Raw genomic sequence first — 900,311 nt, forward strand, 5'->3', positions numbered from 1 at the left:
ACTTCGTAAGGCGTGATCTCGGCGCGGAAATGGCCGGCGGCGATGGCCGCGCAGGCCTTCTGGTGCGAAGCCAGCGCAAAGGCGTCCTGGTCCTCGCGCGAGACCTTCCAGCGCTCGGCGACCTTTTCGCCGGTCAGGCCCATGCCGAACGCCATGCCGAGATTTTCTTCATGCGCGAAGATGGCCGGGTTCATCGCCACCTTGTTGCCCATGATCTGCGGCATGGCGCTCATGGACTCGGTGCCCGCGCCTATCATGATGTCGGCCTCGCCCATGCGGATGCGCGCGGCGGCGTCGGCCACCGCCTGCAGCCCCGAGGCGCAGAAGCGGTTCACGGTGACCCCGGCCACGCTTTGCGGCAGCCCCGCCAGCAGCAGGCCGATGCGCGCCACGTTCATGCCCTGTTCGGCTTCCGGCATGGCGCAGCCGGCGATCACGTCTTCGATGCGGGCATGGTCCAGCCCCGGCGCCTGCGCCAGCGCGCCGTTGATCGCCGCCGCCAGCATGTCGTCGGGCCGCGTGGTCGCGTAGGCGCCGTTGCGCTTGCCCACCGGCAACCGCGTCGCCGCCACGATGTAAGCGTCTTGAATCTGCTTGCTCATATCAATTCCTCAAGGGCTTGCCGGTGTCTAAAGTGTGACGGATGCGCGCCTGCGTCTCCGGTGTGCGCAGCAGCGCCATGAATTCCCGGCGTTCCACCGCCAGCAGCCATTCCTCGTCCACCTTGGCGCCGGGGTCGACCTCGCCGCCGCACAGGGCCACGGCGGCGCTGCGCGCCACGCGGTAGTCGTGGGCGCTGATCATGCCGCCCTCGCGCATGTTGAGCAGCACCATTTCGAAGTTGGCGATGCCGCCGCGTCCGGCCACCGGCACGTCGCGCAGCCGCGGCGGCGGCGTGTGGCCGGCCTCGGCGGCGGCGCGGGCCTGGCCGATGGCGACGAACAGCAGCTCGTCCGGATGGAAAACCACCACATCGCGGTCGCGGCCGAAGCCGGCCGCGATGGCCTCCAGCGCACTCTTGGCGACCTGGGCGGTGGCGATGTTCTGGAACACCGGCTGCAGGTACGGGAAGACCTCGCCCGGCGTGGCCGTGCGCGCCGCCAGCGCGGCGGCGCGGCCGGCGAACTCCTTGCTGCCGCCGCCGGCCGGAATCAGCCCCACGCCGGCCTCGACCAGCCCGATATAGCTTTCCAGCGCCAGCACCCGGTGCGTGGCGTGCATGAGGAATTCGCAGCCGCCGCCCAGCGCCATGCCCTGCACCGCGGCCACGGTGGGAATCTGCGCGTACTTGAAGGCCTGCGAGGCGCGCTGGAATTTCTCGACCGTGGCTTCCAGCATTTCCCATTGGCCGGCGGCGCAGGCTTCCGACACCTGCTGCAGATTGGCGCCCAGCGCGAAGGGCGCGTCGTGCCAGATCACCAGGCCGTCGAATTCGCGTTCGGCGCGGGCCACCGCCTGCAGCACGCCTTCCAGTACTTCGGCGCCCAGCGTGTGGTTGCGCGACGTGACCGAGAGGATGGCGATGCCGGCGTCGTGCTCGGGCAGATGCCACAGGCGCACGCCTTCGTTTTCCCAGACCGTGGCGCCGCGCGCGGCGGCGCCTTCGCCGTACAGGCGCTCGGGGAACAGCTGGCGGCGGTACACCGGCAGGCTGGAGCGCGGATGCAGCTGGCCGCTGCGCGCCGAATACGAGCCTTCGGGCGTGTGCACGCCCTGGCGGGCCGGCTCCAGCGCCCACGCCGGCAGCGGCGCGTCGCTCATGGCGCGGCCGGCGGCGATGTCCTCGGCCACGGCCGCGGCGATGTCCTGCCAGCCGGCGGCCTGCCAGGTTTCGAACGGCCCTTGCGACCAGCCGAAGCCCCAGCGCATGGCCAGGTCCAGGTCGCGCGCGTTGTCGGCCACGTGTTCGAGCTGCACCGCGCTGTAGTGGAAGATGTCGCGAAACAGGCTCCACAGGAACTGGGCCTGCGGATGGGCGGAGGCGCGCAGCGCGGCGAAGCGGCGCGCGGGATCGCGTTCCTTGAGCAGGGCGGCGACCTCGTCGGCCAGCTTGCCGGCGCTGGGCACGTAGTCCTGCGCCTTCAGGTCCAGCACCTGGATTTCGCGGCCCTGCTTGCGGTAGACGCCGGCGCCGCTCTTCTGGCCCAGCGCGCCCTTGGCGATCAGGGCCGACAGCCAGCCGGGCAGGGCGAAGTACCGGTGCCACGGATCGTCAGGCAGGTTCTTTTCCATGGTGCCCACGACGTGGGCCAGGGTGTCCAGGCCGACCACGTCGGCGGTGCGGTAGGTGGCGCTCTTGGGGCGGCCGATCTTCGGGCCGGTGAGGGCGTCGACCTCGTCGAAGCCCAGCCCCAGGCGGGACGTGTGGTGCATGGCGGCCAGGATCGAGAACACGCCGATGCGGTTGGCCACGAAGTTGGGGGTGTCCAGCGCGCGCACCACGCCCTTGCCCAGCTTGGAGGTCAGCCAGGTTTCGAGCTGGTCGAGCACGTCGGCGCGCGTGTGCGGGGTGGCGATGATTTCCACCAGCCGCATGTAGCGCGGCGGGTTGAAGAAGTGGATGCCGCAGAAGCGTTCGCGCAGGCTCTCGGGCAGCGCGTGGGCCAAGGCGTCGATCGACAGGCCGGACGTATTGGAGGCGATCAGGGCGTCGGGCGCGACGTGCGGCGCGATGCGTTCGTACAGCGCGGTCTTCCAGTCCATGCGCTCGGCGATGGCTTCGATCACCAGGTCGCAGCCGCGCAGGCGCTCCAGGTGGTCGTCGTAGTTCGCCGGCGTGATCAGCGCCAGGCGCGCGGCGCCGGCCAGCGGCGCCGGCTCCAGTTTCCTCAGGCCGGCCAGCGCCTTGTTGACGATGCCGTTGCGGTCGCCCTCGGGCGCGGCCAGGTCGAACAGCGTGACGGGCACGCCGGCGTTGGCCAGGTGGGCGGCGATCTGCGCGCCCATGACGCCGGCGCCCAGGACGGCGGCGTGTTTGACGAGGAACTTGCTCAAGGAAGTCTCCTGAAAAAACGGAGGGCGGGGCGAACCCGCCCTCCGGGCAGGGCGGAAAGGCTAGAAGCGGGACGACAGCTGCACGCCCAGGATGTGGGCGTTGCTGTCATAGGTGCCCGCGACGCGGCCCTTGGTCAAGGCGTTGCCGGACGTGGTGTCGATGTCCGTCTTGCGCAGGTACAGATAGGTGTAGCCCACGTCCAGCGTCGTGTTCTTGCCGGCCTGCCACTGCACGCCGGTCGAGAACCAGTAGCGGTCGTTGTCGGGCAGCGAGGTCGGGCGGTCGGACGCCTGGTAGACGGGCGACTGGTCGAAGGCCACGCCGAACTTCCATTTCCAGTCCGGCGCGAACTTGTAGTTCGCGCCCAGCGCGACGCGCCAGCTGTCGCGGAAGTTCAGCGGCAGTTCGTCGTCGCGCGCGCCGGGGCCGGAGTTGCGGATCTTGAGTTCGGGGATGCTGCTCCAGCCGGTCCACGACACGTCGCCCAGCAGTTCCCAGCGCTCGTTGAGCTGGTGCGCCGCGCTCAGGATCAGGGTGTCGGGCAGCGTCACCGAGGCCTTGGCGTCGAACGAGACCGAGTTGCCGCGCGGGTAGATGTTGTCGATGTCGGTGTCGCCCTTGGCCGTGTGCTTGATCTTGGAGCGGTACGACAGGCCGATGCGGGTGTCCTCGGTCGGCTGCAGCATGAAGCCAACGTTCCAGCCCCAGGCGTCGCCCTTGAGGTTCAGGTCGGCGTCGCCGGTGGTGCCCAGCGGCATGCCGGGCACGGGCAACACGGTCTTTTTCTTGTAGTTGGCGTCGATGTGCTGCCAGTTCAGGCCGAAGCCCATCGAGAACTTCTCGTTGACCTTGTAGGCGATCGACGGGTTGATGTTGATGGTCTTGATGTCGAACTTGTTGGAGTGGTATTGGCCGACCCAGCCGTCGTCGTAATCGGTCATCAGGCCGAACGGCGCGCCGATGCCCAGGCCGATGTACCACTGTTCGTTCAGCTGCCACGAGCCGTAGAGGTTGGGAACCACGCCCAGGCTGCCGGCGTCGCCGCCGTTGCCGCCGGTGGGGACCGAGCCGCCCAGGCCGGTGCCCGGCAGGCCCGGGATGCTGGGATTGCGGCTGTCGCCGTTGTCCTTGAACTTGAACGACGGCCTGATCAGGTTGACGCCGCCCGAGACGTTCAGGCCCGGCAGATAGGTCATGCCCGCCGGGTTGTAGTAGATGATGCTGGCGTTTTCCGGATTTGCCGCCGAGCCCGCGTAAGCGTTGCCCAGGCCGCTGGCGTTCTGCTCAAGAAGCTGGAAGCCGGCGGAATGGGCCGTCGTTGCCGCGCCCAGGCCAACCGCGACGGCCGACAAGGTGCTCAAGGACAAGGAACGTTTGCTGCGCATGGTGATGCCTCCTCGTGTTTGATGTATGTCTCTATTGCACTGCGGGTCCTGCCAGCCCGGCCGTTGCCGGCCTGTCGCTGCCTTGGTAATGCATGGGGCCGCCCGTGAAGGGGGCGAACCCCGTGCCGAAAATCACGCCGGCGTCCGCCAGGTCGGCGTCGGCGACGATGCCTTGCTCGACGCGCTCGCGGGTGGCGTCGATCAAGGGCTGAATCAGGCGGCGCGCCAGTCCCGGCGGGGCGCCAGGGGAGGCCGCGCCATTCTTGACGGGCTTGCCGTCGCGCCAGGCGTAAAAGCCCTGGCCGGTCTTCTTGCCCAGTTCGCCGCGCGCCAGCCGGTCGGCCAGGCAGCGCGGCGGCTCGGCGCCGCCGGCCAGTTCCTCGCCCGCGGCGCGCGCGATGTCCAGGCCCACGGTGTCGGCCAGCTCCAGCGGGCCCATCGGCATGCCGAAGGCCACCATCGCCGCGTCCACGGCCTGCGGCGCCAGGCCTTCGTCCACGCTGCGCATGGCCTCCAGCATGTAAGGCGCCAGCACGGCGTTGACCAGGAAGCCGGGCGCGCTTTTCACCGGCAGCGCCAGCTTGTCGATCTGGCCCACGAAGGCGCAGGCCCGCGCCTGCGCCGCGCCGTCGTCGCCGTCGGCGTGCACCACTTCGACCAGCGGCATCTTCGCCACGGGATTGAAGAAGTGAATGCCGACCAGTTGGGCCGGGCGCGCCAGGCCGGCGCGCAGGGTTTCCAGCGGCAGGCTGGAAGTGTTGGTGGCGAGCAGGGCGTCGGCGCGCATGCGCGGTTCCAGCGCGCGGTACAGGGCGCGCTTGGCCTCGGGCTGCTCGCTGATGGCTTCGATGACGACGTCGGCCAGCGGCACGCCGTCGCCCGCCGGGTCGGGAATCAGGCGATCGAACGCGGCGCGCGCCAGGCGCGGGTCCTTCAGGCGGCGGGCGTACAGCGCCGCGGCGCGCTTGAGGGCCGGCGCAATGCGCGCCATGTCCTGGTCCTGCAGCGTGACCGTCATGCCTTTGAGCGCGCACCACGCCGCGATGTCGCCGCCCATCACGCCGGCGCCCACCACGTGCACGCGGCGCGCCGGCGGGACGCCGGGCTGCTTGCCGTTGGCCTTCAGGCGTTCCTGCAGGCGGAACACGCGCAGCAGGTTGCGGGCGGTGCCCGAGGCGATGATGCGGTCGATCAGCGCGGGCGCCTGCAGCGCGTTGCCGCCGTGTTTTTCCCAGATGTCGACGATGGCCGGCGCCGCGGGATAGTGGCCCTGCGGGTCCTTGGCCGCGATCTGCTTGCGCGCGCGCGAGGCGATGACGGCCTTCAGCGGCCAGTGGTCGGTGCAGCGCCTGAACCAGGCGCTGGGGCCGCGCGCGCGACGTGGGGCCTTGCCCGACAGCACGGTCTGGCGGGCCGCGGCCAGCAGCAGCCGCGGCGGGACGCGGGCGTCGGCCAGGCCCAGCGCCGCGGCGCGGCGCGCATCGGCGCCGCGGCCGGTCAGCATCATGTCGAGCGCCGCCGGCGCGCCGATCAGCCGCGGCAGGCGCAGCATGCCGCCCCAGCCGGGAAAAATGCCCAGCATCACTTCGGGCAACGCCAGCGAGGTCCCCGGCTGGTCGGCCACCAGGCGGCAGCGGCAGGCCAGCGCCAGCTCCAGGCCGCCGCCCAGGCAGTGGCCTTCGATCAGCGCCAGCGTCGGGTAGCGCAGCGCGGCTACGCGGTTGAACAGGTTCCAGCCGCGCGCGACCAGCGCGCGCGCCTGCTCGGGCGTGTCCAGGCTGGCGAACTCGTTGACGTCCGCGCCCACGATGAAACCGGTGGTCTTGCCGGAGCGGATGATCAGGCCCGCCGGCGGCTGCGCGTCCAGCGCGTCCAGCACCACGGCGAGTTCGGCCAGGGTGTCGGCGGACAGGGCGTTGACGGCGCTGCCGGCGCGGTCGAAGGTCAGCCACGCCAGCCCGTCGGCCTCGCGGTCCAGGCGCCAGTGGGAAAGCGTATCGATCGTCGTCATGGGCGGTCCTCGTCCAGGGTTTCGACCAGCATCGCGCCGCCTTGGCCGCCGCCGATGCAGATGGCCGCCATGCCGCGCCGCGCGCCGCGGCGCTTGAGCGCGTCGAGCAGATGCAGCACGATGCGCGCGCCGGATGCGCCCACCGGGTGGCCGATGGCGATCGCGCCGCCGTCCACGTTGAGCCGGGCGCGGTCCAGTTCGCCCCAGGCCGCGGTGCCGAAGTGTTCCCGGCAATAGGCTTCGTCGCGCCACGCGGCCATGCAGGCCAGCACCTGGGCGGCGAAGGCTTCGTTGATTTCCCACAAGTCCAGATCGTTGAGTCCCAGGTTGTGGCGTTGCAGGATAGGGGTGGCGGCATGCACCGGTCCCAGGCCCATCTGCGCGGGGTCCAGGCCGGCCCACTGGCTGTCGACGATGCGGCCCAGCGGCCGCAGATTCCATTTGCGCACGGCTTCTTCGGAAGCCAGCGCCAGCATGGCGGCGCCGTCGGTGACCTGCGAACTGTTGCCTGCCGTGATGTTGCCCCAGGGCTTGTCGAAGACCGGCTTGAGCTTGGCCAGCTTGTCGGGCGTGGAGTCCGCGCGCACGCCGTCGTCCTCAGCGTACAGCCTGCCTTGCGTGTCGATCAAGGCGGCGATCTCGCCCATGGCGCCGGCGGCGCGGGCCGCCAGCGCGCGCCGGTGGCTCTCGGCCGCGTAGGCGTCCATCGCCTGGCGATCGATATTGAACCGGGTGGCGAGGTTCTCGGCGGTCTGGCCCATGGACAGGCCCACCACGGGGTCGGTCAGGCCCTTGAGCAGGCCGATCACGGGCGCCAGGTTGCGCAGCCGGAACCGGCGCAGCATCGCCAGCTTGGCGCCCGCGCCGCGGGCCGCGTACCAGCCGCCCAGCCAGCGCACCATGTCGTCCGAGAACAACACCGGCGCGCGCGACAGCGCGTCGGTGCCGCCGGCCAGCACCAGTTCCGAACGGCCGGACTGGATGTTGGCGATGGCGGAATCCAGCGCCTGCATGCCCGAGGCGCAGTTGCGCATCACGGTCCAGCCCGGCACCTTGTTGCCGCAGCCCAGGCGCAGCGCGATCACGCGGCCGATGTTCACTTCGTCGGGCGAGGGCGCGGCGCAGCCCACGATGACCTCGTCCAGGTCGGTGGGCGCGTAGGGCTGGCGCAGCAGCAGGCTGCGGCCGGCCTGCACGGCGAGATCGCCGGCCGAGAACGGGCCCGGCCCGCTGCGCGCCTTCAGGAAAGGCGTGCGCAGGCCATCGACGACGTAGACCGGTTTGAATGCCATCCGTTGCCTCCTTCAGGCGACCTTGCGTTCGGCCGCGGGTTCGATGTCCTGCCCCGCGCCGAAGTCGAAGGCGAAATCATCGACGCGCACCACGGTGTCGCGCAAGCGGTTGCGGCGCTGGACCACCGCGTATTCCTCGGCGGTGATGCCGCCTGCCGCATAGGCGGCGTCGGCGATGTCGCGCACGTTGGCCTTGGGGTTGCCGTCGAGCGCGCCGCGCTTTTCGAGTTCGCGGATCTTGGCTTCGATGGGCTCGGCCTCCAGCGTGGCCGCCAGCGCCAGTTCGATCGCGCCTACCGGTTCCTGCTCGGTGGCCGGCAGGTGGCAGCCCGCGGTCAGGCGGTCGCGCGCCGCGCCCGGCTGGATCAGCAGGCGCGCCACGTCCTGGCCCAGGCGGTCCGATGGCAGGGCCTGGGGGCGGCCCCACGGGAACACCAGGCGGGCCAGCGCCCAGGCGGCCGCGCGGTTGGGGAAATTTTCCAACACGCCGTCGAAGGCCTGCTGCAGCCTGTACAGCGCGTCCTGGACGGACCAGTGCGCCAGCGGCGCGTCGGCGGCCTGGCGGCCCTCGTCCTCGTAGCGCTTGAGCGCGGCGCTTGCCAGGTACATCTGCGACAGGATGTCGCCCAGGCGCGCCGACAGGCGCTCGCGCCGCTTGAGGCTGCCGCCCAGCACCAGCATGGCGCTGTCGGCCAGCAGCGCGAAGGCGGCGCTGTAGCGGCTGAGCTGCTGGTAGTAGCGCTTCATTTCGGGCGCGACGTCGGCGTCCACGCGCACGTAGCGCGCGCCCGTCAGCGCGGCGCCCGCGGCGCGCAGCGCGTTGCGCACGACGAAGGCCGCGTGGCCCCAGAAGGCGCGGTCGAAATCGACCAGGCCCTGGCGGCGGTCGGGCGACTGGGCCGCCTGCATTTCCGCCAGCACGTAGGGATGGCAGCGGATCGCGCCCTGGCCGAAGATGATCAGGCTGCGCGTGAGGATGTTGGCGCCTTCCACGGTGATGCCGATGGGGATCTGCTGGTAGGCGCGGCCCAGGAAGTTGGAGGGGCCCAGGCAGATGCCCTTGCCGCCGATCACGTCCATGCCGTCGTTGACGACCTGGCGGGCGCGTTCGGTGACGTGGTATTTGACGATGGCGGACACGACCGAGGGTTTTTCGCCGAGGTCCACCGCGCCGGCGGTCATGGCGCGCGCGGCGTCCATCATGTAGGTGTTGCCGCCGATGCGCGCCAGCGCTTCCTCCACGCCCTCGAACTTGCCCACCGGGGTGCGGAACTGGCTGCGCACGCGCGCATAGCCGCCGACGGCGCGCGCGGTCAGCTTGGACATGCCGGTGTTCGACGAGGGCAGCGAGATCGAGCGGCCCGCCGCCAGGCATTCCATCAGCATGCGCCAGCCCTGGCCGGCCATGGCCGGCCCGCCGATGATGAAGTCCAGCGGCATGAACACGTCCGTGCCGCGCGTGGGGCCGTTCATGAACATGGCGTTCAGCGGGAAATGGCGGCGGCCGGTATCGACGCCGGGATGGTCGTGCGGCACCAGCGCGCAGGTGATGCCCAGGTCTTTCTTGCCGCCCAGCAGGCCGTCCGGGTCGTACAGGCGGAACGCCAGGCCCAGCAGCGTGCAGACCGGGGCCAGCGTGATGTAGCGCTTGTCCCAGGTGACCTTCATGCCTATCACTTCGCGGCCCTGCCATTCGCCCTTGCAGACGATGCCGCTGTCGGGGATGGCGGCGGCGTCGGAGCCCGCCCAGGGGCTGGTCAGCGCGAAGGCCGGCACTTCCTCGCCGCGCGCCAGGCGGGGCAGGTAGTGGTTCTTCTGCTCATCGGTGCCGTAGTGAAGCAGCAGTTCGGCCGGGCCGAGCGAATTGGGCACCATGACCGACACGGCCAGCGCCGAGGAGCGCGTGGACAGCTTGGTCACGATCTCGGAATGGGCATAGGCCGAGAAGCCCAGGCCGCCGTATTCGCGGGGAATGATCATGCCCAGGAAACCCTGGGTCTTGAGGTAGTCCCAGACGGGCGCGGGCAGGTCGTAGCGCTGCTGCGTGACCTCCCAGTCGTCGACCATGCGGCAGGCCTCCTCGGCCTGATGGTTCAGGAAGCGCTGCTCATCCTCGCTCAGCCGGGGACGCGGGTACGCCAGCAGCCGGCTCCAGTCGGGGCGGCCGCGAAACAGCTCGCCTTCCCACCACACGGTGCCGGCTTCGAGGGCGTCGCGCTCGGTGTCCGACATCTGCGGCAGCACCTTGCTGTAGAGCCGGAAGACCGGCGCCGACAGCAGGGCGCGGCGGATCGGGCGCACGCCCAGCACGACGGCCGCAAGCAGCACGATGACGGCCAGGGCGAGGATGACTGCGTTCATGTTCTTGCCTCCATGTTCTTCGTTTGCGGCCGGCGGGCCTAGGGCCTGTTCACACTAAAAGGAGCCATGCACAGGCCCGAAGGGTGAGCACCCAAATGAGCGCCTCTCCGCGTTGCGAATGCTCGCCGGGGACCTGCCACGACTGCGCTTCGCGCCTTGATAGGCGCTCATTTGGGTACTCATGCATGGCTCCTTTTAGTGTGAACAGGCCCTAGGGCACTTGCGGCAGGGGCGAGCGCAGCCCGCCCAGCAGAAAGCTCATCAGGCGGGGCAGCAGCAGCTCGGGGTTGTTGGGTTGCTCGGCTTCGTCGATGGTCCAGCCGGTGACGGAGCGCAGCAGGTCGGTGCCGATGATGGCGTACGAGGTGGCGCCCAGCATGAACTGGAAGCGCCACATGATTTCCGCCCTGGGCACGTCCGGCAGCGCGGCGAACAGCGCGTTGCGGTAGCGCTCCAGCACGTCCGCGTACTCTTCGGCGAACAGCGCGCGGATAAAGTCGGACGGGTCGGTCATGGTGCGTTCCAGCAGCGGCAGGAAGGTGCTGCCGGCCTGCGCCGGATCGGCGGCCAGGCGCAGCAGCGTGCCGAAAAAGGCGTCCACGATCTGCGAGGGCTTGAGGGGCCGGCCTTCGGCCTGCGCCTCCAGTTCGTCCAAAAGCCGCAGGCGCTCGCGGTTCAGCACGGCCAGGCGGCGTTTTAGCACCGCCTGGACGAGTGACTCCTTGGAGCCGAAGTGGTAGTTCACCGAAGCAAGGTTCACGCCGGCCGCGCTGGTGATCTGGCGCATCGACGTCGCGTCGTGCCCCTGCTGCGCGAACAGGGCCTCGGCCGTATCCAGGATCGCGTCACGGGTAGTGGGCTGGCTGATTTCTTGCATAAGGTTGAATTCAAACGTTCGTTTAAAAACCATTATGCGCTAGCGATGGCGGAGATGCGAGCCTCGGCTATCCCGAATAGGGTTTACCACTAGCGGCGCAGCCGCGAGCCGCCGATACGCCGTTGGCAGCCCTACGGCTCCTACCGATGGACGAGGACTTCCGGGCAGGCCGGCGAGCGCTGTGCTCGGCCGTCGGAATGATGAACGGGCCGCCCGCCTCGGGCTGCCGGCCTAGATTAAATGCGGGCTGGAACATAGGCGCAAAAGACCGCAGTATCAGCGCGAGGAGATAGAGACGCACACCATCGATGAGACCGCCAAGCATGGCTAGCCCGTTCGCTGTACGGGCAGCGGTGCAGACTCAGGAGCAGAAATGAAGACCTTCAAAGTGGGACTGCTGGTTGACGGGCTGGAACAGCCCGGCTGGATGCACGAGATGGTCGAGTGGCTCCGGCACAGCCAGGATTTCGAAGTTGCCGCTTTGCTGGTGATGCACGCGCCTAGCGAGGAGCCGCGCCTGGGCGTCAAGGCGCTGTTCGGCACGCTGTCGCGCTTGGAGGGCAGGCTGCTGCCGGCCAAGCAGCGCGCCATGCTGGAGTGCCGCGACCTGCGCGGCAGCCTGCCGGCGGACTCGGCCGCGGTCGTGCCGCTGGCGCACCAGGCCGCGCCGGCGGCGCTGCAGGACGCGGTGGCCGCGCTGGAGCTGGACCTGGTGATTACGCTGGGCACGTCGCCGGCCTCGCGCGAACAGCTGCAGGACTGGGCCCGGCTGGGCGTATGGCAGCTGAGTTATTCCGATATCGCGGTGCAGACCAGCCGCTACGCCGGCTTCTGGGAGGTCTACCAGCGCGAGGACCACACCACGGTAAAACTCTGGCGCGTCGGCGCGCGGCTCGAAGACGACGAGCTTCTGGACCAGCGCAGTTTCAACACCGAAGTGTTCTGGTTGAAGAATCAGGCGCGCGCATTCAGCCTCGGAAACTTCATGGTTTATGACGCGCTCCAGGCGCTCGCGCGACTGCGCCAGGGGGCGGCGCCGCCCGGCATGCAGATCATGAGCGGCCAGCGCCGCGCCGATCCGGCGGAGTGGAATTCCGCCGCTTATATCGCGCGCCAGGCCTGGTTGATGTCGGATTTGATTGTGCGGCGCGTCATGAAACGCAATATACGCTGGCGGATTGGAATGTTCCCGTCTTTCCGGCAGCAGGCCGTAGTATCCGAGGCCATGGTCCTGCAACCGCCCAAGGGCAGATTCTTCGCAGATCCATTTGTATATACCCAGGATAAAAAGCCATATATATTTTTCGAGGACTACGATTTTAATTCCCGCAAGGGCACGATCTCGGTCGCGACCTACTCCGACGGGGCTTTCCGCCTGCTGGGCACGGCCCTGAACCTGCCTTACCACCTTTCGTTTCCGTATATATTCGAGCACGAAGGCGTGACATACATGGTTCCGGAAACCTGCGGAAATCGCAGTATAGAATTATGGAAATGCACGGAATTTCCATTGAAGTGGGAGCTGGATGTTAATCTGATGACCAATATATCCGCCGTCGATACGATTATTTTTAAGCACGGAAAATATTGGTGGCTATTAACTAATATCGACCGCACGGATGGCCAGAGCCACTGCGACGAATTATTCGCCTTCTTCGCCGATTCGCCGCGCTCGACCGAGTGGACGCCGCATGCGTGCAACCCCATCGTGCGCAATCCGATGCGGGCCCGCAACGCCGGGATCGTGGTGTCGCCCGAGGGGGAAGTGATGCGCTGCGCCCAGTACCAGGGCTTCTGCCACTACGGCAAGGGCGTCTCGCTCAACCGGATAGAGGAGCTGTCGCCGTCCACCTACGTCGAAACGGACGGCGAAATCCACTACGCCAATTTCCTGAGGAAGCGTCATGCTTCAATGCACCATTGGCATCACCAGGGCGGCCATACGGTATTCGACTTCGCTTATATGGAGTAAATGATGCGCGTGACGCACAAATTAAAATGTTACCCATATTTCGAATAAGCAATGCGCCTACGGGCGGAATGTGTCAGCAGATACATCTGGACAGAAATCGGGCCTGGCGCCCGCGTTTTACGGCCGTGTCCGGCAGATGCCCGGACGCGGCTTTTTCACGGCCGGAGCCGCGCCCGGCCTAGCGGGGACGCATGCCCGCGCCACGGCTTTCATAGGGAAAGGCAAGTGTGGACGCCGAAAATCCTGGTGAAAACCCTAGCGCCGGAAAGCATCAAAGCCGCTGCTCAGCCATATTTACTATATTGATTAAGGCTCACGAATGATGTCTGTTTTTATCGGATTATATCGTGGGCAAACGTCTTGATTTTGCGGATTTCGAACCATAAGATGGGTCCATGCCATCCGTTATGGTGGCTACCAAAGTCTCCCAGCCCAAATGTCCCGGTTCAGCTTCATTAGATATTCCGGGATATTGCGGACCACCCCCGCAGGGTTGGAAAAAAAATAGTCTTCAGCACAGCGAAGATCCTTTCTAGGCCGTCGAAAAACCGGGAGGACACCATGGCCAAGATGGTCCTGATTGAAGCCCATCCGCTCCTGCGGCTGGGGTTGTGGCAGATTCTTAGCAAGTTGGACGATGTGTGGGAAATCGAGGGGATGGGCCTGGCGGATATTTCCAAGGCCGATGGCGTGCACGCTGGCGCCGATCTCCTGATCTATGGACTGCCGGTGGATACCGACGAAGCGTGGAGCGCGCTGCATGAAATCCAGCGGGTGCTGACGCCGAAGCGGATCCTGCTTCTGACGGACGTCATGCCATTGCCGATGCCGGTGCAGGGCCTGCCGGGAAGCAGCATCTACGGCTGCCTGATGAAAACGGCTTCGGTCGAAATCCTGGAGGCGGCCATCCGCCTGGTCATGGCCGGCGGCCAGTGCTTCCCCAGCGAGCAGGCCATCCAGGCGCCGGCGCAGCAGTCGGTGTGCGCCTTGCCGGCGCGCGACGCCGAGGACGCTCCCGCCAAGAGCGCCATGCCGGTCAGTGCGGGCGCGCAGTTGCTGCAGATCACCCCGCGGCAGTATGAAGTGCTGGTGCTGCTGGCCCGCGGCTATCCGATCAAGACGGTCAGCAGGATGCTCAATATCTCGGTGGCGACGGCCAAGACGCACGCTTGTACGCTGTACCAACGGTTGCATGTCAAAAACAAGGGCGAAGCCGTCTACGCGGCGCTGCAGCGCGGCGCCACGCTGGAATGGCACGAGCCCAACAGTGGCAGGGATGTGGACGCAGGACAGATGTATGGGCGCAAGGTGGGATAGCGCTTGCCGGTCGCGCAGTCGGTCCGGCAGTCCGGGACGCCAGGCGTCCCGCTGCCGGATGCGCATAGCCATCGAGGCTACGCCGTTCATAGCAGTGCAGCGGTCGCAATGCAAGCGCATTCCACCGCCATTCATCCACCTGTACGAGATTCAGCGGACGTAGCCGCTGATAGCATGGGTTGTGTCCGCAAGCATGGGTCGAAAGGGCGAACCACCGCCGCCTCGCCAATGCGATCCGATGTTGTGGGCGAGCTTCCCGTGAGGTCGATGACGCCGTCACGCCGCGATAGCGGCAAGCGATGCGCCAGCGTCATGGGAACCGTGTATGGGCCGAGTGTCACAAGGTTCCCCCGGGGATGACAACCGTACTGATCGAAGACTACGCTCTGCTTCGTGTGGCGATCCAGCATGTGCTGGAGCGCGTACGCAACGCCGACGACATCCTGGCCATCTCGCCAGCGCATCTGCTCAACATGTCCAGCTCTATCAACCGCCCAGTGGAACTGCTGGTGGTGGGTTGCAGCGGCCTGGCGGAACAGGACGTGGGCCTGCTGTCGCAGTCCATGGCGTTCTTCATGCCGCGCCTGGTGCTGGTGCTGTACACCGTGCTGGACCAGGGCGTGATGACGGCGTGCGCGCGCGCCGGCGTCGCGGGCTATCTGCCCAAGGCGTCCAACCCGGACGCGCTGGCCGCGGCGGTGAGCCTGGTGATGGCGGGCGGCCAATGCTATCCGCAGGCGGTGGCCCGGCCGCAGGGCGCCACCCAGGCCGCGCCGCAGGCGCTACGCGAGCTGACGCAAAGACAGGAAGAGATCCTGCAACTGCTGGTGCAGGGCAAGACCATGCGCGAGATCGGCGAACAGGTCGGCATCTCGGTGGCCACCGTCAAGAGCCATGCGCGCACCCTGTATTGGAAGCTCAACGCCCGCAACCAGGCCGAAGCCGCCTACATCGCCGTGCAGATGGGCCTGGTCCGCAACGGCGCCCCACCGACCGCGATCCGGCAGGATGAAGACCCGTAGGATGGGTCAAGCGCGAGACCACCGACACAAGAACCCAAGCGCCAAACGCGCGCAACCCATCAGGCGGCGCCAGCCGCCGTTTTTCGTAGCATGCAGAGTTGGATTTCTTGCCGGCACCAGAATCGCCGGCTTGCGCCGGCCGATGGGTTACGCGCGTTGGAGATCGGCGTTCTGGCCCGGGCAGGCGCGCGCTGCACCCATCCTACGCGCTGAACGCCACATGAAGATCGGTTTTCCCCGCCTCAAACCCCGGCGTTGCGCTCGGCCGGTTTGCCTTTCGACTCGGCCACCGCGATGAACTCACGCTCCGCCTCGGCCAGCACCGCATCGATGTGCAGATGCGCCAACGCATACTGCCGCGCGGCCGCGCCCAGGGCTTCGCGCCGGGGCGCGTCGTCGGCCAGCGTGCGCACGGCTGCGGCCATGGCCGCGCCGTCTTCGGGCGGGGTCACCAGGCCGCAGCGCGCCACGACGGCGGCCAGTTCGGTGCCGGGCGCGGCGCCGCAGACCACGGGCCGGCCGCTGGCCAGCATGCCGGTCAGCTTGGACGGCATGACCAGGTCGGCCGCGCCGGCGCGTTGCGGCAGCAGGTGGACGTCGGCGCTGTTCAGCAGTTCGCCCAGCCGCTCGGCCGGCTGCAGGTCCAGGAAGCGCACCCGCTCCAGTCCCTGGCAGGCGGCCTGCAGCGGCGCGCGTTCCGGGCCCTGGCCGCAGAACACGAACCATAGGCGGGTCTCGCCGTCCAGGCGGCGCGCCACGTCGGCCAGGGTCTGCAGGCCCTGCTTGCCGCCCATGTTGCCCGAGTACAGCGCGACCACGGCGTCGGCCGGAATGCCCAGTTCGGCGCGGTAGTCGCCGCCGCTGCGCGGCGCGATGGCGTTCACGTCTATCCAGTTGGGCAGCAGCAGGGCGCGGCCGGGGTCGACGCCTTTGGCCAGCGCCAGGTCCAGCATGCGGCCCGAGATGGTGGAGACGCGGTCGAAGCGGCGCATCAGCCAGCGTTCGGCGCGGCGCACGGCGGCGCGCAGGCCGGCGCCCTTGAGCAGGCCCAGCTCGAACGCCGCGTCCACTTCGTAGTCCTGGATGTGCAGCCACGCGCGCGCGCCGCACAGCCTTGCGGTCAGCCACGCGGCGGGCGCGCAGAACAGCGCCGGCTCGACCACCAGGATCAGGTCGGGGCGGCCGGCGGCGGCGCGCAGCAGCGACGGCAGGCTGGACAGGGCGAAGCTGGCCAGGTGGATCAGGCGCTTGAGCCCGCCCGGCCTGGCCGGCACCCAGAGCGGCGCGCGGCGCACGGTGACGCCGCGCCGCGTTTCCTTGCGATAGCGGCCCGCGCGGTAGCCTTCCTGCACCTGCCACTGGGGGTAGTAGGGCGGGGCGGTCACGACGCTGACCTGGTGGCCGCGCGCGGCCATCCATTCGGCCATTTCGGCGCTGTACTTGCCGATGCCGGTCAGCTCGGGCGCGTAGTTGATGCCGTAGACGAGGATTTTCATGCCGGGCCAGCCTGGCGCGGCCGCACCGGCCGGCAGGGATTGCCGTGGCAGATCATGCCGGCCGGCAGGTTGCGGAATACGGAACTGCGGGCGCCGACCACGGTTTCGCGCCCCACCGTCACGCCGGGACCGATGAATACGTCGGTGGCGACCCAGGCGCCTTCCTCGATGCGCACGGCGCGCTCGCGCAGCGGAAACGCGGGCTGCGCGGCGTCATGGTCGGCCGCGCACAGGTAGCTGCGCTGCGACACCACGGCATGGGCGCCGATGTGGATGGGCCCGAGGCTGTAGATCACCGCCTCGTCGCCGATCCAGGCGTAGTCGCCGATCTCCACCTTCCAGGGGTAGGTGACCGTGGCGCTGGGCCGGATCAGGACCTTGCGGCCGATGCGCGCGCCGAAGCAGCGCAGCAGCCAGCGGCGAAATCCGTACGCCACCTGCGGCGACCAGCGAAACAGCGTGCCCTGCACCATCCACCACAGCTGCACCGTCAGGGCGGAGCGGCCGCGCTGGCCGGGCGCCAGCGTGAACTGGTCCAGACGCTGCAGGGCGCTCATTTCGCCGCTCCCGCCACGGCGTCGTCGCGCGCCGCGGCCGCGCTGGCCTGGCGCGCCTTCTGGATTTCCTCGGTCTTGATGCGGATCTGCCAGTAGTACATGGCGCGCGCCACCGCGTAGTCGTAGCCGGCCTTGCCGTCCAGGAAGCCGAGCCGGAACACGTAGGAGTGCAGAAAGGCGATCGGCGCCTTGAACGGCATGGCCTGGAAGATGCGCTTGAGCAGGGCGCGCGCGCCCACGTTGGCTTCGCGCGGGTCGTTCATCAGGCCCTTGGTGCGCAGGTTGGCTTCCCAGTCGGAATAGCGGTTGTGCTTGTCGAAATAGTGGAAGAGCGAATCGTGGTCGTTGTGCACCATGCGCTCGCGCAGCGCGAAGGTCTCGCCCTCGACCTGCGGCTGGTAATGCCCCTCGACCTCCCACATGTGGGCCACGTCCAGGTCGTCGTAGTCCAGGAAGCGGGAACGGTCGCGCGCCAGCAGCGCCAGCTTGTAGACGCGGTGGCCGTGCTCCAGCTTCTTGCCGCAGAACACGTAGTCGAAGGGCACGAAGGCGCCGCCGGCGCCGGCGGCGAAGCGCGGCAGCGCCTCGCGGATCTCGGCGGCCAGGCCCGGGGTCATTTCCTCGTCGGCGTCCACGTACAGCACCACGGGATGCGAGAACGGCAGCTGCTCCAGGCACCACTGTTTTTTCTTCGGATACTTGCCGTTCCACTGGAAGTTGGAGACCTTGGCCCCCAGCGCGGTCGCCATGGAGCAGGTGGCGTCCGTGCTGTTGGAGTCCACCACGAAGACTTCATCGAATTCGACCAGCGCCTTCAGGCACTTGGCGATGTTGCGTTCCTCGTTCTTCGTCATGACGACGACCGAAACCGGTATCTTCTGCATGATGCTTCCTGTTCAGGGCGTGCCGCGCTGCATGAGCGGCTGAAATAGCGAGATGACGTTGCGGCAGTGCCGCTCCAGGGAAAACGCGTCGGCGCGTTCGGGGCCCTGGGCGGCCAGCCGCTGCCGCATCTCGCTGTCGTAGGCCAGGCGGCGCACCGCGTCGGCCAGCGCCGCGGCGTCGCCCACCGGCACCAGCAGGCCGTAGCGGCCCGCGTCCAGAATTTCGGCAGGGCCGTGGGGACAGTCCGTGGAAATCACCGGCACGCCCAGGCACAGCGCCTCGACCAGCACGTTGCCGAAGCTCTCGCGCACCGAGGTCAGGGCGAAGGCGCCGGCGCCGGCGATCACCGGAAACGGGTTGTCGATGTGGCCGGCCAGCCTGACCGGGGTGCGCGAGCCGTGCTCGTCGATGCGTTTCTGCAGGGCGTCGTGTTCGGAGCCTTCGCCCAGGATGGTGAAGGCGATGCCGGGATCGTCCAGCAGCGCGGCCGCGTCGATCAGGGTGGCGTAGTCCTTGACCGCTTCGAGGCGGCCGACCGCCACCACGTGGTAGGGCGCCTGCGCCGGGGCCTGCTGCGGCGGCTGGGGCGCGGCGGCCGCGCCCTGGCGGCGGACGTTGTCCAGCGGCACGCCGTTGTAGATGGTGTGGACCTTGCCGCGCAGCGGCGGGAACATGCTGACCAGGTCCTCCTTGACGCCGCGCGATACGCCGACCACGGCGTCGTGGCGCCGGTAGGTCTGGCTCACCAGCCAGCACTTCAGGCGCCGCATGCGCGAGGCGCCGTAATGGATGGCGGGGCTGCTGTGCTCGAAGGCGACGGTGCTGAAGCGGCCGCGCAGCAGTTTCTTGGCCAGCACCACCAGCATGTTGCACAGCAGGCCGTGCGAGCAGACGATGGCCGGCTTGTCGCGCCGGATCTGGCGCAGCAGGCGCAGGAACGCCACGGGCAGCATCAGGCGCAGCGCGGCGGGCGATTCGTACACGGGCAGCGCACGCGTGACCTTGGGGTTGGAGACGGGATATTCCCGGTTGCGCGAGCGCAGCAGGAACAGGGCGGAATCCACCCCCTGTTCCGGCAGCGCGTCCACGATGAAGGCGACGCATCTTCCGACGCCGCCGTGCAGGTCCGGCGCGACAAACAAAACATCAGGCATGTGGGATCACTCGTGTTGGCGCCCGGCGCGCGGCGGCCGGACGGGGGCTGGGGGCGGGCGGCGTAGTCGAGGGAACGGGCATGATCTGCGCATTGCGCATCAGCGACAGGCAATAGCACAGCAGGAATCCGGTGAAGGCGGTCTTGGGCGCGTAGGCCAGGCCGCCCGAGAGCGAATCGATGAAGATGTAGATGGGCGCGGTGGCCAGCAGGTAGCGCCGGTGCAGCTCCAGGCCGGGATGGGCGTAGCGCCTGAGCAGCGTCAGCAGCAGGATGAGCAGCGGCGGCAGCATGATCATGATGGTGCCGACCACGCCGAACTTCATCAGGTAGAAGGCCCAGGAGTTGTGGGCGAAGGTGCTCAGCTCGAAGCCGTTCTCGCCCATTACCCAGCTGCGAAAGCCGGCGCCCTTGCCGAACACCGGGCTTTCGGCGAAGGAGTCCATCTGGCCCTGCATCTCCTGGATGCGCGCGCCGTAGCTGGAGTCCTCGTCCAGGCGCTCGACGCTGAAGATGCGGTTGGTCAGCACGTCCAGGTAGCCGATGCTGGCGAACACCAGCACGCCGGCGATCGCGGCCGGCGCGAACACCAGCACGGCGCGCCGCCGGATCTCGGGACCGGCGCCCAGCAGCACGGCGATCAGCACCGAGGCGGCCAGCTGCAGGTACTGGCTGCGGTTGAGCGAAAACACCAGCGCCAGCAGCATGTAGACGGTCAGCGCATAGGCCTTGGGGCCGGACACGTTCAGCGTGCGCCGGAAGTACAGCAGCGACACCACGCCGAAGGGAATGGCCCACACGCCCAGGCGCACGTTGCGCAGCGGATTGGACACGCTGAAGCCCTGCAGCTGCTCCAGCAGCATCAGCGTGGCCACGGCCAGGCAGGCCGCCACGATGTACTTCTGCAGCACGGCGTAGGCATGCGGGCTGTCGATGTCCTTGTAGCAAAGGAACGGCGTGCACAGGAAATAGAACACGATGCGCAGGTCGCGCGCCACGTCGCCGGTCTCGATGCCGGGGTGGTCCACCGACACCAGCAGCAGGTAGACCACCGACAGCGCCTGCAGCCCCAGCAGCAGGCCCAGCAGGCCGCGCGGCAGGGCGTAAGCGCGCGGGTCCGCCAGCCGCAGCGCCTTGACCCCCAGCATGGCGACGAACAGGAAATCGAAGGGCGACAGCTTGAAGCTGCCCACCCCCAGGATGAAGCGGTCGTCGTTGAGCGCCAGCGCGGTGAAGGCGAACAGGCCGAGCAGGTGCAGAGTGGAAAGGCGGCGGTGCGGATTCATTGCGGCTTTTCTCCGTCAGGCTGGGCCCGGCGATGCTAGTGGGCGGCCCAGTCGTCGCGGCCGAAGATCTTGGTGGTCAGCTTTTCGAACAGGTAGGACAGATCGCCCTGGCGCGCGTGCGCGGCCACCTTGGAGGCCCTGCACGACAGTTCGAACAGGCGGCCCAGGCCCGGCTCGGTGCGCCGGATGCGGGTCACGATCTGCTCGCGCTCCTCCAGCAGCACGTCCTGCATCAGCGCGGTCTTGGTCTCGTCGTGGACCGTGTACACGCCCATGGCGTCGGGCACGATCAGGTTCTTGCCCTCGCGCAGCAGGCGGCTCCACAGCTCCAGGTCCATGCAGTAGCGCATGCTTTCCTGCAGCAGGCCGTACTTGCGCAGCAGGTCGCGGCGGAAGATGGCGGACTGGTTCGGGATGGAGGCCTTGACCACCGTCAGCGTGCCCCGGTTGACCGGGGTGTAGTGGATCTTGCGGAAGATCCGGTTGTTGGCGTCGGCCACGAACAGGTTGCCGCTGACGATGGGCGCGCGGCCCTTGGACGCGGCCGCGCCCAGCTTGCGCAGCGCGCCCGGGAAATACAGGTCGTCGGAGTTCTGCCAGCCCACGTAGTCGCCGGTGGCGCGCTCGAAGCCCTTGTTGATGGCGTGGGACTGGCCGCGGTCGGGCGTGCTTTCCCAATAGCTCAGGTAGCGCTCGTACTTGCGGATGATGTCCACGCTGCCGTCGGTCGAGCCGCCGTCGATGATGATGTACTCCAGCCGCGGATAGCCCTGGTTCAGCACCGACAGAATGGTGCGTTCCAGGAAGCGGGCCTGGTTGAACGAGGGCGTCACGATGGTCACCTTGGGCATCAGGCCGCCGGCGATCGGGGCTGGCGGGCGGAGCTCGCGGACAAAGTCGATGAGCTGGCGTGAATACTCGTTATGGCGCTTGCGCATGGAATACCTCAGCTTGTTGGTTATCGGGTGGCCGCAGGCACGACACCAGGGAAATCGGGACGGGATTGGCGGATGGCGAAGGCCACGCCCGCCAGCGTGATCGCCGCGTAGGCCATGCGGCCCCAGGCGGCGGCGTGTTCGCCCGCAATCTGCACCAGCCCCGCCATGACGCACAGCATCGCCAGGCCGCCCAGTCCGTTCAGGATGGCGACCGCCCGCGAATTGCCGAGTCCGAGCAGGGAGAAATGCGCCGCGGCGTTCAGGGACAGCAGCCCCGACGCGATGATGAGCAGCTGGAAGGTTCCAAGGTGGTCCTGGGCCACGCTGGCGCTGAGCAACATGTTCAGAAGCGGGCGGCTGACGGCCAGCACGGCGATCGTGGCCCCGGCCGACAGCGCCAGGTTCCACAGCATCATGCGGCGGATCTCGCGTTCGGCGGCGCCGGGATAGGGAGGGGAGGCCGACAGCCGGCTCACGCGCGGCATGGCCTTCTGGAAAATGGCGACCGAGGCGGTGTGGATGATCTGCCCGACCTGCACGCCCACGGTATAGATGGCCAGCGCGGCGGGCCCCATCAGGCTGCCCACCAGCACGCGGTCCACCGAGCCGAAGGCCAGCGCGCTCAGGCTGTTGAGCCAGGACCAGCGCGAAAAGCGGAAGGCGTCCATCATCGCGCCGCGGTCGCGCACGGGGCGCACCACCAAGCGGCCGTAGGCGCGCGAGAACACGCCCATCTTGACGCTGCCAGCCAGCAGCAGCCCGAGCGCCTGAGCCAGTCCGGTCCAGGTGGGCGAGGCCGTCATCCAGGCCGTGGCGCAGGCCAGCGCCATCGTGCCGCTGCGGCTGAACACCTCGCACAGCGCCGTGGCGCGGAAATCCTCGCGCCCCTTCAGGCAGCCCGAGAACAATTGGTCGTACTGCTGGGTCAGGTAGATGGCCAGCGCCGGCAGCGCCAGCATCGTCACCGCCACGCCGCCGAAGGTGGCGTCGGGCCAGCCCAGGCCCACCGCGCCCCACAGCATGAGGGCGGCCAGCGTCACCACGCCCAGCGCGCAGCCGATCAGCGACATGCTGACGCCGGCGGCGCGATAGGCGCCGCCCGGCTCGTGCAGGCGCTCGGACACCAGCTTGGTGGCCGTCACCGCCGCGCCCAGGTTGGCGGCGTTGCCGAAGCCGGCCAGGGCGATGATCATGGAATACTGGCCGAAGCCCACCGTGCCCAGCTGGCGGAACAGGATGGGCAGGGCCACCAGCGCCGCCACCGGGCCGATGCCGTACTCCACCAGCCCCCAGAAGGAGGCGTTGCCGGCGATGTGTTTCCTGAGCAATCCGAGCATGGCGAGGGCCTGTCGATACGGCCGTCAGGCCACGGGCAGCGCTTGCTGCGTGCGCTCGCGCAGGAAATGCCCGTAGGCCAGCGTGATGCCGTGGGTCAGCGAGATCTCCGGCTTCCAGCCCAGCGCCTGCATCCGCGACGAATCCATCAGCTTGCGCGGCGTGCCGTCGGGCTTGCTGGTGTCGTAGACGATCTCGCCGGTGTAGCCGACCACGCGCGCCACCAGCCTGGCCAGGTCGGCGATGGAGATGTCCTGCCCCGCGCCGATGTTGTAGATGCCCTCGGCGTCGGGATGCTCCATCAGCATCACGCAGGCCTGGGCCAGGTCGTCGACGTACAGGAACTCGCGCAGCGGCGCGCCCGTGCCCCAGATGGTCACGGCGTCCTGGCCGGCTTCGCGCCCTTCATGGAACTTGCGGATCAGCGCGGGCAGCACGTGGCTGTTCTGCAGGTCGTAGTTGTCGTGCGGGCCGTACAGATTGGTCGGCATCGCGCAGATGAAGCGCGCGCCGTATTCGCGCTGGTACGCCTCGCACAGCTTCAGGCCCGCGATCTTGGCGATCGCGTACGGTTCGTTGGTGGATTCCAGCGGCCCGGTGAGCAGGGCGTCCTCGTGGATGGGCTGCGGCGCCTCGCGCGGGTAGATGCATGACGAACCCAGGAACAACAGCTTGCGCACCCCCGCCGCGTGGGCGGCGCGGATGACGTTGCACTGGATCATGAGGTTCTTGTACAGAAACTCCACCGGGTGCGTCTGATTGGCCAGGATGCCGCCCACCTTGGCGGCGGCCAGGTACACCACGTCGACCGGCGTGGTCGAGAAAAAGCGGTGCACCTGGTTCTGGTTTTCCAGGTCCAGTTCGGCGCGGCTGCGGGTGATCACGTTGCCGTAGCCGCGGCGCTGCAGCTCGCGGGTGATCGCGGCGCCCACCATGCCGCGATGCCCGGCGACGAAGACGCGTTGCTCCTGGTTCGTCATGTCCGACTACTCCTTGTAGGCGTAGATTTCGTAGCCGTTCTGCTCGACCAGCGCATCGCGCCGCGCGTCGCGCAGGTCGCTCTCGATCATTTCCTTGACCAGTTCGGCGAAGGAAGTGCGAGGCGACCAGCCCAGCTTCTCGCGCGCCTTGGTGGGATCGCCCAGCAGGGTTTCCACTTCGGTGGGGCGGAAGTAGCGCGGGTCCACGCGCACGATGACCTGGCCGGGCTTGACGTCGTGCACCGGCGAGAACAGCACGGTGGCGGTCTCTTCCAGGCCTTCGCCTTCCCAGGCCAGCAGGATGCCCAGCTCGCGCGCGGCGGTATTGATGAACTCGCGCACGCTGTACTGCATGCCGGTGGCGATGACGTAGTCCTCGGGCGTGTCCTGCTGCAGCATCAGCCACTGCATTTCGACGTAGTCGCGCGCATGGCCCCAGTCGCGCAGCGCCGACAGGTTGCCCAGGTACAGGCACTCCTGCAGGCCCAGCACGATGCGGGCCAGGCCGCGGGTGATCTTGCGGGTCACGAAGGTCTCGCCGCGCTTGGGCGATTCGTGGTTGAACAGGATGCCGTTGCAGGCGTACATGCCATAGGCTTCGCGGTAGTTCACGCTGATCCAGTAGGCGTACAGCTTGGCCGCCGCGTACGGGCTGCGCGGATAGAACGGCGTGGTTTCCTTCTGCGGAATCTCCTGCACCAGGCCGTACAGCTCGGAGGTCGAGGCCTGGTAGAAGCGGGTCTTGTTTTCCAGCTTCAGGATGCGGATGGCTTCCAGCAGGCGCAAGGTGCCCAGGCCGTCGGCGTTGGCGGTGTATTCCGGTTCTTCGAACGAGACCCCGACGTGGCTTTGCGCGGCCAGGTTGTAGATCTCGTCCGGCTGCACCGACTGGACGATACGGATCAGGCTGCAGGAATCGGTCATGTCGCCGTGGTGCAGCACAAAGTTGCGCGGCTGGTCATGAGGGTCCTGGTACAGGTGATCGATGCGGGCCGTATTGAACAGGGAAGCGCGCCGCTTGATGCCGTGGACCTCATAGCCCTTGGCAAGCAGGAACTCCGCCAGGTAGGACCCGTCTTGGCCGGTGACGCCGGTAATCAATGCCCGTTTTGGCATGGTTGTATCCTTAAGACTTAGTAACTGCACGAAAGGAGCCGAAGGCTGCGGTACCGATGTGCAATGAGATTACTGTTGCACCCGCCGCGGAGATATCGGCCAAAAGGTCTAAGAGCTCAGCCTCTCGGTAGGGAAAAAGGGATTGGATCGATTCATCCACCATTCCGAGGATGGTGACGGTCAGCATGGCCACCAGCGCCGGGCGCCGGTTGACCGAGGCATAGACCAGTCCCGCCAGCAGGGAATAGGCGGCCAGGTGCAGGCGCTTGTCGCCGAAGGCGTCGGACATTTCCGCCGCCAGCCCTGGCAGGTTGCCCACCGTGATCAAGACGAGAAAGAACAACCCCGCCACCGGCAGGCAGATCCGCGCCGCTCCCGGTCTCCAGAATGGAATCCTGCCCTCATCCCTCTCAAACTCGGCCATACATATCCTGGAATCGAACGATGTCGTCCTCCCCGAGGTACGCGCCCGACTGCACCTCTATGATTTCCAGCGGAATCTTCCCGGGGTTCTCCAGGCTGTGGATCTCGCCCAGCGGGATGTAGGTCGACTGGTTTTCGGTCAGCAGGTACTGCTTGTCGCCGTTGTAGATGCGCGCCGTGCCCGACACCACGATCCAGTGCTCGGCCCGATGGTGATGCATCTGCGAGGACAGGCGCGCCCCGGGTTTGACCGTGATGCGCTTGACCTGGTAGCGCGGGCCCTGGCCGACCGAGTCGTAAGAGCCCCAGGGGCGCTGCACTTCGCGGTGGTGGTTGAGCTCGGAGCGGTGTTGCGTCTTGAACACTTCCACCAGGCGCTTGACGTCCTGCGAGCGGGACTTGTGCGCCACCAGCACGGCGTCGGCCGTTTCGATGACGACGATATCGTCCAGCCCCACCGAGGCGACCAGCCGGCTGGTCGAGTGGATCAGGCAGTTGCGCGAATCCTCCACCATCACGTCGCCGGTGGTGGAGTTGCCTTCCACCGTCTTCTGCGCGATGCCCCAGACCGCGTCCCAGGCGCCCACGTCGCTCCACGAGGCGGCCAGCGGAATCACCACGGCGCTGTCGGTGCGCTCCATGATGGCGTAGTCCATCGAATCGCTGGGGCAGGCCTCGAAGGACGGACCGTCCAGGTGGAACAGGGCGTTCTCGCCGTGGCCGATGGCCACCGCCGCCTGCACCTGTTCCAGCATCTTGGGCGCCAGCCGGGCCATTTCCGACAGGAATACCGAGGCCTGGAAGGCGAACATGCCGCTGTTCCAGTAATAGCCGCCGTCGTCGATGAAGCGCTGCGCCACTTCGGGCGAGGGCTTCTCGACGAAGCGGCGCACGCGCCGCGCCGGCCCCATTTCGCCCGGCTCGTCGGCCTGGATGTAGCCGTAGCCGCTCAGCGGCGCGGTGGGCGTGATGCCGAAGGTCACCAGCGCGCCCTGCAGGGCCGCCTGGTAGGCCTCGGCGAAGGCGGCGCGCAGCACTTCGCCGTCCTCCAGCACGTGGTCCGAGGGCATGATGAGCATGACCGGGTCCTCGCCGTCGCGCATGGCGCGCAGCGTGGCGGCGGCGATGGCCGGCGCGGTGTTGCGCGCAAACGGCTCCAGGATCACCTCGGCGTCCTTGATGCCCAGTTCCAGCGCCTGTTCCGCCGCGATGTAGCGGTGCGCGTCGTTGCAGACCAGCGTGGGCCTGGCTTCGGCGCCCGCCGACGCCAGGCGCAGCAGGGTGTTCTGCAACAGGCTGCGGTCATCGGTCAGGCGGATGAACTGCTTCGGCAGCAGCTCGCGCGACAGCGGCCACAGCCGCGAGCCGGAGCCGCCGCAGAGGATGACTGCCCGGTACGGGGGAGGGGGATTCGTCATGGCGCTCACTCCTTGAAGTAGGCCTGGGTGTACGGATGCACGCCGGGATCGGCGGCGATGGCCGCCGCGGGCTGCCAGCGGTAGCTGCGGTGCTGGGCCTGCGGCAGGCTGGAGATGTCCAACGGAATTTCCGCTTCATAGGCGAGGACGACGTAATGCGTGGAGCGTCCGGCCTCGCCTGCGAAATTGGTGCCATAGAAATGCTCGTACACGCCCCGCGGCCGCCAGGCCTGGTCGGGTACGGGCAAGCCGAGTTCTTCGCGCGCGATGCGGCACAGCGCCTGGCGCAGCGTTTCGTTCTTGCGGATGCGTCCGCCCGGCACGAACCAGGCGCCCTGGGCGGGCGGATTGGCGCGCAGCCCGGTCAGGTAGCGGCCGCGCGCATCGCGCAGCAACAGGTCGATCGACACCAGCGGCAGCATCTCGACCGCCTCGCGGAAGTCGGCGCCGGCCAGCACGCCGTCTGCGCGCGCGGCCGTTCCCCGCCGCTCGGGCCATCCCAACGGTTCAGTAGACATTGCGGCCCGTCCATCCCGATACCGCCGTGCGGGCGATGATCAGCAGATCCATCCTGAACGTCCAGTTCTGGATGTAATAGATATCGTGCTCGACCCGGTCGCTCATCTTGCGCAGGGTGTCGGTCTGGCCGCGCAGGCCATTGACCTGGGCCCAGCCCGTGATGCCCGGCTTGACGCGGTGGCGCATCATGTAGCGCTGCACCAGGTCCTTGTAGAGTTCGTTGTGCTCCAGCGCGTGGGGCCGCGGACCGACCACCGACATGTCGCCCATCAGCACGTTGAGGAACTGCGGCAGCTCGTCCAGGCTGGTGCGCCGCAGAAAGCCGCCGATGCGCGTGACGCGCGCGTCGTTGCGCGTGGCCTGCGTGACCACGCCCTGTTCCTGGTGCACGGTCATGGTGCGGAACTTGTAGACGTGGAACACCTTGCCGTCCACGCCCAGGCGTGGCTGCGTGAAGAACACCGGCCCGCGCGAGGTCGCCTTCACCAGCAGGGCCACGGTCAGCATGACGGGCGACAGGCCGATCAGCGCGCACAGCGCGAAACTGCGGTCGAACACTTCCTTGGCCAGTCCGCGCACGCCGGCGGCCGGCAGGCTGTTGAGCTGGATGGCCGGCAGGCCCAGGAACTCGCCGATCTGGTGGCCGAGCAGCTGGATGGACATCACGTCGGGAATCCAGCGGATGTCGACCAGGTCGTTGCGCAGGTGGTAGAGCACTTCGCGCAGTTCCTGGCCGGCCTCCATCGGAAGCACGATCCAGATCTCGCGCACGTTGTTCTCTTTGACGAAGTCGTGCAGGCCGCCCAGCTCGTGCAGGCGGCGGACCTGCGGCGGCAGGTTCTCGTGCGGCTCGGCGTAGATGCCGGCCACTTCGTAGCCGGTGTTGCGGTAATGCTCGACGCGGCGCCACAGGTCGTGGCCCAGCGCGCCGAAACCCACCAGCAGCACGCGCTTGCGGTCCATGCCGCGGTCGCGCGCCGCGCCCAGCACCGAGTAGACCGCGATGCGCACGCCGATCAGCGCCAGCGCCGTCATGATGAACCAGGTCGCCGCCCATATGCGGGATATCGCGGCGGTCTGGTGCATGAGAAAACTGATGCAGATGCCCAGCGCGAACACCAGGGCCCAGGCCGCCAGGCTGCGTCCGACCAGGTCGGTCAGGCGACGGCCGCGCCAGGACACGTACAGCCGGAACGCCGGGAAGATCGCGACCACGCCCAGGCCGCACAGGTAGATCAGGAACAGATGGATTTGCGGAGGGTCCGCCAGCGCGTCATCCGAGAATTTCAATCCGGTGGCGGTCAGGCCGCAGGCAATCACGATCGCGGCATCCAGCAAGCGATAGAGATAGCTTGCCCCGCTGAATCTGGTCGACGTGTCCGTTTGGGACGGTTCCATCGCGCACTCCTGTTCGTTGGAAGCCGGCCTGCCGCGCGCGGGAAAAAAAGCCGTGCACCGCCGCAAAGCCTGTGGCTACCGACAAAATCTTATTGAGTGCCCGGGCCACCCGAAACCTCCAAACGATGTAGGAGAAGGCTTAGGACATCCGTCGAATGTGCGGGGCCAGGAAAAGAGAGTGGAATGTCGCAACCCGTTACGCATCGGGCTCCTTTCCAAGCAACGAAGTCATTCACAAGTGGATTTGCCATGACTACATTTTTCGGAACGTTGAGCCGAGCCATAGCCGCTATCGCGCTCGTGTCCTCGCTGGGCGCTTGCGCCTTGTCCCCCGGTATGACGTTTGACGCCAACCAGCTCGCCGACCCGCTGGACCCCAACTCCAAAGCTGAGATAAGACAGATCACCCCCAGCCTGGTGCTCGAAGAGCAGCGCGCGCGTGAAGCCCTGATCGCCAGCGATGGCGTCGAAAAGCTGTACGGAAAGTCCGGGCCCTACCTCATCGGACCGGGCGACATTCTTTCCATCGTGGTGTGGGATCACCCCGAACTCGTCCTTCCGACGCAAACCTACGCCATTGGGACTGGGGTGACCGAACTAGCCATCGGGGATACCGCCTCGGGCATTCCGGGCTATACGGTCTCATCCACTGGATATATCCAATTTCCCTATGCCGGACTGCTGAAAGTGGCGGGGTTGACGGAACTCCAGGCGCGCAATCTCATAGTGAATAGTTCAAGCAAGTACATCCAGGACCCGCAGATCACAGTACGCGTGCTGGGCTATCGCAGCAAGCGTATTTACGTGGACGGCGAGGTGAAGACGCCTGGCGCGATTGCGATCAACGACATTCCGATGACCCTGTTGGAAGCGATCAACCGGGCCGGCGGGATTTTGCCGACGGGCGATCGCAGCTCGGTGTACGTGATCCGCGACGGACGCCGCACCCGCGTGAACGTGCCGGCCCTGATCGAACGCGGCCAGGACTTGAACCAGGTGCTGTTGAAGCCGGGCGACACCGTGAGGGTGACGCCGCGCGACGACAGCAAGGTATTCGTGATGGGCGAGGTCACCCTGCCCACCGCGGCAGTGATGCGCGACGGCCGCATGTCGTTGACCGAGGCGCTGGGTTTGGCGGGAGGGCCGAATCAGACGACCTCGAATCCGTCGCAGATCTTTGTCGTGCGCAGCACGGAGCAGGCGAAGCCGCTGGTGTTCCATCTGAACGCCGGTTCACCGCAAGCCTTGGCAGTAGGGGAGAAGTTTGAGTTGCAACCCAAAGACGTTGTGTTCGTGGATTCGGCCGGCCTGGTGAGGTGGAACCGCTTCATCAGCAACCTGTTCCCGAGCGCGCAGACGGTACAGACCGTGAAAGCCATTGACTAGTTTTTAACCCACGCCTTTGGGGGCGCCGCTACCCGCAGCGGCGCCTTCTCTTGGAGAGCTGCATGTCGTTGCCTATCGAATCGTTCGAGCCGTCCGTGCCGGCTCGCCAACAGGAAACCCCGTTGACGTCCCACGTCGACGCCATCTTCTCCAACCGGTGGATGATCCTCGCCATCACGCTGCTCGCCTTTCTGGGAGCGGTCGCCTATGTGATGGTCACGCCCAAGGTCTACTCCGCCGACATCATCGTGCAAGTGGAGGAAGAATTGCCGCAGGGCCAGAGCCGCAGCCTGCTGGGCGACGTCTCGACCATGTTCGACACCAAGGCCGAAACCTCGGGCGAAATGGAAGTGCTGCGCTCGCGCATGGTGGTCGGCCCGGCCGTGGACAAGTTCCTGCTGTACATCCACGCCAAGCCGCGCTATTTCCCGGTGGTGGGCGAATGGCTGGCGCAGCGCTACGAAAGCCTGCCCTATCCGTCCAGCCTGCCGCGCGGCGGCTACGCCTGGGGCGGAGAGACCATCGCCGTCTCGCAGCTGGACGTGCCCAACGAATGGCTGGGCAAGCCGTTTCGCATCACCACGCTGGGCGACGGACGCTACACGCTCAACGACAAGCTGACCGGCGCCACGTTCAACGGCACCGTCGGCAAGCCCGAGCACTTCCTGCTGCCGGGCGGCGGCGCGCTGGACGTGCACGTCGACGCGCTCAGCGGCCGTCCGGGAACCGAGTTCGTGGTGTCGCGCAGCTCGCGCCTGGCGGCCATCGAGGACGTGCAGGGGCGCCTGGGCATTTTCGAACGCGGCCGCACCTCGGGCGTGATCGGCGTCACGCTGGAAGGCAACGATCCGGTGATGACGACCGCCGTGCTCAACCAGATCGGCCAGGAGTACGTGCAGCAGAACCTCAACCGCAAGTCGGCGCAGGCCGAGAAGTCGCTGGTCTTCCTGGAAAAGCAGCTGCCCATCCTCAAGAGCGAGCTGGACGCGGCCGAGACCAAGTACAACTCGCTGCGCAACAAGCGCGGCACCATCGACCTGAGCGAAGAGGCCAAGCTGATCCTGGGCCAGTCGGTCGACGCGCAGACCCGCGTGATGGAACTGCGCGCCAAGCGCCAGGAGATGATCACGCGCTTCGCGCCCAGCCATCCCAGCATCGTGGCCCTGGACCGCCAGATCTCCGCGCTGACCGGCGACGTGGACCGCATCGGCGGCCACATCCGGCAACTGCCCGATCTCGAACAGGACGTGGTGCGCATGGTGCGCGACGTGCGCGTGAACACCGAGCTCTACACCACGCTGCTCAACAACGCCCAGCAGCTGCGCCTGATCCGCGCCGGCAAGGTGGGCAACGTGCGCATCCTGGACGCCGCGGTGCAGCCCGACAAGCCGGTGCGCCCCAAGGCCGCCATCATCATCGGCGTGGCCACGGCCTTCGGCCTGATCTTCGGCATGCTGTGCGCCTTCGTGCGCAACGCGCTGTTCGGCGGCCTGTCGGAGCCGGAAGACGTCGAGCGCCATACCGGCCTGCCGGTGCTGGCCGCCATTCCCTACAGCGACATGCAGGACCGCCTGTGGCGCCGCAGCCGGCGCAAGAACGCCACGGTGCCCGCGCTGCTGGCGCAGAGCCAGGGCAACGCGCCTCCGATCGAAAGCCTGCGTTCCTTCCGCAACGTGCTGCAGGCCTCGCTGCGCCAGTCGGCCAACAACATGGTCATGTTCACGGGGCCGGTGGCCGGGGTGGGCAAGTCGTTCCTGTCGGCCAATTTCGCCTTCATCCAGGGCGGCGTGGGCAAGCGCGTGCTGCTGATCGACGCCGACTTCCGCAAGGGCCAGCTGAACCGCTATTTCGGCGTGCCCAAGGAAGACGGCCTGTTCGAAGTGCTGTCGGGCACGATTCCGCTGAGCCGCGTGCGCAAGCACAGCGTGTCCGAGGGCGTGGACTTCATCGCCACCGGCGCGGTGACCTTCGATCCTTCCGAGCTGCTGGCCTCGCCCGTGTTCGGCGAGACCCTGCGCGAACTGGCGTCGCAGTACGACATGGTGATTCTGGACACGGCTCCCGTGCTGTCGTCTCCGGACGCCGCCGTGGTCGGCACGCATGCGGCGGCGGTCATGGTGGTGGTGCGCTCCGGCATGAACACGGTGGGCGAGATCCGGGAGACGGCCAAGCGCCTGATCCAGGCTGGCGCGCCGGTCGATGGCGTGCTGTTCAACGGTCTCAAGCTGCTGCCCGAACGCTTCGGCTTCCGCTCCAAGTACGGAAGCTACCGCTATTCCCGCGCGGCCTATTACGGCGATTTCAAACAGAACGGTCCAAAGTAAGTAAACGCCACCCGGAGAAGATGGCATGCACGGAACATTTGGCTGGGACACCCCGCAAATTCTGGATGCGGTTTTCAAGGCTTACGACATACGCGGCACGGTGCCGGACGAGATCGACGCGCGGTTCGCGCACAGCCTGGGCATGGCGGCGGGGGCCCGGGCGCGCGAACAGGGGGCGCGGTCGATGGTGGTGGGGCGCGACGGGCGCCTGAGCAGCGTGGAGCTGGCGGCCGCGCTGCAGGCCGGGCTGCGCTCGGCGGGCATGCACGTCATCGACATCGGCATGGCGACCACGCCGATGGTGTACTTCGCGACCCGCCTGATGGACACGGGGGCGGGCATCGCGGTCACCGGCAGCCACAACCCGCCCGCGCACAACGGCTTCAAGATCGTGATGGAGGGCGCCTCGCTGTACGGCGAAGGCATCACGGCGCTGCGCGACGCGATGCGCCAGCCGATCGAGTCGGCCGGCGTGGCCGGCGGGCGCACCCAGATGCAGATACAGCCCTGCTACGCGGCGCGCCTGCTGGGCGACATCCGCATGGCGCGGCCCATGAAGATCGCCATCGACTGCGGCAACGGCGTGGCCGGCGCGGTGGCGCCGGCGCTGTTTCGCGCGCTGGGCTGCGAAGTCACCGAACTGTTCTGCGAAGTCGACGGTTCGTTTCCCGGCCATCATCCCGATCCGGCCGATCCCCAGAACCTGCAGGACCTGATCTATTGCCTGCGCTATTCCGACTGCGAGGTCGGCCTGGCGTTCGACGGCGACGGCGACCGGCTGGGCGTGGTGACGAAGTCCGGGCAGATCATCTGGCCCGACCGCCAGCTGATCCTGTTCGCGCGCGACGTGCTGTCGCGCAATCCGGGCGCCGAGATCCTGTACGACGTCAAGTGCAGCCGGCTGGTGGCGCGCGCCGTCACCGAGGCCGGCGGCAAGCCCACCATGTGCCGCACCGGGCATTCGCTGATCAAGGCGCGCATGCGCGAGACCGGCGCGCTGCTGGCCGGCGAGATGAGCGGGCACATCTTTTTCAAGGAACGCTGGTACGGCTTCGACGACGGCATCTATGCCGCCGCGCGCCTGCTGGAAATCCTGTCGGCGGCGCCGGACCCGTCCGCGCTGCTGGAGGGCCTGCCGCAGGCTTGCGCCACGCCCGAGATCAAGCTGGAAACCGCCGAAGGCGAGCAGTTCGACCTGGTGGAGGCGCTGCGCGCGCAGGGGGAATTCCCCGGCGCGGTCTCCATCAGCAATCTGGACGGAGTGCGCGTGGACTATGCCGACGGCTTCGGCCTGGCGCGTCCGTCCAACACCACGCCTACCGTGGTGTTGCGTTTCGAAGGAGACACCGTGGCCGCACTGGCCCGTATCGAGGAGGACTTCCGCAACGCGTTCCGACGCATTGCCCCTCATGTTCGTTTACCGTTTTAAGGAGCATCACGCGATGGGAAAGGCCAACAATGCGATTGAAGCGTCGAGGGCGGATTCCGGCCTGGCGGACAGCCCCGAATGGCGGGGGTTCGCGCAGGCCGCGCAATCCGCCGCACTGGACGCCGGGGCGCTGAAGGTCATCGAGGCGGCGGGACTGTGCGTGGACCTGACCATGCAGCGGCAGTCGCCGGCGCTGGACGCCGCGGCGCAGTCCCTGCTGCAGGCGCGCGGACTGGCCGAGGCGCGCCGCGCGCTGTTCGCCGGCGAGCCGGTCAACTGGACCGAAGGCAAGCCGGCCTGGCATACCGCGCTGCGCGCCGGGCGCACCCGCGAGCAGCCGGACGGCCAGGATGCCGACTCGGTCTGCGAATACGCGCGCATGATGGATTTCGTGCGCAGGGTGGACCAGACCGCCGACTTCTCCACGGTGCTGCACATCGGCATCGGCGGCAGCGACTGGGGGCCGCGCCTGGCGATCCAGGCCTTCGGCGGCGCCTCGCAGCGGCGCCAGATCCGCTTCGTGTCCAACATCGACGGGCACGCCTTCCATGACGCCGTGGCCGGGCTGGACCCGCGCCGCTGCCTGGTGGTGGTGTCGTCCAAGTCCTTCACCACGGCCGAGACGCTGCACAACGCGCGCGCCGCCATCGCCTGGCTCAAGCAGGGCGGTGCGGCCGACGTGTCGGAACAGCTGGCCGCCGTGACCGCCAATCCGTCGGCCGCGCGCGCGCTGGGCGTGCCGGCCTCCCAGGTCTTCAAGATGTGCGACTGGGTGGGCGGGCGCTATTCGGTCTGGTCGGTCGCCGGCCTGTCCATCGCGCTGACGGTGGGCGCCGAGGTGCTGATCGGCATGCAGGCCGGCGCCCAGGCCATGGACCAGCATTTCCAGCAGGCGCCGTTCGGCTCGAACGCGCCGGTGCAACTGGCGCTGGCCGGCCTGGTCAACTGCAGCGTGCTGGGCCACAACTCGCTGAACATCGCCGCCTACAGCGCGCGCCTGCTGCACCTGGTCACCTATCTGCAGCAGCTGGAGATGGAGTCGCTGGGCAAGCGGGTCGCGGGCGACGGCGCCGCGGTCGGCGTGCCGACCGCGCCCATCATCTGGGGCATGCCGGGCACCGACGGCCAGCACACCTTCTTCCAGTGGCTGCATCAAAGCGAAGCGGGCGCGCCGGTGGACTTCATCGCCAGCCTGCAAGGCCATGCCGACAGCCCCGACGCGCACCGCAAGCTGCTGGCCAACTGCCTGGCCCAGCGCCAGGCGCTGCTGCGCGGCAAGAGCCTGGAGCAGGCGCTGCTGGACGTGGCCCACATCGACGACCGCGAGCACGCGCTCACCCTGGCGCAGCACATGGTCCATCCGGGGGGACGGCCGTCCACGCTGATCGTGCTGCGCCAGCTCGATCCGCGCGGGCTGGGCGCGCTGCTGGCGCTGTACGAGCACAAGGTGTTCGTGCAGAGCGTGGTGTGGGGCATCAACCCCTTCGACCAGTGGGGCGTGGAACTGGGCAAGCGCCTGGCCGCCGGCATCGAGCGCGAGCTGGCGGTGCCGGTGTCGGCCGGCGTGGTGGACTGGGGCCATGACGCGTCCACCTCGTACTGGATCGACCGCTACCGCAGCCACGCGCAGGCGCCGCGTCCGCGCCATGCCTGGGTGCCGGGCGTGGCCGCGCATCTTTGAAGGAGGCCGCAGTCCATGCCGGATCTGCATGTGTTGGTGACGGGCGGGGCCGGCTACATCGGCACGCACACGCTGGTGGCGATGCTGGCGGCCGGCCAGCGGCCGCTGGTGGTCGATGACTTCAGCAACGGCAGCCGCGAGGCCGTGCGCCGCGTGGAGGAGCTGTGCGGCGCGCGCATTCCGCTGGTGGAGGGCGACATCCGCAGCCCCGGCCTGCTGGAGTCGGTGCTGCGCGAGGCGGCCGCCCGCGGCGAGCCGGTGGGCGCGGTGCTGCACCTGGCCGGCAGCAAGGCGGTCGGCGAATCGGTCGCCGACCCGCTCAAGTACTACGACAACAACGTCGGCGGCTCGGTGGCGCTGCTGCGCGCCATGCGCGCCGCCGGCGTGGCGCGCCTGGTGTTCAGTTCCTCGGCCACGGTTTATGGCGAGCCGCAGTACCTGCCGTTCACCGAGGCCCATCCGCTGGCGCCCACCAATCCCTACGGCCGCACCAAGCTGATGGTCGAGGAGATGCTGCGCGACGTGTGCAAGGCCGATCCCGGCTTCAGCGCCGTCACGCTGCGCTACTTCAACCCGATCGGCGCGCACCGCAGCGGCCGGATCGGCGAAAGCCCGCGCGACACGCCCAACAACCTGTTCCCCTACATCACGCAGGTGGCGGTGGGGCGCCAGCCCTATCTGCGGGTCTTCGGCGACGACTACGGCACGGCCGACGGCACCGGCGTGCGCGACTATCTGCACGTCATGGACCTGGCGCAGGGCCACGTGCAGGCGCTGGCCTATTCGGCCGGCCATCCCGGTTTCGTGGCGGTCAACCTGGGAACGGGGCAGGGCACCAGCGTGCTGGAGCTGGTGCGCGCCTTCGAGCGCGTCAACGGCTGCCGCATCCCGCTGCAGACGCAGCCGCGGCGGCCCGGCGACATCGAGCGGATGTGGGCCGATCCGGCGCTGGCGGCCTCGCTGCTGGGCTGGCGCAGCACGCACGACGTGGACGCGATGTGCGCCGACGGCTGGCGCTGGCAACAGGGCAATCCGCAGGGCTACGCGGCATAAACCCCTACGCCATGTCGGACGGATTCCGGGAAATGGGCGCGAGCGGTTACAGTTGACGGAATTATTGCGAAGCAACATCGCCCGGCGCCCGCCGCCGGGGCAATACACCGTCAGCGAGGTACCACCATGTTCGATTTCTATCCGCATGCCGGCGCGGCCGGCGCCCGGCCGGAGCAACGGCGATGAGCGGGCCGTCCTCCACCACGCCGGCCCACTGGAACCTGGACAGCATCGTGTCGGGCCTGCGCGAGGCGCGCGTGGCCTGGCGCGGCCCGCGCGGACGCCTGCGCGAGGACGCCGACCTGCGCGAATTCCCGTCCCAGGAAAGCCTGCGCCAGATCGTCAAGGATCTGTGCGGCGCGCTGTTCCCGATGCGCCTGGGCCCGATCGACCTGCGCGAAGAGGTCGAGGACTTCTATGTCGGCCACACCATCGGCGCGGCGCTGGACGCGCTGCTGCACCAGGTCTGTCTGGAGCTGCAGTACGTGGGCCGGCCGGAACAGGCCGCCTCGGCGGACACGCGCCAGCGCGCCATCGAGATCGTGCGCCAGTTCGGCGCAGAGCTGCCGCGCGTGCGCGCCGCGCTGGACCTGGACGTGACCGCCGCCTACCAGGGCGACCCGGCGGCCCACAACGTCGACGAAGTGCTGCTGTGCTATCCCGGCGTGGCGGCCATGATCCACCACCGCCTGGCCAACGTGCTGTACCGCCTGAACGTGCCGATGCTGGCGCGCATGGTGGCCGAGATCGCGCACGCCGACACCGGCATCGACATCCATCCGGGCGCCACCATCGGCAAGAGCTTCTTCATCGACCACGGCACCGGCGTGGTGATCGGCGAAACCGCCATCATCGGCGACCGCGTGCGGCTCTACCAGATGGTCACGCTGGGGGCCAAGCGCTTCCCGCCGGGCGAGAACGGCGAACTGAAGAAAGGCCTGCCGCGCCACCCCCTGATCGAGGACGACGTGGTGATCTACGCCGGCGCCACGATCCTGGGCCGCGTCACGATAGGCAAGGGTTCGACCATCGGCGGCAACGTCTGGCTCACGCGCAGCGTGCCGCCGGGCAGCAACGTCACCCAGGCCAGCCTGGTCAGCGACATGCCGGACTGCGGCCTGGGCGGCTGAACGGATGGACACGCGGACCTCGGACCTGGCTGCGCTGCGCGGCTTCGTCGACCGCCACCCGCGGCTGTTCGTGCTGACCGGGGCGGGCGTGAGCACCGATTCCGGCATTCCCGATTACCGCGACGCCGACGGCGCCTGGAAGCGCACCCCGCCCATGACGCTGCAGACCTTCATGGGCGGTGAGCCGGCGCGGGCGCGCTACTGGGCGCGCAGCATGGTCGGTTGGCGCCGGTTCGGCCAGGTGCAGCCCAATGCCTCGCACCGGGCGCTGGCCCGGCTGGAGGCGCGCGGCAACGTGGGGCTGCTGGTGACGCAGAACGTCGACGGCCTGCACCAGGCCGCCGGCAGCCGCGAAGTGGTGGACCTGCACGGCCGGCTGGACCAGGTGCGCTGCATGGCCTGCGACTGGCGCGGCGACCGCCACGCCTGGCAGCAGGCCTTGCAGCAAGCCAATCCCGACTGGCTGGCGCTGGAGGCCGACGACGCGCCCGACGGCGACGCCGACCTGGACGGCGAGGACTTCGGCCGCTATCGCGTGCCGGCCTGTCCGCGCTGCGGCGGCGTGGTCAAGCCGGACGTGGTGTTCTTCGGCGAAACCGTGCCCGCGGCCCGCGTGGAGCGCGCCAATGACGCGCTCGCGGCGGCCGACGCGGTGCTGGTGGTCGGCTCGTCGCTGATGGTGTATTCGGGCTACCGCTTCGTGGCCGCTGCCGCGCGCAACGGCGTGCCGATAGCGGCGATCAACCTGGGCCGCACCCGCGCCGACGCCATGCTGGCGCTCAAAGTGGAACAGCCCTGCGCGGTGGCGCTGGAGGCCTTGTAACCAGGCCGGCGGCAGGCCGGTTTTTGACCGGTCTAAGCAAGTGCTTGCCGCGCAAGGTTTTTTTGCCGCGGTTACAGACCTTTCCATAGGGTTGTCCACAGGAACTGGGGATAACTCCTAGGGATTACCCGGATTTTTGACCCTGGGCCAGGGCGGTCTTGTCAAGTCTCGGCGGATTCCATCCCGTCCCCCATAAGCGCCCGGCGGGCCGCCTGCCAGCTGCCGGCGTCGGGCGCGTAAAGCAGCCCGCCGGTGCGGTGCGTGGGCTTGTAGGGCGAGCCGTCGAAGTGCGCCGAATAGCCGCCGGCTTCGCGGTGCAGCAGCCAGCCGGCCGCGTGGTCCCAGGCGGTCAGCTGGTTGTAGAGCGCGACGTGGCAGTGGCCGGCGGCCAGCGTGCGGTATTCGTGCGCGGCGCAGCGCAGCGACGCGGTGCTGGCCAGGCGCGAGAGATTGCCGTTGACGGTGGAGCGCAGCGGCTCGGGCAGGTTGCCGGTGGCGATCAGGCCGTCCATGTCCTCGGGCGGGGCGGGGCTGGCCACGGCGAGCGCGGCCTGGCGGCCGTTTTCGTATTCGATCCAGGCGCCTTCGCCGCGCACGGCGAGCGCGCCGTCGCGGTTCAGCGGATCGTAGATCACGCCGGCGATCACGTCGCCGCGATGGCAGGCCGCGATCATCATGCCGAAGAGCGGCAGGCCGGCGACGTAGTTGCGCGTGCCGTCGATGGGGTCGATCAGGAAAGCCAGGTCGGCGTCGACCAGCATGTTCAAAAGCGCCGGATTGCGCGCCGAGGCTTCTTCCCCGATCAGCACCGCGCCCGGATACAGCCTGGACAGGCGCGCGGCGATCAGGCGCTCGGCGGCCTCGTCGGCGTCGGTCACGAGGTCGCGCGGCGAGGTCTTGCCGCGCACCGCGCCGTCGGGCAGGTTGCGAAAACGCGGCATGACTTCGGTCTGCGCCGTCTCGGCCAGTATGGCCGCCAGCCGGCGGGTTTCCTCGCGGGTAAAGGTTCTGCTCATTGCGCTCGTGGCTTTTCCAGGGAACGGGCAAATCTACCACGCCGGCGCGGGCGGCGGATGCAAAACGGGAGGGCGCGCGGCCCTCCCGTTTTTATGGCCGCCGACGGGCTCAGGCGCCCAGGTCCACGCAGAGGTACTTGATCTCCAGGTACTCCTCGATGCCGTACTTCGAGCCTTCGCGTCCCAGGCCCGATTGCTTGACGCCGCCGAACGGGCCGACTTCATTGGAAATGATGCCGGTGTTGATGCCGACGATGCCGTATTCCAGCGCCTCGGACACGCGCCAGATGCGGGCGTAGTCGCGGGTGTAGAAATAAGCGGCCAGGCCGAAGATGGTGTCGTTGGCCATGCCGATGACTTCCTCTTCGGTGTCGAAGCGGAACAGCGGGGCCACCGGGCCGAAGGTTTCTTCGGAAGCGAAGCGCATCGACTGGGTCACGTCGCGCACCACGGTCGGCTCGAAGAACGTGCCGCCCAGCGCATGCGGCTTGCCGCCGGCGATCACCTTGGCGCCGTGCGCGGTGGCGTCGGCGATGTGTTCCTGCACCTTCTCGACCGCGCTGGCGTCGATCAGCGGGCCCTGCGTCACGCCCTCGGCGAAGCCGTCGCCGACCTTCATGGCTTCGACCTTGGCCACCAGGCGCTTGGCGATCTCTTCATAGACGCCGGCCTGCACGTAGATGCGGTTGGCGCACACGCATGTCTGGCCGGCGTTGCGGTACTTCGAGGCCAGAATGCCGTCGACGGCGCGGTCCAGGTCGGCGTCGTCGAACACGATGAAGGGCGCGTTGCCGCCCAGTTCCAGCGACAGCTTCTTGATGGTGGGCGCGCACTGTTCCATCAGCGTGCGGCCGACTTCGGTGGAGCCGGTGAAGCTCAGCTTGCGCACGACCTCGCTTTCGCACAGCGCCGCGCCGATTTCGCGCGAGCTGCCGGTGATGACGTGGAACACGCCCGCGGGCACACCGGCCTCTTCGGCCAGCACGGCCAGGGCCAGCGCGGTCAGCGGCGTCTGCTGGGCCGGCTTGACCACCATGGTGCAGCCGGCGGCCAGCGCCGGGCCGACCTTGCGCGTGATCATCGCGGCCGGGAAGTTCCACGGCGTGATGGCGGCGGTGACGCCGATGGGTTGCTTGAGCGCCATCAGGCGCTGGCCGGCCTTGGGGCTTTGCAGGATGTCGCCGTCGATGCGCTTGGCTTCTTCGGCGAACCATTCCAGGAACGAGGCGGCGTAGGCGATCTCGCCGGCGGCCTCGGTCACGGGCTTGCCCTGTTCCGAGGTCATGATGGCGGCCAGGTCGCGCTGGTGCGCAAGCATCAGCTGCGCCCACTTCAGCAGGATGGCGGCGCGCTCCTTGCCGGTCCTGGCGCTCCAGGCGGGCAGGGCGGCCTGGGCGCTGGCGATGGCCTGCTCGGTTTCCTTGCGGCCCAGCTTGGGCACCGACACGATGGTCTTGCCGGTGGAAGGGTTGTCGACGGGAATGGAAGGGCCGTCGCCGGCGCCCACCCATTTGCCGTCCAGGTAGCAGGCGTCGCGCAGCAGATCCGGGCGCGCCAGCGGTTGAGTCAATGCGGTCATGTTGCAGTCTCCTTGAATGGTCAGGCCCCGCGCATCAGGCGGCCAAAACCTCGGACAGGATGGCCAGCGCCCGATCGAACTGGGCGTCGGGAATGGTCAAGGGGTACAGGAAGCGCAGAACGTTGCCGTACACACCGCAGCTTAGCAAAATCAGGCCGCGCTCCAGGGCGCGCGCCTGCACGCGCTTGACCGCTTCCGCGTCCGGCTTGCCGCTGGCGGCGTCGTTCAGTTCCAGCGCGACCATGGAGCCCAGGCCGCGCACGTCGGCGATGCCCGGGACCGTGGCGCGCAGTCCTTCCAGATGCGCACGCAGCTTCTCGCCCAGCAGGGCGGCGCGCTCGCACAGTTTTTCCTCGGCGATCACGTCCAGCACCGCGTGCGCGGCGGCCACCGCCAGCGGGTTGCCGGCATAGGTGCCGCCCAGGCCGCCGGCGGCCGGCGCGTCCATGATCTCGGCGCGTCCGACCACGCCCGAGATCGGGAAGCCGCCGCCCAGGCTCTTGGCCATGGTGATCAGGTCGGCCTGGACCGCGTGGTGCTCCATGGCGAACAGCTTGCCGGTGCGCCCGAATCCGGTCTGCACCTCGTCGGCGATCAGCAGGATGCCGTGCTCGTCGCAGACCTTGCGCAGCGCCGTCATCAGCGCCGGCGGGGTGATGTTGAAGCCGCCTTCGCCCTGCACCGGTTCGATGATGATGGCCGCGACCCGGCGCGGATCGATATCGCACTTGAACAGCAGGTCCAGCGCCTTGAGCGAATCGGCCACGCTGACGGACTGGGCCGCGTTGGGGAAGGGGACGTGGTAGATGTCGCCCGGCATCGGGCCGAACGACAGCTTGTAGGGGGCGACCTTGCCGGTCAGCGCCATGCCCAGCATGGTGCGGCCGTGGAACGATCCGGAAAAGGCGATCACGCCCGAGCGCCCGGTGGCCGAGCGCGCGATCTTCACCGCGTTCTCCACGGCTTCCACGCCGGTGGTGAAAAAGGCCGACTTCTTCAGGCCGGCTATGGGCGCGACGCGGTTGATGCGTTCGGCCAGCGTGACGTAGCCCTCGTACGGCACGATCTGGTAGGCCGTATGGGTGAATGCGTCGAGCTGCGCGGCGACCGCGGCCTTGACCTTCGGATGCAGGTGGCCGGTATTCAGCACGGCGATGCCGCCGGCGAAATCGATGTATTCCTTGCCCTCGGCGTCCCACAGCGTCGCGTTTTCGGCGCGCACGGCGTAGAAGTCGCACATGACGCCGACGCCACGCGGCGTGGCCAGGGAACGGCGGGTATTCAGATCCTGATTCTTCATCTCGGCCTCGCAGAGCGTGATGGGGACGGTAAAACCAATATTTAATGCTACGATGGCCCCATTTATGGGAACCACTTTTCTAAAACGGGTAGAACCAATTGCGTTCCATCGTCGGTGACCTGCTGCTGCTGCGCCTGGGCGACGGCGCCAGCGGTCCCATGAACAAGCGCCTGTACCAGGGCATCCGCGAAGCCATCCTGGACGGCGCCATCGCCGCGGACTCGCGGCTGCCGGCCACGCGCGACCTGGCGGCCGAGCTGGGCATCGCCCGCAATACCGTGGTGCACGTCTACAGCCAGCTGCTGGCCGAAGGCTATACCCGCAGCCGCCAGGGCAACGGCACCTTCGTCAACGCCTCGGTGCCGGACTCCTACCTGGCCAGCGGCCGGCGCCGCCGCCAGTCGCCGCCGGCCGCGCCGCGCCCGGCGCTGTCGGCGCGCGGCGCGGCCATCGTCGACGGCGCCTCGGCCTCGCCCTACCAGTGGGGCGCGTTCATGCCCGGCGTGCCCGACCTGGCCGAGTTCCCGCACAAGAAGTTCGGCCGCATCATGAGCGGCCTGTGGCGCAATCCCACGCCCGACCTGCTGACCTACTCGTACGGCGGCGGCCTGCCGGCGCTGCGCGAGGCGCTGGCGCAGCATCTGGCGCTGACGCGCTCCATCGACTGCGACCCCGAGCAGATCCTGATCACCGAGGGACTGCACCAGGCCATCGACCTGACCACCCGCATCCTGGGCGAGGCCGGCGAAACCGCCTGGGTCGAGGACCCCGGCTACTGGGGCGCGCGCACCGTGCTGCAGGCCAACGGCCTGCGCACGCTGCACCTGCCGGTGGACGAGGAGGGCATGCGGCTGCCGGAATCGCCCGTCGAGCCGCCGCGCTTCATTTTCGTCACGCCTTCGCATCAGTATCCGCTGGGCCCGGTCATGTCGCTGGCGCGCCGCCGCCAGCTGCTGGCCGTGGCGCGCGCCAGCGGCAGCTGGATCATCGAAGACGACTACGACAGCGAATTCCGCTTCTCCGGCCGGCCCATCGCCTCGCTGCTGGGGCTGGAGCCGGACGCGCCCGTGATCTACATGGGCACCTTCAGCAAGACGCTGTATCCGGGCCTGCGCGTGGGCTACCTGGTGCTGCCCAAGGCCTTGACCGCGGCGTTCCAGGCCGCGCATGCCGAGCTGTACCGCGAAGGCCATCTGATGACGCACGCGGCGCTGGCCACCTTCATCGCCGACGGCCATTACGCCGCCCACATCCGCCGCATGCGCATGCTGTACGGACGCCGCCGCGCCATGCTGGTCAATCTGATCGAAAGGCGGCTGGGGCCGCAGTGGCTGCACCGCGACGCCAGCATGGCCGGCCTGCACCTGGTGCTGACGCTGCCGCCGGACATGGACGACCGGCGCGTGGTGGAAGTGGCGCACGGCAAAGGCGTGCTGACGCGCGCGCTGTCGCGCTACTACGTCAACGACGAGGCGCGCCGGCCCGGCCTGCTGCTGGGCTACGCCTGCGTGCCCGACCACGAGATCGCGCGCAAATTCGAAGTGCTGCTGGAAAGCCTGGCGGAAGTGGCGCACGCGCCCGCCGCCCGGCGCGGCGCCAAGGCCGCCGCGCTACGGCCGTCGCCCTAACGCAGCGGCGAAGGCGGCGGCGTTGCGCATGCCCTGGTCCTCGAAATTGGTATTGAAGACGGCGTGCGCCTGCGCGCTCTGCGCCGCCAGCCGCGCAAAGCGTTCGGCCAGCTCCGCCAGTTCCTGCTCCGTGTACTCGTACTGGAAGCGTCCCGACGAGGCCGCGCCCGATGCGTTCCAGGTCGCCGCGTTGCGCCCGTGCAGCCGCAGCAGCGCGAGTTCCGGATGGGTGCAGGCCCAGACCGCGGGCACCGTGTTGGCGTAGCCCTGGGGCGCGTCCACCACCGTGTGCGCCACGCCCAGCTCGCGCTCGAACGCCAGCGTGGCCTCGGTGGCCGCGGGCGTGGCGAACCAGCTTGCGTGGCGGAACTCCACCGACACCAGGTGTTCTTCCATGCGCCGCGCGCAGTCGCCGACCCGCGCCATGCCGCGCGCATCGCGCCGCACCCAGGGCGGAAACTGGAAATGCACCGCGCCCAGCTTGCCGGGCAGGCGCAGCGGCTCCAGCGCCAGCTGGAAGCGGCGCCAGAGCTCGTCGCGCAGGTCGGACGGCATCTGGTCGTGGTAGATGAGCGGCTCGGGCCAGTCGGCCAGTTCGCGCCGGATGTCGGCGGGCAGCGCCGAAAGCGGCGTCTGGTGCCCGGTGAACAGCCGGAAGGCCTTGATGTTGAAGACGAATCCGTCGGGCGTGCGCTGGTCCCACAGATAGGCGTTTTGCGCCGTGGGCATGGCGTAATAGCTGGAATCGACCTCGGCCATGCCGAAGCGCGAGGCGTAATGGCGCAGCCGCGCCTCGGCGCTGCGGGCCTCGGGCGGATAGAACCGGCCGCAGGCCAGCAGCGTGGGGTCGGTCCAGGAAGCGGTGCCGGTCAGAAGGCGCACGGAATCAGACGGAATCCAAAAAATTCTGTATAAATATACAGTGCCAATCCCGAGCCGGGCAATGTCCCGGCGCCTTGCCTGCCGAGGCCGCCGCCGGCGGCCCCCGTTCCATGTCCGACCCCAACAGCCTGCCGTCTCCGTCCGCCTCCGAACGCCCCGATCCCCTGGCCGATCTCAATCCCGCCCAGCGCGAAGCCGCCGAATTCGGCGCGGCCGCGCCGCTGCTGGTGATCGCGGGCGCCGGCTCGGGCAAGACCAACACGCTGGCGCACCGCGTCGCCCACCTGATCCTCAACGGCGCGGACCCGCAGCGCATGCTGCTGCTGACGTTCTCGCGCCGCGCGGCGCTGGAGATGGAGCGGCGCGTGGGCACGGTGCTGCAGCGGGCGATGAACCTGCGCTCCACGCAGCAGCCGCCGTCGCTGCCGTGGGCCGGCACCTTCCACGCGATCGGCGCGCGGCTGCTGCGCGATTGCGCGCAGCGCATCGGCCTGGCCGAAACCTTCACCATCCATGACCGCGGCGACGCCGAGGACCTCATGGGCATGGTGCGCCACGAACTCGGGCTGTCGGCCACCAAGTCGCGCTTTCCGCTCAAGGGCACCTGCCTGGCGATCTATTCGCGGGTGGTCAACAGCCAGACGCCCGTGGCCGACGTGCTCAAGACCGCCTTCCCGTGGTGCGCGCAATGGGAGGACGAACTCAAGAACCTGTTTCGCGCCTACGTCGCGGCCAAGCAGGACCAGCAGGTGCTGGACTACGACGACCTGCTGCTCTACTGGGCCGAGATGATGGGCGACCCCGGCATCGCGGCCAACCTGGGGGCGCGCTTCGACCACGTGCTGGTCGACGAGTACCAGGACACCAACCGCCTGCAGGCGGCCATCCTGCTGGCCCTGAAGCCCGACGGGCGCGGCCTGACCGTGGTGGGCGACGACGCCCAGGCCATTTATTCGTTCCGCGCGGCCACCGTGCGCAACATCCTGGACTTCCCCGCGCAGTTTCCCGAGCCGGCGCGCGTCATCACGCTGGAGCGCAACTACCGCTCCACCCAGCCCATCCTGAACGCGTCCAACGCGGTCATCGGCCAGGCCACGGAACGCTATGCCAAGGATCTCTGGACCGACCGCCAGTCGTCGCAGCTGCCCGAGCTGGTGACGGTCAGCGACGAGGCCGGCCAGGCGCGCTGGGTCGCCGACCAGGTGCTGGCCCAGCGCGAGGGCGGCGCCACGCTCAAGTCGCAGGCCGCGCTGTTTCGCACCTCCAGCCACAGCGCCGCGCTGGAACTGGAGCTGACCCGCCGCAACATCCCTTACGTGAAGTTCGGCGGGCTGCGCTTTCTGGAGGCCGCGCACGTCAAGGACCTGCTCTCGCTGCTGCGCTGGGCCGAGAATCCGCGCGGACGCATGGCCGGCTTTCGCGTGGCGCAGCTGCTGCCGGGCATCGGCCCGGCCACCGCGGCCAGGCTGATGGACGCCATGTCGGCCTCGCCGCAGCCGCTGCAGGCGCTGCGCGAATTCAAGCCGGGCGCGGCGGCCCAGGAGGAATGGCGCGGCTTCGCCGACACCTACGCCGCGCTGTGCGATCCCGGCCTGAAGTGGCCGGCCGACGCCGACCTGGCCCTGCGCTGGTACGGCAGTCAGCTGGAGCGGCTGTACGACGACGCCCGGGTGCGCCGCGCCGATCTCGACCAGCTGCTGCGCATCGCCTCGGGCTATCCGTCGCGCGAGCGCTTCCTGACCGAGCTGACCCTGGACCCGCCGGACGCCACCAGCGACGAATCCGGCGCGCCGCTGCGCGACGAGGACTATATGATCCTGTCCACCATCCATTCGGCCAAGGGCCAGGAATGGAAGGCGGTCTATGTGCTGAACGTGGTGGACGGCTGCATCCCGTCCGACATGAGCACCGGCACGGCCGAAGAGATCGAGGAAGAGCGCCGCCTGCTGTACGTGGCCATGACGCGCGCCCGCGAGCGCCTGCAGCTCATCGTGCCGCAGCGCTTCTACGTGCACCAGCAGACCGGCATGGGCGACCGCCACGTCTACGGCTCGCGCACGCGCTACATCTCGAATGCGATGCTGCCGCTGTTCGAGCACCTGCCCAAGCCCCCGCCGCTGCCCGAAGGGCGCGGCGCGTCGCCGCAGCCGCAGGCGCCAAGCGTGGACGTGGCCCGGCGGGTGCGCAATCTGTTCTCGTAGAAAGGGCTATCATCGCCCGATACCGGCACGGGTCGCATAGTCCGAGGGTGTTTATGTCTACTGAAGAACTCGCCGTCGACGCGGCGAAACGCGAAGTCGTCGCGTCGATCGCCTACGTGAACGGGCGGCGCGAACGCGAGGTTCCCATCGACGAGGTCGGGCAGTACGTCAGGCAGGGCCACGGCATGCTGTGGATAGGCCTGCGCAATCCCGGCCCGGAACTGCTGGGCAGGATCGCGAGCGAACTCGGCGCCTGCGACAAGAACCAGGAAGAAATGCTGGAGGCCCATCGCCGGCCCAAGATCATCGACTACGGCAACATGATCCTGATCGTGGCCATCACGGTGGAGGTCGAGGCCGAGCGGCCGATCTTCGGCGAAACCCAGTTCCTCATCGGCGACGGTTTCCTGGTTACGGTGCGGCGCGGCGCCACCGCCGGCCACAGCGCGCTGCGCGAACGGCTGGAGGCCGCGCCCGACCTGCTCAAGCGCGGCAGCGACTATGTGGCTTCCGAGCTGCTGGACTGGCTGGTCGACCGCTACGTGGCGGCGGCTGGCAAGATCGAGGCGGTGGTGGAGGGCGCCGAGCAGAAGCTGCTGATCCGCGGCGCCAAGGACTCCGACATCCGCAGGCTGTACCGGCAGCGCCGCGACCTGCTGCGCATCCACACGGTGGTCTCGCCGCTGGCCGAGATATGCCGCCGCCTGGCGCGCGTGGAGATGTCGGCCGTGGACGAGCACGCCCGCCCGTATTTCGGCGAGGTCGCCGACCGCGTGCTGCGGGTGGACGAGCTGTTCAACGCCTTGCGCGAATCGCTGGCGTTCGCGTTCGAAGCCAGCCTCATGATCGGCCAGGCGGCGCAGAACGACACCACCCGCAAGCTGGCCTCCTGGGCCGCCATCCTGGCGGTGCCCACCGCCATCGCCGGCATCTACGGCATGAATTTCGAGTTCATGCCCGAACTCAAATCGCCCTGGGGCTATCCCGTCACGCTGGGCGTGATCGCGAGCGTCTGTTCGGTGCTGTACTGGCGCTTCCGGAAGTCGGGGTGGTTGTAGGATGGGTGCAGCGCGAGAGTTCTTGAGCAAGGACGCAAACGCTCAGCGCGCGAAACCCATCAGGCGGCGGCAGCCGCCGCCTTTCGTCGCATGCTGATTATTTGTCTCTTGCCACGAAAACCGGCGGCTGGCGCCGCCTGATGGGTTACGCGCGCTCGATATTTGTGTTCTTGCTCAAAAACTCTCGCGCTGCACCCATCCTACGCCACCCCACCCGCAGCCACCCCGCCCCCCCCTCCTTATGGCAAACTTCCTGCGTTTTCCATTCTGGAGCCCTGCCGGTGCGTGGCAATCCTTATTTTCGCGGCGGCGGCAAGCTGGCCGCCGTGGTCGTCGCCCTTATCCTTGCGGCGGCGGCGGCCGTGGTCGATTGGCTGCAGCCTGCCGGGCGGCAGGAGCCGCAGCCGGCGCCGCCGGCGCAGGGCCGGGCGGACGGGGTGCCTGCCGGCAGCTATACGCTGACGGGCATGATCGTCAATGTCGCCGACGGCGACACCGTCACGCTGCGGGCGCCGGACGGGCAGCGCAAGATCCGCATGGACAGCATCGACGCGCCCGAGGAAGGGCATGACGCCGAACAGCCCGGCCAGCCCTATGCCGAGGCCGCGCGCAAGCATCTGGCCGGCCTGGTGGCGGGCAAGACGCTGACCGCCCAGTGCTACGAAAAAGACCAGTACGGCCGCGATGTGTGCGCGCTGATGCTGGAGAACGGGCAGTCGGCCAACCGCGCCCAGGTCGAGGCCGGCTACGCCTGGGCCTACACGGCGCGCCGCGGCGACTACCTGCGCGACCAGGCCATGCCGGCGCTGCAGCGCCAGGCCAAGGCGGCCGGGCGCGGCCTGTGGGCGCAGCCGGGCGCGGTGCAGCCCTGGAAATGGCGCTACGACTGCTGGCGGCAGCGCCAGTGCGGCTGAGCGCGGCGCGGCCCTATGGGTCCGGGCCCGTGTTTGCTATCCTCTGTCGCAACGATTCGAAGGGAAGGTTTCCATGGGTGCATTGAAGCGGCTCTGGGCGATGGCCTTGCTGTTGTCGCTGGCGTTGGCGGGCTGCTCGCGGGAAAGCCCCATCAACAGCCCCTATCCGGCCGGCGCCGAAGGCCAGAACACGCTTTATTCGGCCTTCGTCAAGCGCTCGCCCAAGTACCTGGACCCGGCCAGCTCCTATTCCGGCGACGAAACCCCCTATACCTACAACATCTACGAGACGCTTTACGGCTACCACTATCTGAAGCGGCCCTACGAACTGGTGCCGCGCGCGGCGGCCTCGATCGACCCGCCGGTCTACCTGGACGCCCAGGGCGACACGCTGCCGGCCGACGCGCCGGGCCAGCAGATCGCCGAGAGCGTGTACGACATCAAGCTGCGCCCCGGCTCGCGCTACGCGCCGCATCCGGCCTTCGCGCGCAAGGCCGACGGCGGTTATGAATACTTTCCGCTGGCGCCGGGCGAACTCGAAGGCAAGTACTACATTCCCGATTTTCCGCGCACCGGCACGCGCGAGCTGACCGCCGACGACTATGTCTACGGCCTGCGGCGCCTGGCCAGCCCGCGCGTGGTGTCGCCGATCTCGGCGCTGATGGCCGAGCACATCGTGGGCCTGAAAGAATACGGCGAGCGCCTGCGCCAGCGCGACCAGGCGCTGCGGCGCGACGCGCCGGGCGGCGCCGGCGCGCCGCCCTGGCTGGACCTGCGCGAGCCCGACGGCTTCACCGGCGTGCAGGCGCTGGACGCCCACACCCTGCGCATCCGCGTCAAGGGCAAGTATCCGCAGTTCAAGTACTGGCTGGCCATGACCTTCACCGCGCCCATTCCCTGGGAGGCGGACCGCTTCTACAGCCAGCCGGGCATGGCCGAGCATGACCTGTCGTTCAACACCTGGCCGGTGGGCACCGGCCCGTACATGCTGGCGGAGTCGCTGCAGAACCGCCGCCACGTGCTGGCCCGCAATCCCAACTACCACGGCGAACCCTATCCCTGCGAAGGCGAACCCGGCGACGAGGCCGCCGGCCTGCTGGCCGACTGCGGCAAGCCCACGCCCTTCATCGACCGCGCGGAATTCAGCGTCGAAAAAGAAGCCATACCGCTGACCGGCAAGTTCATGCAGGGCTATTACGACATGCCGCAGATCGAGCGCGGCGAATACGGCGTGGCCATGCTGGTGGCGGCCGGCGACAGCCAGGACAAGGCGCGCCTGTACCGCGAGCACGGCATCAAGCTGCCCACCACGGTCGAGACGGCCAACTGGTACATGGGCTTCAACTGGCTGGACCCGGTGGTGGGCAAGGGCGATACGCCCGAGCAGCAGGAAAAGAACCGCAAGCTGCGCCAGGCCATCAGCATCGCCTTCGACTGGGAAGAATACGTGGCCGTGTTCGAGAACAGCCAGGCTTCGGTGGCCTACGGCCCGGTGCCGCCAGGCGTGCTCGGCTACCGCGAGCCGCCCGAGGGCATCAACCCGGTGGTCTACGACCTGGTGGACGGCAAGCCCGTGCGCAAATCGGTGGACGTGGCCAAGCGCCTGCTGGCCGAGGCCGGCTACCCGGACGGCCGCAACGCCGAGACCGGCGCGCCGCTGGTGCTGTACTACGACTCCATGTCGGGCGGCGGCTCCAATCCGCAGTTCGACTGGATGCGGCGCCAGCTCGCCAAGATCGGCGTGCAGCTGGACGTGCGCGCCACCGACTACAACCGCTTCCAGGACAAGATGATGCGCGGCGCCGCGCAGATCTTCTTCTGGGGCTGGAATGCCGATTATCCCGACGCCGAGAATTTCCTGTTCCTGCTGTACGGCCCCAACGCCAAGGCCAAGGGCGGCGGCGAAAACGCGGCCAACTACGCCAGCCCCGAATACGACCGGCTGTTCGAGCAGCTCAAGTTCCTGGACGACGGCCCCGAGAAAGAAAAGCTGATCGCGAAAATGGTGGCCATCGTGCAGCGCGACGCGCCCTGGATGTTCGGCTACTTCCCGATGTCGGGCGGCGCCTACCAGCAATGGGTGGGCAACGCCAAGCCGACCCAGATGGTGCGCAACACGCTGCAATACATGAAGATCGATCCCGAGCTGCGCCAGCGCAAGATCGACGAATGGAATTCCCCCAGATGGTGGCCCGTCGGCGTCTTCGTGCTGCTGCTGGCGCTGGCGATCTGGCCTTCGTACGTGGCGCTCAAGCGGCGCGAACGCCAGACGGCATTCGCGCCGCGCGCCGGCAAGGAGCATCAATCATGATCGGCTACGTGATCCGCCGTCTGCTGTACGGCGTGCTGATTCTGATCGGCGTGAATCTCTTTACCTTCATCCTGTTCTTCGCGGTGAACACGCCCGACGACATGGCGCGCCTGGCCATCGGCGGCCAGCGCGTCAGCCAGGAGGCGGTGGAAAAGTGGAAGGCCGAGCGCGGCTACGACAAGCCGCTGTTTTTCAACAGCAAGGCCGAGGGCGCGGCCCGGCTGACCGACACGGTGTTCTACCAGCGCTCGGTGCCGCTATTGGCCATGGAGTTCGGCGCCTCCGACGGCGGCCGCGACATCGGCCGCGAGATCCAGACGCGCATGGGGCCCAGCCTGGCGCTGGCGGTGCCCACCTTCATCCTGGGGCTTTTCGTCAGCATCGTGTTCTCGCTGACGCTGGTGTATTTCCGGGCCACGCGGCTGGATTTCTGGGGCGTGGTGCTGTGCGTGCTGCTGCTGTCCATCTCCAGCCTGTTCTACATCATCGCCGGCCAGTGGGTGTTCGCCAAGCTGCTGCGGCTGGTGCCGTTCTCGGGCTTCTCGGGCGGGCTGGACGCGGTCAAATTCCTGGCGCTGCCGGTGCTGGTCGCCATCGTGTCGCGGCTGGGGCCGGAAGCGCGCTTCTACCGCACCCTGTTCCTGGAGGAGATCGGCAAGGACTACGTGCGCACCGCCCGTTCCAAGGGCCTGGCCGAGCGCGTGGTGCTGTTCAGGCACGTGCTGCGCAACGCCATGCTGCCCATCCTGACCGGCACGGTGGCCGCGCTGCCGCTGCTCTTCATGGGCAGCCTGATCGCCGAATCCTTTTTCGGCATTCCCGGCCTGGGCAGCTACACCATCGACGCGATCAACGCGCAGGACTTCTCCATCGTGCGCGCCATGGTGTTCCTGGGCGCCGCGCTCTATATCGTCGGGCTGATCCTGGCCGACATTTCCTACACGCTGGCCGATCCCCGCGTCAGATTCGAGTAGCCGCCATGCCCAAGTTCGTCTTTCTCTGGACCGATATCGCGCTATGGCTGATGGTGCTGGGCGCGGCCGCCTACGCCTGGCGGGTGCGCCGCAGCCCGAACCTGCGCTCGACCTGGGCGCGCGTCGCCCGCGATACGCCGGCCATGTGCTCGGCCGTGGTGCTGGCCGCCTTCGTCGCGGTGGGCCTGCTGGATTCGGTGCACTACCGGCCCCAGTTGCCGCCCGCGCCGGGCGCGCCGGCCGACGCCGCCCCGGTCTATGCGCCCGCGGTGCGCTCGGCGCTGGACGGCCTGCTTGCCGGCACGGTGCTGATGCGGCCGGAGAAAACCTATTCCGAACCGCTGGCCGTGCGCCAGTTCACCAAGGAAACCGAGCTGGTCGACGGCAAGCCGGTGCGCGATTTTCCCCGGCTGCGCGGCGCCGGCCTGCACCTGGAGGACCCGGACCGCGACCGCGGCGGCGACCTGCTCAGGCGGCTGGGGCTGGGCCTGGCCGGCGGCCTGGCCGTGGCGCTGGCGGCGGCCGGGGTGCTGTACGCCTGCCTGCGGCGGCGGCGCGCGGCGTCCGGCGATCATGCCGGCGTGCCCTGGGGCGCCATGACGCTCACCTTCACGCTGCTGTGCCTGGCGGTGGGGGCGCTGGCGGGGCTGTCCAGCGGCTACCACGCGCTGGGCACCGACCGCATCGGCAACGACGTGCTGTGGCAGGCATTGAAAAGCATCCGCACCGCGCTCGTGATCGGCAGCCTCACCACCGTGGCCATGCTGCCGCCGGCCATCGTCTTCGGCATCGCGGCCGGCTATTTCAAGGGCAGGATCGACGACGCCATCCAGTACCTGTACACCACCATCACCTCGATTCCGGGCGTGCTGCTGGTGGCCGCCTGCGCGCTGATGATGCAGGTCTACATCGACAATAACGCGGACCTGTTCGACACCTCGGCCGCGCGCGCCGACCTGCGCCTGTTCCTGCTGTGCATGATCCTGGGCTTTACCGGCTGGGCCGGGCTGTGCCGCCTGCTGCGCGCCGAAACCCTGAAGCTGCGCGAGCTGGAATACGTGCAGGCCGCCAGGGCCTTCGGCGTATCGCACTGGCGCATCATGACGCGCCACCTGCTGCCCAACGTGGCGCACCTGGTCCTGATCACCATGGTGCTGGAGTTCTCGGGGCTGGTCCTGTACGAGGCGGTGCTGTCGTACCTGGGCATAGGCGTGGACCCCAGCATGAATTCCTTCGGCTCGATGATCGACGGCGCCCGGCTGGAAATGTCCCGCGATCCCATGATCTGGTGGAACCTGATGACCGCATTCATCTTCATGCTGGCCCTGGTGCTGGCGGCCAATCTGTTCGCCGACGCCGTGCGCGACGCGTTCGATCCGCGCACCCGCCGCTACAAGCCGGCGCGCCGCGGCCTGGGCCTGTTCAGGCGCGGCGCCGCGGCCGCGCCTTCGCGCTCCGGAGACGCGCCATGAGCCAGACGCCCTTGCTCGAGGTCCGCGAACTGGAAGTGGACATCGCCGGCGAAAGCGGCATGACCCAGGCGGTCAAGCGCCTGCAGCTGGCCATCTCCCGGCGCCAGACCTTCGCGCTGGTGGGAGAATCCGGCTGCGGCAAGAGCATGACGGCGCTGGCGCTGCTGCGCCTGCTGCCGGACGCCGGCCGCATCGTGGGCGGGCAGATCGACCTGGACGGCGAGGACCTGAACCGCCTGCCGGAAAGCGCGATGCGCGGCGTGCGCGGAGGGCGCATCGGCATCATCTTCCAGGAACCGTCGACCAGCCTGAATCCGGTGATGCGCGTTGGCGACCAGATCGTCGAGACCCTGCTCGCGCATACGTCGCTGCGCGGCGCGGCTGCGCGCGAGCGCGCCATCGAGTGGCTGCGGCGCGTGGGCATTCCCGAGCCCGAGCGGCGCGTGGACGACTATCCCTTCCAGTTCTCCGGCGGCCAGAAGCAGCGCGTCATGATCGCCATCGCGCTGGCGGCCGAGCCGCTGCTGCTGATCGCCGACGAGCCCACCACGGCGCTGGACGTCACCGTGCAGGCGCAGGTGCTGGATCTGCTGGCCGACATCCAGCGCGAGATGGGCATGGCCATCCTGCTGATCACGCACGACCTCGCGGTGGTGAAGAACGTGGCCCATCACGTGGCGCTGATGCGCGCCGGCGAAATCGTCGAGAGCGCCAGCGCCGAGGAGTTCTTCCGCGCGCCGCGCCACCCTTATGCGCGCCAGCTGTTCGAGGCCATTCCCACCTTCGAGAAACGCGGCGTCCCGTTGACGGAGCCGGGCCGCAAGGCGCTGGCCGAGGCGGGCGGGGCGCGTGCCCGGCGTACGGGCGAGGTGGTGCTGGAGGTCGCTGACCTGAAAGTGCATTACCCCGTGCGCAAGGGGCCGCTGCGGCGCATCGTGTCGTGGGTCAAGGCCGCCGACGGGGTGACGTTCGATCTCAAGGCCGGCGAGACCCTGGCGCTGCTGGGCGAATCGGGCTGCGGCAAGACCACCACCGGCAAGGCGCTGCTGCGGCTGATCGACGGCGCGCGCGTCTCGGGCCGCGCGCTGCTAGAGGGCCAGGACCTGCTGACCGCCGACCGCCGCCAGCTGCAACGCCTGCGGCAGGACATCCAGATCGTGTTCCAGGACCCCTACGCCTCGCTCGATCCGCGCATGCGCGTGGGCGACATCCTGGACGAAGGCCTGGCCTCGCTGCGGCGCGGGATGGACAGGACGGCGCGCGCCGCGCTCGCGGCGCGCCTGGTCGAGCGGGTCGGCCTGCCGGCCAACACGCTGGCCCGCTATCCGCACGAGTTCTCCGGCGGCCAGCGCCAGCGCATCGCGATCGCGCGGGCGCTGGCGGTCGAGCCCAAGGTGCTGATCTGCGACGAGCCGACCTCGGCGCTGGACGTGTCGGTGCAGGCCCAGATCCTGGACCTGCTGCGCGAATTGCAGGACGAGCTGGGGATCGCCTACCTGTTCATCACGCACAACTTCGGCGTGGTCGAATATCTGGCCGACCGCATCGCCGTCATGGAAGGCGGCCGCATCATCGAGCTGGGGCAGGCCGACGCGGTGCTGCATGCGCCGCGCGAGGAAATGACGCGCAGACTGCTGGCGGCCGTGCCGCGCCTGCAGTTCGGCGCGCCCGGGCCGGCCTGACCCGGGCGCGGCCGTTCAGACGGAGTGGTGCGCGCTGCGCGCCTCCAGCCAGACCAGCGTGTCGTGGCGCAGGGCGCGCACGCACTGCGCCAGATAGGCGTGCACCGATTCCAGCTCCGCCGGGTCATGGCGGCGCGCCGTCAGCATGACCGCGTCGGCGACCCATTGGCGTTCCTGCGCCACCAGCTGGCACTGCTCTTCCACCGGCCGGATCACGATCATCCGGCGATCCAGCGGATGGCGGCCGCGCTGCACGTAGCCGGCCGCCTCCAGGCGGTTGATCAGCGCCGTCGCGCCGCCGGAGCTGATGCCCATCAACTGGGCCAGCTGCCCGGTGGGCAGGGCGTCGAACTCCATCACCAGTTCCAGCGCCTTGAGGTCCGCCAGGGGGATGCCCAGCTTTTCGGCCAGAGCGGATTGGCACGCCGCGTTATAGACGGCGAACTGCCTGCCCAGCATCAGCGCGATGTCCTCCAGCACGCCGGGACGCAGTTCGCTGCTGCGCCCGGCCGCGGGCTCCTGGTGAAAGTAGGTCTCTTGTTGCAGCATGGTTCGTGCTCCCGGGCCGATGGCGTGGATTACTTGCGGGCCGAGAGGCCGCCCAGGAGGCCGCCCAGCAGGCCGCCGTTGGGAGCGCCGGCCGTGCCGCCGCCGCTCAGGCTGCCCGTGACGCCGCCCAGCAAGCCGCCCAGCAGTCCGCCGTTGGCCGTGCCGGCCGCCGCACCGCCGCCTGCGCTCACGTTCGCGCCCGCGCCGGAACCGGTGTTGGCGCTCACCGAGACGCCGCCAGCCAGTCCGCCGACCAGGCCGCCCAGCAGCCCGCCGTTGGCGGCCGCGCCGCCCGAGCCGCCGGCCGTGCCGCCCGCGGCGGCGCCGCCGCCGAGCAATCCGCCCAGCAGGCCGCCGTTGCCGGCGGTTCCGCCCGCGGCTCCGCCCAGGCCGCCCGTGACGCCGGCCAGCAGGCCGGTCACCGGCGCCAGCAGGCCGCCGTTGGCGCCGCCCGGCTGCGTCACGCCGGCCAGCAGGCCGGTGATGGGGCTGAGCAGTCCGCCGTTGCCGTTGGCGCCGCCGGTCAGGCCGCCGGTCACGCCGCCCAGGCCCAGGCCGCCCGTGAGCGAGGCGACCGCGCCGGTGGCGTTGGCCAGCGTCGCGCCCAGCGGGTTGGGGTTGCCCGGCGTGGCGTGCAGGAGGCCGCCGGCGCTGGCCACCGCGCCGCCCAGCCCTTGCAGCACGCCATTAAGGCCGACCGCGCCGCCGGGCAGCGAGCCGCCCAGGTTGCTGACCGTGCCGCCCAGGCTGTTCAGCAGGCCGGCCACCGGCGCGCCCAGCCTGGTGGTGTCGCCCACCTGCTGGGTCAGTCCGGTCACGGTGCCGGCCAGCGGGCTGGCGGTGGGGTCGAGCGCCGCGCCCAGGCCGGCCAGGGTAGGCTGCAGGCCGAGCGGCAGAACGTTGTCCACGGTCTTGCCGACGTTGCCCAGCGCCGGCTCCAGCAGCGGCGTCGAGGGTCCGCCCAGCACGCCGCCGGTGATGCCGCCGACCACCTGGGTCACCGGGTTGAGCAGGCCGCCCTGGCCCGACAGGCCGGCGGTGAGCGCGCCCACGGCGCCGGTGGCGTTGCCCAGCACGGTCGTCAGCGGATTGGGGTTGTTCGGATCGGCATGCAGCAGGCCGCCGGTGCTGGCCACGGTCTTGCCCAGGCCGTCCACCAGGCCGCCCAGGCCGGTGCTCAGCCCGCCGGGCAGGCCGGTGCCCTTGACCGTGGTGCCGAGATCGCTCACCAGCCCGCCGACCTGCTTGACCGTGCCGTCCACCGGCTGGCCCAGGCCCGTGGTGGCGCCGATTTCCTGCGTCAGGCCGACGACGGTGTCGGCCACCGGCTTGATGGTGGGGTCCAGCGCCTTGCCTACGCCGCCCAGCGTGGTGTCCAGGTTCAGGGGCAGGGTGTTGTCCACCGCGGCGCCGGTGTTGCCCAGCGTGGTTTCGAGCAGGCCAGCCGTGATCGGGTTGGTCGGATTGGTGGGATCGGTGCCGCCCGGGTTGGTGCCGCCGTCGCCGCCGCCATTGCCGCCGCCACCGCCATTGCCGCCACCGCCGCCTCCCGGCGTTTCGGGAATGACCGTGCCCGGCAGGCTCGCCGACTTGCTGCCGCCACCGCCGCCGCCGCAGGCGGCCAGGGCGCTCATCAGCGCCGCGGCCAGGACGGTGGATGTCAGGATGCGCGTAATGCGGCGAGTCTCGATATTGGTATGCATGGCGAACTCCTTGTGTTGGAAGAGTCAGGCAAGAAACGGCCCGATACATCTACACATGCACAAAGCGTGCCAACTTTTTTCAAAAAAAAGCCCGCGGCGCGGCGGGCGGGATTTTCAAGGATAAAACCCTTTCAATTCATGTTGTTATGAGTTATTAAGGGTTTACCCTTATTCGAGAAATACGCAGATTTACGATCTCGCGCAGGCTGCGAATGTTACGAATGACCGGTTATCGGCCGTTACGTTACGGGCGGCGTTACGTAACGCCGCGCTCAGAACGCGTCGTAATAAAGCGAGTAATTCGCGTTGAAACGCAGGTCGCGGTCATTGTCGACCGTCGCCGACCCCACCGGCTTGGCGACGTTGAAATCGAATAGATAATACTTATCGTCCGTGATCCGCAGCCCCAGCGCCACCGAAGACAAATGCCGCTGGTTCAGTTCCTGCAGGCTTTTGTTGTTGTACCAGGTGCGCGCATAGTCGACCATCGCATAGGGTTGCACGCTGGAAAGGTACTGCCAGCCCGTGCCGAAGCGCCGGTTTATTTCCGCCGAGACGCCTATGCCTTTATCCCCGCTTTGTTCTCCCTGGGGATAGCCCATGGCGTAGCGCCAGCTGCCGTACGAGACCTGCTCCGAGGAAGGCAGGATATTGCTGGAATATTGCCCGGCGCCCGAGAAAACCAGCCCGAACTGGCCCGGCAACGCAAAGGTCTGCTTGGCGTTGAGGTTATAGCGGGTGAAATCCAGGTCCAGGATCGGGGTGGCGGAATAGCCGTAATTGGTTGAGATGTCTTTTTTGGCGCCGGCGGCGTCGAAACCCTTGGCGACGCCTAACGTGATGTCGGTGGCCTGGCTCTCGGATACCTGGATATAACGCAGTTCCGCGTTGGCGGCGCGCACGCGGGCGTCCTGCTGCAGCCAGCGGTCGCTGTTGCGCGCGTCGTAGCGGTCCTTGGAATTGGCGGCATAGACGCCCAGCGTGCCGGTCAGCGAACGGCTGTTGTTGAGCAGGAACGGATAACTCACGCCGAGGCCGACGCGGTCGTTTTTGACGCGGCGCTCGAAACCGAGATATTCGATGGCATCGTCCTCGGGGCGCGCGTCGTAGTGGTAGCCGTCGATTTTCAGCGCCAAGCCGTCGGCGCCGATCGGCACGCGGATTTCACCGTTGAAGTATTTCACGTCGTCGGTATTGAAGGGCACGGCGGCGGTCAGCTTCACCTGTTCGCCCAGCGGCGTCAGGCTGTTGGTCGCCATATTCACCAGCGGCTGCATGCCGGTGCCGAGATCGGCGATGCCACCGGTCAGGCTGACCGGCTGGCGGCTGGCCGCCAATACCAGTTCTGTGGCGCCGTCGGCGCGCCGCGGCAGATCCAGGCTGGGCGTGAATTTGACGCCGGGCACCGTGCGCATCAGATTCAGCTGGCGTTCCAGCGTGGCCTGCTTGAGCGGCCTTTCCTCTTTCAACGGGCCGGCCAGGGTATCGAGCCGGTCTTGCGCGTTGCCGATATCGCCTTCGATGCGCACCGAGCCGATATATCCCTCGACCACCGTCACCACCACCAGGCCGTTGGCGAAACTCTGGTTCTGCACCAGCGCGAACGACAGCGGATAGCCTTTTTCCCGGTACAGCAGCGTGATTTTGTCGACCTGCTGGACCAGTTCGCCCAGGCTTATTTCCTTGCCGGCCAGCGGGCTCAGCAATGCGGCCACTTCTTCGAAGGGAATTGCGCGCACGCCGCTGACGTCGAAATTGCGCGGCACGATGCGCTGCGCCAGCCGCGCCTGCAAAGCCATTTGTTCCGGCGTCGCCGTCTGCACCACGGGCGGCGGCTGCGTGGCCGATGGCGGCCGCTCCAGTTTGGGCATGGAATCGACGGGATTGCCGCGCAAAGGGCCGTCTGCGCGGGCATTGCCGGCTGCCGCGAGGGCGCAGGCGAGGACCAGGGAAACTGAAGCTGCCGGAAATGTACGTCTCATGCCTTTTGATGTCTCTTGTTTCCGCGGCGCAGTTCCATGGCCTTTCCGATATTTATCGACTATTTCCACCGCCGGCCGCCGGGGTCGCGTTATGGTGCCAGTCGCTGACTAAAATGACAATTTATTTCATTGGACCATATGGCGAATTAGTGTTTTCGCTAAGTTGTTGCAAATTTGAAACTGCATAAGCTGGCGTGTTCGATAGATAACCATATGTTTTTCAATGAGATATTCTTAACTTAAAGAACGTTATTTACATTTAAATACAGCATTATTGCGAATATAAGGGAAAACCCTGATGTGTATTAAATGGTAATATACAAGACTACAAATAACGTATCTTCTCATTGCATCGAAATGTTCAGCCCAAGGAAATCCGCAAGTTTGAAAAGGATGACCGCAAGCAGAATCATGGGCCCGCAGCGCTGCGTGCGGCCAGTTTCAAAAGAGGCTGTCCATGACGTCAGGTGAAATCGTTCCGCTTTCGTTCCACGGTGGCCTGGTGGCGCTTTCGTTTTTCGTTGCGGTGCTCGGTTCCTACGTGGCGATGCTGGCCGCGGCGGGTATCCGGGCGGAAACCCGCGATGGCGAAATCCGTTTCGGCTACATACTGATCGGCGCCGTCGCAATGGGCGGTGTCGGTATCTGGAGCATGCATTTCATCGGTATGCAGGCCCAGAACCTGCCTTTCGACGTGGGTTATCAATTCGACCTCACGCTGCTCAGTTTCCTGGTCGCCGCGGGTTTTTCCGGCTGGGCATTCTGGTTTGTCGGCCGCCAGCGTTTTACTTTCCTGCGCTGCCTGACGGGCGGCGTGGCCACCGGGCTGGGCGTGGTTTCCATGCATTATGTAGGCATGAGCGCCATGCGCATGCCGGCCGTGCTGGCCTGGGACCTGCCCATGGTGACGGCCTCGGTGTTTATCGCCGTGGTGGCCGCGTCGGCCGCATTGTGGCTCGCCTTCAATACCCAGAACGAACGCCAGCGCGCCGGCGCGGCCATTTTGATGGCGGTGGCGATCTGCGGCATGCATTACACCGGCGCCGCGGCCGGGACCGTGGTCTGCACCACGTCCCGCGAATATTCCGGCGCGCAGATCGGCGGCGCAATGCTGCCCTATATCGCGTTTGCATTATCCGTGGCGACCATGCTGCTGATGCGCTGGCATCTGCAGCGGGCGTCCCGGCGGTTTCGCGTGCGCACGGCGCAGCGCATTGACTCGATCATTGAATCGGCGCCGGTGGCGCATCCGGGCAAGTATCCCGGGTCCGTCCAGGGGCCGGAATAAGCAGGATTCCGGACGCGCGCCGCCTTGCAGTAGCGACGGTGTGCGAGTGGTTCTGGAAGTGTGGCCGGGCCTGCCGCCGGCGGGGCGGCTTGATGATCAATCGAGACCAGTGAGGTTCGAAAATGAAGCAAAAACTCATGCAATTCTGGAATGAAGAAGAGGGCATCACCGCGCTCGAATACGGCCTGATCGCCGGCATGATCGCGGTGGCGCTGCTGGCCGTGGTGGGCACGTTCACCGACGCGCTCGAAGGCCTGTTCACGGGACTGGGCGGCGCGCTGAGCGACAACACGCCGGGCTGATCCCGATCGCTTCCCATGCCGCGACGGCGGGCCGCCCGCCCGCTGCCGCGGCTCCCGTCCAGCTTTCTTTATTTGATTCGAAAAGCACGCCGCGCGTCCGCTGTCGTATCCGATTTCCGATTCTTGAAGGTCCTGCCTTGTCTCCAGGGGAAGCATTGTGGTGGTTGCTGTTCGCAAGCTGGAATCTGGCGCTGGTCTACAACGACCTGCGCTACCGCCGCGTCCCGAACGCCTTGGTGGTGTCGGGGTTCGCGCTTCAGCTGCTGTGGCTGCTGGCCGCGTGGCTGGCCCCCGGCTGGGCCTATCCGCCGCGCTGGTCCGGCTGGCTCATGGCCTGGCTGGGGTTCGCCGCGGCGCTGCCGTTCCTGCTGCTGTGGAGCCGGCGCCTGATGGGCGCGGGCGACGTCAAGGCCATCGCCGTGCTGGGACTGCTGCTGGGGCTGCCTGCGCTGTTGGCGGTGCTCGTGCTGTCGAGCCTGCTGGCGGGCCTGCATGCCTTGCTGGTGCTGGCGCTCTCGCGCGTGTGGGCGCCGGGCGCGCGGCTGCGCCAGATTCCGTACGCCGCATACATGGGAATCGCCGCGCTCAGCGTGGCGTCTATGCCCTGGAATTCGGCCTGGTATTCGTAGTGTTCTTCCTGTTGTTCTACGGGATTCTGACTTATTCGCTGGTCGCCGCCGCACAGAACTCCGTCGCGCTGGCCGCGCAGGACGGCGCGCGCAAGATCCTGCAATGGCAGGGCGGCGCCGCTTCGCTGGCGGCGCGGGCCGGGGCGGGACGCGACACCGCGCTGCAGCGGGCCGAATGGATCAGCACGCTGTCGGCCTCGCCGGTGCGGGTGGCGGTGTGCGGCAGCGCGGGCGCGCTGAGCAGTTCGGGCGGCGGCGCGTGCAGCGGCCTGCCGCTGGCCGACGGCCAGATCGAAGTGACGGTGTCCTATCCGTATGGCGCCCATCCGCTCATCCCCACGGTGCCGCTGCTGCGCACGGCGCTGATGCCGGCCTCCGGCGTGCTGAGCGCGCGCGCGACCGTGCATCTGGACCAGCTGGACGGGGAGGGCTGAGATGCGCACCCCTCATCCGCTCCATTGCCGGCCGCGGCGCCAGCGCGGCGTCGCGGCGCTGGAGTTTTCGCTGACCCTGATCGTGCTGCTGCTGTTCATCTGCGGCGTGCTGGGCGTGAGCGCGCTGTTCTGGATGCAGCAGCAACTGGCCGCGGCCGCGACCGACGGCGCGCGCGCCGCGGTTTCGGCCCGCTACAACGGCGAGCCCGACGTGCCGGCGGCGGCCTGTTCCGCCGCCATGAGCGCGTTCTCGTCCGGCTCCAGCGTGGTGTGCGCGGCCTCGCGCGCGCCTTGCGAGTGGAGCGGCCCGGCCGGCCGGCAGTCCGACTGCGCCACCGTGAACCTGACTTATGAAACCCAGTCCTGGCCCTTGCTGGCCACCCTGCAGGGCCTGATCACCTCGTTGCCGGGCATGGGCCGGAACTGGATTCCCAACCAATTGCATTCGCAAGCCGTCGTACAGATATCGCAGGGGACACCATGAGCAGTTTGAGCAAGATCGTCGCAGGGATGTTGTTGGTAGCGGGGCTGGTGCTGGCCTTCATCGCCTGGCGGCTGGCGTCCGCGCCGGCCAGCGCGCCGGCCGCTGCGGCGTCGGCGCCCGCGCCGGCGGCGCCGGTCGCCGCGCCCGTCAAGCGCTATCCGGTGGTCGTGGCCAAGACGCCGATCGCGGCCGGCACGCGCATCGACGCGGCCCGGATGCTGGAAGTGGCGCAGTGGCAGGCGGCGCTGTCGGGCGGCTATGAGGCGGCCGCGCCGCTGGAAGGCGCAGTGGCCAAGGTCGATATCGCCGCGGGCGATCCCATGCTGCCCAGCCTGCTGGCGCAGGGACTGGCGCGCCAGCTCAAGGAAGGAGAGCGCGCCGTGGCCATCGCGGTCGACGAAGTCGTGGGCGGCGGCAACCGCATCGGTCCGGGCGACTGGGTCGACGTGTTCTTCATGATCGAGAAAGGCCAGGAAGTGCCTGGCGCGCAGGCGCGCCTGCTGCAATCGCAGCTGCGCGTGCTGGCCTACGGCAAGGCTTCGGTGGACGGTCCGGAGGAAAAGCCGGCGGGGCAGGCGGGCGTGCCGAACCAGCCGGCCAAGACCGCGGTGCTGGCCGTGCCGCTGGAACGCGTCAATGAACTGATGCTGGCCAGCCGCGCCGGCCGCCTGCAGCTGGCGCTGCGGCCGCTGGGCGACGAGGCCCTGCCGGACACGGAATTGTTCGTGCAGCGCGGCAGCGTGCTGCCGGTGCGCGCCGACCTGACGCCGGCCCAGCGCGATGCGCTCAAGCTCGCGCCGAACCGCGCCTATGCCGGCGAAAGCCTGGTGCAGCTCGACGGCACCACGACGGCGGCGCGTACGCCCGCGGCCGTGGCGCGCGGCGCGAATGCCGGCGGCGGCCGGTCGGTGGAAATCGTGCGCGGCGACAAGACCGAGCGCGTGCGTTACTGACAGCGGCCGCGGGGCCGATGCGGGCCCCGGCGGCTGGACTCTCCCAAATAACTCGATCCAGCACCATGAAGAAACATCAGCGCACCACCGTCATCTGTGTCCTGTCGGCGCTTGCCGCGTTCGGCTGCGGCGCGAGCGCCGTAGCGCAAACCGCGGCGCCGGCCGCGAGCGCGCCGGCGCCGGTCCGCGACCTGAACCTGGCGGTCAAGGGCCAGCAGACCCTGCTGCTGGACGGCGCCGTGCCCTCGCGCCTGGCCATCGGCGACCCGGAAGTGGCCGACGTCAAGATCCTGCCCGCCGGCGGCAAGCGCGCGGGCGCCATCCTGGTCTACGGCAAGAAGGCCGGCACCACGCAGCTGCAGGTCTGGAGCGGCTCCAATCCCGCGCCCCAGGTCTGGAACCTGCGCGTGGGCGGCAGCGTGCAGGGCGCGCTGGCCAGCCGCGGCATCGCCGGCGGCGCCAACATCGACATTGCCGGCGACCGCGCGGTGGTGTCCGGCCACGCCGAAACGCCGATGGGGCAGGTCGCGTCCGTGGCGATGGCGGCCTCGGCCGTGGGCGGCGAAAAGAACGTGGTGGACGTATCCTCGGCCGGCACCAGCGGCGTGGTGCAGGTGGAGGTAAAAGTGGTCGAGGTGTCGCGCTCCGTCATGAAAGAAGCGGGCATCAACTGGTCGGCCGGCGGCAGCGGCCCGTGGAGCGCCAGCGCCAGCCTGGTGCCGGCCAACCTGGGCGCGGCGGCCTCGGGCTTCTCGCTGTTCTACGACACCAACAACTTCTCGGCCAATCTGCGGCTGCTGCAGAACAACGGCATGGCGCGCGTGCTGGCCGAGCCCACGCTGGTGGCGCTGACGGGCCAGAGCGCCAGCTTCCTGGCCGGCGGCGAGCTGCCCATCCCTGAATCCGGCGGGCTGGGCACCGTGTCGGTCACGTTCAAGCCGTTCGGCATCGGCCTGACCGTCACGCCCACCGTGCTATCGCGCGACCGCATCTCGCTGAAGGTGGCGCCCGAGGCCAGCGAACTGGACTACAGCAACGGCATCGCGATCAGCAACGGCGAGAACTCCGCCTCCATCATTCCGGCGCTGCGCACGCGCCGCGCGGACACCACGGTGGAGCTGGGCGACGGCGAGAGCTTCGTGATCAGCGGCCTGGTGTCGCGCCAGACCAAGGCGATGGTCAGCAAGGTGCCGCTGCTGGGCGACCTGCCCATCATTGGCACTTTCTTCCGCAGCCTGGACTACAAGCAGGAGGACACCGAGCTGGTCATCGTGGTGACGCCGCGCCTGGTGCGCCCCATCGCGCGCGGCGTCACGCTGCCGCTGCCGGGGGCCAGGCAGGAGCGCGCCGACAACGGCTTCAACGCCTGGGGCTATTACCTGACCGGCCCGATGGGCGGCCAGCAGATGCCGGGATTTTCGCGGTGAACGATATGAAGACACATACGAGCGAATGGAAGGGCCTGCAGAACGGCAGGCGATTCCTGTTCTGCTCCCGGGGGGCGGACATCGCCGCCCAGCTGGGGCAGGCGCTGGGCGACATGGGCATGCTGACCCAGGAGTCGCCCGGCACGGAAGAACTGGCGCGGCGCCTGGCGGACATCGCGCCGCAGGTGGTGTTCCTGGACTTCACGCTGAGCGAGGACGAGCCCGGCAAGCTGTTCAAGTCGGCCGAGCTGGCGCGCCTGCTGGCGCGCATCGCGCCCAGCCTGCCGCGCGTGGCGGTGGGGCTGCTGAGCCAGCCCGAAGGCGCGATCGCGGCCCTGCGCGCCGGGGTCAGCGACTTCGTCGATCCCACGGTGGCGCCGCAGGAAATCAAGGAAATCGTGCAGCGCCTGATGAACGCGCAGGCGGGCGACGCGCCCGGCGGCGGATCGCGGCGCAGCGTGCTGCTGCTGAGCGCGCGCCCCGGCGTGGGCGCCAGCACGCTGGCCGTGCACCTGGCCGGCATGGTGCAGGACCGCCTCAAACAGGCCCATTGCGCGCGCAACGCGGCCGGCGGCAAGGCCGCGCGCGCGGCCGCAGCCGAGCCCGGCTCGACGCTGCCGCTGTCGAGCCGCGTGGCGCTGATGGACCTGGGCTGGCCGGTGGGAGACTGCCAGCTGTACCTGAACATCGGCGGCGACTTCGACTTCGCCGAGGCGGCGCGCAACCTGCGCCGCCTGGACTCCACGCTGCTGGGCTCGGCCATGCCGCACACGGCCAATGGCCTGAGCGTGCTGTCGCTGCCGCGCGACCTGGCGCAGATGCGCGACGCCTCGCTGTCCGATTCGCTGCTGGTGTTCGAGCGCATGCGCCAGCATTTCGGCGTGGTGGTGGCCGATGCCGGCGGCTTCACCAATCCCGAATTCGTGGCCGGCCTGGCGCGCGCCTCGGAGCAGAACTGGATCGTGACGGACCAGAGCGTGGGCGCGCTGGTGTCGCTGGCCGGCCTGCTGCAGGAGCTGGAGCAGATGCACGTGGACCGCCGCAGCCTGGGGCTGATCGTCAACCGTTACGACGAGCGCTACGGCATGACCGCGCAGCAGATCGCCGAGCGCTTCCAGCTGGACCTGGTGGGCACGCTGCCCGACCGGACGCTGGCGCTGATGGTGTGCACCAACCAGGGCCATCTGCTGCATGAAGAAGCCGAACGCGACATCTACGTGCGCGCGGTGCAGGCGCTGGCCGAAAAACTGAGCGCCCACGAACACGCCGCCGGCGGGCGCGCTGGCTGGCTCGCGACCTGGCTGCCCGGCGTGCACCGCCGCATGGCGGGTTGACGGCAACACGGACGGACAGCAACGGAATCCCACATGATCATGACAGCGACGGTTGAGTTCGGCGGCGAAGGCGACTCCGGTTTTTCGGCGTCGAACCGCTACCAGGAAGTGAAGACGGCGGCCTACGAGCACCTGCTTTCCCGCATCGAGGAGCTGGGCGCCGAGTTCGGCCGCTGGGCGCGCTCGGCTATCCAGGAGTTCGTGGACATCGAGGTCGCGAGCTTCGTGCGGCTGCGCAGGGTGCCGATCAACGAAGGCGAGATGCGGCAGATCGCCGAGGCCCTGACCAAGGAACTGGCGGGCCTGGGGCCGCTGGAGGACCTGCTGGCGGACCCGGCGGTGGAAGACATCCTGATCAACGGCTACGACAACGTGTTCGTGTCGCGCCGCGGCGTGCTGGCGCGCGAGACGCTGCGCTTCACCGACAATCAGCACGTGCTGCGCATCGTGCGCCGCATCCTGGCGCCCATCGGCCGCCGCCTGGACGAATCCAGCCCCATGGTGGACGCGCGCCTGCCCGACGGCGGGCGGCTGAACGTGGTGATCGAGCCGCTGGCGGTGGACGGCCCCATGGTGTCGATCCGCAAGTTTCGCCAGGACCCGCTCAAGCCCGCCGACCTGCTGACGCTGGGCACGTTCGACGAAGAGATCTACCGGCTGCTGCACGAGGCGGTGAAGAACCGCTGCAACATCCTGGTGTCCGGCGGCACCAGTTCGGGCAAGACTTCGCTGCTCAATGCGCTGGCGTTCTTCATCCCCGGCACCGAGCGCGTGGTCACGGTCGAGGACACGGCCGAACTGTCGCTCAACCACCCGCACGTAGTGCGGCTGGAATCGCGCCAGGGCGGCTTCGACGGCAGCGGCGCGGTGACCATCCGCGAGCTGATCCGCAACAGCCTGCGGATGCGCCCGGACCGTGTGGTGGTGGGCGAAGTGCGCGGCGCCGAAGTCATGGACATGCTGCAGGCCATGAACACCGGGCATGAAGGCTCCATGGCCACCATCCACGCCAACTCGCCGCGCGAGTGCCTGTACCGGATCGAGATGCTGGCGGGCTTCGCCGGCTTCCAGGGCAGCGAGGACAGCCTGCGCCGCCAGATCGCCAGCGCGCTCGACTTCATCGTGCAGATCGGCCGCCTGTCCAACGGCAAGCGCCGCGTGCTGTCGGTGACCGAGGTGACGGGCATGGGCGACAACGTGATTTCCACGCAGGAGCTGTACCGCCACGAAACCTTCCTGACGCCGGAGGGCGAGGAAAAAGACCGCTGGAAATGGCTGGGCATCCATCCGCATACGCCCAAGCTGGCCAGGATGCGCAGCGAGGCGCGCGCCAACGACGCCGCGTCCGGCGACGGCGATGGCGGCGGTGGCGGCGGGTTCTGGAGCCGGAGGCGCTGATGGAGCGGGTCCTGATACTGGCCGGCCTGGCGCTGGCGCTGATGCTGGGCGCGGCGCTGCTGTGGCGCCACGCCAGCCGCGGCGCGCGCCGCGCCGCGAGCTCGGCGTTCCTGGAGAACCAGCTCAACCGCGTGCGCGACGCGCGCCCGGACGACGACACGTTCGCGGCCGGTTCGCGCGCCATGCGCAGCGGCCTGCTGGGATGGGACCGCCTGCTGCTGGTGGCCGGCATACGCCAGAGCCCCGGCTTCTATCTGCGCCTGGCGGCGCCGCTGTTCGGCGGCGCGGCGCTGGCCTGGCTGCTGCTGGGCGGGCTGTCCGGCGCGGTGACGCTGGTGCTGGTGGCGGTGCTGGAGTACTTCCTGCTGTGGCTGCGCGCCGACAAGCGCCAGCGCCGCATGATCGCGCAGCTGCCGGCGTTCCTGGACAACATCGTGCGCCTGGTCACCATCGGCAACAGCATGGGCTCGGCCTTCCAGACCGCCGCCGCCAACACCGACGAACCCTTGCGCGAAGTGGTGGAGACGGCGGCCAGCCTGAGCCGCTCGGCCAAGGAGCTGGACGCGGCGCTGGTGCACGTGTCGCGCCTGTACGGGCTGAAAGAGCTGTACATGATCGCCGCCGTGGTGTCGCTGGCGATGCGCTTCGGCGGGCGCAGCGACCAGGTGCTGGAGCGCATGGCCGCGTTCATGCGCGACGTGGCCCAGGCGCGCAACGAACTGTCGGCCAGCTCGGCCGAGGTGCGGCTGTCGGCCTGGATACTGGCGCTGCTGCCGGTGGGGATCGCCGGCTTCATCATCGTGACCAACAACAATCTCTTCATGGGACTGTGGCACGACCCGGCGGGCTTCAAGATGCTGGTGACCGCGGTGGCGCTGCAGATCGGCGGCAGCTACTGGCTGTACCGCATGGCCAAGTCGATCTGAGGAGAGGCGCGATGCATATCCTGCAATCCTGGAACGCCTCGACCACGCTGGCCGCGGCGCTGATGCTGATCGCGGCGGCCATGCTGGTGCTGGGCGTGGGCCTGGTGCGGCGCCTGCGCGGCCAGAGCCGCAGCCGCCAGGTGGTGGACCAGGCGCTGGCGGCGCGCCAGACGGGCGAGGGCGCGGCCGCGCCGCTGCCGGCCGCCGACGCGCAGGGCCGCCTCGCGGCCGCCGCGCGCGCCGCCGATTCGTTCGGCAGGCGCCTGAGCCAGGGGCGCCTGGCCGATGCGCTCCTGGCCGCCGAAGACCGCAAGCTGGTGGACATGGCCGGCTATGCCGACGCCGCCACGGCCCGCTCGCGCTTCGTGGTGGCGCGCTTCGGCCTGGCGTTGCTGCTGCCGGTGGCTGCGGTGACGGCGGGCCTGCGCTATGGCCACATCGGCTCGTTGGGCGGCATGCTGCTCGCCGCCTTCTTCGGCTTCGGGTTCGGCTACATGCTGCCCAAATGGGCCTTGCGCCGCCGCGTGGCGCGCCGCAGGCGCCTGGCGGCCGACGAACTGCCGCTGCTGGTGGACCTGCTGCGCCTGCTGCAGGGCGTGGGGCTGTCCATCGACCAGAGCCTGCAGGTGCTGGTGGCGGAATTCGGCCAGGTGCTGCCGGTGCTGTCGCAGGAACTGCGGCTGGCCTCCGAACTCTACGTGCGCGGCCGCACGCGCGAACAGTCGCTGGCGCGGCTGGCGACCGGCTTCGACAACGACGATCTGTCCGCCATCTGCCGCCTGATCGCGCAGGTGGACCAGCACGGCGGCGCGGTGCAGGAGCCGCTGAACCGCTTCGGCGAACGGCTGCGCGAATCGCGCCGCCTGGAGCTGAAGGAGCGGGTCGGCAAGACCACCGTCAAGATGACGGGCGTCATGATCGTGACCCTGCTGCCGGCGTTGCTGATCGTCACGGGCGGAGCGGGATTCATAGCGGTGATACGCGCGTTGTCGCGCATGGGGGGATCATGATGGCGGGCGCGATGAATTGGCGGCGCGGCTGCGCGCGCGGCATGGCCGCGGCGGCGGTGCTGGCGGGCCTGGCGGGGTGCAAGAGCAACGGCGCCGAGTCGGCGTGGCAGCTGATCCAGCAACAGCAGCAGGAGCAGGCGCTGGCGCGCCAGCAGGAAGACGAGGCCCAGGGCCGCAACCGGCCGCGCGAGCCGGAGATGATGCTGTCGATGATCGCCGAGGCGCAGCGCCAGGAGCGCTATTTCGCGTCGCTGGCCTACATCGACGCCTATCAGCAGAAGTTCGGCGCCGACAGCCGAGTGGCCGTCATGCGCGCCGACGCGCTGCGCCAGACCGGCCAGACCGCCGCCAGCGAACAGGCCTACCGCGCGCTGACCCGCGGCGAGCAGGCCGCGCAGGGCTGGCATGGCCTGGGCCTGATCGCCGGCGGCCGCGGCCAGTACGAGCAGGCGGCCGACGACTTCGCGCAGGCGGCGCGGCTGGCGCCGATGAACGCGCAGATCCTGGGCGACCTGGGCTACGCCAGGCTGCGCGCCGGCGACCTGAACGGCGCCCGCGTGCCGCTGGGCCAGGCGGCCGAACTCGCGCCCGAGAACGGCCGGGTGCTGGCCAATATGGCGGTGCTGCTGCTGGTCGAAGGCGACCCGCTCAAGGCGCAGCGCCTGATGGACCAGGCGCAGCTGGGCGAGGAGGCCCGCAGCCAGGTGCTGCGCCTGGCTGCCGAGATCCGCGGCCAGGTCGCGCCCATGCCCATGCCCGCGGCCGGCCTGCCGGCCACCCGCGTCTCCGGCGCGGGCGGCGCCGTGATGCCGATGATGAGCCCCTTGATGGAGGGCCTGGGCAACGGGCCCATCGTGCGTTAACCGTATTCAGCCAGGAATTTAGACATGTCCCACATCCGTTCCTACACCACGCTGCTGTTCTCCGCCCTGGCGCTGGCCGCGCCCGCCGCGCATGCGCAGTCGAATGCGCCGCTGACCGGCGGCATGGCCGCCGGCGCGCCGACGCCCGCGGCCCCGACCGCCCCGGCTGCGGCGCCGGCCGCCATGCCCGACCGTCCGGTGGTGCAGCAGGTTTCCACGCCGCTGCCGCAACAGGCTAGCGCCGCGCCGCAGGAGGCCGCGCCGGAAGCGTTCGGCGACGTCACGCGCGGCCTGCTGGCGGCGCAGGCCGACGGCCGGCGCGCGGGCGGCGCGCTGCCCATCCTGGGGCCGGTGTCCACCGCCGCCTGGAACCGCTATCTGGACAGCTTCAAGCACCCGATCCCCGAGTGGCTGCAGAAGCGCGTCGAAACCAAGAACACAAACTGATGCCCGGACCCGAGCCGGAACCGAACATGCGCGTTCATTCTTCGCGTCCCGTCCCGTTGCCGCGCCAGCGCGGCAGCATCACCGTGGCCGTGGTCTTCGCGATCCTGGTGGGGGTGGTGCTGCTGGGCGCGGCGCAGCTGGCCTACGGCTTCTACATGAAGCGCGAGATGCAGAAGGGCGCGGACCTTGCCGCGCTGTCGGCGGTGCAGGCGCTGGGGCTGGGCGCGCCAGCCGATTGCGCGCCGGCGATCGCGGCCGGCCGGGCCTCGGCGCGGCGCAACATCCCCACGCTGATCGACCGCTTCACGGACGCCGACATCACCGTCGAATGCAAGGTCTGGGACCCGGACCGCGCCGACGCCGCCGGCATGCACCTGTTCGATCCGGCCGGCGACGAGGCGTTCAACGCCGTGCGCGTGACGGTCAGCAAGCGGCTGAGCCGCATCATCCCCAGCTTCAGCGGCGGCGATGGCGGCCTGCCGGCCTCGGTCTCGGCGGTGGCGGCCAATTCCAGGCCGGTCGCCGTCTTCTCGGTCGGCTCGCGCCTGCTGCGCCTGGAGCGCGGCGGCCTGCTGTCGCGGCTGCTGGCCACCGTCGGCGCCTCGCCGGCCCAGCTCGACGTGCTGGACGCGGCCGGGCTGGCCAACGTCCAGATCACGCCGGCCGGCCTGCTCAAGGCCCTGGGCCTGCCGCTGTCGGTCGCAACCGGCGTGGGCACGCCCGAACAGCTGGCGGCCGTGGAGAACCTGACGCTGGGCCAGCTGCTCAACGCGACCCTGAGCGTCATCGACAAGATGGGCACGGCCAGCGCCGACGTGGGGCTGCTGGCCAAGGCTATCGGCGTGGCGCTGGACGTGATGCCGCTGGACCTGCCGGTCAAGCTGTTCGGCGACGGCGGCCTGCTCGACCTGTCGGTGCAGGGCGGCGGCGCGCATTCCGCGCTGCAGGCCGACATCAACGCGCGCAACATCCTGGAGACCGCGCTGGTGATCGCCAACGGCGAGAACCTCATCAACCTCGGGCTGAGCGTGCCGCTGCTGGGCGTGGACGCGCAGGTGCGCGTGGTCGAGCCGCCTTCCATCGGCATCGGCGGCGTGGGCGCGCGCGCCACCAGCGCCGGCATCCGCGTGTACCTGCGGGTCAACACCGCCACCATCCCGCTGGTCGGCCCGCTGCTGTCGGACACGCTGGGCACCCGCGTGGACCTGCCCATCATCATCGACGTGGCGCAATCGACCGGCACCGTCAGCAAGCTGTGCGAGGCGCCGCTGACCGAATCGCAGGCCGTCATCGACGTGTCTTCGTCGCTGGTGAACCTGTGCCTGGGCAGCTTCCCCGCCATGCAGTCCAGCACCGACCGGGACCCGAATCATTTCGTGTCGCTGACCAATAGCTGCGAGTCCTCGGCCTCGGCCGCCATCGGACGCCACGAGGTGCTGAACGTGCTGGGCATCCTGCCGCTGACCGCCAAGATCGCCGACCCGCCGCTGTCGGTGTTTCCGTCGTCCACGCCGGTATCGGTGCTGCTGACCGAGCCGCCGTCGCCGGACTCCAGCACCACGATCAACGCCTCCCAGGTCGACCTGGCGCAGCTGGCGTCCAACCTGTCGGACGCGCTGATCGGCGGCATCCTGGGCGACCTGTTCAGTACCGGCACGCCGCTGACGGACAAGGAGCGCGCGGACCTTGCCTCCAGGCTGGTGGGCGGCGACGCCTCGCATGCCGGCAAGACCGTGTCCAAGGTCGTCAACGACATGCAGTGGTCCAAGGACGCGATGGAGCGGCTCGGCACCCGCCTGAGCACCGGCGGCCTGACCGGCGTGCTGGGCGGCACGCTGCAGCTGGTCGGCGGCATCCTGAACACGCTGCTGGCGGCGCCGCTGAGCGACTTGGGCTGTGTATTGACCTGGACGCCCGACCGGATCAGGCAATGTCGGGTTGACGCGGTCGGCGCGCTCGCCCTGAGCGACGGCGGGCAGGTCGGCGGCGTGCTGTCGGTGGTCGTCGCGCTGCTGACGCCTTTGCTGGACACGCTGTCGGTGCTGCTGCAGCAGCTGCTCAATCTGCTGGGCCTGAGCCTGGGCCAGACCGACGTCTCCCTGATTTCCGTCGATTGCGGCAAGCCCCGCCTGGTGTACTGATGGTGAATATCGTGATTTCCGCTGCCTGTCTGCCCGCGAGGTTCGCGCCATGAGCCAGAAATTCATGCGCGACGAATTCGATCTCTATGTCTGGGAGGGCACCTCCGACATCGCCAGCCGCGCCGAGCGCTGCCTGGCCGGCATGGACGTGGCGCTGCTGCGGGCCGACGCCGGCACGGCCTTTCCGCCGCCGCGCGATGCCGGACGGCCGGCGGTGGCCCTGGTGTCGGTGTCGGTGATGGGCGATACGCGCTTCAGCGGCTACGACTGGCTGGCCGCGCAGGGCCTGCCCATCATCTGGGTGGCGTCCGAGGCGCGCGGGCGCGATCCGCGCTACTACCCGCCCGAATACTCGTACACGCTGCCGCCATCGTTCACCGCCTCCGATCTGCGCAAGCTGCTGTTCGAACTGCTGGGCGTGCTGGACCAGGTCAAGCGCGCCGCGCCCCGGCGCGAACAGCCGCTGATCGCGGTGTCTGCGCCGATGCGCGAACTGCTGGCCGAAGCCGAGCTGTACGCCGACTGCCGCAGCAACGTGCTGATCCACGGCGAAACCGGCGTGGGCAAGGAGCGCGTGGCGCGCCTGCTGCACGAGCGCGCGCCGTGGTCGGACGGCCCCTTCGTGGCGGTGAACTGCGGCGCCATTCCCGAAGGCCTGTTCGAGGCGCATTTCTTCGGCCACGCCAAGGGCGCGTTCACCGGCGCTATCGGCGCGCACAAGGGCTATTTCGAACAGGCCCACGGCGGCACGCTGTTCCTGGACGAGATCGGCGACCTGCCGCGCTACCAGCAGGTCAAGCTGCTGCGCGTGCTGGAGCAGAACAGCGTGACGCGCCTGGGCTCGACGGTGGAAGTGCCGGTGGACTTCCGCCTGGTCGCCGCCACCAATAAGGACCTGCGCGCCCTGGTGGGGCAGGAGGAGTTCCGCGCCGACCTGTATTACCGGCTGGCGGTGATCGAACTGCGCATCCCCAACCTGGACGAGCGCGGCGGCGCCGAGAAGGCGGCGATCTTCCGCGCCCTGCTGGAGCGGCTGGGCGCGCCGGACGAGCCGCCCGCGTGGCTGCTGGAGCGCGTCGCGCAGACGCGCTTCGCCGGCAACGTGCGCGAACTGTCCAACGTGGCCGAGCGCGTGGCCATCATGCGGCGCCAGCTCGGTGCCTGGGACGCGCCGCGCATCGAACGCATCTTCGGCCAGCTCGCCGAGCCGCTGGCGGCCGCCGGCGCGCAGTGCGAGCCGCCGGTGTTCACCGACGCCGAGCGCGCCGAACGCGCCCGCATCCTGGCGGCGCTGGACGGCAACGGCTGGCGCCGCCAGGACACCGCCAACGCGCTGGGAATCAGCCGCAAGGTGCTATGGGAAAAAATGCGCAAGCTGCACCTGGGCGCAGGGCAGGGAGAGGCCGCCGAGGTGTAAATCCGGGCGTCCTCGGTGAAATAAATTGCTATAGTTCCGCAAACTTTTTTTTGGGGTAGGCATGAAAGTCCACTTTATCCGTGGCGCCGCACGCATGGCGCTGTTGGGAACGGCCCTGTCCGGCCTGGCGGCCTGCGCCGTCGCGCAGCCCGAGGAGCCGCGTCCCACGGTTAAACAGGTGGAGGATACGCAGGCGGCGTCCGCGCCCGTGACGCCGCCGGCGAGCGCGCCGTCGCTGGCCGCGCGGCCCTCGTCCACCGTTTCCGAACTGCAGTCGCTGATACAGAACCGCCAGGTTTCCGAACTGCGCACGGCCTATAACGGCACCTATGGCGCGAGCCTGCTGTTCAAACCCGACGACCTGACCTATTACGTCGCGCTGTTCCAGCAGAAGGATTTCTGGCGCGTGCTGAAGACCCAGTCGGACAAGCAGGCCGAATCGACCTATCGCGCCTTCGCCGCCCAATCGGCGGACCTGGCCGAGGTGGACATCAAGCGCATCAAGCTGCAGGCCGAAACCGCCCATGCCGAAAAACTGCTGGCCACGCGCAGCGCCGAACTGAGCACCCTGCAGGCCGACCGCGCGCTGCGCCTGCAGCAGGAACAGCAGGTCGCCGCGCGCCAGGAACAATCGCGCCAGGAAGCGACGGCGCTGGCCGAACAGGAAAAGGACGTGCGCCAGCAGCTGCGCGATCTGCAGCGCCAGATCGACGCGCTGCAGGCCCAGCAGGCCCAGGTGGCGGGCGCGCCGGCCCAGAAGCGCGGGAAGTAGCCCGAGGCGGGCGCGGGCCGGGCGGCGTTTTCTTGTATTCTGGCCATTGCACCCCATATGAATGCCATGGCTCTCAAAGTATTCGACCTCGAGTGCGAACACGGCCACCTCTTCGAAGGCTGGTTCGGTTCGCACGAAGACTATGACGCGCAGCAGGCGCGCGGCCTGGTCACGTGCCCCGTCTGTGCGTCGGCCAGCATTACCAAGCGCCTGTCGGCGCCGCGGCTGAACGTGGCCAATCTGCACGAGCCGGCTTCCCGGCCCGCCTTGCCGGCCAACGCCAGCGAAGCCGAAAAAATGGCGGCGCTGCAGGCCGTGGTCATGCGCCAGGTCCGCGCCGTGCTGCGCAACACCGAAAACGTCGGCGCGCGCTTTGCCGAAGAGGCCCGCCGCATCCATGCCGGCGACGCCGACGACAGGCCCATCCGCGGCACCGCCACGCCGCAGGAGCGCGCCGAACTGGCCGACGACGGCATCGAGGTGATGGCGGTACCCGACTTCCTGGACGACGACCGCCTGCAATAGAGAAAAGGCCCCCACGCCGCGCACGCTGCGCGTGCTTGCTGCCCCCCAAGGGGGGCGTTTTTGCCTTGGGGCGGCCCGGCGGCAAAAAGGCCCGCCAGCCAAAAAAAATGCCAGACCCGAAGGTCTGGCATTTTTTTCGTCCGTGGCCGATCAGTTGTTGACGCGGCTGCGGTATTCGTTGGTGCGGGTGTCGATTTCGATCTTGTCGCCGATGGCGCAGAACAGCGGCACGTTCAGTTCGAAGCCGGTGTTGATCTTGGCCGGCTTGGTCACCTTGCCCGAGGTATCGCCGCGCACGGCGGGTTCGGTGTAGGTGATTTCGCGCACGATGGTCGTGGGCAGTTCCACCGAGATGGCGCGGCCGTCGTAGAAGACCACTTCCACGGGCATCGCTTCTTCCAGGTAGTTCAGGGCGTCGCCCATGCTGTCGGCTTCGATTTCGTACTGGTTGTACTCTTCGTCCATGAAGACGTACATCGGGTCGCCGAAGTAGGAGTAGGTGCACTCCTTGCGGTCGAGCTGGACGACTTCGAACTTTTCGTCGGCCTTGTAGACCGATTCGCTGGCGGCGCCGGTCAGCAGGTTCTTGAACTTCAGCTTGACCACGGCGGCGTTACGGCCGGACTTGTTGTATTCGGCCTTCTGGACCACCAGGGGGTCCTTGCCAACCATGGCCACGTTGCCGACTCGCAGTTCCTGAGCGGTTTTCATCGATAAAACTCCGGGGTGATAGGTGCACTCGCCGTGCTAGCAGAAAGCCCCCGGGAAGCTGGCCGTAAGGCCGGCGCCTGGGCTTAGTGCACACCCCGGGAGGCGTCATAGTTGAGGCCCGACAAAATACAGGGCTCTCGGAAAACTCTCTATTCTAACGTTTCTTCGCCAACTCTGCGCAGAAATCGGCCAGATTTTCGCCCAGGTCGGGCCGCGCGGCCTGGCTGGCGTCCCAGGCCCGGGCCGCCTCGGCCCAGCCGTTCCAGGCATCCGGCGCCAGGGCGGCGGCCAGCGCGGCCGCCGTCCGGCCGGGCTCGGGCTGGTTCCAGGCGCGGATGAGGGCCTGGGCGGTTTCCGGGGCCGGATAGCGCGCCAGCCAGGCCTCCAGCTTTTCCAGGTGGATGTTGCCGTCCTGGGGGTAGATCTGCCAGACCAGCGGGCGCGCGGCCCAGGCGGCGCGCACGAAAGAATCCTCGCCGCGCACGAAGTTCAGGTCGCAACACCACAGCAGGCGGTCGAAGTCCGGCTGCGCCACGAAGGGCAGACGGGCCAGCAGCGGCGCGCCGGGCGCCGCGCAGGCGGCTTCCAGCCCGGGCGCGACGCCTTCGGGGGCCAGCAGCACGCTGGGGCGCGGATCGGCCGCCAGCGCGCCGACCAGCTCGGCCGCCGGCGCACTGGGATAACAAAACAGGGACACGGTGCGGGCGCCGTCGCGGCGGCGCAACAGCAGCTCCTCGCCCACGCCCAGCGAACGCAGGAAGGCGATTTGCGCATCCGTCGAGGCCTGCAGCGCGTCGCGTTCGGCCGACAGGCCGGGCTCGCGCAGCAGGCCGCCGGTGGCTTCGGTGAAACCGGGAAAGAAGAAATGCTTGACCAGCCCGTCCGGCCGCTGCGAGGGCAGGCCGTGGCAGCTTTCGACCCAGGACTCGGCGCTCAGGTATTCCAGGTTGATCCAGACGGGAGGCCGGCGCCGCATGCTTTCCAGGAACGCCGCGGGCGGATCGCAGGCGAACGCCTCGATCACCACGTCGCGCGAGGCCAGGGCGGGGTCCGGCGCGTCGCTCCAGTGCTGGATGTCGATGCCGGCCAGCCGCTGCTGCGCCAGGCCGGGCGCGATGCCGGGCTGGATGCGGGCGAAGCTGGCCAGGTCGTCGACCCACAGGCGCACGTCCCAGCCGCGGCCGTGCGCCAGGCGGCGGGCCAGGCGCCAGCACACGCCGATGTCGCCGTAGTTGTCGACGACCCGGCAGAAGATGTCCGCCTGCATGGCAGCGCGCGGCCTAGTGGAACTTGGCCGGGGAGGCTTCCGCGTCCTCGGGCAGTTCGGCGTGCACCAGTTCGCCCAGCGGGTTGGGGAAGTAGGGCGCGCCGCAGTCTTCGCAGTACTCGGGCGGCAGCACGCCGGGGATGCGGCGCACGTCGGTCACGCCGTATTCCTTGAGCAGCGCCGCGATCTCGTCGATCACGTCGGGCTGGCCTTCGTCGACCGGCAGGTCTTCCTCGCGGCCGTACAGCGGCCACACGCAGCCGTAATAGACGTCGTTGCTGTTGCGGGCCGTGAAGCCGACGCGGTATTCGTCGATGCGGTTTTCGCCGCAGCCGGCCACCACCGCGCGCAACTGCGAGGCCTCGAGGCTGACCGCGCCTTCGAGCCAGCTGACCGCCGCGCGCAGCGACAGCGGGCGCACGCGCCGGTCCGCTTCGCGGTTGCTCACGTAATAGGCGTCGGGCAGCAGCATTTCGAAGCCGCAGCCGGGCAGCAGGGCGGCCAGCGTGGGCTGGGCCTGGGCGGCCCACTGTTGCTGGCTGGCGTCGCGGCTGGCGTCGGCTTCGCCCATCTGTTCCTGCCAGCGGAAGATGGGCTCGTTCTCCGGCACGGCCACGGCCGCCACGATGTAGCGGGTATCGGCCAGCATGTTGGCGGTCTCGACCTCGGTGTTGAGCGCGGGCTTGGCGGTCTCGGCGCCCAGCGCCTGCGAGCCCAGGCGCTGCAGCCACTGCCAGGTTTCCGAGAAGGTGCGCGGCATCTGGTCGACGCTGACCAGCACGGGCATCAGCGCGCTGCGCGCCTTGCTGGACAGCACGTGCCCGTGCAGCTGCGCGAGCAGGGCCTGCTGGGCGCCGGCGGGAATCGAGCCGGTGGGAATGGCGTAGCGCGTCCAGGCGACGATGGGCGCCACGATCAGCAGAACGTCGTAGCGCACGCCGTTCTTCTCGATCTTCATGGATTCGGACAGGGTTTCAGCCTGTTCGATCAGGATTTCATAAGCGCCCACGTCGCTCTGCGCGAGGTGGTCCAGGGCCGCCTCCAGGGGAGCGTCCTGCCCTCCCTTGAGCAGCTTCGGGATCGCTTCGCCAAGCTGGGTCTCCCAGAACACGTCTTCCAGGCGGCTGCCCGAGCGGTTCAGCGCCTGGGCCAGCGTGACCAGCCGGGTGGCGTCGCGCGACATGCGGGGAGTGGATTGGCTGCGGGATCGGGCCATAACTTCGGAGTACATCCAGAAAGTGTGCAACGCGATAGTTTAACGCCCGTGGAACGCCCCGCTTGCGGTCGACCCCAAGCCGGGCTCCGGGCCAAGCATGCACGCCTATTGATGCTGAATGAGCAACATATCATCCCTTTGTCGGTAGTTTATTGCTGATCGGAAACGGCGGAGAATGCTGTCATCGACGCATTATCAGGAGGCCCCGCCATGCGCTGGCCCACGCTTTTCGTTTCCCACGGCTCGCCCATGCTGGCCGTCGAACCCGGCCTGACCGGCCCCGCGCTGGCGGGCTGGAGCGCCGCGCAAGGCCGCAAGCCCAAGGGCGTGCTGGTGGTGTCGCCGCACTGGATGGGCGAGGGGCTGGCGCTGTCGACCCGCGACCGCCAGGTGGCCTGGCACGATTTCGGCGGGTTCCCGCCGGAACTCTATACGCTGCAATACGGCGCGCCCGGCTCGCCGGCGCTGGCCGCGCGCGTGCAGGCCCTGCTGGCGGAATCCGGCATCGAAGCGGCCGACGATCCGCGCCGCCCGCTGGACCACGGCGCCTGGGTGCCGCTGCGCTACCTGTACCCCGAGGCCGACGTGCCGGTGGTGCAGCTGTCGCTGGACATGGGGCGCGACGCGGCCGGCCAGCTGGCGCTGGGCCGCGCGCTGGCGCCGCTGCGCGACGAGGACATCCTGATCGTCGGATCGGGTTCTCTGACCCACAACCTGCGCCACGTCCGCATGCCGCAGAACGCGCCGGCGCTGCCGTACGTGCCGGCCTTCCAGGACTGGTACGCCGGCCGGCTGGCCGCGCGCGACCTGCCCGCGCTGCTGGACTGGCAGGCCCAGGCCCCGGGCGCGGCCCAGGCGCATCCGCATGACGACCACCTGATGCCGTTCTATGTGGCCCTGGGCGCGGGCGGCGCGTCGGCCACCCGTTTGACCGATGAAATCTCGTACGGGGCGTTGGCGATGGACGCGTATGCGTTCGACGATTGATGGGGTTGCCGGCTTTGCCGGCCGATGGGTGGCGCGCTGGCCTTGCAACCCGTAGGATGGGTAAAGCGCGAGACGCCACATAGAAGAACACCGCAATACAACGCGCGACACCCATCGGTCGGCCCACCCAAAAAGCAAAAAACCCCGGAACCTCGCGGTCCCGGGGTTTTTTGTGCAGCCTGCCGCCGATCAGGCCGCCAGCAGCTGGCGCAGCACGAAGGGCAGGATGCCGCCGTGCTGGTAGTAGTCGACTTCGATCGGGGTGTCGATGCGCAGCAGCACCGTGACGTCCTGCTTGGAGCCGTCCTTGCGGGTGATGGTGAGCGTGACGTCCTGCATCGGCTTGATGCCGTTTTCCAGGCCCGAGATGTCGTAGGTTTCCTCGCCGGTGATGCCCAGCGACTGCACGCTGTCGGAACCCTTGAACTGCAGGGGCAGCACGCCCATGCCGACCAGGTTGCTGCGGTGGATGCGCTCGAAGCTGCGGGTGATGACAGCCTTGACGCCCAGCAGCTGGGTGCCCTTGGCGGCCCAGTCGCGCGAGGAGCCGGTGCCGTACTCTTCACCGCCGAACACCACGGTGGGCGTGCCGGCCGCCACGTACTTCATGGCCGCGTCATAGATGGACATCTGTTCGCCGGTGGGCTGGAACAGGGTTTCGCCGCCTTCGAAACGGCTGCCGTCGGGCAGGGCCGGGATCATGAGGTTCTTGATGCGCACGTTGGCGAAGGTGCCGCGCATCATGATCTCGTGGTTGCCGCGGCGCGAGCCGTAGCTGTTGAAGTCGGCCTTCATGACGCCGTTCTCCTTCAGCCACTTGCCCGCGGGCGAGGTTTCCTTGATGGAGCCGGCCGGCGAGATGTGGTCGGTGGTGACCGAGTCGCCGAACACGCCCAGCGCGCGGGCGCCCTTGACGGTCGGGATCGCGCCCGGCGTCATGCCGAAGCCGTCGAAGAACGGCGGCTCGGCGATGTAGGTCGAGTCGGGCCAGTTGTAGGTGTCGCCCTTGACGCCCTTGATATTCTCCCAGAGCTTGCCGGGGTTGCTCTTGACCTGGCCGTAGTTGGCCTCGAAGGCCTTGGGGTCCAGCGCGTACTTCAGCAGCGAGTTGATTTCCTCGGTGGTCGGCCAGATGTCGCCCAGCCAGACGTCGCCGTTCTTGCCGCGGCCGACCGGTTCGGTCATCAGGTCGCGCGTGACGGTGCCGGCCAGCGCGTAGGCCACCACCAGCGGCGGCGAGGCCAGGAAGTTGGCCTTGATGTTCGGGTGGATGCGGGCCTCGAAGTTGCGGTTGCCCGAGAGCACGGCCGAGCAGATCAGGTCGTTGCCGATGATGGCTTCGTTCAGGTCGGGGCTGAGGTCGCCGGCGTTGCCGATGCAGGTGGTGCAGCCGTAGGCGGCCACATCGAAGCCGAGCTTTTCCAGGTAGGGCAGCAGGCCCGTCTTGGTCAGGTACTCGGTGACCACGCGCGATCCGGGGGCCAGCGAGGTCTTGATGTGCTTGGGCACCGAGAGGCCGGCTTCGACGGCCTTCTTGGCCAGCAGGCCGGCGGCCAGCAGCACGCTGGGGTTGGACGTGTTGGTGCAGGACGTGATGGCCGCGATCAGGATGTCGCCGTTCTTGATCTTGGTGCCGGCGCTGGTGGTGAAGGTCTGTTCCAGCTTCTCGGCCGGCTGGTTGAAGCCGTTCTCGGCGATCGGCTTGGAGTACAGGTCGATGAAGGTGTTCTTGACGTTGCCGATCTCGATGCGGTCCTGCGGACGCTTGGGACCGGCCAGCGACGGCGCGACGGTGGACAGGTCCAGCGTCAGCAGCTTGGTGAAGTTGATGTCCTTGGCCTTGGGGATGCCGAACATCTTCTGGGCCTTGAAATAGGCTTCGAAGGCGGCGATTTCCTCTTCGGTGCGGCCGGTGCCGCGGAAGTAGTCGATGGTGCGCTCGTCGACCGGGAAGAAGCCCATGGTCGCGCCGTATTCGGGCGCCATGTTGCCGATGGTGGCGCGCTCGGCCACGGACAGGCTGGCCGTGCCTTCGCCGCAGAATTCGACGAACTTGCCCACCACTTTTTCGCGGCGCAGCATTTCGGTGATGGTCAGCACCAGGTCGGTGGCGGTGACGCCGCCGCGCAGCTGGCCCTTGAGTTCCACGCCGACCACGTCGGGGGTCAGGAAGTAGACGGGCTGGCCCAGCATGCCGGCTTCGGCCTCGATGCCGCCCACGCCCCAGCCGACCACGCCGATGCCGTTGATCATGGTGGTGTGGCTGTCGGTGCCCACCAGGGAGTCGGGGTAGTAGACGTTGTTCTTCTTGTCGTGGTGCACGCCGCGGGCCAGGTATTCAAGGTTGACCTGGTGGACGATGCCGAAGCCCGGCGGCACGACGCCGAAGGTGTCGAACGCCTGCATGCCCCATTTCATGAACTGGTAGCGCTCCTGGTTGCGCTTGAATTCCAGCTTCATGTTCAGGTCCAGCGCGTCCTTGGTGCCGAAGTAGTCGATCATGACCGAGTGGTCCACCACCAGGTCCACCGGCACCAGCGGCTCGATGCTCTTGGGGCTCTTGCCCATCTTGTCGGCCACGGAGCGCATGGCAGCGATGTCGGCCAGCAGCGGCACGCCGGTGAAGTCCTGCAGCACCACGCGGGCCACGACGAAGGGGATCTCGTCTTCGCGCTTGGCGTTGGCCTGCCAGTTGGCGAGCTGGCGGACGTGTTCTTCGGTGACTTTCTTGCCATCGCAGTTGCGCAGCACGGACTCCAGGACGATGCGGATCGAGACCGGGAGCCGCTGCACGTCGATGCCCAGGGCCTTGCCCAGCGCCGGCAGCGAGTAGTACTGACAGGCCTTGCTGCCGATCTTGAAATTCTTGAGAGTGTCTAGGGTGTTGTGCGGCATGATGGACTCCGTGGTTTTGCCCGCCTAAAGCCGGCATTTTCTGGCGTTTTTGCGCGTTTGTCATTGTATGTGAGACAAGGCCGCGCGCAGTGGTATGTCTTGTATCTTATATAAGACTTAAACGGCACGTCAAAGTTCCGTGCAGCGGTCGCGATCCCATACTGTGGCGGATGCGCGCCAACCCTGCAAGATGCCCGGAATATATCCAGAAAAATCCTACAGACGTATGCGCGCCGGCAACGCCCGGGCGGACGCCCCGGCCGCAAGAGTCAGGACGTTTTCCGGCGGCGCACGCGGCGGACGTTGCGCGCGGCGTTGCGCCGCGACATTTCGGAATCCAGGATCAGGCGGCCTTCGAGCTTGCCGTGCATGCGCTTGACCGAGCGCATCGCGTCCTGCATGTGTTCGCTCATCAGCGCGCGCACTTTCTCGACGTCGCGCTCGCGCGCCGCGGCCAGGATCTGGCGGTGAAAGCCCGTGTTGGCGCTGCCGAAGCGCTGCTGTTCGGCCAGCGGCATGTCGTTGTCGAACACCGTCAGCTGCCGGATCATCTCGTTGGTCATTTCGCAGCTGAAGCGCAGGAACGGATTGGGGCAGACCGACGCCAGGATGTCATGGAAGTTCATTTCTTCCTGGCGCTGGGCCAGCGGGTCGTGCACGTGGCCGGCGCTGGGATCGCAGCACGCGATGTTCTCCTGCAGCGCGGCGAAGTGCGCCTCGGTCAGGAAGGGCACGGCGCTGGCCGCCAGCTCCGGCTCCAGCAGCCGGCGCACCTGGTAGATGTCCTCGATCCTGACTTCCTTGAAGAACAGGTAGTTCTGCATCAGCTGGAAGGTGCGGTCCAGCGGCACCTCGACCACGGTGGCGCCGCCGCCCGGGCCGGTGCTGACTTTAACCAGCCCCTGCACCTCCAGCGACTTGAGCGCCTCGCGCATGGTGCTCTTGCTGACCGAGAACATGCTCTGCAGCTCGCTTTCGCGCGGCAGCTTGTCGCCGGGCAGCAGGTTCTTGGCGGTGATCAGCCGCTTGATCTCTTCGGCGACCAGATCGCTGCGCTTGGGCGGACTCGCGATGCCGCCTGCCGGTAGGTCCTGACTGTCGAACGCCATCGCGTTTCTCCGTTGCTGCGGGACGGGCCGCGGCCCAGGGTTATACCTGATGCGGCCGGTATTGACAGGGCCGGACCCGCAATCTGATCATGATAATTATCCTATTTATCATGATAAATAGGATCGCGGTATGGGCCGGCCGGCCCGCAGCTTGGAGCAGACAGAGTCGGAAGGGGGACGCGCATGGGGCGCTCCCGACATCGTCAACATGCCGCGGCGGCAGTCCGCGGCGTCCAGGGGAGAATCATCTTGAATCGCCGCAACCTGTTGAAAATCGCCGCGCTCGGCGCTCTGCCCGGATCGCTGTGGACCGCCCGGTCCGCGCTGGCCCAGGCCAAGACGGCCGAGGCCATCCAGTTCGGCTGTCCCGTGCCCATGTCGGGCCCGTTCGCCGCCAACGGCAAATACGCCGACCTGGGCATGAAGCTGGCGCTGGAGCAGTACGGCCGCGCGCTGGACCGGCCGCTGGCCTATACCGTGCTGGACACCGAGGGCAAGCCGGCCACGGCGGTGCGCAAGGTCCAGGAAGTCTCGCAGCAGAAAGGCGTCAAGTTCTTCGCCGGCGGCATCCTGTCGTCCGAAGCGCTGGCCATGGGCAAGGAGATCGAGCGCGCCGGCGGCGTGTTCATCACCACCGCCGGCGCCGACGAGATCACCGGCAAGGACTGCAACCGGGCGACCTTCCGCTGGTCGGTGCCGACCTTCGGCGCCATCGAGCAGACCGTGCGCCCGCTGCTGGAAAAACTGCCCAAGGCCAAGCGCTGGTACACCATCACGCCGCAATACGTGTTCGGCGACGGCCTGCTCAACGCGGCCAAGGCCATCTTCAAGGAAAAAGGCATCGAGCACGTCGGCAACAGCTATCACTCGCTGACCGAAAAGGAATTCAGCGGCTACCTCACCAACGCGCTGGCCGCCAAGCCCGACGTGCTGCTGATCCTGAACTTCGGCTCGCAGTCGTCCGACACGCTGCGCCAGGCGGTCAGCTTCGGCATGAAGCAGAACTGCACCATCCTGGTGGCCTGGGCGTCCGGCCTGGAGCAGTTCGAAAGCCTGGGCGCCGACCTGTGCGAAGGCGTGTATTTCGGCGCGCAGTACTGGCACGGCATCGACAGCCCGCTGAACAAGGAGCTGGTCAAGCTCTCCCAGGAAAAGACCCGCGCCAATCCCAACTACAGCCTGGCGGGCTCCTACATCTGCACCCGCATCATGCTCGACGCCATCGTCAAGGCCGGCAGCGCCGACCCGGCCAAGGTGGTCGCCGTGATGGAAGGCATGGCCTACGAAGGGCTGACCGGGCCGGAGGAGATCCGCAAGGCCGACCACCAGGTCATGAAGAACTACTACCTGCTCAAGGGACGCGCCAAGAAGGACATGAAGGACAAGGACGACTACGCCGAGATCGTGCATAGCGGCCGCTCGTTCCTGCCGCCCGCGGAAACCGGCTGCAAGCTCTAGCAGCCCGACCCAGGGAGGCCGCGGGCGCCGTCCCGCGGCCCGGCGCCACTTCTTCCGGGCTTTTCCATGAACGTCTATCTGCTCCAGGTCATCAACGGGATCGGAGTGGGCATGCTGTACTTCCTGCTGGCAGTCGGCCTGTCCATCGTCTTCGGTCTGTTGCGCTTCGTGAACTTCGCCCACGGGGCGTTCTATCTGCTGGGCGCCTACTTCTGCTTCCAGGCCATCGAATGGGGGCTGGACTTCTGGCTGGCCCTGGCGGTGGTGCCGCTGCTGGTGGGCGCATGCGCCTGGGCCGCCGAAAAAATCGTGCTGCGCCACGTCTACGCGCAGGCGCACGAGTTCCACATCCTCATCACCGTGGGCCTGGCCCTGGTGCTGCAGGAACTGGTCATCGTGGTGTGGGGGCCGATCGGCGACAACGTGGCCGTGCCGGCCTCGCTGCAGGGCGTGGTGATGTGGGGCAGCTTCATCTATCCCAAGTACCGCCTGTTCGTGATCGGCTTCACCGCCGTGTTCTCGCTGCTGCTCTGGTACGTGCTGGAAGGCACGCGGCTGGGCAGCGCGGTGCGCGCCGGCAGCGAGTCCACCGAGATGGTCTCGATGCTGGGCATCAACGTGTTCCGCATGTTCAGCCTGGTGTTCGCGCTGGGCGCGGCCACCGCGGCGCTGGCCGGCGTGCTGGCCGCGCCGATCCGCGGGGTGGAGCCCTTCATGGGTGTGGAGGCCCTGGGCATCGCCTTCGTCATCGTGGTGGTCGGCGGCATGGGCAGTTTCTTCGGCGCGCTGGTCGGCGGCCTTCTGATCGGCGTGGTGCAGAGCGTGATGAGCACGCTGTGGCCGGAAGGCGCGCGGCTGATGATTTATGTGGCGATGGCCGCGGTTCTGCTGCTGCGGCCTCACGGCCTGATGGGGAGAGGATGATGACGCGCTTGAAATCGCACGCGCAATTGCTGCTGGCGCTGGCCGTGGCGCTGCTGCTGCCGCTCGTCATGCAGTCGGGTTCGCTGGCCGCGGAAGTGCTGATCTACGCCCTGGCCGTGCTGGGCTGCAACCTGCTGCTGGGCTTTACCGGGCTGCTGTCGTTCGGGCAGGGCATTTTCTTCGGCCTGGGCAGCTACGCGGCGGGGCTGCTGCTCACGCGCACCGGCATGCCGATGCCGCTGGCGCTGCTGTCGGCCATGGCGGTGGGGGCGCTGGCGGCCACGCTGGTGGGCTGGTTCGCGATCCGCCAGCGCGGCGCGTATTTCGTGATGCTGACCCTGGCCTTCGCCCAGATGTTCTATTTCCTGGCCTACAGCCTGCCGGATCTGACCGGCGGCGACAACGGCCTGCTGGACGTGCCGCGTCCGCCGCTGTCGGTGGCGGGGCTGGAGATCCTGCCGCTGGACACGCCCTGGCGCTTCTACGCCTTCGTGGCCGCGTGCTTCCTGGCGGTGTTCTGGCTGTTGCTGCGGGTGACCAATTCGGTGTTCGGCCGCACGCTGCTGGCGATCCGCGACAACGAGGCGCGCGCCATGGCGGTGGGCTACGACGTGCGCCTGTTCAAGCTGGCGGCCTTCGCCATTTCCGGGGCGGTGACGGCGCTGGCCGGCGCCTTCCTGGCCATGATGACCGGCATCGCGCCGCTCTCCAGCATCGAATACCACAGCAGCGAAATGATCCTGGTGATGACCGTCATCGGCGGCACCGGCAATCTGTTCGCCTCGGTGCTGGGCGCGGCGTTCTATGTGCTGTCCGCCGACTGGCTCTCCACGCTCTGGCCGCGCTGGCTGATGCTGCTGGGCTTTCTGCTGATCGCCGTCAGCCTGTTCATGCAGAAAGGGCTGTGGGGCCTGGGCGAACGCATCTGGCTGGCGCTGCGGCGCCGTCCCGGCGGGCAGTCCGCCGTCGAGGAGAACCGCGCATGAACCAGGCTGCTTCCACGCCGCTGCTGCAGGCGCGCGGCATCGTCAAGCGTTTCGGCAAGTTCGTGGCCCTGCACGGGGTCGACCTGGAGGTGCGGCCGCGCACGGTGCATTCGGTGATCGGCCCCAACGGCGCCGGCAAGACCACGCTGTTCCACATCCTGACCGGCACGCTGCGCGCCAGCGAGGGCAGCATCGTGTTCGACGGCCAGGACGTCACGCAGGAGGCCGACCACCAGCGCGTGCAGCGCGGCATCGCCCGTTCGTTCCAGGTCACCAGCCTGTTCGCCAATCTGTCGGTGCGCGAGAACCTGCGGCTGGCGGCGCAGGGCGCGCACCGCGCCGGCGCGTTCGATTGCTGGCATCCGCCGACCGGGGCGCGGGCGCAGCGCGAGGTGGTCGACGCCGCGCTCGAACGCCTGGGCCTGCCGCGCCTGGCGCAGGTGGCCGCCGGCGCGCTGTCGCACGGCCAGCAGCGGCGCCTGGAAGTGGGCATGGCGCTGGCCGCGCGGCCGCGCGCCATCTTCCTGGACGAGCCCACCTCCGGCATGGGGGTGGACGACCTGGAAGAGATGAAGCGCCTGATCCGCAGCCTGCGCGACGACCATACGGTGGTGCTGATCGAGCACAACATGAACATCGTCATGGACATCTCCGACACCGTCACGGTGATGCAGCAGGGCAGGGTGCTGGTCGAAGGCCCGCCCGGCGCCATCCGCAGCGACGAACGGGTGCGCGCCGCGTACCTGGGCAACATGATCACGGGAGGCCGGGCATGATCCTGGACGTCGACGCCATACACAGCTACTACGGCAAGAGCCACATCCTGCAAGGGGTGTCGCTGCAGCTGGAGCAGGGCACGGTGGTCACGCTGCTGGGGCGCAACGGCGCGGGCAAGTCCACCACGCTCAAGACCATCGCCGGCGTGATCGCGCCCAAGGCCGGCGCGGTGCGCTTCGGCGGGCGCGACATCGCCGGGCTGCCGGCCCACCGCATCGCCGCCATGGGCGTGTGCCTGGTGCCCGAACACCGCGGCATCTTCAAGCTGCTGACGGTGGAGGAAAACCTCAAGCTGGGCATGCGCCGCGATTCGCCGTGGCAGTTGGAAGATGTCTACCGCATCTTTCCGCGGCTGAAGGAGCGGCGCAAGAACGGCGGCGGCCAGTTGTCCGGCGGCGAGCAGCAGATGCTGGCCATCGGGCGCGCGCTCATGAACCATCCGCGCGTGCTGATGCTGGACGAGCCGGTCGAAGGCCTGGCGCCGGTGATCGTCGAGGAAATCGTGGCGCAGATCCAGTCCATCAAGCGCGCCGGCGTCACCATCCTGCTGGTCGAACAGAACCTGGAGGTCTGTACCCAGCTGGCCGACCGGCATTTCGTCATCGAACAGGGAACCATCGTCTACCAGGGCAGCAATGCGGAATTCATGGCGGACGAGAACGTCAAAGACCGCTACCTGGGGGTGGGGGTCTGAGATCTACGAGGAAATCATCATGGAAATGAACGCACTGGAGGCCGTGAGCGGCATCCGCATCGACGGGGCGCGCCTGTGGGCGTCGCTGATGGAACTGGCGCGCATCGGCGCCACCGAAAAGGGCGGCGTGTGCCGGCTGGCGCTGACCGACCTGGACCGCCAGGGGCGCGACCTGGTCTGCCGCTGGGCGCGCGAGCTGGGCTGCACCGTGCGGGTCGACGCCATCGGCAATATCTTCATGCGCCGCGCCGGCCTGCGCGACGACCTGCCGGCGGTGATGACCGGCAGCCACATCGACACCCAGCCCACCGGCGGCAAGTTCGACGGCAACTACGGCGTACTCGCCGGCATCGAGGTGCTGCGCACTCTGCACCAGCGCGGCCTCGTCACCGAGGCGCCGCTGGAAGTGGTGGTGTGGACCAACGAGGAAGGTTCGCGCTTCGTGCCGGTGATGATGGGCTCGGGCGTCTATGCCGGCGCCTTCACGCTGGAACACGCGCTGGCCGCGCGCGACCGCGACGGCGTCAGCGTCGGCGACGCGCTGCGCGCCATCGGCTATGCCGGACCGGAGCCGGCGCGCCCGCGGGCCGTGGGCGCCTATTTCGAGGCGCACATCGAGCAGGGGCCGATCCTGGAGGCGCACGGCATCACCATCGGCGCGGTGCAGGGCGCGCTGGGCCAGCGCTGGTACGACATCACCATCACCGGCCAGGAGGCGCATGCCGGCCCGACGCCGATGGAGTTGCGCCGCGACGCCCTGGTGGCGGCCTCGCAGCTGGTGCTGGCGGTCAACCGGATCGCGCTGGACCACGCCCCGCACGGCCGCGCCACGGTGGGCTGCATCGACGGCTATCCGAATTCGCGCAACGTGATTCCGGGGCGGGTCTCGCTGACCGTGGACCTGCGCGCGGCCGACGACGCCGCGCTCGACAGCATGGCCGCGGCCCTGGCGCGGGCCTGCGACGAACTGGCCCAGCCGGGCCGCTTCGAGGTCGAACGCAAGGAAGTGGTGTACTTCCCGCCGCAGCCCTTCGAGCCGCGGCTGGTGCAGGCCGTGCGCGACGGCGCGCGCACGCTGGGGCTGGATTCGCTGGACGTGATCAGCGGCGCCGGCCACGACGCGGTCTACATGGCGCGGGTCGCGCCCACCGCCATGATCTTCGTGCCGTGTAAGGACGGCATCAGCCACAACGAGATCGAGGATGCGCAGCCCGGACACCTCGAGGCCGGCTGCAACGTGCTGCTGCACGCCATGCTGCGCTGCTGCGGCCGCATCGAATCCGCCCAGGGAGCGCCGGCATGAAAGTCCTGATCGCCCGCATGAACCACGAGACCAACACCTTCTCGCCGGTGCCCACGCCGCTGTCGGCCTTCGGCGTGGCGGGGCCGACCTTCGACGCCGAGGCCTATGCCGAGAACCACGGCAAGCGCACCGCGATGGCGGCGTTCATCGACCTGGCCGAGGCGCGCGGCGCGCAGCTGGTGACGCCGGTGTCGGCCACCGCCTATCCCAGCGGCCGGGTGGCCGCCGACGCCTACGAAACCCTGTGCGCGCGCATCGTCGCGGCCGCGCCGGGCTGCGACGCCATCCTGTTGGACCTGCATGGCGCGATGGCGGTGGAAAGCACCGACGACGGCGAAGGCGACCTGCTCGAACGCGTGCGCCGCGCGGCGCCGGACGCGCCCATCGCGGTCGCGCTGGACCTGCACGGCAACGTGACGCCGAAGATGGTCGCCAACGCCGATGTCATCGTCAGCTTCAAGACCTATCCGCACATCGACATGTACGAAACCGGCGAGCACGCCGGCCGCCTGCTGTTCGACGCCATCGACGGCCGCACCAGGCCGTTCATGGCCTGGCGCCGGCTGCCGCTGGTATCGCACACGCTGCGCAGCAACACCGGCGAAGGCGCGATGCGCGCAGCCGTCGAGGCCGCGCGGCGCGCCGAAGCCGCCGGCGCGCTCGGCGTCTCGGTGCTGGCCGGCTTCGGGCTGGCCGACATCCCCCATCCCTGCCTCAGCGTGGTGGCGGTGGCCGACGGCAGCCAGGAGGAGGCCGAGCGCATCGCCGGCGACATGGCCGCGTCCATCTGGGCCGACCGCGAGGGCTTTCTGTACCGCAGCGAGCCGCTGGCGCAATCGCTGGCGCGCGCGCGCCAGCTGGCCGAAGGCGCAAGCCGGCCGGTGCTGCTGCTGGACCACGGCGACAACTGCATGAGCGGCGGCACCTGCGACACCATGGACGTGCTGACGGCGGCGCTGGACGCGGGACTGGACGGCATCGTGGCGGGGCTGTATTGCGATCCGGAAGCGGTCGCTGCGCTCACGCGCGCCGGCGTGGGGGCGCAGGTGGAACTGCCGGTGGGCAACAAGCGCGCCATCGACAGCATCGGCCGTCCGGCCCGCCCGGTCACGCTGCGCGGCCGGGTGGAGGCGCTCAGCAACGGCGAATATCTCATCACGGGGCCCACCTACACCGGGCAGATGGCCTGCATGGGCCGCAGCGCCGTGCTCGACATCGGCGCGGCGCGCCTGGTCATCACCGAACGCACGCACGAGCCCTGGGACCTGGGCGTATTCCGCAGCCTGGGCGTAGAGCCCACCGAGGCGCGCTACATCCTGGTCAAGTCGCGCATGTACTGCCGGCCCGTATTCGTGCCGATCTCATCGGCGCTGGTGGAGTGCGACAGCCCCGGCGTGACCAGTTCGGACTGGTCTCTGTTCGAATTCCGCAAGCGCACGGGCCCGCATTTTCCGCTGGAGCCGATGGCCCCCGAGGATTACGACCCGCGTAGCTGATGACCCATTGAACAACGGGAATCGACGTTGCCCCAGGGCAACATTCACATGTTCAGTAATTAGTAAAACTAATGAGAACGATTCCGTTTTGTGTATCATGGCCGGGATGAATTGAAGCCCGGCCCATCGGGATTCTGCAGTTTTCCACTCAAGACCCGCCCACGCGGACATCCCGATATGAAGATCAAAGCCCTAGCCTGCATGGCAGCCGCGCTGCCGTGCTGCGCTTCCGTCTACGCCCAGAACGCCGCCTCTTCCGCCACCGGCCAGGAGCCGGTGGTTTCCATGGACGCCATTACCGTCGAAGCCAGCGCCGACGCCTCGGCCGGCGGCCTGGCCGCGCCGTTCGCGGGCGGGCAGGTGGCCCGCGGCGGGCGCATCGGCGTGCTGGGCACGCAGGACATCATGGACACGCCGTTCAGCATCACCAGCTACACCAACGAGCTGATCCAGGACCGGCAGGCGCGCAGCGTGGGCGACGTGCTGCAGAACGACGCCGGCGTGCGCGTGGCGCGGGGCTTCGGCAATTTCCAGGAGTCGTACTTCATCCGCGGCTTCATCCTGGGTTCGGACGACGTGGCCTACAACGGTCTCTACAGCCTGCTGCCGCGCCAGTACATCGCCACCGAACTGTTCGAGCGCGTGGAGGTGCTGCGCGGCGCTTCGACCTTCCTGACCGGCGCGGCGCCCGGCGGCGGCGGCATCGGCGGCGTGATCAACCTGGTGCCCAAGCGCGCGCCCAACGAACCGCTGACGCGCGTCACCACCGGCGTGTCCAGCGGCGGCCGCATCCAGCTGTCCACCGACCTCGCGCGCCGTTTCGGTCCGGGCGACAGCACCGGCATCCGCCTGAACGCCGCGCAGCATAGCGGCGACACCGGCATCGATGACGAACATTCGCGCACCAGCCTGGTGTCGCTGGGCCTGGACTGGCGCTCGGCCGATACGCGCCTGTCGGCCGACATCGGCTGGCAGGAAAACAAGCTCAAGCGCGCGCGTCCCAACGTCACGCTGGGCGCCGGGGTCACCACGGTGCCCGACGCGCCCGACGCCAGTTCCAACTACGCGCAGCCCTGGACCTATTCCAACGAACGCGATCTCTTCGGCACCGTGCGCGCCGAACACGATTTCAGCGACCGGCTGACGGCCTACGCGGCCTTCGGCATGCGCCGCAGCGACGAAGCCAACTCGCTGGGCAATATCACGCTGACCAACGGCAGCACGGGCGACGGCACCTTCTACCGGTTCGACAACACGCGCGAGGACAGCGTCAACACCGGCGAGTTCGGCCTGCGCGGCAAGGCCCGCACCGGCCCGGTGGGCCACGAATTCGTGGTGTCGGCCTCGTTCTTCGACCTGAAGACCAGGAACGCCTACGTGATGGACTTCGGCAACAAGTTCCCCACCAACATCTACGACCCGGTTTCGTACGACAAGCCGGCGTTCAGCGCCGGCGCGCTGCGCGGCAACGACCTGGACGATCCGGCGCTGCAGAACCGCATCCGCCTGAGCAGCTACGCCATCGGCGACACGCTGTCGTTCCTCGACGACCGGGTGCGGCTGACGGCGGGCATCCGCCACCAGCGCCTGTCGCAGCGCGCGTATGCGTACAACACCGGCAACGAAAGCAGCGCCTATGACGCCAGCCACAATTCGCCGGCCGCCGGCCTGGTGGTCAAGGTCGCGCCCGACGTTTCGCTGTACGCCAACTACATCGAGGCCCTGACGGCAGGCCCGACCGCTCCGGCCATGGCCGGCGGCAAGCCGGTGCCCAACGTCGGCCAGAGCCTGCCGCCCTTCGTTTCCAAGCAGAAGGAAGTCGGCGTGAAGTACGAGGGCGACGGACTGGGCGCGGGCCTGGCGCTGTTCTCCACCGACCGGCCGCGCGCCATGTACGACGCCAGCAACGCGCTCACCATCTCCGGCAAGGACCGCCACCAGGGCGCCGAGCTGACCTTCTACGGCGAGCCCGTCAACAGCGTGCGCCTGCTGGGCGGGCTGACCTGGCTGGACGCCGAGCAGCGCGCCACCGGCACGCCCTCCATCGACGGCAACCGCGTGATCGGCGTGCCGCGCTTCCAGGCCAACCTGGGCGTGGAATGGGACATCCCGGGCGTGCCCGGCCTGGCGGTGGACGGCCGCGTGGTCTATACCGGCTCGTCCTACGCCGACGACGCCAACACGCTCAAGGTCCCGGGCTGGACCCGTTTCGACGCCGGCCTGCGCTACATGATGGACGTGGACGGCCACGTGCTGACCCTGCGCGCGCGCGTGGACAACATCGCCAACCGCAACTACTGGTCCTCGGTGGGCGGGTATCCCGGCAACGGCTATCTGGCGCTGGGCGGGCCGCGCACCTTCTCGCTGAGCGCGAGCATGGATTTCTAGGGGGGTTGGATGGCGTGGCCGGTGTGGGTGGCGTAGGATGGGTGCAGCGCGAGAGTTCTTGCGCAAAAACACGAATATCGAGCGCGCGTAACCCATCAGGCGGCGCTAGCCGCCGCCTTTCGTGGCAAGAGGCAAACGCCGGCTCCCGCCGGCCGATGGGTTACGCGCGGTCAGCGCCAGTATTCTTGCAAAGGGCTTGCCGCGCTGCACCCATCCTACGCCACCCACGACATCCGCACCATCCGCACCAGCCACGCTTCGGCAGCCTTTACCAGAACCACCCGCCGCGCGTCAGGCTGGCTTCGCAGCTCTTGTACTGCGCGCTGAATTTCTCGGCGCGCGCCTGGACCTTGCCCGACACCGTCTTGAGCCAGGCCTTGCGCTCGTAGCTGCGGTTGCGGTAGCCGGTCCAGCCTTCGTGATAGTTCAGGTACTGGCCGTAGGCGTCCCATTTGGAGACGCCGTTGATGCGCTGGGTCTTGTTCATGTACCAGCCCATGAAGTCCAGCGCGTCGGCGAAGTCGTCGCGGCTGGCGCCCCAGCCGCCTGCGTCTTTTTTGTAGTCGGCCCAGGTTTCGTCCTTGGCCTGGGCGTAGCCGTAGGCCGAGCTGACCCGGCCCCACGGGATGAAGCCCAGGAAGTAGTAGCGCGGCGGCAGCGCGTCCTGCTTGAACGAGGATTCCTGGTACATCATCGCCATCGGCACCGCCACCGGCGCGCCCCATTTCTTCTGCACCCGCAGCGCGGCGTCGTGCCAGTCCGGCTTTTCGCGGAAGATGGCGCAGATGTTCTCCGGGTTGGACGGCGGCGCGGTGGCGCAGCCGGCGAGCGCCAGCAGCAGCGGCGGCAGCAGGAGCCGGGTCATTGGCGGGATTTCCTCCGGGGCTATGTAGACGGGTGTTGCGATTGTATTGAAACGTATCGCAGTGCGCCGCTATCGGCCCGCCTCCCGCTGGATGCTCGCCAGCATCCGCAACAGCACGCAAACCAGCAAGGCGGCGCCCAGGTTGTACAGCATGCCCGCCACGAAGGCCGAGACGTACAGGTCCGCCCGGGCCGCCGCAACGCCGTCGGCCAGCGTCGCGCCGAACAGAATGCCGACCGCCGCCACGCCCAGCGCCGCGCCGACCTGCTGCACGGTGGAGACCACGCCCGCCGCCATGCCCGCCTGCGATTGCCTGACGAACCCCAGCACCAGATTCAGCAGCGGCGTCATGATGATGCCCTGGCCGGCGCCCACCGCGATCAGCGCCGGAATCAGCCGCAGCGGCTCCAGGCCGGCGCCCGCGGCCCACACCTGCGCGATCAGCACCGCCAGCGACGCGGCATAGGCCAGCGCGCCCGCAGCGATGGCCCGGATGCCCCAGCGCGACACCAGCCGGGGCGCGGCCAGCGAGGCGGCGACGAAGCCCACGCTGCATGGGGCGAATATGCTGCCCGCCACGAAGGGGTCCAGTCCCAGTCCGGTCTGCGTCAGCAGCGCGAAGCACAGGAAGAACGAACTGGAAGTGGAATAGATCAGCAGCACCAGCAGCGCGCCCAGTGCGAAGCGCCGTTCGCCCAACAGGCGCATGTCCACCAGCGGCAGGCCGCCCGCGATGCGCCGCCGTTCCTGGTGGCGATAGAACGCCGCCAGCAGCGCGGCCGACGCGGCCAGCGCCCACAGGCTCCAGGCGGGCCAGCCCTGTCCGGGGCCTTCGATCAGCGGCACCAGCAGCAGCGCCAGTCCCAGGCTGACCAGCAGCACGCCGCTCCAGTCCAGCGCCGGACGCTGCGGCGCGCGCGATTCCGGAATGCGCCGCGCGGCCGCGATGGCGCCCAGGCCGATCGGCACGTTGATGAGAAAGATGCTGCGCCAGCCCAGCCCGAACAGATCCGCGTGCACCAGCCAGCCGCCCAGCACCTGTCCGGCGATGGCCGCCAGGCCGAGCGTCATGCCCAGCAGGCCGAAGGCGCGGCGGCCGTGCTCGCCCTCGAAATTGACGCGGATGGACGCATACACCTGCGGGAACAGCAAGGCGGCCGCCAGGCCCTGCAACACCCGGGCGCCGATCAGGAAGCCGGCGTCGGGGGCCAGCCCGCACAGCGCCGAGGCCAGCGTGAATCCGGCCATGCCGACGGCGAACAGGCGGCGCCGCCCATACAGATCGCCGAGCCGCCCGCCCGTGATCAACAGCACGCCGAACGCCAGCTCGTAGCCGGCCACAATGAAGCCTATCTGCGCGAAGCTGGCGCCCAGTCCGGCCTGCATGGCGGGGATGGCGACGTTGACCACGAACAGGTCGAAGATGGTGACGAAGCCCCCCAGCAGCAGCACGGACAGGCCAAGCCAGGGCGGGGCGGCGAGCGCGCCCGCGGGCGGCGCGGAAATACAGGAATGCGGGTTCATCTTGCTTATCCAGAATAGAGAGGCAATCATTCTGCTGGCCTGGTTAAGCAATTACAATTTAACCGTTTATGCTATTACTTAAAGCAATGAGATAAGCCATGCGCACCCTGGAACGTACCCGCGCCGACCTTGCCGCCTTCTTGCGCGCGCGCCGCGAGCGCCTGTCGCCCGCGGATGCGGGCCTGCCCAGCGGCGGGCGGCGGCGCACGCCGGGCCTGCGCCGCGAAGAGGTCGCCGCGCTCGCGGGGGTCGGACTGACCTGGTACACCTGGCTGGAGCAGGGGCGCGACATCGGCGTGTCCGCCGCGTTCCTGGAGAACCTGGCGCGCGCGCTGAAACTGGACGCCGCCGAACGCCGCCATTTGTTCCTGCTGGCCCACGAACGGCCGCCCGCCGAACCCGGTAAGACCTGGTGCGAACTGCCGCCGCTGGTGGCGCGCCTGATGCACGATCTGCCGCATGCGGCCTTCGTGCTCAATCTGCGCTGGGACGTGCTGGGCTACAACGCGTTGGCCGACGCCATGTTCGCCTTCGGTTCGCATGCGCCCGGGCGGCGCAACCTGCTGTGGATGCTGTTCACCGATGCCTTGCTGCGCGAGCGCGTGCACGACTGGGAAGCACAGGCGCCGTTGATGTTGTCGAGCTTTCGCCGCGATTTCGCGCGCGCCACGCAGGAAGCCGACATCCACGAGCTGGTCGACGAGCTGCGGCAGGTGTCGCCGGAGTTCAAGGCATGGTGGCGCAAGCATGACGTGCATGCGCCATGCAGCGGCGTGCGCACCCTGGCGATGGACGGCCGGGCCGAGCCCTACGAGCACACTTCGCTGACCATCGACGAGGACCGGCATCTTCGCCTGGTCGTGTATGCGAGGCAACCGGACGCCGCGCAGGGCGGCCGCAAATGAAAAACGGCCCCGGATCGCTCCGGGGCCGTCTTGCAGGCGCGGGCCTGGCGGGTGCTTAGACCTCGATGACGTCGGCCACGTCTTTGTAGTCGGCGATCTTGTCGAAGTTCAGGTACTGGTAGATCTGGTCGCCGCTCTTGTTGATGACGCCCATGTCGGCCATGTACTCGTCCTTGGTCGGGATGCGGCCCAGCTTCGAGCAGATCGCGGCCAGTTCGGCCGAACCCAGGTACACGTTGGTGTTCTTGCCCAGGCGGTTCGGGAAGTTGCGGGTGCTGGTCGACATGACCGTCGCGCCTTCGCGGACCTGCGCCTGGTTGCCCATGCACAGCGAGCAGCCCGGCATTTCGGTGCGGGCGCCGGCCGTGCCGAACACGCCGTAGTGGCCTTCCTCGGTCAGCTGGGTGGCGTCCATCTTGGTGGGCGGAGCGACCCACAGCTTGACCGGGATATCGCGCTTGCCTTCCAGCAGCTTGGAAGCCGCGCGGAAGTGGCCGATGTTGGTCATGCAGCTGCCGATGAACACTTCGTCGATCTTGGCGCCGGCCACGTCCGACAGCGTCTTGACGTCGTCGGGGTCGTTCGGGCAGGCCACGATGGGCTCGTGCACGTCGGCCAGGTCGATCTCGATGACCGCGGCGTATTCGGCGTCGGCGTCCGGCTCCAGCAGCTTGGGATCGGCCAGCCAGGCTTCCATGGCCTTGATGCGGCGGCCCAGCGTGCGCTCGTCTTCGTAGCCGTTGGCGATCATCCACTTCAGCATCACGATGTTGCTGTTGATGTACTCGATGATCGGTTCCTTGTTCAGGCGCACCGTGCAGCCGGCGGCCGAACGTTCGGCGGAGGCGTCCGACAGTTCGAAGGCTTGTTCCACCTTCAGGTCGGGCAGGCCTTCGATTTCGAGGATGCGGCCCGAGAAGATGTTCTTCTTGCCTTGCTTGGCCACGGTCAGCAGGCCCTGCTTGATCGCGTACAGCGGGATGGCGTTGACCAGGTCGCGCAGCGTGACGCCGGGCTGCATCTTGCCCTTGAAGCGCACCAGCACCGATTCAGGCATGTCCAGCGGCATCACGCCGGTGGCGGCGGCGAAGGCCACCAGGCCCGAGCCGGCCGGGAACGAGATGCCGATGGGGAAGCGCGTGTGCGAGTCGCCGCCGGTGCCGACGGTGTCGGGCAGCAGCATGCGGTTGAGCCACGAGTGGATCACGCCGTCGCCCGGGCGCAGCGAGACGCCGCCGCGGGTGCTGATGAATTCCGGCAGCGTGTGGTGGGTCTTGACGTCCACGGGCTTCGGATAGGCGGCGGTGTGGCAGAACGACTGCATCACCAGGTCGGACGAGAAGCCCAGGCAGGCCAGGTCCTTCAGTTCGTCGCGGGTCATGGGGCCGGTGGTGTCCTGGCTGCCGACCGAGGTCATCTTCGGTTCGCAGTAGGTGCCCGGGCGGATGCCCTTGCCTTCGGCCAGGCCGCAGGCGCGGCCGACCATCTTCTGGGCCAGGGTGTAGCCGCGGCCGCTGTCGGCGGGGTCCTTGGGCAGGCGGAACAGCGTCGAGGGCGCCAGGCCCAGCGCTTCGCGCGCCTTGGCCGTCAGGCCGCGGCCGATGATCAGCGGAATGCGGCCGCCGGCGCGCACTTCGTCGAACAGCACGTCGGACTTCACCTGGAACTCGGCGATCACTTCGCCGTTCTTCAGAGCCTTGCCTTCATAGGGGCGCAGTTCGACCACGTCGCCCATTTCCATCTTGGAGACGTCCAGCTCGATCGGCAGGGCGCCCGCGTCTTCCATGGTGTTGTAGAAGATCGGGGCGATCTTGCCGCCCAGGCACACGCCGCCGAAGCGCTTGTTCGGCACGAAGGGGATGTCTTCGCCGGTGAACCACAGCACCGAGTTGGTGGCCGACTTGCGCGAGGAGCCCGTGCCGACCACGTCGCCGACGTAGGCCACCAGATGGCCTTTTTCCTTGAGCGATTCGATGAACTGCACCGGGCCGCGCTTGCCGTCTTCCTCCGGCTGGAACGCGGCGCCTTCGCGCTTGTTCTTGAGCATCGCCAGGGCGTGCATGGGGATGTCGGGGCGGGTGGTGGCGTCCGGAGCCGGCGACAGGTCGTCGGTGTTGGTTTCGCCCGGCACCTTGAAGACGGTGATGGTCAGGCTTTCCGGCAGTTCCGGACGGCTGGTGAACCATTCGGCGTCGGCCCAGCTCTGCATCACGGCCTTGGCGTTGGCGTTGCCCTTGTCCGCCTTTTCCTTCACGTCGTGGAAGGCGTCGAACATCAGCAGGGTCTTCTTCAGCGCGTCGGCGGCGATGGTGCCGATTTCGGCGTCGTCCAGCAGCTCGATCAGGGGGCCGATGTTGTAGCCGCCCAGCATCGTGCCCAGCAGTTCCGTCGCCTTGGCGCGGCTGACCAGCGCACAGTTTTCCTTGCCCAGCGCCACGGCGGCCAGGTAGGAGGCCTTGACCTTGGCGGCATCGTCCACGCCGGCCGGCACGCGGTGGGTCAACAGCTCGACCAGGTTCTGCTCTTCGCCGGCGGGCGGGTTCTTCAGCAGTTCGATCAGTTCAGCGGTTTGTTTGGCCGTAAGGGGCAGCGGGGGAATCCCCAGAGCCGCGCGTTCGGCAACGTGTTGGCGATAGTTATCCAGCATGTGAGGCCTGCTCAAAGTCGGGTTGGAAGAAGGGTTGTCGGCCCGAATTGTAGAGGGAAGAGGGGGGCGCAGGCAAATGTCTTATATCTTATATAAGACTTGGCATGATAGACGTTGCTTAAGCGCGACCCCGGGCGGGCCGCAAGGCGGCGCTAGCGCGCGTCCGCGTCGTAGACGATTTCCACCCGGGCGAAATTGGCGCCATGCTGCTTCACGTGCGCCTGGAACGGCGCGCTCTCGCCGGGCTTGAGCCGGGACACGCGCGGCGTCTGGAAGGTGGCGCCGGTCAACTGGCCCTGGGCGTCGTACAGGCTGACCCACAGCTTGACGTTCTCGACCTCGGCCGCGCTGTCGTTGCGCACCCGTCCGTGGACGGTGACGTACTTGTAGCGATAGCGGTAGGTGAAGTTCAGGGTGCCGGTGCCGACCGCGGCCTCGGTGTTCTCCACGGTCACGGCCAGCTGCGGCCGCGGGCCGGGCAGGGCGGCGCGCTTGGCCGGCAGCCAGTCGGTCTTGACTTCGGTGTAGCGCTCGACGCGGCCGGTCAGCGCGACCGGCACGCGTTCGCCGGGATAGAGCCGCGCGGGCAGGCTCCACGACTGCCGCAGGTCCAGCGCGCGCGAGCCGTCGTACACCGTGATCTCGGCCTTGGGCGCCAGCATCACGTATTCCTTGCTGGTGTTGACCAGTTCGGCGTAGAGGACCGGGCGTTCGATTTCGTCGAGCAGCCGGCGCGGCGCCGACAGCTTGAGCGCGGCCGGGTCGAAGAGCGCGAAGCCGGGGTCCAGCAGTTCCTCCGTGCTCAGGCGCACGTGGTCGATGACGCGCACGTTGGCCGGGCTGACCCGCACGATGCGGGTGGTCGGGGCGCTCTCGCGCGGGGCTTCCTCGCGCGGCGCGGCGGAGGCGGGCGCGTCGGCGCGCGCGCTCCAGGGCAGGATGGCGGTGTATTTCCACAGCGCGTAGCCGCCGGCGGCAAGCAGGATCAGCCCCAGCGCGGCCATGGCCGGCCGGGACAGGCGTCCGGAATGGGAATGGCTAGCGTTCACTTTGCACCATGTAGTCGTAAGAAGCCACCGGCCTGTCGGCCAGCATTTCGCAGCGCGCGTCGAAGGCGGTCAGCGCGCCCGGCGCCAGCGGGCTGGCCGAGCCGTAGCCGTTGCCGATGCCGATCAGGGTTCCGTCGTCGGCGTACAGCATGACTGTGACCTGGCTGCTGTTGGCCGCCTCGGCGCCTTCGTTCTTGAGCAGGCCCACCAGGCGGTAGCTGCCGTCGTTGCGCACCAGCTGGACCCGGCTGGCGGTGACGGCGTTGTTCTTGCCGCGCGCGGGCATGGGCCTGGCCACTTCCAGGGCGTAGCGGGTGTAGGCCTTGTCCGGCGCCTGGATCGTCAGCGGCGCGTATTCGCCCGGCTCCAGCGAACGCGCCGGCGCCGATCCCGAGGCCGAGGACAGCGACAGCTCGCCCTGGAAGAACGAGGCCGTGACGCGCGGCATGTCGATTTTCCTGCCGGTCTCGTTGCGCACCATCATGACGAGCAGGCGGGCGCCGCGGGTCTGCACTTCGCGCACGTCGGTCAGCTTGACCAGGGAAGCGTCGATCGCGGGCGCAGGCGCCGGCTGGCGCACGGGGCTGCTGCGGCCGCCTTCGGTCAGCAGCACCGCTGCCACCGGAATCGCGACGGCAAGCGCCACGGCGACGGCGGCCGCGGCCACGCTGCCGGAGCGCGGCTTGGCGGCCGGCTGCTGCATGTTGCGCAGGATCTTCTCCAGGCGCTGGGCGACGTTGTCTTCCACCAGCGTCACGGCATGGCAGTGGCTGCAGCGGTATTCGTTGGTGTCCAGCTTGGTGAACTGCGCGCTGCCGCAGGTGGAGCAGGTCAGGGTCACCGTATTGATCGTGGTCTGTCGGGGCGTCATGGGCGCGAGTAGGGGGCGCGAATAGCGGGGCGCGAGCGGAAGGCAGGGCGGCAAGGATAGCGGACCGCGGGCGGGGCCGCGTGCATGAGCGCATCCATTTGTGACAAAACATGAGCGACGGTGCGCGGGCCGATGCTATCATCGCCGCCTGAAAATCGCCCATCCCCTAGTACGCCGTTCCCCCCGTCGATCCGCTCCCATGCCGCCGTCCCGCGCGGCGCCGGGCAGAGCCGAGGCAGGTCAGGCTCTACCCCTAGCAATGAGTATTTCCCAACACTTGCTGTTCCTGGTTTGCGTGGCGCTGGCCACCTATGCGCAGACGATGACGGGCTTCGCCTTCGGCCTGGTGCTGCTGGGCCTGTCGGGCGTGTTCCAGCTGGCCTCCGTGGCCGAGGTGGCCAACGTGGTCAGCGTGCTGTCGCTGGTCAACGCCGCCGTCACGCTGGCGCGGGCCAGGCCGCAGGTGAACTGGTCGCTGATCCGGCCTGCCATGTTTAGCAGCCTGGTCGGCGTGGGCGTGGGCGTGACCGCGCTGGCGTGGATCAGCGGTTCCATGGCGGTGCTGCTGCAGCTGCTGCTGGGCTGCACCATCGTGGCCTGCGCCGTCCTGCTGGTGGCGCGCGCACAGCCGCTGGCGCAGGTGTCCTCGCGCGGGTCGTTCCTGTTCTTCGGCGCCGTGTCGGGCGTGCTGGGCGGGCTGTTCTCCAGCGCCGGGCCGCCCATGGTCTATCACCTGTACCGCCAGCCGCTGCCGCTGGCCGCCATCCGCAACAGCCTGCTGATCCTGTTCTCGGTCAACGCCATGGCGCGCCTGACCCTGGTGACGGGGCAGGGCGAATTCATGGCGTCCTCGTTCTGGCTGAGCGTGCTGGCGCTGCCGATCGTGATCGGCGTGACCTGGGTGGCGCGCCGCTACGCCACGGCCGGCTCGATGCAGACCGTCAAGCGCCTGGTGTTCATGCTGCTGCTGGCGGCCGGCCTGGGGCTGATCGTGCCGGCCTTCAGGACGCTGGCGGGCTAGCCGCGTTCGCCGGTGATGTAGCGTTCGAGTTCGTGGATGATGAATTTCTGTTCGCTCATCACATCCTTGACCAGGTCGCCGATGGACAGCAGCCCGATCAGTTTGCCGTCCTCGATCACCGGCAGGTGGCGGAAGTGCCTTTCGGTCATCATCGCCATGCAGTGTTCGCGGGTGTCGGCGCGGCCCACGTAATACACCGAGTCGGTCATGATGTCGCGGACCTTGGTGGTGCGCGACGAGCGGTCCTGCAGAACGATCTTGCGGGCGTAGTCGCGCTCGGTCAGCATGCCCAGGACCGCGTCGCCCTGGACTACCACCACGGCGCCTATGCTGCGTTCGGCCATGGTCTTGATTGCGTCGTAGACCGATGCGTCCGGCGAGACCGTCACGACGGATTGGTTGGCCTTTTCCCTGAGAAGCTCAGCAACTGTCTTCACGATGTGCTCCCGAATCGCTGGTGAAGTCGAACCATGCTCCATCCTAAGCCGGTCGGCCGTGTTGCCGCAAGCCGCCCGCTTCCCTGTGGTTTTTTCGGCTTGACTATTTCATCGCCTTGTCACGGAAGGCCTGGCTGGCCATGGCGCGCAGGTTGCGGGCGGCGCTGCGTTCGGTGGCCGGGTTCCAGGCCAGCGAAATGCCGATGGTGGCGTCGCCGGGAAAATCGGCCAGCGTCTTGTAGACCACGTTGGTGCCGGGATGGCGGCGGCCGCCGGCCGGCACCAGGGCCACGCCCAGGCCGCTTTCGACCAGGCTGAGCAGGGTCTGCACCTGCACCGCCTCCTGCGTGATGCGCGGCGTGAAACCGCGCAGCTGGCAGGCGTTGATGGCGGCCATGCGCAGGCCGGCCGCCTCGTCGGCGGTATACATGATGAAGGCTTCGTCGGCCAGGTCCGCCAGCCGGATGCGGCCGCGCCGCGCCAGCGGATGCGTCTTGGGCACGGCCAGCGCGAAGTTCTCGGTGGTCAGCGGCGTGAGCCGCACGTTCGAGCCCATCGCGACCGGCACGCGCACGATGCCGATCTCCAGCGTGTCTTCTTCCAGCTCCTGCATGATGCGTATCGACGTGGCTTCGCGCAGCACCACGTTGACGCCCGGATAGCGCTGGCGAAACGGCGGCAGGATGCGCGGCAGCACCGCGTGGGTGGCCGAGCCCACGAAGCCGATGCGCACCGTGCCGCCTTCGCCGGCCGCGCCGGCGCGCGCGGCCTGGCGGAACTGTTCGGCATGGAACAGGGCGCGTCGCGCCTCGTCCAGCGCCGCCAGGCCGGCTTCGGTCAGCTTGACGCCCTGGCGTCCGCGGATGAACAGCGGCACGCCCACGGTCTCTTCGAGCTTGCGGATGGACACCGACAGCGGCGGCTGCGACATGTGCAGCTTTTCGGCCGCGCGGTGGAAGTTCAGCGTTTCGGCCAGGACGAGGAACTGCTGCAGGTGACGGAAATCCATGGTGGCGGTCCGGTTGGGGCGTGCCACAGATGATACGGGCTGCATATCGTTTCCGGCATCGGTGCTATCCCGCCGCTATCAGGCGATCGCGCCGGCCGCGCGCAGCGCGGCCAGCGCCGCGTCGTCCAGGGCCAGCGCGCGGCCCAGCACGGCGTCGGTGTGTTCGCCCAGGCGCGGCGGCGCGGCGGGTTCGCGCGGCGGCGTGCCGCGCAGGTGCAGCGGCGAGCGCAGCAGGCGCAGCGTGCCGTGGCGGGCGTCGGGCGTGTCGGCGATCATGCCGCGCGCCGCGATCTCGGGCGCCTCCAGGGCCTCGTCCACGCGCCGCACCGCGCCGGCGGGTATGCCGGCGGCGCGCACCCGTTCCAGCCAGTGCGCCGTGCCGGCCTCGGCGAACTCGACCTGCAGCATGGGAATGAGGCGCTCGCGGTTGAGCACGCGCGCGCGGTTGGTGGCGTAGTCCGGGTCGGCGCTCCATTCCGGATGCCCGAGCAGGGCGCACAGGCGCGCGAACTGGCCGTCGTTGCCGACAGCCAGGGCGAAAGAGCCGTCGCGCGTGGCGAAGATCTGGTAGGGCACCACGGTGGGATGGCCGTTGCCCAGGCGTCCCGGCTTGTGGCCGGCCGCCAGGTAGCCGGCGCCCACGTTGGCCAACACGCTGACCGCGCCGTCCAGCAGCGCCAGGTCGATGTGCTGGCCGCGGCCGCTGCGCGCGCGCGCCAGCAGCGCGGCCAGGATGGCCTGCACGCCGTTCATGCCGGTGACCAGGTCGGTGATGGCCACGCCCAGCTTCATGGGCGCGCCTTCCGGTTCGCCGGTGATCGACATCAGCCCGCTTTCGGCCTGGATCACGAAGTCGTAGCCCGGCTCGGCCGCGCGCGGCCCGCTGCGGCCGTAGCCGCTGATGGAGCAATAGACCAGGCCGGGATTGAGGGCGGCCAGGTCTTCGTAGCCCAGCCCGAAAGCCTCGAGCGCGCCCAGCCGGTAGTTCTCGACCAGCACGTCGGCCTGCCGCGCCAGCTCGCGCACGATGCGCTGGCCCTCGGGATGCTTGAGGTTGACGGCCACCGATTCCTTGCTGCGGTTGGCGCACAGGAAATAGGTGGATTCGCCGCCCACGTCGGGGGGCGACCAGCTGCGGGTGTCGTCGCCCTGTCCGGGGGCCTCGATCTTCCAGACTTCGGCGCCCAGGTCGGCCAGGGTCTGCGTGCACCAGGGGCCGGCCAGCACGCGGCTCAGGTCGAGCACGCGGATGCCGGCCAGCGGCAGGTCGTCGCGCGGCGCGTCGCTCATGCGGCCTCCTTGGCGCACAGCGCGCCGCGCAGGAACGACAGCGCATCGCCGCCATCGGCCAGCGCCTGCGCGCCGATGCGTTCGTGCCAGTGGCTTTCCGAGCCGCCGGCCAGCCGCCATTCGCGCAGCCGCCGGGTGTAGAGCTGCAGGTCGTATTCCTCGGTCACGCCGATGGCGCCGTGCACGGCGTGCGCGATATCGGCCACCAGCGGCGCGGCCAGGCTGGCGCGCGCCTTGCCGGTCGCGGCCAGCAGCGGCGCGGGCCGTCCCTCGGCGCCCTGGAACGCCAGCTGCGCGGCCATGCGCGCGGCCCATACCTGTTCGGCCATCACGCTGACCTGCTGCTGTATGGCCTGGAAGCGGCCGATGGGCTTGCCGAACTGCGCGCGCTGGTTGGCGTAGTCCAGCGTCATGGCCAGCACCCGTTCCATCGCGCCGGCCATCAGGCCGGCATAGGCGGCGGCGGCCAGCGTGTCCAGCGCGCCGCCGCCCTCGATGCGCTCGGCGTCGGCCAGATCCCAGGACGCATCCGCCGACAGGCTGGCGTGCACGCCGCCGGCTTCGATGCGCGCGGCCTGCGCGGGCAGCAGCCAGGCCTGGCCGTCTGTCTGGGCCAGCACGTAGTCCGCGCTGCGCATCCAGGGCACGCCGGCGCCGTGCAGGCGTCCGTCGCGCAGCGTCACGCCGTGCGGGGCCAGCGCGATCGAGCCGGTGGGCTGCGGCCGCCCGGCGCGGCACAGCCAGGGGCGCGCCAGCACGGTGTGGGCGATGGGATAGGGGCACAGGTGGCGGCCGGCGGCCAGCACCACGGGCAGCGCCTCGGCCAGCTCCAGTCCGGCGCCGCCGTCCGCCTCGGGCACCAGCGCGTCGCCGAAGCCGGCGTCTTCGCAGGCCTGCCAGGCCTCGGCGGGCCGCTGACCCTGCTCGGCGCGGCGGATGACGTCGGGCGTGCAGGTCTGCGCGAACAGGCGTTCTGCCGCGTCGCCAAAAATATTGTCCATGAGTCTGTCCTTATCGAAGGCCAAGGCCGCGGGCGATGATGCCGCGCAGGATTTCGCGGGTGCCGCCGCGCAGCGAGAACGTGGGCGCCACCTGTTCCAGGTACGCCAGCGTGCGCAGCAGCGGCGGGGGAGGCGGCTGGTCCGGCCGGCGCGCCAGCGCGTCGCCGATCAGCCGCGGGATGGCCTGTTCCAGTTCGGTGCCCAGGTCCTTGACCAGCGCGGCCTCGGTGGCGGGGCTGAGCCCGGCCGCCAGCTTGCCGGCGATGGCCAGCGACATGGCGCGCAGCACCGCCATCTGCGACAGGATGCCGCCCAGCAGCGCACGGTCGCCGGCGTCCGGGTCCTGGCCGCGGCAATGCGTCAGCCAGCACTGCAGCAGCGCGATGCTGGAATACAGGCGTTCGGGTCCGCTGCGCTCGAACCCCAGTTCGGCGTTCACCTGGGCCCAGCCCGCGCCCTCCGCGCCGATCAGGGCGTCGGCGGGCAGCGCCACGTTGTCGAAAAACACTTCCGAGAAATGCGCATCGCCGGCCAGGTCTTCGATGGGGCGCACCGAGACGCCGGGCAGCGACAGGTCCACGATGAATTGCGACAGCCCCTGGTGGCGGTCCTCGGCGGTGCCGGACGTGCGCACCAGCGCGATCATATAGTGCGAGCGGTGCGCGTTGGTGGTCCAGATCTTGCTGCCGTTCAGGCGCCAGCCGCCGGCGGCCGGTTCGGCGCGCGTGCGGATGCTGGCCAGGTCCGAGCCCGATCCCGGCTCGCTCATGCCGATGCAGAAGAACGCTTCGGCGCGGCAGATGCGGGGCAGGTAGAACGCCTGCTGCGCGGGCGTGCCGTACTTGAGGATCAGGGGCGCGCTCTGGCGGTCGGCGATCCAGTGCGCCGAGACCGGGGCGCCGGCGGCCAGCAGCTCTTCGGACAGGACGAAGCGCGCGAAATGGCCGCGCGCCGATCCGCCATGCTCGCGCGGCAGCGTCAGCCCCAGCCAGCCGCGTTCGGCCAGGCGCCGGCTGAATTCGGCGTCGTAGCCCATCCACGAGCGGGCGCGCGCGTCGGGTTCGAGTCCGTCCAGCGTCTGCGCCAGGAAGTCCCGGACCTCGGCGCGCAAGGCTTCGTCTTCGGGCGGGATGGCGGTAAGTTCCAGCGTATCTATCATGGGGCGCTCCGATGCAGGCCAGGCGCCGCAGCATGGCGCCGGGCTTCACTATCGATGAGCGTGGTGAAAGCTGTCCAATATTATTTTTTTGATTTCCGATATCGGTTTCGAATCGAATGAGCAAGGATGGCCGATACCGATCCCGTATCGGGATGGAAAAATTTAATATTGGACGGCAACCTCCCGCATCCCTACGCTGATGGAGGGGGCGCGCGCGTCGCGTCGCCCGGCTGGCTTTTTTCATCGAACAGGAGGAGATCCATGACGGATCTGGTGCAGTACGAGCAGCGCGCCGACGGCGTGGTCACCTTGACCTTGAACGATCCCAAGACCCGCAACGCCCTGACCGGCAGCACGATGGTGGACGAACTGCTGGCGGCGTTCGCGCGGATCGAACGCGACCCCGAAGTCCGGGTGCTGGTGATCACCGCGGCCGGCAGCGTGTTTTCGTCGGGCGGCAACGTCAATGACATGCAGCGCCAGATCGGCCCGGAAGTCGGCAGCGCGGCGCTGCGCCAGGAATACCGCCACGGCATCCAGCGCCTGCCGCTGGCGCTGCATGCGCTGGAAGTCCCGACCATCGCCGCGGTCAACGGCCCGGCCATCGGCGCGGGCTGCGACCTGGCCTGCATGTGCGACGTGCGCATCGCGGCCGAGGAAGCCGCCTTCGCCGAGAGCTTCGTGAAGCTGGGCATCGTGCCCGGAGACGGCGGCGCCTGGTTCCTGCCGCGCCTGATCGGCATGGCGCGCGCGGCCGAGATGTCCTTCACCGGCGACGCCATCGACGCGCGCACCGCGGCCGAATGGGGCCTGGTCTCGCGCGTGGTGCCGGCGGCCGAACTGCTGCCCGCGGCGCATGCGCTGGCCGCGCGCATGGCGGCCAATTCGCCCGACGCGGTGCGCCTGACCAAGCGCCTGCTGCGCGAAAGCCAGCACGCGCGCCTGGACACGCTGCTGGAGCTGTCGGCGGCCTATCAGGCGCTCGCCCACAAGACGCCGGCGCACGCGCAGGCGGTGCAGGAATTCGTCGCGCGCCGCGCCGCGCGCAAGGCCTGAACGGCAGACGCGGGGCCGGGCGCGGCAGTATGATGGGAAGCATCACAAGGAGGAAACACCATGAATGAAGTCATCGTCGCGTCCGCCATGCGCACCGCCATCGGCGATTTCGGAGGCGCGCTGAAAGACGTGCCGCCGTGCGACCTGGGCGCCACCGTCATCAAGGCCGCGCTCGAACGCGCCGGCGTCAAGGGCGACGAGGTCGGCCACGTCGCGGTCGGCCATGTCATCAACACCGAGCCGCGCGACATGTACCTGTCGCGCGTGGCCGCCATGAACGCCGGCATCTCCAAGGAAACCCCGGCCTTCAACGTCAACCGCCTGTGCGGTTCGGGCCTGCAGGCCATCGTGTCGGCGGCCCAGACCATCATGCTGGGCGACGCCGACATCGCCATCGGCGCCGGCGCCGAAAGCATGAGCCGCGCGCCCTACATCGCCCCGGCCCAGCGCTGGGGCGCGCGCATGGGCGACAGCGTCATGCTGGACATGATGACCGGCGCGCTGTCCGATCCCTTCGGCCGCATGCACATGGGCGTGACCGCCGAGAACGTGGCGGCGCGCTTCGACATCAGCCGCCAGGACCAGGACGCGGTGGCCGCCGAATCGCACCGCCGCGCCGCGGCCGCGATCGACGCCGGCTATTTCCGCGACCAGATCGTGCCGGTGGTGCTGAAGTCGCGCAAGGGCGAAGTCGTGTTCGACACCGACGAGCACGTGCGCCGCGACGTCTCCGCCGACAGCCTGGCCACGCTCAAGCCGGTGTTCAAGAAAGAAAACGGCACCGTCACGGCGGGCAACGCCTCGGGCCTGAACGACGGCGCGGGCGCCGTGGTGCTGATGAACGCCTCGGTCGCGGCCAAGCGTGGCATCAAGCCGCTGGCCCGCCTGGTGGCCTACGCCCACGCCGGCGTGGACCCGGAAATCATGGGCATCGGCCCGGTGCCGGCCACCCAGGCCGCGCTCAAGCGCGCCGGCCTGACCGTGGACCAGCTCGACGTGATCGAAGCCAACGAAGCCTTCGCGGCCCAGGCCTGCGCGGTGACGCGCGAGCTGAAGCTGGACCCGGCCAAGGTCAACCCCAACGGCAGCGGCATCGGCCTGGGCCACCCCATCGGCGCGACCGGCGCCATCATCACCGTCAAGGCGCTGCACGAACTGCAGCGCGTGGGCGGCCGTTATGCGCTGGTGACGATGTGCATCGGCGGCGGGCAGGGCATCGCCGCGATCTTCGAGCGCATCTGACCGCAGCCAGGTCTCAGGCGGGGGACGCGTAGTCGCGCGCCCACGCCTGGCATTCCGCCTGCAGCAGCGCGCCCATCTGCGCCCGCCGGGGCGCGTCCAGCCGGCTGCTGATCGCGCCGAAGCTGAAAGCCACCCACGTCAGTTCCGACACCTGGAACGCCACGCCCACGCCGGAGACGCCCGGCGTGATGGTGTCCACGATCTCCGAATGGCCCGCCTTGCGGGTCTGCCTGACCGCCTGCATCAGCGCCGCGCCGGTGACGCCGCTTTGCGCGTAGCCGGCGGCATGGCGCGCGTACAGCGCGGCGATTTCCTCGTCCGGCAGGGCGGCCATCAGCGCCAGCCCGCCGGCGCCCACGCCCAGCAGGCGCCGCTCCCCCTGGTCGGTGGTGAACACCTTCACCGGAAACGAGCCGGCCTCGCGCAGCAGGCACAGCGCGTAATCGCCCTGGCGTATCACCAGGAACACCGTATCGCCCGATAGCCGCGCCAGCCTTTGCGCGAACGGCCGCAGCGCGTCCAGCAGCGGCGCGCGCCGCAGCGCCGCGAAGCCGAGCTGCATGGAATCCACGCCCAGGCGGTAGCGCCGGGTGCCGGGATCGCGCTCGGCGAACTGTTCCTCAAGCAGGCTGCTCAGCAGGCGGTGCGCGGTCGAGCGCTCCAGCCCGGTGGCGGCCATCACGCCTTGCAGATCGATGCCTTCTTCCTGGTGCTGGGCCAGCACGCGCAGCAGGGCCAGCGCCCGCCGCATGCTTTGGGTCCCGCCGGTTGACGCCTGTTTGTTCATAATGTGGGAAAAAATTGATGAATATTTTGTATTTTAGGATTCCGGGTGCGTTAATTCAATCCAACGGACCGCGCCGCCCTCGATGGCGCGGCAAGACAAGGACGAGGAGACCATGGAATACGCCACCCTGGCCGTCGATCGGTACGACGCCGTATGCCGCATCAGCCTGGCGCGCGAGTCCGCGCGCAATGCCCAGAGCCAGCAGATGCTGGACGAACTCGACGACGCCCTGACCCGGGCCGAGCAGGACGACTCGGTGCGGGTCGTGGTCCTGGCGGGCCGCGGCGCGCATTTCTCGGCCGGGCACGACCTCAAGGAAGCCCAGGCCAAGCGCGCCGACTTCACGGTGGAAGAGCGCTGGGAATATGAATCGCGCCGCTACTACGGCTATTGCATGCGCATCTGGGACTTTCCCAAGCCCACCGTGGCGCAGGTGCAGGGCGCCTGCGTGGCCGGCGGATTCATGATCGCCAATATGTGCGACCTGGTGGTCTGCGCCGACAACGCCTATTTTTCCGACCCCGTCGGCCACACGCTGGCGGCCGCGGCCACCGAGGTGCTGATCCATCCCTGGGTGATGGGGCTGCGCAAGGCCAAGGAAATGCTCTACACGGGCGAGAAGGTCGACGCCCAGGAAGCGCTGCGGATCGGCATGGTCAACCGCGTGGTGCCCGAGGCCGAGCTGGAGGCCGCGACGCTGGCGCTGGCGCAGCGCATCGCCCAGGCGCCGCCTTTCGGCCTGCGCCTGATCAAGCGTTCGCTCAACCGCACCGCCGACGCCCAGGGTTTGCGCACGGCGCTGTCGGCGCACTTCGATACGCACCAGCTGTCGCACATGAGCGAAGAATTCCGCGCCGTGCGCGACCGTGGACTGGCCCAGGCCATCCAGCGCAACAAGGAGGGCAAGACGGCATGACCCTCAGCCTGGACCCCTTGCTCAATCCGCGCTCCATCGCGATGATCGGCGCCAGCGCCGATCCCGGGCGCATTGGCGGCATGCCGCTGGACCTGCTGACCCGCTTCGGCTACGAGGGCGGCATCTATCCGGTGAACCCGAAGTACCAGGAAGTGTTCGGCCGGCGCTGCTGGCCCGATATCGAATCCGTGCCCGAGGCCGTGGACCTGGCGGTGCTGGCGATCGCGGCCGCTGACGTGACGCCCATGCTGCGCCGCTGCCATGCCAAGGGCGTGCGGGCCGCCATCGTCTACGCCGCGGGCTTCGCCGAGGCTGGCGGGGAGGGCGCGCGCCTGCAGCAGGAGCTGGAAGCCTTCGTGGCCGAGAGCGGCATGGCCGTGGCCGGGCCGAACTGCATGGGCTTCGCCAATCTCAACACCCAGGCCTATACCGCGTTCGCTTCGGTCTTCAAGACGTCGCCCCGGCAAAGCGGGCCGGGCAACGTCAGCCTGCTGACGCAAAGCGGCAACGTGTGCGCCGCGGTCTACGCCATCGCACGCAGGCTGGACCTGCCGTTCTCGCATTTCATCAACACCGGCAACGAGGCCTGCCTGGATTTCTCGCAGTACCTCGAATACCTGGCCGCCGATCCGCAGACCGAAATCGTGCTGGGCTATATCGAACAGCTGCGCGACGGCGAACGCTTCGTCCGCGCCTGCCGCGAGCTGGAGCGCCAGGGCAAGCTGCTGATCGCGCTCAAGGCCGGCACCACGGACAAGGGCGCGCAGGCGGTGCAGTCGCACACCTCGGCGCTGGCCGGCGACCGGCGCGTGTACGGCGCGGCCTTCCGCCAGCTCAACGTGATCGAGGCCACCGACTTCGCGCAGATGGCGCACCTGGCCAGCCTGGCCACGCTGCGCCACCGCAGCGCGGGCAAGCGCGTCGCGGTGCTGACCATGTCGGGCGCGCTGGGCGCCATCCTGGCCGACAAGTTCATCGGCGCCGGGCTGGAACTGCCCGACCTGCCGGCCGATCTGCAGGCGGTGCTGCGCGGCGGCATCCCGGACTACGGCATGGTGGGCAACCCGGTGGACGTGACCGGCAACGTGGTCAACGATCCCGAATTCGTGCGCACCGCGCTGCAGGCGCTGGCCACCAGCGACGCGATCGACGCCGTGGTGGTGTATGCGCCCGGCTACATGCTGGACCGCATGGCCGACGCCCTGGCCGAGGTGTCGCGCCAGCATCCGCGGCTGTTCGTGGCCATCGACACCGGCCTGGCCCAGAACCGCGCCGCGCTGCGCGAGGCCGGGGTGGCGGTGTTCGAAGACCTGGGCCTGGCGGTCTCGGCGCTGGCGCCCTACCTGCTGTGGTGCGAGGCGCGCGGCGCCCGCCGCATCGCCGCCGCGCCGGCGGCCGTGCCCGCCGCGGTGCCGGCCCTGCCGTGCAACGAGGCCGACGCCCGCGCCTACGTGGCCGCCTTCGGCCTGCCGCAGGCCCGGGCGGGCGCCGCGCGCAGCGCCGACGAGGCCGTGGCGGACGCGCGCGCTGCCGGTTATCCGGTGGCCTTGAAGATCCTCAGCGCCGACATCGCGCACAAGACCGAGGTCGGCGGCGTGGCCCTGAACCTGGCCGACGACGCAGCCGTGCGCGCCGCCTACGACGCGGTCACGCAGGCCGCGGCGCGGGCCCAGCCCGATGCGCGCATCGACGGCGTGCTGGTGCAGAAGATGGAACGCGGCGTCGCCGAGATCATCGTGGGCGCGACCCGCGATCCGGTGTTCGGCCCGGTGCTGACGGTGGGCCTGGGCGGCGTGCTGACCGAGCTGTACCAGGACACCAGCCATCGCCTGCTGCCGGTGGACGAGGACATCGCCCTGCAGATGCTGCGCGAACTGAAGGCGTTCGCGCTGCTGGACGGCTACCGCGGCAAGCCGCGCGCCGACCTGGCGGCCGCCTGCCGCAGCATCGTGGCCGTGGGCAACGCCCTGCTGGCCGCGCCGGCGGCCGTGTCGGAAATCGAAGTCAATCCCTTGCTGATCAAAGAGGCGGAACAAGGCGTCGCGGTGCTGGACGCCCTGATTCTGCCCGTAACCCCGTAGCGCGCAGGCGCTCACCGTAATCCCAGGAGGAGACATGATGAAGCAAAGCATGATGAAGAAACTGCTGGCCGGCGTGGCGCTGGCCTGCCTGGGCGCCGCCGGTCCGGCGTTGGCCCAGGACGACTATCCCAATCGCCCCGTGCGCATCGTGGTGCCGTTCTCACCGGGCGGCGCGGCCGACATCATGAGCCGCGTGCTGGCCGAGAAGCTCGGCGCCAGGCTGGGCCAGCCGGTCATCGTCGAGAACAAGCCCGGCGGCGGCACCATGATCGCGTCCGACTACGTGGCGCGCGCCGCGCCCGACGGCTACACCCTGCTGATGGCGGCGTCCTCGCTGGGCATCGCGCCCAGCATCTACGCCAAGGTCAACTACGATCCCATCAAGGACTTCACTCCCGTCACCCAGGTGGCCTCGGTGGTGCACGTGCTGGAAGTGCATCCCTCCGTGCCGGCCAAGAACGTGGGCGAGCTCATCGCCTACCTGAAGGCCAACCCGGGCAAGGTGAGCTACGGCTCGGTGGGAACTGGCAGCTCCACCCACCTGGAGGCCGAACTGTTCAACAGCATGGCCGGCGTGCAGATGACGCACATCCCGTACAAGGGTAGCTCGCCGGCCCTGAACGACCTGGTGGCCGGCCGCCTGCAGGTCATGTTCGATGCCTGGGCCTCGTCCGGTCCTTTCGTCAAGGACGGCAAGCTGCGCGCGCTGGCGGTGACCACCGCCAAGCCCTCGGCTTCGGTGCCGGACCTGCCGACCGTGGCGGCCTCGGGCCTGCCCGGCTACTCCGCCATGCCGTGGCTGGGCCTGGTGGCGCCGGCCGGCACGCCGCAGCCGGTGGTCGACAAGCTCTACCAGAACCTGGCCCAGATCCTGCAGCAGCCCGAGGTCAAGACGCAGTTCGTGGGGCTGGGGCTGGACATCATCGGCAGCGATCCCAAGACCTTCGCCGCCTTCATCCGCCAGGACGTGACGACCTGGGCCAAGGTCGCGCGCGATTCGAACATCCGCCTGGAGTAAAGGCATGACCCAGTTGGAAACCGCCGCGGCGGACGACGAGACTTTCCGCCGCGAGCTGCGCGCGTGGCTGCAATCGGCCTATGCGGACTTCGTCCGCGGCTGGCCGGGCGCGGCCGATCCGCGCGATCTGGACTTCCGGCGCGCCTGGGAGGACACGCTGTGCGCGCACGGCTGGTCCGGGCTGGGCTGGCCCAGAGAGTACGGCGGGCAGGCGCTGCCGCTGTCGCGCCAGGCGGTCTTTCACGAAGAGCATGCGCGCTGCGGCGCGCCGCTGGGCGTGAACCTGATCGGCCACGGCATACTCGCGCCCACGCTGCTGCATTTCGGCAGCGAGGAGCAGAAGCGCCGCTTCCTGCCCGGCATCCTGTCCAACCGCGAAGTGTGGTGCCAGGGCTATTCGGAGCCGGGCGCCGGCTCCGACCTGGCCTCGGTGCGCACCCGCGCCGAGCCGGCGCCGGGCGGCTACGTGCTCAACGGCCACAAGATCTGGACTTCGTTCGCGGATCGCGCGCAGCGCTGCTTCGTGCTGGCGCGCACCGATCCGCAGTCGGCGCGCCACAAGGGCCTGAGCTTTCTGCTGGTGGATATGCGCAGCCCGGGCGTGCGCGTCGAGCCCATCCGCCAGCTCACCGGCGAGGCCGAGTTCTGCGAAGTCTTCTTCGAGAACGTCCACGTGCCGCGCGAAGACCTGCTGGGCGAGGAAAACCAGGGCTGGAAGATCGCCATGGCCGCGGCCAGCTTCGAGCGCGGCACCTACTTCATCCCGCGCCTGGTGCGCTTCGCGCAGGAGCTGCAGCAGATACGCGAACTGGCGCAGCGCGCCGACGCCTACGGCCGGGTGCCGGCGGCCTCGGCCGCCGTGCGCCAGCGCTGGGCGCGGCTGGCCGCCGACAGCCACGTGCTGGCGCTGAAGTCGCAGCGCGCGCTGGCCGGCGCCATGCGCGGCGATCCGCCGGGACCGGAAGGCTCGTCCACCAAGATCCACTGGAGCGAGGCGCACCAGCGCCTGCTCGAACTGTCGCTGCAACTGCTGGGCGAAGCGGCCTGCGTGGCGGCAGGCCCGGCCGATCCGCGCGCGGCGGGGCTGGTGCACGCCTACCTGTGGTCGCGCGCCGAAACCATTTTGGCTGGCACTTCGGAGATCCAGCGCAACATCATCGCCGAGCAGATGCTCGGCCTGCCCAAGGCTTGAATTCCATGGACCTGCATCCGACCGAAGACCAGCGCATGCTGCAAGACGCGGCCCGGCGCTACCTGGCCGAACGCCATCCCCTGTCCACGGCCCGGGCCGCCTGCGAGCAGCCCGCGCGCACGCGCCTGGAACAATGGCGCGGCATCGCCGAACAGGGCTGGCCGGCGCTGCTGGCGCCCGCCGCGCACGAGGGGCTGGGCCTGGGCATGCGCGAAGCCTGGATCGTGGCCGAAGCCGCCGGCCGCCATCTGCTGGGCCTGCCGCTGGCGGCCAACATGACGCTGCTGCCCACGCTGTGCGAGGCCGGCGCGGGCGGCCCGGCGCCGCAATGGGCCGCCGCCATGATGGCGGGCGAAACCTATTACGCCGACGCCGCGCTGCGTCCCGACGGCTCGGCCTATGTCGAAGGCGCGGGCGAGGGCGTGCGCGCGCTGGCCCTGCGCCGCACCGGCGAGGCCTCGCTGCGCGCCGAACTGCTGGCGCCGCTGGCGGGCGAGGCCGGGCTGGACCCGACCATGCCGGTGGCGCAGGCCGCGCGCGTGCAAGTGCTGGAGAGCGTCGAACTCGAATCGGCCCCCGGCGTCTGGGAACGCCTGCGCACGCGCCTGCGGCTCTTGCGCTCGGCCGAACTGCTGGGCGCGGCCTCGGCCGCGCTCGACATGGCGGCGGCTTACGCGCGCGAACGCCGCCAGTTCGACCGCGCCATCGGCGCCAACCAGGCCATCAAGCATCGGCTGGCCGAAGACTGGATGGCCCTGGACGACGCCAGGTTGGCCGGCTGGGCGGCCGCGGCCGCGCTGGACGAGGCCGCGGCTTCGGCGCCGCGCGACGCCCTGTTCGTGCCGCTGCTGGCGGTCGAGGCCGGCAGGCGGGCCGTGCAGAACGCGATCCAGACCCACGGCGCGATGGGCGTGACCTGGGAATGCGACGCGCATCTGTATCTGAAGCGCGTGCTGCGGCTGGCGGCCAGCCTGGAGGCAGAGGTGTCTTGCGCGGATCTGTTGGAGCGGATCTGGGAGGCCGCCTGATGGGTTTCGCGCGCTCGGCAGTTGCGTTCTCTCGCGCTGCACCCATCCTATGTTCGGGCCCTGATGCGTAGGATGGGTGCAGCGCGAGATTCCTTGCAAAAAAACTCAGATATCGAGCGCGCGAAACCCATCAGGCGACGCCAGCCGCCGCCTTTCGTGGCAAGAGACAAACGCCGGCATCCGCCTACAATCGCGCCATGAAAAAATCCGCCTTCCCGTCCGAACTCGACCAGCCGACCCTTTCCGAAGTGGACGGCATCCGCTACCTCCACTTCAACACCGAATGGGTGCAGGGCGCCATGCGCATCAAGAGCCCCGCCGAGCTGGTGCTGGAGTACACCGCCCAGATGATGGCCTGGCTGCTGTTCCTGGAGCCGCCCAAGGACGAGCCCATCGGCATGCTGGGCCTGGGCGCCGGATCGCTGGCGCGGTTCTGCGTCAAGCACACCCGCAGCCCGCTGCTGGCGGTGGAATGGAATCCGCGCGTGACCGCCGCCTGTCACATGTTCTTCCGCCTGCCCGGCGCCAACCGGCTCGAGGTCGAGCACGCCGACGCCGGCGTCTGGGTGGCCGACCCGCTCAACGCCGGGCGCTGTCCGGTGCTGATGGTGGACCTCTACGACGCCGCGGCCGAGGGCCCGGTGCGCGACAGCGTGAAGTTCTACCGCGACTGCCGCCGCGTGCTGGGCGAGGTCGGGGTGCTGGCGGTGAACCTGTTCGGGCGCCACGAGAGCTTCGGGCGCAACATCGACAACCTGTCCAAGGCCTTCGACGACCGCGTGCTGCTGCTGCCCGAAATCGACGCGGGCAACCAGATCGTGCTGGCCTTCTCCGGCCCGGCCCTGGCCATCACGCCGGCGCAGCTGCTGGCCCGCGCCGAAGCGGTGGAGGCGCGCTACGGCCTGCCGGCGCGGCGCTGGGCGCGCTCGCTGACCCGCCACGCGGTGGACGGCGTGCTGCACTTCTAGGCCGTGCCGCTGATTGGCCGGGCTTCGTCCGAGGACTAGAATTTTCCATCGACGATCGCCACCAGGGGGTTACCCATGAACGCCATTCAACTGAAGCTGCCGGCCGGCCTGGACAATCTGACGCAGGTCCGGCTCGACGCGCCGCGCGCGCCGGCCGCCGGCGAGATCCTGGTGCGGATCCGTGCCAGTTCGCTGAATTTCCACGACTACGCGGTGGCGACCGGATTGATGCCCACCGAGGACGGACGCATTCCGCTGTCGGACGGCGCCGGCGTCGTCGAGGCGGTTGGCAAGGGCGTCACGGAATTCGCGGTCGGCGATCACGTGGTGTCCTGCTTCTTTCCGCTATGGGAAAGCGGCGCGCCCGCCATCGCGGATTTCTCCACCACGCCGGGCGACGGCGTGGACGGCTATGCGCGTGAAAAGGTCACGCTTCCCGCCACCTGGTTCACGCGGGCGCCCAAGGGATACAGCCATGCGCAGGCGGCCACCCTGACCACCGCGGGGCTGACCGCCTGGCGCGCCCTGGTGGTCGACGGCGGCTTGAAGGCCGGCGACAGCGTCCTGGTCATGGGCACGGGCGGCGTGTCGATATTCGCCTTGCAGATGGCCAAGGCAATGGGGGCCAGCGTCATCGCCACCTCGTCCTCGGCCGCCAAGCTTGAGCGCCTGCGCGCGCTGGGCGCCGATCATGTCCTCAACTACAAGGAAGTCCCCGAGTGGGGACAGGCGGTGCTCGACCTTACCGGCGGCAGGGGCGTGGACCACGTCGTCGAGGTCGGCGGCCCGGGCACCTTGCCGCAGTCGATCGCCGCGTGCCGCATAGGCGGGCACATCGCCTTGATCGGCGTGCTGACCGGCATGGCCGGGCCGATTCCCACGGCGCTGATAATGGCCAGGCAATTGCGGCTGCAGGGCTTGATCGTCGGCAGCCGGCAGGATCAGAAAGACATGGTCCGCGCCCTCGAAAGCACCGGCCTGAAGCCGCAGATCGACAGCACGTTCGAGCTGGCCGAGCTGGCCGCCGCCTTCAGGCACGAAGCGTCCGGCGGGCACTTCGGGAAAATCGTCATCGCCGTCTGAGCCGCGGCCGGACGGCAAGCTAGGGTAGGTCCCAGGGCGGCGGGGGCTTTACGGCCTGCGCGAACGGGGCCTATCATGGGCTTATTCATAATTATGAATTACAGGCAAGCCGCGCCCATGACCCAGCCCATTGTCCGCCAAGCGCTGTACCTGGAAGTCGCCGACCGGCTGCGCGGCATGATCCATGCGCGCTCGCTGCGCAACGGCGAATGGATAGACGAGCTGCGTCTGGCGGGCGAGCTGGGCATCTCGCGCACGCCCTTGCGCGAAGCCCTCAAGGTGCTGGCCACCGAAGGCCTGGTGCGGCTGGAGCCGCGCCGCGGCTGCTTCGTCAACGAGCTGTCGGCGCAGGACCTGGAAGACATTTTCCCGCTGATGGCCATGCTGGAAGGGCGTTGCGCGTTCGAGGCCGCGCGCAAGGCCAGCGACGAACAGCTGGCGGCGCTGGAGCCGCTGCACGCGGCGCTGGCCGGCCATGCGCGGGCCGGGCGCATCGACGCCTACTACAAGACCAACTATCTGATCCACGAGGCGGTGCAGGCGCTGGCCGGCAACCAGTGGCTGTCGGACATGGTCGGCAACCTGCGCAAGGTGCTGAGCCTGTCGCGCCACCGCAGCCTGTCGCAGCCGGGCCGGATCGAGCAGTCCTGCGCCGAGCACCTGGCCATTTTCGAAGCGCTCAAGGCGCGCGACGGCGAGGCCGCGCAGGCGCTCGCGCATACCCACCTGATGCGGCAGCTGGAAGCGCTGCGCGCATTGAGCCTTGCGGAGGCCGGCGAGCCGGCGCCGCCGGAACCCATCGTCATCGAGGAGCCCGCCCATGTCCGCACCCGCCAATCTCGCACCCGCGCGCGGCGCGCGCACGCCTGAGCCCGAGACCGACGGCGCCGAGGAAGCCGCGGGCCTGATCACCCGGCTCGGCCGGCTCTGGGAGCGCGGCCGCCTGCCCAGCGAATCCGAAGTCCGCCGCCTGTTCGAGGCGCGCCTGACCGACGTGGCCGCCAACAAGCTGGCGCGCCGCTGGTGTGAGCAGTACGCCGCGGCCCAGTCCAAGGACCGGCGGCTGATGCTGGCCGCGCTGGCCCAGGTCCGCGGCAGTTTCGCGGAATCCGCCGGCGAGGGCGCGCGCCTGTTCAAGCGCTTCAACGCCCAGCCGCAGGGGCTGCGGTTCCTGGTGGAATTGCGCGCCGACATGCTGCGCTGGCGCAAGCAGGTCGCCGGCCTGCAGGCGCTGGACAAGGACCTGGAAGGGCTGCTGTCCGCCTGGTTCGACGTGGGCCTGCTGGAACTGCGTCCGCTGACCTGGGATTCGCCGGCCTCGCTGCTGGAAAAGCTGATCCTCTACGAGGCCGTGCACGAGATCACGTCCTGGGACGACCTGCGCCGCCGCGTGTCGCCGGACCGCCGCTGCTACGCCTATTTCCATCCGCAGATGCCGGACGTGCCGCTCATCTTCGTGGAAGTGGCCTTCGCCAGCCACATGGCCGACGACGTGCAGGTGCTGCTCGACAGCACGCTGCCGCCGCAGGACCTGGACAAGGCGCGCTGGGCCATCTTCTATTCCATCTCGAATACGCAGCCCGGCCTGAAGGGCATCAGCTTCGGCAACTTCCTGCTCAAGCGCGTGGTGGAGCAATTGCTGGACGAACTGCCCAAGCTCAAGTCCTTCGCCACGCTGTCGCCCATTCCGGGCTTCGCGGACTGGCTGGGCAAGCTGGAGGCCGATGCGGTCGAGGCCATCGTGCGCGAGGACAAGGCGCGCGCGCAAGCCCGCAAGCGCGAGGCCGCGCCCGACGGACAGCGCTGGGTCGCGCGCCTGGCGCGGGCCGCCCAGGGCAAGGCGCCGGACGTGGTCAAGCGGGCCGGACTGCGGCTGGCGGCCAGCTATCTGCAATCCATGAAGAACGGCCAGCCGCTGGACCCGGTGGCGCGTTTCCACCTGGGCAACGGCGCGCGCATCGAAAGGCTGAACTGGGCGGCGGACACCTCGCCCAAGGGGCTCAAGCAGTCCTGCGCCATGATGGTCAACTACCTGTACGACCTGGACGAACTGGACGACAACCTGGCCCGCCTGGGCGAGGGCAAGCCCCAGGTCAGCCGGGGCGTGGGGCGCGTGGCGAAACTACAAGATTGATCCGGTCCCGCGGCAGCCGCGGGACCATAGAGGAGGGGACATGACGGAAAACGCGGCTGGCCGCGTGCTGCTGGCGTGCGAGGGCCATCTGGCCTGGGTCACGCTGTCGCACCCGGGGCGCCTGAACGCCATCACGGTGGGCATGTGGCAGGAACTGCGCGAGGTCTTCGAAGACATCGCGGCCGACGACGGCGTGCGCTGCGTGATCGTGCGCGGCGCCGGCGGCAATTTCGCCGCCGGCGCCGACATACGCGAATTCCCGCAGCAGCGCGGCGACATGGCCGCGGTGCAGCGCTACCACCGCGAACTGCTGGCGCCGGCGCTGCGCGCGGTGGCGCTGTGCCCGCAGCCGGTGGTGGCGCAGATCGAGGGCGTGTGCGTGGGCGGCGGCCTGGAAATCGCCAGCCAGTGCGACCTGCGCATCGCCGGCAGTTCGGCGCGCCTGGGCGTGCCGATCAACCGGCTGGGCTTTCCCATGGCGCCCGACGAAATGAGCGGCCTGCTGGCGCTGGCCGGGCGGGCCGCGACCCTGGCCATCCTGCTGGAGGGCCGTGTATTCGGCGCCGAAGAAGCGCGCGAGCTGGGCCTGCTGACCCGCATCGTGGCCGATTCCGAGGTGGCCGACGCCGCCCGCCAGAGCGCCGAGCGCATCGCCCGCGGCGCGCCCCTGGCCGCCCGCATCAACAAACGCCTGTCTCGCAGGCTCGCCGCCGGCGGCGCGCTCAGCGAGGACGAATACCAGGATTACTTTTCCTACGCCGACAGCCGCGACCACAAAGAAGGCGTGCGCGCGTTCCTGGCCGGCACAGATCCCAACTTCTCCGGAGACTAGACAAGGTGAGCAACGCTAATCTATATGCCGTGCTGGAAGGCGGCTTTCCCGCGGACCGCAGCAAAGTCGCGCTGGAAACCCCCGAGCTGAAATACACCTGGGACGACATCGACCGCGCCACCGCGTGCCTGGCCAATCTGCTGGCCTCGCTGGACCTGCCCGACGGATCGCGCGTGGCGGTGCAGGTGGAGAAGTCGCCGGAAGCCTTGCTGCTGTACCTCGCCACGCTGCGCGCCGGCCTGGTGTACCTGCCGCTGAATACCGCCTACCGCGAATCGGAAATCGAATACTTCCTGGGCAACGCCGAGCCGGCCGTGGTGGTCTGCGCCAGCAAGAACCTGGAATGGGTGCGCCGCGCCGCCGACAAGGCCGGCTGCGCGCACGTCTACACGCTGGACGAGGACCGCACCGGCACCTTGCTGGAGGCCGCGGGCGGCCTGTCGCAGCGCTTCGAGACCGTGGCGCGCGAGCCCGGCGACCTGGCCGCCATCCTGTACACGTCCGGCACCACCGGGCGCAGCAAGGGCGCGATGCTGTCGCACGGCAACCTGGCCGCCAACGCCCGCGTGCTGCACGACTACTGGGGCTGGCGTAGCGACGACGTGCTGCTGCACATGCTGCCCATCTTCCACGTGCACGGCCTGTTCGTCGCCTCGCACGGCGCGCTGCTGGCCGGCGCGAAGATGATCTGGCTGCCCAAGCTGGACGCCGACCAGGCGCTGCGCTACCTGCCGCAGAGCACGGTAATGATGGGCGTGCCCACCTACTATGTGCGGCTGCTGGCCGACCCGCGCTTCGACCGCAAGGTCTGCGCGCGCATGCGCTTGTTCATCTCGGGCTCGGCGCCGCTACTGGCCGAGACTTTCTCGGAGTTCCAGAAACGCAGCGGCCACGCCATCCTGGAGCGCTACGGCATGAGCGAAACCGTCATGCTGACCTCCAACCCCTACGATCCCGCGCTGGGCGAGCGCCTGGCCGGCACCGTCGGCCGCGCGCTGCCGGGCGTGCAGGTCCGGGTGGTGGACGACGCGGGCGTCGCGCTGGCGCCGGGCGAGATCGGCAACGTGCAGGTGCGCGGCCCCAACGTGTTCTCGGGCTACTGGCGCATGCCGGAAAAGACCCGCGAGGAATTCACCGAGGACGGCTGGTTCAAGACGGGCGACGTGGGCCGCTGGGGCGGCGAATCCGCCGGCCGCGACGTGCCCGCCGATTACCTGTCCATCGTGGGCCGCAGCAAGGACCTGATCATCTCGGGGGGCTACAACGTCTACCCCAAGGAAATCGAGACCCTGATCGACGACATGCCCGGCGTGGCCGAGTCCGCCGTCATCGGGGTGCCGCATGCCGATTTCGGCGAAGCCGTGGTCGCCGTGGTGGTGCCCAGGAACGGCGCGGCGCTGGACGCGGACGCCATGCAGGCCGAGCTGAAGGCGCGCATCGCCAATTTCAAGGTGCCCAAGCGCGTGCACATCGTCGACCAGCTGCCGCGCAACACCATGGGCAAGGTCCAGAAGAACGTGCTGCGCGAAACGTACGGCACGTTGTGAGGCCGTCCGCCCGTCCCGAATCCTTTTCCCAGGAGCCCATGCCCAGATAAAGCCCCAAAGACCGAGCAGCATCATTCCATAAAAAAACCGGAAGACCCCAAGGGGCTTCCCCGAGCTGCAGCAAGAGGAGACAAAATGAAATATCGCACTATCGCCGCGGCCCTGGTCGCCATCTGCGCCGCGGGCTACGGCGGCGCGGCCGCCGCCCAATGGCCGGAACGTCCGATCACGCTGATCGTGCCGTTCCCGGCCGGCGGCGGCACCGACACCTTCGCCCGTCCGCTGGCCCAGCAACTGACCACCCAGCTGGGCCAGACCGTGGTCATCGACAACAAGGGCGGCGCCGGCGGCACCGTGGGCGCCGGCGTGGCGGCCAAGGCCAGGCCGGACGGCTACACCTTCTTCATGGGCGGCGCCCACCACGCGCTGGCCCCCTCGCTCTACAAGAACCTCAGCTACGACATCCAGAAGGACTTCGTGCCGGTCGCGCTGGTGGCGCAGCCGCCGCAGGTCATCGTCATCAATCCGGGCAAGCTGCCGGTCAAGACCGTGCAGGAGCTGATCGCCTACGTCAAGAAGCGTCCGGGCGAAATCAACTTCGGCACCGCCGGCAAGGGCAGCACCCACCACCTGGCCGGCGAGCTGTTCGCGATGCAGACCGGCATCAAGCTGGTGGACGTGCCGTACCAGGGCGCCAGGCCGATGCTGTCGGCGCTGATCGGCGGGCAGGTGGACCTGGCCTTCGACGGCCTGGGCTCCTCGGCCGGCCATATCCGCTCCGGCACGATCAAGCCGCTGGCGGTGGCCGCGGCCGAGCGCTCGCCTTCGCTGCCCGACGTGCCCACCGCCGCCGAGGCGGGCGTGCCCAACTACGTGGTCTCGACCTGGTACGCGATCTGGGCGCCCGCCGGCACGCCGCAGGAAGCGGTGGACAAGATGAGCGCCGAAATCACCAAGGCGTTGAACGCGCCCAAGATCAAGGAAACCTGGACCAGCAACGGCTCGGCCGTGCCGACCTTGACCGGACCGGCGTTCGGCAAGTTCGTCGACAGCGAAGTCGAACGCTGGGCCAAGGTGGTGAAGGACTCGGGGGTGAAGCTGGATTGAGGCATGCGCGGGCCGGATTTTGAATTAATATTGATAATCGTTATCAATTTTGAATTTGCGGTCCGGCCCGTCGAATGCCATGAGTCACAGCGGAACCCCAGCGCCCGTCGAAGGGCTCTACATACAGCATCAGTCATGGCTGCGCGACTGGCTGCGCCGAAAGACCGGCTGCCCCTTCGACGCGGCGGACCTGACCCACGATACCTACCTGAAAGTGCTGGTGCGCGAGGACGACACGCGCAGCCTGCGCGAACCGCGCGCCTATCTGACGACCATCGCGCACGGACTCATGGTCAACCTGTTCCGCCGCCGCGACATCGAGCGCGCCTACCTGGACAGCCTGGCGTCGCTCGAAGAGGCGGCCGCGCCGTCGCCCGAGCGCCGGGCCCTGGCCCTGGAGGCCCTGATCGAAATCGACCGCCTGCTCGACGGCCTGCCGCCCAAGGTGCGCAAGGCGTTCCTGCTGGCGCAGCTGGAAGGGCTGCGGCACGCCGAGATCGCCGGACGCATGCAGGTGTCGGTCAGTTCGGTGCGCCAGTACCTGGCCCGCGCCATGCAGCATTGCCTGGCGGCGTGGTGAGCGGGCGCGCCACGGGCCCGGCCGAGCTGCCGGCGTCGGTCATCCGCGAGGCCAGCCTCTGGTTCGTCCGCCTGGGCGCCGATGACGCCACCGCGGAGGACGGCGCCGCCTGCCGCCGCTGGATAGAAGCCAGCCCGGCGCACCGGCAGGCCTGGGAGCGCGTGGAAATGCTGGGCCGCCAGTTCGGCCTGATAGAACCGCACGCAGGTCTCGCGGCGCTGGAACGCGCGCCCCGGCGCGGCCGGAGGCGGGCGCTGAAGGCCTTGTCGCTGGTGCTGGGCGCGGGCGGGCTGGCGACGGCGGGCCTGCCCTGGACGGAATGGACTTCCGACTACGCCACCGCGGTCGGGCAGCGGCGCAGCGCGACGTTGCCCGACGGCAGCGTGCTCACCCTCAATTCCGACAGCGCCGCCGATCTGCGCTTCGATGCGGCGCGGCGCCTGGTCGTCCTGCGCCGCGGCGAACTGCACCTCGCCTCGCACGCCGATGCGCTGGCGCCGCCGCGGCCGCTGGCCGTGTCCACGCCGGCCGGCCGCGTCACCGCGTTGGGAACCCGATTCACGGTCCGGCTGGCCGATGAAGGCGCATGGATCGCCGTGACCGAAGGCGCCGTGCGGATCGAACCGGCGGCGGACGGGGGCGCGGCGCGCCTCCTCCAGGCAGGCTCGGGTGCGTACTTCGACCGGCGCGCGGTGCAGCCGGCCGTCCCTGTCGCGCAGGCCGAGGACTGGCTGCACGGCGCGCTGTACGCCGACGGCATGCGGCTCGATGCCTTCGTCGAGAAACTGGCCCGCTACCGGCCCGGCAGGCTGGCCTGCGATCCCGCGGTGGCGGCGCTGCGCATTTCCGGTTCGTTCCCGCTGGACGACACCGACCGCGCCCTGGCCGCCGTGGCGCGCACGCTGCCGGTGCGCGTGGAACGCCATACGCGCTATTGGGTGGTGCTGCGGCCAGCAGGCTGATCCGGCCGGCGTCGCCTGCCCGGTGGAACGGCTGTCACTTTCCGGTTTTCGATTGGCATACAGGTGAAGCATCGAATTACTTCGCCTGGAACCAACGATATGTCTCTGCCTTTTTCCTCCTCCCGTCCCGTCGCGCCGGCGCGCCCGCGCATGCAGGCCCTGGCCGCGCTGGCGCTGGCCGCGGCCGCCGGCGCCGCGGTCCTGCCCGCGCTGGCCCAGCCTGCGGGCGCCGTGCCGGCGCTGCATTCGGTGGACGTGCCGGCCGGCGCGCTCGGCGCGGCGCTGTCCGGTTTCGCCCGGCAGGCCGGCGTGCTGCTGTCCTTCGACCCGGCGCTGGCCGCGGGCATGGAGACCGCCGGGCTGCACGGCGCCTATGGCGTGGAGCAGGGCTTCGCGGCGCTGCTGGCCGGCACCGGCCTGCAAGCCGTGCGCCGCGCCGACGGCGATTATCTGCTGCAGCATGCCCCCGGCGCGCAGGCGGCCGAACTCGACGCCGTGGTGGTGCTGGGCGCCGGCGCAACCACCGAAGGCAGCGGCTCCTATACCGCGGACTGGATGCGGTCGGCCAACGGCCTGGTGCTGACGCAGCGCGACACGCCCCAGTCCACCAGTATCGTGACGCGCCAGCAGCTCGACGATCAGGCCATGGGCAGCGTGCGCGATGTCATGGAGCACGCCACCGGCATGAACGTCCAGCAAAGCGAGACCGACCGGCTCAGCTATTATTCGCGCGGCTTCCAGATGGACACCATGCAGTTCGACGGCGTGGTCAAGCCGCTGGACAATACCTACCAGTTCGGCGAAGGCAATCTGGACCCGGTCATCTATGACCACGTGGAAATCATCCGCGGCGCGACCGGCCTGATGAGCGGCACCGGCAATCCGGGCGGGTCGGTCAATTTCATTCGCAAACGGCCGACGCGCGAGTTCCAGGGCAGCCTGAGGGCCATGGGCGGCAGCTACGACACCTATCGCGGCGAGGTCGATTTGTCGGCGCCGCTCACCGGTTCGGGCGCGGTGCGCGCCCGCGTGGTCGGAGCCAAGGAGCGGCGCGGCGATACCCTGGATCTCTACAGCAAGAAGCGCGACGTGGCCTATGGCATCGTCGAGGCGGACATCGCCGAATCGACCACGCTCAGCGCCGGCGCGTCCGCGCAGCGCTCGCGTCCCAAGGGCGTGATGTGGGGCGGCCTGCCGATATTCGACACCAACGGCGAGCAGGTCGATTGGCGCAAGGGGCAGACGGTGGGCGCCAAGTGGACCACCTGGGACACCGACTCCACCGAATACTTCGCCCAGCTCGAACATGGTTTCGCCAACGGCTGGGAAGGCCGCCTGTCGTATTCGCGCCTGGACAACGATTTCGACGCCTCGTTGCTGTTCGCCGCGGACTTCCCGGTCGACGCCGAAACCGGCTATCTGTCTGGCACGCCGACCCTGCGCAAATACCGCGGCAATAGCGAACAGGACGTCTACGGAGGCTCTCTGAACGGCGACTTCGGCCTGTTTGGCGCAACGCATGAATTCAATCTGGGCTTCTCGCATTCCAGGACGCGCAGTCGCACCAAGGGCTGGAACTCTTCCGACCAGGCGAGCTATCCGATTCCCAACATCCATGACTGGAGCGGCGACTGGCCCGAACCGGTTTGGGACCAGGCGGTCTCGGACCAGCAGCTGCGCACCACGCAGACCGGCATTTTCGGCACGGCGCGTTTCAATCTCGCCAGCGGCCTGCATCTGCTGGCGGGGGCGCGCTGGACGCGCTGGGAGGCCGACGAATACCGCTGGAACCAATGGTCCCCGGAGGCGGTCCCGACCACGCTGTCGCAATCGCAGCGCTATTCCGAACTCACACCTTACCTGGGCGTGACCTACGATCTCGACGACACCTATACCGCCTATGCCAGCTATACCAACATCTTCCAGCCGCAGATGTACAAGACCCGAGACTGGGAAATGACCGGCCCGGCCTACGGCCACAACTACGAGGCGGGCATCAAGGCGTCTTACCTGGAAGGCCGCCTGAACGGTTCGTTCGCCGTGTTCCAGACCAACCAGAAGGACGTGGCCGAATACGGCGGCTTTGACGTCGCGCGCAACGAGTCCTGGTACGAGATGCTGGACGGCACCCGCACCCGCGGGTTCGAACTGGAACTGGCCGGCGAAATGACGCCCGGCTGGAACCTGTTCCTCGGCTATACCTACCGCGTGTCGAAGGACAACCAGGGCAGGAAGGTTCAGACCACGCAGCCCGAGCAGATGCTGAAGGTCAGCACCGCCTACCGGTTGCCGGGCGTCCTGAACAGGCTGGTGGTGGGCGGCGGGGTGCGCTGGCAGAGCCGCACCCGGGCGCTGGGGTACTACGGGGAGCAGTCCGCCTCGGTGGAGCAGGCGCCGTATGCGCTGTTCGACCTGATGGCCCGCTACGACCTGGGGCCGCAGACCCAGCTGCAGTTCAACGTGAGCAACCTCGCGGACAAGCGCTACTACCGCGCGATGGGTTTCTACAACTCGGTCTATTACGGCGAGGGCCGCACCGCGCTGGTCACGCTGACCCAGCGCTTCTAGCGTCCGGTCAACGCCACTCGCTGGCCTGGCTGAGCTTGGCCAGCTGCTCGTGCGTCAGCGTCAGGCTGGCGGCCTTGACCAGTTCGTCCAGCTGATCCAGCGAGGTGGCGCTGACGATGGGGGAGGTGATGCCGGGCTGCGCGATCTGCCAGGCCAGCGCGGCCTGCGCCGGCGTGCAGCCGGCTTCTTCGCAGACCTCGTCCAGCGCCTTCAGGATGCGCAGGCCGCGGTCGTTGAGATAGGTCTTGACGATCAGGCGGCCGCGCACGCTCTTGCCGGCGTCTTCCGGCGTGCGGTACTTGCCGCTGAGAAAGCCGCTGGCCAGCGCGTAATAGTTGATCGTGCCCATCTGCTGCGTCTTCACCAGGCTTTGCAGGCCGGATTCGAAGGTCTCGCGGCGGTACAGGTTGTATTCGGGCTGGATGCTCTCGTAGCGCGGCAGGCCGTGCCGTTCGCTGGCGATCAGCGCTTCCGACAGGCGCACCGGGGTGTAGTTCGAGGCCCCGATGGCGCGCACCTTGCCGGACTCGATGTGCTTGGCGTATTCGGCCAGCGTGTCGGTCAGGGGGGTGTCGGGATCGTCCTCGTGCGACTGGTACAGGTCCACGTAGTCGGTCTGCAGGCGCGCCAGCGACGCTTCCAGCGCGCGGCGGATGTAGGCCGGCGCCAGCCCCTTGGCGTCGGGTCCCATCTCCATGCCGACCTTGGTGGCGATGAGCACGCGGTCGCGCTTGCCCGAACGCTTGAGCCATTTGCCGATCAGGGTTTCGGATTCGCCGCCCTGGTTGCCCTTGACCCAGCGCGAATACACGTCGGCCGTGTCGATGAAATTCAGGCCTGCGTCGACCAGCGCGTCCAGCAGCGAGAACGTGCCGGCCTCGTCGACGGTCCAGCCGAAGACGTTGCCGCCGAAGGTCAGCGGGGGAATCTGCAGGCCGGAACGGCCCAGTGCGCGTTTGATCATGATGAGGCCTCTGTAGCGGTTGACGGGGCGCGGCGACATGTTTCGTCACAGGGATTCCCCGAAGTCATTTTGCTTGGCGGCAAGTTAGACTATACGGCTTTATGGTGGCCCGGCCGGCGGATAGCCGCCGGCGGCGCCGTAATAATCGACAAAAACCAAGGGTTCAAGGAGCTTACCTATGCTGATCGGAAAAAAACATTTTCTGACGGTTGGCGCCATGGCACTGGCGCTGGCTATCGCCGCGCCGGTGGCCGCGCAGCAAAAGTCGGTGGCAGTCACCGCCATCGTCGAGCACCCGGCGCTGGACGCCGTGCGTGACGGGGTGCAGGACGCCCTCAAGCAGGCCGGCTACGAGCCGGGCAAGAACCTGAAGTGGCAATACCAGAGCGCGCAGGGCAACAACGGCACCGCCGCGCAGATCGCGCGCAAGTTCGTGGGCGACCGCCCCGACGCCATCGTCGCCATCGCCACGCCGTCGGCTCAGGCCGTGGTGGCCGCCACCAAGGACGTGCCGGTGGTGTATTCCGCCGTCACCGATCCGGTCGCCGCCCAGCTGGTTCCCGGCATGGAAGCCTCGGGCACCAACGTGACCGGCGTGTCGGACCTGCTGGCCCTGGACAAGCAGGTCGAGCTGATCAAGCGCATCGTGCCCAACGCCAAGCGCGTGGGCATGGTCTACAACCCGGGCGAGGCCAATTCGGTCGTGGTGGTCAAGAAGCTGCAGGAAATCCTGCCCAAGTCGGGCATGAGCCTGGTCGAGGCCGCCGCGCCGCGCTCGGTGGACGTGGCTTCCGCCGCCCGCAGCCTGATCGGCAAGGTCGACGTCATCTACACCAACACCGACAACAACGTGGTGTCGGCCTACGAATCGCTGGTCAAGGTCGGCAACGACGCCAAGATCCCCCTGATCGCCTCGGACACCGACAGCGTCAAGCGCGGCGGCATCGCCGCCCTGGGCATCAACTACCGCGACCTGGGCGTGCAGACCGGCAAGATCGTGGTGCGCATCCTCAAGGGCGAGAAGCCCGGCGCCATCGCCTCGGAGACCAGCTCCAAGCTCGAGCTCTACGTGAACCCGGGCGCGGCCGCCAAGCAGGGCGTGACCCTGTCCGACGACGTGCTCAAGTCGGCTGCGGTGGTCGTGAAGTAAACCGGAACCGTACAAGCCCCGCCATGCTCCAGCAGCGTGAGCGGGGTTTTTCTTGCGTTTTTGTCTAGCCTGTCTCCCCGGATGATTCTGAGTTTCGCCGGCGTACTACGCCCGGCGCGGGAGAGCTTTTGGCAGGAAACGAGAGAAAATCGCGATTCGGGAAACGTTTATTGCGAAAGCTGGGGTAAAACTGACCCGCAAACGCAAGAAGTCCGACGTTTCAACTCTTTAATATGCTCGTTTCTTACCTCATCTGGATTTGACCCATGTCATTGTTTTCGTTGTTGGGCGCACTGGAGATCGGACTGATCTTCAGCCTGGTGGCCTTGGGCGTGTACATCTCGTTCCGCCTGCTGCGCTTCCCGGACCTGACCGTCGACGGTAGCTTCCCGCTGGGCGGGGCAGTCTGCGCCACGCTGATCGCGTCGGGCACCGACCCGTTCCTGGCCACCGTCATCGCCACCATCGCCGGCGCCTGCGCGGGCCTGGTCACCGGCTGGCTGAACGTCAAGCTCAAGATCATGGACCTGCTGGCGAGCATCTTGATGATGATCGCCCTGTATTCGGTCAACCTGCGCATCATGGGCAAGCCCAACGTGCCGCTGATCACCGAACCCACCGTATTCACCATCCTGCAGCCCGCATGGCTGTCGGACTACGTCGCGCGGCCGCTGATCCTGGTCGTCATCGTGATCCTGGCCAAGCTCGCGCTGGACTGGTTCTTCGCCACCCAGACCGGCCTGGCCGTGCGCGCCACCGGCTCCAACGGCCGCATGGCCCGCGCCCAGGGCGTGAACACCGGACGCATGATCCTGAGCGGCATGGCGCTGTCGAACGCGCTGGTCGCGCTGGCCGGCGCGCTGTTCGCGCAGACCCAGGGCGGGTCGGACATCTCCATGGGCATCGGCACCATCGTGATCGGCCTGGCCGCCGTGATCGTGGGCGAGAGCATCCTGCCGTCGCGCAAGCTGGTGCTGGCGACGCTGGCCGTCATCATCGGCGCCATCGTCTACCGCTTCTTCATCGCGCTGGCGCTGAACAGCGATTTCATCGGCCTGAAGGCGCAGGACCTGAACCTGGTGACTGCGGTGCTGGTGACGATCGCGCTGGTGATCCCCATGCTCAAGCGCCGTCTAGTCAGGAAGTAACCCCCCCGAAGCGCCTGCGGCGCCTCTCCCCCGGGGGGCGCCGCGCGGGGACCGGCAGAGCCGGCTCCCCGGCGGCCCCGATCGGGCCGTGCAGGGTTCAGGCGGTGAGTGTATTAATGGAGTACTGAAATGTTGTCCGCCAAAGATTTGAAAATCACGTTCAACGCCGGCACGCCCATCGAGACGCGCGCGCTGCGCGGCCTGTCGCTGGAAATCCCGCAGGGCCAGTTCGTGACCGTCATCGGTTCCAACGGGGCCGGCAAGTCCACCTTCCTGAACGCGGTGTCGGGCGACCTGTCGGTCGATTCGGGCCGCATCGACATCAATGGCGTGGACGTCACGCGCCAGCCCGTGTGGGCGCGCGCCGGCAGTGTGGCGCGGGTGTTCCAGGACCCCATGGCCGGCACCTGCGAAGACCTGACCATCGAAGAGAACATGGCGCTGGCGCAGATGCGCGGCGCGCGCCGCGGCTACAGCCGCGCGGTCAAGGCTTCGATGCGCGAGGGCTTCCGCGAACGCCTGGCCACGCTGGGCCTGGGCCTGGAGAACCGCCTCTCCGACCGCATCGGCCTGCTGTCCGGCGGCCAGCGCCAGGCGGTCAGCCTGCTGATGGCGGCGCTGCAGCCGTCGCGCATCCTGCTGCTGGACGAGCATACCGCGGCGCTGGACCCGCGCACCGCCGACTTTGTGCTGCAGCTCACGGCCCGCATCGTGGCCGAAAGCCACCTGACCACCATGATGGTCACCCACAGCATGCGCCAGGCGCTGGACGTGGGCGACCGCACCGTGATGCTGCACCAGGGGCAGGTGGTGCTGGACGTCTCCGGCGACGAGCGCCGCGGCATGGACGTGCCGGACCTGCTGCAGATGTTCGAGCGCGTGCGCGGCGAGAAGCTGTCGGACGACGCGCTGCTGCTGGGCTGACCGGCGGCCCGGGGCGGCCTACAGGAAGCGCCCCGGCCGGAAGGCCGCGTGGCGCGCCGCGTCGCCTTCGCCGGCCATCAATTCCCCCAGTATCCTGGCCGTGCCCGGCGCGGTGCTGAAGCCGATGTGCTGATGGCCCAGCGCCAGCCACAGGCCGGGATGGCGCGGCGCCTCGCCTATCATCGGGCGGCTGTCGGGCAGGGTGGGGCGCCGGCCCAGCCAGGCGCTGGCGTCCAGCCGCCGGTCCAGCGGGAAGGCCTCGCGCGCGCGGGCCTCGGCCAGCTCCAGCTGCACGCCGCGCGCCGGCGCCTCGCAGGCGTCGAGCTCGACGCCCGTGGTCAGCCGCAGGCCGCGGGCCATGGGCGAGAGCACGTAGCCGCCGCCGGTGTCGTACACCGGGCGCGACAGGCTGGCGCCGTTCAATCCGCTGTAGTGCATGTGATAGCCGCGTTCGAACGCCATCGGCAGGCCGATGCCGGCCGTGGCCAGCAGGCTTTTCGACCACGGGCCCAGGGCCACCACCAGCCGGTCGGCCGATAGCGCGGCGCCGTCGCCCCGCACCGTCCAGCGTTGCCCGTCGCGGCCGATGGCGCGGGCGTTCAGGCGGGTATAGGCGCCGCCGCGCTCGCGGTACAGGCGCGCGTAGGCGGCCGTGACTTCGTGCGGGTCGTCGACGGAATACGAGCCCTGTATCCATAGCGCGCGCGGAAAGATGGGCGCCAGCGCCGGTTCCATCGCGGCCAGTTCGGCGGCGTTCAGCGCCTGGGTCGGCACATCGAACTGCGCATAAGCGCGGCGCGCCGCTTCGGCGCCTTCCCAGGCCTGTTGCGAGCGGTACAGGAAGACCCAGCCGGTGTCGCGCAGGCGCGGCAAGGCGCCGGCCTCGCCCAGCAGGCGCAGGTGCTCGGGGGCGGACAGGCGGATCAGGCCGTCCAGCGCCGCGGCGGTTTCCTGGAACACGGCGGGCCGGGCGTTCAGCAGGAAGCGCGCGGCCCATCCCAGGTTGCGCGCCAGATAGCGCAGACGATAGCGGAATTGCACGCTGTCGTTTTTCAGCAGCCGCGGCAGCTGGGCCCACAGGCCGGGATGGTTGAACGGCATGAGCGAGCTGCGGGCGATCACGCCGGCATTGCCCAGCGAGGTTTCGCGCCCGGGCTCCTGCCGGTCGACCAGGGTGACCGACATGCCTCGGCGCAACAGTTCGAGCGCGCAGCACACGCCCACGATGCCCGCGCCGAGAACGATGACCTGCTTCGCTGCCATAGGGATTCCGCCAAAAGCCGCCGGGCCGCCGGCGGGACGCCGAGCATTGTATTGCAGCCCCCTCAGGCCGTGGGCGGCGCCTGCCCCAGGACGCGGCCGGCGGCGACCACGCCCCACCACGCGGCTTCTTCGAACACGGAATAGCCCGACAGGTCGGCATGCGCGAACAGCACCGGGCCGTCGACCTCGCGCAGCGCCGCCAGCCCGGCGTTGGACAGGTAGCCGCAAAGCGGCGAGGCCATCGCGTGGCCGCGCACCGTGATCTCCAGCGCCCGCGCGTTGCGCCAGAACGCCTTGCCGTAGGCCGCGATCAGGTCGGCGGCGGCTTCGTCGCGCAGGGCTTCGGGGCTGGCGGACGCCAGCCATTCGCGCGCGGCCCGCGGCGTCCGGCCGCTGAGCGCGTGATAGGCGCTGAACACGCTGCGCGGCGACGGCGCCACGCGCAGCAGCTGGTGCGTGGACACGACGTAGCCCAGCGCGCGTCCGCCGTAGACCACGTTGTCCCAGGACAGCGGCTCGCCCGGCGCCTCGGCCGGGTAGCCGTCCATGACGAAGTTCGACACCATCCAGGGCGCGTGCGAGGACGCGTGCACGGCCGGGTCGTAGCCGTAGGCGCGGATGTCGGGCAGGATGCGCTGGGCCACGAACAGCGGCATCGCGCACACCGTGCGGCGGGTCTGCACGCTGTAGGCCGAGGCCGCGGGGCCGGGCGCGAGGCAGGTGACCAGCGGGCCGGCGGGCGTGTCCTGGACGCGCACCGCGGCGCCAGCCACGAGCCATCGGTCATGGCCCAGCTTGCGCGTGACCGCGTCGCGCAGCCTGGCCGCCAGCACCGACAGGCCGCCGGGCCAGGTCAGCACCGCGCCCTCGGCGGCGTTGGCCGCATGGCCGTCGCGGCTGGCGAAATAATGCAGGCCGGCCCAGGCCGAGACCACGTCGTAGCGCGCGCCATAGTCGTCGCGGCAGCAGTAGTCCAGATACCAGTGCAGCGCCGGCGAGGTATAGCCTTCGCGCTGCAGCCACTGCTTGAACGTGATGGCGTCCAGCGCGCGCCACGCGGGATCGCGCGACGACAGCGCCAGCGGAATGCAGAAGAGCTTGCGGCCGTCGCTGCCGGTGGCGCCGCGCAGGCGTTCGATCAGGGCCAGGAAGCGCCGGTGCTGGGCCACGTCCGCCTCGGGCAGCCCGGTCATGGGCAGCAGGCCGTCTTCCCAGCGGCCGTCGCGCAGCAGACGTTCCTGGGGCGAGTGCGCCAGCACGGCCTCGTCGTAGTAGGGGCGCTCCTCGCCCGCGCCGCGCTGGATGACGCCGAAGTCGGCCAGCATTTCACGCACGTGCGAGGACGCCAGCGACGGCAGCGGCAGGTAGTGCGCGCCCAGCGGATAGTCCAGGCCGTCGCGGCGGCCGGCGGCGGCGTTGCCGCCGAACTCCGGGCCTTGCACCACGATGAAATCGGTATGGCCTTCGCGCGCCAGTTTCCAGGCGCAGGACAGGCCGGCGACGCCGGCGCCCAGGATCGCCACGCCGTGGCGGCGCACGGACGCCGGCTGCGGCCAGGATGCGCCGTCGCGCAGCGCGTGGCCGGCCTGCATGCCGGGGTAATGCACCTGGGGCGTGGTCTCGACGATGCGTGAGCGCCAGTAGCCGGCGGCGGCGCCGGCGACCGCGGCCGTGCCCGCGCCCAACAGGAAGCTGCGGCGGCGCATCAGCGGATGACCTGGCGCCAGTCCTCGTCGAAATAGCGCACGAGCGACTGCTCATTCAAGCGGTTGGGCGGCATCGCGAGCGCCGGCATGTCGGCCGGGAAATGGAACAGCTCGCGCGTCGTGGCGGGGTCGAGGTAGCGCGTGGCCACCGTGATCTTCCCGGGCGGCGCGTAGTCGCGGCGCTTGCCCGCCAGGATGAATCCCCAGTCGCCGAAAGAGGGCACGTAGACGTGGTAAGGCCAGGTGTTCAGCCCGGCCTCTTTCAGCGTGGCGTCCACGCTCCAGAACGAGCGCGGCGCGAAGTAGGGCGAGGTGGACTGCACCACCAGATAGCCGTTCTCGGCCAGGTGGCGCGCCATCAGATGGTAGACGGGCACCGAGTACAGGCGGCCCAGGCCGAAGTTCGACGGGTCGGGAAAATCCACGATGATGAAGTCGTAGACCTCGGCATGGGTTTCCAGCCAGCGGCCGGCGTCCTCGTTGACGACGGTGACGCGCGGGTCGGTGAGCGAGCCGCCGTTCAGCCGGGTCAGCGGCTCGGAGCGCGAGAACAGGCCGGTCATGGCCGGGTCCAGGTCCACCAGCGTCACGCGCTCGACCTGCTTGTACTTGAGCACTTCGCGCACGGCCAGGCCGTCGCCGCCGCCCAGCACCAGCACGTTGCGCGCCCAGGGCAGGGCCTGCAGGCCCGGATGCACCAGCGATTCGTGGTAGCGGTGTTCGTCGCGCGAGGAGAACTGCAGGTTGCCGTTGATGTACAGGCGCAGGTCGTCGTGCCAGCGCGTGACCACCAGGCGCTGGTACGGCGTGGTTTCGGCATGCACCACCTCGTCGCCGTACAGGCCTTTCTCGGCCCAGGCTGTCATGTTGCCGGAATACAGAAAGCCCAGGCCCAGCAGCCCCATCACCACGCTGGCGCGGATGGCGCGCTCGCCGGGGCGGCGGACCTCGCTGCGGAACAGCCAGGTGGTCCACAGCGCCACGCCGGCGTTGAGCATGCCGAACAGGAAGCTGGTGCGCAGCAGCCCCAGCTTGGGCGCCAGCAGCAACGGGAACACCAGCGAGACGGCCAGCGCGCCCAGGTAGTCGAAGGTCAGCACGCGGCTGACGATCTCGCGGAACTCGGCCTTGCGCTGGTTGAACACCCGCATCACCAGCGGGATCTCCATGCCGACCATCATGCCGATGACGAACACGCCCACGTACAACGCGGCGCGAAACGGCGCGGACAGCCACGCGAAGACCAGGAACAGCACCGCCGCCGATACGCCGCCGAGCAGCGCGACCAGCAGCTCCACGTCGATGAATCGATTCAAAACGTCTTCGTCTTTTACATATTTTGACAACCACGAGCCTATGCCCATGGCGAACAGGTAGCAGCCGATGACGGAGGAGAATTGGAGGATGGAATCGCCCAGCAGATAGCTGGCCAGCGCGCTGCTGATGAGCTCGTAGCCCAGGCCGCAGGAAGCGACGATCAATACCGAAAGAATGAGTACGCGGTCGCGCATGGGATGTCCGACACGAAGAGCGTTCGCAGTATATCGAAGCCGGCGTATATACTGCGCGCAATTGGAGGGCTGGCAATGGGAGAAGCAATGCATCCGGCGGTGACCTATCTGATCTACATGGCTTCGGCGCTCGCGATGCTGGGCGTCTTCACGGCCGTCTACACGGCGGTGACGCGCTACCCGGAATTCGAGCTGATCCACGAAGGCAACATCGCCGCCGCGCTGTCCTACGGCGGCGCGCTGGTGGGCTTCAGCCTGACGCTGGGCTCCAGCATCGCGCTGCACGCCAGCTTCGTCATGTTCCTGGTCTGGGGCCTGGCCGCCATGCTGGTGCAGATCGTCGTCTACGTGGTGGTGGCGCAGGCCATCCGCGGAATGAACGACGCCATCAGGGAAAACAATATCGCCATGGGCGGCCTGATCGGCTCGATCTCGATCGCCGCCGGCATCGTCAACGCCGCCTGCCTGACCTGATACGCAAGGCGCGCAGTCTCCGACCCGACAGGAGGACTTTCCATGAGTCTCGGTTCATTCATCCGCAAGCAGTTCATCGACATCCTGCAATGGAACGAGGATCGCGACGGCGTGCTCGCCTGGCGCCATCCGATGCAGGACTTCGAAATCCAGTACGGCGCCAGCCTGACCGTGCGCGAGTCGCAGATGGCGGTGTTCGTCAACGAAGGCAAGGTGGCCGACGTGTTCGGCCCCGGCATGTACAAGCTCACCACGCAGACGCTGCCGATCCTGACCTACCTGAAGAACTGGGACAAGCTGTTCGAGTCGCCCTTCAAGTCGGACGTGATCTTCTTCAGCACGCGGCTGCAGCTGGGCCGGCGCTGGGGCACGGCGCAGCCGGTCACGCTGCGCGACAGCGAATTCGGCATGGTGCGGCTGCGCGCGTTCGGCGTGTATTCCTACCAGATCTCCGACCCGGGCAAGTTCTACCGCGAAGTCAGCGGCACGCGCGACGAATACACCGTCGACGACCTGGAAGCGCAGCTGCGCAACATGGTGGTTGCGGCCATGACCACGGCGCTGGGCGGCTCCAAGGTGCCGTTCCTGGACATGGCCGGCAACCAGGGCCTGATGTCGCAAAGCATCGCCGAACAGCTCGCGCCGGTGTTCGACCGCTACGGCGTCAGGCTGGACAACTTCACGGTGGAAAACGTCTCGCTGCCGGAGGAACTGCAGAAGGCGCTGGACACGCGGATCTCGATGGGCATGGCCGGCGACCTCGGCAAGTTCACCCAGTACCAGACCGCCACCTCGATTCCGCTGGCCGCGCAGAACGAAGGCGGCATCGCCGGCATCGGCGCGGGCCTGGCCGCCGGCGCGGCGCTGGGCCAGACCATGGCGCAGGGGCTGGGCGCGGCGCAGGGCCAGCCGCCCGCGCAGCCGGGCCAGCAACCTGCGCAGCCCGCGGCAGGCGCGGACCCGGTGCAGCGCCTGCAGCAGCTCAAGGACCTGCTGGACAAGGGGCTGATCACGGCGGCCGACTATGACTCGGCCAAGGCCGAGGTGCTGAAGAAACTCACCAGCTAGGACCTGGCCCACGCATGCAACAGGTTCTGTGTCCGCAGTGCGGCGCTCCCGTCAAATTCACCTCCACGGCTTCCGTGATGGCGGTCTGCGGCGCATGCCGCAGCACCTTGCTCAAGGATGCGGACTCGGTCCGGCGCATCGGCGAAACGGCCGAGGTGCTGGAGGACTATTCGCCGCTGTGCCTGGGCGCGGCCGGCAAGTACGAGGACAAGCGCTTCGACGTCATCGGCCGCATCCAGCTGCGCTACGAAGAAGGCTACTGGAACGAGTGGTACCTGTGGTTCGAGGACGGCTCGGACGGCTGGCTGTCGGACGCTTCGGGCCAGTACGCCGTGACCCGGCGGCGCAAGGTCAAGGACGCGCACGGCATGCCGCCGTTCGAGGAAATCGCGCCGGGCGTGGAAATAAAGCTGGACGGCCAGCGCTACACGGCCGCCGACGTGCGGGTCAGCCAGGCCGGCGGCGCGCAGGGCGAGCTGCCCTTCGTGCCCGGCGACGGCTGGCAGGCCAGGGCCGCGGACTTCCGCAGCCTGGACACGTTCCTGACGCTGGACTATTCCGACGGGCCGGAGCCGGTGCTCTATATCGGCAAGGCGTTCGACCTGTCCGCCATGCAGGCGGCGTCGCTGCGCAGCCCGGAGCAGGTGGAGGAAACCGCCGGCCGGTTCCGCGGCCAGATCAAGGCGCTGGACTGCCCCAATTGCGGCGCCCCGATAAGCTTCGTGGCGGCCCTGGCCACGCAGGTGATCTGCCCCTCGTGCGCGGCGGCGGTCGATTGCTCGGGCCCCACGGCCGAGGTCATCGAGAAGGCGCGCAAGGTCGAGGCGATCCAGACCACGCTGGCGCTGGGTGCGCGCGCCGAGATCGACGGCGCCGCCTACACCATCATCGGCCTGATGAAGTGCGCCGATCCCGATCCCGAAGAGCCTTCGGACTGGATCGAATACCTGCTGTTCAATCCCACCAAGGGCTTTATCTGGCTGGTCGAGACGGACGAGGGCTGGGAGCGCGTGCAGGTCTGCGACAGCTGGCCCAGCCATAACGACGCGACCAGCGTGCGCTGGCGTTCCAAGCTGTACAAGAAGCTGTACGACTACACCTCGCGCGTCGAACTGGCGCTGGGCGCCTTCAACTGGCGCGTGAAAGTGGGCGACAGCACCGCGATCACGGATTACCAGGCCACCAGCCTCAAGCTCACGCGCGAACTGACCGACACCGAACTGGGCTGGTCGGCAAGCACGCCGGTGGGGGCCGCCCAGGTGGCGCGGTGGTTCGGCAAGCCCCAACTGGCCGGGCAGAAGGCCGCGCCGCGCCGCGCCGCGCAGGACGGCGGCTACCGCAAGTGGGCCTGGATCGCCATGATCGGGCTGGGCGCGCTCAACCTGGACGAGATTTTCAGCGGACACTTCATGCCCATCGTGATCGGCATGGCGTTCCTCTGGGTCCCCGCCGTGCTGGCGGACAGATTTTCCGGCAAGGACGAATAGCGCGATGGGCAAGATCCTGTATGCCATCTATGCCGTGGTGGTGGTGCTGGCCGCGACCAGCGCCGCCAGCTCCCCGGGCGGCGCCTATCGGGGCGGCGGCGGTTGGGGCGGCAGTTCGGGCAGTTCCGGCTGGTCTTCCGGCGGGTTCCACAAGTGACCGTGCACGCCACCGCCGGCCGCCACGTGCTGGCCGATTTCCGCGGCGTGCAGGCCGGGCGCCTGTCCGATCCGCAGGCGCTGGAGCGGCAGCTGGTCGACGCGGCCCGGGCCGCCGGGGCGCAGGTGCTGAGCGCCCATTTCCACCATTTCGGCGAGGGCGCCGGCGTGACCGGCGTAGTCATGCTGAGCGAATCCCACATCAGCATCCATTCCTGGCCCGAGCACCGCTACGCGGCCCTGGACATCTTCATGTGCGGCGCGGCCCGGCCCGAACTCGCGCTGGAACGGCTGCGCGAACTGCTGGCGCCCGAGTCGGTGAACGTCACCACGGTGGCGCGCGGCTGAGGCCGCCTCTCTGCTTGATCTGGCTCAATCTCCCGCGCAGAGCCAAATTGACGAGCGTTATATACCTATATATATTTCGTGAATCTGCACGGAGAAAACTATGTTCAAACGTCCCCTCGTCACGCTGTCCGCGGCGCTTGCCCTTGCCTGGGGCGGCGGCGTCCACGCCGGCGAGCTGGTGGTGTCGGCCGCCGCCAGCCTGACCAACGCGTTCAAGGAAGTGGCGCAGGGCTACGAGAAAGCGCACGCCGGCGCCAAGGTGATCCTGAATTTCGGCGCCTCCGACGTGCTGCTGCAGCAGATCGTCAAGGGCGCGCCGGCCGACGTGTTCGCCTCGGCCGACCAGAAAGCCATGGACAAGGCGGTCGCCGAGAAAGCGGTGCGGCCGGAGTCGCGGGTGGACTTCGCCGCCAACCAGGTGGTGCTGATCGTGCCGGCCGACAGCAAGGCGGGCATCGCGGCGCTCGAGGACCTGACGCGCCCGGAGATCAAGCGCGTGGCCTACGGCAACCCGGCCTCGGTGCCGGTGGGACGCTACACCAAGGGCGCGCTGGAGGCCGCCGGCCTGTGGGACGCGGTGCAGGCCAAGAGCGTGCTGGCCCAGAACGTGCGTCAGAGCCTGGACTACGTGGCGCGCGGCGAGGTCGACGCGGGCTTCGTGTTCGCCACCGACGCGGCCATCATGCCCGACAAGGTCAGGATCGCGGTGCGCGTGCCCTCGCAGACGCCGGTGACCTATCCCATCGCTATCACGGCGCGCGACGCGGCGGCCAGGCAAGCCGAAAGTTTCGTCGCCTATGTGCTGTCTCCCGCCGGTCAGGCGATACTGTCGCGCTACGGCTTCCAGAAGCCCTGAGACCTGTTGAATCGTAGGCGCCGATGACTGATCCGGTTTGGGTCCCGCTGCTGCTTTCCCTGAAAGTGGCGGGCTGGGCAACGCTATTGGCCGCCGTGTCCGGCACGGCCGCGGCCTATGCGCTGTCGCGCTGGCGCTGGCCGGGCCGCGACCTGCTGGACGCCATCTTCACCTTGCCGCTGGTGCTGCCGCCCACGGTGCTGGGCTATTACCTGCTGGTGTTGCTGGGCCGGCGCGGCGTCATCGGCGAGACGCTGGCCGGCTGGGGCATAGAGCTGGTATTCACCTGGCAGGGCGCGGTGATCGCCGCGTCCGTGGTGGCTTTCCCGCTGGTGTTCAAGTCGGCCCGCGCCGCCTTCGAGAACGTGGACGGCCAGCTGGAGAACGCGGCGCGCGTGCTGGGCGTGTGCGAGGCGGGCGTGTTCTTCCGCGTCACGCTGCCCTTGGCCGCGCGCGGCATCGCCGCCGGCGTGTTGCTGGCGTTCGCCCGCGCGCTGGGCGAATTCGGCGCCACGCTGATGATCGCCGGCAACCTGCCCGGACGCACCCAGACCCTGTCGGTGGCGATCTACGAAGCGGTGCAGGCCGGCGACGACGCCACCGCCAACCTGCTGGTGCTGGTGACTTCCGCGACCTGCATCGTGGTGCTGCTGCTGGCCGGCAGGCTGGTGCCGCTGGCCGGCGGGCGGCGCGAGGAGGGCGCGCGATGAGCGTCAGCATCCAGGTGCGCAAGCAGATGCAGTCGGGCGAACGGCGTTTTTCGCTGGACGTGGCCTTCGATTCCTCGGCCAAGCGCATCGCGCTGTTCGGCCCGTCCGGCGCCGGCAAGAGCCTGACCCTGCGCGCGGTGGCCGGCCTGCTGCGCCCGGACGCCGGGCGCATCGAGATCAACGGCCGCGTGCTGTACGACGCCGCGGCCGGCATCTGCCTGCCGGCGCAGTCGCGCCGCGTGGCCTATCTGTTCCAGGACTACGCGTTGTTTCCCCACCTGACCGTGGCGCAGAACATCGCGTTCGGACTGCGCCGCGGCTGGCTCAACCCGCCCAGACGCGAGGTCGGCCCGCAGGCGCGCCGCTGGGTGGAAGCGTTCGAACTGGGCGCCATCGTAGGCAGTTATCCCGCCGAGATTTCCGGCGGCCAGAAGCAGCGCGTGGCGCTGGCGCGCGCCCTGATGCTGCAGCCGGACATCCTGCTGCTGGACGAACCGTTCTCGGCCCTGGACGCGCAGCTGCGCGGCAAAATGCGGCTGGAGCTCAACGCCTTGCAGCGCCAGCTGGACGTGCCCATGCTGCTGATCACGCACGACCCCGCCGACGTGGACGCCCTGGCCGACGAAGTGTTCGAAGTGCGCGAGGGCAGCGTGCGCCGCTATGACGGGGACGTGGGCGTGTAGGATGGGTGCAGCGCGAGAGTCTTTAAGCAAGAACACCAATACCCAGCGCGCGAAACCCATCAGGCGGCGCCAGCCGCCGCCTTTCGTTGCAAGCCCAAATGCCGGCTGCCGCCGGCCGATGGGTTACGCGCGTTCGATGATCGGGTTCTAGCCCAGGAACTGCCGCGCTGCACCCATCCTACGCGCTGCACCCATCCACGCGCCTGGGCCGACACCCTTTAATCCAGCACCCCGAGAATCACGCTCGAAGCCTTGAAGATCGCCACCGCGTCCGCGCCGACGTCCAGCCCCAGGTCCTTGGCGCTTTCGTTGGTGACGATGGCCGCCAGCGTGACCCCGCCCTCCAGCGCAATCAGGATCTCGCTGTTGACCGCGCCCGGATGCAGCGCCGAGATCGTGCCCGGCAGCTGGTTGCGCGCCGACAGGCGCAGGCCCGGTCCGGGCGCGCCGACGATGACCGACGAGGCCTTGATCAGCGCGATCGCCTCCTTGCCCACGGCCAGGTCCAGTTCCTGCGTGCTTTCGCGGGTGATGGTGGCGGTGATGGCCTGGCCGCCGGCGATGCGCAGCACGATCTCGTCGTTGACGGCGCCGGCGCGCACCTGGATGACGGTGCCCAACAGCTTGTTGCGCGCGCTGGTCTTGAGCATGAAGCGCCTCATGAGGTCGATGTCGCCGCTGGCGTCCAGGCCGGCGCGGGTCAGGTTTTCCATGAACTTGCGGTGTTCCGCCTCCAGCGCCCGGAAGGTCGCGATCAGGCGGCGGGCGCGGTCGGTGAGGCGGGTGCCGCCGCCGCCCTTGCCGCCGGCCGCGCGGATCACCAGCGGTTCGCCGGCCAGGTTGTTCATGGCGTCGATGGCGTCCCAGGCGCCCTTGTAGCTCATGCCCACGGCGCGCGCGGCGTTGGTGATCGAGCCGGTGGCGTCGATCTGCGCCAGCAGGTCTATGCGGTTTTTTCCGCCCCAGGTCTGGGCGCCGGAACGAAACCAGATCGAGCCGTCGAGTTCCAACATCGGTAGCGGGCCTGTGCGGTGTGTAGACAGGCGCAGAGTGTACTGGACGGCGCGCGGCGCGGGCACGGTGAGAATGAGATTCTGTTGATATTTCGCGGGCTTCGCGGCACTATGTTTGCGCCTTGGGCTCTCGGAGAAAACGACATGAAAGCGTTGAAATGGCTGGCGGCGGGTTCCATGACGGGGTTGTTGGCGGCCTGCGCCTCGGGCCCCACGGTGAAAGGCGACTACGACCACCAGGCCGATTTCGCCCAGTACCGCACGTTCGGTTTCATGACGCCGCTGGGCACAGACCGGGCCGGCTACAGCACGCTGCTGACCGAGCGGCTCAAGAACGCCACGCGCAGCCAGATGGAGATGCGCGGCTACACCTATAGCGCCTCCAGTCCCGACCTGCTGGTCAACTTCGGCGCCAAGATGCAGCAGAAGACGCAGGTCACCCCGGCCGCCCCGATGGGGCCGTACTACGGCTACCGCGCTGGCTTCTACGGCGGCTGGCCCGGCTATGGCTGGGGCGAGGACGTCTATCAATATACTGAGGGCACCTTGAACATCGACCTGGTCGACGCGCGCCGCAGGCAGCTGGTGTGGGAAGGCGTGGCGGTGGGAGAGGTGCAGGACCCGGACAGCACCGGCTCCCCCCAGAAGGTGGACCAGGTCGTCGCCGAGATCTTCGCCAAGTATCCGTTCCGCGCCGGCGTGGCCGCGCCGCAGGTGCCGGACAAGCAGAGCAAACCCTAGCAGCAAGGAATTCCCGCATGAGCGCACGCCGCAAGGCACAGTCCAGGAACACCGGCGATACGCCGCCCTACGAAGTCGTCGCCCTGGTGCTGCAGGGCGGCGGCGCTCTCGGCGCCTACCAGGCCGGGGTCTACGAGGGGCTGCACGAGGCGGGCATCCGGCCCAACTGGATCTCGGGGATCTCCATCGGTTCCATCAATGCGGCCATCATCGCCGGCTCGCCCGAGGACGAGCGCGTGGAGCGGCTGCGCGGCTTCTGGGAAAGCATCTGCCGCCCGGCCGGTTTCGCCGCGCTGCCCTGGGGCGAGACGCTGGCGCAGATGTTCGCCGGCGTGCCGTTCGGCTTCGGCTCGCCGGTGCTGAACGGGCAGATATCGGCGATGCAGGCCCTGTTCTCCGGGCAGCCGGGGTTTTTCAAGCCGCGCGTGCCGCCGCCGTATCTGGTGCGCGGGCAGGGCGCGGCCTCCACCAGTTTCTACGACACCACGCCGCTGGCCGCGACGTTGCGGCAATTCGTGGATTTCGATCTGCTCAACAGCGGGGCGGTGCGCGCCAGCTTCGGCGCGGTCAACGTGCGCAGCGGCAACTTCGCCTATTTCGACAGCCTCAAGCACAAGCTGGAACCCGAGCACATCATGGCCTCGGGCGCCTTGCCGCCGGGTTTTCCGGCGGTCGAAATCGACGGCCAGCATTATTGGGACGGCGGCCTCGTCTCGAATACGCCGCTGGCGCAGGTGCTGACCACCGAGACCATGCGCGACACCCTGGCGTTCCAGGTCGATCTATGGCCGGCGCGCGGCAATTTGCCGGCCTCGCTGGAAGACGTGGCCGAGCGCCAGAAGGACATCCAGTATTCGAGCCGGACCCGCCTGGTCACCGACCAGCTGCGGCGCGTGCTGAAACTGCGCCACGGGCTGCAGCGGCTGCTCGAGCGCCTGCCCGAGGCCGAGCGCAACGCCGCCGACCTGGCGGAATTGCGCAAGCTCTCGCATACGCCGGCCACCAATATCGTCAACTTGATATACGAATCCAAGCACGAAGAGCGATTTTCCAAGGATTATGAATTCGGCACCGAGGCCATGCGCGAGCACTGGGAAGCGGGGCTGGCCGATATACGCCATACCCTCGCCAAGCCCGGCATCCTGGACCGGCCCACCGAGAACAGTTGCTTCGTGACCCACGACATACACCGCAATGGCACGCGCACCTGAGGGCGCAGATTGTTGATTCCATGCCGCAAACCGGCGCGCGCGGGCGATTTTGCGAGATGAAAATCCGTGGTTTCCCCGATAACTGAGTTACATTAACGGGCTATTCAAACACCTTGATGACGAATGCGTTATTTTGACCGCGGGCAAAAGTCGCGGAAAAATAACGCGCTTGCTTGTCGCGACTACGGATACCTACGCGGGGGTTTCAATGCGGTTTTCGCCTAAACGTGTTTCGAGGCTGGCTTTTTCGGGCGGCGTCCTCGCGCTGATATTGGCGGGTTGCGGCGAAAAGCCGCATATGAATCCAGGCATGCCGCAGGTAAGCGTCATCACGATCCAGCCGCAGCGCGCGCCCATCGTGTCGGAGCTGCCGGGCCGGGTCGACGCCGTGCGCGATGCGCAGATCCGTTCGCGGGTCACCGGCATCGTGCAGAAGATCACCTTCGAGCAGGGCGGCGACGTCAAGGAAAACCAGCTGCTGTTCAAGATCGACCCGGCGCCCTACAAGGCCGCCTACGATCAGGCCACCGCGCAGCTCAAGCAGGCGCAGGCCAACCTGTTCAGCGCCAAGCTGCTGGCCGACCGCTACGCGCCGCTGGTCAAGGCCAACGCCGTCAGCAAGCAGGAATACGACAACGCCGTGGCTTCGTACCGCCAGGCCGACGCCGCGGTCGCCGCTGCCAAGGCGGCGCAGGACAATGCCGCCATCAACCTGGGCTACACCGACGTCACCTCGCCCATCACGGGCCGCATCGGCAAGCCGCTGGTCACCGAGGGCGCGCTGGTCGAGGCCACGTCCGCCACGCAGATGGCCATCGTGCAGCAGCTCGACCCGATCTACGTGGACTTCACCCAGTCCACCGCGGAACTGGCGTCGCTGCGCCGCGCCTTCGCCAGCGGCAAGCTGCAGCAGGTCGGCAAGGACATGGCGCGCGCCACCATCGTGCTGGAAGACGGCACCGAGTACGACCATCCCGGCAAGCTGCTGTTCACCGGCATCACCGTGGACCCGTCCACCGGCCAGGTCAACCTGCGCGCCGAAGTGCCCAACCCCGACGGCATCCTGCTGCCCGGCATGTACGTGCGCGTGCGGCTGGAGCAGGGCGTCGACGACAAGGCGCTGATGGTGCCGCAGCAGTCGCTGCAGCGCACGGCCGACGGCATGCAGAGCCTGATGCTGGTCAAGGACAACAAGATCGAGCAGGTGCCGGTGACCACCGGCGGCGCCATCAAGAACCAATGGGTCGTCACCAGCGGCCTGAAGGCCGGCGACGTGGTGGTCGTGGAAGGCTTCCAGAAGGTCCGCCCGGGCGCGCCGGTCAAGGCCAGCCCCTGGACCAAGCAGCAGGGCGCGGCGCCCGCGCCGGGCGCCCAGCCCGCCGCAGCGCCGGAAGCCAAGCCCGAAGCCAAGCCGGACGCCAAGCCGGACGCCAAGCCGGCCGAGCCCGCAGGCCAGAAATCTTAAGCGGCACGCGGCGCTTGCGCCGCGTTCCTCTTTCGTGAGCATCGCTTTCAGAGTCAGCCCACATGCCGCAATTTTTTATCGATAGACCGATTTTCGCCTGGGTAGTCGCCCTGTTCATCCTGCTGGCCGGGATACTGGCCATCCCGAACATGCCGGTTTCGCAGTATCCGGACGTGGCGCCGCCGGCGATCACCATCACGGCCACCTATCCGGGCGCCTCGGCCAATGAAGTGGCCGAGCAGGTCACCAGTATCATCGAGGACCAGCTCAACGGCGCCAAGGGCCTGATCTACTACGAGTCGGTCAGCGACTCGTACGGCACTTCGACCATCACCGCCACCTTCCGGCCCGGCACCAACCCCGACCTGGCGCAGGTGGACGTGCAGAACCGCGTGTCCAACGTGGTCGCGCAGCTGCCGACCGCCGTGCAGCAGCAGGGCCTGCAATACGAGCAGACCAGCACGGGCTTCCTGATGGTGGCGGCGGTGTCGTCCACCGACGGCTCGCTGGACCAGACCGCGCTGGCCGACTACATCACCCGCAACATCAAGAACCCGGTGTCGCGCGTGCCCGGCGTGGGCCAGTTCCAGCTGTTCGCCGCCCCGCGCGCCATGCGCGTCTGGGTGGACCCGGCCAAGCTGGTGGGCTTCAACCTGAGCATGTCGCAGGTCAACCAGGCCATCGCCAGCCAGAACGTGGTGATTTCGGGCGGCAGCATCGGCGCGCCGCCCAATCCGGATTCGCAGCGCATCACCGCCACGGTCACGGCCAACGGCCAGCTGAGCACGGTCGAGGGCTTCGGCCAGATCGTGCTGCGCGCCAACACCGACGGCTCCAAGGTGCTGCTGCGCGACGTCGCCCGCATCGAGGTCGGCGCCGACAACTACCAGTTCGGCGCCCGCCTGAACGGCAAGCCCACGGCGGCCTTCGCCATCGTGCTGTCGCCGGACGCCAACGCGCTGGCCACCGCGCAGGGCGTGCGCCAGCAGATGGAAGAACTGTCCAAGTACTTCCCCGGCAACATCACCTATTCCATCCCGTACGACACCGCGCCCTACGTGAAGGTGTCCATCGAGCAGGTGGTCCACACCCTGGTCGAGGCCATGGTGCTGGTGTTCCTGGTGATGTACCTGTTCCTGCAGAACGTGCGCTACACCCTGATCCCGGCGCTGGTGGTGCCGGTGGCCATGCTGGGGGCGTTCGCGGTGATGCTGGCGCTGGGCTTCTCCATCAACGTGCTGACCATGTTCGCGATGGTGCTGGCCATCGGCATTCTGGTGGACGACGCCATCGTGGTGGTCGAGAACGTCGAGCGGATCATGGCGACCGAAGGGCTGCCGCCCAAGGAAGCGACCAAGAAAGCCATGCCGCAGATCAGCGGGGCCATTATCGGCATCACGTTGGTGCTGGTGACCGTGTTCCTGCCGCTGGCCTTCATGAGCGGTTCGGTGGGCGTGATCTACCGCCAGTTCTCCGTGGCCATGGCCGTGTCGATCTTCTTCTCGGCGCTTTTGGCGCTGACCTTCACGCCGGCGCTGTGCGCCACCATTCTCAAGCCGGTGCCCAAGGGCCACCACAACGAGAAGAAGGGCTTCTTCGGCTGGTTCAACCGCAAGTTCGACGCCACCACCCACGGCTACCAGAACTGGGTGTCGCGCATCCTGCACCGCGGCGGGCGCATGATGCTGGTGTTCGCGCTGCTGGTGGTGCTGCTGGGCTGGCTGTACCTGCGCCTGCCTTCGTCCTTCCTGCCCGAGGAAGACCAGGGCTACGTGGTCAGCAACATCGAGCTGCCTACCGGCGCCACCGCCAACCGCACGGTCGAGGTGATCGAACAGGTCGAGAAATACTTCTCCGAGGTGCCGGCCGTCGAGAACGTGATCGCGGTGCAGGGCTACAGCTTCAACGGCAACGGCCTGAACGCCGCCATCGCCTTCGTCACGCTCAAGGACTTCGCCGAGCGCAAGGAGCGCCAGGATTCCGCCGGCGCGATCGCGTTCAAGGCCTTCGAGACGCAGCTGATGGGCATCCACGACGCGCAGGTGTTCACCCTGGTGCCGCCGGCCATCTCGTCGCTGGGCAACGCCACCGGCTTCGACTTCCGCCTGCAGGACCGCGCGGCGGCGGGTTCGGCCGCGCTGGCCGCGGCCACCGGCCAGCTGATGGGCGAGGCCATGAAGAGCCCGGTGCTGTCGCAGGTGCGCATCACCGGCCTGGGCGCCGGCACGCAGCTGAACCTGACGATCGACCGGGACAAGGCGGCCGCGCTGGGCGTGGACTTCAACGAGGCCGCCTCGTTGATCTCCACGGCGGTGGGCTCAGCCTACCTGAGCAAGTTCCCCAACATGGGCCGGATGCAGAACATCTGGGTGCAGGCCGACGCGCCATACCGCATGCAGCTCAACGACGTGCTGCAGCTCAACGCGCGCAACGCCCAGGGCGGCATGGTGCCGCTGTCGACCTTCGTCAAGGCCGAATGGCAGCAGGGTCCGGTGCAGGTGGTGCGCTACAACAGCTACGAGTCCATGCGCATCAGCGGCGACGCGGCGCCGGGCTACACCACCGGCGAGGCCATGGCCGAGATGGAACGCCTGGTCGGGCTGCTGCCGCAGGGCTTCGGCTTCGAGTGGAACGGCCTGTCCTACCAGGAACGCCAGGCCGGCAACCAGGCCCCCATCCTGATGGGCCTGTCGCTGCTGGTCGTGTTCCTGGTGCTGGCGGCGCTGTATGAAAGCTGGGCGATCCCGCTGTCGGTGATGCTGGTGGTGCCGCTGGGCATGCTGGGCGCCGTGGCGCTGATCAGCGCGCTGGGCATGTCCAACGACGTGTACTTCCAGGTGGGCATGGTGACCGTGATCGGCCTGGCGGCCAAGAACGCCATCCTGATCGTGGAGTTCGCCAAGGACCAGTACGCCCGCGGCATGGGGCTGTACGAGTCCGCGGTGGAAGCCGCCAGGCTGCGTTTCCGCCCCATCCTGATGACCTCGCTGGCCTTCATCCTGGGCGTGGTCCCGCTGGCGATGGCGACCGGCGCGGGCGCGGCCAGCCAGCGCGCGGTGGGCCTGGGCGTGCTGGGCGGCATGCTCGCCGCCACGCCGTTCGCCGTGATTTTCGTGCCGACCTTCTTCGTGGTGGTGCTGGGCCTGTTCAAGACCCGCCCGCGCCTGCTGGGCGCCGAACTGCGCGCCTTCGAGGAAGAGCAGGCCGCCAGGAAGGCTGCCGGCGAGTCCGCGCAGGAACCCGCACAACCCAATGGTGGCCCGGAGGGCAAGCAATGATGGCCCTGAAGTTCAGACAGACCGCCTTGTCCGCCTGCGTGGCGGTGGCGTTGGCCGGCTGCTCGCTGGCGCCCGACTACAAGCGTCCCGATCCCCCGGTGTCGGGCCTGTGGCCCGACCAGCCCAAGGTGCAGTACGGCGGCTACGCCAAGCCCACCACGCTGGGCACCCAGCCGTCGACCGGGGTGATGCCGCAGGACGGCACGCCCGCGGCCGACCTGGGCTGGCGCGAATTCTTCCGCGATCCGCGCCTGCAAAGCCTGATCGAACTGGCGCTGGTCAACAACCGCGACCTGCGCGTGGCGGTGCAGCGCGTCGAAGAAGCCCGCGCCCAGTACGGCATCCAGCGCGGCGCGCAATGGCCCAGCATCGGCGCCGGCATCCAGGGCCAGCGCCAGCACCTGCCCGAAAACATGCGCATGCCGGGCGCCGGCTCGATCAGCAGCTCCTACCAGGCCGGCATCGGCCTGACGACCTTCGAGATCGACCTGTTCGGCCGCCTGCGCAACCTGTCCGAGGCCGCCTATCAGCAATACCTGTCGACCGAACAGGCGCAGAAAAGCGTGCACATCACGCTGGTGGGCGCGGTCGCCCAGTCGTATTTCAACCTGCGCGCCGCCGAGGTCCAGCTGGACCTGACGCAGCGCACGCTGGCCTCGCGCCAGGAGTCCTATGACCTGGTCAAGCGCCGCTTCGACGGCGGCGTGGCCTCGGAACTGGACCTGAACCAGTCCAAGTCGCTGCTGGATTCGGCCTCGGCCGACCTGGCGCAGCTGGCGCGCGCCCAGGCCCAGGCGACCAACGCCCTGGTGCTGCTGGTGGGCACGCCGCTGCCGCAGGACCTGCCGGCGCCGGCCACGTTCGGCCGCGACCAGCTGCTGGCCACGGTGCCGGCCGGCCTGCCGTCCGACCTGCTGGAGCGCCGCCCCGACATCGTCGCCGCGGAGAACCAGCTGAAGGCCGCCAACGCCAATATCGGCGCGGCGCGCGCGGCGTTCTTCCCGACCATCTCGCTGACCGGCCTGCTGGGCGTGGCCAGCCCGTCGCTGGGCGATCTGTTCAAGGGCGGGCAGGGGTACTGGAGCTTCTCGCCCTCGATCACCACGCCGCTGTTCGCCGGCGGCAGCATCCGCGAAGGGCTGAACCTGGCCAAGGCGCGCGACAATATCGCCGTGGCGCAGTACGAGCAGACCATCCAGCAGGCGTTCCGCGAAGTCTCGGACGCGCTGGCGGGCGAGGCCACCTATTCCGCCCAGCTCGACGCCCAGCGCGCGTTGCAGACCGCGTCGGCGCGCACCCTGGAACTGTCGAATCTGCGCTATACCAATGGTATCGACAGCTACCTGCAGGTGCAGACCGCGCAGGTGGACTTTTTCAATGCCCAGCTCGCGCTGGTCCAGACCGGCCTTGCGGCGCTGATCAACCGCGTGGAACTGTACAAGGCCCTGGGCGGCGGCTGGGAAGCAACGACGAAAGTGCAATGATAGAACTTGGTGTAAACATCGATCACGTCGCCACGCTGCGGCAGCAGCGCCACACGGCCTATCCCGACCCGGTGGCCGCCGCGCTGCGCGCCGAGGACGCCGGCGCCGACCTGATCACGCTGCATCTGCGCGAAGACCGGCGCCACATCCAGGACGCCGACGTCTACGCCATCCGGCCGCAGCTGCGCACGCGCATGAACCTGGAATGCGCGGTCACGCCCGAAATGCTGGAGATCGCCTGCGCGGTCAAGCCCGACGACGTCTGCCTGGTGCCCGAAAAGCGCACCGAGCTCACCACCGAGGGCGGGCTGGAAGTGGCCGGCGCCTTGGGCCCGGTGTCCGACGCCGTGGCGCTGCTCTCCGAAGCCGGCATCCGCGTCTCGCTTTTCATCGATCCGGACCCGGTCCAGATCGAGGCCGCGGCCAAGGCCGGCGCGCCGGTGATCGAACTGCATACCGGCGCCTACGCCGAAGCCGAAGGCCAGGCCGCCGAGTCCGAGCTGCAACGCCTGCGCGTGGCGCTGGCCGAGGGGCTGCGCCACGGCCTGCGCGTGAACGCCGGCCACGGCCTGCACTACGGCAACGTCGCGCCGGTGGCCGCGCTGGACGGCATCTCCGAGCTCAATATCGGCCACGCCATCGTGGCGCAGGCGGTGTTCGACGGCTGGGAGAAGGCCGTGCGCGACATGAAGGCGCTGATGGTGCAGGCCCGCCTGCAGGCGCTGCGCGGGCGCTGAGCCCCGGCTTCGCATGGCTGCTCCCGCTCCCGCTCCCGCAGGCGCCATCGCCGGCATCGGCATGGACCTGCTGCGCATCGACCGCATCGAGCGCGCGCTGGCGCGCCACGGCGACCGCTTCGCCGAAAAAATCCTGGGCGCCGAGGAATTGCAGAAATTCCACGCCCGCCGCGCGCGCGATCCGGCGCGCGGCCTGCGTTTTCTGGCCACGCGTTTCGCGGCCAAGGAAGCGTTTTCCAAGGCGATCGGCCTGGGCATGCGCATGCCCATGACCTGGCGGCGCGTGCAGACGCTGAACGCGCCCGGCGGACGTCCGGTGCTGGTGATCGCGCCCGAATTGCAGGACTGGTATGCGCAGCGCTTCGGCGCCGCCCATGTTTCCATTACCGACGAATCCGACATGGCCGCCGCCTACGTGGTGGTCGAACGCAAGCCCTGATTCCGGCTTCGCCGGCCGGCTTGCCGGACACAGACAGAAGGACAGCCTGACATGGCCAAGAAAAAATCCAGCAAGACGCTGCCGCCCGGCCCCGTGATGGTCGACGTGGCGGGCTACTCGCTGACCAAGGAAGAAAAGCAGCGCCTGCGCCACCCGCTGGTGGGCGGCGTGATCCTGTTCGCGCGCAATTTCGAGAACCGCCGCCAGCTCACCAAGCTGACGCGCCAGATCCACAAGGCCCGCAAGGAACCGCTGCTGATCCTGGTGGACCACGAGGGCGGGCGCGTGCAGCGCTTCCGCGAGGACGGCTTCACGCCGCTGCCGCCGATGCGCGAGCTGGGCGCGCTGTGGGAGCGCGACCCGCTCATGGCCATGCGCCTGGCGACCGAGGCCGGCTACGTGCTGGCCGCCGAGCTGCGCGCCTGCGGCGTGGACATGAGCTTCACGCCGGTGCTGGACCTGGACTACGGCGTGAGCAAGGTGATCGGCAACCGCGCCTTCCACCGCGATCCGCGCGTGGTGGCCATGCTCTCGCGCGCGCTGATCCAGGGCCTGCAGCTGGCCGGCATGTCGGCCTGCGGCAAGCATTTCCCCGGCCACGGATTCGTCGAGGCCGATTCGCACCACGAGATTCCCGTGGACGACCGCCCGCTGGAACGCATCCTGGAAGAGGACGCCGCGCCGTACGCCTGGCTGGGCGACGCCGTGCTGCCCTCGGTGATGCCCGCCCACGTGATCTATCCCAAGGTCGATTCCCAGCCGGCCGGCTTTTCGCGGCGCTGGGTGCAGGACATTCTGCGCAAGCGCCTGGCCTATGATGGCGTGGTGTTCTCCGACGACCTGACCATGGAAGGCGCTGCGGTGGCCGGCGACATCCTGGCCCGCGCCCAGGCCGCGCTGGGCGCCGGCTGCGATATGGTGCTGGTGTGCAACCGGCCCGACCTGGCCGACGACCTGCTGGCGCGCCTGGAATTCGAGCATCCGCCCGAATCCGTGGCCCGGATCCGCCGCCTGATGCCGCGCTACGCGGCGCCGGACTGGGACGCCCTGCAGGCCGAAACCCGTTACCAGAATGCCCGACGACTTCAATCTCAAATCGTTCCTGGCTGACCTGCCGCATCTGCCGGGCGTGTACCGGCACCTGGATGCGGCCGGGGAGGTCATGTATGTCGGCAAGGCGCGCGACCTGAAAAAGCGCGTCTCGTCGTATTTCCAGAAGAACCTGGCCAGCCCGCGCATCGCCCAGATGGTGGCGAAGGTGGCGCGGCTGGAGGTCACCGTCACGCGCTCGGAGGCCGAGGCGCTGATCCTGGAAAACAACCTCATCAAGAGCCTGAAGCCGCGCTACAACATCCTGTTTCGCGATGACAAGTCGTATCCGTACCTGCTGATCACCGGCCATGCCTGGCCGCGCATCGCCTACTACCGCGGCGCCACCAACAAGCGCGGCCAGTTTTTCGGCCCGTTCCCCAACGCCTGGGCGGTGCGCGAAACCATACAGATCCTGCAGAAAGTCTTCCGCCTGCGCACCTGCGAGGACACGGTTTTCGCCAACCGTTCGCGGCCCTGCCTGCTGCACCAGATCGGCCGCTGCTCGGCGCCCTGCGTGGGCGCGATCGAGGCCGCGGAATACGAACGCGACGTGCAGCGCGCCGTGCGCTTCCTGAACGGCGAAGCCAAGGACGTGATGGGCGAGATCGAAAGCCGCATGCTGCAGGCCTCCAGCGAACTGCGCTTCGAGGAGGCCGCGGCGCTGCGCGACCAGATGGGGTCGCTGGCGCGCGTGCTGCACCAGCAGACCATGGAAAACGTCAGCGGCGAGGACACCGACATCATCGCGGTGGCCATCGCCGGCGGCAAGGTCTGCGTGAATCTCGCGATGGTGCGCGGCGGCCGCCACCTGGGCGACAAGCCTTTCTTTCCCTCGCACGCCGAGGGCGAGGCCGCGCCCCAGGTGCTGGAGGCCTTCGTGGCCCAGCACTACACCGACAACGTCATGCCGCCCGTGCTGGTGTGTTCGCACGCGCTGCCGGACGCCGGCCTGATCGAACTGCTGATGGAGCAGGCCGGCGGACGGCCCGCCAGGGTGCTGACCCGGCCGCAAGGCACGCGCCGCGCCTGGCTGGAGCAGGCCGGCAAGAACGCCGAGATGGCCCTGGCGCGCGCGCTCACCGAATCCGGCGCGCGCGCGGCGCGCACGCTGGCGCTGGCCGAGGCGCTGGACCTGGACACCGACGAGGCCGCGCTGGACGCGCTGCGCATCGAGTGCTTCGACATCAGCCATACCGCCGGCGAGGCGACGCAGGCCTCCTGCGTGGTGTTCGAGCACCACGACATGCAGCCCTCGCTGTACCGCCGCTACAACATCGCCGGCATCACGCCGGGCGACGACTACGCCGCCATGCGCCAGGTGCTGACCCGCCGCTTCGCCAAGGTCGCCGACGGCGAGGCGCCGATGCCCGGCCTGGTGCTGATCGACGGCGGCAAGGGCCAGGTCGAGGTGGCGCGCAAGGTGTTCGCGGAACTGGGCCTGGACATCCAGACCCTGGTGGGCGTGGCCAAGGGCGAGGGCCGCAAGGTCGGCCTGGAAACCCTGGTCTTCGCCGACGAACGCCCGCCCGTCGCCCTGGGCGGCGAATCCGCGGCCCTGATGCTGATCGCCCAGGTCCGCGACGAAGCCCACCGCTTCGCCATCACCGGCATGCGCGCGCGCCGCGCCAAGGCGCGCAATGTCTCGCGCCTGGAAGAAATAGAAGGCGTAGGCGCCCGCCGCCGCCAGCGCCTGCTGGCCCGCTTCGGCGGCTTCTCCGGCGTGGCGTCGGCCAGCATAGAAGACCTGGCCTCGGTAGACGGCATCTCCTACGACCTAGCGATAAGAATCTATGAAGCCTTGCGTTAACCCCACAACGCTAAACTCCAAGCCCCCGACCTAGCCAAAGAACCCCACCCCCCGCAAGCAACCGCCGCCCCACAATCCAGGCCGCACAGATCCGGCTCCGCCGGTCTGTAGCGGCGCCCCCCTGGGGGGAAGCGCCGCAGGCGCTTCGGGGGGGTCTTGCTGTAGCATACGAACACTATGCCAATTAACGTACCCATTATCCTGACATGGCTGCGTATCGCCATGATCCCGCTGGTGGTCGGGCTGTTCTACCTGCCCGATAGCTGGATGTCCGTGCCCACGCGCGATACGCTCGCGGCCTGGGCCTTCATCATCGCGGCCCTGACCGACTGGTTCGACGGCTGGCTGGCCCGCCGCTGGAACCAGACTTCCGCGTTCGGCGCCTTCCTGGACCCGGTGGCCGACAAGCTCATGGTCTGCGCCGCGCTGATCGTGCTGCTGGACCTGAGCCGGGTGGACGCCTTCATCTCGCTCATCATCATCGGCCGGGAAATCACCATTTCCGCGCTGCGCGAATGGATGGCCAAGATCGGCGCCAGCGCCAGCGTGGCGGTGCACCGCCTGGGCAAGTTCAAGACCGCCGCGCAGATGGTGGCGATTCCCTGTCTGCTGTACAACCAGCCGATCTACGGCATCGACGCCAAGCTGCTGGGCGACGTGCTGATCGTCATCGCCGCGGTCCTGACCGTTTGGTCTATGCTGTATTACCTGCAGCGCGCCTGGCCCGCGATCCGCGAAAAGGCCATGTAGCGGCCGGGCCCGTCACGGCCCTGAACCTCAACCAGAATCCGACGCCGGGCCCATGCCGGACGTCGGCCGGAGACAACCCGCGCGGCGCCCCGGGCGCTGCGCACTTTGCCGCTATCGGCGGCCTTTTGCGATGAATACCGCTGCGAATACCCTGGCCGTGGACGCCGCCGTCCGCCGGCGCGACTGGAAAATCATTCTGCTGATCGGGGTGGCCCATGCCTCCTCGCACTTTTTCCAGCTGGTGCTGCCCTCGCTGTACGTTTCGCTGGGCAATGAATTCGGGCTGGACTTCGCCCGCCTGGGGCTGCTGGTTTCCACCTTCTACGTGGTGTCGGGCATCGGCCAGGCCTCCTCGGGCTTCGTGGTCGACCGGGTCGGCGCGCGGCCGGTGCTGTGGTTCGGGCTGGCCTGCTTCGTGCTGTCGGGGCTGCTGATCGGCTCGGCCACGGGCTACGCCATGCTGGTCGCGGCCGCCGTCGTGGGCGGCGTCGGCAACTCGGTATTCCATCCGGCCGACTATTCCATCATCAATCACCGCATCACCGCGCCGCGGCTGGGCCACGCGTTTTCCACGCACGGGCTGACCGGCAACCTGGGCTGGGCGCTGACGCCGGTGTTCATGACCACCATCACGCTGCTGGCCGACTGGCGCGTCGCGGCCTACAGCGCGGCCGGCCTGGTCGCGCTGGTGCTGCTGCTGACCGTGCTGGGACGCGACCTGCTCGGCGGCCCCTTGCCGCATGCCGAACAGGGCGAGGCCGAACCGAAGCCCGCCGCCGGCAAGACCTCGCCCAAGCCGCAGGAAGGCGTGCTGACCACGCTGGCCACGCTGCTGTCCAAGCCGGCGTTGTGGGGCGCGTTCCTGTTCTTCGCCTGCACCTCTATCGCGCTGTCCTCGGTGCAGAACTACACCATCCCGCTGCTGGGCCAGTTGTACGACTTGTCCAAGGTCGCCGCCAGCTCGGCGCTGTCGGGCTATATGGTGGCTTCGGCCGTCGGCATGGCCGCGGGCGGCTTCCTGGTGTCGGCCAATCCGCGCACCGAGCGCACGGTAATGGTGGCGCTGATCCTGGCGGGCCTGACCCTGGTGGTGCTGGCGCTGGGCCTGGTGCCGGCCGTGCTGGCCGCGCCCGTGGTGGGCCTTGCCGGTTTCTGCTCCGGCGTGGCCGCGCCTTCGCGCGACATGCTGATCCGCCGCGTCACGCCCAAGGGCGCCACCGGCTCGGTCTACGGCCTGGTCTATTCCGGCATGGACGTGGGCTCGGCCCTGGGGCCCCTGGCCTTCGGCCTGCTGCTCGACGCCGGTCTGCGCCAGGGCCCGTGGGTCGGCGCCGGCGTGGCGTTCGCGGCCGCGGCCCTGCTGGCGCAGTGGATCGCGGTGCAGGCGCGCCGCGCCGAACCCGCCGCCGCCGGCGGAGCGGTGGCGCGCCCCTGAGCGCACGGCCGGCGCCCGCCGGCCGCCTCTTGACACGACGCAAAGCCCGCCCGGCTTCAGCCTGATGTAATGACCTTGCAGTCATAAAGGTCATTACCCAGGAGAAGCAAATGAAGAAGGCAAGCGTGTTGCTGGCAGCGGGGATCGCCTTGGGCGGCTGGAACGCCCTGGCTTCGGCGGCCTCGCAGGAACCGATACAGCCGGTGGAACCCGCCGTCGTCAAGGACCCCGCCAAGGTCGAACTCGGCAAGAAACTGTTCTTCGATCCGCGCCTGTCGCGGTCCGGCGCGATTTCCTGCAACTCCTGCCACAACCTGGGCATGGGCGGTTCGGACAACCTCAAGGCCTCCATCGGCCACCAGTGGCAGAAGGGCGGGATCAATTCGCCCACCGTGCTCAATTCCAGCCTGAACATCGCGCAGTTCTGGGACGGCCGCGCCAAGGACCTGCGCGAGCAGGCCGGCGGCCCCATCGCCAACCCCATGGAAATGGCGTCCACGCACGAACTGGCCATCCAGGTGCTGAGCTCGATTCCCGGCTACCGCGCCGAATTCAAGCAGGTTTTCGGCAAGGACGGCATCACCATCGAGGAAGTGACCGGCGCGCTGGCCGCGTTCGAGGAAACCCTGGTCACGCCCAACTCGCGCTTCGACCAATGGCTGCGCGGCGACAAGAAGGCGCTGACCGTGCGCGAGCTGGCCGGCTACGAACTCTTCAAGAACAGCGGCTGCGTCGCCTGCCACAACGGCGTGGCGGTGGGCGGCAACTCGTTCCAGAAGATGGGCCTGGTCATGCCATATCAGACCGAGAACAAGGCCGAGGGCAGGGCGGCGGTGACCGGCAAGGACGCCGACCGCTTCAACTTCAAGGTGCCCACGCTGCGCAACGTGGCGCTGACCTATCCGTACTTCCATGACGGCGAGGCCGCCACGCTGACCGAAGCCGTGGACATCATGGGCCGGCTCCAGCTGGGCCGCACCTTCACGCCCGACGAGAACGGGCAGATCGTGGCCTTCCTGAAGACGCTGACCGGCGACCAGCCGGCGATCCAGTACCCGATACTGCCGCCGTCGGCCGACGACACCCCGCGGCCCGAGCCCTTCGTGAAGTAAGGCCCGGGCCGGGGCAGGGCGGCGCTACTGGCGGACCGTGCGCAGGTCCGCCGGCGGCGCCGCCTCGAAATTGCTGCGCCACGGATTGATGTCCAGCCCGCCGCGGCGCGTGTAGCGCGCATACACGGTCAGCTGCTCGGGCCGGCAGGCCTGCATGATGTCGGTGAAAATCCGTTCCACACAATGTTCATGGAATTCCGCATGCTGGCGGAACGACACGATATAGCGCAGCAGCGATTCGCGGTCTATGGGCGCGCCGCGGTAGCGGATCTGCACGCTGGCCCAGTCGGGCTGGCCGGTCACCGGGCAGTTCGACTTGAGCAGGCGCGAAGCCAGCGTTTCCTCGACCGGATCGCCGGCGCGCGTGCGCAGCAGCTCGGGCGCCGGCTCGTACGTGTCGATCTCGATGTCCAGCTTGTCGATATAGATCCCGTCCAGCTCGCCCATCCGCAATTCGGAAAAGCGCTGCGGCAGGAAGAAGTCCAGCCCGACCGGCGCGCCGGCCGCGGCGCTGAGGTCGCGCTCCAGGCGGCCGCGCAAGGCGGCCGAATTGACCAGCCGGGTCTGGTTGAACGAATTCAGGTATAGCTTGAACGACTTGGACTCGATGATGTTGGGGCTGTCGGCCGGCACCGAGAACGTGGCCATGGCGATGCGCGGCTTGCCCTTGGCGTCCAGCCACGACAGCTCATAGGCGTTCCACAGGTCCACGCCCTTGAACGGCAGCTTGCCGTCGGCCAGGTTCAGGGCGGCGCGGTTGTGCGAGCGCGCGATGGGAAACAGCAGCGTCGGATCGTATTGCGAGACGTAGGACACGCTCTGGCCGAGCGGACCGTGGGACAAGGTCATGGCGGTATCTGGAAAGCAGGGGAATGGGCGTATTTTAGGCGCTCCGCGGTGCCTTATTTTTCGTATCGTGAAATGTAACCCTCGCCATGTGAAAGTGCCTGCTGCGCAGCAGCGTCAGTGCATTTCACAGATGACAATTGCGTTTCGTGATACGAAATTGAGTTTATAACTTATTGATTATATTGAATAATATTTTTTGTCTTGTATAAGACATATGCCTACCTTGCTCTGCAGCACGGGCTTAGACTTTCTCCAACGATTCAAGCAATGCAGGACCCCGAATCCAGAAGTCTTTCCCATCACTGACCAGGAGCATCACCATGAGCAACCGCGAAACCGAAATCCGCAATCTGCAGAAGGACTGGGCCGAGAATTCCCGCTGGCAAGGCATCAAGCGCGACTACAGCGCCGAAGACGTGATCCGCCTGCGCGGCTCCGTCGCCGTGGAGCACACGCTGGCCCGCCGCGGTTCGACCCGCCTGTGGGAACTCCTGCACAGCGAGCCCTTCGTCAATTCGCTGGGCGCCCTGACCGGCAACCAGGCCATGCAACAGGTCAAGGCCGGCCTGAAGGCCATCTACCTGTCCGGCTGGCAGGTCGCCGGCGACGCCAACCTGGCCGGCGAAATGTACCCCGACCAGTCCCTGTACCCCGCGAATTCGGTGCCGCAGGTCGTGCGCCGCATCAATAACTCGCTCACCCGCTGCGACCAGATCCAGTGGATGGAAGGCAAGAACCCGGGCGACGAGGGCTACATCGACTTCTTCGCGCCCATCGTGGCCGACGCCGAAGCCGGCTTCGGCGGCGTGCTCAACGCCTTCGAGCTGATGAAGGCCATGATCGAGGCCGGCGCCGCCGGCGTGCACTTCGAAGACCAGCTCGCCTCCGTGAAGAAGTGCGGCCACATGGGCGGCAAGGTCCTGGTGCCCACCCGCGAAGCCGTCTCCAAGCTGGTCTCGGCCCGCCTGGCCGCCGACACCATGGGCACGCCCACCGTGCTGCTGGCCCGCACCGACGCCGACGCCGCCGACCTGGTGACCAGCGACGTGGACGAGAACGACCGTCCCTTCATCACCGGCGAGCGCACCGTCGAAGGCTTCTTCCGCACCCGCGCCGGCATCGACCAGGCCATCTCGCGCGGCCTGGCCTATGCGCCCTACGCGGACCTGATCTGGTGCGAAACCTCGACGCCCAACCTGGAATACGCCCGCAAGTTCGCCGAGGCCATCCATCGCCAGTTCCCCGGCAAGCTGCTGGCCTACAACTGCTCGCCCTCGTTCAACTGGAAGAAGAACCTGGACGACGGCACCATCGCCAAGTTCCAGCGCGAACTGGGCGCCATGGGCTACAAGTTCCAGTTCATCACCCTGGCCGGCTTCCACGCCCTGAACTACGGCATGTTCGAACTGGCCCACGGCTACGCCCGCCGCCAGATGAGCGCCTTCGTCGAACTGCAGCAAAAGGAATTCGCCGCGGCCGAAATGGGCTTCACCGCCGTCAAGCACCAGCGCGAAGTGGGCACCGGCTACTTCGACGCCGTCACTCAGACCATCGAAGGCGGACAGTCGTCGACCACCGCGCTGACGGGCTCGACCGAGGAAGCCCAGTTCGAGCACGGCAAGGCTCAGAAGGCTGCGTAAGGGAGCGTTATTGGAAAGTTATGTGGTTGTAGTGCTGTTGTAGGGTGGATTTGGGTGCCTGCGGGCACCCTTTTTTTGTCTGCGGGGGCAGGCGGCACATCAGGGTGGGTAAAAAGCTCACGCATCGCAGGATTGCGCGGCGTTCATACGCTATTTTCACATCGTAGTTGACCAGGCCTGCGTTCCTGGAATGCGGCAGGCCTTGAGATCTCCAGAAAATATGTATAAAATTTTATACGGCGATCGCGTATGCAGTGCATGAAGGAAATTCGTTGGGTCGGGTCCGCCTATGAAGATCTGGTGGCATTCCCCGACGAACCGCGGCGAGATGCCGGTTTCCAGTTGAGCCTGGTCCAGGCGGGGCTGGAGCCGGACGCCTGGAAGTCTTTCGATGCGATAGGCGCCGGAACGCGGGAAATCCGAATCCGCGACATGGTGAATGCTAGAAGAGGCAGGATATGAACGTCGACACGAAAATCCGCCATGTCACCAAAGCAGACGCGAACCTGTTCCTGGAACTGGGGTTTCCGGCCGAGGAAGCCGCGCGCCTGCAGGCTGCGGCGAAACAGCAGATCAATGACACGCAGCTGCTCAAGGAACAACTGATGTCGGCCTTGGCCGACTGGATCGAGCAGCACCATCTGAAGCAGGCCGAGGCCGCGCGGATACTGATGGTGTCGCGCCCGCGCGTATCGGACGTGGTGAACAAGAAGACGGCGAAGTTCACCATCGACACGCTGGTCGAGATGCTGAGCCGCGTCGGCAAGCCCGTCCGGCTGGCGATAGGCTGAGGCGGGCTTGACAGGTAAAGGCGACTAAACCCCAAAAAACGCCACATACACCAGCCGCTCCTCCACGATCCGCCGCTGGTGCTGCGCATTGCCGCGCCGCTGCGTGATGCTTGCGTCCGTGTAATACCGCTCATACTCCCGCACGGCGATACGCGCCGGCTTGCCGCCGGCGTCCGGGACCGCGACGCTGGCGGACCAGATGACGGGATCGAGCAGGTCGCCCAGCAGCGGGCCTTCCAGCACCGGCGGAAAGCGCAGGGCGCCGCCGCCGGATCGCAAGACTTCGCTGAAGGCGGCCGGCGTCGCGACTTCCCGCAGCGGCAGGTCGCGCCAGCGGTCGGGGATGACGGGCCTGTCCGGCGTACGCGCGGGACCGGACGGATCGAGCAGGCCGGAGGCCAGCACCTTGGCGTCGGTCCAGGCCAGGTCGCTTTCCAGCGCCGGGTCGCGGGTCTGCAATACCAGTTCGATGCGGTTGCGGCCGCTTTCGGGCGTCTGGCCGATGCCGGGGATGTATGAAATGTCCAGGTATTCCGAGTCCACCGGGAATTTCATCGGTCCATGCGCCGGCACCACGCCGCGCAGTTCGAATTCGAGTTTGCCGCGCTTGTGCTCGAACACGGCGCGGCGGCGCGGCAGCAGCTGGGAGAATTCGGCCAGCACGACGCGCGAGAGCTTGGCGCTGGCGATGGCGTTGGGCTGGTAGCGCGCCAGCGCCAGGCGCACGAAGGGCATGTAGGTGCGCCCGGGGTCGAGTTCGATGTCGCAGTACCAGCGGGCCCGGGACTCGTCCCAGTGCACGCGGTGGCCGACGACGTGGACGTTGGCGGGAAGCTCCTGGAGCCGGACGGCTTCGTCGGCCACGCGAGCGGGGAAGTCCGAGGCGCGCGCGCGGTGCTTGGGCTGGGCCGTGTCCCACAAGGGGTCCATGCCCCATTGCGTGACCAGCGGGACCAGGTTGTCGGGGATGTCGGTGAAGTTCCTGCCGTCTCCGCCGATCACGACGCCGAGCAGTTCGCCGTCGCCGGACGAGAACCAGGGGCGTTCGAGCCAGACGCGCAGGCCGTTGCCCAGGCGGGTCACGTCCAGGGTGCCCGGGCCCTGGGTTTCTTCCCAACGGAAGGTGGGCAGCACGTACATGAGGCGCGGGACGTCGGGCGGCGCGCTGGCGGGCACGACGGTGTTCTGCGCCGTGCCGGCGCGCACCTGCTGCGGCGCGCCGGGATCGTCGTCGGCGCCGGTCTCGACCACGGGGCCGTCGGCCACGGGACCCAGGCGCGTGACTTTGTCGGGCTGGGCGTACAGCGTCGGCGGCAGGTATTCGCGAAAGCGGGTGGCGGCGCGCAGGCGGTAGCGGATCAGCCGGTAGCGGGTGTCGCCGAATTCGTGGCGGTTGCCGGCCGCGCGCTGCTTGCCGCCTTCGGCCTGTTGTTCGGCCACGGCGTTGCTGAGGCTGAAGAGGTTGGGATAGTTCTCGGACAGCGCGATCTCGGCCAGCACGCCATGGCCGGCCACGCGTTCGGGGCGCGGCTTGTCCAGGTCGTCGACCCATTCGTGCCAGTCGGCTTCGATTTCGATCTTGCCGGTGGTGGGACCATGCAGCCGGACGCGGGCCTGCAGGTCGACGTGGGGCGCACCGGGATCGCGCGCCAGTTCTCCGGGCAGCAGCAGCACGGGATCGCAGATCGGCTGCTGGGTGGCGTGCACCAGCACCAGCGGGCGGTAGGGCGTGACCATCCAGCAGCTGCCCAGCATGGCGGCCAGGCGCAGTCCGGCGCTTTCGCCTTCGGCGCCGGCCCAGGCCGGGATGCCGAAGGCGTCTATCAGGCCGGGATTGACGAAGCTGGCGTAGCGCAGCCGGGCGATGCGGCCCTTGGGCAGGTACAGGGTGAGGACGCGCGCGGCCTCGTCCCAGGTGGGCGCGCCGTCGTCGGCGTAGCGTTCCGCGCAAGGCGGGTCGTCCAGCGTGGCCTTGCGTTCCTGCAGCACGATGCGGAAACCCTGGGTGTCGGGCCAGGCGCCGGCGTGGCGCACCAGCAGCACCAGTTCCTGGGACGGAGTCTGCGCGATGGCGGCGCTGGGGCCCAACGCCTTGGGGCCGGTCACGCCGGGCAGGGTATGGCCGGGTTGCGCGCGCAGCGCGAAGCCGCCGGCCGCCGGGTCGGGCAGATAGGGGGTGTTGACCTGCGCCTCGCGGTGGATGACGTACTGGCCTGCGGCCAGGCGTTCGCCGGCGGGATGTTCGGGCGAGGGCAGCTGCGGCGGCACGGCGTCGGTGGTGGCGACGTCGGCCAGCGCCTGCGGCGTGACCAGTTCGATCTGCGTGCCGGGGCCGGCGTCGTACAGCGTGGCCGCGTCGCGCGCGGCGATGGCATAGGCCTGCTTGATGCCGGCGGGGCTGTCCATCATGGCGTCGAACAGGCCGTGCGTTTCGCATTGCAGCTGCGAGGCCTTGGGCGGCACGACGTGGCGTTCGTTGGCGGGCGTGTCGTCGAAATCGGTGGGGCCGGACTGCTGGCGCGCGGCCTTGAAGTCGGGGCTGGCGAGCCAGGCTTCGGGGTCCATGCCGGCGTTGCTGCGGATCACCATGCGCTCCAGCGATTCGCCTTCGCTGACGCGGGCGCGGTGCAGCAGCGCCGGCGGGTCCACCGGTTCGAAACGCCAGTAGCCGACCGGCCGGGTGGCGTTGTCGTCGCGCTCCAGCGTGGGATCGTCGTGCGCCAGGCTGTTGCCGGCCAGGTCGACCAGCCGCGCGCGCAGGCGGTAAGACATGCCGAAGCGCAGGCGCGGCAGGCTGCCCTTGCGCGCGGCGAAGCTGACCGCCAGGCCGTTGCCCGCGCCGGCGGGCGCGGCGTCCTGCACGTCTTCGGGCGTCTCGCCCTGCACGCCGCTGGCGGGATCTTCGCGCGCGCGCAGCGTGCGCCCGGGGCGCGGCGCGACCAGGCTCCAGCCAGTCCAGCGGAACAGCGATTCGTGCAGGTAGTGGTCGTCGGGCTGCGCGCCGCCGCTGGTGGTGGACGCGCCCTTCACATAGCCTTCGTCGTCGGGCAGCTCCAGCGGCGGGCCGCCGTCGGCGCAGCGGTAGACCCCGGTGCGCAGGCACAGCGAGCGCCACGGTTCGGGATCGCCCGGCCCCTGCGCCTGCACGTCGACGCGGTAGCCGCGCAGCAAGTCTTCGGCGTAGAGCACGATGCTGCCCGGCGCGCCGCCGAGCGCGGCGTTCTTCAGGGCCGCGGCCGCGGCGTTCTGCGCCACCTCCCAGGCGCGCCCGCGCCGCGCCACGCCCAGGCCGCCGGAGCGCAGCGCGGCCAGCCCCTGCTTGTCGCCGGTGGTGTAGGTCACGGCGCCGTCGGCGCCCAGCGCCAGGCTGCGGGCGATCAGGTTCTGCGCGGTCAGGACGAAGTCCACGGTTTTCAGGGCGGCGCCGTCGGGGTCGACCTGGTAGACGTCGAACGGGCTGCGCGGCTCGTACAGGTCCCAGCTGTCGTCGGCGCGGCGCAGCTTGAGCATGCCGCGTTCGTGGTCGGGATTGCGCGGCCGCGTGACGAAGCGCTCGGGGTCCGCGGCCCAGGCGGTGGCGGGACAGGCGTCGTCGGCGGGATCGTGCGCGTCCTGCCAGCGCAGGACCAGGAAGAAGCGGCCCTGCGCCGCGCCGGCCGCGGCCAGTTGCCGCTCCAGCGGCGAGTCCGCCGGCAGCAGGCAGTCGATGACCAGGCCCAGCCGGCGCAGCAGCGCCGGATAGTCGGCGTAGGAGGCCACGATGGCGTGGAAATCCATGTCCGGCGCCGCGGGGGCGGGCGGCGTGGGGGAACCGTCGGGCCTGAGTATTTTCTGCTGTTCGATGCTGGGCGGTTCGCGGCGGTAAAAGCGGTTGGCCTGATACAGGGAGTACTCGGCTTGCGAATTCCATTGCTTCATCAGGTGCTGGTCGGTGTTGTTGAGCGCCGCGTCGTTCCAGCGGGTCGGCAGCGCACGCAGCGCGAAGCCGGAGGCGGGCAGCGGGTTGCCGTCGTGGTCCGCGCCGGGGGCGGCGGCGCGGCCATGGTAGATGCTGCCGGGGCCGTAGACCTGGGCGCGCAGCGCGCGTTCCGTGCCTTCGGCGCCATCGTCGAAGAAGCGGCCGAAGCCGGGCAGCGCCACTTCGATGCGGCGGTCGCCGATGGGCAGGATGGCGGTGCGCGTGCCGCAGTCGCTCAGCATGTCCTTCAGCACGGGATGCGCCTCGCGCCAGGGCAGCAAAGTGGGGTGGGTGCCGGTGGCCAGCACCGCCATCCGGCCGTAGTGCTTGCGCGCCAGCCCCAGCAGCGCGGCCACCGAATAAGAAAACAGATTGACCGTGCTCATGTCGCGGAACACGAAGCCGGCGACCGGCGTGGCTGCGGGCAGCAGCCGGTCCCACAGCGCCGGGTCGGCCTGCAGCTGCGGCTCCAGCTCGATTTCCTCGGCGCCGGTATTGAGCCCGAAGCGCAGGCGCTCGAGCGTGCGCGGCCAGTTGCGCCAGTCGGCGTAGGCGCCCAGCCGCTGTTCGTCCTCGGATTCCGGCGTCAGCCGGGGCGAGGCCACGATGGAGACGCGCAGCCGGCCGGCGTCGGCGCCGTCAGGCACGCGGCCGTGGGGGATCACGGTCCAGACGATGGTTTGCTTGGCCATGGAACGCTCCTCAGGCAAAGGCTTCGGCGTACTCGCGCCAGGCGTATTGCGTGTCGTCGTCGATCTGCGCCAGCTCCTGCGCCAGCGGCAGGTCGGGCCTGGGACCCATCAGGTCGCGCAGGCCGGGGTCGCCGTTGGAGCCGGCGAACTTGCGCTCGCACGACAGCGACACGCTGGTCGAGAACATAAAGACTTCGATCTCGACGGTGATGGTCGCGCGCCCGGCGCATTTGCCGCTCTCGAATTCGTAGCGCAGTTCCAGGTAGATCTCGATCGAGATGCTGACGATGCCCAGCACGCTGACGCAGCCGCCCATTCGGAAATAGCCGGCCAGCGAGCAGGCGTCTTTTTCCATGCGGAAGTAAATGCCCGCCATCACGTGCACGCCGCCGGAAGCCACGCCCAGGTTGACCGAGACGCTGGCGCCGAATTCGAACGCGGCCTCCAGCAGCTGGATGCCGGACGGGTCCAGCGTGACGCCGAAAAAGCCGCCGCCGCCGAACATGCAGACCGACAGGTTGAAAGGCTGTTCGCGCGTGCAGAAATTGAAGCGCACGGCCAGCGGCTGGCCGATGAAGGGCACGGTGAAGCCGGCGCCCAGGCTGAGGTTGGACAGGTTGAACACGCCGATGGCGATGGCCGGCAGCGCCACGTCGAAGCCCGCGTCCACGCCCTTGGCCGAGATGTCCAGATAGGGCGGATCGGAGAAACCGTCCAGCGGGATCAGGTCGCGCAGCGTTTCCACGAAGGACAGGGGACCGACGAACTTGATGTCGGAAAGCAGCACGTCCACGTCCATCTTGGCGGCCGTGTCGATGCGGAACTCGATCTTCTCGAAGTTCAGTTCGAGGAAGCTGGCCGGCGCGATCAGCACCAGGTCGAAGTGCTTGAGCGAGCAGGCGACAGAGAGCTTGGGCGCGCTCTGTCCGTTCTTGCGCACGCGCGCCTCGACCGCGATGCGCAGCCCTTGCGGGTCGTTGGCGACGAATATCGATTTGCCGGCTTCGGCCGGCCAGTTGCGGATCACCGGGTTCCAGTCGAAGCGCAGGGTCAGCTCGTCGCCGCACAGCAGGTCCAGCAGTTGGGCGCTGGCCAGCACGGCGTCGACCGCCAGCTGCACCGCGCGCAGCGCGCCCTGCGCGACCTGACGGGGCGCGCCTTCGAGCAGGCGCGCGGTGCCGATGGTCTGCAACAGGGGCTGGGCGGCATCGCCGATGGCCTGCAGGCGCAGCTTGAGCGTCGCGGCGTCCGAAAAAAGTTGATCCAGCTGGCCCGGCTGGCCGACGACGGCGTCGAGCGCGTCGTACAACGCCTTGCCCTGGACCAGCAGCGCGGGAATCGCGCCCAGGCTGTCCAGCAGTTCCTGCGCGGCGCCGGCGGCCTGCCGCAGCGACTGGCGATAGCCGTCCGGCAGGCCCACGCCGCCGACCTGGGCGTCGGCCGCGGTGCGCACGGCCGTGGCGGCGGCGCGCGCGGCGTCCAGCGCGGCGGGCAGCCCCGGCAGGGCGGGCGCGGCGTCGAAGGACTGTCCGGCAAGCAGTTCGATCTGCGCCACCACGTCCTGCATCGCCGCGCTCAGCGCGTCGACGCGGGTCCGGGCGCCGGCCACCAGGGCCGGCGCGTAGGCCAGGGCCTGGGCCTGCAGGTCCTGGAACCTGGCCTGCAGCGCTTTCAGGGCGCCCTGGGCGATGCGGCGGGGCTGCTGCGCCAGGTCCGCCACCAGGGCGTAGAGCCGTCCCATGTCGTTGGTCAGGCTTTCCAGCTGGCTGCAGCCTTCGGCCACGAAGCGCGGCACCCGCTCGGGCGTGTTGGCCGCGTTGGCCACGGCCTCGATCACCTCGCCCAGCGGGATACAGCCGAACAACAGCGGCAGGGGCAGGTCCGACAGCGTCTTGGGAAAGACGTCGTCGCCTTTCATGCGGCCGGCGACGAACTCCTGCACCGAGCCGCTGACCGGTCCGGCCAGCCGCGACAGCGCCGTGGGGCGCAGGTTGGGCTGCACGAAACCGCCCGCGCGGTCGCCCTGCCGGGAAAAGTCCAGCGCCGCGTTGCCGCGGTGCAAGGGGTCGGCGTCGATGTCGCCGAAGACCTGGCCGACGTTGGCGGCGTCGAAGCCGAAGCGGAGATAGTGCGCATTCCAGCTGAGGACGCTGTGGCCGTCGCCGCCGGCCAGCCCGGACAAGGCCGCGATGCGGATGGAGGCGCGCTTGACGCCCGGATAGAACAGCGCGTCGTTGAGCCCGTCGCTGTAGGCGCGCAGTCCGGCGTTGCCGGGATCGACCACGGCGTCGAACTCGATGGATTCCACCTCGGCCGCTGTGTCGCCGGCCTTCTGGCTGGGCGCCAGCGTGACGCGCTGGCGGTTGAGCTGCGCGACCCGCCGGCCGCTGCGGTCGGGCCGCCGCCAGGCCGTCTGCGCCTGCTGGGCGAAGGCCTCGGCCTGCGGCCACAGCGGCACCAGCGACTGCCCGCTCTGGCCGCGCGGACTGGCCTTGTCGCCAATCATGAAGATCATGGGCAGGCCGAACTGCACGCTGCGCCCGTCGGTGTCGGTGGCCGAACAGGCGAAGCTGAAAGGCGCGCCCGCCACGCAAGGCCAGAACAGCTTGATGTCCTGGTTGTCGATATTGCTGGCGGGGCTGCCGGCCGGGTCCAGGTTGGGCGTGACCGTGGTGAGGATGCGCACGCTGGAGAACGGCATCTGCAGGTTCAGTAGCATCGGGTCGCCGACGCCGCCGTCGCGCGCCGGCAGTTCGAGGTCGTACACGCGCTCGCGCTGGCGCACGATGATGAACTGGCGCTGGCGCAGATAGGCGACGTTTCCGGGCCGGCCCGGGTGGAACTTGCGTTCGCTGACCTTGATCAGCGCCGCGCGGTGGCCGAACGGAAACAGGAAGCCCTTGTAGACGATGCGCACGTAGTGGTCGCGGCCCATCGCGCCGCGGTGCGTCCATTCCTCCAGCGACAGCCCAGGGCCGTCCCAGTTGCCGCGCGAATCCAGCCAGGCGCCCAGCGAGGACAGCATCAGCAGGCGGGTGGCGATAGGCTGCGGCGTGTAGCTGGCGGCCGAGAAATTCGACGACAGGTGCGCGATCTGGTAGCGATCGTAATCGTTCATCGGCATGAGGAACGGCGAGGCGTCGGGCGCGGGCAGGCGCTGGTCGGCCGGCACCGGATAGGCCGACTGCATGGGCATGGACGAGCCCTCGCCGCTCAGCGCCCAGATCGCGCGCAGCGTGCGCCGCGCATCCGGCGCGGGCGGTTCGACCGCGTCGCCGTCCTGCGTCGCCAGCAGCCGCGTGTGCCACAGCTCGGTGTGCAGGGTGGCGGCCGAGGTGGCGGGAGACTTGGCGTGCCGCCAACTCGTCTGCGCGTGCGGGCTGAGGATCAGGCGCCACGGTAGTTCGATGGCGGTCTGCTGCGCGCCTGGGGCCGCGGGCCGGGGGCCGCGCTTGAGGATGTCGATGATGGCGCCGGCGCGCTGCGGCGTGCGGATCGCGGCGACCGGGCCGGGCCGCGGCGGGCGCAGGCCGACGCCGCCGCCGGCCAGGCGCCGCTGCAGCGCGCCGGGCGCGTCCTGGCGCATGGCCAGGCGCGCATTGCGCAAGGCGAAGCTCGACAGCGCCGCGCGTTGCGCCGGGCTGAGCTTGTCCAGGCGCTTGTCGAACAGATCGCGCAGGACCAGGCGCGGGGCGGGCGCGGCCGGGGGCCGGGCGTTGGCGGCCACGGCCGGCGGCAGCGATTCGATGGCGGCCAGCACGCCTTCCAGCGTGTAGGGCGCGTCGAAATCATCCGGGACCGCAAAGGCCAGCCGGGATTCGCCCGCGATGCGCGCCCGCACGGGCGGAGGAGCAAGCGAGTCCTCGTCCTGGCTGGCCGCGTTTTCCAGGAAGGTCTGTTCCGCGATCGACTGCGGCGGAAAGTGCACGATCAGCGTGGCCGCGCCGCTGCCGGTCTTGCGCAGCCGCGGCGGCTGGCCGGGCGAGATCGTCAGGTTGTGCAGCTCGATGCGCAGGGCCAGCAGGTCGGCCGGACGCAGCACGGGCTGGCCCGGACGGGTGCCGTCGAAGAAGTTGCGGTTGGGATTGGGGGCGAGGACGGGAATGTGCAGCCTTCTGGTGACCATGCCAGCTCTCCTGCAAAGAAGAAAACCTGGGAACACGACCAACTGCCAGCGTATAGAACTGCAATTCGCCGAAATCTATCGTTGTGTTGCGTTAGCGGTCAACAACGGCGCGTCCGTGCGCGAGGACGCCGCCGCGCAAGGCGGGATGTGGCTTTTGGATGTAGAAAGCGGGGGCGCGCAAGCCGGAATCCATATCGAAACCCAGCCGGCGGCAGCCATCCGGCACGGAGAACGCAGGATGGCGCGCACGGGCGCGGCGCGCGGATCGCGGCCGCGCGCGCCGGATTTATTTTGTACGTATTCGTAACGGCGGCTAGCCCGCCACGGCCGGCGCGCCGCCCAGTTCGGTCAGGCAGTCTTCCAGCGACGGGATGCCGCAAGCCAGGGCCTCGACGGTGGCGGCGTCGACCTTGGACAGCGGCGGGATCTCGGCCAGCACGCGCACGTTGCCGAAGCGCTCGATGGCTTCCTTGTTGCCGGCCGACAGCGGCCCGCTCATGATCACGCCGAGCACGGCGATGCCGCGCCGCCTGAGCGCCTCCAGGCTGAGCAGGGTGTGGTTGATGGTGCCCAGCCCGCTGCGCGCGGCCAGCACCACGGGCAGGTCCAGACGCGCGATCAGGTCGATCATCATGTGGGTGTCGTCGATCGGCACGTAAAGCCCGCCCGCGCCTTCCACGATGAGCGGGGCCTGGGTGGCGGGCGGGACGATGCTGGTGGCGTCGACCACGGCGTCTTCCAGCGTGGCCGCCGCCCACGGCGACAGGGGCGCCTGCAGCACGTAGGCGGGCAGATGCAGCCGCTCGGGCGGCAGCCCGGCCAGCTGGGCCACGGTTTCGGTATCGCCTGGTTCCTCGGAGACGCCGGTCTGCACCGGCTTCCAGTAGTCGGCGTTCCAGGCGCGCGCCAGGATGGCCGACACCAGGGTCTTGCCGATACCGGTGTCGGTGCCGGTCACGAATACGCCGGCGGGGCGTTGATCAGTTTTTTTCCACATGCCATAGGCCAGGTGATAGGTCACCGTGGCTCCTCTTCGATCGAATGCCGCCAGCACCCGCCGCAATCCGGCGGGGCTGAGCGGCTTGCTGCCGGGCGCCGGGCTGGTGGCGCCGATGCCCTTCAGGCCCTTCAGGAAATGCAGGCCGTCAGGATGATTATGTAGCAGCCGTTCGCCGCGCACGCCACCCGTCAGATTGCCCATGCCCGGACGGATGGCGTCCAGCGGCGGATAGGCCGGCGTGGCCGCGCTGAGCCCGGCCTCGCGATGGGCCGCGCGCCATTCCTGGAACGTGCCCGCAGCCAGGGTCGCCACCGCCAGGCGGCCGCCCGGAGCCAGCAGCGCGGCCAGCCGGCCCAGGCCGGCGTTCAGGTCGGAGAACCATTGCACCGCCAGACTGGAGCAGATCAGGTCGTAGCCCCCGGGCAGCCCTTCGGGGCGCTCGCCATCGAGCAACCGGTAGCGGACCGTGCCGGGCGGGGGCGGGCGGCTTTGCGCGGCCGCCAGCATGCCGGGCGAGATGTCCGTCACGGTCCAGTCGGCCGGCCCGATGCGGCGCGCCAGCGCCCGGGTCAGCAGGCCGGTGCCGCAGCCGATCTCCAGGATGCGCGGATGGCGCGGCAGCGGCAGCAGCGCGATGTCGTCGGCCAGGCGTTCGGCCGTGATGCGCTGCACCGGCGCATGGTCTTCGTAACGGCGGGCGGCCGCGCCGAAGCGCGCCGCGACGGGGACGGCCGTCATGGCGCGCCCGCCGCGCGGGCGATGAAGGCGCGCAGCGCGTCGGCGCACCAGCGCGCGTCCGAGACCGGTAGCAGATGCCCGCCGCCTTCGCGCCAGCGCAGCTCGCAGCCGGGCGCGCCGGCGAAGGCCGCCTGCGTCATGGCGGCCGGCACGATGGGGTCCTGCGCGCCGGCCAGGACCAGCAGCGGCGCCGGCAGCGCGGCCAGGGCGGCGCGCCGGTCCTCGTCGCGCAGGGCCCGCAGATCGCGTTCGAGCGGCTCCAGCCGGGGCGGACCGAACGGCGCGTCCGCGCCGCAGCGCTGGCGGAAGTCGCGCAGCACGGCCTCGGGGTCCGCGGCCAGGCGCTTCTGCATGCGGTCCAGCATGCGGGGCGGCACGCCGGCCTCGAAGCCGGGTCCGGCGGCGAAGCGCGCAAAGCCGTTGATGGCCGCCAGCCCCAGGCAGCCGGGCGGCAGGCGGCGCAGCAGGCGCAGCGCGCCCAGCGAGTGGCCGATGGCGATGACCGGGCCGTCGACGGCGGGGTCTTCGGGCGCGCCGAAATAGCCGGCGTCGAAGGCCGCCTGCGGCCAGTCGCCAAGCTCGGCGCGCAGCGGCGTCCAGACCGAGGCGTCGAAGGCCCAGCCGTGGACGAACAGCAGGGTGGGGCGGCGCGTCACGCCAGCACCGCGGCGAAGCCGTCGATCAGGCGCGCCACGTCGGCGTCGCGGTGCGCGGCGCTCAGGGTCACGCGCAGCCGGCTGGTGCCGGCCGGCACGGTGGGCGGGCGGATCGCCACCGCCAGCAGGCCGCGCTGTTCCAGGGCCGACGCCATCCGCAGCGCGCGGGCCGCGTCGCCGACGATGGCCGGCACGATCTGGGTGGACGAGTCGCCGGTGTCCAGCCCCAGCGCCTGCAAAGACGCGCGCAGATGGTCGCCGGCGGCCGCCAGCCGGGCGCGTTCGGCGTCCAGCGTGGGCACCAGGTCCAGCGCCGCGTCCATGGCGCCCAGCACCGCGGGCGGCAGCGCCGTCGTGTAGATGAAGCCGGAGCAGGCGTTGACGAGGTAGTCGCACAGCGCGCGCGAACCGGCCACATAGGCGCCGAATCCGCCTAGCGCCTTGCTGAAGGTGCCCATGGCCAGATCGATCCGGCCCGGCGCCAGCCCGGCCAGCCCCATGCCGTTGGGGCCCAGCACGCCGGTGGCGTGGGCTTCGTCCAGGTAGACGAAGGCGTCGTAGCGGTCGGCCAGGTCGGCCAGGCGCGCCACGTCGGTCCGGTCGCCGTCCATGCTGAATACGCTTTCGGTAACGATGAAGCGGGTCACGGGCTTGTCCGCCGGGTTTGCGGCGCGCGCGGCCAGCAGGCTTTCCAGGTGCGCCAGGTCGTTGTGGCGGAAGCGGATCTGGCGCACGCCGGCGGCCTGGCAGCCGTGGTGCAGGCTGGCGTGGTTGAGCTTGTCGGCGTAAAGCTCGACCTCGCCCCGGCCGGTGGCCGCGCGCAGCAGGGCGGGCAGCACGGCGGCGTTGGCCTGCCAGCCCGAAGCCAGCAGCAGCGCGGCCTCGGTGCCTTTGAGGCGGGCGAGCTTGGCTTCGACTTGTTCGTGCAGGTCCAGATTGCCGCAGACCAGGCGCGAGGCCTGGGCGCCGGCGCCGTGGCGGGCCGCCCATTCGCGCGCGCGCTCGACCAGCAGCGGGTGGCGCGCCAGCCCCAGGTAGTCATTGCTGGAGAAGTTAAGCATGGGCGCGCCGCCCAGCAGCAGATGCCCGGGGGCGGCGGCGCCGGCCGTGCGCAGGCGGCGCCTGACCTGGCGCGTTTCGGCGCGCGCCAGCTCGGAGAAAAACAGCGTATCCAGTTTCGACATCGACCCGTCCTGCGGCGGCCGGGCGGACCGTGAGGTCGGCGCCAGGCCGTAGAATGCGGGCCATTGTAGTGGAGGTGATTCATGCACACGCCCGACTGGATGGCCCGGGGCCATCCCCATATCTGGCTGCCCTATGCCCAGATGAAGACAGCCACGCCGCCGCTGCCGGTGGTGCGCAGCCACGGCAGCCGGCTCGAACTGGCCGACGGCCGCAGCCTGATCGACGGGGTGGCGTCCTGGTGGACCGCCTGCCATGGCTATAACCATCCGCACATCGCCCAGGCGGTGCGGGCGCAGCTGGACGCGATGCCGCACGTGATGTTCGGCGGACTGACGCACGAACCGGCCCTGACGCTGGCGCGCCGCATGGCCGCGCTGCTGGGGCCGGGCCTGGACCGCGTCTTCTATACGGACTCCGGCTCGGTGGCGGTGGAAGTGGCCATGAAGATGGCGCTGCAGTTCTGGCTCAACCAGGGCGAGCGCGGACGCACCCGCTTCCTGGCGTTTCGCGGCGGCTACCACGGCGACACCTTCGGCACCATGGCGGTGTGCGATCCGGAAGAGGGCATGCACAGCCTGTACCGCGGCATGCTGGCCGAGCACGACATCGTCGATCTGCCGCAAGGCGAGGCCGAGCTGGCCGCGCTCGAGGACCACCTGGAGCGCCACGCGCCGCGGCTGGCCGGCATCCTGGTCGAGCCGCTGGTGCAGGGCGCCGGCGGCATGCTGCTGCACGACCCGGAAGTCCTGCGGCGGCTGCGCCGCCTGGCCGACCGCCACGGCCTGCTGCTGATCTTCGACGAGATCTTCACCGGCTTCGGGCGCACCGGCAGCATGTTCGCGTTCGAGCAGGCCGGCATCCGGCCGGACATCCTGACCTTGTCCAAGGCCCTGACCGGCGGCACCCTGCCGCTGGCGGCCACCGTCGCCAGCAGCCGGGTGTTCGACGCCTTCTGGTCCGACGATCCTTCGCACGCGCTGATGCACGGCCCCACTTTCATGGGCAATGCGCTGGCCTGCGCGGCGGCCAACGCCTCGCTGGACCTGTTCGAGCGCGAGCCGCGCCTGGAACAGGCCCGCGCCATCTCCGAGGCCCTGGCGGCGGGACTGGCGCCGTGCCGCGACCTGCCCTGGGTGCGCGACGTGCGGGTGCTGGGCGCCATCGGGGTGGTGGAGCTGGACGGCATCGGCGACCGCGAGGCGCTCAAGCGGCGGCTGGTCGAGGCCGGCGTCTGGGTGCGGCCTTTCGGCAACGTGGTCTACCTGACTCCGGCGCTGACCATAGAAGAGGACGACCTTGCCGGCCTGATGCGGGCCGTGAACGAAGTGCTGGGGCGCCAGCGCCCCTGAACCGGGCGTCCCTGAGCCGGGCGCAACAAACCGCCAGGGGCGCCTTGATTCAGATCAAGGCAGGGCCGCCCGGCGCTGGGTACGATCGGCGCATGCGAGCCAAATCGATCTTTGCCGTCCCGGCGGGCCTGCCCCAGGCCGACCGCCAGTTGCGCCGCCATGCGCTGGTGCGCCTGTCGCTGGCGTGGCTGGCGATGATGCAGGTCATGATGTTCGCCTGGCCCGGCTACCTGCGCCACGACGGCATCCCGGCCGACGCGCTCGAGACGCTGGACTGGGCCATCGTGCTGATGAACTGGGCCAGCCTGGCGCTGACCGTGCCGGTGGTGCTGTATTCGGCCTGGCCCATCTGGCGCCTGGCCGGCGAGAACCTGCGGCGCGGCCGCGCCGGCATGGACGTGCCGGTGGCGCTGGGCATCGTCGCCGCCTTCATTCCCAGCGTCCACGCCACCTACACCGGGCGCGGCGAGGTGTATTTCGATTCGGTCACGATGTTCGTGGCCTTCCTGCTGACCGCACGCTATCTCGAACTGTGCGCCCGCCAGTCCTTCGGCGGCGCCGCAGGCGGGGCGCGCCACGAGCGCATCGAGGCCGAGCGGCTGGCGCTGGGCGCGCGCGCCGACCGGCTGGCCTCGCGCTTCGTCATGGTCCAGGTGGCGCTGGCGCTGGCCGCGGCCGCCGTCTGGGCCTATATCGACGCCGCCCACAGCATCCCCGTGATGGTGGCGCTGCTGGTGATGAGCTGCCCCTGCGCCATGTCGATGGCGGTGCCCACCGCCATGGCCTCGGCCCATTCGGCGCTGGCCGCCGACCCCGCCATGCCCGACGCCGCGCTGGACGCGCTGCTGGCCGAGGCGCGCAAGAAGGCCCGCCAGAACCTGCACGGCTCGGTGGTCTGGCACCTGCTCATGACGCCGCTGGCCGTGGTCGGCTGGGTCACGCCCTGGCTGGCCGCCATCACCATGCTGGTGTCGTCGCTGGCGGTGGCCTACAACTCCTGGCGCCTGTGCCGCCGCGACTGGTCCGGCGCGCCGCCGTCGGCCGCGTTCGAGGCCGCGCCGTGACCATCCTCTATCTGCTGCTGCCGCTGTCGCTGCTGTTCGTGCTGGCCATCGGCGTGTCGCTCTGGTGGGCCGTGTTCAACGGCCAGTACGACGACACCGACGAAGCCGGCAGCGCCATTCTGCGCGACGACGACAGCGGGCCCGCCGGACGGGGCTGAAGCCCCCATGCCCGCCGCGCCAGCCATAGATCTGTTGCGCAACCTGCTTGTTCCCCCGTACTGCCGACAGGGTTTGATTCATATCAACGTCCGTTTGGCCGCCAACCGCCATCATGGCAACTTGGATCTAATTGTTTCTCTTTAGGGGAAGGTGATGAACGATTGCGCCGCAATCGCAAACAAGGCCGATACCTTCAACTACCGGATCGTGAGGCAGTTCGCGCTCATGACGGTGGTCTGGGGCATCGTCGGCATGGCCGTGGGCGTATTTATCGCCGCGCAGCTCATCTGGCCGCAGCTGAATTTCGACACGGCGTGGCTGTCCTACGGCCGCCTGCGCCCGCTGCACACCAACGCGGTCATCTTCGCATTCGGCGGCAGCGCGCTGTTCGCAACGTCGTATTACGTCGTGCAGCGCACCTGCCAGGCCCGCCTGTTCTGTGGCCCGCTGGCCGCGTTCACGTTCTGGGGCTGGCAGATCGTCATCGTCGCCGCCGCCATCACCTTGCCCATGGGCTTCACCAGCAGCAAGGAATACGCCGAACTGGAATGGCCGATCGACATCCTGATCACGCTGGTGTGGGTGGCCTACGCCATCGTGTTCTTCGGCACCATCGTCAAGCGCCGCTCCAAGCACATCTACGTGGCCAACTGGTTCTTCGGCTCGTACATCCTGACGATCGCCATCCTGCACATCTTCAATAACATCGAGATGCCGGTTTCGATGTGGAAGTCCTACTCGGCCTACGCCGGGGTGCAGGACGCGATGGTGCAGTGGTGGTACGGCCACAACGCGGTGGGCTTCTTCCTGACCACCAGCTTCCTGGGCATGATGTACTACTTCGTGCCCAAGCAGGCCGGGCGTCCCATCTATTCCTACCGCCTGTCCATCGTCCACTTCTGGGCGCTGGCCTTCACGTACATGTGGGCGGGCCCGCACCACCTGCTGTACACCTCGCTGCCCGACTGGACCCAGTCGCTGGGCATGACGTTCTCGCTGATCCTGCTGGCGCCGTCCTGGGGCGGCATGATCAACGGCATCATGACCCTGCAGGGCGCCTGGTACAAGCTGCGCACCGATCCGATCCTGAAGTTCATGGTCACGGCGCTGTCGTTCTACGGCATGTCGACCTTCGAAGGCTCGATGATGTCGATCCGCACCGTCAACGCGCTGTCGCACTACACGGACTGGACCATCGGCCACGTGCACTCCGGCGCGCTGGGCTGGGTCGCCATGATCAGCTTCGGGTCGCTGTACTACCTGGTTCCGCGCCTGTACGGCCGCGAGAAGATGTACAGCGTCAAGGCCATCGAACTGCACTTCTGGATCGCGACCATCGGCGTGGTGCTGTACATCGCCTCCATGTGGATCGCCGGCGTGCAGCAGGGCCTGATGTGGCGCGACACCGCCGCCGACGGCACCCTGGTGTACAGCTTCGTCGAAGAGCTGAAGACGCGGGTTCCGTATTACCTGATCCGCCTGCTGGGTGGCACGCTGTTCCTGTCGGGTGTGTTCGTCATGGCCTGGAACGTGTGGATGACGGTGCGCGGCGCGCGCCCGGTCAACCCCGCCATTCCGCTGGACGATCCCCATGGCGCGCGTCCGTCGGTCGCTCCGACCGCCGTGCCGGCCACCGTTTGACGAGGACATCATGGCCAACAAGCAACGCGGCTTCTTTTCCCACGAGACGCTCGAGAAGAACATCGGCTGGATGATCATCGCCAGCATCCTGGTGGTGTCCTTCGCGGGCCTCGTACAGATCATCCCGCTGTTCTTCCAGCACAGCACGACCCAGGCGGTCGCCGGCGTCGAGCCCTACAGCCCGCTGCGGCTGATGGGCCGCGACATCTACATCCGCGAAGGCTGCGTGGGCTGTCACTCGCAGCAGGTGCGGGTGCTGGCCGCCGAGGTGCAGCGCTACGGCTCGTACTCCATCGCGGCCGAATCGGTCTTCGACCGTCCGTTCCTGTGGGGCTCCAAGCGCACCGGTCCCGACCTGGCGCGCGTGGGCGAACGCTATTCCGACGACTGGCACCGCATCCACCTGCGCGATCCGCGCAAGGTGGTGCCGGAATCCAACATGCCGGCCTATCCGTGGCTGGAGAAAACCGTCATCACCGGCGCCGACGTGGACCAGCGCATGCGCGCCCTGCGCAAGCTGGGCGTGCCCTACACGGACGAGGAAATCGCCGCGGCGCCCAAGGCCATCGAAGGCAAGACCGAGGAAGACGCGCTGGTCGCCTACCTGCAGGGCCTGGGCGTCGGCGTGCGCAAGGCCAGGCAGGCCGAAGCCGCCGAGGCGGCCAAGCGGGCGGCCCAGCCGCCCCAGCCCGCCGCTCAGCCCGCCCAACCCGCCGCGCCGGCCGCAACGGGAGAATGACCATGCTGGGCTACCTGAGCGCAATCGTCACCGCCATCTCGATGGCAACCTTTTTTGGCATCGTCTGGTGGGCCTGCTCGCGCGGCCGCCAGGGCGCCAACCGCGAATCGGCCATGCTGCCGTTCGCACTGCCCGATGAATTCGGGCCGGGACAACATGATGGAGCGAATCGGTCATGAGCGATTTCGTTAATGGCTTTTGGGGGTATTTCATCTCGATCATCGCCCTGGGCGGCGTGATCTGGTGCATCTGGCTGCTGTACACCCAGCGCCGCTGGCTCGGCACCAAGCCGGTCGCCGGCCAGGTCGAAGACACGGGCCACGTCTGGGATGGCGACCTGACCGAACTGAACAATCCGGTGCCCCGCTGGTGGACCTGGATGTACCTGCTGATGTGCCTGTTCGCGCTGGGCTACCTGTTCTTCATGCCCGGCCTGGGCGAGTACAAGGGCCAGCTGGGCTACAGCAGCACCGGCGAGGTCGCGCAGCAACAGGCCAGGATGGCCGAAGCCGTGCGCCCGATCTACGCGCGCTTCGAGACCATGGACATTCCGCAGATCTCGCAGGATGCGGGCGCGCGCGAAATCGGCCAGCGCCTGTTCCTGAACACCTGCGCGCAATGCCACGGCTCCGACGCCAAGGGCGGGCCCAGCTTCCCCAACCTGGCCGACGGCGACTGGCTGCACGGCGGCTCGCCGGAAGCCATCATGCAGACCATCACCAAGGGCCGCGTCGGCATCATGCCGCCCTGGAAGGGCACCATCGACCCCAAGACCGCCGGCGACATCGCCCAGTACGTGCGTTCGCTGTCGGGCCTGACCGCCGATCCGGTGCGGGTGTTCCGCGGCAAGCGCGAGTTCGCCAACTTCTGTGTCGCCTGCCACGGCGTGGACGGCAAGGGAAACCAGGCGCTGGGCGCGCCCAACCTGACGGACGACGTCTGGCTCTACGGCGGTTCCGAGGCCACCATCGTCAAGACCATCCTGGACGGCCGCGACAACCGCATGCCGGCCCACGAAGAGATCCTCTCGCCGGAGCAGATCAAGATCCTGACGGCATGGGTCTGGGGCTTGTCCAACAAGCCCGGCGCCGAGTCCGTGGCGTCCAACGAGGCGGCGAAATAAGGGCAGGGGGCGGGCGATCCCCGCCCCCCTATCACTGACTTAAAGCACGGAGCAGCATATGGAAGATGGGTCAACCGCAAGCGTCGGCGGCAATTCGCCTGGCGGTGACCCGCCACCCTGGCGGCCCCACACGAGGCCGCCGCGTCCCGGCCAGGAAACCCTGGAACAGACGCTGGCGGACGTGCGCAGCAAGATCTACCCGCGGTCGGTCAGCGGCATTTTCGCGCGCTGGCGGATCGCCTTCGTGTTTCTCACGCAGATCATTTTCTACGGCCTGCCCTGGCTGCAGTGGAACGGGCGCCAGGCGGTGCTGTTCGACCTGGGCGCGCGCAAGTTCTACCTGTTCGGCCTGGTGCTGTGGCCGCAGGACGTGGTCTACCTGGCGGTGCTGCTGGTCATTTCGGCGCTGGCGCTGTTTCTGTTCACGGCCGTGGCCGGGCGGCTCTTCTGCGGCTACGCCTGCCCGCAGACCGTCTATACCGAAATCTTCATGTGGATCGAGCGCAAGGTCGAAGGCGACCGCGTCGCGCGCATCCGCCTGGACGAATCGCCCTGGAGCTGGCGCAAGGCCCGCCTGAAGCTGACCAAGCATTTCCTGTGGATCGCCGTGGCCTGGTGGACCGGCTCCACCTTCATCGGCTATTTCGCGCCCATCCGCGAACTGGGCCACGAGCTGTTCACGCTGCAGCTGGGGCCCTGGCAGTGGTTCTGGATGCTGTTCTACGGCTTCGCCACCTGGGGCAACGCCGGCTTCATGCGCGAATCGGTGTGCAAATACATGTGCCCGTACGCGCGCTTCCAGAGCGTGATGGTGGACCCCGACACCTTCGTGGTCACCTACGACAAGGTCCGCGGCGAGCCGCGCGGCGGACGCTCGCGCAAGATCGACCACAAGGCGGCCGGCATGGGCGATTGCGTCGATTGCAGCCTGTGCGTGCAGGTCTGCCCCACCGGCATCGACATCCGCGACGGCCTGCAATACATGTGCATCGGCTGCGGGGCCTGTATCGACGCCTGCGAACAGGTCATGGACAAGATGCAGTACGAGCCGGGCCTGATCCGCTACACCTCCGAGCGCGCCATGCTCGACGGCCTGTCCACCAAGAGCGCGCGTTCGCATCTGCTGCGCCCGCGCGTGCTGATCTACGGCGCGCTGATCCTGGCGCTCGCCATCGCCTTCGTGGCCTCGCTGGCCATGCGCAATCCGCTGCGCGTCGACATCATCCGCGACCGCGGCGCGCTGGGACGCGAAGTGGCCGGCGGCCAGATCGAGAACGTCTACCGCCTGCAGATCATCAACACCTCCGACCAGCCCATGCGCCTGCGCCTGAGCGCCGAGGGCATGCCCGGCCTGACCGTGATGGCCGGCCAGCAGGGCGCCGATACCGTCGACGTCGAAGCCGCGGCCAACAAGCTGGTGCCGATGGTGATCCGCGCGCCCGCCGGCGCCGAGCCCGGCGCCCACCCCATCACACTGCGCGCGCGCGGCCAGGACGGCGAGCAGCGCGCCATCGAAACCGACGAAGCCGCCAGCTTCTACGTTCCCGAGTAAGCACAGAACAGGATATGTCCATGAACGCAGCCCAGCCCGCGCAGCCCGCCAAACCCTGGTACCGTGAACCCTGGCCCTGGATACTGATGGCCGGGCCGTTCCTGGCCATGATCGGGTGTTTCATCACCATCTATCTGGCCTACACGAATTTCAGCAACCAGCCGATCCAGGAAGGCGTGGTCAAGCGCGGCCTGGTCGTCGAACAGACCGCGCCGAACGCCAATCCGTAGAACGGGAGTGCACTGATGGGCTTGAGATCGTTGATGTGGATACTGTGGCCGTCGTTCCTGGCCGCCGCCGCCTGTAGCGTGCTGGTCTTCGCGTTGATCGACCCGCTGGACGTGGCGATTTTCGGCCACGTCCCGACCGGGCGCGTGGGCTTCTACACCATCTCGTTCTTCGTATTGTGGGTGATGGCCGGGCTGTCCAGCACGCTGACGGCCTATCTCATGCCCAAGCCCGAGGAAGACGAGGACCTCTAGCGAGGGCCTAGGCCTTCCTGACGAATTCCGACTTCAGGCTCATGGGGCCGAAGCCGTCGATCTTGCAATCGATGTCGTGGTCGCCGTCGACCAGGCGGATGCCCTTGACCTTGGTGCCCATCTTGATCACGCCGCCCGAGCCTTTCAGCTTCAGGTCCTTGATGACCGTGACGGTGTCGCCGTCCTGCAGCACGTTGCCGGCCGAGTCGCGGTAGACGCGGGCCTGCTCGGCGGCGTCGCCCGCCTGCGCCGACCATTCGTGCGCGCATTCCGGGCAGATGTAAAGGCCGCCGTCTTCATAGGTGAATTCGGACCGGCATTGCGGACAGGCGGGCAGGGTGCTCACGGGCAAATCTCTCTGGTAAAAGGCGCTATCGCGCAACCCGCAAGTATACGGCGCGGCGGCCTCAAAGGTCCGGGTCGCCGTGCAGCAGGCCGACGAAATGCCGGGCCGCCGCGCTCAGCGGCCGGTCGCGCGGCACGATGCTGCCGAAGGCCGTCAGGCGGTGGCGGATGCGGTAGGGCAGGATGGCGAGCAGCCCGTGCGCGGCATAGCGGCCGGCCACCGATTCCGGAATCACGCCCAGCATCGAAGACTTCATCGCCAGGTTGGTGGTGGTCAGGATCGACGCCGATTCGATCAGGCCCCGCGGCGGCGCGGCGTCGTGCGCGCGGAATTCCTGCTCCATCACGTCGCGCATCGGGCTGCCGTGCGGCTGCAGCACCCACGGATATTCCATCATGGCCGCGAAGTCCACGCGCTTGCGCGCGGCCAGCGGATGGTCCACCGCGGCGATCACCGACAAGGCCTCGTCGCCGATGGGGCGGAATACGTAATGGCGTTCCGGCAGCGTCAGCATGCGGCCGATCACCACGTCCAGCTTGCCCTCGGTCATGCGGCCGATCAGCAGGTCGCTGGTGCCGGTGGAGATCTCCACCGCCAGCAGCGGATAGGTCTGCTTCAGGCGCAGCAGCGCATCGGTCAGCGGCCCCGGCGAGGCCGCCATGATGCTGCCGATGAAGAGCTTGCCGGTGCTGCCCAGCCGTACCTCTTCCAGCTCGCGCGCCAGCGACGCCACCGTGCCGCGCATGCCGCGGAAGTACTCCATGACGCACTCGCCGGCGGCGGTCAGCGCCAGCCCGCGGCCGACCCGCCCGAACAGCGGCTGGCCGATGGCCAGCTCCAGTTCGTGCAGCATCTTGCTGGCCGCCGACTGCGTCATGTTGAGCTGGGCGGCGGCCGCGCGCAGCGTGCCGCGCTCCTCGATCGCCAGCAGCAGGACGATCTGGCGCATGCGCAGCCGCGACAGCAGCGCAGGGACGGAAATCGTACGTTCCATGATTGATCGCCTAAGGTGAACGGTTGGTACAAAAGTTTCATTTTACGGAAACTAAGCTTGTTTCTAAGATGGAGCCACAAAAACAGTAATGACCGCCAGGCGGCAAACCAGCTACCCAAGGAGACAACCATGAAGACTCGGCTATACGCAGCCATGGCGGCAGGGGCCTTGTGCCTGTCGGCCCTGGCCCCCCTGCAGGCGCTTGCCGGCGACTGGCCCAGCAAGCCCCTGCGGCTGCTGGTGGGCTCGGCGCCGGGCGGCGGCACCGACGCGATGGCGCGGGCCGTGGGCGACGAGCTCGGCCCGCTGCTCAAGCAGACGGTGGTGGTCGAAAACAAGCCGGGCGCGTCCAACACGCTGGCGGCCGACCAGGTCGCCAAGTCCGGCGATCCGCACACCATGGTGATGGGCGTCTCCACCGCGCACGCCATCGCGCCGCACCTGCTCAAGCTCGGCTACGACAACGACCGCGACCTCGTGCCGGTGGTGTTCGTGGGCGCCGTGCCCAATATCCTGGTGGTCAACAACGACCTGCCGGCCAAGTCGGTGTCGGAGCTGATCGCGCTGCTCAAGGGCAAGCCGGGCGCCTACAACTTCGCCAGCAGCGGCGCGGGCAGCACCCAGCACATCGCGGCCGAACTGTTCCAGGATGCCGCCGGCGTGAAGATGGTGCACATCCCCTACCGCGGCAGCGGCCCCGCGCTGGTGGACCTGATCGGCGGGCAGGTGCAGGTGGCCTTCGAAACGGCGTCGTCCGTCATCCCGCACATCAAGACCGGCAAGGTGCGTCCGCTGGCCGTGCTCAGCAAGCAGCGCAACCCGCAGATTCCCGACGTGCCCACGATGGAGCAGGCCGGCCTGCCGGGCGTGGAAATGAGCGCGTGGTACGGCATCTACATGCCCAGCGTCACGCCCTCCGCCGTCCAGACGCAGGTGCACGACCTGGTCAACCAGGTCCTGGCGCTGCCGGCCACCCAGAAACGCCTGCAGGCGATCGGCGCCGACCTCAACCCGATGAGCCAGGAGCAGTTCGCGCAGTTCCACAAGGCCGAGAACCAGCGCTACGCCGCCATCATCAAGAAAAACAATATTTCCGTGGAATGAGTCCCGAACCATGACGACTACGCAGCACAAACCCGTCATCGCCCTGACCCTGGGCGACCCCGCCGGCATCGGCCCCGAACTGATCGCCCGCCTGCTGGCCAGGCCCGAAGCCTGCCAGCACGCCAACATCGTGCTGGCGGGCGACGCCTGGCTGTGGCGCGAAGGCCAGCGCGTGGCCGGGGTGCAGGTGCGCACCCAGCCGGTGCCGGGCTTCGAGGCGCTGCGCGACCGCCCCGACAGCACGGTCCCGGCCTGGCTGGAGATGGATACGGTGCGGCAGGACGAAGTGCGCGTCGGCCTGGCCCAGCCGGCCGGCGGCGCCTCCGTGCTGTGCGTGCTCGACGCCTGTATGGATGCCGCGCAGGACGGCCACATCGACGCCATCTGCTTCGCGCCGCTGAACAAGTACGCGATGAAGCTGGGCGGCATGGCTCACAACGACGAGCTGCACCATTTCGCGAAATACCTGGGCGTGACCGGCTACTTCTGCGAGTTCAACACCCTGGGCGATCTCTGGACCTCGCGCGTGTCCTCGCACATTCCGCTCAAGGACGCGGCCGCCGCGCTCAGCGTCGACGGCATCAAGGACGCGGCGCGGCTGATCCACCGCTCGCTGCAGGCCAACGGCGTGGCGCAGCCGCGGGTGGCGGTGGCGGCGTTCAACCCGCATGGCGGCGACGGCGGCACCTGCGGACGCGAGGAAATCGACATCATCGCGCCGGCCGTGCGCCAGCTGAACGACGAAGGCCTGCCGGTGCGCGGCCCGTTCCCGGCCGACACCATCTTCCTGAAAGCCCAGGCGGGCGAGTTCGACGCCATCGTCACCATGTACCACGACCAGGGCCAGATTGCGCTCAAGCTGCTGGGGTTCTCGCGCGGGGTGACGGTGCAGGGCGGCCTGCCCATTCCCATCACCACGCCCGCCCACGGCACCGCCTACGACATCGCGGGCCAGGGCCGCGCCGACCTGGACGCCACCTGGCAGGCCTTTCTGATCGCATGCCGCATGGGCGCGTCGCACCGCGCCTCGCGCCTGGCGGCGGCCTGAGGCCCGCTTCTTCCCATCTTCTGCACGCAGGTAAGCTCCCATGAAAATCAAATCCGTCCGCGCTCGCGTCTACGAATGGACCGGCAAGACCGTTCCGCCCCAGGGCAACTTCTGCTCTAACGCCATGGATCTGCTGTATTCGCCGCAGGAAACCATGAGCACCTTCCGTTTCCACGGCTGGACCGTGGTCGAAGTCGAGACCGACGACGGCATCGTCGGCCTGGGCAACGTGGCGCTGGCCCCGCGCGTGGCCAAGGCCATCATCGACCAGTACCTGGCGCCGCTGGTGATCGGCCAGGACCCCTGGGACTACGAATACCTGTGGCAGCGCATGTACCGCGCCACCCACGCCTGGGGCCGCAAGGGCGTGACCATGGCCGCCATCTCGGGCGTGGACCTGGCCATCTGGGACATCCTGGGCAAGTCGGTGGGCAAGCCGGTCTTCAAGCTGCTGGGCGGGCGCACCAAGGAAAAGATCCCGGTCTACTACTCCAAGCTCTACCGCACCGACCTGGACGCCATGCAGCAGGAGGCCCAGACCTACCTGGACCAGGGCTTCACCGCCTTCAAGATGCGCTTCGGCTACGGCCCGGCGCATCTGCAGAAGGGCGTGGTCGAGAACCTGAAATCGGTGGAGGCGGTGCGCGAAGTGATCGGCTACGACACCGACCTGATGCTGGAATGCTATATGGGCTGGAACCTGGAATACGCCAAGCGCATGCTTCCCAAGCTCGAACGCTTCGAGCCGCGTTGGCTGGAAGAGCCGGTCATCGCCGACGACATCGACGGCTATGCCGAGCTGAACCAGCTGAGCTCGATCCCGATCTCCGGCGGCGAGCACGAGTTTTCGCTGTACGGGTTCAAGCAGCTGCTGGACCGCAAGGCGGTGTCGGTGGTGCAGTACGACACCAACCGGGTGGGCGGCATCACGGCGGCGCACAAGATCAACGCGCTGTGCGAGGCCTACAGCGTGCCGGTCATTCCCCACGCCGGCCAGATGCACAACTATCATCTGACCATGAGCACGCTGGCCTCGCCCATGAGCGAGTACTTCCCCATGTTCGACGTGGAAGTCGGCAACGAACTGTTCTACTACATCTTCGACGGCGAGCCGGTGGCCGAACGGGGCTTCATCGACCTGGACGACGACCGGCCCGGCCTGGGCCTGTTCCTGAAGACCGAATACCTCGACAGTTTCAACATCATCGAATAAGGCGCCATGACCCTCTCCAAGACGCCGCGCTACCGCGGCATATTCCCCGTCGTCCCCACGCCTTTCACCGAGTCCGGCGAACTCGACCTGCCCAGCCAGAAGCGGGCGGTGGACTTCATCATCGATTCGGGCGTGGACGGTCTTTGCATCCTGGCCAACTTCTCCGAACAGTTCGTGCTGTCCGACGAGGAGCGCGAGATCCTGACCCGCACGATCCTGGAGCACGTCGCCGGCCGCGTCCCGGTCATCGTGACCACGACCCACTTCAGCACCCAGGTCTGCGCCGCGCGCAGCCGGCGCGCGCAGGAGCAGGGCGCGGCGATGCTGATGATCATGCCGCCGTACCACGGCGCCACGATCCGGGTGTCCGAAGAGCAGGTGCACGGCTTCTTCCAGCGCGTGTCCGACGCGGTGGACATTCCCATCATGATCCAGGACGCGCCGGTCGCGGGCACGCCGCTTCCGGCCGCGACGCTGGCGCGCATGGCGCGCGAGATCGAGCAGGTGTCGTACTTCAAGATCGAGACGGCGGGCGCCGCCACCAAGCTGCGCGACCTGATCGAACTGGGCGGCGCGGCGATCGAAGGCCCCTGGGACGGCGAGGAAGCCATCACCCTGCTGCCCGACCTGGACGCCGGCGCCACCGGCTCCATGACCGGCGGCGCCTTCGCCGACGGCCTGCGGCCCATCATCGAGGCGCACCGGGCCGGACGCCGCGACGAGGCCTACCGCCTGTACGAGCGCTGGCTGCCGCTGATCAACTACGAAAACCGCCAGGGCGGCATCCTGACCGCCAAGGCGCTGATGAAGGCCGGCGGCGTGATCGATTGCGACGCGCCACGCCACCCGTTCCCCGCGATGCGGCCGGAAGTCAGGCAGGGGCTGCTGGAGACCGCCCGGCGTCTGGATCCGCTGGTGTTGCGCTGGGGGAGGTAAGAGGAAGGGCGGCTGGGGCTGCCTGATGGGTTTCGCGCGCAGCATGGCTGAGTTCTTGCGCAGGGATTCTCGCGCTGCGCCCATCCTACGGTCCCGCCATCGTAGGATGGGTGCAGCGCGAGACATCCGGGATAAAAAATCAAATATCGAACGCGCGAAACCCATCAGGCGGCCCCAGCCGCCACCCCCCCCCATTTCCAAAACAGACTGTTCCGCCACCTCGAACAAGCCGCGCCGGCGTGGCGAGTAAAATCCCTGGTTGTCTATCAAGTCGGGGGCGCGTGTGCAGCCGGTCATTTCAGTCCAGGACCTAACCAAGCGGTACGCATCGGGATTCCAGGCGCTCAAGAACGTGAACCTGGATATCCAGCGCGGCGAAATCTTCGCCTTGCTGGGGCCGAACGGTGCGGGCAAGACGACGCTGATCAGCATCATCTGCGGCATCGTCAATCCCACTTCCGGCACCGTGCTGGCCGATGGCCACGACATCGTGCGCGATTTCCGCGCGGCGCGCGCCAAGATCGGGCTGGTGCCGCAGGAAATCTCCACCGACGCGTTCGAGAGCGTCTGGAACACCGTCAACTTCAGCCGGGGCCTGTTCGGCAAGCCGACCGACCACGCCTACGTCGAGAAAGTGCTGCGCGACCTGTCGCTGTGGGATAAGAAGGACAGCCGCATCATGGCGCTGTCGGGCGGGATGAAGCGCCGCGTCATGATCGCCAAGGCGCTGTCGCACGAGCCCGCCATCCTGTTCCTGGACGAACCCACCGCCGGGGTCGACGTCGAGCTGCGCCGCGGCATGTGGGAAATGGTGCGGCGCCTGCGCGAAAGCGGCGTCACCATCATCCTGACCACGCACTACATCGAGGAAGCCCAGGAAATGGCCGACCGGATCGGCGTGATCCGCAAGGGCGAGATCATCCTGGTCGAGGAAAAGCACGCCCTGATGAAGAAGCTGGGCAAGCGCCAGCTGGCCCTGACGCTGAAGGCGGCGCTGCCCGGCATCCCCACGGCGCTCGACGGCTTCCAGCTGGACCTGTCGGCCGACGGCCACACGCTGGTCTATACCTACGATAACCAGGGCGGCGGCGAGATTTCGCGGCTGCTGCACGAGCTGGGCAGGCTGGAGATCGAATTCACCGACCTGAATTCATCGGAAAGCTCGCTCGAGGATATCTTTGTCAGCCTGGTGCACGGTCAATCATGAACTTCTACGCCATCCGCGCTATCTACCTGTTCGAAATGGCACGCGCGTGGCGCACGCTGATGCAAAGCGTGCTGTCGCCCGTGATCTCCACCTCGCTGTACTTCGTGGTGTTCGGCTCGGCCATCGGCTCGCACATGGTCGAGATCGACGGCGTGAGCTACGGGGCCTTCATCGTGCCCGGCATGATCATGCTGTCGCTGCTGACGCAAAGCATCGCCAACGCGTCATTCGGCATCTACATGCCGCGCTTTTCGGGCACCATCTACGAGATCCACTCGGCGCCCATCTCGTACGTGGAAATCGTCATGGGCTACGTCGGGGCGGCGGCCAGCAAGTCCATCATCCTGGGGCTCATCATGCTGGCCACGGCGCGGCTGTTCGTCGACTTCGACGTGGTCCACCCGTTCTGGATGCTGGCCTTCCTGGTGCTCACGTCCGTCACCTTCAGCCTGTTCGGCTTCATCATCGGGATCTGGGCCGACGGCTTCGAGAAGCTGCAGATCATCCCGCTCATGATCATCACGCCGCTGACCTTTTTGGGCGGCACCTTCTATTCCATCAAGATGCTGCCGCCGTTCTGGCAGGCCGTCACGCTGTTCAACCCCGTGGTCTACCTGGTCAGCGCGTTCCGCTGGGCGTTCTACGGCGCGGCCGACGTGAGCGTCGGCGTCAGCGTGGGCATGACGCTGGTGTTCCTGCTGGCCTGTCTGCTGGGCGTGCGCTGGATCTTCAAGACCGGCTACCGGCTCAAGACCTGATCAGGCCGCCGCGGTGGGCGCGGCGCGCGCCATGCCGTCGAAGGCGTCGAGCAGACGTTCGCGCCAGGCATGGACCGGATCGTCCGCGGCCAGCAGGTCCAGCGCGCTGGTGCAGCGCGCCCACATGAACATGCCGAACACGGCGTAGTCGGCATAGGCGGGCCGTTCGCCGGCCAGATAGGGCTGCCGGGCCAGCGTCTGGCGCAAGGGCAGCAGGGCGGCGCGCAGCGCGGCGATCTGCGCTTCGTAGCCGGCCGGCAGGTCTTCCAGCCTGCCGAAGCGCTTTTCGCGCGTGGCGCGGAAGTAGTCCTTGTCCTTCTCGTGGATCAGCCCGTGGATGCTGGGCAGGAGCAGGCGCGCCAGCGTCGGCACCAGCGTGCTGTCGGCCCAGGAATTGGCGAACAGGCTCAAGGCGCGGCCGGTCGGGCCGCCGAACAGCGAGGGGCGGTCGGCATAGGCGTCTTCGAGATAACAGGCGATCTGCCAGGAGTCGCTGACCACGCGGCCGCCGTCCACCAGTACCGGCACCAGCTTCTGGCCGGAAAAATCGATGGCTTCCTTCTCGGTGAAGCGCCACGGCACGGTCTGGGCCGACAGGCCCTTGTGGGCCAGCGCCATGCGCGTCTTCCAGCAATGCGGGCTGAACCGCAGCGACGGGTCGGCGCCCGCCAGGTCGTAGAGAGTGAGGTCCGGGGTCAAGATGTCGCGCTCCGCTAAGACAGGTCTGGGGAATTAGAGGATAAGGCCAAAACGGGAAAAGCGGGCTTGCCCTGTTGCTGCGGACAGGTCAGCGCTTGAACAGTTCTTCGACCATGAAGTCGATGAATACACGCAGCTTCGGAGCCAGATTCTTGCTCGACGGCCACAGCAGCCGGAAGGCGCCCTGGTGCTCGATGTGCGCATCCAGCACGGTGACCAGTTCGCCCCGCTCGATGGCTGGGCGCAGCATGTAGTCCGGCAAGCAAGCGATGCCGAGGCCGGCGAGCGCCACTTCCATCAGCGCCGCCGACGTGTTGCAGACCATCGAGACCGGCAGCCTCGCTTCCGCGGCGCCTTTCGCGCGCTTGAGCGGCCAGGATTCGAGCTTTCCCGTACTGGGGAATTTGTGTTGCAGGCAGGCGTGGTGGATCAGGTCGGCGGGAACCTCGGGCGTCCCGCGCCTCGCCAGGTAGTCCGGCGAGGCGGCCAGCTGCAGTCGGTAATTGCCCAGGGGCCGGGACATGAGGCGCGAGTCGGTCGGTTCGCCGGTACGCATCACCACGTCGAAACCTTCCTCGATCACGTCCACCAGGCGGTCCGAGAAATCCACATCCAGTTCGATAGCCGGGTAGCGGTGCATGAAGGCCGTCAGCGCCGGCATGACCAGCATGCCGACCAGGGGCAGGCTGATGCGTAGCCGGCCCCTGGGCGCCTGTCGGGTTTCGGACAGCTCCAGCTCGGCCGCCTCGACTTCGCACAGGATGCGCCGACAGCGCTCCAGGAACAGCGCGCCTTCGGCGGTCAGCGTGATGCTGCGTGTACTGCGGTGGAATAGACGCACGCCCAGGCGCTCCTCCAGCCGGGACACGCTTTTGCCCACAGCCGAAGAGGACACGCCGAGATTGCGCCCGGCTTCGGAGAAACTGCGGGTTTCCGCCGCCTGCACAAAGAATGCGATACCGCCGAGAGATTCCATGGCGTAGGTAATTTAGGAAAATTTGTCCGATATATTAAGAACATTAGCATTATTGTCTTGATCGGCACCTGCCTGCACCATGACTGCCTACATTCAATTCGTGCCGATTCCATGCCACATGGGCTCGGCATTCACAAAGGCAGATTCATGGCAATTTCAACCACAACGGCCCTCGGTGGCGTTACCCGATCCGCGCGCCTTCCCATCGCATCGCTTCTGGCCCTGGCGTTTGCCGGTTTCGTTACGATCCTCACGGAAGCGCTGCCAGCGGGCCTGCTGCCTCAGATCAGCGCCGGGCTGGGAATTTCCGAAGCACTGGCCGGCCAACTCGTGACCGTCTACGCCATTGGCTCGCTGGTAGCGGCGATTCCGCTAACCGCCGCCACGCAAGGCGCGCGCCGTCGCCCGCTGCTGCTTGCCGCCATTGCCGGTTTCTTCATCGCCAATACCGTCACCACGCTATCCAGCAGTTATGTCCTGACGATGGTGGCGCGCTTCCTCGCGGGTGTGTCGGCCGGCCTGTTGTGGGCGCTGCTGGCGGGCTATGCCGCGCGCATGGTGCCCGAGCACCAGAAGGGCCGGGCCATTGCTATGGCGATGGTCGGCACGCCGCTGGCGCTGTCGCTGGGCGTGCCGGCCGGCACTTTTCTTGGCGGCCTGGTCGGCTGGCGCATGTGCTTCGGCATCATGAGCGGGCTGGCGCTGCTGCTCATCGTGTGGGTACGCGTCAAGGTGCCGGACTTCGCCGGGCAGGCGGCCGGCAAACGGCTGTCGCTGCGCCATGCGTTCACCGTGGCCGGTGTGCGCCCGGTGCTGTTCGTGGTGCTGGCCTTCGTACTGGCGCACAACATTCTCTACACCTACATCGCACCGTTCCTGGCGGCGGCGGGGATGGCGCAACGGACGGACCTGGTGCTGCTGGTGTTCGGCGTCACGTCGCTGCTGGGCATCTGGATCGTCGGCGTGCTGATCGACCGGCACCTGCGTGCGTTGACGCTGGCCAGTACCGCTTTGTTCGGCCTGTCCGCACTGGCGCTGGGGGGCGCCGGCGATGCGCCTGCAATGGTCTATGCGGCGGTCGCCGTCTGGGGACTTGCCTTCGGTGGCGCGGCGACCTTGTTCCAGACGGCCATCGCCAAGACCGCAGGAGACGCGGCCGACGTGGCGCAGTCGATGCTGGTCACGGCCTGGAACATGGCGATCGCGGGCGGCGGCATCGTCGGTGGCGTGCTGCTGGACCGGCTGGGTGTCGTGGCCTTCTCACCCGCGTTGCTGGTGCTGCTGGCCGCCACCCTGGTCGTGGTGCGCGCCGCCAGGCAGCACGGTTTTCCAGCGGCGCGAGGATAAGACGCGATGGCGTTCCCGCATGTGCGTTGCTTCCTGGGCGGCCCTACGACAAAAAAACGCCACGCGCCCGAAGGCGGGTGGCGTTTGCCGCGGCGGGGGCAGCGGCGGCGTCAGCGGGCGGGCGCGCCCTTGGTCATGTTCATGACGCGCTGCTTGAGCTGCGGGTCCTGCTGCACGGCCTGGCCGATGCCGTTGAATTCCTCGACGCTCAGGCCGTCGGCGCGGACCAGCTGCACCATCTTGGCGTCCGCTTCCTGGACGACCTTCTGCTTGGCTTCGTCGGTCTTGGCGGCGTCGACCTTGGGACGGTATTCGTCCACGACGCCGGAGATTTTCTGCGAGGCCGACGCGTAGCGCTGCAATTGCTGCTCGGTCGGCTGGATCGCGGGCGGGGGCGCCATCTGCTGCTGGGCCTGGGCTTGGGGCTGGGCGGCCTGCTGGGCAAAGGCGGGGGCACCGGACAGCGCCGCCGTCAGCAGCACGGCGGGCAGGACTCCCCACGCCGCGCGCGCCTTGCGCGCTTGCTGCCCCGCGGCAATATGGAATGCATTAGTGGAACGCTGCATGAAACCTCCATGTTCCGGTTGAATGTCCGACCATGATGGCAACCGGCCCGGCCCAGGGGCAAGTTTCGCGATGTGTTTTCCTGTGTCGGCAGGCCACCGCGGGCGCGCGGCGCGCGGCAGGGCGGCCCCGGGGGCGGGGCGGAAACGTTTTGCGCGTTTTCGTAGTCGCTGCTGGCCGCGATGTTTCCGGGCGCAATCAGGCCGCGTACCAGAGCACGGCGAAGAAATGGCAGACGGTGCCGGCCAGCACGAAGAGGTGCCAGACGAAATGGCTGTAGCGCCAGCGGTTGTCGAGCACGAAGAAGGCCACGCCGCCGGTATAGGCCAGGCCGCCGGCGACCAGCCACCACAGGCCGCCGGTGGGCACTTTCTCGATGAGCGGATTGACGGCGATGAGCACCAGCCAGCCCATCGCCAGGTACAGTCCGGTGGATAGGGCGGGGCGGTTGAGCCGCTTGCTGGCCTTCAGGCCCACGCCCAGCAGGGCCAGGCCCCACACCAGGCCGAACAGCGTCCAGCCCCACGGGCCGCGCAGCGCGCCCAGGGCGAATGGCGTGTACGTGCCGGCGATCAGCAGGTAGATGGCCGAATGGTCCAGCAGGTTGAAGAACTCCTTGGCGCGGCAGCGCGGCAGCGCATGGTATATGGTGGAGGCCAGGTACAGCAGGCACATCGACGCGGCGAATACCGCGGCCCCCACGATGAAGGCGGCGTCGCCCTGGCGCACGGCCGCGACGATCAGGATGGGCGCCGAGGCCACCGCGCCGGCCGCGCCGACGCCGTGGCTGATGGCGTTGGCGATTTCTTCGCCTAGGGTCTGGGGTCTGTCGTCGGGAAACATGAATGCGTCTCGGTTGGGCAAGCCTCCACCATAGGCGCTTTGCGACGCCGTCTCAAGACCGCCGCAAGGCGGATACGGCGCAGATTTGATCTGGTGCAAGCCGGCGCTTGCCGCGGGGTCCGGGAGATCGCGCTGGCGCAGTTACCATACGATACATTCTCCAGGGGCTGACTGACCGAGGTTCGGATGGCGCGCAGTTTCACCAGTCTGATATTCAAGACCGCCAAGCGGCTCGGCCGGCTGCAGCGCGCCGCGTTGCTGGCGGCCGCGCCCAAGGCCGCCAGGCGGGCGGCCGTGCGCCGCAAACCGGCGAAACCGGCCGCCAAACCCGCCGCCAAGGCCGCGGCGGCGGCGTCCGCCGGCCTGGGAGCCGGGCGCTGGGAGGCCTCCCGCCAGTACACCGACGGGTCCGGCCGGCGCCTCGCCTTCGCGCGCTATACGCCGGTTTCCGCGCCGCGTACCGGCATGCCGCTGGTGGTGATGCTGCATGGCTGCCGCCAGACCAGCCTGGCGTTCGCGCGCGGCTCGCGCATGAACCAATGGGCCGATGCCGGCGGTTTCATGGTGCTGTATCCGCAGCAGTCGCTGGCGCGCCAGGTGCAGCGCTGCTGGCGCTGGTTCCAGCCGGACGACGCGCACGGCGGGGCCGAGGCCGACCTGATCGCCGGCCTGATCCGCTCGGAAGCGGCCCGCTTCGGGGTGGACCCGGAGCGCATCTACATCGCCGGCCTGTCGGCGGGCGCGGGCATGGCCGCGCTGGTGGCGCTGCGGCATCCGCGCCTGATCGCCGCGGTGGCCATGCATTCGGGGCCAGTGGCCGGCGACGCCCATAGCGCGGCCGGCGGCCTGGCCGCCATGCGGCGCGGCAGCGTCAAGCCGCTCGCGCCGCTACTGGAAAACATCGCGGACCCGGCCGTTTTCCGGCTGGGCATGCCCGCGCTGATCCTGCATGGCCATCTGGACCCGGCGGTGGCGCCGCGCAATGCGCGCCAGTTGTTCGAGCAGTTCCGCGCGCTCAACGGCGTGCCGGCCGACGCCGCGCCGGTCGAGCGCGTGCTGGGGCTGGGCACCGAGCGGGCCTATCGCCGGCTGGACCTGCTGCGCGGGCGCAGCACCGTGCTGCGCCTGTGCGAGATCATCCGGCTGGAGCACGCCTGGAGCGGCGGAGACGGGTCCGTGCGCTACCACTCGGCCAACGGCCCCGATGCCTCGGCGCTGATCTGGCGCTTTTTCCGCACCCAGCGCCGCGTAGCCAGCTGAAGGGCTCAGGGCTGGGGCTTCTTGGCGGGATCGCCGCAGCCCTGCATGTCTCCCATCTTGGCCATGTTCTCGCGGATTTCGTCCGGCGTCAGGTCGAACTTGTGCGTGGCGATGGACCAGCGGTGGCCGTAAGGGTCCACCACCTGGCCATAGCGGTCGCCCCAGAACATGTCGGCCGGCGGCATGGTCACCTGGGCGCCGGCGGCGACGGCCTGCTTGATGGCCGCGTCCACGTCTTCCACGTACAGGTGCAGCGTGACCGGCGTGCCCTTGAGGGCCTTGGGGCCCAGCGAGCCCCATTCGGGGAAGTCGTCCATCAGCATCAGCACCGAGTCGCCGATGCGCACGGCCGCGTGCATGACTTTGCCGTTGGGTCCGGCCAGCCGCGTGATTTCCTGGGCGTTGAACGCTTTCTTGAAAAAGTCGATGGCTTGCGCCGCGCCTTCGCACACGATGTGCGGGGTCAGCGTGTGCATGCCTTCGGGGATGGGCTTGCTTGCAGGGGTGTTCATGTGGATCTCCGATATTGGGTTCAGTCGCCGACCAGCGTGCGGAATCCCCCCCAGCACATCCGCTTGGTGTCGAACACGCCTTCGCAGCACATGTCCTTCAGGCGCGGATCGGCCATGACCTTGGCGTTGATGCGGTCCCGCTCGGCCCGGCTGGCGTACAGAATCCAGGCGAATACGACGGTCTCGCCTTCGCGCGCGCCGGCCGCGGCGGTGAACGAGCCGAAGCCTTCGCCGTCGATGTCGTCGGCCGCGCCTTCGCGGTAGTCCAGCGCGCCGTGCTCGAGCCAGATGGTCCGGGCCAGGCTGGACATCTTCTGGTAGGCGTCCAGGTTGGCCGTGGGCACGCTCAGTAGAAAGCCGTCTATGTACTTTTCCATGATGAACTCCTGGTGTTGTTCTGATGCGCCCGGCGGCCCCGCGAGCCGCCTCTGGGCACATGCCGGAGCGGGTTCCGGTGTATGTCACTGTATCGGGATCCGGCGCGCTTTCAGATAGGTAATTGCGACATTCTTGAGGGTGGATTGCGACAGCCGCCAGGCGTATGCTTTGCAGGATGAAAAACATCGCTTTCCTGCTGCCCCGCGGGGCCAACATCGCGTCCCTGGAAACCGCCCGGCACGGCTTCCTGGTCGCCAACGAATACCTGGCCGCGCACGGGCGCGAGCCCCGGTTCAAGGTATGCACGCTGGCCCTGACACGCGAGGTCAGCCTGGACGACGGCCGCATCACCGTGCAGGCCGACATGGTGCTGGACGAGGCGGCGGACATCGACATCTGCATCGCGCCGCCGCTGCTGGGTTCGGTGTCGGACGCGGTGCTGTCGAACCGCGAGCTGATCGAATGGCTGGCGCGCCACCACCGCGCCGGCGGCGAGGCCGCAAGCCTGTGCATGGGCGCCGCGCTGCTGGCGGCCGGCGGCCTGCTCGACGGCCAGCAGGCGGTGGTGCACTGGGTCGCGCAGAACCTGTACGCCAGCATGTTTCCCAACGTGCGCTGGGTCAGCGACCGCGTGGTCATGGCCGACAATGGCATCTACACCAGCGGCGGCGCGTTCTCGGCCGCGCACCTGGTGCTGCACCTGATCGAGAAATACACCGACCGCGAAACCGCCATCTGGTGCGCCAAGTACTTCCAGCTGGACTGGAGCCGCCAGAGCCAGCTGCCGTTCTCGGTGTTCATGGGCCAGAAGGCGCATGCCGACGAGGTGGTGCGCGCGGTGCAGGACTACATCGAAGGCCGCTACACGGAGAAGATCACGGTCGAGGAACTGGCCGGCCGCCACGCGATGGGCCGGCGCACCCTGGAACGGCGCTTCCGCCAGGCCACCGGCAACAGCATCGTGGAATACCTGCAGCGGGTGAGGGTGGAAGCGGCCAAGAAACGGCTGGAGACCTCGCGCAAAAGCGTGGCCGAGGTCATGTACGAGGTCGGCTACAACGACACCAAGGCCTTTCGCGACATCTTCAGCAAGTACTGCGGCATGTCGCCGGTGGGTTACCGCGAGCGGTATCACTTCCAGTAGGATGGGTAGAGCGCGAGAGCCTTTATGCAAGAACGCAAACAACCTGCGCGCGTAACCCATCGGTCCGCACCAAGCTATCTGGACGTTGTCGCCCACATCCGGTCTCTATACCACGCGGTGAACTTCATCGCCCCCGCAAGCGCGGCCAGCGTCACCGCGATCGCGATGCCCTGCGGCAGCTGCGGGCGGTAGACCAGCAGCGCGTCGGTCGCCGCCATCACGGCGAAGGCCAGCGCCCAGGCGGCGGCGATCGCGTATTTCATGCGCGCGAAGCTGCGGGCCTTCCAGACGTATTCGGGTTCTTTTTCGCGCGCGTAGGCCAGCGTGAACGGCCGGCGCAGCGCCAGGGTCAGCAGGATGATGAACAGCAGCCCGGTGTCCACCCGCAGGCGCGCCTCGGAGATGGTCCAGGATTCGCCGTCGACCATGGGCGCGTACAGCGTCAGCCCGGCGAACAGCACGAAGGTGCCGGTCTCCATCAGCTTGACGCGGCGCTCCGGACTGATCCAGTCGCGCAGCACCAGCCCGGCCGATACGATCGCGCCAGCGGCCAATCCTTCCAGCACCCCGACAGCCCTTTCGATGATGACAAACACGATGAAGGGCGCGAACGCCAGCAGGATGTTCATCTTGATTCCCCAACCCTTGAGCTTGAGCACGCTCATTGCGCGTTTGCCGCGCCACAGTGAGTATCAAGACGCGAACGGTGTCTATTTCTGTCTGTCGTCCAGGATGAAGCATGTCGGGCCGCTCGTCCATCGGCCGCCGGGACGCATACCCAAGGATGAAATCCGCCATGCGTAGCAATCGCCGGCGTCCTACATGCGTTCGCCGGGCAGTTCGCTGGCCTGCCTGACCCAGTCCAGGAACTGCGCCTCGTCCAGCGCATCGTTTTCGTGGATGTCCAGATAGCGCGTCGCGGGGTGCTTGGACGCGCCCGGCGGAATTGGACTCAGCGAAGCGCCGCGGAAGAAGGCCACCTTCACGTAGCGGGTGAAGCAATGGAAGCTGAGAAACCAGCCCTGGCCCTCGACCCCGTAAAACGGCGAATTCCATTTGACCGCCTTGTGCACGCCGGGCACGGCGCGCACGATCAGCGCGTCCAGGCGCCGGCCCAGCGCGCTCTTCCAGCCGGGCATGGCCGCGATATAGGCCTGCACCGGCGCGTCGCCTTCGCCCTTGGGGATCTGGGGATTGCCGCCGGACAGCAGCACGGGCTGTCCGGGGGCAACGGAGGCGCTTTTGGCGGCTCGCTTATCGGTCATGTTCGGCATCCTGGCGCATGCATGGATTAGACCTGGAGCATTAATCCCGCGATGCGGCTAGGCATCGTCGGGCATCTCGGCCTCGACCAGGCGCCTGAGCTGGTCCAGCGAATCCTGCCAGCCCAGGTAGCACATCTCCGTGGGGATGGCCTCGGGAATGCCTTCCTGGCGGATGGTGATTTCCGTGCCGCAGGATACCTGGCGCAGCGTGACGCTGGTCTGCATGTCGCCCGGCAGGCTGGGATCGTCGAACCGGTCCGAATAGCGGATTTTCTGGTTGGGGATCAGTTCCAGGTATTCGCCGCCGAAATCGTGGCTGTGGCCCGTGCCGAAATTGCGAAACGCCATCTTGTGCACGCCGCCGACGCGGGCGTCGAGCTGATGCACCAGGCAGGTGTAGCCGTAGGGGGGAAGCCAGCGCGCGACGGCGTCGGGTTCCAGGAAGGCCCGATAGAGGCGATCGGGCGTGGTGCGCATGACGCGATGGAGATTGACAGTACCGGTAGCCATGGTGAGTCCGCCTTTCGAAGAGTTTGCGTACTGACACGACGTACCAGTGAAGCGGAAATCGACACGGCAGGCCTAGGGGAAAACCCTGGAAATCCACAAACCGTTACGAAGTCGAGGCCGATTCGCCGCGGGCCGGTCGCTTGCGCCGCCGGCGCGCGGCCAGCCACTTGCCGGCCACGATGACCAGCAGCGCGCCCGCCAGCTCCACGCCCAGCTTGAGCGGCGCGGCCGGCTCGCCCCAGCGCTCGACGATGAAGATGTCGGTGATCAGCATGCCGCCGGCGATCCAGCCCAGCAGCCCGGCGCCGAAGGTCACCGCGATGGGGAAGCGGTCGATCAGCTTGAGCACCAGGGTGCTGCCCCACACGATGATGGGCACGCTCACGCACAGCCCGAAGATGACGTAATACAGCTGGTGGTCGGCCTGGGCGTTCTGCGCCGCGCCGGCGATGGCGATGACGTTGTCGAGGCTCATCGCGAAATCGGCCAGGATGATGGTCTTGATGGCCGACAGCACGCTGGTGCCCGCGGCGATGTTGCCGTGCGCGTCTTCCTCGGGGGCGAGCAGCTTGATGCCTATCCATACCAGCAGCAGGCAGCCCAGGGCCTTCAGGAAGGGGATGTCCAGCAGCACCAGCGCGAAGGCGATCAATAGCACCCGCAACAGCACGGCCCCCGCCGTGCCCCAGAGTATGCCCCGCATTCGTTGCCGCGGCGGCAGATTGCGGCAGGCCAGCGCGATCACGACGGCGTTGTCGCCGCCGAGCAGGATGTCGATGAGAACGATCTGGAATATGGCGCCCCAATGGAACGTCTCGATGGCCTCGAGCATAAGTCTCCCGCCGCGAAGAAACGATGGGGCGCAGTAGGCGACGCGTTGCCGCCGCTGCGGATTTTTCAACCATTCTAGGCAAGCGCGCGGCCCGGGCGGCCAGTACTGGCGCTGTGTTCATGGTTATGCGCGGCCCTCAGTACAGCTCGGGCACCTGCCTTACCGGACGGTCCGGCTCGCGGTAGTCGCCCGGCTTCTGGCGCTTGGGCAGCTTGACCTTGGGCCGCGGCACGGACTCGTACGGAATGCTGGCCAGCAGGTGGCGGATGATGTTCAGGCGCACCCGCTTCTTGTCGTCCGATTGGGCGACGTGCCACGGCGAAACGTCGGTGTCGGACGCCTCGAACATATCGTCGCGGGCGCGCGAATAGTCGTACCAGCGGCTGTACGAGTCCAGGTCCAGCCGCGACAGCTTCCAGATCTTGCGTTCGTCGTTGATGCGGGCCTGCAGCCGGCGCGTCTGTTCTTCCTGGCTGACCTCCAGCCAGTACTTGAGCAGCAGCACGCCGGAGCCGATGATGGCGCGCTCGACCAGCGGCACGGCCTTCAGGAAATTGTCGACGTCTTCTTCGGAGCAGAAGCCCATCACGCGCTCGACGCCCGCGCGGTTGTACCAGCTGCGGTCGAAGATCACGACCTCGCCCGCGGCCGGCAGATGCGGCAGATAGCGCTGTATGTACATCTGCGTTTTCTCGCGGTCGGACGGCGCGGCCAGGGCCACCACGCGGAACACCCGCGGGCTCACGCGTTCGGTGATGGCCTTGATGGTGCCGCCCTTGCCGGCGCCGTCGCGCCCTTCGAACAGGATGCAGACCTTGGCGCCGGTGCGCACGACCCATTCCTGGAGCTTGACCAGTTCGACGTGCAGGCGTTCGAGCTCACGGTCGTACTCCTTGGCCGAAAGCCTGGCCGGCGCCGACTTTTTATCCTTTTCTGCCTTCTTTCGAGCGTTCATGGCGGCACTCCGGAGTGCATGGCTGGAAACCTGCGTGCGCGTCGCGCGTCGCGGCGCGCAATCGAATTTAGCGCCGGACGGCGGGTTTTGTACATCGGCGCAACGGGGTCATCCCGACCCTCGTCTCTTCCTGTCCACACCCCTCTGGCGGGAAGCAAAAAAGGCTCCTAGAATCGATGCGCAAGTTGACATTCCGTCATGCAATCGCGGCATCCAGACCAGGAGACCCGTCTTCTTTGGATTTTGACCGCCCGGCCCGGGCGCCCGGCTGAAAATGCCAGGCCGCCGAGCCGGGTCCACGGGCGCCGCGCGCGCCGTTGCGGCTAGGTTCTGATCGATCCGATATCCATCGATGTCGCTGCGGACTTGTACGAATCGGCTGCTGCTGATGGGCGTGTTCTGCCTGGGCGGCTGCATGAAACTCGGGCCGGACTTCCAGCCCCAGCACGCGTTCTGGGCCGACGGCTGGGACACGCCGGCGCTGCAGCAGGCCACCCGCGCCGGGGTCGAGCCCGACGCGCGCCAGTGGTGGCGCATCTTCGACGATCCCGTCCTCGAATACCTGATCGGCCAGGCCGACGCCGGCAACGGCGGGCTGCGCATTGCCGGCCTGCGCATCATGGAGGCCCGCGCCCAGCTCGGCATCGCCCGCAGCGGGCTCTATCCCCAGGTCCAGGTGGCGGGCGCGGACGCCCTGTACACGCATCGCGCCTCGCGCTCGGCCCTGGGCACGCCGCAGCCCAGCAGCTTCTGGCAGTACAGCGCGGGATTCGATATCGGCTGGGAGCTGGATTTCTGGGGGCGTTTCAGTCGCGCCATCGAGTCGGCCGACGCGGCGTATTTCGAGGCCCAGGCCAACCGCGAGGACGTGCTGGTGCTGCTGCATGCCCAGGTGGCCGACAGCTACTACACGCTGCGCACCGCCGAGGCGCGGCTGCGCATCGCCCGCGGCAACGCCGCCATCCAGAAGCGCAGCTACGAGATCACGCAGCGCCTGTACGCCAGCGGCGAGACCGACGAGCTGGACCTGCAGCAGGCCAAGACCCAGTACCTGAGCACGCTGGGCACCATTCCCCAGTTCGAAAGCCAGATCATGCGCGCGCGCAACGCGCTGGCCGTCCTCATCGGCCGCCCGCCCGGCCCCATCCCGCAACTGGCCGAGAAAGAGGCGGTCGTCCCGCTGGTCGACCGCGCGGTGCTGCAGGACGTGCCCGCCAACCTGCTGCTGCGCCGGCCCGACGTGCGCGCCGCGGAATTGCGCATCGCCGCGCAGTCGGCCCAGATCGGCGTGGCCGAGGCGGACCTCTATCCCTCGCTGACCCTGCTGGGCAGCATCGCCTGGACCGCCACTTCGCTGGCCGGAACCGGCGGCGGCGCGGCCCTGCTGGCCGGACCCAGCCTGAGCTGGAACGTGTTCGACCACGGCCGGCTGCAGAACAACGTGCGCGTCCAGGACGCGCGCCTGCAGCAGCTGATCGTCGCCTACCAGGACGAGGTGCGCGAGGCCGCGCGCGAGGCCGACGACGCCGCCAGCGGCCTGATCAAGGCCGTGGAGCGCGACCGCATCCTGCAGCAGTCGGCGCAGGCCGCCGAGCGTTCGCTGGCGCTGGCCAACGCGCTCTATCGCGAGGGCTATACCGACTTCCAGCGCGTGCTGGACGCGCAGCGCGCCGTGGCCTCGCAGCAGGACGCCTACGTGGTCAACCGCGGCGGCGCGGTGGGCGACCTGATCGCCTTGTACAAGGCCCTGGGCGGCGGCTGGCACACCGGCGAGCCGGTGCTGGACGCGGCCACCCGGCAACAGATGGAGCGGCGCACCGACTGGGGCGACCTGCTGGCCGAACCGCAGGCCGCGCCGCTCGCGAAGAAGGGGAAAGCCGATGAATGAACCGCAGCCCGCCGCCGCGCCTGCGCCGTCCGACCCTGCCCGCAAGGGCGTGGGCTGGGTCGCGCTGCTCATCGTGCTGAGCCTGGCCTGGTATCTGCTGGCCGACCGCTATACCCCGTATACGCAGCAGGCGAGGGTGGAGGCCTTCGTCATCGCGGTGGCGCCGGAAGTGTCGGGACGCGTGACCAAGGTTTACGTGCGCAACAACCAGGACGTGCAGGCTGGCGCCGTGCTGTTCGACGTGGACCCGGAGCAGTACCGCATCGCGCTGGAGCGCGCCCGCGCGGACCTGGAATCCATGCGCAGGCAGATCGGCGCCAGCACCGCCGGCATCGATTCGGCCCAGGCCTCGCTGCGGGCCGCGCAGGCCAACGAACTGAAGGCGCGCCAGGACAGCGGCCGGCTCGAACGCCTGTACCGCGAGGACCGCGGCACGGTCTCGCTGCGCCGGCTGGAGATCGCCCGCGCCAGCCTGGAGCAGGCCGTCAGCCAGGTCGCGGCGGCGCGCGCCGAAGTGCAGCGGGCGCGCGAGCAGGAGGGCGGCAGCGACGAGGACAACGCCAGGCTGCGCAGCGCCGCGGCCGCCGTGCAGAAGGCCGAGCTGGACCTGGCCAACACGCGGGTGCGCGCCAGTTCGCCCGGATTGATCACCGACCTGCGCACCGACGTCGGCCAGTTCGCCGCCGCCGGCAAGGCCGTCATGACGCTGATCCCGATCCATGACGTCTGGATCAGCGCGGAGATGACCGAGAACAACCTCGGCCATATCGAGCCGGGCACGCCGGTGGGCATCGTGCTGGACGCGCGTCCCGGCCGCATCTTCGACGGCCGGGTGCGCAGCGTGGGCTATGGCGTCAACGTCGGCCCGGGCACGCCGCCGGGCGGCCTGCCGACGGTGCAGAACAGCCGCGACTGGCTGCGCCCGGCGCAGCGCTTTCCGGTCATCGTCGAGTTCGACCGGGACGACCTGCCCGAACTGCGCGACGTGCGCGTGGGCGGACAGGCCGAAGTGATGGCGTTTCCCAGCTCCGGCAATCCGCTCAACCTGCTGGGCCGCGCCTATCTGCGCCTGATGAGCTGGCTTTCCTATGCCTACTGACGCCATTGCCGACGGCCGCGATCCGCGCGGCGTGCGCGCCCTGCGCCTGGGCGTGGGCGTCGCGCTGTGCGTGGCGATCGGCTTCGGCCTGGACCTGCCCATACCGATGGTCGCGCCGGTGCTGGGCGTGTTCCTGCTGGCCGGCATGAACCAGCCCTTGTCGGCCCGGGCCGGGCTGGGGTTGGTGGCGGCGGTCGGGCTGGCCACGGCCACCGGGCTGCTGCTCAGCCCGCTGCTGCGCTATTACCCGCTGGCCGGCGTGCTGCTCATCGGCCTCTGTCTGTTCCTGGCGTTTCGCGCCGGCATGCGCGGGGCCAACGGCGTGCTCACGATGTTCCTGATCATCGGGCTGACCATCATCGCCGCGGCCGGCACCATCGATTTCCGGCTGGCGGCGCTGGCGGTCGAAGCGCTGGCCAAGGGCCTGCTCGCGGCCGTCGCCGTGCTGGGCTGTTGTCACTGGCTGTTCCGCGAGCCGGCGCTGGCGCCCAAGCCGCCGGCCGCGCCGGTCCTGCCGCCGGACCAGGCCGCCCGGATGGCCTTGCGCGCCACGCTGGTCGTGATGCCCGCCTTCCTGCTGGCGCTGACCGATCCGCTGGGCTACATGCCCATCATTCTGAAGTCGGTCAGCCTGGGGCGGCAGGCCTGCGTCACGGCGGCGCACGGCGCGGCGCGCGAACTGCTCGGCTCCACGCTGCTGGGCGGGCTGCTGGCCGTGCTGTTCTGGTGCGCGCTGAGCCTGTGCGTCAGCCTCTGGATGTTCTTTCTGTGGATGCTGCTGTTCGGCCTGCTGGCCGCGCGCAAGCTGTACCGGCTCAGTCCCACCCGGCATCCGCCGAGCTTCTGGCTCAACACGCTGGTGACGCTGGTCATCCTGCTCGGCCAGTCGGTGCAGGACAGCGTCGCGGGCAAGGACGTCTACACCGCCTTCGCCGTGCGCATGGGCCTGTTCATCGCCGTCACGCTGTACGCCTGCCTGATGCTGCGGCTGTTCGAACCGCGCCGCCGCGCGCCACGTCCGCCGGGGCCGTCAGTCCCGGCTTATTCAGACACCTGAAGAGGAGTCAGCCATGTCATCGCCGGAAAACACGTCTCAAGCCGCTCCCAGGGCGGGGTGGCGCTTCAAGTGCGGAATCGCGCTTTTCATCCTGGCCTTCGCGCTCTGGTTCCTCATCCCGATCGCCGCCGCCCTCGACGTGCCGGGCTCGCGCATCGCCGCGTTGACCGGCACCATCTTCATCGCCAACAAGGTGCTGCTGCTGACCTGCGTGGCCGTGATGGGCAAGGAGGGCTTCCAGCAGCTCAAGGCCATCGTCTTCGGGCATGCCAAACGGCTCGCGCCGGTGCAGAAGGTGGGTCCGGTGCGCCATGCCATCGGCCTGGCGATGTTCCTGATTCCCATCCTGACCTCGATGCTGGAGCCCTATGTGGATCAGCTGTGGCCCGGCCTCAGGCCCAATATGTGGCAGCTGCAGGTGCTGGGCGACGTGATGCTGATCGCCAGCTTTTTCGTGCTGGGCGGGGACTTCTGGAGCAAGCTGCGGGCGCTGTTCGTGAGGACGGCGTAGCCCCCCGCATCCGGGCAAAAACGGGTTGACACGATTTATGCTCAACACTAGCATAAATCGTGCCCTTTTTTTTGATCCACAAATACTCAAAATGAGTATATTGTGACGGAGACGCCCATGAATGCCCGGTCCAACGAATTTGACCTGCCCGCCGCCGCCGACCGCGTGCGCACGCTGCTGGCGCGCGAAGGCGCGGTGCTGGTGGCCCATTACTACGTGGACGCGGCCCTGCAGGAACTGGCCGAGCAGACCGGCGGCTGCGTCGGCGATTCGCTGGAAATGGCGCGCTTCGGGCGCGACCATCCGGCGCGCACGCTGGCGGTGGCGGGCGTGCGCTTCATGGGCGAGACCGCCAAGATCCTGAGCCCGGACAAGCGCATCCTGATGCCGGACCTGGAAGCCACCTGCTCGCTGGACCTGGGCTGCCCGGCCGCGGACTTCGCCGCGTGGTGCGACGCCCATCCCGACCGGACCGTGGTGGTCTACGCCAACACCAGCGCCGCGGTGAAGGCGAGGGCGGACTGGGTCGTGACCTCGTCCATCGCGCTGGACCTGATCGCCGCGCTGCACGCGCGCGGCGAGAAGATCCTGTGGGCGCCCGACCGCCACCTGGGCGCCTACGTCCAGCGCCAGACCGGCGCCGACATGCTGTTGTGGCAGGGCGCCTGCGTGGTGCATGACGAGTTCAAGGGCGTGGAGCTGGAACTGATGCGGGCCGAACATCCGCAGGCCCGGGTGCTGGCCCACCCCGAGTCGCCCGAGCCGGTGCTGGCGCAGGCCGACGTGGTCGGCTCCACCACGCAGCTGATCGACGCCGCCCGCCGGCTGGATACGGACACCCTGATCGTGGCGACCGACCAGGGCATTCTGCACAAGATGCGCGCGCAGGCGCCGGGCAAGACTTTCCTGGCCGCGCCGACCGCGGGCGACAGCGCCACCTGCAAGAGCTGCGCGCACTGTCCCTGGATGGCCATGAACGCGCTGTCCAGCCTGGCCGACGCGCTGGAACACGGGCGCAATGAAATCCTGCTGGACCCGGCGCTGGGCCTGCGCGCCAAGCGGCCCATCGACCGCATGCTGGATTTCGCCGAACGGCGCAAGCGCCGCGTGCAGGCCAGCGGCGACCTGGCCCGCGACGGCGCGCTGTACGCGCGCGTCGGTCCGGCCTGATTTCTAACCGGAGAACGGGCGCATGGAATTCGACGTCATCATCATCGGCAGCGGGTTGGCGGGCCTGGCCGCGGCGTTGGAGCTGGCCCCGCGCCGGCGGGTCGCGCTGGTGTCCAAGGGCGGGCTGGCCGACAGCGCCAGCAACCGCGCGCAGGGCGGCATCGCCGCGCCGCTGGCCGCCGGCGACAGCGTGCAGGCGCACGTGCGCGACACGCTCGTGGCGGGCGCGGGGTTGTGCGATGCGTCCGCAGCCCGCGCCATCATTGGGCAGGCCTGCGGCGCCATCGACTGGCTGCGCGAACAAGGCGTGGCGTTCAGCGCCGATTCCGGCGGCCTGCACCTGACGCGCGAAGGCGGGCACGGCCAGCGCCGCATCGCGCACGCGGCCGACGCCACCGGCCGCGCCATCGTGGCCGCGCTGGGCGCGCGGGCGCGCGCGACGCCGGGCATCACGCTGCTGGAGCGGCATTGCGCCGTGGACCTGCTGCTGCCGGGCGCGCCGGCGGCGTGCCGCGGCGTGCGCCTGCTGGATCTGCGCGGCGCGCGGGTGTTCGACGCCGCCGCCGCGCACGTGGTGCTGGCCAGCGGCGGCGCGGGCCAGGTCTATCGGACGACCACGGCGCCGCCGGCCGCCACCGGCGACGGCATCGCCATGGCGTGGCGCGCCGGCTGCCGCGTCGCCAATCTGGAGTTCACGCAGTTCCATCCCACCGGCCTGCATCATCCGCAGGCCGACGGTTTCCTGATTTCCGAGGCGGTGCGCGGCGAGGGCGGCCTGCTGCGCCTGCCCGGCGGCGAGCGCTTCATGCCGGCGCACGACCCGCGCGCCGAACTGGCGCCGCGCGACATCGTGGCGCGCGCCATCCAGGCGGAGATGTCCGGCCGCGGGCTGGACTGCGTGCAGCTGGACATCAGCCACCAGCCCGCGGAATTCCTGCGCGCGCACTTTCCCACCATCCACGCGCGCTGCCTGGCGCTGGGCATCGACATGGCCGCCGTGCCGATTCCCGTCGCGCCGGCCGCGCACTACACCTGCGGCGGCGTGGTCGCCGACGTGTCCGGCCGCAGCGATCTGCCGGGGCTGTACGCGGTCGGCGAGGCCGCCTGCACCGGGCTGCACGGAGCCAACCGGCTGGCCAGCAATTCCTTGCTGGAGTGCGTGGTGACGGGCAGGGCGGCGGCGCGGGACATCCTGCTGCATGGCGCGGCGTCCGGCCCGGCGGGCGGACTGGAACTGGCCGGCGACGCGGCGGCCGTCGCGCCGCCGGCCGCGGACCTGGCGCGGCTGCGGCACGAGCTGCGCGCAGTGATGAGCCGCGACGTGGGCGTGGTGCGCAGCGATGCGGGCCTGCGGCGCGCGGCCGCAACCACCGGCGCGCTGCGCGCCGAAATGCAGGCGCGCTTCGAGCGCGAGGGCGCCAGCCTGGAAATGCTGGAGCTGCGCAATCTGGCGCTGGTGGCCGACCTCATCGTGGCCGCGGCGCGCGCCCGCGCCGAGAGCCGGGGCGCGCACTTCAACCGCGATCGCCCGCCGGCCGAAACCGCCGACGCGCACTGCGCCGCGGCGCTTGCAATACCGTAGAATACCGGCGGCCAAGCCCGCTCATCGTCGAGCAAGGGCGTCTTGGCCGAACGGGATGCGCGGCGGGCATGGCATGCCGCGTCAGGGTGAAACAGGTGAAGCAAGCAAAGACCTCCTCCAGCACGGCCAAGTCAGCGGCCAAGTCCGCGGCCAAGTCGGACGACCAGGCCGCGCGCCCGGAACCGGGTTCCAGCCAGACGCTGATCCGCGGCCTGGACATCATCGAATCGGTCGCCGCCGGCATCGGCGACCTGGGGGAAATCGCGCAGCACACCGGCATGACCTACAGCACGGTGCATCGCATCGTGCTGGCGCTGGCGCGGCGCAACTACCTCAAGCGCGACCCGCAGCGCGGCTACCGGCTGGGCCGCAAGCTGCTGGAGCTCGGCTTTCACGCGTATTCCGAAGTGGAGCTGACGCGCATCGCGCGCCCCATGCTGCAGGCCCTGGCCGACAAGACCTCCGACACCGTGCACCTGGCCACCGTGGACCACGGCCTGGTGATCTACCTGGACAAGATATCCAGCCGCCGCGCCATCGAGATCAGTTCGCGCATCGGCGGCAGCAAGCCGCTGATCTCCACCGGCGTGGGCAAGGCGCTGCTGCTGGACGCGGGCGAGCAAGAGTGGGAAGCCATCTACGAACAGCAGCGCCATCTGCTGCGCCTGCCTGTGTCCAAGTCCGCGTGGATCAAGCTGATGCGCGGCTACGCGCAGGCCGGCTACGCCTACGACACCGGCGAGGACGAGCCGTCCATCCGTTGCGTGGCCGCGCCGATCCGCGACGGCAGCCGCAAGACCGTCGCCGCGATCAGCGTGTCCAGCACGCTCGAATACATGGATGAAAAACGCATGAAGGCGCTGGCGCCGGTGGTATGCGAGACGGCCCGCAGGATCAGCGCGGAGCTGGGCAGCAGCCAGGGGTAGGCGGCGCCAACCGCCCCGTTATCAAACCGCCAGAATCTTCCCCGGATTCATGATCCCGTGCGGGTCCAGCACCCGCTTCATCGCCGCGATCAACGACAGCTCCGCCGGATTGCGGCTGTAGTGCAGCCACGGCCGCTTGTGCAGCCCGATGCCGTGCTCGGCCGAGACCGATCCCGACAGGCTGCGCACGATGTCGTAGAACGCGGCCTCGATGCGCGCTTCGGTCTTGCGGCCGTCGGCCGGCAGCGGCCCCACCACGATATGCACGTTGCCGTCGCCCACGTGGCCGAAGTAGATCGCGCGCACGTCGGGGAAATCGCGCGCCAGCGCCTGGCGCATCCGGGCCACGCATTCCTCGATGCGCGAGATGGGCGCGGATACGTCGAAGTTGATGGTGGGCGCGAAAGTGCGCAGCATCTCGGAGATGGCGTCGCGCAGCTCCCAGAAGGCCTGGGCCTGCGCGTGGGACTGGGCGATGGCGGCGTCGGCGATCCAGCCTTCGGCCAGCGCGTGCTCCAGCACCGCCTCGAAGCGCGCCGCGTCCTCTTCGGGCGCGGCCGCCTGCAGGTCCAGCAGCACGTACAGCGGATACGTGGCCGGCAGCGGCGCGGCGATGCCGCCGGCGGTGGTGGCCGCGGCATAGTAGTCCTGCCACATCACCTCGAACGCGCTGACCCGGCCGCCCAGGCGGTGCTGCGCATGGCGCAGCAGCTTGATGGCCGAGCCGAAATCGGGCGCGGCCACCAGCGCGGTATTGGCGCCCGAGACGCCCGGATGCAGGCGCAGCACGGCCTGGGTGACGATGCCCAGCGTGCCCTCGGTGCCGATGAACAGATGCTTCAGGTCGGGGCCGGCATTGTTCTTGACCATCTTGTTCATCATGGACAGCACGGTGCCGTCGGGCAGCACGGCTTCCAGCCCCAGCACCAGGTCGCGCGCCATGCCGTAGCGGATCACCCGGTTGCCGCCGGCATTGGTGGCGATGTTGCCGCCGATCTGGCAGGAGCCGCGCGCGCCCAGGTCCAGCGCGAACAGAAAGCCGGCGGCCTGCGCGGCTTCCTGCACGGCCTGCAGCGGCGTGCCGGCCAGCACGGTCATGGTGGCGGAGGCGGGGTCCAGTTCGACCACGCCGGACATGCGTTCCAGCGAGACGAGCACGCAGCCTTCGATCGGCGTGGCGCCGCCGGCCAGGCCGGTCAGCCCGCCTTGCGGCACCACCGGGCAGCGTCCCGCGTGGCACAGCGCCAGCACGCGCGCGACCTCGGCGGTGTCGCGCGGACGCACCAGGGCCAGTGGCCTGCCGCCTTCCTCGCCGCTCCAGTCGTTCAGGAACCGGGCCTCGATGTCGGCGCCCGCCAGCACTTCGCCGATGCCGGCGTCGGCGCGCAGCGCGGCCAGCATGCTTTCAGGGTTCCAGGGGGCGGACGCTGTTTCCGATGCCGCAATGTTCATGCAGGGACTCCTCTTTCGGTTGTGGAATGGCCGGAGTGCCCGGCCTTTATTCTCATATGTTGAGAGCATCTATCATTATTTGAAAAAATTCTAGCATCAATCTAGAATGCGCCTACGGCATTCCCAGCCCGATTCACCCGAACAAGAACATGCCGCCTCCCACGGGAGCGGCGCAGCGTTGGAGACAAACCAATGACGAATCTCATCACCACGAAGCTGTTCCGGCTTGCGGCCATCGCCGCGGCGACGACCCTGTGCGCGGCCGGCCTTGCGGGCCGGGCGCAGGCGGCCGAAAAAATCGTGCTCAAGGCGGGCCACGCCGCCTCCACCAGCAACACCGGCCACCAGGCCCTGGAACACCTGGCCAAGGAACTCGCGGCCAAGACCGACGGGCGCATCACGATGGAGATCTTTCCCAATTCGCAGCTCGGCAGCGAACGCGAACTGGTGGAAAGCATCCAGCTGGGCAACGTGGACATGACCTTCGTGTCCTCGGCGGTGCTGGGCAACTTCAACAAGGAATTCTTCGCGCTGGATATCCCGTTCCTGTTCAAGGACCGGGCCAGCGTCTATCGGGTGCTGGACGGCGATATCGGGCAGGGCCTGCTGGCCAGCCTGGACAAGGTCGGCATCAAGGGCGTGGCCTACTGGGAAAACGGCTTTCGCCAGCTGACCAACAGCAAGAAGGTGATCAAGTCGCCGGCCGACCTGGAAGGCATGAAGATGCGCACCATGGAGAACGAGGTGCACATCGCGGCCTGGAAGGCCGAGGGCGCCAACCCCGCGCCGCTGGCCTTCGGCGAACTGTTCACGGCGCTGCAGCAGGGCACGTTCGACGCGCAGGAGGGGCCGATCAACCTCTTCTACGACATGAAGTTCAACGAAGTGCAGAAGTACATCACCAAGACCAACCACGTGTATTCGCCGTGGCCGCTGTTGATCAATCCCGAGGTCTACGAGCGCTTCAGCGACGCCGACAAGAAGGCGTTCCTGCAGGCCGTCAAGGACACCACCGCCTACCAGCGCGAACTGGCGCAAAAGGCCGATGAGAAGGCCGAGGCCGCCATGCCCACGGTCACCTTCACCAGCCTCACGCCCGAAGAGCTGGCGGCGTTCTCCAGCCGCATGGGGCCCATCCAGGAAATGGTGAAGAAGAAGGTCGGCGGCGACATCGTCGACCGCATCGTGGCCGAAACCGGCAAGACCGGCGGCTGAGCCCGGCCGGCGCCGGGCGCCGGAACCCTTCCAACGCGCGCGCAAAGCGCGCCTCCAAGCCGCCGCCGCGCATCGCGGCGGCGCGGCCGGCCGCGCGCCGGCCGTCTTCGGAACGACGCAATCATGTGGAAATTTCTAGACAAGCACCTGGAAGAAGTGCTCACGGTGTTCCTCCTGGCGGCCATGTCGCTGCTGATCTGCGCCCAGGTGTTCATGCGCTACGTCATGGACAGCTCCCTGGCGTGGTCGGAGGAACTGGCGCGCTATTGCTTCATCTGGGCCACCTATCTGGGCGTGAGCTACGCCGTCAAGCGCAATGCGCACATCTGCGTGGAGGCGGCGGTGTCGCGCCTGCCCGGCAGGCTGAAGGCGGGCTTCGTGATCCTGTCGCACGCGCTCTTCATCGTGTTCGCGGCGATGGTGGTCAAGGAAGGCTACGCGCTGACGCTCAAGATCTTCAAGTTCGGCCAGACCTCGTCCTCGCTGGGCCTGCCGATGGGCGTCATCTACCTGGCGCCCACCGTCGGCTTCGCACTGGTGATCTTCCGGCTGGTGCAAAGCATCTTCGTTGAACTGGGCGCGCTGCGCCACGGAGGCCGCGCATGATTTCGCTATTGCTGTTCGGCAGCTTTCTGGCGCTCCTGATACTGAGCGTCCCCATCGCCATCTCGCTGGGCCTGGCCTCGGCCGTCGCGCTGATCTACAGCGGCAAGGTCAGCAGCAGCTACATCGCCCAGGGGCTGGTGACCTCCATCGATTCCTTCCCGCTCATGGCGGTGCCGTTCTTCATTTTGGCCGGCGACCTGATGGGGCAGGGCGGGCTGTCGCGCCGCCTGCTCAACGTGGGCAACGTGCTGTTCGGGCGCTATACGGGCGGGCTGGCCATCATCGCCATCGTCACCTGCATGTTCTTCGCCGCGATCTCCGGCTCGGGGCCGGCCACGGTGGCCGCGATCGGCGGCATCATGCTGCCGGCCATGGCCCAGCAGGGCTACGACAAGGGCTATTCGGTCGGCCTGATCGCCGCGGCCGGCAGCATCGGCATCATCATCCCGCCCAGCATCCCGATGATCATCTATGCGGTGTCGGCCAACGTGTCGATCACCAAGATGTTCCTGGCGGGCATCATTCCCGGCCTGCTGATCGGCGTGGCGCTGATCGTGGTGGCCTACCTCAGCGCGCGCAAGCACGGCTACCGCGGTTCGGAGCGGCGCTACAGCGGCGCCGAGATCGCGGCCGCGGTATGGGACGCCAAGTGGGCGCTGCTGGCGCCGGTGATCATCCTGGGCGGCATCTACGGCGGCGTGTTCACGCCGACCGAGGCCGCCGCCGTGGGCGTGCTGTACGGCTTCGTGGTGGGCGCCTTCGTGCACAAGGAATTGAGCTTCAAGGGGCTGTACCAGGTGATCGCCGGTTCGGCGCTGACCTCGGCCACCGTGATCGTCATCGTCGGCACCGCGACCATCTTCGGCCGGGTGCTGGCGATCGAGCGCATCCCGTTCGTGATCGCCGACTACATCGTGCACCTGACCGACAACCCCATCGTCATCCTGTTGCTGATCAACGCGCTGCTGCTGTTCGTGGGCATGTTCATGGAGACCATCGCCGCCATCATCATCCTGACGCCGATTCTGCTGCCGGTGGTCACGGCGGTGGGCGTGGACCCGGTGCACTTCGGCATCGTGATCATCGTCAACCTGGCGATCGGCATGGTCACCCCGCCGGTGGGCGTGAACCTGTTCGTCGGCGCGCGCATCGGCGGCGTTGCGCTGGAGAAGGCGGCGGCCGGCTCCATCGCCTTCATCGTGGCCATGATCGCCACCCTGCTGGCGATCACCTACGTGCCCGGGCTGTCCCTGGCGCCGCTCGGCCTGATGGGCAATTGAGGCGGCGCGGCGGTTCTTTCGTTCAATCATCAAGGAGTAAACCATGTCACGCAAACTGCGGGCCGCCATCATCGGCTCGGGCAACATCGGCACCGACCTGCTGGCCAAGCTCCAGCGCAGCCCGGTGCTGGAGCCGGTCTGGATGGTGGGCATAGACCCGCAATCCGACGGGCTCAAGCGCGCGCGGGAAATGGGCCTGCGCGTCACCTCGGACGGGGTCGACGGCCTGCTGCCGCACCTGCAAGAGAACGGCATCGACTTCGCTTTCGACGCCACCAGCGCCTATGTGCACAAAGAGAACTCGGACAAGCTCACCGCGCGCGGCGTCAAGGTCATCGACCTGACGCCGGCCGCCATCGGCCCGTACTGCGTGCCGCCGGTCAACCTCAAGGACCTGCTGGGCGGCGGGCACAACAACGTCAACATGGTCACCTGCGGCGGCCAGGCCACCATTCCCATGGTCTACGCCGTCTCGCGCGTGCAGCCGGTGGAATACGGCGAGATCGTGGCCACCGTGTCGTCGCGCTCGGCCGGCCCCGGCACCCGCAAGAACATCGACGAATTCACCCGCACCACGGCCGGCGCCGTGGAACGCATCGGCGGCGCCAAAAAGGGCAAGGCCATCATCATCCTCAATCCGGCCGAGCCGCCGCTCATCATGCGCGACACGGTCCATTGCCTGACCGAGACCGAGCCCGACCAGGACAGAATTCGCGAGTCGGTACACGCCATGATCGCCGAGGTGCAGAAGTACGTGCCGGGCTACCGGCTGGTCAACGGGCCGGTGTTCGACGGCAGGCGCGTGTCGGTCTACCTGGAGGTCGAGGGCCTGGGCGACTACCTGCCCAAGTACTCGGGCAACCTGGACATCATGACCGCGGCGGCGGTGCGCAGCGCCGAAATGTTCGCCGAACAGATGCTGGCCGACGCCGCCGTCCCGGCCGCAAACTAGGAGATCAGGAACATGGAACTGAAAGGCAAGAAAGTCGTACTGCATGACATGACGCTGCGCGACGGCATGCATCCCAAGCGCCACCAGATCACGCTGGAGCAGATGGTGTCCATCGCCCGCGGCCTGGACGAGGCCGGCGTGCCGATGCTGGAGGTCACGCACGGCGACGGCCTGGGCGGCGCGTCGGTCAACTACGGCTTCCCGCTGCACACCGACGAGGAGTACCTCGCGGCGGTGGTGCCGCAGATGAAGCAGGCCAAGGTGTCGGCGCTGCTGCTGCCGGGCATCGGCACGGTCGACGACCTGCGCCGCGCCCACGCGCTGGGCGTGCACACGCTGCGCGTGGCCACGCACTGCACCGAGGCCGATACCTCGGAGCAGCACATCGGCGAGGCGCGCAAGCTGGGCATGGACACGGTGGGCTTCCTGATGATGAGCCACATGAACAGCCCCGAGGGACTGGTGCGGCAGGCCAAGCTGATGGAAGGCTACGGCGCCAACTGCATCTACATCACCGACTCGGCCGGCCATCTGCTGCCCCATACCGTCAAGTCCAGGATCGAGGCGGTGCGCGCCGCGCTGCGCCCCGAGACGGAGCTGGGCTTTCACGGCCACCACAATCTTGCGATGGGCGTGGCCAACAGCATCGCCGCGATCGAGGCCGGCGCGGTACGCATCGACGCGGCCGCCGCGGGCCTGGGCGCGGGCGCCGGCAACACGCCGCTGGAAGTGCTGGTGTCGGTGCTGGACCTGATGGGCGTGGAGACCGGCGTGGACGTGTTCAAGATCCAGGACGTGGCCGAAGACCGCGTGGTGCCCATCATGGACTTCCCGATCCGCATCGACCGCGACGCGCTCACGCTGGGCTATGCCGGCGTGTACGGCTCGTTCCTGCTGTTCGCCAAGCGCGCCGAGCAGAAGTACGGCGTGCCCGCGCGCGAGATCCTGGTCGAAATGGGCCGGCGCGGCATGATCGGCGGCCAGGAGGACATGATCGAGGACACGGCGCTGTCGCTGCTGCGCCAGAAGCAGGCCGCGGCCGCCTGAGCGCGGCTTCAGTCGACGCCGGTCAGCAGATGCTGCGCCGGCCCGGTCGCCGCGCGCCGGAAGCGCGACGGCGACACGCCCATGTGCTCGCGGAAAAAGCGCGAAAAATTGCCGGGCGTCGAGAAACCCAGATCCAGCGCCACCGAGGTCAGGGGCTGCTTCTGGTGCGCCAGCAGGCGCACGGCTTCCTCCACGCGCACCGCGCTCCAGAACACCTGGGGCGTGGTGTTGAGCTGGTCGCGGAACAGCGCGAAGAAGTGCCCGCGCGACAGTCCGACGCGGCTGGCGACGTCCTCCACGGCCATCGGCTCGTGGACGTGCTGGCGCATATAGGCGATGGCCGCGCGCAGCCGGCGGTCCAGCGCGGGCGCCGGCGAGACCGGGCGCGGCGCCCGGTCCGGCCCGGCCGACGATTCGATCGCGGCCAGCAGCAGGGCTTCGACCTCGGCGTCGATATCGGCGCCCGGGTGCTGGTGCGGCGCGACGATCTTGTCCAGCAGGCGCCAGCAGCTCTGCCGCACGGCGGCGTCGATGGGCACGCCGGGCGCGTCGAAATGGAACGGGCGGCCGGTGGCGGCGCGCCGTTCGTCCAGCCAGGGCTTGGCGACGTAGAGGACCAGGAAAATCGCCGGGCCCGAACGTTCGAGCAGCCGCGCGTCGTGCGACTCGTAGGGGTTGGCGCCCAGCGCCAGGTTTTCGCTGTAGGGCACCACGGTCTGGCCGACGCGGCCTTGCGCCCGCGAGCCGCCCAGCCACAGGGCGAGCTGCACTTCGGCGTGCGCGTGCGCGATCAGGTCATCGCGCAGTTCCAGCACGACGGCGCGGCCGAACGCGCCTTCGTGCAAGGCATAAGTCTCCTGCATCTCCGTCTCCTGTCTTTTCGTCCTCGCCTTGCGAGCCAGCTGGGCGAGTCCGTTGCGCGGCGGCGGCGCCTGCGGGAATTTTATGGGCGTTTGCGCGCGAATCCGGCGTAGGTGTATTCACCTAGCACAAGATCTGACTCTGCGATAAGTCCGCGCACCCGGCGATAAGCGCGCCGCGGCCGGCGCCTATAAAGTCCTCTGAACCTGCCGGCGCGCCACGGGCCCGCCGCGGGACTGTTCAGGTAGAAGAAGGAGACGGTAGTGCGCATTGCTAGCTTTATATTGAACGGCAGCCAGGAAGTGGGACTGGTGTCCGCCGATGGCGCGACGGTGGCGCCCCTGGCGTTCGACGCGGAACGCAAGCGCCTGGGCGCCCAGGCCGTGATCGACCTGCTGGCCGCGGGCCGCGAACTGCCCGCAACGGGAGCGGCGCTGCCGCTGGCCGAGGCGAGGCTGCTGGCCCCGCTGCCCAGGCCGCGCCGCAACCTGTGGTGCGTGGGACGCAACTACCACGCCCACGCCAAGGAGCTGTCGGCCTCGGTCTTCAAGGACAACGACGCGAATCCCGAGTCCTGGCCCATCGTCTTCACCAAGGTGCCCGAGTGCGTGGTGGGGCCGCGCGACGACGTGCTGCTGCCGGCCGGCGTCTCGTCGCAGATCGACTACGAGGCCGAGCTGGCGGTCGTGATCGGCAAGGGCGGCAAGAACATCCCGCGCGCCCGGGCGCTGGAGCACGTGTTCGGCTATACGGTCGTCAACGACGTCACCGCCCGCGACGTGCAGATGCGCCACCAGCAGTGGGACATGGGGAAATCGTTCGACACGTTCTGCCCCATGGGGCCGTGGATCGCCACCGCCGACGAGTTCGACGGCACGCGCACGCGCGTGCGCTGCTGGGTCAACGGCGAGCTGCGCCAGGACGGACCCACGGAGAACATGATCTTCGACATTCCGTTCCTGATCGAAACGATTTCGCGCGGCATCACGCTGTATCCCGGCGACGTGATCGCGACGGGCACGCCCGCGGGCGTGGGCATGGGCATGCAGCCGCCGCGCTATCTGGCCGCCGGCGACGTGGTGCGCGTGGAGGTCGAGGGTCTGGGCGTCATCGAGAACACGTTTGTCGAGGAGCAAGCATGAGCACGAACTACGTCAACGGTCTGGCGGTGGAAATCGACGGCGAGGGGCCGGCGCTGTTGTGCATACACGGCCTGGGCGGCTCTTCCAACACCTGGACGCCGGTGATGGGCGCGTTCGAGGGCTTGCGCGTCATCCGTCCGGACCTGCCGGGCAGCGCGCGCTCGCCGCTGGGTTCGCAGCCCTTGTCCATCCAGACCTACGTGGACGCGCTGGCCGGCATGCTGGCGGAACTGAAGATCGATACGCTGCACATCGCCGCGCATTCCCTGGGCACCATCGTGGCCCAGCATTTCGCCGTGGCGCACCCCGGCCGGGTCAGGTCGCTGGCCCTGTTCGGGCCGCTGGCCGCGCCGCCCGACGCCGGACGCGCCGGCATCCGCGCGCGCGCCGAGCTGGCGCGCGGCGGCGACGCGGCCATGCAGGAGATCGCGGACGCCATCGTCAAGGGCGCGACCAGCGCCCGGACCAGGCAGGATCAGCCCGCGGTTCTGGCGCTGGTGCGCGAAAGCGTGATGCGCCAGCCGCCGGAAGGCTATGCGCAAAGCTGCGAGGCGCTGGCCGGCGCGCAGCCCGCCGCCGTGGAATCGCTGGACGTGCCGGCGCTGCTGGTGACCGGCGACCAGGACGGCGTGGCGCCGCCGGCCAACGTCGAGGCGCTGGCCGGCCGCATCGCGGCAAGCCGTTACGTGGTGTTCGGCGATTGCGGACACTGGACGACCTATGAACAGCCCCAGGCCTGCGTGCAGGCCCTGCGGGAGTTCTACGCGGCGCAGCGTTAGCCGCTCTTTTCCTGGCGTTTCAACATAAGAAAGCCGGCCCGCGGCGCGGGCCGGAGGAGACTTGTCATGTCCAGAATTGCCATTACCAATGTCGCCATCTTCGATGGCAGCGGCGAAGCCGTGTTCAAGGGCGAGGTGCTGATCGACGGCGCGCGCATCGCCGAGGTCGCGCGCGCGCCGCGGCAGGTGAGCCGCGATGGCGCGCGCGTCATCGACGGCCGCGGCCGCTTCCTGATGCCCGGGATGACCGAGGCGCACACGCATTTCTCGTGGAACGACCAGCCCTCGCTCGCCGCCATCCAGTTCATGCCGCCGGAGGAACACATACTCTGGTGCGTGCGCGTGGCCAAGCGCTATCTGGAGATGGGCTGGACCTCGGCCGTCGGCGCGGCGGCCGCCAAGCCGCGCCTGGACGTGGTGCTGCGCAACGCGATCGACGCGGGGGAATGCCCCGGCCCCCGCTACCTGGCGGGCAGCCAGGAGATCACCACGATCGGCGCGCTGGGCGACAACACGCTGCCGCACATGCCGTTCGATGAACTCAGCTTCGGCAGCGTCTGCAGCGGCCCCGAAGAGATCCGGCGGTCGGCGCGCACCTTCATCAAGTACGGCGTCGACCACCTGAAGATCAATCTGTCGGGCGAGTACATCGCCGGGCTGCCGGCCGAAATGTCGCCGTTCTCGGAAGAGGAGATCGCCATGCTGGCGGCCGAGGCCAAGCGTTTCGGCAAGCGCGTGGCGGCGCACGCGCGTTCGAGCGAATCGGTCAAGCAATGCGTGCGGCACGGCATCGAGATGATCTATCACGCCAGCTTCGCCGACGAAGAGGCGCTCGACATGCTGGAAGCCAACAAGGACAGGCACTTCGTGGCGCCGGGCATCGGCTGGCTGGTTCGCACCGCCTTCCATGCTTCCGACTACGGCATCACGCCCGCCGCCGCCGAGCAGATGGGCTACAAGCGCGAACTGGAGATCGCCGCCGAATCGCTGCGCAAGATGCACCGGCGCGGCATACGCATCCTGCCTGGCGGAGACTATGGCTTCGCCTGGATGCCGCACGGAACCAACGCCTCCGATCTCCAGTATTTCGTGGATTATGTCGGCATGACGCCCACCGAGGCGCTGGTGTCGGCCACCCGGCTGGGCGGGGAGATCATGCAGCGGCCGCACGAACTCGGCATGCTGCGTCCCGGCTATCTGGCGGACGTGGTCATGGTCGACGGCAATCCGCTGGAGGACCTGTCGCTGCTGATCGACCCGGACCGCATCAGCCTGGTGATGAAGGACGGGCGGATCTGCAAGAACGCCTGCCCGCCGGGCGCGGAAGGCGCGCCGCCGCGCGCCGTCGAGCAGGACAGCAGGGAAGCGGTCGCGGCGCATTGAGCGCCGCAGGGCTCAGGCCCGGCCCATGCCCGCCTGGACGCTGGCCGCCAGCATCTGGGCGGTCGCGGCCGACAGCGTCCATCCCAGGTGGCCGTGGCCGGTGTTGTAGAACACCCCCGGCCGCTTGCCGGGGCCGACCCTGGGCATCATGTTCGGCGTCATCGGGCGCAGCCCGCACCACGGCACCACGCGCGCGGTGCGCACGCCGGGGAAGTGGCGGCGGGTCCAGTCCACCAGCGGCTGCACGCGTTCGGCGCGGATGTCCAGGTTGAAACCGTTGAATTCCGCCGTGCCGGCCACGCGGAAGCGGTCGCCCAGGCGGCTGGTGACGATCTTGGCGGCCTCGTCCAGCAGGCTCACGCAGGGCGCGGCGGCGCGGCTGGCCTCGTCGTCCAGGTGCACGCTGATCGAATAGCCCTTGACCGGATAGATGTTGAGCGAGTCTCCGAGCTGCCGCGCGAACTGGCGGCTGGCCGCGCCGGCGCAGATCACCACGGCGTCGGCCGATTCCTGCCGGGCCGGCAGCGCGCCTGCCGCCAGGTCCAGACGGTAGGCGCCGCCCTCGTGCGCGATGGCGGTGATGTCGGCGTCCTGCACGAACCGCACGCCGCGGCGCTGGCAGGCGCGGGCCAGGCCGCTGGTGAACTTGTGGATGTCGCCGGTGGCGTCCGACGGCGTGTAGAAGCCGGCGTGGCAGGCGGTCTGCAGGGCCGGCTCGATGCGGCGCGCTTCTTCCGCGGTCACCTCGTAGCGCTCCAGCCCGCCTTGCCGCAGCAGCGCGTTGGCGCGGCGCGCGGTGTCGAAGCTGGCCGCGTCGTGGTAGATATGCAGGATGCCGCGGCGCTCCAGGTCGAAATCGATGCCTTCTTCTTCGGCCATGGCGTAAAGGTGCTGGCGCGCCTCGATGGCCAGGCGGGTGGTCTCGATGGTGTTCTGGCGATAGTTGCGGATCTGCCCGATGAACTGGGCCAGCCAGGAATACTTGTGCCAGCCCGGACGCGGATTGAGCAGCAGCGGGGCGTCGTGGCGGCCCAGCCAGCGCAGGCCTTTCATGATGGTGGACACGCTGTTCCAGACCTCGGCGTTGCTGGCCGACAGCTGGCCGCCGTTGGCGTAGGAAGTCTCCATGGCGGGGTAGCGCTGGCGGTCGTAGACGGTGACGTCGAATCCCAGCTTGTTCAGGGCATGGGCGGACGTGACGCCGGTGATGCCGGCGCCGATGATGGCGATGCGGGGCATGGTCGCTCCAAGGGTAGGGTGGCCGCGGCCACCCGGCCGCAGCACCCCATCTGTCTTGGTACCTGAGAGTTTCACGCGCCGCGCGGAAGGCGGCGGGTTCCCCTTCGGTGGGCGCGCGCGGCGCCGCTCTCCAGATTGTCTAGACCGCGCAGTCCTGGTTGCCTGAGAGTTTCCGGGGCGGTTGCTCCGTCGGCGCCTGCCGCGGCGGGCAGGTCTCTTCTGCGAGGTTTTGGATCGACGCGGGCAGAATAGCCAAAATCCGGCGGCGTGGGACCAGGGGTTAGTCCCAGTAGCCGTTCGTTTTGTCCCTGTTATATCGCCTGTTACCTCTCTGTTGAACTGTTCATTCCTGGTAAAGGCTTGAGGCGGGGGGATGCGCTATAACCGACGTTCACGCATCACACTGCCGCAAGCCGCCGGCTCGCGGACGCCCATACATGCCTCGTATCACCCGCCGTTCGTCCCTGATCCTGCTCGCCGCCCTGACGGGCGCCGTGGCCGGATGCTCCTCCCCCAAGCCCGCGTATGAGAAGGAGGACTTCACCCAGAACGACACCTACTCGCGCAGCGTCGCCGCCAGCAGCGCGGCCGCCTGCGACGCGGGCCGGCGCGCCTTGCTGAGCCAGGGCTACCTGATCGACCGCTTCGAGTCGGCGCGCGTGACCGGGCACAAGAATTTCCAGGCCGAGGACGGCCAGCATACGCAGATCAGCTTCAATATCGAATGCGCCGCCGATGGCGCGTCGAACGAGCGCTCGACGGTGTTCGCCACCGCGGTGCAGGACCGTTATTCGATCAAGCGCACCGCCAATTCGGCCAGCGTGGGCGTGAGCGTGCTGGGCCAGGTGTCCATGCCGTTCGGCGCCAGCGACGATTCGCTGGTCAAGACCGCCAGCCAGACGGTGGCGCGGCCCAAGTTCTACGACGGATTTTTCCAGCTGTTGCAGCGCTTCCTGCCGGACGCGCAGGCCGCTTCGGCGCCGCAACCGGCGCCGGCCGGACGCGGCAAGACGCCGCCCAAGCCCGCGCCGGCCGAGCCCGCGGTGTCGCCGGATGCGCCGGCCGACACCTTGAACCCGGCGGCCGCCAGCGATACGCCGGCCGCCAATGGCAAGGCCGCGCCCGCGGATGGCAAGACCGGCGCGCCCGCGGACAGCAAGGCGGCCGCGCCTTCGGACAGCAAGGCGGCGCCGGCGGGCAGCCCGCCGCCGGCAGGCGCCGACGCCGCCAAGTAAGGCCGCTCCGGGCCGCCGCTTTGCCGTAGCGCAAATTGCCGTTGCAAGCCGGTTCGCCGCGGCGCGCGCCTGCGGCGATAATGCCGGCCATGACATACCAACTCCTGAAAATGCTCCACGTGGCGGCCGTGGTCGCCTGGCTGGGCGGCTCGCTGTTCGTGTCGCTGTTCCTGCTGTCCTCGCAACCCCAGGAAGGCGGCCAAGCCCCGAAAGAAAGCAGGATGCTCGGCGCGCTGCGCCGCTGGACCCTGTACGTGACCACGCCGGCCATGGTGCTGGCCTGGCTGGTCGGCCTGCACCTGGCCGTGACCTTCGGCTGGTTCATCATGAACTGGATCTGGGTGAAGATCGCCATCGCGCTGGCGCTGTCGGCGCTGCTGGGCGTCCAGAGCAAGGCCTTGCGCCGCATGGCCGGCGGCGGCGCGCAGCGTCCGCCGCTGATCGATTGGTACGCGCCGTTCACCGTGGTCGCGGCTTCCGCGATCGTCGCGCTGGTGGTCGTCAAGCCGTTCTGAACGCTGTCGGCGCGCCGCGCGCATATGCCGCGCGGCCATAACCAAACGCCCCGGCCATAAGCACCGAACGAAGTCTTCGTTCGCGCCGGGCGTGTCCGTCCCTAGAATCGTTTCTCTCATAACCGCTTAGAGGCGATTCCAAAATGACTCCCCGTATTTTCAAGAAGCTGCTTGGCGTGGTGCTGGCCTCGGCGGCGATGTTCCACGGCCCGGCCTTTTCGGTCGACGCCAAACCCCTGAAGGTCGGCGTGCGCGGGGGCGTCGACGAACAGATCTGGGAAGTGGTGGCCCAGGTCGCCAGGAAGAACGGTCTGGCCGTGGAGCCGGTGGTCATCACCGGCACCGCCAGCCCCAACGAGGCCCTGAACAACGGCGACCTGGAGGCCAACGCCTTCCAGCACATTCCCTTTCTGAACGACCAGATCCGCCAGCGCGGCTACAAGCTGGTGCCGGTGGCCAACACGCTGATTTCGCCCATCGCGTTCTATTCCCGCAAATACAAGTCGCTGAAGGACCTGCCGGAAGGCGCGCGCGTGGGCATACCCAACGATCCCAGCAACCAGACGCGCGCGCTGGTGGTGCTGCGCGACCAGGGCCTGATCACGCTCAGGAACGGGTTCGACCCGGCCACCGGCACGGCCACCCTGGCCGACGTGACCGCCAACCCCAGGAAGCTCCAGTTCGTGGAGAGCGCCTCGGTGGTGCTGGCGCGCTCGCTGCCCGACGTGGACGCCGCCGCCATCGTCAACAGCTTCGCCTACCAGGCCGGCCTGATCGCCACGCGCGACGGCATCGCGGTCGAAAAGAAGGAAAACAATCCCTACGTGAACATCATTGCGGTCCGCGAACAGGACCGGAACGCGCCGTGGGTGCCGGAGCTGGTCAAGGCCTACCACTCGGAAGAGGTGCGCCAGTTCATCCTCAGCAAGTTCGAAGGCTCCGTGATTCCGGTGTTCTGAGCCATGATGCAACATGAGTTTTCCATTGCCCAGCCGGCGGCCGCGCCGCCGCTGCCGGCGGGCGACGAGCACATCGTGTTCGAAGGGCTGCAAAAGCGCTACGAGGGCGCGCGCGGCGCGGTTGCGGCGCTGTCCGACGTGTCGTTCTCGATCGCCCGCGGCACGGTATTCGGCATCATCGGGCGCAGCGGCGCCGGCAAGTCCACGCTGCTGCGCTCCATCAACATGCTGGAGCGGCCCAGCGCCGGACGCGTGCTGATCGACGGCGTGGACGCGGGCGGGCTGGACGAGAACGCCCTGGTGGCGCTGCGCCGGCGCATCGGCATGATTTTCCAGCACTTCAATCTGCTGTCGGCCAAGACGGTGGCCGAGAATGTGGCGCTGCCGCTGCGCGTGGCCGGCGTGAAGCCGGCGGCCGCGCGGGCCCGCGTCGCCGCGCTGCTGGAGCTGGTGGGGCTGGGCGACAAGGCCGACGTCTATCCGGCCAGGCTGTCCGGCGGCCAGAAGCAGCGCGTCGGCATCGCCCGGGCGCTGGTGCACGAGCCCGAGATCCTGCTGTGCGACGAGGCCACCTCGGCGCTGGACCCCGAGACCACGCAGTCCATCCTGACCCTGCTGCGCGACATCAACCGCAAGCTGGGCCTGACGGTGGTGCTGATCACGCACGACATGGCGGTGATCCGCGAGATCTGCCACAAGGTGCTGGTGCTCGACGGCGGGCGCAAGGTCGAGCACGGCGAGGTCTGGCGTGTCTTCGGCAATCCCCAGGCCGAGGCCACGCGCGCCTTGCTGCGGCCCCTGCAGCACGGATTGCCGGCCGACCTGGAGGCCAGGCTGGTGCCCGACCTGCAGGGCCGCGACGGCGTGGCGGTGCTGAGCCTGCGCTTCACGGGGCAGGGCCGGCCGGGCGGCGTTTCGCTGCAGGCGCTGGCCGCCCTGGGGCCGGGCGCGACGCTGCTGCATGGCGGGCTGGACCGCCTGCGCGGCCACGCGCAAGGCAGCCTGCTGGTGTCGGTGCCGGCGGGCGCATTACGGGAAGAGGCCGCGCGCGCCGCGCTGGTGGCCGATCAGATAAAGGTGCTGGGCTATGTCGCTGCCGATGTTCGATAAATACCTGCAGGCGTTTCTGCAGACCCTGACCATGGTGGGCGTGGCGGCGGCCATCGCCATCGTCTGCGGGCTGGCGCTGGCGCTGGTCCTGACGGTCACCGCGCCGGGCAATCTCTATCCGCTGCCGCGTCTGAACAAGGCGCTGTCCATCGTGGTGAATACCTTCAGGGCCATTCCCTTCATCATCCTGCTGGTGGCCATGCTGCCGTTCACGCGCATGCTGGTGGGCACCACCCTGGGAACCTGGGCCGCCATCGTGCCGCTGTCGGCCAACCTGGTGCCGTTCTTCGCGCGCATCGCGCAGGTCAGCCTCAACGAGGTGGACCACGGCCTGGTGGAAGCCGCGCGCGCCATGGGCTGCCGGCGCTGGCACATCGTGCGCCACGTGCTGCTGCCCGAAGCGCTGCCCGGCATCGTCGGCGGCATGACGGTAAGCGTCATCGCCATGATCAATGCCTCGGCCATGGCCGGCGCGGTGGGCGCCGGCGGCCTGGGCGACCTGGCGATCCGCTACGGCTACGAACGTTATGAGACCCGCGTGATGTTCGAGGTGATCGTGATCCTGATCGCGCTGGTGTCCATCGTGCAATTCACCGGCGAATGGCTGGCGCGCCGCGCCGACCACAAACGCTGATATCCGAACAAGGAATCCCAGATGTCCGATTTTCCGCAACAGGGCTTCGCCACGCGCGCCATCCATCTCGGCTACGAGCCGCTGGACGAACAGGGCGCGCTGTCGCCGCCGCTCTACCTGACTTCCACCTACACCCAGGAAAGCCTGGAAGCCTTCGACCGGATCAGGCTGGGCGAGGCCCAGGGCTACGTCTACGGCCGCACCCGCAATCCCACGCAGGCGCTGCTGGAAGAACGCCTGGCCTCGCTGGAGGGCGCCGAGGCCGGTGTGGCGACCGCCTCCGGCATGGCCGCGATCTCCGCCACGCTGTTCACGCTGCTGCAAAGCGGCGACGAGATCGTGGTGGACCAGATCGTCTACGGCACCGCCTTCACGCTGTTCACGCAGGGCCTGGCCCGCTTCGGCGTGCGCGCGGTGTTCGCCGACTTCACCCGCCCGCAGGCCGTGGCCGACGCCATCGGCCCCAAAACGCGCGCGGTGTATTTCGAGACGCCGGCCAATCCCAACCTGCGCCTGGTGGACATCGCCGCCGTGTCGGCCATCGCCCGCGCCCGCGGCCTGCTGACCATCGTCGACAACACCTTCGCCACGCCGGTGCTGCAGCGTCCGCTGGAGCACGGCGCCGACCTCGTGCTGCATTCGGCCACCAAGTACCTGGGCGGCCACGGCGATCTGCTGGCCGGCGCGGTGCTGGGGCGCAAGCAGCACGTCGACGCGATCCGGCTGCAGGGCCTGCGCTATTTCACCGGTGCGACGCTGTCGCCGTTCACGGCCTTCCTGGTGTTGCGCGGCCTGAAGACGCTGGAACTGCGCGTGGAGCGCCACAGCGAATCGGCCAGGAAGGTGGCCGAACTGCTGCGCGGCCATCCCGCGGTGGCCGAGGTGTTCTATCCGGGCCTGGCGGACACGGCCGGCGCCGAGATCGCCCAGCGCCAGCAGTCGGCCGGCGGCGGGCTGGTGGCGTTCGAACTGAAGACCGGGCTGGCGGGCGGGCGCCGGCTGCTCGACAGCCTGAAACTGGCCCGCATCGCGGTCAGCCTGGGAGACCCCGAGACGCTGATCCAGCATCCCGCGTCCATGACGCACGCCAGCTACACGGCCGAGGACCGCGAGCGCTACGGCCTGTCCGAAGGGCTGCTGCGGCTGTCGGTGGGACTGGAGACGCCCGAGGATATCGTGGCCGATCTCAGGCAGGGCCTGGACCGGGTGTAGGCGCGGCGTCGGCGCGCCGCCAGGCTATCCAGTCGCCCTCGGCCTCGAAATTGTGCGGGCCGCGGCCGGCGGCGGCCAGGCCGGCGCGCAGCGCGCCCATGTCCAGCCCGGGCAGGTGGCGCAGCAGCGCGTCGGGCAGGCGCTCCGCGTCCAGCATGTCCTGGTCGAATTCCAGCGTCATCCGTCCGCCCTCGTCGCCGCAGACGCGGAAGATCCACAGGCCTTCCATGTAGTCGCCGGCCCAGGGATCGGGGTAGAGCGCCTGCGTGTAGCGAAAGCCGAATTCGTGGATCTCGTCCCAGGGCCAGAACTCGCGCTGGCGCAGCGCACGCAGCAGTTCGCTGGCGCGCGTCAGGCCGGCGTCGTCGAAACTCAGGGTTTCGCGCAGCGGATCTTCGGCCGGCGCGGGGCCGGCGAGCAGGCGCTTGATGAATGACCACATGGCGCGGATAACGGACGGCGCGGAGCCGGAGTCCGCAAAGATGCTACAACCTTTCATTCACGTCAATCCGCCGCGTCGCGAGGCGGACGACGCACATAACAAGGAGAGCACCCATGACGGACAAGATGCCAGACGCCATCGACCAGGACATGGCGCCCGCGCCCGCGGAGCAGATCCGCAGGCGGGCCGGCGCCCGTGTGCACGCCGCGCGCCAGGAGGCCGTGGCGCTGCTAGCCGACATCGCGCGCCGCCGCCCCGCCGGCGCGCCCGAACAGGCGCACGAGGCCTTGCGCTCGCTCATCGAGGCGCTGTCGCCCGACGATGCGCAGGCCGTGCACCGCGCGCTGCTGGAAGCCGGCGAGCAGGCCGAGGCGGCGCCGCGCAATCCCGACGACGAACTGGTCGCGCACTGGCGCGAAGGCATTTATCCGTACCGCCACCGCATGCTGCGGCGCAATTACGAAAAGCAGAAGTACCGTTTGCAGGTCGAACTGCTCAAGCTGCAGGCCTGGGTCAAGGCCACCGGCCAGCGTGTCGTGATCCTGTTCGAAGGCCGCGACGCGGCGGGCAAGGGCGGCACCATCAAGCGCATGATGGAGCACCTGAACCCGCGCGGCGCGCGGGTGGTCGCGCTGGAAAAGCCGTCCGACACCGAGCGCGGCCAATGGTATTTCCAGCGCTATGTGCAGCACCTGCCCACGGCCGGCGAAATCGTCATGTTCGACCGCTCCTGGTACAACCGCGCCGGCGTGGAGCGCGTGATGGGCTTTTGCACGCATGGGGAGTACCTGGACTTCCTGCGCCAGGTGCCCGACTTCGAGCGCCACCTGGTCAGCAGCGGCATCCACCTGATCAAGTTCTGGTTCTCGGTCAGCCGCGAGGAACAGCTGCGCCGCTTCGAGCAGCGCAAGGTCCATCCGCTCAAACAGTGGAAGCTGAGCCCGGTGGACCTGGCCTCCCTGGACAAATGGGATGACTACACCCGCGCCAAGGAAGCGATGTTCGCGCACACCGACACCGCCGACGCGCCGTGGGTGGTGGTCAAGTCCGACTGCAAGAAGCGCGCGCGGCTCAACGCCATGCGCTACGTGCTCAACCGCCTGCCCTACGAGGGCAGGAGCGACGACGCCACCCTGGCGCTGGATTCGCTGATCGTGGGCCGCGCGCTCTGACGCTACGGGCCGGCGGGTTCAGCCCAGCGCCTGCAGATCGAGCACATGGCTGCGCCCGATCCAGACGGCGCGGTCGCGGTGGTCGCGCAGCGAGTCGCCGGTGTTCGGGTGCAGGAACACGTCCAGCCCGCCGTGGTGCAGCGTGAGCCAGGTCGCGATCTCGGCGAAGTCCCCGGGCGCGAAGGCGATCTGGTAGCTCCAGCACGGATGCGGGCCGACTGGGCGCTCATGGAAGCGCCCCAGCTCCATCCGGCCGCCGAAGCGCGAGGCGATCCGTTCGCGCAGCGCCTGCGCGGCATCCCGGCTGGCTGCGTCGAAATACACGTGGGCATGCCAGCTGGCCACGTCGGCCAGCGATGAATCGTTCATGTGCTTTCTCCTAGCCGCCGGCGCGCTTGGCGCGGTAGCCCTGTTTCTGCAAGGCCTCCATGACGCGCTCGCAATGGTCGCCCTGTACCTCGATCACGCCGTCTTTCACGGTGCCGCCCGAGCCGCAGGCCGCGCGCAACTGCTTGCCCAGCGCGCCCAGCGCAACCGGGTCCAGCGCCAGGCCCTTGACCACGGTGACGCTCTTGCCGCCGCGGCCCTTGGTTTCGCGTGATACGCGCGCCACGCCGTCGCCGGCCGGCGCGGCGCGCGCCGCGTCGCAGCGGCATTGCGCCACGGGCTGGCGGCACTGCGGGCACATGCGCCCGCCATCGGTGGAGTAGACCAGGCCGCCCATCGGATTTTTCTTCATGGCGGCCTCACTTCCCGCGCATCTGGTCGATCAGGCGCCGGTCGCGCTTGGTCGGCCGTCCGGCCTCGATGCCCAGCGCCGGTTCGGGCGCGAGCCGGCGCATTTCCGCCGCGCGCTCGCGCGCCGCGATGCTGTCGGGCGTTTCCTCGTAGAGCTGGCGCGCCACCGGCGCCGGGCCGCGCACGCCGCTCACGCCCACGACCCGCACGCGCAGCGCGGGGTCTTCCTTGCGGATGGTGACGAGGTCGCCGGGCGCGACCTCGCGCGCCGGCTTGGCCGGCTGGTCGTTCACCTGCACGCGGCCCTTGCCGATTTCCTGCACGGCCAGGCTGCGCGTCTTGTAGAAACGCGCCGCCCAAAGCCATTTGTCGAGCCGGATCTTGTCCATCTCCTGTCCCTGCGGTAAAGCTGTGTCAGGGACGATGATAGCCGGGCCGGCCGGCCCGGCACCAATCAATCCAGGCTGAGGCCGGCCTCCTTGACCACGCGCTGCCATTTGGCGATCTCGGCGCGGCGGAAGCTGTCCAGTTCGGCCGGTGTGGAGCCGATGGGTTCGGCGCCGATGCCGGCGAGCTGCTCGGCGATGGCGGGGTCTTTCAGCACCTTGGCCAGCGCCTGCGACACCTGGTCGACGATGGCGGGCGGCGTGCCGGCCGGCGCGAACACGGCGTTCCATTCGTAGGTCTCGTAGCCGGGCACGCCGGATTCGGCGATGGTGGGCAGCTCGGGCGCGGTCTTGGAGCGCTCCAGGCCGCCGACGGCGATCGCGCGCAGCTTGCCGTTCTTCACATGCTGCCAGGACGAGCCCATGCTGGCGAACATCACGGGAACCTGGCCCGACATGACGTCTATCATGGCCGGGCCGCCGCCCTTGTAGGCCACGTGCTGCAGCTCGGTCTTGGCCAGCAGGTTGAACAGTTCGCCGGCCAGATGCTGCGCCGAGCCGGGGCCGGCCGAGGCGTAGTACACGTGCTCCTTGGCGCCCGGACGGCCCAGCCTGATCAGGTCGGCCACGCTGCGCACTTCGTACGAGGGCGTGACCACCAGCACGTTGGGCACGCGCAGCAGCAGGGACACCGGCGCGAACGCCGTCAGCGTGTCGAACTGCATCTTCGAATGCAGGGCGGGATTCTGCGCGTGGTTGGAGGCGTCCAGCATCAGCGTATAGCCGTCCGGCTTGGCCTTGGCCACGACCGCGCCGCCTATCATGCCGCCGGCGCCGCCGCGGTTTTCGATGACGACCGGCTGGCCCAGTTCCGCGGCCAGCCTGGGGCCGATCAGGCGCGCGACCACGTCCACCGTGCCGCCGGGCGGATAGGTGACGACCAGCGTGACGGCGCGTTCGGGATAGGCGGCGCTCGCGGCGCCGGCGGCGCCGGCGAGCAGGCCGGCGGCCGCGTACAGGGCGCCGCGGCGCGCCAGGCGTTGGAACAGGTGGGTCATGGTTTGTCTCCTTGGAATCTGAACAGCCGCAGCGGCGTGTCGGCAAGCACCATGCGCCGCTGCACGGGATCGTCGATCCAGGCGTCCAGCCACCGGACTGCGGCGGAATAGGACGCCAGATGGCGATGTTCGGTGTGAGGCCAGTCGCTGCCCCACATGAGGCGGGCGGCCGTGTAGGCGTCGAGCAGCTGCCGCGCGGCGATCCGCCCGGACGTCGTACAGGCGGACGCCGTCCAGTTGCGGTAGGGGGCCGACAGCTTGACCCAGACGCGGCCGCTGTCGGCCTGGCGCAGCAGGTACTGGAAGCCGGGATCGGCGACGCCCAGCGCGGGATCGGGGCGGCCGAAATGGTCCACCACCACGCGGCATTGCGCGGCCAGCAGCGCCGGCAGGATGTCCGGCAGGCGCGCGGCCGGCAGATGCACTTCGACGTGCCAGCCCAGCGCATTGACGCGCGCCAGCAGCGTGCGCCAGCCGGGCAGGCGCAGGTCCGGCACGGGCAGCCCGATCAGGTTCAGCCGGATGCCGACCACGCCCGCCTCGGCCAGCGCCAGCAGATGTTCGGCGGGGACGCCGGGCGCCACCACCGCGACGCCGCGCAGGCGCGCGGGCGCGGCGCGCAGGGCCTCGACCAGGTGGCTGTTGTCGGACCCCAGGAAACTGGGCTGCACCAGCACGCCGTGGCCGAGCCCGTGCGCGTCCAGCAAGGCGAGGTAGTCGGCCGGCGTGGCGTCGTGGTCGGGGCTGTGGCGGCGCGTGGCGGCCAGCGCCAGCCCGCGGTGGAATACGTGGGCGTGGGTGTCGACGGATTTCGGCTCGGTGCGTGTGTCCATAAGCCGGGATTCTAAGAACGCGCTGTATAGTTTTCTATTTGGTAAAACTGTTTTATGTATATCGAATCGATATGGAAACCAGGCACTTGCGTTACTTCCTGGCCGTGGTGGACCACGGCAGCGTCAGCCGCGCGTCGGAGTGGCTGGGCATCGCGCAGCCGGCCTTGAGCCAGGCGCTGGGCCGCATGGAGCAGGATCTGGGCGTGCGCCTGTTCGAGCGCTCGCGCCGCGGCGCCGCGCCCACGCCGGCGGCGCTGGCCATACTGGAGGACGTGCGGACCAGCGTGGCGCGCATCGACGCGGCGGCGCAACGGGCGCGCGAGATCGGCCGCGGCAGCGCGGGGCAGCTGACCATCGGCCTGGTGTCCTCGGCCCTGTTCGACACCTTGCCGCGCGCGCTGCGCGAATTGCGCCGGCAGGCGCCGGGCGTGCGCGTGATCCTGCGCGAAATGAGCAACGCCGAGCAGGCCGAAGCCTTGCAGACCGGCGAAATCGACCTGGGCCTGATGCACACGCCGGTCGCCGTGGGCGGGCGCATGCGCGAGCGGCTGCTGCTGCGCGACCGTCTGGTGGCGGCGGTGCCGGACGAGCTGGAGGTGGCCGAAGACGGCAAGGTCTCGATGGCGCAGATCGCCCGGGCCGGCCTGGTCATGTACCCGCAGGCGCAATTGCCGGCCTTTTACGCGGGCATTCTCGACGCCATGCGCAAGGGCGGCCACGACGCGCAGGTGGCGCAGGAGGCCAACCGCACGCTGACCGTGCTGGCCTGCGTGGCCGGCGGCTGCGGCGTGGCGCTGCTGCCCAGCTGGATACGCTCGATGAACTTCGCCGGGGTGCGCTTTTGCGAGGTGCGCGACGGCCAGCGCCTGCCCGCCTTCGACCTGAGCGCGATCTGGCCCGCCCGCTCCGTGCCCACGCTGGCCGATCTGTTCGCCAGCCTGGACCTGGGCGGCCGCATCGAAGGCCGCGCCGGCCGCAACGCTTAAGCCAGGCTTAAAGCGGCCGCCATCCCCGGAACCTGGCGGCAAGCTCCCGTCTAACCAGAAACGGTTGGAGGACTTTGCCCATGGATCTGAACTGGCAACAGCAACTTGCCGAAAGCGCGCTGTGGCTCGCGCAGGCGTTCGGCATCAGCGCCGTCGCCCTGGCGCTGGCCACGATGGCGCTGGCGCGCACCACGGACTGGGGCCGCAAGTTCTGGCGGCTGGCCTGGCCTTACCTCGATCCGCGCCGCAGCCTGCGGCCCTTGCTGACCGTGGCGCTGCTGCTGTTGCTGGCCATGTTCGCGGTGCGCATGACCGTGCTGTTTTCGTTCTGGTACAACGGCTTCTACAGCGCGCTGCAGGCGCTGGACCAGTCGGCGTTCTGGCGCTTTCTGGGCATATTCTCGGTGCTGGCCTGCGTGCACGTGGCGCGCACGCTGGTCGACAGCTACGCCGGCCAGGCCTTCGACATCCGCTGGCGCGTCTGGCTCAACGAGCGCCTGACGCGCGACTGGCTGGGCGCCGGCGCGTATTACCGCGGCCATTTCCTGGATGCGCCGGTGGACAACCCCGACCAGCGCATCGAACAGGACATCGCCATGTTCGTCACCGGCTCGCGCACGCTGGCGATCGGCGCGCTGAGCGCGGTGGTGTCGCTGGTGGCGTTTACGGCCATCCTGTGGAACCTGTCGGGCGCGCTCACGGTGGCCGGCGTGGAGATCCCGCGCGCCATGGTGTTCATGGTGTATCTCTACGTGATCGTGGCCACGCTGTTCGCCTTCAGGATCGGGCGGCCGCTGATCCGGTTGAACTTCCTGTCCGAACGTCTCACCGCGAATTTCCGCTATGCGCTGGTGCGCCTGCGCGAGAACGCCGAGAACGTCGCGTTCTACCAGGGCGAGGAAGTGGAGCGCGCCACGCTCTGGACGCGGTTCACGGCCTACGTCGCCAACCTGTGGGCGCGCGTGTACCGGGGCCTGAAGTTCGACGGCTTCAACCTGTCGGTCAGCCAGGTGGCCGTGGTGTTTCCCTTCATTCTGCAGGCGCCGCGTTTTTTCAGCGGCGCCATCAAGCTGGGCGACGTGATCCAGACCTCGCAGGCCTTCGGGCAGGTGCAGGATGCGCTGTCGTTCTTCCGCACCTCCTACGACACCTTTGCGCAATACCGCGCCACGCTGGACCGCCTCAATGGCTTCCTGGACGCCAACCAGGCCGCCCGCGCGCTGCCCGCCGTGCGGACCGAGACGCTGCCCGACGGGCTGGATATCGAGCGCCTGCAGCTGCGCCGGCCCGACGGGGCCGCGCTGCTGCGCGACCTGGACCTGCGGCTGCGGCCGGGCCAGGCCCTGCTGATCAAGGGGCCGTCGGGCAGCGGCAAGACCACCTTGCTGCGCGCGCTGGCGGGCCTGTGGCCATACGCCGAAGGCACGGTAAGGCGGCCGCAGGGCGCGAACGCGCTGTTCCTGTCGCAGCGGCCTTACCTGCCGCTGGGCGACCTGCGCGGCGCGGTGGCCTATCCCGGCCTGGCGCAGCCGGAGGACGATGCGCGCCTGGCCGATGCGCTGCGCCAGGTGAACCTGGGGCATCTGGCCGGACGGCTCGACGAAGTGGCGGACTGGGCGCGCACGCTGTCCATCGGCGAGCAGCAGCGCGTGGCGTTCGCGCGCGTGCTGTTCAACCGGCCCGCCATCGTGTTCCTGGACGAGGCCACGTCGGCCACCGACGAAGGCCTGGAGCACGCGCTGTACGGCCTTCTGCGCGGCGCGCTGCCGGACTGCATGCTGGTCAGCGTGGGCCATCGCAGCACGCTGGACGCCTTCCATACGCACAGGCTGGCGCTGGACGGCGCGGGCGGCTGGCGCATGGAACGCATCGAGGCGCGGGCGCGGCAGCCGGAGCCGGACCGCGCCGCGGCCTGAGCGGCGGGCGTCAGGTGCCCACGCGCAGAGGACCGGTCAGCTTGCGCAGCGCGGCCACCACGCTTTGCGCGGTGATGCGGCCGGTCTTGGGATTGGCCGAGGGAATGTTCTGGATTTCCATCGAGAACGAGGCCGAGTCGGATACGACCTCGACGCGGTGGACGTTGCGGTCCAGCGAGGGATCGGCCCAGATTTCCAGGGTGGTCTTGTCGGGACCGATGCCGGCCAGCGACACGCTGACCGCCACGTTCAGGTTGGCGGGAAAGCCCACAGCCGCTTCGCGCGGCGATCCGCGGAAAATCAGGCGCGGTTCGGCGATGTCCGCGATGTCGATGTTGTTGTCCGTCAGGTAAGGCGCGCCGAGCAGGCCGCGCACCGGCTTGCGCGTGATCATGGTGACGGAATGGATGACGCCTTCGGCCGCGGCGGTGATGGCGTCCAGGCCCAGGATGGCGCCCGACGGCACCACGATCTGGCCGTGATGGGCGCGGGCCAGTTCGATCAGGTCGTCGTTGCGCAGCAGGGCGCCGGAGCTGAGCACGACCAGCTTTTTGCCGGCGCGCAGCACCGGTTCGGCGATGTCGCGGAACACGGCGGCGGGCGCGCATTCCACCACTACGTCGCAATGCTCGTGCAGCGCGCCGATGGTGGTGAAGACGGGAGCGCCGCCGCTCCAGGCGTATGCCGGCGGGGCCTGCGGGTCGCGCACGGCGACGGCGGCCAGGGCCAGGCCGGGCAGCCCGGCGTCCAGGGATTGCGCCACGGCCTGGCCGATGGCGCCGAAGCCGGCGATGCCGACGCGGTAAGGGTTCATGGGATGGTCGCAGGGTAAGAGGTGAGGCCACTGTATCGACGGGCCGCGCCTGCGTCAATGCGGCCGCGGCTACACTGGGCGCCACAACCGCAGGAGCATCGCCATGCGCATACTTCCCGAGACGCCCCGCGACCGCGAGGCCATCTACGCCCTGACGCAGGACGCGTTCAAAGACCATCCCCACAGCCAGCACACCGAAGGCCGCATCATCGACGCGCTGCGCGAGGCCGGCGCGCTGACGCTGTCGCTGGCGGCGTGGGACGGCGACGAGATGGTGGGCCACGTCGCGTTCTCGCCGGTGGCGGTGAGCGACGGTTCGCGCGACTGGTACGGCCTGGGGCCGCTGGCCGTGCGGCCGGACCGGCAGCGCCGCGGCGTGGGCGCAGCGCTGCTGCAGGAAGGCCTGGCCAGGCTGCGGGCGCAGGGCGCGGCCGGCTGCGTGGTACTGGGCGAGCCGGACTACTACGGCCGCTTCGGCTTCGTCGCGACGCCGGGGCTGACGTATCCGGGCGTGCCGCCCGAGTACTTCATGGCGCTGGCCTTCACGCGTCCCGCGCAGGGCGAAGTCGCCTACCACGCGGCGTTCTACGTCTAGCGCCTTATCCCGTAGATGGGCCCGTTTACCGGGCGTAGGATGGGTGCAGCGCGAGATTCCTTGAACAAGCACGCAATCATCGAACGCGCGAAACCCATCAGGCGGCGAAAGCCGCCCGGCGTTCCACATTCAGCCGCCTTTCTGCGCCTCGGCCATGTAGTCCACCGCCAGGTTCGACAGCGCCCGCACGCCGTTGAGCAGGCCCGACTCGTCGACGTAGAAGCGCGGCGAGTGGTTGGGCGCGGCCTTGTCCACGTCCGTGCCCTTGGGCGTCACGCCCAGATAGAAGAACATGCCCGGCACCTTTTCCTGATAGAACGAAAAGTCCTCCGACGCCGTGGATTTGGGTTGCAGGCCGTAGTTGCCTTCGCCCGCGACGCGGCGCAGGGTCGGGCCCATCTTCTCGGTCAGCGCCGGATTGTTCACGGTGGCGTTGTACAGCTCGACCACGCGCACGTCCGCCTTGGCGCCCGCGCTTTGCGCGATCATGTCGGCGGTGCGCGCGATGCGCTGGTGGATGTCCTTCTTCATGCCCTCGTCGTAGGTGCGGATGGTGCCGGTCATGGCGAGGCTTTCGGGCACGATGTTCATGCGGTTGCCGCCGTGGATCGCGCCCACGGTGATGACGGCCGGCTCCAGCATGCTGTTGATCTGGCGGCTGGGAATGGTCTGCAGGCCCAGGATGATCTGCGAGCCGACCACGATGGGGTCGATGCCCGACCACGGCCGTGCGCCGTGCGTCTGCTTGCCGGTGACGTCGATCCAGAACTGGTCGGCCGCCGCCATGGCCGGGCCGCTGCGCCACGACAGTTTGCCCGACGGATAGGCGCTGGACACGTGCAGCCCGAAGATGGCGTCGACCTTGGGATTTTCCAGCACGCCTTCCTGCACCATCATCTTGGCGCCCCAGACCTTCTTGCCGTCGGGCTCGAATTCGGCCGGGCTTTCCTCGGCCGGCTGGAAGATGAACTTGACGCTGCCGGGCAGCTCGTCCTTCATGCCGGCCAGCACTTCGGCGGTGGCCATCAGGATGGCGGTATGGGCGTCGTGGCCGCAGGCGTGCATGACGTCCACTTCCTTGCCCAGGAACGTGCCCTTGGCCTTGGATGCGAACGGCAGATCCACCTGTTCCTTCACCGGCAGCGCGTCCATGTCGGCGCGCAGCGCCACCACCGGGCCGGGCTTGCCGCCCTTGAGCAGGGCGACAACGCCGGTGCCCGCAACGCCCGTCTTCACTTCCATGCCAAGCGCGCGCAGATGGTCGGCGACCAGCTTGGAAGTGCGCTGTTCCTGGTTGCCCAGTTCGGGGTGCTGGTGGATGTCGCGCCGCCACGCGATGAGCTTGTCTTCGATGGCCTTGGCGCGCTGGTCGATCTGCGCGGCCAGCGCCGGCGCGGGCGCCGGGACCGGCGGGCCCTGGGTGCCGGGCGCGCTCTGCGCGGCTGCCGGGCCGGCCATGAGCAGTTGTGCGGCCAGCGCCAGCGGCGCCAGGCGGAACACGGCTTTGGAATACGCCATGTCTGTTCTCCTCGTGGTTGTTAACCTGTTATTGGTCGAGGATCTTACCGGAGCGCCGCAGCCTCGTCGCGTCTGGTTACGGATGCTTAAAATCAGGCCGTTTTGATTCCGGCGAGTGGAATTTCGGGCACCGGAACCCGGCTTCAGGCGGCGCGCAGCAGGCGGCGCGAACCGCGCGCCAGAAGCGCGAGCAACAGCGCCGCCAGCAGCGCGGCGCCGCCGGCGGCGGACATGGCGGCGTGGAAGCCGCCGGTCAGCGCGTCGCCGAACAGGGCGGCCGCATCCGCGGGCTGCGCCGGCATGACGTGGCGCGTGACGGCGGCGTGCGCGGCGATCTCTGCCCCGGGCACGCCGCGGCGCGCCAGCGCGGCCGCCAGCGCGTCGATCGCGCGCGCGCTCATGAGCGCGCCCAGCAGCGCGATGCCTATGGTCATGCCGGTCTGGCGCAGCGCGTTCATGGTGGCCGAGGCCATGCCGGAACGTTCGCGCGGCACGCTGGCCATCACCGCCATGCTGGTCGAGGGCACGGCCAGCCCAGTGCCCAGCCCCAGCAGCACCAGCAGCGACCCGGTGACGGCGTAGGGCGTGCCCGCCTGCAGCAGCGTCATGCCCAGCATGGCCGCGCCGATGAACACGTAGCCGGCGACCATCAGCCGCGGCAGGCCGAAGCGCTGGTTGAGCCGGCCGAACACGATGGAGACCAGCCCCGCCGCGGCGAACTGCGGCGCCAGCTGCCAGCCGGCCGCCAGCGGCGACAGGCCCTGCACGTGCTGCAGATACAGCGAGAAGAAGAACAGGCTGCTGTAGGCCGAGAAACCCAGCACGAAGGACGCGACATTGGTGATGGCGAAGGCGGGGTCGCGAAACAGCCCCAGCGGCAGGATGGGCCGGGCGACGCGGTGCTCGACCCACAGAAAGGCCAGCAGCCCGGCTGCGGCCAGCGCCAGCGCGCCCGCGGCCTGCGGCGCGGCCCAGCCGTGTTCGCCGGCGGCGATCAGGCCGTAGGTCAGCGCGCCCAGCCACAGCACGCTCAGCGCCTGGCCGGCGGGATCGAAGGCGGCATGTTCGGGATGGGCGCTTTCGGCGATGCTCCAGGCGCCCAGCGCGACGGCCAGCGCGCCCACCGGCAGATTGATGAGGAAGATGCTTTGCCAGTCGAAGTGCGCCACCAGCACGCCGCCCAGCATGGGGCCGACGATGAGCGACACCGCGTTGCACGAGGCCCAGACGCCGATGGCCTGCGCGCGTTCCCTGGGGTCGGGGAACGCCTGCGTCAGCAGCGACAGCGCGCCCGGGATCAGAAGCGCCCCGGCCACGCCCTGCACGGCGCGGCCGATCAGCAGCGCCGTGAGGTTCTGCGCCATGCCGCAAAGCGCCGAGCCGGCCGTGAACAGCAGCACGCCCGCCAGCCACGAACGCTTGCGGCCGTAGCGGTCGCCCAGCGGCCCGGCCGACAGCATGAAGGCGGACAGGAACAGGGCGTAGGCGTCCACCACCCATTGCAGGCCGGCCATGTCGATGCGCAGCGCGGCCTGCATGGTGGGCAGCGCCACGTTGACGATGCTGATGTCGAGGATGGTGATGAAGCTGCCCAGGTTGACGGCCAGGACGAGCGCGCGGCGGCGTGCGGGATGCATGGAGGAAGCGGGAGTGGGAGTCGGGTCATTCTATATTTCACCCGCGTCCCGCTCCGTGATGCCCGCGCCCGGCCGCGGGTTATTGCAGCTTGATGCCCAGCTCCTTGATGAGCGGCTCCATCTCGGCCCGGTCCGAATCTATGGTGGCGGCCAGCGCCTGCGGCGTGCTGCCGATGGGGATCATGCCCAGCGTTTCCATCTGCGCCTTCATCTCGGGTTCCTGCAGGACGCCGGACACCGCCCGCTGGATCAGCGCCACGCGGTCGGCGGGCGTGCCGGCCGGCGCCATCAGGCCGATCCACGGCTGCGGCGCGTAGCCCTTCATGCCCGACTCCTCCAGCGTCGGCGTGCCAGGCAGGCCGGCGAAGCGCTGCGGACTGGTGATGGCCAGCGCGCGCAGGCGGCCGCCGTCGATCAGGCCCTTGGCGCTGGAAGGCGCGTCCAGGGCCACGTCGAGCTGCCCGCCGATCAGGTCGTTCTGGGTCTTGCCGAACGAGGAAGAGGGCACGTACAGGGCCTTGATGCCGGCGCGGCGCGCGGTCTGCTCCCAGACCAGGTGGAACGCCGTGCCGATGGAAGACGAGCCCAGGCTCAGGCTGCGGGCCTTGCTGGCGCGCACGAAATCCTCCCAGGTCTTGAGCGGGCTGTCCGTGGGCACGACGAAGATGAACGGCGTGCGCGCCACCAGCGAGATCGGCTGCAGGTCTTTCTGCGGATCGAAAGGCAGGCTGTCGACCGCGAACGGCACGATGGTGACCGACGAGGCCACCACCATGCCCAGCGTATAGCCGTCGGGCGCGGACTTGGCCAGCGCATTGGTGCTGATGATGCCGGAGGCGCCCGGCCGGTTTTCCACCACCACGGGCTGTCCCCAGGCGGCGCCCAGCTTGCCGGCCAGCACGCGCAGCATGACGTCCACCGGCCCGCCCGGCGGGTTGGACACGAAGATCTTCACCGGCTTGTCCGGATAGGCGGCCGAGGCGGCCACGGGCAGCGCGAGCGCCAGCGCCAGCATGGTTTGCTTGAACATGGATTCCCCTTGTTTGATTGATGTGGATTGCGTGCGGCTCAGGCCAGCGCCTGCAGATGCGGGGCCGCCGGCCAGTCGGGCGCTTCGCCGCGGATGAAGGCGATCCAGGCCGCCTGCGTGCGGCGCGCCAGCGACTCGGCCTGCGCCGGCGGCAGGCCGGCCAGCATGGGCGCGGCGGCGAAAGCCTGCCGGGTGTCGAACACGAAAGGCAGTTCGATGCAGTGGCAGGCGCCGAAGCGCGCCGTGGGCGCCACGTCGAAGCGGGCCAGCCAGGCCTGGCGGCCCTGGGCGACGGCGTCCTGCGCCCATAGGCGCGAGGGCGCGCCGAACAGCGCGTCGCCCAGTTTCTGGCCGGCCGCATCCGTTGCGTGTCCGGGGAAGGCGGCCATTTCGTCGCGCGTGTAGCTGACCAGCACGTCGGCGCGGGCGGCGGCGCGCCGCAGCGCCGGCGCGATCTCCAGCGGCAGCGTATCGCCGTCGACTACCGGGCCGAACAGGCTGCGGCTGCTGTCTTCGGCGCGCAGGGCCGCCATCACTTCGGGCGCCTGCTGCGCGGCCAGCAGCGCGGCCACCGGCAGCGCGCGCGCCGCTTCCAGGGAGTCGGCGCCGGCGGCGCGCAGAAACGCCTGGCCCAGGACCTCGGCCTGCTGCGCGCTGCGAAAACCGCGGCCCAGCGCGGCGCTTTGCAGGATGGCGCGCGAGAAGCGAGGCTTGCGCGCCAGCATGGCGCAGATCGAGGAAGCGCCGGCCGACTGCCCCATGAGCGTGAGCCGCTGCGGGTCGCCGCCCAGGGCCTCGATATTCTCCAGCACCCAGTCAATGGCGGCTTCCTGGTCCAGCAGGCCCACGTTGGCGGTCTGGCCCGGCACGTACAGCCAACCCAGCGCGGCCAGCCGGTAATTGACCGCCACCACGACCACGTCGCCGCGCTGCGCCAGCAGCGACCCGTCGTACCAGTCGAGCGCGCCGCCGCCGCTTTGCCAGGCGCCGCCGTGCAGCCACACCACCACGGGACGCCGCTTGCCGTCGGCCGCGGGGGTCCACACGGTGAGGTGCAGGCAGTCTTCCGATTGGGGGGCGTCGAAGTCGCCCATGGCCTCGCGCAGGCGCGAGGGCAGCTGCGGCGCGACCGCGCCGCGTCCGGTGGCGTCCAGATCGCCGCGCCACGCCGGCGGCTGCGGCGGCGCGAAGCGCAGCGGACCCACCGGGGCCTGCGCATAAGGAATGGCGCCATAGCGGCAAACGCCGCCCGCGCGTACGCCGGTCAGCGTGCCCACCTGCAGGGCCGCCTGAACGGTTTGACTCATATCCTGCCTCCTTGGTCCGTCGATCGGCCGCGGCGGATGCCGGGGCCGCCGGACTATGGTAGGGAGGAAAGGGCCGGACCGGACATTCCGGTTTTGAAAGAAGCCATGCGAAACGGGAATGGCCGGCTGCGCCTACCCGGCGATGCGCGCGTCCAGGCTGTTGTCGGCCAGCGCCTGGGCCTGCCCGCGGGTCATGCCCAGGTGTTCGTACAGGGCGTGGAAGTTCTCGTTCACGTAGCCGCCGAAGTAGGCGGGATCGTCGGAATTCACCGTCACCTTCACGCCCGCGTCCAGCAGCGACAGGATGTTGTGATGGCGCATGTGCTCGAACACGCGCAGGCGGATGTTCGACAGCGGGCAGACGGTCAGCGGGATCTGCTCGTCGATCAGGCGGGCGATCAGCCTGGGGTCTTCGGCGGCGCGCACGCCGTGGTCGATGCGCCGCACCTTGAGCAGGTCCAGCGCCTCCCAGATGTATTCGGGCGGGCCTTCCTCGCCGGCATGGGCCACGGCGGGCAGGCCTTCGGCGCGCGCGCGGTCGAACACGCGCTGGAACAGGCGCGGCGGGAATCCTTTTTCGCTGCTGTCCAGGCCCACGGCGATGAAGGCGTCGCGGTAAGGCAGCGCGGCTTCCAGCGTCTGCATGGCCTGCGCTTCGGGCAGGTGGCGCAGAAAGCTCAGGATCAGCCCGCTGCTGACGCCGAGCTGCCTGCGGCCGTCTTCGAGCGCCTGCCCGATGCCTTCCAGCACCGCTTCCAGCGGCACGCCGCGGTCGGTGTGGGTCTGGGGATCGAAGAAGGGTTCGGTGTGGACCACGTTCTGCTCGCGGCACTTCAGCAGATAGGCCCAGGTCAGGTCATAGAAGTCCTGCGCGGTGCGCAGCACGTCCGCGCCCAGGTAATAGAGGTCCAGGAATTCCTGGAGATTGCCGTAGTCGTATGCGCCGCGCAGGGATTCGACGTCGGGCCAGGGCAGGGCCACGCCGTTGCGCGCGGCCAGAAGGAACAGCAGCTCGGGTTCGAGCGAGCCTTCCAGGTGCAGGTGCAGTTCCGCCTTGGGCAGTGCGTTGAGCCATTCGTGCATGATGTCCGGGTCCAGAGGTTCAGGCCGCCAGCGCGATGCCGTCGGCGGCGATGGCGAGTTCGAGCTGCGCGGCGAACGCGCGCGCCTGCCGCGTGCTGGGCCGGTCGCGGCGCCAGATGGCGGCCAGCGGCGACTTGCGCAGCGCCGGGCGGGCCGGCAGCACCACCAGTTCGCCGCGCGCCTGGCGCACGGCCGCCACGCTGCCGGGCAGCATCCACAGATATTGGCCTTCCAGCAGCATCTCGCGGCCGAATTCCAGCGACAGGACGCCGATCATATCCGGTATCGGCAGCCCGGCCTGGCGCAGCGAAAGTTCCAGTTCGCCGCGGATGCGGCTGCCGGGCAGGGCGGCGATCCAGGGATAGGCCACGCAGTCGGCCAGCGTGGCCTCGGGCGCGCCGGCCAGCGGATGGTCGGCGGCGCAGGCCAGCACGATGGGGTCGTTGAGCAGGTTGATGGAGCGGTAGATCTGCGGATTGACCGCCGACGAGAAACGGCTGATCAGCACGTCGATGGCGCCGGCGTCCAGGTCTTCGATCAGCCGCTCGTGCGTGCCGATTTCTATGCTGAGCGTGATGCGCGGACAGGCCACGCGAAACGCCCGCGCCGCTTCGGCCATGGGCCAGCTGGCGAACATCGAAAAGCAGCCGACGGTCAGGCTGCCCTCGTCGCCGCGCGACACGGCGGCGAGGTCGGTCTCGGCCTTGCGCAGGCCGGTGAGCAGCTGGCGGGCGTGGCGGCACATGGCCACGCCCAGCGCGGTGCAGGTGGTGCCCTTGGCCGTGCGCTCGAACAGCCGCGCGCCCACCAGTTCCTCGATCTCGGCGATGGCGCGCGACAGGGCCGATTGCGTGCTGTGCAATTGCGCGGCCGCCTTGGACAGGTTGCCCAATTCGGCGACGGTCAGCACGATTTCCAGGTGCCGGATGCGTAGCTTGCCTCGGAAGGGTGTCATGGCGCGGACAGGGTGGCGATGGGGCGATTATTCTCCGTCGCAGCAGGCTTGGCAACGCGCCCGGCGTTCGATGGACAGGCCCGGATCGCGGTACGATCCGGGCTGACTTCGAATTTTCAGGATTGCCATGCGCCAGCGTTCCATTCGCTTTCGGATCGATACCTTTGCCCGTGTGCTGAGCGCCGCGGCGTTCGCGGCCGCGGCCGCCGGCGCCGCGCACGCCCAGTCGCCGTCCTCGGCCACCGGCTCGCGCGCGCAGCCGGCGGCGCCGGCCCAGCCGCTGCCCGCGCTGACGCCCAAGCGCAGCTTCGACGACGCGCCCGCGCCGGCCGCGCCCGCAGCCGCGCCGGCCGCAACCGCGCCGGCCGCCGCCGCGCCCGCCACCGCCGTGGCGGACCCCGCCGCAGCCGCGCCCGCCGCGCCGCAGGTCATCGTTCCGACCGAACTGGACACCAAGGCCTGCATCGCCAAACTGCGCAAGGGGGCCGCCGCCAACGGGCTGACCGTGGCGGACTGGGACAAGTACACCGCCAACGCCAAGCTGCTGCCCACCACCGTGGCCTCGGCCAAGGGCCAGCCCGAAGGCCGCGAAGCCTGGTGGGACTACATCGCCAAGACGGTGGACGACGAGCGCGTCAAGGACGGCCAGGCGGTGCTGTCCAAGTACGGCGCGCAGCTGGCCGCCATCGGCCAGCAGTACCAGGTGGACCCGGCCACGCTGGTCGCCATCTTCGGCATCGAGACCAACTACGGCCGCCAGGTCGGCAAGACCGACGTGCTTAACGCCTGGCTGACGCGCGCCTGCACCGAGAACAAATCGCTGTGGGAGAAGAACGCCTACGCCTCGGTGCGGCTGCTGCGCGACGGCACCGTGCAGCCCGACAGCTTCGTCGGCTCCTGGAGCGGTGCTTTCGGCATGACGCAGTTCATCCCGACCTCGTTCTACGAACTGGCCGCCGACGGCGACGGCGACGGCAAGATCGATCTGTACAACTCGCTGCCCGACGCGCTGGCCTCCACCGCCAACCATTTGCGCAAGCGCCGCGCCAAATGGACGCACGGCCTGCCGGCCGTGGTCGAGGTGCGCGTGCCCGCCGAGGTCGCGGCCGCCATTGCGCCCGAGCCCGACGCCGAGTACGTGGGGTCGCAGGACCGCCGCAGCATCGCGCAGTGGGCGCAGGCCGGCGTGAAGCAGGGCGACGGCTCGGCGCTCAAGCTGGCCGCCGGCAACGATCAGCAGGCCTATCTGTTCGCGCCCACCGGCGCCCGTGGCCCGGTGTTCCTGGCCACCGTGAATTTCGACGCCATCCTGCACTACAACCAGTCGCGCCGCTACGGCCTGGCGGTGTCGCTGCTGCTCAACCGCCTGCAAGGCGGCCCGGCCCTGGCCGCGGCCTGGCCGACCGACGATCCGGGCCTGTCGCGCGCGCAGATCAAGGAGCTGCAGGAAATGCTGTACGGCCTGGGCTACGAAGTGGGCGTGGCCGACGGTATTCCGGGCGCCAAGACGCGCGACGCCGTGCGCGAGGAACAGGCCCGGCGCAACCTGCCGCAGGACGGCCGGGTCGGCAAGCGCATTTACGACGCGATCAAGGAAACCTGGCCGCCCGTCGCGATCCGCACGCGTCCTCAGTAAGGTCCGGGCGGCGGCGTTAACATCTCTGTATGAGCACCAAACCTGTTCTCGACGACGATCCGCCGCCCGTGCCGCCCGAGCCGCCCGCGCCCGAAGAATGCTGCAACAGCGGCTGCATACCCTGTGTCTATGACGTCTACAACGAAGCCATGGACAACTACCGCGAAGCGCTCAAGGCCTGGCGCGCCAGGCATGAGGAAAAATCGGCGGGGTGAGGGGGGCGGGTGGATGCGGCGGCTTTCGCCGCCTGATGGGTTTCGCGCGTTCGATGATTGAGTGCTTGTTCAAGGAATCTCGCGCTGCACCCATCCTACGCCAGTTTCATATGGATGATGGGAAACGGCCGGCCCGAGTCGTCATGGTCTGAACGGCCGACGTCTTCGAACCCGTAGTGCTTGTAGAAGCCGTGGGCCTGCGGGTTCTGTTCGTTCACGTCCACCAGCAGGGTGCCGTGCAGCGAACGCGCGAAATTCAGCAGCCGGCGGCCGGCGCCCTTGCCGCGCTTGTTGGCGTCGACGAACAGCATTTCGACCTTGTTGCCGTTCAGGCCCATGAAGCCTGCGACCTCGCCGGTGTCGTCCTCGCAAACCCATACCCGCACGGACGGCAGGTAGGTGTTGAGCACCTGCGGGTACATGGCCTGGATTTCTTTTTCCGTCAGGAACGTATGCGTGGCGCGCACCGAACGAAGCCAGATGTCCACCAGGGCCAGATCGTCGCCGTGATTGCGTTCTCGGATATTCATTTCTTATTGATTGAGAGTCGGGTGCCGTTGCGGTCTTTGGCCGCGAGCGGCGCGTAGCCGCTAAAGTCCTACGCGGTAAAGGCCGGTGGCCGCCAGGACGGTTTCCATTTGTACAGTATGCGCGAAAACATAGCGCTCGCCATAGACGGTTTCATCCGGAAACTCCGAAATCAAGGTCAACGGGACCGCTTCGCGGTCGCTTTCCTCGATCTGCACGGGGATGCCGTGATGCAGGTCGAAACCGGTTTCGACCGCGTGCGCCTGAAAACGTTCAAGCTGCCGGGCATTGAACTCGACCAGGCCGGCCACGTCGCGGGCGAGCCGCGCCGTCACGCCCGCCACCAGGCGGCGGGCGCGGTCGCCCCAGCCCGGATGGTGGCGCATGACCAGGAAAAATCCCTTGGGTATGGTCCAGCGCTCGAAATGGCGCGGCAGGTAGCCCGATAGCGGACGGGTCCATTCGTGGGCCGGATAGCCGTGCAGGTTGATGTGCAGCTGCGCGCCGCTGATGGCCAGCGCCAGGTGCCGGCCCTCGCGCTCGAAGAACGGAGCGTTCTCGCGGTGCGCGATGTCGTCGCCCAGCGCGCTGTAGCGCGAGGCGTGCAGCATGTGGCGCGGATGCCGTTCGCGCAGGCGGTTGAAAAGCGCATAGCCATCGGGATTTTCGGCGGCGATCAGCGCGAAATGCGGGTCGCCGGCGGCCGCCAGCGCCTGCGCGGCGCGCAGGGCGCCGACGACGCCCGAGGTCTCGTTGGCGTGCTGCGCGCCCGAAATGAAGACGGCCGGCCCCGGGCCGCGCAGATAGGTTCCCAGCACCGGGCGGCCTTCGCGCGAGACAGCCTGGAAGGCGTCGCCGCCCAGGTCGGCCATGCAGCCGGCGATCTGCGCGGCCGACAGCGGCTCGCGCATCTGCGCCAGCGGCATGGCGGGGGCGGCGGGAACCAGCGGCGCGAGCGCGGCGAAAGGTTCCAGCGTCATGCGCACGCGCGCCGCGCCGTCGTTGCGGCGGATGTCGGGAACGATCTGGCCGGGCTGCAGGCCGCGGTCGCCGGCCGGGCGCCCGGAGTGCCGCTGGAAGAATTCCAGCAGCGAAAAATACAGGTCTTCGTGCAGCGCCTCGAAAGTGCTGACGATTTCTTCGTCCACCGGCAGCGCGTACTCGATGCCGGGCAGGTCCACGCGGATCTCCAGGCGTTCGAAAAAGGGTTCGTGCGCGCCCCAGGAACGGGCGCGGACCGTATCCACGATGCTGCGGAACACCTGCTGGTATTCGGTGAGATGCGCGGCGTCGGTATGCAGCGCGCCTTCGGCGTCGCGCACCCGCAGCCAGCCCGTGGGCGACAGTTCGGGCGTGCCGTCGGGGGCGTGCCCGAGCTGGTTCGGCGCGTAGACGCGCTGTTCGATCACGCTGCCGTCGGCATAGCCCAGCGCCACGTCGTAGTGCAGGTCATCCGCGCCCGCTTCCAGCGTGACGCGCACCCCGTCGAGCAGGCCGACCAGCGGATAGGCCTCCAGCGCGAAGCGCCTGGCGTGCGCGTGTTCGTGCACGGGATAGCGCACGCGGGCCGAAACCAGCCCGGCGCGTTCGACCTCTTCCAGGAAAAAATGCAGCAGCGGCTTGTAGGCGCTGCGAAAGCGGGCGGCGACCCCGGCCTGCGCCAGGCGGGCCTGGGCCGCGAGCCGCGCCTGCGGCCCTTCGAACAGCCAGCCTTCCACCGTCGCGCCGCGCCAGGCCGGCGCCATGTAGGCGTGGGTCCAGGCGTCCAGCGTGCGGTCGAATGTTTTTTCCAGCAAAGGCATCTTTCAAAATCCTTAAAACCTGTGACGGTTCACCCTTTCGGGTCGAGGCGGTCGCGCAGCCAGTCGCCCAGCAGGTTCAGGCCCAGCACCGTCAGCATGATGGCCAGTCCGGGAAACACGCTGACCCACCAGGCCGTCTGCATGTAGGTCCGGCCGTCGGCAAGCATACCGCCCCAGCTGGGAATCATGGGGTCCACTCCCAGCCCGAGAAACGTCAGGCTGCTTTCGAGCAGGATATTGTTGGCCACGTTCAGCGTCATCAGGATGACCAGCGGACCCAGCACGTTGGGCACGATGTGATGCCGCATCATGGCCGGGTCGCGCACGCCGAAGGCGCGCGCGGCCTGCACGAACTCCCGCTCCCGCAGCGTCAGCACCTGCGCCCGCACCACGCGCGCGTACTGCACCCATTGCGACGCGATCATGAAGACGATGACGTTGGACAGGCCGCCGCCCAGGATCGCGATGAACGTGATGGCCACCAGGATGAACGGCAGCGCCAGCTGCACGTCGGCGCAACGCATCACGATCACGTCCCAGAATCCGCGGTAGAAGCCCGCGACCAGGCCCATGACGCTGCCCAGCAGCGCGCCGCCGAGCACCGATGCGAACCCCACCAGCAGCGAGATTCTACCGCCGACGATGACGCGCGCCAGCACGTCGCGGCCCAGCGGGTCGGTGCCCAGCGGATGCGCGGCGGTGACGGCCGGCGCGGTCAGGCGGGCCGTCAGGTCCATGGCCGCGCCGCCGTCCGGGAACAGCCAGCCCGAGGCCAGCACCAGCGCCGCCATCCCGCCGGTCAGCAGCGCGCCCAGCGCCAGCTCCAGCGAAAGGCGCAGGCGCGGCCTGGCGCCCTCGGCGGCGGCGGGAGTGGACAGGGTCTGCATGCGGGACGGACGCGCGGGATCAGCGCGCACGGATGCGAGGGTCGACCAGCCCGTAGGCGATGTCGACGGCCAGGTTGACCAGCACGATGAGCGCGGCCAGCACCGTGACCGCGCCCTGCAGCACCGGATAGTCACGGCCGGCGACGGCGTCGAAGGCCAGGGTGCCCATGCCGGGCCAGTTGAAGACCATTTCGATGACCACGATGCCGCCGATCAGCCCGCCGAACTGCAGGCCCAGATAGGTGATGAGCGGAATCGCGCAGTTGCGCAGCGCGTGCTTGTACAGCACCACGCGTTCCTTCAGCCCCTTGCTGCGCGCCACCATGATGTATTGGGCCGACAGCGTGTCCAGCATGGTGGTGCGCACCAGCCGGATATTGGTGGCGCTGAGGATGATGGCCATGGTCAGGGCGGGCATTACCAGGCTGGCCGGGCCGCTCCAGCCGGACGGCGGCAACAGCGGAAACGTGATGGAAAGCAGCAGCACCAGCATCAGCGCCAGCCAGAAATTGGGAAAGGACAAGCCCACCAGCGACAGGATGCGGATGGCCTGGTCGGCGGCCCGCCCGCGCCTGACCGCGGCCTGGATGCCCAGCGGCAGCGAGATCAGGATGGATGCGGCGAGCGAGGCGCAGGCCAGCATCAGCGTGGCCGGCAGCGCCTCGCCGATCAGCCTGGCCACCGGCGTACCGCCCAGGAAGCTGCGCCCGAAGTCGCCGCGCAGCAGCCCTTGCATGTAGGACAGGTATTGCTCGTGGAACGGGCGGTTCAGGCCCAGCGCCTGGCGGATGTTGGCCAGGTCCTCTTCGGTGACGCCGCCCGCGCCTTCGCTCAGCATCAGCGCCGGATCGCCGGTCATCCGCAGCGCGTACGAGACCAGCAGCGTCACCGCGATGATGACGAACACCGCCTGCAACACCCGCTGGAAAATGAATCCGGTCATGGGATCAGTCCACGGCGGTTTCCAGGAAGCGGAAGCGGATGTCGCCGGGCAGCTCCAGGTTCCTGACCCGCTTGTTCACGCCCACGATGGTGTTCAGGCTGTACAGCGGCAGGTCCAGCGCCTGGTCGGCGACGTAGCCGGCGATCTCCTGCAGCATGGCTTCGCGGCGCTTGCGGTCATAGACGGTGCGTTGCGCCTCCAGCATGGCGTTGAGCTTGGGATCGTCGTCGAACGGGTTCCATTTCTGGCCCGAGTGATACATCAGGTAGGCGGTGTTGTCGTAGTCGTAGGTCCAGCCGCCCCACTGGCTTTGCCACATTTCGCCGGCCTTGCCGTTGGGAATGATGTCGTTGAGCAGCGCGCTGGCTTCGTGCGGCTTGATCGTGGCGCGCACGCCCACCGCTTGCAGGTAGCCGGCGACGGCCTGCGCCACTTCGCGGAAGTTCGAGGTGTTGCCGCGCACGTCGATCCGCACGGCGGCGCCCGGCTTCACGCCCGCCGCGGCCAGCAGCTTCCTGGCGCCCTCGGGATCGAAGGGCAGGGGCTTTTGCTCGGGGTTGTAGCCGAACGACAAGGGCCCCTGGAAACTGGCGATGGTCCGGGCCTGGCCCAGCAACAGCAGCTTGACGATGGCGTCGCGGTCCACGGCCATGGTCAGCGCGCGGCGCACGTCGCGGTCGCGGGTGATGCCGTTTCTGGTGTTGAAGCGCAGCGCGTGCACCACCGGGCCGGGCGTGGAGATGACGTCGGCCTTGCTCGATCCCTTGACGGTGTCGATCAGGCCCAGCGGAATGAGCGTGGCGATGTCGATGCGCCCGGCCTGCAGTTCGGCCACCTGGGTGCCGGGTTCGCCGATGAACCGGTAGATCACCTGGTCCAGCCTGGGCTTGCCGCCCCAGTAGTCATCGTTGCGCGCGAGCGTGACGCTGACCTTGGGCCGGTAGCCGGCGAACTTGAACGGGCCGGTGCCCACCGGGTTGGCGTTGAAGTGCGCTTCGCCTTTTTCCTTGATGTAGCGCGGCGGCACGATCATGGCGCCATAGCCGGCCAGCTTGGTCAGCAGGATGGGGTCCGGCCGCTTCAGCACGAAGTCGACGGTGTGCTCGTCCACGACCCGGACCTCGCCGATCGAGTCGTAGTTGGATTTCTGCGGGCCTTTCAGGCCCTCGGCGCCCAGCAGGCGTTCGAAGCTGAACTTCACGGCCTCGGCGTCGAAGGGTTCGCCGTTATGGAACTTGACGCCGGTGCGCAGCTTGAAGCGCAGACGCTGGTTGTCGTCCAGGAATTCCCAGCTGGTGGCCAGGCCCGGCTGCAGCGTCAGGTCGGCGCCGCGCATCGTCAGGCCGTCATACAGATTGCCGCCCACCGAGCCCCAGGCCGTCAGGAAGGTGTCGATGGGGTCCCAGCTGCCCGGGTCCAGGCTGATCGCGACGTTCAGCGTGCCGGCGGCCTGCGCGCCGCCCAGCGCCAGGGCCAGCGCGGCGGCGAAGCAGGGTTTGCGTAGGAATCGCATGGTTGCCTCCAGGGGGGCGAAATTCATGAGCGCCGGGGCCTGCTCAGGCGGCCTCGGCGACGAGATGGTCCGGCGCGAATTCGGCCAGGCGGACGATGGCGGGCTCGTCGCCGACGCGGCGCAGCGGGCTGGGGATTTCGCCCTCGATCAACGCGGTGTCGCGGCGCCGGCCCGGCGCGGCGACCGGCACCGCGGCCAGCAGCCTGCGGGTGTAGGCATGCTGCGGCGACTCGAAGATCTGGCGGCGCGTGCCGAGTTCCACGATCTGGCCCAGGTACAGCACCGCCACCCGATGGCTCACCTGTTCCACCACCGCCATGTCGTGCGTGATGAACAGATAGGACAGGCCGCGGTCTTGCTGCAGGTCCATCAGCAGGTTCAGGATCTGCGCCTGGATCGACACGTCCAGCGCCGACACCGATTCGTCGGCGATGATGAGCCGGGGATTGCTGGCCAGGGCGCGCGCGATGCACACCCGCTGGCGCTGGCCGCCCGAGAATTCGTGCGGATAGCGCGCGGCGTGGCGAGGCTCCAGCCCGACCTGTTCCAGCAGCGCGCCCACGCGGCGGGCGATGGCGTCTTCGCCCGCGAGCAGCCGGTGCGTACGGATGGGTTCGGCGATGCTGAAGGCCACCGTCTTGCGCGGGTCGAGCGAGGCGTAGGGGTCCTGGAAGATGTACTGGATTTCCTGGCGCAGGCGCCGGCGTTCGGCGCCTGCCAGGGAGAAAATGTTCCGGCCGTCATAGCGCACGGCGCCCGAGGTCGGCGCCACCAGCTGTTGCAGCGTCTTGCCGATGGTGGACTTGCCGCTGCCCGATTCGCCCACCAGCGCCAGCGTCTCGCCGGGATAGAGGTCGAAACTGACCTGTTCCACGGCATGCACGCGCCGCGTGACCCGGCCGAAGACATTGCGGCTTGCGTCAAAGCGCGTGGTCAGCCGCTCCACTTGCAGCAGCGGCTCGCCATAGCGGGCGGTGTCCTGCTCGCGCGTCTGGCCATGCTGGCGCAGCACGCCGCCTTCGAAATGCGCATGGGCTTTGCGCAGCGGCAGGTCGCGGCCGCGCAGGCTGCCCAGGCGCGGCACGGCCGCCAGCAGGGACCGCGTGTACGGGTGCCTGGGCGCGTGGAAGATTTCCCGCACCGCGCCTTGCTCGACCTTGCGCCCGCTCAGCATCACCACCACGTCGTCGGCCATTTCGGCCACCACGCCCATGTCGTGCGTGATGAAGATGACGGCCGTGCCCAGGTCGCGCTGCAACGCGCGGATCAGATTCAGGATCTGCGCCTGGATGGTGACGTCCAGCGCCGTGGTCGGTTCGTCGGCGATCAGCAGCCGGGGCTGGCACGACAGCGCCATCGCGATCATGGCGCGCTGGCGCATGCCGCCGGAAAGCTGGTGGGGATAGCGGTCCAGCATCTGCGCCGGATCGGGCAGGCGCACTTTTTCCAGCAGGCCGCGGGCGGCCTGGCGCGCCGCCGCGCGCGGCAGCCGCTGGTGCAGCACGATGGCCTCGGCGATCTGGTCGCCGATGGTGAAGACCGGATTCAAGGAGGTCATCGGCTCCTGGAAAATCATGGCGATGTCGTTGCCGCGGATGGCCCGCATGGTCTCGTCGCTGGCGGCGGCGAGGTCGAGTTCGTGGTCCGCGCCGTCGCGGAACAGGATGCGGCCGGCGGCGATGCGCCCGCCGGCGTAGCCTACGAGGCGCATGATGGCCAGCGAGGTGACCGACTTGCCCGAGCCCGACTCGCCCACGATGGCCAGCGTGCGGCCGCCATGCAGTTCGAAGTCCAGGTTCTCGACGGCATGCACGACGCCGTCCGCGGTATCGAAATCGACCGACAGGCCGCGCACCGACAGCAGCGCGGCGCAAGCTGCGGCATGGCTATCCAAGGCGCACCTCCTTCGCGCTTATCGGGCGCTGCATTTTGCCGAGATTATTCCGGGCTTCCGACAGCCGGCAAAAGTCGTAATCCGTCTTAAACGATTCCGGGCGCGGCCGGTGCGGCGATGGGGAAGGCTGCGAATATATTCGGGCCGGTTTAATAATCAGCCCGGTCCCATATTCCCTGCCCGTGCGCGTCGCTAACTTTTCTATCCTGGAAATGGCATGGAAAGGAAATCGGAATGCGCAAACTGCGCTATTTGCTGAAGAGGGCGGTGTTCAAGCTGTCTCCGCGTGCGGCCGAACGGCTGAACATCGATTTCAGGCTGCAGGCCGAAAACCGGCGCTTCCTGGAACAGGCGGTGTTCGGCTACATCAACACGATGGCCGTGGACGCCGGCGGTCCGCTGAAGACGCTGTTCGTGGGCCTGGACAAGCACAACTGGCATTACCGCCGGCTGCTGGACACCGAGTTCTACACGCTCGACATCGAGGCGCGCCAGGCGGTGTACGGCCGGCCGGGCCGGCATTGGACGGGCAGCGCCACGCGCATGGCGGGGCATTACGGCGGCAACGTGTTCGACGTGGTGGTGGCCAACGGGCTGCTGGGTTTCGGCATAGATGAAATCCGGGATTTCGAACAGCTGCTGGAAAACTGCGAGGCGGTGCTCAAGCCCGGCGGCCTGCTGGTGCTGGGCTACAACGACCTGACCGAACGCGTGCCGTACCTGGTGCTGCCCACGGCGCTGCGCCTGTTCGACGCGTTCCGCCCGCCCATCGCGGAAGTCAGCGGCGCGCTGCACCGCGTGGACGATCCGTTCCGTCACGTGTTCCTGTTCCTGACCAAGCGCTGGCCGCTGGTCCCGGCATAGGCCGCGGCTTCAGCCTTCCAGTTGGCGCAGGTCGGGCGGGCGGTTCTCGATGATGGCTTCCATGCTGAAGAAACCGGTCACGGTGGACAGTTCGAAGTCCGTGATCAGTTTCTGGTAGAAGCGGTCATAGCCGGCCATGCCGCGGCAGGCCACCTTGATCAGATAGTCCCAGTCGCCGCCGATGCGGTAGAACTCGGTGACCTCGGGCAGGCGTTCGACGTGGCGGCGGAAACCGTCGGCCCAATCCTTGGCGTGATGGCTGGTGCGGATCATCACGAACACCGTCAGGTCCAGGCCGAGTTCGACCAGGTTCACCTCGGCCCGCGTGCCGCGAATGATGCCGCAGGCGTTCAGCCGCTGCAGCCTGCGCCAGCAGGCGTTCTGCGACAGGCCGACCCGGTCGGCAAGCTCGCGCTGCGACAGCGAACCGTCTTTCAGCAGGCACGAAATTATGCCGATATCAAGTTTGTCTATTTTTTCCATTATTTAGATCAAATGACCCGTTTTAGGTGATTTTTGGCAAAAAATAGGTGATGTTTCACCGTTGCATCCATCGTATGATATTTCGAAACGTACCGGAATTCTCATCGCCATGAACGCCCCCGCCCAAGCCAGTTCCGCCGCGCAGCGGCCTTTGCAGCAGTTCGAAGCCAGTCTCCGCGCGGACGACGTGGTTGCGGCGCTGGCCGACGGGCTGATTGGCAAGGACGCGGTCGTCGACGGCCCCTACGGCGCCAAGCCCATGGTCTACGCGGATTACGTCGCCTCGGGCCGGGCGTTGATGCAGGTCGAGCGCTTCGTGCTGGAACAGGTGCTGCCGTATTACGCCAACTCGCACACCGAAGCCTCTTATTGCGGCGGCTACATCACCCGCCTGCGCCGCGAGGCGCGCGCGGCGATCGCCCGCTGCTGCGGCGCGGGCGACGAACACGCGGTGATCTTCGCGGGCTCGGGCGCAACGGCCGGCATCAACCGGCTGGTGCATCTGTTCGGCGTGCCGGCGGCGCTGGCGGCCGGCCGCAAGGTCCGGGTCATCATCGGCCCCTACGAACACCATTCCAACATCCTGCCCTGGCGCGAGTGCGGGGCCGAGCTGGTCGAGCTGGCCGAGGACGCCGCGGGCGGCCCCGACCTGGTCCAGCTGGACGCGGCGCTGGCCGGCGCGGATGACGCGCTGGTGATCTGCGCGCTGTCTGCGGCCTCCAACGTGACCGGCATCGTCGCCGACGTGGAAGGCATCACGCGGCGCGTCAAGCGCGCCGGCGCGAGGATGCTGTGGGACTATGCCGGCGGCGCGCCTTATCTGCCGGTGCGCATGTCGCCCGCGGCCGACGCCTGCATCGACGCCATCGTGTTCTCGCCGCACAAATTCATCGGCGGCCCGGGCGCCTCGGGCGTGCTGATCGTGCGCCGCGACGCGGTGCTCGACACCAAACCCACCTGGCCCGGCGGCGGCACCGTCAAATTCGTATCGCCGGCCGGCCACGACTACAGCGGCAGCCTGGAATCGCGCGAAGAGGCCGGCACGCCCAACGTCGTCGGCGACATCCGCGCGGCGCTGGCGCTGCTGGTCAAGGAGGCGCTGGGCGCCGATTTCATGCGCGAGCGCAACGCCCACTACGTGCGGCGCGCGCTGGCCCGCTGGGGCGACGCGCCGCGGCTCGAACTGCTGGGCTCGCTCACCGCGCAGCGCCTGCCGATCTTTTCCTTCCGCGTGCGCAACGGCCGCGGCGGCTTCGTCCACCAGCAGCTCGTGACCCGCATGCTGAGCGACCGCTACGGCATCCAGGCCCGCGGCGGCTGCGCCTGCGCCGGCCCTTACGTGCACCGGCTGCTGCAGATCGGCGAGGACGAATCCGCCCAGATGCGCCAGGCCATCCTCGAAGGCCGGGAAATCGAAAAGCCCGGCTTCGTCAGGCTGAACTTCAGCGTGCTGCTGTCCGACGAAAAGGCCGATTTCATCCTGGACTCGGTGCTGGCGCTGGCCGCCGACGCCACCGAGTTCGAGCACCGCTACGGCTTCGATCCCAGCCGCGCCATCTTCTACCCGCAAAGCGCCGAACAGCAGGCCGCCTGAGCGGCGCGGGCCGTTCAGGGCGTCAACTCAGGGCTTCATGTAGGGACCGCAGGTCCTGATCCACTTCGCCTTCAGGTCCGGCAGCTCGTCGGCGGCCTCGCCCATGTCGCGCGCCAGTTTCTGCGGAAACGCCACGCCGTCGCGCCGACAGGCCTCGAACTGGTCGGCCAGCGCGAAGCGGGCGTCCAGCAAATCCAGCCGGCCCTGGCACAGCTTGTGGTCCAGCTGCAGGTCGTTGGCCGCCTCGTGCGTGCGCTGCACGTCCTGGGCGCGCGCGATGCGGGCGCTCTCGGCTTCGACTTCGGCAACGCAATCCCCGGCCGCGTGCGCGCCGGCGCTGGCGGCGCAGATCAACAGGAAAGCGAAAAGTCGGCGGGGCAGTGCGGCCATGCGTGAAACCTTGGTGGGGGGAGGGAAACGGGTTGCATCATAACTGTTGCGCGCCGTCCATGTACTGGCTGGAAAACCAGTTTACGCACGTCCGAAACTCGCCTACCTTCGTCGTCATATCAGCGGCCCGTGATTGCCGAACCGCGCGCGGTCACCGGACGGCTGGTTATAGAAAGTTCTGTTTTATCAACACATTACGCTGGAGATGAAAGAGAATGACCGATACCCTCATCAGAGTCGACCTGGCTCAATCCCCCTACGAAAACGCGCAGATCCATAATCGCTGGCATCCGGATATTCCGATGGCGGTGTGGGTCAGGCCCGGGGATGATTTCATACTGGAAACCTATGACTGGACCGGCGGCGCGATCAAGAACGACGACAGCGCCGACGACGTCCGCGACGTGGACCTGACCACGGTGCATTTCCTGTCCGGCCCGGTCGGGGTGGAAGGCGCCGAGCCCGGGGACCTGCTGGTGGTGGACCTGCTGGACATCGGCGCCAAGCCCGAGAGCATGTGGGGGTTCAACGGTTTCTTCAGCCGCAACAACGGCGGCGGCTTCCTGACCGAGCATTTCCCGCACGCGCAGAAGTCCATCTGGGATTTCCACGGCATGTTCACGTCGTCGCGGCATATCCCCGGCGTGAGTTTCGCGGGCCTGATCCATCCCGGGCTGATCGGCTGCCTGCCGGACAAGAAGCTGCTGGATACCTGGAACCGGCGCGAGCAGGCGCTGATCGACACCAATCCCAAGCGGGTGCCGCCGCTGGCCAATCCGCCCGCGCCCAAGACGGCGCACATGGGCGCGCTGCAAGGGGCGGACCGCGACCGCGCGGCGGCCGAGGGCGCGCGCACCGTGCCGCCGCGCGAGCACGGCGGCAACTGCGACATCAAGGACCTGTCGCGCGGGGCCCGCGTGTTCTTCCCGGTCTACGTCAAGGGCGGCGGGCTGTCGGTCGGCGACCTGCATTTCTCGCAGGGCGACGGCGAGATCACGTTCTGCGGCGCCATCGAGATGGCCGGCTGGGTGCATATGCGCGTGTCGCTGATCAAGGGCGGCATGGACAAGTACGCGATCAGGAACCCGATCTTCAAGCCCAGCCCGATCGCGCCGGCCTACAAGGACTTCCTGATCTTCGAGGGCATTTCGGTGGACGAGTCCGGCAAGCAGCATTACCTGGACGTGAACGTGGCCTATCGCCAGGCCTGCCTGAACGCCATCGAGTACCTGAAGAAGTTCGGCTATTCCGGCGCCCAGGCCTATTCGCTGCTGGGCTGCGCGCCGGTGCAGGGGCATATCAGCGGGGTGGTCGACATTCCCAACTCCTGCGCCACGCTTTGGCTGCCGACGGAAATCTTCGATTTCGACATCCAGCCCTCGGCCAGCGGGCCCGTCAAGCATATCCAGGGCGGCGTGGACATGCCGCTTTCGCGCGACCGCTAGGAGACCGACATGCCCATGTACGACTATGCCTGCGGCCGCTGCGGCGAATTCGCCGCGCTCGTGCCCCTGGCGCGGTGGCGGGAACCTGCCGCGTGCCCGCAATGCGGAACGCCTTCAGGCCGCATCGTGGGCGGGGCGCCTGCGATTTCCGCGCTGTCCTCGGCGGTGAACCGGGCGCGCGCGGCCAATGAGCGCAGCGCGCACGAACCGCGCAGCTCGCGGTCCGGCCACGGCATGAACTGCGGATGCTGCGGCGGCGGCAAGGCGGGCAAAACGCGCACGACGCCGGACGGGGCCAAGTCCTTCGCGGGCGCCAGGCCCTGGATGATCAGCCACTGAAGGGCATAGAGCGCGCCGGCGATTGCCGGCGCGCTTTTTTTTACGCGTCCGAAGCCGCTTCCAGCGGCGCCACGGCCGCGCCCTGGATGCCGTGGCGCGCCAGCGCCTCGGCCACGAATCCCGATTTCTTCATCGCTTCGACGAAGGCGCCCAGGTAGGCGCTGGCCCGCTCGCCGCGGCGCTTGGGCACGCCCATGGCCTGGCGGATCAGCATGAAATGGCCGTCGAGCAGGCGCAGCCCGCCCAGGCGCTGGGCGTCGGCCTGGAGCTGTTGCCTGACGCCGGCGGCGACTTCCATGTTCTCGCTCAGGAAGGTGTCGACCACGGCGGGCGAGGTCGGCGCGCGGAAGATCTCCGCCTGCTTGAGTTCGCGCGTCAGGTAGAGGTCATAGGCGCTGCCCTTGCCGACCACGACGCGCTGGCCCTTGCGGTCGACCTGGTCCATGGCGGCGATGGGGGAGTCCTGCCGCACCAGGTAGGCGCCCTCGATGACCACGTACGGGGCGGTGAAGGCGATCTGCTCGCCGCGCAGCGGGTCGATGGCGAAAAAGCCCACGTCCGCCTGGTCGGCCGCCACCGCGTTGACGGATTCGCCGGCGGACTTGAACACCACCAGCTCCAGCCCGACCTGCAGGCGCCGGGCCAGCTCGGTCGCCAGGTCCACCGAGACGCCGCCGGGCTCGCCGGTGGCCGGATCGGCGTGGGCCAGGATGGGGTTGCCCAGGTTGATGGAGGCGCGCAGCACGCCGGTCGGCGCGAAGGCGGAGAGCAGCTCGTGATCGGTCTTCATGATTTCCTTGGGCGAAGAGGAGGGCGCGCCGCGGGCGCGGGGTTGCGGCAAGCATAGCCGCAAGCGCGCATGCGGCGCGAGGGCTTATTGCGCGCGGCGCAGGACGTAGTGCGGGGCCAGCGGACCGGTGGGGCGCGTACCGTCGCGGTACAGCATGGTCACCTGGTTTTCGCCCACGAAGTAGCGCTGGCTGTCGCCGGCGGCGTCGAGCCGGATGGTGCTGCCGTCGGACTCCCAGCTGAAACTGCCGGTCACGACCTCGGGCTGCGGCTGGCGGTCCAGGTACTGGGTCTGTCTTTCGTAGCGGTTGTCCTGGCTCAGGATCAGCCGGGTGCGGATGCCGGGGCAGTCGGCGCAAGGCAGCGTGCCTTCGTAACTGCCGGCCCAGTCCAGGGAGTTGCGGGCCGTATGGCCGTCTGGGGGCGCGCCGCGCCCGGACTGGGGCTGGGAAGGCGCGCAACCGGCCAAAAGGGCAAGCGTCAGGGCGCAGGTCAGGGTGAGTTTCATCATGGCGAGCTCCTGTGTGGAAAAGGCGTTCACGATAAGGACAGTAACCTGCCGGTGCTGAAACCGGATGTAAGGACGCGTGGGCGCGCGCCCATGCGCTACGCTTGATGTCCTTGCCGCCGGCGCGCCCGGCGGCGGACCCGCGAATCAGCCGACAGGACGACCCCTATGAATGGCGAACACCGCTACCGCGTCACCGTGGACTGGACCGGCAATACCGGCGCCGGCACGTCCAGCTACACCGCGTATTCCCGCGATCACCTGATCCGGGCCGAAGGCAAGCCCGACGTGCCGGGCTCGTCCGATCCGGCGTTCCGCGGCGATCCGGCGCGCTGGAATCCCGAGGACATGCTGGTGGCCTCGCTGTCGGCCTGTCACAAGCTCTGGTATCTGCATTTCTGCGCCGTCGAAGGCGTGACCGTGCTGGCCTACCGCGACGAGGCCGAGGGCGTGATGGTGGAGGACCGCGAGCGCGGCGGGGCGTTCGCCAGCGTCACGCTGCGTCCCGAGGTGACCATCCGCGCCGGCGACGATGCGGCGCTGGCCGCGGAACTGCACGATCGCGCACACCATTTCTGCTTCATCGCCAATTCGGTGAAGTTCCCGGTGCGCTGCGAGCCCCGCATCGTCCACGCAGCCTGACCCCCCGGTCTTACAATTTTTTCCGTCGGCGATGTCACGTCGCCCCGAGCTGCCTCGTCTTATGGATGACGGCGCCGCATCCCGCGGCGCGAACCTGCCGGAGAGCTATCCATGGCCACCGCCCGACTCAATGCTTATACCGCCGCACCCCAGGCCATGAAGGCCATGGTCGCCCTGAACGATTTCGTGGAGGGCTGCGGCCTGGAACACAGCCTGCTGGAGCTGGTGAAGATGAGGGCTTCCCAGATCAACGGCTGCGCCTATTGCCTGCACATGCACGCCAGCGACGCGCGCAAGCAGGGCGAAACCGAAATGCGCCTGTACCTGCTGGACGCCTGGCGCGAATCGTCGCTCTACAGCGAACGCGAACGCGCCGCGCTGGCCTGGACCGAAGCCTTGACCAGGCTGTCCGAAACTCATGCGCCGGATGCCGACTACGAAGCCATGGCCCGGCATTTCAGCGCGGAAGAACAGGTGAACCTGACGGTGGCCATCAATATGATCAACAGCTGGAACCGCATCGCCGTCGGGTTTCGCTCGCAGCATCCCAAGGGCTGAGGTCCGGGCGCCATGGACACTTCCGCCGCGGCCGATGCCGTCGCCGACTTCGAGCCCCATCGCCGCTACCTGCAGGGCCTGGCCTACCGGATGCTGGGCTCGTGGGCGGAGGCCGAGGACATGGTGCAGGACGCCTGGCTGCGCTGGCGCGACGTCGACCGCAGCCAGGTCGCGACGCCGCGCGCCTTTCTGTCGCGCACCGTCACGCGGCTGTGCCTGGACCACCTGAAGTCGGCGCGCGCGCGGCGCGAGGAATACGTGGGCCCCTGGCTGCCGGAACCCTTGCCCGATGCCGCCAGCTACCAGGCGCCGGGGGCGGGCGAGATCGCGCACGACCTGTCCGTGGCGCTGATGCTGGCGCTGGAACGCCTGTCCGCGCTGGAGCGCGCCGCGTTCCTGCTGCATGACGTGTTCGACATGCCGTTTTCCGAGATTGCGCTCACGCTGGACCGCAACGAGGCCGCGTGCCGGCAGCTGGCCGCGCGTGCGCGCAGCCGCGTGCGCGAGGCGCGGCCGCGGTACGCAGTGACCGAGCAAGACGGCGAGCGCATCGCCGCCGCCTTCTGGCAGGCCTGCCGCGCCGGCGACGTGGACGCGCTGCGCGGGCTGCTGGCGCAGGACGCGGTGCTGCACGCCGACGGCGGCGGCAAGAAGCTGGCCGTGTTCAAGCCCATCCTGGGCAGCGACCGGATCGCGCGTTTCTTCGCCGGCCTGTCGTCCAAGCGCGGCGGCCAATTCCTGGACGCGGTGGTGACCCGGTTGAACGGCATGCCGGGCGTGCTGGCGACCGAAATCGACGGCCTGCCGCGCTCCACCACGCTGGAGGTGCGCGACGGCAGGATCACGGCCATCTACATCGTGCGCAACCCTGATAAGCTGCGCCATGTCGCGGCCCTGGCGCCGCCGCCGAGCGCTCCCAGGGATGATGCCGAACCTCGTTGACGATCCGCAGGACCTGCCCGACCTTGGCGTGGCCGGTCTGCAGCTGCGTCCCCTGCGCGTGGACGACGCCGGCGCGTGGTATGCCTATCTCCGCGAAAACGTGGTGACGCGCCACACCAGTTGGCAGCTGGACGGGCCGGCAGACCTGGTCCGGCTGATCCACGCCTACGCCAGACCGATGGAGTCGCACTGCATGCGCCTGGCGATCGTGGCATCGGACGACGGGCTGGCGGGCACCATCGGCTTGAACGAAATCTCCATCCCTGCGCGGCGCGCGGAAATTGCCTATGACATCGCGCCGCAGTATTGGCGGCGCGGCATCGCCACGCGAGCCTGCGCCAGCGTGACCGCCTGGGCGTTGCAGCAGCTCGGCTTCGCCCGCATCCAGGCCACGGTGCTGGACACCAATCAGGCGTCGGTCGGCGTGCTGGAGCGCTGCGGCTTCGAGCGGGAAGGGCTGCTGCGCCATTACAGGCAGGTGCGTGGCGAACCCCGCGATTTCTGGATGTATGCTCGTACCTGTCCGCAGCAAGAGCGCGCTGCGGCAAGCCCAAGGAAAACATGACGTCCGCTTTGATCGTGATAGACGTGCAACGCGCGTTGTTCGAAACCTCTCCCGCGCCCGCCGAGGCCGCGACCATAATTGGCCGCATAAACAAACTGGCCGGGCGCGCCCGCGCGGCGGGCGCTCCGGTGGTCTATGTGCAGCATGAAAGCGCCGGCGGGGCCATGGTGCACGGCTTGCCGGGTTGGGAGCTGGACGAGCGGCTGGAGCCGGCGCCGGGCGATATCCGGATATGCAAGACCACCCCCGATTCCTTCCTGCGCACCGGGCTGGCCGACGCTTTGTCCCGGGCCGGCGTCAAGGAACTGGTGGTGTGCGGTTACGCCAGCGAGTTTTGCGTGGACACGACGGTGCGCCGGGCGGCGGCGCTGGGCTATCCGGTTACGCTGGCGGCCGACGCCCACACCACGCACGATAAGCCGCATGCGGCGGGAGCGCAGATCCGCGCGCATCACAACGCAACCCTGTCGTCCATTTCAAGCTTTGGCGTCAAGATCGCCGCCGTTGCCACGGCCCAGATCACTTTCGACACCGCATCCGCACGCTGACTGCCCATGGACCCCGAACTCCTCTCCCTGCTGGTCACCCGGACCATGCCTTTCGGCAAGTACCAGGGCCGGCTGATCGCCGACCTGCCGGGGCCGTACCTGGCGTGGTTCGCGCGCAAGGGCTTTCCGCCCGGCGAGCTGGGCCGGTTGCTGGCCTTGATGCACGAACTGGACCACAACGGCCTGTCGTCGCTGCTGGCGCCGCTGCGCCAGTCTGCGGGCAAGCCGGCGGGCAGGTCCTGAGCCGTCGGGCGCGAAACGACAAGAAACAACTCCGGCGTCCGGTGTAGCGTCCCGGCGCGCCGCGCGAGGATACGATAGTGCGGCGCGGCGGATCGCAATGCCCGTGCGCCGCGCGCCAGTTCATCGTAGATGAGGTAGCCATGAAAAAACTCCGAATTTCCGCGTTCCTGCTCGCCGCCCTGTGCGCGGCCGGCGTGGCGCAGGCGCAGAACGCCGCGCCGGTCACGCAGGAGTACCAGTACCCCAGCGTGCGCTCCAAGGACGGCAGCCTCTCGCCGCCTTCGACGCTGCGGGTGACGGTCACGCCCGGAGCCGGCTCGACGCCGGCGGCGGTCAGCGATACGCCGGCAAGCCGCGCCGAGTACGAGCGCTGCCGCGAGGTGTCGGACCGCGCCGCGGTGTCGAACTCGCAGATGCAGGCCGGCGTGGCGCAATGCCTGAAAGAGCTGGAGCAGCGCCGCCAGCAGCAGTAGCGCAAGGCCCGCCGGGCCGCCGAGGGCGGCGGTCCGGCTTTCCGATATGGGTTGATGGTAATAATATTCAATCTCATCAACTGAGACGGCCCCGGCGCGGGGCCTTTACCGTGACCCTTATCCATCCCGAACCCGATTGGACCGTTACGGCCGCCATGCCGGCGATGTCGCTGGCCGGCGGCACGCTGCGTTTCGGCCGCGAGGCGCGCGTGCATGAACGCCTGGAGCCGGGGCTGAAGCTGGTGCTGGTGCTCGACGGCGAGCTGCGCTATAGCGTGCGCGGCGCGCCGGCCACGCGCGTGAGCGGGCCGCTGCTGCACCTGAGCCTGTGCCAGGACGAGATGGGGATGGAGCACGAATTCGGCGCGCACAAGGCGCTGCGTTTCGTGTCCTTGCGCACGGGCCTTTCGCAGTTGCAGGAAGCGTTTTCGATGGAGCCCGCCGAACTGGCGGCGCGGCTGCGCGCGCCCGGCGGCCAGCCTTATGCCGACGCCAACCTGCGCGTGGCGCCGGCGGTCCAGGCGCTGGGCAACCAGATGCTGGCCTGCCCGGTGCAGGGGGCCCTCAAGCGCATGTACCTGTCGGGCAAGGCGCTGGAACTGGCGGCGCTGGCGTTCGGCGCGTTGCACGAGAGGCCGGGCCACGGCCTGGCGCGCGGCGACGTCGAGCGCCTGCATCATGCGCGCGACCTGGCGGCGGCGAACCTGCAGGACCCGCCTTCGCTGCCGGAACTGGCGCGCCAGGCCGGCATCAACGTCAACAAGCTCACCACGGGTTTTCGCAAGCTGTTCGGCATGAGCGTCTACGCCTATGTGCGCGAATGCCGCATGCAGCAGGCGCATGCGCTGCTGGCGGCCGGCGCGCTCTCGGTGTCCGAGGCCGCCTATGCCTGCGGCTATACCGACTCGCATTTCACCAAGGCCTTCCTGCGCCGCTACGGCGTGCTGCCCAGCAGCGTGGCGGCGCGCGGCTGAAACTTCCGCAATCGCCAGCAAGACTTCCGCGATCGCCAGCGGGCGCTCGCCGTTCTCCCTAGAATTCGTTGCGAATGGTTCTCAATAGCAACTCAAAAGGAACGGCAGTGCGCAAGGCATCGAAGGCGGGGGCGGGCGGCAGGACGGCGCGGGTGTGGCAGTGGCCATTGTGGCTGGCGCTGGCGGCCGGGCCGGCGCAGGCGCAGGATGCGCAGGCGCTGCCGGCGGTGACGGTCAGCGGCGAAGGCGTCGCGCCGGACGCGGCGACGCTGGGCAAGCTGCCGCTGGCGCTGCGCGAGATCCCGCAATCGGTCACGGTGATCGGGCTGGAGCGCATGCAGGAGCAGAACCTGCAAAGCCTGGACGAGGTCATGCAGCACGCCACCGGCATCACGGTGCAGCCTTATCAACTGCTGACCACGGCGTATTACTCGCGCGGCTTCAAGGTCGATTCTTTCGAGCAGGGCGGCGTGCCGGTGCTGATGGGCAATATGGCGGCCGCGCCGCAGGACATGGCGGTGTACGAGCGCGTCGAGATCCTGCGCGGAGCCAACGGCCTGCTGCACGGGGCCGGCAATCCGGCGGCCACCGTGAACCTGGTGCGCAAGCGGCCGCAGCGGGCGTTCGAATTCAGCGGCACGGCCAGCGCGGGCAGCTGGGACCGCTACCGCGCCGAAGCCGACCTGGGCGGCCCCTTGAACGACAGCGGCAGCGTGCGCGGGCGCATCGTGGGCGCGTACGAGGACCGTGGCTATTTCTACGACGTCGCCGATCAGCAGTCTGCGCTGTTCTACGGCATAGGCGAGGTGGACCTGGGTCCGCGCACGGTGCTGTCGGCGGGCCTGCAGCATCAGCGCATCCGGTCCACCACCAATATGGCGGGCGTGCCGCGCTACAAGGACGGCGGCGATATCGGGCTGCCGCGCTCGACCTATCTGGATGCGGCATGGGACCGCTTCAACTGGAATACGACCCGGGTGTTCGCCGACCTGGAGCATGGTTTCGGCCAGGGCTGGACGGCCAAGATCAGCGCCAACTACCTGACGGCCGACAGCAATCTGAAGTACGCCGGCGCCTATGGCGCGATCGACCGCGAAACCGGCCTGGGTTCGCGGCTGATGGGCGGCGCCTACAAATTCGACAACACGCAGGCCAGCATCGACGCCTACGTGAGCGGGCCGGTGCAGTGGTTCGGGCGGCCCCACGAACTGCTGCTGGGCGGCAATGCGCAGCGCACCACGTCCGAGCAGTACACGGGCATGCTGATCCCGGCGCTGAACGTGCCGGTCGACGTGTTCGACTGGGACCCGCGCGGCGTGCCCGAACCCGGCGTGGGGCCGTACGCCTCGCCCGGCGAAACGCGCCTGAAGCAGCAGGGCATTTATGCGATGGGCCGGTTTTCGCTGGCCGATCCGCTGACCCTGGTGCTGGGCGGGCGCATGAGCTGGTGGAACCAGAGCGCGCCGTCCGCGCGCCAGCGGATCGATCCCGAGTTCACGCCCTATGGCGGGCTGATCGTCGACCTGGACTCGCAATGGTCGCTCTACGGCAGCTATGCGCAGGTGTTCCAGCCGCAAAGCCAGCTGACGCGCGACGGCAAGCCGCTGGACCCGGTCACCGGCACCAACTACGAAGCCGGCGTGAAGGGCGCGCTGGCCGACGGCGCCCTGAACGTGTCGCTGGCCGTGTTCCAGATCCGGCAGAAGAACCGCGCGCAGCAGGACCCCGACTGGCCCTGCGTGGGCAACAACTGCTATTACATCTCGGGCGGGGAGGTCCGCAGCCGCGGCTTCGAGGCCGAGGCCAGCGGCCAGGTCGCGCCGCACTGGACGGTGGCCGCGGGCTACACCTTCAACACCAGCAAGTACGTCTCCGACTCCGTCTCCAACGGACAGCCGTACGCCAGCTTCACGCCCAAGCACATTTTCCGGCTGTGGACCAACTATGCGCTGCCGGTCATGGAACGCCGGCTGAGCGTGGGCGGCGGCGTGCAGATGCAGTCGGGCTTTTCGACGGTGTCCGGCCCGGTCACGCTGCGCCAGGGCGGCTACACGCTGGTAGACCTGCGCATGGCGTACCGGCTGGACAAGCACCTGACCGCCGCGCTGAACGTCAACAACCTGTTCGACCGCCGCTACTACCAGAGCCTGTCGGGCACGGCCTGGAACAACCGCTATGGCGAACCGCGCAACGTCATGCTGACGCTGCGCGCCCAGTATTGATTCCCATCCCGCCCGCTTTGCAGAGAGACATCACGATGAAGACAGAAACCGATTTCGCACCGCCGGTCTTCGACTGGCTCGATCACTTCATGGCGCTGGGCGGCGACGGCGCGCTGCGCGAGATCGGCGCGCGCCGCCGGCTGGCGGACGGCGAAGACTGGCTGGTCGGCGTCAAGGCCGTGGCCGACGACGCCGACGTGCACGGCGACGTGTGGGAACGCCATCCAGGCGGCGACGAAATGCTGTGCGTGCTGGAAGGCCGCGTGGTGTTGACGCTGGCCGCGGAAGACGGCGCCGAAACCGACGTGCTACTCGACACCCGGCGCTGCACGGTGGTGCCGCGCGGCGTATGGCACCGGCTGCACATCGCCTGTCCGGGAAAAATCCTGTTCGTCACGCCCGGCCGGGGCAGCGAACACCGCCGCGCGGCGGACCTGTCGCAAGGAAAGATCTGAAGATGAGACGCGAGAACAACGCACGCCTGTTCGTGATGGTGGCCGCCCTGTATTTTTCGCAGGGCATTCCGCTGGGCGTGGCGATGGAGGCCTTGCCCACGCTGCTGCGCCGCGACGGCGCGGACCTGGGCGCGCTGGCGTGGCTGCCGCTGGTGGGCCTGCCGTGGGTGCTGAAATTCCTGTGGGCGCCGGCGGTGGACAACCGCTGGAGCGGCGCGCTGGGGCGGCGGCGCAGCTGGATCGTGCCGATGCAGGCGGTGGTGCTGGCCTGCCTGGCGGGCGTGGCGCTGCTGGGCGTGTCGTCGGCCAGCGCCGCGTGGGTGGTGGCGCTGATGGCGGCGGCCTCGCTGGCCAGCGCCACGCAGGACATCGCCACCGACGGCCTGACGGCCGAACGCTTCGAGGGCCAGGCCCTGGCGCGCGCCAACGCCGCGCAGGTGGGCGGCACGATGATGGGCTTTTTCTTCGGTGGGCCGGGTTGCCTGATCCTGGCCGGCCACATCGGCCAGGCCGGCGCGCTGGCCGTGCTGGCGGGCGCGGCGGCGTTCAGCCTGATTCTGGCCGCGACCTGGCGCGAGGGCGAGGCGGATTGCGCGCCGCTGCGGCCGCGGGCCGCGCTTGCCGGTTTCGTGCGCCGGCCGGGGGCCTGGGCGCTGGCTGCGGCGGCGTTCCTGTCGGCGATGACGGCCGCGGCCGGCTACGGCCTGTCCAAGCTGTTCCTGGTGGACGCGGGCTGGCGCGTGGAGGAGATCGGCCGCCTCGGCATGGCGGGCGGCGTGGTGACCGTGCTGCTGGGCTGCGGCGGGGGCGCCTGGCTGATCGGCCGTCTGGGCGGGCGCGCGGCGCTGGGGCTGGGCCTGGCCGCCTGCGGCGCGGCGGCGGCGGGCTGGCTGGCGCAGGCCCAGGGCTGGGCCGCGCCGCATCCGGGCCTGGCCTATGCCTCACAGGCGCTGGGCTCGTTCGGCGCGGGAGCCGCGTCGGTCGCGCTGATGACGCTGGCCATGCGCTTCGCGCGCGCCGGCGCGCAGGCCGGCACCGACATGACGGCGGTGCAGAGCGCGCGCGACCTGGGCGAGATCCTGACTTCGTCGCTGATGACCGGACTGGCCGCGTATGCGGGTTATGGCGCGGGTTTCGCCGCCGGCCTGGCGCTGGCGGCCGCGACCCTGGTCTTCACCGCCAGGGCGCTGGCGCGCCCGGCGGGCTAGTGTGCAGCGGGTACACTAGCCCGCCGTTTTGCTTTTGGTCCCGAGTTTCCATGATTTCCACCGCATGCGGCGTCGACTTCGGCACGTCCAATTCCACCGTCGGCTGGAGCCGCGCCGGCCAGCCCGCACTCCTCGCGCTCGAGGATGGCAAGACCACCTTGCCTTCGGCCATTTTCTTCCACGACGAGGACGCCGAGGTCAGCTATGGCCGCGCAGCCATCTCCGATTACCTGGCGGGCTACGACGGACGCCTGATGCGCTCCATGAAAAGCCTGCTGGGCAGTTCGCTCATGGAGGGCTCCACCGAGGTCCAGGGCCGCTCGATTCCGTTTCGCGTGCTGTTGACGCGCTTCATCGCCGAGTTGAAGCGCCGCGCCGAAGCGGCGGCCGGGCGCGATTTCACCCGTGCGGTGCTGGGCCGGCCGGTGTATTTCGTGGACGACAACCGCGCCGCCGACCAGACGGCGGAGGACACGCTGGGCGAGATCGCGCGCAGCGTGGGCTTTACCGAGATCGAGTTCCAGTTCGAGCCGCTGGCCGCGGCCGTCGACTATGAATCGCAGATCGCGCGCGAAGAGCTGGTGCTGGTGATCGACATCGGCGGCGGCACCTCGGATTTTTCGTTGATCCGGCTGGGGCCGGGCCGCGCGGCCAAGGCCGACCGGCGCGAGGACATCCTGGCCTATGGCGGCGTGCACATCGGCGGCGTCGATTTCGACAAGCAGCTCAGCCTGGCGCACGTGATGCCGCTGCTGGGGCTGGGCAGCCAGCTGCGCAGCGGCAAGGACGTGCCGTCCACGCAATACGGCAACCTGGCGTGCTGGCACACCATCAACCAGGCCTACACGCGCAAGGCCGCCGAGCACTTCGCGTTCATCCGCGCCGAGGCCGGCGACCGCGCAAAAATCGACCTGCTGCTGGAGCTGGTGAAGCAGCGCGCCGGCCACTGGGTGGCGGTGCAGGTGGAAGAGGCCAAGATCGCGCTGTCCGAATCCGAGGCCGCGCGCATCGACCTGTCGCGCATCGCGCCGCAACTGGGCGTGGAGGTCACGCGGCCCTCGTTCGACGCCTGCGTGGAGCGGCTGATCGGCAAGGTCCAGACCACCGTGGGCGCGCTGCTGCGCGATGCCGGCGTGGCGACGGCGGACGTGGACACAGTGTTCTTCACCGGCGGCTCCAGCCGCGTGCCGCGCCTGCGCGAGGCGGTGTCGGCGCTGGCGCCGCAGGCGCGCAGCGTGGAGGGCGACCTGTTCGGCAGCATCGGCGCCGGCCTGGCGCTGGACGCGCGGCGCAAATTCGGCTGAGCGGAGCGGGGCGTCGGGGCGGCGATGGTAAGCTGCATTCCTCCGATACCGCCCACGCTCAGCCGGCCCAGGAACCCGTCATGACCAAACCCGATTCCCATCTCGTCGAAAGCCTGGTCGCAAGCGAAGCGCCCTACGAGGGCAGCTTCCTGAAGATCCGCCGCGACACCGTCAGCCTGCCCAACGGCAACACCGGCATACGCGAGTACGTGGTGCACCCGGGCGCCGTGGTGGTGATTCCGCTGCTTGACGACGGCCGCGTGCTGCTGGAGCGCCAGTACCGCTATCCCATCGGGCGCGTCATGACCGAGTTTCCGGCCGGCAAGCTCGACCCGGGCGAAGACCCGCTGGTCTGTGGCAAGCGCGAGCTGCTGGAAGAAACCGGCTACACGGCCAGCCAGTGGGCGCATGCCGGCGCCCTGCACCTGGCCATCGCGTATTCCACGGAAATCATCCACATCTTCTTCGCGCGCGGCCTGCGCGCCGGCGACCGGCAACTGGACCAGGACGAGTTCCTGGACGTGGTCAGCGCCCGCCCCGAGGAACTGGTGCAAGCCTGCCGCAAGGGCGAGGTCACGGACGCCAAGACCCTGACCTGCGTGCTGTGGATGCAGAACGTGCTGTCCGGCGCCTGGCAGCTGGACTGGCAGGACAACGCCGGCTGAGCCCGGGCCGCCATGCCTGCTTCGTTTCCGGTTCTGGTGCAGCCCGCGGGGCTGCGTTTCGATGCGCCCGCCGGCACGCCGCTGCTGCTGGCGGCGCAGGCGGCGGGCGTCAAGCTGCCCAGTTCGTGCCGCAACGGCACCTGCCGCGCGTGCATGTGCCTGATGCTGGAAGGCGAGGTGATGTACGGCATCGAATGGCCGGGCCTGTCGCGCGACGAAAAGGAAGAGGGCTGGATACTGCCCTGTGTGGCGCAGGCCGTGTCGGCGCTGGAAATCCAGTCGCCGCAGGCCGCGCCCATCGAGGATGCGCCGCCACCACCGCCGCGCCCGCTGACCGGGGCGCGCCGCTAAGGCGCGCCCACCGCCAGCAGGGCGGCGGCCATGCCGCCCGCCATGCCTACGGCCATCGCCGCGAACGGCGCCGCGCCCAGCGGCAAGGCCAGGGCCATGCCCAACTGCGCGCCGGCCACCATGCCCACGACCATCGGCAGCATGCAGGCCAGCCGCGCCGCGAACGCCGGCGCGCCCGGCCAGGGCGCCAGCGCCGCGGCCGCCATGGCCAGCGTGCTGACCGGCATCAGCGCGGCGTGGCGCCACGCCATTTCCGCCAGGTTGCCGGGGGCCGCGCAGGCGCTGGCCAGCACGGCGGCCGGCGTGCGCAGCGTGTCCAGCCACAGGCCGGCGGCCATGGCCGCCGTGCAGGCCAGCCATGCCAGGGCCGGCGCGCCGCCTTCAGCCGCAGGCGTGGCAGGCCTGCGCGGCGTCGTCGTAGCGGTCATGGTGGCGCACCCAGTCGCCCAGGTTGAAGTGCGGCCCGTTTTCGTTGCGTCCCAGCGGCGCCAGCTCCAGGTAGTTGTAGGCGCCCGCCAGCCGTTCCACGCCGCGGTCGAAGGCCGAGTAGGTGTGGAAGATCTCGCCGTCCGGGTCGAGGAAGAAGGCGCTGGCGCCGGGACGGTCCTCGATCGCGCCGTCGGGGGTGCGCAGCGAGGCGCCCAGGTCGAGATTGAAGTCGTCGCCCTGCGACGAATACCAGTCGAAACGCCAGCCCATGCGCCGCTTGAACGCGGCCAGGCTGGCGTAGGGCGCGCGCGACACGGCGGCCACCGTGACGTCGTGCTGGCGCAGGTGCATCAGCGCGCCTTCCATGTGATCGGCCAGGAACGAACAGCCCACGCAGCCTTCCTCCCATTCGGGGGCGTACATGAAGTGGTAGACGATGAGCTGGCTTCTGCCCTGGAACAGCCCGGCCAGGTCCAGCACGCCGTCCGGACCCTCGAAGCGGTACGGCTTGCTTACGCGGACCCAGGGCAGGGCCAGGCGCTCGCGCGCCAGCGCGTCCTGCGCCCGGGTCAGTTCTTTCTCGCGGCGCAGCAGCGCTTCGCGCGCGGCGTTCCATTGCGCCTGGGATACGACAGGATGATCGGTTTGCATCTGTGGCTCCTCTGGGGTGGGGCGGACGGCGCTCAGGCCGCGTCCGCCAGGTGGCCCGCCAGCCGGTCCATGGCGCCGGACCAGCCATGCTCGTGGCTGTCGCGGGTGGCCGGGTCGACGAACGGGGTCTGCAGGAAGGCGAGTTCGGTGCCGCCGCCTGCGGGCGTGAATTCCAGCGTGATGAGCGAGACCTCGGCCGGCGTGTCGCGCCAGGCCCAGGTGAAGACCAGCCGGCGCTGCGGCTCCACGACACGGTAGCTGCCGCTAGCGTGGTGCTCCAGCCCGTCTTCGGTGGCGAACCCGACCAGGTAGGCGCCGCCTACCCGGACGTCGGTTTCGGCCACCAGCACCCGCCGGGTCTCGGCGGGGCCGAACCAGCGCATCAGCGCTTGCGGGTCCGTCCAGGCGCGCCAGACGCGCTCGACCGGGGCGTCGAAGCGCCGCCGGAGCCGGAGTTCGATGGGGGCGTCGGCTTGTGGGGTGTCTCGGTTTTGCATGGGTGGATTTCCTCCTCGTGATAGAGGTAGCGCGCCAGCGAATCGAGCTGTCCGCTCCAGAACTTCTCGTAGCGGGCCAGCCAGTCGCTTGCCGTGCGCATCGGCTCGGGCGACAGGGTGCAGTTCACCACGCGGCCGTCCTTGGCGCGCGCGATCAGGCCGGCGTCTTCCAGCACCCGCAGATGCTTCAGGAAGGCGGGCAGGGACATGGCGTGCGGCCGCGCCAGGTCGCTGACCGAGGCCGCGCCCTGCTGCAGATCGGCCAGCACGCGGCGCCGGGTGGAATCGGCCAAGGCGGCAAAGATGCCGTCCAGCGTGTCTTCGTCAAAGTTAACCATAAGGTTAAGTGTCTAGCCGCCGCCGTCCGGCTGTCAAGCGGAAATTCGCGCCGGCGGCCTCGCGCTAGGGATCACCCCAATGGCATGGCCTTCCAGACGCATTACCATTTGCCCAAATATGTACTTTGATGAAAATGTACATATTCAAGCTGCCGCCCGTGCTGCGGGCGGTCCAGGTTCTCTACCCAGGGCAGGAGGTGCAGGCATGGCAAAGCAGATATTCGTGGCGTTCGGCGTCGACGTGGACGCGGTGAGCGGCTGGCTGGGCTCGTACGGCGGCGAAGATTCCCCCGACGACATTTCGCGCGGCATGTTCGCGGGCGAGGTCGGCTCGCCGCGGCTGCTCAAGCTGTTCAAGAAATACGGGCTGACCACGACCTGGTTCATCCCCGGCCATTCGGCCGAAACCTTCCCCGACCAGATGAAGGCGGTGGTCGACGCCGGGCACGAGGTCGGCATACACGGCTACAGCCATGAGAATCCCATCGCCATGACGCCGGAGCAGGAAGAGGCGGTGCTGGACAAAAGCATCGAGGTCATCACCCGACTGGCGGGCAGGGCGCCCACCGGCTACGTCGCGCCGTGGTGGGAATTCAGCCCCATCACCAACGAGCTGCTGGTCAAGAAGGGCATCAAGTACGACCACAGCCTGATGCACAACGACTTCCATCCCTACTACGTGCGCGTGGGCGACGCCTGGACCAAGATCGACTATTCCCGCCATCCCGACACCTGGATGAAGCCGCTGCAGCGGGGCCGCGAGACGTCGCTGGTCGAGATCCCGGCCAACTGGTACCTGGACGACCTGCCGCCGATGATGTTCATCAAAAAGGCGCCCAACAGCCACGGCTTCGTCAACCCGCGCGACATCGAGCAGATGTGGCGCGACCAGTTCGACTGGGTCTACCGCGAGCACGACTACGCGGTGTTTCCGATCACGCTGCATCCCGACGTGTCCGGCCGGCCCCAGGTGCTGCTGATGCTGGAACGGCTGATCGAACACTTCCAGAAGCACGACGGCGTGCGCTTCGCGACCTGCGACCAGATCGCCGACGACTTCCTGCGCCGCCAGCCGCGCAGCTGACCGATTCTTCCCGGGCCGTCCCGGCCCCTACTTTCCGCAGGCCGACCCCATGGATACCCTCGATTCCGCGCGCAGCGCCTCGGCGCTATGGACGCCGCCCGCCGTCACCAAGCAGCAAGTCAACTACGCCACCTGGGTGTGCTTTTTCGCCTGGGTTTTCGCTGTCTATGATTTCATCCTGTTCGGCACGCTGCTGCCGCAGCTGGGCGAGTATTTCCAATGGAGCGCCGAGCGCCTGGCCAGTCTCAACACCTGGGTCACCGTGGGCACGGCGCTGGTGGCGTTCGGCCTGGGACCGGTCACCGACCGTCTCGGCCGGCGCAAGGGCATCATCATCGCGGTGGCCGGCGCCGCCATCTGCTCGGGCCTGACGGCGCTGGCGGGCTGGATCATCGGCCTGTCGGCGGGGCTGGGCTTTCTGCTGCTGATCCTGGTGCGTTCGCTGGCGGGGCTGGGCTATGCCGAGCAGAGCATCAACGCCACCTACCTGACCGAGCTGTTCGCGGTGGCGCACGCCGATCCCGCGGCCCGCAAGCGTCGCGGCTTCATCTATTCGCTGGTGCAGGGCGGCTGGCCGATAGGCGCGGTGCTGACGGCGGCGCTGGTGGCCGTGCTGTATCCGCTGGGCGAGCGCTGGTTCGGACAGGGCGGCGGCTGGGGCCTGTCCTTCGTGTTCGCGACTTTTCCCGCGGTCGTCATCGTGATCCTGGGCCGCAGGCTGGTCGAGACCCCGCAGTTCCTCACGGCCCGGCGCATCGCCGAACTGCGCGCCCGGGGCGAGGGGGAACAGGCGCAAGCCCTGGCCGCGGCCCACGGCCTGGACGCCGGCGGCGGGCACCAGCAGGGCGTGGCGGCGATCTTCAAAGGCGCGTCGCTGCGCCCGACGCTGACCCTGTCGCTGGGCTTTTTCCTGAACTGGTTCGCCATCGTGCTGTTCGCGGTGCTGGGCACGTCGGTGCTGGGCGGCTCGGGCGGCACGCCCGGCAAGGGCGTGGACTTCTCCAACGCGCTGCAAGTGCTGATCGTGTCCAACCTGGCGGGCTTCCTGGGCTATCTGTTCCACGGCTGGCTGGGCGACCGCATCGGGCGGCGCAACGCCGTGGCCATCGGCTGGATTCTGGGCGGGCTGGCGTTCTACGCCATGCTGCAGGCGCCGCAGGGCGATTTCTGGAGCATCGTGCCGCTGTACTCGCTGGGCCTGTTCTTTCTTATCGGCCCCTACGCGGCGGTGCTGTTCCTGATCGGCGAGAGCTTCCCCAACCAGATCCGGGCGACGGCCGGCTCCTTCGTCAACGCGCTCGGGCAGGTGGGGGCCATCGTGGCCGGCTTCGGCAGCACGTACACGCTGTCCAGCGGCGCGGACTGGATCGAGGCGGCGCTGTACTGGGGCGCCATCCCGTGCTTCCTGTCCGGCATCGTCATGGTGCTGGTCCCGCACGTGGACCCCAGCACCGTCAAATAGGAGGTTGCCATGTCCGGATACGACAAAGCGGCGCTGGTCACCGGCGCGGCCAGCGGCATCGGCCAGGCCCTGGCGCTGGCCTACGCGCAGGCCGGCGTGGCGGTAGCCGGCGGCTACCTGCCCGGCGACGTTCACGATCCCTCGGCGACGGCGGCCCTGGTGGAGGCGGCCGGCGGCCAGTGCCTGATGCTGCCGGTGGACGTGACCCAGGCCGGCCAGGTCGAGGCGTTCGCCGCGCGCGCGGCCGGGCATTACGGGCGGCTGGATTACGCGGTGGCCAACGCCGGCCTGCTCAGGCAGGCCGCGCTCGCCGACATGAGCGACGCGCAATGGACCGAGATGATGGACGTGGACCTGGGCGGGGTGATGCGCGTGTTCCGGGCGGCGGCCCGGCACATGCGCGACGGCGGGGCGATGGTGGCGGTCTCGTCCATCGCCGGCGGCGTGTACGGCTGGCAGCAGCACGTGCATTACGCGGCGGCCAAGGCCGGCGTGCCCGGCCTGTGCCGCGCCGTGGCCATGGAGCTGGCGCCGCGCGGCATCCGCTGCAATGCGGTCATTCCGGGCCTGGTCGAGACGCCGCAGTCGCTGGACCCGGTCAATTCCCTGGGGCCGGAAGGCCTGGCGCGCGCGGCCGCCGGCATACCGCTGGGGCGCGTGGGCAGCGCCCGCGAGATCGCGCTGCTGATCCGCTTCCTGACCAGCGACGACGCTTCCTACATCACCGGGCAGTCCGTGATCGCCGACGGCGGGCTGACGGTGCGCTGGCCGGGGCTGCAAACCTGAAAGAGGCACTCATGATGCATACGAACGTTCTGGAGAACCGGCGCGCCGTGGTGACGGGCGCCGGCAGCGGCATCGGCGCGGCCATCGCGCTGGCCTATGCGCGGGCGGGCGCCGCGCTGCTGCTGGCCGACCTGGACGGCGCGCGGGCCGAGGCGGTCGCGGCGCGCTGCCGCGAGGCCGGCGCGCGCGCCGTGGCGCAGGCCGCCGACGTCAGCGACGAGCTGGCCGCCGCGCGCGCCATCGATGCCTGCGTGCACGCCTACGGCGGCATCGACGTGCTGGTGAACAACGCCGGCATCCTGACGCAGTCGCTGTGCGCCGACATGCCGGCGGCGATGTGGGACGAGATGATGCGCGTGGACCTGCGCAGCGTATTCCTGTGCTCGCGCCGGGCGCTGCCGCACATGACGGCGCAGCGCTGGGGGCGCATCGTCAACGTCGCTTCGCAGCTGGGCATCAAGGGCGGCGCGGAGCTGAGTCACTACGCGGCGGCCAAGGCGGGCGTCATTGGCTTCACCAAGTCGCTGGCGCTGGAAGCGGCGCCGGCCAACGTGCTGGTCAACGCCATCGCGCCCGGCCCGATCGAGACGCCGCTGGTCGACGGCATCAGCGAGAGCTGGAAAAAGCAGAAGGCCGCCGGCCTGCCGCTGGGTCGCTTCGGCCGCCCCGAGGAGGTCGCGCCCAGCGCGGTGCTGCTGGCGTCCGACCCCGGCGGCAATCTCTACGTCGGCCAGGTGCTGGGGCCGAACTCCGGCGACGTCATGCCCTGAAAGGAGGCGACCATGTGCGGCATCTGCGGTTTGCTGCAAGGCACGGCCCACTGGAGCCGCGCCGACGTCCCGCCCGAGCAGTCGCGGCGCGAACGCCTGCTTCAGGCGGCCCAGGCCAACCGGCTGCTGGCGCTGTTCCGCCTGGAGCTGCGCGACCTGCACGGGCAGTCCTATCTGCTGTCCGGCCCGACCGGCGCGAGCGTGCTGCTGCCCGACCTGGGCGGGCTGTGGGCGGCGGCCGAACTGCTGCTGGGTCGCCGCCTCGATCCGCTGGACATGCCCTGGCCGCAAGCCGTCCGGGAGGCCGATCATGGCGCGGGCTGACGCGGACACGCTGCCGGCGGGCGTGCTGACCGGCTTTCTGGGCGCGGGCAAGACCACGCTGCTGCAACGCTGGCTGCGCGGCGGCGAACGCGGCGAGACCGCGGTGCTGATCAACGAATTCGGCGCCGTGGGCCTGGACCACCTGCTGGTCGGCGCCGTCGATTCCGACACCTTGCTGCTGGAGAACGGCTGTATCTGCTGCTCCATCCGCGGCGAGCTCGACAGCGCGCTGGTCCGGCTGCACCAGCGCCGCCTGCGCGGCGAACTGCCGCCGTTCAAGCGCGTGGTGATCGAAACCACCGGCCTGGCCGCGCCCGGGCCGGTGCTGGCCACGCTGCTGGCCAGCCGCCGCTTCCATCCCGCGTTCGTCGCCACCGTGGTCGACGCGATGAGCGCGGCGGACCAGCGCCGGCGCTACGCGGAATGGACGGCGCAGGTGGCGGCGGCCGACACGCTGTGGCTGAGCAAGACCGACCTGGCCGGCACGGACGAGGTGGCCGCGCTGCACGCGCAACTGGCGCGGCTCAACCCGATGGCGCGGCGCATCGACCTGGGCGCGCCCGCGGACGACGCGCCCGACGGCTGGCTGGCCGCCGGCGCCGACGGCCCGGCGGCGGACCCCGCGCAATGGCTGCGCCGGGTCGGCGCGGCAGGCCGCGGCCCGCGCGGCGGCGCGGCGGCGGCCGACGGCGCCAGCGCCTTCTGCCTGAGCTTCGACGGGCCCTTGCGCTGGGCCGTGCTGACGCTGTGGCTGACGCTCCTGATGCATCGCCACGCCGACCGCATCCTGCGCCTGAAGGGCTTGCTGGAGGTGATTCCCGAAGGCGGTGGACCGGCGCGCGCCGTGGTCCTGCACGGCATGGGCCACCTGATGCACCCGCCGCGGCACCTGGACGCGTGGCCGGGCGCCGACCGCCGCTCGCGGCTGGTGTTCATCACCCGCGGCCTGGACGAGGGCGCCGTGACAAAGTCCTGGCGCGAGTTCGAGCATTTCTACACAATGGCCGGGCAGGATAGCCATTCATGTTCTCGATAGGTGCGCCATGGTCAGCCCGCAAGGCATATCGGTAAAGGCCCGTGAGCGGCGGGCGCTGCGCGTGCTGGGCACGTCGGTGACGCTGCTGGAATCGCTGCGCCGCGGCGCCGAGGAGGATCTGGGCATTCCCATCGAATACCAGGTGCTCAACGGGTTCGACGCCCAGCGCCAGGCCGTGATCGAACCCGGCAGCTTCGACGTGTACGACCAGTGGTTCCACAGCATCGACTATCTGTGGCCGACCGGCGCGCTGCAGGCCATCGACACCGATCGCATCGCGCGCTGGGACGAGATCAACGCGCTGCCGCGCACCGGCCGCCTGACGCCGGGCGCGCCCTACGGGCAGGGCTGCAATCCGGTGACGCGCCTGTACGTGCAGGCCGACAGCACCCTGGCCGACACGCCCAGCCGCCGGATCAGCATGCTGCCGCTGACGCACAACGCCGACAGCTTCGCCTACCTGCCGGCCGAACTGTCCCGGCTGATCGGCGACGCCCCGGAAAGCTGGTCCTGGCTGGTTTCGCCGCGCTGCACCGGGCGCGTCGCGCTGCAGGCCGACGCCGCCATCGGCGCGCTCGACGCGGCGCTGGCGCTGCAGGCCAGCGGCGAAATGCGGTTCGGCGACATCGGCAATCTCAGCATCGAAGAGATCGACGGCATGATCGAGCTGCTGATCGCCAAGAAGAAGGCCGGCCTGTTCGCCGGCTTCTGGGACGATTGCGCCGAGGCCGCGAGCCTGATGGCGCGCAGGCGCGTGGCCATACAGAGCCATTGGTCGCCGTCGGCCGACGACTACGCCAGCGCGGGCCTGGCCTGCCGCATCGCCAGTCCGGCCGAGGGCTATCGCGCCTGGTATGGCGGGCTGGGCATTTCCAGCCGGCTGCAAGGGCCCAAGCTGGAGGACGCCTACCGCTACCTGAACTGGTGGCTGTCGGGCCGCGCGGGCGCGGTGATGGCGCGCCAGGGCTTCTACATCTCCAACCCCGACCGCGCCCGCGCCTATCTCAGCCAGGCCGAATGGGACTACTGGTACGGCGGCCTGCCGGCCCGCGAGGACCTGCCGGGCACGGGTGGTAATATCCTCGTGCGCCGCGGCAGCGTCCGCGACGGCGGTTCGTATGAGCAGCGCATGAGCCGTGTGGCGGTATGGAACACCGTCATGGACGAGCACAATTACCTGGTCCGCAAATGGGCCGACTTCATGCGTACAGATTGAATCCCGGCCCGCAAGCTGGCCGGCCGCGCCACGACGATGAAAAGAGCACCGCGCCAGTCGCCCGTCCAGGATTCCGGCCTGCCCGCCGAGGCCGCGCCGCCGCCCGAGCCGGGGCCGCGCGAGCTGCGCTATGACGTGATCCGCAACCGCCTGCGCCAGGCCATCCTCGATGGCCGCGTGGCCGCCGGTCTGGTGCTGCTGGAAGGGCCGGTCGCGAAGGTGTTCGGCACCAGCCGCGTGCCGGTGCGCAAGGCCTTCGAAATGCTGCACGAAGAGAACCTGCTGCGCAAATTCCAGGGCCGCGGCTATCTGGTCGCGCCGCCCGGCGAGCAGCCCGCGCCGCGGCGCCTGCCCATCGACGAGGCCGCGCTGGGGCTGGACACCCCCGACGCCACCATCCGCATTCCCTCCGAGAGCGAGCGCATCTACGGCCAGCTGGAGCAGGCCATTTCCACCTGTGTGGTGTTCGGCCATTTCCGCATCGACGAGGCCCGCGCCACCGAGCATTTCCGCGCCAACCGCGCCGCCGTGCGCGAGGCGCTGGGCCGGCTGGTGGACCGCGGGCTGGTCGAAAAAAGCGTGTATTCCTCGTGGCGCGCCGGCCCGCTGACCGCGCGCGCCATCTTCCAGGATTTCGAACTGCGGCTGCTGCTGGCGCCGCAGGCGCTGCGCCTGAGCGCGCCGCAGCTGGACCCGGCGCTGCCGGCGGCGCTGCGGCGCGAACTGGCCTCGCCGTCGCTGGACCTGGAAGGCCTGCTGCGGGTCGAGCGCGCCATACACGTGGACTGCCTGGCGCATCACCAGAACACCAAGCTGCTGCGCATTCTGACGCGCTGCGAACTGCCGCTGATCGTGAACCAGCTCTTCTGCCGCATGTTCCGCCAGCCCGTCAATCCGGCGGTGGCGGCCGAGTACGCGCGCATCGTCGATTGCCTGTGCGAGGCGCGCTTCGACCAAGCGGCCGAGGCGCTGGCGGACCATCTGCGCGCGGCCAGCAAGCGCGCGCCCTCGCAGCTGAAGGCGTTGGCCGTGCTGCCCGAACCGCCCCTGCCGGACTACGTGGTGCGCATTACCTGAGGCGGCACGCCGGCGCTCAGGCGTGCCGGTGCATGGCCGACGCGTGCTTGGTGTCGCGCATGCTCGCATACACCAGCAGGGACAGCAGGATGATGCCCGCCAGGTAGTAGTAGAACCATTCCTCGTGCCCCTGCTGCTTGAAGAAGAGCGCGATGGCCGGCGCCGTGCCGCCGAAGATGGACACCGTTATCGCGTACGGCACGGCCACGCCGGTGGCGCGCACGTTGGTGGGGAACAGCTCGGCCTTGACCACGGCGTTGATGGACGTATAGCCCGCCGTGAAAATCCAGGCGCCGCAGATCAGCAGGAAGGCGATGAACGGCGAGCTGGTATGCGACAGCGTCATCAGGATGGGCACGGTGAGCGCCGCGCCGGCCACGCCGAAGAAGATCAGCAGCGGCTTGCGCCCGATGCGGTCGGACAGGGCGCCGTACAGCGGCTGCAGGAACAGCGCGAAGATCAGCGAGCCGGCGATGATGTAGGTGGTGACGATGTCGCTGAACCCCGAGGTCTGGCGCACGAAGGTTTGCATGTAGGTGGTGAAGGTATAGAAGGCCGCGGTGCCGCCGGCGGTCAGGCCCACCACGATCGCCACCTCGCGCGGGTACTGCAGCAGGCCGCGCAGCGAACTGGTCTGCGGTTTCGGGGCCTTGCTGGCTTCCTTGTACGAATCGGTCTCGGGCATGTCGCGCCGCATGACCGCGGTGATGATGGCGAGCATGGCGCCGATCACGAAGGGAATGCGCCAGCCCCATTCCAGCAGCTGTTCGTGCGTGAGGAACACGTTCTGCAGGAGCAGCAGCACCAGGATCGCGCAGAGCTGGCCGCCGATCAGCGTGACGTACTGGAAGCTGGAATAGAAGCCGCGGTGCTCGGGATCCGCGATCTCGGTCAGGTAGGTGGCGCTGGCGCCGTACTCGCCGCCCAGGCTCAGGCCCTCGACCACGCGCGCCAGCGCCAGCAGGGCCGGCGCGGCCAGGCCGATGGTGGCGTAGGTGGGAGTGACCGCGATGATCAGCGAGCCCACGCACATCATCCCCACCGAGACCATGAGCGACAGCCGCCGCCCGTGGCGGTCGGCCAGATGGCCGAACAGCCAGCCGCCCAGCGGGCGCACGATGAAGCCCGCCGCGAACAGCGTGGCGGCGTTCAGCTGCTGGACCACCGGGTCGTGGGAAGGGAAGAAGGCGGGGGCGAAGTACAGGGCGAAGGCGGTGTAGGCGTAGAAGTCGTACCACTCCACCAGATTGCCCATGGAGCCGACGAAAATGGCCTTGATGCGGCGCCGGGCGTCGGGCATGTCGAGATATGCGTGCGTCATATCCGTTCTCCTGCTGGCTGTCGGAAGCGCCGGCCATGCGAGCGCGGCCCGGGCCTGCGCCGCCGCCGATGGATCGCTCCAAGGCCTTATGTTGCGCTCGTCGGCGCGGAAATGCACCCCCTGCGATGGTTTTCAGTTTTCCGTCAGCGGACGTGCGGCTTGACGGCTTCGCAGGTGGCGGCGCCGTCGGCGCTGCGGGTGTCCTGGCCCAGCAGGGCGCGTGCGCCGCATTCCGAGCCGAACATGCCGGCGTGGTCGTGGCCGACGCCGGCGACCTGGTAGGCGCGCCGGTGCAGCGTGACGGGCCGGGCGCCGCGGGCGGCCAGCTGGTATTCGTACTGGACGTAGCCCATGCCGCGCGCGAGGCGGGTCGCGCCCTGGGCCTCGGCGCCGCAGGTCTTGTCGAGCAGGCGGTCTTCGGGATTGTTGTCCGCCGCGCCCAGCAGGTAGGTCACGTCGCGCGCCGCGTAGCGCACGAACAGCCGCGATTCGTCGGTTTCGCGGGCATAGGGCGGCAGCCGGTCCGGGCCGTACTTGTACTGGTTGTAGGTCGGGCAGATGCCGCGCTCGTACGGCGCATAGCCCTTGCCGTCGGGGCGCGGGCGCTCGTTGGTCAGGTACAGGTAGGACGAAGGATTGGCGATCACGTAGCGCAGCGCCACGCCGCCGCGGCGCAGCGGGCCGTCGATGTTGTTCAGCACCGCGTAGCGCTGCACCAGCTGCGCGCCGGCCGAATGGCCGGCCAGCACGATGCCCGCCAGGGCCGGCAGGCGCTCGTCGTCGTCCAGGCTGCGCAGCAGGTCGTCGAGCACCTGGAACGCGCTGACCGGCGCGGGCCGGCCGGCGGCCTGCACGCTGTCGGCGCCTTCCTCCCAGCTCGCCTTGCGCCAGGCCGCCATGCCGGCGTATCCCGAATCGATCGCGCCCGTGTAGCGCGGCGCCAGGATCAGCGTGTCGCGCGCCCGCGCCGGATTGCGCGCGAGCAGCTGCTCCACGGTTTGGTAGTAATGGTCGGCGTCGCGCTTGACGCCGTGGACGACGATGACGACCTGCTTGATATCGCGCAGGTCGTCGCGGTCGAGCCGGCGGTTGGCGTAGACCGGCATCCTGTACCGCTGCCCGGGCTTGCCCAGCTCCAGCGGCTGCCAGCGCAAGGGCGCCGCGCGCTTGGGCACGGGCACGGGTTCGTCGTAGTCGTAGGGGGGCGGCAGCGGCGTCTGGGCATGGGCCGCCAGGGGCGCCAGACAGGCCGTCAGCGCCAGCAGCGCGGCCAGGCCTTGCGCCGCGCCGAAGGCGGCGCGGCCCGGCGGCGCCGGACGGATGTGGGAAGCGGGTGCGCGGCGCACGGCGCAGCGGGCGTTCAGCAGCCTTCTTGGCCCAGGAGCTGCTTGAGCGCCGGCAGGTCCAGGATGCGTACTTCGCGCTGGTTGATCTTGATGAGGCCGTCGCGCGCGAAGCGCGAGAACAGCCGGCTGACCGTCTCCAGGGTCAGGCCGAGATAATTGCCGATTTCTTCGCGGCTCATGCGCAGCACGAACTCGGTGGACGAATAGCCCAGCGAGGCGTAGCGCTGCGACAGGTTGAGCAGGAACGCGGCCAGGCGCTGCTCGGAGCGCATCGAGCCCAGCGAGGCCAGCATCTGGTGGGAGCGGTTGATTTCGCGGCTCATCAGGCGGCGGAACTGCTGCTGCAGCGAGGGCAGGTGCGCCGCGACGCGGTCGATGTCGGCCAGGCGGATGACGCAGACCTCGGAGTCTTCCAGCGCCACCGCGGTCGAGACGTGCTTGCCGTCGAGCATGCCGTCCATGCCGACGATTTCGCCGGGCAGGTGAAAACCGGTGACCTGGATCTGGCCGGTGGCGTCTTCCAGCTGCGTCTTGAGGCTGCCGAAGCGCACGCTGTAGACGGCGTCCAGCGGATGGTTCAGCGAGTAAAGCGATTTGCCCTTTTCAAGGCGCACGCGCTCCTTGACCAATTCGTCCAGCTTTTCCACTTCGGCGGCTGCCATGCCGACCGGCACGCACACGTGCCCCAGCATGCAAGTGGAACAGTGGGCGGCATCAGGGGCAACGGGGACCCGTTTTTGCATATGATGACCTTTGTAGTGCCCATAGATCGGGTTACGACCAGAATGGGAGGTGAAGCGCGAAGATGCTTGCTATTGTAGTCCGTTGTTACTACGACGTCTTATCGATGTGGCGCGCCTGCCTCACCATTCGGTAACGAATCCAGTCATCGGCCGCGATGTCCACCGCCGCGCCGCGTAACGCCGGGTCAATGGGGTAGTACTGGCAAGCCAGGCTGCGCACCGGCGACGGAGGCTCCAGGCGCGCGCGGACCTCGCGCCGCACGAAGCAGCCCGGCAGGGCGGGATCGTATTCCTCGATTTCGTCCATCAGGGCGAGCAGGGGCGGTTCCACCAGGAAGACGTCGCCGCGCACCCGGCGGCCGTCCTCCACGGGGATCAGGCCCGGCCAGTCGCCGAAATCCACCAGGCGGCCCGGCACGCTGGCCGGACCGACGTAGCGGGCCGCGGGCAGGCCGCGGCGGGCGGCCGCCAGCGCCAGGTCGTTGATTTCGCCGGCGCGTAGCGTGCCGTAGACAAAAACGTATATGCTCATGAACGACATTATGGCTGCAGGTCGAAGAAACCATGGCGCGCGCACGGTGTTGAAATTCGGGCACCCGGCCGCATATTCAGCTTATCGAGCCCGCCGGCATGTATCGGTCAGGCTCCCCCACAAGCCAATAGACCATTATGCGATTCGACAAACTCACCACCAAGTTCCAGCAAGCCCTGGCCGACGCCCAGAGTCTGGCCGCGCGCAATGACCACCCCTACATCGAGCCCATCCACGTGCTCTCGGCCCTGCTGTCGGATGCCGACAGCGGCGCCGGCAGCCTGCTGGCGCGGGCCGGCGTGGCGGTGAACCGGCTGCAGCCGGCCATCGACAGCGCCCTGAAGTCCCTGCCGCAGGTGCAGGGCGAAGACAACGTCCAGGTCGGCCGCGACCTGCAGGGCGTGCTCACCCGCACCGACAAGGAAGCCGCGCGCCGTGGCGACACCTACATCGCCAGCGAGCTGTTCCTGCTGGCCCTGGCCGACGACAAGGGCGAGGCCGGCCGCATCCTGCGCGAGGCGGGCCTGCAGAAAAAGGCCCTGGAAGCCGCGATCGAGGCCGTGCGCGGCGGCGAGAACGTGTCCGCCGCCGAAGGCGAATCCAACCGCGAAGCCCTGTCCAAGTACACCATGGACCTGACCGAGCGCGCCCGCCAGGGCAAGCTCGACCCGGTCATCGGCCGCGACGACGAAATCCGCCGCACCATCCAGATCCTGCAGCGCCGCACCAAGAACAACCCGGTGCTGATCGGCGAACCCGGCGTGGGCAAGACCGCCATCGTCGAAGGCCTGGCGCAGCGCATCGTCAACGACGAGGTGCCGGAAACCCTGCGCGGCAAGCGCGTGCTGTCGCTGGACCTGGCCGCGCTGCTGGCCGGCGCCAAGTTCCGCGGCGAATTCGAAGAGCGCCTGAAGGCCGTGCTCAAGGAGCTGGCCCAGGACGACGGCAGCAACATCGTCTTCATCGACGAGCTGCACACCATGGTGGGCGCGGGCAAGGCCGAGGGCGCGATGGACGCCGGCAACATGCTCAAGCCGGCGCTGGCGCGCGGCGAGCTGCACTGCATCGGCGCGACCACGCTGGACGAATACCGCAAGTACATCGAAAAGGACGCGGCGCTGGAGCGGCGCTTCCAGAAGGTGCTGGTCGACGAACCGGACGTGGAGTCCACCATCGCCATCCTGCGCGGGCTGCAGGAACGCTATGAAATTCACCACGGCGTCGAGATCACCGACCCGGCCATCGTGGCCGCGGCCGAGCTGTCGCACCGCTACATTACCGACCGCTTCCTGCCCGACAAGGCCATCGACCTGATCGACGAGGCCGGCGCGCGCATCCGCATGGAAATCGATTCCAAGCCGGAAGTGATGGACAAGCTGGACCGCCGCATCATCCAGCTCAAGATCGAGCGCGAGGCCGTCAAGAAGGAAACCGACGACGCTTCCAAGCGCCGCCTGGGCGCGATCGAGGACGAGCTCGAAAAGCTGCAGCGCGAATACAACGACTTCGAGGAAATCTGGAAGGCCGAGAAGGCCGCCGTGCAGGGCACGCAGGCCATCAAGGAAGAGATCGACAGCGTGCGCGCCGAGATGGCGGAACTGCAGCGCAAGGGCCAGTTCGACAAGCTGGCCGAGCTGCAGTACGGCAAGCTGCCCGACCTGGAGGCGCGCCTGAAGGCGGCGGAAGTGGGCGCGGCCGAAGCCGCCGAGGAAGCCGAGGGCGGCGAAGGGCGTCCGCGCCTGCTGCGCACCCGCGTCGGCGCCGAGGAAATCGCCGAGGTCGTGTCGCGCGCCACCGGCATCCCGGTGTCCAAGATGATGCAGGGTGAACGCGAGAAGCTGCTGCACATGGAGGAATACCTGCACAAGCGCGTGGTCGGCCAGGACGAGGCCGTGCGCCTGGTGTCCGACGCGATCCGGCGTTCGCGCGCCGGCCTGGCGGACCCGTCGCGCCCCTACGGCTCGTTCCTGTTCCTGGGCCCCACCGGCGTGGGCAAGACCGAGCTGACGCGCGCGCTGGCGGAATTCCTGTTCGACTCCGAAGAGCACATGATCCGCATCGACATGAGCGAATTCATGGAGAAGCACTCGGTGGCGCGGCTGATCGGCGCGCCGCCGGGATACGTGGGTTACGAAGAGGGCGGCTACCTGACCGAGGCCGTGCGCCGCAAGCCGTACAGCGTGGTGCTGCTGGACGAAGTGGAAAAGGCGCACCCGGACGTCTTCAACGTGCTGCTGCAGGTGCTGGACGACGGCCGCCTGACCGACGGCCAGGGCCGCACCGTGGACTTCCGCAACACCGTCATCGTGATGACTTCCAACCTGGGCTCGCACCATATCCAGAGCCTGGCGGGCAAGCCCTACGAAGTGGTCAAGGAAGTGGTGTGGGACGAACTCAAGCAGACCCTGCGTCCGGAGTTCCTCAACCGCATCGACGAGGTGGTCGTGTTCCATGGCCTGGAAGCGCAGCACATCGAATCGATCGCCCGTATCCAGCTGCGCCGCCTCGGCGAGCGCCTGGAGCGCCAGGAAATGCGCCTGGAGGTCAGCGAACCCGCGCTGGCCGAACTGGCCCGCTCCGGCTTCGATCCGGTGTTCGGCGCGCGCCCCTTGAAGCGCGCGATCCAGCAGCAGATCGAAAACCCGGTCGCGAAGCTGATCCTCGAAGGCCGCTTCGGCCCGCGCGACGTGGTGCCGGTGGACTGGCAGGACGGCCAGTTCGTCTTCACGCGCACCTTGCAGTAGGATGGGTGCAGCGCGAGAGTTCCCGTAGAAGAACTCTCGCGCCGAACGCGCGAAACCCATCAGCCGGCGTAAGCCGGCTTTTTTTTCTTGCCACGAAAGGCGGCGGCTTTCGCCGCCTGATGGGTTTCGCGCGCTGGAAGATTGGGTTCTTGCTCAAGGATTCTCGCGCTGCACCCATCCTACGGGAGACCGCCAAAACGCGCGTAACCCGTCGGTCGGGCTTTTTGCGCTTGCGACGAAAGGCGGCGGCTGGTGCCGCCTGATGGGTTTCGCGCGCTTGATGGTTGAGTTCTTGCTTAAGGATTCTCGCGCTGTACCCATCCTACGGGGAGGCGTTCTTGGGCGTAGGATGGGTGCAGCGCGGCAGGGTAAAGGCGAGAACGCGGACGCCGAACGCGCGAAACCCATCAGCCGGCGTAAGCCGGCTTTTTTTTCTTGCCACGAAAGGCGGCGGCTTTCGCTGCCTGATGGGTTTCGCGCGCTGGAAGATTGGGTTCTTGCTTAAGGATTCTCGCGCTGCACCCATCCTACGCCGGGTACACCACCCCCGCCGCAATGCGCACCGGGTACGGGTCCAGCGCCGCGCCCTGGCATGGGCCTTCTATGCACTGGCCGTCCTCGAAGCGGAACAGGGCCGAATGGTGGGCGCACATCATCACCCGGCCTTCGTAGGTCAGCACGCCGCCATGCGCCGCGCCCAGCGTGATGGAGAAGTGCGGGCAGCGGTTCAGGTAGCCCCATACCGCCTCCCCCCGCCGCACCAGGATCACGGACTGCGCGCCCGCGCTGACCGTGTGCGATCCGCCGTCGGGCACGTCTTCGACCCGGCATAGCGCCCCGGCGCGTTGTTCAGGCTCGCGGCAGCACGAAGTCATATTGCCCCTCGTGGAACCCCGACCGGAATCCGTAGCGCGCCGCCAGCGGCGAGTCCGCGCCGCGCGGCTCGTACTGCACCACCAGCGACGGCTTGACGCCGAACACGGCGTCGGAGGCGAGGTAGGGATCGCCGGCATTGAACAGGTGCGTGACCAGCGTCTGGTGGTCCGGCGCCTCGATCATGAAATGCAGGTGGGCGGGCCGGAAGATGTGCCGGCCGGTGGCCGCCATCATGCGGCCCACGGGCCCGTCTCCCGGAATGGGATAGGACACCGGCAGGATGGTGCGTATCGCGTAGTAGCCGGTGTCGTCCGCGCGATAGCGGCCGCGCAGGTTGCCTTCGGGCTGGGCCGTGTCCTGGCCGGAGTACATGCCGTTGGCGGCCGTCTGCCACACATCGAGCACGGCGCCGGCCAGCGGCCGGCCCTCGGTGTCGCGGACGTACCCATGAACCAGCGCCGGCTCGCCGGGCGTCTGCGCCATGTCTTCGCCCGCGGCCCGGTCCGGCATGCCGGCGATGTAGAAGGGGCCGAACACGGTGCTTTCGGTGGCGTGGCCCGGCTTGCGGTGGTTGATGGCGTCGACCAGCATGGAGACGCCCAGCGTGTCGGACAGCAGGATGAACTCCTGCCGCACCACGCCGTCACAGATCTGCCCCGTTTCGGTCAGAAACCGGATGGCCGCCATCCATTCGGCTTCGGTCGGTTCCACGTCCGAGACGAAGGCATGCAGGTGGCGCACCAGCGACTGCATCAGCTGGCGCAGCCGCGGGTCCGGCGTCCGGGCGAAGGTGTCGAGGACGGTTTCGGTGAGGACGGCTTCCGGGTCTCGGGTGGCGGTGTTCATGGGAGACTCCTGTCGATGGCTCAACGCTTGAAGTAGGGCGGCACCGCGGCGTCCACATTCACCCAGACGGATTTGGCCTCGGTGTAGTCGTGCATGGCCTCGAAGCCCATCTCGCGGCCATAGCCGGACTGGCCCATGCCGCCGAAGGGACTGCCCGGATTCACCCGTTTGTAGCAGTTTATCCAGCACATGCCGGCGCGGATGGCGTCCGCGACCTTGTGCGCGCGCGCCAGGTCGCGCGTCCACAGCCCGCTGCCCAGCCCGTAGTCGGTCGCATTGGCGATGGCGACGGCTTCTTCGTCGCTGCCGAAGCGCAGCACGGTGACGAAGGGGCCGAAGACTTCTTCCTGCGCGACGCGGTCCTGCGGTTTGGCCTCCACCACCGTCGGGGCCACGAAATAGCCCGCGGACAGCGCCCCGTCGGGCGCCTTGCCGCCGGCCAGCACGCGCCCGCCCTGTTCGGTGGCGATCTGCACGTAGGACAGCACTTTGTCGCGATGCTGCGCCGAGGTCAGCGGGCCCATTTCCGTGTCGGGCGAGCGCGGATCGCCCAGGCGGATGGAGTTCGCCAGCCGGGTGAAGCGTTCGAGGAATTCGTCGGCGATCCTGTCGTGCAGCATCAGCCGCGAGCCGGCGATGCAGGCCTGGCCCTGGTTGTGGAAGATGGCCCAGGCTGCGCCGTTGACCGCGGCGTCGAGGTTGGCGTCCTCGAAGACGATGTTGGCGCCCTTGCCGCCCAGTTCGAGCTGCACGCGCTTGAGGTTGCCCTTGGACGCCTCGACGATGCGCCGGCCGGTGGCGGTCGAGCCGGTGAAGGCGATCTTGCCCACGTCCGGATGCTCGGCCAGGCGCTGGCCGGCGGTATGGCCATAGCCCGGGACCACGTTGACGACGCCATCGGGAAAGCCGACCTCGGCCATGAGTTCGGCGATGCGCAGCGTCGACAGCGGCGTGAGCTCCGACGGCTTGATCACGACGGTGTTGCCGGCGGCCAGCGCCGGGCCCATTTTCCAGCTGGTGAACATCAGCGGGAAGTTCCACGGCACGATCTGGCCCACCACGCCGATCGGCGCGCGCTGCACGTAGTTCAGAAAGCCCGCTTCCACCGGGATGACGCTGCCCAGCAGCTTGTCGGCCATGCCGCCGAAGTAGCGGAAGCAGGCGGCGGTCCGCGGCACGTCCAGGCCGCGCGTATCGCGGATGGGATGGCCGGTGTCCAGGGTTTCCAGCTGCGCCAGCTCTTCGGCGTTGGCTTCGATCCTGTCGGCGAGCTTGAGCAACAGGTGTCCGCGGTCGGCCGCCGCCATCCGCGACCAGGCGGGAAACGCGCGCTGCGCCGCTGCGACGGCGCGGTCCACGTCGGCCGCCTCGGCGGCGGCGATGGCGGTGATGAGGGCGCCGTCGTAAGGATTCAGCACATCGATGGTGCCGCCGGCGGCCGCGTCCACGAACTTGCCGTCGATGAAGAGTTTGTTCTGCATGGTTGATGATTCGCTGAAGAGTGTGGGTAAGGCTCAGAAGGCGACCGGATACGGCGGGAGTTCGCCGCTTTCGTAGCGCTGGGGCAGGTCGGGCGTGGCGTTCTCCCAGACCAGCAGCATGGAGCGCTTGGTCGAATAGCCCTGGTGGCGGATGTCGGCCGGCATGGCGCAGACGTCGCCGGCGCGCATCGTGACCCGCGCGCGCGGCGCGCCGGTTTCCTTGTCGCCGATGTCCCAGACGATCTCGTCGGACAGCTGCAGGAACCATTCCACCCGGTCGTTGCCGTGGAACACCGGCAGGATGAACTCCTCGGTCGTGGGGCAGAACAGGCTGGCGCCGCACACCGAGGTGACCGAGGGGTTCCAGGTCACGTCCGAGCGCGACAGGTACTTGAACAGGTTGAAGGCGTGCAGCTGGCCTTCGAAGCCGGGTTCGACGTGGACCTCCGGCTCTTCCTGGGTCACGTCCGCGAACGCGCGGTTGACCGGCAGGTCGTCGCGCAGGGGCGAATCCCCGGGCAGGCCGGGCATGCGCCGGGTGGCGATCCGCGAACGTTCGATGGCGTCCGCGTTGTCGCCGCGCTTGCGGCCGAAGGCGGTGCCGGTTTCTTCCGGCGCGGCGAAGGGATCGAAACCTTCGTTGGTCCAGTCGTGCAGCATGGCCTTGAACGTGGCCATGATGAGCGGGGTGTCGAAGGTCTCGGTGTAGTCCACGCCGGCCGCCTTCATGACGCCGTTGAACGAGCCGGCGTAGACGTCGACCTTGCCGTAGTGGTTGCGGGTGCCGAATACGTGGTCGAAGTTCACCCAGCCGTAGAAGAAGCCCCAGGCCACGTCCCGCATCAGGGCGCGCAGGAACGCGTCGGCGGGCATGGCGTGGGTGCGCGTCTGGCCGTTGGCCGGCCAGTGAATCTTGGCGAAGTATTCGTCGCGGGTGAAGGTGAAGGCGCCGAGATCGAAGCGCTTGTAGCCGGTCGCGGCGTCGGCGGCGCTGGCCTGGACCTTGTCGGCGGCGAAAGCGGGGGCGGGGGTATCGGTGGCGAGCTGGGCCATGTCGGTTCTCCAGATGGAAAGAATCGTGGGGGAGGGCGGAGGGCTACTGCAGGCAGATGTCCGCCCACTTCTCGACGGACAGTTCGCCCAGGCGGGTGTGCAGCAGCAGGACGCCCGGCAGCGCGGCGGTGAAGCGGTAGGCGCAGCCCGCGGGCAGCAGGCACTGGTGTCCGCGGCCCAGCTTCACGTGTCCCATCGGCCGGCCGGCGGGGTTTTCGCCCGCGAGCACGGCGCCTTCGCCCGCGGCCGGCGGCTGGTCCAGGGCCAGGAATTCGACCTGCGCCACGCCGTCCATGAGGATGGCGAACTCGTCGTGGCTGCAGACGTACCAGGGCGACACGCCTTCGGCCCGCACGGTCTCGATGACGTACTCCAGGTTCTTGCCCACGACGATCTTCTCGTAGGGCGCGGCGCCGTCGGCCACTTCGAATATGTTGGAAAAAACATAGTGGCGGGGCGATCCGGTGGTGATCTCGATAGAGCCTTTCCGGTAGTTCTTCAGCGAGCCGAAGACGGTGGGCGTTGCGGTCGTGTTCATGGGGTCTCCAATATCGTTCAGGTTCAGTTCACCTGCAGGTGAATCTTCTGGATGACGGCGTTCCATTTGGCGGTGTCGTCGCGCAACCGGCTGGCCGTCTGCTCGGGCGATTCCGGACGCGGGTCCAGGTCGTTGGCCTGCAGCTTCTGCTTGACGTCCGGCCGGGCCAGGGCCTGCGCCACCGCGTCGTTCATGCGGTTGACGATGGCCGCCGGCGTGCCCTTGGGCGCGAACAGCATTTCTCGGAAGGTGGCGTCGTAGCCCGCGACGCCGGCCTGCTGCATGGTGGGCACGTCCGGCGCCTGCACCGAGCGCGTGTCGCCCGATACCGCCAGCCCGTTCAGCTTGCCGGCGGACACGTAGGACGCGACCACGGGCGAGGCGAGGTAGCCGCAGGGCACCTGGCCGGCCAGCACGTCCTGGGTGGCCGGCGACGGCCCTTTGTACGGGACGTGCATGACGTTGAGGCCCGCGCCGGACAGGTACAGCTCCATCGCCAGATGGCCGGGCACGCCCTGGCCGCCGGACGCGTAGCTGAGCGCGCCGGGCGCCTTTCTGGCCTCGGCGTCGAGCTGGGCCAGCGTGCGCAGGCCCGACGAGGGGCCGCACACCAGCATCTGGTTGAAGTTGGCCAGCGCCACGACCGGCGTCAGGTCCTCGGCCTTGAAATTGAGCTTGCGATAGATGGCCGGGTTGATGGTGACCACCGTATCGGGCGCCTGCAGAAAGGTGTAGCCGTCGGCGGCCGCCCGGGCCACCGCTTCCGCGCCGATATTGCCGCCCGCGCCGGGGCGGTTTTCCACGACGAGGGGCTGCTTGAGCGTCTGTCCGACCGCCTCGGCCACGATGCGCGCGGTCGTGTCGCCGGGCGAGCCCGCCGGAAACGCCACCACCACGCGGATGGGGCGCGCCGGCCAGTCGTCCTGCGCATGGGCGTACGGTCCTGTGCCGGCGGCGATACAGGCCGCCAGCGCAAGTAGCTGCGATTTCATGTTGTCTCCTTCCGTATGTTTTTTTCAGGCGCCCTGGTACGGGCGCGCTGTGTCACCACCTGCCGATATGGATGCCTGTCGACTCCTCCTTGCGCGTCCATGCCGCCATCGTCTCGCCGCTGACCGTGGGGTGTATCCGGCGGTTGCGCAGCCACTCGAACAGCAGGGCCTGGTAACGCTCGCGAACGGCGGCGTAAGCGGGGTCCGCGCCCAGGTCGTCGAATTCGTCGGGGTCGGCGCGCAGGTCGAAGAGCTGCGGACGCAAGCCCTCGAAATGCACGTACTTCCAGTCGTGGTCGCGCACCATGTAGGCGTGGCAGCCGTCGGCGGGCCGGTTCAGCGGTTCGCGCACGCAGTCGCGGAACGCATAGTCGTTTTCCGAGTACACGGCGTTGCGCCACTCGGCCGGGGCATTGCCCTGCAATAGCGGCAGCAGCGAACGTCCTTCCAGAATGTGGCCGGGGATGTCCGCCTTGTAGGCGTCCAGGATCGTGGGGACCAGGTCGATGGCTTCCACCAGCCGCGATTCCACGACGCCGCGCGGCACGCCGTCGCCCGGCAGGCGGATGATGAGCGGCACCTTGGCCACGCAATCGTGGAAGAGCTCCTTCTCGCCCATGTAGTGGTCGCCCAGGTAGTCGCCGTGGTCGCTGCTGAAAATGATCATGGTGTCCCGGTCGCGCCCGCTGCGCCGCAGGTAGTCGAACAGCACGCCCAATTGGTCGTCCACCTGCTTGATGAGTCCCATGTAGGTGGGGATGACGGTCTCGCGCACTTCGTCGCGGGAGAAGCTCTGGCTCACCTCCGTGCGGCGGTAGCCCTGCAGCACGGGGTGCGCATGCTCCAGTTCGCGGGGGCTGCGCTTGACGGCCTGCACGTCGTCTTTCGAGTACATGGCGTGATAGGGCGCCGGCGCGACGTAGGGCCAGTGCGGTTTGATGTAGGACAGGTGCAGCACCCAGGGCCGGTCGCCGCTTTCTTCGATGAACTCGATCGCGCGCCGCGTCATGTAGGGCGTTTCGGAGTCCTCTTCGCGCACGCGGGCGGGCAGGGCGGCGTGGCGCATGTTCCAGCCCGACAGAATCTCGCCGTTCTGGCCCAGCGCCGAGTTGGCGTGATCGTGCCAGGGATTGGCGCCGTCATAGCCGCGCTGGCGCAGGTATTGGCCGTAGCGGTGCGCCTCGGTGCTGAAGCCGTCGGGCCAGATGCCGTCGTCGCGGTCGTAGGGTTCGAATCCGCCTTCCATCGCCAGCGTGCCGATGGCGCTGGCGGGGTCGATCCCCAGGCGGCGCAGGCCGGCCATGTCCGGTTCCATGTGCGTCTTGCCGGCCACCGCCACGCGCACGCCCAGCGGGTTCAGGTAATCGCCCAGCGTCAGTTCGCTGACCGGCATGGGCACGAAGTTCCATACCGCGCCGTGGCTGGTGACGTAGCGGCCGGTGTAGTAGGACATGCGCGACGGGCCGCAGACCGGGCCCTGCACGAAGGCGTTGTCGAAACGCACGCCCTCGGCGGCCAGCCGGTCGATGTTGGGGGTGCGCAGGCGCGGGTGTCCATAGCAGGACAGATAGTCCCAGCGCAGTTGGTCGCACATGATCCACAGCACATTGCGTACAGCCTGTCCGCCCATTCCAGCCTCTCGTCCCGGTTCGCCAGCCACATCGGCCTGCGATAGACGCCACGATATTTGGAGCGGGCTGGGCGGCTCAAGCAGGTTTTGCTAGAGTTTCACCGAGTGAAATCCGCGGATGCGCGGAAAAAGGGAGACGCAATGACCCGCTGGGCCCCGAAGGTGAAGACGATAGACGCGCTGGAGCGCGGCCTGATCGTGCTGGACGAGGTGCGCGCCTCGCAGGGCGCGAGCCTGCAGGAATTGCACATGCGCACCGGCTACGCCAAGGCCACGCTGCTGCGCATCCTGGCGACGCTGCAATTGCGCGGCCTGATCTGGCGGCGGATCGCCGACGACTATTTCTGTCCGGCCAGCTCGCTCAACGAACCCAGCCGGCGCGCGCGCGTGCTGGACCTGCTGGGCCAGTGCGCGGCGCCCGAACTGGACCGCCTGCAGGCCAAGGTGCTGTGGCCGTCGGACCTGACGGTGCGCCGCGGCAGCGCGATGATCGTGCGCGAGACCAACCGCAGCCAGTCGTACTTCACGATACGCAGGGACAACATCGGCTTCCAGATCAACATGCTGCGCTCCGCCGTGGGCCGCGCCTATCTGGCGTTCTGCGCCGACAAGGAGCGCGAGTCGATCCTGGCGGCGCTGCGCCGCAGCCGCCGCGAGGGCGACGCGCTGGCGCACGATAGCGCCGCCGTGGACAGGATGCTGGAGCAGACTCGCCGCCAGGGCTACGGGCTGCGCGAGCAGCGCTTCGGCGGCGACTACGACAAGCCGCGCAGGGACCAGAACGACAGGCTGGAGGCCATCGCCGTTCCCATCATGGCCGCGCCGGGGCGGCTCTACGGTTGCGTGAACATCGTGTGGATACAGGGCGTGCGCACCGCCGACCAGATGGTCGAGCAGTGCCTGGAGCCGCTGTGCCGCACGGCCCGCGCCATCTCGGCCGGCATGACTCGCCGCGCTTGAGGCAATATTGTTTTTTTAATGTATTAAACCTACGGGTTATTACTGATAAGTTTCTGCGTATTTTCGTTCTATAAACGCATCATTGTATTTTTTATGTATTTATAGAAATGAAAATCGCCTTGCTGGGTTGCGGTGAAGTGGGGTCCTGCTACGCGCAGGCGTGGACCGATGCCGGCCATCGAATGGCCGGCATCTGCGATCTGCGCCAGGACGAGGAAATGACCGCGCGCGCGCGCCGCTATGGCGCCGGACTGCACGCGGCGCCCGGACCCTGGCTGCGCGAGGCCGACATCGTGGTGTCGGCCGTGTACGGCCACGCCGCGCGCGAGGTGGCGCAGCAGAGCTTCCCCCACATGCGCGCCGACGCCGTCTACGCCGACTTCACCACGGCCGGCGCGGCCGACATGCAGGCCGCCGCGGCGGCCGCCGCCGCGCAGGGCATCGATTTCACCGACGTGGCGATCATGGGCGCCATCGCCTTGCTGGCCGAGCGCACGCCCTTGCTGTGCGCCGGCACGGGCGCCGACGCCGTGCTGCGCCTGGCCGAGAGCGGCGGGGCGCCGGCGCGCGCCATCGCCGGCGCGGCGGGCGACGCCGTGCGGCTGAAGCTGCTGCGCAGCATCATGACCAAGGGCATGGAAAGCCTGGCGGTGGAATGCCTGGTGGCGGCCGAATCCATGGGGCTGCGCGCCTCGCTCTACGAAGTGCTGGCGGACATCGACCGCACGCCGCTGACCGCCTTCATGGATTCCTTCATCCGTTCGCACGTGCTGCACGCCGGCCGCCGGCATGCCGAAGTCCGCGAGGCGCGCGAGCAACTGGTCGAGGCCGGGCTGGAACCGCTGGTGCTCGACGGCGTGGAGCGGCTGTTCGCGCGCACCAGCCGCGGCATAGACGCGGCCCGGGCCCAGGGCGATTTCGACGTGCCGGATTCGGTGGACGCGCGCCTGGCCTGGCTGGCGCCGTTGGCGCAGCGGCGCTGAGCGCGCCGCGTGGAACTGCCAGTCAAAAAAAATCAAACCGTGTGAGGAAGACGATGAAACGCTTGAAGAACCTGTTGGCCGCCACGCTCGTGCTGGGCTGCGCCGCTGTGAACGCCGCCGACATGGGCGCGGCGCCCATTACCCTGATCTCCCCGTTTCCGCCCGGCGGCGGCACCGACACGCTGACGCGCATGATGGCCAGCGCAATCGGCCAGGACCGCGGCTGGAACATGGTGGTGGAGAACAAGCCCGGCGCCGGCGGCAACCTGGCGCTGGACGCCACCGCCCGTGCCCGCCCCGACGGCCACACGCTGGTGATGGCCCAGACCGACAACATCGTGCTGAACCCCTGGCTCTACAACAAGCTCAGCTACGACACCTTCAAGGATTTCAGGCCGGTCGGGCCAGTGGCGACTTCGCCCAGCGTGTTCGTGGTGCTGCCCGACTCGCCGTTCAAGACGGTGGCCGACGTGGTCAAGGCGGCGCAGGCCCGTCCCGGCCAGGTTTCGCTGGGCATTCCCGGCATCGGCGGCACCGGCGACCTGACCGGCTATCTGTGGCGCAAGGCCGCGAACATCGAATTGATGCACGTGCCGTACCGCGGCTGGGGCCAGGCGTTCCCGGACCTGGCCAGCGGCCGGATCGACATGTACGTGGGCTCGGTGGCTTCGCTGCTTCCGCAGATCCGCGGCGGCAAGGTGCGCGCGCTGGCCGTGGTCGCCAAGGACCGCGCGCCGGCCTTGCCCGACGTGCCGACGTTCGCGGAGAACGGATTCAAGGGCCTGGACCAGTCGATCTGGTGGGGCCTGATGGCGCCGGCCAAGACGCCGGACGACGTGGTCGCCACGCTGAACCAGGCCCTGCAGGCCGTGCAGTCCAACCCCGAACTGGTGAAGAAGCTGGAAGACGCCGGCTACAGCATCCTCAAGGGCACGCCCGACGACCTGGCGCGCCAGCACCGCGCCGACCACGAGATCTTCGGCAAGGTCGTGCAGGACGCCGGCATTCCCAAGCAGTGACCGCGAGCCATCGCAATTTTCCAGACAGGAGCAAAGATGATCGGTTTTGAGATCCATGCCCGCAAGCGCGCGGTGAGCAGGCAGACCGTGGAGAAGTTCAGCGGCATTCCGGTGGCCAACATCAGCGATTGCATGTCGCGCATGGCGGCGGGCGGCGCGCGCCTGCGGCCCATGCACGACGGCCGTCCGATGGCCGGCCCGGCCCTGACCGTGCGCACCCGGCCCGGCGACAATCTGCTGGTGCACAAGGCGCTGGAGCTGGCCCAGCCCGGCGACGTGATCGTGGTGGACGCGGGCGGCGACCTGACCAACGCGATCATCGGCGAAATCATGACCAGCTATGCGCAGGCGCGCGGCCTCGCCGGCATCGTGATCAACGGCGCCATCCGCGACTGCGGCGCGATACGGCGCGGCTCGTTCCCGGTCTACGCGGCCGGCGTGACGCACCGCGGACCCTACAAGGACGGGCCGGGCGAGATCAATGGCGTCATCGCGCTGGACGGCATGACGATCGCGCCGGGCGACCTGATCGTCGGAGACGACGACGGCCTGCTGTCGATCCCGTACGAGCAGACCGAGGCGCTTTATCAGGCGGCCTCGTCCAAGCACGAAGTGGAAACCAAGATGCTGGCGGACATCGCCGCCGGCAGGCTGGATACCTCGTGGATCGACGCCAGGCTCAAAGCCCTGGGCTGCACGGAGCGGCAGGCATGAGCGCAGCGCCGCGGCCGAAGGACACGATGCGCGTGGCCCGGCTGGATCTGTGGATCGACCCGGCGTTCGACGCGGACATCGGGCGCGAGCCGGGCCTCGCCCTGCAGGTGCTGCCCGCGCATGGCGACGCCGTCACGGCGGCCGGCTTGGCCGGCGCGCACGCCTACCACGTCAGCGCGGCCAAGGACGAGGTGCCCGCGCGCTGGCAGGTGTCGGAAAGCCTGCTGGCCGCATGCCCGCGGTTGCTGTGCGTGTCCTCCGGCGGCGCCGGCTACGACACGGTGGACGTGGCGGCCTGCACGCGGGCCGGCGTGGCCGTGGTCAACCAGGCCGGCGCGAATGCGGCCTCGGTGGCGGAAATGACCTACGCCTTGCTGCTGGCGCTGGTCAAGCGCCTGCGCGCCTCCCAGGCCGCGCTGCTGGCGGGAACCGCCGCCACGCGCGAGGCGCTGATGGGGCATGAAATCGAAGGCCGGGTGCTGGGCCTGGTGGGCATCGGCGAAATCGGCGCCAGAGTGGCGCGCGCCGCCGCCGGTTTCGGCATGCGCGTCCTCGCCTGCGATCCGCTGCTGCCGGCCGGGGAAATCCGACGCCGCGGCGCCGAACCGGCGGACCTGGCGGCGCTGCTCGACGCGGCCGACGTCGTCAGCCTGCACTGTCCGTTGAACGGCGAGACGCGCGGCATGTTCGGGGCCGAGCAGTTCGGGCGGATGAAGCCAGGCGCGCTTTTCATTTCCACCGCGCGCGGCGGCATCCACGACGAAGACGCGCTGCTGGCGGCGCTGCGGGACGGACGGCTGGCGGGCGCCGGCCTGGACGTCTGGAGCCAGGAGCCGCCGCCGCCGGACCACCCGCTGCTGCTGCGTCCCGACGTGGTGGCGACCTATCACACGGGCGGCGTGACGCACGAAGGCCGGCGCAAGGTGGCGCAAGGGTCCGCGGCCCAGATCGCCGCGATGCTGGCGGGCCGCCGCCCGGCGCGGCTGTTGAATCCGGAGGTCTGGCCCAGGTTCCTGGAGCGGCTGGCGCAGCGCCATGCCCCGCATGGCCTTCCGGTATAGTTCGACTACCTTGTTCCGGAGCCTCGCGCCACCATGTCCAGCGCCCGCGATTACGTCTATGGAGAGCTGCGCCGCCGCTTGATGGCGGGCGCTTTCATGCCGGGCGAGCGGCTGCGCGAAGAGCATATCGCGGCCGAGCTTTCCGTCAGCCGCACGCCGGTGCGCAGCGCCATCGAGCGCCTGGTGGCCGACGGCCTGGTCAAGCACGAAGGCCGGCGCGGCGCGGTGGTGCTGGGCTGGCAGGACCGCGACATCGACGAAGCGTTCGAACTACGCATGCTGCTGGAACCGTATTCGGCCAAGGCGGCGGCCGAACGCGCGACCCCTGAACAGATCCTCGAACTGGAGCGCATCAACCAGTGCATGCTGGACGCGGTCAATTCCAACGACCCCGACAGCGTGGCGCGCGTGCAGCACTACAACAACCAGTTCCATCACGCGCTGCTGAACGCCGCGCAATCGGCCCGGGTGCGTTCCATGGTGGAAAGCCTGCTCGATATGCCGATCATCATCGGCTCGTTCTACTTCTACACCAGGGACGACATGCTGCGCAGCGTGGAGCATCACCGCCAGATCATCGCCGCGCTGCGCGCGCGCGACGCGGAGTGCGCCCAGATCGCGGTGCGCTTCCATCTGGCTTCCACGCACCTGCTGTTCCGCAGCCACCGCAAGTCGCGCGCGTAGCCGGGCTACTTCCCGCGCCCATCCGCTTCGGCCAGCGCCTGCTCGATGATGGCGCGGGCCGTCCAGCGCGCGACTTCGGTGACCTCGGGCAGCTCCAGTTTCCAGATGTCCTTCAGCACCAGGAACACCTCGGTGCCGTACACCAGCGACAGCGCCTGGGCCACGCGGTCCTGCTGCGCCGGCGTGAGCCGGCCGGCCAGCGGCGCGATGGCGCGCTTCAGGATGTCGACGCGGTGGCCGCGCACCAGCCGGGGTTCCGCGCCGGCGCGTCCGGCGCTGGCCTCGGCGTGCTGCTGCAGGGACACCATGATGGCGGCGCGCAGCGGCGCCTCGTGCGATTCCAGCCGCGGATAGGCGAAGCGCAGCAGCTCGTCCACGCGCGTGGACGCGTCGGGCGCGGCCGAGTCCCAGGCCAGGATGGGTCCCAGGCTTTCGTCCACCACCGCGGCGATCAGCGCGCTCTGGCTGGGGAAATAGCGGTAGGCGGTGGCGCGCGAGACCTGGGCGTGCCCGGCCAGTTCGGCCACCGAAGGCGTGATGCCCTGCGCCATCAGGCGCTGGGCCGTGTCCAGCAGGGTTTTGCGCATGCGCGCGCGCGGGCCGTGCGGAGGCTCGCCGCTGGCCGCGGCCTGGGGGCTGGCGGGGGCGATCAGGCGGGCCGCGGCGGCCCCGGCGGGCGCTTTGCGGGCGGGGGATCGGGTTTGACGTAAGACAGGTGTCTCAGTATGATTCTTTCGTCTCATTTCTAGATTCTACAGGCCTCGCGGCCCCACATATCGAGGCGCGCACCGAGTGTAGCCGCCCGCGGAGGAGTCATGACGCATTCGAACCGGCGGGTCTACGTGGCCGCCACTTACGACACCAAGGGCCAGGAAGCCGACTACGTGGTGGCGCTGCTCAAGGGGCAGGGGCTGGACGTGGTGTCGGTGGACGTGTCCACCTCGGGCGCGGCCAGCGCCGCCCAGGTGCAGGCCCGGGAGGTCGCCGCCAGCCACCCGCAGGGGACGGCGGCGGTGTTCACCGGCGACCGCGGCACCGCCATCGCCGCCATGGCGCAGGCCTTCGAACGCTACGCCGCCGGGCGCGCCGATATCGGCGCCATGCTGGGGCTGGGCGGATCGGGCGGCACCGCGCTGATCACGCCGGCCATGCGCGCGCTGCCCATCGGCACCCCCAAGCTGATGGTCTCGACCATGGCGTCGGGCAATGTGGCGCCCTATGTGGGGCCGTCGGACATCGCCATGATGTACTCGGTGACCGACGTCGCGGGGCTGAACCGCATTTCGCGGCGGGTGCTGGGCAATGCCGCAGGCGCCATCGGCGGCGCGTTCCGGCAGGCGGCCAGCGCCGCGCCGGACGACGGCCGGCCCGCGCTGGGCATCACGATGTTCGGCGTGACCACGCCCTGCGTGCAGCAGGTGGTGCCGCTGCTGGAATCGCGCTACGACTGCCTGGTGTTCCATGCCACCGGCACCGGCGGGCAGTCGATGGAAAAGCTGCTCGACAGCCACCTGCTGGCCGGCGTGCTGGACCTGACCACCACCGAAGTCTGCGACCTGCTGTTCGGCGGCGTGCTGGCCTGCACCGAGGACCGCTTCGGCGCCGTGGCCCGCACGGGCGCGCCCTACGTGGGTTCCTGCGGCGCGCTCGACATGGTGAACTTCGGCGCGATGGAGACGGTTCCGGAACGCTACCGGGGACGCAAGTTCTATCCCCACAACCCGCAGGTGACGCTGATGCGCACCACCGTCGAGGAAAACGAGCGCCAGGGCGAGTGGATCGCGGCCAGACTGAACCAGTGCCAGGGGCCGGTGCGCTTCCTGATCCCGGAGGGCGGGGTGTCCGCGCTGGACGCGCCGGGGCAGGCGTTCTGGGACCCGCAGGCCGACGCCGCGCTGTTCGGGGCGCTGGAGGCCAATCTCAAGCAGACCGGGCAGCGCCGGCTGGTGCGCGTGCCTTGCCACATCAACGACCCGCTGTTCGCCAAGACGGCGGTCGAACACTATCTTGAAATCGCTACACACTGAGGATTGCCGCCATGCCGCGTTTTGACCGCAACGAGCTACTGGACAAGTTCCGCGCCATGGTGCGCGCGCGCACGCCCATCGTGGGCGGCGGCGCGGGCACCGGCCTGTCGGCCAAGTGCGAGGAAGCGGGCGGCATCGACCTGATCGTGATCTACAACTCGGGCCGCTACCGCATGGCGGGCCGCGGCTCGCTGGCCGGCCTGCTGGCCTACGGCAACGCCAACGAGATCGTGGTGGAGATGGGGCGCGAAGTCCTGCCGGTGGTCAAAAAGACGCCGGTGCTGGCCGGCGTGAACGGCACCGATCCGTTCTGCGATTTCGACGTGTTCCTCGACGACCTCAAGCGCCAGGGCTTCGCCGGCGTGCAGAATTTTCCCACCGTGGGCCTGATCGACGGCAATTTCCGCGCCAACCTGGAAGAGACCGGCATGGGCTACGCGCTGGAAGTGGACATGATCCGCCTGGCGCACAAGAAGGGCATGCTGACCACGCCCTATGTGTTCAATGAAGACGACGCCGTGGCGATGACGCGCGCGGGGGCCGACATCATCGTGGCCCACATGGGCCTGACCACCGGCGGCTCGATCGGCGCGGAAACGGCCCTGACGCTGGACGACTGCGTGGCGGCCATCGACCGCATCGCCGCCGCCGCGCTGGCCGTGCGCCCGGACGTCATCGTGCTGTGCCATGGCGGCCCCATCGCCACGCCCGCCGACGCCCTGCACGTGCTGCGCGCCTGCAAGCACTGCCACGGCTTCTACGGCGCCAGTTCCATGGAGCGCCTGCCCACCGAACAGGCCCTGACCGCCGCCACGCGCGAGTTCAAGAACCTGACTTTCTGATCCCGTCACCACACAGGGCCGCGCGCCCGCAGGAGTCCGTATGCCGCACACCGTGCACGTCAGCGCCATCATCCATGCGCCGCTTCAGAAGGTCTGGGCCAGCTTCCGCGACTTCAACGGCCTGGCCGCCTGGCATCCCGGCATCGCCGAAAGCCGCCTGGAAGAGGGCGGCCGCCACGACGCCGTGGGCAGCGTGCGGTACCTGACGCTCAAGCCCTCGGGTTTCGTGCGCGAGCAATTGCTGATGCTGGACGATCCCGGCACGGCGCTGCGCTATTCCATCATCGAGACCGACCTGCCCATGCGCGACTACGTCGCCGGCGTGTCGCTGCATCCCGTCACCGAAGGCGGCCAGACGCTGGTGCAGTGGTGGGCCGATTTTCGCGTCGAAGGCGCGGAACTGAGCGACGTGGCCAAGGCCGTGGGCCAGGGCGTGTTCGCCGCGGGCCTGGCGGCCCTGGACGAGAAGCTGCGCGCGGCCAAGTAAGGAGTGCGGGCGGTCACCCCACCCGCCTGCACCCCGCCGGCAGCTCCGCCGTGCGCAGATAATCCCGGATCGCCCCGATCAATCCCTCGGCGGCCGGGCTCAGCGGATATTCCTTGGGCCGGATGATGCAGACCGTGCGCATCACCGTGGGCCGCGCCAGCAGCGCGTAGGCCAGCCCCGGCTCCAGCACGCGCTGGGCGGCCAGCGCGGGCAATAGCGCCACGCCCAGCCCGGCCTTGACCAGCGCGGCCTGCGAAGTGGTGCTGGACGCCTCGTAGAACGGCGCGGCCGCTTCGATCGGCAGGTCGGCGCGGGCGCGCAGCAAGGCCATGATGCCGGTCTCGTCGACCACGCCCACCAGCTTGCGCGGCGCCAGGTCGGACCAGCGCATCGTGCCGCCGCGGCCGGGGCGCAGCGCCGGGTCGTCCTCGCGGTACAGCACGCCGAAACGGTCTTCCAGCACGGCGTCGAAATGCAGCCCGGGCGCGTCGGCCCAGCGGCTGGTCAGGCCGAAATCGACTTCGCGCGCCGCGACCTTGCGCTGGATGCGGCCGGAGTTGTCGTCGCTCAGGTACAGGCGCACGCCGGGATGCCGGGCGCAGAACGCGGCGGACGCCGGCGCGATGATCTGGGTAATGGCCGACGGCGCGGCCGCCACGCCCACGCGTCCGCGCTCCAGCGCGCCGAAGCGCACCACGTCCTCGATCACCCCGTCGAAATCCGCCAGCAGCCGCATCACGCCGGGCAGGAAGGCCTCGCCCGCCGCCGTGAGCAGCACGCGCCGGCTGGTGCGCGCGAACAGCTGCGTGGCGAGCGCTTCCTCCAGCTGCTGCACCAGGCCGGTGACCGAGGACTGGGTCTGGAACAGGCGCTTGGCGGCATGCGTGAAGCTGGATTCCTGCGCCACCGCGACGAAGGCGGTCAGGTGCTTGAGCGTGACGTGCTTGGGCAGGCGATTCATTTCAAATCACGATAGATGGATCAATAAAAACAATTTTCCCAGATTGATCCGTGCGCCGATACTAGACCTTTTCACCTCCCGGCAGGATAGCAATGCGGCAGCACACTCTGGACCTCATCATCGAAGGCGGCTGGGTCATCGACGGGCTGGGCGGCCCGCGGCGCCGGGCCGACGTGGGCGTGTCGGGCGACCGCATCGCCGCGATCGGAGACCTGGCCCAGGCCGCCGCGGCGCGGCGCGTGGACGCCCGCGGCAAGATCGTGGCGCCCGGATTCATCGACGTGCACGGCCATGACGACCTGATGTTCGTGGAGCGGCCCGGCCTGGAATGGAAGACCAGCCAGGGCATCACCACGGTGGTGGTGGGCAATTGCGGCGTCAGCGGCGCGCCCGCGCCGCTGCCCGGCAATACCGCGGCGGCGCTGGCGCTGCTGGGCGAGACGCCGCTGTTCGCCGACATGGACGCCTATTTCGGCGAACTGCGCGCGCAGCAGCCCATGATCAACGTGGCGGCCCTGGTGGGGCACGCCAACCTGCGCCTGGCCGCCATGCGCGACCCGGCGGCCCAGCCGACGGCCGAGGAACAGCAGGCCATGGAGCGCATGCTGGCGGCCGCCCTGGAAGCGGGCGCGGTGGGGTTCAGCACCGGGCTGGCGTACCAGCCGGGCGGCGCCGCGCAGCCGCCGGAGCTGGAAGGGCTGGCCCGGGTGGCGGCCGCGCGCGGCGCCATGCACACCAGCCATATCCGCAACGAGGGCGACGAGGTCGAGGCCGCGGTCGAAGAGGTGCTGTCAGTGGGCCGCAGCACCGGCTGCGCCACCGTGCTCTCGCACCACAAGTGCATGCTGCCGCGCAACTGGGGCAAGAGCCGCGCGACGCTGGCCAATATCGACCGCGCGCGCGCCGAGGGCGTGGACGTGGCGCTGGACATCTACCCGTATCCGGGCAGCTCCACCATCCTGATTCCGGAGCGCGCCGACCTCATCGACGACATCCGCATCACCTGGTCGACCCCGCATCCCGAATGCGGCGGGCGCTACCTGAGCGACATCGCGGCGCAATGGGGCTGCGACAAGACCACGGCGGCGCGCCGCCTGTGCCCGGCGGGCGCGATCTACTTCGCCATGGACGAAGCCGAGGTGCAGCGCATTTTCCGGCACGAGCGCTGCATGGTCGGCTCCGACGGCCTGCCCAACGACGCGCATCCGCACCCGCGCCTGTGGGGCAGCTTCACGCGGGTGCTGGGCCGCTACGTGCGCGAGGCCCGGCTGCTGACGCTGGAGGAGGCGGTCGCCAAGATGACCGCCCTGCCGGCGCGCGTGTTCGGCCTGGCCGGGCGCGGCCAGCTCACGGAGGGCGCCTGGGCCGACATCGTGGTGTTCGACGCCGACACCGTCGAGGACCGCGCCACCTGGGAGGCGCCGACGCTGGCCTCGGCCGGCGTCGAGCAGGTGCTGGTCAACGGCCGCCAGGTCCATCCGCCGCTGGCCGGGCAGCCGCGCCCCGGCCGCATCCTGCGGCGCGAGGCGATGGCGCAGCCCGCGGCCGATTCCCACCGATAACGACATCCACCATCCTTCACAGGAGACAAGCATCATGTTGCGCAAGACCTGCATCGCCCTGGCGCTGGCCGCCGTGCTGCCCGCCGCCCAGGCGGCCTTTCCCGACCGTCCCATCACCCTGATCGTGCCGTTCCCGGCGGGCGGGCCCACCGATATCGTCGGCCGGCTGGCGGCGGCCAAGGCGGGCGAGATCCTCGGCCAGCAGGTCGTGGTCGAGAACCGCACGGGCGCCTCCGGCACCATAGGCATGACCGCCACGGCGCGCGCCAAACCCGACGGCTACACCGTGGGGCTGGCCACCGTCAGCACGCACGGCACCGCGCCGCACCTGTTTCCCAAGCTGGCCTACGACCCGGTCAAGGATTTCACGCCCATCAGCAACCTGGTCACCAGCCCCAACATCCTCAGCGTGAACCCGGAATATCCGGCCCGCACGCTGGCCGACTTCGTGGCGCACGTGCGCGCCAATCCCGGCAAGGACGGCTACGCCAACGCGGGCGCCGGCGGGGTCAACGACCTGGGCATGATCTGGTTCCTGCAGCTCATCGGCGGCAAGATGAACAGCATCTCGTACCGCGGCTCGGCGCCGGCGCTGACCGACACCGTGGGCGGCGTGGTGCCGGTGATCTTCGACAATTTCCCGTCCTCGCTGCCGTACCTGAAGAGCAACCACCTGCGCGCGCTGGCCATCACGGGCACGCAGCGCAATCCGCGCCTGCCGGACGTGCCGACTTTCGCGGAGCAGGGCTACAAGGACTACGACGTGACCGCCTGGTACGGCGTGGTGGGGCCGGCCGGCATGCCCGACGAGGTGCGCGACAAGCTGGCGCAGGCCTTCGCCCAGGCGGTGCGCGATCCGGCGACGGCGGCCAAGATGGAAGAGACCGGCGCGTTCCCGCTGGGCAACACGCCGGCCGAGTTCGGCGCGCAGATCCGCACCGAGCGCGACCGCTGGAAGACGGTGATCGAGCGCGCGCAGATCAAGCTGCAGTAAGCCCGGCCGTTCAGTACACGTCGCGGCGGTAGCGGCCGTCGTGCTGCATGGCCTGCAGGCGCGCCGCGCCCAGGATGTCCTGCAAGGCGGCGTCCACGCCGCCGGCCATGCCCTGCAGGCTGCCGCAGACGTAGACCGCCGCGCCGGCATCGATCCAGGCGCGCACCGCGTCGGCCTGTTCGCGCAGCAGGTGCTGCACGTAGCGGCGCTGCGGCTGGTCGCGCGAGAACACCGCGTCCACGCGCTCCAGCGTGCCGTCTCCGCGCCAGGCGTCGATCTCTACGCGGCAGAACCAGTCGTGCGCGGCGTTGCGCTCTCCGAACACCAGCCAGTTGCGCCGCCGGCCCGCGGCGCGGCGCGCCTTGATCAGCGCGCGCAGCCCGGCCAGGCCGGTGCCGTTGCCCACCAGCAGCAGCGGGCGGTCGTCGGCCGGCGCATGGAAATTGCGGTTGGCGCGCACGCGCAGATCGATGGCATCGCCCGGCTGGGCGATGTGGGTCAGCCAGCCGCTGCCCAGGCCCAGCGCGCCGTCGGCGCCGCGCATCTGGCGCACCAGCAGTTGGATCGAGCCGTCCTCGGGCAGCGAGGCGATCGAGTATTCGCGGTGCGCCAGCAGCGGGCCGCCGGTTTCGCGGCGCGGGCCGATCTCGGCGATGTCGCCCGCCTGCCAGCCGGGCGCGACGCCGGGCGGCGGGGTCAGCGTCAGCAGATAGCAGGGGCCGCCCTGGCTGCCTGGATTGAGGTGGCGGCGCTCGGCCAGGCGCCAGGATTCGTAGACCGGCGCCTGCCAGTCGGGCAGGTCGCTGCGGCCGGCCAGCAGGCCCAGGTGGTGCTGCCAGTGCCGCAGGGCGGCCGGATCGCCGTTGTCGACTTCGACCAGGTCGAACAGCGGCGTCGCGCCCTGCGCGTGCAGCCACTCGTCCAGGCGATGGCCGAAGCCGCAGAAGTGCGCGTACTCGCTGTCGCCCAGCGCCAGCACCGCGTACTGCGAGCCGGCCAGCGCCGGCGCGGCCTGCTGCATGCGCTGGGCGAAGGCCGCGGCGGCGTCGGGCGGATCGCCTTCGCCATAGGTGCTGGCCACGAACAGCATGCGGCGATATTCGGCCAGGCGCCTGCCGTCCAGCTGTTCCAGCGCGGCCACGCGCACCGCCAGGCCGCCGGCGCGCAGCGATTGCGCGGTCTGTTCGGCCAGGATCTCGGCGTAGCCGGTCTGCGTCGCGTAGGCGACCAGCAAGGTGTCGTCGGGGACCGGCGCGTCCAGGGCCTGCCGGGCCAGCGCCTGCTGCACGCGGTGGAGGCGGGCGCGGCGCCAGGCCCAGGCGCACAAGAGCAGCCAGGCCCCCACCACGCATGCCGCCGCGATCAACCGGGTTGCTGCCATGGCGTCAACGCAGACCGGCCAGCGCCTGGAACGCGGGGGTGGCCACGACGCGCCAGGCGTCGCGCGCGCGCAGGATGAACAGGGCCGCCAGGTCGTGGCGGCGGGCGTAGGCCAGGCCGTCGGCCTCGCCCAGCACGGTCAGCGCCGTGGCGTAGGCGTCGGCCTGCATGCAGCCGGCATGCAGCACCGTGACCGAGGCCAGATTGTTGCGCACCGGCTGGCCGCTGCGCGGATCGATGGTGTGGGCGTAGCGCTGGTCGCCGCTGCCGGCGTGGCGGCGGTAGTCGCCCGAGGTGGCGATGCTGCGGTCCGTGAGCGGCAGCGCCAGCGCATGGCCGTCGCTGGCGTCGGGCACTTCGATGGCGACGCGCCAGGGCTGGCCGTCGGGCCGCGCGCCCCGGGCGCGCAGTTCGCCGCCGACTTCGACCAGGTATTGGGTGACGCCCAGGGCGTCGAGCGCGAGCGCGGCGCGGTCCACGCCGTAGCCCTTGGCGATGGAGGACAGGTCCAGGTAGGCGCCGCCCGGCTGCAGCGCCGCGCGGCGTTCGGCGTCGAGCTGCACGCGGCGCCAGCCGCAGCGGGCGCGCGCGGCCTCGATGGCGCCGGGCGAGGGCGGCTCGAAGGCGCGCTGGTGCGGCCCGAAGCCCCAGGCGTTGACCAGCGGCCCGACGGTGGGATCGTAGGCGCCGCCGCTGTCCTCGGCCAGCGCCAGCGCGTGGCTCAGCACATGAAAGAACCCGGCCGGCAGCGCCTGCCAGCCCGGCTGCGCCCGGTTGTAGCGCGTGATGTCGGTGTCGGCTTCCCAGGTGCTCATCTGGGCCACCACGTCGTCCAGCGCGCCCTGGATGGCCTGGCGCGCGGCCGCTTCGGTGCGCCCGGCCGGCAGCGCCATGCGCGCCGACCAGGTCGTGCCCATGGTGGCGCCGGCCAGCGCCGCCGGGCGCGCCGGCATGGCGCCGTAGGCGACGCTTACGGCCGCGGCCGGCGCGCCGCGCGGGGCGTAGGAAGAAGAGGCCATGCGCCGGCTGACCGTCAGGGTTGCAGCACTTCGACCGTGCCGGCGTAGGACAGGCGGCGCTTCTTGGCCTGCTCCACGGTGACCTTGGCGTCTTCCATGCCGGCTTCGATCCAGTACAGGCCGGGCTGCGGCCACTTCACCGTGAACTTACCGTCCTTGTCGGTCTTGAGCTCGATCTCGCCGACCTTGTCGCGATAGCGGCTGCCGCCGGGCACGACATTGACTTGCAGTTCCGCCGCGGGCTTGCCGTCGAGCAGCATCTGGAAGGTGGCGGGCTCGTCGGTGAACAGGTCGTTCGGGTGCGTCACGGGCGCCAGTTCCAGGCCGCGGCCGACCGGCTTGACGGCCGACGGCTTGCCGGCGGTGACGAAGGTTTCGACGCGGCCCACGCTCTGGGAGATCTCCAGGCCGTCGGCCTTGGCCGGCACCGCCTGCGCCAGGCCTTCCGGCTTGCCGAAGTAGCGCTTGTTCTTGCCGTCTTCCTTCCAGCGCGCGAACACGCCGTCGTTGACCACGGCCACGCGGTAGGTGCCGCTTTGCTTGAGCTGCAGGTCGAAGGTGCTGCGCAGCTTGCCGCGGTTGAGGTTCTCGGCCTCGGCCGGCTTGCCGTCGGGCGCGGTCACGGCCAGGCCGTCCAGGCGCAGCGGCGCGTGGTTGAAATAGAACTTGTCGTTGCCGACGGCGGCGTCGACCGTGACCCAGCTGTCGGTGCCCGACAGCACCGTCGAGGACGGCACCATCCAGACGTCATGGGCCTGGGCGGCGAAGGGCAGGCACAGGGCCAGGGCGGCGGCCAGTTTGGCGGTGGATTTCATCGTTGCGTTCCTAATCAGGGTTTCAGGTCGAGCGCGACGGCGCCCAGTTCGTGTTCGCCGCGGGCGGTCAGCTGCTCGGCCTTCTGCGGCGGCCATTGGAAGGGGATGCGCAGCAGCTCGCGGCCGCCGACTTCGCGCGCCGCCTCGACCACCACGGCGTACTGGCCGGGCTTGAGCTGCGCCAGCGGCTTGCTGGCGGCGTCGAAGCTGAGCGCGTGCTTGCCGACGGGCTTGGTCGCGCCGCTCACGCCGTCCACCGGAAACTGCTGGTTGCGGCCGCTGCGGCGCCACCACTGGCGCATGTCCTTGAGCCATTCGGTGCCTTCGTTGTTCTTCTTGGCCACGTCGTACCAGACGGCCAGGTCGGTGGCCACGCTCTGGTCGGGATTCTCGATCCAGATCGCCACGTAGGGGCGGTGGTACTCGGCGACGTCGAGGCGCGGCACCTCGATGGACAGGCCGATGTCGGCCGCTTGGGCCGTTCGGGCGATCAGGCCGGCCAGCAGGGCCGACAGCAACAGCTTGCGCATGGAAGTCTCCAGGGGCGGATCAATGGATGAATAGCAGGGCCAGCACGACCGGGATCACCACGCCCAGCCCCACCATCGGCCAGGTCGCGCTGCGGTTGCCGGCGTGCATCTTCAGCAGCACCAGCCCGGTCAGCGAAAACACCAGACAGGCCACGGCGAAGATGTCGAGGAACCAGCTCCAGGCCAGGCCGGTGTTGCGGCCCTTGTGCAAATCGTTCAGGTAGGAGATCCAGCCGCGGTCGGTGCGTTCGTACTCGACCTCGCCGCTGGCCAGGTCGATGGACAGCCAGGCGTCGCCGCCGGCGCGCGGCAGCGACAGATAGATTTCATCGGCGGACCACTCGGCCTGGCGGCCCGCCGCGCCGGCGTCGAGCGTGTCGTCCAGCCAGCGCGCCACGGCGGCCGGCAGCGGCGCCTTGTTGCGGTCCAGGGCGGGGGGAGGGGACAGTTGCGCCAGTTCGGCGGGAGGAAGCTGGACCTGGCGGCTGGTGACGACCGGCTTGGCCTCGATGTGCGAGGCGTTGTTCAGCGTGAGGCCGGTGATGGCGAACAGCAGCATTCCGAGCAGACACAGCGCCGAGCTGATCCAGTGCCATTGGTGCAGGGTCTTGAGCCAGTAGGCGCGGCGGCGGGGAGTGGTTGGGCTGTCCATGGGGTTTCGGATGAAAGCCCGCGGATTCTAACACTTAATGAGAATGACTCTTATAAGTGCCACGCGCGCGACCGCAAGAGGATTTCAATCGGTTTCGCCGCCGCGTGGCGCCCGGAGGGCTGCGGCGATAAGATAGGCCACCCTTGGCAAACCCCCGGAGGTCGTCATGCTCGAACGGCAAGTCGCAGATCACATCGGTCGTCATTGGGGATGGGTGGCGCTGCGCGGAGTCGTCGCCATCCTGTTCGGCCTCATGGCCATGTTCATGCCCGCCATCACGCTGTCGGCCCTGGTGCTGGTGTGGGGCGCCTTCGCGCTGGCCGACGGCGTGCTGGCGCTGGTGGCCGGCGTGCGCATCCGGGACAACGGCAAGCCGCTGTGGGCGCTCATCGTGGTGGGCCTGCTGGGCGTGGCGGCCGGCATCGTCACGTTCCTGTGGCCGGGCCTGACGGCGCTGGTCCTGCTCTACATCATTGCGCTGTGGGCGCTGGTGTCGGGCGTGTTCCAGCTGATCGCGGCGGTCCGGTTCCGCAAGGAGATCCGCAACGAATGGCTGCTCGGCCTGTCCGGCCTGGTGTCGGTGCTGTTCGGCGCCATGCTGGTCATGCAGCCCGGCGCGGGCGCGCTGGCGCTGGTGTGGGTGATCGGCATCTACGCCGTGTTTTTCGGCATACTGCTGCTGGTTTTTTCCCTGCGCCTGCGACAGCACAAGGCGCCCTGATCCGATGTCCGCATACCAGACCCTGATTCCCCTCAATTTCCTGGCCGTGGGCCTGGGCGCCATGTTCGGCGCCTGGGCGCGCTGGCTGATCGGCCTGTGGCTGAACGTCGAGTCCTGGCCCTGGGGAACCATGGCGGTGAACCTGGCGGGCGGCTACCTGGTGGGGCTGGCGCTGGCGCTGGTGGCCGCGCATCCCGAATGGCCGGCCTGGATACGCCTGGGCGCGATCACGGGTTTCATGGGCGGGCTGACCACGTTTTCCACGTTCTCGGCCGAAACCGTGGCCATGCTGGAACGCGGCGCCTACGGCGGCGCGCTGGGCTACGCCGGGGCCAGCCTGGCCGGTTCGCTGCTGCTGACCGCGGCCGGGCTGGCCAGCGCCAGCCTGTTCCGCTAGGCGGGCGCTTCGGCGCTTGCGCGGGCCAGCACGCTGGCGGCCTGCAGGCCGCTGCGCACCGCGCCTTCCAGCACGCCGGGATAGCCGGTGTCGGTCCAGTCGCCGGCCAGCGCCAGCGTGGGCCAGGGCGTGGTGTTCAGCGGACGGGTCAGGCCCGGCACGGCCGCGAAGGTCGCGCGTTTTTCGATGAACAGTTCCGCCGCCGTCACTTCGGGCATGGCGGACATGCGCGCCGGATGGCTGGCGGCCTGCTCGGCCACCTGGTCGATCAGCGCCTCGATGGCCTGGCGCCGGTTGCGCTCGGCGATGCCGACCGCATTGCTGGCCACCACGGCCAGCTCGCCCGCGCGGGTGTCGCCGGCCAGTTGCGCGCGGTCGAACAGCCACTGCCCGACGTGGCCGCGGGCGGCTTCCTCGCGCAGCATCATCATGGGCTCGGGCAGGCGCCAGGGCTCGGCGAGCCGGAGGTTGAGCGTGGCGATGGGCAGGTAGTCGAAAGCCTTGAGCGCGTTCAACAGGCCGGCGGCGCCGGCCTCGCGCAGCGGCGCGTCCAGCAGGCGGGCCGCGAACGTGGGCGGCACGGCCAGCACCGCGGCGTCGAAGCGTTCCTGGTTGACGTCGATGCCGTCGTCCGACGGGCGCAGCTGGCGCACCGTGCTGCCGTAGCGCATGGTCACCTGGCGCGCGGCGGCGTCGGGCCACAGCGCCGACAGGTCGGTGCAGGGCATCAGCATGTCGCTGTCTTCGCGGCGGCCGGCCAGGCTGTCGCGCAGCACCCGCGCGAACAGCGCGGCGCTGGCCGCGGCCGGCGGCGTGTTGAGCGCGGCCAGGCACAGCGGCTCCCAGAGCTGGCCGATGAGCGCGTCGGACTGCGCGTGGTAATGCAGCAGCTGCTGCACGGTCCAGTCGCGCGGCGGCGTCCAGGACATGGCCTTGAGCCCGCGCATCAGGCGCAGCATCGCCAGCCGGTCGGCCCAGGACAGGCCGCGCGCGCCCAGGATGGCCACGGCCATGTGCAGCGGCGCCGGCAGGCGCGGGGCCGCCAGGCGGAAGCGCCCGTCCAGGCTGGCCAGCCGCAGCGGGCGGCGCATCAGCAGCGCGTCCGGGTTGCGGCCCACGCGCCGCATCAGCGCCAGCGTCTGCCTGTAGGCGCCGCAGAGCAGGTGCTGGCCGTTGTCCAGCGGCGCGTCGAATTCGGTGTGGAAGACGCGCCGGGCGCGCCCGCCCGGCGTATGGCCGGCTTCGAATACCGTGACCTTGGCGCCCGCCTCGCGCAGGGCGACGCTGGCCGCCAGCCCGGCCCAGCCCGCGCCGATGACCGCGGCCTTCACCGCGCCAGCCGGCGGACGAGTCCGCGTCCGCCGCCCACCCAGGTTTTCCAGGCCAGCCACAGCTTGCGCAGCGGCGTGAGCGAAATGCGCTGGTGCAGCACCTGCCAGTCGTCGCGCTCGATCTCGTCGAGCAGCGCGTGGTAGATGGCGGCCATCATGAGGCCGGGCCGCTGCGAGCGGCGGTCGGCCTCGGGCAGGTTGCTCATCGCTTCGCGGTACAGGCCGCGGGCGCGCTCGGCCTGGAACTTCATCAGCGCGCTGAAGCGTTCGGAATATTCGCCGTTGAGGATGTCCGAGGCCTTGACCTCGAACTGCTGCATGTCGTTGACCGGCAGGTAGATGCGGCCGCGGCGGGCGTCGTCGCCCACGTCGCGGATGATGTTGGTCATCTGGAACGCCAGGCCGAGCTTTTCCGCGTACACCAGGGTCTTGGGATCGGAGTAGCCGAAGATGCCGGCGGACAGTTCGCCCACCACGCCGGCGGCGTGCCAACAGTATTTGCGCAGCCCGGGCCAGTCCAGGTAGCGGGTCTGGTCCAGGTCCATTTCCATGCCGTCGATCACGGCCAGCAGGCGCTCCCGCGTGATGGCGCAGCTTTCCAGGTGCGGCTGCAGCGCGCGGGTGACGGGATGGTCGGGCTTGCCGTCGTACATCTGGTCGACCTGGGTGCGCCACCAGGCCAGCTTGACGCGCGCCAGCGAGGGATCGGTGCATTCGTCCACCACGTCGTCGACTTCGCGGCAATAGGCGTACAGGGCCGTGATGGCGCGCCGCCGCTCGGGCGGCAGGAACAGGAAGGCGTAGTAGAAGCTGGAGCCGCTTTTGGCGGCTTTTTCCTGGCAATATTCGTCAGGGGTCATATCAGGTAATTGCGCGCCACAACATGATGGCCCAGTCTTTGGCGCCCAATTCGGGGCGATTCATGAATACATCGTAGCCGCCCGCCTCGATACGCTCCAGCACGCGCAGCCCGCCTTGCACCACCAGGCGCAGCTCCAGGCCCATGCGGCCCGGCAGGCGGCGCGCCAGCGGAGCGCCGAAGTGTAGCAGCGCGCGGGCGCGTTCGACTTCGAAGGCCATCAGGTCGCGCCACGCGGGCGTCAGCCGGCAGGCGGCCAGGTCCTCGTCGGTGACGCCGTGGCGGCGCAGGTCTTCCTGGGGCAGGTAGACGCGCTGCTTGCGCCAGTCCACCCGCACGTCCTGCCAGAAATTCACCAGCTGCAGGCCGGTGCAGATCGCGTCGGCCTCTTCGACGTTGTTGGGATTGGTGGCTTCGAACAGGTGCAGCATGAGCCGGCCCACGGGGTTGGCCGAGCGCGTACAGTAGTCGGCCAGCGCGGCGTAGGTTTCGTAGCGCTTGACGCCGATGTCCTGCTCGAAGGCCGACAGCAGGTCGAAAAACGGCGTGATCGGCAGCTGGTGGCGGGCGATGGTGGCCGCCAGCGGCACGAAGATGCCGGCCAGCTCGGGCGAGCCGGGCTCGGGCGTGGCGCCCGGCTCGGCGCCGATGCGGTGCAGTTCGGCGCGGAAGGCCGCCAGCTGCCGCAGCCGTTCCTCGTCGGTGGCGCTGCCTTCGTCGGCGATGTCGTCCGCGGCGCGGGCGAACCGGTAGATATCGGTCACGGCGCCGCGCAGCCTGCGCGGCAGCAGCAGCGAGGCGACGGGAAAGTTTTCGTAGTGATCGATGGGCATAAAGCGGATGAGCGATGACGGCCCCGCGGGAGCCGGGACCGGATCATTTTAAGGTGTACGCGCCCGCGCGGCGGCGCCATGCCGCCGGGGGCAAGGATCAGTTAGACTTAAGCGCCACAGGATTGCACACCATGCCGCGCCCAATTTCAGCCACCGTCTCCGTTTCCGCCCTCGCGCACAATCTGGCCGCCGTGCGCCGCCATCTCGACCTGACCGCCGCCGCCGCGTCCGGGCAGGCGCCCTCGATCTGGGCCGTCATCAAGGCCAATGCCTACGGCCACGGCATCGAGCAGGCGGTGGCCGGATTCTCCAAGGCGCAGGGCCTGGCGATGCTGGACCTGGACGAAGCCGTGCGCTGCCGCGAGGCGGGCTGGGGCGGGCCGATACTGCTGCTCGAAGGTTTCTTCGATCCGGCCGACCTGGACGTGGTCGATCGCTACCACCTGAGCGCCACGGTGCACAACCGCGAGCAACTCGACATGCTGGCGCGCGCGCGCCTGTCGCGCCGCGTGGACATCATGCTCAAGCTCAACAGCGGCATGAACCGCCTGGGATTCAGCCCGGCGGCCTATGCCGCGGCGCACGAACGCGCCATGCTGCTGCAGCAGCAGGGCACGCTGGGCTCGGTGGGCAAGATGACCCACTTCGCCTGCGCCGACGGCCCGCAGGGCGTGAACGAACAACTGGGTATCTTCAATTCGGTGACGCATAAGCTGCCGGGCGCGATCAGCGTCTGCAATTCGGCGGCCACGCTGCGTTTCGCCGAGATCGCGGTCGGTTCGGAATCGCAGGCGCACTGGGTGCGCCCCGGCATCTGCCTGTACGGCGCCTCGCCGTTCGCCGACGCCGACGCGGCGTCGTTCGGCCTGAAGCCGGCCATGTCGCTGCGCTCGGAAATCATCGCCGTGCAGGAACTCAAGGCTGGCGATTCGGTCGGCTACGGCGCGATTTTCCGCGCCGAGCGCGCGATGCGCATCGGCATCGTGGCCTGCGGCTACGCCGACGGCTATCCGCGCCACGCCGCCACCGGCACGCCGGTGGTCGTGGCCGGCATCCGCACCCAGCTCGTGGGCCGGGTCTCCATGGACATGCTGATGGTCGACCTGGACCCGGTTCCCGCCGCCGGCGTGGGCACGCCGGTGTCGCTGTGGGGCGAGGAAGGCCCGTCGGTCGACGAGGTCGCCCAGGCCGCGGGCACCATCGGCTACGAGCTGCTGTGCGCCCTGGCGCCGCGCGTGCCGGTCACCCGGGACGCCTGACCAGGCCGTCCGGCGTGCAAGAATTGCTACGCAATTTACAAGACAGGTAACGCCGGATGGTGTCTACTTGAAAGACCGGGCGCTCAGGCGCCCGTTTTTTCCTAGAAAACTGAAGCGAGGTTTGGATCCATGAAGGACAAATGCGTGCTCATCACGGGCGCTACCAAAGGCATCGGCTGGGCCCTTACCCAGCGGCTGTCCGACATGGGCTGCCATGTGGTCGGGATCGCGCGCAACACCACCGACGTGGATTTTCCCGGCTATCTCTACGCCTGCGACCTGGCCGACGCCGGCCGCACCGAGGAAGTGCTGCGCGAGATCCGCGAGAAATTCCCGGTCGACGCCGTGGTCAACAACGTCGGCATCGTGCTGCCGCAGCCGCTGGGCGAAATCGACCTGGCCACCCTGTACAACGTGCTGGACCTGAACGTGCGCGTGGCCGTGCAGGTCACCCAGGCTTTCATCGAATCCATGAAAGTGCGCCGCGCCGGGCGCATCGTCAACGTGGTCAGCCGCGCCGTCCACGGCGGCGTCGACCGCAGCGCCTATTCGGCCGCCAAGAGCGCGCTGGTGGGCTGTACCCGCAGCTGGGCGCTGGAGCTGGCCGAGTACGGCGTCACCGTCAACGCGGTGGCGCCCGGCCCGATCGAAACCGAAATGTTCCGCGCCACGCGGCCGGCCGGCAGCGACGCCGAAAAGCGCGCCCTGGCCTCGGTGCCCATGAAGCGCCTGGGCACGCCCGCCGAAGTGGCGGCCGCCATCGCCTTCCTGCTGTCGGACGACGCGGGTTTCATCACCGGCCAGGTGCTGGGGGTGGACGGCGGCGGCAGCCTGGCCGGGCGTTCCTGAGCCGCCGGCTCAGCCGCGCACCGCGCTGCGGAAAGCGGCCGCCAGGGCCGTGAGCGCATCGTGCGCGCGGCCGTCCCGGACCCGCGTATGCAATAGCACCGGCAGCTGCGGCAGCGCGGGCAGCCCCAGCCTGGGGCCCGCGTCCACCGCGCCGAACGGCAGCATGCGCGGCGCCAGCGCCGCCACGCCCAATCCCGCCATGACGGCGGCCGTCACCGCCATCACGCCGCCGCCGACGAACACTTCGGTCCAGGGGATGCCGGCGGCGTCCAGCAGTTCCCCGGCCAAGGCGCGCACGCCGCAGGGCTGCGCCATCGTGGCCAGCGGCAGCGGCTCGCCCGCCCGGTGCTGCCAGCCCGGCGCGGCGAACCAGCCGAATTTCTCCTTCGCGATGAGCTTGCCGTCGCTGCGCCCGGCGTGCAGCCGGACGATTGCCGTGTCCAGTTCGCGGCGGTCGTAGCTCTGCAGCAGATCGGCCGACGAGGCGATCCGGATTTCGATCAGCAGCTGCGGGTCCTGCGCGTTCATGCGCGCGATCAGCGAGGGCAGTTCAGGGCCGGCGACGTGGTCGCTGATGCCGATGGCCAGGCGCTGGCGGGTCGCGGCCACCGCCGACAGCGCGCGGTCGTGCGCGGCCAGGAGTTCGCGGGCGTGCTCCAGGAAGCCCGCGCCGCGCGCGGACAGCTCCACATAGCGCGGCGTGCGTTCGAGCAGGCGGAAACCCAGCCGGTCTTCGAGCCGCTTCAGCTTCAGGCTGACCGCGGCCTGCGTGGCGCCCACCGCCTCGGCGGCCAGGGTGAAGCTGCCGAGTTCGGCGATGCGCACGAAGGCCTTGACGGCATCCAGGTCCAGGGCTCTGTCGGTCATTTCAAATACTTATCAATGATATATGGGCAAATAGCGTATCAGAATAGATAACATGAAGCGGCACAACTTGGAGAACCGCCATGCCGCTAGTCCATATTTCATTGCGCACGGGCAAGCCCGAAGCCTACCGCCAGGCGATTTTCGACGGCGTCTATCAGGCGCTGCGCGAAACCTACGACGTTCCCGACGACGACCAGTTCATGGCCATGACAGAACACGACGCCGCCAATTTCCGCTATGGCGCGACCTACCTGGGCGTGGACCGCAGCGATGACGTGGTGTTCATCCAGATCACGGCAAGCAACACGCGCAGCGCGCAGCAGAAGAAAGCGCTGTTCGCGCGGATTGCCGAGCGGCTGGCCGCCAGCCCCGGCATGCGCGCCGACGACGTATTCGTGAGCCTGGTGGAAGTGGCCAAGGAGAACTGGTCGCTGGGCCGCGGCCTGGCGCAATACGCCTGAGGCCCGCGCTTCACGCGCCCAGCGCGCCGGCTTCGATGCGCAGCGCTTCCAGAAAGCGCTGCAGCGCCGGCGCCGCCTCGACCTCGGCGCGCTGCACCACGCCGACCGGCGGCAGGGTCCAGTCGGGACGGAACTTCAAGATGGCCAGCACGCCCAGCGCGGCGTAGTGCTGCGCCACCGCGCGCGGCATGGCCGACAGCACGTCGCTGGTGCGCAGCAGCACCTCGTTGGCCAGCAGCGAAACCGACTCGGCCATGGGCGCGCGCAGCGTCAGCCCGTGTTGGGCGAAGTAGGCGTCGATGCGCTGGCGCAGCGGCGCCTGGGGCGGCGGCAGCAGCCAGTCCTGCCGCGCCAGCGCGGCGGCGGTGATGCGGCTGGATTTCGCCAGCGGGTGGCCGACGCGCGCCACGACGCATATGGGCTCCTCGTACAGCACTTCGGTGCGGAAGATGGGCTGCGTGGCATCCAGCATGAGGCGGCCCAGCACGCAGTCGAACTCGCCGCGCGCCAGGCCCGCCAGCAGCGTGTCGTGCGCCTCTTCCTGCAGCATGACGGTGACGCCGGCGTGCTCGGCGTGCAGGCGCTGCACGGCGCGCGGCACCAGCACCGGCAGCGCCACCTGCTGCACGCCGACGCGGATGCGCCCGCTGGCGCCCACGGCCAGCGCCGCCATTTCATTGCGCGCGCCGGACAGGTCGGACCAGAGCACGTCGGCCTTGCGCGCCAGCGCGTGGCCGAAGCCGGTGGGCACGATGCCGCGGCGCGTGCGCTGGAACAGCGGCACGCCGAACATGTCCTCCAGTTCCAGCAATTGCTTGCTGGCGGCCGGCTGCGTCATGCCCAGTTCGGCCGCCGCCTTGTGCACGCTGCGCAGCGCGTACAGCGCGCGCAGCAGCTCCAGGTGGCGCATGCGCAGGCGTCCGCCGATGTGGCGCAGCTCGGGAATGCGGGGCGGGGAGGGCATGGTTTCGTGTAATTCCTGTTGGTTATCACAGCATTCTAATAATTGATTAGATCGTATGCACTCCGTGCCTATACTGGGTCGCAGTCCAACCGTCTTGCGACACACAAGGGGAAACCATGAAGATCACGATGCTGGGGACCGGCGCCGCGCTGCCCGATCCCGACCGCGGCCAGTCCGCCATCCTGCTGACCCTGGATGACGATACGCACTATCTGTTCGATTGCGGCGAAGGGGCCACGCGCCAGATGGTGCGCGCCGATGTCGACCCGGCCAAGGTCGGCTTCGTGTTCCTGACGCACATGCATCACGACCACATCTGCGACTATCCGTACTTCGTGATTTCCAGTTGGATGCTGAACAAGAAGGGGCCGCCGCTGGTGCTGGGGCCCAAGGGCACGCGCCACTTCGTCGATCATCTGTTCGAGAACGGCGCCTTCCAGATCGATTTCCAGGCGCGCAGCGCCTATCCGGTGCGCCAGGCCAATATCGAGGCCATCCGGCCCGAGGTGCGCGAGGTCAGCCCCGGCGTGGTGTTCGACGACGGCCGGGTGCGCATTTCGGTCGACTGGGTCGAGCACATTCCGCGCGAGATCTGCGAATGCTTCGGCGTGCGGGTCGAGGCCGAAGGCAAGGTCATCGCGTTCAGCGGCGATACCGCGCCCTGTGAGGCCATGGTGAAGCTGGCGCAGGACGCCGACCTGCTGATCCACGAGTGCACGTTTCCCGAATCGTTCATCGCGCACCGCGCCAAGACCGGCGTGGGCACCTATGCGCACACCAGCCCCACCGACCTGGGCAAGATCGCGCAGCGGGCCAATGTGAAGAGCCTGGTGGCCACGCACTTCGGCCACTTCGATTCCACCAGCCCGGTGCTCAAGCGCGCCGCCGCCAAGCACCTGCCGGTGGAGCTGATGGGCCCGCACCTGATGGACGAGATCGTGGCCGACATCCGCAAGAACTACTCGGGTCCGCTGCGCCTGGCGCACGACCTGATGCGCATCGACCTGTAGCACCAGCAACGACTACGGCCGGCCGACGCGCCGGGATGTCGCGGGCGCGCCGCCTGCCGGCCAGGGGAGGACATCATGACGTACCGGACTTGCGCCGTATCCGTTTTGCTTGCCCTGTGCGCGGCGGCGCTGCCGCCGTCGGCTTGGGCGGAATATCCCGATCATCCCATCCGGGTCGTGCTGCCGTATGCGCCGGGGGCGGCGGGCGACGTCGCCATGCGCCAGATCCAGCCGCTGCTGGAAAAGCGCCTGGGCCAGCCCGTGGTGGTGGACTACAAGACCGGCGCCGGCGGCAACATCGGCGCGCAGGACGTGGTGCGCGCCAAGCCCGACGGCTACACGCTGCTGCTGGGGGCGACCAACAACTTCGTCATCAACCAGTTCCTGTACCGCAAGCTGGGCTTCGATCCGCTGACCGACCTGGAGCCGGTGGGCAAGATGGTCGACATACCGGCGTTCGTCTACATCAGCGCCAAAGTGCCGGCCGAGGATTACGCGCAGTTCGCGCAGTACGCCCGCGCCCACAAGGGCAAGCTCAACTACGGCTCGCCGGGCATGGGCACCACGCCGCACCTGTCGGCCTACAGCCTGTCCGAGGCGATGGGCGCGGGCATGATGCACATCGCCTACCGCGGTTCGGCGCCGGGCGTGCAGGCCCTGCTGGCCGACGAGGTGCAGCTGTACATCGGCGGCTACAGCGTCGCGGCGGCCTATCTGCCGCAGAACCGGGTGCGGGTGCTGGCGGTGGCCTCGCCCGAGCGCTTCGGCGGGCTGCCGGACGTGCCCACCGCGGCGCAGGCCGGCATGCCCGACGTGGTCAGGAGCAACTGGTTCGGTTTCGCCGCGCCCAAGGGCACGCCGGTCGACCGCATCGCGCGTTTCGCCGATGCGCTGCGCGAGGTGCTGAGCCTGCCCGAGGTGCGCCAGTCCTATCTGGCCAACGGTTTCGTGCCGGCGCAGGACACCCCGGCCCAGTTCGCCCAGACCTTGCGCAGCGAGGCAGGCAAATGGCAGGAGGTGGTGCGCGCCTCGGGCGTGGTGCTGGAGTCTCAGTAGGGGCCCTGGGCGGCCCGGGCCGCGGGCGCGGCGACGTCCTTGAACTGGGCCGCCAGCCCTTCGGCCGCGCGCGCCAGCAGAATCGCGTCGACGCCCACGGCGACGAAACTCGCGCCCAGCGACAGGTAGCGCCGCGCCTGTTCGACCCTGCCATGCAGGATGCCGGCGGCCTTGCCGCTGGCGACGATGCGTTCGATGGTGCGCTCGATCACTTGCGCGACCGCCGGATGGTCGGGCTCGCTCAGGTAACCCATGCTGGCCGCCAGGTCGGCCGGGCCGATGAAGGCCCCGTCCACGCCGTCCACGGCGAGGATCTGTTCCAGCGCCTCGACCGCGCGCGGCGTTTCGATCTGCACCAGCACGCACATCTCGTCGTTGGCGCGCCGCAGGTAGTCGGGGATGCGGTTCCAGCGCGAGGAGCGGGCCAGCGCGCTGCCCACGCCGCGTATGCCCTGGGGCGGATAACGCACGGCGGCGACCGCAGCCGCGGCTTCCTCGGCCGATTGCACCATCGGGACCAGTATGGTCTGCGCGCCCGCGTCCAGGATCTGCTTGATCTGGACGGCGTCGTTCCAGGCCGGCCGCACCACCGGCGCGACGGGATAGGCGGCCACGGATTGCAGCTGCGCCAGCGTGCTCTGCAAGGTGTTGGGCGCGTGCTCGCCGTCGATCACCAGCCAGTCGAAGCCGGCGCCGGCGACGATCTCGATGGAGTAGGCGCTGCACAGGCCGGCCCACAGGCCGATCTGCGGCTTGCCCTGGAGCAGGGCGCGTTTGAAGGTATTGGTCAGGATGTCCATGGACGAGTGGAGTCAGGATTGCGTTTCGCCGGGCTCTTGCGGCGCATCGGGATCGCGCTTGATCAGTTCGACCATGGCGTCCACGTCCCGGTACATGCGGTCCAGCAGTTCCTTGCCGATCCTGGATTCCAGCTCCAGGTATTTCGCGTCCACCATCGGGCGCATGCGGTCGATCAGCTTGTGGCTCTTGGGCGTGAGCGAGATTTCCTGGCGCCGCTGGTCGGCGCGCGAGCGTTCGCGCTTGATCAGGCCCTGGTCCTGCATGCCGGCCAGCATGCGCGTGAGGCTGGGGCTGAGCAGCTGACAGCTGCGCGCGATCTGGTTGGGCTCCATCGGCCCGGTTTCGCTCAGGGTGCGCAGGACCCGCCACTGCTGTTCCGTGACGCCGGCCTCGTTCAGCAGCGGGCGGAAATGCGCCATCAGCGTTTCGCGCGCATGCAGCAGCAGGTGAGGCAGGTTGCGGTGGTGAAAGCTCGGGCTCATGCGGCTATGTTAGCAAGAAGCCCGGGGGCGGCCCGGCGGGCTCAGGCCGGGTTGCGGTCGGCCAGTTCCTGCAGGTCGTCGGGCAGGGCCAGGTCGGGCGCGCCCTGCTGCAGCTCGCGCAGCGCCTGCACGGCCTCTTCCTGTTGGCCGGCCTGCATCAGGGCGCGGATATGCGCGGCGCGGGCCTCGATGTCCTCGTCGCTGAAAGGCGCCGGCTCGGCGGCGGCGGCCTCGCCTTCGGCGGGCGCGGCTTCGGCCTGCGGCTGGGTGTCGGACGCCGTTTCCTGGGCGGGCGGCTCGACGGCCTCGCGCTGCATGGCGGGGGCGGCCGGCGCGGGCGCTTCAGCCGCGGCCGCAGCGGGCGCTTCCTGGCTTGCGGCGGATTCGTGGGGCGCGGTCAGCTGCGCGGCCGGATCGGCGTATTCCTGCTGCGCTTCGCGCATGTCGGTCCAGGCGAACAGGCCGGCGACCATGGCGGCGCAGGCGGCGGCGCCCCAGGCCGGGTGCCAGCTGTGGCCGGGATGCCAGCTGCGGCGCACCGCCGCGTCCAGTTCGGGGCTGGCGCCGGGGTCGGGCCGACGGTACAGGGCGCGCAGATCCCGTTCATCGTCTTCGTCGAAAGGGGGGCGGTAGGCAATGCTCATGCGCGTACTCCTTGCGCAGTTTCGGGAGGCCGCGTGGGGCGGGCGGCTCGATCTTGCGCAGCACTGTCTGATTATGCGCGATTTGAAGGAATCCGGCAGGAAATTTCGTAAATTTGCATCATGTAACGGCGCTGGCCCTCGGGGCCGCGGCGATGCCGGTAAACTTCCGCGCATGGCCAAATCCCGAACCGTATACGTCTGCGCCGACTGCGGCGGCACCACCCCGAAGTGGCAGGGCAAATGCCCGCACTGCAATGCCTGGAACACGCTGGAAGAGACGGTCGAGTCTTCGACCCCGGCGGCTTCCGCCCACCGCTACGCGCCCCTGGCCTCCAGCAGTCCGGTGCGCAGCCTGTCCGAAATCGAAGCCCGCGAAACCCCGCGCCAGCCCACCGGGCTGGACGAATTCGACCGCGTGCTGGGCGGCGGCCTGGTGGCCGGCGCGGTCGTGCTGATCGGCGGCGACCCGGGCATCGGCAAGTCCACGCTGCTGCTGCAGGCGCTGGCCTCGCTGTCGGCCACCACCAGCGTGCTGTACGTCACCGGCGAGGAATCGGCGGAGCAGGTGGCGCTGCGCGCGCGGCGCCTGGGCCTGCAGACCGGTAACGTCAACCTGCTGGCCGAAATCCGCCTCGAAGCGATCCAGGCCGCGGTGTCCGAGCAGAAGCCCACGGTGGCGGTCATCGATTCGATCCAGACGCTCTACAGCGGCGAACTGAGCGCGGCGCCGGGGTCCGTGTCGCAGGTGCGCGAATGCGCGGCGCAGCTCACGCGGCTGGCCAAGCAGACCGGCATCGCCATCGTCATGATCGGCCACGTCACCAAGGACGGCGCGCTGGCCGGGCCGCGCGTGCTCGAGCACATCGTCGACACCGTGCTGTACTTCGAGGGCGACACGCATTCGTCGTTCCGGCTGGTGCGCGCGTTCAAGAACCGCTTCGGCGCGGTCAACGAACTCGGCGTCTTCGCCATGACCGACCGCGGGCTGCGCGGCGTGGCCAATCCGTCGGCGCTGTTCCTGTCGCAGCACGAGCAGCAGGTGGCCGGCTCCTGCGTGATGGCCACGCAAGAGGGCACCCGTCCGCTGCTGGTGGAGATCCAGGCGCTGGTGGATTCCTCGCACGCGCCCAATCCGCGCCGGCTGACGGTCGGGCTGGAAGGCAACCGCCTGGCGATGCTGCTGGCCGTGCTGCACCGGCACGCGGGCGTATCCACCTTCGACCAGGACGTGTTCGTTAACGCGGTGGGCGGGGTGCGCATCACCGAGCCGGCGGCCGACCTGCCGGTGCTGCTGGCCATCATGTCGTCGCTGCGCGACAAGCCGCTGCCGCGCGGCCTGATCGCGTTCGGCGAAGTCGGCCTGGCCGGCGAGATCCGGCCCGCGCCGCGCGGCCAGGAGCGCCTGCGCGAAGCGGCCAAGCTGGGCTTTTCGATCGCCCTGATCCCCAAGGCCAACGCGCCGCGCCAGCCGATAGAAGGCCTGGAAATCTGGGCGGTGGACCGCCTGGACGCCGCGCTGGACAAACTGCGTTGAGGCCGCCGGCCGCGCCACATCCGTATACTGACGGCCCGCCCGCGCTCGGCCGGGCCTGCTGGAGCAAGACTTGAGTCTGTTAATTATTGCCGCCTGCCTGGCAGCCGGCGGCATGATCGGTTTCCTGGGAGGCGTGCTGGGCATAGGCGGCGGCCTGATCGCGATTCCCGCGCTGGTGCTGCTCATGGGCATGTCGCAGCAGCTGGCGCAGGGCACGGCGCTCATCATGGTCCTGCCCACCATCATGATGGCGGTGCGCAAGTACAACCAGCAGGTGCGCATCGACAAGCGCGTGGCGCTGGCGGGGGCGGCGGGCGCGGTGGTGTTCACCTGGGTCGGCGCGCGGCTGGCGCTGGGCATAGACTCCAGCCTGCTGCGGCGCAGTTTCGCGGTGTTCCTGTTCTTCATCGCGCTGTTCTACGTATGGCAGACCTGGCGCGCCTCGCGCCCGGCCGCCAAACCCGCGCCCGCGGCGCGCGGCCCGGTTCCCGTGTTCACGCCGCGCCGCGCCAGCGTGCTGGGCATGCTTTGCGGCACGCTGGGCGGTTTCTTCGGCGTGGGCGGCGCGGTGCTGGCCGTGCCCATCATCACCACCGTCTTCCGCCTGCCCCAGACCACCGCGCAGGCGCTGGCCCTGAGCATGGTGATTCCCGGCTCCACCATCGCGCTCATCACCTACACCTGGGCCGGCCAGGCCGACTGGCTGGTGGGCGCGCCGCTGGCCATCGGCAGCCTGCTGTTCGTGCCGGTGGGCGTGAAGCTTGCGTACAGATTGCCTGAACGCAAACTGAGAGCCTGCTTCGCGCTCATGCTGTTCGCCACCGTCGCGCTGCTGGCTTTCGAAAGCTGAAGCTTGCAAACGGATTACGAATCCTTTTCGAAGCGTTAGCGGCCGAAAATTTGTGGTTCGGCGTTGAACCTTCGGCAGGGCGCAGCCTCCAACCGACACGGGTTCAGCGGCGATGTCGCCGCCCCGTGTCGGAGTAGGGACCGGGCCCCGGCCCGGTCCCAATCATTCAGGAGGTCACCACATGACGACTCACTCCCGTATCGCTGCGTTCCTGTCCACCTCGGCCTTGTGCCTCGGTCTTGCCGCCGCGCCCAGCGCGTTCGCGGCCGGCGCCGACGCCTCGGCCAAGACGGGCGAAAGCAAGACCCACGCGCAGCAAAAGCATCACAAGTCCGACAAGACGTCCGCCAAGCACCAGGCGGGGAAGGCGGGCGGGGCCGCCAAGATGGACAAGTCCGGCGCCACGCCGGCCAAGTGACCGCGACGGGCCGCAAGGCCCGGTTCCTTTGCGTAACCGGCTTTAGCCGCCCGTCAGGGCCGGAAAGTCGAAAGCCTCTCGGTATGGGCGCCGAGAGGCTTTTTTTTGGGAGAGTCCGCTTACTCGGCGGGAGTAACGACTTTGCCCGTCTCGAAGAACGCCTGCAGGTTCTCCAGCACCAGGTTTTCCATGCTCAAACGCGTCTCCAGCGTGGCGCTGCCGATGTGCGGCAGCACCACGGCCTTGTCGCTGGTCATCAGGGCTTCGGGCACCTTGGGTTCGTGCTCGAACACGTCCAGCGCGGCGCAGCCCAGCTTGCCGGCCTGCAGCGCGGCGACCAGCGCGGCTTCGTCGATGACGGGGCCGCGCGCGATGTTGACGACGATGCCGTCGGGACCCAGCGCTTCCAGCACGTCGCGGTTCACCAGATGGCGCGTGCCCGCGCCGCCCACGGTGGCCACGACCAGGAAGTCGGCCCATTCGGCCAGGCCGGTCAGCGAGGCCTCGTAGCCGTACGGCACGTCGTCGCGCTTGCGGCGGTTGTGGTAGCGGATGTCCATGTCGAAGCCGGCGCCGCGGCGCGCGATGGCTTCGCCGATGCGGCCCAGGCCGACGATGCCCAGCTTCTTGCCGCTGACGCGCAGGCCCAGCGGGATGCTGCCGTGCACCTGGCCCGACCCCCACAGCCCGGCGCGCACGAAGCGTTCGCCCTGGCCCATGCGGCGGGCGCCGGCGATCAGCAGGCCCCAGGCCAGGTCGGCCACGCAGTCGGTCAGCACGTCGGGGGTGTTGCTGACCTGCACGCCGCGCTGCTTGGCGGCCTGGATGTCGATGGTTTCATAGCCTACCCCCCAGCTGCAGATGGCTTTCAGGTCGGGCAGGGCGTTGATGAGTTCGGCGTCGGCGCCGTGGTTGGCGGAGGTGACGACCGCGGTGATGCCCTTGCCGTGCTCGGCCAGCGCGGCCTTGCGGTCCGGGTACTTCCACAGTTCGACGACGTCGTAGCGTTCGGCGAGGTTCTGGTTGGCGGTGGGGGAACCGGCCAGCGAGCCGACCTGGATGATGCGATGCTTGGTGGTCATGTTGTCGTACAGGTGTGGGTGGCTAAATCTCGATGCTACTTGATCCGGCGGGGGAACGGGCCGGGGCCGCGCCCCGGCCCGCATGGCGCGATCACTCCAGCTGGATGTTGGCTTTCTTGATGACGTCCTTCCAGCGCTTGACCTCGGCCTGCTGGAACGCGGTGAACTGCTGGGGCGTGTTGGCCACGACCTCGAAGCCCAGGCCTTGCAGCGTCTGCTCGGTCTTGGGATCGCGCAGCGCGGTCTGCAGGGCCTTGGACAGTTGCTGCACAATGGGCGCCGGCGTGCCCTTGGGCACGGCGAAGCCCTGCCACGAATACACCACCATGTCCTTGATGCCGGCTTCGGCCAGCGTGGGGACGTCGGGCAGGTCGGCGGCGCGCGCGTCGCCGGTGATGGCCAGCGCCTTGAGCTTGCCCGCCTTGATGTGGGTCTGGACCGCGCCCAGGTTCTGGAACGACACGTTGACCTGGCCGCCGATCAGGTCGGCGATCGCCGCGCCGCCGCCGCGGTACGGCACGTCCACGCCGGTGCTCTGCGTGCGCTGGCGAAACAGCACCGCCGACAGGTGGTCGGACGAGCCCGTGCCGGACGAGGCGTACGACACCTTGCCCGGGTTCTTCTTGGCGTAGTCCACCAGTTCGGCCACGGTGGCGGCGGGGAAGTTGGGCGCGGCCACCAGCACGTTGGGATTGCGCACGGCCTGCGTCAGGTATTCGAAGTCCTTGCTGGGGTTGTACGACAGGTTCTTGTACAAGGCTTCGTTGATGGCGAAGGTGCCGATGGAGCCCACCATCATGGTGTAGCCGTCCGGCGTGGAACGGGCCAGCGCCTGGGCGCCGATGGCGCTGTTGGCGCCGGGCTTGTTCTCGACCACGAAGGTCTGGCCGAGCAGCTTGGTCAGGCCGGGCGTGACCGACCGGGCGGTGATGTCGGATGAACCGCCGGGCACGAAGGGTACGATCATCGTGACGGGCTTGTCGGGATAGCCGGCCGCCTGCGCGGCCGGCGCGCCAAGCAGGGCGGCGCCCGCCGCGGCCGCCACTGCAAGGGCGCTCAGTCGTCTGTTCATGGTGTCTCCAGGTTCGCGCGATGATGTGATGGGCCCGCCGCCCACGCGTTGCATGCGGGCCCGGATCGGCGCCGGGTCAATCGACCTTGGCGCCGGATTTCTTCACGACTTCAGCCCATTTGGCGGTCTCCTGCGCCATGAACTGCTTGAACTGGGCGGGGGTGTTGCCCGACGGCGTGGCGCCCTGCGCCTGCAGCTGGGCGCGCACGTTCGGCTGCTGCAGCGCGGCGGCCACGTCGCGCTGGATCTTGTCGACCACCGCGGCCGGCGTGCCGGCCGGCGCCAGCAGGCCGAACCAGCTGGAGGCGTCGTAGCCGGCCACGCCGGCCTCGGCCATGGTGGGCACGTCGGGCAGGGCGGGCGAGCGCTGGGCGCTGGTCACGGCCAGCGGGCGCAGCTTGCCGCTCTTCAGAAAGCCCATGGACGAAGGCAGGTTGTCGAAGATCAGGTCGGCCGAGCCGGCCATCACGTCGGTCAGCGCGGGGCTGCTGCCCTTGTAGGGCACGTGCGTCATGCGCGTGCCGGTCATGCTCTGGAACAGTTCGCCCGACAGGTGGGTGGAGGTGCCGTTGCCGGTGGAGGCCATGTTGACGCTGCCGGGATTGGCCTTGAGGTACTTGATGAGGTCGGCGACGTTGCGGATGCCGTGGCGGTCGGCGAAGGCGGGATTCAGTTCGAGGATGTTGGGCACCGGGATGACCAGCGTCACCGGCACGAAGTCCTTGACCGGATCGTAGGGCAGCTTGGCGTAGACGGACTGGTTGATCGCGTGCGTGCTGACCGTGCCCATCAGCAGCGTGTAGCCGTCGGGCGCGGCGCGCGCGGCCTCGGCCGTGCCCACGTTGCCGCCGGCGCCGGCCTTGTTGTCCACCACCACGGGCTTGTTCCAGGTCTTGCCGAGTTCGGCGGCGACCACGCGCGCGGCGATGTCGGTGGTGCCGCCCGCGGGGAAGGGCACCACGATCCTGGCTTCGCGTTCGGGGTAGTCGGCCAGGGCCGGCGCTGCCGGCACGGCGGCGGCCAGGACCGCGGCAAACAGGGCGGCCGTGACGGACCGGCCTCGCGCAAGGGCTGCATGCATGGAATTCATCTCCTCGGTGTGCGCGTGGCCGCGCATCGTTGATGGGGTATTCCGCCCCTGGCATGGCCCGAGGCTACAAGCCGCGGGACGCCCGCGTTGATGCTGCCGGTCTACTTGTAAAACAAATATATGTATTGAGCTTATGCTTGTCAACCAAGTATACTTTTTTCACCTTAATCCGACCCAGCCAGGAGCCCGTCCATGAAAACTTCCCCGGTCACCGCGCAGGACTTGCAGCGTTCGGTCATCGCCGTGCCGCCGCTGGCGCGCCACGACGACCTGTCCCTGAACGTGGAGGCCAACCAGGCCCTGCTCGGCCACCTGGAAGCCGGCGGGGTGCGCAACGTGATGTACGGCGGCAACGCCAATTTCTACAACGTGGGCGTGGGCGAGTACGCGCGCATCGTCGACATGCTGGCCGGCATGGCCGGCCCCGACACCTGGATACTGCCTTCGGTCGGCCCCGACTACGGCAAGATGATGGACCAGGCGGCGATCCTGCGCTCGCGCGCGTTTCCCACCGCCATGCTGCTGCCCATGGCCTTTCCCTACACCGACGCGGGGCTGGCCGACGGCGTGCGCCGCTTCACCGACGCGCTGGGCAAGCCCGCGGTCATCTATCTCAAGTCGGCCGACTACCTGGCGCCGGCCACCGCCGCGCGCCTGATCGAAGAAGGCCGCATCGTGGCGTTCAAGTACGCCGTGGTGCGCGAAGACCCGTCGCGCGACGCCTATCTGTCGGCGCTGCTGCAGGCCGTGGACACGCGCTGGGTCGTCAGCGGCATCGGCGAACGTCCGGCCATCGTGCATTACCGCGACTTCGGCCTGAAGAGCTTCACCTCGGGGTCGGTCTGCGTGGCGCCGCGCGGCTCGATGCGCCTGCTGCACCTGCTGCGCGACGGCCGCTACGACGAGGCCGAGGCGGTGCGCGCGAAGTACCTGCCGCTGGAAGACTGCCGCGACGGCATCAGCCCGATCCGGGTGCTGCACGATGCGGTGACGCTGTCCGGCGTGGCCGACATGGGGCCGATGCTGCCGCTGCTGACCGGCCTGTCCGAAGCCGAGCGCGAGCGCGTGGCGCCGGCGGCGCGCGAGCTGGCCGCCTGGGACCGGCAGGCCGCCGCGGCCTGACCCTGTGCGCGCGGCCGGACGCGGCCGCGCGCACAGGCGGTACGATGTGCGCTGTTTCGCCCCCAGCATCGAGGTAAATCCGTGGCCCGACCCAAAGCATCATCCCAGCCCGCGCCGCAGGCGCCCGCCGAGCCGGACGCGCACGGCGCGCTGGTGCTGGAGCGCGGCCACCGGGTGCGGCTGGCCGACCAGCTGTACGGGCAGATCTTCGAACAGATCGTGTCCGGCGGGCTGAACGTCGGCGACAAGCTGCCGTCGGAAAACGAGATATCCGAACGCTTCGGGGTGTCGCGCCCGGTGGTGCGCGAGGCGCTGCTGCGCCTGCGCGCCGACGGCCTGATCACCGCGCACCAGGGGCTGGGCACCTTCGTCAGCCATCAGCCCGCGCCGCGCCTGAAGACCTTCAACGACGTGCAGAACGTCAGCGCCTATCTGCGCGCCCAGGAGGTGCGGGTCGCGCTGGAAGGCGACGCCGCGCGCCTGGCCGCGCTGCGCCGCACGGACGAACAGCTCAAGAAGATCGAGGACGCGCACGCGGCCTTCGCCGACGCGCTGTCGCGCGGGCAGGTCTCGGCCGAGGCCGACCTGGCGTTCCATGCCAGCATCGCCGAGGCCAGCGGCAACGATTTCTACCTGGGCGTGCTGGAGAGCATCCACGAATCCATCAGCGGCTTCATGCGCCTGACCCTGAACCTGACCCGCACCGGCTCGCGCCAGCGCGCGCAGCGCGTGGTGGACGAGCACGCCGCCATCCTCGACGCCGTGCGCGAACAGGACAGCGAGCGCGCCCGCGTCGCGATGCAGTTCCACCTGGGCCAGGCGCGCCACCGGCTGGTGGACCGGGACCGGGACTGAACCCGCCGTCCGGCCCGCCCTGACCATAACGACGACAGGAGACCAAGAGAGTGCGAGGCAAGGAAGCGACAGTGACGGACGTGCCGGTGGAGCAGGTCCGGGCGCAGATCCTGCAGGTGCTGCAGGCATGGGGCATGGCGCCGGACCTGGCGGCCACCACCGCCGAGCTGATGGCCGGCACCGACCTGCTCGGGGTCGATTCGCACGGCATTTCGATGCTGCCCGCGTATGAAGACAAATGGCGCGCCGGCACGCTGCGCCTGGATGCGCGGGCGCGCATCGTGCGCGACGGCGGGGCCAGCGCGCTGATCGACGGCATGGGCGGGCTGGGCTATCCGGCCGCCGCGCTGGCCATGAACCTGGCGGTGGACAAGGCCCTGGAACACGGCGTGGGCGCGGTGTCGGTCTGCAACTCGCATCACTTCGGCGCCGCCGGCATCTATGCGCGCATCGCGGTCGAGCGCGGCGCGGTCGGGCTGGTGGCCAGCAGCGCCAACGGCATCATCATGGTGCCCACGCGCGGGGCCATGCCCATGCTGGGCACTAATCCCATCGCCTTCGGCGCGCCGGCCGCCTATCACGAGCCCTTCGTGCTGGACATGGCCACCACCACGGTCGCGGCCAACAAGGTCAAGGTCTACGACTTCCTGGACAAGCCGTTGCCGCCGGGCTGGGCCGTGGACGGCCAGGGCGAGCCCGTGACCGACGCCGGCGCCGCCATGCAGTTCATCTTCGACCGCCCCGACGGCGGGCTGACGCCCCTGGGCGGCACGGCCGCCATGAGCAGCCACAAGGGCTACGGCCTGGCGATGATGGCGCAGATCCTGGGCGGCACGCTCAGCGGCAGCGCGCTGGCGGTGCGCCGCGCGCCCACGCGCCGTCCCGGCGAGCCGGACGACGTGGGGCATTTCTTCCTGGCGCTGAATCCGGACGCGTTCCGCGCGGCCGGTTCGTTCGAGTCCGACATGGACGAACTGATCGATACCATGCACGATACGCCAGCTGCCCGGCCCGACGAGCCCGTGCTGGTCGCCGGCGAGCCCGAGGCCGCCGAGCGCGCGCGCCGGCTGCGCCAGGGCATTCCGATTCCCGCCGCGCTGGCCGAACGCCTGCGCGGCATATGCGTACGCGCGGGCGTGCCCTATCTGCTGGACGGCGCCTGACTTCTTTTATTCCTATAACCCTAGCCAAAGCGCAGAGGAACCGAGACATGAGCAATTCAGACAAGCGCAAGAAGCCCGAGGAGCTGCGCAGCCACCGCTGGTACGGCGTGCGGGACCTGCGGTCCTTCGGCCACCGTTCGCGCACCGCGCAGATGGGCTACCACCGCTCCGACTACGCGGGCAAGCCGGTCATCGCCATCATCAATACCTGGAGCGACATCAACCCCTGCCACAGCCACTTCAAGCAGCGTGTGGAAGAGGTCAAGCGCGGCATCTGGCAGGCCGGCGGCTTCCCGGTGGAAATGCCGGCCATGAGCCTGTCCGAGCCGTTCCAGAAGCCCACCACCATGCTCTACCGCAACCTGCTGGCGATGGAAACGGAAGAGCTGCTGCGCTCCTATCCGGCCGACGGCTGTGTGCTGATGGGCGGCTGCGACAAGACCACGCCCGCGCTCATCATGGGCGCGATCTCCATGAACCTGCCCACCATCTTCATGCCGGCCGGCCCCATGCTGCGCGGCAACTGGAACGGCAACACCCTGGGCTCGGGCTCCGACACCTGGAAATACTGGGCCGAGCTGCGCGCCGGCAACATCACCGAGGAAGACTGGCAGGGCGTGGAGGACGGCATCGCGCGTTCGCCGGGCCATTGCATGACCATGGGCACCGCTTCCACCATGACGGGCGCGGTCGAGGCGCTGGGCCTGTGCCTGTCGGGCGCGTCCTCGATCCCGGCGCCGGATTCGCGCCACGCGCAGATGGCCAGTCTGACCGGCAAGCGCATCGTGGAAATGGTGTGGGAGGACCTGTCGCCTTCCGACCTGCTGACCGCCGCGTCCTACGACAACGCGGTGCGCACGGTGCTGGCCCTGTCCGGCTCGACCAACTCCGTGGTGCACCTGATCGCGATGGCGCGGCGCAGCGGCTTCGACCTCGACCTGGACCGCTTCGACCACCTGGCCCGCACCACCCCGGTGCTGGCCAATCTGCGTCCTGCCGGCAAGTACCTGATGGAAGATTTCTACTACGCGGGCGGCCTGCGCGCGATGCTGGTGCAGCTGGGCGACCTGCTCGACACCGCCCAGCGCACGGTCGACGGCCGCACGCTGGGCGAGAACATCGCCGGCGCGCGCATCTTCAACGAGGACGTGATCCGCACGCGCGAGCAGGCGCTGATCGAGCGCGACGGGCTGGCGGTGCTGCGCGGCAACCTGGCGCCGGACGGCGCGGTGATCAAGCCGCCGGCCATGGAGGAGCGGCTGCAGGTGCACACCGGCCGCGCGGTGGTGTTCAAGGATTACAACGACATGGCCGCGCGCATCGACGATCCCGAACTGGACGTGGACGCCGACAGCGTGATCGTGCTGCAGAACGCCGGCCCGCAGGGCGCGCCCGGCATGCCGGAATGGGGCCAGCTGCCGATTCCGCAAAAGCTGTTGAAGCAGGGCGTGCGCGACATGGTGCGGATTTCCGACGCGCGCATGAGCGGCACCAGCTACGGCGCCTGCGTGCTGCACGTGGCGCCCGAGGCCTATGTCGGCGGCCCGCTGGCGCTGGTGCGCGACGGCGACCGCATTTCGCTGGACGTGCCCGCGCGGCGCCTGGAACTGCTGGTGCCCGAGGCCGAGCTGGCCGCGCGCCGCGCCGCCTGGCAGGCGCCGCCGCCGCGCTTCGAGCGCGGCTATGGCGTGCTCTACCTGAAGCACATCGGCCAGGCCGACACCGGCTGCGATTTCGATTTTCTTCAGACCGAAACGCGCGCTGCGGCCGCGGGCGAGCCTGAAATTCACTGACCCGGACACCGGGCACCGAGGAGACAAGCATGGGACATAACAATCACCGGGCGCGCAGACGCCTGATCACCCTGGCCGCGGCGGCGGCCGGCGCGCTGGCTTTGCTGCCGGTGGCGGCGACCGCGCAGGGCGAGGCCTGGCCCGCCAGGCAATTGAAGCTGGTGGTGCCTTTCCCGGCCGGCGGCAGCACCGATTCGGTGGGCCGGCTGCTGGCCGCGGAGCTGTCCAAGGAGCTGGGGCAGACCGTGGTGGTCGAGAACAAGGGCGGGGCCAACGGCAACATCGGCTCCGACATGGTGGCCAGGGCGCCGGCCGACGGCTACACGCTGCTCCTGTCCGGCGTGGGCTCCAACGCCATCAGCTATTCGGTCTACAAGAACATGCCGTACCGCAACAGCGACTTCGCGCATATTTCGCTGCTGGCCACCGGCCCCAATGTGCTGGTGGCCAACAACGAGTTCCCCGGCAAGACCTTCGCCGAATTCATCAAGCTCACGCGCGAGAATCCCGGCAAGTACACGCACGCCAGTTCCGGCAGCGGCTCGTCCGGCCACCTGGCGATGGAAATGCTGGAGCAGGCCGCCAAGATCGACCTGGTGCACGTGCCCTACAAGGGCGGCGCGGCGGCCATCACCGACATGATCGGCGGGCGCGTGTCGGTGATGTTCCTCAACCAGGACACGCTGCTGCCGCAGGTCCGGTCGGGCAAGCTGCGCGCGCTGGCCGTGGCCAGCGCCAAGCGCAATCCCGCCTATCCCGACACGCCCACGGTGGCCGAATCGGGCTATCCGGGCTTTTCGGCCGAGTCCTGGTTCGGCCTGTCCGCGCCGGCCAACACGCCGCCGGCCGTGATCCAGAAGCTGAACCAGGCGACCGTCAAGGCCTTGTCCTCGGCCGAGATCCGGCAGAAGCTGGAGAGCGTGGGCTTCGTGGTGGTGGCCGACGATCCCAAGTCGTTCTCGGCCTTCGTCGAGGCCGAGATCGCCAAATGGGGCAAGGCGGCCAAGGCCTCCGGCGCCAAGCTCGATTGAGCGGACATTCATTTTTTCTGACGAAAAGGCAGCAATGAATTCACCCTTACCCAATCGCTTCCGCCAGCGCATCCTGGCCCGCGAGCGGCTCATCGGCTTCTGGATGAGCATGTCCAGCCACATCACCGCGGAACTCGCGGGGCTGGCGGACTTCGACTGGCTGCTGCTGGACGGCGAGCACTCCCCCAACGAGGTGCCGATGTTCCTGCAGCAGCTGCAGGCCCTGCAGGGCAGCGCCAGCGCCGTGGTGGGCCGGCCGTCCTGGAACGATCCGGTCGAGATCAAACGGCTGCTCGACATCGGCTTCTACAACCTGCTGATTCCGTTCATCGAGTCCGCCGAGGACGCGCGCCGGGCCGTGGCCGCCACGCGCTATCCGCCGCAAGGCATGCGCGGCGTGGCGGGCATGCAGCGCAGCAACCGGTATGGCACGGTGCCGGACTACCTGCAAACGGTCAACGACAACATCTGCGTGCTGCTGCAGATCGAAAGCCGCCCCGGCATCGAGGCGGTCGACGAGATCGCGGCGGTCGAGGGCGTGGACGGCGTGTTCATCGGCCCGTCCGACCTGGCCGCCGCGCTGGGCCACCTGGGCAATCCCGGCCACCCGGAGGTCCAGGAAGTCATCCGCCACCTGTACCAGCGCGTCAGTGCCCGGGGCAAGGCGGTGGGCATCCTGGCGCCGGTCCAGGCCGACGCCAGGCGCTACCTGGACATGGGCATGCACTTCGTGGCCGTGGGCACCGACCTGGGCGTGTTCAAGCAGGCCACCTTCGCCCTGCGCGAGGCCTTTCTCAAGTAGGCGTTTCTTCCAGCGCCAGCAGCTCGGCGACGGTCTGGCGGCGGCGGATGAGCCGCGCCTGGCCGCCGTCGAGCAGCACCTCGGGCGCCAGCGGCCGGCTGTTGTAGTTCGACGACATCGACGAACCGTAGGCGCCGGCGCTATGGAACACCAGGAAATCGCCGATGCGCGGGCGCGGCAGCAGCTGGTCGGAGACCACGCCGCCGGCATCCTGCGTGAACACGTCGCCCGATTCGCACAGCGGGCCGGCCACCGCGATGCGGACGGCCGGCGACTCCGGGGTCTGGCCGTCCGGCGCGTGCACCGAAATGCGGTGATAGCTGCCGTACATGGCCGGGCGCATCAAGTCGTTGAAGCCCGCGTCCACCAGCGCGAAATCGCGCTCGGGGCGGCGGTTGATCGAATGCACCTCGGCCACCAGCGCGCCGGCCTCGGCCACCAGGAAGCGGCCGGGTTCGATCTCCAGGCGCACCGGATGGCCCAGGCGTTCGGCGATGCGCCGGCGCGCCGCGTCCCATTGCTGGAAATAATGGTCGCAGTCGATGCGCGGCTCGCCGTCGCGGTACGGAATCGACAGGCCGCCGCCGGCGGAAATGGCTTCGATGTCGTGGTCCAGCGAGGCCACCACGTCGACCATGGCGTTGCACACGCTGGACAGGTGGGCGTAGTCCACGCCCGAGCCGATGTGCATGTGGATGCCGACCAGCTTCAGGCCGTGGCGGCGCACGATGGCCATGGCCTGCGCCAGGTCGCCGATCCAGATGCCGTGCTTGCTTTGCGGGCCGCCGGTGTTGGTCTTGTTGCTGTGGCCGTGGCCGAAGCCGGGGTTGATGCGCAGCCACACGCGATGGCCCGGCGCGGCCTGGCCGACGCGGTCCAGCATGTCCAGCGAACCGGCGTTGACCGTGATGCCGTGCTTGAGCACGGCGGCCAGCGTGGCGTGGTCGATCAGGTCGGCGGTGAAGACGATGCCTTCGGGCTCGCCACGGGGCTGGAAGCCGGCCGCCAGGCTGCGTTCGATCTCGCCCAGCGAGACCGCGTCCACCACCGCGCCTTCGGCCCGCATCAGGCGCAGGATGTGCAGGTTCGAGCAGGCTTTCTGCGCATAGCGGATGGTGTCGAAGCGGCGCAGCTGAGCGATGCGTTCGCGGATGACGGCGGCGTCGTAGACCCATAGCGGCGTGCCGTGTTCGGCGGCGAGTCGGGTGAGTTGGCGCGGATCGAAAGCCATGGCGGGCGTAAACCTCAAGCGGAATGTGAAACCAGGCGGCATGATGCCCGGCTTCGGTCATCCAGTAAAATGCTTTGATTTCGTGGGTCGATTCATTCTGGATATGAGTAAGGCATGCTGACGCATCGGCATATCGAAGTCTTCCGCGCGGTGATGATCGCCGGCGGCGTGACCAAGGCGGCCGAGCTGCTGGGTTCGTCCCAGCCCACCGTGAGCCGCGAACTGGCGCGCCTGGAGCGCGCCGTAGGCTTTGCGCTGTTCCAGCGGGTGGCGGGGCGCCTGCGGCCCACCATGCCGGGCCTGGCGCTGTATGACGAGGTGCGCCAGTCCTATGCCGGCCTGGAGCGGGTGGCCTCGGCCGCGGCGCGCCTGCGCGCGTTCAAGGGCGGGCAGCTGTCGCTCATCGCCTTGCCGGCGTTCTCGCATTCCATCCTGCCCGATGCGTTCCGGCGCTTTCACGAGCGCCACGACGGCGTGAGTCTGACGGTGGAGACGCAGGAGTCGCCGCTGCTGGAGGAATGGCTGAGCGCCCAGCGCTACGACCTGGGCCTGACCGAGCACGACGCGGCGCCGGCCGGCACGCGGGTGGAACTGCTGCTGCAGGTCGACGAGGTCTGCGCGCTGCCCGACGGGCATCCGCTGCTGGCGCGGCCGCGCATCGCGCTGGCCGACTTCGAGGGTCAGGCCTTCGTCAGCCTGTCCTCGACCGATCCCTACCGCATCCAGATCGACGAGGCCTTCGCCGCGGCCGGCGTGCTGCGCCGCTCCATCGTGGAGACGCCCACGGCGGTCTCGGTCTGCACCTTCGTGCGCCAGGGGCTGGGCGCGGCCATCGTCAATCCGCTGACCGCGCTGGATTTCGCCGGGCGCGGCCTGCACATCCGGCCGCTGGCGCATTCGTTTCCGTTCCGGGTCAACGTGGTGTTCCCGGAGCACCGGCCGGGTAATCCGCTGGTCGGCGCGTTCATGGCCTCGCTGCGCGAGGCGGCCGCGGCGATCGAGGCGCGCCTGGGGTCCAGCCTGGAGGCCAGCCTGCGATAGGGGCGGGCGCCGGACGCAAAAAAGGATGCCCGCGGGCATCCTTTTTCATTTGCCGTATTCGTGACGCCCCGTAGGCCGGGGCGGCAGAATGGCTTAGGCCAGCGCCTTGATGGCGGCAGCCAGGCGGCTCTTGTGGCGAGCGGCCTTGTTCTTGTGGATGATGTTCTTGTCGGCCACGCGATCGATCACGCTCGAGGCCTTACGGAACACTTCGCCTGCCGCAGCCTTGTCGCCAGCGGCAATGGATTGGCGAACGCGCTTAATCGCAGTGCGCAGCATCGAGCGCAGGCTGGAGTTGTGCTTGTTGCGCTCAACGGATTGGCGAGCGCGCTTGCGGGCTTGGGCGGTATTGGCCATGTTGCTATATAAGTTGAATTCGGCAAAGTCGAACATTGTAGCAAGTCCCGGAGGGAATGCAAGCTTTTAATGTCAAGTCTGCCGATGGAGCGCCCGTCAACCGGGCGGGGGGCGCTGCGAGCGAAGTCCCGGGGAGGAACCGCGGCGCCTACTGGATAAAAACACTGTGATGAGTATACAACGAAGCGCCCGGCTGCGGCGCGGCGGGAACGGGCGGGCGTTGTCAGGCCGCGACGTTGATGGACACGAACCAGGGCGTGAAACGGCGCACGTTGATGGGCATCATGTCCCTGAGCGTGTCGAGCGCGGCGTCGGTGTCGTCCAGCGGGAAGTGGCCCGAGACGGGCAGGCCGCCGGCGGCCATGGACACGCGCAGCGTGCCGCTGCGATACGGGCGCAGCGCCGCGATCACTTCGGCCAGCGGGCGGCCGCGGGCCTCGACCCAGCCGGCTTCCCAGGCCGCCTCGGCCATGAGCTCGGCGCGCGGGGTGTCCATGCGGGAGGCGTCGAAACGGGCGCCGGTGCCGGCGCGCACGGTGCCGTGGGCCCCCGACATGGTTTCGACCTCGACCTCGTGCTCGTGCACCACCACCAGCGTGCGCTGGGCCTGCTGCCGCACCATGTAGCGCGTGCCCAGGGCGCGCACCGTGCCCTGCGCCGTGTGCACGAGGAAGGGGCGGCGCGCGTCGGGCGCCACCGACACCGTGACGGCGCCGTCCAGCAGGTGCACCTGGCGGTAGGCGGGCGTGAAATCGAGATTGACCCGGCTGCGCGCGTCCAGCAGCAGCTGGCTGCCGTCGGACAGCACGTAGCGGCGCCGTTCGCCGGTGGCGGTCGCGGCGTCGGCCGCGACATTGCCCAGCGGATAGAAGGCGTTGCCCACGTAGGCCGCACAGGCGCCGGTGCCGGCGAGCGCAAGCGCGCCGGCCAGGAAACGGCGGCGCGGCGGCGCGATGGGAGCGGGGGACGGCGCAAGCAGGGCCGGCGCGGCGGCCTGGCCGGCGCTGGCGTAGCCGGCCGGATAGGCGTCGCCGAGCCGGCCGAACGACGACCCTTCGAGCGTGCCCGTCAGTTGCTGCCAGGCAGTCTCGTGGGCCGGATCGGCCGCGCGCCAGGCCAGGAAATCGCTGTAGTCCTGCGCCGTCGCCTGGCCTGAGCGCAACAGCAGCAGCCAGTTGATGACCTGGTCCGCCATGGGTTGTCCTTGGGCGTACTTCACTTCATGTCCCGCATGAGGTCCCTGGGGTTCCGTTCGATGGCAATTTGTAAATAATAAAGGTTTTTTACCAAAGATTACCGGTAGCTTGTCAATTCTTGACGGGACTAATGCAAAAAAAGCCGGTGCTCGACCGGCTTTTTGTGGAGATGCCGGTCGATACCGCCGGTTTCAGCTCGCGCGGCGCCGCCCGAAGTCCCGCGGGCGGAAGCCAAACAGTAACAAGACGCCGAAATAGACCGCGCCGCTGGCGGCCAGCACGCCGGCCAGCCAGGCCACGCGCAGCCAGGAATGGGCCTGCAGCGCGATCCAGTCGATGCGCCCGTCGGCGAACCACAGCAGCGCCGCCAGCGCGGCCAGCGCCGGCAGCAGCCGCAGGGCGAACGAGGTCCAGCCCGGGCCGGGCTGGTAGACGCCGCGGCGGCGCAGGCCGATCAGCAGGGCCAGCGCATTGAGGCAGGCGCCCAGGCCGATGGCCAGCGCCAGGCCGGCGTGCGCCATCAGCGGCACCAGCGCCACGTTGAGCAGCTGCGTCACCACCAGCACGCCGATGGCGATCTTGACCGGGGTGCGGATGTCCTGCTTGGCGTAGAAGCCGGGAGCGAGGATCTTGACGGCCAGCAGGCCGATCAGGCCCGCCGAGTACGACACCACCGCCAGCCGGGTCTGGGCCACGTCCTCGGCCGCGAAGGCGCCGTAGTGGAACAGGGTGGCGACCAGGCCGTCGGACAGCAGCGCCAGGCCGACGGCGGCCGGCAGGCCCAGCAGCAGCACCAGGCGCAGGCCCCAGTCCAGCAGGCCGCTGTAGCCGTCGCGGTCGTCGCGCGCGTGGGCGGCCGACAGGCTGGGCAGCAGCACGGTGCCCAGCGCCACGCCGAGCAGGGCGGTGGGGAACTCCATCAGGCGGTCGGCGAACGACAGCCAGGTCACGCTGCCGGGCCGCAGCCAGGTGGCGATATTGGTGTTGATGAGCAGCGAGAGCTGGGCCACCGATACGCCCAGCGTGGCCGGCGCCATCTGCTTGAGGATGCGCTGCACGGTGGGATCGGCCCAGGCCTGGCGCAGCCGCAGCGAAAAACGCGGGGTCAGGCCCAGCCGCGCCAGCGCCACCCATTGCACCGCCAGCTGCGCCACGCCGCCTATCATCACGCCGACGGCCAGCGCGTAGATGGGCACGTCGGCGCGCGGCGCCAGCCACAGGCAGGCGGCGATCATGGACAGGTTCAGCAGCACCGGCGTGAAGGCCGGCACGGCGAAGCGGCGCCAGGTGTTGAGCACGCCCGAGGCGAAGGCCACCAGCGACATGCAGAAGATGTACGGGAACATCATCCGCGTCATCCAGACCGCGGCGCCGAACTCGGTGTCGCGGTCGGCGCCGCGCAGGCCACTGGCCATGGCCGACACCACCCAGGGCGCGGCGATGATGCCGGCCAGCGTGATCAGCATCAGCGCCGCGGTCAGCAGCAGCGCGACGCGGTCGAGCAGGGCGCGGACTTCTTCGGGGCTGCGGTTGTTGCGCGCCGCGCCCAGGATGGGCACGAAGGCCTGCGCGAAAGCGCCCTCCGCGAACAGCCGGCGCAGCAGGTTGGGAATGCGGAAAGCGACCCAGAATGCGTCGGTAAGCGGGCCGGCGCCGAAGGCGCGCGCCACCAGGATGTCGCGGATCAGGCCGGAAATGCGCGACAGCAGCGTGAAGCTGCTGACCGTGGCCGCCGAACGGAACAGGCTCATGGGAAGCTGGGTAATGAAAAAGGGGCCGACTGGCCCCGCAAAACATGGATACTGGGGGAAAGCCGCCGTCTTCGCAAGAAAACGCGCCTTTCCCCGTGAAAGAAAGTCTCTTTATTTGGGAGGCATGCGGATGGCGCCGTCCAAACGGATGGTTTCGCCGTTGAGCATTTCGTTGGTGATGATGCTGTGGACCAGCTTGGCGTAGTCTTCCGGGCGGCCGAGGCGCGAAGGGAAGGGGATGCTGGCGGCCAGCGAATCCTGCACTTCCTGCGGCATGCCGAAAACCATGGGCGTGCCGAAGATGCCCGGGGCGATGGTCATGCAGCGGATGCCGGTGCGGGCCAGGTCGCGCGCGATCGGCAGGGTCATGCCGGCCACGCCGGCCTTGGAGGCGGCGTAGGCCGCCTGGCCGATCTGGCCGTCGAAGGCGGCGACCGAGGCCGTGTTGATGAGCACGCCGCGCTCGCCGGTGGGCTCGGGCGGGTTGGCGCTCATGGCCTCGGCGGCCAGGCGCATCATGTTGAAGCCGCCGATCAGGTTGATCGAGATGACTTTCTGGAACAGATCCAGCGGATGCGCGCCGTTCTTGCCCACGATCTTGGCGGCGGGCGCCACGCCGGCGCAGTTCACCAGGCCGAAGAGGGCGCCCAGTTCCTGGGCCGCGGCCACGGCCTTCTTGCCGTCGGCTTCCTGGGTGACGTCGCAGTGCACGTAGCGCTGGCCCAGTTCCTTGGCCAGGGCCTCGCCCGGCTGGTCCTGGACGTCGGCGATGACGACCTTGGCGCCGTTTTCCGCCAGCATGCGCACGGTGCCCGCGCCCAGTCCGGAAGCGCCACCCGTAACAATGAATACCTTGTTCGCGATTTCCATGTCTCTACCACCAGATCAATTCAAGGGATAAAAGCGGCGCGGCTCGCGCCGAACATAAAAACTGAAAGGCCCCCGGGCCGGGACCGGAACGCATTGCGTCCGGCCGGCGCCGAGGGCCGTCTAGCCATCGAAACGCCGTATCAGCTCTTGACGGCCTCGAACAGGCGCGACTTGATTTCGTCGACCGCGCCGACGCCCGAGATCTTGCGGTACTTGGGCGCGGCGGCCGGGTCCTTCTGGGCCCAGGACGAGTAGTAGTCGACCAGCGGGCGGGTCTGCTCGCGGTACACCGACAGGCGGTTGCGCACGGTTTCCTCGCGGTCGTCGTCGCGCTGGATCAGCTCCTCGCCGGTGACGTCGTCTCGGCCTTCGACCTTGGGCGGGTTGAAGCGCACGTGGTAGCTGCGGCCGCTGGGCTGGTGCACGCGGCGTCCGCTCATGCGTTCGATGATGTCCTCTTCGGGGACTTCGATTTCCACCACGTAGTCCAGCTTGACGCCGGCGCTCTTCAGCGCGTCGGCCTGCGGGATGGTGCGGGGAAAGCCGTCGAACAGATAGCCGTTGGCGCAGTCGGGCTGCTTGAGGCGGTCCTGCACCAGGCCGATGATGATCTCGTCGGAGACCAGGCCGCCGGCGTCCATGACCTTCTTGGCTTCGATCCCCAGCGGCGTGCCCGCCTTCACCGCCGCGCGCAGCATGTCGCCGGTGGAGATCTGGGGAATGCCGAAGTGCTGGGTGAGAAACGCGGCCTGGGTGCCTTTCCCGGCGCCGGGAGGTCCGAGCAAGATGAGACGCATGAGTGCTCCTGAATGGGGTTTATTTTTTGTGATCCGGGGAATTATGCCGCAATGCAGCAGCCGCTGCGGGGCCGCGCCATAGGAAATAACCCTAGGTTTGGCTGGCGTAAACCTGGCGCACGCGCTCCAGGTCGGCCGGGGTATCTACGCCGGCCGCAGGAGGGTGGGACGCCCGATGGACGACGATGACGTGGCCGTGCTCCATGGCGCGCAGCTGTTCCAGCGCTTCGAAACGCTCCAGCGCGCCCTGCGGCAGCGCCGGATAGCGGCGCAGGAAAGAAACGCGGTAGGCATAAAGGCCGATGTGATGCCAGGCAGGCAGGCCCTGGGCCAGCACGCGCTCGCCGCCGGCCAGGGCGTCGCGGGCCCACGGAATGGGCGCGCGCGAGAAATACAGGGCGCGGTCGTCCGCGCCGCAGACCAGTTTCACCACGTTGGGGTTGAACAGCGCTTCGGCGTCGGCCAGGGGGCAGGCGCAGGTGGCGATGTCGGCCTGCGGGCTGGCCTGCAGCTTGGCGGCCACGGCGTCGATGAGCGTGGGTTCGATCAGCGGCTCGTCGCCCTGGACGTTGACCACGATGGCGTCGTCGGCCAGGCCGAGCTGCTCCACCGCCTCGGCCAGGCGGTCGGTGCCGGTGGGGTGGTCGGCGCGGGTCATCAGCGCCTGCAGCCCGTGGGCCTGCGCGGCCTGCATGACGCGGGCGTCATCGGTGGCGACGTAGACGCGCTCGGCGCCGGACCGGGCGGCGCGTTCGGCCGTGCGCACCACCATGGGCTTGCCGGCGATGTCGGCCAGCGGCTTGTCGGGCAGGCGGGTGGAGGCGGTGCGCGCCGGGATGAGGGCGATGAAGCTCATGCTGCCGGGGCGTCGTCGAGCGCGCGGGCTTCCGATTCCAGCATGACGGGGATGCCGTCGCGCACGGGGAAGGCCAGGCGATCGGCGCGGCAGACCAGTTCGGCCTGCTGCCGGTCGTGTTCGAGGCGGCCCTTGCACAAGGGGCAGACGAGGATGTCGAGAAGGCGGGATTCCATGACCGGAATTCTAAAGCAGTTTGCCGCCGGCCGGACCCGCTCCTGAAGGGTGGCCGGCCCGCAGGGCCTGCGCCAGCCAGTCGAAGAGCTGCGGGTCGGAAAAGCCGGCCTGCACCGGCACTTCCCACAGGCGCGGATCGCCCAGGGCGGCGCATTTGATCGCGTCCTTGGACGTGACCAGGATGGCGTCGGCCGCCAGCGCGCGAAACGGCGATTCGGCGTAGTCGTGATGGTCGGGCAGGGCCAGGGTGGCCTGCGGCGCGACGCCGGCGGCGCGCAGCGTGGCGAAAAAGCGTTCCGGGTTGCCGATGCCGGCGGCGGCCGCGATGCGCGGCTGGCCGGCGAAAGACGCCAGCGGGCGCGTGGCGCCGCCTTCGATCTGGCGCGCCGCGCCCGGCTCCAGCCACATGCTGACCTGGCGCGGGCGGCCGCCCGGCGCGCCGGAAGCGGCTTTTGCAACGCCGACGTTGGTCACCACGGCGTCGACTTCCTGCAGGCGGCTGGCGGGTTCGCGCAGGGGGCCGGCCGGCAGCAGCCGGCCATTGCCCACGCCGCGCTCGTCCTGCACCACGATTTCGATGTCGCGGGCCAGCGCCAGATGCTGCAGGCCGTCGTCGGACACGATCACGTCCACTTCGGGATGGGCCTGCAGCAGGGCCTGGGCGGCCAGCGCGCGTTTGGGATGGACCGATACCGGCGCGCCGGTGGCGCGCGCGATCAGCGCCGGCTCGTCGCCATAGCGGTCGGCCTCCAGCGCGCCGGTCCCGACCCGCGGCTGCGGGCCGACCTTGACGCCATAGCCCCGGCTGACGACGCCCGGCGTGTAGCCGCGCGCCCGCAGGCCTTCCACGGTGGCGATGACCATCGGCGTCTTGCCGGTGCCGCCGACGTAGACGTTGCCGATCACCACCACCGGAACGGGGGCGCGGTAGCCGGGAAGCCGGCCTTGCCGGTAGCGGCTGCGCTTGCGCGCCACCGCCCAGGCCGTCAGGGCGGACAGCGGGCGCAGCAGCGTGGAGAGCCAGCCGCCGTGCTGCCATTGGCGAGCCAGCAGCGTGGAGGCGCGCTTGGCGGTCACCGGGCGGTCTGCGCGGCGAAGTTGACGCGGCCGATGCCGGCCAGGCGGGCGGCTTCCATGACGTTGATCACGGACTGGTGGGTGGCCTGGGCGTCGGCGTTGATGACGACCAGCGGCTCGGTCTTGCCTGCCGCGGCCTGGCGCAGGGCGTCGGCGATCTCGGGCGGCGTGGAGACGTCGATGAGCGTGCCGTTGAGCGCGTAGCGCCCGTCCTGGCTGATGGCGACCTCCAGGGCCGGCGGCGTGTCCTGTTCCATCGAGGCCTGCGGCAGCGTCACCTTGAGCTGGGTGAAGCGCGCGAACGAGGTGGTCGCGGCGAGGAAGATCAGGATGACCAGCAGGACGTCGATGAGCGGGATCAGGTTGATGTCCAGCTCGTCGCGCTCGCCCCGGGAGCCGCGGAAATTCATGGACGGCCCTCGCGGGCGGGGGCGTGGTGCGAGACGGCGCGCACCAGGCGCGAGGCGGCCTGCTCCATGGCGTGCAGGTAGCCGTCCACGCGGCCGCGCAGGTAGCGGTGCGCGATCATGGCGGGAATGGCGATGAGGATGCCGAAGCCGGTGTTGTACAGCGCGATCGAGATGCCGCGCGCCAGCTGGGCGGGGTCGCCGCCGCCGGGGGTATAGGAGCCGAAGATCTCGATCATGCCGACCACGGTGCCGAACAGGCCCATCAGCGGCGCGATGACGGCGATGGTGCCGATGGCGGAGATGTAGCGGCTGAGGTCATGGGCGACGGCGCGGCCGGCGTCCTCGACCACGTTGCGCAGCTCTTCGCGGGGCAGGTGGCGGTGGCGCATGACTTCCGCCAGCACGCGGCCCAGCGGGGAATTGCGTTCCAGGCGGTTGATGGATTCGGGGGTGTCCTGGCGGTTGCGCAGCATTTCCGCGACCTGTTCGGTCAGGCCGCGCGGCATGACCAGCCCGCGGCGCAGCGAGAGGAAGCGCTCGAAGATCAGCGCCAAGCCCAGGACCGATGTCGCCAGCAGGGGCCAGATGGGCCAGCCGGCCTCGCGCAAGATGGAAAGCAAAGCGTTCAACTCCCGGGGAGCGCCGGATGCGCGCGCAGGCCGCGCGCCGGCAACTGATCAAGCCGAAACTGTAACGGGGCGGCCCGGGCGTGGCAAGTCGGAACGATCCCGAAGCTATCCACAGATCTTGTGGATAATTCTGTGTAAAACTTCGCCGGAAGGCTTGCGCACGCAGGGTTTGCACTTGTTTGCTTCAATTGCGAGCAGCTGTTTTTTCAAAAAAAGCATATACAAATCAGTTAGTTGCTACGATTTTGCTGGCTGTCAGGCCGATTGCGGCAAACAAGCGGGGACAAGGTATGATGGCGCCCCGCTACGCGTGCCCTGTGGACAGGTTATGCATCGGAAAGCCCCATGACAATTGAATTTGCAGTCACAAACAACGCATTTACGCGGGATATCCTGACGGTTGGCCAGTTGAACCAAGCCGTGGGGCAGTTGTTGGAGCGCAGCATCCCGGCGTTGTGGGTGCGCGGGGAGATTTCCAACTTCACGGCCGCGGCTTCCGGGCACTGGTACTTCACCTTGAAGGACAACCGGGCCGCCGTGCGCGCCGTGATGTTCCGCAGCCGCGCCAGCGCGGTGGGTTTCGTGCCGCGCGCCGGGGACCAGGTCGAGATCCGCGCCCGCGTCTCGCTGTACGAGCCCCGCGGCGACTACCAGCTGCAGGCCGACGCCATGCGCCGCGCCGGCGTCGGCAATCTGTACGAAGCCTTTCTGCGCCTGAAAGAGCAACTGGCCGGCGAGGGCCTGTTCGACCCCGCCCGCAAGCGCGAGCCCGTCCGGCTGCCGCGCGCCATCGGCGTGATCACTTCGCTGCACGCGGCGGCCCTGCGCGACGTGCTGTCGGCGCTGGCGCGGCGCGCGCCGCAGGTGCCCGTGATCATTTATCCGGCGCCGGTGCAGGGCGCCGACGCCGCGGGCCGGCTGACGGCCCAGCTGCGGCTGGCCAACCAGCGCGCCGAAGTGGACACGCTGCTGCTGGTGCGCGGCGGCGGCAGCATCGAGGATCTCTGGAGCTTCAACGACGAAGCCCTGGCCCGGCTGGTGGCCGCCAGCGAAATCCCGGTGATCTGCGGGGTCGGGCACGAAACCGATTTCACCATCGCGGACTTCGTGGCCGACGTGCGCGCGCCCACGCCGACGGCGGCCGCCGAGCTGGCCTGCGTGCCGCGTTCCGAACTCATGGGCCGCGTCATGCACGCGGCGCAGGCGCTGGCGCGGGGCCAGCAGCGCCGGCTCGAACGCGCCGCCCAGCGGCTGGACCGCGCGGCCGCGCAACTGGTGTCGCCGGCCCAGCGGCTGGAGCACCAGCGCGAACGGCTCAACAGCCTGCGCTTCAGGCTGGCCACGGCCTGGGCCGGGCCGCAGGGGCGGCGCGCGGCGCGGGTCGACCTGCTGAAGCAGCGGCTGGCGCATCGCGCGCCGGACACGGGCCGCGCCGCCGACCGACTGGGCGGCGCGCTGCGCAGGCTGGGCCAGGCGCAGGCGCGGCTGCTGGCGCAGCGCCGCGACCGGCTGGCCGCGGCCACGGCGCAACTGCGCGCGCTCGATCCCGGCAACACGCTGGCGCGCGGCTACGCCATCGCGCGCGACGCGCAGGGCCGCATCGTGCGCGACGCGGCGTCGCTGGCCGCGGGGCAGGCGCTGGACCTCAGCTTCGCGCAGGGCGGCGCAAACGTCGAAGTCAAGCAGACGCGCGCCACGCGCGAGGCTTCCTGAGTCCGCGCGACGGACACGTTTGTTAACCCCGCGCCTGCACGGGGTTAACGCGGTATCCTCAGGAGTTGCCGATACAATTGAACGGCTTGATCGTGCATTCAACAGAAGGAACTTTCACATGGCACATACTCTTCCCCCCCTGCCTTACGAACTGGACGCGCTGGCTCCGCACATCTCCAAGGAAACGCTGGAGTTCCACTATGGCAAGCATCATCAGACCTACGTCACGAACCTGAACAACCTGATCCCCGGCACCGAATTCGAATCGCTGTCGCTGGAAGACATCGTCAAGAAGTCCTCGGGCGGCATCTTCAACAACGCGGCCCAGGTCTGGAACCACACGTTCTACTGGAACAGCCTGGCTCCCAAGGCCGGCGGCGCGCCCACCGGCAAGCTGGCCGACGCCATCAACGCCAAGTGGGGCAGCTTCGACGCGTTCAAGGAAGCGTTCAACAAGTCGGCCGCCGGCAACTTCGGTTCGGGCTGGACCTGGCTGGTCAAGAAGGCCGACGGCACGGTCGACATCGTCAACACCAGCAACGCCGCCACCCCGCTGACCACCGCCGACAAGCCGCTGCTGACCTGTGATGTGTGGGAACACGCCTACTACATCGACTACCGCAACGCCCGTCCCAAGTACCTGGAGAACTTCTGGGCCCTGGTGAACTGGGAATTCGCGGCCAAGAACTTCGCCTGAGCCCTGGCTTCAGGCTGACGGGCCGGCTGGCGCCGCGCCCCGCAAAAACCCTTCGCTTGCCGGCGAAGGGTTTTTTTATTCCGCGTCCGGTTCATTGCCCGGATATCGAGAATAAACATGCCCTTCCTCAGGGTTATCCCCAAGTGAGCGAGCCGCTATCGTTGCGCCCGGTCTGCGGCCGAACCACGGGGTCCAGGACTGCGGCATGCCCGCCATGAGCCGGGGGAACTACAGGGAAGGGAAACATGTTGCGGTTATTTTCGGGCATGCGCATCGGTGCGCGTCTGTCGGGGGCGTTTCTGCTGGTCGCGGCCATAGGCGGCGCGATCGGGGCCTTCGGGGTCTGGGGGCTGGCGCGCATCAACGCCATGAACGATCAGCTTTACAACACCGAGCTGCGCGGGCTTTCGGACCTCAAGGAAGCCAATATCAACCTGATCTACGCGGGCCGCGCGCTCAACGGCTATCCGGCCGCCGCGACCGAGCAGGAACGCCAGGCGCAGCGCAAGCAGTTCGACACCGCGCTCGCCAACATGGACGCGCTGCTGCAGAAGGCCAGCGCCAATTTCCATGCGGAAGAGGGCAGGCGCGTGCTGGCGCAGTTCGCCGAGACCGAGCAGGTCTGGAAGCGCGAGACCAGCGCCTACTTCGCCGCGGTCCAGGGCGGGGCCGGCGCGGCCGAGATCAAGGCGCGCGTGATCGCCGCCTCACAGAAGCTCGACGACCTGATGACCACGCTGGCGCAGGGCAAGGAAGGCGTCGCCGCGCAGACGGTGCGCCAGGGCACGGAGCTGTACGGCACGATGCGCGCCATCATGATCGCGCTGGCGGTCGCCGGCGTGGCGCTCGGCGTGCTGCTGGGCTGGCTGGTCACGCGCGGCATCGTGCGTCCGCTGGACCAGGCCGTGAAGGCGGCGCGCCAGGTGGCGGCGGGCGACCTCACCACCGACATCCAGGTGGTTTCGCGCGACGAGACCGGCGAACTGATGAGCGCCTTGAAGAGCATGAACGAAAGCCTGGCCCGCATCGTCAAGGACGTGCGCGATGGCTGTGAAAGCATCGCCTCGGCTTCGTCGCAGATCGCCCAGGGCAACGCCGACCTGTCGCAGCGCACCGAAGAGCAGGCCTCCTCGCTGGAGGAGACCGCGGCCTCGATGGAGCAGCTGACCAGCACGGTGCAGCAGAACGCCAACAACGCCGGCGAGGCGGACCGGCTGGTCAACCTGGCCTCCAGCGTGGCGGTGCGCGGCGGCGAAGTGGTCGACGGCGTGGTCCAGACCATGAGCGCGATCTCCGACAGTTCGCGCCGCATTGCCGATATCACGGGCGTGATCGACGGTATCGCGTTCCAGACCAACATCCTGGCGCTCAACGCCGCCGTCGAGGCGGCGCGCGCGGGCGAGCAGGGCCGCGGCTTCGCGGTGGTGGCCGGCGAGGTGCGCACGCTGGCGCAGCGCTCGGCGGTGGCGGCCAAGGAAATCAAGGCCCTGATCGACGAATCGGCCGCGCGCGTCGAGGGCGGCACGCGCCAGGTCGACGAGGCCGGCCGCACCATGCGGGAAGTGGTCGACAGCGTGCGCCAGGTCGCCACGCTGGTGCGCGAAATCGCCAGCGCCTCGGAAGAGCAGTCGGCCGGCATCGGCCAGGTCAACCAGGCCGTGGCGCAGATGGACACCGTGACGCAGCAGAACGCGGCGCTGGTGGAAGAAGCCGCCGCGGCCGCGGCCAGCATGCAGGAACAGGCCGGCCGCCTGGCGCAGGAAGTGCGCCGCTTCAAGGTCGAGGCCGGCGGCACGGCCAGCGCGGCGCAGGCGCGGCTGGCGCACGCGGTGCCGGCCGCGCGCAAGCCGGCGCTGCCCGTGGCGCGGCCGGCCCTGCAAGGCGCGGGCGAGGACTGGTCGGCTTTCTGACCCGGCGAGGCTGCGGCAATGTTAAGGTTGGCGGCGTTGCAAACCCGCCAGCCATGCCATGACCCACTCCGATTTCCTGCGCCGGATACTGGCCGCCCCGCGCCGCTGGATGCACCGCAAGGTGCGCCAGATCAACCGTCTGTCGCGCAAGAGCGTGCAGCTGGGGCTGCTGCTGGGCGGGGCCGGGCTGGTGGCGCTGATGTCGCTGGGCTTCGCGTCGCTGGCCGATCTGGCGCTGGAATGGAACCGCGCCTGGGTCTCGCATAACGGCTGGCTGGCGCTGGTGGTGCTGCCGCTGGCGATGGCGGCCTTGCGCTGGCTGACGCTGCGCTACGCGCCGAATGCCTCGGGCAGCGGCATTCCCCAGGTGATCGGGGCCTTGTCGCTGCCGCCCGGTCCGGGCCAGAACAGCCTGGTGTCGCTGGCGCAGACGCTATGGAAAATCCCGCTGGCGTTCTTCGGCATGCTGGCCGGCGCGTCGATCGGCCGCGAAGGGCCTTCGGTGCAGGTCGGCGCCGCGCTGATGCTGGCCTGGGGCGACTTCTGGAAACGGCGCGGCGTGCAGCTGCGCGGGTTCCATGCCAACGAGCTGATCGCCGCCGGCGCGGCCGGCGGCCTGGCCGCCGCCTTCAACGCGCCGCTGGCAGGCGTGATCTTCGCCATCGAGGAACTGGGCCGCGGCACCGTGCTGCGCTGGCAGCGCCTGGTGCTGATCGGCGTGCTGGCCGCCGGTTTCCTGGTCGTGGCGGTGGTGGGCAACAACCCGTATTTCGGCGTCTTCGGCGGCGCGCCGCTGGCCCACGGCATGGTCACCTGGGTGCTCATCTGCGCGGCGCTGAACGGCGCGGCCGGCGGCCTGTTCGGGCGCCTGCTGGGCAAGGGCGCGGCCGGCTGCTCGCCGCAATCCTGGCGCGCCTGGATGCGCGCGCATCCGATCTGGGTGGCCTTCGCCATGGGCCTGCTGCTGGCCGCGATCGGGCTGGCCACGGCCGGCACGGTGTACGGCACCGGCTATGGCGTGGCGGCCGGACTGCTGTCGGGCGAGGACACCGCGCCTGCCAGCTTCGGGCTGGCCAAGCTGGCGGCCACGGTGGTGTCGTACTGGGCGGGCATTCCGGGCGGCATCTTCACGCCGGCCCTGACCACCGGCGCGGGCATCGGCCATCACATCTGGCAATTGGCCGGCGACGGCGTGGACCATCGCGTGCTGGTGCTGCTGTCGATGGCCGCCTTCCTGGCCGCCGCCACCCAGGCGCCGCTGACGGCCAGCGTGGTGGTGATGGAAATGACCGGCAGCCAGCCCATGCTGTTCTGGCTGCTGGTGGCCTCGCTGCTGGCTTCGGTGGTGTCGCGCCAATTCTGCCCGCTGCCGTTCTATCACCTGTCCGCCGGGCGGTTCCGCCGGCAGGCCATCGTGGACGCCGCGCGCGCGGCCCGCCAGCCGGTGAAGTAGGAAGGTGAACATCCGCTGGACACTGTCCGTGCCGCGGACATCCAGCGGGCGCGCCAACTTGGTGCGCGGCCCCTGCGTTAAGATCGTCCGATCCGGTTTTTCCTCACTTACTTCGAGCTTCCCATGACCGTGCATGCTTATATCTGTGATGCGATCCGCACCCCCTTCGGCCGCTATGGCGGCGCGCTGGCGCCGGTGCGCCCCGACGATCTTGCTGCCGTAGCCATCAAGGCGCTGGTCGCGCGCAATCCCGGCGTGCGCTGGGAAGAACTGGACGACGCCATCATGGGTTGCGCCAACCAGGCCGGCGAAGACAACCGCAACGTCGCCCGCATGGCGACCCTGCTGGCCGGCCTGCCGATCGAAGTGCCCGGCGCCACCGTCAACCGCCTGTGCGGTTCGGGCCTGGACGCCATCGGCACCGCGGCCCGCGCCATCCGCGCCGGCGAAGCCGGCCTGATGCTGGCCGGCGGCGTGGAAAGCATGAGCCGCGCGCCGTTCGTGATGGGCAAGGCCGACAGCGCGTTCTCGCGCAGCGCCGCCATCTACGACACCACCATCGGCTGGCGCTTCATCAACAAGCTGATGAAGGCCCAGTACGGCGTGGACTCCATGCCCGAGACGGCCGAGAACGTGGCCGACGATTTCAAGATCAGCCGCGAAGACCAGGACCTGTTCGCGCTGGCCAGCCAGCAGAAGACCGCGCGCGCCCAGAAGGAAGGTTTCTTCGACGCCGAGATCGTGCCGGTATCCATCGCCCAGAAAAAGGGCGACCCGGTGCTCGTCAGCAAGGACGAGCACCCGCGTGAAACCAGCCTGGAAGCGCTGGCCAAGCTCAAGGGCGTGGTCCGCGAAGGCGGCAGCGTCACCGCCGGCAACGCCTCGGGCGTGAACGACGGCGCGGCCGCGCTGCTGCTGGCCGACGAAAAGGCGGCCGCGCGCCACGGCCTGACCCCGCGCGCCCGCGTGATCGGCATGGCCACGGCCGGCGTGGCCCCGCGCATCATGGGCATCGGCCCGGCGCCGGCCACGCTCAAGGTGCTGGCCCAGACCGGCCTGAAGCTGGAACAGATGGACGTGATCGAGCTGAACGAGGCGTTCGCCGCCCAGGGCCTGGCCGTGCTGCGCCAGCTGGGCATCGCCGACAACGATCCGCGCGTGAACCCCAACGGCGGCGCCATCGCCCTGGGCCATCCGCTGGGCGCCAGCGGCGCGCGCCTGGCCACCACCGCGATCAACCAGTTGCACCGCACCGGCGGACGCTACGCGCTGTGCACCATGTGCATCGGTGTGGGCCAGGGCATCGCGATGATCATCGAGCGCGTCTAAGCCAGCGCGGACCGGACCCGCACGCCTCGCCGGGTCCAACGAAAAAGGGAGCTCGCGGAGCTCCCTTTTTCATGGGCGGGCGCGGCGCGCGCGTCAGGGCAGGCCGTCGAGCTTCTTGCCGGCTGCGATGCCGTGATCTTTGAACCAGCCCTGCGCCATTTCGAGGGCGTAGCGCACCGGCTTCTTGGCGCAATGGGGGTCTTCGGTCTGGGGCGCCATGTCCTCGATGTTGACGATCGTGCCGTCGTCGGCGATAAAGGCAATCGAGAGCGGCAAGAGCGTGTTGCGCATCCAGAAGCACTGCACGTCCGGTTGCTCGAAGACGAACAGCATGCCGTCGTTGCCCGGCAGTTCGCGGCGGAACATCAGGCCGTCGCGGCGGGTTTGGTCCGAATCGGCCACTTCCGCGCGGATAATATGGATGCCGGCGGAGATCTGGACGGTGGGCAGCGGAGGCTGCGGGCCGGTCTGGGCGGCCGCGGGCAGCGCGGCGGCGGTGGCCAGCATGAGCGCGGCGGCCCTGAAGAACGGTGATGCGGACAGCGTACGACCTAGGGAAAACAAAGCAGCGTTCTTGAACATGGGCCAGGCGGAGGAAGAAAATAACAAGGCGGGGCCCGTGAGCCCCGCCCGATAATGGCGCAACCTGTGGTTGCGCTTTAAGGGTAAATCAGGCGGCAGTGATATTCAGCGCCTGTTTTCCTTTGGGCCCCTGAATAATCTCGAAGGCCACTTTCTGGCCTTCTTTCAGGGTTTTAAAACCATTCATCTGGATGGACGAAAAATGGGCGAACAGATCTTCACCGCCGTCGTCGGGCGTAATGAAGCCAAACCCCTTTGCATCGTTGAACCATTTGACGGTGCCCGTCGATTTGGGATTGTCCCCTTGGACGGCGGTAGCGGTCGTATCAGACATGCGGACTGCCTCATTGAATCGTATGTTGACAGAAGGGCATTGCGGTCTAGACCTCTGTCCCCCCTCCGGCTTCCTGGCAGATTTTCGATGCGTTGAAAACCCCAGAATGCGTGGATAATGCGCCGCTTTTCTTCGCGGCGTCAAGTATGGAAACTACGCATTTCTGCATGTAATTTTCCGTAAGTTACATGCTAGCCGTCCCCAGTTTAAATAGAATAGCGGCCCTATGAGTTCTACCTTGGATACCCAGCACGATTTGGCCGTCGAGAAGGCGCCGGCGCGCGTTGCGCCGCCTCCGATGTACCAGGTTTTGCTGCTCAATGACGACTACACCCCGATGGAGTTCGTCGTGAAAGTACTGCAGAAGTTCTTCAATAAAAATCACGAAGAAGCGACGCGGATCATGCTGCAGGTGCATCACGAGGGACGCGGCGTGTGCGGCGTCTATCCGCGCGATCTGGCGGCCACGCGCATCGCGCAGGTCGCGCAGTACGCGCGGGCGCGCCAGCACCCCCTGCAGTGCGTAATGGAGCCGGTCTGAACTCCCGAATCGACCACGCCGCCTGTCATGGCGGCGTTGTTCTGCCGGACTAAGGTGTCCGGCGGCGTTGCCCGCGCGCCGTCCAGGCGCGCGGGATAGTCGGCCGGCAGCTTCGCCGTAAAGAAGCTGCGCAATATTAAAAGTAAGCGGGAGATTTGCCGTGAGTGGAAAGATCAGCAAGACCTGGCTGGCGACGGCCGGGGTCGCGGTATTGGCGGGCGCCATCGGCCTGGGCTGGTGGATGGGCCAGGAACGCCAGGCGGCCCCGCCCGCGCCGGCGGCGGTATCGCAGCCGGCCCCGGCGCCGGGCGTAAGCGACGCCAAGCCGGCCTTGCCCGCCGCGGCGCAGGTCGGCCAGGCCGATCCGTTCGCGGCGCTGACCTGCCAGCCGCGGCAGTACAACGACGCGCTGGCGCTGGCGGTGACCTTCACCCAGCCCGTTGACGCCAAGGCCGAGCTGGACGCTTTCCTGCAAGTGACCGATACCGGCGCGGCCTCGGGCCAGGCCGACGAAGACAGCGAATCGGCCGCCCAGCCCGGCGACCAGCCCGCCTCGGTGCGCCCGGGAGACCCGGCGCCCAAGGGCAAGATCGTCAAGGGCAACTGGGTGGTCGGCGACAATCCGCGCGTCCTGTATTTCCCTTACGTGCAGCCGCAGCGCTCCTACGCCGTGACGCTGCGCGCCGGGCTGCCCGGCGCGGGCGCCTCGGGCAAGCTGGCCCAGGTGGCGCATTGCGAGGTGCAGACCCAGGCCATGCCGCCGTCGTTCTATTTCGCCAGCCGCGGCGTGGTGCTGCCGGCCGGCCAGAACGGCGGTCTGCCGGTGGCCACGGTCAACGTGTCCGAGGTCGACGTGCAGTTCCTGCGCGTTGCGCCCGAGCGCGTGCCGGAGCTGTTCGACACCGTGCTCGGCATCGGCCGCAACACCGCTTCCTCGTCCGACGACGAAGGCAGCGACTATGAAGACGAATGGCGCTATTCGGACAACCGCAGCCTGAAGGGCTCGGTCAGCAACTGGGATCTGGACCGCCTGAATACGCTGACGACCAGCGTCTACCAGGGCCGCTTCCTCACCGACGACAAGCCGAACCGGCGCCATGTGACCTTCCTGCCGGTCGAAGGCATCAAGGAATTGCAGGAGCCGGGCATCTATGTGGCGGTGATGAGCCAGCCCGGCCGTTTCCGCTATGAATACCAGGTGACGTATTTCTACGTCAGCGACATCGGCCTGCATGCGCGCCGCTATCTGGACCGCATCGAGGCCTATTCGGTTTCGCTCAAGAACGGCACCGCGATCTCCGGCGCCGTGTTCGAACTGGTCGACGGCGCCGGCAAGACGCTGGCCAAGGCCGCCGCGGACGGGCAGGGCCACGTCCGCTTCGATGGCAGCTTCGCCAATGCGCGCGTCATCCGCGCCTCGCGCGACAAGGAAATGACGGTGCTGGCGCTGGGCGAACCGGCCCTGGACCTGTCCGAGTTCGATACCGGCGGCCACACCTCGCGTCCCAACAACCTGTTCGTCTACGCCGGACGCAATCTGTACCGTCCCGGCGAAACCTTCAACGTTTCGGTGCTGCCGCGCGACCTGGACGGCCGCATGCTGAGCCCGTCGCCGCTGACCGCCACGCTCAAGCGGCCCGACGGCCGCACCGTGCTGAGCACGCTGTGGCATCCGGCCAAGGACCTGCCGGGCTACGTCGAACGCAGCGTCGAGCTGCCGCAGGACGCCCAGACCGGCACCTGGCTGCTCGAGCTGCGTGTGGACCCCGCCTCGCGCGCGCCGGACGCGTCCTGGAAGTTCCAGGTCGAGGAATTCCTGCCCGAACGCATGAAGATGACGCTGACCTCCAAACAGGAGGTGCTGCGTCCGGAAGAATCGCTGACGGTGGATGTGCAGGGCGACTATCTGTATGGCGCGCCCGCGGCCGGCAACCGGCTGCTGTCCAGCTTCCAGGTCAAGCGCGACCGCTACGCGCTGCCCCAGCAGTGGCCCGGGTTCATCTTCGGCGACGTGGCCGACGATGCCCGCCGTCATTTCGAAGAGCTGCCCGAGGCGGCCCTGGACGACAAGGGCCGTGGCCAGCTCGAAGTCGATCCGCGCACCGGCGGCACGCATTCGCCGATGAAGGTGCGGGTCTCGGCCAGCCTGCTGGAATCGGGCGGCCGCCCGGTGGTGCGCTCCATCGAGCGCAGCGTCTGGCCCGCCGACCGCCTGATCGCCGTGCGTCCGCAGTTCGACAGCGACGTGGCGCGCGAGGGCGCGCCGGCCGGCTTCGAGGTGCTGCGCGTGGACGCCCAGGGCAAGATCGCCCCGCTGGCGCAGGCCCAGGTGCGCCTGTTCCGCGAGGACCGCCAGTACTACTGGCGCTTCGACGACCAGCGCGGCTGGAACAGCGGCTATACCGAAACCGAGGAACTGGTGGATTCGCGCGAGATCGCGCTGAAGGACCGCGCCCAGCTGACCCTGCCGGTCAAGTGGGGCCGCTACCGCCTGGAAATCGCCGACCCGGAAACCGGCGAGACGATGCGTTACCGCTTCTACGCCGGCTGGAACGCGCAGGACGCCGACGCCATGGGCAACCGCCCGGACCGCGTGCAGATGAAGCTGGAAGGCGCGCCGGCCAAGCCGGGCGACACGGTCAAGCTGACCCTGACCCCGCCGCATGACGGCCAGGCCCTCATCACGGTGGAAGGCGACCGCATGCTGTGGTCGTCGTGGGTGGCCGTGAAGGCCTCCGGCACGCAGGTCGAGATCCCCGTGGACAAGACCTGGAAGCGGCATGACCTGTACATCGCCGCGGCCGTGTTCCGGCCCGGCAGCGAGGGCGACCGCGTGACCCCGGCGCGCGCGCTGGGCCTGACCTTCCTGCCGATCGCCAGCGCCGACCGCAAGCTCGACGTCAAGCTCACGGCCGCCGCCAAGACGGTGCCCGAGACCAAGACCAACGTGCGCGTCAAGGTCGACGGCGCCCAGGGCAAGCAGGCCACGGTCACGCTGTCCGCGGTCGACGTGGGCATCCTCAATATCAACCAGTACAAGACGCCCGATCCGCTGGACTACTTCTTCGGCAAGCACCGCTACGCGCCCGAACTGCTGGACATGTACGGCAAGCTGATCGAGAAGATGGACGGCACCAAGGGCAAGCTGAAGTGGGGCGGCGACGCCGCCATGCGCGGCGACAGCAAGAGCCTGCCCAAGAAGGTCAAGCTGGTCGACCTGTTCTCCGGCCCGGTCAGGCTGAACGAGCAGGGCGAGGCCGACATCCCGCTGGACCTGCCCGATTTCAACGGCACGCTGCGCCTGATGGCGGTGGCCTTCACGCCCGACAACTACGGCAGCGCCGATGCCGAAATGGTGGTCGCCGCGCCCATTGTGGCGGAACTGAACACCCCGCGCTTCATCACGCCGGGCGACCAGGCCGCGATTGCGCTGGACGTCACCAACATGAGCGGCGCCGAGCAGAAGGTGACGGTCAAGCTTGAGGCGCTGGACCCGCTGGCCATCGTCGACGGCGTCAAGAGCGTCACGCTGAAGGACAAGCAGCGCGCCACGCTGCGCTTTACCGCCAGCACCACCGGCTCGTACGGCCTGGGCCTGATGCGCCTGACCGTCGACGGGCAGGGCGGCGGCAAGCCCGTGCACATCGTGCGCGAATCGGTGCTGCAGGTGCAGCCGGCCTACGCGGCCGAGCGCCAGGTGCGGCGCCTGCGCCTGAATCCGGGCGAATCGAACACGCCGCAGGCTTCGTGGGTGGCTTCCTATTACCCGGACTCCACCACCGTCAGCATGTCGGTGTCGAACCGTCCGCCGTTCAACGTCAACCGCCTGGTCGAAGGCCTGCTCAACTATCCCTACGGATGCACCGAGCAGACCATCAGCGCGACCCTGCCGTGGGTGCTGATCGACGAGGACGGGGCCAAGCAGTTCGGCCTCAAACCGCGCAGCCAGACCGAACGCGCGGCCAAGGTGGCCGGCGCCATCGGCCGCCTGGCGGGCATGCGCAACGCGGCCGGCTCCTACAACCTGTGGAGCAGCTCGTCCTCGCGCGACGTGTGGCTGACGGCCTACGCCGTGGGCTTCCTGCAGGACGCCCGCGACCACGGCTTCGAAGTGCCGGAGGCTTCGCTGGAGCGTTCGCGCCAGTGGCTGCTGGAACAGGTGCAGCAGAGCGCCGGCGCGTTCGGCACATGGTCGGCCAACCTCAAGCGCAACCTCGAATCGGGGCGTCTCGACGCCAGCGACGCCAACATCCTGCGCGAAGACCACCGCCGCTTTGCCGGCCTGGCCACCGCGGTGCTGGCGCTGGCGCGCGACAACAAGGCGCCGCTGTCGACCGTGCGCCAGCTGTTCGACAACTACCAGGAACGCGCGCGTTCGCCGCTGCCGCTGATCCAGCTGGCGGCCGCCTTCAAGCTGATGGGCGACGAAGGGCGCATGAAGTCCGCGCTCGACCTGGCCGTGTCGCGCGACTACGGCATCCACCAGCGCCGCAACAGCGCCTACTACGACGAGTGGCTGGGGGACTACGGCAGCAGCGTGCGCGACTACGCGCTGGGCTATGCGCTGGCGCAGCAGTACCAGTTGCGCCACGACGGCCTGGACAATATGGTCGGCCAGCTGGCCAGCCGCCTGGGCAGCCGCTCGTACCTGTCGACCCAGGAGCAGATGTCGCTGCTGCTGGCCGCGCGCGCCCTCGGCGGCGACAAGTCCACGCCCTGGGAGGCCGCGCTGACGGTCAACGGCGTGCGCAAGCCGCTGGCCGGCGGCAAGAGCGACCAGACCGTGGCGCTGTCGGTGGCCGACCTGGCCGGCATGCAGCTGACCAACACCGGCAGCCAGTCCCTGTTCGTCGAGTACGACATCCAGGGCAGCCCGACCTCGGCGCCGGCGCCGCGCAACGACATCATCCAGCTCAAGCGCGGCTGGTACCGTCCGGACGGCCGTCCGTGGGACGGCGGCACCTTGCAGACCGGCGACATGCTGGTGGTCTGGCTGCAGGCCGGCGCCAACCAGAACATCCCGGACGCGCTGCTGGTCGACCGCGTGCCGGCCGGCTTCGAGGTGGAAAACCTGAACCTGTCGCAAAGCCCCGAGATGCAGGACTGGACCATCGGCGGGCGGCGCGTGGCCGACGCGATGGCCGATCCCAATATCAAGCACCGCGAGTTCCGCGATGACCGCTACGTGGCCGCGGTGGCGCTGGGCCGCGGCAAGGTGGACGTGTTCTACCTGGTGCGGGTGGTGACGCCGGGCCGCTACGCGGTGCCGTCGACGGTGGCCGAAGACATGTATCGGCCGGAAATCCGGGGCGTAGGCGAGCAATGGAGCACGGTAGAGATCCGCGACCGCGGCGCCAGGCGTCCTTGAACGCCGCCGCCACCCCGGCGGCGGGCGCGCAGCGTGCCCGCCGCTGGCGGCGGCGCGGAATCTTCGCGGCCAGCGCGTTGTTTGCGCTGGCCGCGTTGCTATTCGCGTTCGACCGCCTGTATCCCCTGCCTGCCGTGGACTCGGGCGGCGCCGCCGTGGTGGTGGCCGCCGACGGCACGCCGCTGCGCAACTATCCCAGCCGCGACGGCATCTGGCGCTATCCGGTGCGGCCGGAACAGGTGTCCGGGCGCTATCTGGAAACCCTGCTGACCTACGAGGACCGCTGGTTCTACTGGCACCCCGGCATCAATCCGGTGGCGCTGGCGCGCGCCGGCTGGCAGTGGGCCACCAACCGGCGCATCGTCTCGGGCGGCTCGACGCTGACCATGCAGGTCGCGCGCCTGATCGACCCCGAGCTGGCCGGCAAACCCTCGCGTTCGCTGTCGGCCAAGCTGCGCCAGGCCTGGCGCGCGGTGCAGCTGGAAATGCACTACAGCAAGGACGAGATCCTGTCGCTGTACCTGACCCACGCGCCGATGGGCGGCATCGTCGAGGGCGTGGAGATGGGCTCGCGCCTGTGGCTGGGCAAGCCGGCGCGCGACCTGAGCCCCGCCGAGGCGGCGATGCTGACCGCCTTGCCGCAGGCCCCGTCGCGGCTGCGCCCCGACCGCCATCCCGAGGCCGCGCAGGCCGCGCGCGACAAGGTCCTGGACCGCATGGTCGAGCTGGGCCGCTGGACCCCGGCCGAAGTGGCCGACGCCAAGATCGAGCGCGTGGTGGCGCCGCCGCTGCGCGCCCGCTGGCTGGCGCCGCTGGCCGCGCAGCGCCTGTTGCAGGAGGCGGGCGCCGGCGCCCGCCGGACCGGCGCGCGTCCGCCCCTGGTGACTTCCACCCTGGACGCCGACATGCAGACCTCGGTGGAGCACATGCTGCTGGACCGGGTCGACAGCCTGCCGCCCAAGGTGTCCATGGCGGTGCTCGTCATGGACAACGACACGCTGGAGGTCAAGGCCTACGCCGGTTCCGCCGACTTCTCGGACGCCACCCGCTATTCCCACGTGGACATGGTGCGCGGCGTGCGTTCGCCGGGTTCGACGCTCAAGCCCTTTTTGTACGCCCAGGCGCTGGACGAGGGCCTGATCCATTCCGAAAGCCTGCTGATCGACGCCCCGATGTCCTTCGGCGGTTACGCGCCGGGCAATTTCCAGGCGGCCTTCGCCGGGCCGATCAGCGTGGCGCAGGCCTTGCAGCGCTCGCTGAACGTGCCGGCGGTGGATCTGCTGGACCGGGTCGGCCCGACCCGTTTCGCCGCGTCCATGCTGTCGGGCGGGGTGCGGTTACGATTGCCGGCCGGCGCCGAGCCCAATCTGAGCTTGATTTTGGGCGGGGGCGGCACCACATTGGAAGAACTGGTGGGCGCATATCGCGCCCTGGCACGGGGCGGCATTTCGGGCCGTCCCCGCCTGCGGCCGGAGCAGCCGCGGGTCGAGTCCCGTATGATGAGCCCTGGGGCCGCCTGGATCGTCCGCGATATTCTGGAAGGCGGCGGCCACCCCGACCGGCCGTTCTACAACGCCGGCAGCCCGGCCCGGCAACTGGCCTGGAAAACCGGGACGAGTTTCGGATTCCGGGACGCCTGGGCCGTCGGAGTGACCGACAGGTGGACGCTGGGCGTCTGGGTCGGCCGTCCCGACGGCACGCCCAACCCGGGGTTTTTCGGCGCCAACGTGGCCGCGCCGCTGCTGCAGGACATCGTGGCGGCATTGCCGGAAGGCGCGCCCCAGGCCCGCGTCCGGCCGGCGACGGTGCAGTCCGCCGTGATCTGCTGGCCGCTGGGTTACAGACTGGGCAGCGTGCCGTCCGGCGAATGTCCGGAACAGCGGGCGGCGTGGATACTGAACGAAACCGCGCCGCCGTCGTTCGCGGGCTACGCCGACACCTCGCAGGCGCCCGTGCGCCTGCAGGGCGTGGCGACCGGTTCGGTGCTGCGGCCCGTGCCCGGCGGGCGCGAGGTGGCGGTAGATGTGGATGTGCAAGGAGCCGAGGGCGTTGTATGGTGGATGCTCGACGGGCGCGTGGTGAGCGAGGGCGCGTCGGGTCATCCATTCAAGTTAGTGCTGGCCAGAGACGGCCGGTATACGCTTACTGTCATGGATGCGCACGGCCGCCACGACAGCGTGGTTTTTGAAATCGCTGGCGTTACGCCCTGATCGGCATAGAATATGAATCGTGTATTTGACCGCTTCGATGCGTCACGGAGGAAGCGTGATTTCCCAAGAGCTTGAAGTCAGCCTGCATATGGCTTTTGTCGAGGCCCGTTCGGCCCGGCACGAATTTATTACCGTCGAGCACCTGCTGTTGTCGCTGCTCGACAACGCTTCGGCTGTCGAGGTTCTGCGCGCCTGCGCCGCGAACCTGGACGAGCTGCGCCGCAACCTGCGCCAGTTCGTCTCGGAAAACACGCCCGTGATTCCGAGCGGCGCCGAAGTAGACACCCAGCCCACGCTGGGTTTTCAGCGCGTGATCCAGCGCGCGATCATGCACGTGTCGGCCGGCGGCACCGGCAAGAAGCCGGTAACCGGCGCCAACGTGCTCGTGGCCATTTTCGGCGAAAAGGATTCGCACGCCGTGTACTACCTGCAGCAGCAGGGCGTCACCCGGCTCGACGTCGTCAACTTCCTCTCGCATGGCATTACCAAACAGCCCCAGGTGGAGTCCGCCGCCGTGCAGAAAGAGCAGCAGACCAATGGTGAAGACCAGGGCGACTCGCGCCAGTCGCCGCTGGACCAGTACGCGACCGACCTGAACGCGGCCGCGCTGGCCGGGCGCATCGACCCCCTGATCGGGCGCGAGCACGAAGTCGAGCGCGTGATCCAGGTGCTGTGCCGCCGCCGCAAGAACAATCCGCTGCTGGTCGGCGAGGCCGGCGTGGGCAAGACCGCCATCGCCGAGGGCCTGGCCTGGCGCATCACGCGCGGCGAAGTGCCCGAGGTCCTGCAGGCCGCCCAGGTCTATTCGCTGGACATGGGCGCGCTGCTGGCCGGCACCAAGTACCGCGGCGATTTCGAACAGCGCCTGAAGGGCGTGCTCAAGCAGATCCGCGGCAATCCCGACGCCATCCTGTTCATCGACGAAATCCACACGCTGATCGGGGCCGGTTCGGCCTCGGGCGGCACGCTGGACGCGTCCAACCTGTTGAAGCCGGCCCTGTCGTCCGGGCAGCTCAAGTGCATCGGCGCGACCACCTATACCGAATACCGCGGCGTCTTCGAGAAAGACCACGCGCTGTCGCGCCGCTTCCAGAAGATCGACGTGCCCGAGCCCAGCGTCGAACAGACCGTGCAGATCCTGCGCGGCCTGAAGAGCCGCTTCGAGGAACATCACAGCGTGCGCTACTCGGCCGCGGCGCTGTCGGCCGCCGCCGAACTGTCGGCGCGCTTCATCAACGACCGCCACCTGCCCGACAAGGCCATCGACGTCATCGACGAGGCCGGCGCCGCGCAGCGTCTGCTGCCGCGCTCGCGCCAGAAAAAGGTGATCGGCAAGGTCGACATCGAAAATATCGTCTCCAAGATCGCGCGCATCCCGCCGCAGTCCGTCTCCAACGACGACCGCAGCAAGCTCGCCACGCTGGAGCGCGACCTCAAGACGGTGGTGTTCGGCCAGGACAACGCCATCGAGGCCCTGTCGGCCGCCATCAAGATGGCGCGTTCGGGCCTGGGCAAGCCGGAAAAGCCCATCGGCGCCTTCCTGTTCTCCGGCCCCACCGGCGTGGGCAAGACCGAAGTGGCCCGCCAGCTCGCATTCACGCTGGGCGTGGAGCTGCTGCGCTTCGACATGTCGGAATACATGGAACGCCACGCCGTGTCGCGCCTGATCGGCGCGCCTCCCGGCTATGTCGGGTTCGACCAGGGCGGGTTGCTGACCGAGGCCATCACCAAGCAGCCGCACTGCGTGCTGCTGCTCGATGAAATCGAGAAAGCGCATCCGGACGTGTTCAACATCCTGCTGCAGGTCATGGACCACGGCACGCTGACCGACAACAACGGCCGCAAGGCGGATTTCCGCAACGTGATCCTCATCATGACCACGAACGCGGGCGCCGAGACGCTGAACCGTCCGTCCATCGGCTTCGCCAACTCGCGCGTGGTCGGCGACGAAATGGCCGAGATCCGCCGCATGTTCACGCCCGAGTTCCGCAACCGCCTGGACGCGATCATTCCGTTCGCGGCGCTGGACCGCGAGATCATCCTGCGCGTGGTGGACAAGTTCCTGATGCAGCTCGAAGACCAGCTGCACGAGCGCCGCGTGGAGGCCGTGTTCACCACGCGCCTGCGCGATCATCTGGCCAAGGAGGGTTTCGACCCGCTGATGGGCGCGCGTCCCATGCAGCGCCTCATCCAGGACACCATCCGCCGCGCGCTGGCCGACGAGCTGCTGTTCGGCAAGCTGGTCGAGGGCGGCACGGTCACGGTGGACCTGGACGACGAAGGCAAGGTCACGCTGAGCTTCGACGACAACGGCAAGCCGCCGTCCTCGGACGCGCCGGACAAGCAGGAAGTCGAGCTCGTCGACTAGGGCAACGCAACCCCCTCTATGACCGCGGACCGCCAGCCGCTGATCGAGTGCGAACACTGCGCGAGCATCTATCGCCGGCATCAGCTCGAACCTGACGAGACTGCCAATTGCGCCCGCTGCGGCGCCACCCTGTGGCGCTACAGCGGGCTTAGTTTGTCCAATTGGCTGGCTCTCGCCATCGCCGCCCTGATCGTGTTCGGGGTGGCCAACGCCTATCCCGTCGCCGCCATGTCCGTGCAGGGCATGACGCAGCAGGCCTCGCTGCTGGACGCCATTTCCATCACCTGGCGTCAGGGGCACTGGGTGGTGGCCGTCATGACCGGCCTGGCCGGCTTCGCGTTGCCGCTCTTGCAGCTGGGAGTGCTGCTGTGGGTGCTGGGCCCGCTCTCGCGGGGCCGCGAGCCGCTGGCTTTCCGTCCCGCCATGCGCTTGCTGGGTATCTTGCGTCCCTGGTGCATGGTGCCGGTGTTCCTGCTCGGCGTGCTGGTGGCGGTGGTCAAGCTGGCGGGCATGGCGGCCGTGTCGCCCGGGATCGGGCTGGGCGCTTTCGGCATACTCACCATCCTGCTGACCATGCTGGGGCGGTTGTCGCCGCATGCGCTGTGGCGCTACGCCGAAGACACCGGCGTGGTGCCGGTGCACGTGCCGCAGGCCGGCCCCGACCGGGTGCTGACCGGCTGCCACGTCTGCGGCCAGGTGCAGGCGCTGCCGCGCGAGGCCGACCCCGAGGCGCTGCATCATTGCGTGCGCTGCGACGCGCTGGTGCACCACCGCAAGCCCGACCACCTGGCGCGCACCTGGGCGCTGCTGCTGGCGGCCATCGTGTTCTACATTCCCGCCAACGTGCTGCCCGTCATGAAGGTCAGCTCGGTGCTGGGCGACAGCGCCCACACCATCCTGGGCGGCGTGGTCGAACTGTGGGAGATGGGCTCCTGGGACATCGCGCTCATCGTCTTCATCGCCAGCGTGGCGGTGCCGCTGACCAAGCTGCTCGCGATCATCCTGCTGCTGCTCACCGAGCAATGGCGCAGCACCACCAACCTGCGTCCGCGCACCCGGCTCTACCAGATGGTGGAATTCATCGGCCAGTGGTCCATGCTGGACGTGTTTGTCGTTATATTGCTGGCGGCGCTGGCGGATTTCCAGGGCCTGATGGAAATCAGCGCGGGGGCGGGCGCGGCGGCCTTCGGCGTGGTGGTGATCCTGACCATGCTGTCGGCCATGAGCTTCGACCTGCGCCGCAGCTGGGACCTGGAAACGCAAAGTGAAATAGAATCGGCGCCGGTCGAAAGCCGGCGCCGCCCGACGACTGGCGCGGGCCAGGAAACGGGCTAGGAAATTGGGCGGGGACGGGGGCCGACCCTCGGCTCCCCCCACTAAAAAGGAAGAATAGATGTCCGAGCAAGCACCCGGATCGGGCGAGGAACCGTTCGCTTCGCCCTCGATCTCGCGCAAGCAGAAAAGCCGGGTCTCGTGGATCTGGCTGGTGCCCATCGTGGCCGCGCTGATGGGCCTGTCGCTGGTCGTGCGGACCTGGATGCAGGCCGGGCCGGACATCTCCATTTCGTTCAACACCGCCGAAGGGCTGGAAGTCGGCAAGACCCAGCTGCGCTACAAGGACGTGACCATCGGCACCGTGCGCGCCATCGGCTTCAACGAAGACCGCAGCAAGGTGGTGGTGCGCGCCGAACTGGCCAAGGAAGTCTCGGACCTGGCGCGGGAAGGCACCAATTTCTGGGTGGTGCGCCCGCGCCTGGACGTCAGCGGCGTCTCCGGCCTGGGCACCTTGCTGTCGGGCGCCTACATCGGCGTGGACGCCGAGGAAGGCAAGAACGGCAACAAGGCCACCAAGCTGGAATTCGAAGGGCTGGAAGTGCCGCCCGCGGTCACCCACGACCGCGCCGGCAAGCGCTTCAAGCTCAAGGCGGCCGACCTGGGGTCGCTGGACATCGGCTCGCCGGTCTATTTCCGCCGCATCAACGTCGGCCGCGTCATCGGCTATGCCCTGGACCAGACCGGCAAGGCCGTCAACGTCGAGGTGTTCGTGGACGCGCCCAACGACAAGTTCGTCACCAACGCCACGCGCTTCTGGAACGCCAGCGGCGTGGATTTCAGCGTCAACGCCGACGGCCTGAAGGTGCGCACCCAGTCGCTGGTGTCGATGGCGATGGGCGGCGTGGCGTTCGAGCCGGTGCTGAACACGCGCGATTCCGGCACGCCGGCCGCCGACGATACCGAATTCGAACTCTATCCCACCGAGACCGCGGCCAAGGCCAACCCGGACGGCGAGGCCTTCCCGATCCGCCTGCGCTTCGACCAGTCGATCCGCGGCCTGACGGTGGGCGCGCCCATCGATTTCAGCGGCATCACGCTGGGCAACGTCACGCAGATCAACCTCGATTTCGATCCGCAGGCCAAGCGCTTCTACTCGCTGGTGGACGCCACGCTGTATCCGGAACGCCTGGGCCGCGTGTTCGACGAGGTGCGCGAGCGCGCCGTCCAGAACGGCGACGTGGCCGGCAACCGCCTGCTGGGCAGCATGATCAAGCACGGCCTGCGCGCCCAGCTGCGCACCGCCAACCTGCTGACCGGCCAGCTTTACGTGGCGATGGACTTCTTCCCGAACGCCAAGCCGGTCGAGTTCGTCGATTCCGAGCCGGCGCAGATTCCGACCGTACCGGGCAACCTCGACCAGCTGCAGCAGCAAGTCAGCAACATCATCGCCAAGGTCGAGAAGATTCCGTTCGACAAGATCGGCGAAGACCTGCGCGCCACGCTGGCCAGCACCTCCAAGCTGATGGGCCGGCTCGACAAGCAGGTGGCGCCCGAGGCGCAGAAGATGCTGAAACAGGCCAGGGATTCGATGGCGCAGATCAACTCGCTGCTGGCCTCCGACTCCTCGCTGCCGGTGAACACGGAGCGCGCCATGCAGGAGCTGGGCCGCGCCGCGCGTTCGCTGCGCGCGCTGGCCGATTTCCTGCAAGCCAACCCCGAGGCCCTGCTGCGCGGCCGCGGTCCAGACCCGATTCCAGGCGCCGGTCCTGTCAGGAACTGATACCCATGAATAGACGCCCATTCCGCTGTACCCGCCCGCGCGCGGCCCTGTCCTCGCTGCTCCTGTCGGCCGCGCTGGCGGGCTGCGGCGCCTCGGCGCCGGTGAACTACTACACGCTACAAGGCCCGGCTGCGCCGGGCGGCGCCGGCGCCGGCGCCGGCGCTTCCGCTCCCTACCTGATCGACGTGCAGCCGGTCAACGTGCCGACCCAGGCCGACCAGCCCCAGCTGATGGTGCGCACCGGCGATGGCAGCCTGTCGGCGCTGTATTCCGAGCGCTGGAGCGCGCCGCTGGGCGACGAACTGCGCGGCGCGCTGTCAGACGCGCTCAAGCGCGAGCTGGGCGCGCTGGACGTGCAGATGGTCAAGCCCGGGCCGGGCGCCGCCACCTGGCGGGTGCAGACCGACGTGCAGCGCTTCGAACTGGTCTCGGGCCGCATGGCGCAGCTCGATGTCACCTGGCGGGTGCGGCCGGTCAACATGAAGGGCACGGGGCTGCTGTGCCGCAGCGTGGTGACCGAAACCGTGGCCGACGCCGGCGTGCCGGCGCTGATCGCCGCGCAGCAGCGCGCCGTGGCCGCCCTGGGCGGGGCCATCGCGACGGCCATCCGCGGGCAGGCTCCGGCGGGATCGGGCGCGGTCCAGATGTACGGCTGTTCGGCGCTCAAGGACTGACTCCCGGATTTTTCCGAAATCCGGTAGTTCTCAAGCGGTTAACCTAGGGTTAACCGCAATATATGCGCGGTTGCAACCTGTCTAGCATACGGTTCGAATCCGGCTCCAGTCCGGTTCCACTCCCAGGGCCCGGTCGGGCCCGAACGAACTCTGCCCTGTGACAGGAAGCAATCTCTCATGGCCAGCACGACCCTAGGCGTCAAAGTCGACGACGCGCTGCGCGACCGGCTCAAGGCCGCCGCGCAAAAGCTCAACTGCACCCCGCACTGGCTGCACAAGCAGGCGATACTCGCGTACCTGGACCGCATCGAGCGCGGCCAGCTGCCGGCCGAGATGTCGCACCTGGGCGCCGACGGCGACGGCGAGGACGAGTCGGGCGACGGGCACGCCGCGCCCACGCCGCCGTTCTACGAGTTCGGCCAGGACGTGCAGCCGCAATCGGTGCTGCGCGCGGCCATCACGGCGGCCTACCGCCGTCCCGAACCGGAATGCGTGCCGCTGCTGTTGGGCCAGGCGCGCATGCCCAACCTGGAAAAAATCCACGCGATGGCCGCCGACCTGGTCAGGAAGCTGCGCGGCAAGCGCAGCGGCGGCGGCGTGGAGGGGCTGATCCAGGAATTCTCGCTGTCCAGCCAGGAGGGCGTGGCCCTGATGTGCCTGGCCGAGGCGCTTTTGCGCATCCCCGACCGCGCCACGCGCGACGCGCTGATCCGCGACAAGGTGGCGCGCGGCGACTGGAAGTCGCACATGGGCGGCTCGCAGTCGCTGTTCGTCAACGCCGCCACCTGGGGCCTGATGATCACCGGCAAGCTGGTCGCGGTCAGCAGCGAGCAGTCGCTGTCGCGCGCGCTGACCCGCCTGATCGGCAAGGGCGGCGAGCCGCTGGTGCGCAAGGGCGTGAACATGGCCATGCGCATGATGGGCGAGCAGTTCGTGTCGGGCCAGACGATTTCCGAGGCGCTGGCCAACAACCGCAAGATGGAATCGCGCGGTTTCCGCTACTCGTACGACATGCTGGGCGAGGCCGCCACCACGGCCGAGGACGCCGAGCGCTACTACGCCTCGTACGAGCAGGCCATCCACGCGATCGGCAAGGCCGCCGCCGGCCGGGGCATCTATGAAGGCCCGGGCATCTCGATCAAGCTGTCGGCGCTGCATCCGCGCTATTCGCGCGCCCAGCGCGAGCGCGTCATGGCCGAGCTGCTGCCGCGCGTCAAGGCGCTGACCCTGCTGGCGCGCAGCTACGACATCGGCCTGAACATCGACGCCGAGGAAGCGGACCGCCTGGAAATCTCGCTCGACCTGCTGGAAGCGCTGTGCTTCGAGCCGGAGCTGGACGGCTGGAACGGCATCGGCTTCGTGATCCAGGCCTACCAGAAGCGCGCGCCCTTCGTGATCGACTACGTGATCGACCTGGCCCGCCGCAGCCGCCACCGCGTGATGGTGCGGCTGGTCAAGGGCGCGTACTGGGACACCGAAATCAAGCGCGCCCAGGTCGACGGCCTGGAGGGCTATCCGGTATACACGCGCAAGGTCTACACCGACGTGGCCTACCTGGCCTGCGCCCGCAAGCTGCTGGGCGCGCCCGAGGCGGTGTACCCGCAGTTCGCCACGCACAACGCCTACACGCTGGCGGCCGTCTACCACCTGGCCGGCCAGAACTACTATCCCGGCCAGTACGAGTTCCAGTGCCTGCACGGCATGGGCGAACCGCTCTACGACGAAGTGGTGGGGCCGCTGGCGCAGGGCAAGCTGAACCGCCCGTGCCGCATCTACGCGCCGGTGGGCACGCATGAAACCCTGCTGGCCTACCTGGTGCGCCGCCTGCTGGAAAACGGCGCCAACACCTCGTTCGTCAACCTGATCGGCGACGACAGCATTCCGGTGGAGCAGCTGGTGGCCGATCCGGTCGAGGCCGCCTCGCGCATCGCGCCGCTGGGCGCGCCGCACGAGAAGATCCCGCTGCCGCGCGAACTCTACGGCGATCCTCAGGCCGGCGCGCGCGCCAACTCCGCCGGCCTGGACCTCAGCAACGAGCACCGCCTGGGCTCGCTGTCGGCGGCGCTGCTGGCCAGCGCCTCGATGCCGTGGCGCGCCGCGCCCATGCTGGGCGAGGGCGGCGAGACCTGGGACGCGGCCCGCGCCGTCGAGGTCCGCAACCCCGCCAATCTGCGCGACCTGGTGGGCCACGTCATCGAGGCCAGCCCCGAAGAGGCCGAGGCCGCGCTGCGCGACGCCGCCAACGCCGCGCCCATCTGGCAATCCACGCCGGTGGCCGAGCGCGCCCAGTGCCTGCGCCGCGCGGCGCAATTGCTGGAAGAGCAGATGCAGACCCTGCTGGGCCTGATCGTGCGCGAAGCCGGCAAGTCGCTGCCCAACGCCATCGCCGAGGTGCGCGAGGCCGTGGACTTCCTGCGCTATTACGCCGACCAGGCCGAAAGCGAATTCGACAACGACACGCACCGCCCGCTGGGCACCGTGCTGTGCATCAGCCCGTGGAACTTCCCGCTGGCCATTTTCACCGGCCAGGTCGCGGCCGCGCTGGCCGCCGGCAACACGGTGCTGGCCAAGCCGGCCGAGCAGACCCCGCTGATCGCGGCCCAGGCGGTGGCCATCCTGCGCGCCGCCGGCGTGCCGCCCGGCGCCGTGCAGCTGCTGCCCGGCCGCGGCGAAACCGTGGGCGCCCAGCTGGTGGCCAGCCCCGGCGTGCGCGGCGTGATGTTCACCGGCTCCACCGACGTGGCGCGCATCATCTCGCGCACGCTGGCCGAGCGCCTGGACGACGCCGGCCACACCATTCCGCTGATCGCCGAGACGGGCGGCCAGAACGCCATGGTGGTCGATTCCTCCGCGCTGGCCGAACAGGTGGTGTACGACGTGCTGACCTCGGCCTTCGACTCGGCCGGCCAGCGCTGTTCGGCGCTGCGCGTGCTGTGCGTGCAGGAAGACAGCGCCGACCACGTGCTGACCATGCTGCGCGGCGCCATGCGCGAACTCAGCGTGGGCAATCCCGACCGCCTGTCGGTGGACGTGGGGCCGGTGATCGACGCCGAGGCCCGCAACGGTATCCAGCGCCACATCGAAACCCTGCGCACCGCCGGCCACCGCGTGGACCAGGTGGAGCTGAACGGCGAATGCCGCCACGGCACCTTCGTGCCGCCCACGCTGATCGAGATCGACGACATCGGCGAACTCACGCGCGAAGTGTTCGGCCCGGTGCTGCACGTGGTGCGCTACAAGCGCGACGAGCTGGACGGCTTGCTCGAGGCCATCAACGGCACCGGCTACGGGCTGACCTTCGGCGTGCATACCCGCATCGACGAGACCATCGCGCACGTGACCGGCCAGGTCATGGCGGGCAACGTCTACGTCAACCGCAACATCGTCGGCGCCGTGGTGGGCGTGCAGCCCTTCGGCGGCGAGTGCCTGTCCGGCACCGGCCCCAAGGCCGGCGGCCCGCTGTATATGTACCGTCTGCTGGCCACCCGTCCGGCCGGCCTGCCGCCGGCGCTGGACGCCTCGGCGCCGCTGCCGCAGCGGCTGGCGCTGCCCGGCCCGACCGGCGAGACCAATACCTACGTGGTCGAGCCGCGCGGCGCCGTGTATTGCGTCGCCGCCACCGAGGCCGGCGCGCGCGCCCAATGGTCGGTGGCCCGGCTCACCGGCAACCATGCCTGGTTCGCCGATACGCCGGCCGCGCAGGCGCTGCTGCAGAGCCTGGACGCCGAGCAGCGCGAACGCGCGGGCATCCTGGCCGACGAAGACGTGGACCAGGCCGACTACCAGGCCGTGCTGTTCGAAGGCGACGGCGACGCGCTGCAGGCGCTGAACCGGCGCATCGCGCAGCGCCCCGGGGCCATTCTGTCGGTGCAGGGCCTGACGCCGGACGCGATCGCGGCGGGCGCGGCCTACGTGCCGGAACGCCTCCTGGCCGAGCGTTCCGTCAGCGTCAACACGGCCGCGGCCGGCGGCAACGCCAGCCTCATGACCATAGGTTGACGGCCGGGAGAGGGCCTTTGGACATCCAAGGGTTATCTCCAATATCGGGCAAGGTTGCACTGGAAGCAAAATCCGGTCGCACCGCAAATCCGGATGTCGCAACCCGGCATCCGGACGCAACAAGCCAGGCAGGCGCAGCGTCCCGCCACCCTCGGGACCTGCCTCGTAAAAAACCAGAAACCTGGCTAAAAGCTCAGGTATAACAAGGTCTAACGTCCGACACACCGGAGGATACCCATGAAGTTCCGCACCACTTTGAAGCTCGTCGCCGCCAGCCTCGCCGCCGCCGGCATGGTCGCCGCCGCGCAGGCCGCCGACATCAAGTTCGGCTTCGCCGCGCCGCTGACCGGCCCGCAATCGCATTACGGCGAGGACATGCAGAACGGCCTGAACCTGGCCCTGGAAGAGGCCAACAAGAAGGGCATCAAGGTCGACGGCAAGCCGGCCACCTTCGTGCTGGTGTCGCGCGACGACCAGGCCGATCCGCGCGTCGGCGTGCAGGTCGCCCAGCAGCTGGTCGACCAGGACGTGGTCGGCATCCTGGGGCACTTCAACTCCGGCACGACGATCCCGGCTTCGCGCGTCTACCATGACGCCGGCCTGCCGCAGATCGCCATGGCCACCTCGCCCGAATACACCAAGCAGGGCTACGAGACCACCTTCCGCATGATGACCAGCGACACCCAGCAGGGCGCCGCGGTCGGCAAGTTCATGGTCGAGAAGCTCAAGGCCAAGAAGATCGCCATCATCGACGACCGCACCGCCTACGGCCAGGGCCTGGCCGACGAGGTCGAGAAGGCCGTCAAGGCCGCCGGCGGCCAGGTCGTGCGCCGCGAGTACACCACCGACAAGGCCAACGACTTCACCGCCATCCTGACCAACATCAAGGGCGCCGCGCCCGACGCGATCTTCTACGGCGGCCTGGACGCGCAGTCCGGCCCCATGAAGCGCCAGCTCGCGACGCTGGGCCTGAAGGCGCCGCTGGTCTCGGGCGAAATGACCCGCAGCGACACCTTCATCAAGCTGGCCGGCGACGCCGCCGACGGCACCTACGCCTCGCTGGCCGGCGTGCCGCTGGACAAGATGGCCGCGGGCAAGGACTTCGCGCAGCGCTACGAAGCGCGCTTCAAGAAGGCGCCCGGCGTCTACGCCCCGTACGCCTACGACGGCGCATGGAACATGATCACCGCCATCGAGCAGGCCGGCTCGGCCAAACCCGAGAAGTACCTGCCGGCGCTGGCCAAGCTCAACCGCAAGGGCGCGACCAGCGAGCACATTTCCTACGACGCCAACGGCGACCTCAAGGAAATCTCGGTCACCATCTACGAAGTCAAGAACGGCAAGTGGGAGATGGTCGAGACCATGGTCAGCCAGGCCAACTGACGGCTGCTGACCGGGGCGGACGCGGCCGGGCCGCGACCGCCTCTTCATAAGCGCGCGCCCCGCGGCGCGCGCTGCGCGGCGACGCGGCGGGCCCGACGGCCCGCCCGGCGCGATTCTTCCAGGCTCAAAGCGCGGCCCCTATGGACATCTTCATTCAACAACTGATTAACGGCGTCACGCTAGGCAGCGTGTACGCCCTGGTCGCCCTTGGCTACACCATGGTGTACGGCATCATCGGGCTGATCAACTTCGCGCATGGCGACGTCGTCATGATCGGGGCGATGGCCGCCACCACGGCCGCCATCGCGCTGGTCGGCGGCGACCCGGGCACCTCGGCCTTCGTGGTGCTGGGCGTGGGCCTGCTGGTCTCGGTGCCGTTGTGCATGGCGGTGGGCTGGACCGCCGAGCGCGTGGCCTACCGGCCGCTGCGCCGGGCGCCGCGGCTGGCGGCGCTGATCACCGCCATCGGCGTTTCCATCATCCTGCAGAACGTGGCGATGATGAGCTGGGGCCGCAACTACCTCAACTTTCCGCAAGTGCTGTCGCCGCGGGTCTTCGAGATCGGCGGGGCCCGCATGAGCACGCTGCAGATCGCCATCGTGGTGATCGCGGCGCTCATCATGGGCGGGCTGCTGGCGGTGGTGCACAAGACCCGCCTGGGCACGGCCATGCGCGCCACGGCCCAGAACCGCGAAGTCGCGGGGCTGATGGGCGTGAACATCAATACCGTGATCTCGGCCGCCTTCCTGATCGGCTCGGCGCTGGCCGCGGTGGCCGGCATGATGGTCGCGACCTACTACGGCGTGTCGCAATACACCATGGGCTTCATGCTCGGCCTGAAGGCGTTCACCGCCGCGGTGCTGGGCGGCATCGGCAACCTGGTGGGCGCCATGGCCGGCGGCCTGCTGCTGGGCATCATCGAATCGCTGGGCGCCGGCTACATCGGCGACCTGACCGGCGGATTCCTCGGCAGCCACTACCAGGACGTGTTCGCGTTCTTCGTGCTGGTGCTGGTGCTGATCTTCCGTCCGTCGGGCCTGCTGGGCGAACGCGTGGGGGACCGGGCATGAGCGCGCAAGCCAACCGCAGCGGGTTCTCGACCCGCAACCTGATCGGCATCGCGCTGATCGGCATCGTGCTGGCGGTGCTGCCCTTCGTGCTGGGTATGGCCGGCCAGAGTTGGGTGCGCATCCTCAATTTCGCGCTGCTGTACGTGATGCTGTCGCTGGGCCTGAACATCGTGGTGGGCTTCGCCGGACTGCTGGACCTGGGCTATATCGCGTTCTACGCGGTGGGCGCCTACGCCTGGGCGCTGCTGGCCTCGCCGCACTTCGGCCTGCACCTGCCGTTCTGGGCGATCCTGCCGATCGCGCTGGCCGTGGCCTGCCTGTTCGGCGTGCTGCTGGGCGCACCCACGCTCAAGCTGCGCGGCGACTACCTGGCCATCGTGACGCTGGGCTTCGGCGAGATCATCCGGATCTTCCTGAACAACCTGAACGCGCCGGTCAACATCACCAACGGCCCGCAGGGAATCAACCGCGTCGACACGTTCAAGATAGGCGAATTCGCCTTCGGCCGCACCGAGAGCCTGCTCGGCATCCGGGTGACCGGGCCCGAGAAGTACTACTACCTGCTGCTGGCGCTGACGCTCATCATCGTGGTGGTGTGCGTGCGCCTGCAGAACTCGCGCATCGGGCGGGCCTGGGAAGCCATCCGCGAAGACGAGATCGCCGCCAAGGCGATGGGCATCAACACCCGCAACATCAAGCTGCTGGCGTTCGCGATGGGCGCGTCCTTCGGCGGCGTGGCCGGCGCGCTGTTCGCCTCGATGCAGGGCTTCGTCAGTCCCGAGAGCTTCTCGCTAATGGAATCCATCTCGATCCTGTGCATGGTGGTGCTGGGCGGCATGGGCCACATCCCGGGCGTGATCCTGGGCGCGCTGATCCTGGCCGCCTTGCCCGAATTCCTGCGCGCGGTGGTCGAGCCGGTGCAGCACATGCTGTTCGGCGCCGTGGTGCTGGACCCCGAAGGCATACGCATGCTGCTGTTCGGCCTGGCCATGGTGTGCGTGATGCTGTTCCGGCCCGCCGGCCTGTGGCCGTCGGCGGTGCGCCGCCGCGAACTGGCCAGCAAGACCCAGGGAGGCGCGGCATGAGCAATAAACTGCTGCAAGCCCAGGGGCTGGGCAAGCGCTTCGGCGGCCTGCAGGCCTTGTCCGAAGTGAGCTTCGACATTGAGGAAGGCGAGATCTACGGTTTGATCGGGCCCAACGGCGCGGGCAAGACCACGCTGTTCAACGTGCTGACCGGCCTGTACATCCCGGAGGAGGGCTCCTGCACCTTCAACGGCGTGTCGCTGTCGGGCAAGAAGCCGCACGAGGTCGCCTACGCCGGCCTGGCGCGCACCTTCCAGAACATCCGCCTGTTCGCCAACCTCAGCGCCATCGAGAACGTCATGATCGGGCGCCACATGCGCACCCGCTCGGGCGTGTTCGGCGCGGTGCTGCGCACGCGCGCCACGCGCGCCGAAGAGGCGGCCACCGAGGCGCGCGCGCACGAACTGCTGGAATACGTCGGCATCGGCCATCGAGCCAACGACGTGGCGCGTTCGCTGCCCTACGGCGACCAGCGCCGCCTGGAGATCGCGCGCGCGCTGGCCACCGATCCCAAGCTGCTGGCGCTGGACGAGCCGGCGGCCGGCATGAACGCCTCTGAGACGGTGGTGCTGCGCAAGCTCATCGAGAAAATCCGCGCCGACGGCATCACGGTGCTGCTGATCGAACACGACATGAAACTCGTCATGGGACTGTGCGACCGCGTGCTGGTGCTGGAATACGGCAAGGTGCTGGCCATGGGCAAGCCCGCCCAGGTCCAGCGCGACCCCAAGGTCATCGAAGCGTATCTGGGCGCGGGCGCCGCCCAGGACCCGCTGATTCACCAGGAGCGCCCGGCATGACGGCAGCAGCATCCCAACCCTTGCTCGAATTGCGCGGCCTGCAGGTCGCCTACGGCGGCATCCGCGCGGTGCGCGGCATCGACCTGCGTGTCGACGAAGGCGAGCTGGTGTGCCTGATCGGCGCCAATGGCGCCGGCAAGAGCACCACCCTGCGCGCCATCTGCGGCCTGGTGCCGCTGGCCGGCGGCGAAGTGGTCTACGCCGGGCAATCCATCGGCGGCCAGAAATCGCACGAACTGGTGCGCCGCGGCCTGGTCATGGTGCCCGAGGGACGCGGCATCTTCGGCCAGCTCACCATCGAGGAAAACCTCGCCATGGGCGGCTACGTGCGGCGCGACGCGGCGCAGGTGCGCCAGGACACGGACCGGGTCTTCACCCTGTTCCCGCGCCTGGCCGAGCGCCGCAGGCAGGCGGCCGGCACCCTGTCCGGCGGCGAACAGCAGATGGTGGCCATGGGCCGCGCCATGATCGCGCGCCCCAGGCTGCTGCTGCTGGACGAGCCCTCGATGGGGCTGGCGCCGCTGATGGTCGAGAAAGTCTTCGAGGTGGTGCGCACCATCGCCAGCGAAGGCGTCACCATCCTGCTGATCGAGCAGAACGCGCGCCTGGCGCTGGAGAACAGCCATCGCGGCTACGTGATGGAGTCGGGCGAGATCATCCTGTCCGGTCCGGCAGGCCAGATGCTGCACGATCCCAAGGTCCGTGCGGCTTATCTGGGCGAGACGGAGTAGGGCGCGACGCTAGACGGTGGCCGGCTCCCGGCCCACCGCCGCGACCACGCCGGCTTTGATTAGCGCGCCGATCTCGTCCTCGCCGTAGCCGAACTCCCCCAGGATCGCGATCGTGTCCTCGCCCAGGCGGGGCGCGGCGCGATGGTACTGCGCGGGCGTGGCCGACAGCTTGACGGGCATGCCGACGGTGCGGACCTTGCCCGCCACCGGATGGTCCTGTTCCACCACCATGCCGCGCGCCAGCGTCTGCGGGTGCGACAGCGCCTGCGCGATCGAGTGCACCGGGCCGGCCGGCACGCCGGCCGCGTCGAAGATGTCCAGCCACGCCTGCGCGGGGCGGGTTTTCAGGATCGCCGACATTTCCTCCACCAACTGCTCGCGGTTCTGCATGCGGTCGCGGTTGCGCGCGTAGCGCGGGTCCTCGGCCCATTGCGGCTGGCCCAGCGCCTGCGCGATGCGCTGCCAGTTCTTTTCGTTGGCCCCGCCGATGATGATCCAGTCGGTGGCGGTGGGGAATGCCTGGTAGGGCGCGCTCAGCACGTGCGCCGAGCCGGTGGGGCCGGGCGAGACGCCGCTGCCGAAGTAGATGGCGGCATGCCAGTAGAGCTGCTGCAGGCTGGCTTCGAGCAGCGAGGTCTCGACGATCTGGCCTTCGCCGGTGCGCTGCTTGTGCTGGTAGGCCGCCAGCACCCCGAAGGCCGCCAGCAGGCCGGCGTTGATGTCGGCCACGGAGTTGCCGGTGCGCAGCGGCGGGCCGCCAGGCTCGCCGGTGATCGCCATCAGGCCGGAGAAACCCTGCGCCACGAGGTCGAAGCCGCCCTTGTCGGCGTAGGGGCCGGTGGTGCCGTAGCCCGACACCGCGCAATAGATGAGGCCGGGGTTTTCGCGGCGCAGGGTGTCGTAGCCCAGGCCCAGCTTTTCCATCGTGCCCTTGCGGAAGTTCTCGGTCACCACGTCGGCGTCGCGGATCATGCGCAGCAGGATTTTCTTGCCCTCGGGATGCTTGAGGTCCAGCGCGATGGCGCGCTTGTTGCGGTTGAGCATGAGATAGGGCGCCGAGATGCCGTTGATCTGCGGGTCGCGGTACTGGCGCGAATCGTCGCCGCCGTCGAGCTTCTCGACCTTGATGACGTCGGCGCCCAGATCGGCCAGCATCATGCCGCAGGTCGGGCCGGCCATGATCTGCGACAGCTCGATCACGCGCATGCCGGCCAGCGCGCCGGCCGGACGCCGGGTATCGTCGTTATGCATGTGGACTCCTAGCGCCGCGTTCAGCGGCCGTTGAATTGCGGCTTGGCCTTGGCCAGGAAGGCGCGGTAGCCCGCGCGGAAGTCTTCGGTGTCGAAACAGTCGAACGCCTCGTCGCGGTCGGCGTCGGTCAGGGCCTTGCCGCCGACCAGGTTGCGGACGAATTTCTTGTGCCAGCGCGCCACCAGCGGCGCGCCGTCGGCGATGCGCCGGGCGGTGGCCTGGGCCTGCGCGGCCACCTGGTCGTCGGGCTCCACACGCGTGACCACGCCCAGCCGCAAGGCCTCCCGGGCGTCGAAGATGCTGCCTTCGAGCAGCACCTGCAGCGCCGCCGACGGGCCGACCAGCCGCACCAGCGGCGCCAGCTCCGAATACGACATCACCAGGCCCAGGTTCTTGATCGGCACGCCGAAGCGCGAGCTTTCGCCGCAGATGCGGATGTCGGCCAGGCTGGCGATCTCCAGCCCGCCGCCCACGCAGATGCCGTGGATCTGCGCGACCACCGGATGGCGGCACCCGCCGATGGCTTCGATGGTGCGGCGCATGACGGCGCCGTACTCGATCGCCTGGCGCTTGTTGCTGCGCGCGGTTTCGAATTCGCCGATGTCGTTGCCCGGCGAAAAGGCCTTTTCCCCGGCGCCGCGCAGCAGCACGCAGCGCACGCTGTCGTCGGCGTCCAGTTCCAGGAAGGCGTCGCCCAGCAGCCGCCAGCTGTCGATGGTGAAGGCATTGAGCTTGTCGGGGCGGTTCAGCACCACCGTCACGATGTCGCCGTCGCGCTGGCGCAGGATGAGGGAGGCGTCGGAAGAGGGGGATGCGCTCATGGCGTTCCTTTGCATGGGCGGGGGCGCGGCCCCCGCGGGGTTACTGTTTGCTCAGGCCCAGGCTGGCGGTGAGCTTGCCGTACTTGCTCCATTCGTCGCGCACATAGCTGGCGAAGGCCGCCGGGGTCTGCGGGCCGCCGCCCAGGTCCATGCCCTGTTCGGCCAGCTTGGACTGGATCTCGGGATCGGCCAGGGTCTGGGCCAGCGCGCGGTCGAGCTTGTCCAGCACCGGCTGGGGCAGCCTGGCCGGGGCCAGCACCGCGTACCACTGCACCACGTCCAGGCCCTTGATGCCGGACTCGGCCAGCGTGGGCACGTCGGGCAGCCGCTTGCTGCGCTCGGCGCTGGTCACGGCCAGGGGCCGCAGCTTGCCGGCCTGGATCTGGTTGATGGCGCCCGGCAGGGTGTCGAAGTTCAGGTCCACGCTGCCGCCCAGCAGGTCGGTCATGGCCTGGCCGCTGCCCTTGTAGGGCACGTGCTCCATGGTGACGCCGGCGATCTGCGAGAAGCGCGCCGCGCTCAGGTGCTGCGGGCTGCCCATGCCGGAGGAGGCGTACAGCAGCTGCTTGGGCTTGGCGCGGGCGTCGTCGACCAGGTTCTGCACGCTGGTGTAAGAGTGCTTGGCGGGATTGACCACCAGCACGTTGGGCACCGAGCCGATGTAGCGCACCGCGGTGAAGTCCTTGATCGGATCCAGGTTGGACTGCACCACATACGGCGCGGCGACGGTGGACTGCATATTGGCCAGCAGCAGGGTGTAGCCGTCGGCGTCGGCCTTGGCCACGTAGTCGGCCGCGATCAGTCCCGAGGCGCCGGGCTTGTTCTCGACCACCACCTGCTGGCCCAGCACCGTGGACAGGCGGGCGGAAAGAATACGGGCCGATACGTCCGTGCCGCCGCCGGGCACGAAGCCGACGATCAGGCGCAGCGGCCGTTGCGGCCAGGCGGATGCGTCCTGGGCCAGGGCGGGGCCGGCGGCGGCCAGGCCGGCGCCTAGCGCCAGTGCGCCGGCCCAGGCGCGAGCATGCTTGTTCATGAAGGTCTCCTTGGTGGGGGGATACCTGCCCGCGTGTTGCTTGCTCTATGATGGGGTCAGGTTGGTATTCCGGTGGTGTCTGGTATACCAGATACAAAAATAATCGAGTCAGCGAGCACGTACAACTCATGGCTAACCCTGAAGTCCTGGATCAATCCGTCCCCGATCTGGCCATCCATCACCCGACGCTGCCGGCCGTGGTGGCCGAAAAACTGCGTCAGCTCATCATCGACGGCACCTTCAAGCCGGGCACCTGGCTGAACGAGCGCGACCTGTGCGATCAGTTGAAGATTTCACGCACGCCGCTGCGCGAGGCCTACCGCATGCTGGCCTCGGACGGGCTGCTGGCGTTGCAGCCCAAGCGCGGCGCGATGGTGATCGAGTTGTCGGCCGACGACGTCGAGAACATTTTCGATGTGCTGTCGGTGCTGGAAGGACTGGCGGTGCGCAGCGCCGCCGAACGCGCGAGCGACGCCGAACTGGCGCAGATCGCGCAATTGCACGCGCAGATGCGCGAGAACTATGAAAAGCGCGACATCCGCGCCTATTTCGCCGCCAGCATGGGCACCCACATCGCGATCAACCGCGCGGCGCACAACCCGGCGCTGACCCATGCCTATGACCGCCTCAACCTGCAGGTGCAGGCGCTGCGCTACAAGTCCAATTTCGACAGCGACGAATGGACCGCGGCGGTGGCCGACCACGAGGCCTTCGTGCAGGCGCTGATGCGGCGCGACGGCGCGCTTGCCGAATCGCTGATCCGCAAGCACGTGGGCAGCAAGAAGGCCTACAACCTGCGCGCCCGGCACGCGGGCGCGCCCCAGCGCTGAGCGGCGCCGGGACGCGCGCGCTTCAGGCCGGCTGCGCCGCCGCCTGGCGGCGCCGGCCTATCATCAGCGCGATGACGGCGGCGATCAGGCCGGTGGCGCCCGAGATCACGAAGGCCATCAGGTAGCTGCCCTGCGCGGCGCGCAGCGCGCCCGCCATCCACGCGGCGCTGGCCGCGCCCAGCTGGTGGCCGGCCACGATCCAGCCGAACACGATGGCGGCGTCGCGCTCGCCGAAGGCCTCGGTGGTCAGGCGCAGCGTGGGCGGCACGGTGGCGATCCAGTCCAGCCCGAAGAAGATGGCGAAGATCGACAGGCTGTAGAACGAGAAATCGGAATAGGGCAGGTAGATCAGCGACAGGCCGCGCAGCCCGTAGTAGACGAACAGCAGCTTGCGCGGATCGTAGCGGTCGGTCAGCCAGCCGGACGCGGTGGTGCCGATCAGGTCGAAAACGCCCATCAACGCCAGCAGGCCGGCGGCCTGCACCTCGGGCATGCCGTGGTCGCCGCAAAGCGCGATCAGGTGCGTGCCCACCAGGCCGTTGGTGGTGAAGCCGCAGACGAAGAAGGTGGCGAACAGGAACCAGAAGGTGCGCGTGCGGGCCGCGCGCGCCAGCACGCCGAAGGTGGTGGCCAGCAGGCCGGGGCGCGGCGCCGGCGCGGCCGGCGCGGCGTGCGGATCGCTGCCGTACGGCGTCAGGCCCACGCTGGCCGGGCTGTCGGGCACCAGCCACCAGGCCAGCGGCACCAGCGCCGCGGCGGCGGCGGCCACCGCCCACACCACCCGGGTCCAGTCGCCGGACGAGGCCAGCGCCGCCAGCACCGGCAGGAACACCAGCGTGCCGGTCGCGGTGCTGGCCGTCAGCAGGCCCATCATGACGCCACGGTGGCGGGTGAACCAGCGGTTGACGACGGTGGCGCCCAGCACCACGGCGACCGCGCCCGAACCGATGCCCGAGAACACGCCCCAGGTCATGAGCAGGTGCCAGGGCTGGGTCATGAACGCGCTGGCCGCGCTGGAGGCGGACATCAGCGCCAGCGCGCCGATCAGCACGCGGCGCGGTCCGAAGCGCTCCATCGCCGCGGCCGCGAACGGGCCGACCAGGCCGTACAGGAAGATCCCCATCGCGGCGGCGAACGAGATCGTGCTGCGGCTCCAGCCGAAAGCCTCTTCCAGCGGCACCAGCAATACGCCGGGCGAGGAGCGCAGGCCGGCCGAGACCAGCAGGGACAGGAAGATCACGGCGACGACGACGAACGCGTACTTCTGGCCGACGCGCCGGAAAGGCATGGGGGGTTGGGCTATACTCATGTTACTTACCGGTACGTATGAAGAGTCGAGAAGCGCATAGTACGTACCGGTCAGTAACACAGTCAAGCGCTTTTTGTGGCGCTGTCAGCCAGACAAGGAGCACGAGCATGGCCAGCAAGACCGCCGATACCCGGCCCGCCGCCAAGCAGCCGCTGGCGGCCGACCGCATCCGCAAGACGGCGCGGGAAATGTTCTACCGCGACGGCATCCGCGCCGTGGGGGTGGACGCCATCGTCAACGAGGCGGGGGTGACCAAGCCCAGCCTGTACCGCAGCTTTTCGTCCAAGGACGAGTTAGCGGCCGCCTACCTGCGCGATTACGACGCGGAATTCTGGGCCCGCTTCGACGCGGCCTGCGCCGCCCATCCCGGCGATCCGCGGGCGCAGATCCTGGCCTACCTGTCCGGCCTGGGCGCGCGCGCCGTGCAGAGCGGTTATCGCGGCTGCGGCCTGACCAATGCGGCGGTGGAATATCCGGAATCCGACCACCCCGCGCGTGCCGTGGCGGTGGCCCACAAGGCGCAATTGCGCACCCGGCTGGCGGCGATGGCTAGGGAAATGGGCGCGGCCGATCCCGACGCGCTGGGCGACGGGCTGCTGCTGCTGCTGGAAGGCGCGTTCGTGTCCAGCCAGCTGTTCGGGCAGGGCGGGCCGGCCGGCCGCGTGGCGCAGATGGCGGACAAGCTGATCGAGGCGCACCTGGCCCGCTGAGCCGGCGCACCCGGATGGTGCGCAACACGGTGCCTCATGCACCAGAATTTCGCGTTTGTACTCATTGTGCAACGAACAAAAAAATGCTTGGAGATTCTTATTGCGACGCAGCAGACTCAGGTCTAAGATGAGTTCGTGCTGTTCCACATCGCGCTTTCTCAAGGAGAGAATCATGAGCGATACCGCATTGAAGAACACCCGGGAACACTCTGTGGCCGGCAAGGGCGCAAAAGCGCAGGCGCTGGGTCCGACCGGCGGCTGGCGGCGGCTGAAGCTGCGCCTGGCGGCCCTGGGCGGCGCGGTAGGCGAAGTGCTGCACGATATGGACGAAGGCCGCCGCCAGCATCCGGTGATTTCGGCCTACCACTAGCAGCACGCAGCAAGCCAAAAAAAGCCAGCAGATGCTGGCTTTTTTGCGTCTGGAGCGCTCGATCAGGACTTGAGCTTCGCGTCCATCGTGATCTTGGCGTTGAGCACCTTGGAGACCGGGCAGCCCTTTTCGGCCTTGCGGGCCGCCTCTTCGAAGGCCTGCGCGCTGGCGCCGGGAATCACGGCTTCGACCGTCAGGTGCACGGCTGAAATCGAAAAGCCGTCGGCCACCTTGTCCAGCGTGACCTCGGCCTTGGTGTCCAGGCTTTGGGCCACCATGCCGGCCTCGCCCAGGATGGCCGACAGCGCCATGGTGAAGCAGCCGGCATGCGCGGCGCCCAGCAGTTCTTCGGGGTTGGTGCCCGGGGTGTCGCCGAAGCGCGTGTTGAAGCCGTAGGGTTGGTCCTTGAGTACGCCGCTTTGGGTGGAAAGGGTGCCCTTGCCGGTCTTCAGGTCGCCCGACCAGGCGGCGGTTGCGGTTTTCTTCATGCGTGACTCCTGTAAGAAGGGCGCCCGTTGCGGGCGCATCCGGTGGGTGGGAGCGGGCCGCGCGGGCCGCCTTGTCGATGATACGGCCCGCGGCTTGCGGCGGCTTGCGCGCATCGGCAAGCCGATGTAACGGCGGCGTGGGCACGGGGCGCTACGCGGATAAGGCAGAATACGGGGATTCCCTTCAATTCCTTCAATCTTTCCGAGAAACGTAGTCATGTCTGCCGCATTCCTCCGCTGCGCCTGTGCCATTGCGCTGGCCGTTCCCGTCTTTACCGCCCAGGCCGAAGTCGTCATCGGCGTGGACGTGTCCACGACCGGTCCGGCCGCCGCCATCGGCATCCAGACCAATAACGCGATCCGCCTCTGGCCCGCCACGCTGGGCGGCGAGCCGGCCCGCTACGTGGTGCTGGACGACGGCACCGACGTCAGCCGCGCGGTGAAGAACATGCGCAAGCTGACCTCGGAGGACAAGGTCGACGCCATCGTCGGCCCCAACACCACCGCGGCGGCGCTGGCCGGCCTGGACGTGCTGGCCGAGACCGGCACGCCGATGATCGCGCTGGCCGCCTCCAGCGTCATCGTCGAGCCGCTGTCCGACCCCAAGCGCGCCTGGGCGTTCAAGATGCCGCAGAACGATTCGCTGATGGCGACCGCGCTGGTCGAGGACATGAAAAAGAAGGGCTTGAAGAACGTGGCCTTCATCGGCTTCGCGGATTCGTACGGCGACAGCTGGTGGAAGGAGTTCAGCGCCGCCGCCGGCGACGACCTGAAGATCGTGGCGCAGGAGCGCTTCCAGCGCACCGACGCCTCGGTGGTGGGCCAGGCGCTGAAAATCATCGCCGCCCATCCGGACGCCGTGCTGATCGCCGGCGCGGGCACGCCCTCGGCGCTGCCCCAGAAGACGCTGCTGGAGCGCGGCTACACCGGCGCCATCTACCAGACCCATGGCATCGCCACGCTGGAATTCCTGCAGATCGGCGGCGCCGACGTGGAAGGCACGCTGTTTCCGACCGGCCCGGGCGTGGTGGCCCGCGAGCTGCCCGACGGCAATCCGGTCAAGCCGGTAGCCGTGGCCTTCGCCGACAAATACGAAGCCCAGTACGGCAAGAACACGATGACGCAGTTCGCCGGCGACGCCTATGGCGCGTGGATGCTGCTGGATTCGGCGGTGGCGCGCGCGCTCATGACCGGCGCCAAGCCGGGCACGCCGGCGTTTCGCGCCGCGCTGCGCGACGCCATCGAGGACACCCGCGACCTGGTCGTGCCCAACGGCGTGCTGAACATTTCCAAGGAAGACCACCAGGGCTTCGACGAACGCGCGCGGGTCATGGGCGTCATCAGGAACGGCCGGTTCTCGTACGCGCAATAGCCATCCGGCGGCCGGGTCATGGACGCCAACGGTTCGTAACCAGTCCTAACGTCCCATAGGGGCAGGGCAGGGAAAAGCAGGCTGCGGCCTGCTTTTTTTCGTCCATATCATTAGCGTCGAAATGATTTAGTGTCGTATCATTTTTAGTGCATTCATGAATCTAGAAATAAATCAGGGAGAAAACGACCCATGAACTCGACCTCGATCCGATCCCGGCGCCTGCTGGCGGCGCTGAGCCTGGGGCTGCTGGCCGCCTGCTCCGATTCCGGCTCAGACAAGCCCGCCGCGGCCGCCGCCGACAAGCCGGCCGCCGCCTCCACGCTGGAAGCGGCCAAGGCGGCCGGCAAGATACGCATCGGCTATGCCAACGAAGCGCCGTTCGCCTACATGGACAGCAAGGAAGCCAAGGTCACCGGCGAATCCGTGGAAATCGCCCGCGTGGTGCTCAAGCGCATGGGCATCGACGAGGTGGAAGGCGTGCTGACCGAATTCGGCTCGCTGATTCCGGGCCTGCAGGCCAAGCGCTTCGACATCATCGCGGCCGGCATGTACGTCACGCCCGAACGCTGCCAGCAGGTGGCGTTCTCCAATCCCACCTATGGCGTGGGCCAGGCGTTCCTGGTCAAGCAGGGCAACCCCAAGAACCTGCACAGCTACGAAGACGTGGTCAAGAACCCCGACGCCAAGCTGGGCGTGGTGGTGGGCGCCATCGAGGGCGAGTACGCCTCCAAGTCCAAGGTGCCGCCCGCCCAGGTGGTGGTGTTCCCGGACGCGGTCAGCGCGCTGTCGGGCGTGCAGGCCGGCCGCGCCGACGCCTACGCCGCCACCGCGCTGACGGTCAACGATCTGATGGGCAAGACCAGCGCCGCCAGCGGCCTGCAGAAGGCCGAGCCGTTCACCGACCCGGTCATCGACGGCAAGAACGTGCGCGGCTATGGCGCCTATGCGTTCCGCAGCGACGACAAGGCCTTCGCCGATGCGTTCAACGCGGAACTGGCCAAGTTCATCGGCACCGAAGAGCACCAGAAGCTGGTGGCGCCGTTCGGCTTCACTTCAGAGGAGCTGCCCAAGGGCGTGACCGCCGCCCAGCTGTGCGCCGGCCAGTAAGGGGCGGCCATGCAGCTGATCTTCGAGCATTTCGCCGAGCTGGCGCCGCCGCTGCTGGAAGGCCTGGGCGTCACGCTGCAGGTCATGGCGGGCGCGGTGGTGCTGGCCGTCCCGCTGGCGCTGGCCGCGGGCATCTGCCGCTTGTCGAGTCTGGCCCCGGTGCGCTGGATCGCCTCGATCTACGTGGAGGTGTTCCGCGGCACGTCGGCCCTGGTCCAGCTTTTCTGGTTCTATTTCGTGCTGCCGCTGTTCGGGGTGCAGCTGCCGGCCATGCTGGTGGGCATCGTGGTGCTGGCGCTCAACGCCGGCGCCTACGGCGCCGAGGTGGTGCGCGGCGCGATCCGCGCGGTGCCGCCGGGCCAGCGCGAGGCGGGCATCGCGCTGAACCTGACGCGCGCGCAGATCATGCGCCGCATCGTCGTGCCGCAGGCGGTGCCGGCCATGCTGCCGCCGGCCGGCAACCTGCTGATCGAACTGCTGAAGAACACGGCGCTGGTGTCGCTGGTCACCATTACCGACCTGACGTTCCGCGGCCAGCTGCTGCGCAGCGAAACCCTGCGCACCACCGAAATCTTCACCCTGATGCTGCTGCTGTACTTCGCGGTGGCCTTGCTGATCACGGCCGGCGTGCGCCTGCTGGAGCGGAGGGTCCGGGTCCGATGACACCGATATTCGACTGGTCTTTCGCCCTGGAAATCCTGCCCACCCTGGGCTCCGCCCTGGTCGTCACCATCCAGGCCACGCTGCTGGGCATGCTGGTGGCGGTCACGCTGGGCCTGGTGCTGGCCATGCTGCGGCGTTCGCGCCTGCACATCGTGTCGCTGCCGGTCGGCTTCGTGATCGAGTTCGTGCGCAGCACGCCGCTGCTGGTGCAGATGTATTTCCTGTTCTACGTGCTGCCCCTGACCGGCGTGCGCATGTCGCCGCTGGCCACCGGCATTCTCGCGCTGGGCCTGCACTACGCGACCTATTGCGCCGAGGTCTACCGCGCCGGCATCGAGGCGGTGCCGCGCGGCCAGTGGGAGGCCGCCACCGCGCTCAACCTGTCGCGCTGGCGCACGGCGGTCGACGTGGTGCTGCCGCAGGCCATACCGCCCGTGGTGCCGGCGCTGGGCAACTACCTGGTGGCCATGTTCAAGGACACGCCGCTGCTGTCGGCCATCACCGTGGTCGAGCTGCTGCAGCAAAGCAAGATGATCGGCTCGGCCACGTTCCGCTACACCGAGCCGCTGACACTGGTGGGCCTGCTGTTCCTGGCGCTCAGCCTGGTGGCGGCCTGGGGCGTGCGCGGCCTGGAGGCCCGTTTGCAACGATATGGAGGAAGGCGATGAGCGCCAGCGTAAGCATCAAGAACCTGCGCAAGCAGTACGGCGACCTGGAGGTGCTGCGCGGCATCAACCTGGAGATCCCGGCCGGCCAGACCGTGGCCGTGATCGGGCCGTCGGGCTCGGGCAAGTCCACGCTGCTGCGCGTGCTGATGACGCTGGACCGCCCCAGCAGCGGCGAGATCGAGATCGACGGCGTGCCCATGTGGACCGACGCCCAGGGCCGGCCGGTCGGCCCCAACTCCGAGCACCTGCGCAAGGTGCGCGGCAAGATCGGCATGGTGTTCCAGCACTTCAACCTGTTCCCTCACATGACCGCGCTGGGCAACGCCATGGAAGCGCCGCTGCGCGTGTTGGGCATGTCGCGCGACCAGGCCCGCGAGCGCGCCGTGGAGTACCTGGAAATGGTGGGGCTGGGCGACAAGCTCGACGTCTATCCCGCGCAGCTGTCGGGCGGGCAGAAGCAGCGCGTGGGCATCGCGCGGGCGCTGGCCATGTGCCCCGGCATCATGCTGTTCGACGAAGTCACCTCGGCGCTGGACCCGGAACTGGTCGGCGGCATCCTGCAGATCCTGCGCGACCTGTCGGCGCGGCGCAGCATGACCATGATCATCGTGACCCACCAGATGAAGTTCGCCGAACGCAGCTCGGACCGCACGCTGTTCTTCGACGCCGGCAACATCGTCGAGGACGCGGAGTCGTCGGTGCTGTTCAGCCAGCCGCGCGAAGAACGCACGCGCCAGTTCCTGGACTCCGTGATCGAGGGCCAGTAGGGCTGCGGCGCAGGCGGTATGCTGTGGTATCCCCTGACACGGAGGTTCCTCGCATGTCCCTGCTTTTCAGCCCCGCCGCCATCGGCAACCTGGAACTGGCCAACCGCATCGTCATCGCGCCCATGTGCCAATACTCGGCAGAACAGGGCCGGGCCGTCGACTGGCACATGATCCACCTGGGCCACCTGGCGCTGTCCGGCGCCGGGCTGATGTTCATCGAAGCCACGGCGGTCGAGCCGGAGGGCCGCATCTCGCCCGGCGATCTCGGCCTGTGGTCCGACGACACCGAGGCCGCGCTGGGCCGCGTGGTGGCCGCCGTACGGCGCCATTCGCCGATCAGGCTCGGCATACAGCTCGGCCACGCGGGCCGCAAGGCCTCCAGCGAGGCGCCCTGGAACGGCGGTCAGTTGGTCGCGCCCGAGGCGGGCGGCTGGCAGCCCTGGGCGCCTTCGGCCCTGCCGCACGGCGCGGCCGAGCCGGCGCCCCGGGTCCTGGACCAGGCCGGCCTGGCGCGCGTGCGCGAGGCCTTCGTCGACAGCGCCCGCCGCGCGCTGCGCCTGGGGCTGGACGCGATCGAGCTGCATGCGGCGCACGGCTATCTGCTGCACCAGTTCCTGTCGCCGCTGGCCAACCGTCGCGACGACGCCTACGGCGGCTCGCTGGAGAACCGCATGCGCTTCCCGCTGGAGGTGTTCCAGGCGGTGCGCGAAATCACGCCGCGCAATGTGGCGCTGGGCGTGCGCGTCTCGGCCACGGACTGGGTCGAAGGGGGCTGGGACCTGGAGCAGACCCTGGCCTTCGCGCAGCAGCTCAAGGCGCGCGGCTGCGAGTTCATCGACGTGTCTTCCGGGGGCGTGTCGCCGCAGCAGAAAATTCCGGTCGGGCCGAACTACCAGGTGCCGTTCGCCGAGCAGATCAAGCGCCAGGTGGGCATGCCCACCATCGCCGTCGGCATGATTACCGAGGCGCAGCAGGCCGAGGACATCCTGGCGCAGGGCCAGGCCGACATGGTCGCGCTGGCGCGCGGCATGCTGTATGACCCGCGCTGGCCCTGGCATGCCGCCGCGCAGCTCGGCGGCCAGGTCGCCGCGCCGCACCAGTACTGGCGCTCGCAGCCGCGCGACCAGAAAGCGCTGTTCGGCGAAACCCGCTTCGGCGCGCGCTAGCGGCCGGCCGCGTCGGGCCGGCGGCCTTCGTAGGCGTCCTGCAGCAAGGCGCGCAAGGCCGCGCGTTCCAGCGGACGCGGGTTGGGATAGGGCGTGCGCAGCGCGATGTCGCAGGCCTGGTCCAGGTCCTGCTCGCGCATGCCGATCTCGCGCAGCGCCGTGGGCGCGCCCAGCGAGCGGGCCAGGTCGTACACGCCCTGCGCGGCGTCGGACGCGCCCAGCGCGGCGGCGATGCGCTGCATCGCCTGCGGCGCGGCCGACGCGTTGTAGGCCAGGGCATGCGGCAGCACCACGGTATGCACCTCGGCGTGCGGCAGGTTGAAGCTGCCGCCCAGCGTATGGCAGAGCTTGTGGTGCAGGGCCATGCCCACACTGCCCAGCACGGTCCCGCAAAGCCAGGCGCCGTACAGCGCGTCGCCGCGCGCCGCCTGCAGGGCCTGGCCAGCCGCGCCGCCGCAGATGACGGGCAGCGCCCGGGCCAGCGCCCGGATGCCTTCCTGCGCCATCAGGTCCATGATGGGATTGCCGTCGGCCGAGTACAGCCCTTCGGCGGCGTGGGCGATGGCGTTCATGCCGCTGGTCGCGCTCATCGCCGCCGGCAGCGACATGCTCAGTTCCGGGTCGTAGACCACGCTGCGCGGCAGCACGCGCTCGTCCTTGCCGGTCTTTTTCAGGCCGGCTTCGGTGATGCCGTAGATCGGCGTCATCTCGGAACCGGCGTAAGTGGTGGGCACCGCGATCACGGGGAGGCCAGCCTCCAGCGCGATGGCCTTGCCCAGTCCGATGGTGGAGCCGCCGCCCACCGCCACGGCGCAATCCGCGCCATGCTCGCGCGCCGCCTGGCGCGCCTGGCGCGCGACCTCGATGGGCACGTGCATCGCCGCCTGGTCGAATATGCCGGCGACGCGGTCGGCGCCGAGCAGCGCGGCCACGCGCTCGGCCTGGGCGCGCTGCGGCGCGGTGCACAGCACCAGCGCCCGCCGCAGGCCCAGCGCGTCGAGCTCGGCCGCCAGACCTTCCAGGCTGCCCGGGCCGAAGACCACGCGCTGCGCGCGGCTGGTGTAGACGAACGGCGAGACGGCGTTCGGGTAAGCGGTGTCGGTCATTGCGGTTCCTATTTTTGTGCAAATTGCCAAACTGCGGCCATGCACGCTATCGTAAGTGCCAGCGCCAGCAGGAAAGCACGCGCCACACGCCAAAGCCTTTTGCGCCATATGCACAAATGAAAGCCGTCAAATTCGCCGAAAACCTGTCGATCTTCGTCGACGTCGCGCGCGCGCAGAGCTTCTCCGAGGTGGCGCGCCGCCGCGGCATGGTGGCCTCGTCCGTGGCGCGCCAGATCGGGGCGCTGGAGTCCGAACTGCAGGTGCCGCTGTTCCTGCGCTCCACCCGCGCCCTGGCCCTGACGGAGGCTGGCGAAGTGCTCTACGAGCGCGCCGTGAAGATCCTGCACGACATGACGGAGGCCCGTTCCGAGGTCATTTCGCTGGAACAGAGCGTCCAGGGCCAGCTGCGCGTGAGCTGCCTGCCTGCTTTCGCGCGGCGCTACGTGGTGCCCATGCTGCCGCGCCTGGGCCTGCGCCATCCGCAATTGCGCGTGGAACTGGAGCTGACCGAGCGGGTGGTGGACCCGGTGGTCGAGCGCATGGACGTGGTGGTCAGGGTGGGGCAGCAGCCCGACAGCAGCCTGATCGGGCAGCGCATCGGCAGCCACCGCTACCTGATCTGCGCGGCGCCGTCCTATCTGGAGCGGCACGGCGTGCCGCGCACGCTGGCGGACCTGGCGCGCCACCGCCTGATCGACCGGCGCCACAGCACCAGCGTGCGCGGCTGGCGCGAGGTGGGCGGCGGGCTGTGGGCGCAGGACGCCCGCTTCGTGCTCGAATGCGACGATTGCGACGCGCGGCGCCAGGCCGCGCTGGAAGGCCTGGGCATCGCGCTCATGCCGAACTGGTCGGCCGGCCCGGACATCGGCGCCGGCCGCCTGGTGCAGCTGGCGCTGCGGGACGCCGTGCCGGCGCCGGACAGCGGCATTTATCTGTTGCGGGCCATGCCGCGCGCCAACGCCAGGATACGCGCCTTCACCGAAGCGCTGCGCCAGCAGGTGGGTTCGCCGTCGGTGTGGGACGTCGCGATCGATTCGGTGGCGGGGCCCGTGGCCCGCAGCGCCTAGAGAGCGGCGTAAGCCTGTTCCAGCCGGGCCTGCAACTGTTCGGCGAAATCGGCCTGGGCCGGGTCCAGCGCCGACATCAGCCGCGCCAGCACGACGTTGTCTTCTTCGCCGTTCCAGATCTTGACGTAGGTGCCTTCCTTGTAGCCGTGGCGCTGGCGGAAGATGTTCAGCACGTTCTTGGAAACGTACTGCGTGTAGGCGTCGTTCCAGCTCATTTCGCAGGCCGTCATGGCCTGCTCCAGCACCTTGAAGCTGGCGCGCCCGCACACCGCCAGGCCGCCGATCAGTTCGAGCAGCTCGGGCACGTTCAGCGTGTCCAGCGCGTAGGCCTTGCCGTCCAGCGACACCGAGGCCGGCCCGGCCAGATCGGCCACCAGCGCGTCGGCGGCCTGCCCGGCGCTACCGCCGGCCGCGACGATGGTGTGCGACAGATAGAAGTGCAGGATGTCCACCAGTTCCATCTGCACCTGGGGCAGGTCGATGGTCTGCTTCTTCCACCATTTCCAGCCGTAGTGCTCCAGCGCCTCGGCCGATTCGACGAAGGCGGCCCGCAGGAAACGGGCGCCGCCGTTGACCCAGTCCGGATTGATCATGCTGTTCAAGTGGTCCTGCAACTTGAGCATCGTGGCCGCCTGGGCCTGGTTCAATCCGACTACGTTATTCACTTTCACTCCGGGTTCGTGGGGTCTGTTGGACAGCGGCGGAAATGTTAGCACCATTGCCGCCGCGTCCCGGCCTCACGCGCTACCGTCCTTGCGGTACGCGGAGGTCTTCAAGGGCGGCAGCTTGGCCAGCGGCGGCCGGCGCGGATTGCGCGCGCCGGCGGCGGCCTTGAACAGCATCACCGCGAAGAAAACCAGGAAGGCCGCGGGCATCAGCTCGTCCAGGTCGAACTGCGGGCTGCGCAGCACCTGGAACACGATGCGCGCCGCCGCCCAGCCGGCCAGCACGCCGCCTATGGTCAGGATGATGCCGATCTTGCGCTGGCGCGCGCGCCGCGCCAGCGAGTCCGCGGCGGGGTCTTCCTGGCCGGCGGGGGCGGCCGCCGCGGGCTTGCGCGCGGGCGTGGGGAAAGGTTCGGACAACTGGCCGGCGTCGACGCGCTCGGCCTCGACCCTGCCGCGCGCGGCGCCGCCGGCGCGCGTCAGGTTTTCGATATAGCGCACGAAATCGCCGTCTTTCGGCTCGCCATCGATGGCCATGGAGCTCTCCGGTTCAGTTGCCGCGGCGCTGGCGAGCCGGCACGCGGCGTTTGCGCAGCATGGCCACCAGCAGGCCGCCGCCCAGCAGCACCGACAGGCCGGCGCCTATCATCATGGCGATCTGCTGCGCGTTGTCCGCCGTGCCCAGGCTGCGCGCCGTGATGTAGCCCGGCGCCAGCATCAGCGGCAGCCACAGCGCGGCGGAAATGACATTGGCCAGCTGGAAGCGGCCGTGGGCCATGCCCATCACCCCGGCCACCGTGGGAATGGTGGAGCGGATCGGGCCCAGGAAGCGGCCGACCAGCACCGAAGCGAAACCGTAGCGGTAGAAAAACAGGCGGGCGCGCGCGACGCCGGAGCGCTGCTGCTTCAGCGGCCAGCGGCGCAGCACGTTCGGCCCGGCCCAGCGGCCCAGCCAGTAAGACAGCGCATCGCCCACGATGGCCCCGGCGATGCCCCAGGCCAGCACGATCCACGGGCTCAGCGTACCCGCGCCGATCAGCCCGCCGGTCAGCAGCATCAGCGCGGTGGCCGGGATGAAGAGGCCCACCAGCACCAGGGACTCGCCCAGCGTCAGCAGGAAAGTGATCGGACCCGCCCATGCCTGGTTGGTCTCGATGAACGCGGCGATCTGGTCGATGTATTGGTCCACGTATAGGCTCACAAAGGCAAACTTGAAAATAAGCTGAATGCAATCGGGTATCTTAACGCCTGCAAGAGCGGACGCGCAGGCCCTAGTCCGTACGGTTGAAGTCTACAGTCAGGGAATTATGGATTCGGTTACGCAAGCGGTGCTGGGCGCCGGAATACAGGGCGCGCTGATGGGACGCTTCCAGGGACGCCGGGCGCTGATCTACGGCGCGGCCCTGGCCACCGTGCCGGACCTGGACGTGCTGATGAGCTACCCCGACCCGGTCTCGCTCATGACCTACCATCGCGGCTTCTCGCATTCGGTCTTCGTCCTGACCGGCCTGGCCGCCTTGCTCGCCTGGCTGATCCGCAAATACTGGCCGCAGGCGCCCTACAGCGGGCAGCGGCTGTTCCTCACCTTGTGGCTGGTGCTGGTCACGCACCCCGTGCTGGACGCGTTCACCGTCTACGGCACCCAGCTCTTCTGGCCGCTGGCGCGCATACCGGAAAGCTGGTCCGCCGTCTTCATCATCGACCCCATCTACACCGTGCCGCTGGCCGCCGGCGTGCTGGTGGCGATCGCCTGCGGCATGACCCGCGGCGCGCGCCGCCTGCTGGCCGCCGCCCTGGTGTTCAGCACCGCCTACCTGGGCTTCGGCCTGGCCGGCCGCATGGCCGCCGAGCACCGCGTGCGCGAAGCCATGCAGGCCCGGGGCATCGCCGTCACCGACCTGCGCGCGGTCAACATGCCATTCAACACCCTGGTATGGCGCGTCATCGCCAAGACCGCCGACGGCGACTATTACGAATCCGTCAGCAGCCTGTTCGACCGCGACCCGCCGGAATGGCTGCGCCAGCCGCTGAACCTGGACCTCGGCCAGGCCCTGGCCGGCGTGCCGCTGCACCAGCGGCTGCGCTGGTTCACCGACGACTGGCTGCGCTACGACGCCATCGGCGACGCCCTGGTCGTCACCGACCTGCGCATGGGCGTGGCGGGCCACTACACCTTCCGCTTCAAGATGGCGCAGCGCGCCGCCGACGGTGGCTGGACGCCGGTCACTCCGTCGAGCTGGCCCACCGCGCGCGGTGGCTGGGCCGAATTGAAACTGGTGCTGGCGCGCATCCTGCACGAACAACCGCCGCTGCCGCTGGCGCAGTGGGCGGAGATGGCGGAGCGGTAGGGAAGGGGCCGTCGGTCTTTCATCGGATCGGCGGACAATTTCGCCTCATCCCAAGAGCGCGCAACCACGCGTCCACTTGTCCGAAAGCGTCCTGCTGCCACTGATCCGCGGTACGTTCGCCCAACACTTGCGTATTCTCGACAAAGCGACGTACGCACGTCGGTCCGAAGCCATCGACCGCATCGAATTTTTCGGCGATGTAAGCATAGCCCGCTACAGCGCTTGCATGGTCCAGCAACGGGCGGCAATGCTCTGCCAGAATCTCGGCGCCGCCCGAATAATTGCGTATGCAGTAGTAGATGTCGTAGGCATCTTTCTGTTTGTAGCGGCCTTGCAAGGCGTGGCCCTTCATCGCAAGCAGGGCAGGGATCGAGCAGACGGCAATTTCGACGCGATTCGTCCCGCCGTTGGGCATCGGCCCAGTGATGGCGACCATTTGGTAGAAGCGCAGGGCGAGGTCTGCGCCGTCGGCGCGCTGTACCGCGAAATCGCTGATCAATGGCGGGGTGTTTTTCACGATTCCGGCATCCCTGGGCATCAGGAAATCGATCACGATGTCGATGGGAGACGCTTCATCTTCCGTCTGGAGCCGGCGCACGAGTTGAAACCGCTTGAGCCCGTTGCGCTGAGCGTATCCGTGCCCTTGCAGTGCTTCGACCAGGCGGGCGTATTCACCGTCTCCGAGCGCTGCGGCGTTCAGGCCCAGATCTATGTCCAGGGTGCCGACGTGAGGCATGTCTTCGTTGCCAAGCAGCAGCCAGGGTACGGCGCCGCCGACGACGGCAAATCGCCCTTTGAAGCTGCCAAGAATCTGGCCGATTTCGATCAGGACGGATTTGACGGCGGTTGTCGTGCGGTCGTCATACTCGCTGGCATGCTGTGCTTCTCCGGGCGTCAATCCTGCCATTGCAGCCATTCCTGTCGAAGATGGTCGGCGGCCTCCTGACCGCGTTCGCCCGATGCGGCAAGGTCCAGATAGGTCTGGACCGGGCTCGTGCAGACTACACCTGGCGCGGGCTGCACCGTGTCGCGGAACAGTCCTGGATCGTCCAGCACCGTCACCATCACGTTTTCCCCTTTACCCGCGGTGGACAGTTTCAGGCTCGTGCGTAGGAATTCAGCGCCAGCTGCATCGGCATAGAAATACTGAGTGCCGGTCCGTCCGAACGGCGCCAGCCACTGGGCGGCCGAAAACGACGCGAGCGCGATGTGCCCACTCCTCGCGGAAGGCTGGCCCCGCAGGGCCACATCGAACGCCTGGCCGTGCAATGCGGTGTAGTAGGCATGGCGGCTGCCCATCGGCGGTTCGTATGCCCTGCGCCACGCGTCGAGCAGCGTGTCGGGGGCGTTTAGGTACATGCCGTCGCCGGATAAGCCGGCCCATTCCCGATCCAGCAGTGCCGTGCGCACGTTGCTGACGAGGCCCAGGCTCACCCCTGCGGCCTGCGCCAGAGGGGCGACCCGCCAGGCCAGCGAGGGTTTGCGCAGCATGATCTTGAGCACCTGGGCCGACTTGGGCTTGAACAGCGAACGCAGCGCGCGCCGCTCCACGGGCGGTTTCGCCGCAGATTGGCGCGACAGGAAAAAGGTGCCGAACGCCAGGCGCGCATTGCCTTCCAGGTCGAGATAGGCGACATCGAATCGCCGGCACAGATCTTGAGCCTGAGAGGACAGGTAGGGGGCGATCAGGATCGGCGTCATCGGGTCGGGCTGCCTGCGCACGTGATCCTGCAGCGACAGCAAGGCAGCACGCACATGCCGGGGCTGGCCGCTGGGAATTACGGCAGCCGCCAACCTGTGGCGTTGCCCGAAGGCCGTCAGGTGAACAAGGAGGTCGATGGCAGAGCGGGCGGCGTGCGCGCCTACGCGACGCACGTCCACACGTTCGATTGCGGCAACCTCGGCCAGCAATTGGGCAAGCGCTTGTTCGGCGGAGGGCAGGATGTTCACCAGGCTCGGCATTCCAGCGGACCTCAAAGTGGCTCTCCCTACGCAGTGTCTTCATGTTTTCACCAAAAATCAAATTTTCAGCAATCGTTGAAATCGAATTCACTGATGAAATCTCATGAGATTCCAAGGGCGGCTATGGCAAGCGCGGCATAGGCCCGTATTCGCATCTGTATTGACCGCCATCCACCCCGTGCTTTATTCTTGTTCGTCTATTAGGAACTTGAGTTCCATAATTCGGAACCAATATGAGCATTCTCGACGGAGTCCAGCGCGTCTTGTCGCTGTATGCGGACGGCGCGACGGAATTGAGCTTCACCGATGTGGCGGCGCGCCTTGCGCTGCCCAAGAGCACGGCTTCGCGCCTGCTCAACCAGATGCAGCATTACGGCCTGCTGGACCAGGACCCCGCCACGCGCCGCTACCGCGCAGGGGCCTTGCTGGCCCAGGCGGTGCGCGCCGGCATGGCGGCCACGCCGCTCGATGACGCCTGCCGCGCCGTGCTGGCGCGCCTGTCCGACGAAAGCGGGCTGACCGCCTATCTGTCCACCCTGAACCAGCGCGAGACCGTGGTGCTGCAGCGCCTGAACGGCTCGCACCCGGTGCAGGTGCTGTCTTCGCCCGGCTCGCGCCGCGCGGCCTCGGGCACCGCCATGGGCCGGGCGCTGCTGTCGCGCCTGAGCGATGCCGAGTTCCAGGCGCTGTACGGCGCCGACCCCGGCCAGTCGCTACCCATGGAGGGACGCGATTGCCCCGCCACCGTGGGCGAACTGGCCGGCCTGGTGGCGCAGGTCCGCGCCGACCGCTGCGGCGTCGCCATCGACCAGGCCATGCCCGGTATCGGCGCGGTGGCCGCGGCGCTGCGCGATCCCGCCACCGGCGAGCTGCGCGGCCTGTGCCTGTCCTTCGTGTCTTTCCAGGTCGACGCCGAGCGCGTCGCGCGGTTGCGCCAGACCGTGCTCGAGCAGGTGGGGGCGCTGGGCCGCGAACTGAACGATCCCTATTGGCTAGCCTGAATCTCCAAACTTCCTTACGGAAATCGCTTTCATGAACCTCCTGCTACTCAGCAATTCCAGCAGCGACGCCGGCTATCTGGTGCATGCGCTGCCCGCCATCCGCGAACTGATCGCGGCGCTGCCGCCGGGCGCGCCGGCCGTGTTCGTGCCGTTCGCGGGCGTGACCCGCAACTGGGACGACTACACCGCGCTGGTGGTCTCGGCGCTGGCCGACACCGGCCTGGACATCCAGGGCCTGCACCGCGCCGAAGATCCGGTGGCCGCGCTGGAAGGCGCCGCCGTGATCATCGTGGGCGGCGGCAACACGTTCAACCTGCTGGGCCAGCTGCGCCGCCAGGGCCTGCTGGGCGTGGTGGCGCGCCGGGTCCGCCAGGGCGCGGCCTATCTGGGCTGGAGCGCCGGGTCCAACCTGAGCTGCCCGACCATCTGCACCACCAACGACATGCCCATCACCGACCCGCAGGGCTTCGACGCACTGGGCCTGCTGCCGTTCCAGATCAATCCGCACTACACCAACGCCCATCCGCCGGGCCACCGCGGCGAGACCCGCGCGCAGCGCCTGGCCGAGTTCTGCACCCTGAACCCGGCGATGCCGGTGCTGGGCCTGCCGGAAGGCTCCGGGCTGCGGGTGAGCGGCGGCGAGATGACCCTGATCGGCCCGCACGAGGCGCCGCTGTTCCTCGGCCAGCAGGAACCGCGCGTATTCCGCCCGGGTCCGGTGGAGGTCCAGGCATGAAGCAAGTCATCGACACGATCGAGCTGCTGTCGTCCGCCCGCGTCACCGGCGAGTCGGTGGCGCAGCGGCTGCGCGAGGCCGGCGACTGCGAAGTCGAGGTGACCCGGCTCGAGCGCGACGGCGCCGCCACCGAATTCCTTTCCATCGTCATCCCGGGCGCCGACGAGACGGCGCCGCAGCTGGGCATCGTGGGCCGCCTGGGCGGCATCGGCGCGCGCCCGGCCGTCACGGGCCTGGTGTCCGACAGCGACGGCGCGGTGGTCGCGATCGCGGCGGCTTTCAAGCTGATGGCCATGGCCCGCGAGGGCGACGTGCTGCCCGGCACGGTGCGCATCCGCACGCATATCTGCCCGCGCGCCGGCACGCGTCCGCATCATCCGGTGCCGATGATGCGCTCGCCATTCCCGATGCGCGAGATGATGTCGCATGAAGTCGATCCGCGCATGGACGCGATCCTCTCGGTCGACACTACGCGCGGCAACCGTCTCGTCAACAAGCGCGGCGTGGCGCTGACGCCGGTGGCAAAACAGGGCTATCTGCTGCGCATTCCCGAGACGATGCTGGACGTGATGGGCTGGGTCAGCGGCGAACTGCCCGTGACGCTGCCGCTGACCACGCAGGACATCACGCCCTACGAAAACGGCCTGTGGCACGTGAATTCGCTGATGCAGCCCACCATCGTCACCGACGCGCCCGTGGTGGGCGTGGCGCTGACCGCCCAGACCACGGTGCCGGGCTGCGCCACCGGCGTGACCAACGCGGTGGACGCCGACGTCGCCATGCGCTTCTGCATCGAAACCGCCAAGCTCTTCGGCCAGCGCGCCATGACGTTTTTCGACGAGGCCGAATGGGCCGCGCTGCAATCGCGCTACGGCTCCATGGCGCACCTGCAGACCGTGGGCCGCGAAACCGGAGACGCGGCATGAGCGCGCAACCGCGGCGGCGGGTGGCGTTCTTCACCATCGGGCAGTCGCCGCGCAGCGACGTGGTGCCGGAAATCGCGCCGCTGCTGGGCGCGCACGTGCAGGTCGACGAGTTCGGCGCGCTGGACGGCCTGGACGCGGCGGCGTTGGCCGCGCTGGCGCCCAAGCCGGGCGCCTACCGCTTCGCCACGCGCATGCGCGACGGCTCGCAGATCGAGCTGGACGCGGCCGCCGCCGAGGCCCGGCTGGCCCAGGTCATGAGCCAGGCCGACGCCGCCGGCTACGACGTGCTGGTGCCGCTGTGCACCGGCACGGCCATCGCGCCGATGCGCACGCTGGTGGTGGAGCCGCAGCAGGTCGTGGATCACCTGGTCGCGGCGCTGGCGCAGCACTGCCGCAAGGTGGGCCTGGTGGTGCCGCTGGCCGCGCAGGTCGACGCCTTCCACATGGCCGTGCCGCTGCCTTGCGACGTCCAGGTGGCGCACGCCTCGCCTTATGAGGCCGACGCGCAGCAGGCGGCGCGAAATTTCGAGCAGGCCGGCCGCGAGCTGGCCTCCTGTGACCTGATCGTCATGCACTGCATGGGTTACGCCGAGCGCATGCGCGCGGCCGTGGCCCAGGCGTCCGGCCGTCCGGTCCTGCTCTCCAACCGCCTCGTCGCGCAGACGCTGGCGCAAATCCTTGGTCCGGGTGTCTGACACCCAATCTCTACCCGAAGGCCTGGCGCGCCGGGCCTTCGGTGAATCAAATATCGCAGGGAGTTTTTCGTTATGTTCAGCCGTACCCTAAACCGCGCCGTCGGCGCGCTGTTCGCCGTTTCGGCGCTTGCCGCCACGCCGGCGCTGGCCGCCGACGCCTGGAAGCCCGCTAAACCCGTGCGCCTGCTGGTGGGCTTCGCCCCGGGCGGCTCGGCCGATACGCTGGCCCGCCTGCTGGCCGACCCGCTGTCGCAACGCCTGGGCCAGCCTGTCGTGGTCGAAAACCTGGCCGGCGCCGGCGGCAACATCATGGCGTACCGCTTGAGCCAGTCGCCGGCCGACGGCTACGCCATCGGTATCGGCGCCGCCGGCTCCATGGCCATCACCCACGTGCTCAACCCTAAGGGCACCAACTACAAGCCCACTGACTTCACCCCGATCACGCTGGTCGCGGTGCAGCCCAACGTGGTCATCGTGAACAAGGACGTGCCGGCCAACAACCTGGCCGAGCTGAAGGAATACTTCCAGAAGACGCCGACCGCCACCTACGGCACCGCCGGCGTGGGCATCTCCAACCACCTGATCGCCGAGACCATGCTGTACAAGCTGGGCGTGAAAGTGCCGCACGCGCCGTACCGTGGCGCGGCGCCTGTCATCACCGACCTGCTGGGCGGCCATATCGCGATGACGATGGACAACATCTCCACCGCGGCCCCGCTGGCCACGCAAGGCAAGGTCAAGGCCATCGGCGTGGCCTCGCTCAAGCGCGCGCCGCAGCTGCCCAACGTGCCCACGCTGGACGAGCAGGGCCTGAAGGGCTTCGACATGCCGACCTGGCAGGGCGTGTTCGCGCCCGCCGGCCTGCCCGCCGACGTGCTGGCCGCCTACTACGCCGCGCTGCAGGACGTGCTCAAGCAACCCGCCCTGGTCGAGAAAATGGCCGGCCTGGGTTCGGAGCCGGTCACGGGCATGACGCCCGAGCAGTTCGGCCAGTTCCTGGAGAAGGACCGCCAGCAGTGGGCGGACATCGTGAAGGCCGCCAACATCAGCCTCGATTGAACGCGAGGCGCCAGCGCTCGGCCAGCGTTCGCGCTGGCCGAGCGCCCGCCGGTTGCCACACTCCGCCCTTGACTCTGAAGCTGCTTCAGGCTTTGTCATGATGCCTGGCAATACGCCGCGATCGCGGCTCGGAGGCTGATATGGGCATACTGAAACATCTGCTGGGCGGGCGCGCCGGGCATCGCGGGTACGGCGGCCATCATGGCTATGACCGTCGCGGCGGCGGGGCCTATGGCGGCGCGCCGCAGGGCGCCGCCGTCGTCTGCAACGGTTGCGGCGCCTCCCAGGCCGCGGGCGGGCGCTATTGTTCGCAATGCGGCGTCTCGCTGGCGCCGCTGGCCTGCTCGCAGTGCCGCGCGGCCATCGCTGCCGGAGCGGGTTTCTGCGCGCAGTGCGGCACCGCCGTCGCGCCGTCGAACCAGCCTTGATCCGCGGACACCAATGAGCGATAGCCATCAGCACGGCGACGTGCGCACCTTACCCGAATCCCGCCTCTGGATCGCGCTGGGCCTTACCAGCACCTTCATGCTGGTGGAAATCGTCGGCGGGATCATGACGGGCAGCCTGGCGCTGATTTCCGACGCCATGCACATGATGACCGACGCCATGGCCCTGCTGCTGGCGCTGGTCGCGATCCGCGCGGGCCGCAAGGCGGCGGACCTGATGCGCACCTACGGATACGCCCGCTTCGAGATTCTGGCGGCGGCGGTCAATGCGCTGGTGCTGCTGGGCATCGCGTTCTACATCCTGTACGAGGCCTATCAGCGCCTGTCGGCGCCGTCGGATATCCAGTCCGTGGGGATGCTGGCCGTCGCCGTGGTTGGCCTGATCGTCAACCTGATCGCGATGCGGCTGCTGGCAAGCGCGAAGGACGAAAGCCTGAACGTGAAGGGCGCCTACCTGGAAGTGTGGGCCGACATGCTGGGCTCGATAGGCGTGATCGTCGGCGCCGTGGTGATCTGGTTCACGGGCTGGCGCTGGGTGGATTCGGCGCTGGCGGTGGGCATCGGCTTCATGGTGTTCCCGCGCACCTGGACGCTGTTGCGCGAGTGCGTGAACATCCTGCTCGAAGGCGTGCCGCCGGGCATGAGCCTGCAGGCGGTGCGCGACGCCATCGCCGGCACGGCCGGCGTGGCCGCCATCCATGACATCCACCTGTGGGCGGTGACGCAGAGCAATCCGATGCTGACGGGCCATGTGGTGCTGGAGCCGGGGGCCGACGGCGAGGCGGTGCGCCGCGCCATCGAAGACCGCCTGCAGCAGGACTTCGACCTGCACCATACGACGCTGCAGATGGAGCGTGACGACCGCTCGGCGCAGGAGCACATACACTGAGCGCGGCCGCGGCGCGGGCGCGCAAACAAAAACGCCAGGCCGCGACGCCTGGCGTTTTTTTCGAGCGCGCAGAGGACTACTTCGGCGGCACCCGCGCCGCGATCTCGGCGATCAGTCGGCGCGCCGCGTCCAGCTTGCCGGCGGCGGGCAGGGGATGCACGCCCTGTTCGTCGAACAGCACCAGTTCGGTGGTGTCGGCGTCCATGACCTTGTGTGCGAGGTTGCCCACCAGCAGGGGGATGCCCTTGCGCGCGCGCTTGGCTTCGGCGTGCTCGGCCAGCTTCTCGGTTTCGGCCGCGAAGCCCACGCACCAGGGGCCGTCGGCCAGCTTGGCGACTTCGGCCAGGATGTCGGGATTGGGCTCGAACTCCATGACGGGGGCGCCGCCGCCCTCGCTGGTCTTTTTCAGTTTCTGGGTGCTGACGTTCTTCACGCGCCAGTCGGCCACGGCGGCCACGGCGATGAAGATGTCGGCGTCGGCCGCGCTGGCCATCACCGCATCGTGCATCTGGCGCGCGGTGGTGACCGACAGCGCGGTGACGCCGCGCGGCACCGGCAGGAAAGTGGCGCCGGTGATCAGCGTGACGCGGGCGCCGGCCTCGCGCGCGGCGCGCGCCAGCGCGTAGCCGGTCTTGCCCGAGGAGCGGTTGCTCAGCACGCGCACCGGGTCCACCGGCTCGGACGTGGGGCCGGCGGTCAGCAGCACGTGGCGGCCGGCCAGCAGCTTGGGCTGGAAGAAGGCGATCAGGTCCGTCAGCAGTTCGTGCGCTTCCAGCATGCGGCCGTCGCCGGTCTCGCCGCAAGCCTGTTCGCCGGCGGCGGGTCCCAGCACGCTGACGCCGTCGGCGCGCAGTTGCGCGACATTGCGCTGCGTGGCCGGGTTGGCCCACATTTCGCGGTTCATGGCGGGCGCGACCAGCAGCGGACAAGCGCGCGCCAGGCACAGCGTGGACAGCAGGTCGTCGGCCATGCCGTGGGCCAGCTTGGCCATGAAATCGGCGCTGGCGGGCGCGATCAGCACGGCGTCGGCGCCGCGCGTCAGGTCGATGTGCGCCATGTTGTTGGGCACGCGCGCGTCCCAGGCGTCCACGAACACCGGGCGGCCCGACAGGGCCTGCATGGTGACGGGCGTGATGAAGTGCGTGGCCGCCTCGGTCATCACCACGTCGACCGTGGCGCCCTGTTCGGTCATGCGCCGCACCAGCTCGGCGATTTTGTAGCAGGCGATGCCCCCGGTCAGGCCGAGGACGATGCGTTTGCGGGCGAGGTCGAGCATGGGGGCGGGGCGGCGGGTTCAGCGCCGCGTAAACGAGGAACGGACAGTGATTTTATTCTGCATTGCGGCATCGCGCCGTTCGCCATCCGTTCAGGGGGGATCAAACGCGGCGAAACTCAGGCTTGCGGCTTGCGCGAGCGCAGCAGTTCGTCCAGCACCAGCAGCACGGCGCCGCAGGTGATGCCGACGTCGGCCAGGTTGAAGGCGGGGAATTGCCAGTTGTTCCAGTAGAACAGCAGGAAGTCCACCACGTGGCCATGCACCACCCGGTCGATGACGTTGCCGATGGCGCCGCCCAGGATCAGCGTGAGCGCCAGGCAGAAGCGCGGCTGGCCGTGGGTGCGGCGCAGGATGATGGTGATGACCACGGCCGCCACGCAGCCCAGCCCGGTGAAGAGCCAGCGCTGCCAGCCTTCCTCGGACGCCAGGAAACTGAACGCGGCGCCGCGGTTGTACACCAGGGTGAAGTCGAAGAACGGCAGCAGGTTGACGCGCTGGCCGTACTGGTACGCGGTGTTGAAGTAGATCTTGGTCAGCTGGTCCAGCACGATGATGGCCAGCGCGATGGCCAGCCAGCGCCCCACGCGCGCGGGCGCGGGGCGGGTGCCGGACTGGACGCCGGTGGGGGCGGGCCCGGCCATGTTCAGGCCTTGTCGCGGGCTTCGCCCGAGCCGAACAGGTTGGACACGCAGCGGCCGCAGATCTCGGGATGATCCGCGTCCTGGCCCACGTCCAGGCGCCAGTGCCAGCAGCGCTCGCACTTCTTGTGCGCCGAGGGCGTGACTTCGATGCGGGTCTCGCCTTCGCCGGCGTGCACGGTGGCCCGCGAGACGATCAGCACGAAGCGCAGGTCGTCGCCCAGGCTGGCCAGCAGTTCGCGGTCCGCGCCGCTGGCGTAGAGGTCGACCTCGGCCTGCAGCGACGAACCGATGTCGCCGGCCGTGCGCACTTCTTCGAGCTTGCGCTGGACTTCGGCGCGGATGGCGCGCAGGCGCGTCCACTTGGCCGTCAGCGCCTCGGCGTCGGCGTACGGCGGCAGCGCGTGGTAGACCTCGGTGAAGATCGTGGTGCGGGCGGCGTCGGCCTGGTTCTTCAGGGCGGAGTCGACCAGTTCCTTCCAGGCTTCTTCGGCCGTGAACGACAGGATCGGCGCCATCAGCTTGAGCAGCGTCTGGGTGATGTCGAGCAGCGCGGTCTGGGCCGAGCGGCGGGCGCGGCTGTCTTCGGCCGAGGTGTACAGGCGGTCCTTCAGGATGTCCAGGTAGAACGCGCCCAGGTCTTCCGAGCAGAAGGTCTGCAGGCGGGCGACGGCCGGGTGGAAATCATAGCGTTCGTAGTTGGCCTGGACCTCGGCCTGCATCTGCGCCGTCATGGCCAGCGCGTAGCGGTCGATCTCGAACAGTTCGCCGTAGGGCACGGCCTGCGACACCGCGTCGAAGTCGGCCAGGTTGGCCAGCAGGAAGCGCAGCGTATTGCGGATGCGGCGGTAGCCTTCGACCACGCGCTTGAGGATCTCGTCGGAGATGGACAGTTCGCCCGAGTAGTCGGTGGAGGCCACCCACAGGCGCAGGATTTCGGCGCCCAGCGAGTCGGACACCTTCTGCGGGGCGATCACGTTGCCCACCGACTTGCTCATCTTGCGGCCCTGGCCGTCGACCACGAAGCCGTGCGTCAGCAGCGCCTTGTAGGGCGGCTGGCCGTAAAGCATGCAGCCGGTCAGCAGCGAGGAATGGAACCAGCCGCGGTGCTGGTCCGAGCCTTCCAGGTAGAGGTCGGCGGGCCAGCCCAGTTCGGCGCCGTGCGAGCCGGCGAAAGCGCCGTCCTTGCCGCCCAGCACCGTGGCGTGCGTGCTGCCGGAGTCGAACCACACGTCCAGCGTGTCGCGGTTCTTCTCGTACTGGTCGGCCTCGTCGCCCAGCAGTTCGCGCGGGTCCAGCGCCTGCCAGGCCTCGATGCCGCCTTTTTCGACGCGCTGCGCCACCTGTTCGAGCAATTCGATGGTGCGCGGATGCAGCTCGCCGGTCTCCTTGTGCACGAAGAAGGCCATCGGCACGCCCCACTGGCGCTGGCGCGACAGGGTCCAGTCCGGACGGTTGGCGATCATGGCGTGCAGGCGGGCGCGGCCCCAGGCCGGATAGAAGGCGGTGGCGTCGATGCCGGCCAGCGCCGATTCGCGCAGGGTCGGGCCGCCGTCCTTGGGGGCCACGTCCATGCCGGCGAACCACTGGCTGGTGGCGCGATAGATGATGGGCGTCTTGTGGCGCCAGCAGTGCATGTAGCTGTGCTTGTGCTTTTCCACGTGCATCAGCGCGCCGGCTTCCTTCAGCGCCTCGACGATCTTGGGGTTGGCGTCCCAGATCGACAGGCCGCCGAACAGAGCCAGGCTGTCGGCATACTTGCCGTCGCCCATCACCGGGCTGATGAAGTCGGTGTCTTTCATGCCGTGCGCCTTGCACGAGATGAAGTCCTCGATGCCGTAGGCCGGGGCCGAGTGCACCACGCCCGTGCCGGAGTCGGCGGTCACGTAGTCGCCCAGGTAGACGGGCGCCTTGCGGTCGTAGGCGGCGTCGAACTGCGCCAGCGGATGGCGGAACTGGATCTCGGACAGCGCCGCGCCCGGGGCGGTGGCGATGATTTCGCCTTCCAGCTCCCAGCTCTTCAGGCAGTCCTCGACGCGTTCCTTGGCGATCAGCAGCAGAGGGCCGAACTTGAGCGCCGGCGACACGCGCACCAGGGCGTATTCGATTTCGGGATGCACGTTCAGCGCCTGGTTGGACGGGATGGTCCAGGGCGTGGTGGTCCAGATGACGATGGCGCCGTCGTCCACCGAATCCAGGCCGAAGGCCGCGGCCAGCCTGGCGTGTTCGGCGAACGGGAAGGCCACGTCCACCGCCGGGTCGACGCGGTCGGCGTATTCGACCTCGGCCTCGGCCAGGGCCGAGCCGCAGTCGAAGCACCAGTTCACGGGCTTCAGGCCGCGGAAGACGTAGCCCTTGTCCAGGATGCGGCCCAGCGCGCGGATCTCGTCGGCTTCGTTGCTGAAGTTCATCGTCATGTAGGGACGATCCCACTCGCCCAGCACGCCCAGGCGCTTGAAGTCCTTGCGCTGGCGGTCGATCTGTTCGAGCGCGTAGGCGCGGGCCTTGGACTGGACTTCGGCCACCGGCAGGTGCTTGCCGTACTTTTTCTCGATCTGGATTTCGATCGGCATGCCGTGGCAGTCCCAGCCCGGCACGTAGTGCGCGTCATAGCCGGCCATGTTGCGGCTCTTGACGATGATGTCCTTCAGGATCTTGTTGACCGCGTGGCCGATATGGATGTCGCCGTTGGCGTAGGGCGGGCCGTCGTGCAGCACGAAACGCGGGCGGCCGCGGCTGGCGGCGCGGATCGCCTGGTAGACGTGGTTTTCCTCCCACTGCGAAATCCAGGCGGGCTCGCGTCGGGCGAGGTCGCCCCGCATGGGGAAAGGGGTATCGGGCAGGTTGAGGGTCTTTTTATAGTCCATGGACGGCAAAATAGGCGCGCGCGTTTCGCGCGTCTTCGGCGATGGCGGCAGTCAGGGAAGGGAGGTCAGGGAATTTTTCTTCGTCCCGCAGCTTTTGCAGGAATTCGACGCGTACGAGTTTACCGTAAGCGTTGATGGTCTCGTCGAGCAGGTGCGCCTCGAGCAGCACGCGGCCGCGGTCTTCGACCGTGGGGCGCACGCCCAGGCTGGCCACCGCGGGCAGGGCGCGCTCGCCCAGGCCGTGGACCTGCACCACATAAATGCCCGAGCGCGCGGCGCAGCGTTCGGCCACGCGCAGGTTCATGGTGGGAAAGCCCAGCGTGCGGCCCAGCTTCTGGCCGTGTATGACGTGGCCGCTGATGTGATACGGATGGCCCAGCAGGTGGCGGGCGCGCTCCAGGTCGCCCACCGCCAGCGCGGTGCGCACTTCCGAGCTGGAGATGCGGTGCCCGTGCTGGTCGGTTACGTCGGCCAGCGTCTGCACCTCGAAGCCGTGGCGCAGCCCGGCTTCGCGCAGCAGGTCGATGTCGCCGCTGCGCTTGTGGCCGAAGCGGAAATCCTCCCCCACCAGCAGCCATCTGGTGTGCAGGCCCTGCACCAGCAGCTGTTCGATGAAGGCGTTGGCCGACATCTCGGCCAGGCGGGCATTGAAACGCTCGACCACGACCTGGGAGATGCCGTAGCGCGCCAGCGCCGCCAGTTTGTCGCGCAGCCCGGAGATCCGGGTGGGCGCCAGTTCCGGGCGCTGGTGCAGCGTGGCGAAATATTCCCGCGGATGCGGCTCGAAGGTCATGACGGCGGGCGCCAGCGCGCGTTCGCTCGCGACCTGGCAGACGCGCGCCAGCATGGCCTGGTGTCCGCGATGGACGCCGTCGAAATTGCCGATCGTCAGCGCGCACGGGGCGCGCCGCTCGGGCGGGGGCAGGGATCGGTAGATATGCAGCGATGGTTTCACGAGCGAGAGTTTACAATTTTGGATTCCGGGTTTGTTCCCATCCCGCCCAAATCGCGCGGGACTCGCGCGCACAAACCCGATTTCCCTTGGAATTCCTTATCTTGCCGGAAATATCTACCACCAAGCGCCGCCTGGTCATCCTGATCTCGGGGCGGGGCAGCAACATGCGGGCGCTGGCCGAAGCGTGCCGCGACCAGGGCTGGCCGGCCGAAGTGGCCGCCGTGATCGCCAGCCGGCCGGACGCCGCCGGCCTGGAATGGGCCGCCCACCAGGGCATTCCCACTGCGGCCCTGTTCCACAAGGACTACGCCAGCCGCGAGGCCTTCGACGCCGCGCTGGCCGCCGAGATCGACCGCTACGAGCCCGATTACGTCATCCTGGCGGGCTTCATGCGCGTGCTGACGCCGGGCTTCGTCAACCATTATGCGGGCCGGCTGGTCAACATCCATCCTTCGCTGCTGCCGGCCTTCCCGGGCCTGCACACCCACGCCCAGGCGCTGGCCACCGGCGTGCGGGTGCACGGCTGCACGGTGCATTTCGTGACCCCGGTGCTGGACCACGGCCCCATCATCGCCCAGGGCTGCGTTCCGGTGCTGGCCGGCGATACGCCGGAAGCGCTGGCCGAGCGCGTGCTGACGGTCGAGCACCAGGCTTTCCCGGCGGCGGTGCGCTGGCTGGCCGAAGGCCGGGTTACCCTGACGAGCGACCACCGCGTGAACGTGGCGGGCGATCCCGAGCGCCTGTTCACCTGGTCGCCGGCCGCCTGACCGTCCGCGCAACGCGCGCTGCAACGCATTTACCGGGCGGCAAACCTCCGCCCCACTGGAATACGCCATGACTAAATCCCAACCCCCGCGTTCCCGTCCGGCCGGCGCCCCGCGCGCCGCCGAAGGCCGCGACGGCCGGAGCTTCTTTTCGCGCCCCAAGGGCGAGGCCCGGCAGGCGCTGGAGCGCGGCCGCGACGGTCGCCGCGACGAGCGGCGCGAAGGCCGTCCCGACGGCAGGCGCGAAGAACGCCGCGACGAGCGGCAGGGCGAGCGCGCCTCCTACGGCGCCGAGCGCCGCGAAGGCCGCCCCGGCCAGCGTCCGTCCTACGACGCGCCGCGCGGCGGCGAGCGCGCCTCCTACGGCGCCGAGCGCCGCGAAGGCCGTCCCGGCCAGCGTCCCCACGACGCCCCGCGCGGCGAGGCCCGCGCGCCGCAGAAGCCCCAGTACAACCGTCCGCGCCAGCCGTACGCCGCCATCCGGATCGAGCAGGTGCAGCGCGCCCTGGGCGAAATCCTGCAATGGACCCACCCGGCCGACGCGGCGCTGTCGCACTGGCTGCGCAGCCATCCCAACCTGGGCGCGCGCGACCGCTCCGAGGTCGCCGAGGCCGTCTACGACGTGCTGCGCCATCTGCGCCGCTACCGCCAGTTCGGCGAAAGCGGCGTGGGCCCGGCCTCGCGCCGTCTGGCCATCCTGGGCCTGGCGGCCACGCTGGGTGCCGGCGAGCTGGCCGAAGGCCTGGACGCCGCCGAGGCCGAGTGGCTGCGGCGCGTGTCGCAGATCGACCTGGCGACGCTGCCGCGCGCGGTGCGCGGCAGCATCCCCGACTGGCTCGACGAGCGCCTGGGCGCGATGGACAGTCCCGAAACGCTGATCGAGGCGCTCAACCGCCAGGCCAGCCTGGACCTGCGCGTCAATCCGCTGAAGGCCGAACGCGACGCCATGCTGGCCGAGCTGCAGCAGGGCGCCGGCCGCTACCAGCCCGTCGCCATGCCGTATTCGCCCTGGGGCATCCGCATGGAAGGCCGGCCGGCCATCAACCGCTGGCCGCAATTCGAAAACGGCAGTATCGAGGTGCAGGACGAGGGCAGCCAGCTGCTGGCGCTGCTGGTCGGGCCGCGCCGCGGCGAGATGATCATCGATTTCTGCGCCGGCGCGGGCGGCAAGACGCTGCTGCTGGGCGCGCTGATGCGTTCCACCGGCCGCCTGTACGCTTTCGACGTGTCGGCGGCGCGCCTGGCGCGCGCCAAGCCGCGCTTCGCGCGCAGCGGCCTGTCCAACGTGGTGCCGGTCGTCATCGATAACGAGAACGACGCCCGCGTCAAGCGCCTGGCCGGCAAGGCCCAGCGCGTGCTGGTCGACGCCCCGTGCAGCGGCATCGGCACGCTGCGCCGCAATCCCGATCTCAAATGGCGCCAGCACCCCGAGGCGCTGGCCGAGCTGGGCCAGTTGCAGGAGCGCATCCTCAAGAGCGCCGCGCGCTGCGTGGCGCCCGGCGGCCGCCTGGTCTACGCCACCTGCAGCCTGCTGGCCGAGGAAAACGAGGTGCAGGCCGAGCGTTTCCTGGCCAGCCACCCCGATTTCGAACGCCTGGACGCCGCCGCCATCCTGGCGGCCCGCTGCGAGAACCTTCAGCTCGACGGTCCTTATGTGCAGCTGCGCCCCGACGTGCACGGCACCGACGGCTTCTTCGCCGCGGTGTTCGAGCGCAAGAAAAAGGGGGCCGTAGCCGAATCCGAGGAATCGGCCGAGGCGGCGCAGGCGTCGGATCAGGAACCCGGCGTGACGCCCACCGTGGCGCTGTAGCGGCGGGTGCCGAGCGTCTTGTCCTGGTACTTCACCTCCCAGGCCAGGGAATCCTGGCCCGGCCGGTCGGCCTGGTACACGAGTTGCGACACGGGCACCGTCTTGTAGGCGCAGCGCCCGGAGGCGCCCGACTGGCCGCGCGTCTGCATGACGCTGGCCTTGCCCAGGCGCGGCGCCAGCGTGATGGACAGCCGCGGCGCGCGCAGGGCCAGGCAGTCCGACCCGCGGATCTCGTAATAAGAGGCCAGCACCACCACGTCGCCCGGCTTCAGCGTCTGCGACGCGGCGGGCGCGGACAGGCCGGCGCCCACCAGGGCCAAGGCGCAAGTAAAATGGGGACGTATTTTGAGGCGGGGTTTGTTCGGCAACATCAGTGGGGCAAAAGAGACAGTCGGGGCGTGGCGGACGGCAGTGCGCGCGGCCGCGCGGCTGACAGGAACTTTAATGCCAAAACCTGGCCCAAACCACTTGTCCCGGCGATTGCGCTACCCTTGTTACAGGGTAGATGCAGGGTCGCAGGGCCTGGCCTCGCGCTCGTCTTTTATGGTCGCGAGTAGGGATGTTTACGTGTCAAAACCCTGGCTTAGTCCTTGATTTCTCTCAAAAACTATTTTGAAACTCCCTTGTCATAAGACGGCAAAGGTAAGCTAAACTTCACGCACTTCTCAAGCGAGGCTCATAACAGCTTTATGGATTACATCCTCTCCTTCATTGCCGGCGGTCTGACGCAAGCCACCTGGTGGCAGATCGTCGTGTTCACCCTGGTGATGACGCACATCACGATCGTTTCGGTCACGGTATTCCTCCATCGCAGCCAAGCGCACCGCGGCCTGGATCTCCATCCAGCCGTCATGCACTTCTTCCGTTTCTGGCTCTGGATGACGACCGGCATGGTCACCAAGGAATGGGTTGCCATTCACCGCAAGCACCACGCCAAGTGCGAAAAGGAAGGCGATCCCCATTCGCCCATCCTGTTCGGCATCTGGAAAGTGCTGTTCCGCGGCGCCGAGCTGTACCGCGAGGAATCGTCCAACAAGGAAACCATGGCCAAGTTCGGCCACGGCACGCCCGACGACTGGCTCGAGCGCAACATCTACAGCAAGCACAGCCTGTGGGGCGTGCTGACCATGCTCGCCATCGACATCGCCCTGTTCGGCGCCATCGGCGTGACGGTGTGGGCCGTGCAGATGGCCTGGATTCCGTTCTGGGCCGCCGGCGTGGTCAACGGCATCGGCCACTACTGGGGCTACCGCAACTACAACAGCCCGGACACCAGCACCAACGTGTTCCCGTGGGGCATCGTGATCGGCGGCGAAGAGCTGCACAACAACCACCACGCCCACGGCACGTCGGCCAAGTTCTCGGCCAAGTGGTACGAGTTCGACATCGGCTGGTGCTACATCAACATCCTGAAGTTCTTCGGCCTGGCCAAGATCAAGAAGGTCGCGCCCAAGCTCAAGCTGGACGACAGCCGCACCGGCATCGACCTGCGCACCCTGCAGGGCGTGATCACGCACCGCTACGAAGTCATGGCCCGCTACGCGGACGTGATCAAGAGCGCCGCCCGCGAAGAACTCGCCAAGCTGAAGGATTCGCGCAAGAAGGGCAGCGCCGAATGCGACTGGACCCAGTTGCACCGCGTGCGCCGCGCCATCCACCGCAACGAGGACATCCTCCAGCCCGAACAGGTTGCCGCCGTGGACCAGGCCATCGCCCGCAACAAGTCGCTGGCCACGCTGGTGCAGATGCGCCGCGAACTCGGCCGCATCTGGGAAAGCTCCAGCGCCAGCAGCGAACAGCTCCTCAATGATCTGCAGGCCTGGTGCCAGCGCGCCCAGCAAAGCGGCATCGCCGGGCTCGAGCAATTCGCTCAACGTCTGCGCCGCTACGCGGCATGATGCTAGAGAAGCTCAATCCTGAACAACGCGCCGCAGTAACGTTAGAACCGCAGCACGCCCTGGTCCTGGCCGGGGCGGGCAGCGGCAAGACCCGGGTGCTCACCACCCGCATGGCCTGGCTGATTCAAACCGGCCAGGCCTCGCCTTTTGGGCTGCTGGCGGTCACGTTCACCAACAAGGCCGCCCGCGAGATGCTGGCGCGCATGTCGGCCATCCTGCCCATCGATATGCGCGGCCTGTGGATAGGCACCTTCCACGGCCTGTGCAACCGCATGCTGCGCGCCCATCACCGCGATGCCGGCCTGCCGCAGAGCTTCCAGATCCTGGACGTCACCGATCAGCTCGCGGCGATCAAGCGCCTCATGAAGGCCAACGGCGTCGACGATGAAAAGTACCCGCCGCGCGACGTGCAGCGCTTCATCAACGGCGCCAAGGAAGAGGGCCTGCGTCCGGCCGACGTCGAAGCCTACGACGCCCACCGCCGCCGCCTGATCGAGATCTACCAGCTCTACGAGGCCCAGTGCCAGCGCGAGGGCGTGGTCGACTTCGCCGAACTGCTGCTGCGCGCCTATGAACTGCTGTCGCGCAACGCGCCCGTGCGCGAGCACTACCAGCGCCGTTTCCGCCACATCCTGGTCGACGAGTTCCAGGACACCAACACGCTGCAGTACAAGTGGCTGCGACTGCTGGCCGGCGGCGGCGCCGCCATTTTCGCGGTGGGCGACGACGACCAGTCCATCTATGCATTCCGCGGCGCCAACGTCGGCAACATGGCCGACTTCGAGCGCGACTACGCGCGCGGCACCGTGATCCGCCTGGAGCAGAACTACCGCTCCTACGGCCACATCCTGGATTCGGCCAACGCGCTGATCGGCCACAACACCGGCCGGCTGGGCAAGAATCTCTGGACCGAGCAGGGCGAGGGCGAGCCGGTGCGCGTCATCGAGCAGCCGTCCGACGGCATGGAGGCGCAATGGATCGTCGACGAGATCCGCGCGCTGATCCGCGACGGCAGCCTGCGCCGCGAGATCGCCGTGCTCTACCGCAGCAACGCGCAGTCGCGGGTGCTGGAACACGCCATCTTCTCGGCCGGCATTCCCTACAAGGTGTACGGCGGCCTGCGCTTTTTCGAGCGCCAGGAAATCAAGCACGCGCTGGCCTACCTGCGCCTGATGGCCAACCCGCACGACGACACCTCGTGGATGCGGGTGGTGAATTTCCCGACCCGCGGCATCGGCGCGCGCACGCTGGAGCAGCTGGCCGACGCCGCGCGCGCCCATGACACCAGCCTGTATTCGGCGGTGGCCCTGGTGGGCGGCAAGGGCGGCTCCAACCTGGCGCAGTTCGCCCAGCTGATCCACCGCCTGATCGAGGAAACGCGCGACCTGCCGCTGCCGGAGATGGTCGAACACATGCTCGAGGCCAGCGGGCTGAACGCCCATTACAAGGCCGAGCGCGAAGGTGCCGAGCGCCTGGAAAACCTGAACGAACTGATCACGGCGGCCGCCGTGTTCGCGTCCGAGGAAAACTACGACGGCCTGCCGGCCGGCGTCGTGCCCGAGCAGGACGCTTCCTCGACGCTCATGCCGGGCGTGGTGGACGCGCCGGCCATCGGCGGCGACGGCCTGACGCCGCTGGCGGCGTTCCTGTCGCACGCGGCGCTGGAGGCCGGCGACAACCAGGCCCAGCAGGGCCAGGATGCGGTGCAGCTCATGACCGTGCACGCGGCCAAGGGCCTGGAGTTCGACGCGGTCTTCATCACCGGCCTGGAAGAGGGCCTGTTCCCGCACGAGAACAGCATCCTCGAGCCGTCCGGGCTGGAAGAAGAGCGCCGCCTCATGTACGTGGCCATCACGCGCGCCCGCCAGCGCCTGTACATCAGCCTGGCGCAAAGCCGCATGCTGCACGGCCAGACGCGCTACGCGATGCGCTCGCGCTTCCTGGACGAAATTCCGGAGCAGCACCTGAAATGGCTGACCCCCAAGGCCGGCCTGGCGCAGGTCGGCGCCACCAGCGCGAGCTGGGGCGGCGGCAACCGCGGCGACGCGTTCGGACGCAAGCCCACCAACACCATTGCGCCGCGTCAACCGCGCAGCGTGGCCAGCGGCGTCACCGTGGGCGACAAGCAGTATCGTGTAGGTCAGGGCGTGCGCCACGCGCGGTTCGGCGAGGGCACGATCATCGGCCTGAGCGGCGCAGGACAGGACGCCCAGGCCCAAATCCAGTTCCGCGACGTGGGCGCCAAGACCCTGGCGCTGGGCATCGCGAAACTCGATATCGTTCAGGGTTGAAAAACATGGCCGAGCACGAATCCCCCGAAGACGAGCTGGCGTCGCTGCGCGCCGAGATCGACGAGATCGACCAGCAGATCATCCTGCTGCTGGGCGTGCGCTTTCGCTGCACGGACATGATCGGCGAACTGAAGCAGGCCCACGGCATGGACCTGCTCGACACCCGGCGCGAGTCCCAGCAGGTCGCGCGCATCCGGCGCCTGGCCGAGGAAGCGGGCGTGCCGCCCGAACTGGCCGAAAACATACTGCACGAAGTGATCGATACGGTGGTCGCGCACCATACCCGGCTGCGCGAACGCCCTTATTCGTAAGGCGGCGCAAGCCGCCATCCCTTCAAGGCTCCGACTGCTCGATCTCCTCGAGCGAGCCCTGGATCTCCAGCCACTGCTCTTCCAGCTCGTCCATGCGCTTGCCGTGCTCGCCATGCTCGGCCATGACCTTCTGGCGTTCCGCGCGGCGTGCGTCCGAATACAGGTCCGGGTCGGCGATGACGGCGTCCAGCGCCTGCAGCTTGGCGCGCAGTTTTTCCATCTCGGCATCCACCTTGGCGAGTTTCGCTTCCAGCGGCTTGCGCAGCGCCGACAGGCGCTGGCGCTGTTCGGCCTCGGCGCGGCGCTGCGCCTTGCGGTCGATGACGGGCTCGCCGTTGGCCGCGTTCTCGCGCGCCGCTTCGGCGCGTTCGCCGGCGTTGCGCGCGGCCAGCCAGTCGCGGTAGTCCTCCAGGTCGCCGTCGAATTCGCGCACCGCGCCGTCGGCCACGATCCAGAAGCTGTCCACCGTGGTGCGCAGCAGGTGCCGGTCGTGAGACACCAGCAGCATGCTGCCGCCGAAGTCCGCCAGCGCGGTGGCCAGGGCCTCGCGGGTTTCCACGTCCAGGTGGTTGCTGGGCTCGTCCAGCAGCAGCAGGTTGGGCTTCTGCCAGACGATCAGGGACAGCGCCAGGCGCGCCTTTTCTCCGCCGGACATGGGGCCGACCTTGCTGGTCACCGTGTCGCCTGAAAAGCCGAAGCCGCCCAGGTAGTTGCGCAGCTCCTGCTCGCGCGCCTCGGGCGCCAGGCGCGCCAGGTGGGCGATGGGTGTGCTGTCCACGTCCAGCATGTCGAGCTGGTGCTGGTGGAAATAGCCGATGGCCAGCCCGCGCGAGGCGCGGCGCTCGCCGGCCTGCACCGGCAGTTCCTCGGCCAGCGTCTTGATCAGCGTGCTCTTGCCGGCGCCGTTGGCGCCCAGCACGCCCACCCGGCTGCCGGCGCGCACCATCAGCGTCACGTCGCGCAGGATGGGAACGGCATTGCCGGCCGCGTCGGTATAGCCGGCCGACAGGTGCTCCAGCGTCAGCAGCGGGTCGGGCACCTGCTCGGGCGACGGGATGCGGATGTCGATGCCGGCCTCGGCCTGCAGGGGCGCCAGCACCTGCATGCGGGCCAGCGCCTTGACCCGGCTTTGCGCCTGCTTGGCCTTGGAGGCCTTGGCCTTGAAGCGGTCGATGAAGCCTTGCAGCCGCGCGGCTTCGCGCGTCTGGCGTTCGTAGGCGATGTTGCTCTGGCGCAGGCGCTCGGCGCGCTGCGTCAGGAAGTCGCCGTAGCCGCCGCGGTAGCGCACCAGCTTGGCGTGGTCGAAATGCAGGATGGACTTGGCCACCGCGTCCAGGAACTCGGTGTCGTGCGAGATCAGCATCACGGTGCCGGGGTAGGCGCCCAGCCACTTCTCCAGCCACAGCATGGCGTCGAGGTCCAGGTGGTTGGTGGGCTCGTCCAGCAGCAGCAGTTCGGACGGCGCCATCAGCGCGCGCGCCAGCGCCAGGCGCATGCGCCAGCCGCCCGAGAAGCTCGCCACCGGCTGCATCCATTCGGCGGGCTTGAAGCCCAGGCCGGCCAGCAGCTGCTCGGCGCGCGAGGCCGCGCTCCAGGCGCCGGCTTCCACCAGCGCCGCCTCGACCTCGGCGATCTGCGTGCCTTGCTCGTCCGTCAGCGCCGCGCGGCGCGCCTGCAGCTCGCGCAGATGCACGTCGCCGTCGATGACGAACTCGCGCGCCGGGCGCTCGTCGGCCTCGATTTCCTGCTTGACGCTGGCGATGCGCCAGCCGGCCGGCATGGCCAGCGTGCCGGCGTCCACGTCCAGCGCGCCGGTCAGCAGCGCGAAGAGGGACGACTTGCCGGCGCCGTTCTTGCCGACGATGCCGACGCGCTCGCCCGGGTGCACGACGAATTCGGCGCCGTCCAGCAGCACTTTCGTGCCCCGGCGCAGGGTCAATCCAGTAGCGCGTATCACGTTGTCAATTGCTCACGGGTAAACAGCAGGATCTGGTCGGACGCCTGCTCGGTATCCAGCCACATGGGCGACAGTTCGGGGAAGGCCGCTTCGAAGAAAGGCCGCTCGTGGCCGATCTCCAGCACCAGCACGCCGTTCTCGCTCAGGTAGCGCGGGGCGGCCTCGAGGATGCGGCGCACCAGGTCCATGCCATCGGCGCCGCCGGCCAGCGCCAGCTGCGGCTCGTGGCGGTATTCCTCGGGCAGCACCTCCATCGAGCCGCTGTTGACGTACGGCGGATTGCAGATGATGACGTCGTAGCGCTGCGCGGGCAGGCTTTCGAACAGATTGCTCTGGTGCAGCGCCAGCCGGTCCTCCAGCCCGTAGTCCTCGACATTGCGCCGCGCCACCTCCAGCGCATCGGAGGACACGTCCACCGCGTCCACCTGCGCATGGGGAAACGCCAGCGCGCCCAGGATGGCCAGGCAAGCCGAGCCGGTGCACATGTCCAGCACGCGCCCGACCTCGGCCGGGTCCGCGACCCAGGGCGCCAGGCCCTGGTCCAGCAGTTCGGCTATCGGCGAGCGCGGCACGATGACGCGCTGGTCCACGTAAAAGCGGTGGCCGCGCAGCCAGGCCTCGTTGGTCAGGTAGGCGGCGGGGAGCCGCTCGGTCACGCGGCGGTCTATCAGGTCCAGGACGCGGGCGCGCTCTTTGTCGAGCACGCGGGCGTCGAGGAAGGGTTCCAGCGTGTCCAGCGGCAGGTGCAGGGCGTGCAGGACGAGGTATACCGCCTCGTCCCAGGCGTTGTCGCTGCCGTGGCCCAGCGCCACCCCGGCGGCGTTCAGCCGGGAGACGCCGTAACGGATCAGGTCGCGCAGGGTCAGCAGTTCTAGGCGGGCGGATGGTTGCATGGCTGGCATTCTTGATGAATTCGCCCCTCGGGAAACGGCGTCTCCCGAGGGGCGCAGGGCCCGCGCGATCGGCGCGGGACGGATTACGCCTTGGCGGGCAGGAGGTTTTCCAGCGTGCGCCGGTAAATATTTTTCAGCGGCGCGAGCGAGGCGATCTCGACGCGTTCGTTGACCTTGTGGATGGTGGCGTTGCACGGGCCGAACTCGATCACCTGCGGGCAGATCTTGGCGATGAAGCGGCCGTCGGACGTGCCGCCGGTGGTCGACAGCTCGGTCGTCACGCCGGTCTCGTCCTTGATGGCCGAGGACAGCGCCTCGCTGAGCGTGCCGCGCGGGGTCAGGAAAGGCTCGCCGCCCAGCTCCCAGTCCAGCGCGTATTCCAGGCCGTGGCGGTCCAGCACCTCATGCACGCGCGCCTTCAGGCCGTCCGGCGTGCTGGCGGTGGAGAAGCGGAAGTTGAACAGCGCCACCGCCTCGCCCGGCACCACGTTGGTGGCGCCGGTGCCCGAGTTCAGGTTGGACACCTGGAATGTGGTGGGCGGGAAGTACTCGTTGCCCTGGTCCCATTCGATCGCGACGATCTCGGCCAGCGCCGGCGCCAGCTGGTGCACCGGGTTGCGCGCCAGGTGAGGGTAGGCCACGTGGCCCTGGATGCCCTTGACCGTGAGCTTGCCCGACAGCGAGCCGCGGCGGCCGTTCTTGCAGATGTCGCCGAGCGCCTCGCCCGAGGTCGGCTCGCCCACGATGCAGTAGTCCAGCTGCTCGCCGCGCGCCTTGAGCGCGTCGCAGACGATGGCGGTGCCGTCGATCGACGGGCCTTCCTCGTCGGACGTGATCAAAAGCGCGATGGAGCCGCCATGCTGCGGATTGGCCGCCACGAATTCCTCGGCCGCCACCACGAAGGCGGCGATCGAGCTCTTCATGTCGGCCGCGCCGCGGCCGTACAGGTAGCCGTCGCGTTCGGTGGGCACGAACGGATCGCTCTCCCACTTCTCGCGCGGCCCCGGGGGCACCACGTCCGTGTGGCCGGCGAACACCGCCAGCGGCGCGGCGCTGCCGCGCCGGGCCCACAGATTGGTCACGCCGCCCTGGGCGATGGTTTCGCACTTGAAGCCGATGCGCTCCAGGCGCGCGGCAAGCGTGGCCTGGCAGTCTTCATCGGCGGGCGTCACCGACGGGCGGGCGATCAGGTCCTTGACCAGATCCAGTACGGCGCAGGCCGACGCGGGTGTGCTCATCAGGCCCTCAGCAGATCGTTGATGCTGGTCTTGGCGCGGGTCTGCGCGTCGACACGCTTGACGATGACGGCGCAGGCCAGGCTGTGCGTGCCGTCGGCCGACGGCAGCGAGCCGGGCACCACCACCGAGCCCGAAGGCACGCGGCCGTAGGTGATCTTGCCGGTGGCGCGGTCATAGATCTTGGTGCTTTGCGACAGGAACACGCCCATGGCCAGCACCGAGTTCTCTTCCACCACCACGCCTTCCACGACTTCCGAGCGCGCGCCGATGAAGCAGTTGTCCTCGATGATGGTGGGGTTGGCCTGCAGCGGCTCCAGCACGCCGCCGATGCCCACGCCGCCCGACAGGTGCACGTTCTTGCCGATCTGGGCGCACGAACCGACCGTGGCCCAGGTGTCGACCATCGTGCCTTCGTCGACGTAGGCGCCGATGTTCACGTAGGAGGGCATCAGCACCACGTTGCGGGCGATGTAGGCGCCGCGGCGCGCCACCGCCGGCGGCACCACGCGGTAGCCGCCCTGCTTGAAGGCGTTGTCGCCGTATTCCGAGAACTTGAGCGGCACCTTGTCGTAGAACTGCAGCGGCGCCTGGCCCATGATGGCGTTGTCGCTCAGGCGGAACGACAGCAGCACGGCCTTCTTGATCCACTGATGCACGACCCAGTCGTCGCCGATCTTCTCGGCCACGCGCAGGCGGCCCAGATCCAGGCCGTCGATGGTGTGCTCGACCGCTTCGCGCACTTCGGCGCTGGCGTCGGTGGGCGACAGGTTGGCCCGGTTTTCCCAGGCTTGTTCGATGGTGGTCTGCAGGTCGAGAGTCATAGCGGCTCAGCTTTTAAGGGTTGATCAAACAGAAGTATGCACAAAATGGGCAATGCGTTCGGCCGCCTGCACGCAGTCGGCCAAAGGGGCCACCAGGGCGATGCGGATGCGGCCCTGGCCGGGATTCGTCCCGTGCGCCTCGCGCGCCAGAAAGCTGCCCGGCAGCACGGTAACACCGGTACGGCCGTAAAGGTCGCGCGCGAACGCCGTATCCGAACCGGGCGTGGCCGCCCACAGGTAGAAAGAGGCCTGCGGACGGGTCACGTCCAGCACGTTTTGCAGGATCGGCACCACGGCGTCGAACTTTTCGCGGTACATGCGGCGGTTGTCCTTGACGTGGGCCTCGTCGGTCCAGGCGGCGATGCTGGCCGCCGACACCAGCGGGCTCATCGCGCTGCCATGATACGTCCGGTACAGCAGGAAACGGCCGATCAGGGCGGCGTCGCCCGCCACGAAGCCCGAGCGCAGGCCCGGCACGTTGGAACGCTTGGACAGGCTGGAGAACGCCACCAGGTTGCGGTAGTCGTCGCGGCCCAGGCGGCGCGCCGCCTGCAGGCCGCCCAGGGGCGGATTGGCTTCGTCCAGGTAGATCTCGGAATAACACTCGTCCGAGACGATCACGAAATCATGGCGGTCGGACAGCTCGAACAGCGTCTTCCAGTCGTCCAGCGACATGACGTTGCCGGCCGGGTTGCCCGGCGTACAGACGAAAACCATGCGCGTCCGCTTCCAGACCTCGGCCGGAACCCGGTTCCAGTCGCTGCCGAAATCGCGCACCGGGTCGGCGTTCACGAAGTAGGGCGTGGCCCCGGCCAGCAGCGCGGCGCCTTCGTAAATCTGATAAAAAGGATTGGGGCAGATCACCACCGAGCCGGCCGACGGGTCGATGACGGTCTGCGTGAACGCAAACAGCGCCTCGCGCGAGCCCAGCGCCGGCAGCACCTGGGTTTCCGGGTCCGGCGCCGGAATGCTGTAGCGGCTGGCCAGCCACTGCGAAATCGCCTGGCGCAGCGCCGGGTCGCCCTTGGTGGACGGATAGACCGACAGGCCCGCGAGGCTGTCGCGGATCGCCTGTCCGATGCGCTCCGGCGCGGCGTGCTTGGGCTCGCCGATCGACAGATTGATGGGCGTCAGGCCGTCCGGCTGCTGGGCGGCCGAAGCCAGCAAAGCCCGCAGTTTTTCGAACGGATAGGGGTGTAGGGCATCGAGGCGCGGATTCATGACGCAAGATTTTAACAAGCAAGCTACAATAGCGGGCTTGGCTTTGCGAAGGTGGCGAAATTGGTAGACGCACCAGGTTTAGGTCCTGACGCCGTAACAGGTGTAGGGGTTCGAGTCCCCTCCTTCGCACCACTTATTGTCTGACGCTGTCTGGCGGTGCGCACAGCGGTGCGCCAACAGTGTCTACAGCACCCCGAGAACCCCCGAGGCGTCGAATGCCTCGGGGGTTTTCTTTTCGACAGCTGGCGGATTCCTTGCTGCCTGTATTTCGTAGCGTCCCGGGGAGCATCAGGGGAGGCCATGAACGATGGCCACTCCGTCCTGCTCCTCCACCTGCACTTCGTCGTCATGCCAAAGCAGGGGGCGCTTTTCGGCGAGTTTCTTTGCCTCACTGTCTGTCATCCCCTTGAGCACGAAGAAATCGCGCTGCTCGGTGTGGTCGCCAATCTTGCGGCTGATCGTCCTGCGCACGTACTGCTCCAGTCGCAACGGGTCGGCCGGAAAATCGTCGGCGCCCTTATATTGGACCATTGCAGTCTTCGGATGTCCCGCCACGTACAGTTGGATACCGTCCATCGAGCCGCCGATGTACGCGATCTTGGGGCTGTAGGCCGCACGTAGCTTTTGGTCTATCCGGGTTTGCCAGCCGCTTCCTTTGCCTTTGGCCAACGCCAGCACGTCGGGTGACAGCCGGATCGAGATCCGCTCTTTCGTGATCTCTGCCTTGGGACGTCCGACTCGTGTCATTTTTTTCAGGTCGGCTGCTCCGAGTTCGTAGGTGTCCGGATCGGCGGCGATGCCACGGTTAATGACCTCGTCCTCTTCGCGGTTGGGAACGATCGTCCCCGGCTTAAGTTTCGGCATACAGGTTCACCTCTCTCGAGTTTGCCTTGCGAAGGCTGATGATGCGCCGTTCGTCGTTGCGGTCCACGTACACCACGCAATACAGGCGCACATCGATATAGCCCAAGGCGATCATGCGGCGCTCGCCGTACTCTCGGCGCATGTCCTCGCGCACCAGGGCTTCATCCCATTCGAACCATTCAGCGGCCGCCAGCGAAACGCCGTGCTTGCGCTGATTGCTCAGATCTTTGGCGGTGTCGAAGGTGATGATCATTTATTTATTGTATGTACAGAAAATAAAGGGTGCAACGATTTTTTGTGCATACATTTAATGTGCCCTCGCGCTATCGAAGGTGGGGCGCCGGGCAAGGCAAGTCGGGACGCCCCCTTACGGGTATACGCCAGTGCGAATATCCCGATTTTTGCTATATCGTCGCGCTCTTCAGTGGATGCTTGCCCATAAACAGCACGATAAGGAGAGCCTTCCGTGGCACTCAAGTACGCTGCATTTCTGGATGTCATCGATCTGCGCGCCCCGAATCCGAGCGTCCGTACGCGTTCCCCGCGAGGTGTGCCGTGCACGAGTTGCTGGCGGACTGGTGCGAACTACTGAACCTGCTGCTGCGGGTCGCGGCCGATACGCAGGCCACGGCGCAGGCGCGCGATGACGCGCTGCGCGATGCTCACCGGCATTCCTGCCAGGCGCCGATCTGTTTCCGGATGTCCGGCGCAACCGTCGGCCTCCTGGCGGAAACGCTGAACTGCGCCGTGCGCGCCTCCTGCGTCAGGCATGACGACAGCGCCTGGATGCGGGCGTTGGACCGGGCCTACGCGCAATTCCTGCAATACCTGATCCGCGACGTGCAGCGCTGGACCAGCGGCGGCCCGCAGGAGAATGCGGCCCGTTGCCAGTCGCCGCATCCCCTGCCTGGCCGCCCGGGCTAGCTGGCCGCGCGGGCGCGCACGCGCCGCTTGTCGACCTTGGCCTCGGTGTCGCGGCCCAGTTCGACGTCGCGCTGAATGGCGGCATGGACCTTGGCGCGGCTGGCCTCGATCCGTTGCACGCAGGACCAGCCGCGCTGGCTGGCGACGACGAGCTTGCGATCCAGCTCCTGGTGCCGGCGGCGCTTGCTCTCGGTGGACATGGTGTTGAGTTCCTGGTCGGTGATTAACCGCATGTGACGCTCCTTGAGTCGGTCTATGGGTGTGTCGGCCTCTTGACGGGTCTGCACGAAGAAAGTCCTCACGGCGCATGCGGCCGCGAAAGACGGGAAACGGAATCAGAAGGGGGAGGGAAGCCGGACGGCCGGTTCCGCGAGGAACGGCCGCGGCCGATCGCTACCGCATGGCGGCAGACGCGATTGCGCGGGGAAGGTGGCGCGGGGAGGGCATCGGCAAGGCGGCAGCGGGCCGTGACGGCACCCGCCTGTTTTGATGAAGAGGATTCATGTCCCGGACATCAGACACCGCGCACTCCTACCGCAGACTCGGCCGCAAGGGGTTTGCAGCCGGCCGGATGAGGCCTTGCGTGGCAAGGCCATACTTTCGAATGGCCGTAGTGTGCCTGTTTAAATATTTATTGCAAGCCGCAGGACCGATGGGGCCGCCATGGGTTCGCCCATCCGGCCGATCCCCGAAGCCTTTTCGCGCCGTTACCTTGTGTGGGGCGGAGCTGCCGGCGCTCGGGCCGCGAACAAGAACTGTCAAGATTTGCATTGCTTTAACGTTGCAATTCCCGCCGCGCGATACCGTTGGGTTTTCGTTTTTGGGGAGTGGAAATGTATTCGCTATCGAAGCGTTGCGGCGCGGAATTCTTCGGCACGTTCTGGCTGGTGCTGGGCGGCTGCGGGGCGGCGGTGCTGGCCGCCGGTTTTCCCGAACTGGGCATAGGCTTCGCCGGCGTGGCGCTGGCTTTCGGCCTGACGGTGCTGACCATGGCGTTCGCCGTCGGCCATATTTCGGGCGGCCATTTCAATCCGGCGGTCACCGTCGGCCTGGTGGCGGGCGGCCGTTTTCCGGCCAGGGAAATCCTGCCTTATGTCATCGCGCAGGTGCTCGGCGCCATCGCGGCGGCCGCGGTGCTGGCCTGCATCGCCAGCGGCAAGCTGGGTTTCGACCTGAAGGGCAGCCATTTCGCGGCCAACGGCTATGACGCGTATTCGCCGGGCAAGTATTCGATGGCGTCGGCCCTGATTACCGAAATCGTCATGACCGCGGGCTTTCTGTTCGTGATCCTGGGCGCCACCAGTAAGCGGGCGCCGGCCGGCTTCGCCGCCATTCCCATCGGCCTGGCGCTGACGCTGATCCACCTGATCAGCATTCCGGTGACCAACACGTCGGTCAATCCCGCCCGTTCCACCGGACCGGCGCTGTTCGTCGGCGGCTGGGCGCTGGAGCAGTTGTGGCTGTTCTGGGTGGCGCCCATCGTCGGCGCCATCATCGGCGCCATCGCCTACCGGCTGGTGAGCGATCCGGGCCAGGAGTAAGCGGCCGGCGTCCGGAGCGCCCGGACGCGGGCGATAATGGCAGGCTTGCCGTCACCTCAAGCCTGCCATGACCGGACTTTCCATCGCCACCCATCTCACGCTGGCCATGCTGCTGGGCGCCGCCGTCGGCCTGGAGCGCCAGTGGCGCCAGAACTACGCCGGCGTCGTCACGCACGCGCTGGTCGCGCTGGGCGCGGCCGCCTACACCGCGCTGCCGGCGCTGCTGGACGCAGGCAGCGACATGCGCCTGGGCAGCCAGGTGGTGACCGGCATCGGTTTCCTGGGCGCGGGCCTCATCATGCGCGACGGACTCACCATCCGCGGCCTGAGCGCCGCGGCCACCATCTGGGCCACCGGCGCCGTCGGCGTGCTGGCGGGCTACGGCTTTCTGGCCGAGTCCGGCGCGGTGGCGGCGCTGATCCTGGTGACCAACGTCGTGCTGCGCGGCGGCGCCAGGCTGGTCGACCGCTACGTGCCCGAGGCGGAAACCGAGGAACGCTACTACAACATCGCGCTGACCTGCGCGTCGGCCGACGAAGCCCTGGTGCGCGCCGAACTGCTCAACGCGCTGGGCAAGCACAGCCTGCGCTTGCGCGGCGTGGAAAGCCAGCAGCGCGACGCCGGCCGCTCCGAGGTGACGGCCGTGGTCTATTCCATGCGCCAGGAAGACGAGCGCGTGGAAAAGCTGGTGGGCAGCCTGAGCCTGCTGCCGCAGACCTTCTCGGCCAGCTGGACTTCCGACACCGGCAACGCCTGAGCCGCGCCGGCCAAGGTTGTACATTACGCACTATCACCCGCTACATCTCTACAGGATTCACCCGCCATGACCGCGCCGCAAGTCGTCATTTCCCCTTCCATCAACTGCGCCAACGATCTGCCCTTCGTGCTGTTCGGCGGCATCAATGTGCTGGAATCCCGGGAGCTGGCGCTGCGCGCCTGCGAGGAATACCAGCGCGTGACGCGCAAGCTGGGCATCCCCTACGTATTCAAGGCGTCCTTCGACAAGGCCAACCGTTCTTCGATCCATTCCTACCGCGGTCCGGGGCTGGAAGAGGGCATGCGCATTTTCGAAGAGGTCAAGCAGACCTTCGGCGTGCCGGTCATCACCGACGTGCACGAGCCCTGGCAGGCCGCGCCGGTGGCCGAGGTCGCCGACATCCTGCAGCTGCCGGCCTTCCTGGCCCGGCAGACCGACCTGGTGGTGGCGCTGGCCAAGACGCAGCGCGTGGTCAACATCAAGAAGCCGCAGTTCCTCAGCCCGACCCAGATGCTGAACATCGTGGAAAAATTTACCGAGGCCGGCAACGACAAGCTGATCCTGTGCGACCGCGGCACCTGCTTCGGCTACGACAACCTGGTGGTGGACATGCTGGGCTTCGGCGTCATGAAAAAGGTGACCGGCAACCGCCCGCTGATTTTCGACGTGACCCACGCGCTGCAGCAGCGTTCGGCGCTGGATGCGGCCTCGGGCGGACGCCGCGAGCAGGTCGCCGAACTGGCGCGCGCCGGCATGGCGGTCGGGCTGGCGGGCCTGTTCCTGGAGGCGCATCCCGATCCCAGGAACGCGAAATGCGACGGCCCCAGCGCATTGCCCCTGGACAAGCTGGAGCCCTTCCTCACCCAGCTGAAGATGCTGGACGACCTGGTGAAATCCTTTGCCCCGATCGACATCGAACCCTGAGCCCGGCGGCCGTCATGGCCGCGCCAAGTTGTTATACGATCCTGGCCACGTTCTATCAGGGAGGCCCGGATGTCTTTGTATGTAATCGTCGCCGTCCGCAAGGAGCCCGTCAGCGGGCATGTGGCCTATGTGCGCTGGGGGCAGGCCGAGCGCGGCGTGCCCGGCTGGGTCACCGAGCCGGTGACGGCGGCGGCTTCGGAAGTCATCGAACTCATCAAGGACGGCGCCCAGGTCGAGACCGCCATGAGCCTGGACGGCATGAGCGTGGCCTCGCGTCCGGTGCGCGTGCTGGTCGACGATGACGGACGCGAGCATCTCGCGTCCGTGCCCGTGCCCAGCTCCACGCTGCACACGCTGTTCGACCTGCCGGAATTCTGAGCCGGCCGCTCAGCGCCGGCCCTGCGCGAAGTTCTGCAGCGCTTCGCCGGCCAGGCGGTAGCGCACCCATTCATCCTGCGGCAGCGCCCCGATCGAGCGGTAGAAATCGATGGCCGGCTCGTTCCAGTCCAGCACGCTCCATTCCAGCCGGCCGCAGCCGTTGGCCACCGCTTCCTGCGCCAGGTGGCGCAGCAGATCGCGTCCGGCGCCGATGCCGCGGTGTTCCGGCGTGACGTAGAGGTCTTCCAGGTAGATGCCGTTGCGGCCCAGCCAGGTCGAGTAGCTGTAGAAGTACACGGCGTAGCCGATCACCTTGCCATCCAGCAGGCACATCAGCGCCTTGGCCGGCGCGCCCTCGGCGAACAGCGTGCGCCGCACGTCCTCGACGCTGGCGATCACCTCGTGGGCGGCGCGCTCATAGATGGCGAGTTCGGTGATGAAGGCATGGATCTGGGCCGCGTCCGTAGGGGCGGCGGGGCGGATTTCGAGAGTCACGGGATATTCCTGCTGTATTTCTGCTTTTAGGGACGCTTATCCTACCGCGAACCCCGGCCTCGGGATTTCCCTTACTTGCGTGGCGGGCGGCGGGGGGCGATTCTTGGGACGGATCTTGCCCGCGCGTCCGGATGGATACTACAGAGAGCGTTCTCTATGCCTGAGCCCGGCCCTGCCTCCGCCCATGCGCCAGCCGCCGGGCGCAAACGGCGTCGCCTGTCATGGATCTGGCTGGTGCCCATCATCGCGGCGGTCGGCGGCCTGTTGCTGGTGGTGCGCGTCTGGATGGAGGCGGGCCCCACCGCCACCATCGGCTTCCAGACCGCCGAAGGCCTGGAAGCCGGCAAGACGCAGGTGCGCTACAAAGAGGTCAATGTCGGCCTGGTCGAACGGGTGGCGCTCAACCCCGACCATTCCGGCGTCATCGTCACCATACGCCTCGACAAGGAAGCCGCCAGCCTGCTGCGCGAAGGCACCCGGTTCTGGGTGGTGCGCCCGCGCCTCGGCCTGAGCGGGGTGTCGGGGCTGGGCACCCTGTTGTCGGGCGCCTACATCGGCGTCGATCCCGCCAGCCGCCCGGACCCGAAGAATGAGCGGCACACGCCGCAATCGACCTTCACAGGCCTGGAGATCCCGCCCGAAGTCACGCAGGACCGCGCCGGCAAGCGCTACACGCTCAAGGCCCGCGATCTGGGTTCGCTGGACGTGGGCTCGCCGGTCTACTACCGGCGCATACCGGTGGGGCAGGTGGTGGGCTACCAGCTCGACCGCACCGGCGAAGGCGTGGACGTGCAGGTGTTCATCGACGCGCCCAACGACGCCTACGTCAATGCGGCCACGCGCTTCTGGAACGCCAGCGGCGTGGACTTCAGCGTGGACGCGCGCGGCCTGCAGATGCGCTCGCAATCGCTGCTGTCGGTCATCGTGGGCGGCGTGGCCTTCGATACGATCGAGCAGCGCGAACGGGTGGTCGCCAAGGCCGACGACGAATTCGTCATCTTCCCATCCGAGAGCGCCGCGCGGGCCCAGCCCGACGGCGTGCCGCTGCATATCCGTATGCGTTTCGACCAGTCGGTGCGCGGCCTGACGGTCGGCGCGCCCATCGACGCCTATGGCGCCACCATCGGACAGGTCGATTCCATCGGCCTGGAGCTGGACCGCGAGACCAACCAGTTCTATGCGATGGTCGGCGCCACGCTGTATCTCGAGCGCCTGGGCGCCAAGACCGTGGGCGAGATCCGCGAATACTCCGGCTCCTCGCTGGAGCATCCCAGCGGCAAGCTGCTGAGCGCCATGATCGAGCGCGGCATGCGCGCGCAGCTGCGCATCGGCAACCTGCTGACCGGCCAGCTGTACGTCGCGGTGGCGGTGTTTCCCGACGCCAAGCCGGTGGCGTTCAAGATGGAGCCCAGGCCGCTGATCCCCACCGTGCCGAACAACCTGGACCAGCTCCAGCAGCAGGTCAACAGCATCCTGGCCAAGCTGGAGCGGGTGCCGTTCGAGGCGCTGGGCACGGAACTCAACCAGTTGCTGCGCGGCACGGCCAGCCTGGTCAGGCGGCTGGACACCAGCCTGGCGCCGCAGGCGCAGACCGTGCTCAAGCAGGCCAGCCGTTCGCTGGCGGCGGTCGGCGGCGTGCTCAGTCCCGAGGGCGACCTGCCGGTCAGCGCCGGCACGGCCTTGCAGGAGCTGGCGCGCGCGGCCCGCTCGCTACGGGAGCTGGCGGACTACCTGCAGGCCTATCCCGACGCGCTGCTGCGCGGCCGCGCGCCGGACGGCCAGGTCCAGCGCCAGCCCGCCGCGCGCTGATCCCCGTCCGGGCATGGCGCTTGCTGACGGGGCGGGCGGCCCCTACGCCGGCGCTCATGGCGGCGGCGGGGCGTCCGAGAGGGTCAGAGCATGGATCATAGTGAAATGATGGCGCGCATGATCACGCAGCCCGTCGCGCCGGGCAGGTTCGACCATTGGGACGGGATACTGTCCGCCTACGCGGATTGCCTGATACAGGTGCAGGCCAAGCTGTCGGACGCCGACCTCAAGCGTTTCCTGGACGTGGGGGCGCTGGTGTTCCGCAGCTGCTGCCAGGAAGAGGCGCGGCAGCGCTGGACCGCCGAGGAACTGGCGCTGTATCACCGCAAGCCGCCGCAGGACGCCTGACCTCAGAACAGGCAATGGCGCAGGGCGAACTTGCGTCCGAAGGCGCGGACTTCGTCGCCGTCGACCGAGGCCGTCACGTCCCAGCGGCCGCCCCGGGTGATCAGGATGGAGCGGCTGGCGCACGCATGGCGCAGCGCGAACCTCCAGAAGTCGGCCTCGGAGCCCAGCGGCTCCAGGTCGTGGGGGCCGATCAGCAGCCTGGCGGGCCGCGGCGTGGCGCCCAGCGTCCATCGCAGCGCGATCCCCAGGAACGCGAAACGCGCGGAGAACGACGATGGCTGCACGCACAGCACGCGGATTCCATTGTTCATGGCCGGTACCCTCCAGGTAGGAGCAGCGTAGCAAACCCGCCCGCGCGCTTCCATACCGCCTTTGGCGGACCGGCCCGCTAGCGCCGGCGCGCGATCCGCGCCTGCAGCAGCAGGGCCGCGGCGGGCGCCAGCGCGAACGCGCCGAACAGCCATTGCGCGGCGCGCTGCGCGCCAGTGACGCCGCCCGGATCGGCCAGGCCCGCGCTGTTGGCGATGACGCCGGCCAGCGCCGCGGTCAAGGCCGTGGCGTACAACTGCACCGTGGTGATGGACGAGGAGGTCAGGGTCTCCTCGCCGGGCGGCGCCGCGTTGAAGATGCGGGTCAGCAGATGCGGCCAGCTCAGGCCGATGCCGAAGCCGACTCCGGCCAGCGCCAGCACGTAGACGGCCAGCCCCGCTTGCGACTGCAACAGCGCCGTGCGCGGCGTCATGAGGGCCAGTGCGGCCAGCGCGGCCAGGATGACGGCCGGGCTCAGGCGCACCAGGAAGTCGGCGGCCGGCCCGCTGCGGGTCGAGCTGGGCATGGCGGCCAGCGTCCAGCCCGCCGCCATCGCGGCCGTCATGTAGCCGGCGGCCAGCGGCGACATGCCGTGGATCACCTGCAGGAAGTACGGCACGAAGATCTCGGTGGTGATGGCCGCCACCACCAGGCACATCAGCGCGTACAGCGCGCCCAGCGGCGAACCGATGCGGTAGGCGCCGGTGGGCAGCAGCCGTTTGGCGGCGCGCGTATCCACCGCCGCGATCAGCGCCGCGATCGCCAGCCCGGCGGCGATGCCCGCCAGGTTCCAGCCCAGGCTGGTGGACAGGCTGGCCGCGGTGATCGCCAGCACGCTGACCACCAGCAGGCCCAGCGTCGACCAGGGCAGCGACGTCGGCCTGGCCGGCCGCGAGGCGCTCTTGCCGCCCACCTTCAGCGCCACGATCAGGGCCAGCGCCGCCGCCGCGGGCAGCAGCGCCCAGAAGGCCAGCCGCCAGTGCCCGGCCTGCGCGAAGATGCCGCCGATGGCGGGGCCGCACAAGGTGGCCACTCCCCACATGCCGGACACCAGCGCCATGGCGCGCGACCACAGCGCCGGCTCGAACACCAGCCGGATCAGCGCGTAGCTGAGCGCGAACAGGATGCCGCCGCCCAGGCCCTGCACGCTGCGCCCGGCCAGCAGCCAGGGCATGGACGGCGCCAGCGCGCAGGCCGCCGATCCCACCGTGAACACCAGCACCGCCAGCAGGTACGCGGCGCGCGGCCCCAGCGCCTCGATCAGCCGGGCCGACAGCGCCGACCCGACGATGGACGTGACCACGAACAGCGTGGTGTTCCAGGCGTAGTACTCCAACCCGCCGATGTCCTGGATCACGCTGGGCAGGATGGTGGTGACGACATACACGTTGATGGCGTGCAGCGCCACGCCGCCGGCCAGCGCAATGGAGCGCAGCGCGTTGCTTCCGCGCAGCAGCGCCGCCCAGGAGGCGCCTGTGACCCGGGGCGTGCCGGAGGGTGTGCGGGTGTTCACGCGGTCTGTCCGCCTTGCATGAAAATGATTGAACGGGAAATCGATGGGGGCCGATGGTATGCGCGTCGCCGGCCGGCCGCAAATCGCGGGTGCGGCAAGGGCCGCATGGCCTGCGCGCGGCGGCGCCGGGACCCGGGCAGATAGAATGGCGGGACCCGAGTGTCCCAGGAGCAGGCCATGTCCCGAACCGTCGTCAATCCCGATACCGTATTCGACTCCGTGCAGTACGGCTTCAGCCAGGCCGTGATCGTGACCGGCCAGCGCCGCATGCTGCTGTCGGGCCAGGTGGGCGTCGACGCCCAGGCGCGCACGGTGAGCCCCGGCCTGCAGGGGCAGACCGAGGCCGCGCTCGACAATGTCGAGCGCGTGCTGGCCGCCGCGGGCGGCAGGCTGGACCAGGTCATCATGCTGCGCATCTACATCTGCGAGACGGTGCGCGAGGACCAGGAGGTGATCGCCCAGGCGCTGCGCGACCGTTTCCCTCAGGACCCGCCGCCGTCGTCCTGGATCATTGTCAGCGGCCTGTCGCTGCCGGAATGGCTGGTCGAGATCGAAGCCGAAGCCATGCTGGACTGACGCGGCCTAAACCTGGGCGCGCCACGGCGGCGTGGCGAAGGCCGCCCGCAGGTGTGCGAGGAATCCGGCGGTGCGCGCGGCCAGTTCCTGGCGCGATTTCACCAGGGCCACCACGTTGGCCTGCGGCAGGGTCCAGCCGGCCAGCAGCGGCACCAGCCGGCGCGCCTGCAGGTGCGCCGCCACGTCCCATTCCGAACGCACGATGATGCCGTGCCCGGCCAGCGCCCACTCCACCGCGGTTTCGCCGGCGTTGCTCGACAGCACCGGCGCGATGCGCACGCCGACCGCTGCGCCGCGCCCCTGCCTGAAGCGCCACAGCGTCACGTCCTCGTCGTTTTCGCGCAGCGCGATGCAATCGTGCCCGCGCAGGTCTTCCGGCTTGGCGGGCGCGCCGCGGCGCGCCAGGTAGGCGGGAGCGGCGCATAGCAGGCGGCGGTTGGGCGCCAGCGGATGGGCCACCAGCGTCGAATCGCGCAGTTCGCCGATATGGACCATGACGTCCCAGTCGTCGGCGGCGAGCCGGGGCGGGCCGTCCGACAGCGTGAGGCTGGCGGTGAGGTTCTCGCTGCGCTCGCGGAATTGCGCCACCAGCCCGGCGACGTAGCGCTGGCCGAAGCCCAGCGGGGCGACCACGCGCAGATGGCCCGCCACCACGCCGCGCCGGCCCGCCAGTTCGTCGGCCAGGTCGCCCAGTTCCGCGCAGATCTGCTCGGCCCGCAAGGCCAGCAGCCGGCCCTCGTCGGTCAGCGCCGTGCCGCGCCCGGAGCGGTTGACCAGCCTGACGCCCAGGCGCTTTTCCAGCGCATGCAGGCGCTGCGTGACGGCCGGCGGGGTCACGTCCATCATGCGGGCCGCCTCGGCCAGCGAGCGGGTCGCCGCCAGGCTCAGGAAAAAGCGCAGGTCGTCGGTGGTAATCATTCAGCGTCGCGTTAATGGATGATTAAGTCGATATTAAACACGGGAGGGCGCCGCCGCGCCATACTGGCAGGCATTCCAATCCGCCATGCCGAGACGCCCATGACCGCCGCCGCCCCATCCACCGTGGACTCCCTGGACACCCCGTGCCTGCTGCTCGACGAGACCCGCATGGCGCGCAACATCGAGCGCCTGAACGCCTTGATGGCCGGTCATGGCGTGCAGTTGCGCCCGCACCTCAAGACGCCCAAGTCCATCGAGGTCGCGCGCCGGCTGATGTCCACGCCGCAAGGCCCGGCCGCGGTGTCGACGTTGCAGGAGGCCGAGCAGTTCGCCGCCGCCGGCGTCACCGATCTGCTGTACGCCGTCGGCGTCTCGCCGGCGAAACTGGACCGCGTGCTGGCGCTGCGCCGCCGCGGCGTCGATCTGACGGTGGTGGTCGACAGCATCGAGGCGGCGCAGGCCGTGGCGCGCCGCGCCCGCGACGCCGGCGACCCCATTCCCGCGCTGATCGAGATCGACTGCGACGGCCACCGCGCCGGCGTGCAGCCCGGCAATACCGAGCAGCTGCTGGCCATCGCCAGGACGCTGCATGAGCAGGGCGCCTGCCTGCGGGGCGTGATGACCCATGCGGGCGAATCCTATGGCTGCGACAGCATCGAGGCCATCGCCGACATGGCCGAGCAGGAAAGGCAGGCCGCCGTCAGTTGCGCCGAGGCCATCCGCAAGGCCGGTCTGCCGTGCCCGGTGGTCAGCGTGGGCTCCACGCCCACGGCGCATTTCGCGCGCAGCCTGGACGGCGTGACCGAGGTGCGCGCCGGCGTATACGTGTTCTTCGACCTGGTGATGGCGGGCCTGGGCGTGTGCGAGGTCGACGACATCGCGGCCACCGTATTGACTACGGTGATCGGCCATCAGCCCGACAAGGGCTGGATACTGGTGGACGCCGGGTGGATGGCCATGTCGCGCGACCGCGGAACCGCCAGGCAGCGCGTCGATCAGCTGTACGGACTCGTCTGCGACGCCTCCGGCAAGGTCTATCCCGATCTGCTGCTGGCCGAGACCAACCAGGAGCAGGGCATCATCAAGGTGCGTCCCGGCAGCGCAGCGGCCCTGCCGGACCTGCCGCTGGGCGCCAAATTGCGGATCGTCCCCAACCATGCCTGCGCCACCTGCGCCCAGCACGACGCGTATGAAGTCGTGCGCGACGGCTCGCCCGAGGTGGTGGCGCACTGGGAACGCTTCCGCGGCTGGTAGGGCGGCGCGGGGGCGCGCCTATAATGCGTGCGCCTCAATGCCTTCGGGGAGATGGTTCGCATGCAGTACGAATATCTGTTCTGGTCCATGGCCGCGGTGGTGGCGGCGGCGCTGGCCGGCGGCGCGCTGTGCGGCCGCCTGGGTTCCGTCAAGCATGCGCTCGCGGGTGTCGCCGCGCTGGCGGCGGCCGTGTTCGTGGCGGTGTTCGTGCTGTCGCGCCGCGGCGGCTTCAGCGATCTGTCGGTGATGCTGTCGATCGCCGCCTTCATGTTCAGCCTGGTGATCGGCGCCGCCGCGTCGCTGCTCACGCGGCGCATTCTGCGGCGCCGCTGAGCCTGCCGGCGCCTCATTCCTCGGCGTCGAAATCCTCGTCTTCGTCTTCCTCGTCCTGCTCCAGGGCGTCATAGCCCTTCCAGGTGATGCGCCAGCGCGTCGCGCCCGCATTGGCGGCGGTTTCGCTGACCTGCTTGACCAGGCCTGCATCCTCGAGCAGGTCGAGATGATGCGCGACCAGCTGCAGGGCTTGTTCTTCGGGATGCGGCGCCAGGGCCGCGTTCTTGATGTCGTGCGTGCTCAGGTTGGGGCCCGGCGCGTCGCGCAGGGCGCCCAGAATCGTGACGACCAGATCGAAATCGCGTTGCATGATGTCCACCATGTAGGGAAGGGATCAGTCCGACGATAGCAGAGTTCGGCGGCGGCAATGCGACAGCGGCTGCGCCCGGGTTACAGTCCAGGCTTTCCGATAACCGACAGTGCATACACCATGAAAAAACCCGCAGAACGCGATTGCCTCGCGGTGGTCCCCGGCTATTCGGGCCAGGCCGCCAAGCTGTTCCTGTCGCGCGGCGACGACGAACGGATCGACGGCGTGACCGTGTTCGACCTGCTGGGCCACGTCAAGCAGCAGGGCAGCGCCGAGGCGGCCGCCGCCTGGATCGGCGACTGGCTCGCGCAGGAGGCCGGCAACCGCAAGGCCCGCCGCACCCAGCTGCAGGCGCAGTTGTTCGTCTGCAAGCTGGCGGACGATGAAAAGTCCGCATTCCTGGCCGCCCAGAAGCCGCTGCGCGATGCGCTGGCCGCCGCAGGCGTGCAATGCCGCAACGTGGCGGCCACCTCGGGCGCGGCGCGCCGCTCGCTCGGTCCGAATGTCAGGAAGCCCTAGCCCAAGGCTGTTATAGTCGCGCCTGGGCGTGCGTGTGCACCCGCGAGGTGCGTGCCCGGGCGGGCCTGTCCCGCGAATTTAGGAAGATGGAACATGGAAATTGTAAGTCGGCAGGTTGCCGACGTGGCGGGCGGCGTTGAGCTGCACACCACGCTGGACGGCGAAAGCATCAGCGTCTACGTGGTCGTGGGCGTGACCGATCTGAATGCGATCGCAGACATTGTGCCGCGCGCAAAGGTCGATGCGGGGGCGGATATACACGCCGCGAATGTCGACAATGTTGATAATGCGCAAGAACAAATCGACCAGGTCCTGGAAAATATGAATCCCGGCGACGTGGCGGTTTTCCTTTGCTCGGGTCCCGATGCTTTTGGCGCGGCACTCGATTTGTTGGGTTTACCTATCGACGAGTAAGCCTGGCGGCAAACCAAAGTGCTAGTCCAAACGGCGTATGCAGGGTGTGCGCAGGTGGGGACGGCATTTATATAAGCCTTGATTGTTTTTTTATGATGTATGGGTGTTTACACCTATGCAGGACCTCTTATTGCCTATGAATTCGTGTGTATTTTGTGCGCCGTTTCCCTTTGTTGCATTATTGGCACGCAATTTTTAGGATTATGTTGACTTATGAGGGGAACCTAACGATAGTGTCGGCACACGATCACAAGCGTTGCGATTTTCGTTCAGTGCCGTGCCTTTTCCGGCTCAGCGTTATTGTTCTACTGTCCCCTCCTTGATTGATTCGTGACCTCCGGGCATTTGCCCATTATCTCTAGGAAATACAGTATGGAAACCGGCGTCGTTAAGTGGTTCAACTCGGAAAAGGGCTATGGCTTCATCACTCCGGAAGCGGGTGGCAAGGATCTGTTCGCCCACTTCTCCGAAATTCAGGGTACGGGCTTCAAGTCCCTGGAAGAGAACCAGCGCGTCAGCTTTGTGACGGCCAATGGCCCCAAGGGCCCGCAAGCCACGAAAATCCAGGTCCTGTAAGGTCCTGAGTTTTTCGAAGAAGCCCCGCTAGCGGGGCTTTTTTGTTTTTCGGCCGCGGCCCCGGCGCCGCGGGCGCGTTATTCTCTGGCTATTCCCACCGCCGCCAATCAAGCAGGATCGCGCCCACATGACCGAATCCACCGCCACGCCGCTCGCCATCCGACCGCAGGACGTCGTTTCCTTCTGGGTCGATGCCGGGCCGCAAAAATGGTTCAGCAAGAATCCCGAGTTCGACGCCGAGTTCCGCGTCCGTTTCGAGGACGCGCACCGCGAGGCGGCCGCGCGCCGGCTGGACGGCTGGCTGGATGACGCCACCGGCGCGCTGGCGCTGATGATCCTGCTGGACCAGTTCCCCCGCAACGCCTACCGGGACACGGCGCACATGTACGCCACCGATCCTCTGGCCCAATACTTCGCCGAGCGCGCCATCGCGGCCGGCCACGACCTGGCCGTCGACCGGCAGCTGCGCCCGTTTTTCTACCTGCCGTTCGAGCATGCCGAAAACCTGGCGGCGCAGAACCGCGCCGTCGCGCTGATGGAGCCGGTGGACGCGGATTCACTGCATTGGGCGGTCCTGCATCGCGACATCATCAAGCGTTTCGGACGCTTTCCGCATCGCAACGGCGCGCTCGGCCGGCAGACTACGCAGGCCGAACAGGAGTTCCTGGACGCCGGCGGATTCGCGGGCTAGCCACTTGGTATCTTTATGTTTCCTGACGTGGCAACTTGAAAAATAAACCGGTGCGCGCATTTGTTTGACGATTTTCGAGGTTCGCCAATACACTGGGTTCAGCGAGATTTTCAAGCGACGCGGTTTGCGTTTCTCTTGTCGCCGTCAGTGGTGCAGCGGTTGTTTCCTCTCCCATCCTTGATGATCTGGCGCCCCGCGAGCAATCGCTTTTCATAGGTCAAGGACACTCCATGGCAACCGGCATCGTTAAGTGGTTCAACGCCGAAAAGGGTTATGGCTTCATCATGCCCGACGACGGCAGCAAGGATCTTTTCGCGCACTACTCCGAGATCCGCAGCGAAGGCTACAAGTCGCTGCAGGAAAACCAGCGCGTCACCTTCGACGTGGGCACCGGGCCCAAGGGGCCCAGTGCGAAGAACATCAAGGTCGCGGCCTGATCTCAGCGGCCGCATGAAAAAACCCCACGCGCATGCGTGGGGTTTTTTTTCGCCTCCGCGTAGCCGCGGCGCCGTCAGTGCTTGGCGTGGCTGGCGGGCGTGGAGAGCTTGTCGACCAGCGCGATGCCCAGCGCCGAGAAGATGAACAGGGCATGGATGATGGTCTGCCACATGACGCCGGCTTCGGTGAAGCGCGCGTTGGCCGTGCCCAGCGTACCGGCCTCGATGAAGGTGCGCAGCAGGTGGATCGACGAGATGCCGATGATGGCCATGGCCAGCTTGACCTTGAGCACGCTGGCGTTGACGTGGCTGAGCCACTCCGGCTGGTCGGGATGGCCTTGCAGGCGCAGCCGCGAGACGAAGGTCTCGTAGCCGCCGACGATCACCATCACCAGCAGGTTCGAGATCATGACCACGTCGATCAGGCCCAGCACCAGCAGCATGATCTCCATCTCGCCGAAGCTGGTGGCGTGCGTGAGCAGGTGCCACAGCTCCTTCAGGAACAGCATGACGTAGACGCCTTGCGCCACGATCAGGCCCAGGTACAGCGGCAGCTGCAGCCAGCGGGAACTGAAGATCAGGCCGGGCAGCAGGCCCAGGCGGGGAGGGGAGTTATGAATCATGTTGGGTGCGAGCCGTAGATGTGTGCGAAAAAAGCGGGCGCAATTCTATCAACGGCATGTGGCGGCGTGCATCCGTTTTCATGACGGCGGGCTACGGCCGGTAGCACGATTGCCCGCTGTCTGCCGGGGTTTTATGTAAGAAAAACTGGCATTTGCGAAACTGTGTGCCGAAACGTTCGGAGCACATTGGCCATATATAGAATTGCCGCCTCGTTGGCATAGAGCCACTCAAGAGGAGTTTGTTCCCATGAAGATCCGCTACACCGTGGCCGCGTTGGCCGTCGCGCTTGCCCCTTATTCCGCCTCGCATGCGCTGGACATCGGCGGACTGGTCGGCGCCGGCAGCAAGGTCGTGCAGGCCGCCACGTTGAGCGACGCCGAAATCAAGACGCTTTCGGACAAGTCGTGCGCCCAGAGCGATTCGCAGGAGAAGATCGCCGCGCCCGGCAGCAAGTACGACGCCCGCCTGCAGAAGATCGCCAAGGCGCTGGGCGGCACGGTCAACGGCCAGAAGGCCAGCTACAAGGTCTACATCACCAAGGACGTGAACGCCTGGGCCATGGCCAACGGCTGCATCCGCGTCTACAGCGGCCTGATGGACATGATGACCGACGACGAAGTGATGGGCGTGGTCGGCCACGAAATCGGCCACGTGGCGCTGGGCCACAGCAAGAAGGCCATGCAGACCGCCTACACGGTTTCGGCCGCGCGCGACGCCGCCGGCGCGGCGGGCGGCGCGACGGTCGCCGCCCTCAGCTCGTCGCAGCTGGGCGACCTGACCGAGAAGTTCATCAACGCGCAGTTCTCGCAATCGCAGGAAAGCGCCGCCGACGACTACTCGTTCGACCTGCTGCAGTCCAAGAAGCAGAACACCCGCGGCCTGGTGACCGCGTTCCAGAAGCTGGCCGAACTGGACGGCGGCAAGAGCGATATGATGAGCTCGCATCCGTCCTCGGCCAAGCGCGCGCAGCACATCGAAGAGCGCATCGCCAAGGCCAAGTAAGGCGCCGGCAGGCGTTTTTCCGCCCCATGCGGAGTGGAAAACGGGGCGCGAGTATCCGGACTTATCCGGGTGCTCGCGCCTCTTTGCGTCAGCGGTCCGGAACTTTCCGGTAAAATGGCGTGTTTATCCGCCCGTTATCTCTTATCTCTCGGAATATAGGTCTTTTAATGCAGCCTGTGGTTGAAACCCTCTCCGGCCTGGAGCGCCGTGTTGATCTGGCCGTCTCGGTGGCCGACGTCGAAAAGGAAGTCCAGGCGCAATTGAAGCGCGTGGCCCGGACCGCCAAGGTCCCCGGCTTCCGTCCGGGCAAGGCCCCGCTCGCCATGCTCGAGCGCAGCCATGGCCCCGGCATCCGCTACGACGTGATCAATAGCCAAGTCGGCCGTGCCTTCGAGCAGGCCGTGGACGGCGCCAAACTGCGCGTCGCCGGCGCCCCGAACCTCGAACCCAAGACCGAAGGCGTCGCCGACGACACGCTGGCGTTCACCGCCACGTTCGAGGTCTACCCCGAAGTCGCCGTGCCCGACCTGTCGGCGCTGGCCGTCACCCGTTACGAAACCGCCGTCACCGACGCCGAAGTCGAAAAGACCCTGGACGTCCTGCGCAAGCAGCGCGCCACGTTCGAAGCCCGCGAAGGCCGTGCCGCCGCCGACGGCGACCGCATCACACTGGACTTCGCCGGCACCATCGACGGCGTGCCGTTCGAAGGCGGCAAGGCCGAAGACTTCCCCTTCGTGCTGGGCCAGGGCCGCATGCTGCCCGAGTTCGAAGAAGCCGCGCGCGGCCTGAAGGCCGGCGACACCAAGGTCTTCCCGCTCAAGTTCCCCGATGACTACCAGGGCAAGGAAGTCGCCGGCAAGACCGCCGAATTCACGATCACCGTGAAGGAAGTGGCCGAAGGCGTGCTGCCCGAACTCAACGGCGAATTCGCCAAGTCCCTCGGCCAGCCCGAAGGCGACCTGGAAAAGCTCAAGGCCGACATCCGCAGCAACATCGAACGCGAAGTCAAGGTGCGCTCGCAAGGCCGCACCAAGTCCAGCGTGATGGACGCCCTGGTCGAAGCCGGCAAGTTCGACGTGCCGAAGGCCCTGGTCGACAACGACGTGCAAGGCCGCGTGGCCGCCGCCCGCGAAGAACTGAAGCAGCGCGGCATCCCCAACGCCGAGTCCGTGCCGATCCCGGCCGAAGCCTTCACGACCGAATCCGAGCGTCGCGTCCGCCTGGGCCTGCTGGTCTCGGAACTGGTCAAGCAAGCCCAGCTGCAGGCCAAGCCCGAGCAGGTGCGCGCGCGCATCGAAGAGTTCGCCCAGAACTACGAACAACCCGCCCAGGTTGTCAGCTATTACCTGGCCGACCGCCAGCGTCGTGCTGAAATCGAGGCGATCGTGCTGGAAGACAATGTCGTCGCGCACGTGCTGGAAAAGGCCAAGGTCACCGAAGAGAAGGTGCCTTTCGATCAGTTGATGGGGATGGCGTAACACTATGCAGAGATTCACCGATTTCTATGCGGCAATGAACGGCGGGTCGTCGGTGACCCCTACCGGCCTGGGCTACATTCCCATGGTGATCGAGCAGTCGGGGCGCGGCGAGCGCGCCTACGACATCTATTCGCGTCTGCTCCGCGAGCGGCTCATTTTCCTGGTGGGACCGGTCAACGACGCCACGGCCAACCTGGTCGTCGCGCAGTTGCTGTTCCTGGAATCGGAGAATCCTGACAAGGACATTTCCCTGTACATCAACTCGCCCGGCGGGTCGGTGTACGCGGGCATGGCCATCTACGACACGATGCAGTTCGTCAAGCCGGACGTGTCCACGCTGTGCACCGGTCTGGCGGCCAGCATGGGCGCGTTCCTGCTGGCGGCGGGCAAGAAGGGCAAGCGTTTCACGCTGCCCAACTCCCGCATCATGATCCACCAGCCCTCGGGCGGCGCCCAGGGGCAGGCCTCGGACATCCAGATCCAGGCCCGCGAAATCCTGGACCTGCGCGAGCGCCTGAACCGCATCCTGGCCGACAATACCGGCCAGACGATGGAGCGCATCGGCATAGACACGGAGCGTGACAACTTCATGTCGGCCGAAGATGCGGTATCGTATGGACTGGTGGACAAGGTAATGAGCTCCCGCACGGAAGGCTGACTTCCCGGTTGATATTCGAACCCGCTGCCACCATATTTGAGTAAGCGCATGCGCCAGACCTTCGCTGGGCTGGCGCATCTTTACCTGAGATACGAAAGAAATATGCCTGAAAAAAAGGGATCGGCAGACGCAAAAGTGCTGCATTGCTCGTTTTGCAATAAAAGCCAGCATGAAGTCCGCAAGCTGATCGCGGGTCCGTCGGTATTCATCTGCGATGAATGCATAGATCTGTGCAACGACATCATCCGCGAAGAGGCGCAGGCCACCGCGCGCGCGGCGATTCGTTCCGAGCTGCCCACTCCGGCTGAAATCAAGACCTTCCTCGACCAGTACGTGATCGGGCAGAATTCGCCCAAGCGCATGCTGGCGGTGGCGGTCTACAACCACTACAAGCGCATCCGCCACGGCGAGATCAAGGGCGACGAGGTCGAGCTCTCCAAGAGCAACATCATGCTGATCGGCCCCACCGGGTCGGGCAAGACGCTGCTGGCCCAGACGCTGGCGCGCATGCTGAACGTGCCCTTCGTCATGGCCGACGCCACCACGCTGACCGAAGCCGGCTACGTGGGCGAAGACGTCGAGAACATCATTCAGAAGTTGCTGCAGAACTGCAACTACGAAGTGGAAAAGGCGCAGCGCGCCATCATCTACATCGATGAAATCGACAAGATCTCGCGCAAGTCGGACAACCCGTCCATCACCCGCGACGTGTCGGGCGAGGGCGTGCAGCAGGCCCTGCTCAAGCTGATCGAAGGCACGGTCGCCTCGGTGCCGCCGCAGGGCGGGCGCAAGCACCCCAACCAGGACTTCGTCCAGGTCGACACGACCAACATCCTGTTCATCGTCGGCGGCGCCTTCGACGGGCTGGAAAAGGTCATCCGCGACCGTACCGAGAAATCGGGCATCGGCTTCTCGGCCTCGGTGCGCGCCAAGTCCGAACGCGGCGTGGGCGAGCTGTTCTCCGAAGTCGAGCCGGAAGACCTGATCAAGTTCGGCCTCATCCCCGAGCTGGTCGGCCGCCTGCCGGTGGTCGCCACGCTGGACGAGCTGGACGAGGCCGCGCTGGTGCAGATCCTCACCGAGCCCAAGAACGCCCTGCTCAAGCAGTTCCAGAAGCTGTTCGCCATGGAAGGCGCCGAGCTCGACGTGCGGCCCGCCGCCCTCAAGGCGATCGCCCGCAAGGCGCTGCGCCGCAAGACCGGCGCCCGCGGCCTGCGCTCCATCATCGAGCAGGCCCTGCTCGACACCATGTACGACCTGCCTTCCCAGGGCAACGTCAAGCGCGTGGTGCTGGACGAAGGCGCCATCGACGGAGACGGCAAGCCCTTGCTGATCTACGCCGACGAAGCCGCCGCGACGGACAAGCCGGAGCGGGGAGAAGTCAGGGACGCCGCGGCCTGATATTTCAAAAAAGCCCGTTCTCGTAACGGGTTTTTTTGTCTCCAGGCGTACCGTCGGGGGAAATCCGCTTTTCTCCCGGCCCTGTCCCCTGCATACTGAAGGTGCCCCCGCGGGGTTTTTTTAACCTTTGGGCTATCGAGGCGCCGAGATCTTGAATTTTCGGCTATTGTTCCCATAACAGACGTAACTGACGTGCTTGGTCCGAAAATCGGGCCAACCGTCCCCGATACGCCGAGTCATACCGAGGAACCTCCTATGTCTGCCAGCCAGACCCTGCCTTCCGACCCGATCGACCTGCCCCTGCTCCCACTGCGCGACGTGGTGGTGTTCCCGCACATGGTCATCCCGCTGTTCGTCGGCCGTCCGCGCTCGATCCGCGCGCTCGAGGTTGCGATGGAAGCGGGCAAAAGCATCATGCTGGTGGCCCAGAAATCCGCCGGCAAGGATGATCCCACGCCCGAAGACGTCTACGAGATCGGCTGCGTCGCCGGCATCCTGCAAATGCTCAAGCTGCCCGACGGCACCGTCAAGGTGCTGGTCGAGGGCACCCAGCGCGCCCGCATCAACAGCATCGAAGACGCCGATTCGCACTTCACCTGCCAGGTGTCGCCGATCGAACCCGACGCCATGCAGGGCTCCGAAACCGAGGCCCTGCGCCGCGCGATCGTCGCCCAGTTCGAGCAGTACGTAAAACTGAACAAGAAGATCCCCCCGGAGATCCTGACCTCGCTGGCCGGCATCGACGATGCCGGGCGCCTGGCCGACACGATCGCCGCGCATCTTCCGCTGAAACTCGAGCAGAAGCAGAAAATGCTCGAGATCGTCGGCACCTCCGAGCGCCTCGAAGGCCTGCTCACGCAGCTCGAAACCGAAATCGACATCCTCCAGGTCGAGAAGCGGATTCGCGGCCGCGTGAAGAAGCAGATGGAAAAGAGCCAGCGCGACTACTACCTGAATGAGCAGGTCAAGGCCATTCAGAAGGAGTTGGGCGAGGGCGAAGAGGGCGCGGACATCGAAGAGCTCGAAAAGAAGATCATCGCCGCGCACATGCCCAAAGAGGCGCGCAAGAAGGCCGATGCCGAGCTCAAGAAGCTCAAGCTCATGTCGCCCATGTCGGCCGAAGCCACCGTGGTGCGCAACTACATCGATACGCTCATCAATCTTCCCTGGAAGAAAAAGAGCAAGATCAACAATTCCATCAGCAACGCCGAGGCGGTGCTGGACAACGACCACTATGGCCTGGAGAAGGTCAAGGAACGCATCCTGGAATACCTTGCCGTGCAGCAGCGCGTGGACAAGGTGAAGGCGCCGATCCTGTGTCTGGTCGGCCCTCCGGGCGTGGGCAAGACCTCGCTGGGGCAGTCCATCGCCAAGGCCACGAACCGCAAGTTCGTGCGCATGGCGCTGGGCGGCGTGCGCGACGAAGCCGAGATCCGCGGCCACCGCCGCACGTACATCGGCTCCATGCCGGGCAAGATCGTCCAGAACATGTCCAAGGTGGGCGTGCGCAATCCGCTGTTCCTGCTCGATGAAATCGACAAGCTGGGCATGGATTTCCGCGGCGACCCCTCGTCGGCCCTGCTCGAAGTGCTGGACCCGGAACAGAACCACACGTTCCAGGACCACTACATCGAAGTCGACTTCGACCTGTCCGACGTCATGTTCGTGGCCACCAGCAACACGCTGAACATTCCGCCGGCCCTGCTGGACCGGATGGAAGTGATCCGCCTGTCGGGCTACACCGAGGAAGAAAAGATCCACATCGCCCGCGACCATCTGCTGCCCAAGCTGATGAAGAACAACGGCGTCAAGGATAGCGAGCTGACCGTCGACGACAGCGCGCTGCGCGACATCGTGCGCTACTACACCCGCGAAGCCGGCGTGCGTGCGCTCGAACGCGAAGTGGGCAAGATCTGCCGCAAGGTCATCAAGCAGCTGCTGACCCAGGCCGACCGCGCCAAGGCCGAGGGCAAGACGCCCGAGGTCAAGCCGGTCAACGTGACGGGTGAGAACCTGAACGAATACCTGGGCGTGCGCCGCTACGCCTTCGGCATGGCCGAGAAGGAAAACCAGATCGGCCAGGTCACCGGCCTGGCGTGGACCGAAGTCGGCGGCGACCTGCTGACGATCGAAGTCGCCGACATGCCCGGTAAGGGCGTCATCCAACGCACCGGTTCGCTGGGCGACGTGATGAAGGAATCGGTCGAGGCGGCCCGCACGGTGGTGCGCTCGCGCGCCCGCCGCCTGGGCTTTGCCGACAGCGTGTTCGAGAAGCACGACATGCACGTGCACGTGCCGGAAGGCGCGACGCCCAAGGACGGCCCGTCCGCCGGTATCGCGATCACCACGGCCATGGTGTCGGCCCTGTCGCGCATCCCGGTGCGCGCCGACGTCGCCATGACCGGCGAGATCACGCTGCGCGGCGAAGTGCTGCCCATCGGCGGCCTGAAGGAAAAGCTGCTGGCCGCCCACCGCGGCGGGATCAAGATGGTTCTGATCCCGGAAGAAAACGTCAAGGACCTGGCGGAGATTCCGGACAACGTCAAGAACCACCTCGAGATCGTGCCGGTGCGCTGGATCGACAAGGTGCTGGAGCTGGCGCTGGAACGCCTGCCCGAGCCCCTGGCCGAGGAAGAAGCGGTCAAGGAGCCCCTGGTGGCCAAGCCCGCCGAAGGCTCGACCGATCCGGTGCTCAAGCACTGACCGGTTCGGCCGCCCAAAAAGAAACCCGCCTAGGCGGGTTTCTTTATGCCTGCGCGCAGGCTCAATGCAGCGCGTGCGTACGAATCAGCCCCACCGCGATGCCTTCCAGCGCGAAATCCTGGTCGGCCCCGACCACGATGGTCTGGAAGTCCGGATTTTCGGGCAGGAGCTCGATATGGCCGTTCTGGCGCTGCAGGCGCTTGACCGTGACGTCGTCGCCGAGGCGGGCCACCACGATCTGGCCGTTGCGGGCCTCGGATGCTTTTTTGACGGCGAGCAGGTCGCCTTCGAGGATGCCGGCGTCGCGCATGCTCATGCCGCGCACCTTCAGCAGGTAGTCGGGCGCCTGGGCGAACAGGTTGGGGTCCACGCCGACCTCGCGTTCGACGTGTTCGGCCGCCAGGATGGGGCTGCCGGCGGCCACGCGGCCCACCAGCGGCAGCAAGAGCTGCGCCAGGGCGGGCATGGGCAGGGATGCCTGCGCGGGCGCGCCGGCGGCGTCCTTCAGGCGGATGCCGCGCGAGGCGCCCGCGGTGAGCTCGATGGCCCCCTTGCGCGCCAGCGCCTTGAGGTGGTCTTCGGCTGCGTTGGGCGAGCGGAAACCCAGGGCCTGCGCGATCTCGGCGCGTGTGGGCGGAAAACCCGTGCGCGCGACGGTTTGCCTGATGAGATCCAGGATTTGCTGTTGGCGATCGGTGAGTTTGCTGGCCATGGCGATGATCCGTTGCTGGCGGACTGTACATATATACAGCGGCCATTCTGGGGGACGCAGCGCAAAAAAGCAAGCCGTGGGCGGGCGTCCATAAAAAACGGGACCCGCGGGTCCCGTTTGAGGCCGGATGGCGGGCCGTTTACAGCACCGCGGCGATGCTCTTGGCGACCTTGTCGATGTTGCCGCTGTTGAGCGCGGCCACGCAGATGCGGCCGCTGGACACGGCGTAGACGCCATGCTCTTCGCGCAGGCGGTCCACCTGGGCGGCGGTCAGGCCCGAGTACGAGAACATGCCGCGCTGGCGCAGCACGAAGCTGAAGTCCTGCTTGCCGCCGTGTTCCTGGATCTTCTCGACCAGCTGCTTGCGCATCAGGCGGATGCGGTCGCGCATGCCGGCCAGTTCCTGTTCCCACATGGCGAACAGTTCGGGCGTGTTCAGCACCGTGGACACCACCGTGCCGCCGTGGGTGGGCGGGTTGGAGTAGTTGGTGCGGATCACGCGCTTGAGCTGGCTCAGCACGCGGGCGGCTTCGTCCTTGCTGCCGGCCACGACCGTCAGCGCGCCGACGCGCTCGCCGTACAGCGAGAACGACTTCGAGAACGAGGAGCTGATGAACATGGTCAGGTCCAGGTCGGCGAACATGCGCACGACCGCGGCGTCTTCCGTCAGGCCGTCGCCGAAGCCCTGGTAGGCGATGTCCAGGAACGGCACCAGATTGTTTTCCTTGACCACGGCGGCGATCTGCTTCCACTGGTCCATGGTGGGGTCCACGCCGGTGGGGTTGTGGCAGCAGGCGTGCAGCACGACCACGGTCTTGGCCGGAGCGGCCTTCAGGTCGGCCAGCATGGCGTCGAAGTCCAGGCCGCGGGTGGCGGCGTCGTAGTAGGCGTAGGTGCCGACTTCGAAACCGGCGCGCTCGAACAGCGCGCGGTGGTTTTCCCAGCTCGGGTTGCTGATCAGGACCTTGGAAGAGGGCAGCAGCTGGCGCAGGAAGTCGGCGCCGATCTTCAGCGCGCCCGTGCCGCCCAGGGCCTGGGTGGTCAGCACGCGGCCGGCGGCGGCCAGCGCGGAATCCTTGCCCAGCAGCAGGGCCTGCGCGCCGGCGTTGTAACCGGCGATACCTTCGATCGGCAGGTAGCCGCGGGCCGCGGCGGCCTCGATGCGGGCGGTTTCAGCCTTGCGCACCGCGCCCAGCAGGGGGATGCGGCCCTCGTCGTCGTAGTACACGCCCACGCCCAGATTGACTTTACCGGGACGCGTGTCGGCGTTGTATTGTTCGTTCAGGCCAAGAATGGGGTCGCGCGGCGCGAGTTCGACGGAATCGAAAAGGGTGCTCATGGGAGTCTGATGAGGTGGGTGGACGCAGTCCGGGGTGCTGTGGATAATGGGGGGTTTACCCTGGAAGAGTCTAGCATGCCTAAGCCCACAATAGACCCGAGCGTGGAAGCCGTCGTCGCCGGGGACGATGGCGTGCCAGCCGTTGCCGGCGGCGGCTTCATCGACTTTCCGGGCAGCCCGTTTCACCTGTACCAGCCATATCCGCCGGCCGGCGACCAGCCCGCCGCCATCGACGGCCTGGTCCAGGGCGTCGAAGACGGCCTGATGTTCCAGACGCTCCTGGGCGTGACCGGTTCGGGCAAGACCTACACCATGGCCAACGTCATCGCGCGCCTGGGCCGGCCCGCGCTGGTGCTGGCCCCCAACAAGACGCTGGCCGCGCAGCTCTACGCCGAGATGCGCGAGTTCTTCCCGAAGAACGCGGTCGAGTACTTCGTCTCGTACTACGACTACTACCAGCCCGAGGCCTACGTGCCGACGCGCGACCTGTTCATCGAGAAAGACTCCTCCATCAACGAGCACATCGAGCAGATGCGGCTGTCGGCCACCAAGAGCCTGCTGGAGCGCCGCGACACCATCATCGTGGGCACGGTGTCGTGTATCTACGGTATCGGCAATCCTGGCGACTACCACGCGATGGTGCTGATCCTGCGCGCCGGCGACCAGATCTCGCGGCGCGAGATCCTGGCGCGCCTGGTCGCCATGCAGTACACCCGCAACGACGCCGATTTCACGCGCGGCACCTTCCGCGTGCGCGGCGAGACCATCGACATCTTTCCGGCCGAAAGCCCCGAGCTGGCGCTGCGCCTGACGCTGTTCGACGACGAGGTCGAAAGCCTGGAGCTCTTCGACCCCCTGACCGGCCGCATCCGCCAGAAGCTGCCGCGCTTCACCGTCTATCCCGGCTCGCACTACGTAACGCCGCGCGACACCGTGCTGCGCGCCATCGAGACCATCAAGGAAGAGCTGCGCGAACGCGTCAGGCGCTTCACCGACGACGGCCACCTGGTCGAGGCCCAGCGCCTGGAGCAGCGCACCCGCTTCGACCTGGAGATGCTGCAGGAGCTGGGCTTCTGCAAGGGCATCGAGAACTACTCGCGCCACCTGTCGGGCGCCGCCCCGGGCGAGCCGCCGCCCACCCTGATCGACTACCTGCCGGCCGACGCGCTCATGTTCATCGACGAAAGCCACGTCACCATCGGCCAGCTGGGCGGCATGTACCGCGGCGACCGCTCGCGCAAGGAGACGCTGGTGCAGTACGGGTTCCGGCTGCCCTCGGCGCTGGACAACCGGCCGCTGCGGCTGGAGGAGTTCGAGGCCCGCATGCGCCAGTGCGTATTCGTCTCGGCCACGCCGGCCGCCTACGAGAAAGAGCACGCCGACAACGTCGTCGAGCAGGTGGTGCGTCCCACCGGCCTGGTCGATCCGCTGGTCGAGGTGCTTCCGGCGCGCACCCAGGTCGACGACCTGCTGGGCCGGATCAAGGAACGCGTGGCGCGCAGCGAACGGGTGCTGGTCACCACCCTGACCAAGCGCATGGCCGAGGACCTGACGGACTTCCTGAGCGAGCACGGCGTGCGGGTGCGCTACCTGCACTCCGACATCGACACGGTCGAGCGGGTGGAGATCATCCGCGACCTGCGCCTGGGCACCTTCGACGTGCTGGTGGGGATCAACCTGCTGCGCGAAGGCCTGGACATTCCCGAAGTGTCGCTGGTCGCCATCCTGGACGCCGACAAAGAGGGTTTCCTGCGTTCCGAGCGCAGCCTGATCCAGACCATCGGGCGGGCCGCGCGCAACCTGAACGGCCACGCCATCCTCTATGCCGACCGCATCACCGATTCGATGCAGCGCGCCATCGAGGAAACCGGCCGCCGCCGCAACAAGCAGCTGCAGTTCAACGAGGACCACGGCATCACGGCGCGCGGCGTGCAGAAGGCGGTGCGCGAGCTCATCGACGGCATCGTCGCGCCGACCCAGCACGACGCGCTGGAAGCGGCGGTGCCGGCCGAATTCATGAAGGACGAAAAGGCCATGGCGCGCGAAATCAAGCGCCTGGAAAAGCTGATGATGGACCACGCCCGCAACCTGGAATTCGAGCAGGCCGCGGCGGCGCGCGACGCCCTGACCGCGCTGAAACAGCGGGTGCTGCTGGACGGCGCCGTCTGACGTATCTTGTTGTGTCTTTTTGCTGACACCTTGCTGAATAGGCCGCCGATCTGTTGCGTTGCAATCGCCCGCCTGCGGCGCCGTCGATTATCCCGCCCCGGAGTTCAAGCATTGCTTTTGATTGTTGATGTAAGCCATTGAATCATATGAAAAAGTGATGGGGACATATTTGCCCTGAGCCATTTACGCAAACGCAAAAAAAACTTGCCTTATCTCGGGTTTTCCCGCACACTTACACCCATGATGACCAAGGTACTTTTCGTTTGCATGGGCAATATCTGTCGCTCGCCGAGCGCAGAGGGCGTGTTTCGCCATTTGGTGAATGACGCGGGTTTGAGCGATGTGGTTCGCATCGACTCCGCGGGCACGCACGCGTTTCACATCGGCGAGGCGCCTGATGCCCGGGCGCAGGCCGCAGCGCGCAAGCGCGGCTACGAGATCACGCACTGCGAAGCGCGTCAGGTCACCGCGGAAGATTTCCGCGATTTCGACCTGATCCTCGCCATGGACTGGGACAACCTCTCGGCCATGCAGCAGCAGTGCCCCAAGGCCTACCAGCACAAGCTGATGCTGCTGATGCGCTTTGCCAACGAGTTCGAAGAGGCCACCGTGCCCGATCCCTACTATGGCGGCGCCGACGGTTTCGGCAAGGTTCTGGACTACCTCGAAGACGCCTGTCAGGGTGTGCTCGAACTGGTGCGCAAGCGCGCAACCCAGTACCAGGCAGCCTGATTCCGTACTCGGAACCGCCTGTGTGCGGTTCCCGGAAGTGCCTGGCAATGAAAAAGCCGCGCATATGCGCGGTTTTTTCTAGGCCGGTGCCATACCAAATTAGTCGGGATTAGGCTATACTTGAGCCAATTACTCGGGTATTGGCCGCTGGATTCGCCGGCGGCCGTTGCCGAATCACTGGGAACCTACCATGCGGCTAACTACCAAAGGGCGTTTCGCCGTGACTGCCATGATCGACCTGGCTATGCGGCAGCATAGCGGTCCGGTCACGCTTGCGGCCATCAGCCAGCGTCAGAATATCTCGTTGTCCTACCTGGAACAGCTGTTCGGCAAGCTGCGCCGCCACGAGCTCGTGGACAGCGTGCGCGGCCCGGGCGGCGGCTATTCGCTGGCCCGCCTGGCGCGCAACGTGACCGTCGCCGACATCATCTTCGCCGTCGACGAGCCGCTGGACGCCACCAGCTGCGGCGGCAAGCGCGACTGTACCAGCGGCAACGACGGCAAGCCGGGCAAGTGCATGACGCACGAACTCTGGGCCACGCTCAACCGCAAGATGGTCGATTACCTGGACTCGGTGTCGCTGCAGGATCTGGTCGATCAGCAGCGCGTGCGCCAGCTGCAGGAAGCCAACAATCAGGCACAGGCCTGCGCAGTCCGCGTCAACCGGGTGGGGGGCGCCAACGCCGCCAATGCCCCGACCGCGACCGTCGCCGCCAATGCCACCGTATAAGTAGTAGGAGTTGTAGAAATGACCACCCGCCCGATCTATCTGGACTATTCCGCCACGACGCCCGTCGATCCCCGCGTCGTTGAAAAGATGGTGCCCTGGCTGTACGACAACTTCGGCAACCCGGCTTCGCGCAGCCACGCGTTCGGCTGGGAGTCGGAAGAGGCCGTCGAGCGCGCCCGCGAAGAAGTCGCCAAGCTGGTCAACGCCGACCCGCGCGAAATCGTCTGGACCTCCGGCGCCACGGAATCCGACAACCTGGCCATCAAGGGCGCCGCGAACTTCTACTCCGAGCGCGGCAAGCACATCATCACCGTCAAGACCGAGCACAAGGCCGTGCTCGATACCTGTCGCGAGCTGGAGCGCCAGGGCTTCGAAGTGACCTACCTGGACGTCAAGGACAACGGCCTGATCGACCTGGACACCTTCAAGGCCGCGCTGCGCCCCGACACCGTGCTGGTGTCCGTGATGATGGTGAACAACGAAATCGGCGTGATCCAGGACGTGGAAACCCTGGGCGAAATCTGCCGCGAGAAGGGCATCATCTTCCACGTCGACGCCGCGCAGGCCACCGGCAAGGTGGAAATCGACCTGCAGAAGCTCAAGGTGGACCTGATGTCGTTCTCGGCCCACAAGACCTACGGCCCTAAGGGCATCGGCGCCCTGTACGTGCGCCGCAAGCCGCGCATCCGCATCGAAGCGCAGATGCACGGCGGCGGCCATGAGCGCGGTTTCCGCTCGGGCACGCTGGCCACCCACCAGATCGTCGGCATGGGCGAGGCCTTCCGCCTGGCCCGCGAGGAAATGGGCACCGAGAACGAGCGCATCCGCATGTTGCGCGACCGCCTCTGGAAAGGCCTGTCGCAGATCGAAGAGGTCTACCTGAACGGCGACATGGACCAGCGCGTGCCGCACAACCTGAACGTCAGCTTCAACTATGTCGAAGGCGAGTCCCTGATCATGGCGATCAAGGAACTGGCCGTCTCCAGCGGCTCGGCCTGCACCTCGGCCAGCCTGGAACCGTCCTACGTGCTGCGCGCCCTGGGCCGCAACGACGAGCTGGCGCACAGCTCGATCCGTTTCACGCTGGGCCGCTTCACCACCGAGCAGGAAGTCGACTTCGCCGTCGAGCTCATCAAGAGCCGCGTCGGCAAGCTGCGCGATATGTCGCCGCTGTGGGAAATGGCCAAGGAAGGCATCGACTTGAACACCGTGCAGTGGGCCGCGCACTAAGCGCCCGCGCCAAGAAATCCGTGGAGAAATAGCATGTCTTACAGCACCAAAGTTCTGGATCACTACGAAAACCCCCGCAACGTCGGCTCGTTCGACAAGTCGGACGAATCGGTGGGCACCGGCATGGTCGGCGCGCCGGCCTGTGGCGACGTCATGAAGCTGCAGATCAAGGTCAACGAAGCCGGCGTGATCGAAGACGCGCGCTTCAAGACCTACGGCTGCGGCTCGGCCATCGCCTCCAGCTCGCTGGTGACGGAATGGGTCAAGGGCAAGACGCTCGACGAGGCCATGAAGATCCGCAACACGCAGATCGCCGAAGAGCTGGCCCTGCCGCCGGTGAAGGTGCACTGTTCCATCCTGGCCGAAGACGCGATCAAGGCGGCGGTGCAGAACTACAAAGAAAAGCATTCGGTTGCGGCCGAAACCGTGGCGAGCTGAACATGTCCGTTACCCTGACCCAACAGGCCGCCACCCATATCGGCCGCTACCTGCAGAAGCGCGGAAAGGGTATCGGCTTGCGGCTCGGCGTTAGGACCACGGGCTGCTCCGGCATGGCCTACAAGCTCGAGTACGTGGACGACGCGGCGCCCGAGGACCAGGTGTTCGAGAGCTTCGGCGTGAAGGTTTTCGTCGATCCCAAGAGCCTGTCCTACCTCGACGGCACCGAGCTCGACTACGCCCGCGAAGGCCTGAACGAAGGCTTCAAGTTCCGCAACCCCAACGAGAAGGCGACCTGCGGCTGCGGCGAGTCGTTCACGGTGTAGTCTTGGCTGGAGACGACCACTTCAGCCTGTTCGGCTTGCCGGCACGCTTCGACCTCGACGCCCGGGCGCTGGAAAGCGCGTGGCGCGCCGTCGCCGCCCAGGTGCACCCCGACCGTTACGCCACCGCCAGTCCGGCCGAACGCCGCGTCGCCATGCAATGGGCGGCGCGCGCCAACGAGGCCTACCGCCAGCTGCGCGACCCGCTGCTGCGGGCCCGCTACCTGTGCGAACAGGCCGGCGTGGACCTGCAGACCGAAAGCAACACCTCCATGGACGGCGCCTTCCTGATGCAGCAGATGACCTGGCGCGAGATGCTGGACGATGCGCGCGGCGACGCAGCCGCCCTGGCCGCCTTGCAGGCCGAGCTGGAGCAGGCGCGCGCTTCCATGCACGCCACGCTCGCCCGCCTGCTGGACCAGGAGCGCGACTACGCCGCGGCCGGCGCCAAGGTGCGGGAATGGATGTTCGTGGAGAAGCTGGCGCAGGAACTGGCAGAAGCCCAGCCCGCCGGATAGCCCAAGGCGCGCGGCCGCGCCGCCGCCCACAGATCAGAAGAACCGAATCACATGGCCTTATTGCAGATATCCGAACCCGGTGAATCGCCCGCGCCGCACCAGCGCAAGCTGGCGGTCGGGATCGACCTGGGCACGACCAATTCCCTCGTCGCGGCGGTGCGCAGCAGCGTCGCCGAAGTGCTGACGGATGCGCAGGGCCAGGCCCTGCTACCGTCGGCCGTGCGCTATTTCCCCGACGGCAAGGTCACCACGGGCCGCGAGCCGCTGGCCCAGCAGGCGCAGGACCCCCACAACACCGTGGTGTCGGTCAAGCGCTTCATGGGCCGTTCGCTGGCGGAGGCCCAGGCCATGCGCGCGCCCTACGAATTCGTGGACGCGCCCGGCATGGTGCGCATTCGCACGGTGCAGGGCGACCTGAGCCCGGTCGAGGTGTCGGCGCAGATCCTGGCGGTGTTGCGCCAGCGCGCCGAAGACGTGCTGGGCGACGACCTGGTGGGCGCCGTCATCACGGTGCCCGCGTACTTCGACGACGCCCAGCGCCAGGCCACTCGCGACGCGGCCCGCCTGGCCGGGTTGAACGTGCTGCGCCTGCTCAACGAGCCGACCGCGGCGGCCATCGCCTACGGCCTGGATCATGCGGCCGAGGGCGTGTACGCGGTGTACGACCTGGGCGGCGGCACCTTCGACATTTCCATCCTGCGCCTGACCCAGGGCGTGTTCGAAGTGATCGCCACGGGCGGCGACACGGCGCTGGGCGGCGACGATTTCGACTCCCTGATCGCCGACCGCGCCCTGGCCGGACTGGCCGCCGGCGGCGAGCTGACGCCGTCGGACCGGCGCGGCCTGCTGATGGCCGCGCGCGCGGCGCGCGAAGCGCTGTCCGATGCCGACGAGGCCCGTGTGCAGCTGGCGCTGTCGGACGGCCGCAAGCTGGACGCGGCGCTGACCCGCGCCGAATTCGAAACCCTGGCCCGGCCCCTGATCGAACGCACCCTGGACTGCGCCCGGCGCGCGCTGCGCGACGCCGCGCTCGCGCCGGCCGACGTGCGCGGCGTGGTGATGGTGGGCGGCGCGACCCGCATGCCGGTGGTGCGCGCGGCGGTGGGGCAGCTGTTCGGCACCACGCCCCTGACCGACCTGGACCCCGACCAGGTGGTGGCGCTGGGCGCGGCGCTGCAGGCCAACCTGCTGGCCGGCAACCGCGCTCCGGGCGAGGACTGGCTGCTGCTGGATGTGATCCCGCTGTCGCTGGGACTGGAAACCATGGGTGGCCTGGTGGAGCGCGTGATCCCGCGCAACAGCACCATTCCGGTGGCGCGCGCCCAGGAATTCACCACCTTCAAGGACGGCCAGACCGCCATGAGCATCCACGTGGTGCAGGGCGAGCGCGACCTGGTCGCCGATTCGCGCTCGCTGGCGCGCTTCGAGCTGCGCGGCATTCCGCCCATGGTGGCGGGCGCGGCGCGCATCCGCGTGACCTTCCAGGTGGACGCCGACGGGCTGTTGAGCGTGACCGCCCGCGAGCAAAGCCAGGGCGTCGAGGCCATGGTGTCGGTCAAGCCGTCCTACGGCCTGTCGGACGAGGAAATCGCGCAGATGCTGGCCGACAGCGTGGCGCAGGCCGATTCCGACGCGCAGGCCCGCATGCTGCGCGAGCAGCAAGTCGATGCCCGCCAGCTGGTGGAATCCGTGCAGGCCGCGCTGGCCGTGGACGGCGACCTGCTGGACGCCGAAGAGCGCAAGCGCGTGGACGAGTGCCTGCAGGCCGCCACCGCGGCGCAGGACGCGACCGACGCCGATACCGTGAAGGACGCGGTGCAGGCCCTGGCGGCGGCGACCGACGAGTTCGCGGCGCGCCGCATGGACCGCAGCATCCGCGCCGCGCTGGCCGGCCGCAAACTAGATGAGATCGCCTGATAACACGTTATGCCGAAACTGACCGTATTGCCTCATCCCGATTACTGCCCGGAAGGCGCCGTGATCGAAGACGCGCCCAAGGGCGTGTCGATCTGCCGCGTGCTGCTGGACAACCACATCGACATCGAGCACGCCTGCGAACTGTCGTGCGCCTGCACCACCTGTCACGTGGTGGTCAAGCAGGGTTATGCTTCGCTCGAGGACGCCACCGACGACGAAGAGGATCTGCTGGACAAGGCCTGGGGCCTGACCCCGACCTCGCGCCTGTCGTGCCAGGCGCTGGTGGCGGACGCCGACCTGACGGTCGAGATTCCCAAGTACACCATCAACCACGCGAAAGAGGGCCATTGATGAAGTGGACCGACACCTACGAGATCGCCGCCGCGCTGGCCGATGCGTATCCGGACGTGGACCCCAAGACGCTGCGCTTCGTGCAGCTGCGCGAATGGGTCCTGGCCTTGCCGGGTTTCAGCGACGATCCCGCCCATTGCGGCGAGAAAATCCTGGAGGCCATCCAGATGGCCTGGATCGACGAAGCCGACTGAAGGCCGGCTTCGGACAAGCTCCCCCTGAGGAGCTTTTTTTTCGCCGGCAGGTAATGCGGGCCACGGTATCATCGGTATCTCCGCCGTTTCTTTTGCCCGAGTCTATCGATGCCCGCTGCCCAATTGCGCTTTGGCCTGGCCGCCAACCGGCTCCACCACGAAACTCCCGACGCCGCCCTGTTCAGCTGGCTGCGCGCCTGCTCGTCCACCATCCGCGAACTGGGCGTGCAGCTGCACACCGTGGGCCGCACGCACGACGCCATCGTGCGCGAAGGCATGCTGCAGGGCTATAGCGGCCTGATCCGCTATCCCTATGGCCGCGAGGGCGGCCTGATGAAGCTGGTGGCCCGGGTCACCGAGGGCCGCGACGGCGACGCGCCGTTCGACGGCGCGATCTACCTGATCGATCCGGTCGACCCGTCTTCGATTTTTCCCGAGGCGCTGGCCTTGAAGCGCCAGTGCATCACGCATGGCCGGCCGTTCATCTCGACGCTGGCCGGCGCCATCGAATGGATGGAGGTCGAGCGCGTGCACGCCGGGCTGGCGCCGGACGCTTCGGTCTCGCGCCTGTTCAACTTCACCGGCCAGACCCTGGCGCTGATCGCCCACGACGCCCTGAAGGACGAAATGGTGGCGTTCGCGGCCGAGCACTTCGACGTGCTGTCGCGCTTTGCGCGCCGCGTGGCCACGGGCACCACGGGCGGGCGCCTCAACGAGCTGGCCTGGTCGCGCGGCTGGCCCAAGGACACGCCCTGGGTGCACCGCTACCTGAGCGGCCCGCTGGGCGGCGACGCGCAGATCGCCGAGCTGGTGCTGGAACACCAGTGCCAGCGCGTGATCTTCTTCGAAGACCCGCACGTGGCGCGCCAGCACGAGGCCGACATCCAGCTGCTCGAACGCGCGGTGCGTGTGGTGACGGAATCGGCCACCTGCGCCACCTCGCCGACGGTGGCGCGGCGCTGGGCGCAGGCGGTCGAAAAGCGCGTCGTCTAGTTTTCCTTGTGCTTTATCTGCCGCTGAATGTTGGCGGCCGTTTCTCGCGGAAGGCCTGCACGCCTTCGGCGAAATCGGCGCGCGAGGCCGAGTCCAGGAACCGCGCGGTCTCTTCGGCCAGCTGGGTTTCCAGCGGGGCGTGTTCGGCAGCGCGCAGCAGCGCCTTGGCGCCGGCGATGCCGTGCGGGGCGTTCGCGGCCAGGGCGCCGGCGTAGGCCCGCGCCGCTTCGGCCAGATCCCCGGCGGGCGCGGTGCGGGTGACGATGCCCCAGGCCAGCGCCTCGGCCGCGCCGAAGGGGTCGGGACGCAGCAGCAGGTCCAGCGCGCGGCGCGCGCCCAGCACCCGGGTCAGGCCATGCGTCATGCCGGCGTCCGGCGTGGCGCCGAGTTTCAGGTAGGCGGTCAGGAAGCGCGCATCGGCCGCGGCGATGGCCAGGTCGCAGGCCAGCACCAGCGACAGGCCGGCGCCGGCGGCGATGCCATGCACCTGGGCCAGCCACAGCTTGTCCATGCGCGCGACGCGGGCGACGAAATCGTTGAGCGGCGTGAACAGGTCCAGCAGCGTGGCCCGCACGTGCGCGGGCTCGCCTTCGAACATGGAGATGTCGCCGCCGGCGCAGAACGCCTTGCCCGCGGCCCGCAGCAGCACCACGCGGACGTCGTCGCGGGCTTCCAGCCATTGGGCCGCCTGCTGCAGGTCGCGGGCCATGGCCACGTCGATGGCGTTGAGCGCGTCGGCGCGGTTGAGCGTCACCGTCGCGATGGCGCCGTCGGTTTCCAGAAGCAGCGTCCGCAGGGCCGGAAGTGCAGGGGTCATGGGGGAGTCTCCGTTATCGGGTAAATACCAGCTGTCGATCCAAAAAACGCGATGCTATGGTCTGAACCGAGCGCTTGCTTGGTTTTGTTTTGAGCACGCTTAGCGTAACGCATTGAACGAAGCATTGAACGATTTTCCGGCGCTGTACTGGCGTGGGTAAAGACAGGTTCGCTGCATCGCCTGCCTCGCGGGTTCGCCAGACTGACGCCGACAACCGATAAAAACTTCGCATCGAAAGCGGGGAGACAAATGGTGGATCGGTCGGACAGCCCTCCGTTGCTGGAGGTCGATGGCGTCACGCTGTCGTTTGGCGGGGTCAAGGCGCTCACGGACGTGGGGTTCCGCGTGGAGCCCGGCTCCATCACCACGGTCATCGGCCCGAACGGCGCCGGCAAGACCTCGCTGTTCAACACCATTTCCGGTTTCTACAAGCCCTCGGCGGGACAGATCCGCTTCCTGGGGCGCGACATCACGCGCGTGGCGGCGCCGGAGCGTGCCAGGCTGGGCCTGGCCCGCAGCTTCCAGAACATCGCGCTTTTTCGCGGCATGACGGTGCTGGACAACATCAAGCTGGGCCGCCATGCCCATCTGCGCAGCAACGTGCTGGACGCGCTTTTCTACCTGGGCCGGGCGCGTCGCGAAGAGATGGCGCTGCGCGCCGATATCGAAGAACGCATCATCGATTTCCTGGAGATCGACCACATCCGCCACGCGCCGGTGGCGGCGCTGTCGTACGGCCTGCAAAAGCGCGTGGAGCTGGCGCGCGCGCTGGCCATGAACCCCAAGGTGCTGATGCTGGATGAGCCGGTGGCCGGCATGAACCGCGAAGAGACCGACGACATGGCGCGCTTCATCCTGGACGCGCGCGCCGAGTGGGGCGTGACGGTGCTGATGGTGGAGCACGACATGGGCATGGTGATGGACCTGTCGGACCACGTGGTGGTGCTGAACTTCGGCCAGGTCATCGCCGACGGCACGCCGGCGCAGGTGCAGGCCGATCCGCAGGTCATCCAGGCCTACCTGGGCGCGGGCGACGTGGGCGATCTGCGCCGCCGGCTGCGGGAGGCGGCCTGATGGACATGCTGTTCTTCCTGGAGGTCTCGCTGGCCGGGCTGGGCAGCGGCGGGCTGTACGCGCTGGCGGCGCTGGCGTTCGTCATCGTCTACAAGGCCACGCGGGTGGTCAACATCGCCATCGGCGAATTCCTGATGCTGGGCGCCTATCTGTTCTATGCGTTCGCCGCGGGCATGGACTGGCCGATATGGCTGGCCATCGCCGGCGCGGTGCTGGCCTCGGGTGTGTTCGGCGCGCTGGTCGAGCGGCTGACCATCAGGCCCATGCTGGGCGAATCGCCGATCTCGGTGTTCATGATCACGGTGGGACTGGCGTCCATCCTGGTGGGCGTGGTGGAGCTGATCTGGACGGCCGACCAGCGGCGCCTGCCGGAATTCATGCCGCGCGCGCCCGTGATGGTGGGCGAGGCCTTCGTGGCGCCCAAGGTGTTCTACGGGTTCTGGGTGGCCGTGGCGCTGGCGCTGCTGGTGCTGGTCGTGTTCCGCTACTGGCGCGGCGGGGTGGCGCTGCGCGCCACGGCGTCGGACCAGGGCGCGGCGTATGCGATGGGCATCAACGTGCCGCGCGTGTTTTCGCTGGCCTGGGTGGCCGCCGGCGCCATCGCCGCGGTGTCCGGCGTGATCGTGGGCGCGATCGGCGGGATCTCGTCGTCGATGGGCGTGTTCGGCCTGTCGGTGCTGGTGGTGGTGATCGTGGGCGGGCTGGACAGCGTGGCCGGCGCCCTGGTGGGCGGCGTGTTCATCGGGCTGCTGGAGGCCTGGGCCGGCGCCTACCTGGGCGGCGAGTACAAGCTGCTGGCCACTTTCATCGTGCTGGTGGTGGTGCTGATGGCCAGGCCCTACGGCCTGTTCGGCACCCGTGAAATCGAGAGGCTGTGACCGATGCGCATCGCGACTGCCAAAGAGACCTATCTTGCCGACGAAGCGCTGTTCGATACCGCCACGCAGCGGACCTGGCTGGCGCTGCTGGCCGCCGCGCTGGTGCTGTTTCCGTTCATGGCCGACGCCTATTGGCTGTACCTGGCCTGCCTGGTGGCGATCAACATCGCCAGCGCCACGGGCCTGAACATCCTGACCGGCTATACCGGCCTGGTCAGCCTGGGGCAGGCCGCGTTCATGGGCCTGGGCGCATATACGGTGGCCGTGATGGAGCTGCGCCTGGGCACGCCGGTGCTGGTGAACCTGCTGGGCGGCGGCGTAGTGGCGATGCTGGGCGGCCTGTTCGTCGGCATCCCGTCGCTGCGGGTCAAGGGCCTGTACCTGGCGATCTCGACCATCGCGGCCTCGTTCATCGCGCATTTCATTTTCGCCAACTGGGAGTTCACCGGGGGCACCACCGGGCTGCAGGTGCCGCCGGCGCGGCTGCTGGGCGTGGACCTGGACACCTCGTTCAAGATCTATTGGCTGATCGTGCCGGTGACGGCGCTGATGGTGCTGGGGGCGGCCAATCTGTTCCGCACCCGCATCGGGCGGGCCTTCATCGCCATCCGCGACCGCGACATCTCGGCCGAGGTGCTGGGCATCCGGCTGCTGCGCTACAAGCTGCTGTCCTTCGGCCTGTCCTCGTTCTACGCGGGCGTGGCGGGCGGGCTGTGGGCGTATTTCTTCCGCGTGGTCACGCCGGAGAGCTTTCCGCTCATCATGTCCATCTTCTTCCTGGCGGCCATCATCGTGGGCGGAATGGGTTCGATCCTGGGCTCCATCCTGGGCGCGATCTTCATGACCATGGTGCCGGAGCTGCTCAAGCTGGTCGTCGGCTGGCTGCCGGTGGGCGGCGACGCGCTGCGGCTGATCTCGCCGGTGCGCACCATTGTTTTCGGCCTGCTGATCGTGGGCTTTCTGATCTTCGAGCCGCACGGGCTCGCGGAAATCTGGCGGCGAGTGCGCCGCTTCTTCCACCTCTGGCCGTTTCGCACCTGAAGGCCAGCCACAAGACCCACAGGAGACTCACCATGAAGCGCATCCGGATCGGTAGCGGTTTATCCAGGTTGCTGGCCCCGCTGGGCCTGGCGGCGGCACTGGCGGCGGCGCCCGCCGCCCAGGCGGCCGAGGACCTGGTGCTGGGCGGCTCGATCCCGCTGAGCGGGGTCTTCGCCTTCGCCGGGCAGGGCATCCACGCCGGCATCACCGACTACGTGAAGATCGTCAACGACCAGGGCGGGGTGAACGGACGCAAGCTGCGCTACGTGCCCGAGGACACGGCGTACAAGGTCGACGCCTCGGTGGCGGCCTTCAAGAAGATCACCAGCCAGAACAAGGTGAATTTCTACTACGGCGATTCCACCGGGTTCTCCAAGACCATCAACGCCGAACTGAACCGCAGCGGCGACATCCTGATGACCGGCGCTTCCTTCGCCACCGAACTGAACGACCCGGCCAAGTATCCGGCGCAATTCATGCTGGGACCGGACTACACCGAAATGTTCGGCATCCTGCTGCGCTACATCGCCAAGGAACAGCCGGGCGCGAAGGTCGCGTTCGTGTACTCGGACACCGAGTTCGGGCGCGACCCGATAGCCAGCTCGCGCGCGGTCGCCGAGAAGCTGGGGCTGAAGGTCGCCACCGAGATCATGACCCCGCCGGGCAGCGTGGACGTGTCCACCGAAGTCATCAAGCTGCGCCGCGCCGATCCGGACTACACGATCTTCCACGGCTACGTGCTGGCGCCGATTCCGGAGTTCGTGGGGCAGGGCAAGCGCATGGGCCTGAAGACCCGCTACATGGGCACCTTCTGGACCATGGACAACTCCACCGTGATGCAGATGGGCGAGGACGCCGAGGGCTTCATGGGCGTGATGCCGTACCGCTATTACTACGACACCGAGGGCGACGCGCCCATGCTGAAGAAGATCCGCGAAATGCGTCCGCAGTACCAGAGCACCGGCTACATGCAGGGCTTTCTGGCCGCCATGCTGTTCACCGAAGTGGCCAAGCGCACGCTGGACGCCGGCAAGGAGCTGACCGGGGCCAACATGAAGGCGGCGCTCGACGGCATCAAGGACTTCGATACCGGCGGGCTGATCGGCGTGCCCATCACCATCAAGGGCAATTCGATTCCGGTGGGCCGCATCTACCGCGCCGACGTCAAGCAGAAGCAGATGGTGCCGGCTTCCGACTGGATCGTGCTGAAGTGAGGGCGGCGCACGCGGCGGTGCTCGATATCAACAACATCGAGGTCGTCTACAACAAGGCGGTGCAGGTGCTGCGCGGCCTGTCGCTGTCGGTGCCGGCGGGCAGCATCGTGGCGCTGCTGGGCAGCAACGGCGCCGGCAAGTCCACCACGCTGAAGGCCGTGTCCGGCCTGCTGGACCTGGAGGACGGCGCGCTGGTGCGCGGGCGCATCGTCTTCGACGGCGGCGACACGGCCGGCGCGCGGCCCCAGAACCTGGTGCGTGCCGGCCTGGCGCACGTGATGGAAGGGCGCCGCGTGTTCGAGGACCTGACGGTGGAGGAGAACCTGGTGGCCGCGACCTACGCCCTGACCGGCAGGGCCGGGGCGCGCGCGGACTTCGACCTGGTCTACACCTATTTCCCGCGCCTGTTCGAGCGCCGGCGCGGCCTGGCCGGCTACCTGTCGGGCGGCGAGCAGCAGATGCTCGCCATCGGGCGCGCGCTGATCGCGCAGCCCAGGCTGATGCTGCTGGACGAACCATCGCTGGGCCTGTCGCCGATGCTGGTGGAGAACATCTTCTCCATCATCGCGCGCATCAACCGCGAGCAGGGCGTGTCGATGCTGCTGGTGGAGCAGAACGCCTCGGTGGCGCTGGCGGTGGCGAACTACGGCTACATCATGGAGACGGGCAAGGTGGTGATAGACGGCAGCGCCGACAAGCTGGCGGCCGACCCCGACGTGCGCGAGTTCTACCTGGGCGTGGGCGGCGGGGGCGAAGCCCGCGGCTTTCGCGACATCAAGCACTACAAGCGCCGCAAGCGCTGGCTCTCATGACGGAAAAGGAACGCAATCTTCCCGCGGCCGGGGCATGGCCGGCGCTGACGCTGCCGCAGATGCTGCGCGAGCAGGCGCGCCGCCAGCCGGGCGCCATCGCCATCCGGCAGAAGGATTTCGGCATCTGGCAGCCGATATCGTGGTCGCAATACTGGCAGCGGGCCTGCCGGGTCGGGATGGGCCTGCGCGCGCTGGGCCTCGGGCCGGGCGGGCGGGTCGCCATCGTGTCCGAGAACCGCGTAGAGTGGCTGCTGGCGCAGATGGGCGCGGGCGCGGTCGGCGTCGTGGCGGTGGGGGTGTACGCCACCAGCCCGGCCGAAGAAATGGGCTATGTGCTCGAGCACGCCGACGTGGAACTGGTGGTGTGCGAGGACCAGGAGCAGACCGACAAGGTGCTGCAGGTGGCCGACAGGCTGCCGCTGTTGCGCCGCATCGTGGTGATCGAGAGCAAGGGCCTGCGCTCCTACGCGCCGGCCGAGCGCGCGCGCATCGTGACCTTCGCCGAGGTCGAGGCCGACGGCCAGCGGCGCGAGGCCGCCGAACTGGCCGCGCTGGACTCGGCGCTGGACGGCCAGCGGCTGGACGACACCGGGCTCATGATCTATACCTCGGGCTCCACCGGCAAGCCCAAGGGCGCGATGCTGAGCTACCGCAACATGCGCGCGGTGGCGCCGGGCATCGCGGACCGGCTGGCGATGGACCGGGCCAGCGTGCACCTGTCCTACCTGCCGCTGTGCCACGTGGCCGAGCAGATGCTGTCGACCTTCGTGCCCATCTACCTGGGCACGCAGGTCAATTTCGGCGAATCGATCCGCACCGTGCAGGAAGACCTGCGTGAAGTCGCGCCGACCATCTTCCTGGGCGTGCCGCGGATCTGGGAAAAGCTGCACGCCGCCATCTCCATCAAGATGCAGGAAGCCGGGCGGCTGCAGCGCTGGCTGTACCGGCGCGCGCTGGCGGCGTGCGAGCCCTTTCTGGAGAAGTCGCCGGCGCAGTACACGGCCGGCGAGCGGCTGACGCGCTGGCTGTGGTACTGGCTGGTGCTGCGCGCCTTGCAGAATTTCATCGGGCTGCGCCGGGTGCGGGTGGCCATGACGGGCGCCGCGCCGATTCCGCCGGACGTGGTGCGCTATTTCCGCAAGCTGGGCGTGCCGCTGGTGGAGGTCTACGGCCTGACCGAATCGGCCGGCATGATCTTCGGCCAGCATCCCGACCGGGTCAAGGTCGGCACGGTGGGCGAGCCGATACTGGGCGTCGAGTGGCGCATGGGCGAGGCCGGCGAACTGCAGGTGCGCGGCGAGATGGTGTTCCAGGGCTATTACAAGAATCCGGACGCGACCGCCGACGCCGTGCGCGAGGGCTGGCTGCATACCGGAGACGTGGTGGCCGAGGACGACGGGCGCGTGCGCATCGTGGACCGCCTGAAGGACATCATGATCACCGCCGGCGGCAAGAACCTGACGCCTTCCGAGATCGAAAACGCGGTCAAGGGCAGCCCGTACGTGAAGGAATGCATCGTCATCGCCGACGGCCGCAAGTACGTGTCGGCGCTGATCCAGCTGGAATTCGACACGGTTGGAAAATGGGCCGAGTCGCGCCGCATCGCGTTCACGCATTTCCGCTCGCTGGCCGAGTCCGCGCCGGTGCGCGAACTGATCCAGCAGGAAGTGGCGCGGGCCAACGCCGGGCTTGCGCCGGTGGCGCAGATCAAGCGCTTCCATCTGCTGACCAAGGAGCTGGACCATGACGACGGCGAAGTGACCGCGACCATGAAGGTCAGGCGCGCCAGCATCTACCGCAGCTATGCGGGCGAGATCGAGGCGCTCTACGCCGAGGAGACGGCGGCATGAAGCAGCGGCGGTGAGCGGCGATGCAAAAGACGGCTAGCGGCGCGGCGCGGGACGACCGTTCGGAGTCCGAGCGCCGGCGCGAGGTGATCCTGACGGCGGGGCAGCTGTTCTGCCGCCACGGCTACGAGCGCACCACGGTGCGCGAACTGGCGCGCGCGGTGGGCCTGCAGTCGGGCAGCCTGTTCCATCATTTCCGCAGCAAGGAGGAAATCCTGGTGGCGGTGATGAACAATGGCATCCAGGAAGTGATAGACGGCGGCGGGCAGGCGCTGGCGCGCTACGACGAGCCCGCCGACCGGCTGGCCGCGCTGTTCCGGGTGCATATGTGGAGCATGCTGCACGGCGCCGGCGGCGACGCCATGAACGCGCTGGTCTACGAGTGGCGCAGCCTGTCGCCGCCCAGCCGCGACGCGGTCAAGTCGCTGAGCGACCGCTACGAGCAGATGTGGCAGGACGTGGTGGCCGGGGCGGTGGACGCGGGCCTGCTGCAAGGCGATGCGCGCATCATCAAGCGTTGCGTGCTGGGCGCCATGAACCTGACGGTGCAGTGGTACAAGCCGGGCGGGCGCTTGCAGCCGGCGGAATTCATCGACGCCATGCTGCAGGCTTCGCTGCCGGCGCTGCCGGCGGGCGCCGGCAGATGGCCGTTATGAACAGGGAAATCAGCCGCGCCGCTTGAAGAAGGCGCCGACCGCGCAGGCCACGGACAGGGCCAGCAGCACGCCGGAGACCGGCAGCAGGAAATCCGCCTCGCCGCGGTAGCCGCCGCCGGTGACGCCGCCGGCCACGCTGCCCATCCACAGCACCGCGGTCAGCAGCGCCGCGATCGCCGCGATGGCGGCGGCGATGCACAGCGCGATGAAGGCCGGCCGGCGCTGGCGCGCCGGCGCGTAGGCGACCGGCTGGACGCCGCGGGGCTGTTTGATCCAGTAGATCAGCCCCGCCACGACCAGCAGCAGCATCAGGATCTTGAAGATCATGACGCCGTGCGCCCGTCAGTCTTCACGGCGCAGGTGCGGGAAGAGGATGACGTCGCGGATGCTGGGGCTGTCGGTCAGCAGCATCACCAGGCGGTCGATGCCGATGCCGCAGCCGCCCGTGGGGGGCATGCCGTATTCCAGCGCGCGGATGTAGTCGGCGTCGTAGTACATGGCTTCCTCGTCGCCCGCGTCCTTGGCCTCGACCTGGGCGCGGAAGCGCTCGGCCTGGTCCTCGGGGTCGTTCAGCTCGGAGAAGCCGTTGGCGATTTCGCGGCCGGTCATGAAGAGCTCGAAGCGCTCGGTGATGCCTTCGCGGGTATCGGAGGCGCGCGCCAGCGGCGAGACTTCCACCGGGTAGTCGATGATGTAGGTGGGGTTCCAGAGCTTGGCTTCGGCGGTTTCCTCGAACAGCGCCAGCTGCAGCGCGCCCAGGCCGGCGCGCGCCAGCACCGGGCCGTCGGCGTCGGCGCCCAGCTTCTTGAGCTCGGTGCGCACGAAGGCCGCGTCGTCCAGCTGCGCCTGGGTGTAGCCCGGGGCGTACTTGAGGATGGCTTCGCAGATGGTCAGGCGGTCGAACGGCTTGCCCAGGTCCAGCTCGCGCTCCTGGTAGGTCAGCACCGCGCTGCCGGTGGCCGAGATGGCGGCCTGGCGGATCAGTTCCTCGGTGAAGTCCATCAGCCAGCGGTAGTCCGCAAAGGCCGCGTAGAACTCCATCATCGTGAATTCGGGGTTGTGGCGCGGGCTCACGCCCTCGTTGCGGAAGTTGCGGTTGACTTCGAACACGCGCTCGAAGCCGCCCACGATCAGGCGCTTGAGGTAGAGCTCGGGCGCGATGCGCAGGAACATTTCCATGTCCAGCGCATTGTGGTGCGTGACGAAGGGCTTGGCCGCCGCGCCGCCCGGGATCGGGTGCAGCATCGGGGTTTCCACTTCGAGAAAGCCCGCGTTCAGCATGAACTGGCGGATGCTGCCGATGGCCTTGCTGCGCGCCTCGAACGTGCGGCGCGTGGCGTCGGTCATGATGAGGTCGACGTAGCGCTGGCGGTAGCGCAGCTCCTGGTCGGCCACGCCGTGGAACTTGTCGGGCAGCGGGCGCAGCGACTTCGACAGCAGGCGCGCGCTGGCGGCGTGCACCGACAGTTCGCCCTTGTTGGTCTTGAAGACCGACCCTTCGACCGCGATGATGTCGCCGATGTCCCATTGCTTGAACGCGGCGTAGCTGTCTTCGCCCAGCGTGCCGCGGTCCAGGTAGATCTGGATGCGGCCGGTGCTGTCCTGCAGCGTGGCGAAGCTGGCCTTGCCCATCACGCGCTTGAGCATCATGCGGCCGGCGACCTTGACGGCCACGGGGTTGGCGGCCAGGGCTTCCTGCTCCTGGCCGTCGTATTTGTCGTGCAGCGCGGCGGCGCGGGCGTCGGGAACGAAGTCGTTGGGATACGCGACCCCGGCTTCGCGCAGTTTGGACAGCTTGGCGCGCCGTTCGGCGATCAAGCGGTTTTCATCCTGGGCGGGCGCCGCGGCGGTCGATTGGTCGGTCATGGTAGGGAAATCAGTCGTAATTGCGGATGTCGTCGATCTCGGTCGTGCCGAAATCCGAGCGATCCAGGTAGGCGAGGATGCGGGTGGCCACGTTGGCGGGCGAGGACAGCTTGCCGCTGGCGTGGAAGTCCTGGAACTTGGCCAGGGCGGGGAAGTCTTCCGGATCGCTGGAGCGGATGGCGACCTGCATGTCGGTGTCGACGATGCCGGGGGCCAGCGCCACGATGCGCGCGCCGCCTTCGCCCTGCTCGGCCTTGACCACGCGCGTGTACATGTCGAGCGCGGCCTTGGTGGCGCAGTACACGCCCCAGCCGGCGTTGGGGTTGCGGCCCGCGCCGGAGGAGATGTTGAGCACCCGGCGGTCGGCGTCGAGGCCCTCGACGGCGGCCAGGAAGCGCGCCGTCAGCAGCATCACGGCCGAGACGTTCAGGTTGAAGGCGGCCGCGATGGCCGCGCCGTCGGTCAGCGTGCCGGTGGCGGCGATGGGGTGCACCGTGCCCGCGTTATTGATCAGCAGGTAGCGCCTGGCGTCGCGCGGCAGCGAGGCGCAGATGCGCTCGGCCGCCGCGCCCGCCGCGGCCAGGTCGGAGAGGTCCACGGAGAGCTGTTCGAGCTGCGCGCCCTGGGCGCGCGCGTACTCGGCCAGTTCGGGATCTTCGCGGCGCGCCAGCGTGATCAGGCGCGTGCCCGGGCGGGCCAGGCCGCGCGCCATGGCGGCGCCGATGCCGCGCGAAGCGCCGGTCAGGATTGCGATGGTGTCGGACATTCGTGAACCTCGGGAAGCGGTGGAAGGGAGTGTCGCGAAACTCAGATGCCTTGCTTCAGGCTGGCCTGGATGAACGGGTCCAGGTCGCCGTCCAGCACCTTCTGGGTGTTGGAGATTTCGACGTTGGTGCGCAGGTCCTTGATGCGGCTCTGGTCCAGCACGTACGAGCGGATCTGGTGGCCCCAGCCCACGTCGGTCTTGGAGTCTTCCAGCTTCTGCTGTTCGGCCATGCGGTTGCGCATTTCCAGCTCGTAGAGCTTGGACTTCAGCATCTGCATGGCTTCGGCGCGGTTGCGGTGCTGGGAACGGTCGTTCTGGCACTGCACCACGATGCCGGTGGGCATGTGGGTCAGGCGCACCGCCGAGTCGGTCTTGTTGATGTGCTGGCCGCCCGCGCCGCTGGCGCGGTAGGTGTCCACGCGCAGGTCGGCGGGGTTCACTTCGACTTCGAAGGAATCGTCGACCTCGGGATAGACGAACACGCTGGCGAACGAGGTGTGGCGTCCGCCCGAGGAGTCGAACGGGCTCTTGCGCACCAGGCGGTGCACGCCGGTTTCGGTGCGCAGGTAGCCGAAGGCGTACTCGCCTTCGAGCTTGATGGTGGCGGACTTGATGCCGGCGACTTCGCCTTCGGATTCTTCCAGCACCTCGGCCTTGAAGCCCTTGCGTTCGGCGTATTTGAGGTACTGGCGCAGCAGCATGGAGGCCCAGTCCTGCGCTTCCGTGCCGCCGGCGCCGGCCTGGATGTCCAGGAAGCAGTTCAGCGGGTCGGCCGGGTTGGAGAACATGCGGCGGAATTCCAGCGCTTCCAGCTTTTCCTGGAAGGCGTCGGCGTCCTGCTCGATGGATTCCAGCGTGGCGTCGTCGTCATCGGCGGCGGCCAGCTCGAACAGCTCGTTCGAGTCCGCCAGGCCGGAGCCCAGCGCCGTCAGCGTCTCGACCACGTCTTCGAGGGATTTCTTCTCGCGGCCCAGGTCCTGGGCGTGCTTGGGGTCATTCCAGACCGCCGGGTCTTCGAGCTCGGCGTTTACGACTTGCAGGCGTTCGGATTTGGCATCGTAGTCAAAGATACCTCCGTAGAGCCTGTTCGCGCTCCGCGTAGTCGGCGAGGCGGGCTGCGAGCTGGTTCTGACGTTCGGCTTCCATGATTGATCCTGTCTTGATGACTTTTGTGCGAAACCTGGCATTTTAGCGCGCTTGGCAGCGCCGCGTGGGGCGATCTCGGCGGGGTGGGGGACGGATCCGTGGCCGGCGATTTCCGGCCGTCCAAAGTTGTTCAGTTTTTTGTCAACTCTGCGGCTCTAGGCTGCGGGTAGCGGCCGACCGGAAGTCGGCCCATCCCGTCAGAGGAATGGAGACAAAGATGGAAAATGCGATGGCCCCCGGGGTCTCGCCGGCGATCCCGGCGACGGAGGAGGACAGGATTTACCGCAAGGTCGGCTGGCGGCTGGTGCCGCTGCTGGTGGTCTGCTATGTGGTGGCCTACCTGGACCGGGTCAACGTGGGATTCGCCAAGCTGCAGATGCTGCAGGAGCTGCAATTCAGCGAGACGGTGTACGGGCTGGGCGCGGGCATTTTCTTCATCGGCTACTTCCTGTTCGAGATTCCCAGCAACATCATCCTGCACAAGGTGGGCGCGCGCGTCTGGATCGCGCGGATCATGATCACCTGGGGCATCATCTCGGCCTGCATGATGTTCGTGACCAGCGTGCACATGTTCTACGCGCTGCGCTTCCTGCTGGGCGCGGCCGAGGCCGGTTTCTTTCCCGGCATCATCCTGTACCTGACCTACTGGTATCCGGCGGCGCGCCGCGGACGCATCACCACCTTCTTCATGACCGCGGTGCCCATGTCCGGGCTGACCGGCGGCCCGATCTCGGGCTGGATCATGAGCACCTTCCACGGCGACCACGGCCTGTCGGGCTGGCAATGGCTGTTCCTGCTGGAAGGCATACCCTCGGTCGTGATCGGCGTGCTGGTGCTGATCTACCTGGACGACCGCATCAACCGCGCCAAGTGGCTGACCGCCAGCGAAAAGGCCGTGCTGATCCGCAACATCGCCGCCGAGGAACAGCAGAAAGAGGACCCGCCGATCCGCGCCGCGCTCACCCGGCCGCGCGTCTGGGCCATGGCGCTGATCTATTTTTCCTTCGTCATGGGGCTGTACGGCGTCGGCTTCTGGATGCCCACGCTGATCAAGAGCAGCGGCGTGCAGAGCCCGCTGGCGATCGGCCTGCTGACGGCGGTGCCCAACCTGTTCGCCGTGATCGGCATGATCCTGATCTCGCGCAACTCCGACCGCCACCGCGAACGCCGCTGGCACGTCGCGCTGCCGGCGCTGTTCGGCGCGGTCGGCCTGCTGCTATCGGCGCTGTGGAGCGGCAACACGGCCCTGGCCATCGTGGCCCTGACCGTGGCGAACATCGGCATCTGCACCGTGCTACCGCTGTTCTGGAGCCTGCCCACCGCCTTGCTGGGCGGCACCGCGGCGGCGGCCGGGATTGCGCTGATCAACTCGGTGGGCAATCTGGCCGGCTTCGTCAGCCCTTATCTGGTGGGGTGGCTGAAGGACCTGACCGGGACCACCAACACCGGGCTTTATATGCTGTCGGGCTGCCTGGTGGTGGGGGCGTTGGTGGCCCTGGCGCAGCCGGCGAGGCTGGTGAACAGGTAGGGTGAGTGTGGATGCCGATCCCGCAGAGCCGGGCCACGCGGAGCCGGCTTCGCCGGTCCGCAGTGGCGCCCCCTTGAGGGGGAAGCGCCGCAGGCGCTTCGGGGGTGGGCCTCTACCCAGCGTGTTCGATGACCAGCTGCACCGACACCATCCCATTCCAGACATTCTGTTCCAGGCGGTAGGCGGCCTGGATGCGTTCGGGCAGGGACTGGTCGTGGCCGAACCAGATGGCGTCGAAGCGCTGGTGGCCGCGTTCCAGCGACAGCTTGAGGTGTTTCTCGCCGACCAGGCGCTGGTTGCGCACCACGAACTCATCCAGGAACAGGGGGGCGGCGAAGCCCGCGCCCCAGACCTGCTGCTGCAGCATGCCGGCCACGTCGGCGTTGGCGTAGCCCGATTCCAGGGAGCCGTCGGTTTCGATCACGGGTTCGAACGTGTCGCGGCCGGTGAGTTCGCGCACCGCGGCGTCGAAGGCCGGGGCGAAGGCGGCGAAGTCGGATTTGGCCAGGGTCAGGCCGGCCGCCATGGCGTGGCCGCCGAATTTGCGGATCAGGTCGGGGTGGCGCTTGGACACCAGGTCGAGCGCGTCGCGCAGGTGCACGTCCGGGATCGAGCGGCCGGAGCCGCGGATCTCGTCGTCGCCGGCCGGCGCGAAGGCCAGGGTGGGGCGCCAGAATTTTTCCTTCAGGCGCGAGGCCACCAGGCCCACGACGCCCTGGTGCCAGCCCGGGTCGAACACGCAGACGGTGGCGCCGGCGGCCGCCTCGGGCGCTTCCATGGCGGCCAGCGCCTGTTCGCGCATCTCGGCCTCGATCGTGCGGCGTTCGCGGTTGATGTTGTCCAGCTCGCGCGCCATCTCCAGCGCCTGGGCCTCGTCGTCGGTGGTCAGGCAGGCGATGCCCAGGCTCATGTCGGCCAGCCGGCCGGCGGCGTTGATGCGCGGCCCGAGCGCGAAGCCCAGGTCGAAGCCGTTGGCGCTGCGCGGCTCGCGCCCGGCCACGGCGAACAGCGCGCGCAGCCCGGGTTGCAGGCGTCCGGCGCGCATGCGCTGCAGGCCCTGGGTGACCAGCAGGCGGTTGTTGGCGTCGAGCTTGACCACGTCGGCCACCGTGCCCAGCGCCACCAGGTCGGACAGCGCGTCCAGGCGCGGGCCGCCGTCGGGCGCGTACACGCCGCGGCGGCGCAGCTCGGCGCGCAGCGCCAGCATCATGTAGAAGATCACGCCCACGCCGGCCAGGTTCTTGGACGGAAAGCCGCAGCCGGGCTGGTTGGGGTTCACGATGGCCAGGGCCTGCGGCAGGGTGTCGCCGGGCAGGTGGTGGTCGGTGATGACCACGCCGATGCCGGCGGCGTTGGCCGCGGCCACGCCGTCCACGCTGGCGATGCCGTTGTCCACGGTGATGATGATGTCGGGCTTGCCGGCGCGGTGGCGGCAGGCCAGTTCCACCACGGCCGGCGACAGGCCGTAGCCGGTCTCGAAGCGGTTCGGAACCAGGAAGTCCACGTCGGCGCCCATGGCCGACAGGGCGCGCAGGCCGACCGCGCAGGCGGTGGCGCCGTCGCAGTCGTAGTCGGCCACGATCAGCAGCTTCTTGCCGGCCTGGATCGCGTCGGCCAGCACGCCGGCCGCGTGGGCCGAATGGGTCAGGCCGGCCGGCGGCAGTAGCGAAGGCCAGGCCAGCCGGGTCTGGTCGGGATGGGTGACGCCGCGCGCGGCCCACAGGCGGGCCAGCAGCGGATGGATGCCCGAGGCTTCGAGGACGCGGCAGGCGTCCAGGTCGGACGGGCGGACAGTCAGGCGGGGTGTGACCACCAGGCGCTCCAGTTTTTCTTGGGCGCGGGCAGCAAGCCGAGCAGGCCCCCGCGCGGTTTCAGGGTAAGGGTGACCTGGCGGTCATCGCCCAGCAGCAGCAGTTCGGCGGGCTGGTCGGGCAGGCCGTGCTTGCCGGCCAGCGGACGCAGATGCCGCGCGTCCAGCGCCGCCAGGGCGTCGAGCCAGGCGGCCCAGTCGCCGCCGCGCTGCGCGGCGTCCAGCTCGGTGTATACGCGTTCGGCGCCGGGCGCCGCGGCCGTCCAGGGCGATCCGCCGCCGTACAGCCAGAGCCCGTTGACCGGCGGCAGGCCGCGGGCCGCGCGCGCATCGTTGACCGGGTGATCGTGCCAGGCCATCTGTATTTCATTGAGCAGCCGGCGCCAGGGACGGGTCTGCGCGTCCTGGCGCCACCAGTCGTTCAGGCGCTGCCCGGCCACCGCCAGCGGGCTGGCGGTCTGGGGACGCAGATCGCCGGGCAGGCGCAGGCGCCAGCGCTCGGGCGCAAGCGCTTCGACCGTGAAGCCCGTGTCCTGGAAGAGCGGGCGGGCCGTCTCCAGCAGGGCGGCGGTTTCCTCGGCGCGCAGGTCCATCAGGCCGGGGTCCAGCAGGGTGGCCTGGTCGGTGCCCAGGGCCAGATGGACCAGCTCGGCCAGCCAGACGGGTTCGCCGCCTTGCGCCTGGCCGCCGGCCAGCAGCGGGCCCAGGCCGGCGCTTTGCAGCAGGCCGGCCTCGGGCGTGTAGCCGGCGCGGGCCAGCCGCCAGGACTCGAACGCGGTGCAGCCGTGGGCGCGCACGTCGTAGGCCTGGGGCCGGGCGCTGCCGGCCTGCAGCCAGGCGTGCAGGGTGGGCGCGCGTTCGGGCAACAGCTTGGCCAGCTCGCCGGCCACGGATAAGGCGGGCAGGGCGCCCGGTAGAACAATCAGCATGGTGTGGGGGATTGTAAGGCCATGCCCGGGACCGGAACGGATACAACCCGTTTCGCGCGACGGCGCCTCGCCCCGTTAATGCCATAATGCGCACGTGCTGAAAATACCTTACGAACTCTGGATAGGCGCCCGCTACGCCGGGCTGGCCCGAATCCGCCAGCGACGCGGCCGCCGCGATCGCTTCATTTCATTCATCGCCGCCAGTTCCATGGCCGGCATCGCGCTGGGCGTCGCCGCCCTGATCGTGGTGCTTTCGGTCATGAACGGTTTCCAGAAGGAAGTGCGCGACCGCATGCTGTCGGTGCTGCCGCACATCGAACTCTATATACCCGGCGCGGTGCCGGAGCGGGTGCTGGAGCAATGGCAGCAGTTCGCCTCGGCGGCCGAGAAGAACAGCGAGGTCAAGGCCGGCGCGCCGTTCGTCGCGGCGCAGGGCATGCTGGTGCGCGGGCAGGCCTTGCGCGGCGTGCAGGTGCGCGGCATCGATCCGCAGGCCGAGGGCAAGGTCTCGGACCTGCCCAGGCAGATGGTGTCGGGCAGGCTTACCGACTTGAAGCCGGGCAGCTTCGGCGTGGTGCTGGGCAATGAACTGGCCGACGGCATGGGCGTGAAGCTGGGCGACACGCTGCTGATGATGGCGCCGCAGGGGTCGATCAGCCCGGCGGGTTTCACGCCGCGCATGCGGCAGTTCACCGTGGTCGGCGTGTTCTCTTCGGGCCATTACGAATACGATTCCTCGCTGGCCTTCGTCGACGACGAGGACGCCGCCCGCGTGTTCCGCGAAAGCGGCACGGCCGGCGTGCGCCTGCGCGTGGCCGACATGCAGCGCGCGCCGGAAGTGGCGGCCGAGCTGCAGAAGGTGCTGCCGCCCTACGTGATGGCTAGCGACTGGTCGCGCAACAACCGCACCTGGTTCGCCGCCGTCAAGACCGAAAAGCGCATGATGTTCCTGATCCTGGCGCTGATCGTGGCGGTGGCCGCGTTCAACCTGCTGTCTTCGCTGGTCATGGCCGTGAAGGACAAGCAGTCCGACATCGCCATCCTGCGCACGCTGGGCGCCGGGCCGCGCGAGATCGCCCGCATCTTCCTGGTGCAGGGGGCGCTGATCGGCGTGATCGGCACGCTGCTGGGCGTGGCAGGCGGCATCGTCATCGCCTATAACGTCGACGTGATCGTGCCTTTCATCGAGCGCCTGCTGGGCGTGCATTTCCTGCCGCGCGAGATCTATTTCATCAGCGCCTTGCCCTCGGACCCGCAGGTGGGCGACATCGTGACCATAGGCGTGACCTCCCTGGTGCTGTCGCTGCTGGCGACCCTGTATCCCAGCTGGCGCGCCTCGCGCCTGCAACCCGCCCAGGTGCTGCGCCATGACTGATATCCGGACCGAGAACACGACCCCGGCGCTGCAGGCCGAGAACATCGTCAAGATCTACGACGAAGGCCCGGCGCGCATCGAGGTGCTGAGCAACGTCAGCCTGTCGGTGGCGCGCGGCGAGATGGTCGCCATCGTCGGCGCCTCGGGCTCGGGCAAGAGCACGCTGCTGCACATCCTGGGCCTGCTGGACGTGCCGACCAGCGGCTCGGTGTCGGTCGACGGCCAGCTCGCCATCGGGCTGTCCGAGAGCCGCAAGAGCGCGGTGCGCAACCGCAGCCTGGGCTTCGTCTACCAGTTCCACCACCTGCTGCCGGAATTCTCGGCGCTGGACAACGTGGCGATGCCGCTGATCGTGCGCCGCGAAAACCGCGAGCGGGCGCGCGAGGCGGCGCGCGAAGTGCTGGGCCTGGTGGGCCTGGCCGCGCGCGAAGGGCATTTCCCGGGGCAGTTGTCCGGCGGCGAACGCCAGCGCGTGGCGCTGGCGCGCGCGCTGGTGACCCGGCCGGTCTGCGTGCTGGCCGACGAGCCCACCGGCAACCTGGACCGCCACACCGCGCACAATATGTTCGAGCTGCTGACCCGGGTGAATCGGGAATCGGGCACGGCGTTCGCCATCGTCACGCACGATCCGGAACTGGCCGCCCGCGCCGACCGCCAGCTTCTCATGGAAAACGGCCGCCTGGTTTCGGGTTGAGCGGGACGGGCGGATAATCGGCGCAAGGAGGCCGCGCCCATGCTGATCGACACCCATTGCCACCTGGACGCCGCGGAGTTCGACGCCGACCGCGAGCAGGTCGCCGACGAGGCCCGCGAAGCCGGGGTCCAGTCCATCGTGATCCCGGCGATCGAACGCGCCAATTTCCCGGTGGTGCGCGAACTGGCCGGCCGGACGGCGGGCGGCGCCTACGCGCTGGGCATCCATCCCCTCTATGTGCAGCGCGCCGACGACGCCGACCTGGACGCGCTGCGCGCGGCCGTCAAGCAGTCGCTGGGTGACCCGCGCTTCGTCGCCATCGGCGAGATCGGCCTGGATTTCTTCGTGCCCGAGATCGCCAGCGGCGAACCGCGCGCGCGCCAGGAGCGCTTTTACGCGGCGCAGCTGGCGATGGCGGCCGAATTCGGCCTGCCGGTGCTGCTGCACGTGCGCAAGTCGCAGGACATCCTGCTGAAGTACCTGCGCCGCCATCCGCGCATCGGCGGCATCGCCCACGCTTTCAACGGCAGCGCCCAGCAGGCGCAGGCTTTTATCGACCAGGGATTCGCGCTGGGGCTGGGCGGGGCCATGACCTATGAGCGCGCGCTGCAGATCCGCCGCCACGCCGTCGAGGTCGATCTGGCGCACCTGGTGCTGGAAACCGACGCGCCGGACATCCCGCCGGCCTGGCTGCATCCGCCCCAGCGCCGCAACCGGCCGGCGGAGCTGGCGCGCATCGCGCAGGTCCTGGCGGAACTGCGCGGGCTGACCACGGCCCAGGTGGCGCACGCCACCACCGCCAACGCCTTGCGGGTGCTGCCGCGGCTGCCCGCCGCCATCCTGGCCGACGCCGACTGAGCGGCGGCTTCAGGCCGGCGGCAGCGGCAGTTCCATGCGCACGCTCAACCCCCGCGGCGAAAGATTGCGAGCCGATATGCGGCCCCGGTGCGCGGCGATCGCGGCCTGCGCGATGGACAGCCCCAGGCCGGCGCCGCTGCCCGGCTTGCGCGCGCCCGAAGGCGTGCGATAGAAGGGCTCGAACAGCGACTCCAGTTCCTCGGGCGCCACGCCCGGCCCCCGGTCCTCGATCTCCAGGCAGGCCTCGCGCGCGCCGGCCTGCAGCCGCACGCGTATGGCGCTGTGCGCGGGGGCGAAGCGCAGGGCGTTGCGCAGCACGTTCTCGATGGCGCTGGCCAGGCTGCAGCGCTCGCCGATGAGCGCGACCGGCGGATGCCCGTCCCAGACGATGCCGACCTGGCGGCCGCCGGCCTCGTAGCGCGCGTCCTCGACGACGCCGGACACGATTTCGGCAAGATCCACCGTGTCGGACGGCGCGGGCAGGGCGCCCAGCCGCGCCAGCCGCAGCGTGTTGCCGATCAGCGCGTCCAGCCGCTCGCACTCGTGTTCGATGCGGTCGAGCTGCAGGTCCTGGCGTTCGTCCTTGCGGCGAGCCAGCTCGGCCGCCAGCCGCAGCCGCGCCAGCGGCGAGCGCAGTTCGTGGGCGATGTTGTGCAGCAGTTGTTCGCGGGTATCGACCAGCGCCTTCAGGCGATCCGCCATGGCGTTGAAGTCGCGCGCGAGCAGGCCCAGTTCGTCGCGGCGGCGCGCCAGCCTGGCGGGCGTGTGGGCGTCGAGCCGGCCGGCCGACAGCGACTGCGTGGCCTGGCGCAGCTGCGCCAGCGGCGCGGCGACGTGGCGGGTCAGGGCCCAGCACAACGGCGCGGTCACGGCCAGCGCGAACAACAGCAGCGCCAGCGCCACCGGCGACAGCGCCAGCACTTCCCAGCGCGAGGAATCGAAGGGCAGGAAGCGCATCAGCAGCCGCGAGCCGTCCGGCAGCGTCAGCAGCTGCGGGTCCCACCAGGACACCCGCTCGCTGGCCGGATCGGGCGGCGGGTAGTCCACCTGCGCACGCTCGGGCGCCGCGCGGTACGCGCCCAGCCAGTCGTGCACGCGGGCGGGCAGGCGGCGGCCCAGGATGTCGGCGTCGCGCGCGTCCACGATGTAGATCTTGAGGGCGGTGTAGCGCTGGTCCATGGCCTGCACCCAGCGCTTGAGGCCTTGCTTGCCCTGAAGGCGCGCGATCTGCTCGGCGTCGTGCGTGAGGCTGGCGGGATTCAGGCCGTCCAGCGAGTTGAAGCGGTACCAGGCCACCGCGGCCGTGAGCATCATGGCGCAGACCATGATGATGGCCATGGCGCTCCAGAAAGTCAGGAAGGCGCGCCAGAACAGCGAGCGGGCGGGCAGCCAGGCCATCAGGCGCCGCCGGTGAGCACGTAGCCCAGGCCGCGCAGATTGCGGATGGAGAGCGCGGCCGCGCCGTTGTCCAGGCTCAGCTTCCTGCGCAGCGCGCTGATGTGGGTGTCGATGCTGCGGTCGTAGCGGTCGGGCTTGCGGCCCAGCGCGTACTGGCCGATCTGCTCGCGCGCGACCACCTGCCCGGGCGTGCGCATCAGGATCTCCAGGATGCGCTGCTCGGCGCCGGTCAGCGCGATTGCTTCGTCGCCCAGCCGCGCGAGCCCGCTGGCCGGGTCCAGCGACAGGTCGCCCAGCGCCAGGGGGGCGGACGGGGCCTGCGGCAGTTCGTCGAAACGCCGCTGCACCGCCGTGATGCGGGCCTTGAGCTCGCGCGGGCTGAAGGGTTTGGCCAGGTAGTCGTCGGCGCCGAACTCCAGGCCCAGCACGCGATCGGTTTCGCCGCCGTGGGCGGTGAACATGATGACCGGGCGGCGCGAGCGCTGCCGGTATTGCTTGAGCAGGTCCAGGCCGTTGCCGTCGGGCAGCATCAGGTCCAGCAGCACCAGGTCGAAATCGTCCTGCGCCAGCAGGTCCAGCCCGTGCGCGCCCGTGTGCGCGAGGGTGAGCCGGCAATGAGCGGATTCCAGGTATTCGCGCAGCATCTGCGCCAGTTCGACGTCGTCGTCGATCAGCAGGATGCGGCGCGGCGCCGGGGTATGGAAAAAAGGCATGCGTCAAGAAGTGCAAAGAAGATAAAAGTTGCGGAAAGCGTGTTGCCGCTGTCCGCCAGCTCCAATTCTAATATGAGAATAGTTTTCATTCATAAATTGGAAGCGGGCGGGACGCGGCACGCGGGGTGGCGCGGCGCCCGGGACGGGAGAAATCGAAGATCATGAGCAGCAAAGAACTGGCCGGCGCCAGGCGCGCAACGGGCTCGCGCACACGGCTGGCGGCGGCCCTGTGCGCCGCGGGTTTCGGGGCGGCGCCGGCATGGGCGCAGAGCGATGAAACCGCCAAGACGCTGGACACGGTGGTGGTCACCGCCTCGGGCTACGAGCAGCAGATCCAGGACGCGCCGGCTTCGATCAGCGTCATCACCCGCGAGGACCTGGACAAGAAGTTCTACCGCGACCTGAACGACGCGCTGGTCGAAGTGCCCGGCGTCATCGTCACCGGCGGCGGCGACCGCCAGGACATCAGCCTGCGCGGCATGGGCCCGAAGTACACGCTGATCCTGATCGACGGCAAGCGCCAGAACTCTCGCGAGACCCGCACCAACTCGGATTCGACGGGCGTGGAGGGCGGCTGGACGCCGCCGCTGTCGGCCATCGAGCGCATCGAGGTCGTGCGCGGCCCCATGTCCTCGCTGTACGGCTCGGACGCCATGGGCGGGGTGATCAACATCATCACCCGCAAAGTGCCCGAAGCCTGGGGCGGCGAGATCCGCCTGGACACCACGATCCAGGAAAGCAGCAAGTCGGGCGACATCTACCAGGGCAACTTCTACCTGGCCGGCCCGATCAAGACCGACCTGCTGGGCCTGCAGATCTACGGCCAGGCCACGCAGCGCGACGAGGACGACATCGTCGACGGCTTTCGCAAGCGCAACGCCGAGAGCGTGACCGCCAAGCTGGCGCTCACGCCCAACCGCGACCACGACATCGTGCTGGAAGCGACCACCATGCGGCAGAAGCTGCAGGAAACGCTGGGCAAGACCGTCGCGCCGCTGGCGCCGGGCGAGGCGTGCTCGCGCAATGGCTGCCCGGCGTCGTCCGAGACCGATTACCGCAGCAACAAGTGGGCGCTGTCGCACACCGGGCGCTGGGGCTGGGGCGTGTCCGACAGCTATGTGCGGCAGGAAGAGTTCGACAACCGCTCGCGCCAGATGAAGATCAAGAACCTGGACCTGCAGACCAGCTGGACGCTGCCGCTGGGCTCGCACATGCTGACCCTGGGCGGCAGCTACCTGAACCAGCGCCTGAACGACCAGACCGGCAACCAGCTGGCCGGCGGGCCGAGCAAGGTCGAGCGCTACCAGTGGGCCTTGTTCGCCGAGGACGAATGGCGCCTGACCGAGCGCTTCGCCCTGACCACCGGCCTGCGCATGGACGAGGACGAGAACTTCGGCACGCACTTCAGCCCGCGCCTGTACGGCGTCTGGCACATGGCCGAGCGCTGGACCCTCAAGGGCGGCGTGTCCACGGGTTTCCGCGCGCCCGACCTGCGCCAGACGGTGGCCGGCTGGGGCCAGGTCAGCCGCGGCGGCAATATGTACGGCAATCCGGACCTGACGCCGGAGAAGTCGGTGACCGAGGAAATCGGCATCCTGTATGACGACGGCGAAGGCTTCAACGCCGGCCTGACGCTGTTCAACAACGACTTCAAGGACAAGATCACCCGCGTCGCGTGCCCGGCCACCCAGTGCACCGACGGTCCCAACCAGTTCGGCTCGGACCCCACCACCTACATGAACGTGGACAAGGCCAACTCGCGCGGCGTGGAAGCCAGCATGCAGTTCGCGCTGTCGCAGGCCTGGTCGATGACCAGCAGCTACACCTACACCAAGTCGGAGCAGAAGTCGGGCCAGTACCAGGGCCAGCCGCTGAACCAGCTGCCCAAGCACCTGTTCACCACCACGGTGAACTGGCAGCCGTCGGACGCGCTGCAGGCCTGGGCGCGGCTGAACTACCGCGGCAAGGAAAGCCAGCCCATCACCGGCCCGTCCTCGTCGTCGCTGGTGGCGCCGTCCTACACCTTCGTGGACCTGGGCGGTTCCTACCAGCTCAACAAGACCGTGTCGGTGTACGCCGGCATCTACAACCTGTTCGACAAGCAGGTCGCCTACGACGACTACGGCTATGTCGAGGACGGCCGCCGCTACTGGCTGGGCATGGGCGTGAAGTTCTGAGACAGCAGGGCGCGTGGCGCCCGCCACATGAAGAGGTACGCATGAAAAAGCAGATACGAACGGGCCGCGCCCGCCACTGGCTGGCCCGCGCCGCAACCGCGCTGGCGCTGGGCGCCACGGCCGCCGTGTGCGCGGCGCAGGCCACGGTGCCGGTCAAGCACGCGCGCGGCGAGACCGCGGTGCCGGCCAATCCGTCCAAGACGGTGGTGATGGACCTGGCGGTGCTGGACACCCTGAACGCGCTGGGCGTGGAAGTCGCGGGCCTGCCCAGCGTGGCCAAGCTGCCGCCGCAGCTCGCGCAGTACGCCGACAAACGCTACCTCAAGGTAGGCACGATGTTCGAGCCCAACTACGAGGTGATCCACGCGGCCGCGCCGCAGGTGATCTTCGTGGCGGGCCGCTCCGCGCCCAAGTACGACGAACTGGCCAGGCTGGCGCCCACCGTCGACCTGACCGTCGACGCCAAGGATTTGGTCGGCAGCATCACGCGCAACACGCACACGCTGGCGGCCATCTACGGCAAGGAGGACGTCGCGCGCGGCAAGCTCGACGCCTTGAACGCGTCGATCTCGGCCCTGCGCGAGCGGGCCGGCGGCGCGGGCACGGCGCTGATCGTGCTGACCACGGGCGGCAAGATGAGCGCCTACGGCCCCGGCTCGCGCTTCGGCGTGATCCACGACGCCTTCGGCATCAAGCCGGCCACCACCGGCCTGAGCGTGTCCAACCACGGCCAGGCCATTTCCTTCGAGTTCATCGCGCAGACCGATCCGGACTGGCTGTTCGTGATCGACCGCGACGCCGCCATCGGCCGCGAAGGCGTGTCGGCCCAGCGCATGCTGGACAACGAGCTGGTGCGCCAGACCAAGGCCTGGAAGCACAAGCGCGTGGTGTACCTGAACGGCTACAACTGGTATCTGATGGGCAGCGCCGGCCTGACGGCCATGCAGCAGAGCGTCGACGAAATCGCGGGCGCGCTGGCGGCGGCCAAGTAGCGCCGCATGTCGGGAGCAGGAGTCGGGCAGGTGGGTTGGCGGCGGTCGATGCGCGGTTGGGGCGGTCTGGCGGCGGTGATGGCGTTGCTGTTGCTGCTGTGCGCGGCCAGCATCAGCCTGGGCGCGGGCCAGTGGTCCTGGGGCGCGTTATGGAGCGATGACGACGCCCAGCGCGCCTGGCGCCTGTTGCTGGTCAGCCGGGTGCCGCGCACGCTGGCGCTGCTGCTGGCCGGCATGTCGCTGGCGGTGGCCGGCCTGATTATGCAGATGCTGGTGCGCAACCGCTATGTCGAACCTTCGACCGCCGGCACCGTCGAATCCGCCACGCTGGGGATACTGGTCATCACGCTGCTGGCGCCGGACACGCCGGTGATCGGCAAGATGCTCACGGCCACGGGCTTCGCCCTGGCCGGAACCCTGCTGTTCCTGGCGCTGCTGCGCCGCGTGCCGCTGCGCACGCCGTTCATCGTGCCGCTGATCGGGCTGATCCTGGGCGGCGTGATCCAGGCGGCGACCACCTTCGTCGCCTACCGCTACGACCTGCTGCAATCGCTGCATGCCTGGACCACCGGCGATTTCTCCGGCGTGCTGCGCGGGCGCTACGAGCTGCTGTGGATAGGCTTCGCGCTGGCCGGCGCCGCCTATGCGGCGGCCGACCGCTACACGGTGGCCGGCATGGGCCGCGAGTTCGCCTCGAACCTGGGCCTGAACCACGCGCGCCTGACGCTGGCGGGCCTGCTCATCGTGTCGGCGATTTCCGCCGTGGTGGTGGTGACGGCCGGCGCCATTCCCTTTCTGGGCCTGATCGTGCCCAACGCCGTCAGCCTGCTGCTGGGTGACAACATGCGCCGCTCCATTCCGTGGGTGGCCGCGCTGGGCGGCATCTTCGTGCTGGCCTGCGACATCATCGGCCGGCTGGTGATCCACCCGTACGAGATTCCCATCGGCACGGTGGTCGGGGTGCTGGGCAGCATCCTGTTCCTCGGCCTGCTGCGCGTGCGGAGGAACCGCCTTGGCTGAGACCGTCATCCGGGCGCCGGCGATGCGCGCGCAAACCTGGCGGCTGGGCCTGCTCGGCATCGCCGCGCTGGCCTGCGTGGCCGCCTTCATGACCCTGGGCGCCAACGGGCAGTGGTCGTTCGTGATTCCGTTTCGCGGGGCCAAGCTGGCGGCCATGCTGCTGGTGGCCTATGCCGTGGCGCTGTCGTCAGTGCTGTTCCAGACCATCACGCACAACCGCATCCTGACGCCGGCCATCATGGGCTTCGACGCCCTGTACCTGCTGATCCAGGCGGTGGTGGTGTTCGGCTTCGGGCAGGCGGCAGCCAGCATCGAGCATCCCGTGGCCGCCTTCCTGCTGGAGGTGGGCGCGATGACGGCGTTCGCCTGCCTGCTGTTTCGCTGGCTGTTCGCCGACGGCGTGCGCAGCCTGCACCTGATGATGCTGGTGGGCATCATCTTCGGGCTGCTGTTTCGCAGCCTGTCCAGTTTCGTGGTGCGGCTGATCGACCCCAACGAATTCCTGGTGCTGCAGGACCGCATGTTCGCCAGCTTCAACAGCGTGCGCGTGGGCCTGCTGCCGATCGCGCTGGCCGCCGTGTGCGCCGCCTCGCTGCTGGTCTGGCGCATGCGGCGCCGCTACGACGTGCTGGCGCTGGGCCGCGAGATCGCCGTCAACCTGGGCGTGGACTACCGCCGCACGCTGCTGCAGACGCTGGCGGCCATCGCCGTGCTGGTGTCGGTGTCCACCGCGCTGGTCGGCCCGGTGACCTTCTTCGGGCTGCTGGTCAGCAACCTGGCCTACCAGGCCATGGGCTCGGACCGGCACCGCCATACCATTCCCGCCGCGACGCTGCTGAGCGTGATTTTCCTGGTCGGCGGCCAGACGCTGCTCGAGCGCGTGCTGAAGTTGAACACCACGGTCAGCGTGGTCATTGAATTCGTGGGCGGCGTGATGTTCCTCGTCCTGATCCTGCGCAGGGGGCGCCGATGATAGAGATCCAGCAAGTCAGCAAGCATTACGGCGACAGCGTGGTGGTCGACGGCGTGTCCCTGTCGCTGCCGGCCGGCGGCGTGACCGCCATCATCGGCCCCAACGGGGCCGGCAAGTCGACGCTGCTTTCCATGGTCAGCCGGCTGCTGCCGATGTCCGCGGGCTCGGTGTCGGTCGATGGCCTGGACGTGACCCGCGCCGACAGCCGTGAACTGGCCCGCCGCCTGTCCATCCTGCGCCAGGACAACCATCTGCCGCTGCGGCTGACGGTGAGGGACCTGGTGGCGTTCGGCCGCTATCCGCACAGCGGCGGGCGCCTGACGCTGGCCGACAAGGAACACATCGACCGGGCCATCGCCTACCTGAACCTGGAGCCGCTGGCCGGGCGCTACCTGGACGAAATGTCCGGCGGCCAGCGCCAGCGCGCCTTCGTCGCCATGGTGCTGTGCCAGGACACGCGCTACGTCCTGCTGGACGAGCCGCTCAACAGCCTGGACATGAAGCATGCCGTCGCCATGATGGGCACCTTGCGCCGGGCGGCCGACGAACTGGGCAAGACCGTGGTGCTGGTGCTGCACGACATCAACTTCGCCTCCACCTACGCCGACCGCATCGTCGCCATGCGGGCGGGCCGCATCGCCTGCCAGGGCGCGCCGTCCGAGCTGGTGCGGGCCGAGGTGCTCAGCGAACTGTATGAATTACCCATCGAGGTGCATGAAATCGGCGGCAGGCGCATCTGCGTCTACTACCGCCAGCCGCAGGGGGAATAGGCCACAACTTGTATGCGGAACCACAGATCCATGAGCAAATAATAAAAATATTGCGACAGATTCGCATTTGCAGAATAATGCCGGACCGTTTTATCCCCAACCCGATAACGCAGCACGGTCATGCATCCCACTCGCTCGATCTCCGCAGCATTGCTCGCCATTGCGCCGCTGTCCGGCCTGGCCCAGACCCAGAGCGAAACCTCTGCCGCCACCTTGCCCGCCGTCAGCGTCTACGGCATAGACGATACGTCGCAGAGCTATAACCCGCCGGACTCGTCCAGCGCCACCAAGATCGATGCGCCCCTGCGCGACATCCCGCAGACCGTCAACGTGGTGCCCGCGCAGGTCATGCGCGACCAGCACGCCAATTCCTTGCAGGACGCGCTGAAGAACGTGCCGGGGGTCAGCTTTTCGTCGGGCGACGGGCAGCGCGACCAGGTGTCGATCCGCGGCTTCACCGCCATCGCCGACCAGTACGTCGACGGCTTCCGGGACGACGCGCTGTACTACCGCGATCTTTCCAACGTCGAGCGCGTCGACGTCATCAAGGGCCCGGCCGCGGTGCTGTACGGCCGGGGGTCCTCCGGCGGCCTGATCAACCGCATCACCAAGAAGCCCGGCGAGGACATCACCCAGCTGGGCCTGAGCTACGGTTCATGGAACGACCGCCGCCTGGAGCTGGACCTGGGTCGCGCGACCGAGAGCGGCAGCATGGCGTGGCGGCTGACCGGCGCGGTCGAGAAGGGCGACAGCTACCGCGACAAGCAGTTCCTGGACCGCAAGGCCATCGCGCCGTCGGCCATGCTGCGCCTGGGCGAGGACACGACCTTCCTGATCCAGACCGAGTTCCTGGAAGACCGCCGCGTCACGGACTTCGGCATTCCCGCCTATCGCGGCCGGCCGGTGGACGTGGACCCGTCCACCTACTACGGCGCCGAGAACGCGCGCGACGTGGACTACACGCAGGCGCGCGTGCAGTCCTACGCCGGCACGCTGAACCACCGCTTCAACGGCACCTGGTCGCTGCGCAACGCCACCCGCTACTACCACTACACGCTGGACCGCAACAACACGCTGCCGGGCGTGGTGAACGAGGCCGCGCAAACCGTGACGCTGAACCGTTCGAACGTGCGGCGCGAGGAGCACGGCTGGACCAACCAGACCGAGCTGACGCAGCGCGCGCAATGGGGTTCGGTCTCGCACGAGATCCTGTACGGCGTGGAGGTCGGGCAGCAGAACAAGGACCTGGTGAACTATTCGGCCAACAACGTGGCCACGGTCGACCTGTTCGACCCGGTGCTGCCCACGCTGCCCATGCAGGTGGGGGGACGGCCCAGCGCCGACAACCTGGGCCGTTTCAATACCCTGGGCCTGTACGTCCAGGACATGGTGTCGCTGGGCGAGCATTGGAAGATGCTGGGTGGCGTGCGCCATGACCGCTTCGAGCAGAAGACCGAGGACCGCCGCAGCGGCGCCAGGCTGTCGCGCACCGATTCCAACTGGAGTCCGCGCCTGGGCCTGGTGTACCAGCCCGACGCCATGCAGTCGTATTACGTTTCGTGGAGCCAGTCGTACCAGCCTTCCGGCGAAGCGTTCTCGCTGGCCGCGAGCAACGCCGACCTGGCGCCCGAGAAAACCACCAACTACGAAATCGGCGCCAAGTACGACTTCCTGGACGGCAAGCTGTCGACCACGGTGTCCATCTTCCGCCTGGAGCGCACCGACATCAAGGTCAACGATCCGGTCACCAACTCGCTGGTGCCGGTCGGAACGCAACGCACCGACGGCGCCGAATGGACGCTGTCGGGCGACCTGGGCGACGGTTGGCGCGCGATGATGGGCTATGCCTACCTGGATGCCCGCGTCACCGAATCGATCGCCAAGGACGCCGGCAGGAACGTGGAAGGCAAGCGCGCCACGCTGACGCCGCGCCATGCCGGCAACATCTGGGTCACCAAGGACCTGGGAGACGGCTTCGGCGCCGGCGCGGGCCTGAACCTGGTGGGCGCGCGCTACGCGAACCCGGGCAACACCGTCAGGCTGCCCGGCTATGTGACCGCCGACGTCGCCGCATGGTGGCGCAAGGGGCCGTATGCGGTGCAGCTGAACGTGTACAACCTGTTCGACGCCGGCTATATCGTGTCGGCGCACGGGACCAGCCCGAACCTGAACATGCCGGGCGCGCCGCGCAACGCGATGCTGAGCCTGCAGTACCGGATGTGAAGCTAGGGCCTGTGCATGGCTCCTTTTAGTGTGAACAGGCCCTAGGCGCGCAGCGGCGAAGCCCGGACCAGGCTGGCGGCATCCAGGGCCGCCAGCGCGTCCAGGAAGCGCCATGCGTACGATCCGGGGCCTTGCGCCTGGTCGTGCGCGCTGGCGCCGGCGACGCCGAAGCATGACAGGGCCGCCACCGCGGCGGCGTACGGATCGTCCCGCGACACCGCCGCGAACGCGCCGACCACCGCCGTCAGCGCGCAGCCCGTGGCCGTGACGCGCGGCATCCAGGGCGAGCCGCCGGTAATGCGCAGCGCGCGGCTGCCGTCCGTGACGTAATCGGTTTCGCCGGTGACGGCCACCACCGTCTGGCGGGCGGCGGCGAGGGCGCGCGCCGATTCCTCCGCTTGCGCGACGGCGTCGCGCGCATCCACGCCCTTGCCGGCGCTCTGGCCGCCGGCCAGCGCGATGATTTCCGAGGCGTTGCCGCGGATGACGGCGGGGCGCAGGTCCAGCAGCCGCGCCACCGCGTCGCGGCGGAAGGCGGTGGCGTGATGCGCCACCGGGTCCAGCACCCAGGGCGTGCCGGCGCGGCCGGCCGACCCGGCGGTCAGCAGCATGCTGTCCAGCCAGGGCGCCGACAGCGTGCCGATATTGATCACCACCGCGCCGCTAAGGCGGGCGAATTCCGGCGCCTCTTCGGCGGCGTGCACCATGGCGGGCGAAGCGCCGATGGCCAGCAGCGCGTTGGCGGCATAGTTCATGGAAACGAAATTGGTCAGGCACTGCACCAGCGGCGCATCGCGGCGCACGGCCTGGAGCAGGTCGTGCGACAGCCGGGCCTGGGCGGCGAGGGTGGGGGAGCGGTCTGGCATCTGGATCGGGTTGGACGGGGCGCCGCGCGTGGCGGGCCTGGCGCGGCCCGTCGACGCAGACTCCCCGGGTTGATGCGCCGTATGTTATCAGGCCAGCCTGTCGCGCAGCACCGGCTGGCCCGGCGCAGCGTGGCGGGAAGGCTGGCTCAGCATGCAGCCGATCACCCCGACCACGCCGCCGGCCAGGCTGTAGAAGACGGGCGCGAGCGTCACGCCGGTGGTCTGGATCAGCCAGGTGACGATGAACTGTCCGAAGCCGCCGAACACCATCACCGCGATGTTGTAGCAGACCGCCAGCCCCGCCGAGCGCACATTGGTCGGGAACTGCTCGCCCAGCGCGGTCGCGAACGGCCCCAGGAATCCGCCGAGCAGAATGCTGAGCGCGGTGAAGGCGACGGTCAGGTTGGCCAGCGTGGGCGCCGACTGCACCCAGGAAAACAGCGGGTACATCAACAGGGCGTAGGGCAGCAGGAACGCCAGCATCACGGGCCTGCGCCCGTAGCGGTCGGACAGCGCCCCGGCCAGCGGAATCGCGACGATCAGGGCCAGCAGCCCGATGGACTGCGCCGTGAAGGCGTCGTGCAGGGCGAAGTTGAACTGGCGCGTGACGAAGGTCGGCAGGTAGATGATGAAGGTGTAGACCGACGCGGTGGCGCAGGTGGTCAGGCACAGCGTGGCGGCGATCGAGCGCGGGTAGCGGTTGAACATCGCGGCCAGGCTGACTTTCTCGCCCTTGCGCATGGCGAGTTCGGATTCCTCGGGCTCGTCCAGGTAGCGCCGTATCCACCAGCCCAGCGGCGCGATCAGCAGGCCGATCACGAACGGCACGCGCCACATGCCTTCGATCAGCTGCTCTTCGGTGAACAGCGAGGTCAGCAGGAAGCCGGTGGCCGCGCCGGCCAGGTTGGCGAGGTTCTGGCCGAACATCTGCCAGGCGCCGTACACGCCTTTCTTGCCCGGCGGCGCCGCCTCCACCAGGTAGGCCGTGGACGAGGCGAATTCCCCGCCGGTGGCGATGCCCTGCATCAGGCGCGCGATCACGATCAGGATGGGCGCGGCGATGCCGATGGTGGCGTAAGAGGGCGTGAACACCATGATGAGCAGCGACACCGTCATCAGCGCGATGATCAGTTGCAGCGCGGCCTTGCGCCCACGCCGGTCGGCATAGATGCCGATGGCGATCCCGCCGATGGGCCGGGTCACGAAGCCCACGCCGAAAGTCGCCAGGGTCAGCAGCAGCGCGGTGTGTTCGCCCGCGGCGGGGAAGAACACCTTGGCGATGATGAAGGCCAGCGCGGCGAACACGCCGAAGTCATACCATTCCAGCGCATTGCCCAGAATGGCGGCGGTCAGTTGCAGCCATCGAGGGGCCGCTTTTTTCGTCTGTTTCATAGTCTGTCTCCTCCCGGCCGCCGCCTATGCGTTGTTATGCAGCGGCAGTCCCAGTTCAGCGATACGGGATAGGACCGCGGCCCCGATGGGGAGCGCGGCGTCGTTGAAATCGAAATTCGAGTTGTGCAGTCCGTGGCGATGGTCCGGGTCTCCCGTGCCCAGATGGATGTAGGCGCCCGGGCGTTGCTGCAGCATGAAGGAAAAATCCTCCCCGCCCAGGCTGGGCAGCGGACGGCGCACCACGTTGTCCTCGCCCACGACGTCGGCCGCCGCCCGCCGCGCCAGCAGGGCCTGGGCTTCGGTGTTGACGGTCGCCGGCACGTTGGGCTCGTATTCCAGCGTCGCCGTGCCGCCCAGGCCCTGCACCACGTGCTCGACCGTGGCCCGCAACCGCGTCTCGATGATGCTGCGCACTTCGGGCTGAAGCGAGCGCGCGGTGCCGGTCAGCACCACCTCGTCCGGGATCACGTTGAAGCCCGCCAGGCTGCCGCCGGCGATGCCGCACAGGCTGAGCACGCCGGCCTCCAGCGGGTCCAGGTTGCGGCTGACGATGGAGTGCGCCGCCACGATGACGTGGCCCGCCATCAGGATGGGGTCCAGCGCGCGCTGCGGCGCCAGGCCGCCGTGGCCGCCCTTGCCCTTGATCCGGATGGTGATGCGGTCGGACGCGGCCATGGCCGGCCCGACCGGAACCGACACCGATCCCAGCGCAAGCGCGGGCCAGTTGTGCAGGGCATAGACCTCCTGCATCGGAAACCGCTCGAACAGGCCATCCCTGACCATCTCCAATCCCCCATTCAATCCCTCCTCCGCAGGTTGAAAAATCAGATAGACCACGCCGTCGAAGGCCCGCGTGCGCTGCAGATAAGCGGCGGCGGCCAACAGCATGGCGACGTGCCCGTCATGGCCGCAGGCGTGCATTCTGCCTGCGTGACGCGAGGCGTAGTCCAGCCGCGTGCATTCATCCATGGGCAGCGCGTCCATGTCGGCGCGCAGTCCGATCGCGCGCCCGCTGGCCGTTCCGCGTCCCTGGATCATGCCGACCACGCCGGTGCCGCCGACTCCCGTGCGGTGTTCGATGGACAGCCGGCGCAGCTCCGCACAGACCACTTCGGCCGTCCGGTGTTCTTCGAAACCCAGTTCGGGATGGGCATGGAGGTCGCGCCGGATTTTCCGGTAGGCATCGATCTCCGAGGGCAGCAACTGCGGGATTTTCTGTGGCATGGGCATGGATACTCTTGATGGAAAGCATGGACACCGCTGGATGGTAGGAAGCGCAGGCCATGCCGTAAAATGCTTGTTACCTATGTTCCCCATGCCGTAAAGGTATAACCATGGATCTGCGGCAGTTGCGCTACTTCGTTGCGGTTGCACAGCACGGCAGCATCAGCCTGGCGGCCCAGGCCGTCTACATCGCCCAGCCCGCGCTGACCCGGCAGATCCAGGCGCTGGAGGAAGAACTGGGCGCGACCGTATTCGAGCGCAGCGCCCGCGGCGTGCGCCTGACCGAAGTCGGCAAGCAGCTATTGGTGGACGCCAACCGGCTGCTGGGCGACGCCGCGGCCACCGTCGAACGCGCCCAGCGCGTGGGACGCGGCGAAATCGGCCACCTGTCCATCGCCTTGCCGGTCATGCTGACCCTGCGTCCGCTGCTGACCGAAGTGCTGCGCATCTTCCGCCACGAGGCGCCGGGCGTCTCGTTGACGCTGAGCCACCTGCTGTCCGACACCCAGCTCGAGTGGCTGCCCACCGGCAGGCTGGACGCCGGCTTCACCCTGTTCCGCCCGCGGGACGACCCCGCGTTCGAGGGCATCCCCATCTATTCCGAGAAAATGCTGCTGGCCTATCCCGCCGACTGGCGATGGGAAGGCGGCCCGCCCGCCTCGCTGCGCGACCTCAACGCGGTGGACTTCATCTGGCTGCCGCGCAACGCCGCGCCGGTCTGGCACGACAAGCTGATCCACTGCTTCTTCAAGGCCGGTTTCGTGCCGCGGGCCGCGGTGCAGGGCCAGGGCGTGGACGTGGCCTCCATGCTCACCCTGGTCGCCGCCGGCATGGGCTGCACCGTGCTGCCCGACTCCGCCACGCGCGCCGCGCCGGATTCGGTCGCCTTCATGGAACTGCCGGACCTGGACGTGGTGCAGCACTGGGAACTGGTCTGGCGCGCGGACAACAAGTCGGCGCTGCTCAGGCGGTTCATCGACGTGGTCGGCGCGTATGCCGGCAATCCGGTGAAGGGCTGAGTTGCGGCGGGCCGGGGCGGCCAAAACCGCCACGCGCGACGCCGCAGGGCCATCGCGGCCGCCTACGCTGTCCCGTTTCGGGAGGCGCATATCACGGGCCGCATTTTCTGCATCGCATTGGTCGCCGGCTCGGGGCTGGTGCAGGTTCTGCCGCGCCTGCCCGGGGCCGGCGCGGCCTGGCTGCTGGCCGCCGGCGCCGCGTTGGCGCTGTTTGCCGGGCTCCGCTTGCGCCTTGCGGGCCCACGCAACTGCGCGGCCGCGGCCCTGGGGCTGTGCGTGGGGCTGCTCAATGCCGGCGTGCAGGCGCAACGGCGGCTCGACGATGAACTGGCGCAGGTGCACCAAAACGCGGTATCGCGCGTGGTGCTGCGAGTGGCCGGGTTGCCCGACGGCGATGACAAGGAACTGCGCTTCCTGGCGGAGCTGGCCGAGCCGGCGGCGGCGGGGATTCCGTCGCGCATCCTGGTGAGCTGGCCGGCGCCGGCGGGCGGGCTGCCGGCGCTGGCGCCGGGGCAGGTGTGGCGCATGGCGCTGGTGCTGCGGCGTCCGCATGGGGCGCTGAATCCGGCGGGGCCGGATGCCGAGGGGCGTTTGTTCGCGCGCGGCGTGCGGGCGCTGGGCAAGGTGCGCGGGCGGCCGCGGCTGCTGGCGGACCGGCCCTGGGCGACGGCCGGCGTGGCGCTGGAGCGGGCGCGCCATCACGTGCGGCAGGGGCTGCGCGCCGCGTTGGGAGCGCACCGCTATGCGCCGGTGCTGATCGCGCTGGCGATCGGCGACCAGGCCGGCGTGGCGCGCGAGGACTGGCAGGTGTTCAGCCGCAGCGGCATTACCCATCTGGTGTCCATCAGCGGTATGCACGTCACCTCGATCGCGGGGCTGGCGGGCCTGCTGGCGGCGGCGCTGTGGCGGCGGGGACGATGGCGCGGCGTGGGGCTGGCGGAGTACGCGCCGGCGCGCGTGGCCGGCGGCGCGGCCGCCGCGGCGGTCGCGCTGCTGTATTGCCTGCTGGCGGGCTGGGGCGTGCCGGCGCGGCGCACTTTCTTCATGCTGTCCGTGGCCCTGGTGGCTTCGGTGTCGCGGCTGCCGCTGTCGGCCGACCGGGTGCTGGCCGGCGCGGCCGCGTTGGTGGCCGCGCTGGACCCGTGGGCGCCGATGGCGCCGGGCTTCTGGCTGTCGTTCGGGGCGGTGGCCGTGCTGCTGCGGGTCGCCCAGGCGCCGCGCGATGCGCAGGCGGGCTGGCGGGCGCGATGGACGGCGCGGCTGGCGCAGGCGGCGCGCCTGCAGTTGACGATCACCGTGGGGCTCACGCCGCTGCTGGCCTATCTGGTGCATCAGGTGTCCGTGGGATCGCCGCTGGCCAACGCGGTGGCGATCCCGGTGGTGACCTTCGTGGTGACGCCGCTAGCCTTGCTGTGCGCGGCGCTGTCGGCGCTGCCGGGCGCCCAGGCCCTGGCCGCGCTGGCCGGACGCGCGGGGCTGGCGGCGTTCGACGCGACCATGGCGCCGGTCGGCTGGGTGGCCGCGGCCGAGTGGTCCAGCGTGGCGGTGGGAGCGGCCCCGTGGCCGTGGCTGGCGCTGGCGGTGGCGGGCATGGCCTGGGCGCTGCAGGCGCCTGGCTGGCCGGGGCGGCGGCTGGGATGGCTGTGCATGCTGCCGCTGCTGTGCTGGCGTCCCGACAGGCCCGAGCCCGGCCACTGGCGCATGAGCGCGCTGGACGTGGGACAGGGCGGCGCCGTCGTGGTGGAGACGGCCAGCCAGACGCTGCTGTTCGACGCCGGGCCGCGCCACTACGGCGGCAGCGACGCCGGCGAGCGCGTAGTCGCGCCGTTCCTGCAGGCGCGCGCGATCCGCCGGCTCGACGTGCTGGTGCTGTCGCACGCCCACATGGACCACGTGGGCGGCTTGCGCGCGGTGCTGGCGGCCGTGCCGGCGGCGCGCAGCTACGCGTCCTTCGACCTGGAGGCGTTCCTGCGGCGCGACGCCCGGCTGTGGCCGCGGGCCGGCGTGCCGGCGGCGCCGCGCCAGGCGCAGCGTTGCCGCAGCGGGCTGGGCTGGGAGGCCGACGGCGTGCGTTTTACGTTCCTGCATCCGCCGCGCGCGGGCGCCGGCGCGGCGCAAAACCCCAATGCCGAAAGCTGCGTGCTGCGCATCGAAGGGGCCAGCCATACGCTGTTGCTGACCGGCGACGTGGGCACGGCGCAGGAACGCGCGCTGGCCGCCAACGGTCTCGGGCGCGCGGACGTGGTGCTGGCCCCGCATCATGGCTCGGCCTCGTCCTCGGGACGCGAACTGGTGCAGGCCAGCGGCGCGGGCCACGCGATCGCGCAGGCCGGCCACTTGAACCGCTTCGGACATCCGGCGCGCGCGGTGGAGCGGCGCTGGATGCGCGCCGGCGCGGCGTTCTGGCGCAGCGACCGCGACGGGGCGGTGATAGCGAGTTCAACGCCGGACGGGCTGGAGGTGTGGACGCAGCGCCAGCGCGGGCGGCGCTACTGGCATGGGCGCTAGGTTCAAGGCGCGTCCGGCGATCCCAGGCTGATCCCGTCCCGGATGCGGCGGAAGTCGGCCAGGGCGGCCGGCATGGCCGCGCGCGTGGCGGTGCAGGCCAGCGCCACGCGCAGGGCCGGCGTGTCGAGCAGGGCGGTGTAGCGCAGCAGCGCCGCGTCCGCGGCCGGCGCCACGTATTCGACGCCGTGCGCGCCGGCCGATTCGAATGTCCGGCGTTCCTGCAGTTCGCGGCCCTGCGCGGCTTCGAGGGTTTCGTCCGCGGCCAGCCGGGCGGCTGCCGACAGCGGCGCCTCGCGGCCGGGATGGGCCGTCAGCGCCTTGCGCGCGGTGTTGAAACCGATGGTGCACCGCTCTCCGCTGGCATCGCCCACCCTGACCAGCAGGTCGAATTCCGCCGTCCTGCCGCTGGGCAGGATGCGGTAGGGGGCGGGCACGGTCACGCCGTAGCCACGCGCCGGGTCGGCGTAGCGGTGCGCGGCGGCGGCCGGCGGATTCTCTTGCGGCGCTTCCGGTTCGAAGCGCAGCGGCAGCATCAGGATTTCCCTGTCGCCGGTCATGTCGGCGGCGAAGGCGGGCAGCGGCCCGGCGCGCCGGACCATGGCGGCTGCGGCGCGGTCCACTGCCGCATGGCCGGAGCTGGCGGCCACTTCGATCTTGTCTATCCCGCCGTCGGGCAGGATGGTTAGGCGCAGTTTCAGGCTGAGCGGGCCGGGCAGGCCGTCCGCTTCCTTGGGCATGGTCAGGTGGCGTTGCAGCTGGCGCGCCGCGGCGCCGCTCCATTCGGCGCGGGTGGCCGGCGCGGCGGCCGCGGCGGATACGCACAGCGTGAATGCGGCCATGGCCGAGGCGCGCAGCAGCCGGTTCATGCGGGGAGTCTCCTGGATCTGGGCGCCGACGGGCGGGCGCAACGGCGCAGCATAACCCGCGAGCGCGGCGTACGGCGTCAGGCCAGCCCCTGCGCCAGTTCGTCGAACAGCAGGTCGCCGCCCATCTGGCCGCCCTTGAGCATCAGCTCCATGCCGTCGATGCGCGGGTCGTCGCTGCGCGCGACGCTGACCGTGACGCCGGGCGCCAGCACGCAGCGAAACGCCAGGCCCCACAGGCCGAGGGCGAGGGTGGCCTGGCTGGAGGTGTCGCCGCCGGCGATGCCGACGCGGCCCAGCCGTCGGCCCGCCTGCGCGCTGCCCTGCACGATGGCGGCGGCAAGCTGCGCGGTGGCGCGGGCGGTGGCCGCCGTGTGGGCGGCGCTGGGGGCCTGCTCGGGCCGGTCGGTATGGACCAGCACGTTGCGGCCCTGGACCAGCGCGGCGACGGCTTCGCGCGACTGCGCGGCGGCGTAGCCGGGGTCCGAGAGCAGCCGTTGCACGGAGAGCGGCTGGCGCGCATAGCGCCGGCACGCGGCGATCTGCTGCGCGGTGACCGGCGACAGGCTGCCCGCCACCACCAGCACCGGCCCCGAGGCCGGCGCCAGCGGTGCGTCGACGGCGGCGGCGCGGCCGCCCGGCATGGCGCGGGCCAGCGCCTGCTGCACGCTGCTGGGGCCGACCGCCAGCAGCGGCAGGCAGGCGGCCGCGCGCCAGATGAGGCGGCCGATCACCGGGAGCTGCTCGTCGTCGATCAGGTCCAGCAGCAGGGGGCCGTCGGCGGATTCGACGACGCCGTCGATCCAGTCTTCCAGCACGGGCGCGTCGGCCGGCCGGCGCAGGCGCGGGTAGTCGGTGTGCGGCACCGACCGGATCTCGCGCAGGCCTTGCGCCGCGAGATGCAGCCGCAGGTCGGCTTCGTGCATGGGCGTGACCGGGTGCGCGCGCATGACCGGGTGGCGGTCGATGCGGTGGATCGCGGGGGCGCCGCCGGCGCGGGCGAAGAGCTGCGCGAAGCTGCAATAGCGCCCGATGCTGGGCTGCCCGCCCACGATGGGCACCAGCGGGTTGGGCATGTGGCGGCGCAGCGCCTGGATGGCGGCGGCGATATTGCCGACGTGCGGCGCGCTGTCGAACGTGGAGCAACACTTGTAGTGCAGCACGCGCACGCCGCGCCCGGCCATGAAGCGGCCCACGGCGTCGAGCTCGTCCTGCATTTCGGCTGGCGGCATGGCGCGGGCCGCGCCCGCGATGCCGATGGCGTCCAGCGCGCCGGCGCGGCTCAGTTGCTGCGGCGTCGGCACGCCCAGGAACAGCAGGCTGCGCAGGCCGGCGCGCGAGACTTCGGCCAGCGTGTCGGTGGCGCCGGTGAAGTCGTCTCCGTACCAGCCCACACGCGGCGGCGCGGGGCCGCGCTGGTCGCGGGTCATGCGCGGTTTCCGAAGAAGTCCAGCGCCCGTTGCAGTTCGGGCGCCTGGCGCGCGTAGTCCTGCAGGGCCTGTCCTTCGCGCGCGGCCTGCCAGGCCTGGCGGATGCTCTGCACGCCGGCGGCGGGGCCGTCCGGGTGGGCCAGGATGCCGCCGCCCGACATGAACAGCAGGTCGTCGCTGCGCACCGCCGACCAGGTGGCGGGCACGGTGCCGGCCCACTGGCCGGACGAGAACGCCGGCATCACCGCGTCGTCGATGCCGAAGGTCAGCGCAGCCAGGCAGTCGCGCGCGGCGTCCACTACTTCCTGGTCGTCCTGCGAGAACTTGCCCTGCAGGCCGTGCACGTGCATGTGGTCCACGCCCGCCAGCCGCCACAGCGTCTGGTAGGCCTGGAATCCCACGCCCAGCATGGGGTGGCGCGACAGCGCGCCGTAGCCGTTGCGGTGGCCGTGCAGCGCCAGCGGCGTGCTGCGGCGCAGGGTCTGGACGGCGGAGTAGCCGCAGTGGTTCAGGCTGACCATGGCGCAGCTGCCTTGCTCGCGTTCGATCAGCTCGGCGTGGCGGCGCATGGCGTCGGTTTCGTCGCTGATGTTGAACGCCACCATGACCTGGCGGCCGGTGCGTTCGCGGTGCGCGCGCACCACGGCCATCACGGCGGCCACGCGCTGCGCCAGCGGGGCATGGGCCGGGTTGGCGCAGACCTCGTCGTCCTTGATGAAGTCCACGCCGGCGGCGCACAGCTGCGCCACCAGATGCGCGGTCTGCTCGGGCGAGAGGCCGACGTTGGGCTTGATGATGGTGCCCACCAGCGGCCCGCTGGCCACGCCGGTCAGGGCGCGCGTGCCGGCGATGCCGGCCCGGGGCATGTCGAACTGGGCGCGGTAGTTGGCGGGCAGTTCCAGGCTTTCCAGGCGCAGGCCGGTGGCTTCGCCCAGGTCGTACAGATTGCCGCCGACGGTGGCCGCCAGCGTGGGCAGGTTGGCGCCGACGTTGGCGACCGGAAAGGCGATGCGCACCCGCGCGCGCCGGTAGCGCGCCGGCATGCCGCCCGGCTGGCGCGCCAGCCAGGCGTTGGGCAGGCTGGGGGCGCTGACGGTCTCCAGTTCCTCCAGGGATTCGATGCGCGCGCGGGCGCGGGCGCGCAGTTCGTCGGTTTCGCCCTGCACCCGCGTGAAGGTGCCGCAGGACTGCTCGCCGGCCATGACCTCGGCCACCCGGGCGGGGTCCAGCGGGGTTTCGATCAGGTAGGTGGCGGTAAACGATTGGGAGTTCATAGGGCGATGGGCGGGCGCTTCAGAGTCGGTTCAGGTCGGGGAAGGGACGCACGGGGTCCTTGCCGTCCCAGTCGCGCGCGCTGTCGCGGATCAGGTCGAACAGGCGGCCCTTGGGGCCGGCCACTTCGGACAGCTCGATCACGGTGCCGGGGTGGTACTCGGTATCGAAATAGATGAAGCGTCCTTTCTCGCCGACTTCGCCGCTCATCTTGGGCTTGAAGCCCTGCGCCAGCAGGCGTTCGAGATCGGCGTCGTAGTCCTCGGTCCAGTAGGCCACGTGCTGCAGGCCGGTGCGGCCGGCCTGCAGGAAGTCGCGGTACATGGAGGGCACGTCGTTGCGGGTCTGGATCAGCTCGACCTGCACGTAGCCGGAGTTGGCCAGCGCCACCGAGTTGTGCGGCTCATGGCTGGCGCCGTCGTAGCGGTAGTTCACGATGGGCACGCGCGGGTTGTAGTACCAGGGGCCCACGCCCAGCGTGGCGCTCCAGTAGTCCATGGCGGCTTCGATATCGTGCACCACGTAACCGAGTTGGCGGATTTCGCCCAGGAATCGACTCATGATCGGACTTTGCAGCTTTGAGGGTTGGAAAGCGCGGGGCCGCGGCCCCGCGGGAGACTTACAGGAAACCGATGGAGAACCAGGGGAAGGCCGCCACGATCACCAGGCCGACGAGCAGCGCGGCGACGTAGCCCCAGATCGGCCCGATGCCTTCGTTGGGATCGACCCGGCTGATGGCGCAGGCGCCGTAGTAGCCCACGCCGAACGGCGGCGCGAACAGGCCGATGCCCATCGCGAAGATCACGACCATGGCGTAGTGCACCTCGTGCACGCCGGCCTGCTGCGCGATCGGGAACAGCAGCGGGCCGAACAGCACGATGGCCGGTATGCCTTCGAGCACGCTGCCCAGGATGATGAAGGCCACGATGGACACGGCCAGGAAGCCGTACGAGCCGCCGGGCATGTCGGCCATCAGGCGCGCCAGGTCGCCGGAGAATCCCGATTGCGTCAGCGCCCAGGCCATGGCGGTGGCGCAGCCCACGATCAGCATGATGGCGCCGGACAGCGAGGCGGTCTCGATCAGCATGGGCTTGAGGCGGGCCCAGTCGAAGCGGCGGTAGACCAGCAGGCCGATGACCACGGAATAGACGATGCCGATGGTGGAGACCTCGGTGGCGGTGGCCACGCCTTCGACCACGGCCGCGCGGATCACGAAGGGCAGGGCCACCGCGGGCAGGGCGATCACGAAATAGCGGCCGATTTCGCGCAAGGTGAAGCGCTGGGCCAGGCTCAGGTCTTCCTTGCGGTAGCGCCACCAGACCACCGAGCACAGCGCCAGGCCCAGCACCACCGCCGGCAGCAGGCCGCCGGTGAACAGCGCCGCGATCGACACGCCGGTGACCGAACCGATGGTGATGAGCACGATGGAGGGCGGAATGGTTTCGGTCTGCGCGCCGGTGGCCGACAGCAGCGCCACCAGGTCGCCCGGCTTGGCGCCGCGCTTCTGCATCTCGGGAAACAGCACCGGGGCGATGGCGGCCATGTCGGCGATCTTGGAGCCGGAGATGCCCGACACCAGGTACATGGCGCCGATCAGCACGTATGAAAGGCCGCCGCGGACGTGGCCCAGCAGGCTGGCCAGGAACTGGATCATGGCGCGCGCCATGCCGGTCATCTCGATCAGCGAGCCCAGGAAGATGAACAGCGGCACCGCCAGCAGCATCAGGTGCGACATGCCTTCGTCCAGGCGGCCCACCATCACCAGCATGGGGGTGTTGGTGGTCAGCGCCAGGTAGGAGAAGGTGGCCAGCGCGAACGAGAACGCGATGGGCACGCCGGCGAACACCGTGGCCGCGACGATGCCCACGAAGAAGATCACCAGGTTCAGCTTGCCCAGCGTGGAGAAGAGCGGCTGGGCCAGCCAGAACAGCCCCACCACGGCCGCCGCGCCGGCCAGCGCCGCCAGCATCTGCGGCAGGGTCTGGGTGCGCGCCAGGCGCAGCAGCGCCACGATGGCCATCAGCCCCATGCCGACCGGAATGGCGGCGGCGCGCCAGGCGTTGCTTAGTTCAAGCGCCGGCGTGACGATGAAGTGTTCTTCGTGCGCGTACTCGATGGCCGGGGCCAGGATCAGCGCCAGGAAGGCCAGCGAGGCCGCCAGCGCCGCCGTTTCCAGCTGCGCGCGGCGCGCGGGGCCGACGTTGTTGACGAAGGCCGTCATGCGCATGTGTTCGCCGCGCCGCAGCGCCACGACCGCGCCCAGCATGGACAGCCACAGGAACAGGATGGACGCCAGTTCGTCGGACCAGACCAGCGGGCTGTGCAGGGCGTAGCGCGCGACCACGCCGGCGAACAGCACCGCGATCTCGACCAGCACGATGGCCGCCGCCGCGTGTTCGACCACGCAGCCCAGCAGGCTGTCTATTGCGCCGGCGGCCCGGCGCAGGGGATGGGCCGGCAGCAGGGGCGGCGCGGCGTGGGGAGCGGACAGGGAGGACATGGCGCGACCTCAGGCCAGTTTGCCGACGGCCTGCTCCAGCAGGGTCCAGGCCTCGTTGCCGAAGCGGCCCTGCCATTCCTTGTAGAAACCGGCGTTGCGCAGCTGCTGGCGGAAGCTGTCTGCCGAGGGCTGGTTGAACAGCAGGCCCTTGGCTTCCAGGTCGGACTGCACCGAGGCGTTGAGCTTCTTGATGTCCTCGCGCTGCGCCAGGCCGGCCTCGTTGATGCCGCGGGCGACGACCGTCTTGAGGTCCTGCGGCAGGCCTTCCCACATGCGGCCGTTGGCGATGAACCAGTAGCCGTCCCAGATGTGGTTGGTGAGCGAGCAGTACTTCTGCACTTCGTACAGCTTGGCGACCTGGATGATGGGCAGCGGGTTTTCCTGGGCGTCGACCACCTTGGTCTGCAGCGAGGAATAGACTTCGCTGAACTGCAGGCTGGCCGGCGCGGCGCCCAGGCCCTTGAACATGGAGATGGGCAGCGAGCTCACCGGCACGCGGATCTTGAGGCCGTCCATGTCGGCGGCGGTCTGCACCGGCGCCTTGCTGCTGGTGGTCTGGCGAAAGCCGTTGTCCCACATCTTCTCGAAGGCGTAGAGGCGGCGCTGCGCGATGGCGGCGCGCACGTGCGCGCCCAGCGCGCCGTCCATGGCGTTCCAGACCTGGTCGTAGTCCTTGAAAGCGAAGCCCACGGCGTTGATCGCCGCCACCGGCACCAGCGTGGCGATGACCAGCGCCGACGGCGTGAAGAAATCGATGCCGCCCGAGCGCACCTGCGCCAGCATGTCGGTGTCGCCGCCCAGCTGGTTGTTGGGGAAGATCTTGATGTCCACCCGGCCGTTGCTTTCCTTGAGGATGCGTTCGGCCGCTTCCTGGGCGCGGATGTTCAGCGGATGGGTGACGGGCAGGTTGTTGCCGTACTTCAGCGTGTAGTCGGCGGCGCGCGCGATCATCGGGAAACCGCTGGCCAGGGCCAGGGCGGGAACGGCGCCCAGGCGGCGCAAGGCACTGCGGCGGGTCATCAGCTTCATGGTTGTCTCCATAATCGTGGTTATGATGTTTTTTGATGCGCCACAAAAGTGCCAATCCCATGCGGCAGACTGGACAATAGTGAATAGGCGCTATCATCGTCAAACTTCTTTAATGATGGTTTTTGATGTGAATAGAAAACCTTCCGAACGCAGGCTGGCGCGCCTGGCCGACGTGGCCGCGCGAGCCGGCGTCTCCACCGCCACGGCCGATCGGGTGCTGAACCGCCGCCCCGGCGTGCGCGCCAGCACCGCGCAGAAAGTCTTTCGCGCCGCCATCGAGCTGGACTACCTGCCCGAACAGGAAATCCTCGCGGCCGCCGCGCCCGAGCCCATGCGCCTGGTGTTCCTGCTGCCGCGCGGCAGCAACCGCTATCTGCGCATGCTGGGCGACACCGTCAGCTACGCGCACGAGCACTTCGCGCCGCTGAACGCCAAGTGCCAGGTCGAATACGTCGAGAGCTTCAACCCCGACGCGCTGGCCCAGGCGCTGGCCAGGCACGGCCGGCGCGCCGACGGCATCGCGTTCATGGCGCTGGAGCATCCGGTGGTGCGCGAGGCGGTCGACGCGCTGGCGCAGCAGGGCGTGGCGACGGTGACGCTGATTTCCGACATCGCCAACTGCGCGCGCGCCGCCTACGTGGGGCTGGACAACCGCGCGGCAGGGCGCACCGCGGGCTACCTGATCGCGCGCTTCATCGGCTCGCGCGCGGCGCACGTGGCGCTGATCGCGGGCTCGCGCCATTACCGCGCGCACGAGGAGCGCGAGGGCGGCTTTCTGCAGCTGTATGCGGAACAGTTCCAGGCCATGCAGGTGGTCGACCTGCGCGAGGGCTACGACGACGCTCAGCGCAACTACGAGCAGACGCGCCAGCTGCTGGAGCAGTATCCGCAGCTGGCCGGCATCTACAACATCGGCGGCGCCTCGGACGGCGTGGCGCGCGCGTTGAAGGAGGCCGGCCTGCAGCACCGGGTGGTGTTCATCGGCCACGGCCTCACGCCCGACACCCGCTCGCTGCTGATAGACGGCACCATGGACGCGGTCATCACGCAAAGCCCGATGGAGGCGCTGATGAGCTGCGTGCGGATCTTCTCCAACCTGCGCGACAAGCGCAGCGCGATGAACGGCGTGGAAATGGCGCGCAGCCAGGTGATATTCCGCGAGAATCTGCCGTGAGGTCAGCCTATCTCGACCGTGTCGGCGTTCAGGCGCGCGCGCCAGGCGCGCAGCCGCTGTTCGGGGTATTGCACGCAGCTGCCGTCGGCCAGCCGGAAATGCTGCTTGTAGAGCGGCGAGGCGACCACCAGCTCGCCGTCCAGGTGGCCGACGATGCCGCGGCCGATGACGTTGGCGCCGGAGCGCGGGTCGCGGTTCTCGATGGCGTAGATCTCGCCCTCGGCGGCCTGCGGCACGTAGAAGAGCGCGATCTGCACGCCGTCGACCAGCGCCACCACGCCGGAGTGGGGCACCAGGTCCTGGCGGCGGCACACCGGGCGCCAGGCTTGGGGTTCGTTGACCAGGGCGTCCATCAGGCAATCTCCTCGGCGATGGGGATGACGCGGGCGGGGGCGGGCCGCGGCTGGCCGCGCTCCTGCACGAAGCGGATGTCGGGGTCGGCGGCGTCGTCGTTGACGAAGGTGCGGAAGCGCTTGAGCTTTTGCGGATCGTTCAGCGCGTTGGCCCATTCGCATTCATAGCGGTCCACCACCAGCTGCATCTGCGCTTCCAGCTCGGCGCACAGGCCCAGGCTGTCTTCCAGCACCACCTGCTTCAGGTAGTCCAGCCCGCCCTCCAGCGACTCGCGCCAGGCGGCGGTGCGCTGCAGCTTGTCGGCCGTGCGGATATAGAACATCAGCAGCCGGTCGATGACGCGGATCAGCATGGCGTCGTCCAGGTCGGTGGCGAACAGCTCGGCATGGCGCGGGCGCATGCCGCCGTTGCCGCAGACGTAGAGGTTCCAGCCCTTCTCCGTGGCGATGACGCCGATGTCCTTGCTCTGCGCCTCGGCGCATTCGCGGGTACAGCCGGAGACCGCGAACTTGAGCTTGTGCGGCGCGCGCAGGCCCTTGTAGCGGTGCTCGATGTCCAGCGCCATGCGCACGCTGTCCTGCACGCCGTAGCGGCACCAGGTGCTGCCCACGCAGGACTTCACCGTGCGCGTCGATTTGCCGTAGGCGTGGCCGGTCTCGAAGCCGGCGGCGATCAGTTCGCCCCAGATGGCGGGCAGTTCGTGCAGCTGCGCGCCGAACAGGTCGATGCGCTGTCCGCCGGTGATCTTGGTGTACAGCCCGTATTTCTTGGCGACGGCGCCGATGGCGATCAGGCCGTCGGGCGTGATCTCGCCGGCGGCGATGCGCGGCACGATGGAGTAGGTGCCGTTCTTCTGCATATTGGCCATGAAGGTGTCGTTGGTGTCCTGCAGCGGCACCAGGGCCGGGTCCTGGATGGGCCGGTTCCAGCACGACGCCAGGATGGAGGCGACGGCGGGCTTGCAGATTTCGCAGCCCAGCCGGCCGCGTCCGTGGCTGGCCAGCAGTTGTTCGAAGCTCTCGATGCCGCCGACCCGCACGATGGCGTAGAGCTCCTGGCGCGTGTAGGCGAAGTGTTCGCACAGGCTTTTGTCCACCGCCACGCCGCGCGCGGCCAGTTCGTGTTCCACCACCTGCTTGAGCAGGCCGGCGCAGCCGCCGCAGCCCGAGGCCGCCCGGGTGCAGGCCTTGACCGCGCCCAGGTCGGCGCAGCCGCCGTCGATGGCCTGGCGGACGGCGCCCTTGCTGACGTTGTGGCAGGAACAGACCGTGGCCGAATCGGGCAGGGCGTCCGAGCCCAGCAGCGGCGCCGCCTCGCCGCGCGGCAGGATCAGGCTGGCCGGGTCGGCCGGCGGGGCGATGCCGTTCTGCACGTATTGCAGCAGGGTGTCGTAATAGCTGTTGTCGCCCACCAGCACCGCGCCCAGCACGCGCTTGCCGTCGCCCGAGACCACCAGGCGGCGGTAGCCGGCGCCGGCCTCGTCGATATAGCGGTAGCTGCGCGCGCCCGGCGTGGCGCCGTGGGCGTCGCCGATGGAGCCGACGTCCACGCCCAGCAGCTTGAGCCGCGTCGACATGTCGGCGCCGGCGAAGGGCTGCGCGGCCCCGCCGCACAGCGCGGCGGCGGCGGTGCGCGCCATCTGGTAGCCCGGCGCCACCAGGCCGTACACGCTGCCGTTCCAGGCCGCGCATTCGCCGATGGCGTAGATGTGTTCGTCGCTGCTGCGGCAGAAGTCGTCGATCGCGATCCCGCCGCGCTCGGCCAGCGTGAGCCCGGCCTTGCGCGCCAGCGTGACCTGCGGCCGGATGCCGGCGGAGAACACGATCAGGTCGGTCTCCAGCGGCGCGCCTTCGGCGAAGCGCATGCGGTAGCGGTACTGCGTGCCGGGCCGGATGTCCTGCGTGGCGCGCGACAGGTGCACGCCCACGCCCAGCGCCTCGATGCGGGCGCGCAGCGCCGCGCCGCCTTGCTCGTCGAGCTGCACCGGCATCAGGCGCGGCGCGAATTCGACCACGTGCGCCTGCAGGCCCAGGGATTTCAGCGCGTTGGCCGCCTCCAGGCCCAGCAGTCCGCCGCCCACCACCACGCCGCGGCGCGCGCCGTCGGCGGCCTGGCGGATCTGGTCCAGGTCGTCGAGCGTGCGGTAGACCAGGCGCGAAGCGCCCTCGGCGCCGGCTATCGGCGGCACGAAAGGATGGGAGCCGGTGGCCAGCACCAGCTTGTCGTAGGCGTAGCGGCCCGCGGCGGTGACGACCTCGCGCTGGCGCCGGTCTATCTCCAGCACCGGCGTGCCCAGGTGCAGCGTGACGCCCGGGTGTTCGTAAAGCCCGGCCGCGCCCAGCGCCATCGATTCGGCGTCGCGCCCGTTCAGGTACTCGGACAGGTGCACGCGGTCGTAGGCGCGGCGCGGCTCGTCGCCGAAGACGTGGATGCGGTAGCGTTCCAGCGCGCCCAGCGCGATCAGCTGTTCGACGCAGTGGTGGCCCACCATGCCGTTGCCGACGATGACGAGGGTTTGCAGGGAATCGCTTGCTGCCGATACGTTCATGGGAAATCCCCGGTTCCGAAAAGACGAAAAGCGCCCTGGACCTTGCGGTCGAGGGCGCCTTTGCCGGTGTTGCTCGAATTGTCGTGTGCGGCGGGCTTGCGGCCCGCCTGCCAGGATTCAAAGCAAAGTCCATGCCTGCCGGCGCGCGCGGGGGCGCGCGCGGCCGGCGCGTCCGCGCGTGCGGCGGGCTGCTTCATTGCGGTGCATAGTGTTGTGCGCGCCGCACCTGTTTGGCGCGGGGCGCGCCGTCAGCCGAAGGCGGCGCGCACGGCGGCGAAGGCGGCGTCCACCAAGGGGTCGGCGCGCCGCGAGGCCTGGGTGATGAAGGACAGTTCTGCCTGGATCGACAGGCCCTTGATCAGCAGCACGCCGTTGGCCTGGGATTCGCGCAGCGCGATGGAATCGCGGGCCAGCGACAGGCCGACGCCCGAACGCACCAGGTCCAGCATCGAGGCTTCCTGGTCGACCTCGGCCACCGCGTTGGGCGCGATGCCCAGGGCTTCGAACTGCGCGGCCAGCAGGCGGTGGTGCACGGAATCCGGGGGCGTCCAGATCCACGGAAGCGCGGCGATCTCGGCCCAGCCGCGGCCGGCCACCTGCGCGCCCCAGCCTTTGGGCGCGACCACGCTATACGTGAACGAAGCCAGCGGCAGCGCCTCCAGCCCCGCGGCGGCGTCGCCCGGCGCGCCCAGGAAGAAACCCACGTCCAGCTCGCCCGCGCGCACCAGCCTGCCCACCGAGCCGGACATGCCGTGGCGCAGCGTGGGACGGATCTTGGGATAGTGCTCGACCAGGTGCTGCAGCGTGGCGCCCAGCCGCAGGAATTCCGGGTCCAGGATGGTGCCGATCCGCAGCTCGCCCTGCACGGTGTCGCGCAGCGCGCCGATGGCGCGCTCGAAATCGTCCAGCGCGTCCAGCACCCGCTGCGCCGCCGGCAGCAGCGCGCGGCCGTCGGCGTTCGGCGCCAGCCCCTGGGCGGTGCGCGCGAACAGCGCCAGGTCCAGCGATTCCTGGAAATTCTTGAGCTGCAGGCTGAGCGCGGGCTGGGTCAGGTGCAGCTGCTCGGCCGCGCGCGTCAGGTTGCCGGCGCGGGCCACGGCGGCGAAGCTGCGGATATGCTTGAGATCCATGGCTGGATGGGGGTGGGGAAGTCGAGCTTTATTAAAGACGCTTATAAAGCGTTTTTCAACAATTCATTGGACAGGCGCGCAGCACTGCGCCAGAGTCATGGCAAAGTCCGGCATCCGCCCGGGCATGAAAATAAGAAGCGCTTATGGAGACATACGACTACATCATCGTGGGCGCGGGTTCGGCCGGCTGCGTGCTGGCCAACCGGCTCAGCCGCGATCCGTCCGTGCAGGTGCTGCTGCTGGAGGCCGGCGGGCGCGACAACTACCACTGGATTCACATTCCGGTGGGCTATCTGCATTGCATCGGCAATCCGCGCACCGACTGGATGTACCGCACCGTGGCCGAGCCCGGCCTGGGCGGCCGTGCGCTGATCTACCCGCGCGGCCGCGTGCTGGGCGGCTGCTCGTCGATCAACGGCATGATCTACATGCGCGGCCAGCGCGAGGACTACGAAAACTGGGCCGCGCTGTCGGGCGATCCGGCCTGGAGCTGGGACCAGGTGCTGCCGGTCTTCAAGCGCAGCGAAGACCACCACCGCGGCGCAGACGAGTTCCACGGCGCGGGCGGCGAATGGCGGGTGGAGCCGCAGCGGCTGCGCTGGGACATCCTGGAGGCTTTCGCCGAGGCGGCGGAGCAGGAAGGCATCCCGCGCGTGGCGGACTTCAACCGCGGCGACAATTTCGGCAGCGGCTACTTCGAAGTGAACCAGCGCCGCGGCTGGCGCTGGAACACGGCCAAGGCCTTTCTGCGGCCGGTGCGCCAGCGCCCGAACCTGCGGGTGGAAACCGGCGCGCTGGTCGAGCAGCTGGTGTTCGAAGGCAAGCGCTGCGTGGGCGTGCAGCTCAAGCGCGGCGAGACCGGCGCGACGATGCGCGCGCGCCGCGAAGTGGTGCTGGCGGCCGGCGCCATCAACACGCCGCAGCTGCTCGAATTCTCGGGCGTGGGCGAGCCGGCGCGGCTGCGCGAAAGCGGCATCGCGCTGCGCCACGCCCTGCCCGGGGTGGGTGAAAACCTGCAGGACCATCTGCAACTGCGCGTCATCCTCAAGGTCGACGGCGTCAAGACCTTGAACCGCATCGCCTCCACCTGGTGGGGCAGGGCGGGCATCGGCCTGGAATACCTGGTCAACCGCAGCGGCCCGATGAGCATGGCGCCGTCGCAGCTGGGCGCCTTCGCCAAATCGGACCCGGGCCAGGCCCGCGCCAACGTCGAGTTCCACGTGCAGCCCCTGTCTTTGGGCGCCTTCGGCGAGCCGCTGCACGGATTCGACGCCTTCACCGCCAGCGTCTGCAACCTGCGGCCCACCTCGCGCGGCAGCGTGCATGCGCAGGGCCCGCAAGGCGCGGGCCTGGCGCCGGTGATCGCGCCCAACTACCTGAGCACCGAGGAAGACCTGCGGGTGGCGGCGGATTCCATCCGCCTGGTGCGCCGGATCGCCGCGGCGCCGGCGCTGCAGCGCTACCGACCGCAGGAATGGCTGCCGGGGCCGGCGTACGAGAACGAAGCCCAGCTGCGCGAAGCGGCAGGCAAGATCGGCACCACGATTTTCCATCCGGTGGGCACCTGCGCCATGGGCCGCGACGCCGACGCCGGCGCGGTGGTCGACGCGCGGCTGCGCGTGCATGGGCTGGAGGGGCTGCGCATTGCGGACGCGTCGGTGATGCCGCTGATCACGTCCGGCAACACCAATTCGCCGACCATCATGATCGCCGAACGCGCGGCGGACCTGATCCGCGCGGACGCGGGGCAGGCCGCGTAGCGAAGGTCAGCGCAGCGAGCGGTACATGTCCTGGCGCTGCGGGTGGGTCAGCATCACTTGCCAGAGCTGGCCCTCGCGCGAGCGGAAAAAGCCCGCGCAGCACATCAGGTAGTACTTCCACATGCGGTAGAAGCGCTTGCCGTAGCGCGCTTCCAGCGTGGGCCAGGCGCGTTCGAAGTTATCCCACCAGGCCATCAGCGTGCGGTCGTAGTCGGCGCCGAAGTTGTGCCAGTCCTCGATGATGAAACGGCCTTCCACCGCCGTGGCGATTTCGCGCGCCGAGGGCAGCTTGCCGTTGGGGAAGACGTAGCGGTCGATCCAGGGATCGGTGCTCTGGCTGGTGGCGGCGATGCCGATGGTGTGCAGCAGGAAGGCGCCGCCGGGCGCCATCAGGCGCTGCACGTGGGTGAAGTAGGTGTCGTAGTTCTTGGGGCCGACGTGCTCGAACATGCCGACCGACACGACCTTGTCGAAGCTGCCTTGCAGGTCGCGGTAGTCCTGCAGCAGCAGTTGCACCGGCAGGCCCTGCACGCGCTGCTGCGCCAGCGCCAGCTGTTCCTTGGAGACGGTCACGCCGGTGACCTTGACGCCGTAGCGCTCGGCCGCGAACTTGGCCAGCCCGCCCCAGCCGCAGCCGATGTCGAGCAGGGTTTCGCCCGGCTTGAGCTGCAGCTTGCGGCAGATCATGTCCAGCTTGGCTTCCTGGGCCTGTTCCAGGGTCTCGGCATGTTCCCAGTAGGCGCAGGAATAGATCATGCGGCTGTCCAGCATGGCTTCGAACACGTCGTTGCCGGCGTCGTAGTGCTGTTTGCCGACCTCGAACGCGCGGCTCTTGGACTGCAGGTTGAAGAGCTTGTGGCGCAGGTGTTCGGCGATCAGCTTGAGGCGCGCCAGGCCCAGCGCCGCCGATCCCACGTCGGCGCGCAGCAGGCGGGTGAAGAGCTCGTCGAGCTGGTCGCAGTCCCATTCGCCGTCCATGTAGGACTCGCCCAGGCCCAGCGACCAGCTTGCGAACACGCGGTCGTACATGTGCTTGTCGTGGACGCGGATGTCCCAGGGGCGCGTACCGTTGATCTGGACGTCGGCGCGGGCCAGGACGTCCTGCAATACTTTGGGGGCTTGGGGAGGGGGGAGGCTGACGGCCTGCTCATCGGTGGTCAGCGGGGAGGCGGGACTGCTTTGCTGCATACGGACTCCATATCAATTTGGGAAGACTGATCTGGCAATGCTCGAGGCTGCGTACTTTGGCGCGAAACGGCGGGCAACTCCAATTTAAATGTTGAATCGCGCCGATAGGCTAATTCACCTTCCGCCCGGCGGGTGGGGCGTCGATCCGGATGGCGTGATCGTAGCGATGCGCGCTCCGATAGTCCAGGGCCGCGGTCCGAGTTCGGCGCCATCCTATAAGATACCGGCCTGGCGCACCGTGCCGGCGCGCGCAGACTCGTGGAGTGCATCGATGCAGGACGCCCGCCTGGAACCCCGTTTGGAATTCGTCACCTGCGCCAGCCCGGCCGGGCTGCATCGCATGGCCTATTGGGAATGGGGCGATCCGGCCAACGACGAGGTGCTGGTCTGCGTGCACGGCCTGACCCGCAGCGGCCGGGATTTCGACACGCTGGCCCGCCGCCTGGCCGACCGTTACCGGGTGGTCTGCCCGGACGTGGTGGGCCGGGGGCGTTCGGACTGGCTGAGCAACCCCGCTTTCTACACCGTGCCGCAGTACGTCTCCGACATGGTGACCCTGCTGGCCCGCCTGCGCCCGGCGCGCCTGGCCTGGCTGGGCACCTCCATGGGCGGGCTGATAGGCCTGGCGCTGTCGGGCGCCGCGGTATACGCGCAGGCCATGCTGGCGATGCGCCCGCATGCGGGCATGCTGCCGCCGTCCGAAGGCGTGCGGCTGGACAAGCTGGTGCTCAACGACGTCGGCCCGCGGCTGGAGACCGGCGCGCTGGCGCGTATCGGCCAGTATGTGGGCGAGCCGGCCGAATTCGAGTCGTTCGACGCGGCCGTGGCCGCCATGCGCGCCAACTCCACGACGTTCGGCCCGCATACCGACGCGCAATGGGCCGAGCTGGGACGCTATCTGTACCCCGAACAGGGCGGCAAATGGGTCAAGCACTACGACCTGGCGCTGGCCCAGGCCCTGGCCGCGCAGACGCCGCAGGAACTGGCCGCCGGCGAGCAGATCCTGTGGCGCGCCTATGACACCGTGGCCTGCCCCATCCTCATCGTGCGCGGCGAGCAATCGGATCTGCTGACCCGCGCCACGGTCGAAGAAATGCTGGCGCGTAATCCGCGCGCGCAGGCGCACGAAGTGGCCGGCGTGGGCCACGCGCCCACGCTGATGGCCGACGAGCAGGTCGAACCGGTGGCCGCGTTCCTGCTGGGTTAGCGCCCTGCCAAACCAGGGACGGACACGGCGCTATCCACGCTGGCGGGGCTTCTCTACAATAGCCCCATGAACGCGCGCACCCTGAATATCGACCTGCATTGCCATTCCACCGTCTCGGATGGCGCGCTCGCGCCGCGCGACGTGGCGCAGCGCGCGCATGCCAATGGCGTGGACGTCTGGGCCCTGACCGACCACGACGAGGTCGGCGGCCTGGCCGAAGCCGCCGCCGCGGCGCGCGAACTGGACATGGAATTCGCCACCGGCGTCGAGATCTCGGTCACCTGGGCCGGCCTGACGGTGCACATCGTCGGGCTGCGCTTCGATCCGGCCGACCAGACGCTGATCGAAGGCCTGCGCAAGACCCGCGCCGGCCGCGCCGAACGCGCCAAGCGCATCGGCGAACGCCTGGCCGAGATGGGCATGCCGGGCGCCTACGAAGGCGCGCTGCCGTTTGCCGGCAATCCCGAACTCATCAGCCGCACGCACTTCGCGCGCTACCTGGTCGAGGCCGGCTATTGCCCCGACGTGCAGACCGTATTCAACAAACACCTGGGCGACGACCGTCCCGGCCACGTGCCCATGCAATGGGCCACGCTGGCCGAAGCCGTGGGCTGGATACGCGGGGCCGGCGGCCGCGCCGTGATCGCGCATCCCGGCCGCTACAAGTACACGCCGCTGCAGTTCGCCGCGCTGTTCGACGAGTTCCTGCAACTGGGCGGCGTCGGCATCGAGGTCAACACCGGCAGCCATACGGTCGAAGAGGCCCGCCACTACGCGGACGTGGCGCGCCGCTACGGCTTTCTCGCCTCGCGCGGCTCGGACTTCCACAGCCCCAAGGAAAGCCGGATGGACCTGGGCCGCCTGCCGGCGCTGCCGCCGGACCTCAAGCCGGTCTGGCACGACTGGTTCTGACCCGGGCGGCGGCCCGTCCGCCACGCCCGCCATGCTATCGACTGTGACCGCGCCCAACGGCGCAACCGCCATGAACAAAGCATTTGTTAAAGAATCCGATCAAGAGGACGACGACGATCTGCCGCAGGCCCAGGCGCTGCCGGCCGGCACCAAGAACTACATGACGCCCGGCGGCTACGAACGCCTGCGCGGCGAGCTGACGCACCTGATGAACGTGGAGCGTCCGGCCGTGGTGCAGGTGGTGTCCTGGGCTGCGTCCAACGGCGACCGCTCGGAGAACGGCGATTACCTCTACGGCAAGAAGCGGCTGCGCGAGATCGACCGCCGCATGCGCTTTCTGACCAAGCGGCTGGACTTCGCCGAGGTGGTCGACCCGGCCGCCCAGCCCAACCGCGACCAGGTTTTCTTCGGCGCCACGGTGCTGTATTCCGACAAGGCCGGCGAAGAGCACCGCGTGACCATCGTGGGCGTGGACGAGGCCGAGCCGCTGGCCGGCAAGATCAGCTGGATCTCGCCGGTGGCGCGCGCGCTGATCAAGGCCAGGGAAGGCGATACGGTGGTCTTGCGCACGCCCGGCGGCATCGAAGAGCTGGATATCCTGGAAGTTTCTTACCCGGCGTAACGGGGCCGCCTCAAAAAAATACGGGCGCCGGCTCGTGGCCGGCGCCCGTTGGCGGGCGGGATCTGGCGTCCCTGCCTCGGTTGGCGGCTTGCGCCGCCGGTTCCCCTGGGGCTTGCTGTGTTCTTGCGGGCTTACTTCTTGCGGCTGGCGATGGACTTTTCGGCCAGGTTCACCAGGTCTTCGCCGATCTGCTTTTTCCACTTGTCGTAGACGGGCTTGGTGGCCTTGACGAAGGCTTCATGGTCGGCCTGCGACAGCGAGGTGACCTTGACGCCGTGGCCCTCGATCTCCTTGAGCAGCGACGGGTCCTCGGGCGTCACGCCCTTGCGCGCGATCACGATCTGCTGCTTGCCGGCGTCCAGCGCGGCCTGGCGCACGATGTCGCGGTCTTTCTCGGACCAGGAATTCCACACCTCGCGGTTGACCACGAAGATCAGCGGGTCGGCCACGTAGTTCCACAGGGTCAGGTACTTCTGGCCCACGGTGTAGAGCTTGGAGCCGGTGTAGATCGACAGGGGGTTTTCCTGGCCGTCCACGGCGCCGCTGGCCAGCGCGGGCTGGGCGTCGGCCCAGCTCATCTGGGTGGGGTTGGCGCCCAGCGCGGTGAAGGTGTCGATATACAGCGGCGAGCCCACCACGCGCAGCTTCATGCCCTTCATGTCCTCGGGCTTCTTGATCTCGTGCTTGGAGTTGCTGAGCTGGCGGTAGCCGTTCTCGCCCCAGGCCAGCGGCACCACGCCGGCCTTCTCGATCAGCTTGAACATCTGCTTGCCGACCTCGCCCTGCACCAGCGAGTCGATGGCGGCGTAGTCGGGCATCAGGAAGGGCAGGGAGAACAGGTTGAGCTGCTTGACCTGCGGTGACCAGTTGATGGTGGAGCCCACCGCCATGTCGATCACGCCCTGGCGGATGGCGGTGAATTCGCGGGTCTGGTCGCCCTGGACCAGCGAGGTGCCCGGGTAGACCTTGATGTTGATGCGGCCTTCGGTGCGCTCGCGCACCAGGTTGGACCAGATTTCGGCGCCCTGGCCCCACGGGAAGGTGGTGCCCACGACGATCGAGAGCTTGTATTCGGACTTGTAGTTCTGGGCATGCGCGGGCGTCATGCCCGCCACTGCCGCCGCGCACAGGGCGGCGCCGATCAGGTTGCGGAACTTCATGTTGCGTCTCCTCTCTTTGCTAGTCTGTCTGTTGTTGTGTAATGCAGGTCAGCCGCTTCAATAACCGAGCTTGTGGGGCAGCCACAGCGCCAGCTGCGGGAAGGCAAGCACCGCCACCAGCACCAGGAACATCGCGCCCAGCAGCCACACCACCCAGCGCACCGTGGACTCCATCGGCACGCGCGCGATGCGGCAGGAAACCATCAGGTTCACCGCCAGCGGCGGGGTGAACTGGCCCAGCGCCACCTTCAGCGTCAGGATCACGCCGAACCACACCGGGTCCCAGCCGTAGGCGTTGGCGATCGGCATGAGCAGCGGCACGAAGATCAGGAAGATGGAGATGCCGTCCAGGAACATGCCCACGGTCATGAGCAGCAGGATCAGCAGCGCCAGCACGCCCCATTCGCCGAGGCCGGAATTGACGATGGCGTGCGTGACGGGATCGATGATGCTGAGCGTGGACAGGGCCCACGCGAAGATGCCGGCCAGCGTCACCACCAGCATGATGACGGCGGACAGTTCGGCGGCTTCGCGCAAAATGGTGAAGAGGTCGCGCAGCTTGATGCTGCGGTGGATGCACATGCCCACGAACAGCCCGTAGAACACCGCCACCACGGCGGCCTCGGTGGGCGTGAACCAGCCCATGCGCATCCCGCCCAGGATCAGCACCGGCGCGGCCAGGCCCCACGAGGCCTCGCGCAGGCTGGCCCAGAATGGCGGGCGCGGCAGATGCGCCTCGAGCGCGCCCATCTTGTGCTTGCGCGCCAGCCACACCGCCGGAATGATCAGCGCCAGGCCGGCCAGGACGCCGGGCACCATGCCGGCGGCGAACAACGCCGGCACCGAGGCGCCGGGCACCAGCACCGAATAGATGATGAAGGCCACCGAGGGCGGGATCAGGATGTCGGTGGCGGCGCCGGCGGCCACCACCGAGGCCGAGAACGAACCCGGATAGCCGGCGCGCGACATGGCGGTGATCATCACCGCGCCCACGGCGGCCGCGCAGGCCGGGCCGGAGCCGGAAATCCCGCCCAGGAACATGGCCACCGCGATCGACACCAGCGGCAGCATGCCCGGGCCGCGCCCGACGATGGCGATGGCGAAATCCACCAGCCGCTTGGCCACGCCGGAGCGGTCGAAGATCGACCCCACCAGCACGAACATGGGAATGGCCAGCAGCGGATACTTGGCCAGTCCGGCGTAGAAGTTCTGCGGCACCGTCAACAGCCCATACCAGGGCGTGTCCAGGTTGGACAGCACGATGGCCACGGTGCCGCCGATGCCCAGCGCCACGCCGACCGGCACGCCGATCAGCATGAGCACGATGAAGACGGTGAAGAGGACGCCCGCGATCATGGCTGGCCCCGGCTGGCGGAATCGGCCGCCACGGGGGCGCGCGCGATGCGGCGCAATATGCCGATGGTGCGCAGCGAGATCGCCGCGGCCATGACGGGCAGCCAGATCGAATACCACCAGGTCGGCACGCCGATGGCCGGCGAGGTCTCTTCGTAGATGTATTCGTCGGCCACCAGCTTGACCGACAGCACGGTCAGCAGCAGGAAGAACGCCAGCACGCAGCCGTTGGAGATCAGCGCCATGATGCGCTGGCGGCGCGGCGAACCCGAGTCGGCCAGGATCTCGATGCGGATGTGGTGGTTGCGCACGAAGGCCATGCTGCCGCCGGCCATGGTCAGCACGATCAGCAGGAACACCGAGATTTCTTCGGTCCAGGCGAAGGACTGGTCGGTGAAATAGCGCACCAGCACGTTCAGGAAGGTGATGATGGCCAGCGCCGCCAGCAGGATCACGGCCAGCCAGTCCTCGATGGCCAGCGGCACTTTTACGGCGGGATCGGGTTCTGCGGGGATGATCGGTTCTACGGGCTCGGCGGGGGCTTCGGGGCGGGACATGAGGCAACGGCCAGCGCGCGGGTAGGCGCTTTGCTTTTTATTTGTGGGGTCGCTGCATCCTACCGTTGCGCCGTGGGCGCGATAGTTCGTGTTTTCCCGCGGTGCGGGATGGACGCAACATGGTGCGTCGCAGCATAAATTTCCGGGCCAGGCCTCCAGGATGGCAGGTAAACGGGGACTGCATAAGGAAATGCGCGCGGATATTGCCATGCACCATCTTCGTGCATGGGCGGCGGAATTCTTTTGTAACCTCGGCCGCCGGCGGCGCCTGAACGGACCGGTTGCAGCGCGGCTCCGGGAAAACCCCCTAAACGGGTAAAATCGCTTTTTGCTCCTTCTACCTTATACGGCGCCCGCATCGTGTCCCTAGTTCAGCATCTGCCTGGTTCCTCCGTCCTGTCCTCTTTCCGTCGCGATCGCCTGCTGGCGCAGCTGAAGGAAGCCGGCCTGCCGGTGGCCGACATATCCGCCCGCTACGAGCACTTCGTCAGCACCGACGCCGCGCTCACGGCCGAGCAACAGAACCAGCTTGCCCAACTGCTGGACTACGGCACGCCGGCCACGGGCGAGGCGCCGGCCAAGAGCCTGGCGCTGCTGGTCATTCCCCGCCTGGGCACGATTTCGCCGTGGGCCAGCAAGGCCACCGACATCGCCCACAACTGCGGCCTGACGGCCGTGCACCGCATCGAGCGCGGCGTGCGCTACGTGATCACGCCCGAACGCGGCCTGCTGGGCGCCAAGTCCTTCGACGAAGCCATGCTGGCGCGCGCCGCCGACTGTCTGCACGACCGCATGACCGAAACCGTGGTGGACGCCAGCTTCGACGGCCAGGCGCTGTTCCAGCCGCTGGCCGGCAAGCCCATGCGCACGGTGGACGTGCAGGCGCGCGGCGCCCAGGCGCTGGTCGAGGCCAACGCCACGCTCGGCCTGGCCCTGTCCGACGACGAAATCGAATACCTGGCCAAGTCCTTCGGCGACCTGGGGCGCGACCCCACCGACGTGGAACTGATGATGTTCGCCCAGGCCAACAGCGAACACTGCCGCCACAAGATCTTCAACGCCCAGTGGGTGATCGACGGCCAGGCGCAGCCCAACACGCTGTTCGGCATGATCCGCGCCACGCACAAGGCGCAGCCGGCCGGCACGGTCGTGGCCTATTCCGACAACGCCGCCATCATGGAAGGCGGCCCCGCGCAGCGCTTCCAGGCCGGCGTGCCGGGCGTGACGGGCGAGGGCGCGGAAGGCGCCAAATACATCCGCCGCGACACCGTCGTGCACACGCTGATGAAGGTGGAAACGCATAACCACCCGACCGCGATCGCGCCGTTCCCGGGCGCTTCCACCGGCGCCGGCGGCGAGATCCGCGACGAAGGCGCCACCGGCCGCGGCTCCAAGCCCAAGGCCGGCCTGACCGGCTTCACGGTCTCGCACCTGCGCTTCGACGACGCGCTGCAGCCCTGGGAAGCCGATCACCACGGCCTGCCCGATCGCATCGCCTCGCCGCTGTCCATCATGATCGACGGACCCATCGGCGGCGCCGCCTTCAACAACGAATTCGGCCGTCCCAACCTGCTGGGCTACTTCCGCTCGTTCGAGCAGACCGCCGGCGGCACCCGCTGGGGCTACCACAAGCCCATCATGATCGCCGGCGGCCTGGGCAGCATCGACGCCGGCCTGACGCACAAGGAAGTCATTCCCCCCGGCGCGCTGCTGATCCAGCTGGGCGGCCCGGGTTTCCGCATCGGCATGGGCGGCGGCGCCGCCTCCAGCATCAGCATGGGCAGCAACTCGGCCGAGCTGGACTTCGACTCCGTGCAGCGCGGCAACCCCGAGATCGAGCGCCGCGCCCAGGAAGTCATCGACCGCTGCTGGCAGCAGGGCGACAAGAACCCCATCATCGCCATCCATGACGTGGGCGCGGGCGGCCTGTCCAACGCCTTCCCCGAGCTGGTCAACGACGCCGGCCGCGGCGCCATCTTCGACCTGAAGCGCGTGCCGCTGGAAGAATCCGGCCTGTCGCCCGCCGAAATCTGGAGCAATGAATCGCAGGAGCGCTACGTCCTGTCGATCCTGCCGCAAGACCTCGACCGCTTCGACGCCATCGCGCGCCGCGAACGCTGCCCGTACGCGGTGGTGGGCGTGGCCACCGAAGAGCGCCAGCTGCGCGTGGTCGACGGCGAAGGCCTGCCCGGCCTGGACACGATCCGTCCGCAAGGCGAGGCCGAGGTGCGTCCGGTGGACGTGCCGATCGACGTGATCCTGGGCAAGCCGCCGCGCATGACGCGCGAGGTGACGCGCCTGCCCGGCGTGTCCGCGCCGCTGGACCTGGCCGGCATCGACCTGACTGACGCCGCCTACCGCGTGCTGCGCCACCCCACCGTGGCCAACAAGACCTTCCTCATCACCATCGGCGACCGCACCGTGGGCGGGCTGTCCAGCCGCGACCAGATGGTCGGCCCCTGGCAGGTGCCGGTGGCCGATTGCGCCGTGACGCTGGCCGACTACGAAGGCTTCCGCGGCGAAGCGATGTCCATGGGCGAGCGCACCCCGATCGCCATGCTGGACGCGCCGGCCTCGGGCCGCATGGCCGTGGCCGAGGCCCTGACCAACCTGGCCGCCGCCGACGTGGCGCGCCTGGAAGATATCAAGCTGTCGGCCAACTGGATGGCCGCCTGCGGCGTGGACGGCCAGGACGCGGCGCTGTACGACACGGTGTCCGCCGTCAGCGAGCTGTGCCAGGCGACCGGCCTGTCGATTCCGGTCGGCAAGGATTCGCTGTCCATGAAGACCTCGTGGCAGCAGGACGGCGAGCAGCGCCAGGTGGTGGCGCCGGTTTCGCTGGTGGTTACGGCCTTCGCGCCGGTGGCCGACGTGCGCGCCAGCCTCACGCCGCAGCTGCGCACCGACGCCGGCGACAGCGTGCTGATCCTGATCGACCTGGGGCGCGGACGCCATCGCATGGGCGGCTCGATCCTGGCGCAGGTCTATAACCAGGTCGGCGAGACCGTGCCGGACATCGACGCGCCGCAGGACCTGCGCGCCTTCTTCGTCACCATCCGCACGCTGGCCGAAGCCGGCACCATCCTGTCCTACCACGACCGCTCCGACGGCGGCCTGTTCGCGACCCTGGTGGAAATGGCCTTCGCCGGCCGCACCGGCATCTCGGTTAACCTGGACATGCTGACCTTCGATCCGCAATCGGCGGATTGGGGCGACTTCAAGATCCGCCCCGAGCAGGTGGCGGTGCAGCGCGACGAACTCACGCTCAAGGCGCTGTTCTCGGAAGAGGCGGGCGCCGTGATCCAGGTGCCGGCCTCGCAGCGCGACGCCGTCATGCAGGTGCTGCGCGGCGCGGGCCTGTCGGCCCACTCGCACGTCATCGGTGGCCTGAACGGCGCCGACGAAGTGGAGTTCTACCGCGACGGCAAGAAGGTCTGGGGCCAGCCGCGCGCCGACCTCGGCCGCGCCTGGAGCGAAGTCTCCTACCGCATCATGGCGCGCCGCGACAACCCGGCCTGCGCCCAGGCCGAACTGGACGTCTGGAACGATACCCAGGACCCGGGCATGAGCCCCAGCGTGGCCTTCGACCCGCAGGAAGACCTGGCCGCGCCGTTCATCAACACCGGCAAGCGCCCGCGCGTAGCCATCCTGCGCGAGCAGGGCTGCAACAGCCAGGTGGAAATGGCCTGGGCCTTCGACACCGCCGGCTTCGAGGCCATCGACGTGCACATGACCGACCTGCTGTCGGGCCGCGTGGACCTGGCGCAGGCGCAGGGCCTGGTGGCCGTGGGCGGCTTCAGCTACGGCGACGTGCTGGGCGCCGGCGAAGGCTGGGCGCGCACCATCCGCTTCAACAGCAAGCTGTCGGATCAGTTCGCCGCGTACTTCGCGCGCCCCGACACCTTTGCGCTGGGCGTGTGCAACGGCTGCCAGATGATGGCCGCGCTGGCGCCCATGATCCCGGGCGCCGAATTCTGGCCGCGCTTCACGCGCAACCAGTCGGAAAAGTACGAGGCGCGGCTGTCCATGCTGGAAGTGGCCAAGTCGCCGTCGATCTTCTTCGCCGGCATGGAAGGCGCGCGCGTGCCGGTCGCCGTGGCCCACGGCGAGGGCTATGCCGACTTCTCGCTGCAGGGCGACGCCGCCCGTGTGCTGGCCGCCGCGCGCTATATCGACAACCGCGGCCAAGCCACCGAAGCCTATCCGTTCAACCCCAACGGCAGCCCCGGCGGCCTGACCGCGGTCACCACTGCCGACGGCCGCTTCACGGTCATGATGCCGCACCCCGAGCGCGTGACCCGCAACGTCATGATGTCGTGGGCGCCCGAGAAGTGGGGCGCGGCCGACGCCGGCGGCGCGTTCAGCCCGTGGATGCGCATGTTCCGCAATGCCCGCGTCTGGCTCGCCTGATGGGTTCCGCGCGTTGGGGATCTGGGTTCTGGCCTGGGTCTCCGCGCGCTGCACCCATCCTACGACGCACGCTTCAACGACTTCATGAACCGCTGCGCGCGCGTGACTGCGTCCTGCGCCTCGGCGGCCAGCGCGGCCACGAAGCGCTGGGCCGCCAGGCTGAGCGGGCGACGCGGATGATTCACCACCACCAATTGGCGCTGCATGTCGGCGTGGATGCGGCGTACCGACAGGGCGCCGGCGTCCAGTTCGTGCGCGATGGCGCTGACCGGCAGGATGGTGGCCCAGGCGCCTGACTTCACCAGCTCCAGCGTCGGGGTCAGCGCGTCCATTTCCAGGCGCGGGCGCGCGGCCGCGCCGCGTTTCTTCAGCACCGGATCGATGATGGCGCGCAGGCCCTGACCCAGCGACGGCACGATCAGCGCGTCGATCGACAGGTCCTTGAATTCGACGTTGCGCAGCGGGCTGCCGGCGGCGGTCACCAGCACCAGTTCCTCGCTGACCAGCGGACGCATCTCCAGGCTGCGCACCGGCTGGATCAGGTTGACGATGGCCACGTCCAGCTCGCCGGCGTCCAGGCGCTCGACCAGTCCCGCGCTATAGGCCTCGGTCAGCCGGATCGTGACGTCGCGGTTCTCGGCGCTGTAGAGCGAGAGCGCGCGCGGCACGATGCTGGCGCCCAGCGACGGCACCGTGCCCACCCGTATCAATCCCGACGTGCCGCCGCTCAGGTCCAGCATGCGCTGGCGCACGCTTTCCACTTCCTTCGACAGCGGCAGCAGCATCTTGTACAGATCCACCCCCGCGGCCGTGGGCGTGACGCCGCGGCTGGAGCGTTCGAACAGCTGAACCTTCAAGGTCTTTTCCAGCTTGGCCAGCTGCGTGCTCAGCGCGGACTGGACGATGCCCAGCTCGGCGGCGGCGCGCGTCATGCCGCCGTTGCGGTACAGGCAGAGAAAACACTCGATCTGGCGTAAATCCATGGTGCGCAGGAGGGGCGGGCGATACCGGATTATAGGGATCGGAAACCGGCGCCGAATGTCGGTCTAGGGGTAAACGATATGAAAAAAATAGATCGTAGGTGAATATATTATTAAAAACAGAGATGGCTTTGGCGATCCTGCGGCAAGGCCGACACAGCAAGGAGACAAGACGTGGAAACCAGTACGAAAGTGTTAGGTGCCGTCGCGTTGGCGGTAGTCGGCATCTGCGGGACGGGAGCGGCAAGCGCCCAGGGCGACACGGTGAAGATCGCCTTCGTCACGGACATGAGCGGTCCTTATTCGGACTTCGACGGCGTCGGCGGCCTGGACGCGATCCGCATGGCGGTGGCGGACTTCGGCGGCAAGGTGCTGGGCAAGCCGATAGAAGTGCTGGCGTCCGACCACCAGAACCGCGCCGACATCGCGTCGAACCGGGCTCGCCAGTGGTGGGACCAGGACAAGGTCGACCTGGTGATAGGCGGCTCCAACTCGTCGGCCTCGCTGGCCATCAGCACCATCGCGGCCGAGAAGAAAAAGGTCTTCATCAGCGCCGGCGCGGGCGCCGACAGCCTGACCGAGGAGGCCTGCAACGCCTACACGGTGCGGTACACCTATTCGACCTCGGCGCAGGCCCGCGGCACGGCGGCGGCCATGGTGGCGCAGGGCGGCAAGAGCTGGTTCATGCTGACCGCCGATTACGCATTCGGCTATTCGCTGGAGAAGGCCAGCATGGACGTGGTGCAGGCCAACGGCGGTTCTGTTTCCGGCACCACCCGCCATCCGCTCAATACTTCGGATTTCTCGTCCTACCTGATGAAGGCCCAGGCCTCCAAGGCGCAGGTGCTGGGCCTGGCCAACGGCGGCGGCGACCTGATCAATTCGATCAAGACGGCCAAGGAATTCGGCGTGAGCGACCAGATGCGCCTGGCCGGCCTGATGGTGTTCATCACCGACATCCACAGCCTGGGCCTGGACACCACGGCCGGCATGTACCTCACCGACGGCTGGTACTGGGATCTCGACGAACGCTCGCGCGCGTTCAGCAAGCGCTTCCACGAGCGCAACAAGAAGATGCCGACCACCTTCCAGGCCGGCGACTATTCCGCCACCACCACCTACCTGAAGGCGGTGGAGCGCGCCGGCACCACCGACTCGGACGCGGTCATGAACGCGCTGAAGTCCATGCAGATCGACGACATGTTCACCAAGGGCTATATCCGGGCCGACGGCGCCATGGTCCACGACATGTACCTGATGCAGGTCAAGTCGCCCTCGGCCTCCAAGGGCGAGTGGGACTACTACCGGAAAGTGGCCACCATCCCCGGCGAGGAGGCCTATGCGCCGACCAAGCCCGGCGTGTGCAAGCTGCAGGCAAAGATCTGAATTCCCATCCCTTACCGGAGGCAGGCAATCATGGCGGAAAGTTGGCCCGAGCTGGTTTATCGGAACTTGAAGGAAGCCGGCATTACGCAAATGGCGTACGTGCCCGACGCCGGGCACGGCCGGCTGATCAAGCTGTTCGAGGCGGACCCCGACGTGGAAGCGATTTCGCTCACCACCGAAGAAGAAGGCGTGGCCATGCTGGGCGGGGCCTGGCTGGGCGGGGCCAAGGGCGTGCTGCTGATGCAGTCCAGCGGCGTGGGCAACTGCATCAATATGCTGGCGTTGACGCAGGAGTGCCGCATGCCCTTGCTGTGCCTGGTCACCATGCGCGGCGAATGGGGCGAGTTCAATCCCTGGCAATGTCCCATGGGCCAGTCGGCCGTGGCGGCGCTGGAAGCGGCGGGCGTCTACGTGCAGCGCGTCGACCGCGGCGAGGACGCGCCCGAAACGGTGCGGGCGGCCAGCCTGCTCGCGTTCAATTCGAACCGGGCGGTGGCCGTGGTGATTTCCCAGCGCGTGCTGGGCATCAAGAACTTCAGCAAGTAGGACGGGACCATGCAGATGAACGCGACGGCGACGATGAACCGGCGGGCGGCGGTGGCCCGCATACTCGACAGGCGCGGCGACGCGCTGGTGGTGGCCAGCCTGGGCAATCCCACATACGACACGTCGGCCGCGGGCGACGACGAGCGCAATTTCTACGTCTGGGGCGCGATGGGCGGGGCCTGCATGGTGGCCTTCGGCCTGGCGCTGGCGCAGCCCGGCCGGCAGGTGCTGGCCTTCGTCGGCGACGGCGAAATGATGATGGGCCTGGGCTCGCTCGCCACCATAGGGGTGCGCGCGCCCTCGAACCTGAAGATCATCGTGATCGACAACGAGCACTACGGCGAGACCGGCATGCAGCCGGCGCATTCCGGGCGCGGCGTGGACATCGCCGGCGTGGCGCGCGCCTGCGGCATCGCGGACGCGGCCACGGTGCGCAGCGAGGCGGAGCTGTCGGACCGCATTCCGGCCCTGCGCGAACCGGGCCTGCAATGCCTGGTGTTAAAAGTGTCTTCGGCGCCCGAGCCCGGCAGCCTGCCGCCGCGCGACGGTCCCTATCTCCGGTCGCGCTTTCGCGAGGCGGTGCTGGGCAAGGGCAAGGGCGGCCACGCGTGAAACGATCAAAGACCATAACTAGGAGCAGACAGTGACGCAGAAAGCAAACTACATCGGCGGCGCCTGGGTGGAAGGCCCCGATGCGATCGAGAACCTCAACCCGGCGGACCCCGCGGACGTGATCGGCCTGTACGCCAGCGCCGACCAGGCGCAGATGCGCCAGGCGGTGCAGGCCGCGCGCGACGCGGCGCCCGCCTGGGAGCGCAGCAGCACGCAGCTGCGCAGCGACATCCTGTTCCGCGCGGCTAACGAGATCCTGGCGCGCAAGGAAGAGCTGGGCGCCCTGGTCTCGCGCGAGGCCGGCAAGACCCTGGCCGACGGGGTGGGCGAGGTGATGCGCGCCGGACAGGTGCTCCAGTTCTTCGCCGGCGAGGCGGTGCGCTACGGCGGCGAAAACCTGCCCTCCGTGCGCCCGGACATCGGCGTGCAGATCAGCCGCCATCCGGTGGGCGTGGTGTCCATGATCACGCCCTGGAATTTTCCCATCGCGATCCCGGCCTGGAAGATCGCGCCGGCCCTGGCCTTCGGCAACACGGTGGTGCTCAAGCCTTCCGAACACACGCCCGGCGCGGCCTGGGAACTGTTCGCCATCCTGGAGCGCGCCGGCCTGCCGGCGGGCGTGGCCAACCTGGTCAACGGCTATGGCGCGGCGGCGGGCCAGGCGCTGCTCGACGGCGCAGACGCCGTGAGCTTCACCGGCAGCGTGGCCACCGGCCGCAAGATCGCCGCCGGCGCCAGCGAACGCATGATGCGGGTGCAGCTGGAGATGGGCGGCAAGAACCCGCTGGTGGTGCTGGACGACGCGGACCTGGACGTGGCGGTGGAGTGCGCGCTCAACGGCGCCTTCTATTCGGCCGGCCAGCGCTGCACCGCGTCCAGCCGGCTGATCGTGGCCGACGGCATCCACGACCGCTTCGTGCAGGCCCTGACCGACAGGATGCGCAGGCTGGTGGTGGGCGATCCGCGCACCGCCGGCACGCAGATCGGCCCGGTCATCAACGCCGCCCAGCTGGAGAAGATCCTGGGCTACATCGAGCTGGGCCGCAGCGAGGGCGCCACCCTGGCCGAAGGCGGCAAGCGCGCCGAGGCGGCCACGGCCGGCCATTTCCTGCGTCCGACCCTGTTCACCGAAAGCAGCAACGCCATGCGCATCAACCAGGAGGAGATCTTCGGCCCGGTGGCCGCGGTGATCCGGGTGTCGGGCTACGACGAGGCGCTGCAGGTCGCCAACGACACGGCTTTCGGCCTGTCCTCGGGCATCTGCACCACCTCGCTCAAGCGCGCCAACCACTTCCGGCTGAACGTGCGCAGCGGCCTGACCATGGTGAACCTGCCCACCGCCGGCCTGGACTACCACGTGCCCTTCGGCGGCGTGAAGGCGTCGAGCTTCGGCCCGCGCGAACAGGGCCGCTACGCCGTGGACTTCTACACCTCGACCAAGACGGCCTACATCGGCTATTGAGCAACCGCGCGACACGATCGGCGCTCGAACGCCGACAGAGAGGAGACTGGCATGGAAAAAATCGGTTTCATCGGCTTGGGACGCATGGGCAAGTCCATGGCGCTGAACCTGCGCAAGGCGGGGTTCGAGCTCGTGGTCCTGGACATCAACCGGCAGGCCATGGAGGAGCTGGCGGCGGCCGGCGCCGCCCAGGGCAAGGACGTGGCCGACGTGGCGCGGCGCTGCGCGGTCATCATCACGATGCTGCCCTCGTCCAAGGAGGTCGAGCAGGTGGCGCTGGGCGAGGGCGGGATCTTCGCCAACGCCGCCCGCGGCAGCGTGCTGATGGACATGAGCACGATCGATCCGCTGGCCACCGACCGCCTGCAGGAACAGGCGCTGGCCCACGGCATGACGGTGGTGGACGCGCCCGTCGGGCGCCTGGCCGAACATGCCGACCGCGGCGAATCGCTCTTCATGGTGGGCGCCGGCGATGCCGATTTCGAGCGCGTCAAGCCGCTGCTCGACGCCATGGGCACCACCACCTACCACTGCGGCCCGGTGGGCGCGGGCGGGCGCACCAAGCTGGTCAACAACTACGTCGCGGTCACGCTGTGCCAGGTCAACGCCGAGGCGCTGGCGCTGTCGCAGCGCTTCGGCCTGGACATCACCAAGACCCTGCAGGTGCTCTACGGCACGTCCGCTTCCAACGGCCAGCTGCGCATGAACTTCCCCAACAAGGTGCTGGTTGGCGACACCACGCCCGGATTCACCATCGACCTGGCGCACAAGGATATGTCCCTGGTGGTCGGCGCCGCGCACGCCGCCAAGGTGCCGATGCCGGTCGCCGCGGCCGTGCATGAGTCGTTCAGCCTGGCGCGCGCCGGCGAATTCGGCGGGATCGACTTCTCCGGCATCGCCGACGCCATCTGCCATTTCGCGCAGATCGACAAGCCGCGCGTGCCGCAAGGGTGGAAGCCGGCCTGAACGGCGCGCCGGAAGGGGGGGAGGATATGTAACTCAATGAGATATTTAACTTTTCATTGCAGTGCGCCGTTATAGGGGAAGCTTTACGCAACCCCCCGGAGTTCCTCCCCCTCATGTTCAAGAATTTAAGTATCCGCGCGGTCTTGACGACCGCTTTAGTCGTTTTCTTCACGCTTTTCCTGGTGACCGGCATCGCGGTCTACCAGCAGCTCACCTCCAACCGCAACTCCATCGAACGCCTGCTGGAAACCAACCTGGTCCGCGCCAACGCCGTGGACGGCGCCGCCAGCGAGCTGCTGCGCGCCCGCCTGGTGCTGGTCGCCGCGCAGACCGCGCTGATGGAAGGCAAGCGCATCGACAACCTGGCCAGCATGCAGCGCCTGGACCGCTACACCAAAGAGGCCGCCGACCTGATCCAGACCGCGCGCCAGACGCCCGAGACCACGGCCGAAGGCAAGCCGCTGTTCGACGCCGCGCTGGCGGCCTATGACGTCTACCACCGCGACGCCATCGTGCCCATGATCGCCGCCATCCGCGCCGGCAACGCCCAGGAGGCTGGCCGCCTGAACCTGGAAAAAGTCACGCCGCTGGGCCTGAATTTCACCGCCGCCATCCAGAAATACCTGGATTACGCCGACGAAGTCGGCCAGCGCGTGGCGCGCGAGGCCTCGGCCCGCATCAACGGCGCCATCGCGCTGCTGATCGGCCTGCTGGCCGTGGTGGGCGTGCTGGTGGTGGGCCTGTACGTGGTGTTCGCGCGCGCGGTGTTCCGCCCGCTGCACGAGGCCGGCCGCCTGTTCGACCGCATCGCCGCGGGCGACCTGACCAACCGCATCGAGCAGCGCGGCAACAATGAAATCGGCGCCCTGTACGGCACCGTCAAGCGCATGCAGGACAGCCTGGCGCGCACCGTGTCGGCCGTGCGCCTGGGCGTCGAGGAAATCCATACCGGCGCGCGCGAGATCGCCGCCGGCAACATCGACCTGTCCTCGCGCACCGAGCAGCAGGCCGCGTCGCTGGAGGAAACCGCCGCCAGCATGGACGAACTCTCGTCCACCGTGCGCAACAACGCCGAAAGCTCGCGCAGCGCCTCGGAACTGGCCACGGCCGCTTCCGAAGTGGCCGCGCGCGGCGGACGCGCCGTGGGCGACGTGGTCGGCACCATGCGCGGCATCGCCGACAGCTCCAACCGCATCGCCGACATCGTCGGCGTGATCGACGGCATCGCCTTCCAGACCAACATCCTGGCGCTGAACGCCGCGGTGGAAGCCGCGCGCGCCGGCGAGCAGGGCAAGGGCTTCGCGGTCGTGGCCAGCGAAGTGCGCGCGCTGGCCCAGCGCAGCGCCGCCGCCGCCAAGGAAATCAAGGGATTGATCGACGATTCGGTGCAGAAGGTGTCGGTCGGCTCGGACCAGGTGGAGGCCGCCGGCGCCACCATGCAGGAGATCGTGAGTTCGGTGCGCCGGGTGACGGACATCATCAACGAGATCTCCAGCGCGTCCGAGGAACAGTCGCAAGGCATCCAGCAGGTCAACCAGGCGGTGTCGCAGATGGACAGCGTGACGCAGCAGAACGCGGCGCTGGTCGAGCAGGCCGCCGCGTCCGCCGCCTCGCTGGAAACCCAGGCCCAGCGCCTGCGCGAGGCCGTGGCGGTGTTCAAGCTGCAGGCCGGCCGCGTGATCGACGCCGAGGCGCCGGCCGTGGGCCGCAGCGCCGAGCCGGCGCTGCTGGGGGCCTGAGTCCTTACTGATCCAGCTGAATGCTGGCGTCGGCCGCGACGTTCTTCCACTTCTTCACGTCGCGGGCGATCAGGGCCTGGAAGTCCTCGGACGTGCCGGCCACGACCGTGCCGCCCAGGCTGGCCATCTTGGCCTTGACCTGCGGGTCGTTCAGCGCCTTGACCGAGGCGTCGTGCAGCGCCTTCTTCACGTCGTCCGGCAGGCCCTTGGGCGCCAGCAGGCCGTTCCAGGCATTGGCTTCATAGCGCGGCAGGCCGGCTTCCTTGAACGTCGGCGTGTCGGGCAGCTCGGGCGAGCGCTGGTCCGCGGCGACCGCGATGGCGCGGATCTGGCCGCTCTTGATGTACGGCAGCGACGCCGGCAGCGGTTCCCAGATCATCGACACCTGGCCGCTGATCACGTCGGTGAAGGCCGGGCCGGCGCCGCGGTAGGCGATGTGCATGAGCCCGGCGCCGGTCATCGACTTCATCAGTTCCATGGCCAGGTTGCCCAGGCCGCCCGCGCCCGACGAGGCGTAGGTGTACTTCTGCGGATCGGCCTTGGCCGCGGCGACCAGGCCCTGCAGGTCGGCCGCCGGAAAGTCCTTGGTGACGCTGAGCACGCCCGGCACGGTCACCAGCTGGGTGATGGCGGTGAAGTCCTGCGCGGCGTCGTAGCTCAGGTTCTTGTAGACCGCCGGGTTGGTGCCGTGGGTGCTGGACGAGGCCAGCAGCAGGATGTAGCCGTCGGGCGCCGAGTCGGCGACGAAGCGGGTGCCGATCGAGCCGCCCGCGCCGGCCTTGTTCTCCACCACCACGGTGGCGCCGAGTTCCGTGCCCAGCTGCGCGGCGAACACGCGGCCGATGATGTCGGCGGTGCCGCCGGGCGCGAACGGCACGATCATGCGGATCGGCTTGTCGGGATAGCCGCCGCCCGGCTGGGCCGCGGCCAGCGAGGCGCCGCTCATGAACGCCAGGGCGATCGCGATTTTCTTCAGTGTCATCAGTGTCTCCAGAGCAAGGTTAGTCGAGGCGTGCGAGCCAGTCGACGATGAGTTCGGCGATGCGGTCGCTGTTGCGGTCCAGCATGCAGAAATGCGAATTGCCGGCGATGCCGGCGGCGGGCAGGTCCAGCACGTCGGCGCGCTGGCCGGCCTGGCGCAGCGCGCGCCAATAGGCGTCGGTCTGGGCGCGGTAGCGCTGCCAGGCGGCGCTGGCGCCGAAGTGGTCGGCCCACACCAGCAGCTGCGGGGGCAGGGAGGCGGCCGCGGCGGCCGGCGTGCCGGTGGGCTCGACCGCGACCAGCGCGCGGATCGAACCGGAATATTCGTGGGCCAGCTGCGTGGCGTAGCCGCCGCCCTGGCTGTGGCCGATGACGATGCAGGGGCCGGCCAGGTCCAGCAGGCGGCGGTAGCCGTCCAGCGCCATGGCTTCGTGGCCCAGCCAGCGCGGCACGAACTGCTTGGCGAAGGTATCGAAGGCTTCCAGCGGAAACTGCTGCGCGGGGTGGGCGCGGCGCGCCGCGTAGCCGTCGGCCGGGCCGATGCGGAACAGGTGCCAGGCCTCTTCCTTGGAACGGAAGATCGGCGCCGATCCGTAGATCTGCGGAAACATCGTCCACGAGGCCCGGCCGCGTTCCGGCGCGTCGGCCACGAACACGTCGTAGCCGGCTTGCAGCAGACGCCACAGCCAGCCCTGGCGGCCGTCGGGCGTGCTTTCCCACTGCGCGCCCGTCATGCCGCCGCCGTGCCACAGCAGCACGGGGTAGGGGTGGCGGGGCCGCGCCAGCCGGTATTCCTGCGCGTAGAGCTGGCCGGCGCAATAGCTGCCGTTCATGTCGATCGGCCGCGGCGCGGCATTGCCCACGACAGGCTTGCTCAGCACCGGCAGGCCGTGGACCGCGGCGTCTTGGCCGCCCAGGAAATGGCTGCGCAGGGATTTCAGCAGGACAGGGGAGTCGGACATCGGCGCTTCCAGGAAAGATGCCGGAATGCTAGTTGCGCCCGCCCAGGGGTTTGTGCAAAATGCGCAGCCACTGTGCCGGAACGGCACAATGGGAAAAACGGCATGGACATCAAATGGCTGGAAGACTTCGTGGCGCTGTCGAAGTCGCGCAACCTGCTGCGCGCCGCGCAGGCGCGCAACGTGACGCACCCGGCTTTCGGGCGCCGCATCAAGGCGCTGGAGGACTGGGCCGGCGTGCCGCTGGTCGAGCGCGGCCATCAGGTCTCCACGCTCAACGCCGCGGGCCGCAGCATGCTGGCGGCGGCCGTCGAAGTCCTGGAGATCCTGCGCGAAACGCGCGAGGGACTGCAAAAGCCGGAGCTGCAGCGCGCCCGCAGGATCGTCATCGCCTCGGGCAAGACGCTGGCGCATTCGGTGCTGCCGGGGCTCATGGCCAGCGTCGAGCGCGGCATGGAGCCGTTCCAGCTGAAAGTGGTCACCACCACCCTGAACTACGGCGTCGACATGCTGGTGGATGGCGAGGTCGATTTCCTGCTGTGCCACGCGCACGAGCCGCTCTACGCCCGGATAGACAACGCCGGCTACCGCTGCCGGCGCGTGGGCGCCGACCGGCTGGTGGCCGTCAGCGCGCCGCTGGCGGCGGGCAGCCGCCACCCGCGCCATGCGGTGCCCAGGCTGGCCTCGGACCCGGCGGTGCCGTTCCTGGCGTACGCCGACAGCATGTCGCTGGGCCGCATCCTGGGCGACCGGCTGCGCGGCCTGTGCGTGCCGGCGCTGTTGCAGACCCGCTATGAATCGGACCTGGCCGACGCGCTGCACGCCATGGCCCGCCAGGGCTTCGGCCTGGCCTGGCTGCCCCACACGCTGGTCGAGGCCGACCTGCGCGCCGGCACGCTGGTGCGCGCCGACAGCGCGCGCAACGACGTCCACATGGAAATCCGGCTGTACCAGTCGGTGGACAACGCCAAGCCGCTGGCCCGGCAGGTGTGGGGCCGCATCGAGGCCTACGCGGCCAGGTAGCGGCGCCTTTTGCGCGCGGTCGCTTCAAATTGGGGACGAAAGCTGCCGGCGGCGCGGCGCTGGGCATAAAATACCGCTTTGCCCATCTTTTCCCGACCACAGGATCACCGCCATGAACGCCCGCATCCCCGAAGACGCGCTTCCTCCCACTCTCGATCCGCAGGCTTTGCAGGCTTTCGTGGACGCCAAGTGGGACAACGAGATCATCCCGGCCCTGACCGACTACATCGCCATCCCGGCCAAGAGCCCGGCCTTCGATGCGGACTGGGAAAAGAACGCCTTCATCGAACGCGTGGTGCGCGACGCCGCGCAATGGGTCGAGGCGCAGAAGGTCTCGGGCCTGAAACTGGAAGTGGTGCGCCTGCCGGGCCGCACCCCGGTGATTTTCTTCGACGCGCCCGCCACCCGCAGCGACAACGGCGACACCGTGCTGCTGTACGGCCACCTGGACAAGCAGCCCGAATTCTCCGGCTGGCGCGCCGGCCTGGGCCCGTGGACCCCGAAGTACGAAGACGGCAAGCTCTATGGCCGCGGCGGCGCCGACGACGGCTATGCGGTGTACGCCTCGCTGACCGCCATCATGGCGCTGGACAAGCAGGGCATCCCGCGCCCGCGCTGCGTGGGCATCGTCGAAACCTGTGAGGAATCCGGCAGCTACGACCTGCTGCCCTACGTGGACGCGCTGCGCAACCGCCTGGGCAACGTGGCGCTGGTGGTGTGCCTGGATTCGGGTGCGGGCAACTACGACCAGCTCTGGATGACGACCTCGCTGCGCGGCATGGTGTCGGGCACGCTGGAAGTGCAGGTGCTGGACGAGGGCGTGCACTCGGGCGACTCCAGCGGCGTGGTGCCGTCGTCGTTCCGCATCCTGCGCCATCTGCTGGACCGCCTGGAAGACAGCGCCACCGGCCGCCTGCTGCCGCAAAGCCTGCATTGCGAAATTCCCTCCGAGCGCATCGAGCAGGTGCACGCCACCGCGCGCATCCTGGGCGACGAGGTCTGGCGCCGTTTTCCCTGGAGCTGCGGCGCCGACGGCGGCTTCGTGCTGCCCATGACGACCGAGCCCGAAGAGGCGCTGCTCAACCGCACCTGGCGTCCGACCCTGTCGGTGACCGGCGCCGAAGGCCTGCCGCCGCTGTCGAGCGCCGGCAACGTGCTGCGTCCGCGCACCGCCTTCAAGCTGTCGCTGCGCCTGCCGCCGCTGGTCGACGCCGTGGCCGCCTCGCAGGAGATCAAGGCGCTGCTGGAAGCCGACGCGCCCTACAACGCCAAGGTCATCTTCAAGGCTAACGAAGGCGCGGCCACCGGCTGGAACGCGCCGGCCTCCGAGCAATGGCTGACCCAGGCGCTGGACGCGGCCTCGCAGCAGTACTACGGCGCGCCCTGCGGCTACATCGGCCAGGGCGGCACCATCCCGCTGATGAGCATCCTGCAGAAGGGCTTCCCCAAGGCCCAGTTCATGGTCTGCGGCGTGCTGGGGCCGAAGTCCAACGCCCACGGCCCCAACGAATTCCTGCACGTGCCCTACGGCAAGAAGCTCACCGCCGCGGTGGCCCAGACGATGGCGGCGATGCCCGTATGATTTCCACCTCCGACGCCTACGCCAACGTCGTCGCCGAAACGCGGCACTGGCTGAACCAGGCCGTGATCGGCCTGAACCTCTGTCCCTTCGCCAAGGCGGTGCAGGTCAAGGACCAGATCCGCTTCGCGGTCAGCGACGCCACCGACGCCGAGGGCGTGCTGACCGACCTGCAGGACGAACTGGCGCTGCTGGCCGAGGCCGATCCGGAAAAGATCGACACCACGCTGCTCATCGTTCCGGACGCGCTGGACGACTTCCTGGAGTTCAACGACTTCGAGGACCTGTCGGACCGCCTGCTCAAGCGCATGCGCCTGGTGGGCGAACTGCAGGTGGCGACCTTCCACCCGCAGTTCCAGTTCGCCGACACGCAGCCGGACGACATCTCCAACTACACCAACCGCTCGCCGTATCCCATCCTGCACCTGCTGCGCGAAGCCAGCATCGACCGGGCGGTGGAGTCCTTCCCGGACGCCGCCGAGATCTACGAGAAGAACATCGACACCATGAACCGGCTGGGGCTGGAGGGGTGGAAGAAGCTCATGACCAAGCCCTGATCGGGCTGGATCGCATACGAAGTACCGTCAGGCGGAATATGCTTCCCTGACGACCTCGGGATACCCCGAGTAGCTCCGGCGTAAAACTGCATACAACATACGTTCTCCGAGACCGTCTGCCCCTCGGGCGGACGGCTCCCGCCTGGAGAGCCGTATGCGATTCACCCGCCGCCATGCCCTGGGCGCGCTCGCCGCGCTGCCGCTGATCCCGCGCCCGTCCTGGGCGCAGGACGACTTTCCGACCCGCCCCGTGCGCCTGCTGGTGGGCTTTGCCCCGGGCGGGCTGACCGACATCGCCGCGCGCGCCCTGGCCGAGCGCATGGGCAAGACGCTCAAGCAGAGCGTGGTGGTGGAGAACCGCCCCGGCGGTCAGGCCATCATCGCCACCGTGGCGGTGGCGCGCGCCGAGCCGGACGGCTACACGCTGGGCTTTGCCGGCACCAATGGCATGATCCTCAACCCCCTGCTGTACAACAACCTGCCGTACCAGCAGTCGGACTTCAAGCAGCTGGGGTCGATGGGCAAGTCGCCCATGCTGCTGATCGTCAATCCTGCGCTGGGCGTGAAGACCGTGCAGGAGTTCATCTCCCTGGCCAGGAAGAAGCCCGGCGACATCACTTGCGCGCACGCCGGGCGCGGCGTGATCAACCACCTGGCGCTGCTGCATTTCCAGTCCAAGACCGGCACCCAGTTCCAGGACGTGCCGTACAAGGGCAGCGGCCCGGCGCTGCTGGACCTGATGGCCGGCACCGTGCAGAGCTCTTTCGATTTCCCGACCTCGGCGCTGCCCAACATCAAGTCCGGCAAGCTGCAGGTGCTGGCCGTCACCGCCGACAAGCGCCTGTCCAGCCTGCCCGACGTGCCCACCATGAAGGAGGCGGGCGTGGACGGCTTCGAGCTGTACACCCGCATGATGATTTCCGGCCCGGCCGCCATGCCGCCGGCCGTGGTCAAGAAGCTGGAGCATGCGGTGCGCGAAGGCACGCGCGACCCCGGCCTGGTGCAGCAGTTCGCGGAGCAGGGCGTGACGGTCGAGTTCACGTCATCGGCCGACCTGGACCGCGTCATCGCCGAGGAGTCCGCCATGTGGGCCCAGGTCATCAAGGCCAACGGCGTGCCCCGTACCGATCTCAAGAGCTAAGGAGCCGCCGTGAGCGAACCGCCCCGCATCACCGTCAGTCCCGAACGCGCCCTGATCGACGTGGCGCGCGACATCCGCATCGACGGATTCCCGGCCTATGCCTTCGTCACCGTGACGGCCAGCATGCGGATGTGCGGCGCCGCGTGGCGCTCGCAGGCCGTGTTCATGGCCGGCCATGACGGCAGCCTGGACCTGTCGCGCGACTGCCCGGTGTCGGGCAGCTACGCCGAGCCCTCGGCCATGGGCCTGGTCTGGTCCATGAGCTGCTGCGACATGGAACGCGTGGTGTTCCCGCCGGATCGCACCGACGCGCTGGCGATCGACATCGAGGCCAGCGACGGCCGCCGCAGCGCCCGCGCGCAGCTGGTGCAGGAATTCCTGGCCGAAGGCGTGACCCACCGCGCGGTGCGCGAGCAGGTCGGCGGCATGACGCTGTCGGGCGAGCTCTACACCCCGGCCGGCCCCGGCCCGCATCCGCTGGTGATCTACATGAACGGCTCGTCCGGCGGCGTCAACGCGCCGCGCGCGGCGCTGTTCGCGGCCCGCGGCTACCAGTGCCTGGCGCTGGCCATCTTCAACTACGAAGGCCGGCCCAAGTACCTGAACGACATGCCGCTGGAATATTTCGAGCATGCGCTGCGCTGGGCCCGCGCCGAGCTGGCGCCGCGCGACGGCTTCGTGGCGCTGTCGGGCATCAGCCGCGGCGGCGAGACCTCGCTGCTGGTGGCCTCGCACTATCCGGAGCTGGTCAGCGCGGTGGTGGCCTACGTGCCGTCGCCGGTGATGCACGGCGTGGTCAGCGCCGGCGCGCCCGGCACCGGCCGCGACGCGCAGGTCTGGACCAAGGCCGGCGAGCCGCTGCCGCACCTGTGGCACGACAACGCCAGCGCGGACTGGGAAGCGGCCTACGCCTCGGACCCGCCGTACCGCCAGACCCATGCTTTTCTCAGCGCCACGCGCGACAGCGCGGCGTTCGAGCGCGCCCGCATTCCGGTCGAAAACTATCCCGGCCCGATCATGCTGGTCAGCGCCTCGGACGACGGCTTCTGGCCCAGCACCGCCTATTCCGAGATCGTCATGCGCCAGCGCCTGGCGCACGGCCTGCCGACCTTCCACCACGTCTGCATGGGGGCGGGGCACCACGTGCACTATCCCTACCTGCCCGCGACCCTCATCAGCAAGCCGCACGCCATGTCGGGCCTGCTGCTGGACGCCGGCGGATCGGCCAGCGCGAACGCCGCGGGCAACGAAGGCTCGTATCTGGCGGTGCTCGATTTCCTGGGACGGTCGGCAGGCGCGGCGCGCTAGGCGGGCCGGGCGGGCGGCCGCAGGCCTGGGCTGCGGCGCGCTGCGCCGTCATCCGTTGCGCAGCTTCCGTTCCGACACGAACGTCGACCAGCGCTGCAGCTCGCCCCGTATCAGCCCCGCGAATTCGGCCGGCGTGTTCGCGTCCGCGGCTTCCATGCCCAGGCCGGCGAGCTTGTCGCGCACCCCGGCCTCGGCCAGGATGGTCTGCATGGCGCCGTTCCATTTGGAGATCAGGGCCGGCGGCGTGCCCGCGGGCGCGACGATGCCTTCCCATTCCTTGAGGTTGAACGCCGGCACCCCGGCCTCGGCCAGCGTGGGCACGCCGGGCAGGGCGTCCATGCCGCCGTCGCGCGTGACGGCCAGCGCGCGCAACTTGCCGGACTGCGCCAGCGGCACGGCGACCGAGGCGGTGGCGAACATGGTCTGCACGTAGCCGCCCATGAGCGCCTGCGCCGCTTCCGCCGGTCCCTTGAACGGCACATGCAGCATGTCTATGCCCGCTGCCTGACAGAAGGCGGCGGCCAGCAGATGGGCGGGCGAGCCGTTGCCGCCGGAGCCATAGCTGAGTTTGCCGGGCTGCCGCCTGGCCTGTTCGACCAGGCCGCGGACGTCGGCATACTCGCTGCCCGGCGCCACCAGCAGGGCGTTGTACAGCCAGACCAGGTTCGCGATCGGCGCGAAGTCGCCATCCGTACGGTAGGACACCTTGCCGAACAGCGCCGGCAGCACGGTGTGGGTCAGGAACATGATGCCCACGGTGTAGCCGTCGGGGGCGCTGCGCGCCACGGCGTCCAGCCCTATCATGCCGGTCGCGCCGGGGCGGTTCTCGACCACCACCGGCTGGCCCCACAGGCGCTGCAGCCTTTCAGCGATGACGCGCGCGAGCACGTCGGGCGGGCTGGCCGCGGGCAGCGGCACGATGATGCGCACGGGCTTGTCCGGGTACGCGGCCCGGGCGGACCACGGCAAGGTACAGGCGAGGGCGCCGGACAGGCCCTTCAGTAGCGTGCGGCGGCGCATGGCTCAGGCCGCGGAAGAAACGGGCGGCATGAAGATCACGTCGTATTCCGGCGCCACCGCCACCACCTCGGCCGGACTCGACATGTTGTGGATGCGCCGGTAGAGCGCCAGCAGCTTGCCCGCGGGCGCGGCCCAGAACAGCGCGGTGGCGGTCATGCCGGAATTGTTGAAGAACGCATGCGGCACGCCCCGGGGCATGCGCACCAGGTCGCCCGGGCCGGCGGAAGTCTTCTTGCCGTCCAGAAGCAGGTCGATGCGGCCGTCCAGCACAAAGATGTATTCGTCCTGGTTCGGGTGCACGTGCGGCGGCACGAAGCTTTCTTCGGGAAACGTGGCGTGCCAGGAAATGCTGTCCAGGCTGACCTGCTTGGGCACGTACACCTGGCCCAGGATGTTCCAGGAAACGCCGTCCAGGCCGGTCTGGGCGCGGGTGATGTCGGGGGTTTCGAGAATCATGCGGCACTCCTCAGGATTGCGACAGCCGATCCAGCGTCGGCTTCACGAGCGGGTTGGATGATGCGAAACGGGGCTTGAACGACTGCCTGGCGCGGGCCAGATCGGCTTCGTCCCAATAGCCGATCAGGATGCCGCCTTCGGAAATGCGCGGCTGGACTTCGATGGATTCGATGGTGCCGTCGGCCACCGTGGCCCGCTGGCGCGGCTGGCGCGCCCAGCGGAACAGCAGTTCTTCCATGCGCCTGCGCACCGCCTCGTGCGCAGGCGAGGCGCCGAGGTCGACAAATTCCTGGGGGTCCTCCTGCAGGTCGTACAGCATCGGCCGGTAGCCTTCGGCCAGCACGTACTTCCAGCGTTCGTCGCGCACCATGCGCAGCCAGGCCTGGCGCGCGGGCGTGCCCAGCGCGATGCGCGAATCCTGGAAGGCGTAGTCGTACTCGCAGATGACGTGGTCGCGCCAGTCCGGCGGCGTCTGGCCGAACAGCAGGGGCCGCAGCGAACGGCCGTCCATGATGTGCGGCACCTGCACGCCGCCGCAGGCTTCCAGGAAGGTCGGCGCCAGGTCTATCGCTTCGACCATCGCCGCGCAGCGCGTGCCGCGGGCCGCGTCGGCGCGCGCGTCCGGGTCGTAGACGATCAGCGGCATGCGGATGACGGGTTCGTGGAACAGGTCTTTTTCGCCCATCCAGTGGTCGCCCAGATAGTCGCCGTGATCGGACGTGAACACAATCATGGTGTTGTCGAACAGGCCGCGCGCCTCCATGAAGCGGAACAGCACGCCGAGCTGGTCGTCGATCTGCTTGATCAGCCCCATGTAGCCGGGCATGACCGCCTCGCGCACGCCGGGCTCGGAGAAGGTCGCGGATACGCGATGCCGCATCATCGCCGCATACACCGGATGCGGATCGGCTCGTTCGGCCTCCGACCGCACCACCGGCAGCGCGTCCTGCGCGCTGTACATGCCGGCGTAGGGCGCCGGCGCCAGATAGGGCCAGTGCGGCTTGATGTAGGACAGGTGCAGGCACCAGGGCTGTTCGCCCGCCTCGCTGATGAAGTCCATCGCGCGGCGCGTGATGTATGGCGTTTCCGAGTGCTCTTCGGGCACGCGCGCGGGCAGGTTGGAATACTTCAGGAACCAGCCCGAACGTACCGTGCCGTCGGCATCCACGGCGGAATTGGCCCAGCATTCCCAGGGGTTGTCGCCTCCGTAGCCGTGCGCGCGCAGATAGTCGTTGTAGCGCGGGTCGGGGGCGTGGCCCGAGTACGGGTGGATGCCGTCGTCGCGTTCGTAGGCGTCGAAGCCGCATTCGGCGATGCGGCGGCCGATGACGGAGGCCGGATCTATGCCCAGCCGCGACATGCCGGCCATGTCGGCGCGCATGTGGGTCTTGCCCACCAGCACGGAACGCACCCCGAGCGGGCGCAGATGGTCGCCGATGGTCATCTCGCCGGCCTTCAGCGGGACGAAGTTCCAGCTGGCGCCATGCGCGTGCACATAGCGTCCGGTGTAGTAGCTCATGCGCGACGGGCCGCACACGGGCGACTGCACATAGGCGCGGTCGAAGATCACGCCGCGCGCGGCCAGCGCGTCCAGGTTCGGCGTCTTCAGCGTGGGATGGCCGAAACAGGAAAGATGGTCGTAGCGCAGCTGGTCGCACATGATGAAGAGAATGTTCTTCACGCCTCGGGTCATGCTAGGCTCCTGTCTCCGATGGGGCATGCAGGAATTCTATCGACGGCCTGCGCGCGCATCCCTTGAATTGTTTTGATGTCGATTACCGCAGGTAATCGGCCGGAGAGGCGGCTTGCGACTCCAGCATCTGAACCTGTTGCTCACCCTGGCCCGCACCGGCAGCATGCGCGCTGCCGCGCAGGTGCTGAACGTGTCGCAGCCGGCGCTGACCAAGTCGCTGCGCCAGCTGGAGGAAGAGGTGGGCGCCGAACTCGTGGTGCGCACCCCCAAGGGCGTGCGGCTGGCGCAGGCCGGCGAGATCCTCGCGGCGCGCGCGGCGGTGGTCATGCGCGAAATCGAGAAGGCCCACGAAGACCTGGCGTGGCATTTGCGCGGCGCCGAAGCCCAGGTGACGCTGGGCGTATCGCCCGCCGCCGCCATCCTGCTGGCCCCGGGCGCGGTGGCGCGCTATGGCGCGCGCTGGCCGCAGGTGCGGCTGCGGGTGCGCGACACGCTCTATCCGCAGGCGCTGGAGCGCATCCGTTCGGGCGAGCTGGACATGGCGCTGGGTCCCCTGCCCGAGGCGGGCGGCGGCGGCGACCTGGCCGTGCAGCCGCTGTTCGAAAGCCAGTCGGTCATCGTCGCGCGGGCCTCGCATCCGCTGGCGCGCGCCCGGCGCCTGAGCGAGCTGGCCGAAGCCGCCTGGGTGCTGACCGGGCCGGCGCAGGGGCCGGGCGATCCCAGGGCGCTGTATGCCGACGAAGCGCAGGCGCGCGCGCTGCATCTGCAGCTCGAATGCGAGTCCTTTTCCACGCTGCTGGCGCTGATGCCGCAGCTGGACCTCATCGGCATCATGCCGCAGGGGTTCCTCGACCGTTACGGGCCGGCGCTGGACCTGGTGCGGCTGGACCTCGCCGATCCCTTGCCCAAGACCGTCATCTATGTGACCCACCGCGCCGATGCGCCGCTGACCGTGCCGGCGCGCCGCCTGCTGGACGCGTTGCTGGGCGAGGCCGCGCGGCTGGCCGGCCAGCGCTGAGCCGCAGCCGATATCGGTCCGAACGTCCTGAACGGGATGGGCTGCCTGCTGCTACACGCCAGGCACGCCGCGCCGGATGTTGCGCGAGAAGTCGGCGGCGTCCGCGGTTGCGCGGGCGCGGTCCGTGTAGTGGCCGGCCTGCCGGTACGCCTGCGGGCTGTCGGCGCCTTCCAGCGCGCCCAGCCGGTACAGGTATTCGGGCAGGTAGCCCGACAGCAGCAGCCGGTAGTCCATCGGCAGCCCCGGCACGATCTGGTCGGCCAGGCGGTACACGATGGTGGTGCAGTTGGCGGTCAGGGTGTTGTAGAAGCGCGGCTGGCGCACCAGCTGGTTGGCCGTGTCCACGTAGGACAGCAGCAGCTTGCGCGCCGCGCCTTCGGGCATGTGCACCCGATACAGGTAGCCGTCCTCGCCGCGCACGTTGGTGCGCACCCGCAGGCTGTCCTCCTCGGAAGAGGCCAGCACGGCCAGTTCGTACCGGCGGAAGAAGCCGCCGATCTCCGAGAACGTGTCGTTCAGCTTGCGCCGTATCTCCACCGAGAACACCAGGTACTGGCCGTCGTCGAAGCCGAACGACACCATGGCGTGGGCCACCGCCGGCCGGCCCCAGTAGGACAGCAGCAGGTCCACCGAAGCCAGGCGCGACAGGTCGTAGACCCGGGTTTCCCAGCGCGGATCGAAGTCGGTGCGCGAGCGCCACTCGAAATTGCGCACGTTGCGCAGGGTGAGGATGTCGCCGTCCACCGCGCCCTGGGTCTGGCGGGCCACCTCGGGCATCCACTGGCGTTCGTTCGACGGCCGCACGCCCAGCTTCCACCAGGCCAGCAGGCCCAGCAGCAGCGCGCCGAAAAACGCGGCGGGCCGCCAGGCGCCCCAGGCCAGGCCGGCCAGCGCGGCGGCGCCCAGCGCCAGCCACAGGGCGGCCACGACGCCCCGCGCGCGCGGGCCCAGCGGGGCCTGGAACCACAGGGCGAGCGCGCCCCAGCCGGCCCCGGCCAGCACGGCCAGTCCGATGGCGATCTGCGCGATCATGGCTGCGGCGCGAGGGCGGGCAAGGGCACGGGCGGGCGGAGCGGGCGGGCCGCGTCCGTCATTGCGCGCCCTGCGATTCGGCGCGCGCGTTGCGGGCGACGGCCTCGCGGTCCTGGCTGCGCCAGCCGGCGCGCAGGCGCGCCATCTGGCGCAGCGCCTGCTGCGACATCTTCCACCAGCCGAACGGACGCGGATCGGCCAGCATGCTGAGCGCGCGCGCATAGTCCAGCGTCAGGCCCGGGGTCCAGGCCATGGTCAGGGCGCGCTTGCGGATCTGCCCGGCCACCCAGAGTTCGGGCGTCAGCAGCAGGCGCAGCAGCACGCGCCAGCCGGCCTTGGGGCCATGCAGCCGGCCCACCACGCCGTCCAGCGCCGCCTCCAGGCCGTTGGACACCGAGCTCGAGCAATTGCGGTAAGTCAGGTTGTAGGTGGTGTTCTGGCGGTATTCGTCCCAGAACGCCTGCAGCTTGGCGGCGTCGTAGTTGCGGATGCGCACCTGCACCGTGGACGGGCACCAGGCCTTGGCCTCGGTCGGGTAATCGGGCTGGAACAGGCCCGGCACGTTGTTGTCGGCGGTGGCGCGCAGCAGCATGCCGAACTGCTCGGGAGAGCGGTCGATTTCCTTGGCCGGATACAGGCTGATGTAGATGCCTTCGGGCGATTCCATCGCGGCATGGCCGGTGGACACGACGCCGTTGAGGTCGACGGCGGCGATATACCGGTCCACCACCGGATAATTGCGGGTTTCCGCCTTGGCCGAGCCGGACGGGGTCCAGACGTGGACCGTGAGCGCGCGCTCGGAGGCCGCCGGCGGGCCGTCGAAAACGGTTTGCGGCGGTGCGTCGTCGCCGCGCGTGGGCATGAAGGCCGGATCGGGATTGGCATGCAGCGCGGGATTCGAATCCAGGCGCCGCGTGCGGTGGGCCAGCGCCAGCAGTTTCAGGCCGGCGAACGCCAGGAACAGCCCCAGGCAATAAGGCACCGTGCCCACGTAATTGGTCGGGTAGGGCTGGAAAAAGAAAATCGCCAGCAGTATTTCGGCCACGCCGGAGGCGAATACATAACGCCAGCGCTCATAGCGCACCACGTAGGCGGCGGTGCATTGCAGCAGCCCGTCCACCAGGAACAGCAGCCCGAAAATCATGGACAGCAGGAAATGCCCGTGATGGTGGCCGGCCAGCACCAGGATGCCGGCGGTCAGCACGATGATGCCCTTGGCGTAGCGCAGCACCCGCTGTCCGCCCACGCCCGATTTGGCGATGGCCAGCGTGGCCAGCCCCTCGATGATGAAAAGCCCGGCGAAGAAATTCAGCGGAAAGTAGATGGCATTGTCCAGCGCATCGATGAACACCACGATGCCGGCGATCAGGAATATCCAGCCGATAATCATCAGGGCGCGGGCGCGTTTGCGCATATATTCCACGCCCAGCAGCAGCAAAACCAGATGACCCATTGTTCTCAGCGCTCCTTACGCATTTATCGGGGGAGGGACATAGTGGATTTTTTTCCGCCGGCGACTGCGTTTTTATTACAGGGCAGAATCGCCCAAAAATAAGGGCCGGGGCAATTCCCGTCAATGAGATATTTTGCCAGACACGTTAATAATTGTTGCACGCCTTAATACCGCGGCGTCGTGGCAATAATCGGTCGCGCCCGAACGCGGTGCGGGCGTCCGGGCGCGGACCGAGGGCGCCGTCAGGCCGCCGCGGGAGGAATGTTCTGGTTATGCCGGAACAGGTTGTGCGGATCGTAGCGGGTCTTGGCCCGCACCAGCCGTTCGAAATTCGGCCCGTAGGCGGCGCCCAGCCGATCCGGTTCGTCCTGCGTCAGGAAGTTCACGTACACGCCGCCCTGCGCATAGGGCTGCGTCGCGCGAAACAGCGCGCGCGCCCAGGCGATGCAGCGCTCGTCGTCCTCGGGCGCGTCCCAGCGCCCGTGCACGTTCATCGCGAATTGCGCGGCGCGGTGCGGATAGGCGGTTGCCGCGACGGGAACCTGCATGGCGACGCCGCCGATATAGCCCAGGAAGATCTCGCACTGCGGCGACGGCAGCGTTTCGACCGCACCGATGAGCGCGTCGATCAGCCCGTCCTGCAACAGGCCCAGGTTGTGCGACTTCCAGTAATTGCGCGAACCGGGCGTGAGCAGGGGATCGAAGGCCTGCTGCCAGGCGGTATAAGGCATGGGACCCAGGTGTTCGCCATAGGGCTGGCCCCAGCCGCGCACCGCCTCGACCGCTGCCAGGCCCCGGTCCGGATCGCCCGAATAGCAGATGGCGAAGGCCAGCATGGGCTTGCCGTGCACCGCTTCGGGCAGAAACGGCAGCGGCGGCGCCAGCCGCAGCACCGCCCACACCGTCAGTTCCTCCGGCATGGTTTCCAGCGCCTCGCGGTATTGCAGCAGCGCCTGCCGGCCCTGGGCCAGCGGCAGCACCACCAGGCCGCCGTACACGATGGGGCCGACCGCGTGCAGCTGGAATTCGAACATCGTCACCACGCCGAAGTTGCCGCCGCCGCCGCGGATCGCCCAGTACAGGTCCTCGTTGTCCTGCGCGCTGGCGTGCAGCAGCTGGCCGTCGGCGGTCACCACGTCGGCCGAAACGAGGTTGTCGACGGTCATGCCGAACCGGCGGGTCAGCCAGCCGAAGCCGCCGCCCAGGGTCAGGCCCGCCACGCCGGTCGTCGAATTCACGCCCAGCGGCACGGCCAGGCCGAAGGCCTGGGTTTCGTGGTCCACGTCGGCCAGCAGCGCGCCCGGCTCGACATAGGCGCGGGCGCGCCGCGGATCGACCCGCACCGACTTCATCGCGGAGAGGTCGATCATCATGCCGCCGTCGCAGACGGCGGTGCCGGCGATGTTGTGGCCGCCGCCGCGCACGGCCACCACCAGGCGGTTGCGGCGCGCGAAGTCCACCGCCAGGCGCACGTCCGCGGCGCCGGCGCATCGCAAAATGACCGCCGGGCGGCGGTCGATCATGGCGTTCCAGATTCTGCGGGCGTCGTCGTAGCCCGCCGCGTCGGGGGTCAGGACCTGGCCCCTCGCGGACGCCCGCAGGGCGTCCAGCGCGTCATTGGAGAGTTTGCTCATCACACACCTCCTTGAAGGTGCTGCTTCGTAGACTGCGTCTAAAAACGAGCCGTCTCAATCTGCGGGGCGCGACATGGCATCCGCCTCCGGTGCAAGGGGCCATGACCCTGGAGTGCCACGCTCCCGGCGCGTCGCGCCGGGAGTAAGTCGGCGGGCTCCCGTTACGCGTAATGGAGCGTGTGTGTCTGCAAAGTATAGGCTTGCGCCGGCCCGCCGGCAGCTATTCTTCGCTCGTCCATTCCACCTGCACGCCCAGGCTGCGCAGGTTTTCCACGAAACGCGGATGGGCGCGGCGGATAGGCGTGGCGTTGCGGATTTCCGAGCGGCCCCCGATGCTGCTGGCCACCATGAAGAGCGCGATCGCGACCCGGATGATGTAGGGGCTTTCGACCACCGCCGGCGTCAGCGGACGGCCGCCGAAGGTGATGACGCGGTGCGGGTCCGACGAGAACACGTGGGCGCCGAACTTCGACAATTCGCCGGTCCAGCCCAGCGCGCCGTCGTAGACCTTGTTCCAGAACATGGCGTTGCCCTCGGCGCACACCCCCAGCGCGATGAAGATCGGCAAAAGGTCCACCGGGAAGTAGGGCCAGGGCGCGGCCTCGACCTTGGTCAGGACGTTGCTGGTGAAGGGCGTCTGCACCTTGAGCGGGCCCTGGCGCAGCGCGCGCGACCAGCCGTTTTCATGCACGATCTGCACGCCGAACTTGGCGAAAGTGCGGTCGATCAGCGGGAAGTTGCCCGGGGTGCTGTTGCGCACCACCACGTCGCCGCCGGTGATCGCGCCCAGCGCCAGGAACGTGGTGATTTCGTGGAAGTCTTCCTCGAAGGTGAATTCGCCGCCCTTCAGGCGGGCGCCGCCGCGCACCGTCAGGCGCGAGGTGCCGATGCCGTCGATGTCGGCGCCCATCATCGCCATGAAGCGGCAGAACTCCTGCACGTGCGGCTCGGAAGCCGCGTTGGTCAGCGTGGATTCGCCCTGCGCCGCCGCGGCGCACAGCACGAAGTTCTCGGTCGTGGTCACCGAGGCGTAGTCCAGCCAGTGATGGGTCGGGCGCAGGTGGCCGCTGGCCCGCACCAGCAGCGAGCCGCTGGCCCGCTCCACCTCGCCGCCGAACGAGCGGAAGATGTCCACGTGCGGATCGATCTCGCGCACGCCCAGGGTGCAGCCCTTGACGTTGTCTTCCAGCCGCGCCACGCCAAAGCGGGCCAGCAGCGGCGGCACCAGCATGATGGACGAGCGCATTTCCTCGGGCAGCCGGTGGCGGGCGGCGTCGAAGGCCGTGTCGCGGTGGTGCAGGTCCAGCGTGCGGGTGCTTTCGTCGAGCCGCACGTCGCTGCCCAGCGTGCGGAAGATCTCCAGGATCTTGCGCACGTCCGTGATGTCCGGCACCCCGTGCAGCCGCAGCGGCTGGTCGGTCAGCAGCGTGGCGCACAGCACGGGCAGCACCGCGTTCTTGTTGGCCGAAGGAGTGACGCGGCCGCGCAGGGGCGTGCCGCCGTGGACGATGAGATTGGACATGGATGGCCGGGCAGGAGAAGAAAAAAGCAGGGGAATTGTACTGTCGCGCCGCGCGACGATGCCTTCGGGGACGTGCTGACGACGGCGCAGGCGCCGAAACTGCCGCTGGCCGGGGGGCGGGGTGCCCGGGCGGGCCGGGCGTTCGTGCTTAGCGGGTGACGCTGATGAAGTAGATTTTCTTGACGGTCCGGTCCACTTCCCAGCGGCCCGAATAGCCTTCGGGCATGACGAAGGCGTCGCCCACGGCCAGCGCATGCACGGTGCCGTCCGGATCGACCAGGCGGCAGGCGCCCTCGACGATGTAGCCGAATTCGATATAGCCGGCGTTGTTGGCCTGGAACGTGCCCGCCGTGCTTTCCCACACGCCGGCGCGCGCCGTTTCGTGGTCGAAGGCCTTGACGCTGAGGAACGACGCGTCGCCGGTGAGCGGCTGCTTGGGTTTGCCGGGGACCGGATCGACCATCGGGCCGCCGTTGAAACGGATCAGTCGGGCATTGTTGTCAGGCACTGCATGTACTCCATGAACGGGGTGAAAAAAGGGGTCAGGCAAAGCGCGACAGGCGGAAGGCGGCCGGGTCCACGGTGGGCGTCCTGCCCTGGACCAGTTCGCTCATCAGTTCGCCGGCGGCGGGGCCGATGCCGAAGCCGTGGCCCGAGAAACCGGAGGCCAGGAAGAAGCCCGGCACGGAATCCACGGCCGACATGACGGGCAGGGCGTCCGGCGTGACGTCGATCATGCCGGCCCAGGCGCCGGCCACGCGGGCGGGCGCGAAGGCGGGGAAGGCCGCCTTGAGCTTTTCCAGCGCGGTGGAGATGGCCGCCATGCCGGCCTGCGGGTCGAGGATGCGGTGCTGCTCGAACGGCGTGGGCGCGTCCAGCGCGAAGCGCCGCGGCATCTTCAGTTCGTCGATGAAGCGCCGTCCGACGCGCAGCTTCAGGTACTTGCGCTCGGCCATCCAGGCCGGCAGGAACTGGCGCATCAGGCGGATGCTGTCGGGCGTCAGGTCGGCCGTGGAGGCGCCGAGCTGCGAAACCGTGTAGCCGCCGTCGGCGCGCTTGCGGCAGGTGAAGTCGCCGCCGTTGATGGCCAGATCCATGCCGGTCTCCAGCGGCGTGGTGCGCAGCACCGAGGCGTGCACCTTGAGTTGCGGGAACGACACCCCGCTGTTGCCGCAGAACAGGCGCGACCACGCGCCGCCGGCCAGCACCACGGCCGCCGCGCCGACGACGCCGCGTTCGGTGACCACGCCGCCGACCCTGCCGGCGGCCAGGTCCAGGCCGCGCACCGCGCAGCGTTCGAATATCTGGCAGCCCGCCGCGCGCGCCAGGCCGGCGATGGCGGCGGTGGCCAGCTGCGGCTCGGCCACGCCGTCGTCGGCGTTGTAGAGGGCGCCGGCCCAGGCGCGCGCGCTCTGCGCGCCGAGCAGGGCGGGCAGGTCGGCGGCATCGACCAGTCTGGCGGGCACCGCGTACGGGCGCGCGGCTTCCAGCCATTTGGCGTGGCCCTGCATATCGGCCGCGCTGCGGCCCAGGTAGGCGAGGCCGCGCTGCCGGTAGCCCACGTCCGCCTGGGCCTGTAGCTCGCGCCACAGGGCGTTGGCGCGCAGGGCCAGCGGCAGTTCGCGGTGGTCGCGCCCGACCGAGCGTATCCAGCCCCAGTTGCGCGAGGACTGTTCGCCCGCGACTACGCCTTTTTCGAATACGGCGACGCGCAGGTCGGCGCGGGCCAGCGACCAGGCCGTGCTGATGCCGATGATGCCGCCGCCGATGACGGCGACGTCCACGTGGGAGGGAATGCGGGTGTCCATGAAACGGATAGCGCCTGTAAGAGGTTGGCGGGAGTTCAGCGGACCTTGGCGCGCACGCTGGCCAGCGCGACGATGGCCACCAGGCCGATCGCGATCAGGTAGTAGGCGGGCGACATGATCGTGCCGGTGCGCGTCACCAAAAAGCCCACCACCACGGGAGTGACGCCGCCGAAGAAGGTCTGCGACGCGACGTACGCGATGGATACGCCGGTGGTGCGGCAGGAGGTCGGGAACAGCTGCGCCAGGAGCGAGCCGACCGGCGCGAAATAGAAGCTGTAGAACACCAGCGACATCAGGCACTGGAACAGCACCAGCGAGCCGAACGAAGGCGCGCCGGTCAGCATCCTGAAGGTGGGCACGATGATGATCAGCCCCAGCACCAGGGCGGCGGCCATGGTCTTGACCGCGCCGTAGCGGTCGGCGGCCAGCCCGCCCAGCATGGGCAGGAAGGTGCACACCAGGCCGCTGCAGATCGAGGCCACGAACGCATCGTCCTTGGAAATGCCCAGGTTGTTGATGGCGAAGGTCGGCATGTAGATGTTGAGATAGCTGGCGACGTTGCCGGCGGCCACGATCAGCGCGCCCAGCAGCAGGTAGCGCTTGTGCAGGCGGAAGGTCTCGCGCAGCGGGGCGGCGCGTTGCGCCTGCTCGCCGTCGAATTCGGGCGTTTCATCGATCTTGAAACGGATGTAGAGGGCGACGGGGCCGATCAGACAGCCGAAGACGAAGGGCAGGCGCCAGCCCCAGCTGTCGATCTGCGCTTCGGTGAGGTAGTGGTTGATGAAGTAGGCGAACAGCGCCGACACCACCAGCGCCAGGCCCGTCGTGGAGAACTGCAGGCTGGCCAGGAACGCCTTGATTCTGGGATTCTGTTCGGTCAGGTAGGAATTCGCGGTGCCGAATTCGCCGCCCGCGGAAAAGCCCTGCAGCAGGCGGCCGGCCACCAGCGCCACCGGCGCGAGCGCGCCGATGGTGGCGTAGGTGGGAATGAGCGCCATCAGCGCCGTGCCGATCAGCATCAGCGTGGCGGTCAGCGACAGCGCGGCCTTGCGCCCCTTCTTGTCGGCGTAGATGCCCAGCAGGACGGCGCCCACCGGGCGGATCAGGTAGGAACTCGCGAAGGTCAGGAAGCTGAACAGCAGGGCGGTCTGCGGGTCGTCGGAAGGGAAGAACAGCCGCGAAATCGGCAGCGCGAACAGCGCGTAGACCAGCAGGTCGTACCACTCGAAAAAGGCGCCGATGTTGGCGGCCACGATGTCGCGCAGCTTGCCTTTGCGCGCGGGAACGCGCGCCGGGCGCGCGCCGATCGATGCTGAAGACGAGTTCATTGCGGTGTTATCCCTTGGATGGCCGCGTCGCGGCCTTTTATTTGTCGGTATGGGCTGGAATGCGGTGGAGCAATGGGGAGGGGGTCAGACGTAGAAATGGTTGCTGTTGACGACCAGGAAAACGGTTTTCTGGTCCCAGCCGTTTTGCCACCGATAGGGGTGGCTGCCGGAAAAACCATAGCTGTCGCCGGCCTCCAGCAAAAAGGATTTGTCGTCGACGAAGATCTGGAGCTTGCCGCTGAGCACGTAGCCGATCTTGTCGCTGGCCTGCACCAGGAAGCCGGGGTCGGAAGCCGCGCCCGGTTCCAGCTCCATCAGGAACCCTTCGAGGGTGGCGCAGCTGCTGGGCGTGATGCGGTACTTGGTGACGCCGTTGTTGCCCAGCTTCAGCGGCTTGCGCGCCGCGACCCGGACCGTGAATTCGTTCTGCTCGTCGCTGACCGGGCCGCTGGGGGCCGGGGCCAGCAGGCTGGCCCCGTCGATGCCCAGGGCGTGGCAGATCGCCCGCAGGCTGCGCATGGACGGCGAACTGAGGCCGCGTTCGACCTGGCTGATCAGCGCGATCGACATGTCGGCCCGTTCCGCCACGTCCTTCAGTTTCAGGCCTTGCTGCAGGCGCGCCGCGCGCAGGCGTTCGCCCAGGGCCTTGTCGTGTTCGTCGGCGGCGTTCGGGCTGTCTTCGGGCTTATCGGATTTCATGAAACTCTGGTCTGTTTTTCACTCTCACTGAAAAAATAATAGGGAAATTTCACTTTTGCCACAATACGGGATCGGGAATACCCCTAGAAGGGGGCTTACTTGTTCTTGTTGCGGAATGCCGCCTCGCCCGCGTCCGATATTTCCACCCACTTCCGGTCGGGCGCCGCGCCCTGGACATAGCTGTCGTGCCAGTTCCACCACTTGTACGTCGGGGTCTGCGGGTATCCCTCGGGCGAATCCTCCCAGGTCTCCTGGCGGCCCAGCGGCGTGATGTCCAGGTAGTTCCAGGTGCCGCCCATCTGTTCGTCGCCGCGGTTGTTCAGGAAATACGTGCGGAAGATGCGGTCGCCGTCGCGGAAGAACACGTTCGTGCCGTGCCATTCGTGCACGCCGAAATCCTTGTCGAAGCCGTCGGTGAGCGTGAACCACGGCATCTTCCAGTCCATCCTGGCCTTGAGCCGCGCGATGTCTTCCTGCGGCGCCCGCGAAACGAAGACCAGGGTCGTGTCGCGGGCGTTGAGATGCGCCAGGTGCGCCACCTGGTCGGCCACCATGGAGCAGCCGCGGCACGCGTGTTCCGGCCAGCCGTAGACGCCGGGCTCGAAGAAGGCGCGGTAGACGATCAGTTGGCGGCGTCCGTCGAACAAGTCGGACAGGCTGAGCCGGCCGTGCGGGCCGTCGAAGGCGTAATTGGCGCCCACCTCCGTCCAGGGCATGCGGCGGCGCTCGGCGGCCAGCGCGTCGCGGGCGCGGGTGTGGGCTTTTTCCTTCACCAGCAGCCGCTGGCGCGCGGCCTCCCATTCCTGCGGCGAAACCACCGGGGGCGTGCGCATGGGGGATGCGGCGGCGGGGCTGGCGTTGTCGGTAGGGGCTGTCATGAGCGGGTTCCTCCTGGGTTGGATGTCCGTGGGAACAGTGTGGCACCGCACATCCTGCGCCGGGAGTAACAAATGTGGCGGCATTGCGCCCACAACATTTTCCAAAGCTTGGTAACGCTTGCCGGACCGGCATCGCGGCTATGCTGCACCTACCGGGACTTCGTCAGGAGAGCCGCCATGGCCAGCAAGAACACGATTTGCCTTTGGTACGACCGCGACGCGCTGGAAGCCGCGCAGTTCTACGCCCAGACCTTCCCCGACAGCGCCGTGCAGCGGGTGCTGCGCGCGCCGGGCGACTATCCCTCGGGCAAGCAGGGCGACGTGCTGACGGTGGAATTCACTGTCATCGGCATTCCCTGCCTGGGCCTGAATGGCGGGCCGGCCTTCAAGCACAGCGAAGCCTTTTCATTCCAGATCGCCACCGAGGACCAGGCCGAGACCGACCGGCTGTGGGACGCCATCGTCGGCAACGGCGGGCAGGAGAGCGAATGCGGCTGGTGCCGCGACAAGTGGGGCCTGTCCTGGCAGATCACGCCGCGGGTGCTGATGGAGGCCATCGCCGACCCCGACCCGGCGGCGGCCAAGCGCGCCTTCGAGGCCATGATGACCATGCGCAAGATCGACATCGCCGCCATCGAGGCCGCCTGGCGCGGCTGAGGGCGCCTGCGCGAACCACGGGAGCCACCCCATGAGAATCAAGCTCAACAGCATCTTCGTCGACGATCAGGACAAAGCGCTGCGCTTCTACACCGAAGTGCTGGGCTTCCAGAAGAAAAACGACATCCCGATGGGCGCGGCGCGCTGGATCACGGTGGTCTCGCCCGACGGCCCCGGCGACCTGGAACTGGTGCTGGAGCCCAACAGCCATCCGGCGGCCAACGCCTACCAGACCGCGCTGAGGAACGACGGCATTCCCGTCACCGCCTTCGAAAGCGCGGATCTGCAGGAAGACGTGCGGCGCCTGAAGGAAAAAGGCGTGGCCTTCACCGTCGACCCGACTCCGGCCGGCATGGTCGCCATCGCCATCTTTTCCGACACCTGCGGCAACCTGATACAGCTGTACCAGATGAACGGCTGAATCCGGCCGCGCGCCTCAGCCGCCGGCCGGCAGCAGCTTCAGCCCCGTGCGCCGCACGAACTCCTCGTAGCTGATCGGCGGCCCCGCGCGGGTGCCGGCGGCGTTGGCCTGCCAGTGCACCCAGGAGCGGCCCGACGTGGCGTCGTACACCACCTTGTACAGATAGCTGGGCACCGCCACGCCCGAACCGATGGTCTGCGGCCGTTCGCCGTATACCGGCCCCGTGAACACGTACACGTCGCCGGCGGCGCGCATCACGTACTTGCGGGTGTCCTGCTCGATGGCGCTCCAGGCGCCGCCGTTATGGATCTGGTTCTGCGGCACCATGTTCGCCAGCGAAAAGCTCTGCGCCATGGCCTCGGGCGTGGACATGTCGCCGGCCGGCGCCATGTGCCCGCGCGAATAGCCCGAGCCGCGGTAGTCGTCCAGCTCGGCCCGCTCGGCGCGCGGCAGCCGCGCCTCGGCGTAGAACCTGTCGGTGCGCTGCAGACCCTGGGCCTGCGTCAGCATCCGGCGGTTCAGGCGCTCGGCCACGAACACCGGCGTCTTGGTCTGGCCGTCGTGCAGGATGGCGAAGGCCGAAAAACAGATCTCGCGCAGCTTCTGGCTGCCCGGCACTTCCGGCGGGCGCGAATGCGGAAAGAACTGCCGGCACTCGGCGAACATGGTCTGGGCCGGCGCGCCGGCCGGCGCGGCCGTGGGCGCCGCCCGTTCCTGCGGCTTTGCCGTCCGTTCGTGCGGCAAGGCCGGCCAGCCCAGCCGGTTCAGCGCCTCCTGCACCGGCGCCGGAATCCGCCACTGCGGATTCAGCACATAAGTGGCCGCGCCGAAACTCGCCAGCGACGAGAACAGCAGCGCTTTCAGGAACTTCGGGAATCGGCCGCTGGAACGGGCCGTGGACCTGCTGGTGGAACGTTTCTTCCTGGGAGGGGCTTTCTTCGCGCGCGTCATTACTACCTGTGAGCTACCGCCCGGCCGCGCCTACGACCGGCTTGGCCTGCGATTGTAGATGAGCGCGCGCGCGGGACCCGGCCGTAAGCCGGCCCTTGTAGAATTTCGGCCTGCCGCGCAAAAGGCCGCGCCATACCCAACGTCTCCGATGTACGTCGATCTCCTCACCCTTTACTTCATCATCATCGGAACCCTGCTGGCCACGGCCGGCCTGACGTTCTGGGAGCATCGCACGCATCCCCGGCGCAGCCGCTCGCTGCGCATCCTGGCGGCGGGCTTCGCGACGCTGGCGCTGGGCTGCACCGCCGCGCTGTTCCGTAGCCGCGTGCCGGGCGGGCTGGGCTCGGCCGCGGCCAACCTCATCGTGCTCAGCGGCTATCTGCTGGTCATGAACGGCGCGGCCTCGCTGCGCGGCAGGCGCTACCGCGCCGCCTCCTTCGCGCTGCTCATCGTCATGGCGCTGATATGGGCGGCGGCCGGCGAGCGGGGCGAGGACCTCGTCTGGAAATACGTCAGCGCATTTCCCATCGCGCTGGTCAGCGGCATGACGGCCTGGCAGCTGCTGCGCTGCGACGAGCTGAAGGCCTACACGCCCTTGCGCATCGCCGCGGCGGTGACCGGCGTGCATGCGCTGATCTACGCCGCGCGCGCCTGCCTGCTGCCGTGGTGGGTGGCCGGACACGGCCCCGGCATACACCTGGCCGCCAGCACGCTCACCATGTACGAGGGCGTGCTGTATTCGATCCTCCTGCCCATGACCCTGCTCAAGCTGGTGCGCGAGGAAACCCACGGCCAGCTCCTGCGCGAATCGCAGACCGACTACCTGACCCGGCTGGGCAACCGCCGCTGGTTCTTCGAGCAGGGCGCGCGCCTGCTGCAGGACGCCGGAGCCCGCGCGCCGCTGGCCGTGCTGGCGTTCGACCTCGACCGCTTCAAGGCCATCAACGACCGCCACGGCCACCAGAAAGGCGACCAGGTGCTGCAGGCCTTCGCGGAAACGGCGCGCGCCGTGCTGGGCCCCGACGCCATCCTCGCCCGCATCGGCGGCGAGGAATTCGCCGCGCTGCTGGCCGGCGACGCCGCCGGCCGCGCCCAGACGCTGGGCGAATCCATCGCGCAACGCTTCGCCGGCGCTATCGCGGCCCAGGCCGACGGCATCGCCATGCCGGCCACGGTCAGCATCGGCCTGGCCCGCTACGAACGGGCCGCGCCGCCGCTGGCCGAAGCCCTGGCCGCCGCCGACCGGGCGCTGTACAGCGCCAAGGAAGCGGGCGGAAACCGGCTGGTGGCGGCGTGGCAGGCGTAGTCAATCGTCGGTGAGCGGGGCTTGCAGCTGATCGTTCAGGACGGCGGCGGACGGGCCGCTCAAGCGCATGGACCGGCCCTCGGTGGGTTCGATCACCACATTCCCGCTTACCGGGTCGAACAGGATCACCGTGCTATCGGTGGAGGCGACATGCCGGCCTTCGGCAACCAGGGCGCCGTCTTGCCAGAGGGACAGGCAGGGGGTGATCTTGGTCTTGTATTCCTGCCTGGACGGCGAGGCGTTGAGGTTGAACGGGTTCAGTCTTTCATTGCGGCCTCGTATCGGGCTGCAGAATTCCGCGGATACGACCCAGGTGTCGAAGTGCAGCAGCGCACCCTTGTATCCGGCGTAGGGAAGAATGACGAACACGGTGATTGCCATCTTCATCAGGATAATCAGCAGCCATGGAACGGCTGCGCCTATCGCCAGCGGGGTGAAGCTCAGCGCCTGCCTGCGCAGCCAACGCAGCGCCCCGGCGCCCGGCAGATTCGACAGCGCGCGCCACGCCCGGCCGCCTGCCTTTACCGCCTGATGGCGTACCTTGGGAGTACGCGCGGCGATGGCTATCAAGGTCAGCGCGAGTCCCACGCCCGCCATGGCGTAGACCAGCCAGCGAAAGTTCTCGGTCTCGTGCAGCTTGTCCGCCATTTCCATCCAGCCGGTGAGCGCATGGCGGGACAGATGCAGCAGGTCCAGCGGCGAGCCGTAAGTCAATTCGGCGGGAATGCCAAAGCGGGTTTCGATCGCATTGGCGGCGCCATAGCCCAGCAGCGACAACGCGACGGCGCCCGCCAGCACCGCCGACGGCACGCCTATCGCCAAGCCATGGATTGCGCCTTTCTCTGCCATACCCCAACTCCTGTCGTCTTAAAAGGATGTGGGGTATTTACGGTAGTTTCGTCGCAAAGAAAAGCCCGAAGGGCGGATATCGCTATTTTTCGCGCGTTCCCGATACGTTCGAGACGCGCTCCACATAGATCGGGCTGGAGTAAATGAAAAACCCGTCTTCGGTGGTGATGCGCAGGTACACCGCATTGTCGGGGCCCGTGTGCAGCGGCACGCGAACGCGCCCCTGCATGCGCCGCGCCGGATTCTCGTCGGGCAGGCGACAGACCTGCAGCCGGCGCCGGATGCCGCCGTTTTCCACCACCACCGGCTCCAGGCCGATCCGGTCGACGGCGATCTCGGTCTGCACGACCGGCGTGTCGATCTTCAGCACGCCGGCCTGCGGATCGCGCAGTCGCACGTCGATGCCGCTGAAGCCGCCGGTGGTCAGCGAGCGCCAGCTCAGCATGTCGGGCCGCGGCTGCTCCAGCGTCTTGTCCAGGTTCCAGAAATTGATCGGCTGCGGATCCACGAAGGCGTTGCCTTCCAGCGTGGCGCTGCCGTCCCACACCGTCTGCCGGCCGCGGCCGCGGTACTCCGATCCTTCCCACACGATGCGGATGCGGCTGCCCAGCGCGGCCTCGTCGTAAGGCGTGAGCGTCTGCACCACGTCCATGCGGTTGCGGACCTCCACGCGTTCGATGGGGCCGTGGGTCAGCACTTCGAAGGAAAACTCCAGCGCGTCGCCGTCGCAGGACAGGATGGCGCCCATGTCGGCTTGCGTGACGGGCTCCAGCGTCACCGGCGCGCCCAGCTTGGGATCGTCGGAATAGCGCAGCGCCGGCCGTTCGAAATGCGCCTGTACGTCCAGATAGGCGCGGCAGCCGGTGGTGGCGTAATGGCGGCGCTGGCGCAGGCATTCGGCGATGGATTGGCGGGTCAGCCCGTCGGCGATCAGGCAGCTCAGGCCGCCGTACGCGCCGAACAGGGACGCGCCGGGGTGGCTGGCGCCATGCCGGCCCTTGTGCCCGTCGCTGTTGGCCAGGATGCCCACGCGGTAGCCCAGCCGGAACGCATCCTCCAGCAGCCACTCGAAAGTGCCCCAGTCCGAATGGATCTCGATCGAGCGTTCCAGTCGCGCGTCGTGCGAGCGCGTGATGTCGGCGTAGCGCCCGCCAATATGGGCGAACACCACCACGTCCTCGTCCTTGAGCGCATCGAACAGCGCGTCAGCGTCGTTGGCGTCCAGCGCCAGATCCGACAGATCGTCGATCAGCGCGTGCGAGGAGCGGTGGATGGGGCGGCCCTCCTGCAAATACAGCACGTTGCGGTCGCCGCCCAGGCCGGTGTTGCCCGACCATTCGTAGCCGGGAAAGATGATGAACGCGCCGTCCTGGTTGTATTTGGCCGTCAGCGCGTTCAGGTGTTCCCAGAACGGCGTGGTGATCTGGAAGTCGTTGCCCTGGTGGCTCATGACGTCCAGAAACGCGCGGTCGCGCGCGAACAGGATCAGTTCTTCCGCCGAATTCGTGCCTATGGTTTCCTCCGACTGTCCGTGCAGATCGGCCCAGTAATGACCGCGCCTGCCGTCGCCGGCCGGCACGATCCGGCACGGCGTGCTGTGCGCCACCGGCACCCCGTCGCGCAGCACCTCGATGCGCAGTTCTCCTGGGGCCTGCGCCATCAGCCCTTCGAGCCGCAGCGCATGCTGGCCCTCGCGCATCGAGAACGAGGCGGGCAGGCCCTGCAACGGCAGGCTGCTGCGCAGCGTGAACTCGCCCGAAACGCGGTCGCTGGGGTTGCCCCACTTGTCTTCGCCCTTGAAACCGAGGCTGAACGGCTCGCCGGCCGCCGCCTGGCTCGGCAGGATCGCCTTGTACGCCACCGGCGGGCCGGCCACCACGGCGATGGTGGGGGAGTTCTCCAGCTCCACGTAGTTGTAGGTGGCGAAGGCGTCCACCAGCACCTTGAACTCGAAGGTCGGTTCGCTGAAGGTCTGCACCCGCATGCCGGGCGAGCCCTGCCGCGTGTCGCCGAAACGCACCACGATGCGGTCGCCTTCCTCCAGATAGCCGCGCACCACCCGGATGAACAGCGTCTTGTCCCAGGGCCGGATGTTGCGCTTGCCGTCGTACTCCACCTGCAGCACCGCGCCGTTCGAAGCCTCCACGGTGGTGTAGTTCCAGCCGTCGGGCCGGTCGAACTGCGGCTTGCCCATGTCGCTGGCGAAGCGGTGCACGATCTTGATCGACCCGGTGTCGTCGATGCCGAAATAGCCGGCGGTATAGGTCAGCGTGAACGAGGCCAGGCTGCCCGCTTCGAAGCGGCCCGACGGTTCGACGACGGCCGATCCCATGCGGTCGGCGGCGTAGGAGGAGTGCGGCATTGCGGTTCCGTGCGCAGGTTAGGGAAATCCCATCTTAGGGAGCGCTCGGGCATGTAGCTATAGTATGGAAACTATTCCATCATGACGTCATGGCATGTCCGATCCGGTCGAATCCGTCTCGCTGCGCCAGCTGCGCGCGCTCGTCGCGATAGGCGAAACCGCCAGCTTCACCGCAGCCGGCGAACGCCTGGGGCTGTCGCAGCCCTCGGTCAGCCACCTGATCCGCCGGCTCGAAGCCGAGGTCGGCCAGCCGCTGGTCGTGCGCGGCCGCGAGGTCTCGCTCACGCGCGACGGCCAGGCCATGGCGGACGTGGCGCGGCGCGCCATCCTGGCCATCGACAGCGCCATCCAGGAAAGCCGCGAACATTCCGAACTGAAGCTGGGCAAGGTCATGGTCGCGGTCGGCCACGTCACCGCCGCCACCTTGCTGCCGCACGTGCTCATGGAATTCCACCAGCGCCACCCCCAGCTCGACCTGATCGTGGTCGACTGCATGGTGCAGCAGATCCGGACCCGGCTGCTCTCGCACGAGGCCGACGTCGGCCTGGGCGCCGTCATGCCGGACGACGACTCCCGCATCATGGTCGAACCGCTGCTGGACCGCGGCGTCGCGCTCTTCGTGCGCGCCGACCATCCGCTGGCCCGCTTCGAGGAGGTCGACGCCAAGGTGCTGGCCGAACTGCCGTGCATCCAGCTCAATCCGGAAGCTCCGCCGTGGCTCAGCATCAGCCGGCGGCTCATCGCCGCCGACATCTACCCAAGGGTGGAACAGCGCGTCGTGCTGCTGTCCACGGCGATAGGCCTGATCCAGGCCGGCATGGGCGTGGCCATGCTGCCGCAGATCGCGCACGGACAGATGCCGGCCGGCATCAAAAGCATCGCGCTGCGCAACCCCAGCCTGCAATGGCCGATCTCGATCGCGCGCCAGGCCAACTACCCGCTGTCTCCCGCCGCCCAGGCCTTCGTCGCCGTGGTCCGCTCGGTATCGCAGCGGCTGCGCCGCGAAGCCGCCATGCCATGATGGCATGACGCTATAGCACCCCGCCTATTCTGCGGGCGGGCCGCCTCGGATACGCTGCTTCGCATCATGCAATGCCGCATGGTTTCCACAGCAAGCACCACCGCGGAGGCATCATGAAAGCACTACTGGCGGCCCTCCTGGCCTTTGCGGGGTTCGGCGCCATGCCGGCCGGCGCCGCGCCGTTTCCCGAACGTCCCATCACCCTGGTCGTGCCGCTGGCGGCGGGCAGCACGGCCGACATCCTGGCGCGCGCGGTCCAGCCCGGCTTGAGCCAGTTGCTGGGCCAGACCGTGGTGGTCGAGAACCGGCCCGGCGGCGGCGGCCAGATCGCCATGAACTATGTGGCCAAATCGGCCCCCGACGGCTACACGCTGGTCCTGGGGTCGAACAACACCTGGGCCATCAACCTGGGCCTGTTCTCCAAACTGTCCTACGACCCCACCAGGGACTTCGTCCCGGTGGCCTACCTGGCGGGCAGTTCCAACGTCCTCATCGTGCCGGCCGACAGCCCGTACCGCTCGGTGCGCGAACTGGTCGCCGCCTTGAAGGCCCAGCCGGGCAAGCTGATGTATTCCTCCGGCGGCAATGGCACCACGCACCACCTGTCGGCCGAACTGCTGCTGTCCATCACCGGCGCCCAGGCCGCCCACATTCCCTATCGCGGCGCGCCGCAGGGCGTGGCCGCCGTCATGGCGCACGAAGTCGCGTTCGCCTTCTACAACACCCCCAGCGTGTCCGGCCTGGTCAAGGAAGGCAAGCTGCGCGCGCTGGCCGTCACCGGACAAGCCCGGTCGCCGCTGCTGCCGGACGTGCCCACCATGATGGAGGAGGGCGTGCCGGGTTACGTCATCACGGTGGACCTGGGCCTGATGGCGCCCGCCGGCACCCCGCCCGACGTCGTCGCCAGAATCAACGCGGCCGCGCGCAAGGTCATGGATGGCGACGAACAGCGTCGGCGCCTGCAGGCGCTGGGCTATGAGATCTTCCACGACGGTCCGCCCAGCGGGCTGGCGGCGTTCATCCAGGCGGATATCGCCAAATGGGTGCCGTTGGTTGAACGGTCCGGCGCCAAGGTGGATTGACGCCCGGTTCCGACGAGGTCCTCGTCGCCATGTTAAAAAGGCGCGCCCGAACCTCGAACGAACGCGTCGTCCATGTCCGAACACCACCAGTTTCTTTGCCCACGCGATATGCATTTGCCGCCGCCGGACTGGCGCGCGCTGGAAGCCAGGCTGCTGGAAGGGGGATACGTGCTCGAACCGCGCGGCGACCGCATCCCGTATCGCGCATTGCTGAACCTGAGCTTCGGCCTGGCCGGCCTGAACGAAGGGTCGTACCAGCACCGGGACGGCCTGCGCACGACGGGCGACGTGATCGCGATGTACGTGCAGGCGGGACACCTGTCGGCGGACCTGCCCATACGCCATAACGACACCATGGAAGAGGCGCTGGCGCTGCTATCCCAGCGCGGTATCGTGCCGGGCGACCTGTATCTGGACAACGAGGGCAGCGATTGGAACAGCCCGCAATACTGCCTGGGCCCGGCGGCGCGGCCGTACCTCAACGCCGACACGCGCGCCGCCTATGACGCCGACCCCAGGCATTTTCCGCTGATGCTGCTGGCTTATGACGGCCCCGCGCCGCACGTGGCGGTCGGCGAAAACCTTTCCGAGCCCAGCCTGCCGGGTTCCGACAAACTGCTGGAATCCATGCCGCCGTTCGACTCGCACGTCGACTTCATCGGCGCCGCCTACGAAGACCCGGCCGCGCAATGGCATTGCCCGCAGGATGGCCGCGACTACCGAATCCTGGAACTGGACTGGCAATACAGCCTGGCGATGGGCTTTCGCCTGATCCGCACCGAAGGCCTGGATGACGGCAGCGCGCGCGGGCTGGCGGGGCTGATGGAGGCGCTTGCCGGGCAGCCCATGGTTTGCAGCCACCGCCATCTGTAGAGACCTGCTGCCTTTATTTCTCGTTACGCCAGGCGCTGCGCCGCCGCGATCGCGGCTTGGGTATCACCCCCAGCCGCGGATCGCGCGCCAGCGCAAGCCCGACCAGCTTCTGCGCGATCGCCTCGAAAGACTCGTCCGTCTGCGGCAGGTACAGCCACTTGCCCAGCACGGGATGCGGCTGCAGGGCTGGCAGCTCGGCCATCAGCGCCGCGTGCCGTTCTTTCGACGTGCACACCAGAATGCCGCTCCACGGATCGTCGCGGTCCGCGGCCACCAGGTACAGCGCCTCATCCAGGTAGGCCGCGTCGCAGCCGAACATCTTGCGGTGGGCGTAATTGGCGTCGCGCTCCAGGGGTTCGAGAATCCAGAGGAGCGAGTTCTGGCGTGCGGGCTGTCGCCGTTTCGGCGGGGCGAATGGATCGGGGCGGTTGCGCATGGGGTTTCCGCGTGCGGCTTGCAGGGAGAGCGTCGAACGGGCCGCAAGAACCGGATATCCGTCTCGGCCAACGCTCCGGACAATGAAGATACACCATTCATATCGGAGCGCCGCCATGGGGTTGCTGCAGGATAAAGTCGCCATCATCACGGGCGCATCGTCGGGAATCGGGCGCGCCGCCGCGCTCTTGTTCAGCGCGCAGGGCGCCGCCGTCGTCTTGAACGCCAGGGGTGAATCGGCGTTGGAGGAGGTGGCCGCGCGCATTCGCGGCCAGGGCGGAAAGGCGAGCGTGGTCGCCGGCGACGCCTGCCGGCCCGAGACCCACAGACGCTTGATCTCAGCGGCGGTCGCGGAATTCGGCGGCCTGGATATCGCGTTCAACAACGCCGGCGCCACCGGACCCATAGCGCCGCTGGCCGATATTGCCTTTGCCGACTGGCAAACGACGATAGCGGCGAACCTGCATTCGGCGTTTCTGGGCAGCGCGCATCAGATCCCCGCCATGCTCGAGCGCAAGGGCGGAGCGATCATTTTCACGTCCAGCTTTGTCGGCACCAGCGTGGGACTGCCCGGCATGGCGGCCTATGCGGCCGCCAAAGCGGGGCTGATGGGACTGGTCAAAGGCATCGCCGCTGACTATGGCGACAAGGGCATCAGGGCCAACGCGCTCCTGCCCGGCGGCGTGGACACGGCGATGGCGGGCGACAGCGCGCAGAAGGAATGGGCGGCGGGACTGCACGCGATGAAGCGGATCGCCCGTCCCGAGGAGATCGCTTCGGCCGCCTTGTTTCTGGCGAGTTCCATGGCGAGTTTCGTCACGGGTTCCGCCTTGTTCGCGGACGGCGGGAATGCGGCGGTGAAGTGAGGGCAGGTGTGCTAGCCAGGGGCGGCAGCGAACCGCGCCGCGAGCTGGTCGCAGTGCCGCGCCAGGATCGCCGCATCCACGCCCACCGCCGTGTATAAACTTCCCGCGGCCATGTACCGCCGCGCCAGCGTCTCGTCCGGCGTCAGCACGCCGGGCGCCTTGCCGGCCGCGCGTACCCGCCCGATGGCGCGTTCGACCTCGGCGACCACCTTCGGATGCTGCGGTTCTCCGGGATAGCCCAGGCTGGCGGCCAGGTCCGCCGGCCCGATGAAGACGCCGTCCACGCCGTCCACCGCGATAATGGCGTCCAGGTTCTCCAGCGCCTCGCCGGTCTCCGCCTGCACCAGGAGGCACAGCTCGTCCTCGCAGCGGCGCATATAGTCGGGCACCCGGCCATAACGCGTGGCGCGCATGGTGCCGCTGACGCCCCGCACGCCGCGCGGCGCGTAGCGCATGCCGGCCACCGCGCTCTCGGCTTCGGCCGCGTTCTGCACATAGGGCAGCAGCAGGGTCTGCGCGCCGATGTCCAGGTATTGCTTGATCTGGACCTTGTCGTTCCACGACGGCCGCACGACGGGATGGCTGCGATAGGCGGCCGCGGCCTGCAATTGGGCCATTACCGTCGGCAGCAGCGCCGGCGTGTGCTCGGTATCGAGCAGCAGCCAGTCGAAGCCGCTGGCGGCAACCAGCTCGGTGCTGTTCGGATGCCCGAGCGTGACCCACAGGCCGGTCTGGTGGCGTTGTTCGCGCAGCGCGCGCTTGAAAGGATTGACGGGAAGTTCCATGCGGCGTCCTAGGAAAAATGGACCGAGATGCTGCCCAGCTTGCCGTAGTCGGCATGCAGCGTGTCGCCGCTCTTGACCGCCACCGTGCGGGTGAACGACCCGGCCAGCACGATCTGGCCGGCGGCCAGGCCGGTATCGTGCTGGGCCAGCTTGTTGGCCAGCCAGGCGATGCCCAGCGCCGGGTGCCCCAGCACGGCGGCGGACACGCCCGATTCCTCGATCACGCCGTTTTTCAGGAGCAGGGCGCCCACCCATCGCAGGTCGATGTCCAGCGGCCGCACGGGCCGGCCGCCCAGCACGATGCCGGCGCAGGCGGCGTTGTCGGCGATGTTGTCGACAATGCGGCGCGGATACTTGCTGCGTCCGTCTATCAGTTCCAGCGCCGGCACCACATAGTCGGTGGCGTCCAGCACGTCGAACAGGCTCACGTCGGGACCCTGCAGCGGCTTGCCCAGCACGAAAGCCAGTTCCACCTCCACGCGGGGCACGATCAGCCCGGCGGTGGGAATGGTCTCGCCGTCCTGATAGAACATCGTGTCCAGCAAATGCCCGTAGTCCGGCTCGTCGATACCGACCGTGCTTTGCATCGCCTTGGAAGTCAGGCCGATCTTGTGGCCGCGCAACCTGGCCCCCGCGGCGAGTTTCTGGTCGATGATGCGCTTCTGGATCGCATAGGCGTCGGCGATCTCGATGCCTGGAAAAACCTGGTCGAGTTGCGTGGTGGGTACGCCGCTGCGTTCCGCCTCCAGCAGGAGGCTGGCGGCGCGGATGCGGTCGTCTTCATTGAGCATGGCGGGTTCCTTGCGCGGGCGCGGCCGACTCGTCAGCCACAGGGTTGGACAGGATGCCGATGCCGGCCACTTCCACCTCGACCACGTCGCCCGGCTTCAGGAAGCGCGGCGGCGTGAAGCGCACGCCGGCGCCGATAGGGGTGCCGGTGGAGATGACGTCGCCCGGCTTGAGCGTGGTCCAGATGGAGATATAGCGGATCAGTTCGGCGAAGGGGAACATCAGGTTGTCGGTGGAGTCCTGCTGGCGCAGCTCGCCGTTGACGCGCGTGCGCACCGTCAGCGGTGCGGCGGGGTCGAACTCGTCGGCCGTCACCATCCATGGACCCATCGAACCGCTGGCGTCGAAGTTCTTGCCCTGGGTCACGTTGAATTTGCCGTGCCTGACCCAGTCGCGCACCGTGCCTTCGTTCAGGCAGGTCAGGCCGGCGATGTGACTCCAGGCGTCTTGCGCGGCGATGCGCCGGCCGGTCTTGCCGATGACGATAGCGATTTCGCCCTCGTAGTCGAGCTGCCCGGACTCCGGCGGGCGCAGCAAGGGCTCGCCGTGCCCCACGAAAGAGCCCGGAAAGCGCGGGAACACGCTGGGATAGGCGGGCGGCGCGCTGCCGTCCTGGTACTCCTCGTTGCGTTTGCCGTAGTTCACGCCCACGCAGATGATCTTCTCGGGCGCGGGAACCGGCGGCAGCAGGCGCACCTGACTCAGCCGGTGCGTGACCGGCAGCGAGCCGGCCAGGCGCGCCAGGGCGGGCAGGGCGCCTGCTTCCAGCGCGGCGCGCAGGCTGTCGTGGCCCTGGCCATCGAGCGCAACAATCTCGTCCTGGCCGCGCAGGGCGCCAAAGCGCGCGCGGCCTTCATGGGTGAAGCTGAGCAGTTTCATTCGTCGAATCCAAAAAGGCGCGCGGGGTTGTCGACCAGAATCTTCCTGAGCGTGGCGTCATCGCCTGCGTAGCGCGCCAACTGGTCCAGCAGCCTGCCCTCGTCCGGCGTCGCCTTGACCGACACCGGATGCGGCCAGTCGCTGCCCCAGATCACGCGATCGGGGTTCGCGGCGATCAGCGCCTGGGCCAGCGGAATCACGTCGTCCCAGGGCTCTCCCGTGCGCGACAGCTTCTCCGTCAAGGACAGCATCACCCAGAAATTGCCGCGGGCCAGCAGCGATTCCAGGCTGCGCCGCGTGGGATCGGCCGCGCCCGCGCCCGGATCGGCGCGGCCCATGTGGTCCAGCAGCACCGGGATGTCCAGCGCTTCGAACTGCTCCATCTGCGCCATCATGCCGTCGGGCTCCGGCTGGAACTTGGCGTACCAGCCCAGCTCGCGGATGCGCGCGATGGCGCGGTCGAACACGGCCGGCGCCATGCTGATGCCCAGCCCCTGGCGCGTGAAGCGCGCGCCGCGCACGCCCGCGTCGTGCAGCTTCTGGATGTACGCGTCATCGCGCTCGGCCAGCACCACGGCATTCGCGCAGCCGCGGTACGACGGGCCGGCCGCGGCGAGACCGTCCAGCACGACCTGGTGGTCGGCGCCATATGTGGTGGCCTGCACGATCACGCCGCGCTCGATGCCGAGCAGCCGGTGCAGGCCCAGCGCCGTCTCGATCGTTGCGTCAGGCATTTCATACGCCGCGCCCGGACGCACCGGATAGCGGTCCGCCGGCCCGAATACATGAAACTGGCTGTCGCACGAACCCGGCGGCAAGCGATACGCCGGCGCGGTCGGATGGGTATGGAAGTGTTGGTATTGCGTCATCGCCGGTTCCCTTATCCGATCACCGCGACGAAATCGCACTCGATGAGTTTGTCGCCATCCAGATCCGCCTGCATGGTGTGGCGCGCCGGGCGATCCTGCGCATCCGGAAACGCTTGCAGCCACGCCGCGTTCAGCGCCGCGCGCTGGGTGCGGTCGCGCATCCACACTGTCATCTTGGCGATGTGGCCCAGTGTGCCCCCGGCTGCTTCCACGATGCGGCGCACGTGATCGAACATCAGTTCGCACTGGCGTTCCAGCGATGCGCCGTAAGCGCCCGTCGCCGGGTCGGTGCCCTGGATGCTGCCGGAATACAGCATGGGGCCGATCCGGCAGGCGGCGGGAATGGGATTCTTGTGGCTGAAGCCTTCGGCATAGATGCTGCGTCTGCTCATGGCGGATTCCGTATCGGGAAGGTAAGGGAAAGGCGCGCCGCGTCGCGGGCGCGTCCGGATTCAATTCGCCGTAATGCCGGCGCGCTTGATGATCGGCGTCCAGCGCGCGTCTTCCGCGGCCAGGTAACGCGTGAATTCCTCAGGCGAACTGCCGCGCGCCTGCGCGCCCAGCTCGTCGAAACGCTGGATGATTGCCGGCTGCGCCAGAATCTTGCCCAGCGCCGCGCTCAACTTGTCCAGGACCTCGGGTGGCGTGCCCTTCGGCGCCAGCAGCCCGGTGAAAGTGGACGCCTCCATGCCCTGCACGCCGGCTTCCGCGAACGTGGGAACGTCGGGCATCGACGGCACGCGCTCGGCGGTCGTGACCGCCAGCGCCCGCAGCCGCCCGTCCTTCACGTAAGGCAGCGCCACCGAAATCTGATCGAAATTGAAATCCACCTGGCCACCCAGCAGGTCCGTCGTGGCCGGCGCGTTCCCCTTGTATTGCGCCGTCGTCCAGCGCGCGCCGGTCAGCGACTGCAGCAGCTCACTCACCAGATGGTTGGTCGTGCCGGCGCCCGGCGACGCCATGTTCAGCTTGCCCGGCTCCTTCTTCGCCAGCGCCAACAGCTCTCCCAGGTTCCTCACCTTCAACTCGGGCCGCACCTGCAGCACCAGCGGCGTGAACGAAACCGAACTGATAGGCGCAAAATCCCGATCCCACCTGTATGCGTCGCGCTTGAAAATCAGCGGCGAAAACAGCAGCGGACCATTCGCGGCCATGAACAGCGTGTACCCGTCCGGGGCCGAGCGGGCCACCTGTTCTCCGGCGATCATGCCGCCCGCGCCGGGCTTGTTTTCGACGATGAAGGGCTGGCCCAGCGCCTCCTGCAGCCCCGGCGCAATTAGCCGCGCCGCCACGTCCACATTGCCGCCGGGCGGGTAGGGCACGACGATCTTCACGGGCTTGTCGGGCCAGGCGGCATGGGCCATCGAGGTAAGGACGGTCAGCGCCACAGTGGCGCAGGCGCGCAGCGCGTTGCGGTTCATGGTCAGTCTCCTGTGCGTGTCATCGCGTTTTGCTTGTTTGATGACACTCTAGGAATTCCCGCCATGCCGGACAACGCCAATTTGGAGAAAAGTTCCGAATATTGGACTAATTTGAGATAGAGCTTCCGCAGGCATGTTCCGGCTTGTGCGGTCTACGCCGGAAAATAAGGCTAGGCGCACTGTATGCGCATGAAAGAGTCCAAATTCTGACGTTCAATATCCGGACTACGGAGCGAGACAGCATGCATTTCCCCGCAACCGACCTGAACCCCGAACAGACCTACCGCCTGATGAGCGGCATCGTCGTTCCGCGGCCCATCGCCTGGATCAGCAGCGTCAACGCCAACGGCGGCGTCAACCTGGCTCCCTTCAGCTGCTACACCTTCGTTTCCAACCAGCCGCCCATGATCGGCGTCAACATCGGCAGAAAGGCCGGGCAGCGCAAAGACACCGGCTGCAACATCATGGCCAACGGCCACTTCGTCGTGAACATCGCCGACGAGACGCTCCTCGATCCGCTCCATGAAAGCGCCCAGGAACATCCGGCCGAAGTCAGCGAAGCCGAACTGCTGGGCCTGCAGGTGCTTCCCGGCGCCGCCATCCCGACGCCCCGCCTGGCCGCCGCGCCCATCAGCCTGGAATGCCGGCTGCACAGCGTCACGCCCTTCGGAGCCACCGGCGCCGAATTCTTCGTGGGCGAAGTCGTCATGTTCCACATCCGCGACGGCTTGATGCAGGACGGCAAGATCGATACCCGGTTGCTGCGGCCGATCTGCCGCATCGGCGGCCCCAACTATGCATCGCTCGGCCCCATCGTCACCAAGCGCGGCATCGCGCAAACTCCCAAATCCGTCATGAAGCCGGAGGCCGCATGAGCGACGCCGAGGACAAGAACGCCTCCGGCGCCCAGACCGTGCGCCGCGCCTTGGCGCTGCTGCGGCTGATTGCGTGCGGCCAGGAACGGGGCGTGCGCCTGGTGGACCTGGAACGCATGTCCGGCCTGAACCGTCCGACCGTGCATCGGCTGCTCAAGACCCTGGTGCAGGAGGAGGCGGTCGAACAGGACCCGGAAACGCGCCGGTATCTGATCGGACAGGAAGTCACCCTGCTGGGGCTGGCGCGCACGCGGCGCTTTCCGCTATTGACGCTGGCCGACCCATATCTGTCGGAACTGGCGGATCAGGTCGGGGATACGGTGTTTCTCAGTATCCGCCACGGACACGACTCGATATGCATAGGCAGGCGGACCGGGCGGCATCCGATACAGGTGTTGTCCATCGAAGTGGGGGTGAGACGCCCGCTGGGAGTGGGCGTGTCGGGCGTGGCGCTGCTGGCGTGCCTGGACGCCGACGAGAGCGTCAGCCTGGTGCGCAGCAATGCCGCGCGCCTGGAGGTGTTGGGCGAACGCGTGGAGGATGTGATCGCGCGGGTGGAGAAGGCCCGGAAAGAAGGGCTGGCGCATGCGCCGGCAGGGCTGATGCCGGGCACCAGCGCGGTGGCGGTGCCCATCCTGTCGGGGAAACAGGACGCATTGGGAGCGATTACGGTGACGGCGATGGCCGAACGGCTGGCGGTGGAGAGGTTCGGGATGGTGGTGGAGCGGATGCGCCAGGCGGCGGGCGGGATCGCGGGGCGGTATGCGCAGGTGGCGGGTCGGAGTTGAGTGTAGATACCATCCAGACGGCGCTGGTGGGGCGCGTAGGATGGGTGCAGCGCGGCAAAGCACGGGCAAGAACCCCACCCTCCACCGCGCGTAACCCATCACCCCACCGCCCAGCTAAACTCCAATCATCCGGGTTCTCGATTCAATGGAGTTTTTCATGAAAACGTCCATGTATTGCGCAGTTCCCTTGCTCGCCCTGTTCTGCCTGGGCGCCACGGCCCAGACGGTGACGCCGCTCAAAGGGCAGTCTCCCGCAACCACCCAGCAAGACAGCGCCGCGTGCCAGGCGCTGGCCGGCAATGGGGCCAGCGCCACGCCGGAAAGTCCCCGATCCGGCGGGCGCGTGCGCGGCGCGGCTGCCGGGGCAGCGGCGGGTGCGGCGGTGGCCGGCGCGCGCGGCCGGCAGCATGAGGAGGTCTATGACCGCCTGGACGACGACGTCAAGCAGCAATACCGGCAGAACCAGGCGAAAGACGCCGCGGTGGCCGGGGCGGTGGTAGGCGGTTCGCGGCAACGGCAGGAACGCCGGCAGGACCGGGCCGCCCAGTCGCAGGCCAATGCGGCCGCTGCTTCCACCTATGCCAGCTGTATGCAGCAACGCGGCTATCAGGTGACGCCCTGATTGAACCGTCAAGCCTCGCAATGCTCGGCGATGTTGCGATACTGGCCTTTGTAATACAGCAATGGCTGCGTAGCGGCAGCTTCTTGCAGGTTCAACGCCTTCACTTCACCGATCACGATCAGATGATCGCCCGCGGCGTGTTCGGCATAGATTTCGCAATCGAGCCAGTGCAGGCTGCCGGCAATGATCGGATTGCCTAGCGGCGACTCCCGCCATTGGACTTCATGCCATTTGTCCGTGCCTCGCCGAGCGAACTGGTTGGAAATCCTGACTTGTTCGTCCGACAGGATATTGACTGCGAAGCGACCGGCGCGGCGGATCTTGGGATAGCTGCCTGAGCTGGACATCACGTTGAACGACACCAGCGGCGGACTCATCGACACGCTATGGAACGACTGGCAGGTGAAACCTATCGGCTCGTCATCGAACTGCGTCGTGATGACGGTAATGCCGGACGCGTAGTGCCCGAGAACTTCGCGAAAGCGCAACGGCTCGATCGCAGTGCTGGAAAGTGACATATTGAGGTCTATTGCGCGTGCGTGGTCGTCGCGGGCAGCTCGCGACGACCATTTCCCGCCTTTGAATCAGTTCGAGAGTTCCTTGCGGACGATTTCCGCGCCGGCGCTCAACGCGCTCAGCTTGCCTCTCGCGACAGCACGAGACAGCGGAGCCATGCCGCAGTTCGTGCAAGGGTAGAGCTTGTCGGCATCCACGAACTGAAGTGCCTTGCGCAGCGTGTCGGCAACTTCCTCCGGCGTTTCAATGGTGTTGGTGGCCACGTCGATGGCGCCCACCATGACCTTCTTGCCCCGGATGAGCTCGATCAGATCCATCGGAACGCGGGAGTTCTGGCATTCCAGCGAGACGATATCGATGCTGGACTTTTGCAGCTTGGGGAATGCCTCTTCATACTGCCGCCACTCCGATCCCAGCGTCTTCTTCCAATCCGTATTGGCCTTGATGCCGTAGCCGTAGCAGATGTGGACAGCGGTTTCGCACTTGAGGCCTTCAATGGCGCGTTCCAGCGTGGCTACGCCCCAGTCATTCACTTCGTCGAAGAACACATTGAATGCGGGCTCGTCAAACTGGATGATGTCGACGCCGGCGGCCTCCAGTTCCTTGGCTTCCTGATTGAGAATCTTGGCGAATTCCCAAGCCAGCTTTTCGCGGCTTCGATAGTGGGCGTCATACAGCGTGTCGATCATCGTCATCGGGCCTGGCAAGGCCCATTTGATCGGCTGCCCGGTCTGCTGGCGCAAGAACCTGGCGTCGTCGACGAACACCGGCTTGCGGCGCGCCACGGCGCCCACCACCGTCGGCACGCTCGCATCGTAGCGATCGCGGATTCTGACGGTCTTGCGGTTCTCGAAATCGACGCCTTCCAGGTGCTCGATAAACGTGGTCACGAAGTGCTGACGCGTTTGTTCGCCATCGCTGACGATATCGATGCCCGCGTGCTGCTGTTCCTGCAGAGACAGACGCAGAGCGTCTTGCTTGCCCTCGGCCAGGCCCTCGTCCTGCAATTTCCAGGGCGACCAGAGCTTCTCGGGTTCTGCAAGCCAGGAGGGCTTGGGCAGGCTGCCGGCGGTCGAGGTGGGGAGCAATTTCTTCACAATAGATGCCTTGGTTTTTCTGATTGATCAAAGAGGGTTGTTGGCGGACCACTGCGCAAGAATCGCCTGGTACGGCTTGATGAAGTGCTCTTCAACAAACCGTCCCTGCTCGATAGCCAGCCGGCTACGTTCCTCTCGGTCATAGACAATCCGGGTCAACGAATAATCCTGGTGTTTCAGGCTGGGCTGATAGGACTTTCCCGCCGCGGAGTTCGCGTTGTAGATCTCCGGCCGGTAGATCTTCTGGAAGGTGTCCATCGTGCTGATCGTGCTGATCAGCTCAAGATTGGAGTAATCGCCCAGCAGATCGCCGGAAAAATAGAAAGCCAGGGGCGCGGCGCTGTTGGGCGGCATGAAGTAGCGGACCTTCATTCCCATCTTCTTGAAGTATTCGTCAGTCAGCGAATACTCATCCTGCAGGTATTCCACGCCCAGTACGGGATGTCGGTTTTCAGTGCGGTGATAGGTCTTGCTGCTCGACACGCTCAGGCAGATCACGGGCGGCTTGCTGAAATGCTCCTTGTAAGTGCTTGAATTCACGAAGGCCTTGAACAGCTTCCCATGCAGGTCCCCAAAATTCTCCGGCGTGCTGAACGCGGCTTGATTTTTGGTGTGCTCCAGCAGCAGCACGCTGAAGTCATAGTCCCGAACATAGGAGGAAAAATTATTTCCTACTATGCCCTCGATGCGCTCGTTGGTCTTCCGATCAAAAATGCTGGTCTTCAGCACTTCAATCAAGGGCAGGGCGCTGCCGTTGCCTGCGCCGTCAATGCTCATCTCGACGGAAATGATTTCAAGATTGACGGTGTAGCGGTCGCCCTTGGGATTGTCCCAATGCGCCAGGGCATTGAAACGGTTGTCAATCATCCGCAGCGTATTGCGCAGATTCTCCTGGCGGCTCGCGCCCCTGGCGAGATTGGCAAAATTGGTGGTGATCCGCGTATTGTCCGAAGGACGATAGTCTTCGTCGAAACAAATGCTCTTGATGGCAAATGTGAACTCGTTGCTCATGTTGATCTGCTGCCCTGATTCCTGAAATAAACCCGCGTCCATTCATTGCTTTTCAGCGCTGCTCAAATTCTTCTGGTTTTTATTTGGCAGTCTTCATATCGACGACGTAGGGGGCGCAGTATAGGTTGGACCATCCATGAAAAAAAGTGAATTGATCTCATGAAACCATTAGTTCAGTTCATGAGTTGTGGGGCATGCCGATCTGCCTGCAAATTTGGTGCCCCGCACTTGACCGCGTTGCATCAAGCCACGGCTGGCCCTTTCGCCTGCGCGATAAACGCACGCAGGTAATCGATATCCACGTCCGCCTCGCGAGCGCCCAGATAGATGTGCTTGGCAATGCCTTTCTTGCCCAGCCGGACAGGCACCACGTTCATCGCGTCCGCGTACTCCAGCACCAGCCAGCGCGGCAACGCCGCCACCCCGCGGCCGCTGGCGACCATTTGCAGCATGATGTCCGTCGTCTCGATGGCCTTGTGGCGCTTCGGCGTAATGCCGGCCGGCGTCAGGAACATGCTGTAGATATCGAGCCTGTCGACCGGCACCGGATAGGCCACCAGCACCTCGTTGCCGAGCTGCTTGGGCGTGACGTACTCCTCCTTGGCGAGCGGGTGGTTGCCCGCGACGACCAGCACTTGTTCATAGTCGAACACAGGCTCGAACACGAGCCCTGGCTTATTTAGCGGATCGGGCGTGACCAGCAGATCGATTTCATAGCCGAACAGCGCTCCGATGCCCCCGAACTGGAATTTCTGCTTCACATCCACGTCCACATCCGGCCAGGCCGCCAGATACGGGGAAACAATCTTCAGCAGCCACTGATAGCAGGGATGGCACTCCATGCCGATGCGCAGCGATCCGCGCTCTCCCTGGGCGAACTGACGCAGGCGCTCCTCGGCCAGGTTCAGTTGCGGCAGCACCCGGTTGGCCACGGCCAACAGGTATTGACCGGCCTGCGTAAGCCGCAGGCTGCGGCCTTCGCGCAGCCAGATGTCGGTGCCCAGCTGCTGCTCCAACTTCTTCATGCTGTGGCTTAGGGCCGACTGCGTTACGTGCAGGACGCCTGCGGCGGCGGTCAACGAACCTTGTTTTTCCACTTCTTGCACGATGGATAGATGGATGCGGTCTAGCATGGGATATGAACGAAATTCATGATTTATGGTGATATTTGAATTTTACTTCATCGTTCTGTGCAATACGTGTCGGCGGCTGCCTTATTGGACTATTTGTTCCAAAACTGCTATCTTTGCGCCCTGAACGCTTCAGCTGCACTCGACGCATGAGCAAGGAAAAATCGCCCAGCCAGGGGCGCCCTAGGCAATTCGAAGACGAAGAAATTATTGATGCCGCGGTTGGGGTCTTCAGCGAGAATGGATTCGCCGGGACCTCGGCGCAGGACCTCTGCGACAGTACCGGCCTCGGGCGGGGCAGCCTGTATAACGCCTTTGGCAATAAGCAGGCGCTTTATGAGCAGGCCCTTTTGCGCAGCCACGAAAAGAGCATGCAAGCCCAGCTGACCATCTTGATGCAAGCGGGTTCGGTCAGGGACCGCCTGCGTACGCTCTTGCTCTGGGGCGTTGCTGAGGACCTGGCGCAGGCCGAGCAGCATGAGGCCATGGTGCTGTTCTCCGCGCTCGAGCGTGGCAGCAAGGATGAGGTCGTCGCGACGCTGAACACCGAATACCGCCAACGCCTGGAGACGGCCTTGGTCTCGGCTTTTACCGAAGGGCAAAAGAATGGCGAATTCGGCACGACGATCTCGGCCGTCGAAATGGCCCGCGGCTTCTTGGCGGGCTACTACGGGCTGCGGGTGCTGAATAAAAATATTTCAGATAAGAGCGTTCTCAACGATGCCGTGACGGGGCTGCTGGCCAACCTGTAGGGGGCAGCAGGGGACTTTGGTGCTTGTGCCGACCCCTGGAGGTAATTTTTTATAGGCGTGATTCTTATGATTGCGTAGTCGACGCGTGTTTTTTTGACTATTTTTGGAATGATTGTTCAATAACTATTAGGAAAGTAGGAAATGCCGTTGGTGGTTTACATTCTGGGGCTTGCCGTCTTCTCGATTGGCACCTCGGAATTGATGGTGGCAGGAATGATGGAAACCTTATCTGAGGCTTTCGGCATCACGATAGGGCAAGTGGGGCACTTGATCTCGTATTTCGCATTTGGCGTGATGCTGGGCGGACCGGTGCTTACGTATGTCTTTCTGAAGCTCAAAGTCCCTTACCGACCGACATTGCTGGCGTTGCTTGCCGCGTACGTGCTGGTGCAGGGTTTTAGCGCCTTCATCTCGGATCACGCCATACTGATCGCGGTGCGCTTGATCATCGGCGTCTTATGCGCGGGGTGCCTGAGTTTGTCCTTGGCCACCAGCATGGCGTTGGTGCCCATTGAAAACCGACCGCGCGCGGCCGCCGTGGTGATTGGCGGCTTCATGGTATCGAACGTCTTCGGCGTGCCGCTAGCCACCATCATCAACCAGCACTGGGGCTGGCGCGTGAGTTTCGGCCTGGTGGCGCTCTTGGTGCTCGTTTGCCTGGCGGTGCTCGTTCGCACCTTGCCCAACGTCGGCGGCGGCAAGGGCGGCCTGAACATGGCCGAGGAGCTGCAGGCGTTCAAGAAGCTGGCGTACTGGAAGGCCTGCGCGACCAGTTGCCTGATTTTGGGGGCAAGCTTTGCCGCCTTCAGCTATTTCGTGCCGATTCTGACCTCGGTCACCGGCTTGACGATGCAGGTCGTGCCGATCATCTTGATGCTCTACGGCGCGGCCAATCTTGCCGGGAATATGATCACGGGGCGTTTAGCCTATCGACATAGTCTCACGATCATGGTGACTGGCCTGACGGTGCTCAGTTTTTCGTTAATTGGCATGGCGCTGCTGGCGCAGTATGCCTGGCTGGCAGTGGCTTTCGTCATCCTGATCGGCTTGTCCGGCGTGCCGATGAATCCGGCGATGATGGCGCGCATCGTCAGCGTGGCACATCCGGGGCCCTTGGTGAACGCGGTTCATACGTCCGTGATCAATATTGGCCTGGGCGGCGGGACGTTTCTGTCCGGCATGGCGATCTCCGCGGGCTATGAATTTCGGATCGCGTTATGGATCGGTGCGGGGCTAGCGGTGCTGGGACTCTTGAGTATCCTGCCTTACCTGCGCCGCCGCCAGCAAGGGTGGCACTGAAGAGGGGCTTGCGCCCTATGGTGTCTCCGCGATCGTGGGCAATTTCCTCGGCGGAATCTGGCAAGCGCCCGTGATTGAAAGCATGGCTTGGACCAACGGCTCCATTACCCCACGCCTGGCCGACGGCGTCAGGATTTTCGGTTTAGGACGTCCTTGATCGCCGCATTCTCCAGCGCCAAGTCAGCAAACATGCGTGTGAGCTTGGCGTTCTCAGCCTCTAGCTCGCGCAGCCGCTGCAACTCGCACACCTGAACACCCGAGTACTCGCTCTTCCACAGGTAGTACGTAGCGTTGCCGATGCCGTGTTTGCGACATAGTTCGGCGACCGGCATGCCAGCTTCGCCCTCCTTCGGCACGGCAAATCCGGCTCTCTGTAAATCTGCTTGTCTTCAAAGGAGTCTCCGACTCATGGAGGCGCTGAAATTCTTACCGGCTGGTGCCTCCCTGAAGGGGAGCTTTACGCTGCCACCCCCGATTGTCCTTCTTCCTTGATCAAAGTAAAGTTCGGGTAATATCTGTAGATATTTGTCACGAAATCAACCGTTCGTGATTACTTTGGCGTGGGAAATTCGATTCGTTTTTAGATTTGGTGAACCCGCACGGGCGACAGCTCGTACGCAAATTGGAGCAGAGCATGGAGTTGATGGAAAAACTCAGAGGCCTTTCCGAAAAAATTCGTCAACAAGGCGCCGGCATCAAGACCGAAGAGGCGACGAAGAATGCGTTTGTGATGCCGTTCATTCACAACATATTGGGATACGACGTCTTCGACCCCAACGAGGTGACGCCCGAGTTCATTGCTGACGTAGGCACCAAGAAAGGTGAGAAGGTCGACTACGCAATCCTTCAGAACTCAGAAATCCAGATCTTGATCGAGTGCAAGAAGTTTGACGACCCTCTCAACATAAACCACGCCTCTCAGCTGTTCCGCTACTTTCACGTCACGACAGCGAGAGTCTCCATTCTGACCAATGGGCAGATCTATCAGTTCTACACCGATCTCGATGCGCCCAATAAGATGGACCAGAAGCCATTTCTGGAGCTTGATCTACTCGACATCGACGACTACATCGTCCCTGAACTGAAGAAGTTGACCAAAGGCGCGTTTGATCTGGAATCGGTCATCAATGCGGCTGGCGAGCTTAAATATTTGAATCAAATCAAGAAGATTGTCGCCAATCAATTCGTTGCCCCTGAAGAAGATTTCGTCAAACTGTTTGCTTCGCGAGTTTATGAGGGTGTTATCACGCAGCGAGTTCGGGATCAGTTCTCTTCGTTGACGAAACGTGCTCTAGGTCAGTTTTTGAATGATCAGATCAATGAGCGGCTTAAGTCTGCGATGAATAGTAATGCGGTCGCATCGGTTGTGGCAGATACGCCCGAAGCTGAAGATATCGGGGGTAAGTCAGACGACTTGATCACCACGACGCTGGAGGAAATCGAAGGCTATCACGTGGTCAAAGCAATTGTCCGAGCTGTAGTCGATGTCAAACGCGTCGTTCAGCGAGACACGCAAAGCTATATGGGCATACTTCTGGATGACAACAATAGGAAGCCCATTTGCCGTCTTCACTTCAATCGTTCTCAAAAATACGTGGGAATATTTGATGAGAGTAAAAATGAGACTCGGTATCCAATCTCATCTATAGACGAAATATACAATTTCTCCGATTCGCTTAGAAAAACGGTGAGCATGTACGGGACGGATATGATCAGTTGATACCGGCGCAGGCCCATTTGCCTAGTCTATCTATAAAGAGGAAAGCAAGATCGGGGGCTATTTCAAGAAATCCTAATCTGAACCCTTGTTTTGTAAGAAAAAATAGTTTCAGAAAATTTATATATATTGACTGTGATGATGCCGAATTCAAGTTGGAAAAAATTAGAAGACAAAATAAGAGATTTGGCTTCTGTTATGTGGAATCGTACTGCTGCCCCGGAGAGAATATCGGGAGTGAACTTTGATGCGGTCCTAAAAATTTCCAGTGAAGAGATAGTGCTGATTGAGGTTACGGAGGAAAGAAATCTTGCAAAAATTCGAGAGGATATTGCAAAAATAAGAGCGATAAAAATAAACTACGCCGTCGATGGCGTCTTCGCTAAGGCTTTTATAGTTATGCGAGATGAGCCGACTCCAGGAATGATGGAGTTAGCAAGGGACTCAAAAGTAAATATTTCTTCCGTAGAAAGATTCTCTCAGAGTGTTTTTGACTTCGACGCATATGCGAATCTGAGGTTGACGCGGGTTTTTGGAAGTGCGATTAATCCGGCAACTGGCAAGCCTGATGAGCATGATTATATCCCCGTGCGCTACATGGATGATACTGGCCGTCGGCAGTATTCTGCGGGAGATATAGCAGAAAAACTGACGCGCGGGGAAAAAATAATTCTTCTTGGCGATTACGGTACGGGAAAGAGCAGATGCACAAAAGAGACTTTTTCGCTATTGGTAAATAAAGTCAAGATGGGCGGGAAGTTTGTATTTTCTATAAATCTTCGTGACCATTGGGGGGCCACTACCGCAATAGAGATTATTGCCGGACATTTGAAAAGAATGGGCCTATCCGGATCGATAGATAGAGCCATGCAGCTCCTGGTTGCGGGACATGTAGTCCTGATTTTAGATGGCTTTGATGAAGTGGGATCGCAGATCTTTGGGATAAATCAGTCCCGCCGAAATTCGATAAGAAAGGCGGCACTGCAAGGTGTCAGAGAGTTGATTGAACAATGCGCGGCAGGCGTGCTTATAACCGGTCGCCCGCATTACTTCAACGGGAATAAGGAGATGTATGAGTGTATCGGAATATCTCCGAAAAACAATTACGAGCCATGTCTGCAATGTGCGACTGAATTTGATGTTTCTCAAGCAGAAACTTACCTGAAAAACGTTGGATTTGAGGCGACTGTGCCACAGTGGTTGCCCCGAAAACCATTGATTTTCCTCGTGTTGGCGGAGATAAAAAAGAGCGAGGCGGAAAAGATACTATCTAGTCAGTCAGGCGAGATTAGTTTCTGGGGGCAGTTTATTGATGCCGTGTGCGAACGTGAGGCGAAGATCCATACATCTATCGACCCTTCATCTGTCCGGGAAGTATTGGCACATTTAGCGAGACGGACGCGATGGGGAGATCGCGAATTGGGCAGGCTCACTCCTAAGGATGTCAATCAAGCTTACGAAGATGCTACTGGGGCTGCTCCCGATGATTCCGGTCAATTGATGTTAAGCAGATTATGCACTTTGGGTCGTATCGAACCGGAATCTCCTGATCGGCAGTTTGTTGATCCATATATAATTCAGTTTTTATTTGCTGAAAATATTGTTAATGATATTTCAGCGAGAAATACGGATGTTCTGTCGGAGAGGTGGCGGCAGGCATTAAAAAGTACTGGAGTTGATTTTCTATCTCAATGGATAGATCTATACTCGTTGGTCTCCGATGCTATATCTATAATAAAAAGAGAAACGGGCCCGACAAACTCTCAGGTGGTCGCAGAGCTTGTGTCTGCCTTGAGTTTGATTGAAATGGAAGGAGTGGATTTTTCTGATGTTGAAATAAAGGATGCTGAGATTGCGGTGTTGGCTCTTGGGGGGGGAGAGCTCAAGAATGTCAGTTTTAAAAACTGCTACATCGGAAGAGTTGCGTTTGAGGCCTGCAAAATTAATGATGAATCAGGTTTCTCCATTGAAGACTGCGAAATTGATTTGATTACCGGTCTGTCTGCTCATGGTGGTCTGCCAAAGTGGGTCGTAGGAGGACGAGTAGGGCTTTTACAAAATGTATCAAATGCCGCTAGAATTAAGTCCAGCAATCTTCCTGCAGCCCAAAAGCTACTTCTTTCTGTGATTCAGAAGATATTCTTTCAGCGCGGCGGCGGAAGAGAAGAGGGATCGCTATATAAGGGCGGATTTGGACAGCAGTTTGATAGAAAGGTTATTGATAATATTTTATCTTTATTGGTTAGCGATGGGGTCGTAGAAAGGAGTAAAGATGGGGGGAGGTCGATATATAATCCACGGAGAGAATATACTTCGAGAATGAGAGCGATAAAGGATCAACTTTCTTTAAGTAAAGACCCTTTGTGGCAAAAAGTTCTTACATTTGACGGAAGAAAGAGTCAATAACCGGTGCGAGTTTCCCTCTAGGCCGGTGCCAGTCGATGAAAGTTATGAGGTTACTGGTTGGTGCCTACCTAAAGGGGAGCTTACGCAGTTGCCTGAATTAGTTCTTGGGAGTGTCAGAATTTTTGTGTTCTAGCATTTGCTCTGACGTTGCATCATTAGCTCGCCAACCGGCTGTGAGTCGATACGGGGCCAGGTAAATCGCTCCTCATAGAGGACGGCGAATTGTTGCATGGCCTCGGTCCAATGGTGTGTGGCCGATCCCCATTTGACGGCAATGTTGCGCAGCGCCAGCCAGAGCAGCTTAATGGCAGCATCGTCTGTGGGGAAGTGGCCGCGCGTTTTGATGATCTTGCGAAGCTGTGCATTTACGCTTTCTATCGCATTGGTCGTGTAAATCACGCGTCGGATCGCAGGTGGGAATACGAAGAATGGGATGACCTGCTCCCACGCGTCCTTCCAGGCCTTGACGATCATGGGGTACTTCAGACCCCATGGGCTTGCGGCGAACTCATCGAGCGCCTGTTGCGCGGCCTGAGCGTTCACGGCGGCGTAGATTGGGCGCAGTGCCGCGGCGATGGCGCGGCGCTCCTTCCAGCCGGCGTAGCTCAGACTGTTGCGGATCAGGTGCACGATGCACGTCTGCAGCGTGGTGGCCGGGAACACGACTTCAAGCGCTTGCGGCATCCCTTTTAAGCCGTCAGTGATCGCGATCAGGATGTCCTGCACGCCTCGCGTTTTAAGGTCGTTGAACACCCGCATCCAGAACTTGGCGCCTTCGGTGGTCTCGATCCACTGGCCTAGAACCTCGCGGCTGCCATCGGGCAGCACACCCAGCGCCAGGTAGACCGCCTTGTTCTGCACGAGGCCTTCATCCCGGATCTTGACCCGCAGCGCGTCGAAAAACACCACCGGCAACATCGGATCCAGCGGCCGATTCTGCCAGGCCTGTACCTCTTCCATGACCTCATCGGTCACCGAGCTGATGAACTCCGGCGACACGTCGGTGCCGTACTGCTCACCCAGAAAGGCTCGGATCTCACGTACGCTCATGCCTCGGGCGTACATCGCGATGATCTTGTCATCAAATCCGGTAAAACGCCGGGCGTGCTTGAGGGATCAGGATCGGGGCAAAGCTGCCGTTCCGATCACGCGGGATATCGAGCTTTAGCGGGCCGTCATCTGTCAGTACCGTCTTGCTGCTCATGCCGTTGCGTTGGTTGCTGGACGCTTCGGGCCGGGCCTGTCCTGCTGGATAGCCCAGACTGGCCCAGCTCGGCGCCCAGCGCGCGTTCGATGAGCGCCTTCTTTAACAGCATGAACGTGTCCTGGACCGCCTCGGCCGTCATCGGTCCCGGCAGCGCCGGCTTGCTGGACTGCTTCGCGGACTTCGGGTTGCGTGCCATGGTCGGTCTCCTTGAAAACCATCATTGGCCTGCACACAAAAATCCGGACACTCCCTAGTTATTAGCTCAAACTGACTTGATCCGCTTGGGTTCGTAATCATTGACAGCTTCTGGCCGAATGCCGACCTTCGCATTCCCGAAATTTCAGCTGCATTAAGGCGAATTGGCATCCGAGCAATGCCGACTCGTGCAAACAGTTCGAATTAATGAACCGGATTTTCCTCAGCAGAGAACCCAAAGCCCACCTGCGCCCCATCAAGCGCCACTTCCACAAGATCCGCAATGTGATCGCAAAGGCTCTCAATCCCGCCTAACAAATTGGAAGTCACCCAGGGATCCAGCGGCTGCGCGCCAGTGCTATCCGGCTCATTCGCACTATTGCCCACAATCCGGACAATAGCCCAGATTCCCTGGCAAGCTCGCTCTATCTTCCGAAGGTCCGCAAAGCGAATAGAGCCAATCTCCAGATCATCCGGGGTGGCCCAGCGGTCAAGGGTGTAGGGGTGGTCGTTCATAGTGGCTTCCTTTGTCGTGAAGCCCGCGCCCCGCTGTCAATCGGGGTGGGCGGGCGCAAGGCCGGGTTGACAGACCGGTACAAAGGAAACCGGCGCACGCGAACGTGCCCCAGCCAAGGCCCGCCCATAGCAGGGACGTGCGTCAGCCTACGGACATGAAAACGCCGCTATTGCAGCGGCTGTCCGCCCTTTGTCATTCCGGCTGTCAATCCGGTCGATCGTTGGTGCGATCGCAGTGCGAGTATAGGCGCAACGCATATTGGCAGCAGTGCCAAAGGTGGCATTTTCGTCCCTTTCCGAGACGAGCGCTCAAAAACAAAAGGGCCGCGTGCGGTCCTTCGTCAATTTTCATTCACTCTGCGGCAAGAAAAACCGATCCTTCGACGCCAGCAACCCAATGCGTCCGAGCATCTCGGTCAACTGCTCGGAGGGCATTTCGTCGGCAAATCCTTGTCCCGCACAATGATCAGTGCATTCGTGATCAAAGGTATCGGTTTCCGACGCCACCCGAATTCGCCATCTCTATCTCCTACACTATCCATCAACCACCAGGGAGAGATATGTCGATTCAAACCTTAAGCCGCTGCGGCATCATCCTGTTTCTCACCGCGCTGACGTCGGGCTGCTCAATAGGCAGCGAGTGCGCGTGGTACCGCAGCAGCTGCATGTATGAAGGCCAGTACGAAGAGGGCGAGGAAGACTACGCGGAATCCGAAGCGCAGCGCCTGAACAAGAATTCAACGGATCGGCTGCGCCGTAGTTCCGGCGATTGATGCTCAGGCCGCCGTCGTCGGCTCTGGCAGGAAAAACCGGTCCTTCAACTCCTGCAGCCCGATGCGCTCCAGCATCTCCGTCAGCCGTTCGGCAGGTTTGCGCCGCGGCAGGTTTTTGTACTGCGCAATGATCAGCTCGTTCTTCATCGAGTGTTCCCACCCGACCAGCTCGGTCACGCTGACCTGATACCCGTGCGCTTCCAGCTGCAGGCAGCGCAGCACGTTGGTGATCTGGCTGCCGAATTCGCGCGTATGCAGCGGGTGCCGCCAGATCTCAGCCAGCGGATCGGCCAGCGCCTTTGCCTTGTTCTTGCGCAGCACGGCGGCGACTTCGGCCTGGCAGCAGGGGACGATGACGATGTACCTGGCTTTCTTTTCCAGCGCGAAATGGATCGCGTCGTCGGTTGCCGTATTGCAGGCGTGCAGCGCGGTCACCACGTCGATGGCGGGGGGCAGCTTGTCCGAGGTGATCGATTCGGCCACCGACAGGTTGAGGAACGACATCCCGCCGAAGCCCAGGCGGCGCGCCAGTTCCTCGGATGACTTGACCAGCTCTTCGCGGGTTTCGATGCCGTAGATGTGCGAGCCTTGCCTGACGGCCTCGGGTTGTTCCTTGAAGAACAGGTCGTAGAGGATGAAGCCCAGGTACGACTTGCCCGCGCCGTGGTCGGCCAGGGTGACCGCGCCGCGTTGCTGCTGGACGTCCTTGAGCAGCGGTTCGATGAACTGGAACAGGTGGTAGACCTGTTTGAGCTTGCGGCGGCTGTCCTGGTTCATCTTGCCGTCGCGGGTCAGGATGTGCAGGGCCTTGAGCAGTTCGATCGACTGGCCGGGGCGGATGTCGTGGGTTTTGTCGGACATGGGGTAAGGCAATGCGCCCCGCGATGGGCGGGGCGCACGAGTAGGCGGAAAGCGTCAGTTTAACGAAAACGCCGCCGCCGCCGCGAATCGGGAAAACTGGCCGCGGACTGTGCGGTATCCGGCGATCCAGGTTATCTGGCATACGAGTAACATGCGCGATGCGGTGCTGCTTGCGCTCGGGCTGAAGCGCCGCGTAGTCGCGCCGGGGATATGTCCTGGCATCCCTGGAGAAACGCAAATGCTCGTGAGTCAGCTTGCCCTCGTGTATGGCACTTATCTGATTGCCACCGCCAGTCCCGGGCCCAGCAATATGGCGATCATGGCAACGGCGATGCGTGATGGCCGTGTGCCGGCGCTTGCGCTGGCGGCGGGCGTCATTACGGGCTCGCTATTCTGGGCGACGCTGGCGGCGACCGGCATTTCCGCCGTGCTGGCGGCATCCGCGCAGGCGCTTTACATCATGAAGATGGTGGGAGGCGTCTATCTGCTCTATCTGGCGTTGCGCGCCGGCAGGTCGGCGCTGAGGCCGGGCGCGGCCTTTGCGAATGTGAAAACGGGCCGTGTGACCCCGCGCTACCGGGTGCTCTACCGCCAGGGCGTGCTCATGCATATCGGCAACCCCAAGGCGGTGCTGGCCTGGATGGCGATCATGTCGCTGGGGCTGGGGGAGAGCGCGTCGGACGGCACCTTGCCGGCGATCATCGGTGGTTGCGCGTCGCTCGGCGTGATGGTGTTCGGCGGCTACGCCATCGCTTTTTCGACCGCGCCGATGATTGCGCTGTACGCCAGGCTGCGGCGCTGGATCGAAGGGACGGTGGCCGTGGTGTTTGGCGTTGCGGGCGTCAAGCTGATGACCTGGCAACGTTGAAAGGGCGGCTTGTCAGCGCCGGCCGGTGCCGGCGATGACAAGCGGCCAGGCGTCCGGCACGCGGGCGGCCGGACGCCACAGGGTCAAGCCTTAGGGAAAACCGGCTCGCCCAGGTTGAGCATCAGGCGGTTCGCCCAGGCGAAGATCGCATCCGAATGCAGCAGGTCCAGGACCTCGCCTTCGTTCAGGCCCACGTCCTTCAGGGCCTGGATGCTGTCGGCGTTCACCGTGGCGGGCGCGTCGGTGATCTGGATGGAGAACTTGCCGATGGCCAGTTCGCGCGCGGTGGTGCCGGCGGTGGCGGGGTCTTCGAAGACCTGGGCGATGACGTCGTTGCGCTTGGCCAGTTGCTCGAAGCGCTGGGCGTGGACCGAGGCGCAGTAGACGCAGCCGTTGACCCGCGACACGACGGTGGCGCCCAGTTCGCGTTCGGCGCGCGACAGGCCGCCGGGGGCGTACATGATGGCGTTGAACGCGGTGGAGCGCTGGCGCAGGATCTCGGGCTGGTGGACCAGGAACAGGTAGTAGTCGGAGACCTTGGCCTTGGGGTGGCTTTCTTCCAGGACGGCGATCTGTTCGGGCGTGGCGGTTTCCACGTTGACGACGTCCAGCCAGGCCTTCCATTCCAGGCTTTCGTTGGTGAAACCGTGGTTCTTGATGGCGGCGCCGGGCGCGGTGGCCGCGGTGTTGGGCGGGAAGGGCGCGGGCGGCGTGCCGGCGGCGCGGCCGGGCTGGCTTTCCAGGGCCTGCATGGCTTGCAGGCCGGCGACCAGGCGGACCTGGTAGGACAGGAAGGCGATGAGCTGCGACAGGGTTACGACGGCGGGCGTGGACACGCCGGCGGCCGGCAGGGTCTTGAGCGCGGCCTCGTCGCCTTCGACGGGCTTTTCGATCAGCTTGCGCGTGTATTCGAGGATGGCGGCCAGGCGCGGGCTGGATGCCTCGGCAGGCTTGCCGGACTCGGCGACGGCGATGTCGGTGGGCGCGGCGTCGGTCTCGGCCAGGCGCTTGCGGTAGTGGGCGGCCAGCAGCGGCGACGGGGTGATGCGGCTGGCGTACAGCGCGACCAGCAGGCGCTCGGCCAGCGACAGGCCGGGCAGCGCGGGGTCGAACAGGGCGTCGTAGCTGCCCTGGGTGGCGGCGGCGACTTTCTCGCGCTGGTGGCGCGCGGCGTAGGTCTTGCTGTCGGGCGCCAGCGCGACCAGGCGGTCGACGAGGTCGGCGGCGACGTTGTAGGTAATGGGTTCAGCCATGCGGATCTCCTTGATTCTGTCAGGCGGCGCGCGCGCGCACGGCGGCGTCGAGGAACTTGAGCACGCCTTCCCACGATTCCTGGTCGGCGCGGGCGTTATCCCTGGGGGTGCCGCCGCTGGTGCTGATCTTGCCGGACACGGGATGGGCGTAGACGTGCTGGGTGGTGGGCACGTACGGGAACAGGATGGAGTGCCCGCCGTTCTCGTAGTCCAGCCACTGGACCGGGTAGGGGTGCTTCACTTCGGCCAGTTTGTCGCGCACCATCTTCGAGTACAGGCTGGACGGCCAGGAGCCATCGTCGGTGCCGGACAAGAGGATGACCGGGCCCTGGATGTTCTCGACCTTGATGCGGGCGCGGGCCACGGCGTCGGGGTCCTGCAGCGCGGTGAGGATGGCTTTTTCGTGGCGGTGCGGCGGTGGGCCTTCGTCGAACGGGGCCCAGGTGGCGGTGCGGTTGTTTTCCCAGACGTGCGGCACGGGCTTGCCGCCCAGCAGCCAGGTGGGGCCTTCGCGGCCGATCTTGGGGTCGCAGGCGTTCTGACCGCTGTGGACCACGGCGCCCGGCACGTAGCCGACCACGGCCGAGACTTCCTCGGGGAAGGTGGCGCCCAGCAGCAGCACCAGTTCGCCGCCGCGCGACTGGCCGCTGAGGGCGACGAAGTCGTGCTTGGGCTGCACCTTCTTGCGCAGCCAGCGCAGCCCGGTCTGGAAGTATTCCAGCGGGGTGTTGGAGATGTAGTCGGACAGCCCCGGCGCCTTGAAGTAGGCCAGCGCGAAGGCGGCGTAGCCGCGCGAGGCGTAGAGCGCGGCGCGCGGTTCGTTGATGCCGCCGCCCGAGCCGTTCAGGATCATGACGGCGGGATGCGTGCCGGGCGCGCAGCCGGGCGGCAGGTATAGCGTGCCGACCAGGCCTTCCTCGCGCACTTCGTGGCGGGTGACGCCTTCGGCGGCCAGGCGCTGGGTGAAGCTGGCCTGGGCCTGGGCGCCGTCGGCGCGGGCCACCACGTCGGTGACCAGGGCCTCGGTCACCGGGTGGTTGAACTGCTCGCGGCTGGGCGAATCCACGGGCGATTGCGACCAGATCAGGCCCATGGGGGCCGTGCCGGCGTAGTCGCCGGAAGCGGGCGCCTGGCGCGTCAGGTCGACGACGCCGTCGGCGTCGGCCACGAACGCCGCGCGGCTTTGCCACAGCACGCCGTTGCGGCGGGTCAGGACCGTGATTTCCACGGTCTGGCCGGGCCGGGCCTGCTCGACCCGGATGCAGCGCGGCACGTCGATCAGGGCGTCCGCGGGGGTGACGGAAAGGGTGAGCGCCATGGCTTACTTGCCCGCGTCCTTGGTCACCATCATGGCGGCCGTGCGGTCGCTGGTCATGGGGGTGACCTTCAGGCCTTTCTTGGCGGCCCAGATGTTCTTGTAGTGGAAGAGCGGAATCACGCCGACGTCATCGGACACGATCTTGACCGAGTCGCGCAGGATGGCTTCGCGCTTGGCCACGTCGAATTCCGAGGTGGACTGCTCCAGGGCGGCGTCGACCTTGGGGTTGCTGTAGCGGCCCCAGTTGGAGGCGCCCAGGCCCTTCTTGGGATCGGCGGTGGCCAGGACGTTGACCAGCGCGTAGCTGCCTTCGCCGGTGCCGTTGCCCCAGGCCAGCATGCTGACCGCGAATTCGTTCTTGTTGGCGCGGCCCGAGTACACGGCCCACGGCACCACTTCCACCTGGGTCTTGACGCCGATGCGGGTCCAGAACTGCGCCACGGCCTGGGCCGTTTCCGGGCCTTGCGGATAGCGGTCGTTGGGAACGTGCATGGTCAGCTTGAAGCCGTCGGGGTAGCCGGCCTCGGCCAGCAGCTTCTTGGCCTGGGCGGCGTCGTTGGGGATGTTCTTGACGTCGGGGTTGTAGCCGAAGGTGCCCTTGGGCATCCACTGGTTGGCCTCGGTGGCCGCGCCCTGCAGGATGCGGTCGGCGATGGCCTTGCGGTTGATGGCCAGGTTCAGCGCCTGGCGCACGCGCACGTCCAGGAGCGGATTCTTGTCCAGCGGCTTGCCGTTGTTGTCGGTGATGTAGGCGTTGGGCGCGGGGTTGAAGCTGGGCTGCAGCAGCATGACGCGCAGGCCGTCGTACGGATAGACCGAGATGTTCGAGGCCTTCTGCAGCTTGGCCAGGTCGGATACCGAAACCTTGTCGATCACGTCCACGTCGCCGGCCAGCAGCGCCGCGGTGCGGGCGGCGGCGTTGTTGATGTAGCGGTAGTTGACCTTGTCCCAGATCTGCTTGCCGCCCCAGTAGGCGTCGTTGCGTTCCATGATGACGCGGTCGCCGGGGGTGTAGGACACGAACTTGTAGGGGCCGGTGCCGATCATGGCCTTGCCCGAGTTGTAGTCCTCGGTGGTGGACTTCTCGCCCACGTGCTTGCTGACCACGTGCACCGAGGCCAGGTTCAGCGGCAGGTCGGGATTGGGCGCCTTGGTCTTGACGATGAGGGTCAGCGGGTCCTTGGCGCTCATCGAGTCGATGGTGCGCAGGTAGCCTGCGTAGGTGGCCACGCTGCCCGGCACGGCGCGCGCGCGGGTGTAGGAGTAGATCAGGTCGTCGGCGGTGAAGGGCGTGCCGTCCTGCCACTTGACGCCTTCGCGCAGCTTGAATTCCCAGGTCTTGTCGTCCAGCGGCTTCCAGCTCACGGCCAGGCCGGGCTGCAGCTTGTTCTCCTTGTTCTCGATCAGCAGATCCCAGAAGTGCAGCGCCACCGAGCGGTCGCCGGCGTGGTTGTTCAGCTGCGGGTCCAGCGAGGACAGCGGGTCGGCGAAGCCGATGGACAGGTCGTCGGCGACGGCGGCGGCCGAGGCGCCGAGGACGGCGGCGGCGAGCGTGGTGAGAATCAGGCGTTTCATGTTCGGAGTCCTTGTTGAAGGCGTGTTCAAGCCATGTCGTTCAGGTGGCAGGCGCTCAGGTGGTTGATGGCGATACCCTTGAGCGTGGGAACCTCGGTCTTGCAGCGCGGCATCGCTTGCGGACAGCGCGGATGGAAATGGCAGCCGCCGGGCGGGTTCAGCGGGCTGGGGATTTCGCCCTTGATCGCGGTAAAGGTCTTGCGGCGCGATTTCAGGCTGGGAATTTCGGCCAGCAGGGCCTGCGTGTACGGGTGGTTGGGACGGCGGAAGACTTCTTCCACCGTGGCCGTCTCCACCACGCGGCCCAGGTACATGATGACGACGCGGTCGGACAGGTGCTCGACCACGCCCAGGTCGTGGCTGATGAACAGATAGGTCAATCCCAGGTCTTCGCGCAGGTCCATGAACAGGTTCAGGATCTGCGCCTGGATGGACACGTCCAGCGCGGCCACGGCCTCGTCGCAGACCAGCATGGAAGGCTGCACGGCCAGCGCGCGGGCGATGCCGATGCGCTGGCGCTGGCCGCCGCTGAACTGGTGCGGGTAGCGGTGGCGCAGCGCCGGGTCCAGGCCGGCGCGTTCCAGCTGGGCGCTGACGTAGTCGTCGAAGTCGCCGTTGCCGACCAGGCCGTGGATGCGCGCCGCCTCGCCCACGATCTCGTCGACGCGCAGGCGCGGGTTGAGGCTGGCGTAGGGGTCCTGGAAGATCATCTGCACCCGCAGGCGCGCGGCATGGGCCTGGGCGGCGTTCATGTCCGCCGGGCGCACGCCGTTGATGCGGATCTCGCCGCCGGAGGGCGTGAGCAGGCCGGCCGCGATGCGGCCCAGCGTGGACTTGCCGCAGCCGGACTCGCCGACCAGGCCGACCACTTCGCCGGGATTGACGATGAGGTCCACGTTGTCGACGGCGCGGGTGACGGCGGGCGGCTTGGACAGGCCCAGGCGCTGCAGGGCGCGGCCGGCCGGGCCGACGGCGCGTTCGCCGAAGCGCTTGCTGACCCGGCTCAGGTCGATCAGCGGGGTGGGGGCGGACGCCGTCATGCCATCGCCTCGCTGGATTGCAGGGTGGGATGGAAGCAGCGCACGCGGTGGCCGGGCAGGGCCTCGGCGATGCCGGGCTGCTGGCCGCAGGCGGCGCTGGCGCGCGGGCAGCGCGCCGCGAAGGCACAGCCGGCGGGCAGGTTGAGCAGGTTGGGGGTCATGCCGGGAATCTGGCGCAGCCGCTGGCCGCGCCGGTTGTTGCTGGGCAGGCTGTCGATCAGGCCCACGGTGTAGGGATGCTGCGGACGGTCCAGCACGTCGTCGACCGTGCCGTGTTCGACGATGCGGCCCGCATACATGACGGCCACTTCGTCGGCCAGTCCGGCCACCACCGACAGGTCGTGGGTGATCCAGATCAGGCTGGTGCCGTGCTGCTGCGCGAGCTTCTGCACTTCCGACAGGATCTGCGCCTGGATGGTGACGTCCAGCGCTGTGGTGGGCTCGTCGGCGATGATCAGGTCCGGACGGTGCAGCATGGCGATGGCGATGGCCACGCGCTGGCGCATGCCGCCGGAGAGCTGGTGCGGATAGGCCAGCAGCCGCTCTTCGGGGCTGGGGATGCCCATCATGCCCAGGGTGTCGCGCGACAGCTCGCGGGCCTGGGCCACGCTCATTTTGTTGTGCGCGCGCACGGTCTCGATCATCTGCGCGTCGACCCGCAGCACGGGGTTCAGCGTCATCATCGGGTCCTGGAAGATCATGGCGATGCGGTTGCCTTGCAGCTTGCGCAGTTCGCGCGGCGCCAGCCGGGTCAGGTCGCGGCCCTGGAACAGCACTTCGCCGCCGACGACGCGGCCCGGCGCATCCACCAGGCCCATGATGGAAAAGCCCGTGACCGACTTGCCCGAGCCGGATTCGCCGACCAGGCCCAGGATCTTGCCGCGTTCCAGGGTGAAGGAAACGCCGTCCACGGCCGGCAGCACGCCGGCGCGGGTGAAAAAGTGGGTGCGCAGGTCGCGCACCTCCAGCGTGGCCGGCGCGCCGGAAATCATGCTGGCGGCGGTCATTTGTGGTTCCTCGGGTTCAGCACGTCGCGCAGGCGGTCGCCCACCAGGTTGATGGCCACGATGGTGATCAGCAGCGCGATGCCGGGATAGAAGCTGATCCAGTATTCGCCGGACAGCATGGTCTGGAAGCCGTTGGAGATCAGCAGCCCCAGCGACGGTTCGGTCACGGGCACGCCCAGGCCCAGGAAGCTGAGCGTGGCCTCCAGCGTGATGGCGCGCGCGATCTGCAGCGTGCCGATGACGATCAGCGGCGGCAGGCAGTTGGGCAGGATGTGCTTGAGCATGATCCGCCAGTTGGGGATGTCCAGGCAGCGGGCGGCTTCCACGTATTCGCGGCGGCGCTCCACCAGGGCCTGGCCGCGCGCGGTGCGGGCGTAGTAGGCCCATTCCAGGATCACCAGCGTCAGCACCACGTTGCCCACGCCCTTGCCCAGGTAGGCCAGGATCATCATGGCGACCAGGATGGACGGGAAGGACAGGATCAGGTCCACCAGGCGCATGATGAGCGCGTCGACCTTGCCGCCCGCGTAGGCGGCCAGCAGGCCCAGCAGCGTGCCGACCACGCCGGCGATCAGGGCCGAGCCCACGCCCACCATCAGGCTGATGCGCAGGCCGTACAGAATCCCCGACAGCAGGTCGCGGCCCTGGCCGTCGGTGCCCAGCCAGTAGTGGAAGGTCTCCAGCCCGTTCATGGTGCCTGGCGGCAGGCGCGCGTCGAGCACGTCGATCTGCAGCAGGTCGTAAGGGTTCTGCGGCGCGATCCAGGGCGCCAGCGCGGCGGCCAGGATCAGCAGCAGCGACACCGCCAGGCCCAGCACCGCGGTCCTGGACGACATGAACTCGGCCAGGTTGCGGCGCCAGGGGGATTCGCGGCGCAGGGCGGGCGCCGGCGTTTGTGTGGATACAACGCTCATGCGGCAGCCTCCAGCCGCACCCGCGGGTCCAGCACTTTGTACAGAATGTCGACGATCAGGTTCAGCGTGACGAACAGGAACACCACCACGATCAGGTAGGCCACGATCACGGGGCGGTCCAGCGCGTTCAGGCTGTCCAGGATCAGCTTGCCGGCGCCGGGCCAGGCGAAGATGCTCTCGGTGACCACGGCGAACGCGATGGTCGAGCCCAGTTCCAGGCCCAGCACCGTCACCAGCGGGATCATGGTGTTGCGCAGCACGTGCACGCCCACCACGCGCAGCGGCGACAGGCCCTTGGCGCGCGCGAATTTCACGAAGTCCTGCGGCAGCACGTCGCGCACGCCGGCACGGGTCAGGCGGATCACCAGCGAGATCTTGAACAGCGACAGGTTGAAGGCCGGCAGGATCAGGTGGCGCCAGCCGTCGGCCGTCAGCCACGACCATTGCAGGCCCAGGAACTCCACCGTCTCGCCGCGGCCGCTGGCCGGCAGCCAGCCCAGCGACACGCTGAACGTCATGATCAGCATCAGCGCGATCCAGAAGGTGGGCAGCGAGAAGCCGACGATGCTGCCCGCCATGATCAGCTTGGAATAGCGGCTTTCCGGATACAGCCCGGCCAGCAGGCCCAGCGGCAGGCCCACGACCACCGCCAGCAGCATGGCGGCGATGGCCAGCTCGAAGGTGGCGGGCAGGCGCTGGATCACCAGCTCGACGGCCGGGATGTTGTAGACGAAGCTGTTGCCCAGATTGCCGTGCAGCGCGCCGTTGATGAACGCCAGGTACTGTTCCCACAACGGCTTGTCCAGGCCCAGCTCGGCGATGATGCGGGCGCGGTCGACCTGGTCCACGTCCTGGCCGATCAGGATGTCCACCGGGTTGCCGATGGCATGCAGGCCCACGAACACGATCAGCGTCATCAGGAAGACGACCACCGCGGCTTGCGCCACGCGGCGCAGCAACCAGCCCGTCATTGCGCGGTCTCCGATTGCGCGATGGGGGCGGGCGCCGGCGCGGGCACCCATTCATCGCCGAACACTTCCGGTTCGGAGAACGCTTCCATATTGGCGTAGTGCGTGGCCACGTCCTCGCGGTAGAACAGGCCCGCGATGCCCTGGGCGAGGCGCTTGGCGCCCTCGCTGATGGCGGGGATGTCGCCCGAGATCGTGCCCTGGGTCAGCGCCGCCGGATACGAGAAGCAGTGCACCCGGTCCAGGCCGGGACAGGCGCCCGGGGTTTTCTCCTGCAGTTCGAAGACCGCGCCCAGGTCGGGCGAGTCATGCAGCTCCTGGTCTTCCTGGCCGGCCGGCGGCACGTAGCGGTCGCCCCAGGCGCGCACGTGCGGCGCCAGCGCGGCGAACTCGGGGCGCGCGGTCCAGTCGATGCGGAATCCCGTGGAGAAGATCAGGAAGTCCAGCGCGAACACGCCCTTGGGCGTGGTGACGCGGATTTCGTCGTCCACCATGGCCAGGTCCTGCACGCCCGCGCCCAGGTTGAAGCGCGCGTTGGGGTGGCGCGATACGCGCAGCGTGCTGCCGCGCGGCGGCGGAACCTGGGCGGCGTTGATGTAGTGGCGGATCTTCCACTTCCATTCGTCGGGCAGCGTCAGGTGGCCGTGGGTCAGGCCGGGATTGCCGGCTCCCTTGCCCTTGTTGATGCGGGGGATGTCCTGGCGGCGGATCAGCAGGTCCACGCTGGCCGCGCCCGCCTCCAGCGCGGTGGCCGCGCTGTCCATGGCGGACGCGCCCGCGCCCACCACGCCCACGCGCTTGCCGGCGAGCGTGGCGTAGTCCATGACGTCGGAGGAGTGCGCCCAGCGATTGCGCGGCAGTTTCCTGGCGAAGTCGGGCACATAGGCGCCGCCCAGGCCGTCGCGCCCGGTCGCCAGCACCACGCGGCGCGCCAGCACCGTGCTGCGGCCGGCGGGCGACTCGATCTCCAGCTGCACCAGCCGGTCGGCGCGCGGCAGCACGGCGCGGATGCGGTGTTCGTTCCGCACGTCCAGGTCCAGCACGCGGCGATACCAGCGCAGGTAGTCCATCCATTGCAGGCGCGGAATCTTGTCCAGCGCCTCCCAGGCCTCGGACCCGAACTGGGATTCGAACCAGGCGCGGAACGTCAGCGCCGGCAGGCCCAGCGCGGGGCCGGTCAGCTGCTTGGGCGAGCGCAGCGTCTCCATGCGCGCCGTGGTGGCCCAGGGGCCTTCGAAGCCGGCGGGCGCCTGGTCGAAGATGGGCGCGTTGATGCCCAGGTGCGTGAGCGACGCCGCCGCCGCCAGGCCGGCCATGCCGCCGCCGACGATGGCCACGTCCAGCACGGGCTTGCCGTCGACATGGCGGGGCGTCACCCAGTTCTTGGCGGGAAGTTCCAGCCAGGCAAGATCCTGGCGCAGGCGCGCTTCCAGCGCGGCCAGGCCTTGCGGCGGAGCGGCTATGGGCAGATTCATGATGCAGGGGATTCCGTAAGTGGGGCGTCGTCGCCGTAGATCGACTGCAGCAGCGCCGCATGGGCGCTGGCGTCGTGCAGCACGAAGCCGGGCAGCAGGGCCGCCGCGGCGTCGGCCAGCGCGTCGGCCATGGCCTGGCAGGCCGGCGTCGGCGTTTGCGACTGCGGGGTGATGACCCCGAAGAAAAATGGGATGTCCAGATCGATGGGACGGATCGCCACGCCTTCCATCGGCATGCCGTAGGCGGTGATCGGTTCCAGCACCGACACGCCCAGGCCGGCGCGCACGGCGGCCAGGGCGTTGACGGACGAATTGGTTTCCAGCGTGGCGGGCATGCGGCCGCCGGGGGCCAGCGCGGCGTCGAGCCGCCGGCGCAGCCGGAACGGATTGGCCATCGTGATCAGGCGCCGGCCGGCCAGCGCCGACACCGGCACCACCGCCTGCTGCGCCGCCGGATCGTTTTCCGGCAGCGCGGCCACACAGGGCGCCTGCCCGATCCAGTGCACCGTCAGGCCGCGATGCTCCAGCGGCAGGCTGGTCGCGCCCAGTTGCGCCGAGCCCGACAGCACCGCATGCACCACCTGTTCCGGCGAGGCACTGCGCAACTGCACGCGGGCCGCGCCGAGCCGGGACTCGATGCGTTTGAGCGCGTCGGGCACCAGCCCGGCCGCCAGCGCCGAGGTGGCCGCCATCAGCAGCGGCTGGGCCTGGCCGCGGGCGATCTCTTCGGCGCGGCCGCGGATCTGCTGCAGGCTGGCCAGCGCGCGTTCGACGTCTTCGTACAGCAGAAAGCCCTGTTCGGTCGGCGTGACCCGCGGGCCGCTGCGCGCGAACAGGGCATAGCCGATTTCAGCCTCCAGTTCCTGCAGCAGCCGGCTGATCGCGGGCTGCGAGCGTCCCAGCAGCCGTCCGGCAGCGGTGACGCTGCCTGTGGACATCACGGCCGCGAAGGCCTCGAGTTGACGAAGTTCCATTGGTTTTGATTTATGCCAAGGACGAATTCTTGCCCGCGAAGTATGCGCCGTGCAAATAATTAAAGCGCATAAGCAAATTCCCTCATGGGGTTATCCCTAGGGGAGTTCATAACTGCGGGTTATTTCGGTTGACCGTGTCTTACCTTGGTCCTAGTTCTCGCCGACGTGCATTGCGCTGCTCTGGTGCTGTATTAAATTACAGTTGTTCGCAGTCTTTATTGTTACGTTTCCCGCGGAGGCGATCATGGGCGTAACGGCTTTGCAGGCAGCCAAGCACGCATGCGACACGTCCGATTGGACACTTACGAATCTGCAGCTGCAAAAAATCCTTTATCTGGCTCACATGGTCTACGCCGGCCGCCATAAGCGGCCCATGATCGCCGATGAGAATTTCCAGGCATGGAATTACGGTCCGGTTTTGCCGTCCGTCTACCACCGTGCGTCAGCTTTTGGCGCCCGCCCAATCAGGAACATCTTTCGGTCGATACTTTGCCCGTCGGACCCGCTGGCGGTCGAATTGATCGACGAGGCCGTGGACAGGTTCGGCAACGAACCAGCATTCAAGCTCGTCAAGCTGACCCATGACGGCAAGAGCGCATGGAGCCGGCATTTCACCACCGGACACTGGGGTGTCGAGATTCCATTTTCATCGGTGCTGGATGAGTATGCTCAACGTTTCGGGCCCAAGGAATGAGCGGTGCCCAGCGGAGAATTCCAGCATCTTTCCGAAAGCGCCTCCGAGTCGGCCGGCATATTGCCAACCGAGGAAATCGCTGCCGCCACCGCGAACCTGGAGCGGAAACTCCAATATGAAAAGGAATCTCGGCGGGAAGAGCGCTTTATCCTTTCCGTCTTTATCGTTGCGCTGATTGACGCTTTTTTGTTCATGCAGATGAACACTTGGTCGGGGCCGATTGTGCTCGGCCTGGTAGAACTGGTCGCGTTCGCGGTATTCGCCAGGCGTTCAGGCGTAGACGAGGTTGTGCAGCTCCTGGACAAGCTTTTAGTTCCGTTTTGCCGGGACAAAAGCCGGAATAAAACTTAAGCCGCCTTGCCGCGCCCGCGGCCGCCGTTCAGGAATGGCTGCGGCCCTGTCGGCGGCAATGCAAATACCGTTCGATCTCGGCCTGTTCCACGGCCGGGTCCAGCAAGCGCCACCGGACCACATAGCCGCGGTGCGCGGGCGGCATCCAGCCCAATATGGAGTACATCGTGACCTCGGTTTCGCCTGTATTGAATTCGGTTTCGAAGAATCCCTGGCGTTGCGGTGGCTTGCTGCCACATATCCAGTTGGAACCCGGCATGACGGTCTCCTCCTGCAGCATGTGCGTTCCATGCTACGCGCCGCCCTGCGAAACCGCATGCGTTCTAGCCCCGATGCGGGCCGCGGTCCACCTGTGTTAGAAACACGGATGGGGCTGCCGAAAGGCGGCCCTCGATCTTTGCGAACCTTTGCAGTTCGATTCGGCCCGTGGCGGTAGCATTCGGTCATCAATCATCAGGAGTCCGCCATGGAAACCAAGCAACCGGCCCCGGAGCCGAACAAGCGCCGCTGGCCTTTCGGCTACGGCGAGGAAGAATGAATAGCGCGGCCTGACTAGCCGATGCGCGCGATCCGTTCGCCGGGGCGCGACAGCTAATAATGCGGGGTCTTGCGGAATATTGACCCGCGCCGGAATGCCCCCGGCGCGGCAGGGATAATCACTTCGGCAGCACGAACTCCACGCGCCGGTTCTGGGCGCGTCCTTCGGGGTTGTCCGCGCCGTTGGCCAGTTTGTTCGGCTGCACCGGCCGGCTGTCGCCCAGGCCTTTGGTTTTCAAGCGCGAGGGGTCCACGCCGTGGCTGGCCAGCCATTTCGCCACCGCCTGGGCGCGCCGCAGCGACAATTCCTTGTTGTAGGCGGCCGATCCCTTGGAGTCGGTGTGTCCTTCGATCGCCACGGCGCCGGCCGGGCCGGACTCGATGAGGCCGGCGATGTCCTGCAGCGTCGGTTCGGCGGCCGGGCGGATGGCGGCCTTGTCGAAGTCGAACAGCACGTCGCCCAGCATCGACACGGTCACGGCATTCTGGTCCTGCCGAACCGATATGCCCGAATGGCGGGCGGCCAGCCCATCGATCCGCGCGGTCAGGTCGGATACGCCGCCGCCGGTGTCGGAAGGAAAACCCTTCAGGTCCAGGATAGTGGCCTTGAGATCGAGAATCTCGGCCTTGTAGGGCGGCTCTTGCGCAAAAGAGCCGCTGGCCGCGGTCAGCAGCGCCGCCGCCAGCAGGGATGACGCGCCCAGGTGGCCCGTCATGGCTATCGATCGGTGATCTTGATGGCGTCGAAGGTCTCGACGCCCGGGATCGTCAGGGATACTTCGGTGATCTCTTTGGGCGGCGCGGGGAATTTCCCATGCCAGGAACCGGCGATCGGCGTGTCCTTGGCGGTGCGCAGCATCAGCTTGGGATTGGTCAGGGGTTTGTCGTTGCTGTCTTTCAGCAGCAGGTATTTCTTGTTGCCCGCGACCACGTAGAAGCTGTTCTCGTAGTCGTTTTGCGAGATCGTCGAATAAATCATCTCGGTCTTGCCCGGCACGATAGGCTTGAACCGCATCTTGATGGACAGGATGTCGCCGCTGCGCACGGCCTCGATCACCTGGCCTTCGGCCACGCCAGAGTCGATCATTCCGGTCGCGAGCGGCGCGGCGGCGTCGGCCTGGGCGTAAGCGGTCTGTCCGATGGCAGCCAGTGTCATATAGGCGCCCAGCGCGCAGGCAGCGGCGGTTTTTCCGATTGAAGTCACGATAAGCATCCTTTCTTGTTCAAGATTCGGGTCGATGTATCGGAGCAGGGAACTCATGCTTTGGGCGTAATCCGGCGCCCGACCAACGATAGTCCGACTTTCGGGGACTTATTGCCGTTCGATATTCTTCCAAGACGTTACGGAATCTGGCCGGGGCCGAGGTGAGAATTGCTGAACTTTGGCCGATTACGCTTTCGTAACATCCCCGTAAAGCACAAGGAAGGGGATGAGCCATGGCGACTTGCGAACAATGCGAGGCTATCGCTGCGAACCGGCGCGACGCGCCCGGACACGAAAACCTGATCAGCCTCGGTGACGTGCGCTCGCTCGACGAACACCGGCGCGACGTCAGCCACGAAGCCTTTACCTGCGCCATCTGCGGCGCCGAATGGAATTACCGGCGCGACAAGCGCGACCCGGCCAGCGGCTGGAGCCGGGGCGAGGCCGCGCCGCTGGCGCCGGACGACGCCGCGCGGGCGGCCTGAAAGGCAGTCAGACCTGCATCTTCTTCTTGCCCAGCAGGGTCAGCGCCAGGCTGCGGCCGGTGCGCATGAACGGATACAGGGCGGTGGACAGGCAGGGATTGCGGAAGACGGCGGCGTTGATGCTGTTGAACAAATCGTTGCCGGTGCTGAGCAGCGCCAGCCGGTTGATGCAGTCCGCGCCGAAATAGTCCTGTCCGTCCAGGTGCAGCAGCATGCCCTGGTTCAGGTCGTATCCCTGCGCCTTGTAGGCGACCGCCAGGTCGGGATGGTCGCGCATGTTGAGCAGGTCGACCGGGCCGACCGCCTTTTGCAGCCGCAGCATCTGCACGTAATTCGAGCAGAACGGGCAATCTCCGTCGTAGAGCAGAAAGTTCTTCGCGATGGCCATGATGCACCGTAAGGGGAAGGGCGCGGGCGCGAAAAGCGCGTCCGCCAGTTCCGATTAAAACGCATATCCGCCGCCTCGGCCCAGGCCGGTCTACCGCAGGCGCGGCCGGGGCGATCAGCCCGCGGCGGCTTCGTCGGCCGCGGGCCAGGCCAGCTTCATGGCGTAGTCGCGCACGTCTTGCGGCCAGTCGGCGACGAGCCGCGCGTAGCGTTCGCGGTCGTCGGCATAAAGCGCGCGGGTCGCCTCCTCGAAGCCCGGCAGGTTGCCGGCCATGCTGGACATGAAGTGATACGCGGCCTCCTGGCATGCGCGGCGGCGCTCCTGCGCCTCGTTGCCACGGCGCGCCTGTTCCACCAGCTTGCGCAAGGCCACGGACGCGCCGCCGGGCTGCGCGGCCAGCCAGTCCCAATGGCGCGGCAGCAGCGTGACTTCGCGCGCCACCACGCCCAGCCTGGGCCGGCCGCGTCCGCGCGGCGCCGGTTCGGCCGGGCTGGCGGAATCGGTTTCGGCGGGGGCGCGGTGGCGTTCGGCGACGCTGGCGTCGTCGCCGCTTAGATTCAGGTCCACCTGCCGGCCGGACCGGTCCTCGTAGACCAGGATGGCGGCGTCGCCGGCGGCCATCGCGCGTTTTACGGCCAGGGCCACGTCGGCCAGCGCGCCGGCGGCAAGGAGGCGATGGCCCGAGAATGCGGTGTGTGCAGACAAAGTAGTCATTGTTTCATCCGGGTAAAATTGATGGTCGGATTATGATCCGGGTAAAAATGAAAGTCAATTGATCCGGGTAAAAACACTGAAATAATCTTTGCGGACCTAGGGTGAATACCTAGGCAAAACACCTGGACGGCGTATAATCTTGCTTTGCGCCCGGAGTTACCCATGCGTCTCGTTCAAAAAGCGCTCACCTTCGACGATGTGTTGCTGGTGCCTGCGTATTCCGAGGTGTTGCCGCGCGACACCTCCCTGGCCACGCGCCTGACCCGCAACATCAATCTCAATATCCCCCTCGTGTCCGCCGCCATGGACACCGTCACCGAATCGCGTCTGGCCATCGCCATGGCGCAAGAGGGCGGAATCGGGATCATCCACAAGAATCTGTCCGCCGACGCCCAGGCCCGTGAAGTGGCCCGCGTCAAGCGCCACGAATTCGGCATCGTGATCGATCCGGTCACCGTCACCCCCCAGATGAAAGTGCGCGACGCGATTGCGTTGCAGCGCCAGCACGGCATCTCGGGCCTGCCGGTGGTCGAGGGACGCAAGCTGGTCGGCATCGTCACCAACCGCGACCTGCGCTTCGAAGAGAACCTGGACCAGCCCCTGCGCAACATCATGACGCCGCAGGAACGCCTGGTCACCATGAAGGAAGGCGCCACGCTGGAAGAGGCCCAGGCCCTGATGCACAAGCATCGCCTGGAGCGCGTGCTGATCGTCAACGACGGCTTCGAGCTGCGCGGCCTGGCCACGGTCAAGGACATCGTCAAGAACACCGAACACCCGATGGCCAGCAAGGACGCCCAGGGCCAGCTGCGCGTGGGCGCGGCGGTGGGCGTGGGCGCCGGCACCGAAGAGCGCGTTGAGAAGCTGGTCGCCGCCGGCGTGGACGTCCTGATCGTCGACACCGCCCACGGCCACTCCAAGGGCGTGCTCGAAGGCGTGCGTTGGGTCAAGCAGAACTATCCCAAGGTCGAAGTCATCGGCGGCAACATCGCCACCGCCGCCGCCGCGCGCGCGCTGGTCGAGTACGGCGCGGACGGCGTCAAGGTCGGCATCGGCCCCGGCTCGATCTGCACCACCCGCATCGTCGCCGGCGTGGGCGTGCCGCAGATCCATGCCATCTCCGAAGTCGCCAAGGCGCTGGAAGGCACGGGCGTGCCGCTGATCGCCGACGGCGGCATCCGCTACTCGGGCGACGTCGCCAAGGCCCTGGCCGCCGGCGCGTTCTCCTGCATGATGGGCGGCATGTTCGCCGGCACCGAAGAGTCGCCGGGCGAAGTCGTGCTGTTCCAGGGCCGCTCGTACAAGTCGTACCGCGGCATGGGCAGCCTGGGCGCCATGACCGACGGCTCGGCCGACCGGTACTTCCAGGACCCCGCCAACAACGCGGACAAGCTGGTTCCCGAAGGCATCGAAGGCCGTGTTCCCTACAAGGGCAGCGTGCTGGCCATCATTTACCAGCTGGTCGGCGGCATCCGCGCCTCGATGGGCTATTGCGGCGCCGCCACCATCGACGACATGCGCACCAAGGCCGAATTCGTGGAGATCACCTCCGCCGGCGTGCGCGAGTCGCACGTGCACGACGTACAGATCACCAAGGAAGCGCCCAACTACCGCGCCGACTGATCCGTACAGTCAACTACAATGTCATGCATCACGCACCGGCAGAACCGCAATGAACCCGCGGTTCTGCCGGTGCGGTTTTATTTACTGCGGTTCCATTCATTACCGGTAGAGTCTCCATGCACCAGCGCATCCTCATTCTCGACTACGGTTCGCAAGTCACCCAACTGATCGCCCGCCGCGTGCGCGAGGCCGGCGTGTATTCCGAAGTGCATCCGGGCGACGTCGACGACGCCTTCGTGCGCGAACAGATGGCGCAAGGCCTCAAGGGCATCATCCTGTCCGGCAGCCACGCCTCGGCCTACGAAGAAGGCTCCATGCGCGTGCCGCACGCCGTGTTCGAACTGGGCGTGCCGGTGCTGGGCATCTGCTACGGCATGCAGTCCATGGCCCAGCAGCTGGGTGGCGTGGTCAGCTTCTCCGACCACCGCGAATTCGGCTACGCCGAAGTCCGCGCCCACGGCCACACCAAGCTGCTGGAAGGCCTGGAAGACTTCACCACGCCCGAAGGCCACGGCATGTTGAAGGTCTGGATGAGCCACGGCGACAAGGTCACCGAACTGCCGCCGGGCTTCAAGCTCATGGCTTCCACGCCGTCCTGCCCGATCGCCGGCATGGCCGACGAAGACCGCAAGTTCTACGCCGTGCAGTTCCACCCCGAAGTCACGCATACCGTGCAGGGCAAGGCCATGCTGGCCCGCTTCGTCAACGAGATCTGCGGCTGCGAAGGCGACTGGAACATGCCCGACTACGTGGCCGAAGCCGTCGCCCGCATCCGCGAACAGGTCGGCGACGACGAAGTCATCCTCGGCCTGTCCGGCGGCGTGGACTCCTCCGTCGCGGCCGCGCTGATCCACAAGGCCATCGGCGACCAGCTCACCTGCGTCTTCGTCGACCACGGCCTGCTGCGCCTGGACGAAGGCAAGCAGGTCATGCAGACCTTCGCCGAGAACATGGGCGTCAACATCATCCACATCGACGCGACCGCCCAGTTCATGGGCAAGCTCGCCGGCGTGGCCGACCCCGAAGCCAAGCGCAAGATCATCGGCCGCGAATTCGTCGAAGTGTTCCAGGAACAGGCCGGCAAGCAGAAAAGCGCCAAGTGGCTGGCCCAGGGCACCATCTACCCCGACGTGATCGAATCGGCCGGCGCCAAGACCGGCAAGGCCACCTCCATCAAGTCGCACCACAACGTCGGCGGCCTGCCGGACACGCTCAACCTGCAGCTGCTGGAACCCCTGCGCGAACTGTTCAAGGACGAAGTCCGCGAACTCGGCGTGGCCCTGGGCCTGCCGCCGCAGATGGTCTACCGCCACCCGTTCCCCGGCCCCGGCCTGGGCGTGCGCATCCTGGGCGAGGTCAAGCACGAATACGCCGAACTGCTGCGTCGCGCCGACGCCATCTTCATCGAAGAACTGCGCAACACCAAGGACGAGGCCAGCGGCCTGACCTGGTACGAACTGACCTCGCAGGCGTTTGCCGTGTTCCTGCCGGTCAAGTCCGTAGGCGTGATGGGCGACGGCCGCACCTACGAATACGTCGTCGCGCTGCGCGCGGTGCAGACGTTCGACTTCATGACCGCCGACTGGGCGCCGCTGCCGCATCCGCTGCTGGCCCGGGTGTCGTCGCGGATCATCAATGAAGTGCGCGGGATCAACCGTGTCGTGTATGACGTGTCGAGCAAGCCGCCTGCGACGATTGAGTGGGAATGATCCTGCCCTCGATGTAGGAAGGCAAGAGAAAAGGCGCTTCGGCGCCTTTTCTCATTTGCGCCGTCTGTCACGCGCACCCGTTCCCGCAGCTCATATCTGATCGTATTTCCTGCTGCTGCCTTTGGCGCGGCTGACCGGATACTTCTGCGCATTGATGCGGATTTTGGCCTGCGCGGCTTTCACGGGGTCGATGCCCAGCACGTTGCTCAGCTGGACGAGATAAAGCAGCACATCGGCGATTTCGTAGCCGACGGCTTCCAGCTTCTCGGGAGAGAGCGCCCGGCTTTGTTCTTCGGTCATCCACTGGAAATGTTCCAGTAGTTCTCCCGCTTCGACGATCAGGGCGGAAGCCAGGTTCTTGGGCGAGTGGAACTGCTCCCAGTCGCGTTCGTTTGCGAATTCGCGTTGTTGCTGGCTGAGGTGCTGGAGCGTATCGGTCATGGATTTTCAGCGCGGGAGGCTGTCGGTCGATGTGTAGCGGTCGCAGCAAGAATAGTTGGTTTACAACTAATTGATAATTATCTGATTTGCAGCTATTTCTTATTTAGCTGTACTTCGGGTATTCGCCATGTCTGCGCGATCACATACGCTGCTCACCGCCATTCGACTGGGTTCGATCCTCCAGGCTGCGCGGGCGCTGGGCGACCAGCGCTAAGCGGTCTGCCTGCGGATTTCCTCCAGGAACCGCAGGGCCGGCGCGGGGAGTATGCCTTCGCGCCGGTGATACGCCGCGAACCGGCGTTCGTGACCCAGGCCTTCGACGTGCAGTTCGCGGATCAGGCCGGCCTTCAGTTCCGCCGCGTACATGGGGCGGGTGAGCCAGCTGACGAAGCCGGAGTGCGCGACCAAGCTTTTGAGCAGCGGAATCGAGGGGCTGGATACCGCGATGGGCGGCGCGGTGAGGCCTTTTTTCCTGAAGAGCGAGACCAGGCGGTTGCGGGGCTCGGTGTGTTCGGGAACGAAGCACCAGCGTTCGGCAAGCAGGGCCTGCATGGCGACGGGCGGCTCGGCGCGCAAAGGGTGGCTGGCGCCGACGATCACGTTCATGGTCTCGTGCCAGGCGCAATCCCTGGCGGCGGCGATGCGGGCGGTCTCGGGCGCTTCCGGGGCGATCACGAGATCGACGCGGTAGTTCTCCAGGCTCGTGGCCAGTTCGTCCCAGATGCCTTCGACCACGTCGACGGCGATGCCGGGCCACTTTTCCAGGAAGGCGCCCAGCGCCCTGGGGATGAACAGCGCGGAGGCGCCGGCGGTGACGCCCAGGCGCAGGGCGCCCACGGCCAGGCCGCGCATGCGGTTGATTTCGTCGCGCGCGATTTTTTCCTCGCGGCAAAGCAGTTGCGCATGCGGGGCCAGGGCCTTGCCGTAGGCGGTCAGGCGCATGCCGCCGGTGTGGCGTTCGAACAGGGTCTCGCCGACCGATTCTTCCAGCCGCTTCACGATCCTACTTAGCGCGGGCTGGGTAAGGGCGAGTCTTTCGGCGGCCTTGCCTAGGGAGCCGTGTTCGATGACGGCGAGGAACGCGCGGAGTTCGTGCAGGTTGTAGGCCATACCGGAATGTAATGACTTTGGCCGGAAATAACAATTCTCAGGAATGTCGCCGGGCCTCACACTCTCGCCATCGAATTGCCACGACTCCGGGAGAGAAGCGACATGCGCAAGCGCCTATTCTTGAAAGCCCTGCTGGCCCTGGCGTCCAGCGGCGGCGCCGCCGCCTGTCTGGCGCAGGGCGGCGACAGGTCGGTGGAATGGGTGCATCCCTTTCCGGTGGGCGGCGGTTCGGACGTGATTGCGCGCAAGCTCGCCGAGAGTATGAGTGCGCAGATGGGCCGCGGCTTTTTCGTCAGCAACAGGCCAGGCGGGGCCACCAATATCGCGGCCGCGTATGTGGCCAATGCCAAGGCGCAGGGCAATATGGTTTTTACGGGCGATTTCACGACGCTGGCGGCCAATCCGCACCTGTTCGCCAGCCTGCCTTATGACAGCGCGAAGGATTTCGCGCCGGCGGGGCTGTATGCGCGCTATCCGATATTGCTGGTGGTATCGAGCGAGGTGCCCGCGAACAATCTGGCCGAGTTCCTGCGCTGGGCCGAGAGCCATCCCGACAGCGCCAATTTCGCGAGCTCGGGTGTGGGGTCGGCCCAGCATCTGGCGGCCGAGCTTTTTCGCGAGCGCACCGGGCTGAAGATGACGCACGTGGCCTATCGCGGCGGTGCGCCGGCGGTGACCGATCTGATGGCGGGCGCGGTGTCGTTCGCGCTGATGGACGCCTCCACCGTGGTGCCGCAGATGAAGTCGGGGCGGCTCAAGGTGTTGGGCGTGGCCAGCCCGCGGCGCATGCAGAATTTTCCCGACATTCCGACGCTGGACGAGCAAGGGCTGGCGGGCTTCGAGGCCTTTGCCTGGCAGGGGATGTTGGTGCCCGCGGGCACCTCTGGCGCCACGGTCGAGGCGCTGAACCGCGCGCTGGGCGCGGCGCTGGCGTCGCAGCCGGTGAAGAATTTTTTCGCCAGCATCGCGGTCGAGCCCTGGTTCAGTTCGCCTGGCGAGATGGCGAGCTTCGTGGCGCGGGAGAACGAGCGCTGGGGCAAGATCATCCGCGAGCGCGGCATTACGCTGCAGTAGGTGCCGAGTGCTGATCACGATAGACGATTACCGGCGCGCGGCCCGCAGATCGCTGCCCAGGTTCGTGTACGAGTTCATCGATGGCGGCGCGGAATACGAAACCTGCCTGCGCGCCAACCGGGCCGACTTCGAGCGGATCAGGCTGACGCCGCGCGTGCTGCGGGACGTCGCCCAGGTCGATACTTCGGTGGAGGTGTTCGGCTCGTCCTGGCGCGCGCCGTTCGCGCTGGCCCCGACGGGCCTGAACGGCATCGTGCGCCCGGGGGGCGACGCGATGCTGGCGGCCGCCGCCGCGGACAGCGGCGTGCCGTTCGTGTTGTCGACCGCGTCGAACCAGCGCGCCGAGGAAGTGCGGGCGCAGGCCCGCGGCGGCGAGCAATGGCTGCAGTTGTATGTGATGCGGGACCGCGGGTTGGCCGAGCAGTTGCTGCGGCGCGCGCGCGGCGCCGGTTATCGCGTGCTGGTGCTGACGGCGGACGTGCCGGTCGGCGGCCACCGCTGGCGCGATGCGCGCAACGGTTTCAAGATCCCGTTCCGGATAACGCCCAGGCTGGCATGGGATGTGGCGCGGCGCCCGGGTTGGGCGTTGCGGATGCTCAAGGGCGGCGCGCCGCGGTTCGTGAACCTGGCCGAGCATCCCGCCGACGCCTTGCCGGCCGAGGTCCAGGCTTCGCTGCTGGCCAGAAGCATGGACCGGTCGCTGGTATGGGAGAGCCTGCGCTGGCTGCGCGGGCTCTGGGACGGGCCGCTGGTGCTCAAGGGCGTGCTGCATGCGGAGGACGCCGCCCTGGCGGTCCGGCATGGCGTGGACGGTGTCATCGTGTCCAATCACGGGGGCCGGCAGTTGGACGCGGCGCCCTCCGCGATTGCCGCCTTGCCCGCGATCGCGGAGCGCGTCGGCGGCCGCATTCCGGTGTTCCTGGACAGCGGCGTGCGCAGCGGGGCTGACATAGTGCGTGCCCAGGTTCTGGGCGCGCACGCCGTGTTCGTGGGCAGGCCGGCGCTCTATGGACTGGCTTGCGGCGGGCGCGAAGGCGTGCAGGACGTCCTACGCCTGCTTGCACAGGACTATGAGCGGAATCTGGTGCTGCTGGGACTGGACTCGGCCGGCAACGTCGGCAAGGCACAGGCGGCCCGGGCCCACCAGGATGGCGTCAGCGCGCCATCGCCAGCCGCCGCCGGATCACCAACGCCAGCGTGAACGTCATCGACGCCGCCAGCGCCCAGGCCAGCGCCGCGTTCGGCGTCCAGTGCGGGGCGGCGAGCGCGAGCGCCGCGCAGAAGGCGGCCAGGCTGACGGTGCCGAGCAGCGCGGAGTAGAGCGTGGCGATCAGGCTGGCGGTGCCGAGTTTCTGGTGCAGGGTGATGGCGACCACGCTGTAGCCTATGGGAAACGCCAGCAGCAGGCCGGCGCCGGTGGCGCCCAGCCATTGGCTGGCGGTGGTGACGGCGGCCACCAGCGTGCCGGCCAGCAGGCCGCGCAGGGCGAGCAGGCCGAAGCCGGCCTTGCCTTTGGCGGGACCGCGCGGCAGCAGGAAGCGGCGGCCGATGCGCAGGCATAGCGCGGTGACCGCGATGAAAAGCAGGGCGCCGACCACGGGTTGCGCGGGCAGCTGGCGCAGCGCCAGCGCGGCCAGCAGCCAGGCGCCGACGGCGCAGCCCAGGCTGGTCCAGGGCGGCGTCCTGGCGGCGACGGCGATGTAGCACAGCAGAAAGCACTGCGTGGCGCACAGCGACAGCAGCGCGTAGGCGGCGGTCTGCGCGACGAAGGCGGCCGGGGCTTGCGCGGCCAGGAAGTAGAAGCCGGGCCCGAGGATGATGGGCAGGCCGGCCAGGGCGCCGCCGATGAGCGGGCCGAAGGCGCCCACGGCCCATGAAACCGCCATGACGACGAAGGCCGTGGCCAGCATTCTTACGGCGAGCGCGTCCAGGGGGACGGTGGAGAGCAGGGTGTCCAGCATGGCGATCCGGTGTCCGGGGTTGGTGGATCGTACATTATCTGGAACATCCGTTCCAGTATTGCCGGCCGGGGCGGGGCCGCGGCGCTGACACGCTGTGCGCAATCGTGGCAAGCGGTAACAAGTCGCCCGCCGGCGCAGTCTTATGATCGACCGCTACTGATCTGCGCGACGACAGGGTGGCGAAATGCTCGAGGCGGTGCTTGCGCCGTGGGCGCTTACCGGCAGGCTGTGGCTGCGGTTCTGGCCGCAATTGATGGCCCTGGTGCTGGCCGGCTCGCTGGCCCACGATGTGCTGCTGTGGGCGGCGGTGCATACCGGTTTCGCCCACCATCTGTCCGGCCTGGCGGTGCTGACGCTGGTGGCGCTGGCGCAGCTGGTGACGACGGTGGCCATGTTCCTGGTGCTGCTTCCGGGCCTGCCGGCCTTGCGCGGCGCGCAGGAAGCGGCGCGCGCCGGCGCGGCGGCGGATGGCGGCGGGCAGGGGCGGCTGGGGCAGGTGCTGACCGTGGCCTTGCTGCCGTTTTTCGCGTATTACGCGGCCTGGGGATTCCTGGGCGATACGGTGCGGCAGTATTCGCGGTTGGCCTTGGGCCTGGACCCGCTGGGCGAGCACGGGCAGGTGCTGGACGCGCTGGATTCGCGCTGGCTGCTGGTGTCGGTGGCGATCTCGTGGCTGGTGCGCAAGGCGGCGGTGGCGGCGCGCGACCGCACGGGGCGCAGCGGCTGGCAGTGGCTGGTGGTGCTGTGCGAGACCAACTGGATTCTTATCGGCCTGTACGTGATCAGCCGGTGGAAGGACCAGGCCTGGCAATGGCTGATCGACAAGCGCGGGCTGGACGCGCTGCTGCAGTCTTTTCTGAACGCGCTGACGCCGCTGTCGGACGCTTGGGCCGCGGGCATGACGCCGGTGGAGGCGCAGGGCCCGACCCTGGGGGCGGCGCTGGCGCGCCTGTTCTTCTATGCGCTGCTGCCGGTCGTGTGGCTGGTGATGGCGGCCCTGGTCTACGGCTACGACGTGCGCGAGGACGCGGAGTTGCGGCGCTATGACCGTCTGCAGCGCCTGGGCGAGCGCTACCGTTCGATGCCGCGTTTCCTGCGGGATTTCGTCGAGCATTTCGTGGCGGGCTATCGCAAGCGCTATCTGCCGCTGGCCAATGGCGTGCGGCTGGCCTTCCATAGCGGCACGCTGCTGCTGGTGACGCTGATCGTGGGGTATCGGCTGATCGACTGGGGCGCGGCGTGGCTGTGGTATGGCGCGGCGCGCCTGATCGGGCCGCATGACCTGGACACCTGGCAGGTGCTGGCGCAGGCGGTGTCGCTGTTGTTCGGCAGCCCGTTCCGGGATTCGTCCACCGGCCTGCTGATCGAGCCTTTGCGCATCTGCTTTCTGGCGGCCGTGCTGGAGAGCGCGTTCGCGCCATGGCAGTCGCGCCGCGCGGCGGCCGCGGCCGCCTGATCAGCCGGGCGCGGGCGGCGTGAAGCGCAGGTAGGCCGGCCGGTCGCTGTCCATGGAGACGGACAGCGACCAGGGCGGCTCGGCGTCGGCCGGCACCATGAAGGCTTCGATGATGACGACGCGCGAGCCGGGCGCGATGCCGCGATGCGCGGCGGCCACGCAGCCGCGCGCCGCGGCCGGCGGCACGCGCAGCGCCGGCTCGATGGCGGGCAGCCAGGTGCGTCCGCGCGCGTCGTGCAGCGCGATACGGCAGCCGCGCCAGCGCGTGGGCAGGTCGGAGGCTTCCACGTGCACCGAGAAGGCGGCCAGCGCCGCGCGCGAGCCGGGCAGCCAGCCTTTGTTGGCCGGCGGCGCCATGACGCCGAATTCCTGCAGGCTCCAACGGGCGCCACCCAGCGGCGCCGTGGCGCCTGCCGTCACGTCGTGCGGCCGCAGTTCGCGTCCCTGAAGCCAACGCGCCGCGTTTTCGCGTCCGCCCCAGAAGAGCGTCAGCAGCAGCAACGGAGGTAGGAGCCAGAGGCTGCGCCGGCGCCAGCGGCGCTCGGCGGGCTGGGCGTCGTTCAAGGCGGGCTCTCCTGGTCCAGATCGTATCGGGCGATGGCTTGGGGCCGGCCATCGGCGTCGACGGGTACGTCGTCCAGCGCGATGCGCGCCTGCGAATCCAGGCGCGGCCCGTAGCGCGAGGACAGCAGCAGGGCGGCGCCGCGCGCCTGGTCGGGACGGATTTCGAACACCAGCCGCACGCTGCGCGGCAGGCCCGGGTCCAGCGCGTAGGGCGGCACGCCGCGCGCAAGCGACAGGCGGTCGGTGTGGCGGTAGGCCAGGCCATCGGGCCCGAGCCACGCGGCTTCGGCCATGGTGGCCGAGGTGTCGGCGGCGGCCAGGCGCAGCCACACGATGGCCCACACCCCGCCGGTGTCGCGGACCTGCTCCGCGCCCAGGCGCCGATAGGCCAGTTGCCGCGCAAACTGCACGCGCTCGACCGTGGCCTGGAACAGGCGGGTGTCGACCGCCACGCCCATGACGCCGCGTTCGACGATGGGACCGGTCAGGTCCATGTAGCGCGGCGTGCTGCGCTGCATGCCGTACAACGCCAGCGCCGAGGCGAGAATCAGCAGCAGCGAGCCCAGGCGCGCGCTCATTGCACCGCCTTCGCGCCGTCTTGCGCCACGGGCAGCTCGACCCGGCCCACGACGGCGGGATTGAACCAGCCGGGCGCGCCGTACAGGTTGTCGATGGGCTTGTAGGTCTTGCTCGCCACCGCGAAGGCGGCCTGCGCGGGCGCGGCGGCGGAGGGCGGCAGCGTCCAGATGAAGGCGACGCGTTCGGGCAGGCCGGGCTGCAGGTAGGGCATTTGCAGCGAGTCGCGCAGGCCCACCACATACGGCTTGCCGGCGGCCTCGTTCCAGCGGAACACGCCGAGATAGTCGGCGCTGGATTCCGCCGTGCGGTTGGTCAGTTCGGCTTCCAGCACCAGCGCCGTGGCGCCGGGCTTTACCGGCACGCCGTAGGCCTTGCCCGACGCGGTCCAGGCGCGTTGCGGCACCACCCGCCATTGGCCGGTCTGGATGGTCGTGCCGGCGGCGAACATCGGCTCGGCGCCGCGGCTGATCTTGCCGTACGCGCCATAGAGCGCCACGCTGGCCGCGGCCACGAGCGTGCCGATGCCGGCCAGCGCGGCTGCGATACGGGACTTGAGCGACTGCAATACGCGCATCGGAGCTCCAGGGCGGCGCGAGTCGAGTCACCGATCGTAGGCGGGTGTTTCCAAACCGGCCAGCCCGGATGTTTCCAGGCGTGTCATCAACGGCCGGACGGCGCGGCTGCGCCAGGTTTTGACACAATTACCGCGGCAGCGCTGCGGAAAAACGGCCATGCGCTCCTTGCCACGGGTATTCCAGTTGCACGGCGACCATGTCGGCGGTGGACGCACCGTAGCGGCCGGCGATGGCCTGCAGTGTCCGGTCCAGCGCCTGGGCCGGCCGCTGCTCGGTCGCGGTGGCGATGCGCGCGTGCCCCGGCCAGTCGGCCGCGGCCGCGTCGGGAACGATGCGTATGCCGTTGCGGGTCTGTACCGGTTGCGGCGAATCCGCGTACGACGCGGCTCTGGAACGGTAGGTGCGCGACCAGGCGTCGGCCACCAGCGCGAGCGAGACTTCGTCCATGCCGGGCGCAAGCGCCACGCCGATCCGTTCGCGGTTCCAGAACGCCAGCGAGTTGCCCAGCACCGTCGTGACGAAGGGCCGGGTCAGCGCATAGTTGCGGCTGGCGTGGCGCGCGTCCCAGGCGGGCAGGCCGAGGTCGCCGGCCACGGCCTCGGCCTTTTGCCGCCCGGCGATGGCCTCGATCAGCATGAGCATCATGGGCATGGAGGCGGAGATTCCGGTGCTGGTCGCCACGCCCCGGTCCGTCACGACGCGCCGGTCCGCGACGTAGGAGATCGACGGATGCGCGCGCAGCAGGTCGTTCAGGTAATACCAATGGGTGGTGCCGCGCTTGCCGTCGAGCAGGCCGGCGGCGGCCACGACCTTGGCCCCGGCGCACACGCCGAGTATGGTCGCGCCCTTGCGGGACTGTGCAAGCAGCCAGGCCAGGATGGCGGGATCGTCGTCGCGGCTCATGGCGGGCACGATGACGTAGTCGGCCCCGGCCGGATGGCGCGCGTCGAACCCGGCGAGGGTGGCGTCGGGCTGTACCGCGAGCGCGGGATACAGCTTTACCGGGCCGGGCGCGCTCGCCAGCATTTCCACGTCGGCGATGTTGGCGCGGCGCAATATGCCGGCAGGCATCAGATAGTCGGTGGTCTCGGTGGCGTCGTTCAGGCCCACCACCGCCACCAGCGGGCGCTGCCGTTTGGGCGGCGCGAGCGAGGCGAGCAGGGCGTCCATTTCCTGCGGCGGAACCGGCGGCGCGGGCGCGCCGGCGGGCGCCGCGGGCAGGCTGAACAGCCAGGCGCCGAAACCGGCCGACGCGAGCAGCAGCAGGGCCAGCGCGTAGCGGAAGATCGGGCGTTTCGGCATGGCTGGGACAGTTCCGGCGGGAGTATCAAAGATAGTCCTTTCCGCCCCGGCGCGGCAACGCCCGGAACTCAGCGCGGCTTCGACGCGGCGATCGAGCAGGCCGACGGCAGATCGACGCCGTTTTTCACGGCCAGGATTTCGGCCATGATGCTGACCGCGATTTCCGCCGGCGTCTTGCTGCCGATGTACAGGCCGACCGGGCCTTTGAGCCGGGCGAGACTGGCGTCGGTCTGGCCGCAGTACGTTTTCATTCTTTCCCGGCGGTTTTCGCTGTTGCGCCGGGAGCCGATGGCGCCCACGTAGAAGGCCGGGCTGTCGATGGCCTCGAGCAGCGCCAGGTCGTCGAGCTTGGGATCGTGGGTCAGCGCCACGATGCAGCTGCGCAGGTCGGGACGAAACGCGGTCACTGCGTCGTCGGGCATCTCGGCCACCAGTTCCACCCCGGCGATGGGCCAGCCGTCGCGGCGTTCGGCGCGCGGATCGCAGACGGTGACAGAGAATCCGTTGAACAGCGCCATGGTGGCCAGATACTCGGCCAGCGCGCCGGCGCCGATCAGCAGCATGCGGTAGCCCGGGCCGAGCGTGTTTTCCAGCGTGGCGCCGTCAAAGCGCAAGGCGTCCGGTGTCTGGGCGCGATCCAGCCGCACCGCGCCGTCCTGGCAGCACACCGTGCGGCGCACCAGTTCGCCCGCCAGCAGCCGTTGCAGCAGTTCGTCCAATGGGCCGGGTTCGGGATTGAACTCGATGACCAGCTCCAGCGTGCCGCCGCAAGGCAGGCCGAAGCGATGCGCCTCATCCGCGCTGACGCCATAGCGGACGAGCTGCGGCGCCCGCTCGGGCATGCCTGAGTGGCCGCGGGCATGGTGTTCGATCAGGTCGTCCTCGACGCAGCCGCCGGAGATGGAGCCTGCGGTTCTGCCGTCTTCGCACAGGGCCATCATGGCGCCGACGGGACGCGGCGAGGAGCCCCAGGTGCGCACCACCGTGAGCAGCAGCGCGCGATATCCGGCCCGCCGCCATTGCAGCAGATTGCGCAGTACGTGGAGATCGATAGCGTCCATCCCAGGCAGGATAGGGTCTGGCCGTTAGTGTGTATACGGCCTAAAATGGCAAAAAATCGCTCAATCAGGTCAAAGTGAATGGCATGACGATTGTGTCGGCTCTGGATACCGAGAACCTCGATGCGTTCGAGACCTCCGGCGCGCCCGTGATCGGCCGGCAGGTGGAGCTCACGGGGCGCAAGAGCGAGGTGCCGGTGCACCGGCATCGCTACGGACAGTTGGTGCTGGCCTTGCGCGGCGGCGTGACCTGCGAGGTGCCGAATTCGATCTGGATGGTGCCGCCCGGATGCGCGGTATGGATACCCGGGCAGATGGAGCACAGCATGCGTGCCACGGACAACGCGCACATCTGCAATCTCTTCGTGCGCCCGGACGCCGCGCGGCTGCCGCAGCAATGCTGCACGCTGTCCATCACGCCCCTGGTGCGCGAGCTGATACTGGACCTGGCGCAGGAAGACGGCTGCTACGCGCCGGACAGCCCGACCGGGCGCAAGGCCGTCGTCTTGCTGGAAGAGCTGGTCAAGATGCCGCTCGAGCTGTTGCACCTGCCTACTTCTTCGGATCCGCGCATGCGCAGGATCGCGACGATGCTGACCGAGAATCCGGCCGACAGGCGCACCCTGGAGGCCTGGGGCAGGGAAGTCGCCATGAGCGAGCGGTCCCTGGCCCGGCTGGTGCGCCAGGAGGTCGGGCTGTCGTTCGGCCACTGGCGCCGGCAGTTGCACCTGATCGTGGCCATGCACCAGCTCGCCGACGGTATTTCGGTGCAGCGCGTGGCCGACCATCTCGGTTATGAGTCCGTGACGGCCTTCATCTCCATGTTCAGAAAGGCCGTGGGCAAGCCGCCCGCCAAGTATTTTGCCGAGCTGGCCCGCGCCGGCGAATAAATCCATATGCCCCGCCCGGCCGATCCGGGGCTTGGCCGGTCTTAGCGATTCTTTGTCGCTTTCGTGCAGGACGTGCCCGGGTGCGGCTGACAGAATCGTCAGCTTCTTACACCCATTCTCATGCAGCGCCGCGGGCAATGCATGCAGAACCGTGGCATAGGGGCCGAAAAAATGAGCAAGGGTTTCACCAGGCGCGACTTTCTATGGAGTGGCGTCGTCTCCGGAATCGCGGTTGCCTTGGTCAAGCCCGCCCGCCTGGCGCTCGCCGCCGCGCAGCCGCAAGCGGCGCCGCTGGCGGCGTGGGACGCGCAGGCCGGGAGAATGCGCCACCGCATCGATGCGCTGGCCAAGGTGACGGGCGCGAAGACGTTCGGCTTCGATATGCGCGCCATCGACCAGCCTGAATGGCCGCAGACGCAATCCCACGCGATGATACTGCGCGTGACGCGCGCCGACGGCGTGTTTGCCGGCATCGATCTGGGCGTGCTCGGCGCCGGGCTGCAGCCCGACCGAGTGGTTACCGCGCAAGACCTGAAGCGCGATGGCGTCGTGTCCGAGGACGGCGACTTCCTGCTGCCAGAGGGAAGCACGCCGGCCTATCTGGGGCAGGCCGTGGCCATACTGATCTGGCATGACTTCGCGCGCTTCAGGGCCGCCAAATCCCAACTGAAATCCAGCCCCGGCGCGATCCGCTTCGTGGGGCAGGGCCAGCCGCTGGAGCGCGATCCCTGGGCCAGCCTGCGCTATGTGCGGGTGGGCGCAGCGGACCCGCTGGCCGACGACGTTTATTCCAGCTTCAAGGACAAGGCGCTGCGGCCGGCGCGCTTCGTCAAGCAGGTGCCCGAATGGGCGCACAGCGATGCGGTCGATGCCGCGGGCCTGGCGCATGCGCAGGCGATCGCCGAGGCCCTGGAACGGCCCGGACCGGGGGAGTTGGTGGTGGGCCGCGAGTATTTTTCCCAGTCCATCGAGCCGGCGCCGCTGGAGACCGATAACGGCAACTGCTGGTACGACCGCAAGAGCGGTACGCTGCACGCGATCGTCGCATCGCAGGCCCCGCAGGAACTGCTGCAGCAGGCGGCGCACATGCTGGCGGCCAGCCGGCACGGCGTCAGGCGCATTCTGATGACGTCCTGCCATACCGTCGGCTACGGCGCCAAAGAGGCCAGCATGTCCCAGTTGATGCCCATGCTCGCCGCGCTGTATGCGGATGGCCGGCCGCTGCGGTTGGCCAACGACCGCTACGAGCAGTTCCAGTTCGGCACCAAGCGGCACAGCTTCCGGGTGCGGTACCGCATCGCGGTCGATCGCGAGAGCGGGAAATTCCAGATATTCCAGGCCAATCTGGTCGGCAATGGCGGCGGGCGCCGCAGCGGTTCGCCCATCGTTGGGTTCGCCACGCTGATGGGCGCGCAGTCTCTTTACTATTTTCCGCGCAGCGATCTGATGAGCACGATGCTGGCGTCGCGCGCCGTGGATGCGGCCGCGGTGCGCGGCGTCGGCATGGTGCAAAGCATAGGCGCGACCGAAATGCTGGTCGACGAGATCGCGCAGGAACTGGGCCTGGACCCCATCGAGCTGCGGCTGCGCAACGTCATGCGCGCCAACATGAAGAACACGCAGGGAGCCGTCCCTGGGGGCGAGCTGCGCGGCGCCGAGGTGCTGAAGCGGATGCGCGCGCATGTGCTGTGGCAGGAGCGCCACCGGCGCAAGTCGGCCTACGAGGCCGAGCATCCGGGCCGGCTTTATGGCGTGGGGGCCGCCTGCGCCTATCGCGAGTACGGCAACGGCGCCGATGCCGCGTTCGCCGGGGTCGCGCTGACGCGCGACGGACGTATCGAGCTGCGCCACGTCGCCGTCGAGATCGGCACCGGCTCGACCACCAGCCAGGCCTGTGCCTGCGCCAAGTGGCTGGGCCGGCCGGCGGACGTCGCCGAGTGGGGCCAGACGCGCTGGCCCGAGCTGCCCATGGTGGCCAGCGAAAATCCGCGCATCATGTCGCAGGCGACCCAGGACCGCCTGGCGCAGGACCCGTACTGGACGCCTTATCTGTCCTCGCCCTCGTCGGCGTCGAATTCCGCCTACTACTTCAGCCACACCACCATCGAGGCCAGCCGTTTTCTGTTCATGCACGGCCTGTGGCCGGCGGCGGTGGCGATCTGGAGCCGGGGCATAGGCGGCGGCCAGTGGGCCTCCTCGGTGGTGCGGCCGGAAGAGGCCCGCTGGGTGGGCGGGCGGCTGACGGCGGGCGGCATGACGCCATTGCCGCTGGAGGAGCTGGCGCGCAAGGCCTACGAGTTGAATCTGGTCACCGGCGTGGCCGTGCATGACTTCAGCCGCGCCCAATGGACCGAATCCGATTTCGAGCTGCCGTCCGGCACCGAGCGCTGGCAGCTCGACGGCCTGGCCATACGCCGGGGCGACGGCAGCGCGCCGGACGCGCAGGGCACGCCTACCGCCAACGGCTATCGCTTCATTGCCCGCACGCGGGCCGCGTTTCCCGCCGTGCGGCGCAACGATGCGGGATTCCTGCTGGTCAGCACGCTGGGCGTGCTTGCCGAAGTCGCGGTCGAGAAGGCCAGCGGCAAGGTGGAAATCCTGCGCCACCATTCGGTGCTGGAGTGCGGCAACCAGATCGTTCCCGAGCTGGTGTCCGGGCAATTGCAGGGCGGGGCGGCCATGGGCATCGGCCACGCGCTGCACGAATACCTGCCGCTTTATGAGGACGGGCCGGGCAACGGCACGTGGAACTTCAACCGCTACCGGCTGCCGCGCGCGCGCGATGTCGCGGTATGGACGCAGACCGCGGAAATACTGCCGCCGTTGTCGGGCTCCGATCCCTTCAAGGGCATCGGCGAGCTGTCCATGATGCCCATCGTGCCGGCGCTGGCCAACGCCATCGCCCACGCCACGGGCCATCGCTTCCGCGAGCTGCCGATCAGCCCCGACAAGATTCTGGCCGCGCTGCAGGCGCCGTCGGACCCGCAGATCCAGAACCAGGACGCAATATGAACAATTCCATTAAATCCCGGCCTCTGACGCTGGACGTCAACGGCAAGACCTACGGGCCGTATGAAGTCCCGGAGGACATGATGATGGTCGATGTGCTGCATGAATACCTGAACCTCACGGGTACGCGCTTCGGCTGCGGCCAGGGCGAGTGCGGGGCATGCACCGTGATCGTCGACGATGCCGCCGGTCCGCGGGAGGTGCGCACCTGCATTACCGGCGCGCATTACTTCCAAGGCAGGAAAGTGCGCACCATCGAGGGGCATGCGCGGCACGATGAGAAAGGCGCCGTGGTCGCCTTGTCCGCGGTGCAGCAGGCGTTCGTCGACCACTACAGTTTTCAATGCGGCTATTGCACGCCGGGATTCGTGAATGCGGCCACCGTTCTGGTGGAGACCTTGCAGCGCGCGCCGATCGCCGAGCACGAAGTCGACGCGGCCGTGACTGCGGCGCTCGATCCGCACCTGTGCCGCTGCACCGGCTATGTGCGCTACTTCGAAGCGGTCAGGGAAGTCGTCCTGAATACGCCCGGACTGGTGAGGCGCGGCAATCATGGATGAACACGTCGATAACAAGCGCCGCCGCCGTCCGGCGCGTTGGCTGGCGGGCGGGGCGGCCGCGATCGTGCTGGCCGCATGCGCTTTCGTCGCGGTGCAGGAAGGCAGGCGCTGGCTGGCCCAGTCCGATCCTGTGCAGCATGTCGAGGCGGATGCCGGGCAGATCGCGCTGGGCAAATACCTGGCGACGGTCGCGGATTGCGCAGCCTGCCATACGGCGCAGGACGGCGCGCCTTACGCCGGCGGGCAGGCTTTGTCCACGCCTTTCGGGGCGATCTATTCGACCAACATCACGCCGGACCCCGAGCATGGCATCGGCCGGTATACGGCCGAGGAATTCTATCGGGCGCTCACCCGGGGCGTAGCCCGGGACGGGCACCTGCTGTATCCCGCGATGCCGTACACCTCGTACCGGAACACCAGCAGGGAGGATAGCGATGCGATGTATGCCTACCTGATGAATGTTCCGGCGGTCGATCAGCCCAATCCCGAAAACGGGCTGTCGTTCCCGTTCAACCTCAGGTATGGACTGTATTTCTGGAATTTCCTGTTCGCCGACGGCGGACCGCCGGATCGGCGCGCGGAAAACGACGCCGGGTGGCTGCGCGGCGAGTATCTGGTCAACACGCTGGGGCATTGCGGCGAATGCCACACGCCGCGCGGCGCGTTGGGGCAAATGGACCTGAGCCGGCCGCTGGCGGGCAACAACGCGCTGGCGCGTCTTGGCGCGCCCGATATCACGCGGGCCGGCCTGCTGGCCCGCGGCTGGACCGAGGGCGAACTCAAAGCTTATCTGAGCACCGGCGTCGGTTCGATCGCGGTGGCCTCGGGAGGAATGCTGGAGGCGGTGAATCTCTCGACCAGCAAATGGCGCAGATCGGACATAGATGCCGCCGTGTCTTACCTGTTCGCGTCCGGCCCGCAGGCGAAGGCGGACGCGGAGGCGGCCGGCGGCGCCGCATCGGCGAGCAGCGCCAGCCTGCTCGGACGCTCGCATTATCTGGCCCTGTGCGCCGGGTGCCATGAGGCCAATGGCAAGGGCGTGCCGCACGTGGCGCCGGCCCTGCTCGGCAACACCAGCGTGACCGATCCCGATTCCCACAACCTGCTGGTTGCGATACTCGACGGCCTGCCGGAGCACGAGCTGCCCGGCCTGGAGCGGATGCAGCCCATGCCGGGGTTTGCGCGCACGCTGTCCGACGAGAACATCAGCGAACTCGCCAACTGGCTGCGGGTGGAGTACGGCAAGCGGCCAGCCACGGTGACGCCGGTGGAGGTGAAGAAGTTGCGATAGAAGCTTTGCCGCGACCATCGGCATGGATGCGTAGGATGGGTATAGCGCGAGACCGCGTTCGCAAGAACACGATTTCCCAACGCGCGACACCCAGCTTGCCTGCGACCCACAAGCATGACACTTCAGCGCGCGTCCTCAATGCGACAGCTCCTCCAGCGACCGCCCCTTGGTTTCCGCGCCCAGCACGATCACGACCAGTCCCGCGATGACGAAGGACGCCGCGCCCAGCGCGAAGATGCCGGCCTGGCCGGTAAGGGGCAGCAGCACGCCGACCACGTAAGGGCCGACCAGCGAGCCGACGCGGCCGATGGACGAGGCGAAGCCGGCGCCGGTGGCGCGCGAGCGCGTGGGGTAGAGCTCCGGCGTGTAGGCGTATAGCACCGACCACATGCCGAAAAGGAAGAACTGCATGCACAGGCCGGCTCCGATCAGGTAGGGCAGGGGCGCCTGCATGGCCGCGGCCTGTCCGTAGAGGTAGGCGGACACGGCGCTGCCGAGCAGGGTCAGCACGCAGGCGGGCTTGCGGCCCCAGGCTTCCAGCAGCCAGGCGGCGAAGATGAATCCGGGGATGCCGGCCAGCGAGATGTACACGGTGTACAGCACCGACTTGGTGGCTTCGTAGCCGGCCTGCTGCAGCAGCGCGCCCAGCCAGGTGGTCAGGCCGTAGTAGCCGAGCAGGGCGAAGAACCACAGTATCCACAGCATGGCCGTGCGCTTGGCGTAGATGCCGTGCCACAGTTCGGCATAGAGCGCGCGGCGGCTGGGGCGGGCCTGGGCGGTGAGGTCGGTGACGGGCGGCAATTCGCTCAGGCGGCCCGAGCGCATCACGGAATGTTCGAAGCGGCCGGTGACGGCGTCGGCCTCGTCGGTGCGTCCGGCGTCTTCCAGCCAGCGCGGGGATTCGGGCACATAGCGGCGCACATAGAAGACGAAGAGGGCGGGGATGGCCAGCAGGATGAAGATGCCGCGCCAGCCTATCAGCGGCAGACAGAAGTACGCGACGATGCCGGCGGCGATAAAGCCGATGGGCCAGAAGCCTTCGAGGATGGCGACGTAGCGGCCGCGGCTTTTGGCGGGCACGATCTCGGACACCATGGACAGGCCGATGGGAAACTCCATGCCCATGCCGAAGCCCAGCAGCACGCGGTAGATCATCAGCGAGTCGACGTCCTGGGCGAAGCCGCAAAGCAGGCTGCCCATGCCCCAGAACACCATGCTGACCTGGAACACGGGCTTGCGGCCGAAACGGTCGGCCAGCAGGCCGGCGGTGGCCGCGCCGAGAAACATGCCGAGGAAGCTGGAGCTGGCCAGCAGGCCGGTCTGCATGGCCGTCAGGCCGAATTCGGCTTTGATGGAACCGAGCACGAAGGTCATGATTCCGAGGTCCATGGAATCGAAGAACCAGGCGGTCGCGATGATGGCGAACAAGCCTCGCTGATAGCCGGTGATCGGCAGGCGCTCTAGACGAGCGGCGACACTGGTGCGTGCTGCTACCGCGCTAATGGACATATCCATAGCTAGTCTCCCGTTGTGGTCCTGCGATTTTGTACTCAACTAATATATTAGTTGGATTCAAAAAATATCCGATAGGGGTTTGTACCGGGGCGCGCGCTAGCCTGCGCAAACTAATATATTAGTTGTGTACGTTATCGGCGTAAGGAGGCTGGCCATGATGACCGAACGACAACGCAAGTTCCGCGAGGAGTACAAGGCGGACATCAGTCCGCTGTACAACGGCCTGCTGCACATCGGCGTGATGTACGCCGTGGGCGCGGCGGCGATCTGGTACTGCCTGACCCAGATCCAGGGCGCGACCTGGGAGTGGCTGCTGGTCGTGCCGGTGTTTCTGGCCGGCAATTTCGTGGAGTGGTTCCTGCACCGCTACGTGATGCACCGGCGCATCGACGTGTTCGCGCTGCGCGCCATCTATGAACGGCATACGCGCCAGCATCACCAGTACTTCACGGACCTGGAGCCCACCATCGACAGCACGCGGGAGTTCCGGATCGTGTTCTTTCCGTGGCGGGTGCTCGCCACGCTGGGCGTGGCCGGCACGGCGCTGGGTTACATCGCCGCGCTGGTCTTCAATCCGAACGCGGGGTACATCCTGTTCCTGACGATGGTGGGGCAGTACCTGATCTACGAGACCTTCCACTATTGCTGCCACGTGCACGACAACTGGTTCGTGCGCAACATGCCTTTCATCAATACGATCCGGCGCCACCACACGGCGCACCACAATATGGGGATCATGATGAAGTACAACATGAACCTGACGTTCCCCATCGCCGACTGGTTCATGGGCACGACCGACCTGCGCCGCGGGCTGATCGGGCACCTGTTCAACGGCTATAGCGAGAAGCACGTGAAAGAGGAGCTGCGGCCGGTGATCGCGCGCTTTCGCAACGACCACTCGCGCGTCACGCTCGACGGCCCGCAGCTGTCGGACGAAGAGGCCGCCATCCTGCAGGGGCGCTAGGGTGCGGCGGCGGGCAGGGGCCGGTTCAAAGCCGGTCGAGCGCCACCGTGGCCCGGGCGAAGGCTTCGACGTTGTCGACCAGCCGGTCCAGCGCCTCCCCGGCGCCGGCCACGTCGCCCTGTGCGATCGCCGACGCGACCGCCGCATGCAGGCGCGCCATTTCGGGCAGGTCGGCCGCCTGCTTGTAGTGCAGATACCAGAACCGGCGCGACAGGCCGTGCAGCGCGCGCATGGCGCTTTCGGTGAATTCGTTGCGCGCCACGGTCAGGCACAGTTCGTTGAATTCGCGGTCCGAACGCATGAAGGCGACGTCGTTGTTCTTGGCCGAGGCCGCGCTGAATTCGTCGGCCAGCCGCTGGAAGCGCTTGCGTTCGCTGGCCGTGGCGCGTTTGGCCGCGCTGCGGCACACCAGCCGCTCGATCTCGCGCCGGGTTTCCAGCAGCCGCAGCTGCCTGCCGATGTCTATGGTTGGGATTTGCAGGCCGCGCTGCGGCATCACCACGATCAGGTGTTCGCGCGCCAGGCGCTGGACGGCCTCGCGCAGCGGCGTGCGTCCGACGCCGGTCATTTCGCTCAGGCGCTGCTCGGACACCAGCGTGCCGGGAGGAATCTTCAGCGTCACGATGGCCTCCTCCAGAAGCTGATACGCCACATCGTTCAGCTTGGACTTGGCCTGCATCGGGGCGACTGCGGGCAACGGCGCGCTGGACTTGCGCTTGGCGCCGGCGGCGCCGGGGCTTGCGGCTCGTGCCAATCCCTCTCTCCTTACTCGTTCGACAGCGCAAGAATAGCAAAACACCAGTCATCCTCTGGAGATATATAAGCCGTGTATCGTCTTTTCCATCATCTGCCCGTTGCTTTCCTTTGACGGACGTCAACATGGACATTGAAATCAAGGGTAGCGGGCCGCTTCGGGTGGTGGCGGTCCACGGCATCCAGGGCACGCGCGCCGCCTGGTCGCCGGTGGCCGAGGCGCTGGCCGACGCCGCGACCTGGGTGCTGCCCAATCTGCGCGGACGCGGTGCCGCGCCCCGGCCGACCGCGGCCGGCGGTTATGCGCTGGAACGCTACGCCGACGATCTGGACGACGCGGTGCGCGCGCACTGCGGCGGCCGCCCCTACGTGCTGGCCGGCTGGAGCATGGGCGTCTCGGTCATCCTGGAAGCCCTGCGCCGCAGCAACGCCGCGCGTCCGGCCGGACTGGTGCTGGTGTCGGGCACGCCGTGCCTGGCGCAGGCGCATTGGTTCAGGCAAGAGGGCGATGCGCTGTTGCGCGAGGTGGCGCAGCGCCAGCAGCGCCTGGGCATGCGCGTGGCGGCCGACCATGCCGCCGTCGCCGCCACCTGGCAGGCCATCCGCGGCCTGGACCATCGCGCATCGCTGGCGGCGATCGCCGAACCCGCGCTCGTCATCCACGGCAGCGACGACACGGACTCGCCGCTGAGCCACGGCCTATGGCTGTCCGAGGGGCTGCCGCGGGCGTCGCAATACGTCATTGCCGGCGCCGGCCATTCCGTGCTTACCGAGAACACGGCGGACGTGGCGCGGCAGATCCGCCGCTTTCTTCAGCACGGGATTTTTCCCGCCGTTCCGGAGTCCACCCATGAGAACTGAAGACCTGATCCATTTCTGCGCGCCCGGCCGCCTGATCGTCGGCTGCGGCGCCCGCGGCCAGTTGCCGGCATTGCTGGAACGCCTGGGCCATCGGCAGGGCGTGGTGGTGACGGACGCCTTCTTCGCCAGGCAGACGCCCTGGGTGCGCGAGCTGGTCGAGGCCGCCGGCGCGCGCGGCGTGCGTCTCGCGGTGTACGAAGGCGGCGAGCCTGATCCGACCACCACGCTGTGCGACCGGGCGACCGGGCAGGTGCGTGCGGCCCTGGACGGCGCGCGGCCCGACCACGTCATCGCCTTGGGCGGCGGCAGCAATATCGACCTGGCCAAGGCGCTCTGCCTGACCTTGCCCGAAGGCCGCCCGGTGCGCGATTTCCTGGGCGACCTGGCCGGCTGCCGGCCGCTGCCGCTCATCGCCTTGCCAACCACCTCGGGCACCGGTTCGGAGGCGACGCCGGGGGCGATCCTGGTGGACCCGGACAACGCCACCAAGGTCGCGGTGATGGACAACGCGCTGCGGCCGCAGATCGCGCTGGTCGATCCCGAATTCACCTATACCTGTCCGGCGCGGGTCACGGCCGACGCCGGCATCGACGCCTTGACGCACGCCATCGAGTCGCTGGTGACGCTGGACAGCGCGCAGTACGACCGCGGCGGCAGCGCGGACCCGGGCTACAGCGGCCGCTCGTCGCTGACCATGATGTTCGCCAGGGAGTCGCTGCGCCTGTGCGCGGCGTGGCTGGAACGGGCCTACGCCGACGGCGCCGATGCGCAGGCGCGCATCGGCATGTCGTACGCCAGCCTTTATGCCGCGCTTTCGTACGGCAGCGCGGGGCTGAACGCGGCCCACGGCATCGCCTATGCGATCGCGGGGCAGACCCACAAAAGCCACGGCAGCACCAACGCGGTCATCCTGCCGTATGTGCTGGACGCGCTGCGCGAGGAGCGCTTTACGGAACTGCTGGAGGCCGCCCGCATCTTCGGCATTGCCGATGCCGACGAGGAAGCGGCGGTGCGCCGGCTGCCGGTGGCGCTGCGCGCGCTGGTGGGAAGGCTGGGCATCCCGACCGATCTGCGCAGTTTCGGCATCCAGGAAAGCGCGCTGGACGCCTTGCTGCGCGATGCGCTGGACGTGACCCGGCTGGCCAAGGCCCTGCCGGTGGCCGACGTGCCCGCGGCCTACGCGCGCATCATTGGGCAGGCATGGCGCGGCGCGCTGGCCGGCGACGGCGGCCAGGCAGGCGGCTGAAGAGCTACCTTCAGCGGGTTTCCAGGCCGGGGTTGCCCGCGTCCATTTCCGCCAACAGGATGGCCGTGGTGGATTCGACGTGGCGGCGCGTGAGCGCTTCGGCGGTGGCCATGTCGCGCGCCAGGGCGGCCGCGGCGATCGCCTCGTGCTCGCCGCGGTCGTCGCGGGTTCCCTTGAGATAGCGCACCGAAAGATGGCGGTAGCGTTCGGCGCGGTCGCTCAGCAGTGAGCGGATCTGCAGTATGGATTGGTTCGGACAGGCGCCCACGAGCGCCTGATGGAACGCCATATGCCGTTCATTCCATGCCGGATCGATGGAATGGCTGTCGGCGCCGAGCTTGTTCAGCTTCAACAGGCGATGCGTGGCGGCCAGCAAGGCCGCCTCCCATTCGTCGTCGCCGTGTTCGATCGACCAGCGCAGCGCCAGCGCTTCGATTTCGCAGCGCGCGGCGGTCAGGTCGACCAGTTCCGCGCGGCTGACGGGCGCGACCGTGAAGCCGCGCTGATCTTCCAACAGCACGAAGCCTTCGCTCGCCAGGCGCATCAGTGCTTCGCGCACCGGCGTCTGCCCGGCGCCGAAGGCCTCGGTCAGGCTGGCGACCACCAGGCGTTCGCCGGGCGCCAGCCGGCCGCTGATGACTGCGTCGCGCAACTTGCGCAGCAATTGCGTGGCGCGGGTCTGCTTGGTCGCCGCCGCATCGGTCCAGCCGGCGGCGCCTGGGGCGCTGATGGGGGAAAAGTAATTGAGCACGGAACTTTGCTGAATGAGGTGACAGGGAGTATGTCGTGCCCCGCCGAATCATGGCCGGGTGCTTGCCGAAGGCCTGCTGCTTTACGAATTTTACCGATTTGCCTAGGGTTTGTATGTATTTCGATAATTTGTTGAAAAGATAAGATTTTATTAAATAAAGCGGATCGCAGATTTTTTTACTGCCGACCCGCTCTGGAGACCCATGATGAGTTCGTTCCTGTCGGTCGGCCTGCCCGAGCGTGAAGGCATGCTGGTGGCGCAAAAGGTGTTGAACGCGCGTGGCCTGCTGGCCTACGCCCGCGATCATCAGTTGAAGAAGGTCGGCGTCCTGCGCGATTCCACCCAGGCCGCCAAGGTCAAGGCCGCGGACAACATCGTTTTTTCCCGAATACCTGATCGCCGAGGACCCGCTGCCGACGCAGCAGGCGTTCGTCGAGGCCTACCGGAAGGAATACGGCAAGTTGCCGAAGCACTTTTCGGCGGCCGGCTGGGATGCGGTGATGGCGTTGGCCGAGGCGCTCGATGACGGACCGCGCCTACGTGCTGTCCGTGGGCCGCGTGATACACGAAGTGCCGCGCGGCGGCTGGCCGGCGATGCAGGCCGACGAAAAACTGGCCAAGGCGTATCTCCATGGGTGAAGGCATCGACGTGAAACCTGGATTTGCGGCGGCGGTTCCCGGCAAGCTGCGGGCCGCGGCCCATGCGCGCCAGGCCGCGCTGTTGGCATTGGACCTGGCGGCGCTGGAGCGGCTGCTGGACGACACCTTGCGCTACACCCATTCCAACGGCGTCTGCGAGAACAAACAGACCTACCTGAGCGCGCTGCGCGCGGGTGCCTACCGTTACCACATCATCGATGAGTCGGAAGTCGAGGTCTGCGATCTAGGCGGCGGCCTGTGGTGCTGCGGCCGCGTACTCATGCATGTCACGGTGCGCGGCGTCGAACGTCGCTTGGATAACCGGTTTGTCGCCGTCTGGCGGCGCACGCCGGAAGGGCTGCGTCTGGCGGCCTATTGTGCAACCCCGGTTCCCGGCGTGCAGTGAGCGCGCGTGGAATTCATCTTCGAGGATAGGAGACAAGCAATGCCCATCACCGATATTGCCTATGCCGTATACGACCACACCGATCTCGACGTGGCCGAGAGGTTCTACACGGATTTCGGCCTCAAGGTTGCCTACCGCAACGATGCCGAGGTGGCGTTCCGGCCGGCGTTCGAGCGCGGCTATTGCTATATCGCGCGCAAGGCCGACCGGCCGGGAATGCGCGCGATAGCGTTCACCGCCAGCGAGCGCGCCGACCTGGAGGCCGCCGCCGAATTTCCCGAGGCTTCGCCGATCACCCCGATCGAACGCGAAGGCGGCGGCGAGAAAGTCATGCTGACGAGCCCGGACGGCCTGCCGTTCGAGATCGTGCACGGCATTACGCCTTATCCGGCGATCGCCACGCGCGCGGCGCTGGTCTTGAACAACGGCAGCGTCAAGCGCCGCCACGGCGAGTTCCAGCGCGCTCCGCTGGAGCCCGCGGCGGTGCTGCGCCTGGGCCACGTGGCCTTGCTCACCAATGATTTCAAACGCAACTACGAATGGATGAAGTCGCGTCTGGGGTTGCTACCGTCCGATATCATGTACGACGACGACAAGAACAATCCCCTGGGCGCGTTCATGCATATGGGTGGCGGCGGCGAATGGACCGATCACCACACGCTGGCGCTGTTTCCCGACGCCGAACCGCGCGTGCACCACTTTTCGTTCGAGATCGAAGACCTCGATGCCCAGGGGCTGGGCCATGAATGGCTGCAGCGCCGGGGCTGGAAGCCGGTGTGGGGCATCGGCCGCCATGTTTACGGCAGCCAGATCTTCGATTACTGGTTCGACCCCGCGGGCAATATCGTCGAACACTTCACCGACGGCGACCTTGTGCGGCCTGGCTCGCAGCCCGGCTACTGCCCGATGGACGAAGAGTCGCTCTTCGCTTGGGGGCCGGGCATGAGGCCTGTCGATTTCGTCAGGCTGGCCGCGCGCCACGAATAGCGTCAGGCCTCAAGGTTCCGTTCCATTTCTTCACTCAGAGAGGTTGTATGAAACTCGCGACATTCATTCTCGACGGCCAACGTCATACCGGCGCGCTGACCGACAAAGGCCTGGCGGTTTTCAACACAGAAGGCGACATCGGCGATTTGCTGCGCAAAGGCACCGACCGCGCCGGATTCCAGGCGCTGCTGGACAAGAGCACGCGTATCGCCGACCCGGAGCAGGTGCGGTTCGTGCAGCCCTCGGCCGAGCCCCCCAAGATCATCTGCATCGGCCTGAACTACGCCGACCACACCAAGGAAAGCCCGTACGAACAGCCCGATTACCCGACCCTGTTCCTGCGGGTGGCCACCTCGACCACCGGCCACGGCGCGGTGATCGAACGTCCCATGGCGAGCGAGCAGTTGGACTACGAGGGCGAGATGATCGTCGTGCTGGGCAAGGGCGGCCGCCACATTCCCAAGGACCGGGCGCTGGACTGCGTGTTCGGCTATGCGGTCGGCAATGAGGTCTCGGTGCGCGACTACCAGTTCAAATCGCCCCAATGGACCGTGGGCAAGAACTTCGACGGCACCGGCGCCTGGGGGCCATACATCGTCACGGCCGACGAGCTGCCGCCGGGAGGCAAGGGCCTGAAGCTGCAGACGCGCCTGAACGGGCGCGTGGTGCAGGATGCCGACACCAGCGACATGATCTATGACGTGGCGTCCATCGTCTCCATCGTCAGCGAAGCGATCACGCTGCAGGCTGGCGACGTGATCTTCAGCGGCACGCCGGCCGGCGTCGGCCTGGGACACAAGCCGCCGCTGTGGATGAAGGACGGCGACGAGGTCGAAGTCGAAATCGAGCGCATCGGCCTGTTGCGCAACACGATACGCGATGAGCGCAAGGGTTGACGGCGATGCTGTTCGAACGGCGTTGCTATACCTTTTATTCCGGGGACGGCGTCACGGCCTTCTGGCAGGCTCAGGAAGACCGCGGCTACGGATTGGTGCAGCCCATTCAGCAGCGGCTGATAGGCTATTTCTGCACCATGGCCGGTCCGGTGCACCAGGTGATGCACCTGTACCGATACGATAGCTTCGACGACTGGAAGCAGCGCCTGCACGGCCTGTACGCGGTGGCGGCGCTGGAGCCGTACTTTCGCTCCGTGCGCGCGCTGCTGTCGGCGCAGGAGAACAGCTTTCTGTCGCATGCGCCGGTGGACGCGCTGACCCCGTTGTGGAACGCCTCGCGGGACTGGGTGCCGGACCGGCCGGCGCCGTCGTTGCCGGGCGCGCATCCTGACAGCCTGGTCGAAGAGCACACTTGCGTGCTGCTGCCCGGAACCCAGCCGCGCTTCTGGCAGGCGTGGCGGGCGGCGGCGGCCGCGCCCGAGGTGCTGGACGCGGCCAGCCTGATCGGCAGTTTCGTGTCGCTGGTCGGCCAGCAGCACGTGGTGCGCACTTACCGGTTTCACGACGGTCCCGCGCAGCGCGGCGCGCTGGCCGAGCGCCGCGGGCGCGATCCGGCCTGGCAGGCCTTGCAGCAGGAGATCGCGTCCTGCATCGTCAGCGAGTCCAGCACGCTGTGGCGTCCGGGGCCGGGGCAAGCTTTGGCGCCGTTGTTCCATGGGCGCTGACAAGCTCGCGCGCGATGCTGTGGCGCCGGCATCGCCTATCTGCGCGCGCCAGTATCCGGATCGGTGACGTTGGCCTGGGCCGGCGCTGACGGTGTTTGTTTTCGGCGACAGGGCCGATTTCGAGCATCTGGGCCGTGCGCTGCCGGCTTGATCCGGACGCAAGCGACGCGGTGATTCATTCAACGTGTTGTCAGAAAGCGCTGTTTCGCGGCGGCTTCTTACATAGTCCTTAATGCAAAACACATTTCCACACCGAGAAAATGAAACTGATACGGTCAATCGAGCGTATCAGTTGGCGGGAAAAGCGCATAATGTCGGCACCTTTTCTTGTGCCCCTTTCACAGGAAGAGTCGATTTTCTGTAAGCGTAGAGCTTGTTGTCTCTAGCTCGGCGGTTCGTGTTTCCAGGTTCATGTTCTGTAGGGCTAGGGCGGCTTGGGTTATCACGGAGATGTTTATGACAGAAGACGCAAAGCCGCGCAGGCGGTTCCTGCAGGCGTTGGCCATCGTGCCGGCGTCGACGTTGGCGGTGGGGGCAATGACCACCGGCTGTACCAACGGGTCGGAAAGCGCCAAGGCGCCTGCGGCCAAACCTTATGAACCCACCTATTTCAGCAAGGCCGAATGGGCCTTCATCGTCGCCGCGGTCGATCACCTGATCCCCGCCGACGAGTACGGCCCCGGCGCCATCGAAGCCGGCGTGCCCGAGTTCATCGACCGCCAGATGGAAACGCCGTTCGGCCACGGCAAGCTCTGGTACATGCAGGGGCCGTTCCACCCCGACGTGGTGCCCGAGCTGGGCTACCAGATCAACCAGAATCCCCGGCAGGTCTACCGCAACGGCATCGAGGCCTGCGACGCCTGGTGCACGAAGACGCACGGCAAGGTCTACGCGGAACTGGACAAGCCGCTGCAGGAGCAGATCCTGAAGGACCTGCAGGCCGGCAAGATCGAATTCGAGACCGTGCCGTCCAGGACCTTCTTCAATTTCCTGCTGGCCAACACCAAGGAAGGCTTCTTCGCCGATCCGATGTACGGCGGCAACAAGAACATGGTGGGCTGGAAGATGGTGGGCTTTCCGGGCGCGCGCGCCGACTACATGGACTGGGCGGACCAGCCCAACGTGAAGTACCCCTACGGTCCGGTTTCGATTTCCGGGGAGAGGGGCTGAACCATGGCGATCAAGAAAGACAAAGTCGATGCGGTGCTGGTCGGGTTCGGCTGGACCGGCGCGATCATGGGCCAGGAGCTGACCGAGGCCGGCCTGCACGTGCTGGCGCTGGAGCGCGGCGGCATGCAGGACACGCCCAAGGACGCCGAGTACCCCAAGGTGATCGACGAGCTGGCGTATTCCGTGCGCGGCAAGCTGTTCCAGGACCTGTCCAAGGAAACCGTGACCATCCGCCACGGCGTGGACGACGTGGCGGTGCCGTACCGCCAGAACGGCTCGTTCCTGCTGGGCAACGGCGTGGGCGGGGCGGGCTTTCACTGGAACGGCATGCACTACCGCGTGCTGCCCGAAGAGCTGGAGCTGCGCACCCGCTACGAGACGCGCTACGGCAAGGACTTCATTCCCGAAGGCATGACCATCCAGGACTTCGGCGTCACCTACGACGAACTGGAGCCGTACTTCACCAAGTTCGAGTACGTGTGCGGCACCTCGGGCAAGGCCGGCAACCTGAACGGCAAGGTCGTGGAGGGCGGCAACCCGCTGGAAGGCAAGCGCAGCAAGGAATATCCGCTGCCGCCCCTGACCACCACCTACGGCGCGCAGCTGTTCGAGAAGGCCGCGCGCGAGGTGGGCTTCAACCCGTATCCGGCGCCCGCGGCCAACGCGTCCGGCCCGTACACCAATCCGTACGGCGTGCGCCTGGGCCCCTGTAATTTCTGCGGCTTCTGCGAGAACTACGGCTGCTACATGTATTCCAAGGCCTCGCCGCAGACCACCATCCTGCCGGTGCTGCTGAAGAAGCCCAACTTCGAACTGCGCACGCAGTCGCAGGTGATCAAGGTGAACCTGGACGCCAGCGGCAAGAAGGCGGTCGGCGTGACCTACATCGACGCGCAGGGCCGCGAGGTGGAGCAGCCGGCCGACCTGGTGATCCTGTCGGCCTACCAGATGCACAACGTGCGCCTGCTGCTGCTCTCGGGCATCGGCAAGCCCTACGATCCCAAGACCAACGAAGGCGTGGTCGGCAAGAACTACGCCTACCAGATGAACGGCGCGGTCAGCATGCTGCTGCCCAAGGGCACGCAGCTCAATCCGTTCGTGGGCACGGGCGCCGGCGGCGTCAGCATGGACGACCTCAACGGCGACCAGTTCGACCACGGCCCGCTGGGCTTTCTGGGCGGGGCCAGCATCCGCCACGTGCGCTATGGCGGGCGTCCCATCAAGCAGACGCCCACCGCGCCGGGCACGCCCAGCTGGGGCACGGCCTGGAAGGCGGGCGTGCAGGACGCCTACCAGCGCCACCTGAGCATCGGCATCTCGGGCTCGGTGATGTCGTACCGCGACGCCTACCTGTCGCTGGACCCGACCTACAAGGACAGCAACGGCCAGCCGCTGCTGCGCATGACCTTCGACTGGCACGACAACGAGTTCGAGATGCTGGGCTACATGGGCAAGCGCATGGAGGAAGTGGCCAAGGCCATGAAGCCCGAGAAGTACTTCGTGGGCGTGCGCAAGAAGGGCGCGCGCTACGACACGCGGGTCTACCAGAGCACGCACAACACGGGCGGGGCCATCATGGGCTCCAATCCCAGGGAAAGCGTGGTCAACAAGTACCTGCAGAGCTGGGACGTGCCCAATGTGTTCGTGATGGGGGCCTGCGTGTTCCCGCAGAACATGGGCTACAACCCGACGGGCCTGGTCGGGGCGCTGGCCTTCTGGTCCGCGCAGGCGATCCGCGACCAGTACCTGAAGAACCCCGGCCCGCTGGTCCAGGCGTAAGGAGACGGAACAATGATCAAGCACACCATTGTCGCCGCGCTCTCCGTCCTGGCCGCCGGCTCCGCCTGGGCGGCGGATGGCACGCCGGCCGCGGCCGACGCGCAGCTGGTCAAGCAGGGCGAGTACCTGTCGCGCGCCGGCGACTGCATCGCCTGCCATACCGCCAAGGGCGGCAAGCCGTTCGCGGGCGGACTGGGCATCGAGTCGCCGCTGGGCACGATTTACTCCACCAACATCACGCCGGACAAGGAAACCGGCATCGGCGAGTACAGCTACGAGGACTTCGACCGGGCGGTGCGCCACGGTGTGGCCAAGGACGGGCATTCGCTGTATCCGGCCATGCCGTACACGGCCTACGCCAAGGTCACGCCCGACGACGTGAAGGCCTTGTATGCCTACTTCATGCACGGCGTCGAGCCGGTGAAGCAGGCCAACAAGGACACCGACATCACCTGGCCGCTGTCCATGCGCTGGCCGCTCGGCGTGTGGCGCTGGATGTTCGCGCCGGACGCGGTCAGCGGACCCGCCGCAAGCGACCTCAAGGGCGCCGACCGCGAGGCGCTGCTGCGCGGGCAATACCTGGTCGAGGGCCTGGGCCATTGCAGCACCTGCCATACGCCGCGCGGCTTCGCGCTGCAGGAGAAGGCGCTGACCGAGGCCGACGGCTCGGCGTTCCTGTCGGGCGGCGTGGTCGAGGGCTGGCTGGCCAAGAACCTGCGGGGCGATATGGCCGACGGCCTGGGCGGCTGGACCAAGGAAGACATCGCGGCCTTCCTGAAGTCCGGGCGCAACGGGCATTCGGCGGCCTTCGGCGGCATGGCCCAGGTGGTCGGCGACAGCACGCAGCACCTGTCCGACGCCGACGTCAACGCCATCGCCGTGTACCTGAAGAGCCTGCCGCCGGTGAACAAGGACGACGCCAAGCCGCTGGCCTATGACGATTCCGTGGCGCAGGCGCTGCGCGCCGGCAAGGACAAGGGCGACGGCGCCATGGCCTTCCTCAACAACTGCGCGGCCTGCCACCGCAGCACCGGCAAGGGCTATGCGGAAACCTTCCCGCAGCTGGCGCTCAGCTCCACGGTGAATTCGGCCGACCCCGCGTCGCTGATCCACATCGTGCTCAAGGGCGCGCAGATGCCTGCGACGGCCACCGCGCCGACCGCGTACGCGATGCCGGGCTTCGACTGGCGCATGACCGACAAGGAGATCGCCGACGTGGTGACCTTCGTGCGCTCCAGCTGGGGCAACAAGGCCGGCGCGGTCAGCGCCGCCGACGTGGCCAAGGTGCGCAAGGAAGTCGGCGCCCAGCCGCAGCCGGCGCGCTGAGGTATCGCGGCGTCTGCCTGGGGACGGCCGGCAAGCCTCGCGCTTGCCGGCCGTCCTGCTATGATTGCTGGATAAATATCCAGTCATCCGGCCGCGCCGATGTTTCCTCCGCACCGCTATTACTACCTGCACAATTTCGAGCGCGCCCTGGCGTGGATCGCCGAGCGCTACGGCGACCTGCTGGACGACGCCGAGCGGCGCTTCCTGGCGGATTTCCAGGCCCTGCCGCAGGCGTCGCGGGCGCTCATGGTGCGCATGCTGATGCGGCGCGGCCCGTGGTTCCGGGCCACCCGCCTGAGCTACGAAGAAATCCCCGGCACGCTGGCGGCCGCCGCGCCGCTGGCGGCGCTGGGCTGGCTGGACGCCGCGGCGCCCATGACGCTGGACGAGCTCTTCGGCCTGCATACCAAGGGCGAACTGGCCGCGATATTTTGCGACGCGCCGGTGAAGGCCGGCGCCCGCAAGGCCGAGCTGCTGGAGGTGCTGCGGCCGCTGCATCCGCCGGCGCAGCCTTATGCCGCCTGGCATCCGCGGGCCGCCGAGCCGGTCTGGCGGGTGATGGCGGCCGATCTCTGTGAACGCCTGCGCCTCATGTTCTTCGGCAATCTGCATCAGGACTGGTCGGAGTTCGTGCTGGCCGACCTGGGCGTGTTCCAGTACGAAACCGTGGCGTTCGACGCGGACTCGCGCGCGTTCCAGGCGCGCGCCGACATCGACCGCTACCTGGCGCTGCACGCGTGCCGCCAGGCGCTCGAAACGGGCGCGCAACTCGATGCGCTGCTGCCGGCCATCGACGCCTGCGCCAGCGATAACCCCTGGCTGGAAAAGCGGCGCGGCAAGCTGCTGCTGCGCATCGGCCAGGCCTGCGAGCGCGCGCAGGACTGGGACGCGGCGCAGCGCGTGTATGCGCTGTGCGCCTATCCCGGCGCGCGTCACCGCCGCATCCGCGTATACGAGCGCATGGCGCGCTTCGACGAGGCCCTGGCGCTGGCGGCGCGCGCGCAGGCCGAACCCGAAAGCGAAGAAGAAAGCCAGCGGCTGGCGCGCATGATGCCGCGCCTGCTGCGCGGCGCCGGGCAGGCCGCGGCCGCAAGGCGCCGCGCGCCCGCGGTGGCGCGGCGCGACCTGTCGCTGCCGCGTCCCGGCCAGCCCATGCCGGTCGAGTTCGTCGCGCGCGATCACCTGCACCGCGACGACGCGCCGGTGCATTACGTCGAGAACGCGCTCATCAATTCGCTGTTCGGCCTGCTGTGCTGGCCGGCGGTGTTCGCACCCGTTCCTGGCGCGTTTTTCCATCCGTTCCAGCGCGGGCCGGCGGACCTGGACGCGCCGGACTTCCACCAGCGCCGCGAGGCGCGCTTCGCGCAATGCCTGGCGCAGCTGGACACGCCGGACTACCGCGACACGATCCTGGCGCGCTACGCAGAAAAGCGCGGCGTGCAGTCGCCGTTCGTGTTCTGGGGGGCGCTGTCCGAGCCGCTGCTGGCGCTGGCGCTGGACTGCCTGCCGGCGGCGCACCTGAAGCTGTACTTCACGCGGCTGCTGCGCGACGTCAAGGCCAACCGCTCGGGCCTGCCGGACCTGATCCGCTTCTGGCCCGGCGAGCGCCGCTACGAACTCATCGAGGTCAAGGGGCCGGGCGACAAGCTGCAGGACAACCAGGTCCGCTGGCTGGAGTATTGCGTGGCGCACGGCATGCCGGTCAGCGTCTGCCACGTGAGCTGGCAAGAGGACGCGCCATGAAGCACGCGGTCGCGGTGCGCACGCTTTGCGAGTTCACGGCCCGCGCCGGCGACCTGGATTCGCGTTTCACGCCCGCGCCCAGCGGCCTGGAGGGCATGGCCGGGCACGCCGCGGTGGCCGGGCGGCGCGGGCCGGACTACGAAACCGAGGTGGCGCTGTCCGGCGAGTACCAGGACCTGCTGGTGCGCGGCCGCGCCGACGGCTACGATCCGGCGGCCAACCAGCTCGAAGAGATCAAGACCTATCGCGGCCGCTTCGAGAGCGTGCGCGACAACCATCGCGCGGCGCATTGGGCGCAGGCGCGGGTCTACGGGCACCTGCTGTGCCAGGCCCGCGGGCTGGCGCAGCTGCGCGTGGCGCTGGTGTATTTCAACCTGGCCACCGAGGAAGAAACCGTGCTGGTGGAAACCCAGGACGCGGCGGCGCTGCAGGCGTACTTCCACGAGTACTGCGGCCGTTACCTGGCCTGGGCCGCGGCCGAACAGGCGCACCGCCGCGCGCGCGACGCCGCGCTGGAAGCGCTGGCGTTTCCGTATGGCGCGTTTCGCAGCGGCCAGCGCGAGCTGGCCGTGGCCGCGTACCGCACGGCGCGCGACGGCGGCTGCCTGATGGCGCAGGCGCCCACCGGCATCGGCAAGACGCTGGGCACGATCTTTCCCGTGCTCAAGGCCTGCCCGGGCGCGGGGCTGGACAAGGTCTTCTTCCTGGCCGCCAAGGGGCCGGGCCGCGGCCTGGCGCTGGAGGCGCTGGAAACCGTCAACGCGCAGCCGGCCGCGCCGCGCCTGCGGGTGCTGGACATGCAGGCGCGCGACAAGGCCTGCGTGCATCCGGACAAGGACTGCCACGGCGAATCCTGCCCGCTGGCCCGGGGCTTCTACGACCGGTTGCCGGGCGCCCGCCAGGCCGCGCTGGCGCACGCGCGCATGGACGCCGCGGCGCTGCGCGCCACGGCCGCCGAACACGAGATCTGCCCGTACTACCTGTCGCAGGAAATGGCGCGCTGGGCCGACGTGGTGGTGGGCGACTACAACTACTACTACGACGCCACCGCCATGCTGCATGCGCTGACCCAGGCCAACCAGTGGAAGGTGGCGGTGCTGGTGGACGAGGCGCACAACCTGGTGGAACGGGCGCGCCGCATGTACACGGGCGAGCTCGACCAGGGCATGCTGGCGGGCGCGCGCCAGGCCGCGCCCAAGCCGCTGAAGAAAGCGCTGGACGGGCTGAACCGTTCCTGGAACGCCCTGAACAAAAAGCAGGCCGAGGCCTACCAGGCCTATGACGAAGCGCCGGCCGGGGTGCTGGCGGCGGTGCAGAAGGCGGTGGCCGCGATCACCGACCACATGGGCGAGCATCCGCTGGCGCAGGACGATCCGGTGCTGGCGTTCTACTTCGAGGCCCTGCATTTCATGCGCCTGGCCGAGCAGTTCGGCCCGCATGCGCTGTTCGACGCCACCCTGGACGCGGGCGGCGCGGCCGGCGCCAAGACGCCGCGCTCCACGCTGTGCGTGCGCAACGTGATCCCGGCGCCGTACCTGGCCGGGCGCTATGCGGCGGCGCACGCCACGGTGCTGTTCTCGGGCACGTTCAGCCCGCAGCAGTTCTACCGCGACACGCTGGGCCTGCCGCCGGCGGCCGCCTGGATCGACGTGGCCGCGCCGTTCCAGGCCCGGCAACTGGAGGTGCGGGTGGTGGGCGACGTGTCCACGCGCTTTCGCGACCGCGAGCGTTCGCTGGCGCCGATCGCCGACCTGATCGCGCGCCAGTACGCCGAGCGGCCGGGCAACTACCTGGGCTTTCTCAGCAGCTTCGACTACCTGCGCCGCGTCTCGGACCTGATGCGGGAACGCCATCCGGACGTGCCGATATGGGCGCAGACGCCGGGCATGGACGAGGCCGGGCGCGCCGCGTTCCTGGCGCGTTTTTCCGAGGACGGGCGGGGCGTGGGCTTCGCCGTGCTGGGCGGCGCTTTCTCGGAAGGGGTGGACCTGCCGGGCAGGCGCCTGATCGGCGCCTTCATCGCCACGCTGGGGCTGCCGCAGGTCAACGCCGTCAACGAGCACATCAAGCGCGCCATGGACCGGCGCTACGGCGAGGAGAACGGCTACGACTACACCTATCTGTATCCGGGCCTGCAGAAGGTGGTGCAGGCGGCCGGCCGGGTGATACGCACCGAAGACGACGTGGGCACGGTGCACCTGATCGACGACCGCTACCGGCGCGCCAAGGTGCGCGGCCTGCTGCCGGGCTGGTGGCGCGTGCGCTGATCAGCCGCAGGCGGCCGCGCGCCGCCGCCGCGCTTTGGGTAGTATTTCGTCTGCGTCCGCCTGGCAGGCGGCGCACCACAAGGAGACAAGCATGCCTACTGCCGCCCCCGCGCCCGCCGCGCTGAACGATATCGTGGCCATGCCGGCCCATGCGCTGTCCGAGGCGATCCGGCTGCGCCAGGTGTCCTGCCGCGAAGTGATGGCCGCCTACCTGGCGCATATCGACCGGGTCAATCCCAAGCTCAACGCCATCGTGGCCCGGCGCGACAGCGACGAACTGATGCGCGAGGCCGCCGAACGCGACGCCCAGCTGGACGCCGGGCAATGGCAGGGCTGGCTGCACGGCATGCCGCAGGCGCCCAAGGACCTGACGGCGGTGCGCGGCATGGTGACCTCCATGGGCTCGCCGGTCTACAAGGACCAGGTGACGGCGCACGACTCCATCATGATCGAGCGCATGCGGGCCTCGGGCGCCATCTTCATCGGCCGCAGCAACGTGCCGGAATTCGGGCTGGGCTCGCATACCTACAACGCCGTCTACGGCGCTACCGGCAATCCCTACGATCCTTCCCGGACGGCTGGCGGCAGCAGCGGCGGCGCGGCCGCGGCGCTGGCCGCGCGCATGCTGCCGGTGGCCGACGGCAGCGACTTCGGCGGATCGCTGCGCAACCCGGCCGCGTTCTGCAATGTGTACGGTTTTCGGCCGTCGGCCGGGCGCGTGCCGTCCGGGCCGGCGCCCGAGGTCTTCCTGAAGCAGTTGTCCTACGAAGGCCCCATGGGCCGCACGCCGCGCGACGTGGCGCTGATGCTGTCGGTGATGGCGGGCTACGACGCGCGCGCGCCGCTGTCGCTGTCGGACGATCCGGCGCAGTTCGCGCAGCCGCTGGAGGCCGACCTGCGCGGCAAGCGCGTGGGCTGGCTGGGCGACTGGAACGGCTACCTGCCCATGGAGCCCGGCATCCTGGACCTGTGCGAGCGCGCGCTGGGCGATCTGGCGGCGGTGGGCTGCGAGGCGCTGGACTACCGGGTGCCGTTCGCCGGCGACCGCTTGTGGCGCATGTGGCTGGTGCACCGCCACCTGATGGTGGGGGGCCAGTACCATGCCCTGGTCCACGATCCAGAGACCCGCAAGCTGGCCAAGCCGGCGCTGATCTGGGAGGTCGAGGGGCTGGACGGAATCACGGCGCGCCAGGTCTACCAGGCCACCGAAGAGCGCAGCGCCTGGTACCAGACGGTGCTGCGCATGTTCGAGGAAGTCGATTACCTGGCGGTGCCGTCGGCGCAGGTGTTTCCGTTCGACGTCAATATGGACTGGCCCAAGCAGATCGCGGGACGTCCGATGGACACGTACCACCGCTGGATGGAGACCGTGACGCCGTGGACGCTGGCCGGCTGCCCGGTGATCAGCGTGCCGGTGGGCTTCAACGCCGCCGGGCTGCCGATGGGCATGCAGCTGATCGGCCCGCCGCGCGGCGACCTGGCGGTGCTGCAACTGGCGCACGCCTACGGACAGGCGCAGGACTGGGTCCGGGAGCGGCCGCCCGTCGCGCTCTGGCGAGACTGAGGCGGCGGGGCCGAATGCGCCTGGTTTTGTAAGCTTTTTTTGCTTTTTTCAGACGAAACGACCCCAATCGGGGTCGTTTCGTCATTTTTCATGGCTGGCCGGAGCTGCCTTTGCAATAATTGCCGACGAACTCAACATTCCGTAATAGACCAGGACCGGCGCGGGCCGGTGGCCGAACAGGCGAGTCGACACTGTAGAAAGGTTTCCGGCATGAATAATCTGACACTGCGCCAGCGCATCCTGGCCAGCTTCATGGTCATCCTGGCCATCATGGCATTGATGGTGGTGGTCGATTACCGGCGCCTGCTGGTGATCGAATCGGAAGTCAAGTTGATCAACAGCGACGCGGTGCCGGGCATCTATCACAGCGCCTCGATCCGCGCCGCCTGGCTGACGGGTTTCATCACGGTGCAGGACGCCCTGAGCCTGGATACCGCGCAAGAACGCGCCACCGCCCTGGAGGCCCTGCCGAAAAACGACCAGGCGCTGGACGAAGAGGTCGCGCAATACCGCCGCACCATCGAACGCAACGACGACCTGCAGCTCTTCGAGGCCTTCGAGCGCGAACTGCGGGAGTACAAGCGCATCCGCGCCGAGATCCTGGCGCCGGGCACGCTGGCGGACGCCGCGCTGGCGCAGGCGCGCATCAAGTCGGACCTGCGGCCGGCGTTCTACAAGGGCCGCGACATCCTGGCCACGGTGGTGACCGAGAACAAGCGGCAGGCCGACGAGGCGGCCGAGGCCATCCGCAAATCGGTGACCGACGCCGAGGTCGGCATGATGGTGTCGCTGGCCCTGGCGATCGTCGCGGCGGTGATCTGCGGCGTGCTGCTGATGCGCGCCATCGCCGACCCGATGCGCTACATCGTCAAGACGCTGGAGTCCACCGGCGGCGGCGATCTGACCCGCCGCCTGAAGCTGGCGCGCAAGGACGAGTTCAACGCCATCGAGACGGGCTTCAACGGCATGCTGGACGAGCTGACCGGACTGGTCGGCAAGACCCAGCGTTCGGCGGTGCAGGTCGCCACTTCGGTCACCGAGATCGCGGCCACCTCGAAGCAGCAGCAGGCGACCGCCTCGGAAGTGGCCGCCACCACCACCGAGATCGGCGCCACCTCGCGCGAGATCTCCGCCACTTCGCGCGAACTGGTGCGCACCATGACGGAAGTCTCGGGCGCGGCCGAGCAGACCGCGGCGCTGGCCGGCAACGGCCAGGTCGGGCTGGCGCGCATGGAGGAGACCATGCGCAACGTGGTCGGCGCGGCCGGCTCGGTCAACGCCAAGCTGGCGATCCTCAACGAGAAGGCCGGCAACATCACGCAGGTCGTGACCACGATCACGAAAGTGGCAGACCAGACCAACCTGCTGTCGCTGAACGCCGCCATCGAGGCCGAGAAGGCGGGCGAGTACGGCCGCGGCTTCGTGGTCGTGGCGACCGAGATCCGGCGGCTGGCGGACCAGACCGCCGTCGCCACCTACGACATCGAGCAGATGGTGCGCGAGATCCAGTCGTCGGTCTCGGCCGGCGTCATGGGCATGGACAAGTTTTCCGAGGAAGTGCGCCGCGGCATGGCCGACATGCAGCAGGTGGGCGACCAGCTGTCGCAGATCATCCAGCAGGTGCAGACCCTGGCGCCGCGCGTACAGATGGTCAACGAAGGCATGCAGGCGCAGGCCACCGGGGCCGAGCAGATCAACCAGGCGTTGCAGCAGCTGAGCGACGCGGCGCAGCAGACGGTGGAGTCGCTGCGCCAGTCCTCGCTGGCCATCGACGAGCTGACGCTGGTGGCCAACGACCTGCGCAGCGGCGTGTCGCGCTTCAAGGTGTGACGGCGGACATGGCGGACTCCCACGCCCGCGCGGCGGCCGCACGCCGGCTGTACCTGCTGTTCTGCATCGGTTCCGACCGCTATGCGCTGGAGGCGCGCGACGTCGCCGAGGTGCTGGGCCTGCGCGCGCTCAAGCAGGTGCCCGGCGCGCCGTCGTGGGTGGCCGGCATGCTGGAGCGCCGCGGCGCGGCGGTCCCGGTCATCGACATGAGCGCGCTGGCCGGGCGGGGGGCGGCGGCGGCCGTGACCAGCACGCGGCTGGCGCTGGTGCGCTACCGCGGCGCGCCGCAAGCCGAGCCGCGGCTGCTGGGGCTGATCCTTGAGCAGGCCACGGAAACCGCGCATTTCGACCCGGCCGCGTTCCGGCCGGGCGGGCTGGATCATCCCGAGGCCCGCTACCTGGGGCCGGTGCTGAGCCACGCCGGCGGCCTGGTGCAGGCCGTACGCGTCGACGATCTGCTGCCGGCGGCGGTGCGCGCGCTGCTGTTTCCGGACGAGGCCCGGCCATGATGCTGGTCGACGATTTCAGCGCGCTGCTCAAGCGGCGCATGGGCCTGGATAGCGGCTCGATCGGCAAGGCGGCCGTGGAGCGGGCGGTGCGGCGCCGCATGAGCGTGGCCGGCGTGGACGACGAGGGCGATTACCTGCAGCATGCCCGCAGCTCGCTCGACGAAATGCAGCAGCTGATCGAAGCGGTGATCGTGCCGGAGACCTGGTTCTTCCGGTATCCGGAGTCCCAGGCCGCGATGGCCGCGCTGGCGCGCGAGCGCCTCTACGCGCCCGGCGCCGAGCACCGCGTGCTGCGGGTGCTGAGCCTGCCGTGTTCCAGCGGCGAAGAACCGTATTCCATCGTCATGGCGCTGCTGGACGCCGGCGTGCCGGCCGAACGCTTCCAGGTGGACGCGGTGGACATCAGCGTGCGCATGGTCGAGTTCGCGCAGCGCGCCGTGTATGGCCGCAACGCATTCCGGGGCGACGACCTGGCCTATCGCGACCGCTATTTTTCCGAAACCGGCGACGGCCATCTCCTGGCCGGGCAGGTGGCCGCGCGCGTGCGGTTCCGTTCGGGCAACCTGTTCGATCCGGGGCTGCTGGCGGGCGTCGCGCCGTACGACTTCGTGTTCTGCCGCAATCTGCTGATCTATTTCGACGCGGCCACGCAGGAACGCGCCGTGCAGGTGCTGCTGCGCCTGGCGCGAGACGACGGCGCGCTCTTCGTCGGCCCGGCCGAGACCAGCCTGCTGACGGCGCGCCGGCTGCCCGCGCTGCCGATGGCGCGCGCCTTCGCCTTCGGCGCGCGCGCCTTGCCGGCGGCGGCCAAGGCCGCGCCGCGGCCGGCGCGCCCGCTGGCGCATGGCTGGACGCCGCCCCGGCGGGCGCTGCCGCAGGCGCCCGCACCGGGCCTGGCCCGGCCGCACGCCGCGCGGCCCGCGCCGGCGCCGGCCAGGCAGGAGGCCGAGGCCTCGTTGCAGCGCATAGCCGCCCTGGCGGACCAGGGGCGGGTGGACGAGGCCGCCGCGCAATGCCAGGCCCATATCGACGCCCACGGGGTCAGCGCCGAGGCGCTGTATCTGCAAGGGCTGCTGCAGGACGCCGCCGGCGACGCGCGCCAGGCCCAGGCCGCGTACCGCAAGGCGCTGTACCTGGAGCCGACCCACCGCGAGGCGCTGCTGCACCTGGCCGCGCTGGTCGCTTCCGAGGGCGACCACGAGGGCGCCCGCCGCCTGCAGGCGCGCGCGGCGCGCGAGGAGACGCGCCGTGAGTGAAACCCTGGACAGGCTTGCCGACGTGGACGACTGCTGGAACCGCATCGGCATCCGCGGCGACCAGAGTTGCGCGCAGTTGGCGGGCCACGTGCATTGCCGCAACTGTCCGGTCTATGCCGCGGCGGCCAAGCGCATCCTAGACCGCCTGCCGCCGCAGATGGCCGAGGGCGACGGCGGCGCGCCGGAGCCCGCGCATGGCGACCTGTCCGCGCTGCTGGTGTTCCGCGTCCAGCGCGAGTGGCTGGGCCTGCCGGCGCAGGCGCTGGACGAAGTGGCGAGCGTGCGCCGCATCCTGGGCCTGCCGCACCGCCGCGACCCGGCGATGCTGGGCGTGGCCAATGTGCGGGGCACGCTAACCGTATGCGTGTCGCTGGCGCGGCTGCTGGGCCTGGAGGCCGCGCCCGAGGCGCGCGAGCGTCCGGCCGCGGCGCGCATGCTGATCCTGGGCGGCGCGGGCCGCGCGGTGGTGCTGCCGGTCGACGAGGTGCAAGGCATCCACGCCGTCGAACTGGACCGCCTCGAACCGCTGCCTGCCACGGTGGACGGCGCCGCGCTGAAATACACGCGCGGCGTGGCGCGCGCCGGCGGCCGCGCCGTGGGCGTGCTGGACGAAACCCTGCTGATGCAGGCCTTGGAACGGAGCCTGGCGTGAACCCGGAACAGATGCGCGACGCCTCGCTCCTGGAGCTGTTCCAGATCGAGACCCGCACCCAGGTGCAGGTGCTCAACGACGGCCTGCTGGCGCTGGAGCACGACCCCACGTCGGCGCCGCACCTGGAAGCCTGCATGCGCGCCGCGCATTCGCTCAAGGGCGCGGCGCGCATCGTGGACCTGCACCCCGCGGTGCGCATCGCGCACGCGATGGAGGACTGCCTGGTCGAAGCGAAGGAAGGGCGGCTGCGGCTGCAGGCCGCCGATATCGACGCCTTGCTGCTGGGCGCCGACCTGCTGCAGCGCGTGGCCACGCCGGGCGCGGAACTGGGCGGCGAGATCGACGATCTGGTGGCCCGGCTGAGCGGCGCGGCGCATGCGCCGCAGGCCGCGGCCGTTGCGCCGCCCGCGATGCCGGCCATCCCGGAACCGCCGGAAGTCCCCGCGGCGCTGCCGGCGCGGCGCAAGTCCGACCTCGGCGCGGGCGAGGGCGAGCGGGTACTCCGGGTTACCGCCGACACGCTCAACCGCTTGCTGGGCCTGTCCAGCGAAACGCTGGTGGAGTCGCAGTGGATCGCGCCGTTCGGCGCGTCTATGCTGCGCCTGCGGCGGCTGCAGGCCGGTGCGTTGCAGGCGCTGGACGGCGCGCGCACCGCGCTGGCCGGCAAGACGCTGGACCCGGGCGCGCAGGCCGCGCTGCAGGACGCCTACCGCATCGTCGAACAATGCCAGCAGGAACTGTCGCAGCGCACCGGCGAGGTCGACGAGTTCGGCTGGCGCATGGGCCATCTGGCGCGGCGCCTGTACGACACGGCGCTGGCCTGCCGGATGCGGCCCTTCGGCGACGGCGTGGGCGGCATGGCCCGCATGGTCCGCGACCTGGGCCGCGCGCTGGGCAAGCAGGTGCGCCTGGAGATCGAGGGCGAGTCCACCCAGGTCGATCGCGACATCCTCGAGAAGCTCGACGCGCCGCTGACCCATCTGCTGCGCAACGCCGTCGATCACGGCATAGAAATGCCGGCGGTCCGGGCGGCGGCGGGCAAGCCGCCGGAAGGCCTGATCCGGCTGGCGGCGCGGCACGCGGCCGGCATGCTGCTGATCGAACTGAGCGACGACGGCGCCGGCATCGCGCCCGAACGGCTGCGCGACGAAGTGGTGCGGCGCAAGCTGGCCAGCGCGGAGACCGCGGCGCGGCTCAGCGAGGCCGAACTGCTGGAATTCCTGTTTCTGTCCGGCTTCAGCACGCGCGGCGAGGTCACCGAGATCTCGGGCCGCGGCGTCGGGCTGGACGTGGTGCAGACCATGGTGCGGCAGCTGCGCGGCGCCGTGCGCATCCAGCAGCAGACCGGGCAGGGCACGCGCTTCATGCTGGAGATGCCGCTGTCGCTGTCGGTGGTGCGCAGCCTGCTGGTCGAGATCCAGGAGCAGATCTACGCTTTTCCGCTGGCCTACGTCAGCCATGCCCTGCAGGTGCGGGCCGAGGACATCGAGCAATTGGAAGGGCACCAGCATTTCCGGTTCATGGGCCGGCAGATCGGGCTGGTGTCGGCGCGGCAGATCCTGCACACCGACCAGCCCGCGCCGTATTCGGAAACGGTCAGCGTGGTGCTGGTGGGCGAGCACGACCGGCTCTACGGCATCGCCGTGGACCGCTACGTCGGCGAGCGCACGCTGGTCGTGCAGCCGCTGGACCCGCGCCTGGGCAAGGTGCAGGACGTGATGGCGGGCGCGCTGATGGACGACGGCACGCCGCTGCTGATCCTCGACGTGGAGGACATGCTGGTGTCGGTGCAGAAGCTCGTCGAAGGCGGGCGGCTGGCGCGGGTCGACGGCCCGGGCGCGGCGGCCCCGGCGCGGCGCCGCAAGCGCGTGCTGGTGGTGGACGATTCGCTGACGGTGCGCGAACTGGAGCGCAAGCTGCTGTTGAACCGGGGCTTCGACGTGGCCGTGGCGGTCGACGGCATGGACGGCTGGAACATGCTGTGCAGCGAATCCTTCGACCTGGTCGTGACCGACGTGGACATGCCGCGCATGGACGGCATCGAGCTGGTGTCGTGCATCAAGGCCGATCCCAGGCTGCAAACCCTGCCGGTCATGGTAGTGTCCTACAAGGACCGCGAAGAGGACCGCCGGCGCGGGCTGGACGCCGGCGCCGACTACTACCTGGCCAAGGGCAGCTTCCATGACGACGCTTTGCTCGACGCCGTCGAAGACCTGATCGGAAAGGCGCACACGTGAGAATCGGGATCGTCAACGATATGCCGATGGCGGTGGAGATGCTGCGGCGCGTGATCGCGCTGGAACCGGCATTCCAGGTGGCGTGGGTGGCGGCCGACGGCCAGGAGGCCGTGGACCTGTGCGCGCGCGACCGCCCGGACCTGGTGCTGATGGACCTCATCATGCCGGTGATGGACGGGGTCGAGGCGACCCGGCGCATCATGGGGGCCACGCCCTGCGCCATCGTGGTGGTCACCTCCGACGTGGCCCGCCATACTTCGCGGGTTTTCGACGCCATGGGCCACGGCGCGCTGGACGCGGCCGATACGCCCGTGGTGGGCGCGGCCGATCTGGGCGTCGCGGCCGCGCCGCTGTTGCGCAAGATCCGCAACATAGGCTGGCTGATCGGCCGCTACGGCAGGCGTCTGCCGCTGAGCCCGGTGGCCGTGCCGGCGCCGCAGGCGCATGCGCAGGGGCTGCTGGTCATCGGCGCCTCGGCCGGCGGACCGGCGGCGCTGGCGCAGCTGCTGTCCGGCATCGCGCCGGGCTTTCCGGCCGGCATCGTGCTGGTGCAGCACGTGGACGCCTCGTTCGCCGCCGGCATGGCGGACTGGCTCAACGAGCAGGCGCGGCTGCCGGTGCGGCTGGTGCGCGAGGGCGAGCAGCCTGCGCCGGGGCAGATCCTGCTGGCCGGCACCGACGATCATCTGCGGCTGCTGGCCGATGGTACGCTGCGCTATGCGGAAGATCCCAAGGAAAGCCTGTACCGGCCTTCCATCGACGTGTTTTTCCATAGCGTCGCGCAGCATTGGCGCGGCCGGGCGGCCGGCGTGCTGCTGACGGGCATGGGCCAGGACGGGGCGCGCGGCCTGCGGGCGCTGCGCGAACGGGGCTGGCTGACGATCGCCCAGGACCAGGCCTCCAGCGCCGTCTATGGCATGCCCAAGGCCGCGGCCGCCATGCAGGCGGCCGTGGAAATCCGCCCATTGGACCAAATCGCTTCCCGCCTCACGCAGGCCTTTGCCTGAGCGGCCGGACATTGAACAAAAAGAAGGACTGAATATGTACCCTCCCACAGAAGGCGCGGCGCCGTCGAACCTGCAATCGCACGCGGCCATGGTGCTGCTGGTGGACGACCAGGTCATGGTCGGCGAGGCCATCAGACGGGCGCTGGCGGCGGAGGGCAATATCGACTTCCACTACTGCTCGGACCCGGAAAAAGCGCTGACCGTGGCGATCCAGACGCGGCCCACGGTCATCCTGCAGGACCTGGTGCTGCCCGGCGTGGACGGTCTGAGCCTGGTGCAGCAGTACCGCCAGCATGCCGTCACGCGCGACATTCCCATCATCGTGCTGTCCACCAAGGAAGACCCGGCGATCAAGAGCGCCGCGTTTTCGGCCGGCGCCAACGACTACCTGGTGAAGCTGCCCGATTCCATCGAGCTGGTGGCGCGCATCCGCTACCACTCGCGCTCGTATATGGCGCTGGTGCAGCGCGACGAGGCCTACCAGGCGCTGCGCCAGAGCCAGCAGCAGCTTCTGGAAAGCAATATGGAGCTGCGCCGCCTGACCAATTCGGACGGCCTGACCGGCCTGGGCAACCGCCGCTATTTCGACGAGTACCTCACCGCCGAATGGCAGCGCGCGCAGCGCGACGGCCGCGAGATCAGCATGTTGATGATCGACGTGGACCACTTCAAGTCCTACAACGACACCTACGGCCACATCGCCGGCGACGAGGCGCTCAAGCGCGTGGCCGGCACCATCTTCGCGAGCTGCGACCGCTCCACCGACCTGGCGGCGCGCTTCGGCGGCGAGGAGTTCGCGCTGGTGCTGCCCGGCACGCCCGCCGGCAGCGCGCGGCTCGCGGCCGAAAAGCTGCGCCGCGCCATCGAGGCCATGCAGATTCCGCAGAAGGACGCCGGCTCGGGCCCGTGGCTGACGGTAAGCATCGGCGCGGCCACCGCGGTGCCGCGCGAAGGGCAGGCCTGCACCGACCTGATCCAGGCGGCCGACCGCGGCCTCTACCAGGCCAAGCGCCAGGGCCGCAACCGGGTGGTGGCGGGGGCGCTGGAGGCCGTGTAGCGTCGTGGCGTAGGATGGGTGCAGCGCGAGCGTTCTTGGACAAGAACACATAAGCTCAGCGCGCGAAACCCATCAGGCGGCGCGAGCCGCCGCCTTTCGTGGCAAGAGGCCAACATCAGCACGCGGCGAAAAACGGCGGCTCGCGCCGCCTGATGGGTTTCGCGCGTTCGGCAGCCGGGTTCTTGCCTCAGAACTCCCGCGCTGCACCCATCCTACAAGTGCAGCTTCGCCGACGACTTGACCTCGTGCATCGACAGCGTGCTCAGCAGTTCCTTCACGCCGGGCAGCGGGCGCAGGCGGTTGCGCACGAAGTCCGAATAGGCGTCGAAATCGCGCGCCACGATGTGCAGCAGGTAATCGTGTTGGCCGGTGGTGTTGTGGCAGGCCAGCACCTCGGGCATGGCGAGCACGCCGGCCTCGAACGCGCGGCAGGTCTTTTCGGTGTGGTTTTCCAGCGAGATGCTGACGAAGGCCACCACGCCCATGCCCAGCGCGCGGCGGTCCAGGATGGCCTGGTAGCCGCGGATCACGCCGGTGTTCTCCAGGCGCTTGAGGCGCTTCCAGCAGGGCGAGGCCGACAGCGACACGCGCTCGGCCAGCTCGGCGTTGCTGAGCCGCCCATCTTCTTGAAGGATTTTCATGATTTTCCAATCGATCGCATCAAGTTGATGTAACGAGGCAGTGTCTTTCATCGGGTTCGGCTTCAAGGAAAGGTTGTTTCCCATTATCGCCGCCACGCAATAGAAATGGAAAGAATATTGGCGGCCGGCGCAGCCATACTGCCATGCATACCCGCGCCGCCGGCGCTATCGTCTGCGCATGCGCGATTTCCACCCCGGGACTACCGAGAGAGGCAGATCATGAGTTACTCCAGCTACCACAAGAAAGACATCTTCGGCCGTCCGCTGCACGCCGAAACGCAGATGATGTCCTACGGCTTCGACCCCTTCCTGTCGGAGGGCGCGGTCAAGCCGCCGGTATTCCTGACCTCGACCTTCGCGTTCCGCTCGGCCGAGGACGGGGCGGCGTTCTTCGATCTGGTGTCGGGCCGCAAGCCGCTGGGGCAGGACGAGGCCGCGGGGCTGGTCTACAGCCGCTTCAACCATCCCAACCTGGAGATCGTGGAGGACCGCCTGGCGCTGCTGGACGGCTCGCAGGACGCCTCCGTGACCTCCAGCGGCATGTCGGCGATCAGCGCGGTGTTCCTGGCGTTCCTGCGTCCGGGCGACCAGCTGGTGCAGTCGGTGCCGCTGTATGGCGGCACCGAGACCCTGATCTCGCGGATCTTTCCGGAATGGGGCATAGGCTCGCACGCGGTGCGCGACGGCCTGTCGGCGGCCAGCATGCGCGAGGCGCTGGAGGCGGCGGCCGCGCGGGGGCCGGTGCGCCTGTTCTATGTGGAAACGCCGGCCAACCCGACCAATGCGCTGATCGATTTCGCGGCCATGAAGAGCGAGCTCGACGCGTTCGAAGGCCGCCACGGCTACCGTCCCATCTCGGTCTGCGACAACACGCTGCTGGGGCCGATTTTCCAGAAGCCGGCCGAACATGGCGTGGACCTGTGCGTGTATTCGCTGACCAAGTATGTCGGCGGCCATAGCGATCTGGTGGCCGGCGCGGTCACCGGCGGCAAGGACCTGATCAAGAAGGTGCGCGCCATCCGCAGCGCGTTCGGCTCGCAGCTCGATCCGCATTCGTGCTGGATGATCACGCGCTCGATGGAGACCGTGGTGCTGCGCATGAAGCAGGCGGCGCGCACGGCGACCAAGGTGGCGCAATGGCTGGCCGGCAATCCGCTGGAGAAGGTGCAGCTGTTCCACCCCGAGCTCATCGCCGACAGCGCCTACCAGGAGGTCTACAAGCGCCAGTGCACCGGGCCGGGCTCGACCTTCGCCTTCGTGCTCGACGGCGGGCGCGAGAAGGCGTTCCGCTTCATCAATGCGCTGCATCTGTTCCGCTCGGCGGTGAGCCTGGGCGGCACCGAATCGCTGATCTGCCATCCGGCCTCCACCACGCACTCGGGCGTGCCGGCGGCCGAGCGCGAGGCCGCCGGGGTGTCGGAAGGATTGATCCGGGTCTCCATCGGGCTGGAGCACGAAGAAGACCTGATCGCCGACATGGAGCACGCGCTGCGCAGCTGCTGAGTTCAGGCGGGCAGCCGGCGGCGGTTGAGCAGCACGAACGCCGCCGTGGCCAGCAGCAGCAAGGTGGCCGTGGCCAGCACGGCGGCGTAGCCGGTGTCGAACGCGCCGCGGGCCAGCGCCGCCAGCGCGGCGCCCAGGTCGGCCGGCACGTGCTCGGCCACGATGAGCGCCTGGTCCAGGCTGTCGCGCGCGGCCTCCGCGGGCAGGCCCGCCGGCACGTCCAGCGCGTGGGCGTACACGCCCGACAGGATGGAGCCCATCAGCGTGACGCCCAGCGCGCCGCCCAGCTCATAGGACACCTCTTCGATCGAGGCCGCCATGCCGGCGCGCTCGGGCGTGGCGCTTTGCATGATGGTGCTGGAGGCCGCCGTCATGGTGGCGCCTATGCCCAGGCCCAGCACGCACAGGCTGGCCATCTGGGGCAGGATGGAAGCGTCATAGCTGAGCAGGTAGCCGGCCATGCCGGCGCCCGAGACCAGCAGCGCCAGGAACAGCAGGCGCGGTCCGTCGACGCGTCCCAGCAGCCAGCCCGCCAGCGGTCCGGACACGAAGGCGGCCAGCGACAGCGGCAGGATGAAGAGCGCGGCCTCCAGCGGCGACTTGCCCATGACGAGCTGCAGCCGCTGGCTGAACACTAGCTCCATGCCCAGCAGCGCGGCCGCGGCGAACAGCGCCGCCGCCACCGCCGACGAGAAGGCGCGGTTGCGGAATATCGCGAAGTCGATCAGCGGATAGGGCCGCCCGCGCTGGCGCCGCGCGAACACCGCGAGCAGCGCCGCGCCCGCGGCGCAGGCTAGCGCGGCGTGAGTCCACGAGGGCGCGGGCTTGCCCAGTTCCTTGAGCGCGTAGGCGCACAGGATCAGCCCGGCCATCACCTGCAGCGAACCGGCCAGGTCCCACGGACGCCCGGTCTGCGGCCGGCTGGCCGGGATGCAGCGCCACGCCAGCGGCAGGGCCAGCAGCACGATGGGCACGTTGATCAGAAACACCGAGCCCCACCAGAAATGCGCCAATAGCGCGCCGCCGATGACCGGGCCGATGGCCGCGCCGCCCGAGGCCACCGAGGCCCAGATGCCGATGGCGACCGCGCGCTCGCGCTCGTCGGCGAAGGTTAGGCGCAGGATGGACAGCGTGGCCGGCATCATCATGGCCGCGCCCACCGCCAGCAGCGCGCGCGCCGCGATCAGCGCGGCCGCGCCGGGCGCATAGGCGGCGGCCAGCGAGGCCACGCCGAACACCGCCAGGCCGGCCATGAACAGGCGCTTGTGGCCCAGCCGGTCGCCCAGCGTGCCCATGCCCAGCAACAGGCCCGAGACCACCAATGCATAGATGTTCACGATCCACAGCTTGGCCGAGGCGCCGACGTTCAGTTCATGCGTCAGGCGCGGCAGCGCGGTGTAGAGCACGGTCATGTCGACCACGATCAGCAACAGGGCGCTGGACACGATGGCCAGCACCAGCCAGCGGCCGGGCGCGGCCGTGGCGACAGCGTTCGGTTCAGTCCGCTGCATGGTTCCACTCCTTCAAGAGGCGCTATTATTCATCAGGTAATTCGTACGAAAAAGTTTGATTTCATCTATTTAGTAGATGGATAACGGGAGAACCGCATGCAATGGACGCTGGAGCAGCTGCGCCAATTCGTGGCCGCGGCGCAGGCCGGATCGTTCTCCGCGGCCGCGCGCCAGCTGGGCCGGGCGCAGTCGGCCGTCAGCACGTCGGTGGGACTGCTGGAGGCCGACCTGGGGGTGGAGCTGTTCGACCGCTCGCGGCGCAACGCCACGCTGACCCCGGCCGGCGAGGTGATGCTGCAGGAGGCGCGCGAACTGCTGCGCCAGGCCGGCGGGCTGGAACAGCGCGCGCTGGCGTTCGCCGGCGGGCGCGATGCGCGCCTGTCGATCGCGCTGGACGAGGCCTTGCCGCATCTGGTGCTGGGCGCCTTGCTCAAGGAACTGGCCGAGCGCTTTCCGGCGCTGGAGCTGACCCAGCTGAACGGCACCGCCACCGAGGTCGCCGACTACCTGCGCCAGGGCCGCGCCAGCCTGGCCTTCCACCTGGACCGGGGCGATCCTGGCCCGTCCTTTGCGCATCGCCGCCTGGGCGACGTGGCGCAGGGCATTTTCGTGGCTCGCGGGCATCCGCTGGCCGCGCTGCCCGCCGCCGGGCGCAGCGACCTGGCCCGGCACCGGCAACTGGTCATGCAGATGGATGGCGTCGACGACCTGGTGCTGAGCCCCACGGTATGGCGCGCCGACAGCTGCTACGCCATCGCGGCCATGGCGGCCGACGGCGTGGGCTGGGCCATCCTGCCGCTCAATATCGCGGAGTACGAAGGCAATCGCCAGGCGCTGATCCGGGTGCCCAGCGAGGACCTGTCGCTGCCGATGCTGCCGGTGCGCAGCCTCTGGCTGCAGGGCGGCAGGCTGGGCGAAACCGAGAGCTGGATGCAGCAGCGCATGGAGCAGCTGCTGCGCGAGCAACTGCGCGCCGGGGCGCGCTAGCGCAACAGCGCGCTGACCAGGTCGCCGTCGCTGCGCCCGCCCTGGGAGAAGTCCAGCGCGGTCTGCACGTGTTCCAGGTGCGCGTCCATCAGCGCGCAGGCGCGCTCGGCGTCGCCGGCGCGGGCCGCGTCGATGAACTCCTGGTGTTCGCGCGACGAGCAGCTCGCGTCGCGCGAGCTCTGGTAAAGCATGGTGATCACGGCGCTGCGGGCCGACAGCTCGCGCAGCATGCCGGTCAGCACCGAATTGCCGACCACCTCGGCCAGCAGGATGTGGAAATGGCCCAGCAGCTGGTTGCGCGCCTGCACGTCGCCGCCTTCCAGCGCGCGGCGCTCGGCCGCCAGGTGCGCGTCGATGCGGCGGTAGTCGGCGGCCGTGGCGCGCGCCACGAATTCGCGCGCCAGCGCGGCCTCGAGGATGCGGCGCACGGCGTAGACCTCGCGCGCCTCGTTGGCGTCGGGCTTGCTGACGAAGGCGCCCTTGTCGGGAACGATCTGGATCAGCTTGTCCTTGGACAGCATGAGCAGCGCGGCGCGCACTTTGGTGCGGCTGACCTGGTAGACGCGGCCCAGCGCCTCTTCGCGCAGGCGGGTGCCGGGCGGAAGCTGGTGCGCCACGATGGCGGCCGCCACTTTCCTGGCGATGTCGTCGGCGCTGAGATCGGTGGGGACGTCCTGGGGCATGGGCGGCGGCGGGGGAATACGGGCAGCCAGTCTAGCAAATGTCGGATGGGGGGGCGAGATGGGTTCCGCGCGTTCCGTGACGGGGTTCTTGCGTCGGGAATCTCGCGCTGCACCCATCCTACGTCCCTGGCGCTTCCAGCGCGCGTAACCCATCTTCCGCCCGCAACCCACTCCCTCAATTCTTCGCCATCAATCCCAGATACTCGATCAGGGACTTCTCCTTGACATAGGTTTCCTGGGCCCAGGCCTTGTAATCCTGGCTGTCGCGGTAGGCGGGTTCCTGGTTCAGCTGTTTCATGACCTCCATGCTGGCCGGGTCGTACAGCGCGCGCTTGAAGGCGTCGTGCAGCGTCTTGACCACGGCGGGGTCCATGCCCTTGGGGCCGGCCAGGCCGTAGGGCGAGGTCGACACGACCTTGTAGCCCAGTTCCTTGGCGGTGGGCACGTCGGGCCAGCGGGTGGTGCGTTTTTCGCCGAAGGTGACCAGCAGGCGCATCTTGCCGGCATCGACGAACTGGTCCCAGCCGGTGGCGTCGCTCTGCGCCATGACGTGGCCGCCCAGCAGGGCCTGCTGCATGTCGGCGTTGCCCTTGAAGGGCACGTGGTTCAGCTTGACCTTGGCGTTGATGGCGACTTCCTCGATCAGCAGGTGGGGCGAGGAGCCCACGCCGGTGGAGCCGTAGTCGATGGTGCCCGGCGCCTTGCGCGCGGCCTCGATGTATTCGTTGAAGGTCTTGTAGGGCGAGTCGGCGCGCACGGTGAAGCCGAAGGTGTAGCCCGACAGCCCGATGATGAAGCTGAAATCGTTGATCGGGTCCCAGCTGCTTTTCTGCATGTAGGGCATGCGCAGCATCGCCAGCGTGTACAGGCTGATGGTGTAGCCGTCGGGCTTGGCGGTCTTGGCCATGGTGGACGGGCCCAGGGTGCCGCCGGCGCCGGGCCGGTTTTCGACGATGACGGGCTGGCCCAGGTATTTGGCGGCGTCCTGCGCCACGATCCGGAGGTGGCGGTCGGTGGAGCCGCCGGCCGGGAAGGGCACGATCAGCGTGATGGGCTTGGACGGGAACGCGGCCTGGGCGCCGGCCTGCAGCGGCAGGACGGCGCCCAGCGCCGCGGTCAGCGCCAGGCCCAGGCAGGCGCGGCGGGTGGTGGATGGTTGCATGTGCTTGGTCTCCTCTGGTGGACGCCGCCGGTTCCGCCCGGTCGGTCGTTATTCTGCGGTCATGCCTTTGTCGCGCGCGAGCGCGCCCCATTTCTGGTAGTCGTCGGCGATGCGCCGGCCCATCGCGTCGGCCGGCTCATAGTGCGCGATGGTGCCCGCGCCGATGAGCTTGGCCTGGATCGCCGGGTCGGCCAGGATGGCCTGGACTTCGCGGCCGAGCCGTTCGATTACCGCGCCGGGCGTGCCGCGCGGCGCCAGCAATCCGCCCCAGGACACCGCGTCGAAACCGTCGAAGCCCTGTTCGCCGATGGTGGGCACGTCGGGCAGCACGGACACGCGGCTGGGTGAACCGACCGCCAGCGCGCGCAGCTTGCCCGCCTGTATATGCGGCAGGGCCGCCACCAGGTCGGCGTACATCATGGGCACCTGTCCGCCTATCGTGTCGGTGATGGCGGGCACGCCGCCCTTGTAGGCCACGTGCTGCATGCGGAAGTCGCCCACGTCCTGCAGCCGTTCCATGGTCATGTGGCCGAAGCTGCCGGCGCCCGAGCTGGTGTAGTTCAACTCGCCGGGGTGGGCGCGGGCATAGTCGACCAGCTGCTTCAGGCTGGCGACCTCGGGCAGCTTCTGCGGATTGGTCACGACCACGATGGGCAGGTCGTACACCGTGGCCACGGGCTGGAAGTCCTTGGGCGTCTCGTAGCCGACGTTCCTGTAGAAGAAGGGCGCGAACAGCGTGGGCGTGGCCAGCATCATCAGGGTGTAGCCGTCGGCCGGCGAACGCTTGAGCAGGTTGGCGGCGATCGACCCCGAGGCGCCGGGCCGGTTCTCCACGATGACGGGCTGCCGCAGCCGCGCTTCGAGCTGCTGGCCGATCAGCCGCGAGGCCACGTCGGTCGGGCCGCCGGGCGGAAACGGCACGATCAGCCTGATGGGCTGGCTGGGATAGGATTGCGCGGCCGCGCCGCCCGCCACGAGCAGGCTTGCCGCCAGGGCCAGCACGGCGCGCCGGGCGCGGGAGGGATGGGTGCACGAAATCGGTGCCGTCATGATCGATGTTCCTGGTCTGCGTTCTTCGGAGATTTCAATCGGCGCGGCCGTCGCCGGGCAGGGTCAGCACGCCCTGCGCCTGCAAGGCCTCTAGTTGCGCGTCGCTCATCTGCAGCAGGCGCTGCAGCACGTCGCGCGTGCCTTCGCCCAGCGTGGGCGGGGCGTGGCGGATGGGCAGGCGCTGCCCGTCCAGGCGGTACGGCGGCGCATAGACGTGCGTGCTGCCGGCCACGGGGTGCGGCAGTTCCTGCACCAGGCCGCCGCGGCGCGTGCGCGGGCCGGTCAGGGCTTCGTGCAGCCCCAGCACCTCGCCGCAGGGAATGCCGCACTCGGTCAGGCGCGCCAGCAGCAGGTCGCGCGGGAATTCGCGGATCAGGCCGGTCACCACGGGCAGCAGGGTCAGGCGGTTCCTGGCGCGCTCGACGTTGGTGGCGTAGCGCGGGTCCTCGACGATGTCGGGCCGCATCACCACCTGGCGGCAGAATTTGTCGAACTGCGCATTGGTGCCGACCGCGATGATGAGCGGGCCGTCGGCGGCTTCGAACATGCCGTAGGGCACGATGGACGGATGGGCGTTGCCGTAGCGCTGCGGGTCGCGGCCCAGCAGCAGGGCGTCCAGGCCGTAGTAGCTGGTGACCATGATGCCGCAGTCGTACAGCGCCATTTCGATCAGGCGGCCGCGGCCGCTGCGTTCGCGCCGGTAGAGCGCGGCCAGGACGGCCTGCGCGGCGTACATGCCGGTCATCATGTCCACCGCCGCGACGCCGAATTTCAACGGCGGCTGTTGCGCTTCGCCGTTGATCGCCATGAGGCCGGTCTCGCCCTGGATGACGAGGTCGTAGCCGGGGCGCGCCGCCTCGGGTCCGGAACTGTCGTAGCCGGCGATGGCGCAATAGATCAGGTCGGGCTTGACGGCCTTGAGCTGCTCGTAGCCCAGGCCCAGCTTCTCGGCGCCGCCGCTCTTGAAGTTGTGGATCACCACGTCGAACTGCGGCAGCAGGCTGTAGACGATCTCCACGCCGGCGCTGGACTGCAGGTCCAGCGTGATGGACCGCTTGTTGCGGTTCATGCTGTTGTAGTAGGTGGTCTCGCCCTTGCCGATGCGCAGGCCCCAGTCGCGCGTGTCGTCGCCGCGCACGGGGTGTTCGACCTTGACGACCTCGGCGCCGAAGTCGGCCAGCACCTGGCCGCACAGCGGGCCGGCGAAGACGCGGGAAAGGTCCAGGACCCGCACGCCTTCGAGCGGCAGGTCGAGGGCGTCGGGGGGCGGGGTGCCGCTGTTCATGGCATTACTCCTGCGGGGCCAGTGCGATGAAACGGGCGAGATGATGGTCTTCGTCGCCGAACTGATGGTCGATCATGACCAGGCGCTTGGCATAGTGGGCCAGCGGCAGTTCCCAGGTCATGCCGATGCCGCCGTGCAGCTGGATGCATTCTTCGGCCACCAGGATGCCCACGCGTCCGATGGTGTACTTGGCGGCCGACAGCGCGCGCTCGCGCGTGGCGCGGTCGGCATGGCCGAGCTGGGCGGCGGCGTTGATGACGGCCGAGCGCGCCTGTTCGATCTCCAGCAGCACGTCGGCCATGCGGTGCTGCAGGGCCTGGAAGCGGCCTATCGGCACGCCGAACTGCTTGCGGGTCTGCAGGTATTCGAGGGTGGCGTCGCGCGCGGCGTCCATCGCGCCCACGGCCTCGGCGCACAGCGCCAGCACGCCCTTGCCGATGCTGCGTTCCAGCACGGCATGGCCGGCGCCGGCCTGGCCCAGCAGGGCGTCGGCGCCCACGCGCACATGGTCCAGGCTCAGGTCGCCGGCGCGGCCGCCGTCGATCAGGGGGTAGCCCTGCACCTGCAGGCCGGGCGCGCCGGCCGGGACCAGGAAGAGCGAAATGCCGTCGGCGTCGTCGTCGCCGCCCGAGGTGCGCGCCGACACCACGAACAGACCGGCCTGTTCGGCGTGTCCAACCACGGCCTTGGCGCCGTCGAGCCGCCAGCCGTCGCCGTCGCGCTCGGCGCGGGTCCGCACGTGCGCCAGCTCGTAGCCGGCCTGCGCCTCGGCGTGGGCCAGCGACACGATGGCGGCGCCGGACTGCAGCTCGGCCAGCACGGCCTTCTGCGCCGGCGTGCCGGCCGCGGCGATGGCGTCGCCGGCCACCAGCGCGTCCAGGAAGGGCTCCACCACCAGCCCGCGGCCCAGGGCCTCGAACACCACCGCGATGTCGAATCCGGCGCCGCCCAGGCCGCCGTCGTCTTCCGGGAACAGCGCGCCGATGGCGCCCAGCTCGGCATAGCGCCGCCAGAAGTCCGCGCTATAGCCCTGGGACGAGCGCGCGATGTCGTCGCGCACGGCGAAACCGTACTGCTCGGCCACGAAGCGTCGCAGCATGTCCGACAGCATGCGCCGGTCTTCGGTATGGTCGAAATTCATCTGCTTGATTCCTTACAGTCCCAGGATCATCTTGGAGATGATGTTCTTCTGGATTTCGTTCGAGCCGCCGAAGATCGACAGCTTGCGGAAGTTGAAGTACTGCGCGGCGGCGCTGTCGGCGCCGTCCGGCCCGATCTGCGGGCCGTCATAGCCGTCTTCGAGCGCCTGCTTCACGTAGGGCCGGGCATAGACGCCCATGGCGCGGCGGTTGAGCGCCGTGATTTCCTGGCGGATCTGGGTGCCGCGGATCTTCAGCATCGAGCTTTCGGCGCCGGGCGCGCCGCCGTGGGCGGCCGCGGCCAGCACGCGCAGATTGGTCACGCGCATGTTGTCCAGTTCGATCTCGACGCGCGCCAGCCGAGCCGCGAACAGCGGGTCCTCGGCCAGCGGCTTGCCGTTCTTGCGCTGGCGCGCCGCCACGGTCTTGAGCTGCTGCAGCGCGGCCGTCGACAGGCCCACGCCGGCGATATTGGTGCGCTCGTAGGTCAGCAGGTACTTGGCGCAGGACCAGCCGCGGTTTTCTTCGCCCACCAGGTTGGCCACGGGTACGCGCACGTCGGAGAAGAACACTTCGTTGACTTCGTGGTCGCCGTCCAGCGTGACGATGGGGCGCACCTCGATGCCGGGGCTGTTCATGTCGATGAGCAGAAAGCTGATGCCTTCCTGCGGCTTGCCTTCGCTGCGCGTGCGCACCAGGCAGAAAATCATGTTGGCGTGCTGGCCCAGCGTGGTCCAGGTCTTCTGGCCGTTGACGACGTAGTGGTCGCCGTCGCGCACCGCGGTGGTCTTGAGCGAAGCCAGGTCGGAGCCGGCGCCGGGCTCGGAATAGCCCTGGCACCACCAGTCCGAACCGTCGAGGATGCGCGGCAGCCAGTGGCGCTTCTGCGCTTCGTTGCCGTACTTGATGAGGACCGGGCCCAGCATGCTCAGGCCGAAGGGTACGATGCGCGGGGCGTGGGCCAGGGCGCATTCGTTCTCGAAGATGAACTTCTGCACGGCGCTCCAGCCGGTGCCGCCGTATTCGCGGGGCCAGTGGCTGGCCAGCCAGCCGCGCGCGTTCAGGATGGCGTGCCAGCCTTCCATGTCGGCCTTGGACAGGTGGCGGTGCCCGCGCACCTTGCGCGCCAGTTCCGGCGGCAGTTCGGCCGCCAGGAAGGCGCGCACTTCGGCGCGGAACGCTTCTTCTTCGGGGGTGAAAGTCAGATCCATGGTTGCTCTCGTGATCAATAGATTTCGAACAGTCCGGCCGCGCCCATGCCGCCGCCCACGCACATGGTCACGACCGCGTAGCGGGCGCCGCGGCGGCGGCCCTCCAGCAGCACGTGGCCGGCCAGGCGCGCGCCGGTGACGCCGAACGGATGGCCCAGCGCGATGGCGCCGCCGTTGACGTTCAGGCGTTCCATGGGGATGCCGAGTTTTTCCTGGCAATACAGGGCCTGCGAGGCGAAGGCCTCGTTCAGTTCCCAGAGGTCGATGTCCTGCACCGACAGGCCGTGGCGGGCCAGCAGCCTGGGCACGGCGTAGACCGGGCCGATGCCCATCTCGTCGGGTTCGCAGCCCGCGATCGCCAGTCCGCGGAACGCGCCCAGCGGCTGGATGCCGGCGCGCTGCGCCTGCGAGGCCTCCATCAGCACGCAGGCCGCGGCGCCGTCGGAAAGCTGCGAGGCGTTGCCGGCGGTGACGAACTGGCCGGGGCCGCGCACCGGCGTCAGCGCGGCCAGCGCCTCGTAGGTCGTGCCGGGACGGTTGCAGGTGTCGCGGTCCACGGTCACTTCGCGTTCGCTGACCGCGCCGGTGGCGCGATCGGTGACGGCCATGGTGGTGGTGACGGCGATGATTTCTTCGCGGTAGCGGCCGGTGGCCTGCGCGGCCTCGGCGCGCGCCTGGCTCTGGGCGGCGAAACGGTCCTGGGCCTCGCGGCTAATGCCGTAGCGCGCCGCGACGATGTCGGCGGTCTCGATCATGGGCAGGTAGAGCTCGGGCTTGTTGGCCACGATCCACGGGTCCATGCCGCTGACGCCGTCGTCGCGGGTGCGGATCTGCGAAACGCATTCCACGCCGCCGGCGATCATGGCTGGCGCGCCGTCCATGACGATGCGGCTGGCGGCGCTGGCGATGGCCTGCAGGCCCGAGGCGCAATAGCGGTTGACGGTGGCGCCGCCCACGCTCAGCGGCAGGCCGGCGCGCACCACCGCCTGGCGGCCGATGTTGCGGCCGGTGGCGCCCTCGGGGTAGCCGCAGCCGATGATGGCGTCCTCGATCAGCGCCGGGTCCACGCCGGCGCGCTCGACCGCGGCGCGCACGGCGTGGGCGGCCAGCGTGGGGCCGGCGATCAGGTTGAATTCGCCGCGCCCCGCCTTGGTGATCGGGGTGCGGGCGGTGGAGACGATAACGGCTTCACGCATGGCAATGGCCTTCTGCAGGTTGAAATTCAGGCGTTGCGGTTCAGGCTGGCGAAATCGCGGCCGCTCTCGGCCAGTTCGACCAGCAGCGGCGAGGGCTTCCAGAACGCCGGGTCCTGGGCCGCGTACCCGCGCAGATCGGCCAGGATGCGAGGCAGGCCCGCCTGGTCCGCGTAGTGCATCGGCCCTCCGCGGTAGCGCGGAAAGCCGTAGCCGGACAGGGCCACCACGTCGATGTCCGACGGCCGCAGGGCGATGCCTTCGCTCAGCACGTTGGCCGCTTCGTTGATCATGGCGGCCAGGTAGCGGCGCTGGATTTCTTCCTCTGAGAAGGCGCGCGGGCTGACGCCGGCGCGCCGGCGTTCGGCGTCGATGATGGCCAGCACCTCGGGGTCGGGCTGGCCCTGGCGCGCGCCGTCGGGGTAGAGGTAATAGCCGCGGCCGGTCTTCTGGCCGAACCAGCCGCGTTCGCACAGGCGGTCGGCGATCTGCACATAGCGCAGCGCCGGGTCGCGGGTGGCGGCGCGGCGCTTGCGCGTGGCCCAGCCGATGTCGCCGCCGGCCAGGTCCATCATCTGGTAGGGGCCCATCGGATAGCCGAAGGCGCGCACGGCGGCGTCGATCTCGTAGGGCGAGGCGCCGTCTTCCATCATCATGTCGGCGGCCTGGCGGTAGGCGGCCAGGATGCGGTTGCCGATGAAGCCGTCGCAGACCCCGGCGCGCACCGGGATCTTGCGCAGCCGGCGCGCCAGTTCGAAGCCGGTGGCCACGGTGTCGGGCGCGGTCCGGCTGCCGACCACCACTTCCAGCAGCTTCATGATGTTGGCCGGCGAGAAGAAGTGCAGGCCCAGCACGTCGGCCGGGCCGCGGGTGGCCTGGGCGATGCGGTCCACGTCCAGGTACGAGGTGTTGGTGGCCAGCACGGCGCCGGGCTTGGCCACGCGGTCCAGCTGCGCGAACACGGCGAGCTTGGCGTCCATGTCCTCGTAGATGGCTTCGATGATGAGGTCGGCCTCGGCCAGCGCGTCGTAGGACGTCGCGCCGGTGAAGCGCGCCAGGCGGGCGGCGCGTTCGTCCGCGTCCATCCGTCCTTTGCCGACCAGCAGGTCGTATACCCGCGCGACGCGCGCGCGGCCGCGCTCCAGGGCGGCCTCGTCCTGCTCGACCATCACCACCGGCAGGCCGGCGTCCAGCACCGCCACGGCGATGCCGGCGCCCATGGTGCCGCCGCCCACGACGCCGATCCGCTCCAGCCGCCGCGGCCGGGCCTGCATCAGTTCCGGCGCCTTGGCGGTCGCGCGTTCGGCGAAGAAGGCGTGCACCAGGCCGGCGCGCTGCGAGCTGTCCAGGCATTGCAGGAACAGCGCGCGTTCGGCTTGCAAGCCCTGTTCGAAAGGCAGTTCGATGGCGGCGCGCACGGCCTCGACGATGCGCGCCGGCGAATACAGCCCGCGGGAGGTGGCGGCGACGCGCTCGGCGGCGGCGTCGACCGCGGCCAGGGCCGCCGGCTTGTCGGCCAGGGCGGCGCTCGCGTCGCGGGTGCGGCGCGGGCCGGCGTGCATGGCGAGCAGCTGGCGGGCATGGGCCAGGCCGGCGCCGAGCGCGTCGTCGCCGTCGGCCACCGCATCGACCAGCCCGGCGGCCAGCGCGTCCTGGGCCGACAGATGGCGGCCCGACAGCATCAGGTCCAGCGCGGCCTGCGCGCCCATCAGGCGCGGGGCGCGCTGCGTGCCCCCGGCGCCGGGCAACAGGCCCAGATTGACTTCGGGCAGCCCCAGCCTGGCGCCGGGCAGGGCCACGCGATAGTGCGCGGCCAGCGCCACTTCCAGCCCGCCGCCCAGCGCGGCGCCGTGCAGCACGGCCACCACCGGCTTGGGACTGGCTTCGATCAGGTTGCACACCTCGGGCAGCGAAGGCGGCTGCGGCGGCTTGCCGAATTCGCGGATGTCGGCGCCGGCGATGAACGCCTTGCCGGAGCCGGTCAGCAGGATGGCGCGGACCTGCGCGTCGTCCCGGGCCTGCCTCACGGCCCGCGCCAGGCCGGCGCGCACCGCGGCGCTCAGGGCATTGACCGGGGGATGGTCGATGGTCACGACCAGGATGTCCTCGTAGCGGCGCGCGTGAACCGCGCCGGTGCTTGCGCTGTCTGTCATGGACAGGTGTCTCCGTCAGGGCATGCCGGGTTGGCCCGCCTCTTTTTTGTGTGCCATATTCTTTCCCAGTCAATAAGTCTTGACAATTCCAGCCACAATTGACATAACGTTTAAAAAAATTTGACGATGGCCGTGTAGGAGAGGCGGATGGACACCAAATCCCTGACCTTGCTGGTGGAAATCCTGGATGCCGGCAACCTGAGCGAGGCGGCGCGCCGGCTGAAGATGACGCGCGCCAACGTCAGCTATCACCTGAGCCAGCTGGAACGCTCGGTCGGCATGCAGCTGGTGCGGCGCACGACGCGGCGGGTCGAACCCACCGAGATCGGGCTCAAGCTCTATCGCCACGGCCGCAACATCCAGGATGAGATCACCGCGGCCCGCGAGTCGGTCGAGACCCTGGGCAAGACGCCGCAGGGCAAGGTGCGGCTGAGCGTGCCCAGCGGCTACGGCGGTTTCGTGATGACGCCCTGGCTGCTGGAGTTCAAGCAGGCCTATCCGGACATCGTGCTGGACGTGCTGTTCGAGAACAGCGTGGACGACCTGCTGCGCGACGAGGTCGACATCGCGGTGCGCATCATGTCCGAGCCGCCGCAGAACCTGGTGGCGCGCGAGCTGGGCCAGGTCCGCTACGTGGCCTGCGCGTCGCATGCCTATGCCGCCGCCCGCGGGCTGCCGCAGCGTCCCGAGGACCTGGCCAATTGTCCGGTCATCAGCGCCGCGGTCATCGGCCGGCCGTTGCGGCTGTCGGCCTATTACGGCGGCCTGCCGCGCCAGCACGTGGTGCTGGAGCCCACGGTGGTTTCGCGCAATTACGTTTTCCTGCGCGACGCGATCCGCGCCGGGCTGGGGGTGGGCATCGTGCCGGATTACGTGGTGCACCGGGACCTGGCCGCCGGCGAGCTGCTGCCCGCCCTGACGCCGTGGCGGCTCAGCATTTTCGGGCGCGCCATGTATATGCTGTACATGCCGAACCGGCACCATCCGCGGGCCATCTCGATGATGATCGAATTCATACTGGCGCGCGCCCAGGCCAGCCATGAAGGCATGCCGGGCCTGCTGGCCCCGGCCGGGTAGCGCCTGCTGGCCCTGGCCCCCCTCATCCCGGAGACTCCATGACAGACACGTCCACGTCCGGCGCCGCCCGCGCGACCCGTTCCGCCCTGGCGTCCGAGGCGCGCCGCGCGCAGCTGCGGCGCATGAAGATCGGCGCGCTGGCGCTGCTTGCGGCCATGATGGGCGGCTTCGTCCTCAGCCATGCGATGGGCGGGCAGGGGATCTGGGCCTGGGTGCGCGCCTTCTGCGAGGCGGCCACGGTGGGCGCGCTGGCCGACTGGTTCGCGGTGGTCGCGCTGTTTCGCCGCCCGCTGGGACTGCCGATTCCACATACCGCCATCATCCCGAGCAACAAGGACCGCATCGGCGACAACCTGGCGGTGTTCGTGCGCGACCACTTCCTGGACCCCGACGCGCTGATGGAAAAGCTGCGCGTGTTCGACCCGGCCGCGCGCCTGGGCCGCTGGCTGGGCCGCCCGCGCCAGGCGCGCGCGCTGAGCGAGGGCGCGCGCAACGTGGCGCTGCAGACGCTGGACCTGCTGGACGACCGCGCGGTGCGCGGCGTGATCCAGGAATTCGCGGTGAAGACCTTGCGCCGCTGGGACGCGGCCGACACGGCCGGCGAGGTGCTGGGCCTGCTCACGCGCGACGGCCGCCACCAGGAACTGCTGGACGCCGCGCTGGAACGGCTGGGCGGCTACCTGAGCGAAGAAGAGGTGAAGGCCCGCGCCTCGGGCCTGCTGGTCAAGTTCGCCAGGAAGGAATGGCCGCGCATCATCGCCGCGGTGGACGTGGTCAAGTCGGTCGAGGGCATCGCCGACAACCTGGCCGACCGGCTGGCGCGCGCGCTGGTGGAAGAACTGCGCGACGTGCTGTCGCAGCCGGAGCATCCGGTGCGCCGCGACTACGAGGCCTGGGTGCTGAACTACATCCGCCGGCTGCGCGACGATCCCGCGCTGGCCGCGCAGGTCGAGGCGCTCAAGCAGCGCGCCATCGACCACCCCAAGGTGCAGGAATACGTGCAAGGCCTGTGGGACGACATCCACGCGGCGTTGCGGCGCGATCTGTCCGACGAGGATTCGGCGCTGGCGCGCCACCTGGAAAATGCCTTGCTGGCGCTGGCCCGCAAGCTGGGCGAAGACCCCGGCCTGCGCGAGGCCGTCAACCGCCACGTGCTGGGCGGCGCGCGCCGCCTGACCGGCCGGCTGCGCAGCGGCGTCACCGAGCATATTTCGCGCACGGTGAAGAACTGGGACGAGCGCCACCTGGTCGACGAGCTGGAGCTGAGCGTGGGCAAGGACCTGCAATACATCCGCTTCAATGGCACCGTGGTCGGCGGGCTGATCGGCGTGGCGCTGCACGCGGTGGTGTCGGCGGTCTGGTGAGAGGCGCGGCAGGCCCGCGCCCTCCGTTTGTATCAGGAACGAAGATTGCTGGCGGGCGGCTCGGCGTGAATGCTATTGTTTTTGACGGCATGGGGCGGCGACCGGCCGGCCCTGGCCTGCGATTCCTGGAGGCACCACATGAAGAAAATATCGTTGCTGGTTTCGGCGCTTGCGCTGGCGGGCGCCGCCGGCGCGGCGTCGGCGGAAAGCGTTTCGATGTCCGTCCTGAGCGCGGACGGCGTGGGCAAGAGCGCCGGCACCATCACGGTCAAGGACACCAAGGGCGGGCTGGAGCTGACGCCGAACCTGAAGGGCTTGCCGCCCGGCGAACACGGCTTCCACGTGCACGAGAAAGGGTCTTGCGAGCCCGGCATGGTGAACGACCAGATGGCGCCCGGCGGCGCGGCCGGCGGGCACCTGGACCCCAAGGGAACCAAGGCCCACAAGGGCCCGATGGCGACCGACGGGCACCAGGGCGACCTGCCGTTCATCGTGGTTGCGGCCGACGGCTCGGCCAAGAAAGCGGTGGTCGCGCCGCACCTGAAGCTGGCCGACGTCAAGGGCCGCGCGCTGATGGTGCACGTGGGCGGCGACAACTACAGCGACACGCCCAAGCCGCTGGGCGGCGGGGGCGGACGCCTGGTCTGCGGCGTGGTGAAGTAGGCGCTCAGACCGTGCCGTTGCGGCCGTGCTGGCGGTAGCCTTCGCGCTCGGCCAGCCGGTCGTAATAGGCCTCGACGGCCGGCAGTCGCGGCTTGTCGAAGGGCGTGAGGAACCACCGGTTCACCGACAGGCCGACGGCGACGTCGGCCAGCGTGAAGGCCGCGCCCGACACATAGGCGCCGGTCTGTTGCAGGCGCTGGTCCAGGATGCCCATGAAGCGCGACCAGGCCTGGCACGAGGCCTCGATCGCGGCGGCGTCGCGGTGCGCGGCCGATTGCCGCGCCAGCGCCATGAAGGCATAGGACCAGGAACGGTTCAGATCGCTGGCCTGCCAGTCCAGCCACTGGTCGACGCGGGCGCGCAGCTTCGGTTCGGCCGGATACAGCGCCTGGCCGCCGTATTGCGAAGCCAGGTAGCGGATGATGCTGTTGGACTCCCACAGCACGAAGTCGCCGTCCTGGATCACGGGCACCATGGCGTTGGGGTTGAGCGCCAGGAAACCGGGCTCTTCCGTGGGCCTGAACCCCGAACCCCAGTCTTCGCGCTCGAAAGGCAGCCGCAGTTCGGCGCAGGTCCACAGCACCTTGCGCACGTTGATGGATGAGGCCTTTCCGAGGATTTTCAGCATGCTGTGCGCGCCGCGCGCTCCGTTTGTATGAACGGGGCAGTCTAGCGGCGGGCGGGCGCGGCCGCCAGATACAGATGCGCGCCGATCAGCCCGCAACAGTTGCGGGCTGGCTGCGCAGCCGCCGCACCGGCGAGCCGAACAGCACCGCGAACTGCACGGCGAAGCCTGCGGTGGACGCCCACAGGCAGGCTTCGATTCCGACCCGCGCGGCCAGCACGGCGCCGATCAGGGCGCCGACGGGGCGGGCGCCGTAGGTCGCGGTGAGGATCACCGAAGAGACCCGGCCCAGCATGGCGTTGGGCGTGACCGCCTGGCGCAGCGTGGTGGTGGTGATGGTCCACAGGATGGGGCCGGCGCCGAACAGGAACAGCCCGGCCGCCGCCCAGGCGCCCGACGGATGCGCCAGCGTGGCCAGCAGCAGGAGGCTGGCCGCCAGCGCGGCCAGGGGACCCGCGCCGATCATGGCGCCGAAGGACAGCCGCCGGGCCAGCCACGGCGCCAGCAGCGCGCCGGCCACCATGCCGCCGCCATACACGCCCAGCGTCGCGCCGACGGTCGCGGCCGACAGGCCGAGCCGGTCCACGGCATAGGCCACGTAGACGGCCTGCAGCACGAACCAGGCGGTATTGAAGAACACGGCGGTCACCAGCACCGGGCGCAGCAGCGGATGCGCGGCGACGAAGGATGCGCCTTCGCGCAACTCGGCCAGCATGCGCCGCCGGGGCCTGGGCGCGGGCGTCTCGCGCGGCAGGCCGGCGAGCAGCAGCGCCGCCAGCAGCGACAAGGCCGCGGCCAGCGCGTAGGCGGGCTGCGCGCCCATCCAGCCGACCAGGGCGCCGCCGGCCGCGGGGCCGGCCGAAAACGCCGCGCTGCGCGCCAGTTCCAGCCAGCGGTTGGCGCTGGCCAGTTCGGCTTGCGCGACCAGCCGCGGCACCAGCGCGGGCGCGGCCACGTTGTAGGCCACGGTGCCCAGCGCGCCCGCGAATCCCAGGGCGGCCAGCCAGCCCAGGTTCAGCAGGTTCGTCCACAACAGCGCCAGCAGGCCCAGCAGGCTGGCCGCGCGCACGGCCTCGGCCACGCTCATCAGGGTGCGGCGCGGCATGCGGTCGGCCAGCACGCCGGCCGGCAGCGACAACAGCAGGAACGGCAGGGTCTGGGCGGCCTGCAGATAGCCGGTCTGCGCGGCGCTGGCGCCCAGCGCCAACACCGCCACCAGGGGCGCGGCGGCCAGCGCCATCTGTTCGGAGAACTGGGCCGCCAGGTTGGAGGCGGCCAGGCGGCGGAAGGCGCGGGGCAGGGCGGGCATGGAAGCGGGGCGCAGGAACGGCGAGGGCACGATCATGATCGCGCCCCGGCCCGCCGGCACTCCGTTTCTTGCCGCGCCGGTCAGGGTATGGGCGGATAGGCGCCGAAGCCGTCCGGCCAGGGCGTCAGCACTTCATAGCCGGTCTCGGTCACGACCACCATGTGTTCCCACTGGGCCGACAGGGAGCGGTCCTTGGTCACCACGGTCCAGCCGTCGGGCAGCTGCTTGGTCTGGGGCTTGCCGGCGTTGATCATGGGCTCGATGGTGAACATCATGCCGGGCTGCAGCACCAGGCCCTCGCCCGGGCGGCCGTAGTGCAGCACCTGCGGTTCGTCGTGGTATATCTGGCCGATGCCGTGGCCGCAGTACTCGCGCACGATGCTGAAGTGCTCGCGGTGCGCCACCGTCTGGATCGCGTGGCCCACGTCGCCCAGGGTGGAGCCGGGCCTGACCGCCATGATGCCGGCGCGCATGGCCTCGTAGGTCGTTTCGACCAGGCGGCGCGCCAGCGGGCTGGGCTGGCCCACGTAATACATGCGGCTGGTGTCGCCGAACCAGCCGTCCTTGATGACGGCCACGTCGATGTTCAGGATGTCGCCGTTCTTCAGCACCTTGGCCGAGGGAATCCCGTGGCAGATCACGTGGTTGGCCGAGGCGCAGATGGTCTTGGGAAAGCCGTGGTATCCCACGTTGGCCGGGATCGCCTTCTGCACGTTGACGATGTAGTCGTGGCAGATGCGGTCGAGCTCGTCGGTGGTGACGCCGGGACGCACGTGTTCGGCGATCATGTGCAGCACTTCGGCGGCCAGGGCGCCGGCCTTGCGGGCCATTTCGATGTCGGCGGCGGACTTGATGGAGACTTTGCGCGCCATTTACGCGGCCTCCTGCTGGGCCGCCTGCGGCCGGCCCTGGGACAGCGCGGCGATGGCGAAACCTTCGGCCTGCTCGATGCGGATCAGCATCTGGCAGATGTCGGCGTGGCGCAATTCGGGGTAAAGCTCGGACAGCATGCCGATGCGCATCCAGTGCTCGGCCTGGGAGTTGATGGAGCGGCTCAGCGCGCCGCTGGCCACGCGCAGGTTCTCGTGCATCTGCTCGGAAATCTTGACTATGCCCATAAGTGATCCATATATAAACCGTATATGGACCGTATCTTACTCCGGCGCACGCGGCGCGCGCAAATCGCGGGCCGCTAGCGCGTCTTGCTGCGCGCGCTCTTCTTGGCGCCGGCGCGCGGCGCTTCCTTGGGCGGCGGCGCGGTGGCGGCCGCCATCTGCTCCATCCAGATCAGCGCGTCGGTATAGGACAGGAACTGCTGCAGGTAGCCGGGCGACAGCTCGCGCATCAGCGACAGCGCGCGGTGCACGAGCTGGTTGGAATTGAGCGGGCCGGCGTTCTTGTGGACCTGCTCCTGCGACTGCCGCACCTGGCGGTCGGCGCTGACCCGGGACCAGACGCCCTGGAAGTATTCCAGCACCGCCAGTTCCGGATAGGAGGCGCGCAGCTGCGCCGGCAGCGATTCCGCGGGTTCGTCCGGCGCGGGGGCGGCCAGCGCGTCGGCCAGCCGGGCCAGCGGGCCGGGGGCGGCCTCGGCCTGCGGCGCGGGTTCGGCCCGGCCGGCGGCGCGTTGCAGGTCGTCGGCGTAGGCTAGGATCAGTTCGGCCAGCCTGGCGTCCAGGCGCTGGCGCGCCGCGCCGTCATGCGCGGCGGCGCGCCGCGCCATCGCGTCGATCAGGCGAAAGCGCGCCGGCGCGTGGCGGTCGGCGCCGCTTTCGCGCCAGCCGTCCAGCACGGCCTGCGCGTCCAGCATTTCCGCGCGCGCGCCGTCAGCGCCCATGAGGCTGTTCCGCGTTGCCGGAGGGGCGGGGAACCGGCGTGATCTCGACCCGGCGGTTCTTGGCCCGGCCGGCTTCGTCGGCGTTCGAGGCCACCGGCTGCTCGGCGCCGAAGGCGGCCGCGAATACGGACGAGGAGGGCACGCCTTCGTCGATCAGCGCGCGCGTGACCGTCAGCGCGCGCTGGGCCGACAGGTCCCAGTTGTCCGCGAAGCGGCGGTTGCCTTCGCGCACCTGCTGGTCGTCGGTATAGCCGCTGACCATCAGGATCTCGTTGTGGGTCCTCAGGTAGGCCGCCAGCGGCTCGATCAGGGTCTTGAGCACCTCGCGGCCTTCCGGCTGCAGCTGGTCGGAGTTCAGCGCGAACAGCACGCTGCCGCTGATGCCGATGCGCCCGTCGATCAGGGTCACGCGCCCGGCGGCCAGCGGGCCGGCCAGCGCCTGTTCCAGCGTCTCGCGGCGCTGGGTTTCGGCTTCGCGCTGCTTGACCTCTTCTTCGAGCTGGGTCGACAGCTGCAATTGCAGCGCGACGACGCTGACCAGGATCAGGACGAAAGCGCCCAGCAGCACCGACATCAGGTCGCCGAAGACGGCCCAGGCCGGGACCGTCGGCTCCACGCCGCCGTCGATGTCCTCGTTCATGCCGTTTCCGCCGCGGGCGCCGCGCGCTGGCTGGCCAGCTGCTGCAGGTTCTCGACGATCTGCTTCTGCGACATCATGCTCAGGTCCACGACCTCACGGGCCTGCGCCACGTAATAGGCGAGCTGTTCGTCGCCGCGCGCGATGGACTTGTCCAGCGCCGCTTCGATGCGCTGCAGATGGGTGAGCAGCTTGTCGTTGGATTCGCCGAACAGTTGCACCGCCGCGCCGAAGGATTCGCCCAGGCTGGCGACTTCGACGGCGCTGCTGGTGACCTGCGCGGCCACGTCGGCCAGCCTGCCGGCCTCGCTTTCGACCAGGCCGGTGAACTGCGCGCCCACCCGGTCGAGCAGACCGGCCGAGGAGGACACCAGCGCGTCCACCGCCGAGCGCTGTTCGGCGGCCGTGTGGTTGACGGCGTCCAGCAGCGTGCCCAGGGTTTCGAGCAGGCGGCTGCGTTCTTCCAGCATCTCGTTGTCGCGCTCCATGCTGTCGGACAGCTTCTGGCGCAGTTCGCCGATGACCTCGGCGGCGGCGCGCGGCGCCTCGGAGGCGGCCTGCACCAGGCGGCCGATCTCGGCGATGGTCTCGCTGGCGTGGGCCTGCGTCTGCGAGGCGATGTCCTGCGCGGTCAGCGCCAGGGTGTCGCAGATCTGCTGCTGTTGGCTGGCGGTGCTGGCGCCGGCCTGTTCCCACTGGTCGCGCAGCGTGTCGGCCATTTCGCCGAGCTTGCCGGTCCAGGCGGCCAGGCGGGCTTCGTCGCTGCCGGCCAGCGCGGCCTGCAGTTCGGCGTGCGAGCGCTGCAGGGTCTGCAGCAGCTGTTCGGCCTGCCGGCCGAAGGCGGCCGTGGCGCTTTCCAGCGCCTGCTGGTTGCTGCCGGCCAGCTGCGCGCCGACCTGTTCCTGGCGCGCCTGCGCGTCGATCCAGGCCTGCGTGACGCCGTGGGCCGCCGCCTCCAGGCGGGTGCAGATGTTTTCGAGCAGGCTGGAATGCGCCTGGGCCTGTTCGGCCAGTTCGCGCGACGCCTGGGTCAGCGTGTCGCCGATCTCCAGCTGGCGCAGCGCGGCCTGGGTGCCGGCCTGTTCCCATTCGTGGCCGAGGCGCTCGGCCAGCGTGGACAGCGTGCCGGTCCAGGCGGCCAGGCGTTCCTGGTCGCGCGAGGCCAGCGCGGATTGCAGTTCGGTCTGAGACTGGTCCAGCGTGCGCAGCAGGCCGGCGGCGTGCCGTTCGAAGGCGGCGGCCGCGGCTTCGAGCGCCGCCTGGTTGTCGCCGGCCAGCTTTTCGCTGAGCTGTTGCTGCTGCGCCAGCGCGCCGCTCCATTGTTCGGAGACGCCGCGCGCGGCGCTCTCCATGCGCGCGGCCACGCCTTCGAGCAGCGCGGCCTGGGCCTGCGCCTGGGTGGACGCGTCGTGCACGGTCCGGGCCAGCGATTCGGTGATCTCCTGCTGGCGCGCCACGGTCTGCGCGCCGGCCGCTTCCCATTGCTGGCCGAGCGCCGCGGTCATCGAGGCCAGGGCGCCGCTCCACGCGGCCAGGCGTTCCTGGTCGCGCGCGGCCAGCGCGGCCTGCAGGTCGGCGTGCGATTGCTCCAGCGTGCGCAGCAGCGAGGAGGAATGCTGCTCGAACGTGGCGGCGGCCGCTTCCAGGGCCTGGCGGTTGTCGCCGGCCAGGCGTGCGCTGGCGGCTTCCTGGCGCGACAGCGCATCGGTCCATTGCTGCGACACGCCGTTGGCGGCGGCTTCCATGCGCGCAGCCACGCCTTCGAGCAGGCCCGCCTGGGTGGCGGCCTGCGCGGTGACGTCGCGCACGGTCTGCGCCAGCGTCTCGGCGATGGCCTGCTGGCGCTCGGCGGCCTGGGCGCCGGCCTGCTGCCATTCCTGGCGCAGCGTCGCGCCCATGGCGCCCAGCGTCTCGGTCCAGGCCGCCAGGCGCTGCTGGTCGCGCGAGGCCAGTTCGGATTGCAGGGCGTCATGCGACTGGTTCAGGGTGCGCAGCAGCGAGGCCGAGTGCTGCTCGAAGCTGGCGGCGGCCGCGGTCAGCGCCTGCAGGTTGTCGCCGGCCAGTTTTTCGCTGGCCTGTTCCTGGCGCGCCAGCGCCTGGCTCCAGGCCTGCGACATATCGCCGGAAGAGGCCTCCAGGCGCGCGGAGACCTGATCCAGCAGCGCGGCCGAGCGTTGTTCGAAGGTCTGGGCGTAGCGGTCCAGCGATGCGCGCAGGTCCTGGGCCAGTGCTTCGCTGGCGCGCTGCTGTCCGGCCAGGGCCTGGTTCCAGATCTCGGCCACGTTGGCGGTCGAGGCCTGCAGGCCGGCGGTCAGGCCGTCGAGCTGGCGCTGCACGGCCTGGGCCACGGTGTCCTGCAGGTTGGCGGTTTCGCGCGACAGGCTGGCCATGGTGGCCGCGACCACCGGCTGCAGGGCTTCGCCGGCCGAACGGGCGCTGTGCGCCACGCCGTCCTTCATCGATTGCTCCATGACCGACGCCAGGCGGGCGTAGGCCGCCTCGGCCTTGCCCTGGAAGGCGTCCTGGCTGGCCAGCTGGCGGTCGTTGAGCGCCTGGTGCTGGCGCGTCATGCCGTCCATCATGGCCTGCAGCTTGTCGACCAGCGCGGGCATGGCCTCGGCCTGGCGCTGCATGACTTCGGCCTGGCGTTGCAGCAGCTTGAAGGACTCTTCGCGCTGATAACCTTGCGAATACACGCGCAGGGCGGTGGCGGCCTTGGCGTCGAGCAGCTGCGCGGCGCGGATGCGGTCGCGCCGGCACAGGGCGGCCAGCAGCCCCAGCATCGCCGAGGTGGCCACGCCGGCGATCGAGGTGCCGAACGCGAATCCCAGGCCCTTGACCGGCGCGGCCAGCGAGGCGCGGATGGCGGCGAGGTCCGTGGCGCTCTCCAGCGCCAGGCCGGTGCCGCGCAGCGTCACCACCATGCCCAGGAAGGTCCCCAGCATGCCCAGCAGCACCAGCAGCCCCACCAGGTACGGCGTCAGCGCCGGCCCGGGCAGGCCGGCGCGCTCGCCCTCGATGCGCAGGCGCGCGGCGTTGCGCAGGCTGGCGGGCAGCTGGTCCAGCCAGCTGGCCAGGTTGCCCGGCGCCTCGGCCAGCCCGGAGAGGGCGCGGCTCAGGGCCGAGGTGGCCCGCTGGTAGCGCCACAGTTCGTACGCGCCGGCGAGATAGCAGACGCCGATGAGCAGGGTCACGGCCAGCGCCAGCGGGTTGGTGCCCGCATAGCCCAGGCCGATCCAGCCCGCAACGGCCAGGCCGGCCAGGAAAACAACGAGATTGATCAGGTATCGGGACATAGTGTCCTGGTTAGTGTGTACGGATCTGGCCGGTGCGCAGGGCGGCAAGCAGCCCCTCGACCGGTTGTAAACGGACATCCAGTTCGGCGAGCAGGACGCTGCGCATGTCTTTGCGGAACGTCTCCAGCCAGGCGCCGGCCGCGGCCGCAGGCGCCTCGGCGCCGTCGTCGCCGGCTTCGGCCAGGGCCTGCGCCTCGGCCTGGCGCAGGCGTTCGAAATGGCCTTGCAGCAGTTTCGGGATGGCGCCCAGCAGGGCGCGCTCCTTGGGCAGCAGGGCGCGGTCCATGATGGCGTCGACCACCGCCAGGCGCGTCCATTCGCCATTCCTGGCCGCGACCATGCCGCGCAGCCGGCTGCGCAGGTTGCCCACGGCGGTTTCCATCGTGTGCTGCAACGACAGATAGCGCTGGCGGAAATTCGCGTAATCGGCCTCGGCTTCGGCCAGGGCCGCCAGCTTCTTTGCCGGCGCCTGTCCCGGCGCGGGACGCCTGGCGGCCGTGGCCGCGGTATCGCTGGCGATGGCGTCGGCCAGGGTGGCGCGCACGCGCTCGCATTCGCGCTCCTCGGCGCTGCTGAACATGCGCGCGCCCGGCGCGATCACGGGCGGGCTGGTGTTGAGCGCCGCCGAAAGGGCGATCGCGTCCGTCCAGCCGAGCCACTGGCTCAGATGGTCAGAGAGCGATTGCCTGGATTGCGCGACATCGACATCCGTCAGGCGAGTCAGCAAGCGAATGAGCGTCGGGCCGCTTAAACCGGTGCGCTGGGGGGCCTGCAACATACCACCAGAGTCAAAAAGGGGGGAGTTTACACGGTGGCGGGCGGCGTGGCGGGCGGAAAGGGGGCGGGGCCGGGTAAACGGGGTCGTATCACCCGGCGCATGTCGCGCTAGGCCGCGCGGGCCAGCGGCGGTTCGGCGGCCAGCGCGGCCGCGGGCGCGTCCAGATACTCTGCCAGGAAGTCGATCAGGCGGCGGGTCTTGGCCGGCAGCAGGCGGGTCTCGGTCACGGCGTGCACGGCGACCGGTTCCAGGCTCCAGGTCGGCAGCACGCGCACCAGTCCGTCGGCGCCGCCGCCCAGCGCCGCGATGCCTGCGCCCATCTGGGCCAGCTGCCTGGCCATGCAGGCGTCGTTGGCGCCATAGCGCAGGGACGCCGGGACGTCGCGCCGCTCGGTCCCGCGCCGCAGCCGCCAGGGGCCGGCCGGGCAGGCGCCCTGGCGCAACCCGATGCAGTCGTGGCGTTCCAGGTCTTCGGGTTCGCGCGGCGCGCCTCGCGCGGTCAGATAGGCGGGCGAGGCATACAGCCCGGCCTGCACCGCGCCCAGGCGGCGCGCCACCAGCGTGGAGTCGGGCAGCTCGCCCAGGCGGATCGACACGTCGGCGGCATCGGGCGCGCGCTCGGCGCTTTCGCGCTCGGCCACGGACAACTGCAGCCGGATGTCCGGGTAGCGGCGCCCGAAAGCCACCATGGCTGGCATCAGCGCGTCCAGCGCATGGGCCGCCGGCAACTGCACCCGCAGCGGTCCGCTGGGCGTGTCCAAATGCTCGCGCAGCTCGGCGTGCGCCAGTTCGGCTTCGGCCACGATGCGGCGGCAGCGCTCAAAATACAGGCGGCCCGCGTCGGTCAGTTCCACGCGCCGCGTGTTGCGGTTGAGCAGGCGCAGCCCGACCGACCGCTCCAGTTCGGCGACGTGGCGCGACACCGTGGAGGTGGGGACGCCGAGCGCGGCGGCGGCGCGGCTGAAGCTGTGCGCCTTCGCCACTTCGGCGAACAATTCCATGCCATGCAGGCGTTTCATCTGGGATCTCCCTGGTTGCGGGCCGGCCGGCCCTGGCCGTCAGAATGCGTAGATGACGCCGACGTGGGCGAACGCGTTGGTCTCGCGGTCGGTCAGCGGGCTGTCGCGGGCGTCGCCGGCCAGGGTGCTGACGCCCAGCGTGGTCACCGCGGCCCAGCGGTCGTTGAAGCTGTGTGTCCAGGTGCCGAAGACCGACACGGACTTGAAGCCGGACGAGGCCGAGTAGGTATCCAGCCCGGCGCGGCTGCGCGCGGCCTGCGAGGGCGTGACGCCAAACCACGTCTGCATGTAGTCGCTGTCGGCCCATTGCGTGTTGGCGCCGATCGAGACGCGGTTGCGCGTGTCGCGCCATGCCGTGTAGGTTGCGCGCAGGTCCAGCGTGGCGCCATAGCCGCTTTTCGCGGCCTGCCGGTAGGCCGCGATCACCGAGAAGTCCCCGGGCGACCATTCGATGAAGGCGCCGTAGGTGCCGTGGAAGTCGATGTCTTCCAGTCCCTTGGTGAGGTCGGCGTCATCGGCCTTGCGTCCCAGCCCCATGCCGACGAAGGCGCCGGTGGTCCAGTCCGGCGCCAGGTCGAACTTCAGGCCCATGGCCGGCAGGCCCGCGCGCGGCGAAATGAAGAAGTGTCCGGACTGGTATTGGATCAGCGGCACGGGCAGGGCGCGGTATTCGCTGGAGCCTTCGTACACCGGTATGGCGCCCACGCCCATGCCGATGAAGTTGCGGCGCTGTCCCTCGTTCTCGGCGCGTGCGTTGCCCGTCAGCGCCGCCAGCAGCGCGGCCGAGGCCGCCAGCGTCCTGCTTGATAAAATCAGTGGCTTCATTCCATTGCTTCCTTTGTTCCCAGGCGGGCCGGCTGCCTCGCCCTACGCGAACCGCATTGTCGGCATGGGGTTTTAATAATTTTTTAAATGGGCGCCGGCATGATTCGCCCTCGTTCGTTTGCCTTGGAGTTCTCTTGCGTGTCCTGTTAGTCGAAGACGACGCCATGCTGGGCGACGCCTTGCATACCGGCCTGGGTCAGTCGGGGGTGGACGCGCACTGGGTGCGCGACGTCGCGCAGGCCAGGCTGGCCCTGGTCGAACATGCTTTTCAGGCCGTGCTGCTGGACTTGGGGCTGCCCGACGGCAGCGGCCTGGCGGTCCTGAAGCAACTGCGCGCGCGCTACGACGCGACTCCGGTGCTCATCCTGACCGCGCGCGACCGGCTCAGCGAACGCGTCCAGGGCCTGGACCTGGGCGCCGACGACTACATCGTCAAGCCGTTCCAGCTCGATGAGCTGCTGGCCCGGCTGCGCGCCGTGGTCCGGCGCAGCAGCAACACGGTGGTGTCGGCGCTGCGCTGCCGCGACGTGGTGCTGGAACCCGCAAGGCGGGTGGTGACGCGCGCCGGCGTGGAGATCGGACTGAGCGCACATGAATACCGCACGCTGCTGGCGCTGATGGAGCGCATCGGCCATACCGTCAACCGCGAGCAGCTGGAGGCCGCCGTCTATGGCGACAGCGGCGCGATCGAAAGCAACACGGTGGCCGTGTACATCCACCAGCTGCGCCGCAAGCTGGGCGACGGGCTGATCACGACGGTGCACGGCCTGGGCTATCGCATCGAAGAGGCTTCATGAAGACCTTGCGCAGGCAGTTGACGGTCACGCTGCTGCTGACCCTGTTGCTGGCCTGGATCGGCGTGTCGGCCTTCCAGCAGTACGAAACCATGCGAGCCCAGACCGGCGTGCGCGACCTGTGGCTGCGCGACGCGGCCACCCAGATGCTGGCCTCGCTGCCGGTCAGCCTGCTGGGCAGCGTGGCGCCCACCGAACGCTTCGCGCCGCCCGGAGCGGAACTGGTCGACGGCGACCGGGTGCGCTTTCATGTGTGGTCGCTGGCCGACCGGCGGCTGCTGATGCGTTCGCCTGAGTCGCCCGAAGCGCCGCTGAGCGCGACGCTTGCCGACGGCTACGCCGACGTGACGCTGGACGGCGCCGCGTGGCGCGTGTTTTCGCTCACCGACGCCAGCGGCCGCGTGCAGGTGCAGGTGGCCAAGCCCGAGAGTGAATGGCGCGCGCGGTCCTGGTACAGCGTCAAGCGCGGCCTCATCATCGTCTCCATTCTGTTCGTGCTGCTGGCGGCGGTGAGCTGCGCGGTGGTGTGCCGGGCTTTCCGCAAGGTGGACCAGACGGGCGCGGCGATCGCGCGCCGCGAGCCGTTCGACCTGGCGCCCGTGCCGTCGGCCGGCATGCCGGGCGAACTGCATCCGTTCATCCAGTCGATCAACCAGTTGCTGGGACGGGTGAAGGCCGGCATGGACCGCGAGCGCCGCTTCCTGGAGGACGCGGCGCACGAACTGCGCACGCCGCTGGCCGCGCTCAGCGCGCATGCCGAACTGGTGGCGCGCAGCATCGGAACCGGCGGCGAGACGGCCTCGATCGAAAAGCTGCGGCAGGTCGCGCAGCGCACTTCGCGCCTGTCGGAGCAGTTGCTGGATCAGGCCCGCATGGATGCGTTGAGCGCAGGCGCCGACGCGCCAGAGACGATCGAACTGGACAAGCTGGTCGTGATGCTGGCGCGGGATTGCGAATCGGACGCGACCCGCAAGCGCCAGCGCATCCTGCTCGAAGTCCGGGCCTGTACGGTCCAGGGGCGAGTCGACGCGATGGGCGTGCTGCTGCGCAACCTGCTCGACAACGCGGTCCGCTATACGCCAGAGGGCGGGCAGATCGCCGTGTCCTGCGGCCCTACGCCGGATGGCGGCGCGTTCCTGCGCGTGGCCGACGACGGCCCCGGCATCGCGCCGGCCCAGCGCCGGCGCGTCTTCGACCGCTTCTACCGCGCCGCCGGCAGCGCCGGCGGCGGCAGCGGCATCGGCCTGTCGCTGGTGGCGCAGATCGCCCGCCAGCATCACGCCGAGATCAGCCTGGACGAGGGCCTGCGCGGCGCAGGCGTGGCGCTGACGCTGAATTTCCCGCCGGCTGGTCGGTGATAGATTAGGGCTTGCACACTGAATGGAGCCGCGCACGTGGCGCAATGTCCATGGATTCCCTGATCGCATCGGCGGCGCGGGCGCTGGCGGCCGGCGATCCGCTGGCCGCGCTGAATCTGGCCGCCTTGCGCGGCGACGCGCCGGCGCTCGCCCTGCGCGGCATCGCCATGGCGCAGTTGGGCGATTTCCGCCGCGCCCGCACCCTGCTGCGCAGCGCCGCCCGCGGCTTCGACGCCAAGGACGTGCTGTCGCGCGCCCGCTGCGTGGTGGCCGAGGCCGAGATCGCGCTGGTCTCGCGCGAGCTGGCCTGGCCGGAGAAGGCGCTGGAGGCCGCGCGCGCCGCCTTGCAGGCGCACGGCGATCCGGCCAATGCCGCGCACGCCCGTCATCTGCAGGCGCGCCGGGCGCTTCTGATCGGCCGGCTCGACGACGCCGAACGCGCGCTGGCCGCGCTCGACCCCGCCGCGCTGGCGCCCGCGTCGCGCGCCATCCATGAACTGATCGCCGCCGGCATCGCCTTGCGGCGGCTGCGGATACAGCCCGCGCGCGCCGCGCTGGCCCAGGCCGAGATCGCGGCCAATCACGCCGGCATTCCGGCGCTGGCGGCCGAGGTCGAAAGCGCGTCGATGGTGCTGACCGCGCCGGCCGCGCGCCTGCTCGGGCGCGGCGGCGAACGCCTGTTGCTGCTGGACGAGGTCGAGGCGCTGCTGGCGTCCGACACGCTGGTGGTGGACGCCTGCCGCAACGCGGTGCGCGAGGCCGGCGCGGTGGTGCCGCTGGCGAGCCGGCCGGTGCTGTTCGCGCTGGCCCGCGCGCTGGCGCAGGCCTGGCCGCAGGCCGTCGCGCGCGAGGCCTTGAGCCGGCAGGCCTTTCGCAGCGCGTACTTCGATGACACGCACCGCGCGCGCCTGCGCGTGGAAATCGGCCGGCTGCGCACGGCGCTGCGGCCGCTGGCCGGCATCGTCGCCACGCGCGAAGGCTATGCGCTCGAGCCGCGGTCGGGACGCGAGGCCGTGGTGCTGGCCCGCCCGGTCGAAGACGCCGACCGCGACCACGGCGCCATCCTGGCGTTCCTGGCCGACGGCGAGGCCTGGTCCAGTTCGGCGCTGGCGCTGGCCCTGAACGCCAGCCAGCGCACGGTGCAGCGCGCGCTCGATGCGCTGGCCGCCGCCGACAAGGTGCAGTCGCGCGGGCAGGGCCGCGCGCGGCGCTGGATCACCCCGCCCATGCCCGGATTCACGACAACCTTGTTGCTCCCGGCCGCGCTGGCGGCGGACTAGCATGGAGGCGTCTCTTTTGGAGGATACCGACATGAAACGCTCCCAAGCCCGCATCATCCGCGAATACGGCCCGTTCGAGAACGTGAGCGCCGTGCACGGCCTGACCTACGATGGCAGCCAGGTGTGGTTCGCCGTGGGCGACAGGCTGCTGGCCATGGACCCCGACAGCGGCGCCACGACGCGCGCCATCGACGTCGCGGCCAGCGCCGGCACGGCCTACGACGGCAGGCATCTCTACCAGATCGCCGACGGGCGCATCCAGAAAATCGAGCCGGCCAGCGGCCGCGTGGTCTCCACCATCGCCGCGCCGGGCGGCGGCGAGGACTCGGGCCTGGCCTGGGCCGAAGGCAGCCTGTGGGTGGGCGTGTACCGCCAGCGCAAGATCCACCAGGTGGACCCGGAATCCGGCCGCGTGCTGCGCACGATCGCTTCGGATCGCTACGTCACGGGCGTGACCTGGGTGGACGGAAAGCTGTGGCACGGCACCTGGGAGGACGGCGCCAGCGAGTTGCGCGAACTGGACGCGCGCACCGGCGAAGTGCTGCAAAGCGTGGAAATGCCGGCCGGCACGGGCGTCTCGGGGCTGGAGTCCGACGCCGGCGAACGCCTGTTCTGCGGCGGCGGCGACAGCGGCAAGGTGAGAGTCGTGCAGAGGCCTTAGCGCTTAAGCGTTAAGCAGTTCTAGGGTAAATCCTGACATAAAGCTGATTGTCACCGATTAGTCGGAAAGGTTTAATCAGCTCACAGTTTCGCGTCATCCGCGGGCCGCTCCCGCGTCCACGTAGCAGAAGTAACTATTAGCTGGTCCATGTAGTCCTTTCAGGAGACAACACACCATGCAACACGTTACAAAGCCCCGCCGCCGCAAGTTCATCTCCGGCGCAGCCGCGGCCGGCGCCGCAGCCCTGGGATTTCCGGCGGTCAGCCGGGCGCAGAATGCCCCGATTTCCCTGCGCTTCCAGAGCACGTGGCCGGCCAACGACATCTTCCACGAGTTCGCCCGCGACTATGCCCAGAAGGTCAACGACATGGCCGGCGGCCAGTTGAAGATCGAGGTGCTGCCCGCGGGAGCGGTGGTCAAGGCGTTCGATCTGCTGGACGCGGTGTCCGCGGGCACGCTGGACGGCGGGCATGGCGTGGTGGCCTACTGGTACGGCAAGAACACGGCCGTGGCGCTGTGGGGGTCCGGGCCGTCTTTCGGCATGGACGCCAACATGCTGCTGGCCTGGCATGAATACGGCGGCGGCAAGGAGCTGCTGGTCGAGATCCAGAAGGCCATGGGCGTGAACGTGGTGTCGCTGATGTACGGCCCGATGCCGACCCAGCCGTTCGGCTGGTTCAAGCGCCCGATCACCAAGATGGACGAGGTCAAGGGCCTCAAGTTCCGCACGGTGGGCCTGGCCATCGACATGTACACGGCCATGGGCGCGGCGGTCAACGCGCTGCCCGGCGGCGAGATCGTGCCGGCGCTGGACCGGGGCCTGCTCGACGGCGCCGAGTTCAACAACGCGTCCTCGGACCTGGCGCTGGGCTTCCAGGACGTCTCCAAGATCTGCATGCTGCAGAGCTTTCACCAGAGCGCGGAGCAGTTCGAGGTGCTGTTCAACAAGTCCAAGTACGACAGCCTGCCGGACCACCTCAAGCACATCCTCAGCTACGCCGCGCAGGCCGCCAGCGCCGACATGTCCTGGAAGGCGGCCAACCGCTATTCGCAGGACTACGTCAAGCTGCAGAAAGAGCACAACGTCAAGTTCTACAAGACGCCCGACGCCATCCTGCAGCAGCAGCTGAAGATCTGGGACGAGATGATCGCCAAGCGCTCGGCCGAGAACCCGCTGTTCAAGAAGGTGCTGGAGTCGCAGCGCGCCTTCGCCGAGCGGGTGGGGCGCTGGAACGGGGATACCTCGGTCAACTTCCGCATGGCCTACAACCACTACTTCTCGCGCAGCAACAAGACGGCCTGAACGCAGGGCCCGTCCCGCGCCCGCCCAGGCGGGCCGGGGCGCCGTTGCGCCTTGACTGATTGACACATCGTCTCATGCGTCGCGCGCTCGTCCAGGTCGCGCGGCGGGAAGCCTTGCGCCTCAACCAGGACGCCAGATGATCCGAATCATACGTTTCATAGACCGCATATCCACCTTCGTCGGGCAGGCCTTCGCCTGGTTGATCGTCGTTCTTACCCTGCATGTGTGCTGGGAAGTCGCCGCCCGGTACGTGTTGAACCAGCCCAGCGCGTGGGCGTTCGACCTGCAGATGATGTACTACGGCATCCTGTTCATGATGGCCGGCGCGTACACCCTGGCCAAGAACGGCCACGTGCGCGGCGACATCCTGTACGGCTTTCTGCCGCCGCGCATGCAGGCCGGGCTCGACCTGACGCTGTACATCGTGTTTTTCTTTCCCGGGGTCATCGCCCTGGTGTGGGCGGGCTGGTACTACGCCGGCTATTCCATCGCCATCCGCGAGCATTCCTCGCTGATGGCCGACGGGCCGCCCATCTACCCGTTCAAGGCCTTCATCCCGATCGCGGGCGCGGTCCTGCTGGTACAGGGGCTGGCCGAAGTCATGCGCTGCCTGCTGTGCCTGCGCCGCGGGGCGTGGCCGGCGCGTGAAGAGGACGTCGAGGAAGTGGACGTCGACAAGCTCAAGGAGATGGTGCACGTGAAGGACGAGGACATCGCCCGCCTGGACCGCTACGTCACGCACGAGGAGCCTCGCCAATGAAAATCCACAAGGCATTGTGGTTCGGCCTGTCGTGCATCGGCCTGGTCATCCTGATGATCGTCTTCCTGACGCCGTGGGACAACCTCACCACCGGGCACATCGGGCTGCTGATGCTGGCGCTGATCGTGGTGGCGATCATGCTGGGCTTTCCGACGGCGTTCACCCTCATGGGCATGGGCGTGCTGTTCACCTTCCTGGCGTACTACATGCAGAACCCCGATCCGGCGCGCTCGATCGGGCAGACGCTGGACCTGATGGTGCAGCGCACGTACGCCACCATGACCAACGACTCGCTGATCTGCATCCCGCTCTTCGTGTTCATGGGCTACCTGGTGGAGCGCGCCAACCTCATCGAAAAACTGTTCCGCTCCATGCACCTGGCGCTGGCGCGCCTGCCCGGCGCGCTGGCGGTGGCCACGCTGGCCACCTGCGCCATCTTCGCCACGGCCACCGGCATCGTCGGCGCGGTGGTCACGCTGATGGGCCTGCTGGCCATGCCGGCCATGCTGAAGGCCGGCTACAGCGTGCGGCTGACGGCCGGCGCCATCACGGCCGGCGGCTGCCTGGGCATCCTGCTGCCGCCTTCGGTGATGCTGATCGTGTACGGCGCGACCACCGGCGTGTCGGTGGTGCAGCTGTATGCGGGCGCGCTGTTCCCCGGCATCATGCTGGCCGGCCTGTACATGCTTTACGTCATCATCCTGGCCAAGCTGCGGCCCGACCTGGCGCCGCCGCTGCCCATGGCCGAACGCGGCGTGCCGCTGTCGCCCGAATCGAAGGCGCTGGCCTCGGGCGGACACGTGCGCGCGCTGTCCGGCATGGTGGCGGCCCTGTTCAAGGGGCGCCGCAACCGCGACGTGCCGCTGTCGGCGCTGCTGCGCTACATGGCGATGGCGCTGGCGCCGCTGGCGGTGACGGTGCTGCTGGTGGCCGTGGTCTACCAGGCCACGACGCGGCCCGAAGTGGTCTACGACGTGCCCGCGGAACTGCAGCTGGGTTCGGTGGATTTCGATTCGGGCCTGAGCGAGCCGCCGTCCGGCGGACTGGCCGAGCCGCCTTCCAATGACGCGGGCGGCCTGTCCGAACCGCCCGGAGCCCCGTCCGGCGCGCCGGCGGCGCCGTCCGCCGCGGCCGCGGCGGATGCGCCGGCCGAGGCCGGCGAGGGCATCGCCGCGCCCACCGGCTTCTGGATCTTCGCGGCGATATGCGCGGCCGCCATGCTGGCGTTCTATGGCCTGTTGACCTGGGCGCGGCTGGAAATCTTCAAGATGCTGATGTCCTCGTTCTTCCCGCTGGCCGTGATGATCGCGGCGGTGCTGGGTTCGATCGGCTTCGGCCTGGCCACGCCCAGCGAGGCGGCGGCCATGGGCGCGCTGGGCGGCGCGCTGCTGGCGCTGGCGTACCGGCGGCTGAACATGCCGGTGCTGCGCGAATCGGTGTTCCTGACCGCAAAGACCAGCGCTATGGTGTGCTGGCTGTTCGTCGGCTCGTCGATCTTCTCGGCGGCCTTCGCGCTGCTGGGCGGACAGCGCATCATCGAGGAATGGGTGCTGTCGCTGGGGCTGTCGCAGCTGCAGTTCCTGCTGCTGGCGCAGGTCATCATCTTCCTGCTGGGCTGGCCGCTGGAATGGACCGAGATCATCGTGATCTTCATGCCCATCTTCGTGCCGCTGCTCAACACCTTCGGCATCGATCCGCTGTTCTTCGGGCTGCTGGTGGCGCTGAACCTGCAGACGGCGTTCCTGTCGCCGCCGGTGGCCATGTCCGCCTTCTACCTGAAGGGCGTCTCGCCGCCGCACGTCACGCTGAACCAGATCTTCATGGGCATGATGCCGTTCATGGGCATCCAGGTGATCGCGATCTTCCTGCTGTACGTGTTCCCGGAGATCGGGTTGTGGCTCCCCACGGTGCTGTATCGCTGAAGGCAGGCCCGTGGTTGCAGGATATTAATTAGCCGGCGTACTATACGCCGGCTAATTAATTTTGGAGCGGCCATGAAGGACGGACAAGCCATGCTGGAACGCAAGCACCGCGCGCTGCTGGAAATCGCGGCAAGGCGGGGGTTGCCGTCGGCCGGCGGCATCGGCTTGTGCTTTCAGTTGCTGTCGCTGGCCGCGGCCATCGATCGGGATTGCGCCGCCCGGCTCGCGCCGCGCGGGCTGTCCGAGGGCAAATTCGTGCTGCTGTTCCTGCTGCACGAACAGGCGCAGGGCCTGGCGCCGCACGAACTGGCCGCAGGCGCCGGCGTCACGCGCGCCACGGTGACCGGCCTGCTCGACGGGCTGGAGCGCGACGGTTTCGTGGCGCGCCAGGCAGGCAAGGACGACAGGCGCAGCATCCAGGTGAAGCTGACCGTCAAGGGCCGGACGGCCGCGGCCAGGCTTTTCAAGGAGCACACCGACTGGATCGGCTCGCTGTTCGCGGGCTTCGGCGACGCCGACCGGGAGCGACTGGCCGGCCTGCTGGAGCGGGTCTGGCAAGGCACGGACGCGGGCCGTGCCGCCATTCGGGAGCCGGCGCGGTGAGCCCGCGCAAGGCTGCGGCGCCGAAGCCGGCCGGCAGGGGCGTGAAAGACATCGCGCCCGAGCGCCTGGCGCAGTTGAACGCCGGAGAACCGGCGGCCACGCTGACCGAATGCCTGGCGGTGGACTTCGCCGCGCTGATGCAGGCCGTGGCGCCGCAGGCCGGGGCCGCGGCGGTGGCTTCGATGCGCGCGCAGGCGGGGCTGGGCATTTCCCGGCGCATGGCGCTGGCCGCGCACATCCTGGGCGAACGCCTGGGGCCCGACGGCTTCGAAGTCTTGAAGACGCACCGTTGCGACACGGTGCGCGGCTGGGCCTGCTTCATGGCGGGCGCCATGCCGGCCGGGACGCTCGGCGCGCGCCTGGATCTGATCCGTCCGCTGGCCGACGACGCGCATTTCGGCGTGCGCGAATGGGCCTGGCTGGCGCTGCGCGAGCATCTGGCGGCGCAACTGCAGGAGGCGCTGCGATTGCTGCAGCCATGGACCAGTGAGCCGTCCGAGCGGCTGCGGCGTTTCGCCTGCGAGTCGCTGCGTCCGCGCGGCGTCTGGTGCGCGCACATCGCGGCGCTGAAGTCCGATCCGGGCCTGGCGCTGCCCTTGCTGGAAGCGCTGCGGGCGGACCCGGCCGTCTATGTGCAGGATTCGGTGGCGAACTGGCTCAACGACGCCAGCAAGAGCCGCCCGGACTGGGTGCGCGAAGTATGCGCGCGCTGGTCGGCGGGCCGGCCGGCGGCCGCCACCGAACGCATCTGCAAGCGGGCGCTGCGTTCCATCGGTCCGTAGGCCCGGCCGATTCGTTATAGTCCGTGCAAGTACTACAGTCCAAAGGACGGGCATGGAAGAGACGACACTGAACTGGGCATCGCTGGTCGATGACCTGAACAAGCTGCTGCGCCTGAAGACCACGGTCATCGGCATGAAGCTGTATGAGCGGGCGGAGGACATGGCGGCGGTCAAGGGCCTGCGGCGTCCGCAGGCCACGCACACCACCGACCAGATCGTCGGCATGGCGGCGCGGCTGGGCTGGACCGTGGGCATCACCGGCGACGATCTGGTGGGCGCGCAGTGCCGCGCCGTGATCGGGCTGGGGCCGCAGGACGAGGCCTGGCGGCGCGGCGAGGACTATGTCGGCGTATGGCACGCCACCCAGGCCGACGCCCAGGCCCGCCAGGAAGCGCTGTCCTGCGTGCCCGCGGGCAAGTACCAGGGCATGGTGGTGTCGCCGCTGGCTTCGGGCCGGCTGGACCCGCCCGACATCTGCCTGGTGTACGCCACGCCGGGCCAGATGATCATTCTCATCAATGGCCTGCAATGGAAGAACTACCGCCGCTTCGACTGGAGCGTGGTGGGCGAGACCGCCTGTGCGGACTCCTGGGGCCGGGCGCTGGCCACCGGCGAACCCAGCCTGTCCTTGCCCTGTTTCGCCGAGCGCCGCTACGGCGGCGTGCCGGACGAGGAAATGCTGATGGCCATGCCGCCGCGCTACCTGCCCATCGCCATCGAGGGTATGAAGGCCCTGTCGGCCAACGGACTGCGCTATCCGATCCCGCCCTACGGCATCCAGAACGACGTGCGCGCCGGCATGGGCGTGAGCTACGCGCGGCCCCCCGCCAAGTCCTGAGCCCTCAGCGGGCCGCGTCGCGCAGCGCGGCCGCCAGCACCCGGGCGGCCGGCCCCAGCGGCTGGTCGATGCGGTGCGCCAGATAGGTTTCGGCGGCCACCTGGCTGCCGCGGCCCAGGCTGTCGGTCGGCAGGCGCAGCAGCCGGCCTTCGGCCAGGTCGCGCTCCACCTGCCACAGCGGCAGGCGGCCCCAGCCGGCGCCAGCGACGATCAGCGCGTGCTTGGCGTCCTGCGTATTGACGCGGCAGGTCTGCGGCGACAGCACGGCGAAGTCGCGGCCCTGGCTGAGCGCCGAGGGGTCCGACTGCACGATCTGCACATGGTCGGCGAGGGCGGGCGGGGCCAGAGGCTCGCCCGCCGCGACGTGGCGCGCCAGCGCGTGGGCCGCGCCGACCACGGCCACCATCTGCACCGATGACAAGGCCTGCATGGCGATGTGCGGATGGCGGAAGTGCTCGCCCGCCACGATGCCCAGCGTATGGCTGCGCGCCAGCAGCGCCTCTATCGGCCCGCCCAGCGGCAGCACCGAAATCCGCGTGGCCACCGAAGGGTAGGCCGCGCGCAGCGCGTTGATCGCGGCGCCCACCGCGGCAAGGGGAAACAGCGTGTCCACGGCCAGCGACAGTTCCAGCTCGACGCCTTCGCCCAGCCCCTGGGCGCGGGCGCGCATGGCGTCCACGCGCAGCAGGATGTCGCGGGCGTTGGCCAGCAGCGCCGCGCCCTCGGGCGTCATGACGGGACGGTGGCCGCTGCGGTCGAACAGCCTGACGCCCAGCTGCGTTTCCATATTGGCGATGGCGTGGCTGACCGCCGACTGCACGCGCGACAGGCGGCGTGCGGCCGCGCGGAAACTGCCGGTGTCGGCCACCGCCGCGAATACGCGTAGCTGGTCCAGGGTAAGAGCGTCTATCATCGCGCCGGGCGATCTAATAAATCGATCAAGTCAATCAGAAGATTATCACTTACCGGAATCGGCCGGCGATGGCATCCTGGCCGGGTTCTGACAAGGCGGAGACAGGAATGGGGCAGGAAGGAACGCGCTGGGGCGCGGTGGCGGCGATCGTGGGCGCGGGCGTGGCGGCGGCGCTGCAGGTGGGCAAGCTGATCATCGCCGCGCCGTTGCTGCGCCGGGATCTGGGGCTGGACCTGGCCGCGATAGGCGCGCTGGCGGCGGTGTTCTCCGTGCTGGGCATGTTCGGCGGCATCGCGGCCGGCGGCGTCATCGGCCGCTACGGCGCGCGTCGCATGCTGCTGGCCGGGCTGGCGGCCACGGCCGTGGGCGCGGCGCTGGGCGCGATGGCGCCGGCCTACGGCCTGCTGCTGGCGTCGCGCGTCATGGAAGGGCTGGGATTCCTGATGATTTCGGTGGCGGGCCCGGCGGCCTTGCAGCGCATGGTGTCGGCCTCGAACCGCGATATCGCGTTCGCGCTGTGGAGCTGTTATATGCCGGCGGGCATGGCCATCGCGATGCTGGCCTCGCAGGCCTTCGGCGACTGGCGCGGCTACTGGTGGTGCGCCAGCGCGGCGGTGGTCGTGTCGCTGGCGAGCGTCGCGGCGCTGGCCCCGGCCACGCCGGGCGGGGCCAGCCTATCCTGGCGCAGCCTGCGCCAGGACACGGCGGACACCCTGGGCGCGCCCGGCCCGCGCCTGCTGGCGCTGACGTTCACGCTCTACAGCCTGATGTTCTTCGCGCTGTTCACCTTCCTGCCGGTGCTGCTGACCGAGCAGCTGGGCCTGTCGCTGGCCACGGCCGGCGTCTACAGCGCCATCGCCAGCGCCGCCAACGTGATCGGCAACCTGGGCGCCGGCGTGCTGCTGGCGCGCGGCTGGCGGCGTTCCACGCTGATCGTCTGCGCCAGCGTGGCGATGGGCGCGGTGGCGCTGCTCATCTTCCGCTCGGTGTTGCCGGCGATGCCGACCTTTCTGCTGTGCGTGCTGTTCTCGGCGGTGGGCGGGCTGATACCGGCCACCCTGCTGGGCACCGCGCCCACGCTGGCGCCGCGCGCCGGCCTGGCGGCGGCGTCGGTGGGGCTGGTGATGCAGGGCAGCAACCTCGGCCAGGTGATCGGGCCGCTGGCGGTGGGCGGCGCGATCGACCGCTACGGCTGGACGTCCGCCTCGTTCATCGTGGCGGCGGCTGGGCTGGGCGGCGTGGCGCTGGCGTGGCGTTTGCGGCGCCTGCGCGGCGTGGGGCTGTAGGCGCGCGCGGCCGACCTTGCGGCGTCATGCCGCCGGCCTATCATGGGGGCTTGTTTCCCACGGAGCCACTATGCATACGCCTGCCCCCCGCCTGGTCATCTTCGACTGCGACGGCGTCCTGATCGATAGCGAGGTCATCGCGGCGCGCGCCCAGTCGCAGGCGCTGGCCGCGCACGGCATCGCCATCACGCCCGAAGAGGCCGCGCGCCGCTTCGCCGGGATTCCCGACGCGGACATGTGGCAGACCCTGCAGCAGGAAAGCGAACGCCGCCTGCCCGACGGGTTCGCGCGGCAGTACGCCGACCGCCTGCAGGCCACCTTCCGCCAGGAACTGCGCGCGCTGCCCGGCGCGGCCGAAACGGTGGCGGCGCTGCGCGAGCGCGGCATGCAGCTGTGCGTGGCTTCCAGCAGCCAGCCCGCCAAGCTGGAGGCGGCCTTGAGGATGGTGGGCCTGTGGGACGCGTTCGCGCCCAATGTCTTCAGCGTGGCGCAGGTGGCGCGCGGCAAGCCGGCGCCGGACGTGTTCCTGTTCGCGGCCCGGCAGATGCGCGCGGCAATCCTGGATTGCGTGGTGGTGGAAGACAGCGTGGCCGGCGTGCGCGCCGCGCGGGCTGCGCGCATGCGCGCCATCGGCTACGTCGGCGCCTCGCACAACGGTCCCGGGCAACGCCAGCGGCTGCTGGACGAAGGCGCCAGCGAGGTCATCGACGACCTGCGCCGTCTGCCGGAACTGCTGTAGCGGTGCGTGGATGGCTCGGGCCGGCCGGTCCCGGGTCAGTGGTAATCGAAGATCTCGACGTCGGCGGGGCCGTCGGCGGTCCAGACGAAGCAGATGCGCCATTGGTCGTTGATGCGTATGCTGTGCCGCCCGGCGCGCTTGCCGTCTTTCAGGTATTCCAGACGATTGCCAGGCGGGGTGCGCAGGTCCACGAGCTGGCGCGCCGCATGCAGCAGGCGCAGCTTCTTGAGCGCAGGGGCTTCGGCGTTGACCCACCTGGGGACCCGCCGCAGCTCGAACAGGGCCTGCGTGTCTGCACACCGGAAGGACTGGATCGCCATGATCGGACAGTGACGCGTTGCGGTATCGACGCAAACGGTATCCATCGCGCGTACAGGGCGCCAGCGGGCCGGACCGGATCTAGGACGCCGCGATGGCGTCGCGCTTCATGTCTGCGAATCCATCTGGTTGGCGCGTTCCAGCAGCAATGCGCGTTCGCGGGCATTGCGCGTCATGCCGGCGGCGCGTTCGAATTCGGCGCGGGCCTCGGCGCGGCGGCCCAGCCTGGCCAGCAGGTCGGCGCGCACGCTGGGCAGCCAATGGTAATTGGCCAGCGCCGGGTCCTGCGCCAGCCGGTCGGCCAGGTCCAGTCCGGCCTGCGGGCCGAAGGCCATGCCCACGGCGACGGCGCGGTTCAGTTCCACCACCGGCGAGGGCTGCGCCTGCGCCAGCGCGTCGTACAGCGCCACGATGCGCTGCCAGTCGGTGTCTTCGGGCGTGCGGGCGCGGGCATGGCAGGCCGCCAGCGCGGCCTGCAGCGCGTAGGGGCCGCGTGCCCCGCCCAGCGCGTCGGCGCGGTCCAGCGCCGCCAGCCCGCGGCGGATCAGCAAGCGGTCCCAGCGGGCGCGGTCCTGGTCCATCAGCAGCACGGGACGGCCCTGCGCGTCGGCGCGCGCGCACAGGCGCGAGGCCTGCAGTTCCATCAGCGCGACCAGCCCGTGCACCTCGCTTTCCCCGGACGCCAGCTCGGCCAGCACGCGGCCCAGGCGCAACGCTTCGTCGCACAGGGCGGGGCGGGTCCAGTCATCGCCCGAGGTGGCCGAATAGCCTTCGTTGAAGATCAGGTAGATGACCTCCAGCACCGAGGCCAGGCGCGGCGCGCGCTCGTGCGCCCGCGGCACTTCGAACGGCACGTTGGCGGCCGAGAGGCTGCGCTTGGCGCGCACGATGCGCTGCGCGATGGTGGACTCCGAGGCCAGGAAGGCGCGCGCGATCTCGGCCGTAGACAGCCCGCCCAGCAGGCGCAGCGTCAGCGCCACGCGGGCCTCGGTCGACAGCAGCGGATGACAGGCGGTGAAGATCAGGCGCAGCAGATCGTCGCCGATGTCGTCCTGGCGCGCGGCGTCCAGCGCGTCGACGAAATCCGGCTCCACGTCGGCCTGCAGGGCCTCCAGCTCGCGGCCGATCTGCTCGTGCTTGCGCGTATGCAGCGCGTCCAGCCGCAAGCGGTCGCGGGCGCGGTTCTTGGCGGTGGTCATCAGCCACGCTCCCGGGTTGTCGGGCACGCCGGTCTCGGGCCAGCGTTCCAGGGCGGCGACCAGGGCATCCTGCGCCAGTTCTTCGGCCAGGCCGACGTCGCGCACCAGGCGCGCGACGCCGGCGATGACGCTGGCGGCTTCGATCCGCCAGACCGCCTCGATGGCGCGATGCGTGGCCGCCTGCGTCGTCATGCTTCGGGCATCTCGCCGGGCACCATGTACACCAGCTCCCAGATGTGGCCGTCCAGGTCTTCGAAGCCGTGCGCGTACATGAAGCCGTGGTCCTGCGGCTGGCGCGGCGCGCTGCCGCCGGCGGCCAGCGCGCGCGCCACCAGGTCGTCGACCTCGGCGCGGCTGTCGCAGGACAGCGCGATCAGGACTTCGGTGCTCTTGTTGGCGTCGGCCACCGGCTTGCCGGTGAAGGTCTGGAAGAAGTCGGTCACCAGCAGCATGACGTAGATGTCGTCGCTGACGACCATGCAGGCGCCCTGGTCGTTGGTGAACTGGGGATTGAAGGAAAAGCCCAGGCTCTTGAAGAAAGCCTGCGATTTCTGCATGTCGGCGATGGGCAGATTGACGAAGATCTGTTTGGGCATGATGTGGGTTTCCGGTGCGTCGGCTTGGGATCGGTGCAAGAGCGATGGCTGTCAGCGGCTGATGGCCGGCAGGCGCCGGAACCGTTCGATCGATTCGCTGGGGCCGAGTTCGTCCAGCTCGTACATCTGGCGCACTTCGATGGAGCAGGGCTGGTCGGGAAAAGGCTCGGGAAAGCGCAAGGCCCATTGCATGGCCTCTTCGCGCGAGCGCGCCTGGATCATGGTGTAGCCGGCGATCAGCTCCTTGGTGTCGGCGAACGGGCCGTCGATCACCGAGCGCTGGCCGTGGTCGTAATGCACCCGCCAGCCGCGCGAGGAGGGCTGCAGGCCGTTGGCGTCGAGCAGCACGCCCGCCTTGGCCAGGGCTTCGTGATAGGTCGTCATCGCGGCGAACATGCTTTCGGGCGGCATGACGCCGGCTTCGCTGTCGGGCGTGGCCCGCACTAGGATCATGAATCGCATTCCTGAATCTCCTGGGTTCGGAAATCACAGCCCGTCGTGTTTTTCCGGGCTTGTACAGGCACGACGAACGACGCGGCGCCGGATCGACATCCGTGCGAAAAACCTAGGGTAAGTCCCAGGTCTGCGGGACGGCGGCGCAACACAACCAGCAGATTGTTACGAACACTCAGCCCTGGTTGCAGCGCGCCTGCCTACACTCGCAGGCGTCCACAACTTTGAATACAGATATGAAAATCCTTTGCAGCTTTGCCTTGATGGCGGCCCTGTTGTCAGGCTGCGCCGTCTATACGCCCGACGGCGCGGTGATCGTCGATCCTCACGGCGGCTACGGCGGCGGCGGCGGCGGTTTCTGTCCGCCGGGACAGGCCAAGAAAGGCAACTGCTGAAGCCGGGCCACGGCGGCTACATGAAGCAGGGGCCCAGCTCGCGCACCTCCACCGTGGCCCATTGCGCGGCCGGGCACTGCGCCGCCAGCGCCAGCGCTTCCTCGCGCGTCTCGCAGCTCAGCAGGAAGAATCCCCCGATCATCTCCTTGGCCTCGGCATAGGGGCCGTCGAGCAGGGAGCGCTCGCCGTCGCGGATCTGCAGGCGCACCGCCTCCGAATCCGACTTGAGCGACTCCGCGCGCACCAGCAGGCCGCGCGCCTGCAGGTCCTCGGCATAGCCGACCATCTGCGCATAGGCCTCGCGGCCTTCCTCGGGCGTGCGCCGGGCGCGCTGGCCCGCCGGTTCGACGATCAATAGCAGGTACGACATGGGAGCTTCCTGGACGGACGACGGATCGGGTCCGCCAGATTACCGCCGATCGCGGCGGTTTCGCCATTGTTTTCGCAGCCGGATTGGGCTGGCCGTCCTGCAAGGAGGTCCGGTGCTGGACCTCGGCGGGTACGTGCTCAGGTTCGTGGCGCCTGGATCATTTTCCAGCCATTGCCGGCGGGATCGCGAAAGCCCGCGTCGATGCTGCCGTAGCGCTCCATCGGCTCCTGAGTGAATTCGACCCCGGCGGTCTTCAGCCGGGCATATTGCGCGCGACAATCGGAAACGTGCAGGACCAGGGGCGGCATGGCACCCTTGGCGACCACGGCGAGCAGGGTTTGCGTGGTGGTGTCGTCGTGCACCGGCGGGCCGGGCCTGAACAGGCCGAGCTGGAAAGAGGGCTGGTCGGGATGCTGGACCGTCAGCCATCGGTACGGCCCGTTCTGCACGTCGGTATGGACCTTGAAACCGAGCTTGCCGACATAGAAGGCGAGCGCCTCGTCCTGGTCGTCGACGTACAGGCCCACCACATTGATTCCTGGATTCATTAGACCTCCTGGGTTGGTGTGGGCAATGTAGTCCTGCTCTTGCGGCGGCGCTTCTCCAAAACTGCGGTTTCGAGTTCAGGCCGCAACGCGGCTTTCAGAATACAGGCCGGCACCGGGGCGAGCTGTTCCTGCGAAGTCCGGGCCTGGCGGCGCACGGCGCCGGGGCTGTGGCCGGTCACGTCGCGAAACACGCGGCCGAAGCTGCCCAGACTCTCCCAGCCGCTGGCGTAGGCGACGTCGGTAATGCTGAGCGCGGTGTCGCGCAGCAGGGCCGTCGCGCGTTCGATGCGCCGGGTCAGCAGATAGCGGTGCGGCGGCAGGCCGAAGGCCTGTTTGAAGCTGCGGGCGAAATGCGCTTCGGTGACGCCTGCCACCGCGGCCAGACGCTCGACCGGCCAGGCCTCGTGCGAGGCGGCGTCGATGCGGTCCTTGGCGCGCAGCAGGCGGCGCAGCAGGGCGGGGGCCATGGGTTTGGGCGTGGCGGGCGGCATTTGTCCAGTTTAGGCGCTGGAAAGCGACTGAAACAGCTTATACACCCGGTATCCCAGCCAGCAGGACTGACACACGGCGGCGATGCTAATTTGGGTCCCGATCGTGCGATCCCCGTGGGGCGGGGACGCCGGCTACAGGAGAATAATCATGGCCATCACCAAACGACTGATTCAAGCGGTACTTGCGGGCGCGCTGGCGCTGGGCGTCAGCGCCACGGCGCTGGCCGACCGCGAGACACGCAACACCGTCATCGGCGCCGGACTGGGCGGCGTGGCGGGTGCGTTGCTGTCGGATGGCGATCCCTGGGTCACCTTGGGCGGCGCGGCGGCCGGCGGGGTGCTGGGCAATGTGCTGACGGACGATAACGACCACCGCCGCGGCGGCCGACGCCACTGGGACCGCGACCGCGGCCGCGACCATCATTCGTACCGGCGCGCCGGCTATCGCGGCGATGGCGGCTATCGCGGCCACCATCGCTCTTACGGCCGCCACCGCCATTGAGGACGGCGGCTCAGGAACGCGGCGCGGCGGGACCCTGCGCCGCCTTCTGCGGCGCGGTGATGTCCATGATCAGTTCCACGCGCCGGTTGGCGGCGCGGCCCGCGGCGGTGTCGTTGGATTCGAGCGGGCGGGTTTCGGCGTAGCCGACCGCGCGCAGGCGCTGCGGCGCGACGCCGTCGCGTACCAGTTCGCGCAGCACGCTGGTGGCGCGGCTGCTGGACAGTTCCCAGTTCGAGGCGAACTGCCGGGTCTGGATGGGCACCGGGTCGCTATGGCCTTCGACGGACACCTGGTAATCGTTTTTGTTGAGGATGCCGGCCAGGCGCTTGATGACGTCCAGCCCGGCCGGGCTGAGGGTGGCCTGGCCGGACGGGAACAGCAGTTCGTTGCTGATGCGGAAGCTGACCGATTGTTCGTTGATGATGACGTCGACCGAGTTGCCCAGGTCGGCCAGGCCCAGCGATTCCTTGGACGGCGCGCGCAGCGGCGGCGCGGCTTCGGCCACGATCTCGCCTTCCTGCTCGGGCGCGGCGTCGGCCACGGCGGCCGCGGGCGGCGCGGCCGGGGCCGGCGGCTCTGCCCAGCTGGCCGGGATGGCCACGGCGTCGAATTCGGAATATTCGCCTTCATAGGCCGGCAGGCCGCTGGCGGCCAGCGAGCCGACCAGTTGCACCGGCTGCTCGTTGCCGAAGAAAGCCAGGCCCTGCAGGCGGGTCAGCGCCAGCAGCACGACCAGCAGCGCCAGCAGCAGCGTGATCAGATCCAGGTAGCTGAGCAGCCAGTGTTCGGATTCCGGTTCTACGTTGTCCTCGACGTGCCAGCGGGCGTAGCGGTCCTGGCGGCCGCTTCTGCCCTGGCGCCAGGCGCCGCCGGCGGCCGCCTTGCGGGCGCGCAGCTCGGCCTGGCGGGCCTGCTCGATCCGCTCGGCCAGGGTGGGCGAGATCAGGCTCATTGGCGCGCGGCGGCCGGGCGGGCCAGGGGTACGGAACGGACGGCGGGCTTGGCCGCGCCGTCGGCCTTGGGCTGGGCCGGCTCCTGCAGGCCGCCGTCATGGATTTCGTCTTCGATGTGCATGACGAAGGAATTGAGCGTTTCGCGCACGACGGCGGGGCCGCGCTTCTCGCACATCATGGCGATGCCTTGCAACACCATGTTCATGGATTCGACGCGGCGCGCGGTGCGGCGCTCCAGTTTCAGGGCGATGGGCTTGCACACCAGGTTGGCCAGCAGGATGCCGTAGAAGGTGGTCATCAGGCCGATGGCCAGCTGCTGGCCGATGGTCTGGATGCTGCCGTCGCCCAGCACCGACATCAGGTTGATCAGCCCGACCAGGGTGCCCAGCATGCCGAAGGCGGGCGCGAAGGTGGCCATGACGCGGAACATCTGCGCTTCGGCCTGTTCGCGGGCGCGCAGGCGCGCCACGCGCCATTGCAGCAGTTCGATGATCTGGTCTTCCGGCGTATTGTCGATGATGAGCTGCACGCCGGTGCGCAGGAAGGGATTGGAGACTTTTTTCAGCGCCTCTTCGACCTTGCGCACGTCGGTGTTCATCCAGAGCTGGGCCATGGTCACCAGTTCGTCGATGTCGCGCTGCTGGTCGTGCTGGTCGTTGCGGAACACGGTGCGCACCAGCTTGAAGATCCGCACCACTTCGGACAGCGGATAGGCGATGAACAGCGCCGCGCAGGTGCCGCCCAGCACGATGGCCAGCCCGGGCAGGTTGATGTAGAGGCTGGGGTCGGTGGCCGCCAGGGCCACCACGATGACCAGGGTGAACAGGCCGACGGCGGCGCCGATGAGGGTAGACGGATTCATGGATCTTGCCCGATAACGAAGGCGCTCCGCGCGCGGAGTGCCGGAATTTCGGGAAATTCTAGCCAGGACCGGCGCCGCTCAATCGGCCGGAAAGCGGGGCGAAATAGGCCGTAAGCATCGGCTTGGCCTGCGCGCCCGGGCTGCCTGGCGATCCGTCAAAATGGGGGCGGACCGGCGGATATGTATATCATGAGCGGCATCTGGCGGCGCCTCGCCCGGCGGCCGCCGCCGAACTGGAGCAAAACATGAACAACCCCAACGAAAGCGTCAGCATGGCGCTTTTCTGTGATTTCGAGAACGTGGCGCTGGGCGTGCGCGACACCAAATTCCACAAGTTCGACATCCGGCCCGTGCTGGAACGCCTGCTGCTCAAGGGCAGCATCGTCGTCAAGAAGGCCTATTGCGACTGGGAGCGCTACAAGGAATTCAAGGCTCCCATGCACGAGGCCAATTTCGAGCTGATCGAGATCCCGCACGTGCGCCAGTCGGGCAAGAATTCGGCCGACATCCGGCTGGTGGTGGACGCGCTGGACTTCTGCTACACCAAGTCGCACGTCAACACCTTCGTGATCATCAGCGGCGACTCCGATTTTTCGCCGCTGGTGTCCAAGCTGCGCGAGAACGACAAAAAGGTGATCGGCGTGGGCGTGAAGCAGTCCACCTCCGACCTGCTGATCGCCAACTGCGACGAATTCATTTTCTATGACGACCTGGCGCGCGAAGGACAGCGCGCCGCCGAGGCCCGCCGCGACAACCGCGGCGCCAACGGCGGCCAGCGCCGCACGCCCGACGAGGAGCGCCGCCGCAAGGAAGAGCAGGAGGCGCGCCGGACCCAGGCCGTCGAGATGGTGGTCGAGACCTTCGAGGCGCTGGTGGCCGAGCGCGGCGACAGCGGCAAGATCTGGGCCTCGGCGCTGAAGGACGCGCTCAAGCGCCGCAAGCCGGATTTCAACGAGTCCTACTACGGCTTCCGGGCCTTCGGCAACCTGCTGGAAGAGGCGCAGTCGCGCGGTTTCCTGGAAGTGGGCCGCGAGGAAAAATCCGGCACTTATGTGTACCGCGACAGCGCCGGCGGCGAGCCGGCCGGGCGTCCTGCGGCGCGCGCGCAAGCCAGCGACGCCGCCGAAGCGCCGTCCGCCGCCGCGGCGCCGGAAGCCGCCGGCGCCAGGCCGGCCCGCAATGCACGGGGCGGGCGCAAGACGTCCGGCCGGGGCGCGGGCCAGAAGCCCGACGCCGCCCCGCGCGAAGAATCCGCCCCGGCTGCGGCCGAGGCCTATGCGCAGCCGGAGGCCCCCAGGCCGGCCGACGCGGCGCCCCCTGCCGTCGCCGCGCAACTGCCGCCCATCCCCAAGCCCGCTCCGCCGCAGCGCCAGCCTATGGCCGTGGCCGCACCGCCGCCCGTGGTCGACGTGACGGAATGGACCTTCGTCAAGCCGTCGCCGCAGATCGAAGAGCCGGCGGCGGAACCCGCGCCAGCCCCCGCCAAGCGCGCCCGCGGCGCCCGCAAGACCACGCCCAAGGCCGCCGAGGCCAAGGCGCAAGCGACCGCCGCCGAACCCGCGGCCGCCGCGCCTGCCGAGGCCGAGCCGGCCGCCAAGCCCGCGCGCAAGACGGCCCGCAAGACCGCCGCCCCGCGGCGGACGCGCAAGGCGGCCGAGGAATCCTCCTGAGCCTGCCGGAACTGCGTATGGAATACGTGCTGGTCAGTTCCTGCCTGCTGGGCAAGCCGGTGCGCTACGACGCGCGCGCCGTCTCGCACGACAACGCGGTGCTGGCGCGCTGGCTAAAGCAGGGCCGCGTGGTGGCTGTCTGTCCCGAGGTCGCCGGCGGCCTGCCCGTGCCGCGTTCGCCCGCCGAGATCGAGCCGGGCGCCGCGGCGGCGACGGTGCTGGCCGGCCGCGCCCGCATCGTGGCGGTGTCGGGAGAGGACGTGACCGCGCCCTTCGTGCAAGGCGCGCGCGAAGCGCTGGCGGCCGCGCGCCGCCACGCCATCCGGGTCGCGGTGCTCAAGGAGGGCAGCCCGTCCTGCGGCAGCGGTTATGTGTACGACGGCCATTTCGCCGGCAACAAGATCCCCGGCTCGGGCGTGACGGCCGAACTGCTTGCGCAGGCGGGCGTGCGCGTGTTCAGCGAACACCAGTGGCGCGAAGCCCGGGACTGGCTGGCGCGCCTGGAGGCGGGCGACGGCGCTTAGCGCGCCGTTCCGCGGTCGGTCATGCAGGATTGCAGCATGCGGTTGTAGGTGTCGGCGCCCGCAGCCGTCGCCGCAGGGCCTGCCCCGGTGCATCAGTTGATCTTGATGTTGCGTTCCTTGACCAGGGCCTTCCACTGTGTGGTTTCCTTGGCCAGATGGTCGCGCAGTGCGTCCGGGCTGCTTCCGATAGACTCCGCGCCGATCGAATCCAGGGTTGCCTTCACCTTCGGTTCCACTAACGCATTGCGCATGGCTTCGTTCAGCCTGGCCACCACTTCCGGCGGGGTGCCGGCGGGGGCGAACGCCGCGAACCAGGGCATCAGTTCGTAGCCCGGCACGCCGGCTTCCCGCAGGGTCGGCACGTCAGGCAGGGCGGCGGAGCGCTTGGCCGTGGTGACGGCCAGCGCGCGCAGCTTGCCGCTGACGATGTGCGGCTTGGCGGACGTGATGCTGTCGAACATGTAGTCCACCTGGCCGCCCAGCAAATCCGCCACGGCCGGGCCGCTGCCCTTGTAGGGCACGTGCAGCATGTCGACGCCCGTCATCGATACGAAGAGTTCGCCCGCCAGATGGATCGACGTGCCCACGCCGGCCGAGGCGTAGGTGTAGTGGCCGGGCCGGGCTTTCGCCTTGGCGATCACGTCCTGCACGCTGGTCGCGCCGGTGCGGGCCGGATTGGTGACCAGTACGTTGGGCACCACGGCCAAGAGCGAGATAGGTGCGAAGTCCTTGATGGGGTCGTAGTTCAGGTCGGCGTACAGCGCCGGGTTGACGGCCATGCCGTTGGCCACGATCAGGATCGTGTAGCCGTCGGGCTTGGCGCGCGCGACCGAGGCCGCGCCAATGTTGCCGCCCGCGCCGGCGCGATTCTCGACGATGACTGACGTGTTCAGCTGCTTGCCCATGGATTCGCCCAGCGTGCGGGCGATGCTGTCCATGGCGCCTCCCGGCGGGAAGGGCACGATCCATTTGACCGGACGGTCAGGGTAGCCGTCGGCCAGCGCGGCGGACGCGCCGCCCAAGAGCGATAGGGCCAGGATGGCGCGGGCAAAGGGTTTGAACAGGTGGCGCATGGTCGTCTCCGTAGTGCATGAATTATTGTGGGTGCGCCCTTCGAGGCGGGCGCGGCCGGATGTCGCGTGTCTGCGGTCCGTCAGCGGTCCCGCCGGTAGAAATTCAGCTTGTCTTCGTCCAGCGTCAGCCCCAGGCCGGGGCCGTCGGGAAGTTCCAGTTCGAAATCGGCGTAGCGCGGCGGATTGACGACGATGTCGTCCTTCAGCAGCAGCGGGCCGAACAGTTCGGTGCCCCAAGACAGGCGCGGCAGGCAGGCAAAGCCGTGCGCCGACGCGATCGATCCCACCGAGCCTTCCAGCATCGTGCCGCCGTATAGCGACATGCCGGCGGCATCGCCCACCGCCGCAGTGCGCAGCATCTCGTGCAGGCCGCCCGACTTGGCGATCTTCAACGCCAGCACGTCGGCCGCGCCTTGGCGCGCGATGTCCAGCGCGTCTTCCGGGCCATTTACGGCTTCGTCCGCCATGATCGGGACGACGAAGCGCGCGGCCAGCCGGGCCATCCCGGCCAGGTTGGCGCGGGCTATGGGTTGTTCGATCAGGTCCACGCCCGCCGCTTCCAGCCGCGCGATGGCGCCGGCCGCATCGGCCTCGTTCCAGGCCTGGTTCACGTCCACCGTCACGCGGGCGCGGTCGCCCAGCGCCTGCTTGATGCGCGACACGTGCGCCACGTCTTGCGACACGGCGCGGCGGCCCACCTTCAGTTTGAACGTATTGTGGCGGCGGCTTTGCAGCAGCGACTCGGCTTCCTCGATGTCACGGGCGGTATCGCCGCTGGCCAGCGTCCAGAGCACCGGCAGACGGGGGCGCACGGCGCCGCCCAGCAGGGTCGAAACCGGCACGTTCAGCCGCTTGCCCTGGGCGTCCAGCAGCGCGGTTTCCAATGCGGACTTGGCGAAGCGATTGCCGCGGGCCACCTTTTCCAGGTGCTGCATGGCCGCGTGGATGTTGGTGGCGTCCAGGCCGGTCAGTGCCGGAGCCAGATAGGTATCGATTGCCAGCTTGATGCCTTCGGGGCTCTCTTCACCGTAAGACAGGCCGCCAATGGTGGTGGCTTCACCGATGCCTTCGATGCCGTCGCTGCACGTCAGGCGCACGATCACGAGCGTTTGCCGCTGCATGACCGCCATGGCCAGTTGATGGGCGCGGATGGTGGGCAGATCCACCAGAATGGCCTGAACCGAGAGAATGCTTGGCAGATTCATACTTTTATTATCAGAAATGACATGACAGGGGCAGTATGACTTGCGCTTTCCGCTTGAGTCCAAGACTATATGGCTTCCTATTGATATCTATTGGGTATAAATATGCCATGCAACTCAGACACCTAAGATACTTCCAGGCAGTGGCGGAAGAGGGGAGCTTCACGCGTGCCGCCGCCCGGCTGCATATTGCCCAGCCGCCGCTGAGCCGTCAGATCCGCCAGTTCGAGGAAGAACTGGGGGTGCAACTGTTCGAACGCACTACCCGCGCCTTGCGGCTGACGGAAGCCGGGCGCTTCCTGCTGGAGCAATCGCGGCTGTTGACCGCCCGGCTGGAAGAAGTGCTGGAAGGCACGCGCCGTCTGGGGCAAACGCAGCGACGCTGGTTCGGCATCGGTTTTGTTCCGTCTACCCTGTATGGCTTCGTGCCCGAGCTGATCCGCCAATTGCGCAGCGCCGATCCCAAGGTGGACGTCGGCTTGGCGGAAATGACCACGCTGCCGCAATTGGAAGCGCTAAAAACAGGGCGCATCGATCTAGGTATCGGCCGGATCCTGCTGGATGATCCGGCGATCGAACGCCGGGTGCTGATGACCGAACCATTGATGGCCGCCGTGCCGCTGCATCATCCATTGGCGGCGATGGGCAGCGTGTCGGCGCAACGCCTGGCGCAGGAACCGTTCGTGCTGTATCCGGCGCGGCCGCGGCCGAACTTTGCGGACCATGTGCTGGGGCTATTCCGCGCCGCGGGCTACGCGCTGCAGGTCGAACAGGAGGCCAACGAGCTGCAGACCGCGATAGGCCTGGTGGCCGCGGGCGTGGGCGTGTCAGTGGTGCCGGCCTCGGTGCAGCGCTTACAACGGCAGGACGTGGCCCACGTGCGGATCGAAGGCGATGCGTTCGTGTCGCCGGTGATCGTGAGCTACCGCAAGGATGACCAGTCTGCGTTTTTGCAGCGCGCGCTGGCGCTGGCTGCGGGATTGGCAACCTAGTTGGTGTACTCGCGGCCCGCTGCCATGCAGGATTGCAGCATGCGGTTGTAGGTGTCCACCGAGACCTGCGTGGTCCATTGCGAGATGTGCGCCGGGTCGTAGCCGCTCTGGTTCATGGCCCAGCGCTGGCAATCGCTGCTGGCGCCGGCCTGGGGCGAGCCCATGGGCGCGGCCTGTTCGTATTGCGGCGGCGGGATGTATTGCGGCTCGGGAGGCTGATATTGCGGCGTCTCGTACACGGAGTCCGGATAGGTCGGCGCGCCGTAGACCGGCGGGGCGGTATAGCCCACGCCCGGCGCATAGACGCCGGCCTGCGCGTAGGAAGGCCCCGAGTCCGCCGCCAGCAGCAGGCCGATCGCGGCCAGCGCGAACGCGCCGCCCACCCACCAGCCGTCGGAGCTGCTTCCGCCGCCGCCGTGATAGTGGTGATAACCGCCGCCGTAGCCGCCATAGCCGCCGTGGTGGCCGCCGCCCCAATAACCGCCGCCGTGCCTGCCGCCGGCCAGCGCGGGCGCGCTGACCACCGCCAGCGCCAAGGCCAGCGCCGTGGCGCGGACCGAAAACCGATTCATGATTCTGCTCCTGGATCGCCCCGGCCGGCATGGCGCGCGGCAAGAGGCAACATCAATACTTTACTGCTGCGCGGGCGTCACGGGTTGTCGCAAGCGCTACCGGGATTTCAAGCCGTTTCAGGGCTGCGGGCGCGGCGTCAGGGGCGGTTGCGCGCTGTTGCATGAGCGCGACTCGCCGGCCCGCAGGCGCACCTGCGCGCGCGGCTCGAAACCGTCAGGCTCGCGGTTCATGGTTTCGTAGGTTTCATAGCCGGTTTTTTCCACGCACCAGTTCCAGAAGTAGGTCTGCGCGCCGTGCAGCATCATCGATTCCGCGCGCCATTCGCGGATCGCGGGAAACGCCGCCGCGCCGTCGGCGGCGCTGCGCGTTTCGTTGCGAAAGCGTTCGCGGCCGTAGGGGTATGCGCTGCTTATCAGCACCACGCGGGCATCCGCCACGGGCCGCTCGGCCTCGTCCAGCACGGTAAGGCGCGCTTCGGGTTGCAGGGTCTTGTAGACGGGGTAGGGAACGCAGCCGGCGCTGGCGAGCGCGAGGGCAAGAACGGGGGCGGCGGGCAGGATGCGTAACGGCAATCTCATCGGCTGGCCGGACGGCGGTCCGGTAGGGGGTTGGCAGTGGCTAAAACTGTTGATAGGTAGTATTTTCTCGCGATGATCACGTTACCACCTTCTCCTGCGTCGCAAGACGAGCGTCTCACCAAAGGCAAGCGCACCCGGCTGCAGCTTCTGGCGGTCGCGGCGGCGGAGTTCGCGCAACGCGGGTTCCAGCACACCCGGATCAGCGACATCGTCGCCCGCGCCGGCGTGACGCAGCCGGTCTTCTACCAGTACTTCAGCAGCAAGCAGGCCGCGTACGACGAGCTGGTGGACATGTTCATGCAGCGCTTGCGCCAGGCCATCGGCCAGGCGCGCCTGCCGGACGACCTGCCCGAGGCCGAACTGGCCGGCCGCATCCGCCAGGGCGTGGGCGGGCTGCTGGACATCCTGCAGGAAGATCCCAACCTGACCCGCATCGGCTTCTTCCAGGCGGCGTCGGCCGAGGCCCTGAAGGACGAACTGGTGGCGATGCTTGCCGACAACGTGCGGGCCGAGCAGCAGGCGGGCCTGCTGCGCACGCAGCCGCGCGCCGACTGGTTCGCGCAGTCGCTCATGGGCATCATCGAACGCTTCACCCGCCAGACCCCCGACGCCGAACAGCGCGAGCGCCTGGCGGACTTCATCACGGACCTGCTGCTGGAAGGCATGCGAATACGGCTGCCGCCCCAGCCCGCCTCCTAGCAGGAGGCTTTTTTTTCGTCCGTGGACGGCCGCGGGGAGCGCGCCGGCTGGACGAAATGCTCACACTTCGTCGGACAGCCTGATCGCCATACTCAAGGCGATGGGCCTGCGCCTGGCAGTCCAGCCGCTGGCGGCGGCGCGGTCCGCGCCCTGAGTTCAGCGCGCCAGCGCCGGCGTGCCGCCCGCGCCGAGGTCCCAGTACAGTCCCGTCATCAATCCGAGCGCCTGGCGCAGCAGCTCCGGCGGCAGGTGTTCGTTGGGCGCGTGCTGGGAGCAGCCCGGATAGGAATGCGGCACCCAGATCGTGCGCAGGCCCAGCACGTCGGTGAAGATGTCGTTGGGCAGCGAGCCGCCCAGGTTGGGCAGCACCGCGGCCTTGACGCCGGCGGTGCGCTCCAGCGATTCCACCGCCCAGCGCACCCACGGGTCTTCCGGGTCGATGCGGGTGGCGCGGAACATGCTTTCGCGGGTGAGCGCGATCTGGACCATGGGAAAGCCCTGGCGGTCCAGGTGGCGGCGCAGGGCGGGGATGAGTTCGTCGGGGTCCACGCCGACCACGAAGCGCAGCTGGCAGCGCGCCCAGGCGCGCGGCGGGATGGCGTTGACGGGGGTGTCGGGGTTGCCGGTCTTGTAGGCCAGCACTTCGAACGAGCACCAGCCGAACACGCGTTCGGCCGGCGACAGGCCGGGCTCGCCCCAGCCGGGTTCGATCTCCGGGCCGTCGGCGCCGCCGTCGACCTGGCAGTCGGCCAGGGCGCGGCGCACCGCCGGCGGCAGTTCCGCGGGCACCCATTCCGGCACGCGGATCTGGCCGGTGGGCGAGACCAGCGTGGAAATCGCGTGCGCCAGCTGGATGCCGGGGTTGGAGATCAGTCCGCCCCAGTTGCCCGAATGATGGCCGCCGGCGCGCGCCTCGATGCTGAGGTCGAAGTTCAGGCTGCCGCGCGCGCCCAGGAATACCGTGGGCCGCTCGGCGCTCAGGCGCGGCCCGTCGGAGGCGATGAGCAGGTCGGCCGCGAGCAGATCGCGGTGCGCTTCGCATAGTTCCCGCAGGCCCATGGAGCCGGTTTCCTCGCCCATCTCGATCAGGTATTTGGCGTTGAATCCCAGCCGGCCGCGCGTCTCCAGCACCAGCCGCAGCGCTTCCATATTGATGCTGTGCTGGCCCTTGTTGTCGGCGATGCCGCGGCCGTACCAGCGGCCTTCGGATTCGGTCAGGCCCCAGGGCGACAGGCCTTGCTTCCATTCCCGCTCCAGCCCGCGTATGACGTCGCCGTGGCCGTAGCCCAGCACGGTGGGCAGGGCGGGGTCTTCGATGCGCTCGGCGTACAGGAACGGCGCCAGCGCCTTGGGATGCGTCAGCGTGCGGCAGGTGAAGCCCAGGGCTTCGAAGGCCGGCCGGATTTCGGCGTCCAGGTAGTCGGCCAGCACGGCCGCGCGTTCGGGGTTCTGGCTTTCGGTGGGCATGGCCAGGCGGCGCGCCAGCAGCGCGCGGAAGGCGCCGGAATCGAAGCATTGCTGGGCCTGGGCGAGGGCGTCTGCGCGGGTCATGATGGGCGGGCTCCATGCTGGGGATCGGAAGGATAGAGATGGCAGGCCACCAGGGCCTGCCCGCGCTGCGCCAGCGCGGGGCGTTCGGTCTTGCACTGGTCCATCGCATGCTGGCAGCGCGGGTGGAACGGGCAGCCCGCCGGCGGGCGCAGCGGATCGGGAAAGGATAGGCCCAGGCCCGTGTCGGGGATGCCCAGGCCCGGCTCGGGCGTGAGCACCGAGGCCAGCAGCGCCTGGGTGTAGGGATGGCGCGGCTCGTGGAACAGGCGGGCGGTGGCGGCGGATTCCACCACCCGGCCCAGGTACATCACGGCCACATGGGTGGCGATGTGCTCCACCACGGCCAGGTTGTGGCTGATGAAGACATAGGTCAGGTTGAATTCGCGCCGCAGGTCCATCAGCAGGTTCAGGATCTGGGCCTGCACCGACACGTCCAGGGCCGAGGTGGGCTCGTCGCAGATGACGATTTCGGGATGCATGACCAGCGCGCGCGCGATGGCCACGCGCTGGCGCTGGCCGCCGGACAACTGCCCCGGCGTGTTGTGCGCCAGGCGCGGCGGCAGGCCCACGCGCTCCAGCATTTCGATGGCCTTGTGCTGCCTGGGGTTGGCGATGCCGTGCACTTCCAGCGGCAGCGAGACGATGGAGGCGATGGTGCGCCGCGGGTTCAGCGAGGAGTACGGGTCCTGGAACACCGGCTGCACGCGGCGCGCCAGCGCGCGCCGGTCCAGGCCGCGGATGTCCTGGCCGTCGAGCCGCACCGCGCCCTCGGTGGGCGGCGTCAGCCCCAGCAGCATGCGGGCCAGCGTGGACTTGCCGCAGCCCGATTCGCCGACGATGCCCAGCACCGCGCCGCGCTCGACCGCCAGGTCCACGCCGTTGACCGCGTGCAGGGTGCTGCGCGGGCGGAACATGCCGGCGCGCACCGAGAACTGGCGGCTGACGCCTTCGGCTTGCAGCAACGCGCTCATGCCCGGCCTCCCTCTGGATGCAGCACGCAGCGCCAGCGCTGCCCCGTGTCCAGGCCATGCACCGGCACCGCCTGGCGGCAGCGCGGCTGCGCATGGGGGCAGCGTTCGAAAAAGGCGCAGCCTTCGAGCTCGCCCACCAGCGCCGGCACCACGCCGGGGATGGTGCCCAGCGCCGCGCCCGGCGGCGTGCGTCCGGGCACGGGGATGCAGCCCAGCAGCCCCTGGGTATAGGGATGGCGGGGCGCGGCGAAGAGTTCGGCCACCGGCCCTTCCTCGACGATCTGGCCGGCGTACATGACGGCCACCTGCCGCGCGATGCGCGCGACCACGCCCAGGTCGTGGGTGATCAGCACCATGGCGATGCCCAGCTCGGCCTGCAGCTCGGCCAGCAGCCGCAGGATCTGCGCCTGGATGGTGACGTCCAGCGCGGTGCTGGGCTCGTCGGCGATCAGCAGTTCGGGCCCGCACATCAGCGCCATCGCGATCATCACGCGCTGGCGCAGCCCGCCGGAAAGCTGGTGCGGATACTGGCCCAGCCGCTGCGCGGCCGAGGCGATGCCGACCTTCTCCAGCAATTCGACCGCGCGGTCGCGCGCCTGCCGCTGGCCCGCCTTGCAGTGGTGGACATAGTGTTCGGTCAGCTGGTCGCCGATGGCGTAGGCGGGGTTGAGCGCCGTCATGGGCTCCTGGAAGATCATCGCCATCTTGCTGCCGCGCAGCGCGTTGACGCGGCGCGCGCGGGCGGCCGACAGATCCTCGCCCAGCACGGCCAGGCGCCGCGTGCGGCGCTGGGCGGCCTTGGGCAGCAGGCCCATGATGGCCAGCGAGGTCATGGACTTGCCGCAGCCCGATTCGCCGACCAGGCACAGCGTTTCGCCGCGCCTGACCTGGAAGGACACGTCGCGCACCGCATGCAGCGGTCCGCGCGGCGTGGCGATGTCGACGGTCAGCCCCTGCACGTCGAGGACGATATCCGTGCCGCTCATCTCAGGACCTCTCTTCCGGCGCGAGGAGCTGGTGCAGCCCGTCGCCGGCCAGGTTGATGGCGAAGATCAGCAGCGCCAGCGCGGAGCCGGGTATGGCGATCAGCCAGAACGAGAAGAACATATAGGCCTTGGCCTCCGAGATCATCAGGCCCCAGGACGGCAGCGGCGGCTGCACGCCCAGGCCCAGGAACGACAGCGAAGCCTCCAGCAGGATCGCGCTGGCCGCCTCCAGCGTGGCGATCACGATCAGCTGCGGCACCACGTTGGGCAGCACTTCGCCGCGCACGATGCGCCAGGTGGAGGCGCCGGCGGCCTGCGCCGCGGCCACGTATTCCAGCGAGCGGACCTGCTGGGTGGCGCTGCGCATGACGACCGCGTAGCGGTCCCACTTGAGCAGCCCCAGCACCAGGATCACCACCCACAGCGAACCGCCGACGATGGCCACCGTGGCCAGCGCCACCAGGATCACGGGCATGGACAGGCGGGTGGTGATGAGGAAGGACACGGCCATGTCGGTCTTGCCGCCGAAGTAGCCGGCCGCCATGCCCAGGGCGGTGCCGATCAGGCCGGAGATCAGCGCCACGGCGACGCCGATCAGCAGCGAGATGCGCGCGCCGTAGAACAGGCGCGAGAGATAGTCGCGGCCCAGCTGGTCGGTGCCCAGCGGATGCAGCCAGGTGCCCTTGGCATACCAGACCGGCGGCGCGGTGCGGTAGGCGAGGTCCTGGTAATACGGATCGTGCGGCGAGATCCATGGCGCCAGCAGCGCGATCAGCACGATGGCCAGCAGGATGCCGCCGCCGGCCAGCAGCGCCTTGTTGCGCCGCAGCCGCCGCCAGCGCAGGGCGGAGACGGACAGTTCCGGGGGCGCGGCGGGCACGGCGGGAGTGAGGATGGGCGCGCTCATGTCAGGACACCCGGATGCGCGGATCGAGCCAGGCGTTGGCGATATCGGAGGCCAGCGTCAGCAGCACGTACAGCACGGACAGCAGCAGCACGATCAGCTGCATCACCGGATAGTCCTTGTAGGTGATGCTCTGGTAGGCCAGGTAGCCCAGGCCGTCCAGCGCGAAGATGGTCTCGATGACCACCGAGCCGCCCAGCAGGTAGCCCAGCTGCACCGCCGCCAGCGCCACCACCGGCACGATGGCGTTGCGCAGCGCATGCTTGAAAACGATCTTGCGCGCCGGCAGGCCCTTGGCCCGCGCGGTGCGGATGTAGTCGGCGGCCAGCACCTCGATCATGCCGGCGCGGATCAGCCGCATGAAGGCCGGCGCCACGTAATAGCCCAGCGCGATGGCCGGCATCACGAAGTGCTGCCAGCTGCCGCTGCCCGAGACCGGCAGCAGGCGCAGCGTGATCGAGAACAGCATGATGAGGATCAGCGCGAAAAAGAAATTCGGCAGCGCCTGGCCCAGCACCGCCACGGCCAGGCAGAAACGGTCGACCAGGCTGTCCTTGTACAGCGCGGCCAGCACGCCCAGCGGAATCGACACCAGCAGCGCGAAGCCCAGCGCGGCCAGGCCCAGCATCAGCGTGGTCTCCAGCTTGGACAGGATCAGCGGCCCGGCCTCGGTCTTGAAATACACCGAGGTGCCGAAGTCGCCCTGCAGGATGTGCCAGAGCCAGTCCGCATACTGCACGGCCAGCGGCCGGTCCAGGCCGTAGGTCTTGCGGATCATTTCGATGTCGGCCTGGCGCGCGCCTTCGCCGGCCAGCGCCAGCGCCGGGTCGCCCGACAGGTGCAGCAGCAGGAACGCCAGGATCGAAACCGTCAGCGCCACCAGCAGCGCCAGGCCCAGGCGCCTGATCGTGAAATAAAGCATAGGACTCAGCCTCTTTCGCTTCCGTCTGCGATGCGCGCCGCCGGAACCGCCCGGCGGCGCGCGCCTCTTACTTCCAGCTCATGTCCCAGAAGCGCACCAGTTCATCCGAATACGGTTTGAAGTTCACGTCCTTGGTGGCGACGTAATAGGCCGGCAGCGTCCAGAGCGGCACCGCGTAGGCCTTCTTGGCGATCAGGTCCAGCGCCTCTTTGTAGGCCGCCTTGCGGGCCTCGGCGTCTATGGTGTGGTCGCCCTTGTCGAGCAGGTCGCGCACCTGCGGGTCGCGGGTGATGTCGTCGTTGCCGAACGAGAAGTAGACTGGCGTGGAGGCCGACACGTCGTTGACCAGGTTGGAGCCCCAGGTCTGGTGCGTGAGCGAGGCCTTGCCGGCGCGGATCATGTCGCGCATGGCCGCGTACTGCAGGAAGTTCAGCTTGGCGCGTATGCCCACCGCCTGCAGGTAGTTGATGATCGCTTCGGTCTGGTTGCGCTCGCGGTAGGCCACGATGTCGATGTCGAAGCCGTTGGGATAGCCGGCCTCGGCCAGCAGCTTCTTGGCCTGGGCCGGGTCGTACTTGTAGACCGGCGCGCCTTCCTGGGTACAGCCCACCTGCGACGGCGTGCAGATGGTGTTGATGAGGCCGCCGCCTTCGCCCACGATGTTCTTCAACATGGATTCGCGGTCGATGGCGTGGATGATGGCGCGGCGAACCCGCTCGTCCTTGAGCTGCGGCGCCGGCGTGCCTTCCAGGATGTTCATCTGCATGAACACGATGCGCATGGTGTTGCCCGTGACCATCTGCAGCTGGGGCATGGAGCCCAGCTGCTCGGCCTGGTCCTTGGGCACGCTCATGATCAGGTCTTCGCCGCCCGAGATGACTTCGGCCATCTGCGTCTGGCGGTCGGGTATGAAGCGGATGACGACCTTGCCGATCTTGGGCTGCGCCTTGGGCGAATCCTTGAAGTAGTCGGCGTTGCGCTCCAGCGTGATGGACTTGCCGGGCTGGTAGTCCACCACCTTGTACGGGCCCGAACCCACCGGCTTGGCGTTCATGCCCTTGGGGCCGACTTCCTGGTAGTACTTGGCGGGATGGATGGCGGCGGTGGTGGACAGGTATTCCTTGGCGCCCGGGAAGGGCTCCTTGGTGGTCAGGCGCACCTTGTACTTGTCGATCTTCTCGACCTTGTCGATCCACGCAACGTTCTGCTGCGTCACGGCCTTGTTCTTGGGGTCGGCCACGTAGTTCAGGGTGTACACCACCGAGTCGGCGTCGAACTCCTCGCCGTTGTGGAATTTGACGCCCTGGCGCAGTTCGAACTCCATGGTCTTGTCGTCGACCTGCTTCCAGCTCTTGGCCAGCTGCCCCTTGTACTCGTTGGTGACCGGGTCGCGGTAGAGCAGGGTGTCCCAGACGTTGGCGGCGATGATGACGCCGATGCGCACGTTGTTGAAGTATGGGTCCACGCTTTCGGGCGCCTGGTCGTAGGCCATGCGCAGGGTGTCGTCCTTCTTGCCGGCCAGGGCCGGCTGGGCGAGGACGGCGGCGCAGGCCAGGGCGGCGGCCAGGATCGCGAACCTGGGACGGCGGTGAGACGGGAGTGAAGCAGGAACGATACGAGGGGGGACGCGGTAATCGGCCATGGCGAGGCTCCTGTGGAAGTCACTGCACGTACTGCGTATCTGCTGCGTGTCCGGGCGGGCGGTTCAGCCGGAATCCGGTGCGGGCGGCTGCAAGGTCCTGAGGGCGGCGTCGCACTTGCGCTGCAGGTGCTGGCGCATGATGCCGGCCAGCCGGTCGGCGTCGCGCGCCTCCAGCGCCTCGGCCATTTCGATGTGCTCGCGCATGGCCAGGTCCCACTTCTGGCGGTTTTCGTTGGACACGAAACGCAGGTTCTGGATGCGCGCGTTCTGGGCGTCGTACAGCTGCTTGAGCAGGCCGTTGTGCGAGGCCAGGCTGATGCGCTCGTGGATCTCGCGGTTGAGGCGGAAATACGAGGGCAGGTCGCGGCGCGCGTGGCTGGCCATCATCTCGTAGGTCAGCGCCCGGATCTCGGCGATCTCCAGGTCGGTGGCCCGTTCGCAGGCCAGCCGGCAGGACATGGCTTCCAGCCCGCCGATGACTTCGAAGGCTTCGCGGATATTGGCTTCGGACAGCGCCACCACCTGGGCGCCGCGGTTGGGTTCGATCTGCACCAGCCCTTCGGCGGCCAGCAGGCGGAAGGCCTCGCGCAGCGGCGTGCGCGACACGCCCAGCAGGTCGCACAGCGCCCGTTCGTTCAGGCGCGAGGCCGGCGGGAATTCGCCCTGGATGATGCGCTCGCGCAACTGCCCGGCCACCGTGGCCGGCAGCGTGCGGCTGGCGCCGGACAACTGCGCCGCGGGCGCGGGGTCGGCGTCGGGTAGGCTAAGCGCGCTGCTCATTGGTATACAAAAATTCCCCTGTTTTTCCGCACTATAAACCTGCTTTCCCCTCGGCCTGATGGGTGTATACCCTAGGTTAATTACGTAAAAACAATGGGATAGAGTGACGCATGCCGTAGGTCCGCACGCCGGGCATACGCTGTTCGTTTGCCGGGCTTTTCGTTGGTATACAAAAACTATTCCATCTGGGGTGACATATGTTCAGCCTGAACCCGCACTCATCCGGCCGCCACTTCCTGCAGATTCCGGGCCCCACCAACGTGCCCGACCGCGTGCTGCGCGCCATCGACCAGCCCACCATCGACCACCGCGGGCCGGTCTTCGGCGCGCTGGGCCTGGAGGTGCTGGCCGGCATCCGGCAGGTGTTCCAGACGCAGGGGCCGGTGGTGATCTATCCGTCCTCGGGCACCGGCGCCTGGGAGGCCGCGCTGGTCAACACGCTGTCGCCGGGCGACCGGGTGCTGATGGCCGAGACCGGGCATTTCGCCAGCCTGTGGCGCAAGCTGGCGGGGCGGCTGGGCCTGGAGGTCGACTTCCTGGAAGGCGACTGGCGCCATCCGGCGGACCCGGCGGCCATCGGCGCGCGCCTGGCCGCTGACGCGCAGCACCGCATCAAGGCCGTGTGCGTGGTGCACAACGAAACCTCCACCGGCGTGACCAGCGACGTGGCCGCGGTGCGCGCGGCCATCGACCGCGCCGCGCATCCGGCGCTGCTGATGGTGGACACGATCTCGTCGCTGGGCTCCATCGACTACCGCCACGACGAATGGGGCGTGGACGTGACGGTGGCGGGTTCGCAGAAAGGCCTGATGCTGCCGCCCGGCCTGTCGTTCAACGCCGTCAGCGCCAAGGCGCTGGCCGCGGCCGACACGGCGCGCCTGCCGCGCTCGTACTGGGATTGGCGCGAAATGCTCGGGCCCAACGAACGCGGCTACTTTCCGTACACGCCCTCGACCAATCTGCTTTACGGCCTGCACGAAGCGCTGGCCATGCTGCGCGAGGAAGGCCTGGCGCAGGTCTACGCGCGCCACCGCCGCCATGGGCAGGCGACGCGCCTGGCGGTGCAGGCCTGGGGGCTGGAACTGCTGAGCCTGGACCCGGCCGCGCACAGCCCGGCCCTGACCGCGGTGCTGATGCCGCCCGGGCACAGCGCCGACGCCTTGCGCAAGGCGGTGCTGGAGCGCTACGACATGTCGCTGGGGCAGGGCCTGGGCAAGCTGGCCGACCGCGTCTTCCGCATCGGCCATCTGGGCCATTTCAATGACCTGACGCTGTGCGGCGCGCTGGCCGGCGTGGAGATGGGCCTGGCCGCGGCCGGGGTGCCGCATCGCGCCGGCGGCGTGCAGGCCGCCATGGAATTCCTGAAATCGCAACCATAACGAGGCAAGCAATGAACACCCTCATGCAGCAGGCGATCCAGTTCGCCAACGACCACGAAACCGCCTGGGACCGCAGCGTCGACGGCGTCTTCGGCGTGCACCTGAACGATCCGCCGCCCTGGAACCGCCTGCTGGGTCCCATCCACGACCGCGGGCCGGTCTCGGGCGTGGTGGTGGTGGACGGCAAGACCGTCGCCGAGTGGGGCGAGCCCGAGCGCGCCGACCTGACCTTCAGCGTGGCCAAGCTGTACCTGGCGATCCTGGCCGGCGTGGCGCATGACCGCGGCCTGCTGCCGGACGTGGACGAGCCGGTCGGCAGGCGCGTGCCCGGCATCGGTTTCGACAGCGGCCAGAACGCCGACATCACCTGGCGCCACCTGCTGCAGCAGACCAGCGAATGGGAGGGCGAGCGCTTCGGGGTGTCCGACCAGGCGGACCGCTACCGCGCCGTCACCTTCGGCGTGCCGCCCGACGGCAAGAAGGGCGACGCGCGGCCCTTGCAGCGCCCCGGCACGTACTGGGAATACAACGATGTGCGCATCAACCAGCTGTCCTATGCGCTTCTGCACCTGTTCCGCAAGCCGCTGCCCGAGGTCTTCCGCGAGGCGGTGATGCGCCCGATCGGCGCGAGCGAGAACTGGCGATGGGTGGGCTACGACAACGCCTGGGTCGAGATCGACGGCCAGCGCATGCCCTCGGTGCCGGGCGGCTCGCACTGGGGCGGCGGCATGTCGATCAGCGCCCGCGACCAGGCGCTGATCGGCCAGATGCTGCTCAACGGCGGGCGCGCCAACGGCCGCCAGGTGCTGTCGGAAGATTGGATACGCGCCATGCGCACGCCCTGCGACATCGCGCCGTACTACGGCTACCTGATCTGGCTGAACCACGAAGGCCGCGTGTTCCCCAGCGTGCCGGCCTCCAGCTTCTTCGGCGTGGGCGCGGGCAGCTCGTTCACCTGGGTCGAACCGGAACGCAAGATGGTCGTGATCGTGCGCTGGCTGGATTCGGCCCACGCCGACGCCTTGTTCGGCAGGATACTGGCGGCGGTGGACGCGGGCGGGGCGTGACGGGGCCGCGGCGCGCATAATCCGGGGTATGGTGTATCCAACCCCCCACAACCCAAGGAATCCACTCATGAACTACCGCCGGCTAGGCAGCAGCAATCTCCGGGTATCGCCGTTGTGCCTGGGCACCATGATGTTCGGAGAGCAGACGCCCGACGAAGAGGCCGCGCGCATCGTCGCTTCGGCGCGCGACCGCGGCCTGAATTTCATCGACACCGCCGACGTCTACAACGGCGGGCGCTCGGAAGAAGTGGTGGGCCGGCTGCTGGCCGGGCAGCGCCACGACTGGGTGCTGGCCAGCAAGATCGGCAACGCCGTGGGCAAGGGCCCGAACCAGTCGCACTATTCGCGCCAATGGCTGATCCGTGGCGTCGAGGCCAGTCTGGTGAGGCTGGGCACCGACTTCCTGGACATCCTCTACCTGCATCGCGACTACCACGAGGAAAACCTCGAAGAAGCGCTGTGGGCGCTGGGCGACCTGATCCGCGCGGGCAAGCTGCGCAGCTACGGGCTGTCGAACTTCCGCGGCTGGCGCATCGCCGAGGTGATGCGCCTGTGCGAACGCTTGGGCGTGCCGCAGCCGGTGGTGTGCCAGCCGTACTACAACATGCTCAACCGCGGCCCCGAGGTCGAGATCCTGCCGGCCTGCGGCCATTACGGCCTGGGCGTGGTGCCCTACAGCCCGATCGCGCGCGGCGTGCTCACCGGCAAGTACCTGCCGGGCCAGGCGCCGGCCGCCGATACCCGCGCCGGGCGCGGCGACTCCCGCATCCTGGCCACCGAGTTCCGCGAGGAGTCGCTGCAGATCGCGCAGAAGCTGGTGGCGCACAGCGCCGCGCGCGGCGTGCAGGCGGGGCATTTCGCCACCGCCTGGGTGCTGGCCAACCCCATCGTCACCGCCGTCATCGCCGGGCCGCGCACGCTGGCGCAGATGGACGACTACTACGCCGCGCTGGACGTCGCCATCACGCCCGAGGACGAGGCCGTGGTCAACGGCTGGGTGACCCCGGGGCACGCTTCATCGCACGGCTACAACGACCCCAACTATCCGTTCTACGGCCGGCCCGTGGCGGCCGGCTGAAGCGCGCGGGCCGCGGCGTCCTCGTCGGGCTGCTTGCCGCGCCCGATGAGCCATGCGCACGCCGCCGACACCACGCCCGAGAACAGCACGTACAGGCAGATCAGCCAGGGCTGGCCGCCGCCGGCCTTGAGCAGCGCGGTGGCGATGATGGGCGTGATGCCCGAGGCGAAAATGCCCGAGAACTGGTAGACGAAGGAGATGCCGGTGTAGCGCACCCGGGCGTCGAACAGTTCGCAGAACAGCGCCGCCTCCGGCCCGTACACGGCCGCGTACAGGATGCCGAACGGGATGATGATGGCCACCCAGATCAGCACCGCGCTGCCCTGGCTGTTGAGCATCAGCCAGAAAGCGGGAAACGAGGCCAGCGCGGTGATCAGCGAGCCCCAGAAATAGACGCGCGTGCGCCCGACGCGGTCCGACAGGCGGCCGAAGAACGGGATGAAGAAGCACATGACCAGGGCCGCGGCCATCACGCCGATCAGCGCCTCGGTGCGCGTGATCTTCACGGTCTGCGTGAGATACGAGATCGTGAACACGCCGAACACGTTGAAGAACACCCCGTCGATGTAGCGCGCGCCCATGCCCTTGAAGACGTTGCCCGGAAAGCGCCGGAACATGTCTGCGAAAGGGATGCGGCTTTCGGCGTTGTTCTTCTTGACCGCGGCGAACTCCGGCGTTTCCTTGATGTTCAGGCGGATGTACATGCCCACCAGCACCATCACCGCCGACAGCAGGAAGGCGACGCGCCAGCCCCAGGCCATGAATTGCGCGTCGGTCAGCAGGGTGGACAGCAGGGCCACCGTGCCCGAGGCCAGGCACAGCCCGATGGCCAGGCCTATCTGCGGCAGCGACGCGTACAGCCCTTTCTTGCCGGGCGGCGCGTATTCGTAGGCCATCAGCACCGCGCCGCCCCATTCGCCGCCCAGCCCGATGCCCTGGAACACGCGCAGCAGCAGGAGCAGGATGGGCGCCCAGATGCCGATGCTGTCGTAGGTGGGCACCAGGCCGATCAGGAAGGTGGCCACGCCCATGATCATCAGGGTCATGACCAGCATGCTTTTCCTGCCGATGCGGTCGCCGAAGTGGCCGAAGATCAGCCCGCCCAGCGGCCGGGTGACGAAGCCGACCGCGAACGTGGTGTAGGCCAGCATGGTGGAGACCAGCGGGTCCCCGGCCGGGAAATACAGCTTGTTGAACACAATGCCTGCGACGACGCCGTACAAGAAAAAGTCGTACCACTCGATGGTGGCGCCGATCAGCGACGCGGCGACGACCCGGCGCACCGCGGCTTCGTTCTGCTTGGCCATGTCTAGTCTCCTTTGGTGTGGCGGCCGGCCCGTCTGCGCGGGCCTGGGCCGTGGGTGTCAGGCGGCGGCCTGCAGCGTCTGCGGATGCGCCTGGGTATGCTCCTGCAAAATGAAATCGGCCGCGCGCTCGGCCAGCATGACTGCGGGCACGTTGGTGTTGCCGGAAACCAGCGTCGGCATGATGGAACAGTCCACCACCCGCAGCCCCGCCACGCCATGCACGCGCAGCTGCGCGTCGACGACCGCCAGGGGATCGCTGCGCGGCCCCATCTTGGCGGTGCCGCTGGGGTGGAAGATGGTGGCCCCGTACTCGCGGCAGAAATGCAGGATCTCGTCGTCGCTGCGCACCTCGGGCCCGGGGCGGAATTCGCGCTTCATCATCGCCGCCAGCGGCGCCGTGGCGGCCAGCCGCCGCGCGTACTGGACCGCCGCCACCGTCATGCGGCGGTCCAGTTCGGTGGACAGGTAGTTCGGCTGCATGGACGGCGCCTCGAAGGGATCGGCGCTGCGCAGGCGCACGCGCCCGCGCGACGAGGGGCGCAGATGGCATACCGAATAAGTGCAGCCCGAGAACGGGTGTACCTTGCCGCCGGCCATGTCGGCCGACAGCGTGGCGAAATGGAACTGGGTGTCGGGCGTGAGGCTGGCCGGATCGACCCGGCAGAACAGCCCGCCCTGGTTGATGCCCACGGCCAGCGGTCCGCCGCGCAGCAGCAGCCATTCCAGACCCATGCGGATGCGGCCGGGCAGCGTGCGCAGCTGGTCGTTGGTGGTGATGGGACGCGTGGTTTCGTAGATCAGCCGGATCTGCAGGTGGTCCTGCAGGTTCTCGCCCACGCCGGGCAGGTCGCGCACCACGCCGATGCCGAACTGGCGCAGCAGCGCGGCCGGCCCTACGCCGGAGAGCTGCAGCAGCTGCGGCGACTGCAGCGCGCCGGCGCACAGTATCACTTCGCGGCGCGCGCGCACGGTGCGCACCTGGCCGTGCTGGCGGTAGCGCACCCCGCAGGCGCGGGTGCCCTCGAACAGAATGGCCATGGCGTGCGCGTCGGTTTCGATGCGCAGGTTGGCGCGGCCTTGAGCCGGACGCAGGTAGGCGACGGCGGTGGAGCAGCGCCGGCCGTTGCGGGTGGTGAGCTGGTAGTAGCCCACGCCTTCCTGTTCGCCGGTATTGAAGTCGTCGACCTGGGCAATGCCCAGGTTCTGCGCGGCGGCGATCAGGCCCTGCACCAGCGGATGCGGGGTCTTGATGGAGGTGGCGTTGAGCGGGCCGTCGGTGCCGCGCGTGGGGCCGGGGCCGAGGTCGTTGTTTTCGAGCTTGCGGAAATAGGGCAGGCAGTCGTCCCAGCCCCAGCCGGGATTGCCGGCGGCGGCCCAGGCGTCGTAGTCGCGCCGCTGGCCGCGGATGTAGATCAGGCCGTTGATGGCGCTGGAGCCGCCCAGCGTGCGGCCGCGCGGCCAGTAGATGCGCCGGTCCAGCATGTTGGGATCGGGATCGGTGTAGTAGCCCCAGTTCACGACCTTGTGGAACATGGTCTTGCCGTAGCCGATGGGGATGTGGATCCACGGATAGCTGTCCTTCGGCCCGGCTTCCAGCAGGCAGACGGAATGCGCGCCGCTGGCGCTCAGCCGGTTGGCCATCACGCAGCCGGCCGAGCCGGCGCCTACGACGATGTAATCCACGGTATCGGACATATCCGCAAGCTCTCCCTGCAGCGGGCCGCCGCACGCCCCTGACGGCGCGTTTACCCTGCTTGTCGTTGTGGGGCGCAGTTATATACGCTGTGATGCCATGCGCTGCAGTGCCTGGACCCGGCGTCGCGCGGGCCTGCGGGCACTGACGCTGAGAGCGATTCTAGGAAGCGTGCGCGCAGCGCAAAGCACAACCGGCGCAAGCGCAGAAAAGTGGAACAGAAAATGCAAAACCGGTTTCAAAATCGCAGCGCAGCATCGGAGGAGCCGCAGGACACGGCGCGCTCGCTGCGGGCGTTGCTGGTGCTGGAACACCTGGCGCGGGCCCAGCATCCGCCCACGCTGGCGCAGCTCGCGCAGCGGCTGGACATGCCCAAATCATCGCTGATGCGCCTGCTGGCGGCCATGCAGCGCGCCGGCTTCGTGGCCGCCACGCCCACCGAGAACGGCTACGTGCCGGGCCCGCAGGCCTCGGCGCTGGCGCTGGCCACGCTGCGCGCCTCGGCCTTCACCCGCGAATGCCGCGCGGTGCTGGCGCAGCTGGTCGGCACGCTGGGTGAAACCTGCAATCTCACCGCGCCCGACGGCGACCGCGTGGTCTATATGGAACGCGTGGAGACTGCCGAACCGCTGCGGCTGTTCTTCGCGGTGGGCAGCCATGTGCCCATGCATTGCACCGCCAGCGGCAAGCTGTTCCTGGCTTCCATGAGCCGGCTCGAGCGCAGCCGGGTGCTGGCGCGGCTGCCGCTGACCCGCAACACGCCGCGCACGCTGACCGATCCGGCGCGGCTGGAGGAAGAGCTGGAGCGCCTGGCCGCGCGGGGCATCGGCATCGACAACGAGGAGTTCGTGCGCGGCATGAGCGCGGTGGCGGTGCCGGTGCGCGCCGCCGACGACCGCGTGGTGGCGGCGGTGGCCTGCCATGCGCCCACGGCCCGCGTGATGCTGGACGAACTGCTGCGCGCGGTGCCGGTGCTGGAGCGCGCGGCCCAAGCCATGTGCGAGGTGCTGGCGCAGCACCGCGCCGGCGCGGGCTGAGCGGCGCGCCTCAGGCCGAAGGCGTGAACAGTTCGGGCGGCAGCTTCGCGACGGCTTCGTAGGTGAGGCGGATGTGGCTGGCCAGCAAGGAGCAGGCCAGGTCGGCGTCGCGCGCCAGCGTGGCGTCGAGGATGCGCTGGTGCTCGTCGTGCAGGTCGCGCGCGATGGGCTTGCGGGTGACGGTCAGGCGGCGGTAGCGCTCGGCCTGCTGGTACAGGATGCCCAGGAAGTGGTGGCGCCAGCGCGAGGGACAGGCGCGGATCAGTTCGCGGTGGAATTCGCGGTTGCGCTGTTCCCATTCCTCGAAGCGGGCTTCGGGGTCGGCGGCCAGGCGCTGCTCGGCCTTGCCCAGCCGGTGAAAGGCCGCCAGCACCGCGCTTTCCCAGTCGTCGTCGCCCACGGCGATGGACTGGCGCAAGGCCTCGGTTTCCAGCAGCACGCGGTTCTCGGTGATGTCGTGGAAATCCTCCAGCGAGATCGGGGTGACGTGAAAGCCGCGCTGCCCGTGGGCGATGACCAGCGCGTCCGAGACCAGCAGCGCCAGCGCCTCGCGCAGCGTGCCGGCGCCCACGCCGTAATCGTCCTTCAGATGTTCGACCCGCAGGCGCGAGCCGGGCGGAAGTTTGCCCTGGATGATGTCGCGGCGCAGGTTGACGTAGGCCGTGCCCACGAGCGTGTGGGCCGAGGCGGAATGAGCGAGCGGGGGCAGGGAAGTACCGTCAGACATGACGCTACTTTATCATGCGCGGAAAAAATCTCGATAAAAATTGTTGACGCCGAGATTTGTGCTGCTTATCGTAGAAAAGCGCGCCACGCAGAATGACCGGCATCCAAGCCGGCGGCAGGCGCACAGGAGACATACTGTGACACGGCTACACGAGTCCCGCCGACGGCGGCGGCCCTTTCTGCGCCGCGCCGCGGCCGGCCTGACGGCGCTGGCCGCGCTGCTGATCGCCCCGGCGCCGCACGCCGCGGACTGGCCGAGCCGGCCGGTGACCATCCTGGTCAACGGCGGGCCCGGCAGCCTGCCCGACCTGTTCGCGCGGCCGCTGGCCGAGCGGCTGCACCGGTCGCTGGGCCAGCCCGTGGTGGTGGAGAACAAGCCGGGCGCCGGCGGCATGCTGGCGATGCAGCAGCTCAAGTCCGCGCCGGCCGACGGCCATACGCTGGCCCTGGTGACCAACGCGCACCTGGTGTGGAATCCGTATATTTTTCCGGCCCTGACCTACGATCCGGCGCGCGACCTGCTGCCGGTCAGCCCGCTGGCCATCATCCCGATGGCGCTCACGGTCAACGACAAGCTGTCCGCGCAGTCGCTGGGGCAACTGCTGGCGCAGGCGCGCCAGCAGCCGGGCAAGCTGAACTACGCCTCGTCGGGCAACGGCAGCCCGCCGCACGTGCTGTTCGAAATGCTGCGCGAGCAGGCCGGCGTCGACATCATGCACGTTCCGTTCAAGACCGGCACCGGCGCGCTCAACTCGGTGCTAGCCGGCGATACGCAGATGTACTTCGCCGGCACCGCGCTGGTCGAACCCATGGTCAAGGACGGCCGGCTGCGGGTACTGGCCATCAGCGAGACGGTGCCGGACGCCGCCTTCGGCAAGGCGCCGACGCTGGCCGAGCAGGACTTCCGCGGCTTCGAGGGCGCGGTGTGGCTGGGCGTGGCCGCCAGCGCCGGCACGCCCGAGGCGATCGTGCAGCGCCTGAACGCCGAGATCGGCCGCGCGCAGCAGGACGGCGCGCTCAAGCAGATGTACGCCAGCCACGGCTCGCTGCCGTACCATCTGGCGGCGGCCGACTTCGCCCGGCGCGTCGCGGCGGAACGGGACGCCTCCGGCCCGGTGCTGCGCAAGCTGGGCATCAAGCCCGACTGATCCCCCGCCTTCTTTTCAACCCGTTATCGCGGCCCCTGCGCGGGGCCGGCATCGCCACATGAACCTGATCGAAGACATTGTTGAACACGCGCCTTCCATCCGCGCCATCCGCCGCGACATCCACGCCCATCCAGAGCTGGCGTTCCAAGAGAACCGCACCGCCGACCTGGTGGCGCAGCAATTGGAGAGCTGGGGCATCGCCGTGCACCGCGGCTTCGGCAAGACCGGGCTGGTGGGCGTGATCCGCAACGGCAGCTCGGCGCGCACGGTGGGCCTGCGCGCGGACATGGACGCGCTGCCCATGCAGGAGGCCAACCGGTTCGACCATGCCAGCAAGCACGCCGGCGTCATGCACGCCTGCGGCCATGACGGCCATACCGCCATGCTGCTCGGCGCGGCGCAGCACCTGGCGCGCCATCGCAATTTCGACGGCACGGTCTACCTGATTTTCCAGCCGGCCGAAGAGCGCGGCGGCGGCGCGCGCGAAATGATGCGCGACGGCCTGTTCGAGAGATTCCCCATGGAAGCGGTGTTCGGCATGCACAACATGCCCGGCATTCCGGTCGGCTGCTTCGCGTCGTCGCCGGGGCCGGTGCTGGCGTCCAACAGCGAATTCCACGTGACCATACGCGGCAAGGGCGGCCACGCGGCCATGCCGCACCTGGCCATCGACCCGATACCGGCGGCCGGCCAGATGATCGAGGCGTTCCAGACCATCATCAGCCGCAACAAGAAGCCGTTGGAGACCGCGGTGATCTCGGTGACCATGCTGCGCGCCGGCGAGGCGGTCAACGTGATCGCCGACACCTGCGAGCTGCGCGGCACGGTGCGCGCATACACGCGCGAAACGCTGGACCTGATCGAGCGCCGCATGGGCGAGATCGCGCGCCACGTGGCGGAGATGTTCGGCGCCGAGTGCGATTTCGTCTTCACCCGCCACTATCCCTCGACCATCAACCACGAGGCCGAAACCGCCTTCATGCGCGAGACGCTGGCCTCGGTGGTCGGCGCCGGGCGCGTGCTGGCGCAGACGCCCATCATGGCGGCCGAGGATTTTTCCTTCATGCTCGAAGCGGTGCCGGGCAGCTATTGCTTCATCGGCAACGGCGACGGCGACCACCGCGAGGCCGGCCACGGTGCCGGCCCCTGCCTGGTCCACAACACCAGCTACGACTTCAACGACGAGCTGCTGCCCATCGGCGCCAGCGCCTTCGTGAAGCTGGCCGAAGCCTGGCTGGCGCGGCCCGCGCGGGGCTGAGGCCGGCTCAGTGCGGCGCGCCGGCCTCGGCCGGCACGCCGCGGTTGCGCGCACGCAGCAGCGCCGCGCTCAAGGCCGCCGCCAGCGCGGCGATGACGGCGCCTGCCAGGAAGGTGAGCTGGTAGCCGCCGTTGAGCGCCGCGGTGGCGCTTGCGCCCGCCTGCGTCAGCGTGGCGCTGCGGGCCGCGGCCAGGCTGGCCAGCACCGCCAGGCCGAGCGCGCCGCCCATCATGAAGGCGGTATTGACCACGCCCGAGGCCAGGCCCGACTGGCTGGGCTCCACGTCGTTCATGGCCGCCAGCAGCAGGGGATTGAAGGCCACGCCGGCGCCCAGGCCCAGCAGCAGCATGCCGGGCAGCACGTCGGCGGCGAAGGCGCCGTCGATCGGCGCGCGCGCGAACAGCGCCAGCCCCAGCGCCGCCAGCGACAGGCCGGCGGCCAGCGGCAGCCGGATGCCGAAGCGCATCACCAGCTTTGCCGACAGGCCCAGCGAGAAGGCCGCCATGATGAGGTTGGCCGGCAGGAAGGCCAGCCCGACCTGCATGGCCGTATAGCCCAGCACCAGCTGCATGTACAGCGCCGACACGAAGAACCACGCGAACATGGCCGCGGCCCACAGCACGCCGACGACGTTGGCGGTGGCCACGTTGCGCAGCCGGAACAGCGCCAGCGGCATCAGCGGCGATTCGACGCGCGCCTCGATCCACAGGAACAGCGCCATCAGCGCCGCGGCCACGCCCAGCAGGGTCAGGGATTGCGCCGAGGTCCAGCCGGCCTCGTTGCCGTTGACCACGGCATACACCGCCAGCATCAGCGAGACCGTGACGGCCAGCGCGCCGGCCACGTCCAGGCGGGCGCCGGCGGCCGTCGGCGCGGCGCGCGGGATCAGCCGCAGGCACAGCGCGTAGACCAGCACGCCGATGGGCAGGTTGACCAGGAAGATCCAGTGCCAGGACAGCGCGCTGGTCAGCAGCCCGCCCAGCAGCACCCCGATACTGCCGCCGCCGGCGCAGACGAAGCCGTATACGCCCATGGCGCGGGCGCGCTCGCCGGTCTCGGTGAAGAGGTTCATGATGAGCGAGAGCGACACGGCGGAGACCACCGCGCCGCCCAGCCCCTGGACCGCGCGCGCGCCGATCAGCAGCGCCTGGCCCTGGGCCACGCCGCAGGCCAGCGAGGCCAGCGTGAACAGCGTCAGGCCGGCCAGGAACATGCGGCGGTGTCCCAGCAGGTCGCCCAGCCTGCCGCCCAGCAGCAGGAAGCCGCCGAAGGTGAGCATGTAGGCGTTGACCACCCAGACGAGCGAGGTCTCGGTGAAGTGCAGGTCCTGGCGGATAGAGGGCAGGGCGACGTTGACGATCGTGGTGTCCAGCACGATCATCAGCACGCCCAGGCATAGCACCAGCAGCGCCCACCAGCGCTGCCTGCCGTGGATTCCATGCGTCATCGGGTATCGCTTCCTTGGAGAGGTCGTGTTCAGTGGGCCATGCGGCCGCCGCTGACCATCCAGCGGGTGCCGTAGCGGTCGATCAGCGCGCCGTAGGCCTCGGCCCAGAAGGTCTTCTGCAGCGGCAGCGTGATGTTGCCGCCGTCGGCCAGCTGGTCGAAGACGCGCTGCGCATCGGACACCGTGGGGTAGGCCAGCGCCACGCCCTGCTTGCCCGGATAGGGATGGGCGGCGGTGGCGTCGCTGCCCAGCAGCGTCTGCTGGTCCAGGCCCAGGCGCGCGTGCATGATGCGCCCGGCGTCCTCGGCCGACAAGGGCGGCATGGCGGCGTCGGGCGGCGCGTCGGCGTAGCGGATCAGCGCCTCCAGCCGGCCGCCCAGCACGCGCTCGTAGAACTGCATGGCCTCGGCGCAGTTGCCGTCGAAGCTGAGATAGGCGGATAGTTGGGGCATGTTCTCTCCGGAAGATGAGACGGAAGCGGTGCCAAGAAGGCCGCCGCCGCTCTATGATGGAAGCCCGACTCACGTAATCAGTAATCAGGAGCCAGGCCATGCAAAAAGGAAGCTGCCACTGCGGACAGATCGCGTTCGAGGTCGACGGCGACGTGTCCCAGGTCCTGGAATGCAATTGCTCGTACTGCAGCCGCAAGGGCTATCTGCTGTGGTTCGTGCCGCGCGCCAGCCTGCGCATCACTTCGTCCACCGATCGCATGTCGACCTACCAGTTCAACAAGCACGTGATTTCGCATCACTTCTGCGCCGATTGCGGCTGCGCGCCGTTCGCTTTCGGCGTGAGCCCGCAGGGCGAGGAAACGGCCGCGGTGAACGCGCGCTGCCTGGAGACGGTGGCCCTGGACACGCTCACGCGCATTCCGTTCGACGGGCGCAGCGCGTAAGCGGCGCGGCGCACCCGGCCGCGCCGCGGGCTCCATCATAGGGCAATGGCGGGCGCCGCGATACGACGGCCGCGTGACATGTTTTTTCAGCGTTTGCGTCCAATAGGAGGCTGCCATGTCGCTGATACCGCTGTTTCCGCTATCGAACGCGCTTTTTCCCGCGGGCGTGCTGCATCTGCGCGTCTTCGAGGTGCGCTACCTGGACATGATCCGGCGCTGCATCGCCGATGGCAGCGAGTTCGGCGTGGTGGGCCTGCTGTCGGGGCAGGAGGTGCGCACGCCGGGCGGCGGCGAGACGCTGGCGCCCGTGGGCACGATGGCCCGCATCGACGCCTGGGACGCGCCCATGCCGGCGCTGCTGGAGCTGCGCTGCGTGGGCACGGGGCGTTTCCGGCTGCTGTCCAGCGAGGTGGCAAAATACGGCCTTTGGATGGGGCAGGCCGAGCCCATCGCCGACGATCCGCCCGCGCCCGTGCCGGCGGCCATGCAGGCCAGCGCCGACGCGCTGGGGCGCCTGGTGGCCCAGTGGCAGCGCGAAGGCGTGAGCGCCGAGCGCATGCCGGTGGGGCCGCCCTTCAGGCTGGACGACGGCGGCTGGGTCGCCAACCGCTGGTGCGAGCTGCTGCCGCTGCCGCCGGACGACAAGGCGCGCCTGCTGGCCATGACCGATCCGGTCGGGCGGCTGGCGGCGGTCCAGGACGTGCTGCGCGGCCAGGGGCTGGCTTGAGGCAAACCTGCATTTGGACACAATGGACATCAGGATAGACGAGGGCCTGCGCGCCTATATAGACCCTTTGACCGAAGACGAGTACGCGGCGCTGGAACGCAGCCTGCTGGCCGAAGGCTGCCGCGACGCGCTGGTGCTGTGGGGCGACCTGCTGGTCGACGGACACAACCGCTACGCGCTGTGCCGCAAGCACGGCATTGCCTTCCAGACCATCCAGAACACGCGCTTCCAGTCGATCGAGGATGTGCACCTTTGGATGATAGAAAACCATCTGGGCCGGCGCAGCGTGTCGGACTTCCAGCGCGGCGTGCTGGCGCTGCGCAAGAAGGAAATCCTGCAGGCGCGCGCCGCCGCCGCCGCGCCCGACGATCCGCCCTGGGACGAGGGTTCCGATGCGCCGCCGCTGCCGGCGCAGGCCATGCCGGTCCCGAGCCGCCAGGCGCTGGCGCGCGCCGCGCGCATCAGCAGCAACACGCTGGGGCAGATAGAAAAAATCCAGAAGGCCGCCGCGCCCGAGCTGGTGCGGGCCGTCAAGGAAGGGGCGATCTCGATCAACGCGGCCGCCGCGGTGTCTTCGCTTCCGGCCGAGCGGCAGGCGGCCGCGGTGGCGGGCGGCAGAAAGGAATTGCAGCAGGCGGCGCGCGAAGTGCGCCAGGCCAAGGCCCCGCCGCGCGAGCCGCGTCCCGAGGAACCCATCGAGAACATCGCCGACATGCCGGCCGAAATCGCGCGCCTGCGCGAACTGCTGGCGCGGCTGACGGACGAGCGCGACCAGCTGAAGAAAAAAGTGATGCACCTGACGGTGGCGCTGGCCGAAGCGCGCAGCGCCGCCGGCGGCGACTGAGGCGTCTTCAGCCGCAGCGGATCGCGGTCATGACGTCCTTGTCGTCGACGATCAGGTTCAGGCGGGTGGCGTTGTATTCCATGGTTACGACCTGGCCCGGGCGCAGCATGCGGGCGGTGGCGCTGCCGCTGCGCGTGCGCAGGTCTTCCATCACGGACGGGGTGGCCTTCTGGCCGATCTGCGACTGCAGCGCCGCGGCGTCGCAGGTCTTGCCGCCATAGCCGGAGGCGCTGGACATGCCCGAGGAGGAAGCGGCGCCGGACGAGGACGATGCGCTGGAGGAGCTGGAGCCCGATGCGCTGGACGAACGCGGTGCTCCGGTGTTGGCGCATGCGGCCAGACTGGCGACCAGCAGGAAGGGAATCAGCTTGCGGATCATGTAGAACTCCTTACAACAACGCGTCGAAAAAGCCATGATAGACCAGCCGCGGCGCGCTGTGCTCAGGGCGGGCGCGAGCCCGTCCTAATGGAAGTTGCGGCTGCGCGCGGACAGTCCGCCCAACAGCTCGGACAGATCCACCAGCCGCTGCGCCACCAGGTGGCGCACGCCGTCCACGCTTTGCCAGGAACCGTATACGCCCAGCAGCGCCGACCCCAGCAGTTCGCGGCGCTGGCGTTCTATCAGTTCGGGGCGCACGATCACGTTGACCGGACCGGTCTCGTCTTCCAGGGTGACGAAGATGACGCCCTTGGAGGTTTGCGGGCGCTGGCGCACGGTGACGATGCCGCAGGCGCGCGCCACGCGCTTGTCGGGGTAGCCGTTGAGCACCGCGGCGGGCTGGAAATTGCGCGCCGCCAGCTCGGCGCGCAGCAGCGCCACGGGGTGGCTGCGCAGGGTCAGGCCCACGCTGCGGTAGTCCGCGGCCACGGCCTGGCTCTCGGTCGGGGCGGACAGCCGCGGCGCGGCGGTTTCGACGATGGCGGCGTCGCGCAGCAGGTCGCGGCTGTGCACGCTGGCGGCGGCTTCCCAGCTGGCCTGGCGGCGGTGGCCGGCCAGCGTGCGCAGGGCGTCGCCGGCGGCCAGGGCGTTGAGGTCGTGGCGCGTGAGCGCGGCGCGACGCGCCAGGTCGCCGGTGTCGGCGAACGGCGCGGCGGCGCGCGCGGCCTCGATGCGCCGCACGGCGTCCTCGCGCATGCCCTGCAGCAGGCTCAGCCCCAGCCGCACGGCGGGACGCGGCGCATCGGGGGCGGGCGCGTGCGGATGCGGCGCGCGCCGCGCGCCGGGGTGGCCCGCCGGCAGGGGCTCCAGGGCCGAGTCCCAGCCGCTGACCGTGACGTCGGCCGGCAGCACGCAGACGCCGTGGCGGCGGGCGTCCTGGACCAGCTGGGCCGGCGCGTAAAAGCCCATGGGCTGGGAATTGAGCAGGGCGGCCAGGAAGGCCTCGGGCTCGTGCCGCTTGAGCCAGGAGCTGGCGTACGCCAGCAGCGCGAAGCTGGCGGCGTGGCTTTCGGGAAACCCGTATTCGCCGAAGCCTTCGATCTGCCGGAACAGCGCTTCGGCGAATTCCAGCGTGTAGCCGTGGGCCAGCAGGCCGCCGACCAGCTTGGCGCGGTATTTGTCCACGCCGCCCTTGCGCTTCCAGGCGGCCATGGAGCGGCGCAGCTGGTCGGCGTCGCCCGGCGTGAAGCCGGCGGCGACCACGGCGATCTGCATGACCTGTTCCTGGAAGATCGGCACGCCCAGCGTGCGTTCGAGCACGCCGCGCACTTTTTCGCTGGGATAGCTGGCGCCTTCCTTGCTCTGGCGGCGGCGCAGGTAGGGGTGGACCATGCCGCCCTGGATCGGTCCGGGCCGCACGATGGCCACCTGCACCACCAGGTCGTAGTATTCGCGCGGGCGCAGGCGCGGCAGCATGCTCATCTGCGCGCGCGATTCGATCTGGAACACGCCGATGGTGTCGGCGTCGCAGATCATGTCGTAGGTGGCGGCGTCGTCCGGCGGGATGTCCTGCAGCCGCAAGGGCCGGCCGCGGCGCTGCCCGGCCAGCTCCAGCGTGCGGCGCAGCGCCGACAGCATGCCCAGCGCCAGCACGTCCACCTTGAGCAGGCCAAGCGCGTCCAGGTCGTCCTTGTCCCATTGCACGACGCTGCGGTCCGGCATGGCGGCGTTCTCGATGGGAACCAGGCGCGACAGCTTGCCGCGCGCAATCACGAAGCCGCCCGGGTGCTGCGACAAATGCCGCGGAAATCCCATCAGGGTGTGCGCCAGCGCCGCCCATTGCCGCGCCACCTGCGAATCCGGGTCCAGCCCGCAGCCGCCCAGCGTGCGCAGCATTTCCTTCTTGCTGTCCCACCACTGGTGGGCGCGCGCCACCGCGTCGATCACGCCCGGGTCCACGCCCAGCGCGCGGCCGGTGTCGCGCAGCACGCTGCGCGGCCGGTAGGAAATGACCACGGCGGTCAGCGCGGCGCGGTGCCGGCCGTACTTGTCGTAGATGTACTGGATGACTTCTTCGCGGCGCTGGTGTTCGAAGTCCACGTCGATGTCGGGCGGCTCGTTGCGCTCCTTGCTGATGAAGCGCTCGAACAGGCTGTTGCCGCGCGCGGGATCGACCTCGGTGATGCCCAGGCAGTAGCAGACCGCGGAGTTGGCCGCCGAGCCGCGGCCCTGGCACAGAATGCCCTGGCTGCGGGCGTACTGGACGATGTCGTAGACGGTCAGGAAATAGGCTTCGTAGCGCAGCTCGGCGATCAGGCTCAGTTCTTTCTCGATCTGCGCGGCCACTTCCGGCGGCACTCCGGCGGGAAAGCGGCGCACGGCCCCGGCCTGCGTTTCCTGGCGCAGGTAGGTGGCCGGCGTGTGCCCGCGCGGCACGATCTCGTCCGGATATTCGTAGCGCAGCTGCTCCAGCGAAAACGCGCAGCGGCGGGCCACCACCAGCGTCTGGGCCAGCGCCTGGGGCGGATAGAGATTGGCCAGGCGCATGCGCGTGCGCAGGTGCTGCTCGGCGTTGCCGGACAGTTCATAGCCGCACTGGGACACCGGCTGGCGGGTGCGGATGCCGGTCAGCGTGTCGTGCAGCGGCTTGCGCGAGCGCACGTGCATCTGCACCTGGCCCAGCGCCACCACGGGCAGCTGCGCGGCCTGCGCCGCCTGTTCCACCGCGGCGCGGTGCAGGTCGTCGCGGCAACGGTGGAGCAGGCTCAGCCCGACCCAGGCGCGCTGGCCGAAGGCGCGCGCCAGCCAGCGCGCCTGCTGCGTCATGCGCTCGGCGTCGAGGCCGTAGGCGGGGCTGAGGATGGCCAGGCATTCGGGCATGTGGCGCAGATGGGCGTAGCCCGCGGGCGGGTGGGTCAGGTCTTCCGGAGCCAGCCGGTATTCGCCCTTGGGGGCGCGGGTGCGCGCCAGGGTGATGAGTTCGGACAGGTTTCCATAGCCCTCGCGGGTCTGGGCCAGCAGGGTCAGGCCCAGCGGCGCGGCGTCGGGCGCGGCGCGCAACTGGAAGGTGGCGCCGATCAGCAGCGGCAGGTTGCGGGCCTTGGCCTCCCCGTGGGCGCGGACCGCGCCCGCCAGCGAGCACTCGTCGGTGATGGCCAGCGCCGCGTAGCCCAGTTCGGCGGCGCGGGTGACCAGCTCTTCCGGATGCGAGGCGCCTTGCAGGAAGGAGAAGTTGGACTGGCATTGCAGCTCGGCGTAGCCGGGCAGGCCGGCCGCAACGGCCTCGGGGAGATCGTGTTCCATCTGGACTCTCAGGCGTAGAGCCCGTGCAGGAACCAGCGGGCGTGCTCGGCGTCGCGCTCGCGGTAGATCCAGTAGCGCGCGGCGGCCTCGTCCTCGGCGACGAAGTAGTCGCGCACGGTCAGGTCCGGGTCCCACCAGCCGCTTTCGATGCGCTCGGGGCCGCGCATCAGGCGCAGCGCATGGCCGCCGTACTGCGGACGGTGGCCGGACAGCTTCAGGGGCAGCGGCGGGTCCAGCAGCCAGAACGGCCGGTCCAGCAGCTCGGGCAGCGGGGCGGGACGGGGCGCGGGGGCCAGCGCATCGCCCCAGGCGTTGGCGGCCTCGGGGCGATGGTCGGGCACGGGACAGGCGTGGCGCACCTGGCCGCGGCCCAGCCGCGCCGCCAGCAGGTCCAGCAGCCTGGCGTGGTCGGCGGCGGTGCCGCCGGGTTCGGGAAACAGCGTGGCGCTGGCGGCGGGCTGCTCCTGCGTGTCCGGCGCCAGCAGCGCGACGGCGATCACCGGCGCCTGCAGCGTGTAGCGGGCCAGTTTTTCGCGCAGCAGGCCGAGGATCTGCTGCGCCTGCCAGACCGGCTGCGCCAGGGCCAGCTCCACCTCGGCGGGCGGCCGGGCATGGCGGCCGCGCTCGTGTTCCAGGCTGAGCACCACGCGCCGCACCGCGAGCCGGCGCGCGCTCAGCCAGCCGGCCAGTTGCTCGGCCAGGCGGCGCGCCACCGCCAGCACGGCGTCGGTGTGCTCCACGTAGTCCATGAGTTCGATGCGCCGCTCGAACCGGGGCGGCGGTTCGATCCAGCGGTAGAGTTCGGGCGCCTGGCCATAGGCCGCGTCCAGCGCCTGCAGCAGTTCGGGCGCGCTGCGCCGCTGCAGGCCGGCGCGCGGCAGGGCGCGCAGGTCCGCCAGGCTGTGGCAGCCGATGTCGTCCAGCCAGTCGCGGCGGGCCTGGGCCTGCGGCAGCAGCGCCAGGGGCAGGGCGTCCAGCCGCCGGACCAGCGTGGGTAGCGTCAGCACGCGCCGGGGCGCGCGCCGGCCGGGACGGCGCGCCAGCAGCCAGGCGCCCATGGCGGTGGGGGCCATGCCCAGCGTGACGCGCAGGTCCAGCGCGCGCAGCGTGGCGGCCACCCGGCGGCTCAGGGCGCGCGGGCCGCGGAAGAACATCAGGCTGGCGCCCACGTTCAGCAGCACCGTGTCGTCGCCCGCCAGCGCGACTTCGGGCGTGTATTGCAGCAGGGCCAGCGCCGCGCCCTGCAGGGTTTCGGCCTCGGCCAGCGGATCGCGCGCCAGCAGTTCGACCTGGGGCGCGATGGCGGCGGCGCCGGCGCGGCGCATGCCGGGCCGCACGCCGGCCTGGCGGGCGGCGGGCGTCAGGGCGGCGACGCGTTCCTGGTCCAGGACCGCGAACGCCGGCCCCTCATGCGGCCAGTGCGGGCGTATGGCGTCCAGCGGCAGGCAGCGCAGGCAGGCGGCGATCCAGAGGCGCATGGCGGGAAGGAGAAGTAGAGGCGGCGCCGGGCTCCAGGCCGATATACAGCGGCGTGTCGCAGGCCGGCCCGCGGCGCTTGAGTATCTGCACCGACAGCCCGCCCGGCGCGGGCGCCAGCGCCAGCCGCAAGGGCGCGGGCGTGGCGTTGCGGGCCGCCTCGGCGGGACGCAGGGCGACGAACAGCAGGTCGCTGGCCTGGGCGGCCAGGTGCAGGCGGCGCAGGGACTCGGGCCGCACCCGGGGCAGCCAGCAGATCAGGGCCCCGCAGCTGCCGTTCTTCAGGATCTGCTCGGCGGCCCAGAGCGCATCGGCGGGTTTCTCGGGGGCCACCCACAACAGCTGGCGCGGGTCCAGCCGCCAGCTCATCCAGCTGGCGATATGCGGCGCGTGCGGCGGCTGCACCAGCGCGATGGCGCGGCGGGTTTCCAGCTGCGCCAGGGCCGGACGCAGCAGGCGGATTTCGCCGACGCCGGGATGCGGCGCCAGCAGCTCGATCAGCGAACCCAGCGGCCAGCCGCCATCCGGCAGCTCGGCCGACAGCGCCGCATGCCCGGTGGGCAGGCAGCGGGCGGCGCCCTGAGCCAGTTGGGTGGCGCGCCATAGCGCGGGATGGATGCGTTCCGGGGACTGCATGGCAACACGTAGGAAAGGTCTGAGAACCAATTATAGCTGTATGAATATACAGTATAAATGCGTATCTACCTGTGCCTGCGGGCCTGCCGTCGTGACTTCAAAAGTTTAATTCTTGTCCCTTTTGAGCGACAATAACGATGCCGATATTTCGTGAAACTGACGTTTTTGCCCAGTGGATTGGCAGGATGCGGGACGCTCATACAAAAGCGCAAATCGTGCGCAAGTTGGCTAGAGCAGTTGCCGGCAATTTTGGCGATGTCAAATCCGTAGGCGACGGAATTAGTGAGATGCGAATAGATGTCGGAGCGGGCTACCGTGTCTACTACAGTCGTCGTGGGCAGACCGTCTACATTTTGCTGTGTGGCGGCGACAAGAAATCCCAATCGCGGGATATTGCAATAGCCAAGAGCTTATGGGCCGAACTTAAACGGAGTGCAACATGACAAAGCTGCGTGATTTCGATCCGGCGAACTATCTGACCGATGACGAGACGATTGCCCACTATCTGGCAGATGCGATTCAGGATGCCGATCCGGATGCTTTTCTTCAAGCGCTGGGCGATGTGGCCCGCGCGCGCGGGATTGGCACGATAGCTGAGGAATCGGGATTGGCCCGCACCAATCTTTATCGCGTCCTAGCTCCTGGGGCCAATCCAAGCTACCGCACGCTGCGCCGTGTGATGGACACGTTGGGCGTATCCTTCACGGCGGTATCCAAAACCAGGGATACGGTACCCGCCTAACCGCGAACGTCGGCGGCAGCGGGCCGGGCGCTCGGCGCGCCGGTTTCGCGGGCCAGGTCCACGCCGTAGAAGCGCATGTCCTGGTACCGGATCCAGCGCGATCCGCGCAGCAGCCGGTGGCCCAGCCACAGGGCCAGGAACAGCGGAATCGCCAGGTAGGTAGAGATCACGCCGATCCAGTCGATGCGTTCTTCCAGAAAAGCCTGGTAGTTCTGGCCCAGCGTGACCAGCAGGCACAGTACGAAGGCCAGCAGCGGGCCGAAGGGGAACAGGCCGGCCTTGTAGGGCAGGTCGGCGGTGTCGTAGCCGTGCCTGATATAGCCCTGCCGGAAACGGTAGTGGCTGACCGCGATGCTCAGCCACACGATGAATTCCGTCATGCCCGCGAAGTTAAGCAGCCAGATATAGACCGCCTTGGGGCTGTAGACCAGGCTGAACAGGCACAGGCAGGCCAGCAGCGCGGTCGCCAGCAATGCGTACAGCGGCACGCCGCTGCGGGTCAGGCGCATGAAAAGGGCGGGGGCCTGGCCTTCGCGCGCCATGTTGAACAGCATCCGCGTGGCCGCGTACATGCCGGAATTGCCCGCCGACAGCACCGAGGTCAGGATGACGGCGTTCATCACCGTGGCCGCCGACAGCAGCCCGGCATGCTGGAATACCAGGGTGAAGGGGCTGACCGCGATGTCCTCGACCTCGTTGCGCAGCAGCTGCGGATCGGTATAGGGCAGCAGCAGGCCGATGATGAGAATGGCCAGCACGTAGAACAGCAGGATGCGCCAGAACACGTGATTGATGGCGCGCGGCACGTTGCGCCGCGGGTTCTCGGATTCGCCGGCCGCCACGGCCACCAGTTCGGTGCCCTGGAAAGAATAGGCCACCACCATGGCCACGCCGACCCAGGTGGCCGCGTTGCCCACGAAAGGCGCGTCGCCCACCGTCCAGTTTTGCAGCCCCACCGCGGGGCCGCCGTGGATGATGCCCACCAGCATCGCCAGCCCCACGCCGATGAAGCACAGCACCGCGGCCACCTTGATGATGGCGAACCAGTACTCGGCCTCGCCGAAGCTGCGCGCCGAGAACGCGTTCAGCCCGAAGGTCAGTGCCAGGAACGCCACGCTCCAGATCCATCCCGGGGTGTCGGGGAACCAGTACGCCATGACGAGCTGCGCGGCCACCACGTCCACCGCCACCACCGTGGCCCAGCTGACCCAGAAATTCCATCCCAGCGCGAAGCCGAAGCCCGGGTCCACGTAGCGCGAGGCGTAGGTGCAGAAAGAGCCCGAGACCGGCATGAAGGTCGCCAGTTCGCCCAGGCTGGTCATGATGAAATACACCATCAGCCCGATCGCCAGATAGACCAGCAGCGCGCCGCCGGGGCCGGCCTGCGCGATGGCCGCGCCGGAGGCGACGAACAGGCCGGTGCCTATGGCCCCGCCTAGCGCTATCATCGTGAGGTGGCGCGCCTTGAGCACGCGGTGCAGCTGATTCTGGCCGGCCGGCGTCGCGCCGGCTTCTGTTGTGGATGTTTGCATTGCTGGGTGGGTGATGGCCGCGCACGCGGGCCACATATCTGGGGTGTCGGACTTTCAGGGACACCGGGCCGCGCATTTTACAATGCGGCAATAGGGGGCTGCCTGAGCGGCCCCAGGCCCGTACGGAGCAGTCTCATGGCGTCTTCCAGTTCTATCGAATTCCTTCCCGATCCGGGCGTCGACGTGCGCCAGCTTTTCATCCTGCTGCATGGCGTGGGCGGCTCGCCCGACAATCTGCAGCCGCTGGCCCAGGCCGTGCGCGCGGCGTTTCCGGCGGCGGCCGTGCTGATCCCCGAGGGCTTCGAGCCCTTCGACGGCGGCGGCGCGGGCCGCCAATGGTTCTCGGTGCGCGGCGTGACCGAGGAAAACCGCCCCGAACGCGTGGCGCGGGCCCTGCCGCCCCTGGAGGCCTATGTGCGCCAGGCGCAGGCCCGTTTCGGCCTGCTGCAGTCCGACACGGCGCTGGCGGGGTTCTCGCAAGGCGCCATCATGGCGCTGGAACTGGTCCAGGCCCACGACGGCATGGCCGGCCGCGTCCTGGCCTTTTCCGGCCGCTACGCCCAGCTGCCGCGCTCCGCGCCGCAATACACCACGCTGCACCTGCTGCACGGGGCCGACGATCCGGTCATGGACGTGGCCCACATCCAGGCCGCCCAGGCGCGCCTGACCGAACTGCACGGCGATTCCACCATCGACGTGGCCACCCACGTGGGCCACGAACTGCATCCCGCCCTGATCGAGCGCGCCATCATGCGCCTGCAGACCTGCGTGCCGCTGCGCAGCTGGGAGGCGGCGCTGGGCCTGAACCAGACGCCGCCGGACGGCAGCACGGTGCACTGATTACTTCTCCCAGCCCCCGCCCAGCGCCAGGAACAGCGCGATCTGGTCGTTGCTGAGTTCGGCCTGCGAGGCCGCCAGCGCGCTTTCATTGGTGGCCAGCGTGCGTTCGGCGTCCAGCACGGTCAGGTAGTCGGTCTTGCCCAGGCGGAACAACTGGCTGGCCTGGGAGGCGGCCTCGGCGCTCTGGTCGCGCGCGGCGCGCAGGGCGCTGTCGCGGTCGAGCTGGCGGGCGTAGACCACCAGCGCGCTTTCGGTTTCGCGCAGCGCGTTGAGCACGGTGGCGTCGAAGCGCGCGGCGGCGGCCTTGGTGCCGGCCTGGGCCTGGGCGATGCGGGCCTGCGCGGCGCCGGTGTTGGGGATGGTCCAGGAGATCAGGGGGCCGACGCTCCAGCTGAAGGTGCCGCGGTCTCCGAACATGGTGGCGGGGCCGCCCGAGGCGGCCGACAGGCCCAGCGTGATCTTGGGGTAGAGGTCCGCGGTGGCCACGCCGATGCGCGCGGTTGCGGCGGCCAGCGCGCGCTCGGCCTGGCGGATGTCGGGACGGCGGCGCAGCAGTTCGGCGCCGTCTCCCACCGGTATGGTGTCGGCCAGCCGGGGAGGCTCGGCGCATTGCAGCAGGGCGGGCGTGATTTCCGCGGGCGTCTGGCCGGTCAGCGCCGCCAGGCGGTAGAGCGCGGTGCGCTGCTGGGCCTCGAACGGCGGCAGGTTGGCCCGCAGCTGCTGCAGCTGGCTGCGCGCGCGCGTCACGTCCAGCACGGTGCCGCGGCCGGCCTGCTGCAACCGCTGCACCGCGTCCAGCGATTCCTGCTGCACTTTCACCGAATGCCGGGCCGAAGCCAGCTGCATGCCGGCCGAACAGACGGTGGCGTAGGCCCGGGCGGTTTCGGCGGCCACGGTGACGCGGGTGGCGTCGTAGGCGGCCTGCGCGGCCTGGGCGTCGCCGCTGGAGGCTTCGATCGCGCGGCGGATCTGGCCGAACAGGTCCAGTTGGTAGGACACGCCGGCGCCGGCGGAGTACGACCAGCGGTTGGGCGGATCGATGCCGGGCTGCATTTCCTGCAGGCCCGAGGCGTGGCCGTAGGTGGGCGAGGCGTTGACGCCGAGGCTGGGCTGCTGCTGCGCCTGGGTTTCGCGCAGGACGGCCTGGGCGCGTTCGAGGTTGGCGCCGGCCACGCGCAGGTCGGTGTTGGCGGCCAGCGCCTTTTCCACCAGTCCGTCCAGCGTGGGGTCGTTGTACAGGCGCCACCAGCGGCCGGGCACCGCGTCCTGCCGGAACACGTCCTCCTGGGCCTGCGCGAAAGGCGCCTGCGCGCTCTGCCGCTCGGCCACCGCGTCCGCGGGCACCTGGTAGTCGGGGCCCACGGTGGTGCATCCGGCCAGCGCAAGGGCCAGCATCAGCGGCAGGAGGTTTCTGGTATTCATGGCAATCACACGGTATGGCGTCGGGTAAAGGGTAAAGAGGGTAAAGACGGGATCAGGAAGACTGCGGGGTGTGCGCAGAGGCATGCCGGGGCGGGCTGTCGACCGCCACGGTGGCGGTCTGGCCGGCCACCAGGCGCACACCTTCGGGCACGTCGTCGATCTTCACGCGCACCGGGATGCGCTGCGCCAGGCGGACCCAGTTGAAGGTCGGGTTCACGTTGGGCAGCAGGTTGGCGCCGGTGCTGCGGTCGCGGTCGGCGATGCCCTGGGCGATGCTTTCCACGTGGCCGCGGATCAGCCGCGAATCGCCCATCAGCGTCACCGTGACGGGATCGCCTTCGTGCACGCGCGGCAGCTTGGTTTCCTCGAAGTAGCCTTCGACGTAGAACGAGCCCGCGTCCACCAGCGCCATCACGCCGCGGCCGGCGGTGGCGTAGGAGCCCGCGCGCAGGTCCAGGTTGGTGACGCGGCCGTCGGTGGCCGCGACCACGCGGCTGCGTTCGAGATTCAGGCGCGCGGTGTCGAGCTGGACTTCGGCCTGCGCCAGCGCGGCCTCGGCCTGCTGCAGGCGGGTCTCGCTCTGTTCCAGCGCCTCGGCGGCCACCAGCCGGCCCAGTGCGCGGTTGCGCTTGGCGTCGCGCAGCGCCTGCGTGCGCGCCACCTGCTGCGAATGCACCGAGGCCTGGGCCTGGTCGAACGCCAGCTGGAAGCGCGCGCGGTCGATTTCGAACAGCACGTCGCCGGCCTTCACGTCCTGGTTGTCGTGCACCGGCACGCTGGTGACCAGGCCGGAGACGTCGGGCGCGACCTGCACCACGTAGGCCTTGACGCGGCCGTCGCGCGTCCAGGGTTCGACTTCATAGTGCACCCAGAGCTGCCAGCCGGCGTAGGCGGCCGCGGCGACGACGACGGCCGTCACGGCGAACCTGCCGATGGCGGAAGGGCGCAGGGCGTTGGGGAGTTTCATGCGGATCTCTGAAGAAAATACGGGGAAATGAGGGAAACGCCATACAGCAGCACCACGAACAGCGCCAGGTCGAACAGCGCGGGGTGCCATACCAGGCGGTACAGCCCGGCGCGGGCCAGCACGCGGCGCACGGCCCAGGCGATGCCCAGGGTGGCCACGCCCAGCACCAGCAGCCAGGGGAAGTAAATGCCGTAGAGATTGAATTCGCCGATCATGATGTCTGGCCCTCCAGCGTCGGATGGGGCGGTTGGTAATCGGGGGCGTCGGGGAAGAAGGCGCGGCGGATGCCCACCAGGGCCACCACGGCGCGCGCCCGCGCGCCCTCGTGCTGCGCGGTGCTGGCGACGCTGGACAGCGCGCGGTCGATCTGCGCCAGGAATTCCGGCGTTTTCTGTCCCGGCTGCCAGGCCTGGCGGGCCCGGAAGAAGCCGGCCAGGCTGGCCAGCAGCGGCGCGATGGTGGCCTCGGCCATGGGCAGGTGGCGGCGCACGCGTTGCAGTTCGGTGATGTCGCGGCCCACGCGCAGGTCCTTGAGCGCGTCGGCGGCGACCACGTCGTCCGGGCGCTTGGCCAGCGCCAGGCGCGGCTGCAGCAGGCCGATGCGGTCCAGCATGCGGGCGGCGTAGGTGTGGCGCTCGGGGGCGCGCGGCGAACTTGCCAGTATTTCCAGTTCCTTCCAGTTGGCGGCCTGGATGCGGCGCGCGCTGCGGTCGGCGCTGACCGTGCGGAAGAGGGCGGCGACGATGGCGGCGGTGGCCACGCCGATGTTCTGCGCGATCTGCGCGTCGATGAAGGACACGATGTCGGCGGTATGGGTGTCCTGCAGCGCCAGCGTGCCCACGAAGCCGAACACGAAGGCCATGGCCTTGCCGACGGTGGCGGGGCGCGAGATGTACACCCCCAGCACGAAGGCCGTGGGCAGCATCGCCAGCACCAGCATTTCGAATGAATGGATGGCGGGCATGATGCCCAGCAGGTACAGCGCCGACAGCGGAATGGAATAGATGGTGTAGGTCAGGAACTGCATGATGCCGGGCACGGGATTGTCCTGCGAGGCGAAAATGCAGCTGGCGATCGCGGCCATCAGCGCGGCCGAGCCGCCGTTGCTCCAGGCGGTGCCGATCCAGAACGCGCTGCAGATCGAAATCGCCACGCCGGCGGCCAGCGCCGACAGTAGCGCGAGCTGGCGGTCGCGGTGCAGCACGGTATTGGAGGAAACGCGCCTGGCGCGCGACGGACGCAGCGGCGCGCCCTGCAGCCCGGCGCGGATGTCGCGGCGCAGGGCCAGGCATTGGTCGTAGGTGTCGATGAGTTCGCGCAGCCGCGTCATCAGGCTGGCCAGCAGCGCGTCGCGCCAGGTGGCGCGCCCGTCGATGGCGGGCGTGAGCCTGGCCGCCTCGGCGCGCAGGCGCAGGGCGTCCTCGTGCGTGGCGAGGGCGCCGGCGTTGATCCATTCGGAGATGTCGCGCAGCAGCGCGGAAACCTCCTGCGGCAGCGCCTGGCCGTCGGCCTGCAGCGCCAGCATGCGGTCCTCCACGGCGGAAACGATGGGCGTCAGGGCCGCGACCTGGTCCTGCATGGCGCGCACCGCGCCCGCGGTCCAGCGCAGGTTGCCGGTGTCGAAGGGCACGTGGGTGGACAGCAGGCGCAGTTGCGTGATGTCGTTGGCCAGCGTGCGGCGGTCGCGGTCCTTCTGCTCGTCGGTCTGGCCGCTGAGCGTGTCGTGCATCCAGTTGCGCGCCCCGCGCACCGCCTTGTCCAGCAGCTGCAGCAGCGTGGGGGCCAGGCCTTGCGGCAGCACGATGCTGTGGACCAGCGTGGCGCTGACGATGCCCAGGCAGATTTCCTCGACCCGGGCCAGCGCCGTGTCGAACACCAGGGACGGCTCGGTCACGCTGGAAAAGCCGATCATGGCGGCGGTATAGCCGGCCAGCATGAACAGGTACGAACGCGGGGTGCGGTCCAGCACCGACAGGTACAGGCAGACGCCCACCCACACCACCATGGCCGCGACCATGACGACCGGGGAGTTCGACAGCTGCGGCACCATGTAGACGGTGACGGCCGAGCCGACGAAGGTGCCCGTCAGGCGGTACAGCGCCTTGGAGCGCACCGCGCCCGACCAGGGCTGGGCCACGATGTATGCGGTGGTCATGGCCCAGAACGGGCGCGGCAGGCCCATGCTGTACGCCACGTACAGCGCCAGCACGGCGCTCAGATACGCCTGGAGCGAGAAGATGGTTTCGCGCAGGGTAGGCAGTTTCACGGCTGCTCGTCCTGTTGCTGCGCGCCGGCGCCGCTGCGGCCCAGCGCGGCCTTGAGGCTTTCGAAGACCCGGTGGCAGGCCTCCAGGTCCGCCGCGTCTATGCCGCGGAACAGGTGGCGGCGCAATTCGACCAGCACGTCCTCGACCTGCGCGCGCAAGGCCTGGCCGGCGTCGGTCAGGTGCAGGGTGCGGGCGCGGCGGTCATGCGGGTCCTCGCGGCGTTCCATCAGGCCGGCGGCGACAAGCTGGTCCAGCACCCGCACCAGCGAGGGGCCTTCGACGCCCAGCGCCTCGGCCAGGGCGCCCTGGCGCACGCCGTCTCCCAGACGGCCGGTCAGGATGACGGGCCAGGCCGTGGCCTGGGAAAGTCCGTAGTCGGCCAGGGCCTTGTCGGCGGCGCCGCGATAGGCGCGCGACAGCACCATCAGGTTGGACGTGGTGGCCATGAGCTGGAAGTCGGTGGGCGTGTTCATGGAATAGATTGTATCCTATCTATTAGCTTACTATTAATTGAAAATGACGAAGATCTCCATTGATTGTTTCAATCGAAAAGATAAGAGCCCGGTTTTCCAGGGATGGAAAACCGGGCTCGGATGGGGCGATCGGCCGGGGCGCGCTCAGCCGTTGCAGTCGGCCCAGCAGTTGGGCGTTTCGTACAGGCGCACGCGGGTCAGGCGCAGCTCGGCGCCGTAGTGGCCGTGGTAGTGGGGCGCCAGCGTGGCGAAGACGATGGCGGCCAGGTTTTCGGCCGTGGGGATGCGGTCCAGCACCACCGTCTTGTGGCCGGGCAGCGTGTCCAGGAAGGCGCGCACGGCGGCGTCGCCCTCGTAGACCAGGAACGCGTGGTCCCAGACGTCGACGATGTGGGTCTTGGCGATCTGCTTGATCTCGGAGAAGTCCATCAACATGCCGTTGTCGGACTCGCCCGGGGCCTGCACCACGTCGCCGCTGAGGGTGATCTCCAGCACGTAGCGGTGGCCGTGCAGGTTGCGGCACTGGCTGCGATGGTCGGGAATGCGGTGGCCGGCGTCGAACTCCAGCCTGCGGGTCACGGAAATCATGGCGCGCTCCGCAGGGGACGGGGGTAAATCATGGAATGCCTATGTATTTGTGGGTCTGCAGGCTGAGCCGCCATTGCGGATGCTGCATACAGTACTGGACGGCTTGCCGGGTGTTGGCCGCGCGTGCGGGGCCGTCCATGGGTTGCAGGAAGAAGTGGTCGAAGTCCAGGTGGGCGAAGGCCTCGGGCAGGGCGTTGGCCTGCGGATAGACCAGCTTGAGCTCGTCGCCGCGCTCCAGCACCACCGGGGCGGTGCCCTTGGGGCTGACGCAGATCCAGTCGATGCCGGCCGGCGGCTTGATGGTGCCGTTGGTTTCGATGGCCACGGTGAAGCTGCGCGCGTGCACGGCCGTGAGCAGCGCGGCGTCCAGTTGCAGCAGCGGTTCGCCGCCGGTGAAGACCACGTAGCGGTCTTCGGCGCCCGGACCCCAGCAGGCCGCGATGGTGTCGGCCAGCAGTTCGGCGGTGGCGAACTTGCCGCCGCCTTCGCCGTCGGTGCCGACGAAGTCGGTGTCGCAGAAGGTGCAGGCGGCGCTGGCGCGGTCGCTTTCGCGGCCGCTCCAGAGGTTGCAGCCGGCGAACCGGCAGAAGACCGCCGCGCGGCCGGCATGGGCGCCTTCGCCCTGCAGCGTCTTGAAGATTTCTTTGGCGGAATAAGTCATGGATGGTGTCGGCGGCCGGACGCCGGAAAAGCAGGCAAAGCGCGTTATTTTACTTGGCGCGGCGCATCGCTCGCCAGCGCCGCCGCGTAACCGCGCCCGCAAGGGCATGGATATACTCCCGCCATATGCTTCACGTCCTAGATTCCCTCTACCTGGATGAGCGCGAGCTGGCGTTCTCCATGATCCGCGCCCAGGGCGCGGGCGGCCAGAACGTCAACAAGGTGTCCAGCGCCGTGCACCTGCGCTTCGACGTGCGCGCCTCCAGCCTGCCCGACGAGATCAAGGACGCGCTGTGCGCGCTCAGCGACCACCGCGTTTCCAAGGACGGGATCATCGTGATCAAGTCGCAGGCGTTTCGCAGCCAGGAAAAGAACCGCGCCGAAGCCGTCGAGCGCCTGCTCGCCATGGTGCGTTCGGTGGCGCGGCCCGACAAGCCGCGCCACGCCACCCGGCCGACCCGCGCCTCGCAGCGCCGGCGCGTGCAGCGCAAGGTGCGGCACGGCGAGATCAAGCGCCTGCGCGGCCGGGTCGAGGGAGAGTGACCGTGGCCGACGCGCGGCGCCGCTACCTGTACACGCTGGGCCTGCTGTTCGCGGTCATCTGGACGGCGCTGGCGATCTCGCCGCACGACCGCGCCGACTGGGCGCTGGAGAACGCGCTGGTGCTGGCCTTCGGCGCGGCGCTGCTGCTCACGCGCCGCTGGTTCGTGTTTTCGCGCGTGTCCTACACGCTGATCTTCCTGTACCTGTGCCTGCATGCGATAGGCGCGCACTACACGTATTCGCTGGTGCCGTACGACGACTGGTGGCGCGCGTTGACCGGCGGCAGCTTCAACGCGCTGGTCGGCTGGGAGCGCAACAACTTCGACCGCGTGGTGCATTTTTCCTACGGGCTGCTGCTGGCCTATCCCATCCGCGAGATCTTCCTGCGCGTGGTCGAGGTGCGCGGTTTCTGGGCGTATTTCCTGCCCATGGACGTCACGCTGTCGACCTCGGCGCTGTACGAACTGCTGGAGTGGGGCGCGGCCGCCACGGTGGGCAGCGAGCTGGGCGCGGCCTACCTGGGCACCCAGGGCGATATCTGGGATGCGCAGAAGGACATGGCGCTGGCCGCGGCCGGCGCGGTGCTCGCCATGGCGCTCACCGCGCTGGTGAACCGGCGGGCCCGGCGCGACCTGGCGCGCGACTGGGCCGACAGCCTCAAGCCGGGCCGGGCGGACGGCCGATAGCCCTGGAATCCGCATGGGCATGACTATATATCGAATAGTTTCGATATAAGATTCGATAAATTGCGATATTTCAATATGACTGCTTCCAATGCCGCGCAACCCGTCATCGACGCCGACGCCATCCTGAAGGCGCTGGCCAATCCGGTGCGGCGCGAAATCCTGGCGTGGCTGAAGACGCCGCAGGCCTATTTCGAGGAAAGCCCGGGCCACAGCTTCGAGCATGGCGTCTGCGCGGGCCACATCGACAGCCGCTGCGGCCTGTCCCAGTCCACCGTGTCTTCGCATCTGGCGGTGCTGCAGCGCGCGGGCCTGATCTCGGCCACGAAAGTGGGGCAGTGGGTGTTTTTCCGTCGCAACGAAGCCGTGATCGCCGCGTTCCTGCGGCAACTCAACCAGGATATGTAGCCCCCGGCAGGGGGCGGAGGATTTGCATGAGCCAGCTATTCGAACCTCTGCGCGTCGGCGAACTGACGCTGCCCAACCGCGTCATCATGGCGCCCCTGACGCGCATGCACGCCGACCCCGGCCGCGTGCCCAACGACCTGATGGTCGAGTACTACACGCAGCGCGCCGGCGCCGGCCTGATCCTGACCGAGGCCACCGCCGTGACCCCGCAGGGCGTGGGCTACGCCGACACGCCGGGCCTGTGGACGCCGGAGCAGGTCAAGGGCTGGCGCAAGGTCACGGCCGCCGTGCATGCGGCCGGCGGGCGGATCGTGGCGCAGCTGTGGCACGTGGGCCGGATTTCCGACCCGATGTTCCTGGACGGCGAACTGCCGGTGGCGCCCAGCGCCATCGCGCCGCAGGGCTACGTCAGCCACGTGCGCCCGCGGCGCGCCTACGTCACGCCGCGCGCACTGGAAACCTCGGAGCTGCCGGGCGTGGTCCAGGCCTACCGCCACGGCGCGCAGATGGCCATGGAGGCCGGTTTCGACGGCGTGGAAGTGCACGCCGCCAACGGCTATCTGCTGGACCAGTTCCTGCAGGACAGCACCAATCTGCGCACCGACGCCTATGGCGGTCCGGTGGAGAACCGCGCGCGTCTGCTGCTGGAAGTGACCGACGCCTGTATTTCGGTATGGGGCGCGGGCCGCGTCGGCGTGCATCTGTCGCCGCGCGGCGAGATCCACAGCATGGGCGATTCCGACCCGGCCGCGACCTTCGGCTACGTGGCGCGCGAACTCGGCGGGCGCGGCATCGCCTTTCTGTGCGTGCGCGAACACGAGGCGCCCGACAGCCTGGGGCCGGCGCTCAAGGCCGCGTTCGGCGGCGTCTATATCGCCAACGAAGGCTACACGCGCGAATCCGCCGAGGCCGCCATCGCCGCCGGCCGTGCCGACGCCGTGGCCTTCGGCGTGCAGTACATCGCCAATCCCGACCTGGCGCGCCGCTTCGCGCTCAAGGCGCCGCTGAACACGCCCAACCCGGCCACCTTCTACGCGCCGGGTCCTGGCGGCTATACCGACTATCCGGCGCTGCCGGCCTGAGGCGGTCAGAACGCGGCGCGCATCGGGTAGGTGTACAGGCCGAAGTGCGCCACGTTCAGGCCCAGGTGCGCCAGCACCGCGGCCGCCAGCCCGCCATAGCGGTAGGCCAGGCCGTAGGCCGCGCCCGCCAGCGTGGCCAGCAGCACCCATTGCCAGCCGCCGGCGTAGTGCGCCAGCCCGAACAGCACGGCCGCGACCGCCAGCGCCGCCGCGCCGCCCCACGGACGGCCGCGCCAGCGCTGGCTCAGCTGCTGTTGCAGATAACCGCGAAACAGCGCTTCCTCGGCCAGCGTCACCAGCAGGGCGTTGTTGAGCAGCCAGACCGGGGCCGCCTGCGGCCACTTGGGGTCCCATTGCACGACGCCCAGGGCCAGCGCGCATCCCAGGCAGGCCGCGATCGCCGCGGCGCAGGCCAGCACCGCCGCCGCCAGCGTGGCGCGCGCCCGCGCGGCGGCCATCGGCGGGGCCAGCGCCAGCACCACCCAGAACGCGGCCAGCGGCTTGTCCAGGTTCAGGTACATGCCGAAAGGCGCGGCGCCGGGGCTGAGCGGCGCCGGCTCGATCACGCGCAGATTGTGAAAGCCCGGCAGCGCATGCATGAACAGCAGCGCGGCCAGCGCCAGGAACAGCGCATGTCCCGCGCCGCGCGCGGCCGGACCGGATGGCGATTGCACCAGTGCGGCCGCCAGCGCCAGCAGCGCCAGCCAGGCCAGCGCCACCGTATCGATGCTGCCGTCGGCCCAGGCCCAGCCGTAGGCCGCGGCCAGCGGCGCCAGCGCCCAGCGCCGCGTCGCCGGCGGCCAGAGCATGGCGGCGGCAAGAAACAGGGCGGACCAGGGGCTGAGCAGCGGCACGGGCGGGGAAGGGGCGCAAAGCGCTGAGTGTAAGCGCGGCCGGGCCGCTTGCGTTATCGTCGGCGGATCGCTCACCCGGGAGTCGCACCATGAAGACCATTGCGTGGCTGATGCTGGCCGCTGCGTTGCTGCCTTTCGTATCCACGATCATCGCCAAGGCCGGCGGCCGCCAGTTCGACAACAACGACCCGCGCGCCTGGCTGGCGCGGCAGCAAGGCTGGCGCGCCCGCGCCAACGCGGCGCAGAACAATGCTTTCGAGGCGCTGCCGTTCTTCTATGCGGCGGTGCTGTTCGCGCTGTACAACCAGGCGCCGCCCGCGCACGTGGCCACCTTGATGGCGTGCTGGCTGGGCGTGCGCCTGGGCTATCTGGCCATGTACCTGGCCAACTGGGGCGCGCTGCGCTCGCTGGTCTGGGCGGTCGGCGTGGGCTTCGTGATCGCGATTCTGTTTACCGGCGTGTAGGGCCGCCGGCTACTTCCATTCGAACACGGCGCGCGCCGTGGCGCCGCCCTGCACCGAGACCTCGCGCTCCTGGGCCGCGCCGTTATAGGTGGCCGACACCTTGTAGCGGCCCGCCGGCAGCTTCACCAGCATGTAGGGGCCTTCGGAAGTGGCCTGCAGCACCGGCTTGCCCTGCGCGTCCTGGATGGACACGCCGACGTTGGCCACGTAGTCGGCCGTGCCGTTGCGCTGCGCGGCGAAGGTCAGCGCCAGCGGGTAGTCCTTGGCGGCGGCCTTCATGGCTTCGGATTCATCCAGGCCGATGCCGCCGCTGACATATTCGACGGCGCCCTGGCGCTGCACCGGCGGCAGGCCGGCCTGGACGGTCGACAGTATCCCGGCAAAGGCCATGCTGCCCACGGCCATCGCGGCGGCCATGGTGCAGCGTTCGATACGCTTGTTCATGAGATGCTCCTCGATAGGATCGCCGGCCTCGGAGCCGGCTGCAATCGCCGCCGCGCCACGCGGGGCGGCAACAGGTTCGACCTTGGCCGGCGCGCGGAGTTCGCGCAAGGCGTCCGGGATCTCAAGCGATGGTGTCGGCCGGCTGCCAGGAAAATGTCAGCCGGCTTTCGCCGCTGACCGAGCCGTCCGGGGCGAAGCGCCTTTCGTCGAGCTGTCCGGCCCCGTCCTCGCGCAGCGCCAGCACGCTGGAGCTGCGGGTGCCGTAGTTGGGGCTGACGATGAAGGGGCTGCTCAGCAGTCTTTCGCGCTCCAGCGGCAGGCCGGTGGCGGGCAGATCGGCGTCGTCGGCGGGCTGGCGGTCGGCCAGGGCGGCCATGAGCGCGGGCAGGTCGGGCTGCGGGCCGCTGCGCAGCACCACGCCGAACGCCGCCTTGGTGCGCGCGAGCTTGGGCCAGGGCGTGTCCAGCAGATGGTTGGACAGGGCATAGATGCCGGGGGCGAGCTCGCGCGGGCCGCCGTCGCGGTTGCTCAGATACCAGGCCGAGCGCGCGTCGCCCACGATCAGGTTGAAGCCGTTGTAGGCCTGGTCCCCCCGGTGCACGCGGGCCAGGTAGGCCGCGGGCGGTTCGGCGCCGCGCAGATAGTCTTCGACCAGCGCGCCGCGCGATGGCGCCGGGTCGCGGAAATGGCCGGGTTCGCGGAAATTGGTCACCAGCGCATAGCGGCCGCGGGCGCTCACGCCCATCCAGGTGCCGCTGGCCCGGCCATCGCGCCCCGCGTAGATGTCGGGCGCGTCGGGCCATTGCGCGGCGGGCAGGGTGGGCCGTTCGTGGAATTCATCGCGGTTGGCGGCGATCAGGACGGGAATGCCCGGCAGCGTGCGCAGGGCCAGTACGGCGAGACACATGGTTCAGACCTGGTTGGCGGGAAGTTCGGGGGCGGCCTTGACCAGCGGCGCCTCTTCGGGCGCGGCCAGCCGGAAGTAGTCTTCCGTGTTCAGCAGGATGGAGGCGTCCAGGCGGCCGGCGTTGAACACGATTTCCTCATGCCGGTGGCGCAGGCTGGGATCGACCAGCAGGTGCAGCTCGGGATTGAAGCTGAAGGGCGGGATGGCGCCGATCTCGCAGCCGGTCAGCTCGCGCGCCAGGTCCTGCGAGGCGAGCGAGGCCTTCTTGCCGCCGGCGGCGCGGGCGATGGCGGCGAGGTCGGCCTGGCGGTCGGCCGGAAAAACAGCCAGCACGTTCCTGCGCTGGTTCGACGACAGCTTCACGCGGCAGACCAGCGCCTTGGCGCCCTGGCTGACGGCGGTGCCGCGGATGGCGGCCACTTCGACCGAGCGGCCGGCGGCGGGGTGTTCGATCAGGCGGTAGCGGGCCTGGTGGCTGGCCAGCAGGGCCTGCAGGCGTTCAAAGACATCCATGGCGGCGTAGGCGAAAGAGGATCCTGGACCGCATGATACGCCGCGCGGGACGGGAGGCTAGATGTCGCCGGTGAAGGCGTAGCCCCATCCCCAGACGGTGCGGATCGGCAGTTCCACGTTCACGTCCTGGGCCTTGCGCCGCAGCCGGCTCACGACCACGTCGGTGCGGCGCATGGATTCGCGTCCGCCCTGGGCCTCCAGCCCGGGCGCATCGGCGCGCGGCAGGCGCTTGTCGGCGGTGGCGGTCAGCTTGAGCAGGAATTCGCGTTCGGCCTGGGTCAGCGACAGCCGCGTGCCCTGCGGGCTGACCAGGGTCCAGGCGGCGTCGAGGAACTGCCACTTGCCGCCGCCGCTGGGCGCCTGCGCCGACGGCTGCGGCTCGGACTCGGCGGGCTTGCGCCGGCCCGCCGCCGGCACGCGGCGCACCAGCGCCTGCAGCGCGGCCACGATTTCCGGCGTGTCCACGGAGGCCGGAAAACAGACGTCCGCGCCGCAATGCAGGCCCAGGATGCGGTTTTCGGGGGAGTCGAAGCTGGAGATGGCGACGATGCCGGCGGCGGTGTCCATGGCGCGCAGGCCCGCCACCGCCATGCAGAGATCGGAAAGCTCGGCCTCCATTACCAGCAGGGGCGCGCGGCGGGCCTGGAACAGGCGGAACAGGCCGTTGGAGTCGTGGCACTGGCGGGGCGAGAAGCCCATTCCGGCCAGTGCGCCGCTACGGCGCTTGCATTGACCGGCATCGGGCGAGAAGACGATCAAATCGAGTAAGTCATTCATGAATCGTTGTTATCTTTGCAGCATAAGCCTCTGCATGATGCAACGAACCCTGCGGTTTCCTAAACCTTGCACAACGCCACTTTCAGCCCCGAATTCTCGGCCAAGCGCGTTTGCCGCACCGTTGTGGTGCGCGCCGGCCCTCAGGGCGGGGGCGCCTCGTTCCACCAGCCGCCGCCCAGCGCCTGCAACAGCGCGGCGGTGTCGGCGTAGCGCGCCGCGTCGGCCGCGCTGCGCGCGATGCGCGTCTCCAGCAGCTGGCGCTGGCTGTCGAGCAGGCTCAGGTGGCTGATGCCGCCGGCGCGATAGCGGCCCTGCGCGATGCGCTCGGCCTCGGCGGCGCGCCGCCAGGCCTCGTCCTGGGCCTGGAAGGCCGCGCCGTCGGTCTGCACGGCGCGCAGGGCGTCGGCGACCTGGCGCAAGCCGTCCAGCACGGTCTGGCGATAGCCCGCGGCCGCGGCGTCGTATGCCGCCTGCGCGGCGCGCTGGCGGGCGCGCAGCTCGCCGCCGTGAAACAGCGGCTGGGCCAGGCCCAGTCCCAGGTTCCACACATTGACCCCGTCGGACAGGTCGCCGGCGCGGGTGCGCTGCGAGCCGAAGCTGGCGGTCAGCGTGAACTGCGGGTATAGGTTGGCGGTGGCCACGCCCACGTCGGCCGAGGCCCGGTGCCACAGCGCTTCGGCGGCCAGGATGTCGGGGCGCTGCCGCACCAGCGCCGACGGCACCCCGGTGGGCACGTCCGGCGGCAGCGTCAGGTCGGCGAGCCGCAGGGGCGGCGCGCTCAGGGCGGCGGGCGGCTGGCCCAGGTAGGCCGCCAGCTGGTGCGTGGCCTGCGACAACTGGTACTGCAGCGGCGCCAGCGTGGCCTGCGTCTGCGCCACCAGCAGCTCCTGGTTGCTGAGGTCGGCCTGCGATATGCCGCCGGCGTCCAGGCGCTGGCGCATGATGTCGCGCTGGCGGGACTGGGCCGCCAGCAGCTCGCGCGTGGCCTGCAGCCGTTCGCCCAGGTCGGCCTGGAGGATCGCGGCCGTGACCACGTTGGCGGCCAGCGCCATGCGCGCGGCCTGCAATTCGTGGCGCTGGTAGTCCACCTGCGCGCCCAGGCCTTCGAGCGCGCGCCGGTTGCCGCCGAACAGGTCCAGCGTGTAGGACACGTCGATGGAGGCGTTGTAGAGCGTGAACGGGGCCGGCGGCTCGGCCACCGGCATGCCGAAGGCCGAGGGGTCCACCTTCTGGCGCGCGGCCGACAGGTTGGCGTCGGCCGAGGGCAGCAGGCGCCCGCCGGTCTCGGCGTTCAGCTCCTCGCCGGCCTGGCGCAGCCGGGCGCGGGCCTGCGCCAGCGTGGGGCTGGCCTCCAGCGCCTGGCGCACCAGCGCGTCCAGCGCCTCGGAGCGGAACAGGCGCCACCATTGGGCCGGAATGTCGGCGCCGGCCACCAGCCGCTGGCCCGCGTCGGCCGCCGTGGCGTCGTCCATAGTCGGAAGATAGGCGTCGACCTGCGGGGATGCGGGAGCCTGGAAGTCAGGCCCCACGGTACAGCCGGCGAGCAGCGCGCCCAGGGCGAGCGCGGCCAGGCGCCGCGGCGCGGCAGGAGAAGGACGGGGCATGGACGGACGGCGGAGCATGTCGGTTCAATCCAGGGTGCGGCGGTAGAACTTCACGGCGGCGGCCATGACGATCACGGTGAACAGCAGCAGCGGCCAGATGCTGGGCCAGAGGTCCCACCAGCCGTTGCCCTTGAGCAGAATGCCGCGGATCAGCCGGTTGAAATGCGTCAGCGGCAGCAGGTTGCCCAGGTATTGCGCCCAGACCGGCATGCCCTGGAACGGGAACATGAAGCCCGACAGCAGGATGTTCGGCAGGAAATAGAACATGGTCAGCTGCATGGCCTGCAGCTGGTTGCGCGCCAGCGACGACAGCGTGATGCCGACGGTCAGGTTGGCGGCGATGAAAAGCAGCGAGGCCAGGTAGACGCTGACGAGCGAACCCTGGAACGGCACGTGGAACACGAAGCGCGCCGCCAGCAGGATGATGCTGGCCTGGATCAGGCCGATGGCGATGTAGGGCACGATCTTGCCCGTCATCACTTCCAGCGGACGCACCGGCATGGCCAGCAGGTTCTCCATCGTGCCGCGCTCGCGTTCGCGCGTCATGGCCAGGCCGGTCATCATCACCAGCGTCATGGTCAGGATCACGCCCATCAGCCCCGGCACGGTGTTGTACTGGGAGATCTGCTCCTCGTTGTACAGCCGGTGCACGCGCACCTCGAAGGGCGGCTGGCCGCCGGCCAGCGGCGCCAGCGCGCCGGTGAGGTCTTTTTCCGCCACCGCCCGCGTCAGCTGGGTGGCCGCGCCGATGGCCAGGCCGGTCGCCATCGGGTCGGTGGCGTCGGCCTCGATCAGCAGCGCCGGACGTTCGCCGCGCAGCAGGCGGCGGCTGAAGTCGGGCGGGATGGTCAGCACGAACAGCACGCGGCCCTGGGCCAGCGCGGCGCGCCCGGCTTCCTCGTCCTTCAGCTCCTCGGTGATGCGGAAGTAGTCGGACGCCTTCATCGCCGCCACGAAGCTGCGCGTGAACGGGCTGTGGTCGGCGGCGATCACGGCGGTGGGCATCTGCTTGGGATCGGTGTTGATGGCGTAGCCGAACAGCGCCAGCTGCATGATGGGCATGCCCACGATCATGCCGAAGGTGATGCGGTCGCGGCGCAGCTGCAGGAACTCCTTGAGCACCATGCTCCACCAGCGCGACCAGGAAAAGCCTTGCAGGCGTGGACTCATGGCGGGCTCGCGTAGTTGTCGGTGGAACGCTTCATCAGGTAGATGAAGACGTCCTCCAGGCTGGTGTCGATGCGTTCCAGTTCAAGCGCCTGGCCGGCGACGGCGTCCCGCAGCGTGCGCTCCAGCAGCGCGGCGTCGCGGCCGCTGATGTGCAGCGCCGAGCCGAAGGCCACCGTCTGGTCCACGCCTGGCGCGTCGCGCAGGCGCTGCGCCAGCGGCACCAGGTTGTGCCCGCGGATGGCCCAGGTGGTCAGGCCCTGCTCGGCGATCACCTCGTCGGCCGTGCCCTGCGTCAGCAGCCGGCCGTAGGACAGGTAGGCGAGCTTGTGGCAGCGTTCGGCCTCGTCCATGTAGTGCGTGCTGACCAGCACCGAAATGCCGCGCGCGGCGAGTTCGTGCAGCTGCTCCCAGAAGTCGCGCCGCGCCGTGGGATCGACGCCGGCGGTGGGTTCGTCCAGCAGCAGCAGGCGCGGCTCGTGCAGCAGGCAAGCGGCCAGCGCCAGCCGCTGCTTCCATCCGCCCGACAGCGAGCCGGTCAGCTGCCGCGCGCGGCTTTGCAGGCCCAGGCTTTCCAGCGCCCGTTCCACGGTTTCGCGGCGCGCCGGCATGCCGTACATGCGGGCCACGAAATCGAGGTTCTCGCGGATGCTCAGGTCGTCCCAGAACGAGAACTTCTGCGTCATGTAGCCGACGTGGCGCTTGATCTGCTCGCTGTCGCGCAGGATGTCGTAGCCCATGCAGGTGCCGCTGCCCGAGTCCGGCGTCAACAGCCCGCACATGAGCCGGATACAGGTGGTCTTGCCGCTGCCGTTGGGACCCAGGAAGCCGAAGATCTCGCCCTCGCGCACCTGCAGCGAAACGTCGTCGACCACCTGCTTGTCGCCGAAACGCTTGTTCAGGCCCCGCACGTCGATGACGTAGGGGCGGGCGGCGTTTTGCCGGGCGGGCGCCGCGCTCATTGCAGCGCCGCCTCCAGCGGCTGGCCAGGATGCAGCCGCGCAGCGGCCTCGGGCGCGGGCCGGGCCTGGATCATGTAGACCAGCTTGCTGCGGCTTTCGCGGCTGTAGATCACGGGCGGCGTGTATTCGGCCTGGGTCGAGATGTAGTCGATGCGTACGGGGATGGGGTCGCCGCAGCCGTCGCAGCGCACCATGAGCTGCTGGCCCAGTTTCAACCCGCCCAGCGCCGACTGCGGGACGTACAGACGCACCTTGATGTTGCCCGGCGGCAGCAGGCTGACCACGGGGCTTCCGGCCGGCACCCATTCGCCCACGCGGTACAGGGTGTCGAACACCAGCCCGGCGGCGGGCGCGGCCTGGCGTTTCTGCGCCAGCGTCCAGTCCGCCTGCGCCAGGGCCGCGCGGGCCGCTTCCACGTCGGCGGCCTGCGCCGCGCGCTGCTCGTCGCGTCCGGGCAGGGCGGCCACGTCCAGCTGCGCCTTGAGTTCGCGCACGCGGGCGGCGTCGGCGCGCGCCCGTTCGCGGCTTTCGTCCAGCTGCGCGCGCGCGATGCCGCCGATGCGCAGCTGCTCGGTGTCGCGCCGCAGCTGCGCGGCCGAACGCTGGCTGGCCGCCTCGGCCTGCGCCAGCTGCGCCCGGGTGACGTCGACTTCGGCCGGGCGCTTGCCGGTGGCGGTGTCGGCCAACTGGGCCGAGGCCGCGGCCAGCTGGGCGCTGGCCTGCTCGCGCGCGGCGGTTTCGCGCCCGGCTTCGAGCGCGAACAAGGGCGCGCCGGCGGCGACCTGCTGGCCGCGGCGCACCGGCAGGTCGGCCAGCCGCCCGGGCTCGGACGAGGCCACGTAGACGTACTCGCCTTCCGCATAACCCTGGAAGAACGGCTGCTCGTCTTTGCCGCAGCCGGCCAGCAGCAGGGCCAGCGCCGCGGCGGCGGGCAGGGGGCGGCGCAAGGCGGTGGAAATGCGCATGGTCAGCATCCTGTAGAGGCCTGGGAAGGGGCGGCCGGCGAGAACAGGCCGCCCGTCAGCATGGCGATGGCGTGGGCCGCGATCGCTTCGGTGTCCAGGGCCTGGGCCTGCGGGTCGCCCTGCCACACGCGCCGCCACAGGCTGGACGTGGCCAGGGGCAGCAGGGTCAGGCCGAGCAGCGAAAGAAACACCAGCCGCGGCTCCACGCCCGGCGTGATGGCGCCCTGGCGGTGGCAGTCGGCGATCAGGGCGGCGAAGGCGTGCAGGCGGTCGGCGGGCAGGTGGCGCAGCACGCGTTCGCGCAGCTGGCCGCCTTCGTTGACCACTTCGTGCAGCCACAGCGCCGGCAGCCAGGGGCGTTCGGCCGCGCTGCGCACCACGCGGCCGACGATCTCGGCGATGAAGGCCCGCACCGTGGCGGCCGGGTCCGCGGGCGGCTCCTGCGCCTCGCCGGCGGCTACCGGCACCGGCGCCCAGACATAGGCGATGACGGGCACGAGCCGTTCCTGCACCACGGCGTCGATCAGCTGGTCGCGGCTTTTGAAGTAGTAATGCACCATGGCCGGCGTGACGCCGGCCAGCTGCGCGATGTGGGCGATGGTGGTCGCGGCCACGCCGCTCGCGGCGAACCGTTGGGTGGCGAGGTCGAGCAGCCGGGCGCGCATTGCGGCGCTGTCGGGGCGCGGCGGACGGCCGGGGCGGCGGGGCGTGGCAGGCGGTGCGGAGTTCATGGCCGATATCTTAATTAAATTATTAATTAATTAAAAGGGGGGCGGCCGCCAGGGTTACCGTTCTGGGCTTCGGACAACGATGGTGTAATGGGACGACCCCCATGCCGCCGCGCTGGCGGCTTTACGCAGGAGACCCGACCGCCATGCCGCAATCGTCCTCCATCAACCGCCGCATCGTGCTGGCCTCTCGTCCGCAGGGCGAGCCCGGCGACGGCGATTTCCGCCTGGAAACCCGCGAAGTGCCGCAGCCCGGCCCGGGCCAGGTGCTGCTGCGCACCGTCTATCTGTCGCTGGACCCCTATATGCGCGGGCGCATGAGCGATGCGCCGTCCTATGCCGAACCCGTCAAGATCGGCGAAGTCATGGTGGGCGGCACGGTGACGCGGGTCCAGGCGTCCAACCATCCCGACTACCGGCCGGGCGACTGGGTGCTGGCGCAATCCGGCTGGCAGGACTACGCCCTGTCGGACGGCGCGGGCCTGCTGCGCCTGGGGCCCGATCCCGAACATCCTTCCTACTCGCTGGGCGTGCTGGGCATGCCGGGCTTCACCGGCTACATGGGGCTGCTCGACATCGGCCAGCCCAAGGCCGGCGAAACCGTGGTGGTGGCCGCGGCCAGCGGCGCGGTGGGCGCGGTGGTCGGGCAGATCGCCAAGATCCACGGCTGCAAGGTCGTGGGCATCGCCGGCGGCGCGGACAAATGCCGCTACGTAGTCGAGGAGCTGGGCTTCGACGACTGCGTGGACCACAAGACGCCGGACCTGCCGGCGCGGCTGGCGCGGGCCGTGCCGCAAGGCATCGACGTGTATTTCGAGAACGTGGGCGGCGCCGTGTTCGACGCCGTGCTGCCCTTGCTCAATCCGCGCGCCCGCGTGCCGGTGTGCGGCCTGATCTCGGCCTACAACGCCACCCGCGCGCCCGACGGGCCTGACCGCCTGGGCCAGCTGATGCGGGTCATCCTCACCAAGCGCCTGAAGGTGCAGGGCTTCATCATCTTCAACGAATACGCCCACCGCTACGGCGAGTTCCGCCAGGCTATGGAAGGCCTGCTGCGGGACGGCCGCATCAAGTACCGCGAGGACGTGGTCGAGGAACTGGAGAACGCGCCGCGCGGCCTGATCGGCCTGCTCAGGGGCGAGAACGCCGGCAAGCGCATCGTGCGCGTCGGCCCGGACGACAATAGGAGCGCGCCATGAATATTCTGATCGTGCTGACTTCGCATGACACCCTGGGCGATACCGGCCGCAAGACAGGCTTCTGGCTGGAGGAGTTCGCCGCGCCGTACTACGTATTCGTGGACGGCGGCGCCAAGGTCGCGCTGGCTTCGCCGGCCGGCGGCCAGCCGCCGCTGGACCCCAAGAGCGACGAGCCCGACGCCCAGACCGAGGCCACGCGCCGTTTCCGCCAGGACCCCGATGCCCAGCGCCTGCTGGCCGCGACCCGCCCGCTGGCCGAGGTGCAGGCGGCCGACTACGACGCCGTGTTCTATCCCGGCGGCCACGGCCCGTTGTGGGACCTGGCCGAAGACCCCGCGTCGGTGGCGCTGATCGAGGCCATGCTGGCGGCCGGCAAGCCGGTCTCGGCCGTATGCCACGCGCCCGGCGTGCTGCGCCACGCCAAGACGGCCGATGGCAAGCCGCTGGTGCAGGGACGCCGGCTCACCGGCTTTTCCAACGCGGAAGAGGCCGCCGTGCAACTGACCGAAGTGGTGCCGTTCCTGGTCGAGGACGAACTGAAGAAGCTGGGCGGGCAGTACTCCAGCGGTCCGGACTGGGAGCCGCACGTGGTCGGCGACGGCCTGCTCATCACCGGCCAGAATCCGGCCTCGTCGGTGGGCGTGGCGCAGATGCTGCTGGAGCGGCTGGAGCACTGATTGCGGCGGGCGCGGCCGCTCATGTGTCAGAATCGCGCCTTTTGCGAAATCCGCGCACGGCGCCAGCCCGTCTTGCGCGCTCCGTTCCAATGCCTTCCGAAGTTCCCGCAACACCCCCGGGCTCCTGCGTCGCCGCGCTGTTTGCCGCCATGCAGGCGCGCGACCCGGCCACCGGCCGTCACAGCGGCCGCGTCGCGGCCTTGAGCGCGGCCCTGGCCCAGGCCCTGGGCCTGCCTGAAAACGAACAGGAAATCGTCGCCATCGCCGCCCGGCTGCATGACCTGGGCAAGATCGGCACGCCCGACCGCGTGCTGTTCTCGCCCAGCCGCCTCGGCCCGGAAGACTGGGCGATCATGAAGGCGCATGCCGCGGCCGGCGCCGACATCATCCTGTGCAGCGCCATCCCGCAACGCGAACAGATCGCGCTGGCGGTGCGCCACCACCACGAACATTTCGACGGCTCCGGCTATCCCGCCGGCCTGGCGGGCCACCACATCCCGCTGCATGCGCGCATCATTTCGCTGGCCGATTCCTACGACGCGCTGGGCGACGTGCGCCCCTACCATCCCGCGCGCCCGCACGTGGAAATCATGCGCATCCTGCATCGAGAGGCCGGCGCCAAATGCGACCCGGACCTGCTGCGGGCGTTCGAGCGGATGATCGAGGACAGCCCGTTGCGGGTGCCGTGAAGGGGGGAGTGGGACGTGTTGGATGCGTCGGGTGTGCCGGATGTATCGGATGTGCCGGATGCGTTGAATGTATCGGATGCATCGGATACGTCGGATGCATCGGATGCGTAGGATGGGTGCAGCGCGCAACCGTTAGGGCCAGAACTCGAACGCCAAACGCGCGTAACCCATCAGCCGGCGCAAGCCGGCATTTTTGCGTGCCAAGAAAAATGGCGGCTGGCGCCGCCTGATGGGTTACGCGCGTTCGATGGTTGAGTTTTTGCGCACGCGCTCTCGCGCTGCACCCATCCTACGCCGTCACGCCATCACAGCATCACAGCATCACACCATCCCCACCTACAACCGGTAATTCGCCGCGACCGTTTCCAGGTCCTGCAGCGTGCGCTGCTGCCAGGCGGCATCGTGGCCCAGTTCCTCGGCGAGCAGGCGGGCCACTTCGGGGGCAGCCAGCATCGCGGCTTCGCTGTCCAGGAACAGCGCGCGGTTGCGGCGCGCCAGCACGTCTTCGGCGCTGCGCGCCAGTTCGTACCGGGCCGCGTAGCGCACGTGCGCCTCGGACAGGCCGCTGCTCTTGACCAGCATGCGCTCGGCGCCCGGCAGGGCCTTGAGCGCGGCCAGGTCGCTGCCGTAGTAGCTGTCCGGCGTGCCGGCGTGTTCCTGCGACGGCGCCAGGCCGGCGGCGCCGTGCAGCGCCAGGGTCTCGGTGCGACAGCTGGCCTGGGTCAGCAGCTGGTGCTGGATGGCCGTGTCGACCACGTCCTGCGCCATGCGGCGGTAGGTGGTCCATTTGCCGCCGGTCACGGTGACCAGGCCGGCCTTGGACACCAGGATGGTGTGCTCGCGCGACAGGGATTTGGTGGACGCCTCGCCGGTGGCCTTGACCAGCGGACGCAGGCCGGCCCAGACGCTGGTGACGTCGTCGCGCGTGGGCTTGCGGCTGAGGTAGCGCGCCGCCGTGCCGAGGATGAAGTCCACGTCCTGCGCGCCGGCCTGCGGGTCCAGCGGCAGGTCGTTGCGCGGCGTGTCGGTGGTGCCGACGATGGTGTGGCCGTTCCAGGGCACGACGAACAGCACGCGGCCGTCGTCGGTCTTGGGAATCAGGATGGCGCGGTCGCCCGGCAGGAATTCGCGCGGCAGGGTCAGGTGCACGCCCTGGCTGGGCGCGACCATGGTCTGCGCGTTCTTGTCTTCCATGCGCCGCACCGCGTCCACCCAGACGCCGGTGGCGTTGATCACGCAGCGCGCGCGCAGCGTGAAGCTGGCTCCGCCCAGGACGTCCTGCGCGGTCACGCCGTCGACCTTGCCGCCGGTCATGGTCAGGCCGGTGGCGCGCACGTAGTTCACCGCCGTGCCGCCCAGGTCGAACAGCGTGCGCATCAGGCTGACGGCCAGGCGCGCGTCGTCGAACTGGCCGTCGTAGTACAGCACGCCGCCGCGCAGCTTGCGGCCATTGACGGCCTCGGCCAGGGTCGGCGCGTTGGCCAGCGTGTCGCGGCGCGACAGCCAGCGGCTGGGCGACAGGTTGAGCTTGCCGGCCAGCATGTCGTACATCTTCAGGCCGACGCCGTAGAAGGGCTGGTCCAGCAGGTTGTAGGCGGGCACGACGAAGCCCAGCGGCCACACCAGGTGCGGCGCGTTGCGGTTGAGCAGCCCGCGTTCGTGCAGGGCCTCGCGCACCAGGCTGACATTGCCTTGCGCCAGGTAGCGCACGCCGCCGTGCACCAGCTTGGTGGCCTTGCTGGAGGTGCCCTTGGCGAAGTCGGCGCCTTCGATCAGCAGCGTGCGGTAGCCGCGCGAGGCCGCGTCTACCGCGGTGCCCAGGCCGGTGGCGCCGCCGCCGATGACGATCACGTCCCAGGAATGCGTGTTGTCCAGCGTGGCCAGGAGGCGGTTGCGGTCGGGCGGGGCGACGGGGGCGAGGGGAGCGTTCATGGATGTCAAGGTGTTTGCTTCAGGGTATTGGGCGCCGCGGCGACGTCGCAGCGCACGCCGGCGTCCAGCAGGACCTGCGCCAGCGGCTCCTGCGGATGCGCGTCGGTGAAAAACCGGTCTATCTGCGAGATGTGCGCCAGCTCCACCATGGCCTGGCGCTTGAATTTGCTGCTGTCGGCGGCCAGCCAGACTTCGCGCGACTGTTCGATGATGGTGCGCGCCACCCGCACTTCGCGGAAGTCGTAGTCGCGCAGCGTGCCGTCGGCCTCGATGCCCGAAATTCCGATCAGTCCGATATCCACCTTGAACTGGCGGATGAAGTCCATGGTCGCCTCGCCCACGATGCCGCGGTCGCGCGAACGCACCACGCCGCCGGCCACGATGACTTCGCAGTCCGGGTTGTCCGACAGGATGTCGGCCACGTGCAGGTTGTTGGTGATCACGCGCAGGCCGCGATGGCGCAGCAGCGCGCGGGCGATGGCCTCGGTGGTGGTGCCGATGTTCAGGATCAGCGAGCAGCCGTCGGGCACGGCGCGCGCCACCGCCTCGGCGATGCGCTGCTTGCCGGCGGCGTGCAGGCCCTGGCGCTTGCGGTAGGCGATGTTCTCGATGGTGGAGGCCTCGATGCGCACGCCGCCGTGAAAGCGCGACAGCAGGCCGGCTTCCGAAAGAATATTGACGTCGCGCCGCACCGTCTGCAGCGTGACGTCGAAGCGTTTGGCGAGCTCTTCGATCGAGGCGGAGCCCTGGGCTCGCACCATTTCGATCAGGGCGCTCTGGCGGGGATTCAGTGTCATGTTCGTATAATAAAACAACAAAAGCGAAAAATAATGACGCACCGCAAGATTGTTTTTTGTTCGCTTCTTGAGTAAAACGCACAAAAAACGAAAGCTATCTGAAAGAGTATGCTCATCCTGTCGTCCGCCAGGCGCAGGCCGGGCCGCTGTACCGAATACTGAAGTCCGCGTTGCAATAAAACAGGGACGTATTAGTAGGTAGAGGAGATCAGATGCAGCTGAACCTGGACAGGGTAAGTTTGCGGGCGGGCTCGCAGACCCACCTGTATCCCATGAGCCTCGCGCCGGTCGAGGGGGCAATGACGGTGCTGCTGGGGGCGACCCTGGCGGGCAAGACTACGCTGATGCGCATCATGGCCGGGCTGGACCGGCCCACCGAGGGCCGCGTGCTGGCCGACGGCGCCGACGTCACCGGCGTGCCGGTGCGCCAGCGCAACGTCGCCATGGTGTACCAGCAGTTCATCAACTACCCGTCCATGTCGGTCTACGACAACATCGCCTCGCCGCTCAAGCTGCGCGGCGCCGGCGACATCGGCGCCAAGGTCCGCGCCATGGCGGCCCGCCTGCACATCGACCACCTGCTGGAACGCTACCCGTCGGAACTGTCGGGCGGGCAGCAGCAGCGCGTGGCGCTGGCGCGCGCGCTGGCCAAGGACGCGCCACTGATCCTGCTGGACGAGCCGCTGGTCAACCTGGACTACAAGTTGCGCGAGGAATTGCGCGACGAACTGTCGGAATTGTTCGCCGAAGGCCGTTCCACCGTCGTCTACGCCACCACCGAACCGGGCGAGGCCCTGTTGCTGGGCGGCCACACCGCGGTGCTGGACGCCGGCGAGCTGCTGCAATACGGGCCGACCGTCGACGTCTTCCACCGGCCCAATTCCCTGCGGGTGGCGCGCGCCTTCAGCGATCCCCCCATGAACCTGTTCCCGGCGCGCCGCACGGCGTCGGGCTTCACCCTGCAAGGCGAGATGGAAGTGGCGCGCGCGCTGCCCCCGGAAGCCGCCGGCGAACTCACCGCCGGCCTGCGCGCCGGCGCGCTGGACGTGGAGCCGCGCCCCGGGCACATCCGCCTGCCGGGCGTGGTGAAGCTGGCCGAGATTTCCGGCTCCGACACGTTCGTGCACGCCGAGACCGCGGCCGGCGACGTGGTGGCGCAACTGCCCGGCGTGCACCGCTACACGCTGGAGCAGCCGGTGCAGCTTTACTTCGACCCCGCCCAGACCTATGCCTTCGGCGCCGACGGCGCCTTGCTGGCCGCGCCGCGCCAGCCGGCCGGCGCGGGGGAGGCGGCCTGATGGCGCAGATCGAGCTGGACCTCTCCCATTCCTACGTCGCGGACCCCAGGACGGATGACGATTACGCGCTGCTGCCGCTGAAGTTCACCTTCCAGGACGGCGGCGCCTACGCCTTGCTGGGGCCGTCCGGCTGCGGCAAGACCACGCTGCTGAACTGCGTCTCGGGGCTGCTGCGGCCCTCGCACGGGCGCATTCTGTTCGACGGCCAGGACGTCACCGGCCGCACGCCGCAGGCGCGCAACATCGCCCAGGTCTTCCAGTTTCCGGTGGTCTACGACACCATGACCGTGGCCGAGAACCTGGCGTTTCCGCTGCGCAACCGCGGCATGCCGGCCGAACGCGTGCGCGAGCGGGTGGGGCGCATCGCCGAGATGCTGGACATGTCCGCGGTGCTGGACCGCCGCGCCAGCGGCCTGACCGCCGACGCCAAGCAGAAGATCTCGCTGGGCCGCGGGCTGGTGCGCAGCGACGTGTCGGCCATCCTGTTCGACGAGCCGCTGACCGTGATCGATCCGCAGCTCAAGTGGGAGCTGCGCCGCAAGCTCAAGGAAATCCACCGCGAGTTCAAGCTGACCCTGATCTACGTGACCCACGACCAGACCGAGGCGCTGACCTTCGCCGACCAGGTCATGGTGATGGCGCGCGGACGCGCCGTGCAGGTGGGCACCGCCGACGATCTGTTCCTGCGCCCGGCGCATACCTTCGTGGGCCATTTCATCGGCTCGCCCGGCATGAATTTCCTGCCCGCGCAATGGCGCGACGGCGCGCTGGAGGTCGGCAGCCGGCGGGTGGCCGGCGTGCCCGAGGCCACGGCGGCGGCGCTGGCCGGCGCCGGCCCGGTCAAGCTGGGCGTGCGCCCGGAATACCTGCGCCTGGCCGAGCCCGAGGCGCCGGGCGCCGTGCCCATGCGCGTCGAGCGCGTGCAGGACGTGGGCACCTACACGCTGCTGGTGGCCGACTACGAGGGCGTCGCGGTGCGCGCGCGCCTGAACGGCGGCGCCATCCCGGCGGCCGGGGACACGGCCTGGCTGGGGGTGCTCAACCCGCACACCTGCTTCTACCGCGACGAGGAGCTGATCCGATGAAACCCATAGATCACCGGGCCTGGCTGCTGGTGCTGCCCGTGGTGCTGTGCGTGGCGTTCTCCGCCATCCTGCCGCTGATGACCATCGTCAACTATTCGGTGCAGGACATCATTTCGCCCGAGCGCCGCGTGTTCGTCGGCACCGAGTGGTACGCCGCCGTGCTGCAGGACGAAGAGCTGCACGGCGCGCTGCTGCGCCAGATCGGCTTTTCGCTGGCGGTGCTGGCCATCGAGATCCCGCTGGGGATCCTGCTGGCGCTGTCCATGCCGGCGACCGGCTGGCGCGCCTCGGCGGTGCTGGTCATCATCGCGCTGTCGCTGCTGATTCCGTGGAACGTGGTGGGCACCATCTGGCAGGTGTTCGGCCGCACCGATATCGGGCTGCTGGGCGCGACGCTGTCATGGCTGGGCGTGGACTACAACTACACCGGCAACGACGTGGACGCCTGGGTCACCGTGCTGGTCATGGACGTCTGGCACTGGACGCCGCTGGTGGCGCTGCTGTGCTATGCGGGCCTGCGCGCGATTCCCGACGCCTACTACCAGGCCGCGCGCATCGACGGGGCCTCGCGCCTGGCGGTGTTCCGCTACATCCAGCTGCCCAAGCTGCGCGGCGTGCTCATGATCGCGGTGCTGCTGCGTTTCATGGACAGCTTCATGATCTACACCGAGCCTTTCGTGCTGACCGGAGGCGGGCCGGGCAACGCCACCACCTTCCTGTCGCAGTACCTGACGCAGAAGGCCGTGGGCCAGTTCGACCTGGGGCCGGCCGCCGCGTTCTCCATCATCTATTTCCTGATCATCCTGCTGCTGTGCTTCATCCTCTACAACTGGATGCAGCGCGCCGGCACCACCGGCGGTTTCGACGAGGAGCGCACCCATGCGTGAGAACAAGAGCTGGTGGCGCGGCGTATTCCTGGCGCTGTATCTCGTGTTCGCCATCCTGCCGCTGTACTGGATGCTGAACATGTCGTTCAAGACCAATACCGAAATCCTGAGCACGCTGACGTTCTGGCCCGAGGATTTCACCCTGGAGCACTACCGCACCATCTTCACCGATCCGGCCTGGTATTCCGGCTACATCAACTCGCTGATCTACGTGGTCATCAACACCGTGATCTCGCTGTCGGTGGCGCTGCCGGCGGCCTATGCGTTCTCGCGCTACCGCTTCATCGGCGACAAGCACGTGTTCTTCTGGCTGCTGACCAACCGCATGACGCCGCCGGCGGTGTTCCTGCTGCCGTTCTTCCAGCTCTACAGCTCGTTCGGGCTGATGGACACCCACCTGGCGGTGGCGCTGGCGCACCTGGTGTTCAACGTGCCGCTGGCGGTGTGGATCCTGGAGGGCTTCATGTCCGGCGTGCCGCGAGAGATCGATGAAACCGCCTATGTCGACGGCTATTCCTTCCCGCGCTTTTTCCTGACAATCTTTCTGCCATTGATCAAGTCCGGCGTGGGCGTGGCGGCGTTTTTCTGCTTCATGTTCAGCTGGGTCGAATTGCTGCTGGCGCGCACGCTCACCTCGGTCAACGCCAAGCCCATCGTGGCCACCATGACCCGCACCGTGTCCGCCTCGGGCATGGACTGGGGCGTGCTGGCCGCCGCCGGGGTGCTGACCATCGTGCCCGGCGGCATCGTGATCTGGTTCGTGCGGCACTACATCGCGAAGGGCTTCGCGATGGGCCGCGTGTAGCGCGGGCAACCCGGAGGACGACTCATGTTCAGCTGGATGGTATGGACCGTTCCCGTCGCCGTGTTCTTCGCCTGCGTCGGCCTGATGCTGGCGGGCATGACGATATGGGAACTGAAATCGCCCACGGTCGAGCGCAAGGGGTTCCTGCCCCTGCGCACCACCCGCGGCGACCGTCTGTTCATCGGCCTGATGGCCGCGGCCTGGGTCAACCTGGCCTTCGTGGGTCTGGGCGAGAAGGCGGCCGAATGGCTGTCGCTGGACGAACCGCCCTCGGTCTGGATCGGGTTCGCGGTATCGATGCTGTTGTTGGCGCTCATCATGAAAAAGGGCTGAAACGGGGGCGCAGACCCCTGCGTTATGCAGGTAAAGGACTATCGGCCATCGTCTTCCCGGGCCAGCGTCCGCAGCGTACATCGGGGAAGACTTATCGAGGAGACAGGTCATGAAATTGCGCATGCACGCCATGGCGGCCGCCATCGCCCTGATCGGGACGTCGGGGGCGTGGGCCGGAGAGCCGGAAGCCAGGAAATGGGTCGATTCGGAGTTCCAGCCCTCATCGCTGTCCAAGGACCAGCAGATGGCCGAGATGAAGTGGTTCATCGACGCCGCCGCCAAGCTGAAGGCCAAGGGCGTCACCGAGATCAACGTGGTGTCCGAGACCATCACCACGCATGAGTACGAGTCCAAGACGCTGGCCAAGGCCTTCACCGAGATCACCGGCATCAAGGTCAACCACGACCTGATCCAGGAAGGCGACGTGGTCGAGAAGCTGCAGACTTCGATGCAGTCCGGCAAGTCCATCTACGACGGCTGGATCTCGGATTCGGACCTGATCGGCACCCACTACCGCTACGGCGCCATCCTGCCGCTGTCGGACTACATGGCCGGCGCGGGCAAGGAATGGACCAACCCCGGCCTGGACCTCAAGGACTTCATCGGCACCAAGTTCACCACGGCCCCGGACGGCAAGCTCTACCAGCTGCCCGACCAGCAGTTCGCCAACGTCTACTGGTTCCGCGCCGACTGGTTCGCGCGCCAGGACCTGAAAGACAAGTTCAAGGCCAAGTACGGCTACGAGCTGGGCGTGCCCACCAACTGGTCCGCCTACGAGGACATCGCCGACTTCTTCTCCAACGACGTCAAGGAGCTCGACGGCAAGAAGGTCTATGGCCACATGGACTACGGCAAGAAAGACCCGTCGCTGGGATGGCGCTTCACCGACGCGTGGCTGTCCATGGCGGGCGCCGCCGACAAGGGGCTGCCCAACGGCATGCCGGTCGACGAGTGGGGCATCCGCGTGGCCGACGACAAGTGCACGCCGGTGGGCGCCTCGGTGGCGCGCGGCGGCGCCACCAACAGCCCGGCCGCCGTCTACGCGCTGACCAAGTACGTGGACTGGATGAAGAAGTACGCCCCGCAGCAGGCCATGGGCATGACCTTCTCCGAATCCGGCCCGGTGCCGGCCCAGGGGCAGATCGCGCAGCAGATCTTCTGGTACACGGCGTTCACCGCCGACATGACCAAGAAGGGCCTGCCGGTGGTCAACGACGACGGCACGCCGAAATGGCGCATGGCGCCGTCGCCCTACGGCCCGTACTGGAAGGACGGCATGCAGAACGGCTACCAGGACGTGGGCTCGTGGACCTTCTTCAAATCCACCAACCCCGACCGGCTGGCCGGCGCCTGGCTCTACGCGCAGTTCGTCACGTCCAAGTCGGTCTCGCTCAAGAAGTCCATCACCGGCCTGACCTTCATCCGCGACAGCGACATCAACAGCGAGTTCTTCACCAAGAACGCGGCCAACTACGGCGGGCTGATCGAGTTCTACCGCAGCCCGGCGCGCGTGGCCTGGACGCCCACCGGCAACAACGTGCCCGACTACCCCAAGCTGGCGCAGCTGTGGTGGAAGAACGTGGCCACCGCGGTCACCGGCGAGAAGACGCCGCAGGCCGCCATGGACAACCTGGCCAACGAAATGGACCAGGTCATGGCGCGTCTGGAGCGGGCGGGGATGGCGCAGTGCGCGCCCAAGCTCAATGCCAAGAGCAATCCGTCCAAGTGGCTGTCCGACCAGCACGCGCCCTGGAAGAAGCTCGACAACGAGAAGCCCAAGGGCGAGACCATTCCGTACGAGAAGCTGCTGGCCGCCTGGAAGGAGGGCAAGGTCCGGTAGCCGTGTAAAACCCTGTTGCGCATCCGGCTTGTACCGCCCCGGCGGGCGGTACTAACCTGACCGTTCCTGAAGGAGACGGCATGCGACAGGGATCGGACTTGCAGGACCGCGTCGCGCTGGTGACCGGCGCGTCGTCGGGCATCGGGCGGGCCACCGCCATCGCGCTGGCGCAAGCGGGCGCGCGGGTGGTGGTCAATCACCGCGCGGGCGGCGACTCGCAGGCGCGCGCGGCCGCCGTGGTCGAAGCCGTGCAGCGCCTGGGCGGCCAGGCCGTGGCCGCGGCCGCCGACATCAGCCGCGAGGCCGAGGTCGAGCATCTGTTCGAGCAGGCCGTGCACCACTACGGCCGCGTCGACATCCTGGTCAACAACGCCGGCATCGAGCATCCCGCGCCCGTCGCCGACATGACGCTGGCCGACTGGAAGCGCGTCATCGACGTGAACCTCACCGGCCATTTCCTGTGCGCCCGCGCCGCGGCCCGGGCCTACGAATCCCAGCCGGCCGACCCGGCGCGCAAAGGCCTGTCGCGCGGCAACATCCTCTTCATCAGTTCGGTCCACGAGCTCATCCCCTGGGCCTTCCAGGTCAATTACGCGGCGTCCAAGGGCGGGCTGTCGATGCTGATGAAGTCGCTGGCCCAGGAACTGGCGCCGGCCCGCATCCGCGTCAATTCGATCGCGCCCGGGGCGATACGCACCGCCATCAACCGGCCGGCCTGGGACAGCCCCGAAAGCCTGGCCAGGCTGCTCAAGCTGATTCCGTACGGCCGCATCGGCGAGCCGGAGGACGTGGCGCGGGCCGCCGTCTGGCTGGCCGGCGACGCGTCCGACTACGTGACCGGCACGACCCTGTTCGTCGACGGCGGGATGACGCTGTATCCCGAATTCCGCGGCGCGGGCTGACCGCGTATGTCCAAGCCGCTGGAAGACTACGGGCTCATCGGCAACATGCTGTCTGCCGCGCTGGTGGCGCGCGACGGCTCCATCGACTGGCTCTGCCTGCCGCATTTCGACTCGCCGGCCTGTTTCGCCGCGCTGCTGGGCGACGCGCGCCACGGGCGCTGGCGCATCGCCCCGCATGGCCAGCGCGCCGTCGTCTCGCGCCGCTACGTGCCCGACACCGCCGTGCTGGAAACGCGTTTCGAGACCGCCTCGGGCGTGGCGACGATGTACGACTTCATGCCGTTGAGCGAAGACGACGAGCGCGTGGACCTGGTGCGCGTGGTGCGCGGCGATTCCGGCCACGTGCTGATGGATATGGACCTGGTGCTGCGCTTCAACTACGGCCAGGCCGTGCCCTGGGTGCGGCGGCGCGACTACGGCCTGAGCGCCATCGCCGGACCGGACGCGGTCGAACTGCACACGCCCGTGGAGATGGAAGGGCACGACCTCAAGACCACCGCGCGCTTCAGCGTGCACCAGGGGCGGGTGGTGCCGTTCACGCTGTCCTACCACCGCTCGCACCGCACGCCGCACTTCGTGCCCGACCGCGTTGAAAGCATGGACCGCACCATATCCTGGTGGCAGGAATGGGCCAAGCGCTGCCACTGGGAAGGGCCGGCCGACGAACGCCGCGACGCGGTGGTGCGTTCGCTGATCACGCTCAAGCTGCTGACCTTCCAGCCCACCGGCGGCATCATCGCCGCGCCCACCACCTCGCTGCCCGAGACGCTGGGCGGCGCGCGCAACTGGGACTACCGCCATTGCTGGCTGCGCGACTCGGCGCTCACGCTGTACGCGCTGCTCAACGCCGGCTACCGCGAAGAGGCCGAGGCCTGGCGCCAATGGCTGCTGCGCGCCGTGGCCGGGCACCCCGACCAGCTGCAGATCATGTACGGCATCGCCGGCGGACGCTGGCTGCCGGAACTGGAGATTCCCTGGCTGCCCGGCTATGCCTCCAGCCTGCCGGTGCGCATCGGCAACGACGCGGCCGGCCAGAGCCAGTTCGACGTCTACGGCGAGCTGATCGAAACCCTGTACGCCGCGCGCGCGGCCGACCTCGCGCCGCTGGCCGAGGCCTGGCGGCTGCAGAAGGTGCTGCTGGAGCCGCTGGCGCGGCGCTGGACGGAGCTGGACCACGGCATCTGGGAGGTGCGCGGCGAGCGCCGCGCCTTCACGCATTCGCGGCTGATGTGCTGGGTGGCCTTCGACCGCGCGGTCAAGGGCTGCGAACGCTTCGGCCTGAAAGGCCCGGTCGCGGCCTGGCGCCGCCTGCGCGACCAGATCCGCGCCGACATCTGCGAAAACGGCTACGACCGCGCGCGCGGCTGCTTCGTGCAGAGCTACGGCTCGACCGCGCTGGACGCCAGCCTGCTGCTGATCCCGCAGGTGGGCTTTCTGCCCGCCGAGGACCCGCGCGTGGCCGGCACGGTGCAGGCCATCGAGCGCGGGCTGCTGCGCGACGGCCTGCTGCGGCGCTATTCCACCGACCTCACCGACGACGGGCTGCAGGGCGAGGAGGGCGTATTCCTGGCCTGCAGCTTCTGGCTGGCCGACGCCTACGTGATGCTGGGCCGGCTCGACGACGCCGAGCGCCTGTTCGAGCGGCTGCTGTCCCTGCGCAACGACCTGGGCCTGCTGTCCGAGGAATACGACGTGGTGCGCCGGCGCCTGATCGGCAACTTCCCGCAGGGCTTCTCGCACATCGGCCTGGTCAACACCGCCTACAACCTGAGCCGCGCCATGGGCCCGGCGCGCCAGCGCGCCGAACAGGACGCGCCGCGCGCCTGACGCGGCGGTGTATTCTCGCAGTCGGCGCGGTCCCCATGACGGGCCGCGACGCGCGCGCAGAGCCGGGCCGCGACCCCGCAGGCCGGACGGCGCACTCAGGAGACAAACATGCTTTTGACCGAAGAACAGCTCAGCATCCAGGACATGGCGCGCCGCTTCGCGCAGGAGCGCCTGGCGCCCAACGCCGAACGCTGGGACCGCGACCATCGCTATCCCGCCGACGCCATCGCCGAAATGGCGCAGCTCGGATTCTTCGGCATGCTGGTGCCGGAGGAATGGGACGGCAACGACAGCGGCTACGTGTCGTACGCGGTCGCGCTGGAAGAAATCGCCGCCGGCAACGGCGCCTGCTCCACCATCATGAGCGTGCACAACTCGGTGGCCTGCATGCCCATCCTGAAATTCGGCACCGACGAGCAGAAGGAACGCTTCCTGCGGCCACTGGCGCGCGGCGAGCACATCGGCGCCTTCGCGCTGACCGAGCCGCAGGCAGGTTCCGACGCCAGCAGCCTGCAGACCCGCGCGCGCCGCGACGGCGACGGCTACGTGCTCAACGGCGGCAAGCAGTTCATCACCTCGGGGCGCAACGGCCAGACCGTGATCGTGTTCGCGGTGACCGACCCCGAAGCCGGCAAGCGCGGCATCTCCGCGTTCATCGTGCCCACCGACACCCCGGGCTACAAGGTCCTGCGGGTCGAGGACAAGCTCGGCCAGCACGCCTCCGACACCTGCCAGATCGCTTTCGAAGACCTGCGCATCCCGGCGTCCTGCCGCCTGGGCGAGGAGGGCGAGGGCTACAAGATCGCGCTGTCCAACCTGGAAGGCGGGCGCATCGGCATCGCCTCGCAGTCGGTCGGCATGGCGCGCGCGGCCTTCGAATGCGCGCGCGACTACGCCCGCGACCGGCAGGCCTTCGGCAAGCCCATCTTCGAACACCAGGCGGTGTCGTTCCGGCTGGCCGACATGGCCACGCAGATCCACGCCGCGCGCCAGATGGTGCTGCACGCCGCGGCCCTGCGCGCCGCCGGCCGGCCCGCGCTGACCGAGGCCTCGATGGCCAAGCTGTTCGCCTCCGAGATGGCCGAGCGTGTGTGTTCGGCGGCCATCCAGACCCTGGGCGGCTACGGCTACCTGAAGGATTTCCCGGTCGAGCGCATCTACCGCGACGTGCGCGTCTGCCAGATCTACGAAGGCACCAGCGACATCCAGCGGCTGGTCATCGCGCGCAATCTGTAGCGCGGCGTTCAGCGCCGGCGGCGCCGGGCCCACAAGGCATAGACGATGGCGTTGCCGGCCAGCAGCAGCACGGCCAGGGCGATCTGCGAACCGCGGCCGATGTCCGCGGGGTAGATCAGGCCCAGCAGGTAGTGTTCGATGAAGCCGCCTTCATAGCCCTCCTGGCCGGCCTGGCGCCGCAGCGAGACCTCCAGCGGGGTGAGCGGGCAGATCCAGCCCATGCCCACGACCAGCGCGCCCCAGGCCAGCGCCGGCAGGTGCAGCCAGGCGATCCGGGGTTTCCATAGCGCCAGCAGGCCGCCGAAGGCGACGAAGGCCACGAACAGCGCATGGACGATGAGCACCAGGTCGGCAAGCAGGCGGTAGCTCATCGGCGCATCCCGGCCTCAGGTTTTCAGGTCGCGCAGCAGCCGGGTCAGTTCCGGCGCGGCCATCAGCGACACGCCTTGCGCGCGCGCGTATTGCTGCGCGTTTTCCGAAACGTCGCCCAGGGCGATATAGATGGCTTCGCGCGCGCCGCGCTGCTCGCGCGCCGCCTGCAGCTCGCGCAGCGGCTCGACGCCGACGCGGGCCGCCTTCCAGCGCCGGGCGCTGACGATGGCCACGTGGCCGTCCTTGCTGAGCGCGAAGTCGGCGCCGGCGGCCTGCAGGCGCTGCACCTCGCAGCCGTCGCGCTGGAAGCCCGCCTCCACGGTGCGCGCGAACTCCGCCCAGGACATGGCGGCCGCGGCCTGCGTCACGGCCTGCACGCGCGCGTCCGACGGGGCGCGCATCTGCTTGTAGGCCGCCATGATGGCGATCACCACGAACGGGATCGCCGCGAACACGCCCATCGCCGCGTACTCCAGCGGCAGGGCGGCGAAGCCTCCCGCCGACAGCAGCACGGCCACCCCCGCGCTCATCCACCACGGCGAGCGCAGCAGGACGGCGAAGATGGAGTTCTGGGACATCTTGAATTTCATGGCGGCTCGCGGTGGGGCGGTGGAAAAGAGGATCAGGCCGGCTCGTCGCCGGCCTCGGCGGCACGCACCACGATGCGCGCATCGCCGCAGGTCACGATCTGGCCGGCGCGGATCTTGGCGGTCTTGCGCGTTTCCGGCACGCCGCCGACCTGGACCAGGCCGTCGGCCACCAGCATCTTGCCCGCGCCGCCGCTGTCGCAGACGCCGGTGGCCTTGAGCAATTGGTTGACTTCGATATAGGGGCAGCCTGGCGCCAGCGTGAATTCGATGATGGGCATGGAAGGTCCTGGCTCAGGCCTGGCTGCGCGGCGCGTCGCCGGGAGGCTGGGGGGCGACCGGCGCGGCCGGGCGGTTATTGGTTTCGGCGCGCGCCATCCAGGCGATCAGCGACGAGCGCATGGCTTCCTCGACCGACATGTCGATCGGCTGCACCCATTCCTGCGGCACGAACACGGTGTAGCCGCCGATCATGTACCCCATCGGCAGGTAGACCGCCACGCGGTTTTCCTGCGTGAAGCCTTCGGGCAGGCCTTCCATGCTGCGGCGGGTCACCAGGCCCACCAGCTCCAGCTGCTGGCCGGGCACGCGCAGCACCACCACCTGCTGGGCGGTGTTCTTGGAGCTGGGCGAGAAATAGTCGGCGAAGCTCTTGAGCGACGAATAAATGCTCTTGACCACCGGCAGGTTGGTGAACGGCATTTCCAGCAGCACCAGCACGCGCTGCACGCGCTCCTTGGAGACTAGGTAGCCGATCGCCAGAATGCCCAGGATGCCCAGCGCCAGGCCCATGCCGGGCACGTAGAAGCCGCCGATGAACGGGCGCAGGAAGGTCAGCGCCACCGCTTCGGTCCAGGCCAGGAAGATATAGAGCAGATACAGCGTCAACGCCAGCGGCAGCACGGTGATCAGGCCGCGGAAGAAATACTTGTAGAGTCGAGTCATAGGCGGAGTAAAAATGGGGTCGGTGCGCTGAGGCGCGATCCGGGGGCCGCCAGCATAGCAGCCGGCGCGGTCCCATCCGGTAACAAACCGCGAAGAACGCGCCGCGCGCCTAGCGGTCCACCGGCAGGTACAGCGTTTCCTTGATTTCCTCCATCACCACATAGCTGTGCGACTCGGCCGAAGCCGGCAGGCGCTTGAGGATTTCGCCCAGGAGACGGCGGTACTCGTTCATTTCGGTCAGGCGCGCCTTGACCAGGTAGTCGAAGTCGCCCGAAACCAGGTGGCACTCCATGACCTCGGGAACGTACAGCAGCTCGTTCTTGACCTTGTCGAACACGTCGCCCGACTTGGCCGAGAGCTTGATTTCGAGGAACACCAGCAGGTTCTTGCCCAGCGCCGCCGGATTGACGCGCGCATGGTAACCCGTGATGACGCCGTCGCGCTCCATCCGCTTGATGCGGTCCGAGCAGGGCGTGGCCGACAGGTTCACCCGGTCGGCCAGTTCGGTGACCGAAATCCGGCCTTCGCGCTGCAGGATATCCAGGATTTTCAGGTCGATACGGTCGAGGTCGCGCATTTCACTACGGGCGATCGGAAAACGGGTATTGGGCGGGAAAAACCACTGCCAAAACGGATTTTTCAGTGTCTTTCACTGTGACGAGGGTCATAGACTACCGAAATTCCTGCATAAAACCAAACATCGGAAAGAATCATGCATGTGATCGTCCTCGGCAGCGGCGTCATCGGCACCACGACCGCGTACTACCTGGCCCGCCAGGGCGCCAAAGTGACGGTGCTGGACCGCCAGCCCGCGGCCGCACTGGAGACCAGCTACGCCAACGCCGGCCAGGTGTCGCCGGGCTATTCCACGCCCTGGGCCGCGCCCGGCATCCCGCTGAAAGCCGTCAAATGGCTGTTCCAGAAACACGCGCCGCTGGCCATCCGCCTGGACGGCAGCCTGTTCCAGCTCAAATGGATGGCCGCCATGCTGGCCAACTGTTCGGCCGAGCGTTACGCCGTCAACAAGGAACGCATGCTGCGCCTGTCCGAGTACAGCCGCGACTGCCTGCGCGAACTGCGCGCCTCCACCGGCATCCATTATGAAGAGCGCACGCGCGGCACGCTGCAGCTGTTCCGCACCGAGGCGCAGCTCGAAGCCGCGCGCCGCGATATCTCCGTGCTCGAAGAAGTGGGCGTGCCCTACGAACTGCTGGACCGCAACCGCCTGTCGACGGCCGAGCCGGCGCTGGCCCGCTCCATCGACAAGCTGGCCGGCGGCCTGCGCCTGCCCAACGACGAGACCGGCGACTGCCAGCTGTTCACCACCCGGCTGGCCGAGCTGGCGGCCGGGCTGGGCGTGGAATTCCGCTACGGCCAGGCCGTGGCCGGCCTGAACACCGCGGGCGGCCAGATCACCGGCGTGCGCGTGGGCAACGAAGTGCTGACGGCGGACCGCTACGTCGCCGCCTTCGGCAGCTACACGCGCGGCTTCCTGGAGCCGCTGGGCCTGGACCTGCCGGTGTATCCGGTCAAGGGCTATTCGCTCACCATCCCCATGACGGACGAGTCGGCCGCGCCGGTCTCCACCATCCTGGACGAAACCTACAAGATCGCCGTCACCCGCTTCGACAAGCGCATCCGCGTCGGCGGCATGGCCGAGCTGTCGGGCTTCGACCTGCGCCTGAAAGACGCCCGCCGCAAGACGCTGGAACTGGTTGTCAACGACCTGTTCCCGGGCAGCGGCGACGTGGCCCGCGCCGAATTCTGGACCGGCCTGCGCCCCATGACCCCGGACAGCACGCCCGTGGTCGGCCCGACCCGCTACGGCAACCTGTACCTGAACACGGGCCACGGCACGCTGGGCTGGACCATGGCCTGCGGCTCGGGCAAGCTGGTGGCCGACCTGGTCATGGGCCAGCGCCCGGCCATCCGCACGGACGGGCTGGATATTTCGCGCTACGACCGCAAATCCGCCGCCGGGCGGCCGCTGGTGCTGGACAGCAAGGGCGCGTGAAACGGGCGATTTGCGGACGATGGGTTCCGCGCGTTTTCTGATTGCGTTCTTGTCCAGACAGTCTCGCGCTGCACCCATCCTACGATCATGGCGTTGCCGCATCGTAGGATGGGTGCAGCGCGAGAGTTCTTAAGCAAGGACTCATATCTCAAACGCGCGGAACCCATCGCCGGCCCGACCCCGCTTCGGCCTACAATCCCGCGCATGATCCATTTCCTGCACACCGCCGACTGGCAGATCGGGCGGCAATACGGCCAGTTCGAAACCGATGACGCCGCCATGCTGGCCGAGGCGCGCTTCGAGGCCGTGGCGCGGATCGCCGCGCTGGCCGCCGAACGCCAAGTGGACGCCGTGCTGGTGGCGGGCGACGTGTTCGATACGCAGGGCGTGTCGGACCGCACGATACGCCGGCTGTTCGGCGCCATGGCGGCCTATGCCGGACCCTGGGTCATGATCGCCGGCAACCACGACGCGGCGCTGGTCGACAGCGTCTGGAGCCGCGCCCGGCAGCTGGGCTGCATTCCGCCCAACGTGCAGGCGCCGCCGGCCATCGGCGTGGTGGACCTGCCGGCCATCGATCTCGCGGTGCTGGCCGCGCCGCTCACCCAGCGCCATACCTACGACGACGTGACCCAGGCCTTCGACGGCCTGGAGACCGCGCCGGGGCGTTTTCGCGTGGGGCTGGCGCACGGCAGCGTGGCGGGACGGCTGCCGGACAACATCGACGCCACCAATCCCATCGCGCCCGACCGCGCCGCCCGTGCGCGGCTCGATTACCTGGCGCTGGGCGACTGGCATGGCTGCCTCGCCATCGACGAGCGCACCTGGTATGCCGGCACGCCCGAGCAGGACCGCTTTCGCGGCAACGAGCCCGGCTACGTGCTGGACGTGCGCATCGAGGCCCCGGGCGCGGCGCCGGCCGTCGAACGGCTGGCCACCGGGCGCTACCGCTGGTCGGCCTGGTCGGAGACGCTGAGCCTGCCCAGCGACGCGCAGGCGCTGGCCGAGCGCATGGCCGGGCTCGACGCGCAGGACGTGCTGCGCCTGGACGTGCAGGGGCACGTCAACATGGAGACCTGGGAGGCGCTGCAGCAGGCGGTGGACCGGACGGCGGCGCAGGTGCGCGCCTTGCTGCCGGACCTGTCGGGCCTGAAGCTGGAGCCGGACGAGGCCGACCTGGCCGAGCTGCGCGCCAGCGGCTACGTGGGCGAGGTGGCGGCGCAATTGCAGGCCTTGCAGGCCGACCCCGCGCAGTCGGCGGTGGCGGGCGAGGCCTTGCGGCTGCTGCTCAGGTTCCAGCGCGAAAGCGCCGTGCCGGGAGGTGCGAAATGAAGCTCTCGCGCATCGCCCTGGAAGAATTCCGCAAGTTCCGCCAGCCGCTGGTGCTCGACGGCCTGGAAGACGGCCTGAACCTGTTCGTGGGGCCGAACGAGGCCGGCAAGAGCACGGTGGCGGCGGCCATCCGCGCGGCTTTCCTGGAGCGCTACAGCACCAGCAAGGTCGCCGACCTGGCGCCGCGCGGCGAGTCCGGCGCGCGCCCTGGCGTGGAGCTGGCGTTCTCGCACGCCGGCCACGACTATGTGCTGAAAAAACAGTTCCTGTCGCGCGCCCGTTGCGAACTGCTGGTCGACGGCGGCGCGCGCCGGCTCGAAGGCGAAGAGGCCGAGAACGCGCTGGCCGCGCTGCTGGGTTTCGAACTGGCCGCGCGCGGCCAGAGCAAGCCCGAACTGGCGGGCATTCCGGGCCTGCTCTGGATCCAGCAGGGCGAAGGCCAGAACCTGCATGACGCGGCCGGCCATGCGGGCGCGCACTTGCGCGACGCGCTGACGCAGTTGTCCGGCGAACTGGCCGGCGGCGACGGCGACCGCCTGTACGAGCGCGTGGCCGCCGAGCGCGGCGCGCTGCTGGACGCGCGCAACAGCCGCCCCAAGGGCGTCTACAAAGAGGCCGAGGACGCGTTGGCGCGAGCGACGGCCGAGCGCGACGAGTGCGCGCAGGCCATGGCCCAGCTCGAGGCCGACGTCGATCGCCTGGCCGAGCTGCGCCGCGAGCACGAGCGCGCCCGCGCCGGCGAACCCTGGAAAGACTTCGAGGCCAAGGCCGCCGAAGCGCGCACCCGGCTGGCCGCCGTGGCCCGGGAACGCGAGGCCCTGGAAGGCCTGCGCCGCGAACAGGCGCAGGCCGCGCAGACGCTGGCCCTGCTGCAGGACCAGGTCCAGCGCGACCAGCAGGACGCCGCGGCGCACCAGGCGCTGGCCGGGGAGGCCCGCGCCGCGCGCGGCCGCGCCGAAGCCGCGCTCGAACCGCTGACCCGCGCCCGGCGCCAGCGCCAGGACCAGGCCGAGGCGGTGCAGGCCGCGAGCCGGCGCGTGGCCGCCTTGCAGGCCGTGGCCGACCGGCGCGACCTGGAGCGTCAGCTGGCCCAGCTCGACCCCGAGATCGAGCGCCTGGAGCACGCGCTGAAGGAAGCCGCCGCGCTGATCGAACAAGGCTCCGCGCTGAAGGCCGAAAGCGTGCGGATCGAGATCGCGGACGCCGATATCGAGGCCTTGCGCAAGGCCGAACGCGAACGCGCCAATCTGCAGCTGCAGCGGCAGGCCATCGCCACGCGCCTGTCCTACGCGCTGGAGCCGGGGCGCGACGCGCGCCTGGACGGCCGGGCGCTGAGCGGCGCCGACGAGGTGCTGCTGACCGAGGCGGCCGAACTGGAACTGCCCGGCGTGGGCCGTTTCCGCATCGAGCCGGGCGGCAAGGATCTGCCCGCGCTCAGGCGCGATCTGGACGAGGCGGTCGCCGCCTGCGCCGCCTGGTGCAAGCGCCTGGGCGTCGATACCCTGGCCGAGGCCGAACAGCGCCACGCCCGCTACGGCGCGCTGCTGCGCGAGCTCGACGGCATGCGCCGCGCGCTCGCCATCCATGCGCCCAAGGGCGTGGACGCGCTGCGCAGCCAGCGCGAGGAAGCCAGGGCGCGCCGCGCCCAGCTGGAGGAGCGGCTGGCCAAGCTGCCGCCCGCGGACGAGGCCGGCGACGGCGACCTGCAGGCGGCCACGCAGGCGCTGCGCGCAGCCGAGGCTGGCGCGGCTCAGGCCGAGAAGACGCTGGCCGACGCGCAGCGCGCGATGGACGCCGAACACGCCCGCGCCCAGCTGCTGGAAGCGCAGGCGGCCGCGCGCGGCGCTGACCTGGAATCGCCCGAACGCATCGCCCAGCGCCAGGACCGCGCCGCCCGGCTGGCCGAGGCGCGCAGCGGCCACGATGCGCTCGAACGCCGCGTGCGCGAGGCCCAGGCCGCGCTGGCCGGCCATCAGCCCGAACTGCTGGAGCAGGACGTGCGGCGCTACGAAAAGTCCGCCGCCATCGAGCGCGATGCGCAGCACAAGCGCCACGGCGACATCCTGCAGCTGCAGGGCAAGCTGGACCAGGCCGGCGCGCAAGGGCTGGGCGAACGCCTGTCCGAAGCGGCGGCGTCCTGCGAGCGCCTGGAACGGCGGCGCGACGAACTGGCCCGCCGCGCGGCGGCCCTGGACCTGCTGCTGGGCCTGCTCACCGAACGCCGGGCGGCCGCCACCCAGCGGCTGCAGGCGCCGCTGGCGCGCCGCCTGAACCATTATCTGGCGCTGCTGTTCCCCGATGCCGACCTGCGGCTCGACGATGGCCTGCTGCCCGCGGCGCTGCGCCGCGCGCACGGCGAAGACCCGCTGGCCGCGCTCAGCTTCGGCACGCGCGAACAGCTCGGCATCCTGGCGCGCTTCGCCTACGCGGACCTGCTGCGCGAAGCCGGGCGGCCGACGCTGTTGTTGCTGGACGACGCGCTGGTCCACACCGATGACGCGCGCCGCGACTTCATGAAGCGCGCGCTGTTCGACGCCGCCACGCGCCACCAGATCCTGATGTTCACCTGCCACGGCGAAGCCTGGCGCGACATGGGCGTGGAACAGCGCCGGATCGCTTGACGGCCGTGCGCAGTCGGCGCTAGGCTACGCCCATGCCTGATTTCACGCACATCGCCCATCCCGCCGCCGTCTCCACGGCCGGCCTGCGTGCGCGCGTGCGGTCACTGGTTTCTTCCCGGTTTACGCCTGTCATTGCGGTGGTGCTTGCGCCGCCGGCATTCCTCTCGGCATCTCCGCCGTCCGCGCCGCCTTGCGGCGTGCCGGCGGGCGCATGCCCGCCGCTTGCGGCCGTCGTCGGCTGACGCCGTCCGCACCCGACTCCAGCCCTTTCCAAGCCCGTCCGCCTGACAGCCGCGGCGCCCTGACGCGCGCCACGTCCGCCATGCGCCGGCTTGCGCCCGCGTGCGGGCAGGGGCGGAGCCTGCAATGACTTCGACAGGTAGAAACCTCATGTCTTTCGATCGATCCGCGTGGGCCGCTTGCGGCTCCACCACCTTGTTCGTGCTGCTGTGGAGCGGCGGCGCGATCTTCGCCCGCTGGGGGCTGTTCCATGCGTCCGCCTTCGGCTTTCTGCTGGCGCGTTTCGTGCTGGCCCTGGCCGTGCTGCTGCTGATCTGCGCCTGGCGGCGGCGCTGGCTGCCCGAGCCGGGCACGCGCCTGAGGGCCGCGGCCACCGGCCTGTTGCTGATAGGCGGCTACACCATCTTCTATCTGCTGGCGCTGGATAACGGCATCACGCCCGGCGTGCTGGCGGTGCTGCTGGGCGCGCAGCCCATCCTGACCCTGGCGCTGCTGGAGCGGCGCCATGCGCCGGCGCGCCTGGCCGGGCTGGGGCTGGCGTTCTGCGGCCTGGCGATGGTGATGCTGCAAGGCATCGCGATGGCGCGTTTCTCGGTTGCCGGCATGGCCTGCGCATGCGCGGCGCTGGCCTGCATGACGGCCGGCGCCGTCCTGCAGAAGCGCCTGCATCAGGCGCCGATGGACGTGCTGCCGCTGCAGTACGCGGTCAGTCTGCTGCTGTGCCTGCTGTTCGCGCCGTTCCAGCCGCTGCGGGTGGAGTGGGTGGCCGGCTTCGTGCTGCCGCTGCTCTGGATGGGGCTGGTGATTTCGGTGGCCGCGACGCTGCTGTTCTACCGCATGATCCAGGCCGGCAACCTGGTCAACGTCACCAGCCTGTTCTACCTGGTGCCGGTGGGCACGGCGCTGCTGGATTACCTGATCCTGGGCAACCGGCTGTCGGCGCTGAGCCTGGCCGGTATGGTCGCCATTCTGCTCGGCCTGATGCTGGTTCTGCGCCAGCCGGCGCGGGACGCTAGCCGTCCCAGTGTCCGCTGACGAGCTGTTGCGGACGGGCCTGCGCCACGACCCGGGCGCAGGCCGGCCAGGCGTCCAGGCGCACGCTCAGGCCGGCGTAGATGCCGTGGCCCGCGCCGGCCTCGATGCAGCCCGCGGCCTGCACGCCTTCGCCGGCCCGGATCGCGCCCTCGGCGCGGATGTCCTCGCCGGCGATCATGCCCCAGCCGCTGGCCAGATGGTCGCCGCACAGAATGGAGCCGCCGGCCTGGATGCCGCAGGCCGCGTCGATGGATTTTTCGGCGCGCACGTCGCCGCCGGCCTTGATGCCCTGGCCGCATTTGATGGCGCCTTGCGTCTGCAGGTCCTGGCCGGCATGAAGATGGCCGGTGACGGCCAGGTCCTGGCCGGCGCAGATGTCCCATTTGGCGCGCACGTTGCCGCCGCAGTCCAGGCGGGTCACGGTCTCGATGCCCCATTCGGCGCTGATGTCGCCGTCGGCGCGCAGCTCGCCGCCGCTGGCGATGTTGGCGCCGGCCGTGATGTTTTCGCCCGCCATGATGGTTTCGCCGGCGCGGATGCCGCCGCCGGTGACGATGCTGCGCCCGGCGCGCACCACCGTGTCGACGTTGATGCCCATGCGCACTTCCAGCGTGCCGGCGAAGACGATGGCGTTGGCGTCCAGGGTGTCGAGCCGCAGCACCGCATCGGTGGGGCCGAACTGGTCCAGCAGCCAGCACGCGTCGCCGACCCGTCCGTCGGCGACCAGCGCATCGAGCACGGCCTGGTAGTCCCCCTGTCCGTTGTGGTCGCGCAGGAACCATTTGTAGCCGCCGGCGCAGGGGTTTTTGGCTTTGACGAAATTCTTGGTGAGTTGCATGGAACGCTTGCAGTAGGTCGGTGCGTGGCCTGTCCGCAGGCCGTCGGCGGGCATGCGGAAATCGGGACGAGGCTCGGCGCCCGGCCACGCGGCAGGGCGTCGGCCGGCCTGCGGCAAGGCATGCGCTGCGCGAGCTTGTGCGCAGGCCGCCGGCGGCGGGCCGGTATGAGACTCAGAAGGGGGAAACGCCGGCGATTAGCCGGGCTTGGAGCGCGCGTAGGCGGAACGCGCGGCGACTTCCTGCGAGCTCAACAAGGTCGAGCGCAGGGCGCAGATGGCGCATGCGGCACAGGGAGGGGGGAAATAACGGGATCGCACGGACGCACATGCTACCAGCCGGGCGATTGCAGTCAAGCGCCGGCCCCGCGCAAGGGGCCGGCAGCCGGACTGGCGGGGATCAGTTCGTGGACTGGATGTTGCGTTCTTTGGCGATACGCTGGCGCAGTTCGAGCTCGCGCTTGATCTGGGCGGCGTACTCGGCCGGGGTGTTGCCGTCGACCAGCGAGCCGCCGTCGGCCAGGCGCTGCGCGATCTTCGGATCCTTCAGCGCCTTGACGGTGGCGTCATGGATGCGGTCGACCACGGCCTGCGGCGTGCCGGCGGGCGCGACCAGGCCGTACCAGGCCATGTTGTCCATTTCCGGCAGGCCGCCTTCGGTGAAGGTCGGCACGTCCGGCAGCGCCGGCAGGCGCTTGGGCGCGGCCACGGCCAGGGCGCGCAGCTTGCCGGCCTGGATATGGGGCATGGACGAGGGCAGGTTGTCGAACTGGGCGTTGACCTGGCCGGCGATCACGTCGTTGAGCGCCGGACCCGAGCCGCGGTAGGGCACGTGCACCATGTCGGTCTTGGTCAGCGACTTGAACAGTTCGCCGTCCAGGTGGCCGATGCCGCCCGCGCCCGAGGACGCGTAGGCGTACTTGCCCGGGTTGGCCTTGAGGAGCGCGATGAATTCGGCCAGGTTCTTGGCGGGCACGGACGGGTTCACCGTCAGCACGTTCGGCACGTTCACCATATTGGTGATGGGCACGAAGTCCTTCAGCGGGTTGTACGGGTTCTTGGGGTTGGTGGCCGGGTTGGTGGCCATGGTGCTGACGGTGGCCACGCCCAGCGTGTAGCCGTCCGGGGTGGAGCGCGCCAGCGCGTCGGCGCCGATCGAGCCGCCGCCGCCGCCGCGGTTCTCCACGACCACGGCCTGGCCCAGCTCGCGGGTCAGGCCTTCGGCGACGATGCGGGCCACGATATCGGTGGTGCCGCCCGCGGCGAAGGGCACGATCAGGCGGATGGGCTTGTTGGGGTAGGCGTCGGCGGCTTGCGCGCCGCTACTGATACAGACGCCGGCGACGGCGGCGGCCAGTACGGCCTTGGCTTGGGACAGCAGGGTCAAAGTCTTCTCCATCTTATTGAATTCCGGTCCGGCCGGCTTCTGGCCGGCGGCCGGTGAAAGCGTGCCCGGCTCGGATGCTGGCGGGGCCGACGTTTCGTGGGCGCAATTCCACACAGGAACGCGATGCCGGTCAACCCGGATCGACCCTGACCGACCGCGCCCGTTTGCGCGGCCGCAACGTTGCGCGAAGTAGACCGCAATAAGCGGAAAAAAGCCTTTCCTGACAACAACATGAATCGAGCGGCAAACGCGTCGATTGTGTAATCATTGCGCATCGATCATGTCGTCATCGCCCCGGTTCACACATAAATTCCTGCATAACTCCCGAGAATCTGATATTTTTCGGATGAGATTCTTGGCCGGTCTTGCAATAAAACTATTGCGTTTGTTTCTGTCTGCGCCGTTCAATGGCGTTGGTTGATGTCCCCGCGGGGCAACGTGTAGTGCAGCGACGCACCGGGCCAGGGTTCCGTCCGTTTTCAATCCCCGGTCTGTTTCGTCTTTCGCTGCCTTTGCGCCGGCGGGAGGGGGCCCGGACATTCTCGGAACGCCATGTCGCTGATCCTGATCCTCGCTCTGCCGTTCGCCGGCAGCCTGTGCGCCGCGCTGCTGCCTTCCAACGCCCGCAACGCCGAGGCGTGGCTGGCGGGCCTCATCGCCCTGGTCTGCGTGGTTCTGGTCGCCAGCCTGTACCCGGAAGTCGCCGGCGGCGGGGTGGTCCGGGTCGACATGCCCTGGGCGCCCGCGCTGGGCCTGCAGTTCACGCTGCGCATGGACGGCTACGCCTGGCTGTTCGCCCTGATCGTCTCGGGCATGGGGGCGCTGGTGGTGCTGTACGCGCGCTACTACATGTCGCCCGAAGACCCCGTGCCGCGCTTTTTCTCGTTCTTCCAGGCGTTCATGGCGGCCATGCTCGGCGTGGTGCTGTCGGGCAACCTGATCCAGCTGGTGATGTTCTGGGAAATGACCAGCCTGGCGTCCTTCATGCTGATCGCCTACTGGCACCACCGGCTCGACGCGCGGCGCGGCGCCCGCATGGCGCTGACGGTCACCGGCGCCGGCGGGCTGTGCCTGCTGGCCGGCGTCCTCATCCTGGGCCATATCGTCGGCAGCTACGACCTGGACCGCGTGCTGGCCGCCGGCGACCTGGTGCGCGCCGATCCCTGGTATCCGGCGGTGCTGATCCTGGTGGCGCTGGGCGCCCTGACCAAGAGCGCGCAGTTCCCGTTCCAGTTCTGGCTGCCCAACGCGATGGCCGCGCCCACGCCGGTGTCGGCCTACCTGCACTCGGCCACCATGGTCAAGGCGGGCGTGTTCCTGCTGGCGCGCTTCTGGCCGGTGCTGTCGGGCACCGACGAATGGTTCTGGATCATCGGCGGGGCGGGCCTGGTGACGCTGGTGCTGGGCGCCTACGCCGCCATCTTCCAGCAGGACATGAAAGGGGTGCTGGCCTATTCCACCATCAGCCACCTGGGGCTGATCACGCTGCTGCTGGGCCTGAACAGCACGCTGGCGCTGGTGGCGGCCATCTTCCACATGATCAACCACGCCACCTTCAAGGCCTCGCTTTTCATGGCCGCGGGCATGGTGGACCACGAAACCGGCACCCGCGACCTCGGCCGCCTGTCCGGCCTGTACAAGGCCATGCCCATCACCGCCACGCTGGCCACGGTGGCGGCCGCCTCGATGGCGGGGGTGCCGCTGCTCAACGGCTTCCTGTCCAAGGAAATGTTCTTCGCCGAGACCACGTTCGTCAGCGGCGACGATCTCATCCAGATCGGCCTGCCGCTGCTGGCGACCGTGGCCGGCGCGTTCAGCGTGGCGTATTCGCTGCGCTTCATCCTGCAGGTGTTCTTCGGCCCGCCGGCCACCGACCTGCCGCGCGCGCCGCACGAGCCGCCGCGCTGGATGCTGTTCCCCAGCGCGCTGCTGGTGTTCATGTGCCTGCTGGTGGGCGTGGTGCCCGGCCTGACGGTCGGCCCGTTCCTGGCCACGGCCGCGCACAGCATCCTGGGGCAGGACATGCCCGAGTACAGCCTGGCCGTCTGGCACGGCCTGAACCTGCCGCTGCTCATGAGCCTGGTGGCCACCACGGCCGGGGTGCTGCTGTACCTGGCGCTGCGCGCGCACCAGCGGGCCAATCCCGGCCGCGTGCCTTTCATCTACCGCCTGGACGGCCGCCGCACCTTCGAGGCGCTCCTGGACGGCTCCAGCGTGGCCGCGGCCTGGCTGCTGCGCTGGCTGTCCTCGTCGCGGCTGCAGGTGCAGATGCTGCTCATCGTGCTGGGCACGCTGTTCGTCGCCTGGCTGCCGCTGCGCGCCGGCGGCTGGCTGAACGGGGCGGGGCGCCTGACCCCGGTCGATCCGTCGTTCGCGCTGCTGTGGCTGGTGGGCGGGGTCTGCGCCCTGGCCGCGGCCTACCAGGCCAAGTACCACCGCCTGGCCTCGCTGGCGCTGGCCGGCGGGGCGGGGCTGATCACCTGTCTGACCTTCGTCTGGTTCTCGGCGCCCGACCTGGCGTTGACGCAGCTGTCGGTCGAGGTGGTGACCGTGGTGCTGCTGTTGCTGGGCCTGCGCTGGCTGCCGCGGCGCATCGCCCAGGACGACGATGAAAGCCTCAAGGCCACGCTGCAGGCGCGCGGGCGCCGCCTGCGCGACCTGCTGCTGGCGGTGGCCGCCGGCGCCGGCATGTCGGCTTTGGCCTACGCGGTGCTCACACGCCCGCAGGGCGAGACGATTTCCTCGTTCTTCGTGGACCACGCGCTGCCCGACGGCGGCGGAACCAATGTGGTCAACGTGATCCTGGTGGACTTCCGCGGCTTCGATACCTTCGGCGAGATCACGGTGCTGGGCATCGTGGCGCTGACCGTCTACGCGCTGCTGCGCCGCTTCCGTCCGGCCGCCGAAAGCGCGGACCTGCCGCGCCAGCAGATCGACCAGGACGGCGGCGTGCCGGCCGCGCCCGACATCAAGTCGCTGCTGCCGGCCGGCTCGATGATGGTGCCCACGGTGCTGGTGCGCCTGCTGCTGCCCACGGCCGCGCTGATCTCTGTGTATTTCCTGCTGCGCGGGCACAACGAGCCGGGCGGCGGTTTCGTCGGCGGCCTGATCTTCGCCACCGCCGTGATCCTGCAATACATGGTCGGCGGCGTGTACTGGGTGGAGTCGCGCAGCCGCCTGAATCCGCAGAACTGGATCGGCATGGGCCTGTTGTTCGCCGGCTCGGCCGCGATGGCCGCCTGGCTGGTCTACAAGCCGTTCCTGGCCGCGCTGTCGTGGGACATCGCGCTGCCGCTGGTCGGCCACGTGCACCTGTCCAGCGTGCTGCTCTTCGACCTGGGCGTGTACATGCTGGTCGTGGGGGCCACCGTGCTGGTGCTGGTGGCGCTGGCCCACCAATCGCTGCGCGCGCAACGCAAGGCCGCCGCCGAGCTCCAGGCGGCCGCCGCTCAAACCGGAGAAGCCTGATGGAATTGATCTACGCCCTCGCGATCGGCGTCCTGGCTGGCTCGGGCGTCTGGCTGCTGCTGCGGCCGCGGACGTTCCAGTTCATCATGGGCCTGTCGCTGGTTTCCTACGCGGTGAACCTGTTCATCTTCGGCATGGGCAGGCTGGCCTCGGGCCGCCCGCCGGTGGTGGACCCGGCCGCGGCCCATGACGCCTCCTGGTACGCGGACCCGCTGCCGCAGGCCCTGGTGCTGACCGCCATCGTCATCGGCTTCGCCACCACCGCCTTGTTCCTGGTCGTGCTGCTGGCCTCGCGCGGCCTGACGGGCACCGACCACGTGGATGGACGGGAGTCGCAATCTTGAATTTCTGGCTGCAACATCTGCCCGTACTGCCCATCATCATCCCGCTGCTCGCCGGCGCGGGCATGCTGCTTCTGGCGGACACCCGCCGCTATACGCGCGGCGCCATCGCCGCGCTGTCCACGCTGGCCCAGCTGGCCGCCGCGATCGCGCTGCTTGCCGTGGCCGGCGGCGCCGTGCCGGGCGTGTGGCCCGACGGGGTAGGGGTCTACCTGGTGGGCGACTGGCCCGCGCCCTTCGGCATCGTGCTGGTGGTCGACCGGCTCGCCGCGGTGATGCTGACGCTGACCGCGGTGCTGGGGCTGGCCTCGCTGGTGTATGCGCTGGCCCGCTGGGACCGCGCCGGGGTGCATTTCCACTCGCTGTTCCAGTTCCTGCTGATGGGCCTCAACGGCGCCTTCCTGACCGGCGACCTGTTCAACCTGTTCGTGTTCTTCGAGGTGCTGCTGGCCGCTTCCTACGGCCTGCTGCTGCACGGCTCGGGCGTGGCGCGGGTCAGCGCCGGCCTGCAGTACATCGCGGTCAACCTGGTGGCCTCGTTCCTGCTGCTGATCAGCATCGCGCTGATCTACGGCGTCACCGGCACGCTGAACCTGGCCGACCTGGCGCAGCGCGCCGGCCACCTGGCGGGCGCTGAACGCATGCTGTTCGAGGCGGGCGCGGCCATCCTGGGCGTGGCCTTCCTGGTCAAGGCGGGCGCCTGGCCGCTGAACTTCTGGCTGGTCAAGGGCTATGGCTCGGCCGGCGCGCCGATCGCGGCCATGTTCTCCATCATGACCAAGGTGGGCATTTACGCGCTGCTGCGCATCGGCTCGCTGCTGCTGCCGTCGGGCGCGCCGGCGGCGTTCAGCCTGGACTGGATGTTCGCCGCGGGCCTGGCCACGCTGCTGTTCGGCGGCCTGGGCCTGCTGGCCACCCAGCAGCTCGAGAAGATGGTGGGCTACTGCGTGATCGTGTCGGCCGGCACGCTGCTGACCGCGCTGGGCATGCCGGGCGTGACGCTGACCGGCCCGGCGCTGTTCTACCTGATCAGCTCGGTGCTGACCACGGGCGCGTTCTTCATGCTGGCCGAACTGATCGAGCGCACCCGCAGCTTCGGCGCGAACGTGCTGGCGGTGACGCTGGACGCCTTCGACCTGGACGATCCGACCTCGGTCAACCGCTCCGACGACGTGGTCGGGGTGGCGATTCCGGCGGCCATGGCCTTTCTGGGGCTGGCCTTCATTTCCTGCGCGCTGCTGGTCACCGGCCTGCCGCCGCTGTCGGGCTTCGTGGCCAAGCTGTCGCTGCTGTCGGCGGCGGTGTCGGCGGCCAACGAGTCGGCGCTGCCCATGGACGCCTGGATACTGGTGGCCGCGGTGCTGGTGTCGGGCCTGGCCGGCCTGATCGGCCTGGGCCGCACCGGCATCCGCGTGTTCTGGGCCAGCGACGACCGCAGCACGCCGCGGCTGCGGGTGATCGAGGCCGGCCCGGTGGCCGTGCTGCTGCTGCTCTGCGTGGGCCTGGCCGCCGGCGCGGGGCCGGTGTCGGCCTATCTGGACGACGCGGCCCGCTCGCTGGACCAGCCCAAGTCCTACATCGAGGCCGTCATGTCCGCGCAGACCGTGCGCAGCCTCAAGGGGGGAAGCTGATGCGCCGCCTCTATTTCCTGTTCCTGCCGACCTTCCTGTTCGTGCTGTGGCTGGTGCTCAACCAGAGCGTATCGGCCGGCCAGATCGCCCTGGGCCTGGCGCTGGCGCTGTGGTTCACCTGGGCCGCGTCGCGGCTGCGTCCGCTGCGCGCGCGCCCGCGCCGGCTGTGGAAGGCGGTGCCGCTGTTCCTGCACGTCACGGCCGACATCATCCGTTCCAACGTGGCCGTGGCCAGGCTGATCCTGAATCCCGGCCCCAACGATTTTTCGCCCGGGTTCATCATGATCCCGCTGACCATGCGCGACCCGCATGGCCTGGCGATGCTGGCCTGCATCGTCACCTACACCCCCGGCACCGTCTGGGTCGAACTGACCGACGACCATCGCCTGAAGCTGCACGTGCTGGACCTGCAGCACGAGGGCGACTGGATCAAGCTGGTGCAGGAGCGCTATGAGCGCCCGCTGATGGAGATTTTCGAATGAATACCGTGCTTTATTGGGCCGCGTCCTTCGCCCTGCTGTGCTTCGCGCTGGGCATGGTCTGCGCCACCGTCCGCCTGCTGCGCGGACCGACCGCCCAGGACCGCGTGCTGGCCCTGGACACCCTGTACATCAACGGCATGCTGACCATGCTGGTGTTCGGCATCCGTTCCGGCACGTCGGTGTATTTCGACATCGCGCTGCTGATCGCGCTGTTCGGCTTCGTCGGTTCGACCGCGATGGCGCGCTTCCTGCTGCGCGGGGAGGTGATCGAGCCATGATCGCAGACCAGATTCCGCTGTGGGCCGGCATTCCCGCCAGCATCCTGCTGGTGCTGGGCGGCCTGCTGGCCCTGACCGGCTCGGCCGGCCTGCTGCGTTTCCGCACCTTCTACGCCCGCATCCACGCGCCCACGCTGGGCAACACCATGGGCTGCGGCTGCGTGCTGCTGGCGTCCATCCTGGTGTTTTCGGCGCTGTCGGCCCGTCCGGTTTTCCACGAGGTGGTCATCACCTTGCTGCTGATCGTGTCTTCGCCCGTCACCGCGATGCTGCTGATGCGCGCGGCGACCTACCGCAACCGCATCAATCCCGCCGATGCGGAGAGGGACGCGCGTTAGCGGACGCGCGGTCCTGGATTGCATGTTGCGGCGCATTATTGATACGTAATCTTACGATTTCACGTTGCTGGACACCTCGCCGGCGCGTCATCGTGGGATAGTGGAGCAATGGCCCGCGCGCCTCGCGCGAGCGGGTCCCGAGCGAGCGGCGCCGGTCCGCAGGCCGCGCCGCTCTGGTGCAATCGCTATTGAAGGAGCTGGCCATGAATACACGACCCATGCACACCAAACGCCTCGCGGCGACCCTTTGCGCGGCAGGCCTGATGCTGGCCGCGGGAGCGGTCCACGCGGCGGATGCGACCGGACGCGGCAAAGGCCAATCCCAATACCAGCAGGACATCGCGGCGTGCAAGAGCGGCGCCACCGGCCAGGACCCGGCCGCGTGCATGCGCGAGGCCGGCGCGGCCCGCCAGGAAGCGGCGCGCCAGAACCTCCGGGAAGCCAGTCCCGACCAGTACCAGCAGAACATGATCGACCGCTGCAACCGCCTGCCGGAGGCGTCGCGCCAGGATTGCGTGACCCAGATGACCTCGCCCACGAACGTGCGCGGCAGCGTGCAGGGCGGCGGCGTGCTGCGCGAGACGGTGATCCAGGTGCCGGCCGATTCGGCGGCGCCCTCGACCGGCGCGCCCGGCATGGCCCCGGCGCCGGCCGGCGGCTCGGGCACCATGAGCGCGCCCATCCGCCAGTAGGAAGGGCAGGGCAAGGGGCGCGGCCGCCGCCACATTCAGGCAAAATGGCGGCTGTCGCCCTTTTTCACGCACATACATGTCCGACGTCATCGCCCTGATTTTCGACTTCGACGACACGCTGGCCTCGGACAGCACGTCCGGTTTCCTGGACAGCATCGGGGTGGACACGGCGTCCTTCTGGAAGGAAGACGTCGACCCCCTGCTGTCGCAGCAGGACTGGGACCCGGTGCCCGCCTACCTGTACCAGATGATCCGCCTGTCGCAGTCCGGCAGGTACGGGCCGATCACGCAGCAGCGCCTGAAAGACTGGGGCGCGCGCCTCGAACTGCACGACGGCGTGCCCACGCTGTTCCAGCGGCTGCGCGCCGCCGTGCGGGCCGAGCAGCCGCAGGTGCAGCTGGAGTTCTACCTGATCTCCAGCGGCATCGGCGACGTAGTCCGTTCCACCCCCATCGCGCACGAATTCACCGAGATCTGGGCGTCCGAGTTCGTCTACGGCGAAGACGGCGGCATCATGTTTCCGCGCCGCATCGTCAGCTTCACCGACAAGACGCGCTACCTGTTCCACATCCAGAAAGGCATCATCGGCCGCGATTTCCGCGGCAAGCCCTTCGAGGTCAACCGCAAGGTTCCCGAGGACCGCCTGCGCGTGCCGTTCGATCAGATGGTGTTCGTCGGCGACGGCTACACCGACATTCCGTGCTTTTCGCTGATCCGCCGCGCCGGCGGCTTCGCCTTCGGCGTCTGGGACCCCAAGCACCGCGACAAGCGCAGCCGCGCCTGGGGCTTCATCGAAGAAGGCCGGGTGTCCAACCTGAACCAGGCGCGCTATGACGAACAGGCCGAGCTGTACCAGTGGCTGGAAGAGGCCGTCACCAGCCTGGCCGGCCGCATCGCGCTGAAGTCCCGGGTGTACCGTGGTTGAAGCGCAGGCCCTAGCGGCCCCGCCGACCTGGACGGCGCAGGACGCCGCTTTCATGACGCTGGCGCTGGAACAGGCCCAGGCCGCCTACGACATCGGCGAGGTGCCGGTGGGCGCGCTGGTGGTCTCGGCGCAGGGCGAGATCCTGGGCCGCGGCTACAACCGCACCATCATCGACCACGATCCCACCGCCCACGCCGAGATCGTGGCGCTGCGCGCCGCCGCCCAGGCGCTGGAAAACTACCGGCTGCCGGGCATCACCGTCTACGTCACGCTGGAGCCCTGCGTCATGTGCATCGGCGCGATGCTGCACGCGCGCCTGGCGCGGGTCGTGTTCGGCGCCTACGATCCCAAGACCGGCGCCTGCGGCAGCGTGCTGGACGTGGGCGCGGTGGCCAGGCTCAATCACCACACTTCAGTCACCGGCGGCGTGCTGGCGGAACCTTGCGGCGACCTGCTGCGCCGCTTCTTCCGCGCCCGCCGCAGCAAGGAATCCATTGCATGAGCACCAGCAAGGCCGCCAAGGCCGTCCATGACCACGGCCATGACCACGAATGCGGCGAGGACTGCGGCCACGATCACGACCACGATCACGGCCATTTCCACGCGCGGCCCGACGCCCGCGGCATCTACCTGATTTCGCCCTCGTCGGCGGTGCGCGATCCGGCCACCGTGGACCTGGCGCGCGAGCGCCTGCAGGCCCAGGGCTTCAAGACGGCGCTGGACCGCACGGCGCTGGCCGAGCACCAGCGCTTCGCCGGCACCGACGCCCAGCGCCTGGCCAGCCTGACCCGCGCGGTCAAGCAGAAGCTGCCCATCGTCATGGTGACCCGCGGCGGCTACGGCGTGGGCCGGCTGCTGCCGGCCATCGACTGGAAGGCCATGGCCGACAGCGGCAAGCGCTTCGTCGGCATGAGCGACTTCACCGCCTTCAACCTCGCCCTGCTGGCGCAGACCGGCGCGGTCAGCTACACCGGCGCGACCGCCGTCGCCGACTTCGGCGGCAAGAAGGTCGACGACCTGACCGAAGCGCTGTTCGGCGAAATCATGCGCGGCGAACTGGAGATCCTCAGCTTCGAGACCCAGGACGCCGATCCGGTGGACTGCCGCGGCATCCTGTGGGGCGGCAACCTGGCGATGCTGACCTCGCTGGCGGGCACGCCCTACATGCCCAAGGTGCGCGGCGGCATCCTGTTCCTGGAAGACGTGGCCGAGCATCCCTACCGCATCGAGCGCATGCTGATCCAGCTGCACCAGGCGGGCATCCTGGGGCGGCAGAAGGCCATCGTGCTGGGCCGCTTCACCGACTACAGGCTGGCGCCCCACGACAAGGGCTACGACCTGCCCGAGGTGGTGGCCTGGCTGCGCCGCACGGTCAAGGTGCCGGTGGTGACCGGGCTGCCGTACGGCCACGTGGCCACCAAGGCCACGCTGCCCATCGGGCAGAAAGTCGGCCTGGCCACCGAGGCCGGGCTGGCGCACCTGGTGCTGGACGAGCACACCCACTGACCGCGGGCGGCGCGTTCAGCGCGCGCCCGCCATCACCTCCCGCGCCAGCTCGGGCAGGGCCTTGTACAGCAGGCGCGTGGCCGCGGTGGCCGGGCGCTGGCGGCTCAGGTCCATCAGCACGGTCTGGCGTATGGACGGATCGGTCAGGCGCAGCGGAACCAGGCTGCCGGCCTCGACCTCGGCCGACACCGCGTGGGCCGGCAGGATGCTGTGCAGGCCGGCGCGGCGCACGGCGTCCTTGATGGCCACGCCCGAATCGGCTTCCAGCACCACGTTCAGCTCGATGCCGGCGCGCAGCGTCAGGCTGTCGAGCACCGTGCGCAGGGCGTTGGGACGCACCGGCAGCGCCAGCGGCGCGGCCGCCAGGTCGGCCAGCCGCAACTCCCGCCTGCCGGCCAGCGCCGAACCGGCGCCGGTCACCACTTTCATCTCGGTTTCGAACAGCACTTCGTGCATGCGGGTGGAGGCGGCGCGATAGCGGTTGTAGATGCCGATGTCGATCTTGCCGTTGGCCAGCCAGGCCTCGATTTCACCGCTATAGCCTTCGAACACGCGCAGCCGGATGCCGGGATAGCGCGCCTGCGTGTAGGTCAGCAGCATGCCGATGAGCGGCTGCGACAGCGAGGGAATCAGCCCCAGGCTGACCACCCCGGCCGGCTTGCGCTGCGCGGCCCGGGCTTCCTCCAGCAACTGGTCGGCCTCCAGCAGCAGCGCCTGGGCGCGCGGCATCAGGCTTTCGCCCAGCTCGGTCGGCAGCACGCCGCGCCCGGTGCGAAAGAACAGGCGGCCGCCGAATTCCTGCTCCAGCTCCGACAACTGGCGGCTCAGGGCCGATTGCGCGATGCCCAGCGCGGCGGCCGCCCGCGTCAGGCTGCCGGCTTCGGCGATGCGCGTGAACATGCGCAGGTTCTTCAGATCCATGGCCGCGTCCCATCTGATTTCGAGATAACTGGTTTATCGAAATTGCCCGTTCCTGATGGAGCGATTTCAGCACAGAATTTCCTCACCCCCTTGCAAACGCCGCGCGGCAGGCCGCGCCCAGGAGTCAGCAGATGAGTTTCGAGGAAAGTGCGGGTCCGTTGAAAGGTGTGCGTATTCTGGATCTGTCGACCGTGGTGGCCGGCCCCTGGGCCGCGACGCTGCTGGCCGACCTGGGCGCGGACGTGCTCAAGGTCGAGATCCCCGGGCCGGGCGATCCCTTGCGCGCGCTGGCCCCGCACAAGAACGGCGTGCCGCTGTGGTGGAAGGTCGCCAACCGCAACAAGAAAGGCATTTCGGTCGACCTGCGCACGCCCGAGGGCCGCGACATCGTGGCCCGCCTGCTGCCGGACTTCGACGTGCTGGTGGAGAATTTCCGCCCCGGCACCCTGGACGGCTGGGGCATGAGCCGCGAGTGGCTGCACGGCCACAACCCGGCGCTGACCATACTGCGCGTCACCGGCTTCGGCCAGACCGGCCCGTACCGCAACAAGCCCGGGTTCGCGCGCGTGTTCGAGGCCATGAGCGGCCTGACCAACATCTGCGGCGAAGCCGACGGGCGGCCCCTGCATATGGGTTTTCCCATCGCCGACGCGGTGGCCGGCCTGTTCGGCGCGCTCGGCATCGTCTCGGCCCTGTACCGCGAGAAGACCGCGCCACGCGGGCAGGGCCAGGAAATCGACTGTTCGCTGATGGAGTCCATGTTCCGGGTCATGGATTTCCTGCCCATCGAGTACGACCAGCTCGGCATCGTGCGCGGGCGGCTGGGCAACAGCAGCCAGTACGCGGCGCCCGGCAACGTCTACCGCACTCGCGACGGCCACTGGGCTTCGATCGCCGCATCGACCCAGCGCATATTCGAACGGCTGTGCGTGGCGCTGGCGCTGACCGGCGTGGCCGAGGACCCGCGCTATCGCACCAATCCGGACCGGGTGCGCAACCGCGAGTCGCTCGACGCCCTGGTGTCGGCCGCCATCGCGCGCCACTCGCTGGAAGAGCTGGGCGCGCTGCTGGACGCCAACGCGGTGGGCTTCAGCCCCATCTACGACATCGCGGACATTTTCAGCGACCCGCACATCGCGGCGCGCCAGGGCATCGTCGCGGTCGAGGACGAGGAACTCGGGCCGGTGCGCATGCAGAGCGTGGTGCCGCGCTTTTCCGACACCCCGGGCGCGGTCCACCACGCCGGGCCCAGCCTGGGGCAGCACAACGCCGAGGTACTGGGCGCGCTGGGCATCGACGCCGGACAGCAGGCGCAGTTGCGCGAGCGTGGCGTGATCTGACGCGGGTTCCATCGCCACGGGGCCGCTACCGACAGGCTCCGGGCGCCATCAGGAGGAGACGACAATGCGCGCATGGATAGCAGGATGGATGGTGGCGGCCGGCCTGGCCGCCGCGGCGCCGGCCCAGGCCGCCGACCAATGGCCGGCCAAGCCGGTCAAGCTGCTGGTGGGTTTTCCGCCCGGGCAGGCCACGGACGCCGTGGCGCGGCTGCTGGCCGAACGCCTGTCGGCAAAACTGAACCAGCCGGTAATCGTCGAGAACCGGCCGGGGCAGGGCGGCAGTATCGCGCTGGCCGCGCTGGCCAAGGCCGCGCCGGACGGCTACACCATGATGCTGTCGGCCACCGCCTCGCTGGTGACCAATCCGCATCTGTACAAATCCACGGGCTACGACACGCTGCGGGACTTCGCGCCGGTCAGCCTGGTGGCCGACCTGCCGATGGTGCTGGTGGCCAACGCCTCGCAGCCGTTCAGCGACGTGGCGGGGCTGCGCGGCTACGCCCAGCGCCATCCCGGCGCGCTGAATTTCTCGTCCTCGGGCAACGGCACGCTGTCGCACCTGGGCATGGTGATGCTGGAGCGCCAGGCGCAATTGCAGCTGACCCACATTCCGTACCAGGGCAGCGCCAAGGCGATGACCGACATGATCGCCGGCAACGTCGCCATCGGCCTGGACACGGTGGCGGTGACCCTGCCGCACATCCAGTCCGGGCGCCTGAAAGCCCTGGCCGTGGGTTCCAGCCAGCGTCTGCCGATGCTGCCGGACACGCCCACCTTCGCCGAAGCCGGCTACCCCGATTTCCAGGCCAATCCCTGGCTGGGAATGCTGTTTCCCAAGGGCACGCCGCAGCCCATCGTGCAGCGCATGAACCAGGAACTGCGCGAGGCCGTCGCCACGCCGGCGCTGGCCCGGTCGCTCAAATCCATCGGCGCCTTCGCGCGCACCGACACGCCCGAGGATTTCACCCAGCTGCTGCGCCGCGAGTACGGCACCTGGGGCGAGCTGGTGCAGCTGTCGGGCAGCCGGGTCGATTAGCAACCGTCAACCACAGAGGAAAACCGCATGAAGCATGACGATCCATTCAAGGCCCTGCTGCTGACGCAGGACGACGGCCGTACCCTGTGCAGCCTGCAGGACTTGAGCCTGGCCGAGCTGCCCGCCGGCGACGTGACGGTCAAGGTCGAATACTCCAGCCTGAACTACAAGGACGCGATGGCGGTCACGGGCAAGGGCGGGATCGTGCGCGACTATCCCATGGTGCCCGGCATCGACCTGGCCGGCACCGTGCTGGAATCCGCCGCGTCGGACTATCCGCCCGGCGCGCCGGTGGTGCTGACCGGCTGGAGCGTGGGCGAGCGCTACTGGGGCGGCTACGCGCAGGTGCAGCGGGTCAGGTCGGAATGGCTGGTGCCGCTGGCCCCGGGGCTGGACAGCTTCAAGGCCATGGCGATCGGCACGGCCGGCCTTACCGCGATGCTGTGCGTGATGGAGCTGGAGGCCGCCGGCCTGACGCCGGCGGCCGGCCCGGTGCTGGTGACCGGCGCGTCCGGCGGCGTGGGCAGCGTGGCCGTGGCGCTGCTGGCGGGCCTGGGCTGGCGGGTCGCCGCGCTGGTGCAGCCGGGACGCGAGGCCGTGCATCCTTACCTGAAGTCGCTGGGCGCGTCCGAAATCGTTTCGGGGCCGGAATGGGCGGAGATGCCCCGGCCGCTGGAGAAGCAGCGCTGGGCCGGCGCGGTCGACACGGTGGGCTCCAAGGTGCTGGCCAGGACGCTGGCGGCGACCGAGTACGGGGGCGCGGTCGCGGCCTGCGGGCTGGCCGGCGGGGCCGACCTGCCGGGCACCGTCATGCCGTTCATCCTGCGCGGCGTGCGCCTGCTGGGCGTGGATTCGGTGATGTGCCCGCCGGCCAGGCGCCGCCAGGCCTGGGAGCGGCTGGGCCGGGTCTATGCGGACATGCCGTTCGCCGACATCGCCATGACGGCCGGCCTGAGCGAGGTGCCGCAGCTGGCCGCCCGGATGATGGCGGGCAACAACCGGGGCAGGTATGTGATCGACGTGAGCCGGTAACGGGAAAGGGGGAAGGGGGCGCGGGAAAGACCGGCTTGCTACAATGTCAGGTTTCCCGCGCGCGTCCTCTGGCGCCCGCAGCACCTCATACCCCCTACCCACACCGTGATATCCACTGCCAATCTCACCATCCAGTTCGGTCCCAAGCCCCTTTTCGAGAACGTCAGCGTCAAGTTCGGAGAAGGCAACCGCTACGGGTTGATCGGAGCCAATGGGTCCGGCAAGTCGACATTCATGAAGATCATCGGCGGCGATCTGGAGCCCTCGGCCGGCAACGTCTCGCTGGAGCCGGGCGTGCGCCTGGGCAAGCTGCGCCAGGACCAGTTCGCCTTCGAAGACCAGCGCGTGCTGGACGTGGTGATGATGGGCCACACCGAGATGTGGGCCGCCATGTCCGAGCGCGACGCCATCTACGCCAACCCGGAGGCGTCCGAGGACGACTACATGCGCGCCGCCGAGCTGGAGGCCAAGTTCGCGGAGTACGACGGCTACACCGCCGAGGCCCGCGCCGGCGAGCTGCTGCTGGGCCTGGAAATCGCCGTGGACCAGCACAACCTGCCCATGCGCGAAGTGGCGCCGGGCTGGAAGCTGCGCGTGCTGCTGGCGCAGGCGCTGTTCTCCAACCCGGACGTGCTGCTGCTGGACGAACCCACCAACAACCTGGACATCAACACCATCCGCTGGCTGGAAAACGTGCTCAACAGCTACCAGAGCACCATGATCATCATCAGCCACGACCGCCACTTCCTGAACCAGGTGTGCACGCACATGGCCGACGTGGACTATGGCGAGATCCGCATCTACCCGGGCAACTACGACGACTACATGCTGGCCTCGACCCAGGCCCGCGAGCGCCTGGTGGCCAACAACGCCAAGGCCAAGGAGCGCGTCGCAGAACTGCAGGACTTCGTGCGCCGCTTCGCCGCCAACAAGTCCAAGTCGCGCCAGGCCACCTCGCGCCTGAAGCAGATCGACCGCATCAAGTCCGAGCAGGTCGAGGTCAAGCCCTCGTCGCGCCAGAACCCGTACATCCGCTTCGAGCAGAACAAGGTCATGCACCGCCAGGCGGTCAACGTCGAGAACCTGTCCAAGGCCTACGACGCGCCGGTCATCAAGAACTTCTCGGCCATGGTCGAGGCGGGCGAGAAGATCGCCATCATCGGCGCCAACGGCGTGGGCAAGACCACGCTGCTGCGCCTGCTGGCCAATGACCTGGCGCCGGACGCCGGCACCGTGAAGTGGTCGGAAAACGCCGATCTGGGCTATATGGCCCAGGACGTCTCCGACCAGTTCCAGCAGACCGACATCAACCTGCTGGACTGGATGGGCGAACACCGCCAGCCCGGCGACGACGACCAGTCGATCCGCTCGGTGCTGGGCCGCCTGCTGTTCTCGGCCGACGACCTGCCCAAGGCGCCCAAGGTGCTGTCCGGCGGCGAAAAGAACCGCATGACCTTCGGCCGCCTGATGCTGGGCCGGCACAACGTCATGCTGCTCGACGAGCCCACCAACCACCTGGACATGGAATCGATCGAATCACTGCAGTTCGCGCTGGAGAAATACCAGGGCACGCTGGTGTTCGTGTCGCACGACCGCGAATTCGTGTCCGGCCTGGCCACGCGCGTGATCGAGATCCTGCCGTCCGGCGAGATCGTCGACTACCGCGGCACCTACGACGAGTACCTGACCTCGCGCGGCATCGACGCCTGAGGCCGGGCCCGGGCCGCCGTCGGCGGCCCGCAAGCCGTTCAATCCCATTTGTAGGCAAGCGGCTGTTTCTCGACGAAGCGGCGCGCGGCTTCGCGGTGGTAGGCGCTGTCGCGGCAGATCGCCTGGGCCATCGCTTCTTGCGCGTAGACGTCCTCGCGGGTGGACTCGTAGCTGCGGTTCATGATGGTCTTGGCCAGGCCCAGCGCCTGCGTCGGCGCGGCGTGGAAGCGCTCGGCCATGATCAGGGCCTGCTCCAGCGGATCGCCGTCGCACACGGCCTGCACCAGGCCGAGCCGCAGCGCTTCGTCGGCCGCGCACACCCTGGCGGTGAACACCAGTTCCTTGGCGCGCGCCAGGCCCACGGCGCGCGGCAGCAGGTACATGCCCAGCATGTCGGGCACGAAGCCGATGCGGGCGAACACCGCGCAGAACGTGGCCCGGCGGCTGGCGATGGCATAGTCGGCGCACAGCGCCAGCGACAGGCCGGCGCCGAAGGCCGCGCCATCGACCGCGCTGATCACGGGCTTCTCCAGGTCCACCAGCGTGTCGTACCAGCGGTGGATCTTGCGGATGCGCTCGCGTCCTTCGAACGCGTCCAGTCCCTGCGCATGCGCCTCGGTCATGGCCTTGATGTCGCCGCCGGCGCAGAAATGCCCGCCGGCGCCGGTCAGCACCACGGCCTTCACGCCGTCGTCGTCGCGCAATTCGGGCAGCGCGCGCGAGAACGCCTCGCGCATGTCCGTGCTGAGCGCGTTGCGCTGGTCGGGACGGTCCATGGTCAGCACGGCGGTGGCGCCGTGGCGGGTGATCTTCAAAGTCATCGGTGCTCCTTGGTTTGTTGCTGTTGGAATCCACGGTGATCATGCCGTGGTTTCCTCGTGTCTGCTTACTGCGCCTTGAGGCCGAGGTCGCGGGCCACCGGCAGCCAGCGGTCTCTCTCGGCCTGCACGAAGGCCGCGAACACGGCGGGGCCGCCGGGCATGGGCACCGCGCCGATGCCGGTCAGCTTGCGCTGCAGCTCGGGCTGCGCCAGCGCCTGGTTCACGCCCCGGTTCATGCGTTCGACGATGGCCGGCGGCGTGCCGGCCGGCGCTACCAGCCCGAACCACGCGCTGGCCTCGATGCCGGAATAGCCCAGCTCGGCGGCCGTGGGCACCTCGGGCAGGCCGGCGAAGCGCTTGTCGTCCAGCACGGCGAAGGGGCGGATCTTGCCGGCCTGCGCCTGCGTCATGCTGGAGGGCAGGGCGTCGAACATCAAGTCGGTGCTGCCGCCCATCAGGCCGACGATGGCCGGCGCGCTGCCCTGGTAGGGCACGTGCGTGACCTTGAATCCCAGCTTGCTGACGGCATATTCGCCGGCCAGGTAGGTGATGTTGCCGGTGCCGGCCGAGCCCATGGTGAGCTTGCCCGGGGCCTGCCGGCCCAGCGCCACCAGCGACTTGACGTCCTGCGCCGGCAGGTCCGGGCGCACCACCAGCAACAGCGGCGATTTGGCCATGCCGGAGACCGGCACGAAGTCCTTGGCCGGGTCGTAGTTCATCTTGGCGTACAAGGCCTGGTTCACCACCAGGGGCGCGTTGGAGCCGACGAAATAGGTCTTGCCGTCGGGCTTGGCGCGGGCCACGTGGTCGGCGGCGATCATGCCCGCCGCGCCCGGCCTGTTCTCGACGATGATGGGGGCCTCGCCGTCCTTGCCGACGGCCTGCGCCACCAGCCGGGCGATCTGGTCGGCGGCGCCGCCGGGCGGGTAGGGCACGACGAAGCGGACCGGCGCGTCCTGGGCGCGCGCGGACGCGGGCGCCAGGGCTGACAGGGCCAGCGCGGCGCAGGCCGCAGCGGAGAGAATGCGCATGGTGGTGTCTCCTGAGGGGGGCATGGCCGTCGCGACGGCGGTCGGGGTGGTCAGACGATGCCTTTGGCCCGCAGCTCGGCGATGCGCGCCTGGCTGAGGCCCAGGCGTTCGCGCAGCACGGCGTCGGTGTGCTCGCCCAGCGTCGGCGCGCCGCGCTCGTAGCGCAGCGGCGTGTCGCTCAGGCGGATGGGGTTGGCCACGGAAGGCGTCTCCACGCCGGCGCCGTGCGGCAGCGACAGCTGCATGCCCCGGTGGCGCACGTGCGGGTCCTGGAACACCTGCTCCATGTCGTAGATGGGGCCGCAGGGCACGTTGACCGCCTGCAGCGTTTCGACCCATTCGGCCATGGTGCGCGCCAGCATGGCCTGCGCGATGGGCGGAATCAGCGTGGCGCGGTGGCGGTTGCGCGCGCCGGCCGTGGCGTAGCGCTCGTCGGCCGCCAGCTCGGCGCGGCCGATGGCGCCGCAGAAGGCGCGGAACTGGGCGTCGTTGCCCACCGCGACGATGACCTCGCCTTGCTTGCAGGCGAACACCTGGTAGGGAACCATGTTGGAATGGGCGTTGCCCATGCGCTGCGGCACCCGGCCGGACAGGAAGTAATTGATGGCCTGGTACGAGGAGATGGTGACCACGCAGTCCAGCAGCGACATGTCGATGTGCTGGCCCGCGCCGCTGACGTGGCGGTGTTCCACGGCGGCCAGGATGGCGGTGCTGGTGTAGACGCCGGTCAGGAGGTCCGTGATGGCGATGCCCGACTTCATCGGTTCGCCTGCGGGGTCGCCGGTGATGCTCATCAGCCCGCCCATGCCCTGGAACACGAAGTCGTAGCCGGGCAGCGGCGCGTACGGCCCGTCCTGCCCGAAGCCGGTGATCGAACAATAGATCAGGCGCGGGTTCACCGCCCGCAGGCTGTCGTAGTCCAGCCCGTAGCGCGCCAGGGTGCCGACCTTGTAGTTTTCCACCAGCACGTCCGAATCCCGCGCCAGCGCCACGATCAGCGCCTGGCCCTCGGGCTTGGCCAGGTCCACCGTGATGGAACGCTTGCCGCGGTTGGCGCTCAGGAAGTACGAGGAATCCCGGGTTTCGGCGCCGTCGGCGTCCACCAGGAAGGGCGGACCCCACCCGCGGGTGTCGTCGCCTTCTCCGGGGCGCTCCACCTTGATGACCTCGGCCCCCATGTCGGCCAGCGTCTGCGTGGCCCAGGGGCCGGCCAGCACGCGCGTCAGGTCCAGTACCTTCAGATGCGAAAGGGCGCCGCGCGGCCGCGCGGCGTCGGTATGGTCCGGCTCCATATGTCTCCGATCGGGGTGGGCCCCGTTATGTATGCGGACCACCTTAATGAGCGGAGGCCGCAGCGTCCAATATCGTTTTATGTGGCAGCGATTCGATTCCGGTATTGCCGGCCCGGCTTTATTACCGGAAGCAGTTAAGACATTCGATATTGATCGTTTGGATTCATATAACGAATTGTTAGATTGGAGCCTCGTTTTCCATCCGCCACGGCTCGTTCCATGAATCTCACCTTCGACCAAGTCCACAAGCATTTCGGCGACCTGCCGGTGGTGGACGGCTTCGCCAGCGAAATCAAGACCGGAGAACTGGTCGCCCTGGTCGGCCCGTCGGGCTGCGGCAAGTCGACCCTGCTGCACCTGGCGGCGGGCCTGGAAAAGCCCACGGCTGGCAGCGTGCTGGCCGACGGCCAGGCCGTCGCCGGCCCGCATCCCAGCCGCACCCTGGTGTTCCAGGAGCACGCGCTCTATCCCTGGCTGACGCTGCTGGACAACGTGGCCCTGGCGCTGGAGTTCCAGAACACGCCCAAGGCCCGCGCCCGCGAGGCCGCGCGCCAGTGGCTGGCCCGCGTCAGCCTGGCCGGCTTCGAGGACTACTACCCGCACCAGGTGTCCGGCGGCATGCGCCAGCGCGCCGCGCTGGCCCGCGCCTTCATCGCGCAGCCGCAGACCCTGCTCATGGACGAGCCCTTCGGCGCGCTGGACGCGCTGACCCGCCTGAGCCTGCAGGACGTGCTGCGCCAGCTGATCGCCCAGGAAAAGCCCACCGTGCTGCTCGTCACCCACGACGTGGACGAAGCCCTGTTCCTGGCCGACCGCATCATCGTGTTCAGCCCGCGCCCGGCGCGGGTGCTGCGCGAGTTCAACCTGGCGCACCACGAAAAGACCCACGACCTGTCCGGCCTGGCCGCCGAAAAGCGCGAGATCCTGCGCCTGCTCGGCATCGCCGTGGACGGGTCCGACGCGCACGCCGACCTCGCCCTGGCCGCCTGACGGCGCGGCGCGCCTGTTTTTCGCGGCGGCGCGCAAGCGCCGCCGTTTCCGATTCCCCTGGAGCTCCCTCATGAAATTCAAGCAATGGCTGTCCCTGCCGCTGGCCGCGGCGCTGCTGGCAGCGGCCCCCGCGATGGCCGCCGAAAAATTCCGCGTGGGCTATCTGCGCGTCATGGACGATGCGCAGGCCATCGTCGCCCAGGAAGGCGGCTACTACCAGAAGGCCGGCCTGGATTCCGAACTGATCGAATTCAAGTCGGGCACCGACCTCATCAAGGCCATCGTCGGCGGCCAGCTCGACATCGGCGTGCTGGGCTTCACCAACGCCGTGGCCTGGGCCTCCAAGGGCGCCGACCTGAAGGTCGTGGGCGGCGCGCAGCAGGGCTACCACTCGCTGATCGTGCGCGACGATACCGGCATCAAGGACATCGCCGGCCTCAAGGGCAAGACCCTGGCCTCGCAGGCCGAAGGCAGCACGGCCGACGTGGTGCTCAAGGGCGTGGTGCTCAAGCAGGGCAACCTGGCCGCCGACGACGTCAACATCATGGGCGTGAGCCCGGCCGTGGCGGTGCAGTCGCTGGTGGGCAAGCGCGTGGACGCGGCCTTCCTGTTCGAGCCCTACGACCGCATCGCGCAGCTGGTGGCCCCGGTCAAGCAGATCTATGAAGTCGGCCAGGCCTGGCCGTTTCCGTGCATGGTCGTGATCACCTCCGGCGAAACGCTGGCCAAGCGCAAGGACGACGTCTGGAAGGCGCTGGACGCGCAGAACCAGGCCATCGAGCTGCTGCAGAAGCAGCCGGCCCAGGCCTCCAAGCTGATCGCCTCCTACTTCATCGCCGAGCCCACGCTCAAGACCCTGACCCGCGGCGAACTGCCGCGCGAGACGGTGATCGCCGAAGCCATCGGCACGCAGGTGTTCACGCCCAAGCTGACCGAGAAGGACACGCGCCGCATGCAGGAGATCGCCGACATCCTGCAGGCCCAGGGTTCCTTGAAGACGCGTGACGGCAAGCCGTACGACGTCTCCAGCATCGTCGACCTGTCCTGGCAAGAGGCTCGCAAGCTTTGAGCGCATCCACCCGAGTCACCGGCGCCCGCAAGCATCTGGCGGGCGTGCTGGGCGTATTGTTCATCCTGGCCCTGTGGCAGCTGGCTTCGCTGGCGCTGCCGGACTTCCTGATGCCGGGCGTGCCCACCGTCGTCGAGCGCCTGTTCGAGGACCTGGGCAAGCAGTCCTTCCACCAGAGCCTGCTGGGCACGCTGGGACGCCTGGGCGCGGGCTACGGCCTGGCGCTGGCCGCCGGCATCGGCTTCGGGCTGGTGGCGGCCGTGCTGTTCTTCTTCCGCGAAGTGCTGCGCAGCGCCATCGTCATCCTGCAATCGATCCCGTCGATCGCCTGGGTGCCGCTGTTCCTGATCGTGATGGGCTTCGGCAACACGCCCATCATCGTGGTGGTGGCGCTGTCGGCCTTCTTCCCGGCCGCGCTCAGCGTGATGAACGCCACCGAATCGGTGCAGCGCGTGCACGTCTCGGCCGCGCGCGTCATGGGCGCCACGCCCTGGGGTTTGGTCAAGCGCGTCTACCTGCCGGCCGTGATGCCCGAGCTCATCACCGGCGCGCAGCTGGCTTTCGGCAACGCCTGGCGCGCGCTGATCTCGGCCGAGATGCTGATCGGCTTCGGCAAGGGCCTGGGCCGCTCGCTGGCCTATTCGGGCGAGATCGCCGACATGACCGGCGTCATGACCAACATCCTGGTTATCGCGGTGCTGGCGGCGCTGATCGACCAGTTCGTGCTCGAAAATCTCAAGCACCGCCTGCTGCGCTACCAGTACGTGTGAACGACATGGCGACCCGCAACCTGTCCGCCCGTCTGAGGCTGCTCGCGCTCGGCGCCTGCCTGGCGCTGTCGGGCGCGGCGCAGGCGCAGCCCGAAGCCTTCGCCGCGGCGCGCGCGCGCGGCGAGCTGGTGGTGGGCGTGCCGTACCTGGCGCCGCCGCCCGCGGCCGGCGCCAAGATCCGCACGCCGGACGGGCTGGACGCCGCCATGGCCGAGCGGCTCGGGCAGAGCCTGGGTCTGCCGGTGCGGCTGCGCGAGCTGCCGCCGGCCGCCGCCGCGGCCGCGCTCGCGGCGGGCGAGGTGGATCTCGCTCTGGCCGAGGGCGGCGCGGACCAGCCGGGCCCGGTCGCCGCGCAGCCCACGGGCTACGCCTATCGCCCCAAGGCCGTGATCCGCAGCGACACCCGCCTGCGCCAGCCGGCCGACGCGCGCGGACGCAGCGTCTGCATGGCCGAGGCCGCGTCGGCCTCGCGCGAACTGGCGCAGCGCTGGGGCGCGGTGGTGCGCACCTATCGCGTGCCGTCCGACGCCCTGGTCGCGGTGCGCGAAGGCAGCTGCGACATCGGCCTGGTGGACGACGCGGTGTGGGAGCCGCTGATGCGCTTTCCGGAATGGAAGAAGTTTTCGTCCACCCTGGCCGCCGACGGCGCGCGGCATGAACGCGTCTGGCTGCTGCCGGCCGACGCCGCGGCCAGCCGGGGCTGGCTGGCGCAGGAAATGCGCGCCTGGGAGCGCGCCGGCGCCTGGCGCGCCATGACCGCCAAATGGGCGCGCGACGTCGCCTTCGACGTCTATCTGGACCAGGAAGTGCCCGACTGCCACGGCTAGCGTCGCGCTGCACTTACAATGCCGGGCATGACGCACACGCTGACCGCGCCCTGTTCCTACCAGGAAGACATCAAGAAAAGCCGCTTCGCCGCCTACGCGGCGCCGGTGGCGACGGTGGAGGAGGCCATGCGCTTCTTCGCCGAACACAGCGACCCCGAGGCGACCCACAACTGCTGGGCCTACCGCATCGGCCAGGAATACCGCTTCAACGACGACGGCGAGCCGGGCGGCACCGCCGGCCGCCCCATACTGCAGGCCATCGAAGGCCAGGACATGGACCGGGTGGCCGTGCTGGTGGTGCGCTGGTTCGGGGGTGTGAAGCTGGGGGCGGGCGGCCTGGTGCGCGCCTATGGCGGCTGCGCGGCGAACTGCTTGCGGCTGGGGCAGCGCACCGAAATCGTGGACCTCGCCACGGTTTCCTGCAGCTGCGGCTTTGCCGAACTGCCGCTGCTCAAATCCCGGCTGGCGCAGGCCGGCGCCGCCATCGTGCAAGAGGATTTCAACGAAGCCGGCGTGACGCTGCGCTTTTCCGTGCCGCGCGGCGCGGTTGATGAACTGGCGCTGACCGTGGCCAACATCACGCGCGGGCGGGCAGGGTGGGAGGTGGAGTGACCGGGGCGCGCTGACTACCGGCGCGCGCGGATCGCATCCACCCGTTCCTGCGTGGGCGGATGGCTCGACAGCCAGCCCGGCAGGCCCTCGCCCGACGCCGCGCTCAGGCGCTCGAGCATGAGCGCCAGCGTGTCGGGATTCTTGCCGGCCCGTCGCATCAGGGCGGCCCCGCGCGCGTCGGCTTCACGCTCGAGGCCGCGCGAATAGCCCAGGTCGAGCAGGCCGGCGCCCAGCGTGCCGAGGTCGTATACGGCGCCGACGCCATCCCCGGTTATGAGCATGAGCACGACGGACAGGCCCGCGAGGCGGCCCAGGCGGCGCATGCCGTGCCGGTACTCGACGTGGGAGATCTCGTGCGCGAGCACGCCGGCCAGGTCGGCGGGCCGGGGCGCCAGCGCAACCAGCTCGTCGGTGACCACGACCTGGCCGCCGGGCAAGGCCAGCGCATTGGCGCCCACCAGCTTGCCGCCGCGCCGAAAAATCAGCCCGAGGCTGCCGGGCGGCGCGCTGGCATGGACGGCCAGATCGTTGAATTCGGCCTCGATGGCCTGTCGCGTGGCAACGGGCAGATCGCTGTGTTGAAAGGAGAGGCGGTCCAGCGTGTCCAGCAACGCGGCGCCGATGCGGGCCTCGGCCGCGCGCGGCACGAAACGCGATGCCGCGTCGCCCAGCCAGGGCACGGCCCAGAGCAGTCCGATGAGCACCGCCACCAGGGCCAGCGCCGCCGTCAGCGTGAGCCGCAACGTGCCGAGGCGTTCCAGGCGGTGCAACAGGCCAGGTCCGCGGCGGCTCAGGGCGTCGACCCGGTCGTTGTCGAAGGTCTCGAACACGGCGCCGCCGGGCAAGGTCGCGCGCCGCGCCGTATCGGCGATGCGGCTGGACCAGCGCAGCGCGCTGGGCGCCAGCACCCGCCGCGTACCGCCATCGTCCAGCAGCAGGGAACCGTCGGCTTGCCGCGTGAGCGTGGCCGGGCGGTGCGCGGCGGCGCCGGACTCGAACAGCCGGCCCCGCACCGGACCGGGATCAGAACATGGCCGCGCTGCCAAAGCCTTCGAGCTCGCTGAATTCGCCGCCGAAGCTGCCTGGCGCGTGCTGCTGCCGCGAGACCAGGTCGTCCAGTCCCGGCGCGGCCAGCACGGTCAGGCTTTGTGTCAGGTAGCGGTAGTGGCGCACGCGCGCCCAGGGGTAGGCCAGCCCGAGCGTGACGACGGCGGCCACCAGGCCGGAAATCACGATCCAGATCAGGACCAGCGGCGACAGCCGGCTCTGCATGCGGTGTCCGCCCGTCAGGGTCAGGCGCTTGAACAGCTCGTTGCGCAGGCAGGCGCCGTAGTACAGCCCGGCGATGAAAAACGCGGCGTAGAAGCTGGGGCCCAGCGCCGCGATGAGCAGCTTGAGCAGGCCCGAATCATAGGCCGGAGGCCGGCCCTCGGGGGCGTACAGGAAGGCGTACCAGTCGAGCGCCAGCGTCTCCATCGAGACGTCGATGCCATCGGCCGCGGCGACGGCGGCCGCCAGCAGCAGGCCCAGGATCATGATCACGAAGAACACCAGGATGCTGAGGACGAGCGCGCCGTACAGCGCGCCCAGCCGCGGGGTGCTGGCGAAGGCGGCGTTGCCGTAGCGGTAGCCGCCGGCCACGTAGCGCCCCGCCATGCGCGAGGCGAGCGGGGTCAGCAGCCCGAGCGTCAATACCGCGATCGCGGGCATGAGCAGAAAGACGCAAGCCGCGCGCATGTAATTGCCCTGAAAGCCGAAACGCACGTTCCTCCAGGACATCATGGCCGCGCTGAAACGCAGGCCCGCGTTGACCGTCCAGGACAGGAGGCACAGGATGGCGATGGTGACGGCCAGGCTGCCGGCCGGCGAGAGCCGGCTGATTATGGAAGCGGCGACGAGCACCGCCAACGCGATGATCCGGCCGACAAGAATCTGCCGGCCTGTCGCGTGATAGTCGAAGCTGTGGCCGTCGATGCGCGTGTGCCCGTAGAACCAGCGCCGCGTGCGCACCTTGGCCCAGGCGGACCAGACGCCCAGCGTGACGACGGTGAGCAGCACGTTCACGATCCAGACGCGGAAGTAATCGAGCGCGCGGCCGTGGAATTCGACCGGCAGGGTGCGCCGCGGGCCTGCGGCGGAATCGGTGGGGAGGGGGGCTGGACCGGGGACCTGATCGCCGGCCGTGATCGGTGGATTCATCGGCACATTTCCAGTGTGGGGGAACGTGCGTGAATCGTATTGAGTATCTATCTCATCTATATATGAGATGGGTCTGATACAAGCTTGCCGGAAAATGGCGGCTTGCGCCGCCCGGTGGGCTGCGCGCGCTGGGCGGTGGTGTGTTTGCCCCGGTGCGCGCGCGCCATGCCCATCCTACGCCATCACGTCAGCGCGCGATTACGCGTCCGAGCCGTTCTGGGCGGCGGCGATTTCCTTGTGGACCTGTTCCATGTCCACTTCCTTGATCTTGGCCAGCAGTTCGTTCAATTGGCCGCCGGACAGGGCGCCGGGCTGCGAGAACAGCAGCACCTTCTCCCGGAAGACCATCAGCGTGGGGATCGAGCGGATGCCCAGCGCGCCGGCCAGTTCCTGTTCGACGTCGGTATTGACCTTGGCGAACGTGACGTCCGGGTGCTCGGTGGCGGCCTGCTCGAAGACCGGGGCGAAGCCGCGGCACGGGCCGCACCAGGGCGCCCAGAAATCGACGATCAGGGTGCCGTCGGGAGTGATGGCATCCTGGAAGCTGTCTTTGGTGAGTTCAACAATACTCATTTTGCATCCTTGCCGCGTGTACGGCGAAAGCGGTGTCGGGGTTGGCGACGCTACGGCGTTCTATGCGCTTTTGGCCATAGTAGAGCGGGTGGCGGTCGCGTCGCAATGGTTGGCGCCGGGAGCGGGCGCGGTCGGGGACGCCTTCAGGCCGTGGCGTCCTGCTTCAGGGCTGCGACGATTTCGAAGGAGCGCAGGCGGTCGGCGATATCGTAGAAATCCGAGACGATCATGACCTCGTCGGCCTCGGTTTCGGCCACCAGCGCCTCCAGCTCGCGCCGCACGGTTTCCGGCCCGCCCACGATGGCGGCGCCCAGTCTTTGATTGACCGCTTCACGCTCCCATTCGTTCCACAGCCCGTCCATGCTGTCGACAGGCGGCTGCAACTGCAGCCGGTTGCCGCGCACCAGGGACAGGAACTTCTGCTGCTGCGTGGTGGCCTGGCGGCGGGCCTGCTCGTCGGTTTCCGCGGCCACCACCGGCACGCCTATCATGGCGTAGGGGCGGGCCAGCGTCGCCGATGGCTTGAACAGGTGGCGGTACAGGCGCATCGCCGCCATGCCCTCGGGCGAGAAATGCCCGGCGAACGAGAACGGCAGGCCCAGTTCGGCCGCCAGCCGCGCGCTGAAATCGCTGGAGCCGAGCAGCCAGATGGGGATGTCCAGGCCTTCGCCGGGTATGGCGCGCACCGGCTGGCCGGGCCGCGAAGGCGCCAGGAAGCCGCGCAGTTCCTCGACCAGCGAGGGGAACTCCAGGCCGCTGCGCGGGCCGCGGCGCAGCGCGTGCTGCGTGGCGCCGTCGCTGCCTGGCGCGCGCCCCAGGCCCAGGTCGATACGCCCCGGGTACAGGGTTTCGAGCGTGCCGAACTGTTCGGCGATGATCAGCGGCGCGTGGTTGGGCAGCATGACGCCGCCCGAACCCACCCGCAGGGTGCTGGTGTGCGCCGCCACGTGGCCGATCAGCACCGCGGTGGCGCTGCTGGCCACGCCGTTGATGTTGTGGTGCTCGGCCAGCCAGAAGCGGCGGTAGCCCAGGCGCTCGACGTGCTGCGCCAGCGCCACCGTGTTGCGGAAGGCGTCGGCGGCGTCGCGGCCCTGCACGATGGGGGCCAGGTCGAGGACGGAAAACGGGATGCGGGCCAGGCTGCTCATCGGACTGCCCTGCAGGAGGGGGTGGGACGGTTGAAACGCAAGGTGGACTCCATATACAGGATACTTGGGGAGTGTATCGGCGATTTCAACCGCGGCCGCCAGCAACCTTATGCGCTGGCGGGTTGTATGGATTCAATCTATGTCCCCGATTGACGGGGACAATCGACGCAGCGTGCCGCTAGCCCGGATAGAAGGCGTAGCGGATCACGAACAGGGCCGCGACCAGCCAGGTGGCGGGATGCACGTCGCGCACCCGGCCGGTGGCGGTCTTGAGCACCACATAGCTGATGAAGCCGAAGGCGATGCCGTTGGCGATCGAATACGTGAACGGCATGACCAGCGCGGTCAGCGCGGCCGGCGTGGCCTCGCACACGTCGTTCCAGTCGATGTCGATCAGCTCGCGCATCATCAGGCCGGCCACGTACAGCAGGGCGGGCGCGGTGGCGTAGGCCGGCACGGCGCCGGCCAGCGGCGAGATGAAGAGCGCGGCCAGAAACAGCAGCGCCACCACCAGCGCGGTCAGGCCGGTGCGTCCGCCCGCCTGCACGCCGGAGGCGCTTTCCACGTAGGCCGTGGTGCTGCTGGTGCCCAGCATCGAGCCGGCCACGATGGCCGAGCTGTCGGCGAACAGCGCGCGGCCCAGGCGGTTGGGCTTGTTCTCGGGCATCAGGCCGGCGCGCCGGGCCACGCCCACCAGCGTGCCGGTGGCGTCGAACACTTCGACCAGCACGAACACCAGGATCACGTGCACGAAGCCGCTGTGCAGGGCGCCCAGGATGTCCAGCTTGAACAGCGTCGGCGCCAGGCTGGGCGGCGCGGCGAAGATGCCCTTGAATTCGTTGTAGCCCAGCGCCATCGACAGCAGCGTGACCGCGACGATGCCGATCAGGATGGCGCCGCGCACGCGCAGCGCGTCCAGCGCGGCGATGATGAAAAAGCCCAGGATCGCGAACAGCGGGCCGGGCTTGGTCAGGTCGCCCAGCGTGACCTTGGTCGCCGGATGCGCGACCACGATGTCGGCGTTCGACAGCGCGATAATGGCCAGGAACAGCCCGATGCCCGCGGCGATGGCGCTGCGCAGCGAATGCGGGATGCCCTTGACCAGCCATACCCGGATGCCGGAGATCGTCAGGAACAGGAAAATCACGCCGGAGATGAACACCGCGCCCAGCGCCTGCTCCCAGGTGTAGCCCATGGTCTTGACCACGGTGAAGGCGAAGAACGCGTTCAGGCCCATGCCCGGGGCCATGCCGATCGGCCAGTTGGCGATCAGCGCCATCACCAGCGAGCCCAGCGCGGCGGCCAGGCAGGTGGCCACGAACACGGCGTTGCGGTCCATGCCCGTCGACGACAGGATGTCCGGATTGACGAATATGATGTACGACATCGTCAGGAATGTCGTCAGGCCCGCCACGAGCTCGGTACGGGCGTTCGTACCGTGTTCACGCAGCTTGAATAGCTTCTCCAGCATTCGAGTCCCCAGTATGTTTAACAGGCTTGCGGGCCGCTATTTTCGCATCAGTTGTAAACTCTGCCGCCATGATTATTCTCGGCTTTGAAAGCTCCTGCGACGAGACCGGCGTCGCGGCCGTCTGTACGGAACGCGGCCTGCTGGCCCACGCGCTGCACACCCAGATCGCCATGCACCAGGAATACGGCGGCGTGGTGCCGGAACTCGCCTCGCGCGACCACATCCGCCGCGTCATCCCGCTGACCCGCCAGGTGCTGGACGAAGCGGGCCTGCAGATGTCCGACGTGGGCGCGGTGGCCTACACCGCCGGCCCCGGCCTGGCCGGGGCCCTGCTGGTGGGCGCCAGCGTCGCGCAGTCGTTCGCCTGGGCGCGCCATCTGCCGGCCATCGGCATCCATCACCTGGAAGGGCACCTGCTGTCGCCCATGCTGGCCGACCCGCGGCCCGACTTCCCCTTCGTGGCGCTGCTGGTGTCCGGCGGCCATACCCAGCTGATGCGGGTCGACGGCGTGGGCCGCTACGAACTGCTGGGCGAAACGCTGGACGACGCCGCCGGCGAGGCCTTCGACAAATCCGCCAAGCTGATGGGCCTGGGCTATCCGGGCGGCCCCGCGCTGGCCCGGCTGGCCGCCAGCGGCGAGGCCGCGCGCTTCGACCTGCCGCGCCCCATGCTGCACAGCGGCGACCTGGATTTCAGCTTCAGCGGCCTGAAAACCGCCGTCCTGACCCGGGTCAAGGCCGCCGAGGCGGCGGGCGGCCTGGACGAACAGACCCGCGCCGACCTCGCCGCGGCCACGCAGGCGGCCATCGTCGAGGTGCTGGCGGCCAAGGCCGTCCGCGCGCTCAAGCAGACCGGCCTGAAGCGGCTGGTGGTGGCCGGCGGCGTGGGCGCCAACCAGTTGCTGCGCGCCCGCCTGGCGGCCGCGCTCAAGCCGCTGAAGGCGACCGCCTATTTCCCGCCGCTGGCGCTATGCACCGACAACGGCGCGATGATCGCGTTCGCGGCGGCCGAGCGGGTCAAGGCCGGGCTGGCGGTGCTGGATGCCGACGCGCCGCACAGCTTTACGGTCAGGCCCCGGTGGGACCTGGCGGAGATCGGTTGAGCGGGCAGGGCGCCGCGCCGCCGCCTATTTCTTCTTGCCGCCGCCGATCCGGCTTTCCGTGCCCTGCACCAGGCGCGTGATGTTGGCGCGGTGGCGGTAGAACAGCAGCACGCCGATGATGACCAGCGCCACGCCCATGGCGGGCTGGGCGCGCCAGGCCAGGCCGGAGCCGAACACGTAGTACACGGGGGCGAAGAACGCCGCCACCAGCGAGGCAAGCGAGGAATAGCGGAAGAAGATGGCGACGATCAGCCAGGTCGCGGCCGTGGCCACCGCCAGCCAGGGCTGGATCGCCACCAGCACGCCCAGCGCGGTGGCCACGCCCTTGCCGCCCTTGAAGCCCAGGAACACCGGATACAGGTGGCCCACGAAAGCGGCCAGCGCCACCGCCGACAGCGGCCCGACGGGTATGCCGGGAGCGAGCTTTTCGGCCAGCCAGATCGCGAACCAGCCCTTGGCGGCGTCGCCCAGCAGGGTCAGCGCGGCGGCGGTCTTGTTGCCGGTGCGCAGCACGTTGGTGGCGCCGGGGTTCTTGGAGCCGTAGCTGCGCGGGTCCTGCAGGCCCATGAGCTTGCTGACCACCACCGCGAACGGCACCGAGCCGATCAGGTAGGCCAGCAGGATGAGCGCAAGATGGAACGCGAAGGAGGTTGCGGTGATCGCCATGGAAAGGGGGAGTCCGTTGGTATGTCGTAATGGCTGCGGATTCTACCGCGCCGCGCGTCGCGCCCGGCTACGGGTTATCGAGCGGGGCGCCGCCGCCCGGACCTCAACCCCGTCATCCGGATGGCCTCCGCGGACGGTACAATCGGACACGTCCACCGTGTCTTGTTTTCTTTCGGATGCACAATGCGAATTCTGGTTTCGAACGATGATGGTTACTCCGCCCCCGGGCTCGAAGCGCTGGTGTCGGCGCTGCAAGGCCTGGGCGACCTCACCGTCGTCGCGCCCGAGACCAACCACAGCGGCGCCTCCAACTCCCTCACGCTGAACCGCCCCTTGTCGGTGCGCACCGCCTCCAACGGCTTCATCGCGGTCAACGGCACGCCGTCGGACTGCGTGCACGTGGCGCTCACCGGCCTGATGGACGCGCGCCCGGACCTGGTGGTCTCGGGCATCAACAACGGCGCCAACATGGGCGACGACACGCTTTATTCGGGCACCGTGGCCGCGGCCAGCGAAGGCTATCTGTTCGGCATTCCCGCCATCGCCTTCTCGCTGGCCGAAAAAGGCTGGGCCCACATCGAAGACGCCGCGCGCGCCGCGCGCCAGGTGGTGGAGCGCCATCTGGCCCAGCCGCTGGCCGCGCCGGTGCTGCTCAACGTCAACATTCCCAGCCGCCGCTACGAAGACATGCGCGGCTTCGCCGTCACCCGCCTGGGCAAGCGCCATCCGTCGCAGCCGGTGGTGCGCACCACCACGCCTTACGGCGACACGGTGTACTGGATCGGCCCCGTGGGCCTGGCGGCCGACGCGGCTCCGGGCACGGACTTCCATGCCGTCGAGCAGGGCACCGTGTCGGTCACGCCGCTGCGGCTGGACCTGACCCAGCACAGCCAGCTCGACGAGATCCGTAACTGGGCGGAGCCGCTATGCGCAAACGCATAAGCCAGCCGGACGTGTCGCAGCCCGTGCCCGGCCGCAGCGGCCCGGCGCGCTACGACTCTGGCCGGCTCAGCCCCGGCGTCACGCCGGCCAACAGCAATACCCGGATTTCCGCGGCCACGCTGCCGCGCCAGGCCCAGGCGCCGGCGCCGGCCTCCGGCGGCAACCTGGGCCTGAACTCCGACCGCCTGCGCCAGGCCATGGTGCAGCGCCTGCGCGCGCAAGGCATCAGCGACGAGCGCGTGCTCAACGCGATGGGCGCGGTGCCGCGCCACCTGTTCGTCGACGAGGCGCTGGCCAGCCGCGCCTACGAAGACGCGGCGCTGCCCATCGGCCATTCGCAAACCATTTCACAGCCCTGGGTGGTGGCGCGCATGATCGCCGCGGTCTGCGAGGACCGCGCGCCCACGCGGGTGCTGGAAGTCGGCGCCGGCTGCGGCTACCAGGCCGCGGTGCTGGCGCAGTTCGTGCGCGAGGTGCATACCATCGAGCGCATCCGCGGACTGTACGAACTGGCGCGCGGACACCTGCGCGCCTTGCGGCTGACGACGAGGATACGCCTCATCTACGGCGACGGCATGCTGGGCCTGCCCGGCGTGGCGCCGTTCGATGCTATCGTTGTGGCTGCCGCTGGCCTGGCCATCCCGCAAGCGCTGCTTTCGCAGCTGGCGCCGGGGGGCCGCCTGATCGCTCCGGAAGGGGGCGCCAACCAGCGCCTGGTTCTGATCGAACGCACGGGCGCGGCCAGCTGGAAACGCACAGAATTAGAGGCCGTGCGCTTTGTGCCGCTACGGGCCGGAATACAATCTTGAGCAAACAGGAGAAACGTATGCTCAACGGGCAGTTGCAACTGACCGATATCACTCTGGGCGCGCCGTCGGCGCGCCTGCGTCGCCCGCTCTTCATCGCGGGGGCGCTCAGCCTGGCCATCCTGGCTGGCTGCGCATCCAAAGGCACTCGCGCGCCCGTGGTCGACATGACCGGCGGGCAGCCCGCGCCCGCCACCCAGCCCGGCGGCACCTATGTGGTCAAGCCGGGCGACACGCTATACAAGATCGCCCGCGCCAACAACGTGGACATCGAGAACGTCAAGCGCTGGAACAACCTCAGCGACCCCAACCAGATCTCCGTCGGCCAGGTGCTGAAGATGTCGGGCAGCGCCACCGGCGGCGCGCAGACCGCGCCGATCACCGGCACCAAGACGCAGCCGCGTCCGCTGGACCAGCCCGAAACCACCACGCCGCCGCCCGAAACCACGCCGACCCCGGCGCCGGCCCCGGTCGAGACCAAGCCCGCCACGCGCGCCGCCGACGCCGGCGTCATCAACTGGGGCTGGCCGGCCAACGGCCAGATCGTGCAGGGCTTCAACGCCAGCAGCAAGGGCATCGACATCGCCGGCGCGCTGGGCGATCCGGTCATCGCCGCGGCCGACGGCCTGGTCAAGTACAGCGGCAACGGCGTGCGCGGCCTGGGCAACCTCATCATCGTGGAGCACCAGAACGGCTTCATCACGGCCTATGCCCACAACCGTTCGGTGCTGGTCAAGACCGGCCAGACGGTCAAGCGCGGCGCCAAGATCGCCGAACTCGGCCAGAGCGACACGACCTCGCCGCGCCTGCACTTCGAAATCCGCCGCCAGGGCCAGCCGGTGGACCCCATGCAATACCTGCCCGCGCGATGACGCCCACCCTGGTATTCGACCTGGAAACCATCCCCGACGCCGAGGGGCTGCGCAAGCTCAACGGCTGGGGGCCCGAGGTTTCCGACCAGGAAGTGATCGAGCGCGCGCTGGCCGCGCGCCGCGAGGCGGTGGGCCACGACTTCCTGCCGCTGCACCTGCACAAGGTGGCGGTGGTGGGCTGCGTGTTCCGCGACGACCAGGGCTTTCGCGTCAAGACGCTGGGCCAGGCCGACGACCCCGAGGCCGCCTTGCTGGCGGGCTTCTTCAAGACCATCGAACGCTACACGCCCAAGCTCGTGAGCTGGAACGGTTCGGGTTTCGACCTGCCGGTGCTGCACTACCGCAGCCTGATCCAGGGCGTGCCCGCGCCGCGCTACTGGGACATGGGCGAGGAAGACCGCGATTTCAAGTTCAACAACTACATCTCGCGCTACCACTCGCGCCACCTGGACCTGATGGACCTGCTGGCCAAGTACAACGGCCGCGCCAACGCGCCGCTGGACGAGCTGGCCAAGCTCTGCGGCTTTCCCGGCAAGCTGGGCATGGACGGCAGCAAGGTCTGGGAAGCCTGGAGCCAGGGCCGCGCCGACGAAGTGCGCGCCTATTGCGAGACCGACGTGGTCAACACCTGGCTGGTGTACTGCCGCTTCCGCTTCCTGCGCGGCGAACTCGACCGCGCCGCCTACGAGGCCGAGATCGCGCTGGTGCGCGACACCCTCGGCGCCAGCGACGCGCCGCACTGGAAGGAATACATGGCGGCCTGGGACGCCAACTGAGCGCAACACACCCGCGCAAAGGACGCCCCGCGCAAAGGGTGCCCCGCGCAAGGACGCCCCGCGCAATCGACTGAAACATCGCTTGCGCGCGCGAAACCCGGCTGAAACCGGGCGAATCGCACAATGGTCTCGCTTTCTTCACTCAAGGAGACCCACATGTCCCGATTCGCTATCCGCTCCAACCTGGCCGCTCTCGCTTTCGTCGTCGCTACCGGCGGCCTCGCGGCCGGCGCCGTCATGGCTGCTCCCACGGCTGACGGCGGCCCCGCCGCCATGCAGCAGCGCCATCACGGCGGCGGCGGCTTCCACAAAGCCATGCGCGACGGCCTGATGATTCCCGGCCTGGGTCCCGTGACCAAGGCGCAGGTCGCCGAACTCAAGCTGGACGAAAAACAGCAGGCCCTGTTCAAGACCGCCCAGGACAGCCAGCGCAGCCTGCACGAGGCGCGCCGCGAGGCCGGCGGCAAGCGCCATGACCTGCTCAAGGCGCAGCTCGACAGCGGCAAGCTGGACCCGCGGGCGCTGATCGAAGCGTCCGACAAGTCGCGCGACGCCTTCGGCGCGCAGGCCAAGCAGGTGCGCGACCAGTGGCTGGCCGTCTGGGACAGCCTGAACGACACCCAGCGCGGCCAGGTCACCGCGATGGTCAAGGAGCGCCAGGCCCGCATGCAGGAGCGCCACGCCAAGATGGAAGCGCGCCACGGCAAGGGCAAGGCGCCCGCCGAAACGGCCCCGGCCGCCAACTGAACCCCGCACCCCGGCCGCAAGGCCGGCCGGTGATCGCAGCCCCCGCCACGCCTGCGCGTGCCGGGGGCTCCCTGTTTTGGAGCATGGCGGCGCGCGGGCTGCACGCCGCTGGTGCATGAAAGGGCGATTCCGGGCGCTTCGGGGCTGCCGCCTGCGGCATCCGCGGCCTGGCATGGACATTGCTTGATGAGTCGGTAACCGGCCGCCGCTCCTGGCTGGCCGGCGCGGACGCGCCCGGAGGCCGTCCGCCTCCCTCGAATCCGACCAGGACTTTGCACCATGAAGAAGACGCTGCCCGCCTTGCCCTTTGTGCTTGCCGCCAGTTTCGCCGCGCCCGCGCTGGCCGAACCCACCGACCTGGGCGGCGGATTCGCGCTCAGCGGCAATGCCGCCATCGTCAGCGACTACCGGTTCCGCGGCTACTCGCAAACCGATTTCCGCCCGGCCGTGCAGCTGGGCTTCGACCTGACCCACAGCTCCGGCTTCTACCTGGGCAACTGGAACTCCAACGTCTCCGACTTCGTCTTCACCGACGGCAACCTGGAAATGGATTTCTATGGCGGCTGGAAGGGCGACGTCGGCGGCGGCTTCGCGCTCGACGCCGGCGTGCTGCATTACTACTATCCGGGCTCCAGCTCGCCCAAGGGCGGCAATTACAACAACACCGACCTGTACCTGGGCGTCTCCTACGGCAGCTACAGCCTGAAGTACTCGTACACGCCCAGCGATTTCTTCAGTACGCCGGACAGCAAGGGCACCTGGTACCTGGACGGCACGGCCAACTTCGACCTGGGCGACGGCTGGGGCCTGGTGGGCCACGTCGGCTACCAGAAGCTGAAGAACCAGACCGACATGGACGGCGACGCCATCGGCCATTACGTCGACTACAAGCTCGGCGTGACCAAGGACCTCAAGGGCTGGGTGCTGGGCCTGGCCGCCGTGGGCGCGACCCGGGACAACTGGCTGCCCACCAAGTACGGCCACCCCTCAGGGCGGCTGGGCGCGGTGTTTTCGGTGGCGCGCGCCTTCTGAGCGGCGGACGGGCCTCGGGCCATTTCCGGGATCGGGCGCAGTCCTTTTACAATACCGGGTTGCGTGTAATTCTGGACTGCGTGAGATGTCTGACGTTTTGAGTATCGAATCCCTGGACCTGGAAGCCAGGGGTATCGCCCGCCGCGACGGGAAGGTCGTATTCGTGGAAGGCGCCTTGCCGGGCGAGCGGGTCTCGACCGTCACGGTGCGGCGCAAGCCCTCGTACGAGATCGCGCGCGTCGAGGAAGTGCTGCGGCCCTCGTCGCAGCGCGTCGCCCCGCGCTGCCCGCATTTCGGCGTCTGCGGCGGCTGCGCCATGCAGCATCTCGAACCCAGCACGCAGGTGGCCATCAAGCAGCGCTCGCTGGAGGACACGTTCTGGCACGTGGGCAAGCTGCGCCCGGCGCGCATTTTGCCGCCGCTGCAAGGCCCGACCTGGGGCTATCGCTACCGCGCGCGGCTGTCGGTGCGCGTGGTGCCGAAGAAGGGCGGGGTGCTGGTGGGCTTTCACGAACGCAAGAGCAGCTACGTGGCCGACATGCGTGAATGCCACGTCCTGCCGCGCCACGTCAGCGACCTGCTGCTGCCGCTGCGGGCCATGATCGCCTCGATGTCGGCGCCGGACCGGATGCCGCAGATCGAGGTGTCGCTGGGCGAGGGCGTGACCGCGCTGGTGCTGCGCCATCTGCTGCCGCTGACCGACGGCGACATCGCCATCCTGCGCGCCTTCGCCGCCAGGCACAACGTGCAGTGGTGGCTGCAGGCCAAGGGGCCGGACACCGTGCATCCGCTGGAGCGCGAGCACGGCGACGCGCTGGCCTACGCCATGCCGGAGTTCGGCCTGCGCATGCCGTACCGGCCCACCGACTTCACCCAGGTCAATCACGCCATCAACCGCGCCATGGTGTCGCGCGCGCTGCAGCTGCTGGAAGTGCAGCCCACCGACCGCGTGGCCGACCTGTTCTGCGGCCTGGGCAATTTCACGCTGCCGCTGGCCACGCAGGCGCGCGAAGCCGTGGGCGTCGAGGGCAGCAAGGCGCTGACCGACCGCGCGCTCGAGGCCGCCTCGCGCCACGGCCTGGCCAGCAGCACCAGCTTTGCGACCCTGAACCTGTTCGAGGTCGACGTGGACTGGCTGCGCGGCCTGGGCTATTTCGACCGCATGCTGATCGACCCGCCGCGCGAGGGCGCGCAGGCCGTGTCGCAGGCCCTGTCGCAGCTGGAGCCGCAGGAGCGTCCGCGCCGCATCGTCTACGTGTCCTGTAATCCGGCCACGCTGGCGCGCGACGCCGCCATCCTGGTGCACGAGGGCGGCTATGTGCTCAAGAGCGCCGGCGTGATCAATATGTTCCCGCACACCGGCCACGTGGAGTCGATCGCGGTGTTCGAATCGCTGGACGCCGACGGCGTGCATGCGGTGAAGGAGCGCGCGCGCGAACGCGCCGCCCGGGCCGCCGCCGAGGCCGAGGCCGCGCAGGCCGCCAAGCTGGCCGCGGCAGCCGCCGCCGAGGCGCCGGTCCAGGCCTGAAGCGGGCGCTAGTGCGCGCTGCCCAGGCCTTCCAGGATAGGGCAGTCCGGCCGCTGGTCGCCGTGGCAGGTGCGCGCCAGATGCTTGAGGGTGGCGGCCATCTCGCGCAGCGCCTCGGCCTTGCGCTCCAGGTCGTCCACGTGCTGGAGCGCAATGCGCTTGACGTCGGCGCTGGCGCGGCTGCGGTCCTTCCACAGCGCCAGCAGCTCGTTCATCTGTTCCACCGAGAATCCCAGGTCGCGCGCCCTGCGCACGAAACGCAGGGTGTGCAGGTCGTGCTCGCTGTAGACGCGGTAGCCCGAGTCGGTGCGCACGGCCGGGCCGATCAGGCCGATGCTTTCGTAGTAGCGGATCATCTTGGCGGAAATGCCGGAGCTTTTCGCCGCCTCGCCGATGTTCATGGCCAACCTCCGTAGTGTCGTCCCATTCTACGCTTGACCTTGACACAATTGGAAGGTTTAAGCTGTGTTCACGGTGGACAAAACAGCGTCCGCCAACCTTGAATCCCTCTGGAGATAAACATGAGCATCGAGTTCCAAGTGCCCGACATGACCTGCGGCCATTGCGTCAAGACCATCACCGGTGCCGTGACCCAGGCCGCGCCGGGCGCGACCGTCACCGTGGATCTGCCGTCGCACCGCGTCATCGTGACGGGCGCGGGCGAGGCCGCCGCGATCGAGGCCGCGATCCGCGATGCCGGCTACGAGCCGTCGCGCGTGTAATCTCCCTTGGGGCCGCCGGCGCAAGTCCCCGCCTGCCGGCCGGCGGCCCCGGGGCCGATTGCCTCAGGCTATCAATTAATTAAAATTATTAAATTTGATTAATTAATAGCTGGCGTTTATCATTCTTTCCATGGTGGTTGAACAAGACCCCGCTACCCCAAGGAGAGATTGAATGCTGCAGAACCGCGAAGGCCAACGAGTCCCCAACGTTACTTTCCCCGTCCGCGAAGACAATACCTGGAAGAAGGTCACTTCGGACGATATCTTCAAGAATAAGACCGTTGTGGTCTTTTCGCTGCCCGGCGCCTTCACGCCGACCTGCTCCTCGACGCACCTGCCGCGCTACAACGAACTGGCGCCCGCCTTCTTCGAAGCCGGCGTGGACAGCATCGTGTGCGTGTCGGTCAACGACACCTTCGTCATGAACGAATGGGCCAAGGACCAGGAATCGTCCAATATCACGCTGCTGCCCGACGGCAACGGCGCGTTCACCGAAGGCATGGGCATGCTGGTCGACAAGAGCGACCTCGGCTTCGGCAAGCGCAGCTGGCGCTACTCGATGCTGGTCAAGGACGGCGTGATCGAAAAGATGTTCATCGAGCCGGAAAAGGAAGGCGACCCGTTCGAAGTGTCCGACGCCGACACCATGCTGGCGTATTTCGCCCCGAAGGCCAAGAAGCCGGACCAGGTCGTGGTGTTCTCCAAGCCGGGCTGCCCGTTCTGCATCGAAGCCAAGGCGCTGCTGGACGCCAAGGGCTACTCCGCGATCGAGATCCCGCTGGACAACAAGGTCCGCGGCCGCGTGATCGGCGCGGTCTCGGGCAAGGGCACCGCTCCCCAGGTGTTCATCAACGGCTCGCTGGTCGGCGGCCTGGAAGAACTGAAGGCGCGCATCGGCTAAGCGCCTGCCGGGACCGGGGCGTACGTCCCGGTCCGCCGGCCGGGCCGCCCGCCGCGGCCCGGCATCTTCCGCGAATTTCCCTCGTTGCGCATCTTGGTGCGGCCCCGTCCGGGCGCCGCGGGACGGCGTTCGTCCTCAGGCTGCGCAACAAGGCGGAATACGCCTTGCAAATCCTGCCCCACGCCATACAGGGAGACCCCAAGACATGAAGACTCTGCACACCGACATCGCCATCATCGGCGCCGGCACCGCCGGCCTGGCCGCCTACCGCGCGGCGAAAGCCGCGGGCAAGCGAGCGTTGCTGATCGAGGGCGGCCCCTATGGCACCACCTGCGCCCGCGTGGGCTGCATGCCGTCCAAGCTGCTGATCGCCGCGGCCGAAGCGGCCCACAGCGCCGCCCACACGGATGCGTTCGGCGTGCGCGTGAACGGCAAGATCAGCGTCGACGGCGCGGCGGTCATGGACCGCGTCAAGCGCGAACGCGACCGCTTCGTCGGTTTCGTGCTCGAAGGCGTGGAGAACATCCCCGCCGAGGACAAGCTGCGCGGCTATGCCCGCTTCGAGTCGGATACGGTGCTGCACGTGGACGAGCACACCGAGGTGCAGGCCGCCAGCATCGTCATCGCCACCGGCTCGCGCCCCTCGGTGCCGCCGCCTTTCCGCGCGCTGGGAGACCGGTTGGTGGTCAACGACGAGGTGTTCGCTTGGAACGACCTGCCGCGCCGCGTGGCGGTGTTCGGTCCCGGCGTGATCGGCCTGGAGCTGGGCCAGGCCCTGGCCCGGCTGGGCGTGACCGTGCGCGTCTTCGGCGTCAGCGGCAGCCTGGCCGGCATCAGCGACCCGCAGGTCCGCCAGGCGGCGCGCAAGATCTTCCAGGGCGAGTTCTACCTGGATCCGGACGCGCGCGTGCTGGAGACGACCCGCGTGGGCGACGAGGTCGAAGTGCGCTACGTGGCGCTGGACAACAGCGAACGCACCGAGCGCTTCGACTACGCCCTGGTCGCCACCGGCCGCCGCGCCAACCTGGACGGGCTGGGCCTGGAGCACACCTCGCTGGCGCTGAACGCGCAGGGCGTGCCGGTCTTCGACCGCGAAACCATGCAGGCCGGCGACAGCGCCATCTTCATCGCGGGCGACGCCAACGCCGACGCGCCGCTCCTGCACGAGGCGGCCGACGAAGGCCGCATCGCCGGCGAAAACGCGGCGCGCTATCCGGACGTCCGTCCCGGCCTGCGCCGCGCGCCGCTGGCGGTGGTGTTTTCGGACCCGCAGATCGCGGTGGCCGGCAAGGGCCACGCGCGGCTGATCCCGGGCACCTATGTGATCGGCGAGGTGGATTTCGGCGACCAGGGCCGCTCGCGCGTCATGCTGAAGAACCGCGGCCTGCTGCACGTGTACGCCGATATCGAAACCGGCCGCTTCCTGGGCGCGGAGATGGTGGGCCCCAGCGCCGAGCACATCGGCCACCTGCTGGCCTGGGCCGTGCAGCAGGAATTGACCGTGGCGCGCATGCTGGAGATGCCGTTCTACCACCCGGTGATCGAAGAGGGCCTGCGCACGGCGCTGCGCGACGCCGCGGCCAAGCTGGCGCTGGCGCGCGAGGCGCTGCGGCCGGAAGCGACGGAAGACGAGGTGGTTTGAGGGCGGGCGTCCCGCGCCGCAGCGCCTGCGACGCGGGAATCGCCTTAATCGTCCGAGTGTTTTTTCGGCGCGGGGAAGGGATTTTCCCGGAACTGCAGCGTGAACCCGGCGCGTTCGTCCTGCCCCAGCGTGCGCGCGAGGTAAGGCATGGCGGGCTTGAGCGCGTCGTGCAGGGTCCAGGGCGGATTGATCAGGAACATGCCGCTGCCGTGCAGGCCGTAGCCGTCGATGGCGGCTTTCTTGACGGTCAGCGTGGCGTGCAGCCAGCTCTTGACCTTGAGGTTTTCCAGGTGGCGCGCCATCTCGCCGGCCTCGCGGCGCTGCACCAGCGGATACCAGACGGCGATGGTGCCGGTGGCGAAGCGCTTGATGCATTCCTTGACGGTAATGAGCGTGCGGCGGTAGTCGTTCTTGTCTTCGTACGAAGGGTCGATCAGCACCATGCCGCGGCGCGTGGGCGGCGGCAGCAGCGCCTTCACGCCCTCGAAGCCGTCGTCGCCGTAGATCGTGGTCTGGCGCTGGGCGGTGCGGCCCTGGTGCTCCAGGTTGGAGACCAGCGTGTCGATTTCGGTGGGATGCATCTCGAACAGCCGCAGCCGGTCCGATGGGCGCATGGCGTCCAGCGCCAGCCACGGCGAGCCGGGATAGCGCTTGAGGCGGCCGTTGGTGTTGTAGGCGCGGATGCGGGCCACGTAGTCGGCCAGGATGGGCGGCAGGTCCGGCGCTTCCCACAGGCGGCCGATGCCGTCGGCGAACTCCGAGGTCTTGGCGGCCCAGTCGCTGTCCAGGCTGTAGAGCCCGGCGCCGGCATGGGTGTCGACCACCCAGTAGGGCGCGTCCTTGCGGTTGAAGTAATCCAGCGTGTGGATCAGGATGGCGTGCTTGAGCACGTCGGCATGGTTGCCGGCGTGGAAGGCGTGGCGGTAGCTGAACACGGCGCGGTGCCTCAGGCGGCGGGCCGGATGGCGGCCAGCTCGTCGGTGAAAATGCCGTCGATGCCCCAGTCGAGCAGCAGGCGCGCGCGTTCCGGGTCGTTGACGGTCCAGGCCGCGATGCGGTAGCCGGCGGCGTGCACGGCGTCGATCAGTTCGCGGGTGGCGTCTTTCTGGTTGATGTTCAGCGCCACGCATTCGTACTTGGCCAGGCGCTCGCGCCAGTCGGCGGGGACTTTTTCCACCAGGAGCGCGCGCGGCACTTCCGGCGCGGCCTCGCGCGCGGCCGCCAGCGCGGCTTCCGCGAACGAGGACAGCAGGGGCAGGGGCGCCGCGTCCTGCCACAACTGGCGGACGGCCAGCGCCACGGCGCGGCCGGTCTCGGCCTCGCGGCCGGGACAGGGCTTGATTTCGACATTGCTGGCGATGCCGTTGGCCAGGGTGTAGCGGGCCACGGCGGCGAAAGTGGGCAGCGGCTCGCCGGCGTAGGCGGCCGAATGCCAGCTGCCGAAGTCCAGTTGCGCCAGTTCCGCGTAGGTCTTGTCCGCGGCCGGGCCGGCGCCGTTGGAGGTGCGGTCGACCTTGTCGTCGTGCATCAGCACCAGCACGTTGTCGCGGCTGAGCTTGACGTCGTATTCGAACATGGTGAAGCCGTGTTCGGCGCCGACGCGCATCGCGGCCAGCGTGTTCTCCGGGGCCAGCCGGCCGCCGCCGCGGTGGGCGATGTAGCGGGAATAGGGCCAGGAGGGTAATGTTGCGCTCATGGAGGTGTTGCAATCAGGTTCTTGGGACAGGATTGCAAGGATACTCCTACTTCAAGGGCGCCTTGCCCTGCGACACGTCCATGATCATGCGGGCGGCCAGGTATAGGCGCGGCACGATGCTGTCGATGCGGATGTATTCGGCGTCGTTGGAATGCGCGCCGAAGCCGGACAGGCCCATGCCCTCGATCACCGGCCCGCGCGCCTTGAGCGCCGCGAAGGCCGCGTCGGTGCCGCCGCCGCTGGCGCGGTCCACCACCTTCAGCGGCAGGTCCAGTTCCTTATAGATCTCCACGCCGTGGCGGGCCAGCGCGCGCGAGGCGGGCGTGGCCTCCAGCGGCGGGCGGCGGATTTCGAATTTCACGCTGACCTTGGAATCGGGCAGCAGCTTGTTCTTGATGCCTTCCTCCAGGCTGCGCGACAGCGCGTCGAAGTCGGAGACGCGCAGCGCGCGGGCGTCGGCCTGCGCGGTGGCCTGGCCCGGGATGACGTTGCGGTTGGTGCCGGCCTGGGCCACGGTCCAGTTCAGTTTCAGCCCCGCCTCGGGCTTGGACAGGTCGTCCAGCTGCAGCACCTGGTGCGCCAGTTCGTAGAGCGCGTTGACGCCGCCTTCGGGGCGCGAGCCGGCGTGCGAGGTCTTGCCCTGCACCGTGAGGTAGGCCGCGCCGATGCCGCTGGTGGCCAGCGTCAGGCGGGGCTCGGCGCCGCCGCCCTCGAACGAGAACACGGCGTCCTGCTCGGCGCCCAGGCGGGTGATGGTGCTGCGCGCCCCGGGCGAGCTGATTTCCTCGTCGCCGTTGATCAGCACGGTCAGGGTGCCGAAATCGTCGAAACCCAGCTTCTGCAGCAGGGCGATGGTGTGCAGGATCATGGCCACGCCGTGCTTGTCGTCGGCGATCCCCAGCCCGTAGGCCTTGTCGCCGTCGATCCGAAAGGGCTGGTCCTTCAGCATGCCGTTGCGGTAGACGGTGTCCATGTGGGCGATCAGCATGATCTTCCTGTCGCCCTTGCCCTTGAATTCGGCATGCACCATGGGGCCGACCTTCTCGGGCGTGTCGTCCAGCCGGAACACGTCGGTGGCCGGCAGGATCTCGGCTTTGCCGCCCAGGGCCTTGAGGCGGTCGCGGATCAGTTCGGCGATGCGCTCCACGCCTTCGACGTCCTTGCTGCCGGATTCGATCCCGACCAGGTCGCGCATGGTGTCCAGCATGCCCTGGCGCTGCGCCTGAGCGGCTTCGTGCACGGCGGCGACCGGGGCGGCCAGCGCCGCGTGGGTGCCGCCGAGCAGGGCGAGCGCGACGCAGGCGCGCAGAACGGGCAGGCGGGGGGCGGAAAACGGCATCGGGGCGACCTCTTTGCGGGTGGAAGGACCCGGCCACGATACGAGGGGCCGCAGGCGGCGGAAATAGTGATTCCCCGGGTTGACGGCGGATGCGATCCATGCGGGCGAGGGCCGGGTTTCGCCCGGCTCACCCGGCGAATGAGAAATGCTAAAATCCGCCCGCTGACCCGGTAGTGACCGGTATGGGAATGGGGCGAATCGGGTTCGCCCTTTTTTATGCGTTTTCGTGCGGCTCCGGGTGGATACCCCGGAGCGCGGCAACAGGGATTCCATGTTCGAATTTATTCGCAGCCATCGGCGCTGGATGCAGTTCATCCTGCTGCTTCTGATCGTGCCGTCCTTTTTCCTGGTCGGGATTCAAGGCTATGAGAGTTTCATGCGGGCCGAGCCCGAACTGGCCACGGTCGCCGGGCAACCGGTTTCGCGCGCCGAGTTCGACCAGGCGCACCGCAACCAGCTCGAACAGCTGCGCCAGCGCCTGGGAACGCAGTTCGACCCGGCCGTGATCGACACGCCGGCGCTGCGCGAAAACCTGCTGAACCAGCTGATCAACCAGCGCCTGCTGGCCAACGTCGCCATGGACAACCGCTTCTCGGTGTCGGACGAAACGCTGCGCAATACCATCGCCGCGATTCCCGAAGTCCAGGACAACGGCCGCTTCTCGCCCGAGCGCTACCGCCAGGTGCTGGCCGCGCAGGGCATGTCGCCGACCTCGTTCGAAGCCGGCCTGCGCCGCGACCTGGCCGTGGCCCGCGTGCTCGAACCGGTCGGCCAGTCGGCCCGCGCGCCGGCCGAGGTCGTGGCCGCGCTGGAAACCGCGCTGACCCAGCAGCGCACGGTGCAGCTGCGCCGCTTCGCCGCCGCCGACTTCCGCTCGCAGGTCAACGTCACGCCGGCCGACATCCAGTCCTGGTACGACGCCAACAAGCAGCAGCTGCAGATCCCCGAGCAGGTCCAGGTGCAGTACCTGGTGCTGGACGAGGCCGCCGCCACCCAGGGCGTGCAGGTCAAGGAAGAAGACCTGACCGCCTATTACGAACAGAACAAGAACCGCTTCGGCAAGCCCGAGCGCCGCCGCGCCAGCCACATCATGATCGAACTGGCCCCCGGCGCCTCGGAAGAGGCCCGCAAGGCCGCCCGCGCCAAGGCCGAGGACCTGGCCCGCCAGGCCGCCGCCGATCCGGCCCGCTTCGCCGATCTGGCCGCCAAGGAATCGCAGGACGCCGGCTCGGCCGCCAAGGGCGGCGACCTGGGCTGGCTGGCCCCGGGCATGCTGTCCGGCCCGCTGGAGAAGGCCGTGTTCGGCCAGGCCAAGGACCAGGTCTCGGGCGTGATCGAAAGCCCGTCGGGCCTGCACATCGTCAAGGTCACCGAGATCCAGCCCGCCGCCATCAAGCCGCTGGCCGAGGTCAAGGACCAGATCACCGGCGAAGTGCGCAAGCAGATCGCCGCGGTGCGTTTCTCGGAAATGGCCAGCCAGCTGAACAAGCAGGTCTACGACCAGCAGGACAGCCTGCAGCCGGCCGCCGACGCCGTCGGCCTGAAGCTGCGCACCGCCTCCGGCGTGACCCGCGAGGGCCTGCTGCCCGCCGACCAGGCCGGCCCGGGCTCGGCCGCCGACAGCCCCGACGCCGCGCTGCTGGACAACCCGCGCGTGCGCCAGGTGCTGTTCTCGCCCGACGTGCTGCGCGAAAAGCACAACTCCGGCGTGATCGAACTCTCGCCCGACACCATGCTGGCCGTGCGCGTGGCCGCGGTGCAGCCGGCCCACGTGCCGCCGCTGGAGAAGGTCAGCGATTCGATCCGCGCCAGGCTGATCGACGAGCGCGCCGCCGCCGCCGCCAAGCAGGCCGGCGAAGCCGCCCTGGCCGCCGACAAGGCCAGCCCGGCCACCACCGTGCCGGAAGGCTATTCGGCGCCGCAGACCGTCTCGCGCCAGGACCCCAAGGGCCTGCCGCGCCCGGTCCTCGAAGCCGCCATGCGCCTGCCCGCGGGCACGCTGCCGGGCTATGCCGGCGTGCAGTCGGGCGCCGACTACACGCTGGTGCGCCTGGAGAAGGTCGAGGCCGGCAAGGTCGACAAGGCCGACCAGGACAGCCTCGCGCAGCAGCTCTCCGGCGCCTGGGGCCAGGCCGAGAGCGAAGCCATGATTCGCATGCTGCGTGAGCAGTACAAGGTCGAAGTGCTGCCGGCCGCCGCCGACGTCATCCGCGGCGACCAGCAGCAGGCCGCCGGCTGACGCTTCAGTCGAGCATGGGCCGCAGCGTCGGCCACACGTTGTCCAGCAATTTGGCCTGGGCATCCTCGTTGGGATGGATGCCGTCGGCCTGGAACATCGCCCGGTTCGTTGCAATACCTTCCATCAGGAAGGGCACGAGCCGGGCGTTTTCGTCTTTGGCCACCGTGGGGAACACCTGTGCGAAGCGCTGGGTGTAGTCGCGCCCGTAATTGGGCGGAATCTGCATGCCCACGATCAGCACGCGGGCGTCGGCCTGGCGCGCCGCCTGCGTCATGGTGCGCAGGTTCTGCTCGGTCATGGACAGCGACAGGCCGCGCAGCGCGTCGTTCGAACCCAGCTCCAGCACCACCACGGCCGGCTCGTGCTGGCGCAGCAGCGCCGGCAGGCGCGCCACGCCGCCGCTGGTGGTGTCGCCGCTGATGCTGGCGTTGACGACGCGATAGTTGGGGTATTGTTCGGACAGGCGGGCCGACAGCAGCGGCACCCAGCCGGTGCCGCGCTTGATGCCGTATTCGGCCGACAGGCTGTCTCCCAGGATCAGCACGGTGCGGGGCGCGGAACCCTGGGCCGGCGCGGCGGTCTGAGCGTGGGCGGGCGCCACGCTGGCGGTCGCCAGGACGGATACGAGTAGCAGACGGGAAAATAGGCGCATGGATAACAAGAATTCGATCGAGGTGAAAGGGCTGGGCAAGCGGGTGGCCGACGCCGGCGGCACGCTGTCTATCCTGGAAGGCATAGATTTTACGGTCGAGGCCGGCAGCGCGGTGGCCATCACCGGCAGCTCCGGTTCGGGCAAGTCCACCTTGCTGGGACTGCTGGCGGGGCTGGATGTTCCCAGCGCCGGCAGCGTGCGCCTGGCCGGGCAGGACCTGTTTTCCCTGGACGAGGACGGCCGCGCGCGCCTGCGCGCCAACCACGTGGGCTTCGTGTTCCAGTCGTTCCAGCTGCTGCCCAACCTGACCGCGCTGGAGAACGTGATGCTGCCGCTGGAACTGGCCGGGCAGGCCGCGCGCGAGGCGGCGCAGGCCATGCTGGAGCGCGTCGGCCTGGGCGCGCGCCTGCATCACTACCCGCGCACGCTGTCCGGCGGCGAGCAGCAGCGCGTCTCGCTGGCGCGCGCCTTCGTGGTGCGGCCCGACCTGCTGTTCGCCGACGAGCCCACCGGCAGCCTGGACGCCGCCACCGGCGTGACGGTCATCGACCTGATGTTCGACCTGCACCGCGAGCACGGCACCACGCTGGTGCTGGTGACCCACGATCCGCAGCTGGCGGCCCGTTGCGGGCGCCAGCTGGTCCTTGCCGCCGGCCGGATGGTCGACGGCAACTGAGGGCGCTTATTTCGCCTTCGAGACGGCCTGGTTCCAGGCGGCCACCACGGCTTCATATTCCTTGGCCGCCGCATCCTGGTCGATCGGGAAGATCTTGATGCTTTTGAGGTCGGGCAGGGTGGTCAGGCTGGCCACCGGGATGTCCGTGCGCGTCGGGCGGCGGAAGTTGTTCACCAGCTGGGCCTGCTGCGATTCCTTGCTCAGCAGGCCGTCATACAGGGCGCGGGCGGCGTCCGCGTTTTTCGCGCCCTTGATGATGAACATGCCTTCCGGCGCCAGGTAGCTGCCTTCGGACGGATACACCAGCTTGATCTCTTTCTGGCCGCCGGCCACGTATTCCTGCGCGGCGTATTCCAGCGTCAGGCCCGCGGCGTATTCGCCGGCCGCCACGCCCTTGTAGGTGGTGCCCGACGAAGCCGTGATCACGGCGTTGGCCGCGATCTTGTCCAGGCCTTCCTGGCCGAACTGCTTGTACAGGCCGTACACCAGCATGTAGGCCGTGCCGCTCTTGGACGGATCGGTGATGGCGAACTTGTTCTTCCACTGCGGCTGCATCAGGTCCGTCCAGGTCGCCGGCGCGGGCAGGCCCTTGAGCTGGCGCTCGTTGACCATCATCACCATGACGTGGACGTTGGTGCCGACCCACAGGTCGTCCGGGCCGCGGAATTCCGCCGGGATCTTGTCCAGGTCGGCCGGGCGGTAGGGCTGCAGGTGCTGGCGGTAGGCGCCCAGCGTGCCGAAGCCGCCGCTCCAGAACAGGTCGCCGCGCGGGTTCTGCGCCTCGGCCTCGATGCGCTTCATCATGGTGCCGGTGCCGCCGGTGACCGGCTGCACGTTCAGCTTGGGCGCGTGCTGCCTGACCGCTTCCAGCGCGGTTTCGATGGTCTCGGTGTTGTTGGACGAGTAGAGCACGACGTTCTGGGCCTGGGCCGCGCCGGTTGCCAGTGCCGCCGCCAGGACGCTGTGCTGAAGTAGGTGCTTGAGTTGCATGGGTAGCCTCTGTGCGAGTGGGTTATTTGCCGGAGAACAGCTTGATGCGGAACGCCTTGACCGACACGATGATGGGCAGCACGATCACCGTGACCAGCGCCGCGCCGTAGGCCGAGGCCATGCCCAGCCTGCCGCCGTCGACCTGGCGGAAGATGGCGATGGGCATGGTTTCCAGGCCGCCGCTGTAGGCGACGATGGAGGCCGACAGCTCGGAGATCGTCGTCAGCCACATGAGGATGGCGGCCGAGATGATCGAGGCCTTCATGGCGGGCAGGACCACCTTGAAGAAGGTCATGAGCGGGGAGACGCCCAGGCTGATCGAGGCTTCCTCGATCGACTCGGGAATGTTGAACAGCACCGACGAGGCGTTGCGCACCGCGAACGGCAGGCGCCGCACCGTGTAGCACAGCACCATGATGCCGGAGGTGCCCGCCAGCACCAGCCAGCCGGTGTTGAAAGTCTGCACCAGCGCGATGCCCAGCACCGTGCCGGAGATGGTCAAAGGCAGCACCACGATGTAGTCCAGCACCTGCGTGGAGGCGCTGCGCTTCTTGATCGTCAGGTAGCTGGCCAGCACCGCGAAGGACACGCCCAGCACCGTGGCCAGCGAGGCGAACTTGAGCGAATTGAGAATGGGCTCGGGCGCGCCGTGCAGCGCGCGCTGCATGCTGGCCAGCGACCACTGACCCCATTGCATGACCGGCCCGCTGGTCTTGGTGAAGGCGGCGATGAACACCACGATCAGCGGCAGCAGCGAAATGCAGATCACCAGGCCCACGCCGCCGGTGTAGAACAGCGCCGTCCACGAGCGCACGCGCACCGGGGCCGGCGCGCGGCCCTGCGTCATGGTGTAGACCTTGCGTTCGACCACGCGCTTCTGGAAGAACAGCACGATGGCGACGATGGCGATGGACACCACCGACATGGCGCTTTGCAGCGTGGGGCTGCCGCCCATTTCGCTGACGAAGGTGTTGTAGGTCATCACCGACAAGAGCGGCACGCGGCTGCCCAGCAGCGTGGCCAGCGCGAAGTTGCCCACCACCAGCGTGAACACCACCAGCGCGTTGACCAGCACCGCCGGCAGCAGCACCGGCACCAGCACGCGCAGCTTGGTCAGCAGCGGCGGCGTGCCCAGGCTCAGGCCGGCTTCCTCCAGCTGGCCGTCGAAGCCGCGCAAGGCCGCCAGCACGCCCAGGTAGATGTAGGTGTAGTAGACCAGCGTCATCGAGAACAGCATGCCGGTCCAGCCGTAGAACGACGGCAGCGAAATGCCGGCGTCGCCCAGCAGATTCGTCAGCAGGCCGTTGTTACCCAGGATCAGCAGCCACGACTGGCCCACGATGATCTCCGGGATGACGATGGTCAGCACCGGCAGGATCGCCACCAGGTTCTTGAGCGGGAAGTCGTAGCGCGCCACCATGTACGCGAACGGCACGCCCACCAGCACGGTGCAGGTCGTGACGGCCAGGCCCAGGATCAGCGTGTTGCCGAAGGCCTCCACGTACTGCGAGTCGGCCAGCAGGGCGCGAAACCCCTCCAGCGTGAAGCCGCCGTCCTGGCCGGTGACGCTGTTGCCGAACAGCACGCCCAGCGGATACAGCACGAAGAACAGCAGCACGGCCAGGCTGATCGCGGTGAGGACGCCCCAGGGCCACCATAGTCTTTTCATGGCGTGGCGTTCCTCAGGCGTTGACGACGCGGCTGTCGGCGGGGATCAGCACCTGCACGGCCTCGCCTGGCTGGAACTGCGCCACCATGTTGCCGGCGTGCAGTTCGACGCGGATCTCCGAGCCGTTGGCCAGTTCGATCCGGTAGGCCGTCTTGAAGCCCAGGTACTGGCGTCGCAGCACCTTGCCGGGCAGGGTGTTGGGCACGTAGGGCGTGGGCGCCATCAGCGCCAGCTCCTCGGGCCGCGCGATCAGGATGCCCTGGTCGTCCAGGCGCTCGCTACCCTGCATGCCGTCGAAGCCCAGGCCGCAGAGTTCGTAGCGCACGTGTCCGGCCGGCGCGCCGGCCTGGCCGTTTCTGGCGGGCACGGGAATCACGTTGGCCGAGCCGATGAAGTCCGCCACATAGGCGTTGACCGGCGTGCCATAGAGTTCCTCCGGCGTGCCCAGCTGCGCGATGTCGCCGCGGTCCATGATGGCGATGCGGTCCGACATGGCCAGCGCTTCTTCCTGGTCGTGCGTCACGAACACGGTCGTGATGCCGGCCTCGCGCACCAGGTCCAGGATCACGTCGCGCATCTGCAGCCGCATCTTGGCGTCCAGGTTCGACAGCGGCTCGTCCATCAGCAGCACGCGCGGGCGGATCACCAGCGCGCGCGCCAGGGCCACGCGCTGGCGCTGTCCGCCGCTCATCTGGGCGGGAAAGCGTTCGGCCAGCGCCTGCAGGCCGACCTTGTCCAGCGCCTCGTTGACGCGGCGCGCGATCTCGGCGCGCGCCACGCCGCGCGCGCGCAGGCCGTAGGCCACGTTGTCGAATGCGGTCTTGTCGGGAAACAGCGCGTAGTCCTGGAACACCATGCCGATGTCGCGGCGGTGCGCGGACACGTGGGTCACGTCGTCCCTGTCGAACAGCAGGCGTCCGCCGTCGGGCGCGTAGAAGCCGGCGATGCAGCGCAGCAGGGTGGTCTTGCCGCAGCCGCTGGGGCCGAGCAGCGTATAGAACGCGCCGTCCGGGATGTGCAGCGAAAGGTTGCGCAGCACCTGCTGCCCGCCGAAGGTCTTGACGATGCCGTCTACCGTGATTGATGCCATGTTGGGTTCCCCGATGAGGTTCCCGGCATCATAGGAATGGGCGCGCGGCGCGACCAGCGGTGTTTTTTAAGGCGTGGCGTTAGATTTTCTAAGAGGTCGGCGCGCGTGCAATCCCCTAGAATGCGGCTGGACGGAGGGGTGTGCGCGCGTTCGACGCCGGGCACCGAGAATAAATACACGACAAGGGTAGACGTGGGACAACGCAGCATAGCGCGGCGCCGGGCGGGCGCCCGGGCGCGCCGCCATTGAGATGGCGGCGCCCAGCCTGCCGCCGCTGAAGGCCTTGCGGGTGTTCGAAGTCGCGGCGCGGCTGCGCAGTTTCACCGCGGCGGCCGAAGAACTCAGCATCACGCACAGCGCGGTCAGCCAGCAGATCCGCATCCTCGAAGAGTATGTGGGCCAGCCCCTGTTCGCGCGCGAGGCGCGCGGCGTGGCGCTGCTGCCTTGCGCCCAGGCGTATTTTCCCGAAGTGCAGGCCAGCCTGGAGCGCATCGCCGCGGCCACCGCCAAGCTGAAGTCGCCCGGCTACGGCGGCGCGCTGCGCGTAAGCGCCACGCCGTCCCTGACCATGAAGTGGCTGATCCCGCGCCTGTCGGCGTTCCAGGCGCTGCATCCGGGCATCGACGTGCAGCTGACCACGCAGGGCCGTCCGTTCCTGGACCGCGGCGGCGACGCCGGCAGTGACGTGCTGGTCCGCCTGGGCTACCTGGCGCATCCGGAATTCACCTGTGTGCACTGTCTGGACGATTTCCACGTGCCGGTGGCCTCGCCGCGCTTCATCGAGCGCAACCGCCTGGCCGCGCCGGCGGACTGCCTCGGCCATCCGTTGCTCAAGGTCGCCGGCGGCATGGACCACTGGCCGCGCTGGTTCGCGCTGGCCAAGGTGGACGTGCCGGCGCAATTGCCCGGCCCGGTGTTCGACCATCAGTTCCTGTGCATGCAGGCCGCCATGAACGAGCTGGGCATCGCGCTGGCGCCCTGGTGCCTGCTGGACGACGACATCCGCGCCGACCGGCTGCGCCCGCTCTTCACGCAGCCGCAACTGCCCAACGCCGGCATCCACGCGCTGTACCGCCCGGACAGCCCGGCGGCGGCCGCGGCGCAATTATTCATCGAATGGCTGCGCGCCCAGGGGCGCGAGGCCTCGCAACCCTAGACAAGGAATTCCCCATGCCGCTGCCCACGTCCAACCCCGGCCTGCAATGGCGCGGCATCGCGCCGCCGCTGGCGCTGTCGGACTACAAAGTGATCGCGTTCGACATGGACTCCACGCTGATCTCCATCGAGACGCTGGACGAGATGGCCGACCTGATGGGCAAGAAGGCCGAAGTCGCGGCGCTGACCGAGGCCGCCATGCGCGGCGAAAGCGTGGACTACAAGCAAAGCCTGCGCGAGCGCGTGGCGCTGCTGGCCGGCATGCCGGCGGCGATGCTGGACCGGGTCTACGAGGAGCGGGTGCGCATCAACCCCGGCGCCGAGACGCTGATCGCGGCCTGCAAGGCGGCCGGCCTGACCTGCCTGCTGGTGACCGGCGGCTTTACCTGCTTTACCGACCGGCTGCGCGCGCGCCTGGGCCTGGACGACGTGCGCGCCAACGTGCTGGAAGTGCGCGACGGCCTTCTGACCGGCCGGCTGCTGCCGCAGCCCTGGGGCGACATCTGCGACGGCGAGGAAAAGCGCCGCAAGCTGCTGGAGGTGTGCGCGGCGCGGGGCGTGGGGCCGCAGCGCGCCATCGCGGTGGGCGACGGCGCCAACGACCTGCCGATGATGCGCGCGGCCGGCCTGTCGGTGGGCTACCGGGCCAAGCCGGTGGTGCGCCAGGAAGCCAAGGTGGCGATAGACGAAGGCGGCCTGGACCGCCTGCTGGAGCTGTTCGCCTGAATCAGATCAGGCCGCGGATCTCGACGGCCGGATCGACGTCGGCCTCGTAGTCCACGCCCTCGACCTCGAAGCCGAACAGGCGCAGGAATTCCTGCTTGTAGCCGGCGAAGTCCGTGAGCTGGTAGACGTTCTCGCTGGTGACCTGCGGCCACAGCGCCTGTACCCGGGCCTGCACCTCGGGATCGAGTTCCTTGCGGTCGGCGCGCAGCCGGCCTTCCTCGTCCAGGATCGGCGCCGGGCCGCAGATGCTGTCGCGGTACAGCCCGTAGACCTGTTCGATACAGCCTTCGTGCGTGCCTTGCTCTTTCATGACCTTGAAGAGCAGCGACAGGTACAGCGGCATCATCGGGATCGCGGAGCTGGCCTGCGTGACCACGGCCTTGAGCACCGACACCCGGGCGTCGCCGCCGCGCGCGGCGAGCCTGGCGCGGATGTCGAGCACCTTGCGGTCCAGGTCTTTCTTGGCCGCGCCGATCGATCCGTTCCAGTAGATGTCGTGGGTGATCTTCTCGCCCAGGTAGGTGAAGGCCGTGGTGGTGGCGCCTTCGGCCAGCACGCCGGCCTCCAGCAGCGCGTCGATCCACATCTGCCAGTCCTCGCCGCCCATGACCGCCACGGTGGCGTCGATCTCGGCCTGGGTGGCGGGTTCCAGCACGGATTCCCTGACCACTTCGCGGTCGGTGTCCAGGCCGCGCAGGGTGACGGGCGCGCCGACGGGCTTGAGCGTGGAGTTGTAGACCTCGCCGGTCCGGGGATGGGTGCGGCGCGGCGCGGCCAGGCTGTAGACCACTTGGTCGACCTGGCCCAGGTCGCGGCGGATGGCCTCGATGGTCTTCTGCTTGATCTCGTCGGAGAACGCGTCGCCGTTGATGCTCTTGGCGTAGAGGCCGGCGGCCTGCGCCGCTTCGTGGAAGGCGGCGCTGTTGTACCAGCCCGCGGTGCCCGGCTTGCCGCCCTCGGGCGCGCGCTCGTAGAACACGCCCAGCGTCTGCGCGCCGCAGCCGAAGGCCGCGCTGATGCGCGCCGCCAGGCCGTAGCCGGTGGACGCGCCCAGCACCAGGACGCGCTTGGGTCCGCCGGCGATCGGCCCCTGGGCGCGGACGTAGTCGATCTGGTTCCTGACGTTGGCGGCGCAGCCGGCAGGGTGGGTGGTCACGCAGATGAAGCCGCGCACACGGGGCTTGATGATCATGAGGGCCTCGGTTCGGGAAATATCGGGAAAAGCGCTAGGGCGACCCGCATTGTACGGGAGCCGCCCGGCAAGGACTCAGCGGGCGCGGGCGTCGGCCAGCGGCGCGCCCGGCGCGCGTCCGCGGCGCCATTCCACCACGCCGATGCAGATGCCGCTGGCGCAGATGATGGCGATGCCCAGCCAGGTCAGCGCGTCGGGAAAATGGCCCCACACCAGCCAGCCGACCGCGGTGGCGCTGATGATCTGCAGGTACACGAAGGGCGCCAGCGTCGAGGCCGGCGCGCGGCGGTAGGCGGCGATCTGGAACAGATGGCCCAGGCCGCCGGTGATGCCGGTGGAAATCAGCAGCAGCCAGTCCTGCGGCGCCAGCGCGCGCAGCACCGGCATGGCCGGCGGCAGGATGAAGGGCAGGGCGAGGGTGAGCACCACGGTGCCGACCGCGCCGCTCCAGATCAGCGAGGTGAACGGATCGTCGCCGGCCACGCGGCGCGTGGCGATGAACTGCACCGCGAAGCAACAGGCCGTGAGCAGGCCGAACAGGGTGCCCACCGGGTCCAGGCCGCCGCCCGGACGGATCACGATGACGACGCCGACGAAGGCCACGCCGGCGGCCACGAAGCGCGACAGGCGCGCCGGCTCGCGCAGTATCCAGGGCGCGGCCGACAGCACCAGCAGCGGGGCGAGGAAGTTGATGGCGGTGGCCTCGGCCTGCGGGATGTAGCTCAGCGTGGTGAAGAACATCAGCGTGGCCAGGAACATGGAGCCGCCGCGCAGGATCTGTTCGCGCGGCTTCTTGCTGCGCACGATGCCCAGCCCGCGCGCCGGCAGCACCAGCGCCAGCACCAGCACCAGGTGCACCGCGTAGCGGAACCAGGACAGCACCAGTAGCGGCACGCCCGCGCTCATGACCCACTTGCCGCTGGCGTCCAGGCAGGACAGGACCCACATCGAAAGCACCAGAAACAGCACGCCCAGCATGGGGCCGCTGGCCGCGGGCGCGCCTGCGCGCGTACGACCGCTATCGGCCGGGTTCATCGGAAGACTCCTTGATTTGGGGCCCTGTTCCAGGGTACTGACGGGCGGCTGACATGATACGCTCATCGAGCCGGGGGAACAGGCTCATGATCGAATTACGCAACATCGAAACTTTTTTCTGGGTGGCCACGCTGGGCAGCTTCCGCGCGGCCTCCGAGAAACTCAACACCACGCAGCCTGCGGTATCGCAACGCATCGCCTCGCTGGAGGCCGACCTGGGCGTGCGCCTGTTCGAGCGCGAGGCGCGCGGCGTCAAGCTCACCGGCAAGGGCCATGAATTGCTGTCGCACGCCGAACGCATGCTGCAGCTGCGGCGCGACATGTTCGAGGCCGCGCGCGAGCAGAACGTGATGACGGGCACCGTGCGCATCGGCGTGGCCGAGACCATCGTGCAGACCTGGCTGCCGGCCCTGATCGAACTCATCCACACCAACTATCCGGCGCTGGTGCTGGAGATCGAGGTCGACACCACGCACGTGCTGCGCTCGCACCTGATGTCGCGCCAGATCGACCTGGCCTTCCTGATGGGGCCGGTGCTGGAGGCGCGGGTCGAGAACCTGGCGCTGTGCACCTATCCGCTGGCCTGGGTGGCCAGCCCGGTGCTGGACCTGGGACCGGAGCCGCTGACGCTGGAGCGCATCGGCAAGCTGCCCATCATCACCTATCCGTCCAACAGCGCGCCGTACCGGGTCGTGCGCGACATGCTGACGCGCGCCGGCGTGACCGCGCCGCGCATGTACGGCAGCGCCTCCATGTCGATGGTGGTGCGCATGACCCAGGACGGCATCGGCACCAGCGTGATCGCGCCGGTGTTCCTGGGCAAGGAGCTGGCGCGCGGCGAACTGCGCATCCTGCGGGTGCAGGCCGACCCCTTGCCGCAGCTGAGCTTTACCGCGACCTGGGTGCAGGGGCCGGACAGCCACGCGGTGCGCGTGATCGCGCAGATGGCCCAGAAAGTGGCCGCCCAGGCCGGCGACGGGACGCCTTGCTAGCCGTTGGCAGGGTAGGTGTTTTCCCCAGCAGACAGTGTCCCTATTTTTATGAAAGCCGTTTTTGCGGCGCCGCGCAAAACCACCGCCGCGGCCCGCAAAGCCGCGCCACAGCGTGATTTGCGCAAAAAGTCGTAGCCCGCGTCCGGAAGACCCAAGAAATATTTATACCCCCGTATCGCAACATACGATTGGACGCTCCCGGGCCCTGACGCTGCAATGGCGGCGCATCTACGATCGCCGCGGGGCTACTGACTCCCGATCAGCCATCCGCGCGCCACCGGGATAACGGGGTCCCGCGCGCGGCATACCATCCCGCCAGCTAGGAGTTTTGTCCATGAAAAAGTCTCTAGTTTTCGCCGCAGTCGCCGCCGGCCTGCTCGCCGGCGCCGCCCAGGCGCAAGACCTGCCCAAGACCCAGTTGAAGGTGGTGGGCGGCCTGAGCAACCTGACCGCCTACAACGACTACGAAAAACCGTTCTGGACCAAGACGATCCCCGAGCTCTCCAAGGGCCAGGTCACGGCCACGATCAAGGGTTTCAACGAAATGGGCCTCAAGGGTCCCGAGCTGCTGCGCCTGATGTCGCAGGGCGTGGTCGAGTTCGGCACCGCCACGCTGGCGTACTTCGCCAGCGACAACCCGATCAACGAGGCGATCGACCTGGCCGGCCTGGCGCCCGACGTCAAGACCGCGCGCGCCGTGACCGACGCATTCGAGCCGGTCTACGCCAAGCTGTACGGCGAGGGCAGCAACGTCAAGCTGCTGGGCATCTCGACCTATCCCGCGCAGGTGCTGTTCTGCAACGCCGAGATCAAGGGCCTGGCCGACATCAAGGGCAAGAAGGTCCGCACCAGCAGCCGCACCACGGCCGAGTTCGTCGAGGCGCTGGGCGGCTCCAGCGTGACCATGGCGTTCGGCGAAGTGGTGCCGGCGCTGCAGAACAAGGTGGTCGACTGCGCCATCACGGGTTCGCTGTCGGGCTACTCGGCCAAGTGGTACGAGGTCTCCACCCACCTGGTGGCGCTGCCGATCAACTGGAACCAGCAGATCCACGCCGTCAACCAGAAGGCCTGGGACAAGCTCGATCCCAAGGTCCGCAGCTTCCTGCAGACCAACGTGAAGACCCTGGTCGACGACATCTGGGACGCCGCGGCGCGCCAGACCCAGGAAGGCTATGACTGCAATACCGGCGCGGCCGCGTGCCCGTACCCGGTCAAGGGCAAGATGGTCCTGGTCCAGCCCTCGGACGCGGACCGCGAACTGCTGAAGAAGGTCACGCAGGAAGCCGTGCTGCCCAAGTGGGCCGCGCGCTGCTCGGCGCAATGCGTGAACGACTTCAACGCCACGATCGGCAAGACGCTGGGCGTCGTGGCGAAGAAGTAGAGCCCCCCCCGAAGCGCTGCGCGCTTCCCCCCCAGGGGGGCATGCCTGAGGACCGGCGGAGCCGGATCCTCGGCATCCCGATGGGATGTGCCTGGTGCGTAGGGTGGCTAGGGTTTGCGGCTGTTTTTCAAAGGTTTTTTTATGACTCAAACCGAACACTTTCGCCTGCTGGGCGGCATATTGCGGCGCGCGGAGAGTTTTTCGCGGCTGGCGGTGTGGGCCGGCGGCGCGTTGACGGTGGCCAGCGTGCTGCTGATTTCGTTCGATGTGCTCGCGCGTAAATTTCTGGGGTTCACGACTGGCGGGGCCGATGAGCTGTCCAGCTACGCCTTCGCCATCAGCACCTCGTGGGCGCTGGCGTTCGCGACGCTGCAGCGGGCCAATGTGCGCGTGGACGTGCTCTATCAGCACATGCCCGTGCGCGTCGCCGCGGTGCTGGACTGGATCTCGCTGGTGGCGCTGGCGGTTTTCATGGTGTACCTGACGTATTACGCCTCCGAAGTGGTGCAGGCCTCGTGGACGCAGAAGTCCGCCGCCAATACGCCGCTTGCGACGCCGCTGTGGATTCCGCAGGGCTTGTGGGCGCTGGGCCTGGCCTGGATGTGCGTGACGGTGGCGCTGATGCTGGCGCGCGCCTCGGCGGCGCTGGTGACCGGCGATATCGAACTGGTCAGGAACATCTGCGGCGTGCGCTCGGCGCAGGAAGAAGCTGAAGAAGAAGCCGCCGCCGGCGAGCGCATGGTCAAGGGAGACGCCGCATGATTTCCACCGCTTTGATCCTGCTGCTGGTGTTGATCGGCCTGTCGATTCCCGTAGGCGCCGCGCTGGGCGTGCTGGGCCTGATCCTGGACCCGCTCTTTTCCATGCTGCCGCTGACGCGCGCCATCGGCGAGATTTCCTGGAGCACCAACAACGAATTCCTGCTGGTGGCGATTCCGCTGTTCATCATGCTGGGAGAAGTGCTGCTGCGCGCGGGCTTCGCCGAGCGCATGTACGGCGCGATGAGCCTGTGGCTGTCCTGGCTGCCGGGCGGGCTGATGCACGCCAACATCGGCGCCTCCACGCTGTTCTCGGCGACCTCGGGCTCCAGCGTGGCCACGGCCGCGACCGTGGGCACGGTGGCCATTCCGCAGATCCGCAAGTACGGCTACAACGAGCCGCTGTTCCTGGGCAGCCTGGCCGCCGGCGGCACGCTCGGCATCCTGATTCCGCCGTCCATCAACCTGGTCATCTACGGCGTGCTGACGAATTCCTCGGTGCCCAAGCTGTACCTGGCCGGCATCATCCCGGGCTTCGCGATGGCGGCGCTATTCATGCTGACCGTGGTCCTGGCCTGCGTGGCCAAGCCGTCGTGGGGCGGCAAAAAGGTCCAGGCCACGTGGGGCCAGCGCATCGCCAGCCTGGTGCACCTGGCGCCGCCCATGGGGATCTTCTTCCTGGTGGTGGGCTCCATCTACGCCGGCCTGGCCACGCCGACCGAGGCCGCCGCGCTGGGCGTGCTGGGCGCGCTGATCCTGGCCGCCTGGTTCCGCCGCCTGACGTGGTCGATGCTGCGCGAGGTGATGGAAGGCACCATGCGTTCGACGGCCATGATCATGCTGATCGTGATCGCCGCCAGTTTCCTGAACTTCGTCATGTCGGCCACCGGCCTGACCGACGCGCTGACCCAGTCCATCTCGGGGCTGGGCCTGTCGCCGGGCTGGATGCTGCTGATCCTGGTGATCTTCTACCTGGTGCTGGGCTGCTTCATGGAAACCCTCTCCATGATGATCACCACCATTCCCATCGTGGCGCCCATCATGATCGGCCTGGGCTTCGATCCCATCTGGCTGGGCATCGTGATCATCATCCTGGTCGAGGCCGCGCTGATCACGCCGCCGGTCGGGTTGAACCTGTTCGTGGTGCAGAGCCTGCGCAAGAGCGGGTCCATGAACGCGGTCATCGTCGGCAGCCTGCCGTTCGTGGCGGCCATGTTCGTGATGCTCGCGCTGCTGGCGTTCTGGCCCGACCTGGCGCTGTGGCTGCCGCGCGTGTTCGGCTAGGGCGCCGCCGCAAACCTTCTTTCGGACGCGGCGGGCGCCGCGTCCTTTACCTCTCAGATTCCGCAGGACAGATATGAAAGCCGTATTCCAGATCGAAGATTCCCAGCCGCGCCGGGTGGAAGTCGAGTTCAATTCCGTGATCGTGGCCGGCTGGGCCGGACGCGACATGGCCGCCATCGAGCACCACATCGAGGAACTGGCCGCCATCGGCGTGCCGCGTCCCAGCAGCGTGCCGCTGTACTACCGCATCGCCGCCAACCAGCTGACCCAGGACGAGACCGTGCAGGCGCTGGGCGAGGATTCCTCCGGCGAGGTCGAGACGTTCGTGTTCGCGATCGATGGCGAGATGTACGTCAGCATCGCGTCGGACCACACCGACCGCAAGCTCGAAACCTACAGCGTGGCCATGTCCAAGCAGGTCTGCGTCAAGCCCCTGGCCACGGGCGCATGGCGCCTGGCCGACGTGGCCGACTACTGGGACGAGCTGGTCATCCGCTCGTACATCGTGGAGAACGGCGCGGAAGTGCTGTACCAGGAAGGCCCGCTGGCCTCGCTGCGCACGCCGCAGGACCTGGTGGCCGGCTACACCGGCGGCAGCGCCGTGCTGCCCGCGGGCGCGGGCATGACCTGCGGCACGGTCGGCGCCATCGGCGGCATCCGCCCGTCGGTGGACTTCGCCATGGAACTCTACGATCCGCGCCGCCAGCGCAGCCTGCGCCACCGCTATCATGTGGAGACGCTGCCCGTGGTGGCCTGAGGCCGCCGGCCGTCCCCGTGTGTACTTGAGCCGCCCAGCGGCACCAGGATGACTATGTTTCCGACCCTGAACGAACTGAACCAGGCCCTGAACGAGGGCCGCACGACGTCCGTGGCGCTCACCGAGGCCGTGCTGGCCCGCGCCCGCGACGAGGCGGGCGAGGGCACCCGCGTCTACACCAAACTGTATGCCGAGGCGGCGCTGGCCCAGGCGCGCGCGTCGGACACGCTGCGCGCGGCGGGCATCGTGCGCTCGGCCGTCGAAGGCCTGCCCATCAGCATCAAGGACCTGTTCGACGTCGAGGGCGAGACCACGATGGCCGGCTCGGTGGCGCGCGCCGGAGAACCCGCCGCCGACGCCAACGCGGAAGTGGTGCAGCGCCTGATCGCCGCCGGCGCCGTCATCATCGGCCGCACCAACATGACCGAGTTCGCCTACTCGGGCCTGGGCATCAACCCTCACTACGGCACCCCCCTGAATCCCTACGACCGCGCCACCGGCCGCATCCCCGGCGGCTCGTCCTCGGGCGCGGCGGTGTCGGTCACCGACGGCATGGCCGTGGCCGCCATCGGCTCGGATACCGGCGGCTCGGTGCGCATTCCGTCTGCGCTTTGCGGCCTGACGGGCTTCAAGCCCAGCGCCTGGCGCGTGTCGATGGAAGGCGTGCTGCCGCTGTCGGCCAACCTGGACTCGATCGGCCCCATCGCCGCCAGCGTGCGCTGCTGCGCCGAGCTGGACGCGATCCTGTCGGGCGACGGCGGCCCGGCGCCGCAGGCGCTGCCGCTGCGCGGCCTGCGCCTGGCGGTGCCGACCACGCTGGCGCTGGACGGCATGGACAGCCACGTGGCCGCCAGCTTCGAGGCCGCGGTCGCGCGGCTGCGCGAGGCCGGCGCGCTGGTCGACGAGATCGCCGTGCCGGAATTCGCGCAGCTGGCCGCCATCAACGCCAAGGGCGGCTTCACCGCGGCCGAGGCCTGGGCCTGGCACCGCGACCTGATCGCGCGCGCCGGCCAGCGCTACGACCCGCGCGTGGTGTCGCGCATCATGCGCGGCAAGGACATGAGCGCGGCCGACTACCTGGACCTGCTGGACGCCCGCGAGGCCTGGGTGGCGGCGGTGGACCACCGCATCGCCGGCTACGACGCGCTGATCATGCCGACCACGCCCATCGTGGCGCCGGCGGTGGCCGACCTGGCCGCCGACGAAGCCTATTACGCGGCCAACGGCCTGATCCTGCGCAATCCCACGCTCATCAACTTCCTGGACGGCTGCGCGCTGTCGCTGCCTTGCCATGCGGCGGGCACGGCGCCCGTGGGCCTGATGATCGCGGCCAGCAACGGCGCCGACCGCCGCGTGCTGGCCATCGGCCTGGCCGTCGAGGAACTGCTGGCGCAAGCGAGAGGCTAGCCATGATCGCCAATTCGATGCGAGCCGGCGCGCAGGCGGCGCGCCAGGTGCGCCTGGACGCCCGCAGCGGCCGGCTGACCGGCCCCACGGCCAACCTGGCGCCGGGCCACGTGCAGGCCAACCTGGCGATCCTGCCGCGCGCGCTGGCGGCGGATTTCCTGCATTTCTGCCAGCGCAATCCCAAGCCGTGCCCCTTGCTGGCCATGTCCGAGCCGGGCGATCCGGCGCTGCCCGAGCTGGGCGAGGACATCGATATCCGCACCGACATTCCGCGCTATCGCGTATGGAAGAACGGCGAGCTGGTGGCCGAGCCCACCGACGTGCGCGACATCTGGCGCGACGACCTGGTGTCGTTCCTGATCGGCTGTTCGTTCTCGTTCGAGGAAGCCATGCTGGACAACGGCCTGCCGGTGCGCCACATCGAGCAGGGCTGCAACGTGCCCATGTACCGCACCAGCATCCAGACGCACCCGGCCGGCGTGTTCGGCGGGCCGCTGGTGGTGTCGATGCGGCCGCTGAAGGCCGCCGACGCGATCCGCGCGATCCAGGTGACCTCGCGCTTTCCGTCGGTGCATGGCGCGCCCGTGCACCTCGGCGACCCGGCCCTGATCGGGATCGCCGACATCGATCGCCCGGACTACGGCGACGCGGTGGAAATACGGGAAGGGGAGATGCCGGTGTTCTGGGCCTGCGGCGTGACGCCGCAGTCGGTGGTGGCCTCGGTGCGGCCGGAATTCTGCATCACGCACGCGCCCGGGCACATGCTGGTCACCGATCTCATCAACAGCCGGATGGCGGTGTAGCGCAAGCCGGGCTCCGCGGAGCCCGGCGCGAGAGACATCAGAAGATGTGGCGGAAGCCCACGGCGGCGCCGACCTGGTTGCTCTTGCCGGCGATTTCGCCGCTGGCGGCGTCGCTGACCTTGTTCCAGTCCACGGTGCCGTACAGCTGCGAGCGCTTGGACAGCGAGTACTCGGCCACGGCGACCAGCGCGTAGCGCTTGCCCTTGTCGCCTTCTTCCTCGACGTTCTTGCTCTGGTCGAAGTAGGCCGCGCCGGTGATGGCCCAGCGCGGCGTAGCCTGCCACGTGACGCCGGCGAAGTAGCCGTTGTCCTTGCGGTCCAGGTTGGCGGTGGTGGTGCCGCCCATGACGCCATTGACCCAGCCGGTTTCGTCGCGGCCGTTGTAGTAGCCGACGAACAGCTTGGCGCCGTCGAACTGGTACGAGGCGTTCAGGTTCCAGACGCGCTGGCGCAGGTCGGAATCGGTGCCCGCGTAGGTCTGCTGGTAGGCCGCGCCCAGACCCAGCTGGCCGATGGTGTAGCGCAGGCTGGCGCCGTACTGCTGGCCGGCCTTGTGGTCGTCCCAGTCTTCGCCGTTGGCCCACGACAGCACCATGGACAGGTCGCCGAAGGTATTGGCGTACTTGGTCATGTTGTTGGTGCGCACGCGCGACATGGCGGCCGGCAGCCAGGCGTTCTGGTCGTAGTTGCCCACGGTCAGCGGATCGAAGTAATCGGCCAGCAGGTCGAACATCGGCGTGTTCTGCAGGCCCAGGGTGAGCGTACCGATCTGGCCGCCGTCCAGGCCCACGTAGGCCAGGCGGCTGAAGGCCTTGCTGGTGTCCGAACCCCTGCCGTTCTGCAGGTTGATGCCGTTCTCCAGGCGGAAGAAGGCGCGGTTGCCGCCGCCCAGGTCTTCCGAGCCGCGCAGGCCCCAGCGGCTGTTGGAAATGGCGCCGTTCTCCATCGACACTCGGCTGCCGTCTTCGCCGACCGCGCCGGAGCTGGTGCTCAGGTAGCGGATGCTGACGTCGGCGATACCGTACAGGGTGACGCTGGTCTCGGCGGACGCCGTGCCGGCGGCCATGCCCAGGCCGGCAAGGGCGAGCGATAGGGTGATGCGTTTCATGCGGATCTCCTCCTGATGTAGCTGTTCTTGGTTGCGCCGGGCTTGTGGCCCGGCCAGATGCGCGCGGCGGATCGCCGGGCGCCGGGCCGGCCGCTCCGACGCTTGGGGTAAGCGCGGGTCCGGGCGGCCGCCCAGGTGGCACAACTGAACCCACGCCGGCAAGCGGCATGGGCGCCTCGGGATTCTAGAAAAGTTGGCGCGCCAGCAGGGGACGGATTCGTTCGGCGTTTTCCCGGGTTTACAGAATCGCAAACCGCGAGAGCGCCGGAAAAATAAAAAACCCCGGCGCAAACCGGGGTTTTCGGGGCGAGGGGCCCGGCACTACAGCGTCATGTGCTGCGGCAGCCAGGTCGCTATGCCGGGCACCAGATAGAGCAGCAGCACGGCCAGGATCATCAGGAAGAACATCGGCATCGAGGCGCGCGCGATGTACGGCAATTCCCTGCCGCTCATGCCCGAAAGCACGAACAGGTTGAAGCCCACCGGCGGCGTGATCTGTGCCATTTCTACAACGAACACGATGAAAATGCCGAACCAGATCAGGTCCAGGCCGGCGGCCTGCACCGTCGGCAGCAGCACGCCCATGGTCAGCACCACGATGGAAATGCCGTCCAGGAAGCACCCCAGCACGATGAAGAACACCATCAGCGCCATGATCAGCCCGAACTGGGACAGGCCCAGGCCGCCGATCCACTCGGCCAGCGCGCGCGGCAGGCCGATGTAGCCCATCGCCAGCGTCAGGAACTGCGCGCCCGCCAGGATCAGCGCGATCATGCAGTACAGCCGGGTGGCGCCCAGCAGCGACTGCATGAAGCTGGAGCGGTTCAGCGAGCCCTGCAGCGCCGACAGGATCAGCGCGCCCACCACGCCCACCGCCGCGGCTTCGGTGGCGGTGGCGATGCCCGAATAGATCGAGCCCAGCACCGCCGCGATCAGCAGCAGCACCGGGATCAGGTGGCGCGAGCGCGACAGCTTCTGCATGAAGGTCAGGCCCGGATCGGCCGCCGGCACCGCCTTGGGATTGCGGATCGCCCACCAGGCGATATAGCCCATGAAGAGCCCGGCCAGCAGCAGGCCGGGCACGATGCCGGCGATGAACAGCTTGGCGATGGACACGTCCGCCGCCACCCCGTACACGATCATGATGATCGAAGGCGGGATGAGCAGGCCCAGCGTGCCGGCGCCCGACAGCGTGCCGAGGATCTTGTCCTCGGGGTAGCCGCGGCGCGTCAGCTCGGGGATGGTCATCTTGCCGACGGTGGCGCAGGTGGCCGCCGACGAGCCCGAGACTGCGGCGAAGATGGCGCAGCCGATCACGTTGGTGTGCAGCAGGCGGCCCGGCAGCCGGTTGAGCCAGGGCGCGAGGCCCTTGAACAGGTCTTCCGACAGGCGCGTGCGGAACAGGATTTCACCCATCCACAGGAACAGCGGCAGCGCGGTCAGGGTCCAGCTGGAGGCCGCGCCCCAGATGGTGACGGCCATGGCGTCGCCGGCCGGACGGCTGGAGAGGATCTCCATGCCGATCCAGGCCGTTCCCGCCAGGGTCAGGCCGACCCAGACTCCGCAGCCCAGCAGCGCGAAGATCGAGACGACCAATAGGGTAATGACGAGAATTTCATTCATGGGTTTGCTGCGAAGTGGCGGCGGCCTGGCCGCGTAGGCGTCGGATCAGTTCGTCGATCAGGGCGACCAGGAACAGCACCGTGCCGATCGCCATGCTGATCTGCGGAATCCACAGCGGCGTGGCGTCGTTGGACGTGGAGATGTCGTTGAACTGCCATGAGTCGTACGTCAGCTTGATGCTGAAGAACGCGAAGGCGGCGGCCAGCACGCAGCCCACGGACAGCGCGAAGAGGTCCAGGCGGCGGCTGGCGGCCGGGTTGAGCGAATTGAGCAGCAGCGTCACACGGATGTGTTCGCCGTGCTTGAAGGTGCTGGACAGGGCGAGAAAGCCGGCGGCGGCCATGAAGTACCCGGCATAGGCGTCCGTGCCGGGGATGTTCATGTGGAGCTGGCGCGCGATGATCGCGGCCAGCACCGAAACCAGTACGCCGATCGTGCACAGGCCGGCCAGCAGGCCGGCCGCGCCGTAAAGACCATCTAGAAAGCGGCGCATGGAAATATCACTGCTTCTTGTAGGCGTCGATCATGGCCTGGCCGTCCGCGCCGGCCTTCTTGAGCCAGTCATCCAGCATGCGCTTGCCGATTTCCGACAGGCCCGACTTCAGTTCGGCGGTGGGCTGGATGGTCTCCATGCCGTTCTTGGCCAGTTCCTGCTGGTACCACTTGTTCTTTTCCTGCGACAGCTTCCAGCCGCGTTCCTCGGCCTGCGCGCCGGCCTTCTTCAGCGCGGCCTGGGTGGCCGGATCGAGCGCGTCGAACGCCTTCTTGTTGACGATGATGGCGTTCTTGGGCAGCCAGGCCTGGGTGTCGTAGAACTTCTTGATGTACTCGTAGGTCTTGGTGTCGTAGCCGGTGGAGGCCGAGGACATGTAGGAATCGATCACGCCGGTGGCCATGGCCTGCGCCAGTTCGGCCTGCTGCACCGTCACCGGCTGGGCGCCGACCAGTTCGGCGATCTTGGCCGTCACGGGGCTGTAGGCGCGCCACTTCAGGCCCTTCATGTCGGACACCTGCTTGATGTCGCGGTTGGCGAAAATGCCCTGGGGCGGCCAGGCCACGGCGTACAGCAGCGTCATGCCGTGCGCGTTCAGCTTCTTCTCCAGGAACGGCTTCTGCGCCTGGTACAGCTTGAACGAAGCGTCGTAGCCGGTGGCCAGGAAGGGCAGGCCGTCGAGTTCGTAGACCGGATCTTCGTTGGCGAAGTTGGTCAGCAGGATTTCGCCGATCTGGGCCTGGTTGCCCTGCACCGCGCGCTTGATCTCGGGCGCCTTGTACAGCGAGGCGTTGTTGTGCAGCGTGATCTTCAGCTTGCCTTGCGACAGCGTGTCGACGTCCTTGATGAAGGAGGTCAGGTTTTCGACGTGGAAGTTGCTGGCCGGGTAGGCGCTGGGCAGGTCCCATTTGGTCTGGGCCTGCGCGCCCGCGCTGAACGCCAGGACGATGCTGCCGGCCAACAGGGAAAGTTTCTTGTACATGGGTGGTTCTTCCTTGCGTATGGTAGAGCCGGGCGGTGCCCGACAGGCATTGCGAAAGCGAGCGCTGCGGCAATGACGCGCAGCTGAAAAGCCGTGCCATTCTAAGTTGCCGTGCGGCGGCGGGGCGCGTGAAATCGCGTCTTTACGGGTTATTCCTAGGGCGGCGCGCGGGCCCGCGATGCTTGAGGGTTCAATCGTTGGACGCTGCGCGTTCGCGCCGCTTGCGGCCGCTGTTTTTCTTCTAAGATTGCGCTATTTACTGCATGGGCCGAGGCTGCGCGTGAATTTCGTTTTTCGTCGTGATGAATTGTTGGTCCAAGCCGATTCCGGCGTGCTGCCGGACATGGATCTGTGCGAACGCATCGGCGTGCGCGCCGAGGTGCTGCAGCCGATCTGGATGCTGCCCGACACGCCCCACCGCACCGTGCACGTGGAGCCCGGCGTCGACGCGCCCGAGGGCTATGCGTTCCGCAAGCTGCGTTCGCTGTTCGGCGTGCTCGACGACGAGCGCATGGCGCTGGCCGGGCGCGCCTACCAGATCGCCGAATGGGCCCGTACGCACTGCTACTGCGGCGCCTGCGGCGAGCGGGCGCAGCGTTCGCCCACGGAATTCTGTCTGCGCTGCCCGTCCTGCGGGTTCTCGGCCTATCCGCGGATTTCGCCGGCCATGATGGTGCTGATCCGCAAGGGCGACAGCATCCTGCTGGCGCGCCACACCGCCACGGCCACGGCGCGCTACACGGCGCTGGCGGGCTTCGTCGAGCCGGGCGAGAGCATCGAGCAGACCATCCACCGCGAGGTGCTCGAAGAGGTCGGCCTGAAGGTCGGCAACCTGCGGTACTTCGGCAGCCAGTCCTGGCCGTTCCCGCATTCGCTGATGGTGGCGTTCACGGCCGACTACGTCTCGGGCGAGATCCGCGTGCAGGAAGACGAGATCGCCGACGCGCGCTGGTTCGGCCCGGGCGATCCCATGCCCGAGATCGCGGCGCGTATTTCCATTGCCGGCTCGCTGATCCGGGCCAATCTGCCGATGGGCTGGTCGGCGCCCTGACGATTTTTTCCAAGGCCTAGGGGTATTCCCTGTAAAGCGGGGAAATCGGCCGTCTGACGATGACTTTTTATTGATGAAATGTCGATAAATTATTAGTATTTCGTCCAGACTAACCCGGCTCCCGCTTTCCATGAAATCCGCCTTGATCGCTTCATCGGCCCATCTCGCCAGCGGCAGCGCGCCTGACCTGTCCGAGGTGGAATTCGGCCTGATGATCGCCGGCCACGCCTTCGACCGCTGGACCGTGCGCTGCATGGCCGCGGCCGGGCTGCCCGACCTGACCGCCACCGACGTGATGGTGTTCCACCACGTCTATCACCGGCAGCGCGCCAAGAAGCTGGCCGACATCTGCTTCACGCTCAACGTCGAGGACACCCACATCGTCAGCTATTCGCTCAAGAAACTGGAGCGCATCGGCGTGGTGCGCGGCGAACGCAGCAGCAAGGAAGTGTTCTACAGCGTCACGGAAGAGGGCGCGGCGGTGCTCAAGCGCTACGCCGACATCCGCGAGCAGTGCCTGACCTCGGGCCTGAACGCGCCGGGCGCGGGCGGGCTGGAGTTCAGCCGCCAGCTCGCGCATACGCTGCGCGCGCTGTCCGGCCTGTACGACCAGGCGGCCCGGGCCGCGACGTCGCTCTGAGCGGCCCACGCACCCATATCAATAAAGATCCGGGGCAAGTCCCCGCCATTGGCAACCGGCCGCGCCCAGCGCCGCGGCGGCTTTCTGTATTCAAGGACACCTATGAAGTGGCAATTCTGGATAGACCGTGGGGGCACCTTTACCGACATCGTGGCGCGCCGTCCCGACGGCACCACCACCACGGCCAAGATGCTGTCGGAGAACCCCGAGCAGTACCGCGACGCGGCGGTGGCCGGCATCCGCAAGCTGCTGGGCATCGCGCCCGGCCAGCCGGTGCCCGCCGAGCAGGTGGAATGCGTGAAGATGGGCACCACGGTGGCCACCAACGCGCTGCTCGAACGCAAGGGCGAGCGCACGCTGCTGGTGACCACGCGCGGCTTTCGCGACGGCTTGCGCATCGCCTACCAGAACCGGCCGCGACTGTTCGACCGCAACGTGGCGCTGCCCGAGATGCTGTACGAGTCGGTGTTGGAAGCCGACGAGCGCGTGGCGGCCGACGGCGCGGTGATCCGCGAGCTGGACGAAGCCAGCCTGCGCGCCGGCCTGCAGGCTGCCCATGACGCCGGCATCCGCGCCGTTGCAATCGTTTTCATGCACGCCTGGCACGCGCCGCAGCATGAAGCGCGCGCCGCCGCCATCGCCCGCGATATCGGTTTTCCGCAGGTCTCGGCCTCGCACGAGGTCAGCCCGCTGATCAAATTCGTGTCGCGCGGCGACACCACGGTGGTCGACGCCTACCTGTCGCCCATCCTCAAGCGCTACGTGGATCAGGTCGCCGGCGAGCTGCCCGGCATCCGCCTGATGTTCATGCAGTCCAGCGGCGGCCTGACCGACGCGCACCGCTTCCGCGGCAAGGACGCCATCCTGTCCGGCCCGGCCGGCGGTATCGTGGGCATGGTGCGCACCAGCGAGACGGCGGGCTTTCCCAAGGTGATCGGCTTCGACATGGGCGGCACCTCCACCGACGTGTCGCACTACGCCGGCGAGTTCGAGCGCGAGTTCGAAACCCTGGTGGCGGGCGTGCGCATGCGCGCGCCGATGATGAGCATCCACACCGTGGCCGCCGGCGGCGGCTCCATCCTGCATTTCGACGGCGCGCGCCTGCGCGTGGGCCCGGATTCGGCCGGCGCCAATCCCGGCCCGGCCTGCTACCGCCGCGGCGGCCCGCTGGCGGTGACCGACTGCAACGTGCTGCTGGGCAAGATCCAGCCGGACTTCTTCCCCAAGGTGTTCGGCCCCAACGCCGACGAGGCGCTGGACCGCGACGTGGTGGCGCAGCGCTTCCAGGCCATGGCCGATGAAGTGCGCGCCGCCACCGGCCGCGACATGACGCCGGAACAGCTGGCCGAGGGCTTCCTGGAAATCGCCGTGGGCAACATGGCCGAGGCCATCAAGCGCATTTCGGTGCAGCGCGGCCACGACGTGACCGAGTACGCGCTGACCGTGTTCGGCGGCGCGGGCGGGCAGCACGCCTGCCTGGTGGCCGACGCGCTGGGCATGACCACCGTGTTCGCGCATCCGCTGGGCGGCGTGCTGTCGGCCTACGGCATGGGCCTGGCCGACCAGACCGACATGCGCCAGAAGACGGTGGAGAAGGTGCTGGACGCCGGACTGATGGGCGAGCTGGCGGGCGAGCTGGACGAACTGGCGGGCCAGGCGGTGGGCGAACTGCGCCGCCAGCACGTGGCCGAGGGCGACATCGCGGTGCAGCGCCGCCTGCACCTGAAATACCGCGGCACCGACACCGCGCTGGAAGTCGCGTACGGCGGGCTGGAGCAGGTGCGCCGCGATTTCGAGGCCGCCTACCGCCAGCGCTATTCCTTCCTCATGCCCGACCGCGAACTGGTGGTGGAGACCATTTCGGTCGAGGCCACCGGCGGCGGCGAACGCGTCGCCGCGGCGCAGGCGGCCCGGGTGCGCGAAGGCGCGCTGGCCGCCCGCCGCAGCGTGCGCATGTACAGCGGCGGCGCCTGGCGCGACACGCCCCTGTACGTGCGCGAGGACATGGCGGGCGGCGACGTGGTGGCCGGTCCGGCCATCATCTCCGAGCCCAACCAGACCACCGTGGTCGAACCGGGCTGGCAGGCCGAGCTGACCGCGCAGGATCACTTCGTGATCCGCCGCGTCGAGGCCCGTCCGGAGCGTCGCGCCATCGGCACGCAGGCCGACCCCGTCATGCTGGAGGTGTTCAACAACCTCTTCATGTCCATCGCCGAGCAGATGGGCTACCGCCTGCAGAACACGGCTTATTCGGTCAACATCAAGGAGCGTCTGGACTTTTCCTGCGCGATCTTCGACGCGCAGGCCCGCCTGATCGCCAACGCGCCGCACATGCCGGTGCACCTGGGTTCCATGGGCGAGTCGGTGCGCACCGTCATGCAGGCCAACGCCGGCCGCATGGCGCCCGGCGACGCCTATGTGGTCAACGATCCCTACCACGGCGGCACCCACTTGCCGGACGTGACCGTCATCACCCCGGTGTTCGACCGCGAGGGACGCGAGATCCTGTTCTACGTGGGCTCGCGCGGCCACCATGCCGACATCGGCGGCACCACGCCCGGCTCCATGCCGCCCGATTCCAGGACCGTGGAAGACGAAGGCGTGCTCTTCACCAACTTCCAGCTGGTCAAGAACGGCGAGTTCCGCGAGGCGGCGGCGCGCGGCATCCTGGGCTCCGGCCGCTGGCCGGCGCGCAACCCGGACCAGAACATCGCCGACATGCACGCGCAGATCGCCGCCAACGAGAAAGGCGTGCAGGAACTGCTGCGCATGTGCGATCACTTCGGCCTGGACGTGGTGCGCGCCTACATGGGGCACGTGCAGGACAACGCCGAAGAGGCGGTGCGCCGCGTGATCTCGGTGCTCAAGGACGGCAGCTACGAGTACCCGCTGGACAACGGCGCGGTGATCCGCGTGGCCGTGCGGGTGGACACCGAGGCGCGCAGCGCGGTGGTGGACTTCACCGGCACCTCGCCGCAGCTGGACAACAACTTCAACGCGCCCGGCGCCATCGCGGTGGCGGCGGTGCTGTACGTGTTCCGCACCCTGGTCAACGACGACATCCCGCTGAACGACGGCTGCCTGGTGCCGCTGTCCATCGTCCTGCCGGAAGGCTCGATGCTGCGCCCGAATCCGCCGGCCTCGGTGGTGGCGGGCAACGTCGAGACCTCGATGTGCATCGTCAACGCGCTGTACGGCGCGCTCGGCGTGCTGGCCGCCAGCCAGGGTACGATGAACAACTTCACCTTCGGCAACGCGCGCCATCAGTACTACGAGACCATCTCGGGCGGCACCGGCGCGGGGCCGGTGCGCATCGACGCCGCCGGCCCGCACGATCCGGGCTTCGCGGGCACGTCGGTGGTGCAGGCGCACATGACCAACTCGCGCCTGACCGATCCGGAAGTGCTGGAGTTCCGCTTTCCGGTGCGGCTGGAGTCCTACGAGATCCGCAAGGGCTCGGGCGGAGCGGGGCGCTATCCGGGCGGCGACGGCGGCATCCGCCGCGTCCGCTTCCTGGAGGAGATGACGGCGGCCATCCTGTCGAACAACCGCCGCTATGCCCCCTTCGGCCTGGCCGGCGGGCAGCCCGGCGCGATGGGCCGCAACGCCGTCGAGCGCGCCGACGGCAGCGTCGAGGAGCTGGGCCCGCAGGACAGCGCGCAGCTGCATCCGGGCGACGTGTTCGTGATCGAGACGCCGGGAGGCGGCGGCTACGGACAGGCCTGATGCCGCCGGGCGCCGCGCTGGCGGCGCCCGTGCGCTTCACTCCGGTTCCGACATGACGTCCAGCGCGATCTCCGCCTTGTTCCTGCGGTCGTAGACGCGCAGCGTCACGTCCGGGTCGCGGATCTCGAAGACCGCGGTGGCGAGGGTGTTCTCCTCGTCGGGATCGTCCGCCGCCATGCGCAGAATGGGCAGATCGCCCTCGGTGTCGTGCAGCGCGGCCAGCAGGTCGGTGCTGCCGGCGCCGGCCGACCAGCCGTCCACGATGCGCTCGATGCGGTGCTGGCGCGCCCGCGAAGAGTCGGTGATGACCTGCGCCAGCCCGGCGGTCTGCGCGTGCACCATGTGGTTGGCATGGCCGTAGCGCGGGCCGGTATCGAGCACCGAGGTGGCGCCGGGCGCGACCTCCACGCTGAACATGCGTGGGTCGCCCGCGGCGCCCAGCAGATGGTGAAAGCCCCCGGAATGCGGCAGCGCGCGCAAGAGCGCCACGGCCTCGTCGAGCGTGGCGCAGTCGAGCACGGCGCGCGCCAGCAGCATGCGCGGCACGCCGGGATGGCGCTGGCGCGTGCGCAGGTTGTTGATGGTCTGGACCAGGCCGGCGCGGTTGGCCCCGAAAGTGTGGCCCGGCAGCGAGCCGGGATAGTAGAAGCTCAGATAGCCGGGCGCGTCGTCCAGCGCCACGTCCACCAGGTGGCAGCGCCCGCGCAGGTAAGGGTCGCCGTCTTCGTTGTGGGCGATCCAGCGCGCGCCGTCGGCGGTCCGCAGGGCCACCGACGTGCAGCCGTCGGCCGTGCTGTGCAGCAGGTCGCCGCGGCAATTCCACAGCAGCACGTCCTCCAGCGGCAGGCGCAGGCCCTCGGCCAGCCCCTCCAGCTCTTCCCAGACCGCCGGCAGCGCGGCGCGGGCCTGCTGCCCGAGTTCGTCCAGGAAGGCGTGGCCGCGCCACGGCCGCAAGGCTTCCCAGGTGCCGCTTTGCGCCAGATAGGCGGACATGATGGGGCGGGCCAGCTTGCCCAGCGCCACGCCGGCCTGGCGGCGGTTTCCACAGATGCGCACGTACTTGTAGGCCATGTGATTCTCCGGGTGTCCAGCCGATTGTATTTTTTCGGAAGCAGCCGGTGTAGGGGATGCGTTAAGATCCTCGGTAAGTTGCCCCGAGGACTCGGTGTAGCCCAGGAATCATGCCCTTACAACAACCGAGGGGGGCCGACGGTTCCCCAAGAGGAGAGTTTCATGATCAAACGCAAAGTCGCCGCCGCGCTGGCCGGCCTGTCCCTGGCCATGTTCGGCGCCGTCTCCGCCGCCCAGGCCCAAGGCAAGGAATTGGTGGTCGCCACCGATACCGCTTTCGTTCCGTTCGAGTTCAAGCAGGGCAACACCTACACGGGCTTCGACGTCGATCTCTGGGCGGCCATCGCCAAGGAACTCAACCTGAAATACAAGCTGCAGCCCATGGACTTCGCCGGCATCATCCCCGGCCTGCAGACCAAGAACATCGACGCCGCGCTGGCCGGCATCACCATCCGCGACGACCGCAAGAAAGTCGTCGACTTCTCCGATCCCTATTACGAAAGCGGCCTGTCCATCCTGGTCGGCGAAAAGAACACCGACATCAAGGACGCCAAGTCCCTGGCCGGCAAGAGCGTCGCGGTCAAGACCGGCACCGCCACCGTGGACTTCCTGAAGGCCCAGGTGCCGGACGCCAAGCTCAAGCTCTTCCCCAACATCGACAACGCCTACCTGGAACTGGCCACCGGCCGCGTGGACGCCGCCGTGCACGACACGCCCAATGTCCAGTACTACGCCAACACGGCGGGCAAGGGCCGCGTCAAGGTGGTCGGCTCGGTCAAGAGCGGCGACTTCTACGGCATCGCCTTCCCCAAGGGCAGCGACCTGGTGCCGCAGGTGAACAAGGCGCTGGCCACCCTCAAGTCCAACGGCGAATACGACAAGATCTACGAGAAGTGGTTCGGCAAGAAGCCCTGACGTCCCGGGCTTGAACCGCTACCTGGGCGCCCGCGCCTTGCGGGCGCCCCTTGCCGGATCATGGGGGGACTATCGTGGAGTTCGACTGGACTGTAATCAAAGACGCGTTACCCAACCTGCTGGAGGGTACGCTGTTGACGATCAAGATCACCTTCTGGGGCTTGGTCGGCGGTTTCCTGCTGGGGGCGCTGTCGGGCGTGACCCGCGCCTACGGGCATCCCATTCTTTCGGCCATCGCGCAGGTCTACGTCGCGGTCATCCGCGGCACGCCGATCGTCGTGCAGGTGATGTTCATCTACTTCGCGCTGCCGCTCCTGGCCGATATCCGGGTCGAGGCGGAGTGGGCCGCCATCGCCACGCTCATCATCAACTCGGGCGCCTACATCTCCGAGATCGTGCGCGGCTCGCTGCTGTCGGTGCACAAGGGCCTGAAAGAGGCCGGGCAGGCCATGGGGCTGCCGTTTCACAAGATCCTGTTCTACATCATCGGGCCGGTGGCGTTTCGCCGCATGATCCCGCCGCTGGGCAACCAGTGCATCATCAGCCTGAAGGACTCGTCGCTGTTCATCGTGATCGGCGTGGCCGAACTGACCCGCCAAGGCCAGGAAATCATGGCGAGCAACTTCAGCGCGGTCGAGATCTGGTCGGCGGTGGCCATCATCTACCTGATCCTGACCGGCCTGCTGGCCCTGACGCTGCACCTGGTCGAAAAAAGGATGCGCATACTATGAGCATGGTCGAATTTCACGAGGTCACCAAACGATTCGGCGAGTCGACGGTGCTCGACGAGATTTCGCTGAGCATCGACGCGGGCGAAGTGGTGGTGGTGGTCGGCCCGTCGGGTTCGGGCAAGTCCACCTTCCTGCGCTGTATCAACGTGCTTGAAACCATCAACGGCGGCGACCTGCTGGTCGACGGCCTGAGCGTCCTGGGCGGGGCGGCGCAGGTGCGCGAAATCCGCCGCGAAGCCGGCATGGTGTTCCAGCAGTTCAATCTGTTTCCGCAGATGACGGCGCTGGAGAACGTCATGTTCGGGCCGGTGCACACGCGCGGCCAGAGCCGCGACGAGGCGCGCGAACTGGCCGAGGGCCTGCTGGCCAAGGTCGGCCTGGCCGAGCGCATGAACCACTATCCTTCGGAGCTGTCAGGCGGCCAGCAACAGCGCGTGGCGATCGCGCGCGCCCTGGCGATCAAGCCCAAGCTGATGCTGTTCGACGAGCCCACCTCGGCGCTGGACCCGGAGCTGCGCCACGAGGTGCTGAAGGTCATGCGCGACCTGGCCGAAGAGGGCATGACCATGGTGGTCGTCACGCATGAAATGGAATTCGCCCGCAAGGTCGGCAGCCGCCTGATCTTCATCGACGCCGGCAAGATCGCCCACGACGGCCCGCCGGCCGAACTGCTGGGCAACCCGCCCAGCCAGCGGTTGAAGGATTTCCTGCAGCACGTGGCCTGACGCGGCCGGCGCCTACCCCTTCACCCGCACGATCTTCTGCACCTGCGGCACGTGGCGGATGGCGCGGATGACCTGCGCCAGGTGCTTGCGGCTGTCGACCTGGATGGTCAGGTGCAGCGACACCGTCGAGACCGCGTCGTCGTGCATGGTGACGTGCATGATGTTGGCGTCGGCCGCGGTGACTTCGGCGGCCAGCCTTCCCAGCACGCCGCGCTCGTTGCGGGTGACGATGTCCAGGCGCGTGGACAGGTGCTTGGCGGTGTGGGCGTCCCAGCCCACGTTGATCCAGCGTTCGGGTTCGCGCAGCCGCTGGCGCAGCGCCACGGGGCAGTCCGCGGTGTGCACCACCAGCCCGTGCCCCATGCGCATGCCGGCGACGATGGGATCGCCCGGCAGCGGGCCGCAGCAGGGCGCCAGTTGCACGGCCTGGCCTTCGTTGCCCTGGATCAGGATGGGCGCGCTGCGCGCCGAGGTCAGTTCGTCCACGGCCGCGGCGGTGGTGGCGACCAGCTGGTGTTCGGGCGCGAAGCGGCGCGCCACGACGGCCGCCAGGCGCTTGCCCAGGCCGATGTCGGCCAGGATTTCCTCCCGGGAGCTGGCGCCGGTGCTGCGTGCCAGTTTCTGCCAGGCCGGGTCGTCGGTGGCCGGCAGCGGCATGCGCAGTTCCTGCATGGCCTGGCCGAGCAGGCGCTCGCCGAAGGCCACCGATTCCTCGTACTTGACGGTGCGCAGGTAGTGGCGGATCTCGGAGCGCGCGCGGCCGGTGCGCACGTAGTTGAGCCACTGCGCATTGGGCCGCGAAGCGGGGGAGGTGACGATCTCCACCGTGTCGCCGCTGTTGAGTTCGGTGCGCAGCGGCACGAACTCGCCGTTGACCTTGGCCGCCACCGCCTGGTTGCCGATGTCGGTGTGGATCGCGTAGGCGAAGTCCACCGGCGTGGCGCCGCGGGGCAGCGAGATGATCTTGCCGCGCGGCGTGAACACATAGACCGCGTCGGGGAACAGGTCGACCTTGACGTGCTCCAGGAATTCGCCGGAGTCGCCGGTCTGGCTCTGGATGTCCAGCAGCGATTGCAGCCACTGGTGGGTGCGCTTCTGCAGGTCGTTGAGCGTCAGGTCGGCGCCCTTGTAGAGCCAGTGCGAGGCCACGCCTTCCTCGGCCACGTGATGCATGTCGCGCGTGCGGAACTGGAATTCCACCGGCGTGCCGTAGGGGCCGACCAGCGTGGTGTGCAGGGACTGGTAGCCGTTGACCTTGGGAATGGCGATGTAGTCCTTGAACTTGCCCGGCACCGGGCGGTAGAGCTGATGCAGCGTGCCCAGCGCCAGATAGCATTCCGGCAGCGTGTGCACGATGACGCGAAAGCCGTAGATGTCGAGCACGTCGGAGAACGACTTCTTCTGGTCGACCATCTTGCGGTAGATGCCGAACAGGGTTTTCTCGCGGCCCGTGACTTCGGCCTCGATGCCGGCGGCGGGCAGGGCGGCGCGCACCGAATCGGCGATCTTGGTGATGACCTCGCGGCGGTTGCCGCGCGCGGCCAGCACCGCCTTGTACAGCACCTGATAGCGGTTCGGGTACATGGCCGCGAAGCACAGGTCCTGCAGTTCGCGAAACAGCAGGTTCAGGCCCAGCCGGTGCGCGATGGGCGCGTAGATGTCCAGGGTTTCGCGGGCGATGCGGCGGCGCTTTTCGGGATTGACCGCGTCCAGCGTGCGCATGTTGTGCAGGCGGTCGGCCAGCTTGATGAGGATGACGCGCACGTCGCGCGCCATCGCCAGCAGCATCTTGCGAAAGCTCTCGGCCTGCTGCTCGGCCTTGGTGGCGAAGTCCAGGCGGTCCAGCTTGGACAGGCCGTCGACCAGTTCCGCGACCTCGGGGCCGAATTTCTCGGCCAGCTCGTGCTTGGCGATGCCCTGGTCTTCCATGACATCGTGCAAGAGCGCCGCGGACAGGGCGTTGGCGTCGAGCTTCCAGCCGGCGCAGATTTCAGTGACCGCGATGGGATGCGAGATGTAGGGCGAGCCGCTGGCGCGGAACTGGCCCAGGTGCGCCTGGTCGGCGAAGCGATAGGCTTCGCGCACGCGCTCCACGTCTTTCTTGTCGAGATAGCTGCCGATGATTTCGGTCAGCGGCGCCAGCGAGGCGACCGGCGAGGCGGTCGCGTCCGCCGCTTCCTGGGCGGCGACGGACGGCGGCGCGGGGAGGTTCTTGGCTTTCTTGCCCGTGCGGCGCCCGAGACGGGAGCCGGCGCGCAGTGCGGCAAGCAGACCAGATGAGGCGTACTTCAGCCCGGGAAAAGCCATGCTTGCCGCCCCCCGAATCGGATCAGGTCGGAACCTTGCGCAGCATTTCCACGCCGGTGAGGCCGCCGGCGATTTCGCGCAGGGCGGTGACCGTGGGCTTGTCTTTGCTGTCCAGGCGCGGGGCATGGCCTTGCGCCAGCTCGCGGGCGCGGTAGGTCGCGGCCAGCGTGAGCTTGAAACGATTGGGGATTTGAGTCAGACAGTCTTCGACGGTAATGCGAGCCATTAGGACACCTGGTGCTGATGGAGGATAGGGAGAATGCTTGCGCTTCAGTGTTCGGCCGGGATGCCGAGTTGCGAGAACAACTGGCTGTGCCGGGCGGCCTGAGACGAAAAACGTAGCCGGGCGGCGCTGACTATTTGAGTCAATTCCGACAAGGCTACGCTAAATTCTTGATTAATAATAACATATTCGCATTCAGGCGCGTGCGCGATTTCGCCGCCGGCGGCCATCAGCCGGCGCGCGATCACTTGCGGTTCGTCCTGGCCGCGCGCCTTCAGCCGGCTTTCGAGTTCGTCGATGGACGGCGGCAGCACGAACACGCCGATCGCGCCCGGAAAGCGCTGGCGGACCTGGCGTGCGCCCTGCCAGTCGATCTCCAGCAGCACGTCGCGTCCGGCGCGGGTGGCTTCGTCGATGCGGTCGCGCGGCGTGCCATAGAAATTGCCATGCACTTCCGCCCATTCCAGCAGGTTGTTGGCTTCGCGCAGGCGCTGGAATTCGGCCGTGGACACGAAGCGGTATTCGCGGCCGTCTTCTTCGCCGGGGCGCGGGGCGCGGGTGGTGCAGGAAATGGAGAGCAGGATGGAAGGGTCTTGCTGCAGCAAGGCCTTGACCAGGCTGGACTTGCCGGCGCCGCTGGGCGCGACGACCATGAAGACGTTTCCGGGGTTGGCGTGCATGAATGTGATCGGGGCGTAATGCTAAGACTGAGAGGATAGCAAATCGCGCGGCGCGGCAGGGCGAAAACCCTGGCCGCGCCGCATATTCCGCGATCCTCAGCCGCCGGTCCTGGCGCCCGCCGCGTTCAGCTTGCCGCCGGGGGCCGGCGCCTCGCTGCCCAGCAGATGGCCGTTGACCTCGATCCCGTACAGCGAATCCTCGCTGTCGTGGTACTTGGCCCGCGTGGCCGCGACCGACTCGGTATAGCGCGGGTCCTGCGGGCGTTCATGCGCGTTCATGAAGTAGGCGACGTCCCAGGCTTCCTGGTCGCTCAGCATGCCGGCCTGTCCCAGCGGCATGTTGGCCTTGATGAAGCCGGCGGCGTTGCCGATCTGGTGCATGCCCGCGCCCCAGTTGAAGGAATCCGGACCCCACAGGGCCGGGAACACCCAGTGCTTGCCGTTCTTCTGGCCCTGGCCCTCGGCGCCGTGGCAGAGCGCGCAATATTGCGCGTAGACCTTGCTGCCGCGCACGTAGTCGGCCTTGCTGGCCGGCGGCGGCAGCTTGCGGTAGCCCTGGCCCTCCAGCTTGACGCCGGTGGGCGCCTTGCTGGCCAGCCAGAACATATAGGTCTGCAGGGCCGTGAGCGTGGGATCGTCGGCCGGCGGCGCCTTGCCGTTCATGCTGAAGCGGAAACAGCCCTGCAGGCGCTCGGCCAGCGTGTTGACGTGACCGTTCTTGGCGCGATAGGCGGGATACAGCACGTAGGCGGCCCACATCGGGGCGGAATCGGGACGGCGGCCGGCGTCCAGGTGGCAGCTGACGCAGTTCAGGTCGTTGCCGACGAACTTGCCGGCCAGTTTCGGCGTGTGCAGGAAGATCTGCTCGCCTTCGCGCACGGCCTTGCCGAACTCGTCGTCGGGCAGGGACGCGGCCGAAGGCGGCGTGAACGAAGGACGCGGCTCGGCGGCCGACAGCGAGGCGGACGCGGCCAGGCCGGCGGCGGCGCAGAGCAGGCGCAGGCGCAGGGCGGTCATTGTTTTGCTCCGGTAGCGGCGGTGGAGGTGGCAGCCTTGGGCAGGCCGGCGTAGTAGGCGGAGACGGCGTCGATTTCGTCTTCCGAGAGGCGGGTCGCCACAGCCGGCATCAGGCCCAGCGGGCCGGGCGGGCGCTGGCCCTGGCGCCAGGCGCGCAATTGTCCGGCGATATAGGCCGCGGGCTGGCCGGCCAGCGCGGGGAAATTCTGGCCCACGCCGATGCCGCCGGGTCCGTGGCACTGGTTGCAGGCGGGCACGTTCTTGTCCCAGGCGCCGCGGGTGGCCAGCCAGGCGCCGGTGTCGGCCGGCCTGGCCGGCTGCATGGCGGTGGCGGCCAGGCGGTCCAGGTCCAGCGGCGAGGGCAGTTCGGCGTAATAGCGCGCCACGGCTTCGCGCTGCGCGGGGTCCAGCGCCTTGGCCGTGGCGGCCATGACCGGGCTGACGCGCGAGCCGTTGGCCATGGCGTCGAGCTGCTCTTGCAGGTAGCTCGCGCCCATGCCGGCCAGCTGCGGGAAGCCGGCGGCCGGATTGCCTTCGCCGCGCGCGCCGTGGCAGGTGATACAGGCCGGCGCGCCGTTGGCGCCCTGCGTGCTGATCTGTTTGCCATCTGGCGCGCCCTGTGCGGCCGCCGAGGCGGCGTACAGTGCGCTCAGCATGAGCGCGCCGGATAAGGACCGTGGGGTCATGAAACCTGCTCCGTAGTGGTGAATCCGGTAATAAGCTAATTCCCCAAAATTATATAAATACTTGTGACGGATCAACACCAAAACGGTCGTTTGATGGCCCAACGCCTGGGGAAACGGTGTTCGGATTGGAACCTTCGCTTGCAGCATCCGGCAGGCGATTCGGGTAGCATCTCGCGGATTGATAACAAGGAGAATCCGATGCAGACGAACGAGATCGATCCCCCGCGCGTAGCCCTAGTGACCGGCGCCGGCACCGGCATAGGACGCGCGGTGGCGCTGGAATTCCTGGCGCAAGGCTATCGGGTCGTGCTGGCCGGACGCCGGCGCGATCCGCTCGAGGCAACCCGCACGGCGGCGGGCGAAGACGGGGTGAGGGCGCTGGTGGTGCCCACGGACGTATCGGACGAACAGGCGGTGCGCGAGCTCTTCGACGCCACGCAGCGGGAATACGGCCGCCTGGACGTGCTGTTCAACAACGCCGGGCGCGGCACGCCGGCCATGCCCATCGAAGAACTGCCGGTGGCGCTGTGGCGCGAGGTGGTCGACACCAACCTGACCGGCATGTTCCTGTGCGCGCAGGCCGCCATCCGCGTGATGAAGGCGCAGAATCCGCGCGGCGGGCGCATCATCAACAACGGCTCGATCTCGGCGCATGCGCCGCGGCCGTTCTCCATCGCCTATACCGCCACCAAGCACGCGGTGACGGGGCTGACCAAGTCGATTTCACTGGATTGCCGGCCGTACAACATCGCCTGCGGCCAGATCGACATCGGCAACGCGGCGACCGACATGACCGAGCGCATGGCCGCCGGCATTCTTCAGGCCGACGGCAGCACCAAGGTCGAGCCGCGCATGGACGTGGCCCATGTGGCCCAGGCGGTGGCGGCCATGGCGCGCCTGCCGCTGGACGCCAACGTGCAGTTCATGACCATCATGGCCACCAACATGCCTTTCGTCGGGCGGGGCTGATACCGGGCGCGGCGCTGCGCCGCGCCTTTGCAGCGACCCGTCAGTTCGAATCGACCTGGGCCAGCATCTGGCCCGGTTTCGTATCCAGGTAGCGCCGCGCGCCGACGTAGCGCTTGGCCCAATAGGAATTCTGCATTTCGTCCACGCGCACCTTGGTGCCGCGGCGCGGCGCATGCACGAACTTGTTCTGGCCGATATAAATGCCCACGTGCGAGGTCACGCCGCGTCCGCGGGTGGCGAAGAACACCAGGTCGCCGGGGCGCAGTTCTTTCTTGTTGCCGACCGACTCGCCGGCGGTGCGCTGGGCGCGCGCGGTGCGCGGCAGTTCCAGGCCGGCGATCTCGCGGAACACATACAGCACCAGCCCGCTGCAATCGAAACCTTCGGCGTCGTCGCCGCCCCAGCTGTAGGGGGTGCCGATGGCGTCCAGGCCGGCCTGCACCACGCGGTCGCGCAGGGTGGGCACGGTGGGTTCCTGGGCCAGGCGCAGGCCGTTGAGGGTCGGGCGGGCTTGTTCGGATCGCAGCGACGCCTGGGCGGCGTCGGGAATCCAGGAGAGCGTCAGGGCGATGATGGGCGCTGACAGGAATACGGGGATGCGGAATCGGGCAGTTCGGGCTTTTCGCGTGGGCGGCGTCATTACGTCACTTCAGGAATCGGAGTGGGCGGCATGGCTTTGCCTGGGCAGGCAAGCCGGCGGAAAGGGGGCGGTTCCGGGACGCATGACCCCGGATTGCCACGATATTGTAATGGAATAAAGTTTCATTACATTTGTAGTGCAATGCAGCATCGTTGTCGGCAGACGTTACCGGCCGCCGCCGTCGGCCGGCGCCGGAATATGACGCTCCCGGACACCCGCGCTCGGGCATAATCGGCGGGATATGCAAGGGAGCAGAACTCGATGATGAACGCAGTACATCCGTTGTCTTCCATGAACCGGCCGGACCCCGTGCCTTTCGAGCCGTTCCAGGATGCCGTGTCGGCGGTCGAGCGGCTGATCGAAATCTACTCGCGCAATACCGCGTTCCTGCGGGCGGCGTTTCACGACGTGCTCCAGGGCGCCGGCAACGGCCGCGCCCGCGTCCGCGCCTGCTATCCCGCCATCCGCATCGTGGTCGAGACCTACGACCCGATCGACACCCGGCTTTCCTACGGCCACGTGGCCGAGCCCGGCATCTACCAGACCACCATCACGCAGCCGGCGCTGTTTCGCGACTACCTGATCGAGCAGGTCGGCCAGCTGCTGCAGAACCACCGCGTGGCGGTGGAAGTGGGCGAATCCGATTCGCCCATCCCGCTGCATTTCGCCTTTCCCGAGGGCGCCTACGTCGAAGGCGAGCACCTGGAGGCGCTGCGCCGGCCGCTGCGCGACCTGTTCGACGTGCCGGACCTGGCCGTGACCGACGACGCCATCGTCAACGGCTCGTGGCGCGGCAAAGAGGGCGAGCCCAAGCCGCTGGCGCCGTTCACCGCCCAGCGCGTGGATTATTCGTTGCACCGCTTGCAGCACTACACCTCGACCGCGCCGGCGCATTTCCAGAATTTCGTGCTGTTCACCAACTACCAGTTCTACGTCGACGAATTCTGCGCGCGCGCCCGCGCGCTCATGGCCAGCGGCAACGAAGACTATGAAATGCTGGTGGAGCCGGGCAACCGCATCACGCGGCGCGGCGAAAGCGGGCCGGGCGACGAGGAGCAGGGCGTGCGGCTGCCGCAGATGCCGGCCTACCACCTGGTGCGCGGCGACCATTCCGGCATCACGCTGGTCAACATCGGCGTGGGCCCGTCCAACGCCAAGACCATCACCGACCACATCGCGGTGCTGCGGCCGCACGCCTGGCTGATGCTGGGCCATTGCGCCGGCCTGCGCGACTCGCAGAAGCTGGGCGACTACGTGCTGGCGCACGGTTACGTGCGCGAAGACCACGTGCTCGACGATGACCTGCCCACCTGGGTGCCGGTGCCGGCGCTGGCCGAAGTGCAGGTGGCGCTGGAGCAGGCGGTGGAAGAGGTGGCCGGGCTGTCGGGCTGGGACCTCAAGCGCATCATGCGCACCGGCACGGTCGCCACCATCGACAACCGCAACTGGGAGCTGCGCGACCACCTCGAACTGGTGGAGCGCTTCGCGCAATCGCGCGCCATCGCGCTGGACATGGAATCCGCCACCATCGCCGCCAACGGCTTTCGCTTCCGCGTGCCGTACGGCACCCTGCTGTGCGTGTCGGACAAGCCGCTGCACGGCGAACTGAAGCTGCCCGGCATGGCCAGCGTCTTCTACCGCCGCCAGGTGAACCAGCACCTGGAAATCGGCATCCGGGCGCTGGAGCGCCTGCGCGGCATGCCGCCCGAACGGCTGCATTCGCGCAAGCTGCGCACCTTCATGGAAACCGCCTTCCAGTAGCTACGCAGCGGGCCACGGCGGCGGCCCGTTGATCCGTCCCCGAAGCACTTTCATTTCGCCAGTCGGGGCCGATTGCGCTATTCTCGCCGGTTGCTTGGAAATCCCCAGGCGCCGGCGCGACCCGCGCGGGCGCCTTCATGACCTGAAGGAATGCATTTTGGCAGCATCGGAACACGATGAACGCCGCGCCGGCGGCTCGCGCGCGACACAGGCCGGGCGGCCGTCGGAGCTGCGCCGCTCCCTGTCCGCGCGGCACCTGACGATGATCGCGGTGGGCGGCTCCATCGGCACCGGCCTGTTCGTGGCCTCGGGCGCCACCATTGCCAAGGCCGGCCCGGGCGGGGCGCTGCTGGGCTATGTGCTGATCGGGCTGATGGTGTATTTCCTGATGACCAGCCTGGGCGAACTGGCCGCCGCCATGCCGGTGTCGGGTTCGTTCTCGACCTACGGCGCGCGCTACGTGGAAGACGGCTTCGGCTTCGCGCTGGGCTGGAACTACTGGTACAACTGGGCGGTGACGGTGGCGGTGGACCTGGTGGCGGCCCAGCTCGTCATGGCGTACTGGTTTCCGGACGTGCCGGGCTTTTACTGGAGCGCCTTGTTCCTGCTGCTGACCTTCGGCCTGAACGCGATGTCGGCGCGCGGCTTCGGCGAAGCGGAATTCTGGTTCGCGCTGATCAAGGTGATCGCGGTGCTGGCCTTCGTGGCCATGGGCGTGATGATGCTGCTGGGCATCATTCGCGGCGGCGAGGCCGGCGGGCTGGAGAACTGGACCGTGGGCGACGCGCCGTTCGCGGGCGGCTTTGCCGCGCTGATCGGCGTGGCCATGGTGGTGGGCTTTTCGTTCCAGGGCACCGAACTGATCGGCATCGCCGCCGGCGAGTCCAAGGACCCGGCGCGCAACCTGCCGCGCGCCGTGCGCCAGGTGTTTTGGCGCATTCTGCTGTTCTACGTGATGGCCATCCTGGTGATCGGCCTGCTCATTCCCTATACCGACCCGCACCTGCTGCGCAACGAGGTCGAGGACATCAGCGTCAGCCCGTTCGCCCTGATCTTCGAACGCGCCGGCCTGCTGGGCGCGGCCTCGGTCATGAACGCCGTGGTGCTGACCTCGGTGCTGTCGGCCGGCAACTCCGGCATGTACGCGGCCACGCGCATGCTCTACAGCCTGGCCCGCGAGGGCAAGGCCCCGCGCATCTTCGGCCGCATCTCGCGCACCGGCGTGCCGCTGTGGGCGCTGCTGGCCACCACGGCCGTCGCCGCGCTGTGCTTCTTCACCTTCCTGTTCAGCCCCAACGCCGTCTACATCTGGCTGCTGAACACCTCGGGCATGACGGGCTTCATCGCCTGGCTGGGCATCGCCATCAGCCACTACCGCTTCCGCCGCGGCTACCTCAAGCAGGGCCACAACCTCGCGGACCTGCCGTACGTGTCGCCGTTCTTCCCGTTCGGCCCGATCTTCGCCTTCGTGCTGTGCCTGGTCATCACGCTGGGCCAGAACTACCAGGCCTTTCTGCAGGACCGGATCGACTGGGGCGGCGTGGTCGCGACCTATATCGGCATCCCGCTGTTCCTGCTGATCTGGGCCGGCTACCGCCTGGCCCGCGGCTCGCGCTTCGTCAGCTACCGCGACATGAAATTCCCGGACGCCCGCGCCCGCAGCGAGTATCTGGACTCGGCCCTGCGCGGCGAGCCGGCGGCGGGGGAGGCGCGCTGAGGCAGGGCGGATCGAACCCGGGCCGGCATGGCCTGGACGCCGCTGTCCTTAGGGATGAGCGGATTCCCACGGATTGATGATATCGAGGCCGTGGTGTTGAAAGTCCCGCTCGTTGCGCGTGACCAGTGTCAGTCTGTGCGTAAATGCGGTGGCCGCAAGCAAACTGTCTATGGCGGGCATCGCCCGCCCGGCCTTGGCCATCAGGCGTCCCCAGCAGTCCGCGACCGCTTCGTCAACGGCCAGCACGCGCCCACTGAAGAATCGGGGCAGCTCGACCTCCAGCCAATCCAGGTAGCGGCGCTTTCGGTCGTCATCCGACATCTGCTCTATGCCTTTGCGCAGCTCCCCCAGCGTCAGTACGGATAGGAACAACGCCGTGGGTGGGCAATTCTCCATCCAGCCGACCACGTTGCCATCCGGTTGTTTCCGGCGCAATTCCGATAGGACATTGGTGTCGATCAGATAGCTCAAAGTCCTTCCTCGCGGGTCAGGCTGCGGTCACGGGAAAAGTCCAGATCTTCGTCTCCGGCCAGCGGAGATCGGCGCATGAAGGCGACGAGAGATTCTCCGGTGCCTGCAAGCTTGTCGTAGTCGGCCCGGGAAAGGACGATCGCCACAGGTCGACCGTGGACGGTAATTTCCTGCGGACCTTGGCTTGCGGCCGCCTTGACGAGTTCGGACAAGCGGGATTTAGCTTCCTGCATTTGCCAGGCATGCATACCTACCTCCTGGTTCTGACTAGACTGGTCAGATTTTAACGGCTATCCCCGAGTGCGCCAATCAAGTGGCGAGCGGCTGCTCGTCCAGATTGAAAATGCGCCGCATCGGCGTCCATTTCTCCCCAGGAGGCGTCCACGGCGTCGGCGCCTGGAAGGTCCACATCAGCGCTTCCCATTCCCGCAGCCGGGCGTCGGTCTTGGCGGACCGCGCCATGGTCTCGGGGTCGTATACGGCGTCGTCGGTGTCCATCACCATCACCATGCGGGTGCCCAGGCGGTAGATCTCCATACCCAGCACGCCGTGGCGGCGCAGGTGCGCCGCCACTTCGGGCCAGATGCGGCGGTGGTGGGCTTCGTACTGCGCGATCGATCCGGCGTCGTCGCGCAGGTCCAGCGCGTAGCAATGGCGCATGGCTGTCTCGTTCAGGTCAGGGCGCGGTCCAGGTGGGTGTAGCCGCCGTCGACGAAGAGCCACTGGCCGGTGGTGTGGGACGCGCGGTCCGACAGCAGGAATACGACGGTGTCGGCGATTTCGTCGGACGTGGTCATGCGGCGTTCCAGGGGGATTCTGGACACGATGTCCGCCAGTTTGCGCGGCGGATCGGCGAAGCCGTCCAACCAGCGCCGATACAGTGGGGTCATGACTTCGGCCGGCGCCACGGCGTTGACGCGCACGCCGTGTTGGGCCAACGCCGCGGCCCATTCGCGCGTGAGCGAGAGTTGCGCGCCCTTGGATGCGCAATAGCCGCTGGTGCCGCCCTGGCCGGTCACCGCGGTCTTGGACGAAATATTGACGATGGCGCCGCGGCTTGCCTTCAGGTGGGCGAGGCAGTGGTGGGCCATCACGTAGTAGTGGATCAGGTTCGCTTCCAGCGACCGCACGAAGGCCGCGCGTCCGGCGTCCAGACCCACGCCGTCGTTGACGCCGGCGTTGTTGACCAGCCCATCGATGCGGCCGCATGCGGCGGCGGCCTGTTCGACCGCGTCGAGGCAGGCCGCCTCGTCGGTCAGGTCGAACAGGAAGCAGCGCGCCTTCGGCTGCAGGCCCAGCAGCTCGCGTTCGAATGCGCGCGTCATCGGGCGCTTGCCGCAGATCAGCGGAATCGCGCCTTCTTGCGCCAGGCGCAGCGATATCGCCGCGCCGATGCCGCTGGCGCCGCCGGTGACGAAGATGGTCTTGTCTTGCAGGTGCAGGTCCATGGAAGCCTCGTTCTTCGGAAATGTCAGGTCAGGCCGTAGCACGCCGCGGCGGCGCCGCCCCATAGCGCGGCCCGTTCGTCGGCCGACAGGCGGTCGCGCGCCCAGTCCCGCACGATTTGGTGGACCTCGCCATAGGCGCCGGCAAGCAGGCAGACCGGCCAGTCCGAGCCGTATATCAGCCGGCGCGGTCCGAAGACGCGCAAGGCGGCGTCCAGGCAGCGGATGATTTCGGCCCTGTCCGTGGCTTGCAGGCCGCGCCGCCAGTCGGCCTCGGTGACCAGGCCGGACAGCTTGCACGCGACGTGCGCCATGTCCCGGAACTTGTCTAGCGAGGCGCGCCAGCGGGCATGGGCGCCGGCGTCCGAGGCCATGGCCGCCAGGGGCGGCTTGCCCAGGTGGTCCAGCACCAGCCAGTGCGCGTCATGCCGGGCGCAAAAGGCCGCGGCGGCGTCCATCTGAGGGCTGCGCACCAGCACGTCATAGGCATGGCCCCGGGCCTGCAGCAACGCGATGCCGCGCCGCACCGCCGGCGAGGCCAGAAAGGCGTCGGCATCGGGCTCGTCCTGCACCTGATGCCGCAGGCCGCAAAGGCGCGGCATGCCGCGCCAGGCTTCCAATTGCGCCTCCAGGTCGCCGCCGGCCAGGTCCGCCCAGCCGACCACGCCGCGTATCCAGCCGTGCCGGCGCGCCAGTTCCAGCAGGAAATCGGTTTCGGCGATGCTGCCGCGCGCCTGCACCGCCACGACGCCGTCCAGCCCGGCCGCCTGCAAGGCGGGCAGCAGGTCGGCCGGGTTTCTGTCCTGCCTGAGCGCGGGCATGTCGGCGCCGATCCAGGGATAGTCTTCGGCCGAGTAGTGCCAGAAATGCACGTGCGCGTCGATGCGCGGCGGGACGGCGGGCGTGGCCATGGTTCAGGGACGGTGCCGGTACCGCTCCAGCGATTCGGGCTTCATCTCGATCGAGAAACCGGGGGCGCGCGGCGGCATATAGGCGGCATTGCGTATGACGCAGGGGTCGATGAAGTGCTCGTGCAGATGGTCCACGTATTCGGTCACGCGGCCGGCGCGCGTCCCGCTGACGCAGACATAGTCGATCATGGACAGGTGCTGCACGTACTCGCACAGCCCCACGCCGCCGGCATGGGGGCACACCGGCAGGCCGTACTTGGCGGCCAGCAGCAGCACCAGCAGCACTTCGTTGACGCCGCCCAGCCGGCATGCGTCGACCTGCACGATGTCGATGGCGCCCCGCATGATCATCTGCTTGAACAGGATGCGGTTCTGGCACATCTCGCCGCTGGCGACCTTGATGGGCGCGACGCCCAGCTTCACGGCTCGGTGGCCTTCCACGTCGTCGGGGCTGGTGGGCTCCTCGATGAACCAGGGCTTGGCGAAGGCCAGCTGGCGCACCCAGTCTATGGCCTGGCCGACTTCCCATACCTGGTTGGCGTCGAGCATCAGGTGCCGGTGCGGCCCCAACGCCTCGCGGGCGATCGTCACGCGCCGGATGTCGGCGTGCAGATCGCGGCCCACCTTGAGCTTGATGTGATTGAAGCCGCTGGCCAGGGCTTCATGGCACAGGCGCCGCAGCTTGGCGTCGTCATAGCCCAGCCAGCCGGCCGAGGTGGTGTAGCAGGGATAGCCCTCGCGTTCCAGCGTGCGTATGCGCTGCGTCTTGCCGGCCGCCTGCCGGCGCAGCAGGACCAGCGCCTCCTGCTGCGTGATGCCGTCGGTCATGTAGCGGAAATCCAGGGCGCGCACGAACGCCTCGGGCGAGAGATCCGCGACCAGGCGCCACAGCGGCTTGCCCTCGGCCTTGGCCCACAGGTCCCAGGCCGCGTTGACCACCGCCGCGGTGGCCAGGTGGATCGCGCCCTTGTCCGGACCGATCCAGCGCAGCTGGCTGTCCGAGGTGACGTGGCGCCAGAAACCGCCCATGTCGGCGCGTATCGAGTCCAGGCTCAGGCCTTCCACCAGGTGCCGCAGGGCCTTGATCGCGGCGCAGCAGATTTCGTTGCCGCGGCCGATGGTGAAGGTGAGCCCGTGGCCTTCGAGCCCGGGCTGGTCGGTCTCCAGGATCACGTAGGCCGCGGAATAGTCCGGATCGGGATTCATCGCGTCCGAGCCGTCCAGCTGGCGGGAGGTCGGAAAACGCAGGTCCAGCACACGCATGGATCGGATTCTGGTCATGGTCGCCCCATGGGGAAGTTGCGCAAGCGGTCGTGGGTCATTGCTGGTTTTCGCCCGTGAGCTTGGCCACCATCAGCGCGCCCAGGATGATGGCGCCGTAGATGGCCTGGATCCAGAATGACGGCACCTGGGCCAGCGTCAGCAGGTTCTGCACCATGCCCAGCAGCAGCACCCCGCACAGCGCGCCGAACATGCCGCCCTTGCCGCCGTCCAGCGATACGCCGCCGATGACCGCCGCGGCGAAGACGGTGAAGATCATGCCGTTGCCCTGGTTGGCGTTGATGGCGCCCACATAGCCGGTCAGGATCAGTCCGCCCAGGGCGGCCAGCGTTCCGGCCAGCGTGAAGACGCCCCAGGTGACGCGGTCCACGTTGATGCCCGCCGCGCGCGCCGCCGGCGCGTTGCCGCCGATCGCGTACACGGCGCGTCCCAGACGGTGGTAGCGCAGCATGACGCCGGCCGCCGCGAAAACCAATGCCGCCAGCCACACCGACCAGGGCAGGCCCAGCAGCGTAGAGGAAGCCAGCGCGAAAAACGGCTGCGGCATGTCGAACAGCGTGCTGCCGCGGGTCGCGCCCACGAGCATGCCGCGCAGCACGATCAGCATCGCCAGCGTGACGATGAAGGCGTTGAGCCGCAGCTTGACCACGAGCAGGCCGTTGAGCAGGCCGACGCAGGCGCCGGTCAGCAGCGTCGCCGCCAGGCCCGCCGCGACCGGCAGCTCCGTGCCGAAGCCGCCCGCGGCCGCGGGGATGACCAGCATCGCGCCCATGGCCGGCGCGAAGCCGACGGTGGACTCGACGGACAGGTCGAACTTGCCGGTCAGGATGATCAGGGTTTCGGCCACCACCACCAGCGCCAGCGCGGCCGAGGCGCCCAGGATGCCGATCAGGTTGTCGCGCGTCAGGAAGCTGGGGCTGACCAGCGCGCCCAGCACGAACAGGATGACCAGGGCCGGAATCAGGGCGAAGTCGCGCAGCCGTCCCAGGCCGGGCCGGCCGCCCAGGCGCCTGCCCGTGGCGTGGATCGTCGGCTCGGGGCTGGCGTGCGCCGCCATGGCGGAATCAGTTTTCATGCAGGCTGACTCCTTCGATGCGGGCGATCAGTTCGCTGTCGTTCCAGCCGGCCGCGAATTCGGCCGTGACCTTGCCGCGCGTCATCACCAGCACGCGGTCGCAGATGCGCAGGTCGTCGAGCTCGCTGCTCGACAGCAGGATGGCCTTGCCTTCCTGCCTGACCGCGTCCACCGCGGCCAGCAGGGCTTCCTTGGACTTGATGTCCACGCCGACCGTGGGGTCGATCAGCACCAGCACGTCCGGCGTATTGGCCAGCGCGCGCGCCATGACGACCTTCTGCTGGTTGCCGCCCGACAGGCCCGAAACGATCTGCCCGGGGCCGCTGGCCGCGATGTCCAGCGCATCGATCGCCGCCTGGGCCGACTGCCGCTTGCGGCGCGGGCAAATGAAGCCGAACCGGCCCAGCCGGCCGGGGATGGTCATGGTTGCGTTCTCGCCGACCGACTGCGTCAGCACCAGGCCTTCCTGGTGACGGTCCCGGGGCACGCAGCCCACGCCGCGCGCCAGCGCCGCCGCCACGTTTCCCGGCGGCAGGGCTTCGTCACGCACCGTGATCGTGCCGCCGGCCGCGCGCCGGAGACCGGCGACCGTCTCGGCCACGCCGCTGCGGCCGCTGCTGGCGCTGCCGACCAGGCCCACGATTTCCTTGCTGCGCACCTGCAGGCTGACGTTGGCGAAGTCGGCGCCGTGCAGGCCGCGCACGTCCAGCACCACGGGCGAGCGGAGCTGGCGCGGGCGTCCGGCCGCGTCCGGAATCTGCAGGCCGCCGCGTTCGCCCGTCATCGCTTCGATCAGCGTTTCCTTGGGCAGCTCGGCCACCGGCAGGGTCAGGATATGGCGCGCGTCGCGCAGCACCGTCGCGGTCTGGCAGATCTCGTAGGTTTCCTGCAGATGGTGCGAGATGAACAGAAAGGTGACGCCGCCGTCCTGCAGGTCGCGTATGCGGCGGAACAGGCGCTTGATTTCCTCGCCGTCCAGCTGGGCCGTGGGCTCGTCCAGGATGATGAAGCGCGCGCCATGCGACAGCGCGCACGCGATCTCGACCAGTTGGCGCGCCTCGACGCTCAGGTCGCCGGCCCGCGTGTCTTCGTGCACATCTATCTGCCAGGCGTCGAGCAGGGCGCGCGCCTGGCGGCGCAGCGCCTTCCAGTCGATCAGGCCGCCGCGCAGCGGCTGGCGGTTGATGAAGAGGTTTTCGGCGACGCTCAGGCCTTTGATGATGGTCGAGTGCTGGTACACGCAGGCGACCTGCCGGCGCCACGCGATGCTGTCGGCCAGCGGCGGAGCCGGCTGCCCGTTGAAGGCGATGGCGCCGGCGTCGGGCCGGCGCAGGCCGGTCAGCATGGAGACCAGCGTCGACTTGCCGGCTCCGTTGCGTCCGAGCAGCGCGTGCGATTCGCCGGGCATCACGGTCAGGCTCACGTCGCGCAGCGCGTACGTGGCGCCGAACCGTTTCGACAGCCCGCGTGCCTGCATCACGGGCGTCGGCTGCCGCGCGCTCATTGCTGGTTGGCCCACAGCGACTGGTCGTCGACGTTCTGCCGGGTCACCAAGGGCGCGGGAAGCTGGTCTTCAAGCACCCCGGGCAGGACTTCGACCACCACGCTGCCGTGGTCGGTCGGACCGGGCTTGAACGCCTGGCCCGCCATCGCGGCCTTGACGTAATAGAGCCCGAATTTGGCGTACAGGTCGGCCGGCTGCGACAGGGTGGCGTCGATATGGCCCTTGCGGATCGCGTCGTACTCCTGCGCGATGCCGTCGTTGCTGACGATGACGATATGCCTGGCGTCGCCGGCCGGATGCAGCAGACCCTTGCGCCGCAAGGTCTGCAGGGTCGGCGCCAGGTACACGCCGCCGGCGTGCATGTAGATGCCCTTCAGGTCCGGATTGGCCGACAGCAGGCTGTCCAGGGCCGCGGCGGCCGAGTCGGACTTCCAGCCAGCGGGGATCTCCAGCACCGTCAGGGCAGGGTAGTCTTTCATGCAGGCGCGGAAGGCTTCGGCGCGGTCGCGTCCGTTGACCGAGGCCAGGTCGCCCATGATCTGCACCACCTTGCCCGATTTCACGTGCTCGCCCAGGTATTGGCAGGACTTGGTGCCATAGGCGCGGTTGTCCGCGCGCACCACGATGGCCACCTTGCCCCTGGTGGGAGCCACGTCCACGGCGACGACGGGCACGTTCTTCTGTTCCGCCAGCTCGAGCGCGCGGCTGATGGCGGCCGAATCCAGCGGCGCGACCACCAGCCCCTTGGCGCCGAGATTGAGCAGGTTGGAGACGTCGGTGATCTGCTGGGCCGGGTCCTGGTTGGAATTGACCGGCGCCAGGATGTCGGCCTCGAGCTGCTTGGCGAACTGCAGGACGTAGCCGTTGTACGCCTGCCAGAACGGCGAGGTCAGCATCGGCAGGTTGACGCCGATCCTGTCCGCGGCCGCGGCGTGCGCGATGCCTGCGGCGGGCGCGGCCAATGCGATGGCCAGTATCAGTCGTTGGAGAAAACGCGGGCGCGGCGCCCGCGCCGGGATGGCGCGCAATGCTTTCATGATCTGGTCTCCGCAGATGCCGCCGTTGTCGCAGGGGATGCGTAGCAAGCGCCGTGATCCAGCGGCCAGTCACAGCTTTATTTGCTGCCGACCAATATATTCATCTGCGGAAAAATGGCTACCGATCGCCCGAATTCTGGGATTTTTCCCAGATGAACGGCACAACGCCCCGGCGGCCATGCGCGGCCGCCGGGGCGTTGTCTGTGCACTGAGGCTTATGACTCAGGCGAGCGCTTCGATGACCGCCTCGGGATTCCGTTCGATCACGTTGAGCAGAACCAGCGCCGGCCCTCTCGGGGAACGGTCGCCGCGCTCCCAGTGCCGCAAGGTCGCGGTGGAAAAGCCGAAGCAAGCAGCGAACTGCTCCTGGGTCATGCCCACTTTGGCGCGCACGGCCTTCACATCGACCTTGCGGGGACGATGCACGCGCACGCCACGAGCGTCGCCCTTGGCGTGGGCAATCGCTTCCTGCAAGCCTTGCTTGATGCTGTTGAATGCGGTGCTCATGATTTCGCTCGCCCTTTCCAGATGCTCACCAATATCTCGACCAGGCTGGCCAGATCGTTGCGCGTGCATGGCTTGGTACGCGTTTCATTTTAATCCAATGGATTAGTGGAAGGAAGAGCAATTGACCGGAGACTCGGGCGGCCCGGCGCTGAAACGCCTCGGACGCCACGGCGTGAGCCGCCCGATCCATCATTCGATGTTCTGCGCCTGTTCCCGCATCTGCTCGATCAGCAGTTTCAGGTCCATGGCGGCGCGGGTGACGTCCATGCTGCCGGCCTTGGAGCCCAGGGTGTTGGCTTCGCGGTTCATTTCCTGGAACAGGAAGTCCAGGCGCTTGCCGGCGCTGCCGGCCGGTTTCTTGTCGCCGTGTTTGCCGCCTTGCTTGCCGCCGCCGTCGGTGAGCAGGTGGCGCAGTTCTTCTAGGTGCGAGCGCAGGCGCGACAGTTCCTCGGCCACGTCGATGCGCAGGGCGAACAGGTTGGCCTCCTGCGACAGGCGCTCGGACAGCTCGGCGCCGGTGATGTGCGCGAAGCCGCCGGGGAAGGCCGATTCCACGCTTTCGCGCAGCTTGGCGGCGAGCTTGTCGCGATGGTCGGCCAGCAGCTGGGGCAGGTGGGCCTGGACGGTGTCGACGATGCGGGCCACGCCGTCGGCGCACTCGCGCATCATGCCGGCCAGCCGCTCGCCTTCGCGTTCGCGGCCTTCCTGCAGCTGGATCAGCGCCTGGCGGGCGGCCTGCAGGCAGGCCGCGCCCCAGACCTGCGGGTCCAGCGCGTCATTGGCGCGCTGGCCGGGCCAGTTGAACAGTTCGACCAGTCGCGGCGGGGCGATGTCGGGCAGGATGCGGCGGGCGGCCTGCAATTGTTCGGCCAGGTCTTCGAGCCAGGCGGGATCGAGCTTGGACAGGTCGGCGCTGGCGTTGCGCGTATAGGAGACGCGGATCTCGACCTTGCCGCGCCCGAGATTGGCGGTCAGGAGTTCGCGCAGCGGCGTCTCCACGTGGCGCAATTCGTCGGGCAGGCGGAAGTACAGGTCGAGGAACCGGCTGTTGACGCTGCGCAGTTCCAGCGCCAGCGTGCCTTGTTCCAGGTCTGCGCGGGCGTTGCCGAAGGCGGTCATGCTGCGAATCATGGTGTGCGTATCCTGGTGATGCATGTATCGGGGGCCCGGTAGCGCCAAAGCCCGCCGGCCGTGGCGCAGCCTGGCCGGCGGGGGCGTTGGAACCGGGGTATCTCGCGGCAGGATACTCCAAGCGGCGCGTTCCTGCGGCCCCAGCCCGTACAATGCGCCCCATCCATGCCATCCCAGGAGCTGCCAGTGACCACTGCCCCCACCATCGCCCGCCCGTCGGGCCGCGCCGTCGACGAACTGCGCCCGTTCAGCCTCGAACGCGGATTCACGCGCTACGCCGAAGGTTCGGTGCTGGTGAAGGCCGGCAACACCCACGTGCTGTGCACGGCCAGCGTGCTGGACAAGGTGCCGCCCTTCCTGAAGGGCAAGGGGGAAGGCTGGGTCACCGCCGAATACGGCATGCTGCCGCGCGCCACGCACACCCGCGGCGACCGCGAGGCGGCGCGCGGCAAGCAAAGCGGCCGCACGCAGGAAATCCAGCGCCTGATCGGGCGCAGCCTGCGCGCGGTGTTCGACATGAAGGCGCTGGGCGAGCGCACGCTGCACCTGGACTGCGACGTGCTGCAGGCCGACGGCGGCACGCGCTGCGCCAGCATCACCGGCGCCTGGGTCGCGGCGGCCGACGCGGTGGCCTTGCTGATGAAGCGCGGCGACCTCGCGAGCAATCCCATCCGCGACGCGGTGGCGGCGGTGTCGGTGGGCCTGGTCGAGGGCCGCGCGGTGCTGGACCTGGACTACCAGGAAGATTCGGCCTGCGACGCCGACGTGAACGTCATCATGACCGGCGCCGGCGCCTTCGTGGAGGTGCAGGGCACGGGCGAGGGCGCGACCTTCACCCGGGCCGAGCTGGATACGATGCTGGTGCTGGCCGAGGCCGGGATCGGCAGGCTGGTGCAGGCGCAGCGCGCGGCGTTGGCCTGATGCCGGGGCGCAGGCGGGTGGCGCGTCACGCCGCGCCCCTCACCCCTGCGCCAGCAGCATCCCCACCTTGTCGGCCTTCTCCAGCCCCCAGATCGCGGCGATCAGCCCGCGCAGTTCGGCTTCGGTCGCGGCGTCCGCGTAGCGGCCCAGGCTGAGCGTCTTGTCCTCGATCTCGGCGCGGCTCAGGGTATTGCCCGGGTCGCCCTTGGGTTCGTCGACACGGCTGCGCAGCTGGCGGCCGTCGCGGGTGTAGACCGTGACCTTGCCGATCCAGCGCTGCGGATAGGCGCCGTCGACTTCCGGGTCCAGTTCCATTTCGACCTTGCCGCGGAAGGCCGCGACGCCGGGGTCGTCCAGGCCCGCGTCGAACTCGGCCAGGCCGGCGCGGCCCTGGCGCGCGATCAGGGCCAGCACGGTCCCCATCGAGAACTTGGACTGGTGCACGGTCTGCGGGTTGACGACCGGACCCAGCACGTCGATGGCGCCCTGGTGCACGTGAGCCACGACGCGTTCGATGTCGGCCTCGGTCAGCTTGTGCTCGCGCAGCGCCAGCTGCAGCGCGTCCGCGGCCGGATGGGTGTGGCGGCAGGAGGCGTGGAACTTGAACGAGGTTTCGGCCAGGGCCCAGCGCTCGCCCAGGCGGTCGCACAGGCGCGCCGGATCGGCGTCGGTGGACATGCCGGCCGCCATGCCCTGCGGGCCTTCCAGTATGTGGCGCGCGCCAGTGAAGCCGTCCTGCGCCAGGTAAGCGGCGGTGATGCCGTCGGCGGCGGCCTTGGCGGTGTGCAGCTGCTTGGAGTCGGCGGCGTCGCGCAGGAACTCCCACAGGCCCGCGGCCTGGGTGCCGGCCGAACCCAGCGCATGCAGCATGGCTTCGGGCGACAGGTTGAGCAGGCGTCCGGTGGTGACGGCGGCGGCCAGCGTGCCGGCGGTGCCGGTGGTGTGGAAGATCTTGTAGTGCGAGCGGCCCAGGTATTCGCCCACGCGGATGCCGACCTCGTAGCCGGCGACGGCGGCCACCAGCAGGTCGCGGCCGCTGCGGCCCAGCGCCTGCGCCACGGCCAGCGCGGGCGGGAACACCACGGCGGCGGGGTGGAACACGGAGCCGTTGTGCACGTCGTCCTGTTCGACCACGTGGGCCGCGGCCGCGTTCACCATCGCGGCGAACAGCGGCGTGGTGCGGCGGCGCGTGATCAGGACTTCGCTGGGGCCGTCGGCCGGGCCCATGGCGGCGGCGTAGCGTTCGATGGCCTGCACCGGGCGGGCCGAGGCGCCGGCCAGGATGGACGCCAGGCAGTCCAGCAACAGGTCTTCGGCGCGGCGCAGGACCGGCGCGGGGATGTCTTCGTAGCGCAGATTGGCGGCAAAGGCCGCGAGTTGGGCGCTCAGGTGCGGGGTGTCTTTGGCTGCGGTCATGGTCAGAAGGAGCGGGGCAGGCCCAGGATGTGTTCGGCGACGTAGGAAAGAATCAGGTTGGTCGAGATCGGCGCGACCTGGTAGAGGCGGGTCTCGCGGAACTTGCGTTCCACGTCGTATTCGTTGGCGAAGCCGAAGCCCCCGTGGAACTGCAGGCAGGCGTTGGCCGCTTCCCAGGACGCGTCGGCCGCCAGCAGCTTGGCCATGTTGGCCTGCGCGCCGCAGGGCTGGTGCGCGTCGAACAGGCGGCAGGCCTCATAGCGCATCAGGCTGGCCGCCTCGACGTTGATGTGGGCGCGCGCGATCGGGAACTGCACGCCCTGGTTCTGGCCGATGGGACGGCCGAACACCATGCGTTCCTTGGCGTAGGCGGTGACCTTGTCGACGAACCAGTAGCCGTCGCCGATGCACTCGGCGGCGATCAGGGTGCGTTCGGCGTTCAGGCCGTCCAGGATGTACTTGAATCCCTTGCCTTCCTCGCCGATCAGGTTTTCCTCGGGGATCTCCAGATTGTCGAAGAACAGCTCGTTGGTCTCGTGGTTGACCATGTTCGGGATCGGGCGGATGGTCATGCCGTGCTTGACGGCGTGGTGCAGGTCCACCAGGAAGATCGACATGCCTTCCGATTTGCGCGTGACCTGCTCCAGCGGGGTGGTGCGGGCCAGCAAAATCATCAGGTCCGAGTGCTGCACGCGCGAGATCCAGACCTTCTGGCCGTTGATCACGTAGCGGTCGCCGCGCTTGACGGCGGTGGTCTTGATCTTGGTGGTGTCGGTGCCGGTGGTGGGCTCGGTCACGCCCATGGACTGCAGGCGCAGTTCGCCGGCGGCGATGCGCGGCAGGTATTCGCGCTTCTGGGCTTCGGAGCCGTGGCGCAGCAGCGTGCCCATGTTGTACATCTGGCCGTGGCAGGCGCCGGAGTTGCCGCCGCTGCGGTTGATCTCTTCCATGATGACCGAGGCTTCGGTCAGGCCCAGGCCGGAACCGCCGTACTCCTGCGGGATCAGGGCGGCCAGCCAGCCGGCCTCGGTCAGCGCGCGCACGAAGGCTTCCGGGTAGCCCCGTTCTTCGTCGATCTTGCGGAAGTACTCGGAGGGGAATTGGGCGCAGAGGTCGCGTACGGCTTCGCGGATGTCCTGGTAGGCGTGGGCGTTGGGCATGAGGCTGTTTCTGATGGGTGGTAATGGTTCGGTACAGCGTTGAATGTGCCGCAAGGCGCCGGCCATGCCAATTCACAATTGGTTAATACGGGGTTCCTGTTCGCAAAAGCGCAGTTTCATGACGGGCGTTTGTCAGGAGTAAGGCCGGGTTGTGTCAAGAAATTGCCAAACTGCATACCCATAATTTCCGCCGGTGCCGCCGCGGGCGGCAAGGTTACTGACGGACGGATATGCGGAAAAACATCAGGGTCACGACGGCGTTGTCGGCCATTCTTGCGTTGTTTGTGGTGCTGTTCGCGGTGGCGGCGGCCGCCGGCATCGTCGTGCTGCGCGACAACCGCGCCGGCATCGAGGCGCTGGGCCGGGGCAGCATCGAGCGGGCCAGCGACCTGGCGGACATGACCAGCCGGCTGTTCCAGGCCCGCGCCGCGCTCACCGACGCCAAGACGGCCATGGAAAGCGGCCTGCAGGAGGCGCGCGACGAGTCGCTGGCGCATGCCGCCGAACTGCTGGAACAGGCCGCCGCCAGCCTGGGCCGGCTGCGCGCCAACCCGGACGCCAGCGCGCAGGGCAAGCCCTTGTTCGACCAGGTGCTGGCCGCCCACGAGGCCTTCGCCGGCCAGACGCTCGCGCCCATGCTGGCGGCCATCAAGGGCTGGAACGGGATCGAGGTGAACCGGCTGGTGGACAAGGTGCTGCCGGCCAGCGGCGCGGCCTACGTCAAGCAGGCCGACGCCTACCAGGCTTACGCTCGGGCGCAGGGCCAGGCCGCGGTGGCCGAGGCCAGCCGTACGCTGGAAAGCGTGATCGCGGTGGCCGCCGGCGTGCTGGCGGCCGTGCTGATCCTGGCCGTGCTGATCCGGCTGGCGTTTCGCCGCGGCATCCTGCGCCCGCTGAATGAGGCCGGCGCGCATTTCGACCGCATCGCCGACGGCGACCTGACCGGCGCCATCGCCATGCGCGGCGACAACGAAATCGGCGTGCTGTACTCGGCCATGCGCCGCATGCAGACCGGGCTGTCGGCCGCGGTGGCGTCGGTGCGGCAGGGGGTCGAGGAAATCCATACCGGCGCTAGCGAAATCGCCGCCGGCGGGGCCCACATGTCCGAGCGCAGCGCCCGCCAGGCCGATTCGCTGCAGGAAGCCGCCGCCAACCTGACGCAGCTGTCCCACACCGTGCAGCTCACCGCCGGCAACGCCGACCAGGCCAGCCGCCAGGCGCTGGGCGCCACCGAACTCGCGCAGCGCGGCGGCCAGGCGGTGGAAGAAGTGGTGCACAGCATGCGTGGCATCGCCGACAGCGCCCGCCGCATCGAGGAGATCGTCGCGGTGGTCGACAGCATCGCGTTCCAGACCAACATCCTGGCGCTCAACGCCGCGGTGGAAGCGGCGCGCGCCGGCGAGCAGGGCAAGGGCTTTGCGGTGGTGGCCGGCGAGGTGCGCTCGCTGGCGCAACGCAGCGCCCAGGCGGCCCGCGAGATCAAGGGCCTGATCGAGGATTCCGCGCAACGGGTCGAGGCCGGCGTGCGCCAGGTGGGCCTGGCCGGCGACACCATGCGCGACATGGTCGTGTCGGTGGACCGAGTGACCCAGCTGGTGGCGGAGATCTCCAGCGCCACGGCCGAACAGGCCGCCGGCATCGCCTCGGTCAACGATGCGGTGGCCGACATCGAACGCGCCACCCAGGAAAACGCCGCCATGGTCGAGCAGACGGCGGCGGCCGCCGCCGCGCTGGAAGCCCAGGCGCAGGGCCTGCGGCAGGCGGTGGCGGTGTTCCGCATCGCCGCCGGGGCCCAGGCCTCAGCTATCGAGATTCGGCAGGGGGGCGCCGGCGTAGCGCTCGGTCACCAGCGACAGATTCCCATGCTTGACCTTGTGCTTGACGTGGGCGGCGGCCGAGGCGATGGCCTCCGGGCGGATGCGCTCGCATAGCGACGGCGTGACGGTCAGCGCGCCCACGCCCAGCGTCACGAAAGGGAAGAAGCGCGGCACGCCGTAGCGGTCCTCGGCCTCGATGCCGCCGTTGCGGCGGCCAGCGTCGTCGTACAGGTCGATGGCGCGCTCGTTGAATTCCGCGATGATGCGGCGGGCGCGGTCCAGCCAGTCGGGGCTGCGCAGCAGCACCACGAAGTCGTCGCCGCCCACGTGGCCCACGAAATCGCGCTGCGGGTCGCAATGGCGCTTGATGACCTCGGCGGTCAGCATGATCATGTCGTCGCCGCGCCAATAGCCGTACACGTCGTTGAAGGGCTTGAAATTGTTCAGGTCGCCATAGCAGATGGTGAAGTCGTCCGCGTCTTCGAGCAGCGCGGCGATGTGGCGGCTGATGGGGATGTTGCCGGGCAGCGAGGTCAGCGGATTGGCGTAGCGCGCCGCCTCGATGCGCATCTCGGTCACCGAGCGCACCAGGGTCTCGCCGGTGGCCAGGCCGTCGTAGCGGCCCTCGCGGGTGATGATCAGGCCGTCCATCAGGTAGCGCTGGTCTTCGGAAATCAGCACGTGGCTGAGCTGGTCGATGGACACGTTCTGGTCCACCAGCACCGGCTCGGCGTTCATGAAGCTGGAGCAGGCGTTGCGGCCGAACAGCTCGCGGGTGTAGCGCTGCGCATAGTGTTCGAGGAAGTCGCGCCGGTTGATGATGCCCACCGGCCGGTTGTCGGCGTCCACCACCGCAACCGCGTGCATCTCCTTGTGCTCGATGAACAGCCGGTGCACGTCGTCGTTGGTGTGTTCCTGCAGCCGGGCGGCCGGCGCCTGCACACGCAGGCTGGCCGCGGTGCCGCCGGCGGCGCGCGGCGGCGGCGAGGCGGGCGCGCGCTGCCGCAGCGTGTCGCGCAGCCGCGGGGCCAGCTCGGTCACCAGGGTTTCCTCGGGCCGCCCCAGGAACCAGCCCTGGGCGTAGCGGATGTCCAGTTCGCGCACGGCCGCCAGGTCCTCGGCGGTTTCGATGCCTTCGGCCACGACGGCGGTGCCCAGGTGCTGCGCGACCTTCAGTATGGCGCGCACCAGCTGCTGCTTGCGCTCGTCCTGGCCGATGCCGTGGAAGAAGTAGCGGTCTATCTTGACCAGGTCCGGCTGCATCTCGGACCACAGCCGCAGGTTCGAATTGCCCACGCCGTAGTCGTCCAGCGCCACGCGCATGCCGAATTCGCGCAGACAGGCGAAGGCGCAGGCGGCCTCGTCCATCTGCTCGGCCAGCGAGTCCTGTTCGGTCAGTTCGACGATGATGCTGGATGGCGCGAGTTCGCAATCCTTGAGCAGGCGGCGCGGCAGGTCCTCGCCCCACAGGCTCCAGTAATGGATCAGGGCCGAGCCGGACAGGTTCAGGAACAGCTTGCCGGCGGCGTCGTGGCGCTGGAAGCCCTGGGCGCCGGCGCGGAAGCTGGCCAGCTCCAGTTGCGGATGCAGGCCCTGGCGGCGCGCTTCGGCGAACAGCGCGTCGGGGAAATGCAGCGCGGTGTCGGCCGGCCCCCGGATCAGGCTTTCATGGCCATAGACGCGGCTGTGGGACAGGTCGATCACCGGCTGGTAGCGCGCATGCAGCAGGCGGTGGCGCAATATGCCGGCGAGATTGATGGGAGAGGAGGGGTCCGGAAGGGCGGAGGTCGCGCGGGCCGCGGCCGGGCGGGACGAGCTGGGGATGAGATCCATCGCCGGTGCGTTCAGATACGTTCAGTGACAAGTTGTCCATCATGACAAGAAATTATGTCCGGCTTGTTGCGCCGGCGCGCGTCTGGCCGCGCCTATACAATTTGCGCTATGACTTCTCCCAAGATCCCTGATTCCCTGCGCCGCGTCGTGTTGGCGTCCAACAACGCCGGCAAGCTGCGCGAGTTCTCGGCCCTGTTCGCGCCCCTGGGCATCGAACTGGTGCCCCAAGGCGAGCTGGACGTGCCCGAGGCCGAAGAGCCGCACGTCACCTTCGTCGAAAACGCGCTGGCCAAGGCCCGCCACGCCAGCCGCCTGACCGGGCTGCCGGCCCTGGCCGACGATTCCGGCCTGTGCGTGGCCGCGCTGGACGGTGCGCCGGGCGTGTACTCGGCGCGTTACGCGCAGATGCACGGCGGCGAAAAATCCGACCAATCCAATAACGCCTTGCTGGTGGAAAAGCTGGCCGGCGTGGCCGACCGCAGCGCCTGGTACGTGGCGGTGCTGGCCCTGGTGCGCTCGGAAAACGACCCGCGCCCGCTCATCGGCGAAGGCCTGTGGCACGGCGAGATCATCGACCAGCCCGAAGGAGCCAACGGCTTCGGCTACGACCCGCATTTCTACCTGCCCGACCTGGCGCTCACCGCCGCCAGCCTGGACCCGCAGGAGAAAAACCAGGTCAGCCACCGCGCCCGCGCGCTGCGCGAACTGCTGGGCAAGCTGGGCAACGCATAAAGCACGCATGTCCATCATCATCCCCATCCGCAACGATATGGGCGCGCCGGCATCGCGCCCGCGGCCGGCCGGCGGCTCGGTGCTGACCAGCCTGCCGCCGCTGTCGCTCTACGTGCACGTACCCTGGTGCGTGCGCAAATGCCCGTACTGCGATTTCAATTCGCACGCCGCGCCAGGCGGCGAGATCCCGGAACGCGCCTATCTGGACGCGCTGCGCAGCGACCTGGAGCAGGCGCTGCCTTCCATCTGGGGCCGACAGGTAGCGTCGGTCTTCATCGGCGGGGGCACGCCCAGCCTGCTGTCGGCCGCCGGCCTGGACGAGCTGCTGGCCATGCTGCGCGCCTGCCTGAACCTGTGGCCCGACGCCGAGATCACCATGGAGGCCAATCCGGGCACGGCCGAGGCCGGGCGCCTGCGCGACTACGCCGCCAGCGGCGTGACCCGGTTTTCGCTCGGCATCCAGAGTTTCGACGACGCCCAGCTCAAGAAGCTGGGCCGCATCCACGACGCCGCCCAGGCCAGAAAGGCCATCGAGATGGCGCAGCGCGCCGCGCCGCGCGTCAACCTGGACCTGATGTTCGCGCTGCCCGGGCAGACCCAGGAAGCCTGTGTGGCCGACCTGCGCGAGGCCGTGTCCTTCGGCACCGAGCACCTGTCGCTCTATCACCTGACGATGGAGCCCAACACGGTGTTCGCGAAGTTTCCACCCGAGGACCTGCCCGACGACGACGCCAGCGCGGCCATGCAGGACGCGATCGAGGCCGAACTGGCCGCGGCCGGCCTGGACCGCTACGAGGTCTCGGCCTACGCCAGGCCGGGGGCGCGCTGCCGCCACAACCTGAACTACTGGGAATTCGGCGATTACCTGGGCATCGGCCCGGGTGCCCACGGCAAGCTGTCGTTCCACGACCGCATCGTGCGCGAGGCGCGGCTGCGCAGTCCCGATTCCTGGATGCGGGCCGCGCTGGCCCGCGACGGCAGCCATGTCTCGGAAAGCCGCCAGGTCGGGGCCGACGAGCTGCCGTTCGAGTTCATGCTCAACGCGCTGCGCCTGAAAGCGGGTGTGCCGGCCAGCAGCTTCGAGGAACGCACCGGCCTGTCGCTGGCCGTGATTGCGCACCAATTGGAGGCGGCCTCGCAACGGGGCCTGCTGGACGCCGATCCGACCCGGCTGCGGGCCACCGCACTGGGATGGCGCTTCCTCAATGATCTGCAGGAAATGTTCCTGTAGCAAGTGTGCACCAGAGTAGGGCAGTCGTGCCCCACGCTTTGCACCAATATGGTGCTACATTTTCACTTCTCCGCATATTCGTCCCCGGACAATCCCGGGGACGAAAGCTGGCACGCATATTGCTTCATCGTTTATGCCAGTCGACGGGCAAGGCCCTCGACCCTTTTATCTAATGGAGATGACATGGCAAGCCCGAAAGACGTCCTGAAACAGATCGCCGACAACGAAGTGAAATTCGTGGATTTCCGCTTTACCGACACGGTCGGCCGTGAGCACCACGTTTCCGTGCCCACCTCCGCGATCGACGAAGATAAGCTGGAAAGCGGTCAGGCTTTCGACGGTTCCTCGATTCCGGGCTGGAAGGGCATCGAGGCTTCGGACATGCTGCTCATCCCCGACCTGGCCACGGCCAACCTGGACCCGTTCCGCGAAGAGCCGACCCTGATCCTGTCGTGCGACGTGGTCGAGCCGTCGGACCTCAAGGGCTATGACCGCGACCCGCGCTCGCTGGCCAAGCGCGCCGAAGCCTACCTCAAGTCCTCGGGCCTGGGCGACACCGCCTACTTCGGTCCGGAACCCGAATTCTTCGTGTTCGACGGCGTGACCTGGAACACCGACATGTCCGGCACCTTCGTCAAGATCAAGTCGGAAGAGGCCTCCTGGTCCACCGGCCTGGATTTCGAAGGCGGCAACACCGGCCACCGTCCCGCCGTGAAGGGCGGCTACTTCCCCGTGCCCCCGGTCGATTCGTTCCAGGACATGCGCTCGGAAATGTGCCTGCTGATGGAACAGATGGGCGTGCCGGTCGAAGTGCACCACCACGAAGTGGCCGGCGCCGGCCAGCTCGAAATCGGCACCAAGTTCAGCACGCTGGTGCAGCGCGCCGACTGGACGCAGATCACCAAGTACATCATCCATAACGTGGCCCACGCCTACGGCAAGACCGCCACCTTCATGCCCAAGCCCATCGTCGGCGACAACGGCTCGGGCATGCACGTGCACCAGTCGATCTGGAAGGACGGCCAGAACCTGTTCGCGGGCAACGGCTACGCCGGCCTGTCGGAATTCGCGCTGTACTACATCGGCGGCATCATCAAGCACGCCCGCGCCTTGAACGCCATCACCAACCCCGGCACCAACTCGTACAAGCGCCTGGTCCCGCACTACGAAGCCCCGGTCAAGCTGGCTTACTCGGCCCGCAACCGTTCGGCCTCGATCCGCATCCCGTACGTGGGCAACCCCAAGGGCCGCCGCGTCGAAGCGCGCTTCCCGGACCCCCTGGCCAACCCGTACCTGGCCTTCTCGGCCCTGATGATGGCCGGCCTGGACGGCGTGCAGAACAAGATCCACCCGGGCGATCCGGCCGACAAGAACCTGTACGACCTGCCGCCGGAAGAAGACGCCAAGATCCCGACCGTGTGCTCGTCGCTGGAGCAGGCCCTGGAAGCGCTGGACAACGACCGCGAGTTCCTGACCCGCGGCGGCGTGTTCAGCAACGACATGCTGTCGGCCTACATCGACCTGAAGATGGGCGACGTGAACCGTCTGCGCATGACCACGCACCCGGTCGAATTCGACATGTACTACAGCCTCTGATCGTCCGAGGTTGCGGCCGGCGGAAAACGGCGTGACGGGCAGAAACCAGGGCCCGCCGCGCCGGCGCCGCCGGCTCGCGGCCCGGTCCGACGCCCGCCAGGCGCACGCCCGGCGGGCGGGCCGGGTGCCGCTTTCCCCTCACATTCGGGTATGTAGAAAATGAATGTAGAAGCTCTCGATCTGCTGGCGACGTCCGTTTTCCTGGTCAACGAACGCGGCCATATCGAATACGCCAATGCGGCCGCCGAGGATTTGTTCGGCCGCTCGCGCAAACAGCTGTGCGGGCACTCCGCCGCCACGCTGTTCGACAGTCCGGAAAACATACAGTCCTCCATCGATCGCGCCGCCGCCGGCCGTTACGGCGACGTCAGGCAGCTGGGCAGCCTGCGCCGCGCCGCGGAATCCGTCGAGGTCTCGGTGACCACCGTCGGGCTGACGGGCCAGCGCTGGCCCGTGCTGATAGAAACCCGCGAAATCGAGCAGCGCGTGCTGGCCGACCGCAACCACCGCCTGGTCGACGAAATCGAAGCGCACCGCGAACTGCTGCGCAACCTGGCGCATGAAGTCAAGAATCCCCTGGGCGGGCTGCGCGGCGCCGCGCAACTGCTGGAGGCCGAGCTGCCCAGCGCGGCGCTGGCCGAATATACCCAGGTCATCATTTCCGAAGCCGACCGCCTGCAGGCGCTGGTGGACCGCCTGAGCGGCCCGCAGCGGGTGCCGCTGAATGCGCGGCCGGTGAACATCCACGAGATCTGCGAGCGCGTCTGCGCGCTGATCCAGGCCGAGTTCCGCAACGAGGTCACGCTGCTGCGCGACTACGACGCGTCGATGCCCGACCTGAAGGGCGATGCCGCCCGACTGATGCAGGCCGTCCTGAACGTGGCGCGCAACGCCGCGCAGGAACTGGTCGCGCGGCCCGCGGGCCCGCAGACCGAACCCGGTGTGGTCACGCTGCGCACCCGCGTGGCGCGGCAGGTCATGCTGGCGCACAGGCAGCACCGCCTGGCGCTGGAGCTGTCCATCATCGACAACGGTCCGGGCGTGCCGGACCATATCCGAGACCGCATCTTCCATCCGCTGGTGACGGCGCGCGCCGGCGGCACCGGGCTGGGCCTGAGCCTGGCCCAGGACTTCGTGCAGCAGCACGGCGGCATCATCGAATTCGAATCCCGACCCGGGCGCACCGAGTTTCGCCTGGTTCTTCCGATGGAGCCCGCACACTGATGAAACCCGTATGGATCGTCGACGATGACCAGGCCATCCGCTGGGTCCTGGAAAAAGCCCTGGCGCGCGCCGGCGTGCCCACGCGCAGCTTCTCGCAGGCTGCCGACGTGCTGGAGGCGCTGTCGCGCGACACGCCGGCCGCGCTGGTGTCCGATATCCGCATGCCCGGCGGCAACGGCCTGGAACTGCTACGCCAGCTCAAGGAGCGCCACGCCGGCCTGCCGGTCATCGTGATGACCGCGTTCGCCGACCTGGACAGCACGGTATCCGCCTTCCAGGGCGGCGCCTTCGATTACCTGGCCAAGCCGTTCGACGTGAACGAGGCGGTGGCGCTGATCCAGCGCGCCGTCCAGGAATCGGCGCAGCCCGAGAGCGCCGAAGGGCAGGGCGAATCGGCCCAGAACAACGAACGCTGGATGATGACGCAGTCCTCGTCCACCGCCATGCAGGAAGTGTTCCGCGCCATCGGCCGGCTGGCGCAGTCCAAGGTCACGGTGCTGATCACCGGCGAATCCGGCACCGGCAAGGAACTGGTGGCGCGCGCGCTGCACGGTCACGGCGTGCGGGCCGGCGGCCCCTTCGTGGCGCTGAACGCGGCCGCGATTCCGCGCGATCTGCTCGAAGCCGAACTGTTCGGCCACGAGCGCGGCGCCTTCACCGGCGCCAGCAGCCTGCGCCGCGGCCGCTTCGAGGAAGCGCACGGCGGCACGCTGTTCCTGGACGAAATCGGCGACATGCCGATCGAACTGCAGACGCGCCTGCTGCGCGTGCTGGCCGAAGGCAGCTTCTACCGCGTGGGCGGCGCGCAACCGGTGCGGGTCGACGTGCGCATCGTGGCCGCCACCCACCAGCCGCTGGAGCAGCGGGTCGAGCAGGGCCTGTTCCGCGAAGACCTGTTCCACCGCCTGAACGTGATCCGGCTGCGGCTGCCGCCGCTGCGCGAACGGACCGAGGACATTCCGGCCCTGGCCGCCCACTTCCTGAGCGCCAGCGCTCGCGCGCTGGGCGTGCCGGTCAAGCGCCTGACGCCCGAAGCGCTGGCGGTGCTGACCAAGTTCGACTTTCCCGGCAACGTGCGCCAGCTGGAGAACTTCTGCCACTGGCTGACGGTGATGGCGCCGGGCCAGACGGTGGAGCCGGCCGACCTGCCGCCGGAGATCCGCGCCATGGAGCACCCGCCGTACGCCAGCCCCGCGCCGCGCCCGGCCGTGCCCGTGGCCGGCGGCGGCACCGTGCTGGCCGCGCCTGCGCCGGCCGAGGACGAGGCCGCGGCGCGCAACTGGCAGGACTCGCTGCTGCGCGACGCGCAATACCGGCTCGAGCGCGGCGAACCCGCGGTCATGGCCACGCTGACCCGCCAGTTCGAGAAAATCCTGCTGCAAAGCGCGCTGGACGCCAGCCGCGGCCGCCGGGTCGAGGCCGCCTCGCGCCTGGGCATAGGCCGCAACACCATCACCCGCAAGCTGCGCGACCTGGGCATCGAGGACGAATAAGCCCGCCCACCGGCGGACGCCTCAGCCCAGGCCCAGCAGGCTTTCGCACAGCCGCGGGGATTTCAGCTTCTGCAGCCACCATTTCAAGGCCTCGCCCGGCGCCTCGGCGCGCCAGGCGTAGGCCAGGTGTTCCGTCGGCGACATGCCTTCGTCGGTTTCGCACGCCACCAGCACGCCTTGCGCCAGGTACGGCGCGGCCAGCGTCAGCGGCAGATAACCGCAGCCCAGGCCGCGCACCTGGGCGTCTATCTTGGCCTGCATCGTGGGCATCACCAGCGTGGGCTGCTCGGCCAGGATGCCGCGGGTCTGCGGCGGCAGGTTGCGCGAGGTGTCGGCCACCACCACCGCGCAATAGCGCATGACGTCGGCGCGCGACAGCGGCTGCGGCAGGCTCGCCAGCGGATGATGCGCGGCCACGCAGAACGCGAACTGCATCTGGCCCATGGCCTGCGAGCGATACGGGCCGGTGGGTTCGCCGGCCGCGCCGGCGCCTATCGCCAGGTCGGCGCGGCCCCCGGTCAGCGCGTCCCACGCGCCGCTCAGCACTTCGCTGGAAAAGCGCAGCGTGGTGGCGCTTTCCAGCGCCTGGAATTCCTCGATCAGGTCGTATAGCGGACGCCAGGGCAGCACCGCGCTGACGGCGATGCGCAACTCCACCTCCCAGCCCGTGGCGATGCGCTTGACGCGGCAGGCCAGGTCGTCGAGCGACTGCAGCACGTGGCGGCCGTCGCGCAGCAGCGTCTCGCCGGCCGGCGTCAGCAGCGCGCGGTGGCCGGAACGGTCGAACAGCAGCACGTCCAGCCCGTCCTCCAGCTTGCGGATGGAATAGGTGACGGCCGAAGGCACCTTGCCCAGTTCGCGGGCGGCCTTGGCGAAGCTGCCGTGGCGGGCGATCGCGTCGACCAGGATCAGGAGTTCAGGGGTGATCGGTTGCATGGCCGGTAGTGTTCAATTTATTTGAATGGTTCCGTCAAAATATAACGCTGAATCTGGCCGCCGGCGAGCGCACAATATCACTCATGCCGGTGTTGCAGCCCAGGCATCCAGGCACGAACCGAGGCCGCTGGGCAGCAATACCATTCACATTATTGAAATAGGGAGTCCGCAATGCTTACCGTACGCCGCGCCGCCGAACGAGGCCATGCCAACCACGGCTGGCTGGATTCGTTCCACACCTTTTCATTCGCCAACTACTACGACCCGGCCCACATGGGTTTCGGCGCGCTGCGCGTGATCAACGACGACCGCATCGCCGCCGGCCGCGGCTTCGGCACGCACGGGCACCGGGACATGGAAATCATCACCTACGTGCTGGATGGCGCGATCGCGCACAAGGACAGCATGGGCAGCGGCTCGACCATCCTGCCCGGCAACGTGCAGCGCATGAGCGCCGGACGCGGCGTGATGCATTCGGAGTTCAACCCGTCGCCCGACACGCAGACGCACATGCTGCAGATCTGGATCGAGCCCAACGTCGCCGGCATCGCGCCCGAGTACGAAGAGCGCGAGTTCAGCGATGCGCAAAAGCGCGGCCGCCTGCAAGCCCTGGTGTCGGCCGACGGCGTCGACGGCTCGATGAAGATCCACCAGGACGCGCGGCTCTACGCCGGCCTGTTCGACGGCGCCGAATCGGCCACGCTGGAACTGGCCGCCGGCCGGCGCGCCTGGGTGCACGTGGCGCGCGGCAGCATCGTGGTCAACGGCGTCGAGCTGGCGGCCGGCGACGCGGCCGCCATCACCGATGCCGATCGCGTCGAACTGAGCGGCGGCAAGAACGCCGAAGTGCTGGTGTTCGACCTGGCATGAGGCCAAGCCGGGCGCGATCCCGCGCCCGGCAGGCTTTAAGATGGCCGCAGGCCCCAACTTCCACACCCGGAGAGTCTCATCATGTCCACCTTGTCCGAAGCAGGCGATAGCGCCATCGAAACCGTGGTCGTCCCGCGCACCAGCGACCTGGGCGGGTTTTCTGTGCGGCGCGCCATCCCCTCGGCGCAGCGCCGCGCCGTCGGCCCGTTCGTGTTCCTGGACCACATGGGCCCGATCGAATTCGCCCCGGGTTCCGGCATAGACGTGCGCCCGCACCCGCACATCGGCCTGTCCACCGTGACCTATCTGTACGAGGGGTCGATGGTGCACCGCGACGGCGTGGGCAGCGTCAAGACCATCCTGCCCGGCGAGGTCAACTGGATGACCGCGGGCCGCGGGATCGTGCATTCCGAGCGTTCCTCGCCCGAAAGCCGGCAGTCGTCGCAGAAGCTCTGTGGCCTGCAGATCTGGGTCGGCCTGCCCAAGGCCCACGAGGAAACCGATCCCGGCTTCACGCACTACGGGCTGGACGTGCAGCCGGTGGTCGAAGGCGAGGGCGTGCGCGCCCAGGTCGTGGCCGGCTCGCTGTTCGGCAAGACTTCGGGCGTCAAGACACTGTCGCCGCTGTTCTACGGCGACCTGCAGCTGCAGGCCGGCGCCACCGTGGTGCTGCCGGCCGAGCATGAAGAGCGCGCGGCCTATGTGTCGCAAGGCAACGTGGAAGTCGACGGCCAGGAATTCGAAGGCGGGCGTCTCATTGTCTTCGCGCCGGGCCGGCCGGTGCAGATCCGCGCGAAGACCGCCGCGCGCTTCGCGGTGCTGGGCGGCGAGCCGCTGGACGGCCCGCGCTTCGTCTGGTGGAACTTTGTCTCCAGCAGCAAGGACCGCATCGAACAGGCCAAGCAGGACTGGCAGCGCAACCGCTTCGACCAGGTGGTGCCCGGCGACGAAACCGAGTACATCCCGCTGCCCGCGCCGCGCGCCTGAACGGCCCGGCGCGGCGGTATGATGCCCGTCCCGACTCAACAACAATCCGGGATGGAGACACCATGCATCGCTATACCGTCAACGCGCTGCGCGGCCTGGCCGCGCTGGCGCTGATCCACGGCGCCTCGGCGGCGCTCGCCGCCGGCTATCCGGCCAAGCCGATCACCTTCATCGTTCCGTACACCGCCGGCGGCACCACCGACCTGGTGGCGCGCACGGCCGGCCAGAAAGTGGCCGAAAAACTGGGCCAGCCCGTCATCGTCGAGAACCGTCCGGGCGCGGGCGGCAACATCGGCATGGACGCCGTGGCCAAGGCCGCGCCCGACGGCTACACCATAGGCTTCGGCGCGATCTCGACCAACGCGCTCAATCCCTTCGTCTATCCGTCGATGCCGTTCGATCCCACCAAGGACTTCACCGGCGTCAGCATGCTGGGCGCGTCCACCGTGGTGCTGGAAACCGGCCCGGCCCTGAAGGTCGGCAGCGTCAAGGACCTGGTGGCCTACGCCAAGCAGCACCCGGGCACGTCCTACGGCACGCCGGGAACCGGCACCTCCATGCACCTGGCCGGCGTCATGTTCGACCAGCTCACCGGTGCCGGCATGCAGCACGTGCCGTACAAGGGCAGCGCCCCGGGCCTGAACGATCTGCTGGGCGGACACCTGCCGGTGATGTTCGACAACCTGCCGGCCTCGCTGCCGCACATCAAGGCAGGCAAGGTGCGGGCCCTGGCGGTCACCGGCAGCAAGCGCGCGCCCGCGCTGCCCGAGGTGCCGACGCTGGCCGAGCTGGGCTATGAGGCCGCGGTGGTGGACCCGTGGTTCGCCGTCTATGGCCCGGCGAAAATGCCGCCCGAGGCGACCCGCGCGCTGAGCGAGGCGTTCCAGTGGGCGCTGGCGCTGCCCGAGGTCAAGAACAAGCTGGAGCAGGCCGGCTTCATGCCCTACGGCTCCACGCCCGAAGAGGTCGAGCGCCTGACCCGCAGCCAGTACGAGGCCTTCAAGGCCTTGTCGCAGAAGGTCAAGCTGTCGGCGGACTGAGGGAAATCAGCGGCCGCGGGCGTAGGCCTGCTCGCGCCGCTCTTCCAGCGCCTCGCGGCGGATGAAATCGCGCACGAAGTCGTTGGCGGGATGGTGGTGCAGGTTGTAGGGCGTGTCCCACTGCGCCACGCAGCCCTTGGCCATGACGCCGATGCGGTCGGCGATGGCGAAGGCCTCGGCCTGGTTGTGCGTGACCAGGATGGCCGTGTGGCCGGTGCTCTTGAGGATGTCGCGGACCTCGAAGGCCAGCCGCTCGCGCGTGTCCACGTCCAGGTTGGAGAACGGTTCGTCCAGCAGCAGCAGGTCGGGCGAGGGCGCCAGCGCGCGCGCCAGGGCCACGCGCTGCTGCTGCCCGCCCGAAATCTCGTGCGGGTAGCTGTTGGCCGCATGCGCCAGGCCCACCAGTTCCAGCATTTCCTCGACGCGGCGGGCGCGCTCGGCGCGCGCCAGCTTGCGCAGCCCGAAGGCCACGTTCAGCGCCACCGTCAGGTGCGGGAAGAGGGCGTAGTCCTGGAACATCATGCCGACGCGGCGCAGCTCGGGCGCCACCTGCACGGCGGGCGAGGAGATCACGGCGCCGTCGAGCAGGATGCGGCCGGCGCGCACCGGCTCGAAGCCGGCGATGGCGCGCAGCACGGTGGTCTTGCCGCAGCCGGATTCGCCCAGCAGGCAGCCGATATGGCCCACGGGCAGCCCCAGCGTCAGGTCCTGCACCACGGGCTTGAGGCCGGCGGGCGTGTCGTAGGCTAGGGAAAGGTGATCGAGTTCTAACAGATCGGGCACGATGATCAATGTCCCATTTTCAGATTGGTCCGCGCCAGCAGAATGACGGGAAATAGGCCGGCCAGCACGATGGCCAGCGCCGCCACGGCGCCTTCCTCGTACGTGCCGCGGGCGGCTTCCGCATAAAGCCAGGTGGCCAGCGTGTCGAAATTCATCGGGCGCAGCAGCAGCGTGGCCGGCAGCTCCTTCATGGCGTCCACGAACACCAGCAGCGCGCTGGCGGCCAGCGCCGGGCGCAACAGCGGCAGGTGCACGCGGCGCAGCGTGCCGGCCGAGCTTTCGCCCAGCAGGCGCGAAGCCTGTTCGAGCGAAGGCGGAATGCGCGCCAGGCCGGCTTCCAGCGCCCCGGTGGAGATGGCCAGGAAGCGGATGGCGTAGGCGCACACCAGCGCGCCCATCGAGCCCATCAGGAACAGGCCGCCGGTGCCGAACACCTTGGCGACCGCGGTGTCGATCCACACGAAAGGGGTGAGCAGGCCGATGGCCAGCACGGTGCCGGGCACCGCGTAGCCCAGGCTGGCGATGCGGGCACAGGCGCGGCCCGGATTGAAGCCCGAGCTTTCGCGCAGCGTGCGTCCGGCCCAGGCCACCACCAGCCCGCACAGCAGCGTCACCAGCGTGGCGCTGAAGGCCACGATCAGCGTATTGCTCAAGCCCCTGAGCAACTGGTCCGACACGCCGCCCACCAGATGCAGGCGCTTGTAGGTTTCCACCACCAGGTACAGCGCCGGAGCGACGAAGCCGGTCAGCACCGGAATCCAGCCCAGCGCCACCGCGGCCGCGGCGGCCGTGCCGCGCAGCCGGCGTGGCTGCATCGGGCGCATGCGCTGGGTATTGGCGTAGCGCTGGCGCTTGCGCCCGTGGCGCTCCAGCAGGATCAGGCCGATCACGATCGCCAGCATGGTCAGCGCGATCTGGGCCGCGCCGGCCAGGTCCGAACGCGTCACCCAGGTGGTGTAGACCGATACCGTCAGCGTCTGCACGCCCAGGAATTCCGAGGCGCCGATATCGTTCAGGGTTTCCAGGAGCGCCAGGCTCACGCCCACCACTATGGCGGGGCGGGCCAGCGGCAGGGCCACGCGGCAGAACACCGCCACGCGGCCAGCGCCCAGCGTGCGGGCGGCTTCCAGCAGGCTGGCGGCCTGCGTCATGAACATGACGCGGGTGCTCAGATAGACATAGGGATACAGCACGAAGCCCAGCACGAAGATCGCGCCGTAGATCGAGCGCAGGTCGGGCAGGCGGAACTGGCGCGGGCTGTCGTAGCCCAGCAGCGCGCGGATCGCGCTTTGGATGGGGCCGATCGGATGCAGCAGGTCCAGATAGGCGAAGGCGATGATGTAGGTCGGCACCGCCAGCGGCAGCAGCAGCGCCCAGGTCAGCACCCGGCGGGTGGGGAACTCATAGGCCGTCACCAGCCAGGCGGCGCCCGTGCCCAGCAGCGTGACCACCACGCCCACGCCGGCCAGCAGCATGGCGGTATTGGCCAGCGCCTGCGGCAATACATAGTGGGCGAGGTGCTGCCAGTGGGCCAGTTCGCCGCCCAGCGCCCACCAGCCCAGCGTCAGGACGGGCGCAAGCACGGCCAGCGCGATCAGGGCGGCGCCGGCCAGCCAGCCGGCCCCGCGTTCAGTCCAGCGCAGACGCAGCGGCCGGGGCAAAGATTCTGTGTGCATGCTTCAAAGTCGATGGCATCAAAGGCAAGGCCTGCTCCCCCGCGAAAGAGGGGAGCAGGCCCTGCGCGCGGACCGGCAAAAAACGTCCGCGCGCCTGTTACTGCCCCAAGGCGCGGCCGCGCGGCATGGCGCGGCACGCCGGGAGCTTATCAGTTGTCGAAACCGACCTTGTCCACCAGTTCGCTGGCCTGCTTGCGGTGCTTGGCGATCTCGGTCAGCGGCAGCGGGTCCACCTTCAGCTCGCCGAAGCTGGCGACGACGGGGTCCAGCTTCACGCCCTTGCGGACGGGATACTCGTAGTTGGCCTGCGCGTACAGGGCCTGGGCCGGTTCGGAAACCAGGAAGTCCAGCAGCTTGATCGCGTTGGCCTTGTTGGGCGCGTGCGCCGCCACGGCCGCGCCGCTGACGTTCACGTGGGTGCCGCCGCTCTTGGCGTTGGCGAAGGTGGGGCGCACGACCTTGATGGCGTCGCCCCACTTGCGCGCGTCGGTGCCGGGCTGCGCGTTCTTCATGTGGCCCACGTAGTAGGCGTTGGCCAGGCCGATGTCGCAGATGCCGCCCAGGATGTCGCGCGCCACGTCGCGGTCGCCGCCGGCGGCCTTGCGGGCCAGGTTGGCCTTGACGCCGCGCAGCCACTTCTCGGTGGCCTCGGCGCCGTCATGCGCGATCATGGAGGCGACCAGCGCGGTGTTGTAGGGATGCTGGCCCGAGCGGATGCAGACCTTGCCCTTCCACTTCGGGTCGGCCAGGTCTTCGTAGCGGAAGCTCTCCAGCTTCAGGTCCTTTTCCACGTACAGCACGCGGTCGCGCAGCGACAGCGCATACCACTTGCCGTCGGCGCCGCGCAGGTTGGCGGGAATCACCGATTCCAGGGTCTGCGACTTGATCGACTGGGTCACGCCGCCGTCCACGAGGTCCAGCAGGTTGCCGATGTCCACGGTCATGAGCACGTCGGCCGGCGACTTGGCGCCCTCGGCCTTGACGCGCTCGAGCAGGCCGTCCTTGACGAACACGGTGTTGACCTTGATGCCGCTTTCCTTCGTGAAGGCGTCGAGCAGCGGCTGGATCAGCTTGGGCTCGCGGGTGGTGTAGAGGCTGACTTCCTCGGCGGCGTTGGCCGACACGGTGAAGGCGGCTGCGCCGGCCAGCGCCAGGGCGCGCAGCAGCGAATTCAATTGGGGACGCTTGATCATGAGGAGGGGCTCCGGCTAGGGCTGCGGCAGCAAGCCGCGCCGGGCGTCTTGCTGCTGCTCAAAAACGGTCTGCTAACGAAAATGATTATCAAATTGGAAGGCGACGATACCAGGAAGCTTTGCGTCATTCAACTATCTGTCAGTGGACGCGCCGATCCATTGATCCCCATCAAGACGGCATAAGGGTATTACGGAATAATGAGAGCAATTATCATCGAGACCCTGTAGAATAGGGTCAACCCTAATGCCTGCCGCGTCTTTTGTGCGGTAGGGACCTGACCCCGCGGCGCAAGCCGGGCCCAACGCCCGGGGGCCGTCCGCCCCTAACTAGATGCGACATGGCTGCTTTCAATACTGAGCGCGTACTGAGCGTGCACCACTGGAACGACACCCTGTTTTCCTTCACCACGACGCGTGACGCGGCCTTGCGGTTCCACAACGGCCACTTCGTGATGATCGGCCTCGAAGTCGAAGGCAAGCCGCTGCTGCGGGCCTATAGCATCGCCAGCGCCAACTACGAAGAAAACCTCGAATTTCTCAGCATCAAGGTGCAGAACGGCCCGCTCACCTCGCGCCTGCAGCACCTGAAAGAGGGCGACACCATCTTGGTCAGCCGCAAGCCGGTGGGCACGCTGGTGGTCGACGACCTCAAGCCCGGCAAGCACCTGTTCCTGTTCGGCACCGGCACCGGCCTGGCGCCCTTCATGAGCATCATCAAGGACCCGGACGTCTACGAACGCTTCGACAAGGTCATCCTGGTGCACGGCGTGCGCTGGGTCAGCGAACTGGCCTACGCCGACTTCATCGAACGCGAACTGCCAAACAACGAATTCTTCGGCGACGTGGTGCGCGAAAAGCTGGTCTATTACCCGACCGTCACGCGCGAGCCGTTCCGCAACCAGGGCCGCATTACCGAGCTCATGGAAAGCGGCAAGCTCTGCGAGGACATCGGCATTCCCCAGATCAATCCCGAAACCGACCGCGCCATGATCTGCGGCAGCCCGCATATGCTGGCCGACATCAGCGCCATGCTGGACAAGCGCGGCTTCGTCGTCTCGCCGGGCGTGGGCCAGCCGGGGGACTACGTCGTCGAACGGGCGTTCGTGGACAAATAAGCCGCTGCGCTTGTCCGGAAGAAAACAGAAAACCCATCGCGTATATGGCGATGGGTTTTTTGTTGGGTAATGATGGGTTTCGCGCGCTTGATATTCGAGTTCTTGTGAAATCTCTCTCGCGCTATACCCATCCTACGGGAAACATGGACCCGTTTCCTTATTCCGGCTGTATCCCCGCCTTCTTGATAATCTCCCCCCACTTCTTCGACTCGCCCTGCTGGAACTGCGCCAGTTCCGCCGGCGTCGACGTGGCGGGATCGGTTCCGGTCTGCGTATAGAACTGCTTGGCGGCCGCGCTCTGGGTGGCCTTCACCAGCAATTCATTCAGGCGCTTGACCACGTCCGGCGGCGTGCCGGCCGGCGCATAGGCCGCGAACCAGTAACCCATCTCGTAACCCGGCACGCCCGCTTCGGCGATGGTGGGCACGTCGGGCGCCAGGGCGGAGCGCGCCGTGCCGGTCACGCCCAGCGCGCGCAGCTTGCCCGACTTCACCTGGGGCAGGCCGGTGGCCGTGTCGGTGATCATCATGTCGATCTGGCCGCCCAGCAGGTCGGTGACCGCCAGCGGATTGCTCTTGTACGGCACGTGCAGCAGCTGGATGCCGGCCATCTGCTGCAGCAGCTCGCCGGCGATGCGGCTGCTGGAACTGCCGCTGCCGAAGCTCAGCTTGCCGGGCTGCTTCTTGGCCTGCGCCAGGAACTCGCCCACCGTCTTGGCCGGGGAGGCGGGGTTGACCACCATGATCTGGCCGCCCTTGCCCAGCAGGGTCAGCGGCGCGTAGTCCTTGACCGGATCGTAGGTCAGGCTCTTGTACAGGTGCTCGTTGGCGGCATGGGTGGTGTTGGTGGTGATCAGCACCGTATAGCCGTCGGGCGTGGCGCGCGCGCCGGCGGCCGCGCCTATCATGGCGCTGGCGCCCGGCTTGTTCTCGATGACGACGGCCTGGCCGGTCTGTTCGGTGACGCCCTGGCCGATGGCGCGGCCGATCTGGTCGGTGGCGCTGCCGGCCGCGAACGGCACGATGAAGGTGATGGGCTTGGCCGGGAACTGGGCCAGGGCCGGCAGCGGCAGGGCGGCGGCCAGGAGCAGGGCCAGGCGGCCCTTGAAAGCAATGCGCATAGGTGTCTCCTGTGGTGTTTCTTATAAGGACTGCAATCAGGCGGCCGCTGGGCGGTCGCCGGGGATGTCGGGCAGCCGGCTGGCCAGCTCGGGGCTGACGTCCACCGCCATGTCCAGCAAACGGAACGACAGGCTTTTGCCGTGCGTGTCGAGATTCAGTGCGTCGTTGACTCCGCCGTCCAGCACGCCTTCGAGCACCAGATTCATGGCGTGCAGCGTGGGCAGCAGGTAGCGGGTCACCCGCTTCGGGCGCCGGTAGCCGAACCAGGCCGCGACCCGGGCCTCGCTGACCTGGGCGGCCAGTACCTCATAGCATTCGGGGTCCCAGGCGATCAGGCTGAGATTGGAGATATCGCCCTTGTCGCCGGAACGGCTGTGCGCCAGGCGGTACAGGGGCACGGAAACCAGCTCGGGGCTCATTGCGCGGCCTCATCAAGAAAAGACCAGCCGCTGGGCACGGCGGCGCGGGGCAGGGTGCAGGACAGCATGTTCAGCCGCGGGCGCAGCGCGGTGCGCACGCCGCCGCCGCCGGCCGGGCCGCAGGTATAGAGCGCGTTGACCTCGCGCAGCACGCTCTCGGCCAGCTTGCGGTCCAGGTGTTCGGTGGCGATGCGCAGGCGCACGTCGCGCGCATGCCCCTCGGGCAGGGCGCGGCGCATCTCGCCGGCGTCGTCGCCCAGGATGCTGATGGCGCCGATCAGGTCGGCGCGCAGCCGCAGCGCCGGATTGACGCGCTTGCGCACGATGTCCGCGGCCAGCCGCGCACGGGCCTCGGCCTGCACGCCCGCGTACGAAATCTCGGCCTCGGCCAGCCAGCCGCCGCGGTAGCAGACGTTCACCTTCAGTTCGTCGGGCCGCGCATGGCCGGTAATGCCGCGCACCGCCACGCGGTCGCCGCCCAGTTCCTCCACCGTAGCCTGGCTCAGATCGGCCACCACGTCCGGCGTCAGATAGCGCGCCGGGTCGTGGACTTCGTACAGCAGCTGTTCCTTGACCGTGCGCGCATCCACCATGCCGCCGGTGGCGTCGGCCTTGCCGATCGTGAACTCGCCGTCGGCATGGATCTCGGCTATCGGGAAACCGGCGGCGTGCACGTCGGGCACGTCCTTCAGGCCCGGCACGCAGAAATAGCCGCCCGTCACCTGCAGGCCGCATTCCAGCATATGGCCGGCCATGGTGGCGCGGCCCAGGCGCGGCCAGTCATCCAGCCGCCAGCCGAAATGGGCCAGCGCCGGTCCCAGCGTCAGCGACGGGTCGGACACGCGGCCGGCCACCACCACCTGCGCGCCCGCGGCCAGCGCCTCGGCGATCTCGGTCGCGCCCAGATAGGCATTGGCGCTGACCACGTCCAGCCCGTCCAGCGCCGCGCCCAGGCGCTGGCGCAGGGCATCGCGCTGCGTGGCGCTGGTGAGCGCGTCGCCATGCACCACCGCGATGCGCGGCGCCGGCAGGCCTTGCTTCCGGGCCAGCGCGGCGATGCGGCGCGCCGCGCCGGCCGGATTGGCCGCGCCGAAATTGCCCACGATGCTGATGTCGCGGCGCAGGCAGTCGCCCAGCACCGGCCCGACCAGTTCGTCCAGCAGCGGCTCGTAGCCGCGTTCCGGGTCGTCATTGCGGGCCAGCTGCGCCAGCGCCAGCGTGCGCTCGGCCAGGGTCTCGAAGATCAGCACGCCGCCGCCGCGGGCGGCCAGCGTGCGCACCACGGCCGCGGCGCCGTCGCTGCGGTCGCCGGAGAACCCGGACGCGCAGCCGATGAGCAGGGGAGAGCTTGAAGGCATAGAGAAAACCGCCTGGTGAATTCACTGTATGCGGCCACTATAGGCAGCGCCAGCTAATCAGTAAAATAGAAAGATCAGATCAATTCATAAAGAAAAGCCATGAATCTATCTGCCCGCCAGCTGCGCGCCTTCGTGGCCCTGGCCGAAGAAAAGCACTTCACCCGCGCGGCGCAGCGCTGCCATCTGACGCAGCCGGCCTTCAGCGCGCTGATCCGGCAGCTGGAAGACAGCGCCGGCCTGCGCCTGTTCGACCGCGACACCCGCAACGTCGAACTCACCGCCGAAGGGCGCATCCTCGACGCCACCGCGCGGCGGCTGCTGGCCGACATGGAACTGGTGATGGACGACCTGCGCGACCACGCCGCGCGGCGCCGCGGGCGCGTGGCCCTGGCGGCCTTGCCCTCGCTGGCCGCGGGCTGGCTGCCCGGGCTGCTGGCGCGCTTTCGCGAGGCCCACCCCGGCATCGTGGTGGACCTGCGCGACGCGCTGCTCGACCCGTGCCTGGACATGGTGCAGGGCGGCCAGGTGGATTTCGCCGTGGCCTCGCGGCGTCCCGACATGGCCGACCTGGACAGCGAATTCCTGCACGCCGACCGCTATTACCTGGTGTGCCGCGCCGACCATTCGCTGGCGCAGGCCGGCGCCGTCCGGCTGCGCGACATCCTGCGCTATCCTTTGATCCACCTGGCGCGCGGCAGCAGCGTGCGCAAGCATCTGGACCAGGCCTTCGGCGCCGACGCGCCGGCGCCGGTCTTCGAGGTCGAGCACCTGGCCACCGCCACCGGCCTGGTGCGGGCCGGCCTGGGCATTTCGGTGGTGCCCGCCATGACGCTGTTCCATTTCGGCGGCCCGGACCTGCGCATCGTGCCGCTGGCCGGCAAGGCGCTGACCCGGCCGCTCTACCTGGTGCGGCGCAAGGGCCGCACGCTGTCGGTGGCCGCGCAGGCGCTGTACGACCTGCTGCGCGAGCACAGGGGAGATATCGATCAGGGACCGGGCATTCCGCCACTTTCGCGAATGTCTATTGCTGTTTAAACTTCGATAGTTGTAGCTTCTATCCGTCACCCAAGGATTCCGCCCATGAGCAAGCAAATCATCCATACGGACACCGCGCCCGCCGCGGTCGGCCCTTACTCGCAAGCGGTTGCCGCAAGCGGCACCAAGACTGTCTACCTCTCGGGCCAGATCGGCCTCGAACCGGGCACCGGCGACCTCGTCTCCGAGAACTTCGACGCCCAGGTGCGCCAGGCCTTCGCCAACATGCAGGAAGTCATCAAGGCGGCCGGCGGCACGCTCGACAACGTCGTCAAGCTCACGCTGTTCCTGACCGACCTGGGCAAGTTCACCGCCGCCAACGCCATCATGGCCGAGATCATTCCGCAGCCGTTCCCGGCGCGCTCCACCATTGGCGTGGCCAGCCTGCCCAAGGGCGCGCAGTTCGAGGTCGAAGCCATCCTGGTCCTGTAGGACCCGCCCGGGACGTTTCGCACCCAGGGGGGTCTATTTCTTCATGCCGGCCGCGGCAGCAGCCTCCAAGCGATCCGGCGCCGACACCCAAGGCGCCGGCAAGGCCATGACGGATACGGAGCGCAAGCTCCGTAACCTGGGCCTGGTGCTGCCCGAGGACTTCGTGCTGCACCTGCCGCTGCGCTACGAAGACGAAACCCGCGTCGTCCCCATCTCCACGCTCAGACCCGGCTTTCCGGCCCAGGTCGAAGGCGAGATCACCAAATCCGAGGTGCTGTACCGCCCTCGGCGCCAGCTCACCGCCACCCTGGCCGACGAGAGCGGCGAACTCCAATTGCGCTGGCTGAACTTCTATCCCAGCCAGCAGAAACAAGTCACCGTGGGCAAGCGCCTGCGCGCGCGCGGCGAAGTCCGCGGCGGCCTGTTCGGCCGCGAGATGATCCACCCGCGCATGACCAGCGCCGACGCGCCGCTGCCCACCGCGCTGACCCCCGTCTATCCCAGCACCGAAGGGCTGCCGCAACTGACGCTGCGCCGCGCCATCGCGCAGGCGCTGGACCGCGCCGACCTGTCGGACACCTTGCCCGAAGCCGCCCGCGCCCGCTACGACCTGCCGCCTTTCGAGCCCGCCATCCGCGCCTTGCACACGCCCGCCCAGGGAGAATCCGAGGCCGCGCTGCTGGACCGCGTGCATCCGGCCTGGCGGCGCATCAAGTTCGACGAACTGCTGGCCCAGCAGCTCTCGCTGGCGGCCGCGCGCGCCGCGCGCCGCGTCAAGGAAGCCGAGGCGCTGCCCGTGCGCAACGAACCCGGCGGCCTGGTCGCGCGCCTGTACGAAGCGCTGCCGTTCAAGCTCACCGGCGCGCAGCAGCGCGTGGTCCAGGAAATCTCGGCCGACCTGGCCAAGCCTTACCCCATGCACCGCCTGCTGCAGGGCGACGTGGGCAGCGGCAAGACCGTGGTGGCGGCCATCGCCGCCGCCCAGGCCATCGCCGGCGGCGCCCAGGTTGCGCTGATGGCGCCCACCGAAATCCTGGCCGAACAGCACTTCCGCAAGCTGGTGTCCTGGCTGCAGCCGCTGGGCGTCAACGTCGCCTGGCTCAGCGGCAGCCTCACCGCCAAGGCGCGCCGCGAAGCAGCGGCCGCCGCCGCCGACGGCAGCGTGCAACTGGTGGTCGGCACCCAGGCCCTGATCCAGGACCATGTCGAATTCCACCGCCTGGGCCTGTCCATCGTCGACGAACAGCACCGCTTCGGCGTCGGCCAGCGCCTGGCGCTCACCCGCAAGGGCGAAACCGTGCGCGGGCGCATCGTGCCGCATCAGCTCAACATGAGCGCCACGCCCATACCCCGCACGCTGGCCATGACCTTCTTCGCCGACCTGGACGTGTCCGTCATCGACGAACTGCCGCCGGGGCGCACGCCGGTCCTGACCAAGCTGGTCTCGGACGCGCGCCGCGAAGAAGTCATCGCCCACATCGCCCAGGCCGCGCGCGGCGGCCAGCAGGCCTACTGGGTCTGCCCGCTGGTCGAGGAAAGCGAGGCGCTGGAGCTGCAAACCGCCGTCGACACCTACGAAGGCATGCGCGCCGACCTGCCGGACCTGCGCATCGGGCTGGTGCACGGCCGCCTGCCGCAAGCCGAAAAAGCCGCCGTCATGCAGGCGTTCCGCGACGGCGACATCGACCTGCTGGTGGCCACCACCGTCATCGAAGTCGGCGTCGACGTGCCCAACGCCTCCCTCATGGTCATCGAGCACGCCGAGCGCTTCGGCCTGGCCCAGCTGCACCAGCTGCGCGGCCGGGTAGGGCGCGGCACCGCCGAATCGG

The 900,311-nt window shown here is 68.5% G+C and carries 850 protein-coding genes, 1 tRNA gene, 4 pseudogenes and 2 riboswitches (2 of these 857 running past the window's edge); of the genes and pseudogenes, 471 read left to right on the top strand and 384 right to left on the bottom strand.

Features of this window, described 5'->3' with window-relative positions:
• The 7 genes from A6B37_RS00570 to A6B37_RS00600 form a co-directional block, all read right to left on the bottom strand.
• On the bottom strand, positions 1–602 hold the 5' portion of the coding sequence (locus A6B37_RS00570; protein ID WP_111824614.1) for an acetyl-CoA C-acyltransferase. Its footprint begins 598 nt before the window's first position; only the first 602 of its 1,200 coding nucleotides appear in the window; its start codon is at positions 600–602; its stop codon lies beyond the left edge, outside the window.
• A gap of 1 nt (position 603) precedes the next feature.
• Positions 604–2,994, bottom strand: a complete 2,391-nt coding sequence (locus A6B37_RS00575; RefSeq protein ID WP_111824615.1) for a 3-hydroxyacyl-CoA dehydrogenase/enoyl-CoA hydratase family protein — start codon at positions 2,992–2,994, stop codon at positions 604–606.
• A 60-nt stretch (positions 2,995–3,054) separates the two neighbouring features.
• On the bottom strand, positions 3,055–4,380 hold the full coding sequence (locus A6B37_RS00580; RefSeq protein WP_111824616.1) for an outer membrane protein transport protein: 1,326 nt from the start codon (positions 4,378–4,380) through the stop codon (positions 3,055–3,057).
• A gap of 31 nt (positions 4,381–4,411) precedes the next feature.
• Positions 4,412–6,391 carry a 3-hydroxyacyl-CoA dehydrogenase NAD-binding domain-containing protein gene (locus tag A6B37_RS00585; protein ID WP_111824617.1) on the bottom strand — a complete coding sequence of 660 codons (1,980 nt, stop codon included), beginning with the start codon at positions 6,389–6,391 and terminating at the stop codon, positions 4,412–4,414.
• Complete coding sequence (locus A6B37_RS00590) at positions 6,388–7,683, bottom strand: acetyl-CoA C-acetyltransferase (protein ID WP_111824618.1); 1,296 nt, start codon at positions 7,681–7,683, stop codon at positions 6,388–6,390. The genes A6B37_RS00585 and A6B37_RS00590 overlap by 4 nt, the downstream gene beginning before the upstream one ends.
• Positions 7,684–7,695: 12 nt before the next feature.
• The gene (locus A6B37_RS00595) at positions 7,696–10,044 is read right to left on the bottom strand and encodes an acyl-CoA dehydrogenase (protein WP_111824619.1); all 2,349 of its coding nucleotides are present in this window, start codon (positions 10,042–10,044) and stop codon (positions 7,696–7,698) included.
• A 211-nt stretch (positions 10,045–10,255) separates the two neighbouring features.
• Positions 10,256–10,921 (bottom strand): TetR/AcrR family transcriptional regulator, encoded by a 666-nt coding sequence (locus tag A6B37_RS00600; RefSeq protein WP_111824620.1) that lies wholly within the window; start codon positions 10,919–10,921, stop codon positions 10,256–10,258.
• A 373-nt stretch (positions 10,922–11,294) separates the two neighbouring features.
• Between A6B37_RS00600 and A6B37_RS00605 the strand changes: the two genes are divergently transcribed.
• The 3 genes from A6B37_RS00605 to A6B37_RS00615 all read left to right on the top strand — a co-directional run bounded on the left by A6B37_RS00605 (position 11,295) and on the right by A6B37_RS00615 (position 15,232).
• Complete coding sequence (locus A6B37_RS00605) at positions 11,295–12,893, top strand: hypothetical protein (RefSeq protein ID WP_111824621.1); 1,599 nt, start codon at positions 11,295–11,297, stop codon at positions 12,891–12,893.
• A gap of 561 nt (positions 12,894–13,454) precedes the next feature.
• Positions 13,455–14,210, top strand: coding sequence for a response regulator transcription factor (locus A6B37_RS00610; protein ID WP_111824622.1), 756 nt, complete (start codon positions 13,455–13,457; stop codon positions 14,208–14,210).
• 356 nt (positions 14,211–14,566) lie between these two features.
• Positions 14,567–15,232, top strand: a complete 666-nt coding sequence (locus A6B37_RS00615; protein ID WP_102772480.1) for a response regulator transcription factor — start codon at positions 14,567–14,569, stop codon at positions 15,230–15,232.
• A 242-nt stretch (positions 15,233–15,474) separates the two neighbouring features.
• Here A6B37_RS00615 and A6B37_RS00620 read toward each other — a convergent pair whose 3' ends face one another.
• The 13 genes from A6B37_RS00620 to A6B37_RS00680 are packed head-to-tail and all read right to left on the bottom strand — an operon-like array spanning position 15,475 to position 28,736.
• Positions 15,475–16,728 (bottom strand): glycosyltransferase WbuB, encoded by a 1,254-nt coding sequence (locus A6B37_RS00620; RefSeq protein ID WP_111824623.1) that lies wholly within the window; start codon positions 16,726–16,728, stop codon positions 15,475–15,477.
• The gene (locus A6B37_RS00625; RefSeq protein WP_102772478.1) at positions 16,725–17,285 is read right to left on the bottom strand and encodes a putative colanic acid biosynthesis acetyltransferase; all 561 of its coding nucleotides are present in this window, start codon (positions 17,283–17,285) and stop codon (positions 16,725–16,727) included. The genes A6B37_RS00620 and A6B37_RS00625 overlap by 4 nt, the downstream gene beginning before the upstream one ends.
• Entirely contained in the window at positions 17,282–18,169 is an 888-nt protein-coding gene (locus tag A6B37_RS00630; RefSeq protein WP_102772477.1) for a glycosyltransferase family 2 protein, read from the bottom strand. Before A6B37_RS00630 ends, A6B37_RS00625 begins: the two co-directional genes overlap by 4 nt.
• Positions 18,170–18,181: 12 nt before the next feature.
• Entirely contained in the window at positions 18,182–19,324 is a 1,143-nt protein-coding gene (locus A6B37_RS00635; RefSeq protein WP_102772476.1) for a glycosyltransferase, read from the bottom strand.
• On the bottom strand, positions 19,317–20,609 hold the full coding sequence (locus tag A6B37_RS00640; protein ID WP_102772475.1) for an O-antigen ligase family protein: 1,293 nt from the start codon (positions 20,607–20,609) through the stop codon (positions 19,317–19,319). The genes A6B37_RS00635 and A6B37_RS00640 overlap by 8 nt, the downstream gene beginning before the upstream one ends.
• Before the next feature lie 35 nt (positions 20,610–20,644).
• Positions 20,645–21,547 carry a glycosyltransferase family 2 protein gene (locus tag A6B37_RS00645; protein ID WP_102772474.1) on the bottom strand — a complete coding sequence of 301 codons (903 nt, stop codon included), beginning with the start codon at positions 21,545–21,547 and terminating at the stop codon, positions 20,645–20,647.
• 20 nt (positions 21,548–21,567) lie between these two features.
• Complete coding sequence (locus A6B37_RS00650) at positions 21,568–22,884, bottom strand: oligosaccharide flippase family protein (RefSeq protein WP_102772473.1); 1,317 nt, start codon at positions 22,882–22,884, stop codon at positions 21,568–21,570.
• Positions 22,885–22,908: 24 nt separating this feature from the next.
• Complete coding sequence (locus A6B37_RS00655) at positions 22,909–23,862, bottom strand: GDP-L-fucose synthase (protein WP_102772472.1); 954 nt, start codon at positions 23,860–23,862, stop codon at positions 22,909–22,911.
• Positions 23,863–23,868: 6 nt separating this feature from the next.
• A complete protein-coding gene (gmd, locus tag A6B37_RS00660; protein ID WP_102772471.1) occupies positions 23,869–24,978 on the bottom strand; it encodes a GDP-mannose 4,6-dehydratase in 1,110 nt (369 codons plus the stop codon).
• 10 nt (positions 24,979–24,988) lie between these two features.
• On the bottom strand, positions 24,989–25,402 hold the full coding sequence (locus A6B37_RS00665; RefSeq protein WP_111824624.1) for a VanZ family protein: 414 nt from the start codon (positions 25,400–25,402) through the stop codon (positions 24,989–24,991).
• Positions 25,389–26,819, bottom strand: coding sequence for a mannose-1-phosphate guanylyltransferase/mannose-6-phosphate isomerase (locus tag A6B37_RS00670; RefSeq protein ID WP_111824625.1), 1,431 nt, complete (start codon positions 26,817–26,819; stop codon positions 25,389–25,391). Before A6B37_RS00670 ends, A6B37_RS00665 begins: the two co-directional genes overlap by 14 nt.
• Before the next feature lie 5 nt (positions 26,820–26,824).
• Entirely contained in the window at positions 26,825–27,337 is a 513-nt protein-coding gene (locus A6B37_RS00675; RefSeq protein WP_168202093.1) for an NUDIX domain-containing protein, read from the bottom strand.
• Positions 27,327–28,736 (bottom strand): undecaprenyl-phosphate glucose phosphotransferase, encoded by a 1,410-nt coding sequence (locus tag A6B37_RS00680; protein WP_111824626.1) that lies wholly within the window; start codon positions 28,734–28,736, stop codon positions 27,327–27,329. The genes A6B37_RS00675 and A6B37_RS00680 overlap by 11 nt, the downstream gene beginning before the upstream one ends.
• Positions 28,737–28,985: 249 nt before the next feature.
• Here A6B37_RS00680 and A6B37_RS00685 point away from each other — a divergent pair, with 249 nt between their 5' ends.
• The 7 genes from A6B37_RS00685 to A6B37_RS00715 all read left to right on the top strand — a co-directional run bounded on the left by A6B37_RS00685 (position 28,986) and on the right by A6B37_RS00715 (position 38,562).
• The gene (locus A6B37_RS00685; RefSeq protein ID WP_102772467.1) at positions 28,986–30,122 is read left to right on the top strand and encodes a polysaccharide biosynthesis/export family protein; all 1,137 of its coding nucleotides are present in this window, start codon (positions 28,986–28,988) and stop codon (positions 30,120–30,122) included.
• Positions 30,123–30,184: 62 nt separating this feature from the next.
• Positions 30,185–32,446: a GNVR domain-containing protein gene (locus tag A6B37_RS00690; protein WP_102772466.1), complete on the top strand. Its 2,262-nt coding sequence runs from the start codon at positions 30,185–30,187 to the stop codon at positions 32,444–32,446.
• A gap of 25 nt (positions 32,447–32,471) precedes the next feature.
• Positions 32,472–33,875, top strand: a complete 1,404-nt coding sequence (locus A6B37_RS00695; RefSeq protein ID WP_102772465.1) for a phosphomannomutase/phosphoglucomutase — start codon at positions 32,472–32,474, stop codon at positions 33,873–33,875.
• Positions 33,876–33,888: 13 nt separating this feature from the next.
• Positions 33,889–35,556, top strand: a complete 1,668-nt coding sequence (gene pgi, locus A6B37_RS00700; RefSeq protein ID WP_111824627.1) for a glucose-6-phosphate isomerase — start codon at positions 33,889–33,891, stop codon at positions 35,554–35,556.
• 15 nt (positions 35,557–35,571) lie between these two features.
• Entirely contained in the window at positions 35,572–36,609 is a 1,038-nt protein-coding gene (galE, locus tag A6B37_RS00705; RefSeq protein ID WP_111824628.1) for a UDP-glucose 4-epimerase GalE, read from the top strand.
• A gap of 182 nt (positions 36,610–36,791) precedes the next feature.
• Positions 36,792–37,739 (top strand): serine O-acetyltransferase EpsC, encoded by a 948-nt coding sequence (gene epsC, locus A6B37_RS00710; RefSeq protein ID WP_102772462.1) that lies wholly within the window; start codon positions 36,792–36,794, stop codon positions 37,737–37,739.
• A gap of 4 nt (positions 37,740–37,743) precedes the next feature.
• Positions 37,744–38,562: an NAD-dependent protein deacetylase gene (locus tag A6B37_RS00715; RefSeq protein ID WP_111824629.1), complete on the top strand. Its 819-nt coding sequence runs from the start codon at positions 37,744–37,746 to the stop codon at positions 38,560–38,562.
• A gap of 161 nt (positions 38,563–38,723) precedes the next feature.
• On the opposite strand, the gene A6B37_RS00720 is transcribed toward A6B37_RS00715, so the two are convergent.
• From A6B37_RS00720 to A6B37_RS00730, 3 genes are all read right to left on the bottom strand, one after another.
• Positions 38,724–39,578: an inositol monophosphatase family protein gene (locus tag A6B37_RS00720; protein ID WP_111824630.1), complete on the bottom strand. Its 855-nt coding sequence runs from the start codon at positions 39,576–39,578 to the stop codon at positions 38,724–38,726.
• Positions 39,579–39,687: 109 nt separating this feature from the next.
• Positions 39,688–41,157 carry an NAD-dependent succinate-semialdehyde dehydrogenase gene (locus A6B37_RS00725; RefSeq protein ID WP_111824631.1) on the bottom strand — a complete coding sequence of 490 codons (1,470 nt, stop codon included), beginning with the start codon at positions 41,155–41,157 and terminating at the stop codon, positions 39,688–39,690.
• A 34-nt stretch (positions 41,158–41,191) separates the two neighbouring features.
• Positions 41,192–42,457, bottom strand: a complete 1,266-nt coding sequence (locus A6B37_RS00730; RefSeq protein ID WP_111824632.1) for a 4-aminobutyrate--2-oxoglutarate transaminase — start codon at positions 42,455–42,457, stop codon at positions 41,192–41,194.
• Positions 42,458–42,615: 158 nt separating this feature from the next.
• Between A6B37_RS00730 and A6B37_RS00735 the strand changes: the two genes are divergently transcribed.
• Positions 42,616–44,085 carry a PLP-dependent aminotransferase family protein gene (locus tag A6B37_RS00735; RefSeq protein WP_111825514.1) on the top strand — a complete coding sequence of 490 codons (1,470 nt, stop codon included), beginning with the start codon at positions 42,616–42,618 and terminating at the stop codon, positions 44,083–44,085.
• Here the strand turns inward: A6B37_RS00735 and A6B37_RS00740 are convergent.
• Positions 44,068–44,967, bottom strand: a complete 900-nt coding sequence (locus tag A6B37_RS00740) for a DUF72 domain-containing protein (RefSeq protein ID WP_102772457.1) — start codon at positions 44,965–44,967, stop codon at positions 44,068–44,070. The two genes, A6B37_RS00735 and A6B37_RS00740, sit on opposite strands and share 18 nt — an antisense overlap.
• A gap of 110 nt (positions 44,968–45,077) precedes the next feature.
• On the opposite strand from A6B37_RS00740, the gene A6B37_RS00745 reads away from it, so the two are divergent.
• The 7 genes from A6B37_RS00745 (at position 45,078) to A6B37_RS00775 (ending at position 55,579) form a co-directional block, all read left to right on the top strand.
• Positions 45,078–47,168 carry an ATP-dependent helicase gene (locus A6B37_RS00745; protein WP_111825515.1) on the top strand — a complete coding sequence of 697 codons (2,091 nt, stop codon included), beginning with the start codon at positions 45,078–45,080 and terminating at the stop codon, positions 47,166–47,168.
• A 53-nt stretch (positions 47,169–47,221) separates the two neighbouring features.
• A complete protein-coding gene (locus A6B37_RS00750; protein WP_111824633.1) occupies positions 47,222–48,226 on the top strand; it encodes a magnesium and cobalt transport protein CorA in 1,005 nt (334 codons plus the stop codon).
• 281 nt (positions 48,227–48,507) lie between these two features.
• Positions 48,508–49,140, top strand: coding sequence for a thermonuclease family protein (locus tag A6B37_RS00755; RefSeq protein WP_168202094.1), 633 nt, complete (start codon positions 48,508–48,510; stop codon positions 49,138–49,140).
• Between the two features lie 73 nt (positions 49,141–49,213).
• Positions 49,214–51,451, top strand: coding sequence for an ABC transporter substrate-binding protein (locus A6B37_RS00760; protein ID WP_111824635.1), 2,238 nt, complete (start codon positions 49,214–49,216; stop codon positions 51,449–51,451).
• Positions 51,448–52,425 carry an ABC transporter permease gene (locus A6B37_RS00765; protein ID WP_102772453.1) on the top strand — a complete coding sequence of 326 codons (978 nt, stop codon included), beginning with the start codon at positions 51,448–51,450 and terminating at the stop codon, positions 52,423–52,425. Before A6B37_RS00760 ends, A6B37_RS00765 begins: the two co-directional genes overlap by 4 nt.
• Positions 52,426–52,430: 5 nt before the next feature.
• Entirely contained in the window at positions 52,431–53,897 is a 1,467-nt protein-coding gene (locus tag A6B37_RS00770; protein ID WP_111824636.1) for an ABC transporter permease, read from the top strand.
• The gene (locus A6B37_RS00775; RefSeq protein ID WP_111824637.1) at positions 53,894–55,579 is read left to right on the top strand and encodes a dipeptide ABC transporter ATP-binding protein; all 1,686 of its coding nucleotides are present in this window, start codon (positions 53,894–53,896) and stop codon (positions 55,577–55,579) included. Before A6B37_RS00770 ends, A6B37_RS00775 begins: the two co-directional genes overlap by 4 nt.
• Positions 55,580–55,594: 15 nt before the next feature.
• Here the strand turns inward: A6B37_RS00775 and A6B37_RS00780 are convergent, their stop codons facing one another.
• The 3 genes from A6B37_RS00780 to A6B37_RS00790 all read right to left on the bottom strand — a co-directional run bounded on the left by A6B37_RS00780 (position 55,595) and on the right by A6B37_RS00790 (position 59,702).
• Positions 55,595–56,128, bottom strand: coding sequence for a MarR family transcriptional regulator (locus A6B37_RS00780; RefSeq protein ID WP_102772451.1), 534 nt, complete (start codon positions 56,126–56,128; stop codon positions 55,595–55,597).
• 29 nt (positions 56,129–56,157) lie between these two features.
• Positions 56,158–57,831, bottom strand: a complete 1,674-nt coding sequence (locus A6B37_RS00785) for a collagen-like triple helix repeat-containing protein (protein ID WP_111824638.1) — start codon at positions 57,829–57,831, stop codon at positions 56,158–56,160.
• 272 nt (positions 57,832–58,103) lie between these two features.
• Positions 58,104–59,702, bottom strand: a complete 1,599-nt coding sequence (locus A6B37_RS00790; RefSeq protein WP_246842410.1) for a ShlB/FhaC/HecB family hemolysin secretion/activation protein — start codon at positions 59,700–59,702, stop codon at positions 58,104–58,106.
• A 568-nt stretch (positions 59,703–60,270) separates the two neighbouring features.
• Here A6B37_RS00790 and A6B37_RS00795 point away from each other — a divergent pair.
• From A6B37_RS00795 to A6B37_RS00875, 17 genes are all read left to right on the top strand, one after another.
• Positions 60,271–61,101, top strand: coding sequence for an MHYT domain-containing protein (locus A6B37_RS00795; protein WP_111824639.1), 831 nt, complete (start codon positions 60,271–60,273; stop codon positions 61,099–61,101).
• Between the two features lie 122 nt (positions 61,102–61,223).
• A complete protein-coding gene (locus A6B37_RS00800; RefSeq protein WP_102772447.1) occupies positions 61,224–61,403 on the top strand; it encodes a Flp family type IVb pilin in 180 nt (59 codons plus the stop codon).
• Between the two features lie 155 nt (positions 61,404–61,558).
• On the top strand, positions 61,559–62,032 hold the full coding sequence (locus A6B37_RS00805; protein ID WP_102772446.1) for a prepilin peptidase: 474 nt from the start codon (positions 61,559–61,561) through the stop codon (positions 62,030–62,032).
• Positions 62,032–62,466, top strand: a complete 435-nt coding sequence (locus tag A6B37_RS00810) for a TadE/TadG family type IV pilus assembly protein (RefSeq protein WP_246842340.1) — start codon at positions 62,032–62,034, stop codon at positions 62,464–62,466. The genes A6B37_RS00805 and A6B37_RS00810 overlap by 1 nt, the downstream gene beginning before the upstream one ends.
• Before the next feature lies 1 nt (position 62,467).
• On the top strand, positions 62,468–62,950 hold the full coding sequence (locus A6B37_RS00815) for a TadE family protein (protein ID WP_102772445.1): 483 nt from the start codon (positions 62,468–62,470) through the stop codon (positions 62,948–62,950).
• A complete protein-coding gene (gene cpaB / locus A6B37_RS00820; RefSeq protein ID WP_102772444.1) occupies positions 62,947–63,903 on the top strand; it encodes a Flp pilus assembly protein CpaB in 957 nt (318 codons plus the stop codon). The genes A6B37_RS00815 and cpaB overlap by 4 nt, the downstream gene beginning before the upstream one ends.
• 65 nt (positions 63,904–63,968) lie before the next feature.
• Positions 63,969–65,330 carry a type II and III secretion system protein family protein gene (locus A6B37_RS00825; protein WP_111824640.1) on the top strand — a complete coding sequence of 454 codons (1,362 nt, stop codon included), beginning with the start codon at positions 63,969–63,971 and terminating at the stop codon, positions 65,328–65,330.
• Between the two features lie 5 nt (positions 65,331–65,335).
• Positions 65,336–66,664, top strand: a complete 1,329-nt coding sequence (locus tag A6B37_RS00830) for a MinD/ParA family protein (protein WP_102772442.1) — start codon at positions 65,336–65,338, stop codon at positions 66,662–66,664.
• 33 nt (positions 66,665–66,697) lie between these two features.
• A complete protein-coding gene (locus tag A6B37_RS00835) occupies positions 66,698–68,062 on the top strand; it encodes a CpaF family protein (protein WP_102772441.1) in 1,365 nt (454 codons plus the stop codon).
• Positions 68,062–68,988, top strand: a complete 927-nt coding sequence (locus A6B37_RS00840) for a type II secretion system F family protein (RefSeq protein WP_102772440.1) — start codon at positions 68,062–68,064, stop codon at positions 68,986–68,988. Before A6B37_RS00835 ends, A6B37_RS00840 begins: the two co-directional genes overlap by 1 nt.
• Positions 68,989–68,999: 11 nt before the next feature.
• The gene (locus A6B37_RS00845) at positions 69,000–69,998 is read left to right on the top strand and encodes a type II secretion system F family protein (RefSeq protein WP_111824641.1); all 999 of its coding nucleotides are present in this window, start codon (positions 69,000–69,002) and stop codon (positions 69,996–69,998) included.
• A gap of 11 nt (positions 69,999–70,009) precedes the next feature.
• Positions 70,010–70,861 carry a hypothetical protein gene (locus A6B37_RS00850; protein WP_246842341.1) on the top strand — a complete coding sequence of 284 codons (852 nt, stop codon included), beginning with the start codon at positions 70,010–70,012 and terminating at the stop codon, positions 70,859–70,861.
• A 24-nt stretch (positions 70,862–70,885) separates the two neighbouring features.
• Positions 70,886–71,308: a DUF3613 domain-containing protein gene (locus tag A6B37_RS00855; RefSeq protein ID WP_102772438.1), complete on the top strand. Its 423-nt coding sequence runs from the start codon at positions 70,886–70,888 to the stop codon at positions 71,306–71,308.
• 26 nt (positions 71,309–71,334) lie between these two features.
• On the top strand, positions 71,335–73,449 hold the full coding sequence (locus A6B37_RS00860) for a TadG family pilus assembly protein (protein WP_111824642.1): 2,115 nt from the start codon (positions 71,335–71,337) through the stop codon (positions 73,447–73,449).
• A 49-nt stretch (positions 73,450–73,498) separates the two neighbouring features.
• A complete protein-coding gene (locus A6B37_RS00865; protein WP_111824643.1) occupies positions 73,499–74,866 on the top strand; it encodes a sigma-54 dependent transcriptional regulator in 1,368 nt (455 codons plus the stop codon).
• A 61-nt stretch (positions 74,867–74,927) separates the two neighbouring features.
• Positions 74,928–75,638 carry a DUF2968 domain-containing protein gene (locus A6B37_RS00870; RefSeq protein ID WP_111824644.1) on the top strand — a complete coding sequence of 237 codons (711 nt, stop codon included), beginning with the start codon at positions 74,928–74,930 and terminating at the stop codon, positions 75,636–75,638.
• A gap of 66 nt (positions 75,639–75,704) precedes the next feature.
• Complete coding sequence (locus A6B37_RS00875) at positions 75,705–76,163, top strand: DUF1178 family protein (protein ID WP_111825517.1); 459 nt, start codon at positions 75,705–75,707, stop codon at positions 76,161–76,163.
• A gap of 150 nt (positions 76,164–76,313) precedes the next feature.
• On the opposite strand, the gene efp is transcribed toward A6B37_RS00875, so the two are convergent.
• The 3 genes from efp to A6B37_RS00890 all read right to left on the bottom strand — a co-directional run bounded on the left by efp (position 76,314) and on the right by A6B37_RS00890 (position 79,357).
• On the bottom strand, positions 76,314–76,874 hold the full coding sequence (gene efp, locus A6B37_RS00880; protein WP_102772434.1) for an elongation factor P: 561 nt from the start codon (positions 76,872–76,874) through the stop codon (positions 76,314–76,316).
• A gap of 154 nt (positions 76,875–77,028) precedes the next feature.
• Positions 77,029–78,141 (bottom strand): elongation factor P maturation arginine rhamnosyltransferase EarP, encoded by a 1,113-nt coding sequence (earP, locus tag A6B37_RS00885; RefSeq protein WP_111824645.1) that lies wholly within the window; start codon positions 78,139–78,141, stop codon positions 77,029–77,031.
• 13 nt (positions 78,142–78,154) lie between these two features.
• Positions 78,155–79,357, bottom strand: a complete 1,203-nt coding sequence (locus tag A6B37_RS00890; RefSeq protein ID WP_111824646.1) for a DUF2863 family protein — start codon at positions 79,355–79,357, stop codon at positions 78,155–78,157.
• A 210-nt stretch (positions 79,358–79,567) separates the two neighbouring features.
• Here A6B37_RS00890 and A6B37_RS00895 point away from each other — a divergent pair, with 210 nt between their 5' ends.
• Positions 79,568–80,344, top strand: coding sequence for a class III extradiol ring-cleavage dioxygenase (locus tag A6B37_RS00895; protein ID WP_102772431.1), 777 nt, complete (start codon positions 79,568–79,570; stop codon positions 80,342–80,344).
• A 189-nt stretch (positions 80,345–80,533) separates the two neighbouring features.
• Here the strand turns inward: A6B37_RS00895 and acnA are convergent, their stop codons facing one another.
• Together acnA and A6B37_RS00905 are read right to left on the bottom strand one after the other, a co-directional pair.
• Positions 80,534–83,239: an aconitate hydratase AcnA gene (gene acnA, locus A6B37_RS00900; protein ID WP_102772430.1), complete on the bottom strand. Its 2,706-nt coding sequence runs from the start codon at positions 83,237–83,239 to the stop codon at positions 80,534–80,536.
• Between the two features lie 269 nt (positions 83,240–83,508).
• Positions 83,509–84,348 (bottom strand): FCD domain-containing protein, encoded by an 840-nt coding sequence (locus A6B37_RS00905; protein WP_111824647.1) that lies wholly within the window; start codon positions 84,346–84,348, stop codon positions 83,509–83,511.
• 249 nt (positions 84,349–84,597) lie between these two features.
• Here A6B37_RS00905 and A6B37_RS00910 point away from each other — a divergent pair, with 249 nt between their 5' ends.
• The 8 genes from A6B37_RS00910 to A6B37_RS00945 all read left to right on the top strand — a co-directional run bounded on the left by A6B37_RS00910 (position 84,598) and on the right by A6B37_RS00945 (position 94,374).
• Positions 84,598–85,806, top strand: a complete 1,209-nt coding sequence (locus A6B37_RS00910; protein ID WP_111824648.1) for an ABC transporter substrate-binding protein — start codon at positions 84,598–84,600, stop codon at positions 85,804–85,806.
• Positions 85,807–85,872: 66 nt separating this feature from the next.
• A complete protein-coding gene (locus tag A6B37_RS00915) occupies positions 85,873–86,730 on the top strand; it encodes a branched-chain amino acid ABC transporter permease (protein ID WP_102772427.1) in 858 nt (285 codons plus the stop codon).
• Complete coding sequence (locus A6B37_RS00920) at positions 86,730–87,716, top strand: branched-chain amino acid ABC transporter permease (RefSeq protein ID WP_102772426.1); 987 nt, start codon at positions 86,730–86,732, stop codon at positions 87,714–87,716. Before A6B37_RS00915 ends, A6B37_RS00920 begins: the two co-directional genes overlap by 1 nt.
• Positions 87,713–88,492 carry an ABC transporter ATP-binding protein gene (locus A6B37_RS00925; protein WP_102772425.1) on the top strand — a complete coding sequence of 260 codons (780 nt, stop codon included), beginning with the start codon at positions 87,713–87,715 and terminating at the stop codon, positions 88,490–88,492. The genes A6B37_RS00920 and A6B37_RS00925 overlap by 4 nt, the downstream gene beginning before the upstream one ends.
• Positions 88,489–89,187: an ABC transporter ATP-binding protein gene (locus A6B37_RS00930; RefSeq protein WP_102772424.1), complete on the top strand. Its 699-nt coding sequence runs from the start codon at positions 88,489–88,491 to the stop codon at positions 89,185–89,187. Before A6B37_RS00925 ends, A6B37_RS00930 begins: the two co-directional genes overlap by 4 nt.
• A 19-nt stretch (positions 89,188–89,206) precedes the next feature.
• Positions 89,207–90,490 carry a Zn-dependent hydrolase gene (locus tag A6B37_RS00935; RefSeq protein WP_102772423.1) on the top strand — a complete coding sequence of 428 codons (1,284 nt, stop codon included), beginning with the start codon at positions 89,207–89,209 and terminating at the stop codon, positions 90,488–90,490.
• On the top strand, positions 90,487–91,986 hold the full coding sequence (locus A6B37_RS00940; protein WP_111824649.1) for a M81 family metallopeptidase: 1,500 nt from the start codon (positions 90,487–90,489) through the stop codon (positions 91,984–91,986). Before A6B37_RS00935 ends, A6B37_RS00940 begins: the two co-directional genes overlap by 4 nt.
• A gap of 177 nt (positions 91,987–92,163) precedes the next feature.
• Positions 92,164–94,374 carry a TonB-dependent receptor gene (locus A6B37_RS00945; protein ID WP_111824650.1) on the top strand — a complete coding sequence of 737 codons (2,211 nt, stop codon included), beginning with the start codon at positions 92,164–92,166 and terminating at the stop codon, positions 94,372–94,374.
• Positions 94,375–94,642: 268 nt separating this feature from the next.
• Here A6B37_RS00945 and A6B37_RS00950 read toward each other — a convergent pair whose 3' ends face one another.
• Both A6B37_RS00950 and A6B37_RS00955 read right to left on the bottom strand, forming a co-directional pair.
• Positions 94,643–95,239: a hypothetical protein gene (locus tag A6B37_RS00950; RefSeq protein ID WP_102772421.1), complete on the bottom strand. Its 597-nt coding sequence runs from the start codon at positions 95,237–95,239 to the stop codon at positions 94,643–94,645.
• Positions 95,240–95,308: 69 nt separating this feature from the next.
• A complete protein-coding gene (locus A6B37_RS00955) occupies positions 95,309–96,763 on the bottom strand; it encodes an MFS transporter (protein WP_111824651.1) in 1,455 nt (484 codons plus the stop codon).
• 98 nt (positions 96,764–96,861) lie between these two features.
• Here A6B37_RS00955 and A6B37_RS00960 point away from each other — a divergent pair, with 98 nt between their 5' ends.
• Positions 96,862–97,668: a helix-turn-helix transcriptional regulator gene (locus A6B37_RS00960; RefSeq protein WP_111824652.1), complete on the top strand. Its 807-nt coding sequence runs from the start codon at positions 96,862–96,864 to the stop codon at positions 97,666–97,668.
• Between the two features lie 55 nt (positions 97,669–97,723).
• On the opposite strand, the gene acnB is transcribed toward A6B37_RS00960, so the two are convergent.
• From acnB to A6B37_RS00975, 3 genes are all read right to left on the bottom strand, one after another.
• Positions 97,724–100,315, bottom strand: coding sequence for a bifunctional aconitate hydratase 2/2-methylisocitrate dehydratase (gene acnB, locus A6B37_RS00965; RefSeq protein WP_111824653.1), 2,592 nt, complete (start codon positions 100,313–100,315; stop codon positions 97,724–97,726).
• 152 nt (positions 100,316–100,467) lie between these two features.
• Complete coding sequence (locus tag A6B37_RS00970) at positions 100,468–101,364, bottom strand: FxLYD domain-containing protein (protein WP_246842342.1); 897 nt, start codon at positions 101,362–101,364, stop codon at positions 100,468–100,470.
• Positions 101,354–102,235 carry an FxLYD domain-containing protein gene (locus A6B37_RS00975; protein ID WP_102772416.1) on the bottom strand — a complete coding sequence of 294 codons (882 nt, stop codon included), beginning with the start codon at positions 102,233–102,235 and terminating at the stop codon, positions 101,354–101,356. Before A6B37_RS00975 ends, A6B37_RS00970 begins: the two co-directional genes overlap by 11 nt.
• A gap of 259 nt (positions 102,236–102,494) precedes the next feature.
• Here A6B37_RS00975 and A6B37_RS00980 point away from each other — a divergent pair, with 259 nt between their 5' ends.
• Positions 102,495–103,256 carry a TSUP family transporter gene (locus A6B37_RS00980; RefSeq protein WP_102772415.1) on the top strand — a complete coding sequence of 254 codons (762 nt, stop codon included), beginning with the start codon at positions 102,495–102,497 and terminating at the stop codon, positions 103,254–103,256.
• Here A6B37_RS00980 and A6B37_RS00985 read toward each other — a convergent pair.
• The 5 genes from A6B37_RS00985 to A6B37_RS01005 all read right to left on the bottom strand — a co-directional run bounded on the left by A6B37_RS00985 (position 103,253) and on the right by A6B37_RS01005 (position 108,152).
• Positions 103,253–103,693, bottom strand: coding sequence for a CBS domain-containing protein (locus A6B37_RS00985; protein WP_102772414.1), 441 nt, complete (start codon positions 103,691–103,693; stop codon positions 103,253–103,255). The two genes, A6B37_RS00980 and A6B37_RS00985, sit on opposite strands and share 4 nt — an antisense overlap.
• 103 nt (positions 103,694–103,796) lie before the next feature.
• Positions 103,797–104,702: a LysR family transcriptional regulator gene (locus A6B37_RS00990; protein WP_102772413.1), complete on the bottom strand. Its 906-nt coding sequence runs from the start codon at positions 104,700–104,702 to the stop codon at positions 103,797–103,799.
• Between the two features lie 78 nt (positions 104,703–104,780).
• Entirely contained in the window at positions 104,781–105,992 is a 1,212-nt protein-coding gene (locus tag A6B37_RS00995; protein ID WP_111824655.1) for a CoA transferase, read from the bottom strand.
• Positions 105,989–106,993 (bottom strand): acyl-CoA dehydrogenase family protein, encoded by a 1,005-nt coding sequence (locus A6B37_RS01000; RefSeq protein ID WP_111824656.1) that lies wholly within the window; start codon positions 106,991–106,993, stop codon positions 105,989–105,991. The genes A6B37_RS00995 and A6B37_RS01000 overlap by 4 nt, the downstream gene beginning before the upstream one ends.
• A gap of 10 nt (positions 106,994–107,003) precedes the next feature.
• Positions 107,004–108,152 carry an acyl-CoA dehydrogenase family protein gene (locus A6B37_RS01005; protein WP_111824657.1) on the bottom strand — a complete coding sequence of 383 codons (1,149 nt, stop codon included), beginning with the start codon at positions 108,150–108,152 and terminating at the stop codon, positions 107,004–107,006.
• A 261-nt stretch (positions 108,153–108,413) separates the two neighbouring features.
• Between A6B37_RS01005 and A6B37_RS01010 the strand changes: the two genes are divergently transcribed.
• Both A6B37_RS01010 and bktB read left to right on the top strand, forming a co-directional pair.
• Entirely contained in the window at positions 108,414–109,208 is a 795-nt protein-coding gene (locus A6B37_RS01010) for a crotonase/enoyl-CoA hydratase family protein (RefSeq protein WP_102772409.1), read from the top strand.
• Between the two features lie 60 nt (positions 109,209–109,268).
• Complete coding sequence (bktB, locus tag A6B37_RS01015; protein WP_102772408.1) at positions 109,269–110,450, top strand: beta-ketothiolase BktB; 1,182 nt, start codon at positions 109,269–109,271, stop codon at positions 110,448–110,450.
• Between the two features lie 13 nt (positions 110,451–110,463).
• On the opposite strand, the gene A6B37_RS01020 is transcribed toward bktB, so the two are convergent.
• Complete coding sequence (locus A6B37_RS01020) at positions 110,464–111,201, bottom strand: IclR family transcriptional regulator (protein ID WP_246842343.1); 738 nt, start codon at positions 111,199–111,201, stop codon at positions 110,464–110,466.
• A 148-nt stretch (positions 111,202–111,349) separates the two neighbouring features.
• Here A6B37_RS01020 and A6B37_RS01025 point away from each other — a divergent pair, with 148 nt between their 5' ends.
• The 15 genes from A6B37_RS01025 (at position 111,350) to A6B37_RS01095 (ending at position 129,253) form a co-directional block, all read left to right on the top strand.
• Complete coding sequence (locus A6B37_RS01025; RefSeq protein ID WP_102772843.1) at positions 111,350–112,153, top strand: enoyl-CoA hydratase; 804 nt, start codon at positions 111,350–111,352, stop codon at positions 112,151–112,153.
• Complete coding sequence (locus A6B37_RS01030) at positions 112,150–114,234, top strand: acetate--CoA ligase family protein (protein ID WP_111824658.1); 2,085 nt, start codon at positions 112,150–112,152, stop codon at positions 114,232–114,234. Before A6B37_RS01025 ends, A6B37_RS01030 begins: the two co-directional genes overlap by 4 nt.
• A gap of 49 nt (positions 114,235–114,283) precedes the next feature.
• Positions 114,284–115,252 (top strand): tripartite tricarboxylate transporter substrate binding protein, encoded by a 969-nt coding sequence (locus A6B37_RS01035; protein WP_111825518.1) that lies wholly within the window; start codon positions 114,284–114,286, stop codon positions 115,250–115,252.
• 4 nt (positions 115,253–115,256) lie between these two features.
• Positions 115,257–116,444, top strand: a complete 1,188-nt coding sequence (locus A6B37_RS01040) for an acyl-CoA dehydrogenase family protein (protein ID WP_102772405.1) — start codon at positions 115,257–115,259, stop codon at positions 116,442–116,444.
• A gap of 5 nt (positions 116,445–116,449) precedes the next feature.
• Positions 116,450–117,472, top strand: a complete 1,023-nt coding sequence (locus tag A6B37_RS01045) for an acyl-CoA dehydrogenase family protein (protein ID WP_111824659.1) — start codon at positions 116,450–116,452, stop codon at positions 117,470–117,472.
• A gap of 197 nt (positions 117,473–117,669) precedes the next feature.
• On the top strand, positions 117,670–118,440 hold the full coding sequence (locus A6B37_RS01050) for a spermidine synthase (protein WP_102772403.1): 771 nt from the start codon (positions 117,670–117,672) through the stop codon (positions 118,438–118,440).
• A 75-nt stretch (positions 118,441–118,515) separates the two neighbouring features.
• The gene (locus tag A6B37_RS01055; RefSeq protein WP_102772402.1) at positions 118,516–119,523 is read left to right on the top strand and encodes an NAD(P)-dependent alcohol dehydrogenase; all 1,008 of its coding nucleotides are present in this window, start codon (positions 118,516–118,518) and stop codon (positions 119,521–119,523) included.
• Between the two features lie 117 nt (positions 119,524–119,640).
• Positions 119,641–120,393 carry a GntR family transcriptional regulator gene (locus A6B37_RS01060; protein ID WP_102772401.1) on the top strand — a complete coding sequence of 251 codons (753 nt, stop codon included), beginning with the start codon at positions 119,641–119,643 and terminating at the stop codon, positions 120,391–120,393.
• Positions 120,344–121,657 carry a malonyl-CoA decarboxylase family protein gene (locus A6B37_RS01065; protein WP_168202096.1) on the top strand — a complete coding sequence of 438 codons (1,314 nt, stop codon included), beginning with the start codon at positions 120,344–120,346 and terminating at the stop codon, positions 121,655–121,657. The genes A6B37_RS01060 and A6B37_RS01065 overlap by 50 nt, the downstream gene beginning before the upstream one ends.
• A 40-nt stretch (positions 121,658–121,697) precedes the next feature.
• Positions 121,698–122,489: an enoyl-CoA hydratase/isomerase family protein gene (locus A6B37_RS01070; RefSeq protein ID WP_102772400.1), complete on the top strand. Its 792-nt coding sequence runs from the start codon at positions 121,698–121,700 to the stop codon at positions 122,487–122,489.
• 5 nt (positions 122,490–122,494) lie between these two features.
• Positions 122,495–124,036 carry a malonyl-CoA synthase gene (locus A6B37_RS01075; RefSeq protein ID WP_111824660.1) on the top strand — a complete coding sequence of 514 codons (1,542 nt, stop codon included), beginning with the start codon at positions 122,495–122,497 and terminating at the stop codon, positions 124,034–124,036.
• 135 nt (positions 124,037–124,171) lie between these two features.
• Positions 124,172–125,143 (top strand): tripartite tricarboxylate transporter substrate binding protein, encoded by a 972-nt coding sequence (locus tag A6B37_RS01080; RefSeq protein ID WP_111824661.1) that lies wholly within the window; start codon positions 124,172–124,174, stop codon positions 125,141–125,143.
• A gap of 79 nt (positions 125,144–125,222) precedes the next feature.
• Positions 125,223–125,723: a sigma-70 family RNA polymerase sigma factor gene (locus A6B37_RS01085; RefSeq protein ID WP_111824662.1), complete on the top strand. Its 501-nt coding sequence runs from the start codon at positions 125,223–125,225 to the stop codon at positions 125,721–125,723.
• Positions 125,720–126,685, top strand: coding sequence for a FecR domain-containing protein (locus A6B37_RS01090; protein WP_111824663.1), 966 nt, complete (start codon positions 125,720–125,722; stop codon positions 126,683–126,685). Before A6B37_RS01085 ends, A6B37_RS01090 begins: the two co-directional genes overlap by 4 nt.
• A gap of 99 nt (positions 126,686–126,784) precedes the next feature.
• Positions 126,785–129,253 (top strand): TonB-dependent receptor, encoded by a 2,469-nt coding sequence (locus A6B37_RS01095; protein ID WP_111824664.1) that lies wholly within the window; start codon positions 126,785–126,787, stop codon positions 129,251–129,253.
• A 7-nt stretch (positions 129,254–129,260) separates the two neighbouring features.
• Here A6B37_RS01095 and A6B37_RS01100 read toward each other — a convergent pair whose 3' ends face one another.
• Positions 129,261–130,217, bottom strand: coding sequence for an aldo/keto reductase (locus A6B37_RS01100; RefSeq protein ID WP_102772839.1), 957 nt, complete (start codon positions 130,215–130,217; stop codon positions 129,261–129,263).
• A 178-nt stretch (positions 130,218–130,395) separates the two neighbouring features.
• Between A6B37_RS01100 and A6B37_RS01105 the strand changes: the two genes are divergently transcribed.
• The 3 genes from A6B37_RS01105 (at position 130,396) to A6B37_RS01115 (ending at position 133,439) form a co-directional block, all read left to right on the top strand.
• A complete protein-coding gene (locus A6B37_RS01105) occupies positions 130,396–131,367 on the top strand; it encodes an ABC transporter substrate-binding protein (protein ID WP_102772395.1) in 972 nt (323 codons plus the stop codon).
• A 266-nt stretch (positions 131,368–131,633) separates the two neighbouring features.
• Positions 131,634–132,515, top strand: coding sequence for an ABC transporter permease (locus A6B37_RS01110; protein ID WP_102772394.1), 882 nt, complete (start codon positions 131,634–131,636; stop codon positions 132,513–132,515).
• 129 nt (positions 132,516–132,644) lie between these two features.
• Complete coding sequence (locus A6B37_RS01115; protein WP_102772393.1) at positions 132,645–133,439, top strand: ABC transporter ATP-binding protein; 795 nt, start codon at positions 132,645–132,647, stop codon at positions 133,437–133,439.
• A gap of 18 nt (positions 133,440–133,457) precedes the next feature.
• On the opposite strand, the gene A6B37_RS01120 is transcribed toward A6B37_RS01115, so the two are convergent.
• The 3 genes from A6B37_RS01120 to A6B37_RS01130 all read right to left on the bottom strand — a co-directional run bounded on the left by A6B37_RS01120 (position 133,458) and on the right by A6B37_RS01130 (position 137,919).
• A complete protein-coding gene (locus A6B37_RS01120; RefSeq protein WP_111824665.1) occupies positions 133,458–134,702 on the bottom strand; it encodes an FAD-dependent oxidoreductase in 1,245 nt (414 codons plus the stop codon).
• A 62-nt stretch (positions 134,703–134,764) separates the two neighbouring features.
• Entirely contained in the window at positions 134,765–136,408 is a 1,644-nt protein-coding gene (locus A6B37_RS01125; RefSeq protein WP_111824666.1) for an NAD(P)-binding protein, read from the bottom strand.
• Positions 136,408–137,919 carry a polyamine aminopropyltransferase gene (locus A6B37_RS01130; RefSeq protein ID WP_111824667.1) on the bottom strand — a complete coding sequence of 504 codons (1,512 nt, stop codon included), beginning with the start codon at positions 137,917–137,919 and terminating at the stop codon, positions 136,408–136,410. The genes A6B37_RS01125 and A6B37_RS01130 overlap by 1 nt, the downstream gene beginning before the upstream one ends.
• An 87-nt stretch (positions 137,920–138,006) precedes the next feature.
• On the opposite strand from A6B37_RS01130, the gene A6B37_RS01135 reads away from it, so the two are divergent.
• From A6B37_RS01135 to A6B37_RS01165, 8 genes are all read left to right on the top strand, one after another.
• On the top strand, positions 138,007–138,393 hold the full coding sequence (locus A6B37_RS01135) for a DUF350 domain-containing protein (RefSeq protein WP_102772379.1): 387 nt from the start codon (positions 138,007–138,009) through the stop codon (positions 138,391–138,393).
• 42 nt (positions 138,394–138,435) lie between these two features.
• Positions 138,436–139,461, top strand: a complete 1,026-nt coding sequence (locus A6B37_RS01140; protein ID WP_102772378.1) for an SPFH domain-containing protein — start codon at positions 138,436–138,438, stop codon at positions 139,459–139,461.
• Positions 139,462–139,475: 14 nt separating this feature from the next.
• Positions 139,476–140,948 (top strand): DUF4178 domain-containing protein, encoded by a 1,473-nt coding sequence (locus tag A6B37_RS01145; protein ID WP_111824668.1) that lies wholly within the window; start codon positions 139,476–139,478, stop codon positions 140,946–140,948.
• A 4-nt stretch (positions 140,949–140,952) separates the two neighbouring features.
• The gene (locus tag A6B37_RS26020) at positions 140,953–141,105 is read left to right on the top strand and encodes a hypothetical protein (protein WP_168202097.1); all 153 of its coding nucleotides are present in this window, start codon (positions 140,953–140,955) and stop codon (positions 141,103–141,105) included.
• Complete coding sequence (speD, locus tag A6B37_RS01150; protein WP_102772376.1) at positions 141,102–141,452, top strand: adenosylmethionine decarboxylase; 351 nt, start codon at positions 141,102–141,104, stop codon at positions 141,450–141,452. Before A6B37_RS26020 ends, speD begins: the two co-directional genes overlap by 4 nt.
• 100 nt (positions 141,453–141,552) lie before the next feature.
• Complete coding sequence (gene modA / locus A6B37_RS01155; protein ID WP_111824669.1) at positions 141,553–142,308, top strand: molybdate ABC transporter substrate-binding protein; 756 nt, start codon at positions 141,553–141,555, stop codon at positions 142,306–142,308.
• A 23-nt stretch (positions 142,309–142,331) separates the two neighbouring features.
• On the top strand, positions 142,332–143,018 hold the full coding sequence (modB, locus tag A6B37_RS01160; RefSeq protein ID WP_102772374.1) for a molybdate ABC transporter permease subunit: 687 nt from the start codon (positions 142,332–142,334) through the stop codon (positions 143,016–143,018).
• Positions 143,015–143,701: an ATP-binding cassette domain-containing protein gene (locus tag A6B37_RS01165; protein WP_111824670.1), complete on the top strand. Its 687-nt coding sequence runs from the start codon at positions 143,015–143,017 to the stop codon at positions 143,699–143,701. Before modB ends, A6B37_RS01165 begins: the two co-directional genes overlap by 4 nt.
• Positions 143,702–143,919: 218 nt before the next feature.
• Here A6B37_RS01165 and A6B37_RS01170 read toward each other — a convergent pair whose 3' ends face one another.
• Positions 143,920–144,714: a TOBE domain-containing protein gene (locus A6B37_RS01170; RefSeq protein ID WP_111824671.1), complete on the bottom strand. Its 795-nt coding sequence runs from the start codon at positions 144,712–144,714 to the stop codon at positions 143,920–143,922.
• Positions 144,715–144,858: 144 nt separating this feature from the next.
• Between A6B37_RS01170 and A6B37_RS01175 the strand changes: the two genes are divergently transcribed.
• From A6B37_RS01175 to A6B37_RS01230, 12 genes are all read left to right on the top strand, one after another.
• On the top strand, positions 144,859–145,455 hold the full coding sequence (locus A6B37_RS01175) for a DUF4136 domain-containing protein (protein ID WP_102772370.1): 597 nt from the start codon (positions 144,859–144,861) through the stop codon (positions 145,453–145,455).
• A 17-nt stretch (positions 145,456–145,472) separates the two neighbouring features.
• The gene (locus A6B37_RS01180; protein ID WP_111824672.1) at positions 145,473–146,666 is read left to right on the top strand and encodes a patatin-like phospholipase family protein; all 1,194 of its coding nucleotides are present in this window, start codon (positions 145,473–145,475) and stop codon (positions 146,664–146,666) included.
• Positions 146,667–146,874: 208 nt separating this feature from the next.
• Positions 146,875–148,131, top strand: a complete 1,257-nt coding sequence (locus A6B37_RS01185; protein ID WP_111824673.1) for an efflux RND transporter periplasmic adaptor subunit — start codon at positions 146,875–146,877, stop codon at positions 148,129–148,131.
• 62 nt (positions 148,132–148,193) lie between these two features.
• Complete coding sequence (locus A6B37_RS01190) at positions 148,194–151,409, top strand: efflux RND transporter permease subunit (protein ID WP_102772367.1); 3,216 nt, start codon at positions 148,194–148,196, stop codon at positions 151,407–151,409.
• Positions 151,406–152,893, top strand: a complete 1,488-nt coding sequence (locus A6B37_RS01195; RefSeq protein WP_111824674.1) for an efflux transporter outer membrane subunit — start codon at positions 151,406–151,408, stop codon at positions 152,891–152,893. Before A6B37_RS01190 ends, A6B37_RS01195 begins: the two co-directional genes overlap by 4 nt.
• Entirely contained in the window at positions 152,890–153,630 is a 741-nt protein-coding gene (locus tag A6B37_RS01200; protein WP_111824675.1) for a pyridoxine 5'-phosphate synthase, read from the top strand. Before A6B37_RS01195 ends, A6B37_RS01200 begins: the two co-directional genes overlap by 4 nt.
• Positions 153,631–153,643: 13 nt before the next feature.
• Positions 153,644–154,069, top strand: coding sequence for a holo-ACP synthase (gene acpS / locus A6B37_RS01205; protein WP_111824676.1), 426 nt, complete (start codon positions 153,644–153,646; stop codon positions 154,067–154,069).
• A 51-nt stretch (positions 154,070–154,120) separates the two neighbouring features.
• Positions 154,121–155,179 carry a beta-N-acetylhexosaminidase gene (gene nagZ, locus A6B37_RS01210; protein ID WP_111824677.1) on the top strand — a complete coding sequence of 353 codons (1,059 nt, stop codon included), beginning with the start codon at positions 154,121–154,123 and terminating at the stop codon, positions 155,177–155,179.
• Positions 155,142–156,968 (top strand): excinuclease ABC subunit UvrC, encoded by a 1,827-nt coding sequence (gene uvrC, locus A6B37_RS01215; RefSeq protein WP_111824678.1) that lies wholly within the window; start codon positions 155,142–155,144, stop codon positions 156,966–156,968. The genes nagZ and uvrC overlap by 38 nt, the downstream gene beginning before the upstream one ends.
• Before the next feature lie 177 nt (positions 156,969–157,145).
• Positions 157,146–157,718, top strand: coding sequence for a CDP-diacylglycerol--glycerol-3-phosphate 3-phosphatidyltransferase (gene pgsA, locus A6B37_RS01220; RefSeq protein WP_102772361.1), 573 nt, complete (start codon positions 157,146–157,148; stop codon positions 157,716–157,718).
• Between the two features lie 130 nt (positions 157,719–157,848).
• Entirely contained in the window at positions 157,849–159,153 is a 1,305-nt protein-coding gene (locus A6B37_RS01225) for an MFS transporter (RefSeq protein WP_111824679.1), read from the top strand.
• A gap of 110 nt (positions 159,154–159,263) precedes the next feature.
• Positions 159,264–160,265 (top strand): cytochrome-c peroxidase, encoded by a 1,002-nt coding sequence (locus A6B37_RS01230; protein ID WP_102772359.1) that lies wholly within the window; start codon positions 159,264–159,266, stop codon positions 160,263–160,265.
• Positions 160,266–160,289: 24 nt separating this feature from the next.
• Here the strand turns inward: A6B37_RS01230 and queF are convergent, their stop codons facing one another.
• Positions 160,290–161,114: an NADPH-dependent 7-cyano-7-deazaguanine reductase QueF gene (gene queF / locus A6B37_RS01235; RefSeq protein ID WP_111824680.1), complete on the bottom strand. Its 825-nt coding sequence runs from the start codon at positions 161,112–161,114 to the stop codon at positions 160,290–160,292.
• 320 nt (positions 161,115–161,434) lie between these two features.
• Here queF and aceA point away from each other — a divergent pair, with 320 nt between their 5' ends.
• The 3 genes and pseudogenes from aceA (at position 161,435) to A6B37_RS01250 (ending at position 163,545) form a co-directional block, all read left to right on the top strand.
• Positions 161,435–162,754: an isocitrate lyase gene (aceA, locus tag A6B37_RS01240; RefSeq protein WP_102772357.1), complete on the top strand. Its 1,320-nt coding sequence runs from the start codon at positions 161,435–161,437 to the stop codon at positions 162,752–162,754.
• Positions 162,755–163,003: 249 nt separating this feature from the next.
• Positions 163,004–163,186, top strand: a pseudogene (locus tag A6B37_RS01245) (type II toxin-antitoxin system RelE/ParE family toxin); the annotation flags it as partial.
• A gap of 26 nt (positions 163,187–163,212) precedes the next feature.
• Positions 163,213–163,545, top strand: coding sequence for an XRE family transcriptional regulator (locus A6B37_RS01250; RefSeq protein WP_102772355.1), 333 nt, complete (start codon positions 163,213–163,215; stop codon positions 163,543–163,545).
• 24 nt (positions 163,546–163,569) lie between these two features.
• Here A6B37_RS01250 and A6B37_RS01255 read toward each other — a convergent pair whose 3' ends face one another.
• Together A6B37_RS01255 and A6B37_RS01260 are read right to left on the bottom strand one after the other, a co-directional pair.
• Positions 163,570–168,195: a hypothetical protein gene (locus A6B37_RS01255; protein ID WP_111824681.1), complete on the bottom strand. Its 4,626-nt coding sequence runs from the start codon at positions 168,193–168,195 to the stop codon at positions 163,570–163,572.
• A gap of 10 nt (positions 168,196–168,205) precedes the next feature.
• Positions 168,206–172,321 (bottom strand): hypothetical protein, encoded by a 4,116-nt coding sequence (locus A6B37_RS01260; RefSeq protein ID WP_111824682.1) that lies wholly within the window; start codon positions 172,319–172,321, stop codon positions 168,206–168,208.
• Between A6B37_RS01260 and A6B37_RS25925 the strand changes: the two genes are divergently transcribed.
• The gene (locus A6B37_RS25925; protein WP_146747986.1) at positions 172,320–172,628 is read left to right on the top strand and encodes a hypothetical protein; all 309 of its coding nucleotides are present in this window, start codon (positions 172,320–172,322) and stop codon (positions 172,626–172,628) included. The two genes, A6B37_RS01260 and A6B37_RS25925, sit on opposite strands and share 2 nt — an antisense overlap.
• A 6-nt stretch (positions 172,629–172,634) precedes the next feature.
• Here the strand turns inward: A6B37_RS25925 and bioD are convergent, their stop codons facing one another.
• Genes bioD through A6B37_RS01275 form a run of 3 tightly spaced genes read right to left on the bottom strand, consistent with a single transcriptional unit; the run spans position 172,635 to position 175,899 of the window.
• On the bottom strand, positions 172,635–174,059 hold the full coding sequence (bioD, locus tag A6B37_RS01265; RefSeq protein WP_111824683.1) for a dethiobiotin synthase: 1,425 nt from the start codon (positions 174,057–174,059) through the stop codon (positions 172,635–172,637).
• Positions 174,056–174,715 (bottom strand): alpha/beta hydrolase, encoded by a 660-nt coding sequence (locus tag A6B37_RS01270; protein ID WP_102772350.1) that lies wholly within the window; start codon positions 174,713–174,715, stop codon positions 174,056–174,058. The genes bioD and A6B37_RS01270 overlap by 4 nt, the downstream gene beginning before the upstream one ends.
• Positions 174,712–175,899 (bottom strand): aminotransferase class I/II-fold pyridoxal phosphate-dependent enzyme, encoded by a 1,188-nt coding sequence (locus tag A6B37_RS01275; RefSeq protein WP_111824684.1) that lies wholly within the window; start codon positions 175,897–175,899, stop codon positions 174,712–174,714. The genes A6B37_RS01270 and A6B37_RS01275 overlap by 4 nt, the downstream gene beginning before the upstream one ends.
• A gap of 81 nt (positions 175,900–175,980) precedes the next feature.
• On the opposite strand from A6B37_RS01275, the gene A6B37_RS01280 reads away from it, so the two are divergent.
• From A6B37_RS01280 to A6B37_RS01325, 10 genes are all read left to right on the top strand, one after another.
• A complete protein-coding gene (locus A6B37_RS01280) occupies positions 175,981–177,249 on the top strand; it encodes an adenosylmethionine--8-amino-7-oxononanoate transaminase (RefSeq protein WP_111824685.1) in 1,269 nt (422 codons plus the stop codon).
• A 92-nt stretch (positions 177,250–177,341) separates the two neighbouring features.
• Positions 177,342–178,313 (top strand): hypothetical protein, encoded by a 972-nt coding sequence (locus tag A6B37_RS01285; RefSeq protein WP_111824686.1) that lies wholly within the window; start codon positions 177,342–177,344, stop codon positions 178,311–178,313.
• On the top strand, positions 178,310–178,471 hold the full coding sequence (ccoS, locus tag A6B37_RS01290) for a cbb3-type cytochrome oxidase assembly protein CcoS (protein ID WP_102772346.1): 162 nt from the start codon (positions 178,310–178,312) through the stop codon (positions 178,469–178,471). The genes A6B37_RS01285 and ccoS overlap by 4 nt, the downstream gene beginning before the upstream one ends.
• Before the next feature lie 154 nt (positions 178,472–178,625).
• Entirely contained in the window at positions 178,626–180,113 is a 1,488-nt protein-coding gene (ccoN, locus tag A6B37_RS01295) for a cytochrome-c oxidase, cbb3-type subunit I (RefSeq protein WP_102772345.1), read from the top strand.
• Positions 180,114–180,123: 10 nt separating this feature from the next.
• Complete coding sequence (gene ccoO / locus A6B37_RS01300) at positions 180,124–180,852, top strand: cytochrome-c oxidase, cbb3-type subunit II (protein WP_111824687.1); 729 nt, start codon at positions 180,124–180,126, stop codon at positions 180,850–180,852.
• 2 nt (positions 180,853–180,854) lie between these two features.
• Positions 180,855–181,031: a CcoQ/FixQ family Cbb3-type cytochrome c oxidase assembly chaperone gene (locus A6B37_RS01305; RefSeq protein ID WP_102772343.1), complete on the top strand. Its 177-nt coding sequence runs from the start codon at positions 180,855–180,857 to the stop codon at positions 181,029–181,031.
• Positions 181,028–181,975, top strand: coding sequence for a cytochrome-c oxidase, cbb3-type subunit III (ccoP, locus tag A6B37_RS01310; protein WP_102772342.1), 948 nt, complete (start codon positions 181,028–181,030; stop codon positions 181,973–181,975). Before A6B37_RS01305 ends, ccoP begins: the two co-directional genes overlap by 4 nt.
• 58 nt (positions 181,976–182,033) lie before the next feature.
• On the top strand, positions 182,034–183,527 hold the full coding sequence (ccoG, locus tag A6B37_RS01315; RefSeq protein ID WP_102772341.1) for a cytochrome c oxidase accessory protein CcoG: 1,494 nt from the start codon (positions 182,034–182,036) through the stop codon (positions 183,525–183,527).
• A gap of 20 nt (positions 183,528–183,547) precedes the next feature.
• Positions 183,548–183,757 (top strand): FixH family protein, encoded by a 210-nt coding sequence (locus A6B37_RS01320; RefSeq protein ID WP_102772340.1) that lies wholly within the window; start codon positions 183,548–183,550, stop codon positions 183,755–183,757.
• Between the two features lie 15 nt (positions 183,758–183,772).
• On the top strand, positions 183,773–184,009 hold the full coding sequence (locus tag A6B37_RS01325; RefSeq protein WP_102772339.1) for a hypothetical protein: 237 nt from the start codon (positions 183,773–183,775) through the stop codon (positions 184,007–184,009).
• 7 nt (positions 184,010–184,016) lie between these two features.
• Here the strand turns inward: A6B37_RS01325 and A6B37_RS01330 are convergent, their stop codons facing one another.
• Both A6B37_RS01330 and A6B37_RS01335 read right to left on the bottom strand, forming a co-directional pair.
• A complete protein-coding gene (locus A6B37_RS01330; RefSeq protein ID WP_102772837.1) occupies positions 184,017–184,355 on the bottom strand; it encodes a zinc ribbon domain-containing protein YjdM in 339 nt (112 codons plus the stop codon).
• Between the two features lie 61 nt (positions 184,356–184,416).
• Positions 184,417–185,349: a LysR family transcriptional regulator gene (locus A6B37_RS01335; RefSeq protein WP_102772338.1), complete on the bottom strand. Its 933-nt coding sequence runs from the start codon at positions 185,347–185,349 to the stop codon at positions 184,417–184,419.
• Positions 185,350–185,478: 129 nt separating this feature from the next.
• Between A6B37_RS01335 and A6B37_RS01340 the strand changes: the two genes are divergently transcribed.
• The 6 genes from A6B37_RS01340 (at position 185,479) to A6B37_RS01365 (ending at position 191,615) form a co-directional block, all read left to right on the top strand.
• A complete protein-coding gene (locus A6B37_RS01340; protein ID WP_102772337.1) occupies positions 185,479–186,453 on the top strand; it encodes a tripartite tricarboxylate transporter substrate binding protein in 975 nt (324 codons plus the stop codon).
• A 10-nt stretch (positions 186,454–186,463) separates the two neighbouring features.
• On the top strand, positions 186,464–187,501 hold the full coding sequence (locus A6B37_RS01345) for a 4-hydroxythreonine-4-phosphate dehydrogenase PdxA (RefSeq protein WP_102772336.1): 1,038 nt from the start codon (positions 186,464–186,466) through the stop codon (positions 187,499–187,501).
• 40 nt (positions 187,502–187,541) lie between these two features.
• Entirely contained in the window at positions 187,542–188,714 is a 1,173-nt protein-coding gene (locus tag A6B37_RS01350) for an L-rhamnonate dehydratase (RefSeq protein WP_111824688.1), read from the top strand.
• Positions 188,715–188,720: 6 nt separating this feature from the next.
• The gene (locus A6B37_RS01355; RefSeq protein WP_102772334.1) at positions 188,721–189,650 is read left to right on the top strand and encodes a dihydrodipicolinate synthase family protein; all 930 of its coding nucleotides are present in this window, start codon (positions 188,721–188,723) and stop codon (positions 189,648–189,650) included.
• A 283-nt stretch (positions 189,651–189,933) separates the two neighbouring features.
• Positions 189,934–190,857: an ABC transporter ATP-binding protein gene (locus A6B37_RS01360; protein WP_102772333.1), complete on the top strand. Its 924-nt coding sequence runs from the start codon at positions 189,934–189,936 to the stop codon at positions 190,855–190,857.
• Positions 190,854–191,615, top strand: a complete 762-nt coding sequence (locus A6B37_RS01365; RefSeq protein WP_111824689.1) for an ABC transporter permease — start codon at positions 190,854–190,856, stop codon at positions 191,613–191,615. Before A6B37_RS01360 ends, A6B37_RS01365 begins: the two co-directional genes overlap by 4 nt.
• Here A6B37_RS01365 and A6B37_RS01370 read toward each other — a convergent pair whose 3' ends face one another.
• Entirely contained in the window at positions 191,616–192,314 is a 699-nt protein-coding gene (locus A6B37_RS01370) for a glutathione S-transferase family protein (protein WP_111824690.1), read from the bottom strand.
• A gap of 88 nt (positions 192,315–192,402) precedes the next feature.
• Positions 192,403–193,290 (bottom strand): LysR family transcriptional regulator, encoded by an 888-nt coding sequence (locus tag A6B37_RS01375; protein WP_111824691.1) that lies wholly within the window; start codon positions 193,288–193,290, stop codon positions 192,403–192,405.
• Between the two features lie 147 nt (positions 193,291–193,437).
• Between A6B37_RS01375 and A6B37_RS01380 the strand changes: the two genes are divergently transcribed.
• Positions 193,438–194,637 (top strand): MFS transporter, encoded by a 1,200-nt coding sequence (locus A6B37_RS01380; protein ID WP_102772329.1) that lies wholly within the window; start codon positions 193,438–193,440, stop codon positions 194,635–194,637.
• A gap of 110 nt (positions 194,638–194,747) precedes the next feature.
• Here the strand turns inward: A6B37_RS01380 and A6B37_RS01385 are convergent, their stop codons facing one another.
• Together A6B37_RS01385 and A6B37_RS01390 are read right to left on the bottom strand one after the other, a co-directional pair.
• Positions 194,748–195,203 (bottom strand): DUF4168 domain-containing protein, encoded by a 456-nt coding sequence (locus A6B37_RS01385; RefSeq protein WP_102772328.1) that lies wholly within the window; start codon positions 195,201–195,203, stop codon positions 194,748–194,750.
• A 196-nt stretch (positions 195,204–195,399) separates the two neighbouring features.
• Positions 195,400–196,044, bottom strand: a complete 645-nt coding sequence (locus A6B37_RS01390) for a hemolysin III family protein (protein WP_111824692.1) — start codon at positions 196,042–196,044, stop codon at positions 195,400–195,402.
• A gap of 186 nt (positions 196,045–196,230) precedes the next feature.
• Between A6B37_RS01390 and A6B37_RS01395 the strand changes: the two genes are divergently transcribed.
• On the top strand, positions 196,231–197,304 hold the full coding sequence (locus tag A6B37_RS01395; RefSeq protein WP_111824693.1) for a PHB depolymerase family esterase: 1,074 nt from the start codon (positions 196,231–196,233) through the stop codon (positions 197,302–197,304).
• Between the two features lie 5 nt (positions 197,305–197,309).
• On the opposite strand, the gene A6B37_RS01400 is transcribed toward A6B37_RS01395, so the two are convergent.
• Complete coding sequence (locus tag A6B37_RS01400; protein WP_111824694.1) at positions 197,310–197,816, bottom strand: VOC family protein; 507 nt, start codon at positions 197,814–197,816, stop codon at positions 197,310–197,312.
• A gap of 20 nt (positions 197,817–197,836) precedes the next feature.
• Entirely contained in the window at positions 197,837–198,193 is a 357-nt protein-coding gene (locus tag A6B37_RS01405) for a DUF1428 domain-containing protein (RefSeq protein ID WP_102772324.1), read from the bottom strand.
• A 164-nt stretch (positions 198,194–198,357) separates the two neighbouring features.
• Between A6B37_RS01405 and A6B37_RS01410 the strand changes: the two genes are divergently transcribed.
• Entirely contained in the window at positions 198,358–199,338 is a 981-nt protein-coding gene (locus A6B37_RS01410; RefSeq protein WP_102772323.1) for a helix-turn-helix domain-containing protein, read from the top strand.
• Positions 199,339–199,412: 74 nt separating this feature from the next.
• Here A6B37_RS01410 and A6B37_RS01415 read toward each other — a convergent pair whose 3' ends face one another.
• From A6B37_RS01415 to ppk2 (A6B37_RS01435), 5 genes are all read right to left on the bottom strand, one after another.
• Entirely contained in the window at positions 199,413–200,003 is a 591-nt protein-coding gene (locus tag A6B37_RS01415; protein ID WP_246842344.1) for a hypothetical protein, read from the bottom strand.
• Positions 200,004–200,156: 153 nt separating this feature from the next.
• Complete coding sequence (locus A6B37_RS01420) at positions 200,157–200,603, bottom strand: DUF1801 domain-containing protein (RefSeq protein WP_168202098.1); 447 nt, start codon at positions 200,601–200,603, stop codon at positions 200,157–200,159.
• 57 nt (positions 200,604–200,660) lie between these two features.
• Positions 200,661–201,113: an SRPBCC family protein gene (locus A6B37_RS01425; protein ID WP_102772320.1), complete on the bottom strand. Its 453-nt coding sequence runs from the start codon at positions 201,111–201,113 to the stop codon at positions 200,661–200,663.
• Positions 201,114–201,216: 103 nt separating this feature from the next.
• The gene (locus A6B37_RS01430; RefSeq protein ID WP_102772319.1) at positions 201,217–201,945 is read right to left on the bottom strand and encodes a TerC family protein; all 729 of its coding nucleotides are present in this window, start codon (positions 201,943–201,945) and stop codon (positions 201,217–201,219) included.
• Positions 201,946–202,081: 136 nt separating this feature from the next.
• Positions 202,082–202,900 carry a polyphosphate kinase 2 gene (ppk2, locus tag A6B37_RS01435; RefSeq protein WP_102772318.1) on the bottom strand — a complete coding sequence of 273 codons (819 nt, stop codon included), beginning with the start codon at positions 202,898–202,900 and terminating at the stop codon, positions 202,082–202,084.
• A 352-nt stretch (positions 202,901–203,252) separates the two neighbouring features.
• On the opposite strand from ppk2 (A6B37_RS01435), the gene A6B37_RS01440 reads away from it, so the two are divergent.
• The 7 genes from A6B37_RS01440 (at position 203,253) to A6B37_RS01470 (ending at position 211,133) form a co-directional block, all read left to right on the top strand.
• Positions 203,253–204,788: a TolC family protein gene (locus tag A6B37_RS01440; protein WP_111824696.1), complete on the top strand. Its 1,536-nt coding sequence runs from the start codon at positions 203,253–203,255 to the stop codon at positions 204,786–204,788.
• Positions 204,781–205,887 carry an HlyD family secretion protein gene (locus tag A6B37_RS01445; RefSeq protein WP_111824697.1) on the top strand — a complete coding sequence of 369 codons (1,107 nt, stop codon included), beginning with the start codon at positions 204,781–204,783 and terminating at the stop codon, positions 205,885–205,887. Before A6B37_RS01440 ends, A6B37_RS01445 begins: the two co-directional genes overlap by 8 nt.
• Positions 205,877–206,944: a DUF2955 domain-containing protein gene (locus tag A6B37_RS01450; RefSeq protein ID WP_111824698.1), complete on the top strand. Its 1,068-nt coding sequence runs from the start codon at positions 205,877–205,879 to the stop codon at positions 206,942–206,944. Before A6B37_RS01445 ends, A6B37_RS01450 begins: the two co-directional genes overlap by 11 nt.
• Before the next feature lie 13 nt (positions 206,945–206,957).
• The gene (locus tag A6B37_RS01455; protein WP_111824699.1) at positions 206,958–207,455 is read left to right on the top strand and encodes a transporter suffix domain-containing protein; all 498 of its coding nucleotides are present in this window, start codon (positions 206,958–206,960) and stop codon (positions 207,453–207,455) included.
• A gap of 117 nt (positions 207,456–207,572) precedes the next feature.
• Positions 207,573–208,625: a quinolinate synthase NadA gene (gene nadA / locus A6B37_RS01460; RefSeq protein WP_102772313.1), complete on the top strand. Its 1,053-nt coding sequence runs from the start codon at positions 207,573–207,575 to the stop codon at positions 208,623–208,625.
• Between the two features lie 22 nt (positions 208,626–208,647).
• Positions 208,648–210,207: an L-aspartate oxidase gene (gene nadB / locus A6B37_RS01465; RefSeq protein WP_111824700.1), complete on the top strand. Its 1,560-nt coding sequence runs from the start codon at positions 208,648–208,650 to the stop codon at positions 210,205–210,207.
• Positions 210,208–210,302: 95 nt separating this feature from the next.
• A complete protein-coding gene (locus tag A6B37_RS01470; RefSeq protein ID WP_246842345.1) occupies positions 210,303–211,133 on the top strand; it encodes an IclR family transcriptional regulator in 831 nt (276 codons plus the stop codon).
• Between the two features lie 21 nt (positions 211,134–211,154).
• On the opposite strand, the gene A6B37_RS01475 is transcribed toward A6B37_RS01470, so the two are convergent.
• Entirely contained in the window at positions 211,155–212,585 is a 1,431-nt protein-coding gene (locus A6B37_RS01475; protein WP_111824701.1) for an FAD-binding oxidoreductase, read from the bottom strand.
• Positions 212,586–212,777: 192 nt separating this feature from the next.
• Here A6B37_RS01475 and A6B37_RS01480 point away from each other — a divergent pair, with 192 nt between their 5' ends.
• From A6B37_RS01480 to dmpG, 5 genes are all read left to right on the top strand, one after another.
• A complete protein-coding gene (locus tag A6B37_RS01480) occupies positions 212,778–213,800 on the top strand; it encodes a TRAP transporter substrate-binding protein (RefSeq protein ID WP_102772309.1) in 1,023 nt (340 codons plus the stop codon).
• Between the two features lie 123 nt (positions 213,801–213,923).
• Positions 213,924–214,406 (top strand): TRAP transporter small permease, encoded by a 483-nt coding sequence (locus tag A6B37_RS01485; RefSeq protein ID WP_102772308.1) that lies wholly within the window; start codon positions 213,924–213,926, stop codon positions 214,404–214,406.
• Entirely contained in the window at positions 214,403–215,686 is a 1,284-nt protein-coding gene (locus A6B37_RS01490) for a TRAP transporter large permease (RefSeq protein WP_102772307.1), read from the top strand. The genes A6B37_RS01485 and A6B37_RS01490 overlap by 4 nt, the downstream gene beginning before the upstream one ends.
• A 43-nt stretch (positions 215,687–215,729) precedes the next feature.
• On the top strand, positions 215,730–216,638 hold the full coding sequence (locus tag A6B37_RS01495) for an acetaldehyde dehydrogenase (acetylating) (protein ID WP_111824702.1): 909 nt from the start codon (positions 215,730–215,732) through the stop codon (positions 216,636–216,638).
• Between the two features lie 12 nt (positions 216,639–216,650).
• On the top strand, positions 216,651–217,685 hold the full coding sequence (dmpG, locus tag A6B37_RS01500) for a 4-hydroxy-2-oxovalerate aldolase (protein ID WP_111824703.1): 1,035 nt from the start codon (positions 216,651–216,653) through the stop codon (positions 217,683–217,685).
• Positions 217,686–217,693: 8 nt separating this feature from the next.
• On the opposite strand, the gene A6B37_RS01505 is transcribed toward dmpG, so the two are convergent.
• Positions 217,694–218,548, bottom strand: a complete 855-nt coding sequence (locus A6B37_RS01505) for an AraC family transcriptional regulator (RefSeq protein ID WP_111824704.1) — start codon at positions 218,546–218,548, stop codon at positions 217,694–217,696.
• Between the two features lie 261 nt (positions 218,549–218,809).
• On the opposite strand from A6B37_RS01505, the gene A6B37_RS01510 reads away from it, so the two are divergent.
• From A6B37_RS01510 to A6B37_RS01520, 3 genes are all read left to right on the top strand, one after another.
• Positions 218,810–219,688, top strand: coding sequence for a fumarylacetoacetate hydrolase family protein (locus A6B37_RS01510; protein ID WP_111824705.1), 879 nt, complete (start codon positions 218,810–218,812; stop codon positions 219,686–219,688).
• Positions 219,685–220,467 carry an alpha/beta fold hydrolase gene (locus A6B37_RS01515; protein WP_102772302.1) on the top strand — a complete coding sequence of 261 codons (783 nt, stop codon included), beginning with the start codon at positions 219,685–219,687 and terminating at the stop codon, positions 220,465–220,467. Before A6B37_RS01510 ends, A6B37_RS01515 begins: the two co-directional genes overlap by 4 nt.
• A 66-nt stretch (positions 220,468–220,533) precedes the next feature.
• A complete protein-coding gene (locus A6B37_RS01520; protein WP_111824706.1) occupies positions 220,534–221,850 on the top strand; it encodes an amidohydrolase family protein in 1,317 nt (438 codons plus the stop codon).
• A 12-nt stretch (positions 221,851–221,862) separates the two neighbouring features.
• Here A6B37_RS01520 and A6B37_RS01525 read toward each other — a convergent pair whose 3' ends face one another.
• Complete coding sequence (locus A6B37_RS01525) at positions 221,863–223,089, bottom strand: D-amino acid dehydrogenase (protein ID WP_102772300.1); 1,227 nt, start codon at positions 223,087–223,089, stop codon at positions 221,863–221,865.
• Between the two features lie 46 nt (positions 223,090–223,135).
• Positions 223,136–223,227: riboswitch (glycine riboswitch) on the bottom strand.
• Between the two features lies 1 nt (position 223,228).
• Positions 223,229–223,321: riboswitch (glycine riboswitch) on the bottom strand.
• A gap of 205 nt (positions 223,322–223,526) precedes the next feature.
• On the opposite strand from A6B37_RS01525, the gene A6B37_RS01530 reads away from it, so the two are divergent.
• The 6 genes from A6B37_RS01530 (at position 223,527) to A6B37_RS01555 (ending at position 228,754) form a co-directional block, all read left to right on the top strand.
• Positions 223,527–224,324, top strand: a complete 798-nt coding sequence (locus A6B37_RS01530) for a DUF2242 domain-containing protein (protein ID WP_111824707.1) — start codon at positions 223,527–223,529, stop codon at positions 224,322–224,324.
• Between the two features lie 89 nt (positions 224,325–224,413).
• Positions 224,414–224,839, top strand: coding sequence for a CopD family protein (locus tag A6B37_RS01535; protein WP_246842346.1), 426 nt, complete (start codon positions 224,414–224,416; stop codon positions 224,837–224,839).
• A 143-nt stretch (positions 224,840–224,982) separates the two neighbouring features.
• Entirely contained in the window at positions 224,983–225,798 is an 816-nt protein-coding gene (locus A6B37_RS01540) for a MetQ/NlpA family lipoprotein (protein WP_111824709.1), read from the top strand.
• A gap of 3 nt (positions 225,799–225,801) precedes the next feature.
• The gene (locus tag A6B37_RS01545; RefSeq protein WP_102772296.1) at positions 225,802–226,908 is read left to right on the top strand and encodes an ATP-binding cassette domain-containing protein; all 1,107 of its coding nucleotides are present in this window, start codon (positions 225,802–225,804) and stop codon (positions 226,906–226,908) included.
• Positions 226,886–227,542 (top strand): methionine ABC transporter permease, encoded by a 657-nt coding sequence (locus A6B37_RS01550; RefSeq protein WP_111824710.1) that lies wholly within the window; start codon positions 226,886–226,888, stop codon positions 227,540–227,542. Before A6B37_RS01545 ends, A6B37_RS01550 begins: the two co-directional genes overlap by 23 nt.
• A 21-nt stretch (positions 227,543–227,563) precedes the next feature.
• Positions 227,564–228,754 (top strand): PLP-dependent transferase, encoded by a 1,191-nt coding sequence (locus tag A6B37_RS01555; RefSeq protein ID WP_111824711.1) that lies wholly within the window; start codon positions 227,564–227,566, stop codon positions 228,752–228,754.
• On the opposite strand, the gene A6B37_RS01560 is transcribed toward A6B37_RS01555, so the two are convergent.
• On the bottom strand, positions 228,729–229,196 hold the full coding sequence (locus tag A6B37_RS01560) for a hypothetical protein (RefSeq protein ID WP_102772293.1): 468 nt from the start codon (positions 229,194–229,196) through the stop codon (positions 228,729–228,731). The two genes, A6B37_RS01555 and A6B37_RS01560, sit on opposite strands and share 26 nt — an antisense overlap.
• Before the next feature lie 149 nt (positions 229,197–229,345).
• Here A6B37_RS01560 and ppk2 (A6B37_RS01565) point away from each other — a divergent pair, with 149 nt between their 5' ends.
• The gene (ppk2, locus tag A6B37_RS01565) at positions 229,346–230,368 is read left to right on the top strand and encodes a polyphosphate kinase 2 (protein WP_246842411.1); all 1,023 of its coding nucleotides are present in this window, start codon (positions 229,346–229,348) and stop codon (positions 230,366–230,368) included.
• A gap of 18 nt (positions 230,369–230,386) precedes the next feature.
• Here the strand turns inward: ppk2 (A6B37_RS01565) and A6B37_RS01570 are convergent, their stop codons facing one another.
• The 5 genes from A6B37_RS01570 to A6B37_RS01590 form a co-directional block, all read right to left on the bottom strand.
• Positions 230,387–230,737, bottom strand: coding sequence for a DOPA 4,5-dioxygenase family protein (locus tag A6B37_RS01570; protein WP_111824713.1), 351 nt, complete (start codon positions 230,735–230,737; stop codon positions 230,387–230,389).
• A gap of 10 nt (positions 230,738–230,747) precedes the next feature.
• Positions 230,748–231,107 carry a translation initiation factor Sui1 gene (locus tag A6B37_RS01575; protein WP_102772290.1) on the bottom strand — a complete coding sequence of 120 codons (360 nt, stop codon included), beginning with the start codon at positions 231,105–231,107 and terminating at the stop codon, positions 230,748–230,750.
• Between the two features lie 7 nt (positions 231,108–231,114).
• On the bottom strand, positions 231,115–231,495 hold the full coding sequence (locus tag A6B37_RS01580) for an RNA-binding S4 domain-containing protein (protein ID WP_102772289.1): 381 nt from the start codon (positions 231,493–231,495) through the stop codon (positions 231,115–231,117).
• A 65-nt stretch (positions 231,496–231,560) separates the two neighbouring features.
• Positions 231,561–232,550, bottom strand: coding sequence for a tripartite tricarboxylate transporter substrate binding protein (locus A6B37_RS01585; protein WP_111824714.1), 990 nt, complete (start codon positions 232,548–232,550; stop codon positions 231,561–231,563).
• Positions 232,547–233,383, bottom strand: coding sequence for an amidohydrolase family protein (locus A6B37_RS01590; protein WP_111824715.1), 837 nt, complete (start codon positions 233,381–233,383; stop codon positions 232,547–232,549). Before A6B37_RS01590 ends, A6B37_RS01585 begins: the two co-directional genes overlap by 4 nt.
• Before the next feature lie 71 nt (positions 233,384–233,454).
• On the opposite strand from A6B37_RS01590, the gene A6B37_RS01595 reads away from it, so the two are divergent.
• Both A6B37_RS01595 and A6B37_RS01600 read left to right on the top strand, forming a co-directional pair.
• On the top strand, positions 233,455–234,369 hold the full coding sequence (locus A6B37_RS01595; protein WP_111824716.1) for a LysR family transcriptional regulator: 915 nt from the start codon (positions 233,455–233,457) through the stop codon (positions 234,367–234,369).
• Between the two features lie 80 nt (positions 234,370–234,449).
• Positions 234,450–236,285, top strand: a complete 1,836-nt coding sequence (locus A6B37_RS01600) for an ABC transporter ATP-binding protein/permease (protein WP_111824717.1) — start codon at positions 234,450–234,452, stop codon at positions 236,283–236,285.
• A 10-nt stretch (positions 236,286–236,295) separates the two neighbouring features.
• Here A6B37_RS01600 and A6B37_RS01605 read toward each other — a convergent pair whose 3' ends face one another.
• A complete protein-coding gene (locus A6B37_RS01605) occupies positions 236,296–237,099 on the bottom strand; it encodes an aspartate dehydrogenase (RefSeq protein WP_111824718.1) in 804 nt (267 codons plus the stop codon).
• Between the two features lie 103 nt (positions 237,100–237,202).
• Between A6B37_RS01605 and A6B37_RS01610 the strand changes: the two genes are divergently transcribed.
• Positions 237,203–237,694, top strand: a complete 492-nt coding sequence (locus A6B37_RS01610; protein WP_111824719.1) for an N-acetyltransferase — start codon at positions 237,203–237,205, stop codon at positions 237,692–237,694.
• Positions 237,695–237,823: 129 nt separating this feature from the next.
• Here A6B37_RS01610 and A6B37_RS01615 read toward each other — a convergent pair whose 3' ends face one another.
• The 6 genes from A6B37_RS01615 to A6B37_RS01640 form a co-directional block, all read right to left on the bottom strand.
• Positions 237,824–239,212 (bottom strand): amidohydrolase, encoded by a 1,389-nt coding sequence (locus tag A6B37_RS01615; protein ID WP_111824720.1) that lies wholly within the window; start codon positions 239,210–239,212, stop codon positions 237,824–237,826.
• A 143-nt stretch (positions 239,213–239,355) separates the two neighbouring features.
• Complete coding sequence (locus tag A6B37_RS01620) at positions 239,356–240,849, bottom strand: MFS transporter (RefSeq protein ID WP_102772280.1); 1,494 nt, start codon at positions 240,847–240,849, stop codon at positions 239,356–239,358.
• Between the two features lie 79 nt (positions 240,850–240,928).
• On the bottom strand, positions 240,929–241,879 hold the full coding sequence (locus A6B37_RS01625; RefSeq protein WP_102772279.1) for a tripartite tricarboxylate transporter substrate binding protein: 951 nt from the start codon (positions 241,877–241,879) through the stop codon (positions 240,929–240,931).
• A gap of 38 nt (positions 241,880–241,917) precedes the next feature.
• On the bottom strand, positions 241,918–243,186 hold the full coding sequence (locus A6B37_RS01630; protein WP_111824721.1) for a carboxylesterase family protein: 1,269 nt from the start codon (positions 243,184–243,186) through the stop codon (positions 241,918–241,920).
• Between the two features lie 132 nt (positions 243,187–243,318).
• Positions 243,319–244,269 carry an adenosine deaminase gene (locus tag A6B37_RS01635; protein ID WP_111824722.1) on the bottom strand — a complete coding sequence of 317 codons (951 nt, stop codon included), beginning with the start codon at positions 244,267–244,269 and terminating at the stop codon, positions 243,319–243,321.
• A gap of 19 nt (positions 244,270–244,288) precedes the next feature.
• Positions 244,289–245,224, bottom strand: a complete 936-nt coding sequence (locus A6B37_RS01640; protein ID WP_111824723.1) for a LysR family transcriptional regulator — start codon at positions 245,222–245,224, stop codon at positions 244,289–244,291.
• 127 nt (positions 245,225–245,351) lie between these two features.
• On the opposite strand from A6B37_RS01640, the gene A6B37_RS01645 reads away from it, so the two are divergent.
• Together A6B37_RS01645 and A6B37_RS01650 are read left to right on the top strand one after the other, a co-directional pair.
• Positions 245,352–246,860: a lytic murein transglycosylase gene (locus A6B37_RS01645; protein ID WP_111824724.1), complete on the top strand. Its 1,509-nt coding sequence runs from the start codon at positions 245,352–245,354 to the stop codon at positions 246,858–246,860.
• Between the two features lie 29 nt (positions 246,861–246,889).
• Positions 246,890–247,075: an oxidoreductase-like domain-containing protein gene (locus A6B37_RS01650; protein WP_111824725.1), complete on the top strand. Its 186-nt coding sequence runs from the start codon at positions 246,890–246,892 to the stop codon at positions 247,073–247,075.
• A 95-nt stretch (positions 247,076–247,170) separates the two neighbouring features.
• Here the strand turns inward: A6B37_RS01650 and A6B37_RS01655 are convergent, their stop codons facing one another.
• From A6B37_RS01655 to A6B37_RS01680, 6 genes are read right to left on the bottom strand one after another with little or no spacing between them, the layout of a single operon-like run.
• Positions 247,171–247,605: an acetyltransferase gene (locus A6B37_RS01655; RefSeq protein WP_102772274.1), complete on the bottom strand. Its 435-nt coding sequence runs from the start codon at positions 247,603–247,605 to the stop codon at positions 247,171–247,173.
• Positions 247,606–247,665: 60 nt separating this feature from the next.
• Positions 247,666–249,405 carry a peptidase M14 gene (locus tag A6B37_RS01660; protein ID WP_111824726.1) on the bottom strand — a complete coding sequence of 580 codons (1,740 nt, stop codon included), beginning with the start codon at positions 249,403–249,405 and terminating at the stop codon, positions 247,666–247,668.
• Positions 249,406–249,434: 29 nt separating this feature from the next.
• On the bottom strand, positions 249,435–250,322 hold the full coding sequence (locus tag A6B37_RS01665; RefSeq protein ID WP_246842347.1) for an ABC transporter permease: 888 nt from the start codon (positions 250,320–250,322) through the stop codon (positions 249,435–249,437).
• The gene (locus A6B37_RS01670) at positions 250,312–251,235 is read right to left on the bottom strand and encodes an ABC transporter permease (RefSeq protein ID WP_111824728.1); all 924 of its coding nucleotides are present in this window, start codon (positions 251,233–251,235) and stop codon (positions 250,312–250,314) included. Before A6B37_RS01670 ends, A6B37_RS01665 begins: the two co-directional genes overlap by 11 nt.
• A 4-nt stretch (positions 251,236–251,239) precedes the next feature.
• Positions 251,240–252,748, bottom strand: a complete 1,509-nt coding sequence (locus tag A6B37_RS01675) for an ABC transporter substrate-binding protein (protein WP_111825519.1) — start codon at positions 252,746–252,748, stop codon at positions 251,240–251,242.
• A gap of 43 nt (positions 252,749–252,791) precedes the next feature.
• A complete protein-coding gene (locus tag A6B37_RS01680; RefSeq protein ID WP_111824729.1) occupies positions 252,792–254,642 on the bottom strand; it encodes an ABC transporter ATP-binding protein in 1,851 nt (616 codons plus the stop codon).
• Between the two features lie 234 nt (positions 254,643–254,876).
• Here A6B37_RS01680 and A6B37_RS01685 point away from each other — a divergent pair, with 234 nt between their 5' ends.
• Complete coding sequence (locus tag A6B37_RS01685) at positions 254,877–255,506, top strand: methyltransferase domain-containing protein (protein WP_111824730.1); 630 nt, start codon at positions 254,877–254,879, stop codon at positions 255,504–255,506.
• Between the two features lie 9 nt (positions 255,507–255,515).
• On the opposite strand, the gene A6B37_RS01690 is transcribed toward A6B37_RS01685, so the two are convergent.
• On the bottom strand, positions 255,516–255,989 hold the full coding sequence (locus A6B37_RS01690; protein WP_102772268.1) for an Lrp/AsnC family transcriptional regulator: 474 nt from the start codon (positions 255,987–255,989) through the stop codon (positions 255,516–255,518).
• 109 nt (positions 255,990–256,098) lie between these two features.
• Here A6B37_RS01690 and A6B37_RS01695 point away from each other — a divergent pair, with 109 nt between their 5' ends.
• Positions 256,099–257,583, top strand: coding sequence for an aminotransferase class V-fold PLP-dependent enzyme (locus A6B37_RS01695; RefSeq protein WP_111824731.1), 1,485 nt, complete (start codon positions 256,099–256,101; stop codon positions 257,581–257,583).
• A 27-nt stretch (positions 257,584–257,610) separates the two neighbouring features.
• Here the strand turns inward: A6B37_RS01695 and A6B37_RS01700 are convergent, their stop codons facing one another.
• Positions 257,611–257,973, bottom strand: a complete 363-nt coding sequence (locus A6B37_RS01700) for a hypothetical protein (RefSeq protein WP_102772266.1) — start codon at positions 257,971–257,973, stop codon at positions 257,611–257,613.
• Between the two features lie 215 nt (positions 257,974–258,188).
• Between A6B37_RS01700 and fmdA the strand changes: the two genes are divergently transcribed.
• Entirely contained in the window at positions 258,189–259,418 is a 1,230-nt protein-coding gene (gene fmdA, locus A6B37_RS01705) for a formamidase (protein WP_102772265.1), read from the top strand.
• A 9-nt stretch (positions 259,419–259,427) separates the two neighbouring features.
• The gene (locus A6B37_RS01710) at positions 259,428–259,757 is read left to right on the top strand and encodes a zinc ribbon domain-containing protein (protein ID WP_111824732.1); all 330 of its coding nucleotides are present in this window, start codon (positions 259,428–259,430) and stop codon (positions 259,755–259,757) included.
• Positions 259,758–259,797: 40 nt separating this feature from the next.
• Here A6B37_RS01710 and A6B37_RS01715 read toward each other — a convergent pair whose 3' ends face one another.
• Both A6B37_RS01715 and A6B37_RS01720 read right to left on the bottom strand, forming a co-directional pair.
• Complete coding sequence (locus A6B37_RS01715; RefSeq protein ID WP_111824733.1) at positions 259,798–260,547, bottom strand: ABC transporter substrate-binding protein; 750 nt, start codon at positions 260,545–260,547, stop codon at positions 259,798–259,800.
• 84 nt (positions 260,548–260,631) lie between these two features.
• Positions 260,632–261,057 (bottom strand): copper resistance protein NlpE, encoded by a 426-nt coding sequence (locus tag A6B37_RS01720; protein WP_111824734.1) that lies wholly within the window; start codon positions 261,055–261,057, stop codon positions 260,632–260,634.
• Positions 261,058–261,222: 165 nt separating this feature from the next.
• Here A6B37_RS01720 and A6B37_RS01725 point away from each other — a divergent pair, with 165 nt between their 5' ends.
• The 14 genes from A6B37_RS01725 to A6B37_RS01790 all read left to right on the top strand — a co-directional run bounded on the left by A6B37_RS01725 (position 261,223) and on the right by A6B37_RS01790 (position 272,204).
• Complete coding sequence (locus tag A6B37_RS01725) at positions 261,223–261,696, top strand: OsmC family protein (protein ID WP_111824735.1); 474 nt, start codon at positions 261,223–261,225, stop codon at positions 261,694–261,696.
• 111 nt (positions 261,697–261,807) lie between these two features.
• On the top strand, positions 261,808–262,254 hold the full coding sequence (locus A6B37_RS01730) for a carboxymuconolactone decarboxylase family protein (RefSeq protein WP_111824736.1): 447 nt from the start codon (positions 261,808–261,810) through the stop codon (positions 262,252–262,254).
• Positions 262,255–262,266: 12 nt separating this feature from the next.
• Positions 262,267–263,196 carry a sigma-70 family RNA polymerase sigma factor gene (locus A6B37_RS01735; RefSeq protein ID WP_111824737.1) on the top strand — a complete coding sequence of 310 codons (930 nt, stop codon included), beginning with the start codon at positions 262,267–262,269 and terminating at the stop codon, positions 263,194–263,196.
• Positions 263,177–263,761, top strand: a complete 585-nt coding sequence (locus A6B37_RS01740) for a GNAT family N-acetyltransferase (RefSeq protein ID WP_111824738.1) — start codon at positions 263,177–263,179, stop codon at positions 263,759–263,761. Before A6B37_RS01735 ends, A6B37_RS01740 begins: the two co-directional genes overlap by 20 nt.
• Positions 263,758–264,309, top strand: coding sequence for a cysteine hydrolase family protein (locus A6B37_RS01745; protein WP_111824739.1), 552 nt, complete (start codon positions 263,758–263,760; stop codon positions 264,307–264,309). The genes A6B37_RS01740 and A6B37_RS01745 overlap by 4 nt, the downstream gene beginning before the upstream one ends.
• A 6-nt stretch (positions 264,310–264,315) precedes the next feature.
• On the top strand, positions 264,316–264,552 hold the full coding sequence (locus A6B37_RS01750) for a DUF3820 family protein (RefSeq protein ID WP_102772258.1): 237 nt from the start codon (positions 264,316–264,318) through the stop codon (positions 264,550–264,552).
• Positions 264,553–264,692: 140 nt separating this feature from the next.
• Positions 264,693–265,025 (top strand): hypothetical protein, encoded by a 333-nt coding sequence (locus A6B37_RS01755; RefSeq protein WP_102772257.1) that lies wholly within the window; start codon positions 264,693–264,695, stop codon positions 265,023–265,025.
• Between the two features lie 110 nt (positions 265,026–265,135).
• Entirely contained in the window at positions 265,136–265,999 is an 864-nt protein-coding gene (locus tag A6B37_RS01760; RefSeq protein WP_246842348.1) for an AraC family transcriptional regulator, read from the top strand.
• Positions 266,000–266,151: 152 nt separating this feature from the next.
• Positions 266,152–268,221 (top strand): TonB-dependent siderophore receptor, encoded by a 2,070-nt coding sequence (locus A6B37_RS01765; protein WP_246842412.1) that lies wholly within the window; start codon positions 266,152–266,154, stop codon positions 268,219–268,221.
• A 35-nt stretch (positions 268,222–268,256) separates the two neighbouring features.
• A complete protein-coding gene (locus tag A6B37_RS01770; RefSeq protein WP_111824741.1) occupies positions 268,257–268,676 on the top strand; it encodes a cupin domain-containing protein in 420 nt (139 codons plus the stop codon).
• 2 nt (positions 268,677–268,678) lie between these two features.
• Positions 268,679–269,884 (top strand): RhtX/FptX family siderophore transporter, encoded by a 1,206-nt coding sequence (locus A6B37_RS01775; RefSeq protein ID WP_111824742.1) that lies wholly within the window; start codon positions 268,679–268,681, stop codon positions 269,882–269,884.
• Between the two features lie 50 nt (positions 269,885–269,934).
• Positions 269,935–271,188, top strand: coding sequence for an Hsp70 family protein (locus A6B37_RS01780; RefSeq protein ID WP_111824743.1), 1,254 nt, complete (start codon positions 269,935–269,937; stop codon positions 271,186–271,188).
• Positions 271,189–271,268: 80 nt separating this feature from the next.
• The gene (locus A6B37_RS01785) at positions 271,269–271,853 is read left to right on the top strand and encodes an NUDIX hydrolase (RefSeq protein ID WP_102772252.1); all 585 of its coding nucleotides are present in this window, start codon (positions 271,269–271,271) and stop codon (positions 271,851–271,853) included.
• Between the two features lie 12 nt (positions 271,854–271,865).
• Positions 271,866–272,204, top strand: coding sequence for a 2Fe-2S iron-sulfur cluster-binding protein (locus tag A6B37_RS01790; protein WP_102772251.1), 339 nt, complete (start codon positions 271,866–271,868; stop codon positions 272,202–272,204).
• On the opposite strand, the gene A6B37_RS01795 is transcribed toward A6B37_RS01790, so the two are convergent.
• Genes A6B37_RS01795 through A6B37_RS01810 form a run of 4 tightly spaced genes read right to left on the bottom strand, consistent with a single transcriptional unit; the run spans position 272,201 to position 274,119 of the window.
• Complete coding sequence (locus A6B37_RS01795; RefSeq protein WP_246842349.1) at positions 272,201–272,632, bottom strand: hypothetical protein; 432 nt, start codon at positions 272,630–272,632, stop codon at positions 272,201–272,203. The genes A6B37_RS01790 and A6B37_RS01795 overlap by 4 nt on opposite strands.
• Entirely contained in the window at positions 272,586–273,284 is a 699-nt protein-coding gene (locus tag A6B37_RS01800; protein ID WP_111824745.1) for a DUF899 domain-containing protein, read from the bottom strand. Before A6B37_RS01800 ends, A6B37_RS01795 begins: the two co-directional genes overlap by 47 nt.
• 32 nt (positions 273,285–273,316) lie before the next feature.
• On the bottom strand, positions 273,317–273,781 hold the full coding sequence (locus tag A6B37_RS01805; RefSeq protein ID WP_146747987.1) for an SRPBCC domain-containing protein: 465 nt from the start codon (positions 273,779–273,781) through the stop codon (positions 273,317–273,319).
• The gene (locus A6B37_RS01810; RefSeq protein WP_111824746.1) at positions 273,667–274,119 is read right to left on the bottom strand and encodes a metalloregulator ArsR/SmtB family transcription factor; all 453 of its coding nucleotides are present in this window, start codon (positions 274,117–274,119) and stop codon (positions 273,667–273,669) included. The genes A6B37_RS01805 and A6B37_RS01810 overlap by 115 nt, the downstream gene beginning before the upstream one ends.
• A 205-nt stretch (positions 274,120–274,324) precedes the next feature.
• On the opposite strand from A6B37_RS01810, the gene A6B37_RS01815 reads away from it, so the two are divergent.
• From A6B37_RS01815 to A6B37_RS01850, 8 genes are read left to right on the top strand one after another with little or no spacing between them, the layout of a single operon-like run.
• Positions 274,325–275,203, top strand: coding sequence for a polysaccharide deacetylase (locus tag A6B37_RS01815; RefSeq protein ID WP_102772247.1), 879 nt, complete (start codon positions 274,325–274,327; stop codon positions 275,201–275,203).
• A gap of 49 nt (positions 275,204–275,252) precedes the next feature.
• Positions 275,253–276,665, top strand: a complete 1,413-nt coding sequence (locus A6B37_RS01820; protein WP_102772246.1) for an MFS transporter — start codon at positions 275,253–275,255, stop codon at positions 276,663–276,665.
• 9 nt (positions 276,666–276,674) lie between these two features.
• Entirely contained in the window at positions 276,675–277,451 is a 777-nt protein-coding gene (locus A6B37_RS01825) for an SDR family NAD(P)-dependent oxidoreductase (protein ID WP_111824747.1), read from the top strand.
• A 14-nt stretch (positions 277,452–277,465) separates the two neighbouring features.
• Positions 277,466–278,221 (top strand): SDR family NAD(P)-dependent oxidoreductase, encoded by a 756-nt coding sequence (locus tag A6B37_RS01830; protein ID WP_209165346.1) that lies wholly within the window; start codon positions 277,466–277,468, stop codon positions 278,219–278,221.
• Positions 278,222–278,233: 12 nt separating this feature from the next.
• Positions 278,234–278,545, top strand: a complete 312-nt coding sequence (locus A6B37_RS01835; protein WP_102772242.1) for a hypothetical protein — start codon at positions 278,234–278,236, stop codon at positions 278,543–278,545.
• Entirely contained in the window at positions 278,532–279,581 is a 1,050-nt protein-coding gene (locus A6B37_RS01840) for a GTP-binding protein (protein ID WP_111824748.1), read from the top strand. The genes A6B37_RS01835 and A6B37_RS01840 overlap by 14 nt, the downstream gene beginning before the upstream one ends.
• A 7-nt stretch (positions 279,582–279,588) precedes the next feature.
• Positions 279,589–280,797, top strand: coding sequence for an extracellular solute-binding protein (locus A6B37_RS01845; RefSeq protein ID WP_111824749.1), 1,209 nt, complete (start codon positions 279,589–279,591; stop codon positions 280,795–280,797).
• A gap of 36 nt (positions 280,798–280,833) precedes the next feature.
• Entirely contained in the window at positions 280,834–281,874 is a 1,041-nt protein-coding gene (locus tag A6B37_RS01850) for a GntR family transcriptional regulator (RefSeq protein ID WP_102772239.1), read from the top strand.
• 16 nt (positions 281,875–281,890) lie between these two features.
• Here A6B37_RS01850 and A6B37_RS01855 read toward each other — a convergent pair whose 3' ends face one another.
• From A6B37_RS01855 to A6B37_RS01870, 4 genes are all read right to left on the bottom strand, one after another.
• Positions 281,891–283,195: an MFS transporter gene (locus tag A6B37_RS01855; protein WP_102772238.1), complete on the bottom strand. Its 1,305-nt coding sequence runs from the start codon at positions 283,193–283,195 to the stop codon at positions 281,891–281,893.
• A 143-nt stretch (positions 283,196–283,338) separates the two neighbouring features.
• Positions 283,339–284,439, bottom strand: a complete 1,101-nt coding sequence (locus A6B37_RS01860; RefSeq protein ID WP_246842413.1) for a hypothetical protein — start codon at positions 284,437–284,439, stop codon at positions 283,339–283,341.
• Positions 284,440–284,555: 116 nt separating this feature from the next.
• Complete coding sequence (locus A6B37_RS01865) at positions 284,556–285,284, bottom strand: helix-turn-helix domain-containing protein (protein ID WP_102772236.1); 729 nt, start codon at positions 285,282–285,284, stop codon at positions 284,556–284,558.
• Between the two features lie 88 nt (positions 285,285–285,372).
• Entirely contained in the window at positions 285,373–285,816 is a 444-nt protein-coding gene (locus A6B37_RS01870; RefSeq protein ID WP_111825522.1) for a gamma-glutamylcyclotransferase family protein, read from the bottom strand.
• Positions 285,817–285,953: 137 nt separating this feature from the next.
• On the opposite strand from A6B37_RS01870, the gene clpB reads away from it, so the two are divergent.
• Positions 285,954–288,560, top strand: a complete 2,607-nt coding sequence (clpB, locus tag A6B37_RS01875) for an ATP-dependent chaperone ClpB (protein WP_102772235.1) — start codon at positions 285,954–285,956, stop codon at positions 288,558–288,560.
• Positions 288,561–289,087: 527 nt separating this feature from the next.
• Here clpB and A6B37_RS01880 read toward each other — a convergent pair.
• Genes A6B37_RS01880 through A6B37_RS01910 form a run of 7 tightly spaced genes read right to left on the bottom strand, consistent with a single transcriptional unit; the run spans position 289,088 to position 295,976 of the window.
• The gene (locus A6B37_RS01880; protein ID WP_111824750.1) at positions 289,088–289,435 is read right to left on the bottom strand and encodes a Rieske 2Fe-2S domain-containing protein; all 348 of its coding nucleotides are present in this window, start codon (positions 289,433–289,435) and stop codon (positions 289,088–289,090) included.
• A complete protein-coding gene (locus A6B37_RS01885) occupies positions 289,410–290,282 on the bottom strand; it encodes an intradiol ring-cleavage dioxygenase (RefSeq protein WP_111824751.1) in 873 nt (290 codons plus the stop codon). The genes A6B37_RS01880 and A6B37_RS01885 overlap by 26 nt, the downstream gene beginning before the upstream one ends.
• 20 nt (positions 290,283–290,302) lie before the next feature.
• Positions 290,303–291,763, bottom strand: a complete 1,461-nt coding sequence (locus tag A6B37_RS01890) for an aldehyde dehydrogenase family protein (protein WP_111824752.1) — start codon at positions 291,761–291,763, stop codon at positions 290,303–290,305.
• A 33-nt stretch (positions 291,764–291,796) separates the two neighbouring features.
• Positions 291,797–292,816 (bottom strand): hydroxyquinol 1,2-dioxygenase, encoded by a 1,020-nt coding sequence (locus A6B37_RS01895; RefSeq protein WP_102772231.1) that lies wholly within the window; start codon positions 292,814–292,816, stop codon positions 291,797–291,799.
• A 43-nt stretch (positions 292,817–292,859) separates the two neighbouring features.
• A complete protein-coding gene (locus A6B37_RS01900; protein ID WP_102772230.1) occupies positions 292,860–293,354 on the bottom strand; it encodes a hydroxyquinol 1,2-dioxygenase in 495 nt (164 codons plus the stop codon).
• Between the two features lie 23 nt (positions 293,355–293,377).
• Positions 293,378–294,346 (bottom strand): tripartite tricarboxylate transporter substrate binding protein, encoded by a 969-nt coding sequence (locus tag A6B37_RS01905; protein WP_111824753.1) that lies wholly within the window; start codon positions 294,344–294,346, stop codon positions 293,378–293,380.
• Between the two features lie 52 nt (positions 294,347–294,398).
• Positions 294,399–295,976 (bottom strand): alkaline phosphatase family protein, encoded by a 1,578-nt coding sequence (locus tag A6B37_RS01910; RefSeq protein WP_111824754.1) that lies wholly within the window; start codon positions 295,974–295,976, stop codon positions 294,399–294,401.
• A 141-nt stretch (positions 295,977–296,117) separates the two neighbouring features.
• Here A6B37_RS01910 and A6B37_RS01915 point away from each other — a divergent pair, with 141 nt between their 5' ends.
• The 6 genes from A6B37_RS01915 (at position 296,118) to A6B37_RS01940 (ending at position 301,397) form a co-directional block, all read left to right on the top strand.
• Entirely contained in the window at positions 296,118–296,936 is an 819-nt protein-coding gene (locus tag A6B37_RS01915) for an IclR family transcriptional regulator C-terminal domain-containing protein (protein ID WP_111824755.1), read from the top strand.
• 107 nt (positions 296,937–297,043) lie between these two features.
• Positions 297,044–297,919: an NAD(P)-dependent oxidoreductase gene (locus tag A6B37_RS01920; RefSeq protein ID WP_111824756.1), complete on the top strand. Its 876-nt coding sequence runs from the start codon at positions 297,044–297,046 to the stop codon at positions 297,917–297,919.
• 53 nt (positions 297,920–297,972) lie between these two features.
• The gene (locus A6B37_RS01925) at positions 297,973–298,938 is read left to right on the top strand and encodes a tripartite tricarboxylate transporter substrate binding protein (RefSeq protein ID WP_102772226.1); all 966 of its coding nucleotides are present in this window, start codon (positions 297,973–297,975) and stop codon (positions 298,936–298,938) included.
• A 36-nt stretch (positions 298,939–298,974) separates the two neighbouring features.
• Positions 298,975–299,652, top strand: coding sequence for an RraA family protein (locus A6B37_RS01930; RefSeq protein WP_111824757.1), 678 nt, complete (start codon positions 298,975–298,977; stop codon positions 299,650–299,652).
• Positions 299,649–300,713 (top strand): NAD(P)-dependent oxidoreductase, encoded by a 1,065-nt coding sequence (locus A6B37_RS01935; protein ID WP_111824758.1) that lies wholly within the window; start codon positions 299,649–299,651, stop codon positions 300,711–300,713. Before A6B37_RS01930 ends, A6B37_RS01935 begins: the two co-directional genes overlap by 4 nt.
• Positions 300,714–300,746: 33 nt before the next feature.
• Positions 300,747–301,397, top strand: coding sequence for a GntR family transcriptional regulator (locus A6B37_RS01940; RefSeq protein ID WP_102772223.1), 651 nt, complete (start codon positions 300,747–300,749; stop codon positions 301,395–301,397).
• A 5-nt stretch (positions 301,398–301,402) separates the two neighbouring features.
• Here the strand turns inward: A6B37_RS01940 and A6B37_RS01945 are convergent, their stop codons facing one another.
• Positions 301,403–302,050 (bottom strand): TetR/AcrR family transcriptional regulator, encoded by a 648-nt coding sequence (locus tag A6B37_RS01945; RefSeq protein WP_102772830.1) that lies wholly within the window; start codon positions 302,048–302,050, stop codon positions 301,403–301,405.
• A 162-nt stretch (positions 302,051–302,212) separates the two neighbouring features.
• Between A6B37_RS01945 and A6B37_RS01950 the strand changes: the two genes are divergently transcribed.
• The 3 genes from A6B37_RS01950 to A6B37_RS01960 are packed head-to-tail and all read left to right on the top strand — an operon-like array spanning position 302,213 to position 304,753.
• The gene (locus tag A6B37_RS01950) at positions 302,213–303,424 is read left to right on the top strand and encodes a Tm-1-like ATP-binding domain-containing protein (protein ID WP_111824759.1); all 1,212 of its coding nucleotides are present in this window, start codon (positions 302,213–302,215) and stop codon (positions 303,422–303,424) included.
• Positions 303,425–303,435: 11 nt separating this feature from the next.
• A complete protein-coding gene (locus A6B37_RS01955; protein ID WP_111824760.1) occupies positions 303,436–304,266 on the top strand; it encodes a phosphoenolpyruvate hydrolase family protein in 831 nt (276 codons plus the stop codon).
• Between the two features lie 40 nt (positions 304,267–304,306).
• On the top strand, positions 304,307–304,753 hold the full coding sequence (locus A6B37_RS01960; RefSeq protein WP_102772220.1) for an SRPBCC family protein: 447 nt from the start codon (positions 304,307–304,309) through the stop codon (positions 304,751–304,753).
• Positions 304,754–304,766: 13 nt separating this feature from the next.
• Here the strand turns inward: A6B37_RS01960 and A6B37_RS01965 are convergent, their stop codons facing one another.
• Positions 304,767–305,714, bottom strand: a complete 948-nt coding sequence (locus A6B37_RS01965) for a LysR family transcriptional regulator (protein WP_102772219.1) — start codon at positions 305,712–305,714, stop codon at positions 304,767–304,769.
• A gap of 92 nt (positions 305,715–305,806) precedes the next feature.
• Between A6B37_RS01965 and A6B37_RS01970 the strand changes: the two genes are divergently transcribed.
• Together A6B37_RS01970 and A6B37_RS01975 are read left to right on the top strand one after the other, a co-directional pair.
• The gene (locus tag A6B37_RS01970) at positions 305,807–307,276 is read left to right on the top strand and encodes a D-aminoacylase (protein ID WP_111824761.1); all 1,470 of its coding nucleotides are present in this window, start codon (positions 305,807–305,809) and stop codon (positions 307,274–307,276) included.
• A gap of 34 nt (positions 307,277–307,310) precedes the next feature.
• A complete protein-coding gene (locus A6B37_RS01975; protein ID WP_168202099.1) occupies positions 307,311–308,270 on the top strand; it encodes a tripartite tricarboxylate transporter substrate binding protein BugE in 960 nt (319 codons plus the stop codon).
• Positions 308,271–308,280: 10 nt separating this feature from the next.
• Here the strand turns inward: A6B37_RS01975 and A6B37_RS01980 are convergent, their stop codons facing one another.
• The 5 genes from A6B37_RS01980 to A6B37_RS02000 form a co-directional block, all read right to left on the bottom strand.
• Positions 308,281–309,651: a sulfite reductase subunit alpha gene (locus A6B37_RS01980; protein WP_111824762.1), complete on the bottom strand. Its 1,371-nt coding sequence runs from the start codon at positions 309,649–309,651 to the stop codon at positions 308,281–308,283.
• A 4-nt stretch (positions 309,652–309,655) separates the two neighbouring features.
• The gene (locus tag A6B37_RS01985) at positions 309,656–310,603 is read right to left on the bottom strand and encodes an FAD:protein FMN transferase (protein WP_246842415.1); all 948 of its coding nucleotides are present in this window, start codon (positions 310,601–310,603) and stop codon (positions 309,656–309,658) included.
• Between the two features lie 80 nt (positions 310,604–310,683).
• Complete coding sequence (locus A6B37_RS01990; RefSeq protein ID WP_102772215.1) at positions 310,684–311,484, bottom strand: DUF4198 domain-containing protein; 801 nt, start codon at positions 311,482–311,484, stop codon at positions 310,684–310,686.
• 14 nt (positions 311,485–311,498) lie between these two features.
• A complete protein-coding gene (locus A6B37_RS01995; RefSeq protein ID WP_102772214.1) occupies positions 311,499–312,014 on the bottom strand; it encodes a DUF2271 domain-containing protein in 516 nt (171 codons plus the stop codon).
• 19 nt (positions 312,015–312,033) lie between these two features.
• Positions 312,034–312,666 (bottom strand): PepSY-associated TM helix domain-containing protein, encoded by a 633-nt coding sequence (locus tag A6B37_RS02000; protein ID WP_111824764.1) that lies wholly within the window; start codon positions 312,664–312,666, stop codon positions 312,034–312,036.
• A 166-nt stretch (positions 312,667–312,832) separates the two neighbouring features.
• On the opposite strand from A6B37_RS02000, the gene A6B37_RS02005 reads away from it, so the two are divergent.
• Positions 312,833–313,387 (top strand): HdeD family acid-resistance protein, encoded by a 555-nt coding sequence (locus tag A6B37_RS02005; RefSeq protein ID WP_111824765.1) that lies wholly within the window; start codon positions 312,833–312,835, stop codon positions 313,385–313,387.
• Positions 313,388–313,391: 4 nt separating this feature from the next.
• A complete protein-coding gene (crcB, locus tag A6B37_RS02010; RefSeq protein ID WP_102772211.1) occupies positions 313,392–313,784 on the top strand; it encodes a fluoride efflux transporter CrcB in 393 nt (130 codons plus the stop codon).
• Here the strand turns inward: crcB and hpnE are convergent.
• The 3 genes from hpnE to hpnC are packed head-to-tail and all read right to left on the bottom strand — an operon-like array spanning position 313,781 to position 316,807.
• Positions 313,781–315,115, bottom strand: coding sequence for a hydroxysqualene dehydroxylase HpnE (hpnE, locus tag A6B37_RS02015; RefSeq protein WP_111824766.1), 1,335 nt, complete (start codon positions 315,113–315,115; stop codon positions 313,781–313,783). The genes crcB and hpnE overlap by 4 nt on opposite strands.
• A complete protein-coding gene (gene hpnD / locus A6B37_RS02020) occupies positions 315,112–315,975 on the bottom strand; it encodes a presqualene diphosphate synthase HpnD (RefSeq protein ID WP_102772209.1) in 864 nt (287 codons plus the stop codon). The genes hpnE and hpnD overlap by 4 nt, the downstream gene beginning before the upstream one ends.
• 1 nt (position 315,976) lies before the next feature.
• Positions 315,977–316,807 carry a squalene synthase HpnC gene (hpnC, locus tag A6B37_RS02025; protein WP_102772208.1) on the bottom strand — a complete coding sequence of 277 codons (831 nt, stop codon included), beginning with the start codon at positions 316,805–316,807 and terminating at the stop codon, positions 315,977–315,979.
• Between the two features lie 131 nt (positions 316,808–316,938).
• Between hpnC and alr the strand changes: the two genes are divergently transcribed.
• Positions 316,939–318,066 carry an alanine racemase gene (gene alr / locus A6B37_RS02030; protein ID WP_111824767.1) on the top strand — a complete coding sequence of 376 codons (1,128 nt, stop codon included), beginning with the start codon at positions 316,939–316,941 and terminating at the stop codon, positions 318,064–318,066.
• 129 nt (positions 318,067–318,195) lie between these two features.
• Positions 318,196–318,915: an SDR family oxidoreductase gene (locus tag A6B37_RS02035; RefSeq protein ID WP_102772206.1), complete on the top strand. Its 720-nt coding sequence runs from the start codon at positions 318,196–318,198 to the stop codon at positions 318,913–318,915.
• 9 nt (positions 318,916–318,924) lie between these two features.
• Here A6B37_RS02035 and A6B37_RS02040 read toward each other — a convergent pair whose 3' ends face one another.
• Positions 318,925–319,782: a LysR substrate-binding domain-containing protein gene (locus tag A6B37_RS02040; protein ID WP_102772205.1), complete on the bottom strand. Its 858-nt coding sequence runs from the start codon at positions 319,780–319,782 to the stop codon at positions 318,925–318,927.
• Positions 319,783–319,862: 80 nt separating this feature from the next.
• Between A6B37_RS02040 and A6B37_RS02045 the strand changes: the two genes are divergently transcribed.
• The gene (locus A6B37_RS02045) at positions 319,863–320,243 is read left to right on the top strand and encodes a tautomerase family protein (protein WP_111824768.1); all 381 of its coding nucleotides are present in this window, start codon (positions 319,863–319,865) and stop codon (positions 320,241–320,243) included.
• A gap of 10 nt (positions 320,244–320,253) precedes the next feature.
• Here A6B37_RS02045 and A6B37_RS02050 read toward each other — a convergent pair whose 3' ends face one another.
• A complete protein-coding gene (locus A6B37_RS02050) occupies positions 320,254–321,207 on the bottom strand; it encodes a LysR substrate-binding domain-containing protein (RefSeq protein WP_102772203.1) in 954 nt (317 codons plus the stop codon).
• A gap of 116 nt (positions 321,208–321,323) precedes the next feature.
• Between A6B37_RS02050 and A6B37_RS02055 the strand changes: the two genes are divergently transcribed.
• Together A6B37_RS02055 and A6B37_RS02060 are read left to right on the top strand one after the other, a co-directional pair.
• Positions 321,324–322,217 carry an MBL fold metallo-hydrolase gene (locus A6B37_RS02055; RefSeq protein WP_102772202.1) on the top strand — a complete coding sequence of 298 codons (894 nt, stop codon included), beginning with the start codon at positions 321,324–321,326 and terminating at the stop codon, positions 322,215–322,217.
• A 75-nt stretch (positions 322,218–322,292) separates the two neighbouring features.
• Entirely contained in the window at positions 322,293–323,273 is a 981-nt protein-coding gene (locus A6B37_RS02060) for a tripartite tricarboxylate transporter substrate binding protein (RefSeq protein WP_111824769.1), read from the top strand.
• Here A6B37_RS02060 and hpaI read toward each other — a convergent pair.
• The 3 genes from hpaI to A6B37_RS02075 are packed head-to-tail and all read right to left on the bottom strand — an operon-like array spanning position 323,267 to position 325,200.
• Positions 323,267–324,073, bottom strand: coding sequence for a 4-hydroxy-2-oxoheptanedioate aldolase (gene hpaI, locus A6B37_RS02065; protein ID WP_102772200.1), 807 nt, complete (start codon positions 324,071–324,073; stop codon positions 323,267–323,269). The two genes, A6B37_RS02060 and hpaI, sit on opposite strands and share 7 nt — an antisense overlap.
• Before the next feature lie 12 nt (positions 324,074–324,085).
• A complete protein-coding gene (hpaR, locus tag A6B37_RS02070; RefSeq protein WP_111824770.1) occupies positions 324,086–324,556 on the bottom strand; it encodes a homoprotocatechuate degradation operon regulator HpaR in 471 nt (156 codons plus the stop codon).
• A 41-nt stretch (positions 324,557–324,597) separates the two neighbouring features.
• The gene (locus A6B37_RS02075; protein ID WP_111824771.1) at positions 324,598–325,200 is read right to left on the bottom strand and encodes a hypothetical protein; all 603 of its coding nucleotides are present in this window, start codon (positions 325,198–325,200) and stop codon (positions 324,598–324,600) included.
• 172 nt (positions 325,201–325,372) lie between these two features.
• On the opposite strand from A6B37_RS02075, the gene radA reads away from it, so the two are divergent.
• From radA to A6B37_RS02090, 3 genes are all read left to right on the top strand, one after another.
• The gene (gene radA, locus A6B37_RS02080; protein ID WP_102772197.1) at positions 325,373–326,734 is read left to right on the top strand and encodes a DNA repair protein RadA; all 1,362 of its coding nucleotides are present in this window, start codon (positions 325,373–325,375) and stop codon (positions 326,732–326,734) included.
• 70 nt (positions 326,735–326,804) lie between these two features.
• Entirely contained in the window at positions 326,805–327,584 is a 780-nt protein-coding gene (locus A6B37_RS02085; protein WP_102772196.1) for a sulfite exporter TauE/SafE family protein, read from the top strand.
• 181 nt (positions 327,585–327,765) lie between these two features.
• Positions 327,766–328,002: a hypothetical protein gene (locus A6B37_RS02090; RefSeq protein WP_102772195.1), complete on the top strand. Its 237-nt coding sequence runs from the start codon at positions 327,766–327,768 to the stop codon at positions 328,000–328,002.
• Positions 328,003–328,121: 119 nt separating this feature from the next.
• On the opposite strand, the gene A6B37_RS02095 is transcribed toward A6B37_RS02090, so the two are convergent.
• The 3 genes from A6B37_RS02095 to A6B37_RS02105 all read right to left on the bottom strand — a co-directional run bounded on the left by A6B37_RS02095 (position 328,122) and on the right by A6B37_RS02105 (position 331,237).
• Positions 328,122–329,084, bottom strand: a complete 963-nt coding sequence (locus A6B37_RS02095; RefSeq protein ID WP_111824772.1) for a 2-hydroxyacid dehydrogenase — start codon at positions 329,082–329,084, stop codon at positions 328,122–328,124.
• A gap of 91 nt (positions 329,085–329,175) precedes the next feature.
• A complete protein-coding gene (locus A6B37_RS02100; RefSeq protein ID WP_102772193.1) occupies positions 329,176–330,156 on the bottom strand; it encodes a tripartite tricarboxylate transporter substrate binding protein in 981 nt (326 codons plus the stop codon).
• Between the two features lie 76 nt (positions 330,157–330,232).
• Entirely contained in the window at positions 330,233–331,237 is a 1,005-nt protein-coding gene (locus tag A6B37_RS02105; protein ID WP_111825523.1) for a tripartite tricarboxylate transporter substrate binding protein, read from the bottom strand.
• A 201-nt stretch (positions 331,238–331,438) separates the two neighbouring features.
• Between A6B37_RS02105 and A6B37_RS02110 the strand changes: the two genes are divergently transcribed.
• From A6B37_RS02110 to garL, 6 genes are all read left to right on the top strand, one after another.
• Positions 331,439–332,368, top strand: coding sequence for a dihydrodipicolinate synthase family protein (locus A6B37_RS02110; protein ID WP_102772192.1), 930 nt, complete (start codon positions 331,439–331,441; stop codon positions 332,366–332,368).
• A gap of 150 nt (positions 332,369–332,518) precedes the next feature.
• Positions 332,519–333,223, top strand: a complete 705-nt coding sequence (locus tag A6B37_RS02115; protein WP_168202142.1) for a FadR/GntR family transcriptional regulator — start codon at positions 332,519–332,521, stop codon at positions 333,221–333,223.
• Between the two features lie 50 nt (positions 333,224–333,273).
• Entirely contained in the window at positions 333,274–334,386 is a 1,113-nt protein-coding gene (locus A6B37_RS02120) for an Ldh family oxidoreductase (RefSeq protein ID WP_102772190.1), read from the top strand.
• A 47-nt stretch (positions 334,387–334,433) separates the two neighbouring features.
• Entirely contained in the window at positions 334,434–336,179 is a 1,746-nt protein-coding gene (gene araD, locus A6B37_RS02125) for an L-arabinonate dehydratase (RefSeq protein ID WP_111824773.1), read from the top strand.
• 29 nt (positions 336,180–336,208) lie between these two features.
• The gene (locus A6B37_RS02130; protein ID WP_111824774.1) at positions 336,209–337,210 is read left to right on the top strand and encodes a tripartite tricarboxylate transporter substrate binding protein; all 1,002 of its coding nucleotides are present in this window, start codon (positions 336,209–336,211) and stop codon (positions 337,208–337,210) included.
• Positions 337,211–337,244: 34 nt separating this feature from the next.
• Positions 337,245–338,012, top strand: a complete 768-nt coding sequence (gene garL / locus A6B37_RS02135; protein WP_111824775.1) for a 2-dehydro-3-deoxyglucarate aldolase — start codon at positions 337,245–337,247, stop codon at positions 338,010–338,012.
• On the opposite strand, the gene lysA is transcribed toward garL, so the two are convergent.
• Positions 338,005–339,243, bottom strand: coding sequence for a diaminopimelate decarboxylase (gene lysA, locus A6B37_RS02140; RefSeq protein WP_102772186.1), 1,239 nt, complete (start codon positions 339,241–339,243; stop codon positions 338,005–338,007). The genes garL and lysA overlap by 8 nt on opposite strands.
• A 114-nt stretch (positions 339,244–339,357) precedes the next feature.
• Here lysA and A6B37_RS02145 point away from each other — a divergent pair, with 114 nt between their 5' ends.
• Positions 339,358–340,284: a LysR family transcriptional regulator gene (locus A6B37_RS02145; RefSeq protein WP_111824776.1), complete on the top strand. Its 927-nt coding sequence runs from the start codon at positions 339,358–339,360 to the stop codon at positions 340,282–340,284.
• A 93-nt stretch (positions 340,285–340,377) separates the two neighbouring features.
• Here A6B37_RS02145 and rpsT read toward each other — a convergent pair whose 3' ends face one another.
• The 10 genes from rpsT to A6B37_RS02195 form a co-directional block, all read right to left on the bottom strand.
• Positions 340,378–340,641 (bottom strand): 30S ribosomal protein S20, encoded by a 264-nt coding sequence (gene rpsT / locus A6B37_RS02150; RefSeq protein WP_102772827.1) that lies wholly within the window; start codon positions 340,639–340,641, stop codon positions 340,378–340,380.
• Between the two features lie 223 nt (positions 340,642–340,864).
• Positions 340,865–341,836: a FecR domain-containing protein gene (locus A6B37_RS02155; protein WP_111824777.1), complete on the bottom strand. Its 972-nt coding sequence runs from the start codon at positions 341,834–341,836 to the stop codon at positions 340,865–340,867.
• 192 nt (positions 341,837–342,028) lie between these two features.
• Positions 342,029–343,588 carry a murein biosynthesis integral membrane protein MurJ gene (gene murJ / locus A6B37_RS02160; protein WP_111824778.1) on the bottom strand — a complete coding sequence of 520 codons (1,560 nt, stop codon included), beginning with the start codon at positions 343,586–343,588 and terminating at the stop codon, positions 342,029–342,031.
• Between the two features lie 111 nt (positions 343,589–343,699).
• Complete coding sequence (locus A6B37_RS02165) at positions 343,700–344,458, bottom strand: 3-hydroxyacyl-CoA dehydrogenase (RefSeq protein ID WP_111824779.1); 759 nt, start codon at positions 344,456–344,458, stop codon at positions 343,700–343,702.
• A gap of 140 nt (positions 344,459–344,598) precedes the next feature.
• Positions 344,599–345,255: an adenylate kinase gene (adk, locus tag A6B37_RS02170; RefSeq protein WP_111824780.1), complete on the bottom strand. Its 657-nt coding sequence runs from the start codon at positions 345,253–345,255 to the stop codon at positions 344,599–344,601.
• 91 nt (positions 345,256–345,346) lie between these two features.
• Positions 345,347–346,111: a 3-deoxy-manno-octulosonate cytidylyltransferase gene (gene kdsB / locus A6B37_RS02175; RefSeq protein WP_102772180.1), complete on the bottom strand. Its 765-nt coding sequence runs from the start codon at positions 346,109–346,111 to the stop codon at positions 345,347–345,349.
• Positions 346,108–346,287 carry a Trm112 family protein gene (locus tag A6B37_RS02180; protein WP_102772179.1) on the bottom strand — a complete coding sequence of 60 codons (180 nt, stop codon included), beginning with the start codon at positions 346,285–346,287 and terminating at the stop codon, positions 346,108–346,110. The genes kdsB and A6B37_RS02180 overlap by 4 nt, the downstream gene beginning before the upstream one ends.
• Positions 346,288–346,297: 10 nt before the next feature.
• On the bottom strand, positions 346,298–347,365 hold the full coding sequence (lpxK, locus tag A6B37_RS02185; RefSeq protein WP_111824781.1) for a tetraacyldisaccharide 4'-kinase: 1,068 nt from the start codon (positions 347,363–347,365) through the stop codon (positions 346,298–346,300).
• The gene (locus tag A6B37_RS02190; protein WP_111824782.1) at positions 347,362–347,775 is read right to left on the bottom strand and encodes a biopolymer transporter ExbD; all 414 of its coding nucleotides are present in this window, start codon (positions 347,773–347,775) and stop codon (positions 347,362–347,364) included. The genes lpxK and A6B37_RS02190 overlap by 4 nt, the downstream gene beginning before the upstream one ends.
• Complete coding sequence (locus A6B37_RS02195) at positions 347,772–348,395, bottom strand: MotA/TolQ/ExbB proton channel family protein (protein ID WP_102772176.1); 624 nt, start codon at positions 348,393–348,395, stop codon at positions 347,772–347,774. Before A6B37_RS02195 ends, A6B37_RS02190 begins: the two co-directional genes overlap by 4 nt.
• A gap of 354 nt (positions 348,396–348,749) precedes the next feature.
• Here A6B37_RS02195 and xseA point away from each other — a divergent pair, with 354 nt between their 5' ends.
• From xseA to pcaF, 5 genes are all read left to right on the top strand, one after another.
• Positions 348,750–350,117, top strand: a complete 1,368-nt coding sequence (gene xseA, locus A6B37_RS02200; protein ID WP_111824783.1) for an exodeoxyribonuclease VII large subunit — start codon at positions 348,750–348,752, stop codon at positions 350,115–350,117.
• 118 nt (positions 350,118–350,235) lie between these two features.
• On the top strand, positions 350,236–350,814 hold the full coding sequence (gene sodB, locus A6B37_RS02205; RefSeq protein WP_111824784.1) for a superoxide dismutase [Fe]: 579 nt from the start codon (positions 350,236–350,238) through the stop codon (positions 350,812–350,814).
• Positions 350,815–351,059: 245 nt separating this feature from the next.
• Positions 351,060–352,724 carry a methyl-accepting chemotaxis protein gene (locus A6B37_RS02210; protein WP_102772173.1) on the top strand — a complete coding sequence of 555 codons (1,665 nt, stop codon included), beginning with the start codon at positions 351,060–351,062 and terminating at the stop codon, positions 352,722–352,724.
• A gap of 58 nt (positions 352,725–352,782) precedes the next feature.
• The gene (locus tag A6B37_RS02215; RefSeq protein ID WP_246842350.1) at positions 352,783–354,177 is read left to right on the top strand and encodes a chloride channel protein; all 1,395 of its coding nucleotides are present in this window, start codon (positions 352,783–352,785) and stop codon (positions 354,175–354,177) included.
• 123 nt (positions 354,178–354,300) lie between these two features.
• Entirely contained in the window at positions 354,301–355,506 is a 1,206-nt protein-coding gene (pcaF, locus tag A6B37_RS02220) for a 3-oxoadipyl-CoA thiolase (protein ID WP_102772172.1), read from the top strand.
• A gap of 93 nt (positions 355,507–355,599) precedes the next feature.
• On the opposite strand, the gene A6B37_RS02225 is transcribed toward pcaF, so the two are convergent.
• Together A6B37_RS02225 and A6B37_RS02230 are read right to left on the bottom strand one after the other, a co-directional pair.
• Complete coding sequence (locus A6B37_RS02225) at positions 355,600–356,013, bottom strand: DUF192 domain-containing protein (protein ID WP_102772171.1); 414 nt, start codon at positions 356,011–356,013, stop codon at positions 355,600–355,602.
• Between the two features lie 163 nt (positions 356,014–356,176).
• Positions 356,177–356,422 carry a cold-shock protein gene (locus A6B37_RS02230; RefSeq protein ID WP_006220277.1) on the bottom strand — a complete coding sequence of 82 codons (246 nt, stop codon included), beginning with the start codon at positions 356,420–356,422 and terminating at the stop codon, positions 356,177–356,179.
• A 226-nt stretch (positions 356,423–356,648) separates the two neighbouring features.
• Here A6B37_RS02230 and clpS point away from each other — a divergent pair, with 226 nt between their 5' ends.
• The 13 genes from clpS to A6B37_RS02295 all read left to right on the top strand — a co-directional run bounded on the left by clpS (position 356,649) and on the right by A6B37_RS02295 (position 379,706).
• Positions 356,649–356,963, top strand: coding sequence for an ATP-dependent Clp protease adapter ClpS (gene clpS / locus A6B37_RS02235; protein ID WP_025135841.1), 315 nt, complete (start codon positions 356,649–356,651; stop codon positions 356,961–356,963).
• Between the two features lie 241 nt (positions 356,964–357,204).
• Positions 357,205–362,331, top strand: coding sequence for an MG2 domain-containing protein (locus A6B37_RS02240; RefSeq protein ID WP_111825525.1), 5,127 nt, complete (start codon positions 357,205–357,207; stop codon positions 362,329–362,331).
• Positions 362,328–364,541 (top strand): penicillin-binding protein 1C, encoded by a 2,214-nt coding sequence (gene pbpC / locus A6B37_RS02245; protein WP_111824785.1) that lies wholly within the window; start codon positions 362,328–362,330, stop codon positions 364,539–364,541. The genes A6B37_RS02240 and pbpC overlap by 4 nt, the downstream gene beginning before the upstream one ends.
• Positions 364,542–364,596: 55 nt before the next feature.
• Positions 364,597–366,909, top strand: a complete 2,313-nt coding sequence (gene clpA, locus A6B37_RS02250) for an ATP-dependent Clp protease ATP-binding subunit ClpA (protein WP_168202101.1) — start codon at positions 364,597–364,599, stop codon at positions 366,907–366,909.
• An 18-nt stretch (positions 366,910–366,927) separates the two neighbouring features.
• Positions 366,928–368,244, top strand: coding sequence for a PqiA/YebS family transporter subunit (locus tag A6B37_RS02255; protein WP_111824786.1), 1,317 nt, complete (start codon positions 366,928–366,930; stop codon positions 368,242–368,244).
• A gap of 58 nt (positions 368,245–368,302) precedes the next feature.
• On the top strand, positions 368,303–369,964 hold the full coding sequence (locus tag A6B37_RS02260) for an MlaD family protein (RefSeq protein WP_102772166.1): 1,662 nt from the start codon (positions 368,303–368,305) through the stop codon (positions 369,962–369,964).
• Positions 369,965–369,969: 5 nt separating this feature from the next.
• Entirely contained in the window at positions 369,970–370,638 is a 669-nt protein-coding gene (locus A6B37_RS02265; RefSeq protein WP_111824787.1) for a PqiC family protein, read from the top strand.
• Between the two features lie 177 nt (positions 370,639–370,815).
• Positions 370,816–374,637, top strand: coding sequence for a trifunctional transcriptional regulator/proline dehydrogenase/L-glutamate gamma-semialdehyde dehydrogenase (putA, locus tag A6B37_RS02270; RefSeq protein ID WP_102772164.1), 3,822 nt, complete (start codon positions 370,816–370,818; stop codon positions 374,635–374,637).
• 237 nt (positions 374,638–374,874) lie between these two features.
• Entirely contained in the window at positions 374,875–376,020 is a 1,146-nt protein-coding gene (locus A6B37_RS02275; protein ID WP_102772163.1) for a branched-chain amino acid ABC transporter substrate-binding protein, read from the top strand.
• 140 nt (positions 376,021–376,160) lie between these two features.
• On the top strand, positions 376,161–377,090 hold the full coding sequence (locus A6B37_RS02280; protein WP_111824788.1) for a branched-chain amino acid ABC transporter permease: 930 nt from the start codon (positions 376,161–376,163) through the stop codon (positions 377,088–377,090).
• On the top strand, positions 377,087–378,175 hold the full coding sequence (locus A6B37_RS02285; RefSeq protein WP_102772161.1) for an ABC transporter ATP-binding protein: 1,089 nt from the start codon (positions 377,087–377,089) through the stop codon (positions 378,173–378,175). The genes A6B37_RS02280 and A6B37_RS02285 overlap by 4 nt, the downstream gene beginning before the upstream one ends.
• Entirely contained in the window at positions 378,172–378,975 is an 804-nt protein-coding gene (locus A6B37_RS02290) for an ABC transporter ATP-binding protein (protein ID WP_102772160.1), read from the top strand. Before A6B37_RS02285 ends, A6B37_RS02290 begins: the two co-directional genes overlap by 4 nt.
• Positions 378,972–379,706 (top strand): ABC transporter ATP-binding protein, encoded by a 735-nt coding sequence (locus A6B37_RS02295; RefSeq protein WP_102772159.1) that lies wholly within the window; start codon positions 378,972–378,974, stop codon positions 379,704–379,706. The genes A6B37_RS02290 and A6B37_RS02295 overlap by 4 nt, the downstream gene beginning before the upstream one ends.
• Before the next feature lie 9 nt (positions 379,707–379,715).
• Here the strand turns inward: A6B37_RS02295 and A6B37_RS02300 are convergent, their stop codons facing one another.
• From A6B37_RS02300 to A6B37_RS02310, 3 genes are read right to left on the bottom strand one after another with little or no spacing between them, the layout of a single operon-like run.
• A complete protein-coding gene (locus A6B37_RS02300) occupies positions 379,716–380,957 on the bottom strand; it encodes a CoA transferase (RefSeq protein ID WP_111824789.1) in 1,242 nt (413 codons plus the stop codon).
• A gap of 20 nt (positions 380,958–380,977) precedes the next feature.
• On the bottom strand, positions 380,978–381,778 hold the full coding sequence (locus A6B37_RS02305; RefSeq protein ID WP_102772157.1) for an enoyl-CoA hydratase-related protein: 801 nt from the start codon (positions 381,776–381,778) through the stop codon (positions 380,978–380,980).
• A gap of 40 nt (positions 381,779–381,818) precedes the next feature.
• Positions 381,819–382,814, bottom strand: a complete 996-nt coding sequence (locus tag A6B37_RS02310; RefSeq protein WP_102772156.1) for a tripartite tricarboxylate transporter substrate binding protein — start codon at positions 382,812–382,814, stop codon at positions 381,819–381,821.
• 128 nt (positions 382,815–382,942) lie between these two features.
• On the opposite strand from A6B37_RS02310, the gene A6B37_RS02315 reads away from it, so the two are divergent.
• Positions 382,943–383,644: a GntR family transcriptional regulator gene (locus tag A6B37_RS02315; RefSeq protein ID WP_102772155.1), complete on the top strand. Its 702-nt coding sequence runs from the start codon at positions 382,943–382,945 to the stop codon at positions 383,642–383,644.
• Positions 383,645–383,666: 22 nt separating this feature from the next.
• Here the strand turns inward: A6B37_RS02315 and A6B37_RS02320 are convergent, their stop codons facing one another.
• On the bottom strand, positions 383,667–384,953 hold the full coding sequence (locus A6B37_RS02320) for an MFS transporter (RefSeq protein ID WP_111824790.1): 1,287 nt from the start codon (positions 384,951–384,953) through the stop codon (positions 383,667–383,669).
• Positions 384,954–385,060: 107 nt separating this feature from the next.
• On the opposite strand from A6B37_RS02320, the gene A6B37_RS02325 reads away from it, so the two are divergent.
• Both A6B37_RS02325 and A6B37_RS02330 read left to right on the top strand, forming a co-directional pair.
• Positions 385,061–385,663 (top strand): TetR/AcrR family transcriptional regulator, encoded by a 603-nt coding sequence (locus tag A6B37_RS02325; RefSeq protein WP_102772153.1) that lies wholly within the window; start codon positions 385,061–385,063, stop codon positions 385,661–385,663.
• Between the two features lie 172 nt (positions 385,664–385,835).
• The gene (locus A6B37_RS02330; protein ID WP_102772152.1) at positions 385,836–386,033 is read left to right on the top strand and encodes an XRE family transcriptional regulator; all 198 of its coding nucleotides are present in this window, start codon (positions 385,836–385,838) and stop codon (positions 386,031–386,033) included.
• A gap of 62 nt (positions 386,034–386,095) precedes the next feature.
• On the opposite strand, the gene A6B37_RS02335 is transcribed toward A6B37_RS02330, so the two are convergent.
• On the bottom strand, positions 386,096–386,521 hold the full coding sequence (locus tag A6B37_RS02335; RefSeq protein WP_102772151.1) for an OsmC family protein: 426 nt from the start codon (positions 386,519–386,521) through the stop codon (positions 386,096–386,098).
• 217 nt (positions 386,522–386,738) lie between these two features.
• Between A6B37_RS02335 and A6B37_RS02340 the strand changes: the two genes are divergently transcribed.
• The 6 genes from A6B37_RS02340 to A6B37_RS02365 all read left to right on the top strand — a co-directional run bounded on the left by A6B37_RS02340 (position 386,739) and on the right by A6B37_RS02365 (position 392,264).
• Positions 386,739–387,893 (top strand): ABC transporter substrate-binding protein, encoded by a 1,155-nt coding sequence (locus A6B37_RS02340; RefSeq protein WP_111824791.1) that lies wholly within the window; start codon positions 386,739–386,741, stop codon positions 387,891–387,893.
• Between the two features lie 189 nt (positions 387,894–388,082).
• Entirely contained in the window at positions 388,083–389,000 is a 918-nt protein-coding gene (gene ehuB, locus A6B37_RS02345) for an ectoine/hydroxyectoine ABC transporter substrate-binding protein EhuB (protein ID WP_102772149.1), read from the top strand.
• 9 nt (positions 389,001–389,009) lie between these two features.
• Positions 389,010–389,663, top strand: coding sequence for an ectoine/hydroxyectoine ABC transporter permease subunit EhuC (ehuC, locus tag A6B37_RS02350; RefSeq protein ID WP_111824792.1), 654 nt, complete (start codon positions 389,010–389,012; stop codon positions 389,661–389,663).
• Positions 389,660–390,331 carry an ectoine/hydroxyectoine ABC transporter permease subunit EhuD gene (gene ehuD, locus A6B37_RS02355; RefSeq protein WP_111824793.1) on the top strand — a complete coding sequence of 224 codons (672 nt, stop codon included), beginning with the start codon at positions 389,660–389,662 and terminating at the stop codon, positions 390,329–390,331. The genes ehuC and ehuD overlap by 4 nt, the downstream gene beginning before the upstream one ends.
• Positions 390,328–391,098, top strand: coding sequence for an ectoine/hydroxyectoine ABC transporter ATP-binding protein EhuA (gene ehuA / locus A6B37_RS02360; RefSeq protein ID WP_102772146.1), 771 nt, complete (start codon positions 390,328–390,330; stop codon positions 391,096–391,098). Before ehuD ends, ehuA begins: the two co-directional genes overlap by 4 nt.
• A gap of 53 nt (positions 391,099–391,151) precedes the next feature.
• Positions 391,152–392,264 (top strand): NADH:flavin oxidoreductase/NADH oxidase, encoded by a 1,113-nt coding sequence (locus A6B37_RS02365; protein WP_102772145.1) that lies wholly within the window; start codon positions 391,152–391,154, stop codon positions 392,262–392,264.
• On the opposite strand, the gene A6B37_RS02370 is transcribed toward A6B37_RS02365, so the two are convergent.
• Positions 392,261–393,370 (bottom strand): maleylacetate reductase, encoded by a 1,110-nt coding sequence (locus A6B37_RS02370; RefSeq protein ID WP_111824794.1) that lies wholly within the window; start codon positions 393,368–393,370, stop codon positions 392,261–392,263. The genes A6B37_RS02365 and A6B37_RS02370 overlap by 4 nt on opposite strands.
• Positions 393,371–393,486: 116 nt before the next feature.
• Here A6B37_RS02370 and A6B37_RS02375 point away from each other — a divergent pair, with 116 nt between their 5' ends.
• The gene (locus tag A6B37_RS02375) at positions 393,487–394,437 is read left to right on the top strand and encodes a LysR family transcriptional regulator (RefSeq protein ID WP_102772143.1); all 951 of its coding nucleotides are present in this window, start codon (positions 393,487–393,489) and stop codon (positions 394,435–394,437) included.
• Here A6B37_RS02375 and A6B37_RS02380 read toward each other — a convergent pair.
• From A6B37_RS02380 to A6B37_RS02390, 3 genes are all read right to left on the bottom strand, one after another.
• On the bottom strand, positions 394,434–395,060 hold the full coding sequence (locus A6B37_RS02380; protein WP_246842417.1) for a dUTPase: 627 nt from the start codon (positions 395,058–395,060) through the stop codon (positions 394,434–394,436). The two genes, A6B37_RS02375 and A6B37_RS02380, sit on opposite strands and share 4 nt — an antisense overlap.
• 114 nt (positions 395,061–395,174) lie before the next feature.
• Complete coding sequence (locus A6B37_RS02385; RefSeq protein WP_111824795.1) at positions 395,175–395,639, bottom strand: hypothetical protein; 465 nt, start codon at positions 395,637–395,639, stop codon at positions 395,175–395,177.
• A gap of 13 nt (positions 395,640–395,652) precedes the next feature.
• The gene (locus tag A6B37_RS02390) at positions 395,653–396,291 is read right to left on the bottom strand and encodes a DedA family protein (RefSeq protein WP_102772140.1); all 639 of its coding nucleotides are present in this window, start codon (positions 396,289–396,291) and stop codon (positions 395,653–395,655) included.
• A gap of 118 nt (positions 396,292–396,409) precedes the next feature.
• Here A6B37_RS02390 and A6B37_RS02395 point away from each other — a divergent pair, with 118 nt between their 5' ends.
• Positions 396,410–397,450: a metal-dependent hydrolase gene (locus A6B37_RS02395; RefSeq protein ID WP_111824796.1), complete on the top strand. Its 1,041-nt coding sequence runs from the start codon at positions 396,410–396,412 to the stop codon at positions 397,448–397,450.
• 19 nt (positions 397,451–397,469) lie between these two features.
• Here the strand turns inward: A6B37_RS02395 and A6B37_RS02400 are convergent, their stop codons facing one another.
• Together A6B37_RS02400 and A6B37_RS02405 are read right to left on the bottom strand one after the other, a co-directional pair.
• On the bottom strand, positions 397,470–398,357 hold the full coding sequence (locus A6B37_RS02400; protein ID WP_111824797.1) for a nucleotidyl transferase AbiEii/AbiGii toxin family protein: 888 nt from the start codon (positions 398,355–398,357) through the stop codon (positions 397,470–397,472).
• Positions 398,345–399,400 carry a type IV toxin-antitoxin system AbiEi family antitoxin gene (locus A6B37_RS02405; protein WP_246842351.1) on the bottom strand — a complete coding sequence of 352 codons (1,056 nt, stop codon included), beginning with the start codon at positions 399,398–399,400 and terminating at the stop codon, positions 398,345–398,347. The genes A6B37_RS02400 and A6B37_RS02405 overlap by 13 nt, the downstream gene beginning before the upstream one ends.
• Positions 399,401–399,645: 245 nt before the next feature.
• Between A6B37_RS02405 and A6B37_RS02410 the strand changes: the two genes are divergently transcribed.
• The 7 genes from A6B37_RS02410 (at position 399,646) to A6B37_RS02440 (ending at position 405,164) form a co-directional block, all read left to right on the top strand.
• Positions 399,646–400,413 (top strand): IclR family transcriptional regulator, encoded by a 768-nt coding sequence (locus A6B37_RS02410; RefSeq protein ID WP_111824799.1) that lies wholly within the window; start codon positions 399,646–399,648, stop codon positions 400,411–400,413.
• Between the two features lie 31 nt (positions 400,414–400,444).
• Positions 400,445–401,149: a dipeptidase PepE gene (gene pepE, locus A6B37_RS02415; protein ID WP_102772136.1), complete on the top strand. Its 705-nt coding sequence runs from the start codon at positions 400,445–400,447 to the stop codon at positions 401,147–401,149.
• Complete coding sequence (locus A6B37_RS02420; RefSeq protein WP_102772135.1) at positions 401,146–402,075, top strand: DUF1177 domain-containing protein; 930 nt, start codon at positions 401,146–401,148, stop codon at positions 402,073–402,075. Before pepE ends, A6B37_RS02420 begins: the two co-directional genes overlap by 4 nt.
• The gene (locus A6B37_RS02425; protein WP_102772134.1) at positions 402,072–402,770 is read left to right on the top strand and encodes an AroM family protein; all 699 of its coding nucleotides are present in this window, start codon (positions 402,072–402,074) and stop codon (positions 402,768–402,770) included. The genes A6B37_RS02420 and A6B37_RS02425 overlap by 4 nt, the downstream gene beginning before the upstream one ends.
• A gap of 72 nt (positions 402,771–402,842) precedes the next feature.
• The gene (locus A6B37_RS02430) at positions 402,843–403,829 is read left to right on the top strand and encodes a tripartite tricarboxylate transporter substrate binding protein (RefSeq protein WP_102772133.1); all 987 of its coding nucleotides are present in this window, start codon (positions 402,843–402,845) and stop codon (positions 403,827–403,829) included.
• 140 nt (positions 403,830–403,969) lie between these two features.
• Positions 403,970–404,257, top strand: coding sequence for a zinc ribbon domain-containing protein (locus A6B37_RS02435; protein WP_111824800.1), 288 nt, complete (start codon positions 403,970–403,972; stop codon positions 404,255–404,257).
• Positions 404,258–404,270: 13 nt separating this feature from the next.
• Complete coding sequence (locus tag A6B37_RS02440; protein WP_102772131.1) at positions 404,271–405,164, top strand: cation diffusion facilitator family transporter; 894 nt, start codon at positions 404,271–404,273, stop codon at positions 405,162–405,164.
• A gap of 76 nt (positions 405,165–405,240) precedes the next feature.
• Here the strand turns inward: A6B37_RS02440 and coaBC are convergent, their stop codons facing one another.
• The 4 genes from coaBC to A6B37_RS02460 form a co-directional block, all read right to left on the bottom strand.
• A complete protein-coding gene (gene coaBC / locus A6B37_RS02445) occupies positions 405,241–406,440 on the bottom strand; it encodes a bifunctional phosphopantothenoylcysteine decarboxylase/phosphopantothenate--cysteine ligase CoaBC (protein ID WP_102772130.1) in 1,200 nt (399 codons plus the stop codon).
• Positions 406,441–406,556: 116 nt separating this feature from the next.
• A complete protein-coding gene (gene lspA / locus A6B37_RS02450) occupies positions 406,557–407,081 on the bottom strand; it encodes a signal peptidase II (protein ID WP_102772129.1) in 525 nt (174 codons plus the stop codon).
• Positions 407,082–407,083: 2 nt separating this feature from the next.
• Positions 407,084–409,945: an isoleucine--tRNA ligase gene (gene ileS / locus A6B37_RS02455; RefSeq protein ID WP_111824801.1), complete on the bottom strand. Its 2,862-nt coding sequence runs from the start codon at positions 409,943–409,945 to the stop codon at positions 407,084–407,086.
• Entirely contained in the window at positions 409,935–410,900 is a 966-nt protein-coding gene (locus tag A6B37_RS02460; RefSeq protein ID WP_102772127.1) for a bifunctional riboflavin kinase/FAD synthetase, read from the bottom strand. Before A6B37_RS02460 ends, ileS begins: the two co-directional genes overlap by 11 nt.
• A gap of 110 nt (positions 410,901–411,010) precedes the next feature.
• Here A6B37_RS02460 and purN point away from each other — a divergent pair, with 110 nt between their 5' ends.
• Entirely contained in the window at positions 411,011–411,667 is a 657-nt protein-coding gene (purN, locus tag A6B37_RS02465; protein WP_111825526.1) for a phosphoribosylglycinamide formyltransferase, read from the top strand.
• 490 nt (positions 411,668–412,157) lie between these two features.
• Positions 412,158–413,474 (top strand): RsmB/NOP family class I SAM-dependent RNA methyltransferase, encoded by a 1,317-nt coding sequence (locus A6B37_RS02470; RefSeq protein WP_168202144.1) that lies wholly within the window; start codon positions 412,158–412,160, stop codon positions 413,472–413,474.
• On the opposite strand, the gene A6B37_RS02475 is transcribed toward A6B37_RS02470, so the two are convergent.
• On the bottom strand, positions 413,438–413,845 hold the full coding sequence (locus A6B37_RS02475) for a hypothetical protein (protein WP_102772126.1): 408 nt from the start codon (positions 413,843–413,845) through the stop codon (positions 413,438–413,440). The two genes, A6B37_RS02470 and A6B37_RS02475, sit on opposite strands and share 37 nt — an antisense overlap.
• Before the next feature lie 318 nt (positions 413,846–414,163).
• Between A6B37_RS02475 and A6B37_RS02480 the strand changes: the two genes are divergently transcribed.
• The 3 genes from A6B37_RS02480 to A6B37_RS02490 are packed head-to-tail and all read left to right on the top strand — an operon-like array spanning position 414,164 to position 417,974.
• A complete protein-coding gene (locus tag A6B37_RS02480) occupies positions 414,164–415,372 on the top strand; it encodes a fatty acid desaturase (RefSeq protein ID WP_111824802.1) in 1,209 nt (402 codons plus the stop codon).
• A complete protein-coding gene (locus A6B37_RS02485; RefSeq protein ID WP_111824803.1) occupies positions 415,369–417,663 on the top strand; it encodes a UvrD-helicase domain-containing protein in 2,295 nt (764 codons plus the stop codon). The genes A6B37_RS02480 and A6B37_RS02485 overlap by 4 nt, the downstream gene beginning before the upstream one ends.
• Positions 417,664–417,668: 5 nt before the next feature.
• Positions 417,669–417,974 carry a chorismate mutase gene (locus tag A6B37_RS02490; protein WP_102772123.1) on the top strand — a complete coding sequence of 102 codons (306 nt, stop codon included), beginning with the start codon at positions 417,669–417,671 and terminating at the stop codon, positions 417,972–417,974.
• 22 nt (positions 417,975–417,996) lie between these two features.
• Here A6B37_RS02490 and A6B37_RS02495 read toward each other — a convergent pair whose 3' ends face one another.
• From A6B37_RS02495 to dapC, 5 genes are all read right to left on the bottom strand, one after another.
• Entirely contained in the window at positions 417,997–419,931 is a 1,935-nt protein-coding gene (locus A6B37_RS02495) for an ATP-binding cassette domain-containing protein (protein WP_102772122.1), read from the bottom strand.
• Positions 419,928–420,824, bottom strand: a complete 897-nt coding sequence (prmB, locus tag A6B37_RS02500; RefSeq protein WP_111824804.1) for a 50S ribosomal protein L3 N(5)-glutamine methyltransferase — start codon at positions 420,822–420,824, stop codon at positions 419,928–419,930. The genes A6B37_RS02495 and prmB overlap by 4 nt, the downstream gene beginning before the upstream one ends.
• Positions 420,825–420,907: 83 nt before the next feature.
• Entirely contained in the window at positions 420,908–422,062 is a 1,155-nt protein-coding gene (gene dapE, locus A6B37_RS02505; protein ID WP_111824805.1) for a succinyl-diaminopimelate desuccinylase, read from the bottom strand.
• Entirely contained in the window at positions 422,062–422,883 is an 822-nt protein-coding gene (gene dapD, locus A6B37_RS02510) for a 2,3,4,5-tetrahydropyridine-2,6-dicarboxylate N-succinyltransferase (protein WP_102772119.1), read from the bottom strand. The genes dapE and dapD overlap by 1 nt, the downstream gene beginning before the upstream one ends.
• Before the next feature lie 24 nt (positions 422,884–422,907).
• Positions 422,908–424,104, bottom strand: coding sequence for a succinyldiaminopimelate transaminase (gene dapC / locus A6B37_RS02515; RefSeq protein WP_168202103.1), 1,197 nt, complete (start codon positions 424,102–424,104; stop codon positions 422,908–422,910).
• A 45-nt stretch (positions 424,105–424,149) separates the two neighbouring features.
• On the opposite strand from dapC, the gene A6B37_RS02520 reads away from it, so the two are divergent.
• Positions 424,150–424,236 (top strand) — tRNA-Leu (locus A6B37_RS02520).
• A gap of 156 nt (positions 424,237–424,392) precedes the next feature.
• Here the strand turns inward: A6B37_RS02520 and A6B37_RS02525 are convergent.
• Complete coding sequence (locus tag A6B37_RS02525; protein WP_111824807.1) at positions 424,393–424,968, bottom strand: BrnA antitoxin family protein; 576 nt, start codon at positions 424,966–424,968, stop codon at positions 424,393–424,395.
• Positions 424,955–425,221, bottom strand: coding sequence for a BrnT family toxin (locus A6B37_RS02530; protein ID WP_111824808.1), 267 nt, complete (start codon positions 425,219–425,221; stop codon positions 424,955–424,957). The genes A6B37_RS02525 and A6B37_RS02530 overlap by 14 nt, the downstream gene beginning before the upstream one ends.
• 302 nt (positions 425,222–425,523) lie before the next feature.
• Here A6B37_RS02530 and A6B37_RS02535 point away from each other — a divergent pair, with 302 nt between their 5' ends.
• Positions 425,524–425,892: a hypothetical protein gene (locus A6B37_RS02535; protein WP_146747988.1), complete on the top strand. Its 369-nt coding sequence runs from the start codon at positions 425,524–425,526 to the stop codon at positions 425,890–425,892.
• Here the strand turns inward: A6B37_RS02535 and A6B37_RS02540 are convergent.
• Positions 425,889–426,125, bottom strand: coding sequence for a toluene tolerance protein (locus tag A6B37_RS02540; RefSeq protein ID WP_111824810.1), 237 nt, complete (start codon positions 426,123–426,125; stop codon positions 425,889–425,891). The genes A6B37_RS02535 and A6B37_RS02540 overlap by 4 nt on opposite strands.
• A 600-nt stretch (positions 426,126–426,725) precedes the next feature.
• Between A6B37_RS02540 and aqpZ the strand changes: the two genes are divergently transcribed.
• The 4 genes from aqpZ (at position 426,726) to A6B37_RS02560 (ending at position 429,492) form a co-directional block, all read left to right on the top strand.
• Entirely contained in the window at positions 426,726–427,433 is a 708-nt protein-coding gene (aqpZ, locus tag A6B37_RS02545; RefSeq protein WP_102772113.1) for an aquaporin Z, read from the top strand.
• Positions 427,434–427,500: 67 nt separating this feature from the next.
• Positions 427,501–428,190: an MgtC/SapB family protein gene (locus A6B37_RS02550; RefSeq protein ID WP_111824811.1), complete on the top strand. Its 690-nt coding sequence runs from the start codon at positions 427,501–427,503 to the stop codon at positions 428,188–428,190.
• Between the two features lie 66 nt (positions 428,191–428,256).
• Entirely contained in the window at positions 428,257–429,114 is an 858-nt protein-coding gene (kdsA, locus tag A6B37_RS02555) for a 3-deoxy-8-phosphooctulonate synthase (RefSeq protein WP_102772111.1), read from the top strand.
• Positions 429,115–429,183: 69 nt separating this feature from the next.
• Positions 429,184–429,492: a carbohydrate isomerase gene (locus tag A6B37_RS02560; protein WP_102772110.1), complete on the top strand. Its 309-nt coding sequence runs from the start codon at positions 429,184–429,186 to the stop codon at positions 429,490–429,492.
• Positions 429,493–429,501: 9 nt separating this feature from the next.
• Here the strand turns inward: A6B37_RS02560 and A6B37_RS02565 are convergent, their stop codons facing one another.
• Entirely contained in the window at positions 429,502–429,987 is a 486-nt protein-coding gene (locus A6B37_RS02565; RefSeq protein WP_111824812.1) for a GNAT family N-acetyltransferase, read from the bottom strand.
• 156 nt (positions 429,988–430,143) lie between these two features.
• On the opposite strand from A6B37_RS02565, the gene A6B37_RS02570 reads away from it, so the two are divergent.
• The gene (locus tag A6B37_RS02570; protein WP_111824813.1) at positions 430,144–431,796 is read left to right on the top strand and encodes an MlaD family protein; all 1,653 of its coding nucleotides are present in this window, start codon (positions 430,144–430,146) and stop codon (positions 431,794–431,796) included.
• Positions 431,797–431,886: 90 nt separating this feature from the next.
• Positions 431,887–432,144, top strand: a complete 258-nt coding sequence (locus tag A6B37_RS02575) for a hypothetical protein (protein WP_102772107.1) — start codon at positions 431,887–431,889, stop codon at positions 432,142–432,144.
• A gap of 2 nt (positions 432,145–432,146) precedes the next feature.
• Here A6B37_RS02575 and A6B37_RS02580 read toward each other — a convergent pair whose 3' ends face one another.
• A complete protein-coding gene (locus A6B37_RS02580) occupies positions 432,147–432,455 on the bottom strand; it encodes a hypothetical protein (protein WP_102772106.1) in 309 nt (102 codons plus the stop codon).
• 77 nt (positions 432,456–432,532) lie between these two features.
• Entirely contained in the window at positions 432,533–433,966 is a 1,434-nt protein-coding gene (locus A6B37_RS02585) for an MFS transporter (protein ID WP_111824814.1), read from the bottom strand.
• Between the two features lie 177 nt (positions 433,967–434,143).
• On the opposite strand from A6B37_RS02585, the gene A6B37_RS02590 reads away from it, so the two are divergent.
• Positions 434,144–434,542 carry a RidA family protein gene (locus tag A6B37_RS02590; protein ID WP_102772104.1) on the top strand — a complete coding sequence of 133 codons (399 nt, stop codon included), beginning with the start codon at positions 434,144–434,146 and terminating at the stop codon, positions 434,540–434,542.
• Positions 434,543–434,548: 6 nt separating this feature from the next.
• Here A6B37_RS02590 and A6B37_RS02595 read toward each other — a convergent pair whose 3' ends face one another.
• A complete protein-coding gene (locus A6B37_RS02595) occupies positions 434,549–435,460 on the bottom strand; it encodes a LysR family transcriptional regulator (protein WP_102772103.1) in 912 nt (303 codons plus the stop codon).
• Positions 435,461–435,559: 99 nt separating this feature from the next.
• On the opposite strand from A6B37_RS02595, the gene A6B37_RS02600 reads away from it, so the two are divergent.
• Entirely contained in the window at positions 435,560–436,714 is a 1,155-nt protein-coding gene (locus A6B37_RS02600; RefSeq protein WP_111824815.1) for a DSD1 family PLP-dependent enzyme, read from the top strand.
• A 60-nt stretch (positions 436,715–436,774) separates the two neighbouring features.
• On the top strand, positions 436,775–437,047 hold the full coding sequence (locus A6B37_RS02605; RefSeq protein WP_111824816.1) for a hypothetical protein: 273 nt from the start codon (positions 436,775–436,777) through the stop codon (positions 437,045–437,047).
• A gap of 13 nt (positions 437,048–437,060) precedes the next feature.
• Here the strand turns inward: A6B37_RS02605 and A6B37_RS02610 are convergent, their stop codons facing one another.
• A complete protein-coding gene (locus tag A6B37_RS02610; RefSeq protein ID WP_102772823.1) occupies positions 437,061–437,357 on the bottom strand; it encodes a DUF2513 domain-containing protein in 297 nt (98 codons plus the stop codon).
• Positions 437,358–437,477: 120 nt separating this feature from the next.
• On the opposite strand from A6B37_RS02610, the gene A6B37_RS02615 reads away from it, so the two are divergent.
• The 5 genes from A6B37_RS02615 to A6B37_RS02640 all read left to right on the top strand — a co-directional run bounded on the left by A6B37_RS02615 (position 437,478) and on the right by A6B37_RS02640 (position 439,994).
• Positions 437,478–437,876 carry a hypothetical protein gene (locus A6B37_RS02615; protein WP_111824817.1) on the top strand — a complete coding sequence of 133 codons (399 nt, stop codon included), beginning with the start codon at positions 437,478–437,480 and terminating at the stop codon, positions 437,874–437,876.
• A gap of 93 nt (positions 437,877–437,969) precedes the next feature.
• Positions 437,970–438,290: a hypothetical protein gene (locus tag A6B37_RS02620; RefSeq protein WP_102772099.1), complete on the top strand. Its 321-nt coding sequence runs from the start codon at positions 437,970–437,972 to the stop codon at positions 438,288–438,290.
• Between the two features lie 372 nt (positions 438,291–438,662).
• Positions 438,663–438,866, top strand: coding sequence for a cold-shock protein (locus A6B37_RS02625; protein ID WP_102772098.1), 204 nt, complete (start codon positions 438,663–438,665; stop codon positions 438,864–438,866).
• A 127-nt stretch (positions 438,867–438,993) separates the two neighbouring features.
• Positions 438,994–439,557: a DUF924 family protein gene (locus A6B37_RS02630; protein ID WP_102772097.1), complete on the top strand. Its 564-nt coding sequence runs from the start codon at positions 438,994–438,996 to the stop codon at positions 439,555–439,557.
• Positions 439,558–439,787: 230 nt separating this feature from the next.
• Positions 439,788–439,994, top strand: a complete 207-nt coding sequence (locus A6B37_RS02640) for a cold-shock protein (RefSeq protein WP_042794090.1) — start codon at positions 439,788–439,790, stop codon at positions 439,992–439,994.
• Between the two features lie 74 nt (positions 439,995–440,068).
• Here the strand turns inward: A6B37_RS02640 and A6B37_RS02645 are convergent, their stop codons facing one another.
• The gene (locus A6B37_RS02645) at positions 440,069–440,617 is read right to left on the bottom strand and encodes a TIGR00645 family protein (RefSeq protein WP_102772096.1); all 549 of its coding nucleotides are present in this window, start codon (positions 440,615–440,617) and stop codon (positions 440,069–440,071) included.
• Between the two features lie 247 nt (positions 440,618–440,864).
• Here A6B37_RS02645 and A6B37_RS02650 point away from each other — a divergent pair, with 247 nt between their 5' ends.
• The 5 genes from A6B37_RS02650 (at position 440,865) to lon (ending at position 447,860) form a co-directional block, all read left to right on the top strand.
• Complete coding sequence (locus tag A6B37_RS02650) at positions 440,865–441,620, top strand: M48 family metallopeptidase (RefSeq protein ID WP_102772095.1); 756 nt, start codon at positions 440,865–440,867, stop codon at positions 441,618–441,620.
• A gap of 167 nt (positions 441,621–441,787) precedes the next feature.
• Positions 441,788–443,098, top strand: a complete 1,311-nt coding sequence (gene tig, locus A6B37_RS02655; RefSeq protein WP_102772094.1) for a trigger factor — start codon at positions 441,788–441,790, stop codon at positions 443,096–443,098.
• A 4-nt stretch (positions 443,099–443,102) separates the two neighbouring features.
• Positions 443,103–443,756 carry an ATP-dependent Clp endopeptidase proteolytic subunit ClpP gene (clpP, locus tag A6B37_RS02660; protein WP_102772093.1) on the top strand — a complete coding sequence of 218 codons (654 nt, stop codon included), beginning with the start codon at positions 443,103–443,105 and terminating at the stop codon, positions 443,754–443,756.
• Between the two features lie 102 nt (positions 443,757–443,858).
• Entirely contained in the window at positions 443,859–445,157 is a 1,299-nt protein-coding gene (gene clpX / locus A6B37_RS02665; RefSeq protein ID WP_102772822.1) for an ATP-dependent Clp protease ATP-binding subunit ClpX, read from the top strand.
• Between the two features lie 255 nt (positions 445,158–445,412).
• Positions 445,413–447,860 carry an endopeptidase La gene (gene lon / locus A6B37_RS02670; protein WP_102772092.1) on the top strand — a complete coding sequence of 816 codons (2,448 nt, stop codon included), beginning with the start codon at positions 445,413–445,415 and terminating at the stop codon, positions 447,858–447,860.
• A 61-nt stretch (positions 447,861–447,921) separates the two neighbouring features.
• Here the strand turns inward: lon and lexA are convergent, their stop codons facing one another.
• Both lexA and A6B37_RS02680 read right to left on the bottom strand, forming a co-directional pair.
• The gene (lexA, locus tag A6B37_RS02675) at positions 447,922–448,572 is read right to left on the bottom strand and encodes a transcriptional repressor LexA (protein WP_102772091.1); all 651 of its coding nucleotides are present in this window, start codon (positions 448,570–448,572) and stop codon (positions 447,922–447,924) included.
• Positions 448,573–448,711: 139 nt separating this feature from the next.
• Positions 448,712–449,911, bottom strand: a complete 1,200-nt coding sequence (locus A6B37_RS02680) for an amino acid aminotransferase (protein WP_102772090.1) — start codon at positions 449,909–449,911, stop codon at positions 448,712–448,714.
• A gap of 75 nt (positions 449,912–449,986) precedes the next feature.
• Between A6B37_RS02680 and uvrB the strand changes: the two genes are divergently transcribed.
• The 11 genes from uvrB (at position 449,987) to A6B37_RS02735 (ending at position 459,506) form a co-directional block, all read left to right on the top strand.
• Entirely contained in the window at positions 449,987–452,080 is a 2,094-nt protein-coding gene (gene uvrB, locus A6B37_RS02685) for an excinuclease ABC subunit UvrB (RefSeq protein ID WP_246842352.1), read from the top strand.
• Positions 452,081–452,320: 240 nt separating this feature from the next.
• Positions 452,321–452,812 carry a low molecular weight protein-tyrosine-phosphatase gene (locus tag A6B37_RS02690; protein ID WP_042794076.1) on the top strand — a complete coding sequence of 164 codons (492 nt, stop codon included), beginning with the start codon at positions 452,321–452,323 and terminating at the stop codon, positions 452,810–452,812.
• 190 nt (positions 452,813–453,002) lie between these two features.
• Positions 453,003–453,542: a Fe-S cluster assembly transcriptional regulator IscR gene (gene iscR / locus A6B37_RS02695; protein WP_062682794.1), complete on the top strand. Its 540-nt coding sequence runs from the start codon at positions 453,003–453,005 to the stop codon at positions 453,540–453,542.
• Positions 453,543–453,560: 18 nt separating this feature from the next.
• Positions 453,561–454,772: an IscS subfamily cysteine desulfurase gene (locus tag A6B37_RS02700; protein WP_102772089.1), complete on the top strand. Its 1,212-nt coding sequence runs from the start codon at positions 453,561–453,563 to the stop codon at positions 454,770–454,772.
• Positions 454,773–454,805: 33 nt separating this feature from the next.
• On the top strand, positions 454,806–455,210 hold the full coding sequence (gene iscU, locus A6B37_RS02705) for a Fe-S cluster assembly scaffold IscU (protein WP_102772088.1): 405 nt from the start codon (positions 454,806–454,808) through the stop codon (positions 455,208–455,210).
• A 2-nt stretch (positions 455,211–455,212) separates the two neighbouring features.
• Complete coding sequence (iscA, locus tag A6B37_RS02710; RefSeq protein ID WP_102772087.1) at positions 455,213–455,536, top strand: iron-sulfur cluster assembly protein IscA; 324 nt, start codon at positions 455,213–455,215, stop codon at positions 455,534–455,536.
• Between the two features lie 2 nt (positions 455,537–455,538).
• Entirely contained in the window at positions 455,539–456,051 is a 513-nt protein-coding gene (gene hscB, locus A6B37_RS02715) for a Fe-S protein assembly co-chaperone HscB (protein ID WP_102772086.1), read from the top strand.
• 51 nt (positions 456,052–456,102) lie between these two features.
• Positions 456,103–457,968 carry a Fe-S protein assembly chaperone HscA gene (gene hscA / locus A6B37_RS02720; protein WP_111824818.1) on the top strand — a complete coding sequence of 622 codons (1,866 nt, stop codon included), beginning with the start codon at positions 456,103–456,105 and terminating at the stop codon, positions 457,966–457,968.
• 9 nt (positions 457,969–457,977) lie between these two features.
• Complete coding sequence (gene fdx / locus A6B37_RS02725; RefSeq protein WP_102772084.1) at positions 457,978–458,319, top strand: ISC system 2Fe-2S type ferredoxin; 342 nt, start codon at positions 457,978–457,980, stop codon at positions 458,317–458,319.
• The gene (gene iscX, locus A6B37_RS02730; protein ID WP_111824819.1) at positions 458,319–458,513 is read left to right on the top strand and encodes a Fe-S cluster assembly protein IscX; all 195 of its coding nucleotides are present in this window, start codon (positions 458,319–458,321) and stop codon (positions 458,511–458,513) included. Before fdx ends, iscX begins: the two co-directional genes overlap by 1 nt.
• A gap of 108 nt (positions 458,514–458,621) precedes the next feature.
• Entirely contained in the window at positions 458,622–459,506 is an 885-nt protein-coding gene (locus tag A6B37_RS02735; protein ID WP_102772082.1) for a methylglyoxal synthase, read from the top strand.
• Between the two features lie 13 nt (positions 459,507–459,519).
• Here the strand turns inward: A6B37_RS02735 and A6B37_RS02740 are convergent, their stop codons facing one another.
• Complete coding sequence (locus tag A6B37_RS02740) at positions 459,520–460,323, bottom strand: enoyl-CoA hydratase-related protein (protein WP_111824820.1); 804 nt, start codon at positions 460,321–460,323, stop codon at positions 459,520–459,522.
• 249 nt (positions 460,324–460,572) lie between these two features.
• Between A6B37_RS02740 and A6B37_RS02745 the strand changes: the two genes are divergently transcribed.
• From A6B37_RS02745 to A6B37_RS02775, 7 genes are read left to right on the top strand one after another with little or no spacing between them, the layout of a single operon-like run.
• Positions 460,573–461,397 (top strand): ABC transporter ATP-binding protein, encoded by an 825-nt coding sequence (locus A6B37_RS02745; RefSeq protein WP_168202104.1) that lies wholly within the window; start codon positions 460,573–460,575, stop codon positions 461,395–461,397.
• Entirely contained in the window at positions 461,397–462,275 is an 879-nt protein-coding gene (locus tag A6B37_RS02750) for a branched-chain amino acid ABC transporter permease (RefSeq protein WP_111824821.1), read from the top strand. The genes A6B37_RS02745 and A6B37_RS02750 overlap by 1 nt, the downstream gene beginning before the upstream one ends.
• Positions 462,276–462,278: 3 nt before the next feature.
• Positions 462,279–463,316 (top strand): branched-chain amino acid ABC transporter permease, encoded by a 1,038-nt coding sequence (locus tag A6B37_RS02755; RefSeq protein WP_111824822.1) that lies wholly within the window; start codon positions 462,279–462,281, stop codon positions 463,314–463,316.
• Positions 463,317–463,348: 32 nt separating this feature from the next.
• Complete coding sequence (locus A6B37_RS02760; RefSeq protein WP_102772078.1) at positions 463,349–464,530, top strand: ABC transporter substrate-binding protein; 1,182 nt, start codon at positions 463,349–463,351, stop codon at positions 464,528–464,530.
• Between the two features lie 17 nt (positions 464,531–464,547).
• Complete coding sequence (locus A6B37_RS02765) at positions 464,548–465,342, top strand: ABC transporter ATP-binding protein (RefSeq protein WP_168202147.1); 795 nt, start codon at positions 464,548–464,550, stop codon at positions 465,340–465,342.
• Complete coding sequence (locus A6B37_RS02770) at positions 465,339–467,192, top strand: AMP-binding protein (RefSeq protein ID WP_111824823.1); 1,854 nt, start codon at positions 465,339–465,341, stop codon at positions 467,190–467,192. Before A6B37_RS02765 ends, A6B37_RS02770 begins: the two co-directional genes overlap by 4 nt.
• Positions 467,193–467,212: 20 nt before the next feature.
• Positions 467,213–467,845, top strand: coding sequence for a TetR/AcrR family transcriptional regulator (locus A6B37_RS02775; protein WP_102772075.1), 633 nt, complete (start codon positions 467,213–467,215; stop codon positions 467,843–467,845).
• 9 nt (positions 467,846–467,854) lie between these two features.
• Here the strand turns inward: A6B37_RS02775 and A6B37_RS02780 are convergent, their stop codons facing one another.
• The 4 genes from A6B37_RS02780 to prfB form a co-directional block, all read right to left on the bottom strand.
• On the bottom strand, positions 467,855–468,172 hold the full coding sequence (locus tag A6B37_RS02780; RefSeq protein ID WP_111824824.1) for a preprotein translocase subunit TatB: 318 nt from the start codon (positions 468,170–468,172) through the stop codon (positions 467,855–467,857).
• Between the two features lie 15 nt (positions 468,173–468,187).
• Positions 468,188–469,711, bottom strand: a complete 1,524-nt coding sequence (gene lysS / locus A6B37_RS02785) for a lysine--tRNA ligase (RefSeq protein WP_111824825.1) — start codon at positions 469,709–469,711, stop codon at positions 468,188–468,190.
• A 10-nt stretch (positions 469,712–469,721) separates the two neighbouring features.
• A complete protein-coding gene (locus tag A6B37_RS02790; protein ID WP_102772072.1) occupies positions 469,722–470,477 on the bottom strand; it encodes an SDR family oxidoreductase in 756 nt (251 codons plus the stop codon).
• A 41-nt stretch (positions 470,478–470,518) separates the two neighbouring features.
• Positions 470,519–471,623, bottom strand: a protein-coding gene (gene prfB / locus A6B37_RS02795; protein ID WP_102772071.1) for a peptide chain release factor 2 whose coding sequence is annotated in 2 segments (ribosomal slippage) — positions 470,519–471,541 and positions 471,543–471,623 — 1,104 coding nt in all. Because the reading frame shifts where the segments join, the coding sequence is not laid out codon by codon here.
• A gap of 205 nt (positions 471,624–471,828) precedes the next feature.
• Here prfB and A6B37_RS02800 point away from each other — a divergent pair.
• Positions 471,829–473,151, top strand: a complete 1,323-nt coding sequence (locus A6B37_RS02800; protein ID WP_210405771.1) for an MFS transporter — start codon at positions 471,829–471,831, stop codon at positions 473,149–473,151.
• Positions 473,152–473,263: 112 nt separating this feature from the next.
• On the opposite strand, the gene recJ is transcribed toward A6B37_RS02800, so the two are convergent.
• Together recJ and A6B37_RS02810 are read right to left on the bottom strand one after the other, a co-directional pair.
• Positions 473,264–474,964, bottom strand: a complete 1,701-nt coding sequence (gene recJ, locus A6B37_RS02805; RefSeq protein WP_102772070.1) for a single-stranded-DNA-specific exonuclease RecJ — start codon at positions 474,962–474,964, stop codon at positions 473,264–473,266.
• The gene (locus A6B37_RS02810; RefSeq protein ID WP_111824827.1) at positions 474,946–475,890 is read right to left on the bottom strand and encodes a hypothetical protein; all 945 of its coding nucleotides are present in this window, start codon (positions 475,888–475,890) and stop codon (positions 474,946–474,948) included. Before A6B37_RS02810 ends, recJ begins: the two co-directional genes overlap by 19 nt.
• A 142-nt stretch (positions 475,891–476,032) precedes the next feature.
• On the opposite strand from A6B37_RS02810, the gene A6B37_RS02815 reads away from it, so the two are divergent.
• Genes A6B37_RS02815 through A6B37_RS02825 form a run of 3 tightly spaced genes read left to right on the top strand, consistent with a single transcriptional unit; the run spans position 476,033 to position 478,817 of the window.
• Positions 476,033–477,265, top strand: a complete 1,233-nt coding sequence (locus tag A6B37_RS02815) for a lipoprotein-releasing ABC transporter permease subunit (RefSeq protein WP_246842419.1) — start codon at positions 476,033–476,035, stop codon at positions 477,263–477,265.
• Entirely contained in the window at positions 477,258–477,959 is a 702-nt protein-coding gene (locus A6B37_RS02820) for an ABC transporter ATP-binding protein (protein WP_102772067.1), read from the top strand. The genes A6B37_RS02815 and A6B37_RS02820 overlap by 8 nt, the downstream gene beginning before the upstream one ends.
• 39 nt (positions 477,960–477,998) lie before the next feature.
• Complete coding sequence (locus tag A6B37_RS02825; RefSeq protein WP_111824828.1) at positions 477,999–478,817, top strand: TatD family hydrolase; 819 nt, start codon at positions 477,999–478,001, stop codon at positions 478,815–478,817.
• Positions 478,818–478,826: 9 nt separating this feature from the next.
• On the opposite strand, the gene A6B37_RS02830 is transcribed toward A6B37_RS02825, so the two are convergent.
• Together A6B37_RS02830 and A6B37_RS02835 are read right to left on the bottom strand one after the other, a co-directional pair.
• Complete coding sequence (locus A6B37_RS02830) at positions 478,827–480,215, bottom strand: ATP-binding protein (RefSeq protein ID WP_111824829.1); 1,389 nt, start codon at positions 480,213–480,215, stop codon at positions 478,827–478,829.
• Complete coding sequence (locus A6B37_RS02835) at positions 480,215–480,928, bottom strand: response regulator transcription factor (protein ID WP_102772064.1); 714 nt, start codon at positions 480,926–480,928, stop codon at positions 480,215–480,217. Before A6B37_RS02835 ends, A6B37_RS02830 begins: the two co-directional genes overlap by 1 nt.
• A gap of 161 nt (positions 480,929–481,089) precedes the next feature.
• Between A6B37_RS02835 and A6B37_RS02840 the strand changes: the two genes are divergently transcribed.
• The 6 genes from A6B37_RS02840 to A6B37_RS02865 all read left to right on the top strand — a co-directional run bounded on the left by A6B37_RS02840 (position 481,090) and on the right by A6B37_RS02865 (position 489,083).
• Positions 481,090–483,105: a ligand-gated channel protein gene (locus A6B37_RS02840; RefSeq protein WP_111824830.1), complete on the top strand. Its 2,016-nt coding sequence runs from the start codon at positions 481,090–481,092 to the stop codon at positions 483,103–483,105.
• A gap of 41 nt (positions 483,106–483,146) precedes the next feature.
• The gene (locus A6B37_RS02845; protein ID WP_111824831.1) at positions 483,147–484,097 is read left to right on the top strand and encodes a siderophore ABC transporter substrate-binding protein; all 951 of its coding nucleotides are present in this window, start codon (positions 483,147–483,149) and stop codon (positions 484,095–484,097) included.
• Positions 484,098–484,145: 48 nt separating this feature from the next.
• Complete coding sequence (locus A6B37_RS02850; RefSeq protein WP_111824832.1) at positions 484,146–485,117, top strand: iron chelate uptake ABC transporter family permease subunit; 972 nt, start codon at positions 484,146–484,148, stop codon at positions 485,115–485,117.
• Positions 485,110–486,090 (top strand): iron chelate uptake ABC transporter family permease subunit, encoded by a 981-nt coding sequence (locus A6B37_RS02855; protein WP_210405772.1) that lies wholly within the window; start codon positions 485,110–485,112, stop codon positions 486,088–486,090. Before A6B37_RS02850 ends, A6B37_RS02855 begins: the two co-directional genes overlap by 8 nt.
• Positions 486,087–486,860, top strand: a complete 774-nt coding sequence (locus A6B37_RS02860) for an ABC transporter ATP-binding protein (RefSeq protein ID WP_111824833.1) — start codon at positions 486,087–486,089, stop codon at positions 486,858–486,860. Before A6B37_RS02855 ends, A6B37_RS02860 begins: the two co-directional genes overlap by 4 nt.
• Positions 486,861–486,980: 120 nt before the next feature.
• On the top strand, positions 486,981–489,083 hold the full coding sequence (locus tag A6B37_RS02865) for a TonB-dependent siderophore receptor (RefSeq protein WP_102772059.1): 2,103 nt from the start codon (positions 486,981–486,983) through the stop codon (positions 489,081–489,083).
• Between the two features lie 41 nt (positions 489,084–489,124).
• Here A6B37_RS02865 and thiM read toward each other — a convergent pair whose 3' ends face one another.
• The 3 genes from thiM to A6B37_RS02880 form a co-directional block, all read right to left on the bottom strand.
• Positions 489,125–489,949, bottom strand: coding sequence for a hydroxyethylthiazole kinase (gene thiM / locus A6B37_RS02870; protein ID WP_111824834.1), 825 nt, complete (start codon positions 489,947–489,949; stop codon positions 489,125–489,127).
• Between the two features lie 87 nt (positions 489,950–490,036).
• Entirely contained in the window at positions 490,037–491,341 is a 1,305-nt protein-coding gene (locus tag A6B37_RS02875) for an MFS transporter (protein WP_102772057.1), read from the bottom strand.
• Between the two features lie 24 nt (positions 491,342–491,365).
• Positions 491,366–492,565: an amidohydrolase gene (locus tag A6B37_RS02880; protein WP_210405773.1), complete on the bottom strand. Its 1,200-nt coding sequence runs from the start codon at positions 492,563–492,565 to the stop codon at positions 491,366–491,368.
• 110 nt (positions 492,566–492,675) lie between these two features.
• On the opposite strand from A6B37_RS02880, the gene A6B37_RS02885 reads away from it, so the two are divergent.
• Both A6B37_RS02885 and A6B37_RS02890 read left to right on the top strand, forming a co-directional pair.
• The gene (locus tag A6B37_RS02885; RefSeq protein WP_111824835.1) at positions 492,676–493,584 is read left to right on the top strand and encodes a LysR family transcriptional regulator; all 909 of its coding nucleotides are present in this window, start codon (positions 492,676–492,678) and stop codon (positions 493,582–493,584) included.
• 147 nt (positions 493,585–493,731) lie between these two features.
• Positions 493,732–496,092: a DNA internalization-related competence protein ComEC/Rec2 gene (locus tag A6B37_RS02890; protein ID WP_246842420.1), complete on the top strand. Its 2,361-nt coding sequence runs from the start codon at positions 493,732–493,734 to the stop codon at positions 496,090–496,092.
• A 2-nt stretch (positions 496,093–496,094) separates the two neighbouring features.
• On the opposite strand, the gene A6B37_RS02895 is transcribed toward A6B37_RS02890, so the two are convergent.
• The 6 genes from A6B37_RS02895 to A6B37_RS02920 all read right to left on the bottom strand — a co-directional run bounded on the left by A6B37_RS02895 (position 496,095) and on the right by A6B37_RS02920 (position 503,186).
• Positions 496,095–496,958, bottom strand: coding sequence for a TonB family protein (locus tag A6B37_RS02895; RefSeq protein WP_111824837.1), 864 nt, complete (start codon positions 496,956–496,958; stop codon positions 496,095–496,097).
• A gap of 77 nt (positions 496,959–497,035) precedes the next feature.
• Positions 497,036–498,385, bottom strand: coding sequence for a four-carbon acid sugar kinase family protein (locus A6B37_RS02900; protein WP_111824838.1), 1,350 nt, complete (start codon positions 498,383–498,385; stop codon positions 497,036–497,038).
• The gene (locus A6B37_RS02905) at positions 498,382–499,659 is read right to left on the bottom strand and encodes a ribulose-bisphosphate carboxylase large subunit family protein (RefSeq protein ID WP_102772051.1); all 1,278 of its coding nucleotides are present in this window, start codon (positions 499,657–499,659) and stop codon (positions 498,382–498,384) included. Before A6B37_RS02905 ends, A6B37_RS02900 begins: the two co-directional genes overlap by 4 nt.
• 19 nt (positions 499,660–499,678) lie before the next feature.
• Positions 499,679–500,218, bottom strand: coding sequence for a VOC family protein (locus A6B37_RS02910; protein ID WP_111824839.1), 540 nt, complete (start codon positions 500,216–500,218; stop codon positions 499,679–499,681).
• 58 nt (positions 500,219–500,276) lie between these two features.
• Complete coding sequence (locus tag A6B37_RS02915; RefSeq protein ID WP_111824840.1) at positions 500,277–502,157, bottom strand: TRAP transporter large permease subunit; 1,881 nt, start codon at positions 502,155–502,157, stop codon at positions 500,277–500,279.
• A gap of 9 nt (positions 502,158–502,166) precedes the next feature.
• Positions 502,167–503,186 carry a TRAP transporter substrate-binding protein gene (locus tag A6B37_RS02920; RefSeq protein WP_111824841.1) on the bottom strand — a complete coding sequence of 340 codons (1,020 nt, stop codon included), beginning with the start codon at positions 503,184–503,186 and terminating at the stop codon, positions 502,167–502,169.
• Between the two features lie 112 nt (positions 503,187–503,298).
• Here A6B37_RS02920 and A6B37_RS02925 point away from each other — a divergent pair, with 112 nt between their 5' ends.
• Positions 503,299–504,360, top strand: coding sequence for a LacI family DNA-binding transcriptional regulator (locus A6B37_RS02925; protein WP_111824842.1), 1,062 nt, complete (start codon positions 503,299–503,301; stop codon positions 504,358–504,360).
• A gap of 2 nt (positions 504,361–504,362) precedes the next feature.
• Here A6B37_RS02925 and nirD read toward each other — a convergent pair whose 3' ends face one another.
• The 4 genes from nirD to A6B37_RS02940 are packed head-to-tail and all read right to left on the bottom strand — an operon-like array spanning position 504,363 to position 508,392.
• A complete protein-coding gene (gene nirD, locus A6B37_RS02930) occupies positions 504,363–504,713 on the bottom strand; it encodes a nitrite reductase small subunit NirD (protein ID WP_111824843.1) in 351 nt (116 codons plus the stop codon).
• Positions 504,713–507,262, bottom strand: coding sequence for a nitrite reductase large subunit NirB (nirB, locus tag A6B37_RS02935; RefSeq protein WP_111824844.1), 2,550 nt, complete (start codon positions 507,260–507,262; stop codon positions 504,713–504,715). The genes nirD and nirB overlap by 1 nt, the downstream gene beginning before the upstream one ends.
• Positions 507,259–507,459, bottom strand: coding sequence for a hypothetical protein (locus A6B37_RS25930; protein ID WP_146747989.1), 201 nt, complete (start codon positions 507,457–507,459; stop codon positions 507,259–507,261). The genes nirB and A6B37_RS25930 overlap by 4 nt, the downstream gene beginning before the upstream one ends.
• A 51-nt stretch (positions 507,460–507,510) precedes the next feature.
• On the bottom strand, positions 507,511–508,392 hold the full coding sequence (locus tag A6B37_RS02940) for a LysR family transcriptional regulator (protein ID WP_111824845.1): 882 nt from the start codon (positions 508,390–508,392) through the stop codon (positions 507,511–507,513).
• A gap of 143 nt (positions 508,393–508,535) precedes the next feature.
• Here A6B37_RS02940 and A6B37_RS02945 point away from each other — a divergent pair, with 143 nt between their 5' ends.
• Positions 508,536–510,152, top strand: a complete 1,617-nt coding sequence (locus tag A6B37_RS02945; RefSeq protein WP_111824846.1) for an FAD-dependent oxidoreductase — start codon at positions 508,536–508,538, stop codon at positions 510,150–510,152.
• 6 nt (positions 510,153–510,158) lie between these two features.
• Here A6B37_RS02945 and cfa read toward each other — a convergent pair whose 3' ends face one another.
• Positions 510,159–511,340, bottom strand: coding sequence for a cyclopropane fatty acyl phospholipid synthase (cfa, locus tag A6B37_RS02950; protein WP_111824847.1), 1,182 nt, complete (start codon positions 511,338–511,340; stop codon positions 510,159–510,161).
• A 271-nt stretch (positions 511,341–511,611) separates the two neighbouring features.
• Here cfa and A6B37_RS02955 point away from each other — a divergent pair, with 271 nt between their 5' ends.
• From A6B37_RS02955 to greB, 3 genes are all read left to right on the top strand, one after another.
• A complete protein-coding gene (locus tag A6B37_RS02955) occupies positions 511,612–512,547 on the top strand; it encodes an alpha/beta hydrolase (RefSeq protein ID WP_111824848.1) in 936 nt (311 codons plus the stop codon).
• Between the two features lie 66 nt (positions 512,548–512,613).
• Entirely contained in the window at positions 512,614–513,459 is an 846-nt protein-coding gene (locus A6B37_RS02960; RefSeq protein WP_102772040.1) for a 3',5'-nucleoside bisphosphate phosphatase, read from the top strand.
• Between the two features lie 70 nt (positions 513,460–513,529).
• Positions 513,530–514,081 (top strand): transcription elongation factor GreB, encoded by a 552-nt coding sequence (gene greB / locus A6B37_RS02965; RefSeq protein WP_111825528.1) that lies wholly within the window; start codon positions 513,530–513,532, stop codon positions 514,079–514,081.
• Positions 514,082–514,212: 131 nt separating this feature from the next.
• Here the strand turns inward: greB and A6B37_RS02970 are convergent, their stop codons facing one another.
• Genes A6B37_RS02970 through A6B37_RS02980 form a run of 3 tightly spaced genes read right to left on the bottom strand, consistent with a single transcriptional unit; the run spans position 514,213 to position 517,151 of the window.
• Entirely contained in the window at positions 514,213–515,241 is a 1,029-nt protein-coding gene (locus A6B37_RS02970; protein WP_111824849.1) for a DctP family TRAP transporter solute-binding subunit, read from the bottom strand.
• A 57-nt stretch (positions 515,242–515,298) separates the two neighbouring features.
• A complete protein-coding gene (locus tag A6B37_RS02975) occupies positions 515,299–516,597 on the bottom strand; it encodes a TRAP transporter large permease (protein WP_102772038.1) in 1,299 nt (432 codons plus the stop codon).
• Positions 516,594–517,151: a TRAP transporter small permease gene (locus tag A6B37_RS02980; protein ID WP_102772037.1), complete on the bottom strand. Its 558-nt coding sequence runs from the start codon at positions 517,149–517,151 to the stop codon at positions 516,594–516,596. Before A6B37_RS02980 ends, A6B37_RS02975 begins: the two co-directional genes overlap by 4 nt.
• Positions 517,152–517,511: 360 nt before the next feature.
• Here A6B37_RS02980 and purL point away from each other — a divergent pair, with 360 nt between their 5' ends.
• A complete protein-coding gene (gene purL, locus A6B37_RS02985) occupies positions 517,512–521,561 on the top strand; it encodes a phosphoribosylformylglycinamidine synthase (RefSeq protein ID WP_111824850.1) in 4,050 nt (1,349 codons plus the stop codon).
• Between the two features lie 59 nt (positions 521,562–521,620).
• On the opposite strand, the gene A6B37_RS02990 is transcribed toward purL, so the two are convergent.
• Entirely contained in the window at positions 521,621–522,544 is a 924-nt protein-coding gene (locus A6B37_RS02990) for a LysR family transcriptional regulator (RefSeq protein ID WP_102772035.1), read from the bottom strand.
• A 207-nt stretch (positions 522,545–522,751) separates the two neighbouring features.
• On the opposite strand from A6B37_RS02990, the gene A6B37_RS02995 reads away from it, so the two are divergent.
• The 6 genes and pseudogenes from A6B37_RS02995 to A6B37_RS03020 all read left to right on the top strand — a co-directional run bounded on the left by A6B37_RS02995 (position 522,752) and on the right by A6B37_RS03020 (position 529,252).
• Entirely contained in the window at positions 522,752–523,927 is a 1,176-nt protein-coding gene (locus tag A6B37_RS02995; protein ID WP_246842421.1) for an ABC transporter substrate-binding protein, read from the top strand.
• Between the two features lie 30 nt (positions 523,928–523,957).
• Complete coding sequence (locus A6B37_RS03000; RefSeq protein ID WP_102772034.1) at positions 523,958–524,473, top strand: thiamine pyrophosphate-binding protein; 516 nt, start codon at positions 523,958–523,960, stop codon at positions 524,471–524,473.
• Positions 524,474–524,482: 9 nt separating this feature from the next.
• A complete protein-coding gene (locus A6B37_RS03005) occupies positions 524,483–525,085 on the top strand; it encodes a thiamine pyrophosphate-dependent enzyme (RefSeq protein ID WP_246842353.1) in 603 nt (200 codons plus the stop codon).
• 31 nt (positions 525,086–525,116) lie between these two features.
• On the top strand, positions 525,117–526,547 hold the full coding sequence (locus A6B37_RS03010) for an aldehyde dehydrogenase family protein (protein WP_111824851.1): 1,431 nt from the start codon (positions 525,117–525,119) through the stop codon (positions 526,545–526,547).
• Positions 526,548–526,592: 45 nt separating this feature from the next.
• A pseudogene (locus A6B37_RS26320) lies at positions 526,593–527,513 on the top strand (NAD(P)-dependent oxidoreductase); the annotation flags it as partial.
• 113 nt (positions 527,514–527,626) lie between these two features.
• Positions 527,627–529,252, top strand: coding sequence for a methyl-accepting chemotaxis protein (locus A6B37_RS03020; RefSeq protein ID WP_102772031.1), 1,626 nt, complete (start codon positions 527,627–527,629; stop codon positions 529,250–529,252).
• Between the two features lie 4 nt (positions 529,253–529,256).
• Here the strand turns inward: A6B37_RS03020 and A6B37_RS03025 are convergent, their stop codons facing one another.
• Both A6B37_RS03025 and A6B37_RS03030 read right to left on the bottom strand, forming a co-directional pair.
• Positions 529,257–530,234 (bottom strand): tripartite tricarboxylate transporter substrate binding protein BugE, encoded by a 978-nt coding sequence (locus A6B37_RS03025; protein WP_102772030.1) that lies wholly within the window; start codon positions 530,232–530,234, stop codon positions 529,257–529,259.
• 19 nt (positions 530,235–530,253) lie between these two features.
• Positions 530,254–531,195, bottom strand: coding sequence for an alpha/beta fold hydrolase (locus A6B37_RS03030; protein WP_102772029.1), 942 nt, complete (start codon positions 531,193–531,195; stop codon positions 530,254–530,256).
• 102 nt (positions 531,196–531,297) lie between these two features.
• Here A6B37_RS03030 and A6B37_RS03035 point away from each other — a divergent pair, with 102 nt between their 5' ends.
• The 5 genes from A6B37_RS03035 (at position 531,298) to A6B37_RS03055 (ending at position 536,800) form a co-directional block, all read left to right on the top strand.
• Positions 531,298–532,215, top strand: coding sequence for a LysR substrate-binding domain-containing protein (locus A6B37_RS03035; protein WP_102772028.1), 918 nt, complete (start codon positions 531,298–531,300; stop codon positions 532,213–532,215).
• Positions 532,216–532,327: 112 nt separating this feature from the next.
• Complete coding sequence (locus A6B37_RS03040; RefSeq protein WP_111824853.1) at positions 532,328–533,797, top strand: M20 family metallopeptidase; 1,470 nt, start codon at positions 532,328–532,330, stop codon at positions 533,795–533,797.
• The gene (locus A6B37_RS03045; protein ID WP_102772026.1) at positions 533,794–534,351 is read left to right on the top strand and encodes a DUF1415 domain-containing protein; all 558 of its coding nucleotides are present in this window, start codon (positions 533,794–533,796) and stop codon (positions 534,349–534,351) included. The genes A6B37_RS03040 and A6B37_RS03045 overlap by 4 nt, the downstream gene beginning before the upstream one ends.
• A 154-nt stretch (positions 534,352–534,505) precedes the next feature.
• Complete coding sequence (locus A6B37_RS03050) at positions 534,506–535,492, top strand: tripartite tricarboxylate transporter substrate binding protein (protein WP_111824854.1); 987 nt, start codon at positions 534,506–534,508, stop codon at positions 535,490–535,492.
• A gap of 9 nt (positions 535,493–535,501) precedes the next feature.
• Complete coding sequence (locus tag A6B37_RS03055; protein ID WP_111824855.1) at positions 535,502–536,800, top strand: acyl-CoA thioester hydrolase/BAAT C-terminal domain-containing protein; 1,299 nt, start codon at positions 535,502–535,504, stop codon at positions 536,798–536,800.
• A 48-nt stretch (positions 536,801–536,848) separates the two neighbouring features.
• On the opposite strand, the gene A6B37_RS03060 is transcribed toward A6B37_RS03055, so the two are convergent.
• Genes A6B37_RS03060 through A6B37_RS03070 form a run of 3 tightly spaced genes read right to left on the bottom strand, consistent with a single transcriptional unit; the run spans position 536,849 to position 539,969 of the window.
• Entirely contained in the window at positions 536,849–537,820 is a 972-nt protein-coding gene (locus A6B37_RS03060) for a tripartite tricarboxylate transporter substrate binding protein (protein ID WP_102772023.1), read from the bottom strand.
• 3 nt (positions 537,821–537,823) lie between these two features.
• Positions 537,824–538,276, bottom strand: coding sequence for a cupin domain-containing protein (locus A6B37_RS03065; protein WP_102772022.1), 453 nt, complete (start codon positions 538,274–538,276; stop codon positions 537,824–537,826).
• Between the two features lie 10 nt (positions 538,277–538,286).
• On the bottom strand, positions 538,287–539,969 hold the full coding sequence (locus A6B37_RS03070) for an alkaline phosphatase family protein (RefSeq protein ID WP_111824856.1): 1,683 nt from the start codon (positions 539,967–539,969) through the stop codon (positions 538,287–538,289).
• Positions 539,970–540,081: 112 nt separating this feature from the next.
• On the opposite strand from A6B37_RS03070, the gene A6B37_RS03075 reads away from it, so the two are divergent.
• Positions 540,082–540,987: a LysR substrate-binding domain-containing protein gene (locus A6B37_RS03075; protein WP_102772020.1), complete on the top strand. Its 906-nt coding sequence runs from the start codon at positions 540,082–540,084 to the stop codon at positions 540,985–540,987.
• Positions 540,988–541,038: 51 nt separating this feature from the next.
• Here A6B37_RS03075 and A6B37_RS03080 read toward each other — a convergent pair whose 3' ends face one another.
• The 9 genes from A6B37_RS03080 to A6B37_RS03120 all read right to left on the bottom strand — a co-directional run bounded on the left by A6B37_RS03080 (position 541,039) and on the right by A6B37_RS03120 (position 551,341).
• Positions 541,039–542,019, bottom strand: a complete 981-nt coding sequence (locus A6B37_RS03080; protein WP_102772019.1) for a DUF4105 domain-containing protein — start codon at positions 542,017–542,019, stop codon at positions 541,039–541,041.
• Positions 542,020–542,077: 58 nt separating this feature from the next.
• A complete protein-coding gene (locus tag A6B37_RS03085; protein WP_102772018.1) occupies positions 542,078–543,472 on the bottom strand; it encodes a DUF308 domain-containing protein in 1,395 nt (464 codons plus the stop codon).
• Positions 543,473–543,714: 242 nt separating this feature from the next.
• Positions 543,715–545,106 carry an FAD-binding oxidoreductase gene (locus tag A6B37_RS03090; RefSeq protein ID WP_102772017.1) on the bottom strand — a complete coding sequence of 464 codons (1,392 nt, stop codon included), beginning with the start codon at positions 545,104–545,106 and terminating at the stop codon, positions 543,715–543,717.
• 220 nt (positions 545,107–545,326) lie between these two features.
• On the bottom strand, positions 545,327–546,628 hold the full coding sequence (locus tag A6B37_RS03095) for a UDP-N-acetylglucosamine 1-carboxyvinyltransferase (RefSeq protein WP_102772016.1): 1,302 nt from the start codon (positions 546,626–546,628) through the stop codon (positions 545,327–545,329).
• A 148-nt stretch (positions 546,629–546,776) separates the two neighbouring features.
• Positions 546,777–547,136, bottom strand: coding sequence for a cupin domain-containing protein (locus A6B37_RS03100; RefSeq protein WP_102772015.1), 360 nt, complete (start codon positions 547,134–547,136; stop codon positions 546,777–546,779).
• Between the two features lie 34 nt (positions 547,137–547,170).
• Positions 547,171–548,436, bottom strand: a complete 1,266-nt coding sequence (locus tag A6B37_RS03105; RefSeq protein ID WP_111824857.1) for an FAD-binding oxidoreductase — start codon at positions 548,434–548,436, stop codon at positions 547,171–547,173.
• 35 nt (positions 548,437–548,471) lie between these two features.
• Positions 548,472–549,764: an MFS transporter gene (locus tag A6B37_RS03110; RefSeq protein WP_111824858.1), complete on the bottom strand. Its 1,293-nt coding sequence runs from the start codon at positions 549,762–549,764 to the stop codon at positions 548,472–548,474.
• An 84-nt stretch (positions 549,765–549,848) separates the two neighbouring features.
• Positions 549,849–550,463, bottom strand: a complete 615-nt coding sequence (locus tag A6B37_RS03115) for a helix-turn-helix domain-containing protein (RefSeq protein ID WP_102772012.1) — start codon at positions 550,461–550,463, stop codon at positions 549,849–549,851.
• Positions 550,464–550,558: 95 nt separating this feature from the next.
• On the bottom strand, positions 550,559–551,341 hold the full coding sequence (locus A6B37_RS03120; protein WP_111824859.1) for a DUF899 domain-containing protein: 783 nt from the start codon (positions 551,339–551,341) through the stop codon (positions 550,559–550,561).
• A gap of 177 nt (positions 551,342–551,518) precedes the next feature.
• Between A6B37_RS03120 and A6B37_RS03125 the strand changes: the two genes are divergently transcribed.
• The gene (locus tag A6B37_RS03125) at positions 551,519–551,998 is read left to right on the top strand and encodes a VOC family protein (RefSeq protein ID WP_102772010.1); all 480 of its coding nucleotides are present in this window, start codon (positions 551,519–551,521) and stop codon (positions 551,996–551,998) included.
• Between the two features lie 31 nt (positions 551,999–552,029).
• Positions 552,030–552,419, top strand: a complete 390-nt coding sequence (locus A6B37_RS03130) for a VOC family protein (protein WP_102772009.1) — start codon at positions 552,030–552,032, stop codon at positions 552,417–552,419.
• A gap of 15 nt (positions 552,420–552,434) precedes the next feature.
• On the opposite strand, the gene A6B37_RS03135 is transcribed toward A6B37_RS03130, so the two are convergent.
• The gene (locus A6B37_RS03135) at positions 552,435–553,370 is read right to left on the bottom strand and encodes a DNA/RNA non-specific endonuclease (protein WP_111824860.1); all 936 of its coding nucleotides are present in this window, start codon (positions 553,368–553,370) and stop codon (positions 552,435–552,437) included.
• Between the two features lie 148 nt (positions 553,371–553,518).
• On the opposite strand from A6B37_RS03135, the gene A6B37_RS03140 reads away from it, so the two are divergent.
• Positions 553,519–554,676 carry a GGDEF domain-containing protein gene (locus tag A6B37_RS03140; RefSeq protein WP_111824861.1) on the top strand — a complete coding sequence of 386 codons (1,158 nt, stop codon included), beginning with the start codon at positions 553,519–553,521 and terminating at the stop codon, positions 554,674–554,676.
• Here A6B37_RS03140 and A6B37_RS03145 read toward each other — a convergent pair whose 3' ends face one another.
• A complete protein-coding gene (locus A6B37_RS03145) occupies positions 554,677–555,525 on the bottom strand; it encodes a hypothetical protein (RefSeq protein WP_146747990.1) in 849 nt (282 codons plus the stop codon).
• A gap of 82 nt (positions 555,526–555,607) precedes the next feature.
• Complete coding sequence (locus A6B37_RS03150) at positions 555,608–557,887, bottom strand: DUF3604 domain-containing protein (RefSeq protein ID WP_111824863.1); 2,280 nt, start codon at positions 557,885–557,887, stop codon at positions 555,608–555,610.
• 94 nt (positions 557,888–557,981) lie between these two features.
• Between A6B37_RS03150 and A6B37_RS03155 the strand changes: the two genes are divergently transcribed.
• The 3 genes from A6B37_RS03155 to A6B37_RS03165 all read left to right on the top strand — a co-directional run bounded on the left by A6B37_RS03155 (position 557,982) and on the right by A6B37_RS03165 (position 560,863).
• A complete protein-coding gene (locus tag A6B37_RS03155; protein ID WP_111824864.1) occupies positions 557,982–558,908 on the top strand; it encodes a LysR family transcriptional regulator in 927 nt (308 codons plus the stop codon).
• A 113-nt stretch (positions 558,909–559,021) separates the two neighbouring features.
• Positions 559,022–559,990 (top strand): tripartite tricarboxylate transporter substrate binding protein, encoded by a 969-nt coding sequence (locus A6B37_RS03160; RefSeq protein ID WP_102772815.1) that lies wholly within the window; start codon positions 559,022–559,024, stop codon positions 559,988–559,990.
• A 108-nt stretch (positions 559,991–560,098) separates the two neighbouring features.
• A complete protein-coding gene (locus tag A6B37_RS03165) occupies positions 560,099–560,863 on the top strand; it encodes a hypothetical protein (RefSeq protein WP_246842354.1) in 765 nt (254 codons plus the stop codon).
• 13 nt (positions 560,864–560,876) lie between these two features.
• On the opposite strand, the gene A6B37_RS03170 is transcribed toward A6B37_RS03165, so the two are convergent.
• On the bottom strand, positions 560,877–561,299 hold the full coding sequence (locus A6B37_RS03170) for a hypothetical protein (RefSeq protein WP_111824866.1): 423 nt from the start codon (positions 561,297–561,299) through the stop codon (positions 560,877–560,879).
• Positions 561,300–561,414: 115 nt separating this feature from the next.
• Here A6B37_RS03170 and A6B37_RS03175 point away from each other — a divergent pair, with 115 nt between their 5' ends.
• The gene (locus A6B37_RS03175) at positions 561,415–562,164 is read left to right on the top strand and encodes an SDR family oxidoreductase (RefSeq protein ID WP_102772001.1); all 750 of its coding nucleotides are present in this window, start codon (positions 561,415–561,417) and stop codon (positions 562,162–562,164) included.
• Between the two features lie 11 nt (positions 562,165–562,175).
• On the opposite strand, the gene A6B37_RS03180 is transcribed toward A6B37_RS03175, so the two are convergent.
• The 6 genes from A6B37_RS03180 to A6B37_RS03205 are packed head-to-tail and all read right to left on the bottom strand — an operon-like array spanning position 562,176 to position 566,907.
• Positions 562,176–562,949, bottom strand: coding sequence for an HpcH/HpaI aldolase/citrate lyase family protein (locus A6B37_RS03180; RefSeq protein ID WP_111824867.1), 774 nt, complete (start codon positions 562,947–562,949; stop codon positions 562,176–562,178).
• Positions 562,950–562,957: 8 nt separating this feature from the next.
• Positions 562,958–563,740 (bottom strand): 2-oxo-hept-4-ene-1,7-dioate hydratase, encoded by a 783-nt coding sequence (gene hpaH / locus A6B37_RS03185; protein ID WP_111824868.1) that lies wholly within the window; start codon positions 563,738–563,740, stop codon positions 562,958–562,960.
• The gene (locus A6B37_RS03190) at positions 563,730–564,617 is read right to left on the bottom strand and encodes a fumarylacetoacetate hydrolase family protein (protein ID WP_111824869.1); all 888 of its coding nucleotides are present in this window, start codon (positions 564,615–564,617) and stop codon (positions 563,730–563,732) included. The genes hpaH and A6B37_RS03190 overlap by 11 nt, the downstream gene beginning before the upstream one ends.
• Positions 564,614–565,486: an amidohydrolase family protein gene (locus A6B37_RS03195; protein ID WP_102771997.1), complete on the bottom strand. Its 873-nt coding sequence runs from the start codon at positions 565,484–565,486 to the stop codon at positions 564,614–564,616. The genes A6B37_RS03190 and A6B37_RS03195 overlap by 4 nt, the downstream gene beginning before the upstream one ends.
• 11 nt (positions 565,487–565,497) lie before the next feature.
• A complete protein-coding gene (locus A6B37_RS03200; protein ID WP_111824870.1) occupies positions 565,498–565,878 on the bottom strand; it encodes a RidA family protein in 381 nt (126 codons plus the stop codon).
• Positions 565,879–565,938: 60 nt separating this feature from the next.
• Positions 565,939–566,907: a tripartite tricarboxylate transporter substrate binding protein gene (locus tag A6B37_RS03205; RefSeq protein ID WP_111824871.1), complete on the bottom strand. Its 969-nt coding sequence runs from the start codon at positions 566,905–566,907 to the stop codon at positions 565,939–565,941.
• Between the two features lie 242 nt (positions 566,908–567,149).
• Between A6B37_RS03205 and A6B37_RS03210 the strand changes: the two genes are divergently transcribed.
• The 3 genes from A6B37_RS03210 to A6B37_RS26185 all read left to right on the top strand — a co-directional run bounded on the left by A6B37_RS03210 (position 567,150) and on the right by A6B37_RS26185 (position 569,192).
• Entirely contained in the window at positions 567,150–567,782 is a 633-nt protein-coding gene (locus tag A6B37_RS03210; RefSeq protein ID WP_111824872.1) for a flavin reductase family protein, read from the top strand.
• Positions 567,779–568,570, top strand: coding sequence for an IclR family transcriptional regulator (locus A6B37_RS03215; RefSeq protein WP_111824873.1), 792 nt, complete (start codon positions 567,779–567,781; stop codon positions 568,568–568,570). The genes A6B37_RS03210 and A6B37_RS03215 overlap by 4 nt, the downstream gene beginning before the upstream one ends.
• Before the next feature lie 157 nt (positions 568,571–568,727).
• A complete protein-coding gene (locus A6B37_RS26185) occupies positions 568,728–569,192 on the top strand; it encodes a YMGG-like glycine zipper-containing protein (RefSeq protein WP_111824874.1) in 465 nt (154 codons plus the stop codon).
• A gap of 8 nt (positions 569,193–569,200) precedes the next feature.
• Here the strand turns inward: A6B37_RS26185 and A6B37_RS03225 are convergent, their stop codons facing one another.
• The 4 genes from A6B37_RS03225 to A6B37_RS03240 form a co-directional block, all read right to left on the bottom strand.
• A complete protein-coding gene (locus tag A6B37_RS03225; RefSeq protein ID WP_111824875.1) occupies positions 569,201–569,710 on the bottom strand; it encodes a flavin reductase family protein in 510 nt (169 codons plus the stop codon).
• Positions 569,711–569,776: 66 nt separating this feature from the next.
• The gene (locus A6B37_RS03230) at positions 569,777–570,805 is read right to left on the bottom strand and encodes a methionine synthase (protein WP_102771990.1); all 1,029 of its coding nucleotides are present in this window, start codon (positions 570,803–570,805) and stop codon (positions 569,777–569,779) included.
• Positions 570,806–570,832: 27 nt separating this feature from the next.
• Positions 570,833–571,816 carry a DUF1852 domain-containing protein gene (locus tag A6B37_RS03235; protein WP_111824876.1) on the bottom strand — a complete coding sequence of 328 codons (984 nt, stop codon included), beginning with the start codon at positions 571,814–571,816 and terminating at the stop codon, positions 570,833–570,835.
• 242 nt (positions 571,817–572,058) lie between these two features.
• Complete coding sequence (locus A6B37_RS03240; protein ID WP_111824877.1) at positions 572,059–572,949, bottom strand: LysR family transcriptional regulator; 891 nt, start codon at positions 572,947–572,949, stop codon at positions 572,059–572,061.
• A 146-nt stretch (positions 572,950–573,095) separates the two neighbouring features.
• Between A6B37_RS03240 and A6B37_RS03245 the strand changes: the two genes are divergently transcribed.
• Both A6B37_RS03245 and A6B37_RS03250 read left to right on the top strand, forming a co-directional pair.
• Positions 573,096–573,698: a TetR/AcrR family transcriptional regulator gene (locus A6B37_RS03245; protein ID WP_111824878.1), complete on the top strand. Its 603-nt coding sequence runs from the start codon at positions 573,096–573,098 to the stop codon at positions 573,696–573,698.
• A gap of 141 nt (positions 573,699–573,839) precedes the next feature.
• On the top strand, positions 573,840–574,997 hold the full coding sequence (locus A6B37_RS03250) for an MFS transporter (protein WP_111824879.1): 1,158 nt from the start codon (positions 573,840–573,842) through the stop codon (positions 574,995–574,997).
• Between the two features lie 128 nt (positions 574,998–575,125).
• On the opposite strand, the gene A6B37_RS03255 is transcribed toward A6B37_RS03250, so the two are convergent.
• Positions 575,126–575,353 (bottom strand): transposase, encoded by a 228-nt coding sequence (locus A6B37_RS03255; protein WP_146747991.1) that lies wholly within the window; start codon positions 575,351–575,353, stop codon positions 575,126–575,128.
• 278 nt (positions 575,354–575,631) lie between these two features.
• Between A6B37_RS03255 and A6B37_RS03260 the strand changes: the two genes are divergently transcribed.
• Together A6B37_RS03260 and A6B37_RS25935 are read left to right on the top strand one after the other, a co-directional pair.
• On the top strand, positions 575,632–576,717 hold the full coding sequence (locus tag A6B37_RS03260; protein WP_111824881.1) for a type I restriction endonuclease: 1,086 nt from the start codon (positions 575,632–575,634) through the stop codon (positions 576,715–576,717).
• 135 nt (positions 576,718–576,852) lie between these two features.
• Positions 576,853–579,120, top strand: coding sequence for a hypothetical protein (locus tag A6B37_RS25935; RefSeq protein ID WP_146747992.1), 2,268 nt, complete (start codon positions 576,853–576,855; stop codon positions 579,118–579,120).
• A gap of 129 nt (positions 579,121–579,249) precedes the next feature.
• Here A6B37_RS25935 and A6B37_RS03265 read toward each other — a convergent pair.
• Positions 579,250–580,523, bottom strand: a pseudogene (locus A6B37_RS03265) (IS256 family transposase).
• A gap of 203 nt (positions 580,524–580,726) precedes the next feature.
• Positions 580,727–581,038, bottom strand: a complete 312-nt coding sequence (locus tag A6B37_RS03270) for a hypothetical protein (protein WP_111824882.1) — start codon at positions 581,036–581,038, stop codon at positions 580,727–580,729.
• 560 nt (positions 581,039–581,598) lie between these two features.
• Here A6B37_RS03270 and A6B37_RS03275 point away from each other — a divergent pair.
• On the top strand, positions 581,599–581,811 hold the full coding sequence (locus tag A6B37_RS03275) for a hypothetical protein (protein WP_111824883.1): 213 nt from the start codon (positions 581,599–581,601) through the stop codon (positions 581,809–581,811).
• 3 nt (positions 581,812–581,814) lie between these two features.
• Here A6B37_RS03275 and A6B37_RS03280 read toward each other — a convergent pair whose 3' ends face one another.
• Entirely contained in the window at positions 581,815–582,672 is an 858-nt protein-coding gene (locus A6B37_RS03280; RefSeq protein WP_111824884.1) for an SAM-dependent methyltransferase, read from the bottom strand.
• Between the two features lie 151 nt (positions 582,673–582,823).
• Here A6B37_RS03280 and A6B37_RS03285 point away from each other — a divergent pair, with 151 nt between their 5' ends.
• On the top strand, positions 582,824–583,540 hold the full coding sequence (locus A6B37_RS03285) for a LysE family translocator (protein WP_246842355.1): 717 nt from the start codon (positions 582,824–582,826) through the stop codon (positions 583,538–583,540).
• Positions 583,541–583,623: 83 nt separating this feature from the next.
• On the opposite strand, the gene A6B37_RS03290 is transcribed toward A6B37_RS03285, so the two are convergent.
• Genes A6B37_RS03290 through A6B37_RS03330 form a run of 9 tightly spaced genes read right to left on the bottom strand, consistent with a single transcriptional unit; the run spans position 583,624 to position 594,064 of the window.
• Entirely contained in the window at positions 583,624–584,793 is a 1,170-nt protein-coding gene (locus A6B37_RS03290) for a CMD domain protein (protein WP_111824886.1), read from the bottom strand.
• A gap of 19 nt (positions 584,794–584,812) precedes the next feature.
• Positions 584,813–586,111, bottom strand: coding sequence for an acyl-CoA thioester hydrolase/BAAT C-terminal domain-containing protein (locus tag A6B37_RS03295; protein ID WP_111824887.1), 1,299 nt, complete (start codon positions 586,109–586,111; stop codon positions 584,813–584,815).
• Positions 586,112–586,114: 3 nt separating this feature from the next.
• Entirely contained in the window at positions 586,115–587,686 is a 1,572-nt protein-coding gene (locus A6B37_RS03300; RefSeq protein WP_111824888.1) for an ABC transporter substrate-binding protein, read from the bottom strand.
• 26 nt (positions 587,687–587,712) lie between these two features.
• A complete protein-coding gene (locus A6B37_RS03305) occupies positions 587,713–588,726 on the bottom strand; it encodes an oligopeptide/dipeptide ABC transporter ATP-binding protein (RefSeq protein WP_102771976.1) in 1,014 nt (337 codons plus the stop codon).
• The gene (locus A6B37_RS03310; protein ID WP_102771975.1) at positions 588,723–589,733 is read right to left on the bottom strand and encodes an ABC transporter ATP-binding protein; all 1,011 of its coding nucleotides are present in this window, start codon (positions 589,731–589,733) and stop codon (positions 588,723–588,725) included. Before A6B37_RS03310 ends, A6B37_RS03305 begins: the two co-directional genes overlap by 4 nt.
• Complete coding sequence (locus A6B37_RS03315) at positions 589,730–590,647, bottom strand: ABC transporter permease (protein ID WP_102771974.1); 918 nt, start codon at positions 590,645–590,647, stop codon at positions 589,730–589,732. The genes A6B37_RS03310 and A6B37_RS03315 overlap by 4 nt, the downstream gene beginning before the upstream one ends.
• A complete protein-coding gene (locus A6B37_RS03320) occupies positions 590,644–591,618 on the bottom strand; it encodes an ABC transporter permease (protein ID WP_102771973.1) in 975 nt (324 codons plus the stop codon). Before A6B37_RS03320 ends, A6B37_RS03315 begins: the two co-directional genes overlap by 4 nt.
• Entirely contained in the window at positions 591,615–593,090 is a 1,476-nt protein-coding gene (locus A6B37_RS03325; protein WP_111824889.1) for an NAD(P)/FAD-dependent oxidoreductase, read from the bottom strand. The genes A6B37_RS03320 and A6B37_RS03325 overlap by 4 nt, the downstream gene beginning before the upstream one ends.
• The gene (locus A6B37_RS03330) at positions 593,087–594,064 is read right to left on the bottom strand and encodes a LysR family transcriptional regulator (protein ID WP_111824890.1); all 978 of its coding nucleotides are present in this window, start codon (positions 594,062–594,064) and stop codon (positions 593,087–593,089) included. Before A6B37_RS03330 ends, A6B37_RS03325 begins: the two co-directional genes overlap by 4 nt.
• Positions 594,065–594,308: 244 nt before the next feature.
• On the opposite strand from A6B37_RS03330, the gene A6B37_RS03335 reads away from it, so the two are divergent.
• Positions 594,309–594,758 (top strand): Panacea domain-containing protein, encoded by a 450-nt coding sequence (locus A6B37_RS03335; protein ID WP_146747993.1) that lies wholly within the window; start codon positions 594,309–594,311, stop codon positions 594,756–594,758.
• Between the two features lie 3 nt (positions 594,759–594,761).
• On the top strand, positions 594,762–595,109 hold the full coding sequence (locus A6B37_RS03340; protein ID WP_111824892.1) for a hypothetical protein: 348 nt from the start codon (positions 594,762–594,764) through the stop codon (positions 595,107–595,109).
• Between the two features lie 28 nt (positions 595,110–595,137).
• On the opposite strand, the gene A6B37_RS03345 is transcribed toward A6B37_RS03340, so the two are convergent.
• From A6B37_RS03345 to A6B37_RS26190, 3 genes are all read right to left on the bottom strand, one after another.
• Positions 595,138–595,368, bottom strand: a complete 231-nt coding sequence (locus tag A6B37_RS03345; protein ID WP_102772814.1) for a hypothetical protein — start codon at positions 595,366–595,368, stop codon at positions 595,138–595,140.
• Positions 595,369–595,765: 397 nt separating this feature from the next.
• Positions 595,766–596,362 (bottom strand): OmpA family protein, encoded by a 597-nt coding sequence (locus tag A6B37_RS03350; protein WP_102771968.1) that lies wholly within the window; start codon positions 596,360–596,362, stop codon positions 595,766–595,768.
• Positions 596,363–596,364: 2 nt separating this feature from the next.
• Positions 596,365–596,907 carry a hypothetical protein gene (locus A6B37_RS26190; RefSeq protein WP_246842356.1) on the bottom strand — a complete coding sequence of 181 codons (543 nt, stop codon included), beginning with the start codon at positions 596,905–596,907 and terminating at the stop codon, positions 596,365–596,367.
• Positions 596,908–597,083: 176 nt separating this feature from the next.
• Between A6B37_RS26190 and A6B37_RS03360 the strand changes: the two genes are divergently transcribed.
• Positions 597,084–597,335 (top strand): hypothetical protein, encoded by a 252-nt coding sequence (locus A6B37_RS03360; protein ID WP_102771967.1) that lies wholly within the window; start codon positions 597,084–597,086, stop codon positions 597,333–597,335.
• A 7-nt stretch (positions 597,336–597,342) separates the two neighbouring features.
• On the opposite strand, the gene A6B37_RS03365 is transcribed toward A6B37_RS03360, so the two are convergent.
• Positions 597,343–597,723 (bottom strand): DCC1-like thiol-disulfide oxidoreductase family protein, encoded by a 381-nt coding sequence (locus A6B37_RS03365; protein ID WP_111824893.1) that lies wholly within the window; start codon positions 597,721–597,723, stop codon positions 597,343–597,345.
• Between the two features lie 114 nt (positions 597,724–597,837).
• Positions 597,838–598,437: a DUF2239 family protein gene (locus tag A6B37_RS03370; protein ID WP_111824894.1), complete on the bottom strand. Its 600-nt coding sequence runs from the start codon at positions 598,435–598,437 to the stop codon at positions 597,838–597,840.
• 162 nt (positions 598,438–598,599) lie between these two features.
• On the opposite strand from A6B37_RS03370, the gene guaB reads away from it, so the two are divergent.
• On the top strand, positions 598,600–600,060 hold the full coding sequence (gene guaB / locus A6B37_RS03375; protein ID WP_102771964.1) for an IMP dehydrogenase: 1,461 nt from the start codon (positions 598,600–598,602) through the stop codon (positions 600,058–600,060).
• Between the two features lie 116 nt (positions 600,061–600,176).
• Entirely contained in the window at positions 600,177–601,769 is a 1,593-nt protein-coding gene (gene guaA / locus A6B37_RS03380; RefSeq protein WP_102771963.1) for a glutamine-hydrolyzing GMP synthase, read from the top strand.
• A 90-nt stretch (positions 601,770–601,859) separates the two neighbouring features.
• On the opposite strand, the gene A6B37_RS03385 is transcribed toward guaA, so the two are convergent.
• Positions 601,860–602,210, bottom strand: a complete 351-nt coding sequence (locus A6B37_RS03385) for a nucleotide pyrophosphohydrolase (RefSeq protein WP_111824895.1) — start codon at positions 602,208–602,210, stop codon at positions 601,860–601,862.
• A 210-nt stretch (positions 602,211–602,420) separates the two neighbouring features.
• Complete coding sequence (locus A6B37_RS03390) at positions 602,421–603,320, bottom strand: LysR family transcriptional regulator (protein WP_111824896.1); 900 nt, start codon at positions 603,318–603,320, stop codon at positions 602,421–602,423.
• 102 nt (positions 603,321–603,422) lie between these two features.
• Between A6B37_RS03390 and A6B37_RS03395 the strand changes: the two genes are divergently transcribed.
• Both A6B37_RS03395 and A6B37_RS03400 read left to right on the top strand, forming a co-directional pair.
• Positions 603,423–604,394, top strand: a complete 972-nt coding sequence (locus A6B37_RS03395) for a tripartite tricarboxylate transporter substrate binding protein (protein ID WP_111824897.1) — start codon at positions 603,423–603,425, stop codon at positions 604,392–604,394.
• A 7-nt stretch (positions 604,395–604,401) separates the two neighbouring features.
• On the top strand, positions 604,402–605,595 hold the full coding sequence (locus A6B37_RS03400; protein WP_111824898.1) for an alpha-hydroxy acid oxidase: 1,194 nt from the start codon (positions 604,402–604,404) through the stop codon (positions 605,593–605,595).
• Here the strand turns inward: A6B37_RS03400 and A6B37_RS03405 are convergent.
• Positions 605,549–606,355 carry a hypothetical protein gene (locus A6B37_RS03405; protein ID WP_111824899.1) on the bottom strand — a complete coding sequence of 269 codons (807 nt, stop codon included), beginning with the start codon at positions 606,353–606,355 and terminating at the stop codon, positions 605,549–605,551. The two genes, A6B37_RS03400 and A6B37_RS03405, sit on opposite strands and share 47 nt — an antisense overlap.
• Positions 606,356–606,539: 184 nt before the next feature.
• On the opposite strand from A6B37_RS03405, the gene A6B37_RS03410 reads away from it, so the two are divergent.
• Positions 606,540–607,811 carry a hypothetical protein gene (locus tag A6B37_RS03410; RefSeq protein WP_111824900.1) on the top strand — a complete coding sequence of 424 codons (1,272 nt, stop codon included), beginning with the start codon at positions 606,540–606,542 and terminating at the stop codon, positions 607,809–607,811.
• Here A6B37_RS03410 and A6B37_RS03415 read toward each other — a convergent pair whose 3' ends face one another.
• The 5 genes from A6B37_RS03415 to A6B37_RS03435 all read right to left on the bottom strand — a co-directional run bounded on the left by A6B37_RS03415 (position 607,812) and on the right by A6B37_RS03435 (position 611,892).
• Positions 607,812–608,375, bottom strand: a complete 564-nt coding sequence (locus tag A6B37_RS03415) for a hypothetical protein (protein WP_111824901.1) — start codon at positions 608,373–608,375, stop codon at positions 607,812–607,814.
• Positions 608,372–608,953 carry a hypothetical protein gene (locus A6B37_RS03420; protein WP_111824902.1) on the bottom strand — a complete coding sequence of 194 codons (582 nt, stop codon included), beginning with the start codon at positions 608,951–608,953 and terminating at the stop codon, positions 608,372–608,374. Before A6B37_RS03420 ends, A6B37_RS03415 begins: the two co-directional genes overlap by 4 nt.
• The gene (locus A6B37_RS03425) at positions 608,950–609,528 is read right to left on the bottom strand and encodes a hypothetical protein (RefSeq protein ID WP_111824903.1); all 579 of its coding nucleotides are present in this window, start codon (positions 609,526–609,528) and stop codon (positions 608,950–608,952) included. The genes A6B37_RS03420 and A6B37_RS03425 overlap by 4 nt, the downstream gene beginning before the upstream one ends.
• 127 nt (positions 609,529–609,655) lie before the next feature.
• Positions 609,656–610,831 (bottom strand): DJ-1/PfpI family protein, encoded by a 1,176-nt coding sequence (locus A6B37_RS03430; RefSeq protein ID WP_111824904.1) that lies wholly within the window; start codon positions 610,829–610,831, stop codon positions 609,656–609,658.
• Between the two features lie 68 nt (positions 610,832–610,899).
• Positions 610,900–611,892: an XdhC family protein gene (locus A6B37_RS03435; protein WP_111824905.1), complete on the bottom strand. Its 993-nt coding sequence runs from the start codon at positions 611,890–611,892 to the stop codon at positions 610,900–610,902.
• Positions 611,893–611,975: 83 nt separating this feature from the next.
• Here A6B37_RS03435 and A6B37_RS03440 point away from each other — a divergent pair, with 83 nt between their 5' ends.
• The 4 genes from A6B37_RS03440 (at position 611,976) to A6B37_RS03455 (ending at position 617,639) form a co-directional block, all read left to right on the top strand.
• Positions 611,976–612,779: a helix-turn-helix transcriptional regulator gene (locus tag A6B37_RS03440; RefSeq protein WP_111824906.1), complete on the top strand. Its 804-nt coding sequence runs from the start codon at positions 611,976–611,978 to the stop codon at positions 612,777–612,779.
• A gap of 171 nt (positions 612,780–612,950) precedes the next feature.
• On the top strand, positions 612,951–615,791 hold the full coding sequence (locus A6B37_RS03445) for a molybdopterin cofactor-binding domain-containing protein (RefSeq protein ID WP_111824907.1): 2,841 nt from the start codon (positions 612,951–612,953) through the stop codon (positions 615,789–615,791).
• Positions 615,788–616,348 (top strand): (2Fe-2S)-binding protein, encoded by a 561-nt coding sequence (locus tag A6B37_RS03450; RefSeq protein WP_111824908.1) that lies wholly within the window; start codon positions 615,788–615,790, stop codon positions 616,346–616,348. The genes A6B37_RS03445 and A6B37_RS03450 overlap by 4 nt, the downstream gene beginning before the upstream one ends.
• Entirely contained in the window at positions 616,341–617,639 is a 1,299-nt protein-coding gene (locus A6B37_RS03455) for a cytochrome c (protein ID WP_111824909.1), read from the top strand. The genes A6B37_RS03450 and A6B37_RS03455 overlap by 8 nt, the downstream gene beginning before the upstream one ends.
• A 135-nt stretch (positions 617,640–617,774) precedes the next feature.
• On the opposite strand, the gene A6B37_RS03460 is transcribed toward A6B37_RS03455, so the two are convergent.
• Positions 617,775–619,154, bottom strand: coding sequence for an MFS transporter (locus tag A6B37_RS03460; RefSeq protein WP_102775926.1), 1,380 nt, complete (start codon positions 619,152–619,154; stop codon positions 617,775–617,777).
• Between the two features lie 154 nt (positions 619,155–619,308).
• Between A6B37_RS03460 and A6B37_RS03465 the strand changes: the two genes are divergently transcribed.
• Positions 619,309–620,118 carry a fatty acid hydroxylase family protein gene (locus tag A6B37_RS03465; protein WP_111824910.1) on the top strand — a complete coding sequence of 270 codons (810 nt, stop codon included), beginning with the start codon at positions 619,309–619,311 and terminating at the stop codon, positions 620,116–620,118.
• A gap of 25 nt (positions 620,119–620,143) precedes the next feature.
• On the opposite strand, the gene A6B37_RS03470 is transcribed toward A6B37_RS03465, so the two are convergent.
• Positions 620,144–620,797, bottom strand: coding sequence for a GntR family transcriptional regulator (locus A6B37_RS03470; RefSeq protein WP_102775928.1), 654 nt, complete (start codon positions 620,795–620,797; stop codon positions 620,144–620,146).
• Positions 620,798–620,997: 200 nt separating this feature from the next.
• Between A6B37_RS03470 and A6B37_RS03475 the strand changes: the two genes are divergently transcribed.
• Together A6B37_RS03475 and A6B37_RS03480 are read left to right on the top strand one after the other, a co-directional pair.
• Positions 620,998–621,732, top strand: a complete 735-nt coding sequence (locus A6B37_RS03475) for an alpha/beta hydrolase (RefSeq protein WP_111825529.1) — start codon at positions 620,998–621,000, stop codon at positions 621,730–621,732.
• Positions 621,722–622,978 carry an iron-containing alcohol dehydrogenase gene (locus tag A6B37_RS03480; protein WP_111824911.1) on the top strand — a complete coding sequence of 419 codons (1,257 nt, stop codon included), beginning with the start codon at positions 621,722–621,724 and terminating at the stop codon, positions 622,976–622,978. Before A6B37_RS03475 ends, A6B37_RS03480 begins: the two co-directional genes overlap by 11 nt.
• Before the next feature lie 10 nt (positions 622,979–622,988).
• On the opposite strand, the gene A6B37_RS03485 is transcribed toward A6B37_RS03480, so the two are convergent.
• Entirely contained in the window at positions 622,989–623,729 is a 741-nt protein-coding gene (locus tag A6B37_RS03485) for an FCD domain-containing protein (RefSeq protein ID WP_111824912.1), read from the bottom strand.
• Between the two features lie 202 nt (positions 623,730–623,931).
• Here A6B37_RS03485 and A6B37_RS03490 point away from each other — a divergent pair, with 202 nt between their 5' ends.
• The 18 genes from A6B37_RS03490 (at position 623,932) to A6B37_RS03580 (ending at position 645,779) form a co-directional block, all read left to right on the top strand.
• On the top strand, positions 623,932–624,255 hold the full coding sequence (locus A6B37_RS03490) for a hypothetical protein (RefSeq protein ID WP_246842357.1): 324 nt from the start codon (positions 623,932–623,934) through the stop codon (positions 624,253–624,255).
• 105 nt (positions 624,256–624,360) lie between these two features.
• On the top strand, positions 624,361–624,774 hold the full coding sequence (locus A6B37_RS03500) for a nuclear transport factor 2 family protein (protein ID WP_111824913.1): 414 nt from the start codon (positions 624,361–624,363) through the stop codon (positions 624,772–624,774).
• A 39-nt stretch (positions 624,775–624,813) separates the two neighbouring features.
• The gene (locus A6B37_RS03505; RefSeq protein WP_111824914.1) at positions 624,814–625,761 is read left to right on the top strand and encodes a 2,4,5-trihydroxytoluene oxygenase; all 948 of its coding nucleotides are present in this window, start codon (positions 624,814–624,816) and stop codon (positions 625,759–625,761) included.
• A gap of 47 nt (positions 625,762–625,808) precedes the next feature.
• On the top strand, positions 625,809–626,657 hold the full coding sequence (locus A6B37_RS03510) for a fumarylacetoacetate hydrolase family protein (RefSeq protein WP_111824915.1): 849 nt from the start codon (positions 625,809–625,811) through the stop codon (positions 626,655–626,657).
• 5 nt (positions 626,658–626,662) lie between these two features.
• Positions 626,663–627,382, top strand: a complete 720-nt coding sequence (locus tag A6B37_RS03515) for an NIPSNAP family protein (RefSeq protein ID WP_111824916.1) — start codon at positions 626,663–626,665, stop codon at positions 627,380–627,382.
• A gap of 456 nt (positions 627,383–627,838) precedes the next feature.
• A complete protein-coding gene (locus A6B37_RS03520) occupies positions 627,839–628,552 on the top strand; it encodes a gluconate 2-dehydrogenase subunit 3 family protein (protein WP_111824917.1) in 714 nt (237 codons plus the stop codon).
• 3 nt (positions 628,553–628,555) lie between these two features.
• On the top strand, positions 628,556–630,331 hold the full coding sequence (locus A6B37_RS03525) for a GMC family oxidoreductase (RefSeq protein ID WP_102775936.1): 1,776 nt from the start codon (positions 628,556–628,558) through the stop codon (positions 630,329–630,331).
• A 12-nt stretch (positions 630,332–630,343) separates the two neighbouring features.
• The gene (locus A6B37_RS03530) at positions 630,344–631,657 is read left to right on the top strand and encodes a cytochrome c (protein WP_102775937.1); all 1,314 of its coding nucleotides are present in this window, start codon (positions 630,344–630,346) and stop codon (positions 631,655–631,657) included.
• Between the two features lie 99 nt (positions 631,658–631,756).
• Positions 631,757–633,400 carry a VRR-NUC domain-containing protein gene (locus A6B37_RS03535; protein ID WP_111824918.1) on the top strand — a complete coding sequence of 548 codons (1,644 nt, stop codon included), beginning with the start codon at positions 631,757–631,759 and terminating at the stop codon, positions 633,398–633,400.
• Positions 633,397–635,667 (top strand): ATP-dependent DNA helicase, encoded by a 2,271-nt coding sequence (locus tag A6B37_RS03540; protein WP_111824919.1) that lies wholly within the window; start codon positions 633,397–633,399, stop codon positions 635,665–635,667. Before A6B37_RS03535 ends, A6B37_RS03540 begins: the two co-directional genes overlap by 4 nt.
• A 91-nt stretch (positions 635,668–635,758) precedes the next feature.
• Entirely contained in the window at positions 635,759–637,231 is a 1,473-nt protein-coding gene (locus A6B37_RS03545) for an amidase (RefSeq protein ID WP_111824920.1), read from the top strand.
• Positions 637,232–637,441: 210 nt separating this feature from the next.
• A complete protein-coding gene (locus A6B37_RS03550; RefSeq protein WP_111824921.1) occupies positions 637,442–639,061 on the top strand; it encodes a methyl-accepting chemotaxis protein in 1,620 nt (539 codons plus the stop codon).
• An 8-nt stretch (positions 639,062–639,069) separates the two neighbouring features.
• Complete coding sequence (locus A6B37_RS03555; RefSeq protein ID WP_111824922.1) at positions 639,070–639,570, top strand: chemotaxis protein CheW; 501 nt, start codon at positions 639,070–639,072, stop codon at positions 639,568–639,570.
• A complete protein-coding gene (locus A6B37_RS03560) occupies positions 639,567–640,826 on the top strand; it encodes a protein-glutamate O-methyltransferase CheR (RefSeq protein WP_111824923.1) in 1,260 nt (419 codons plus the stop codon). Before A6B37_RS03555 ends, A6B37_RS03560 begins: the two co-directional genes overlap by 4 nt.
• Complete coding sequence (locus tag A6B37_RS03565) at positions 640,819–641,478, top strand: chemotaxis protein CheW (protein WP_111824924.1); 660 nt, start codon at positions 640,819–640,821, stop codon at positions 641,476–641,478. The genes A6B37_RS03560 and A6B37_RS03565 overlap by 8 nt, the downstream gene beginning before the upstream one ends.
• Positions 641,475–643,715: a hybrid sensor histidine kinase/response regulator gene (locus A6B37_RS03570; protein ID WP_111824925.1), complete on the top strand. Its 2,241-nt coding sequence runs from the start codon at positions 641,475–641,477 to the stop codon at positions 643,713–643,715. The genes A6B37_RS03565 and A6B37_RS03570 overlap by 4 nt, the downstream gene beginning before the upstream one ends.
• On the top strand, positions 643,712–644,722 hold the full coding sequence (locus tag A6B37_RS03575) for a chemotaxis response regulator protein-glutamate methylesterase (RefSeq protein WP_111824926.1): 1,011 nt from the start codon (positions 643,712–643,714) through the stop codon (positions 644,720–644,722). The genes A6B37_RS03570 and A6B37_RS03575 overlap by 4 nt, the downstream gene beginning before the upstream one ends.
• Before the next feature lie 34 nt (positions 644,723–644,756).
• Entirely contained in the window at positions 644,757–645,779 is a 1,023-nt protein-coding gene (locus A6B37_RS03580; protein ID WP_102775948.1) for a PleD family two-component system response regulator, read from the top strand.
• 212 nt (positions 645,780–645,991) lie between these two features.
• Here the strand turns inward: A6B37_RS03580 and A6B37_RS03585 are convergent, their stop codons facing one another.
• The gene (locus A6B37_RS03585) at positions 645,992–646,471 is read right to left on the bottom strand and encodes an Lrp/AsnC family transcriptional regulator (RefSeq protein ID WP_102775949.1); all 480 of its coding nucleotides are present in this window, start codon (positions 646,469–646,471) and stop codon (positions 645,992–645,994) included.
• 168 nt (positions 646,472–646,639) lie between these two features.
• Here A6B37_RS03585 and A6B37_RS03590 point away from each other — a divergent pair, with 168 nt between their 5' ends.
• Positions 646,640–647,923, top strand: coding sequence for a cystathionine gamma-synthase family protein (locus A6B37_RS03590; protein WP_111824927.1), 1,284 nt, complete (start codon positions 646,640–646,642; stop codon positions 647,921–647,923).
• 2 nt (positions 647,924–647,925) lie between these two features.
• Here the strand turns inward: A6B37_RS03590 and A6B37_RS03595 are convergent, their stop codons facing one another.
• Positions 647,926–649,434 carry an MFS transporter gene (locus A6B37_RS03595; protein WP_111824928.1) on the bottom strand — a complete coding sequence of 503 codons (1,509 nt, stop codon included), beginning with the start codon at positions 649,432–649,434 and terminating at the stop codon, positions 647,926–647,928.
• Between the two features lie 96 nt (positions 649,435–649,530).
• Here A6B37_RS03595 and A6B37_RS03600 point away from each other — a divergent pair, with 96 nt between their 5' ends.
• Entirely contained in the window at positions 649,531–650,421 is an 891-nt protein-coding gene (locus A6B37_RS03600; protein ID WP_102775952.1) for a LysR family transcriptional regulator, read from the top strand.
• On the opposite strand, the gene A6B37_RS03605 is transcribed toward A6B37_RS03600, so the two are convergent.
• From A6B37_RS03605 to A6B37_RS03640, 8 genes are all read right to left on the bottom strand, one after another.
• Complete coding sequence (locus A6B37_RS03605; RefSeq protein ID WP_102775953.1) at positions 650,418–651,104, bottom strand: GntR family transcriptional regulator; 687 nt, start codon at positions 651,102–651,104, stop codon at positions 650,418–650,420. The two genes, A6B37_RS03600 and A6B37_RS03605, sit on opposite strands and share 4 nt — an antisense overlap.
• 175 nt (positions 651,105–651,279) lie before the next feature.
• On the bottom strand, positions 651,280–652,266 hold the full coding sequence (locus tag A6B37_RS03610) for a tripartite tricarboxylate transporter substrate binding protein (RefSeq protein ID WP_111824929.1): 987 nt from the start codon (positions 652,264–652,266) through the stop codon (positions 651,280–651,282).
• Positions 652,267–652,314: 48 nt separating this feature from the next.
• Complete coding sequence (locus tag A6B37_RS03615; RefSeq protein ID WP_102775955.1) at positions 652,315–653,316, bottom strand: tripartite tricarboxylate transporter substrate binding protein; 1,002 nt, start codon at positions 653,314–653,316, stop codon at positions 652,315–652,317.
• A 34-nt stretch (positions 653,317–653,350) separates the two neighbouring features.
• Positions 653,351–654,601 carry a CoA transferase gene (locus tag A6B37_RS03620; protein ID WP_102775956.1) on the bottom strand — a complete coding sequence of 417 codons (1,251 nt, stop codon included), beginning with the start codon at positions 654,599–654,601 and terminating at the stop codon, positions 653,351–653,353.
• 4 nt (positions 654,602–654,605) lie between these two features.
• Complete coding sequence (locus A6B37_RS03625; RefSeq protein ID WP_111824930.1) at positions 654,606–655,742, bottom strand: acyl-CoA dehydrogenase; 1,137 nt, start codon at positions 655,740–655,742, stop codon at positions 654,606–654,608.
• 12 nt (positions 655,743–655,754) lie between these two features.
• Positions 655,755–656,951: an acyl-CoA dehydrogenase family protein gene (locus A6B37_RS03630; RefSeq protein ID WP_111824931.1), complete on the bottom strand. Its 1,197-nt coding sequence runs from the start codon at positions 656,949–656,951 to the stop codon at positions 655,755–655,757.
• Between the two features lie 14 nt (positions 656,952–656,965).
• A complete protein-coding gene (locus A6B37_RS03635) occupies positions 656,966–658,147 on the bottom strand; it encodes an acetyl-CoA C-acyltransferase (RefSeq protein WP_111824932.1) in 1,182 nt (393 codons plus the stop codon).
• 26 nt (positions 658,148–658,173) lie between these two features.
• On the bottom strand, positions 658,174–660,297 hold the full coding sequence (locus A6B37_RS03640) for a 3-hydroxyacyl-CoA dehydrogenase NAD-binding domain-containing protein (protein ID WP_111824933.1): 2,124 nt from the start codon (positions 660,295–660,297) through the stop codon (positions 658,174–658,176).
• A gap of 147 nt (positions 660,298–660,444) precedes the next feature.
• Between A6B37_RS03640 and A6B37_RS03645 the strand changes: the two genes are divergently transcribed.
• The 3 genes from A6B37_RS03645 to sodC all read left to right on the top strand — a co-directional run bounded on the left by A6B37_RS03645 (position 660,445) and on the right by sodC (position 663,401).
• Positions 660,445–661,374 (top strand): LysR family transcriptional regulator, encoded by a 930-nt coding sequence (locus A6B37_RS03645; protein ID WP_102775961.1) that lies wholly within the window; start codon positions 660,445–660,447, stop codon positions 661,372–661,374.
• Positions 661,375–661,412: 38 nt separating this feature from the next.
• Positions 661,413–662,738, top strand: coding sequence for a DUF445 domain-containing protein (locus A6B37_RS03650; RefSeq protein ID WP_111824934.1), 1,326 nt, complete (start codon positions 661,413–661,415; stop codon positions 662,736–662,738).
• Positions 662,739–662,876: 138 nt separating this feature from the next.
• Positions 662,877–663,401, top strand: a complete 525-nt coding sequence (gene sodC / locus A6B37_RS03655; RefSeq protein WP_111824935.1) for a superoxide dismutase family protein — start codon at positions 662,877–662,879, stop codon at positions 663,399–663,401.
• A gap of 4 nt (positions 663,402–663,405) precedes the next feature.
• Here the strand turns inward: sodC and A6B37_RS03660 are convergent, their stop codons facing one another.
• The 10 genes from A6B37_RS03660 to A6B37_RS03705 form a co-directional block, all read right to left on the bottom strand.
• Positions 663,406–664,029 (bottom strand): glutathione S-transferase, encoded by a 624-nt coding sequence (locus tag A6B37_RS03660; protein WP_111824936.1) that lies wholly within the window; start codon positions 664,027–664,029, stop codon positions 663,406–663,408.
• Positions 664,030–664,114: 85 nt separating this feature from the next.
• Positions 664,115–665,335 (bottom strand): MFS transporter, encoded by a 1,221-nt coding sequence (locus tag A6B37_RS03665; protein WP_111825530.1) that lies wholly within the window; start codon positions 665,333–665,335, stop codon positions 664,115–664,117.
• Positions 665,336–665,415: 80 nt separating this feature from the next.
• Positions 665,416–666,207: a type I methionyl aminopeptidase gene (map, locus tag A6B37_RS03670; RefSeq protein WP_111824937.1), complete on the bottom strand. Its 792-nt coding sequence runs from the start codon at positions 666,205–666,207 to the stop codon at positions 665,416–665,418.
• Positions 666,208–666,453, bottom strand: coding sequence for a ParD-like family protein (locus A6B37_RS03675; RefSeq protein WP_102775966.1), 246 nt, complete (start codon positions 666,451–666,453; stop codon positions 666,208–666,210).
• A 74-nt stretch (positions 666,454–666,527) separates the two neighbouring features.
• Positions 666,528–667,172 carry a DUF2894 domain-containing protein gene (locus A6B37_RS03680; protein WP_111824938.1) on the bottom strand — a complete coding sequence of 215 codons (645 nt, stop codon included), beginning with the start codon at positions 667,170–667,172 and terminating at the stop codon, positions 666,528–666,530.
• The gene (locus A6B37_RS03685; RefSeq protein ID WP_102775968.1) at positions 667,162–667,812 is read right to left on the bottom strand and encodes an OmpA family protein; all 651 of its coding nucleotides are present in this window, start codon (positions 667,810–667,812) and stop codon (positions 667,162–667,164) included. The genes A6B37_RS03680 and A6B37_RS03685 overlap by 11 nt, the downstream gene beginning before the upstream one ends.
• The gene (locus A6B37_RS03690; RefSeq protein WP_111824939.1) at positions 667,809–671,105 is read right to left on the bottom strand and encodes a DUF802 domain-containing protein; all 3,297 of its coding nucleotides are present in this window, start codon (positions 671,103–671,105) and stop codon (positions 667,809–667,811) included. Before A6B37_RS03690 ends, A6B37_RS03685 begins: the two co-directional genes overlap by 4 nt.
• 10 nt (positions 671,106–671,115) lie before the next feature.
• Positions 671,116–671,883 carry a DUF3348 domain-containing protein gene (locus tag A6B37_RS03695; protein WP_102775969.1) on the bottom strand — a complete coding sequence of 256 codons (768 nt, stop codon included), beginning with the start codon at positions 671,881–671,883 and terminating at the stop codon, positions 671,116–671,118.
• Between the two features lie 107 nt (positions 671,884–671,990).
• On the bottom strand, positions 671,991–672,902 hold the full coding sequence (locus A6B37_RS03700) for a LysR family transcriptional regulator (RefSeq protein WP_102775970.1): 912 nt from the start codon (positions 672,900–672,902) through the stop codon (positions 671,991–671,993).
• Between the two features lie 39 nt (positions 672,903–672,941).
• A complete protein-coding gene (locus tag A6B37_RS03705; RefSeq protein WP_111824940.1) occupies positions 672,942–673,727 on the bottom strand; it encodes a MipA/OmpV family protein in 786 nt (261 codons plus the stop codon).
• A gap of 134 nt (positions 673,728–673,861) precedes the next feature.
• Between A6B37_RS03705 and A6B37_RS03710 the strand changes: the two genes are divergently transcribed.
• The 10 genes from A6B37_RS03710 to A6B37_RS03755 all read left to right on the top strand — a co-directional run bounded on the left by A6B37_RS03710 (position 673,862) and on the right by A6B37_RS03755 (position 684,028).
• Complete coding sequence (locus A6B37_RS03710) at positions 673,862–674,524, top strand: response regulator transcription factor (RefSeq protein ID WP_102775972.1); 663 nt, start codon at positions 673,862–673,864, stop codon at positions 674,522–674,524.
• Positions 674,521–675,879, top strand: coding sequence for an ATP-binding protein (locus tag A6B37_RS03715; protein ID WP_111824941.1), 1,359 nt, complete (start codon positions 674,521–674,523; stop codon positions 675,877–675,879). The genes A6B37_RS03710 and A6B37_RS03715 overlap by 4 nt, the downstream gene beginning before the upstream one ends.
• Positions 675,880–675,929: 50 nt before the next feature.
• A complete protein-coding gene (locus A6B37_RS03720) occupies positions 675,930–677,159 on the top strand; it encodes a helix-turn-helix domain-containing protein (RefSeq protein ID WP_111825531.1) in 1,230 nt (409 codons plus the stop codon).
• A gap of 31 nt (positions 677,160–677,190) precedes the next feature.
• The gene (locus A6B37_RS03725) at positions 677,191–677,820 is read left to right on the top strand and encodes a glutamine cyclotransferase (RefSeq protein ID WP_102775974.1); all 630 of its coding nucleotides are present in this window, start codon (positions 677,191–677,193) and stop codon (positions 677,818–677,820) included.
• A gap of 175 nt (positions 677,821–677,995) precedes the next feature.
• Entirely contained in the window at positions 677,996–679,123 is a 1,128-nt protein-coding gene (locus A6B37_RS03730) for a TRAP transporter substrate-binding protein (RefSeq protein ID WP_111824942.1), read from the top strand.
• Positions 679,124–679,259: 136 nt separating this feature from the next.
• Positions 679,260–679,883, top strand: a complete 624-nt coding sequence (locus tag A6B37_RS03735; RefSeq protein WP_102775976.1) for a TRAP transporter small permease subunit — start codon at positions 679,260–679,262, stop codon at positions 679,881–679,883.
• On the top strand, positions 679,880–681,805 hold the full coding sequence (locus A6B37_RS03740) for a TRAP transporter large permease subunit (protein WP_102775977.1): 1,926 nt from the start codon (positions 679,880–679,882) through the stop codon (positions 681,803–681,805). Before A6B37_RS03735 ends, A6B37_RS03740 begins: the two co-directional genes overlap by 4 nt.
• A gap of 72 nt (positions 681,806–681,877) precedes the next feature.
• The gene (locus A6B37_RS03745; protein WP_246842359.1) at positions 681,878–682,408 is read left to right on the top strand and encodes a MarR family transcriptional regulator; all 531 of its coding nucleotides are present in this window, start codon (positions 681,878–681,880) and stop codon (positions 682,406–682,408) included.
• A gap of 41 nt (positions 682,409–682,449) precedes the next feature.
• On the top strand, positions 682,450–683,190 hold the full coding sequence (locus A6B37_RS03750; protein WP_246842360.1) for a DNA alkylation repair protein: 741 nt from the start codon (positions 682,450–682,452) through the stop codon (positions 683,188–683,190).
• Positions 683,191–683,242: 52 nt separating this feature from the next.
• Positions 683,243–684,028 (top strand): DUF169 domain-containing protein, encoded by a 786-nt coding sequence (locus tag A6B37_RS03755; RefSeq protein ID WP_102775979.1) that lies wholly within the window; start codon positions 683,243–683,245, stop codon positions 684,026–684,028.
• 4 nt (positions 684,029–684,032) lie between these two features.
• On the opposite strand, the gene A6B37_RS03760 is transcribed toward A6B37_RS03755, so the two are convergent.
• Positions 684,033–684,941, bottom strand: coding sequence for a LysR family transcriptional regulator (locus tag A6B37_RS03760; protein ID WP_102775980.1), 909 nt, complete (start codon positions 684,939–684,941; stop codon positions 684,033–684,035).
• A gap of 107 nt (positions 684,942–685,048) precedes the next feature.
• Here A6B37_RS03760 and A6B37_RS03765 point away from each other — a divergent pair, with 107 nt between their 5' ends.
• Entirely contained in the window at positions 685,049–686,227 is a 1,179-nt protein-coding gene (locus tag A6B37_RS03765; protein WP_111824944.1) for an MFS transporter, read from the top strand.
• A 70-nt stretch (positions 686,228–686,297) separates the two neighbouring features.
• Positions 686,298–686,966, top strand: a complete 669-nt coding sequence (locus A6B37_RS03770; protein WP_111824945.1) for an HAD family phosphatase — start codon at positions 686,298–686,300, stop codon at positions 686,964–686,966.
• 35 nt (positions 686,967–687,001) lie between these two features.
• Here the strand turns inward: A6B37_RS03770 and A6B37_RS03775 are convergent, their stop codons facing one another.
• The 4 genes from A6B37_RS03775 to A6B37_RS03790 all read right to left on the bottom strand — a co-directional run bounded on the left by A6B37_RS03775 (position 687,002) and on the right by A6B37_RS03790 (position 689,541).
• Positions 687,002–687,286, bottom strand: a complete 285-nt coding sequence (locus A6B37_RS03775) for a type II toxin-antitoxin system RelE/ParE family toxin (RefSeq protein WP_102775983.1) — start codon at positions 687,284–687,286, stop codon at positions 687,002–687,004.
• Positions 687,287–687,391: 105 nt separating this feature from the next.
• Entirely contained in the window at positions 687,392–688,675 is a 1,284-nt protein-coding gene (locus tag A6B37_RS03780) for an RNA polymerase sigma factor (RefSeq protein ID WP_111824946.1), read from the bottom strand.
• Positions 688,672–689,079, bottom strand: coding sequence for a VOC family protein (locus A6B37_RS03785; RefSeq protein WP_102775985.1), 408 nt, complete (start codon positions 689,077–689,079; stop codon positions 688,672–688,674). The genes A6B37_RS03780 and A6B37_RS03785 overlap by 4 nt, the downstream gene beginning before the upstream one ends.
• Before the next feature lie 51 nt (positions 689,080–689,130).
• Positions 689,131–689,541, bottom strand: coding sequence for a YciI family protein (locus A6B37_RS03790; RefSeq protein ID WP_102775986.1), 411 nt, complete (start codon positions 689,539–689,541; stop codon positions 689,131–689,133).
• A 227-nt stretch (positions 689,542–689,768) separates the two neighbouring features.
• Between A6B37_RS03790 and A6B37_RS03795 the strand changes: the two genes are divergently transcribed.
• Positions 689,769–689,927: a hypothetical protein gene (locus tag A6B37_RS03795; protein WP_102775987.1), complete on the top strand. Its 159-nt coding sequence runs from the start codon at positions 689,769–689,771 to the stop codon at positions 689,925–689,927.
• 16 nt (positions 689,928–689,943) lie between these two features.
• On the opposite strand, the gene A6B37_RS03800 is transcribed toward A6B37_RS03795, so the two are convergent.
• The 3 genes from A6B37_RS03800 to A6B37_RS03810 all read right to left on the bottom strand — a co-directional run bounded on the left by A6B37_RS03800 (position 689,944) and on the right by A6B37_RS03810 (position 691,312).
• Complete coding sequence (locus A6B37_RS03800) at positions 689,944–690,297, bottom strand: YciI family protein (protein ID WP_111824947.1); 354 nt, start codon at positions 690,295–690,297, stop codon at positions 689,944–689,946.
• A gap of 137 nt (positions 690,298–690,434) precedes the next feature.
• Positions 690,435–690,845, bottom strand: coding sequence for a VOC family protein (locus A6B37_RS03805; protein ID WP_111824948.1), 411 nt, complete (start codon positions 690,843–690,845; stop codon positions 690,435–690,437).
• Complete coding sequence (locus A6B37_RS03810; RefSeq protein ID WP_348639084.1) at positions 690,845–691,312, bottom strand: AraC family transcriptional regulator; 468 nt, start codon at positions 691,310–691,312, stop codon at positions 690,845–690,847. Before A6B37_RS03810 ends, A6B37_RS03805 begins: the two co-directional genes overlap by 1 nt.
• Positions 691,313–691,484: 172 nt before the next feature.
• On the opposite strand from A6B37_RS03810, the gene A6B37_RS03815 reads away from it, so the two are divergent.
• Positions 691,485–691,838: a glycine zipper 2TM domain-containing protein gene (locus A6B37_RS03815; protein ID WP_111824950.1), complete on the top strand. Its 354-nt coding sequence runs from the start codon at positions 691,485–691,487 to the stop codon at positions 691,836–691,838.
• 10 nt (positions 691,839–691,848) lie between these two features.
• Here A6B37_RS03815 and A6B37_RS03820 read toward each other — a convergent pair whose 3' ends face one another.
• Positions 691,849–692,790, bottom strand: coding sequence for an OmpA family protein (locus tag A6B37_RS03820; protein ID WP_102775992.1), 942 nt, complete (start codon positions 692,788–692,790; stop codon positions 691,849–691,851).
• Positions 692,787–693,653, bottom strand: coding sequence for a MotA/TolQ/ExbB proton channel family protein (locus A6B37_RS03825; RefSeq protein WP_111824951.1), 867 nt, complete (start codon positions 693,651–693,653; stop codon positions 692,787–692,789). Before A6B37_RS03825 ends, A6B37_RS03820 begins: the two co-directional genes overlap by 4 nt.
• Positions 693,654–693,898: 245 nt before the next feature.
• Here A6B37_RS03825 and A6B37_RS03830 point away from each other — a divergent pair, with 245 nt between their 5' ends.
• Entirely contained in the window at positions 693,899–695,323 is a 1,425-nt protein-coding gene (locus A6B37_RS03830; protein WP_111824952.1) for an NYN domain-containing protein, read from the top strand.
• Between the two features lie 17 nt (positions 695,324–695,340).
• Entirely contained in the window at positions 695,341–695,847 is a 507-nt protein-coding gene (locus A6B37_RS03835; protein WP_111824953.1) for a DUF523 domain-containing protein, read from the top strand.
• Positions 695,848–695,939: 92 nt separating this feature from the next.
• Here A6B37_RS03835 and A6B37_RS03840 read toward each other — a convergent pair whose 3' ends face one another.
• Positions 695,940–696,920 carry a tripartite tricarboxylate transporter substrate binding protein gene (locus A6B37_RS03840; RefSeq protein WP_111824954.1) on the bottom strand — a complete coding sequence of 327 codons (981 nt, stop codon included), beginning with the start codon at positions 696,918–696,920 and terminating at the stop codon, positions 695,940–695,942.
• An 80-nt stretch (positions 696,921–697,000) separates the two neighbouring features.
• The gene (locus A6B37_RS03845; RefSeq protein WP_111824955.1) at positions 697,001–698,125 is read right to left on the bottom strand and encodes a muconate/chloromuconate family cycloisomerase; all 1,125 of its coding nucleotides are present in this window, start codon (positions 698,123–698,125) and stop codon (positions 697,001–697,003) included.
• 107 nt (positions 698,126–698,232) lie between these two features.
• On the opposite strand from A6B37_RS03845, the gene A6B37_RS03850 reads away from it, so the two are divergent.
• Entirely contained in the window at positions 698,233–699,114 is an 882-nt protein-coding gene (locus A6B37_RS03850; protein ID WP_111824956.1) for a LysR family transcriptional regulator, read from the top strand.
• Here A6B37_RS03850 and A6B37_RS03855 read toward each other — a convergent pair.
• Positions 699,111–699,686, bottom strand: a complete 576-nt coding sequence (locus A6B37_RS03855) for a hypothetical protein (protein ID WP_111824957.1) — start codon at positions 699,684–699,686, stop codon at positions 699,111–699,113. The genes A6B37_RS03850 and A6B37_RS03855 overlap by 4 nt on opposite strands.
• Positions 699,687–699,803: 117 nt before the next feature.
• Complete coding sequence (locus A6B37_RS03860; protein ID WP_111824958.1) at positions 699,804–700,265, bottom strand: carboxypeptidase regulatory-like domain-containing protein; 462 nt, start codon at positions 700,263–700,265, stop codon at positions 699,804–699,806.
• A 72-nt stretch (positions 700,266–700,337) separates the two neighbouring features.
• Here A6B37_RS03860 and A6B37_RS03865 point away from each other — a divergent pair, with 72 nt between their 5' ends.
• Entirely contained in the window at positions 700,338–700,964 is a 627-nt protein-coding gene (locus A6B37_RS03865) for a TetR/AcrR family transcriptional regulator (RefSeq protein ID WP_102776001.1), read from the top strand.
• 156 nt (positions 700,965–701,120) lie between these two features.
• On the opposite strand, the gene A6B37_RS03875 is transcribed toward A6B37_RS03865, so the two are convergent.
• The 7 genes from A6B37_RS03875 to A6B37_RS03905 all read right to left on the bottom strand — a co-directional run bounded on the left by A6B37_RS03875 (position 701,121) and on the right by A6B37_RS03905 (position 708,720).
• The gene (locus tag A6B37_RS03875; protein WP_111824959.1) at positions 701,121–702,515 is read right to left on the bottom strand and encodes a M20 family metallopeptidase; all 1,395 of its coding nucleotides are present in this window, start codon (positions 702,513–702,515) and stop codon (positions 701,121–701,123) included.
• On the bottom strand, positions 702,512–703,486 hold the full coding sequence (locus A6B37_RS03880) for an oligopeptide/dipeptide ABC transporter ATP-binding protein (RefSeq protein ID WP_111824960.1): 975 nt from the start codon (positions 703,484–703,486) through the stop codon (positions 702,512–702,514). The genes A6B37_RS03875 and A6B37_RS03880 overlap by 4 nt, the downstream gene beginning before the upstream one ends.
• A complete protein-coding gene (locus A6B37_RS03885) occupies positions 703,483–704,472 on the bottom strand; it encodes an ABC transporter ATP-binding protein (protein ID WP_102776005.1) in 990 nt (329 codons plus the stop codon). The genes A6B37_RS03880 and A6B37_RS03885 overlap by 4 nt, the downstream gene beginning before the upstream one ends.
• Before the next feature lies 1 nt (position 704,473).
• Complete coding sequence (locus A6B37_RS03890) at positions 704,474–705,379, bottom strand: ABC transporter permease (RefSeq protein ID WP_111824961.1); 906 nt, start codon at positions 705,377–705,379, stop codon at positions 704,474–704,476.
• Between the two features lies 1 nt (position 705,380).
• A complete protein-coding gene (locus A6B37_RS03895; RefSeq protein ID WP_102776007.1) occupies positions 705,381–706,298 on the bottom strand; it encodes an ABC transporter permease in 918 nt (305 codons plus the stop codon).
• A gap of 67 nt (positions 706,299–706,365) precedes the next feature.
• On the bottom strand, positions 706,366–707,940 hold the full coding sequence (locus A6B37_RS03900; RefSeq protein ID WP_111824962.1) for an ABC transporter substrate-binding protein: 1,575 nt from the start codon (positions 707,938–707,940) through the stop codon (positions 706,366–706,368).
• 63 nt (positions 707,941–708,003) lie between these two features.
• Positions 708,004–708,720, bottom strand: a complete 717-nt coding sequence (locus A6B37_RS03905) for a GntR family transcriptional regulator (RefSeq protein ID WP_102776009.1) — start codon at positions 708,718–708,720, stop codon at positions 708,004–708,006.
• Between the two features lie 197 nt (positions 708,721–708,917).
• Here A6B37_RS03905 and A6B37_RS03910 point away from each other — a divergent pair, with 197 nt between their 5' ends.
• The 3 genes from A6B37_RS03910 to A6B37_RS03920 all read left to right on the top strand — a co-directional run bounded on the left by A6B37_RS03910 (position 708,918) and on the right by A6B37_RS03920 (position 712,244).
• On the top strand, positions 708,918–710,099 hold the full coding sequence (locus A6B37_RS03910; protein WP_111824963.1) for an aminotransferase class V-fold PLP-dependent enzyme: 1,182 nt from the start codon (positions 708,918–708,920) through the stop codon (positions 710,097–710,099).
• 11 nt (positions 710,100–710,110) lie between these two features.
• A complete protein-coding gene (locus A6B37_RS03915; RefSeq protein WP_210405774.1) occupies positions 710,111–711,166 on the top strand; it encodes a serine hydrolase in 1,056 nt (351 codons plus the stop codon).
• Between the two features lie 67 nt (positions 711,167–711,233).
• Positions 711,234–712,244: an aldo/keto reductase gene (locus A6B37_RS03920; protein WP_111824964.1), complete on the top strand. Its 1,011-nt coding sequence runs from the start codon at positions 711,234–711,236 to the stop codon at positions 712,242–712,244.
• Here A6B37_RS03920 and A6B37_RS03925 read toward each other — a convergent pair.
• Together A6B37_RS03925 and A6B37_RS03930 are read right to left on the bottom strand one after the other, a co-directional pair.
• A complete protein-coding gene (locus A6B37_RS03925; RefSeq protein ID WP_102776012.1) occupies positions 712,217–713,551 on the bottom strand; it encodes an MFS transporter in 1,335 nt (444 codons plus the stop codon). The two genes, A6B37_RS03920 and A6B37_RS03925, sit on opposite strands and share 28 nt — an antisense overlap.
• Before the next feature lie 57 nt (positions 713,552–713,608).
• Positions 713,609–715,246: a choline dehydrogenase gene (locus A6B37_RS03930; RefSeq protein WP_111824965.1), complete on the bottom strand. Its 1,638-nt coding sequence runs from the start codon at positions 715,244–715,246 to the stop codon at positions 713,609–713,611.
• 210 nt (positions 715,247–715,456) lie between these two features.
• Here A6B37_RS03930 and A6B37_RS03935 point away from each other — a divergent pair, with 210 nt between their 5' ends.
• Positions 715,457–716,281: an IclR family transcriptional regulator gene (locus A6B37_RS03935; RefSeq protein ID WP_111824966.1), complete on the top strand. Its 825-nt coding sequence runs from the start codon at positions 715,457–715,459 to the stop codon at positions 716,279–716,281.
• A gap of 10 nt (positions 716,282–716,291) precedes the next feature.
• Here the strand turns inward: A6B37_RS03935 and A6B37_RS03940 are convergent, their stop codons facing one another.
• On the bottom strand, positions 716,292–717,008 hold the full coding sequence (locus tag A6B37_RS03940; RefSeq protein WP_102776015.1) for an FCD domain-containing protein: 717 nt from the start codon (positions 717,006–717,008) through the stop codon (positions 716,292–716,294).
• A 136-nt stretch (positions 717,009–717,144) separates the two neighbouring features.
• On the opposite strand from A6B37_RS03940, the gene A6B37_RS03945 reads away from it, so the two are divergent.
• The gene (locus A6B37_RS03945; protein WP_246842361.1) at positions 717,145–718,155 is read left to right on the top strand and encodes a tripartite tricarboxylate transporter substrate binding protein; all 1,011 of its coding nucleotides are present in this window, start codon (positions 717,145–717,147) and stop codon (positions 718,153–718,155) included.
• A gap of 58 nt (positions 718,156–718,213) precedes the next feature.
• Complete coding sequence (locus A6B37_RS03950) at positions 718,214–719,413, top strand: M20 aminoacylase family protein (protein WP_111824967.1); 1,200 nt, start codon at positions 718,214–718,216, stop codon at positions 719,411–719,413.
• Between the two features lie 7 nt (positions 719,414–719,420).
• Here A6B37_RS03950 and A6B37_RS03955 read toward each other — a convergent pair whose 3' ends face one another.
• Together A6B37_RS03955 and A6B37_RS03960 are read right to left on the bottom strand one after the other, a co-directional pair.
• Positions 719,421–720,860, bottom strand: coding sequence for a DHA2 family efflux MFS transporter permease subunit (locus A6B37_RS03955; RefSeq protein ID WP_111824968.1), 1,440 nt, complete (start codon positions 720,858–720,860; stop codon positions 719,421–719,423).
• A gap of 29 nt (positions 720,861–720,889) precedes the next feature.
• The gene (locus tag A6B37_RS03960; protein WP_111824969.1) at positions 720,890–721,312 is read right to left on the bottom strand and encodes a VOC family protein; all 423 of its coding nucleotides are present in this window, start codon (positions 721,310–721,312) and stop codon (positions 720,890–720,892) included.
• Positions 721,313–721,410: 98 nt separating this feature from the next.
• On the opposite strand from A6B37_RS03960, the gene A6B37_RS03965 reads away from it, so the two are divergent.
• The 3 genes from A6B37_RS03965 to A6B37_RS03975 all read left to right on the top strand — a co-directional run bounded on the left by A6B37_RS03965 (position 721,411) and on the right by A6B37_RS03975 (position 723,326).
• Complete coding sequence (locus tag A6B37_RS03965; protein WP_102776019.1) at positions 721,411–721,755, top strand: GFA family protein; 345 nt, start codon at positions 721,411–721,413, stop codon at positions 721,753–721,755.
• A gap of 115 nt (positions 721,756–721,870) precedes the next feature.
• The gene (locus A6B37_RS03970; RefSeq protein ID WP_111824970.1) at positions 721,871–722,482 is read left to right on the top strand and encodes an LON peptidase substrate-binding domain-containing protein; all 612 of its coding nucleotides are present in this window, start codon (positions 721,871–721,873) and stop codon (positions 722,480–722,482) included.
• Positions 722,483–722,504: 22 nt separating this feature from the next.
• Complete coding sequence (locus tag A6B37_RS03975) at positions 722,505–723,326, top strand: hypothetical protein (RefSeq protein WP_111824971.1); 822 nt, start codon at positions 722,505–722,507, stop codon at positions 723,324–723,326.
• Positions 723,327–723,333: 7 nt separating this feature from the next.
• Here the strand turns inward: A6B37_RS03975 and A6B37_RS03980 are convergent, their stop codons facing one another.
• The 4 genes from A6B37_RS03980 to imuA all read right to left on the bottom strand — a co-directional run bounded on the left by A6B37_RS03980 (position 723,334) and on the right by imuA (position 729,120).
• The gene (locus A6B37_RS03980) at positions 723,334–723,705 is read right to left on the bottom strand and encodes an I78 family peptidase inhibitor (RefSeq protein ID WP_111824972.1); all 372 of its coding nucleotides are present in this window, start codon (positions 723,703–723,705) and stop codon (positions 723,334–723,336) included.
• 84 nt (positions 723,706–723,789) lie between these two features.
• A complete protein-coding gene (locus A6B37_RS03985; RefSeq protein WP_111824973.1) occupies positions 723,790–727,008 on the bottom strand; it encodes an error-prone DNA polymerase in 3,219 nt (1,072 codons plus the stop codon).
• 8 nt (positions 727,009–727,016) lie between these two features.
• Positions 727,017–728,486, bottom strand: a complete 1,470-nt coding sequence (locus A6B37_RS03990) for a DNA polymerase Y family protein (RefSeq protein WP_111824974.1) — start codon at positions 728,484–728,486, stop codon at positions 727,017–727,019.
• Entirely contained in the window at positions 728,416–729,120 is a 705-nt protein-coding gene (gene imuA / locus A6B37_RS03995) for a translesion DNA synthesis-associated protein ImuA (protein WP_102776025.1), read from the bottom strand. The genes A6B37_RS03990 and imuA overlap by 71 nt, the downstream gene beginning before the upstream one ends.
• Positions 729,121–729,257: 137 nt before the next feature.
• Here imuA and A6B37_RS04000 point away from each other — a divergent pair, with 137 nt between their 5' ends.
• Both A6B37_RS04000 and A6B37_RS04005 read left to right on the top strand, forming a co-directional pair.
• Positions 729,258–729,563, top strand: coding sequence for a type II toxin-antitoxin system RelE/ParE family toxin (locus A6B37_RS04000; RefSeq protein WP_111824975.1), 306 nt, complete (start codon positions 729,258–729,260; stop codon positions 729,561–729,563).
• Complete coding sequence (locus tag A6B37_RS04005) at positions 729,560–729,862, top strand: addiction module antidote protein (protein ID WP_102776026.1); 303 nt, start codon at positions 729,560–729,562, stop codon at positions 729,860–729,862. The genes A6B37_RS04000 and A6B37_RS04005 overlap by 4 nt, the downstream gene beginning before the upstream one ends.
• Here A6B37_RS04005 and A6B37_RS04010 read toward each other — a convergent pair.
• On the bottom strand, positions 729,859–731,394 hold the full coding sequence (locus A6B37_RS04010; RefSeq protein ID WP_111824976.1) for an amino acid permease: 1,536 nt from the start codon (positions 731,392–731,394) through the stop codon (positions 729,859–729,861). The genes A6B37_RS04005 and A6B37_RS04010 overlap by 4 nt on opposite strands.
• Positions 731,395–731,529: 135 nt before the next feature.
• Here A6B37_RS04010 and ypfH point away from each other — a divergent pair, with 135 nt between their 5' ends.
• Entirely contained in the window at positions 731,530–732,234 is a 705-nt protein-coding gene (gene ypfH / locus A6B37_RS04015; RefSeq protein ID WP_111824977.1) for an esterase, read from the top strand.
• On the opposite strand, the gene A6B37_RS04020 is transcribed toward ypfH, so the two are convergent.
• The 7 genes from A6B37_RS04020 to queE all read right to left on the bottom strand — a co-directional run bounded on the left by A6B37_RS04020 (position 732,235) and on the right by queE (position 738,611).
• A complete protein-coding gene (locus A6B37_RS04020) occupies positions 732,235–733,656 on the bottom strand; it encodes an efflux transporter outer membrane subunit (protein ID WP_102776028.1) in 1,422 nt (473 codons plus the stop codon).
• Positions 733,657–733,708: 52 nt separating this feature from the next.
• Positions 733,709–734,623: an HlyD family secretion protein gene (locus A6B37_RS04025; protein WP_102776029.1), complete on the bottom strand. Its 915-nt coding sequence runs from the start codon at positions 734,621–734,623 to the stop codon at positions 733,709–733,711.
• Positions 734,620–734,838 carry a DUF1656 domain-containing protein gene (locus A6B37_RS04030; protein ID WP_102776030.1) on the bottom strand — a complete coding sequence of 73 codons (219 nt, stop codon included), beginning with the start codon at positions 734,836–734,838 and terminating at the stop codon, positions 734,620–734,622. The genes A6B37_RS04025 and A6B37_RS04030 overlap by 4 nt, the downstream gene beginning before the upstream one ends.
• Positions 734,835–736,889, bottom strand: a complete 2,055-nt coding sequence (locus A6B37_RS04035) for an FUSC family protein (protein WP_111824978.1) — start codon at positions 736,887–736,889, stop codon at positions 734,835–734,837. The genes A6B37_RS04030 and A6B37_RS04035 overlap by 4 nt, the downstream gene beginning before the upstream one ends.
• Entirely contained in the window at positions 736,886–737,362 is a 477-nt protein-coding gene (locus A6B37_RS04040) for a MarR family transcriptional regulator (protein ID WP_102776032.1), read from the bottom strand. The genes A6B37_RS04035 and A6B37_RS04040 overlap by 4 nt, the downstream gene beginning before the upstream one ends.
• A 144-nt stretch (positions 737,363–737,506) precedes the next feature.
• On the bottom strand, positions 737,507–737,950 hold the full coding sequence (gene queD, locus A6B37_RS04045) for a 6-carboxytetrahydropterin synthase QueD (RefSeq protein WP_111824979.1): 444 nt from the start codon (positions 737,948–737,950) through the stop codon (positions 737,507–737,509).
• 28 nt (positions 737,951–737,978) lie between these two features.
• On the bottom strand, positions 737,979–738,611 hold the full coding sequence (queE, locus tag A6B37_RS04050; protein ID WP_111824980.1) for a 7-carboxy-7-deazaguanine synthase: 633 nt from the start codon (positions 738,609–738,611) through the stop codon (positions 737,979–737,981).
• 125 nt (positions 738,612–738,736) lie between these two features.
• Between queE and arfB the strand changes: the two genes are divergently transcribed.
• From arfB to A6B37_RS04070, 4 genes are all read left to right on the top strand, one after another.
• A complete protein-coding gene (gene arfB, locus A6B37_RS04055; RefSeq protein ID WP_102776035.1) occupies positions 738,737–739,153 on the top strand; it encodes an alternative ribosome rescue aminoacyl-tRNA hydrolase ArfB in 417 nt (138 codons plus the stop codon).
• A 2-nt stretch (positions 739,154–739,155) separates the two neighbouring features.
• Entirely contained in the window at positions 739,156–739,839 is a 684-nt protein-coding gene (locus A6B37_RS04060) for a DUF2238 domain-containing protein (RefSeq protein WP_168202151.1), read from the top strand.
• A gap of 75 nt (positions 739,840–739,914) precedes the next feature.
• Positions 739,915–740,244: a helix-turn-helix transcriptional regulator gene (locus A6B37_RS04065; protein ID WP_102776037.1), complete on the top strand. Its 330-nt coding sequence runs from the start codon at positions 739,915–739,917 to the stop codon at positions 740,242–740,244.
• A 26-nt stretch (positions 740,245–740,270) separates the two neighbouring features.
• Positions 740,271–741,326 carry an alkene reductase gene (locus tag A6B37_RS04070; RefSeq protein ID WP_102776038.1) on the top strand — a complete coding sequence of 352 codons (1,056 nt, stop codon included), beginning with the start codon at positions 740,271–740,273 and terminating at the stop codon, positions 741,324–741,326.
• Between the two features lie 5 nt (positions 741,327–741,331).
• On the opposite strand, the gene A6B37_RS04075 is transcribed toward A6B37_RS04070, so the two are convergent.
• Positions 741,332–742,135, bottom strand: a complete 804-nt coding sequence (locus A6B37_RS04075; RefSeq protein ID WP_102776062.1) for a CPBP family intramembrane glutamic endopeptidase — start codon at positions 742,133–742,135, stop codon at positions 741,332–741,334.
• 134 nt (positions 742,136–742,269) lie between these two features.
• Between A6B37_RS04075 and A6B37_RS04080 the strand changes: the two genes are divergently transcribed.
• On the top strand, positions 742,270–742,644 hold the full coding sequence (locus tag A6B37_RS04080) for an MAPEG family protein (protein ID WP_102776039.1): 375 nt from the start codon (positions 742,270–742,272) through the stop codon (positions 742,642–742,644).
• A gap of 9 nt (positions 742,645–742,653) precedes the next feature.
• Here the strand turns inward: A6B37_RS04080 and A6B37_RS04085 are convergent, their stop codons facing one another.
• The 9 genes from A6B37_RS04085 to A6B37_RS04125 form a co-directional block, all read right to left on the bottom strand.
• On the bottom strand, positions 742,654–743,088 hold the full coding sequence (locus A6B37_RS04085) for a carboxypeptidase-like regulatory domain-containing protein (RefSeq protein WP_102776040.1): 435 nt from the start codon (positions 743,086–743,088) through the stop codon (positions 742,654–742,656).
• A gap of 121 nt (positions 743,089–743,209) precedes the next feature.
• Complete coding sequence (locus A6B37_RS04090; RefSeq protein WP_111824982.1) at positions 743,210–743,995, bottom strand: NRDE family protein; 786 nt, start codon at positions 743,993–743,995, stop codon at positions 743,210–743,212.
• 3 nt (positions 743,996–743,998) lie between these two features.
• Entirely contained in the window at positions 743,999–744,508 is a 510-nt protein-coding gene (locus tag A6B37_RS04095; RefSeq protein WP_111824983.1) for a YbaK/prolyl-tRNA synthetase associated domain-containing protein, read from the bottom strand.
• 57 nt (positions 744,509–744,565) lie between these two features.
• Complete coding sequence (locus A6B37_RS04100; RefSeq protein ID WP_102776043.1) at positions 744,566–745,285, bottom strand: response regulator transcription factor; 720 nt, start codon at positions 745,283–745,285, stop codon at positions 744,566–744,568.
• A gap of 140 nt (positions 745,286–745,425) precedes the next feature.
• Positions 745,426–746,889 (bottom strand): efflux transporter outer membrane subunit, encoded by a 1,464-nt coding sequence (locus tag A6B37_RS04105; protein WP_246842362.1) that lies wholly within the window; start codon positions 746,887–746,889, stop codon positions 745,426–745,428.
• Between the two features lie 24 nt (positions 746,890–746,913).
• A complete protein-coding gene (locus tag A6B37_RS04110) occupies positions 746,914–748,059 on the bottom strand; it encodes an ABC transporter permease (RefSeq protein ID WP_111824985.1) in 1,146 nt (381 codons plus the stop codon).
• Entirely contained in the window at positions 748,056–749,018 is a 963-nt protein-coding gene (locus tag A6B37_RS04115) for an ABC transporter ATP-binding protein (RefSeq protein WP_111824986.1), read from the bottom strand. The genes A6B37_RS04110 and A6B37_RS04115 overlap by 4 nt, the downstream gene beginning before the upstream one ends.
• Positions 749,015–749,983, bottom strand: a complete 969-nt coding sequence (locus tag A6B37_RS04120) for an HlyD family efflux transporter periplasmic adaptor subunit (protein ID WP_111824987.1) — start codon at positions 749,981–749,983, stop codon at positions 749,015–749,017. The genes A6B37_RS04115 and A6B37_RS04120 overlap by 4 nt, the downstream gene beginning before the upstream one ends.
• A gap of 2 nt (positions 749,984–749,985) precedes the next feature.
• Complete coding sequence (locus A6B37_RS04125; protein ID WP_168202105.1) at positions 749,986–750,714, bottom strand: TetR/AcrR family transcriptional regulator; 729 nt, start codon at positions 750,712–750,714, stop codon at positions 749,986–749,988.
• 143 nt (positions 750,715–750,857) lie between these two features.
• Here A6B37_RS04125 and A6B37_RS04130 point away from each other — a divergent pair, with 143 nt between their 5' ends.
• From A6B37_RS04130 to A6B37_RS04140, 3 genes are all read left to right on the top strand, one after another.
• On the top strand, positions 750,858–751,910 hold the full coding sequence (locus A6B37_RS04130) for an NADP-dependent oxidoreductase (protein WP_111824988.1): 1,053 nt from the start codon (positions 750,858–750,860) through the stop codon (positions 751,908–751,910).
• On the top strand, positions 751,907–752,587 hold the full coding sequence (locus tag A6B37_RS04135; protein WP_111824989.1) for a type 1 glutamine amidotransferase domain-containing protein: 681 nt from the start codon (positions 751,907–751,909) through the stop codon (positions 752,585–752,587). Before A6B37_RS04130 ends, A6B37_RS04135 begins: the two co-directional genes overlap by 4 nt.
• Positions 752,588–752,676: 89 nt before the next feature.
• A complete protein-coding gene (locus A6B37_RS04140; protein ID WP_111824990.1) occupies positions 752,677–753,276 on the top strand; it encodes an HD domain-containing phosphohydrolase in 600 nt (199 codons plus the stop codon).
• 336 nt (positions 753,277–753,612) lie between these two features.
• On the opposite strand, the gene A6B37_RS04150 is transcribed toward A6B37_RS04140, so the two are convergent.
• Together A6B37_RS04150 and A6B37_RS04155 are read right to left on the bottom strand one after the other, a co-directional pair.
• The gene (locus tag A6B37_RS04150; RefSeq protein ID WP_111824992.1) at positions 753,613–755,208 is read right to left on the bottom strand and encodes an FAD-dependent oxidoreductase; all 1,596 of its coding nucleotides are present in this window, start codon (positions 755,206–755,208) and stop codon (positions 753,613–753,615) included.
• 5 nt (positions 755,209–755,213) lie between these two features.
• Positions 755,214–756,026 carry a DeoR/GlpR family DNA-binding transcription regulator gene (locus A6B37_RS04155; protein WP_041653853.1) on the bottom strand — a complete coding sequence of 271 codons (813 nt, stop codon included), beginning with the start codon at positions 756,024–756,026 and terminating at the stop codon, positions 755,214–755,216.
• 191 nt (positions 756,027–756,217) lie between these two features.
• Here A6B37_RS04155 and A6B37_RS04160 point away from each other — a divergent pair, with 191 nt between their 5' ends.
• The 9 genes from A6B37_RS04160 (at position 756,218) to A6B37_RS04200 (ending at position 766,218) form a co-directional block, all read left to right on the top strand.
• Positions 756,218–757,303, top strand: coding sequence for an ABC transporter ATP-binding protein (locus A6B37_RS04160; protein ID WP_111824993.1), 1,086 nt, complete (start codon positions 756,218–756,220; stop codon positions 757,301–757,303).
• Positions 757,303–758,388, top strand: a complete 1,086-nt coding sequence (locus tag A6B37_RS04165; RefSeq protein ID WP_111824994.1) for an ABC transporter ATP-binding protein — start codon at positions 757,303–757,305, stop codon at positions 758,386–758,388. Before A6B37_RS04160 ends, A6B37_RS04165 begins: the two co-directional genes overlap by 1 nt.
• Positions 758,385–759,275 (top strand): sugar ABC transporter permease, encoded by an 891-nt coding sequence (locus tag A6B37_RS04170; RefSeq protein ID WP_102771415.1) that lies wholly within the window; start codon positions 758,385–758,387, stop codon positions 759,273–759,275. The genes A6B37_RS04165 and A6B37_RS04170 overlap by 4 nt, the downstream gene beginning before the upstream one ends.
• Positions 759,268–760,080 carry a carbohydrate ABC transporter permease gene (locus tag A6B37_RS04175; RefSeq protein ID WP_111824995.1) on the top strand — a complete coding sequence of 271 codons (813 nt, stop codon included), beginning with the start codon at positions 759,268–759,270 and terminating at the stop codon, positions 760,078–760,080. The genes A6B37_RS04170 and A6B37_RS04175 overlap by 8 nt, the downstream gene beginning before the upstream one ends.
• 24 nt (positions 760,081–760,104) lie before the next feature.
• Entirely contained in the window at positions 760,105–760,413 is a 309-nt protein-coding gene (locus A6B37_RS04180) for a DUF2160 domain-containing protein (protein ID WP_102771413.1), read from the top strand.
• Positions 760,414–760,522: 109 nt separating this feature from the next.
• Positions 760,523–762,253 carry an ABC transporter substrate-binding protein gene (locus A6B37_RS04185; RefSeq protein WP_102771412.1) on the top strand — a complete coding sequence of 577 codons (1,731 nt, stop codon included), beginning with the start codon at positions 760,523–760,525 and terminating at the stop codon, positions 762,251–762,253.
• 80 nt (positions 762,254–762,333) lie between these two features.
• Positions 762,334–763,155 (top strand): glucose 1-dehydrogenase, encoded by an 822-nt coding sequence (locus tag A6B37_RS04190; RefSeq protein ID WP_111824996.1) that lies wholly within the window; start codon positions 762,334–762,336, stop codon positions 763,153–763,155.
• 6 nt (positions 763,156–763,161) lie between these two features.
• A complete protein-coding gene (locus tag A6B37_RS04195; RefSeq protein WP_111824997.1) occupies positions 763,162–764,982 on the top strand; it encodes a glycoside hydrolase family 15 protein in 1,821 nt (606 codons plus the stop codon).
• A gap of 108 nt (positions 764,983–765,090) precedes the next feature.
• Positions 765,091–766,218: an acyl-CoA dehydrogenase family protein gene (locus A6B37_RS04200; protein WP_111824998.1), complete on the top strand. Its 1,128-nt coding sequence runs from the start codon at positions 765,091–765,093 to the stop codon at positions 766,216–766,218.
• A gap of 8 nt (positions 766,219–766,226) precedes the next feature.
• On the opposite strand, the gene A6B37_RS04205 is transcribed toward A6B37_RS04200, so the two are convergent.
• The 5 genes from A6B37_RS04205 to A6B37_RS04225 all read right to left on the bottom strand — a co-directional run bounded on the left by A6B37_RS04205 (position 766,227) and on the right by A6B37_RS04225 (position 768,699).
• Complete coding sequence (locus tag A6B37_RS04205) at positions 766,227–766,589, bottom strand: DUF2784 domain-containing protein (protein ID WP_111824999.1); 363 nt, start codon at positions 766,587–766,589, stop codon at positions 766,227–766,229.
• Positions 766,590–766,604: 15 nt separating this feature from the next.
• Positions 766,605–767,180, bottom strand: a complete 576-nt coding sequence (locus A6B37_RS04210) for a restriction endonuclease (protein WP_111825000.1) — start codon at positions 767,178–767,180, stop codon at positions 766,605–766,607.
• Between the two features lie 32 nt (positions 767,181–767,212).
• Positions 767,213–767,458, bottom strand: coding sequence for an RNA-binding S4 domain-containing protein (locus tag A6B37_RS04215; protein ID WP_111825001.1), 246 nt, complete (start codon positions 767,456–767,458; stop codon positions 767,213–767,215).
• Positions 767,459–767,471: 13 nt separating this feature from the next.
• A complete protein-coding gene (locus tag A6B37_RS04220) occupies positions 767,472–768,122 on the bottom strand; it encodes a DUF502 domain-containing protein (RefSeq protein ID WP_102771405.1) in 651 nt (216 codons plus the stop codon).
• A 109-nt stretch (positions 768,123–768,231) separates the two neighbouring features.
• Positions 768,232–768,699 (bottom strand): winged helix-turn-helix transcriptional regulator, encoded by a 468-nt coding sequence (locus tag A6B37_RS04225; protein ID WP_102771404.1) that lies wholly within the window; start codon positions 768,697–768,699, stop codon positions 768,232–768,234.
• A 135-nt stretch (positions 768,700–768,834) separates the two neighbouring features.
• Here A6B37_RS04225 and A6B37_RS04230 point away from each other — a divergent pair, with 135 nt between their 5' ends.
• The 5 genes from A6B37_RS04230 (at position 768,835) to A6B37_RS04245 (ending at position 775,364) form a co-directional block, all read left to right on the top strand.
• Entirely contained in the window at positions 768,835–770,136 is a 1,302-nt protein-coding gene (locus A6B37_RS04230; RefSeq protein WP_102771403.1) for a D-amino acid dehydrogenase, read from the top strand.
• Positions 770,137–770,340: 204 nt separating this feature from the next.
• Positions 770,341–771,468 carry a DNA repair exonuclease gene (locus A6B37_RS04235; protein WP_111825002.1) on the top strand — a complete coding sequence of 376 codons (1,128 nt, stop codon included), beginning with the start codon at positions 770,341–770,343 and terminating at the stop codon, positions 771,466–771,468.
• Positions 771,465–774,089, top strand: a complete 2,625-nt coding sequence (locus A6B37_RS04240; protein WP_111825003.1) for an AAA family ATPase — start codon at positions 771,465–771,467, stop codon at positions 774,087–774,089. The genes A6B37_RS04235 and A6B37_RS04240 overlap by 4 nt, the downstream gene beginning before the upstream one ends.
• Before the next feature lie 32 nt (positions 774,090–774,121).
• Complete coding sequence (locus tag A6B37_RS25940; RefSeq protein ID WP_146747995.1) at positions 774,122–774,331, top strand: hypothetical protein; 210 nt, start codon at positions 774,122–774,124, stop codon at positions 774,329–774,331.
• Positions 774,332–774,479: 148 nt separating this feature from the next.
• Positions 774,480–775,364 carry a DMT family transporter gene (locus A6B37_RS04245; protein ID WP_111825004.1) on the top strand — a complete coding sequence of 295 codons (885 nt, stop codon included), beginning with the start codon at positions 774,480–774,482 and terminating at the stop codon, positions 775,362–775,364.
• Here A6B37_RS04245 and A6B37_RS04250 read toward each other — a convergent pair.
• On the bottom strand, positions 775,342–776,202 hold the full coding sequence (locus A6B37_RS04250; RefSeq protein ID WP_111825005.1) for a hypothetical protein: 861 nt from the start codon (positions 776,200–776,202) through the stop codon (positions 775,342–775,344). The two genes, A6B37_RS04245 and A6B37_RS04250, sit on opposite strands and share 23 nt — an antisense overlap.
• Before the next feature lie 397 nt (positions 776,203–776,599).
• Entirely contained in the window at positions 776,600–777,598 is a 999-nt protein-coding gene (locus A6B37_RS04255) for a tripartite tricarboxylate transporter substrate binding protein BugE (protein ID WP_111825006.1), read from the bottom strand.
• 540 nt (positions 777,599–778,138) lie between these two features.
• Between A6B37_RS04255 and A6B37_RS04260 the strand changes: the two genes are divergently transcribed.
• The 10 genes from A6B37_RS04260 to A6B37_RS04305 all read left to right on the top strand — a co-directional run bounded on the left by A6B37_RS04260 (position 778,139) and on the right by A6B37_RS04305 (position 787,247).
• Positions 778,139–781,054, top strand: a complete 2,916-nt coding sequence (locus A6B37_RS04260) for a monovalent cation/H+ antiporter subunit A (RefSeq protein WP_102771397.1) — start codon at positions 778,139–778,141, stop codon at positions 781,052–781,054.
• Positions 781,054–781,398, top strand: a complete 345-nt coding sequence (locus A6B37_RS04265; protein WP_102771396.1) for a Na+/H+ antiporter subunit C — start codon at positions 781,054–781,056, stop codon at positions 781,396–781,398. Before A6B37_RS04260 ends, A6B37_RS04265 begins: the two co-directional genes overlap by 1 nt.
• Complete coding sequence (locus A6B37_RS04270) at positions 781,395–783,026, top strand: monovalent cation/H+ antiporter subunit D (protein ID WP_102771395.1); 1,632 nt, start codon at positions 781,395–781,397, stop codon at positions 783,024–783,026. Before A6B37_RS04265 ends, A6B37_RS04270 begins: the two co-directional genes overlap by 4 nt.
• The gene (locus A6B37_RS04275; RefSeq protein WP_111825007.1) at positions 783,026–783,508 is read left to right on the top strand and encodes a Na+/H+ antiporter subunit E; all 483 of its coding nucleotides are present in this window, start codon (positions 783,026–783,028) and stop codon (positions 783,506–783,508) included. The genes A6B37_RS04270 and A6B37_RS04275 overlap by 1 nt, the downstream gene beginning before the upstream one ends.
• The gene (locus A6B37_RS04280) at positions 783,505–783,786 is read left to right on the top strand and encodes a K+/H+ antiporter subunit F (protein ID WP_062682541.1); all 282 of its coding nucleotides are present in this window, start codon (positions 783,505–783,507) and stop codon (positions 783,784–783,786) included. Before A6B37_RS04275 ends, A6B37_RS04280 begins: the two co-directional genes overlap by 4 nt.
• Complete coding sequence (gene mnhG, locus A6B37_RS04285; RefSeq protein WP_102771393.1) at positions 783,783–784,124, top strand: monovalent cation/H(+) antiporter subunit G; 342 nt, start codon at positions 783,783–783,785, stop codon at positions 784,122–784,124. The genes A6B37_RS04280 and mnhG overlap by 4 nt, the downstream gene beginning before the upstream one ends.
• Before the next feature lie 203 nt (positions 784,125–784,327).
• Positions 784,328–784,816 (top strand): hypothetical protein, encoded by a 489-nt coding sequence (locus tag A6B37_RS04290; RefSeq protein ID WP_246842363.1) that lies wholly within the window; start codon positions 784,328–784,330, stop codon positions 784,814–784,816.
• Between the two features lie 76 nt (positions 784,817–784,892).
• Positions 784,893–785,741 (top strand): HAD family hydrolase, encoded by an 849-nt coding sequence (locus tag A6B37_RS04295; RefSeq protein ID WP_102771391.1) that lies wholly within the window; start codon positions 784,893–784,895, stop codon positions 785,739–785,741.
• On the top strand, positions 785,734–786,243 hold the full coding sequence (tadA, locus tag A6B37_RS04300; protein WP_111825008.1) for a tRNA adenosine(34) deaminase TadA: 510 nt from the start codon (positions 785,734–785,736) through the stop codon (positions 786,241–786,243). The genes A6B37_RS04295 and tadA overlap by 8 nt, the downstream gene beginning before the upstream one ends.
• On the top strand, positions 786,240–787,247 hold the full coding sequence (locus A6B37_RS04305; RefSeq protein ID WP_111825009.1) for an LD-carboxypeptidase: 1,008 nt from the start codon (positions 786,240–786,242) through the stop codon (positions 787,245–787,247). Before tadA ends, A6B37_RS04305 begins: the two co-directional genes overlap by 4 nt.
• A gap of 15 nt (positions 787,248–787,262) precedes the next feature.
• Here A6B37_RS04305 and A6B37_RS04310 read toward each other — a convergent pair whose 3' ends face one another.
• On the bottom strand, positions 787,263–788,168 hold the full coding sequence (locus A6B37_RS04310; protein ID WP_102771389.1) for a LysR family transcriptional regulator: 906 nt from the start codon (positions 788,166–788,168) through the stop codon (positions 787,263–787,265).
• A 131-nt stretch (positions 788,169–788,299) separates the two neighbouring features.
• Between A6B37_RS04310 and A6B37_RS04315 the strand changes: the two genes are divergently transcribed.
• From A6B37_RS04315 to A6B37_RS04330, 4 genes are all read left to right on the top strand, one after another.
• Positions 788,300–789,508, top strand: coding sequence for a CoA transferase (locus A6B37_RS04315; RefSeq protein ID WP_111825010.1), 1,209 nt, complete (start codon positions 788,300–788,302; stop codon positions 789,506–789,508).
• Positions 789,509–789,572: 64 nt separating this feature from the next.
• Entirely contained in the window at positions 789,573–790,544 is a 972-nt protein-coding gene (locus A6B37_RS04320) for a tripartite tricarboxylate transporter substrate binding protein (protein ID WP_111825011.1), read from the top strand.
• Between the two features lie 27 nt (positions 790,545–790,571).
• Positions 790,572–791,576, top strand: a complete 1,005-nt coding sequence (locus A6B37_RS04325) for an MDR family oxidoreductase (protein WP_111825012.1) — start codon at positions 790,572–790,574, stop codon at positions 791,574–791,576.
• Positions 791,577–791,681: 105 nt separating this feature from the next.
• Entirely contained in the window at positions 791,682–793,286 is a 1,605-nt protein-coding gene (locus tag A6B37_RS04330; protein ID WP_168202106.1) for an ABC-F family ATPase, read from the top strand.
• A 38-nt stretch (positions 793,287–793,324) separates the two neighbouring features.
• Here A6B37_RS04330 and A6B37_RS04335 read toward each other — a convergent pair whose 3' ends face one another.
• From A6B37_RS04335 to A6B37_RS04345, 3 genes are all read right to left on the bottom strand, one after another.
• Positions 793,325–794,107 carry an enoyl-CoA hydratase/isomerase family protein gene (locus A6B37_RS04335; protein ID WP_102771384.1) on the bottom strand — a complete coding sequence of 261 codons (783 nt, stop codon included), beginning with the start codon at positions 794,105–794,107 and terminating at the stop codon, positions 793,325–793,327.
• Positions 794,108–794,172: 65 nt separating this feature from the next.
• Positions 794,173–795,138: a tripartite tricarboxylate transporter substrate binding protein gene (locus tag A6B37_RS04340; protein ID WP_111825013.1), complete on the bottom strand. Its 966-nt coding sequence runs from the start codon at positions 795,136–795,138 to the stop codon at positions 794,173–794,175.
• Between the two features lie 50 nt (positions 795,139–795,188).
• On the bottom strand, positions 795,189–796,430 hold the full coding sequence (locus A6B37_RS04345; RefSeq protein WP_102771381.1) for a CaiB/BaiF CoA-transferase family protein: 1,242 nt from the start codon (positions 796,428–796,430) through the stop codon (positions 795,189–795,191).
• Positions 796,431–796,649: 219 nt separating this feature from the next.
• Here A6B37_RS04345 and A6B37_RS04350 point away from each other — a divergent pair, with 219 nt between their 5' ends.
• From A6B37_RS04350 to A6B37_RS04370, 5 genes are all read left to right on the top strand, one after another.
• The gene (locus A6B37_RS04350; protein ID WP_102771380.1) at positions 796,650–797,420 is read left to right on the top strand and encodes an ABC transporter ATP-binding protein; all 771 of its coding nucleotides are present in this window, start codon (positions 796,650–796,652) and stop codon (positions 797,418–797,420) included.
• A gap of 70 nt (positions 797,421–797,490) precedes the next feature.
• Positions 797,491–798,489 (top strand): ABC transporter substrate-binding protein, encoded by a 999-nt coding sequence (locus A6B37_RS04355; RefSeq protein ID WP_102771379.1) that lies wholly within the window; start codon positions 797,491–797,493, stop codon positions 798,487–798,489.
• Complete coding sequence (locus tag A6B37_RS04360; protein ID WP_102771378.1) at positions 798,486–799,259, top strand: ABC transporter permease; 774 nt, start codon at positions 798,486–798,488, stop codon at positions 799,257–799,259. Before A6B37_RS04355 ends, A6B37_RS04360 begins: the two co-directional genes overlap by 4 nt.
• A 5-nt stretch (positions 799,260–799,264) precedes the next feature.
• Entirely contained in the window at positions 799,265–800,086 is an 822-nt protein-coding gene (locus tag A6B37_RS04365; protein WP_102771849.1) for a transporter substrate-binding domain-containing protein, read from the top strand.
• 27 nt (positions 800,087–800,113) lie between these two features.
• Positions 800,114–800,698, top strand: coding sequence for a YigZ family protein (locus A6B37_RS04370; RefSeq protein ID WP_102771848.1), 585 nt, complete (start codon positions 800,114–800,116; stop codon positions 800,696–800,698).
• Between the two features lie 14 nt (positions 800,699–800,712).
• Here A6B37_RS04370 and A6B37_RS04375 read toward each other — a convergent pair whose 3' ends face one another.
• The 5 genes from A6B37_RS04375 to A6B37_RS04395 all read right to left on the bottom strand — a co-directional run bounded on the left by A6B37_RS04375 (position 800,713) and on the right by A6B37_RS04395 (position 806,089).
• Positions 800,713–801,711 carry a M48 family metallopeptidase gene (locus A6B37_RS04375; RefSeq protein ID WP_168202107.1) on the bottom strand — a complete coding sequence of 333 codons (999 nt, stop codon included), beginning with the start codon at positions 801,709–801,711 and terminating at the stop codon, positions 800,713–800,715.
• Positions 801,712–801,721: 10 nt separating this feature from the next.
• Positions 801,722–802,897, bottom strand: coding sequence for a YjgN family protein (locus A6B37_RS04380; RefSeq protein ID WP_111825015.1), 1,176 nt, complete (start codon positions 802,895–802,897; stop codon positions 801,722–801,724).
• Between the two features lie 198 nt (positions 802,898–803,095).
• The gene (locus tag A6B37_RS04385) at positions 803,096–803,470 is read right to left on the bottom strand and encodes a thioredoxin family protein (RefSeq protein WP_111825016.1); all 375 of its coding nucleotides are present in this window, start codon (positions 803,468–803,470) and stop codon (positions 803,096–803,098) included.
• A 143-nt stretch (positions 803,471–803,613) separates the two neighbouring features.
• On the bottom strand, positions 803,614–804,618 hold the full coding sequence (locus A6B37_RS04390; RefSeq protein WP_111825017.1) for an LLM class flavin-dependent oxidoreductase: 1,005 nt from the start codon (positions 804,616–804,618) through the stop codon (positions 803,614–803,616).
• A gap of 178 nt (positions 804,619–804,796) precedes the next feature.
• Positions 804,797–806,089, bottom strand: coding sequence for an NCS2 family permease (locus A6B37_RS04395; RefSeq protein WP_102771373.1), 1,293 nt, complete (start codon positions 806,087–806,089; stop codon positions 804,797–804,799).
• Between the two features lie 68 nt (positions 806,090–806,157).
• Between A6B37_RS04395 and tsaD the strand changes: the two genes are divergently transcribed.
• The gene (gene tsaD, locus A6B37_RS04400; protein ID WP_111825018.1) at positions 806,158–807,192 is read left to right on the top strand and encodes a tRNA (adenosine(37)-N6)-threonylcarbamoyltransferase complex transferase subunit TsaD; all 1,035 of its coding nucleotides are present in this window, start codon (positions 806,158–806,160) and stop codon (positions 807,190–807,192) included.
• A 24-nt stretch (positions 807,193–807,216) separates the two neighbouring features.
• Here tsaD and plsY read toward each other — a convergent pair whose 3' ends face one another.
• Positions 807,217–807,858, bottom strand: a complete 642-nt coding sequence (gene plsY, locus A6B37_RS04405; protein ID WP_102771371.1) for a glycerol-3-phosphate 1-O-acyltransferase PlsY — start codon at positions 807,856–807,858, stop codon at positions 807,217–807,219.
• Positions 807,859–808,041: 183 nt separating this feature from the next.
• Here plsY and surE point away from each other — a divergent pair, with 183 nt between their 5' ends.
• The 7 genes from surE (at position 808,042) to rlmD (ending at position 814,561) form a co-directional block, all read left to right on the top strand.
• Positions 808,042–808,800: a 5'/3'-nucleotidase SurE gene (gene surE, locus A6B37_RS04410; RefSeq protein ID WP_102771370.1), complete on the top strand. Its 759-nt coding sequence runs from the start codon at positions 808,042–808,044 to the stop codon at positions 808,798–808,800.
• Positions 808,785–809,609, top strand: coding sequence for a protein-L-isoaspartate(D-aspartate) O-methyltransferase (locus A6B37_RS04415; RefSeq protein WP_168202108.1), 825 nt, complete (start codon positions 808,785–808,787; stop codon positions 809,607–809,609). Before surE ends, A6B37_RS04415 begins: the two co-directional genes overlap by 16 nt.
• A gap of 17 nt (positions 809,610–809,626) precedes the next feature.
• On the top strand, positions 809,627–810,478 hold the full coding sequence (locus A6B37_RS04420) for a peptidoglycan DD-metalloendopeptidase family protein (RefSeq protein WP_102771369.1): 852 nt from the start codon (positions 809,627–809,629) through the stop codon (positions 810,476–810,478).
• Positions 810,475–811,254, top strand: a complete 780-nt coding sequence (locus A6B37_RS04425; RefSeq protein WP_102771368.1) for a 3'-5' exonuclease — start codon at positions 810,475–810,477, stop codon at positions 811,252–811,254. Before A6B37_RS04420 ends, A6B37_RS04425 begins: the two co-directional genes overlap by 4 nt.
• Before the next feature lie 156 nt (positions 811,255–811,410).
• Positions 811,411–812,001: a hypothetical protein gene (locus tag A6B37_RS04430; RefSeq protein WP_111825019.1), complete on the top strand. Its 591-nt coding sequence runs from the start codon at positions 811,411–811,413 to the stop codon at positions 811,999–812,001.
• A 279-nt stretch (positions 812,002–812,280) separates the two neighbouring features.
• Positions 812,281–813,033, top strand: a complete 753-nt coding sequence (locus tag A6B37_RS04435; protein WP_102771366.1) for a TorF family putative porin — start codon at positions 812,281–812,283, stop codon at positions 813,031–813,033.
• A gap of 85 nt (positions 813,034–813,118) precedes the next feature.
• Positions 813,119–814,561 carry a 23S rRNA (uracil(1939)-C(5))-methyltransferase RlmD gene (gene rlmD / locus A6B37_RS04440; RefSeq protein ID WP_111825020.1) on the top strand — a complete coding sequence of 481 codons (1,443 nt, stop codon included), beginning with the start codon at positions 813,119–813,121 and terminating at the stop codon, positions 814,559–814,561.
• Positions 814,562–814,569: 8 nt separating this feature from the next.
• On the opposite strand, the gene cueR is transcribed toward rlmD, so the two are convergent.
• Positions 814,570–814,962 (bottom strand): Cu(I)-responsive transcriptional regulator, encoded by a 393-nt coding sequence (gene cueR, locus A6B37_RS04445; protein WP_111825021.1) that lies wholly within the window; start codon positions 814,960–814,962, stop codon positions 814,570–814,572.
• Positions 814,963–815,082: 120 nt separating this feature from the next.
• Between cueR and A6B37_RS04450 the strand changes: the two genes are divergently transcribed.
• The 3 genes from A6B37_RS04450 (at position 815,083) to A6B37_RS04460 (ending at position 817,826) form a co-directional block, all read left to right on the top strand.
• Entirely contained in the window at positions 815,083–815,283 is a 201-nt protein-coding gene (locus tag A6B37_RS04450) for a heavy-metal-associated domain-containing protein (protein ID WP_102771363.1), read from the top strand.
• Positions 815,284–815,455: 172 nt separating this feature from the next.
• The gene (locus A6B37_RS04455) at positions 815,456–816,184 is read left to right on the top strand and encodes a glutathione peroxidase (RefSeq protein ID WP_102771362.1); all 729 of its coding nucleotides are present in this window, start codon (positions 815,456–815,458) and stop codon (positions 816,182–816,184) included.
• A 205-nt stretch (positions 816,185–816,389) separates the two neighbouring features.
• On the top strand, positions 816,390–817,826 hold the full coding sequence (locus A6B37_RS04460; RefSeq protein WP_111825022.1) for a dihydrolipoyl dehydrogenase: 1,437 nt from the start codon (positions 816,390–816,392) through the stop codon (positions 817,824–817,826).
• 44 nt (positions 817,827–817,870) lie between these two features.
• Here the strand turns inward: A6B37_RS04460 and rlmJ are convergent, their stop codons facing one another.
• Genes rlmJ through A6B37_RS04475 form a run of 3 tightly spaced genes read right to left on the bottom strand, consistent with a single transcriptional unit; the run spans position 817,871 to position 820,861 of the window.
• On the bottom strand, positions 817,871–818,761 hold the full coding sequence (gene rlmJ, locus A6B37_RS04465; protein WP_111825023.1) for a 23S rRNA (adenine(2030)-N(6))-methyltransferase RlmJ: 891 nt from the start codon (positions 818,759–818,761) through the stop codon (positions 817,871–817,873).
• An 11-nt stretch (positions 818,762–818,772) separates the two neighbouring features.
• Entirely contained in the window at positions 818,773–819,522 is a 750-nt protein-coding gene (ugpQ, locus tag A6B37_RS04470; RefSeq protein ID WP_111825024.1) for a glycerophosphodiester phosphodiesterase, read from the bottom strand.
• Positions 819,523–819,568: 46 nt separating this feature from the next.
• Positions 819,569–820,861, bottom strand: coding sequence for a M20/M25/M40 family metallo-hydrolase (locus A6B37_RS04475; protein ID WP_111825025.1), 1,293 nt, complete (start codon positions 820,859–820,861; stop codon positions 819,569–819,571).
• 271 nt (positions 820,862–821,132) lie between these two features.
• Here A6B37_RS04475 and A6B37_RS04480 point away from each other — a divergent pair, with 271 nt between their 5' ends.
• Positions 821,133–823,100: a SurA N-terminal domain-containing protein gene (locus tag A6B37_RS04480; RefSeq protein ID WP_111825026.1), complete on the top strand. Its 1,968-nt coding sequence runs from the start codon at positions 821,133–821,135 to the stop codon at positions 823,098–823,100.
• A gap of 4 nt (positions 823,101–823,104) precedes the next feature.
• Here the strand turns inward: A6B37_RS04480 and A6B37_RS04485 are convergent, their stop codons facing one another.
• Positions 823,105–823,752: an arylesterase gene (locus tag A6B37_RS04485; RefSeq protein ID WP_168202109.1), complete on the bottom strand. Its 648-nt coding sequence runs from the start codon at positions 823,750–823,752 to the stop codon at positions 823,105–823,107.
• On the opposite strand from A6B37_RS04485, the gene A6B37_RS04490 reads away from it, so the two are divergent.
• Positions 823,751–824,428, top strand: a complete 678-nt coding sequence (locus A6B37_RS04490) for an ABC transporter ATP-binding protein (protein WP_102771356.1) — start codon at positions 823,751–823,753, stop codon at positions 824,426–824,428. The genes A6B37_RS04485 and A6B37_RS04490 overlap by 2 nt on opposite strands.
• 6 nt (positions 824,429–824,434) lie before the next feature.
• Here the strand turns inward: A6B37_RS04490 and A6B37_RS04495 are convergent, their stop codons facing one another.
• The 3 genes from A6B37_RS04495 to A6B37_RS04505 are packed head-to-tail and all read right to left on the bottom strand — an operon-like array spanning position 824,435 to position 828,177.
• Positions 824,435–825,418, bottom strand: coding sequence for an ABC transporter substrate-binding protein (locus tag A6B37_RS04495; protein ID WP_102771355.1), 984 nt, complete (start codon positions 825,416–825,418; stop codon positions 824,435–824,437).
• Between the two features lie 22 nt (positions 825,419–825,440).
• The gene (locus A6B37_RS04500; protein WP_111825027.1) at positions 825,441–827,087 is read right to left on the bottom strand and encodes an iron ABC transporter permease; all 1,647 of its coding nucleotides are present in this window, start codon (positions 827,085–827,087) and stop codon (positions 825,441–825,443) included.
• Positions 827,088–827,100: 13 nt separating this feature from the next.
• Positions 827,101–828,177, bottom strand: coding sequence for an ABC transporter ATP-binding protein (locus tag A6B37_RS04505; protein ID WP_102771353.1), 1,077 nt, complete (start codon positions 828,175–828,177; stop codon positions 827,101–827,103).
• Positions 828,178–828,427: 250 nt separating this feature from the next.
• Between A6B37_RS04505 and A6B37_RS04510 the strand changes: the two genes are divergently transcribed.
• Both A6B37_RS04510 and serB read left to right on the top strand, forming a co-directional pair.
• The gene (locus A6B37_RS04510) at positions 828,428–829,333 is read left to right on the top strand and encodes a LysR substrate-binding domain-containing protein (RefSeq protein WP_111825028.1); all 906 of its coding nucleotides are present in this window, start codon (positions 828,428–828,430) and stop codon (positions 829,331–829,333) included.
• Between the two features lie 14 nt (positions 829,334–829,347).
• The gene (gene serB, locus A6B37_RS04515) at positions 829,348–830,058 is read left to right on the top strand and encodes a phosphoserine phosphatase SerB (RefSeq protein ID WP_111825029.1); all 711 of its coding nucleotides are present in this window, start codon (positions 829,348–829,350) and stop codon (positions 830,056–830,058) included.
• A gap of 1 nt (position 830,059) precedes the next feature.
• Here serB and fabV read toward each other — a convergent pair whose 3' ends face one another.
• Complete coding sequence (gene fabV, locus A6B37_RS04520) at positions 830,060–831,250, bottom strand: enoyl-ACP reductase FabV (RefSeq protein WP_111825030.1); 1,191 nt, start codon at positions 831,248–831,250, stop codon at positions 830,060–830,062.
• A gap of 75 nt (positions 831,251–831,325) precedes the next feature.
• Positions 831,326–832,285 (bottom strand): DMT family transporter, encoded by a 960-nt coding sequence (locus A6B37_RS04525; RefSeq protein WP_111825031.1) that lies wholly within the window; start codon positions 832,283–832,285, stop codon positions 831,326–831,328.
• A gap of 86 nt (positions 832,286–832,371) precedes the next feature.
• Here A6B37_RS04525 and A6B37_RS04530 point away from each other — a divergent pair, with 86 nt between their 5' ends.
• The 7 genes from A6B37_RS04530 to A6B37_RS04560 all read left to right on the top strand — a co-directional run bounded on the left by A6B37_RS04530 (position 832,372) and on the right by A6B37_RS04560 (position 839,667).
• The gene (locus A6B37_RS04530; RefSeq protein ID WP_102771348.1) at positions 832,372–833,277 is read left to right on the top strand and encodes a LysR family transcriptional regulator; all 906 of its coding nucleotides are present in this window, start codon (positions 832,372–832,374) and stop codon (positions 833,275–833,277) included.
• A gap of 334 nt (positions 833,278–833,611) precedes the next feature.
• On the top strand, positions 833,612–834,658 hold the full coding sequence (locus A6B37_RS04535) for a TRAP transporter substrate-binding protein (protein WP_111825032.1): 1,047 nt from the start codon (positions 833,612–833,614) through the stop codon (positions 834,656–834,658).
• Positions 834,659–834,799: 141 nt separating this feature from the next.
• Positions 834,800–835,420 (top strand): TRAP transporter small permease, encoded by a 621-nt coding sequence (locus A6B37_RS04540; protein WP_102771845.1) that lies wholly within the window; start codon positions 834,800–834,802, stop codon positions 835,418–835,420.
• Entirely contained in the window at positions 835,417–836,700 is a 1,284-nt protein-coding gene (locus A6B37_RS04545) for a TRAP transporter large permease (protein WP_102771346.1), read from the top strand. Before A6B37_RS04540 ends, A6B37_RS04545 begins: the two co-directional genes overlap by 4 nt.
• Before the next feature lie 73 nt (positions 836,701–836,773).
• A complete protein-coding gene (locus A6B37_RS04550; protein ID WP_102771345.1) occupies positions 836,774–837,457 on the top strand; it encodes a DUF2848 domain-containing protein in 684 nt (227 codons plus the stop codon).
• 54 nt (positions 837,458–837,511) lie between these two features.
• Positions 837,512–838,864 (top strand): amidase, encoded by a 1,353-nt coding sequence (locus A6B37_RS04555; RefSeq protein WP_111825033.1) that lies wholly within the window; start codon positions 837,512–837,514, stop codon positions 838,862–838,864.
• A 17-nt stretch (positions 838,865–838,881) separates the two neighbouring features.
• Entirely contained in the window at positions 838,882–839,667 is a 786-nt protein-coding gene (locus A6B37_RS04560) for a putative hydro-lyase (RefSeq protein WP_102771844.1), read from the top strand.
• Between the two features lie 37 nt (positions 839,668–839,704).
• Here A6B37_RS04560 and A6B37_RS04565 read toward each other — a convergent pair whose 3' ends face one another.
• The 4 genes from A6B37_RS04565 to A6B37_RS04580 all read right to left on the bottom strand — a co-directional run bounded on the left by A6B37_RS04565 (position 839,705) and on the right by A6B37_RS04580 (position 843,873).
• Positions 839,705–840,775 carry a porin gene (locus A6B37_RS04565; RefSeq protein WP_111825034.1) on the bottom strand — a complete coding sequence of 357 codons (1,071 nt, stop codon included), beginning with the start codon at positions 840,773–840,775 and terminating at the stop codon, positions 839,705–839,707.
• A gap of 321 nt (positions 840,776–841,096) precedes the next feature.
• The gene (locus A6B37_RS04570; protein ID WP_102771343.1) at positions 841,097–842,398 is read right to left on the bottom strand and encodes a TRAP transporter large permease subunit; all 1,302 of its coding nucleotides are present in this window, start codon (positions 842,396–842,398) and stop codon (positions 841,097–841,099) included.
• Entirely contained in the window at positions 842,391–842,891 is a 501-nt protein-coding gene (locus A6B37_RS04575; protein ID WP_111825035.1) for a TRAP transporter small permease, read from the bottom strand. Before A6B37_RS04575 ends, A6B37_RS04570 begins: the two co-directional genes overlap by 8 nt.
• Before the next feature lie 7 nt (positions 842,892–842,898).
• Positions 842,899–843,873, bottom strand: a complete 975-nt coding sequence (locus tag A6B37_RS04580) for a TRAP transporter substrate-binding protein (RefSeq protein WP_111825036.1) — start codon at positions 843,871–843,873, stop codon at positions 842,899–842,901.
• Between the two features lie 280 nt (positions 843,874–844,153).
• Between A6B37_RS04580 and nudC the strand changes: the two genes are divergently transcribed.
• The 3 genes from nudC (at position 844,154) to A6B37_RS04595 (ending at position 849,290) form a co-directional block, all read left to right on the top strand.
• A complete protein-coding gene (gene nudC / locus A6B37_RS04585; protein ID WP_111825037.1) occupies positions 844,154–844,924 on the top strand; it encodes an NAD(+) diphosphatase in 771 nt (256 codons plus the stop codon).
• Positions 844,925–845,054: 130 nt separating this feature from the next.
• Positions 845,055–845,564, top strand: a complete 510-nt coding sequence (locus tag A6B37_RS04590; RefSeq protein ID WP_102771340.1) for a winged helix DNA-binding protein — start codon at positions 845,055–845,057, stop codon at positions 845,562–845,564.
• Between the two features lie 102 nt (positions 845,565–845,666).
• A complete protein-coding gene (locus tag A6B37_RS04595; RefSeq protein WP_111825038.1) occupies positions 845,667–849,290 on the top strand; it encodes a hydantoinase B/oxoprolinase family protein in 3,624 nt (1,207 codons plus the stop codon).
• Positions 849,291–849,326: 36 nt separating this feature from the next.
• Here the strand turns inward: A6B37_RS04595 and A6B37_RS04600 are convergent, their stop codons facing one another.
• Positions 849,327–850,361 (bottom strand): C45 family peptidase, encoded by a 1,035-nt coding sequence (locus tag A6B37_RS04600; RefSeq protein WP_111825039.1) that lies wholly within the window; start codon positions 850,359–850,361, stop codon positions 849,327–849,329.
• A 162-nt stretch (positions 850,362–850,523) separates the two neighbouring features.
• Here A6B37_RS04600 and glnH point away from each other — a divergent pair, with 162 nt between their 5' ends.
• The 3 genes from glnH (at position 850,524) to glnQ (ending at position 852,732) form a co-directional block, all read left to right on the top strand.
• Positions 850,524–851,276 carry a glutamine ABC transporter substrate-binding protein GlnH gene (gene glnH, locus A6B37_RS04605; protein WP_102771337.1) on the top strand — a complete coding sequence of 251 codons (753 nt, stop codon included), beginning with the start codon at positions 850,524–850,526 and terminating at the stop codon, positions 851,274–851,276.
• A gap of 74 nt (positions 851,277–851,350) precedes the next feature.
• The gene (glnP, locus tag A6B37_RS04610) at positions 851,351–852,007 is read left to right on the top strand and encodes a glutamine ABC transporter permease GlnP (protein ID WP_111825040.1); all 657 of its coding nucleotides are present in this window, start codon (positions 851,351–851,353) and stop codon (positions 852,005–852,007) included.
• A complete protein-coding gene (gene glnQ, locus A6B37_RS04615; RefSeq protein ID WP_102771335.1) occupies positions 852,004–852,732 on the top strand; it encodes a glutamine ABC transporter ATP-binding protein GlnQ in 729 nt (242 codons plus the stop codon). The genes glnP and glnQ overlap by 4 nt, the downstream gene beginning before the upstream one ends.
• A 12-nt stretch (positions 852,733–852,744) precedes the next feature.
• On the opposite strand, the gene A6B37_RS04620 is transcribed toward glnQ, so the two are convergent.
• The 5 genes from A6B37_RS04620 to A6B37_RS04640 form a co-directional block, all read right to left on the bottom strand.
• Positions 852,745–855,039, bottom strand: a complete 2,295-nt coding sequence (locus tag A6B37_RS04620; protein WP_111825041.1) for a bifunctional (p)ppGpp synthetase/guanosine-3',5'-bis(diphosphate) 3'-pyrophosphohydrolase — start codon at positions 855,037–855,039, stop codon at positions 852,745–852,747.
• A 22-nt stretch (positions 855,040–855,061) separates the two neighbouring features.
• Positions 855,062–855,265: a DNA-directed RNA polymerase subunit omega gene (gene rpoZ, locus A6B37_RS04625; protein WP_102771334.1), complete on the bottom strand. Its 204-nt coding sequence runs from the start codon at positions 855,263–855,265 to the stop codon at positions 855,062–855,064.
• Positions 855,266–855,309: 44 nt separating this feature from the next.
• Positions 855,310–855,942, bottom strand: a complete 633-nt coding sequence (gene gmk, locus A6B37_RS04630) for a guanylate kinase (RefSeq protein WP_168202110.1) — start codon at positions 855,940–855,942, stop codon at positions 855,310–855,312.
• A 96-nt stretch (positions 855,943–856,038) separates the two neighbouring features.
• Positions 856,039–856,959 carry a c-type cytochrome gene (locus A6B37_RS04635; RefSeq protein WP_111825042.1) on the bottom strand — a complete coding sequence of 307 codons (921 nt, stop codon included), beginning with the start codon at positions 856,957–856,959 and terminating at the stop codon, positions 856,039–856,041.
• On the bottom strand, positions 856,956–857,645 hold the full coding sequence (locus A6B37_RS04640) for a c-type cytochrome (protein ID WP_111825043.1): 690 nt from the start codon (positions 857,643–857,645) through the stop codon (positions 856,956–856,958). Before A6B37_RS04640 ends, A6B37_RS04635 begins: the two co-directional genes overlap by 4 nt.
• A gap of 198 nt (positions 857,646–857,843) precedes the next feature.
• Between A6B37_RS04640 and A6B37_RS04645 the strand changes: the two genes are divergently transcribed.
• The gene (locus A6B37_RS04645) at positions 857,844–858,614 is read left to right on the top strand and encodes an SDR family oxidoreductase (RefSeq protein ID WP_102771330.1); all 771 of its coding nucleotides are present in this window, start codon (positions 857,844–857,846) and stop codon (positions 858,612–858,614) included.
• A gap of 40 nt (positions 858,615–858,654) precedes the next feature.
• On the opposite strand, the gene A6B37_RS04650 is transcribed toward A6B37_RS04645, so the two are convergent.
• Positions 858,655–859,254: a C40 family peptidase gene (locus A6B37_RS04650; RefSeq protein ID WP_102771329.1), complete on the bottom strand. Its 600-nt coding sequence runs from the start codon at positions 859,252–859,254 to the stop codon at positions 858,655–858,657.
• Between the two features lie 264 nt (positions 859,255–859,518).
• Between A6B37_RS04650 and A6B37_RS04655 the strand changes: the two genes are divergently transcribed.
• The gene (locus tag A6B37_RS04655) at positions 859,519–861,015 is read left to right on the top strand and encodes an AMP nucleosidase (protein ID WP_111825534.1); all 1,497 of its coding nucleotides are present in this window, start codon (positions 859,519–859,521) and stop codon (positions 861,013–861,015) included.
• A gap of 157 nt (positions 861,016–861,172) precedes the next feature.
• Positions 861,173–862,732 (top strand): amino acid permease, encoded by a 1,560-nt coding sequence (locus A6B37_RS04660; RefSeq protein ID WP_111825044.1) that lies wholly within the window; start codon positions 861,173–861,175, stop codon positions 862,730–862,732.
• A gap of 48 nt (positions 862,733–862,780) precedes the next feature.
• On the opposite strand, the gene A6B37_RS04665 is transcribed toward A6B37_RS04660, so the two are convergent.
• The 11 genes from A6B37_RS04665 to A6B37_RS04715 all read right to left on the bottom strand — a co-directional run bounded on the left by A6B37_RS04665 (position 862,781) and on the right by A6B37_RS04715 (position 872,094).
• On the bottom strand, positions 862,781–863,203 hold the full coding sequence (locus tag A6B37_RS04665) for a type II toxin-antitoxin system VapC family toxin (protein ID WP_111825045.1): 423 nt from the start codon (positions 863,201–863,203) through the stop codon (positions 862,781–862,783).
• Positions 863,200–863,451, bottom strand: a complete 252-nt coding sequence (locus A6B37_RS04670) for a type II toxin-antitoxin system Phd/YefM family antitoxin (RefSeq protein WP_102771327.1) — start codon at positions 863,449–863,451, stop codon at positions 863,200–863,202. The genes A6B37_RS04665 and A6B37_RS04670 overlap by 4 nt, the downstream gene beginning before the upstream one ends.
• A 61-nt stretch (positions 863,452–863,512) precedes the next feature.
• Positions 863,513–863,863 carry an L-rhamnose mutarotase gene (locus A6B37_RS04675; RefSeq protein ID WP_111825046.1) on the bottom strand — a complete coding sequence of 117 codons (351 nt, stop codon included), beginning with the start codon at positions 863,861–863,863 and terminating at the stop codon, positions 863,513–863,515.
• A gap of 11 nt (positions 863,864–863,874) precedes the next feature.
• A complete protein-coding gene (locus A6B37_RS04680; protein WP_111825535.1) occupies positions 863,875–864,651 on the bottom strand; it encodes an SDR family oxidoreductase in 777 nt (258 codons plus the stop codon).
• A 23-nt stretch (positions 864,652–864,674) separates the two neighbouring features.
• Positions 864,675–865,559: an amidohydrolase family protein gene (locus A6B37_RS04685; protein ID WP_111825047.1), complete on the bottom strand. Its 885-nt coding sequence runs from the start codon at positions 865,557–865,559 to the stop codon at positions 864,675–864,677.
• Between the two features lie 3 nt (positions 865,560–865,562).
• Positions 865,563–866,840: an L-fuconate dehydratase gene (locus A6B37_RS04690; RefSeq protein ID WP_111825048.1), complete on the bottom strand. Its 1,278-nt coding sequence runs from the start codon at positions 866,838–866,840 to the stop codon at positions 865,563–865,565.
• Between the two features lie 37 nt (positions 866,841–866,877).
• Complete coding sequence (locus A6B37_RS04695) at positions 866,878–867,897, bottom strand: ABC transporter permease (RefSeq protein WP_111825049.1); 1,020 nt, start codon at positions 867,895–867,897, stop codon at positions 866,878–866,880.
• A 7-nt stretch (positions 867,898–867,904) separates the two neighbouring features.
• On the bottom strand, positions 867,905–869,419 hold the full coding sequence (locus A6B37_RS04700) for a sugar ABC transporter ATP-binding protein (protein ID WP_111825050.1): 1,515 nt from the start codon (positions 869,417–869,419) through the stop codon (positions 867,905–867,907).
• Positions 869,416–870,456: a sugar ABC transporter substrate-binding protein gene (locus A6B37_RS04705; protein WP_111825536.1), complete on the bottom strand. Its 1,041-nt coding sequence runs from the start codon at positions 870,454–870,456 to the stop codon at positions 869,416–869,418. Before A6B37_RS04705 ends, A6B37_RS04700 begins: the two co-directional genes overlap by 4 nt.
• A gap of 222 nt (positions 870,457–870,678) precedes the next feature.
• Complete coding sequence (locus A6B37_RS04710) at positions 870,679–870,963, bottom strand: helix-turn-helix domain-containing protein (RefSeq protein ID WP_102771321.1); 285 nt, start codon at positions 870,961–870,963, stop codon at positions 870,679–870,681.
• 189 nt (positions 870,964–871,152) lie between these two features.
• Positions 871,153–872,094, bottom strand: a complete 942-nt coding sequence (locus A6B37_RS04715) for a YicC/YloC family endoribonuclease (RefSeq protein ID WP_102771320.1) — start codon at positions 872,092–872,094, stop codon at positions 871,153–871,155.
• Between the two features lie 165 nt (positions 872,095–872,259).
• On the opposite strand from A6B37_RS04715, the gene rph reads away from it, so the two are divergent.
• Entirely contained in the window at positions 872,260–873,015 is a 756-nt protein-coding gene (gene rph / locus A6B37_RS04720) for a ribonuclease PH (protein WP_111825051.1), read from the top strand.
• A gap of 39 nt (positions 873,016–873,054) precedes the next feature.
• Here the strand turns inward: rph and A6B37_RS04725 are convergent, their stop codons facing one another.
• Together A6B37_RS04725 and A6B37_RS04730 are read right to left on the bottom strand one after the other, a co-directional pair.
• Positions 873,055–874,437, bottom strand: coding sequence for an MmgE/PrpD family protein (locus A6B37_RS04725; protein WP_111825052.1), 1,383 nt, complete (start codon positions 874,435–874,437; stop codon positions 873,055–873,057).
• Positions 874,434–875,591 carry an acyl-CoA dehydrogenase family protein gene (locus A6B37_RS04730; protein WP_102771317.1) on the bottom strand — a complete coding sequence of 386 codons (1,158 nt, stop codon included), beginning with the start codon at positions 875,589–875,591 and terminating at the stop codon, positions 874,434–874,436. The genes A6B37_RS04725 and A6B37_RS04730 overlap by 4 nt, the downstream gene beginning before the upstream one ends.
• 230 nt (positions 875,592–875,821) lie before the next feature.
• Here A6B37_RS04730 and A6B37_RS04735 point away from each other — a divergent pair.
• A pseudogene (locus A6B37_RS04735) lies at positions 875,822–877,255 on the top strand (methyl-accepting chemotaxis protein); the annotation flags it as partial.
• A 135-nt stretch (positions 877,256–877,390) separates the two neighbouring features.
• Here A6B37_RS04735 and A6B37_RS04740 read toward each other — a convergent pair.
• Entirely contained in the window at positions 877,391–879,241 is a 1,851-nt protein-coding gene (locus tag A6B37_RS04740; RefSeq protein WP_102771315.1) for an EAL domain-containing protein, read from the bottom strand.
• A gap of 108 nt (positions 879,242–879,349) precedes the next feature.
• Here A6B37_RS04740 and rdgB point away from each other — a divergent pair, with 108 nt between their 5' ends.
• The 5 genes from rdgB to ntrC all read left to right on the top strand — a co-directional run bounded on the left by rdgB (position 879,350) and on the right by ntrC (position 885,517).
• Positions 879,350–879,973 (top strand): RdgB/HAM1 family non-canonical purine NTP pyrophosphatase, encoded by a 624-nt coding sequence (gene rdgB, locus A6B37_RS04745; RefSeq protein WP_102771314.1) that lies wholly within the window; start codon positions 879,350–879,352, stop codon positions 879,971–879,973.
• Positions 879,974–879,980: 7 nt separating this feature from the next.
• On the top strand, positions 879,981–881,204 hold the full coding sequence (gene hemW / locus A6B37_RS04750) for a radical SAM family heme chaperone HemW (protein ID WP_111825054.1): 1,224 nt from the start codon (positions 879,981–879,983) through the stop codon (positions 881,202–881,204).
• 183 nt (positions 881,205–881,387) lie between these two features.
• Complete coding sequence (gene glnA, locus A6B37_RS04755) at positions 881,388–882,800, top strand: type I glutamate--ammonia ligase (RefSeq protein ID WP_102771312.1); 1,413 nt, start codon at positions 881,388–881,390, stop codon at positions 882,798–882,800.
• 159 nt (positions 882,801–882,959) lie between these two features.
• Positions 882,960–884,024, top strand: coding sequence for a nitrogen regulation protein NR(II) (glnL, locus tag A6B37_RS04760; RefSeq protein WP_111825055.1), 1,065 nt, complete (start codon positions 882,960–882,962; stop codon positions 884,022–884,024).
• Positions 884,024–885,517, top strand: coding sequence for a nitrogen regulation protein NR(I) (ntrC, locus tag A6B37_RS04765; protein WP_111825056.1), 1,494 nt, complete (start codon positions 884,024–884,026; stop codon positions 885,515–885,517). The genes glnL and ntrC overlap by 1 nt, the downstream gene beginning before the upstream one ends.
• 21 nt (positions 885,518–885,538) lie before the next feature.
• Here ntrC and A6B37_RS04770 read toward each other — a convergent pair whose 3' ends face one another.
• Positions 885,539–886,453: a LysR family transcriptional regulator gene (locus tag A6B37_RS04770; protein WP_111825057.1), complete on the bottom strand. Its 915-nt coding sequence runs from the start codon at positions 886,451–886,453 to the stop codon at positions 885,539–885,541.
• 171 nt (positions 886,454–886,624) lie between these two features.
• Between A6B37_RS04770 and A6B37_RS04775 the strand changes: the two genes are divergently transcribed.
• From A6B37_RS04775 to A6B37_RS04785, 3 genes are all read left to right on the top strand, one after another.
• Positions 886,625–887,323, top strand: coding sequence for a pirin family protein (locus A6B37_RS04775; RefSeq protein ID WP_111825058.1), 699 nt, complete (start codon positions 886,625–886,627; stop codon positions 887,321–887,323).
• An 81-nt stretch (positions 887,324–887,404) separates the two neighbouring features.
• Positions 887,405–888,310, top strand: coding sequence for a pirin family protein (locus tag A6B37_RS04780; RefSeq protein ID WP_111825059.1), 906 nt, complete (start codon positions 887,405–887,407; stop codon positions 888,308–888,310).
• Positions 888,311–888,372: 62 nt separating this feature from the next.
• Entirely contained in the window at positions 888,373–889,350 is a 978-nt protein-coding gene (locus A6B37_RS04785; protein ID WP_111825060.1) for a tripartite tricarboxylate transporter substrate binding protein, read from the top strand.
• Between the two features lie 6 nt (positions 889,351–889,356).
• Here the strand turns inward: A6B37_RS04785 and A6B37_RS04790 are convergent, their stop codons facing one another.
• The 3 genes from A6B37_RS04790 to A6B37_RS04800 form a co-directional block, all read right to left on the bottom strand.
• On the bottom strand, positions 889,357–890,133 hold the full coding sequence (locus A6B37_RS04790; protein ID WP_102771838.1) for an ABC transporter ATP-binding protein: 777 nt from the start codon (positions 890,131–890,133) through the stop codon (positions 889,357–889,359).
• 5 nt (positions 890,134–890,138) lie between these two features.
• Positions 890,139–891,809 carry an iron ABC transporter permease gene (locus tag A6B37_RS04795; protein ID WP_102771306.1) on the bottom strand — a complete coding sequence of 557 codons (1,671 nt, stop codon included), beginning with the start codon at positions 891,807–891,809 and terminating at the stop codon, positions 890,139–890,141.
• 149 nt (positions 891,810–891,958) lie between these two features.
• A complete protein-coding gene (locus tag A6B37_RS04800; protein ID WP_111825061.1) occupies positions 891,959–893,002 on the bottom strand; it encodes a Fe(3+) ABC transporter substrate-binding protein in 1,044 nt (347 codons plus the stop codon).
• A 338-nt stretch (positions 893,003–893,340) separates the two neighbouring features.
• Here A6B37_RS04800 and A6B37_RS04805 point away from each other — a divergent pair, with 338 nt between their 5' ends.
• Entirely contained in the window at positions 893,341–894,117 is a 777-nt protein-coding gene (locus A6B37_RS04805) for a ferredoxin--NADP reductase (RefSeq protein ID WP_102771304.1), read from the top strand.
• A 157-nt stretch (positions 894,118–894,274) separates the two neighbouring features.
• Here the strand turns inward: A6B37_RS04805 and A6B37_RS04810 are convergent, their stop codons facing one another.
• Genes A6B37_RS04810 through A6B37_RS04820 form a run of 3 tightly spaced genes read right to left on the bottom strand, consistent with a single transcriptional unit; the run spans position 894,275 to position 897,015 of the window.
• Positions 894,275–895,237, bottom strand: a complete 963-nt coding sequence (locus A6B37_RS04810) for a tripartite tricarboxylate transporter substrate binding protein (RefSeq protein ID WP_111825062.1) — start codon at positions 895,235–895,237, stop codon at positions 894,275–894,277.
• A 36-nt stretch (positions 895,238–895,273) separates the two neighbouring features.
• Positions 895,274–895,657 carry a hypothetical protein gene (locus A6B37_RS04815; RefSeq protein ID WP_111825063.1) on the bottom strand — a complete coding sequence of 128 codons (384 nt, stop codon included), beginning with the start codon at positions 895,655–895,657 and terminating at the stop codon, positions 895,274–895,276.
• Positions 895,654–897,015: an acyclic terpene utilization AtuA family protein gene (locus A6B37_RS04820; RefSeq protein WP_111825064.1), complete on the bottom strand. Its 1,362-nt coding sequence runs from the start codon at positions 897,013–897,015 to the stop codon at positions 895,654–895,656. Before A6B37_RS04820 ends, A6B37_RS04815 begins: the two co-directional genes overlap by 4 nt.
• 99 nt (positions 897,016–897,114) lie before the next feature.
• On the opposite strand from A6B37_RS04820, the gene A6B37_RS04825 reads away from it, so the two are divergent.
• The 3 genes in view from A6B37_RS04825 to recG are tightly spaced (at most 45 nt apart) and all read left to right on the top strand, a layout consistent with a single transcriptional unit that may run on beyond the window.
• Complete coding sequence (locus tag A6B37_RS04825; RefSeq protein WP_111825065.1) at positions 897,115–898,050, top strand: LysR family transcriptional regulator; 936 nt, start codon at positions 897,115–897,117, stop codon at positions 898,048–898,050.
• Positions 898,051–898,095: 45 nt separating this feature from the next.
• Positions 898,096–898,482, top strand: coding sequence for a Rid family detoxifying hydrolase (locus A6B37_RS04830; RefSeq protein ID WP_102771300.1), 387 nt, complete (start codon positions 898,096–898,098; stop codon positions 898,480–898,482).
• 43 nt (positions 898,483–898,525) lie between these two features.
• A protein-coding gene (gene recG, locus A6B37_RS04835; protein WP_102771299.1) for an ATP-dependent DNA helicase RecG crosses the window boundary here: on the top strand, positions 898,526–900,311 show its 5' portion. It continues 305 nt past the right edge of the window; only the first 1,786 of its 2,091 coding nucleotides appear in the window; its start codon is at positions 898,526–898,528; the stop codon falls past the right edge of the window.

Origin of the sequence: Achromobacter sp. HZ01 (assembly GCF_003267925.1) — a bacterium.
Taxonomy (GTDB): domain Bacteria; phylum Pseudomonadota; class Gammaproteobacteria; order Burkholderiales; family Burkholderiaceae_B; genus Achromobacter; species Achromobacter pulmonis_A.

Bases quoted from the DNA above. Each gene is read 5' to 3' on its own strand.
- A6B37_RS00580 (WP_111824616.1), bottom strand. From the start codon at position 4,380: ATGCGCAGCAAACGTTCCTTGTCCTTGAGCACCTTGTCGGCCGTCGCG.
- A6B37_RS00585 (WP_111824617.1), bottom strand. From the start codon at position 6,391: ATGACGACGATCGATACGCTTTCCCACTGGCGCCTGGACCGCGAGGCC.
- A6B37_RS00590 (WP_111824618.1), bottom strand. From the start codon at position 7,683: ATGGCATTCAAACCGGTCTACGTCGTCGATGGCCTGCGCACGCCTTTC.
- A6B37_RS00595 (WP_111824619.1), bottom strand. From the start codon at position 10,044: ATGAACGCAGTCATCCTCGCCCTGGCCGTCATCGTGCTGCTTGCGGCC.
- A6B37_RS00600 (WP_111824620.1), bottom strand. From the start codon at position 10,921: ATGCAAGAAATCAGCCAGCCCACTACCCGTGACGCGATCCTGGATACG.
- A6B37_RS00605 (WP_111824621.1), top strand. From the start codon at position 11,295: ATGAAGACCTTCAAAGTGGGACTGCTGGTTGACGGGCTGGAACAGCCC.
- A6B37_RS00610 (WP_111824622.1), top strand. From the start codon at position 13,455: ATGGCCAAGATGGTCCTGATTGAAGCCCATCCGCTCCTGCGGCTGGGG.
- A6B37_RS00615 (WP_102772480.1), top strand. From the start codon at position 14,567: ATGACAACCGTACTGATCGAAGACTACGCTCTGCTTCGTGTGGCGATC.
- A6B37_RS00620 (WP_111824623.1), bottom strand. From the start codon at position 16,728: ATGAAAATCCTCGTCTACGGCATCAACTACGCGCCCGAGCTGACCGGC.
- A6B37_RS00625 (WP_102772478.1), bottom strand. From the start codon at position 17,285: ATGAGCGCCCTGCAGCGTCTGGACCAGTTCACGCTGGCGCCCGGCCAG.
- A6B37_RS00630 (WP_102772477.1), bottom strand. From the start codon at position 18,169: ATGCAGAAGATACCGGTTTCGGTCGTCGTCATGACGAAGAACGAGGAA.
- A6B37_RS00635 (WP_102772476.1), bottom strand. From the start codon at position 19,324: ATGCCTGATGTTTTGTTTGTCGCGCCGGACCTGCACGGCGGCGTCGGA.
- A6B37_RS00640 (WP_102772475.1), bottom strand. From the start codon at position 20,609: ATGAATCCGCACCGCCGCCTTTCCACTCTGCACCTGCTCGGCCTGTTC.
- A6B37_RS00645 (WP_102772474.1), bottom strand. From the start codon at position 21,547: ATGCGCAAGCGCCATAACGAGTATTCACGCCAGCTCATCGACTTTGTC.
- A6B37_RS00650 (WP_102772473.1), bottom strand. From the start codon at position 22,884: ATGCTCGGATTGCTCAGGAAACACATCGCCGGCAACGCCTCCTTCTGG.
- A6B37_RS00655 (WP_102772472.1), bottom strand. From the start codon at position 23,862: ATGACGAACCAGGAGCAACGCGTCTTCGTCGCCGGGCATCGCGGCATG.
- gmd (WP_102772471.1), bottom strand. From the start codon at position 24,978: ATGCCAAAACGGGCATTGATTACCGGCGTCACCGGCCAAGACGGGTCC.
- A6B37_RS00665 (WP_111824624.1), bottom strand. From the start codon at position 25,402: ATGGCCGAGTTTGAGAGGGATGAGGGCAGGATTCCATTCTGGAGACCG.
- A6B37_RS00670 (WP_111824625.1), bottom strand. From the start codon at position 26,819: ATGACGAATCCCCCTCCCCCGTACCGGGCAGTCATCCTCTGCGGCGGC.
- A6B37_RS00675 (WP_168202093.1), bottom strand. From the start codon at position 27,337: ATGTCTACTGAACCGTTGGGATGGCCCGAGCGGCGGGGAACGGCCGCG.
- A6B37_RS00680 (WP_111824626.1), bottom strand. From the start codon at position 28,736: ATGGAACCGTCCCAAACGGACACGTCGACCAGATTCAGCGGGGCAAGC.
- A6B37_RS00685 (WP_102772467.1), top strand. From the start codon at position 28,986: ATGACTACATTTTTCGGAACGTTGAGCCGAGCCATAGCCGCTATCGCG.
- A6B37_RS00690 (WP_102772466.1), top strand. From the start codon at position 30,185: ATGTCGTTGCCTATCGAATCGTTCGAGCCGTCCGTGCCGGCTCGCCAA.
- A6B37_RS00695 (WP_102772465.1), top strand. From the start codon at position 32,472: ATGCACGGAACATTTGGCTGGGACACCCCGCAAATTCTGGATGCGGTT.
- pgi (WP_111824627.1), top strand. From the start codon at position 33,889: ATGGGAAAGGCCAACAATGCGATTGAAGCGTCGAGGGCGGATTCCGGC.
- galE (WP_111824628.1), top strand. From the start codon at position 35,572: ATGCCGGATCTGCATGTGTTGGTGACGGGCGGGGCCGGCTACATCGGC.
- epsC (WP_102772462.1), top strand. From the start codon at position 36,792: ATGAGCGGGCCGTCCTCCACCACGCCGGCCCACTGGAACCTGGACAGC.
- A6B37_RS00715 (WP_111824629.1), top strand. From the start codon at position 37,744: ATGGACACGCGGACCTCGGACCTGGCTGCGCTGCGCGGCTTCGTCGAC.
- A6B37_RS00720 (WP_111824630.1), bottom strand. From the start codon at position 39,578: ATGAGCAGAACCTTTACCCGCGAGGAAACCCGCCGGCTGGCGGCCATA.
- A6B37_RS00725 (WP_111824631.1), bottom strand. From the start codon at position 41,157: ATGACCGCATTGACTCAACCGCTGGCGCGCCCGGATCTGCTGCGCGAC.
- A6B37_RS00730 (WP_111824632.1), bottom strand. From the start codon at position 42,457: ATGAAGAATCAGGATCTGAATACCCGCCGTTCCCTGGCCACGCCGCGT.
- A6B37_RS00735 (WP_111825514.1), top strand. From the start codon at position 42,616: ATGAACAAGCGCCTGTACCAGGGCATCCGCGAAGCCATCCTGGACGGC.
- A6B37_RS00745 (WP_111825515.1), top strand. From the start codon at position 45,078: ATGTCCGACCCCAACAGCCTGCCGTCTCCGTCCGCCTCCGAACGCCCC.
- A6B37_RS00750 (WP_111824633.1), top strand. From the start codon at position 47,222: ATGTCTACTGAAGAACTCGCCGTCGACGCGGCGAAACGCGAAGTCGTC.
- A6B37_RS00760 (WP_111824635.1), top strand. From the start codon at position 49,214: ATGGGTGCATTGAAGCGGCTCTGGGCGATGGCCTTGCTGTTGTCGCTG.
- A6B37_RS00765 (WP_102772453.1), top strand. From the start codon at position 51,448: ATGATCGGCTACGTGATCCGCCGTCTGCTGTACGGCGTGCTGATTCTG.
- A6B37_RS00770 (WP_111824636.1), top strand. From the start codon at position 52,431: ATGCCCAAGTTCGTCTTTCTCTGGACCGATATCGCGCTATGGCTGATG.
- A6B37_RS00775 (WP_111824637.1), top strand. From the start codon at position 53,894: ATGAGCCAGACGCCCTTGCTCGAGGTCCGCGAACTGGAAGTGGACATC.
- A6B37_RS00780 (WP_102772451.1), bottom strand. From the start codon at position 56,128: ATGCTGCAACAAGAGACCTACTTTCACCAGGAGCCCGCGGCCGGGCGC.
- A6B37_RS00785 (WP_111824638.1), bottom strand. From the start codon at position 57,831: ATGCATACCAATATCGAGACTCGCCGCATTACGCGCATCCTGACATCC.
- A6B37_RS00790 (WP_246842410.1), bottom strand. From the start codon at position 59,702: ATGCCCAAACTGGAGCGGCCGCCATCGGCCACGCAGCCGCCGCCCGTG.
- A6B37_RS00795 (WP_111824639.1), top strand. From the start codon at position 60,271: ATGACGTCAGGTGAAATCGTTCCGCTTTCGTTCCACGGTGGCCTGGTG.
- A6B37_RS00800 (WP_102772447.1), top strand. From the start codon at position 61,224: ATGAAGCAAAAACTCATGCAATTCTGGAATGAAGAAGAGGGCATCACC.
- A6B37_RS00815 (WP_102772445.1), top strand. From the start codon at position 62,468: ATGCGCACCCCTCATCCGCTCCATTGCCGGCCGCGGCGCCAGCGCGGC.
- cpaB (WP_102772444.1), top strand. From the start codon at position 62,947: ATGAGCAGTTTGAGCAAGATCGTCGCAGGGATGTTGTTGGTAGCGGGG.
- A6B37_RS00825 (WP_111824640.1), top strand. From the start codon at position 63,969: ATGAAGAAACATCAGCGCACCACCGTCATCTGTGTCCTGTCGGCGCTT.
- A6B37_RS00830 (WP_102772442.1), top strand. From the start codon at position 65,336: ATGAAGACACATACGAGCGAATGGAAGGGCCTGCAGAACGGCAGGCGA.
- A6B37_RS00835 (WP_102772441.1), top strand. From the start codon at position 66,698: ATGATCATGACAGCGACGGTTGAGTTCGGCGGCGAAGGCGACTCCGGT.
- A6B37_RS00840 (WP_102772440.1), top strand. From the start codon at position 68,062: ATGGAGCGGGTCCTGATACTGGCCGGCCTGGCGCTGGCGCTGATGCTG.
- A6B37_RS00845 (WP_111824641.1), top strand. From the start codon at position 69,000: ATGCATATCCTGCAATCCTGGAACGCCTCGACCACGCTGGCCGCGGCG.
- A6B37_RS00850 (WP_246842341.1), top strand. From the start codon at position 70,010: ATGAATTGGCGGCGCGGCTGCGCGCGCGGCATGGCCGCGGCGGCGGTG.
- A6B37_RS00855 (WP_102772438.1), top strand. From the start codon at position 70,886: ATGTCCCACATCCGTTCCTACACCACGCTGCTGTTCTCCGCCCTGGCG.
- A6B37_RS00860 (WP_111824642.1), top strand. From the start codon at position 71,335: ATGCGCGTTCATTCTTCGCGTCCCGTCCCGTTGCCGCGCCAGCGCGGC.
- A6B37_RS00865 (WP_111824643.1), top strand. From the start codon at position 73,499: ATGAGCCAGAAATTCATGCGCGACGAATTCGATCTCTATGTCTGGGAG.
- A6B37_RS00870 (WP_111824644.1), top strand. From the start codon at position 74,928: ATGAAAGTCCACTTTATCCGTGGCGCCGCACGCATGGCGCTGTTGGGA.
- A6B37_RS00875 (WP_111825517.1), top strand. From the start codon at position 75,705: ATGGCTCTCAAAGTATTCGACCTCGAGTGCGAACACGGCCACCTCTTC.
- efp (WP_102772434.1), bottom strand. From the start codon at position 76,874: ATGAAAACCGCTCAGGAACTGCGAGTCGGCAACGTGGCCATGGTTGGC.
- earP (WP_111824645.1), bottom strand. From the start codon at position 78,141: ATGCAGGCGGACATCTTCTGCCGGGTCGTCGACAACTACGGCGACATC.
- A6B37_RS00890 (WP_111824646.1), bottom strand. From the start codon at position 79,357: ATGGCCCGATCCCGCAGCCAATCCACTCCCCGCATGTCGCGCGACGCC.
- A6B37_RS00895 (WP_102772431.1), top strand. From the start codon at position 79,568: ATGCGCTGGCCCACGCTTTTCGTTTCCCACGGCTCGCCCATGCTGGCC.
- acnA (WP_102772430.1), bottom strand. From the start codon at position 83,239: ATGCCGCACAACACCCTAGACACTCTCAAGAATTTCAAGATCGGCAGC.
- A6B37_RS00905 (WP_111824647.1), bottom strand. From the start codon at position 84,348: ATGGCGTTCGACAGTCAGGACCTACCGGCAGGCGGCATCGCGAGTCCG.
- A6B37_RS00915 (WP_102772427.1), top strand. From the start codon at position 85,873: ATGAACGTCTATCTGCTCCAGGTCATCAACGGGATCGGAGTGGGCATG.
- A6B37_RS00920 (WP_102772426.1), top strand. From the start codon at position 86,730: ATGACGCGCTTGAAATCGCACGCGCAATTGCTGCTGGCGCTGGCCGTG.
- A6B37_RS00925 (WP_102772425.1), top strand. From the start codon at position 87,713: ATGAACCAGGCTGCTTCCACGCCGCTGCTGCAGGCGCGCGGCATCGTC.
- A6B37_RS00930 (WP_102772424.1), top strand. From the start codon at position 88,489: ATGATCCTGGACGTCGACGCCATACACAGCTACTACGGCAAGAGCCAC.
- A6B37_RS00935 (WP_102772423.1), top strand. From the start codon at position 89,207: ATGGAAATGAACGCACTGGAGGCCGTGAGCGGCATCCGCATCGACGGG.
- A6B37_RS00940 (WP_111824649.1), top strand. From the start codon at position 90,487: ATGAAAGTCCTGATCGCCCGCATGAACCACGAGACCAACACCTTCTCG.
- A6B37_RS00945 (WP_111824650.1), top strand. From the start codon at position 92,164: ATGAAGATCAAAGCCCTAGCCTGCATGGCAGCCGCGCTGCCGTGCTGC.
- A6B37_RS00950 (WP_102772421.1), bottom strand. From the start codon at position 95,239: ATGACCCGGCTCCTGCTGCCGCCGCTGCTGCTGGCGCTCGCCGGCTGC.
- A6B37_RS00955 (WP_111824651.1), bottom strand. From the start codon at position 96,763: ATGAACCCGCATTCCTGTATTTCCGCGCCGCCCGCGGGCGCGCTCGCC.
- A6B37_RS00960 (WP_111824652.1), top strand. From the start codon at position 96,862: ATGCGCACCCTGGAACGTACCCGCGCCGACCTTGCCGCCTTCTTGCGC.
- acnB (WP_111824653.1), bottom strand. From the start codon at position 100,315: ATGCTGGATAACTATCGCCAACACGTTGCCGAACGCGCGGCTCTGGGG.
- A6B37_RS00975 (WP_102772416.1), bottom strand. From the start codon at position 102,235: ATGACGCCCCGACAGACCACGATCAATACGGTGACCCTGACCTGCTCC.
- A6B37_RS00980 (WP_102772415.1), top strand. From the start codon at position 102,495: ATGAGTATTTCCCAACACTTGCTGTTCCTGGTTTGCGTGGCGCTGGCC.
- A6B37_RS00990 (WP_102772413.1), bottom strand. From the start codon at position 104,702: ATGGATTTCCGTCACCTGCAGCAGTTCCTCGTCCTGGCCGAAACGCTG.
- A6B37_RS00995 (WP_111824655.1), bottom strand. From the start codon at position 105,992: ATGAGCGACGCGCCGCGCGACGACCTGCCGCTGGCCGGCATCCGCGTG.
- A6B37_RS01000 (WP_111824656.1), bottom strand. From the start codon at position 106,993: ATGGACAATATTTTTGGCGACGCGGCAGAACGCCTGTTCGCGCAGACC.
- A6B37_RS01005 (WP_111824657.1), bottom strand. From the start codon at position 108,152: ATGATAGATACGCTGGAACTTACCGCCATCCCGCCCGAAGACGAAGCC.
- A6B37_RS01010 (WP_102772409.1), top strand. From the start codon at position 108,414: ATGACGGATCTGGTGCAGTACGAGCAGCGCGCCGACGGCGTGGTCACC.
- bktB (WP_102772408.1), top strand. From the start codon at position 109,269: ATGAATGAAGTCATCGTCGCGTCCGCCATGCGCACCGCCATCGGCGAT.
- A6B37_RS01020 (WP_246842343.1), bottom strand. From the start codon at position 111,201: ATGCGGCGGGCGCTGGCCCTGCTGCGCGTGCTGGCCCAGCACCAGGAA.
- A6B37_RS01025 (WP_102772843.1), top strand. From the start codon at position 111,350: ATGGAATACGCCACCCTGGCCGTCGATCGGTACGACGCCGTATGCCGC.
- A6B37_RS01030 (WP_111824658.1), top strand. From the start codon at position 112,150: ATGACCCTCAGCCTGGACCCCTTGCTCAATCCGCGCTCCATCGCGATG.
- A6B37_RS01035 (WP_111825518.1), top strand. From the start codon at position 114,284: ATGATGAAGAAACTGCTGGCCGGCGTGGCGCTGGCCTGCCTGGGCGCC.
- A6B37_RS01040 (WP_102772405.1), top strand. From the start codon at position 115,257: ATGACCCAGTTGGAAACCGCCGCGGCGGACGACGAGACTTTCCGCCGC.
- A6B37_RS01045 (WP_111824659.1), top strand. From the start codon at position 116,450: ATGGACCTGCATCCGACCGAAGACCAGCGCATGCTGCAAGACGCGGCC.
- A6B37_RS01050 (WP_102772403.1), top strand. From the start codon at position 117,670: ATGAAAAAATCCGCCTTCCCGTCCGAACTCGACCAGCCGACCCTTTCC.
- A6B37_RS01055 (WP_102772402.1), top strand. From the start codon at position 118,516: ATGAACGCCATTCAACTGAAGCTGCCGGCCGGCCTGGACAATCTGACG.
- A6B37_RS01060 (WP_102772401.1), top strand. From the start codon at position 119,641: ATGACCCAGCCCATTGTCCGCCAAGCGCTGTACCTGGAAGTCGCCGAC.
- A6B37_RS01065 (WP_168202096.1), top strand. From the start codon at position 120,344: ATGTCCGCACCCGCCAATCTCGCACCCGCGCGCGGCGCGCGCACGCCT.
- A6B37_RS01070 (WP_102772400.1), top strand. From the start codon at position 121,698: ATGACGGAAAACGCGGCTGGCCGCGTGCTGCTGGCGTGCGAGGGCCAT.
- A6B37_RS01080 (WP_111824661.1), top strand. From the start codon at position 124,172: ATGAAATATCGCACTATCGCCGCGGCCCTGGTCGCCATCTGCGCCGCG.
- A6B37_RS01085 (WP_111824662.1), top strand. From the start codon at position 125,223: ATGAGTCACAGCGGAACCCCAGCGCCCGTCGAAGGGCTCTACATACAG.
- A6B37_RS01095 (WP_111824664.1), top strand. From the start codon at position 126,785: ATGTCTCTGCCTTTTTCCTCCTCCCGTCCCGTCGCGCCGGCGCGCCCG.
- A6B37_RS01100 (WP_102772839.1), bottom strand. From the start codon at position 130,217: ATGATCAAACGCGCACTGGGCCGTTCCGGCCTGCAGATTCCCCCGCTG.
- A6B37_RS01105 (WP_102772395.1), top strand. From the start codon at position 130,396: ATGCTGATCGGAAAAAAACATTTTCTGACGGTTGGCGCCATGGCACTG.
- A6B37_RS01110 (WP_102772394.1), top strand. From the start codon at position 131,634: ATGTCATTGTTTTCGTTGTTGGGCGCACTGGAGATCGGACTGATCTTC.
- A6B37_RS01115 (WP_102772393.1), top strand. From the start codon at position 132,645: ATGTTGTCCGCCAAAGATTTGAAAATCACGTTCAACGCCGGCACGCCC.
- A6B37_RS01120 (WP_111824665.1), bottom strand. From the start codon at position 134,702: ATGGCAGCGAAGCAGGTCATCGTTCTCGGCGCGGGCATCGTGGGCGTG.
- A6B37_RS01125 (WP_111824666.1), bottom strand. From the start codon at position 136,408: ATGCGCCGCCGCAGCTTCCTGTTGGGCGCGGGCACGGCCGCGGTCGCC.
- A6B37_RS01130 (WP_111824667.1), bottom strand. From the start codon at position 137,919: ATGCGCGACCGCGTACTCATTCTTTCGGTATTGATCGTCGCTTCCTGC.
- A6B37_RS01135 (WP_102772379.1), top strand. From the start codon at position 138,007: ATGCATCCGGCGGTGACCTATCTGATCTACATGGCTTCGGCGCTCGCG.
- A6B37_RS01140 (WP_102772378.1), top strand. From the start codon at position 138,436: ATGAGTCTCGGTTCATTCATCCGCAAGCAGTTCATCGACATCCTGCAA.
- A6B37_RS01145 (WP_111824668.1), top strand. From the start codon at position 139,476: ATGCAACAGGTTCTGTGTCCGCAGTGCGGCGCTCCCGTCAAATTCACC.
- A6B37_RS26020 (WP_168202097.1), top strand. From the start codon at position 140,953: ATGGGCAAGATCCTGTATGCCATCTATGCCGTGGTGGTGGTGCTGGCC.
- modA (WP_111824669.1), top strand. From the start codon at position 141,553: ATGTTCAAACGTCCCCTCGTCACGCTGTCCGCGGCGCTTGCCCTTGCC.
- modB (WP_102772374.1), top strand. From the start codon at position 142,332: ATGACTGATCCGGTTTGGGTCCCGCTGCTGCTTTCCCTGAAAGTGGCG.
- A6B37_RS01165 (WP_111824670.1), top strand. From the start codon at position 143,015: ATGAGCGTCAGCATCCAGGTGCGCAAGCAGATGCAGTCGGGCGAACGG.
- A6B37_RS01170 (WP_111824671.1), bottom strand. From the start codon at position 144,714: ATGTTGGAACTCGACGGCTCGATCTGGTTTCGTTCCGGCGCCCAGACC.
- A6B37_RS01175 (WP_102772370.1), top strand. From the start codon at position 144,859: ATGAAAGCGTTGAAATGGCTGGCGGCGGGTTCCATGACGGGGTTGTTG.
- A6B37_RS01180 (WP_111824672.1), top strand. From the start codon at position 145,473: ATGAGCGCACGCCGCAAGGCACAGTCCAGGAACACCGGCGATACGCCG.
- A6B37_RS01185 (WP_111824673.1), top strand. From the start codon at position 146,875: ATGCGGTTTTCGCCTAAACGTGTTTCGAGGCTGGCTTTTTCGGGCGGC.
- A6B37_RS01190 (WP_102772367.1), top strand. From the start codon at position 148,194: ATGCCGCAATTTTTTATCGATAGACCGATTTTCGCCTGGGTAGTCGCC.
- A6B37_RS01195 (WP_111824674.1), top strand. From the start codon at position 151,406: ATGATGGCCCTGAAGTTCAGACAGACCGCCTTGTCCGCCTGCGTGGCG.
- A6B37_RS01200 (WP_111824675.1), top strand. From the start codon at position 152,890: ATGATAGAACTTGGTGTAAACATCGATCACGTCGCCACGCTGCGGCAG.
- acpS (WP_111824676.1), top strand. From the start codon at position 153,644: ATGGCTGCTCCCGCTCCCGCTCCCGCAGGCGCCATCGCCGGCATCGGC.
- nagZ (WP_111824677.1), top strand. From the start codon at position 154,121: ATGGCCAAGAAAAAATCCAGCAAGACGCTGCCGCCCGGCCCCGTGATG.
- uvrC (WP_111824678.1), top strand. From the start codon at position 155,142: ATGCCCGACGACTTCAATCTCAAATCGTTCCTGGCTGACCTGCCGCAT.
- pgsA (WP_102772361.1), top strand. From the start codon at position 157,146: ATGCCAATTAACGTACCCATTATCCTGACATGGCTGCGTATCGCCATG.
- A6B37_RS01225 (WP_111824679.1), top strand. From the start codon at position 157,849: ATGAATACCGCTGCGAATACCCTGGCCGTGGACGCCGCCGTCCGCCGG.
- A6B37_RS01230 (WP_102772359.1), top strand. From the start codon at position 159,264: ATGAAGAAGGCAAGCGTGTTGCTGGCAGCGGGGATCGCCTTGGGCGGC.
- queF (WP_111824680.1), bottom strand. From the start codon at position 161,114: ATGACCTTGTCCCACGGTCCGCTCGGCCAGAGCGTGTCCTACGTCTCG.
- aceA (WP_102772357.1), top strand. From the start codon at position 161,435: ATGAGCAACCGCGAAACCGAAATCCGCAATCTGCAGAAGGACTGGGCC.
- A6B37_RS01250 (WP_102772355.1), top strand. From the start codon at position 163,213: ATGAACGTCGACACGAAAATCCGCCATGTCACCAAAGCAGACGCGAAC.
- A6B37_RS01255 (WP_111824681.1), bottom strand. From the start codon at position 168,195: ATGGCCAAGCAAACCATCGTCTGGACCGTGATCCCCCACGGCCGCGTG.
- A6B37_RS25925 (WP_146747986.1), top strand. From the start codon at position 172,320: ATGCCAGCTCTCCTGCAAAGAAGAAAACCTGGGAACACGACCAACTGC.
- A6B37_RS01260 (WP_111824682.1), bottom strand. From the start codon at position 172,321: ATGGTCACCAGAAGGCTGCACATTCCCGTCCTCGCCCCCAATCCCAAC.
- bioD (WP_111824683.1), bottom strand. From the start codon at position 174,059: ATGACGGCCGTCCCCGTCGCGGCGCGCTTCGGCGCGGCCGCCCGCCGT.
- A6B37_RS01275 (WP_111824684.1), bottom strand. From the start codon at position 175,899: ATGTCGAAACTGGATACGCTGTTTTTCTCCGAGCTGGCGCGCGCCGAA.
- A6B37_RS01280 (WP_111824685.1), top strand. From the start codon at position 175,981: ATGCACACGCCCGACTGGATGGCCCGGGGCCATCCCCATATCTGGCTG.
- A6B37_RS01285 (WP_111824686.1), top strand. From the start codon at position 177,342: ATGCGAGCCAAATCGATCTTTGCCGTCCCGGCGGGCCTGCCCCAGGCC.
- ccoN (WP_102772345.1), top strand. From the start codon at position 178,626: ATGAACGATTGCGCCGCAATCGCAAACAAGGCCGATACCTTCAACTAC.
- ccoO (WP_111824687.1), top strand. From the start codon at position 180,124: ATGGCCAACAAGCAACGCGGCTTCTTTTCCCACGAGACGCTCGAGAAG.
- A6B37_RS01305 (WP_102772343.1), top strand. From the start codon at position 180,855: ATGCTGGGCTACCTGAGCGCAATCGTCACCGCCATCTCGATGGCAACC.
- ccoP (WP_102772342.1), top strand. From the start codon at position 181,028: ATGAGCGATTTCGTTAATGGCTTTTGGGGGTATTTCATCTCGATCATC.
- ccoG (WP_102772341.1), top strand. From the start codon at position 182,034: ATGGAAGATGGGTCAACCGCAAGCGTCGGCGGCAATTCGCCTGGCGGT.
- A6B37_RS01320 (WP_102772340.1), top strand. From the start codon at position 183,548: ATGAACGCAGCCCAGCCCGCGCAGCCCGCCAAACCCTGGTACCGTGAA.
- A6B37_RS01325 (WP_102772339.1), top strand. From the start codon at position 183,773: ATGGGCTTGAGATCGTTGATGTGGATACTGTGGCCGTCGTTCCTGGCC.
- A6B37_RS01335 (WP_102772338.1), bottom strand. From the start codon at position 185,349: ATGGAACGTACGATTTCCGTCCCTGCGCTGCTGTCGCGGCTGCGCATG.
- A6B37_RS01340 (WP_102772337.1), top strand. From the start codon at position 185,479: ATGAAGACTCGGCTATACGCAGCCATGGCGGCAGGGGCCTTGTGCCTG.
- A6B37_RS01345 (WP_102772336.1), top strand. From the start codon at position 186,464: ATGACGACTACGCAGCACAAACCCGTCATCGCCCTGACCCTGGGCGAC.
- A6B37_RS01350 (WP_111824688.1), top strand. From the start codon at position 187,542: ATGAAAATCAAATCCGTCCGCGCTCGCGTCTACGAATGGACCGGCAAG.
- A6B37_RS01355 (WP_102772334.1), top strand. From the start codon at position 188,721: ATGACCCTCTCCAAGACGCCGCGCTACCGCGGCATATTCCCCGTCGTC.
- A6B37_RS01365 (WP_111824689.1), top strand. From the start codon at position 190,854: ATGAACTTCTACGCCATCCGCGCTATCTACCTGTTCGAAATGGCACGC.
- A6B37_RS01375 (WP_111824691.1), bottom strand. From the start codon at position 193,290: ATGGAATCTCTCGGCGGTATCGCATTCTTTGTGCAGGCGGCGGAAACC.
- A6B37_RS01380 (WP_102772329.1), top strand. From the start codon at position 193,438: ATGGCAATTTCAACCACAACGGCCCTCGGTGGCGTTACCCGATCCGCG.
- A6B37_RS01385 (WP_102772328.1), bottom strand. From the start codon at position 195,203: ATGCAGCGTTCCACTAATGCATTCCATATTGCCGCGGGGCAGCAAGCG.
- A6B37_RS01390 (WP_111824692.1), bottom strand. From the start codon at position 196,044: ATGTTTCCCGACGACAGACCCCAGACCCTAGGCGAAGAAATCGCCAAC.
- A6B37_RS01395 (WP_111824693.1), top strand. From the start codon at position 196,231: ATGGCGCGCAGTTTCACCAGTCTGATATTCAAGACCGCCAAGCGGCTC.
- A6B37_RS01400 (WP_111824694.1), bottom strand. From the start codon at position 197,816: ATGAACACCCCTGCAAGCAAGCCCATCCCCGAAGGCATGCACACGCTG.
- A6B37_RS01405 (WP_102772324.1), bottom strand. From the start codon at position 198,193: ATGGAAAAGTACATAGACGGCTTTCTACTGAGCGTGCCCACGGCCAAC.
- A6B37_RS01410 (WP_102772323.1), top strand. From the start codon at position 198,358: ATGCTTTGCAGGATGAAAAACATCGCTTTCCTGCTGCCCCGCGGGGCC.
- A6B37_RS01415 (WP_246842344.1), bottom strand. From the start codon at position 200,003: ATGAGCGTGCTCAAGCTCAAGGGTTGGGGAATCAAGATGAACATCCTG.
- A6B37_RS01420 (WP_168202098.1), bottom strand. From the start codon at position 200,603: ATGACCGATAAGCGAGCCGCCAAAAGCGCCTCCGTTGCCCCCGGACAG.
- A6B37_RS01425 (WP_102772320.1), bottom strand. From the start codon at position 201,113: ATGGCTACCGGTACTGTCAATCTCCATCGCGTCATGCGCACCACGCCC.
- A6B37_RS01430 (WP_102772319.1), bottom strand. From the start codon at position 201,945: ATGCTCGAGGCCATCGAGACGTTCCATTGGGGCGCCATATTCCAGATC.
- ppk2 (WP_102772318.1), bottom strand. From the start codon at position 202,900: ATGAACGCTCGAAAGAAGGCAGAAAAGGATAAAAAGTCGGCGCCGGCC.
- A6B37_RS01440 (WP_111824696.1), top strand. From the start codon at position 203,253: ATGTCGCTGCGGACTTGTACGAATCGGCTGCTGCTGATGGGCGTGTTC.
- A6B37_RS01445 (WP_111824697.1), top strand. From the start codon at position 204,781: ATGAATGAACCGCAGCCCGCCGCCGCGCCTGCGCCGTCCGACCCTGCC.
- A6B37_RS01450 (WP_111824698.1), top strand. From the start codon at position 205,877: ATGCCTACTGACGCCATTGCCGACGGCCGCGATCCGCGCGGCGTGCGC.
- A6B37_RS01455 (WP_111824699.1), top strand. From the start codon at position 206,958: ATGTCATCGCCGGAAAACACGTCTCAAGCCGCTCCCAGGGCGGGGTGG.
- nadA (WP_102772313.1), top strand. From the start codon at position 207,573: ATGAATGCCCGGTCCAACGAATTTGACCTGCCCGCCGCCGCCGACCGC.
- nadB (WP_111824700.1), top strand. From the start codon at position 208,648: ATGGAATTCGACGTCATCATCATCGGCAGCGGGTTGGCGGGCCTGGCC.
- A6B37_RS01475 (WP_111824701.1), bottom strand. From the start codon at position 212,585: ATGAACATTGCGGCATCGGAAACAGCGTCCGCCCCCTGGAACCCTGAA.
- A6B37_RS01480 (WP_102772309.1), top strand. From the start codon at position 212,778: ATGACGAATCTCATCACCACGAAGCTGTTCCGGCTTGCGGCCATCGCC.
- A6B37_RS01485 (WP_102772308.1), top strand. From the start codon at position 213,924: ATGTGGAAATTTCTAGACAAGCACCTGGAAGAAGTGCTCACGGTGTTC.
- A6B37_RS01490 (WP_102772307.1), top strand. From the start codon at position 214,403: ATGATTTCGCTATTGCTGTTCGGCAGCTTTCTGGCGCTCCTGATACTG.
- A6B37_RS01495 (WP_111824702.1), top strand. From the start codon at position 215,730: ATGTCACGCAAACTGCGGGCCGCCATCATCGGCTCGGGCAACATCGGC.
- dmpG (WP_111824703.1), top strand. From the start codon at position 216,651: ATGGAACTGAAAGGCAAGAAAGTCGTACTGCATGACATGACGCTGCGC.
- A6B37_RS01505 (WP_111824704.1), bottom strand. From the start codon at position 218,548: ATGCAGGAGACTTATGCCTTGCACGAAGGCGCGTTCGGCCGCGCCGTC.
- A6B37_RS01515 (WP_102772302.1), top strand. From the start codon at position 219,685: ATGAGCACGAACTACGTCAACGGTCTGGCGGTGGAAATCGACGGCGAG.
- A6B37_RS01520 (WP_111824706.1), top strand. From the start codon at position 220,534: ATGTCCAGAATTGCCATTACCAATGTCGCCATCTTCGATGGCAGCGGC.
- A6B37_RS01525 (WP_102772300.1), bottom strand. From the start codon at position 223,089: ATGCCCCGCATCGCCATCATCGGCGCCGGCATCACCGGCGTCACGTCC.
- A6B37_RS01530 (WP_111824707.1), top strand. From the start codon at position 223,527: ATGCCTCGTATCACCCGCCGTTCGTCCCTGATCCTGCTCGCCGCCCTG.
- A6B37_RS01535 (WP_246842346.1), top strand. From the start codon at position 224,414: ATGACATACCAACTCCTGAAAATGCTCCACGTGGCGGCCGTGGTCGCC.
- A6B37_RS01540 (WP_111824709.1), top strand. From the start codon at position 224,983: ATGACTCCCCGTATTTTCAAGAAGCTGCTTGGCGTGGTGCTGGCCTCG.
- A6B37_RS01545 (WP_102772296.1), top strand. From the start codon at position 225,802: ATGATGCAACATGAGTTTTCCATTGCCCAGCCGGCGGCCGCGCCGCCG.
- A6B37_RS01550 (WP_111824710.1), top strand. From the start codon at position 226,886: ATGTCGCTGCCGATGTTCGATAAATACCTGCAGGCGTTTCTGCAGACC.
- A6B37_RS01555 (WP_111824711.1), top strand. From the start codon at position 227,564: ATGTCCGATTTTCCGCAACAGGGCTTCGCCACGCGCGCCATCCATCTC.
- A6B37_RS01560 (WP_102772293.1), bottom strand. From the start codon at position 229,196: ATGTGGTCATTCATCAAGCGCCTGCTCGCCGGCCCCGCGCCGGCCGAA.
- ppk2 (WP_246842411.1), top strand. From the start codon at position 229,346: ATGGCGCCCGCGCCCGCGGAGCAGATCCGCAGGCGGGCCGGCGCCCGT.
- A6B37_RS01570 (WP_111824713.1), bottom strand. From the start codon at position 230,737: ATGAACGATTCATCGCTGGCCGACGTGGCCAGCTGGCATGCCCACGTG.
- A6B37_RS01575 (WP_102772290.1), bottom strand. From the start codon at position 231,107: ATGAAGAAAAATCCGATGGGCGGCCTGGTCTACTCCACCGATGGCGGG.
- A6B37_RS01580 (WP_102772289.1), bottom strand. From the start codon at position 231,495: ATGGACAAGATCCGGCTCGACAAATGGCTTTGGGCGGCGCGTTTCTAC.
- A6B37_RS01585 (WP_111824714.1), bottom strand. From the start codon at position 232,550: ATGACCCACCTGTTCCAACGCCTGGCGCGCCGCGGCGCCCTGTACGCG.
- A6B37_RS01590 (WP_111824715.1), bottom strand. From the start codon at position 233,383: ATGGACACACGCACCGAGCCGAAATCCGTCGACACCCACGCCCACGTA.
- A6B37_RS01595 (WP_111824716.1), top strand. From the start codon at position 233,455: ATGGAAACCAGGCACTTGCGTTACTTCCTGGCCGTGGTGGACCACGGC.
- A6B37_RS01600 (WP_111824717.1), top strand. From the start codon at position 234,450: ATGGATCTGAACTGGCAACAGCAACTTGCCGAAAGCGCGCTGTGGCTC.
- A6B37_RS01605 (WP_111824718.1), bottom strand. From the start codon at position 237,099: ATGAACCCTTACCGCGTCGGCATCGCCGGCTTCGGCGCCATCGGCCAG.
- A6B37_RS01610 (WP_111824719.1), top strand. From the start codon at position 237,203: ATGCGCATACTTCCCGAGACGCCCCGCGACCGCGAGGCCATCTACGCC.
- A6B37_RS01615 (WP_111824720.1), bottom strand. From the start codon at position 239,212: ATGGCGTATTCCAAAGCCGTGTTCCGCCTGGCGCCGCTGGCGCTGGCC.
- A6B37_RS01620 (WP_102772280.1), bottom strand. From the start codon at position 240,849: ATGCATCCCGCACGCCGCCGCGCGCTCGTCCTGGCCGTCAACCTGGGC.
- A6B37_RS01625 (WP_102772279.1), bottom strand. From the start codon at position 241,879: ATGTTCAAGCAAACCATGCTGGCGCTGGCGCTCGCGCTGCCCGTGGCC.
- A6B37_RS01630 (WP_111824721.1), bottom strand. From the start codon at position 243,186: ATGAGTCAAACCGTTCAGGCGGCCCTGCAGGTGGGCACGCTGACCGGC.
- A6B37_RS01635 (WP_111824722.1), bottom strand. From the start codon at position 244,269: ATGCACGAATGGCTCAACGCACTGCCCAAGGCGGAACTGCACCTGCAC.
- A6B37_RS01640 (WP_111824723.1), bottom strand. From the start codon at position 245,224: ATGACACCCTTCCGAGGCAAGCTACGCATCCGGCACCTGGAAATCGTG.
- A6B37_RS01645 (WP_111824724.1), top strand. From the start codon at position 245,352: ATGCGCCAGCGTTCCATTCGCTTTCGGATCGATACCTTTGCCCGTGTG.
- A6B37_RS01650 (WP_111824725.1), top strand. From the start codon at position 246,890: ATGAGCACCAAACCTGTTCTCGACGACGATCCGCCGCCCGTGCCGCCC.
- A6B37_RS01655 (WP_102772274.1), bottom strand. From the start codon at position 247,605: ATGAATATCCGAGAACGCAATCACGGCGACGATCTGGCCCTGGTGGAC.
- A6B37_RS01660 (WP_111824726.1), bottom strand. From the start codon at position 249,405: ATGCCTTTGCTGGAAAAAACATTCGACCGCACGCTGGACGCCTGGACC.
- A6B37_RS01670 (WP_111824728.1), bottom strand. From the start codon at position 251,235: ATGACCGGATTCATTTTCCAGCGGGTGTTGCAGGCGGTGTTCGTCATC.
- A6B37_RS01675 (WP_111825519.1), bottom strand. From the start codon at position 252,748: ATGCGATTCCTACGCAAACCCTGCTTCGCCGCCGCGCTGGCCCTGGCG.
- A6B37_RS01685 (WP_111824730.1), top strand. From the start codon at position 254,877: ATGCGCAAACTGCGCTATTTGCTGAAGAGGGCGGTGTTCAAGCTGTCT.
- A6B37_RS01690 (WP_102772268.1), bottom strand. From the start codon at position 255,989: ATGGAAAAAATAGACAAACTTGATATCGGCATAATTTCGTGCCTGCTG.
- A6B37_RS01695 (WP_111824731.1), top strand. From the start codon at position 256,099: ATGAACGCCCCCGCCCAAGCCAGTTCCGCCGCGCAGCGGCCTTTGCAG.
- A6B37_RS01700 (WP_102772266.1), bottom strand. From the start codon at position 257,973: ATGGCCGCACTGCCCCGCCGACTTTTCGCTTTCCTGTTGATCTGCGCC.
- fmdA (WP_102772265.1), top strand. From the start codon at position 258,189: ATGACCGATACCCTCATCAGAGTCGACCTGGCTCAATCCCCCTACGAA.
- A6B37_RS01710 (WP_111824732.1), top strand. From the start codon at position 259,428: ATGCCCATGTACGACTATGCCTGCGGCCGCTGCGGCGAATTCGCCGCG.
- A6B37_RS01715 (WP_111824733.1), bottom strand. From the start codon at position 260,547: ATGAAGACCGATCACGAGCTGCTCTCCGCCTTCGCGCCGACCGGCGTG.
- A6B37_RS01720 (WP_111824734.1), bottom strand. From the start codon at position 261,057: ATGATGAAACTCACCCTGACCTGCGCCCTGACGCTTGCCCTTTTGGCC.
- A6B37_RS01725 (WP_111824735.1), top strand. From the start codon at position 261,223: ATGAATGGCGAACACCGCTACCGCGTCACCGTGGACTGGACCGGCAAT.
- A6B37_RS01730 (WP_111824736.1), top strand. From the start codon at position 261,808: ATGGCCACCGCCCGACTCAATGCTTATACCGCCGCACCCCAGGCCATG.
- A6B37_RS01735 (WP_111824737.1), top strand. From the start codon at position 262,267: ATGGACACTTCCGCCGCGGCCGATGCCGTCGCCGACTTCGAGCCCCAT.
- A6B37_RS01740 (WP_111824738.1), top strand. From the start codon at position 263,177: ATGATGCCGAACCTCGTTGACGATCCGCAGGACCTGCCCGACCTTGGC.
- A6B37_RS01745 (WP_111824739.1), top strand. From the start codon at position 263,758: ATGACGTCCGCTTTGATCGTGATAGACGTGCAACGCGCGTTGTTCGAA.
- A6B37_RS01750 (WP_102772258.1), top strand. From the start codon at position 264,316: ATGGACCCCGAACTCCTCTCCCTGCTGGTCACCCGGACCATGCCTTTC.
- A6B37_RS01755 (WP_102772257.1), top strand. From the start codon at position 264,693: ATGAAAAAACTCCGAATTTCCGCGTTCCTGCTCGCCGCCCTGTGCGCG.
- A6B37_RS01770 (WP_111824741.1), top strand. From the start codon at position 268,257: ATGAAGACAGAAACCGATTTCGCACCGCCGGTCTTCGACTGGCTCGAT.
- A6B37_RS01775 (WP_111824742.1), top strand. From the start codon at position 268,679: ATGAGACGCGAGAACAACGCACGCCTGTTCGTGATGGTGGCCGCCCTG.
- A6B37_RS01780 (WP_111824743.1), top strand. From the start codon at position 269,935: ATGATTTCCACCGCATGCGGCGTCGACTTCGGCACGTCCAATTCCACC.
- A6B37_RS01785 (WP_102772252.1), top strand. From the start codon at position 271,269: ATGACCAAACCCGATTCCCATCTCGTCGAAAGCCTGGTCGCAAGCGAA.
- A6B37_RS01790 (WP_102772251.1), top strand. From the start codon at position 271,866: ATGCCTGCTTCGTTTCCGGTTCTGGTGCAGCCCGCGGGGCTGCGTTTC.
- A6B37_RS01795 (WP_246842349.1), bottom strand. From the start codon at position 272,632: ATGACCGCTACGACGACGCCGCGCAGGCCTGCCACGCCTGCGGCTGAA.
- A6B37_RS01800 (WP_111824745.1), bottom strand. From the start codon at position 273,284: ATGCAAACCGATCATCCTGTCGTATCCCAGGCGCAATGGAACGCCGCG.
- A6B37_RS01805 (WP_146747987.1), bottom strand. From the start codon at position 273,781: ATGCAAAACCGAGACACCCCACAAGCCGACGCCCCCATCGAACTCCGG.
- A6B37_RS01810 (WP_111824746.1), bottom strand. From the start codon at position 274,119: ATGGTTAACTTTGACGAAGACACGCTGGACGGCATCTTTGCCGCCTTG.
- A6B37_RS01815 (WP_102772247.1), top strand. From the start codon at position 274,325: ATGGCAAAGCAGATATTCGTGGCGTTCGGCGTCGACGTGGACGCGGTG.
- A6B37_RS01820 (WP_102772246.1), top strand. From the start codon at position 275,253: ATGGATACCCTCGATTCCGCGCGCAGCGCCTCGGCGCTATGGACGCCG.
- A6B37_RS01825 (WP_111824747.1), top strand. From the start codon at position 276,675: ATGTCCGGATACGACAAAGCGGCGCTGGTCACCGGCGCGGCCAGCGGC.
- A6B37_RS01830 (WP_209165346.1), top strand. From the start codon at position 277,466: ATGCATACGAACGTTCTGGAGAACCGGCGCGCCGTGGTGACGGGCGCC.
- A6B37_RS01835 (WP_102772242.1), top strand. From the start codon at position 278,234: ATGTGCGGCATCTGCGGTTTGCTGCAAGGCACGGCCCACTGGAGCCGC.
- A6B37_RS01840 (WP_111824748.1), top strand. From the start codon at position 278,532: ATGGCGCGGGCTGACGCGGACACGCTGCCGGCGGGCGTGCTGACCGGC.
- A6B37_RS01845 (WP_111824749.1), top strand. From the start codon at position 279,589: ATGGTCAGCCCGCAAGGCATATCGGTAAAGGCCCGTGAGCGGCGGGCG.
- A6B37_RS01850 (WP_102772239.1), top strand. From the start codon at position 280,834: ATGAAAAGAGCACCGCGCCAGTCGCCCGTCCAGGATTCCGGCCTGCCC.
- A6B37_RS01855 (WP_102772238.1), bottom strand. From the start codon at position 283,195: ATGACGCACGCATATCTCGACATGCCCGACGCCCGGCGCCGCATCAAG.
- A6B37_RS01865 (WP_102772236.1), bottom strand. From the start codon at position 285,284: ATGCAAAAACGGGTCCCCGTTGCCCCTGATGCCGCCCACTGTTCCACT.
- A6B37_RS01870 (WP_111825522.1), bottom strand. From the start codon at position 285,816: ATGAGCATATACGTTTTTGTCTACGGCACGCTACGCGCCGGCGAAATC.
- clpB (WP_102772235.1), top strand. From the start codon at position 285,954: ATGCGATTCGACAAACTCACCACCAAGTTCCAGCAAGCCCTGGCCGAC.
- A6B37_RS01880 (WP_111824750.1), bottom strand. From the start codon at position 289,435: ATGACTTCGTGCTGCCGCGAGCCTGAACAACGCGCCGGGGCGCTATGC.
- A6B37_RS01885 (WP_111824751.1), bottom strand. From the start codon at position 290,282: ATGAACACCGCCACCCGAGACCCGGAAGCCGTCCTCACCGAAACCGTC.
- A6B37_RS01890 (WP_111824752.1), bottom strand. From the start codon at position 291,763: ATGCAGAACAAACTCTTCATCGACGGCAAGTTCGTGGACGCGGCCGCC.
- A6B37_RS01895 (WP_102772231.1), bottom strand. From the start codon at position 292,816: ATGGCCCAGCTCGCCACCGATACCCCCGCCCCCGCTTTCGCCGCCGAC.
- A6B37_RS01900 (WP_102772230.1), bottom strand. From the start codon at position 293,354: ATGAACACGACCGCAACGCCCACCGTCTTCGGCTCGCTGAAGAACTAC.
- A6B37_RS01905 (WP_111824753.1), bottom strand. From the start codon at position 294,346: ATGAAATCGCAGCTACTTGCGCTGGCGGCCTGTATCGCCGCCGGCACA.
- A6B37_RS01910 (WP_111824754.1), bottom strand. From the start codon at position 295,976: ATGGGCGGACAGGCTGTACGCAATGTGCTGTGGATCATGTGCGACCAA.
- A6B37_RS01915 (WP_111824755.1), top strand. From the start codon at position 296,118: ATGACCCGCTGGGCCCCGAAGGTGAAGACGATAGACGCGCTGGAGCGC.
- A6B37_RS01920 (WP_111824756.1), top strand. From the start codon at position 297,044: ATGAAAATCGCCTTGCTGGGTTGCGGTGAAGTGGGGTCCTGCTACGCG.
- A6B37_RS01925 (WP_102772226.1), top strand. From the start codon at position 297,973: ATGAAACGCTTGAAGAACCTGTTGGCCGCCACGCTCGTGCTGGGCTGC.
- A6B37_RS01930 (WP_111824757.1), top strand. From the start codon at position 298,975: ATGATCGGTTTTGAGATCCATGCCCGCAAGCGCGCGGTGAGCAGGCAG.
- A6B37_RS01935 (WP_111824758.1), top strand. From the start codon at position 299,649: ATGAGCGCAGCGCCGCGGCCGAAGGACACGATGCGCGTGGCCCGGCTG.
- A6B37_RS01940 (WP_102772223.1), top strand. From the start codon at position 300,747: ATGTCCAGCGCCCGCGATTACGTCTATGGAGAGCTGCGCCGCCGCTTG.
- A6B37_RS01950 (WP_111824759.1), top strand. From the start codon at position 302,213: ATGACGCATTCGAACCGGCGGGTCTACGTGGCCGCCACTTACGACACC.
- A6B37_RS01955 (WP_111824760.1), top strand. From the start codon at position 303,436: ATGCCGCGTTTTGACCGCAACGAGCTACTGGACAAGTTCCGCGCCATG.
- A6B37_RS01960 (WP_102772220.1), top strand. From the start codon at position 304,307: ATGCCGCACACCGTGCACGTCAGCGCCATCATCCATGCGCCGCTTCAG.
- A6B37_RS01965 (WP_102772219.1), bottom strand. From the start codon at position 305,714: ATGAATCGCCTGCCCAAGCACGTCACGCTCAAGCACCTGACCGCCTTC.
- A6B37_RS01970 (WP_111824761.1), top strand. From the start codon at position 305,807: ATGCGGCAGCACACTCTGGACCTCATCATCGAAGGCGGCTGGGTCATC.
- A6B37_RS01975 (WP_168202099.1), top strand. From the start codon at position 307,311: ATGTTGCGCAAGACCTGCATCGCCCTGGCGCTGGCCGCCGTGCTGCCC.
- A6B37_RS01980 (WP_111824762.1), bottom strand. From the start codon at position 309,651: ATGGCAGCAACCCGGTTGATCGCGGCGGCATGCGTGGTGGGGGCCTGG.
- A6B37_RS01985 (WP_246842415.1), bottom strand. From the start codon at position 310,603: ATGCCGGCGCGCCCGGCGGCGCTGGCCGGCGCCACCATGGGCACGACC.
- A6B37_RS01990 (WP_102772215.1), bottom strand. From the start codon at position 311,484: ATGAAATCCACCGCCAAACTGGCCGCCGCCCTGGCCCTGTGCCTGCCC.
- A6B37_RS01995 (WP_102772214.1), bottom strand. From the start codon at position 312,014: ATGCGCAAGCTGTTGCTGTCGGCCCTGCTGGCCGGCCTGATCGCCCGA.
- A6B37_RS02000 (WP_111824764.1), bottom strand. From the start codon at position 312,666: ATGGACAGCCCAACCACTCCCCGCCGCCGCGCCTACTGGCTCAAGACC.
- A6B37_RS02005 (WP_111824765.1), top strand. From the start codon at position 312,833: ATGCTCGAACGGCAAGTCGCAGATCACATCGGTCGTCATTGGGGATGG.
- crcB (WP_102772211.1), top strand. From the start codon at position 313,392: ATGTCCGCATACCAGACCCTGATTCCCCTCAATTTCCTGGCCGTGGGC.
- hpnD (WP_102772209.1), bottom strand. From the start codon at position 315,975: ATGACCCCTGACGAATATTGCCAGGAAAAAGCCGCCAAAAGCGGCTCC.
- hpnC (WP_102772208.1), bottom strand. From the start codon at position 316,807: ATGCCCATCGATCACTACGAAAACTTTCCCGTCGCCTCGCTGCTGCTG.
- alr (WP_111824767.1), top strand. From the start codon at position 316,939: ATGCCGCGCCCAATTTCAGCCACCGTCTCCGTTTCCGCCCTCGCGCAC.
- A6B37_RS02035 (WP_102772206.1), top strand. From the start codon at position 318,196: ATGAAGGACAAATGCGTGCTCATCACGGGCGCTACCAAAGGCATCGGC.
- A6B37_RS02040 (WP_102772205.1), bottom strand. From the start codon at position 319,782: ATGACCGACAGAGCCCTGGACCTGGATGCCGTCAAGGCCTTCGTGCGC.
- A6B37_RS02045 (WP_111824768.1), top strand. From the start codon at position 319,863: ATGCCGCTAGTCCATATTTCATTGCGCACGGGCAAGCCCGAAGCCTAC.
- A6B37_RS02050 (WP_102772203.1), bottom strand. From the start codon at position 321,207: ATGCCCTCCCCGCCCCGCATTCCCGAGCTGCGCCACATCGGCGGACGC.
- A6B37_RS02055 (WP_102772202.1), top strand. From the start codon at position 321,324: ATGAAGATCACGATGCTGGGGACCGGCGCCGCGCTGCCCGATCCCGAC.
- A6B37_RS02060 (WP_111824769.1), top strand. From the start codon at position 322,293: ATGACGTACCGGACTTGCGCCGTATCCGTTTTGCTTGCCCTGTGCGCG.
- hpaI (WP_102772200.1), bottom strand. From the start codon at position 324,073: ATGGACATCCTGACCAATACCTTCAAACGCGCCCTGCTCCAGGGCAAG.
- hpaR (WP_111824770.1), bottom strand. From the start codon at position 324,556: ATGAGCCCGAGCTTTCACCACCGCAACCTGCCTCACCTGCTGCTGCAT.
- A6B37_RS02075 (WP_111824771.1), bottom strand. From the start codon at position 325,200: ATGAGCATTGCCTACCGCCCCCCTTTCGACGAAGACGATGAACGGGAT.
- radA (WP_102772197.1), top strand. From the start codon at position 325,373: ATGGCCAAATCCCGAACCGTATACGTCTGCGCCGACTGCGGCGGCACC.
- A6B37_RS02090 (WP_102772195.1), top strand. From the start codon at position 327,766: ATGACGACTCACTCCCGTATCGCTGCGTTCCTGTCCACCTCGGCCTTG.
- A6B37_RS02095 (WP_111824772.1), bottom strand. From the start codon at position 329,084: ATGACCACCAAGCATCGCATCATCCAGGTCGGCTCGCTGGCCGGTTCC.
- A6B37_RS02100 (WP_102772193.1), bottom strand. From the start codon at position 330,156: ATGAACAGACGACTGAGCGCCCTTGCAGTGGCGGCCGCGGCGGGCGCC.
- A6B37_RS02105 (WP_111825523.1), bottom strand. From the start codon at position 331,237: ATGCATGCAGCCCTTGCGCGAGGCCGGTCCGTCACGGCCGCCCTGTTT.
- A6B37_RS02110 (WP_102772192.1), top strand. From the start codon at position 331,439: ATGAAAACTTCCCCGGTCACCGCGCAGGACTTGCAGCGTTCGGTCATC.
- araD (WP_111824773.1), top strand. From the start codon at position 334,434: ATGAGCAATTCAGACAAGCGCAAGAAGCCCGAGGAGCTGCGCAGCCAC.
- A6B37_RS02130 (WP_111824774.1), top strand. From the start codon at position 336,209: ATGGGACATAACAATCACCGGGCGCGCAGACGCCTGATCACCCTGGCC.
- garL (WP_111824775.1), top strand. From the start codon at position 337,245: ATGAATTCACCCTTACCCAATCGCTTCCGCCAGCGCATCCTGGCCCGC.
- lysA (WP_102772186.1), bottom strand. From the start codon at position 339,243: ATGGCTTTCGATCCGCGCCAACTCACCCGACTCGCCGCCGAACACGGC.
- A6B37_RS02145 (WP_111824776.1), top strand. From the start codon at position 339,358: ATGCTGACGCATCGGCATATCGAAGTCTTCCGCGCGGTGATGATCGCC.
- rpsT (WP_102772827.1), bottom strand. From the start codon at position 340,641: ATGGCCAATACCGCCCAAGCCCGCAAGCGCGCTCGCCAATCCGTTGAG.
- A6B37_RS02155 (WP_111824777.1), bottom strand. From the start codon at position 341,836: ATGGCGGACCAGGTCATCAACTGGCTGCTGCTGTTGCGCTCAGGCCAG.
- murJ (WP_111824778.1), bottom strand. From the start codon at position 343,588: ATGAGCCTGTTCCGTTCGGCGGCCACGGTCAGCAGCTTCACGCTGCTG.
- A6B37_RS02165 (WP_111824779.1), bottom strand. From the start codon at position 344,458: ATGGAAATCGCGAACAAGGTATTCATTGTTACGGGTGGCGCTTCCGGA.
- adk (WP_111824780.1), bottom strand. From the start codon at position 345,255: ATGCGTCTCATCTTGCTCGGACCTCCCGGCGCCGGGAAAGGCACCCAG.
- kdsB (WP_102772180.1), bottom strand. From the start codon at position 346,111: ATGAGCTTCATCGCCCTCATCCCGGCGCGCACCGCCTCCACCCGCCTG.
- A6B37_RS02180 (WP_102772179.1), bottom strand. From the start codon at position 346,287: ATGGAATCCCGCCTTCTCGACATCCTCGTCTGCCCCTTGTGCAAGGGC.
- A6B37_RS02190 (WP_111824782.1), bottom strand. From the start codon at position 347,775: ATGAATTTCCGCGGCTCCCGGGGCGAGCGCGACGAGCTGGACATCAAC.
- xseA (WP_111824783.1), top strand. From the start codon at position 348,750: ATGACAATTGAATTTGCAGTCACAAACAACGCATTTACGCGGGATATC.
- sodB (WP_111824784.1), top strand. From the start codon at position 350,236: ATGGCACATACTCTTCCCCCCCTGCCTTACGAACTGGACGCGCTGGCT.
- A6B37_RS02210 (WP_102772173.1), top strand. From the start codon at position 351,060: ATGTTGCGGTTATTTTCGGGCATGCGCATCGGTGCGCGTCTGTCGGGG.
- A6B37_RS02215 (WP_246842350.1), top strand. From the start codon at position 352,783: ATGACCCACTCCGATTTCCTGCGCCGGATACTGGCCGCCCCGCGCCGC.
- pcaF (WP_102772172.1), top strand. From the start codon at position 354,301: ATGACCGTGCATGCTTATATCTGTGATGCGATCCGCACCCCCTTCGGC.
- A6B37_RS02225 (WP_102772171.1), bottom strand. From the start codon at position 356,013: ATGCTGGCCACCGCCGCCGCGCTGCCCGCGGCCGCCCAGACCGGCCCG.
- A6B37_RS02230 (WP_006220277.1), bottom strand. From the start codon at position 356,422: ATGTCTGATACGACCGCTACCGCCGTCCAAGGGGACAATCCCAAATCG.
- clpS (WP_025135841.1), top strand. From the start codon at position 356,649: ATGAGTTCTACCTTGGATACCCAGCACGATTTGGCCGTCGAGAAGGCG.
- A6B37_RS02240 (WP_111825525.1), top strand. From the start codon at position 357,205: ATGGGCCAGGAACGCCAGGCGGCCCCGCCCGCGCCGGCGGCGGTATCG.
- A6B37_RS02255 (WP_111824786.1), top strand. From the start codon at position 366,928: ATGACCGCGGACCGCCAGCCGCTGATCGAGTGCGAACACTGCGCGAGC.
- A6B37_RS02260 (WP_102772166.1), top strand. From the start codon at position 368,303: ATGTCCGAGCAAGCACCCGGATCGGGCGAGGAACCGTTCGCTTCGCCC.
- A6B37_RS02265 (WP_111824787.1), top strand. From the start codon at position 369,970: ATGAATAGACGCCCATTCCGCTGTACCCGCCCGCGCGCGGCCCTGTCC.
- putA (WP_102772164.1), top strand. From the start codon at position 370,816: ATGGCCAGCACGACCCTAGGCGTCAAAGTCGACGACGCGCTGCGCGAC.
- A6B37_RS02275 (WP_102772163.1), top strand. From the start codon at position 374,875: ATGAAGTTCCGCACCACTTTGAAGCTCGTCGCCGCCAGCCTCGCCGCC.
- A6B37_RS02280 (WP_111824788.1), top strand. From the start codon at position 376,161: ATGGACATCTTCATTCAACAACTGATTAACGGCGTCACGCTAGGCAGC.
- A6B37_RS02285 (WP_102772161.1), top strand. From the start codon at position 377,087: ATGAGCGCGCAAGCCAACCGCAGCGGGTTCTCGACCCGCAACCTGATC.
- A6B37_RS02290 (WP_102772160.1), top strand. From the start codon at position 378,172: ATGAGCAATAAACTGCTGCAAGCCCAGGGGCTGGGCAAGCGCTTCGGC.
- A6B37_RS02295 (WP_102772159.1), top strand. From the start codon at position 378,972: ATGACGGCAGCAGCATCCCAACCCTTGCTCGAATTGCGCGGCCTGCAG.
- A6B37_RS02300 (WP_111824789.1), bottom strand. From the start codon at position 380,957: ATGCATAACGACGATACCCGGCGTCCGGCCGGCGCGCTGGCCGGCATG.
- A6B37_RS02305 (WP_102772157.1), bottom strand. From the start codon at position 381,778: ATGAGCGCATCCCCCTCTTCCGACGCCTCCCTCATCCTGCGCCAGCGC.
- A6B37_RS02310 (WP_102772156.1), bottom strand. From the start codon at position 382,814: ATGAACAAGCATGCTCGCGCCTGGGCCGGCGCACTGGCGCTAGGCGCC.
- A6B37_RS02315 (WP_102772155.1), top strand. From the start codon at position 382,943: ATGGCTAACCCTGAAGTCCTGGATCAATCCGTCCCCGATCTGGCCATC.
- A6B37_RS02320 (WP_111824790.1), bottom strand. From the start codon at position 384,953: ATGAGTATAGCCCAACCCCCCATGCCTTTCCGGCGCGTCGGCCAGAAG.
- A6B37_RS02325 (WP_102772153.1), top strand. From the start codon at position 385,061: ATGGCCAGCAAGACCGCCGATACCCGGCCCGCCGCCAAGCAGCCGCTG.
- A6B37_RS02330 (WP_102772152.1), top strand. From the start codon at position 385,836: ATGAGCGATACCGCATTGAAGAACACCCGGGAACACTCTGTGGCCGGC.
- A6B37_RS02335 (WP_102772151.1), bottom strand. From the start codon at position 386,521: ATGAAGAAAACCGCAACCGCCGCCTGGTCGGGCGACCTGAAGACCGGC.
- A6B37_RS02340 (WP_111824791.1), top strand. From the start codon at position 386,739: ATGTCTGCCGCATTCCTCCGCTGCGCCTGTGCCATTGCGCTGGCCGTT.
- ehuB (WP_102772149.1), top strand. From the start codon at position 388,083: ATGAACTCGACCTCGATCCGATCCCGGCGCCTGCTGGCGGCGCTGAGC.
- ehuC (WP_111824792.1), top strand. From the start codon at position 389,010: ATGCAGCTGATCTTCGAGCATTTCGCCGAGCTGGCGCCGCCGCTGCTG.
- ehuD (WP_111824793.1), top strand. From the start codon at position 389,660: ATGACACCGATATTCGACTGGTCTTTCGCCCTGGAAATCCTGCCCACC.
- ehuA (WP_102772146.1), top strand. From the start codon at position 390,328: ATGAGCGCCAGCGTAAGCATCAAGAACCTGCGCAAGCAGTACGGCGAC.
- A6B37_RS02365 (WP_102772145.1), top strand. From the start codon at position 391,152: ATGTCCCTGCTTTTCAGCCCCGCCGCCATCGGCAACCTGGAACTGGCC.
- A6B37_RS02370 (WP_111824794.1), bottom strand. From the start codon at position 393,370: ATGACCGACACCGCTTACCCGAACGCCGTCTCGCCGTTCGTCTACACC.
- A6B37_RS02375 (WP_102772143.1), top strand. From the start codon at position 393,487: ATGAAAGCCGTCAAATTCGCCGAAAACCTGTCGATCTTCGTCGACGTC.
- A6B37_RS02380 (WP_246842417.1), bottom strand. From the start codon at position 395,060: ATGCTCAAGTTGCAGGACCACTTGAACAGCATGATCAATCCGGACTGG.
- A6B37_RS02385 (WP_111824795.1), bottom strand. From the start codon at position 395,639: ATGGCCATCGATGGCGAGCCGAAAGACGGCGATTTCGTGCGCTATATC.
- A6B37_RS02395 (WP_111824796.1), top strand. From the start codon at position 396,410: ATGGATTCGGTTACGCAAGCGGTGCTGGGCGCCGGAATACAGGGCGCG.
- A6B37_RS02400 (WP_111824797.1), bottom strand. From the start codon at position 398,357: ATGGCAGGATTGACGCCCGGAGAAGCACAGCATGCCAGCGAGTATGAC.
- A6B37_RS02410 (WP_111824799.1), top strand. From the start codon at position 399,646: ATGAGCATTCTCGACGGAGTCCAGCGCGTCTTGTCGCTGTATGCGGAC.
- pepE (WP_102772136.1), top strand. From the start codon at position 400,445: ATGAACCTCCTGCTACTCAGCAATTCCAGCAGCGACGCCGGCTATCTG.
- A6B37_RS02420 (WP_102772135.1), top strand. From the start codon at position 401,146: ATGAAGCAAGTCATCGACACGATCGAGCTGCTGTCGTCCGCCCGCGTC.
- A6B37_RS02425 (WP_102772134.1), top strand. From the start codon at position 402,072: ATGAGCGCGCAACCGCGGCGGCGGGTGGCGTTCTTCACCATCGGGCAG.
- A6B37_RS02430 (WP_102772133.1), top strand. From the start codon at position 402,843: ATGTTCAGCCGTACCCTAAACCGCGCCGTCGGCGCGCTGTTCGCCGTT.
- A6B37_RS02435 (WP_111824800.1), top strand. From the start codon at position 403,970: ATGGGCATACTGAAACATCTGCTGGGCGGGCGCGCCGGGCATCGCGGG.
- A6B37_RS02440 (WP_102772131.1), top strand. From the start codon at position 404,271: ATGAGCGATAGCCATCAGCACGGCGACGTGCGCACCTTACCCGAATCC.
- coaBC (WP_102772130.1), bottom strand. From the start codon at position 406,440: ATGCTCGACCTCGCCCGCAAACGCATCGTCCTCGGCCTGACCGGGGGC.
- lspA (WP_102772129.1), bottom strand. From the start codon at position 407,081: ATGGCCGGGCCCGCCCCCACCGGCGTCCAGTCCGGCACCCGCCCCGCG.
- ileS (WP_111824801.1), bottom strand. From the start codon at position 409,945: ATGGACTATAAAAAGACCCTCAACCTGCCCGATACCCCTTTCCCCATG.
- A6B37_RS02475 (WP_102772126.1), bottom strand. From the start codon at position 413,845: ATGTTGCCGAACAAACCCCGCCTCAAAATACGTCCCCATTTTACTTGC.
- A6B37_RS02480 (WP_111824802.1), top strand. From the start codon at position 414,164: ATGGATTACATCCTCTCCTTCATTGCCGGCGGTCTGACGCAAGCCACC.
- A6B37_RS02485 (WP_111824803.1), top strand. From the start codon at position 415,369: ATGATGCTAGAGAAGCTCAATCCTGAACAACGCGCCGCAGTAACGTTA.
- A6B37_RS02490 (WP_102772123.1), top strand. From the start codon at position 417,669: ATGGCCGAGCACGAATCCCCCGAAGACGAGCTGGCGTCGCTGCGCGCC.
- prmB (WP_111824804.1), bottom strand. From the start codon at position 420,824: ATGCAACCATCCGCCCGCCTAGAACTGCTGACCCTGCGCGACCTGATC.
- dapE (WP_111824805.1), bottom strand. From the start codon at position 422,062: ATGAGCACACCCGCGTCGGCCTGCGCCGTACTGGATCTGGTCAAGGAC.
- dapD (WP_102772119.1), bottom strand. From the start codon at position 422,883: ATGACTCTCGACCTGCAGACCACCATCGAACAAGCCTGGGAAAACCGG.
- dapC (WP_168202103.1), bottom strand. From the start codon at position 424,104: ATGAATCCGCGCCTCGATGCCCTACACCCCTATCCGTTCGAAAAACTG.
- A6B37_RS02525 (WP_111824807.1), bottom strand. From the start codon at position 424,968: ATGCCGAAACTTAAGCCGGGGACGATCGTTCCCAACCGCGAAGAGGAC.
- A6B37_RS02530 (WP_111824808.1), bottom strand. From the start codon at position 425,221: ATGATCATCACCTTCGACACCGCCAAAGATCTGAGCAATCAGCGCAAG.
- A6B37_RS02540 (WP_111824810.1), bottom strand. From the start codon at position 426,125: ATGCGGTTAATCACCGACCAGGAACTCAACACCATGTCCACCGAGAGC.
- aqpZ (WP_102772113.1), top strand. From the start codon at position 426,726: ATGTATTCGCTATCGAAGCGTTGCGGCGCGGAATTCTTCGGCACGTTC.
- A6B37_RS02550 (WP_111824811.1), top strand. From the start codon at position 427,501: ATGACCGGACTTTCCATCGCCACCCATCTCACGCTGGCCATGCTGCTG.
- kdsA (WP_102772111.1), top strand. From the start codon at position 428,257: ATGACCGCGCCGCAAGTCGTCATTTCCCCTTCCATCAACTGCGCCAAC.
- A6B37_RS02560 (WP_102772110.1), top strand. From the start codon at position 429,184: ATGTCTTTGTATGTAATCGTCGCCGTCCGCAAGGAGCCCGTCAGCGGG.
- A6B37_RS02570 (WP_111824813.1), top strand. From the start codon at position 430,144: ATGCCTGAGCCCGGCCCTGCCTCCGCCCATGCGCCAGCCGCCGGGCGC.
- A6B37_RS02575 (WP_102772107.1), top strand. From the start codon at position 431,887: ATGGATCATAGTGAAATGATGGCGCGCATGATCACGCAGCCCGTCGCG.
- A6B37_RS02580 (WP_102772106.1), bottom strand. From the start codon at position 432,455: ATGAACAATGGAATCCGCGTGCTGTGCGTGCAGCCATCGTCGTTCTCC.
- A6B37_RS02590 (WP_102772104.1), top strand. From the start codon at position 434,144: ATGTCCCGAACCGTCGTCAATCCCGATACCGTATTCGACTCCGTGCAG.
- A6B37_RS02595 (WP_102772103.1), bottom strand. From the start codon at position 435,460: ATGATTACCACCGACGACCTGCGCTTTTTCCTGAGCCTGGCGGCGACC.
- A6B37_RS02600 (WP_111824815.1), top strand. From the start codon at position 435,560: ATGACCGCCGCCGCCCCATCCACCGTGGACTCCCTGGACACCCCGTGC.
- A6B37_RS02605 (WP_111824816.1), top strand. From the start codon at position 436,775: ATGCAGTACGAATATCTGTTCTGGTCCATGGCCGCGGTGGTGGCGGCG.
- A6B37_RS02610 (WP_102772823.1), bottom strand. From the start codon at position 437,357: ATGCAACGCGATTTCGATCTGGTCGTCACGATTCTGGGCGCCCTGCGC.
- A6B37_RS02615 (WP_111824817.1), top strand. From the start codon at position 437,478: ATGAAAAAACCCGCAGAACGCGATTGCCTCGCGGTGGTCCCCGGCTAT.
- A6B37_RS02620 (WP_102772099.1), top strand. From the start codon at position 437,970: ATGGAAATTGTAAGTCGGCAGGTTGCCGACGTGGCGGGCGGCGTTGAG.
- A6B37_RS02625 (WP_102772098.1), top strand. From the start codon at position 438,663: ATGGAAACCGGCGTCGTTAAGTGGTTCAACTCGGAAAAGGGCTATGGC.
- A6B37_RS02630 (WP_102772097.1), top strand. From the start codon at position 438,994: ATGACCGAATCCACCGCCACGCCGCTCGCCATCCGACCGCAGGACGTC.
- A6B37_RS02640 (WP_042794090.1), top strand. From the start codon at position 439,788: ATGGCAACCGGCATCGTTAAGTGGTTCAACGCCGAAAAGGGTTATGGC.
- A6B37_RS02645 (WP_102772096.1), bottom strand. From the start codon at position 440,617: ATGATTCATAACTCCCCTCCCCGCCTGGGCCTGCTGCCCGGCCTGATC.
- A6B37_RS02650 (WP_102772095.1), top strand. From the start codon at position 440,865: ATGAAGATCCGCTACACCGTGGCCGCGTTGGCCGTCGCGCTTGCCCCT.
- tig (WP_102772094.1), top strand. From the start codon at position 441,788: ATGCAGCCTGTGGTTGAAACCCTCTCCGGCCTGGAGCGCCGTGTTGAT.
- clpP (WP_102772093.1), top strand. From the start codon at position 443,103: ATGCAGAGATTCACCGATTTCTATGCGGCAATGAACGGCGGGTCGTCG.
- clpX (WP_102772822.1), top strand. From the start codon at position 443,859: ATGCCTGAAAAAAAGGGATCGGCAGACGCAAAAGTGCTGCATTGCTCG.
- lon (WP_102772092.1), top strand. From the start codon at position 445,413: ATGTCTGCCAGCCAGACCCTGCCTTCCGACCCGATCGACCTGCCCCTG.
- lexA (WP_102772091.1), bottom strand. From the start codon at position 448,572: ATGGCCAGCAAACTCACCGATCGCCAACAGCAAATCCTGGATCTCATC.
- A6B37_RS02680 (WP_102772090.1), bottom strand. From the start codon at position 449,911: ATGAGCACCCTTTTCGATTCCGTCGAACTCGCGCCGCGCGACCCCATT.
- uvrB (WP_246842352.1), top strand. From the start codon at position 449,987: ATGCCTAAGCCCACAATAGACCCGAGCGTGGAAGCCGTCGTCGCCGGG.
- A6B37_RS02690 (WP_042794076.1), top strand. From the start codon at position 452,321: ATGATGACCAAGGTACTTTTCGTTTGCATGGGCAATATCTGTCGCTCG.
- iscR (WP_062682794.1), top strand. From the start codon at position 453,003: ATGCGGCTAACTACCAAAGGGCGTTTCGCCGTGACTGCCATGATCGAC.
- A6B37_RS02700 (WP_102772089.1), top strand. From the start codon at position 453,561: ATGACCACCCGCCCGATCTATCTGGACTATTCCGCCACGACGCCCGTC.
- iscU (WP_102772088.1), top strand. From the start codon at position 454,806: ATGTCTTACAGCACCAAAGTTCTGGATCACTACGAAAACCCCCGCAAC.
- iscA (WP_102772087.1), top strand. From the start codon at position 455,213: ATGTCCGTTACCCTGACCCAACAGGCCGCCACCCATATCGGCCGCTAC.
- hscA (WP_111824818.1), top strand. From the start codon at position 456,103: ATGGCCTTATTGCAGATATCCGAACCCGGTGAATCGCCCGCGCCGCAC.
- fdx (WP_102772084.1), top strand. From the start codon at position 457,978: ATGCCGAAACTGACCGTATTGCCTCATCCCGATTACTGCCCGGAAGGC.
- iscX (WP_111824819.1), top strand. From the start codon at position 458,319: ATGAAGTGGACCGACACCTACGAGATCGCCGCCGCGCTGGCCGATGCG.
- A6B37_RS02735 (WP_102772082.1), top strand. From the start codon at position 458,622: ATGCCCGCTGCCCAATTGCGCTTTGGCCTGGCCGCCAACCGGCTCCAC.
- A6B37_RS02740 (WP_111824820.1), bottom strand. From the start codon at position 460,323: ATGACCCCTGCACTTCCGGCCCTGCGGACGCTGCTTCTGGAAACCGAC.
- A6B37_RS02745 (WP_168202104.1), top strand. From the start codon at position 460,573: ATGGTGGATCGGTCGGACAGCCCTCCGTTGCTGGAGGTCGATGGCGTC.
- A6B37_RS02750 (WP_111824821.1), top strand. From the start codon at position 461,397: ATGGACATGCTGTTCTTCCTGGAGGTCTCGCTGGCCGGGCTGGGCAGC.
- A6B37_RS02755 (WP_111824822.1), top strand. From the start codon at position 462,279: ATGCGCATCGCGACTGCCAAAGAGACCTATCTTGCCGACGAAGCGCTG.
- A6B37_RS02760 (WP_102772078.1), top strand. From the start codon at position 463,349: ATGAAGCGCATCCGGATCGGTAGCGGTTTATCCAGGTTGCTGGCCCCG.
- A6B37_RS02770 (WP_111824823.1), top strand. From the start codon at position 465,339: ATGACGGAAAAGGAACGCAATCTTCCCGCGGCCGGGGCATGGCCGGCG.
- A6B37_RS02775 (WP_102772075.1), top strand. From the start codon at position 467,213: ATGCAAAAGACGGCTAGCGGCGCGGCGCGGGACGACCGTTCGGAGTCC.
- A6B37_RS02780 (WP_111824824.1), bottom strand. From the start codon at position 468,172: ATGATCTTCAAGATCCTGATGCTGCTGCTGGTCGTGGCGGGGCTGATC.
- lysS (WP_111824825.1), bottom strand. From the start codon at position 469,711: ATGACCGACCAATCGACCGCCGCGGCGCCCGCCCAGGATGAAAACCGC.
- A6B37_RS02790 (WP_102772072.1), bottom strand. From the start codon at position 470,477: ATGTCCGACACCATCGCAATCCTGACCGGCGCTTCGCGCGGCATCGGC.
- A6B37_RS02800 (WP_210405771.1), top strand. From the start codon at position 471,829: ATGGAGACAAAGATGGAAAATGCGATGGCCCCCGGGGTCTCGCCGGCG.
- A6B37_RS02810 (WP_111824827.1), bottom strand. From the start codon at position 475,890: ATGCTGATTGTTCTACCGGGCGCCCTGCCCGCCTTATCCGTGGCCGGC.
- A6B37_RS02820 (WP_102772067.1), top strand. From the start codon at position 477,258: ATGACTGATATCCGGACCGAGAACACGACCCCGGCGCTGCAGGCCGAG.
- A6B37_RS02825 (WP_111824828.1), top strand. From the start codon at position 477,999: ATGCTGATCGACACCCATTGCCACCTGGACGCCGCGGAGTTCGACGCC.
- A6B37_RS02830 (WP_111824829.1), bottom strand. From the start codon at position 480,215: ATGGCCTGGCTGCCCGCCCGCTCGCTGTTCTGGCGCGCCTTCCTGACT.
- A6B37_RS02835 (WP_102772064.1), bottom strand. From the start codon at position 480,928: ATGCCTTTTTTCCATACCCCGGCGCCGCGCCGCATCCTGCTGATCGAC.
- A6B37_RS02840 (WP_111824830.1), top strand. From the start codon at position 481,090: ATGAGCAGCAAAGAACTGGCCGGCGCCAGGCGCGCAACGGGCTCGCGC.
- A6B37_RS02845 (WP_111824831.1), top strand. From the start codon at position 483,147: ATGAAAAAGCAGATACGAACGGGCCGCGCCCGCCACTGGCTGGCCCGC.
- A6B37_RS02850 (WP_111824832.1), top strand. From the start codon at position 484,146: ATGCGCGGTTGGGGCGGTCTGGCGGCGGTGATGGCGTTGCTGTTGCTG.
- A6B37_RS02860 (WP_111824833.1), top strand. From the start codon at position 486,087: ATGATAGAGATCCAGCAAGTCAGCAAGCATTACGGCGACAGCGTGGTG.
- A6B37_RS02865 (WP_102772059.1), top strand. From the start codon at position 486,981: ATGCATCCCACTCGCTCGATCTCCGCAGCATTGCTCGCCATTGCGCCG.
- thiM (WP_111824834.1), bottom strand. From the start codon at position 489,949: ATGCCAGACCGCTCCCCCACCCTCGCCGCCCAGGCCCGGCTGTCGCAC.
- A6B37_RS02875 (WP_102772057.1), bottom strand. From the start codon at position 491,341: ATGAAACAGACGAAAAAAGCGGCCCCTCGATGGCTGCAACTGACCGCC.
- A6B37_RS02880 (WP_210405773.1), bottom strand. From the start codon at position 492,565: ATGCCACAGAAAATCCCGCAGTTGCTGCCCTCGGAGATCGATGCCTAC.
- A6B37_RS02885 (WP_111824835.1), top strand. From the start codon at position 492,676: ATGGATCTGCGGCAGTTGCGCTACTTCGTTGCGGTTGCACAGCACGGC.
- A6B37_RS02895 (WP_111824837.1), bottom strand. From the start codon at position 496,958: ATGAACCGGCTGCTGCGCGCCTCGGCCATGGCCGCATTCACGCTGTGC.
- A6B37_RS02900 (WP_111824838.1), bottom strand. From the start codon at position 498,385: ATGACCCGCGACCAGCGCGGCCCCGCGCCGCCGCGTGTGGGCTGGTAC.
- A6B37_RS02905 (WP_102772051.1), bottom strand. From the start codon at position 499,659: ATGAACTCCCAATCGTTTACCGCCACCTACCTGATCGAAACCCCGCTG.
- A6B37_RS02910 (WP_111824839.1), bottom strand. From the start codon at position 500,218: ATGAGTCGATTCCTGGGCGAAATCCGCCAACTCGGTTACGTGGTGCAC.
- A6B37_RS02915 (WP_111824840.1), bottom strand. From the start codon at position 502,157: ATGTCCTCCCTGTCCGCTCCCCACGCCGCGCCGCCCCTGCTGCCGGCC.
- A6B37_RS02920 (WP_111824841.1), bottom strand. From the start codon at position 503,186: ATGAAGCTGATGACCCGCCGCAGTGCCTTGCGCCGCCTGGGCGCCGTT.
- A6B37_RS02925 (WP_111824842.1), top strand. From the start codon at position 503,299: ATGATGGTTTTTGATGTGAATAGAAAACCTTCCGAACGCAGGCTGGCG.
- nirD (WP_111824843.1), bottom strand. From the start codon at position 504,713: ATGGACGCCCTGGTCAACGAACCCCAAGCCTGGCGCCCGGTGTGCCGC.
- nirB (WP_111824844.1), bottom strand. From the start codon at position 507,262: ATGAACGTATCGGCAGCAAGCGATTCCCTGCAAACCCTCGTCATCGTC.
- A6B37_RS25930 (WP_146747989.1), bottom strand. From the start codon at position 507,459: ATGAAGCAGCCCGCCGCACGCGCGGACGCGCCGGCCGCGCGCGCCCCC.
- A6B37_RS02940 (WP_111824845.1), bottom strand. From the start codon at position 508,392: ATGGATCTCAAGCATATCCGCAGCTTCGCCGCCGTGGCCCGCGCCGGC.
- A6B37_RS02945 (WP_111824846.1), top strand. From the start codon at position 508,536: ATGGAGACATACGACTACATCATCGTGGGCGCGGGTTCGGCCGGCTGC.
- cfa (WP_111824847.1), bottom strand. From the start codon at position 511,340: ATGCAGCAAAGCAGTCCCGCCTCCCCGCTGACCACCGATGAGCAGGCC.
- A6B37_RS02955 (WP_111824848.1), top strand. From the start codon at position 511,612: ATGCAGGACGCCCGCCTGGAACCCCGTTTGGAATTCGTCACCTGCGCC.
- A6B37_RS02960 (WP_102772040.1), top strand. From the start codon at position 512,614: ATGAACGCGCGCACCCTGAATATCGACCTGCATTGCCATTCCACCGTC.
- greB (WP_111825528.1), top strand. From the start codon at position 513,530: ATGAACAAAGCATTTGTTAAAGAATCCGATCAAGAGGACGACGACGAT.
- A6B37_RS02970 (WP_111824849.1), bottom strand. From the start codon at position 515,241: ATGAAGTTCCGCAACCTGATCGGCGCCGCCCTGTGCGCGGCGGCAGTG.
- A6B37_RS02975 (WP_102772038.1), bottom strand. From the start codon at position 516,597: ATGATCGCGGGCGTCCTCTTCACCGTCTTCATCGTGCTCATGCTGATC.
- A6B37_RS02980 (WP_102772037.1), bottom strand. From the start codon at position 517,151: ATGTCCCGCCCCGAAGCCCCCGCCGAGCCCGTAGAACCGATCATCCCC.
- A6B37_RS02990 (WP_102772035.1), bottom strand. From the start codon at position 522,544: ATGGATTTACGCCAGATCGAGTGTTTTCTCTGCCTGTACCGCAACGGC.
- A6B37_RS03000 (WP_102772034.1), top strand. From the start codon at position 523,958: ATGGCGGAAAGTTGGCCCGAGCTGGTTTATCGGAACTTGAAGGAAGCC.
- A6B37_RS03005 (WP_246842353.1), top strand. From the start codon at position 524,483: ATGCAGATGAACGCGACGGCGACGATGAACCGGCGGGCGGCGGTGGCC.
- A6B37_RS03020 (WP_102772031.1), top strand. From the start codon at position 527,627: ATGTTCAAGAATTTAAGTATCCGCGCGGTCTTGACGACCGCTTTAGTC.
- A6B37_RS03025 (WP_102772030.1), bottom strand. From the start codon at position 530,234: ATGACACTGAAGAAAATCGCGATCGCCCTGGCGTTCATGAGCGGCGCC.
- A6B37_RS03030 (WP_102772029.1), bottom strand. From the start codon at position 531,195: ATGTCCGACTCCCCTGTCCTGCTGAAATCCCTGCGCAGCCATTTCCTG.
- A6B37_RS03035 (WP_102772028.1), top strand. From the start codon at position 531,298: ATGGACATCAAATGGCTGGAAGACTTCGTGGCGCTGTCGAAGTCGCGC.
- A6B37_RS03040 (WP_111824853.1), top strand. From the start codon at position 532,328: ATGAACGCCCGCATCCCCGAAGACGCGCTTCCTCCCACTCTCGATCCG.
- A6B37_RS03045 (WP_102772026.1), top strand. From the start codon at position 533,794: ATGATTTCCACCTCCGACGCCTACGCCAACGTCGTCGCCGAAACGCGG.
- A6B37_RS03050 (WP_111824854.1), top strand. From the start codon at position 534,506: ATGCGATTCACCCGCCGCCATGCCCTGGGCGCGCTCGCCGCGCTGCCG.
- A6B37_RS03060 (WP_102772023.1), bottom strand. From the start codon at position 537,820: ATGCGCCGCCGCACGCTACTGAAGGGCCTGTCCGGCGCCCTCGCCTGT.
- A6B37_RS03065 (WP_102772022.1), bottom strand. From the start codon at position 538,276: ATGATTCTCGAAACCCCCGACATCACCCGCGCCCAGACCGGCCTGGAC.
- A6B37_RS03070 (WP_111824856.1), bottom strand. From the start codon at position 539,969: ATGACCCGAGGCGTGAAGAACATTCTCTTCATCATGTGCGACCAGCTG.
- A6B37_RS03080 (WP_102772019.1), bottom strand. From the start codon at position 542,019: ATGATCGCGCAGATCGCCATCGGACTGGCCGTGCTGGCCGGGGCCGGC.
- A6B37_RS03085 (WP_102772018.1), bottom strand. From the start codon at position 543,472: ATGGGTCATCTGGTTTTGCTGCTGCTGGGCGTGGAATATATGCGCAAA.
- A6B37_RS03090 (WP_102772017.1), bottom strand. From the start codon at position 545,106: ATGAGCAAACTCTCCAATGACGCGCTGGACGCCCTGCGGGCGTCCGCG.
- A6B37_RS03095 (WP_102772016.1), bottom strand. From the start codon at position 546,628: ATGTCCAATCTCATCGTCCACGGCGGCACGCCCCTGCGCGGCCGCGTC.
- A6B37_RS03105 (WP_111824857.1), bottom strand. From the start codon at position 548,436: ATGGACACCCGCATTCCCTCCCACGTGGACGTCGCCGTCATCGGCGGC.
- A6B37_RS03110 (WP_111824858.1), bottom strand. From the start codon at position 549,764: ATGAACTCGTCTTCAGCATCGATCGGCGCGCGCCCGGCGCGCGTTCCC.
- A6B37_RS03115 (WP_102772012.1), bottom strand. From the start codon at position 550,463: ATGAAATCCGATAAGCCCGAAGACAGCCCGAACGCCGCCGACGAACAC.
- A6B37_RS03120 (WP_111824859.1), bottom strand. From the start codon at position 551,341: ATGACAGCCCCTACCGACAACGCCAGCCCCGCCGCCGCATCCCCCATG.
- A6B37_RS03125 (WP_102772010.1), top strand. From the start codon at position 551,519: ATGGCCAGCAAGAACACGATTTGCCTTTGGTACGACCGCGACGCGCTG.
- A6B37_RS03130 (WP_102772009.1), top strand. From the start codon at position 552,030: ATGAGAATCAAGCTCAACAGCATCTTCGTCGACGATCAGGACAAAGCG.
- A6B37_RS03135 (WP_111824860.1), bottom strand. From the start codon at position 553,370: ATGACGCGCGCGAAGAAAGCCCCTCCCAGGAAGAAACGTTCCACCAGC.
- A6B37_RS03140 (WP_111824861.1), top strand. From the start codon at position 553,519: ATGTACGTCGATCTCCTCACCCTTTACTTCATCATCATCGGAACCCTG.
- A6B37_RS03145 (WP_146747990.1), bottom strand. From the start codon at position 555,525: ATGGCAGAGAAAGGCGCAATCCATGGCTTGGCGATAGGCGTGCCGTCG.
- A6B37_RS03150 (WP_111824863.1), bottom strand. From the start codon at position 557,887: ATGCCGCACTCCTCCTACGCCGCCGACCGCATGGGATCGGCCGTCGTC.
- A6B37_RS03155 (WP_111824864.1), top strand. From the start codon at position 557,982: ATGTCCGATCCGGTCGAATCCGTCTCGCTGCGCCAGCTGCGCGCGCTC.
- A6B37_RS03160 (WP_102772815.1), top strand. From the start codon at position 559,022: ATGAAAGCACTACTGGCGGCCCTCCTGGCCTTTGCGGGGTTCGGCGCC.
- A6B37_RS03165 (WP_246842354.1), top strand. From the start codon at position 560,099: ATGCATTTGCCGCCGCCGGACTGGCGCGCGCTGGAAGCCAGGCTGCTG.
- A6B37_RS03170 (WP_111824866.1), bottom strand. From the start codon at position 561,299: ATGCGCAACCGCCCCGATCCATTCGCCCCGCCGAAACGGCGACAGCCC.
- A6B37_RS03175 (WP_102772001.1), top strand. From the start codon at position 561,415: ATGGGGTTGCTGCAGGATAAAGTCGCCATCATCACGGGCGCATCGTCG.
- A6B37_RS03180 (WP_111824867.1), bottom strand. From the start codon at position 562,949: ATGGAACTTCCCGTCAATCCTTTCAAGCGCGCGCTGCGCGAACAACGC.
- hpaH (WP_111824868.1), bottom strand. From the start codon at position 563,740: ATGCTCAATGAAGACGACCGCATCCGCGCCGCCAGCCTCCTGCTGGAG.
- A6B37_RS03190 (WP_111824869.1), bottom strand. From the start codon at position 564,617: ATGAAACTGCTCAGCTTCACCCATGAAGGCCGCGCGCGCTTTGGCGCC.
- A6B37_RS03195 (WP_102771997.1), bottom strand. From the start codon at position 565,486: ATGACGCAATACCAACACTTCCATACCCATCCGACCGCGCCGGCGTAT.
- A6B37_RS03200 (WP_111824870.1), bottom strand. From the start codon at position 565,878: ATGAGCAGACGCAGCATCTATGCCGAAGGCTTCAGCCACAAGAATCCC.
- A6B37_RS03205 (WP_111824871.1), bottom strand. From the start codon at position 566,907: ATGAACCGCAACGCGCTGCGCGCCTGCGCCACTGTGGCGCTGACCGTC.
- A6B37_RS03210 (WP_111824872.1), top strand. From the start codon at position 567,150: ATGCATTTCCCCGCAACCGACCTGAACCCCGAACAGACCTACCGCCTG.
- A6B37_RS03215 (WP_111824873.1), top strand. From the start codon at position 567,779: ATGAGCGACGCCGAGGACAAGAACGCCTCCGGCGCCCAGACCGTGCGC.
- A6B37_RS26185 (WP_111824874.1), top strand. From the start codon at position 568,728: ATGAAAACGTCCATGTATTGCGCAGTTCCCTTGCTCGCCCTGTTCTGC.
- A6B37_RS03225 (WP_111824875.1), bottom strand. From the start codon at position 569,710: ATGTCACTTTCCAGCACTGCGATCGAGCCGTTGCGCTTTCGCGAAGTT.
- A6B37_RS03235 (WP_111824876.1), bottom strand. From the start codon at position 571,816: ATGAGCAACGAGTTCACATTTGCCATCAAGAGCATTTGTTTCGACGAA.
- A6B37_RS03240 (WP_111824877.1), bottom strand. From the start codon at position 572,949: ATGCTAGACCGCATCCATCTATCCATCGTGCAAGAAGTGGAAAAACAA.
- A6B37_RS03245 (WP_111824878.1), top strand. From the start codon at position 573,096: ATGAGCAAGGAAAAATCGCCCAGCCAGGGGCGCCCTAGGCAATTCGAA.
- A6B37_RS03250 (WP_111824879.1), top strand. From the start codon at position 573,840: ATGCCGTTGGTGGTTTACATTCTGGGGCTTGCCGTCTTCTCGATTGGC.
- A6B37_RS03260 (WP_111824881.1), top strand. From the start codon at position 575,632: ATGGAGTTGATGGAAAAACTCAGAGGCCTTTCCGAAAAAATTCGTCAA.
- A6B37_RS25935 (WP_146747992.1), top strand. From the start codon at position 576,853: ATGATGCCGAATTCAAGTTGGAAAAAATTAGAAGACAAAATAAGAGAT.
- A6B37_RS03270 (WP_111824882.1), bottom strand. From the start codon at position 581,038: ATGAACGACCACCCCTACACCCTTGACCGCTGGGCCACCCCGGATGAT.
- A6B37_RS03275 (WP_111824883.1), top strand. From the start codon at position 581,599: ATGTCGATTCAAACCTTAAGCCGCTGCGGCATCATCCTGTTTCTCACC.
- A6B37_RS03280 (WP_111824884.1), bottom strand. From the start codon at position 582,672: ATGTCCGACAAAACCCACGACATCCGCCCCGGCCAGTCGATCGAACTG.
- A6B37_RS03285 (WP_246842355.1), top strand. From the start codon at position 582,824: ATGCGCGATGCGGTGCTGCTTGCGCTCGGGCTGAAGCGCCGCGTAGTC.
- A6B37_RS03290 (WP_111824886.1), bottom strand. From the start codon at position 584,793: ATGGCTGAACCCATTACCTACAACGTCGCCGCCGACCTCGTCGACCGC.
- A6B37_RS03295 (WP_111824887.1), bottom strand. From the start codon at position 586,111: ATGGCGCTCACCCTTTCCGTCACCCCCGCGGACGCCCTGATCGACGTG.
- A6B37_RS03300 (WP_111824888.1), bottom strand. From the start codon at position 587,686: ATGAAACGCCTGATTCTCACCACGCTCGCCGCCGCCGTCCTCGGCGCC.
- A6B37_RS03305 (WP_102771976.1), bottom strand. From the start codon at position 588,726: ATGACGGCGTCCGCCCCCACCCCGCTGATCGACCTGAGCCGGGTCAGC.
- A6B37_RS03310 (WP_102771975.1), bottom strand. From the start codon at position 589,733: ATGACCGCCGCCAGCATGATTTCCGGCGCGCCGGCCACGCTGGAGGTG.
- A6B37_RS03315 (WP_102771974.1), bottom strand. From the start codon at position 590,647: ATGAGCGTTGTATCCACACAAACGCCGGCGCCCGCCCTGCGCCGCGAA.
- A6B37_RS03320 (WP_102771973.1), bottom strand. From the start codon at position 591,618: ATGACGGGCTGGTTGCTGCGCCGCGTGGCGCAAGCCGCGGTGGTCGTC.
- A6B37_RS03325 (WP_111824889.1), bottom strand. From the start codon at position 593,090: ATGAATCTGCCCATAGCCGCTCCGCCGCAAGGCCTGGCCGCGCTGGAA.
- A6B37_RS03330 (WP_111824890.1), bottom strand. From the start codon at position 594,064: ATGGAACTTCGTCAACTCGAGGCCTTCGCGGCCGTGATGTCCACAGGC.
- A6B37_RS03335 (WP_146747993.1), top strand. From the start codon at position 594,309: ATGGGCGTAACGGCTTTGCAGGCAGCCAAGCACGCATGCGACACGTCC.
- A6B37_RS03345 (WP_102772814.1), bottom strand. From the start codon at position 595,368: ATGCCGGGTTCCAACTGGATATGTGGCAGCAAGCCACCGCAACGCCAG.
- A6B37_RS03350 (WP_102771968.1), bottom strand. From the start codon at position 596,362: ATGACGGGCCACCTGGGCGCGTCATCCCTGCTGGCGGCGGCGCTGCTG.
- A6B37_RS26190 (WP_246842356.1), bottom strand. From the start codon at position 596,907: ATGAGTTCCCTGCTCCGATACATCGACCCGAATCTTGAACAAGAAAGG.
- A6B37_RS03360 (WP_102771967.1), top strand. From the start codon at position 597,084: ATGGCGACTTGCGAACAATGCGAGGCTATCGCTGCGAACCGGCGCGAC.
- A6B37_RS03365 (WP_111824893.1), bottom strand. From the start codon at position 597,723: ATGGCCATCGCGAAGAACTTTCTGCTCTACGACGGAGATTGCCCGTTC.
- A6B37_RS03370 (WP_111824894.1), bottom strand. From the start codon at position 598,437: ATGACTACTTTGTCTGCACACACCGCATTCTCGGGCCATCGCCTCCTT.
- guaB (WP_102771964.1), top strand. From the start codon at position 598,600: ATGCGTCTCGTTCAAAAAGCGCTCACCTTCGACGATGTGTTGCTGGTG.
- guaA (WP_102771963.1), top strand. From the start codon at position 600,177: ATGCACCAGCGCATCCTCATTCTCGACTACGGTTCGCAAGTCACCCAA.
- A6B37_RS03385 (WP_111824895.1), bottom strand. From the start codon at position 602,210: ATGACCGATACGCTCCAGCACCTCAGCCAGCAACAACGCGAATTCGCA.
- A6B37_RS03390 (WP_111824896.1), bottom strand. From the start codon at position 603,320: ATGGCCTACAACCTGCACGAACTCCGCGCGTTCCTCGCCGTCATCGAA.
- A6B37_RS03395 (WP_111824897.1), top strand. From the start codon at position 603,423: ATGCGCAAGCGCCTATTCTTGAAAGCCCTGCTGGCCCTGGCGTCCAGC.
- A6B37_RS03405 (WP_111824899.1), bottom strand. From the start codon at position 606,355: ATGCTGGACACCCTGCTCTCCACCGTCCCCCTGGACGCGCTCGCCGTA.
- A6B37_RS03410 (WP_111824900.1), top strand. From the start codon at position 606,540: ATGCTCGAGGCGGTGCTTGCGCCGTGGGCGCTTACCGGCAGGCTGTGG.
- A6B37_RS03420 (WP_111824902.1), bottom strand. From the start codon at position 608,953: ATGAGCGCGCGCCTGGGCTCGCTGCTGCTGATTCTCGCCTCGGCGCTG.
- A6B37_RS03425 (WP_111824903.1), bottom strand. From the start codon at position 609,528: ATGCGCGTATTGCAGTCGCTCAAGTCCCGTATCGCAGCCGCGCTGGCC.
- A6B37_RS03430 (WP_111824904.1), bottom strand. From the start codon at position 610,831: ATGCCGAAACGCCCGATCTTCCGCTACGCGCTGGCCCTGCTGCTGCTC.
- A6B37_RS03435 (WP_111824905.1), bottom strand. From the start codon at position 611,892: ATGGACGCTATCGATCTCCACGTACTGCGCAATCTGCTGCAATGGCGG.
- A6B37_RS03440 (WP_111824906.1), top strand. From the start codon at position 611,976: ATGACGATTGTGTCGGCTCTGGATACCGAGAACCTCGATGCGTTCGAG.
- A6B37_RS03445 (WP_111824907.1), top strand. From the start codon at position 612,951: ATGAGCAAGGGTTTCACCAGGCGCGACTTTCTATGGAGTGGCGTCGTC.
- A6B37_RS03450 (WP_111824908.1), top strand. From the start codon at position 615,788: ATGAACAATTCCATTAAATCCCGGCCTCTGACGCTGGACGTCAACGGC.
- A6B37_RS03455 (WP_111824909.1), top strand. From the start codon at position 616,341: ATGGATGAACACGTCGATAACAAGCGCCGCCGCCGTCCGGCGCGTTGG.
- A6B37_RS03460 (WP_102775926.1), bottom strand. From the start codon at position 619,154: ATGGATATGTCCATTAGCGCGGTAGCAGCACGCACCAGTGTCGCCGCT.
- A6B37_RS03465 (WP_111824910.1), top strand. From the start codon at position 619,309: ATGATGACCGAACGACAACGCAAGTTCCGCGAGGAGTACAAGGCGGAC.
- A6B37_RS03470 (WP_102775928.1), bottom strand. From the start codon at position 620,797: ATGCAGGCCAAGTCCAAGCTGAACGATGTGGCGTATCAGCTTCTGGAG.
- A6B37_RS03475 (WP_111825529.1), top strand. From the start codon at position 620,998: ATGGACATTGAAATCAAGGGTAGCGGGCCGCTTCGGGTGGTGGCGGTC.
- A6B37_RS03480 (WP_111824911.1), top strand. From the start codon at position 621,722: ATGAGAACTGAAGACCTGATCCATTTCTGCGCGCCCGGCCGCCTGATC.
- A6B37_RS03490 (WP_246842357.1), top strand. From the start codon at position 623,932: ATGATGAGTTCGTTCCTGTCGGTCGGCCTGCCCGAGCGTGAAGGCATG.
- A6B37_RS03500 (WP_111824913.1), top strand. From the start codon at position 624,361: ATGGGTGAAGGCATCGACGTGAAACCTGGATTTGCGGCGGCGGTTCCC.
- A6B37_RS03505 (WP_111824914.1), top strand. From the start codon at position 624,814: ATGCCCATCACCGATATTGCCTATGCCGTATACGACCACACCGATCTC.
- A6B37_RS03510 (WP_111824915.1), top strand. From the start codon at position 625,809: ATGAAACTCGCGACATTCATTCTCGACGGCCAACGTCATACCGGCGCG.
- A6B37_RS03515 (WP_111824916.1), top strand. From the start codon at position 626,663: ATGCTGTTCGAACGGCGTTGCTATACCTTTTATTCCGGGGACGGCGTC.
- A6B37_RS03520 (WP_111824917.1), top strand. From the start codon at position 627,839: ATGACAGAAGACGCAAAGCCGCGCAGGCGGTTCCTGCAGGCGTTGGCC.
- A6B37_RS03525 (WP_102775936.1), top strand. From the start codon at position 628,556: ATGGCGATCAAGAAAGACAAAGTCGATGCGGTGCTGGTCGGGTTCGGC.
- A6B37_RS03530 (WP_102775937.1), top strand. From the start codon at position 630,344: ATGATCAAGCACACCATTGTCGCCGCGCTCTCCGTCCTGGCCGCCGGC.
- A6B37_RS03535 (WP_111824918.1), top strand. From the start codon at position 631,757: ATGTTTCCTCCGCACCGCTATTACTACCTGCACAATTTCGAGCGCGCC.
- A6B37_RS03540 (WP_111824919.1), top strand. From the start codon at position 633,397: ATGAAGCACGCGGTCGCGGTGCGCACGCTTTGCGAGTTCACGGCCCGC.
- A6B37_RS03545 (WP_111824920.1), top strand. From the start codon at position 635,759: ATGCCTACTGCCGCCCCCGCGCCCGCCGCGCTGAACGATATCGTGGCC.
- A6B37_RS03550 (WP_111824921.1), top strand. From the start codon at position 637,442: ATGAATAATCTGACACTGCGCCAGCGCATCCTGGCCAGCTTCATGGTC.
- A6B37_RS03555 (WP_111824922.1), top strand. From the start codon at position 639,070: ATGGCGGACTCCCACGCCCGCGCGGCGGCCGCACGCCGGCTGTACCTG.
- A6B37_RS03560 (WP_111824923.1), top strand. From the start codon at position 639,567: ATGATGCTGGTCGACGATTTCAGCGCGCTGCTCAAGCGGCGCATGGGC.
- A6B37_RS03580 (WP_102775948.1), top strand. From the start codon at position 644,757: ATGTACCCTCCCACAGAAGGCGCGGCGCCGTCGAACCTGCAATCGCAC.
- A6B37_RS03585 (WP_102775949.1), bottom strand. From the start codon at position 646,471: ATGAAAGACACTGCCTCGTTACATCAACTTGATGCGATCGATTGGAAA.
- A6B37_RS03590 (WP_111824927.1), top strand. From the start codon at position 646,640: ATGAGTTACTCCAGCTACCACAAGAAAGACATCTTCGGCCGTCCGCTG.
- A6B37_RS03595 (WP_111824928.1), bottom strand. From the start codon at position 649,434: ATGCAGCGGACTGAACCGAACGCTGTCGCCACGGCCGCGCCCGGCCGC.
- A6B37_RS03600 (WP_102775952.1), top strand. From the start codon at position 649,531: ATGCAATGGACGCTGGAGCAGCTGCGCCAATTCGTGGCCGCGGCGCAG.
- A6B37_RS03605 (WP_102775953.1), bottom strand. From the start codon at position 651,104: ATGCCCCAGGACGTCCCCACCGATCTCAGCGCCGACGACATCGCCAGG.
- A6B37_RS03610 (WP_111824929.1), bottom strand. From the start codon at position 652,266: ATGCAACCATCCACCACCCGCCGCGCCTGCCTGGGCCTGGCGCTGACC.
- A6B37_RS03615 (WP_102775955.1), bottom strand. From the start codon at position 653,316: ATGACGGCACCGATTTCGTGCACCCATCCCTCCCGCGCCCGGCGCGCC.
- A6B37_RS03620 (WP_102775956.1), bottom strand. From the start codon at position 654,601: ATGAACAGCGGCACCCCGCCCCCCGACGCCCTCGACCTGCCGCTCGAA.
- A6B37_RS03625 (WP_111824930.1), bottom strand. From the start codon at position 655,742: ATGAATTTCGACCATACCGAAGACCGGCGCATGCTGTCGGACATGCTG.
- A6B37_RS03630 (WP_111824931.1), bottom strand. From the start codon at position 656,951: ATGGATCTGACTTTCACCCCCGAAGAAGAAGCGTTCCGCGCCGAAGTG.
- A6B37_RS03635 (WP_111824932.1), bottom strand. From the start codon at position 658,147: ATGCGTGAAGCCGTTATCGTCTCCACCGCCCGCACCCCGATCACCAAG.
- A6B37_RS03640 (WP_111824933.1), bottom strand. From the start codon at position 660,297: ATGACAGACAGCGCAAGCACCGGCGCGGTTCACGCGCGCCGCTACGAG.
- A6B37_RS03645 (WP_102775961.1), top strand. From the start codon at position 660,445: ATGGACACCAAATCCCTGACCTTGCTGGTGGAAATCCTGGATGCCGGC.
- A6B37_RS03650 (WP_111824934.1), top strand. From the start codon at position 661,413: ATGACAGACACGTCCACGTCCGGCGCCGCCCGCGCGACCCGTTCCGCC.
- sodC (WP_111824935.1), top strand. From the start codon at position 662,877: ATGAAGAAAATATCGTTGCTGGTTTCGGCGCTTGCGCTGGCGGGCGCC.
- A6B37_RS03660 (WP_111824936.1), bottom strand. From the start codon at position 664,029: ATGCTGAAAATCCTCGGAAAGGCCTCATCCATCAACGTGCGCAAGGTG.
- A6B37_RS03665 (WP_111825530.1), bottom strand. From the start codon at position 665,335: ATGCCCGCCCTGCCCCGCGCCTTCCGCCGCCTGGCCGCCTCCAACCTG.
- map (WP_111824937.1), bottom strand. From the start codon at position 666,207: ATGGCGCGCAAAGTCTCCATCAAGTCCGCCGCCGACATCGAAATGGCC.
- A6B37_RS03675 (WP_102775966.1), bottom strand. From the start codon at position 666,453: ATGGGCATAGTCAAGATTTCCGAGCAGATGCACGAGAACCTGCGCGTG.
- A6B37_RS03680 (WP_111824938.1), bottom strand. From the start codon at position 667,172: ATGGGCGCTGACGGCGCGCGCGCGGAAATGCTGGACGCGCAGGCCGTG.
- A6B37_RS03685 (WP_102775968.1), bottom strand. From the start codon at position 667,812: ATGAACGAGGACATCGACGGCGGCGTGGAGCCGACGGTCCCGGCCTGG.
- A6B37_RS03690 (WP_111824939.1), bottom strand. From the start codon at position 671,105: ATGTCCCGATACCTGATCAATCTCGTTGTTTTCCTGGCCGGCCTGGCC.
- A6B37_RS03695 (WP_102775969.1), bottom strand. From the start codon at position 671,883: ATGTTGCAGGCCCCCCAGCGCACCGGTTTAAGCGGCCCGACGCTCATT.
- A6B37_RS03700 (WP_102775970.1), bottom strand. From the start codon at position 672,902: ATGAAACGCCTGCATGGCATGGAATTGTTCGCCGAAGTGGCGAAGGCG.
- A6B37_RS03705 (WP_111824940.1), bottom strand. From the start codon at position 673,727: ATGAAGCCACTGATTTTATCAAGCAGGACGCTGGCGGCCTCGGCCGCG.
- A6B37_RS03715 (WP_111824941.1), top strand. From the start codon at position 674,521: ATGAAGACCTTGCGCAGGCAGTTGACGGTCACGCTGCTGCTGACCCTG.
- A6B37_RS03720 (WP_111825531.1), top strand. From the start codon at position 675,930: ATGGATTCCCTGATCGCATCGGCGGCGCGGGCGCTGGCGGCCGGCGAT.
- A6B37_RS03725 (WP_102775974.1), top strand. From the start codon at position 677,191: ATGAAACGCTCCCAAGCCCGCATCATCCGCGAATACGGCCCGTTCGAG.
- A6B37_RS03730 (WP_111824942.1), top strand. From the start codon at position 677,996: ATGCAACACGTTACAAAGCCCCGCCGCCGCAAGTTCATCTCCGGCGCA.
- A6B37_RS03735 (WP_102775976.1), top strand. From the start codon at position 679,260: ATGATCCGAATCATACGTTTCATAGACCGCATATCCACCTTCGTCGGG.
- A6B37_RS03740 (WP_102775977.1), top strand. From the start codon at position 679,880: ATGAAAATCCACAAGGCATTGTGGTTCGGCCTGTCGTGCATCGGCCTG.
- A6B37_RS03745 (WP_246842359.1), top strand. From the start codon at position 681,878: ATGAAGGACGGACAAGCCATGCTGGAACGCAAGCACCGCGCGCTGCTG.
- A6B37_RS03755 (WP_102775979.1), top strand. From the start codon at position 683,243: ATGGAAGAGACGACACTGAACTGGGCATCGCTGGTCGATGACCTGAAC.
- A6B37_RS03760 (WP_102775980.1), bottom strand. From the start codon at position 684,941: ATGATAGACGCTCTTACCCTGGACCAGCTACGCGTATTCGCGGCGGTG.
- A6B37_RS03765 (WP_111824944.1), top strand. From the start codon at position 685,049: ATGGGGCAGGAAGGAACGCGCTGGGGCGCGGTGGCGGCGATCGTGGGC.
- A6B37_RS03770 (WP_111824945.1), top strand. From the start codon at position 686,298: ATGCATACGCCTGCCCCCCGCCTGGTCATCTTCGACTGCGACGGCGTC.
- A6B37_RS03775 (WP_102775983.1), bottom strand. From the start codon at position 687,286: ATGGCGATCCAGTCCTTCCGGTGTGCAGACACGCAGGCCCTGTTCGAG.
- A6B37_RS03780 (WP_111824946.1), bottom strand. From the start codon at position 688,675: ATGACGACGCAGGCGGCCACGCATCGCGCCATCGAGGCGGTCTGGCGG.
- A6B37_RS03785 (WP_102775985.1), bottom strand. From the start codon at position 689,079: ATGCCCAAACAGATCTTCGTCAATCTGCCCATCGCCGACATGCAGAAA.
- A6B37_RS03790 (WP_102775986.1), bottom strand. From the start codon at position 689,541: ATGCGATTCATGATCCTAGTGCGGGCCACGCCCGACAGCGAAGCCGGC.
- A6B37_RS03795 (WP_102775987.1), top strand. From the start codon at position 689,769: ATGAAAATCCTTTGCAGCTTTGCCTTGATGGCGGCCCTGTTGTCAGGC.
- A6B37_RS03800 (WP_111824947.1), bottom strand. From the start codon at position 690,297: ATGTCGTACCTGCTATTGATCGTCGAACCGGCGGGCCAGCGCGCCCGG.
- A6B37_RS03805 (WP_111824948.1), bottom strand. From the start codon at position 690,845: ATGAATCCAGGAATCAATGTGGTGGGCCTGTACGTCGACGACCAGGAC.
- A6B37_RS03810 (WP_348639084.1), bottom strand. From the start codon at position 691,312: ATGGCCCCCGCCCTGCTGCGCCGCCTGCTGCGCGCCAAGGACCGCATC.
- A6B37_RS03815 (WP_111824950.1), top strand. From the start codon at position 691,485: ATGGCCATCACCAAACGACTGATTCAAGCGGTACTTGCGGGCGCGCTG.
- A6B37_RS03820 (WP_102775992.1), bottom strand. From the start codon at position 692,790: ATGAGCCTGATCTCGCCCACCCTGGCCGAGCGGATCGAGCAGGCCCGC.
- A6B37_RS03825 (WP_111824951.1), bottom strand. From the start codon at position 693,653: ATGAATCCGTCTACCCTCATCGGCGCCGCCGTCGGCCTGTTCACCCTG.
- A6B37_RS03830 (WP_111824952.1), top strand. From the start codon at position 693,899: ATGAACAACCCCAACGAAAGCGTCAGCATGGCGCTTTTCTGTGATTTC.
- A6B37_RS03835 (WP_111824953.1), top strand. From the start codon at position 695,341: ATGGAATACGTGCTGGTCAGTTCCTGCCTGCTGGGCAAGCCGGTGCGC.
- A6B37_RS03840 (WP_111824954.1), bottom strand. From the start codon at position 696,920: ATGCGCCACCTGTTCAAACCCTTTGCCCGCGCCATCCTGGCCCTATCG.
- A6B37_RS03845 (WP_111824955.1), bottom strand. From the start codon at position 698,125: ATGAATCTGCCAAGCATTCTCTCGGTTCAGGCCATTCTGGTGGATCTG.
- A6B37_RS03850 (WP_111824956.1), top strand. From the start codon at position 698,233: ATGCAACTCAGACACCTAAGATACTTCCAGGCAGTGGCGGAAGAGGGG.
- A6B37_RS03855 (WP_111824957.1), bottom strand. From the start codon at position 699,686: ATGAATCGGTTTTCGGTCCGCGCCACGGCGCTGGCCTTGGCGCTGGCG.
- A6B37_RS03860 (WP_111824958.1), bottom strand. From the start codon at position 700,265: ATGAGATTGCCGTTACGCATCCTGCCCGCCGCCCCCGTTCTTGCCCTC.
- A6B37_RS03865 (WP_102776001.1), top strand. From the start codon at position 700,338: ATGATCACGTTACCACCTTCTCCTGCGTCGCAAGACGAGCGTCTCACC.
- A6B37_RS03875 (WP_111824959.1), bottom strand. From the start codon at position 702,515: ATGACCCGCGCAGACGCCCTCGCCCAGGCCCAGCAATGCTTCGATTCC.
- A6B37_RS03880 (WP_111824960.1), bottom strand. From the start codon at position 703,486: ATGAGCGCGTTGCTGCAAGCCGAAGGCGTCAGCCGCCAGTTCTCGGTG.
- A6B37_RS03885 (WP_102776005.1), bottom strand. From the start codon at position 704,472: ATGAGCGGCACGGATATCGTCCTCGACGTGCAGGGGCTGACCGTCGAC.
- A6B37_RS03890 (WP_111824961.1), bottom strand. From the start codon at position 705,379: ATGAGCGCGCCCATCCTCACTCCCGCCGTGCCCGCCGCGCCCCCGGAA.
- A6B37_RS03895 (WP_102776007.1), bottom strand. From the start codon at position 706,298: ATGCTTTATTTCACGATCAGGCGCCTGGGCCTGGCGCTGCTGGTGGCG.
- A6B37_RS03900 (WP_111824962.1), bottom strand. From the start codon at position 707,940: ATGGCCGATTACCGCGTCCCCCCTCGTATCGTTCCTGCTTCACTCCCG.
- A6B37_RS03905 (WP_102776009.1), bottom strand. From the start codon at position 708,720: ATGAGCAGCGCGCTTAGCCTACCCGACGCCGACCCCGCGCCCGCGGCG.
- A6B37_RS03910 (WP_111824963.1), top strand. From the start codon at position 708,918: ATGTTCAGCCTGAACCCGCACTCATCCGGCCGCCACTTCCTGCAGATT.
- A6B37_RS03915 (WP_210405774.1), top strand. From the start codon at position 710,111: ATGAACACCCTCATGCAGCAGGCGATCCAGTTCGCCAACGACCACGAA.
- A6B37_RS03920 (WP_111824964.1), top strand. From the start codon at position 711,234: ATGAACTACCGCCGGCTAGGCAGCAGCAATCTCCGGGTATCGCCGTTG.
- A6B37_RS03925 (WP_102776012.1), bottom strand. From the start codon at position 713,551: ATGGCCAAGCAGAACGAAGCCGCGGTGCGCCGGGTCGTCGCCGCGTCG.
- A6B37_RS03930 (WP_111824965.1), bottom strand. From the start codon at position 715,246: ATGTCCGATACCGTGGATTACATCGTCGTAGGCGCCGGCTCGGCCGGC.
- A6B37_RS03940 (WP_102776015.1), bottom strand. From the start codon at position 717,008: ATGTCTGACGGTACTTCCCTGCCCCCGCTCGCTCATTCCGCCTCGGCC.
- A6B37_RS03950 (WP_111824967.1), top strand. From the start codon at position 718,214: ATGAACCTGATCGAAGACATTGTTGAACACGCGCCTTCCATCCGCGCC.
- A6B37_RS03955 (WP_111824968.1), bottom strand. From the start codon at position 720,860: ATGACGCATGGAATCCACGGCAGGCAGCGCTGGTGGGCGCTGCTGGTG.
- A6B37_RS03960 (WP_111824969.1), bottom strand. From the start codon at position 721,312: ATGCCCCAACTATCCGCCTATCTCAGCTTCGACGGCAACTGCGCCGAG.
- A6B37_RS03965 (WP_102776019.1), top strand. From the start codon at position 721,411: ATGCAAAAAGGAAGCTGCCACTGCGGACAGATCGCGTTCGAGGTCGAC.
- A6B37_RS03970 (WP_111824970.1), top strand. From the start codon at position 721,871: ATGTCGCTGATACCGCTGTTTCCGCTATCGAACGCGCTTTTTCCCGCG.
- A6B37_RS03975 (WP_111824971.1), top strand. From the start codon at position 722,505: ATGGACATCAGGATAGACGAGGGCCTGCGCGCCTATATAGACCCTTTG.
- A6B37_RS03980 (WP_111824972.1), bottom strand. From the start codon at position 723,705: ATGATCCGCAAGCTGATTCCCTTCCTGCTGGTCGCCAGTCTGGCCGCA.
- A6B37_RS03985 (WP_111824973.1), bottom strand. From the start codon at position 727,008: ATGGAACACGATCTCCCCGAGGCCGTTGCGGCCGGCCTGCCCGGCTAC.
- A6B37_RS03990 (WP_111824974.1), bottom strand. From the start codon at position 728,486: ATGCGCCTCTGGATCGCCGCCTGCCTGCGCTGCCTGCCGCTGGACGCC.
- imuA (WP_102776025.1), bottom strand. From the start codon at position 729,120: ATGCAGTCCCCGGAACGCATCCATCCCGCGCTATGGCGCGCCACCCAA.
- A6B37_RS04000 (WP_111824975.1), top strand. From the start codon at position 729,258: ATGCCGATATTTCGTGAAACTGACGTTTTTGCCCAGTGGATTGGCAGG.
- A6B37_RS04005 (WP_102776026.1), top strand. From the start codon at position 729,560: ATGACAAAGCTGCGTGATTTCGATCCGGCGAACTATCTGACCGATGAC.
- A6B37_RS04010 (WP_111824976.1), bottom strand. From the start codon at position 731,394: ATGCAAACATCCACAACAGAAGCCGGCGCGACGCCGGCCGGCCAGAAT.
- ypfH (WP_111824977.1), top strand. From the start codon at position 731,530: ATGGCGTCTTCCAGTTCTATCGAATTCCTTCCCGATCCGGGCGTCGAC.
- A6B37_RS04020 (WP_102776028.1), bottom strand. From the start codon at position 733,656: ATGAATACCAGAAACCTCCTGCCGCTGATGCTGGCCCTTGCGCTGGCC.
- A6B37_RS04025 (WP_102776029.1), bottom strand. From the start codon at position 734,623: ATGAAACTCCCCAACGCCCTGCGCCCTTCCGCCATCGGCAGGTTCGCC.
- A6B37_RS04030 (WP_102776030.1), bottom strand. From the start codon at position 734,838: ATGATCGGCGAATTCAATCTCTACGGCATTTACTTCCCCTGGCTGCTG.
- A6B37_RS04040 (WP_102776032.1), bottom strand. From the start codon at position 737,362: ATGAACACGCCCACCGACTTCCAGCTCATGGCCACCACGTCCAACCTG.
- queD (WP_111824979.1), bottom strand. From the start codon at position 737,950: ATGATTTCCGTGACCCGCAGGCTGGAGTTCGACGCCGGCCACCGCATT.
- queE (WP_111824980.1), bottom strand. From the start codon at position 738,611: ATGACTTATTCCGCCAAAGAAATCTTCAAGACGCTGCAGGGCGAAGGC.
- arfB (WP_102776035.1), top strand. From the start codon at position 738,737: ATGCTTCACGTCCTAGATTCCCTCTACCTGGATGAGCGCGAGCTGGCG.
- A6B37_RS04065 (WP_102776037.1), top strand. From the start codon at position 739,915: ATGACTGCTTCCAATGCCGCGCAACCCGTCATCGACGCCGACGCCATC.
- A6B37_RS04070 (WP_102776038.1), top strand. From the start codon at position 740,271: ATGAGCCAGCTATTCGAACCTCTGCGCGTCGGCGAACTGACGCTGCCC.
- A6B37_RS04075 (WP_102776062.1), bottom strand. From the start codon at position 742,135: ATGCTCTGGCCGCCGGCGACGCGGCGCTGGGCGCTGGCGCCGCTGGCC.
- A6B37_RS04080 (WP_102776039.1), top strand. From the start codon at position 742,270: ATGAAGACCATTGCGTGGCTGATGCTGGCCGCTGCGTTGCTGCCTTTC.
- A6B37_RS04085 (WP_102776040.1), bottom strand. From the start codon at position 743,088: ATGAACAAGCGTATCGAACGCTGCACCATGGCCGCCGCGATGGCCGTG.
- A6B37_RS04090 (WP_111824982.1), bottom strand. From the start codon at position 743,995: ATGTGTCTCGCCGTACTGGCCCTGCGCACGCTGCCGGGCATTCCCGTC.
- A6B37_RS04095 (WP_111824983.1), bottom strand. From the start codon at position 744,508: ATGGATGTCTTTGAACGCCTGCAGGCCCTGCTGGCCAGCCACCAGGCC.
- A6B37_RS04100 (WP_102776043.1), bottom strand. From the start codon at position 745,285: ATGAATGACTTACTCGATTTGATCGTCTTCTCGCCCGATGCCGGTCAA.
- A6B37_RS04105 (WP_246842362.1), bottom strand. From the start codon at position 746,889: ATGCCCCGTCCTTCTCCTGCCGCGCCGCGGCGCCTGGCCGCGCTCGCC.
- A6B37_RS04110 (WP_111824985.1), bottom strand. From the start codon at position 748,059: ATGAGTCCACGCCTGCAAGGCTTTTCCTGGTCGCGCTGGTGGAGCATG.
- A6B37_RS04115 (WP_111824986.1), bottom strand. From the start codon at position 749,018: ATGAGCGCGGCGCCCGCCCGGCAAAACGCCGCCCGCCCCTACGTCATC.
- A6B37_RS04120 (WP_111824987.1), bottom strand. From the start codon at position 749,983: ATGCGCATTTCCACCGCCTTGCGCCGCCCCCTGCCCGCCGCCGCGGCG.
- A6B37_RS04125 (WP_168202105.1), bottom strand. From the start codon at position 750,714: ATGAACTCCGCACCGCCTGCCACGCCCCGCCGCCCCGGCCGTCCGCCG.
- A6B37_RS04130 (WP_111824988.1), top strand. From the start codon at position 750,858: ATGCCGCAATCGTCCTCCATCAACCGCCGCATCGTGCTGGCCTCTCGT.
- A6B37_RS04135 (WP_111824989.1), top strand. From the start codon at position 751,907: ATGAATATTCTGATCGTGCTGACTTCGCATGACACCCTGGGCGATACC.
- A6B37_RS04140 (WP_111824990.1), top strand. From the start codon at position 752,677: ATGCCTTCCGAAGTTCCCGCAACACCCCCGGGCTCCTGCGTCGCCGCG.
- A6B37_RS04150 (WP_111824992.1), bottom strand. From the start codon at position 755,208: ATGAACGCTCCCCTCGCCCCCGTCGCCCCGCCCGACCGCAACCGCCTC.
- A6B37_RS04160 (WP_111824993.1), top strand. From the start codon at position 756,218: ATGCAGCTGAACCTGGACAGGGTAAGTTTGCGGGCGGGCTCGCAGACC.
- A6B37_RS04165 (WP_111824994.1), top strand. From the start codon at position 757,303: ATGGCGCAGATCGAGCTGGACCTCTCCCATTCCTACGTCGCGGACCCC.
- A6B37_RS04170 (WP_102771415.1), top strand. From the start codon at position 758,385: ATGAAACCCATAGATCACCGGGCCTGGCTGCTGGTGCTGCCCGTGGTG.
- A6B37_RS04175 (WP_111824995.1), top strand. From the start codon at position 759,268: ATGCGTGAGAACAAGAGCTGGTGGCGCGGCGTATTCCTGGCGCTGTAT.
- A6B37_RS04180 (WP_102771413.1), top strand. From the start codon at position 760,105: ATGTTCAGCTGGATGGTATGGACCGTTCCCGTCGCCGTGTTCTTCGCC.
- A6B37_RS04185 (WP_102771412.1), top strand. From the start codon at position 760,523: ATGAAATTGCGCATGCACGCCATGGCGGCCGCCATCGCCCTGATCGGG.
- A6B37_RS04190 (WP_111824996.1), top strand. From the start codon at position 762,334: ATGCGACAGGGATCGGACTTGCAGGACCGCGTCGCGCTGGTGACCGGC.
- A6B37_RS04195 (WP_111824997.1), top strand. From the start codon at position 763,162: ATGTCCAAGCCGCTGGAAGACTACGGGCTCATCGGCAACATGCTGTCT.
- A6B37_RS04200 (WP_111824998.1), top strand. From the start codon at position 765,091: ATGCTTTTGACCGAAGAACAGCTCAGCATCCAGGACATGGCGCGCCGC.
- A6B37_RS04205 (WP_111824999.1), bottom strand. From the start codon at position 766,589: ATGAGCTACCGCCTGCTTGCCGACCTGGTGCTCATCGTCCATGCGCTG.
- A6B37_RS04210 (WP_111825000.1), bottom strand. From the start codon at position 767,180: ATGAAATTCAAGATGTCCCAGAACTCCATCTTCGCCGTCCTGCTGCGC.
- A6B37_RS04215 (WP_111825001.1), bottom strand. From the start codon at position 767,458: ATGCCCATCATCGAATTCACGCTGGCGCCAGGCTGCCCCTATATCGAA.
- A6B37_RS04220 (WP_102771405.1), bottom strand. From the start codon at position 768,122: ATGACTCGACTCTACAAGTATTTCTTCCGCGGCCTGATCACCGTGCTG.
- A6B37_RS04225 (WP_102771404.1), bottom strand. From the start codon at position 768,699: ATGCGCGACCTCGACCGTATCGACCTGAAAATCCTGGATATCCTGCAG.
- A6B37_RS04230 (WP_102771403.1), top strand. From the start codon at position 768,835: ATGCATGTGATCGTCCTCGGCAGCGGCGTCATCGGCACCACGACCGCG.
- A6B37_RS04235 (WP_111825002.1), top strand. From the start codon at position 770,341: ATGATCCATTTCCTGCACACCGCCGACTGGCAGATCGGGCGGCAATAC.
- A6B37_RS04240 (WP_111825003.1), top strand. From the start codon at position 771,465: ATGAAGCTCTCGCGCATCGCCCTGGAAGAATTCCGCAAGTTCCGCCAG.
- A6B37_RS25940 (WP_146747995.1), top strand. From the start codon at position 774,122: ATGCCTGATTTCACGCACATCGCCCATCCCGCCGCCGTCTCCACGGCC.
- A6B37_RS04245 (WP_111825004.1), top strand. From the start codon at position 774,480: ATGTCTTTCGATCGATCCGCGTGGGCCGCTTGCGGCTCCACCACCTTG.
- A6B37_RS04250 (WP_111825005.1), bottom strand. From the start codon at position 776,202: ATGCAACTCACCAAGAATTTCGTCAAAGCCAAAAACCCCTGCGCCGGC.
- A6B37_RS04255 (WP_111825006.1), bottom strand. From the start codon at position 777,598: ATGGAGAAGACTTTGACCCTGCTGTCCCAAGCCAAGGCCGTACTGGCC.
- A6B37_RS04260 (WP_102771397.1), top strand. From the start codon at position 778,139: ATGTCGCTGATCCTGATCCTCGCTCTGCCGTTCGCCGGCAGCCTGTGC.
- A6B37_RS04265 (WP_102771396.1), top strand. From the start codon at position 781,054: ATGGAATTGATCTACGCCCTCGCGATCGGCGTCCTGGCTGGCTCGGGC.
- A6B37_RS04275 (WP_111825007.1), top strand. From the start codon at position 783,026: ATGCGCCGCCTCTATTTCCTGTTCCTGCCGACCTTCCTGTTCGTGCTG.
- A6B37_RS04280 (WP_062682541.1), top strand. From the start codon at position 783,505: ATGAATACCGTGCTTTATTGGGCCGCGTCCTTCGCCCTGCTGTGCTTC.
- mnhG (WP_102771393.1), top strand. From the start codon at position 783,783: ATGATCGCAGACCAGATTCCGCTGTGGGCCGGCATTCCCGCCAGCATC.
- A6B37_RS04290 (WP_246842363.1), top strand. From the start codon at position 784,328: ATGAATACACGACCCATGCACACCAAACGCCTCGCGGCGACCCTTTGC.
- A6B37_RS04295 (WP_102771391.1), top strand. From the start codon at position 784,893: ATGTCCGACGTCATCGCCCTGATTTTCGACTTCGACGACACGCTGGCC.
- A6B37_RS04305 (WP_111825009.1), top strand. From the start codon at position 786,240: ATGAGCACCAGCAAGGCCGCCAAGGCCGTCCATGACCACGGCCATGAC.
- A6B37_RS04310 (WP_102771389.1), bottom strand. From the start codon at position 788,168: ATGGATCTGAAGAACCTGCGCATGTTCACGCGCATCGCCGAAGCCGGC.
- A6B37_RS04315 (WP_111825010.1), top strand. From the start codon at position 788,300: ATGAGTTTCGAGGAAAGTGCGGGTCCGTTGAAAGGTGTGCGTATTCTG.
- A6B37_RS04320 (WP_111825011.1), top strand. From the start codon at position 789,573: ATGCGCGCATGGATAGCAGGATGGATGGTGGCGGCCGGCCTGGCCGCC.
- A6B37_RS04325 (WP_111825012.1), top strand. From the start codon at position 790,572: ATGAAGCATGACGATCCATTCAAGGCCCTGCTGCTGACGCAGGACGAC.
- A6B37_RS04335 (WP_102771384.1), bottom strand. From the start codon at position 794,107: ATGACTTTGAAGATCACCCGCCACGGCGCCACCGCCGTGCTGACCATG.
- A6B37_RS04340 (WP_111825013.1), bottom strand. From the start codon at position 795,138: ATGCGCATTCTCTCCGCTGCGGCCTGCGCCGCGCTGGCCCTGTCAGCC.
- A6B37_RS04345 (WP_102771381.1), bottom strand. From the start codon at position 796,430: ATGGAGCCGGACCATACCGACGCCGCGCGGCCGCGCGGCGCCCTTTCG.
- A6B37_RS04350 (WP_102771380.1), top strand. From the start codon at position 796,650: ATGAATCTCACCTTCGACCAAGTCCACAAGCATTTCGGCGACCTGCCG.
- A6B37_RS04355 (WP_102771379.1), top strand. From the start codon at position 797,491: ATGAAATTCAAGCAATGGCTGTCCCTGCCGCTGGCCGCGGCGCTGCTG.
- A6B37_RS04365 (WP_102771849.1), top strand. From the start codon at position 799,265: ATGGCGACCCGCAACCTGTCCGCCCGTCTGAGGCTGCTCGCGCTCGGC.
- A6B37_RS04370 (WP_102771848.1), top strand. From the start codon at position 800,114: ATGACGCACACGCTGACCGCGCCCTGTTCCTACCAGGAAGACATCAAG.
- A6B37_RS04380 (WP_111825015.1), bottom strand. From the start codon at position 802,897: ATGAATCCACCGATCACGGCCGGCGATCAGGTCCCCGGTCCAGCCCCC.
- A6B37_RS04385 (WP_111825016.1), bottom strand. From the start codon at position 803,470: ATGAGTATTGTTGAACTCACCAAAGACAGCTTCCAGGATGCCATCACT.
- A6B37_RS04390 (WP_111825017.1), bottom strand. From the start codon at position 804,618: ATGAGCAGCCTGGCCCGCATCCCGTTTTCCGTCCTCGACCTGGCCCCC.
- A6B37_RS04395 (WP_102771373.1), bottom strand. From the start codon at position 806,089: ATGCTGGAGAAGCTATTCAAGCTGCGTGAACACGGTACGAACGCCCGT.
- tsaD (WP_111825018.1), top strand. From the start codon at position 806,158: ATGATTATTCTCGGCTTTGAAAGCTCCTGCGACGAGACCGGCGTCGCG.
- plsY (WP_102771371.1), bottom strand. From the start codon at position 807,858: ATGGCGATCACCGCAACCTCCTTCGCGTTCCATCTTGCGCTCATCCTG.
- surE (WP_102771370.1), top strand. From the start codon at position 808,042: ATGCGAATTCTGGTTTCGAACGATGATGGTTACTCCGCCCCCGGGCTC.
- A6B37_RS04415 (WP_168202108.1), top strand. From the start codon at position 808,785: ATGCGCAAACGCATAAGCCAGCCGGACGTGTCGCAGCCCGTGCCCGGC.
- A6B37_RS04420 (WP_102771369.1), top strand. From the start codon at position 809,627: ATGCTCAACGGGCAGTTGCAACTGACCGATATCACTCTGGGCGCGCCG.
- A6B37_RS04425 (WP_102771368.1), top strand. From the start codon at position 810,475: ATGACGCCCACCCTGGTATTCGACCTGGAAACCATCCCCGACGCCGAG.
- A6B37_RS04430 (WP_111825019.1), top strand. From the start codon at position 811,411: ATGTCCCGATTCGCTATCCGCTCCAACCTGGCCGCTCTCGCTTTCGTC.
- A6B37_RS04435 (WP_102771366.1), top strand. From the start codon at position 812,281: ATGAAGAAGACGCTGCCCGCCTTGCCCTTTGTGCTTGCCGCCAGTTTC.
- rlmD (WP_111825020.1), top strand. From the start codon at position 813,119: ATGTCTGACGTTTTGAGTATCGAATCCCTGGACCTGGAAGCCAGGGGT.
- cueR (WP_111825021.1), bottom strand. From the start codon at position 814,962: ATGAACATCGGCGAGGCGGCGAAAAGCTCCGGCATTTCCGCCAAGATG.
- A6B37_RS04450 (WP_102771363.1), top strand. From the start codon at position 815,083: ATGAGCATCGAGTTCCAAGTGCCCGACATGACCTGCGGCCATTGCGTC.
- A6B37_RS04455 (WP_102771362.1), top strand. From the start codon at position 815,456: ATGCTGCAGAACCGCGAAGGCCAACGAGTCCCCAACGTTACTTTCCCC.
- A6B37_RS04460 (WP_111825022.1), top strand. From the start codon at position 816,390: ATGAAGACTCTGCACACCGACATCGCCATCATCGGCGCCGGCACCGCC.
- ugpQ (WP_111825024.1), bottom strand. From the start codon at position 819,522: ATGAGCGCAACATTACCCTCCTGGCCCTATTCCCGCTACATCGCCCAC.
- A6B37_RS04475 (WP_111825025.1), bottom strand. From the start codon at position 820,861: ATGCCGTTTTCCGCCCCCCGCCTGCCCGTTCTGCGCGCCTGCGTCGCG.
- A6B37_RS04480 (WP_111825026.1), top strand. From the start codon at position 821,133: ATGTTCGAATTTATTCGCAGCCATCGGCGCTGGATGCAGTTCATCCTG.
- A6B37_RS04490 (WP_102771356.1), top strand. From the start codon at position 823,751: ATGGATAACAAGAATTCGATCGAGGTGAAAGGGCTGGGCAAGCGGGTG.
- A6B37_RS04485 (WP_168202109.1), bottom strand. From the start codon at position 823,752: ATGCGCCTATTTTCCCGTCTGCTACTCGTATCCGTCCTGGCGACCGCC.
- A6B37_RS04495 (WP_102771355.1), bottom strand. From the start codon at position 825,418: ATGCAACTCAAGCACCTACTTCAGCACAGCGTCCTGGCGGCGGCACTG.
- A6B37_RS04500 (WP_111825027.1), bottom strand. From the start codon at position 827,087: ATGAAAAGACTATGGTGGCCCTGGGGCGTCCTCACCGCGATCAGCCTG.
- A6B37_RS04505 (WP_102771353.1), bottom strand. From the start codon at position 828,177: ATGGCATCAATCACGGTAGACGGCATCGTCAAGACCTTCGGCGGGCAG.
- A6B37_RS04510 (WP_111825028.1), top strand. From the start codon at position 828,428: ATGGCGGCGCCCAGCCTGCCGCCGCTGAAGGCCTTGCGGGTGTTCGAA.
- serB (WP_111825029.1), top strand. From the start codon at position 829,348: ATGCCGCTGCCCACGTCCAACCCCGGCCTGCAATGGCGCGGCATCGCG.
- fabV (WP_111825030.1), bottom strand. From the start codon at position 831,250: ATGATCATCAAGCCCCGTGTGCGCGGCTTCATCTGCGTGACCACCCAC.
- A6B37_RS04525 (WP_111825031.1), bottom strand. From the start codon at position 832,285: ATGAACCCGGCCGATAGCGGTCGTACGCGCGCAGGCGCGCCCGCGGCC.
- A6B37_RS04530 (WP_102771348.1), top strand. From the start codon at position 832,372: ATGATCGAATTACGCAACATCGAAACTTTTTTCTGGGTGGCCACGCTG.
- A6B37_RS04535 (WP_111825032.1), top strand. From the start codon at position 833,612: ATGAAAAAGTCTCTAGTTTTCGCCGCAGTCGCCGCCGGCCTGCTCGCC.
- A6B37_RS04540 (WP_102771845.1), top strand. From the start codon at position 834,800: ATGACTCAAACCGAACACTTTCGCCTGCTGGGCGGCATATTGCGGCGC.
- A6B37_RS04545 (WP_102771346.1), top strand. From the start codon at position 835,417: ATGATTTCCACCGCTTTGATCCTGCTGCTGGTGTTGATCGGCCTGTCG.
- A6B37_RS04550 (WP_102771345.1), top strand. From the start codon at position 836,774: ATGAAAGCCGTATTCCAGATCGAAGATTCCCAGCCGCGCCGGGTGGAA.
- A6B37_RS04555 (WP_111825033.1), top strand. From the start codon at position 837,512: ATGTTTCCGACCCTGAACGAACTGAACCAGGCCCTGAACGAGGGCCGC.
- A6B37_RS04560 (WP_102771844.1), top strand. From the start codon at position 838,882: ATGCGAGCCGGCGCGCAGGCGGCGCGCCAGGTGCGCCTGGACGCCCGC.
- A6B37_RS04565 (WP_111825034.1), bottom strand. From the start codon at position 840,775: ATGAAACGCATCACCCTATCGCTCGCCCTTGCCGGCCTGGGCATGGCC.
- A6B37_RS04570 (WP_102771343.1), bottom strand. From the start codon at position 842,398: ATGAATGAAATTCTCGTCATTACCCTATTGGTCGTCTCGATCTTCGCG.
- A6B37_RS04575 (WP_111825035.1), bottom strand. From the start codon at position 842,891: ATGCGCCGCTTTCTAGATGGTCTTTACGGCGCGGCCGGCCTGCTGGCC.
- A6B37_RS04580 (WP_111825036.1), bottom strand. From the start codon at position 843,873: ATGTACAAGAAACTTTCCCTGTTGGCCGGCAGCATCGTCCTGGCGTTC.
- A6B37_RS04590 (WP_102771340.1), top strand. From the start codon at position 845,055: ATGAAATCCGCCTTGATCGCTTCATCGGCCCATCTCGCCAGCGGCAGC.
- A6B37_RS04595 (WP_111825038.1), top strand. From the start codon at position 845,667: ATGAAGTGGCAATTCTGGATAGACCGTGGGGGCACCTTTACCGACATC.
- A6B37_RS04600 (WP_111825039.1), bottom strand. From the start codon at position 850,361: ATGGCCTACAAGTACGTGCGCATCTGTGGAAACCGCCGCCAGGCCGGC.
- glnH (WP_102771337.1), top strand. From the start codon at position 850,524: ATGATCAAACGCAAAGTCGCCGCCGCGCTGGCCGGCCTGTCCCTGGCC.
- glnQ (WP_102771335.1), top strand. From the start codon at position 852,004: ATGAGCATGGTCGAATTTCACGAGGTCACCAAACGATTCGGCGAGTCG.
- A6B37_RS04620 (WP_111825041.1), bottom strand. From the start codon at position 855,039: ATGGCTTTTCCCGGGCTGAAGTACGCCTCATCTGGTCTGCTTGCCGCA.
- rpoZ (WP_102771334.1), bottom strand. From the start codon at position 855,265: ATGGCTCGCATTACCGTCGAAGACTGTCTGACTCAAATCCCCAATCGT.
- gmk (WP_168202110.1), bottom strand. From the start codon at position 855,942: ATGCACGCCAACCCCGGAAACGTCTTCATGGTCGTCGCGCCCAGCGGC.
- A6B37_RS04635 (WP_111825042.1), bottom strand. From the start codon at position 856,959: ATGACCGCCCTGCGCCTGCGCCTGCTCTGCGCCGCCGCCGGCCTGGCC.
- A6B37_RS04640 (WP_111825043.1), bottom strand. From the start codon at position 857,645: ATGACCCCACGGTCCTTATCCGGCGCGCTCATGCTGAGCGCACTGTAC.
- A6B37_RS04645 (WP_102771330.1), top strand. From the start codon at position 857,844: ATGCAGACGAACGAGATCGATCCCCCGCGCGTAGCCCTAGTGACCGGC.
- A6B37_RS04650 (WP_102771329.1), bottom strand. From the start codon at position 859,254: ATGACGCCGCCCACGCGAAAAGCCCGAACTGCCCGATTCCGCATCCCC.
- A6B37_RS04655 (WP_111825534.1), top strand. From the start codon at position 859,519: ATGAACGCAGTACATCCGTTGTCTTCCATGAACCGGCCGGACCCCGTG.
- A6B37_RS04670 (WP_102771327.1), bottom strand. From the start codon at position 863,451: ATGCATGCCTGGCAAATGCAGGAAGCTAAATCCCGCTTGTCCGAACTC.
- A6B37_RS04675 (WP_111825046.1), bottom strand. From the start codon at position 863,863: ATGCGCCATTGCTACGCGCTGGACCTGCGCGACGACGCCGGATCGATC.
- A6B37_RS04680 (WP_111825535.1), bottom strand. From the start codon at position 864,651: ATGGACCTGCACCTGCAAGACAAGACCATCTTCGTCACCGGCGGCGCC.
- A6B37_RS04685 (WP_111825047.1), bottom strand. From the start codon at position 865,559: ATGGCCACGCCCGCCGTCCCGCCGCGCATCGACGCGCACGTGCATTTC.
- A6B37_RS04690 (WP_111825048.1), bottom strand. From the start codon at position 866,840: ATGACCAGAATCCGATCCATGCGTGTGCTGGACCTGCGTTTTCCGACC.
- A6B37_RS04695 (WP_111825049.1), bottom strand. From the start codon at position 867,897: ATGGCGGCGCACGCCAGCCCCGAGCCGACGATCCACGCCACGGGCAGG.
- A6B37_RS04700 (WP_111825050.1), bottom strand. From the start codon at position 869,419: ATGAGCGCGCGGCAGCCGACGCCCGTGATGCAGGCACGCGGGCTGTCG.
- A6B37_RS04705 (WP_111825536.1), bottom strand. From the start codon at position 870,456: ATGAAAGCATTGCGCGCCATCCCGGCGCGGGCGCCGCGCCCGCGTTTT.
- A6B37_RS04710 (WP_102771321.1), bottom strand. From the start codon at position 870,963: ATGAGCACCGCATTCAACAGCATCAAGCAAGGCTTGCAGGAAGCGATT.
- A6B37_RS04715 (WP_102771320.1), bottom strand. From the start codon at position 872,094: ATGATTCGCAGCATGACCGCCTTCGGCAACGCCCGCGCAGACCTGGAA.
- rph (WP_111825051.1), top strand. From the start codon at position 872,260: ATGCCATCCCAGGAGCTGCCAGTGACCACTGCCCCCACCATCGCCCGC.
- A6B37_RS04730 (WP_102771317.1), bottom strand. From the start codon at position 875,591: ATGCCCAACGCCCACGCCTACCAGGACATCCGCGAAGCCGTACGCGAC.
- A6B37_RS04740 (WP_102771315.1), bottom strand. From the start codon at position 879,241: ATGGATCTCATCCCCAGCTCGTCCCGCCCGGCCGCGGCCCGCGCGACC.
- rdgB (WP_102771314.1), top strand. From the start codon at position 879,350: ATGACTTCTCCCAAGATCCCTGATTCCCTGCGCCGCGTCGTGTTGGCG.
- hemW (WP_111825054.1), top strand. From the start codon at position 879,981: ATGTCCATCATCATCCCCATCCGCAACGATATGGGCGCGCCGGCATCG.
- glnA (WP_102771312.1), top strand. From the start codon at position 881,388: ATGGCAAGCCCGAAAGACGTCCTGAAACAGATCGCCGACAACGAAGTG.
- glnL (WP_111825055.1), top strand. From the start codon at position 882,960: ATGAATGTAGAAGCTCTCGATCTGCTGGCGACGTCCGTTTTCCTGGTC.
- ntrC (WP_111825056.1), top strand. From the start codon at position 884,024: ATGAAACCCGTATGGATCGTCGACGATGACCAGGCCATCCGCTGGGTC.
- A6B37_RS04770 (WP_111825057.1), bottom strand. From the start codon at position 886,453: ATGCAACCGATCACCCCTGAACTCCTGATCCTGGTCGACGCGATCGCC.
- A6B37_RS04775 (WP_111825058.1), top strand. From the start codon at position 886,625: ATGCTTACCGTACGCCGCGCCGCCGAACGAGGCCATGCCAACCACGGC.
- A6B37_RS04780 (WP_111825059.1), top strand. From the start codon at position 887,405: ATGTCCACCTTGTCCGAAGCAGGCGATAGCGCCATCGAAACCGTGGTC.
- A6B37_RS04785 (WP_111825060.1), top strand. From the start codon at position 888,373: ATGCATCGCTATACCGTCAACGCGCTGCGCGGCCTGGCCGCGCTGGCG.
- A6B37_RS04795 (WP_102771306.1), bottom strand. From the start codon at position 891,809: ATGCACACAGAATCTTTGCCCCGGCCGCTGCGTCTGCGCTGGACTGAA.
- A6B37_RS04800 (WP_111825061.1), bottom strand. From the start codon at position 893,002: ATGATCAAGCGTCCCCAATTGAATTCGCTGCTGCGCGCCCTGGCGCTG.
- A6B37_RS04805 (WP_102771304.1), top strand. From the start codon at position 893,341: ATGGCTGCTTTCAATACTGAGCGCGTACTGAGCGTGCACCACTGGAAC.
- A6B37_RS04810 (WP_111825062.1), bottom strand. From the start codon at position 895,237: ATGCGCATTGCTTTCAAGGGCCGCCTGGCCCTGCTCCTGGCCGCCGCC.
- A6B37_RS04815 (WP_111825063.1), bottom strand. From the start codon at position 895,657: ATGAGCCCCGAGCTGGTTTCCGTGCCCCTGTACCGCCTGGCGCACAGC.
- A6B37_RS04820 (WP_111825064.1), bottom strand. From the start codon at position 897,015: ATGCCTTCAAGCTCTCCCCTGCTCATCGGCTGCGCGTCCGGGTTCTCC.
- A6B37_RS04825 (WP_111825065.1), top strand. From the start codon at position 897,115: ATGAATCTATCTGCCCGCCAGCTGCGCGCCTTCGTGGCCCTGGCCGAA.
- A6B37_RS04830 (WP_102771300.1), top strand. From the start codon at position 898,096: ATGAGCAAGCAAATCATCCATACGGACACCGCGCCCGCCGCGGTCGGC.